Genomic DNA, 890,003 nt, shown 5'->3' with positions numbered 1-890,003 from the left:
CAGCACGATCGGCTTGGCCTTGGATTTGCCGCCCTTGTACTGCATGACGATGAACTTGGGCGGCTGGTGCGAGCCGCGCGCCACCGACAGGAAGGAGCCCATGCCGAGCTTCTCCATGTCGGCGCGCTCGAGCACTTCGACGTCGAACTTGTACTGCTTGCCCAGCGCCTGGGCGGTATCGGCGAGATAGGCCGGCGTGCACGTTGCCCGGCAGGTTGCCGAGGTCTTTCGCCAGCGCCATGCCGGTGGCGATGGCGTGGCCGTAGCGCACCGCGGTGTCGAGCTCGGCGCTCGGTTCGGCTGCGGTCAGCAGCGTCAGCTTGCGTGCGCCGCGTTCCTTTTTGTCTTTCTTGTCCTTGCCGGACTTGAGCGCATCGAAGCGGTAGGCGCCGTCGGCCAGGATGCGGGCGGCCTGCTGCATCTTCCAGCTCAGCGGGCGTTCACCGACGGCGAGGTCGGCCAGCGTGACGACGGCGTCCTTGGCCGGCGTTGCGGCCAGCGCCTTGGCGGCGGCGGTCAGCGCGTCGCGGTAGGCCTTGTCGCCGAATGCGTCCTGCTTGCCCAGGCTGACCAGCAGCACGCGTTCGGCGTGAGTGCCGGGCAGCTCGGCCAGCAGCAGCGTGGCGCCGGCCTTGTCGTCCAGGTCGCCGCGCTTCAGGTAGTGGGCGATGCGGCCTTCGGCGGCGGCATCGACGGCTGCGGTGGCGGTGGGCAGAACCCCGTCGGCAAAGGCGCCGAGCACCAGCAGGCCGGCCTTGGACTTCGCCGGCGAGCCGGTCTTTATGGTAAATTCCATCAGCTTTTTTCCTTGGGAAGACGCGTCTTGCGAACTGCCGCCGATTATGGCGCCTTCGCCCGGAACCCGTCAAAAAGCCTTCCGGCCGGGCCCTTCCTGCCGGCGGCTGCAACCTTCATCACAACCCTCTCTTGCCCATCGGTCCTATCGCGCGATGATCTTCCGCCGCGCCCTTCAGCGGGAATTCACCCACGCCGCCGCCGCGGTTTTCGTTGCACTGTTCGCGATCCTGATCTCGACCGTGCTGATCCGCCTGCTCGGCCAGGCCGCCGGCGGCCGCGTGCCGGCCGAAGCGGTGCTGGCGCTGATCGGCTACGGTGCGCTGGCGCAGTTGCCGACGGTGCTGACGCTGACCTTGTTCATTGCCATCCTGGTGTCGCTGTCGCGCAGTTACCGCGACTCGGAAATGGTGGTGTGGTTTGCGGCCGGCGTGCCGCTGACGTCCTGGATACGGCCGGTACTGATGTTCGCGCTGCCGCTGGTGGTCGTGATCGGCGCGGGTTCGCTGTACCTGACGCCGTGGGCGCAGCAGCAGAGCAGCGAATATCGCGACCGCCTCGACAACCGCGACGATACCCAGCGCGTCGCGCCCGGCGTGTTCCGCGAGTCCTCCGGCGCCCAGCGCGTGTTCTTCGTCGAGATCGGCGCCGGCGAGGATGGCCGGGTGCGCAACGTCTTCGTCAGCGAGGAGACGCGCGATGGCGGCCTGGTCGTGATCGCGTCGGCCGAAGGCTACATGCGCAGCGACGAGGAAGGGCGCCGTTTCGTGGTGCTGGAGAAAGGGCGGCGCTACGACGGCCGGCCGGGTACGCCGGAATACCGCGTGATGGAGTTCGAGCGCTACGAAGTTCAGGTCGAGCAGAAGCCGGCCGTCAGCCAGCCGTCGCGCACCCGCGCGCTGCCCACCGCGCTGCTGCTGGCGCAGGGCGACAAGCGCAGCATGGGCGAGTTGCTGGGCCGCATCGGCGCGCCGCTGTCCGCGCTGCTGCTGGCCTTGCTCGCCATTCCGCTGTCCTTCGTCAATCCGCGCGCGGGCCGGGCCAACGGCCTGCTGATCGCGCTGCTGACCTATCTCGTCTATAGCAACGCCATCTCGGTGTTCCAGGGCTGGGTGGCGCAGGGGCGCATGAGCTTCGGCGTCGGGCTGTTCCTGCCGCACCTGATCGTGCTGGCCATGCTGGCGCTGCTGTTCTACAAGCGGCTGTCGGTGTCGCCGTTCTGGCGGACGAGGTCGTCATGAGCATCCTGTTCCGCTATCTCGCGCGGGAGATCTACTCGGCCACGGCGCTGGTGCTGGTGGCTTTCCTGGGCTTGTTCGCCTTCTTCGACTTCATCAACGAGCTTGAAGACGTCGGCAAGGGCAACTACCAGATCGCCGACGCGGCCGTGTATGTGGCGATGATCCTGCCCGGCCGCGTCTACGAACTGTTCCCGGTCGCGGTGCTGATCGGCACCTTGTATGCCCTGGCGACGCTGGCGCGCCATTCCGAAATCACCGTGATGCGCGCCTCCGGAATGTCGAACGGCGCGCTGGCGCGCATGCTGGCGCTGATCGGTAGCGTGCTGGTGGTGCTGACTTTCCTCATCGGCGAATACGTGGGACCGCCGGCCGAAGCGGCCGCCCAGGAATGGAAGCTGACGGCGACCCAGTCCACCGTGTCGCAGCAGTTGCGCTCCGGCCTGTGGGTCAAGGACGGCCGGCTGGTGATCAACGTCCGCACGATGCTGCCCGACCGCACGATGCAGAACGCGCGAGTGTACGAATTCGATGCCGATTACGGCCTGCTGTCGATCAGCGAAGCCAAGCGCGGCGTGCACGACGGCAAGGAGCATTGGCGCCTGCTGGAAGTGTCCCGCACCCGCTTCCTCGACGACCGCACCGAAGTGGAGCAGGTGCCGGAGATCACCTGGCGCTCGGATCTCTCGCCCGAAGTGCTGGGTGTGCTGATGGTGGGGCCGGAGCACATGCCGCTGGCCAAGCTGTGGACCTACATCCAGCATCTGCGCGACAACCAGCAGAGCACCGACCGCTTCGAGATCGCGCTGTGGAAGAAGCTGATCTACCCCTTCGCCGTGCTGGTGATGATGGCGCTGGCGCTGCCTTTCGGCTTCATCCACGACCGCATGGGCGGAGCCAGTGCGCGCATCTTCATGGGGGTGATGCTGGGCGTGGGCTTCCACCTGCTGAACGGCCTGTTCTCCAACCTCGGCATGATCAACGCTTGGCCGCCGATCATGGCCGCGCTGACGCCCAGCCTGATCTTCCTGGCAGCGGCTTTAGGCATCCTGCGCTACATCGAACGGCGCTGAAGCGCCGTTCGCAGACCGGCAGGAGCCTAGTTTCTTCTGGCCGGCTGGTCGTGCCGTGTCTCTGTCTGATCGTCCGGCCGGGCTGACTTGATACCGGGTCTGCCTTCGCATCGCGCTACAAACACCGTCTCTTCGAGCATGATGATGGCCCGCTCGTCGTCAGGTGGTGGATGCCCTGGCTTGCGCACATCCTTGCGTTGAGTTCTCGTGCTTCCGGCGACATCCACTGGGGCGAGAGAAGGTATTGGCCGTTGGCGAGCTTCAGCATGCGTACGGTGACTTCGCCGTCCATGCCATAGGCGCTCCCGTCCAGAACCATGTCGATGAACAGGATGTTCAGTTCGTTGATGACTTCGACGTCCCTGATGATGATGGGGAAGGCGCTAGACCCGTTTCCCAGTGGCGGCACCGGATTCGCCGCCTGTACGGCAGGAGCAGCAAGAACGGCTGCAAACAAGCCGAGGCCCAGGATGGTGTTGAGTGTCATGGGAGTCGTACTCAAGTCAGTCTTGATAGCTTGTTACAAATCCAGTAATGATAATCATTATTGATTAAGTGTCAAGGCAGAACCGGCTGCTCGGCTTCGGCGGCTAACCCGTCAGGAGTTTCCGGAATACGCGTAGCCTGAACTCGAACACCCTGCCGCAGGGGGACAGAGGCGTTCGGCAGGGGCCGAGCGGCGCTGAGGTATGCGGCGGGAGTCGCGACATGGTTCTGAGCCGGCCGTAAACTGAAAAACGGCCCCGAAGGGCCGTTTTCCGTGCGTCACCGCGAGGGCGATCAGCCTTGCTGCTTTTGCTCTTGCTGTTGTTGCAGAGCAGCCTTCTTGGCAGCGGCGGCCTTGTAGTCCAGCTTTTCCTTGATGCGTGCGGACTTGCCCGAACGCTGGCGCAGGTAGTACAGCTTGGCGCGGCGGACGTCACCGCGGCGCTTCACCTCGATACCGGCCACCAGCGGCGAGTAGGTCTGGAACGTACGCTCCACGCCTTCGCCCGAGGAAATCTTGCGGACGATGAAAGCGGAGTTCAGGCCGCGATTGCGCTTCGCGATCACCACGCCTTCGTACGCCTGCAGACGTTCGCGGTTGCCTTCCTTGACCTTGACCTGGACGATCACGGTGTCGCCGGGGGCGAATTCCGGGATGGCCTTGCCCTGGGTCAGGCGGGCGATTTCTTCCTGTTCGAGTTGCTGAATCAGGTTCATTGCGGATACTCCATCAATGTTGTCGGCCTCTGTCTTTGCATCGGCCTGGCCGCAGAGCAGGTCGCCACCTGATGCGTGCCGTTTATGGTCGGGCTTTCAGACGATGCTGCCGTCTTCCGCCCCGGCTTGCTCCTGCCTGAATTCCTCAAGCAGTTTCAATTCGGTCTTGCTCAGTTGCCGCCCGGCCAGCAGATCCGGCCGCCGCAGCGCGGTACGGCCCAGGGACTGCTTCAGCCGCCAGCGGCGGATTGCTGCATGGTTGCCCGACAGCAGCACCTCGGGCACCCGGTCTTCGTTCTCCGTTGCTTCGCCCAGCACTTCCGGCCGCGTGTAATGCGGGCAGTCGAGCAGGCCATCGGCGAAGGAATCCTCCTGCGCCGAATCGGCGGTGTTCAACGCGCCGGGCAGTTGCCGCACGATCGCGTCGAGCAACACCATCGCCGGCAGTTCGCCGCCCGACAGCACGAAGTCGCCGAGCGACACTTCCATGTCGACCGCGCGTTCGATGACGCGCTGGTCGATGCCTTCGTAGCGGCCGCACAGCAGGATCAAGCCCGGCTGTGCCGCCAGTTCCATCACTGCCGCCTGATCCAGCCGGCGGCCTTGCGGCGACAGGTAGAGCACCGGACCGGACGCGCCGATCTCCGCCTGCTGCGCCGCGCGTGCTGCCGCGATCGACTGCAGCAGCGGTTCGGCCAGCATCACCATGCCCGGCCCGCCGCCGTAGGGGCGGTCATCCACCGTGCGGTGCGGGTCGTGGGTGAAGTCGCGCGGGTTGTGGAAACCCAGTGCGTACAGCCCGCGATCCTTCGCCCGGCGGGTGATGCCGCTGCCCGTCAGGGCGACGAACATCTCGGGGAAGAGGGTGATGAGGTCGTAGCGGCGCAGGCCGCCTGCAATCCCCACTTCTGCCTCTTCCTGACTGCTCCCGGTTGCGGCGTGGTCGCTCACGCCTACCAGTCCTCGCCCCAGGCGACGCGGATGCGCCGCGTGGCGAGATCGACGTCCAGCACGTAGGCGGCGACGAAGGGAATCAGCCGCTCGCCGCCGTCCTGGCCATCGTCCTTCACCTGCAGTACGTCATGGGCGCCGGTGGACAGCAGACCATCGACCACGCCCAGCCGTGTGCCGGCTTCGTTGAAGACTTCGAGGCCGACGAGGTCGCCCCAGTAGTATTCGTCCTCGGCCGGCTTGGGCAGCGCTTCGCGCGGCGCGCCGATGTACCAGCCATCGATGGCTTCCGCCGCGTTGCGGTCCGGCACTTCGCCGAAGGCCGCAACCAGGCCTTTGCCGTGCGCCCTGCAGGCCTTCAGCGTGTAGGGCGTCCAGCGTTCGGCGGGAGCGCCGTCCTCGGCGCAGAGCCACCATTGCGGCATCTTGCGCCATTCGACCGGGTCATCGCCGAAGGGATGGATCTTGACCCAGCCCTGAACGCCAAAAGGGGCGACAATGCGCCCCAGTACGATCATCTGCCTGTCCGCCTTTTCAGGCCGTGGCCGGGATCGTCGCTGCTCAGGCAGCGGCCTTGGCGGCCTGCTTGGCCAGGCGGGCAACGGTCGGCGACAGCTGGGCGCCGTTCTGCTGCCAGTAGGCCAGACGCTCGGCGTTGATCACCAGGCTCTGCGCGGCGCCGGAGGCAACCGGGTTGTAGTAGCCGACGCGCTCGATGAAGCGGCCGTCACGGCGATTGCGGGAATCGGCGGCGACGATGTTGAAGAACGGGCGCTTTTTGGCGCCACCACGGGCAAGGCGAATGACGACCATCTGATTTTCCTGATCGGTGGATGCGAAAAACGGCGGATTCTAGTGCAAAACGCCGCGGGGATCAAGCTGCGCGTGTTCTGCCGAACGAGCGAAGGCATGGCGGCGAGCAGTTGCGGAACGATGCCTGCTCCGACACGTTTTGCACTGCTCGAGAGAAGAAAAGTCGTGCATTCTCAAATATGACTAAAATGCGATAAATGAACATTTGCAATGCTGTCTGTCCATGATTCAGGCTCCACTTTCCGCTGTTAACGACGATGAAGCGGCCGATTTCCTGCACTGGCTGGAATCCGAACCCGCCGACGAGGTCGTCGACGACCTGAAGGGCTTGCGTACCCGTCTCGAGAAACTGCTGTGCAGCAGCGGGCTGGCGGATGAGCTGCTGCGCTGCTGCCTGGAGGGCGGCGCGGCGCGGGGGCTGGACATCAGCAGCCGCATTCGTGCGCAGTTGCAGGAAGCCAGCCTGCCTTTGCCGCCCGTCCTGCATCGCGCATCGATCGACATTTCCTCCACCCTGGCGGAAATGGCACGGAGGCTGGAAAGCCTGCGGTCCACGGCTGCGCCGGATCTGCATGCCTGGGAAAACGATCGGCGCGTGGCGCTGGGGCTGTGCAGCGAAGCTTTCGTCCTGGCGGCGATGTCCGCAGCCAATGCACCGCCTGGTTTGTGGAAGCTCGCCAACCGCATGGCAGCCGAACTCGAAGGCGATGCGTCCTATTTCACCATGGCGGCGATGGCCGCCGCATCGCCCGAGAGCCTGACTGCCCGCCAACTGGCCTGGATTGCCGATTTCCTCGGCAGCAGCCTGCCCGAGCTGCAGTTGCTGGCCGAAGGCGAGCCGCTCGTCGGTGCCTGGTGGATCGAACTGGGGGCGGATGCGGCGCCGGTATCGGTGGCGCGCAGGCTGGCTCCTGCGGGAAGCGATGTGCGCCATTTCAGCCTCGTACCGCTCGCGCGCGTGCTCGGCGAGCATGTCGAGCACCTGGAAACGGTGATCGCTGCCGCGGAGAACACCGGCGATACGCTCGAAGTGGAGCTGCTGGATGCAGGGGACGAGGAGCTGCCGCCGGGCCTGACGCCGGTCGAGCTGCTCGCGCTGTTGCGCACTCTGCGCGAACGCTGGGTGAGTTCTCCGCTGCGGGTGCTGCCCCGGCGGCCTCAGCATTATGCGATCCAGGTCTGCCTGGGTCTGCGCGGGCTGTGGGAACTCGGGCGGGGGCGCAGCGAGGGCGGGCGGGTGCTGGACTGGCAGGTGCTCAACGAAAGCCCGGGCGGCTACGCGATCATGAGCATCACGGAAACCGAGGCGGATGCCGGCCGGCCGGCGGAAATCGTCGCCGGCATCGTGCTCGGAGTCAGGCGCCAGGCGGACGAAGCCTGGGCGGTCTGCGTCGTGCGCTGGGTGCGCAGCGAAGCGTCCGGCCGGATCGAACTGGGGCTGCAGGTGCTGGCGCCGTCCTATCACGCGGTGCAGGTGGCTTTCCGCGGGACCACGCTGCGGGGGGTGGTGCCTGCGCTGGCGCTGCCGGCCATGGAGCCGATGCGCCGTCATCCGGCTTTCCTCGCACCAGCAGGAACCTATGCTTCGCGCCGTTTCGTCTTCGTCCGCGAAGGCGCACGCGTGTATGTGGCGCAGGGGCGTGCGCTGGGACTGGACATGCAGACTGCCAGCGTCGAACTGTTCCGCTACGAGATCGACCCCTATCCGATCTGATGGCGGGCTGGGCCGCATAGGCCGCACCGCGCAGGCCGGGGTGCGCAAACCCGCATCACGTCGTGTCGGCGCAGTCCGGCCTACGCGGTCCGGCCCGGGCCGTCCCGATGATATGATCCGCGCCTCCCGGTTCTCGCGCGCAGCCCATGCAGGAAATACTCGTCCTTTACTACAGCCATCGCGGTTCAGTCCGCGCGCTGGCCGAGCAGATCGCCATCGGCATCCATCAGGTGCCGGGCGCCGTGGTGCGGGTACGGACCGTGCCGCGGGTGTCGACCGTGTGCGAGGCGGTGGAGGACGAGATACCCGCCGACGGCCCGGCCTACGTCGAGCCGCGCGACCTGGTCGAATGCGCCGGCCTGGCGCTGGGCAGCCCGACCCGCTTCGGCAACATGGCGGCGCCGATGAAGTATTTCCTCGACGGACTGGCGGGCGAGTGGGCCAATGGCGCGCTGATCGGCAAGCCTGCCTGCGTGTTCTCGTCGTCCGCCAGCCAGCATGGCGGGCAGGAGAGCACGCTGCTGACGATGATGGTGCCGCTGCTGCACCATGGCATGATGCTGCTCGGCATTCCCTATTCCGAAACGCGGCTCAACACCACGCGCAGCGGCGGCTCGCCCTATGGCGCGACCCACGTCGCCGGCATGGACGGCCTGCCGCTGCTGACGGCCGACGAGATCGAACTGGCACGCGCCCAGGGGCGCCGCCTGGCCGAAGTGACGCTGCGGCTGGCGGGTGAGCGATGAGTCCGCGCCTGCTGAACCTCGCCGCAAGCATCAGCCTGCTGGCGCTGATTGCGCTGTGCGTGCTGTGGGAGGGCTGGCTTGCGCCGCTGCGCCCCGGCGGCTCGTGGATGATGCTGAAGGCGCTGCCGCTGCTGCCGGCGGTGTTCGGCATCCTGCGCGGCAAGCGCTACACCCATCAATGGGTGTCGATGCTGTCGCTGCTTTACTTCACCGAAGGGGTGCTGCGCGCCAGTGATCCGGGTCTGAGCGGAACCCTGGCAGGGGTGGAGATCGCGCTGTCGGTGCTGCTGTTCCTCAGCACGATGTACTACGCGCGCAACACTGCGCCGTCGCGGCAGAAGTCCGACGAATAGCGAGGCCCGGCAGCCGGAATGATGGTTTCGCCCAGGCTCCGGCTACACAGCCCGGTCCATCCTGCGTGCCGGGCTGTGTGGCCGGGTCGAAAGCGAAGCCCTCCGTTTCGAGGAAGCTCGTCAACCGCGGCTCAAACCTGCGGGTTCAGCCGCGGGGCAGTGGTCTGCAGCTTGTTCAGCGCATTCAGATAGGCCTTGGCCGAGGCGACGATGATGTCGGTGTCGGCGCCCTGGCCGTCCATCACGCGGCCTTCCTTGGCCAGGCGCACGGTGACTTCGCCCTGGGCATCGGTGCCGGTGGTGATGGCATTGACCGAATACAGCAGTAGCTGGCTGCCGCTGTTGGCAACACCCTCGATGGCCTTGAAGGCGGCATCGACCGGTCCCGAGCCTTCGGACTGGGTGCGGTGCTCGGTGTTGCCGATGACCAGCGTCAGCTCGGCCAGCGGCGTCTCGCCGGTTTCGGAGTGGAAGCGGCTCGATACCAGGCGGTAATGCTCGGTCTCGGGCGTGATCGCTTCGTCGCGCATCAGCGCGTGCAGGTCTTCGTCGAAGATCTCGTGCTTCTTGTCGGCCAGTTCCTTGAAACGCGAGAAAGCGTGGTTCAGGTGCTCCTCGCCGGCGATCTCGATGCCCAGCTCCTGCAGTCGTGCGCGGAAGGCGTTGCGGCCGGAATGCTTGCCCAGCACCAGCTTGTTGGCGCCCCAGCCGACGTCCTCGGCGCGCATGATCTCGTAGGTTTCGCGGTGCTTCAGCACGCCGTCCTGGTGGATGCCGGACTCGTGAGCGAAGGCGTTGGCACCGACGATGGCCTTGTTCGGCTGCACCGGGTAGCCGGTGACCTGCGACACCAGCTTGGACGCCGGCACGATCTGGGTGGTGTCGATGCGGGTCTCGACCGGGAAGACGTCGCCGCGGGTGCGCACCGCCATGACGATTTCTTCCAGCGAGGCGTTGCCGGCACGCTCGCCCAGGCCGTTGATGGTGCATTCGACCTGGCGCGCGCCGGCGTGCACGGCGGCGAGCGAATTCGCCACCGCCATGCCGAGGTCGTTGTGACAGTGCACCGACCAGATCACCTTGTCGGAGTTGGGTACGCGCTCGATCAGCGTGCGGATGGTGCCGGCGTACTGCTCAGGCACGTTGTAGCCGACGGTGTCGGGCACGTTGATGGTCTTCGCGCCGGCCTGGATCACGGCGTCGAAGATGCGCACCAGGAAGTCGATTTCGGAGCGGCCGGCATCTTCGGCCGAGAACTCGACGTCGTCGGTGAATTGACGCGCCAGCGCGACCGACTTCACCGCCTGCTCGACGACCTGGTCGGGCGTCATGCGCAGCTTCTTCTCCATGTGGATCGGGCTGGTGGCGATGAAGGTATGGATGCGGCCGCGGGCGGCGGGGGCGATGGCTTCGGCGGAGCGGCGGATGTCGTTCTCGTTCGCTCGCGCCAGCGAACAGACGGTGGATTCCTTGACCGCTTCGGCGATCGAGCGCACCGACTCGAAATCGCCGTTGGAGGCGGCGGCGAAGCCGGCCTCGATGACGTCGACCCGCATGCGTTCGAGCAGGCGGGCGATGCGCAGCTTTTCCTCGCGCGTCATCGACGCGCCCGGGCTTTGCTCGCCGTCGCGCAGGGTGGTGTCGAAAATGATCAGTTGGTCTTTCATGTTCAGCTCCTCGGGGAGGCGTCGTCATCGGTCGCGGCGGGAGATTCCGTGCCGTCGGCCTGGGGTTCTGCTGCGGCTGGGGTGATCGCGCCGGCGCGCTTGTCCTTGCGCCGCTTCCAGCGCAGCAGCCACATCACGTAGCCGGATGCTGCATAGGCCAGGAACAGGCCGAACAGGATGCCCGGCGGATAGCTGGAAATCAGCGCGAAGACCAGCACGAAGGCGATCAGGACGATGAAGGGCACGCTCTTGCGCAGGTTGATGCTCTTGCCGCTCCAGAACAGCACGTTGCTGACCATCGACACGCCGGCGAAGATCGTCAGCACGCAGGCGTAGCCGCTCAGTTCGTCGCCGGTGAAGCCGTTGTCGATGCCGACCCACACCAGGCCGGCGGTCAGCGCCGCGGCGGCGGGGCTGGGCAGGCCCTGGAAGTAGCGCTTGTCGACGACGCTGATGTTGGTGTTGAAGCGCGCCAGCCGCAGGGCTGCGCCGGCGCAGTAGATGAAGGCCGCGACCCAACCGAGCTTGCCGAGGTCGCGCAGCGCCCATTCGTACATCACCAGGGCCGGCGCCGCGCCGAAGGACACCATGTCGGCCAGCGAATCGTATTCGGCGCCGAACTCGCTCTGGGTGTGGGTCAGGCGGGCGATGCGCCCGTCGAGGCCGTCGAGCACCATGGCGACGAAGATCGCGACCGCCGCGATTTCGAAGCGCTGGTCCATCGCCTGCACGATCGCGTAGAAGCCGGCGAACAAGGCGGCGGTGGTGAACAGGTTCGGCAGGATGTAGATGCCGCGGCGGCGCTTGTCGGGCGTGATCAGGGGCATGCGGTCGGGGTCGTCCATGGTGGACACTATGGTTCGGCAGGAACTTGATTCTAGCAGTCCGCCGCCCGTGCTGCGCCGAATCGCCGCCGGCTGGGCCGATCAGCCCCTGGCGAGCGTGTCGCGCAGTTGCGCAGCGTAGCCCTGCAGCACGTCGGCCGGCGGATCCTTGCGCGGCCATGACAGCGCGATGCCGTCGTCGCCGTGGCGCGGCACCACGTGCATGTGGAAATGGAACACCGTCTGGTCGCCTTCGCGGCCGTTGGCCTGCAGCAGGGTCAGGCCGGGCGGGTCGAAGGTGTCGCGCACCGCATGGGCGACACGCTTCACCGTCCGTGCCACTGCTTCGGCTTCGTCCGCCGTGATGTCGAACAGCGTGGCGGCGTGGCGCCTGGTGGCCACCAGGACGTGGCCGGGGTTGACCTGGCCGATGTCCATGAAGGCGATGGTGAGTTCGTCCTCGAAGACGCGGGCCGCAGGGATCTCGCCTGCGGCCAGGCGGCAGAAGATGCACTGGCCGGGCGGCGAGGTGTCGACGAACATGGGCATGAAGAAAACCTCCTTGGGCGTGAAAACCGGCTGCGTGCGGAAAGCCGCAGCCGGTTGCAGGAAGGCAGTTTAGCCCTGCCGCCAGCGGTGGGGAAACCGGCGTCGGCGGCAGGGGCTTCAGTCGGCCTCAGTCGACAATGGCCGCTTCGTTCGGCACCACCACCGCGAACAGGTCGCCCAGCGCCGCCAGCGCAGCCGCCTGCAGGCTTTCGGCGCTGACCACCGAGCCGTCCGGCCCGGCCAGCGGGCGGGTCGCGGTGGCGGCGGCCGGCACCGTCACGGCGTAGCCCAGGTTGAAGGCGCCGCGGGCGGTGGAGTTGATGCACATGTGGGTCATGAAGCCGGTCACCACGACGTTCTTGACGCCGGCGGCCTTGAGGCGCTGGTCCAGGTCGGTGCCGATGAAGGAGTTCGGGTAGTTCTTGACCACCACCGCTTCGCCGTCTGCGGGGGCGACCTTGTCGGCGATGGCGCCGATTTCGGCACGCACGTCGTAGGGAGTGCCGGGGCCGGCGTCGTGCTGGATGTGCAGCACCGGAATCTTCAGCGCCCGTGCGCGGGCCAGCAGCGTCGCGCACTGGTCCAGCGCCGGCTCGACGCCGGTCAGCTGCATGATGCCTTCGCGGTAGGTGTTCTGGGCGTCGACGATGATCAGCGCCGATTCGGACAGGGGGGCGGGGGTGTCGGGCTGGCCGGTCAACTGACGCAGGGTGGTGGATGCGGTGCTCATGTCTTGTCTCCTGGTGATGTCGCTTGTCGGGCAGCGGGGCGGCGCGTTGCCTGCGCTGCAGATGCGACGGTGATGGGAGGCTATACTTTGCCGCTGCCTGCGTGAATAGGCATTTATGCCGGAAATTCATGCAAATTTGCAGGGCATGAAGGCATCGCTGCCAGGAAATGCCGAGGTATGTGAGACGAGCCGGATCGGCTGAGCAAGCGTGGATCGGGGAAGCTGGAAAAGGGATGGAGGCGGTGATGAACTGGGATGATCTGCGCTTTGCCGTGATGCTGGGCCGCGAGGGCACGCTGGCGGCCGCGGCGCGCCGGCTCGGCGTCGACCAGACCACCGTCGCCCGCCGCCTGAAGGCGCTGGAAATGGCGCTGGGCGCAAGCCTGTTCGAGCGTGGCGACGGCCACTGGCAGCCCACGGCGGTCGGCCTGCGCGTGCTGGAACGGGCGAGCCGCATCGAGGAGGACATCGCCGGCGTGGTGCGCGTCGCCGAGGCCGGCGCGGGCAAGGTGGGCGGCGTGGTGCGCATCACCGCGGTGGCTGCCATCGTCGGTGAATGGCTGGTGCCGCAACTGCGTGACCTGTGCACCCGCCATGCCGAGCTGTGCGTCGATGTCATCGCCAGCAACGACAACCTCAACGTCGCCCGGCGCGAGGCCGACATCGCGATCCGGCTGGCGCGCCCGGCCAGTGGCGACTTCCTGATCCGCAAGCTGGTCGACGTCGGCTTCGCCGTCTATGGCGCGGCGCGGGGCGACCTGCCGGTGCGGACCGGAGACTGGGTGGCTTACAACGAGGATCTCGCGCACACGCCGGAAATGCGCTACCTGCAATCCATGCTCGGCAGCGGCCGCATCCGCCTGCGCTCGAACAGCCTGCGGGGCTGGCGCGCGCGGTGGCCGACGGCGTGGGCCACGGCGTGCTGCCGTGCTTCCTCGCCGATGCCGTGCCCGGCCTGGTTCGTCTGACCGGTGCCCGGCCGGTGCTGAGCCGGGAGCTGTGGATGCTGATCCACTCGGATGCGCGCTCGCAGGCGCGGGTCGCGGCGACCGCGGACTGGCTGGTGGAGCGTTTCCAGGCCGAGGCGGCGGGTTTTACCGGCATCCTTGCATGAATGGCGCAGCCGGTGGCGGATGGAAATTCGACCGCAAGATTCGGAGTGCCCTCAGCCGGGGCGCGGCCTAAGCTGGCGCCATGATCAAGCTTCGGAGGACAAAGCCATGGGTGCGAATCCCCACACATCGTCGCCTTATGCAAGCGAAGCCTCACGCTGGCAGGCGGTGCAGGCGCGTGACCCGAAAGCCGACGGCCATTTCGTCTATGCCGTGCGTACCACGGGCGTGTATTGCCGGCCGAGCTCCGCGGCCCGGCTGCCGCGGCGCGAGAACGTCGAATTCTTCGATTCGGCCGAAGCCGCCGAGGCTGCCGGCTACCGCCCCAGCCGCCGCGCGCATGGCGACCGGACGACCGCCGCGGCCGAGCGCGCTGCGCTGGTGGCGCAGGCCTGCCGCCGGATCGAGGAAAGCGAGCCACCGCCCGGACTCGATGCGCTGGCCGCCGAGGCCGGCATGAGCCCCTGGCATTTCCACCGCATTTTCAAGGCCGAGACGGGGCTGACGCCCAAAGCCTATGCCTCCGCCCGGCGGGCCGCCCGGCTGCGCGAGGAACTGGGCGAGCCGGCCGCCTCGGTGACGGATGCGATCTACGGTGCCGGCTTCAATACCAGCAGCCGCTTCTACGAGACTTCGAACCAGCGCCTCGGCATGCGCGCGCGGGACTACCAGGCCGGCGGCAGCGGAACCGAGATCCGCTTCGCCGTCGGTCAATGCACGCTGGGTGCCATCCTGGTCGCGCAAAGCCGGCGCGGCATCTGCGCCATCTTGCTGAGCGACGACCCCGATGCCCTGGTGCGCGACCTGCAGGACCGCTTTCCCAGGGCCGAGCTGGTCGGTGGCGATGCCGATTTCGAACGCCTGGTGGCGCAGGTCGTCGGCTTCGTCGAGACGCCCGCCATCGGCCTGAACCTGCCGCTGGACGTGCGCGGCACGGCTTTCCAGGAGCGGGTGTGGCAGGCCCTGCGCACGATCCCGGCCGGCAGCACGACCACTTATGCCGAGATCGCCGAGCGCATCGGCGCGCCGCGTGCGGCCCGGGCGGTCGGTGCGGCCTGCGGCGCCAACCACATCGCCGTCGCCATTCCCTGCCATCGCGTGGTGCGCCGCGACGGCGACCTGTCGGGCTACCGCTGGGGCGTGGAGCGCAAGCGGGAACTGTTGCGGCGGGAGGCCGAGCCCGCGGCGTTCGCGGAAGCAGGCTGAAAAGAAAAAGGCCGGAGCCGCATGATGCGGTTCCGGCCTTTGTGCGCCGCAAGGGCGCGCGAAGATCAGTTCTTCGACTTGTCGACCAGGGCCTTGGCCTTGATCCAGGGCATCATGTCGCGCAGTTGGGCGCCGACCTTCTCGATCGGGTGCTCGGCGTTCAGGCGGCGGCGAGCGGTCATGCTCGGATAGTTGGTACGGCCTTCCTGGATGAACATCTTGGCGTATTCACCGGTCTGGATGCGCTTCAGGGCGTTGCGCATGGCAGCGCGCGACTGCTCGTTGATGACTTCCGGGCCGGTCACGTACTCGCCGTACTCGGCGTTGTTCGAGATCGAGTAGTTCATCGTGGCGATGCCGCCTTCGTACATCAGGTCGACGATCAGCTTCAGCTCGTGCAGGCACTCGAAGTAGGCCATCTCGGGTGCGTAGCCGGCTTCGGTCAGGGTTTCGAAGCCCATCTTCACCAGCTCGACGGCGCCGCCGCACAGCACGGCCTGTTCGCCGAACAGGTCGGTCTCGGTCTCTTCCTTGAAGTCGGTCTCGATCACGCCGCCCTTGGTGCCGCCGTTGGCAGCAGCGTAGGACAGGGCGATGTCGCGGGCCTTGCCGGAGCGGTCCTGGTACACCGCGATCAGCGAGGGCACGCCGCCGCCGCGCAGGTATTCGGAGCGCACGGTGTGGCCGGGGCCCTTCGGCGCGACCATGATCACGTCGAGGTCTGCACGCGGCACGACCTGGTTGTAGTGCACGTTGAAGCCGTGGGCGAAGGCGAGCGCGGCGCCTTGCTTGATGTTGGGCTCGACGTCGTTCTTGTAGGACCTCGGGGATGTTCTCGTCCGGCAGCAGGATCATGACGACGTCGGCATCGGCGACGGCTTGCGCCACTTCCTTGACCTGCAGGCCGGCACCTTCGGCCTTGGACCACGAGGCGCCGCCCTTGCGCAGGCCGACGGTGACCTTGACGCCCGAGTCGGACAGGTTCTGGGCGTGGGCGTGGCCCTGCGAGCCGTAGCCGACGATGGTGACCTTCTTGCCCTTGATGAGGGAGAGGTCGGCGTCCTTGTCGTAATAAACCTTCATGTTCGTCCTTTCGTTTGCGGTGTGGGGTGGGTCAGAGCTTGAGCACGCGGTCGCCGCGGCCGATGCCGCACACGCCCGAGCGCACGGTTTCGAGGATCAGGGCGGGCTCGATGGCGCCGAGGAAGGCGTCGAGCTTGCCCTGGTTGCCGGTCAGCTCGACGACGTAGGAGGCGTCGGTGACGTCGATGATGCGGGCGCGGAAGATGTCGACGGTGCGCTTGATCTCCTCGCGGTCCTTGCCGGTGGCGCGGACCTTGACCAGCATCAGCTCGCGTTCGATGTGCGCCGCCTCGGAGATGTCGACGACCTTGACCACCTCGACCAGCTTGTTCAACTGCTTGGTGATCTGCTCGATGATGTCGTCCGAGCCGGTGGTGACGATGGTCATGCGCGACATCGAGGCGTCTTCGGTCGGTGCCACGGTCAGCGACTCGATGTTGTAGCCGCGCGCCGAGAACAGGCCCGAGACGCGCGACAGCGCGCCGGATTCGTTTTCGATCAGAAGGGAAATGACGTGACGCATGGTGTGTTCGGTCCTGGATTAGAGGTCTTCGGCGGACAGGATCATCTCGGTGAGGCCCTTGCCGCCCTGCACCATCGGGTAGACGTTCTCGGTCGGGTCGACCTGGAAGTCGAGGAACACGAGCTCGTTCTTGTGCGTGGTGAAGGCCTCGCGCAGCGCGCCTTCGACATCCGAGGGCTTGTCGACGCGGATGCCGACGTGGCCGTAGGACTCGGCCAGCTTGGCGAAGTCGGGCAGCGAATCCATGTAGGACTCGGAGTAGCGGCCGCCGTGGAACAGCTGCTGCCACTGGCGCACCATGCCCAGGTAGCGGTTGTTCAGGTTGCAGATCTTGATCGGCAGGCGGAACTGCTTGCAGGTCGACAGTTCCTGGATGTTCATCTGGATCGAGGCTTCACCGGTGATGCAGGCGACCTGCATGTCCGGATGGGCGAGCTGCGCGCCCATCGCGTAAGGCATGCCGACGCCCATCGTGCCCAGGCCGCCGGAGTTGAGCCAGCGGCGCGGCTTGGTGAAGGGGTAGTACTGCGCGGCCCACATCTGGTGCTGGCCGACGTCGGAGGTGACGATGGCTTCGCCGCCGGTCACTTCCCACAGTTTCTGCACGACGAACTGCGGCTTGATGATCTCGTCCGAGTTCTTGTAGATCATGCAGTTGCGGCCGCGCCATTCGTCGACCTGCTTCCACCAGGCGGCGAGCGCCTCGGGGTTGGGGCGGGCTTCGCCGCTTTCGAGCTGGCGGATCATCTCCTCCAGCACTTCCTTGACGTCGCCGACGATGGGCACGTCGACCTTGACCCGCTTCGAGATCGACGACGGGTCGATGTCGATGTGGATGATCTTGCGCGGCTCTTCGGCGAAGTGCGAAGGCAGGCCGATGACGCGGTCGTCGAAGCGGGCGCCGACGGCCAGCAGCACGTCGGAGTAGTGCATCGACATGTTGGCTTCGTAGGTGCCGTGCATGCCCGGCATGCCGAGGTACTGGCGGTCGCCGGCCGGGTAGCCGCCCAGGCCCATCAGGGTGTTGGTGATCGGGTAGCCGAGCAGGCGGGTCAGCTTGGTGAGCTGTTCGGCCGCGTTCGACAGCACCACGCCGCCGCCGGTGTAGATCATCGGCCGCTTGGCTTCGAGCAGCAGCTGCACGGCCTTCTTGATCTGGCCCGAATGGCCCTTGACCACCGGGTTGTACGAGCGCATCGAGATCTCCTTCGGATACTCGTACTCGCACTTGTGCATCGACACGTCCTTGGGAATGTCGACCAGCACCGGGCCGGGGCGGCCGGTCTTCGCCAGGTAGAAGGCTTTCTTGATCGTCGACGCGATCTCGCGCACGTCCTTGACCAGGAAGTTGTGCTTGACGCAGGGCCGGGTGATGCCGACGGTGTCGACTTCCTGGAAGGCGTCCTGGCCGATGGCGGCAGTGGGCACCTGGCCGGAAATGACGACCATCGGAATCGAATCACAGAAGGCGGTGGCGATGCCGGTAACGGCATTGGTCGCGCCCGGACCGGAGGTCACCAGCGCGACGCCGACCTGCTCGGTGCAGCGCGCATAGCCGTCGGCGGCGTGCACCGCGGCCTGCTCGTGGCGCACCAGCACGTGGCGCACGGACTCCTGCTGGAACAGCGCGTCGTAGATATACAGTACTGCACCGCCGGGATAGCCGAAGACGTACTCGACCTTTTCTTCCTGAAGGCACCTGATTACAATTTCGGCTCCGGTAAGCACCATCGCAAACTCACTCGACAAGTCGTTTGAAGAAACGCGCAACGTTACCGGCCACGGCGGGTTTGGTCAAGGCGGACAAGGGGTGTTCCGGCGCCCGTACCGCTTCGCACATCGATCGACCCCTCCGGACTCTTCCATGAAGCGCAATCCCGAACGCCATTCCGCCGCCGCCAAGGCCGCGACTGCACCTGCCGGCACCGGCGAGCGCCCGCGCGTCGAACTCGCCAGTTTCCGCAGGCGGTTGGCCAGCATGCTGTACGAGTCGATGCTGCTGCTCGGCGTGCTGGCACTGACCTTTCTCGTCCCCTACTTGATGCTCGGCGTCGGCTTCGAGATCGCGCCGCCGGGCTGGTTCGCCTGGCTGCACATCTTCGTCGTGCTGGGCGCCTATTTCGTCTGGTACTGGCGCCGTCACGGCCAGACGCTGGCGATGCAGACCTGGCGCCTGAAGCTGGTCGATGCCGACGGCCGCGGCCTGAGCCTTGGCCGCTGCTGGCTGCGTTACGCATTGTGCTGGCCTTCGGTGCTGCTGTTCGGCATCGGCCTGCTGTGGGCGCTGATCGACCGCGACCGGCAGTTCCTGCACGATCGCCTGGTGGGCTCCTGCATCGTGCTGATGCCGCCCGCCGTCAAGAAGGAGCGGGCCGCAGGCGGCATTCCGTATCGTACCGGAGGAACTTTTGCCAGGCTGACGGAGTAGCATCGGGTATGCGATCCACTTCGTGGCGTGGGATGCCCGCTTGACAGGCGGGTAGCTCCGTCCTGGCAAATCATGTCGTCCGTACCTCCTTCCTCAGCGCCCGTTTCATCTTTCGAACTCGTATCCGATCCTCACGCCCGAGCGGCGGATGACTGTCTGGCCGCGCTCGGCGTCGACCGTGACGCTGGGCTGGACGCCGCCGAGGCCGTGGCGCGGCTGGTGCGGCACGGTCCCAACACGCTGCCCGAACCGCCGCGCAACGGCCCGCTGAAGCGCTTCCTGCTGCAGTTCCACAACGTCCTCATCTACGTATTGCTGGCGGCCGGCGTGATCACGCTGCTGCTCGGCCATCACGTCGATTCGGGCGTGATCTTCGGCGTCGTGCTGATCAACGCCGTCATCGGCTTCCTGCAGGAGGGCAAGGCCGAGCGCGCGCTCGACGCCATCCGCGACATGCTGTCGCCCCATGCCCAGGTCCTGCGTGACGGCCGGCGGCAGGAAGTGGATGCCGCCGAGCTGGTGCCGGGTGATCTGGTCTTCCTCGCCTCGGGCGACAAGGTGCCGGCCGACCTGCGCCTGATCGAGGCCCGCAGCCTGCGCATCGAGGAAGCGGTGCTGACCGGCGAGGCGCTGGCGGTGGAGAAGTCGCCCGAGCCGGTCGCCGCCGACGCCAGCCTCGGCGACCGCCGCTCGATGGCTTATTCGGGCACGCTCGTCACCTACGGCCAGGGCTGCGGCGTGGTCGTCGCCACCGGTGCCGGCAGCGAGATCGGCCGCATCAGCGTCATGCTCCAGTCGGTCGAATCGATGACCACGCCCTTGCTGCGGCAGATGGCGGGTTTCAGCACGATGCTGACCTGGGTGGTGCTGGCCATCGCGCTCGCTGCCTTTGCGTTCGGCACCCTGCTGCGCGGCTATGCGCCGGGCGAGATGTTCCTGGCCGCGGTCAGTCTGGCAGTGGCGGCGATCCCGGAAGGGTTGCCGGCGGTCATGACGATCACGCTCGCCATCGGCGTGCAGCGCATGGCGCGGCGGCGCGCCATCATCCGCCGCCTGCCGGCGGTCGAGGCGCTCGGCTCGGTCACCGTCATCTGCTCCGACAAGACCGGCACGTTGACCCGCAACGAAATGACGGTGCAGCGCGTCATCACCGCTGAAGGCAATCTGGACGTCAGCGGCGTCGGTTATGCGCCGCATGGCGGTTTCGAGCACGACGGACGCGAATTGCTGCCCAAAGAAGCACCCCTGTTGGCCCGGATCGGCCGTGCCGCGCTGTTGTGCAACGACGCCGAGCTGAACCGCGACGGCGACACCTGGCAGATGGTCGGCGATCCCACCGAAGGCGCGCTGGTCACGCTGGCGCTGAAGGCCGGCATCGATCCCCATCGGCAGCACGAAGAACTGCCGCGCGACGACCTCATTCCTTTCGAATCCGAGCACCGCTTCATGGCCACGCTGCACCACGACCCGCGCGGCGAAACCTGGATCATGCTGAAAGGCGCGCCGGAGCGGGTGCTGTCGATGTGTGCCACTTGCGCCGGCCTCGATGGCCAACCGCTGCCGCTGGACGCCGATGCCTGGCAGCAGCGTATGGACGAGGCCGCTGCCCGCGGCATGCGCCTGCTGGCGGTGGCCGAAGGGCAGGTGCCAGGCCGGTTGGACAGCTTGTGCTTCGACGACGTGGAGCAGGGCGGCTTCGTGCTGCTGGCCGTACTCGGCATCACCGACCCGCCGCGAGACGAAGCCGTGCGCGCGGTGCAGGCCTGTCTCGGTGCGGGCATCCGGGTCAAGATGATCACCGGCGACCACGCCGCCACCGCACGCGCCATCGGCCAGCAGCTCGGCCTGGCGCAGGAAGTCCGCGCCCTCACCGGTGCCGAGATCGAGCGAATGGACGATACGGCGCTGGCCCGTGCCGTGCAGCAAACGGAAATCTTCGCCCGCGCCAGCCCCGAGCACAAACTGCGCCTGGTCCAGGCACTGCAGGCCAGCGGCGAAGTGGTGGCGATGACCGGTGACGGCGTCAATGACGCGCCCGCGCTGAAGCGCGCCGACGTCGGCGTCGCAATGGGCCAGAAAGGCACCGAAGCCGCCAAGGAGGCGGCGGAAATGGTGCTCGCCGACGACAACTTCGCCTCGGTCGCGGCCGCGGTCGAGGAAGGCCGTACCGTCTATGACAACCTGAAGAAAGCCGTCGCCTACATCCTGCCCACGAACATCGGCCAGGCCGGCATCGTCTTCTTCGCCGTGCTGTTCGGCCTGACGATGCCGATCACGCCGGCGCAGATCCTGTGGGTCAACATGATCACCGCGGTCACGCTGGCGCTCGCGCTCGCCTTCGAGGACGCCGAGCCCGACATCATGCAGCGCGACCCGCGCGATCCGCGCGAGCCCTTGTTGACGCGCTTCCTGATGTGGCGCATCGTCTTCGTCGGCCTGCTGCTGGTGGCAGGCGGCATGGGCCTGTTCCTGTGGGAGCTGCAACAAGGCGCCAGCCTTGCCGCCGCCCGCACCGCGGCGGTCAACGCCGTGCTGATCGGCGAAGTGTTCTACCTCTTCAACATGCGCAGCCTGACCGGCCCGGTGCTGAACCGCGCCGGCTTCTGCGGCAACCGCTACGTGCTGTGGGCCATCGGCCTGCTGCTGGTCTGCCAGGTGCCATTCACCTACCTGCCGGTGATGCAGACGCTGTTCGGCACCGAAGGGCTGGCTCTGGATGCGTGGCTGCGGATTTTCGGTTTCGGGGTGGCGGTGCTGCTGCTGGTGGAGGTGGAGAAGGCGGTGGTACGGGGGTGGGAAGCCCGACATGCATCGCAAGGAGCGGGCGATTCATGAGCAAGCCGACCAGGACCATCGCCAACGGAGAAAATTCAGTGCAGCCATTTACCTTCTTTATCAGCTACCGGCGCCAGGATACCGCTCCAATCGCCCTTTTGTTGAAGAGTGAAATAGAGAAGCGCCTGCAGTTCGTCCGTGTATCGGTCGACGTCGAAGAGATGGCGCCGGGTGACCGATTCCCGGACCGCCTGCGGAGTTTGATCGACGGTGCCCATGCGACGATCGCCCTTATCGGCAAGCACTGGATGCCGGGGAGTGAGATGTCTCGAGGGAGTCCGACCGTGTCGGACTGGGTCGTCGAAGAATTGATCCATTCGCGAACGGCTCCGATCGGCTTGCCTGAAGCGGATCGTTTCGGCCTTGAAGAGCGTGCAATCATTCCGCTTTTTGCCGATTGCGAAAGAGGTTTTCACAGGTTTGAGCTTCGACCCGAGCTTGCCTTTCTGGCCGATCTCCATTCCGAATACATCGATTATGCAGGGTGGCCGTCTGCTATCGGCCCGCTGCTGGACAGGCTTGCCGTCAAGCTTTCGCTGAAGAAGCGGCCTGATGCGGACAGCTACCCAAAGCCTGATCTCGCAAAGGCACGTACTCAACCGCTTTCGGATGTAGAGCTTGCTCAGACTCTCCGCTATGACGATTTCGAGGGATGGTATGTCGACAATTTCGGAAATGCGGAAGTCAGGTATTTGGTCAAGACGTTCAAGTTTCCCCACTTCGACCAGGCCGCCGAGTTCATGGCGCTGGTTTCCGAGCACTGCAAGGTCCTGGATCATCATCCCGAGTGGCGCAACGTCTTCAACCATGTCATGGTGTCGCTCACCACATGGGATGCACATCGACGCGTGACCATCTACGACTTGAATTTGGCGCTTTATATGAACATGGCCGCAAAGACCATAGCAAAGAAGCGTCCCCGGTGATCTGCGCATCTTGAGTTTCTCGAACCCCTGTGACCGCAAAATCCAGGGCGCCAATTATCTCTTCCTTGTTATGCGCTGGCAGCCCGTCGTCCTCGCTGCGACAATGGCACCCATGGAACGCTCAACCCGCCAACGCCATTCGATCCGCAGTGCCCTGGCCGATGCCGGACGGCCGCTGCTTCCCGCCGAAATCCTGCAGGCAGCCCAAGCCGAAGTACCGGCGTTGGGATTGGCCACCGTCTACCGCAACCTCAAGCAATTGGCCGAGGCAGGGGAGATCCAGGCGGTGGAACTCCCCGGCGAGCCGTCCCGCTATGAGCTGGCGGGGCACAAGCATCACCATCATTTCCGCTGCAACCGCTGCAATCGCGTGTTCGACGTCCACGCCTGTCCCGGCGACATGCAGAAGCTGGCGCCGCAGGGTTTCGTCGTGGACGGCCACGAGTTGACCCTGTACGGCGTCTGCCGCGACTGCGGCACGTCGTCGGTCAAAGATACTTGAGCCAGGCGAGGTCGCGGCGGCGTGCCTTGAAGGCGGCGAAGGCCTTGACCACGGGGTACAGGATCACTGCCAGCACGATGGTGCACAGCCAGACTCCGCCCATGCCGTCGAAGCCGAAATATTCGCCCTGGTTGTTGCCCCAGATCGCCTGTGCGCCCAGGTACAGGAACTTCAGCACGTACAGGTGCAGCACGTAGAAGAACATCGGTGCAGCGCCGAACACGACCAGCGGCTTCAGCCAGGCCGCGCCGGGCTGGCGGTCGAAGGCGCGCAGCACCAGCAGGCCGATGCCGAGCGTGAGCGCGACGAACAGCAGTGAGGGTGGGTACTTGGTGATGTTGACGAAGCTCATCAGCGTCTGCAGCGCGGTATCGCCGGCCACCCAGGGTTTGTCGCCATAGACGTTGATCGTGCGCAGCACGACGAAGCCAAGCAGCAGGCCGATTCCCCAGTTCAGCAGGCGGCGCTGGCGCAGTGCCGCGTCCGAGCCTGCCGCGAACCACGGTCCGGCTGCATAGCCCAGCGCGATCACGCCGATCCAGGGCAGCAGCGGGTAGGAGGTGCGCAGGCGCAGCGCTTCGGACACTTCGATCCAGCCGCGGTCGTGCAGCACGGCCCAGGGGATGTGCATCGGGTGGCCGACGGCGAAGTGCAGGCCGTCCAGCAGGTTGTGGCCGGCCACCAGCACGATGCCGATGGCGATCAATAGCCGGCGCGGCAGCCACAGCAGCGCTGCCAGCGCAATCATCGACAGGCCGATGACCCAGATCACCTGCAGGAAGACCTTCGCCGGCGGGAACTGGAAGGTCCACGCGAAGTTGATCACGGTGATCTCCAGCAGCACCAGGAACAGCCCGCGCTTGAACAGGAAGGCCGCTGCCGCGGCGCGGCCGTCGTCGCCGTGGCGGCTGCCGTACAGGAAGGCCGACAGCCCGGTCAGGAAGACGAACACCGGCGCGCAGATGTGCGCCAGCAGCCGGCTGAAGAACAGCTCGGGTGGCGTGTCGGCGACCACCATCGGGTCCGGCACCTGATGGTGCAGGTAGAAGGTTTCGCGGACGTGGTCGAGCAGCATGAAGGCGATCACCAGGCCGCGCAGCGCGTCGATGGCGCCGAGCCGGGTGGCTGTGGTGGAGGGGATGGCTGGGGCGGCCGCTGTTGTGCTTGCGAGCGTCGTCATGGGGATCAAATGATATTGATAATTTGTTATCAATAATAGCACGGCCCTGCCTGTGGGCAATCAAGGTGCTGCGACTCTTCCATGTTCTTCGCCAGCCCCTGCAGTAAACTCCCGCTTTTCCGCGCCCCTCGCGCGGAAGCTGGAGAAAACATGAGAACAGAACACGCCCCAACGATTCAGCGCGCCGACTACCAGCCTTTGTCCTGGACGGTCGAGACCGTCGATCTGCATTTTTCCCTCGATCCCGACGCCACCGTCGTCACCAACCGCATGGTGTGCGTGCGCAACCGCGATGCGGAGATCGGGCCGATCCGGCTGTGGGGCGAGGATCTCGAGCGGCTGTCGCTGACCGTCGATGGCCAGGCGCCGCGCGGGTTGCGCGAGCAGGGCACGCTGATCGAGATCGACGCCGACGGCGAGCGCGTGGTGGTCGAGGTGAAGACCCGCATCGACCCCAGGGCCAACACCACGCTGTCGGGGCTCTACCTGTCCAATGGCGGCTTCTTCACCCAGTGCGAGGCCGAGGGTTTCCGCCGCATCACCTGTTTCCCCGACCGTCCGGACGTGATGGCGCGCTTCACGGTGACGCTGGAAGCCGACCGCAGCGCATGCCCGGTGCTGCTGTCCAACGGCAACCTGATCGAGCAGGGCGAGCTGCCGGATGGCCGCCACTATGCGCGCTGGGAAGATCCCTTCCCGAAGCCGTCCTACCTGTTCGCGCTGGTCGCTGCCGACCTGGTGGTGCTGGAGCGCAAGGAGCGGACGATGTCGGGCCGCGAGGTGCTGCTGCAGGTATGGGTGGAGGAGGGCAACCTCGACCGCTGCCAGCACGCGATGGATTCGCTGGTGCATTCGATGCGCTGGGACGAGGAGACTTTCGGCCTGGAGCTGGACCTCGACCGCTTCATGATCGTCGCCGTGGCCGACTTCAACATGGGGGCGATGGAGAACAAGGGGCTGAACATCTTCAACACCAAGTTCGTGCTCGCCAAGCCGGACACCGCGACCGACGTCGATTACGAGAACGTCGAGAGCGTGGTGGCGCATGAATATTTCCACAACTGGACCGGCAACCGCGTCACCTGCCGCGACTGGTTCCAGCTCACGCTGAAGGAAGGGCTGACGGTGTTCCGCGACCAGCAGTTCTCGGCCGACATGCTGGGCAACATGGCAAATGAGGCCGCCGGTCCGGCAGCCGCGGCCTCGGCGCGGGCGGTCAAGCGCATCGACGACGTGCGCGTGCTGCGCGCCGCGCAGTTCCCCGAGGATGCCGGGCCGATGGCGCATCCGATCCGCCCGGACAGCTACCAGGAGATCAACAACTTCTACACCGCGACGGTGTATGAGAAGGGCGCCGAAGTCATCCGCATGCTGCACACCCTGCTGGGGCAGGAGGGCTTCCGCAACGGCATGGACCTGTATTTCAGCTATCACGACGGCCAGGCGGTGACCTGCGACGATTTCGTCGAAGTGATGTCGGAGGCGAACAACGGCTTCGATCTCGACCAGTTCATGCGCTGGTACGGCCAGGCCGGCACGCCGAGGCTCAAGGCCCGCGGCGAATGGAATGCGGCCGAGGGTTGCTACACACTGACGCTGGCCCAATCCACCCCGGCGACGCCGGGCCAGCACGCCAAGCTGCCGCTGGTGATCCCGGTGGCGGTCGGCCTGATCGGCCCGGACGGGCGCGATTGCCCGCTGCGGCTCGAAGGCGAGGCGCAGGCCGGTGCGAGCACGCGCGTGCTGCAACTGACCGAGGCCGAGCAGTGTTTCCGCTTCGTCGGCCTCGATGCCGAGCCGGTGCCCTCGCTGCTGCGCGGCTTCTCCGCGCCGGTGATCCTCGAACTGGACGAGGACGATGCGCGCCTGGCTTTCCGCATGGCGCACGATGCCGACCCCTTCAACCGCTGGGACGCGGCGCAGCGCTATGCTGAGCGCATCGTGCTGGCGATGGCGGCCGATGCGGCGATGGTCGTGCCCGGAGCCTTCGTCGCCGCTTTCCGCACGCTGCTCGAAGACGGCGCGCTCGACCCCGCTTTCCGTGCCCAGGCGTTGGCACTGCCGGGCGAAGCCTATCTGCTCGAACGCATGGCGCCCGCCGATCCGCAGGCGCTTCGGGCAGCGCTGGTCAGGCTGATGCGCACGCTGGGCGAGCGTCTGGCGGGCAACTGGCTGGCCTTGTTCGACGCGATGCAGGTGCCGGGCGAGTATCGCTACCATCCCGGCGATGCCGGCCGCCGCGCGCTGGCGAATCTGGCGCTGCGCTACCTGACCGCTGCCGGCAATGCCGAAGGGTTGGTCAAGGCGCAGGCACGCTTCGACGCCGCGACCAACATGACCGAACGCTCCGGCGCCCTGGCTGCGCTGGTGCAGAGCTCGCATCCGGCGCGCGAGGCTGCGCTGGACGCCTTCCAGGCCCGCTACCGCGACGATGCGCTGGTGCTCGACAAGTGGTTCGCGCTGCAGGCCGGCGCCTGGCGCTGGGACGATGCGGCAGCGCCGGCATTGGATCGCGTGCGCGTCTTGATGGCTGATCCGGCCTTCAGCCTGTCGAACCCGAACAAGGTCTATGCGCTGCTGGGTACCTACTTCCGCGCCAATCCGGGCGAATTCCACGCCGCCGACGGCAGCGGCCACGCGTTCTGGGCCGAGCAAGTGATCGCGCTGGACGCGAAGAACCCGCAGGTCGCGTCACGCATGGCGCGCGCGCTGGAAAGCTGGCGCCGCTTCACGCCGGCGCTGCAGGCGAGCATTCGTGCCCAGCTCGAGCGGGTGCTGGCGAGCGACGGCTTGTCGCCGGACGTGGCCGAGGTGGTCGGCAAGGCGCTGGGCGGCGACTGAGGCCGCTTTCCTTGTGCGGAAACGAAAAACGCCGGGGCCCGCCCGGCGTTTTTCATCGCTGTTGCAGCCTCATTCGGCGGCGAGGTCGCCAGCGATGTAGCTTTCGAGCTGGCGGATCGTGGCCTGCTGCTGCTGGACGACCGACTTGACCATGTCGCCGATGGTGACGACGCCCATGATTTCACCGTGATACACGACCGGCAAATGACGGAAGCGGTTCTCGGTCATCGTGTGCATGACTTCATCGACCGTATTCGTGGGCGTGACGGTGCAGGGGTTCGGCGTCATCAGGTCGCCGACGCGGATGTCGCGCGACACCAGGCCCTTCAGCACGACTTTGCGTGCGTAGTCGCGTTCGGTGAAGATGCCTACCAGGCGGTTTCCCTCTATGACCAGTACACAGCCGATGTCGAACTGCGCCATCAGCGACAGGGCGTCGAACACCGAGTCGGCCGGGCCCACGGCGTGGAAAGCGCTGCCCTTCTGTTCAAGAATCTGTTTTACGGTCGTCACCATCGCTGTTCTCCCTCCTTCGGTCGTCGCGCCACAAGCTCGCCGGCTGTGGCGGGTTCTTGTAAGTTGCAAGTATAGGGTGGTCCGGGCTTCGCTTGAGCACAAGCGGGGGCGAACCCTGATGATATGCCGCGGCTCGGATCTCCAGATTGTCGATCAGCCGGGTGCGGCCCAGCTTGGCCGCCGCCAGCACGACGAGCGGATCGTCCATGTGCAGCGGCGGCTGCAGGTCGGCGCGGCGGCGCACGGCGACGTAGTCGGGCTGCCAGCCGGCGGCGGCCAGTTCGTCCATGGCGTCGGTCTCGAGCTTGAGCAGGTCGTGGTCGCCGGTGCGCACGGCGTCGCGGATGCGGCTCAACAGGCGGTACAGCAGCGTCGCGCGGGCGCGCTCGTCCTCGCTCAGGTAGCCGTTGCGCGAGGACAGCGCCAGGCCGTCGTCGGCACGCACGGTGTCGCCCGGCAGCACTTCGACCGGCAGCGCCAGTTCGCGCACCATGTTGCTCAGCACCATCAACTGCTGGTAGTCCTTCTTGCCGAACAGGGCGATGTCGGGCTGCACGATGTTGAGCAGCTTGAGCACCACGGTGGCGACGCCGCGGAAGTGCCCGGGGCGGAATTCGCCTTCGAGGATCGAGACCTGGGCCGGCGCCGGATCGACGTGGTAGCGCTGCGGCTGCGGATACATCTCGGCTTCGTCCGGCGCGAAGACGTGCTTGACGCCGACCGCGGCGAGCTTCTCGCAGTCGGCGGCGAGGGTGCGGGGGTAGTGGTCGAAGTCTTCCCCGGCACCGAACTGCAGGCGATTGACGAAGACGCTGGCGATCACGCAGTCGGCCTTTTCGGCGGCCTGGCGCATCAGCGTGATGTGGCCTTCGTGCAGGTTGCCCATGGTGGGAACGAGGGCGACCTTGCCGGCGGTGGCGCGGGCCGCACGCAGCCCGGCGATGGTGTGATGGATCTGCATGTCGGAACCTGGAGTGGTTGGCAACTACGGGTTGGCAACGGCGCCGTCGGCGACGGCGCGCCGGGCGCTCAGTAGCAGTGTTCGGCAGCGGGGAAGCTGCCGTCGCGCACTGCGGCCACATAGCGCGCGACCGCATCCTCGATGCTGCTCGCGCCTTCCATGAAGTTGCGCACGAAGCGGGCGGTCTTGCCGGGGAAGATGCCGAGCATGTCGTGCAGCACCAGCACCTGGCCGTCGCAGGACGGCCCGGCGCCGATGCCGATGGTGGCCATCGTGCGCAGGCTGGTCGTGATGTCGGCGGCGAGCGTGGCCGGCACCATTTCGATGACGACCAGCGAGGCGCCGGCCTGCTCCAGCGCCAGTGCGTCGGCCTTCATGCGGGCCGCGCCTTCGTCGCCGCGGCCCTGCACGCGGTAGCCGCCGAGCTGATGCACCGATTGCGGCGTCAGGCCGATGTGGGCGCACACCGGCACGCCGCGCTCGACCAGGAAGCGCACGGTTTCGGCCATGTACTCGCCGCCTTCGATCTTGACCATCTGCGCGCCTGCGGCCATCAGGCGCGCGGCGTTGCGCATCGCCTGCTCCGGGCTCTCGTGACAGGAGCCGAAGGGCATGTCGGTGACCACCAGTGGGCGGGCATTGGCACGCGCCACGCACTCGGTGTGGTAGGCCATCTGCTCGAGGGTGACCGGCAGCGTCGATTTCTGGCCCTGCAGCACGTTGCCGAGCGAGTCGCCGATCAGCACGACATCGACGCCGGCGCGGCCGAGCAGCGCGGCGAAGCTGGCGTCGTAGCCGGTCAGCATGACGATCTTGCGGCCTTCGGCGCGCATCTTGCCGAGTTCGAACAGGGTGACGGGCTTCTGGTCCTGGAGATAGCTCATTCATCGCTCCTGATGGGAGGGCGGAGTTTTCCACCAAACTGGTGCATTGCACAAGTTCATTACGCCAAATTAAGGATCGGGGTTTTACCCGGCGTAACCGAAGAATTCGCGGTAACCGCGCATGTCGCGCAGGCGGGTGAGCAGCAGCTCGAAGTCGTCGTCGTGGTCGACCGGATTCAGTTTACCGGCATCGACGATGAACAGCGGTGCCGCATCGTACTGGTAGAAATAGCGCGTGTAGCGGTCGGCGACCTGCTGCAGATAGGCTTCGGTGATGCGCCGCTCGGCGTCGAGTCCGCGCTTGTGCACGCGCTCCATCAGCGTGTCGGCGCTGGCCTGCAGGTAGATCACCAGATCGGGCTGGGGCGTCACCGCGGGTTTCACGCTGTCGTGGATGCGCTGGTGCAGCGCCAGCTCCTCGGGGCTGAGGTTCTGCTCGGCGAACAGCCTGTCCTTGTCGAGGATGAAGTCCGATACCACGCGCCGTTCTTCCGAGATCGGGCCGAGTGCGGCCAACTGGTCGATGCGCTGGAACAGGAAGGACAGCTGTGTTGCCATCGCCCAGCGCTCGGGCTGCTGGTAGAAGCGCGCCAGAAAGGGGTTGAGCTCGGCCTGCTCGAACAGGGTGTCGGCCTGCAGCCGCTCGGCGAGGCGCTTTGCCAGCGAAGTCTTGCCGGCGCCGATCGGGCCTTCGACGACGATGTAGTGTGCTTTGTCGAGCATGAGCGTGCCGGCCTGGCCCTGTATCAGTGGTGGAATCAGCTGCGGAAGATGAAATAAACCGCGCCAAGCATACACAACGCAGCCCAGAGATAGTCAAGCTTGAGCGGCTGCTTCATGTACAGCACGACGAAGGGGACGAACACCAGCAGGGTGATCACTTCCTGCATGATCTTGAGCTGGGCGAGATTCAGCGCGGTGGCGCCGATGCGGTTGGCCGGCACCTGCAGCAGGTATTCGAACAGCGCGATGCTCCAGCTCACCAGCGCCGCCAGATACCAGGCCTTGCCCTGCATGTTCTTCAGGTGGCCGTACCAGGCGAAGGTCATGAACACGTTGGAAGCGGTCAGCAGCAGGGCGGTCTGCAGCCAGACGGGGTTGGCGGTGAAAGCCGTGGCGGCGGGCTGGAGCCAGGTGGGCATGGTGGGCTCGGCGGAGGCGCGAAAGGAAAGGCTTCGGTGGTGGGGGCAGGGCTCAGGCGCGTGCGATGGCCTGATCGGCAACGCCCGGCAGCAGATCGGCAGCCCGGCCGTGGCCCGGAATACAGGCCTCGGGTGCGATCTCGGCCAGCGGCACCAGCGTGAAGGCGCGCAGGTGCATGCGCGGATGCGGCACCTGCAGGCCGGGCTCGTCGATGACCGCGTCGCCGTGCAGCAGCAGGTCCAGATCCATGGTGCGCGGCGCCATGTGGCCATCGCGCCGGCGGCCGCCTTCGTGCTCGATCGCCAGCAGGGCGTCGAGCAGCGGGCGCGCGGCGAGCGTGGTCGACAGCTCGATCACCGCGTTGATGTAGTCGGGCTGGCCTGCGACGCCGACGGGGGCGCTGTGGTACAGCGACGAGCGTGCCGCGACCCGGGTGCCGGGCAGCCCCGCCAGGCGCTGCAGCGCCAGCGCGAAGGCTGCGGCGGGGTCGCCGAGATTGGCGCCGAAGGCGACGAAGGCGCGCACGGGGGGCGGCATCGGAGGCAGGGCTTCAGGCGGCTTCGGAGGCAGAGGCGGTCGATGCGCCGGCCGGCTTGCGGCGCTTGCGGCGACGCTTCCTGGCCGCCGGGGCGTCGTCGGCCGGCGCCTGCCGGATCAGCTCCTCGCGGGCGTCGTGGCCGGCATGGGCGAAGCGGTCCCACCAGTCGACGATCTCCATCGGGATTTCGTCGGCCTGCGCGCGCAGGCGCAGGAAGTCCCAGCCGGCGCGGTAGCGCGGCTGCTCGATGAGGCGGTAGGGCGTCTTGCCGGCGCGCTTGTCGAAGCGCGGCTGCAGCGCCCAGATGTCCTTGATGTCGCCGACGATGCGGCGGGTGATGGCGAGCTTGCGGGCCTGGGCGTCGAGCACCTCGTCCATCGCTTCGAACAGCGCCGGCTGCGAGTGTTCGCCGGCGGCTTTCTTCTTTTCCCACGCGGCCAGCACTTCGTGCCACAGTAAGGTGGCGAACAGGAAGCCGGGCGACACCGACTTGCCCTGGCGTACGCGCTCGTCGGTATTTTCCAGCGACAGCCAGACGAAGCGCTCGCCCATCGGCTGTTCGAGGATCACGTCGAGCAGCGGCAGCAGGCCGTGGTGCAGGCCTTCCTCGCGCAACTGCTGCAGGCATCCGACTGCGTAGCCCGAGAACAGCAGCTTCAGCATCTCGTCGAACAGGCGCGCGGCGGGGACGTTCTCCAGCAGCACCGCCATGTCGCGGATCGGGTGGCGCGCGGCCGGGTCGATCGTCAGCCCGAGCTTGGCGCCGAGGCGCACCGCGCGCAGCATCCGCACCGGGTCTTCGCGGTAGCGGGTGCGCGGATCGCCGATCATGCGCAGCGTCTTCTGCTGGATGTCGGCGACACCGTGGTGGTAGTCGACGATGGTCTCGCTGGCAGGGTCGTAGTACAGCGCGTTGACGGTGAAGTCGCGCCGGGTGGCGTCCTCTTCCTGGTTGCCGTAGACGTTGTCGCGCAGCACGCGGCCGTGCTCGTCGATCTCGGCCGATTCGGCGTCCTGGCTGGCGCGGAAGGTGGAGACCTCGATGGTTTCCGGCCCGCTCATCACATGCACGATCTTGAAGCGGCGGCCGATGATGCGCGAACGGCGGAAGGCGGCACGCACTTCCTCGGGCGTGGCGCTGGTGGCGACGTCGTAGTCCTTGGGCGGCTGGCCGATCAGCAGGTCGCGCACCGCGCCGCCGACGACGAAGGCCTTGTAGCCCTTTTCCTGCAATACGGCGCAGACCTTGCGTGCGGCGGGGGAGAGTTGTTCGCGCCGAATGCCGTGGCGTTCGACCGGAATCAGCGCGGGTTCGTGGCGGGCGGATTGCGCCGGGCGCTTGAAGACCTTGCGCAGCAGCTTGCGGATCATCGGGAAAGGCGTCGTTCTTGCATGAGCCGGCAATGATAACCGATCGCCCGTGGCGAGCGCGCTTCGTCCATCAGCGCAGCGACAGCACCGGCCAGCCCTGCTGTTCGGCGTGGGCGCGCAAGGTGTCGTCGGGATCGACCGCGACCGGGTCGGAGACGTGCTTCAGCAGCGGCAGGTCGTTGTGCGAATCGCTGTAGAACCAGCTTCGCTCGAAGCCGCCGACGTAGAGGCCGAGCGATTCCAGCCAGGCATCGACGCGGACGATCTTGCCGGCCTGGAAAGCCGGCGTGCCGCGCGCCTTGCCGGTGAAGGCGCCGTTTTCCTGTGCCGGGACGGTGGCGACGAGATGGGCGATGCCGAACTCGCGCACGATCGGGCCGGTGACGAAGGCATTGGTGGCGGTGACGACGGCGACCAGCGCACCTTCGTCCAGGTGCTGCCGGACCAGCGCGCGTGCCTTGGCGGTGATCATCGGCTTCACCGACGTTTCCATGAACTCGCGGTGCCAGGCATCGAGTTCGGTCCGCGAATGGCGCGCCAGCGGGGCGAGCTGGAAGTCGAGGAAGGCGTCGATGTCGAGCGTGCCGGCCTTGTAGTGCTCGTAGAACTCGATGTTCTTCGCTTCCTGCACTTCGCGGTCGAGCACGCCCTTTTCGATCAGGAACTGTGCCCAGGCGAAGTCGGAATCCCCGGCGAGCAGGGTGTTGTCGAGGTCGAAGAGGGCGAGGTTCAAGTGGATGCTCCGGGGTATTGGGTAGAGTGAAAGGTGGCGATGGGTTTCGCTTCGCTCTATCCATCCTACGGGCTTCGCCGCCTCTGTAGGATGGGTAGAGCCGCAGGCGAAACCCATCGGCCGTGTCTGAATGGTACTCCCATCAAATCTCCAGCCCTTGCTGCATCATCTCGCGCAGCAGGGGCAGGGTGATCGGGCGTTTGCGCTCGAGCGAGGCGGCGTCGAGGGCGTCGAGCACGGCCAGCAGGCTGGGCAGTTCGCGGCGGCCGTGGCGCAGCAGGAAGTCGACCACTTCGTCGGCCAGCCGCAGGCCGCGGCGTTCGGCCAGGGTGGCCAGGATGGTGGCGCGCGAGGCGTCGTCGAGCGGCTGTACTTCGTAGATCAGGCTCTGGCCGATGCGGGTGCGCAGATCCTCGCGCAGGCCCAGCCCGAGCGGTGCGGCGGGGCCGGCCAGCAGCAGCGATTGGCCGTTGCCGCGGCTGCGGTTGAAGGCGTTGAACAGCGCGATCTGCGCTTCGGGCGCCAGGCGGTCGATGTCGTCCACCGCGACCAGCGCATCGGCGGTTTCCGGAAGGGCGTCGTCCACGTCCTCGGCGGCGAGGATGTGGGTCGGGCGGCCGGCCTCCCGCGCCAGTGCCACGCTGGCGCGCAGTAGGTGGCTGCGGCCGCTGCCTGGCGCGCCCCAGACATAGACGTGGCGTGCCGGCAGTTGCCGCGCGGTCGATGCCGAGGCCAGCAGCGACACCGCCGCCACCAGTTCGGCGTTGGCGCCGGCGACGAAGTTTTCCAGCGTCGGCGGCGCATCGGGGCGGATGTCGAGGACGAGTTGCTTCATGGCCTGGCGATCAATGCCGATCGTGGTTCACATCCTGCGTGATCACCGGCTGTACCCGCGTGCCGAGATAGACCGGGCTGGCGAACCAGGCGTTGCGCACTTCGCGCAGGCCGACCAGCAGCGCGGCGCTGACCGGCAGCGCCACCAGCACGCCGACGAAGCCGAACAGCTGGCCGAAAGCCATCAGCGCGAAGATCACCGCCAGCGGATGCAGGCCGATGCGCTCGCCGACCAGGTAGGGCGTCAGCACGAAGCTCTCGATCACCTGGCCCAGCCCATACACGATGCCGACGCCGATCAGCAGCGGCCAGCCTTCGGCCTGCAGCAGTGCGGCGAGGATGGCGAGGATCAGGCCGCCGCCGTAGCCGACGTAGGGAATGAATACCAGCAGGCCGGTCAGCACGCCCACCGGCAGCCAGAAGTTCAGCCCGGCGAGCCACAGCCCGATGCTGTAGAACACTGCCAGCAGCAGCATCACCGACAGCTGGCCGCGCAGGAACTCCGACATCACCGAATCGATGTCGTTGATGATCGCCATCGTCCGCTCCAGCCACGGCCGCGGCACGATGCGCTGCAGTTCGGTCAGCAGGCGCGGCCATTCCTGCAGCAGGTAGAACATCACCAGCGGGATCAGGAACAGGTTGGCGATGAAGGCGATCACCGCCATGCCGCCGGCCTTGAGGTGGCCGAGCACGATCGGCACCAGGTCCTGCGCGTTGCTCCAGTTGTCGGTGATCAACTGGCGCAGCTGGGCGGCGTCGAGCTGCAGGTCGATGCCCAGCCGCGCCTGCAGCAGCGGCGATACCTGGGCGTTGAACATATCGACCAGATCGGGCAGGCGGTTCACCAGTTGAACCCCCTCGCGATAGACCATCGGCACCAGAATCAGCGCCAGCGCCACCATCATCAGGCCCAGCGCGACGATCACCAGCAGTACCGCCAGCGCGCGCGGCACGCGGCGCGCCACCATCCAGTTGACCGCCGGGTCGCAGATGTAGGCGAACACCGCGCCGATCACGAAGGGCGCGAGGATGGGGCCCAGCAGCCAGAACAGACCGACCAGCGCGATGGCGATGGCGGTCCAGGCGAGGGCTTGCAGGCGATAGGCGCGGGGCTGGGTCATTTCGAGTAAAATCGCGGGCTTGGCGCGGGGGCATGCCACCCGCGAAACACGTAAATGTAGCCACTTGGCGTTGCAGCCTCAAGCACGGGCCGCGGCCAGGGGCGCCAGCCGGGCACCGCCCCGGCATTTCCGCCAGTCCAGAGGAACGATCTTGAGCGCACCCACCTCCTCCAACCAAGCCTCCCTCTCCTACCGCGATGCCGGCGTGGACATCGAAGCGGGCGACGCCCTGGTCGACCGCATCAAGCCGCTGGCCAAGCGCACCATGCGCCCCGAGGTGATGGGCGGCATCGGCGGCTTCGGCGCACTGTTCGAGCTGTCGAAGAAGTACAAGGAGCCGGTGCTGGTGTCCGGCACCGACGGCGTCGGCACCAAGCTCAAGCTCGCCTTCCAGTTGAACAAGCACGACACCGTCGGCCAGGATCTGGTGGCGATGAGCGTCAACGACATCCTGGTGCAGGGCGCCGAGCCGCTGTTCTTCCTCGACTACTTCGCCTGCGGCAAGCTCGACGTCGACACCGCTGCCGACGTGGTCAAGGGCATCGCCCAGGGCTGCGAACTGGCCGGCTGCGCGCTGATCGGCGGCGAAACCGCCGAAATGCCCGGCATGTACCCGGCGGGCGAATACGACCTCGCCGGCTTCGCCGTCGGTGCGGTCGAGAAGGCCGACATCATCGACGGCAGCCGCATCGTGCCGGGCGACGTCGTGCTCGGCCTGGCTTCCAGCGGCGCCCACTCCAACGGCTACTCGCTGATCCGCAAGATCATCGAAGTCGCCAAGCCCGACCTCGACGCCGACTTCCACGGCCGCAAGCTGCGCGACGTGGTCATGGAGCCCACCCGCATCTACGTCAAGCCGCTGCTGGCGCTGATGCAGGGCAAGCCCGGCGTGGTCAAGGGCATGGCTCACATCACCGGCGGCGGCATCACCGAGAACGTGCCGCGCATCCTGGGCGACGGGCTCACCGCCCGCATCGACGCCGCCGGCTGGACGCTGCCGCCGCTGTTCCAGTGGCTGCAGAAGGAAGGCAACGTCGACATGCAGGAGATGTACCGCGTGTTCAACTGCGGCATCGGCATGGCGGTGGTGGTGTCGGCGGCCGACGCCGATGCGGCCGAAGCTGCGCTGAGAGCGGCGGGTGAAACCGTCCATCGCATCGGCCGTATCGATGCGCGCAAGGATGGCGAAGCGCAGACCATCGTCGGCTGAGGTCGGCGAGGTTCCGCCTCGGCCGCTGGTCGGCCCGCACTGAAACCCGGCCACCGCCGGGTTTCTTCTTTTCGGAGGCAGTTCGCGGGCAGGAGGGGAGCAGCGTGTTTCCTGGAGCAATCTGAATGCGTGCAGTCTGGATCAGCGGCGTGCTCGCCGCGGCATCGTGGTTGGTGATGGCCTGGCATCTCGCCGAGCTCAAGCCGAGTGTGATCGCGCTTCAACTCGCGTGGGATCCAAGGATATTTGGCGAGATCATCCATCTTTGGCCGCCCGAGGGGTTGGCACTGTACCGCCGCTGGCTTCCGTTCGACGGTGCGGTCTTGCTGGCCTATGGTGCGTTCGGGTGGCTGCTCGCGGTACGCACCCGGATTTTTTCCCCGTTGCCGCGGATTGCGCGCGCCGCCGCGCCCTTCATGCTGCCGTTGGCAGCCGTTCTCGATGCGGTGGAGAACGGTTTGCACTGGTGGCTCACCGAAATGCCACGCTTCGGTGTACCTTCGATCTACTTGATCAGCACGACTTGCTCCGTGCTGAAGTGGCTGCTGCTGATCCTGTTCTGCGCGCTGGTGTTGTGGGCGCTGGCCGTCGAGGACGGGCGGGAGCGCTGATGACGATGAGCGCGATCGCGGTGCTGAAGGCTTGAGAACCGCCTGGCCACGGTGTCGCCGGGATGCCCGCACGGCATGACGATGCGCTGTCGGTCGGGGACTCCGGGTTTGCCCTCGTTCGGTCGTCGTCGATGACTGCTCGCGTTCGGGCGGCAGAGTTGGATAGAATTCACGACTTTCGACATAAAAGCTTTCAGAGTTTCGGCAGGGACGGGGAGGTGTGCGGTCTGTTTGGGCTGGATGCCGGCAGAGCTCGCCTTGTGCTGTTCAACCTCACTTCGGACTAAGCGAATGATCAGAATTAAACGCGGTCTGGACTTGCCCATCACCGGGGCGCCCGAGCAGCGTATCGAAGCCGCGAGGCCGGTGCGCAGCGTGGCGGTCATCGGCTTCGACTACCACGGTATGAAGCCGACGATGGCCGTTCAGGCAGGTGATCGGGTCAAGTTGGGCCAGGTACTGTTTTCCGACAAGAAGACGCCTGGCGTGCATTTCACGGCGCCGGGCGCCGGTGTCGTCAGTGCGATCCATCGTGGCGAGCAGCGGGTGCTGCAGTCGGTGGTCATCGAACTCGATGGTGACGAGGCGGTCGATTTCGCCCGCTATGCCGACGGGCAGCTGGATGGCCTGAGCGGCGAGCAGGTACGCGAGAACCTGCAGCAGTCCGGTCTATGGACCGCGTTGCGGACACGCCCCTACAGCAAGGTGCCGGCAGTCGACTCGACGCCGGCGTCGATTTTCGTCACCGCCATCGACACCCATCCGCTGGCGGCCGATCCGGCCGTGGTGATAACCGAGGCGGCGGAAGACTTCAGCCGCGGACTGCGTGTGCTGGCTCGCCTGGCCAAGGTTTTCCTGTGTACGGCGGAAGGCGCGAAGATTCCCGGCGCCGGCATCGCCAATGTGCAGGTCGAGGAGTTCGCCGGCCCGCATCCGGCCGGCCTGGCCGGTACCCACATCCATTTCCTCGATCCGGTCGATGCGCACAGGACGGTGTGGACGATCGGCTACCAGGACGTGATCGCCATCGGCCGCCTGTTCGTCAGCGGCCGCCTGCCGGTCGAGCGCATCGTCGCGCTGGGCGGCCCGATGGTCGACAAGCCGCGCCTGCTGCGTACCCGCCTGGGTGCCAGCCTGGACGAATTGACCGCCGGCGAGTTGAAGACCGGCACCAGGGTACGGGTGATCTCCGGCTCGGTGTTCGGCGGCCGCACTTCGCGCGGCGCCTGTGCCTGGCTGGGCCGCTACGACCAGCAGATCTCCTGCCTGGAAGAAGGCACCGAGCGCGAGTTCATGCATTACCTGCGCGCCGGGACGGACAAGCATTCGGTGATGAACCTGTACATCTCCAAGCTGATGTCGGGCAAGCTGTTCGATTTCACCACCAGCACCAACGGCAGTGAGCGGGCGATGATCCCGATCGGCAACTACGAGGAAGTGATGCCGCTCGACATGCTGCCGACCCAGCTGCTTCGCTACCTGATCATCGGCGATACCGACATGGCCCAGAAGCTCGGCTGCCTCGAACTCGATGAGGAAGACTTGGCGCTGTGCAGCTATGTCTGCGCGGGCAAGTACGAGTACGGTCCCATTCTGCGTGACAACCTCACGCGCATCGAGAAGGAGGGTTGAGCATGGGTCTGCGCGCCTGGCTCGACAGCATCGAGCCCCATTTCCACAAGGGCGGCCGCTACGAGAAGTGGTATGCCCTCTACGAGGCCATCGACACCGGCCTGTTCAAACCGGCCCATGTGACGAAGACCACCGCCCACGTGCGTGACGGCCTCGACCTGAAGCGCATGATGATCACGGTCTGGCTGTGCGCCTTTCCGATGATGTTCGCCGGCATGTGGAACGTCGGCCAGCAGGCCAACACCATCTATGCCGCCACTCCCGATCTGTTCGCTGCCCAGGACAACTGGCGCCTGGCGCTGATCGCGCTGTTCGCCGGGTTCGATCCGGGAAGCGTATGGGACAACATGGTGCACGGTGCGGCCTACTTCATCCCGATCTATGCCGTCACCTTCATCGTCGGCGGCTTCTGGGAAGTGCTTTTCGCCGCGGTGCGCAAGCACGAGGTCAATGAGGGTTTCTTCGTCACTTCGGTGCTGTTCGCGCTGAGCCTGCCGCCGTCGATTCCGCTGTGGCAGGTGGCGCTCGGCATCAGCTTCGGCGTCGTCATCGGCAAGGAGGTGTTCGGCGGTTCGGGCAAGAACTTCCTGAATCCGGCGCTGACCGGCCGCGCCTTCCTGTTCTTCGCCTATCCGGCGCAGATTTCGGGCGATGCGGTATGGACGGCGGTCGATGGCTTCACCAGCGCCACGCCGCTCAGCCTGGCCGCTGCCGGCGGCATCGAGGCGATCACCGTGGGCGGCCTGACCTGGTGGGACGCCTTCCTTGGCAACATGCAGGGCTCGATGGGAGAAACCAGCACGCTGGCGATCCTGATCGGCGGCGCCTTCCTGCTGGTCGCCAAGATCGCTTCGTGGCGCATCGTCGCCGGCGTGATGATCGGCATGATCGGCATGAGTCTGCTGTTCAATGCGATCGGTTCGGCTTCCAATCCCTTGTTCGCGATGCCCTGGCACTGGCACCTGGCGCTCGGCGGCTTCGCCCTGGGCATGATGTTCATGGCCACCGACCCGGTGTCCGCGGCGATGACCAATACCGGCAAGTGGATCTTCGGGGCACTGATCGGCGTCATGGTGGTGCTGATCCGCGTCGTCAACCCGGCATTCCCCGAGGGCATGATGCTGGCGATCCTGTTCGCCAACCTTTGTGCCCCCTTGATCGACCACTTCGTGGTCGCGGCCAACATCAAGCGGAGGGCTGCACGCCATGTCCCATAAGGAATCAACCAGCCGCACGCTGCTCGTCGCGCTGGCCGTCAGTCTGGTCGCCTCGGTCTTCGTCGCCGGCTCGGCCGTCGCGCTGAAGCCGGTGCAGATCGAGAACAGGCTGCTCGACAAGCAGCGCAGCATCCTCGCCATTGCCGGTCTCGGTGATGACAAGCTGTCGTCGCGCGAGGTCAAGGATCTCTTCAACAGCCGTATCAAGGCGCGCGTCGTCGATCTGGAAACCGGCGAATACCGCGACGACATCGACCCGATCACCTTCGATCCGCTCAAGGCCGCCAAGGACCCGAAGACCTCGGCCGTCCTCAAGGGCAGCGAGGACATCGCCCTGATCAAGCGGCGCGAGCAGTTCACCACGGTGTATATGGTCGAGCAGGACGACGGCCAGCTCGAATCGCTGATCCTGCCGATCCGCGGCTACGGCCTGTGGTCGACGCTGCATGGCTTCCTGGCGGTCAAGCCCGACCTCAACACCGTCGTCGGCCTCGGCTTCTACCAGCATGCCGAAACGCCGGGTCTCGGCGGCGAGGTCGATAATCCGAAGTGGAAGGGCATGTGGCCGGGCAAGACGCTGTTCGACGACAGCGGCAAGCCGATCATCAAGATCGTCAAGGGCGGCGTCGATCCGTCCAGCCCGGATGCCGGCCATCAGGTCGATGCGCTGGCCGGTGCCACGCTGACCACCAACGGTGTCGATAATCTGTTGCAATTCTGGCTCGGCGAGCAGGGCTTCGGCACCTATCTCGCCAGGCTGCGCCAGCAGGGAGCTTGATCATGTCCAAGCACACAGCCAAGGAAGTCCTCCTCAATCCCATCTTCGCCAACAACCCGATCGGGCTGCAGATTCTCGGCATCTGTTCGGCGCTGGCGGTCACCTCCAACCTCAAGACCGCCGTCGTGATGTCGGTCGCGCTGACGCTGGTGACGGGGTTCTCCAACCTGTTCATCTCGATGATCCGCACGCAGATCCCGGGCTCGATCCGGATGATCGTGCAGATGGTCATCATCGCCTCGCTGGTCATCGTGGTCGACCAGATCCTGAAGGCCTACGCCTTCACCCTGGCCAAGCAGTTGTCGGTGTTCGTCGGCCTGATCATCACCAACTGCATCGTCATGGGCCGCGCCGAAGCCTTCGCCATGCAGAACCCGCCCTGGATCTCCTTCCTCGACGGCATCGGCAACGGCCTCGGCTACAGCGTGATGCTGCTTGTGCTGGGGGTCATCCGCGAACTGTTCGGCGCCGGCAAGCTGTTCGGTATCGAGATCCTGCCGCTGATCAAGGATGGCGGCTGGTATCTGCCCAACGGCCTGCTGCTGCTGCCGCCCTCGGCCTTCTTCCTGATCGGCCTGATCATCTGGGCGCTGCGCACCTGGCGCGTCGAGCAGAAGGAAGAGCCGGCATTCCGTATGGCGCCCCAGGTCATCGAAAAGGAGGCCTACTGAGATGGAGCACTACATCAGTCTGTTCGTCCGGGCCGTGTTCATCGAGAACATGGCGCTGGCCTTCTTCCTGGGCATGTGCACCTTCATCGCGATCTCGAAGAAGGTCGAAACCGCCATCGGCCTCGGCATCGCCGTGGTGGTCGTGCAGGCCATCACCGTTCCGGCCAACTACCTGATCTACGCTTACCTGCTGCGTGACGGTGCCCTGGCCTGGGCCGGCCTGCCCGACGTCGATCTGTCCTTCCTCGGCCTGCTGTCCTACATCGGCGTCATTGCCGCGATCGTGCAGATCCTGGAAATGCTGCTCGACAAGTACGTGCCCAGCCTCTACAACGCGCTTGGCGTCTTCCTGCCGCTGATCACGGTCAACTGCGCGATCATGGCCGGTTCGCTGTTCATGGTCGAACGCGACTACAACTTCGGCGAAAGCGTCGTCTATGGCTTCGGCTCGGGGTTCTCCTGGGCGCTGGCGATCGCGCTGCTTGCCGGTATCCGCGAGAAGCTGAAGTACAGCGACGTGCCCGAAGGCCTGCAGGGCCTGGGCATCGTCTTCATCACCATCGGGCTGATGTCGCTGGGCTTCATGTCCTTCTCCGGCGTTCAACTGTAAGGAGGGGCAGGCATGAACATCCAGGAAATCCTGCTTGCCATCGGCATGTTCACCGCCATCGTGCTGGCGCTGGCGGTGTTCATCATCGCCGCCCGCGCCAAGCTGGTGTCGAGCGGCGACGTCGAGATCGAGATCAACCACGAGCGCAAGATCACCGTGCCGGCCGGCGGCAAGCTGCTGCAGACGCTGGCCGAAAACGACATCTTCCTGTCCTCGGCCTGCGGCGGCGGCGGCACCTGCGCCCAGTGCAAGTGCCAGGTGTTCGAAGGCGGCGGCGAGATGCTGCCGACCGAAGAGTCGCACTTCACCAAGCGCCAGGCCAAGGCCGGCTGGCGCCTGTCCTGCCAGACCCCGGTCAAGCAGAGCATGAAGATCGAAGTGCCGGAGGAAGTGTTCGGCGTCAAGAAGTGGGAATGCACGGTCGAGTCCAACCCGAACGTCGCCACCTTCATCAAGGAGCTGACGCTGCGCCTGCCCGAAGGCGAGAACGTCGATTTCCGCGCCGGCGGCTACGTCCAGCTCGAATGTCCGCCGCACGTCGCCAACTACAAGGACTTCGACATCCAGCCGGAATACCGCGGCGACTGGGACAAGTTCGACATGTGGCGCTACGTGTCGAAGGTGAACGAGACCGTCATCCGCGCCTATTCGATGGCGAACTACCCGGAAGAAAAGGGCGTGGTCAAGTTCAACATCCGCGTCGCCACGCCGCCGCCGGGCCGCGACGACATCCCGCCGGGCAAGATGTCGTCCTTCGTCTTCAACCTGAAACCGGGCGACAAGGTCACCGTTTATGGCCCCTTCGGCGAGTTCTTCGCCCGCGACACCGACCACGAGATGGTCTTCGTCGGCGGCGGTGCGGGCATGGCGCCGATGCGCTCGCACATCTTCGACCAGTTGAAGCGCCTCAATTCCAAGCGCAAGATCAGCTTCTGGTACGGCGCCCGTTCGATGCGCGAAGCCTTCTATGTCGAGGAGTTCGACAAGCTGGCCGAGGAGAATCCGAACTTCACCTGGCACCTGGCGCTGTCCGACCCCCTGCCGGAGGACAACTGGACGGGCTACACCGGTTTCATCCACAATGTGCTGTACGAGAACTACCTCAAGGACCATCCGGCGCCGGAGGACTGCGAGTTCTACATGTGCGGCCCACCGATGATGAACACCGCCGTCATCAACATGCTGCTGGATCTCGGCGTCGAGCGCGAGAACATCATGCTCGACGACTTCGGCGGCTGAGGCCGACAGGAGGCCATCATGCAAATGTTCCTGGTCACTTTCGGGATCATCGTCCTGCTGGTGCTGCTCATGGCGATCGGTGTGCTCTTCGGGCGCAAGCCGATCGCCGGCAGTTGCGGCGGCTACAAGGCGCTCGACATCGAGTGTGCCGCCGGCTGCAAGAATCCCTGTGAGAAGCGCCGGGCGCGGATGAAGGCACAGGCAGAAGCTCAGGCACAGGCGGGGGCGCAAAGGCACTGAGCAGCTCGGGCGGCGCGACCCGGGCGTGGCCGGGTCGCGCTGGCAGCGAGCAGCGAGAGTGGTTATTCTCCATTTCCGATCCAGCGGAGTTCGAGGAAAAAATGGAGAAAGCCCGGAGTGACAGTATTGTCGTCATCGGCGGTGGTGCAGGCGGGCTGGAGCTGGTCTGCAAGCTCGGAAGAAAGCTCGGCCGCGGCAGGGTGGTTCTCGTAGAGCGGAATCTCACCCACATCTGGAAACCCACGCTTCACGAAGTTGCCGCCGGCACATTGGATATGAACCAGGAAGGCCTGTCGTATCCGATGCTCGCGTACCAGAACAACTTCACTTTCGTATATGGGGCCTTCTCCGGCATCGATCTCGCGGCGAGTGAAATCGTCGTATCGGCATCGGGGGGCGAAGATGGCGGGCTCGTGTATCCCGAGCGCAGGATCAAGTTCTCCAGGCTCTGCATTTCCGTCGGCAGTACGTCGAACTACTACAACACGCCCGGAGCGGACGAGAACACCATCTCGCTGAACAGTCCCCGGGACGCGGATCGCTTCAGGGCCGAAATGATGGCCCAGATGGTTCGTGCGGAAAACGAGAAAGCCAAAGGCAATTCGGGCACCATCGACGTGGTGATCATCGGCGGCGGTGCCACCGGCGTCGAACTTGCGGCCGAACTGCGTGAAGCGGGTGGAATCTATGCGAACTACGGCTTCACCCATCTGGAGCCCAATACCGATGTGAGGATCACCTTGCTCGAAGGCTCCAGCCGCATTCTGGCGCCGCTGAGCGAGCGGGTTTCCAATGGGGCAACCCATCTCCTCGCCAAGAGAAACATTCAAGTGGTGACGGATTGCCGCGTCAGCCGAATAGAGAAGGACCACCTGCTCGACGCGAACGGGAAAAGATACGATTTCGACATGTGCGTCTGGGCCGCGGGGATCAAGGCGCCGGACTTTCTTGCCTCGCTGGGATTCCCGACGAACAGGATCGGGCAGCTCGAAGTGACGGACAGATTGAACGTCGAGGGCCATGAGCACATCCATGCCCTCGGCGACTGCGCTTCGTGCATGCAGGCCGACGGCAAGCCCGTTCCGCCGAGGGCGCAGGCCGCGCATCAGCAGGCGGATTACGTCTTCAAGGCAATCATGAGCGCCGTCGAGGGGCGTGAGCCCGTGAAGCAGCCCTACTGCTACAAGGATCATGGCTCCCTGGTTTCATTGGGTACGCAGACCAGCGTGGGCAGCCTGATGGGCTCATTGACCGGCGGGACGCTGTTCGTCGATGGCCTCTTCGCACGCTGGCTCTACATCAGCCTGCACCTGATGCATCACAAGGCCATTCTCGGTTTTGGCCGCACGGCGGTGCTGGCAATTGCCAGAGTGCTCGTCAAGAGAAGTACGGCATTGGTCAAGCTGCACTGATCCGCCTGCTTCTCGCCATCCTGCGGCCGCGTGACGGAATGCACATTCCGTCCGCGGCCATGGCTGCGATCATGGGCAATCCGTTCCAGGCCAATGATTCCCACTCCAGGTACCGGCTGCGCATGAAAACTCCTTCGTTTCGCCATCTCGTCCCGTCGCTTGCAATTCTTGCGGCAATCTCCGTGAGCCCCCCGCCGGCCGTGGCACAGGAAGTGAAGCCGATTGCGCTGGCCGTCAGCGAAGGCACTTCGGGTGGCATCGATGCTGCGGCGGGCCGCAAGAAATACGCGCCGATGGCGGACCGCCTGTCGGCCGCACTCGGCAGGAAGGTCGAAGTCGTTTTCGTGCGCGAATTCGCCGAGCTGGAAAAGGGCATGAAGGACGGCCGTTTCGATTTCGTCGTTGCCCGTCCGTCCGACTATCCGGCGCGCGGCCTGCGCGACTACGGCTACCAGTACGTCGCCAATGCCGAGCCCGAGGGGCATTGCATGCTGGCCGTGCCAGCCGGCTCGCCGATCCGGACGCTCGCGCAACTGCGCGGCAAGACCTTCGTGCTGCCGGAGGAAGTCGCCTACATGACGCGCTTCTGCCGTGCCGAATTGCGCGACAAGGGGATCGACCTGGCGAAGGAGAAGGTTTTCTACGTGCGAGAACAGGGCGCGATCCCGTTCGGCCTGGAAAACGGCATCGTCGATGTCGGCGGCATGGCGTCCTATTCCGGGGCGATCCGCCAGTGGCGGGAGAAGGGACACCGCGTGCTGCACGAATCGGTCGGTCAACCCTACATGCCCGTCGTCGCCGGCCCCCGGGTATCGGCCGAGGCGCTGGATTTGGCACGTGTGACGCTGCTCGGGCTGTCTGCGGACGAACAGGGCAGGGCTTTCCTGCGCCAGCTCGGGATCGACGGCTTCACTGCAGACGGTGAAGAGCGCCTGCGTGCCTTGCTGGAATGGCTGGGGGTTTGAGTCGGGCTTCCCTTCTTCATGAACTGGTCTTTCGCACAACGCGCGCAGATATTCCGCCTTGCCGAGGCGGGTGGGCTGACACCGGCACAACTTGTGCGGGCGGCGGCCTGCGGACCCTTGCAGCCTGAGCCTGACGACTGGCAGCGGATGCTCGACCGTTTGCTGGCTTTCGGCGGTGCCTTGCTGTTGGGCGCCGGCGTGGTGTTCTTCTTTGCCTGGAACTGGGATGCACTGCATCGCTTCGCCAAGTTCGGCCTGGCGGCTGCGGCCTTGCTGGCTTGCGGAGCCACGGCCTTGTGGGCGGCGCCGCGCGGGATCGTGTTCCGGGCGGCGCTGTTCGGCGCCTGCATTGCCACCGGCGCGCTGCTGGCGCTGATCGGCCAGACTTACCAGACCGGCGCGGACGTGTGGGAGCTGTTCGCGGCCTGGGCGGCGCTGATGCTGCCTTTCGTGCTGCTGTCGCGTTCGGCGGCCAGCTGGACGCTGTGGCTGGTGGTGGCGAACATGGCCTTGCTGCGCGCGCTCTCGCAGGCGGGGTCGATGGGCCTCTGGGGCTACCTCGACGGCTTGTTCGGCCTGTATTCGCTGTTGCTGGTGGCGGGATTGAACCTGGTGGTGTTGCTGGCCTTCGAGTGCCTGGGGCGCTGGCTGCTGGTCGATGCGCAGCGCTGGATGGCGCGGCTGGCGGCGCTGGGGGTGGTGGCACCCTTGTGCGTGGCGGCGGTGCTGGGCTGGTTCGAGGCTGATTTCCGGCCGGGGCTGACGGTGTTTGCGCTGGCCGCGCTTGCGGGTGGCGTGGTGTATGGCCTGTGGCGGCGGGATGTCGCGATCCTGGCCTTGCTCGCCTACGCGGCGATTGCGGTGCTGACCGCAGGGCTGCTGCGCGTGCTCGATACATACGATTTTGCCGCCTTGAACGTCCTCGGGCTGTTCGTGATCCTTGCCTCCAGCGCCGCAGGCTGGGCGCTGATGCGGCTCCATCGCGAGGCTGGCGACAGCGGGAGCGGATCATGAGCGTGCCTGAACCGGCGGGCGGCGGCAGGCTTGCCGATCTGCTGCGCGAGCGCGGCATCGTCGATGAGGCGGAGCAGCCGGTGCTGCCGGCGCAGCAATCCGGGCCCTGGTGGTTGATGCTGTTGCAGGCGCTGGCGGCATGGCTGGCGTCGCTGCTGATCGTGGCGGGGCTGGTGCTGCCCGCGGTCGGCCTCGGTACGGCGGGGACCGGTGTGATGGGCGGCGTGTCGTGCATCGCCGCGGTCGCGCTGTTCCGACGCGGTGCCCTGTTCACCGACCAGATGGGGCTGGCCTTGTCGCTGGCGGGGCAGGGATTGCTGATGTGGACGGCGGACGAATGGTTCGAGCCCGGTGCCTGGCGTCAGATGGCGGGCGTGGGCGTGCTGGTGAGCGGGGCGATGCTGCTGCCGCGGGCGAGCCGGCTGCACCGGATCGTGTGTGCGCTGCTGCTGAGCCTTGCGCTCGGCGTGCTGATCGGGCCGGGGCTTGCGTGCGAGCTGTTCGGCATCGCGCTGATGGCGGCGGCGATACTGGCTTGTGCCACTCGCGAGCGCTGGGCGGCGCAGCCTTGGGGCGGTCTGCTCGGCGCGGTGGCACTGGCTTTGGGTCTGGCTGCGCTGATGTTGCCGCCTTTGCTGTCGCGGGCGCGAGCCGATTTCCCGTTCGATGGCCCGGAACCCGGCAGCCCGATGATCTGGCTGGCGATCGGTGCTGCGCTGGTGCTGGTCGCCTTGCTCGGCCATCTGCTGCGGGCAGCTTCTCCCGGGCTGCAACTGGCGGCGGGCGGGCTCGCGCTGTCGTGGGCGCTGGTGTTCCACACCGCGCCGGGCCTGATCGTGGCCGTCGGCGTATTCATTGCCGCCTTCCAGGCCAGCCAGCGCACGCTGGCGGGATTTGCGCTGTTGGCGGCGGTGCTGTACGTGGGCGAGTTCTACTATCTGCTCGACGTGAGCCTGCTGCGCAAATCCGGCCTGCTGGTGCTGGGCGGCGCGGTCTTGCTGGCCTTGCGCGCCTGGGTGCTGCGCACTGCCGCGGGAGCGCGGACATGAGCAATCGGAGCTGGCTGCGCATTGCCGTCGTTGCGGCGATGGCGCTGGTGCTGGGCGTGTCGCTGAAGGCGATCCTCGACCGCGAGCGCACGCTGGCGCAAGGCCGCGTCGTGCTGCTGGAACTGGCGCCGGTCGATCCGCGCTCGCTGATGCAGGGCGACTACATGGCGCTGCGCTTCGCCATCGACCGCGGCTTGACGGCGCTGGGGGACGAGAGCGAGGTGCGTGACGGCCCGCCTGCGACTTACGCCGTGCTGGCGCTGGATACCGATGGCCGCGCCCGGCTGGCGGGCGTTGCCGATGCGCTGCCGGCCGCCGACACGGTGGCGATGCGCATCCGCTGGCAGGATGGCGGCCCCACGGTCGGGCCGAACGCCTTCTTCTTCCAGGAAGGCACGGCCGAAACCTACGAAGCCGCGCGCTGGGGAGAGTTCCGCGTGGCGCCGGACGGCAGTGCGCTGCTGACGCATCTGCGCGACGAGGCGCTGACACGGTTGGGCGAGCAGCGGCGCTGAGGCCGCCTGCGGTGGCCGGCCGTGGCAGGCGTCACGGGCGCATGAACTTGCACCATCTCCGCGGTGTCTGCTTTCAGCAGCGCGGTACTTGCCTGTGGGACAATCGCAGCGCCGTGTTTCGTTCTCATTCTCGTCTCCCGCTGGATTGCCATGTCGTCTCGCCGCCCCGTCATCGTCGCCCTGTGCACCATCGGCCTTGCCGGCCTGGCGGCTTACGCATGGTATGCCAACCAGCCGCGCAGCACGCCGGCGGACACTCTGCTGGCGGTGGAGGCGCCGGTGGTGGTCGAAGTGGCGAGAGTGGAAAGGCGGGCGATGGCCGACGACGTCACTGCCGTCGGTTCGCTGGTGTCCAATGAATCGGTGGTGCTGCGGCCCGAAGTGGCGGGGCGCATTTCGCGCATCGCCTTCCGCGACGGCGAGCCGGTCAGGCGCGGCGACGTGCTGGTCGAGCTGGATGCGGCGGTGCAGCGTGCCGAACTGCAACAGGCCCAGGCCAACCTGACGCTGGCCGAAGCCAATTTCCGCCGCAGCGAAGACCTGTTCGCGCGCAAGTTCGTCAGCCAGAGCAGCCGCGACAATGCCCGCGCCGAACTCGAAGTGGCGCGTGCCGGTGTCGCGCTGGCGCGGGCGCGGCTGGAACGCACGCAGCTTCGGGCGCCTTTCGACGGCGTGGTCGGCATCCGCAGCGTCAGCCCGGGCGATTACGTCAAGGACGGCGATGCGCTGATCAACCTCGAGGACATCGCCCGGCTGAAGGTGGATTTCCGCCTGCCCGAGCTTTATCTCGACCGTGTGAAACCCGGCCAGACGCTCGAGCTGAGCAGCGACGTATTGCCCGGCGGCAGCTTCGCCGCGCGGGTGGATGCGATCGATCCGCTGGTCGATGCCCAGGGCCGCGCGGTGCGCCTGCGCGCCAGCCTGGCCAACCCCGAAGGCCGCCTGCGTCCCGGCGTGTTCGTGCGCGTGCGGCTGATCCTGGCCGAACGGCCCGAGGTGCTGGTGGTGCCGGAAACGGCGCTGGTGCCGGCGCCCGGCAACGTGCAGTTCGTCTATCGGGTGGTGGATGGCAAGGCGCAGCGGGTGGACGTGCGCACCGGCATGCGGCGCGAGACGATGGTGGAAATCACCGACGGCCTGGATGCCGGGGCGGAGGTGGTCACCGCCGGCCAGCTCAAGCTGCGCGACGGTGCGCCGGTGAACGTGCTGCAGGGCTCCTTGGCCGGCGCCGCCTGAGCGACGGGAGCCGCGAAGATGGTCATTTCCGATATCTGCATCAAGCGCCCGGTGTTCGCCACCGTGCTGTCGCTGCTGGTGCTGCTGGTGGGGCTGATGTCGTACTCGCGGCTGACGGTGCGCGAGTACCCCAACATCGACGAACCGGTGGTGACGGTCGATACCACCTACCGCGGCGCCAGCGCGGCGATCGTCGAATCCCAGGTGACGAAGCCGCTGGAAGATTCGCTGGCCGGCATCGAGGGCGTGGACGTGCTGTCGTCGATCAGCCGCCAGGAGCGCAGCCAGATCACCGTGCGCTTTCGCATCGAGCGCAATGCCGACAGCGCCGCCGCCGACGTGCGCGACCGCGTGTCGCGCGTGCGCCGCCGCCTGCCCGACGACGTCGACGAGCCGGTGATCGCCAAGGTCGAGGCCGACGCCAACCCGATCATCTGGGTGGCGTTTTCGTCCGATCGCCATTCCCCGCTGGAAATGAGCGACTTCGCCAACCGTGTCATCAAGCCGCGCCTGCAGACCCTGCCGGGCGCGGCGGATGCGCGCATGTTCGGCGAGCGGCGCTATTCGATGCGGATCTGGCTGGACCGCGAGCGCCTGGCGGCGTTCGGCCTGACCGTGCAGGAGGTGGAGAACGCCATCCGCGGCCAGAACGTGGAACTGCCCGCCGGCCGCATCGAAAGCAGCCAGCGCGAGTTCACCGTGGTGGCGCGCACCGACCTGGCGCAGATAGACGAGTTCGAGGCGGTGGTGGTGCGCCAGCCGGCCAATGCGGCCGACTACCCGGTGCGCATCCGCGACATCGGCCGCGTCGAGGTGGCGCCGGAGAACGAACGCTCGTCGGTGCGCTTCATGGGCCGGCCGTCGATCTCGCTCGGGCTCATCAAGCAGGCCACCGCCAATCCGCTCGATCTCAAGCGCGGGCTGGAAGAGATGCTGCCGCGGCTGGAGCACGAACTGCCCGAAGGCATGTCGATGACGATCGCCAACGACACCACGGTGTTCATCGAGCGTTCGATCGACGCGGTGTTCTCGACGATCTGGGAGGCGGTGCTGCTGGTGGCGGCGGTGTGCCTGTTCTTCCTGCGCAACTGGCGTGCGATGCTGGTGCCGCTGGTGACGATTCCGGTGTCGCTGGTGGGCGTGTTCACGCTGATGTTCGCGCTGGGCTTTTCGATCAACACGCTGACGCTGCTCGCGCTGGTGCTGGCGATCGGCCTGGTGGTGGACGACGCCATCGTGGTGCTGGAGAACATTTACCGCCATATCGAGGAAGGCATGGCGCCGGTGGCCGCCGCCTTCCAGGGCGCGAAGGAGATCGGCTTCGCCGTGGTGGCGATGACGATCACGCTGGCGGCGGTGTATGCGCCGGTGGCTTTCATGACCGGGCGCACCGGCAAGCTGTTCACCGAGTTCGCGCTGACGCTGGCCGGCGCGGTGATCGTGTCCGGCTTCGTCGCGCTGACGCTGTCGCCGATGATGTGCTCCAGGCTGCTGCGCCACGAACGCAGCCATGGTCCGATCTACAACGCCGTCGAAGGCTTCCTGAACTGGCTCACCGAAGGCTACCGCAGCCTGCTGGCGGCGTCGCTGAAAGTACGCTGGCTGGTGATGCTGGCGTTCGTGCTGGTGGCGGGGACCTCGGTGCTGCTGCTGGGGCAGTTGAAGAACGAACTGGCGCCGCTGGAAGACCGCGGCCGGGTGGTCGGCATGTTCAACGGCCCCGAAGGTTCGACCATCGACTACATGTCGCGCTATGCGCTGGAGATCGAGCGCATCTATGCCAGCCTGCCGGAAGTCGACCGCTATCTGGTCATCACCGGCAACCCCACGGTGTCGCAGGGCATTTCCTTCGTCGGCTTCACCGACTGGAGCGAGCAGGAACGCGGCGCGGCGCAGATCGCCGAAGAGCTGGGACCCAGGCTGAAGGCGATTCCGGGCGTGAACGCCTTCCCGGTGATGCCGGCCTCCTTCGGCCAGAGCCCGCGTTCGCGGCCGCTCAGCTTCGTGGTGTCGACGTCCGAATCCTATGACGAACTCGCCCGCCATGCCGAGGCGATCCTGGACGAGATGCGCGGCAACCCGGGCCTCGTCTCGCCCGACACCGACCTCAAGCTGACGTTGCCGGAACTGTCGGTCGAGGTCGACCGCGACCGCGCCGCGGACCTGGGGGTGCCGGTCGACGTCATCGGCCGCACGCTGGAAACCATGCTCGGCGGCCGCCAGGTGACGCGCTACAAGAAGGATGCCGAACAGTACGACGTGATCGTGCAGGTCGGCGCCGTCAGCCGCACCGATCCCCACGACATCAGCGACATCTTCGTGCGTGCCCGCAATGGCGACATGGTGCCGCTGGCCAACGTGGTGAAAGTCAGCGAGGCGGTGGCGCCGCGCGAACTGAACCACTTCGGCCAGCGCCGCTCGGTGACGATCTCGGCCAGCCTCGCGCCCGACTACGCGCTGGGCGAGGCCTTGCAATGGATGGAGCAGACCGCCGCGCGCCTGCTGCCGCCGGGCTACGCCACCGACTACGACGGCCAGTCGCGCGAGTTCAAGACCAGCTCGGCCAGCCTGGTGCTGGTGTTCATGCTGGCGCTGGCCTTCATCTACCTGGTGCTGGCGGCGCAGTTCGAGAGCTTCCGCGACCCCTTCATCATCATGCTGACCGTGCCGCTGTCGATGACCGGCGCGCTCGGCGCGCTGTGGCTGACCGGCGGCACGCTCAACGTCTATAGCCAGATCGGGCTGGTGACGCTGGTGGGCCTGATCACCAAGCACGGCATCCTGATCGTGGAATTTTCCAACCAGTTGCGCGAGCAGGGCCGCGAGCTGATGGACGCGGTGGTCGAAGCCGCGGTGCTGCGCCTGCGGCCGATCCTGATGACCACGGGCGCAATGGTGCTGGGCTCGGTGCCGCTCGCGCTGGCGACCGGCGCCGGCGCCGAGAGCCGCCAGCAGATCGGCTGGGTCATCGTCGGCGGCCTGCTGCTCGGTACTTTCTTCACGCTGTTCGTGGTGCCGACGGTGTATTCGCTGCTGGCGCGCAAGCAGCGCGAGGCGGTGGAGCCTGTGGCGGAAACGATTGACGCACGGACCTGATACGGAAGAATAGTCGGCCCTTGTTCAGCCCAACCCGAAGTAACGCTCGAAGAAGGTAGTGAGCCTGTCCAGCACCGACTGTTTCTTCGCCGAGTGCCGGTTGTTCCTAGAGAACCTCGAAACAGGCGGCAGTATCTTCGTAATGGCCGTGCCGGTGGCGGGAATGCCGCCATCGCGGAAGGCGTTGGCCATGAACACCTTTGTTTCTTCGAGGTTCAAGCCTTCATCGGCGATGATGTCGTCGAGTTCTTCAGCCTTCTTTCTGGCGACGAAAGCCTGCCACTCTGTGTCTCTCTGGCTTTCGGCGAGACGGAGTTCACGAAGGCTTCGATGAGATCTTTCTTGTTGCGCAGGGACGGGCTGGAATTGACTGCACGTTCGATGGATGCGCGGATTTCCTTGTCCTCGCCGCTGCCTTTGGCCTTGATGTAGCGTTCGACCAGCATCAGGATGTAATCGACGTTGATCTCGACCTGCATGATCAGCTCGATCTCGAATACCACGTCGTCGTTGATTGCCTCCTTCTCGGCCGTGGCTGTGTTGCGGAACTCGGCGTGGAGGTTCAGGTAGAGGCTCTGGTAATCCTGAAAATCCCGCGCGCTGAGGATTTCGTTGTCGGTGAAATCGTCGAAGGCGGTGAGGATGTTCTTCAAGCGCAGGATGGCGCTGAACAGCTTGATGAACGCCTTTTTCGCTGCCTCACCCACGATGGCAATGCCCAGCGGGAAACCATCCAGTAGCTCGGCGACTTTCTTCTGGTATTCCGCGTAGTAATCCGCATAGGGCTTGAGCAGCACGATGCCCTTGGCGTCCTTGTTGCCGAACAGCGCCAGCGCGTCGTTGGTTGCCTGTTCCAGATCGCGGAAGGACACGATATTGCCGTAGGTCTTGACCGAGTTCAGGATGCGATTGGTTCGCGAATAAGCCTGAATCAGCCCATGTGCTTTCAGGTTCTTGTCCACCCACAGGGTATTGAGTGTGGTGGCATCGAAACCGGTCAGGAACATGTTGACCACGATGACCAGGTCAAGCTCACGGTTCTTCAGGCGTTGGGACAAATCCTTGTAGTAATTCTGGAATTTGTCGGCGGAAGTGTCGTAGCTGGTGCCGAATAAGGCGTTGTAGTCCCTGACCGCCGCATCCAGAAAGTCGCGCGAGCCCTGGTCGAGAGCATCGGTTTCGAATTCCTCTTCGCCCAGCAGGCCGTCGGCGTCGTCCTCGTTGGCGGCAAAGCTGTAGATCAGGCCGACTTTCAGCCGCTGACCGGGGGGCATGTCTTCCTGCTGCCGCGCGAACTCGGTGTAGTAGCGCTTGGCTGCGTCGATGGACGCGGTGGCGAAGATGGAGTTGAAGCCGTTGAGACGCTGTTTGCTGCGGATTTCCTCGATCCTGTTTTTGCCGGCGATAACATCAGCCACGTTGGCGACAACGCCATGCACATAGCTGGCGCTCCCGTTGCGCTGGGTTTTCTGGTCGAAGTGTTCGCGGATGTAGCCGGCGATCTGCTCGATGCGTTCCGGCGCGAGCAGGGCTCGCTCGGTATCGATGGCGGGGACTTTCTTGTCCTTGATGCTTGCTGCCGTCTTGATGGTGTTGATGTAGTCGATGCGGAAGGGCAGCACGTTCTTGTCGTTGATGGCATCGACGATGGTGTAGGTGTGCAGCCTGTCGCCGAATGCCTGTGCCGTGGTGCGCAGATGCGGTTTGCCGGACGTGGCGGCATTGGCGGCAAAGATTGGCGTCCCGGTGAAGCCGAACAGATGGTAACGCTTGAATACACGGGTGATCTCGGTGTGCATGTCGCCGAACTGGCTGCGATGGCACTCGTCGAAGATCACCACCACATGCGCGTCGTAGACCGGGTGTTTCCGGCTTTTGGCAACGAAGCGGCTGAGCTTCTGGATGGTGGTGATGATGATGCGCGCGTCAGGGTCTTCCAGTTGTTTTTGCAGCACCGCCGTCGAGGTGTTGGAGTTGGCCGCGCCTTTCTCGAAGCGCTCGTATTCGCGCATGGTCTGGTAGTCCAGATCCTTGCGGTCAACGACGAACAGCACCTTGTCCACATTTGGCAGATTGCGCGCCAGTTGCGCTGCCTTGAAGCTGCTCAGCGTTTTGCCGCTGCCGGTGGTATGCCAGATGTAGCCGCCCGCCGCGACGGTGCCGAGTTGCCGATGATTGGTCGAGGTGGCAATGCGCAGCAGGATGCACTCGGCGGCAACGATCTGGTAAGGACGCATCACTAGCAGCTTGCGATCCACATCGAACACGCAGTAGCGGGTGAGGATGTTCAGCAGCGTGTGCTTGGCAAAAAAGGTCTTGGTGAAATCGGCCAGTTCGGTGATCGGCTGGTTCCTGGCGTCGGCCCACCAACTGGTGAAGGCAAAGCTGTTCGAGGTCTTGCTGCGCGTGCGCCGGCTGCTGCGCTGTTCGGCCAGATGGCCGTCGCGCGTGGTGTTGCTGTAATACTTGGTCAGCGTGCCGTTGCTGATGACGAACAGTTGAACGTACTCGAACAGGCCGGAGCCCGCCCAGAAGCTGTCGCGCTGGTAGCGATTGATCTGGTTGAAGGCTTCGCGAATGTCCACGCCCCGGCGCTTGAGTTCCACGTGTACCATCGGCAGGCCATTGACCAGGATGGTCACGTCATAACGATTGGCCCGCTTGCCTTCGATTTCGTACTGATTGATGACTTGCAGGCGGTTGTTGTGGATGTTCTGCTTGTCGATCAGGGCGATGTTCTTGAAGCTGCCGTCGTCACGCTTCAAGACCTGGATGTGATCTTCCTGAATGCGTGCGGTTTTCTCGACGATGCCGTCGTTGACCCCGGCGATCTTTTCGCTGAAGAACTGCTGCCATTCCCTGTCGCTGAAAGCGATCCGGTTCAGTGCCTCCAGTTGCCGGCGCAGGTTGGCGATGAGCTCGGCTTCGCTGGCGATGTGCAGGCGTTCGTAGGCTTGGGCCTCGAGGCGCTTGATGAAATCGTGCTCGAGTTCCGCTTCGGATTGATAGTGTGATTCACGCGTTTCACGCTGCTGATCGAATTCGGCGACGACGGTGCTTTCGCTGGACAGCGCAATCGGTTCGATGCGGTAGGGGGCGATTTTATCGCTCATACCGTCTCCTTGAAGCTCAGCAGGCGGTCGCGGTAGTGTTCGTACTGCTGGCGGCGGGCCTTGATTTCAGCGGGCAGGCCGGACGAAAGGTCGTTCACCAGTGCGTCGAATTTGTCGAGGATGGCGACGATGCGCTGTTGTTCTTCCAAGGGTGGAAGAGCAACAGGTATCCGATTCATATTTTTCTGGTTCAGCTTTGGCTGAGTTCCGCCAGTTACATATGCAGAAATGTCGACTGTTTGAAGATAGAAATAAAGAAAACGTAGATTTATCTCAGGCGAGCCGGCTGTCAAAACGTGAGCATGATTGTTAACCCAGATTTTTCCGACAGCCCAGTTGAGAACAGGAGAGCCATTCTTTTGAACTACGCTGCCGTCTTCTCCGACAAGTAAAAATGTTCCGTCAAATAGGTAGTCCGAAACGCGGTCTTGTACGCCATTGGCGCCATAATACGGAAATGCTCCACTTTCGCGCACAGATTTCGTGACGGGGCGACGTTTTGAGTCGTGATTGATTGTAATCTCACCCAAGGTTGCCCACCTCGTCGCTGTCTTGGCACGCTCCTTGCTCTCTCTCTCTCTCTCTCTCTCTCTCTCTCTCGATATTCGTTACTGAATGTCAGTAACTTGTCTCGATAGTATTTGTATTGCTGGCGCCGTGCTTCCAGCTCTGCTTTAAGCTCCATCTCCAACTCCGTTTCCAGCTTCGTGAAGGTGTCAAGCACTTTCACGATTTCACGCTGGACCTCGAGGGGTGGTGCTGGAATACGCACTTTTCCAAGATTTTCAGTTGAAATTGCGGAAACCTTGGACGAGGAAATGCGATGCCGAATTTGGCTGTGAAAATCGTTGGTTTGGGAAAAGTAGGCTACGAATTTCGGGTCAAGAGGGCTGCGGAAGGCATACAAGGCGTCGTGGATTACGACTTCATCGTTGCCGAGCCATGCAACCGATTTGCCAATATCCTCAATGGTTTCGCCCGCCGATACGAAAATAACATCGCCTGGGTGCGCAAAGCGCAGACGTGATGCCAGTGTTGGCTCGAGGTAGGAAAACGTTTCAGTAGCCCAAGCTCCATATTTTGTGTAGAGCTCCCCGTAATGGATGCAAGGGGTGCCGGCGTTGACCATGTCGGCTTTGACGAAGCGTTTGCCTCGAATGATCGTTCCAAGTTCGCCAAGCATTTTGATTGGTACTCCGCTTGGGCAGGCTTCGGCAATCAGCTCATCGATGCGGCTCATGGCTTTTTCTTCCCGGTAACTTTCTTCTGCACCGCCTTCACGGTTTCCAGGTACGCGGCTTCCACTTCAGAAGGCTGATCGGCCAGTTGGGCGCGGTATTTGGCGTATTCTCCTTCGGCATGGGCCAGCGCCTGCTGGTGGCTGACCTTGCCTGCACCTTGCAGGGTCTTGCCGCCCATGGCTGCGATCAGTTGCTCCAGATGCGTCAGCCAGTCCTTCATGTAGGTGGGCTCATGGTTCAGGGCACGGAATTCAGCGGCATCGAAGTAGGCCGAGACCAGGGTGTTGAGCCGTTTCAATTCATCTGCGTTCAGATAGTTCTTGGCGTTGCCCACTTCGGCCTTGGTGGGCTGTGAGCCGCCGAAGGAAAGCAGTCCCATGAAAGGTTTGCCGGCATCGGCGCGCTGCTTGACGACTTCCGCCGCGGTCTGGCCGTGGGCTGCGTAATGCAGCTTGTTCTGCACGGTCTTGAAGAAGGTGATGCTGGCTTCGGCCCTGGGGTCGTAATCGACGCTGGTGGCGTACAGGTCGAGCACCTGCCGATAGAGCACCTTCTCGCTGGAGCGGATGTCGCGGATACGATCGAGCAGCTCTTTCCAGTAGCTGCCGCCGCCCAGATTCTTCAGGCGGGTGTCGTCCATGGCGAAACCCTTGACCAGATATTCACGGAGTCGCTCGGTGGCCCAGATGCGGAATCGCGTGGCGATCTGCGAGCGTACCCGGTAGCCCAGCGAAATGATCAGATCGAGGTTGTAGAAGGGCAGGGCGCGGCTGACCTGTCGGTTCCCTTCGGTGCGAACCTGTCGGAATTCCCGACAGGTTGCCTCCTGGCTCAATTCACCCTCTGCGTAGATGTTGGCGATGTGCTCCACCACGTTGGTGCGCGATGTCTGAAACAGATCCGCCAGCTGCTGCTGGCTCAACCAGACCGTATCGCCGTCCAGCCGCACGTCGATGGTTGGAGCGTCGTCACGCTGATACACGATGATTTCGCCACCCGGTTGGTCGCTCATACCTGTTCGCCCTCCAGATCGGCCACGATGGCATCGATCTGCGTGCGCAATATTGACTGCCGTTCCACGATGCGGGTGATCTCGGCGTTGAGAGCCTGGATGTCCACTGCTTCGCTGGTGTCTTCCTGTTCGACGTAGGACGACACGGCAATGTTGTAGCCGTTGGTGGCGATGGCGGCGTTATCCACCAGCCGAGCAAAGTGGTCGATGTCCTTGCGGGCGATGAACGCATCCAGAATCTTCGTCTGGTTGCTGTCGGTCAGGCGGTTCTTGTTGCCGCTGCGCACGAATTCGGCGCTGGCGTCGATGAACAGGGTTGCGTTGTCGCGCTTAGATTTTTTCAACACGATGATGCAGGTAGCGATCGTGGTACCGAAGAACAGGTCAGGCGGCAACTGGACGACGGTGTCGACGTAGTTGTTGTCGATCAGGTACTGGCGAATCTTGCGCTCCGCGCCGCCGCGATACAGCACGCCGGGAAATTCGACGATGGCCGCTGTGCCGCTGGTTGCCAGCCAGCTCAGGATGTGCATCGTGAAGGCGAGGTCGGCCTTGCTCTTGGGTGCGAGCACGCCCGCGGGGGCGAAGCGCGGATCGTTGATGAGCAGCGGGTTGCTGTCGCCGTCCCATTTGATCGAATACGGCGGATTGGAGACGATGGCCTCAAAGGGTTCGTCGTCCCAATGAGCCGGATCGGTCAGTGTGTCGCCATGCGCGATGTCGAACTTCTCGTAGTTGATGTCGTGCAGGAACATGTTGATGCGGCACAGGTTGTATGTGGTCAGGTTGATTTCCTGGCCATAGAAGCCTTGTCGCACGTTGTTCGGCCCGAGTACCTTGGCGAATTTCAGTAGCAGCGAACCCGATCCGCAGGCCGGGTCATAGACCTTGTTGACTTCGGTTTTGCCGGCGACGGTGATGCGGGTCAGCAGTTCGGAGACTTCCTGCGGCGTGTAGAACTCGCCACCGGATTTGCCGGCCGTCGATGCGTACATCTGCATCAGGTATTCGTAGGCGTCGCCGAACAGGTCGATGGTGTTGTCGGTGAAGCTGCCCAGGGGCAGGTCGCCGATGGCGTCGAGCAGCTTGACAAGCTTTTCATTGCGCTTGGCGACAGTGGGGCCGAGCTTGCTGCTGTTGACGTCGAGATCGTCGAACAGGCCTTTGAAGTCGTCTTCGCTGTCCGCGCCGATGGCCGAGCCTTCGATGTCCTTGAATACGCGGGACAGGGTTTCGTTGAGGTTGACGTCGTGCCGTGCCCCCTGGCGCACGTTGGCAAACAGGTGAGAGGGCAGGATGTAGAAGCCTTTTTCCTTCACCGTCTCTCGTCGGCCTTGCTGGGCGTAGGCGTCGCTCAGGGCTGCGTAGTCGAAATCGAACTCACCAGCACGGTGAGCTTCGTCGTTCAGATAAGCGGTGAGGTTCTCCGAGATGAAGCGGTAGAACAGCATTCCGAGCACATAGCTCTTGAAATCCCAGCCATCCACGCTGCCGCGCAGATCGTTGGCGATGCGCCAGATGGTCTTGTGCAGTTCTGCACGTTCGGTTTCTTTGTTGTTGTTCACAGTCCGGGATGTCGAGCGATCAGAAACTTGAAGGGACGCCGCCACCAAAAAGAAAACTCCCTGGCGCGGCTGCGCACAGGGAGTGTATCGATTGTACTACTGGTCTGTCAGGCCGTGGATTCGGTCTTCTGCAGGATCGCGTACATCTGATCCTTCAGCAGCAGCTTCTGCTTCTTCAGGACCTCGACTTCTTCGTGTGTCGCATGTTCGATGTGCGACTCGATGTTCTTGATCTGCTGATCGAGCGCGTTGTGCTTGTCGAACAGGTTCAGGAAGTGACGGTCGGTGGTCTTCAACTGGGTGATCTGGTCGCGGTACTCAGGAAACATAGGCTCACTCCGGTGATCGAGGGAAAAGTAAACCGGATCCGTTGCCTGAACTCTACTCCTCGGCAGGCGGCCAGCCAAGCACTGTGGGCGGGCGGGCCGCCCGGTTCGGGCGTTCAGCCGAACAGATAGGGGAACAGCCGCTGCTTTTCCTCATTGCTCAGGGCTTCCATGCGCGCGATGTTGCGCGCCGGGATGCCGTCGACGTCGGGGTGGTGCTCGATCGCCTTCTCCAGGCTTTCCTCGCGGATGATGTGCAGCAGCGGCCAGGGCGAACGATTGGTCAGGTTGCCGGCGTCGTCGGCTTCGGTGTCGGCGAACTGGTATTGCGGGTGGAAGCTTGCCACCTGCAGCTCGCCTTCCCAGCCGAACTGCTCCACCCACAGGTCCACCGCGTCGAGGAAGTCGTTGTAGTCGCCGAAATCCTCGAGCATGTCCGGAATCGCCAGCAGCGTGGTTTCGAGTTCTTCCACCGGGGTGTCGGACAGGCGCTCGAGTTCGGCCTGCAAGTCGTTGAGCAGGGTTTCCTCGTCGGTGGCGTGGCTGATGGCGATGCGCACGCGCTTCTCGCGCCGCGGCCGGGCGGCGAAGGGACAGAGGTCGAGGCCGATGACGACTTCGTCGAGCCACTGGTTGATGTCGTCGATGATCTGCTGATCCATGGGGTTCTTCCGTGTGTGCAAAAGGTATTCAGGCGGCGATCAGTTGCAGCGCGGTGTAGAGGACGGCGTCGGCGAGGTCCGGACGCAGGCAGTCGAGCTCGACCAGGCCGGGCCAGGTCTCGCGGAACTGGCGCTGCCAGGTGAGCTGGCGCTTGGCGAGCTGGCGGGTGGCGGCGACGCCCTTGAAGCGCAACTCGTCGTAGCCGATGTCGCCGTCGAGGTATTCCCAGGCCTGGCGGTAGCCGACGCAGCGCATCGACGGCATCTCCGGGTTCAGCCGGTAGGTCCTGCGCAACCGGCGGACTTCATCGACGAAGCCGCCGTGCAGCATGGTATCGAAGCGTTCGGCGATGCGCGCGTGCAGCACGCCGCGGTCCGAGGGTGCGAGCGCCATCGTCAGCAGGCGGCAGGGCAGGGCCTCGTCCTCCTTGCGGGCATAGCTTTCGGCCAGCGGCCGGCCGGTGAGGCGGACGATCTCGAGCGCACGCTGGATGCGCTGGGCATCGCCGGGCTCCAGCCGCGCGGCGGCGGCGGGGTCGAGGCGGGCGAGTTCGGCGTGCAGCGCCGGCCAGCCATGCGCGGCGGCGGCTTCGTCGATGGCGCGGCGCAGTTCGGCATCCGCCGCCGGCAGGTCGGACAAGCCGTCGCGCAGTGCCTTGAAGTACAGCATGGTGCCGCCGGCCAGCAGCGGGATGCGGCCGCGCGCGCTGATCTCGCGCATCAGGCGGATGGCGTCGGCGCGAAAGCGTGCGGCGGAATAGCTTGCTTCCGGCGACACGATGTCGATCAGATGGTGGGGACAGACCGCACGCTCCTCGGCGCTGGGCTTGGCCGTGCCGATGTCCATGTCGCGGTACACCAGCGCGGAGTCGACGCTGACGATCTCGACCGGCAGGCGGCGGGCGATGGCGAGTGCACAGGCGGTCTTGCCGCTGGCAGTGGGGCCGAGCAGCAGCAGGGCGGGCGGGAGCGTGGAAGGCGGCGTGTCGGTCACGGGGAGAAGGGTCGGGGGGCGAGCAAAGCGGTCGGATGAGGTGGCCGATTGTGGCGCTCGGGCCGGCATCGGGCTGGGACGGATTATCCGCTGCTTGGCCGGCCCCGGGCAAAGCGATGGCAGGGGAGCCTGCGTTCTCGATCATTGCCGATGCCGATCGAATTATGATTACGGTATTTTAATAGCCTCTTTCCCCCATGCTCCGCAATGATCCGTTCCGCTGCAGGCGGCGCTTGCTGCGTACTCTTTGCCTGCTGCCCGCCTGGCTGCTGCCAGGGTGCTCGCTTGCCGCCGCGCCGGCGCTGATGCTGGCGGGCCGCTGGCATGACGGCCTGGACCCTTCGGCCTATTGGGTGAGCGAGAAGCTGGATGGTGTGCGGGCCTACTGGGACGGGCAAGGCTTGCGCTTTCGCAGCGGACGTCCGATTGCGGCGCCGGCGTGGTTTGTCGCCGGCTTGCCGGCGGTGCCGCTCGACGGCGAGCTGTGGCTCGGCCGGGGGCGCTTCGAGCAACTGTCGGGGCTGGTGCGGCGCGAGGTGGTGGCCGAGCAGGACTGGCGCCGGGTGCGTTACATGGTGTTCGACCTGCCGGGCCGGCCGGGACCGTTCGACGAACGCCTGCGAGCGCTGCAGGCACTGGTCGAGGCGGCCGGCATTGCGCACCTGCAGGCCGTGCCGCAGTTCCGCGTGGAAAACCGCTCGGCGCTGGCAGCCACGCTCGCCCGCGTCGTCGCCGCGGGAGGCGAGGGCCTGATGCTGCATCGTGCCGATGCCTGGTGGCAGGAGGGCCGCGGCGACGCGATCCTCAAGCTGACGCCTTTCCTCGATGCCGAAGCCCAGGTTGTCGCCCATCTGCCGGGCAAGGGCAAGCACAGCGGCGTGCTGGGCGCACTGGAAGTGGAGTCGGCCGAAGGGCGGCGTTTTCGTCTCGGCACGGGTTTCAGCGACGCCGAGCGACGCAATCCGCCCGCGATCGGCAGCGTGGTGACTTACCGCTATCGCGAACTGACTGCGCAGGGTGTACCGCGCTTTCCGGTGTTCCTGCGTGTCCGCGCGGATAGCCGCTGAGGCCGTGCATGCCGAATGCCTAACATGAGGGCATGAGGTGTGATAGCGCCCGACAAGATATTGCAAAAAAGTATAACTGATAGAGCTTATTCGCACTTTTGCAAAATTTATCGAAGGCTCAGAATCCGCGGCGATCTACGAAGCGTGCGGAACGTGTCGCCATGTCCCGCCGAAAAAAACGCCCTGAGGAGACATCACACGATGAAAGGAATTCGCGAACCGGCGCAGAGCCTTGCCACCGGTGCCATCTGTACGCCGGACACCATCCCGATGCCGCGCCTGCGCCCTTAGCTGCCGGCGCGCACGCCGTTCCTCCGCTCGATCGCACCGGAACCGCCGGAGACTGAGCCCCCTGTTTCTGGCCGTGTTGGCCAGTCCACCGCCCCGTCGGGGCAATCCTTGCCTTTCCGACATGCCGTCCCGCCAGCGGGCCAGCAGGGGAGGTTCGTTCAAAATTCTGGGAGTACAACAACAATGTCCGCACGCACAACCTTGTCGCTGGCCCTGCTCGGCGGCGCCGCACTGGCCGCCATCCTGCCTGCCGGCGCTTCGGCAGCCGGTTTCGTCGATGACGCCAGTGTCACGCTGAACCTGCGCAACTTCTACTTCAACCGCAACTTCCTCAACCACTCCGGGCCGATGGTGCAGGGCAAGGATCAGGGCCAGGCGGCCGAATGGACGCAGAGCTTCATTCTCGATGCACGTTCCGGCTTCACCGAAGGTCCGGTCGGCTTCGGGGTCGACGTGCTGGGGCTGTACTCCATCAAGCTCGACGGCGGCCGCGGCACCATCGGCAGCCAGCTGCTGCCGGTGCATGGCACCGGCAACGACCGTCACGCGCCCGACAACTTCGGCCGAGTGGCGGTTGCCGCCAAGGCGAAGCTGTCCAACACCGAACTCAAGATCGGTGAATGGGCCGCCGTCCTGCCGATGCTGCGCTCCGACGACGGCCGCTCGCTGCCGCAGACCTTCCGCGGCGCCCAGATCATCTCGAACGAAATCGAGGGCCTGACCCTCCACGGCGGCCAGTTCCGCGGCAACAGCCAGCGCAATGACGGAAGCATGGAAGACATGTCGTTCAACGGCGTGGAATCGGACCGCTTCAACTTCCTCGGCGGCGAGTTCCGCTTCAACGACAAGCGCACCATGGTGGGCCTGTGGCGTGCCGAGCTGAAGGACGTCTACCAGCAGAACTACCTGCAGCTGACCCACAGCCAGCCGGTGGGCGACTGGGTTCTGGGTGCCAACCTGGGCTACTTCGACGGCAAGGACGAAGGCTCGGCCAAAGCGGGCAAGCTGGACAACAAGGTCTACCAGGCCATGCTCTCGGCCAAGCTGCACAACAACGTCTTCTATGTGGGTTACCAGAAGCTCGACGGCGACACCAAGTTCCTGCGCATCGACGGCGCCAGCGGCGGTTCGCTGGTGAACGACGGCTACACCAACAGCTACGACAATCCCAACGAGCGTTCCTGGCAGCTGCGCCACGACTACAACTTCGCCGGCCTGGGCATCCCGGGCCTGACGATGATGAACCGCTACGTCTCCGGCGACAGCATCCATGCCGGCGGCCGCAAGGACGCCGAGGAATGGGGGCGCGAGTCCGAACTGGCCTATACCTTCCAGGAAGGCCGCCTGAAGAACCTCACCATCCGCTGGCGCAATTCCAACGTGCGCCGCGACGTGGGTGCCGACCTGAACGAGAACCGCATCATCGTCAGCTATCCGCTGTCGCTGCTGTAACCAGGGCGCCTGCACGGCGCCGTGATACGCGGCAAAGACCCGGGCCCGTCCTTGCGACGGGCTTTTTTTCGTGTGCCGGTGGGGGGCGGCCGCGCCCGTCAGCCTGCTTCAGGGTGGCGCTGCCGCATTATTAGGCAGCACCGCCGGAGACCGTGGCATCAGGTAGTTGCGGCACTTATCCACAGCTTGTCCAGACGCCTGTTCACGATGGCTGGGGAAAAGTCGGGCCTGGCGACCTCACTGGCCGCGCATGAAGAAGCGGTCGAGATCGGCCATCGTCAACTGCGTCCAGGTGGGCCGGCCGTGGTTGCACTGGTCGGCGCGTTCGGTGGCCTCCATGTCGCGCAGCAGCGCGTTCATCTCGGGGATGGTCAGTTGGCGGTTGGCGCGCACCGCGCCGTGGCAGGCCATGGTGGCGAGCAGCTCGTTGCGGCGTGCGGTGACGACGTCGGAAGCGGGGAATTCGCGCAGCTCTTCGAGCAGATTGCGCATCAGCTCCGCCACCGGCGCATTGGCGAGCAGGGCCGGCACGCTGCGCACCGCCAGTTCCTGCGGACCGGCGGCGCCGACGTCGAAGCCCATTGCGGCGAGGACCTCGCTGCATTCCTCGGCGGCGGCCATGTCCTTGGCGCCGACCGAGAACACCGCGGGAATCAGCAGGCGCTGTACCGAAGGGCGGCCGTCGAGCACGGTCTTGAGCTTCTCGTAGAGGATGCGTTCGTGCGCGGCATGCATGTCCACCAATACCAGGCCGGCGCGGTTCTGCGCCAGGATATAGACGCCGTGCAGCTGTGCCAGGGCGAAGCCGAGCGGCGGCGCGCCGTCGCTGTCGTCCGGAAGGGATCGCGGAGCCGTCGGCATGCCGGCAGATGGCGCGCCGCCGGCGGGTGGGCGAGCGCTGGCGGCGAAGTCGAGATAGGCACGGCTGGCCGAATCCATCGCCAGCTGCCCCTGCCTGGGCATGGCTGGAGGCGTGGACGAAGGCCAGGGGCGGGCACTGTCGTGGCCGGACGAGGCGGCATCCGCCGAGGTGTAGCGCAAGGTGTTGGCGGCGCCGCCGAAGCCCGTGCCCGGCGCGGACGGCACGGCCGCCTGCGTATCGATCCTTCCCGCACCGGATTCGGCCAGCACGCGCTTGAGCGCGTGGTAGACGAACTGGTGCACCGCGCGCGATTCACGGAAGCGCACTTCGATCTTGGCCGGATGCACGTTGACGTCCACGCCGGCCGGGTCCAGTTCCAGGAACAGCACGTAGGCCGGATGGCGGCTGCCGTGCAGGATGTCGGTGTAGGCCTCGCGCACCGCGTGCGTCAGCAGCTTGTCGCGGACGAAGCGGCCATTGACGAAGAAGAACTGCGCGTCGCGGCTGGCGCGCGAATAGGCCGGCAGCGAGGCGAAGCCGGTCAGGCGCAGCAGGCCGCCGTCGGCCGACACTTCGCGCGCGTGCTGCAGGAAGTCGTCGCCCATCAGCGCGCCGATGCGCACCGCCGGCGTGCCCGGCGGCAGGCGATGGACGACGCGGCCGTTGTGCGACAACTGCATGCCGACGTCCGGCCGCGCCAGCGCGACGCGGCGGAACATGTCGTCGCAGTGGGCGTACTCGGTGCCTTCGGTCTTCAGGAACTTGCGCCGTGCCGGGGTGTTGTAATACAGGTCGGCGACGTCCACCACCGTGCCCTGGTTGAGTGCGGCGGGTGCCAGGCTGCGGTCGCCGCCGTCGATGCGCCAGGCATGGCCGGCGCCGGTGGCCCGGCTGGTGATCGAGGTGCGCGCCACCGCGGCGATGGCGGCCAGCGCCTCGCCGCGAAAGCCCATGGTGCCGACCTGCTCGAGGTCGTCGAGGGTGGCGATCTTGCTGGTGGCGTGGCGCTCCAGCGCCAGTGCGAGGTCGTCGCGGTCGATGCCGCAGCCGTCGTCGGCAACACGGATGCGGCGCACGCCGCCTTGCTCCAGTTGCACTTCGATCGCGCGTGCGCCGGCATCGACGGCATTTTCCAGCACTTCCTTCAGCACCGAGGCCGGCCGTTCGACGACCTCGCCGGCGGCGATCTGGTTGACCAGCAGGTCGGACAGGCGGTGGATGACGGACATGGCCGGGCCCGGTTGGATGGGGAAGGGCGCAATTATACGGCGTGGCCCGATGCCGCTGCGGGCGGTGGCGGGCCGTGCTTCCGGTATGATGCCGGGCCTGGATCCCGGGGACATGACGCGCATGAGCAAGCCCCCGCCAGCCCCGAAGGCCGATCGCCAGGCATCGCGTCGGCGCATGGCGCTGGCCGTGGTGCTCGGGCTGGCGCTGGCCGGCTGTTCGACGCCGGGTACCGCGCCCGGCGCGGCGAGGGAGCGCGGCTTCTACCCGGGCCAGTTGTTCAAGACCGATCTCAACCGCGTCGCCGAAGCGCACCAGCAGCAGATCTTCGCCAGCCTGCGCCGCCTCGCCGACAAGCTGTACAAGCGCAATCCGCGCGAATGGCGCAAGTCCGACGCGGCGAGTGCCGAGGCGGCCATTTCGCGCATCTTCGACGAGCGCCACCGCTGGCGCTTCGCCTCGCTCGGCAACCGGCGCGACCTGGCTGCGCTGCACGTCGCGCTGCACCCCGAATACCGCGGCGACCGGGTGCAGGCCCTGGTGGTGGGGCTGGCCAGCATGGTGCAGTCGGCCTTCGGCGACCGCGAAGGTTTCTACCTGCTGGATGATCTGGAGCCGCAGCACCTCTACAATGCGGCCCGTAACGTCGAGATCGCGGTGTGGAAGCTGGCGACCGCGCGTGACGGCAACGGCGGGTTGCTGCTGCTGTCGAACGACTTCGGCGACCCGCCCAACCTCAGCTTCGAGCGCGAGTTCGGCCGCATCATCGGCCTGCTCGACGCCTTGTCCGACGTGATCGAGGAAGAGACCGAACGCACGGTGACGCGCGTGGTCCAGAACCTGACCACGGCGGTCTTCCTGCCGGTGTATTGAGGCGCTGCCCCGGCGACTCGATCCGGCCCTCCCAACCCATCGTTTTCAAAATGAAGTCCATCGTCATTCTCGTTTCCGGCCGCGGCAGCAACATGCAGGCCATCGTCGATGCCGCCATTCCCGGTGCGCGCATCGCTGCGGTCGTCAGCAACCGCCCGGATGCGGGCGGCCTGGCGTTCGCCGCCGAACGCGGCATCGCCGCCGCCGTGGTGGATCACAAGGCCTACCCGGATCGCGCTGCGTTCGACGATGCGCTGGCCGGATGCATCGACCGCTTCGCGCCCGACCTGGTCGTGCTGGCCGGTTTCATGCGCGTGCTGACCGATGACTTCGTGCGCCGCTACGCAGGCCGCCTGATCAATATCCATCCTTCGCTGCTGCCGTCCTTCCCGGGCCTGCATACGCATCGGCGCGCGATCGAGACGGGCGTGCGCGTGCATGGCGCGACGGTGCATTTCGTCACGCCCACGCTGGACTGTGGCCCGATCGTCGTCCAGGCGGTGGTGCCGGTATTGCCCGGCGACGACGAAGCCAGCCTGTCGGCGCGCGTGCTGGTACAGGAGCACCGGATCTATCCGCAGGCGGTGCGCTGGTTCGTCGAGGGCCGGCTGGGCGTGGATGAGGCGGGGCGCGTGTCGCTGCGCGGCGCAGGGATCGAAGCCGAAAGCGGGTATGTCGTACCCGCCATCGAAGATGTGGGAGCCGAACGATGAACATGACGCGGCGTGAGGTGTTGCAGGCCCTGGCGGTGCTGACGGGGGGGGCTTTCCTGCCTTCGGGATGGGCAGCGGCCGCCGTGCCGGCCTCGGCCGGCAGCATCCGTTTCGACGTGCATTACGGCTCGCAGGGCTTCAAGGTCGGTGAAGCGCTGCACGAATGGAAAATCGAACGGGATCGTTACGCACTGCGCCTGAATCTCGCCGCGAGCGGCCTGGCGGGTTTGTTCGGCCTGCAGTACGAGCAGCGCAGCGAGGGCAGGGTCGGGCCGGAAGGGATGTTGCCGGACGAGTTCGTCGTCGATCAGCGTGGGCGCAAGCTCGACAGCGCCCACTTCGACTGGGCGGCAGCCCGCGTCAGCCTGCGGCGCGACGGCAAGGAGCGTCGCCATGGCACGATCGGCGCGGGCGACCAGGATCTGCTCAGCCTGTGGCACCAGGCGCGACGCCATGCGCGGGCGGACAAGCCGGTCGCCCTGAACGTGATCACCGGCAAGAGCATCAAGCAGGCGAAGCTGGAGCCGATGGGGCCGGAGAAGTTGAAACTGCCGGCCGGCGAACTGGAAACCTTGAAGATGCGGGCGACGGCCGAAGGCGGCGAGCTCGACATCGACATCTGGCTGTCCGTCCGGCATGAGCTGCTGCCGGTCCGCATCCGCATCACCGACGACGATGGCGGGGTGCTGGATCAGCGTGCCGCGGCGATCGAAGTCGGCGCATCTGCAAACACCAAGAAGAACTGACATGAACAAGAGCAACGACAAGAGCAGGAACAAGACCCGCGGCGTAGCCGGCGGCGCAGCCAAAAAGGCTGCGGTGAAAAGTGCCCCGGCAGCAGCCGAAGGCGCCGTTTCGCGCGCGCTGTTCATCCAGACCACGCAGGTTCTCGGTGCCGTGCTGGCGTTCGAGTTTCCGGCCGACGCGGTGCTGTCGCGCCATTTCCGCGACAACCGCGAACTGGGCCACCGCGACCGCGGCTTCATCGCCGAAACGGTCTACGGCGTGCTGCGCCGGCTGCGCTGGCTGCGCCGGCTGGCGGGCGACAAGGCGACGCCGCGCGAACTGCTGCTGGCCTGGTTCGCCCGCGGCGAAGGCTGGCCGATGCGCAATTTCGAAGGCCTCGCCTCGGCCACCGAGCGCGACTGGGTGGCGGCGGTGAAGGCGGCGGAGCTGGGTGAAGCCAGCCTGGCCGAGCGCGCCGACCTGCCCGACTGGCTGGCCGAACGCCTGCTGCGCAGCTTCGACGAGGCCGGCGTGCTGGCGCTGGCGCAAGGCCTGAACCGGCCGGCGCCGCTCGACCTGCGCGCCAACCTGCTGAAGCTCGATCGCGACAGCCTGCTCGCACGCCTGCGCGAGGACGGCATCGCCGCCGAGCCGGGCAGCCTGTCGCCGCAGGCGGTGCGCTTGTCGGGCAAGCCGGCGCTGCAGAAGCATCCGCTGTTCCTGGACGGCAGCTTCGAGGTGCAGGACGAGGGCAGCCAGTTGCTCGGCCTGCTGGTGCAGCCCCGGCGCGGCGAGCTGGTGGTCGATTTCTGCGCCGGCGCGGGCGGCAAGACGCTGCAGCTCGGTGCAATGATGCGTTCGACCGGGCGGCTGTATGCCTTCGACGTGTCGGAAAAACGCCTCGCCAAGCTCAAGCCGCGCATGGCGCGCGCCGGCCTGTCGAACGTGCATCCGATGCTGATCGCGCACGAGAACGACGCCAAGCTCAAGCGCATGGCCGGCAAGGCCGACCGCGTGCTGGTCGATGCGCCTTGTACCGGCCTGGGCACGCTGCGCCGCAACCCCGACCTGAAGTGGCGCCAGTCGCCGGCCGCGGTGGATGAAATGGTGGCCAAGCAGGGCGCGATCCTGGCTGCGGCGGCACGCCTGGTGCGTCCGGGCGGGCGGCTGGTCTATGCGACCTGCAGCCTGCTGGCCGAGGAGAACGACGCAGTGGTCGATGCCTTCCTGGCGGCACATCCGCAGTTCCGCCCGGTGGCGGCGCAGGAGGTATTGGACAAGCAGGGCGTGAAAATGGAAACCGGCGAGCGCCTGCGCCTGCTGCCGCATGTGCACGATACCGACGGCTTCTTCGCCGCGGTGATGGAGCGGGTGGCGGATGCCTGAAGCCGGCAGGCCGGGTTTGCCGGCCAGGTTGCTGCCGGCGGTGGCGATGGCTTTGGTGATGGTACTGCCGCCGCCGGCATCGGCGTCGCAGCGCTTTGCCGCCAAGGGGGAGGTCGAGCTCGCCTTCACGCCGCGCGATGATGCCGAATCGCTGCTGGTCGGCGTCATCGAGCGCGCGCGCCACAGCCTGCACGTGCAGGCCTATGCCTTCACCAGCAAGCGGATCGCCAACGCGATGGTGGCGGCCCACCGGCGCGGCGTGAAGGTGCAGGTGCTGGCCGATGCCCACATGAACCGCAATCCCAAGGGCAATGCCTTGCCGATCCTGCTGGCGGGTGGGGTGCCGGTGGCGGTCGAGACCGAGTACAACGCCGCGCACAACAAGGTGCTGATCGCCGATGCCGACGGTCCGGGTTGCGCGGTGCTTACAGGCTCCTACAATTTCACCTGGTCGGCGCAGAACCGCAACGCGGAAAACGTCATCGTGCTGCGCGGCCATTGCGAGCTGGCGCAGGCCTATCGAGACAACTGGCTGGCGCATCGCCGCAAGGCGATGGTGATCACCGCGCTGCCGTTCAAGCGCTGAACGGCAAGGGGGCTCAACTGCGGACGGCGTCGGCCCAGCAGTTGGGGGTTTCGTACAGGCGTACGCGTTCGAGCCGCAGATGGTTGCCGTAGGTGTCGCGGTAGGCCGGGTCGAGGATGCGGAACGCTTCGGCGGCGAGGTTCTCCGCCGTCGGCACGACGTCGAGCACGACGGTCTTGTGGCCGGGAATGGCGTCGAGCATGGTGACGACCTGGGTGTCGCCCCGATAGACCAGGAAGGCATGATCCCAGCGCGACACGACGAGGTCGTTGGCGATGCGCTTGACGTCGGCGAAATCCATCACCATGCCGTTGACCGGCAGGCCATCGGCCTTGATGACTTCGCCGGAAAGGGTCACTTCCAGTGCGTAGCGATGGCCGTGAAGGTGACGGCACTGGCTGGCATGGTCGGGAATCCTGTGTCCGGCATCGAATTCGAGACGGCGGGTGATGCGCATGGCTGACCTCATTCAAACGGGCGCGGATTATAGCATCAGCGATATGCAGCCCTTGCTGTGGCAATATCCGCAAGTGATTGAGTCGAGGCCGCTTTTCCGGGGCGCCCGGGCTTTCCCTGGCTGGATGTGGGCGGGCGGCGCACATAAAAAAAGGCTGACGGTTCGCGTCAGCCTTCGATGCTGCGTCGCACGGCGCTCAGCGCTCTTTCTTCTTTGCGCGTGCTTCCTTCTTCAGGGTCTTGTACAGCTCGGGGTTGGTGGCCTTCAGGTACTCGGCCACTTCCACGTCGTCCTTCTTGACCTTGTTGATGTCGATCTGCTCGACGTGGACCAGGCGCAGCAGCGCCTGAACGGGGCGGGGAATGTTGCGGCCGCTCTCGTAGCGGGAGCCGCCGCTCTGGGTGACGCCGATCTTGGACCAGAACTGGGACTGGTTCAGGCCCAGCTTGCGACGGATTTCACGGACGTCGATATTGTCACTGGATTTCATCTCTATTTCCTTGGTTGAGTGCACTTGTCATGGATTTACCATGACAGCGCTAGCGCGATTGTAGGCCGGTTTATGACTTAAGTAATACTACGAGAAAAAGTATAGATCACTATCCCGTGCAAATACAATGATAAATTTCACGTTTTTATCATTAAGTGCGTAGGGGGTGTGTTTGGCGGTTTGAGCGTGTGATGTCCTGCAAAGTTTTCCACGTTTCGCTAGAATCATCCGCTTTATCCACAGGTACTTGGATACGACGATGGCACTGATAGTTCAGAAGTACGGCGGCACCTCGGTAGGCAGCCCCGAGCGCATCAAGAACGTCGCCCGCAAGGTGGCGAAGTTCCGTTCGCAGGGGCATCAGGTGGTTGTCGTGGTGTCGGCGATGAGCGGCGAGACCAATCGCCTGATCGCTCTCACCAAGGAAGTTGCGTCGAACCCCGCACCGCGCGAGCTCGATGTGGTCGTATCCACCGGCGAGCAGGTCACGATCGGCCTGCTGTGCATGGCGCTGGAGGACATCGGCGTGCCGGCGAAGAGCTATACCGGCGGCCAGGTCAGGATCCTGACCGATTCGCTGCACACCAAGGCGCGCATCCTGAACATCGACGAGGCACCGGTGCGCAAGGATCTGGACGACGGCCGGGTCGTCGTCGTCGCCGGCTTCCAGGGCGTGGATGAGCACGGTGCCATCACCACGCTCGGCCGCGGCGGTTCGGACACCACTGCGGTGGCGCTGGCCGCGGCGCTGAAGGCCGACGAGTGCCAGATCTACACCGACGTCGATGGGGTCTACACCACCGATCCGCGCATCGTCCCCGAAGCCCGCAAGCTCGACACCATCACCTTCGAGGAAATGCTGGAAATGGCCAGCCTCGGCTCCAAGGTCCTGCAGATCCGCTCGGTCGAATTCGCCGGCAAGTACAAGGTCAAGCTGCGTGTCCTCTCCAGTTTCGAAGATCGCGAAGGCGAGGGCACGCTCATCACCGTTGAGGAAGACAAGAACATGGAACAGCCCATCATCTCCGGCATCGCCTTCTCGCGCGACGAGGCCAAGCTCATCGTGGTCGGCGCGCCCGACAAGCCGGGCATCGCCTACCAGATCCTGGGGCCGATCGCCGACGCCAACATCGATGTCGACATGATCATCCAGAACGTCAGCCACGACGGCACCACCGACTTCTCGTTCACGGTGGCGCGCGGCGACCTGGACAAGGCGGTCAAGGTGCTCGACAGTGTCAAGACCCACATCGGCGCCCGCGCGATCGAGACCGACAACACCATGTGCAAGGTTTCCATCGTCGGTGTCGGCATGCGTTCCCACCCGGGCGTGGCCTCGCAGATGTTCCGCACGCTGGCCGAGGAAGGCATCAACATCCAGATGATCTCGACTTCGGAAATCAAGATTTCGGTCGCGATCGAAGACAAGTACCTGGAGCTCGCCGTGCGCGCGCTGCACAAGGCTTTCGGCCTCGATACGGCGGCCTGATAAAGCTAGTGAATAGCGTTTGACCGGGAGGCACGAACTCGCTATGATCGCGCCTTCCTGATGGAGACGTGGCCGAGAGGTCGAAGGCACTCCCCTGCTAAGGGAGCATACCGTCAAAAACGGTATCGAGGGTTCGAATCCCTCCGTCTCCGCCAGACAAGCACATGACCCGCTGATTCAGCGGGTTTTTGCTTTTCCGGCGGACGAATGCATCTTTGCGGCCGTGCGCCGCGTCAACATACCGAGTCCGGGTAGTCCACGATCTGCTGGTAGACGTATGCCTTGAGCAGCATTGCGTCGCTCGCGTCGAGGGCGGTGAACTTCAGGCCGTAGCTGTGGATGCCGCTGCCGTTCGCTTCCACGTGGTGGCTGACGATCATGCTGTCGGCTTCCAGCGTGATGCTGTTGCCGTGCAGCATCAGCACGGCGCTGAAGCGCAAGGGGAACTCGGGGTCGAGCAGGTGCTCGGTGCAAACCAGTGCGCCGAGGGCGCTGAGATTTTCGATCTGTGCGCGGATCGGCCCGGTCCGGCCCGGGACCTCCGAGTGCAGCTCGGCCTCGAGCTCGGTCCTGACGCGCTGGGACCGGCGCACGGGCCGGCCGAAGACGTTGTCGGGAAACGACAGATAGACATGATCGAAGGGTAGCCGGCTCACGCGCAGCACGGATGCCCGGAAAGCATAGGCGTTGGTTCCGGAGAAGCCGCGGACGAGCACGTTGTCATTTTCGACCAGCTCCAGCCGGCATCCGCCGATGGTCGGTGTGGTGACGATGATCGAGCGATCCTTCAGGTAACCCACCAGCTTGACGTAGGTTTTCTGCGATTTCAGCGGCATGCCCCAGTCGAGCTGCAGCGAATCCCCGATCGACGGGCGCATGTCGACGAGGTCGCTCCGGTCGGCATGGGCGGCTGTGCGGGGTGTCTGATTTCGAGCCGACTTCTCTGCGATGTCGGATGAGGCCGTTACGGTGTTCATGGCGCGTCCTGCGTGGATCCTGTTCGATTGTACGGTGTCCGCGGATGCCTGGCAGCTTGTGTTTGCGTCTGGCCTGCTGCACGCTTCGCGCCCATGATCATTCCGTTCCAGAATCTGATTTGTCCATTGGATGCGGCGCCGCTGCGGCGTGACGGCCCGGCCTGGCGCTGCCCGGCCGGACATGGCTTCGACATCGCCCGCGAAGGCTATGTCAACCTGCTGCCGGTGCAGCAGAAGCGTTCGCGCGACCCCGGCGACAGCAAGGAAATGGTCGCGGCACGCAGACGCTTCCTGAATGCCGGCCATTACCAGCCGATTGCCGACGAAGTGAGCCGCAAGGTGCTGGCGGGGCTGCCGCCGCAAGGGCAGGCGAGCTGCCTCGACGCCGGCTGCGGCGAAGGCTACTACCTGCGCCGGCTCGGGGTTGCGGCTGCGGCCCGGGAGCTTGCCCCGGTCGGCGTGGATATTTCCAAATGGGCGGTGCAGGCGGCGGCGAAGCAGCAGCGCGAAGCGACCTGGCTGGTGGGCAGCAACGCCAGGCTGCCGCTGGCGGACGCCACGCTCGACTGCGTGCTGTGCATGTTCGGTTTTCCGGTATATGCGGAGTTCGCCCGGGTGCTGAAACCCGGCGGTCTGCTGCTGCAGGTCGATGCCGGCCCGGATCATCTGCGAGAGCTGCGCGAGATCATCTATCCGGCGCTGAAGCCCGAGCGCAAGGGCGAACCTTCGGTGCCGGCAGGATTCGATCTGGGGACATGTGACGGCCTGCGCTTCGCCCTGGAGCTGGAAGGCGCGGAGGCGATCGCCGATCTGCTGTTGATGACGCCCCACCTGTTCCGTGCCACGGCTGAGGGACGGGCCAGGGCGGCGGCCCTGGCTGCGCTGTCTCTGACCGTGGATGCCAGGGTGTCGGCACTGGTGCGCGACGGTAGGCCCGCCGTGTCCGGCCCCGCCGGGTGACGAGGGGTGATCCGTGCATGAATGCACACGGCTTATGAGATCGGCCTGCGCGGCGATCTCCGCCTGTGCTACAAAAGGCCATCGATCCCATCCGTTTCCCGAGCGCCATGAACAAGGCTGACCATCCCGTCGTATTCGGCACCGAAGACCTGCTGCTGGGCCTGTGCAATTCCGTAGCCTCGGTGCTCGGCAAGGCCACCCAGGGCGACATCCGCTTCTCCGGCATGGTGCAGAAGATCACCAAGACCTGCCTCAAGCCCGACATCGGCTGCTTCGTGCTGTTCGACGGCGGCTTCTCCGGGCTGGTGGTGATGAACTTCTCGGCGCAGGCGGCGATGGAGATCTACGAGCGCTACATGCTCAGCATGGGCATGGCCAGGTCCGAACTGGCGGTGGCCTACACGTCGGACGAAGTCAGCAACGTCATGGGCGAGCTGATGAACCAGATCGTCGGCAACTTCACCGGCAAGGTCGGGCGCGAACTGCAGATCGACATCACGCAGAACCAGCCCAAGATGCTGGTGCTCAACAAGCAGGTCATCCTCAGCGTCGATACCAAGCTGGATCAGCCCGAAGCGCGGCGCGTGACTTTCTATACCGCGCAGAACAACGTCTTCTACCTGGAACTGGCGGTCGATCACACCGAGTTCATCAAGCTCGTCGATTTCGAACCGAACGAGGCGCCGGATCCGGACGAACTGCTCGAGCAGAACCGCCGTCCGCCGGAAGCCGCGGTGCCGGCGGCTGATGCCGACGAGCATGATGCGCTGCTGAAGTCGCTCGGCATGTGAGCATGCCATCGGCGGCCGCGGCCGCCGATGGTGCCGATCGCGATGTCAGAAGCCGTAGTTGAGGCTGATGTTGGCGCCGATGCTGTCGCTGCCGCCCGAGGTGTCGGTGTAGTCGAGCCGCAGGTCGACGCGAGCCTGCCTGGACAGCTTCTGCCCATAGCCGATGCCGATGCGGAGCGCGTCGTCGCCGTTGAAACTGGCCCGGTAGCTGTCCAGCGACAGCTCGGGGCGCTCGATGGCGTGCAGCCAATCGACCTGCACGAAGCCCGATGCATCCCGAGCGCCGCCCGAGGGCAGCTCGACCGAAGTCCGCAGCCCCAGCCTCGAAGTCAGGCTGTGGCCATCGAGCGCGATCCGCGTGCCGCTGCGGTCGATGAAAGCGCCGCCATCGACCTCGCTCCAGATCAACTGCAGCTGGGGCTCCAGCCGGACCCGCCTGCTCTCGCTCCGCCAGATGTCGAAGGCATGGCCGGCTTCGAGCGAAACAGTCGTCGCGTCGATGTCGTAATGCTGCGTCGCGAAGCCGGTGCTGCGCACTTCGGCATCGTAGCGGCCCAGCATCAGCCAGCTATCCACATACCAGCCCTGCCGGGTGTCGCTGTGCTGCACCCAGGTTCCATAAACACCCAGGCCGTGACCGTCCATCCTGCCGTCGGCGGCAAAGCCGCTGAGGCCTGACTTGGCGTCGGCGTTCTGCCGGCCGTGGCCGGCCATCGCGCCGACGACGAATTCGCCTCTGCCGCCGCTGTTCCAGCGCAGGAGATCGGAACCGAAATGCAGGGTGTAGCGGTCGTGATCGGTGCCGAGCTGGCCGCGGTTGCTCTCGGTCGAACCATGCTGCCCGGCGATGCGCAGCCAGAGCGTCCTGCCGGCATCGGTGCTGCGGGCGGCGCCGAGGCGGTCGTGCCAGCCATGGTCGAACATGGCGGCGGCCGCGAGCGCATTGGCCTCGTAGGCGCCGACTTCGGCGCGGATGACCGCAGTGCCGGCATTGCCCGTGCCGCCTGATCCGCCGCCGCCCGGTTCGGTCGGGCTGGTGGGGTTGGTGGGTCCGGTCGGATCGGTGGGTTCCGTCGGCCCGCCCGGGACCGGCGGTGGTTCCGTCGCCACCTCGCTCGCCAGATACCACGAACCGTTGGCGTCCTGGTTCAGCAGGTACTCGTAGCCGCCCTTGACGACGCGTCCATCGAGCACGAACCTGCCGTCCGAGTTGCCATCCACCTGGATCAGGCGGTAGGACTCCAGCCCGGTCGGATCGGCCAGCGCCAGGTTCTCGACCCGGACCCGGTCGGCGCCATCGCCGCCGGCGATGGTGTCGCCCTCGATGACGACGAGGTCCGACCTGGTCATGCCGCCATCGGCGACGAGCCCGGTGCCGGTCAGCTCGGCGTCCATCAGCCACAGGCCGCCGCCGGTGGTGTAGTTGCCGTCGATGGTCAGCACGTCCCCGGCGAGGTCGTTGGACAGATCGATCGTGGAGCGGGTGTTCACGACCTTGCCGCGTATCGCGCTGCCGCTGGCCTGGTCCCAGGCCTCGGCGAGCAGGGTGAAATTCGCCGGAGTCGAATCGGTGTTGTGCGCGATCAGATGCGAGTCGGTCAGGTTCAGCGAGGTGAAATGCGTGGCGGTTCTCGAGCCGGCTTGCTTGAGCTGCCAGGTCGCGCCGTCATCCAGGTTCACCGTCAGGTTCGTCGCTTCGGCCCGGTGCATTGCGCTGCCCGGCACTTCCTCCCTGAAGCTCAGCCCCTGCATGTAGCCTTGCGACAGGTTCAGCGTCGCGTTGCTCTCACCGCCGTTGCGGCCGATGACGGCGATGAGGTAGGTGCCGGCAAGCAGCTTGCTGTCTCCTCCGCGCACATTCAACCGGTAGTCCTGCTGTTCGGGAGATACGTAAACCAGAGCGATCGAGTTCGTTTCGGCGATCAGGTTGTTGAAAGCAGTGATCGTCGCCGGATTGCCGACGCCCGGACTGCCCTCGACGGCGATCGCGGTGTTCGTGGTCCTGATCTCGGTGCGGGAAGTGTCGAAATTCGCATCGAGCACGGACCCCGGATGCTTGATGACGATCCCGTCTTCACCCGAGCGGGTCGTGTCCAGACGCATCGTGCCGGTGGAGTACAGCTTGCCCGGAGCGATGCCGTCCTCGCCGAGGCGGATCGCGCTGCCGGTGCCCGGCGACCACGAGAGGGCTGTGGTGGCGAGGGTGATGTCGCTGTTGTGCAGCCGAACTTCCGAATCTGGCCCCGAGACCTGGATGCCGACCAGTGGCGTGTTGCCGTTCACAGCCGAACTCATGTCGATGTTCAGAGTGTCGAACTTCGCCGTGCCGGTGGCGAAAATGCCGTGATGAGCCTGCATGGTCGGCAGGTTGCGCATCGTCAGATCGAGCGTGCCGATCTCGACCTGCGACTGGCTCAGGACCTCGACTCCTCGCTTGGAGACCGGATCTCCGATGGGAGCGGGATTGGCATCGGTGTTTTCGATGCTGAGCTCGATGCTGCGGCCCGCTGCGGAAAAGCCGGCGCCGGCAGCGCTGGTTCGGATGCCGGTGCTGCCCTTGACCGTCGTGGCGAGGTCACCGGAAATCGTCAGCGTGCTGCCTTCGACCGAGAAGCCGACGTCCTAGGTGTGCGTATTGCCGATTTCCGATCCGATCGAGGAAAGCTCACAACCGTTGGTATTCCTGGCAGCACTGAGCTCGACGGTCCCATTGGGACTGACCGTGCAAGGGGCCGCACTCGCCTCTCCGACGGAGAGCGCAGCCAGCACGAGCGTGGCCGCGAAGCCGCCAATGCTCGGGGCGATGCTTGCAACCCTGCCTTGCCATTTCACGAAGCGTCCGCCTCGCAAGAGCCGATGATCCGTCTGCTGCCGATTTTTCTCCGATCGTCTGTCCATGCAATTTCACCTGTCTGAATGAATACATCGTGTCCGCCCGACTTGCCGCCGGCATGTTACAAGATGCTTCAATTTATGCAAGTGAGATTGTCACGCAGCCCGGAGCCACGAAGCATCGTATGCATGACTGTCCACAGACCGATGCGGCGAACGGTCTTCGAACGGAGGAAGGGGGTGGCGAACGACCCGAATCGGCTGAAAGCGAGCCGAGCCGTGGCGCGGCGAAACACTCCGGCTAGCGCAGCCCGGACCTGCGCCGGGCAAGCGCGAACCGAGTCAGCGTCCACAGCAGGAAAAATATCCAGGCAAGGATCAGCCATGCGGGTGGCGCATGCGGATGAGCCAGCAGCCACCAATGGGTGGCGATGCCCAGAATCCCGAACGTGATGAGCCATGCATGGCCATGCTGTTGTCCATTCCACGCCAGCCAGGCCGAATACAGGCCCAGCAGCAGCGACAGCACGGCGAAGCTTGCCCACCACAGCCCCCACCACGGGTTCAGCGAATACGCCAGCTGCATGCTTGCGGGCAGGGCAATCGCCAGGAACAGCACGCGCTCCCGCAGGCACAGAAAAACCTGCCGCATCACCGCCTGCTCCAGATGCGGCCGCGGCGGCAGGCCGGGTGCAAGGAACAGCTCTGCCCGCTGGGCATGGAGCCGTTTGCGCAGGGCGCGCAAGGCCATTCCGGGCCTTTGCATGAGGAGGAACATGCTGCCCCAGCTGATGACGAACATGATCATGTTGCTGGACGGCGAGCTCGTCCTCTCCACGTCGCCGAAGTGCCCGTAGGCCAGCACGGCGGCGAGGATCGCCGCCAGGGTCAGTAAGACCAGCCATCGGCCGCGGCTGCCGTAGTGCTGATCGAGCGTCCGGAAGTCCTGCCCCAGGATGTCGACGAGCGGGGTTCGGCCGGCTGTCGCGCCGGCACGGGCAGTGCCTCCCTCCGGTCTCCGCCCGCCGGGCGTTGGCCCCGGCCAGCGCTCGACCGCACGGAGCTGCTGTGAAGTGTCTTCCAGCCAGACACCGAAGGGCGCCAGAAGGAGGTGACGCCGACGGGCGGCATGCCAGTGCCACGACAGTCCGGCCAGCAACAAGGCGGCGCAGCCGGCGCTGAAGTGCGCGGCCGGCCCGTCCAGCCCGTCCCAGCCCAGGATCAGCAGCAAGCCCGGCAGGAAAGCAAGCGGCAGCGGCAGGCTGAGCAGCAGCAGGCCGCTGGTGGAGCCCAGCCATAGCGCGGCGGCGAGGGCGGGGAGGCTGCTCGCGCCGCCGGCCTGTTCGGGTTGCCACAGCAGCATCACCAGCATCGGCAGGCCGACGCTCAGTGCCAGCAGCAGGCCGACGGCGTCGCGCAGCAGGCTGCCGATGCGCGGCAGGCGCAGCGCCAGCATGCGGTCGACCGCCAGGCACAGCTGCGTTCCCGCCCCTGCCGTGCATATCGCGGCGACGGCTGCCCAACTCATGGGCCACCAATGCGGCTTCCCGCTGTTCCCGGAATGGATCGAGACAAGCGCCATCAGGCTCAATGCCGATGCGAGCACGAGGAAGTACAGCACGCATCGCCAGGTTTCGGGGAACAAGGTCCGCAGGGCGTATCCATGCTTCCTTGCTGTGCTCCGTGGTACGCGCTCAGCCATTCCATCCATCTCCGTTCGTCCTCGTCATCGCACGTCGGCAGTGCGGCGGGGGCAGCAGGCTTCGGCTTCGTTTCATGCCCGGTGAGCTTGCCGGGCACCGATCCGACGCCGGACGATCAGAAAGCGCGCCAGCATCACTGCCAGAAGAATCGCCCAGCCCAAGGCGAGCAAGGTGAACAATTCGGGGAATGCGAATGGCGTCTGATGCACGAGCAGCCCGTGATTCGTACCGTAGGCCAGTCCGAACAGAGCCAGAGTCAACAGGATCTCCCATGACACGCCTTGTTTTTGTCCATGCCAGCTCAGCCAGGCCATGTACAGGCCGCCCAGCAGCGTCGATGCGGCAAAGCACAGCCACCACAGCGCCCACCACGGGCTCAGCGAGTAGCCCAGCTGCAGGGCGGCGGGCAGGATCAGAGCAAACAGCAGCACCCGTTCCCGCAGGCACAGGAAAACCTGCCGCATCACGGCGCCTTCCAGACGGGGTTGTGGCGGCAGACCGGGTGCGAGGAAGAGCTCCGCCCATTGGGCGTGTTGCTTGCTGCGCAGCTTGGCGAGTATTTGCTGAGGCTGGTCGATGACGACTGGGAGCGAGATCGCTAAAACCGACATCATGCCTGTCCCCCAATCCGGCATGTGCCAGCTGCGTCCGATGGCGAGCAAGCCAGCGGTGCCGGTGGCGGCGAGCAGCCAGATCAGCCTTTGGCCGCGACGGCCGCAGGCCTGCCGGGAAGTCTGGCACCAGCGTCCCAGTACGGCTGCCAGCAGATCCCGGCCGTATTGCACGGGTTCAGCCTGAGCGGAGGCTTCCTGTCTGCTCGGGCTGCCGATTTCCGGGCGGTCCGGCTGCAGCTGCAGTGATGGTCGTGGCGACCCGCCCGGCATCCAGGCGCCGAACGGAGCAAGCATGCGCGAACGCAGGCGAGACGAGTGCCAGCGCCACGACAGTCCGGCCAGCAGCAGCGCCGAGCAGCCGGCAGCAAGTTTGACGGCGGCTTCGTCGAAGCCGTGCCAGCCCAGGAACAGCACGAGCGCCGGCAGGAAGGCCAGCGGCGCCGGCAGGCTGAGGATCAGCACGCCGGTGGTGACGCCCAGCCACAGCGTGGTGACAGCCGCAATAGCGTGATCCGGCGCCGGCTGCCACAGCAGCACGACCAGCGCCGGTAGACCGATGCCCAGCGCCAGATGCACGCCAGCGGCATTGCGGAGCGTGGCATCGAGCTGCGGCAGGCGCAGCGGCAGCATGCAAGCGGCCGTCATGCACGTCTGCCGCCCCAGCAACGTCGACCACACGATGACGATGGCCACGAAAAGCCCCGACCATAGACGCTGCAGCTCGACGTTTCCGCCAGGCACACGAAGCAAAGGCGTCAGACTCAGGAAGAGCGCCAGAAACGCGGTGTAGAGCACGCACGCCCAGACGGGAGGGAATAGCTGCCGCAAGGCACGCACGTTCATGCGCTCAACTCCACGAACAGGTCTTCCAGTTGCAATGGGTTCAGGCGCGCTTCCGCCGGCCAGCGGCCGGCCTGTTCGTCGGCATCGCGCAGCACCAGGCTCCAGCCGCCTTCCTCCAGCGGCCGCCGCGACAGTTCTCCCGCCAGCGGCGCTTCGGGCAGGGGTGTGGATGCCGGCCACCACAGCCGCCGCAGGCCGTCCTTGATGTCGTCGAGGCCGGCGTGCAGGCGGATGCGTCCGCCGTGCAGCAGGGCGATGTGCGAAGCCACCCGCTCGAGGTCGGAGATGATGTGGGTGGAGAACACCACCGTGGTGCCGTCCTCCATCGCCAGATCGACGATCTCGCGCAGCAGGGTGCGGCGTGCCAGCGGGTCGAGCGCGGAGGCCGGCTCGTCCAGCACCAGCAGCGCGGGGCGCGGCGCCAGCGCACGGATGATTGCGACCTGCTGGCGCTCGCCCGGCGACAGCGTGGACAGGCGGCGGTCGCCGTACAGGTCCCAGGTATCGAGCAGGCGCGCGGCCAGTTGCGCATCCCAGCGCGGATAGAGCCCGGCGATGAGGCCCAGCATTTCGCCGATCGTCATCCAGTCGAAGCCGTCGGGCTGCTGCGGCACGTAGCCGAGGCGCATCTTGTCGGCGTCGTCCATGCGCTCGGGCGGCTTGCCGAAGACGAGGGCGGCGCCCCGGTCGGCGCGGCGCAGGCCGAGCAGGCATTCCAGCAGGCTGCTCTTGCCGGCGCCGTTGCGGCCGACCAGGCCGAGGATGCTGCCGGGCTCGACGGCGAGCGACACGCCATCCAGGATGCGGCGGCGGCCGTAGTCCTTGCCCAGCTCCTGCGCCTCGATCAGCGGCGTTTGCGGTGCGATCACATCCATCTTCATTCCTCCCTGTCGTCGTGCATGAGCTGCCGCAAGGCTTCGATCACCGGCCCGTGTTCCAGCCCGAGCTGTACGGCCTGGCGCGCCACTTCCTGCAGCGCGGGCGCCAGCGCCCGCAGCCTGTCCTCGACGGAACGGTGTGCGGGCGCCTGCGCCGCCACCACCATGCCTTTGCCGCGCTGGCGCTCCAGCAGGCCCTGGGCTTCGAGCTGGGCGTAGGCCTTGGATACCGTCATCGGATTCACCGCATGGGCGGCCGCCACCTCGCGCACCGAGGGCAGGCGCGTGCCCGGCGGGCACTGGCCGGCGGCGACCATGCGCGCGACCTGGCCGACGATCTGGCGGTAGATCGGGTCGGGCGAGCTGGGCTCGATGTGCAGGCTCATGGCGTCCATGTGTATTACTATAGCAATACACATGGACGATGCTCAAGCATGCCGCGGCAGGTGCCGGCGGCATGCCCCGGAATTCTTCAGCGGATGTCGAGTATCTGGGGAGTCAGTTCCTGCAGCAGCTGCAGCATGGCCTGCTGGGTGGTGGTGGTGGGGCGGCGCGAACTGAAGGCCAGTGCCAGCTTGGAGCGCAACCCGGGCGGGGCGATCGGGCGCAGCGAGAACAGTTCGGGATGCGGCGCGGTGCTGACCGCGTTGCGTGACAGCACCGCGTTGCCGGCGCCGTCCGCGACCAGGTCGAGGATCGCGGGAAGGACATCGACTTCGAGCGCGATCCTGGGATGGAGGCCGAGATTGGCGAGCTCGGTTTCCACCAGCATCCGGATGGTGTTGGGCCGGCTCGGGATGATGATGGGTTGCCGGGCCAGTGCCTGCAGCGTGATCGGCGTCTCGTCCGGTGGCGCGGCATCCCGGCGCTGGATGAGGAACAGGGGCTCCTCCAGCAGCGGGATCAGATCGATGTCCTGCGAGGGCGACGAGTTGTAGACGAGGGCGATGTCGAGCCGCCCGGACATCAGCGACTCCTGCATCGTCACCGACAGGCCTTCGGTGATCGACAGTGTGGCATCCGGCATGCGCTTGCGGAAAGCACGCATGACTGGCACCGTCAGCATCCTCGACAGGCTGGGCGGCAGGCCGATGACGACGCGGCCGGCCAGGGTGCCGCGGGCCAGCGACAGTTCTTCGCGCAGGCGATCGATCTGGTGCAGCACGCCGCGGCTGTGTTCCAGCAGCAGCTTGCCGGCCTCCGTCAGCGTCACGCCGCGGCCGTTGCGCACGAGCAGGTTCTGGCGCAGCTCGACTTCCAGCATGCGAACCTGGCGGCTGAGCGCGGGCTGGGCGATGTCGAGCGCGATCGAGGCACGGGTGAAGCTGCCGAGTTCTGCCACCCGCACGAAATAGCCGAGCTGTTTCAGATCCATGTCCGTCTGGTTCCGATGCTGGTCAAGAATGCCTCGCCGGGCAAGACGCCGGTCTGGCGACGATGTTGGATAAAGACATACGAGATGCCATGTTATAACACGGTGCGATAGCTGTTAGATGGCACACATTCTATTGGCACCGCGTGGCACCGGCCAGAATGCGTAGAACGACATAAATGCCCTGCCCACTGCAGGTGGGCGATCCATCGACCGGTTCGAAACAGAGGAGACAACGCATGATCATCGATATCCATGGTCATTACACCACCGCGCCCAAGGCGCTCGAAGACTGGCGCAACCGCCAGATCGCCGGCCTGAAGGATCCCTCGGCCGCGCCCAAGGTATCCGACCTCAGGATCAGCGACGACGAATTGCGTGAAACCATCGAGAAGAACCAGCTCCGGCTGATGAAGGAGCGCGGCTCCGATCTCACCATCTTCTCGCCGCGCGCCAGCTTCATGGCCCACCACATCGGCGATTTCAACACCAGTTCCACCTGGGCGGCAATCTGCAACGAGCTGTGCCATCGCGTTGCGCAGCTGTTCCCGGACAACTTCATCGGTGCCGCGATGCTGCCGCAGTCGCCCGGCGTCGATCCGAAGACCTGCATTCCCGAACTGGAGAAGTGCGTCAAGGAATACGGCTTCGTCGGCATCAACCTGAACCCCGATCCGTCCGGCGGCCACTGGACCAGCCCGCCGCTGTCCGACCGCCAGTGGTATCCGATCTACGAAAAGATGGTCGAGCTCGACATCCCGGCGATGGTGCATGTGTCGACCAGCTGCAACGCCTGCTTCCACACCACCGGCGCGCACTACCTGAACGCCGACACCACGGCCTTCATGCAGTGCCTGACCTCCGACCTGTTCAAGGATTTCCCGACGCTGAAGTTCGTGATCCCGCACGGCGGCGGCGCCGCGCCCTACCACTGGGGCCGCTTCCGCGGCCTGGCGCAGGAACTGAAGAAGCCGCTGCTGAAGGACCACCTGCTGAACAACATCTTCTTCGACACCTGCGTCTATCACCAGCCGGGCATCGACCTGCTGACCAAGGTGATTCCGGTCGAGAACGTGCTGTTCGCTTCCGAGATGATCGGCGCCGTGCGCGGCATCGACCCGGAAACCGGCCACTACTACGACGACACCAAGCGCTACATCGAGGGCGCGAACCTGACCGCCGAAGAGCGCCACATGATCTATGAAGGCAATGCCCGCCGGGTCTACCCGCGCCTGGATGCCGCGCTGAAGGCCAAGGGCCTGTAACAGGAGAGCGAAGAGATGACCCAACTGAACCAGCTCGGCATCGTCAAGCGCAACATCGTCCGCGCCGACAAGGCGGCGGTCGACAAGCTGTCCCGCTTCGGCGTCGCCACCATCCACGAGGCGATGGGCCGCGTCGGCCTGATGAAGCCCTACATGCGCCCGGTGTATGCCGGCGCGAAGATGTGCGGCACCGCCGTCACCATCCTGCTGCAGCCGGGCGACAACTGGATGATGCACGTCGCCGCCGAACAACTGCAGGAAGGCGACGTCGCCGTCGCCGCCTGCACCACCGACAATACCGACGGCTTCTTCGGCGACCTGCTCGCCACTTCGTTCAAGGCGCGCGGCGCGCGCGGCCTGATCATCGACGGCGGCGTGCGCGACGTGGCCGACCTCGAGCAGATGGACTTCCCGGTGTTCGCCAAGGCCATCCACGCCAAGGGCACGATCAAGGCCACGCTGGGTTCGGTCAACGTGCCGGTGGTCTGCGCCGGTGCGCTGGTCAATCCGGGCGACGTGGTCATCGCCGACGTCGATGGCGTGGTCGTCGTGCCCGCCGCGATCGCCCGGCAGGTGGCCGATGCCGCCGAGAAGCGCGAATCCTTCGAAGGCGAGAAGCGCGAGAAATTCGCCTCCGGCGTGCTCGGCCTCGATCTCTACAAGATGCGCGAGCCGCTGGAGAAGGCGGGGCTCAAGTACATCGACTGACATACCAATGATGCCTGGCGCGGCCACTGCGCTTGCCGCTGCCGCCAGGCCCCGATCACACCGGAGGAAACACATGCAATTCGACAAAACGCCGGGCTGGCTCGACTGGTACGCCGGTCCGTCCAAGCCCCGCTTCCAGCTCCCGGCCGGTGCGGTGGACGCACACTGCCACGTGTTCGGCCCCGGCGCGGAATTCCCCTACGCGCCCGAGCGCAAATACACGCCCTGCGACGCCGGCAAGGCGCAGCTGTTCGCGCTGCGCGACCACCTCGGCTTCGCCCGCAACGTCGTCGTCCAGGCCACCTGCCACGGTGCCGACAACCGCGCCATGGTCGATGCCTGCCAGGCGGCCGGCGGCAAGGCGCGCGGCGTCGCCACCGTGCGCCGCAGCATCACCGACGAGGAACTGCAGGAGCTGCATGCGGCCGGCGTGCGCGGCGTGCGCTTCAACTTCGTCAAGCGCCTGGTCGACTTCACCCCCAAGGACGAATTGCTCGAGATCGCCGGCCGCATCGCGCCGCTCGGCTGGCACGTGGTGATCTACTTCGAGGCGGTCGATCTGCCCGAGCTGTGGGACTTCTTCACCGCGCTGCCGACCACCGTGGTGGTCGACCACATGGGGCGCCCGGACGTGAGCAAGCCGGTCGATGGCCCCGAGTTCGAACTGTTCGTGAAGTTCATGCGCGACAACCCCAACGTATGGTCCAAGGTGACCTGCCCCGAGCGCCTGTCCGTCAGCGGTCCGAAGGCGCTGGACGGCGAGCAGAATGCCTACCGCGACGTCGTGCCCTTCGCCCGCCGCATCGTCGAGGAGTTTCCCGACCGCGTGCTGTGGGGCACCGACTGGCCGCACCCGAACCTGAAGGACCACATGCCCGACGACGGCCTGCTGGTCGATTTCATCCCGCACATCGCGCCGACCGCCGAATTGCAGCAGAAGCTGCTGGTCGACAACCCGATGCGTCTCTACTGGCCGGAGGAGTGCTGACATGGCGCTGGACAAACCCTATCTGGACATTCCCGGAACGATCATTTTCGATGCCGAGCAATCGCGCAAAGGCTACTGGCTCAACCAGTTCTGCATGTCGCTGATGAAGGCCGAGAACCGCGCCCGCTTCAAGGCCGACGAACGCGCCTATCTCGACGAATGGCCGATGACCGAGGAGCAGAAGCAGGCCGTGATGGCGCGCGACCTCAACTGGTGCATGCGCACCGGCGGCAACATCTATTTCCTCGCCAAGATCGGCGCCACCGACGGCCTGAGCTTCCAGCAGATGGCGGGCAGCATGACCGGCATGACCGAAGAGGAATACCGCGACATGATGCTCAAGGGCGGCCGTTCGCCCGAAGGCAACCGCTATCTCGGCGAAGATGGCGACGCGCAGCCCCATCGCCAGCCGCAGGGCGCGGCGGGCCGCAAGAACCAAGGAGCCTGAGCATGGCCAAGATTTCCGCATCCGTTTACACCTCGCACGTGCCGGCGATCGGCGCCGCGATCGACCTCAAGAAGACCGGCGAAGCCTACTGGCAGCCGCTGTTCGCGGGCTACGAGTACTCCAAGCAGTGGATGAAGGAAAACACGCCCGACGTGATCTTCCTGGTCTACAACGACCACGCCACCGCCTTCAGCCTCGACCTGATCCCGACCTTCGCGATCGGCACCGGGGCCGAATTCATCCCCGCCGACGAAGGCTACGGCCCGCGTCCGGTGCCCAAGGTCATCGGCCACCCGGAACTGGCCTCGCACATCGCCCAGAGCGTGATCCAGGACGATTTCGACCTCACCATCGTCAACAAGATGGAAGTCGACCACGGCCTCACCGTGCCGCTGTCGCTGATGTGCGGCGAGCCCGAGGCTTGGCCGTGCCCGGTGATCCCGTTCGCGGTCAACGTCGTGCAGTACCCGGTGCCCTCGGGCCGCCGCTGCTTCCAGCTCGGCCAGGCGATCCGCAAGGCGATCGAATCCTACGACGAGGACCTCAAGGTGCAGATCTGGGGCACCGGCGGCATGAGCCACCAGCTGCAGGGCGCGCGCGCCGGCCTGCTGAACCGCGAATGGGACAACGCCTTCCTCGACCGCATGATCGCCGACCCCGCCGACCTGGCGAACATGCCGCACATCGACTACGTGCGCGAGGCCGGCTCGGAAGGCATCGAGCTGGTGATGTGGCTGATCGCCCGCGGCGCGATGAGCGACGTCAACGGCGGCCCGGCGCCCACCGTCAGGCACCGCTTCTACCACATCCCCGCATCCAACACGGCCGTCGGCCACCTGATTCTGGAGAACAACTGATGAGCAAGACGATCAAGGTTGCGCTGGCCGGTGCCGGCGCGTTCGGCATCAAGCACCTGGACGGCATCAAGAACATCGACGGCGTCGAAGTCGTCTCCCTGATCAGCCGTGATCTGGACAAGACCCGCGAAGTGGCCGACAAGTACGGCATCGGCCACGTCACCACCGAGCTGGCCGACAGCCTGGCGCTGGCGGAAGTGGACGCGGTGATCCTGTGCACGCCGACGCAGATGCATGCCGAGCAGACGATCCAGTGCCTGAAGGCCGGCAAGCACGTGCAGGTCGAGATCCCGCTCGCCGACACCCTGAAGGGCGCCGAGGAAGTCGCCCGCCTGCAGAAGGAAACCGGCCTGGTGGCGATGGTCGGCCACACCCGCCGCTTCAACCCCAGCCACCAGTGGGTGCACAACAAGGTCCAGGCCGGCGAGTTCAATGTCCAGCAGATGGACGTGCAGACCTATTTCTTCCGCCGCACCAACATGAACGCGCTCGGCCAGCCGCGCAGCTGGACCGACCACCTGCTGTGGCACCATGCCGCCCACACCGTCGACCTGTTCGCCTACCAGGCCAACAGCCCGATCGTGCAGGCCAACGCCGTCCAGGGCCCGATCCACCCGGCGCTGGGCATCGCGATGGACATGTCGATCCAGCTCAAGGCCGCCAACGGCGCGATCTGCACGCTGTCGCTGTCCTTCAACAACGACGGTCCGCTCGGCACCTTCTTCCGCTACATCGGCGACACCGGCACCTACATCGCCCGCTACGACGACCTGTACAACGGCAAGGAAGAGCAGATCGACGTCTCCAAGGTCGCGGTGTCGATGAACGGCATCGAACTGCAGGACCGCGAGTTCTTCGCCGCCATCCGCGAAGGCCGCGAGCCGAATTCGAGCGTGCACAAGGTGCTGCCCTGCTACCAGGTGCTGCACCAGCTCGAGCAGCAGCTCAACGCCGCCTGATGCCCGCGCCGCCCGCTTGCGCGCGGGCGGTTCGGCCGGCTCCATCCCCGTGGGGCTGGAGCCGGTTTCATTTGCAGGAGCTCCCACATGCAAAAACGCAAACTCGGTCCTTTCCAGGTCGGCGCCATCGGCCTGGGCTGCATGAACCTGAGCCACGCCTACGGCGTGCCGCCCTCGCCCGAAGAGGGGGCGGCGCTGCTGTTGCGGGCGCTGGATCTGGGCGTCGATCACTTCGACACCGCCGCGCTGTACGGCTTCGGCGCCAATGAAAGCCTGCTCGGGCGGACGCTGGCGCAGCATCGTTCGCGCTTCACGCTGGCGAGCAAGTGCGGCATGACCGGCGTCGATGGCAAGCGCGTCATCGACGGCCGCCCCGAAACCTTGAAGCGTACTTGCGAGGAAGCCCTGCGCCGGCTGCAGACCGAGGTCATCGACCTCTATTACCTGCACCGCTGGGACAAGAACGTGCCGGTCGAAGACAGTATCGGTGCGCTCGCCGAGCTGGTCGGCGAAGGCAAGATTCGCGCGATCGGGCTGTCGGAAGTCTCCGCCGGCACCCTGCGCCGCGCCCATGCGGTCCATCCGATCGCCGCGGTGCAGACCGAATATTCGCTGTGGACGCGCAACGCCGAGATCGCCGTGCTCGAGGCCTGTCGAGAGCTGGGCGCTGCCTTCGTCGCCTTCAGCCCGGTGGCACGCGGTTTCCTGGCCGGTGCGCTGACCGACCCCGCCCAGGTCGCCGCCTTCGAGACCAAGGACATCCGCCGTGCGATGCCGCGTTTCCAGGACGCGCATTTCGCCGCCAACCTGCGCCTGCTCGACGACTATTCCGCCATCGCCCGCGAAACCGGCCACACGCCGGCGCAACTGGCGCTGGCCTGGCTGCTGAGCCGTGGCGAGCACGTGCTGCCGATCCCGGGCACCACCAGCATCGCGCACCTCGAAGAGAACCTGAAGGCCGCCGACGTGGTGCTGGCGCCGGGCGTGCTCGAACGGCTCGACGCACTGATCAACACGCGTTCGGTGTCCGGCCCGCGCTACCCGGCGGCGACGCAGAGCGAAATCGATACCGAAGAGTTCTGATCCCGGCCGGGCCAGGCCTCGGCGCTTTTCCATCTCCCTCTCCCCCGTGCCGTGCGGATGCGGCCGGGGGCTTTTTTCCGGCGGCTCAACGGCCTCGCGCCGACATACTGGACACTGACGTGCTCGACATTCTCGCCATCACCCTGCCGATCTTCATCCTGATCGGGCTCGGTTTCGGAGCAGTGCAATTCAAGCTGTTCGCCAAGGCGGACATCCGTGTGCTCGGCACGTTCGTGATCCAGTTCGCGCTGCCGGCGATGCTGTTCAAGGCGCTGTCGCAGCGGCCTTTCGGCGAAATCATGAACCCAGGCTACCTGTTCGCCTATGCGCTCGGCTCCCTCGTCGCCATGGGCACGCTGATGCTGTTGGCGAAGAAGGTATTCAAGCGCGACTTCCAGGCCAGCGTGATCTTCGGCATGGGCGGCTCGCTGTCGAACAGCGCCTTCATCGGCATGCCGGTGGCGGTGCAGGTGCTGGGGCCGATCGGCACCGTGGCGATGGCCCTGAGCATGCTGGTCGAAAACCTGCTGATCCTGCCGCTGCAGCTTCTGCTGGCCGACAGCGCGGGCAACAAGGGCGCCAGCGTCGGGCGCATTCTCCGGGACGTGCTGCTGCGGCTGATCCGCAACCCGATGCTGATCGCCATTCTCGTCGGCTTCAGCTTCGCCCTGACCGGCCTGCGCCTGCCGCAGCCGGTGTTCAAGGCGATCGACATGCTGTCGCTGGCCTCGGCCGCGATCGCGCTGTTCGTCATCGGCGGCAACCTGGCCGGCAGCTCGGTGCGGGGAATGGGGCGCGAAGTCGCGCTCATCACCGCCGGCAAGCTGCTGCTGCACCCGCTGGCGGTGCTGCTGGCGGTGATCATCGTGCCGGGCATCCCGGTCGAGCTGCAGGCGGCGGCGGTGCTCTTCGCCTGCGTGCCGATGCTGAGCATCTACGCCATCCTCGGCCAGAAGTACGGCATGGAGGCCTTGTGCTCGGCAGTGCTGGTGGTGGCCACCATCGTCTCCTTCGTCACCATCAGCATCATCATCTGGCTGGTGAAGGCCAGCGGCATGGTGCCGGGCCTGAGCTGACCCGGTCCGGCCGGAGCAGGCCCGGCCCGCGGGCAGGGCGCCTCAGGCGCCTGCTAGCGGCGGCAGGCTGTCTTCCGGCGCGCCCAGCGCCAGCCAGCCGCCATCGGCGACCAGCGTGGCGCCGGTGACGAAGCTGGCGCGATCCGAGGCGAGGAAGGCGATCACCTCGGCGATCTCGCGCGGTTCGGCGAGGCGGCCCAGCGGCGTGCGGCCGGCCAGGCTGCGGGTGTTCAGCGCGCCGCGCGCTTCCAGTTCGGCGATCAGCTCGGTGCGCACGTAGCCCGGCGCCACTGCATTCACGCGCAGTCCGCGGCGTGCCCATTCGCAGGCCAGCGAGCGCGTCATGCCGGCGATGCCGGCCTTGGCCGCGGCATAGGCGTTGCGTTGCGGAATGCCGGCGAAACCCGCGATCGACGACAGGTTGACGATGCTGCCGCGGCCTCGCGCCAGCATCGTCCTGCCCACCGCCTGCGACACCAGGAAGGTGCCGCGCAGATGCACCGCCAGCACGCGGTCGAAGGCGTCGGCCTGCTGGTCCAGCGTGCCGGCGGCCTGTTCGGCGATGCCGGCGTTGTTGACCAGCACGTCGATGCGGCCATGGCGCGCCAGCACCGCATCGACCATCGCCGTCACGTCTTCCTGCTCGGCGACGTTGGCGCCGATGCCCCAGTGAGCAGCGCCCAGTTCGGCCGCGCGGGCGCGCGCCTTGTCGGCGCGCAGGTCGGCCAGCACGACGTGCTCGAAGTCCTGCGCCAGGCGCTGCGCCGTGGCCCAGCCGATGCCGTCGGCGGCGCCGGTGACGAGGGCGACCGCGCCGCTTTTTACTTCGCTTCGTGCGCTCTCCATGGTTCAGTCCCGTTTCAGGCCGGGCATGTCGACCATGCGGATCAGGCGGGTTTCCTGCGCGGTGATCAGGTGGCCCGAGGCGGCGAGGTATTTCGGGAAATCGGGATGGGTGTCGCGCGCCCGGCAGCGCGCTTCGTAGTCGGCCAGGCTTTCGTAGGCCCACAGATGCACGAACTGGTTCTGCGCGCCGACCAGGCTGGTATAGAAGCCGACCGGATGGCCGAGGGTCTCGAGCAGGACCGGCATCGCCAGGCGGTCGAAGACCTCGATGAACTCGTTCATCCTGCGCAACTGGATGGTGTAGATGCGATGGTCGATCAGCGGCTTGTCGAGCGGCCTGACGAGTTGGTTGAGCAGCATCTCCGTCTCCCTGGGTCCTATTTGCCGGCGCCGGCGATGTGGCGGCCGGTGATGTAGCCGAAAGTCATGATCGGGCCGAGCGTGATGCCGGCGCCGGGGTAGTTGCCGCCCATGATGCTGGCGCGGTCGTTGCCCACCGCGAACAGGCCGGGGATGGCCTGGCCGGCCTCGTTCAGCACTTCGCCGACGGCGCTGGTGCGGATGCCGTCGAAAGTGCCCAGATCGCCCATGACGACCTTGACCGCGTAGTAGGGCCCGGCACCGACCGGTGCGACGCAGGGATTGGGCTTGTTCTCCGGGTCGGCGAGGTAGCGGTTGAAGGCGGTGGTGCCGCGGCCGAACTGCAGATCCTGGCCGTTGACCGCGCCCTCGTTGTACTCGGCGACGGTCTTTTCCAGCTCGGCGGCGTCGATGCCGGCATTCCTCGCCAGCTCGGCCAGCGTGTCGCCCTTGATCAGGTAGCCGCTCTTGATGAAGCGGCCGACCGGCATCGGCGCCGGCTTGACGTAGCCGAGGCCGTACTTGCTCAGCGTGGCCTGGTCGCAGATCAGCCACATCGCGGTTTCCTGCTCGTCCTTGCAGGCTTCGATCATCGCCGCGCCGACGTCGTGATAGGACTCGGACTCGTTGCAGAAACGCTTGCCCTTGCGCGTCACGCCGATGATGCCGGGCTTGTAGCGGTCGAGCAGGTGGGGGAACACGCCGCTGCGCCCCTTGCCCAGCGGCGCCTTCGACACCGGCATCCAGGCGGCGGCGCTCGGGTAGCGGATGTCGACCAGACCGCCGGCCTGTTCGGCCATGCGCGCGCCGTCGCCGGTGTTGCCGCTCGGCACCGGCGACAGGTGTTCGCCGCCGCGCTGCAGGTGCGGGTAGGCCTTGCGCAGGCGGGCGAGGTCGTGCGAGAAGCCGCCGCAGGCCAGCAGCACGCCGCGCCTGGCGGCGATGCGGACTTCGCCGCCGTCCGGGCCGGTGGCGAGCGCGCCGGTGATGCGGCCGTCCTGCATGCTCAGTTCCTTGGCGCCGGTCCTGGTGTAGATCGGAATGCCGAGGTCGAAGCAGGATTTGGCCAGGCGGGCGGCCAGCGCATTGCCGCTGGTGACCTTGATGCCGCGCCTGTACAGCGCCAGCTCCTTGATGTGGGTGGCGAGGCGCCTGGCGACGTAGGTGAAGGAGGCCAGCGACCTGGTGGCATTGAAGAAGTGCTTGAGGTCGGCATTGGACGAATTGAACATCATGCCGATGAAGGTGATGGTTTCCAGCGGCGGGCGCAGGCGCGGCATGTCGTCGCCGAGGGCGCGGATGTCGAAGGGCGCGGCCAGGATCGAGCGGCCGATGTCGACGCCGCCCGGGACCGTCGGATGGTAGTCGGGGTAGAGCGTGGGGACGAACTCGACCGAAGTCTCGCGCTCGAAGAAATCGACCATCTCGGGCGCTGCGTCGAGGAAGGCCTCGGTGGCCTCGGCGTCGTAGAACGCGCCGGTCTCGTTCTTCATGTATTCGATCACCGCTTCGCGGCTGTCCTGGATGCCGGCCTTCTTCGCCTGCGGGTTGCCCGGAACCCACAGCACGCCGCCGGAAAACGCGGTGGTGCCGCCGAAGACGTCTTCCTTCTCGATGACGACCACGTCCAGGCCGTGCTTCTTCGCCGTCACCGCGGTCGACATGCCGCCGGCGCCGGAACCGATGACGAGCAGGTCGCATTCGATCCGGCCGGGGGGATGGGGTGGCTCATGTGCTGTCCTCTGCATGGGGGGGCCGGCGATCCTGTGCCGCCGGCCGGAATTCGGATGGTGTGGGGAAGATCGGGCGCGGCGGCCGCGCGCTCAGGCGGGCTTGCCGGTCTGGTTGTAGCCGGGGCGGGGCACCAGATCCATCAGCATGCAGTCCATGCCGCCATCGACCAGGATCTCGGCGCCATTGACGTAGGCGGCACGGTCGCTGGCGAGGAAGACCGCCACGTTGGCGATGTCCACCGGTTCGCCGACGCGGCGGCTGGCGGTGACGGCGGCGCGCTTCTGTTCGAAGCCGGGCTCTTCGTAGAATTTGGCCGACAGCGCGGTGCGGATCATGCCCGGGCACACGGCATTGCTGCGGATGCCCTGCGGCCCCCATTCGGCGGCCATCTGGCGCGACATCAGCAGCACGCCGGCCTTGCTGGCGCTGTAGGCGCCGCTGTTGGTCTGCGGGTTCAGCGCCGAGATCGAGGCCACGTTGACCACGCTGCCACGGCCGTTCGCGCGCATCTGGGTAGCGAAGCTGCGTGCGCACAGCAGGTAGCCGGTCAGGTTGATCGCCAGCACCTTGTTCCAGTCGTCGAGGCTGACTTCGGCCAGCGGCGCGGCGCGCAGCAGGCCGGCGTTGTTGATCAGCGCATGGCAGGGGCCGAGCTCGCGTTCGACGCGCGCGGCGGCGGCCTGCACGGCGGCTTCGTCCGCGGTATCGACGGCGAGGCCGATGGTGGTGGCGCCGGCCGCGTTGAGGCGGGCGGACAAATCGGCCGCGCCCTGGCCGTTCAGGTCGAGCAGGGCGACGCGCGCGCCCACCGCGGCGAGGTTCTCGGCGATGGCGGCGCCGATGCCGCTGGCAGCGCCGGTCACCACGCAAACCTTGCCTTCGAGGCCGAGCCAGTTGTTCATCATGTTGAGTCTCCCGGGGGATGGATATGGGTGCATCTTAGTGATGCCTATCGCCCCATCAAATCGACAAATGCTTCGGTGAATAGGATAATTCGTGCATCGATGGCAGGAGGCCGCACAGCGTGAAGAGACTTCCGAACTACGATCTGTACGGTACCGAGGCCAAACCCGCCTGGCTGGATTCCTTCAGCTTCGAGTGGATTCCCGAGCGTTCCGCGCCCAACAACTGGGAGATCGAGCCCCATACCCACGATGCCATGATGCAGTTGCTGTATGTCTGCAAGGGCAGCGGCGAAGCCTTGATCGACGGGACGAAACGGGCGGTCGAACCGCCCTGCCTGATCGTGATGCCCGCGCACACCGTGCACGGTTTCCATTTCTCGCCCGAGATGGATGGGCCGGTGGTGACGGCGCCGCAGCGTCCGCTGGAGGCGCTGGCGGTGGTCGCGCGGCCGGAACTGCTGCCGGTGCTGCGCACGCCGGCGGTGATTCCGGTTGCGGCGGAGACGCGCCATGCGGATGCGCTGATGCCGCTGTTCCTGGCGCTGGAGCGTGAGTCGCGCGCCTATGCGCCGGGGCAGATCGCCGCGGGCAGCGCGCTGCTGCTGGCGCTCTTCGTACAGATCGCGCGCATCGGCGAGAGCCGCGAGACGGGCGCCAGCGCCGAGCGTTCGCGGCGCGCGGCACGGGTCGAGCGTTTCCGCGCGATGGTGGATCGCCATTTCAGCGCGCACCTGCCGGTCGAACGCTACGCGGCCGAACTGGGGGTGTCGGCCGGCCAGCTTGCGCGCCAGTGCCGCGAATCGCTCGGCATGTCGCCGCTGGACGTGATCAATGCGCGCCTGGTGCACGAGGCGCAGCGCGAGCTGGTCACTCCACCCTGTCGGTCAAGCAGATCGCCGGCGTCCTCGGCTTCGACGACGAAGCCTATTTCGGCCGCTTCTTCAAGAAGCACGCCGGGCATACGCCGACCGCGTTTCGCGGGATGGCCAGGCGGCAACTGGCAGGCGAGGGCTGAGCCCGTCCGGCCTTGGCGGCAGGCGTGTTCCGCCGTCCTTGCTCAGCGGCGGCCCGAGCCCGTTCCGCGCATGCTGATCGCCGCCAGTTGCCGGGCGCATTCCTGCACCATCGGGGCGAGCATCGACATGCGTTCGACGGTGAGGCGAATCGATGGTCCGGCGATGCTGACGGTGCCGATCGCTTCGCCGTCGCCCGCTCGCCGGATGGCCGCCGCTAGCGCGCTGGTGCCGGCCTCGTAGGCTTCGAAGACGACGGCATAACCACGCTGGCGCGTCTCCTCGATGCGCTCCATCAGTTCGCGCATCGAGGCCGGTGCGCCCGGACCCATCGAGGCCGCTTTTTCCAGGCCCTGCCGGGCGATGAGCTGCAGCGCGCGTTCCTCGTCGACGGCCGCCAGCAAGGCCAGGCCGTTGGCGGTCGCGGGCAGATAGACGTCCGAGCCCGTATCGGGGTCGTAGCGCAGGCCGGTGCGCGCGCCCTGGGCCTTGGCGATCCAGATCAACTGTTCGCCTTCCACCACCGCCAGCCGGACCAGTTCGCCGGTGGCATCGGCCAGGTCGTCCAGCAAGGGCTGCGCGGTGTCGGTGATGCCGCTGGCCGCCAGGTAGCTGAGCCCCAGTGAAGCCAGCCGGAACGTCAGCACGTACTGCGTGCTGCCCGGCTCCTGCTTCACGTATCCCATCTCCGTGAGATCGACCAGCAGCCGGTGCGCGGCGGTCCGGGGAATGCCCGACTGGTCGGCGATCTCGTGCGCCGGCAACCCGTGTACGTTGCGTACCAGCAGTTCGAGGATGGAAATCGCACGGTCGCGAACCGATGGCATGAGCTTCTCCTGGCTGTTCGATGCTTCATCTTAGAGCCAAATGGTCTTGTGTTCCACTTGGTATTTAATGTCGAAACTAGGGTTTATACTTATTTTGGTTCTGAATTTCAGTTGGTAATTTGTTTCAATGAAAGGAGGGCGCATGAAGATCGCGATCGATTCGTACAGTTATCACCGCTATTTCGGCGAGATCTATCCAGGGCTCGAAGAGGATCCCGGCTCACGGATGAGCATGGGTGATTTCGTGGACCGTGCCCATGAGCTTGGCGTGGCAGGGGTTTCGCTGGAGTCGTGCTTCATGCCGAACCCGAGCCGTGAGGAAGTGTCCCGGCTAAGGGCGCAGCTGGATCGCCTGGGGCTGGAGCGGGTATGGGCCTGGGGCCACCCCGGCGGGCTCCAGTCGGGCGCGGCGCCCGAGCAGTTGGGCGACCTGATGCGCCACACGGCGATTGCAGCCGAGCTCGGCGCCGGCGTCATGCGCATCTGCTGCGGCGGCCGGCGGACGCGGCCGGCGGATTGGCCGGCGCACAAGGCAGCCCTGCTGCCGCTGCTCGACGAGGCGTGTGCGCACGCCGGACGGCATGGCGTGGTGCTTGCCATCGAGAACCACATCGACTTCCTGGCCGATGAACTGGTCGAACTGGTCGAGGCGGTGGATTCGCCCTGGCTGGGCGTCTGCCTCGACACCGCCAACAACCTGCGCATGCTGGAAGACCCGGCCGTCGCCATCGAAAAGCTCGCGCCCTATGCCCGCGCCACCCATATCAAGGACGTCGCGGCGCACCGGGGCAATCCGCGCGAATTCGCCTTCTGGCCCAGCGTGCCGGTCGGCCGCGGGCTGATCGACGTCCCGCGTGCCTTCGACGCGCTGCGCCGCCATGGCTACCGCGGCCTGCTCGCGCTCGAGATCGATTACCTGCATCCCGACTACCCGAGCGATGCACAGGCCATTGCCGACAGTCTCGCCTACATGCGCAGCCTGCTCTGAACGCCCTACCTGCTCCGCTGTAGCTGCGGTCGAATCGGGTGCGCCGCGCAGAAGTCACCCGGATATTCCTTGAGCATCGCGTCTACGACGCAGGAGAAGACATCATGATGAAATTTCGCAGGCTGGCGGGCGTCGCGGCCCTGTCGCTGGCCAGTGCCATGGCATCCGCACAGAGCTTCCCCGAGCGGGAAATCACCGGCGTGATCCAGTGGGCGGCCGGCGGCACCACCGACGTCGCCATGCGCAGCCTCGCGCCCTACGCCGAAGAGGCGCTGGGCAAGAAGGTGGTGCTGCAGAACAAGCCGGGCGGGGTGGGCGTGATCGGCGCCAACTTCGTGCTGCAGCAGAAGCCGGACGGCTACACGGTGCTGATGGGCGCGGGGGATCCCGCGCTGTACAAGGTGATGGGCCTGGCCAATTTCGACTATGGCGATTTCTATCCGATCAACATCGTTTCGCGCACCAACGTGGTGCTGGTGGCGAGGAAGGACAAGCCGTGGACCACGCTGAAGGACCTGCTTGCCGAGGTCCAGGCCAATCCCGGCAAGCTGAAGATGTACACCGCCGGCACCGGCACCGTGCCCTTCACGGCCAGCACGATGGTGGCTTCGGTGACCAAGTTCCCGGCGCTGCCGGTGCCTTTCGACGGTGACGGCCCCGGCATCACCGCCATCCTCGGTGGCCACATCGATTTCGGCTTCGTCGGTGTCAGCGCGGTGCAGGAACACATCAAGTCGGGCCGCCTGAAGGCGCTCGGCGTGCTCGACGACAAGCCCTACGGCGACATTCCGCCGATGACCGAATCGGTGCCCGAGCTGGAGAAATTCGCCGGCTGGGGGCCGTTCTTCGGCGTCTTCGTCAGGAACGACGTTCCTGAAGAGATCAAGCAGAAGCTGGTCGCCGCGTTCAAGACTGCCGCCGATACCCCCGCCCACCGCGAACAGGTGGGGAACCGCGGCAACATGATGATGAACATCGCGGGTGACGAAGCGCGCGAATTCATCCGGCGCTGGCAGTCGATCACCGCCTGGGTCCTACCAGGACGTGGGCGCTGCCAAGAAGGATCCGGCCGAGCTGGGCATTCCCCGTCCCTGATCAATGGCTGCAAGGAGCGCTGCTGTATCTGCTCCGCTGTAGCTGCGGTCGAATCGGGTGCGCCGTGCAAAAGTCACCTGAATATCCTTTGAGCATCACGTCCACGCAGGAGGAGACATCATGATGAAATTCCACAAGCTGGCCGGCATCGCGGCCCTGTCGCTGGCCAGTGCCATGGCTGCCGCGCAGAACTACCCCGAGCGGGAAGTATCGGGCGTGATCCAGTGGTCGGCCGGCGGCACCACCGACGTCGCCATGCGCGGCCTCGCACCCTATGTCGAAGAGGCGCTGGGCAAGAAGGTGGTGCTGCAGAACAAGCCGGGCGGGGTGGGCGTGATCGGCGCCAACTTCGTGCTGCAGCAAAGGTCGGACGGCTACACGCTGTTGATGAGCGCGGAGAATCCGGCGCTGTACAAGGTCATGGGCCTGGCCAACTTCGACTACAGCGACTTCTACCCGATCAACGTCATCTCGCGCAGCAGCGTGGTGCTGGTGGCGAGGAACGACAAGCCGTGGACCACGCTCAAGGACGTGCTCGCCGCAGTCCAGGCCAGCCCCGGCAAGCTGAAGATGTACACCGCCGGCGTCGGTACGGTGCCGTTCACGGCCAGCTCGATGGTGGCTTCGGTGGCCAAGTTCCCGGCGCTGCCGGTGCCTTTCGACGGCGATGGTCCCGCCATCACCGCGATCCTCGGCGGCCACATCGATTTCGGCTTCGTCGGTGCCAGTTCGGTGCTGGAGCACATCAAGTCGGGCCGCCTGAAGGCGCTCGGCGTGCTCGACGACAAGCCCTATGGCGACATCCCGCCGATGACCGAGTCGCTGCCCGAGCTGGAGAAGTTCGCCGGCTGGGGACCGTTCTTCGGCGTCTTCGTCAAGAACGACGTGCCCGATGAAGCCAAGCAGAAGCTGGTCGCCGCGTTCAAGACCGCGGTCGATGTCCCTGCCCACCGCGAACAGGTGGAGAACCGCGGCAACACGATACTGAACATCTCGGGCGACGAGGCGCGCGAATTCATCCAGCGCTGGCAGTCGATCACCGCCTGGGTCTATCACGACGTGGGCGTGGCCAAGAAGGACCCGGCCGAGCTGGGCATTCCCCGTCCCTGATCCTCCGGGCCTGGCCGCACCAGGCTCCTTCCCTGCAAACGATGACCGGTGGACGTTTCCACCGGTCATCGTTTGCAGGTGGGCTACCGATCGTGGCTCGTGGACTGCCCTGAGTGTTCCCTGTCCCTGATCGCGGCAGCGGATACGGTGGCGACGGCCATCCGTCACGAGCTACACTGAATTTGTGCGCCTGGCGCACATTTGGCGAGCGCCGTGCTTTGCTGCCATCCGCTCCGGGAATAGATTCCAGTGATGCGGTGATCAAGAGGCTTCTCGGTCGCCGCCGCAGGGGAACCCGTCCCGGTTCCCGCAGAGCGTGTTGGCATGCCGCGCCCTGTATCCACGCCTGGCGTGCCCTCATTTGAAATAAGCAGGAGACAACCCATGAAGCGTCGTCTGATGATGAAGACCGTTTTTGCAACGCTGCTCGCGGTCAGCTTTGCTGGCACGGCGGCCCACGCGGCCGATTTTTCCAAGCGTTCCCTGAAGTTCGGCATGCAGAATCCGAAGGGCCACCCGGCCGAGCTCGGCGCGCAGAAATTCGCCAAGCTGGTCGAGGAGAAATCCGGCGGCAAGATCAAGATCAGGGTCTTCGCCGGCGGCGTGCTCGGCGGCGACCAGCAGACGGTGTCGGCGCTGCAGGGCGGCACGATCGAGATGACGGCGCTGAATTCGGGCATCCTGGGCTCGCACGTCAAGGAAATGGCGATCTACGACTTCCCCTTCCTGTTCGCCAACGAGAAGGAGGCCGATGCCATCGTCGATGGCCCCTTCGGCCAGGAACTGCACAAGAAGCTGGAAGAAAAGGGCATCGTCGGCCTGGGCTACTGGGAGCTGGGCTTCCGCGACATCACCAACAACGTGCGTCCGATCAACAAGGTCGAGGATCTCGCCGGGCTGAAACTGCGCGTCATCCCCAACCCGATCAACCTCGACTGGGTCAAGGCGCTGGGCGCCAACCCGGTGTCGCTGGCCTTCCCCGAGGTTTACACCGCGCTCGAGCAGAAGGCGATCGACGGCCAGGAGAATCCGGTGACGGTGATCCAGGCCAACAAGATGAACGAGGTGCAGAAGCACCTGGCGCTGACCCACCACGTGTACAACCCGCAATCCATCATCATCAGCAAGAAGGTATGGGACACCTTCAGCGCCGACGAGAAGAAGGCTTTCCAGGAGGCCGCTGCCGAAGCGATCGCGTTCGAACGCGCAGCCTCGCGCGAGCAGACCGTGAAGTCGCTCGAGCAACTGAAGAAGGCCGGCATGCAGGTGACCGAGCTGGCGCCCGAGGAACTGGCTAAGTTCCGCGAGAAGATGCAGCCGGTCATCGCTGCCCATGCCGCGACGGTGGGGCAGGAGACCGTCGACGCGATCAACGCCGAACTGGCCAAGCTGCGCCAGTAAGATCGCGCGGCTTCGCTTGACTCGCGGGGGGTGAGGCCGGGCGGCTTCACTCCTTTTTTCTGCTGCCGCCCCGTGGCCGAAGGGGGTTGGGCAAGCACGACCTCAGGATCAGAACAGGAATCGACAGAGATGGAAAAACTCAGGATTGCGGTGGCCGGTGCGGGTTATATCGGCCAGGCGCACATGGAAGTGATACTGCGCAGCGGGACTTGCGCGCTGTCGGCGGTGGTCGATCCCTCGCCGGCCGCCGCCCAGGTGGCGGCCGGCGCAGGCGTGCCGCTGTACGGCTCGCTCGGCGAACTGATCGCGAAGGATCGCCCGGATGGGGTCGTCCTCGCCACGCCCAATCAGCTCCATGCGGAGCACGCGCTGCAATGCATCGAGGCCGGCCTGCCGATCCTGCTGGAAAAGCCGATCACGCCGACGGTGGCGGAAGCCGAGGCGCTGGTGAAGGTGGTCGAGGAGCGCGGCGCCAAGGTGCTGATCGGGCACCATCGCGCGCACAGTCCGATCATGGCCAAGGCGCGGCAGGTGGTCGAGCAGGGTGCGCTGGGCCGCGTGGTGGCGGTGATGGGCAGCGCCACCTTCTTCAAGCCCGATCATTACTTCGCCGATGCGCCGTGGCGGCGCGAACCGGGCGCCGGCCCGATCCTGCTCAACATGATCCACGAAGTGCATAACCTGCGCATGCTGTGCGGCGAGATCGTCGCCGTGCAGGCCTTCTCGTCCAATGCCGTGCGCGGCTTCGCCGTCGAGGACACGGTGGCGATCAACCTGCGCTTCGCCAGCGGCGCGCTCGGCACCTTCATGCTGTCCGACACCGCCGCCTGCCCGCGCAGCTGGGAACAGACTTCGCAGGAGAACAAGGCCTACCCGAGCTATGACGACGAGGACTGCTACGTCATCGCCGGCACCAACGGCAGTCTGTCGGTGCCGACGATGCGGCTGAAGACCTATCCGCGGGACGAGGATCGCTCGTGGTGGAAGCCCTTCGAGGTGGGTACAGTAGGCATGGTGCGCGACGACCCCCTGAAGCATCAGATCGAGCACTTCTGCGAAGTGCTGAGGGGCGAGGCCGAGCCGCTGGTCAGTGCCCGCGACGGCCTGGCCAACCTGCGCATCACCGAAGCTATTGCCGAAGCGGCCGGCACCGGCCGCGTCGTCGATACTTCGGAGCGTTGAACATCCCGTTTTTCCACAAGGAAGGAACACCATGAAAGTCCTCATGCTTCACGGCATCAACCACAACATGTTCGGCAAGCGCGATCCGGTGCAGTACGGCACCATCACGCTGGCCGAGATCGACGCCAGCCTGCAGGCGCTGGGCAAGGAGCTCGGCGTGGAGGTCGAAAGCTTCCAGACCAATGCCGAAGGCGAGATGTGCGAGCGCATCCACCAGGCCTTCCTCGACGGCGTGGATGCGGTGCTGATCAATGCCGGCGCCTGGACGCACTACAGCTACGGCATCCGCGACGCGTTGGCGATCCTGACCTGCCCGATCGTCGAGCTGCACATGTCGAACATCCACGCGCGCGAGCCCTTCCGCCACCTGTCGGTGTTCGCCGAGATCGTCAAGGGCCAGATCTGCGGTTTCGGCGTCGACAGCTATCTGCTGGCACTGCGCGCCGCGGTGTCGGCGGTCCAGGCGGCGAAGTAAGCCAGAAGCCGAACGGGCGAATCGGCGAACGGGCCGTGTTCCGGTGGTGCCGGATGCGGCCCGTTCGCCTTCTTCAGGGCAGCAGGGCTTCGAGTTCGGCACGCAGCCAGCCATGTACCGGGTCGTGGCGGTGGCGCAGATGCCAGATCATGTACATCGGCATGGGTCTGCTGTCGAAGGGCGGTGCGCAATGCGCCAGCCCGCGCATGGCGCCGGATGCCATCGAGCCCGGCAGGGTGGCGAGCCGCCGGCTGCCGTGGATGAAAGCGGGAATGCCGCCGAAGCCCGGCACCATCGCGGCGAAGCGGCGCGCGATGCCGCGCCGGGCGAGTTCGTCGTCGAGATCCAGCGTGCGCTGCGGTGCGTAGAGCACCGTGACGTGATCGGCGGCGAGATATTCCAGCAGGTTCAGCGGGGCGGTGCGCTGCTCATCGTCGTAGAACACGCGGTAGCCGTCGTCGAACAGGCGCTTGTGCAGGATGTCGCTGGCGTCGGGCGGGCGCGGCGAAATCACCAGGTGGCAGCGCTCCTCGCGCAGCATGTCGGCATCCGGAATGTCCGAGGGAATCACGCGCAGCGACACCTCCGGCGCGCGGCCGCGCAGCCGGTCCAGCAGCCTGGGCAGCAGCAGGTCGCGCTGGAAGTCGTTGGCGGCGACGATGAAGGTGGTGTGCAGGCTGGCGGGATCGAAATCGTCGGCGGTGGTGAAGTGGCGCATGTCTTCCAGCAGGATCCGCGCTTCGCGGGCGAGCGATTCGGCCCGGGTGGTGGTGACGATGCCGCGGCCGGACTTGACCACCAGCGGATCGCCGACGATGGTGCGCAGCTTGCCCAGCAGGTGGGAGACCGCCGACTGGGTGACGCCGAGCCGCTCGGCCGCGCGGGTGATCGAGCCTTCTTCCACCACCGTGATCAGCAGTTGCAGCAGTCGGCCGTCGAGGTGCGAATAATCGATTTTGCTCATGGATTTGATGAGTATTAATGTATTTATTGTTGCATTCGCATTCGTGATACTGCCACTTCCTTCACAAGAACGGAGAGGAGATTCGAATGAGTGGTACTGCAAGCAAGCTCGAGGTCCCGGGCACCCGGGTGTTCGACGGCGTGCTGGCCAGCAAGGGCTATGCACTGAACAAGATGTGCTTTTCCTTCAACGATGCCGGCAACCGCGAGGCCTTCCGCAAGGACGAGGAGGGCTACTGTCGGAAGTACGGCCTCAACGCCGAACAGTACGAGGCCATCCGCAGCCGCGACGTGCTCGGCCTGCTGGCGGCGGGCGGCAATGTCTATTACCTGGCGAAGTTCGCCGGCATCCTGGGGCTGGACGTGCAGGACCTGGGGGCGGCGCAGACCGGGATGAGCAAGGACGAATTCAAGGCCATGCTGGTGGCCGCGGGCAAGGGCATCTGAGGAAGGAAGACGAAACATGGCAAAAATCGTAGGCGGCATCACCACTTCGCACGTTCCGGCCATCGGCCGCGCCATCGCGGGCAAGCTGCAGGACGATCCGTACTGGAAGCCCTTCTTCGACGGCTTTCCGCCGGTCCACGCCTGGCTCGAGAAGGTGAAACCCGATGTCGCGGTGGTCATCTACAACGACCACGGCCTCAACTTCTTCCTCGACAAGATGCCGACCTTCGCCATCGGCGCGGCGCCCGAATACCACAACGCCGACGAAGGCTGGGGCATCCCGACCCTGCCGTCCTTCACCGGCCTGCCCGAACTGTCCTGGCACGTCATCAACGAGATGGTGGAAAAGGAGTTCGACCTGACGACCTGCCAGGAAATGCTCGTCGATCACGCCTTCTCGCTGCCGCTGAAACTGCTGTGGCCGAACGAGGAGAAGTGCCCGCTGCCGACACTGCCGGTGTGCATCAACACCGTGCAGTATCCGCTGCCGAGCGCGAAGCGCTGCTTCAAGATGGGCAAGGCGCTGGGCGAGGCGATCGCGTCGTGGGACAAGGATCTGCGCGTGGTGATCATCGGCACCGGCGGCCTGTCGCACCAGCTCGACGGCGAGCGCGCCGGCTTCGTCAATCCGGCTTTCGACAAGGCCTTCATGGACAGCCTGATCGACGATCCGGAATGGGTGACGCAGTTCAGCAACGAGAAGATCGTCGCCGAAACCGGTACGCAGGGGATCGAGCTGCTGATGTGGGTTGCCACGCGCGCGGCGCTGCCGGGCGCGGTGAAACGGGTTCATTCGAACTACCACATCCCCATTTCCAACACGGCCGCCGGGCTGATGGTGATGGAAGCGGAAGCCTGAGTCGTCTCGTTCGATCCAGGCGGGCAAGGCGCCCACGGCCAATGGCCGTGGGCGCCTTGCCTTTTGCGGCCCCTCGATGGAGCAGGAGCAGAGATATGCAATAGTGGATCAGCAGATATTCCAGAATTTGATAACTGATAGTGCTTATACGCACTTTTATTTGTTTGATCGACCGGTCAGACTCGTTGCCACTTTGGTGGGGGCAAGCGCGATGTAGGGCGGCTTGCGCCACGATGCTCACTTTCAAAATGAATGTCATAAGGAGACAACGATGAAGATTCGCCGTCTGGCGCTGAGCCTTGCCGCCACTGCCCTGGTCCCGGCTGCGGCCCATGCGCAGGAAGTCGTCCTGAAGGTCGCCCACTTCCTGCCGCCGGTCTCTCCCGCCCACACCAAGTTCATCACGCCGTGGTGCGACAAGATCGCCGCCGAATCGCAGGGCAGGCTCAAGTGCCAGATCTACCCGGCGATGCAGTTGGGCGGCACGCCGCCGCAACTGCTCAACCAGGTGCGCGACGGCGTCGCCGACATCGTGTGGACGCTGCCGGGCTACACCCCGGGCCGCTTCGCCACCTCCGAAGTGTTCGAGCTGCCCTTCATCACCACCCGGCACCAGCCGTCCTCGCGCGCGATGTGGGATTTCGTGCAGAAGCATTCGATGAAGGAATTCGCCGGCCTGAAGCCGATCGCCACCTGGGTCAACGGCCCCAACGTGCTGCATTTCCGCGACAAGAACGTGCAGGCCCTGGCCGACATGAAGGGCGTCAAGGTGCGTGCGCCGTCGCGTCTCGGCACCAAGGTGCTGACCGCGCTGGGCGCCACGCCGGTCGGCATGCCGGTGCCGCAGATGTCCGAGAGCCTGGCCAAGGGCGTCATCGACGGCGCCCTGATTCCCTGGGAGGTCGTGCCGGCGACCAAGGCCCACGAACTGACCAAGTACCACCTCGAAGCCGACGGCGAGCACACCCTGACCACGGCGACGATGATCTTCGTCATGAACAAGAAGAAGTACGACAGCCTGTCGCCCGAATTGAAGAAGGTCATCGACGACAACAGCGGCCGCGAGACTTCGGCCTGGGCCTCCGCCCAGTTCGAAGCGGCCGATGCCGGCGGCCGCGAGATCGCCGTGGCCGCCGGCAACACGGTTTCCAAGCTGCCGGCGGAAGAGACCGCCAAGTGGGAAGCTGCGACCAGGCCGGTGGTCGACGAGTGGATCAAGGAAATCTCGGCCAAGGGCGTGGATGGCAAGCAGCTGCATGAGGATGCCGTCTCGCTGGTGAACCAGTACTCCAAGCAATAAAAACGCAGCGACCAGACTGAGCGCCGTTTGCCCGGCCCGTGCCATGCGTGCGCGCCGGGCAAACCTTGTCCGACAGGGAGAAAACGATCATGGCAGAAGCTGTGGATACAGCCTATGTGCCCCCGCGCGGGCCCATAGGCAGGGCGGTGGAGAAGGCCTGCGCCGCGCTGGCGATACTGGCAGGCCTCGCTTTCGGGGTGGAGGCCTTGATGTCGGTCGTCAGCGTCATCGGGCGGACGACGATCGGTACGCCGGTGCCGGGCGACTATGAACTGGTGCAGATGCTGTCGGCGGCGGGCATCGCGATGTGCCTGCCGTACTGCCAACTGCGCAAGGGGCACGTGTTCGTCGATTTCTTCACGCTGTGGGCGCCGGCCGGACTGAAGCGCATCCTCGATGCGATCGCCGCGCTGCTGCTGTCGGCCTGCTCTTTCCTGCTGGCCTGGCGGATCTGGGAAGGGATGCTGGAAATGCGCGAATACGGTGAAACCTCGATGGTGATCTCGCTGCCGGTCTGGTGGGGCTACGTACCGGTGGCGCCGTCCTTCGTGTTGCTGGGTATCGCCGCGCTTTACACCTTTACCCAGGAAGTGCGTGGAGGGGCGGCACGATGAGCGGGACGACGATCGGGCTGACGATGGGCGTGGTGATGATGGTGATGCTGGTGCTGCGGGTGCAGATCGGCATCACGATGTTCCTCACCGGTGCCATCGGCTACATCTGGGTGTCGGGCTGGGATCCGCTGATGGCCTACCTGAAGAACGCGCCCTATGGCCGCTTTTCGCTTTACGACCTGTCGGTGGTGCCGCTGTTCCTGCTGATGGGCCAGTTCGCCACGCATGGCGGTCTGTCGCGCGCGCTGTTCAAGGCCGGCAATGCCTTCATCGGCCACTGGCGCGGCGGCATGGCGATGGCCGGGGTGGCCTCGTGCGCCGGCTTCGGCGCGATCTGCGGCTCCTCGCTGGCAACCGCCGCCACCATGGCCCACGTGGTGCTGCCCGAACTCAAGCGCCACCAGTACAAGCCCAGCCTGGCGAGCGGCTCGCTGGCGGCGGGCGGAACCCTGGGCGTGCTGATCCCGCCGTCGGTGCCGCTGGTGATCTACGCCATCCTGGCCGAACAGAACATCGCCAAGCTGTTCCTGGCGGCCTTTCTGCCGGGCATCATCGCAGCGCTGGGCTACATCGCCGTGATCGCCATCGTCACCCGGCTCGATCCGGCCGCGGGCGGACCGGGCACGCCCAGGCACAGCTGGGCCGAGCGCCTGAGCACGCTGATCGAGACCTGGCCGGTGATGCTGATCTTCGTCGTCGTCATCGGCGGCATCTACGGCGGCGTGTTCACTCCGACCGAGGCCGCGGCCGTGGGGGCGCTGGCAACCGGCATCGCCGCCTGGCGTTCGGGCGGGCTGCGCGGCAAGGGCCTGCTCGAATGCCTGTACGGCACGGCGGCGGGCACCGGCATGATGTTCCTGATCCTGCTCGGCGCCGACACGCTCAACTCCTTCATGGCGCTGTCGCAACTGCCCGCGGAGGCGGCGGCCTGGGTGCAGGCGAGCGGCTTCGGGCCCTTCACCGTGCTGTTCGCGATCATCCTGATCTACGTCCTGCTCGGCTGCGTGATGGACAGCCTGTCGATGATCCTGCTGACCGTGCCGATCTTCCTGCCGATCATCCTGGGGATGGATTTCTACGGCCTGGGCGTGGAAGAAAAGGCGATCTGGTTCGGCATGCTCGCGCTGGTGGTGATGGAGATCGGCCTGATCACGCCGCCGGTGGGGATGAACGTCTACATCATCTCGGGCGTGGCCAAGGACATTCCGCTGGCGACGATCTTCCGTGGCGTGATGCCCTTCCTGACCTGGGACATCCTGCGCATCTTCCTGCTGGTGGCCTTCCCCAGCATCTCGCTGGTGGCGCTGCGAATTTTCAGCTGAGGCGGATGACGGCCGGCAGGGGGCGACCCCGGCCGGCCGGATTCGTGCCGGCTTGGCCCGGCGGTACGAATCGAGTAGATTTGAATCCCTGCCCAGCGCCTTCGAACCGAAGCCTGGCTTCATTTTCAAGGTAACCCATGACTGCGCGCGATCTGCTTCCCGAACCGCTCAATCCTCTCGGTATCGACGGGGTGGAGTTCATCGAATTCGTCACCGGCAAGCCGCAGGTGCTGGGGGGCGTGCTGCAGCGGCTCGGGTTCGCACTGGTGGCGCGCCACCGCTCGCGCGAGGTCGTGCTGTACCGGCAGGGCACGATGAACCTCATCGTCAATGCCGAGCCCGGTGGCGCCGACCCCGGCGCCACTTTCATCTCCGCGGTGGCTTTCCGCGTGCGCGACGCCGCCGAGGCCATGCGCCATTCGCTCGATGCCGGCGCCTGGGAGGTGCCGCGCCGCGCCGCGGCGATGGAATTGAACATTCCCGGCATTCTCGGCAGCGGCGAGAGTGCCATCTATTTCGTCGACCGCTACACCGATTTCTCGATCTACGACGTCGATTTCGTGCCTTTCCCCGGTACCGACCAGCATCCGCCCGCGCTGGCCGGCATGCACTATTTCGGCCTGGTGCAGGCCGTCGGCGCCTTCCGCAGTGTCGAGTGGATCGATTTCTACAGCCAGTTGCTGGGCTTCAGGCAACTGAGCGATGCCGATTTCGTCGGCATCCTGCCCAAGGGCACGCTGCTGCGCAGCCCCTGCGGCCAGTTCTACCTGCAACTGGTCGAGCCGCCCGAAGGCGCCGAGGACATCCAGTGGGACGACGGCCTGGTGCGGATCGGCTTCGGCACGCCCGAGGTGCTGGAGGCCACCCGCCTGCTGCAGGAGCGCGGCGTGGTGTTCATCGACCAGGGGGCGCTGCATCCCGGCGAAAAGGGCGCGCTGACCCAGGTCCTACCTGGGCAGCGTCACCTTCGAACTCGTCGCCAGCCAGCGGGCTCCGGCCTGAACCGGCCATCCTCCGGGAGAAAGTCTTGGATTTCGATTCTGTCGCGCTCGATACCCGCGCCATGGCCGGCCCGCTCGAAGTGCGCCTGCAGGCCGCGATCGACAACGGTTTCCGGCAACTGGTGTTTTCCGCCGCTGACCTGGTGAACCATCCGCGCGGTGTCGACGAGGCCGTCGCGCTGGTGCGGAACAGCGGCGTCAAGGTGCTGGCCTTGCGCCAGTTGCAGGATTTCGAGGGTCTGTCGGGCGCGCTGCACCAATACAAGGTGAATATCGCCAAGGGCCTGCTCGATCTGTGTCGCGCCATCGGCGCGCCGATGCTGCTGGTCACCGCCAGCACGGTGGCCGGCGAAGGGGAGGAGGACGAGGCCGACGAGCGCGTCGCGCGTGATCTGGCCAAGCTCGCCACGCTGGCGGTGCCGAAAGGCATCGACATCGCCTACCAGGCCCAGGCCGGCTCGCGGATCGCGGCCGACGTGGTGAGCGCCGAAGCCCGCGTCGATGCGGCCGACCGGGCCAACCTCGGCCTCGCCATCGACACCGGCCATCTGTTCACCGGCGACGGCGGCATCGAGGCCTTCGAACGCTGTTATGCCGACCGCCTGTTCATGGTCGGTCTCAGCGACACCATGGCTCTGGCGGATGGTTATGTGCGGGTTTTCCCCGGCCAGGGCACCAACGCCGAAAACCTGCTCGATCTCATCCGGCGCCTGCGCTCGATCGGCTTCCACGGCGGCTTCTGCCTCGACGCGGTCAATGCCGACCATGCGCAACTGCCTGCCCGGCTGGTCGCCGAACAGGCGCGCGATTCGCTGCACTGGCTGCTGCAGCGCCTGCGCCACGTCGACCTGCCGCGGCGTCGCGTCGTCGGTCGCTGAGGGCTCGGCGCCGGTGTCGGTGCCGGCCCTGGATCATCATGCGTTTCGCCGGCTTTGCTTCGGTGGATGGATTGATGGATAATCAAGAATGATTCCCATTAATCTTTCGCTGCATGCGCCAGCACTCGCCGGGTGGCCCGGGCTGGCATGCAGTTTCAAGGCTGGCCATGAACGTTCCGGATCCCGCGTCCCCTCCAGGCATCGCAACGCTCTATACCGACCATCATTGCTGGCTGCAGGGCTGGCTCGGCCGGCGTCTGGGCAATGCCGCCGATGCAGCGGACCTCGCGCATGACGCTTTCCTCCGTTTGATCGCCAGGCCGCGCCGCTTCGACAGCGCGCCGGAGGCCCGCAGCTATCTGCGCGCCATGGCCAAGGGACTGTGCATCGATCTCTGGCGCCGCCGCAGCATCGAGCAGGCCTGGCTCGACACCCTGGCGGCCCAGCCTGAAGCCGTACTGCCCTCGGCCGAGCACCAGGCCATCGTGCTCGAAACCCTTTACGAGATCGATGCGCTGCTGTCCAGCCTGCCGCCCAAGGCTGCCCAGGCTTTCGTGATGGCCGCCGCCTGCGACATGAGCTACAGGGAAGTCGCCGCCGAACTGGGCGTTTCGGTGCGGATGGTGGCCAAGTACGTCGCCCGGGCCACGCTGCACTGCCTGCAGCTCGAAGTGCGGCAGGCAGTGGAGGAATTGCCCTGCGGCGGGCTCGCGCCCTGCACCGGCAGCGTGTTTCCGGCCGCATCGTGAGCGCCGCATCTTCGGGCCCGCTGCCGCCCGGGCCTTCGCACCGGGTGCTGGAGCAGGCCGCCGAGTGGTTCGCCCTGCTGCTGTCGGGCGAGGCCACTGCCGCCGACCGCCGCCGCTGGGAAGCCTGGCTGTCGGCCTCGGACGAGCATCGGCAGGCCTGGGCATACGTCGAGAAGCTCAGCCAGCGGCTCGATCCGATCAAGGCGAGTGCCCAGCCGTGGCTGGCTGCATCCGCCTACCGGCAGGCCGGCACGAATCGCGGGCGCCGGCGGCAGGTGCTGCTCGGCCTCGCAGCCTTCGCCGGCACCGGCATGCTCGCCTGGGCCGGCTGGCGCCATACGCCGCTGGCCGAGGTCGCCGCGGCATGGGCGGCCGACTACCGCAGCGGTACCGGCGAGATACGCGAAATCGCCCTGGCCGACGGTACCCGCGTCTGGCTCAACGCAGCCAGTGCCTTCGACCAGGACTATCAGCCGGGCCATCGCCTGCTGCGCCTGCTGCGGGGCGAAATGCTCGTCGATACCGCCAGCGACCCCTTGCAGCGTCCGTTCCATGTCGATACCGGGCAGGGCAGGCTGCGTGCGCTGGGCACGCGTTTCAACGTGCGCCTGGACGAGGGGGCGCAAACCAGCCTCGCCGTGTATGAAGGCGCGGTCGAGGTGCAGCCGCTTGCCGGGCCGCCGAGCATCGTCCGGGCAGGGCAGCAATTGCGCTTCACCGCCGCCGGCGCGTCCGGCAGCGGACCGGCCGATCCTGCGCGCGAAGCCTGGACGCGCGGCGTGCTGATCGCCCGCGACATTCCGCTGGCCGAGTTCGTCGCCGAACTTCGCCGGCACCATCATGGCCATCTGGGGCTGGCGCCCGAGCTTGCCGGCCTGCGCGTCTTCGGCAGCTACCCGGCCGACGACCCGCCGGAGGCGCTGGCGATGCTCGAAGCCGTGATGCCGATCGAGGTTCGCCGTCCGCTGCCATGGTGGATCAGCATCGAGCCCAGGAGGCCGGCCGCCGGCCGCTGATCCCGGCCGCCACGCGCTGCCCGCTTTCCTCGCCGGGGAAGAAATTCGAGTTTTTTTCGCAAAACGGTTCATCGTTTTTGCCGCTCGTTCGATCAAGGAGGTGAGAGCCGGACGATTCGTCCACGGCCATCTGCTGCCTGCGCCCGAATGGCGGCATGCAATGGACGAAATGCCGCGGCTCCGTTCCTCAACCCCCTTGCCGATGAAAGGCGTCCGCCATGTCCCATTGCCCGTCCCGTGCCGTTTACGCGGCAGTTGCCGAAGTACCCAGATCCTCCGTCCGTGTGCGCCGCATGCGGATCGCCGCAGCCGTTCGATTCGCCGTGCTCGGCGGCCTGCTCGCCGCCGGGCAGCAGGCCGTTCTGGCGCAGAACGCCGAAGCCGCGCCGGCCCCGGCCCGGCAGGCGCCGGCGGTTCGCGCCTACGACATCCCCGGCGGGCCGCTGGACGGGGCGCTGGCACGCTTTGCCGGAGAGTCGGGGGTCCTGCTCGTCGCTGCGCCCGAGCAGGTGCGCGGCAAGACCAGCCCCGGCCTGCGCGGCAGCGTCGGCCCGCAGGCGGCGCTGGATGCGCTGCTGGCAGGCACCGGGCTGGAAGCGATACCCAGGGCGGCGGGCCAGTTCGTGCTGCAGCAGGCGGTCGCCGCCACCGCGCTGCAGGTGGTCACGGTGGTCAGCGCCGCCGGCTACGAGCAGGACATCAGGAACGCGCCCGCGAGCATCAGCGTCATCACCGGCGAGGAGCTCGAAAAGCGCCAGTTCGCCTCGCTGCAGGACATCGTGCGCGAAGTGCCGGGCGTCGCGGTGATCGGTTCCGGCCAGCAGAGCGGCATTTCGATCCGCGGCATGGAAAAGGGCTACACGCTGATCCTGGTCGATGGCAAGCGCGTGCGCTCGGAAACGAGCAATCCCCGGGAGCTGAACAACGAGGATCTGGATAGCAACTTCATCCCGCCGCTGTCGTCGATCGAGCGCATCGAAGTCGTGCGCGGGCCGATGAGCTCGCTGTACGGCAGCGATGCGATGGGCGGCGTCATCAACATCGTCACCAAGAAGACGCCCGATGCCTGGGGCGGCAGCGTCGACTTCGGCTTCCGTGCGCCGGACAGCGGTTCGATGGGAAATCAGCGGCAACGCAATTTCCATCTTGCCGGCCCGGTGGCCAGGGACCTGATCGGCTTGTCGCTGTGGGGAAACGAGACGGATCAGGACGAGGATCGTTACCTCGGCGGCTACCAGGAGTCGGAAAAGCGTACCGTCGGCGGCAGGCTGCGCATCACGCCGAGCCGCAACCATGACCTGAGCCTGGACTATTCGGAGTCCAGCCAGCGCTACATCGGCAATCCGGGCGGCGTGCTGGCCGGCACCGCGCGGAGCAATTCGGACCGGGAATGGACGCGCGACGCCTGGGGCGTGGCCTACAACGGCAGCTTCGACATCGGCCAGCTGGAACTGAAGTACTACCAGGAAGAATACGAACGGCTCACCTATCCGTCCGCCGCTTCGTATACGACAGGCTCGACGAACAAGGTGGGCGATGCGCGCTTCGTGACCGGTATCGGCGACAGCCATGTGCTGACCATCGGTGCCCAATGGACGAAGGACCGGCTGACGAACAACGAACTGGGCGGAGGGCGCAGCGGCGACTACGGCACCCGCGACGCCACCGAGACGGCCTGGTATGCCGAGGACGAATGGGCGCTGATCGACGACACGCTGTTCCTGACCGTCGGCGCGCGGCTGACGGACAACGAGTTCTTCGGCCAGCACGTGACGCCCCGGGCCTACCTCGTGTTCAATCACGACAGCGGCTGGACTTTCAAGGGCGGCGTCGCCACCGGCTACAAGAGCCCGAAGATTTCGCAGATCGACGACAGCACCGGTTCGCAGCGCGGTGGCGGTGCCACCCAGTTCCTGCTGGTCGGCAATCCCGATCTCGAGCCGGAGAAGAGCACCAGCTACGAGATCGGCGCGCTGTACGCCGAGGCGGGGCCGCTGAGCGGCGGCGTGACGCTGTTCTACAACGACTTCAGCAACAAGATCCTCAGCACCGCGCCGCATTTCTTCGACGACGGCAGCGGCCGATCGATCGCGGCGTATTGCGATTCGGGCGTGGTCGGCAGCCGGAACTGCCCGGCCTGGGGCACCTGGCTGAATGCCAAGGGAGCGAAGATCCGCGGCGTCGAGCTGGACGGAAAGTGGGCGATCAGCCCCAGCCTGAGCCTGAAGGGCAACTACACCTACACCCATTCGCGCATCGACGCCGGCAACGTGACGATCGACACGCCGGCCGGCCCGCGTTCCTTCGGCGACACGCTGGCGCAGCTCGACGGCAATTCGCTGGTCGGCATTCCGAAGCACAACGGCTCGGTGACGCTGGACTACCGCCCGGCCGATGCCTTCTCCAGCTTCCTGACGCTCAATTACGAAGGCCACATCACCCGCGTCAGCTTCGAGAACAACACCGTCGACAAGAGCGACAAGGATCTGATCACCCTGGATGCCGGCATGAGCTATGCCCTGAACCGCTTCCTCAGTTTCAGGTTCGTCGTGGACAACCTGACCGATGCGAAGCGCTTCAAGGTGAATAACGACACCGGCGTCTACCGCTACTCGGAACGCGGCCGCAGTTACTACGCCAGCATCAACGCGCGATTCTGAGGGGGCTGAGATGACGAACGCGAACCGGGCCGTGCGCCCGAATGGCGAGTCCCGCCCGGGCGGGGCGCTGAGGGCGGCCGGCATGACGGTGCATGCAGTGGCGATCTGCCTGCTGGCCTACGTCGCCAGCGCCCGCCTGACGGATGCGACCGGCGTGCTGCTACATCGCGCCGGCATGGCGTGGACGGATGCCGTGCTGAGCGCGAGCATGGCCGGCTTCCTGTACCTGCTGATCGTCCTGCTGTGGGCATTTTCGCGCCGGGGCGTGCTGCGCACCTGGGTGAGCGTCGGCGGCCTGAGCGCGGCCGCCGTGCTCGTGATGTGGATGCTGGAGGGCAAGGCATGAAAGAGGGATTCCGCGCCCGCATGGGCGATGTCCACACCTGGGCGGGACTGGTGCTGAGCGCCTTGCTGTTCGCGATCTTCTGGACGGGCACGCTGTCGGTGTTCGACAAGGAGATCGACCGCTGGATGATGCCGGAGACGCGCATCGCGATCGATGTACCTGTGTCCGGGCTGTCGGTGGACAAGGACGTGCTGCCCCTGCTGCTCGAGCGTGCGCCGGCATCCGAAGCCTGGAGCATCGTGCTGCCCGGCGAGCGGGCGCCTTTCCTGTCGCTGGCCTACGAGACCGAAGGATCGCCGATTCCCCGGCGCGTGCGTTTCCACCCGCTCACGCTGGAACCCTTGCCGGCGTCGCATACGCGCGGCGCCAGCCAGTTCATCTACCCCTTCCACCACAACCTGACGCTGCGCAAGGACAACATCGGCGCGTGGCTGGTCGGCATCGCCAGCATCGGCATGCTGTGCCTGCTGGTCTCCGGCGTGGTGATCCACCGCAAGCTGTTCGCCGATTTCTTCACCCTCAGGCTGTTCCGCCGCTTCGGCCGCGCGAACCTGGACGTGCATAACCTGAGCGGCGTCATGCTGCTGCCGTTCGCCATCGTCATCACGCTGTCGGGGCTGGTCATCGCCCACCTGATCTATTTCCCGCAAGTGCCGGATGCGGTCTTTGCGCAGGTGCCGGCGCAGGCCGCGGCCGAAGCGCGGCCCCGCCCGGCGGCCGGCGAGGCTGCGCGGGCCCGCGAGGCGCGCGGAACGCGGCAAGGCGAGGGCCGGGCCGCCCGTCAGGGCGAGGCACGGGGCAGCCGGCATGGCGAGGCGGCAGCGGTTCGCTCCGGCGAGGAGCAGGAGGAGCAGCAAGGCGGCGAAGCGCAGGCCGAGAGCCGTGGCGAGGGCGCCCGCAACAGCCCGGCGCGGCGCCAGTTCCTGGGCCAGGCGCTCGGCCGGGTCAAGGTGCCGCTGCTCGGCCAGCCGGCAGGCGGCATCGCCTCGATCGACGCGATGATCGCCGCCACCGAACGCGAATGGGGGCCGGGCACGATCTCGATGGTGCGGATCAGCAATCCGGGCGATGCCGGCGGCGTTGCCGCGGTGCGGCCGAACAACATCCACAACGTCACCCAGCGGCTCGACAACAAGCGCTTCTCGCTGGCGACCGGGGAGCCGATCAAGTCCTTCGAGGCGACGCCGACGGTCAACGTGTGGAGCTTCATCGCCGGCATGCACTACCTCCAGTTCAGCCATTGGTCGCTGCGCTGGCTGTATTTTCTCGGCGGCCTGGGCGGCTGCGTGATGATCGCCACCGGGCTGCTGCACTGGACGCAGGCGCGCAACAAGGGCAAGCGCGGCGCGGGCCTGAACGTGGCGCTGATGAACGTGCTGAACATCGGCACCGTCACCGGCATCATTGCCGCCACCGGCGCCTTCCTGCTCGCCAATCGCGCGCTGGACGGCCGCGAGCAGTTCGCCGGCATCGCCAGCCGCGACCTCGAGGTGGACGTGTTCTTCCATGTCTGGCTGCTGTGCGCGCTGCATGCGCTGGCCAGGGTGCTGTGGCAGAGACGGCATGGCCATCTGCGCGCCTGGGCGGAGCAGTGCCGGGCGATCGCCGCGATCGCGGCGGCGGCGGTGGGGCTGAACTGGCTCACCACCGGCGACCATCTGCTGCGCACGGTGTTCACCGGGATCTACTGGCCGGTGGCGGCGACGGATCTGGGCCTGCTGTCGGTTGCCGCGATCGCGCTGTGGGCTGCGCGCAAGCTGAAGACCGCATACGGAACGGCGATCAGCGAAGCGAACGGAACGCCGGGCAAGGCCGTGGCGGCGGCGGTGGAGGTGGCCCATGTCTGAGGCACTGTGGCTGATGCTGGCGGCGGCGCTGAGCTTCGCCGGCATGGCCTGGCTCGCGCTGGCGATGGACGTGCATTGGGCGCAGGCGATGCCGCCGCCGGCCGGGAAGGTCCGCCGGGCGTGCCTGCGCTGGCTGGGCACGGCGGCACTGGGATCGTCGCTGCTGGCCTGCCTGGCGGCCGACCAGCCGTCGATGGCGGTGCTGACCTGGGTGATGCTGCTGGCCGTCGGCTCGACCGGCGTGGCGCTCGCGCTGGCCCGCCGGCCCCGCCTGCTGGCCGTGTTCTGGCCCTCCGGCGCGGCGGGCCGGGCGCGCAAGCACTAGGGGCGGGCCGGCTGGATTTCCCGCCGGCAGGCTCGTCCAGCAGCGCTGCCGGCGGTTTGCCTCAGTTGCGCGCGCGCATGTGGGCGACCATGCGTGCCGGTGCGTTGGCTGCGCCGTAGCCGTCGTAGCTGCCGTTGCGCTGCACGATCTCGAAGAAGAAGCGGTCGGCGAACAACTGGGTGTAGACGTGGAAGTATTCGCCGTCCGCGCTGGCGTCGTAGAGGATGCCCAATGCCGCCATGCGCTCGACGAGGGCGTCGTCCAGCACGAAACGGGTCGGCAGGTCGTCGTAGTAGTTCGGCGAGACCGGGATGAGGCCGACGCCGCTGTCGCGCAGTTTCTGCACCGTGGCGAAGATGTCGGCGCAGCTGAAGGACACGTGGTGCACGCTGGCGCCGGCCAGTTGCGACATGGTGCGTGCGGTGTGGGTGGTGTCGCTTTCGGACACGTTCAGCACGAAACGCAGCTTGCGGTCGGCGGTGGCGACGCCGCGGGTGCTGATGAGCCCGTAAGGGTCGATCAGGTCCATGCTCTCGCCCGGTTCGCCGCCGAGGATGGCGCGGTAGAACAGCGTCCAGGCGTCCTGGCGCAGCTGCGGCAGGCCCTGGGCGATGTGATCCACCGAGCGCAGGTCGGTCGGCGACACCAAGTCCGCCGATTCGTCTTCGAGCAGGAAGTCGATCTCGAACAGCCGCTTCGAGCCGTGGCTGGCGGGCACGAAGTAGATCAGGCTGTCGTCCGGTGCGCGGATCGCCGGGATCTTCAGCTCGTTCGGGCCGATGCGGCCTTCGAAGCGCGGGCAGCCGTAGGCGGTGGCGCGGTTCAGTGCGCGCTGCGGATCCTCGGTGGCGATGCCCAGGGCGCAGATGGACGGGCCGTGCTGCATGAAATGGTTGCGCGCGAAGCCCGACTCCGCATTCAGGATGATGTCGATGTCGCCCTGGCGGTAGAGCGTGACCGCCTTGGAACGGTGCTTGCCCGCACGGCGGAAGCCCAGCGTCCTCAGCACCTGGGCCAGCGCCCGCTCGGCATCGGCGTCGACGGCGAACTCGATGAAAGCCAGTCCGTCCAGCGCCGGAATCTGCGGCGGGCCGAACAGTTCGATGCGTTCGGCTGCGGTGCGCGCACGCTCGGCGGTCGCGGCCTCGCTCGGCGCCGCCAGCCGGCGTCCGGCCGCCTCTTCCAGGTACAGCAGGGAGCGGTGGGCGTCGACCGCGGTGGGCCGGTTCGGCGCGGCGCGGAAATGGTCGTTGAAGACCTCCAGCGACAGCGGGCCGGTGTAGCCGGCGATCAGGATCTTTTCGAGGAAGGTCGTCAGGTCGAAGTTGCCCTGGCCGGGGAAGCAGCGGAAGTGCCGGCTCCATTGCAGCACGTCCATGACCTTGTAGGGCGCATCGGCCAGTTGCACGAAGCTGATCTTGTCGCCGGGAATGTCGGCGATCGCGGCCGGGTTGTCGCCCAGCGACAGGATGTGGAAACTGTCGAGCAGGATGCCCAGGTGCGGATGGTCGGCTTCCTTGACGACTTTCCAGGCATGTTCGTAGTGCTTGATCTGGCGTGCCCAGGCCAGCGCCTCGAAGCCGATGACGATGTTGCGGCGCGCGGCGCGCTCGGCCAGCTCGTGGAGCTGGGCGGCCGAGCGGGCGTCGTCGGCGATGGCGTCGGCGGTGCAGTTGGAGCACACCAGCAACTGCGGCGCCCCCATCTCTTCCATGATGTCGAACTTGCGCTCGACGCGGTCGAGGCTGCGCTTGAACTGTGCGTCGCTGACGCCTTCGAAGTCGCGGAAGGGCTGGTAGAGGTCGATGCCCAGGCCGAGGTCGTCGCACATGCGGCGCACGTCGCGGGCGGTGCCGTGATAGTTGATGAAGTCGGCCTCGAAGATCTCGACGCCGTCGAAGCGGGCGGCGGCGATGGCTTCGAGCTTTTCTTCGAGGGTGCCGCTGAGGCAGACGGTGGCAATGGAACGGCGCATCCTGTTCTCCTTCAGCGGATCACGAGAACAGGCACGTCGGAGCGCTTGAGCACGTTGGAAGTGACGCTGCCCAGCAGCAGCTCCACCATGCCGCGGTGGCCGTGCGAGGCCATGTGGATGAGATCGCAGCCGCGCTTGCGGGCGGTTTCGACGATTTCGTCGGCGGGCGAATCGCTTTCGACGTAGAAGCATTCGGCGGCGACACCCGCTTCGCGCGCCATGGCGTCGATCGGGCGCAGGAAACCTTGTGCCATCTCGATGCGTGCGCCTTCGTCGCGCATCACCTTGCCGAGTCCGGCGGCGACGTTGCCGTCGGTCAGCACGTACAGCACGGTGACGCGGGCCTGATGGATCGCGGCGAGCTGCAGCGCCCGCTCGGCGGCCTGGGTCGACAGCTCGGAGCCGTCGATGGGAACGAGGATATGTTTGTACATGGTGTGCTCCACAGTGTCGGGCGGAGGAATCGTCTGTCAGCGCTTGCTGCCGACCATGGAAAGGAAGTGCGCACGCATGCGCTCGGCGTCCGGCTCCAGCCCGGTGAAGTGGCGGAAGGCGCCGACGGCCTGGAACACCGCCATGCCGCCGCCGTCGAGCGTGCGGCAGCCCTTGGCCCGGGCCACGCGCAGCAGCTCGGTCTCGAGCGGGAAATAGACGATCTCCGCGACCCAGATGCGGCCGTCGATCAGTTCTTCCGGCAGCGGCAGACCGGGCAGCTTGGCCATGCCGGTCGGCGTGCAATGGACCAGGCCGTCGGTTTCGGCCATCGCCGCGGCGAGGTCGGTGCCGGCGATGCAGCGGCCGGCGCCGAAGCGCTCGCACAGGCTGGCGGCGAGCTCGGCGGCGCGGCTCGGATCGATGTCGAAGACCGTGAGCTGCTTCGCGCCCAGGCTCAGCACCGCATGGGCCACCGCGGCGCCGGCGCCGCCGGAGCCGAGCTGCACCACCTTGTCCATCTTGACGTCGGGCAGGCCGCGGCGGAAGCCTTCGGCGAAGCCCGAGCAGTCGGTGTTGTGGCCGATCGTGCGGCCGTCGCGGATCACCACGGTATTGACCGCGTTCAGCGCGCGCGCCTCGTCCGACAGTTCGTCGAGCAGCGGCACGATGGCCTGCTTGCACGGGAAGGTGATGTTCAGGCCGGAATAGCCCATGCGCTTGGCCGCGGTGAGCAGCTCGGGCAGGTCGCCGGCGCCCAGGCCCAGCGGGTCGAGGTCGATCTTCTTGTAGACATAGCGGAAGCCCTGGGCCTGGCCTTCCTGTTCGTGCATCGACGGGGTCAGCGAGGCCTGGATGCCGGAGCCGATCAGGCCGCAGACGATGGATTCGTGCTTCGTGCTCATGGTGCGTTTCCTTGGGATGTCGGGTCGAATGCGTTGTCGGGAAGCCTGGCTCAGCTCAGCCAGCGCAGCGGAGTCAGTACCAGTTCGGGGAAGGCCACCAGCAGGAAGAGCACCATGAACTGCGCCAGCACGAAGGGCCAGACTCCGCGCACGATGTCGCCCAGGTTCATCTTGCTGGTGCCGGCGACGACGTTCAGCACCGTGCCCACCGGCGGGGTGATCAGGCTGATCGAGGTGTTGATGATGAACAGCACGCCGAAATAGACCGGGTCGATGCCCGCCGCCTCGACCACCGGCATCAGCACCGGGGCGAGGATCAGGATCACCGGCGTCATGTCCATGCTGGTGCCGACGATGATGATCACGACCATGATCGCCACCAGCAGCAGGGTGGGGCTGTCGAGCAGCGGTTCCAGCAGCTCGACCAGCATCATCGGCAGCTCGGCCACGGTCACCATCCACGACGACACCATCGCCGCGGCCACCAGCAGCATCACCACCGAGGTGGTCTTGGCCGCCGACACGACGACATCGTAGAGCTGCGACAGCTTCAGTTCGCGGTAGATGACGGTGGCGACGAACAGCGCATACACGGCGGCGGCCACCGCAGCTTCGGTCGGCGTGAAGATGCCGAACTTCAGGCCGAGGATGATGATCAGCGGCAGGCCCAGCGCCCAGCTGCCTTCGAACACCGCGCGGCGGATCTCGGCGGTGGACTTCTTCGCCTGCGGCTGGACGTCCTCGCTGCGGGTGTGGATCCACCACACACCGGCGAGCGCCAGCCCCATCATCAGGCCGGGGAAGATGCCGGCGAGGAAGAGCTTGGAGATCGACACCCCGGTGGCGACGCCGAAGACGATGAAGCCGATCGACGGCGGCAGCACCGGCGCGATGATGCCGCCGGCGGCGATCAGGCCGGCCGAGCGCCGCTTGTCGTGGCCGGCGGCGACCATCATCGGCACCAGCAGCGCCGACAGCGCGGCGGCGTCGGCCACGGCGGAGCCGGACAGCGAAGCCAGGATGCACGAGGCGAGGATGGCGACGTAGCCCAGGCCGCCGCGGACATGGCCGACGGTGGCCAGGGCGATATTGACGATGCGCTTGGACAGGCCGCCGGCATTCATGATCTCGCCGGCCAGCATGAAGAAGGGCACGGCCAGCAGCGGGAAACTGTTGGCGCCGTTGATGAGGTTCTGCGCGACGATCTGGGCGTCGAACATGTCGAGGTGCAGCATCAGCGCGATACCGACCAGCAGCAGCGCGAAGGCGATGGGAATGCCGAGCGCGATGGTGCCGATCAGCGAACCGATGAAAATGGTGACGGCCATCATGGTGGGGGTCTCCTCTGGCAGGGGCCGATGTCTTAGTGTTCTTGTTTGCGCTGCAGGTGTTCGATTTCTTCGGCCGCGTCGTTGCTGGCGACCATCACCAGTTCGTGGTCGCCGGTACGGCCGAAGGCGACGCAGAAGGCCTCGTAGAGCAGGATCGCGGCGGCGGACACGCCGAACAGCACGCCGATGCCGTACAGGCTGCCCATCGACAGGTTGCTGGCCGGCGCCGGAACCGACAGATTGATCTGCGTCTGCTCCCAGCTGCCGACGGTGATCAGCCAGCAGGTGTAGAGCATCAGGCCGTGGCCGAGCAGGATCATGGCGCGGCGGCCGAGCGGCGGCAGGCGGCGGAGCAGGGTGTCGACGCCGAGGTGGGCGTGCTCGCGCAGGGCGACGGTGGCGCCGATGAAGGTCATCCACACGAACAGGAAACGCGCCACCTCCTCGGCCACCGCAAGGCCCGAATTGAATGCGTAGCGCATGACGACGTTGCTGAAGACCAGGCAGACCATGCCGATCATGCAGACGAACATCAGGAACTTGAGCAGCTTGAAGTAGCCGTCGACGATCGATTTCATTGTGTGTCTCCTCCACTGCGTGGTGTGTCCGGTGACTGTAGTGTCCCGCCCGCTTGCACAGAAGGGCCGTCACGCCCTATTGTGCGCAGAGCGCACAAATACGTGATGATGCCAACAGGAGCATTTATCGACATGAGCAAGGAACGACCGCAAGCCGCGTCGGCCGGACGCCGCAGAAGCCCGCTCGAAGCCGACGGCCTCGAGGCCGCGATGGCGGGTGACGCCGGCGGCGATCTCGCCGCCTTCGCCGCCGACCGCAACTTCGTCACCGCGCTGGCGCGCGGGCTGGCGGTGATCCAGGCCTTCACCAACCAGGGGCGGCAGATGTCGATCTCGCAGATCAGCTACCGCACCGGCATCACGCGCGCGGCGGTGCGCCGCTACCTGCACACGCTGGTGGCGATGGGCTATGCCCGCTGCCATGACGGCACCCGCTTTTCGCTGACGCCGAAGACGGTGTCGCTGGGCAATGCCTACCTGTCCGGCACGCCGCTGGCGGGGAAGGGCAGCCTGCGCTGGACAGGCTGAGCGAAACGGTCGGCGAGGCCTGCTCGATGGCGGTGCTCGACGGCGGCGACATCGTCTACATCGCCCGCGCGGCGGCCTCGCGCATCATGTCGCCGTCGCTCAACGTCGGCAACCGCCTGCCGGCCTACGCGACCTCGATCGGCGTGGTGCTGCTCGCCCACCTGCCCGAGGCCGAGCTGGAAGCCTATCTGGCGCGAACCAGCTTCCTGCCTTTCACCAGGAACACCATCGTCTCGCCCGCCAGGCTGCGCGAAGTGCTGGCGCAGGTGCGCGAGCAGGGCCATGCCATCGCCGACCAGCAGATGGAAGCCGGCCTGCGCACGATCGCCGTGCCGGTGTACGACAAGGCGGGTGCGGTGGTGAGCGGGATCAACATCATCGGGCCGACGGCACGGATGCAACCCGAGTTGATGCGCACCCGTTTCCTGCCCCTGCTGCTGGAGACGGCGGAGAGCCTGCGCCTGTGAACGAAAGAACGGCCGGCGGAATGCATCCGCCGGCCGCTCGGTCCTGCCCGTACGGCGTGGCCGTCAGGCGCTTGCGCCGGGCTCGGCCTTGTTCTTGCCCTTGCCGGGCCACAGCGGGGTCTGGCTCAGCACCGACAGTGCGATGGCGATCACCAGCATCAGCGACAGCGGCTCGGTGAAGAAGCCGGTGAAGTAGTTCACCAGGTCGTTTTCGGCGGCGATCATCGCCTGGCGGTAGCTGCGGTCCATGATCGGGCCGAGCACCATGCCGAGGATGACCGGTGCGACCTGGAAGCCGTACATCTTCATGAAGTAGCCGAGGATGCCGAAGCCCATCATCCAGTACACGTCGGTGACGTTGTTGTTGATGGCGTAGGCGCCCACTGCCGACAGCACCACGATCAGCGGCATCAGGATCGGCTTGGGGATCTCCATGATCTTGCAGAACACCTTGATGCCGGTGAGGCCGAAGATCAGCAGGAAGATGTTGGCCAGGCACAGTGCGCCGACCAGGAACCAGAACAGGTGCGGCGTCTCGATCATCAGCATCGGCCCGGGGTTCAGGCCGTGGATGTAGAGCGCGCCGATGATCACCGCGGTCACCGCGTCGCCCGGGATGCCCAGCGTCAGCATCGGGATGTGGGCGCCGCCCACCGCCGCGTTGTTGGCCGCTTCCGGTGCGATCAGGCCCTCGTAGGCGCCCGTGCCGAAAGGCCGCGACGGGTTCTTGACCGTGCGCTTGGCGTGGTCGTAGGCCATCAGGGCGGCGATGTCGCCGCCGGCGCCCGGCAGCAGGCCGACGCCGACGCCGATGCCCGAGGTGCGCAGCGTCAGGCCCATGTTCTTCTTGACCGTGGCCCACGACGGCACGATCTTCGACACGTTCTGGCGGATCGCCTTCAGGTGGATGTCATGGACCTGGGAGATGACTTCGGCGATGCCGAACAGGCCGATCATGGCGGCGATGTAGGAGATGCCCGAGCTCAGCTCCATGGTGCCGAAGGTGAAGCGGGGCTCGGCGGTCAGCGGGTCGAGGCCGACGGTGCCGATGGTGACGCCCAGTGCGCCGGCGAACACGCCCTTGGCGAGCGATTCGCCCGACAGGCTGCCCACCAGCAGGATGCCCCAGATGGCGATCATCAGGTAGTCGCGCGGCGAGAACTTCAGCGCCAGTTCGGACAGTGCCGGCGAGGCGACCGCCATTGCGGCGATGCCGACGAAACCGGCGATGAACGAAGCCACCGTGCTCAGGCCGATGGCCTGGCCGGCTTCGCCGCGCTTGGCCAGCGGATAGCCGTCGGCCGCGGTGGCGATCGAGGCCGGGCCGCCCGGGATGTTGAGCAGGATCGCAGTGCGTCCGCCGCCATACACGCCGCCGAGGTAGATGCCGCAGGTCAGCGCCAGCGCTTCGTTGACGTGCCACTTGAAAGTGAAGGAGACCAGGATCGACACCGCCATCGTCACCGACAGGCCGGGTACGGCGCCGATGTAGATGCCGGCCAGGGTGCCGAGCGCGGTCAGCGCCAGCAGGCCCGGGTCGGTCCAGGTCATCAGGAAATAGCCGAGTGCTTCGGGCATCACAGGACTCCTTGCAGCCAGGTGCCGGTGGGCAGCGTGACCGAGAAGATGGTCTGGAACACGAGGTAGATGAAGGCCAGCGAAGCCGCGCCCACCGCCAGGTTCAGCAGGATCTTGCGGCTACCGAGAATCCACATCGTGACGTTCAGGAACAGGTAGGAGGTGACGATGAAGCCGAGTTTCTCGAGCAGCAGCATGTAGGCGACGCAGACCACGCTGAAGACCAGAATGAGGGCGGGCGTGACCACGCGGCGAAACTGCTGGCCGAGGCTTTCGCCGCTCTCGCCGGGCTCGCGCGGCGTCTTCAGGCTCTGGAACAGCGCCACCAGGCCGCTGGCGATCATCACGCCGGTGGTGACCATCGGATAGGCGCCAGCCGAGGTGTAGGACTCGAAGCCGGAGATCTGCCAGGCGTGGTAGAGCAGGAAGATGCTGAAGGCGAGCAGCAGCAGGATGAAGATGATTTCGCCGGGTTGCCGGCGGCGTTCGATGTGCATGCTTGGGTTCCTCCGAGAGGGCGGGGTCGGGACGCGGGCATTGCGCTTCCCTGCCGGGCGTTTCCCCAGTGGTTCTTGTCGTTAGGGAAGAGGCCCGAAACGGCCGCTTGCGCGGCCGTTTCGGCTTGGGTCAGCTTGATCCCGGGTATCAGGGACGGGGAATGCCCAGCTCGGCGGGATCCTTCTTGGCCGCACCCACGTCGTGGTAGACCCAGGCGGTGATCGACTGCCAGCGCTTGATGTAGTCGTCGGCCTCGTCGCCCGAGATGTTCAGGATCGAGTTGCCGCGGCTTTCCACCAGTTCACGGTGGGCCGGGTTATCCACTGCGTGCTTGAATGCGGCGACCAGTTTCTGCTTGGCTTCCTCGGGCACGTCCTTCTTGACGAAGATGCCGAAGAAGGAACCCCAGCCGGCGAACTTTTCCAGTTCCGGCAGCGATTCGGTCATCGGCGGGATGTCGCCGTAGGGCTTGTTGTCGAGCACGCCGAGCGCCTTCAGGCGGCCCGACCTGATGTGCTCCTGTACTGCGCTGGCGCCGATGAAGCCGAAGTCGACATGGCCGCCGAGGATGCCGGTGATGCCGGGGCCGTCACCGTCGAAAGGCACGGGCAGGATCGGGAACTTGGTCACCGAGGACACCATCGAGCTGGCGGTGTAGGGCACGGTGCCGACGCCGGAGGTGTACATCTTGACCTTGCCGGGGTTGGCCTGGACGTGGTCGACCAGATCCTTCAGCGTATTCCACGGCCTGTCCTTGTTCGCCACCAGCAGCACGTTGCTGCGCGACACGAGGTTGACCGGGTAGAAGTCGCTGTAGTCGAAGTTGGCCAGACCCATCACCTTGTACAGCGCCGGGTTCTCCGCACCCATCAGCACCGTGTAGCCGTCGGATTTCTGCTGCATCACGAAGTTGGCGCCGATCACGCCCACGCCGCCCGGCTTGTTCTGCAGCACGATCTTCTTGCCCAGTGCCTCTTCGGCATAGGGGGTCAGGCTGCGCATGGCGACGTCGGTGGTGCCGCCGGCCGACCACTGGATCACGCCCGTGACTTCGCGTTCGGGGTAGTTCTGCGCGGCGGCCAGGGTGCTGACCAGCGACAGCGCCACTGCGCCGGCCAGCTTGCGGTAATGGGTCATGTGTCTCTCCTCCGGTTGATGAGTGCTTCGTAGCGTCCAGGCGACTTCGAGCGGCGCGCCTGATTTGCCGCATTTCCTGCAGGTCTGTGCCCGCCTCGTACGAGCGGGATCGGTGCGAGACAGGGATTGTCGTCGTCTCGTCGCCACGCTTCCGTAAGCTGCAAGGACGGAGAAGATCCCGCTGCGCAAGCTTTGTGAAAGGCGTCGAAGTCTAGTAATTCGATGGAAGCGGCAACAGTGCGGATGGTTGCTATCAGTTATTCACTTTTGTGATAGCTGCAAGCGTTCAGTTTATGAAGCCGTCTGGCTCGATGTTTGCGCTCGTCGACGCGGACGCCGGTCGCCGAAACGCCGGGGGCGCATCGCGTGGGCTGCGCCGCGCGCCGCCCGGCCTGCCGGGGAGCCTGGTGATGTTCGTGATCGTCCTTGCATTCCTGTTCGAGTGTCGTCGCGCGCCGCCCGGCCGGCGGCGGCCGGACGGGGCGGAGATATATCTGGAAGAGCGAGGGTGTCCGTTCTCACCCGCTGTGGGTGCGGCCGCCGAACAGGCTCGAATTCTGGTAGCCGAGCCCGAGCTCCTGCGCGGTCTGCAGCAGCTCGGGCGCCAGCGCCTGCATGCGTTCCTCGGTCAGGCGGGCACTCGGCCCGGATACGCTGAGCACGCCGACGACTCCCTGGTGAACCGGATGGCGCACTGCGGTGGCGATGGCGGCGAGCCCGGGTTCGGAGCTGTCGGTCACCATGGCGTAGCCGCGCTGGCGTGCAAGCTCGATGCGGGCCAGCACTTCCTTCAAGGTGCGCGGCGCATTGCGGCCCAGTTCCGCTCCGGTGGCGATGCCCTGGCGCGAGACGAGCTGCAGGGCTTCCTCGTCGCTCAGGCAGGCCAGCCACGCGAAGCCGGTGGCGGTGCATGAAAGCGGCGCGGTGCGGCCCATGTCCGGGTCGTAGCGCAGGCCTTGCTGGGCGCCCTGGGCCTTGCCCACCCATACCTGGCTCTGGTTCGGCGGCTCGCCTTCGATGACGCTCAGGCGCACCAACTCGCCGGTCGAGGCGGCCAGCCTGTCCATCAGCGGCTGGGCGATGTCGTTGATGCCGCTGAGCGCAAGAAAGCCGAGCGCCACGGTCAGCAGGCGCATGGTCAGCACGTAATGGGCGCTTGCACTGTCCTGCCGCACATAGCCGTGTTCGACCAGTGAAGCCAGCAGGCGATGCGCGGCGCTCTTGGGGATGTTCAGCGAATCGGCGACGTGCTGCAGCGCGATGCCTTGCGGATGCTGCGCAAGCAGTTCGAGGGCGCCGAGCGCACGGGAAAGAAGTGATCCAGCCATGGCAGTGATAATAGAGAACTGAGTTTCAAAATGGAATGGCGTTCAGAAAATTTTTGATTCAGGTAAAAGAAATTTCTTGAGCGCCGGCCTTGTGTGCTGCTTCGAGCGTTCAGGAATGAGACTTCGTTCCATTGTGGAATCATGCCCGCTCCTGCCTGCGCCCACCAGCAGAAACACGGCCAGAGGCCCGGGGCGCGCAGCAGTTTCGGCAAAAACAGTGGCACGATGAGTTAAACTGGAATACAGTTCCATTTTTTAATTACGTGCCGCTTCATACTCGGAGAAGAACGAGGAGACCCCATGTTGAAACGTATCGAAGATATCCAGGACGGCGAGAGCTTCGACGTCGTCGTCGTCGGCGCCGGCGGCGCCGGCATGTCGGCGGCGCTGTTCGCCGCCATCGATGGCGCCAAGGTGCTGCTGGTCGAGTCGACCGAGTACGTCGGCGGCACCTCCGCCTATTCCGGCGCCACGACCTGGGTGGTCGGCACCCGCCATGCCCCTGCGGTCAACCCGCAGGATTCGGTGGACAACGCCCGCCGCTTCCTCGACCTGGCCGTCGGCGAGCGCTCGGACCCCAAGGTGCGCGAAGCCTTTCTCGTGAACGGCGCCGACGCCGTCGCCAGGATCGAGGACAACTCGCACGTCAAGTACCGCCCGCGCGACTTCCATCCCGACTACCTGTCCGAGCTGGAAGGCTCCACCACCTGCGGCCGCGCGCTGGAACCCTATCCCTTCGACGGCCGCCTGCTGGGCGAGCACTTCGGCCTGATCCGCCCGCCGATCCCGGAATTCACCGTGCTCAAGGGCATGATGGTCGACCGCGACGACATCCTGCAGCTAATGGCCTTCATCAAGAAGTGGTGGGGCTCGTGGGACACCTGCAAGTACGTCGCCCGCACCCTGCTGCGCCATGCCGGCGACCGCCTGCGCCATCCGCGCGGCACCCGCCTGGTGATGGGCAACGCGCTGGCCGGGCGCCTGCTGCTGTCGCTGCGCGAGCGCGGCGTCGCACTGCTGACCAGGGCCAGCGTCACCGAGCTGCAGCGTGGCGCCGACGGTGTCGACGCGCTGGTGCTGAAGCAGGGCAGCACCTCGCGCAGCATCCGGGTCAAGGGCGGCGTCATCATGGCTTCGGGCGGCTTCAACCGCCATCCCAAGCGCCGTGCGCAACTGATGCCGGGGGCGGACGCGGCCTGGTGCCCGGGCGCGCCCGGCCACACCGGCAGCCTGCACGACCTGGCCGAAGCGGTCGGCGCGCGCTATGGCGAAGGCGAGCTGTCGCCCTGCTTCTGGGCACCGGTGTCGATCCGCAAGCGCAAGGACGGCAGCCAGGCGGTGTTCCCGCACTTCGTCTTCGACCGCGCCAAGCCGGGCATGATGATCGTCAACCAGGAAGGCAGGCGCTACTACAACGAGTCGATCTCCTACCACCTGACCGGCATCACCATGCAGGAGGCGAACAAGCACACGCCGTCGGTGCCGTCCTTCCTCGTCACCGACGCCGAAGGCATGCGCAAGTACGGCATGGGCATGGTGCGTCCGAACAGGATGGGCCTGGCCGAGGCGCTGGCCGACGGCTACGTGGTATCCGGCAACACGCTCGACGAACTGGCGCGCAAGCTGGGCGTCGACGCGGCCAATCTCAGGCAGGCCGCCGCCGATATCGGCCGCTTCGCCAGGACCGGCGTGGATGAACAGTTCCAGCGCGGCACCACGCTGTACCAGCGCGCCAACGGCGACGCCAACTGGTCGGGCCCCAACCCCAGCCTCGGTCCGATCGAGACCGCGCCGTTCTACGCGGTGCGCCTCTATCCGGGCGACATCGGCGCGGCCAAGGGCTTCCTCACCGACGAGCACGCGCGTGCGCTCGATGCCGGCAAGCAGGCCATTCCCGGCCTGTACGCGATCGGCAACGACCAGCAGTCGATCATGGGCGGCACCTATCCGGGGCCGGGCATCACCCTCGGGCCGGGCCTGGTGTTCGGCTACCTGGCGGCCCGCGACGCGGTAGCGAGGGCCAGGGCGGCGTGAAGACCGCGCGCGGCGGCGGCTGCCGCTTCGGCGCGCGGCATGCAGGCTTTCGGCAGCAAGCCGGGCACCGCATCACGGTGGCCGGCTGCCCTGCATGCGCCCGGGCGCTGTGCTGAGCGGCCGGCGGCGGGAAAGGCGGCAGGTGCGGTAAAGAAGAAGGGCACGCCGCAGGTCGCGGGCGTGCCCTTCTTTTGTTCTGCACCCGGCCGTGCGAGGCTCGGGCGCAGTCTCACAGGCCGGCGAGCAGGCGCTCGGTGGCTTCGCGCAGGCGGCGTGCGCGTTCGAACGGGCCGACGGTGCGCGCCAGTGCCATCTGCGGTACCTCGAGCGACAGCGGAATGCCGTCCGGCAGCGCGCGCAGCAATTCGCCCAGCGGCAGCCCGCCTTCGCCCGGCGCCTTGCGCTCGGCACGGGCCTGGAACAGGATTTCCTCGGTCGTGCCCGGGCGTTCGGCGGGTGCGTCGCAGAACTGCATGTACTGGAAGCGCGAGGCCGGGATCGCCGCCAGCCCGTCGACGGTGTCGCCGGCGCGGTCGAAGTGGATCGGGTCGACGATGATGCCGGCGTTGCCGCGCCCGGCGGCGGCCATCACGCGCTCGGCGGCGGCGATGTCGCGCACGTCGGTCCACGGCATCGGTTCGATGTGGGCGGCCATGCCATAGCGGGCGGCAAGCTCGCAGGTACGGCCGTAGTTGTCGACCAGGCGGTCGAACTCGGGGTCGTTGCCGGCGAGCAGCACGTGCCTGGCCTCGAAGCGGGCGCCGGTGGCCATGAAGGGCTCGAAGTCGGCCACCACGGTGTCGGGCTTCAGGCGCAGGATTTCCACGTCCAGCACCCGTACGCCGGTGTCCTGCAGGCGGGCGAGGATGTCCTCGACCACCGGCGTGTCGCCGATGGTCGGGTAGTGGGCCTCGGTCGGCGTCGCCGGGTTGAGGCGCAGGCCGACATGCGAGTAGCCCGCCCACGCGGCGCAGCTCACCATGTCGGCGGGCGAAAGGTCGAGCACGGTCAGTGCAGCGAGCGAGAGCGGGCGTTTCATCGCGGAGTCTCCGGCCGGATCAGCGCAGCGGCGAGTTCGGCGCCGGCAGGAAGATCGCGCTGTGCAGCGTGGTCAGGTTGGCCGGGCCGCCCTTGGGCGGCCACACGCCCTGGGCCACGGCGTCGGCGCGGGCCTTGGCGCGGGCATCGGTGCTGGCATACGGCCAGATGTTCATGAAGCGCGGGCCCTTGCCGTCCAGCGCGTACATCGCGATCAGCAGCGGCGACACGGCGTGGCGGGCGGCATAGGCGGCTTTCCAGCACTCGATGGTGGCGGCGACGCCTTCGGGCTTGATGCCGTAGGTACGCACTTCATACACCGGGCCGAGGGCGCCGGTCTCGATCGGCGGCAGGAAGGGGAAGGCGGCGTAGGTCGACAGGTCGAGGCCGAGCATCAGCTCGTTGTCCAGGCCGAAGGGTTTGCCGCCCAGCAGCATGCGTTCGCGCTCGGCGTCGAGGTCGGACGAGGTCTCGAACTCGCGCAGCACCATGATCTGGTTCAGCTCGCCGATGTCCGAATACCACAGGCCGAGCAGGCGGCCGCGCGCCTGCGGCGCGGTGGCATAGGCTTCGATCAGCGGATAGACCTTGGCATTGGCGAACATCGGGATGTCGATGAGGGCGACTTCGTATTTCTTCATGACGGTTTCCTTCAGTGGGTCGGGGTGGTGGGTGGAGAGGAGGCTCAGACCCGGACGGGCCTGACGCTGCGGCCTTCGCGCGCCGCCTGGTGGATGGCGTCGAGCACCGCGATGCTGCGGGCGGCATCCTCGACGCTGACCAGCGGCGCAACCTCGCCGCGCACGACGCGCTCGAAGTGGCGCAACTGAAGCACCTGAGGATCGTCGGCCTGGAAGCCGATCTGCTGTTGATGCAGCGGCGCTTCCCAGTCGGCGCGTTCGCCGTAGCGCCACAGCTTGAGCTGCGGCACCGACAGTGCCCCTTCGGTGCCGGACAGCATCATGCAGGGCTGGTCGTATTCCTTGGCGAACTTGGCGACTTCGTTGAGATTCTTTTCCCAGCCCCAGGGCGCGGCGACCGCGTCCGAGGCGACGATGCTGGCCAGCGCGCCGCTTTCGAAGCGGAAGCTGACGGTGGCGGTGTCCTCCACCGCGAAGCCGCGCTGGGCGTTGCTGGTGAACGCCTGCACCTCGACCACTTCGCCGTACAGGTGGCGCAGCAGGTCGGTCTCATGCACCAGGTTGATCAGGATGATGCCGGCGCCGGCTTCGCGGCGCCAGGCGATGTCGTAATAGGCATCGGGCTTCCTGGTCTGCCACAGCACGGTCGCCAGGCAGGGGCGGCCGAGCGCGCCGGAGTCGATGATCTGCTTGGCGCGCGCGATCACCGGATTGTGGCGGCGATGGTGGCCGACCAGCACCGGCACAGGGTTGGCGCGAAGGGCATCGATCAGTTGGCGGGCTTCGTCGAGCGAGGTGGCGACGGGCTTTTCGAGCAGCACCGCGATGCCGGCCTCGATGCACCTCAGCGTGGTCGCCACGTGCAGGTCGTTGGGGTTGGCGATCACGACCGCGTCGGGACGCTCGGCGGCGAGCATCGTCTCGGTGTCCTTGAAGGCCGGTACTTTTTCCTCGTCGGCGAGCGTGCTGCTGAAGGGGTCGACGATGGCGACGAGATCCAGCTCGGGGAGCTGCTTCATGGTGCCGACGTGCTGGCGGCCCATGACGCCGGCGCCGATCACGGCGACGCGCAGGGGTGGGGGGCTGAGCGTGGGCATGGTTTCAGTTCGCCGGCGGCAGGCCGGGGATGGTGCGCATGATCGAGGCGGTGAAGCCGCCATCGACGCAGATGTTCTGCGCGGTGATGTAGGCCGCGCTCTCGCCGAGCAGGAAGGCGGCGGCGGTGGCGATGTCCTCGGGCAGGGCGACGCGGCCGAGCGGCACGATGGCCTGGCGCCTGGCCGCGACTTCGGCGTTCTGATAGACCCGCTCGGTGAGCGTGGTGCGGACCATGCCGGGCGACAGGCTGTTGACGCGCACGCCGTCGGCCGCCCATTCGAGCCCGAGCTGCTGGCACAGCATGATGACGGCCGCCTTGGACGAGGAATAGGCGCCGCTGTTGGGGTGGGCCTGCATGCCTGCCATCGAGGCGATGGCAAGCATCGCGCCGCGGCTGTCCTTCAGTGCCGGCCAGGCGGCTTTCGCCAGCAGCCAGGTGGCGCGGACGTTGACCGCGTACAGGCGGTCCCAGCGCTCGATGTCCAGCGCGGCGAGCGGGCTGGGGGCGAGGATGCCGGCGTTGCATACCAGGGCGTCGAGGCCATCGCAGAAGGCCGTCGCTTCGGCGACGAGGCGGACCGGCGCTTCCGGGTCGGCGAGATCGCCGAGCACGGGCGGGCTTCGGCGCCGAGCGCTGCCAGTTGCGCCAGCAGTCGTTCGAGATGTTCGCCCCGCGTGGTGGCGCCGAGCGCCAGGCGGGCGGTCCTGCCCCGTGCCTTGGCCTGGCGGGCCAGTTCCAGGGCGATGGCGGCGCCGATGCCGCGGCTGGCGCCGGTGATGAATGCGCGCATGGGTCTGTCTCCTTGTCGTGGGCGGTTCGGGCGTGGGCTCGTCGCCGGTCCCTGTCGTTCAGTTCTTGCCGGTCGGTGCTCGCGACACGATGGCCCGGGCCGCTTCCAGCGCCGCGCGGGCCCAGCCTTCGGCACCGAGCTGCGGCGCGCGGATATCGTTGGGCACTTCGACGCCGACCGGCAGCTCGCGGGGGAGCGCCCGCCAGATGCCGTCGAGGTCGATGGCGCCTTCGCCCGGCAGCAGGCGCTCGCAGCGCGCGGCGTGGATCAGGCCTTCGGGGGTGGTCGGGCGCTCGGCCGGGCCGTCGCAGATCTGCGCGTAGTGCAGCCATTCGCGTTGCACGCGGGCGATGTCGGTAGCACTGCCGCCGGAGCGGTCGAGGTGCAGCGCGTCGATCAGCACGCCGGCATTGTCGGCGCGGACGGCGGAGACGACTTCGATCGCGTCGCCGATGCCGACGACCGCAGTCCAGGGCATGAACTCGAGGTCGCAGCACAGGCCGTAGGGCCTGGCCGCCTCGCACAAGCGGCCGTAGGCGTCGATCAGCCGGGCACGCTCGCCGTCGTCGCCGGCGACGAGAATGCACTGCGCGCCCAGGCGCTGGCCGACCTCGAAGAAGCGGCCGTAGCGCGCCGGGTCGAAGCCGGCGTCGAGGCGGATCATTTCCAGGTCGAAGATGCGGACGCCGGTATCGGCCATCACGGCGAGGGTTTCGGCCAGCAGCGCGTCGTCGTCCATCAGCGGATAGGCGATGCCGCCGGGCGCGGCCGGCAGCAGGCGGATGCCGGCATGGCTGTAGCCGGTGCGCGCGGCGAGCCCGACCAGTTGCGGCGGGTTGTGGTCGAGCGCGGTGAGCTGCGAGAGCGAGAACGGCGGCAAGGCGTTTTGGGTCATTTCTGTCTCTTCCAGTGTTCTTGTCGGTGGATCTGCATCAGTCGCCGGCGGGCAACGGCACACCGGCCATGTGGTGGGCGGCGATGTAGCCGAAGGTCATCGCCGGGCCGAGGGTGATGCCGCCGGCGGGGTAGCGGCCGCCCATGACGCTGTCCATGTCGGCGCCGCAGGCACAGAGGCCGTCGATCGGCCGGCCGCCGGCGTCCAGCACGCGGGCGTCGGCATCGGTGCGCAGGCCGGCGAAAGTGCCCAGGCTGCCGGGTACGACGCGCACGGCGTAGTACGGTCCCTGCTCGACCGGTGCCACGCAGGGGTTGGGCTGGCATTCGGCATCGCCGTTGATGCGGTTGTAGGGCGTGTCGCCACGGCCGAACTCGGGGTCTTCGCCGCGGGCGGCGGGCGGGTTGTAGCGTGCCACGGTATCGGCCAGGCCGGCCGCATCGATGCCGCAGGCGGCGGCCAGGGCGTCGATGCCGTCGCCGCGCTTCAGGTAGCCCGACTTCAGCAGCGGGCCGAGCGGGAAAGGCGCGGGGCGGACGCGGCCCAGGCCGTAGCGGCGGATGAAGCGGTGGTCGCAGATCAGCCAGCATTCGGCGGCCTCGCCCTGCGGCGTGGCGGCGAACAGCGCGGCGATGAAATCGTAGTAGGAGCCGGCCTCATTGACGAAGCGGCGGCCATCCCTGCGCACCGCGATGATGCCCGGCTTGGCGCGCTCGATCAGGTGCGGGAAGTGGCCCACGCTGCCGTCCCCGCGTTCGACCAGCGACACCGGCGCCCAGGCGCCGGCGCCCGGCAGGTCGTCGGACACCGTGCCGCCGGCCGCTTCGCCCATGCGCAGGCCGTCGCCGGTATTGCCGAAGGGGGCGGCCGACCAGTGCTCGCGTCCGCTCGGCGTGTGCGGGAAGAGCTGCCTCGCCCGTGCCGGATCGTGCGGGAAGCCGCCCGCCGCCAGCATCACGCCGCGGCGGGCGCGTACTTCGACTTCGCCGTTCGGCGTGTCCACGATGGCGCCGCAGACCTTGCCGCCGTCGCGCAGCAGCTCGCGCACCGGGCTGCTCGTCCATATGTGGATGCCACGGTCGAAGGCGGATTTCGCCAGCCGCGCGACCAGCGCGTTGCCATTGACCAGCTGCATGCCGCGGCGATGCAGCAGCAGATCCTTGAAATGGACCAGCACCCGCCGGGTGACGTGGATGAAGGAGGGCCACGAGCGCAGGCTGTTCATGAAGTGGCGCAGGTCGGGGCCGGAGGCGATGCCCATGCCCCAGGGCGCGATCAGGTCCAGCGGCGGGCGCAGCCGCTCGATGCGGGGGCCGAGCTCGCGGCCGTCGAAGGGCGCGGCGCACACCGAGCGGCCGCCGGTGCCGGCGCCGGGCTGCTTGCCATGGAAGTCGGGGATCAGGTTGCCGTCGATGAACTGCACCGCCGTGCGGCGGCGGAAGAAGTCCACCATGCGCGGGCCGTGTTCGAGGAAGGCGTCGACGCGGGCGGGGTCGTAGCGCTCGCCGAGCTCGTTGCGCAGGTAGGTGCGCGGTGCCTCCGGATCCTCGACGATGCCGGCTTCCACCGCCAGCGGGTTGCGCGGAATCCACAGCCAGCCGCCGGACCAGGCCGAGGTGCCGCCGTACACGGCTTCCTTTTCGGCCACCAGCACCTTCAGGCCGAGTTCGGCCGCGACCACGGCGCTGGCCAGGCCACCCGCACCGGAGCCGACGACCAGCAGGTCGACTTCGATGGGAGCCTGGGAAGGGACGGTTTGCGCTGCAACTGCGTTCATCTTGCCGATCCGATTCTGCAAAAAAAAGGGGCGGGCGGGGAAGCCCGGCGCCACGGGGAGGTGGGCGACCGGAACGCCCGCCCCGAAGGGACGAACTTGGGTCCCGCTCAGCGGGCGAGCGGACCGGTTTCGAGCAGGAAGTCGATCATGCGGTCGCGCACCGCGGCGAACATGCCGCCGCCGGTCTGCGTCAGGCAGCCCTTGTCGCGCGCGGCCTGCAGCATCGGCGTGACCGCGGGCACGGTGATGACGTCGCCGACGAACATGTCGGCGGTGAACTTGCCGGCCTGCACCGGCAGCGGGTCGCCGTCGCGCATGCCCGAGGGCGTGGCGTTGACGACGACGCCGAAGCCGCTCGGGTCGTCGCTGCCGGCAAGGACCTTGTCGCCGTGCAGGCTGCGCAGGCGGGCGACCAGCGCGTCGCGGCGCGCGGTATCGCCGTCGTGCACCGCCAGCTCGGAGACGCCGGCGTCCAGCAGCGCCAGGGCGATCGCCGAACCCGCGCCGCCCGCGCCGACCAGCAGCGCACGCTTGCCTTCCGGCTTGCAGCCGGCGGCGCGGGCGGCGGCGACGAAGCCTTCACCGTCGCACATGTCGCCATGCCAGCTGCCGTCCGGGTTGCGGCGCATGATGTTGCAGGCGCCGAGGAAGTCGGCGCGCTCGGTGGCGCTGGCGCACAGCCCGTGGGCGGCGAACTTGTGCGGCACGGTCATGCTGATGCCGTCGAAGTTCTTCGCCAGGCTCATGCCCTGCACCAGCGCGGCGAGATCGGCGGGCGCGACGTGGATGGGCACCAGCACCGCGTTGATTCCCTTTTCATTGAGGGTGGCGGTGACGCCTGCGGGTGATTTCACCTGGGCGATCGGATCGCCCATGATCGCGAGGACGCGGGTTTCGCCGCTGAGGCCGGGAAGCTGGGTGCTCATCTGAGTTGTCTCCAGAAGGGGTTTTTGTAGAAAATGAAACCGTATTCCAAAATGAAAACATATTTCATTAAAAACCGCAATGGAGGCATGATGTCGATGCAGCAGCGTGCTGCGGGCGTATCGAACAGGGAGCAGGAATGGCGATTCAGGGCTTGATCTTTGATTGTGACGGGACGCTGGTCGACAGCGAGGGCCTGTCCGTGGAGTTGATGGTGGCGCTGCTGGCGGAGTCCGGCGTGGCGATGGACGCGGATGCGCTGATGGCGCGTTTTCGCGGACGGCGTTTCGCCACCATGCTGGACGAACTGTGCGGCGAGTTCACGCTTCTCGACGCGGAATGGCTGACGGCGGAGTTCCGCGCGCGGACGCCGGTGCTGTTCCGCGAGCGGCTGCAGGCCATGCCGGGGGCGCTGGAACTGGTGCGCAACCTGGAGATCGAGCGCTGCGTCGCCTCCAATGGGCCGCGCAACAAGATCGAGACCAGTCTGACGGTCACCGGCCTGTTGCCATACTTCGTCGATCGCATCGTCAGCGCCTACGAGGTCGGGGCATGGAAGCCCGATCCGGCGCTGATCCGGGCCGCTGCCGCATCGATGAAGCTGCCGGCCGAGCGCTGCCTGCTGGTCGAGGACAGCCTGCCCGGCGTGCAGGCCGGCCTGGCTGCCGGCGTGCGGGTGGCGGCCTACCGGCTCGGCGAGGAGGAACTGGGCGAACTGGGCCAACGGGCGCGGCAGGTGGTGCGCATCGGCGAACTGGCCGACGTGCGGGCGCTGCTGTGAGCGGGAGCGGCCGGTGAGCCAGCCGCCTCGCCCGGATGCGCTGGCGCCGGGCCACACGCCCTTGCTCGACGTCAAGTACCTGCGCTTCCTGGATGTGCTCTACCGCACCCGCAGGCTCAGCCACACCGCCCATCTGCTCGACCAGAGTCCGCCGACGATGAGTATCTGGCTGGCTGCCCTGCGCGAGCGCTTCGGCGATCCGCTTTTCGTCAGGATGGCCGACGGCATGCAGCCGACGCCGCGGGTCGAGGCGATGATGCCGCTGGTGCGCAGCGCGCTGGCCGCGCTGCAAGGCCTGGTCGCCGATCCCGACGATTTCGACCCGGGTACCGCGACCCGCCATTTCCGGCTCTGCATGAGCGATGGCTCCATCCTGACGCTGCTGCCGGGCCTGCTGTCGCAGATCCGGCGCAAGGCGCCGAACGTCAGGCTGGAGGCGATCCGCATCGGCGCGGACGTGCCGCAGCTGCTGGCCAACGGCGAAGCCGACCTGGCGCTGGGCTATCTGCCGGTGCTGGAGAATGGCTTCTACCAGCAGGCGCTGTTCGAGCAGGTCTGGGTGTGCCTGGCGAACCCGGCGCATCCGCTGATCCGTTCGGGCCTGGACATCGACACGTATGCCGCGGCGAGACATGTCGACATCCCGCAGGGCACCGGCCATGCGATGCTCAAGGCGGCGCTGGCCCGCCAGCAGATCCAGCGCCAGGTGTGCCTGGAAATCCCGGTTTACCTCGGCCTGCCGGCGATCGTGTCGGGCAGCGACCTGATCGCCACGGTGCCCAGCCTGACCGGCTACACCCTGGCGCGCGTCTCCGGGCTGGATGTCTATCCCTGCCCGGTGCCGATGCCGCCCTTCATGGTGATGCAGTACTGGCACGAGCGCTTCCATCTCGACCCGGGCAACCGCTGGCTGCGCCGGCAGGTATACGAGGTGTGCGCCGGCCGCGGGCGCTGAGCGGCGTTGCGGCCAAGTTTGCGAAATGCAAGCTCGCACTTTGTGTCCCGCCTAATTCCCTGTCCGGCCGCTTTTTCTAGAATCGGCGAAAAAGCGAGGAGGAGGAGGCATGAAGATACTCATCACGGGGGGCAGCGGCTTCCTGGGCGCCTGGATCGTGCGCCGGCTCGTCGACGCCGGGATGGAGCCGCGCGTGTTCGACATCACCAACAATCGCGACCGCATCGCCGAAATTGCCGGGCAGCGCACGGCGCGTGATCTGGTCTGGGTCGTCGGCGACATCCGCAATGCCGACGACGTGCGGCTGGCCGCCGAAGGCTGCCAGGGCATCATCCACCTGGCCGGCGTGCTGACGCCCGCCTGCGCGGCCAAGCCGGTGCTGGGCGCCGAGATCAACCTGATCGGCACCCTGAATGCGTTCGAGGCCGCCCGCCACCACGGCATTGCGTCGGTGGCCTATGCCGGCAGCGCCGGCGTGTTCGGCCCCGACAGCGGCGAGGTGCCGGCGCCGGCGACCCACTACGGCGCGTTCAAGCTGGCCTGCGAGGGTTCGGCGCGGGCCTACTGGAACGATCATCGCATTTCCAGCGTGGGCTTCCGCCCCTTCGTGGTCTATGGCCCGGGGCGCGAAACCGGTGCCAGCGCCGGCCCCACGCTGGCGTGCAGGGCGGCGGCACGGGGCGAGCCCTACGTCATCCCGTTCACCGGCGCGAGCGGGCTGGTGTACGTGGAGGATGTCGCCGCGGCCTTCGTCCAGGCCGTGATCGACCGGCCGCAAGGCGCGCGGGTGTGCAACATCGTCGGCCAGGAAGCCAGCGTCGATGAGGTGATGGCGACGATCCGCGAACGGGTGCCCGGCGCCCGCCTGAGCGCCGCCGGCGCGCCCTTGCCGATCGCGGTCGGGCAGAGCGAAGCCGAACTCGACGCCTTGTTCCCCGCTCGCCCGCGGACCTCGCTGGCGCAGGGCATTGCCCGCACGATCGCCCATTACCAGGCGGCCTGCGACCAGGCGGCCGGCGCCGCGCGGAGCGTGTCGGCATGAGTGCGGCCGGCGGACAGCCCAGGGTTGCGCTGATCGTCGGTGCCGGCGGCGGCATCGGCAGTGCGATCGCGCACCGCCTGGCGCGGGCCGGCGCGGCGCTGGCGCTGGCCGATCGCGACCTCGCGCGGGTCGAGGCGCTGGCTGCCGAATTGAAGGAGGCCTGCCCCGGCGTGCTCGCGCTTCGCTGCGATGCGGTGGTCGAGACCGAGACGGATTGGACGGTCGGCCGGGTCGTCGGGCATTTCGGCAGGCTGGACATCCTCGTCCACTGCGTGGGGGTCACGGGGCCGTCGTCGCCGGTGCATGAAACCGCCGTCGCCGCGTGGGACGACACGCTGGCGATCAATCTGCGCAGCGCCTTCCTGTTCTCGCGCGCGGTCGTGCGGCCGATGCTGGAAGGCGGCTACGGCCGCATCGTCCATCTGGCGTCGATCGCCGGCAAGGAAGGCAACGCCGGCCAGGCGGCCTACTCGGTGGCCAAGGCCGGCGTGATGGCGCTGGTCAAGTCCCAGGGCAAGGAACTGGCGCGTACCGGCATCCGGGTCAATGCGGTGGCGCCGGCGGCGGTCAAGACGGCGCTGGTGGAGCAGATGTCGCCCGAACTGCGCGCCGCGATGCTGGCCAAGGTGCCGATGGGCCGCCCCGGCCTGCCCGAGGAGGTCGCCAACATGGTGGCCTGGCTGGCGTCGGAGGAGTGTTCCTTCACCACCGGCGCCACGTTCGACCTGTCGGGCGGCCGCGCGACCTATTGATTCGTTTGATTGGTTTCCCCGGAGCGGATCCGGCCCTTCGCATTCGCGCGGGACGGGCGGGGTGCGTCCGGTGCGTTCCTGGCATGCCCGTGCGGGTGCCGGTCTTATCAAAACCAGATGGAGAGAGACAATGATTCGAGCTTCACTGCCCACGACGAACACCGGGCCGGGCCGCCGGCGTTTCCTGAAGGGCTGCGGCGGCGTGGCCGCAGCGGCCGCCACGGCGGGCTTTGCCGGCAGCAGCCTGGCCCAGGGCAAGGCCACGACCCTGAAGGCCGTGGTGCAGCATCGCAACGGCGAGTCGTACAAGAAATGGCTGTGGCTGCAGGAGCAGGTCGCGGCGCGCAGCCAGGGCCGCCTGGCGATCGAGATCACCACCATCGGCGAGCTGGGCCTGGGCGGGCCCGAGATGCTGCGCGTGCTCAAGAGCGGCGTCATCGACATGGCGGAGGTGCTGCCCGGCTACGTGGCGAGCGATTTCCCGCTGATCGAGGCCTGCGACCTGCCGGGCATTTCCACCAGCTTCGACCAGTCGCGCCAGCTCTACGACGCATGGACCGAAAACGTCGTGGCGAAGAACGAAAGCGTGATCGGCGGCCGCATCGTCAGTTCCTTCTGCTGGTCCACGATGTTCATGTACACCAAGTTCCCGCTGGATACGCTCGAGGCTTTCAAGGGCAGGAAGATCCGCGTCTTCGCCCCGGCCCAGGCGCGTTTCCTGACCGCGCTCGGTGCCGAGCCGCTGAGCATGACCACGGCCGACGTCTACCCCTCGCTGCAGCGCGGCGTCATCGACGGCGCCATTACCGGCACCGAGCACGTCAAGGCCAGCAGCCTGTGGGAAGTCACCCGCTACATGACCAACGTGAACATTCCGCCGATGGGCTCCTACATCGTCATCGGCTCGCGCAGCCTGGCGAAGCTGCCCGCCGACCTGCGCGGCCTGTTCGCCGACGTCGGCAAGGAGCTGACCGACCTGGGCTGGCAACTGGGGCGCGACAACGACACGCTCGGCTTCGAATACGCGCTGGAGAAGGGCATGACGCTGACGCGCGAGGCCAAGCCGGAATGGGTGCCCCAGCTCACCAGGCTGTCGGCGGAGAACATCGTGCCCTGGTGGGCCGGGCGCGCCGGGCCGAAGGCGAAGAGCGCCTTCAACGAGTTCCTCGCTCCGATCGTCGGCTACACCCTGAGCTGATCCCGTCCACCCGCGCCGCCCGGGCCGGCCGCGCGCCGTCCCGGGGGGCTTTCGCACAGGGGATTGCCGTGACTTCGTTCCGAACCCTGCTGGCTCGCCTGGCCGAATGGATGGCCTGGGTGAGCGGCCTGCTGTTCCTGTTGCTGGCGTTCTACATGACCGGCGACGCCCTCAGCCGCACGCTGGGCGGCCCCTTCACCGGCGTGTCGGACCAGATCGCCGCGATGGTGCTGGCGCTGGGCGCGACCTGGGCGCTGGCGCTCGGCGTCGATGCGGGCACGCATGTGCGCTCCGACGTGCTGTTGCCGCTGCTGCCGCCGCGGCTGAAACACGTCTTCGGCGTGCTGGCGCTGAGCGGACTCGCGCTGCTCGGCTGGCTGCTCGTCTACGCCTTCTACGTCATGACGATGGAGTCCTGGGAGATCGGCGCCACGCTGCCGCAGTCCATCATCGACATGCAGCTCTACATTCCGCAGGCGGTGTCGACCTTCGGCATGCTGATCTTCGCGCTGACGGCGACGATCGCCTTGCTGGCGGCGATCCTGCGCCACGAGGATCCCCGCGGAAGGAGGGGGCATCTGACATGGCCGCCATCATCGCCACTTCCCTGCTGGTGCTGTTCAGCCTGTTCGCGCTGAGCTTCCACGTCGCCAGTGCGCTGGGGCTGACCGCGGCGCTCACCGGCGCGCTGCACATCGGCGACATCTCGGGCTTCTTCGGCCAGATTCCGTGGAACAGCTTCAGCAACAGCGGCATGATCGTCGTGCCCCTGTTCATCCTGATGGGAGAACTGCTGCTGCGCAGCGGCGTGACCGAGGAGCTGTACGACATCCTGTCGAAGTGGATGGGGCGCGTGCCCGGCGGGCTGCTGCACTCGAACGTGCTGGCCTGCGGGCTGTTCTCGTCGATCTGCGGCTCCAGCGTGGCGACGACCTCGACCATCGGTGCGGTGGCGCTGCCGGAGATGCGCCGCCACGGCTACGACGAAAAGCTCGCGGTCGGCTCGATCAGCGCCGGCGGCACGCTCGGCATCCTGATTCCGCCGAGCGTGATCATGATCATCTACGCGATCATGGCCGAAGTCTCGATCGCCCAGCTCTACATGGCGGGCGTGGTGCCCGGGCTGCTGATGATGGCGGCCTTCATGCTGGTGATCCTCGCCGTCGCGCTGATCGCACCGGACAAGGCGCCGCGGCTGGCGCGGAAGGTGAGCTGGAGTGCGCGCCTGCGCGGCCTGGCGGCGGTGCTTCCGGTGATCGTGCTGATGGGGCTGGTGCTGGGCACGATCTACGCCGGGGTGGCGACGCCGACCGAGGCGGCGGCCTTCGGCTCGGTCGGCGCCTTCCTGCTGGCAGCGCTGAAGGGGCGGGTGAATCGCGCCATGCTGCGTGAAGTGTTCCTGGCCACCGCGTCGACCACCAGCATGGTGCTGCTGGTGGTGGCCTGCGCCTTCGTGCTGCAGTTCGTGCTGTCGCTCGGCGGCGTGCCGGCAGCGATCTCGAACTGGATCGCCGGCCTGGGGCTGAGCCAGTTGCAGCTCATCCTGATCATCGCGCTGATCTTCATCGTGCTGGGCATGTTCATGGAAAGCATGGCGATGATCGTCTGCACCCTGCCCATCCTGCTGCCGATCCTGAAGGCGGCGGGCGTCGACCTGGTGTGGTTCGGCGTGCTGGCGGTGATCCTGGTGGAGCTGTCGCTGATCACGCCGCCGGTCGGCATGAACCTGTTCGTGATGCAGGGCTTGCGCACCCGCATGGACGGCGTCCGGGTGGGGCCGATGACCGAGGTGTTCGCCGCCAGCCTGCCCTTCGTGCTGGCCATGCTGGCGGTGCTGGGGCTGGTGATCGCCTATCCGGGGATCGCGATGGGCCTGGTCGAGAGCATGAAGCAGTGAGCCGGCTGCCGGCAGCGACGGCTGCCGGCAGGTGAAAAAACGGGCGGCCTCCCCGGCGGGAGCCGCCCGTTTCACATGTCGGCGCCGGGCGCCGGAGCTCTGCCGTTCTACTTGAAGCTCGGGTCGAAGGGCAGGCCGACGTAGTTCTCGGCGATCGTGGTCTGGCCGGCGGTCGAGCCCATCAGGTAGTCGAGCTCGGCGAGCTGGATCTTGTGCTCGATCGGATCGTCGTTGAACTTGTGCATGATCGACGTGAACCACCACGAGAAGCGCACCGCGGCCCAGACGCGGCGCAGCGCGGTTTCGGAGTAGCGGTCGAGCAGGTCGTCGCGGCCTTCGGTGTAGTGTGCGATCAGCGCGGTCGACAGGTAGTACATGTCGGACGCGGCGAGGTTCAGGCCCTTGGCGCCGGTCGGCGGCACGATGTGGGCGGCGTCGCCGACCAGGAACATGTTGCCGAAGCGCATCGGCTCGGTGACGAAGGAGCGCAGCGGCGCGATGCTCTTCTCGAGCGAGGGGCCGGTCACCAGCTTGTCGGCGATGTGCCCGGGCAGGCGCTTCTTCAGTTCCTCCCAGAAACGCTCGTCGGACCAGTCCTCGACCTTCTCGTCCAGGCCCACCTGCAGGTAGTAGCGGCTGCGGGTGTGCGAGCGCTGCGAGCACAGCGCGAAGCCGCGCTTGTGGTTGGCGTAGATCAGTTCCTCGTGCACCGGCGGGGTGTCGGACAGCAGGCCCAGCCAGCCGAAGGGGTAGATGCGCTCGTATTCGGTGATCATCCCGCGCGGCACCGAGGCGCGCGAGGCGCCGTGGTAGCCGTCGCAGCCGGCGATGAAGTCGCAGTCCAGCGCGATCTGCCGGCCGTCCTTGATGAAGTCGAGCTGCGGTCTGCCTTCGAGGAAGTCCTTCGGATGCACGTCGCGGGCTTCGAAGATGACGGTGATGTTGTCGTCCTTCAGCACCGCGTCGTACAGATCCTTGGTCAGCTCGGTCTGGCCATAGACCATCACCTGATGGCCGCCGGTCAGCTTCTTCATGTCGATGCGCTCTTCGCGGCCGTTGAAGGTCAGCACGATGCCGTCATGCACCAGGCCTTCCCTGTCCATGCGTTCGCTGACCTTGGCGCGGCGCATCAGGTCGATCATGCCTTGCTCGAGGATGCCGGCGCGGATGCGTGCCTCGACGTATTCGCGGGTCTGGCGCTCGAGGATGACGCTCTTGATGCCCGACAGGCTGAGCAGGCGGGCGAGGCACAGCCCCGACGGGCCGCCGCCGATGATGCCGACTTGTGTTTGCATGAGTCCCTCTCCTTTGGAGTTTGTGTCGTGGTGAAGCACTGCCGACTGTAGCGCCCGATGGTCTGCTCCGCTTGAATTCCAGGCCTGAAATGCTTGTACTTTTGGAAAGTCGTGGCAAGCTTGCCGGACTGTCCGCGGACGGATCGAGAAGAGGCATATGGAACAGGCCGGCATTCCCACCTACAAGCTGTTCGGCGAAAAGGAGCTGTGGCCCACGCCCGAGCCGGTGCATTACGAGACCATCGCCGCGCGCAGCGCGCTGTACGACTGGGAGATCACCCCGCACAGCCACGACAGCCTGCTGCAGCTCGTGTTCCTGCAGTCGGGCGGCGCGAGCATGCGCTTCGAGACCCGCGCCCTGCCGCTGGCGCCGCCCTGTCTCGTCATGGTGCCGGCGCGGCACGTCCATGGCTTCCGCTTCTCGCCCAGCATCGTCGGCTGCATCGTTACGCTGCCGCAGGCGCTGCTGGGCGAGCTGCTTGCACTTTCGGCCGAGCTGCGCCCGGCTTTCGACACGCTGCGCTATCTGCCGCTGAGCGCCGGGGAGGCGGACGCCGAGCGCATGCGCCTGCGCTTCGAGCAGTTCGGCCGCGAATACGCCGGGCATCAGCCGGGGCGCATCAGCATGCTGATGGCGATCCTCGGCCTGGTGGTGGTGGAGCTCGCGCGCACCGTGCCGGGCGAGGAGACGCGCGGCTCGCGCGAGCGGATGCGCCAGCGCGTGGAGCGTTTCAACGACCTCATCGAGCGGCATTTCCGCGACTGGCAGCCGGTCAGCTTCTACGCCCGGCGCCTGGGCGTGTCGCCGCAGCAGCTCAATGCCAGCTGCCGCCGCGAGGCGGGGGTGAGCGCGCAGGAATTGATCCACGAGCGCCTGCTGCTGGAGGCGCGGCGCCTGCTGGCCTACTCCGACCTCGACGTCACCGGCATCGGCTATTCGCTGGGTTTTCGCGACCCGGCTTATTTCTCGCGCTTCTTCGCGCGCAGGCAGGGCATGCCGCCGTCGGAGTTCCGCCGGGTGCATGTCGCGCCGGCGGGCGCGAGGCTTGATGGAGGTCAAGGCCGGGGGTGATTAACCCGAGTAAATTGCTCGGGTATTGTGTTCGGCATCCGTGGCAGGACGACCCATGGCCAAGAAGTTTCCCCTCCATCCCAAGCATCCCGAGCGGATCTGCTGGGGCTGCGACAAGTACTGTTCGGTCGATGCCTTGGGCTGTGGCAACGGCTCGGGACGCACCATGCATCCGGCCGAAGTGCTGGGCGAGGACTGGTACTTGTACGGCGATTGGGGCATCGAGCCCGACGACGACGGCAAGAACGTGCGTCCGGACGGGCACTGAGGGCGGGCAGGGCGGCAGCCTCGCGGCGTTCACATGCTGTTCACCCGTGTCGGTGGATGATGCCGGCAGTGATGCGCTGTGCAGTGAAGCGTGTCACGATGTCCCGCTCGCACATTCACGTCCGCCATGATTCTGTCTCGCCGCCTGTCGCTGTTCGCCACGATGCTGCTGCTTGCGGCGCCGACTGCCGCTGCGGTCGAGCAGGACATGGTGCGCCGTGCGGTCGAGGCCGGGCGGCTCATGTCGCTGAACGACATCCTGAGCCGGGTGCAGCAGCGTTATCCGGGCAAGGTGCTGGACGTCGAACTCGACCGCGACCCCTCTGGCCGCCGCATCTACGAGATCAAGATCCTGCAGGAGAACGGCCGCCGCAAGGAAGTCCAGGTCGACGCCGTGACCGGCCTCGTGCTCGACGATCGCGCGGCGGAAATCGCGGTCGTGATGCCTTTGCCGCAGGTGTTGCGCGCGGTTCTCGAACGCTACCCCGGGCACGTGCTGGACGTTGAGCTGGACCAGAACCCCGGCGAGCCCGCGGTCTATGAGGTGCGTATCGCCCAGGCGGGCGGGCGCCAGGTCGAGCTGCTCGTCGATGCCCGCAGCGGCCAGATCGTTCCCGGCAGCGAACTGCGTTCCGGCACCCTGCAATGGGTGAAGCCCCTGCCGGACGTGCTCGACCTGATCCTCGCGCTCTACCGCGGCGTCATCCTCGAGGCCGAGCTAGAATTCGGCAAGGACGACCGGCCCTATTACGAGGTCGAAGTCCTGCTGGCCGATGGCCGCAAGATCGAAATACATGTCGATGCGCTGACGGGTGAGCTGCTGCGCCAGGAGGGCGCCGAATAATGCGCGTGCTGGTGGTGGAGGACGACGCCGAGCTGGCGGACCGGATCGCCGAGGACCTGCGCCTGTCGGGCATGGTGGTGGACATCGCCCGCGACGGCAACGAGGCGGATTTCATGGGCTGCACCGAAGCCTACGACGCGGCGGTGCTCGACCTCGGGCTGCCCGGCCTGGATGGCGTGTCGGTGCTGCGCAGCTGGCGCGAGCACGGGCGCGACATGCCGGTGCTGATCCTGACCGCGCGCGGGCGCTGGAGCGACAAGCTGGCCGGCTTCGACGCCGGCGCCGACGACTACCTGACCAAGCCTTTCCTGCACGAGGAGGTCGCCCTGCGCCTGCGCGTGCTGACCCGGCGCGCGCGCGGCCATGCCCATCCGCTGATCACCGTCGGCCCGCTCAGCTACGACAGCAACGCCGATCGCTTCATGCTGGAGGGCCGGCCGCTGGTGCTGACCGCGCAGGAGCAACTGATCCTCGCCTACCTGATCCAGCGCCACGGCTGCGTGGTGTCGCGCAGCGAGATCGCCGAGCACGTCTATGCCCGCGACCTCGATCCCGACTCGAACACGCTCGACGTCATGATCGGCCGCATCCGCCGGCGCCTGGGCCATCCGCTGATCCATACCGAGCGCGGGCGCGGCTACCGCCTCGCCGACGACAGTGGCGGCGATGGCTAGGCGCATCGGGCTCGGCGGCCGCCTGCTGCTGATCGGCACCGCGGCGACCATGCTGGTGAGTGCTGCGGGCGGCTGGGTGCTGCGGCAGAAAGTGCATGACACGCTCTACAACGGCATGGTGCTGCGCCTCCAGGAGCATGCCGACCGCATCGGGGCGAACTTCGTTTCCGGCACCGACGGGGCCCTCGTGCAGGGGCAGTACCGCGGCACGGACGAGTTCAGCCGCATCTTTTCCGGCTGGTACTGGCAACTGGAGGACGGCACGCGCCTGCTGCGTTCCCGCTCGCTGTGGGACAGCGGGCTGGAAACCGCCAAGGCGCTGCCGAGCGGACATGGCGAAAGCCTGCAGCGCCTGACCGGGCCGCGCGGCGAGCGGCTGTTCGGCATCGTCCGCGAGGTGGGCGCCGACGAGCACCGGGCGCTGCTGCACGTGTATGGGCCGGCGGCGGAAACGGAGCGCGAGCTCGCCTATCTGGACCGTATCCTGGTCGCAACCGGTGCCGGCCTGGTCGTGTCGCTGATCCTGCTGATGCTCATCCAGATCCGCTTCGGCCTGTCGCCGCTGCGGCGCCTGCATACGGCCCTGTCCCGGGTCCGCCAGGGCACGGCGGAGCGGATCGGGCGCGGCTACGGTCCCGATCTCGACCCGCTGGCCGAAGAGATGGACGAAGTGCTGACGCGCAACGCGCGCATCGTCGGCCGCGCGCGCGCCCATGCCGCCGACCTCAGCCATGCGCTCAAGAAGCCGCTCGCCCTGCTGGCGCATGCCGGCAACGACGGCGAACTGCTGCGCAGCCAGGTCGCCACCATGTCGCGCCTGATCGACCGCTACCTGGCACGCGCCGGCAGCGGTTCGGGCGAGATGCGCCGCATCTCCGTCCAGGAGCGCATCACGGCGCTGCTGGTGCTGATGCGTCGCCTGCACCAGGCCCATGCCTTGGTCTGGCACATGGACGTGCCGGCCGCGCTGATGTGGCGCGGGGAGCCGACCGACTTCGAGGAGATGCTCGGCAACCTGCTCGACAACGCCGGCAAGTGGGCCAGGAGCGAGGTGCGGGTGAGGGCGCGTGCCGAAGCCGGGATGTTGTCGATTCGTATCGAGGACGATGGCCCGGGCCTGAGCCGCGAGCAGATCGAGCAGCGCCTGCGGCGCGGCCAGCGCTTCGACGAGAGCGTGGAGGGCTCGGGCCTCGGGCTGGCCATTTCGGCCGACATTGCCGAGACCTATGGCGGAGCGCTCGGCCTGGAGTCGAGCGAACTGGGGGGCCTGAGGGTCGAACTGCAGTTGCCGATGTAGGGATGCCGGCGGCAAGCGTGCCGGCCCGTGTGAAGAAAGTGTGAACGAAGCGTGAACGGCCGCGTCATGCGACGTTCAGATTCGGATTCCTAGACTGGATGGGTAATGGGCAGCCGCCCGTTCCGCCAGTCCGGATGCATGGCTGGCCTCACTGTGGAGCTTTGCCATGAATCCGTCCCATGCCGGACCCAGAATCGCGCTCTATTCCCACGACACGATGGGCTTCGGCCACATCCGGCGCAACATCCTGCTGGCGCGCGCGCTGGCGGCGGCCGAGCCGCAGGCGCAGATCCTGCTGGTCTCCGGCATCCGCGAGGCCGGCGCCTTCGCACTGCCGCCCGGCGTGGACAGCATCACCTTGCCCGCCTACCGCAAGCAGACGGACGGCAGCTATGTGCCGCGCGCCCTCGGTGGCGACATCGACCGCCTGGTCGCCCTCCGCGGCGAGACCATCGCCGCCGCGCTGCGCCGCTTCGAACCCGATCTGGTGGTCGTGGACAACGTGCCGCGCGGCGCGATGAACGAGCTCGACGGCGTGCTGCCGATGCTGCGCCGGATGCCGACGCGGCTGGTGCTCGGCCTGCGCGACGTCCTCGACACGCCGGCCGCGGTGCTGCGCCAATGGCGCAAGCATCGCAACTTCCAGGCCATCCGCGAGTTCTACGATGCCGTCTGGGTGTATGGCGACCACAAGGTCTACGACACCGCCGAAGCCTGCGGCTTCGATGCCGACGTCCGGCGCAAGATCACCGCGCTGGGCTATCTCGACCACTGCGCCCATGTCGAGCTGCCGGCGGCTCGGGCGGGCGAGCCTTTCGTGCTGTGCATGGTCGGCGGCGGCCAGGACGGCTTCCGCCTGACCGAGGCCTTCGTGCGCGCGACTCTGCCGCCCGGGCACCGCGGCATCGTCGTCACCGGCTCGATGATGCCCGCCGCGTCCCGCGAACGGCTGCGCGAACTGGCGGCCGAGCGCCCCGGGATGTCGGTGCTGGAGTTCGTCGCCGACCCGCTGGCGCTGATGCGCGATGCCGCCGCGGTGGTGTCGATGGGCGGCTACAACACCACCATCGAGATCCTCGCGCTGAACAAGCGCGCGCTGCTGGTGCCGCGCGTGGTGCCGCGCAAGGAACAATGGATCCGCAGCAGCCGGCTGGCCGCGCTGGGCCTGGTCGACTGCCTGCATCCGGACGATCTCGGCGCCGAGGCGATGAGCCACTGGCTGGCGCACGGCCGGCAGCCGCCCGCCGCCCGCGAACTGCTGGATTTCAACGGACTGGACCGGTTCTGCCGCCTGGCCGCGGAACTGATCAGCGCTTCACCCAAGGACATCTGCCATGCCGCCTGAAAGCATCCCGCGTCTCGGCTACGTGCTGAAGCGCTATCCGCGCTTTTCCGAGACCTTCGTCGTCAATGAAATCCTCGCCCACGAGGCAGCGGGCGCGCAGATCGACATCTTCGCCCTCGGCCCGGTGGAGGAAACGCACTTCCAGGATGCGATCGCGCGCGTGCGCGCGCCGGTCACCCGGCTGCAGCACCGCCTGCGCAACGGCGACGCGCTGTGGCAGCTCATCGTCCGCGCCTGCCGCGAGCTGCCGCGTTTCGCCGAGCGGATGGCGCCGGCGGAAGAGGTCGCCGGCGACTTGGTGGGGCAGGCGATCCAGCTCGCGCTCGAAGCGAAGGCGCGGGGCATCGAGCACCTGCATGCCCATTTCGGCACCCAGGCCGCCACCGTCACCCGTCTCGCCGCCGCCTTCGCGGACATCGCCTACACCTTCACCGCCCACGCCAAGGACATCTATTACGAATACGAGGAGCCGGTGCGGCTCGACCTGAAGATGCGCGATGCCGCCTGCACCGTGACCGTCTCCGACTACAACCTCGCCTACCTGCGCGAACGCTACGGCACGGCGGCCGAACGCACGCTGCGCCTGTACAACGGCCTGGATCTCGCCCATTTCCGCTGGCAGCCGCCGCCGCCCCGGGCGGACGAGATCCTGGCGGTGGGCCGGCTGGTCGACAAGAAGGGCTTCGACGTGCTGCTCGAGGCGCTGGCCGTGCTGAAGGCGCGCGGCGTCGAGTGCCGCTGCACGCTGATCGGCGACGGCCCGCTCAGGGCGCAACTGGAAGCGCAGCGCGCGGCGCTGGGGCTGGAAGATCGCTTGTCGATGCCGGGCCTGCGCCCGCAGCCGGAAGTGCAGCAGGCGCTGCGCGAAGCGGCGCTGCTGGCCGCGCCCTGCGTCGTCAGCGCCGACGGCGACCGCGACGGCCTGCCCACGGTGCTGCTCGAAGCGATGGCGCTGGGCACGCCCTGCATCTCGACCCGGGTGGCCGGCATTCCCGAACTGGTCCGCGACGGCGATACCGGGCTGTGTATCGAAGGTGGCGATGTGCGTGCCCTGGCCGACGCGATCGAGCAACTGCTGGGCGATCCGGCGCTGCGCGAGCGCCTGTCGACCAGTGCGCGCCGGCTGATCGAGGCCGACTACGACATCCACCGCAACGCCGCCGTTCAGCGCGAGCTGTTCCGGCGCGCGTGGGACGGACGGCACGGGCGGGCCTGCTGATGCGGATCGCCTACGTCTGCGCCGACCCCGGCATTCCGGTGTTCGGCACCAAGGGCGCATCGGTGCATGTGCAGGAAGTGCTGCGCGGCCTGCGGCGGGCGGCTGCCGAGCCGGTGCTGTTCGCCAGCCGCATCGGCGGCGAGCCGCCGGCCGATCTCGCCGGCCTGCGCGTGGTCGAGCTGCCGCCGCTGCCCAAGGGCGAGCCGCTCGCCCGTGCCCGCGCCGCGCTCGACGCCAATGCCGCGGTGATGGCGGCGCTGGAGGCGGCGGGGCCGTTCGAGCTGGTATATGAACGCTATTCGCTGTGGAGCGATGCCGGCATGGTCTGGGCGCGGCGTGCCGGCTGCCCGGGGCTGCTCGAAGTCAACGCGCCGCTGATCGAGGAGCAGCGCAGGTATCGCGGCCTGGTGCTCGAAGACGAGGCGTTGCGGATCGCGCAGTCGGTGTTCGGCGCGGCCGGCGCGCTGGTCGCGGTGTCGCCCGGCGTCGCGGCCTATCTCGAAGGCCAGCCGGCTGCGCGCGGCCGTGTCCATGTCGTTGCCAATGGCGTCGACCCGGCACGCTTCGCCGCCGCGGCGGCCGGCCGCGGCCGGGGCAATGCCGGCAAGGCGCCGGTGATCGGCTTCCTCGGCACGCTGAAGCCCTGGCATGGGCTGCCGGTGCTGATGGAGGCCTTCGTCCGCCTGCGCCGCCGGCATGGCGTCGATGCCCGCCTGCTGCTCGTCGGCGACGGCCCCGAGCGCGATGCGCTGGCGGCGGGTGCCGAAGCCGCCGGTGTAGCGGCGATGGTCGAGTTCGCCGGCGCGGTCGAGCCGGCCGCGGTGCCGGACTGGCTGGCGCGGATGGACGTCGCCGTCGCGCCTTATCCGGCGCTGGACGACTTCTACTTCTCGCCGCTGAAGATCTATGAATACATGGCCGCCGGGCTGCCGGTGGTGGCGAGCGCGGTCGGCCACCTGGCGACGGTCGTCGCCGACGGCGAGGACGGTATGCTGGTTGCGCCCGACGATGCCGATGCGCTCGCCGCCGCGCTGGCCGGGCTGCTGGCCGACCCCGCGCGCTGCCTGCGGCTCGGCCGCGCGGGCCGGTGCAAGGTCGAGCGCGAGCACAGCTGGGATGCGGTCGTCGGCCGCCTGCTGGCGATCGCCTGCGGTGCGATGGCGCAAGGGCGGGGCCGATGAGCACGCCGCTGCTGCGCATCGCACGGCGCTTCGGGCCCTATCTGCGCGGCCATCGGCCACTGCTGTCCGGCGCCGCCGCCGCGCTGGTGTTCTCCACCGCGATGCGCCTGCTCGAACCCTGGCCGCTGGCCCTGATCATCGACGGCCTGGTGGCCGGCAAGCCGCCGGCTTTGCTGGCCGGCCTCGATCCGATGATCGCGCTCGCCGTGTGCGCCGCGGCGGTGATCGCCATCGCCGCGCTGAAAGCGGGATCTGCCTACCTCAGCACGATCGGCTTCGCGCTGGCGGGCAACCGCATCCTCGGCCGGGTGCGCATCGACCTGTTCGCCCACCTGCAGCGCTTGTCGCTGGCCTTCCACCACCGCGCCCGCAGCGGCGACCTGACGCTGCGCCTGGTCAACGACGTCGGCATGCTGAAGGAGGCGATGGTCACCGCGCTGATGCCGATGAGCGCCAACCTGCTGATCCTGGGCGGCATGCTGGCGGTGATGCTGGCGCTCAACTGGCAACTCGCGCTGGTGGCGATCCTGCCGGTGCCGGTGCTGCTGCTGGCGACCGTGCGTCGCGGCCGCCGCATCCACGAAGCGAGCCGCGCCCAGCGCAAGCGCGACGGCGCGATGGCGTCCACCGCCGGCGAGGCGCTGGCGGCGATCCGCACCGTGCAGTCGCTGTCGCTGGAGCCGGCGATCGCGAAAGCCATCGGTGCCTCCGACCAGCACAGCCAGCAGGCCGACGTGCGCGCCAAGCGCCTGTCGGCCGGGCTCGAACGCGGCGTCGACCTGCTGGTGGCGGTGGCGACCGCGCTGGTGCTGTGGCAGGGCACGCGGCAGGTGCTGGCCGGCGCGCTCAGCCCGGGCGACCTGCTGGTCTTCGTCACCTATCTGAAGAACTCCTTCCGTCCGGTGCGCGAATACGCGAAGTACGCCAGCCGCCTGTCGAAGGCGCTGGCGGCCGGCGAGCGCATCGCCGACGTGCTCGACGAGACGCCGGAGATCACCGACCGCCCGGGCGCCATCGAAGCCGGCAGGCTGAAGGGGGCGGTGCGCTTCCGGCAGGTCGATTTCGCCTATGCCGCCGGCGGCGCGAAAGTGCTCGACGGCTTCGAGCTCGAGCTGCGGCCGGGCGAGCACGTCGCCCTCGTCGGCGCCTCGGGCGCCGGCAAGTCGACGATCGGCAGCCTGCTGCTGCGCTTGTACGACCCGAGCAGCGGTGCGATCGAAGTCGACGGCCACGACTTGCGCGAGCTGACCGTCGCCAGCCTGCGCCGCCAGGTCTGCCTGGTGCCGCAGGACAACCTGCTGTTCGCCGCCACGGTGCGCGACAACATCGCGCTCGCGGCGCTGAGGCCGGTCGAGCAGGAGGAGGTCGAACAGGCGGCGCGCCTCGCCAATGCCCATGAGTTCATCATGGCGCTGCCGGCGGGCTACGACACCGTGATCGGCGAGCGCGGCGCGACCCTGTCGGGCGGCCAGCGCCAGCGCATCTCGGTGGCGCGCGCCGCCTTGCGCGACAGCGCCATCGTGGTGCTCGACGAACCCACCGTCGGCCTCGACCGCGACAACGAGCGCATCGTCATCGACGCACTGCGCCACCTGGCCCAGGGACGGACCACCTTCACCATCACCCACGACCCGATGCTGGCGGCCGAAGCCGACCGCATCGTCTTCCTCGATGGCGGGCGCGTGGTCGAACAGGGCGCGCCGGCGGAACTGATCGCCCGTGGCGGGCGCTTCGCCGCGCTCTGGCGCGGCCGGCGGGACGAACAGGCGGCAAGCGAGGCCTGCGATGCACTGTGACGCCGATGCCGCCATCGCCGCGCGCGACACCGCGCTGCCCGGCCTCGCCGTGCTGCTCGACGAGGCGCGGCTGCTTGTGCTGCTGCGCGGCCTGCCCGAGCTGGCCGCGGCCAGCGGGGTGGTGGTCGACTATCTGCGCTACAAGCCCGGCGTCAGCTGCACCGCCGGTGTCTGCGTCCAGTTCCAGGATGGGGCGCCGCTGCGGCTCCAGTTGCGCGCATTGACGGCGGCGCGCTACGCGCAGGCGATGGCGCGGCCGAAATGGCAGGCCGAGATCGCCGCCGGCCGGGCCGATGCGCCCTGCATGCTGGCCGGGGCGGGCATCGTGGTGCTGCGGCTGCGCCACGACCGCTCGATCAGGGCGCTGCGCCTGATCGACGACCGCGCCAGGCTCGCCGACCTGCTGTCGCGGCTCGGCGTATGCAGCGAGGATGGCGAGGCTGGGCCGGTGCTCGACATCCTGCGCTACAAGCCCGAGCGCAGGCTGGTCGCGCGCGTATCGTCGGCGGGAAGGCCGGTGGCCGTGCTGCGTGCCTGCCCGAAGGACGGTTTCGGCACGATGCTGAGCAATGCCGCGCTCGCCGCCGCGGTGGGCGGTCCGCGCCTGTTGGGCATGTGGAGCAAACGGCAGGTCTTCGCCTGCGCATGGACCGAAGGCCGGAGCTTGTGCCCCGAGGATGGCAGCCTAGCCGACGCGGCGACGCTGCGCGGCGCCGGCGCCGTGCTTGCCGGCATCCATCGCAGCGGCCTCGCCGCGCCGCTGCGGCGCGAGCGGACGGACGAGCGCGAGGCCGTCGAGCAGGCGGTGGCTGCGCTGCGCGTGCTGTGCCCCGAGGAGTCGCAAGTCGCTCGCGAGCTTGCCGAGCGCAGCCTCGCCGCGCTGTCGGCGATGCCGCTGTCGCCGTGCTTCATCCACGGCGACTTTTCCATCGACCAGGTGATCGCCGATGCCGGCCGTCTGACCGTGATCGACTGGGACCGCGCCTGCCAGGGCGATCCGGCGGCAGACCTCGCTTCGCTGTGTGCACGGCTGGATCTGCAGGTGATCGAAGGCCTGCTGACCCGGTCGCAGGCGGACAAGGCCGCCGCTGCCTGCATCGCGGGCTACTGCGAAGCGGCCGGTGCGCTGCCGGCCGCGCTGCCCTGGCAGCGCGTGGCCGAACTGCTCAAGCTGCTGGCCGAGCCTTTCCGCAAGCGCGGCCGGGACTGGCCGCAGCAGCTCGAGCGCTTGCTCGGCCGTGCCCGGGTACTCGCCGCCGAGGCTGCTGCAGCGGCGGCGCTGCCGAGCGAAGTGGCATCGGCCGGCCTGCCGACCTTGGCGCAGGCGCTCGATGCCGCGCAGATGCGCCCGCACTTGGCGCGCTGTCTGGGGCTGGCGGAAGACGGTTGCGAGCTGCAGGCTGTGCTCCGGCGGCTCAAACCCGGGCGGCGGGCGCTGATCGAGTATGTCGTCACGCCGTCGGGCGGTGCGCCGCAGAGCGTGCTCGGCAAGCTGCGCGCCAAGGGCCTGGACCGCCGCGGCTACGAGACGCAGCGCACTTTGTGGCAGGCCGGCTTGAGCCGGGGGCCGGTGGTCGTGCCCGAGCCGCTCGGCACCGTACCCGAGCTGGCCTTGTGGCTGCAGCGCGCTGTGGCGGGGCAGCCGGCTTCGGGCTGCTTCGCGCCGGAGGCCGGTACCGGCGCCGCGTGGCGCATCGGCGAGGCGCTGGCGCTGCTGCACCGGCAGGCGCTGCGGCCGGCGCGCGCATGGAGCATCGACGACGAACTGGCCATGCTGCGGCGCTGCCTGGCGTTGGCCGCGCAGGCGCGGCCCGGCCTGGCCGCGCGCATCGAGTCCGTCGCCCGCGCCTGCGAACGATTGGCGAACGGGCTGCCGACGGCGATGGCGTGCGGCGTGCATCGCGATTTCTATCCGGACCAGGTGCTGGTGGATGGCGAAACCATCGTGCTGCTGGACTTCGATCTGCATGCGCTGGGCGATCCCGCGCTGGACGTCGGCAACTTCGTCGCCCACCTCATCGAGCAGTCGATCCGCTGCCACGGCGACGCCGGCGCCCTGGCAGCGCATGAAACCGCCTTCATCCAAGCCTACCGGGCCGGCATGGCCGACGTGGCAGCGGCGTCGATCGCCGGCTACACGACGCTTTCGCTCGCCCGCCACATCCATTTGAGCACCCGCTTCGAGGACCGTACCCATACCACGATGATGTTGCTGGAAAGCTGCGAGGCCTGCCTCGCCCCCTGGTCGGAGCCGTCCGCATGATGCGCCCGGCCCTGTTGTCCGTGCTCGGCGCTTGCTGGCTTGCCACGGCCGCCGGCGCGGCCGAGGCCGAAAAGATCGTCGACCTGCGCACCACGCTGATCGTCGAAGCCGCCGCCGAGCGCAATCTCACGCTCGAACGCGGCCGTGTCGAGCGCGCCGAGGAATACGAGCCCCAGCTTCGGCTGCAGGCGCGCTTCTTCCCCGAGCGCAGGGTGTGGGGCCTGATCGAGACCGAACTGATCCGCCGCATCAAGCGCGAGCGCGGCGAGCCGACCGAGACCGACAACCGCCTCAACCTGACCCATGCCTATCTCGCCATCGAGGATGTGCTGCCCGACACCCGGCTGCGGCTGGGCCGCTGGCTGCAGCGCGACGAGCGCGAATGGCTGATGGACGAGAACCTGGACGGCGTGCATCTGGAATACGACCGCGGCCGCTGGGAAGGCGAGCTGTTCGTCGCCCGCGTCGACCATTGGCGGCGTGATCTGCTCGACAACGACAGCCACGGCGAGCCGGTCAATTTCATCGCCGCCTTCGGCCGCTACGAGATGGACCGGAAGTGGGTCAAGGACTGGCAGATCGGCGCCTACGTGGTGCGCCAGCACGACGTCTCGGCGGAGGAGACCTGGCTCAACCACGTCGGCCTGCGCTCGCATGCCACGCCGGACAAGGGCTGGCGGCACTGGCTGGAGCTGGCCCACGTCGGCGGCCGCGACGGCGGCGAGCGCGTCGACGGCCACGCCATCGACCTGGGCGTGACCTACGCCTTCGACACCGCGCCGCTGCGGCCGCGCCTGACCCTGGGCTATGCCTACGCCAGCGGCGATCCCGAGCGCGGCGACCGCGGCGGTGGCGCCTATCGCCAGACCGGGCTGCATTCGAACGAGGCCACGTTCGGTGGCGTGGCGAAGTTCCACATCTACGGCGAAACGCTCGATCCGGACCTGAGCAACCTGCACGTGCTGACCGCCGGCCTGGGGCTGGACCTGGGGCGCGAGCTGTCGCTGGACCTGGTCTATCACCGCTACAGGCAGGACGTGCTCAGCAAGGTGCGCGAGACCGAGCTGGATCCGGAGGAAGACAGGCGCGACGACCGCTACCTCGGCGATGCCTTCGACCTGGTGCTGGGCTGGCGGCCGTCGGACCGCGTCAAGCTGGAAGCCGCGCTCGGCTGGTTCCGCCCGTCCTCGCGCTTCCGCAGCGACGATGACGACGATGCGCCGCGCGGCGGGGATGCTTATTCGGCGCGGCTCGAATTCAATTACCGCTTCTAGCGATGCTCATTCCGGCTCGCCGATCTCCAGCTCGATGTCGCCGATGCCCTCGATGTGGCCGCTGAGGCGGTCGCCCGGCTGTACGGCGCCGACGCCTTCGGGCGTGCCGGTGTAGATCAGGTCGCCCGGCTGCAGGTGGTAGAAGCACGACAGGTCGGCGATCAGTTCGCGGATGTTCCAGATCAGCATCGACAGGTCGCCGGACTGGCGGCTCTGGCCGTTGACCTGCAGCGTGATCGCGCCCTTGTCGAGCAGGCCGAGGCCGGCAGCGGGGACGATCTCGCCGCAGATCGCGCCGTGCTCGAAATTCTTGCCCAGATCCCAGGGCCGGCCCTGGCCCTGGCAGAGCTTCTGCAGGTCGCGGCGGGTCATGTCGAGGCCGGCGGCGTAGCCGTAGACCAGCCGGTCGGCATCGACGGCGGAAACCTCGAAGCCTTCGGCGCCGATGGCGACGACCAGCTCGATCTCGTGGTGGTAGTTGGCGGTGCCGGGTGGATAGGGCACGCGCGCTGGCTTCCCGGCGCTCGCCTCGACCAGGCTGCCGGCATCCTTGATGAAATAGAAGGGCCGCATCGTCGTCTTGTCGATCGGCGTACCCATCTCGATGGCGTGGCCCTGGTAGTTGCGGCCGACGCAGAAGATGCGCCGCACCGGCAGGCGGGCAGCGGTGCCGCGTACCGGCAGGGAAGGCGTCGGGGCGGGGGGCCACAGGTATTCGGTCTGCTTCATCGGTGCTTCGCTCGTGATGTGTGATGGGTCCGGGAGCAAGCATGCCGCCAATCCATCGTGCCCGTCCAGCGCCGGCATGCCGTTCGGCAGATTCAGGTGGTCCCGCGTGCGCCGAACGGCGAGAATCCGCCCTTGGTGAAGAATCGACGAATTCGCGGCGGGCTGTGGCCTGCCACGCTGGAGCGGATGTGAGGGCGCGGATGAAGGCAGGGGGGCAGCAGGAGCGGGCGGCGACGCACTGGCTGGCGGTCGCAGCGGCGCTGCTGTGTGGTGTGGCGGTGGCCAGCAACGTCGGCAAGGTGTCGATCATGATTTCGGCCTTGCGCGAGGATCTGGGCCTGAGCCTGGTGCAGGCCGGCTGGCTGTCGTCGGCGATCAACGTGTTCGCGGTGTGCGCCGCAGTGATGTTCGGCTTTTCGGCCGATCGCATCGGCGGGTTGCGGCTCTGCCTGGCGGGGATCGGCCTGAGTCTGGCGGGCGGCGCGGCCAGCCTGCTGGCGACGAGCTTCCCGCTGCTGCTGGCGGGGCGGGTGATCGAAGGGGCGGGTTACATGGCGGTGGCGGTGTCGGCGCCGATCCTGCTGTCGGCAGCGAGCCGGCTGGAGGATCGGCGCTTCGTGCTGGGCGTGTGGGGGAACCTACATGCCGGGCGGCATCGGCCTGGTGATGGTCGCTGCGCCCTTGTTGCAGGGGCTGGGCGGCTGGCGGGTGATCTGGGGCTTCGCCATCGTGCTGCTGCTGGCGGGCGGGGTGTCGGCATGGCTGCAGCGGCGGCATTACCGCTTCGCCGAAGCGCCGAGCGAGGGCCAGGAAGAACGCGCCCTGGCGGTGGCGCGGGAGGTCATGCGCCAGCCGCTGGCATGGATCCTGGGACTGCTGTTCGCGACTTGGGCGTTGCAGCATTTCACCCTGATCGTGTGGCTGCCGACCTTCCTGCGCGAGCAGCGCGGACTGGACATGCACTGGGTTGCCGCGCTGTCCTGCATCATGGTGCTGGCCAACGTGCCGGGCAACGTCATCGGCGGCACGCTGCTGCGGCGCGGCGTGGCGCGCGGCAAGCTGCTGGTGCTGGGCAGCAGCCTGAGCGGCCTGTTCATGTACACCGCCTTTTCGCCGGCCTTGCCGGATGCCGTGCGCTATCTGGCCTGTGTGGCGGTATCCCTGGTCGGCGGCCTGATTCCGTCATCTGTGCTGTCGGCCTCGACCGTCATCGCCCGGACCTCGCGCCAGATCGGCACTTTCCAGGGGCTGAGCCTGCAGATTTCCAACCTCGGGCAATTGCTCGGCCCGCCGCTGATCGCGGCCCTGGTCGCCAGCCGGGGAAGTTGGGAAGCCGCGGTGACGCTGCCCGTCGGCGCCGCCGTGCTGGGCGTGCTGCTGGGCGCGACCGCGTGGCGGCTGGAAAAGGCGTATGGCGCGCGGCGCTGATCACAGCCCGCCGCGCTCGCGCGCGGTGCGTTCGCGGTCGGTGTTGAAGATGTAGCGCTGGAGGGTGTTCTCGATCTTGTGCGGCAGCTCGACGAAGGCCAGGCCGACGCGCAGCATCTGCGAGCCGCTGCGCTGCTCCTGGCGATCGAGATAGCAGACGCGCAACTGGACGCTGATCGGGTCGAGGTTCGGCAACTGCAGCTGGCAGTCCTGCAGCCGTTCGCCGATGACGAGCTGTGCGGCGTCCGGCGGCAGTTGCAGCGCGATGCCGCCGACGCTGATGTCGAGCAGCCGTCCCGTTAGCGTGGCCCGGGCGCCGGCGCTGCCCTTGACGCCGATCTGGCCGGTGGCGGCGTGGCTCAGCGGCACGCTCAGGCGGTAGGCGGCGCGGCGCTGCAGGCGCAGCACTTCGCGCGGCACCGGCGCATGGAACAGGCTGCGCCCGTCTTCCCGGCCTTCCTGCAGGTCGTGCAGCGCGAACTGGATGCGGATGTGCTCGAGCTGGGTCACGCAGACGAGCTTGGGCGCGGCCAGGATGCGGCGGTTGGCATCCGGGTCCGGGCTGGCATCCAGCACCAGGGTTTCCTCGTCGTCCGAAAGTTCGAGCAGGGCGGTCAGGAAGGAGCGGCCATTGCCGAAATGCCCGCTGACCAGGGCGCGATGCTCGATCAGCTCCTGCAGCAACTGGCGCACCTGCCGGTGGCCGCCGAGGATGAACTGTTCGATCGTGTCGCGCCGGTCCATGTCGATCGGGGCGGGCGTGTGGTCGGCGTCGGAAGTCATGGCCTGTGTCTGCGAATGGATCAGCCCAGGGCGCGCTGGCGTGCGCTGCGCTGGCGCTCGATCTTCAGGATGTAACGCTGTATGGCCTCTTCCGCTCCCGGCGGCATGTCCGAGAATTCGCAGCCCGCGCGCAGCATGCCGACGCCGTTGCGGGTGGTCAGGCGGAACAGGTTGCGCACCGTCAGGCGCGCGTGGATCGGCGGACTGTCGGGAAGCTTGATCCGGCAACTGGGGAATTCGTCGCCTGGCGCAAAGGATGCATCGTTCGGCGGAACGGCGATGGCAATGCCGCCGCCGCTGATGTCGATGATGCGCCACGCCATTTCGCCGCTGCCGGGCAGTGGCACGCTGCAGGTCAGCGCATGGGTGGCCGGCGTCTGCAGGCGGTAGAACTCCCTGCGCTGCAGGCGCAGCAGTTCGACCGGCATGGCTGCACGGAAAGCGGCGCCGCTGCCCCAGGTCTGCAGCATCGGCCGTTCGAGCATGAACTGGATGCGGACCTTGTCGAGCTGGGTGACGCAGTCGAGCTGGGCGGCGCGGCCGAGGCGGGCATTGATGCCCTCGTCGGGGCTGCCGTCCAGCACGAGCACCGCGTCGTCCTCGTCGACCTGCAGCAGCGCAGTCAGGAAGGAGTCGCCATCCGGCGTGCCGCGTGCCCTCACCAGCTCGCGCGCATCGAGCAGGCGGCGGAGCACGGCCGTGATCTCGCGCCGATCCTTCAGCAGGTATTTCGACGGGTCGTCGGCCTGCAGCAGCTCGACGCGGGTCATCTCGTGTTCGATCGTCATACCGTGATGGGAAGCTTGTTTTGCCGATGCTGTTCGTCGTTGCTTATAGCACGACTCATCGTCGCCGGCGTAGCCTACTCCGGCGTGTCGGCCGGCCTCGGCCGCAGCGACTCGGGCAGGTCGTGCGCCACTGGTGCGGGCCCGGCGTCGCTGCCTTGCTCCACGCTGTACAGCCAGGCCAGCAGTTCGGCCACGGCGATGTAGAGCTGGGGCGGAATTCGCGTGTCGAGGTCGACCTGCATCAGCAGGCTGACGAGCTCGGGCGATTCATGCACGTAGATGCCGGCTTCGCGTGCCCGCTCGAGAATCTCCCTTGCCAGCACGCCCTTGCCCTTGGCCACCACGCGCGGCGCCGTCTCGCCGGCGGTGTAGGCCAGCGCGACGGCTTCGCTGCGCTGGGGCTTGGATTCAGTCATCACGGCGTTCCACCACCAGGCCGGTCAGCTTCAGGCCGGCTGCTTCGAGGATTCGGCCAGCCTGGCGGCGCCGGCGTCCAGCGCGACGATGCTGGCGTCGTCGTCCGAGCGCAGGCGCAGCGCGACGCCGGCCGGCGTCAACTGCATGTGCGCTTCGATGCTGCCCAGGCGGGGCAGGCTCAGGCGCAGCGTGGTGTTCCAGTCCTGTGCCGTGGTGTCGTCTTCGCCATCGTCCCGTTCGGGGTCGTCGATGATCCATTCCATCTGCTGCCCCGGCCAGGCCTGACCCTGCCACACGTACTGATGGGTGGCGAGCGCTTCCAGCTGCTGATGGACCACGGGCAGCAGGCGTTCGGGAATCGGCGCGCTGGTGCTGCTGCGGACCGGCGCGGCGTCGTCGGCGAGGGCGCGCAGGGCGGCGTTCGTGCGTTCGCGGCCATCGGCCGCCTGGTCGCCGGCGACGGCCGCGCCGCTTGCTGCCGTCTGGGAGGGCGTGGCAGCGCTGCCGCGTGCGCCTGCTGCCTGGGCACCGGCCTGCGCCTGCGGTTCGCGCATCAGGCTGGCGCCGTCGCGCGTGCCCAGCACCCATTCGGCCTGGTGCGATTCGTAGAACAGGCCGCTCTGGACCAGCGCCTGGCGCAGCAGCGGCACCAGCGGCGCGCCGCTGGTCGGCGGGGCGGTGAGCAGCGGCTGGTTGCCGGCAAGATTTGCCGGCGGCGGCGAAGGCTGGCCGGTGAGCAGGAAGCTGATCAGCCGGCCGGTCTGGCTCAGTGCGGGCTGGGCCGAGGCGTTGGCGCTGGCGGCATCGTTGCCGACGACGCGGGCGAACACCGCCTGCTGCGTCACGCGCGAAGTCTCGAGCTCGAGGGTGTCGCCGGGCTTGGCCGAGGTGTTCAGCGCCAGCGTCATTTCCTTGCCGGCGACCACGGCGCGGAACGAGCCGTCGGGCAGGGTGCGCAGCAGCGTGGCGAAGAAGCGCTGGCCTTGCTGCAGTTCCGGCAGCAGGGCCTGGATTTCGCGCGCGCGCTGCAGGCCGGCAACCGGCGGGCTGGTATTGAAGAAGCTGGCCTCGGTGAGTGTTCTCAGCCGGGCGGCGAGGTCAGCGGGGATCATCGAGGTTCCCTCCTTGCCCGGGAGAGTCACCCCAGGGTCGGGCGCGTCAGATGTTGCCGTACGTATCGCGTACGTTGCGCCTGCGTATCGTGCCGGACAGCAGCTTGCGCGTGCTCTCCAGGAAAGGTTCGGCATGGCTGCGAACGTCGGCGTCGAGTTCCAGCATGCGCTGGATCATCGTCGCCATTTCCCGCTGCGCAGCATCCGGCAGCCCGGCGGTGTCGGCAGGGGCGGCCGCGGCCGCCTTGCGCAGTTCGGAGCTCGCCGCTTCGAGTTCGGCGAGCCGGCTCCAGTCGTTGCGCACCGCGGCCTCCGCCATGGCTTCGTACAGCGCAAGCAGTTCACGGCAGCTTTCCGGCGTCAGCATGTCGGCCTCCCGTTCAGGCCGTGGCCTGGTCGGCGATGCCGGCCCAGGCTTCGCGCAGGCTGGTGAGCAGGCCGATGACTTCGTTCAGCGCCGCCTCGCTGCTGTGCAGGTTGGCATACAGCAGGCGCTCGCTCATGTATTCGTACAGCGCGTGCAGGCGCCCGGCCAGTTCGCCGCCGGCATTCATGTCGAGGCTGACCTTGAGGCCGTTGTCGATGATGTTGATGGCCTTCGAAATGGACTGGCCCTTGGTCGGGATGTCCTTGTTGCGGACGGCGACCAGCGCGGTGCCCAGCGCCAGCAGGGCGCCGTCGTACAGCATCAGGATGAGCTTGTGCGGGCTGGCCGCGTCGACGCTGGTTTCGGTGCCGACGCGGGCGTAGGCCGAGGCGCGGTTGGCGTAGGAAGTGCCGAACATGGTGTCCCGTCTCCTTAGCCGCCGATCTTGGGCAGGTTGGCCAGTTGCTGGGCCAGGTAGCTGCTGGTCTGCGACATGCCGGCGAGCAGGCTGTCGAGGCGCGAGAACTCGATGCGGTAACGTTCTTCCATGCCCACGATGCGCTCGTCGATGCGGTTGAACTGTTCCTGCAGGGACTTGATGCTGTCGTCGATGCCCTTGGTGCGGGTGGCGATCAGGCCCGTCCTGTCGTCCAGCAGGCCGCCGAGGCGTTCGCTGAAGGTCGCGGCGAAGCCTTTTGCGCCGTCCTTGCCGTTGAAGAAGGCCACCAGGTCCTTGTTCGGGTCCGACAGCGCGGCATCGAGCTTGGCACTGTCGAGCGACAGCTTGCCATCGACGGTCACCTGGCCGCTTTCCTTGTCCAGCTTGGTCCCGCTGCCGATGCCCAGCTCCGCCAGCGACTGTACGCCGCCCAGCCCGCCCAGCGCGTCGTTGAGGGCGTTGCGCAGCGTGGACTGGATGTTGCGCACGGTGGAGTCGCCGGTCAGCGTCGAGCCCTGGCGGGTGGTGGTGTCGTAGGCGGTGACCGACTTGAGGATGTCGGTGACTTCGTTGTAGGCCTTGACGAAGGCGTCGACCGCCTTGCGCGCTTGTTCGTTGTCGGTTGCGACCGCCAGCGTGCCCTTCAGGCTGGTCACGTCGGTTTCCGGCTCATCGTTCAACGTCAGCGTGACGCTTTCCAGCACGTCGTCGATGGTGTTCTTGCCGCGCGAAATCTCGATGCCGTCCACCTTCAGGCGGGCGTCCTGTGCTGCCTGCACCGAGTACATGCCATTGCCGCCGGCGCCCGTGCCGGGATCGTAGCTCAGCCCTTCCAGGCCGCCGGCGCCGGTGAGCTTGAAGGCCATGTTGGCACCGGTGGCCGGGCCGTTGACGGCGGCACCGGTCAGCACCAGTTGGTCGGCCCTGCCGTTATTGACGATGGTGGCCTTGATGCCGAGCGAGGCATCGTTGTTGATGGCGTCGCGCAGTTCGGCCAGCGTGCCGCCCTCGAACTCGAACGAAGCCATCCGCTCGGCGTCGGCTTCGAAGCTGCCGCTTTCATTGACGGTGCCGAACTGGATGCTCAGCCTGCCGGCGGCCGGCACGAAGCTGGTGGCGGCATCGGTGGAGACGCGCTGCTCCTTGGCGAGCTGGAACACTTCGATCGAATGGTTGCCGGTCGCAGCGCCCGCCTTGGCGGTGGCAGTGAAACCCTTGCCGCTGACCGTGGCCTTGACGCCGCCGAACACGTCGTTCTTGCCCAGCGCCTCGGCTGCGGTCTGCAGGCTGCTCAAGGCGCCTTTGATCTGGCCGAAGGCCGACAGCTTGGCCGTTTGCGCGGCCTCCTTGTTCACCAGCGGCTGCTGGGTCGTCCGGCGTTCGGCGGTGATCAACTGGCTGACGATGGAGGTGATGTCGAGGACGGAACCCCCAGACGTGATCGCGGCCATGATGTGCTCTCCTTCTGTGTCGCTCAGGCCTGCTGCTTGATCAGCAGCCCCTGCAGCTTGTCCATCGCCTTGGCGATGGCGACGATTTCCTCGGATGGGATCTGGCGGATGACCTCGTCGGTGGATGCATCCACAACTTTGACGATGGTACGGCCAATATCCTGGTCGATGGAGAATTGCAAGTTCTGTGCCACGGGAGAGATGGCGGAGCGCATTTCTTCCACGGCCTGCGCGATCTGCTGGGCGTCGGGTTGCGGCGCCGGGGTGGCAGCGGGCGTGCCGGCGGTCGGCGCGCCTGTTGCCACCGCCACTGGATCGGGGGCTGCCGCCTGCGGCGAAGATTGAGTGGCCTGCGACAGGATGCGCGCCGTCTGCGGGATGGCGCTGCCGATCGATTCGATGTTCTCGATTCACCTCCTTGATGGGCGAACGGCGCGAGACTCTTGCGAGCCCCGCGCCGGGTGATGCTACACCGTCAGACTGCGGCTATCAGCGGAGCAGCGACAGCACGTTGTTGGGCAGGGCGTTGGCCTGCGACAGCATCGCGGTGCCGGCCTGCTGCAGGATCTGCGCGCGGGTCAGGTTGGCCGTTTCGGAAGCGAAGTCGGTGTCGCGGATGCGGCTGCGGGAGGCCGACATGTTTTCCGAAGTGGTCTGCAGGTTGGCGATCGTGGTCTCGAAGCGCGACTGCAGGGCGCCGTACTTGGCACGCTGGCTATTGACGGCCGCCAGGGCGGAGTCGACCAGCGCCAGGCTGCGTTGCGCCGAATCAACCGAGCTGACGTCGAGATCGGCCACCTTCTGCAACTGCCCGGAAGCATTCGCATTGTTGAAGAAGTCGGTGGTGTTGGCAGCTTCGATGCTGAAGGTGCGCTCCGAATCCAGGACCAGTTGGCCGGTGGCGACGGCGGTGGCGCCCGCGGCGGTACTCGTGCCGCCGATGGTTGCCGCTGCCGAGCCGCTCGCCGCGTTGGCGATGGTGATGTTCTCGCCGTTGGCGTTGAGCAGGGTGATGCCATCGCCGCCGTCATTGACACGGGCCGTCACGCCGGTCTTGGCCGACACATCGTTGAAGGCATTGACCGCGGCAGCCAGGCCGTCCTGGTCGATGGCGCTGCCGACCGTGAAGGACACGGTCACGGCGGTGGCGTTGTCCGACTTCACGTCGAACTTGTACGAGGTGTTGGCCGTCATGGCCATGACGTCGATTTCGGTCTTGGCGGAAGCCTTGACGCCGGTCTTGCCGGTTTCGGCATTGATCTGCTCGGCGGCCTTCTTGGCCGAGGCGCCTGCGGCAATGGTGACGGTGGCCGCGCCGGTCGCGCCGTTGATCGTGACGGCGCCACCAGTCACGCGGCTGGTGGCTGCGGCGTTCGAGCCGATCGCAAAGGCCGTGCTGCCTGAGGTCAGGTCGCCCTTGGCGCCGGCATCGGTGGCGACCTTGGAGCCGACACGGTAGTTGCCGTACTGGCTGGTGCTGAAGTTGGCCGAGGTGGCGGTGATGCTCTGGCCCGCGTTGGCGCCGACCTGGAACACGGCGGAGGTGAAGGAGCCGTCGAGCAGCTTCTGGCCGTTGAATTCGGTGGTCTTGGCGATGCGGTCGAGTTCGGCCGTCAGTTCGTTGACTTCGGCGTTCAGCGCCTTGCGGTCGGACGCCGAGTTGGTGGCGTTGGACGACTGCACGGCGAGTTGGCGGATGCGTTGCAGCACTTCGCCGGCGGACTCGAGCGCGCTTTCGGCGGTCTGGGCAAGCGAGATGCCGTCGTTGGCATTGCGGCGGGCCTGGTCGAGGCCGCGGATCTGGGCGGTGAAGCGTTCGGAGATGGCGAGGCCGGCGGCGTCGTCCTTGGCGCTGTTGATGCGCAGACCGGAAGACAGGCGCTGCAGCGAGGTGGCCAGCGAACCGCCGGAACCGTTCAGGTGACGTTGGGCATTCAGCGACTGAACGTTGGTGTTGATGACTTGCGACATGATTGTTCTCCGTCAGAGAAGTATCAAAAAGGTCCGGCGGTGTTTGGGTGAAAGCCGGTCGGTTCCAGGAGCCAGTCCGATAAACCGTTTTCCTGTGCTCTTGGCTCCATTAACGGCGGCAAGGTGCCGGACTTTAGGGGTTTTCTTGCCCGGAGGCGGCAATCATTGCCGCTGCTCGCTTGCCGTCGGGACGGGCCATGCCGGGGCGCATGTGGAGCACGGTAAGATGCGGCACCTTTCAAGCGTGGGCACTGCCTTGCCATGACCGGACACAGCTCTCTTTCGGCATCAGACCAAAGGATCTTGAGCGAAGCCGCCGCGCATTTCGCCGCCGGCCGCCACGCGCAGGCGGCGGAACTCGCCCGCGGGCTGTGCTTGCGGCATGCGGATTGCGGCCCTGCGCACAAGCTGCTCGGCAGCGCCCTGCACCTGCTGGGCGAGCATGGCGGGGCCGCGCGGGCACTGCGTCGCGCGGTGGAACTGCTGCCGCAGGACGGACAGGGCTGGAGCAACCTCGGCAATGCCCTGGCCGCTGCGGGCGAACGGGCGGATGCGATCGCCGCACACCGCCGGGCGGTGGAATTGCTGCCGGACGCGGCCACGCCGCGCTACAACCTGGCGTGCGCGCTGCTGGAGCAGGGCGAGCGCATCGAGGCGCTGGAGCAGTTCTGGCTGGCCTACGAGCGCGCGCCGCAGGACGCCGAGCTGGCCGGACTGTGCCGCGAACTGCTGGTCGAACTGGGCGATGCCGGGCTGAAGCAGGTGTTCTGCCGCCTGAACCTGCAGCATCTGCCGCAGGACACGGGGGCGCTGGCGATGCTGGGGGCGCTGCTGGTCGACGACCCGGCCGGCGACAAGGCCGAAGCCGAGCGCCTGCTGCGCGCCGCGCTTGCGCAGGCACCGGAGGATGCGCCGAGCTGGTCCAACCTGTGCGTGCTGCTGCAAGGCCAGGCGCGGCTGGCCGAGGCCATCGAGGCCGGCCAGCGCGCGGCGGCGCTGGCGCCGGAATGGGCGCTGGCGTTCAGCAACCTGGGAGCGGCCTTGCGCGACGCCGGCGCCTGGCCGGAGGCGAAGCAGTGTTTCAGGCAGGCATTGGCCAGTGACGGCGAATGCGTGGACGCCTGGTACAACCTGGGCTGCGTGTGCGTTGATCTCGGCGAGCACGAGGAAGCGCGGGCCGCGTTCGTCGAGGCCGTGTCGCGCTCGCCGCGCCCCGCCTGGCTGCTGCAGGGCGCCCATGCCTGCCGCCAGGTGGTGGACTGGGATGGCGCGGAGCTGATGGAAGCCGAACTGGCGCGCCAGCTGGCGGACGGCGCCCTGTCCACCGCCAGCGGCCATTGTCCTTCGCCTTTCGCCTGGCTGACGACGCCGGGCGCCACGGCCGAATCGCAGCTGCAGGTGGCGCGCAATTTCGCCGCACAGTTCGCCGGCCATGCTGCGCTGCCGGAGCGGGCGATGGCGGACAGAAGCGGGGCCGTGCTGCGGATCGGCCTGCTGTCGGCGGATTTTCGCGATCACGCCACCGCGCACCTGATGACCGGTGTGCTGGAAGCGCTGGATCCGGCGCGCTTCCGGTTGATCGCCTACGATTACGGCCCGCCCGAAGGCGAGGGCGACGTCTACCGGCAGCGCCTGCGCGCGGCGATCCCCGAATGGGTGCAGGTGGCGCCGATGTCCGACCTCGAAGCGGCACAGCGCATGCGCGCCGACGGTGTGGACGTCGCCATCGACCTCAAGGGCTGGACGCAGGGCTACCGCGCCGGCATCCTCGCCCATCGGCCGGCGCCGTTGCAGATGCAGTGGCTGGGCTTTCCCGGCACCATGGGCGCGCCCTGGCTGGACTACATCATTGCCGATGCGGTGGTGATTCCGCCCGGTGCCGAAGCCGGCTACAGCGAGCAGGTGCTTCGCCTGCCGGGCTGCTACCAGCCCAACGACCGTGGGCGCGAGGTCGGTGCCATGCCCGCCCGCGCCGCGCTCGGCCTGCCGGACGAGGCGGTGGTGCTGGCGGCTTTCCACCAGTATTACAAGATCACCCGCGACAGCTTTGCGCTATGGCTGCGCGTGCTGGCGCAATGCCCGCAGGCGGTGCTGTGGCTGCTGGACGGGCCGGACAGCGGCAAGGCGGTTTTCGTCCGCGAGGCGCAGGCTGCCGGCATCGATCCCGCCCGCCTGGCATGGGCGCCGCGGGTGGCGGCGGCGGAACACCTGGGGCGGCTGGGCCGGGCCGATCTGGCGCTGGATGCCTTTCCGGTGAACGCGCACACCACGGCCAGCGACGCCTTGTGGGCCGGCGTGCCGCAGTTGGCGCTGTGTGGCGACAGCTTCGTGTCGCGGGTGTCGGCCAGCATCGTCAGCGCGGCAGGCTTGTCGCAACTGGTGGCGGCAGATGCCGCCGGCTACGAGGCGCTGGTGCTGGAACTGGTCAGGGACGGCGCGCGGCGCGCGGCCTTGCGCGAGCAATTGCGTGAAACGCGCGAACGTGTGCCCTTGTTCGATGCCCTGGCGTTTGCCCGTCATTTCGGTACCGGGCTGGAGCTGGCCTGGGCGCGCCACCGGCAGGGGCTGCCGGCGGTGCATATCGATGCGCCGGGCTGACGGGCGCCGGGCTGACGGGTGCCTGGCTGATAGGGATCAGACCGGGCCGCCGTTTCAGCGCACCCAGGCGGCGAGCCATTCGGCACGCCGGGCATCGATCATCCAGCCGGTGCGCACCGCGTCGCGCAAGGCCGTGCCGAGGGCTTCGCGCTCGTCGCGGTCGGCGATCAGGCGGCGCAGCGCATTCAGCCACTGCTGGGGCGTGTTCGCCACCCGGACGACGGGCAGGCTGCCCTGGTAGGGCAGGATGTTGCTGCACACCACCGGGTAGCCGAGTGCGCCGTATTCCAGCAGCTTCAGGTTGCTCTTGGCCTCGTTGAAGGCATTGGCGGCGAGTGGGGCGACGGCGATGTCCAGGCGCAGCGCGGCCAGCGCGGCAGGGTAGGCTGCGATGGCAACCGGCGGATGGACTTCCCGCACCAGCGATTTCAGCGCCGGCGGGCAGAAGCCGAGGAATACCCAGTCCACCTGCGCGGCGGTGGCGCGGATGACTTCTTCGAGCAGCATCAGGTCGCCACGGTGGCTGGCGCTGCCGGCCCAGCCGATGCGCAGGCGCGGGCCTTCGTTCGGCTGTGCCCGTAGCGGTCCCCAGGCGTCGTCGTCGAGCAGATTGGGGGTGACCACCGTTTCCGCCGCATGGCGGCGATAGGCGGCGGCAAGCGCTTCGGTCGAAACCACCAGACGGTCGCACAGGCCGATGGCGCGGCTCATGCGTGCTTCGATGTCCGCCGGGAAACCCTTGCCGAGATCGTTGTCGGGCGAGATACGGGTGAGCAGATCGTCCACTTCGTAGATCAGCAGGCTTTGCGCATGGCGGCGGTAGGTTTGCAGCCAGTCCAGCCCGGTGTCGGTGAAGATGCGCTGGGTGAGCACGGTGTCGGGGGCCAGCGCGGCCAGATCCCAGGGGCCGAGGAAGCGGGTGCTGGCATTGCCGTGGATCTGGCCGGCACGGGCGAGGGCGCGCATCGGCCCGAGGATGCGCATCTCGCCGCATCCCTTGAGATCGGCCGGATGGGCGTAGATGCGGGGTATCGGGCGCCAGGGCAGCGGGTCGTGGGCCAGCGCGAGGTTGAACTGCAGTCGTGGCCGGACTCCCTCGTGGTTGAGCTGGCGGTTGGCGTAAGGGTCGGTGGGCAGTTCGCGCAGCCAGTCTTCGAGCAACGGAACGTCGGCGGCGTTGGGCGGGGCGAAAGGCCGGGGCGCGACGGCAGCGGGCGCGGCCAGCGTGGCGTGCGGCGTCCATAGTTGACGCAGCCCGCGCTGGTGCAGACGCAGGCACAGATCGATGGCGGCATGGGCCTGCGGGTAGCGCTCGGCGCGCAGGCCGCCGGCATCGAGGAAATGCGCGCGCGCCAGCATCATGCCGCGGCCGGAGACTGCGATGCAGTTCTGCTCCAGATGCAGTTCACCGCCGTTGCCGGTGTAGTTGGCCGACACGCCGAGATACGGGCTGCCGGCGACGCCGCTCTGGCCGAGCCGCACGATGCCTTCGCACAATCCGCCGTCGGGGGCGACGATGCGCGCGCCGACCGCGCCGATGCCCGGCCGCCGCGCATGGCTGGCGAGTGCCTGCAGCCAGCCGTCGTCGAGCGGCGCCAGGCCGCAGTCGAGCAGCAGCAGCAGCGGGGCGTCGGTGGCGGCGGCGAGCTGGTTGAACACCGCCGACGGGCCGCCGCCGGCGACGTCGATGATGCGGATGTTGGGCGAATCGAGCGCGGCGAGCTGGCCGAGGCAGTCGCGCAGTTCGGCGGACGCATCGGGAGCGCGCGGCAGCAGGATGGACAGCGGGAAGCCGTCGGTGCGTGCCAGCAGACCTTCGACGCTGCGCAGCACATCCGCCGGCGAGGCCGGCGGGCCGAGCAGCACGGCGACGGCGGGCAGGGGGCCGGCATGTTCGTAATGCACATGGCAGGCGTCGTCGACCAGGGCATGCTTGAGCGACGCGGCGTGGCCGAGGCGGGCCAGATGCAGGCCGAGCAGTTCGGCGCGGAACGCAAGCGGAATGCTGTCCTGGCCCTCAGGCCGGCTGAGGGCGATGCGCGGCAGGTGATGGGCTGCGGCGGGCGCTTCGAGCGCGCGCAGTACGGCGGCCAGCGCCAGCGCGTCGCAGGGCGAGGCGCCGATGTCCTGCAGCGCGCCGAGCAGGATTTCGCCGGAGGCGATCACCGCGCCGCCGACGTGCAGCGTGGAGCGCAGCCAGTCCGGGTTCAGGCCGGGCGCTAGCCAGGTGCGCAGCGGCTTGCCGTCCGCCGCGCGCGTGTCGCCGTCGGTGAGGATCAGCGGGCAGTCCGGGTGGTCGAGCAGATGCTGGGCGGCGAACAGCAGTGCGTCTTCGGCGAGGATGTCGCCGCCGATGAGCACGGTGTGGCGATCCGCCGTGCTGGCCGAGATCAGTTCGGCCACTGCCTGGCCGGCCTGTTCCGGCGCGATGGTGTGCCAGCAGAGGCGGGACGAGGCGATCTGCGGCGAAGGCCGGACCGACAGCACGTCGAGTTGCCAGTGCTCGTAGAGCTGGCCGGAGATGGCGTTCAGCGAGCGTGACAGGGCTTCGTCAGCGCAGCGGGTGGCATCGAGCACGAGATGGATGCGCGGCGGCGCGGTACCGGCGAGGCGTTCGTCGTGCAGCGGCGCGATGGCCTTGCCGATGCGCTGCGCGGCGAGGTGCTTGAGGTAGTGCTGACGGATGGCGAAGCCGTGGTGTACCAGCGGATCGGTCAGCGGCGGCGGCTTGACGGTGTCCGGTGCTGCGGCCTTGTCGAGTGCGCGGCGGGTGGCTTCGAGCCAGGCGCGACCGAACTTCTGGTCGGGCTCGAGGTGGTTGCCTTCCGCCCATTCGTTCCAGGCGTTGATGAACACGAGTTGCTGGCTCTGCGGACGATCCGCGACGAGGCGAAGGTTTTCCGCGAGCCAGTGTTCGTAGGCCTCGGGCGTGCTGTCGGCAATGATGAAGGCGTTCTTCTTGCGCCGTGCCGAGTTGTCCCAGGATGGCGTGACGCCGGGAAAGCGCAGGTGAGGTACTTCGGGGCGGGCGAGCTGGGCTTCGACCATGTTGCTGTAGTCGATGACGAAATGCTCGTCCGGCAGTACGGCGCTCGGATGCTCGTCGTCGATCGCCTTCCAGTCGGGCTGGAAATCCACCGAGGCGTCGAAGCCGAGCGCGTGCGGATCGTCGCGCTCGTTGAAGAAGTTTTCCACCCGGCAGATGAACAGTTCGCCGATGCCGGCCTTGCGCGCCTCGTTGCGCCAGATGGCCAGCGAACGTCCGGGGTCGGGCAGGTGGCGGGCGCGGTAGATCAGCATCAGCGGCTTGCCGTCGACGCGGATGTAGCGCGGATCGCGGAAGAAGGGGATCAGATACTGGATGTGGGCGCGGTCGTCATCGTCGTTGTAGTGCTGGGCGATCAGCACTTCCTGTTCGGCGCCGTCCCAGCGTCGCGTCCAGTTCTCGTTGGCCCAGCACAGGCAGAAGGGAAAGTCAGGCTCGCCGGAGGCGAGGATTTCCTCGACCGGGCGTTCCAGCAGAAGTTTGCCGTTGAACCAGTAGTGGTAGTAGCAGAAACCGTGGATGCCGTATTCGCGGGCCAGCTCCGCCTGCGCGGCGCGCGCCTCGGGCAGGCGCAGGTCGTAGAAACCCAGGTCGGCCGGCAACTGCGGCTGGTGGTGGCCGGGAAAGCGCGGCGTGGCACGGGCGACGTTGGTCCATTCGGTGAAGCCCTTGCCCCACCAGGCGTCGTTTTCCGGGATGGGGTGGAACTGGGGGAGGTGGAAGGCGATGAGTCTGGGGGGCATGGGCGGTTCTCAGCGCGGTTTGCGCATCACGATCAGGGTTGGTGCGGGGCGCTGCCGGAGACCAGGGCGGAATGGCGTACTTCTCCATGCACTTTCTCGCGCAGTTCCCCTATTTCGGTGCGCAGCCGGCTGTTTTCCGCCTGTAGTGCTGCGAACTGGCTGCGCAGCGTGGCGTGCTCGTCCAGTGCCTTCCTCGTCTCGGCGTCGGGGGCGCGCAGATCGGCCAGGAGACGGGCCCAGGCGATGGAGCTGAGCGCCGGCGCTATGCCCAGCAGCTCGCGCAACAGGGCGTAGTCCTCGCGACCGGCCTGCCCGGAGCGCAGAGTGGGACTCAGGGTGGCGAGCGCGTCCTCGTACTGTTGAGCGATGCTCTGCACCAGTGCCAGATTGCGGCGCACGGTAGTGGAGGCGGGATCGCGGTCGAGCGCCATGCCGAAGAGTGCGATGGCTGTGTCGGTATCGTTCTGGCGGACGGCAAGGCAGGCAAGGTTGTGGTAGGCGTCGGACAAGGGGGTTTCGGCCAGTACCAGCGCGGTGAGCAGTTCGGCAGCCTCGGCGAGCCGGTCCTGGGCGATGAGTTCGCGGGCCTGCTCGAGCTGCTGCCGGTCTTGTTCGGTGGCGATGCTGTCGGCGGCGGTAGCCTCGGTGCCCTCGTCCGTCGTGGAAGGCGTGGTGGTGGTACTGTCCTCGATGGCCGATGTGCCGCCGAGTGCGGCGAGCCGGCGGTTGAGCGGCAGCGCCGGCTCGACTTGCCAGCAGCTGGCACCCGGCAGGCGGTGGGCCAGGAGCGGATGCGGTTGCTGCATGAAGCCCAGTGTCCGCGATCCTTGTTCCAGCTTGGCCCAGGATACCGCGATCAGTTCGCGGATTTCGGCGCGGGACTGGTTCTGGCCCGGATGGATGCGGAAGCGGCTCAGGGGGTGGGCGATGTAGGGACCGCTTCGCCCTGCGACAGCAGGTTGTGCCAGGCGGCGATGTCGCCGACCACACGGATGTCGTCGTGGCCGTCGAAGGCGGCGTAGTGCGGTTGAATCCAGGCGAGATCGGCGCGGCGGAACATGACCGTGGTGGGTTCGCCGATGAAGTTGGTTTGGAGTGCGATCACCGCGCCGGCCAGTGCATCGCCCTGGAACACGCAGTCGTGGTCGGCGAGCGGCTCGGTGTGGTGGTCGTCGGGCAGGGGCTGGCCGTCGCCGTCGATGCGCTGCCGGCGCGAGAACACCAAGCTTGCGCCGGGATTGAGGCGAAAGGCTTCGACCATGCGTTCGACGCAATCGGGCTCGAGCAGATCGTCGTCGCAGAGGAATTTGACGAAGTCGCCGCGGGCGCGCTCCAGGCATTGGGTGAAGTTGGCGCGGCCGCCGATGTTGACTGCGTTGCTGACCCAGTCGATGGCACAGTCGGAGGACGCGTACGCAGCGGCGATGTCGCCCAGCACGTCGCCGCCGCTGTCGTCGCAGACCAGGATCTGGAGCCGCGGATAGGTCTGCGCCAGTGCGCTGTTCAGGCAGGCGACGAAGTGTTCGGGCTTGAAGGCCGGAATGGCGATCGTCACCAGCGGCATCTCATCGGCGGCCAGGCGGTGGTCGGGAGCGCGCAGCTTCAGTCCGCCATCGCCGATGACAGCTTCGGCGAAGCCGGCATAGCGGGCGTGTTCGGCAAGCCTGTGGCTGGTATCGGCGCCGTCCGGCAGCGCGATATGCAGCTCGTCACCCACGTGCAGCGCGCGGCGGAAACCGCGAAGTATGCGGAGCTGCTCGGCGACGCTCTTGCCGGCGAGCACCTTGTCGTAGTCGATGTTCTGCGCCACGGTGTTGGCAGTGTCAGAGTTGGTCATGGAGAGTGGCTCCGGATCGTTGCTTGTGCAGGTAGGTGCCGACGTCGTCGGGGCTGCACCACATCAGCACGTCGAGGATGGACAAGTGTGCCTCGAAGACATAGGGCGAGCAGTCGTAGCGCAAGATGTTCAGCTCGGTGAAATCGAGTTCGATGCCGGCGGTCGCCCATTCCTCGGGGCGGAACAGGGCGCGACCGCCGGGTGGATTGAGATAGGCGTCGGCGCCGAGCTGGGCGGCGATGCACAGCGCCCACTGCCCGGCATGCTCGATGCCGTCGAGCGCCAGGCCGAGCTGTGAGCAGCGTTCGGGCACGAAGGCGATGGACAGCCGTTCGGCGACGGCGCTGAGGCTGGCCAGGCTGAAGCCGACCAGGGTGTCGTCGCCGGCTCGGGCGAAGGCGTCGCGCACCAGATCGGTCACGAAACGGAAATGGGGCGCGTGCCGGTGGTAGTGCTGCAATTGCGCCAGCAGCCGGCGTTCGGCTTCGGCGGGATCGGCGAGGCGGATTGCCGACAGCGCGGTGCCGTGCGGAGCCTTGGCCACCGGGATGGAGAAGTATTGCCAGCCGGCGCTGGGGTGCAGGATGCGGTTGCGGTTCATCCAACTGCGCCGGTTGTATTGCACGACATCGAATGCCACCCAGCGGTCGACCCGTGCCATCAGCTCGAAATAGCCGATGTAGGGGAAGGGGTAGGGTTGCATGATGCCGAGCTTCATCCGGTGCGCGCTTCGGTGTGGCTGGCCTGGCGCAGGCGGGGGGCGATGCTGCCGCCTTCGGCGAGGGCGAGCTCGATCAGGTCGCAGATGCGGTGGGCCGCTTCGGCGTCGACGCGGGGGCCGAGTGGAATCTGCATCACATTGCGGCACAGCGCCTCGGTGACGGGCAGGGCGGGCGGGTCGGGCTGTTCGGCATAGGGCGACAGCCGGTGTACGCCAGGGGAGAAGTAGCGCCGCGCGAGCACGTTTTCGGCGTGCAGCAGTGTGATCAGCTCGTCGCGCGTAAGCGCTGCCGCAGGGCTGATTTCCAGCACCGCATACTGGTAGTTGTGCGCTTCGCCATCGGGGAAGTCGTACAGGCGGATGTCCGGCCAGGTGGCGGCACGCTGACGGTAAACGTCGAAAATGCGCCGGTTGCGGCCGCGGTGGCGGTCGAAATGCCGCAAGGACAGCAAGGCCATTGCGGCTTGCGCCTCGCTCATCTTGCCATTGATGCGCAGGCCGACGTTGGCGAAGGTTTCTGCCTGATGGAAGTTGCGGATGGTGCGCGCGCGGGAGGCGACTTCGTCGTCGTCGGTGGTGAGGCAGCCGCCTTCCGCGCCGCTGATGATCTTGGTGGCGTGGAAGGAGAAGGCCTCGATGCGACCGAGGCCACCGATCGGGCGGCCTGCATGGCCGCAGCCGAAGGCGTGGGCCGCATCGTAGAAAAGCTGCAGGCCGTGGTCGTCGCACAGCGCCTGCAGGCCGACCGGGTCGCAGGGGTGACCCCACAGGTGGACGCCGAGTACGGCGCAACTGTGCGGGCTGATTCGCGCCGCTACCGTCGTGGCCGAAAGCGTGTGAGTGGTGGGATCGACGTCGGCAAAGACCGGCTTCAGCCCGGCCCAGCTCAGCGCCTGCACGGTGCCGGGAAAGGTGAAGGCGGGGACGATGACTTCGCCGGCGAGGCGCAGCGTGAGTGCGGCGATCGCGAGTGCCACCGTACCGTTGGTGATGCAGATGGCGTGGCGCACGCCAAGCGTGCGGGCGACGGCGGTTTCCAGTTCGGCCACCAGTGGGCCGTGGTTGGTGTAGTAGCCGCGCTGGAAAATGTCGGCGAACATCGCCTCGAATTCGTCCCAGGGTGGCAGGTTGATCTGGCCGACCGGGAGCTCTTCGGCGAAGCTGGGCGTGCCGCCGAAGCAGGCGAACTGGGTGAGATGGGTTTTCTTCATTTCAGTCCCTTGCCCGCGGCGAGCGCGGCGCGGATCGCCTCTCCGTGGGTGGCGACGAAGCGAACCAGTTCTGCCAGCCGCTCGATGTCGCCAGCGCCCACCGATTCGCCGGTCGGCATCTGGACGATGCAGGTCGAAAGTGCCTCGGCAACCGGTAGCGGCGGGTGATGGGGGTCGTCTTGCAGGTGCAGCGGCGGCGAGTAGTAGGGCCGCGCCAAGGCGCCTTCCGCGCGCAGGATGGCGACCAGGGTATCGCGCGATACCGGCCAGTCCGGCGCCAGTCGCAGTAGCGGAAATTCTGCGTTGCTGGCGTCCTGTCGTGGATAGGCGATCCAGGACAGGCCGGCGATGCCGGCGAAGGCATCGCGGTAGCGTTGGAGCCGCTGATGGTTGCGGGCGATGACTCGCGGGAGGTCATCGAGCGCGGCGAGTGCGCTGGCGGCGTGCACTTCGTTGAGCTTGGCATTGAGGCCGAGGGTGTCGATCGAGGATTCACCGGTGTAGCCAAAGTTGCGCTTGCGCCGCAGTAGCGCGGCGAGTTCGTCGTCGTCGGTGGTGATGTAGCCGCCCTCGAAGCCATTGAGGAGTTTGGTGGCATGCAGGCTGAAGACTTCGGCCAGGCCGAAGCCGCCGATCGGCCTGCCTTGGTGGCTGGCGCCCAGTCCATGAACGGCGTCGAACAGCAGCGCCAGCTCGCGTTCGGCACAAAGGGCGGACAGCGCTTCGATTGGGCAGGGGCTGTTGGCCTGATGCACGCCGAGCACCATCAGGGTGTCGTCGCGCAGTGCGGCGGCAACGCTGGCGGCGGTCAGGGTATGGGTGCCGGAGTCGATGTCGCAGAAGCGCGGCGTCTGTCCCGCCCAGCGCACGATGTGCGGCAAACCGGTATAGGTGAAGGTCGGGATGACGACGCTGCCCTTGCGCCCGGCGGCGATGCTTTCGATCAGTGCGATCAGCGCCAGTCCGGCGTTGGCGTAGGCGATGCAGTGGCCGACCGCGTGCAGGCTTGCGAGGCGGGCTTCGAGTTCTTGCGCCAGTGGCCCGTTGTTGGAGAGGCGGCGGCGCTCGAACGCGCCTTTCATCAGCGCGAAGAAGCGTTGCGGGTCGGGTTTGGCGAGCTGGCCGATGGGGCGGACGCGCTCGAACAGGGGCGCGCCGCCGAACAGGGCAAGATCGGCGAGCTGGCGTTTGTCGGTCATGGGCGGGGAGCGTGAGAAACCAGGAAGCCGGCGAGTGGCGTGCCTTCGAGTTCGGCAGCGATGGTCTGGGCGATGGCCGGGGCCAGTGTTTCCGTCCAGCGCGAGGCGACGCTCGGGTGCTTGAACACTGCGCGGGGATGCTCGGTGTGTCGGCTCTGCGATTCGCGCAGGAAAGCCTCGGTCTGTGGATGCAGGTCCAGCTCGAGTGCGTCGAAGCTGCGGCTGACGCAGGCGAGTGGTGCTTGTACCCATTGTTCGTACTGCACCAGATGGAAACGGCCAGGGTGGCGACGGGCAAGGTCGAGGTAGAGTGTAGCGACTGTTTTCCAGTCGTCGAAGCCCCAGTATTCGCCGATGGCCGTCTTGCGGCAGCGTCCACTGCGCCATTCGGTCGCCGGATCGGCGTCGGCCGGAAATTCCAGCGGGTTGCTGAGCCAGGAGTGGATGGCGGCACGTGGATCGCGCACGATGCCGACGACCTGAGCGTGGGGAAGGAGTTCGAGCAGGCGCGGCAGCAGGTGGTGATAGCGGGTGGATTTGATCGCCAGCACCGGGGGTGCAGCCTCGCGTTCGGCGAAGCAGGGCACCAGGGTGTCGCGGCGAAGATATTCCTGGTCGAGATACTCGCTGCGGGTGTCGTAGGTGGCTTGCAGCAGGGTCGTCCATTCGGCGGCGTTGCTGTGCTCGTCCAGGGCGTCCTTGAAATCGTAGGAGAACAGCGGGCAGAGCTTGTAGCGCACCGAGGGGTGCGAGGCGAAGATCTGGCCGATCCAGTTGGTGCCTGAGCGGGGCATGCCCGCGATCCAGATGATCTTGTTCATCGGCTGTTCTCTTCCAGCGGGGTCAGGATTGCGTCGAAGCGGTAGTGGGCGGCATGAAAGTCGGCGGGCATGGATTGCGTGCGGCAGCGCCAGCCGCTGCGGCGGGCGAGTTCGGTGAAGCCTTGCGCGCTGTGCCAGACACCGGTTGGGGTGAGCGGCGAGTCGAGTTCTTCGGCGTCTGGCAGCTTCGCACCGAAGAAGGCGGCTGCCCGGTCGCGGTCGGGAATGTTGCCGATCACGACGCGGCGTAGCGTCGGGCAGAGCCGGCGCAAGGCGGCGAGCAGTTCGGCGGCGCGTCCGGCGGAGAAATATTGCAGCGAGCCGTAGCAGACCGCCTTGGTGAAATCGCTGCGGCATTGGGGTGATTCGAGATAGCTGACTGCTTCGGCAAGCACGAAGCGGTCGGGCTCGCCTTCGCCGAAGCGGCTGCGGGCGATGTCGATCAAGCAGGGAGAGGCGTCGACGCCAATACCGTTGGCGCAGGCGGCGAACCAGTGGTGCGTTAGTGCGCCATTGCCGCAGCAGAGGTCGAGCAGAACGTCGGAGGCGTTGAGTTCCAGCATCGCCTGGACGTTTTCCAGGATCATGTCGATCTGCGCAGCGGACAGCGGTTTGCCATGCACCGTGCGCTTGACTTGGCCCCATAGATCGTCCGGGGCGCAACTGCGGGCATGGGCGTCGTAGCTGTCGTTTTCCGGCACGAACTGCGTCATGGCCTGCCTTCGCTGTTGTCGGGCTGGCTCGACTGCAGCCAGGCCAGGATGGCCGTTTGCTTCTCCGCAGCCAGTGGCGGCAGCTCGGCGCTTGCCGCTGTCCTGGCTGCCGTGGCGGGTGGGAACATGGCATCGCGGTCGAAATGACTGCGCGCCACGATGCGGTTGCCTTCGGCATAGCGGGAGCGGATGGCTTGCCGTGTGGCGGGCGTATGTAGCGGTGCGTCTTCGAGCCCCAGTTCCTCGGCGTGTGCCGACAGATGGATGAGTCGCTTGTGATGGCGGCGCTTGGCCATGGTGGGCAGCGGCAAGCGGTTGATGATGCGCTGGAACTCCAGCAGATCGCGCACCAGGCGCCGGTTGGGGCGATCAGGGGCGTAGTGCAGATCCGGATCGGCGAGTTCGAGCAGGGCGACGAAGTCTCGCCGGATGTCGAAATCGTCGTCGTCGTCCGGATAGATGCGCGGCACGATCCGATCCTCGCCGAAGACCGCTGTCCAGCCGGAGAGGCGGGCATGGTAGTCCCACAGGCTGTCGTAGTCGGCAATGCTTTGGCTGAAATCGGCACTGTAGCCGAGCGCCTTCACCAACTGGTTGTACCAGGACTCGATCGCGTCTTCCTGGCGCCGGATATAGACCACGACCGCAATCTGTTCGGGCCTATGACCGAGGGTGTCCAGCATCCTACGTACGGCTTCGGGATCGCTCAGCCAGTAGAAGTTTTCGCTGCTCAGCAGCAGCTTGCGAAGCGCAGGCTGGGCCTGGAATTCGGTTTGTATGGCGGCGAGCAGTTCGCCGAGGGACGCCGGCTGAGAGCTTGCCCATTCAGGATAGCCGCCGGCGGTGAGGAAGGCGAGGTCGTGGTGGGCATGGCCGCGTTCGATCGAGCCGGGGTAAAGCAGCCCGGCAGCGGCAAGGCGGGCACGGTTGTCACCGAGAAAACACTGGAGTCCCGTGGAGCCGGTCTTGGGCGCACCGATGTGAAGCACGCAGCTTGCGGTTCTGATCGTGCTCCGGTGGTCGTGGACGGGTTTCGGCATCGAGATCTGGCGGTGTTCATCGTGGCGGGAAGCGCCGGCGGCGAGATGGCGCGCATGCCGACTAGATTACCGGATTAGCAGCTTGCGTGCGTGCAGCAGGGAGAGTAAGGCCTGGGTGCAACTGGTGATATCCCGCCGCGAGGTGTCCAGCGTCAGTTCCGGTTGCTGTGGCGGCTCATAGGGGGACGATATGCCGGTGAATTCCTGGATCTTGTCCGGCCAGGGCCAGTTTGTACAGCCCTTTGGGATCGCGCTCGATGCAGGTTTCGATTTCGCACCGGCAATAGATTTCGATGAATTCGCCTTCCGCCACGCTGGCGCGAACGCGATCCCGGTCAGCTCGGTGGGGGAGATGAAGGCGGTGATCACGATCAGGCCGGCATCCATCATCAGCCTGGCCACTTCGCCGATGCGGCGGATGTTCTCTTGCCGGTCCTGGCGGGAAAAGCCCAGGTCGCCGCACAGGCCCTGGCGCACGTTGTCGCCGTCGAGGACATAGCTGCGGTGGCCGCTGGCATGGAGCGCCTGCTCCAGCGCGCAAGCGAGGGTGGATTTGCCCGCGCCGGAAAGGCCGGTCAGCCAGATGATGGCTGAGGCGTGGCCGTTCTGGCGGGCACGAGCCTGGCGATCGACGAGGGGCGAATGGAAGGTGGTGTGGTCCGATTTCATCTTGCGGGCGACGGCGGCTGGGTACTTGAAACCTTGAGGGGCCGCGGGCCGCACGCACGTGGCATACGGTGATGCGGCACCGTTGAAGGTGCCATATCACTGCTCAGGCGGGAGCAAGGTGTTTTCTTCTGCTTTCTGATTTTAGCCCTGCAGCAACTGCAACACCTGCTGCGGCAGCGCATTTGCCTGCGTGAGCATCGCGGTGCCGGCCTGTTGCAGGATCTGCGCACGGGTCAGGTTGGCGGTTTCGGCGGCGAAATCGGTGTCGCGGATGCGGGAGCGTGCCGCCGACAGGTTTTCCGCCGAGATCTGCAGGTTGGAGATCGTCGTTTCGAAGCGGGCCTGGAGGGCGCCGAACTTGGCGCGCTGGCCGTTGATGGCGGACAGCGCGGCGTCGGCGATTGCCAGCGTGCGCTGGGCCGAATCGACCGAGCTGATGTCGAGGTCGCTGACCTTCTGCAATTGCGCGGCGGCGTTGACGTTATTGAAGAAATCCGTGGTGTTGCTGGCGTCGACGCTGAAGGATCTGTCCGAATCGAGCACCAGTTGGCCGGTGCCGATCGCGGTGCTGCCGGGAGCGGTCGAGGTGCCGCCGATGGTGGCCGCGGCCGAGCCGGAGGCGGCGTTGGCGATGGTGATGTTCTCGCCGAACGAGTTCAGCAAGGTGATGCCGTCGCCGCTGTCGTTGACCCGCGCCGTGACGCCGGTCTTGGCGGACACGTCGTTGAAGGCGTTGATCGCAGCGGCCAAGCCGTCGTTGTCTTCGGCGCCGATCGTGAAGGAGATGGTGACGGGCGTACTGTTGTCCGAACTGAGGTCGAATTTGTAGCTGGTGTTCGGGGCACTGAAGTCGATGTCGAATTCGGTCTTGGCCGAGGCGGTGACGCCGGTGGTGCCGTGCTCGGTATTGATGAGCTGTACCGCGGTCTTGGCCGAGGCGCCGGCTGGAATGGCCACGGTGGCGGCGCCGCTGGCGCCGTTGATGGTCAGCGTGCTGCCGACGACGCGGTTGGTGGGGCCGGCCGAGGAGCCGAGCGCGAACGGGGTGCTGCCCGGGGTGAGGTCGCCCTTTGCGCCGCTGTTGGCGGCCTCCAGCGAGCCGATGCGGTAGCCGCCATACTGGTTGGTGCTGAAGTTGGCGGTGGTGGCCGAGATCATCTGGCCGGCATTGGCGCCCACCTGGAAGGTGGCGGTGGTGAAGGAGCCGTCGAGCAGTTTGCGGCCGTTGAACTCGGTGGTCTTGGCGATGCGGTCGAGTTCGGCGGTGAGTTCGTTGACTTCGGCGTTGAGTGCCTGGCGATCCGACGGCGAGTTGGTGGCGTTGGACGACTGCACGGCGAGTTGGCGGATGCGCTGCAGCACTTCGCTGGCCGACTCGAGTGCGCCTTCGGCGGTCTGCGCCAGCGAGATGCCGTCGTTGGCATTGCGGCGGGCCTGGTTCTGGCCGTTGATCTGAGCGCTCATGCGCTCCGAGATCGCCAGGCCCGCGGCATCGTCCTTGGCGCTGTTGATGCGCAGGCCGGATGACAGTCGTTGCAGCGAGGTGGAGAGCGAACCTTGCGAGATGTTCAGGTTGCGCTGCGAGTTGAGCGAAGGAATGTTGGTATTGATGACCTGTGCCATTTTGAATCTCCCGGATGTCCGATTCGAAGTGGGCTCGGGTCATGTCCTGTGGGCACTGTTGCCGGCGCCCGAGCTCTCTGGACGTCCTACAGCGAGATGCGTGCCAGGTGCGTTATTGCGTGGAGCCAGGTGCGTTATTGCGTGGATATTCCCTCTTTGCTCATTGGATTGCCGGTGCCTGCCTGCTGTCTGCCGGCAAACTTTGCCTGTTTTGCCGGTGTCGGCGGGCTTTTTTGCCACTTTGCATACGGAGTCTGGCGATGGGCCCTGCCTGGTATTTCGCCGGGTCAGCTCAAGGCCGCGTTGGACGGCATCTTCAGTCCGCGTTGCGAAACACCTTCTGCCACGGGATCGAAACGCCGAGCTCGTGCAGTACCAGCGGCTGTTCGGTTTCGATGTCCTGGAGTGATCACCGTTGGTTGCCGGCGAGGCGGTAGTATTCGATGCGGCGCAGGTCGGGGTCGATGAGGACGAATTCCTTCAGCGAGGCGATGCGGCGGTAGGCGGCGAACTTCTCGCCGCGCACGAACTCGTGCTTGTCGGGCTGCCCGGCTTCCCATTGCAGGTAGTCTTCGGCGGTGAAGGGCGTGGTGGGCTGGGGCGGGGCCACGGTGCGTGTTCGGGCAGTGAGCCGGTTCGGGATTATAGTGCCGTCCATGAGCCATCAGCCCCGCCATGTCGAGCGTGCGCTACATGAGCGCGTCCGGATCGTGCCCTACGATCCTGCCTGGCCAGCGTCGTTCCTGCCGAGGCGGCTCATCTGCGTCGATTGCTGCCGGCGGAGTTGATCGGCCGCATCGAGCATTTCGGCAGCACCGCGGTGCCGGGGCTGGCGGCGAAGCCGGTCGTCGACATGTTGCTGGAAGTGCGTTCGATGGCGAGCCTTGCGCAGCACATCGTGCCGGTCCTGAAGCGTGAAGGCTATGAGTTCTTCTGGCGGGGGCGGACGAACGGGCTACCGGGCATCGGCTATGCGTGGTTCATCAAGCGCGATGCGGCGGGGCGCCGTACGCACCACATCCATTGCCTCGAGCCGGCTTCGCCGGAGTGGGAGCGCTTGCTGTTCCGCGATCACCTGCGTGCCCATCCCGACGTGGCAGCGGCATACGGCGAACTGAAGCGGCGGATTGCCGATGAGCATCCCGACGACCGTGTCGCCTATGCGAAGGCGAAGACCGATTTCATCGCGGGGGTGATGCGGGCGGCGCGAAGAGAGGCGGGCAACTGAGCCGTCCGCGGCGCAGTCTGCATCCATCTGAAGGCCGGGCGGCACCAAAAGGAAACCCGCCTCGCGTGAACTGACCCCAAGAAGTTGGACAGTTATAAGCTAGACGGCCAAGGCCTGAGTTCGGTACTGCACCGGGCTCAGGCCTTTTAATTTGGTCTTGATACGGTCGTGATTGTAGTAGTGGATGTATTGTCGGATGCCGGCCTGTAGCTGCTCGATGCTGTCAAAGCAGTTCAGGTGGAAGAACTCTGACTTCAACGTACCGAAGAAACTCTCCATGGCGGCGTTGTCCAGGCAGTTGCCCTTGCGCGACATGCTTTGGATCAGGCCGCGTGCGGCGAGCTGGCGCCGATAGGCGGACATCTGATACTGCCATCCTTGGTCGGAGTGCAATAGCGGCGCCTCCTTGCCGGCCAGCTTGGCCAAGGCCTTGTTGAGCATGTTGGCCACCAGCGAGAAGTACGGCCGTTTTTGCATCGCATAGGACACGATTTCCCCGTTGTAGAGATCCATCACGGGCGAGAGGTACAGCTTCTGGCCACGCACATTGAACTCGGTCACGTCGGTCACCCACTTCTGGTGGGGCCGTTCGGCCTGGAACTGGCGCGCCAGAATGTTGGGCACCTGGGCCTGCGGCCCCCTGTAGGAACGGTATTTCTTGGGGCGCACCAGCGACTTCAGCCCCAGCGCCCGCATCAGGCGCTGCACCGCCTTGTGATTGATCACCGCGCCGGCCTGGCGCAGCGCCGCCGTGATGCGCCGGTAGCCATAACGCCCCTTGTGACGCTCGTAGAGGGCGCGAATACGCGATTTCAGATCAGCCTGCCGGTCGCCAGCCTGCTGCGCCTTCACCTGGTAGTAGAACGTGCTGCGCGATAGCCCCGCCGCCCTCAACAACATCGCCAGATCGTGGCCTTGCCTCAGTTCAAGCACTACCCGCGCTTTTTCTGCGCGGCCTGCTCTTTGGCCTGACGCAAGGCCCTCAATTTTTTTAGGTACGCCACCTCCGCGCGCAGATACTCGTTCTCTTTGCGCAACTGCTCGAGCGTGCGCGTATCTTCGGACTTCGATGGCAAGGGCTCTGGGGTCTCGGGTATCGTCATCTTCTTCGGCCGGCCGCGAAGCTTGGGATGCAGTGCTTGCAGCCCGCCCTCATCATACTGGCGTTCCCAAGCTCTGATGACCCCCACGCCGCCCCGGATGTCGAACATCGCAACCGCTTGGCGAACCGACAACCCTTCCCGCCGCATCCGCTGCAGCACCGACAATTTGAACTGCGCACTGTAGTGGCTGAACTTCTTGCTCAAGCCCTCCTGCCCGTGGTGCTCGTAGCTCTTGACCCAGCGCCTGACCGTCCCATGGTCCAGACCGTACTCATGAGCCAACGCCTTGAAACCCCGATCACCCAGTTCGTAGCTCTGCACCACCCTCAGCTTGAATTGCTCATCGTACTTCGCCATGTAAAACACCCCAAAAGTTGGATCGGTGTCCAACTCTTGGGGTGCAGTTCACGCGGGCGGGTTTCCGGTGACGGCCGAGTGCAGCCCGATGCTTATTTCTTGCGCATCGGCGGCAGGTCGGTGCAGCTGCCGTGGGCGACTTCGGCAGCCATGCCCACCGTTTCGCCCAAGGTGGGGTGCGGGTGGATGGTCTTGCCGATGTCGACCGCGTCGGCGCCCATTTCGATCGCCAGGCAGACTTCGCCGATCATGTCGCCGGCCGAGGGGCCGACGATGGTGCCGCCGATGACACGATGCGTTTCGGCGTCGAAGATCAGCTTGGTGAAGCCGTAGTCGGCGCCGTTGGCGATCGCGCGGCCGCTGGCGGCCCACGGGAACTTGGCGGTTTCGACCTTCTTGCCTTCGGCCTTGGCCTGCGCCTCGGTGTAGCCGACCCAGGCCACTTCCGGATGGGTGTAGGCCACGCCCGGGATCACCGTGGCGTCGAAGGCGGCCTTGTGGCCGGCGGCGACTTCGGCGGCGACGTGGGCTTCATGCACGGCCTTGTGGGCGAGCATGGGCTGGCCGACGATGTCGCCGATGGCGAAGATGTGCGGCACGTTGGTGCGCATCTGCGCATCCACCGGGATGAAGCCGCGTTCGCCGACGATGACGCCCGCCTTGTCGGCGCTGATCTTGTTGCCGTTGGGCGAACGGCCGGCCGACTGCAGCACCATGTCGTACTTGACCGGCTCGGCCGGTGCGCCGTCGCCTTCGAACTTGACGTAGATGCCGTCGTCCCTGGCTTCGACCGCAACCGTCTTGGTCTTGAGCATGATCTTGTCGAAGCGGTGGGCGTTCTGCTTCTCCCACACCTTGACCGCATCGCGGTCCGGGCCCTGCATCAGGCCGTCCAGCATTTCGACGACGTCGAGACGCGTGCCCAGCGTGGAATACACCGTGGCCATTTCCAGGCCGATGATGCCGCCGCCGATGACCAGCATCTTGCCCGGCACCTGGCGCAGTTCCAGCGCGCCGGTCGAATCGACGATGCGCGGGTCCTTCGGGATGAAGGGCAGGTGCACCGCGGCGGAGCCGGCGGCGATGATGCAGTTCTTGAACTTGACGACCTTCTTGGCGCCGGTGGTGTCCCAGCCGCTGCCGGTGGTTTCCTCGACTTCGATGTGGTGCGGGTCGAGGAAGTTGCCGTAGCCGCGGATGACGTCGACCTTGCGTGCCTTGGCCATGCCGGCGAGGCCGCCGGTGAGCCTGCCGATGACGCCGTCCTTGTGCTTGCGCAGCGCGTCGACGTCCACCGAGGGCTTGGCGAAGCTGACGCCGGCGGTGCTGACATGCTCGGCTTCCTCGATGACCGCGGCGACGTGCAGCAGCGCCTTGGACGGGATGCAGCCGACGTTCAGGCACACGCCGCCCAGCGTGGCGTAGCGCTCGATGATCGCGGTCTTGAGGCCGAGGTCGGCGGCGCGGAAGGCCGCCGAGTAGCCGCCGGGACCGGCGCCGAGCACGACCATGTCGTATTCGGCGTCGGCGCTGCCGCTGTGGCTGGCGGCTGCCGGAGCGGCAACCGGTGCCGCTGCGGCCGCAGCCGGGGCCGGCGCGGCAGCGGCGCTGGCGCCGGCTGCCTCGACCTTGATCAGCACGGTGCCCTGGCTGACCTTGTCGCCGAGGCTGACCAGGACTTCCTTGACCACGCCGGCGGCGGAGGACGGCACGTCCATGGTTGCCTTGTCGGACTCGAGCGTGGCGATGGCGTCGTCGACCTTGATGGTGTCGCCGGCCTTGACGAACAGCTCGATGACCGGCACGTCGGAGAAGTCGCCGATGTCGGGCACGGCGACTTCGACCACACCGCCACCGGTTGCCGGGGCTGCAGCGGCCGGGGCAGGTGCCGGCGCGGATGCGGCCGGTGCGGGTGCTGCAGCCGCAGCACCTGCGGCCTCGACCTTGATCAGCACCACGCCTTCGGACACCTTGTCGCCGATGGCGATGAGGATTTCCTTGACCACGCCGGCCGTGCTCGAGGGCACGTCCATGGTGGCCTTGTCGGATTCCAGCGTGCAGATCGCGTCGTCCACGTTGATGGTGTCGCCGACCTTGACGAACAGCTCGATGACCGGCACGTCGGAGAAGTCGCCGATGTCCGGAACTTTTACTTCCACTAGACTCATGGCGGTCTCCTTACAGCATCACGCGGCGGAAGTCCGCCAGCAGTTGCGCGAGGTACACATTGAAGCGGGTCGCCAGGGCGCCGTCGATGACGCGGTGGTCGGCGGTCAGCGACATCGGCAGGGTCAGGCGCGGCGCGAACTGCTTGCCGTCCCACACCGGCTTCAGCACCGACTTGTTGACGCCGAGGATGGCGACTTCGGGCGCATTGACGATCGGCGCGAAGTAGGTGCCGCCGATGCCGCCGAGCGACGAGATCGTGAAGCAGGCGCCGGACATGTCGGCCGGCTTGAGCTTGCCGTCGCGGGCGAGCTTGGCCAGGTTGCCGGATTCGGCGGCGATCTCGAACACGCTCTTCTTGTCGGCGTCCTTGATCACCGGAACGACCAGGCCGTTGGGCGTGTCGGCGGCGAAGGCGATGTTGAAGTACTTCTTGTAGACCAGGTTGTCGCCGTCGAGCGAGGTGTTGAACTCGGGGAATTCCTGCAGCGCGCGCACCGAGGCCTTGATGATGAAGGCGAGCATGGTGAGCTTCTTGCCGGATTTCTCGTGCTCCTTGTTCATCGCCACCCGGAAGGCTTCCAGGTCGGTGATGTCGGCGTCCTCGTGGTAGGTCACCGCCGGGATCATCACCCAGTTGCGGGCGAGGTTCTGGCCGGAGATCTTCTTGATGCGGGACAGCGGCTTGACCTCGACTTCGCCGAACTTGGCGAAATCGACCTTCGGCCACGGCAGCAGGTCGAGCCCGCCGCCCAGCGAGGCGCCGGCTGCGGCGGCCGGGGTCTTGCCCGGAACCGTGCCGCTGCTCATCGCACCCTTGACGAAGGCGGTGACGTCTTCCTTGACGATGCGGCCTTTGGGACCGGTGGCCTTGACCTGGGCGAGATCGACGCCGAGCTCGCGGGCGTAGGCGCGCACCGAGGGGCTGGCGTGAACCTTGCCGCCGAGCGTGACCGCGGACGCTGCGGCCGGCGAAGCAGCCGGCGCCGGGGCGCTGGCCGCCGGGGCAGGCGCGGCTGCGGCCGGAGCCGGCGCGGCGGCAGGAGCGGGCGCAGCTGCAGCAGCCGGGGCGGCAGCTGCGCTTGCGCCGGCTGCCTCGACCTTGATCAGCAGGCTGCCCTGGCTGACCTTGTCGCCGAGGCTGACGAGCACTTCCTTGACCACGCCGGCGGCGGAGGACGGCACGTCCATGGTTGCCTTGTCGGACTCGAGCGTGGCGATGGCGTCGTCGACCTTGATGGTGTCGCCGGCCTTGACGAACAGCTCGATGACCGGCACGTCGGAGAAGTCGCCGATGTCGGGCACGACGACGTCGACCACACTGCCGCCGGCGGCCGGTGCCGCCGCCGCCGGGGCCGCTGCCGGAGCGGCAGCGGGTGCCGGCGCCGAGGCGGCAGCCGGAGCGGGGGCCGCAGCAGCGGCGCCGGCGGCTTCGACCTTGATCAGCACGCTGCCTTCGGACACCTTGTCGCCGAGGCTGATCAGCACTTCCTTGACCACGCCGGCGGCCGACGAGGGCACGTCCATCGTGGCCTTGTCGGATTCGAGCGTGGCGATGGCGTCATCGACGGCGATGGTATCGCCGACTTTGACGAACAGCTCGATGACCGGCACGTCGGAGAAGTCGCCGATGTCCGGAACCTTCACTTCAATGAGTTGGCTCATGTTCTTGTCTCCTTGCTCGCTCAAACCGACATCGGGTTCGGCTTGTTCGGGTCGAGGTTGTACTTGGCCACCGCGGCTGCGACCTTGTCGCGGCCGATCACGCCGTCATCGGCCAGCGCCTTCAGCGCAGCCAGCGTCACCCAGTGGCGATCCACCTCGAAGAAGTGGCGCAGCTTCTCGCGGGTGTCGGAGCGGCCGAAGCCGTCGGTGCCCAGCGTGACGTAGCGGCGGTCGAGTTGCACGCGGATCTGCTCGGGGAGCATGCGGATGTAGTCGGTGGCGGCGATGGCCGGGCCTTCGAAGCCGGCGAGCTTCTGCTGCACGTGGGTCTTCTTCGGCTCTTCCTGCGGGTGCAGCAGGTTCCAGCGCTCGACGTCCTGGCCGTTGCGGGCCAGTTCGTTGAAGCTGGGCGCGCCCCAGATGTCGGCCTCGACACCCCAGTCGTTCTTGAGCAGTTCGGCGGCGGCGATGACTTCACGGAAGATCGTGCCCGAACCCATCAACTGCACGCGAGGACCCTTGGCGTCGCCGCCCTTGCGGAACAGGTACAGGCCCTTGAGGATGTCGGCTTCGGCGCCGGCAGGCATCTCGGGATGTTCGTAGTTCTCGTTCATCACCGTGATGTAGTAGTAGATGTCCTCCTGTTCGGCGAACATCCGGCGCAGGCCGTCCTGCACGACGACGGCGACTTCGTACTGGAAGGTCGGGTCGTAGCTGATGCAGTTCGGGATCATGTTGGCCATCAGCAGGCTGTGGCCGTCCTCGTGCTGCAGGCCTTCGCCGTTCAGCGTGGTGCGGCCGGCGGTGCCGCCGATGAGGAAGCCGCGGGTGCGCTGGTCGGCTGCCGCCCAGCACAGGTCCATGGTGCGCTGCAGGCCGAACATCGAGTAGAAGATGTAGAACGGGATCATCTGCACGCCATGCACGCTGTAGGCGGTGCCGGCGGCGATCCAGTCGGCCATCGCGCCGGCTTCGTTGATGCCTTCCTGCAGCACTTGGCCGGTCTGGCTTTCCTTGTAGAACATGAGCTGGTCATGGTCTTCCGGCACGTACTTCTGGCCTTCCTGGTTCCAGATGCCGTACTGGCGGAACATGCCTTCCATGCCGAAGGTGCGCGACTCGTCCGGCACGATCGGCACGATGTGCTTGCCGATCTGCTTGTCCTTCAGCAGGGTGTTCATCATGCGCACGATCGCCATCGTCGTCGACAGCTCGCGGCCTTCGCCCGAGGCCTTCAGCAGCGCGGCGAAGGTATCGAGCGAAGGGATGGCCAGCGGTTCGGCCTTGGTGCGGCGCTGCGGCAGGAAGCCGCCGAGGTCCATGCGGCGCTGCAGCAGGTACTTCTGCTCGGGCGAGCCTTCCTCGAACTTCAGGTAGGGCAGCTCTTCCAGCTTGTCGTCGGGTACCGGCAGGCCGAAGCGGTCGCGGAAGCGGCGGATGGCTTCGACGTCCATCTTCTTCTGCTGGTGCGAGATGTTCATCGCCTCGCCGGCCTGGCCCATGCCGAAGCCCTTGATGGTCTTGGCCAGGATCAGCGTCGGCTGGCCCTTGTGCTCGGCCGCGGCCTTGTAGGCGGTGAAGATCTTGAAGATGTCGTGGCCGCCGCGGTTCAGGCGCCAGATCTGGTTGTCGGTCCAGTCGGCGACGAGTTCCTTCAGTTCGGGCGTGTTGAAGAAGTGCTCGCGGACGTAGGCGCCGTCCTTGGCCTTGAAGGTCTGGTACTCGCCATCGACGCATTCCATCATGCGCTTCTGCAGGATGCCCTTCTTGTCGCGGGCGAACAGGGCGTCCCAATGGGTGCCCCAGAGAACCTTGATGACGTTCCAGCCGGCGCCGCGGAATTCGGCTTCGAGTTCCTGGACGATCTTGCCGTTGCCGCGCACGGGGCCGTCGAGGCGCTGCAGGTTGCAGTTGATGACGAAGACCAGGTTGTCGAGCCGCTCGCGGCCGGCCATGCCGATCGCGCCCAGCGATTCGACTTCATCGGTCTCGCCGTCGCCGAGGAAGGCCCAGACCTTGCGCTGTTCGGCGCGGGCCGGGTCGATCATGCCACGGCTGGCCATGTACTTCATGAAGCGCGCCGAGTAGATGGCGCACAGCGGGCCGAGGCCCATCGACACGGTGGGGAACTGCCAGAATTCCGGCATCAGCCACGGGTGGGGGTAGGACGAGATGCCCTTGCCGCCGGTTTCCTGGCGGAAGCTGTCCATCTGCTCTTCGGTCAGGCGGCCCAGCATGTAGGCGCGGGCGTAGGACACCGGGCACCGAGTGGCCCTGGAAGAAGATCAGGTCGCCGTCGTGCTGGGCCGACGGGGCGTGCCAGAAGTGCGAGAAACCGACGTCATAGAGGGCTGCAGCGGACGCGAACGAGGCGATGTGGCCGCCGACGTTGGTGTCCTTGTTGGCGCGCACCACCATCGCCATGGCGTTCCAGCGGATGTAGGAATGGAGCTTGATTTCCATGTCCGCATCGCCGGGGTAGGGGGGCTGCTGTTCGACCGGAATGGTGTTGATGTACTCGGTGGTGGCCGAGTAGGGGATGTTTTACCCCTTCCTGGCGTGCGGTCGCGATCAGGGTTTCGATCAGGTAATGGGCGCGCTGCGGGCCTTCTTTTTCGACGACGGCGGCGAGTGCATCCATCCATTCCTTCGTTTCCTGCGCGTCGGTATCGTTTTGCGCGGGAACGTTGCTGATTCCGGTCATGGTCTGTCTCCTCATGACGTTCGGTTGGCGAATCCTACCTGTTGGGCAGGTCTGTTGGTGGTACGGACGCAGCCGCCTCGACAACCAGCGGCTGACTTTTCGAACTATAAAACCACTTTTCGCAATGTGCAATGATGTTGACGTGGAGAAGCCCGGATGCGTGCATGGAACGCATGCCGGGAGGCACGGCAAGGGTGTTGGAGCGGACTTAGTTCGTGCTTTGCAGTCGTGACTGAAGCACGGTGCTGGCGCACGCAGGCGACGAGGAGGGGCAGGGTGGCAAGGCGTTTGCGCCGGGTGCTGGAGAACGGCATACCCGGACTGTATTGGCAGGCATGAAAGCGGGAAAGTTGGCGGAAACCCGGATGTCGCGATAAGGGTTAAACCGGATGACGATTGCCGGAGGGCTCACCGACAATCGAGCGGCGGGTATTGCACTGCATCATTTTTTGCTCCTTCCTCCGAAGTCCTCCATGTTCCGTTCCGACTCTGCCCCCGGCGATCCGCAGTACCGGTATTGGGCTGTGCCCTGTGTGGTGATGCTGTTCTTTGCGCTGGGCATGTTGGCACTGGTGTGGCTGCTGCTGCAGCCCGGGTTCGAGATCGAACGCGAGGTGGCCTTGCGCGAACTGCAATGGGCGCTGCCGGCGGCACTGATCCTGAGCCTGTCAGTGCTGGCGCTGTGGAGCCTGTGGTCGCTGCGCATCCACGTGCAGCGCCGCGAGCAGGTCGAGAAGGAGCGCGACAGGCTGTTCGATCTCTCGCTCGACATGCTGTGCGTGGCGGGCCTGGATGGCCGCTTCCGCCGCTGCAACCCGGCCTTCGAGCGCATTCTCGGCCACGCGCCCGACAGTTCTGCCGGGCCGACCGATGGTCGATTTCGTCCACGACGAAGACATCGGCACGACGCTCGATGCCTTGCGCCGCCTGGCGGCCGGCGAACCGGCGAAGTTCGAGAACCGCTGCCGCTGCGCGGACGGCAGCTACAAATGGCTGGAGTGGAGCATCAACCCGGTGCCCGAGGAAGGCCTCGTTTATGCCGTGGCCCGCGACATCACCGGCAGCAAGGCGGCGGAGCAGGTCTTGCGTGCCGAATCCGCCTTCCGCAAGGCGATGGAGGATTCGGTGCTGACCGGGCTGCGTGCCATCGACCTGAGCGGGCGCATCATCTACGTGAATTCCGCCTTCTGCCGCATGGTGGGCTGGCGCGAGGACGAACTGGTCGGTGCGATCGCGCCTTTCCCGTACTGGCCGAAGGAGACGCAGGATGTCTGCGAGCGCAACCTGCGGATGACGCTCGACGGGCATGCGCCGGCCAGCGGCTTCGAACTGCGCATCCAGCGCCGCAACGGCGAACTCTTCGACGCGCGCTTCTACCTGTCGCCGCTGATCGATGCCAGTGGGCAGCAGACGGGCTGGATGGCGTCGATCACGGACATCACCGAGCCCAAGCGCGTGCGCGCGGCGCTGGAAGCGACCCACGAACGCTTCGAGGCGGTGCTGGACGGGCTGGATGCAGCGGTGTTCGTGGCCGATGCCCGCAGCGACGAGATCCTGTTCGCCAACCGTGCTTTCAAGCGCATCAACGGCTTCGACGCGGTGGGCCGCACGGTGCGCGGCGTCGCCGTGCCCCAGCCCGAACGCGGCGATTACCGCGTCGATCCGCGCGGCCTGACGCCGGCCGATCTGCCGCGCGAGTTGTTCGACGGCGAATTGCAGCACCCCGTGTCGGGGCGCTGGTACCACGTGCGCGAACAGGCCATGCGCTGGGTGGATGGGCGGGTGGTGCGCATGGGCATCGCCACCGACAGCACCGAGCGCAAGCAGACCGCCGAGGTGGCGCGCCAGCAGGAAGAACGTTTGCAGCGTACCTCGCGCCTGATCACGATGGGCGAGATGGCGTCGATGCTGGCGCACGAGCTGAACCAGCCGCTGTCGGCGATCGCCAACTACTGTGCCGGCTGCGTGACCCGCATGCAGGGCGGCAAGTGGAAGCCCGAGGACGTGCTGGCGGTGATGCAGAAAGCCAGCTTCCAGGCCGAGCGCGCCGGCAAGATCATCCGCCGCGTGCGCGAATTCGTGAAGAAGAGCGAGCCGCGCCGCAGCGCGGTCAAACTGGTCGACATCCTCGACGATGCGCTCGGTTTCGCCGACATCGACGCGCGCCGCACCGGCATCAGGCTGGTGGCCGACATCGAGCCCGGGCTGCCGCCGGTGTTCGCCGATCGCATCATGATCGAGCAGGTGGTGCTGAACCTGATCCGCAACGGCCTCGATGCGATGGCCGACACATTGCCGGAGCAGCGGCTGCTGGTGGTGCGCGCGCGCCGCTGCGGCGAGGATATGGCGGGGGCCGCCGGGGCGATCGAGGTGGCGGTGATCGACCGCGGCCACGGCATCAGCGAGGAGGGCGCCAGCGGCTGTTCACGCCGTTCTACACCACGAAGGCAGAGGGCATGGGCATGGGCTTGAACATCTGCCGCTCGATCATCGAGTTCCACGATGGTCGTTTGATTGTCGACGACAACCCGGAAGGGGGTACCATATTCTCGTTTACCCTGCCGGCGGAGTCCGTAAGTGAGCGAGTTGCACCCAGCGCTTGAACAAATCATCCATGTCGTCGATGACGATGAAGCCCTGCGGGATTCCATGACCTGGATGCTCGAAGGCAATAACTACAAGGTGCTGACCTACGAATCCGCCGAAGCCTTTCTCGAAGGCTGCCGCCCCGACATGGCAGGCTGTATCGTGCTGGACGTGCGCATGCCGGGCATGAGCGGACTGGAGATGTTCGAGGAACTCGGGCGCAGGCGTTGCACCCTGCCGGTCGTCTTCATCACCGGCCACGGCGACGTGCCGATGGCGGTGTCGGCGCTGAAGAAGGGTGCGGTCGATTTCATCGAAAAGCCGTTCAGCGAGCGCGACATGCTGCGCCTGATCGAACAATGCCTGACCCTCGAACGCGAAAGCCGCAGCAAGCGGCGGCAGGAGGCGGACACCGCGCGCCGGCTCGACCATCTCACGCAGCGCGAGCGCGAGGTGCTGGACCTCATCATCATCGGCAAGCTCAACAAGCAGATCGCCGACGTGCTGGGCATCAGCATCAAGACCGTGGAAGTGCACCGTGCCCGCGTGATGGAAAAGATGGGCGCCAGTTCGCTGGCCGAACTGGTGCAGCACGTCGTCACGGTGGAGCCGGGGGCGCTGCTGCGCTGAAAGCCGAGCCGCCGAACCGGGCGATGGGGACGTGGCTGAAGTGGACGATTTCGCTTGGGAATAACCAGCTGATCCAGCTGCTGGGCCGGGCGATGAATGGGTACGCGGCGCGGGCGCCTTGCTGTAAAATCCTGCCCTTTTTCGAGGTTTTACCGATGACCGCTCGCATCATCGACGGCAACGCGCTTTCGGCGCGTGTCCGCGGCGAAATCGCAGAACGTGCCGCAGCGTTGACGGCACGCGGTGTGCAACCTTGCCTGGCGGTCATCCTGGTCGGCGGCGATCCCGCTTCCGCCGTCTATGTGCGCAACAAGGTCGCGGGCTGCGAGAAGGCCGGCATTCGCTCGCTGCGCTTCGACTACCCGCAGGACGCCACCCAGCAGGAAGTCATGGCCAGGCTCGCCGAGCTGAACGCCGATCCGTCCGTGCATGGCATCCTGGTGCAACTGCCATTGCCCGCCCATCTGGACGAGACGGCGGTGCTCGAGGCGATCGACATCCGCAAGGACGTCGACGGCTTCCACGCCGAGAACGTCGGCCTGCTGTCGCAGAACCGCGAAGGCTTCGTCCCCTGCACGCCGAACGGCGTCATGAAGATGCTGGAGACGGCCGGCGTGCCGGTGCAGGGCGCCGAGGCGGTGGTCATCGGCCGTTCCAACATCGTCGGCAAGCCGATGGCGATGCTGCTGACCAACGCAGGCGCCACCGTCACCGTGTGCCATTCGAAGACGCGCGACCTGGCCTTCCACACCCGCCGTGCCGACATCGTCGTTGCCGCGATCGGCAAGCCGCGCTTCGTCACCGGCGACATGATCAAGCCGGGTGCCACCGTCATCGACGTCGGCATCAACCGCCTCGACAGCGGCCCGGATGCCGGCAAGCTGTGCGGCGACGTCGATTTCGCCTCGGCGGTCGAAGTCGCCGGTGCGATCACGCCGGTGCCGGGCGGCGTCGGGCCGATGACGATCACGATGCTGCTCGAGAACACCGTGGTGTCGGCCGAACGCTCAGCGCGCGACGCCAACGGGAAGGAAGGACAATGAACACGACCGCGACCGCCCAGCCCTTGGTGGGCATCATCATGGGTTCGAACTCCGACTGGCCGACCATGCAGGCAGCGGCCAAGGTGCTGGCCGAATTCGGCGTGCCTTACGAGGCGCGCGTGGTCTCGGCCCACCGCACGCCCGACCTGATGTTCGAATACGCCGAAGCCGCGCGCGGCCGCGGGCTGAAGGCGATCATCGCCGGCGCCGGCGGCGCGGCCCACCTGCCCGGCATGGTCGCGGCCAAGACCACGCTGCCGGTGCTCGGCGTGCCGGTGCAGTCGAAGGCGCTGTCGGGCCAGGATTCGCTGCTGTCCATCGTGCAGATGCCCAAGGGCATCCCGGTGGCGACCTTCGCCATCGGCGAGGCCGGCGCGGCCAACGCCGGCCTGTTCGCGGTCGCGCTGCTCGCCAACGAGAACGCCGAACTGGCGACGCAACTCGATGCCTTCCGTGCGCGCCAGACCCGGACCGTGCTCGACATGGAATTGCCGCCGCCGGCCTGAAGCGCCGCGTGGCCGTATCCGCCGATTTCCGCCCACTGAAGGCCCGTCATGTCGTCCAGCAAGACTTCCTCCACCATCCTTCCGCCCGCCACGCTGGGCATGCTCGGCGGCGGCCAGCTCGGCCGCTTCTTCGTCGCCGCGGCGCATGAGATGGGCTACAAGGTGTGGGTGCTCGATCCCGATCCGCACAGCCCCGCCGGCCTGATCGCCGACCGCCATCTGGTCGCCGTTTACGAGGACTATGCCGCGCTCGACGAGCTGGGCGGCAGCTGTGCGGCGGTCACGACCGAGTTCGAGAACGTGCCGGCCGGCACGCTGGATTACCTCAGCAAGTTCATCCCGGTGCATCCGGCGGCGAGCGCGGTGGCGGTGTGCCAGAACCGCATCGCCGAAAAATCCTTCCTCGCCGACAACGGCCTGCCGCACGGCCCCTTCGCGGTGATCCGCAGCGAGGACGACGTCCGTCATGCCGATGCCGGGCTGTTTCCGGCAGTGCTCAAGGTCGCGCGCTTCGGCTACGACGGCAAGGGCCAGGCGCGGGTCGTCAGCCACGACGAGGCGATCGCCGCCTTCCAGCATTTCAAGGGCGAACCCTGTGTGCTGGAGAAAATGCTGACGCTGGACTGCGAAGTCTCGGTGGTGCTGGCGCGCGACGAGGCCGGCGCGGTGCGCTGCTTCGCGGCCGGCGAGAACCGCCACCGCAACGGCATTCTCGACGTCACCATCGCGCCGGCGCAGACTTCGGCCGGGCTGAGGGACACGGCCCGCCAGATCGCCGAACGCATCGCCGAAAAGCTCGGCTACGTCGGCACGCTGGGGGTGGAGTTCTTCGTCTGCGGCGGCGAGCTCGTCGTCAATGAGATGGCGCCGCGTCCGCACAACAGCGGCCATCACACCATCGACGCCTGTGATGCCAGCCAGTACGAGCAGCAGGTCAGGGCGCTGTGCGGCCTGCCGCTCGCCACGCCGCGCCAGCACTCGGCCGCGGTCATGGTCAATCTGCTCGGCGAGCTCTGGTACGCTGACGGCAAGGGCCATGGCGCCTACCACGAACCCGACTGGGCCGTGCTGCACGCCGTGCCCGGCCTGCGCCTGCACCTGTACGGCAAGCACCACGCCCGCCCCGGGCGCAAGATGGGCCACTTCGTCGTCACCGGCGAGGATGCGGACGAAGTGCTGCAGCGTGCGCTGCAGGCCCGTGCCGCGATCGGCATCCGCGACGAGTGAACGGCGAATGAGCAAGAACACCGCAGTCAAGCCGCGCGGCCGCATCGAGCCCCCCACGCTGGTGGCGATCCGCGAGGCCGCCGATCTGCTGCGTGCCGGCGACATCGTCGGCATGCCGACCGAGACCGTCTACGGGCTGGCTGCCGATGCGCTGAACCCGGAGGCGGTGAAGAAGATCTTCGCTGCCAAGGGCCGACCTGCCGACCACCCGCTGATCGTGCATCTGCCGTCGGCCGACCATCTGCCGCGCTGGGCCGCCAGCATCCCCAAGGATGCCATCGCGCTCGCCCGCGCCTTCTGGCCCGGCCCGCTGACGCTGATCCTGAAGCGCGCCCCCGACGTGCCCGACGAAGTCACCGGCGGGCAGGACACCGTCGGCCTGCGCGTGCCCTCGCATTCGATCGCACTGGCGATGCTGCAGGTCTTCGGCTCGGGCATCGCCGCGCCCAGCGCCAACCGCTTCGGCCGCATCAGCCCGACCACGGCCGCGCATGTGCAGCAGGATCTGGGCGAGCGCGTCGCCATGGTGGTCGATGGCGGCCCCTGCGCCTTCGGCATCGAATCCACCATCCTCGATTTCTCGCGCGACGCGCCCGAGATCCTGCGCCTCGGCGCGATCACGCCCGACGCCATCGCCCGCGTCATCGGCCGCCGTCCGCGCGTGCGCGGCAAGGCCGAGGAGGCGCAGTCTGCGGATGCAGGGCAGGCGAATGCTGCCACGCTCGCACCGCGTGTTTCCGGTGCCCTGGCCGCCCATTACGCACCGGGTACCCCGCTGCGCTTGGTAGCGCCCGCCTTGCTGGTCGACGAAGCGGCCACGCTGGCAGGCGAGGGTAGCCGCGTTGCGGTGCTGGCGTACGGCCAGGACGACCCGCAGGACTCGCGCCTGATCTGGCAAGCGATGCCCGCCGACCCCGCCGCCTACGCCCACGATCTCTACGCCAGCCTGCGTACTGCCGACACGCTGGACGCCGACTTCATCCTCGTCGAAGCCTTGCCCGACGACCCCGCATGGCATGCGATCGCCGACAGGCTGGGGCGCGCAGCGGTGGGTTCCGGCGAGGGGCGTTGAAGGAGTCACACCGGTGGCGGCAGAGGGCTGTGGCAGGGCTTCCATTTCACGCCCCGGCTCTCTATAATGCGCCTTCTTTCAGGGCCGATAGCTCAGCTGGGAGAGCGCTGCGTTCGCAATGCAGAGGTCGGGAGTTCGATCCTCCTTCGGTCCACCAGGAATTCAGGATGAAAAGCGCATTACACATACCGTGTAATGCGCTTTTTGCTTTTGAAGCGGATTATCGCAGGCGCAGTGTGGCAGACGGCCTGCGCAGGACAAGCTCGGTGAGGTGACCGGCTTCTGGTTCATCCCCACCGCTCAGGTTCTCAGAACAGGCTGCCGACGTTGAACAGCGTCAGCATGCCCAGGATACAGAAGATGGCGGCAGCGATGCCGTGCACCAGCTGCATCGAAACCTTCTTGGCGATCTTGTCGCCGAGGAAGACGGCCGGCACGTTCGCCAGCATCATGCCTAGCGTGGTGCCGAGGACGACCTGGACGACTTCAGGGTAGCGCGCGGCGAGCGCGACGGTGGCGATCTGCGTCTTGTCGCCCATCTCGGCGAGGAAGAAGGCCACCACGGTGGTGCCGAACACGCCCAGCCCGCGGGTGTTTTGTGCGGCATCGTCCTCGATCTTGTCCGGGATCATCATCCACACCGCCATGGCGATGAAGGAGATGCCGATGACCCAGCGCAGCACGTCCGGCCCGAGCGCCTGGGCGACCCAGCCGCCGACGGCACCTGCCGCTGCGTGGTTGACCAGGGTGGCGACGAAGATGCCGGTGATGATGGTCCAGGGGCGACGGAAGGTGGCGGCCAGGATGATGGCCAGCAACTGGGTCTTGTCGCCCATTTCACCCAGCGCGACGACGCCGGTGGATACCAGAAACGCTTCCATGAAAACGGGAACTCCAGGGCCGGAAGGACGAAAGACCGCACCGCCTCCCGGCCCTATCCGTAGGCAGTGCGGTCAAAGGTCTTGCCAGGCCTGAAAGCTGCACGCGCCATGGCCTGTCGGCCAAGCATGTTGACGCGCACCCCTGCATTGCGCAGGGCGGCTACTCCCCGATGACGAGCGGGCGCGATTCTAGCATCGGTGTGCTGGTGTCGGAACCCGGTGTGGTTTTTGTGCCGAAGGGCGGGCCGGAAGGGTGGCAGTTTGTTGCCGTGCCCCTCCGGGTGCCTTGCCGGAAAAAGTCAGGACTCGGCTTGCAGCTTGTCCTGCGTACGGGTGTCGAAGTCGGATGCGTCGTGGCGTTCGTGGAGCTGCTGGTCGAGCGGTCCGCTGGCACGATTGACCATGCGGCCGCGCTTGACCGCGGGGCGGGCGGCGATTTCATTGGCCCAGCGCACGAGATGGGTGTAGTCCTGCACCTGCAGGAACTCGGCGGCATCGTACAGTTGGCCCAGCACCATGCCGCCGTACCACGGCCAGATGGCGATGTCGGCGATGGTGTATTCGTCGCCGGCGATGTAGCGGCTTTCGGCCAGCCTGCGGTTCAGTACGTCCATCTGGCGCTTCGCTTCCATGGCGAAGCGGTTGATGGCGTATTCGATCTTGGTCGGTGCGTAGGCGTAGAAGTGGCCGAAGCCGCCGCCCAGGTAGGGGGCGCTGCCCATCTGCCAGAACAGCCAGGACAGGCATTCCGCGCGCCGCGCGGGCTCGGTGGGTACGAAGGCGTCGAACTTTTCCGCCAGGTAGAGCAGGATGGCGCCGGATTCGAACACCCTGACCGGCTCAGGGCCGCTGCAGTCGAGCAGGGCGGGAATCTTGGAGTTCGGATTGACGCCGACGAAGCCGCTGCCGAACTGGTCGCCGTCGTTGATGCGGATCAGCCAGGCGTCGTACTCGGCGCCGCTGTGGCCGAGGGCCAGCAGTTCTTCCAGCATCACGCCGACTTTGACGCCGTTCGGCGTGGCCAGCGAATACAGCTGCAGCGGATGCTTGCCGCGCGGCAGCTCGCGGTCGTGGGTGGGGCCGGCGATGGGCCGGTTGATGTTGGCGAAGCGGCCGCCGTTGGCCTTGTCCCAGGTCCAGACCTTGGGCGGGGTGTAAGTGGTGTCTGTCATGCTCGGACCTTCAGCGTGGGTTCGACGAAGCCAGCATGATAGAGGAGCACGTTGCGGAATTCGAGGTGGATGCCAGAGGCCGCCTGTATCCGGATGCGACGCGCGGTTGTGGCGGTCAGCGTTGGTCGATGCGGTAGACCTTGTCGGCATTCATCTTTGGCGACCACGGCAGTCCGCTGTTCTGCCAGCCGTTCATCAGCCGGAAGCCGGCCTGCGGGCCATCCTTGATCGCCGCGCCCTGAAAGCCGTTGACCACGTAGCGGGCGTTGGGGAAGCCGTTGGCGCGCAGGAAGCTGGCGCTGGGTTCGCCGCGCTCGCTGCCCGAGCGGCACATGGTGATGATTTCGGCGTCGGTGCCCATGCCGCGCTTGTCCAGTTCGGCCTTGATCTGTGCGGCGAAATCCGGGTTCTGGTACAGGCGGAAGACGCCGCGTTCGGCATTCCACTGGCTGCGGTCGACCAGGATGAAGGGAATGTTGACATGCACGGCGTCGGTGAAGCCGACGAACATGATCTCGACCGGATCGCGGACATCGACGAACAGCACGTCCGGTTCGGCGTTCCGGATCCTGGCGTAGGTTTCCTCGGCCGAAATGGCGATGTCGGCTGCCTGCGCGGACAGGCTGGCGAGGCTGAGGGCGGCTGCGATCAGAAGGCGTTTCATGGCGGCAGTGGTTCCTGTAAGTGGGTTGGCGGGCTTCAGGCAGTCCGGTACATGCTGGCCGCGATCGGCCAGGCCAGTGCGGCGGCAACTGCGCCGAAGGCGGCGGCGAAGAAGAACAGGTTCATCCAGTCGACCCAGTAGCCCATGTTGGCGAAGGACGACTTGGTCATGCCCGGAGTGATGAAGAAGCCGATCACGGTGACGATGACGCCGACCGCGATGGCGGGGACGAGGCCTTGCCGCCAGCCCACGCCGGGCCGGGTGGCGGCGAACAGCATCAGCATCGCCCACAGCAGCACGGTACCGATGACCTCCGGCAGGTATTGCAGGCCCAGTTCGAACAGGATGTTGAGGGTCAGCCAGATTTCGTACATGCCGTTTTCCTCCTCAGACGCGGCCCTTGAGCACCGCCATGTAGGCGGGCTTGAGCAGGCGGTACTTCATGATCCAGGCGAAATAGCTGTCCTGCAGCGGATCGATCATCGGCAGCGAGGGCGTCAGCCTGTTGTCGTAGTCGAACTCGACCAGCAGCGCCGAGCCTTCGCGGATCAGCAGCGGGCAGGAGGTGTAGCCGTCGAAGTGCTGCGAGGGGTCGCGGCCGGCGATGACGTCGATCAGGTTCTGCGCGACGAGCGGCGCGCTCTTCTTGATCGTGGCGGCGGTCTTGCCCTTGCCGGTGCCGTTGATGTCGCCCAGGCCGAAGACATTGGCGAAGCGGCGGTGGCGCAGGGTCCCGGGATCGACTTCGAGCCAGCCGCCTGCGGCGAAGCCGCCTTGCTGCCAGGGCAGGGGACTGTTCATGATCGCGTCCGGTGCGCGCATCGGCGGCACGACGTGGATGAAGTCGTAGCCGATGTCGCTGCGTTCGCCTTCGGGGCTGGCGACGGTGGCGCGGCGGGCGCCGATGTCGATCGCGACCAGCTTGCTGTTGAAGGTGACGGGGATGTCCAGTTCGGCCCAGCGGCGCAGTACTTCGTCGTTGATGCGGGGCACGCTGAAGATATTGTCCAGCGCGGAATGGAAGGCGATGCTCGATGCATCGCGGGTGCCGGCCTGCTTGAGCCGGTCGGCGACCATGAACGTCATCTTCAGCGGCGCGCCGGCGCATTTCAGTGGGGTGGCGGGCAGGGTCATCAGCGCCGAGCCGCCTTTCCGGCGGAAGCTGTCCATCGCATGCCAGGTCGCTTCGGCGGCGGCGGGGCCGGGATAGACGCTGCCGAGGCCGTTGCTGCCGATGGCGGCGACGTCCATGCCTTCGATCTGCGCGTAGTCGAGATGCAGGCCGGTGGCCACGACCAGATAGTCGTATTCGATGCGCCGCCCGCTGTCGGTGACGACGGTATTGGCGACCGGGTCGAACTCCGCGACCATCTCGCGCACCCACTCGACGCCGGCCGGCATCAGGTCGACGTTGCGGTCGCTGACCTTGTCGACCGGCCAGATGCCGGTGGCCACCAGGGTGTAGCCCGGCTGGTAGTTGTGGATTTCCTTGCGGTCGATGGCGGTGATCTTCGCGCCGTCCAGTCCGCGCGACAGGCGCGCGGCGATGGCCAGGCCGCCCAGGCCGCTGCCGGCGATGACGATGTGCGCCGAAGTCTTCAGGGCGGCGTGCGCAGGCGCGCCGGCGAGCGTCAGGCCGGCGCCGGCAATGGCCGGCAGCGCCGATGCACCGAGCAGGAAACGGCGGCGGCCGTTGGCCGGCGCTGCGGATGGACATGCTTCGGATTTGTCGGACATTCCTTCTCCCCCGCTGGCATGGTTCGGCGCAAACAGCGCTGTTCATGCCTGTGTCCGACCAATCATATTAGTGTTTGCTCACATATCCGCGATCCGGTCATGGTTATGTGACTTGCGTCACAAAGCATTGCGGGGCTCAAGACTTGTTCTTGTCGGCGTCTTGCCGGGCGATTTCTGCGGCGAGCGTGTTGAAGGCTGCGTCCTGGGTCATGAAGATTTGCCCTGACAGCCAGTCGGAGGCTTCGGTCCGGTCCAGGGCGTCGCGCAACGGGCCCTTCAGTTCGGAGAGGTGCAGCTGGATACCTTTGGCGCGCAGTTCGCGGTCGAGCTGCATCAGCACTTCGAGCCCGGTGAGGTCGATGCCGTTGACGCCGCTCATCATCAGCACGACGTGCCGAAGCTGTGGGCGCTGGCGCAGCGCGGACGTGAGCGTTTCCGAAATCCAGCGTGAATTGGTGAAGAGCAGGCTCTCATCGACCCGGACCGACAACACCTGCGGCAGTGTCTCGACCTCGAAGCGATTCACGTTGCGGAATATCGTGGTGCCGGCGAGCCGTCCCACTTCCGTCCAGTGCGGGCGGGCGGTGCGTTGCAGCAGCAGGCCGATCGAGGAGATCACGCCGATCAGCAAGGCCTCTTCGATGCCGACGAACAGTGTCAGCGCCGTCACCATTGCCATCAGCGTGAATTCGGTGCGGGAATAGTGCCATGCCAGCAGGAAGGGAGCGAGATCGATCATCGACAGCACGGCAATGATGATGGTGGCTGCCAGCACCGCACGCGGCAGGTACTGCAGCATGTCGCCGATCAGGGCGATGGCGAGCGCAAGCAGGATGGCGGTCCACACGCCTGCCATGTGCGTGCGGGCGTTGGCGTCGAAGTTGACGATGCTGCGCGAGAAACCGCCGGTGACAGGCATGCCGCCCGAGGCAGCGGCAGCGGCGTTGGCGGCGGCGAGGCCGAAGAGTTCGCGGCGTGGCGAGATCTTTTCACCGCGGCGTGCGGCGAGCGCTTCTGCCACGGCCAGGCTTTCGACGTAGGCGACCAGCGCCAGCACCGTCGCGGGGGCGAGCAGATCGAGCCAGACCGCCAGCGGGGCCTCCCATATCCACGGGAAGACGAGGCCGTCGCCGAGGCTGATCCGGCCCGACAGGGCGACGCCCTGATTCAGCCCGGGAAAGCCGACGATCCAGGCGATGGCTGCGGCTACGATCAGGATGGGCGCGGCGCGGGCCAGCAACTGTGCGGTGCGTGGCTCGAGGCCCAGGCGCTGCAGCATGCGGCTGCCGTAGCGGCGCAGGCCCCACAGCGCCAGCAGCGCCGGCAGGCCGATGGCGGCGGTGGCGAAATGGGGCAGTACCCGGTCGCTGGCGGCGAGGGCGCTGCCCAGTTCGATGGCCGTGCTGCCATTGACCGGTATGCCCAGCAAGGTGGGAAACTGGCCCAGGGCGATCAGCAGCGAAGCGCCGGTGACAAAGCCGTGCAGCACCGGGGCGCCGAGCAGGGCGGCCAGGGTTTCCAGCCGGAGCAGGGCGGCGATCAGGCAGATCGCGGCGATCTCCAGCGACAGCACCAGCGCTGCGAGATGGGGCGTGATGCCGTGGTCGATGGCCACGCCGCCGATGGACTGGGCGGTCATCATCGCGATCACCGCCACCGGCCCCACGGCGAGGGTCGTGCTGGAGCCGAAAGCGGCATACGCCAGGGCCGGCAGCAGGCTGGCCATCACGCCTACCACGGGGGGCAGGCCGGCGAGAATGGCATAGGCCAGGCTCTGCGGAACCAGCAGGATGGTGACGATGACGGCGGCGAGCAGGTCGTCCGTCAGCGCGGCGCGGCGGTATTCGGCCCAGCGGCGGGCGAAGGATGGGCTCGGTGCGGTGGTGGGGGCGGGGGTCGGCGGCATGCTCACAGCAGGTCGAGCGGAATCTTGAGGTAGCGCACGCCGTTGTCCTCGGCGGGCGGAAGATTGCCGGCGCGCACGTTGACCTGGATGGACGGCAGGATCAGCGTCGGCATGGCGAGGGTCCGGTCGCGGGCGCTGCGCATGGCGACGAATTCCGCTTCGGTGACGCCGTCATGGACGTGGATGTTGCTGTCGCGCTGCTCGGCGACCGTCGTTTCCCAGGCAGGTGCGCGGCCTTCGGGCGGGTAGTCGTGGCACAGATGCAGGCGTGTCTCGGGCGGCAGCGCCAGCACCTTGCGGATCGAGCGGAACAGCGTGGCCGCATCGCCGCCCGGGAAGTCGCAGCGTGCGGTGCCGTAGTCGGGCATGAACAAGGTGTCGCCGACGAAGGCGTCCTCGCCGACGACGTAGGTCAGACAAGCGGGGGTGTGTCCGGGCGTATGCATCACCGCGGCGTCGAGGCTGCCGATATGGAAATGCTCGCCATCCTCGAACAGGTAGTCGAATTCAGTGCCGTCGGTGTTCATGTCCTTGGCGTTGAAGACGGCCTTGAACACACCCTGCACCTGGCGGATGTGGCCGCCGATGCCGATGCGGCCGCCTAGTTGCTGCTTCAGGTAGGGGGCGGCCGACAGATGATCGGCGTGAGCATGGGTCTCCAGCAGCCAGTCGACCGTCAGCCCGGCCTGACGCACGTGGGCGACCACCGCGTCGGCGGAAGCATGCGAGGTACGGCCGGACTTGGGATCGTAGTCCAGCACGCTGTCGATGATTGCGGCCCGGTGCGTGGCCGGGTCGGAAACGACGTGGGTCACGGTGAAGGTAGCCGGGTCGAAAAAGGACTGGATTCTGGCGCGTTGCATGTGGAGGATCCTCGGATGTCGGTGCTGGTTTACCGTGCCGCAGCGGCACCGGCGAGGGATGCGGAGAGCAGAATATCAAGTGGATGAGAGCGCATGAGGGAAGCGGGCCGGGGACGGTTCGAAAGCATAAATATAAGCAAAAACTTATGCTAAGGTCCAATCGGAGTTGCCGATGGCGGCCACGAGTGGGCAGTGTCGCAGGCCTGCGGCATACTGCGCTTTTCCCACCCCACGGAGTCCTTGCCATGAAGCTTTACTACAAGCCGGGCGCCTGCTCGCTGTCGCCGCACATCGTTCTCGAAGAACTCGGTCTGCCGTATGAGACGGAAGTCGTCGATCTCCAGACCAAGGTGACGGCGGGCGGTGCCGACTTCACCCGGATCAATCCCAAGGGCTATGTGCCTGCACTGGTACTGGATGGCGGTGAAGTGCTGACCGAGGGGCCGGCGATCGTGCAGTACCTGGCCGACCTTGCGCCCGAGAAGAAGCTGGCGCCCGCCAACGGCAGCCTGGCGCGCTATCAGTTGCAGTCGTGGCTGACCTTCATCGGCACCGAATTGCACAAGTCCTGCAGTCCGTTCTTCAATCCGGCCTCCGGGGATGCCTGGCGGGCTGCGGCGCAGGCGAACCTCGAGCGCCGGCTGGGGTACGTCGACAAGGAACTGGCGGGCAAGGCGTATTTGATGGGCGAGGACTTCAGCGTCGCCGACGCCTATCTGTTCACGGTGCTGGGCTGGATGGGCTTCATCCAGTTCGATCTGTCCCGTTTTGCCAATCTGACGGCGTTCCAGGCACGGGTCGCAGCGCGGCCGGCCGTGCAGGCGGCGCTGAAGGCGGAAGGGCTGGCCTGACCTGCGCCGCTTTCGTGAGTGGTGGCGCACCGGGGAAATGCCGTGGTGCGCTGCCGCCATCCGTATTCACGTAAAGCCGGTCGGGCGAAGGAGGCCGTTCTGGATCAGCTCGGTTCGGCGATGATGACGCGGTTGCGCCCGGCCTGCTTGGCCTGATACATGGCCTTGTCGGCCCGGCTCAAGGCGGGCTGCATGGATTCGCCGGCATTCACCGGTGTCACGCCTGCGCTGAAAGTGATGACGATCTTCTGGTGGTCGGTCATGAAAAACTCGCGGGTCAGCTCGCGCTGCAGCCGGGTCAGCGTGTTGTAGGCGTCGGCTTTGCCGGTTTCCGGCAGCAGGATCACGAACTCTTCACCGCCGTAACGCGCCAGCACATCCTGCGGGCGCAAGTGGTGCCGCACGACGCGGGTGAGGTGGATGAGGGCTTCGTCTCCCACTTCGTGACCATGGGCGTCATTGAGTTTCTTGAAGTTGTCGATGTCGAGCAGTGCAAGGGCGAGTGTCGTGCCGCGTCGCTGGGCGCGGGCGGCCTCGGCCTCGAACATCTCCCCCAGCCCGCGGCGGTTCAGGACGCCTGTCAGTTGGTCGTGCCGCATCAAGCGGCTGACTTCGTCGAGTTCATGCTGCAGCGTGGCGATGCGTTCTTCGGCCGCACGCGCCTGCTGGCGGCTTGCAATCAGTTCATCGCGCGAGCGTCGGGCTTCGTCCTGGATGCTGAGGGTTTCGCGCATCACTTCGTCCAGCACCTGCCCGATTGCATTGATGTCCCTGGCCTGGGCGATGCGTTGGGCGCAGGTGCCGATACGATCGTGGTAGGTGCTGGTGCTCTCTGAAAAGCTCGCGAGTTGGTCGACGAAGCCGGCGAGCATCGTGCGCAGATGGTTCTGGGCTTCGACGAGGTTGTGCTTCAACTGGCTCTGCTTGTAGATCAGATCCTTGAGGCGGCGCTCGGCGTCATCGATGCTGCGGGGGTTGAGCGGGGCATCGATGAGTTCGCGCAACATTTCGATCTGGCCCGTCAGCCAGGTGTCGTCCAGCACCAGATCGTCGATGTTGCGAAGCAGCAAGCGCAGCAATTGGAGGAGTCCGCCGCGGATTTCCGCATCATCGGCCGTGGTCATTTCGAGGCGATGGGCGAGGCGGCGGATGCGGGCGCCTATCTGCTCGAGCTGTGCGGCTTCGAGTGTGACGGCGACATCATCGGCAAGCCGCTGAGCCTCATCCGCCAGTTCCGGATGCGCGCCCAGGAAGGATGGGACGACATCGCGGAGGGTCGATGAGAGGAGCTGGCGGAAGCTCTCGATCAGATCTCGGCCGTGTCCGGCCGGTAATACGACTGCAGTCGACTTGGTGCTTGTGGCGACAGCAGCGATGTCTTCCGCTGGCTCCGGGTCTGCCGCTGCGAGGTCGAGCGGAGTCTGATTCCAGCCACGCAGCAGTCCCTGCAGGCGGTTGTAGAGTGTCGTGGACTCCGATGCGGCCAGGACACGATCGAGGGATTCGCGTTTACGTGCGATGGTCCAGCCTTGCTGGCGATCCTCCCAGGAACGGAGCAGGTCGGCGATGAGCTCATTCCATGCAGGCGCTTCGACGTTTTTCAGTCCGTCCAGATAGTGCCACAGCGCCTCTTCCGCCATCTTCGGATCAGCCGCATTCAGGGCCTCGTCGAACTTGCGGACTGCTTTCTGCTGCTCCGGGGTATCCCTGGACAGGCGGTACGACAGCCTGTGCAGGAAGTCTTTGGGTGCCGTGACGTCGTTGGCGTGGCTACCGGCAATCTCATGGTAGAGCTTGCTGTAGTTGTCCGGAGTCGGAGTCATACGGCGCAGTGCAAGCTGACGAAGAGTTTCGCGGGCGACTTCGGAAGGGCTGCGCTGGGCGCTCATGGAGGATGCCGATGGCCGGTTCGATGCACGGGATTATATCGGTAGCCTGAGGCGGCGAAGTGCATGATCCAGCGGAGTAAAGCGGCTCGTTTCCACTGGCTGCATCGAGCGTGCTGCGGGACAAGCTCCATTGCGGTGAGCCGGCTGCGATTGGCACAATACCTATTTCGGGCAATTGCGATGTGGACCGGGGAGCGAGGGCCCGGTTTGTCCAGTTCGCATGGGGGACGCCCCGCCGTGTTTCGAGGCGGCTGGACGGGTAGAATGCGAAGCTTGATCATCCTTGGGCCCTACCGACAGCGCCCAGCCTGCAAGAGTTCTTGTCCTTCATGAGCACCGAAAAAGACAGCATCGCGGCCGATGTGCCTGCCACTGCCCCCGCAACAGAGAGCAACGCTGCGCCACGGCAGCGAATCGAGCCGCGCGCCTTGCTGCAACGCCTGCAAGAGGCGTTTCCGGCTTTTCGCGATTGCAAACCTTTGGCGCTCAGGATCGATGCCAGCATCGTCGAGCGCATGCCCGACATCGATCGCAAGAGCCTGCGTGCCGCATTGCGGATGTATACCGCCTCGACCCGCTATCTGAAGGCCGTCGAGCGCTCGCAACAGCGTTTCGATCTGGATGGGCAGCCCGCCGGAGAGGTGACCGAAGAGCAGCGCACGCATGCATCGACGACGCTCAAGGAACGCTTTGCCGCAGTGGCCCGGCAGCAGAAGGAAAAGCGCGAAGCCGAGGCTGCGGAGAAACGACGCACCGAGAAGCTGCAGCAACTGGTAAGCAAGTTCGGCCGTTGAAAGCCCGGCTGCCGAATCTGCGCCTCATGGTCAGCAGTGTGGCCGGAACAGATTCTGCGAACGGATCAACCAGGTCGCGGCGCCGGCAAGCACGGCGAGCGCAATGCCTGCCGCGATATTTCCGGTTCCCAGCATCAAGCCGGCCAACAGGCCGACAGCAAGCAGCAGGCGAGTGAGCAGCGTTTCGGACATGATCGTCTCCTGTATGGTTATCCAGTAATTTGACTGTACATCCATACAGTTTTCGAGGCAAGCATGTCGTGCAGCCGCGTGCCTGTGCTTGCGCTATAATCCGCCCCCAGTGCCGGCATAGCTCAGTTGGTAGAGCAGCTGATTTGTAATCAGAAGGTCGTGGGTTCGATTCCTATTGCCGGCACCAGCAAAATCAATGAGTTACGCCAGTCTTCCGGGGCTGGCGTTTTTGCTTCTGGGTGCCGTGTAGCCCTGGTGTAGCCAAATCCGGGCAATCCAGATTGCTGCCAGCGGCCGGACTGGCGTCAGCGGCGAGGCGATCCAGCGAATCGGCAGGCCACAGCAAGCGGCCGTTCAGCATCTTGCACGGCTGCAACCCGAAGTAGTGGCCGGAGCGGCAAATTGCCGCCCGCAGGCTTTGCGGTTTCAGGTGCAGGGCGGCGGCGAGTTGTTCAGTGGAAAGCCACTGCACGGACGGGAACGCAGGCGATAAAAGCATGATTACCTCCCGTCCGACTGCTCGATGATCCGCACCTGTTCATCGAAATGGCAGGCCCAGTGGTCCGCGTGCGCAATGGCAAGCTCCACCAGGCGATCCGCGTGATCGTCGCCCGCAGCCTGGCGGCGGATGCACCGTGCCCCCAGAAGCTGGGCAGCGACTTCCCGCAGAACGGAAGCGGCGAGCGAAGCCACATCGACGGGCGCGTCCGGCGCCCGCGGGGCGGGGTGTGATTGGCGGCGCTCATCCTCAAGCCCTCCTGCCGAATGTGAAACGCCAGGCCAGTGCCGGGCCGGTGAAGCGCCGCAGGGCGCGGTACAGGGCGAAGCGGTGAATCGTGCTCATGCTTCACCCCCTTGCACGATGGACAGGGCGACCGCTTCCAGGCGCTGGATCGCGAGTTCGGCGACATCCAGGCCGCTTTTCAGGTGATCGCGGTAGGCGGCGATTTCGCCGGCCATTTCCAGCAGCAGCGCGCGCACGTCCGGGCCACCGCCGCCGACGCGGAGCTGCTCGCTACTGCGAGTGAGCGACAGCATCATGAGGCGGCGGCGATCGCCCCAACTGGCCTCATAGCCGGATTCTGAGCTGCGAACATCGTCGGCGGTGAGCACGGCCGGGAAGTCAGCATCGACCGTCGGCGCGGGCTGGATGAAGGGCTCGAAGGCGGCGGGATCCCCAGCGACCTTGCACAGCACGGCGCGGATGGCGTGCTCTTCGGCATCGAACATCCCATCATCGTTGCAACCGACGAGGCCGACCAGGGCAGCGCACAGCGCCTGATACAGATCGGGCGCGGCGGCAATCAGCCGCTCATTGGCGTCGGCCTGCTGGGCACCGACACCGCCGGGCCAGACTTCGCAGACAGGCAGGCCCGCAGGCGTGCTGCCGACGATCTGCCGATGGCCGATTGCCCGCCAAGGGCCAGGGGTGAAGCTCGGGGAAAGAGTGGGCGCGGAATGCGCGTGGGCGTGCGTGCCCGATGCAGTGCGTTGCATGGTTGCTGCTCCAGTGTTTGCGGTATGAATCCCGCTCCCCGACGCCAATCAGGGGTGGCGGGCGCGTGCGGGATTGGCGTACCGGAACACTGGAACCGGCGAGCCTTGCGGCTCTCCCACACGGCCCACCATAGGCAAGCAGCACATGCGCGAGGACATAAAAAATCCGCCAGGGCGGCGGACACGTCCACCAGTGTTGTTCGGGACGCCAATCCCGTGCCTGTTGTCTGCAGGCAGTACGGATGATGCCCGGCAGCGCGCTGGGCCGTCAAGCCCGCGGCGGTCAGATGCAGCCGCGTCGAATCGATGCAGGAACCGCCAGCCAGGCCACGGAAGCGGCCGACAAGCGCCGCGAGGACTACAGCAGAGGAAGGCACGCCAGCCCGCCCAAAGCCGGCACAGACACACCCCAGCAGACACGAAAAACCGGGAGGCCAGGGGCCACGGCAGAAACAGCGCGGCGGCCGGACTGTTCCCATTGTTCCTACATTAAAAAAACAATGTGGGAACAGACAATCGACCGGAAACCCGCATGGTTATTGAGGTTCTTTATAGTGTTCCCATAGTTCCCACTGTTCCCATACTTTGTAGGGTCAAATCCCGGAACCCCATTGCAAAGAACCGCAGACTAGAGAGTCGGCACGGTGCGCATTACCCGTATCAGGAACCCCCCAAGAGGGACCCGCGGCATCTACTCGCGCAGCGTCCAGCCCGGGCAGTCGATGCCTTCATCATCAGGTAGTCGGCGCAACGGATGATGCACGCCATAGGCATGTGGAAGGTCATCACGACACCCCCCGCAATATCCATCTGACAATCCGGGACGGCAAAGCCAGGCGCATACTTTGCAGCCTTGAACTGCCCTTCCAGACGCTGGCGCAATAGCCCTTCGACCACCCATCCACCCGGCATTAAATTCTGCATCAGATTCGTGTGATGTAACGTGCCGAGCCTTTACCTTTTCAAAAGTGATGGGAACAGCTGGAACAGTGGGAACAGGTTGTGTAATTACTTTATTTTCAGTTACTTGTGCGTCTATTTCTGTTCCCACGGCCGGGCAGCTGTTCCCATATGCCGCGTGGGGGTAGCGATGATCGGCGATGATTTCCCCATCGCCGATCGGAGAGAGCGCCCCCAATTCTGACCAGTCATTCATCATCAGATGCCCCGCTCAGTACCGCCGATGTCAGCAGGTAAAACCGACTCGTGCCAGACGCCCCAGGCTCCCGGGCTTTCACAGCAACGTGGCGACCATCGCCACGCTTCAGCATGCCTTGCCGTTCCAACTCGCGTGCTACCTGTACCGAGTCGAATCCGGCGCACAGTTCGGCTTTGAACGCAGTCGGATAGATCAGATACTCGAAGACGTGATCCTTCTCGTTGAGCGATGCCGTTTCAGCCGTCGGGCGCCGCCATCCGGCCTTGTTGATGGTGCGCGGCGCGTGCGAATCCGAAGCGCTGGGGCGGCGCCAGTCTTCCAGGCGGGTGCCGGCGTTCGCCTGCACCCATGCCTGCACCTGCTCCACCATCTTGCGCGGCTCGCGGTTCTCTTCGCCGCCGAATGCCTGCAGCCAGTCGCGGAACAGCCGCTTGGCGGCCTTGACGGCTTCGCCCTGCTGCCAGCCCGTGAGCCCCCATTGCGTGGCCTTCTCGCCCGCGTAGGCGACCGCAGCGAAGCGTGTGGCCGCACGGATCGCCTGCCCGCCTGCCTTCTCGGTCAGTGCGCTGCTCTCGAAGCTGGAACGCAGGGCCTCGAACTCTGCTGGCATTGTTTCTCGTTCGGCGATGGTGTGGCGGATGAACTCGGGGTATGCGGTGCCGTAGTGCTTTGCGGCCGCCCGCTGCAGGGCTTCGGAGAATCTCGCACCGTCGGCATGACCATGCACGACATCCCATGCCCCCAGACCGGCGCCGGCATCGGCTGGCAGCTCGCAGAAGCGCACCTCCTGCCCGGCATAGGCACGTTCCTGGCTCTCTTCGAGGAACTGCGTCAGGCCGATTTCCCCGTTTGACATGAACAGCAGGGAGAACTGTGCCGTTTCCCGCAGGCCGCCCGCAGCCTGTCCGCGCCCCTTGCCCTGCCCGCTGGTCAGCATGTAGGCCGCCTGTGCGACGTCACGTGGGTTGCCGGCCTGCTTCAGCTCATCGAGCAGCAACGGGGCATCGCAATGCCCGGCGGCCACGCCTTCGATTGCCGTGGCGGTCAGTAGCCAGGTGCGGCGGTACGCCGACGGGCCGCAGACGCTGGCAGCGGCATACAGCAGAGCGGACTTGCCCAGGCTGGAACCACCGGCCCAATGGAAGCCGCCGGGCACGTTCGGATGCAGCCAGCACAGGCCACCCGCGAAGGCCGCCGACAGGGCGAAGCAGAGCCGGCTGTTCCCCACCGCCAGGGCGGCGACGTTCGCTCGCCAGTCGTCGAGCGTGCCGGCCGTCTTGAACTGGGCATGCCCCGTCCCTTGTGCGGCGTGGAGCCATAGTTCCGCCCCGTCGGCGGCGATGGGGTCATGGTCGCCACCGAGCACGAACGACCAGCGGCCGGGCTGCTCCACGTCCTCATGCCAGCCGATCCGATGCGTCAGCCGGGCGCGCGGGTCAGGGCGGGAACGGTTCACGTACATCTTCAGTAAGCCGCTCTTGCTGTCACCGACAAACAGGCCACGCGAGCGCAGCAGCCGCGACAGGGACAGGCCATCACCTTCGAGCAGGTCATCGGGCACCAGCACACGGCGGCGCCGGCCGTCGTGGTCTGCAAACGAGGCCAGCCGCTGCCAGTTCTCGCCCTTCGGGTCGCGCACCATATGCGTGATTTCGAGAGGCGCGCACACGAACTGTTCCACCTGGTCCCAGCCGTCGCCGCGCTTCTCCACCTTGAGGCGATAGACGCCACGGCCTTCGGGGCCGTCCCGCAGCTCGAACAGATCGCCACCGGTCCCGGCTGCGGGCTTGTCCCGCTCCTTGTCTGCTCGCGGCGTGCGGGTGCGCTTGGCGGCAGCGGCAGGCGCTTCCTGCTCCGGCTCGGGGCCGGCATCCGCCGGGCTGTCCTGGCCGGGCAAGGCATCGGGCTGTTCGCCTTCCTGCATCGAGGCATACGCGGCATTCAGGATGCGGCGCACGGCTTCCGCCCCTTCGGCGGGGTCGGAGCTGGCCGCCAGGTCGTTGAAGTCCGTCGGTGCCTTGCCCGTGTCCCGATAGCCCTGCCATCGCGCTGCCGGATCGGCGAAGGCCGGCACCGCCACGGCGCCACCGACCGCCCGTGCAGCCTCATGCGCGCGCGTCAGGCCGGTATTGCCTCGCTTGTGCGGCTCGCCGCAGGCGGGGCAGTCCGGGCCGTCGGCGATCTGCACCGGGGCGCTGCAAGCTTGGCAGCGGCCGAACGCATCATCGTCGGCGCACACGATCATCTGCAAGGCCGGATGCTGTGCCCGCAGGGCGCGGGCCACTTCCACCAGGTTGCCGGCATCGAAGGCGACCGCCACCGGCCAGCCCGTGGCTTCATGAACGCTTGCCGCCGTGGCGTAGCCTTCGGCGACGCACAGGGGCAGGCTGTCGGCCAGCTCGCCGATCTGGTGGAAGTGGCCGGCCTTCTCGCCGCCGGGAAGGAAGTCTTTGTCGCGGCCACCCACGGCCGTGGGGAAGATCGCCTGCAGGCTGTGCAGCGTGCCGGTGACGCTGCGAACCGGCACCAGCAGCACGCCAGGCACGCGGGTTTCAGTGCGGCGGCCGTCCGGACCTTCCTGCCAGAACGACCAATCCGCCAGGCGCAGGCCGTGCGCACCTACCGACTTGCGCCGCAGGTAAGGGTGATCGGCCGCAGCAGGCTGGGCCTTGTCCCATAGGGCATTCGCACGACGCCGGGCCTTGTCGCGGCGGGCCTTGGCTTGTGCTTCGCGTTCGGCGCGCTGGGCTTCGATGCGTGCCCGCTGGGCTGCTTCCTCTTCGGGCGTGAGCCGTCGGCCGATGTCTGCCTTCCAGTTCTCCCAGCCCAAGCCGTCACGGTGATTCTCGAAGCCGCCAGCCGGTATGCCGTCGGTGTGCAGCAGATAGGCGCCGTCCCGCTTGCCCTTAGCGCCGCCTTCCACGTCGCAGCGGTGCAGCTTGCCATCGTCCGCCAGGCGATCCGGCAGAATCAGGCCACGGGCTGCAGCGGCGGCGCGGAACTGGTCGAGGATTGCGGCAACGTCAATCATCGACACCCCCAGCCAAAGCCCAGTACGGCCCAAACATCGCCGCCAGAACCCGATCCGCGATGACATCCGGCGGGATGGGCCACGATGGGCCGCACGAGATACGGACCAGCACCCCCGGCTCGCCATCGAGCGATGCCGTGCCCTCGAACGCATCGCCTACGAAGTGCAGCCAGAAGTCATAGCCCAGGCCTCGAAACCGCCAAGCATGGCGCCGCTTGTCACATGCGACGGCGATGCGCTGCCTGTTTCCATCGATGCAGATCGCGTCGAGCGCGTGGAAGCCCGCGTCGTCGTCCGTCGCATGCCCGACGCCTTGTGCGGAAACGTCGGACGAGGCATCCCGTGCAAGGGCCGGCAGCACGTCATCGAAGAAGGCGGAATCCGCAGCGGGGGCAGGCTCAAGCAGCCCTTCGAACACATCCGGCACCGGCAGGCCTTGCACGGCAAGCATCGCCATTCCATGTAGTGCCCCGTTGTCCAACATATCGAGGCGGGCCGACAGAACCGACAGGCGTTCAGGGGCGGTCCCAGCCAGTTCGAGCACCCAGCCAAACGGGGCCAGGTGATAGTCGACGCCGGCGAACTCATAGCCAAGCAGCCACAGGTCCATCAGGACACCGCCCCCGCTGCGGATTTCCACCGATGCGCCAAGATCGGCAGACCGGGAATGAATCAGCTTGAGAATGCCGACCCCGAGCACTTTCCGCAGCGCGGCAGCGGCGAGCACGGAATGCTCAGCCGGGTAGTCGGCGGGGAAGCATTCGCCATTGGGCAATTGCTCAAGGATGGCAGAGTCATCATGCCCGATGCGGAACTTCATGACCGCAGCCCACCGCTTGATCAGCCTGTCGCGGCTTTCAGGGATCAGAAGCGCATTCATTGCTTGCCCCCCACCTTGCGCGGGGCAGTCAGGCGATCGAGCGCGTCAGCCGGCCACAGCAAGCGACCGTTCGGGAGCTTTATGGGCACGACGCCCATGTAATGCCCTTTCAGGCACAGGGCGCGGCGCACTGTGTCGGGCTTTACCCGCAGGGCGCTGGCCCATTCGGCCGTGTCCAGATTGCGGGGACGGGTGATGACATGGAGATTCATTTCGTGTCGTCCTGTAGTTGAGACGACACGAACATTAATCACGAACGATCATGAAGTATCTACGGTATGCCGGCGCGCATCCCATACCATACCCAAGTTGATCTTTTTAAAATCAGTGTGTTACGCTGTTTTGCGTTGCTGCACTTTTTCGGGGTTTCCATCGCTGCCAGCCTTCAGGATGGCGTCTGCCTGTTCCGGAAATAGCTTGGCATACAGCGGCAAGGCGCTTTCCTTCGAGCCGGCATCCCGCGGCCAGGCAAAGCCGCATTTCTTCAAGTAGGGTTTCAGGCTCTCTACTTTTTTGATGTTCTTCAGCTCAGGTTCGATCGCATGCAGAAAGGCCAGGAAGTCCGCCTTCTTGCCCGGCATGTGTTCGCGACAAAAGGACAGCTCCATTTCCTTTGCGATGCGTTCGCACTCACCCAGCCAGTAACTGATAATCTGGTCTTTCGTCATCTCGGGCGAGCTCGATTCCGCCGCCACATTCAACGGCGCCACTGCCACAACGCTGGCAGCAGCGGTGAGCGGCCGCAGCCATGCCCGGACGAACTCGCTGCGCTTGGATTCCGGCACGCCGGTCCATTTGGCGAAGGCGGCGGCCTCAATGACAACGTAACCGACCTCCCTGGCGCCGCTTTCCTGCTGCCGCACGCGGCCCCCCATTTCTTTCCATTCTTCGACCGATGAGCCCCAATCCGCATCGTAATCAACCCCCTCATGCGGACACCGCCGCACCGGCACCTCAATAATCACGGGCTCAGCCTTGACGTGCTGAACGGCCGGCAGGCTTCCATTCTCAATATCGGAGCGGAGCGCCGCTATCAGCGCATTGCGGGCGCGCACATCCGTTGTGTACTGCAGCCGGCCGATCTGCTCAGGTTCAAGGGCATCAGGCGGTTCCTTGCAGTCAATACCGATAGTCTGGGCTGCTTGCAGCCACTGTGGATCAGTCGTCATTCTCACATTCCATTTTACGAACCGGGCGCCGCCCCAGGCCGGCGATGGTGTCCGGCTTTTCCTCCCGTCGGAGCAGGGGCAGCGTGACGGAGCCAGACCGGCACCCGGTCGGCGGCGGTGTTGCTCAGTCAGGGGGCGGCGTGTCGGAGCCGATCCGTTCGCGTACCTGGTCGAATTCGGGCGCCTGCGCTTCATGTTCGGCACGGGCCTCGGGGTTCGCCAGAATGCGGGCTTTCAGGGCGGCGACTTCACCGGCCATGCCTTCATAGGCTTCACGGAATACCGGATCATGCTTGCAGGCTTCCTCTGCAAAGGCGCGCGGATTGAAGGCGACAGGGGCATATTTTTCGCTCATGGGCGAACCTCCTGCATGCGCAATGGCTTCCTGCAATCCGCGTTTGATGCTTTCGGAGGCACGATTCTTCATGCCGCACGCTCGCCGCGTTGTGCCTTCATCAGCTCGAACAGAAACTCGGGCGCCAGGTCGGCACCGTTCGCCCATGCGGCCGTGCGCATGATGGGATGCTGCTCTGCTGTAGCGAATAGAACCGGATCGCGCAGTGCCTCGAACACTTCGCCTTCCAGTTCGGCGGACAGATCAACTTCACCTGCAGCGCCGTTGTTGAATCGCAGGAACAGGCGGTAGCCCGGCAGCGGGCGTACTTCGGTCGTGTGCAGGATCATGGTCATCACTCCAAAGGTTCAATCGAGTTCAGCGGCTTGCGTTGCACGGCCAGAGCCCAATCTGCTTCCAGTTCCTCCCGGTGCAGCGCGAGCCATTCGCGTACCATCGACAGCGCACGGCCGGGTAGCGAGCCGGCATATACCTTGCCGTCGAAGGTCAGCAGGGCTTCGTGCTCGCCATAGACGGCATGGAAATGGGCGGGCGGATGGTCGCGCCAGTTCATGTAGATGACGATGCCGAAAAAACGCGAGATTTCAGGCATTACGCAGCACTCCGTACCAACGGTCATAGGCGGCCTGCTGGGCAATCCAGGCATCCGCCCGAAGCGTTTCGCCGGGGTGAGGCGGGTTGTGCATGGTCATCATGGCACGCACTGGTCAGGCCGCAATGCGGGCCACCGGCGGCCGTTCCTTGGCGCGCTGGCTGGCTTCCCACATGTCGCACTGCGTCTGCAGCCGCAGCCAGTAGCCCGGCGACGTGCCCAGGGCTTCGGACAGGCGCAGATCGGTGTCGGCCGTGATGGCCGCATGCCCGTGCAGGATTCGGGACAGCATGACGCGGCTCAGGCCGATGTGTTCGGCGAAGGCCGTCACACTCAGGCCCAGGTCTTCGAGCCAGCCGGCCAGCAGTTCGCCAGGCGGGGCAGGGTTGTGCATATCCATTGTCTCGTTCCTCAGTGGTAGTCCAGGTAATCCAGCAATTCCACATCCGCCCCTTCAAAGCGGAATGTGAGCCGCCAGTTCGCTTGCACCGTCAGGGACAGGAAGCCGGCGCGGTCGCCCGACAGGCCGTGCAGGCGCCAGGATGGGCGGGCCAGGTCGGCCGGGCTGGCCGCGGCATTCAGGGCGGTCAGCATTTCCCGCAGGCGCTTGGCGTGGATGGGTTGAATCCCCGCCTGCGAACCAGTGCGGAAGAAGGCCTCAAGCCCTTTGTGGCGGAACGAGATAATCATATTCTGTATATCGACGATTTACAAATCAGCTTCCCACGACACGAAGCGCGGGCGCGGCCTCTTCCTGCTTCGGCTGTTCGATGCCGGCCTGTTCGAGGATCCATCCCTCAATCTTGGTGTGCCACTGGCGCAGCAGGTCGAGCGGCCGGCGGCGGTAGTGCTTTTCCGCCAGGGCGCTGGGCTTGTGGCCCATGATCTGGGCACTGATACCGGCCGGGCATTCCACCCACTCGCACAGCGTGCCGAACGAGCGGCGCAGGCCGTGCAGGGTCAGGGCGGGCAGGCCGGCGGCGGTCAGTGCCTTGTTGTGGGCGATGCGGGGTTCCTGCAGCCGGCCGGATGCGGCGGTGGGGCTGCTGAACACCCACTGATTCCGGCGCGGCAGCGCGGCCAGCAGCAGGGACACATACGGCGTCAGCGGGATGGTGCGCTCTCCTTCCACCTTGTCGCGGATGGTGAGGCTTTTCCACTGGAAGTCGACATCCTCCCAGCGCAGGCCGGCCAGCTCTTCACGGCGGGCGCCGGTCAGCAACAGGGCTTGAAGGTAGGCGCTCTGCACTGGATTCTGCAGCGCACGAACCTGACCGAACCATAGCGGCAACTGTTCGCGTTGCAGGCAATCATCCTTCACGGCAGGGCGGGGCAGTTCATCGCGGACCCGGCGACTGGCGCAGGCGTCGGTGTGGATCAGGCTCTGATACTCGGGGCGGTCGGCGCACCAGTTGAGGAAGGCACGCAGCATGCGGAAGGCCAGGGCGGCAAGAGCAGGGCGACCGGCGCTTTCTTTCGCCAGCCAGGCATGCACGGCAGCGACATCGATACGGCTCAAGGGCAGCGCCAGCAAGGGGCGCAGGATGCCGGGCAGGGTCGTATCCCCTTCGCCACGCTTGCGGCCTCGGGCCTTCGGCTTGCCGCCGGGGTCGGACATCCGCTGATGGTCGGTGTAGTTGCGCGCCCCCACTTCGGCTGGCGCGCTTCCAGGTATGCGGCCCAGGCTTCCAGTGCCGGGGCGCTGGCCCGCTGCTGCTCTTCACGCCGGGCCTCGGCAGCGGCGATGCGGTCGGCCTTCTCTTGCCGTGGGTCGGTGCCCTGGTCGACCAGGGTTTGCAGGCGGCGCGCTTCCGTCCGGGCGTCCTCGAGCACCCAGGTACGCACGTCGCCGATAGTGATTCGGATCGTGCGGCGGTTCAGCTTGCCCTCGAAGACGAAGGCCTTCGCGCCCGCTGTCGCACGCACGGACAGGCGCGGAGCGACGGTATCCCACAGGAAGACCTGCTTCATGCCTTCGGGGCAGGTGAAGCGGCGGATGCGCTCGGGCGTCAGTCGTTCGCGTTGCATGGTGTCGGCTCCTGTCGGGCTGGCTACATGGGGCGATGGTGTAGCCACTGTGTAGCCAGAAACCCGCTTCCGTGTAGCCACGGTGTAGCCAAATCCTAGCAATGTGCATCAACGCAGGTCAATCGTTTTATGAGAAAACTTCTTGAATATCAGTGTGTTTTGACGTTTTTGTGCATCTGGATCAATGCCGAAAAATCCGCTGACCTGCAGATTTGTAATCAGAAGGTCGTGGGTTCGATTCCTATTGCCGGCACCAGTGAAATCAAGGGCTTGCAGCGATGCAGGCCCTTTTTAATTTCAGGCGGGATAACAGCTGGCGGATCTCGAGGGCTCTTCTCAGGCTCTGAGGTCGACCAAAGAAAGGGCGGGTTCGGTGCTGGTGGTGCCGGCCTGTTGCTCAGTGTCAGGCGGACGCTTCCTCAAGATCGCACCCGACCGTTCTGGCAATCTCTGCAGTGCTCACCACTTCATCGTCGGGGGCCTCCATCACGGCCTTCGCCAGATCCTTGATATGCATCGAGAGCTCGCGGACGACAACGTGTTGCGCATATCCATTGGTCGACTCGCAGCGAGAGTTCAACAATGCAGTCAGGCGCGCAGTGCCTCGGGTGCGCGTTGCACCACGGGGGCGCCGGCGGCGCGGGCTTTCCATAGGTCGTAGGCGGCCTGCTGTGAGATCCAGGCATCGGCGCTGCCGCCGTTTTCCACGCCCAGCCAGCCCTCGATGCGTAGGGCCATTTCGGGCGAGATGGCAGCGCGGCCGTTCAGCACACGGGACAGCGCCGCCCGCGTCACGCCAAGCTGCGCGGCGGCTTCGGTCACGGTCAGGCCCAGGGCCGGCAGAACATCCTCCCGGAGCGTCTCGCCAGGGTGCGGCGGCTTGAACATCGTCATCATGATGATGTGTCCTCAGTGGTAGTCCTGGTAATCCACCGGGACCGCATCGACGCCGTCAAAGCGGAACGTCAGACGCCAATTGCCATTCACGGAAACCGAGTAGTGGCCCGCCAAGCTTCCAACGAGTGGATGCAGGCGCCACCCCGGTAGGTTCGTGTCCTCGGGGGCCTTGGCTGCGTTCAGCCGCGCCAACTGGCGTGCCAGCTTCGGTGCGTGATGTGGCTGAATGCCGGCCTTGCTGCCCGTTTCAAAAAAGGCCTGAAGCCCTTTGTGCTCGAAGCTCTTAATCATGGATTAATGTATAGCGTAGCGTTTCGCATTGCAATGGTGGAGAACTCAGGCACTTCGCTTCTTCGTCGGCAGCGCCACGGGATGGCGGCGGACTCTTCTGCACGCGGCTGGCCGTGTTGGTACCGCCGAACCGCTCCTGGCCGATCATGAAGGAGAAGACCGAGGACACGATGGCCACGGCCTGGCAGGCCTGGGACTGGCTCTTCTTCGCCGCCTTGCGCTGGATCGCCTTTCCATCACTCACCTCGTCGCGGGCTAACATCGGGCTAATTCGGAAACCGCAGATGAATTGCGCCAGGATGAGCTCCTGCGACAAGAAAAACTTGCATTCTTCGCATCGACCGTTTATAGTGCTGTTTCTCCGACGCGGGGTGGAGCAGTCTGGCAGCTCGTCGGGCTCATAACCCGAAGGTCGCAGGTTCAAATCCTGCCCCCGCAACCAAATCTAGAGACAGGCCGACAGCGCAAGCTGATCGGCCTGTCTTGTTTTTGCAGCGAGGAAACGTATTCGGTGGCCCTGGTGTGATCAGCCCGCGCCGCGGTGATGTACAGCGCGAAGTCGCAGTTTCCGCCGCCGCGGAACCATCTAGCCTGCACGCGCTGGCCGCCTGCAAAGCTCAGTGTGTGCTCGATCGTGGTTGCCTTCTGGGCCTGATTGCCTGTGGCATGGTGCCCAAGCTCGTTGCTGAACTTGCTGGCGAATGCCTCTGCCTGGCGAAAGCAGGCGTCGCCGTCGGCGGTGCGCAGCCCGGGCCCCGAGCCGGGCTGAACGACGATTTCCTCGATCTGGCCTTCGGCATCGGCCATGGCCATGACCGTGGCGTCCAGCGGACGGATGCGCATGGCGAACTCGTCGCGGCCATCGCAGCCGGGGGCGACGGGGAGCGCGCCCGGATCGAACCGCCTCGCCTGCACGGCGGACTTTTCCAGATTTGCACCGAGCGTGAGCGGACCCACGCCGTCGGCTCTCGGCTGCAGGTCCTGTGCGGGTGAGCTGCAGGCAGCCGGCAGTGCGGCCAGCAAGATCGTTGCGAGGGCACTGCCGGGAAAGCGCACGGAATCAGTCTGCCTTGATGACGCCGCAGAACAGTCGGGCACCGGCGCCGCCGATGGGTTGGGCGGCGTGGTCGTCACGGTTCTCGTGGATGACCAATGCCGCGCCGTCGTCGTCGAGGATCTTCGCCCGCCCGCCCTGGCCGCCGAGGCTGGCGAGCGAGGTGTAGAGTTCCACTTCGACGGTGCCGTCGGCATGCACGAAGATGTTGGGCAGGTCGCCGGCGTCGGGACCTTCCGGATTCATCAGGCCGTGCTTCTTGCCGTCCGGGTTCAGGTGGGCCTTGGAGGCGACGAAGCCCTGATCGGGGTCGTCGCAGGTGCCGACGCTGTGGATGTGGATGCCTTTCGGCCCGGGAGGCAGGCCTTGGGCGGTGAGGTGGATCAGCACGCCGTGCGGCCCTTCGATCAGCGTTGCGGTGCCCACGGTCTGCCCCTGACGATTGATGATGCTGGCGGAGGCCTGCTCGGCCGCGGTGGCGGCAGTGGCGGCGCTGGCGATTGCGCATGCGACGATGAGGCGGGAGAAGGACATGACGAATCTCTCACGGTTGTTGAGTGAAGCGTCATGATAGACACGATTCCGGACGTGTCAAAGGCATGCTCCCTCGGCTTGCAATGGCTGGCGCAGCCCGGCGCTTGGCCGTAACATCGCGCCGAACATCCACGGAGAAACGATCATGGCGTCCACCGCCGACAGTATCAGCATGGCGCTTTTTTGCGATTTCGAGAACGTGGCGCTTGGCGTGCGGGACGCGAACTACGAGAAGTTCGACATCAAGCGCGTGCTCGAACGCCTGCTGCTGAAAGGCAGCATCGTGGTGAAGAAGGCCTACTGCGACTGGGATCGCTACAAGAGCTTCAAGTCGGCGATGCACGAGGCCAACTTCGAGCTGATCGAGATTCCGCATGTGCGCCAGTCGGGCAAGAATTCGGCCGACATCCGCCTCGTCGTCGATGCACTGGACCTGTGCTATACCAAGTCGCATGTCGACACTTTCGTCATCATCAGCGGCGATTCGGACTTTTCTCCGCTGGTGTCCAAGTTGCGCGAGAACGCCAAGCAGGTGATCGGTGTCGGCGTCAAACAGTCCACGTCCGATCTGCTCATCGCCAATTGCGACGAATTCATCTTCTACGACGATCTGGTGCGTGACGGCCAGCGCTCGGCGCGGCGCGACACGCGCGATGCGCAGCCGTCGGCGAAGCGCTCGCCTGAAGAGGAAAAACGGCGCAGGGAGGAACTGGAAAACCGTCGCGGCCAGGCGATCGAGATCGCGGTGGAGACTTTCGATGCGCTGATGGCCGAGCGTGGCGACAGCGGCAAGATCTGGGCGTCGATGCTGAAAGAGGCGATCAAGCGGCGCAAGCCGGATTTCAACGAAAGCTATTTCGGCTTCCGTGCTTTCGGCAACCTGCTCGAAGAAGCCCAGGCGCGCGGACTGCTGGTCGTCGGGCGCGACGAAAAGTCGGGCGCCTATGTCCAGCGGTCGAGCCCTGTGGCACAGGCCGGCGCAGCAGAGGAGGCCGCTTCGTCCAGCGATGGCCCGGCCCTCGTGACGGATGCGGATACCGAGCTTGAATTCGCTGCCGTGACTGAAGTGCCGGGAACTGATGTCGCAGGCAAGGACAAGCCGGAGAAAAACGGCCGTAGCGCAACTGCCGGCAAGACGGGGCGGAGCCGGACTTCGACTGGGCGACGGACCAAGGCCGTCGAGGATACGGTGCAGGCCGATGCCGCAGCGGCAACTGAATTGCCGGTGGCCGAACCTGCGCCAGCCAGGCCTGCCGAACCCGCTCAGGGCGACGGCGCCCCCGCAGAGGATGAGTCGGTAGCGAGGCGCCCGGCGAAGCAGGGCAATGCCCGCGGCCGTTCGGGTTCGCGTGGACGCAAGGCTGAAGGGCGTTCGGCCGAGGAGGAGGTGAAGGTCGGTACCGAGGCCGTCCAGCCGCAGGCCGTATTGCCGGAACCGGCAGATACGCCCGCCGCCGCGCACGGGCACAGCGAAGCCGACGCTGCGCCGCCGGCCAGGAAACCCGCTGCCCGTCGCAGGACCCGCAAGCCCGCGGCGAGCGAAACGGGCGACGAAGGCTGAGAGACGACATTCCCCGTATTCGGTGCCGACCGTGCCCCCGACCGCCGCCATCGACCCCGCCCATTGGCCTTATCCACGCTGGATCGCGCATCGTGGCGCGGGCCGACTGGCGCCGGAAAACACTTTGGCGGCCTTTCGCCTGGGGCATGCTCACGGCTACCGGATGTTCGAGTGCGACGTCCGCCTGAGTGCCGACGGCATTCCGTTTCTGCTCCATGACGACACGCTCGACCGCACGACGGATGGACATGGGCCGGCGGCAGCGTTCGATTGGGGTGAGCTGTCGCGGCTCGATGCCGGCGGCTGGCATTCGGCGCAGTTCCGCGGCGAGCGGCTGCTTGGCCTGCAGTCCCTGATCCGCTTCTGCCGGGTCGAGGATTGCGCCTTGAACGTCGAACTGAAGCCGGCACCGGGCACCGAGTACGAAACAGGGCGTGTCGTCGCCCGCATCTTTGAGCGCGAGTGGCGTGGCAGACTTCCGCCCTTGCTCAGCTCGTTCCGGCTCGAGGCGCTGCAAGGCGCTCGCGCCGGCGCGCCTTCCCTGCCGCGCGCGCTGCTGGTCGGCAGGCCTTTCCCCGACTGTCTGCGGCTTGCGCAGGAGCAAGGCTGCGTCGCGCTGGTGGCGGGGCATGAGCACGTCACGCCGCCGTTCGTGGAGCAGGTTCGTGCGGCAGGCCTGGCTCTGCTGAGCTACACCGTCAACGACGAGGCCGAGGTTCAACGCCTGCTGCAACTCGGCCTGCAGGGTCTGATCACCGACTGCGTCGACCGCTTCGGTCCCGGCATTCACGCCGCTTGACCGGAACTCGCTGCAGGAAGCAGGCTCTACGCACTCATTGCCTCTTTGCAAAGGCTTGCCTCATGCGCCATTCATGCATTGCTCTCTCCGTTCTGCTGGCGCTGGCGTGCCTGCTGCCATCGGCCACGACCCTGGCCGCCGATGACAGGACGATCTGCCTCGAAGCGGGGCGCTGGACCGTGGTCGACAGCGATGGACCGCGAACGGGGGCCGAGCCCTCAGCCGTGCTCGACGCGATGGCCGGGCGTGATGTCGTGTTGCTCGGCGAGCAGCACGACGATGCGGATCATCACCGCTGGCAGCTGCAGACCCTCGCAGCCCTGCATGCGCGCCGTCCGGACATGCAGATCGGCTTCGAGATGTTTCCGCGCCGCGTGCAGCCGGCGCTCGACCGCTGGGTGGCGGGGGAACTGTCCGAGCAGCAGTTTCTCGAGCAGGTCGAATGGACCGAAGTCTGGAGCATGCCGGCCGAGCTTTATCTGCCGCTGTTCCATTTCGCCCGCCTCAACAAGGTGCCGATGCTTGCCCTGAACATCGACCAGAGCCTGATCCGGAAGGTTGCCAGAACCGGCTGGAGCGGGGTGCCGGATGCCGAGCGCGGCGGCGTCGGCAGTGCGGCGGCGCCTTCTGCTGCCTATGTCGACATTCTGTTCGACGTGCATCTCCAGCATGCGCGAATGCGTGCCGGCGACGACAAGAAGGCATCGCGTGAAGATGAGGCCTTCCGCAATTTCATCGACTCCCAGCTTGTCTGGGACCGCGCGATGGCCGAGGCGCTGGCTGCGGCGCGCGGTGCGGCAACGCGCATCGACGGGCCGCCGCCGCTGATGGTCGGCATCATGGGCAGCGGGCATGTGCGCTTCGGCCATGGCGTGGCACATCAATTGAAGGATCTCGGCGTGGCGGAGGTCGGTCTGCTGTTGCCGATGTCGGCGGCCACGCCGTGCACCGAGCTCGTTGCCGGCCTGGCCGATGCCGTGTTCGCGATTCAGGAGATCGCGCGCTCGCCCATACCGCCGCCTCGGCTGGGTGTCAGCCTGGAGGAGCACCAGAAAGGCGTGCGGATCGCCCAGGTGAGCGAAGGCAGCCTGGCGGCGCGTACCGGCCTGCGCGCCGGCGACGTGATCGTCGAGGCCGCCGGCGCACCGCTGAAGCGCTCGGCAGTGCTGGCCAGCCTGGTCCGGGCCCAGCCTCCCGGAACCTGGCTGCCGATCAAGCTGATACGCGCCGACGAGACGCTCGAGCTCATCGTGCGTTTCCCGTCCGGGAGCTGATCCCGATGTTTCGTGCAGCGCGCCCGTGGGGCTGGCGTGTGCCGATCCTGGTCGCGCTTGCCGCCGTTGTCCTTGCCCGCCCGGTATCCGCTGCCGAATGGCCGATCGAGCTGGACGTCCAGCTCGACCCGGTGAGCCGCGAGCTGCTGGTCGACGCAGCGTTGCGGCCGCAGCAGCGTGATTTCCGCTTTGCCCTGCATGCCGGCCTCAGCATCGAGTCGGCTACGGTGGATGGACAGTCTTTGCGCGTCGAAGCGCTTGGCAGGCGGGGTGAGGTACGCAACTGGCGCATACGCCTGCCTGAGCGGGGCGTGCTGCGTCTGCGCTATGGCGGCGTCCTGCCGGCGCTCGATGCCGGGCTCGACCATCGCGACGTGCTGCAAGGCATGCCGCCGATGGCTTCGGCGGCGGGCAGCTATCTGCCGGCAGGGAGCGCCTGGTATCCGCGCCCGGCCGAGGTGTTCGGCTATCGCATCGATGTGCGTGTTCCGGCCGGGCAGCGGGTGATCGTGCCCGGGCGGCTGCTGGCAGAGCAAGTGCCGGACGGCGAAGAAGGGCATTACCGGGCACGCTTCGAATTCTCCCGGGTGACGGACGGCATCGACCTGATGGCAGGGCCGTGGATCGTGCGCGAACGCATCGTGGCGCGCGGCGATGGGGAAGGCTTGCGGCTGCGAACTTACTTTCCCGCGGCGCTCGATGCCGAAGCCGGCCTGGCCGAGGCCTACCTGGCCGACAGTGCGCGCTATATCGAGCGCTACGGCAGGAGCATCGGCGCTTACCCCTTCACCGAGTTCTCGATCGTCGCTTCTCCGCTGCCGACCGGCTTCGGCATGCCGACGCTGACCTACCTGGGGGAGCAGGTGCTGCGCCTGTCTTTCATCCGCGCCACCTCGCTCGGCCATGAGGTATTGCACAACTGGTGGGGCAACGGTGTGCTGGTCGATTACCGCAGCGGCAACTGGTCGGAAGGCCTGACCACCTTCATGGCCGACTACGCCTACAAGGAAGAACAATCGGCCGCAGCGGCACGTGAGATGCGCCTGGGCTGGCTGCGTGATTTCGCCGCCCTGCCTGCCGATGCCCACCAGCCGCTGGCCGAGTTTCGTTCGCGTACCCACGGTGCCGCGGCGGCGGTGGGCTACGGCAAGGCGGCGATGGTGTTCGTGATGTTGCGCGACCTGATCGGCGAAGAGGCGTTCGCACACGGCATCCGTACCTTCTGGGAGCGGAATCGTTTCCGCATCGCCGGCTGGGCGGAGCTGAAGGTGGCTTTCGAACAGGCCTCGGGGCGCGATCTGGACGCATTCTTCCAGCAGTGGCTGCGGCTTGCGGGCGGCGCGCGAGTGAGCATCGAACAGGCTCGCTTCATCGCCGGAGCGGAGGGAAAAGGCGGGCTGTTGAAAGTCGAGCTGCAGCAGAGCGGACCCGCACATGTGCTCCATCTCCCCCTGCAACTGGAGAACGGCCAGGCGGCGCAGACGCGCTGGGTGAGCTTGTCGCAGCCGCGGCAGACGTTCGAGCTGATGGTGGACCAGGCGCCGCAGACGCTGCGGCTGGACCCGGAATTGAGGGTGTGGCGCCGACCGGACGACGAACAGCTGCCGCCGATTCTGCGTCAGTGGATGCTGGCGGATTCACCCCGGCTGATCATCGCCGACGAAGGCGATACGGCGTTGGTGGAGGCAGGCAAGGGGCTGGCCAGGCGCTTCTTCGAACGTCCTGTGCGCACCGTCGGCCCGAAGGCTCTGCGTGGAGGCGGTGATGCCGTGTTGCTGGTCGGCACGCACGCAGCCGTCGATCGTCTGCTGGCTGACGCAGGCCTGCCGCCACGGCCGGCCTTGGCCGAGCGGCGACACAGTGCTGCGGTATGGACCGTACAGGCCTCTCCGGGCCTTGCACTTGCCGTTGTGTCGGCACGTGATGCCGACGCGCTGACGGCGCTGCAACGGCCGCTGCCGCACTACGGCGGGCAGAGTTGGCTGATCGCCGAGGGCGCCCGGGTGCTGGAACGCGGGGTGTGGGATGCGCCGGGCAGGGCAGTACCGGTCGACAGGCAATGAATGCCCTGCGGCGGAGGCAGCGTAGAATCATGGGCATGAATACCCGATACGCGTCCCATCGACCCCTTCGTTTCTCCCGGGCATGCAGGCAGATGCTCGCGATGCTTGCCGTCGCGGGCCTGGCGCTGCCCGCAGGCGCGTCCGATGCGGATTTCGCCGCCTGCATGAAGACCTTGCGCGACGAAGCGGCGTCCGCAGGCGTGTCGCCGGAGACCTTCGACCGCCATACCGCTGCGCTGGTGCCCGACATGGCCGTGGTCGGTTTTCTCGACGCCCAGCCTGAATTCGTGACCCCGATCTGGGACTACATGGCCGGCCTGGTCGATGCCGAGCGCGTCGCCGACGGGCGAGAAATGCTGGCCCAATGGGCTGACGTGCTCGCCCGCGTCGAGGCGCAATATGCCGTCGATCCCGCCACCGTGGTCGCGGTCTGGGGTGTGGAAAGCAATTTCGGCCGCAATTTCGGCAGCCGCCCCTTGCTGACCTCGCTATCCACGCTGTCCTGCTTCGGCCGGCGCCAGGCCTTCTTTCGCGGCGAATTCTTCACCACGCTCAAGATCATCCAGGAAGGCCATGTCGCGCCCGAACGCCTGACCGGCTCGTGGGCCGGCGCCTTCGGCCATACGCAGTTCATGCCCTCGACCTTCATGCGGCTGGCAGTCGATTTCGATGGCGATGGCCGCCGCGACCTGGTCGACAGCGTGCCCGACGCGCTGGCGTCCACGGCCAATTTCCTCAAGCGGGCAGGCTGGCGTGCCGGTCTGCCCTGGGGCTTCGAAATCGTGTTGCCGGATCGTTTCGACACCTCGGTTGCAGGGCGGCGCAACAAGCAGCCGATGGCGGACTGGGCCGCACGCGGCATCAGGCTGGCCGATGGCGGCGCTTTGCCGGCCGACTCCACGCCCGCGGGGCTGTTGCTGCCTGCCGGCAGCGGCGGGCCGGCATTCCTCGTCACGCGGAATTTCGATGCGCTCTACTCGTACAACGCGGCCGAAAGCTACGCGCTGGCGATTGCCCACCTGGCGGACCGCCTGCGCGGCGGAGAAGCCTTCCGCACGCCCTGGCCGACCGACGATGCCGGGCTGTCGCGCGCCGAGCGGCGGGAAGTGCAGCAACTGCTGATCGCGCGCGGCCACGACATCGGCGAGCCGGACGGCATGATCGGCGCCCGCACGCGCGAGGCCCTGAAGCAGGTGCAGGCCGAACTCGGCTTGAAGGCGGACGGGCGGGCCGGGCAGAGAATCCTGCAGGCGCTGCGCGAGGCAGCGGCGAACTGATCCGGTCCGCGTGCAGGCTCTGGTGCAGGCCACGACCTGAGACAGATATCACCGATTTTCGCTAGAATTCGCCCCCTCGGGCGGGCTTCGCTGACCGTCCTCACCGGCGTCCTTACAGGCCGTCCTTACAGGCCGTCTTCGTTCTCTCCAGGCGTGACATGCAAGATCTCGGGTATTTCAAATGGTCCTTCATCGTGACCATTCTCGGCATCGTCGGCGGCTATCTGCTGGCGGGATGGTCCGGCGCCTTCATCGTCATCGTGCTGGCGATCCTCGAGACTTCGCTGTCCTTCGACAATGCCGTGGTCAATGCCACGGTGCTCAAGCACATGGACGAGAAGTGGCGCCGCCGCTTCCTGCTGTGGGGCATCCTGATCGCGGTATTCGGCATGCGCATCGTGTTTCCGCTCGCCATCGTCGGCGTCGTGGCGCACATGGGGCCTGTGGAGGTGATCCGGCTGGCGCTGTTCGACGAGGCCGAATACGCGCGCATCCTGCTGTCCGCGCATCACGAGATCGCGGCCTTCGGCGGTGCCTTCCTGTCGATGGTGTTCCTGAAGTTCTTCGTCGACAGCAACAAGGACCTGCACTGGCTGAGTGTGGTGGAGGCACCGCTGACCAAGCTGGGCCGGCTGGAGGCGGCGCAGATCCTGCTGACCTTGCTGGCGATCCTCGGCAGCGCGGCCTGGCTGGACAACGATACCAAGCGCGTGGAGTTCGTCGTCGCCGGCATCTGGGGCTTGATCACCTACATCGTCGCCGATGGCCTGGGTGCGATCCTCGGTGGCGAGGAAGGGGAGGGCGGCAAGGTCGCCGCGAAGACCGGCTTCGCCGGCTTCATGTACCTGGAACTGCTGGATGCCTCGTTCAGTTTCGACGGTGTGATCGGTGCTTTTGCGCTGACCACCAGTCTGCCGATCATCGCGATAGGTCTTGGCGTGGGTGCGATGTTCGTGCGCTCATTCACGCTGATGCTGGTCTATCGCGAAACCTTGAATGCCTACCGCTTCCTGGAGCATGGGGCATTCTGGGCGATCGGTGCGCTGGCTGCGGTGATGTTCATCGGCGTCCATGTCCACATCCCGGAAGTGATCACCGGCCTGGTCGGCGCAGTACTGATCGGCGCGGCTTTCCTCAGCTCCCTGCGCGGCCGGCGAGCCGCCGCCTGAGCGCGGCGGCCCGTGGCCCGGCACGGCTTCAGCCGCGCCGGGTATGCATCAGGTAATTCACGTCGGTGTCGCGACCCAGCGAGTACACCCTGGTCAGCGGGTTGTAGCTCATGCCGGTCAATTCCTCCATGTCCAGGCCGGCGTTGCGGCAGTAGCGGCTGAGTTCCGAGGGTTTGATGAATTTCTCGTACTCGTGTGTACCGCGCGGCAGCATGTTCAGCACGTATTCGGCGCCGACGATCGCCAGGGCGTAGGCCTTCGGGTTGCGGTTGATCGTGGAGAAGAAGACGTGGCCGCCGGGCTTGACCAGGCGGGCGCAGGCGGCGATGGTGCTGGCGGGGTCCGGCACGTGCTCGAGCATCTCCATGCAGGTCACGACGTCGAAATGGCCAGGGCTCTCTTCGGCGAATGCTTCGGCACTGATCAGGCGATAGTCGACGCCGTGGCCGCTTTCGAACAGATGCAGGCGTGCGACGCTGAGCGCCTTTTCCGACAGATCGATACCGGTGACCCTGGCGCCGAGTGAAGCCATGCCTTCGGCCAGGATGCCGCCGCCGCAACCCACGTCGAGCACCGTCTTGCCCGCCAGGCCGGCCTTGCCGTCGATCCAGCCCAGGCGCAGCGGATTGATTTCATGCAGGGGTTTGAATTCCGAGGCCGGATCCCACCAGCGGTGGGCGAGTTCGCTGAATTTCTGTACTTCGTTCGGGTCGGCGTTGATTGCACTCATCATTTTTCGTCACAGCTTGCAGAGTTGATCGGTATCGTCGGCAAGGCCGCACATTCCAGCGGCAGATTACAGGAAACAGACGCCACAAAACAAAAAGCCCTGCCGAAGCAGGGCTTTTCGCGCAGCGGAAACCCGCGATTACTTGGAGCCGATGACTTCGACGTCCACACGGCGATCCGGCTGCAGGCACTCGATCAGAGCCTTGCGGTTGCGGATGTTGTCGCACTTGTTGCCGGTGACGGGTTGCGATTCGCCCTTGCCTTCGGTGTAGATGCGGTTGGCTTCGACGCCCTTCGACACCAGGTAGGTCTTGACGGCGGCGGCGCGGCGCTCGGACAGAGCCTGGTTGTAGGCGTCCGAACCCAGACGGTCGGTGTGGCCGACGGCCAGGATGACTTCCAGCTTCAGTTGCTGGGCCTGGGCAGCCAGGTCGTCGAGGGTGGCACGGCCTTCCGGCTTCAGCGTGGCCTTGTCGAAATCGAACAGGGTGTCGGCAGCCAGCTTGACCTTCTCGGCGGTGGGCTTCGGAGCGGGAGCCGGGGCGGGCGCCGCGGCGACCGGAGCGACACACTTGTCCTTGGCGACGATGTCGCTGTCGCATTCGCAGCCAGCCGGGAACTCGCCGGCCATGGCGGTCGAGGCAGCAGCCGGCGACCAGTAGCCGGTGCGCCAGCACAGACCATTGGCACTGCGGGCGACGACGTTACGCGCATCGATGACGTAGGGAATCTCGCCCTTGCCATCGACCACGACGTCCTTGACCTGCGCGAAGGCGCCGGGAGCGGACAGGCCGATCGACGCGATGGCGGCCAGCATGAGCATCTGTTTCTTGGTTTGTTTGATCATGGTTTCCTCTTTGAAGGGCGAGTCGCCAGAATTACCACTGCAACGAAAGGTGAAAACGGTTGCAAAGCCGAATTCGTGTCTGATTCCTGTCGAGTTTGAACACTCTATCCAGTTCAATTAGCGAGCCTAGTGTGCCATAGCGATGTGATCCTGAGCAATTCTTTGTCGTTAATTTGCAACAGCGGAACACCTTTAGCCACGCGGGATTCGCCGTTTACCCACACATGCGTGACGTGCTCGCGGCCGGCCACATAAACCAGATGGGAGACGGGGTCGAAGCAGGGCTGGGAGAACGGGCCGCCGAGGTCCACCGCGCACAGGTCGGCGAATTTTCCCGGCGAGATCGAACCGATGCTGCCATCGAGTCCGAGCGCCCGGGCACCACCCAGCGTGGCCATGTGCAGCGCGGTGTGGGCGGGCAGCGCGGATGCGTCGAGCGTACTCGCCTTGGCGAGCAGGGCGGCGTGACGCATTTCCTGAAACAGGTCGATACGGTTGTTGCTGGCCGCACCATCGCTGCCGAGGCCGACGCGGATGCCGGCCGACAGCAGGCGGGTGGCCGGCGCAATGCCGCTGCCGAGTTTCATGTTGGAGGTCGGGCAGTGGGCGACGCTGCAGCCGTGATGGGCCAGCAGCTCGATGTCGGTGTCGTCCAGATGCACGGCATGAACCGCGATCAGGTTCTCGCCCAGCACGCCCAGCCGTGCCAGGCGGGCGAGAGGGCGCGTGCCGTGTTCGGCGATGGCGTCGCGGATTTCGCTGGCGGTTTCATGGACGTGGGTGTGAATGGGCAGATCCAGTTCGTCGGCCAGCGCCCGCACGCGCTGGAAAGTGGCGTCGGACACCGTATAGGGCGCGTGGGGCGCGAGCGAGAACGAGATGCCCGGATGCCCGCGCCACGCGTCGCGGACGGCGAGGCCCTTGCGCAGGTAGTCGTCGGCATCGCTTGCCCAGGGGGTCGGAAATTCGAGCACGGTGAGGCCGACCACCGCGCGCATGCCGGCGGCGGCAAACGCTTCTGCCGCGGCATCGGGATAGAAGTACATGTCGTTGCAGGTCGTGATGCCGCCGCCGAGCATTTCCGCTGCGGCCAGCAGGGTGCCGTCGCGGACGAAGGCGGCGCTGACATGGCGGCTTTCGGCCGGCCAGATCGCTTCCCGCAGCCAGCGCATCAGCGGCAGGTCGTCGGCAATGCCCCGCATCAGGTTCATCGCGGCGTGGGCGTGGAGGTTGACCAGGCCGGGGATCAGCACATGCTGCGGCAGTTCGACCGTCGTACCGGCTTCGTAGCGCAGGCGTGCTTCGTCGAGCGGAAGCACGGCGAGGATCAAGCCCGCATCGACCGCGACAGCGTGGTTTTCCAGCGTGATGCCGGCCGGCTCGACCGGAACGACCCAGCGGGGAGTGATCAGGAGATCGATCCGTCGTTTCACGTGTCACGCTCCAATATGAATGGGCTGGAAGTCAGCGGATGGGCTCAATCCTCGCTTGGACGCAGCCACGATTCAAGCGCAATCGAGCCTGATCGCAGCCCATTTGCGCAGCCTTCTTCCGTTCGTGCCACAATCCGTGCCGTCTGTCACGGTTTGCGGCGCGCCGTCCAGGTTCGCCATCGCCCAACATGAGTCGTACCCCTGAGACAATCGGCAAATATCGCATCCTGCGCGAGATCGGACGCGGCGCGACGGCAGTCGTTTACCTCGTCGACAGCCCCGACCATCCGCAGCCCGTGGCATTGAAGCACGTACGTTTCGACGACAAGGCGAAGGACGAGGCGAAATGGAACCGCCGCCTGCTGAAGCTGCTCAAGGCCGAGCGGGCGGTGTCGTCGCGCCTGAACCATCCGAACATCATTCGCATCTTCGATGCCTCGGTCGAGCCCGCCGAAGCCTACGTGGTGATGGAGTACTTCCCCGGCGAATCCCTCGAACGCTACTGCAGCTTCGAGAAGCTGCTGCCGATCCATCGCACGATCGGCATCGTCTTCAAGTGCTGCATGGCGCTGGACCACGCGTTTCGCCAGGGCATCGTGCATCGCGACATCAAGCCGGCGAACATCCTGGTCGATGAGCAGGACAACGTGAAGATCACCGACTTCGGCCTGGCGATGAACATCAGCAAGCGGGTCGATACCGACTCGACCTTCATCATGGGGGTGGGCTCGCCGGCCTACATGAGCCCGGAGCAGATCAAGGGCTACCCGCTGAACCAGAAGACCGACCTGTATTCGCTGGGCGTGCTGCTGTTCCACATGCTGACCGGACGGCTGCCTTTCCGCGCGAGCAATCCGGCACAGCTCGTCTACAAGATCATCAACGCCGATCCGCCGCAGGTGTCGCAACTCAACCCCGACGTGCCCGAGCAGATGGATGCGGTGATCCGCAAGGCGCTGGAAAAGGACCTCTATTCGCGCTATCGCAACGGTGCGGAGTTCGCCAAGGATCTCGCCGCGGTGCGCTACCAGATCCTCGACGAGAATTACGTGCCGCCGGACACCAGCCGTTTCATGCAGCTCCGCAGGCTGGCGTTCTTCACCGAGTTCGAGGACGTCGAGCTGTGGGAGGTGATGCGGATCTCGTCCTGGCGCAAGGTCGGGCAGCACGTCTCGCTGGTGCAGGAGGGCGACAACGACCAGCGCTTCGGCATCGTCCTCGACGGTACGGTGGAGCTGTCGGTCGAAGGACGGCGGGTGATGGAGCTGGGGGCGGGCGAGGTGTTCGGTGCCCAGGCCTGGCTGGACCAGCTCGAACACCGCCACATGCTGTCGGCGGTGTCGCTGACGCCCGTGAGCTATCTCGAAATCAACCCTTCGGCGCTGGCGCTGGCCAGCGAGGAGGTGCTGGAGTGCTTCCGCCGCGAGCTGGGCACGGTGATGGTCCGCCGCCTCGCCCAGATTGCGAAGCTGCTGTCCGCGGGCGGGCCGCCCGCGGTGCGCGGCGATTTCACCGCCACCGGCGGGCTCGATCTGCAGTTGCTCGAACCCTGATCAGCTTTCCTGCCGCGCAGGGCCGGCGAGCCAGTTGCCCAGGTGATCGACGGCGAGCCCGGCCAGGGCTTCGATCCACTCCGGTCGCTCGTTGAGGCAGGGAATGTAATGGAAGCGCTGGCCGCCGCGGCCGAGAAAGGCGTCGCGGCACTCCATGGCGATTTCCTCCAGTGTCTCCAGGCAGTCGGCGATGAAGCCGGGGCACATGACGTCGACGCGGCCGACCCCCTGGGCGGCGAGCGCTTCGAGCGTGGGCTGGGTGTAGGGCTGCAGCCATTCGGCTTTGCCGAAGCGCGACTGGAAGGTGACCATCGCCCGTTCGGGCGGCAGGCCGAGCGCCTCGGCGAGCAGCCGGCCGGTGGTCTGGCACTCGTGGTAATAAGGGTCGCCAAGCTCGATCGTGCGCTTGGGCACGCCATGGAAGCTCATCAGCAGGCGATCCGGCTCGCCGTGCGCGGCCCAATGTTCGCGCACGTTGGCAGCGAGTGCCTCGATGTAGCCCGGGAAGTCGTGGAAGTCGCGCACGAAGCGGATTTCCGGCTGGTTGCGGATCTTCGCCAGGGTGCGGCCGACGGCGTCGACTACCGTTGCCGTGGTGCTGGCCGAATATTGCGGGTAGAGCGGCAGGACGAGGATGCGCATGCAGCCCCGCGCCTGCATCGCGCGCAGGCGCTCGGCGATCGAGGGTTTGCCGTAGCGCATGGCGAAATCGACATCGACCTCGGTGCAGCCGGCCGCGGCCAGGTGGTCGCGCAGCCGGCTGGCCTGGCGTTCGGTGTGGACCATCAGCGGCGAACCGTCTGCGCTCCAGATGCTGGCGTATTTCTTTGCCGATGCGGCCGGGCGGATGTTCAGGATGATGCCGTTGAGAATGGGCCACCAGGCGGCGCGGGGAATCTCGACCACGCGCGGATCGGACAGGAATTCCTTCAGATAGGGGCGCAGTGCGCCGGCCGTGGGCGCATCGGGGGTGCCGAGATTGACGAGCAGGATGCCGGTACGGGCGGGGGTATCGTGCGAGGCGGGTGGTTCGGGCCAGTAGCGGGCCATGCTTGTCCTTGCTTGTGGGGCCGGGCAGGGCGAAAACGAGGCTCGCCTTGTCCGGAGTGGTGTTTCAGTTGTTCGACGACAGCGCGTTGGACAGCAGCCGGGCGGTGATGTCGACGATCGGAATCACGCGATCGTAGGCCATCCGGGTCGGGCCGATGACGCCCACCGAGCCGACGATCTGGCCGTCCACCTCGTAAGGCGCCGTGATCACGCTGCAGGCGTCGAGCGGCGCGAGGCCGGATTCGCCGCCGATGAAGATCTGCACCCCGTCGGCCTTGTTCGACAGTTCGAGCAGTTGCACGAGGCTGGTGCGCTGTTCGAAGAGCTTGAACAGTTCGCGCAGGCGCGACATGTTCGACGACAGGTCCTCGACGTCGAGCAGATTGGTTTCGCCGGAGATGACGTAGCGGGTGGCCGTTTCTTCCGCGGCGGCGCTGCCGGCATCCACGGTCGCGGTCATCAGTTCGGTCATGTCGCTGCGCAGCTGGCGCAGCTCGTCCATGATGCGGCGGCGGATCTCGTCGAAGGACAGGCCGGCGAAATGCTCGTTCAGGTAGTTCGCGGCGCTGCTCAGCTCGCTGGCGCTGTAGGCGCGGCGGGTCATCAGGATCCGGTTCTGCACGTCGCCGGCGGTGGTGACGATGATTAGCAGGATGCGGTTTTCGGACAGGCTGATGAATTCGAACTGCCGGATGCGGACGGCGTCCTTGCGCGGGGCGACGACGATGCCGGCGAACTGGGTGAGGTTCGACAGCAGGTGCGAGGCCGAATTGAGCAGCCGCTGCGGCTGGTCGGGCTGGAGCTGGCCTTTGAGTTGATGCACCCGTGTGGTGTCGAGCGGCTGGACCGTCAGCAGCGAATCGACGAAGAAACGGTAGCCGCGCGCCGTCGGAATCCGGCCGGCGGAAGTGTGCGGACTGGCGATCAGGCCGAACTCCTCCAGGTCGCTCATGACGTTGCGCACCGTCGCCGGCGACAGCTCCAGCCCGGAGAAGCGCGACAGCGCACGCGAGCCGACGGGCTGACCGTCCGCGATATAGCGTTCGATCAGGGTTTTCAGCAGGATCTGGGAGCGAGCGTCTAAGGAGTTCATGGCAGGCGAAGAATATAGCTCGGATCATCCGTCGATGGATATTCCGGATATCTCCCGGTCCCTGCCAGCGGGCTTCGGCGCCGTCGTTCAGTGCTCGCCAAGGTGCTGGCGGGATATGGTTTAATCCGCGTCATGAGCGCCAAATTCCACAACATCGCCCTCGTGGGCAAGTACCAGAGCCCGGACGTGGCCGAATCGGTCATGGCGATCGCCCGTTTCCTGCGCGAGCGCGGACGCATGGTGTGGATCGAGCAGGGTACGGCGAGTTCCATCGGCGGCGCGGGCGATTTTCCGGTCGCCGGCTATGAGCGGATCGGCGGCGAAGTCGATCTGGCCGTGGTGGTCGGCGGCGACGGCACCATGCTCCACACCGCCCGCCGCCTGGCCGAGTACGGCGTGCCGCTGGCCGGGGTCAATCTCGGCCGCCTGGGTTTCCTGACCGACATCGCGCTGAACGATGCCAATGCGCGCCTCGCCGAGATCGTCGAAGGGCGCTTCCGCGAAGAGCTCCGCTTCATGCTCGACGCCGAAGTGCTGCGGGGCGGCGAGCGCATCTTCCAGACGCTGGCGCTCAACGACGTCGTCGTCAACAAGGGCGAACTCGGGCGCATGATCGAATTCGAACTGTCGATCGATGGAGAGTACGTCTATACCCAGCGTTCCGACGGCATGATCGTGTCGACGCCGACGGGCTCCACCGCCTATGCCTTGTCGTCCAATGGCCCCATCCTGCATCCGAGCGTCGACGGCATCGCCCTGGTGCCGCTGTGTCCGCACGCGCTGACGGCACGGCCGATCACCCTGCCGGACAGTTGCCGCATCGACATCGTGCTGCTGCCGCCCCAGGATGCGCGGGTGCATTTCGACGGTCAGGCCCGCTTCGACTTGCGCGCCGGCGACTGCGTGCGCGTGACCCGTTCGAGGCATGGGCTGAAGCTGCTGCATCCGGAGAGCTACAGCTATTTCGCCATGCTGCGCGAAAAGCTCCACTGGAGCACGCCGCCGCGGCACGACTGATGCCGGCATCCACGCCCCGGCCGCTGCCAACCGAGCGCCGTTTTACCTCAATCCTTCATTGACCTGCCATGCTGAGAAGCCTGTCCATCCGTGACTTCGTCATCGTCGACCATCTCGAACTCGAATTCGGCAAGGGTTTTGGTGCGCTGACCGGAGAAACCGGCGCCGGCAAGTCGATCCTGCTCGATGCGCTCGGGCTCGCGCTGGGCGGGCGAGGAGAGGCGGGCATGGTCCGCCGCGATCGCGAGCGGGCCGACGTGGTTGCCGAATTCGATCTGCCGGACGGCGGCGGCTTGCGCGCCTGGCTGGCCGAGCAGGAACTGCCGGCCGAGGACGGGACCGTGCTGCTGCGTCGCACCATCGACAGCAGCGGACGTGGCCGGGCCTGGATCAACGGCACCAGCGTGACGCTTGCGCAATTGCGCACGGCCAGCGACTGGCTGGCCGACATCCATGGCCAGCATGCCCACCATGCCCTGCTGAAGCCCGAAACGCAGCGCCAGTTGCTCGATGCGCATGCCGGTGCCCAGGGCCTGGCTGCCGATGTGGCCGAGCGCTATCGGGCCTGGCAGCATATCCTTCGCCTGCGGCGCGAGGCCGAAGCCGATTCGGCCAGTTCGGCGCGCGAGCGTGAACTGCTCGCATGGCAGATCGGCGAGCTTCAGGAGCTCGGCTTCGATGCTGCGGAGTGGGCCGAACTGAACGTCGAGCACGGCCGCCTCGCCCATGCCGCGGGCCTGATGGAAGGCGCGGACGAAACCCTGACGGCCCTCGGCGAAGGCGACGTGGCGGTGTGCTCGATCCTGCGCCACCTCGATGGGCGCCTGGCCGCGCTGGCCGACATCGACCCGGCGCTGGCCGATGTGCGGGAGCTGCTGTCGTCGGCGGCGATCCAGGCGGACGAAGCCCTGCACGCCTTGCGCCGCTATCGCGACCGGCTCGACCTCGATCCGCAGCGGCTGGCTGAGATCGAGGGACGGATCGCGGCCGTCACCGATGTCGCACGCAAGTACCGCGTCGCGGTGGACGAGTTGCCCGAGCTGCTGGCGCAGTGGCAGGCCCGGCTCGATACCCTGGAGGCAACGGCCGATCCGGTGCGGCTGGCCGCCGACGAGGCCCGCGCGAGGAAGGCCTTCGACGAGGCGGCGGCGGTGTTGTCCGCCGCTCGGCGTCCGGCCGCCGAAGCCTTGTCGGCGACGATCACCGATGCCATGCAGACGCTGGCGATGGCGGGCGGGCGTTTCGAGGTGGCGCTGGAAGCCTGCGAGCCGTCGTCGAACGGCGTCGAGACCGTCGAATTCCGCGTCGCCGCCAACCCGGGGCAGTCCTTGCGCAGCCTGGCCAAAGTCGCTTCAGGAGGTGAGCTTTCGCGTATCGGGCTGGCGATCCAGGTCATGACCAGCCGTTCGAGCGATACGCCGACCCTGATCTTCGACGAGGTCGATGTCGGCATCGGCGGCCGTGTGGCCGAGATCGTCGGCAAGCTGTTGGCGAAGCTCGGCGAAGACCGGCAGGTGATGTGCGTGACGCACCTGCCGCAGGTCGCCGCCTGCGCCGACTGGCAGTGGCGCATCGCCAAGCGGGAGCAGGCGGGCGAGACTTTGAGCGAAGTGCAGACGCTGGATCAGGCCGGGCGCGTCGAGGAGATCGCACGCATGCTCGGCGGCGTGAACATCACGGCGACGACGCGCGAACATGCAGCGGAAATGCTGGGCTTCGCCCCGGGAAAGTAGCTTGCGGTAGGTTCGCGGCCGTTGGTGGCAGGCCAGTGACAGGCTCGCGGCAAGGCGAGCCCTGATGGGAACGGGGCGGATCCCCGTGCAGCCCCGACGGTGGACGGGGCCGCCTGCCTCGCGAGGGGCTGCGGCCCGCGAGGCTCTTCAGGGCCTTACGATTCCTTCTGCGCCTGGCCGCTCGGACAGTCTTCCTTCATGCAGTCGCCGTAGAGGTAGAGCGCGTGCTCGCGCAGCTTGAAGCCGCGCTCCTGGGCGATCGCATTCTGTCGCTTCTCGATCTCGGGGTCGAAAAACTCTTCGACCCTGCCGCATTGCACGCACACCAGGTGGTCGTGGTGGCCGCCTTCGTTGAGCTCGAAGACTGCCTTGCCGGACTCGAAATAATGGCGTTCCAGCAGGCCGGCCTGTTCGAACTGGGTGAGTACGCGATATACGGTTGCCAGGCCAATGTCCATGCCGTCGTTCATCAATGCACGATAAACGTCTTCGGCAGTCAGATGGCGCTGACCCGAGTGCTGGAAGAGATCGAGAATCTTCAGGCGAGGATAGGTTGCCTTCAGGCCGATGCTCTTCAGGTTTTTTGAATTGTCGGGCATGAGTCTTCGGGAAAAAAGGCCGTGTGGAGGGCCGGTTGAATGGTGGCAAGCCGCCAGTATGGTGCAGTGCGCCGTGCCTAGCAGCCCTATGTTATATTTTTTGCCCTTTCCTGAGAACCGCGCACCTCGCTCGTGCGCCAACTCCTCCACGCTCTTCCTACGGGATTTTCCCCCCAAGATCCACATGCGCTCCTATTTCCCCGCGGCGATCCTCGCCACCAGCCTGCTCGCAGGCTGCTCTTTCGATTCCATCGTCGGTGTGGTCGATCCTTACCGGATCGATGTGCGCCAGGGCAATTACGTGGATCAGGACATGGTGTCCCAGCTCAAGCGCGGCATGACGCGCGAGCAGGTGCGCTTCGTGCTCGGTTCGCCGCTGGTGGTCGACATGTTCCGCAGGGACCGCTGGGATTACGTCTATCGTTACAAACCGGGTTCCGGAGAAGCCGAGCAGCGCGTGATTTCGGTCTTCTTCGTCGACGATCTGCTGGATCACGTCACGGGCGACGTCCAGGGCGGCAGCGGCGAGGCCGCGGCCCCGGCCGAACGCAGCCGGGTCATCGAGATTCCGCCCGCGACGGATGACTGAGCGCGGCGACCGGGTTTGAGCACGCCGCCGCTGGCGGCGTAAGGTATTTTTTGAGGATTTTCCATGGCTGACATTCGTGTTGCGATCGCCGGCGCGTCCGGCCGCATGGGCAGGATGCTGATCGAGGCGGTACTGGGGAGCGAAGGTGTCGTGCTGGGTTCCGCTTTCGATCAGCCGGGCACGCCCTTCATCGGCCGCGATGCAGGAGAAATGGCCGGTGTCGCCACCGGCGTCGCGATCGGTGGCGACGCGCGCGTAGCGATCGCCGCGGCCGACTGCGTGATCGACTTCACCCGTCCGGAAGGCACGCTGCAGCACCTGGCGCTGGCGCGCGAGCTGGGCAAGGCGATGGTCATCGGCACGACCGGCTTCGATGCCCAGGGCAAGGCGGCGATCGCCGAAGCTGCGCGCGAGGTGCCGGTGGTCTTCGCGCCCAACATGGCCGTGGGCGTCAACGCGGTGTTCAAGCTGCTCGAAGTGGCGGCACGCATTCTGTCCGAAGGCTACGACGTCGAAGTGATCGAGGCCCACCACCGCTTCAAGGTCGATGCACCGTCCGGCACCGCCTTGCGCATGGGCGAAGTGGTGGCGCGGGAGCTGGGGCGTGATCTCGACGCCTGTGCGACCTACGGCCGCGAAGGGCATACCGGCGAGCGCAAGGCCGAGACGATCGGTTTTTCGACGATTCGCGGTGGCGACGTGGTCGGTGACCATACCGTGCTGTTCGCCGGCATCGGCGAGCGGATCGAGATCACGCACAAGTCCGGCAGCCGGATGCCGTATGCGCTGGGCTCGGTGCGGGCGGTGAAGTTCCTGCAGGGGCGCGATAATGGCCTATTCGACATGCAGGACGTGCTGGGCCTGCGCTGAGGCAGGCATGGACGACGGCCGCAGGGCCTGGCCGGCTGCGATTTCGGCAGCCGGTGCGTCGGCAGCAGCGGGGATGTGCGAGGCGTATGCCGCTTTCCCCGTTTGCCTTCGAAGGGCCGAAAATATACAATTCAACAGTTTATCCAGCGGGATCGGCCCAGAGGCTCGTCCCGCTTTTTTGCACATCCGGGGCGCGGCCGTTCGCCAGCCCCTGCTCATAGCTGAATCCAGGAGTTTTTTGTGAGTGCATACCCGCCCGCCCTTCTTGCGCTTGCCGACGGGACAGTCTTCCATGGCAAGGGTATCGGTGCGGTAGGCAGCACGGTTGGCGAGGTGGTGTTCAACACCTCGATGTCCGGTTATCAGGAGATCCTGACTGACCCGAGCTATTCGCGCCAGATCGTCACGCTGACCTATCCCCACATCGGCAACACCGGCGTCAACCTCGAGGACGTCGAGGCCACCCGCGCACATGCCGCCGGGCTGGTCATCCGCGACCTGCCGATCCTGCCGTCCAACTTCCGCATGAGCCAGCGGCTCGACGCCTATCTGCGCGCCGAGAACGTGGTCGCGATCGCCGGTCTGGATACCCGCAAGCTGACCCGCATCCTGCGCGAGAAAGGCGCCCAGGCCGGCTGCATCGTCACCGCCGCCGAAGGCGAGAAGCTCGACGCCGAAGCCGCCGTCGCCCAGGCGCGCGCCTTCCCGGGGCTGGCCGGCATGGACCTGGCCAAGGTCGTCAGCGTCACCGAGCCCTACGAATGGAAGCAGGCCGAATGGAAGCTCGGCGAGGGCTACACCGAGCAGGCCGCGCCGCGCTTCCACGTCGTCGCCTACGACTACGGCGTCAAGCTCAACATCCTGCGCATGCTGGCCGAGCGCGGCTGCCGCCTGACCGTGGTGCCGGCGCAGACGCCCGCCAAGGATGTGCTGGCGCTCAAACCCGACGGCGTGTTCCTGTCCAACGGCCCGGGCGACCCCGACGCCTGCGACTACGCGATCGAGGCCATCGGCGAGATCCTCGCCAGCCGCACGCCGACCTTCGGCATCTGCCTCGGCCACCAGCTGCTGGCGCTGGTGTCGGGGGCGAAGACCATGAAGATGGGCACCGGCCACCACGGCGCCAACCATCCGGTCAAGGACCTCGACAGCGGCAAGGTGCTGATCACCAGCCAGAACCACGGCTTCGCCGTCGATCCTGCGACGCTGCCGGCCAATCTGCGTGTCACCCACGTGTCGCTGTTCGACGGCACCAACCAGGGCATCGAGCGCACCGACGTGCCGGCCTTCTCCTTTCAGGGCCACCCGGAAGCGAGCCCGGGGCCGCATGACGTCGCCTACCTGTTCGACCGCTTCATCAAGCTGATGGAAGCGGCCAAGTAATACGGCTCGGGGCGGCCGCCGGGATCGTCCCCGCGGCGCCCTCACTGTTCGACGCCGGCGCCCTCCGCCGGGTCAAGGAATCATCGAGGCAAGACAATGCCGAAACGTACCGACATAAAGAGCATCCTCATCATCGGCGCCGGCCCGATCGTCATCGGCCAGGCCTGCGAGTTCGACTACTCCGGCGCCCAGGCCTGCAAGGCGCTGCGCGAAGAAGGTTACAAGGTCATCCTGGTGAACTCGAACCCGGCGACCATCATGACCGACCCGGAAACCGCCGACGTCACCTACATCGAGCCGATCACCTGGCAGGTGGTCGAGCGCATCATCGAGAAGGAGCGCCCCGACGCCATCCTGCCGACCATGGGCGGGCAGACCGCGCTGAACTGCGCGCTCGACCTCGGCCGCCACGGCGTGCTGGCCAAGTACGGCGTCGAGCTGATCGGCGCCTCCGAAGAGGCCATCGACAAGGCCGAGGACCGCCTGAAGTTCAAGGACGCGATGACCAAGATCGGCCTCGGCTCGGCGCGCTCCGGCATCGCCCACAGCATGGAAGAGGCGCTGCAGGTGCAGGGCGGCATCGGCTTCCCGGTCATCATCCGCCCCAGCTTCACGCTCGGCGGCACCGGCGGCGGCATCGCCTACAACATGGAAGAGTTCCACGAGATCTGCAAGCGTGGTCTCGAAGCCAGCCCGACCAACGAACTGCTGATCGAAGAGTCGCTGCTGGGCTGGAAGGAATACGAGATGGAAGTCGTGCGCGACCGCGCCGACAACTGCATCATCGTCTGCTCGATCGAGAACCTCGACCCGATGGGCGTCCATACCGGCGACTCGATCACCGTCGCCCCGGCGCAGACGCTGACCGACAAGGAATACCAGATCCTGCGCAACGCCTCGATCGCGGTGCTGCGCGAAATCGGTGTCGACACCGGCGGTTCGAACGTCCAGTTCGCGATCAACCCGAAGGACGGCCGCATGATCGTCATCGAGATGAACCCGCGCGTGTCGCGTTCGTCGGCGCTGGCGTCCAAGGCCACCGGCTTCCCGATCGCCAAGGTCGCGGCCAAGCTGGCGGTGGGCTACACGCTGGACGAGCTCAAGAACGACATCACCGGCGGTGCCACGCCGGCTTCCTTCGAGCCCTCGATCGACTACGTCGTCACCAAGATTCCGCGCTTCGCCTTCGAGAAGTTCCCGCAGGCCAACGACCGCCTGACCACGCAGATGAAGTCGGTCGGCGAAGTCATGGCGATGGGGCGCAGCTTCCAGGAATCCTTCCAGAAGGCGCTGCGCGGCCTCGAAGTCGGCGTCTATGGCCTGGACGAGATCGAGGCCGATGCCGAGGACCTCGAGCGCGAACTGGCCAGCCCCGGGCCGGAACGCATCTGGTACGTCGGCCAGGCTTTCCGCGAAGGCATGAGCCAGGAGCAGGTGTTCAACCTGAGCAAGATCGATCCCTGGTTCCTGGCCCAGATCGAGGACATCGTGCTGTCCGAGAAGGCGCTGGCGGGCCGCTCGCTGAAGGCCCTGCAGGCCGCCGAACTGCGCGAGCTGAAGCGCAAGGGCTTCTCCGACCGTCGCCTGGCGAAGCTGCTCAACACCGACGAGACCGCCGTGCGCCTGCATCGCCATGCGCTGGGCGTGCGCCCGGTGTTCAAGCGCGTCGATACCTGCGCGGCCGAGTTCGCCACCTCGACCGCCTACATGTACTCGTCCTACGAGGAAGAGTGCGAAGCCAGGCCGACCGACAAGAAGAAGATCATGGTGCTGGGCGGCGGGCCGAACCGCATCGGCCAGGGCATCGAGTTCGACTACTGCTGCGTGCATGCCGCGCTCGCGCTGCGCGAGGACGGCTACGAGACCATCATGGTCAACTGCAACCCCGAGACCGTGTCGACCGACTACGACACCTCGGACCGCCTGTATTTCGAGCCGATCACGCTGGAAGACATCCTCGAGATCGTGCATATCGAGAAGCCGGTCGGCGTCATCGTCCAGTTCGGCGGCCAGACGCCGCTGAAGCGCGCCAAGGCGCTGGAAGAGAACGGCGTGCCGATCATCGGTACCACGCCGGACATGATCGACGCCGCCGAGGACCGCGAGCGCTTCCAGAAGCTGCTGACCGACCTCGGCCTCAAGCAGCCGCCCAACCGCACTGCGCGCACGCCGGAAGAGGCCGTGCGCCTGGCGGCCGAGATCGGCTATCCGCTGGTGGTGCGCCCGAGCTACGTGCTCGGCGGCCGGGCGATGGAAATCGTCCATGAGCAGAAGGATCTCGAGCGCTACATGCGCGAGGCGGTGAAGGTCTCCAACGAATCGCCGGTGCTGCTCGACCGCTTCCTCAACGACGCCACCGAAGTCGACGTCGATGCGCTGTCCGACGGCCAGCAGGTCATCATCGGCGGCATCATGGAGCACATCGAGCAGGCGGGCGTGCATTCGGGCGATTCGGCCTGCTCGCTGCCGCCTTACACGCTGTCGGCCAGGCTGCAGGACGAACTGCGCCGCCAGACCGAGGCGATGGCGCGCGCGCTCAATGTCGTCGGCCTGATGAACGTGCAGTTCGCCATCCAGGGCGAGGGCGACAACGCCGTCGTCTATGTGCTGGAAGTGAACCCGCGTGCGTCGCGGACCGTGCCTTTCGTCTCCAAGGCCTGCTCGCTGCCGCTGGCCAAGGTCGCGGCGCGCTGCATGGCCGGCCAGAGCCTGGCCAGCCAGGGCGTGGCCGGCGAGATCGTGCCGCCGTACTACTCGGTCAAGGAAGCGGTGTTCCCCTTCGTCAAGTTCCCGGGCGTCGACACCATCCTCGGCCCCGAGATGAAGTCCACCGGCGAGGTCATGGGTGTCGGCCGCAACTTCGGCGAAGCTTTCGTCAAGAGCCAGATCGGCGCCGGCGTCAGGCTGCCGACCGGCGGCACCGCCTTCATCAGCGTCAAGCCGAGCGACCGGCCGGTGGCGATCGAAGTCGCACGGGAGCTGCGCGAGCTGGGCTTCTCGCTCGTCGCCACCCGCGGCACGGCCTCGGTGATCGAAGCGGCGGGCATTCCTGTCGCGGTGGTCAACAAGGTCAATGAAGGCCGTCCGCACATCGTCGACATGATCAAGAACCAGGAAGTCACGCTGGTGATCAACACCGTCGAGGAGAAGCGCCAGGCGATCACCGATTCGCGCTCGATCCGCACCAGCGCGCTGGCGGCCAAGCTCACCATCTTCACCACCATCGAGGGCGCGCGCGCGGCCTGCATGGGCATGCGCCAGATGGCCGCAGGGCTGGATGTCTATTCGGTGCAGGCGCTGCACGCCGAGCTGGCGGGTGAAGCATGAACAAGATTCCGCTGACCGTCGCCGGCGCGGAGAAGCTGCGCGAGGAGCTCCACCGTCTGAAGACGGTGGAGCGTCCCAACGTCATTGCCGCGATCGCCGAAGCGCGCTCGCACGGCGATCTGTCCGAGAACGCCGAGTACGATGCCGCCAAGGAGCGCCAGGGCTTCATCGAAGGGCGCATCATGGAAGTCGAGGGCAAGCTGTCGCATGCCCAGATCATCGATCCCAAGCTGCTCGATGCGGATGGCCGCTGTGTGTTCGCTTCGACCGTGGAACTCGAGGATCTCGACGCCGGCCAGGTGGTGACCTACCAGATCGTCGGCGAGGACGAGGCCGACATCAAGGAAGGCAAGATCTCGGTGAGCTCGCCGATCGCGCGTGCGCTGATCGGCAAGTACGCCGGCGACATCGCCGAAGTGCAGGCGCCGGGTGGCGTGCGCGAGTACGAAATCCTGGACGTGCGCTACGAGTGAGTGGAGATGGAGGCGGTCTTGCGGCCGCCCCCTCGGCCTGGCCCTTGCGTCCGTACGGCCGGATCGGGCTCAGCGGCCGCGGCTGCTCTTTGCCGGTCCCCGGCTGGACGGGGTGCGTGCAGGGGAGCGGCGGGATTCGGCGCTTGCCTTCGCCAGTGCGGCACGGCGAGCGGCTGCCGCGAACGCCGCGGCCGATTTCGCCGTGGAGGCGCGCGCAGTGTTTTTCGGCGCGGCGGGCGCTGCAGCCTTTTCCTCGCGCCGTTCGCGCCAGACGACGAGAATGTTGCCGATGTGCTGGACCGGCGCTGCATCGAGGGCTTCGCACAGTTCCTTCATCAACTCGTCGCGTTGTTCCCGTTCGGCGCCCTGGACTTTCACCTTGATGAGTTCGTGGGCCTGCAGCGAGCGCTCGATTTCGGCGAGAACGGCAGGTGCGAGTCCGTTGCCGGCGATCGTGACGACGGGGTTGAGATGATGGGCTCGGGCGCGCAGGTCGCGGCGCTGAACCGGGGTGAGTTCGACCATTGGATGTCTCTGGATGCTTGAAGCTTCGGGCCCGCGATTCTACTCCTACTCTGATGGGGACGGCTTTCTGAGCGACGTCTTTCCAAGCCGATGAAAAAGAACAAGACAAGCCGTGCCTGGGTGCACGACCACGTGAACGATCCCTACGTCCAGCGCGCCCAGGCCGACGGCTATCGCGCGCGCGCGGCCTACAAGCTGCTGGAGGTCGACGAGCGCGACCATCTGCTGAAGCCGGGCGCGGTGGTGGTCGATCTCGGTTCGACGCCCGGCTCGTGGTGCCAGGTCGCGGTCAAGCGCTGCGGACCGAAGGGGCGGGTGTTCGCGCTCGACATCCTGCCGATGGAGGCCGTGCCCGGGGTGGATTTCCTGCATGGCGACTTCACCGAAGACGCGGTGCTGGAGGTGCTCGAAGCCCGGCTCGACGGGGCGAAAGTCGATGTCGTGCTGTCGGACATGGCGCCGAACCTGAGCGGCGTGGCGGCGGTCGATCAGGCGCGCTCGATCCATCTGTGCGAACTGGCGCTCGATTTCGCCGTGCGCCACCTGAAGCCGGGCGGGCAGTTCCTCGTCAAGGTCTTTCAGGGCGAGGGTTTCATGGACTATCGCAAGCAGATGGAAGCCGCATTCTCATCGGTCCAGGTGCGCAAGCCGAAGGCCTCGCGTGACCGCAGCGCCGAAGTCTATCTGCTGGGCAAGGGGCTGCGTACTTGAGCGTGTCCGTGATTGAGCCGGGTAATCGTTGCCATTGGTTTGCCCGGGGGAACGTTCGGCACTAGAATCGGTCAGTCGCGTACATGGCCGCAATGGCTTTTGAGGAACGGAACGTTGAACAATTTATTCAAAAACCTCGCGATCTGGATGGTCATAGGCGTCGTACTGATGACTGTGTTCAACCAGTTCAACACCCGCCAGGCCACGCCGAATACGATGGAGTATTCCCAGTTTCTGGAAGAGGCGAAGGCGGGGCGCATCGCCAAGGCGACGATCGACGGCCGCATGGTGAAGGCGACCACCCAGGAAGGGCGGATGATCACCGTCTATACGCCTGGTGTGCAGGACATCTGGATGGTCTCTGATCTGATGAAGTACGGTGTGCAGATCAACGCATCCAAGCCGGAAGAGGAGCAGTCCTTCCTTGCCAGCGTGTTCGTCTCATGGTTCCCGATGCTGCTGCTGATCGGCGTGTGGATATTCTTCATGCGCCAGATGCAGGGCGGCGGCAAGGGCGGCGCGTTCTCGTTCGGCAAGAGCAAGGCGCGCATGCTCGACGAATCGGCCAACAACGTCACCTTTGCCGATGTCGCCGGCTGTGACGAAGCCAAGGAAGAGGTTGCCGAACTGGTCGAGTTCCTGCGCGACCCGTCCAAATTCCAGAAGCTCGGCGGCCGCATTCCCAAGGGCGTGCTGATGGTCGGCTCGCCGGGTACCGGCAAGACCCTGCTCGCCAAGGCGATCGCGGGCGAGGCCAAGGTGCCGTTCTTCTCGATCTCGGGTTCGGATTTCGTCGAGATGTTCGTCGGCGTCGGTGCCGCACGCGTGCGCGACATGTTCGAGCAGGCCAAGAAGCAGGCGCCCTGCATCATCTTCATCGACGAAATCGACGCGGTCGGTCGCCAGCGTGGTGCCGGGCTCGGTGGCGGCAACGATGAGCGCGAACAGACGCTGAACCAGTTGCTGGTCGAAATGGACGGCTTCGAAGGCCAGACCGGCGTGATCGTGATCGCCGCGACCAACCGCCCCGACGTGCTCGACCCGGCGCTGCTGCGCCCTGGCCGCTTCGACCGCCAGGTGGTCGTGGCGCTGCCCGACATCCGCGGCCGCGAGCAGATCCTGAAAGTCCATATGCGCAAGGTGCCGATCGCACCCGACGTCGATGCGCAGGTGCTGGCACGCGGCACGCCGGGTTTTGCCGGCGCCGATCTGGCCAACCTGGTCAATGAAGCCGCCTTGTTCGCCGCCCGCGCCAACAAGCGCCTGGTGGACATGGACGACTTCGAGCGTGCCAAGGACAAGATCATGATGGGTGCCGAGCGCCGCTCGGTGGTCATGCCCGAAGAGGAACGCCGCAACACTGCTTACCACGAATCCGGCCACGCGGTGGTTGCGCGCCTGCTCGACAAGACCGATCCGGTGCACAAGGTCACGATCATCCCGCGCGGCCGTGCGCTGGGCGTGACGATGCAGTTGCCGACCGAGGATCGCTACAGCCAGGATCGCGAGCGCCTGTTGCAGACGATCGCCGTGCTGTTCGGCGGCCGGATCGCCGAAGAGATCTTCATGAAGCAGATGACGACCGGTGCATCCAACGACTTTGCCCGCGCGACCGACCTGGCCCGCCGCATGGTCACGCAGTGGGGCATGTCCGATACCCTCGGGCCGATGGTGTATGGCGAAGAGGAAGGCGAGATCTTCCTCGGCCGCCAGGTGACGACGCATCGCAACGTTTCCGAGGCGACCATGCAGAAGGTGGATGCCGAGATTCGCAGCATCATCGATCAGCAATATGCCTTGGCGCGCCGCCTGCTGGAAGAGAACAGCGACAAGGTCGAAGCGATGACCAAGGCGCTGCTGGAATGGGAAACCATCGATGCCGAGCAGGTGAACGACATCATGGCGGGCCGTCCGCCGCGTCCGCCCAAGCCGCTGGCGTCGCCGCCCAGCCGCCCGACCGACGACGCGCCGGGCGCGGCGCCGACGGCGCCGGCGCCGGCTGCCTGATGGCCTCAGCCTGATCCTCGAAACACCGACGGGCCGGATTTCCGGCCCGTTTTCTTTGGTGAGCAAGCATGTCGATCATTCAGTGCGGACGTTTCCGCCTCGACCTTTCCCGGCCGCGGGTGATGGCGATCATCAACCTGACGGACGATTCCTTCAGCGGCGATGGCCTACGGGGGGATGTGTCCGCAGCCCTGATATCGGCGGAGCAGGCGCTCGAACAGGGCGCCGACATGCTGGACATCGGCGCCGAGTCGTCGCGCCCGGGGGCGGAACCCGTGCCGGAGGCGCAGGAGCGGGAGCGCGTGCTGCGTTTCATCGAGCAGGCCCGTGGCTGGGACGTCCCGCTGTCCGTCGACACGATGAAGCCGGCGGTGATGCGGGCGGCCCTCGAGGCCGGCGCCGACATGATCAACGACATCAACGCGTTTTGCGCGCCCGGGGCGATCGAGGCCGTCGCCGGCAGCCAGGCCGGCCTGTGCGTCATGCACATGCAGGAGAGCCGCGCACGATGCAGCACGATCCCCGCTACGAGGACGTGGTCGATGAGGTCCGAGGCTTCCTCGGCCAGCGCGTGCAGGCGCTGCAGGCGGCCGGCGTGGCGAGCGAGCGGATCGTGCTCGATCCGGGCTTCGGTTTCGGCAAGCGGGTCGAGCACAACTATGCCCTGCTGCGCGAGCTGGAGCGTTTTTGCGCGGATGGTTTTGCGGTGCTGGCCGGCCTGTCGCGCAAATCGATGCTGGGCGCGGTGACGGGCCGCGGCGTCGCGGAGCGGATGCCGGCGAGTGTCGCCGCGGCCCTGATAGCCGTGCAGCGCGGCGCGGGCATCGTGCGTGTCCATGACGTGGGGCCGACCTGCGATGCGATCAGGATCTGGCAGGCAGTGCGTGGCATGTCCTGAGCGATCGCCTGCGTCCGGTGTCATAATCCGTGCTTTGTGAATCAGCCGGAGTGATGATGGGGCGCAAGTATTTCGGTACCGATGGTGTGAGGGGCAAGGTCGGCGAGGCGCCGATCACGCCCGAGTTCGTGATGAAGCTGGGTTATGCGGCCGGTGTGACGCTGGTTGCGCGCGAAAAACTGCCTGCCGGCGAGCGCCCGGCCGTCCTCATCGGCAAGGACACGCGGATTTCCGGCTACATGCTCGAAGCGGCGCTGGAAGCGGGTTTTGCCGCGGCGGGCGTCGACGTCATGCTGGCGGGGCCGATTCCGACGCCGGCCGTTGCCTACCTGACGCGGGCCTTGCGCCTGCAGGCCGGCGTGGTGATCTCGGCTTCGCACAACCCGTTCTACGACAACGGAATCAAGTTCTTCTCCGCGGGCGGAACCAAGCTGCCCGATGCGCTCGAAGCCGAAATCGAAGCCCATCTCGATGAACCGATGGGCTGCGTGGATTCCGCCCGCCTGGGCAGGGCGCGCCGGATCAGCGATGCTGCCGGGCGCTACATCGAGTTCTGCAAGAGCACCTTCCCGAACGAGCTGGATCTGCGCGGCATGCGGATCGCGGTCGACTGCGCCCACGGCGCGGCCTACCAGATCGCGCCGAGCGTGTTCCATGAGCTCGGCGCCGAAGTCCTGCCGGTCGGCGTCGAACCGAACGGGCTCAACATCAACGATGGCGTCGGTGCGACGAGACCGGAACATCTGTGCCAGGCGGTGCTGGCGCAAAAGGCGGACCTGGGGATTGCGCTCGACGGCGATGCCGACCGCCTGATCATGGTGGACCATCGCGGCGAAATCTACGACGGCGACAAGCTGCTGTACGTGGTCGCTGCGGCCCGGCATACCGAAGGCAAGCTCGACGGCGTGGTCGGCACCCTGATGAGCAATCTGGGCTTCGAGCATGCGGTCGGCCGGCTCGGCGCGCCGTTCGCCCGCGCCAAGGTGGGTGATCGCTACGTGCTCGAGATGCTGCACGAACGCGGCTGGAAGCTGGGTGGCGAGAATTCGGGCCACATCATCTGCCTCGATCGCCACAGCACCGGCGACGGCATCGTCTCGGCACTGCAGGTGCTGGCGGCGCTCAAGCAGCGGGAGATGAGCCTCGCCGACGCCTGCGCCGATCTGGTGTTCTACCCGCAGAAGCTCATCAACGTGCGGCTGCCCGCTGGCTTCGACTGGCGGGCCGATACCGGCATCGCTGCAGCGCAGACCAGGGCGGAAGCGGCGCTGGGCGACAGCGGCCGTGTGCTGTTGCGTCCGTCCGGCACCGAGCCGCTGCTGCGGGTGATGGTCGAAGGACGTGATGGCGAACTCGTCGAACGCCTGGCGCGCGAAATCGCCGACGTGGTGCAGCACGCGATCGCCTGATGGCGGAACGGTGCGGAGCATGCCGCACCGCCGCCCTGGTTTGCCATGGCCGGACGGATCTTTCCGTCCGGTGACATGAAACGCGGCTGTAACAATGCGTTGTTACCTTAGGGGCCTAGATTTCAACCCGAGGTAACGATGATGCGTTTCTCCACCAAGTTTGCCCTTGCCGCTTCTTCCGCCATTCTGTTCGCCATCAACGCGCAGGCGGCCGACATCACCGGGGCGGGCGCGTCCTTTCCGGCGCCGATTTACGCCAAGTGGGCCGACGCCTACCAGAAGGCGACGGGCAATCGCGTGAATTATCAATCGATCGGTTCCGGTGGCGGCATTCGCCAGATCACCGCGAAGACGGTCGATTTCGGTGCCTCCGACATGCCGCTGACGCCGGAGAAGCTGGCCGAAGGTGGGCTTCAGCAGTTCCCCACGGTGATCGGCGCGGTCGTGCCGGTGGTGAATCTGCAAGGCATCAAGCCGGGCGACATGAAGCTGACCGGTGAAGTTCTGGCTCAGATCTACCAAGGCAAGATCACCAAGTGGAACGATCCGGCGCTGGTTGCGCTGAATCCTGGCCTGAACCTGCCGGATCAGGACATCGGCGTGGTGCGCCGTGCCGACGGTTCGGGTACGACCTTCGTCTTCACCAACTATCTGTCGAAGGTCTCTGCCGAGTGGAAGGAGAAGATCGGTGAGGGTACCGCGGTGCAGTGGCCGGTCGGTCTGGGTGGCAAGGGCAATGAAGGCGTGTCGGCCTTCGTGCAGCGCCTGCCGGGTTCGATCGGCTATGTCGAGTACGCCTACGCCAAGCAGAACAAGCTGCCCCACGCCATTCTGCAGAATGCGGATGGTCAGTTCGTCGAACCGAACAACGAAAGCTTCGCCGCCGCGGCCGAGGGTGCAGATTGGTCCAAGTCGGCCTTCTACGAGATCCTGACCAACCAGCCTGGTGCCAAGGCCTGGCCGATCACCAGCGCGACCTTCATCCTGATGCACAAGGCGCAGGACAAGCCGTCGCAGGCGGCCGAAGCGCTGAAGTTCTTCGACTGGGCCTATGCCAACGGCGGCGAGATGGCGCTCGAGCTCGAGTACATCCCGATGCCGAAGGCCACCATCGACCTGATTCGCGCCTCCTGGGGCGAGATGAAGGACGCTGCCGGCGCGCCGATCCCTTACGCGAAGTAAGCAGGATTCAACCCCATGGTCCAACGTAGCCAACAGCCGGAGGCCCATGGGGCCTTTGGCGCTTCAGTTACTGCGGGGGGCGGCTCCCGGGCTGCCGCCCTTCCGGGTGTTTCCATGCGAGCGACCGAATTCAAGTCTTCGGCGTCGAGAAGGGCCGGCGACAAGGTGTTCAGCGGTATGGCGAAGTCCTTCGCCTGGCTGACGCTGATTCTGCTGGCGGGCATCGTCGTCGCGCTCATCTATGCATCCTGGCCGAGCATCCAGGCTTTCGGCATCGGCTTCCTGTTCTCCGACGCCTGGAATCCGCCGATGGAGGATTTCGGCGCGCTGATTCCGATCTACGGCACGCTGGTCACCTCGGCGATCGCCTTGCTGATCGCGGTGCCGGTCAGCTTCGGCATCGCGCTCTTCCTGACCGAGCTTTCACCGGCCTGGCTGCGCCGTCCGCTCGGTACCGCGATCGAGCTGCTCGCCGCGATTCCCAGCATCGTCTATGGCATGTGGGGCCTGCTGATCTTCGCGCCGATCTTCGCCCAGTACGTCCAGCCCGGCCTGCAGTCGTCGATCGGGCAGGTGCCGGTCATCGGCAAGCTGTTCGCCGGTGCGCCGCTGGGCATCGGCCTGCTCTGTGCGGGCATCATCCTGGCGATCATGATCATTCCCTACATCGCCTCGGTCATGCGCGACGTGTTCGAGGTGACGCCGCCGATGCTGAAGGAGTCGGCCTACGGCGTCGGCTGCACGACCTGGGAAGTGATGTGGGGCGTGGTGCTGCCCTATACCAAGACCGGCGTGATCGGCGGCGTGATGCTGGGTCTCGGCCGTGCGCTGGGCGAGACGATGGCGGTGACCTTCGTCATCGGCAACACCAACTTCCTCAATTCCGCGTCGCTGTTCGAACCCGGCAACAGCATCACTTCGGCGCTGGCGAACGAGTTCGCCGAAGCCGATCCGGGCCTGCATACCGCGGCGCTGATGGAGCTTGGCCTGATCCTGTTTGCGATCACGCTGGTCGTGCTGATCGTTTCCAAACTGCTGCTGATGCGACTCGCCAAGGGCGAAGGCGCCAAGAGCTGAGCGAGTGACCGACATGAATCTGCTTGCAAGACGCAAACTCACCAACAGGGTCGCCCTGACCCTGTCCCTGTCGGCAATGGCCTTCGGCCTGTTCTGGCTGGCGTGGATCTTGTGGACGGTGTTCGAACTGGGCGTGTCCGGCCTGTCGGTTGCCTTGTTCACCGAGATGACGCCTCCTCCTGGCGCCGAGAGCGGCGGTCTGCTCAACGCGATCGTGGGCAGCCTGATCCTGGTGACGCTGGCGACCCTGCTCGGGACGCCGATCGGCATCCTGACCGGCGTGTATCTGGCCGAGTATGGCCAGCATCACTGGCTGGGCAAGACCACCCGCTTCATCAACGATCTGCTGCTGTCGGCACCGTCGATCGTGATCGGTCTGTTTGTCTATGCGGTGGTGGTGGCGCAGACAGGCAAGTTCTCGGCCTGGTCGGGGGTCATCGCGCTGGCGCTGATCGTGCTGCCGGTCGTGGTGCGCACGACCGAGAACATGCTGCAACTGATCCCCAACACCTTGCGCGAAGCCGCTTTCGCCCTGGGGGCGCCGAAGAGCGTGGTGATCTCGAAGGTCACGCTGCGGGCGGCCCGCGCCGGGGTACTGACCGGCGTGCTGCTGGCGGTGGCGCGGATCGCGGGCGAAACGGCGCCGCTGCTCTTCACCGCGCTGTCCAACCAGTTCTGGACGCTGAACCTCAACGAACCGATGGCGAACCTGCCGGTGACCATCTTCAAGTTCGCCATGAGCCCCTTCACCAATTGGCAGGACCTGGCCTGGGCGGGCGTCTTCCTGATCACCATGGGCGTCCTGGTGCTCAACATCGTTGCCCGCGTCTTCCTGCGGGCCGAAAAGATCAACTAAGGATCCATTGCCAGCAATTCCGGGCCGGCAGCCGGCCCGCGACTGGAGCAGAACATATGCAAATCAACGACGCGCAAATCGAGTTCAAGGACTTCAACTTCTACTACGGCAAGTTCCATGCGCTGAAGAACATCAACTTCAAGATGGCGCGGCACAAATGCACCGCCTTCATCGGCCCGTCCGGCTGCGGCAAATCGACGCTGCTGCGCACGATCAACCGGATGTACGACCTCTACCCCGAGCAGCGCGCCGACGGCCAGTTGCTGCTCGACGGCCGCAACCTGCTGGGTTCGGACATCGACGTCAGCGTGCTGCGCGCCAAGATCGGCATGGTCTTCCAGAAGCCGACGCCGTTTCCGATGTCGATCTACGACAACATCGCCTTCGGTGTGAAGCTGCATGAAAGGCTGTCGTCGAAAGAGATGGACGATCGCGTGGAGTGGGCGCTGCGCAAGGCGGCGTTGTGGGACGAGGTCAAGGACAAGCTCCACCAGAGCGGCATGAGCCTGTCGGGCGGTCAGCAGCAGCGCCTGTGCATCGCCCGCGGCATCGCGGTGAAGCCCGAAGTCATCCTGCTCGACGAGCCGACTTCGGCGCTCGATCCGATCTCGACCGCACGCATCGAGGAACTGGTCGACGAACTGAAAACCGAGTTCACCATCATCATCGTCACGCACAACATGCAGCAGGCGGCGCGAATCTCGGATTACACCGCCTACATGTATCTCGGCGAGATGGTCGAGTTCGGCGTCACCGACGAGTTGTTCGTGAAGCCGAAAAAGAAGGAAACCGAGGACTACATCACCGGCCGCTTCGGCTGAACGGACAAAGGCGGCCTGGGCCGCCTTTTTTGCTCCAACGAAGGCCGGCACATGTTGCCGGCTTTCGCTTATGCTGAATCGTTGTTGCGCAGCGCCGCATTGAGCTGATCTACGAGTTCGGCCCAGTCGGCATCGTTCGCAAGCTGTTCGTGTAGAAACGCGGCCTGGCCTGTCGTCCAGAACGGCGCCTCGGGCAGCTTGATCTCGTCGGCGAGCGGTGCGTGCGCAGCAATGAAGGCTTCGATCTCGGCAGTCGAGTTCGGCAGCCCGAGCTGGGCGAAAAGATCCTTCAGGACGTGCACTGGCTTTTCCATGACGGTGCTCCTGCGGTGGTGAGTGACTCACGTTCGGCAGACCTGGCACGGTTTGGTTCGTGTTCGGCCGCGGTCCGGCATTCGCTACGGCCCACGCCACCAAGCATATCGGCAGGCGGGCGTGGCTCCAAGCATAGCGTCGACATGCGCGCCAGTGTGCCGTTACGGCGCGGGCGAAGGGAACCGCAGGGCGGCCCATTCGCGCGGATTTGCCGGCAGGTCGCCTGAGTCCTATAATCCTACGGTTTAGCTTTCTGCGTCAGAACGTCCGCACCATGATGAAAAAACTCGTCGCAGGCAACTGGAAGATGAACGGCAGCCTGGCTGCCAACGAAGCCCTGCTTGCGGGGCTTCGCCCGGTACTTGGGGTCGATGTCGCGCTGTGCGTTCCCTATCCCTATCTTGCCCAGCTGCAGCGTCGTCCGTCGGGTGTCGAACTGGGGGCACAGGACGTCAGCGAGTGTGCCGCGGGCGCCTACACGGGCGAAGTCAGCGCCGCGATGCTCGCGGACTTCGGCTGCCGTTACGTGATCGTGGGCCATTCCGAGCGGCGGGCCTTGTTCGGCGAGGACGATCCGACCGTCGCACGCAAGGCCTCGGCTGCGCTGTCGGCGGGCTTGGTGCCGATCGTCTGTGTGGGGGAGACGCTGGAGGAGCGCGAGGCGGGCGAAGCGCTGGCCGTCATCACGCGTCAGCTTTCGGCGGTGGGAGGCTTGCTCGGCCGGGAAGGGCTGGGCCGGCTGGTGCTGGCTTACGAGCCGGTCTGGGCGATCGGCACCGGGCGTTCGGCGACGGCGGAACAGGCCGAAGAAGTCCATGCTGCGATACGCGGCTGGCTGGCGGGGCAGGGTGTCGATGCTGCCGCCATCCGCATCCTGTATGGCGGCAGCGTGAAGCCCGACAATGCGGCGGAGCTTTTCGCGATGCCGAACGTGGACGGCGGGCTGATCGGCGGTGCGTCGCTGGTCGCCGATGATTTCATGGCCATCTGCCGGGCGGCAGGGGTCTGAGTTTTCAACGAAGTTCTTTTAGGGTTTGTGATGGGTGACTATCTTTTCTCTCTCGTGCTGACCGTCCATGTGCTGGTCGGCCTCGGCGTGATCGGCCTGGTCCTGATGCAGCATGGGAAAGGGGCCGACATGGGGGCTGCGTTCGGCAGTGGTTCGTCGGGCAGCTTGTTCGGTTCGTCCGGTTCGGCGAACTTTCTCAGCCGCACGACGGCCGTGCTGGCGACGGTCTTCTTCCTGACCAGTCTGGGACTGAGCTATCTCGCCAACGACAAGCCGGCAGCGCCGTCCAGCATCATGGAGGGCGTACAGGTGCCGTCGCCCCAGGATGGCGTTCCTGCCGTGCCGTCGGCGCCGGCCGACGATTCTGCTGCGCAGGCCATTCCCAAATAAATACGCATCCGATGGTTTGCTAGCTGTGTAAAAGATCGTATAATTAGCAGGCTTTGAAACAAAGCGCCGACGTGGTGAAATTGGTAGGACACGCTATCTTGAGGGGGTAGTGGCGAAAGCCGTATGAGTTCGAGTCTCATCGTCGGCACCATGATTACGGAGAGCGCCCGCTATTGCGGGCGTTCCTGCGCTGGGCAGCCAAAACAATAATGACAGCGTTCCTGCTGTTGAATTTGCTAGGGGGTTTTGAGCATGCTGGAAAATTACTTTCCTGTCCTGATGTTCATGCTCGTTGGGTTGGGTTTCGGTGTCGCTCCGGTGCTCCTCGGGCGGATCGTTGCTCCCTACCGTCCCGACAGTGAAAAGCTCTCCCCGTACGAATGCGGCTTCGAGGCGTTTGAGGACGCCCGCATGAAGTTCGACGTTCGCTACTATCTGATCGCCATCCTCTTCATTCTGTTCGATCTGGAAATCGCCTTCCTGTTTCCGTGGGCGACGGTTTTCCAGGAGTTCATCGCTGCCGGCGAGCACGTCTGGTTCGTGTTCGGCTCGGTGATGGTCTTTCTTGCGATTCTGGTTATCGGATACATCGTCGAGTGGAAGAACGGCGCGCTCGACTGGGAGTAAGGCATGAGCATTGAGGGTGTCTTCCGCGAAGGTTTCGTCACGACTTCGCTCGACGCGGTCATCAACTGGACGCGCACCGGTTCGCTGTGGCCGATGACTTTCGGTCTGGCCTGCTGTGCGGTGGAGATGATTCATGCCGGCTGTGCGCGGTATGACCTCGACCGCTTCGGCGTGGTGTTCCGGCCCAGTCCCCGCCAGTCCGACCTGATGATCGTGGCCGGTACCTTGTGTAACAAGATGGCGCCGGCGCTGCGCAAGGTGTATGACCAGATGGCCGAGCCGCGCTGGGTCATTTCGATGGGTTCCTGTGCCAATGGCGGCGGGTACTACCATTATTCCTATTCGGTCGTGCGTGGCTGCGACCGCATCGTGCCGGTCGATGTCTATGTGCCGGGCTGTCCGCCCACGGCCGAGGCCTTGCTCTACGGCATTCTCCAGCTTCAGAACAAGATCAAGCGCACGAACACGATCGCGCGCTGACAGGTGCCACAGACATGAGTGCCAAGCTTGAACGCCTGAGCCAGAAGCTGCGCGATGTATTCGGCGAGACGCTGCAGTCCCTGGTTGTCGACTGCGGGGAAGTGACGATCGAAGTCGCTGCCGCCGATTATCTGAACGTGGCCCGGACGCTTCGCGACCACGAAGACCTGCATTTCGAGCAACTGATCGACATTTCGGGTCTCGACTATTCCACTTACGGCAATGCGAGCTGGGAGGGCAGGCGCTTCGCTTCGTCCGCGCACCTGACCTCCATTCGCCACAACTGGCGCCTGCGCCTGCGGACGTTTGCCGACGACGACGCTTTCCCGGTGCTGGATTCGGTCGTGGATGTCTGGCCGAGCGCGAACTGGTTCGAGCGCGAGTCCTTCGATCTGTACGGCATCATGTATGCCGGCCACCCCGATTTGCGTCGCATCCTGACCGACTACGGCTTCGTCGGTCATCCGTTCCGCAAGGACTTCCCGGTCTCGGGTTACGTCGAAATGCGCTACGACCCGGAGCAGGGCAGGGTCGTCTATCAGCCGGTCACCATCGAGCCGCGCGAGAACACGCCGCGCATCGTGCGCGAAGAGAACTACGGGGACGTCGGCCATGGCTGAGATCCGCAACTACACGATCAACTTTGGTCCGCAGCACCCGTCGGCCCACGGCGTGCTGCGTCTGGTGCTCGAACTCGACGGCGAAGTCGTCGAGCGCGCCGATCCGCACATCGGCCTGCTGCACCGCGGTACCGAGAAGCTTGCCGAAACGCGCACCTGGGTCCAGTCGGTACCGTACATGGACCGCCTCGACTACGTGTCGATGATGTGCAACGAGCACGCCTACTGTATGGCCATCGAACGCCTGCTCGGCGTCGAGGTGCCGGAGCGTGCGCAGTACATCCGCGTGATGTTCGACGAGATCACGCGCATCCTGAACCACCTGCTCAACATCGGCACCCACGCGCTCGACATCGGCGCGATGACGATGGTGCTCTACACCTTCCGCGAGCGCGAAGACCTGATGGACGTCTATGAGGCGGTCTCGGGCGCACGGATGCACGCGGCCTATTACCGGCCGGGCGGCGTCTATCGCGATCTGCCCGAGCGGATGCCGAAGTACGAGGTCAACAAGTTCCGCAACGAGAAGACGGTGCGCGAGCTCAACGCCGCGCGCGACGGTTCGATGCTCGACTTCATCGAGGACTTCACCAACCGCTTCCCGACCTATTGCGACGAGTACGAAACCCTGCTGACCGACAACCGGATCTGGAAGCAGCGTACCGTCGGCATCGGCGTGGTTTCGCCGGAGCAGGCGCTCGCCTGGGGCTTCACCGGCCCGATGCTGCGTGGTTCCGGCATCGCCTGGGATCTGCGCAAGAAGCAGCCCTATGAAGTCTATGACCGCATGGATTTCGACGTGCCGATCGGCAAGAACGGCGACTGCTACGATCGCTACCTGTGCCGCATGGAAGAAATGCGCCAGTCGAACCGCATCGTCAAGCAGTGTGTGGACTGGCTGCGCAAGAATCCCGGCCCGGTCATCACCGACAACCACAAGGTGGCGCCGCCTTCGCGCGAGGACATGAAGTCCAACATGGAAGAGCTGATCCACCACTTCAAGCTGTTCACCGAAGGCATCCATGTGCCCAAGGGCGAGGTCTATGCCGCGGTCGAGCACCCCAAGGGCGAGTTCGGCGTGTACGCGGTCTCGGACGGCGCGAACAAGCCGTACCGCCTCAAGCTGCGGGCACCGGGCTTCGCGCACCTCGCGGCGATGGACGACATGACCCGCGGGCACATGATCGCGGACGTCGTCGCCATCATCGGCACGATGGATGTCGTGTTCGGCGAGATCGACCGCTGAGGTCGGACCGCTTCCCGCGCCATGGGCGTGACATCGGCTAACAAGAGTCGGCAGGCTATCCGGAAGATCAAAACGAAATGCTGAGCCAGGAATCCTTGCAACAGATCGATCGAGAGATCGCCAAGTATCCACCAGAGCAGAAGCAGTCTGCCGTGATGGCGGCGCTGCGCATCGCGCAGGTCGAGAAAGGGTGGCTGCCGAAGGAACTCATCGAGTTCGTTGCCCGCTATCTCGAGATGCCGCCGATCGCGGCCTACGAGGTGGCCAGCTTCTACAACATGTACGACCTCGAGCCGGTGGGGCGCCACAAGATCACGGTGTGCACGAACCTGCCCTGTGCCTTGTCCGGCGGCGTCCATGCCGCCGAGTACGTCAAGCAGAAGCTGGGAATCGATTTCAACGAGACCACGCCCGACGGCAAGTTCACGCTGAAGGAAGGCGAGTGCATGGGTGCCTGTGGCGATGCGCCTGTACTGCTGGTGAACAACCACCAGATGTGCAACTGGATGACCACGGAAAAGATCGACCAGATGCTGGCGGACCTGGACAAGAAATGAGCACGCAAGGAATGATCCTCGCCGGCTGTGACGGCGACCGCACCTGGCGGCTCCAGGACTATGTCGCGCGTGGCGGCTATTCTGCGCTGAAGAAGATCCTCGCCGAGAAGACGCCGCAGGACGCGATCATCGCCGAACTGAAGACTTCGGTGCTGCGCGGCCGGGGCGGCGCGGGCTTCCCCACCGGTCTCAAGTGGAGCTTCATGCCGCGCGCCTTCCCGGGCGACAAGTACCTCGCCTGCAACTCGGATGAAGGCGAGCCGGGGACGTTCAAGGATCGCGACATCCTGCGCTACAACCCGCACAGCGTCATCGAGGGCATGATCATCGCGGCCTACGCGATGGGTGCCGCCCGCGGCTACAACTACATCCACGGCGAGATCTTCGAAGTGTATTCGCGCTTCGAGGAGGCGCTGGCCGAAGCGCGCGCCGCCGGCCTGCTCGGCCGGAACATCCTCGGTACCGACTTCTCCTTCGAGCTGTTCGCCCATCACGGCTACGGCGCCTACATCTGCGGCGAGGAAACCGCGCTTCTCGAATCGATCGAGGGCAAGAAGGGCCAGCCGCGCTTCAAGCCGCCGTTCCCGGCGAGCTACGGCCTCTACGGCAAACCGACGACGATCAACAACACCGAGACCTTTGCCTCGGTGCCCTTCATCATGAACATGGGCGGCGAGGCCTTCCTGAACCTCGGCAAGCCCAACAACGGCGGCATGAAGCTGTTCTCGATCTCGGGCCACGTCAATCGTCCCGGCAACTACGAGATTCCGCTCGGCACGCCGTTCTCCGAACTGCTGGAGATGGCCGGCGGCATGCGCGGCGGCCGCAAGCTGAAGGCGGTGATTCCGGGCGGTTCGTCGTCGCCGGTGGTGCCCGGCAACATCATGATGGACTGCACGATGGACTACGACTCGATCTCCAAGGCGGGATCGATGCTGGGTTCCGGCGCGGTCATCGTCATGGACGAGACCACCTGCATGGTGAAGGCGCTCGAACGCCTGTCCTATTTCTACTTCGAGGAATCCTGCGGCCAGTGCACGCCGTGCCGCGAAGGCACGGGCTGGCTCTACCGCGTGGTGCATCGCATCGAGCACGGCCTCGGCCGCGCCGACGACCTCGAACTGCTGAACTCGGTCACCACCAACATCATGGGCCGCACGATCTGCGCCCTGGGCGATGCTGCCTCCATGCCGGTGCAGAGCTTCGTCAAGCACTTCGGCGCCGAGTTCGAGTACCACATCGAAAACAAGAAATGCCTCGTGCCGCCTGATGTGCAGTACGCTGGCAGTCAAATCTACGTGAGCCCGTCATGCTAGAGATCGAAATCGACGGCAAGCAGGTCCAGGTCGACGACGGCAGCACCGTGATGGATGCCGCCGCAGCCGCCGGCGCCTACATTCCGCACTTCTGCTATCACAAGAAACTGTCGATCGCGGCCAACTGCCGGATGTGCCTCGTCCAGGTCGAAAAGGCGCCCAAGCCGCTGCCGGCCTGTGCGACGCCGGTGACCAACGGCATGAAGGTGTGGACGCACTCGGAACTCGCCGTGAAGGCCCAGAAGGGCGTCATGGAGTTCCTGCTGATCAACCACCCGCTCGATTGCCCGATCTGCGACCAGGGTGGCGAATGCCAACTGCAGGATCTGGCCGTCGGCTATGGCTCGTCGGCTTCGCGCTACCAGGAAGAGAAGCGCGTCGTCTTCAACAAGAACCTCGGCTCGCTGGTGTCGACCGACATGACGCGCTGCATCAACTGCACGCGCTGTGTCCGCTTCACCGCCGAGATCGCCGGCGAGATGGAACTCGGCCAGGCCTTCCGCGGCGAGCACGCCGAGATCATGCCCTTCATCGAGAAGACCATCGACTCGGAGCTGTCGGGCAACATCATCGACCTCTGCCCGGTGGGCGCGCTGACCTCGAAGCCGTTCCGCTTCGCCGCGCGTACCTGGGAGCTGTCGCGGCGCAAGTCGGTGAGCCCGCACGATTCGCTCGGCTCCAATCTCATCGTCCAGACCAAGCACGACGTGGTCAAGCGCGTGCTGCCGCTGGAAAACGAAGAAATCAACGAGTGCTGGCTGTCCGACAAGGATCGTTTCTCCTACGAGGCGCTCAACAGCGACGAACGCCTGACCGTGCCGATGATCAAGCAGGGCGGCGAGTGGAAGCGGGTCGACTGGCAGGCGGCGCTCGAATTCGTCGCCAACGGCCTGCGCGGCATCGCCAAGGACCACGGCCCGGCTTCGATCGGCGCGCTCGGTTCGCCGCACGCCACCATCGAAGAGCTGTATCTGCTGCAGAAGCTGGTGCGCGGTCTGGGTTCGACAACGTCGATTTCCGCCTGCGCCAGTCGGACTTCCGTGCCGACGGCAAGTGCGGCGGTGCGCCCTGGCTGGGCATGCCGATCGCCGGCGTCAAGGAGCTGGATCGCCTGCTGGTGGTCGGCAGCTTCCTGCGCAAGGATGCACCGCTGCTGGCGCAGCGTGTCCGCCAGGCGGCGAAGAAGGGCCTGCAGGTGAGTGCGCTTGGCCCGAATGCCGAAGAGTGGCTGCTGCCGGTCAGGAATCGTGCCCTGGTCGCACCCTCGGCCATGGTGCCGGCGCTGGCGCAGGTCGTCGCGGCGCTGGCCGAAGAGAAGGGCGCCGAAGTCTCGGTGGCGCTGCGCGGCAAGCTGCCGGTGCAGGTGTCGGACGAAGCGCGCGCGATCGCGAAGAGCCTGGCCTCGGGCCGCAAGCCGGCGGTCTGGCTCGGCAACCTGGCCGTGCAGCATGCCCGCGCCAGCGAACTGCAGATGCTCGCCCAGGAAATCGCCCATCTCACCGGCGGCGTTTTCGGCTTCATCGGCGAGGCGGCCAACAGCGTCGGCGGTTATCTGGCCGGCGCGGTGCCGGCGAACGGCGGCCTCGACGCCGCGGCCATGATCGAGCAGGCGCGCAAGGCCTATGTCGTGCTCGGCGCCGAACCCGCCTTCGATTTCGCCAATCCTTCGGCGGCCGCCGCCGCGCTGGATCCGCCCAACTGGTCGTCGCCCTGAGCGCCTTCGATTCCGAGTCGCTGCGCGGCGTCGCCGACGTGATGCTGCCGGTCGCGCCCTTCAGCGAGACCTCCGGCACCTACGTGAATTGCGAAGGTCGGGCGCAGAGCTTCAACGCCGTCGCCCGCCCGCAAGGCGAGACGCGGCCGGCCTGGAAGGTGCTGCGCGTGCTGGGCAACCTGCTGTCGCTCGATGGCTTCTCGCAGAACGATTCCGAAGCCGTGCGTGCCGAAGCGCTGGGTGAGGATGTGGCGTCGAAGCTCGGCAACAGCATCGAGGGCATCATCGTCGACGCGGCCGAAGCTCCGGGCGGAGCGCTGGAACGCGTCACCGACGTACCGATCCATTTCGCCGATCCGATCGCCCGCCGTGCCGAGGCCTTGCAGAAGACCCGCGATGCCAAGGCGCCGACGGCGCGCATGGCGCCTGCGACGTTTGCAGCACTGGGTATCGCCGACGGCGACCGTGTCCGCGTGAAGCAGGGTTCGGCGTCCGCGGAACTGGTCGCGCAGGCCGACCCGGCGCTCGCCGCAGCCTGCGTCAGGATCGCGGCCGCGCACATATCGACCGCGACGCTCGGCGCGATGAGCGGTGAATTGAGCTTGGAGCGTGCCTGATGGAATCGATGCTGCAACCCGTCGCCGACTTCTTCGGCCCTGCCTGGCCCGCAGTGTGGACGCTGGCCAAGATCGTCGCGATCATCGCGCCCCTGATGATCTGCGTGGCCTACCTGACCCTGGCCGAGCGCAAGGTCATCGGCTACATGCAGGTTCGTATCGGCCCCAACCGCGTCGGTCCGAAAGGCCTGCTGCAGCCGATCGCCGACGGCGTCAAGCTGCTGCTGAAGGAAATCATCGTTCCGAGCAGCTCCAACAAGGGGCTGTTCATCCTCGGCCCGATCCTCGCCATCGCGCCGTCGCTGGCGGCCTGGGCGGTGGTGCCCTTCGATGACGGACTGGTGCTGGCCAACGTCAATGCCGGCCTGCTGTTCCTGCTCGCGATCACCTCGCTGGAAGTCTATGGCGTGATCGTCGCCGGCTGGGCGTCGAACTCGAAGTATCCCTTCCTGGGCTCGATGCGCGCGGCCGCGCAGATGGTGTCCTACGAAGTGTCGATGGGCTTCGCGCTGATCTGCGTGCTGCTGATCTCGGCCAGCCTGAATCTGAGCGACATCGTCACCTCGCAGGGGACCGGCATGTTCGCCGACATGGGCCTGGGCTTCCTGTCGTGGAACTGGCTGCCGCTGCTGCCGATGTTCGTCGTCTATCTGATCTCGGGCATCGCCGAAACCAACCGCGCGCCCTTCGACGTCGTCGAAGGCGAGGCCGAGGTGGTGGCGGGCCACATGGTCGAATATTCGGGCATGGCCTTCGCGCTGTTCTTCCTCGCCGAATACGCCAACATGATCCTGGTCTCGATCCTGACCTCGGTCCTGTTCCTGGGCGGCTGGCTGTCGCCGGTGGGCTTCCTGCCGGACGGCTTCCACTGGCTGGCGATCAAGACCGCCGCGATTCTGTTCATCTTCCTGTGGGCACGTGCGACTTTCCCTCGCTTCCGCTACGACCAGATCATGCGCCTGGGCTGGAAAGTGTTCATCCCTGTGACCCTCGTGTGGGTGTTTGTGGTGGCGGTGTGGTTGATGTCGCCGCTGTCGATCTGGAGTTGAGAAGACCATGGGTGCCAAGGATTACATCGGCAGTCTGTTCCTGAAGGAATTGGTCAAGGGCATGGCCCTGACCGGGCGGCATTTCTTCCAGCGCAAGATCACCGTCCAGTTCCCCGAGGAAAAGACGCCTCAGAGCAACCGCTTCCGCGGCCTGCATGCCCTGCGCCGCTATCCGAACGGCGAGGAGCGCTGCATCGCCTGCAAGCTGTGCGAAGCGATCTGCCCGGCGTTGGCGATCACGATCGAGTCCGAGCAGCGCGACGACGGCTCGCGCCGCACCAGCCGCTACGACATCGACCTGACGAAGTGCATCTTCTGCGGCTTCTGCGAGGAAGCCTGTCCCGTCGATGCCATCGTCGAAACGCGCGTGTTCGAGTACCACGGCGAACAGCGGGGCGATCTCTACTACACCAAGCAGATGCTGCTGGCTGTGGGGGACCGCTACGAAGCGCAGATCGCGGCCGACCGCGAGCAGGACGCCAAATACCGCTAACGGACGGCGCCCCGCGCGCCATGAGTCAAGAACATGGAATTCAAGACCTTCGTCTTCTACTTTCTCGCCGTGATCATGGTGTTCGCGGCGCTGAGGGTGATCACCGCCCGGAACCCTGTGCATGCCGCGCTGTTCCTGGTGCTGACTTTCTTCAACGCGGGCGGCATCTGGCTGCTGCTGCAGGCGGAATTCCTCGCCATCACGCTGGTGATGGTCTACGTCGGCGCGGTGATGGTGCTGTTCCTGTTCGTCGTGATGATGCTGGACATCAATCTCGACCGCATCCGCGAGGGTTTCTGGAGCTATCTGCCCGTCGGTGCGCTGGTCGGCATCCTGATGCTGATCGAAATGGTGATGGTGCTCGGCGGCTCCTACTTCGGGCTCGAGGCGATGCCCGCGCCGCCGCCGGCGGGCGAGAGCTTCAGCAACACCCGCGAACTCGGCCGTGTGCTCTACACCGACTACGTCTATCCGTTCGAGCTGGCTTCGCTGGTGCTGCTGGTGGCGATGGTCGCGGCGGTCACGCTGACCCTGCGCAAGCGCAAGGGCATCAAGGGTATTCCGGCCTCCGAGCAGGTGGCGGTCAAGCGCGAAGGCCGTGTCGAGCTGGTCAAGATGCAGGCCGAGAAAGACGACTGAAACAGAGAAGACTGAAACAGCACGCGAACACAGAAACGCACCGGTGAGGCGCCGGTGCGATCAGGGAGTCACCACAGATGCTTTCGCTTTCCCACTACCTCATCCTGGGCGCGATCTTGTTCGCGATCAGCGTTGTCGGGATCTTCCTGAACCGGAAGAACCTGATCGTGCTGCTGATGGCCATCGAACTGATGCTGCTTGCGGTGAACATGAACTTCATCGCCTTCTCGCACTATCTGGGCGACATCGCCGGCCAGGTTTTCGTTTTCTTCATCCTCACGGTCGCCGCGGCGGAGTCCGCGATCGGCCTCGCGATCCTGATCGTCATGTTCCGCAACATGCGCACGATCCACGTGGATGATCTGGACAGCCTCAAGGGTTAAGGAAGCGTCACGATGACGGACATGCAGACTCTCTATCTCCTCGTGCCGCTGGCGCCGCTCGCCGGCGCGATTCTGGCAGGACTGTTCGGCAAGGCGATCGGACGCACCGGCGCGCACGTCGTCACCATCCTCGGCGTGGCGATCGCGCTGGCCGCCTCGGTGTACATCTACCAGGACGTGCAGGCGGGCAACACCTTCAACGGCACGATCTACACCTGGATGGTGGCGGGCGGCATCACCTTCGAAGTCGGCTTCCTGATCGACTCGCTGACGGTGATGATGATGCTGGTGGTGACCTTCGTGTCGCTGATGGTGCACATCTACACCATCGGCTACATGGCGGAAGACCCCGGCTACCAGCGCTTCTTCAGCTACATCTCGCTGTTCACCTTCTCGATGCTGATGCTGGTGATGTCCAACAACTTCATGCAGCTGTTCTTCGGCTGGGAAGCGGTGGGCCTCGTCTCGTATCTGCTGATCGGCTTCTGGTACGACCGCCCGACCGCGATCTACGCCAACCTGAAGGCCTTCCTGGTCAACCGCGTCGGCGACTTCGGCTTCCTGCTCGGCATCGGCCTGATCGCGGCCTATACCGGCTCGCTGAACTACGCCGAAGTGTTCGCCCAGGCGAACAGCCTCGCTTCCCAGGAAATGGCCGTCACCGGCTGGCCGCTGATCACCGCGATCTGCATCTGTCTTTTCATCGGCGCGATGGGCAAGTCCGCCCAGGTGCCGCTGCACGTCTGGCTGCCCGACTCGATGGAAGGCCCGACCCCGATCTCGGCGCTGATCCACGCCGCGACCATGGTGACCGCCGGCATCTTCATGGTGGCGCGCATGTCGCCGCTGTTCGAGCTGTCCGACACCGCGCTGTCCTTCGTGCTGGTGATCGGCGCCACGACCGCGCTGTTCATGGGCTTCCTCGGCATCGTGCAGAACGACATCAAGCGCGTCGTCGCCTATTCGACGCTGTCCCAGCTCGGCTACATGACGGTGGCGCTCGGCGTGTCGGCCTACTCGGCAGCCGTCTTCCACCTGATGACGCACGCTTTCTTCAAGGCCCTGCTGTTCCTCGGCGCCGGCTCGGTGATCATCGGCATGCACCACGACCAGGACATGCGCAACATGGGCGGCCTGTGGAAGTACATGCCCATCACCTGGTTCCACCTCGCTGCTGGGCTCGCTGGCGCTGATCGGCTTCCCGCTGTTCTCGGGCTTCTTCTCCAAGGACTCGATCATCGAGGCCGTGCATGCCTCGACCATCCCGGGTGCCGGCTACGCGCTGTTCTGCGTCATGCTGGGCGTGTTCGTGACCGCGTTCTACTCCTTCCGCATGTACTTCCTGGTGTTCCACGGCAAGGAGCGCTTCGGCCAGGCCCATCACGCGCATGACGATCACGGCCATGACGAACATCACGCGGATGCGCACGGCGACGACGACCATGGCCATGACGATGATCACCATCACCACGGCCTCGCGCCGGGGCAGAAGCCACACGAATCGCCCTGGGTGGTGACGCTGCCGCTGGTGCTGCTGGCCATTCCCTCGGTGCTGATCGGCTTCTTCACCATCGAGCCGATGCTGTTCGGCGAATGGTTCAAGGGCGTCATCTTCGTCGGCGACAACCACGTCGGCCTGAAGGAGCTCGAAGCGAGCTTCCACGGCCCGCTGGCGATGGCGATCCACGGCCTGCAGACCGCGCCGTTCTGGCTGGCGATGGGCGGTGTCGCCGTGGCCTGGTTCTTCTACATGGTGAGGCCGGACATCCCGGCCGCGATCCAGCGCATCTTCAAGCCGATCTACTGCCTGCTCGAGAACAAGTACTTCTTCGACCGCTTCAACGAGATCTTCTTCGCCGGTGGCGCGCGTGCGCTCGGCAAGGGCTTGTGGAAGGGGGGCGACCAGGCCCTGATCGACGGTGTCGCCGTGAATGGCACGGCCAGGCTGGTGGGCTGGGTGGCGCAGATGTCGCGCCTGTTCCAGACCGGCCACCTGTACCAGTACGCCTTCGTGATGATCATCGGCGTGTTCATCCTGCTCACCTTCTGGTTCAACCGCGGGTAAGCAGGGCAGGGCGAACAGCAACGTATACATAACAAGATGGAACGCGCCGTTCGCGGCGCACTGAACGGAAAGCAACGATGACGGACATTCCTCTCCTCAGTCTGGCGATCTGGGTGCCGATTCTCGGCGGCCTGCTGGTGCTCGCGACCGGCTCCGATCGCAATGCCCCGCTGGCGCGTATGCTCGCCTTGGCGGTCGCCGTGGTGGGTTTCGTCGTCACCATTCCGCTCTATACCGGCTTCGACACGACGACCAGCGCGATGCAGTTCGTCGAGCTCACCTCGTGGGTGCCGCGCTTCAACATCAACTACCACCTGGGCGTCGACGGCATCTCGGTGTGGTTCGTGATCCTCAACGCCTTCATCACCATCATGGTCGTGCTGGCGGGCTGGAAGGTGATCGAGGATCGCGTGGCGCAGTACATGGCCGCCTTCCTGATCATGTCGGGCCTGATGAACGGCATCTTCTCGGCGCTGGATGGCGTGCTGTTCTACGTGTTCTTCGAGGCCTCGCTGATTCCGATGTACCTGATCATCGGCGTCTGGGGCGGCCCGAACCGCGTCTATGCCGCGATCAAGTTCTTCCTCTACACGCTGCTCGGCTCGCTGCTGATGCTGATCGCCCTGCTATACCTGTTCATGCAGTCCGGCGGCAGCTTCAGCATCCTCGACTGGCACCAGCTGCCGCTGCCGATGGAGCCGCAGGTGCTGATCTTCCTGGCCTTCCTGATCGCCTTCGGCGTCAAGGTGCCGATGTGGCCGGTGCATACCTGGCTGCCGGACGCCCACGTCGAAGCGCCCACCGGCGGTTCGGTGGTGCTGGCCGCGATCGCGCTGAAGCTCGGCGCCTACGGTTTCCTGCGCTTCTCGCTGCCGATCGTGCCGGACGCGGCTCAGGAGCTTGCCTGGCTGGTCATCACGCTGTCGCTGATCGCGGTGGTGTACATCGGTTTCGTCGCGCTGGTGCAGGCCGACATGAAGAAGCTGGTCGCGTATTCGTCGATCTCGCACATGGGCTTCGTCACCCTGGGCTTCTTCATCTTCAACCCGCTGGGCGTCGAAGGCGCGCTGGTGCAGATGATCTCGCACGGCTTCGTCTCGGGCGCGATGTTCCTGTGCATCGGCGTGCTGTACGACCGCGTGCATTCGCGCCAGATCGCCGACTACGGCGGTGTGGTGCACACCATGCCCAAGTTCGCGGCCTTCTTCATGCTGTTCGCGATGGCCAACTCCGGCCTGCCGGCCACCTCCGGCTTCGTCGGCGAGTTCATGGTCGTGCTCGGCGCAGTGCAGTACAACTTCTGGATCGGCTTCATTGCCGCGACCACGCTGATCGTCGGCGCCGCCTATTCGCTGTGGATGTACAAGCGCGTGGTGTTCGGCAAGGTCGCCAACAAGCACGTGGCCGAGCTCGAGGATCTCAGCGGCCGCGAGTTCGCCTTCCTTGCGATCCTTGCATTCTGCGTACTGGCGATGGGTCTGTATCCCTATCCCTTCACCGAAGTGATGCATGCTTCGGTCAACGAACTCCTGCGGCATGTTGCCGTGAGCAAGCTCTGAGTGCCGTCGGGCTCGAGGCACCTTTAGAGACACTTAACGGACTGGTCAGAAGATGAACTTTGTCGTCCCCGACTTCTACCCCGCCGCGGCAGAGATTTTCGTCGCCGTGATGGCCCTGGTGATCATGCTGGCGAGCACCTTCGCCCGCAGCATCGCGCGCTCGCTGGCTTACTACGCAACGCAGGCGACGCTGATCGCAGCGGCCTTCATCACCATCTACACGATGCAGGGCGAGCCGGTATATACCTTCAGCAACCTGTTCATCAGCGATCTGATGGGCAGTTTCCTGAAGCTGATGATCTATTTCTCCACCGCGATCGCGCTGCTGTACGGCCGGGGTTATCTCGCCGACCGCAAGATCGACAAGCCGGAGTACTACCTGCTGGCCTTGCTGATGACGCTGGGCATGATGGTCATGGTCTCGGCCAACCACATGCTGCCGATGTACATCGGCCTGGAGATGATGTCGCTGGCGCTGTACACGATGGTCGCCTTCGACCGCGACTCCGCGCGCTCGACCGAAGCGGCGATGAAGTACTTCGTCCTCGGCGCGCTGGCCTCCGGTTTGCTGCTGTACGGCATGTCGATGGTCTATGGCGCGACCGGTTCGCTGGAATTCTCCGCAATCGCCCAGTCCATCTACAACCAGGCGGCGAACCAGACCGTGCTGACCTTCGGCCTCGTCTTCCTGGTGGCCGGCATCTGCTTCAAGCTGGGTGTGGTGCCCTTCCACATGTGGGTGCCCGACGTCTATCAGGGCGCGCCCACGGCCGTGACGCTGATGATCTCGGCCGCGCCCAAGCTCGCCGCGTTCGCGATGGCCGTCCGCCTGCTGATCTGGGCGCTGTTCGACGTCGCCGAGGAATGGCAGGGCATGCTGATGCTGGTTGCGGTCGCGTCGATCGCACTCGGCAACCTGGCGGCGATCGCGCAGCAGAACATCAAGCGGATGCTGGCCTATTCCGGCATCTCGCACATGGGCTTCATGCTGCTCGGCCTGCTGGCGGGCGTGGTGGACGGCGACCGCCACTTCGCGCTGAATGCCTACAGCTCGGCGATGTTCTACGCCGTCGCCTACGTGATCATGAGCCTGGCCTCCTTCGGCATGCTGATCCTGCTGTCGCGCGCCGGCTTCGAGGCCGAGAACATCGACGACTTCAAGGGCCTCAACAGGCGCAGCCCGTGGTTTGCGCTGATGATGCTGTTCGTGATGTTCTCGATGGCGGGCGTGCCTTTCTTCATCGGCTTCTTCGCCAAGCTGGCCGTGCTGCAGGCGGTGGTCGCCGCAGGCTACTTCTGGCTGGCCGTGGTCGCGGTGCTGCTGTCGGTGGCGGGGGCGTTCTACTACCTGCGCGTCGTCAAGGTGATGTACTTCGATGCGCCGGTCGACGAGTCGCCGATCCATGCGCCGGCCGAAGTGCGGGTCATGCTGTCGGCGAACGGCATCGCAATCGCCGCGCTGGGCCTGGCGCCGCAGATGCTGATGTCGCTGTGCGCCTACGCCTTGCTCGGCTCGCTTTGATTCGGTGAGCACGATCCGGCCCGACCCGCTCGAAGAGCGGGAACTGGCGAGCGAGCAGCTCGTCGATGGCAGGCTGCTCAAGGTCTGGCGCGACCGGGTGCAACTGCCCGATGGCAGCGAGGGGCTGAGGGAATACATCCGCCACCCCGGCGCCGTCGTCGTGGTCGCGGTCCTGCCGGATGGCCGTCTGCTGTTCGAGCGCCAGTTCCGCTATCCCTTGCGGCGGGTGTTCCTGGAACTGCCGGCCGGCAAGATCGATCCCGGCGAGGACATCCTCGCCTGCGCCCGCCGCGAACTGCGCGAGGAAACCGGCTACGAAGCGGAGCAGTGGCGCTACATCGGCGTCATGCATCCGTGCATCGGCTATTCCGACGAACGGATCGAGATCTTCCTCGCTACGGGTCTTCGCCACGTCGGGCATGCGCTGGACGACGGCGAATTCCTCGAAGTGCTCAGTCTGAGCGTAAAGGAAGCCGAGGAGGCGATCCACAACGGCGAGCTGACCGACGGCAAGTCGATCGCCGCGCTCTACCGCTGCCTGCCCCTGATCCCGGCCGGACAAGGCTGAACTGTGCCGGAACATTCCGGGCAAGGCGCCGGCTGAGAAAGGCCTGGCCTTCGATCAGCCATCTGCGGGGGCGGCCCGCCGGTAAGGGATGTGCTCGTCGAGTTCGTCCAGATAGAAGCCCATCTGCATGCGCTCCCGTTCGAGGTAGTCGTCCACCGCGGCGCTGAAGCGCGGATCGGCGATCCAGTGCGCCGACTGCGTCCTGACCGGCAGGAGCCCGCGGGACAGCTTGTGCTCCCCTTGTGCGCCGCCTTCGAAGCGACGGAGCCGGTGCCGGATGCAGTATTCGATCGCCTGGTAGTAGCACAGCTCGAAGTGCAGGAAAGGCAGCGCCTCGATCGCCCCCCAGTAGCGCCCGTATAGGGATTCGTCGTCGCGCAGGAAGAAGGCGCAGGCGACCGCTTGCCCTTCCCGTTCGGCGAGCAGCAGCAGAAGCTGGTCCGGCATGCCGGCGGCGAGCCGCAGGAAGAAATCCAGGTTCAGGTAGGGCGTCGAGCGGTGTGCGGCATAGGTGTTGGCATAGCAGCGGTCCAGGAAAGCCCAGTCCTCTTCCCGGGCGCTGCGGCCGTCGAGCCAGCGCATCCGCAGGCCGTGCATCGATGCGCGGCGGCGCTCCTGGCGAATCTTCTTGCGCTTGTCGTGGTTCAGGCTGCCGAGGAAGTCCTCGAAGTCGCGGTACGGGGTTGCATCGTCCGTGTCCGTTGCCCTGCTGCCGTTCTCCCAGTGGAACTGCACGCCATGGCGCACGGCGAGGCCGCTGTCCTGCAGCAGTTCCAGATCCCGCTCGTGCGGAAACAGCACGTGAAGCGAAGACAGGCCGCTGTCTTCGACCTGGCGCAGCACGCCATCGACGAGTTGCCGGTGCGCGGCAGGCGAGCACCCGAGGATGCGCGGCCCCGGAATCGGTGTGAAAGGCACGGCCGCCAGCCATTTCGGATAGTAGTCGAGGCCGTGTTCCTGGTAGGCCTTTGCCCAGGCCCAGTCGAAGACGTATTCACCCCAGGAATGCGTCTTCAGGTACAGCGGCATCGCCGCGATCAGCCGTCCGCCGTCCCACAGCGTCGCATGCCGCGGTATCCAGCCGCTGTGCCCGCCCACGCAGGCGCTCGCTTCTAGCGCGTGCAGGTAGGCGTGGCGCAGATGCGGCGGCAGCGGATCGGGCGACAGGGTGTCCCAGTGCCGGGGATCGATGCGGGCGATCGAGTCGAAAAAGTGCAGTCCGTCGGGGAAGGGCATTGCGAAAACGTGGGAAATGCCGGAAGTCTGGTGGCGTCATGCCGGCAGAGTTGGGCGCTGCTCAAATTTTGTGCAGCGCAAAGATACGCTTTGACGGCGGCCACTTGCAAGCGCTGTCCACGGCTTATCCACAGGCTTGCTCACCCGGCTTGTGGGTTGTCCACGTCCGGCGTGTTGCGCGGCCGGGGCGACACCGCGGCATCGATTCGGGCGCTTGGGCGGGCAATACCGGGCCCGATCGCAGGGTACGTCAGGTGAAGGGCGCGTGATGGGATTCGCGATGGGATTCGATAAGGGCGGGCGTTATCCGATAACATTCCGCTACCACAACGAAGATCAGGAACAGGAGAGGCTGATGAAGAAGATCGAAGCGATTGTCAAACCGTTCAAGCTGGATGAAGTTCGCGAGTCCCTGTCCGAGGTCGGCATCACCGGCCTGACCGTCACCGAGGTCAAGGGCTTCGGCCGCCAGAAGGGCCACACCGAGCTTTATCGCGGGGCGGAATACGTCGTCGATTTCCTGCCGAAGATCAAGGTCGAAGTGGTGGTGAGCGACGAACTGGTCGATGCCGCGGTCGAGGCGATCGTCAAGGCCGCCCATACCGGCAAGATCGGTGACGGCAAGATCTTCATCATGCCCGTCGAGCAGGTCATCCGCATCCGTACCGGCGAGACCAACGAAGCGGCGATCTGAACGGCGGGGAAGGCGGGCAATGCGAGGGGGTGACGCGGCGGCATTCGGCCGCGTCAACTGCGCGCGCCGTTCTGCGCGCGCAGCAGCACCAGCAGCGCGCCGCCGCCGCCATCGTGCGGGCCGGCCTGGCAGAAGGCCAGGATCTCCTCGCGCTGGGCCAGCCAGCCGCGCGACAACTGCTTGAGAATCGAGACTTTGCCGGGGGAACCGTGGCCCTTGCCATGGATCACCCGGATGCAGCGCTTGCCCTGCAGCAGGCTGTCGCTCAGGAAGTGGGCCAGCGCCTCGCGCGCCTCGTCGCGCACCAGGCCGTGCAGGTCGAGTTGGCCCTGCAGTACCCAGCGTCCCCGGCGCAGGTCCGTCAGCACCCGCCGCGGCAGGCCGGGACGGAGGAAAGCCGCTTCTTCCCCCATGTCCAGCCGATCCTCGAAGCTCAGCGGCGCTGCCAGGGATTCGCCGAGCGCCGCGCGTTCGTCCTCCTCGCGCTTGATCGGCGCCGGCTGGGGCGCGGGGCGCTGCAGTTCGACCCGGTTGCGGGTGTCGATGGGACGGACGTCGGCCACCATACTGTGGAACAGCGATGCGGGATCGCCGTTGCCGGCATCGGCGGGCAGGACGAGCCCGTCCGGGCGCGCCGCCCGCGCCTTGTCCGCAGCCGGCGTGCGCATGCCGTGCCGCAGCGGCGTATCGAGTTCGATGCGTCCCGTCGCCCGCAGCGGCACCACGCCTTCGTAGGCAAGGCTCAGCGGATCGGACCGGGCGGCCGGGGCGCCCGGTCCGGCGCTTTCCTCGTCCTGCTGCGGCGATCGCGGGCGCGGCAGCGGCGCCGGGCGCACCCGTTCGATTTCCGCGCGGTTGCCGTCGCGGACCGGTGCCGCCGCGCCCACGGTCTTGCGAAACAGCGCCAGCTCGGCTTCGTCGGGCTGGACGTCCGGGGGGCGGCCTTGGCGCCGTCCGCAACCGGAGACGGCCGGATCCGCTTGCCCGGGGAAGGTTGCGGAGGCGATGCGGGCGTGCTGCCCTTGCCGTCCTGCAACTGCCTGCGCAAGCCGGCGAACGGCGTATTGCCGCTGGCGGGCCGGCAAGGCCGGCCGTCGCCGGCATGCTTGTCCGCCGGTTCGGCCGGAGGCGTGCGCGGGCGGCGGCTCATCGGTCCGCTCAGTTGCCGAGGCCGTCGAGGTAGCGCTCGGCGTCGAGCGCGGCCATGCAGCCGGTGCCGGCCGAGGTCACGGCCTGGCGGTAGATGTGGTCCTGGACGTCGCCCGCGGCGAAGACGCCGGCAACGCTGGTCTGCGTGGCGTTGCCGTTGCGTCCGCCCTGGGTGACGAGGTAGCCGCCCTCCATCTCCAGCTGGCCTTCGAAGAGATCGGTGTTCGGCTTGTGGCCGATGGCGATGAACACGCCCTGCAGGCCGATGTCGCGGGTTGCGCCGGTGTTCACGTCCTTGATGCGCATGCCGGTGACGCCGCTGTTGTCGCCGAGCACTTCGTCGAGCGTGCTGTTGAGCGCCAGTTCGATCTTGCCCGCGGCGACTTTCTCCATCAGCTTGTCGATCATGATCTTCTCGGCGCGGAACTTCTCGCGGCGATGGACCAGGGTGACTTTCCTGGCGATGTTGGCGAGATACAGCGCCTCTTCGACCGCGGTATTGCCGCCGCCGACCACGGCGACGTCCTGGTTGCGGTAGAAGAAGCCGTCGCAGGTGGCGCAAGCCGACACGCCGCGGCCGGCGAACTTCTCTTCCGAGGGCAGGCCGAGATACTTGGCGGTCGCGCCGGTGGCGATGATCAGCGCGTCGCAGCTGTACTCGCCCGAGTCGCCGACCAGCCGGAAGGGCTTTTCGGCCAGCTTCACGGTGTGGATGTGGTCGAAGATCATCTCGGTGTTGAAGCGTTCGGCATGCTTCTGGAAGCGTGCCATCAGGTCCGGGCCCAGCACGCCGTCGGCGTCCGCCGGCCAGTTGTCGACGTCGGTCGTGGTCATCAACTGGCCGCCCTGGGCGAGGCCGGTGATGAGAACGGGGGCGAGATTCGCGCGTGCGGCATACACCGCGGCGGTGTAGCCTGCCGGGCCGGAGCCGAGGATGAGCAGGCGGGCGTGTTTCGTGGTCATCGGGAGCGTTCCTGCGGTGAAACCGCAAATTATAGCCGAGCCCGCCGGGCCCGCCGCGGCGGCGGACCGCAGTGAACGAAAGGGCAACGGCGACCAGATGCCATTGCAATCGCCCGGGCAATATTCGTTTACACTTGTGACATATCGACCAGACAAGCCTGCCCTTGCAGGTTCTTCCGTGGAGTCAGCATGTCGAAAACCGCTGCAGTGTCCATCATCGCCCTGAAGACCTTCCCGCTCTTTCACGGGCTGTCAGACGATGTGCTCGCCAACGTGGCTCGCGTCTCCATGATGCGGCGGATTCCGCGCGGCCAGCCGGTCGTCAATGCGGGAGATCGCTCCGATTTCGTCTATTTTGTCCTGACCGGCAGCCTGAAGGTCATCGTCAGCGACGAGGACGGGCGGGAAGTGATCCTGTCCATCCTCGGACAGGGCGAGCTGTTCGGCGAGATGGGCATGTTCGACGAGCAGCCGCGTTCGGCGTCGGTGGTGGCGGTGGTGCCGGCCGACCTGGTGCTGATCGCCAAGCAGGACTTCCGCGTGATCATGCGCGACAACTTCGACATCGCCTGGCGGATCATGTGCAACCTGGCCAGCCGCCTGCGCAATGCCGACCGCAAGATCGAGAGCCTGGCGCTGATGGACGTCTACGGCCGCGTCGCCCGCCTGCTGATCGAGATGGCCGAGGACGTGGGCGGTGAAACGGTCGTGGTGCGCAAGATATCCAAGCAGGACATCGCCAAGATGATCGGCGCCTCGCGCGAGATGGTGAGCCGGGTGATGAAGGATCTGGGACAGCAGGGCCTGATCGAGGAGCGTCCGCAGGGAATCGTGCTGCGCGAACGCCTCAGCGAGGTCTGATTCCGGGGTCCGGCCCGGCCGGGCGCGCGTTTCGCCGGAGTCTGCATGCCGCTCCGGCCTGAGGCTTTGTGAGGATGCGCAACGCGGCGCGGGAGCGCCGGGGCGTATCGCTTATAATCGACGCTGTTGTTTCATTCAGGTTTCGCGCCGTCGCCTCATGCAGTCTCGCTCGTCCCGCCCCCAGCCCCTGCCCGAAAAGATCTCGCTGCTGCTGCAGGAGGCCCGCTGGCTGATCCTGGGCGTCATGTCCCTTTACGTCGGCCTGATCCTGCTCGGCTACAGCAAGGCCGATCCCGGCTGGTCCCATGCCTCGGACGTCGCCAGCGTGATCAACCCCGGCGGGCGCTTCGGCGCCTGGCTGGCCGACCTGCTGCTCTACCTGTTCGGGCTTTCCTCGTGGTGGTGGGTGATCTTCCTCGGCTACAGCCTGCTGTGGGGCTTCCGGCGGCTGAAGAACCGGCTGACGCTGGACCACCGCTCCTTCATCTTCGTCATGGCCGGCTTCCTCGTCGTGCTGCTGACCAGCAGCGCGCTCGAGTTCCTGCGCTTCCACGGCCACGGCGCCCAGGTGCCGCTCGCGCCGGGCGGCTTGCTGGGGATGGAGATCGGCGAGCTCACCCAGCGCTATTTCGGCTTCACCGGCGGCACCCTGCTGCTGCTCGCGCTGATGGCGTCGGGGCTGTCGCTGTTCACCGGCGTGTCCTGGCTGGCGGTGGTCGAGCGGGTGGGGCTGCTGCTGGAGCAGGCCGTGCTGTCCGTGCAGCAGGGCTGGCAACGCTGGCAGGATCGCCGCGTCGGCCGCGAAGTGGCGCAGAAGCGTGAAGCGGTGGTCGAGACCCGGCGCCGCAAGACCGAGAAGGTGGCGCCTGCGCCGCTGCGCATCGAGCCGCCGCTGATCGCCGTGCAGAAGTCCGAGCGTGTCGACAAGGAGCGCCAGCAGACCCTGTTCGCCGATGCGGGCGCAGGCGCGATGCCGCCGCTGGCGCTGCTCGACCCGGCTTCCGGGGATGTCGAGCCGCCGTCGGCCGAAACGCTGGAATTCACCTCGCGCCTGATCGAGACCAAGCTCGGCGACTTCGGCGTCGAGGTCAAGGTGCTGGCCGCCTATCCGGGCCCGGTCATCACGCGCTACGAAATCGAGCCGGCGACCGGCGTCAAGGGCAGCCAGGTGGTCAATCTGGCCAGGGATCTGGCGCGTGCGCTGTCGCTGGTGTCGGTGCGGGTGGTCGAGACGGTGCCGGGCAAGTCCTGCATGGCGCTGGAACTGCCCAATCCCAAGCGGCAGACGGTGCGCCTGTCCGAGATCGTCGGTTCCAAGGTCTATCACGACATGGGTTCGCCGCTCACCGTGGTGCTCGGCAAGGACATCGGCGGCCAGCCGGTGGTCGCCGACCTGGCCAAGATGCCGCACCTGCTGGTGGCCGGCACCACCGGTTCAGGCAAGTCGGTCGGCATCAACGCGATGATCCTGTCGCTGCTGTACAAGAGCGAACCGGACCGCGTGCGGCTGATCATGGTCGACCCGAAGATGCTCGAACTGTCGATCTACGAAGGCATCCCGCATCTGCTGGCGCCGGTCGTCACCGACATGAAGCACGCGGCGAACGCGCTGAACTGGTGCGTCGCCGAAATGGACAAGCGCTACAAGCTGATGGCGGCGGTCGGCGTGCGCAACCTGTCCGGCTACAACAAGGCCGTGCTGGAGGCGCGCAAGGCCGAGACGCCGCTGACCAACCCCTTCTCGATCACGCCCGAGAATCCCGAGCCGCTCGACACGCTGCCCTATATCGTCGTCATTGTGGACGAACTGGCCGACATGATGATGGTGGTCGGCAAAAAGGTGGAAGAGCTCATCGCACGCCTCGCGCAGAAGGCGCGCGCGGCGGGCATCCACCTGATCCTCGCCACGCAGCGTCCCTCGGTGGACGTCATCACCGGCCTGATCAAGGCCAACGTGCCGACCCGCATCGCCTTCCAGGTGTCCAGCAAGATCGACTCGCGCACCATCCTCGACCAGATGGGCGCGGAGAACCTGCTCGGCATGGGCGACATGCTCTACCTCGCGCCGGGCACCGGCCTGCCGGTACGGGTGCATGGCGCTTTCGTCGCCGACGAAGAGGTGCACAAGGTGGTGGATCACCTCAAGCGCGTCGGCCCGCCGGACTACATCGAAGGCATCCTGTCGCAGCCCGAGGACGATCTCGATGCCGCGCTCGGCGGCGGAGGCGATGGCGGCGATGGCGAGGCCGACCCGCTGTACGACCAGGCGGTCGAAGTCGTGATCAAGACCCGCCGGCCGTCGATCTCGCTGGTGCAGCGCCACCTGCGCATCGGCTACAACCGCGCGGCGCGCCTGATCGAGCAGATGGAGCGCGCCGGCCTGGTGTCGGCGATGGGCAGCAACGGCAACCGCGAGGTGATCGTGCCGGCCAAGGAGAGCGAATGATGGGAATGCATTTCGGTGCAGAGGCGGCGGCTCGCCGGCTTGCGGCTCGTGCCCCGGTGATCGCGCGTGTCTCGCTGGCCCTTGCACTGGCTTGTGCCGGTGGTGCCGCGCTGGCGGCGGACGGCATCGCCCAGTTGCGCCAGTTCGTGGCTGAGACGCGCAGCGCCGAAGGCGATTTCGAACAGACCGTCCTTGCCCGCTCCGGCCGCAAGCCCCAGCAGGCGTCGGGCAGCTTCGCCTATGCGCGGCCCGGGCGCTTCCATTGGGAATACGAGCGTCCCTACCGCCAGGTACTGGTCGGCGACGGCAGCACGCTGTGGACCTGGGACCCGGACCTGAACCAGGTCACGGTGCGCGCGATCGGCGATGCCCTGGGGGCGACGCCGGCGGCCATCCTGTTCGGCAGCGGCGACATCGAAGAGGGCTTCGTTCTTGCCGACGGCGGCAGCGACGGCGAACTGGACTGGGTCGAAGCACGCCCGAAGCAGACCGACAGCGGCTTCGAGTCCCTGCGCATCGGCCTGAAGGATGGCCGTCTGCACAGCATGGAGATGCGCGACAACTTCGGCCAGACCACGCTGATCCACTTCACCCGGCTGCAGCCGAACCCCGACCTGGCACCCGACCGCTTCCGTTTCGAGCCGCCGGCAGGTGCCGACGTGATCGGCGAACTGCCGGGCACGGCGGGCAGCAGCGGCGCCGCGCCGACGCGTTGACCGTGGCCGATCTGTTCGAATCCATCGCACCGCAGCAGGTGCCGCTGGCCGAGCGCATGCGGCCGAAGTCGCTCGACGAGGTCGCAGGCCAGGCCCATCTGCTGGGCGAAGGCAAGCCCTTGCGGCTGGCCTTTGCCTCGCGCAAGCCGCATTCGATGATCCTGTGGGGACCGCCCGGCGTCGGCAAGACCACGCTCGCCCGCCTGATGGCGCAGGGCTTCGACGCCGACTTCGTCGCGCTGTCGGCGGTGTTTTCCGGGGTCAAGGAGATCCGCGAGGCGATCCAGCAGGCCCAGGCGGCGAAGGCGCGGGGGCGGCACACGATCCTGTTCGTGGATGAAGTGCATCGCTTCAACAAGGCGCAGCAGGATGCCTTCCTGCCTTATGTCGAGCAGGGCCTGGTGACCTTCATCGGCGCCACCACCGAGAACCCGTCCTTCGAAGTCAATTCGGCGCTGCTGTCGCGCGCGGCGGTCCACGTCCTCGAACCGATCGATGCCGAGGCGATGAGTGCGCTGTTCGAGCGGGCGCGCCTGGCGGCATGTCCGGGTCTGCCCTTCGACGACGACGCCCGTGAACGCATGATCGGTTTCGCCGACGGCGACGCGCGGCGGCTGATGAACCTGATCGAACAGGTGCAGGTGGCGGCCGAGACCGCGGGTGTGGAAAAGGTCGATGCGGCCTTCGTCGATGCCGCGCTGTCGCAGAACCTGCGTCGTTTCGACAAGGGCGGGGAGGCCTTCTACGACCAGATATCGGCGCTGCACAAGTCGGTCCGGGGCTCGAACCCCGACGCCTCGCTCTACTGGCTGTGCCGGATGCTCGACGGCGGCGCGGACCCGCTCTATGTCGGCCGGCGCCTGATCCGCATGGCGGTGGAGGACGTCGGCCTGGCCGACCCGCGGGCGCTGGAAATGACGCTGAACGCCTGCGCCACCTACGAGCGCCTCGGTTCTCCCGAAGGCGAACTGGCGCTGGCACAGGCGACGATCTTCCTCGCCTGTGCGGCCAAGTCGAATGCAGCCTACAAGGCCTACAATGCGGCGCGCGAATTCGTCAAACGCGACGGCTCACGCCCGGTGCCGCTGCACCTGCGCAATGCGCCGACGAAGCTGATGAAGAATCTGGGTTACGGCAAGGCTTACCGCTATGCCCATGACGAACCGGGCGGTTATGCCGCCGGCGAGAACTACCTGCCCGAAGGCATGGAACGTCCCGAGTGGTATCGGCCCACGCCGCGTGGCATGGAAGGCCGCATCGCGGAAAAGCTGGCCCAGTTGCGTGCGCTGGATGAGGCGGCAGAAAGCTCGAACGCCCGGCCGTCCGGCAAGCAGGCGGGCGAGCGTTCGGCGTCGGATGGTTCAGCTAATGTGTCAGCGGATGATCGGCCATGAAGCGGGCGCAGACGGATTTCGCTCTGGCGGCTTTTTCCTGGTCGCCGCATTCGTTGGCACGCTCGACGAGGTCGAGCATGAAGTTGGTCAGCAGCAGGACTCCTTCGGGTGTCTGGACCAAGCCGCAAACCACTTGCGCAGCGGCGGCATCGGGGATTCCTTCATGTTCGGCAACCAGCGCGACTTCGTCGTCGGTGATGTCGCAGTAGTCCAGGCAGTCACGAATCGATAGCATATTCACTCCTCCATTGTTGCGCCGTCTGATGCGGCTTGTTGATTCTTTAAACATATCCGACAAAGCGGAAATAGCAAGTTCAATTTACGTAGGGTGAACTTTGTAAGGGATTGATTTATTTAATCGATTATTGCGGTGCGTCATTCCGGGAAGTGCTTCTTGCCCGCTCATGACCGCTGCCGAAGCAGCTGCGGCTGCCCGCACGATCGAGCCCGCGACCGCACTCGACTGCACGCCGCACGCCTCAACTCCAGGCTTGTTCCAGGCCGATGACCCATCAACGATTTTCAGGACAACCCGATGCTCGATATCCAGCTTCTGCGTAATCAGATCGACCTGGTCGCCACCCGGCTGGCCGGCCGCGGCCTGCAACTGGACAGTGCCGCCTTCCTCGCGCTCGAGGAAGAGCGCAAGCAGCTCCAGACCCGGACCCAGGAACTGCAGGCGCGCCGCAACGCGCTGTCGAAACAGATCGGCATGCTCAAGGGCAAGGGCGAGGACGCCGGCCCGGTCATGGCCGAAGTGGCCCAGCTCGGCGACGAGCTGAAAGCCTGCGAGCAGGCCTTGCCGGGGCTGCTCGAACGCATCAACGATTTCGTCGCCCGCCTGCCCAACCTGCCGCACGAGAGCGTGCCGGTGGGCGAGGACGAGAGCGGCAACGTCGAAGTCCGCCGCTGGGGCACGCCGGCCAGCTTCGATTTCGAAGTGCGCGATCACGTCGATCTCGGCGCGCCGCTGGGGCTGGATTTCGAGACCGGCGCCAAGCTGTCGGGTTCGCGCTTCGCCTTCCTGCGCGGGCCGGTGGCGCGCCTGCACCGTGCGCTGGCGCAGTTCATGCTCGACACCCATACCCGCGAGCACGGCTATACCGAGTGCTACACGCCCTACATCGTCAACCGCGACGCACTGTTCGGTACCGGCCAACTGCCCAAGTTCAAGGAAGACCTGTTCTGGGTGCTGCGCGGTGGCGACGAGGAGGGCCTGGAGCAATACCTGATCCCGACCGCGGAGATCACGCTGACCAACAGCGTGCGCGAGGAAGTGCTGGCGCTCGATGCGCTGCCGATCCGGATGACGGCGCACAGCCCCTGCTTCCGCTCGGAAGCGGGCAGCGGCGGTCGCGACGTGCGCGGCATGATCCGCCAGCACCAGTTCGACAAGGTGGAGATGGTGCAGGTGGTCGAACCCTCGGCCAGCTACGAGGCGCTCGAGCAGATGGTCGGCCACGCCGAAGCCATCCTGCAGAAGCTGGAACTGCCGTATCGCGTGATCACGCTATGCACCGGCGACATGGGTTTCTCGGCAAGCAAGACCTATGACCTGGAAGTCTGGCTGCCGGCGCAGAACACCTATCGCGAGATTTCGAGCTGCTCGAACTGCGAGGCTTTCCAGGCCCGCCGCATGCAGGCGCGCTTCAAGAACGCGCAGGGCAAGAACGAGCTGGTGCATACGCTCAACGGTTCCGGGCTGGCCGTCGGCCGCACGCTGGTCGCGGTGCTGGAGAACTACCAGCAGGCGGACGGCTCGATCGTGATCCCGAAAGCGCTGGTGCCCTACATGGGCGGCGTCGAGCGGCTCGAACCGGCGCTCTGAGCGCCTGCTCAGTCGGCCTTGCCCAGCCGTAGGCGGGGCAAGGCCAGCCCCGCTTCGTAGGGCGGCTCCAGGCGCGCCAGGATGTCGTGGTAGCTGCGTACGTTCTCGGTCATCACCACCGCTTCGCCGCCGCGCGCCGGGCCGGATTTGAGCCGCTGGGCGTATTCCGGCCGGGACAGCAGCGGCAGCACCGATTTCATCTCCCACCACGCCCGATCGTCCTTGCCCAGCCGGCGGGCGATCGCACGGGCGCCGTTCATGTGCCCCATGCCCAGGTTGTAGGCCGCCGTCGCCAGCCAGGTGCGATCCGGTTCGTCGATTTCGTCCGGCAGCAAGCCTTTCAGCATCGCCAGGTAGCGTGCGCCGCCGAGGATGCTCTGGCGGGGGTCGAGCCGGTCGTTCACGCCCAGCCGGTCGGCCGTGTCCGCCGTCAGCATCATCATGCCGCGCACGCCGGTGAAGGAAGTGGCCTGCGGGTCCCAGTGCGATTCCTGATAGGCCACCGCGGCGACGTAGCGCCAGTCGATGCCGGTCTGGGCTTCGGCCTCGTGGAAGAAGGCGCGGTAGCGGGGCAGGCGTTCCTCGATGCGGGCCAGGAAAGTGGTGATGTCGGCATTGTTCAGACGGCGCACGTAGTCGAAGTAGCGGTCGGCCAGGCGGGCGAGGCGGCCGTCGGCTGAGGCCCGGCCGATGAAGGCGTCGACTTCGGCTGCCAGCGCGTGCTGCCCGGCCGGCAGCGCCCAGGCGATGGCCGACGGCCCCGGCAGCTCGTAGACGATTTCCAGTGCGGGATGGAGGTGGACGGCAAGCGCGTAGTGCAGGCGGTCGGTGGCGACGAGGTCGAGCTTGCCTGCGGCGAGATCGGCGAGCAGTTGCTCTTCGCCGGCCTTGACCGGGAAATGCACGTTGACGCCGGGGCGGCGCTTGCGGATGTCCATGATCTTCTCCGCCGCCAGCGAGCCGCGGCGGGCCGAGATCGTGCGCCCGGCGAGAGACTGCTCGTCGGCCGATGCTTCCGCCAAGCTGCCGCTGCGGCCGACGACGACGTACTCCACTTCGCGCAGCGGCTTCGACCATCGCAGCGGCAGGCGCCTGTTCACCCCCAGGCTGGCGGCTGCCATGTGTACCTGGCCCTTGATCACCGCATCCAGCGCACGGGTGGTGTCGGGGAAGGGCACGAAAGTGACTTCGACGTCGAGCTCGTCGCCCAGCGCCAGCAGCAAGTCATGCTCGAAGCCGCTTGCCCGGCCGTCTTCGTCGAGCCGGTAGGAGATGGCGTCGTGGCGGGTGGCGATGCGCAGCTCACCCAGGCTGCGGTAGTCCGCGATGCGCGGCTTTTCGGCCGGCCCGCAGGCCGCCAGCAGCAGGCTGGCCAGGCCGATCAGCAGCAGGCCGCGGCGAATCATCGCGCTTCCTTCAGCCAGCGCGTCTCCCAGGCATCCAGTTCGGGCAGCGCGTCGGCCAGCCGGCGCTGCAGCGCCGTTTCCAGCGCTTCGAGCGGCGCGCGCAGTCCGGCGTCGGCACGCGCAATCATCATCGGCAGGAAGTCGATCACCAGGTCCCCGGCAGCCCGGCCGGCACGGGCGGGAAAGCCTTCGCCCGGCAGGCGAAGCTGGCGCGGTGTGGCGTCGCCGGCATCGAGCATCAGCCGGCGTGCGCCGCTGGGGTGGGGGATCCGGACTTCGCCGCCGAGCAGCAGCCTCAGCGCGCTGATCGGGCGCTGCAGCAGCAGGTCGCGCCCGCTGCGGGTGTAGATGGGGTGGGGGGCGAGCCGGATGCGAAGCTGCAGGTCGCCGGGTCGGCCCTCGGGGTCGGCACAGGCTTCTCCTTCGCCTGCCAGGCGCAGGCTGTCGCCGTCGATCAGGCCGGGCGGCAGATTGACGTCCAGCCAGCGAGCGTGTTGCTGCTGCCCATTGCCCTCGCAGGCAGTGCAGGGCTCGATGCTGCGGTAGCCGCGGCCGTCGCAGGCTGCGCAGCGCTGCAGGTCCTTGCCGTTGCGGATGCGTCCCGAGCCGCGGCATGGTTCGCACAGGCGCGTGAAGGCCAGCTTGACTTCTCCGCTGCCCGCGCACTCCGTACAGGCGGCCGAGCGGCTCAGGCAGATCTGCTTCGAGCCGCCGGCGAAAGCCTCCTCGAAGCTCAGCTCCAGCTCCATGGAGCAGTCCGCGCCGCGTGGCCCGGCTGCGTCCTCGTCCTTGCCCGATGGCGCCTCGGCGCTTTCGTCCGTCGCCCTGAAGGCGGCAAGCAGGCGGTCGTGCGCCTGGCGCAGGGCCTTGAAGCGTTCGGCGGCGGCGGGTTCGGGATTGCGGTCGGGGTGCCACTGCATCGCCAGCCGGCGGAACGTGCGCTTGATGTCGACAGGGGAGGCGCCCGGTGCCAGGCCGAGCAGTTCGTAGGCGTCGCGCATGGTGGCCTCCGTCGCAGGATGTGGGCACATGAAACTGCAGCCCAGACGCAAAAGGCCCAGTCCGAAGACTGGGCCTTTTGCGCGTATCTGGCGCGCCCGGAAAGTGTGATCTCGAACATTCAGAAGGCTCGGCTGCGAGCCTTCAAGACGAGATTCTACAGGCTCTAACCGACTGGAACACTGAACTCACCCGGATTAACTCGCCCGCATTGCGACCGGATAAGGGGGTTCAGCCATGAGCCTCGACCGTCCGCCGATCACCGGGGCGTTTCGGGATGCCGTTGAACACGGTCCGGCCCGTCACCCCTCACCCAAGGCCCCGCCGCCGTTCTCCCTGCGTCTGAGTGCCGAGGAAAAGGCCGAACTGCTTCGCCGGGCCGGGAATATGCCCCTCGGGGCGTACATCCGTTCCCAGCTACTGGGAAACACCGCCGCCCCACGTCGCGCCAGCAAACGGCCCGCCAAAGACGTACAAGCCCTTGCAAGGCTTCTGGGCGAACTCGGCAAGGCCAAGCTGGCAAACAACCTTAACCAGCTTGCCAAGGCCGCCAATACGGGCTCCCTGCCTGTTACACCGGACACTGAACGGGCCATCGTGGAAGCCTGTCAGGATGTCCGCTGGATGCGCGACACTTTGACCACTGCGCTGGGGCTGAGGGGGGCGCCATGATCCTCAAGGGCAGCCAGCGGGGCGGCGCACGCCAGCTTGCCGCCCATCTACTCAACGCCCGCGACAACGAGCATGTCGAGGTGCATGCGCTACGCGGCTTCTGTGCCGACGACCTGCATGGCGCGTTTCAGGAGATCGACGCCACCAGCCGCGGCACACGAGCCAAGCAGTTTTTGTTCTCCCTGAGCCTCAATCCGCCGCCTCGGGAACACGTCCCCACCGAGGCATTCGAGGCCGCGATTGAATCCATCGAGCGCAAGCTCGGGCTGGAAGGACAGCCCCGCGCCATCGTTTTCCACGAGAAAGAAGGCCGCCGCCATGCACATGTGGTTTGGTCGCGGATCGACGCAGGCCGAATGAAGGCTATCAACCTCCCGCACTTCAAGCGCAAGCTGCAAGACGTTTCCCGCCAGTTGTACCGCGAACACGGCTGGGCCATGCCGCGCGGTCTGGCCGATGGCAGGAACCGCGATCCGCTGAATTTCACACGGGCGGAATGGGAACAGGCCAAGCGCGCCAAACAAGACCCCCAAGCGCTCAAAGCTATGTTTCAGCGGTGCTGGGAACAAGCGGACTCTGGTGAGGCTTACGCACGCGCCCTTGCTAAACACGGCTACAGCCTCGCCCAAGGGGATCGCCGCGCGTTCGTGGCGGTGGATTTCCGGGGGCAGGTTTATGCCGTCGCTAAATGGTCGAACGTCAAGACCAAGGAAGTCCGCACCAGACTGGACACCCTCAAGGATGTTCCGGGCGTTGAGCAGGCCAAGGCCGCCATCGCTGCCCGCATGACCGAAGCGCTGCGCGGCTACAGCGCCGACGCCGAAACCGCCCGCCAGAAGCAAAGGGCGGCGCTGACGATGCAACGGGCGCAACTGGTACAGCGACAGCGCAAGGAACGCGCCGACCTTGCCGCCGCACAGAAACAACGCCAAGCCAAGGAAACGGCATTGCGCGCCAGCCGCCTGAACCGGGGCATGCGCGGCCTGTGGGATCGCATCACGGGCCGTCATGCCAAGCAGAGCAAGGCCAACGAGCATGAGGCACTGGCAGCATGGAAACGTGACCGACAAGAACAGGACGCCCTCATCGTCCGGCAGCTAGACGAGCGCGAAGGTTTCCACCTCGCGGCCCGTCAGCAAAAGCAGTCCCATGCCCAAGACATGGAACAATTGCACCGGGACATTGCCGCTTATCAGCAGTTGCGCGACAACGCCCCCGCCGATCTGCGGGAGCACTTCCGGGAAAGCGCCAGACGTGCCCGCAAGCGCACGCCCGAACGTGACCGAGGACTATCCCGCGAACCCTGATGCCACCCCTTCAACACAAAGGCCTATCGGGGCCGGAAAGAACTGACATGCTGAAAACCATCTTGAAAGAGGCCATGTCTCGAAGTCTCGCGCACTACAACAACCATCCCGAATGCTGGCGAGGTTGGGGTTGGTGGCAGCTTCGCCGCAAGAAGCGGCAACCTTCGACATCGACCCTCAACGTTGGGCGGAACTGCTTCCGGTCTGGCAACCTGCCCGTCGGCGAGACCGGGGGGCAAAGGGTAAGGGCTGCCGGACAGAAGGGGGATCACCCGGCCTGCACAAGCCGAAGGCGCGGAAGGAGGGGGAGACCGGCACGGGAGGCCGAAGGCTTCACCCTTGCCCGGCGCTGGTGGGGCAGCGCCCCCAAGCAACAAACAGAGGTGTGCGGCAAGGCCGCTTACCCCTGTACCCCAAAGAAAAGCGCATACGGGGCCAAGGCCCGGTGCGCCGCAGACGCATAGAGCCAGAGTCGGTGGACTTGTGCGGTGGAGCTTGCCTTATGAAGTCTCTCTTTTGGGAAACTTTGTCACGCTTATCTGATGTATGCCTCCAAAAAGGGGCGAACACCCTCAAACCTTTTTTGATAGTTTTTTAAATTTTTATCATCTTTCTTAGATAGAAGAATATGGATTTTTTGAATTGAGAGGTTGAGGCATCAATATCAGACCCCAATGACGTAGAAAATTCTGATTTAGCCAGTTCAAGAAATTCCAAATATTCATCAACAAAAGGACTCCATGATTGATACCAGTCTGCAAAGAGATCTTTTGGCCGCTTCCTCATTGATAATTTTCTCTTCAATCAAAAAATTTAAATGCACCCAAAATCTCTTCCATGTCATCAAAACCATATGCTCCGAAAGCTCATTTATTTGACTTGCATTATGCTTTACCCCTACCTGATCATAGGGTAGATAGTGAGGAATAAATCTAATCACATTCCCCACCGGGCCAACCGCCTCCACCGGATCGGAAAAGAAACCCTTCTCAATGGATAGATCGCCACAAAGAACTTGCGCTCTATATTCATCCCCTCCGTGCCCCTCCCAATACATCCACTTATACGCGACTTCCCACATGGGGGCAGTTATTTTTATATAAAACTGCATATCAAACATCTGTTCGGATAGGCGAACAAGCTCTCGGGTAGCATCGGTCTCTTTTCTATTTACCTCCCGACTTAGCTCGTCTTTCCTTCTGTTTTTCTCAATAGATAATTGGACATTTTTTCCTATCCATATAGCAATTACCGCCGTCAACGCCATCGCAAGCACTTGCAGCAGAGGCGCAACAAAGGAAGCGTAATTCACCCAATCAGTCACATGTCCAGCCCCAAGAAACCCATTGAAAAACCAATGAAATAAAGCAACAACAACAAAAGAAAAGATAAATAATAAAATAGAAGCAGAAGCCAGCAAGGAACCCCAAAGCCTTCCATCCGAACCTAGACCAAATATTGAATTATTTTCTTGCGAGTTGGTTTCTGCCTGTGATTTAGTAACCATAACAACTCCAAAAGAGGAATATTTATAATGGGCCTGCGAGAACTATTTCAAAAGAATGCAGAGAAAAAACAGAAAGAATACGAATCTCTATATCCGACAGAATTTCATGGGGAGTATCATAGTAAACAAAAGATCATAGATATTGAAGGAGTTGCTCCACTCATCTGTGCAACCGCGGTGTCCATTACTGGCAGCGCTGCCATAGCCAAAACTAACGGGGACTTTTTCATCTCCGCATTCACCATGGCATCCACGGCGATAATTACCGCATATCCCTTTATAAAAGAGCTAAAAAAGCATAGAGCATTTTTGAGAATTCATTCATCTGACAAAGGCCCCCAAGAGCCTCGCAAACCATTAACCCTAGATTAACCAATTTTCCATATCATTTTCTATATCTCTTTATTTGGGGAAAGGCTCGCCAGTACTCGGCGAGCAATATGGGAAATTGATTGGCAAAAGATCGAGATCACGACAGACTGAGTAGCGCGCTTGATGTATCAAGCGCGCTTTCCGCTGATCGTAGAGATCAGCGGAATCCCGGAATTTCCGCTGCTGACGACGATCCGAATCTCCGGGAAGAGCGCCTTCTGCGTTCGATGTTCCGCAACGTCAGCCGCATCCCTCACGGCCACGCCCAAATGATGGCCGCTATTGCTGCGGGCAAGCCTGAATCACAAACGACCGCCCAGACCGGAAAAGAACGCCAGCGCAAGGAAGAAAACGCGCGCTATTTGTCTCAAGAAATGCAGCGTCTTGCGGAATGGAACGCAAAAATTGTGACTATCGCGGGTGTGCAGATGACCAACGAAGAGGCGCAACGCGCCCGCCGCCGTTTCATCGAGAACGAAGACGAGCATGCTGAACGCGCCGTTCAAAAAGGCTATATCAGGGCAGACCAGAAAGAGCGCTTCAAACATGAAATGCGCCGCGAATGCGAACTAGAAGAGCGTGAAGGGCGCGGCATTATCACGGCAGAGGAGCGTGAAGAGAGGGAACGCCTAAAGCGCTCGACACTTGCACAGTCACGCGGGCGCATGATTGCGGATATGCACCGGGAGATGCAGCCAAACGCAGAACAGCGCCAGTCAGCCAAAGCGCCGACTAACAACCCCGATGCCACAAAGAATAATTTGTTTCAATCGGCTCCTGATCTTCAAGGGCAGTTTATTGCGTCACATGATGGGCAAGCTATCACGCAACTGCCCCCATCAGAGCCGATTCCCGTCCCCCAACCGCACACCGAAGTAAGAACGACCGTTGCCACAGGGTTGAATATTTAATTGCTGGCCGACAATAAGCTAAGTCCATGCTGCGTATACTGAGGGCGATATATGGTTTCATCATCCGCCGAGGCTCCTTCTGGCAAGGCACTATAGATAAATAGTCCGCCTTCGCTAAAAAGTGGATTCGCGCTCTGCCCCTTTCCTTTTTTAGCACGTTGCCAGTAACGGTCAGCAACGTGCCACGCCATGCTTGGGATGGATCAGCGCCTTTAGGAACAATAAAACCTTGCAAAATGGGGCGAAAACCGTCGCGCTCGAATGCACGAAGCATGACACCAAGTGGAAAGCAAGCCTCTCTTGAAACAACACCATCAGCCGCCAATTCATCGCAGCGGCGGCGCGCATCAGTCTCTGGCGCTTTGAGCAACGCAGCCGGGGGTGGGCCGGGTTTCCGCGCATCGTGGAGCCGGACATCGGCCAAGCGGCGGTAAACACAGAATTCCTTCGCCTTCGTATCTGAGTCTTGATCGGAACGCATAATATAGCCAACGGAACGATCATCATTCATCGTAAATATCATGGCACGTAGGCGCGTTCCAATGACCTCATCCGCCATGGCAACGGAGCGTTGCCCCTCTGCCTTGAGCTTGGCGGTCATGGCCTCGGGTGTGCCGCATTCCTCGGGATCAAGGGCATAGGCGGGTATCTCCATCACAAGCCCGACACATGCAGCAAAAACTATAGATAAACGCATAGGCCCTCTCACAGATTACAAATACCGCCAGCCCTTGCCGCTGCAAAAGTTGCATCGCACATATTTTGTGTTGTGGCAATTCGGGCACCTCCAGCCCAATATGTCTTTTTCCTGCCTTAGGCAACCACAGACAGTTTCCCCTCGCCCGTGGCAGCTAGAACAAGGCACACGCAAACGCTTGCTAGGCTGATTCCTCGTGCCCGTCCCTTGCGGCATGTCATCAGGCTCTCGATACTGACTGCGCGCCGTCGCTATCGCTATGACACCAAAGAACACCCCGCCAATCAGCCGATGAATTGGCTGACTACTTGCATCGGTGGACAACGTAAATGCCATAGCCGCAAAAAACGCGACAGCAGCCCATTTGAAAACCACCCGCCACGGGATGAGCATATAGGCCGCTATCGCGCCAATGAGATAAAGCCACCAATTATCCTCATCCACATTCATCCCCTTCTTATTGCAGATCAGCAGTCAGTAAAGCCCCTTTCGTGCGGCAATCGGATGGTTTTCTGGATAGGCCGAAGGCTTCGCGGATTTACTCTTCCAAGCGAATCCAGCGATTTTCCTGCTTGACGAAACGGCCTTGAGAATTTGCCCCCACGCGCGTGTAGCGTGACGTGGGATTGTTGGGGGCATTTGTGTCAAAGCCCAGCACGTAATCGCACAAATAACCAGCCTTACCCTGCGCCTTTTCACACGCAATCTTGCGGAACGTGGTGATCGACACCTCAGTGGGGCGTATATTGCCGTCACGGGTAACACCGCCACCGCCAAGGCCTTCCCCCAGACACTCAATAGCCAGCAGGGGATTACCGCCCCCTCTGTTGAACTCACGGTTGTTGCAGCGTTTCGCCCTCTCGACAGCAGCCTCATTGACGTTGTCGAATTGCAATTGAACGGCAGCCAGCATCTCTTTCTCCGTGGGCTCGTTCGCCCACGCGGCGGCACCCGCCAGAGTCAGGCACGCTCCCATAATGACCCCCCGTGCCCATGTACCGGGCTTGGCGGCTACGACTATCTGCTGGCACCTCTTAGCTGCGTTTTGCATGGCGGCCCCCTGCATTTCTGAACTTGTGGAAGGGCGCATGGATTCCCCTCAGGAACACATGGCGGGTTGTTTCATAATCGAACGTTTCTGAACAAGGCCCAGCGTGGGGAGGCAGGGGCAGGTTTCGTGTTGATTTTCTTGACTTCTCGTGACACTTCCGTAGGATTCCCAAAAGGTTCCTTTGTGGAACACAGACAAGAACAACAGCCCTCGCGCCACGCGTGCAGCGGCATGGCGCAGCAAAGGGCGCGGCACATCATGAAATTTGGATATGCCCGTGTCTCAACGGAAGATCAGAGTCTTGATGCGCAACGCGATCAACTGCGCGCCGATGGCTGCACCAAAATCTTTGAAGAGAAAATCACTGGTAAGAAGGATCGGCGCCCCGCATTGGACAAGGCTCTTGCGGCGCTCAAGCGTGGCGATACGCTGGTGGTGTGGAAACTTGACCGACTGGGCCGCTCGGTCAGAAATCTAACGACTATCCTGCACGATCTGGACAGCCGGGGCGTGTGTTTCCGCTCTATCTCAGACGGGATCGATACAGGAACGCCGACGGGCAAGCTGATGTTTCACATGCTCGGCGCGATTGCCGAGTTCGAGGCGGCGCTGGTGTCGGAGCGGACGAAGATCGGTTTGCAAGCCGCAAGGCAGCGGGGCAAACGTCTGGGCCGCCCACGCTGTCTGGGGGCGCATCAGGTGCATCAAGCGGAACTGCTACGCACCCGTGAGAACCTCTCCTGTGCGGATATTGCGGCGCGCCTGAAAGTCGGGCGAACGACGTTGTGGCGGGAACTTAGGCAGCAGGCCAAGCCTCATCAACCAACGATACGATGACACGCATGGCTGCATCAAAATCGACACCATGACCATACACCATAGCGGAAACAAAGCGGGTATAGCGCTCCCGTACCACCGGGTCTGACTGGAGCGCTATACACGCATGGCGCGTTTCCCCGGCAATGTTTTCCACGTAGGCTGGAAACTGGTTGATGAATTCCCGCGCGTCTGAAAGCGCGGTAGCACGTGCTATTTCGACGGTTGCTGCGCGGTCGATATGCTGGTGGATGGCGTACAGGTCGTAAATGTGCCGCACTAGATTGGGATCTATCTGGCGGCTCAGGCCCCGCAGTTCCATGGCTGTGCGCCGTGTCAGGGACACCAGTTTCTCAGCAGCGGTTTCAGTGATGCTGACGCACGGCATTGCAGTTAGTTCGGGCTCGCGTCCGAAAGCCTCTGCCACAAACGAGGACACGGGCAAAAGCACCGGCGGCAAACGCAACTGTGCGTAGGTCAATTCAACCTGAATCGTCGGACGCAAGGGGGATGCTGCTATACCGCCGTGCGTATAGCGCAGGTTATAGAGGATGTATTGATTCTCATCGCGCGAACGCATGTCCTGTGCTTCGATGCCAAATCCCTCGGCTTGCAACGCGGCCAGCACGTGGTTACGCAGTTCTCCGAGCAAACCCCGGCGCCTACTTCGGCTAAGGGGGCCAGAGTCAAGCAAAACCACCTTGAAATCTACATCTTCAGACATGCGGGAAACTAGGCGGTGCCCGCGTGCCAGACAAGTGCCACCTGCAAAAACCAGTTGAAACGGCGCGGCATCGACTGCGGCAATCGTGCGTAGCGCACGCAGGACATGCCAGTCCTTTTCTACAGGCGCGGGATCGAGGAAACCGAAATGCTCTTGTGCAGCCCTGATGTCGTCCGGATCGTATGACATGCACTACCGTTCAACGATCAAGGGTTTGCCGCTATAACTGAGCTGCCGGGAAAAGCGGCCCTTGATCCGAACCATGGGATTGACGGGAATCTGGGTAGAGCGGCCTTCGTTATAGGCTGTTTCCCATTCCGTCGGGGCCCATGTAATGCCCAGCTTGGTCAAGGCAGCACGCACAGCTCCGCTGAATCCCCCCGGGGCCGCCAGCATGGGCTGACCGGAAAGTCGGGAGCGTGTTGCACGCGCATACACACCATAACCAAGACGAATTAGCCCCCGGCCTTGACCTCTTTGCTCAAAGCCCGTAACACCTGACGTTCGCCGCCAAGGTCGGCGAACTCGCGAGTCAAAAACACATCGTCGCTGCATTCAGCGATGCGTTGTTCGATCTTGGCCTGTAGCGAATTGCGACGTGGCATGGGCTTACCTCTCCTTCTCTTACTTCAGGGTAAGCAAAAACCTGACACTTTGCAAGCAAAAACCTGACACTTACTGATTCTGCTCCATGCTCGGGAATATGCATTTTTCCGCGCTATCGGGCCGGAAGCCCCCTGCACGGCCCATTGCTGCCGTTTCTGGCATGAGGCGCTTGCGCTGGCAAGCCGGGTTCCAGGCTCCTTCTCTGGCGTTGCAGCCCCTGCGGGATGACTGCCCCAAGCGTACCCGATGCCCGTTCCGGCCTTCGCAAAGGCCGCGAAAGGCGCGGCCTCCGAACAGCCAAGGAGGCGACGATGAAAACGCATATCCCGACCATCCACGACCTGAACCGTAAAAGCGTCAGCGAATTGCGCGTGATGTTCCGCAACGCGGCAAGCATTGCTGCGTCGGGACAACGACCAGAATGTGAACGCAATGCCGCCCGGCAGACCTGTGACAACGTTCGGCGTTGCCTCGCCGTGAAGATACCCTAGCCGCAAGGCTGGGCACCTTCACGCCAGCACGGCCCCGGCGGCGAAAGCCCGTCGAGGCCGTAACGCGCATCCAATCCGCGCAAGGGTTGGGCGGTGGGGGATGCAAGGGGGAGGGCGAAATCTCGCCCCTTGCCCGATGGGTTCCAAGGAGCGCGGGAGGCTCCTTTGGTCATGGGGTGTCGGGGAGCAGGAACGCGCCCTGACTGGCGATGCAACGGCCAACCGTTGCGCGGGCGCGGCGGGCTTAATGCCCGCCGCGCCCGCATGCAGGGGGTATCCAACAGGGGGCGGCACGCCCACTTTGGCAAGAGGTTCTGGACGTAGTACAGAACACATCTTGCGGTTGCGGTGGCAGCCGGAGTCATGCAATGGATAGAGACCTTCGTTATTACCCCCCCGAATGCGCTCTTATGCCTCTGTCTGTCGCCAAACGACGGCAGTAAATCTAGATGGTAAAAGCAATCAGTACGTCTCATTCAATGAAAATTTTTTATACTTCTTTTGTGGAGAGAGTGTTACGGTACTCACCATCAAATCAGTATGAGAGCCGTAAAAACGGCACTATAAAGACAGACTATTGAATTCATCCACCAGTCGAAATCAGGCTGATCGTTTTCTATCAGAAAAGTGCTATCGATTCGAGCGACGGACATGGGTGAAGCGATTTCTGCAAAGGACATTATCGGATGGAGCTTATTAATTGGCTCCTTAGATTTGGCTGTTTTTGGCTACATATATAGCACATACGCGAGCGGGATGTTCTCAAGGCCTCCGCCGCCTCCACCAATAGTAGATCACCTTAAAGTGTTCTGCCGGGTGCTAATAGTAACTCTCTTGATTTTAGCAGCACTTGCTGCCGTTACAGCCTTTATGTATTATCGTTCAAACTTACCCATTTGGATCTTGGTAATCTGTTTTTGGGTCGTAGTGATAGGTTCAGTTCGACTAACATATACGATGTAAGAGAGTTAGCCATGACCCCCCTGCTGCCTACTGAGGTGCAAAAGCCTAATCAGGGAAGGAATTATCCGGCCCTTTTACGCGAATTGCTCTATAACTTATTGTAAGTTTACCGATGTAATTTTCTTAGTACTAAACAATAATAATAAGAACCCAATGCCGCCCAATGAAGATGACGCCTTTCCGTTTTTATCAAGATACATATTCAATGATCCTTCTTTTTCATAGCCATATGGGAACAAGGCGCTATATCCATCCTGCTGACCACAAGCTTTTCGCAAAATGGCTTGCTAAGTATATTTTGTTAACCTATTATTTAAAGAGGAGCATCCCCTAACCTAGAGGATTAAAGACATGATAAAGCCAGAATTTGAGTCAATCGCTGCATCCCTGCCGGAAATGACAGCTTCAGAGTTGGAGAGTCAGGCTAAAACAGTAGCGAACGAGTTGATTTCGTTAATATCCAATGACGCGGACCTGCGTGATCACTACGTATTCAAAGAAGAAAACGAATTAGGATTTCGAGATGACTATAGCAAATTTTTGCATCGGAGATTTGTAATTATTCCTGACTGAAGTTGATTTACATCGAAAGGTCCGCATAATATTTAATCTCTTATAGTAATTGTATTTAGGCAAAATGCCTTCCCTTAAGAGAATAAGGGATTTATATTTTTTGCTCTGGGGGCCTCCCGCAAGCTCTCCTCAAGGCTGCTGTAAATTTGCCCCGCCGCCATCAGCACCACATTCGGCGCTGACAGGTCATCTGTACCAAAGAACTGCATCCAGTCAATCCGGCACTCTGCCGTGTGCCGTATCAAGGCGTAGTGAAACACGAACGCCTTTTCTGAAATCTTCCCCCATCTCTCTTTCAGTTCCCGCGCAACGACATACGGCCCGTATTCCTCCGGCGAAAGCATCCGGCCCGTGCGCGTAACACGGTAGTCCTCAAGCGCCGGGCCTTCGCGGTATAGCCCATAGGCGCTGTGGATTTCACGCCCGGCAAGCCATTGGAAGATGTCCCGCCGCGCCTCGTCCTGCGCGGCTTGTTCCCATCTATGCGCGGCATGCAGCCTTTGGCTGAATTTCAGATACAGGCTGTGCGTGGTCTGGCGGGAAACGCCGATCTGCGCCGCCACCTCCTTCGGCGACTGGAAGCGGGTGTAGCCGTGCAAGATAGCCTGCACCTGCGCGCTGGTGAGGGTGGAATTGTGGATGTAGGGATTGGCCATGGTGTGAAAGGGTTTGCGCGGCAACACGGTGCTGTGTCTGCCGCCAACTGCTTTACATTGCCCTTGCGCTCTTGCTGACGGCCCCGCACGGCTTACGTAGGCTGCCCTCCATCGCCACCAACCGATGCCAAGGAGCGCCGCCATGAATCAAGACACATCCGGACTGTACAAGAGCATTTCCAGCCTTGGAAACGCTATCGCCCTCGCCGTTGCCGTTATCGGTACGCCGACGGCTTTCGATCTCACGAAAAATTTTCTGTTCGCCTACTTCTACAGGCTCTGGGATAGCGAAATCGCCGCTATCCTCGTGCTGGTGATGGCGGGGATCGAGGCCTATGTGATCTACGCCGCCACGTCGTTCCTCTTCACCGCGGCGGTGATCTGGATCATGACCACGCTGGCCGTGCGCCGCTTCAAGGAGAAATCATGGCGACCTTCCATGAGGAATTCCGCTTCGGCAGCGCGCGCTGGGCCACGGGTGCGGAGATCGCCCGCGCCGGGCTGCATGGCACGTCCGGCCCTTTTATCGGCTATCTGAACGGTCGCCCGCTGCGGCTGGCTGGCGACTCTCCCATCATTACCTTCGGCGGCGCGGGGATCGGGCAAGCTGCGCGATGTGCTGGCGTACAACCTGTGCGGCGTTCGCGACCGCAAGGGCGCGTGGCACGCGCCGCGCCGCATGCTCATCAACGATCCGCGCGGCGAGCTGGCGGCCATCTCGATCGGCAATCAGGCGCGGCTCGGCAAGGCCGCGTACTGCATCAACCCTTTCGGGCTGCACGGCCTGCCCCGGCACCGCGTCAATCCGTGGGACATCCTGCGCCAAGACTCTCCGACCTTTCATGCGGACACGAAGCTGCTGGTGGCCGACCTGATCCCTTTGCCGCCGCAAGGGGACGACTATTTCAGCAGGCGTGCCCGCGAACTGGCCGAGGCGTTGATCAAAACCCATGTTGCGGGCGTCGGTGAAAGTATGACGCGCGACGCCATCAGCCTTGCCACCTTCTACGATCTGGTCAATATGATGGCGATCCCTTCCGGGTGGGAGGCGCTCATGCAGCGCATGGCGTCCATGCCTGACGCCGATATACGGCGCGTCGCGGAAGAGATGGACAGCAAACGCAAGGAAGCGCCCAAGGAATATAGCGGCATCGTCGGCAGCCTGTATGAAAGCATGCAGGCGCTGAGCGATCCGGCAGTCCGTGAAACCCTGAGCAGGTCGGATGTCTCGCTGGCCGTGCTGTGCCGGGAAGATTGCAATATCTATCTCATCGTCCCGGCTGAATATCTCGGCATGCTGGCCCCGGTGCAGCGGGCGATCTTCGGGACGGCCATCCTCTACAAAAACCGCCATCCTGACGCCCCGGGCGTGTTGCTGGTGGTCGATGAGGCGGCGCAGCTTGGCAATTTCGAGGCGCTGCTGCGCGCCTACAGCTACGGGCGGGGCATGGGCTTGCGTGCGTGGTCGTTCTGGCAAGACCCCGGCCAGATCATGCGCAACTACGGCCACGCGGCGCTGTCCGGCTTCATCGGCTCCAGCCAGTGTCGCCAGTTCTTCGGTGTGCGCGATCTGGAAACCGCGCGGCTGGCCTCGCAGATGCTGGGGCAGCAAACGCTGGCTTACGATGCGGAATTGCAGCAGCACGCGGCCCGCCTTCAGACCGCCCGCATCATCCACGGCATTCTCGCGGGCGGCGATCCCTTCGCCTCCGGCCTTGGGATCGCGCATTCCCAACGGGCGGCCCGTCACCGCACCAAACAGCCACGCGCCCTGATGACGCCGGATGAGGTGCTGAACATGCCGGAAGATGAACAAATCCTGTTCGTCTCCGGTCTGGGCCTGCCGCCCGTGCGGGCGCATAAACAGCCTTACTACAGCCGCCCGGAGATGGCGGGCGGCTATCTGCCCAATCCCTACCATCCGCCGCTCGATTCCGTGCGGGTCGCCACACGCACCGGGACGCGGTGTAAGGCTATCGTCACCGAGCCGGTGCCGGATGCGTTCGCACATTATCCGCAGTACGAATCCGGACAATGGTCTTATGTCAGGGGCTATCGCCCCACGCTGCCGGATTGCCGCTCTATGGGGGACTCGTTCCGGGATATAGGCGATGAATTGGCGAAATACTTCTGACGCCCCCTCAAACCCGCAGATTTCCGGGCTTTTTTCGCCCATCTTTACGAATTATTCATCAAATAAATCGCAATATGAAAATATGAGCAACCGACGGTTGCGCTATGCAAAAGCGAGTATGCCATGACGACGAAAGACCCTTCCGCCACCGATTTTACGCTGCCCCCTGCGTCCAGCACGCTTCCCTTCGTGGCAGACAATTATTTGAAATACATCGAAGATTGCGAGATGACGGAGGCGCAGAAGGTGGAATTCCTGCGCACCCTCTGGGACATCATGGCGACTTTCGTCCGTTTGGGCTTCGGTGTGGATTCCGTCCTGCCGGGCGTTTTTCAAAAGGTTTCTGAAAACGCCACGTATACGATAGAACAAACTATTCCCACCCATGAATTCAACGCCGCAGGCCACGACGGCACGGCAGAGAAGGATGAATAATATGGACACGATTAAGAAGTGCGCGGTCATTTACTGCCGGGTCTCAAGCACCGCACAGACCAAGCGCGGCGACGGTCTTTCATCCCAGAAAACGCGCTGCACGGAATATGCGAACGCAAGGGGCTATACGGTTCTGGAAACATTTTCCGATGATGCGTCCGGCGGCCTGATCGACCGCCCGGCCATGAAGGCCATGCTGGCCTTCCTCAAGAAGCATCGCCGGGCTGAACCCGTCGTGCTGATTGATGACATTTCGCGGCTGGCGCGGGGCGTGAAAGCCCATATCGAGCTGCGCGCCGCCATCAAGCTGGCGGGCGGTACGCTGGAGTCGCCCAGCGTCGAATTCGGCGACGACGCCGACAGCGAGTTGCAGGAATACATCCTCGCCACCGTGGCCCAGCACCAGCGGCGCAAGAACGCGGAGCAGACCAAAAACCGCATGCGGGCGCGTGTTCTCAACGGTTACTGGCCGTTTGCCTGCCCCGTGGGGTATCGCTATCAGAAGGTGTCCGGGCGGGGCAATATGCTGGTACGTGACGAGCCGCTGGCTTCCATCGTGCAGGAAGGGCTTGAGGGCTATGCGTCGGGCCGCTTCCAGCTACAGGCGGAAGTCATGCGCTTCTTCGACTCCTTCCCGGAGTTTCCGCGCGACAGTAACGGCCAAGTCAGAAACCAGCGCATCACGGACATCCTGACACGCCCGGTCTATGCCGGGTATGTCTCAGCCCCGCACTGGGACGTTCCCCTGCTCAAGGGCCAGCATGAGGGCCTCATCAGCTACGAAACCTTCTTGAAGATTCAAGAACGTTTGAACGGCAACGCCCGCGTTCCCAACCGCAAGAATCTGAATGAGGATTTCCCGCTGCGGGGGCCGTGGTCTGCGGCCACTGCGGCACGCCGTTGACGGCATGCTGGTCTAAAGGCCAACTGACCTATCACCCGTACTATCTTTGCCGCCAGCGCGGTTGCGCCGTCTATGGCAAGTCGATCCGCCGCAGCGTGATCGAGGGGGATTTCGAGCGGCTGCTGCAAGGAATGCAGCCTTCGGCGCATCTGTTCAAGGCGGCCCGCGCGATGTTCATGGATCTTTGGGATCACCGTCTCGCCACAGGCGCGGAACGCACTAAAGCGCTCAAGGCGGAGCTGGCGAAGGTGAAGCAGCAGGTCGAACAGTTTCTCGACCGCATCGCGGATGCGTCCATCCCGTCCGTGGTCGCGGCCTATGAAAACCGGATCAAAGCGCTGGAAGACCGCAAGATCGTTCTGGCGGAAAACATCGCCAAAACCGGGCGTCCGGTGCGCAGCTTCGACGAAACAGTTAGAACGGCCTTCGAGTTCCTCGCAAGCCCTTGTAAACTATGGGCTTCCGCGCGCTTGGAGGACAAGCGCACCGTCCTCAAACTGGCCTTTACCGACAGGCTCGTCTATGTGCGGAATGAAGGATTTAGAACGCCCAGTTTTTCCTTGCCGTTCAAGGCTTTAAGCCTTACTGACGGGCAAGGTTTGCAATATGGCGCGCCCGGAAGGATTCGAACCTCCTACCCCCTGGTTCGTAGCCAGGTACTCTATCCAGATGAGCTACGGGCGCAATCTCGAAAACGTTTATGGCCCGTCATCGAAAGGCCGGAAAAGCTGGCGCGCCCGGAAGGATTCGAACCTCCTACCCCCTGGTTCGTAGCCAGGTACTCTATCCAGATGAGCTACGGGCGCTTTTTGCTGCACTGCGAAGGAGCGGAATTATAACTGCTATTTCCGCCTCTTCAACTGTTTTTTGGCGGAGAGGGTGGGATTCGAACCCACGGTAGGCTTGCACCTACGCCTGATTTCGAGTCAGGTACATTCGACCACTCTGCCACCTCTCCGCTCGAAGGTCGGCATTATAGGGCGTTTTCCGGGCAAGTAAACGCCATGGCCGAATTTTTAGGCGGCCGCGGCCTTGGGAGACATCTCTTCCCACGCGCGGACGGCTTCCGCGGCGTACATCAGGGCCGGCCCGCCGCCCATGTAGGTGCACACCGCCAGGGTTTCCATCATCTGTTCTCGGCTGGCGCCGAGGCGGAGCAGCGCCTTGACGTGGAAGCCGACGCAGGCGTCGCAGCGCTGGGTGACGGCGATTGCGAGGGCGACGAGTTCCTTGTGCAGCTCGGTGAGGGCGCCATCCTGCAGCGCCCCCTTGGCCATTGCATTGAATCCCTGCATCGTTTCCGGGGTTTCCTTGCGCAAGCTGGCGAGCGCCTTGGACACGTCGGTAGTGATCTGAACGAAGGATTTGGACATCTCGCGGGCTCCGTTATTAAGAATTTAATCGAGTTCTAATATTAACCTGAAACCGGCACATCCAACCACCCATCGATGTCGCAGCGGCCGCACTCGGGGTGCCGGCCGCCGCGGATGCAAACTGAAGGAGAAAAGGCTCAGTCGCAGCGCTTGTCGCGCTCGATCAGCGCGTAGGCCGAGTGGTTGTGGATCGACTCGAAATTCTCCGATTCGACCACGTAGGCATCGACCCGCAGCTCGGCGTTGAGCAGGGCTGCCACGTCGCGCACCAGGTCCTCGACGAACTTGGGGTTGTCGTAGGCGCGCTCGGTGACCCATTTCTCGTCCGGGCGCTTGAGCAGGCCGAAGATCTCACACGAGGCCTGGCTTTCGACCAGTTGCACCATGTCCTCGATCCACAGGTGGTCGTTGAGCACGGCGGTGACGGTGATGTGCGAGCGCTGGTTGTGCGCGCCGTAGTCGGAGATCTTCTTCGAGCAGGGGCACAGGCTGGTCACCGGCACCACGATCTTCATCGTGAACTCGTAGCGGCCGCCCTCACGATCTCGCCGATGAAGCTGACCTCGTAGTCCAGCAGGCTGTTCACGCCCGATACCGGCGCGGCCTTGTTGATGAAGTAGGGGAAGCTCATCTCGACATGGCCGGTCTCCGCTTCGAGGCGCTCGACCATCATGCGCAGCATCGGCTCGAAGGATTCGACCGAGATGTCGCGCTCGTTGGTGTTCAGGATCTCGATGAAGCGCGACATGTGGGTGCCCTTGAAGTTGTGGGGCAGCCCGACGTACATGTTGAAGTTGGCGACGGTGTGCTGGACGCCGCCGGCCTTGTCGCTGACCTTGACGGGATGGCGGATCGACTTGATGCCGACCTTGTTGATCGCGATCTGCCGGGTGTCCGCGCTGCTCTGGACGTCCGGCATGACGGCGTCGATGGGGGTATTCATGGGCGACTCTCGGGAAAGGCTGCGGAACGGAGTGCGTTCACGCATGTAATGCAAGCCTGTTGCAACAAGCATGCAATCTTAGCTTTCCCGACAAAAATACTCAACTATCGGCCTGATTCACGCTGGCAATGCTGGCCAGGATGCCTGCCTCGTCGAGGCCGACCGAGGCCAGCAGCTTGGCCTGGTCGCCATGGTCGATGAAGCGGTCGGGCAAGCCCAGGCGCAGCACGCGCGGGCGCGCCGCCAAGGTGTCGACGAAGCGCGAAACCTCGGCGCCGGCACCGCCGATGACGGCGTTCTCCTCGATCGTCACCAGCAGGTCGTGGCTGGCGGCGAGCTCGGCGACCAGAGCCTCGTCGAGCGGCTTGACGAAGCGCATATTGACCACGGTGGCGTCGAGCGTGTCGCCGACGCGTTCGGCGACATCCACCATGCTGCCCCAGGCGAGCAGGGCGATGCGCTTGCCCTGGCGGCGGATTTCGGCCTTGCCGATCGGCAGCGCGCTCATCTTCGCCTCGGGCGTCACGCCGCGGCCGCTGCCGCGCGGGTAGCGCACGGCGCTCGGCCCGGGATGCTGGGTGGCGGTGTAGAGCATCTGGCGGCATTCGTTCTCGTCCGCCGGCGCCATCACCACCATGTTGGGGATGCAGGCGAGGTAGGACAGGTCGTAGGCGCCATGGTGGGTCGCGCCGTCGGCGCCGACCAGGCCGCCGCGGTCGATGGCGAACACCACCGGCAGGTTCTGCAGCGCAACGTCGTGGATGAGCTGGTCGTAGGCCCGCTGCAGGAAGGTGGAATAGATCGCCACCACCGGCACGAAGCCTTCACAGGCCATGCCGGCGGCGAAAGTCACCGCGTGCTGCTCGGCGATGCCGACGTCGAAATAGCGCTTCGGGTATTCCTGGGCGAAGCGCACCAGGCCGGAACCTTCGCGCATCGCGGGCGTGATGCCGACGATGCGCGGGTCGATCGCCGCGATGTCGCACAGCCAGTCGCCGAACACCTGGGTGTAGGTCGGCTTGCCGCTGCTCTTGCCGGTCTGGATGCCTGCGGTGTGGTCGAACTTGGAGACGCCGTGGTACAGGATGGGGTCGGCTTCGGCGAGCTTGTAGCCCTGGCCCTTCTTCGTCACCACATGCAGGAACTGCGGCCCTTTCAGCCGCTTCAGGTTCTGCAGCGTCGGGATCAGCGCGTCCAGGTCGTGGCCGTCGATCGGACCGTAGTAGTGGAAGCCGAACTCCTCGAACAGGGTGCCGGGGCTGATCATGCCCTTGGCGTACTCCTCGACCTTGCGCGCCAGCTCGGCGACCGGCGGCGCCATGCCCAGCACCTTCTCGCCGACGCGGCGGGCGGTGTTGTAGGTCGAGCCCGACAGCATGCGGGCGAGGATCCTGGTCAGCGCGCCGACCGGCGGCGAGATCGACATCTCGTTGTCGTTGAGGATCACCAGCAGGTCGATGTCCTCGATGTCGCCGGCGTTGTTCAGCGCCTCGAACGCCATGCCGGCCGACATCGCGCCGTCGCCGATCACGGCGATGGCGTGGCGGTCTTCCTTCTTGCTGCGGGCGGCCACCGCCATGCCCAGCGCGGCCGAGATCGAAGTCGACGAATGCGCGGTGCCGAAGGTGTCGTACTCGCTTTCGCAGCGCCGCGGAAAGCCCGAGATGCCGCCCCAGTGGCGCAGGCCGGCCATCGCCTCGCGGCGGCCGGTGAGCACCTTGTGGCCGTAGGTCTGGTGGCCGACGTCCCACACGATGCGGTCGTACGGCGTGTTGAAGACACAGTGCAGCGCGATCGAGAGTTCGACGGTACCCAGGTTGGACGACAGGTGGCCGCCGGTTTTGGAGACGGATTCGATCAGGAAGGCGCGCAGTTCATCGGCAACGGTGCCGAGTTCGCGGCGATCGAGGGCGCGAAGGTCGGCGGGGGTGCTGATGCGTTCCAGGGTGGGGTAGGCCATGTGCTGTCCGATGCAGAATCGTTGTTGTCGTGGGCGGCGGGCGTCGTCGAGCCTTGCGCCTCAGAAGGCGCGATGCACGATGTAGTCGGCCAGCGACTCGAGGCGCCCGGCGGCATCGCCGAAAGGCTGCAGCGTCGCCCGCGCGTCGGCGAGCATGTCCTCGGCGAGGCGCCTGGCGTCGCTCAGCCCCAGCAGGCTGACATAGGTCGGCTTGTCGTTGTCGGCATCCTTGCCGGCGGTCTTGCCCAGCGTGGCGGTATCGGCTTCGGCGTCGAGGATGTCATCCACCACCTGGAACAGCAACCCGACCACCTTGGCGTAATGATCCAGGCGCTGCATGTCGGCCTCGTCCAGCGTACGCCCGGCGTGCGCGCCCAGCAGTACCGAGGCGCGGATCAGCGCACCGGTCTTGTGGATGTGCATGAACTCCAGCTCTTCGCGGCTCAGTTGCAGGCCGACCGAAGCCAAGTCGATGGCTTGGCCGCCCGCCATGCCGCGCGAGCCCGATGCGGTGGCGAGCATGCCGAGCATCTTCAACTGGGTCGCGGCATCGTCGGCCGCCGGCGCATCGGCCAGCGCCTGGAAGGCGAGAGTCTGCAGCGCATCGCCGACCAGCAGCGCGGTGGCCTCGTCGTATTCGACGTGCACCGTCGGCTTGCCGCGGCGCAGCACGTCGTTGTCCATGCACGGCATGTCGTCATGGACCAGCGAATAGGCGTGGATCAGCTCGACGGCGCAGGACACGCGATCCAGCCGCTCCGCCGGGGCGCCGGCCAGTTCGCCCGCGGCCTGTACCAGCAGCGGGCGCACCCGCTTGCCGCCGCCCAGCACAGCGTAGCGCATCGCCTGGTGCAGGCGCCGGGGGGCGAGGTCGGCGCCGGGCAGCAGCGCCTCGAGCGCCTGTTCGGTGCGCTGCTGGATGAGTCCCATCCAGTCCTGGAACGAGGGGCTGCCGTTCATTGCGTGCTGTCTCCGCCGGCAAAGTCGGCAAGCGTCTCGCCTTCGAGGACTTTCACGCGCTGCTCGGCATCGGCAAGGGTTTCCTGGCAGTAGCGCAGCAGGCCGACACCACGCTGGTAGCGCGCGAGCGCGTCTTCGAGCGGCAGCTTGCCGGATTCCATTTCCTGCACGATGGCTTCCAGCTCGGAAACCGCGGCTTCGAAGGACTTGGGAGAGGTTGCCGACTTTGGCATGGATGAATAATCTGGCGCGGCAAAAGCGGGAAAATAACCGATCGCAGGTCTGGCGGTCAAACAGGGGCTGGCTTACACTAACCCGTTTATTTTTCCGGATTTCTTGTCCGCAAGGGAGGTTCGGGGATGTCCGACATCGCTTCCAAAGCTCAACTGGCCCAGGCCGCTTCCCAGCTGCCTGTCTCATGGTACTTCGACCAGAAGGTCTTCGAACTGGAGAAAAAGCTCCTCTTCGATGCCGGGCCGGGGTACGTCGGCCACGAGCTGATGGTGCCTGAAGTCGGCAACTACCGCTCGCTCGAATGGCTCGACCATTCCAAGCTGCTGTTCCGCACCGAGGCCGGCATCCACCAGATGTCCAACGTCTGCCGCCACCGCCAGGCCATCATGCTGCAGGGCAGCGGCAGCACCGAGCACGTCGTCTGTCCGGTGCACCGCTGGACCTACAACCAGCAGGGCGAACTGATCGGCGCGCCGCATTTCGCCGAAAAACCCTGCCTCGGCCTCAAGCGCGACGCGCTCGAAAACTGGCGCGGCCTGCTGTTCAAGGGCCCGCGCTCGGCCAATGCCGACCTCGCCGGCATGACGGTGGCGCCGGCGCTGGACTTCTCCGGCTACAAGCTCGACCACGTCGAAATCCACCAGTGCAACTACAACTGGAAGACCTTCATCGAGGTCTATCTGGAGGACTACCACGTCGTGCCCTTCCACCCCGGGCTGGGCAGCTTCGTCACCTGTGACGACCTGAGCTGGCAGTTCGGCGACTGGTATTCGGTGCAGCAGGTCGGAATCACCTCGCTGGCCAAGCCGGGTTCGGCGACCTACGCCAAGTGGCACCAGGCGGTGCTCGACTACTACGGCGAGAAAAAGCCCGAGCATGGCGCGATCTGGCTCACCTACTACCCCAACGTCATGGTGGAGTGGTATCCGCACGTACTGGTCGTCAGCACCCTGATCCCGACCGACGTCGATCGCACCACCAACGTCGTCGAGTTCTACTACCCGGAAGACATCGTCGAGTTCGAGCGCGAATTCGTCGAAGCCGAGCAGGCCGCCTACATGGAAACCGCCATCGAGGACGACGACATCGCCGAGCGCATGGACCGCGGTCGCCTGGCGCTGATGAAGGAAGGGCGCAATGAAGTCGGCCCCTACCAGTCGCCCTACGAGGACGGCATGCAGCACTTCCACGAGTTCTACCGGCGGATCATGGAGCCTCATCTCTGAGGCCCCGGCGACGGGGCCGGCCGGTGGCCGTTTTCAGCGGTAAGCCGCCGCCGGCTCCTGCACGCCGCTGCCGGCCTGGGTGATGACGCGGGCGCGCAGCCAACGGGCGAATTCGGCTTCGTCGATGGTGCCGTCGGCCAGGCCGAGATATTGCGGATAAAGCTCCAGATCGTTGGCTTCCAGCGTGCCGCCATTGAGCTCGATGAAAACTTCGCAGGCCACTGCGGCAGTGCGCTTGTTGCCGTCCCTACGAACGGATGATTGCGTGTGAGGCCGAAAGCGAGGCTGGCTGCGAGATCGGCGAGGTCCGGCGGTGGCTCCCCGTAAGCATGGAGTTGCTGTGGTCGGGCCAGCGCGGAGTCGAGCAAGGCGTTGTCGCGCACGCCGCTGGCGCCTCCATGCTCTGCCAGTTGGCGGTCGTGAATGGCCAGTGCCAGTGGCCTGCTGATCCAGACGATCATGATTTTCTCCTGCTCACTGGGCGAGTTTGTGCAGCAGGGTCCTGCGCTTGCGCATGATCTGTTCCGCTACCGCCATCTGCTCGGCCAGGGTCGGATCGTAGGCAACCAGCTTGATCCCGTCGGGCGTTTCCAGCGCGTACAGCTCGTCGCCCTTCTCGAGACGCAGGTGGGCCAGCAGCTCCTTGGGCAGGATGACGCCGGCGGAGTTGCCGATGCTGGTGATCTTGAGCTTCATGGCGGGCCTCGCACTGGATGATGTTATAACCGATGTTATCACGTCGTTTCCAGGCCCGGTGAATCTCGGCAATCGGCAGCGTAGGCGTGCTGTTGGCACAGACATCAGCGCAGCGCCTTGCAATACGGCGCGTTGACTGCAGCCCGAGCTCCGCCTACCGGGCGTCAGCCGGCGGACGAAGCCCAAGGCAGCGCAGGCGCCACCAGCCGCTTGCCGCCATCCCCCGGAACGCGGCCGAAGCGCGCCGCGCCCGACTCCCAGTCGGCCTGGGCCTGGGCGACGTAGTCGCGGTCGTGGCCGACGAAGTTCCACCACATCGTGACGTCGCGCCCGAACGGAGCGCCGCCCACCAGCAGCGCGCGGCTGTTGGCGGCGAACCCGAGGTCGAGGCGATTTTGCCCCGGGCCGAGGTAGGCGAATTCATCCTCGGCCAGGCGCTCGCCGGCTACCGATACCCCGTCTTCCAGCGGCAGCACGCCGTACTCGAAGCCGGGCTCCAGCGCCACTGTCGTCGTGCCGCCCTCGGCGGATGCGAGGTCCATTCCCAATAGCGGCGTGAAGACCCGCGTGGGCGCCTGGTGTTCCGCGTAGCGGCCCGCCAGCAACGTACAGGCCACGCCGTCCTGCAACCAGTTCGGCAGCACAGGATGATGCTCGAATGCGGCAGCGGTATCCGCATGCTCCGGCGGCAGCGCGATCCATAGCTGGGCCGCGTGCAGCCTTTCTTCCCCGGGCAGCGAGTCCTCGGTATGCACGATGCCCGTGCCGGCGGTCATCAGGTTGACCTGGCCCGGATGGATCACCTGCTCGCTGCCGAGGCTGTCACGGTGCAGGATGCGACCCTCGATCATCCACGTGAAAGTCTGCAGACAGGTATGCGGATGGGCGCCCACGTGCATGCCCTGGCCGGCGCCGAAACTCACCGGACCGATGTGATCGAGAAAACACCATGCCCCCACCATTCGGCGCTGGCGCGTGGGCAAGGCACGGAAGATGGCCAGGCCTTCGCCGATTTCGGCTTTCCGCAGTGAAATGCGTTCGATCGTGCTCATGAGTGACAGTCAGGCCGTGTGGTGGGGGATGCCTGTACTGTAGTGCCGGGGGTGGGAAAGGCCAAGTAGGGCGAGAAGCTTGCATCAGGATTTCCCAATGGCATAATCCACCAATCCAATGACGTTGTACTCTCATGTCCTCCACCCCCTACGACGGCCTGTACAAGCAGCTCTTCTCGCACCCGGCGATGGTCGAGGCCTTGCTGCGCGGTTTTGTCCATGAGGACTGGGTCGAACAGATCGACTTCAGCACCCTGGAAAAGCCCAACGGCCAGTACGTCAGCGAAGAGCTACTGCAGCGCAGCGACGACATCCTGTGGCGCGTCCAGTTGAACTTGCCCGGTGGGCAGCAGGCATGGCTCTACCTGTACCTGCTGATCGAATTCCAGAGCAAGGCCGATCCATGGATGGCGCTGCGCCTGCTCACTTACGTCTGCCTGCTGTACCAGGATCTGATCAAGAGCGAACAGGTCGAACCCGGCAGCAAGCTGCCGCCAGTGTTCCCGGTCGTGATCTACAACGGCAAGGCCAGATGGCGGGCCAGCGTGGAAGTCGCTGAACTGATCGCCGCCCCCGGCAGCCTGGCGCGCTGGAGCCCACGTTTCCGTTATCACCTGCTCGACCAGGGACGGGTGCCGGAAGAAGAGCTGAAGCACCTGTCGAACAACCTGCTGGCCCGCCTGATCGAACTCGAAACCCACCTGCCCGATGATCCGCTCATCCTCGAGACGACCCGGGCGCTGATCCGGCTTCTCAAAGGCACTGGCTTCGACAGCCTGCGCCGCGCCTTTACGGTGTTCTACCAGCGCACTATCCTGTCGAAACTGAATTCGGGCCAGACGACTCAAATGCCCAACGATATGCAGGAGATCGACACCATGCTAGCCGAACGTATCGACGAATGGCTCGACGGCATCCGCCGAGAGAGCGCGCTCAAGGGGGAACAGAAAGGGCGCCAAGAAGGGCGCCGGGAAGGCAAGCAGAGCGAAGCAGCCCGGATATTGGGCCTTCAATTACGGCTCCGTTTCGGCACACTGCCCGATTGGGCGGAAGCACGGCTGGCGCAGGCGCCGCTGGAGCAGTTGGAAGGCTGGATCGAAGCGGTGTTGACGGCGGAGAGCCTGGAAGGGGTGATCGGGTCGGAAGAGTGACACGCCGAGTACGGTGTTGATTGTATTCAGATTGGTAGTGGCCAGTCGTGCAATGACAATACGGCTTTGGGCACCGAAGACCTCCTCATCCTTTTCAGCACTGGCGATCGGTTTGGAAAGCTGATTCCTGGCATCGATCTGATCGCATATCCAGGGCTTGACTTGCCCCCGTCCGAGCGCGGTTTGTGGTCATTCAGTCGTTCGATTTCAGCGAAAATCGGCCGTCCGAGAATACGTAGCCGATTCCCAAGGGATCGCGTGGAAAGTCCTCCAGCAACCCGGCTTCGATCAACTCGCCGGGGTTCTGCAAGGGGTTGCCATGCTGCTGTTCGAAGGCGGTTTGTGCGTCTTCCAGTATTTTCAGGCCCTCCAGCCGCTCGATGCGACGTACCAGCATGGTGCGCAGGCGCTCGTCGGTACTGAGTTCGTGTTCGTGGCGGAGGAAGGCCAGCGCAGCATCGGTTCCACGAAAGGTGCCGGCTTGCTGCATCAGACCGATGCGCCGGAAGGACGCTGCCTGTTCGGGCGAGCGGGTGCGCTCTGCCGCTTGCTCCAGCGCTGCGCGCGCAGCCGGGCCATCCTTGAGCATGCCTCCCAGTGCCAACCCCAGATAGAAAGGCGGAAAGGCGTCCCAGCCGCGGCAAGCTGTGGCACGGCGCAGGATGCCGATCCCCTGAACCGGTGCGCCACCCCAGGTCAACAAGGCATTGGCGGTGGAGAAGGCATCTTCGTGGCAAGGGTTCAAGCGGGTCGCTGCATCGTAGGCGCGAACGCGGTAGGCGCCTTCAGCTGTCGTGTCTGCAGCGGCATCGTCGAGGCCCGCGGACATCACGCGGAAAGTTTCGATGTTGGCGGCCAGATAGCGGTCTCCGCCGCTCAACACCACCTGCAAGGCCGGCGGCAGTACCACCCTGTCCTGCGCTTCGACCTGCTGCGGACGGTGAAAGCCCGGCGGAAAGCGCTTCTGCAAGCCCCAGAAGGCAGCGATCAGCACCAGTGCAAGGAGTAACAGGAAGATGCGTGGCAAAGCATGGCGGTGCCCAGACATGTCAGGCTTCCTCGATGTCAGGCGAAATGCCGGCGCGACAGCAGCCACTGTGCCAGCACCAGCATCGCCAGTGCATACAGCAGGGCGATGCCGGCCTGGATCGCCCAATGCGTCTGCAGCAGCGACCACTGCCCGTACAGCGCAATCTGGCGCACGTCCAGCACCGCCAGGTCCGGCAGTAAGTAGCCCAGCAGGCCGAGGGAGTTGTGATAGGTCCGGGCGTCGCTGACTAGACTGCTATCCTCGCGCAGCAAGGCCATGATATTGGAATATGAGCGTGCCAGCAGCATGAAACCGAGGCCGCCGATCAGCACGAAGCTCGGCGTCGCTACCACCACGGCGAGCACGGTGCCGAGCGCCAGCACCACGCACAGATCCACCAGCATCAAGGCTAGTGTGAACAGATAGGGACTGCCCAGCGCCACCGGCGTGGCCTGTTCGTAGTCGAGCGACAGCCAATGCACGCCGCCGGCCAAAGCCAGCCCCAGCACGGCGGTCAGCAGGCCGAGCAGTGTCACTATTGCCAGCAGGCGGCCGAGCAGGAAGCGCGCCCGTGTCCGTGGGTAGGTCAGTGAACTGAGAAAGAAACGGCGCTCGAACTCGCGCGCCAGCAACTCCTGCAACATCAGCAGACCGAGCACTGGCAGGCCGAGCCGCATCACCGCCAAGCCCATATCCAGCGCGACGGTGGCGGGCTGGCGACCGCTGAACTGCGCTGCCATCCAGCCCGTAGCCAGCATCAGGATCAGCAGCCAGGCAGCCATGACCAGAAAGCGGTGGCGAAGGGCAAGGCGAAAGGCGATTTTGGAATCGGCGATCATGATTAGCAGTTGTTACTTGCACTGGCTGAAAAATGCGCAATGCCTGCTCCGACACAGATCGAGGCAGGCATTGGTGTCAGCTGACAGGCGTTCCAACGTATCCTTTACCCAACTGAATGTGATCTTGCATATCGCAAGGCAGCGATGAGCTTAGGAAACGTCCGGAGTCAAGTCATCAACCGAGTCATCTGAACAAGCAGCATCCAGTGCTGCTCCAGCTACGCTGCCACCTGCATTGGAGCCGATATAGCCTTTTCCGATGTCGACTGTAGTATCAACCGTGTCATCCGCGTTTGCGCAGGTGCCGTTCCACTTTACCTCGCCTCCCCATTCGCCAATGATGGCGCACGGGATTTTTTCCACTTTTTTGCGGCCGTTCTCATGGCAAGCTCCAACTGTGATCAGATTCTTAGCGTTGTCACATTTAAAAGCCGCATGAACTCCTTTGGACAAGGACGGATTGACATCCTCGCCAATTGCGTCGCATTCAGTATCGGTGATTGGAGTGCCGATTGTGACGCTTTCTGCATAAGCTGTGCCAGCACCGAAACCCAAACCCAAAGAGATAATCAGGGTAGCCAAAATCTTGCTTTTCATTTTAAGAGCTCCTTTTGTTACTTTTGGGCTGCAGTGAGAATCTTGAGCAGGTTCGTGGCATCGCTGTGACCAGCAGTGTCATTCGCCTTGGCGCGATAGTCATTGAACTGCGGAATCGCCACCGCAGCCAGAATGCCGATGATTGCGACGACGATCATCAATTCGATCAGGGTGAAGCCCTTTTGCACCTTTTTTCATTTTGTGCTCCTGGTTGGTTGGAATGCCGAGGGTGTCTGGGCTGTAATGCGCTCGCCACCTTCTGGCTTTCCCTTCGCAACCGCCGTGCCAGCCATTCGTGCGTGATCCATTTCACGGATTGCCGGGCGTGGCACAGGGCTGGAGTGGTGCCGGCATTGCGGTGGCACGGGCGGTGGTGTGTCACGGTGGCGGGTGGCACGGCTGGACGGCTTCACATCAAGCAGGTGCTTGCAATTCGTATAACGCAATATATGGGAGCTACCCGAGCAGACGGGGTGGTGATCGAGATGGTCATCTGGTCTGTCGATCTGACTGTGCCTCGCTCTGCGCATCAGTACAAGTACCGCTTCTATGCAGACCGGTCGGGGCGTATCTTGGTGCGTTACGACAACGAAGCCGGGAAGGGGGATTACAAGCACATAGGCGCAGATGAAGTCGAAGTACCGTTCCGCTTCGTGTCCATGCAGCAGGTGGTGGCCGATTTTCTGGCCGGTGCTAAACTGCCTGCCTGCAAGACCCCCGGGGAAAGCGGTATGGATTTCATCAACCTGAGCACGGCGATTTCGCTCACTGGCCTGAGCAAGCGCACTTTGTGGCGGCGGATTGCCGATGGCGCCTTGCGGACCGAAGTGAGCGCTGTCTCTGCTCCCTCGGTAAGTCCACAGACCCGCGTCTGTCTCGATGACGCGCTGAAGCTGTCTCCGCTCGAATTGGGGGCGGATGACTGGGCGCTGATCCTTGCTGCGGATGGTGGCGAGGCCGAAGCGCAGTGCGACCTGGGCCTGCTGTTGCTGGGCCAGGGGCGTGCGGAAGATGCGCTGGGCTGGTTCGAAGCGGCTGCGCGCCAGGATTATCCCGAGGGCATGCACTGGCTGGGGCGCTGCCTGATCGCGGGGCAGGGCGTGGCGGTGGACGAGAAGCGCGGCATCGACTGCATTGCCCGCGCGGCCAATCGGGGCCATCCGACTGCGCGGCGGATGATGCCCTTTCTGTACGATCCGGCGCGGCCGGTTCTGTCTCCTGCCGAAATGGATGCCGCGCTCGATCGCATCGAGCGCAGGCTGGTGCTGGCTACGCTCGAGGAGACGGCGGGGCGGTGAGCGGCTTCAAGCTTGGCGGTCGGCCGTTTCCCGGTTCTGCAGTTCCTTCGGCAGCGGGAAGGTGACCTTCTCCGGCACGCCGTCCAGGTTGCGCACCTGACCGCCGCTGAGTTCCTTCAGGCGTTCGATGACTTCGGCGACGAGCACTTCCGGGGCCGAGGCGCCGGCGGTGACGCCGACACGGCGCTTGCCTTCGACCCATGCGGGGTCGATGCTGGCGGCGTTATCGACCAGGTAGGCCGGCACGCCGCGCAGTTCGGCCACTTCGCGCAGGCGGTTGGAGTTGGAGCTGTTCTTCGAGCCGACGACGAAGACCACGTCCGCGTGCGGGGTCATGAACTTGACCGCGTCCTGGCGGTTCTGCGTGGCGTAGCAGATGTCGTCCTTCTTCGGCCCCGTGATGTTCGGGAAGCGTTCGCGCAGCGCGGCGACGATGGTGGCGGCGTCGTCCATCGACAGCGTGGTCTGGGTGACGTAGGCCAGCTTGTCGGGGTCGGCGACCTGCAGGCTGGCGACGTCGGCGGGGGTTTCGACCAGGTGGATGCCGGTCTGGACCTGGCCCATGGTGCCTTCGACTTCGGGGTGGCCCTTGTGGCCGATCATGATGATCTCGCGCCCTTGCTCGCGCATGCGGCCGACTTCGATATGCACCTTGGTGACCAGCGGGCAGGTGGCGTCGAACACGCGCAGGCCGCGCCGTTCGGCTTCCTGGCGCACCGCCTGGGACACGCCGTGGGCGGAGAAGATGACGGTGTTGCCGGCGGGGACTTCGTCCAGTTCCTCGACGAAGATGGCGCCCTTGTTGCGCAGGTCGTCGACGACGAACTTGTTGTGCACGACTTCGTGGCGCACGTAGATCGGTGCGCCGAAGCGCTGCAGCGCGCGTTCGACGATCTCGATGGCGCGCTCGACGCCGGCACAGAAGCCGCGCGGGTTGGCCAGCAGGATTTCCTTGTCGCTCATGTTTTCGTCTCTGTCGGGGGTGTTGCTTACGACACGCCGATCACTTCCACCTCGAAGCGGATGGATTTGCCGGCGAGCGGGTGGTTGAAGTCGATCAGCGCCGACTGTTCGTCGATCTCGCGCACCAGACCGGAGTAGCGCGAGCCGTCGGGGGCGGTGAATTCCATGATGCTCATCGCTTCGATCTCTTCGTCGGGCATGTGTTCGCGCTTGACGCGTTCGATCAGCTCTGCGCGGTGCGGGCCGAAAGCCTGCTCGGCTTCGAGTTCGAAGACGTGATGGGTGCCGGGTTCCAGGCCGATCATCAGTTGCTCCATCGCCGGCAGCATTTCGCCGGCGCCGAGCTGCAGCGTGGCCGGGGTGGCGTTGAAGGTGCTGATCAGCGGCTGGCCGTTGGGCAGCGAGATGCGGTAGTGCAGGGTGACGAGGCTGTTGGCCTGGACGGTCTGGCTCACGAGGGCTTCTCCGGGGCCGGCGGGTGGCCGTGGCGGAACTGGCCCCACAGCATCAGCACCACGCCGACGGTAATGGCCGAGTCGGCCAGGTTGAACGCGGGCCAACTGTAGCCGGCGTAGTGGAAATGCAGGAAGTCCACCACCGCGCCATGCACCAGGCGGTCGTAGACGTTGCCGATGGCGCCGCCGATGATCATCGCGAACGCCGTCGGCAGCAGCTTTTCGGTGCGATGGCGCCAGATCTCGACCAGCAGCCAGCTGCAGATGATCACGGCCAGCCCGGTGAAGAACCAGCGCTGCCAGCCGCTGTGCTCGGCCAGGAAGCTGAAGGCCGCGCCGGGGTTGAACACCAGCACCAGGTCGAAGAAGCCGGTGATTGGCACCACCTGGCCGAGGTGCAGGCTGTCCAGTATCCATTGCTTGCTGAACTGGTCGAGCAGGGCGACGGCGACGGCCAGCGCGAGCCAGGGCAGCATGGCGACGAATCCAGGCGGCGAAGAGGCCTTGTGCATGACGGGCGACGTGCGGGGCAGGGCGTCAGGCATGGTGGCGGATTTCGCCGTCGCCGAACAGGTTGCTGACGCAGCGGCCGCACAGCGTCGGATGCTCGGCATGCTTGCCGACCGATTCGACGTAGTGCCAGCAGCGTTCGCACTTCTGCGCCTCGCTCGGCGTGGCGACGATGCCTTCGTCCTCGACCCGGGCGGCTTCGCCCAGCGTGGCGGCCGAGGTCATGGTGACGAAGCGCAGGTCTTCGCCGAGGCTGGCCATGGCGTTGAACTTGTCGGCGGTCAGCGCCAGCGCGAGCTCGGCCTGCAGCGACGAGCCGACCTTGCCTTCGGTGCGCAGCGCCTCGATGACCTTCAGGCCCTCGGCGCGCACCGCGCGGATGGTTTCCCAGCGCGCGATCAGGCCGGCCTCGCCTTCCTGCGCCGGCAGGGCGTGGAAGGTGTGCAGCATGATGCTGTCGGCCTCCTCGCCGTCCTTCGGCGGGCTCAGGATGGCCCAGGCTTCCTCGGCGGTGAAGGACAGGATGGGCGCCATCAGCTTCAGCAGGGTCTGGGTGATGTGCCACAGCGCGGTCTGCGCGGCGCGGCGAGCTTGGCTGCCGGCGGCCGTGGTGTACAGGCGGTCCTTCAGGATGTCGAGGTAGAAGGCGCCGAGGTCTTCGGCGCAGAACACCTGCAGCGCCTGCACGATGCGGTGGAATTCCATCCGTTCGTAGTCGGCCTCGGCCTGCTGCGCCAGCTTGCGGGTGAAGGCGAGCGCGTAGCGGTCGATGTCCATCCACTGTTCGAGCGGCACCGCGTCGCGGGCGATGTCGAAGTCGGCGGTGTTGGCGAGCAGGAAGCGCAGCGTGTTGCGGATGCGGCGATAGACTTCGACCACACGGTCGAGGATTTCCTTGGAGATCGACAGTTCGCCGGAGTAGTCGGTCGAGGCGACCCACAGGCGCAGGATCTCGGCGCCGAGCTTGCCGGTGACTTCCTGCGGCACGACGACGTTGCCGAGCGACTTGCTCATCTTGCGGCCCTGGCCGTCGACTGCGAAGCCGTGGGTCAGCAGGCTGCGGTAGGGCGCGTGGCCGTCGATGGCGCAGCCGGTCAGCAGCGAGGAATGGAACCAGCCGCGGTGCTGGTCCGAGCCTTCCAGGTACATGTCGGCGCGCGGGCCTTCGGGGTGGCCGTCGTTGTGCGAGCCGCGCAGCACGTGCTTGTGCGTGGTGCCGGAATCGAACCAGACGTCGAGCGTGTCGCTGATCTTGTCGTAATGGGCGGCTTCGGCGCCGAGCAGTTCGGCGGCGTCGAGGCGGAACCAGGCTTCGATGCCTTCCTGCTCGACGCGCTTGGCGACTTCTTCCATCAGTTCGACGGTGCGCGGGTGCAGCTCGCCGGTTTCCTTGTGCAGGAAGAAGGGGATCGGCACGCCCCAGTTGCGCTGGCGCGAGATGCACCAGTCGGGCCGGTTGGCGATCATCGCGTGCAGGCGGGCCTGGCCCCAGCCGGGGTAGAACTTGGTGGCCTCGACCGCGCGCAGCGCGCGTTCGCGCAGCGTCGAGCCGTCGGTCGCGGTCCTGTCCATGCCGACGAACCATTGCGCGGTGGCGCGATAGACCAGCGGCGTCTTGTGGCGCCAGCAATGCATGTAGCTGTGGGTGATCTTGCCGTTCGACAGCAGCGCACCGGCTTCTTCGAGCTTGGCGACGATGGCGGGACCGGCCTTCCAGATGTTCATGCCGCCGAAGAAGGGCAGGTCGGGCACGTATTCGCCGCCGCCCATCACCAGCGACAGGATTTCCTCGTTGCTGCGGCCGTAGGCGCGCCACGAGTTGAAGTCATCCACGCCGTGGGCGGGCGCCGAGTGCACGATGCCGGTGCCGGCGTCCACGCCGACGTAGTCGGCCAGATAGACCGGCGACACACGATCGTAGAAGGGGTGGTGGAACTCGATGCGCTCGAGCGCCGCGCCCTTGGTGGTGGCGACGACGCGGCCCTCGCGCTGGTAGCGCTGCAGTGCGGATTCGGCCAGCTCGCTGGCGATCACCAGCAGGCGGTCGCCGACGTCGACCAGGGCGTAGTCCAGCTCGGGGTGGGCGTTCAGTGCCTGGTTGGCGGGGATGGTCCACGGCGTGGTGGTCCAGATCACCGCGGCGGCAGGCTTGTCCAGTTGCGCCAGGCCGAAGGCGGCGGCGAGCTTTGCCGTTTCGCCGTCGGCCAGCGGAAAGGCGACGTCGATGGTCGGCGACTGCTTGTCGGCGTATTCGACTTCGGCCTCGGCCAGCGCCGAACCACAGTCGAAGCACCAGTTGACCGGCTTCAGGCCCTTGAACACGTAGCCGTTCTTCGTCATCTCGGCCAGCGCGCGGATTTCGTTGGCTTCGTTGGCGAAGTTCATCGTCAGGTAGGGATCGTCCCAGTCACCCAGCACGCCGAGGCGGATGAAGTCGGTCTTCTGGATCTCGACCTGCTCGGCGGCGTAGGCGCGGCAGAGTTCGCGCACCTTGTCGGCCGGCAGGTTCTTGCCGTGGGTGACTTCGACCTTGTGCTCGATCGGCAGGCCGTGACAGTCCCAGCCCGGCACGTAGGGGGCGTCGAAGCCGGCCAGGGTCTTCGAGCGGACGATGATGTCCTTGAGAATCTTGTTCAGCGCATGGCCGATGTGCAGGCTGCCGTTGGCGTAGGGCGGGCCGTCGTGCAGCACGAATTTGGGCCGGCCGGCGCTGGCCTTGCGGATGCGCTGGTAGAGCTTGCGCTGTTGCCAGTCGGCAATCCAGCCCGGCTCGCGCTTGGGCAGGTCGCCGCGCATCGGGAAGGAGGTGTCGGGCAGGTTGAGCGTCTTGCGGTAGTCGGCCATGGCGGGAAGATCGGTGTCGTGGGTCTGTGGGGCGCGGGCAGTTTGCTTTGCGGGCGTCAGGCTTGCAGCCGGTCGGGATTGTCGGCCAGCCACTGGCGTGCGCTGTCGGCGTCGAGCGCGATCTGGGCGCGCAGCGCGTCGATGGATTCGAATTTTCGTTCGGCGCGCAGCTTGTGCAGGAAATGGACGCGGATGTGGGCACCATAGCATTCCCGCGTCCAGTCGAAGAGATGCACTTCCAGCCGGGCGCGGCCTGCCGACGTGGCGGTCGGACGCACGCCGATGTTGGCGACGCCGGCAACCGGCTCGTCCGCCAGGCCTTCGACGCTGACCGCATAGACGCCGGTGAGCGCCGGGCGGCGGTGCTTCATCTGGATGTTGGCGGTCGGGAAGCCGATCTGGCGGCCGAGCTTGTCGCCGTGGCTGACGCGGCCGGCGATGCTGTAGGGGCGGCCGAGCAGGCGTGCGGCGTGGGCCAGGTCGTCCGCGGCGAGGGCCTCGCGCACCGCCGAGCTCGATACGCGCTCGCCTGCCACCGACAGCGTCGGCATGGACTCGACGGCGAAGCCGTGCTGCGCGCCGGCGGCTTGCAGCATGGCGAAATCGCCCTGGCGGCGGCTGCCGAAGCGGAAGTCGTCGCCGATGAACAGGTGGCGCACGGCGAGGCCGCGTACCAGGGTGTCATCGATGAAGGCCTGCGCCGGCTGTGCGGCAAAGCGGGCGTCGAAGCGGCAGATGTAGGTCCGGTCTACGCCGGCAGCGTCGAGCAGCAGCAGCTTCTCGCGCAGCGAGGCAAGGCGTGCAGGCGCATCGGCAGGGCTGAAATACTCGCGCGGATGCGGCTCGAAAGTGAGCACCACCGCCGGCAGGCCGAGCGAGCGTGCCTTGTCGGTAAGCAGCTTGAGCAGCGCCTGGTGGCCGAGATGGACGCCATCGAAGTTGCCGATGGTAAGCACCGTGGCCGTGTCGGCGTGCTCGGGAATCCCGCGAAAAACCCGCATAAGCGCCTGAAAAAGGCGCAATTATAGCGGCAAAGGGGGGCTTTGCGAAACACTGATATCTCGAACGAGGCACTCGTTTCGCAAGTTTTCTGCATGGTGCTGCCAGCGCTTCCGACGATCTGCACCCCCCTGGTTCTGCGTTGAACGAAGGGCGCAGATCGTATCGGCAGCGATCAGCCCAGGCTGGCGACCCGCGCCGGCCCGGCCGGCGGGTTGGTTTCGAAGTAGCGCTTGATGCCGCGCAGCAGCGCTTCGGCCATCTTGTTCTGATAGGCCTCGTCGTTGAGCCGCTTTTCTTCCTGCGGGTTGCTGATGAAGGCGGTCTCGACCAGCACCGAGGGAATGTCTGGCGCCTTCAGCACCGCGAAACCGGCCTGCTCGACGTCGCGCTTGTGCAGGCGGTTGATGCCGCCGATCTCGCCGAGCATGGCGCGGCCGAGCTTGAGGCTGTCGTTGATCGTGGCGGTCTGCGACAGGTCGAGCAGGGTGCGGGCGATGTGGCCGTCCTGGCGGGCGAGGTTGACGCCGCCGACCAGGTCGGCGTCGTTTTCCTTCTGCGCCAGCCAGCGCGCCGCGCTGCTGGTGGCGCCGCGTTCCGACAGCACGTAGACCGAGCTGCCGTTGGCTTCGGGCTTGACGAAGGCGTCGGCGTGGATGGAGACGAACAGGTCGGCACGTACTTTGCGGGCACGGGCGACGCGCTGCCCGAGCGGAACGAAATAATCGCCGTCGCGCGTCAGCACCGCGCGCATGTTCGGTTCGGCGTCGATCTTGCGCTTCAGGCGGCGGGCGATCGACAGCGTGACGTTCTTCTCATAGCTGCCGGCCCGGCCGATGGCGCCGGGGTCTTCGCCGCCGTGGCCGGGGTCGAGCACCACGGTGTACAGGCGCTTGACCGCCGGTTCGGTGCGGCGGGCGGTGCTGGGCTGCTGCGGCGCCGGGCGGGTGTTGGCGGTGCTGGCCTGGCTGCTGCTCTGCGCCGTGTCGCCGGCGGCGGCGTCCAGCGGCGAGTCCTTCATGATCAGCGCCAGCAGCAGGTCGTGCTCTTCGGTCGGGTGCAGGTCGAGTACCAGGCGGTGGCCGTAGTCGCCGACCGGCGCCAGCGTGAATACCTGCGGATTGATCGGCGCCTTCAGCTCGACCACCACGCGGACCACGCCGGGACGGTTCTGGCCGGCACGGATCAGGCTGATGTAGGGGTCGGAGTCCAGCACCTTGGAGGGCAGGGACTGCAGCACGCTGTTCAGCTGCACGCCTTCGAGGTCGACGACGAGGCGGTCCGGGTTCGGCACCAGCATGTGCGTGTAGCGCAGGCTGCTCGCGCCTTCGAGCGTGATGCGGGTGTATTCCGGCGAGGGCCAGACGCGCACCGCGACCAGGCTGGCAGGCGCGGCGAAACCCACTGGGCTGACCAGCAGCGCCAGCGTGGCGCCGGCAAATTTCAGCAGGCTGCGGCGGTCGGTGCCGCCGCGGCCGGTGCTGCCTGCCTCGGAATTCAATCCGGTTCGGGCGCCGGGTTCGCGCCCCGCAATGCTCTCACCAGTTCGATCACGCATGTTCGCCCCGCATCCGTCCTTCCGTCGATCTCCACAAGCCGCCCTGAATCCCGCGCATCGAACCGGATTTCGACGTCGGGCAACGGCAAAAATGGAAGGGCCTTGTCCGGCCATTCCACGATGCACACGCCCTGATCGGCGAAGTATTCGTCCAGCCCCGCGTCCAAATATTCTTCGGGCGAATTGAAGCGATAAAAATCAAAGTGATATAAGTCTAATCTAGAAACTACGTAAGGTTCAATCAAGGTGTAGGTCGGACTTTTCACCTTGCCTTCGTGACCGAGTGCACGGAGCAGCCCCCGAGTGAGGGTGGTCTTGCCCATGCCGAGGTTGCCTTGCAGCCAGATCTTCAGCCCCGGGCGCAGCACCTGGGCCAGCGCGGCGCCGATGGCTTCGGTATCCGCTTCGGCCGGCAAGTGCGCGCGCAGGCAGGCGCCGTTATCATCGGCGGCGTTGAGCAACTCGATCATGGAATCCTCTTGTCGATGGCGGTGAAAGGCTTGGATTCAGGCTTGGATGTGGGGCAGGTCGATGGACCGGCTGCCACGCTGGACGGTGCTGCCATGCTGGCACGCATCCGCCAGTGGGCGACGGAGCTGGGCTTTGGCGCCGTCGGTGTTGCCGGGGTGGACCTGGGCAGCGCCGAGCCCGGGCTCGCCGCCTGGCTGGAAGCCGGCTTCCACGGCGAGATGGATTATATGTTGCGCCACGGCATGAAGCGCGCCCGGCCGGCCGAACTGCAGCCGGGCACCTTGCGCGTGATCAGCCTGCGGCTCGACTACTGGCCCGGCGCCGCCGAAGCGCGGGCCGCGCTGGCCGACGGCACCCGCGCCTACGTGTCGCGCTACGCGCTGGGACGCGACTACCACAAGGTGCTGCGCAGCCGGCTGCAGAAGCTGGCCGAGCGCATCACCGCCGAAGTGCCGCACACCTACCGGGTGTTCACCGACTCCGCGCCGGTGCTGGAGGTCGAGCTGGCCAGCCGCAACGGCCTGGGCTGGCGCGGCAAGCACACCTTGCTGCTGGATCGCGGCGCCGGCTCGTGGTTCTTCCTCGGCGAAATCTTCACCGACCTGCCGCTGCCGCTCGACGAGCCGGTGCAGCCGCGCTGCGGCCGCTGCACCGCCTGTATCGACGCCTGTCCGACCGGCGCCATCGTCGCGCCCTACCGCGTCGATGCGCGGCGCTGCATCTCCTACCTGACGATCGAGCTGAAAAGCGCGATTCCGGAGGAGATGCGGACCATGCTCGGCAACCGCATCTACGGCTGCGACGATTGCCAACTGGTGTGTCCGTGGAACCGCTTCGCCAAGATGACGAAGGAGCCGGATTTCGCGCCGCGCCACGGGCTCGACAGCGCCGGCCTGGTCGAGCTGTTCGCCTGGAGCGAGGCGGACTTCGCCGAGCGCACCGCCGGCAGCCCCATCCACCGCATCGGCCACGAGCGCTGGCTGCGCAACATCGCCGTGGCGCTGGGCAACGCGCCGACCACGGTGGAGGTGCTGGCCGCGCTGCAGTCCCGCGCCGACCATCCGTCGGCGCTGGTGCGCGAACACGTCGCCTGGGCACTGGCGCAGCATGGCCAGCCGATGGCCGGCGCGTGACGATGCATTGGCATTCTCAAGGGGCGCCGTCCATGGATTCTTGATGGTCCTGCTGTCTTGCGGCAGCAGGACCCGCTTGCGGCCGGGGCCGGCCCCTCCGCCGGGGCGGGTACGCTTGGGCTCATGCCCATGCGGCCCCGGGCGCGGGCCCCCGCGGCGTATCAAAAATCGTATTTCATGGAAAGCACGGCGCTGCGCGGTGCGGCGTGGTTGCTGTAGCTACCGGGCCAGCTATAGTACCTGCGGTCGAACAGGTTATCCACGTTGAGCGAGACGCTGAGGTGGCGGTCGATCTGGTAGCGTGCCATCAGGCTGGCAATGGCCTGGCTACCCTGCCAGACGCCGTAGCTGCCGGTCTTGCTCTGCCAGCGCAGGCCGCCGCCCACGGTCAGGCCCTGGAGGGCGCCGGGCAGGCGGTAGCTGGTGTGCAGCTTCACGCTGTTGCGCGGCAGGAAGGTGTTGAGGCGCTCGCCGTCCGCGTCGGTGGTGCGTGTATGCGCATAGCCGGCGGCGAGTTGCCAGCCCTCGGCCAGTTCGCCGTTGACTTCGAGTTCGATGCCCTTGGAGGTGGTGTTTTGTTCGGCGGAATAGATGAGTCCCACGCCTGTCCACACGGGGAGATTGTCCTGTTTGGTGTGGAAGAGTGCAGCGCTGGACTGCAAGCGGCCGCCGAAGTGGCTGCCCTTGACGCCGATTTCGTAGCCCGTGCCTTCCAGCGGGTCCAGCGTGCTGTCGTTCTCGTCCTTCACCCAGGAGCCTTGCGGGTTGAAGATCTTGGTGGCGCTGGCATAGGCCGACCATTCCTTGTCCAGGGCATACACGACGCCCACATACGGCACGACGACGTTTTCGCGCAACGACTCCAGGCTCGCGCTGCCGTCGTTGCCCCAATTGCGTTCGTCTTGCTCCCAGCGCACGACGCGGGTGCCGAGGATGAGCTTGAGGTCGTCGGAGAGGTGGAGGCGGCTGCTCAGGTACGCGGCATTGTTGCGGGTCTTGGTGGACGAGCCGCCGCTGGCAGGAAGGCCGGCGCGGCATTGTTGCCGTCCCAGGTGAACAGGTTGTCGATGGCGCCGGCGGCCGAACCGGCGTAGCCGTACTGCCAGCCGCCGTAGGACGGCCCGCTGGATTCATAGCGCGAGAGCGTGAGGCCGCCGATTAGCTCATGCTCGCGGCCGAACAGCCGGAAGGCGCCGGTCAGGTACAGATCCAGGTTGTGCTGGGTGGGTTTGCCCTTCCAGCGCGTGGGCAGCAGGCTGAGACCGCTGCCGTCGCGCTGTAGGGTTCCACTGAGATAGGTGGCGACGAAATCGTAGTCGACCTCGGTGTAGGTATACTCGGCCTTGCCGCTCCAGCCGTTACGCCACTCCTGCTCTACGGAGACGAAGGCGCTCACCGCTTCCTGATCGTTGTAGGACCAACTCGGCGCGGCATTCGTGGAGCGCGCGAGGCGGGTCTTGCCGCCGTCGGCATAGAAGGCCGGCAGGCCGGAGCGCAGCGGGGAGTCGATGTCCGTGCGCTGGTAGCTGAAGCCCGCGGTCAGCAGCGTGGCGTCGTCCAGATCGGCCTCGGCGATGCCGTAGAGCGTGCCCGACTTCTCCTTGTAGCGGTCCAGCCAGTTGTCGCTGCGCTTGGCGTCGCCCACCAGCCGGCCGCGCACGCTGCCGCTGTCGTTGAGTGCGCCCGAGAGGTCGAAGGCCGCGCCGCGCTCGATTCCAGTTGCCGGCCTCCACGCTGAGGCTGGCCTGCGGCTTGAGCGTCGGGCGCTTGCGGATCAGGTTGATCGTGGCGGCCGGGTTGCCCATGCCGCTGATCAGGCCGGTGGCGCCGCGCACGATCTCCACGCGGTCGTAGATCGCGAGGTTCTGGCTGAAGAGTTGCAGCCCGTTGTTCGTCGGCACGCCGTCCACCTCGAAATTGAGAATTTCGAAACCGCGCGCGTAGTAGCCGTAGATCTCATCGCCCACACCTTCCTTGACCACATGGACGCCGGGAACGGCGTCCAGCAGGGCGGTCAGCGTGGTCGCATTGAGGTCCTCGATCTGCTGGCGCGTGATCACGGTCAGCGACTGCGGCGTCTCCTGCGGCGCGAGGTTCAGGCGGGTGGAACTGCTCGAAGAGTAGGTGGTGTAGAGGCCGGTGCCCTCGGTGATGGCGCCGATGGCCTTGCCCGAGACGGCGACGGCGGGCAGCACGGCGGCTGCGTCCGGCGCCGGCCGCAGCAGGTAATTGCCATCGCCCTGTGCGCGGGCTTCCAGCCCGCTGCCGGCCAGCAGCCGGGCAAAGCCTTCGTCCACGCCGTAGCTGCCGTGCAGGCCGCCGCTTTCCCGGCCGGCGGTGAGGGCTGCGTCGAAGGACAGCACGACGCCGGCGGCGCCGGCGAAGCGGCTCAGCGCGGTGCCGAGCGGGCCGGCGGGGATGTCATAGACGCGCTTGGCGCTTTGCTGCGGCGGGTTCTGCGCGTGGGCAAGGGCCGGCAGGATGGCCGGCGCGGCCAGGGCGAGGCCGAGGCAGGTATGGCGCAAGGCGGCGAGGACCGGGTTGAGGGATTGGCCGTGGTGGCACGGCGGACAGCTTGGGCGTTGCATGGGCATTCCTTTCGTCGTTCGAAGCAGGGTGTTCCCTTGGGGGTCGAACGAGATTTCAAAAAGGACAATGCCCGGCGGCGTTTTTTTCGGCACGTGATCCGGACTGGCCATCCGCAAGCCCTAATGCCGGCCTTGTGTCTTTTGCCGGACCAGCAGAAATTCGGCCGGCGTATAAACCGGCATGCTCGCCGCTGCGAAGTCGCGCACGTTGCGCGTGACGATGCATTGGCATTCCGCATGGCGGGCGGCTTCGTGCAGGACGGCATCTTCGAAGTCGGCGAAGGCCGTGTCCAGCGCATTGGCCAGCACCATGCGATTGACCGGAGCAATGTCGAACAGCTTGAGCAGGGTTCCGATGTGGGTGTGCGCCTGGCGACGGTCCAGGGCACGGTCACACAGGTAGAACAGCGTGGTGACCGTGGTGGCGCACAGGCTGCCGCCGATCTCGCCGCGCTCGACCAGTGCCAGCGCCTGGGCGCTGGCGTGGACGTGTGGCTCCCGATCTAGCAGGACGTCGAGTACGACGTTGGTGTCGAAAAGGACGTTCATCGGTGCTTGTCTTCCAGATGGCGGCGGTAGTCCTGCTCATCGGGCATATCCTGCCTGCCTTTCAGGGCGCCCTTGAGTGCGCGGACGACCGGCGGCAGCGGCTGCTGGAGCGGTGCCTCGCCCAACTGCACGAAGTAGTCGGCAACCAGTTGCGAGAGCGACTTGCCGCTGAGGCGTGCCTGCTCCTTGGCCTGCTCGATCAGGCGTGCATCCAGCCGCAGGGTGAGTTTGGTCTGCATCATGAACCTCGCTTGACGTACATGTTTTTTAAATTGTACGTCCCTGCAGCCGGCTCATCCAGCCGCAGTGTGTGGAGGACTTACACCCCCTCGATCCGCGTCCAGTAGCGGGTGAAGTGCCGGATGCGCACGGGCAGGGCCTGGGCGACGGCATGCAGGGCGCGCTCGGTGTCGTCGATGGGGAAGGCGCCGGACAGGCGCAGGCGGGCGACTTCCGGCGCGCAGCCGAGGTGGCCGGGGCGGTAGCGGGCGAGTTCGGCGGCGAACTCGCCGAGCGGCATGTCGGCGACCACCAGCATGCCGTTCACCCAGGCGCCCGGTTCGCTGGCCGGCGCGGACAGCGGCAGGACGGCGGCGGCGGTGAATTCGGCCTGCTCTCCGGCTTCGAGCCGCCGGCCGAGCGTCGGGGCGCCGGCTGGTTGCAGGCGCACGGCGTGCCGTTCGACGCCGACGCGGGTGGCCTCGGGCAGCCGGCGGACGATGAAGCGGGTGCCCAGGGCTTCGACGAGGCCGTCGCGGGTCCGCACGCGCAGGGGGCGTCCGGCGGCGTCGGGCGCGGACTGCACGAGGATTTCGCCCGCGTGTAGCTCGATCAGGCGCTGCCGGGCGTCGTAGCGCACGTCCACGCGGGTGTCGCCGTTGAGGATCAGCGTGCCGCCGTCGGCCAGCGTGACGCTGCGCCGTTCGCCGAGCGCCGTGCGATGGCCGGCGGCGAGCGCGGGGTATTCGCGCACGCCGAGCCAGCCGGCGCCGCCGGCGGCGATCAGCAGCGCCACGCCCTTGAGCGCGCTGCGGCGGCCGTGGCGGCTGGTTCCGATGCGCTCCAGCGCGCCGGCCGCGGCGCCGCCGGGCAGGGCGCCGAGCTTGCCGCGCAGGGTTTGCAGCTGCTGCCAAGCCCAGCGGTGGTCGGCGTGGGCCTGCAGCCAGCGTTCATGCGCGGCGAGGTCCTCGGGGCCGGCGTCGTCGGCGCACAACTGGGCGTGCCATTCGGCGGCGGCCTTGATCGCGTCGCGGTTCATCGTCAGCGCGGCGCTTCCAGCATCAGCAGCAGGCAGTGCTCGGTGGCGCGGGCCATGTACTTCTTGACCGAGCTGACACTGACTGCCAGCCGTCCGGCGATCTCCGCGTAGCTCAGGCCTTCCAACTGCGACAGCAGGAAGGCCTGGCGCGGCCTGGCGCCGAGGCCGTCGAGCATGGCGTCGATCTCGCATAGGGTTTCCAGGATGAGCGCGCGGGTTTCCGGCGAATGGGTGACGGGTTCCGGCCAGAGCGCCATCTCTTCCAGCCAGGCCTTCTCCAGCGCGCGGCGGCGCAGGTGGTCGACCATCACGCGGCGCGCCACTGTGACGAGGAAATGGCGCGGCTCGCGCAGTTCCGCCAGCTGTCTGCCGGCGGCGGGCGAGGCGAGCACGCGCACGAAGGTGTCCTGGGTCAGGTCGGCGGCTTCCCAGACGCAGCCCAGCTTGCGTCGCAGCCAGCCTTGCAGCCAGGTGCCGTGTTCGCGGTACAGACCGGAAACGGTGTCGGTGGACAGGGGGGGCACGGGCATCTCCGGCGTGCGGGCACGCTGGCTGGCCCATGCGGGTGGACGTGGCTGGCGTTGGTTATTGCGAATTGTTCGTATTGTTGGGGGTTTGCCTGGGTGCGTCAATGCGCCGGGAAATCCATGGGGCCCCGGGGCGACAGGCTCGGGTTGTCCGGACGCTGGCGCAGCATGGCCGGCCAGGCGCCCCCGGCTAGGCGCCCCCGGCTAGAATCTCCGCCCGATGCCTTTCATCCCGGACCCGGACAGCCCATGCAAGACCGCCTCGAATCGCTCGAAACCAAGATGATGTCGGCCGAGGATCAGCTCGACGAACTGAACCGCACGGTGTGGCGGCAGCAGCAGGAGCTGGAGCTGCTGCGCGAGCAGGTGCGCCACCTCGCCCAGCAGCTCAAGACCATCCAGCCCGGCGCATCCGGCCGGCCGGAAGACGAGATCCCGCCGCACTGGTGAGCGCCGGGCGGGGCTGGCGTCATTGCGGCTGGGTTTCGGCCCGCTTCCTGGCCGCCGCCTGTGCGGTGGGATTGGGCGTGGGCTCGCCGATCTTGTGCAGCGTGTTGTGATCCGTGTGGCGGAAGGGTTCCGCCTGGCCCGGGATGATCAGCACGGTTTCCTGCTCGTAGGACCATGTGCCGTCGGCGTTGATCGACACCGTGATGGTGTAGCTGTCCGTTCTGAATGCGTATTCCAGGAAGGGGTTCGACACGATCCCGTTCATCTCGGAGCCGCGCACTGCCTGCAGGCGGAAGGTCTTTGCGTCCGCCGTGGTCTTGCCGACGGCCATCGCCGCCTGTCCGCGCGGTATCGAAAGCGTCTGGATCACGGCACCGGTCGCCGGCTCCCACAGCCAGTAGCCGACCTGGTCGTGGAAGGTCTCGACGTCGTCGGGCTTGACGATGCGCGTGTGGTAGCGCAGGCCGTAGAACAGTTGCGGCCCGTTGGTCTGGGCGTCGATGGGCTGCAGTTCGATGCGTTCGATGAACGCCTGCCGTTCCGGGCCGTCGGCCTTCGGATTGACATCGAGGCCGATGGTGCCGGTCCAGATGCCCGCCATTCCCGCCAGCGGCCCCAGATTGGCAAGCGTATCGGGGTCTGGTTCGGGTTCGGTGTAGATGTCCTTGGGAAAGTCCGTCATGGCCGCTTCGGGAGAGATGAAAGACTGCAAAGCTTGCCACAGCCGATCGGGCTCCGGTACGCCTCACAGCAGCGCGCCGGTCACGCGCGCAAGGATGTCGCCGAAGGCGCTGGTCAGGATGACCACGATCGGCATGCCGTAGCAGAAGGTGCTACATCGCCCGGCGGATGCGCCGCGTGGCGGTGGGCAGCTCGAGGTAGTAGCCGCAGACGATGCGGACCTTGAGCCCCATCACCAGCGCGACCGCCACGGTGACGCCGAAGCCATGGTCCTGGCCGCCGCCCAGCATCGCGCCGCCCACGCTGAGCAGCACGAGGCCGAACCAGGCCAGGTCGAGTTTGCGGACTTCGCTCATGTCGCGCTCTCCGTTTTCATCGCAGCACGTAGAACAGCGGGAAGATCATCAGCCAGATGATGTCGGTGGTGTGCCAATACACCGCGAAGGATTCCAGGCCGGAGTATTCCTCGGCCGAGTAGGTGCCGGTCGCGGTGCGCAGCATCACCCAGATCATGCCGAGCAGGCCCCAGAAGACGTGGATCAGGTGGTTGAAGGTCAGGTAGTAGTAGGTGACGATGAACATGCCCGCTTCGCCGTTGAGGCCGTGGGCAAGGTTCCAGCGCACTTCGAACAGCTTGATCACCGGGTAGCCGGTGCCGAACACGAAGGCGCCGATCAGCCAGCGCAGGCAGGCGCTTTGGCGGTTGGCGCGCATGGAGTGCACCGCGCGGGCCACGCACCAGCCGCTGGTCAGCAGCATCAGCGTGTAGCCCGTGCCGGCCAGCAGCGAAAGCTGCTCGGGACCGGCGTGGAACACGTCCGGGTAATGGGCGCGGGCGATGAAATACACCGCGAACATCAGCGCGAACTCGGTGACTTCGCAGAAGATGCCCACCCACATCGCCTTGCTGCCGGGGATGCGGCCGCCCGGGATAGGGCCGCCCGGGATAGGGCCCCCCGGGATAGGGCTACCCGGGATAGGGCTACCCGGGGGAGGGCCTTCGGCGGGCGGTGAGTGCGGCAAGGCGATGGCGGCGTCGGACATGGTGGAGGGCGGGGCAGGCGAGGGCGGAGATGTTCGCGATCTTCCGCTGCCCGGGGCGCGTGCGCCTTGATGCAGGGTAATTTGCTCCGCGCGGTGCGATACTTGCGGCCCTTGCAAGAAAGGAGTCCGGGAAAACGTGAAAACGATCATGCTGGGCGCCATCGGCGCCGCATTGCTGCTGCCGTTCTGCGTGCAGGCCGAGACCGTCGGCGCCGTCGATACGGCGTTCAAGTTCATCGGCCGCAATCACCAGATCGTCGTCGAGGCCTTCGACGACCCGAAGGTGAAAGGGGTATCGTGCTACGTGTCGCGTGCCCGCACCGGCGGCATCAAGGGTTCGCTGGGGCTGGCGGAGGATACGGCCGACGCTTCGGTGGCCTGCCGCCAGGTCGGCGAGATCAGCCTGACCGAAGCGCTCAAGCCGCAGGAGGAAGTGTTTTCCGAGCGTTCGTCGATCCTGTTCAAGAAGGTGCGGATCGTGCGCATCGCCGATGCCAGGCGCAACACGCTGGTCTATCTCGTCTATAGCGACCGGCTCATCGACGGCAGCCCGCAGAACAACGTCACGGCCGTGCCGCTGCCGGCGGAAGTGCAGCTCAGGCTGCGCTGACGGATGAGATTTTTTACGTTTTCCCGACATCCGCTCGGGTAATCTGACGCGCCTGTTTTTCCGTCCATGCTTTCGCCCTGAGGAAAAAGCTCATCGTGTTCGTCTCCGACCGCCGCCAGCGCGCCCTGTACTGGTTCCTCACCTGGATCGTCTTTGCCCTGCACCTGGGCCGCTTCTTCGATTTCGCCGCGCCGTCCGGGCTGCTGGTCTATCAGCTTGCGCTGGTCGGCAGCTACGCTTTGCTGTTCGTGGCGCCGGTATGGCTCATCGTCCATGTCGCGGGCCGTTTCGCCCCCCGGCTGGCGGCGGTGCTGGCGGTGGCGCTGGCCGGCGTGGTGCAGATCGCGCTGTTCGGCGATCACATGCTGTGGACGCTGTACGGCTTCCACCTCAACGGCTTCGTCTGGAACATCCTGACCACGCCGGGGGGCATCGCCGCGCTGGGTTCGTCGGCTTCGACCGAGCGCGACTTCGCGCTGCTGGCCGCCGGCTTCCTCGTCCTGCAGGTCCTGGTCTTCTTCGCCGCGCGCGTGCTGGCGCGGGGCTCCGTGCCGGCGCCGCGGCTGGCATGGGTGCTGCCGCTGTTCCTCGTCGTCACCGTCGGTGAGCGCCTGGGTTATGCGGTGAGCCATTTCTACGGCTACACGCCGTTGCTGGAAAACGCCCAGCGTGTGCCTTTCTATCAGCCGCTGACGATGCGCGGCCTGTTCGAGAAGCAGTTTGGCTGGGAGCGTCCGCAGCGGCTCAAGCTGGCGACCGCCAAGCTCGACGGCAGCCTGCGCTATCCGCAGGCGCGGCTGCGCGTCGAGCCGCCGGCCAGGCCGCTGAACGTCGTCTGGCTGGTCGCCGAGTCGTGGCGGGCGGACACGCTCGACCCGCGCGTGATGCCGCAGACCCATGCGCTGGCCGAGCGGGCGCAGCATTTCACCCATCATTTCTCCGGCGGCAACGGCACCCGCATCGGCGTCTTCAGCCAGTTCTACAGCCTGCCGGCGAACCTGTGGTTCCCGGTGCTGGACGCGCGCATCGGCAGTCCGCTGATCCAGGTGCTGCAGAATCAGGACTATCAGATCAAGCTGTTCACCAGCGCGCGCTTCACCTACCCGGAGTTCGACAAGACCGTGTTCGTCGACGTGCCGCGTGAGCAGATGGTGGAAGATTCGGAAGGCGAAACCTGGATGCGCGACCGCCGCAACGTCGACCGCCTGATCGAGTTCGTCGACCAGCGCGATCCCTCGCGTCCGTTCATGACTTTCCTGTTCTTCGAGTCGCCGCACGCCAACTACAACTTCCCGCCCGAATCGGTGATCGAGTCGGGCTATCTCGAAGATTTCAGCTATGCCGACATGGAACTGCGGGACAAGATCGGCGGCATCCACAAGCGCTACATCAACGCGGTTCATCACCTCGACAGCCAGCTCGGCAAGCTGATGGCGCACCTCGAGCGCCGCGGCCTGCTCGAGGACACGCTGGTGGTCATCACCGGCGACCACGGCGAGGAGTTCATGGAGAAGGGGCGCTGGGGACACAACTCCACCTTCGTCGATGAGCAGGTGCGCGTACCGCTGCTGCTGTGGGTGCCGGGCCGGGAACCTCGGCGCATCGATGCCCGCACCAGCCATGCCGACCTGCTGCCGACCATCCTGCCGCTGCTCGGCGTCACCAATCCGCCGTCCGACTACGCCATCGGCCACAGCTTGTTCGACCCGCAGCCGAACCGCGTGCTGCTGGCCGGCGACTGGGACCGCCTAGCCTTCCTGGGCGAGGACTACAAGCTGGTGCTGCCTTTCGGCAGCGGCAGCTTCACCGCGATACAGGTCAGCGGCGCGGACGACCGGACGCTGGCCGACGAATCCGCGGTGCTGCGGGCGACGCTGCCGACGGTGCAGGGCGAAATGGGACGGCTGCGGCGCTTCCTGGGGCACTGAGGGCCGATCGGCACGGCCCTTGAGCGGGCCGTCGTTTGATGGGTTTCGCTCGCGCTCCACCTGCGCGGCCCGACCTGTCCTGTGAGCTTGGGGGAGTGGGTGTCAGCCCGCCAGCCAGCGCCCCAGCGCGGCGACTTCGCTGGGAACCCGTTGCGGCCTGCCGTCGAGCGCAATGCTTTCGACCAGGCGGGCGAGCACCGCTTCCAGCGGCAGCGAGGGGCCGAAATGCAAGGGTTCGCCATGCCTGAAGATGGCCAGCGTGGGAAAGCTGTCGAGGTCGATGTCGCCGACGATGTCGGCATCGTCCTCGATGTCCGCCCACGCCGTCAGGATCTCGGGATGGGCTGCGGCGACGTGCTCCAGTACCGGCCGGAATTCGCGGCAGGTGCCGCACCACTCCGCGCACAGTGCGATGACGACGAGCGCGCCATCGGCCTGGCCGAGACGGCCTGGAAGGGTGTCGAGCGGAAGCAGGGCGGACATCGGCGGCTCGGTTGCGTAGTGCTTGGGCGCAGTATATGCAGGATAGGACGGTCCGAGCCATTCACTGCTTCTGCCTGCGCCGCAAAGTATTCGACGGCGGACTCAATGGTGCGGCGAGTGGAGGTGCTTCTTCTCGGCCGCGGGCTTGTTCGGGAAGAAGCTGAGCTTCTGCGCCACCACGCTGTCGCGCATTCTGGCGATGTGCGGCTTCATCGCACCGACGACGTGCATTTCGCAGCGCTTGCAGTCGAAGCGCAGCGTCAGCGTCTCGTTGCCATTGACCAGTTGCATCGGCTCGGGGCGGATGCCCTTCACTTCCTTGGGGCACAGGTTGAAGCTGTAGCGCAGGCAGTGCTTGGTGATCATCAGCGAGACCTCGTCGGTACGCTGGTTCTCCTCGAACGCGGCGTCGATGAGCTTGACGCCGTGGCGGGCGTAGAAGGCGCGCGCGCTGTCGTTGAGCACGTTGGCGAGATAGCTCAGCGCGTCCTGCGGGTAAGCCACCGGCGGCTCGACCGGCGCTGCGCGCGGCGGGCGCGGATGGGCGGCGAGGCGGGCGGCTTCCAGTTGCTCGACGGCATCGCGGCGCAGCGCGTTGAGCTGGCCGGCGGGCAGGAAGGGCAGCGCCGGCAGGTCGAGCGTCAGCGTGTCGAGCACGAACAAGGTGTTGCCGAGCTTGCCGATGTGCTCGCGCAGCGTCGTTCGGGCGCGCTCGGCGTTCTGCGCCGGCTCGAAGGCGGCGGCGAGCGTGGTCGTGGCGCGGATGCCGTCCTCGTCGGTGAGCGTCAGCGCAAAGCCGTCCGTGGTCGCGGCAAAATGCGCATCGACGCGGATGCGGCGCTCGGCGGATTTCTTCTCCAGCGCGCGCTCGAATTCGTGGTCGTGGTTGCGGAACACCGAAGTGCCGGGCACCAGTTCGGGCGGCAGCGCGTCGGCCGGGAAAATACGGTCGATGCCGTCGCCGCCGCCATCGCGCTCAGAACGGTTGACCCGCAGGCCGGCGAGTTCACCCTTCGGGCCGTACCAGCTCAGGCCGTCGGCGTTGTGGATCGGCGCGCTGCGTTCGACGTCGAAGAACTTGCGGCCCTTGGTGTCGATCTTCGTCACCCGGCCGATCGGTTCGCCGACGAACTTGGGCGACTCGAAGGCCTCGATGCCGTGCCGGCGCTCGTTGGCGAAATAGTCGGTGTAGCCGCGGTTGAAGGTCTTGTCGGCCTGCGGCGTGAACAGGAAGGTGGTACGGCCGCTGGATGCGCGCCGGTAGGCCGGGCCGTCGGCCTCGGGATGCTCGATGATCTCGTCGAGCAGCGTGCGGTAGTGGGCGGTGATGTTCTTGACGTAGGACAGATCCTTGTAGCGGCCTTCGATCTTGAACGAGCTGATGCCGGCCGCCGCCAGCGCACGCAGGTTGGCGCTCTGGTTGTTGTCCTTCATCGACAGCATGTGGCGCTGGCTGGCGATGGTGTTGCCGTCCTTGTCCTTGAGGTCGTAGGGCAGTCCCCAGGCCTGCGAGCATTCGCCGCGGTTGGCGCTGCGGCTGGTGTGGGCGTGGCTGATGTAGCACTGGCCGGAGAAGGCCACGCACAGTGCGCCGTGCACGAAGTATTCGAGCTGACAGGAGGTGGCGTCGGCGATCCTGCGTACTTCGGCCAGCGACAGCTCGCGCGCCAGCACGATCTGAGAGAAGCCGACGTCCTGCAGGAAGCGCGCTTTGCTGGCGTCGCGGATGTCGGTCTGGGTGCTGGCGTGGAGCTGGATCGGCGGCAGGTCGAGTTCGAGCAGCGCCATGTCCTGCACGATCAGCGCATCCACGCCGGCCTCGTACAGTTGCCAGATCAGCTTGCGTGCGGGCTCCAGTTCGTGGTCGAACAGGATGGTGTTGGTGGCGACGAAAACTTCGGCATGGTAGCGATGGGCGTGGGCCGCCAGGCGCGCGATGTCCTCGACGCTGTTGTCCGCGGCCGAGCGGGCGCCGAAGGCCGGGCCGCCGATGTACACCGCGTCCGCGCCGTGGTTGATGGCTTCGATGCCGAAATCGGCGGTCTTGGCCGGGGCGAGGAGTTCGAGGGTGTGGCGAGCGGGGGTGTGGCTGGGATTCATGGCGCGGCTCGGCGGCGTTCGGCACGCAAACGCTTGATTGGAAAGGCCGCGATGATAGCAACAGGCTGGTGTGCTGACGAGCGGCAGGCCGTTGCGGAATGCATTCAGGCCTGCCCGGCGGCGCGGCGCCTGGACAGCACGACCGGGATCAGCACGAGCAGGCCGATGGCGTCGGCGACCCAGTCCCACGGGTCGGCGGTCCGGTAGCCGGTCTGGCCCTGGGCGAGCTCCATCGCTGCGCCGTAGAGCAGCAGGCCGATGGCGATGCGCAGCGGATGATCCGGCCAGCCCGCCACCGCCAGCAGCGCGAGTGCGGCGAACAAGGCCGCATGCTCGATCTTGTCCTGCCAGGACACGATCTGCACGATGTCGGGTGCCGGCATCAGGGCGAGATAGAGCACGGCGATGAGTGCGGCGACGAAGGCGAGGCGGAAAGTCGTGCGAACGGATGAAGTCATGGGCAGTCGGATGGAATGGTGCGGGTTGGTATCGAATGAAACGAGGGAGGCTGAAGGAATGAGGAAAGTGAAAGGATTTCGTGGTCTGGTGTCGGCAACGGTGCTTGCCGCCGGTGTGTTCGTCTGCGGGCCGTCGCTTGCGGCCGATGCCGTACTGAACACCGAGTCCGGCCAGGTGAAGCTGGTCGAGGTGGCGCGCGGCCTGGACACGCCGTGGTCCATGGCCTTCCTGCCCGACGGCCGCCTGCTGCTGACCGAGCGGCCCGGCCGCATGCGGCTGGTGGGCACGGATGGTACGGTTTCGGCACCGCTGGCGGGCGTGCCCGAAGTGCATGCGCGTGGGCAGGGCGGCCTGCTGGACGTGGCGCTGAGCCCGGATTTTGCAACAGACCGGACGATCGTGTTTTCGTTCGCGCAGCCGACCGCTGCCGGTGTGCGCACCGCCGTCGCGCGGGCGCGGCTGGATGCCGAGGCGCTGAAGCTGGATGAGGTGAAAGTGATCTTTGCCCAGAACGAAGATCCTTCGGGCAACCACCACTGGGGTTCGCGGCTGGTGTTCGACCGTGAAGGCCGGCTGTTCGTCACGCTCGGCGACCGCTTCCATTCGCGCGACCGCGCACAGGTGCTGGACAGCCACCTGGGCAAGATCGTACGCATCGACCTGGATGGCGGCGTGCCCGGCGACAATCCGTTCGTACGGCAGGCGGAAGGTGTACCGAAGGCGTCGCCCGAGATCTGGTCCTGGGGCCACCGCAACGTGCAGGGCGCGGCGCTCCATCCGCTGACCGGCGAACTGTGGGCGCACGAGCACGGCCCGCAGGGCGGCGACGAACTGAACCGGGTGCTGCCGGGGCGCAACTACGGCTGGCCGGTGATCACCTTCGGCCGCGAATACGTGGTCGGTACCCGTATCGGCGAAGGCACGGAACGTGCCGATATCGAGCCGCCGCTCAAGCAATGGACGCCGTCGATCGCGCCCTCGGGCATGGCCTTCTACACCGGCGACGTGTTTCCGCAGTGGAAAGGCAACGTGTTCGTCGGCGCGCTGAAGTTCCAGTTGCTGGCGCGCCTGGTGCTGGAGGACGGCAAGGTCGTGCATGAGGAGCGCCTGGACATCGGCCGGCGCATCCGCGACGTGCGCCAGGGGCCGGACGGACATCTGTGGCTGCTGGACGAAAGCGATGGACGGGTGTTGCGCCTCGATCCTGCCTGAACGTTTTTCTGACGTTTTTTGTGTAATGATCGCGCGCTCTTCAAACCACCACTTCAATCCGGAAGCGATCGATGGAAAGCCCGTTCAAAGGCAAGACCGGCCTGCGCAGGGTCTGGAACGCCTTTCACTATTCACTGGATGGACTGGCTGCAGCCTGGCGCCACGAGGATGCCTTTCGCCAGGAGGCGCTGCTGACGCTGCTGCTGATTCCGCTGGCGCTGTGGCTGGGGGAAAGCGCGGTCGAGCGCGCCCTGATGATCGGCAGCGTGCTGCTGGTGCTGATCGTGGAGCTGATGAACTCCGCCGTCGAGGCCGCGGTCGACCGGATTTCACTGGAGCATCATCCGCTGTCCAAGCGCGCCAAGGACGTCGGCAGCGCCGCGGTCATGATCGCCCTGATCAACGTTGCGGCGGTGTGGGGGCTGGTGCTGCTGGGCTGAATGCCGAGTGTTCGAGCTCCGGGCCGGCTCCTTGCCCGTCCGCTCGGGCCTCGCGGGTTCGGCTAGGGGTTCAGGCGGTTTTCGGACCCCAGCTGCGCACCGGCCCGGTGTCGATATGGACGAAGTCCGAATCCGGGTAATAGCCCACGCCGCCCGCGCCCAGCGCCAGGGCTGCATCGCGCAGGCGTGCGGTATCGCAGCCGACCAGGCGGATGTCGACGGCCTTGCCGTCCATGTGCAGGCTGCGCTTGGCGACGCCACCGCCGCCGGTACGGCGCAGCATCTTGTTGGTCTTGGGCGAGCGGTAGCCCGAGATGATTTCGAAGGTACCCCCGCCGCAGGTCACACTCAGCGCGTGGAGGATGTCGTAGAGTCGGGGATCGATGCGGGCGACTTCGCCGGTACGGAAATCGCGGAACAGCTTGTTCAGGCTCCGCATTGCGGGTTCGACGTAGCCATTGCGGTTGCGGTACAGGGTGTCGAGCCGTTCGTCGGTGTGCGTGTGGCGGAAAGCCAGATGGCGGTCCGTGGCGGCATGGGCGGAGGCGAAGGGCAAGGCCAGCGGCAGCGTGGAAAGCCCTTTCAGGAACAGGCGGCGATGCGCGCAGGCATGATGGCGGGAAGTCGAGACCATGGATATTCTTTTACCGACACAGACAGACTCGAAGGCGGCATGCTACCTGAACTCCTGATCGATTGGCGCAAATCCTTCGCCTCCGCCGGCACGGCATTGGCATTGGCTATGACCTGTCCGCAGCCGGCGCTGGCACTCGGCACCGGGCCGGTGGACGAGACGGTGGTGGAGGGCAGCGCCGATGGCGAAGCGGTGCCCGAGGCCGTCGTGGATCTGCCGGGCCTGATCGAAAACCGTCTGGCGGTGTCGATGCGCGCGGCCGACGATGTCACCGTGCTGTTCTATCGCCAGCGCGGCTTCCTGCCCGCATGGACACGGCCGGAACTGCTGCAGGGGCTGATCGAGGCGGTGGAGGCGCTCGACGAGCATGGCCTCGATCCGGCGGATTTTGCTCCGGACACACTGCGCAGCGAAGCGCTGCGGCCGCAGCAGGAGCTGTCGCCCGACGGCGTGGCGGAGCGCGAGCTGTTGTTCACCGACACGCTTGCGCGCCTGGTGCAACAGTTGCGCCACGGCAAGGTCGATCCGCGCAGCCTGTATCGGGACTGGAATTTCTCCCGGCCGGCGGCGCCCGGAGAGCAGGCCGGACGCCTTGCGCGCTTGCTCGACATGCCGGACGGCGGCGACGTGCCGGGAAGCGGGCCGGCAGTGGAGCGGTCCGGACTGGCGGCGGCGGTGCTGGCGCAGGCGCCGGACTTCGAGCTGTACCGGCAACTGCAGCTTGCCTTGAAGCAATACCGCAGCATCGCAGCCGAATCGGGCGACTGGCCGAAAGTGTCGGCAGGGCCGACGCTGCGTCCGGGCGAACGTGGTGCGCGCGTGGTCGAAGTACGCACGCGCCTGGCGGCCGAAGGCGAGACCGAGCTGGCCTGGAGTGCGGACGCCGCGCTGTTCGACCCGGCGCTGGCCGAGGCGGTGAAGCGCTTCCAGCAGCGCGCCGGCCTGGCGCCGGACGCGGCGATCGGCCGCCAGACGGTGGAGGCGCTCAACCTGGGGCCGGCGCAGCGCGTGGCGCAAGATCCGCGTCAATCTCGAACGGCTGCGCTGGGTGGCGCAGGACATGCAGGGCGACCACCTGCTGGTGGACCTGACCGGCTACCAGGCCCGTCTCCAGCGCGGCGGGCAGCTTGCCTGGTCGTCGCGGGTGATCATCGGCAAGCCCACGCGCGAGACGCCTGCGCTGCTCGACAGCGTGCAGTACCTGGTGCTGAACCCGAAGTGGGTGGTGCCGCCGACGATCCTGCGCGAAGACCTGATTCCCGGCGTGATCCGCGATCCGGACTATCTCGCCAAGCGCCGCATGCGGGTGGTGGATCACGCCGGGGAAGAGCTCGATGCGCAGCAGATCGACTGGGAGGCCGCGCGCAGGCACGGCTTCCCGTATCTGGTGGAGCAGAACCCGGGCGCGGATGGTTCGCTCGGCCGCATCAAGTTCGCGCTTGCCAATCCCTATCTGATCTATCTGCACGACACCAATACGCGTGCGCTGTTCAGGCGCGACACGCGCGCGCTCAGTTCGGGCTGCGTACGGGTCGAGAAGCCGCTCGAACTGGCGGCCTTGCTGCTGGACGATGCCCAGCGCTGGAGCCCGGAGGCGCTGGACGAGGCACTGGCCACCGGCAAGACGCGCACGGTGACGGTGAGGCGCAAGCTTCCGGTGTTGCTGCACTACGCCACCGCGGCTCTGGACGACGACGGGCGGATGCAGTTCCGGCCCGACATCTATGCCCGCGATACGGTGGTGCTGGCGGCACTGAGAGGTACTGTCCGCTGAAGCGAAGCGGACCATGGCGCGGCCGAGGCCGCCTTGTCATGCCCTGTACATGAGGACGTAACGTAGTCGTCTCTTTCGCCGCCTATGCTGCGGCGCATGAAAGTGATCGACTTCACGACCGAAGAGCTCTGCCGTGATTCCCGCCTGCGTATCGCACTGGTGACCGAGACCTGGCCGCCGGAGGTCAACGGCGTGGCGATGACGCTCAAGCGCATGGTCGACGGCCTGATCCGGCGGGGGCACGGCATCCAGCTCATCCGCCCGAAGCAGACCACCGGGGATGTCGCCAGCCGTGGCGGCGCGCTGGAAGAGGTGTTGTCGCGCGGGATCAAGCTGCCGCGCTACGACGGACTCAAGTTCGGCCTGCCGGCCAAGTCCAGCCTGGTGCGCACGTGGACGCGGCAGCGGCCCGACTTGGTGCACGTGGCGACCGAGGGGCCGCTCGGCTGGACCGCGGTATCGGCCGCGCGCAAGCTGCGCCTGCCGGTCACGTCGGATTTCCATACCCGTTTCGAGCATTACAGCGCGCACTACGGCGTGGGCTGGCTGAGCCAGCCGGTCGCCGCCTACCTGCGCCGCTTCCACAACCGCACGGCTGCCACCTTCGTGCCGACCGCCGAACTGGCGGGGGCGTTGGCCGCCCAGGGCTACGAGCGGGTCGAGGTGATTTCGCGCGGGGTGGATACGGTGCAGTATTCTCCGGCACGCCGCAGCGAGGCGCTGCGCCGGCAATGGGGGTGGCGCCGGGCGGGATCGCGGTCGTCAGCGTCGGACGGCTGGCGCCGGAGAAGAACCTCGGGCTCACCCTGCGCACCTTCGCCGCCATCCGCGAGCATCGCCCGGACGCGCGGATGGTCGTCGTCGGCGACGGGCCGATGCGTGAGGCCATCGCCCGCGAATGTCCGCATGCGGTGCTTGCCGGCATGCGGCACGGCGAGGATCTGGCGACCCATTACGCATCGGCCGATCTGTTCCTGTTTCCCAGCCTGACCGAGACCTTCGGCAACGTCACGCTCGAAGGCATGGCGAGCGGGCTGTGCACCGTCGCCTACGACTATGCCGCAGCCGCCGAGGTGATCCGCGACCTGCACAACGGCGCGATCGTGTGCTGCGGCGACGAGGAAAGCTTCATCCAGCGCGCCGTCCAGCTGGCCTGCGCGGACGGGCTGCGTGCCGACATCGGCCGCGAGGCGCGGCGCACCGCGGAAGGCATCGACTGGGAGCGGGTCTGCGACCATTTCGCCGAAGCCCTCCTGAGCGCCTGGCGGGGCAGGGCCCTTGCCCATGACGGTCGAGTCTCGTTACGCATCCAGGGAGGGGAAAGCTGATGCCTGCCGTTCGCACGATCTTCATTTCCGATGTCCACCTCGGCACGCGGGCAAGCCAGGCCGAGAGCCTGCGTGCCTTCCTGAAAGAGTACGAGTCGGAGTACCTCTACCTGCTTGGCGACATCATCGACGTCTGGGCGATGAGCCGCAGCGTGCAGTGGGCGCCGGCGCACAACACCGTGGTGCAGAAGGTGCTGCGCCGCGCACGCCAGGGCGGCAAGGTGTTCTTCATTCCCGGCAATCACGACGAGATCCTGCGCGAGTATGTCGGCGCCGCCTTCGGCAACATCCGCATCGAACGCGAATGGGTGCACGAGACCATCGACGGCCGGCGCTACTGGCTGATCCACGGCGATGAATACGACCAGGTCACGCGCCACCACCGCTGGGTCGCGGTGCTGGGCGACGTGGCCTACAACACGCTCGTGCGCCTGAACATCGTGCTGTCGCGCGTGCGCCGCTTCCTGCACATTCCCGGCTACTGGTCGCTGGCGGGTTATGCCAAGCAGAAGGTCAAGCGCGCGGTCAGCTTCATCTTCGACTTCGAGGACGCGGTGGCGCATGCCGCGCAGCAGCGCGGTGTGGATGGGGTGATCTGCGGCCACATCCATTCGGCGTCGGACCGCCGTATCGGCAAGGTGCGCTACCTGAACTGCGGCGACTGGGTCGATACCTGCAGCGCCGTCGTCGAGCACTACGACGGCCGCATCGAAGTGCTGCACTGGGGCACGGAGGCCGCGGTGCCGCTGCCTGCCGGCGAAGCCGAGGGGAGCCCGCTTCCGGTGGCGCCCGCAGGCAAGGCGCGCTCGCCGCTGGACCTCGAGCGGATCTATCTCGCGCCGGACGTCTGATCGCCCGGCGGGCTGTCTTCACGCATCAGGCCGATGGCCAGGCGCAGGCCGAGCCAGGCATTCATCAGCGCGAAGCCCGCGACCACGATCATCGCCAGCGGCACCAGCGGATAGCTGCGCAGGATCCAGGCCAGGATCGACGACAGGACGTTGAGCACCAGCATCATCCAGAACGCCGGATTGCGCGGCTGCCAGAGACGGGAAAACTTCATCGAGGCTCCAGGGACGAGCGGGTGCCGAGCGTGTTGCGGCGGTGGAGGGCGTGGACGCCGAGCGCCAGCACGACCTCGATGGCGCCGATGCTGACGAACACCGGCGCATGCGGGCTGGCGCTGAAGCTGCCGTAGAAGGCCAGCAGCAGGCTGCTGATCAGCGGTCCGGCGGCAAAGCCGAGCGAACCTGCCATGTTGAACGCGGCCAGTGCGCTGGCGCGGCAGTCCTCACCGCCGTAGTGCGCGGCCAGCACCAGCGAGGGGGCGTACATCAGCGCCGCGATCACGCCGCCGGCGGCCATGGTGCCGACGATCCAGGCCGCGGGCACGAAAGCCAGCGCGCCGAGGAACACGCCATACAGGATGCTGCCGGCGACCATCATCGAGAACGGGTCCCAGTGGCGCGACAGGTGGCCGGCAGGCCAGGTCAGCAGCGAGAAGGGAATCAGGAAAGCGGCCATCGCCATGCCGATGGCGCGGGCGTCGAAGCCCAGCGTGAGGCCGAAATAGAGCGACAGCGTGGAGACGATGAAGCCCACCGTCAGCCGGTCGGCGAAGGAGAAGGCGAGCGGTACCGCGAGCGCGCGGCGGGTGCGCAGCGTATCGAGGATTTCGCCGATCGCCATGCGTGGCCTCGCTGTGGTGGCGTCGCGCAGGCCGATGGCGCCGAGCACCGCCAGTGCCAGCGACAGCAGCCCGCCGCCCAGCGGCACCCACAGCGGGTCGATGCCGCCGACCACGCCGCCGAGCGGCGCGCCGGTGGCCACGCCCAGGCTGATCGAGGCGCCGATCGCGCCCATGCGGCCACCCAGTCCGCCGCGTCCGACCTGGTCCGAACCCAGCGCCATCAGCAGCGACAGCGCGGACATGTGGGCGAAGCCTTCGAGCAGGCGGAGGCCGAGCAGCAGGGCGTAGCTGTCGAACTGCCGGTAGGCGAAGGCAATGCCGAGCAGCGTGAGGCCGTTCAGGATCAGTGCGGCCACCGCCAGCGTCTTGCGCTTGCCCAGGCGGTCGGACAGCAGGCCGGCGACCGGGGCGCCGACGAGGGCGCCGATCATGTTGATCGACATGAAGAAGTGGCTGCCGAACTGCCCCAGGCCGTCGAAGCGCTGCGCGGTGAAGGAGGACAGCACCGGCACCATGCCGGTGACCGGCAGCATCAGGCCGAACAGCAGCAGAAGCGGCACGAGGGCCAGGGCGGGGCTGTCGGCTGCGGGCAGGGAAGTCGGCGCGGACGCGGCCATGGGTGAGGGCAAGGGCAATAAGACAGGCGCAATGATACGCGGTGATGGTTGGGGCCGTCCGTCCGGCGGACGCTCGGCAAGGAGATTCAGGTGCGTGGCGTGCCGCGCATGCCGCCGAGATGATGCGCGGCGCGATGAAGGTGGGAGAGAAAGTGCCGCACCATGACCGATACGGCCTTTTCCTCCCGCACCATGGCGCCCAGGGTCAGTTCCAGCGGCCCTTGCCTGATCGGCACGATGTCGATGTAGCGCGCGGTCAGCGGGTGCTCGGCAATGCTCATCGGCAGCAGGCCGACATAATCGCCGGTGCAGAGCAGCGCCAGCAGGGCCAGCGTCGAATTGACCGCCGCCGCCGCGGGCGGGGCAGCAAGACCGTTGCGGCGGAACAGTTCGCGTGCGTAGCCGGTGTCGCCCGAGCGGCTGGTATAGACCCAGCGTGCTGCGGCGAGCTGTTCGAGGCCGGTGCAGCGCGCCAGCGGATTGCCCTTGGCGACCACCACCACCATCGAGATCGGCAACAAGGGCTCCACCAGGAACTCGCCCTGCGCCAGCCCTTGGGGAATCGGCCCGACCGCCACATCGGCCTCGCCCTTGCGCAGGTAGGCGAGCTGGGCGATGTACAGCTCCTCGCTGACGTGCAGCCGCATTTCGGGAAACTGCTGGCCGAAGGTGCGCAAGGCCTCGGGAATCAGCGACATGACGGCCATCGGCACGGCCGCGATGCTGAGTTCCCCCACCATGCGGCCGCCCAACTGGCCGATTTCTTCCACTGCACGATCGAGTTCGCGCGCGGCCATGCTGGCGCGCGCGTACAGCACCTTGCCTTGCGCGGTCGGCAGCACGCCGCGCGTAGAGCGCAGCACCAGCGGCGCACCGAGTTCGATCTCCAGCTCGCGCAGCATCTTGCTCAGTGCCGGTTGCGACAGGCCGAGGCGGACCGCCGCCTTGCGCAGGCTGCCGTCGTCGATCGCGGCCACGAAGGCCTGGAGTGCGGAAAGTTTCATGAATCGAATGATAACCGCTGGTTATCGCGGTATGGATCGCGACATCTTATGCGGCCGGATCAGCCTGCCTAGACTCGCGCTCCTGACGGCTCCCGTGGGGCCGCGTATCGACACGATTCAAGGAGGAGAAATCCATATGGCACGGATCATCGGCGGCATCGCCTGCTCGCACACGCCCACCATCGGCTTCGCGCTCGACACCAACAAACAGCACGACCCCGTCTGGCAGCCCATCTTCGAGAGCTTCGGCCCTGTCCGCCAGTGGCTGCAGGACAAGCAGCCGGATGTACTGCTGTTCATCTACAACGACCATGTGACCTCGTTCTTCTTCGATCACTATTCGGCTTTTGCGCTGGGCATCGGTGATTCGTACGCGGTTGCCGACGAAGGCGGCGGTCCGCGCGACCTGCCGCCGGTCGGCGGACATCCCGGCCTGTCGCGCCATATCGGCCATTCCCTGATGGCCGACGAATTCGACATGTCCTTCTTCCAGGACAAGCCGCTCGACCACGGCTGCTTCTCGCCGCTGTCCATGCTCTGCCCGCACGATTCCGGCTGGCCGGCGCCGATCGTGCCGCTGCAGATCGGCGTGCTGCAGTTCCCGATCCCCACGGCGCGCCGCTGCTACAGGCTGGGCCAGGCCCTGCGGCGGGCGATCGAAAGCTATCCCGAAGACCTGTCGGTGGCGATCGTCGCCACCGGCGGACTGTCCCACCAGGTGCATGGCGAACGCGCGGGCTTCAACAACACGGCCTGGGACGAGCGTTTCCTCGACCTGTTCGAGAACGACCCGGTGCGCCTGAGCGAGATGACGCAGGCGGAATACGCCGCCCTGGGCGGGCTGGAAGGCGCCGAAGTCATCATGTGGCTGGTGATGCGCGGGGCCTTGTCGGCTTCGGTGCGCAAGCTGCACCAGACCTATTACCTGCCGTCGATGACCGGAATCGCCACCGCCTTGTACGAGAACCTCGCTTCGCCGGCGATGGCGGGCGAAGTCGTCCGCCACCGCGCCCACGTCGCCACCCAGCTCGAAGGTGCCGAGGCGCTGGCCGGCACCTACCCCTTCAGCCTGGAAACCAGCCAGCGGGCCTATCGGATCAACCGTTACCTGCACGACATGATCCTGCCGGAGCATCGGCGGCTCTTTCTTGCCGACCAGGAGGCGAGCTTCGAGGCGGCGGGGCTGAGCGAACAGGAGCGCGAGTTGCTCCGGCGCCGGGACTGGCGCGGGCTGATCCACTACGGCGTGATCTTCTTCATGCTCGAAAAACTCGGCGCCGTGCTCGGCGTATCGAACCTGCACATCTACGCCGCGATGCGCGGCGAGACGCTGGAAGCCTTCCAGCGCACCCGCAATGCACCGGGCGCGCTGTATTCCGTCGCCGGCAAGGACACTCCGGCGCCCGCCTGGGACAACGCCGCAGCATCGCACTGAACCATAACGATTTCACCCCCCTCGAGGAGACAACGATGAAATACCGCAGCCTGATCGGCCTGTTCGCCGCATCCCTGCTTCCCCTGTCGGCCGGCGCACAGGAGGTCGTGCTGAAGGTCTCGCACTTCCTGCCGCCCACCTCGCTGGCGCAGACGATGTTCATCCAGCCCTGGTGCGACAGGATCGCCGCCGAGTCGGGCGGCCGCATGAAGTGCCAGATCTATTCGTCGATGCAGCTCGGCGGCACGCCACCGCAGCTGCTCAGCCAGGTGCGCGACGGCGTGGCCGACATCATCTGGACGCTGCCCGGCTACAACCCCGGCCGCTTCCCGTATTCGGAGGTGTTCGAACTGCCCTTCTTCACCACCAATGCCGAGGACTCGTCACGCGCGCTGTGGGATTTCTCGCAGCAGCACGCCGCCAGGGAGTTCGCCGGCACCAAGCCCATCGCCGTGTGGGTCAATGGCTCCAACGTGCTGCATCTGCGGGACAAGCGGGTCGACACGCTGGAGCAGATGAAAGGACTGAAGGTGCGCGCACCTTCGCGCCTGGGGACCAAGATGCTGGGTGCGCTGGGCGCGACGCCGGTCGGCATGCCGGTGCCGCAGATGGCCGAAAGCCTGTCGAAAGGCGTGATCGACGGAGCCTTGGTGCCCTGGGAGGTCGTGCCGGCGACCAAGGCCCACGAATTGACGCGCTACCATGCCGAATTCGGGGGCGAGCGGGCGATGACGGTCGCGACCATGGTCTATCTGATGAGCGCCAAGACCTACGACAAGCTGCCTGACGAGCTGAAGAAGGTCATCGACGACAACAGCGGGCGGGATACTTCGGCCTGGATTGCGACGGTGTTTGCCGAGGCGGATCGCCTCGGCCGTGAAACTGCCGTGTCCAACAAGAATACGATCTACGGCATCGAAGGCGAGGAGCTGGCGCGCTGGCAGGCCGCGACCAGGCCCGTGGCCGAGGAGTGGATCGCCGATCTGAGCAAGACGGGCGTCGACGGCAAGGCCATCCACGATACCGCGGCCGAATTGATCGAGCACTACAGCAAACGCTGAGTACTGCCGCGAAGAACGAAGGCCGTGGCGCGATGAAGCGCCACGGCCTTCGTCGTGTGCACTACTTGAGGCTCAACGTCTGCCAGGCGGCTCGGTGCCCGTGGCTGGCGACAGGCGGACGCTCAGGCGATGGCTGGCAGCGAGCTTTTCCGCGGCGTTCTCCATTGCGCTCCAGGAGCCGCCGTGCGCCAGATAGGCCGTGATCCATTCGGGCATCGGGCCTTCACCGGTCCAGGTCAGTGTGCGGCTGGCAGGATGCACATAGCGGATCACGGGCGTGGCCGCGCTTGCCGCTGCCTGTTCTGGCGGCGGAGGCGTTTCATCCGTCGGGGAGGGCGCTGCCTCGGTCACGGCTTCGACTGCAGGCGGTATGGCGGGCGCTTGGGCCGCACTTTCGCGCGCTGCAATTTCCTGCTTGATCTCGGCAAGCAGCGTCTCCAGTTCCGGGAGGGTGTGCTTGCTCAGGCTGAAAGGCATACGGGACCGATGCAAAAAAGACCCTAGGAGGGAGCAGGGCCTTTTCGATGATTCTGGCGGACAGGGCGGGATTCGAACCCGCGTCAGGGTATTACCCTGAACACGCTTTCCAGGCGTGCGACTTAAACCACTCATCCACCTGTCCGGGAAGCCGGCGATTATAGTCGCCCGAACGGGAATCTGGAAGAAGATTTTGAAAGGCTTTCGGCTTCCCGCATCGATCGGCCTCTCTGGTCCGGGTCGAAAGCAGGCGAGTTTGCAGTTCAGTTTCGTTCGAGATAGTCGGCGACTTCCCCGGCGACGGCACCGAGTTCCTGCAGCAGCGCGCCGATATCGGACGGCCCGGGCACGAAACCGGCTGCCGGGGACTTGCAGCGCTGTTCGAGCGCTCTGGCCATGTCCGCCCCCGCAGTGGCGTGGATCTGTGCCAGTGTGCCGCGCAGTGCATGGGTGATGCGCGCGAGCTGCGGCGCGTTGCCGGCTTCGGCCGCGGTGCGGAGTTCGCCCTCGGCGGTGCTGCGCCAGTCGCCGAAGGCGGCGAGCACCGTGCGGACGATCTCGTGATTGTCGAACAGGTCGGTGAGCAGGGCCCGGGGATCGAAGTGGGTGTATGGAGAGGCCTGCATTCAGCCCCGCTCCGGGCTGCCGATCGCTTGCGTCAGCGACGCGAAGGTGATCGGCTTGATCAGGGTGGCATCGAAACCGCCGCTCAGAAAGCGCTCGGCATCTTCGCTCATGGCATGCGCGGTGTAGGCGATGATGCGGATGCCCTGCCATTCCGGCCGGGCGCGGATCAGTGCGCAGGCGGTTTCGCCGCCCATGTTCGGCATCGAGATGTCGAGCAGTATCGCCGCCGGCTGGACGTCTTCCAGCCGTGCCAGCATGGCGGGCGCGTTGTCGAAGGTCTCGACCGTCCAGCCGAGCCGGTTGAGCAGGGCGTTGGCGACCTTGAGGTTGATGTCGTTGTCGTCGGTGACGAAAGCAAGCTGTGTCGAGATGTTCATGATGGGCTGCGTGCCTCGCTCGCTGCGGCTTTACGGGGCAGGGTCACGGTGAATGCCGAGCCGGCGCCAGGTGTCGATTCGACGTCGAGCCTGCCGCCCATCATCTCCGTCATCTGGCGCGCCAGGGACAGGCCCAGGCCGGTGCCGCGATGGCGCCGTGTCAGGAAGTTCTCCGCCTGGTAGAAAGGCTCGAAGATGTGCGGCAGTTCGTTTGCCGGAATGCCGATGCCCGAGTCGGCGACGGTGATCATGATATGCGAATCCCGTTCGCGGACGCGGATTGTAATACGGCCCTCGTGGGTGAACTTCACCGCGTTGGAGAGCAGGTTGTCGATGATCTGGCGCAGGCGGACCGGATCCGCGTCGACCTCGCAGGCGGTGTCGGGCAGTTCGGTGACCAGCTCGACCCCCTTGGCGCTGGTGCCGACGCGGTGCAGCGCGGCGATGGTCGACAACAGCGGGGTGATGGCGACGCGCTGCACGTCGAGCACGAGGCGGTTGGCCTCGATCTTGGCCAGGTCGAGCACGTCGTTGAGCACCGCCATCAGGTGCTGGCCGCTGTCGCGGATGGTTTCCGCATGCTCGCGCATCTCGTCGTCGGCGGTCTCGAGGCTGAGCACTTCGGCCAGGCCGATGATGCCGTTGAGCGGCGTGCGCAGTTCGTGCGACATGTTGGCGAGGAACTCGCTCTTCATGCGGTTGGCCTGCTCGGCGGTACGGCGCGCGTCCTCGAGACGCACGATCGAAGCCTGCACGGCATCGGCCATGCGGTTGAAGGAGTGGTTCAACTGGGCCATCTCGTCCTGGCCGCGGACCTTCAGCCGGTGATCGAGGTCGCCGTGCTGGAAGCGGTAGATGCCGCCGATGACGTTGGTGATGCGCCGCGTCAGCAGGTGGGCCATCCAGATCGCGATCAGGATCACGGCGGCGATCATCATCAGCGTGGATACCGTGATGCCGATGGTGGTCTGGTGCAGGTTGTGGTGGATGTCGGCGATCAGCGCGTCGCGTTCGTCGCGGGTCTTCTGGTCGGCCAGCGCGATCATGTCGGCGATGCGGCGTCCCGATTCGGTGGCGGCGCGATGGAACTCATCGACGTTGGCGCCGATCGTGACGTAACCGAAGCCGCGCGGCGTCCTGCCGTAGTTGCCGGTGTAGTAGGGAATCGTCGCCACCGTGGTGAGCTTGCTCAGGCCGCTGAAGAAGATGCTGAACGAGCCCGAGCCGCCGTGTTCGGTCAGGTCGTGCCAGCCGCGGCACTGCGGCGAGAAGTTGAGGTAGCGACAGTCCAGCGAAACCCAGCCGGACGCGACCGATGAGGGGTGAGCCTGGCGCGTCAGGCGCTGGTCGCGATAGAGTTCGACGCGCAGCGCGAATGCGTGCCAGGGCAGGCCGCTGGCCTGCCATTCGTCGTACAGCTCGGTGTCCAGCAGCGGCGGGGCCGGCTGGCCGGTGTCGGGGTCGACGCCGTGGATGAAGTAGTCGCGGGCGTGCGAGATGTTGCGTCCCAGGTAGTCCCACATGAAGGCGTAGTTGCCCGATTCCGGGTCCGCGATCGGCGCGCGTCGCGCGGCCGTGGGGCGCACGTGGTCGGTGAAGGCCATCAGATGCGCATGGTCGAGCGCGAGCGTGACGTAGCCGATGATGCTGCCGTCCTGCACGACCGGCGTCGCCCAGCGGATGAGGCCTTCGAAGCGTTTGCCGACGGGGTTTTCCAGACCGGCGTAGCCGGACTGCTCGGGGGTGAAGGGCCGTTGCTGCTCGCGCGCAGCCTCGGGCGTATACGGGCCGATCCATTGGGTCCGGACCTGGGCGCCGATCACGTCCGAGACGTGGATTTCGCCGGGCCGGAGTTTCTTCAGTTCAGGCCAGTAGCGCTCGGCACGCACGAACGTGTTCTCGGGGCGGCTGATGTCGCGCAGTTCGGGCGACAGCAGGCGGGCTCCGCTCGTGCTCAACTGCTTGACCTGCTCGACGCCGTCGAGCCCGATGAAGGTGATTTCGAGGAACAGCGGACGCGGCTGGACCTTGGCAGCGGTGCTGGGCGCGCGATAGTGCAGGTTGTGTGCGTTGTCCGGCAGGGGAGCCCGCACCAGCCGGATGTCCGGCGCCGGGGGATCGACTTCGACCCAGCCCTTGCCGTCATCGCTCGGCCGGTAGGCGCCGTGATCCTCGAGCAGGCGGTGGTGGTTGTCGATGAAGCGCCGGTAGCGGGCCGCCGTGGGTTCGATGGCGGCTGCCCGGCGAATGTCCTGGTCGCGGTCGTAAAGGAATTGCGCGACTTCGTGGGCGATGCCGGTGGTGAGTTCCTCGATGGCTTCACGCGAGCGGTTGTCGAGCGCTTCGATGGCATCGTCGATTGCCGTCTTGCCGGTGATGCGCTGGGTTTCGCGCATCTCGTCCGACATCGAGACCACGCGGTAGGTGACGCGCCGGGCCAGGTCGCTGGTGGCGCCCCAGGCGAAGAGCGCGAGCAGCAGCAGTGGAACGACCTTGATCGCGACGAAGATCGCGATCAGCTTTGCGCGCAGGCTCAGCGCCTCGATCAGGGACAGAATGCGCATAGGCGAAGCCGCTGACGCGAAGGAACTAGCGTATGCGCTTGTGCTGGGCGACCAGAGCCTGCATGTAGCCCTGCAACTGATGGAAGGGCACGGGTTTGCGATAGACGGTCACGTCTTCGGGCAGGCCGCCTTCGGCCTCGATCTCGTCGGCGGTCAAGGCGGAGACGACGACGATCGCCGTTTCGCTGGCGACCGGGTTCTCGCGCAGGCGGCGGATCATCTCGAAACCGTCCAGACCCGGCATGCGCAGGTCGGCGACCAGCAGGTCGGGCGGCTGGCGGCCGAGTTCGACCAGGGCATCGAGGCCATGGTCGAGCACGCACAACTCGATGTCGATCGGCCAACTGGCGAAAGTCTCGCGGTAGAGCGTCTGCAGCAGACTGTCGTCTTCCACCACCACCACGCGGAGCTTGCTGCCTTCGTTGCGCTGGCGGGCAGGCGTGCTGCCCTGCTGGCTGCGGGCGAGCAGGGCGTCGACCGAGTCCTGTCGGATGCGACGGTGGCCGCCGGCCGTCTTCCAGCCGGCCAGCGCACCGCTTTCGACCATCTGCTGAACGGCTCCGAGCGACAGACCGAGTTGGCGAGCGGCTTGAGCGGTACTGATGAATTCGCGATTGGAGTCAGTGTTGCGCGCCATGAGCAAGGAATCCGACAGATTTCGTAAAAGGACTAAAATAACAGCAATCGCGATGCAGCAGCAAATGCGAATGTAATCCAATCGAAGATGCGTATCGGGCAGGCGCATTCCGTAAGCAAAACCCTATCCTGTCCGCATCCCGCGGCAGAGGCATGCTTGCTGCCCGAATGGCGGACAAACCTGACTGGACTGGCATGAACACTTCGAAAAACGTACTGGGCGGGCCCTTGCTCGCCTGCAGCTATGCTCCGCTGACGGGCTTCTTTCGTACCGGTTGCTGCGAGACGGGTGCGGACGACCTGGGGCGGCACGTCGTCTGCGTGCGCGTCACCGATGAATTTCTCCGCTTTTCGCGCAGCGTCGGCAACGACCTGTCCACGCCGCGGCCCGAGTACCGCTTTGCCGGGCTCAAGGCGGGAGATCGCTGGTGCCTGTGCGCGATGCGCTGGAAGGAGGCCTGGCAGGCCGGTGCGGCGCCGCCGGTGGTGCTGGAGGCGACCCACGAAGCCGCGCTGCAAGTCGTCGATCTCGACATCCTGAAGGCCCATGCCTACGGTGCCGCGACAGGGCCCTGATCTTGGCGTCGATCCACGACATTCTCGCCGAGCAGCGCATCGCCGATGCCCTGCGCCGCGGCGATTTCGATCACCTGCCGGGCGCAGGGAGGCCGCTGCTGTTCGACGACGAGGCGCTGGTGCCGGCCGAGCAGCGCATGGTCAACACGATCCTGCGCAACGCCGGCTTCTGCCCGCCGGAGATCGGCCTGCGCAAGGAAATCGCCCGGCTGCGCAGCGAGATCGCGGGCCTGGAGGAAGGGGCGCGGCGCAGCGCCCTGCGCAGGCGGCTGGCGCTGCTGATCCTGCAGATGGCGGAAACCAGGCGCTGAGCGGCGGCGCCATCGACGGCGCCGCCTGCCCCGCGGCCCACCTGGATCAGCGTGCGATCGGCTTGTAGCGGATGCGCTTCGGCTTGGCGCCTTCCTCGCCCAGGCGCTTCTTCTTGTCTTCCTCGTATTCCTGGTAGTTGCCGGCGAAGAAGGTCCATTGCGAATCGCCTTCTGCCGCCAGGATGTGGGTGCAGATGCGGTCGAGGAACCAGCGGTCGTGGCTGATCACCAGCGCGCAGCCGGCGAATTCCAGCAGCGCGTCTTCGAGCGCGCGCAGGGTCTCGACGTCGAGGTCGTTGGACGGCTCGTCCAGCAGCAGCACGTTGCCGCCCTGGATCAGGGTCTTGGCCAGGTGCAGGCGGCCGCGCTCGCCGCCGGACAGCTTGCCGACGATCTTCTGCTGGTCGCCGCCCTTGAAGTTGAAGCGGCCGATGTAGGCGCGGCTCGGCATCTCGAAGCGGCCCACGGTCAGCACGTCGGCGCCGTCGGCGATGGCGTCGAACACCGTCTTGTCGTTGGCCAGGCCTTCGCGGCTCTGGTCGACCGCGGCGATCTTCACCGTCTGGCCGATCTCGACGCTGCCGGAGTCCGGCGTGTCGCGGCCTTCGATCATCCTGAACAGCGTCGATTTGCCCGCGCCGTTGGGGCCGATGATGCCGACGATGGCACCCGGCGGGATGCTGAAGCTGACGTTGTCCATCAGCAGCTTGTCGCCGAAGGCCTTGCTGACCTTGTCGAACTCGATGACCTTGTCGCCGAGGCGCTCGCCGGGCGGGATGAAGATTTCCTGGGTCTCGTTGCGGCGCTGGTATTCGACGCTGGCCATTTCCTCGTAGCGGGCCAGCCGGGCCTTGGACTTGGCCTGGCGCGCCTTCGGGTTGGAGCGCGCCCATTCCAGCTCCTGCTTCATCGCCTTCTGGTGCGCGGCTTCCTGCTTGGCTTCCTGCGCCAGCCGTTCGCCCTTCTGCTCCAGCCAGGACGAATAGTTGCCCTTCCACGGGATGCCGTGGCCGCGGTCGAGTTCGAGGATCCACTCGGCGGCGTTGTCGAGGAAGTAGCGGTCGTGGGTGACGGCCACCACGGTGCCGGGGAAGCGGGTCAGGAACTGTTCCAGCCATTCGACCGATTCGGCGTCGAGGTGGTTGGTCGGTTCGTCCAGCAGCAGCATGTCCGGCTTGGACAGCAGCAGCTTGCACAGCGCGACGCGGCGCTTCTCGCCGCCGGACAGATTGCCGATGACGGCGTCCCACGGCGGCAGGCGCAGTGCGTCGGCGGCGATTTCCATCTGGTGCTCGATGTCGCTGCCGGCGGTGGCGAGGATGTTCTCGTACTTCGCCTGTTCCTCGGCCAGCTTGTCGAAGTCGGCGTCGGGCTCGGCGTAGGCGGCGTAGACCTCCTCCAGCTTCTGGCGCGCCTCCATGATCTCGCCCAGCGCGGACTCGACTTCTTCCTTCACCGTCTTGGCCGGGTCGAGCTCGGGCTCCTGCGGCAGGTAGCCGATGCGCTGGCCGGCGAGCCACTGCACCTCACCGTCGTATTCCTTGTCCACGCCGGCCATGATGCGCAGCACGGTGGACTTGCCCGAGCCGTTGAGGCCGAGCAGGCCGATCTTGGCACCGGGGAAGAAGGAGAGCGAAATATCCTTGATGATCTGGCGCTTGGGCGGAACGATCTTGCTCACGCGCAGCATCGACATGACGTACTGGGCCAATTGCTTACCTCGCAGACGGTTGGGGTCGGGCGAAAAGGCGGCAGTCTCCCCGAGCGGGGCGGCGCTGGCATCCTGGAGGGGAGGCTTCATGTGGCCTCGTCTCTTGTAGGCTAGCGAAGTGCTGCCGTCCTCCAGCTTTCTCCGTGCGAGTGGCCTTAGCCGGGGGCGCCGAGCCGCGAACAGGGCTGCGATGCGGCTTCCACGGCCGTGTTCGCGGCTGAAGCCTCTCCGACGCGCTCTTGCGGGGACGGGATTTGTTTTTCAGCCCTGCGCTTCAGCCAGCATGGCTTCGACGTCCTGCACCAGCTCCTCGGGCGTGGTCGTCGGTGCGTAGCGTTCGACGTGCCGGCCGTCGCGGCTGACGAGGAACTTGGTGAAGTTCCACTTGATCGCCTCGGTGCCGAGGATGCCTTTGGCGTGCTGCTTCAGCCAGACGTACAGTGGATGGGCGTCGTCGCCGTTGACGTCGATCTTGGCGAACATCGGAAAGCTGACGCCGTAGTTCTTGTCGCAGAAGGCGCCGATTTCCTCGGCGCTGCCCGGTTCCTGCGCACCGAACTGGTTGCACGGAAAACCGAGCACCACCAGGCCGCGGTCCCCGTAGGTCCGGTACAGCTTCTCGAGTCCGGCGTAATGCGGGGTGAGGCCGCACTGGCTGGCGGTATTGACGATCAGCAGCACCTTGCCGGCGTATTCGCCCAGCGTAGCAGTGCCGCCGGCCAGGCGCTCGACTTCGATGTCGTGGATGGAAGAAGACATGCGAGGCTCCGGAAGGGGTTGGGAGGAGTTGGAGCCCCGCATGCTTGAAAAAGTTTGCGGGTTTATTTCTCGACGAAGGCGCGCTCGATCACGTAGTCGCCCGGCTGGCCGATGCGCGGCGACATCTTGAAGCCGCGGGCGTCGAGCATGGCGCAGCAGTCCGCGTTCATCGCCTGGCTGCCGCAGATCATCACGCGGTCCTGCGCCGGGTCCAGCGGCGGCAGGCCGATGTCGGAGAACAGCTTGCCGGTCTCGACCACATGCGTGATGCGGCCGGTGTTGCGGAAGGGCTCGCGGGTGACGGTCGGATAGTAGATCAGTTGCTTGCGGACCTGCTCGCCGAAGAACTCGTTCTGCGGCAGTTCCTGGGTGATGAAGTCGGTGTAGGCGAGCTCGGAGACGAAGCGCACGCCGTGGATCAGCACCACTTTCTCGAAGCGCTCGTAGGTTTCCGGGTCCTGGATCACGCTCAGGAAGGGGGCCAGGCCGGTGCCGGTGGCGAGCAGGTAGAGGTGCTTGCCGGGATTCAGGTCGTGCAGCACCAGCGTGCCGGTGGGCTTCTTGCTGACGATGACCGGATCGCCTTCGCGCAGGTGCTGCAGGCGCGAGGTCAGCGGGCCGTCCTGCACCTTGATGCTGAAGAACTCGAGGTGCTCCTCGTAGTTGGGGCTGGCGATCGAATAGGCGCGGGTCAGCGGCTTGCCATCGACGTCCAGCCCGATCATCACGAACTGGCCGTTCTCGAAGCGCAGGCCCGGGTCGCGGGTGGTGCGGAAGCTGAACAGCGAATCGTTCCAGTGATGGACGCTGATGACACGTTCGGTAAGCAGGTTGCTCATGGCGGGCGCTCTTGCTGGGCGAATGGAAATGGGGTGCATTCTAGATGCGCTGGCTTACTCGTTTAGTGGATAATCTTCATATGAGTTACCTGTAAATTAGATATGCGATTCACCTTGCGCCAGATCCAGGTTTTCGTCGCCATCGCCAGCAACGACAACGTGTCGCGCGCGGCGGAGGTGCTGAGCCTGTCGCAGTCCGCCACCAGCGCCGCGCTGGCCGAACTCGAGGGCCAGTTCGACCAGCAGCTGTTCGACCGCCACGGCAAGCGCCTGCGCCTCAACGAGCAGGGCAGGCTGCTGCTGCCGCGCGCGGTCGAACTGCTCGACCGCGCCGAGGAGATGGATGCGCTGCTGCGCGGCGAACGCGGCCTGGGCAGCCTGCGCGTCGGCGCGACGCTGACGATCGGCAACTACCTGCTGCCGCTGATCGTCTCCGAGTTCCTGCAACGCCACCCGGAAAGCCGGGTCAAGCTCGAAGTGCGCAATACCGCCACCATCACCGCGATGCTGGCGCGCTACGAGATCGACCTCGGCTTGATGGAAGGCCTGGTGGTCGACCGCGAACTGGAAACGGAACAGTGGGTGGAGGACGAACTGGTGGTGTTCTGCGCGCCGGGCCATCGCCTGGCCGGGCGCAAGACGGTGGCGTTCAGCGAGATCGCCTGGGAGCCCTGGATCCTGCGGGAGCTCGGTTCCGGCACGCGCGAGACTTTCGACCAGGCTTTGCGCCACTGGCCGGGCGGTGTATTGCCCCGGCTGGAACTGGAGCACACCGAAGCGGTCAAGCGTGCGGTGGAAAGCGGGCTGGGGCTGGGCTGCCTGTCGCGGCTGTCGCTGCGCGACGCCTTTCGCCGTGGCAGCCTGGTGCCGCTCGAAACGCCCGAACTGGATCTGAAACGGCATTTCTGCTTCGCCTGGCACCGCGGCAAGTACCACAGCGCGGCCATTCGCCGCTTCCTCGACGATTGCCGCGCCTTTGCCGCCGGCGCCCGGCGCAGCGACGAGATTCCGCTGCCGGCGGTGCGCTGAGGCAGAATACACTCTCTCCCCCAATGGACTTCCGCACGGTGCAGCCATGAGCGTCATCGAATCCGTCCGTCCCCTGCACGGCAAACTCACCGCCATCCGGCGCGACATCCACGCCCACCCCGAGCTCGCGTTCGAGGAGCACCGCACCGCCGAGCTCGTCGCCCGCCATCTCGAAGCGCTCGGCATCGAGACCCATCGCGGCATCGGCGGCACCGGCGTGGTCGGCGTCGTGCGCGGCGGCCGCAGCCTGCGCGCGATCGGCCTGCGCGCCGACATGGATGCGCTGCCGATCACCGAGCGCAACACTTTTGCGCACAAATCCACCATACAGGGCTGCATGCACGCCTGCGGCCACGACGGCCACACCACGATGCTGCTCGGCGCCGCCGAGGCGCTGGCGACGCGCAAGGACTTCGACGGCACGGTGTATCTGATCTTCCAGCCCGCCGAGGAAGGCGAGGGCGGCGCGCCGGCGATGATCGCCGACGGCCTGTTCGACCGCTTCCCGATGGAAGCCGTATTCGGCATGCACAACTGGCCGGGCATGGAGGCGGGAAGCTTCGCCATCCACAGCGGCCCGGTGATGGCCAGCGCCGACCGTTTCGACGTCCGCTTCACCGGCGTCGGCGCCCACGCGGCGATGCCGCACCTGGGCGTGGACCCGGTAGTGGCCGGCGCGGCCTTCGTGCAGGCGGCGCAGACCCTGGTCAGCCGCAGGCTCGATCCGATCGACGCCGGCGTGGTGTCGGTGACCCAGTTCCATGCCGGCGAGGCCTACAACGTCATTCCCGACCGCGCAGAGCTGTGCGGCACGGTGCGTACTTTCGACGCGGAAGTGCGCGACCGCCTGGAGCGCGGCCTGCGCCAGGTCGCCGAAGGCATCGCCGCCAGCCACGGCGTGCAGCTTGCCTTCGAATACCGGCGGGGCTACCCGCCGACGATCAACACCGCCGACGAAGCCGCGCTGTGCGCCGAGGCGGCGCGCGCGGTGGCCGGTCCGGAGCGGGTGTTCACCGACCGCCGCCCGAGCATGGGCGCGGAAGACTTCGCCTACTTCCTGCAGGAGAAGCCCGGTGCCTACGTCTGGATCGGCAACGGGCCGGGCGAGGGCGGCTGCACGCTGCACAATCCCCATTACGATTTCAACGACGAGGTGCTGCCGACCGGTGTCGCCTACTGGTGCCAACTGGCGCGCACCCTGCTGGCGGCGTCGCGCTGAGGCCGACGGAGGAATCGATGAAGACGCTGCGCCTGGCTTTCCGCATGATGCTGCGCGACCTGCGCGCGGGTGAACTGCACCTGCTCGGGCTGGCGATCGTCATCGCCGTGGCCAGCCTGACCAGCGTCGGCTTCCTGGCCGACCGCGTCGGCCGCGCATTGGACCGCGAGGCCAACCAGTTGCTGGGCGGCGACCTGTTGCTGCGTGCCGACCGGCCATGGCCGGCTGAGGTCGCCGGCGAAGCGCGCGATCGCGGCTTGCAGACTGCCGAAACGGTGTTGTTCACCAGCATGGCGAGCACCGAAGAGGCGGCGGTGCTGGCTGGCGTCAAGGTCGTCGAGGACGGCTACCCGCTGCGCGGCGCGATCCGTATCGCAGCCGGCCCCAACCAGCCGGACGAAGTCGCAGGGCGGGTGCCGGCACAAGGCGAAGTCTGGCTCGACGAACGCCTGTTCGCCGAGCTGGGGATCGCGGTGGGCGATCGGGTCGGCCTCGGCGAAGTCGAGTTCCGCGTCGGTGCGATGGTGACGTTCGAATCCGACCGCGGCGCCAACTTCTTCAGCCTGCTGCCGCGCGCGATCTTCAACCTGAAGGATCTGGCTGCCACCGGCCTGATCGTCGAAGGCAGCCGCGCCACCTGGCGGCTGCACGTGGCGGGCGCGCCGCAGGCAGTCGAAGCCTACGAAAAGTGGGCGGACGCCAACCTGGGCCGTGGTCAGCGCGTCGAGACGGTGGAAAACGCCCGCCCCGAAGTGCGCTCGGCGCTCGACCAGGCGCAGCGCTTCCTGCGCCTCGCCGCACTGCTGGCGGTGATCCTCGCCGCGGTCGCGGTCGGCCTGTCGGCGCGGCGCTTCATGGCCCGCCACCTCGACGGCTGCGCGGTGATGCGGGTGCTGGGTGCCAGCCAGGCGCAGGTGCTGGGCGTGGTCGTCGGTGAATTCCTGCTGTTCGGCCTCGCCGCCGCGGTGGCCGGCACGGCGCTGGGCTGGTCGGTGCAATGGGGGCTGGCGGGCGGCCTGCGCGAGATCCTCGCCACCGAACTGCCGGCGCCTTCGCTGCTGCCGCTGGCGCACGGCGTGGTGGTCGGCATGGCGCTGCTGGCCGGTTTCGTGCTGCCGCAGTTGCTGCGCCTGGGCAGGGTCAGCACCCTGCGCGTGCTGCGGCGCGAGTTCGACCTGGCCGAGCCGCTGTCCGGCACGGCCTGGGCGCTGGGGCTGGTCGCGCTGCTCGGCCTGATCTTCTGGATCGCCGCCGATGCCCGGCTGGGAGCGATGGTGGCGGCCGGCTTCGCCGTTGCGCTGGGCGTGTTCGCGCTGGCGGCCTGGTGGGTGCTGAAGCTGGCGGGCAGCCTGAAGGGGCAGGGCAGCCTGCGCGGCGGCGGCTGGCGCTACGGTGTCGCCACGCTCGGCCGGCGCATGGGCGGCAGCGTGATCCAGGCCGCGGCGCTCGGCCTGGGCATGACGGCGCTGCTGCTGCTGACCCTGGTGCGCGCCGATCTGCTCGACAACTGGCGCGCGATGGCGTCGCCGGACGCACCCAACCGCTTCGTCATCAACATCCAGCCCGACCAGCGTGCCGGCGTGGCCGAGCTGTTCGCCGCCGAAGGGATGGTCGTGCCCGACATCCAGCCGATGATCCGCGGCCGCATGGTGGCGATCAACGGCGAGCCGGTCGAGCTCGAGCGCTACGAGGACGAGCGCACCCGGCGCCTGGCCGAGCGCGAGTTCAACCTGTCCTATTCCGCCCGGCTGCCCGGCGGCAACGAAGTGCAGGCCGGCCGCTGGCACGGCGGCGAGCGCACGCCGCAGTTTTCGGTGGAGGCGGGGCTGGCGCAGACCTTCGGCCTGAAGCTGGGCGACCGCGTGACTTTCGAGATCGCCGGCGAGCGCGTCGAGGCCCCGATCAGCAGCGTGCGCAAGCTCGATTGGGATTCGATGCGGGTGAACTTCTTCTTCATCGCTTCGGAAGGGCTGCTGGAGGACTACCCCGCCAGCCTCATCACCAGCTTCCACCTGCCGGCCGCCAACCACGATTTCACCACCCGGCTGGTCGGCGCTTTCCCCAATCTGTCGGTGATCGACATCGCCGCGGTGCTGGCGCAGGTGCAGGCGATGACCGACAAGCTGATCGTCATCGTGCAGTTCGTGTTCGGCTTTGCGGTGCTGGCCGGTCTGGTGGTGCTGTACGCGGCGCTGCAGGCCACCCACGACGAGCGTGAATACGAACTGGCGATGCTGCGCACCCTGGGGGCGCGCAACCGTCAGGTGCGGCAGGCGCTGCTGGCGGAATTCCTCGTGCTCGGCGGCGTGGCCGGCGTGCTGGCCGGCATCGGTGCCAGCGCGATCGGCTGGGTACTGGCCGAGCAGGTGTTCAAGATGGCCTACGTGCCGGCGCTGCTGCCGGTGGTGGTGGCGGTGCTGCTGGGCGCGACGGGTGTCGTCGCCGGCGGCTGGCTGGGCACCCGCCGGCTGCTGTCGCGGCCGCCGCTGGCCAGCTTGCGTGCGCTGGCCTGACGCGGGCTTATTTCTCGACGAAGGCGTGCTCGATGACGTAGTCGCCCGGCTCGCCGATCCGCTTCGACACCTTGAAGCCGCGGCGGTCGAGCAGGTCGCGGGAATCCTTCAGCATCGCCGCGCTGCCGCAGATCATCACGCGGTCCACCGCGGGGTCCAGCGGCGGCAGGCCGATGTCCTCGAACAGCTTGCCGCTTTCGATCAGCGTCGTCAGGCGGCCCTGGTTGCGGTAGGGTTCGCGGGTGACCGTGGGGTAGTAGATCAGCTTTTCGCTGATGGCCTCGCCGAGGAATTCGTGCTGGGGCAGTTCGTGGGTGATGTAGTGGTTGTAGGCCAGTTCGCTGACGTAGCGCACGCCGTGGATCAGGACGACCTTCTCGAAGTGGTCGTGACGTCGAGGTCGCGGATCACGCTCATGAAGGGCGCCAGGCCGGTGCCGGTGGAGAACAGGTACAAGTGCTTGCCGGGATTCAGGTCGTGCAGCACCAGGGTGCCGGTCGGCTTGCGCGAAACCAGCAGGCTGTCGCCCGGCTGCAGGTGCTGCAGGCGCGAGGTCAGCGGGCCGTCCTGCACCTTGATGCTGAGGAATTCGAGGGTTTCCTCGTAGTTGGGGCTGGCGATCGAATAGGCGCGCATCAGCGGCCGTCCGTTCACTTCCAGGCCGATCATCACGAATTGGCCGTTCTCGAACCGCAGCGCGCGGTCCCGTGTGGTGGTGAAGGAGAACAGGGTGTCGTTCCAGTGATGGACCGAGAGGATTTTTTCAGTGATGAAGGCTGCCATGGCGGGAGCGGGGACCTTGAGGTGAAAGCGCGATTCTACAATGCGGCGAGCGCTGCTGCTGCCGGCGATAGGCGGCATTGTTCGGTAGAGTGCCGGTCGATATGCCGATGATGAATGAAACCGAACTGCTGCTGGCGGCGCTGGGCGGCGTCGCGCTGCTGCTGGTGTGGGCGCTGGTGCGCCTGCACAGCATCGAGCGGGACCTGCCGCAGCGTGCCGCGGACTATCTGGAACAGGCGATGGAGCAGCAGCTCGGCGCCCAGCACCGCGAGATCCTGCGCGACCTGCACGAAGGCATGGCGCGCCAGACCGACCGCATCGGCGAGCATGCGCGCGCCGACCGCGAACTGCTGCAGCGCGGCCTGACCGCGGCGTCGATGCAGCTGTCGCGCGGCATGCAGGCGCTGACGCAGAGCGTGGACGGGCGCCTGGACACCTTGTCGGGCCAGGTCAACCAGCGGCTCGACGAAGGTTTCCGCAAGACCAACGAGACCTTCGCCAATGTCATGGCCCGGCTGGCGACGATCGACGAGGCGCAGAAGAAGATCGACGGTCTTACCACCAACGTCGTCAGCCTGCAGGAACTGCTTGGCGACAAGCGCGCGTGGCGCCTTCGGCGAAGTGCAGCTCGAGGCCCTGGTGCGCAACATGCTGCCGCCCGAGGCCTTTTCCTTCCAGCAGGTGCTGCCCAACGGCACGCGCGTCGATTGCCTGCTGAGCCTGCCGGAGCCGACCGGTTGCATCGCCGTGGATGCCAAGTTTCCGCTGGAGAACTACCACCGCATGTTCGACGCCGCCGGGCAGGCGGAGCGGGATGCCGCGCAGCGTGCCTTCCGCGTCGATCTCAAGCGCCACGTCGACGCCATCGCCGGCAAGTACATCCTGCCCGGCACGACGTCGGATGGCGCGGTGATGTTCCTGCCGGCCGAAGCGGTGTTCGCCGAAGTCCATGCCTACCATCCCGAGGTCGTCGCCCATGCCCAGCTCAGGCGGGTCTGGATCGTGTCGCCGACCACGCTGATGGCGGTGCTCAACACCGCGCGCGCGGTGCTGAAGGACGTCGAGACGCGCAAGCAGATCCACGTCATCCAGGATGCGCTGGGCAAGCTGGCGAAGGATTTCCAACGCTTCGACGAGCGCATGGCGGCGCTGGCGCGCCACATCGAGCAGGCCAGCCGCGACGTGCAGGACGTGCAGACTTCCAGCCGCAAGATCAGCGCCCATTTCCACAAGATCGAGTCGGCGCGCTTCGACGAGCTGGAACCCGCGGCCGATGCGGCGGTCAGTTCCCGCACTTGATCCCTGACAGGTACAGGCCCGGCCGGCCTGCCTAGACTGGAATTTCCCGCTTTTTGCGTTGCGAGGCTGATGCCCATGTCCAAATTCGTGCCGATGCTGTTCCTGATGGGCTTGTTCTTCTTCATGTGGCTGCTGTTGTACGCACACCAGCGCAAGGAGAGGCAGAAGCGCGCCCTGCCGCTGCGCGAGGACTTTCTCGCCGCGCACGGCAAAGCCGAGCCGAGCTGCCACGCCTGCGGCAAGACCGAGCTGAAGGACGAGGGTCTCGGTTCCGGGAAAGATACGCGCCGCATCGTGTCCTGCACGGCATGCGACACCTTGCTCTACCGCTACGAACGCCCGGCGGAGGCCGAGGCGAACTGAGCGGGAACGAAACCGGCGCCTGCCGTATTACCATGCGCACTCCGCGGCCCCGTCCCCGTTCCGCGCCGCGATTCCCATTTCAAGGAGTGATTGCATGAAGCTGGGTACCCCCTTGTCGTCCAGCGCGCTGCGCGTGATGCTGCTCGGCGCCGGCGAACTGGGCAAGGAAGTTGCCATTGCGCTGCAGCGCCTCGGCGTCGAGGTGATCGCGGTCGACCGCTACGCTGACGCGCCGGGCCACCAGGTGGCGCATCGCGCCCACGTGATGCCGATGACCGACGGTGCTGCGCTGCGTGCACTGGTCGAGGCCGAGCGCCCGCATCTGATCGTGCCCGAGATCGAGGCCATCGCCACCGACATGCTGGCCGAGATCGAGGCTGCCGGCCTGGCCGAAGTCATTCCCACCGCGCGTGCCGCGCAACTGACGATGAACCGCGAGGGCATCCGCCGCCTCGCCGCCGAGGAACTGGGCCTGCCCACGTCGCCCTACCATTTCGCCGATTCGCTCGAAGCGCTGCAGGCCGCCATCGACGGCGGCATCGGCTATCCCTGCATCGTCAAGCCGGTGATGTCCTCGTCGGGCAAGGGCCAATCGACGCTGCGCGGGCCGGACGACGTGGCGAAGGCCTGGGACTACGCCGCGTCCGGCGGGCGGGTGAACCAGGGACGGGTGATCGTCGAGGGCTTCGTCGATTTCGATTACGAGATCACGCTGCTGACGGTGCGCGCACGCGACCCGGACGGCGAAGTCAGGACGCATTTCTGCGAGCCGATCGGCCATCGGCAGGTGGCGGGCGACTATGTCGAATCCTGGCAGCCGCAGCCGATGAGCGCGGTGGCGCTGGCCGAGTCGCGCCGCATCGCCGAGGCGGTGACGGGCAATCTCGGCGGCCGCGGCCTGTTCGGCGTCGAACTCTTCGTCAAGGGCGACCAGGTGTGGTTCTCGGAAGTCAGCCCGCGGCCGCACGACACCGGCCTGGTCACGCTGTGCTCGCAGCGCTTCTCCGAATTCGAGCTGCACGCACGCGCCATCCTCGGCCTGCCGGTGGATACCGCGCTGCGCGAGCCGGGTGCGTCGGCTGTGATCTACGGCGGCATGGAGGCGGCCGGCATCGCCTTCGAAGGCGTCGCCGAGGCGCTGGCGGTGCCGCGCAGCGACCTGCGCCTGTTCGGCAAGCCCGAGGCCTTCGACAAGCGCCGCATGGGCGTGGCGGTGGCCAATGGCGCGGACGTGACCGAGGCGCGCGAGCGCGCCACGCTGGCGGCAGGCAAGGTCAGGCCGGTCAGGAGCTGAGCGGGGCCGGGGCGGCTTCAGGGCAGCGCGGGCAGGTTGCCCGGCGCCCAGCTGAACTGGTTCCGGCCGGCGTTCTTGGCGACGTACATCGCCGTATCGGCCAGGTTCAGCAGGAGGGTGGCCTCAGTGCCGTGTACCGGATACACGGCGGCGCCGACGCTGGCCGAAACGCGGATGGCGGTGCTGCTGGCGGCACCGGCTTCCAGGCCGAAAGGCGTGGCCAGCGTATCGATGATCTTCCGTGCCACGGCTTCGCAGTCTGCGGCCTTGCCCAGCGAGGCCAGCACGACGCCGAATTCGTCGCCGCCGAAGCGCGCCACGGTGTCCTCGGCGCGGACGCAGCTCTGCAGCCGCCGGCCGACTTCGCACAGCAACTGGTCGCCGGTCGCGTGGCCGAGCTTGTCGTTGACTTCCTTGAAGCCGTCCAGGTCGATGTACAGGATGCCGGCAAGCCCGCCATGGCGGCGTGCCGATTCCAGCACCTGGTCGAAGCGGTCCATGAACATCAGGCGGTTGGGCAGGCCGGTCAGCGGATCGTGCAGGGCCGCGTGCGAGAGCCGTTCCTCGAGTTCCTTGCGGGCGGTGATGTCCTGCGTGACCGCGACCAGGAACCTGGCCCGGCCGTCGGCGTCGGTGACCGCGCTGAGCGCTTCGCAGACCCAGAGGATGGAGCCGTCCTTGCGCCGGTAGGTCTTCTCGATTTCGGGGGAGGACGGCGCGAGCGGCGCCGACAGGCGTTGCTGCAGCTGTTGCCGCACGCGCTCTTCCTCGTGCCTGTCGCCCAGGTCGAAGATCGTGCGCGTGTGCAGCTCTTCCTGGCTGTAGCCGAGCATCCGGCAGAATTTTTCGTTGGCGCCGATGATGCGCCCGTCGGCGGCGATGCGGGCGATGCCCGTCGCCGCCTGGTGGAAGGTCGCCCGGAACAGGGCTTCGCTGGCCCGCACGGCACTGACGGCGGTGCGCTGGCGTGCCAGCATCAGGATCAGCAGGCAGGCGAAGGTCAGCAGCGCCAGCGTGGCGCCGCCCGCCATCAGCAGATAGCTGCTTTCCCGTTGCCGGGTCGGTGCGAGCTCGTCTTCGTAGGCCGTGCCCACGGTCACCATCAAGGGGTAGCCTGCCATGGTCCGGTAGCTGACGACGCGTGCCACGCCGTCGGTGGTCTTGCCGTCGTCGACGAAGCCGTCTTCGGGCCTTTCCTGGCGGCGCTGGAACCAGGCGAGGGAAGTGGCGTCCAGGCCGAACTCGTTGCGGCTGCCGGTCGTTCTGCTCAGTACTCCGCCATCGAGCTTGCCCAGTTCCAGCAGGCCTTGCTGCCCGAGGTCGGCCTGGAGATAAAAATCGGTGAAATCGGTCGGTGGCACCGACATCACGACGACACCGCCGAAGCTGCCGTCCGGGCGCGAGATGCGCAGCGACATCGGAATCTGCCAGTGCCTGGAAACGCGGCCGAGCACCGGCTGGCTGATGAACAGCGTGTCCTCCCCCGGCGTGCGCTGGGCGATGAAGAACTCGCGGTCGGCGTAGTTGATGGCGCTGTTGGCCAGGCGGCTGGTGCTGCTGAGGATGTTGCCGTTTTCGCTCACCACGCTGACGATGCTGAACGAGGTTTCGCGGATGAGTTGCTGGTCGATCAGCTCACGCAGGTCGACGCCTGGACCCCGCTGCAGATAGCGGTCGCGCACGAACACCGCGACCTGCTCGGCCGCTTTCAGCGTGCGGAAGACCTGCTGCTCGAAGGCGATCGCCAGGTTCGAGTTGGACTTCATCGCCGCTGCCACGGCCTGGTCGCGCTCGAAGGCGATCCGCTGCAGCGTGATCAGCCACAGCGCCACGACGGCAAGCAGGCAGGCCGCCGCGATCGCGGCATTCAGCGGCCTGATGCGGCACCTGTACGAGGGGCCGCCCGCTGGCGGAGGTTCACCATCGCCGCGGTCGGCCGGCCGAGTGGAGGTCATCGTGCTCGCCTTCGGCGACGTGCCGGTTTCAGTTGCGTGCGGCTGCTTCGGGGGCAGGCAGGCTCTCCGGGCTGCTGCGACGAAGGCTCGTCCTGCTCGTCGAGCAGATCGTGCAGCCAGTGTCCGTGGCGTGCGGCCTTGGTCGCCAGATAGCGCTGGTTCTGCCGGGTGACCTCGCCGTAGATCGCCTGCCGGGCGGTGACCCTGATGCCGGCGCGCTGCAGCGCCTCGACCTTGCTGGGGTTGTTGGTCAGCAGCAGGATGCGCGAGATACCGAGCTGTTCCAGCATTTCGTGGGCGACGCGGAAGTTGCGCTCGTCCTTGGAGAAGCCGATCGTCTGGTCGGCGTCGATGGTGTCCAGGCCTTCGTCCTGCAGGCCGTAGGCGCGCAGCTTGTTGGCGAGGCCGATGCCGCGCCCTTCCTGCGACAGGTAGAGCAGCACGCCGCCGCCCTGGGCATCGATCGCGGCCACGCCGCGGCGCAGCTGTTCGCCGCAGTCGCAGCGCAGGCTGCCGAAGAGGTCGCCGGTGAGGCAGGACGAATGCAGGCGCACCGGCACGTCGTCCGGCCACCCGGCCGGGTCGCCGATGACGACGGCGACGTGTTCATGGACGCCGTCCGCCTCGCGAAACAGCACGAAGCGGCTGTTCTCGGCTTCGGCCAGCGGCACGCGGGCCTCGCTGATGCGGTTCAGCGCGCCGGGGCCGCCGGCACCGAGCTGCAGCGCGATGTCGGCATCGACCACCAGCAGGTTGCCGCTCGCCACTTCGGCTTCCACTTGCGCGGCCTGTGCGGCGGCGACGTCGCAGGCGACGGCGGCGGGCACCAGCAGCGCATGCGACAGCAGGCGGATCGCCGCCCGGTCGGCCTTGCCCGCAGGGGCGTGGCGGGCACCGGCCGGCAGGCGGGCATCGCGCCTGCTGGCCAGCTCGTGCAGGCCCTTGCTGTCGGGCAGCGGGGACAGCGAGACGGCGGCCGGCTGTTCGGTGTCGCCGAAGCCGAGCGCCGCCATGCGGTGGCTGGACAGCACGAGACGGGGCAGGCTGCCGCCGAGCGCCTGCAGTTCGGCCAGCGCCTTGTCGTCCAGGCCTTCGACGGCCTGGATCAGGGTGGTGCTGCCGTTGTCGCGCACGAGGATGGGGAGGCCGCGTCGCAGGTCGAAGATGGCGCGTTCGGCTTGGCGCATCGGTTGTTCTCCGGTCGGGTATCAGATTCGTTGTGAGGCGCGCGCACTCGAGAGCCTGTCGCGGGCGTCGAGAGTGAGCCGATTCCAGATTGGGGCGGATTCGTATTTTGCAATGCCAGCGCGTCCGCGGCATCGACCGATCCGCGCATCGCGGTATTTCGGATACGGAGGCTGAGCCATGTTTCAGCCGCCGATGTAGGACATCTCGATCTTGCGCAGCGCCGCGGTCGCGGCGCTGCGGATCTCGGAGTAGCGGTCCTCGCGCTGCTGCCATACCTGGGCAATCGCGGCGTCGAGGCGGGCATCGTCCGCGTTGGCGCGCAGCAGGCCGCGCAGGTCGTGGCCCTGCTGGGCGAACAGGCAGGTATAGAGCTTGCCTTCGGTCGACAGCCGGATACGGGTACAGGACGAACAGAAGGCCTGCGTCACCGACGAGATCACGCCGATCTCGCCGCCGCCGTCCTTGTAGCGCCAGCGCTCGGCGACTTCGCCGGTGTAGTTGGGCGACACCGGCTCCAGCGGATGGAGGCGGTCGATGTGAGCAACGACTTCGCGCGAGGGCAGCACCTCGTCCATCTTCCAGCCGTTGGAGGCGCCGACGTCCATGAACTCGATGAAGCGCAGGATGTGGCCGCTGTGGCGGAAGTGCGCCGCCATCGCCTCGATGTCGCCGTCGTTGGTGCCGCGCTTGACCACCATGTTGATCTTGATCGGGCCGAGGCCGGCATCGCTGGCCGCGGCGATGCCTTCCAGCACTTTCTCCACCGGGTAGTCGGCGTCGTTCATGCGGCGAAACAGGGCGTCGTCGAGCGCATCCAGGCTGACGGTGACGCGGTTCAGACCGGCGTCCCTGAGGCGACGGGCCATCTTCGGCAGCAGCACGCCGTTGGTCGTCAGCGTCACTTCGACGCCGTCGAGCCGGGCGAGCATCTCGATGAGGTTTTCCAGGTGCTTGCGCAGCAGCGGCTCGCCGCCGGTGATGCGGATCTTGCGCACGCCGCGGGCGACGAACAGCCGCGCCAGGCGCAGAATTTCCTCGAAGCTGAGCAGCTCGCGCCGCGGCAGGAAGGCGTAGTCGTCGCCGAACACTTCGCGCGGCATGCAGTAGATGCAGCGGAAGTTGCAGCGGTCGGTGACCGAGATGCGCAGGTCGCGCATCGCCCGCCCGCGCCGGTCGAGCACGGCGCCGCTCGCGGCGGGAGTCTGTGCCAGCCCGCTGGCTGGCGGCGGGATCGGCGCGTGGTGGATCGGGATGACTTTCATGTGCGGCGGCTGTTCCGAGCGTGTGCGGATTATCGGCAGTGGGGCGGTGCAGTGCAAGGAAGAAGCGGTGCAACGACGAGCGGTACGGCAAGTCGTGCGCTGCATTGTGACCCATGTCACGTCCCCGCGCATTCTAAGTAGCTCCCAGCAATTCCGTAATCGCTTGCAACTTGTATAGTTCAAACACATCGATTTATATGGATACGACATTACTCGGTGCAACGTGAGTTTGCTTGCCTCTGCTGGGACGATCGTTATAGCGCAGATTCTGGCGCTCTATGTGGCGTCACCGCCATTCTGTGTAGCGCGGGTAAGGACATCAGAGCCCGGCAACGAACAGGGGGGATGCAGATTGAATGACATCATAATTATGGCGAATGAAATAATGTAAAGCGCTGATTTATTCTGTTCTTACGCCAGCGCGGCATGAAAAATCAGATGGCTACGCGCCATTGTTTTGACGAACGACGATCTATTCAGCGCTTCCAAAGTGCGGCTACAGAGACATCTAAACGCCTGACTCGACGTAATCAAGGAAAGAAATGCCAGTCAAACCATCGCCAGTGCAATACACCTGCTGCCAGTGTGGGTGGAAAGCGGTTTATGTGCCGCCTTCGGATGCATTGATCTCCATGCCACCAAAAAATTGCGGGAGATGCGGACGGAATGACCTGAAAATCTCTAAGCTCAGTATCGTGGACGGGTTTGACACCATTCCAAGAATTACTTTTCGTTTCACCTTGTAAGGTTAGCTCCATGCACAAAACTAACATTGAAATCCTGCGTGACGAGGCCAAACGCCAACTGCATCAGCTCAAGAGCCTGCTGCAAAAGGCGCAGCAGAAAGGCTTGGTGGAACCGCCTGCTACCGATCGGAAAAGCAGGGCCACATTCGATACCGAGTCCTTGCCTAAGGTGTTGGAAGTGTTGGATGGCGAAACTCACAAGCTGGAACATTTGGAGATGGTGCTGGCCGTGGTTGGCACCATGAAAGCTGGTAAGTCCACCAGCATCAACGCTATCGTTGGTGCCGAAGTGCTGCCTAATCGCAACCGTGCCATGACGACTCTGCCTACGCTTATTCGGCACACGCCCGGCGTTTTACGGCCTCGTTTGATATTCGAAAAGGTCGAGCCGCTCAATAAATTACTGGTGGTACTGGGAAAGGCAGTTAAGAGCAAATCGGCAAGCCCGGAAATCTTGACAAAGCTGCAAGGCGATGAAGATATGGTGAAGCTGCTGGATCAGATCCAACAGGAAACCGTTTTTGTAGCTCAGCAGGAGGGCGAGAAAGAAATTTTTCATTTTCTCAAAAGTCTGAATGATTTGGTTCGGCTGTGCTCTGAGCTGGAAGTGGACTTCCCTTTCAGCGAGTACGCAACGGTGGATGCCATGCCTGTCATCGAGGTGGAATTCTCACACCTGAAGAATATGCCTGTTACCCAAGGCCGGTTGACTTTGCTGGACACGCCTGGCCCCAACGAAGCAGGACAGCAACACCTGCGCCACATGCTCAAGGATCAGTTAAAAAAATCGTCTGCCGTGCTGGCTGTGCTGGACTATACCCAGCTCAAATCCGATGCGGATGCGCAGGTGCGCGAAAACCTGATGGAAGTTTCCGATACTGCCAAGGGCAGGATGTATGCGTTGGTCAATAAGTTCGATCAGAAAGATCGCAACAGCGATGATGAGGTGACGGTCAAGAGGTGCGTTGCGCAGACCCTAATGAAGGGTGCCATAGCAGAAGAGCACGTATTCCCGGTTTCTTCCAGCCTAGGGTATTTGGCTAGCCGTGCCCGTAATGAGATCGAACGCAATGGAAGGTTGCCAAATCATGAGTCTTGGGTAAGTGATTTTGGAAAGAAAGTATTTGGACAAAGGTGGGAAAAATTCATCGATGACCCAAAAGAGGCGAAGGAGGGGGCTGATGAAATCTGGCTAGAATCCGGCTTTGCCCGTCCTCTGGAACAAGTGATTGTCGAGGCTCACCAGAACGCTGCTTTGGAGGCGCTACGCTCGGCTGCCTCCAAGTTGGCTGGTTACGCAAAAGACACCGGGGATTTCTTCAAAGCTAATGCTGGAGCGCTCAAGAGAAGCGCCGCCGACCTTCAGACGAATATCGACAACCTTCATCAGGATATTGAAAAAATTTCCCGGATTGAGAACGCTATCGAAAAGACGTTGGAGGATGCTCTGAAGAATGTGCAAAATAGGGTTAAAGGTGCGGCCGAAGGAGTGCGGAAAGAGGTCAGTGGAACATTGGAAGATTATTTTAGAGAGGGTAAGGGCATCGAGAGGGCCAGCAGCCGAACGAGAGTCGTGAAGGTCAGTGGTCGAACGAAAAGAAGCGGTGCAAAAATGCCGCAAAAAAAGCAAGAACCAGAGTCTGAGCCAAAGGGTGTTTTGAATAGATTGATTAACTCATTTTCCTCAATGAGTGAAAAGATAGAAAGCTCTTCTGTACAGGATTTTGATCCCAGTAGCCCTATCATAAAATTCAATAGAAAGTCGGATGCCAGTGATTTTTTGAAGCGTGTTGAAAAATCCATTCGCAATGCTATGCGAAAGGCTGAGGATGATTTTAAGATTTGCATTCAAGATGGGGTTAATGATTTTTCATATGAGCTTGAGTTGTGTCGTGCAGATTCACTGGAGAAGATTAAGAAGTCTGTGCAAAAGAATGTTGATGGGTTTGATATTGAAATTCGTCTTCCCAATGTTCAGGCAATTAAACTGGATGTGTCTGTTTCTGGTATCGTGAAGAATGCCGTTAAGGAGAAAACAAAGAAAATAAGAAAATATCGAAGGCAGTCTGGTGTGTGGGGGACTGTGTGCAGTTGGTTCGATACAGATGATTGGGGTTGGGAGGATTATGAGGTAGATAAGAAATATTATCAGGTTGATCTAAAAAGAATTAATATGTTATCCAATAAGGGTATAGAGTCAATTTTTTCATCCGCTTGCTCTGCATTGAATAATGAAATTTATCCGCAGTTGCAACAAGGGGTGGAGGAATTCTTTTGTGCATTCCGTGAAAAAGTCGAGCATGTGCGCGGTGACTTGATGGGAGGAATTCAGAAGCACAGTCTAGATCAAGCTAGAAAGGCTGAAGTTCTGAAGGACTTCACGCAAATGGCACAGGAGGCATCGGGCCTGGAGGCTGATTGTGGGACGCTGAACGATTCCGCTGAAGTGTTGCGTCGTGAGGAGGGGGTTTCTACTGCGCGGAGCGAGGAGCTAGTATGAGTGGTAGTTCTGCTCCAATAACATCGGATTCACTGCCCTGCCAAACTTTGCGCTGTCTATCCGAGAAATTTGTGGTTGACTTTGCGAATGGTATCGACGTAACGCGCGATCGCGTGTGTACAGCGCGGGCGCTCGAGCTTTTTGCGCGAATGTACGACGGCTTTACCGGCCTGGGAGCGCGGCGACAGACCGAGGTCAACGCTGGTCTGGCTGATGGTGTAAACGCGTCGCTGCAATGGCTTTGCGAATTGAGTGAGTCGTTAGCGCACAGCAACCTGGCAATTACGAGTATCAATGATCGGGTAACGTTACTCACGGGAAACGTGACCCGGCTGGTGCACTACAGTGCTGATACACGTGAGCAGTTGCAGGCGCTGGCTAATCGGCTGGATACGCGAATGCAAGATATGGCGCAGAAGATTGAACGTATCGACTTCATCCAGAAGGCGCAATTGAATATGGAAGAGGCGTTCACAAAATGGGAGGCGGGCCGCTTTGCAGCCTTCTCGCCTGCTGCTCGCTGCTATGCTGTCCTGGAGGAACTACGCTGGGGAGCCTTGGGCGATTATTGCCGTAGTCCCTACAACAATCCGCGGCAGTGCAGCGATTTTATGGATATCGTGACTGATAGAGCAACGAAGCAACTAGCAACAGACGCCGTCGTTAGCTTGGATACAGCGCCAGAAATGGTTGCCGTTTGGTTGGCAGTACCGCCAGCTAGGCGAAATGATTGCAGTGACGATATGTGGAGAGCGTTGTCCTATTTGGCCGATGGCATGGTTGTCGATGCTGCCCCCTTTGCGAATAGTGCGGCTCTGCGCCCGACTAGCCTGCCACGTGCCGTGCCGTTGATCGCCAATGCTCGGCGTGTAGCCAAGGCGATGGTGTATGAGGTTTTTCTTCAGGAGGCGGTCAATGCCTGAAGCGCTGTCTGCCAACACGTTCAAGACCGGATTGGTACTTTCGGGAGGTGGTGCCAAAGGCGCCTATCAGGTTGGTGTACTCAAGGCACTGCTGGAATTGGATGCTAGCATCGACATGGTGGCAGGGGCGAGCATTGGCGCACTGAACGGCGCTGTTCTGGCTTGCGCACCATCTCTGCCCGAGGGTGTGCAGCGACTGGAGATACTGTGGAATACGCTGGCTGAACGATCGCCTTTGGAGGCCAATATACCTGCTTACCTGAAGCTGCGCGCTAGCAGGGGTGACGCTAGGTACGCCGCTGTCGGGGGTGTTTGCGCGGATACCAGGCTTGATTCAGTGCCTCGGTCAAATCGCGGGTGTTGCGGAGAGCGCAGCAAGAATAGCCGATGGATTAAAGACATTAGATACTGGGCTGATGTCGGACGGACCACTCAAGGCTTTGATGGACGAATACCTCGATATTGAAAGTTTGGAGCACGGTTTGCCGTTGTATGTGTCCGTCTACAAAAGTCGAGGGGGACTGGTTGATATGCTGCGCTGCATGGTGGCCGAAGCGGGGTTGATGGATACATCGCCTTCACGCTTCGTGCATGTGCAGTTGCTTCCTGAAGAAGTACGCCGCGATGTCTTGCTGGCTTCCGCCGCGATTCCGTTGCTGTACCAGGCCCGCCAGCTTGGTGATGCTCGTTATTCGGACGGTGGGCAGGGCGGTTGGCAGACCGCCCAAGGTAATACACCCATCACGCCTCTGGTCGAAGCGGGTTGCCAGCAGGTGATCGTGACCCATTTGACCGATGGTTCACTGTGGAGTCGTAATGACTTCCCCGATACGACAGTGTTGGAAATTCGTCCGCAATCGCCGATTACACGAGGTAGTGAGATGAAAGCACTACTTGGGTTTGATGCTTCAAACATTGCCAGATTGATGGAGCAGGGTCACCGTGACGCCTTGCACTGTGTAGGCCGGGTGATAAGGGCCAGCCGCGCCCGCCAAGCGCTGCGACAGTCTGAATGGGGTCGCGATGATAGCTTGAGGCGAGGGGATGCAGCCGATGCCGAGTTGCGTGATGCAATGTCGAGACTTCTTGGGTGACAAGATGCAGCGAAAAGTTGTTCAGCTAAAATATTCCGCCCCATACTTGGCGGAACATCGCCTATGCCGATCTGATCCTCAGCCAAGGCTGCCGCAGCTACGCGCATGACATTTATACGCAGGCACCGTTCGAGGTGTGGCTGGCCACCGACAATAAGACCGCCACGCCGAAGCTGGACTATCCGCTGCGCCTCGTTCGCTTTTCCGGCGCAACGCTGACCGAGGGCGCCGAGGGGCATGCCGTCGATGGCGTCGCCGTTCGCATTACCTGCGTCGCCAAAATGGTGGCTGACTGCTTCAAGTACCGCAACAAGATCGGGCTGGACGTGGCACTGGAGGTGTTGCGCGAAGCGTGGAGCGCCAAGTGCATGACCGGTGATCAGCTTTGGCATTATGCCAAGGTCTGCCGCGTGGCCAATGTGATGTGCCTCTATTTGGAGAGTCCGGTATTAGGAGGCCTTTCAGCCCCTGGTTTTCGGGCGGTTGCTCAGCCGCGTTCGTGAAGCGCGTCGCGGTCGATGCGCATGCCGTCTTTCCAGGTGCCGCGGAACTGGCGGAAGACGCTGAAATCGGGTTTGGCCGGCTGTTCGGTCCGCAGGCGGGCCACCGCCTGGCCACGCCGGGTGATGATGATTTTTTCCCCGGCCTGCACGGCATCGAGCAGGGCGCTCAGCTGGGCCTTGGCCTGGGCGACGCTGACGGTCTGCATGGGGTGCTCCAGTGGGTCATGTGAGATGACCATCTTAAAGGGTGGCTGGGGAACATCCAGGTAAAGCCGCGGTTCGGATTCCCCGGCCGCCGTGCCGGGAGGCCAGTGGCCACGGTGTATCATTCGGCTCCGGATCGAATCCGGCTTCTGGAGAATGACAACGATGGCCGAACCCGTGGCCCTGCCGGCATCGGCACTGCGTACCTATTGCGACCCCGCCTGCTTCACCTTCGACACCACTGAATCCCTCGACGATCCATCCGGCGGCCACGCCGGCGACCTCGGCCAGGCGCGCGCCGTCGAGGCCATCAGGTTCGGCCTCGCCATGGGCCACAGCGGCTACCACGTGTTCGTGCTGGGCGAGCCGGGCAGCGGCAAGCATGCCACCACCTTCCGCCTGCTGCGCGAACGCGCGGCGACCGAACCGGTGCCGCCGGACCTGTGCTACCTGCACAACTTCGACGAGGCGCTGAAGCCCAGGCTGCTCGCGTTGCCGGCCGGCCGCGGCGCCACGCTGCGCAGCCACATGCAGACCTTCATTCGCGAACTCGGCCCGGCGCTGGGCGCGGCGCTCGACAGCGAGGCCCACAGCGAGCGCGTCGAGGCGCTGCAGAATGCCCACAAGGCGCGTGAGGACGGCGCGCTGCGCGAACTCGGCGAAGCCTGCGGCGCGGAGTCGATCTCGCTGCTGCAGACGCCTGAAGGCTTCGTCTTCGCGCCCACGCGCGAGGGCGAGGTGATGTCGCCCGAAGCTTTCGAGGCGCTGCCCGAGGAGGAACGCAAGGCCATCGAGGCGCGCGTCACCGCCTGGAGCGAGAAGCTCGAAGACCTGCTCAACGACTTTCCCGGCTGGCGCAAGGCGGTGCGTGAATCGATCGAGCGTGCCGAGACTGAGGTGCTGGGGCCGGCAGTGTCCCACCTGCTGCGTGAAGTGCGTGAAGCGCATGCCGATCTGCCCGAGGTGCTGAGCTTTCTGGATGCGGTGCACAAGGATGTGCTCGACAGCGCGATCCGGGGCACCATGCTCGACGAGATGGACGAGGACGCCACCGAGTCCGAGGAGGCGGCCCGCCACCAGCGCTACCAGGTCAAGCTGCTGGTCGATCATTCGGCTTCGCAGGGGGCGCCGGTGGTGTTCGAGAACAACCCCGGCTACGGTAACCTGATCGGCCGCATCGAGCACGTCGTGCAGCAGGGCAACCAGGTCACCCATTTCAACCTGATCCGCGCCGGCGCACTGCACCGCGCCAACGGCGGCTACCTGGTGCTCGACGCTGAACGCCTGCTGACCCAGCCTTACGCCTGGGAAGGCCTGAAGCGCTGCCTGCGCGCGGGCGAGATCCGCATCGAGCCGCCGGCCGAGGCCCAGGGCTGGAGCGGCGCGTTGACGCTGGAGCCCGAGGCGGTGCCGAGCGCGCTGAAAGTGGTGCTGATCGGCGACCGCGACATCTACTACCTGCTGATGGACAACGACCCGGAGTTCGCCGACTTGTTCAAGGTCGCGGCCGACTTCGACGACGACCTGCCGCGCACGCCCGACAACGAATGCGAGTACGCCCGGCTGATGGCGCTGCTGGTGCGCAGCGCCAAGCTGCTGCCGGTCGACCGCAGCGGCGTCGCGCGGCTGGTGGAGGAGGGCGCCCGCCTGGCCGAGGACGCCGGCCGGCTGTCGCTGAACACCCGCGCGCTGTCCGACCTGATGCGCGAAGCCGATCATCAGGCGCGCTTGAAGGGCCTGGCCGCCACCGGCCGCGCCGAAGTCGAGGCTGCGCTCGAAGCACGCGCGCGGCGCTGCAACCGCTACCCGTCCCGCGTGCGCGAATCCATCCTCGACGGCACGACGTTGATCTCCACCGACGGCGAGCGCGCCGGCCAGATCAACGGCCTGGTGGTGGTCGAACTGGCGGGCGAGCGCTTCGGCCATCCGGTGCGGATCACCGCGACGGTGCGCATGGGCGAGGGCGACGTGGTCGACATCGAGCGCGAGACCGAGCTGGGCGGCGCCATCCACTCCAAGGGCGTGCTGATCCTGTCGGCCTTCCTCGCCGCGCGCTATGCCCGCCACCAGCCGATGTCGCTGTCGGCCAGCCTGGTGTTCGAGCAGTCGTATGCGCCGGTCGAAGGTGATTCGGCTTCGCTGGCCGAACTGTGCGCGCTGCTGTCGGCGCTGACGCAGATCCCGATCCAGCAGCGCTTCGCCATTACCGGTTCGGTGAACCAGTTCGGCGAAGTGCAGGTGATCGGCGGCGTCAACGAGAAGATCGAAGGTTTCTACGACCTGTGCATGGCGCGCGGGCTGGACGGCAGCCACGGCGTCGTCATCCCCGCCGCCAGCGTGCGCCACCTGATGCTGCGCGAGGACGTGGTGCAGGCGGCGGCGCAAGGCCTGTTCCACATCCATGCGGTGAAGACGGTCGATGAGGCGATGAGCGTGCTGACCGGCGTGGAAGCGGGCGAACCCGACGCCAAGGGCGTGATCCCCAAGGGCACGCTGAACCACAAGGTCGCCGCCGTGCTGGCCGAGATGACTGCCGCGCGCCACGCCCATGCCGATGCGGATGGCGCCGTGGGCTCGCGCCAGCATCGCCGGCGCCACAGCGTCTGAGGCAGGGCGCGCGTCAGGGCAGGGGAAAGGGCAGCAGCTCCGCGCCGCCCGCCGCAGGGATGCAGCGGGCGTGGGCGAAGTCGTAGTCGGCGATGCGGATCAACTTGCCGCCGATTTCCCCGCTGGCGTAGCCGAGCAGGCTGATGCGGGTGATGCGCTGCCGCAGCGCGTCGGCGGGCACGAATGCCGCCAGCCGGGCATGGACGGCATCCAGCGGCCAGGCGCCACCATACAGTCCCACGGTGACGTGCGGGCGGTAGTCGGCGTGCGCGGGCAACTGCGGAGCAAGGTTCAGGCAGGCATGCAGGCGTTCGACGTGCCGGCTGCCGTCATGGACGGCGAGATAGGGCGCGGAGGTGAAGCCGTCCAGCGCGCCGATTTCGATGTCGAAGGCCTTGGGCTGCAATCCCTTCAATGCATCGACCTGGCGATGCAGCAGTTCGACGCCGAAGTCGTCGTTGTGCACCGGTGCCGGACTGGGAAAGCCGCACAGGCCGACGGTGATGTGCGGCTGGCGCAGATAGCCGTCCAGCAGCAGCCCGGACAGATGTCGCTGGGCCGCGGCCACGCGCCGGCGTACCGGCTCCACATCGACGTCCAGCGCCCACAGCAGGTAGTAGGGGCGGCCCAGATGCCATTCGCCGAAGTCGCGGCGAACGTTGCGGATCGTCGTGTTCGACACCGGCGGCAGGTCGTGGGAGAAGGACATGGAGGAGGGCCGCCTCTACTTTTCTGGACAAACAGCACAAGCTCTCGCAGGAGCGGCTTCAGTTGGGGGCGCCGAGCCGGGGGCGCCGAGCCGGGGGCGCCGAGCCGCGAATGCAGGCCGCAGGCCTGCCCGATCGGGAAGGGCCGCTATCGCAGCTCTGTTCGCGGCTGAGGCGCTCCCATGAATTACCTGGCGGCGGCGTTCCCAAGCAGCGCCTGCGCATGATGGCGCAGGTGGTCGCCGATGAAGCTGGCGATGAAGTAGTAGCTGTGGTCGTAGCCCGGCTGCATGCGCAGTATCAGCGGATGGCCGGCGGCCTCGCAGGCGGCCTGCAGCAGTTGCGGCTTGAGCTGGCCGTCGAGGAATTCGTCGGCGTCGCCCTGATCGACCAGCAGCGGCAGCTTCTCGCCGGCCGAGGCGACCAGTTCCACGCTGTCGTACTGCTTCCAGGCTTCGCGGTTCTCGCCGAGGTAGTTCGAGAAGGCTTTTTCGCCCCAGGGCACCTGTGTCGGCGCGACGATCGGCGAGAACGCCGACACGCTGCGGTAACGGCCGGGATTCTTCAGCGCGATGCTCAGCGCGCCGTGTCCGCCCATCGAATGGCCGCTGATCCCGCGCGCGTCACTGGCCGGGAAGCTGGCTTCGACCAGCGCCGGCAGTTCGGCGACGATGTAGTCGTACATCCGGTAATGCTGCGCCCAGGGCTGCTCGGTGGCGTTGAGGTAGAAACCCGCGCCCTTGCCGAGATCGTAGCCGTCGGCATCGGCGACGTCGTCGCCGCGCGGGCTGGTGTCCGGCGCGACGATGATGAGGCCGTGTTCGGCAGCGTAGCGCTGTGCGCCGGCCTTGGTGATGAAGTTCTGCTCGGTGCAGGTCAGGCCGGACAGCCAGTACAGCACCGGCAGCTTCGTACCGCCCGCCGCCTGCGGCGGCAGGTAGACGGCGACGTTCATCTCGCAGCCCAGCACGTCGGAGCGGTGCCGATAGACGTCCTGCCAGCCGCCGAAGCAGGCGCGGTGTTCGATGCGTTGCATGCTCGCTTCCCCGCTTCGATCAGAAGTGGATGACCGAGCGGATCGACTTGCCTTCGTGCATCAGGTCGAAAGCTTCGTTGATCTTCTCCAGGCCCATGGTGTGGGTGACGAAGGGCGCGAGCTCGATGTCGCCCTTCATCGCATCCTCGACCATGCCCGGCAGCTGGCTGCGGCCCTTGACGCCGCCGAAGGCGGTGCCCATCCACTTGCGGCCGGTGACGAGCTGGAACGGCCGGGTGGAGATTTCCTGCCCCGCACCGGCCACGCCGATGATGACCGACTGGCCCCAGCCGCGGTGTGCGCATTCCAGCGCCGCGCGCATCACGTTGACGTTGCCGATGCACTCGAAGCTGTGGTCCACGCCCCAGCCGGTCATGTCGACGATGACCTGCTGGATCGGCTTATCGTGATCCTTCGGGTTCACGCAGTCGGTGGCGCCGAACTGCTTCGCCAGTTCGAACTTGGACGGGTTGGTGTCGATCGCGATGATGCGGCCGGCCTTGGCCTGGCGCGCGCCCTGGATCACCGCCAGGCCGATGCCGCCGAGGCCGAACACCGCGACGGAGTCGCCTTCCTGCACCTTGGCGGTGTTGTGCACCGCGCCGATACCGGTGGTGACGCCGCAGCCGAGCAGGCAGACGTGCTCGGGGTTGGCTTCCGGGTTGACCTTGGCCAGCGACACTTCGGCGACCACGGTGTATTCGGAGAAGGTCGAGCAGCCCATGTAGTGGTAGATCGGCTGGCCGTTGTAGGAGAAGCGGGTGCTGCCGTCGGGCATCACGCCCTTGCCCTGGGTGGCGCGCACCGACACGCACAGGTTGGTCTTGCCGCTCTTGCAGAACAGGCATTCGCCGCACTCGGCGGTGTATAGCGGAATGACGTGGTCGCCCGGCTCGACGCTGGTCACGCCTTCGCCGACTTCGACCACGATGCCGGCGCCTTCATGGCCGAGCACGGCGGGGAAGATGCCTTCCGGATCGTCGCCGGACAGCGTGAACGCGTCGGTGTGACAGACGCCGGTGTGGGTGATCTTCACCAGCACTTCGCCCTTGCGCGGCGGTTCGACGTCGATCTCGACGATCTTCAGCGGTTCGCCGGCGGCGAAGGCAACGGCGGCACGGGATTTGATGGTCATGGCTGCGGGCTCCTGTCGTTCTTCTGCACGGCCTGGCCGCAGGAGGCCAAGCGTCGGAACCCATGAGTATTCCAAGACGGATTGATCCAATGAATGAATAGTTTTTGATTTCAGAATTCCGATAAATGGAATAATTGGGTCTGTTGCCCCATGCAGGAATCACACGATGCTGAACCGCCTGGAAATGCTGCGGATCTTCTGCACCGCGGCCGAAACACGCAACTTCAAGGAGGCGGCGACCCGGCTCGGCGTCTCGCCGCAGGCGGTGACGCGGGCGGTGAAGGAACTCGAAGGCCACGTCGGTGGAACTGCTGTTCCACCGCAACACCCGCCACACCCGCATCACCGAATTCGGCGAGCAGCTGGCGGCCCGCGCGCGGATCGGTGTCAAGGGCGTGGATGAGCTGTTCGAGCGAAGCGCGAAGGAGCAGGACAGCGGCCTCGGCGGCCTGGTGCGCATCACCGCGCCGCGCGCGCTGCAGCGCGACTACCTGACACCGGTGCTGGGCGAACTGTGTGCCGACCATCCGGGGCTGCAGCTGGATCTGCGCCTGTCCGACCAGTTCGTGGATGTGGTGGATGAGCAGATCGACATCGGCGTGCGGCTGGGCTCGCTGCGCGACAGCCGTTTCGTCGCCCGCGCGGTGGCGCAGGTGCCTTTCCACATCGTCGGCGCGCCCTCGCTGATCGAGCGGGTCGGTTTACCGCGGACTTTGCAGGAACTGGCCGAGCGGCCGGCCACTGCCGTCATCGACCCGAACACCGGCAAGCCCTGGGTGTGGTTCCTCGCGCGCGGCCAGCAATGGCTGCCGCGCGCACCGGCCTTCGCCACCGACGATACGCGTGCCGAAGCCGATGCGGTGCTGGCCGGCATCGGCTTCGGTCAATTGGCGGCGCCGCTGGCCCAGCCGCACCTGCGTGCAGGCAGGCTGGTCGAGGTGCTGCCCGAGTTCCGTCCCGAACCCTGGGGGCTGTCGGTCTATCGTCCCCAGCGCGGACCGGTGGCGGCGCGGATCAGGTTGGTATTCGACCGCCTCGTCGAGCATTTTGCTGCCGAGGCGGCATCCTGGCTGCGCGCCTGAAGCATCAGGCCTGCGACCTCTTCTTCGCGCTGTGCCACAGGCTCGCGCCGACGGCGATGGCGAGGATCACCGCGACCACGCCGAGCGAGACCAGCACCGGAATCTTGATCCACTCGACGATCAGCATCTTGGTGCCGATGAAGACCAGGATCGCCGCCAGGCCGTACTTCAGCAGTTCGAAGCGGTCGCCCAGGTCGGCGAGCAGGAAGTACATCGCACGCAGGCCGAGGATGGCGAACAGGTTCGAGGTCAGCACGATGAAGGGGTCGGTGGTGATCGCGAAGATCGCCGGGATGCTGTCGACCGCGAAGATCACGTCCGAGATCTCGACCAGCACCAGGGCGAGGAAGAGCGGGGTGATCATGCGCACGCCGTCACGGACGACAAAGAAGCGTTCGCTTTCCAGGCGCTCGGTGACCGGGTAGTGGTTGCGGATCCAGCGCACGAAGGGGTTCTTGTCGAGGTCGGGGTCGTGCTCGGCGAACCACACCATCTTGATGCCGGTGATCACCAGAAAGGCGCCGAACACGTACAGCAGCCAGTGGAATTCGGCGATCAGCCAGCTGCCGGCGAAGATCATGATCGTGCGCAGCACGATCGCGCCGACGATGCCGTACAGCAGCACGCGCCGCTGCAGTTCCAGCGGCACGGCGAAGAAGCTGAAGATCATCATCCAGACGAAGACGTTGTCGACCGCCAGCGACTTCTCGACCAGATAGCCGGTGACGAAGGCCAGCGCCTGCTCGTTGGCGATCGCGCGGCCCATCGTGCCGTCCAGATACCACCACAGCCCGCCGGCGAACAGCAGCGACACCGTCACCCAGGCCAGCGACCAGCCGGCAGCCTCCTTCAGCGACACCCGGTGCTGCTTGCCGCCGCCGAAGGCGAACAGGTCCACCAGCAGCATCACTACCACGATGGCGGCAAATACCGCCCACATCCACCACGTACCGATCGATTCCATTGCGTGCTCCGCACAAAACAAAAAAGGGCCTGTTCCCGAAGGACACAGACCCTGCATCTGTCTTGCGTGCACGGACCTTGCCCTTGGGCAAGGTCTCGCTTGCAAGGAATCATGGCTCAGAAGAACCGGTGACTCTGTTGCCCACAACACCGGGAGCGTGTCTGGCGACAGGCTGCCGTGGTGACGATGTTGCGGCTTGAGAAGCTACTCCCCTTGAAGGCCGCGAGTGTATGCGAGGCGGGGCGAAAGTCAACTCCGGCGTATCGAACTGGATGCTGACGTCAGCCGTACCACTTCGCCAGTTTCGCCGCCGCGCTGTTCGGGCCGAACTCGGCCATCAGTGAATTCTGGTTCTCCGCCGCCCAGGCCACGGCGCGTTCGGCATTGCCGATGCGGCGCTCCAGCAGGTGGCCGTCGGCGGAGAGCAGTTCGGCGGCCGTGGAGAAGGCGCCGGCGACGTTGTGCAGCGTCCGCAGCGCGCCTTCGCGTCCGATCTGCAATACGGCATCGAAGGCCTGTTCGTCGAACTGCAACTGGCCGTCGGGCGTGAAGCCTACGCCCATGTCGGTGAGGCCGAGGGCGAAACCGCCGTTGCCCGCACCGTGGAAGATCGAACCGACTTCGCGGCGTAGCGAAAAGCGTGCGGCTTCACCCGCCTGGTTGTCGTCGAGCAGGGCGCCGTCCTCGAAGTAGGGGTCGAACTCGGTGTCCCACTGGTTGTAGCGCTCGATGAAGTCCTCGAGCGCGGCCTTGATGTCGCCGTCCGCGCTGGCCATCGTGAGCTGCTTCAGCCCGTCGCCGGCGCTGCCCAGCTCGGCCAGCCGCTCGCGCAGGCGCGTCAGCACTTCGGCCTCGTCGCCGATCGACTCGACGCGCGCGTTGTAGCGCTGCAGGAAGGCGCTGTTGCTTGCTTCGAGCTGGGCAAGCACCGACTCCATCTGCGTCGATGCATCGTCCACCAGCATGGTGTTCACGCCCTTGCCCGAAGCGCCGAGCAGGCGCGTGGTCTGGAGCTTCAGCAGCGCCTCGAACAGGCCGGCCTGGCCGGCGCTTGTGGTCTTGCTGCTACCATCGGTACGCGTCAGCAGGGCGAGGGCATTGAGGCGGAAGGCGGCGAGATCGATGTCCATGGTATGCCTCGCAAGAAATCTTGAATTTCAGTGTAGCAGTTGCAGGATGTTGATGACATGGCTACCCCGTAATGCTGCCGTTCGGTGCTGAACCCATCAAGGTAGGTGGGGGAGGCGAAACAGACTTATTTGTTGGTCTGCTGAAACAACATGCTTTCGATGCCGCTCGGGTAGGTGCGAAAGTTTCCGGCACGAAGCTGATCCCGACTGAACCATCTGGCCATGAACTTGCTGCCATTGGACTCGGTTCCCTGCAGTTCTGGTTCTTCATAGAGGCGGATGTCTACGAATTTGGCCTCGTAAACAAAGACGATTTCATGGCCTTGCTTGCCGTCGAAGGAAAACAGGTTCTCGAGAACGCCCAGGAGTATGAAGGAGTGGGCCTCGGCGCCAATTTCCTCCAGCGTTTCCCTCCTGGCTGCCTGTTCGGAAGTCTCACCAAAGTCGATGCCGCCGCCTATCGGGATCAGATAGTGCTCATTTTTGGCGGGGTCGTAACCTTCCGTGAGCAGAACGCTATCGTGGTGGCGGAAGATGCATACGGATTTTGCTCGAATGGTGCTCATGTCACGAACTGGTTTTGGCTGTTCTGCTGGTATCGTAAGTCAGCGCCGAACGAATGTACTTCAGTGCCCTTTGAAAGACCTCGTGCCACTCTGCATCGGCGGGCTTGGAAAGCGGGTGCCAGAAGAAGCTGAAATCGTGCCCGCCATCATCGGCGGCATGATGCACCCACTGATCGGGAAGTACCTGATCTGCTTCGCAGAGGTGGAACGACCAGATTTGTCCTTGATGGCCGGATTCCCAGAGACCGAGCCCGGCTGAAATTCTGGTGGCTTGCACGCCAGCCTCTTCTGCAAGTTCGCGTATGGCGGCTTCTTCCGGGCTCTCGCCGTCTTCGATGCTGCCTTTCACGAGTTGAAGACCAGCGATCGGGTGCCGGAATGCAAGTATCTCGATCTCGTCGCCCCTGCGCAGAAGCACAGGGCAGGATTTTGTTGGTGTCATTCGTGTGCTCCTGGGGCGGTGGGGCGCCAGCAGCTTCTGCAAGTGGATTACTGATTGGCGTGTGGGTAGTGTGCACCGGATTCCAGGTGGACATCCTTGATGTTCTTTGGCACGAAAGGTGTGTCGAGCGATGCCAAGGGGATCGATACCCAGTCAGTGAATTCATTGCTGCCGCTCCATTCGATATTGGAGCCGCAAATGCTGCAGAACTTCCTGACGATGCTTCCAGATGAGTTGTAAGCGGTGAGCAGCTCCTGTCCGGACAGATACTCCAGATCGGCTCTGGGTACGCTTGTATACGTGGCGAATGCCGCGCCATGCTGCTTCTGGCACATCCTGCAATGGCAGTTCGTCACCGCTTTGGGCTCGGACTGCAAGCGAAACGAAACTGCGCCACAGAGGCAACTGCCGTTGTACATTTTTTCTCCTGAAGGCCAGTGAAGTTCGTGTCCGGGTTTTATGGAGATCGGCTACCAGTCGCGCCGATCGGCTGCGTCGATGAGTGCGTCGAACAGTTCGAGTTCGTAACGATCTGCCCGCAACCGCGCCGGTGTCCAATCTTGCGCTTGATATGCATTGAAAAGCACGCTGCCTGGTGACAGAGTTTCCAGTTGCAGATACCAGCGTCTCAGCGGTTCATACAAGCGGATGTGCGTTTCGAAACTGCGACGCAGTCGTGTCTTGTCGTTCGTTCTCTGCAGCCGGATGGTCTGTTCCGGTGGGTCGAGAAATACGATCTGATCTGCAAACCCGAGCTGCTTCTCCGAGATTCGTTTCCGGGTGGCTTGGACGTTCGCCATCCAGGTTTCGCGCGAACCGCTTCCGATTTGCCACAGGCACCACGCATAGTGGATCTTCAGCGGGTCAGTGTCGAAACAGACGATGTCATGAGTGCGCTCAAGCTCCAGTCCGCGTCGCCAGCGTTCGCTGTTTTCATCGCTCCAGTATTGGGCTACCGATGCGTCATCTGCAGTTGGCGGGGCAGTCGTTATTTCATCGACGACTGCCGGAGCGTACCGTGACGCCCATGTCGTCTTCCCGGCAGCGCTGACGCCTTCGATGGCTATGATCATGATGTTCGCGGAAAACGTGATCGCCCATTACCGTAGAGCAGCAGGATATGCCGTATTCCTTTCTGGCGCTGCCTGATAAGCGCCGTCGCACAAGATGGGCGCTGCGTCGTCGCTGTCGATCTCGCATGCCAGTAAGACGTCGATGTCGTAGCCTCGCTCCAGCAACTCCTTGCCTGAACTGCAACCCCGAATGGTGTCGATGAGCGATGAGCTGGTTGCACCTTCGTACGCCCGGACTGCAGTACATGCCTCGGGAGATCTGCTGCCGCCAAGGTGCTGAATGATCGCTCCAGCCCCAATCAGATCTTCAAGCGCGGGGCGGAGCGATGAATCGGCCTCCCATCGCTCGCCGCAGGGAATCACCCCGATTCTCGGACCGTGTTTCGAGGCAGCGGCAGCCACGGCTTTGGCATTCCTGAGGCAGCCCGCGTAGGTGGGAACACCACCGGTGGAGAGTGAGATCGTTGCCCCATTGGGACTGGGGAGAACGATCCGCTGTCCCGATTGCACGGCGCTTAGGGAGGCGGGAGAAAGGGAATGGCTGCCCTTGCCGCGCGGCCCGGCCAGGATGGCTCCCTTTTCTTCAGCAAACGTGATGCGCGAATCGTCTTTCCACTTATAGGGAAAAACCATCCCTCCTTTACTGACGGCAACAGTCACCGCGGTGGTGAACGACAGGACATCCACGACGATCACGGCATTGCAGTGTCTCGCTATGGCCTCGGCACCACGCAGTCCCCATTCGCACCGGATATCGTATTCGCTCTGAGTGAACGTCATGGTTGCACTGAGTGAGATTGGATCTGGAAGGGGTTGCTGGCTAGAGCCTTGCCGAAGAACTCGACGCGATGGGGACGTGTTGTCATCGCCGTTGCGGCCCATGCGCATGCGTCGTCCATGCGGTGCAGATCGATAGGGCTTGGAACGTCCGGGGGTGTGGCTGCGGTTTGTGGCATTTGTGAGTGATCCTGAGCCTACAGGCGGGGCTGGTATTCTCGGCTCGAGTGCCAGAAGGCGAGTACATGCAGGGAGTGTTGGTCGGCTTTGTAGTAAATGAAATACCGTAACCGGCTCAAATAGAGCCTTCGAACACCGCGTGCTCGTGCTCCCTCGTAAGCTGCGCCAATGCCGGGTTGCTCGGCAAGCAGGGCAACCGCCTCTGCGAAATCCTTGCCGATGGCGCCTGGTGCGGCCGGCCGCTTGTCTGCCCACCATGCGGCCGCTCTCTGGATCCGGACCGCAGCCCGTACCGAAATCCTGATTTGAAGCGGCATTTCTGCTGCCAGCTACTTGGGCAGCGACGCCAGGAGCGATTCCAGGCTTACAAACTCTCCGCGCTCGATCTCGGCCATGGATGCCAGAAGCTCGTCCTCCTGTTCAGCAGTGAGCGAGAAGCTCTCATCTGCTCCACGGGTGACAACGGTCACGACTGCACCCTCGAGGAGCGGAACATCTTCGAGGACGATCTTGCCGTCGATGACGGTACCAGTGGCGACTTGCATGTGGCGATGGCGCTCCTGCTATGGGCTGATGTGGCACCAGCCATGGTGCAGTCTAACAGGCTGATGCAAAAGAGCTGAACACCGGACTAACCCAGGGGTTCAAATTGATCTTCACAGGGACTTCGTCGAGAGAATGGGGCTTTCAATGCGACCCACATTGCCGGCATGGACGTTCCGAGACCGATCAGCCCCTGGTTCGTTTGCCCGACTCACGCCGTTCCTCCCGCATTTCCCAATTTCGCGATTCTCAACAAGTTGTAGGCTGCGCCAGAAATGAAGGCCGCCATTTGCGTCTTCGCCTGCCCGATGAATCGCGTCTTGCGCAACCCACCGACCGTCTTGAGCCAGCCGAAGATTTCCTCCACCCGCTTTCGCTTGCGTTGGCTGATCCGATAGCCCTCGGTTCGCGTCGTGCGCCCATCGAGTCCAGGCGTGCAGCGATGGTCGATTCGAGCAATGTGCGGCCGGATACGATGCGCGCGCAGGTGCGCCACGAAATCCTTGATGTGGTAACCCTTGTCGGCCGCCAGACTCTTGGGGTGGATACGCCGTCGGCGGGCGCGGGTGAGCATCGTGCGTGCAGCACGGTGCTCGGCCTGCGTCGATTCCGTGATCAGGATGTCGACACACAGGCCATGACGGTTCTCCATGAGCACATGCCCGCCGTAGCTGAGCCTGGCAGGCTGGCCGTTACCCTTTCGCATGAGCCGTGCGTCAGGATCAGTGCTGCTCTGGTGTGTGGCGTTCGAACGCTTCTCACCTTTGAAATTGACCATCCCCGTGCCATCACCACCGTCTTTCGGCGGCTCGCCGTCCTTGCGCTTGAAACTCTTGAACGAGGCCCAGGCTTCGATGAGCGTGCCGTCGACAGTGAAGTGATCCGAGGACAGCAAATGTTGCCGGCGCGCCAGGCTCACCACCTCGTCAAAGAAGCGGCGGGCGATATCAGTCGCCACCAGGCGTTCGCGCAGGCGGCTGAAATTCGACTGGTCCAGGCCTGCGCTCTCCAGGTCCATGTCGAGGAACCAGCGAAAGAGGATGTTGTAGTTCAGTTGTTCGCAGAACTGCCGGTCAGACCGGATCGAGTACAGCGCGATCAGCAATTGCCCCTTGAGCAGGCGCTCAGGCGGAATCGACGGGCGGCCGGTACTCGAGTACAGCGCATCCAGGTCCGCCGAAATGGCACTCAGCGCCCGATCGGCCAATTGCTTCACCCTTCGCAGGGGATGATCGGCCGGTACGCGCGATTCCGGCGAGAAATAATGGAACATCGAGGACTGGGGATCGAGTGGGCCGCGCATCGCTGTCAGGACAAGGGATTGAGGAACGGATTTATGACTATCAACTCGCAGGATCGTTCACTAGGTTATGCATCAACCTGCTAACGCTGGATGCCGCTCTGCAGCTAGACCGATCCCGCATGTGGATGAATGTAATCCATATGCTACTCACGGAGCGAAGAGGGGCATTCAACAAGCACCAAATGAAAAAGGCCAGTATCCTCGACACCGAAGTGTGCTGGATGACTGGCCTTGAATTTGGCTCCCCGACCTGGGCTCGAACCAGGGACCTACGGATTAACAGTCCGGCGCTCTACCGACTGAGCTATCGGGGAATTGAAACGTGTGCTGAAACTCGGTCTTTGCTGCTGCCTGTCGTTTCCTTGGAAAACGGCAGGTTCTGAAACTTTGGCTCCCCGACCTGGGCTCGAACCAGGGACCTACGGATTAACAGTCCGGCGCTCTACCGACTGAGCTATCGGGGAACAGAGGCGCGCATTATAGGAATGGCGCCTTGTAGCGTCAAGGTGGAGCGGTGATTTTTATGCTTTCACCGCTCCATCCCGATCGTTGCTCAGCCCTTGACGACCTGGGCGATGGCCTTGGCGACGTAGCCGATGTTCTTCGAGTTCAGCGCGGCCAGGCAGATGCGGCCGGTCGACACGGCGTAGATGCCGAAGTCGGACTTCAGCTTCTCGACCTGGTCGGCGCTGAGGCCGGTGTAGGAGAACATGCCGCGCTGCTTGATGACGAAGGAGAAGTCCTGCGCCACGCCTTCGGCCTTCAGTTGCTCGACCAGGCTGGTGCGCATGGCGCGGATGCGGTCGCGCATGCCGGCCAGTTCGTCTTCCCACTGCTGGCGCAGCTCGGGCGAGTTGAGCACCGCGGCGACGATGGCGCCGCCGTGGATCGGCGGGTTGGAGTAGTTGGTGCGGATCACGCGCTTGACCTGCGACAGCACGCGGCCGGCTTCTTCCTTGCTGGCGGTGACGATCGACAGCGCGCCGACGCGCTCGCCGTACAGCGAGAAGCTCTTCGAGAACGAGCTGGAGACGAAGAACTGCAGGCCGCTGGCCGAGAAGGCGCGCACGGCGACGGCGTCGGCGTCGATGCCGTCGGCGAAACCCTGGTAGGCCATGTCGAGGAAGGGCACCAGGCCGCGGCTGCGGCACACGGCGACGACTTCGTCCCATTGGGCGTCGGATAGGTCGGCGCCGGTGGGGTTGTGGCAGCAGGCGTGCAGCACGATGATCGAGCCGGCGGGAGCGGCTTCGAGGCTGGCCTTCATGCCGGCGAAGTTCACGCCGCGGCTGGTCGCGTCGTAGTAGGCATAGGTCTGCACCGGGAAGCCGGACGACTCGAACAGCGCGCGGTGGTTTTCCCAGCTCGGGTCGGAGATGTGGACGGTGGCGCCGGGCAGCAGGCGCTTCAGGTAGTCGGCGCCGACCTTCAGCGCGCCGGTGCCGCCGAGCGCTTCGACGGTGACGACCCGGCCGCTGGTGGCCAGCTCGGAGCCCTTGCCGAACAGCAGGTTCTGCACCGCGCCGTTGTAGGCGGCGGGGCCTTCGATCGGCTGGTAGCCGCGCGGCGGCTGGGCTTCGAGGCGGGCCTTCTCGGCGGCGCGGACGGCGGCCAGCAGCGGAATCTTGCCGTTGTCGTCGTAGTACACGCCGACGCCGAGGTTGACCTTCTCGGCGCGGGTGTCGGCGGCGAAGGCCTCGTTCAGGCCAAGGATCGGGTCACGGGGCGCCATCTCGACGGCGGCGAAGATCGAAGCAGACATGAAGACTCCAGGGGTTGTACGGTGGCGAGGCCGCGTAACAGGAATGGCGTTGGCCGTGCCTTGTTGCGCGATTTGGGAAATAATCGGCGTTTTCGTCCGGCGCACCGTCCTTGGTGCACCGCACACGCAAGGCGAAATATTAGCATGACGAGTCAAGGCAATAGCGCGGGAAGCACCGCGTCCGGCAGCCCGGCGAACGAGCCGAGCGTGGTGAGCTACGAAGGCAGCCCTTTCCGCCTGCACCAGCCGTTTCCGCCCGCCGGCGACCAGCCCGAGGCGATCCGCCTGCTGTGCGAAGGGGTCGAGGACGGGTTGATGTACCAGACCCTGCTGGGGGTGACCGGCTCGGGCAAAACCTACACGATGGCCAACGTCATCGCCCGCATGGGGCGGCCGGCGCTGGTGCTGGCGCCGAACAAGACGCTGGCGGCGCAGTTGTACGCCGAGTTCAAGGAGTTCCTGCCCGAGAACGCGGTGGAGTATTTCGTCAGCTACTACGACTACTACCAGCCCGAAGCCTACGTGCCTTCGCGCGACCTCTTCATCGAGAAGGACTCCTCGGTCAACGAGCACATCGAGCAGATGCGGCTGTCGGCGACCAAGAGCCTGATGGAGCGGCGCGACGTGGTCATCGTCGCCACGGTGTCGTGCATCTACGGCATCGGCGACCCGGTCGATTACCACGCGATGATCCTGCACCTGCGCGAAGGCGAGCGCATGGCGCACCGCGACCTGATCCAGCGCCTGGTGGCGATGCAATACACCCGCGCCGACATCGACTTCCGCCGCGGCACCTTCCGCGTGCGCGGCGACGTCATCGACGTGTTCCCGGCGGAAAACGCGGAACTCGCGGTGCGGATCGAGATGTTCGACGACGAGATCGAGCACCTGACCCTGTTCGACCCGCTCACCGGCCATCTGCGCCACAAGCTGGCGCGCTTCACCGTGTATCCGTCCAGTCACTACGTGACGCCGCGCGCCACGGTGCTGAAGGCGGTCGAGGCGATCAAGGAAGAGCTGCGCGAGCGCGTCGCCTTCTTCCAGCGCGAAGGCAAGCTGGTGGAGGCGCAGCGCCTCGAGCAGCGCACCCGCTTCGACCTCGAGATGCTCAACGAGATGGGTTTCTGCAAGGGCATCGAGAACTACTCGCGCCATCTTTCCGGCCGCGGCCAGGGCGAGCCGCCGCCAACGCTGATCGACTACCTGCCGGCCGACGCGCTGCTGTTCGTCGACGAGTCGCACGTCGCCATCGGCCAGGTCGGCGGCATGTACAAGGGCGACCGCTCGCGCAAGGAGAACCTGGTCGGCTACGGCTTCCGCCTGCCCTCGGCGCTGGACAACCGGCCGCTGAAGTTCGACGAGTTCGAGCGCCTGATGCCGCAGACGATCTTCGTCTCGGCCACGCCGGCGAAGTACGAGGAGGAGCACCAGGGCCAGGTGGTCGAGCAGGTGGTGCGTCCGACCGGCCTGATCGACCCGCTGGTCGAGGTGCGGCCGGCGCTGACCCAGGTCGACGACCTGCTGAGCGAGATCAAGAAGCGGCTCGCGGTGAATGAGCGCGTGCTGGTCACCGTGCTGACCAAGCGCATGGCCGAGGACCTGACCGACTACCTCGCCGACAACGGCATCCGGGTGCGCTACCTGCACTCGGACATCGACACCGTGGAGCGGGTCGAGATCATCCGCGACCTGCGCCTGGGCGAATTCGACGTGCTGGTGGGCATCAACCTGCTGCGCGAGGGCCTGGACATTCCCGAAGTGTCGCTGGTGGCGATCCTCGATGCCGACAAGGAAGGCTTCCTGCGCTCCGAGCGCTCGCTGATCCAGACCATCGGCCGCGCCGCGCGCCACCTGCACGGTACCGCCATCCTCTACGCCGACCGCATGACCGACTCGATGAAGGCGGCGATCGGCGAGACGGAGCGCCGCCGCCAGAAGCAGATCACCTTCAACGAGGCCCACGGCATCGTGCCGAAGTCGGTGACGAAGCGGATCAAGGACATCATCGACGGGGTTTATGATTCGGACGGTGCCAAGCGCGACACCGCGCGCGTGGCCGAGAAGGAAGCCGACTATGCGGTGATGGACGAAAAGGCGCTGTCGCGGGCGATCAAGCGCCTGGAGAAGGAGATGCAGGAACATGCCCGCAACCTGGAGTTCGAGAAGGCTGCCGCGGCGCGCGACGAGCTGTTCAAGCTTCGCCAGCGCGCGTTCGGCGCGGATCAGCACGGCAGTGTGTGACGAGGAGGGGAGGAGAAATGGTGAGAATCCTGTTCGTTTGTTCCGGCAACATCTGCCGATCGCCGACCGCCGAAGGCATCGCGCGGCATTACATCCAGACCGGCGCGCTCGAGAGCCTGATCGAAGTCGATTCGGCGGCCACGCATGGCTCGCATGTGGGCGAGGCGCCCGACCCGCGTGCGCGCAAGGCGGCGCAGCAGCGCGGCTACGACCTGTCGGATCTGCGTGCGCGCAAGCTGCACGTATCCGACTTCCAGCGTTTCGATCTCGTGCTGGCGATGGATCGCGGACACCTGGAATACATGCAGCGCATGTGCCCGGAGGTTTACCAGCCGCGCCTGGGCCTGTTCATGGACTATGCGCGGGACAGCGATCTCGACGAAGTGCCTGATCCGTATTACGGCGGGCCGAAGGGCTTCGACGTCGTGCTGGATCTGTGCGAGAGCGGGGTGCGCGGCCTGCTGGAGAGCGTGACGACCCAGGCTTGAGCCGGGCGTGGACCATGTCGGCGCCTGAATGAGAAAAAGGCCACTCCCGCAAGGGAGTGGCCTTTTCGCATGCCCGGATCGAACGGGCGCTCAGTTGCGCGTCTCGACCTGCTGCAGCGCTTCCTCGACGATGACGGGAGCCGGGCGCGGCTTGCGGCCGAGGCGGACCGGTTGTTCCGGCTCACCGGTGCCGAATGTGGCACGCTTGGTCGGATCGGTTTCGATCATGACCAGGCCGCTTTCGCCCGGAACCGAAATCGGCGCGCTCGGCGCCACGGGAGCGGTGGTTTCGTCAGCCGTCGCCTCGCCATTGGTCGTCCGGGCGGCGATGGCAGCACGCTCGATCAGCGAGGGCGCAGTATCGGCTGCGGCCGGTGCTTCGACTGCAGCCGCTGCGTTTTCCTCGATAGCCGGTTGGGCGACGGCCTCTTCGGTAGCAGGCTGCTCTTCCCGTGCTTCGTCTGCGGCTGCTTCGCTTGCTGCAGGCAGTGCGGCCTCGTTGGCGAGATTGGTCGCCGGAGCCGGTGCTTCCGCTTCGGTTTCCGTCACCGGGGTGTCGGCTGTCGCCGTTTCGATTGCTGCGGCATCGGCCGCCGCGGCATCGGCCGCCGCGGTATCGATCGCTGCAGTGGGGGCTGCCTCGATTTCCGGGGCGGCGGCCTCGGGCAGTGGAGCGGATTCGTCTTCGACAGTCTGCGCGGCTTCTGCAACCGGGACTGCGATCGGCTCGACGGCAGCCACTTCGGTCACGGCGGGCGCTTCGGCCGGCTTTTCTTCAGTTGCCGCAGGTTCGACCTGCTCCACCGGGGCTTGCTGTGCCTCGGCTGCGGCCGGCTCGGCAGGCGTCGGCTGTGCGCTTACTTCGACAACGGTTTCGGCAGCGGCGGGTGCGGCTTCCACGGCAGGGCTTTCCTCGGCCGGGGCGGTGGGAACCGTGCTGGCACCTTCTGCTGCCACAGCCTCGTCGGCCGCTGCGTTCTGTTCCGCGTCGTTCTGCGCTGTGGCATCCGCCAGGGCTTCGCCCGAGCGGCGGCCGCGACCGCGGCCGCGGCGGCGGCGCTTCTCGCCGGAGGCGCCTTCTTCGCCGCTGGCGGCGTCGGCCGGGCGGCTTCAGCCGCGGTGGCGGCGGCAACGGCGGTCAATGCGGCGGCAGACTTCAGCAGTTCGTCGTTGCTTTCGGCGGCCGGCGTCCCGGGCGCCGGGCTGCCGGTGGCCGGCACGCCGGCGGCTGCCAGGGTTTCGGCTGCGCGGTCGTTGCTGCGCTCGCCACGGTTGCGGCCACGGCCGCGGCCTTCGGTGCGCTCGCTGCTGCGTTCGGCCTTGTCGGCGCGCTGCGGCTTGTCGGTGGCCTCGGTGCGCTCCTGGCGTTCGCTGCGCACGCCACGGCTGCTTTGCGCATCGCCATCGCGTTCGCCACGGCGGCTGCGGTTGCCGCCGTTGCGGCGCCCTTCGCCATTGCGTTCGCCGCGTGTGCGGGATTCGCGCTTCGGTGCCGCTTCGGCGACCGGCTCGGGGGCGGGGGCGGCCTGCGGCTTGCTGCCGGTGAACCAGCTCATGATGCGCGTCAGCAGGCCCTTCGGCGCCGGTGCGGCGGGCACTTCGGCAGGCGCCTGTGCCGCACTGGCGGCGACCGGCGCGGGCTGGGCCGGGGCGATGCCCTTGACCGCGGCTTCCTGGCGGGCCGGGCGCTCGTTGTTCGTGCTCGGCAGGCGGGCGACGTCCTCGGCGGGCTTCTGCACCATCTGGTAGCTTGCCAGCGCGATGTCCTCGGCGTTGAGCTGGTCGTGGCGCAGGCGGATGATCTCGTGCGCCGGCGTTTCGAGGTGGCGGTTGGGCACGATGATGAGCTGCACCTTGTGGCGCATCTCGATGCGGGCGATGTCGACGCGCTTCTCGTTGAGCAGGAAGGTGGCGACATCGACCGGCACCTGCAGGTGCACCGCGCCGGTGTTCTCCTTCATCGCTTCTTCTTCGAGGATGCGGACGATGTGCAGCGCCGACGATTCGGTGCTGCGGATGTGGCCGGTGCCGTTGCAGCGCGGGCAGGTGATGTAGCTGGTCTCGGCCAGGGCCGGGCGCAGGCGCTGGCGCGACAGTTCGAGCAGGCCGAAGCGGCTGATCTTGCCGGTCTGCACGCGGGCGCGGTCGTGGCGCAGCGCGTCGCGCAGGCGGTTTTCCACTTCGCGCTGGTTCTTGGCCGACTCCATGTCGATGAAGTCGATCACGATCAGGCCGCCGAGGTCGCGCAGGCGGAGCTGGCGGGCGATCTCGTCGGCCGCTTCGCAGTTGGTGCGGAAGGCGGTTTCCTCGATGTCCGAGCCCTTGGTGGCGCGGCCGGAGTTGACGTCGATCGACACCAGCGCCTCGGTGTGGTCGATGACCACGGCGCCGCCCGAGGGCAGGCCGACCTGGCGCGAGTAGGCCGATTCGATCTGGTGCTCGATCTGGAAGCGCGAGAACAATGGCACGTCGTCGCTGTAGCGCTTCACGCGGGCGACGTTGGCCGGCATGACGTGGCCCATGAACTGGCAGGCCTGTTCATAGACGTCGTCGGTGTCGATCAGGATCTCGCCGATGTCGGGCTGGAAGTAGTCGCGGATCGCACGGATGACCAGGCTGCCTTCCTGGTAGATCAGGAAGGCGCCGCTCTGACCCTGCGCCGCGCCTTCGATCGCGCGCCACAGTTGCAGCAGGTAGCTCAGATCCCAGGACAGCTCTTCGGCGCTGCGGCCGATGGCGGCGGTGCGGGCGATCAGGCTCATGCCCTGCGGCACGTCGAGCTGGTCCATCGCTTCGCGCAGCTCGGCGCGCTCGTCGCCTTCGACGCGGCGCGATACGCCGCCGCCGCGCGGGTTGTTCGGCATCAGCACCAGGTAGCGGCCGGCCAGCGAGATGTAGGTGGTGAGCGCCGCGCCCTTGTTGCCGCGCTCGTCCTTCTCGACCTGGACGATCAGCTCCTGGCCTTCCTTCAGCGCTTCCTTGATGGAGGCCTTGCCGGCGTCCACGCCGGGCTGGAAGTAGGAACGGGAAATTTCCTTGAACGGCAGGAAACCGTGGCGCTCGGCGCCATAGTCGACGAAGGCCGCTTCGAGGCTGGGCTCGATGCGGGTGATGACCGCCTTGTAGATGTTGCTCTTGCGTTCTTCCTTCGAGGCCGATTCGATATCGAGGTCGATCAGTTTCTGACCATCCACGATCGCGACGCGTAGTTCTTCGGCCTGCGTCGCATTGAAAAGCATGCGCTTCATTTGGATCGTTCTCCCGCGTCAGGAGCACGGGCAGGACGAACGGCGCGCACCATCGCGCTTTCCGGGTTCAGGAGCGATTGGGTAGGGCTTCTGTTTGCATCCGGTGGGTTAGTCGGGCTGTGATGGGTCGGCTGGTCGATATTCTCTTGTTCCCGCCAGCGGGCCGGTCTTGGGGCCGCCGGGCCGGAACATTTGATCCTGCAAGTGCGAGTAACGCGTCAAAATCCAACCCAGGGGCTGGACGGGTGTATCGAAGTTGGCGATTGCGTTACCATCGGCGCCTTTTTTGGCATTGGATGGCACGCAGCGGCGACGCCGGGAGCGCTCTTCAGGGCTCATCGCCAGCAGTTTGCCGTCGTCTTGAGGCCCGTCGTTTCGACGTACGGAGCCTCGACTGATGCACTTGGCTGGCAGCGACCGGGTCGACCGCCCGAAAGTATATTTCATGACGACTATCGAAGGCAAAAGCATTGCGGTAAGACACGAGCGCATCGACGAGGTTTCGGCCGGGCAGCGCATCGACAATTACCTGCAGCGCATCGCCAAGGGTGTGCCCAAGAGCCACATCTATCGCATCCTGCGCAGCGGCGAGGTGAGGGTGAATGGCCGGCGGGTGCAGCAGACCTACCGCCTGGCCGAAGGCGACGAAGTGCGCATTCCGCCGATCCGCGTCGCCGAGCCCGTGCGCAGCACGCCCGCGCCGGCGGGCAGGCCGCTGCCGGTGGTGTACGAGGACGATGCGCTGATCGTCATCGACAAGCCGGCGGGCAAGGCCGTGCATGGCGGCAGCGGCGTCAGCTACGGCGTCATCGAGCAGCTGCGGGTGCAGCGGCCGGAAGTGCGCATGCTGGAGCTGGCGCACCGGCTCGACCGCGAGACTTCGGGTCTGCTGATCGTGGCGAAGAAGCGCTCCGCGCTGACCGTGCTGCACGACATGCTGCGCGAAGGGCGCATCGAGAAGCGCTACCTGACCCTGGTGGCGGGACGCTGGAACAACCCCTTGCAGCATGTGAAGGCGCCGCTGCTGAAGTATCTGACCGCCGAAGGCGAGCGCCGCGTGCGCGTCAGCGACGAGGGCAAACCTTCGCACAGCATCGTGCGGCTGGTGAAGCGCTGGCGCGACTACAGCCTGCTCGAAGTGGAACTGAAGACCGGCCGCACCCACCAGATCCGGGTGCATCTGACGCATCTCGGTTTTCCGCTGTGCGGCGACGACAAGTATGGCGACTTCGCCCTCAACAAGCGGCTGGAAGGCGAAGGGCTGAAGCGCATGTTCCTGCATGCGGCGCGGCTCTCGTTCCAGCATCCGCTGAGCGGCGAGATGTTGTCCTTCGAGGCGGCGCTGCCGCCGGAACTGCAATCCTTCATCGACGCCCTGGGCGTTGCGGAGAAGACGAGTGGCTGAGCGAATGGTTGAAGGCTTCGATCTGATCGTGTTCGACTGGGACGGTACGCTGCTCGATTCGGCAGCGGCCATCGCCCAGGCCATCCAGGCTTCCTGCCGTGATCTTGGTCTGCCCGAGCCGAGCGACGAGCAGGCGCGCTACGTGATCGGGCTGGGGCTGGGCGAAGCCTTGCGCCATGCGGTGCCGGCGCTGCGCGAGCCCGACTATCCGCGCATCATCGAGCGCTATCGCCATCATTTCCTCGCCATGGACCACGAGCTGCGCCTGTTCGACGGCGTGCCGCAACTGATCGCCGAACTGGCCGGACGTGGCCGCATGCTGGGGGTGGCGACCGGCAAGAGCCGTGTCGGCCTGGACCGGGCGCTGGCGCATACCGGGCTGGGCGCGCATTTCCTCGCCACGCGCTGTGCCGACGAGTGCTTTTCGAAGCCGCATCCGGCGATGCTGGAGCAACTGATGGACGAACTCGGTGCCGATCCGGCGCGCACGCTGATGGTGGGCGACACCACCCACGACATGCAGATGGCGCGCAACGCCGGCGTGGCCGGGCTGGCGGTGGGTTTCGGTGCGCATCCGCTGGCGGCGCTGGAGGCCGAGCAGCCGCTGGCCTGCGTGCGCACGCCGGGCGACATGGCGCGCTGGTTGCTGGAGCGCGCCTAAGTTTGTTGCCTTCACGGTGCCGGGAAGCCTCTTCCCGTAGCGGCTTCAGCCGGGGCGCCTAGCCGCGAACAGGGCCTCGCTGCTGCTTCCACGGCTGCATTCGCGGCCGTTCCTGCAACGGCAGTATGGGCGCCAGCCTAAGCCAGCAGCAGGAACAGGCAGGGCCGTTTTGCCAGCACCGGGCGGGCGGCCCTTTTCCATTCGCGCACGCTGCGCGTATGGATGGCCTCCTCGGCAGTGTTGAGTTCGCGGGCGACGCAGACGCGGGTGTCCGGCTTCAGCGTCTTCAGCAGCGCGTCGAACATGCGTTCGTTGCGATAGGGCGTCTCGATGAAGATCTGGGTGCGGCCGAGCTTGCGCGATTCGTCTTCCAGCGTGCGCAGCGCGGCGTCGCGGCCGGCTTCGTCGACCGGCAGGTAGCCGTGGAAGGCAAAGCTCTGGCCATTCAGGCCCGAGCCCATCAGGCCGAGCAGGATGGAGGATGGCCCGACCAGCGGGGCGACGCGGATGTCCAGCGCGTGGGCGCGCGCCACCAGGCGGGCGCCGGGGTCGGCGACGGCGGGGCAGCCGGCGTCCGACATCAGGCCCAGGTTGCGGCCTTCCAGCGCTGGAGCGAGCAGGGCGTTGAAAGCGGCGTCCTGGGCGCTTGACGGATCGGACGGCAGTTCGCGGATGTCCGTGTCGCGCAGCGGGTGGGGGTAGTCGAGCCGCTTCAGGTGGGCGCGCGCGGCGCGGGCGTTTTCGACGACGAAGTGTTCCAGGCCGGCGGCGATCGCCTGCGCCTGGGCAGGCAGGAAGCCGGGCCAGGGTGTCTCGCCAAGGGAAACGGGAACGAGGAACAGTGTGCCGCGTTCGCCGGCGGGGGAGTGGGCGGCGCTCATGGCAGGGCGAGACCTTCGGCGCGCAGCATGCGCGACAGCGCGATCAGCGGCAGGCCGATCAGCGCCGTGGGGTCGTCGCCGGACAGGGCTTCGAGCAGGGTGATGCCGAGGCCCTCGACCTTGGCGCTGCCGGCGCAGTCGAGCGGGCGTTCGGTGGCGACGTAGCGGCGGATCTCGTCTTCGCTCAGGCTGCGGAAGCGCACCTGCGTCGGCACGCCTTCGATCTGCAGGCGGCCGCTGCGGGTATTGAGCAGCGCAAGCGCGGTGTGGAAAGTCACGGTTTGGCCGCTCATCTGCCGCAGTTGGGCGATGGCGCGCTCCTCGCTGCCCGGTTTGCCGAATACCTGGCCGCCGATGTGGGCGACCTGGTCGCCGCCGATGATCAGCGCGTCCGGCCAGGCCGGTGCCACGGCGCGCGCCTTGTCGGCGGCCAGGCGTTCGGCAGTGGCGTCGGGGGCTTCGCCCGGCAGCGGGGTTTCGTCGGTGTCGGGGTGTGCGGTCTCGAACGGGATGAGCAGGCGTTCGAGCAGCATCCGCCGGTAGGCGGAGGTGGAGGCGAGGATCAGCTTCATTGCGTGGTTCGGCAGGTGGGCGGGGATGGCGGGCCGATCGAGTGATCGTCCCGGGTGTGGTTCCCCTTGCGGGGAGGGGCGCCCGGCACAGGGGCGCCCGGCTAGGGGGCTCGGTTTCGAAGCGCCCCGTTCCAGGCCGGGGAGAGGCACGCGCGGGGCGTCTTCCCTTCAATGGCTTTGACACAAAGCCTGAAAAAATAATATCATGCACGGCTATGTCGCAACGAGGCGCGTCGCTCGGCAGGATTGCCGATCCCTTCCGTTTCGCCGCCGAGGCACGGACCCTGTCGGGCGAGGTCGAGGTGGCGGAATTGTCGCGTCTGGCTGATGTGCTGGCCAGCGATGCGGGCGTGGTGGGCTGGAAGATCGAGGGCTCGCTGGCTGAACGGGCGCTTGCCGAAGGCAGCTCGTCCGGCCGGCAGGAACCCCGGCTCAGGCTGGTGCTCGAAGGGCGGCTGGATCTGCGTTGCCAGCGCTGCCTGGCGGGTTTCGACTGGCCCTTGGCGGTCGAGACCGTGCTGCAGCCGGTGAGGGCGGGACAGCCCATCCCCGACGAGGAGCTCGAAGACGACGAAGTCGATGCGATCGAGGTCGAGGAAGATCTCGACGTGCTGGCGCTGGTCGAGGAAGAGATCCTGCTGGCCTTGCCGATCGCACCGCGACACGAACAATGTGAGGCGCCCCGGGGAGTCAACGGGGCCAACGAAGAATCGCCTTTCGCTGCGCTGGCGTCGCTGCGAGGCAGTCATCGCGCAGACTAGGCGCATCAATTTGTATCAGGAGTATTTCCATGGCCGTCCAACAGAACAAGAAGTCCCCCTCCAAGCGTGGCATGCACCGTTCCCACGATTTCCTGACCGCGCCGGCGCTGGCCGTCGAGCCGACCACCGGTGAAGTCCACCTGCGCCACCACGTCAGCCCGAGCGGCGTCTACCGTGGCAAGAAGGTCATGAAGGCCAAGGGCGAGTAATCCTGCTCCCGGTACGCGAAGGCGGCGTATGGCGCTTTGCGCCTGCGCCGCTTTTTTTCCGCGCATTCTTTATATTTTCCGCCTGAGTCACGCGAGATGCCGATGGGTGTCACCATTGCGATCGACTGCATGGGTGGCGATCACGGCCCGGCCGTGACCGTGCCTGCCGCGCTGTCCTTCCTGCGCAGCCATGCCGATGCAAACGTAATCCTGGTCGGCCGGGAAGAGGCGATCCAGCCTCTGCTCGGTACGGCCCAATCTGAATTCGGCGCCCGTCTGAAGCTGCGCCCTGCGTCCGAGGTCGTCACCATGGACGACCCGCCGGCGATCGCCATGCGCACCAAGAAGGACTCCTCGATGCGCGTGGTGATGGACCTGGTCAAGGCCGGCGAGGCGAGCGCCGCCGTATCGGCCGGCAACACCGGCGCGCTGATGGCGATCTCGCGCTTCGTGCTGAAGACGCTGCCCGGCATCGACCGGCCGGCGATCGCCACCGTGCTGCCGTCGATGAAGGGCCATACCTATGTGCTCGACCTCGGCGCCAACGTTGACTGTTCGGCCGAGCACCTGCTGCAGTTCGGCGTCATGGGCTCGTCGCTGGTTGCGGCCATCGAGCACAAGGAGCGTCCGAGCGTCGGCCTGCTCAACATCGGCGAGGAGGCGATCAAGGGCAACGACGTCGTCAAGGAGGCGGCCGACCTGCTGCGTGCCAGCGGACTCAACTTCTACGGCAACGTCGAAGGCGACGACATCTACGAAGGCACGGTGGACGTCGTCGTGTGCGACGGCTTCGTCGGCAACGTCGCGCTCAAGACCTCGGAAGGGCTGGCGCAGATGCTGGGGGCGATGCTCAAGCAGGAGTTCAGCCGCTCGCTGCTGACCAAGCTGATGGCTGCCGTGGCGCTGCCGGTGCTCAAGCGTTTCAAGCAGCGGGTCGATCATCGCCTTTACAATGGTGCGCCGCTGCTGGGCTTGCGCGGAGTGGTGCTCAAGAGCCATGGATCGGCCGACGTGCTCGCTTTCAGCACTGCGCTCGCGCGTGCGGCCGAGGCAGCGTCGAACCGGCTCATCGAGCGGATTTCCGAACGGATGGCGAGCATGAACGAGGTGAAGGCATGATCTACGCAAGGATCGCGGGCACGGGCAGCTATCTGCCCGGTGAGCCGGTCAGCAACGACGATCTGGTCGCACGCGGTATCGATACGTCGGACGAGTGGATCGTCTCGCGCTCGGGCATCCGCAGCCGCCATCTGGCCGCTGCCGACGTCGGTGCCAGCGATCTGGCGCGGATCGCCGCCGAGCGCGCGATCGACGCGGCGGGCTGCGAGGCCGAGGACATCGACCTGATCATCGTCGCCACCTCGACGCCGGACTACATCTTCCCGAGCACGGCCACGCTGCTGCAGTCCAAGCTCGGCATCCGCAACGGCGGGCCGGCGTTCGACGTGCAGGCGGTATGCAGCGGCTTCGTCTATGCGCTGTCGGTGGCGGAGAAGTTCATCTGTTCCGGCAGCCACAAACGTGCGCTGGTGGTCGGCGCCGAAGTGTTCTCGCGCATCCTCGACTGGTCCGACCGCGCCACCTGCGTGCTGTTCGGCGACGGCGCCGGCGCGGTGGTGCTCGAAGCCTCGGCGCAGCCGGGCATCCGCGCGTCGGCGCTGCACGCCGACGGCAGCCACCATCCGATCCTGTGCGTGCCGGGCGGCGTCGCCTCGGGCCAGGTCATCGGCGACCCCTTCCTGCGCATGGACGGCCAGGCGGTGTTCAAGTTCGCGGTCAAGGTGCTGGGTGAAGTGGCCCACGAAGTGCTCGACGCCGCGGGCGCCACTGCCGACAGCGTCGATTGGCTGATCCCGCACCAGGCCAACATCCGCATCATCCAGGCCACGGCCAAGCGCCTGGGCCTGTCGATGGACAAGGTCGTCACCACGCTGGACCACCACGGCAACACTTCGGCGGCGTCGATTCCGCTGGCGCTGGACGAGGCCGTGCGCAACGGCCAGATCCGTCCGGGGCATCGCATCGTCGTCGAAGGCGTCGGCGGCGGCTTCACCTGGGGCGCGGCCCTGATCGACTTCTGATTCCTCATTCCAACTTCTGACAACCGGAGAGCAGGCATGGCATTTGCGCTGGTTTTTCCCGGGCAGGGTTCGCAATCGGTCGGCATGATGGCCGCCTACGGCGAAGCCGCAGTGATTCGTGAAACCTTTGCCGAAGCGTCCGATGCGCTGGGCGAGGATCTGTGGGCCATGGTGTGCGACGGTCCGGCCGAGCGCCTGGCGCTGACGGTCAACACCCAGCCGCTGATGCTGACGGCGGGCGTCGCCGCCTGGCGCGCCTGGCTGGCCGCGGGCGGCCCCAGGCCGGCGCTGGTGGCCGGGCACAGCCTCGGTGAATACTCCGCATTGGTCGCTGCCGGGGCGATGGCCTTCAAGGATGCCGTGCCGCTGGTGCGCTTTCGCGCCCAGGCGATGCAGGAAGCGGTGCCTGCCGGCGAAGGCGCGATGGCCGCGGTGATGGGCCTGGATGCCGATGCCGTGCGCGAGGCCTGTGCCGAAGCCGCGCAGGGGCAGGTGGTCGAGGCCGCCAACCTGAATGCACCGGGCCAGATCGTCATCGCCGGTGCGAAGGCCGCGGTCGAGCGCGCCGGCGAGATCGCCAAGGCCAGGGGTGCCAAGCGCGCCGTGCTGCTGCCGGTGTCCGCGCCTTTCCACTGCGCCTTGATGCGCCCGGCGGCCGAGCGCCTGGCCGAACGCCTGGCGGACGTCGCCATCAGCCGGCCGGAAATCGACGTCATCAACAACGTCGATGTCGCCGTCTATGACGATCCCGAGAAGATCCGCGACGCCCTGGTGCGCCAGGCCTATTCGCCGGTGCGCTGGATCGAGCTGGTGCAGGCGATGGCTGCGCGCGGCATGAGCCACGTCATCGAATGCGGGCCGGGCAAGGTGCTGGCCGGCATGACCAAGCGCATTGCCAAGGATGTGGAAGGCGGTTCGGCGCACGATGCGGCGAGCCTCGAACAGTCGATTGCGGCGGTGAGGTGAATATGAGTTTCTCGCTTGAAGGACAGGTTGCGCTGGTGACCGGCGCGTCGCGCGGCATCGGCCGCGCCGTGGCACTGGAGCTGGGCCGTCTCGGCGCGACCGTCGTCGGTACCGCCACTTCCGAAGCGGGCGCCGCCGACATCGACAAGGCGCTGGCCGATGCGGGCATCGAGGGCGCCGGGCTGGCGCTGAACGTGACCGACGCGGCCTCCTGTGAGGCGCTGGTCGGCGATGTCGAGAAGCGCTTCGGCGCGATTTCGATCCTGGTCAACAATGCCGGCATCACCCGCGACAACCTGGCGATGCGGATGAAGGACGACGAGTGGGATGCGGTGCTCGACACCAACCTGCGCGCGGTCTTCCGCATGAGCAAGCTGGTCATGCGCGGCATGATGAAGGCCCGCACGGGCCGCATCATCAACATCACCTCGGTGGTTGCGAGTGCCGGCAATCCCGGCCAGGCAAATTACGCCGCGGCCAAGGCCGGCGTGGCCGGCATGACGCGCGCGCTGGCGCGCGAGCTGGGAAGCCGCAACATCACCGTCAATTGCGTGGCGCCCGGCTTCATCGACACCGACATGACGCGTGCGCTGCCGGAAGCCGCGCGCGACGCGCTGCTGGGCAACATCGCGCTCGGCCGTCTGGGCCGTCCGGAGGAAATTGCCGGAGCAGTTTCTTTCCTCGCTTCGCCTGCCGCCGCCTACGTGACCGGGACCACCCTGCACGTCAACGGCGGCATGTACATGTCCTGATCATCGGTCAGGATAGCGGTTCGGCCGGGTTTTGGTAGAATACGCCGGCTTTTTCAATACACCCGTTACCCTCAGGGAAGGAGTTAGTTCATGGAGAACATCGAACAGCGCGTCAAGAAGATCGTCGCTGAGCAACTTGGCGTGAACGAATCGGAGATCAAGACCGAATCTTCGTTCGTCGATGATCTGGGCGCGGATTCGCTGGACACCGTGGAGCTGGTCATGGCCCTCGAAGAAGAATTCGAGTGCGAGATCCCGGACGAAGAGGCCGAGAAGATCACCACCGTCCAGCAGGCGATCGACTACGTCAACGCCCACCTCAAGAAGTAATTCGCTTCTCTTGAGCGAACGCGGTCCGGATGCCGCCGCTGCGGCGTCCGGATACGCATGTCTTCATTTCACCGATTTCAACGGAGTTGCCCGTGTCGCGTCGTAGAGTCGTCGTCACCGGTCTGGGTGCCATTTCGCCAGTCGGCAATACTGTTCCCGAAGCCTGGGAAAACCTGCTTGCCGGCAAGAGTGGCATCGGACCGATCACCCGTTTCGACGCGAGTGCGTTTTCGGCCAGGATCGCGGGCGAGGTCAAGAATTTCGACGTCACCGAATACCTGTCGGCCAAGGAAGCGCGCCGCATGGACGTGTTCATCCACTACGGCATGGCCGCGGGCATACAGGCCATTCGCGACTCCGGCATCGTGGTCGATGAAAGCAACGCCGATCGTATCGGCGTCAACATCGGCTCCGGTATCGGCGGCCTGCCGATGATCGAGGATACGCACGACGATTTCCTCGGCGGTGGGCCGCGCAAGATTTCGCCTTTCTTCATTCCGGGCACCATCATCAACATGATCTCGGGCAACCTGTCGATCATGTACGGCATGAAGGGGCCCAACCTGGCGGTGGTCACCGCCTGCACCACCGGCCTCCACGCGATCGGCATGAGCGCGCGCATGATCGAGTACGGCGACGCCGACGTGATGGTCTGCGGCGGTGCCGAATCGACGGTCACCAATCTCGCCATCGGCGGCTTTGCCTCGGCCAAGGCCTTGTCGACCCGCAACGACGATCCGGCGACGGCCAGCCGCCCGTGGGACAAGGATCGCGACGGCTTCGTGCTGGGCGAGGGTGCCGGTGTGATGGTGCTCGAGGAATATGAGCATGCGGTGCGCCGCGGCGCGAAGATCTACGCCGAACTCGCCGGCTTCGGCATGAGCGGCGACGCCTACCACATGACCGCGCCGGACACCGACGGCCCGCGCCGCAGCATGGTCAACGCGATGAAGAACGCCGGCGTGACGCCCGATCAGGTCCATTACCTGAATGCGCACGGCACTTCGACGCCGCTGGGCGACAAGAACGAGACCGACGCGATCAAGCTCGCCTTCGGTGTCGATGCGGCGAAGAAGCTGGTGGTCAATTCGACCAAGTCGATGACCGGCCACCTGCTGGGCGGCGCCGGCGGCCTGGAGTCGGTGTTCACGGTGCTCGCGGTGCACAACCAGATTTCGCCGCCGACGATCAACATCTTCGAGCAGGATCCGGAGTGCGATCTCGACTACTGCGCGAACGTCGCCCGCCCGATGAAGATCGATGTCGCGCTGAAGAACAACTTCGGCTTCGGCGGCACCAACGGCACCCTGGTGTTCCGCAAGGTCTGAGCTGGAAGGCGCATGGTGAAGCCATGCACTTTCCGCTGAGCGTTCCGCTTGGCCCTTCGAGGGCCGTGATGGCGTCAATCCTGGCCGCGCATGTCGTGGCGGGATTGGCGCTTTTTCATGTGCCGGGGTTGATGCCGTCCGGCGAGCCGTGGTCGCGGTTGCAACTGCCGGGGGTCGCGCTCGGTCTTGCGCTGCCGTTGTCGCTGTTTCATGCGCTTGCCCAGGAGCGGGCCAAACGAGGGCTGATGCTCGTTCTCGGGGGAGATGGCGGATTGAGCGTGCGGTACGCCAGCGGTGACGGCGCCACGGTTCGCGACTACCGTCTTGCGCTTGGTGCGGTCGATTTCGGCTGGGCCGTATGGCTGCCGCTTGTGGGCCCATCGGCTGAAGCCAGCGCACCGCCGGCAAAACGCCGACGCCGGCTGATGCTGCTGCGGACCAACATGGCGCCCGCGCATTGGCGGCTGCTGAGGATATGGTTGCGGCACAAGGCCGCGCCGTTATCGAGCGCTTGATCCCGGCTTGATACCTGCGCGCAGCGGACGAGCGCCGAACGTACGCGTGCTCATCCATCCATCTGCAGCCGCCAGGGCGACACATGCTGCCAGAGCAGCCTGCGCCGCTCGTCGATGGCCAGCAGCAGCGATTTCTCCAGGCGCGCCAGCAGCACCGAGCGCGGTGTGGCGACGTGGCGCAGCATGCTGAGCTGGAACGGGATGCTGTTCTCCAGGCGCAGCAGCAGAACCTGGCGTGGATTCAGGCCGGCGGCGGTGAACAGGTCGACGAAAGCGTAACCGAGACCGTGCTCCACCAGCGTGCCGGCCAGCGCATAGGTCTGCACGCTCAGCGAATGGCGCAGCGGCCAGCCGTGGGCGCCCAGCGTGGCGGTCAGGCGCTCGCCGAGCGCGGTGGCCTCGGACAGCCCGATGTAGGCCCGTTCCCCCCATTGTGCGTGCCAGCGCGTCCAGGGCACGGGGCCGTCGCCGGAGAACAGGCTGGCCATGGCCGCTTCCCAGGCGCGCGGAACGGCCAACAGCATTTCGCCGCTGGCCAGCGGCGCGCTCATCAGGGCGACGTGGGCGCCGGGTTCGATGACCACGCCCACATCGACGTCGAAGGCCAGCAAGTAGTCCTCGATTTCCGGGGTATGGCTGGCCCACGAGATCCAGCACGACCTCCGGCGTCGACTCGCGCATGCTGGTCAGTGCGCCGGGGAGCAGGGTAGTCGCCAACGAGGGCGTGACCGCCAGGCGCAGCAGGCCGGAAGTACCTCGCCGCAGATTGCCCGCGAGCGCGTCGACGCGTTCGATCTCCCGCCAGGCGCGGCCGACCTGAGCGAACAGGGTGTGGGCTTCCGGGGTGGGCGTCAGCCGCCCGCGTCCGCGCTCGAAGAGCGGAAAGCCCAGGGAATCCTCGGTATGTCGCAGCACGCGGGAGACCACCGGCTGGGAGACATTGAGCATGCGCGCGGCCTCGCTGACCGAGCCGGCGATCATCACCGCGCGGAAGATTTCGATCTGGCGCAGCCGCAAGAGCGCCTCCGTTCGTCCATGTCCTGAAGACATACCTTACCGCAGGATCTGCACGCCGTCTTCGTGACGCTGCCGCTATATTCGATTTTCAGCTTGCCTTTCGGCGACACAGCATGTGGAGGTGGCGTGCGAGTTGCGGTCATCGGAGCGGGAATCGTCGGTCTGGCCAGTGCCTGGGCCTTGCGCGAGGATGGGCACGAGGTCGTCGTGATCGACCGTCATGCCCAGACCGGCATGGAAGCCAGCCATGCCAACGGCGGGCAGTTGAGCTACCGCTACATCGCCCCGCTGGCCGATCCTGACATCCTTGCCAAGATTCCCGCCTGGCTGATGCGGCGCGATGCGCCGGTGCGCTTCCGCCCGTGCTTCGATCCCCGGCAATGGCGATGGCTGATGAGCTTCCTCAAGGCCTGCAACCAGAACGACAAGCTGCGCTCGGTCGGCAAGCTGCTGCCGCTTTCGCTGTACAGCCAGTCGCTGGTGCATGCCATGATCGAAAGACATGGGCTGGATTTCGATTTCGTCCGCAACGGCAAACTGGTGCTGCACCGTGATCCGGCGACCTTCGCTGCCGCACGCCGGCTGATTGCCTCCTCGGCGGATCTGGCCTCGGAGCAGCGCGCGCTCGATGCCGACGAGTGCGTGGCGCTGGAGCCTGCACTTGCCCGCCTGCGGCCGCATCTGCAGGGCGGCATCCATACCGCCAGCGAGGATGCCGGGGATTGCCTGAAGCTGTGCCGCGAACTGGAAACGCGCTTGCGCGGCGGCGAGCGCCCGGCCGAGTTCGTGCTGGGCGATGCGGCCACCGCGCTGGAGTTCGGTGATGGTCGTGTGCGCGCGGTGCTGCTGCATGGGCGCGGACGGCTGGCGGTGGACCAACTGGTGATTGCCGCCGGGGCCGCCGCACCGGCGCTGCTGGCCCCGCTGGGCGTGCATCTGCCGATCTATCCGGTGAAGGGCTACAGCATCAGCGTGGCACTGGGCGAGCAGGGCGCCTCGGCGGCGCCGCGGCTCAGCGTCACCGATTTCCAGCGCAAGATCGTTTATGCGCCGCTTGCCCGCCGGCTGCGCGTGGCGGGCATGGCCGACATCGTCGGCGCGGATGCCTCGGTACGGCCGGACCGCGTCGCCACGCTGATCCGGGAAACGCGCGAGGCTTTCGGCGACTGGGTGGCCGATGCCGAGATATCCACCTGGGCCGGCCTGCGCCCGGCGACACCCACCGGGCGGCCGATCATCGACCGGGCCGGCGCCGAGAATCTGTGGGTCAACGTGGGCCATGGCGCCCTGGGCTTCACCCTGGCGATGGGCAGCGGGGGGCTGTTGGCCGATCTGCTCGCCGGCCGCCATGCGGCGGTACCCCATGAAGGTTTCCTGCTCGCCAACGCCACGCCGCAAGGCTGGCGTAAATCGGTGCGTGCCTAGGGGTTGGGAAACATTGGTCGAAATTTGATCTCAATAGTACTGGTATCGGCTTGTCCGGATTCGAACCCCCGACCCCCGCCGTTTCCGGCGGAATGCCCTGTGCATCACACCCATGGAGGACGTACCATGAACAAACTGACCGCCATTGCCGCAGTCTGCGCGACCGCCGCCGTATTGGGAGCCGCTCCTGCCCATGCACAACAGAAATTCGTCACCATCGGCACGGGAGGGGTTACCGGGGTGTACTACGCCGCCGGTGGTGCGATCTGCCGCCTCATCAACATGAACCGCACGGACCATGGCATTCGCTGCTCCGTCGAGAGCACCGGCGGTTCGGTCTACAACCTGAACACCATCCGGGCCGGCGAACTGGATTTCGGCGTGGCCCAGTCCGACTGGCAGTTCCATTCCTACAATGGTTCGAGCTCCTTCTCCAAGGCCGGCCCCTACACCGAGCTGCGCGCGGTGATGTCGCTGCACCCGGAACCGTTCACGGTGCTGGTGCGCAAGGAGGCCGGCGCCAAGTCCTTCGAGGATCTGAAGGGCAAGCGCTTCAACATCGGCAACCCCGGCTCGGGCACGCGCGCGTCGATGGAGGAGTTGCTGAGCGCGCTGGGCTGGAAGATCTCGGACTTTTCCCTGGCTTCCGAACTGAAGGCCGACGAGCACGGCGCCGCGCTGTGCGACAACAAGATCGACGGCTTCTTCTACGGCGTGGGCCATCCCTCGGCCAACATCCAGGATCCGACCACCACCTGCGGCGCCAGGCTGGTGCCGCTGACCGGTCCGGCAGTCGACAAGCTGGTCGAAGGCGCGCCCTACTACGCCAAGGTCGAAATTCCCGGCGGCCTGTACAACAACAACCCCGAGCCGACTCCGACCTATGGTGTGCTGGCTACCGTCGTGACGTCCGCCAAGGTGTCCGACGATGTGGTCTACGCCATGGTCAAGGCCGTGTTCGACAACTTCGAGGAGTTCAAGCGCCTGCATCCGGCATTCGCCAACCTGAAGCCGGAAGAGATGGTGAAGAACGGGATGAGCGCGCCGCTGCATGATGGCGCCATTCGCTACTACAAGGAAAAGGGCTGGATGTAAGTAGACCGTGAGGCGCCGGGGTCCGATGGGGGCCGGCGCCCGATCTCGTCCTTTCGGCCGCCTGCCGCGTCCGGGCGCTGCTCCGCTGAGCTTCGTCGCCGGGATGCGGCAGAGCCGGTGGATTTCCGATCCTTTTCAGGAGACGGGCGCATGTCGAACCCGACCCCAAGTCCCCAGGCAATGACCGAAGAAGAACTGAAGCGGATGATTGCCGAATCCGATACCGGCGGACGCAGGCCGGTCGGCTGGGCTGCCGGGGTCATCGCCTTCGCCGCGCTGGCGTGGTCCCTGTTCCAGCTCTGGTTCGCCTCGCCGCTGCCGTTCTCTTTCGGTTTCTTCATCCTCAACGATACCGAGGCCCGCGCCCTGCACCTGGCGCTCGCCGTGTTCCTGGGTTATCTGGCCTATCCCGCCTTCAAGCGCTCGCCGCGCGCCCACATCCCGGCGATCGACTGGCTGCTGGCCGCCGCCGGGGCGTTCTGTGCGGCCTACCTGTATCTGTTCTATCGCGAACTTTCCACCCGTCCCGGCCTGCCGACGCAGATGGACCTGATCGTCGCCATCCTGGGGATCACCCTGCTGCTGGAGGCGACCCGCCGCGTGCTCGGCCTGCCGATGGTGATCCTCGCCATCGTGTTCATCGGCTACATCTTTCTCGGCCCCTACATGCCGGAAATGATCGCCCACCGGGGCGCGTCGCTGAACAAGGGGATGAGCCATCTGTGGCTGTCCACCGAAGGCGTGTTCGGCGTGGCGCTGGGCGTGTCCACCAGTTTCATCTTCCTGTTCGTGCTGTTCGGCGCGCTGCTGGAAACGGCCGGCGCGGGCAACTACTTCATCAAGGCCGCGATCTCCATGCTCGGCCACATGCACGGTGGCCCGGCCAAGGCTTCGGTGGTGGCCTCGGCGAGCACCGGGCTGATTTCCGGCTCGTCGATTGCCAACGTGGTGACGACCGGCACCTTCACCATTCCGCTGATGAAGCGCGTGGGCTACAAGCCCACCAAGGCGGCGGCCATCGAGGTGGCGGCATCGGTGGACGGGCAGATCATGCCGCCGGTGATGGGGGCGGCGGCCTTCCTGATGGTGGAATACGTCGGCATCGCCTACAACGAAGTCATCAAGCACGCCTTCCTGCCGGCGATCATTTCCTATGTCGCGTTGTTCTACCTGGTCCACCTGGAGGCCATGAAGGCCAACATCCGCGGCTTGCCGCGGCGCAGCATGGTGCCGGGCAGCAAGCGGCTGATCTCGTTCGGGCTCACCGTGAGCGGCCTGGTCATCTTGGCCGGGCTCGTCTACTACGGCCTGGGCTGGATCAAGGACCTGGCCGGAGAAGCTTCCACCATGGTGATTTCCGTGCTGATGCTGATCGCCTATGCCGCACTGGTGCGCTATTCCGCCATGCAGCCCGAGCTGCACCTGGATGATCCGAACCAGCCGCTCACCGAACTGCCCGAGACCGGCCCGACGCTGAAGACCGGCCTGTATTTCCTGTTGCCGGTGGTGGCGCTGATCTGGAATCTGATGGTCGAAGAACTTTCGCCCGGCCTGTCGGCGTTCTGGGCCACCGTGTTCATGATGTTCATCCTGGTCACCAGCGTCCGCTGCAGGCATTCTTCCGTGGCCAGGGCGATCTGCCTGCAGCGGCCATGCGCGGCGCCGGCGATCTATACAACGGTCTGATCAACGGCGCGCGCAACATGATCGGCATCGGCATCGCCACGGCTGCCGCCGGCATCATCGTGGGCACCGTGACGCTGACCGGCGTCGGCCTGGTGCTCACCGAGTTCGTCGAAATCGTCTCGGGCGGCAACCTGATGGTCATGCTGCTCATGGTGGCCGTCATCTGCCTGATCCTCGGCCTGGGGCTGCCCACCACTGCCAACTACATCGTCGTGTCCACGCTGATGGCGCCGGTGGTGGTCGAGCTCGGTGCGCAGAACGGCCTGCTGGTGCCGCTGATCGCGGTGCACCTGTTCGTGTTCTATTTCGGCCTGATGGCCGACGCCACTCCGCCGGTGGGTCTGGCTGCCTACGCGGCGGCCGGTATCGCGCGCTGCGATCCGATCGCTGCCGGGGCGCAAGCCTTCCTGTACTCCATCCGCACGGCCATTCTGCCGTTCATGTTCATTTTCAATACGCAGTTGCTGATGATCGGCGTCGATTCATGGTGGATCTTCTTCCTCACCGTGTCGAGTGCCGTCCTTGCCAACCTGATGTTCGCAGCGGCCACGCAAGGCTGGTTCCTGACGCGCAACCGCGCCTGGGAAGGTATGGCGCTGCTGCTGATCACCTTCAGCCTGTTCCGCCCCGGTTTCTGGATGGACATGCTCCATGCACCGTATGAACGGGTGCCGGCCAGCGAGTTGGCGCGGGTGGTCGAGGAGGCGCCGGACAATGCCAGTCTGCGGGTGTTCATCGAAGGCATCAGCATCGAGGGCAAGAACGTTGCCAAGGGTGTGCTGCTGCCGCTGGGTCCGCAGGGCACGCTGCAGCAGCGCCTGAACCACGCCGGGGTGATGATCATCTCGTTCGGCGACCAGGTTTCCGTCGCATCGGTGCGCTTCGGCAGCCAGGCGGCGAAACTGGGCGTGGAGCAGGGCCTGGACTTTGCCTACCTCGAATTGCCTGCCGCGCGGCCGCGCGACGAGTGGATGCTCATTCCGCCGTTGCTGCTGCTCGGCCTGGTCGCCTGGCTGCAGCTGCGGAGCCGCGCGCTGCAGCCGTCGATCACCACCTAGACCAAGGATTGCAACCGCTGCAGGGAGAATGTGCATGGCTTACGAAACGATCGTGTATGAGCGCCGCGGCGGTATCGCGGAAATCCGCCTGAATCGACCGCAGCGGCTCAACGCGGTCACCGCGCAGCTGTACGCCGAGCTGCAGCAGGCACTGGCCGAGGCGGAAACCGACGGCGAGGTGCGCGTGGTGCTGCTGACCGGCGAAGGCCGGGCCTTCTGCGTGGGCGCCGACCTCAAGGCGCACAAGGAGGGACGCTCCGCCTACGACCGCCGGCAGTATCTGCACGGCGAGCAGAAGGTGTGCCGCCGCCTGCAGCAGCTCGCCAAGCCGGTGGTGGCCGCGGTGAATGGCTACGCGCTGGGCGCCGGCGCGGAAATGGCGGTGGCCTCCGACTTCATCGTCATGGCCGCCGGCGCACGCATCGGCTTTCCCGAGATCGGCATCGGCAGCTTCCTCGGCGGCGGCGTGACCTGGCTGCTGCCGCGCCTGGTCGGCCTGGCCAAGGCGCGCGAGCTGGTGTTCCTCGGCGAACGCATCGACGGCGCCGAGGCCGTGCGCATCGGCCTGGCAAACCGGGTGCTGCCGGACGAGGGCTTCCTCGACGCGGCGTGCGAGTTCGCTGCCGCCATCGCCGGCAAGGCGCCGTTTTCCATGCAACTGGCCAAGGAACAGCTCAACTTCGCCGCCGAACGCAGTTTCGATGCCACGCTGAGCGCGGAACTGGAAGGCATGACCTTCGTCAGCACCACGCAGGACTGGCAGGAGGGCGTGGACGCCTTCGCCGAAAAGAGATCACCCGTTTTCAAGGGACGCTGAACATGAACCGCATGAGCATCTCCGAGCTTGCCGCACCGGGGCAGGGCGAGCGCAGTCCGCTGCACGATTTCCTCTCCCCCGATTCCATCGCCATCGTCGGCGCCTCGGCCGACCCCACCAAGCGCGGTTACAAGGCCATGGCGGGGCTGATAAAGGGACATTACGGCGGCGCCATCTATCCGGTGCATCCCAGGCTCACCGAAGTGTTCGGCGTGCGCGCCTACCCGTCGGTCGATGCGCTGCCGGGCCCGGTGGACCTGGCGCTGATCTGTACGCCGGCGGCTACGGTGCCGGACATCATCGCCGAATGCGGGCGCAAAGGGGTCAAGGGCGCCATCGCGCTGGCCAGCGGTTTCAAGGAAACCGGCGAGGAGGGCGCCCGCCTGGAGCGCGCCGTGCTGGAGGCCGCCCGTGCCGGCGGCGTGCGGGTGATCGGCCCGAACACCTCGGGCATGTTCAACCTGCACAAGAAGGTCAACCTGCTCGATCTGGCCAATGTGAAGGCGGGCGACATCGGCTTCATCTCGCAGTCCGGCAACATGCTGCTGTCGCTGGTGCTGGAAGCCCAGTACAACGGCCACGTGGGCTTTTCCACCTACGTCGGTCCGGGCAATCAGACCGACATCGGCTTCAACGATTATCTGCGCTATCTGGGCGAGGATCCGCGCACGCGCGTGGCCACGCTGTACGTGGAAGGCTTCCGCGAAGGCCGCGACTTCCTCGAGGTGGCGCGCGAGACCACGCTGAAGAAGCCCGTGGTGGTGTACAAGTCCGGCGCCACCGAGGAAGGCCGCAAGGCGGCCAGCTCGCACACCGGTGCGCTGGCCGGCAGTTATGCGATGACCGTCGATCTGCTGCGCCAGGCGGGGGTCAGCGTGGTGGAGGATTCCGACGAGATCCTGCCGGTGGCCGAGGGCCTGGCCCTGCTGCAGCAGGCGCACGGCAAGCGCGTCGCGGTGGTGTCCGACGGCGGCGGGCAGGCCACCATCGCGTCCGACCGCATTGCCGAGGCCGGGCTGACGCTCGCCCCGCTGGGCGAGGACACCCGCCGCCGGCTGGCGGAAATCCTGCTGCCGCAGGCTTCGCTGGTCAATCCGGTGGACGTCGCCGGCAGCAGCGACGCCAATCCTGCGCTGCTGGCCGACTGTCTGCGCATCGTCGCCGAGGATGAAAACGTCGACAGCGTATTCCTGGTCGGCATGTTCGGCGGCTATTACACGCGCTTCGCCGAAAGCCTGCTGGGCGGCGAGATGCGCGGCGCCGAGGCGATGATCGAACTGGCGCGCGCCACCGACAAGCCGCTGGTGATCTACAGTCTGTACGCGCCGGTCAAACCCCCGCACTGCGCCGCCTGCACGAGGCCGGGCTGCCAGGTACGCCTCGATCGAGCATGCCGTGCGCCTGCTGGCGGCGCTGGGCGAGCGCGGCATCTATCTGGCCAGGCGGAAACAGTTGGGCCCCGTCGCCGCGGCCGAGCCGGATGCCGCCGTGCTGGCCGCGTTCGCCACTGCCTGCAAGCAGGGGCGCGACCTGCTCGAATACGAGGCGCGCGCGCTGCTGCGCGCGCACGGCGTCGCGGTGGCCGAGGAGCGCGTGGCGCACGGCGCCGACGAACTGGCCGGCATCGCGGCCCACTTCGGCGAACAGGCGCTGGCGATGAAGGTGGTGTCGCGCGACATCCTGCACAAGTCGGACGCGGGCGGCGTGAAGCTCGATCTGCGCGGAGAGGCCGAATTGCGCACGGCCTACGACGCGATCATGAGTTCATGCCGGGCCTACGCGCCGCAGGCCGACATCGAAGGCATGCTGCTGACGCCGATGGCACGCAAGGGCGTGGAAATCATCATCGGCGTCAGCCGCGATCCGATCTTCGGGCCGGTCGTGATGTTCGGCCTGGGCGGCATCTTCGTCGAGGTGCTGGAAGACGTGGCCTTCCGTTCGATTCCGCTGTCGCGCCACGATGCGCGCTCGATGGTCAACCAGATCAAGGCGCGGCGCATTCTCGACGGCGTGCGCGGCCACGTGCCGGTGGATACCGAGGCGCTGGCCGATCTGCTGCTCAAGGTCTCGGGCATCGTTTCCGCCTATCCGCAGATTGCCGAGCTGGACCTCAATCCGGTGATGGCCTATGAGGACGGTTATGCGGTGGTCGACGCGCGCGTCATCGTTGGCGAGGCGGGCAGGGCATGAGCACGCATGCGCTGCCGGCGCCGAAGCGCATGTGCTGCGAGGAGGGCGAAGTCCTCGATGCCGGCGACAGGATGTGGGCGGCGCGATGACGAAGCGCCGGTCGGCGCGTCCGCAAGGCCGGGATGAAAGACGGGGCTCGAGGCCCCGTCGTTCATTGGCTGCGCAGCGTTCAGGCGCGCTTGCCGCGCGGTGGGCGCAGGATGGTTTCGCGCGCCCGCGGCAGCAGGTCGGGGTAGTCGCGCGAGTGGTGCAGGCCGCGGCTTTCCTTGCGCTTGAGCGCGCAGGAGACGATCAGGTCGGCGGTGACCACCAGGTTGCGCAGTTCGATGAGGTCGTTGGTGACGCGGAAGTTCGAGTAGAACTCGTGGATCTCGCGTGCCAGCAGGCGGATACGGTGCTGGGCCCGCTTCAGGCGCTTGGTGGTGCGGACGATGCCGACGTAGTCCCACATCGCGCGGCGCAGTTCCGCCCAGTTGTGCGAGATCACGACTTCCTCGTCGGCATCGGTGACGCGGCTCTCGTCCCAGTCGGGCAGTACCGGGGCGGGGCGCTTCGGCTTCGCCAGGATGTCGTTCGCCGCCGCTTCGCCATACACTAGGCATTCGAGCAGGGAGTTGCTCGCCAGGCGGTTGGCGCCATGCAGGCCGGTGTGGGCCGACTCGCCCACCGAGTACAGGCCGGGCACGTCGGTGCGCGCAGCCAGGTCGGTGACGATGCCGCCGCAGGAATAGTGTGCGGCAGGCACGACCGGGATCGGCTCGCGGGTGATGTCGATGCCGAGCTCCAGGCAGCGCGCGTAGATGTTGGGAAAGTGCGAGCGCAGCCATTCGGTCGGCTTGTAGCTGATGTCCAGGTAGCACGCAGTCGAGGCCGCGCTTCTTCATCTCGAAATCGATCGCGCGGGCGACGATGTCGCGCGGCGCGAGTTCTTCGCGCGGATCGTGCTCGGGCATGAAGCGCGTGCCGTCGGGCAGCTTGAGCAGGCCGCCTTCGCCGCGCACGGCTTCGGAGATCAGGAAGGATTTTGCCTGCGGGTGGTAGAGGCAGGTCGGGTGGAACTGGATGAATTCCATGTTCGCCACCCGGCAGCCGGCACGCCAGGCCATCGCCACGCCGTCGCCGGTGGCGACGTCGGGGTTGGTCAGTGAACAGATAGACCTTGCCGGTGCCGCCGGTCGCCAGCACGGTGTTGCGCGCGGCGAAAGTCACCACCTTGCCGGCTTCGATGTCGAGCACATAGGCGCCGAGGCAGCCTTCGTCCGGCTGGCCGATCTTGTCGCCGAGCACCAGGTCGACGGCGATGTGATGCTCGAAGATGTCGATGTTCGGGTGTGCCCGTACCTGGGCGGACAGCGTCGATTGCACCGCGGCGCCGGTGGCGTCGGCGGCGTGGATGATGCGCCGGTGCGAGTGGCCGCCTTCGCGGGTCAGGTGATAGCCCAGTTGGGAGTCGGCCTCGCGGGTGAAGGGCACGCCGCGGTCGATCAGCCATTCGATGGCGCGCTTGCCGTTCTCGACGACGAAGCGGGTGGCTTCGGGGTCGCACAGGCCGGCGCCGGCGGTGAAGGTATCCTGGACGTGGGCTTCGATGCTGTCGGCGGTGTCGAGCACCGCGGCGATGCCGCCCTGGGCCCAGTTGCTGGCACTGTCGGACAGTTCGCGCTTGGTGACGAGGGCGACACGCCGGCTGTCGGCGAGCCTGAGGGCCATGGACTGGCCTGCCGCACCGCTGCCGAGGATGAGTACGTCGTACTGTTTCAGCAAGATGTCGCTCGCGCTCAAGGGAAAGGGCAAAAATATAGCACGTGGTGTGCTGTTCAAGGGCGTGCCGGCGCCCGGCAGGCAGCCGGCCGAATCGCCCGTGCGGCGCATGAACTAATCCCGGGGTGCCGTGTCTGTCCCTGTGTCTTCGATCTTTGGTGAGAGCAGGGGTGCTCGCTTATAATCCGGCGGCTTTGTCATTCGAACATCCGGAAAGAACGAACACTCCATGACCGATCGCGAAATCGATCAGCAACTCGTCGAGCGCGTGCAGCGCGGCGACAAGCAGGCTTTCGGCTTGCTGGTATCCAAGTACCAGCGCAAGCTGCATCGCCTGTTGTCGAGGTTGATCCGCGATCCAGCCGAAGTCGAAGATGTGGCGCAGGAAACCTTCATCAAGGCTTACCGTGCGCTGGGATCGTTCCGTGGGGACAGTGCGTTCTACACGTGGTTGTACCGCATCGGTATCAACACCGCGAAGAACTACCTGGTCTCGCAGGGACGCAGGGCGCCGACTTCGACGAGTTTCGACTCGGAGGAGGCGGAGACCTTGAAGACGGCGAGCAATTGCGCGACATCAATACGCCCGAACGGCTGCTGATGACCCGCCAGATTGGCGAAACCGTCGAAGATGCGATGGCGGCTCTCCCCGAGGAGCTGCGGACGGCCATCATGTTGCGCGAACTCGAAGGCCTCAGTTACGAGGAGATCGCCAACATCATGGAATGTCCGATCGGTACGGTGCGCTCGCGGATCTTCCGTGCGCGCGAAGCGATTGCAGAACGCCTGCGGCCGTTGCTGGACACGGCCCCGGACAAACGTTGGTAGGGTGTAGGCATGAAGGACAAATTGTCGGCGCTGATCGATGGCGACCTCGACGAGAACGCGATACGCCAGGTTTTCGACGGCTTGCGACGCGACACATCGCTGAGGAAGGATTGGGATGCGTACTGCCTGATCGGCGACGTCATCCGCGGTGAGCAGGCCGGTTCGGCGGATTTCGTCGGGCGGGTCATGGCGGGTCTCGATGATGAACCCATCGTTTTCGCACCGGCAGCGTCCAAGGCGTCCGCCGCCCGGCGTAGCGTCGTGCGGACCCTGATGCCGATCGCGGCTTCGGTGATGGGGGTGGCTGCGGTGGGCGTGGTCGCAGCGACGCTCTACTCGCAGGACGCGGCCGGCCCCGCCGGCGTGGAACTGCAGCGGGTTGCGGCGCAGCCGCTCATCGCCAGCGTCGGCGCGCCTGCCGCGGCACCGCTTGCCGCAGGAATCGAGCACGTGGCTGACGATCCCCTGCGCGAGTACGTTTTCGCCCATCAAGGTGTCAGCAGCGGACCGATGCCGGCCGGTGTGCAGTATGTGAGGACCGTCTCCGCATCGGCCGGAGCGGGCCGATGAGGCGTCTGGCCGCCGTCTTCGGCGTCTGCGCCGCCTTGCTGCACCTTCCTGCCCTGGCCGAAGCGCCGGGCGACCCGCTGTCCTGGATGGCACGCATCGCGTCGGCCGGGCAGCGGCTCAATTATGTCGGCACCTTCATGTACCAGTCCGGTACGCATGTAGAAACCTCGCGCATCGCGCATCGGGTGGATGGCGGCGTGGAGTACGAGCGCCTCGAGGCGCTGGACGGCAGCCCGCGCGAGCTGATCCGCAGAGGCATGGAAGTGCGCTGCATGCTGCCGGACCAGAAGCTCGTCATCATCGACGAAGCCGCCAGCCGGCGTGCCTTTCCGGCGCGAATCCCGGCGTCGCCGGTCGGTCTCGCCGAAAGCTATCGCATTCGCAAGGGTAGCGTCGTCCGCGTCGCCGGCATGGAAGCGCAGGCGCTGATTTTCGAACCGCGGGACGATCTGCGCTACGGCCATACACTGTGGGCGGAAGTCCAGTCGGGTCTGCTGCTGAAGGCGCGTACCGTCGATGAGCAGGGGCAACTGGTCGAGCAGTTCGTCTTCAGCGACGTGCGCATCGGTGGCGAAATCGGCGACGAACTGCTTGCGCCCCGTTTCCAGGACGTCGATGACTGGCGCTTCGTGAATGCGCGCGGCAGCGATCTGGCTCGTGCCGACAGCGGCTGGGCAGTGGCGGAAGAGGTGCCCGGCTATACGCTGACCTCGGTGATGCGCAGGCCGCTCGGCCCCGAACGCGGCCAGGCGGTCCACATGGTGTTCAGCGACGGCCTGGCTTCGGTCTCTGTGTTCATCGAGCCGGTTGCCGATGGCGCCTCGATCGGCCTCGGGCCGCTGGCCAGCGGCGCCATCAATGTTTACAAGCGATCGCTCGACGGGTATTTGATCACCGTGCTCGGCGAAGTCCCCGAGCGTGCGGTCAAGCGCATCGGCGACGCGATTCGACCCTCCGGGCAAGGATGCAGGCCGTGGCGCAGGTGTTGCGCGTCGAGGCAGGGCGCGTTCGGCTGCGCGTGTCCGACGCGGGCGGCGGCTGCGGACGTTGCGACGAGCCGGGCGGATGCCGTTCGGTACAGATTACCCAGGCTTTCGGACGGCCCAGAGCCGAGTTCGTGCTGCCGACCCGGTTGAAGCTGGAGGTCGGCGACACCGTCCTCGTCAGCATTCCCGATGGCGCGCTACTGAAGGCTGCGATGGCGAGCTACGGGCTCGGCGCCGTCCTGCTGGTGGCAGGGGCTGCGCTCGGCAGCGTGGCTGCCGGACAAGGGAGCGCCGACCTCGGCGCAGCCTGTGGCGGTCTTGCCGGCCTGGCACTGGCGTTCGCCGTCAACCGCCTGTTGCTTCGCAGCCGCGGCTGGCGATCACAACTGAGCATGGAATTGCTGCCCCAGCGAGGGCCGGCCCATCAAACCGCATCGCAGGCCGTGTGTCTGCAGTCGCTTCAGGAACCCCGATGAGCTTCGTCTTTTCGCCGCAGTCTGGTTTTCGCTGCGGCTCTGCTGTTCGTACCGCTCGTGTCGGCAGCGAATCCTTCCGCGAGTCTGCCTGATTTCACTTCCCTGGTCGAAAAGCAGGGTGCGGCCGTGGTCAATATCAGCGCCATCCAGGTGCGCGGGGAACGGCCGCAATCGTCGATACCTTTCCCGGGGCTCGACGAGTCGGATCCGATGTTCGACTTCTTCCGCAAGTTCATCCCGCGCCGGCACGAATACCCGGGCGCCGACCCCGACAACCAGTCGCTGGGCTCGGGCTTCATCATCAGCGACGACGGCTACATCCTGACCAACGCGCACGTCGTCGAGGAGGCGGAGGAGATCCTCGTCCGCCTCGCCGACAAGCGTGAATACACCGCCAGGGTGATCGGCGCCGACGTGCGCAGCGACGTCGCGCTGATCAAGATCGAAGCGAGCGGCCTGCCGCACGTCGTGCTGGGCGATCCGGGCCGGCTGAAAGTGGGCGAATGGGTGGTGGCGATCGGTTCGCCCTTCGGTTTCGACCAGTCGGTGACGGCCGGCATCGTCAGCGCCAAGGGGCGTTCGCTGCCGGACGAGAACTTCGTGCCTTTCATCCAGACCGACGTGGCGATCAATCCGGGCAATTCCGGCGGTCCGCTGTTCAACCTCCGGGGCGAAGTCGTCGGCATCAACTCGCAGATCTACAGCCGCACCGGCGGCTTCATGGGGCTGTCGTTCGCGATCCCGATCGATGTCGTGATGGACGTGCAGAATCAGTTGCGCACCAAGGGCCGGGTGCAGCGCGGCCGCATCGGCGTGGCGATCCAGGAAGTGACGCGCGATCTTGCCGACGGCTTCGGCCTGCCGGGTGCGTCGGGCGCCCTGGTCAGCTCGGTCGAGCCCGGCGGGCCGGCCGCCAGGGCCGGGCTGCTGCAGGGCGACGTCATCGTGCGCTTCGCCGGCAAGGCGGTGGATGCGTCCAGCGACCTGCCGCGCATCGTCGCCGCGGTCCAGCCGGGCGAGAGTGCGGAGGTGGAGGTGTACCGCGACGGCAAGCCGACCACGCTCGAGGTGCAGGTCGGTGAATGGCAGGACCCGAAGGAGGCAACGGCTGCCAGCGCCGCGCCGCGCACGGCTCCGGCGGCGAACAAGCTCGGGCTTGCGCTGTCGGTGCCGACACCGGCGCAGCGGCGCGAGCGGGGCATCGAAGGCGGCCTCATCGTCGATCGCGTCCAGGGCGCGGCAGCCAGGGCCGAGATTCAGCAGGGCGACCTGATCCAGGCCATCGTGTTCGGCGGGCGCCAGATCAAGCTGACGTCGGTGGAAGAATTCAACCGCCTGATCGGCGGCGTGGAGCAGGGCCAGAAGCTGACCCTGCTGGTCATGCGCGGCGAAACCACCTCCTACGTCAGCCTGCGAGCAGGGAAATGAGTCCGGCCGGGAAAGGTGTGGCCGGCGGAGGTCCGGCCGGCGCAGCCATGGCCGGCCAGCCCCGCACATTCACCGTCCTCAGCCGCGAGTGGTGCCACCTGTGCCACGACCTCGTCGCGGCGCTGGAGCCCATCGCAAAGGAATACGGCTGGGCGATCGAAGTCATCGACATCGACCAGCATCCCGAACTGGAGGAACGCTGGGACGAACTCGTCCCCGTGGTGTTGGTCGGGGACATGGAACTCTGTCATTACCACCTGGATGAAGCTGCAGTACGTGCCCGTTGCGAAGCTGCATGATAATATTGATAACTATTCTTGATTGAATGGTTATCCGTAGTGCCCCAGATTCCCGCTTCCGCTTCGTTGCTGACCGCCTTCGAAGAGCACTACGACGACCTCATTGCTTATCTGCGCAGGCACCTGCGCGACAGCGGCCATGCGCGCGACGTCGCCCACGACGTATGTGTCGAACTGCTCGAGCGTCCGCCCGCGCAGCCCATCCACACCCCGCTGGCCTATCTGCGCAAGGTCTTCCGCCACCGCGCCATCGACCACCTGCGCAGCAACGCGGTGTACCAGGGCATCATCGTCTCGGTGGAAGAACTCCCCGACCAGACGCATGACGAGGACGGCGCCCGCTCGCTCGATTTCAAGCAGCAGGTCGCGGCGCTGGTCGTCATCGTCGATGCGCTGCCACCCCGTGCGCGCCAATGCTTCCTGCTCAACCGCATCTATGGCATGACCCACGACGCCATCGCCGCCGAAATCGGCATCACCCGCAGCGCCGTTACCCAGGCTGTCCGCCATGCAGTCAAACGTATCCTGAACGACTGGGAGCCGGCCCGCGGGCTGCGCTTCGAGACGTATTTCCGCCATGGCTGAGCGCGAGGGCCACCCCGGCGAGTGGGAGCTGGAGACAATGGCGAGCGCCGGGCCCGCCGCGAAAGCCGCATCGCCATCCACTTCCGATGCAGCTGGCGGTACGGAGGACGGCTTTGCCCCTTACCGCGAAGCGCTGCGTAATCACTTCCCCTCGCGCGAAGAAATCATCGCCGAGGCCCGCGCCCACACGCACCGCCGCCGCACCGCGCTGCGCACCGGCGGCGGCAGTGCGCTCGCCATCGTCCTAGCGGCCGCCTTGCTGTGGGCCGACCCTGCCTGGCAGCGCGAGGAAATCCGTACCGCACTGGGCGAGCAGATGCGCCACACGCTCGCCGACGGCAGCGTACTGATGCTGAACACCGACACTGTGCTCACCATCGAAAAGCGCTTGCGCACCCGCAGCTTCATCCTTCAGCAAGGTGAGGCCGGCTTTACCGTCGCCGCAGGCTGGCGACCTTTCATCGTCCAGACCGGCGACATCCGCGTGCGCGACATTGGTACCGCCTTCACCGTGCGGCGCCTGTCCAACGGTGCTCGGGTCGCAGTGCTGGAAGGCGTCGTCGAAGTCAGCCAGCCCGGCCATGCCGGCCTCACGCTGCGCGAGGGGCAGTCCGTATTCACCTCGGATCGCGGCGCCGCGGCGGAGCAGGGGGCAGAGCCGCCTTCCTATCTCATCGACCCGATCGACCCCGTCGCCGCTGGCGCCTGGCAGCAAGGCTGGCTGCTCTTCGATGGCACGCCGCTGGCCGAAGTCGTCACGGAAATCGCCCGCTACCGCAAGCAGCCGATCCACATCACCGATCCTCGCACCGCGCAGCTGCGGCTGTCCGGCGCCTATGACATCCAGGGTATCGAAACCTTCCTCGACACCCTGCCACGTGTGCTACCCGTCACCGTCAGCCGTGCTGCAGACGGTAGCGTGAGCATCAGCAGCGCGAAGAAGTGAGGCCGGTGATCGGCATCAACCTGCTGAAATCCGCTGAAAGCACCCACTTACCCCGCCACCAAAAAAATTTGTAACAGCACCTCACCTTTCCATCTTCCCGCTCGCCAAGCCTCATGAGTCCCGCTCGACCCGACGGGACACTGCTCCCGGCTACTGGCCCAACCGGAAAGAAGAGGAAAGAGATGATGACAACGCGCCTGCCGCTGCGCACCCGTTTCAAGCTGATTGCCGCCGCCGTGCTGTTCACCACCGCCGGCGCCACGCAGGCCCAGGCCGACCGGGCTGGCGCCGTCAGCTTGCAGATCGCCCCGCAGCCGCTGGACAAGGCGCTCAACGCGCTGGCCCTGCAGTCGGGCACCCGCATCGTATTTCCGACCGCGCTGACCGAAAACCGGGCGACATCCGGTGTCAGCGGCACGCTGGGTGTCGAGCAGGCGCTGCAGAAACTGCTGGCCGGCACCGGGCTCGACGCCCAGCCGACGGCAGAAGGCGGCTACACCATCGTGCAGGGCAGGACGCAGGTCTTGCCGCAGGTGACGGTCACGGCGGGGACAGAGCGTAGCGTGCTGACCGAAGGCACAGGATCGCTCACGACGGCCGGGCCGGTTACTGCGGCGACCGGGATGAATCTGAAGTTGCGGGAAACGCCGCAGTCGGTGTCTGTGATTACGCGGCAACGTATGGATGATCAGCAGCTTAATTCAGTAGCCGACGTGCTTGAGCAAAGTCCCGGAATGCATGTGGTCAAAATGGGGCCAAAGGTTGGAGGCTACAACCAGAGCATCACTGCTCGTGGGTATGCTGTTGGCGCCTACACTGTTGATGGCGTCACCACACCATCGCAGGCATGGGCCAATAGTGGGTTGCCAGGCATATTTTCCATGGACACCGCCATTTATGACTCGGTTGCGATAGTGCGTGGTGCCACGGGGCTTCTGACCGGATCGGGCGATCCCAGCGCAAGCATCAATCTGACTCAAACGGCCGACAGGTGAATTCCGAGGCTCCATTGAAGCAGGGGCCGGTCGCTGGGATCAGTATCGGCTTGTCGCTGATCTCGGCGGGCCGTTGAATGAGGCCGCGACATTGAGGGCACGTGTTGTTGGTGCCTATGGTGAGTCGAAGTCCTGGATTGAACGCTATGAAAGTGATCAGCATATGCTTTATGGCATCGTGGAAGCCGATGTCGCTGAAAATACGATGCTGACTTTAACCTTGAGCACGGCAAGGAAAAAAGCAATGCCGCTGATAATGGGACCAATTTTGCTCCAATATATACTGATGGCACTCCGACCTCGTTCAGCCGTCGTTCTGGAGCTATTCCAGAGTGGGGGGTATGGGATCATGAAAGGACGACGGTAACGGCTGGGTTGGATCATGCATTCAGCGAAGATTGGCAGGCAAAGGTAAACTATAGCTATACCGAGCGGGATCTCTTTACCGGCGAGGAATGATCGATGGAATAAACCCGGATCATACCGCTGGCAGAGCACAAGCATTACAAAATGCGACCCAGGCGGAAGTTCATGCGCTAGACGTAAGGATTAATGGTGTTTATCAATTTCTTGGCAAACAGCATGATCTTGCCATGGGATTCAGTGCGTCAAAAGTCCGGGATGAAGTTCTTGATAAGTCTGTGCTGGATCATAGGTTCAATGAAATCCCTGTGATTAACGGGCGGCCTCAGTATATTGAACCAGATTGGGAGGCAGGGTCGGGTTGTGGATGTAGTGTGCAAGATACTCAGCAGTCTGGCTTCTACTTTTCGACTCGACTTCGTCCAATGGATGATTTGTCAGTCATCCTCGGTTCGCGTTGGAGCAACTGGAAGTACACCAATAAGCGGCTGTCCTCTCATCCAGGCTACGATCCTGCCAAGCCGTTTTTGGACAACAGAAAGCATAATGGGGTTTTTGTTCCATATGCAGGCGTTGTCTATGATCTGAATTCTAATTTTTCTGTATATGGAAGCTATACCGAAATATTCAAGCCGCAAAACAGAAAAGATGTGAGCGGCAGTTTGCTTGACCCGGAAGAGGGCAAGAATTACGAGATAGGCCTGAAAGGCGAGTGGCTGAACGGGGGTTGAACGCCGCGTTGGCATTATTTGAAACCCGCAAGGACAACCTTGCAATCGCCGATTCAGGCAATCGAACGCCCGAAGGCGCTCAAGCCTATATCGCTCACGACAGCACCAAGACCAAGGGTTGGGAGCTGGAGCTTGCCGGGGAAATCGCGCCAGGCTGGAGCGTGCAAGGCGGGTATACGCGCGTGCTTTCTCGCGATAGTTCCGGAAATCGACTCAATACTCTCCATCCCCTACACCAGGTAAAGCTATTCAGCACATACACTCCTTCGTCCATGCCTCGTCTCACTCTAGGCGGCGGCTTGAATTGGCAAAGCAAAATCTATAGTACGGCAGCAGACAGCGTGGGACTTCGGCGCTACCTGACCCAGAGTGGTTATGCCGTGGTCAATGTAATGGGGCGCTATCAGATCGGCAGAGGCATGGACTTGGCAGTTGGCATCAATAATCTGCTGAACAAGGATTATTACGCCCATGTTGATCATTATGGAATCGGATACGGCGCTGAGCGGAATTTTTATGCCTCGGTGAAATATAGTTTTTGATGAGTTTTTAGGGGTGTTGTAATTTATGAGAGATTGCAACACCCATTCCATAAATAAATTCATCTGTCGATGATGGCTCCATGGGGATGGCTATTTATCGGATGAGGTGCATTGGAGAAAGTTCATACCTCATCGTCCTGCAATGCGCCATCCGCGTGCCGCACACGCCATCATCAATGCGTATGTGCTGGCGTTCTTCGATCGATACGTGAAGACCAGCACCTCAAAAGAGCTCGACACGCCGCTGCTGTCCGGTCAACAGCACTATCCCGGAACCACCGTACTGCGGAACGCAAAGAAAGAGGGGAATTCATGAAATGCGTATTTCTTTTGCGCTCCTTGCGCTACACAACCTGGCCCATGCGGATTCCATCGACGATTACGTGCAGACGGAGATGCAGGAGCAGAACATCCCCGGCGTGGCGATCGGCATCTTCAGGAACGGTGAAGTGCTTCGCGCCCAGGGCTACGGTCTGGCGAACGTGGAGCATCAGGTACCGGTCAAGCCCGAGACGGTGTTCCAGACCGCGTCGATCGGCAAGATGTTCACCGCCACAGCGGCGATGCTGCTGGTGGAAGACGGCAAGCTGGCGCTGGATGCACCGCTGACGACGTATCTGCCGGATGCCCCGCCGAGCTGGCAGGCAACCACGCTGCGCCACCTGCTGAACCACACGTCCGGCCTGGGCTACCCGAAGCTGGATTTCAAGCAGGACTACAGCGACGATGAACTGCTGGCGCTGATCCATGCCACCGAACCCGAGTTCGCCCCCGGCCAGCGCTGGTCGTACAGCAACGCCGGCTACATGGTGGCCGGCATCCTCGTCGGCAAGGTCGGCGGCCAGCATTACAGCGAGGTGTTGCAGGAGCGCGTATTCCAGCCCAGCGGCATGAGTAGCGCCCGGCTGCTGAGCCACATCGACATCGTGCCCAATCGCGCCGCCGGCTATGCGTCGGTGCGCCAGGGCGAGGGCGACGACGCGCCCCGCGTGCTGAAGAACCAGGACTGGGTATCGGTGACACTGAACAACACTGCCGATGGCTCGCTGCAAATGTCCGTACTGGATTTTGCGCGCTGGGATGCCGTGGTTGCCCGGCGTGCTGTATTGAAGGACGAGAGCTGGCGGCAGGTGCTCGATTCCGCACCGTTGAACAACGGCACCCGCTACGCCTATGGATATGGCTGGGAGCTGGAAGGCATGGCCGAGCACCCGAAGCACATGGGCCACGGCGGTGCCTGGCAAGGCTTTCGCTCGTACTACCGCCGCTATGACGAGGACGGCGTGAGCTTCGTGGTGCTGGCCAACTCCACTGGCGCCCGGCCGGAGGCGATTGTCCGCGGCATCGCCGAGCGTTTCGACAGCCGCTACAAGCAGGCGGACACGCTCGAACTTGCCATCGAGGACACGCGCCCCGAACTCGCCCGCAACTTGGCCGACGCGCTGCAACGCGTGCGCGACGGCCAGGCCGCCGACCACCCAGCCCTGGCCGCGCTGTTGCCCGAGCGGCGCGAGCGCATGCTGGATTCCATGAGCAAGGTGTTGAAAGAAGCCGGTGCCTGCCCGGCACTGATGGAACTGGTGGCGGAAAAGCCCAACGGCGATCAGCTTTCACGCACCTACCGCAGCCAATGCGCCAACGGGATGCTGCGTGTCTCACCGGTGTTCGATGAGCGGGGCCAGATCGTGCGCGCCGAGTTGAGGCTGGAGAAACCGTGAACGCTGCGATGACTTCAATACGCCATGCATTGCTTTCTTTGCTAGGGGCAATAGGTATGTTGCTGTGTCCTACCGGCACAGGCCACCCAGGTGGTGGCCGAAGCCGTGATCCCCATTGGCCAGCGTTTTAACATGAAATCCGAAGTGCTCGGAGAGGATCGAAAATTGCTGATCCATCTGCCCAAGGACTACGAGCGGTCTCGCCAGCGTTATCCGGTGCTCTTCGTTCTGGATGGCAATCAGCATTTCGACTACGCCTCGGGTCTGGTCGATTTCCTCGCGCGTAACGATCGAGCGCCCCAACTGATTCTGGTCGCCGTGCCTTCGATGCAGCAGCGCCGGCGTGATATGACCATGCCGCGGATGCTGGAGGAAGAGCCCAAGGACTTGAGAAGTAATCAGCAATTTGGCGAAAGTTTCAATTTTCTCCGTTTTCTGGCCGATGAGTTGGCGCCCTGGGTGGATGCACATTACCGTACCCAGCCTTTCCGTATCCTGAGCGGCCATTCGCTGGGTGGTCTGTTCAATTTCTATGCGCTGCTGGAACGACCAGACGCTTTCCAGGCACATATCGCCCCCAGCCCCTCTCTGTGGTATGACAATCAATACTGGATTCAGCAGACAAAGGAGCGAATTGGCAGCTTGTCCGGCAAGCACTGGCTCTACTTCAGTTGGGGGGACGGCGAGAACGATATTCGCGATTCTTCGCAAAAGCTGGTGAGATGGATGGAGCGACAGGAGTTCGACAATCTGGAGTGGACGGCGCGCTACTACCCTGGCGACGACCATGGCACCACGCCGTTTCGCACGCTGTATGACGGTTTGCAGTGGCTATACAAGGGCTGGCGGCGGTTGGGGGTTGAGGATTTCGGTCTGGATTCGAACGACCCGAAGTGGCACGACAAGCTCAAAAAGATGCCTTACTCCGAGTTTGAGCAACGAATCACGGTCCACCATGCCCGGCTTTCGCGTATCTACGGTTACACCATCGAGCCGAGTTATGACGCCAGTAAATGGAAGGAAGCATGGCTTCATTTCAATGATCGCCACGATGAAGCACTGGCGGAATTACGCGCTGCTCTGGTTGCCTACCCGGAGAAAAGCGCCGATCTGTATCTGACGATCAGTTTGCGCCTGGACGAGCTGGGGCATGCTGCCGAGGCACTGGCCGAATACCGGAAGGCCTTGATCGAATATGCGCGTTTTCCTGAACTGCTGAACGAATACGGCACCGCCGGGGAGCTCGAATTCCGCCTGAAGGAGCTTGAGCAAAAGATGATTGAACAGGGAAAGCAGGGGCTGCCTTGAACCCTGCTCGTTTATGCATCACCACATTGCGCATTGTGATTCTTCAGGCACGGGAAGCGGCAGGCCACATGCAGGCGATGGATGCCGGGGAGGTGTCCCTTCGCGCGTGTAGAGGGCGCGGGTGGTCAATCCGGTGCTGCAAGAAACGCCAGCAAGCGGCAGTCCAGAATCCGGGACTCGCTGCTGGGCCGGCGGGTGTTGACCGAATTAGACATCGGCAAAGGCCTGCCCATAGTCAAATAAAGAGAAGCTGCGCAATCGGCCGAAGAATCCGGTTCGTTTGCGCAGCTTCCCGTGTGCTTTGTTCGCCAGGGACGTTCAGCCTTCCGGCCCGATCACGCCTTCCAGGCTTTCCGCTGTCAGTACGGCTTCGATCCAGCCTTCGAGTCGTTCCAGCGGCGCCTGGGCGAGCCGTGCTTCGGCCCAATCGGGCACCGGGCCGAAACGCAGACGCAGCAGGCGACTCAGCATCCGAACGGCTTCACTCTGCTTTCCTTCCTCGCGCCCTTCCCGCCGCCCTTCATGACGCAGGCCATCCATCCATTCGTCGATGCGTTCAGCCAACACGGTGGTGACTCCTTCCAAAGTCTCGGGCATTTGAGTCATCTGCCCCGAGTTCAGTTTCGACAGGATAGTGCGCCGGTAAAACCGCGTAAAGGCACGGTCCAGGCCGTCGAAGTCGTCGTCCTTGAGCAGCTCGACCAGTGTCCGGGTCGTCTCCAGGATGACCGGATCATCTGGCAGATGGGTTTCCAGCACGATCAGGCAGGCCATCAGGTTGTCGGACAGCTGCTTCAGTTTTGCTTCCGGCACCCGTCCTTGATCGAGCAGGTGATGACGGAAACGCGGCGTCCAGCGTTTGAGGCTGTCGGGGGCGTCGATCAGCTTGGCGATTTCCAACGAGGCTCGCCACGTGGCCTGGCCGTTGTAGATCACGACCGGAAACACTGGCGGCAGCTTTTTACCCGGCTTCACCTGCTCGGCCTTGATCAAGTCCTGGTAGAGCAGGCAGACGTAGGTGAGCATGCGTAGCGCCATCCACGGATCGGCCTTGCTCTGGAACTCGATCAGCAGGAACAGGTAGAGCCATTCCTGGCTGTCGTCGGGCAGCTTCAGTTGCACACGCCAGACGATGTCGGTGCTGCGCCGTACCTGGGTGTCGCTGACGTAGTGGGTGTTCTGCTTTTCCAGCGTGCTGAAGTTTTACTTGTCCGACCCAGTCCTCATGCACGAAGCCGCGCAACAGCGCTTCGACGATCGCTGGATGCGAGAAGATATCCTTGTACGTGCTGTCGTGCGGTGTGGTGGACATGGCAATACACCGTCATGAGATCGACGGATTATGCCATTGGGAAAATATGGCGCAAGCGACGACTCACGACCCCGGACTGTCGCTTGCGGTGCGGAAGGTGCTGCCGAATGGCATTGCCGTCAAGCAGATCCATCACTCCGGCCTCTTGCCCGTGCATGGATGGGGGAGTGCGCTTGACGTGACGGTTTTCCGCTAGAATCGCGGGCTTGACGACGCCAACCATTCCGAAAACGGGTGCTGCAAGGCACCCTTTTCGTTTCGCATGAACCACATCAGAAACTTCTCCATCATCGCCCACATCGACCACGGCAAATCGACCCTGGCCGACCGACTCATCCACTTCTGCGGCGGCCTGTCCGACCGCGAGATGGAGGCGCAGGTGCTCGACTCGATGGACATCGAGCGCGAACGCGGCATCACGATCAAGGCGCAGACGGCTGCGCTGAGCTACAAGGCCAAGGATGGGCAGGTCTACAACCTGAACCTGATCGACACGCCGGGACACGTCGACTTTTCCTATGAGGTCAGCCGCTCGCTTGCCGCCTGCGAGGGCGCGCTGCTGGTGGTCGACGCTTCGCAGGGGGTCGAGGCGCAGACGGTGGCGAACTGCTACACCGCGCTCGACCTGGACGTCGAAGTGGTGCCGGTGCTGAACAAGATCGACCTGCCGGCGGCCGACCCCGACAATGCGCGCAGCGAGATCGAGGACGTCATCGGCGTGGATGCTTCCGAGGCCATCCTGTGCTCGGCCAAGACCGGCCTGGGTGTGGAGGACGTGCTCGAAGCCATCGTCGCGCGGGTGCCTGTACCCAAGGGCGACATCGACGGACCGCTGAAGGCGCTGATCATCGATTCCTGGTTCGACAACTACGTCGGCGTGGTGATGCTGGTGCGGGTGATTGATGGCGTGCTCAAGCCCAAGGACCGCATCCTGCTGATGTCGACCGGCGCGCAGTATCCCTGCGACCAGGTCGGTGTGTTCACGCCGCGCTCGGTCGCGCGCGACCAGCTCTGCGCGGGCGAGGTGGGCTTCATCATCGCCGGCATCAAGGAGCTGGAAGCCGCCAAGGTCGGCGACACGGTGACGCTGGCGAACCGCAAGGCCGCCGAGCCGCTGCCCGGCTTCAAGGAAATCAAGCCGCAGGTGTTCGCCGGCCTGTATCCGGTCGAGTCGTCCGAATACGACCAGTTGCGCGATTCGCTCGAGAAGCTGCGGCTCAACGACGCTTCGCTGCAGTTCGAGCCGGAAGTGTCGCAGGCGCTGGGCTTCGGCTTCCGTTGCGGTTTCCTCGGCCTGCTGCACATGGACATCGTGCAGGAGCGGCTGGAGCGCGAGTTCGACATGGACCTGATCACCACCGCGCCGACGGTGGTGTACGAAGTGGTGCTGAACGACGGTTCGGTGATCCACGTCGAGAACCCGGCCAAGCTGCCCGATTCGGGCAAATACCAGGAAATCCGCGAACCGATCATCACCGCCACGATCTTCCTGCCGCAGGACTACGTCGGTCCGGTGATCACGCTGTGCAACCAGAAGCGCGGCAACCAGGTCGACATGCGCTACCACGGCCGCCAGGTGCAGCTGATCTACGAACTGCCGATGAACGAAGTCGTGATGGACTTCTTCGACAAGCTGAAATCGGTGTCGCGCGGCTACGCTTCGCTCGACTACGATTTCAAGGAGTACCGCACGGCCGACCTGGTCAAGCTCGACCTGATGGTCGGTGGCGAGAAGGTCGATGCGCTGTCGGTGATCGTGCACCGTGCCAGCGCGCAGTACCGCGGCCGCGAACTGGCCGCCAAGCTGCGCGGCCTGATCCCGCGCCAGATGTTCGACGTGCCGGTGCAGGCGGCGATCGGCGCCCATATCATCGCCCGCGAGACGATCAAGGCCTTGCGCAAGAACGTGCTCGCCAAGTGCTACGGCGGCGACATCACGCGCAAGAAGAAACTGCTCGAGAAGCAGAAGGAAGGCAAGAAGCGCATGAAGCAGGTCGGCAACGTCGAGATTCCCCAGGAGGCCTTCCTGGCGGTGCTGCGCACCGACGAAGGCAAGTGACGGACAACATATGAATTTCGCCCTCATCCTTTTCCTGCTGCTGGTCGTCAGCGGCGTCCTGTGGTTCTTCGATCGCTTTCATGCCCGCAAGCAGCGCCCCGCCAACGCACCCGCGCCGTGGTGGGTCGAGTACGGCGCCAGCTTCTTCCCGGTGATCCTGATCGTGTTCGGCCTGCGTTCCTTCGTCGTCGAGCCGTTCAAGATTCCGTCCGGCTCGATGATCCCGACCCTGCTGGTGGGCGACTTCATCCTGGTCAACAAATGGACCTACGGCATCCGCCTGCCGGTGATCAACAAGAAGGTCATCGACGTCAACCTGCCGCAGCGCGGCGACGTGATGGTGTTCCGCTACCCGGCCGATCCCTCGCTGGACTACATCAAGCGCGTCGTCGGCCTGCCGGGCGATCGCGTCGAATACCTCGACAAGCGGCTGACGATCAACGGCGAGGCCGTGCCCGTCGCCGAGACGGGCAGCTATCTGCATCCTGACCGGCTGTACTACTCGCCGCAATTCACCGAGAAGCTGGGCGCGGTCGAGCATTCGCTGCTGATCGAACGCGAAGCGCCGGCCCATATCCCGCAGGTGATGAACTTCCCGCAGCGCGAGAACTGCACCTACACCAACCGCGGCGTGGCCTGCACCGTGCCGGCGGGGCATTATTTCGTGCTCGGCGACAATCGCGACGCCAGCGCCGACAGCCGGGTATGGGGCTTCGTGCCGGAAGAGAACATCGTCGGCAAGGCCTTCTTCATCTGGTTCAACTTCAACGACATGAAGCGTATCGGCAGCTTCCACTGAGGGAGACGGGCATGGGCTTGAAACATCAACGCGGCGTCAGCCTGATCGGCGTGCTGCTGTTCGGGGCCATCGGCGTGTTCGCGCTGCTGATGGTTTTCCGCACGGTACCGGCGATCACCGAATACATGGCGATCCAGCGCATCGTCGGCGTGCTCGCCACCGAGGGCGACAATGGCGCGAGCCCGGCCGAACTGCGGCAGAGCTTCAGCCGCCGCGCCGAGGTCGACGACGTGTCGTCGGTGATCGCGACGGACCTCGACATTGCCAAGGAAGGCAACCAGACCGTCATCGAAGTCGATTACGAGCGCGTGGTGCCGATGGTCGCCAATGTCAGCCTGCTGATCGAGTTCCACGTCAGCAGCAAGGCGCGTTGACCGCATGACGCTGGAAACCTTGCAGAACCGGCTGGGCCATCGTTTCGCCGACACCAGGCTGCTGACCGAAGCGCTGACGCACCGCAGCTTCGGCCAGCCCAACAACGAGCGCTTCGAGTTCCTCGGCGACAGCATCCTCAACTGCGTGATGTCGATGGCGCTGTTCGCCCGCTTCGAACAACTGCGCGAAGGCGAGCTGTCGCGGGTGCGCGCCTCGCTGGTGCGGCAGGACGCGCTTTACCGCATCGCGCGCGAGCTCGACCTCGGCGAAGCCCTGCGCCTCGGCGAAGGCGAGCTGAAGTCCGGCGGCGCCAGCCGGCCGTCGATCCTGGCCGATGCGCTCGAAGCGGTATTCGCCGCAGTGTTCCTGGATGGCGGCTTCGACGCCGCCAAAGCGGTCATCGACCGCCTGTACGTGCCGCTGCTGGCCGAAGTCGATCCGCGCCGGCCGAACAAGGACCCCAAGACGGCCTTGCAGGAATGGCTGCAGGCGCGCAAGGTTGCGCTGCCGGCCTATGTGATGGTGCAGGCGCTCGGCGACGCGCATGCGCAGGAATTCGAAGTGGCGTGCGAAGTGCCGAAATTCGGCATCCGCACGCTCGGCCGCGGCCCCAGCCGCCGCATCGCCGAGCAGCAGTCGGCCGAACTCGCACTGACAGCCTTGAGGGCGAAATGAACGAACAGCAACACGATCAAGGCCGACAAGAGGAAGGGCAACAGGCGGGGGCGGTTTCCGCACCGGCTTCGTCGCCATCGTCGGCCGCCCCAACGTCGGCAAATCGACCCTGCTCAATCGCCTGATCGGGCAGAAGATCAGCATCGTCTCCAGCAAGGCGCAGACTACCCGTCACCGCGTCACCGGCATCCTCACCGAAGCCGATGCGCAGTTCGTCTTCGTCGACACGCCCGGTTTCCAGACCCATCACCGCAATGCGTTGAACCGCTCGATGAACCGCACCGTGTCGCAGGTGCTGGCCGACGTCGACTTGGTGTTCTTCGTCATCGAGGCCGGCCGCTGCAGCGACGACGACCGCAAGGTGCTGTCGGTGATTCCCGGGGAATCCAAGGTGATCCTGGTCATCAACAAGGTCGACCAGTTGAAGGACAAGGCCCGTCTGTTGCCCTTCATCGACGAAGTACGCCAGTTGCGCGACTTCACCGAGATCGTGCCGCTGTCGGCGGAGAAGGGCCGCAACGTAGCCGAGCTGATCAAGGCCGCCACGCCGCTGCTGCCGACTGGTGCGCCGATGTACGAGGAAGACGAGATCACCGACCGCAGCGAGCGCTTCCTCGCCTCCGAATTCCTCCGCGAAAAGCTCTTCCGCCTGCTCGGCGACGAGCTGCCTTACGGCATCGCCGTCGAGATCGAGAAGTTCGAGGTCGAAGGCCGGCTGCGCCGCATCCATGCGGCGGTGATCGTCGACAAGCCGGGTCACAAGGCGATGGTGATCGGCCGCGGCGGCGAAAGGCTCAAGCGCATCTCGTCCGAAGCCCGTGTCGAGCTTGAGAAGCTGTTCGACGGCAAGGTCTTCCTCGAAGTCTGGGTCAAGGTCAAGAGTGGCTGGGCCGACGACGAGCGTGCGCTGAAGAGCCTCGGCTACGAGTAGCCGGTAGCGTTCGCTGATGGCAGCCCCCAAGCAGCGTGTCGAGCAGCAGACGGCCTGGGTGCTGCACACCTATCCCTGGCGCGAGACCAGCCTGATCGTCGAGGTGTTTTCGCGCGACCACGGCCGCGTCGCGCTGGTCGCCAAGGGGGCGCGGCGGCCGCATTCGCAGCTGCGCGGCGTGCTGATGGCTTTCCAGCCGCTGCTGATGGACTGGTCGGGCGGCGGCGAGGTCAAGACCCTGGTGCGCGCCGAATGGCAGGGCGGACAGCCGCTGCTGAGCGGCCGGGCGCTGATCTGCGGTTATTACCTCAATGAACTGCTGGTGCGCCTGACCGCGCGTGAAGATCCCCATCCGCGCCTGTTCGCCGCCTACGCCGAAGCGGTGCGCGCACTCGGCCGCGGCGAGCCGGAACCGCCCATCCTGCGCCGCTTCGAGCTCGCGCTGCTGCAGGACCTCGGCTACGAGGCCGGCCTGGAGCACGAGGCCGACAGCGGCGAGGCGGTGCGGCCCGAGGGGCGCTACTTTTATATAATCGAACGCGGCCCGGTCCGGCTGGAAGCCCTCGAAGAGGAAATCCGCGACAGCGGCGGCGAAGGCGCTGCTGCGCTGGGCGAGCAGCCGCTGCTGTCCGGCCGGACCCTGCTCGACATGGCCGTCGACGACTTCTCCCGTGCAGAGACGCTGGCCCAGTCCAAGCAGTTGCTGCGCATGCTGATCAACCACACCCTGGGCGGCCAGCCCTTGCAGTCGCGCCGGGTGCTGAAGGAATTGCAGGAGCTTTGATGATCGAACTCGGCGTCAACATCGACCACGTCGCCACGCTGCGCCAGGCGCGCCGCACCTGGGAACCCGATCCGGTATGGGCGGGCGTCGAAGCCCACCTCGGCGGCGCGGACGGCATCACCATCCACCTGCGCGAAGACCGCCGCCACATCAACGACGACGACGTGCGCCGGCTGCGCGAGCTGACCCAGGTCAAGCTCAACCTGGAAATGGCGGCGACCGACGAGATGGTCGGCATCGCCTGCCGCACGAAACCGGAAATGGCGATGCTGGTGCCCGAAGGCCGCCACGAAGTGACTACCGAAGGCGGGCTGGACATCGTCGCCCAGGAAGCACGGCTGAAGGACGTCATCGCCCGCCTGGCCGACGCCGGCATCGTCACCAGCGTGTTCATCGACGCCGAGATCGGGCAGATCGAAGCCGCCGAACGCATCGGTGCGCGCGTCTGCGAAATCCACACCGGCCCTTATGCCCATGCCTTCCATGCCGCCGGCCGCGATGCCGAATCGCCGGCAGTGCTGGCCGAACTCGCCAAGGTCCGCGAGGCTGGTGAAGCGGTGCGCCGGCTCGGAATGCGCTTCAACGCCGGCCATGCGCTCAACTACTACAACGTCGGCCCGATCGCCCGCCTGCACGGCATCCGCGAACTGCACATCGGCCACGCCATCGTCAGCCGCTCGGTCTTCGTCGGCCTGCGCCAGGCCGTGGCCGAAATGAAGCGGCTGATGCGCGAAGCCGCGCAGGCGGCCTGAACGGGCAGGGCGGCGTGATCCACGGCATCGGTACCGACATCGCGCACGTGCAGCGCGTGCGCGACGCGCTCGAACGCCATGGCGATCGCTTCGCGCTGCGCATCCTCGCCGCCTCCGAAGTCGAGGCCTGGCGCGCCCACCGCGACCCCGCGCGCTTCCTCGCCAAGCGCTTCGCCGCCAAGGAGGCTTTCGGCAAGGCGCTCGGCACCGGCGTCGCCGTGCCCGCCACGCTGCACGCGGTTGCGGTCGGCCACGATGCACTCGGCAAGCCCGGCTACCGCTACGACGAACGCCTCGCCGCCCACATGCGCGACAAGGGCTTGCGTGCGCACCTGAGCATCAGTGACGAAGGTGATACGGTGGTGGCTTTCGCGGTGATCGAAAAACTGGCGGACGTGCATCCCGGCTGAGGCTGCCACCCTAGCCACACCCGGGAGCGATATGCGGCGATTGGCGCTCTCATCGCATATCGTGCGGTGAATGGATGGCGCGGTCCCTGAGCTGAACCGCAACGACACGTCCGCCCCCTGATGAGGCTTTTCGCTATGATTTTCCCCGTTTCGCTTCCCCGCGGCCCGGTCATGATCGACGTCGCCGGCACCGCGCTGACCGACGAAGAACGCGAGCGCCTGCTCGATCCGCTGGTCGGCGGGGTGATCCTGTTCGCGCGCAACTACACCGGCTCGGAGCAGTTGCGTGCGCTGACCGCCGACATCCGTGCGCTGCGCGATCCGGCGCTGATCATCGCGGTCGATCACGAAGGCGGCCGGGTGCAGCGCTTTCGCTCGGATGGCTTCACCCGTCTGCCGTCGATGCGTTGCCTCGGTGCCTCGTGGGAGCAGGATCACGCTGCCGCGCTCGATGCTGCGCGAGCCGCCGGTTTCGTGCTGGCGGCCGAGTTGCGTGCCCACGGCGTCGATCTCAGCTTCGCGCCGGTGCTCGATCTCGACTACGGTACCTGTCGTGCCATCGGCAACCGCGCCTTCCACCGAGATCCGCAGGTGGTCGCCGCGCTGGCGCAGGCGGTGGTCGCCGGCATGGCACAGGCCGGCATGGGGGCGGTCGGCAAGCACTTTCCCGGCCATGGCTTCGTCGAGGCCGATTCGCACCACGAGGTGCCGGTGGATGCGCGCGACTTCGACACGCTCTGGAACGAAGACATCGCCCCTTACCGCCACCGCCTCGGCCGCCAGCTCGCCGGGGTGATGCCTGCCCACGTCATCTACCCGAATGCCGATCCCAGCGCCGAGCCGCAGCCGGCGGGTTTTTCGCCGTTCTGGCTCAAGGACGTGCTGCGCACGCGGCTCGGCTTTCAGGGCGTGGTCTTCAGCGACGACCTGAACATGGAAGGCGCCCGCGTCGCCGGCGACATCGTCGGTCGTGCCAAGGCCGCCTACGAAGCCGGCTGCGACATGCTGCTCGTCTGCAACCGGCCCGACCTCGCCGCCGAGCTGCTCGACCGCTGGGCACCGCTGCCCGATGCGGAAAATCTCGCCCGGCTGGCGGCGATCGTGCCCGCCACCGCGTGTCCCGCCTGGCTGGCCGATCCTTTCGCGCTCGAACTGCATCCCGCCTATGTCCAGGCGCGGCAGGCCGTGGCGGCGATTCCGGACGATGTCGCCGGCGCCGTACCGGCGATGACTGCCGCCACCATCGGCGAGCAGCGCACCGAAATCCTGCGCAAGCAGGGTTAATATTTCGCCAGACCCGTCTTCGAGCCTTCTGCATGGATCAACCTCATCCCGCAGTTTCGTATCCTGACTGCCGTACAGCATGGATGAAATGACCGAGCCGACGCCCATCTCTCCCACCTTCGACGCCAAGAGCTTTCTGCGTACCCTCACCGAGGAGCCGGGCGTCTATCGCATGATCGGCGCGGACGACAAGGTGCTCTACGTCGGCAAGGCCAAGAACCTCAAGCGCCGCGTCTCCAGCTACTTCCAGAAGACGCTCTCCAGCCCGCGCATCGCGATGATGGTCGCGCAGATCCAGCGCGTCGACGTCACCGCCACGCGCTCCGAGGCCGAAGCGCTGCTGCTGGAGAACAACCTCATCAAGAGCCTGGCGCCGCGCTACAACATCCTGTTCCGCGACGACAAGACCTATCCCTACATCGAACTCTCCGCCGACGAATTCCCGCGCCTCGCCTACCACCGCGGGGCGCTCGCCCGGCGGGCGCGCTACTTCGGGCCTTTCCCCAATGCCTGGGCGGTGCGCGAAAGCATCCATCTGCTGCAGAAGACTTTCCAGCTGCGCACCTGCGAGGACAGCGTCTTCGCCAATCGCTCGCGGCCCTGTCTGCTGCACCAGATCAAGCGCTGTACCGCGCCCTGTGTCGGCCTGATCGACGCCGAAGCCTATGCGGCCGACGTCAGGCTCGCCACCCGTTTCCTCGACGGCCAGACCAGCGAAGTCATCGACGATCTCACGTCGCGCATGCACGCAGCGTCCGAGCGCCTGGCTTTCGAGGAAGCCGCCGCCTGCCGCGACCAGATCCGCATGCTGCAGGCGGTGCTGCACAAGCAGTTCGTCGACAGCCGCAAGGACGAGGACGTCGACATCCTCGCCGCGGTCGAGGAGGACGGCCTCACCTGTGTGAATATCGCCATGGTGCGCGGTGGCCGCCATCTCGGCGATCGGCCGCAGTTTCCCAGCGGCGGCGCGTCGTCGGGCGCGGCCGACTGCCTGCTGGCTTTCGTCGAGCAGCACTACGGCCTGCACCCGATCCCGGCCCGCATCCTGGTCAACCTGCGGCCGGAACCGGTGCGCGAGGCGATGGCCGAGATCACCGATCGCCCGCCCGGCGTGGTGGTGCCGCGCTTCGCCGCGGAAAAGGCCTGGATGGAGATGGCCGAGAAGAATGCCCGGCTGGCGATCCAGGCGCGTGCGCGCGACGCCGGCCGCATCGAGCAGCGCCTCGAAGCCCTGCGGGTCGCGCTCGGCATCGACGAAGCACCGCAGCGCATCGAGTGCTTCGACATCAGCCACACCATGGGCGAAGCCACGGTGGCCTCATGCGTGGTGTGCGAGGCCGGCGCGATGAAGCGGGCCGAATACCGCCGCTACAACATCAGCGGCATCACGCCCGGCGACGACTACGCGGCGATGCGCCAGGCGCTGGAGAAGCGCTACGGCAAGGTCGCGGCGGGAGAAGGTATCTGTCCCGACCTGATCCTGATCGACGGCGGCAAGGGCCAGGTCAGCGCCGCGCGCGAAACCCTGGCCGACATCGGCCTGGAGTCGGTGGCGATGGTCGGTGTGGCGAAAGGCGAGGGCCGCAAGGCCGGCCTGGAGACGCTGATCTTCCCCGACGGCCGCGAAGGCCTTGCGCTAGGCGGCGAATCGGCGGCCTTGCACCTGATCGTCGAGATCCGTGACGAGGCCCACCGCTTCGCCATCACCGGCCACCGCGCGGCGCGCGGCAAGGCGCGCATCGGCTCGAAACTGGAAGACATCCCCGGCGTCGGCCCCTCGCGCCGCCGTAACCTGCTCGCCGCTTTCGGCGGCCTGGACGGCGTGCGCGATGCCACGGTGGAAGACCTGTGCCGCGTGGATGGCGTCAGCCGCAAGCTCGCCGAGCAGATCCACGCGGCATTGCACTGACCAGGGGGCGCTCAGCCCAGCGCTTCCTTCACCCAGGCGTTGGCCTGCTTGGCGTCGAAGCCGGTGCCGAACTTCGCTTTCAGCGCACCCATCACCACACCCATCTGCTTGGGCGAGCGCTCGGCGAGGCCGGCGACGGTGTCGGCGATGAAAGCCTTCACTTCTTCCTCGCTCGCCATCGGTGGCAGGTAGGCGGTCAGGATGGCGGATTCCTGCTCGAGCACTGCGCGGCGGTCGGCGTCCTGGATCACGCCGAGTGCTTCCTGGTTGTTCTTCAGGAACTTGCGGATGGTTTGCTGCACCTCGTCGTCGGTGCTTTCGCGGTTGCCCGCGTTCTTGCCGACCATCTCGGCCTCGCCGATCAGGGTGCTCAGCAGGGTGGCGCGGACCTTGTCGGCGGCTTTGCGCGCAAGCAGGGAATCTTTCTTCAGTTGGGCCAGCAGGCTCATCGGGGGCTCCGGTTGCGGTGAGTGTTCGATGCGCGGGAGTTTACCGCAGTCGATGTGCGGCCAAGGCTTGCTTCCACCCGCTTCGATGCGCTAAATGGTCCTCATGCTCAACTTGATGGAACCTCCCCGATGAAGGCTTGGGTGCAGTATTGGGTCGATGTGGCGAAGACCACGGTGCGCGTGTGGCTGGATGCGCAGGTGTTCGTGCATGCGGCGGCGCTGGCGTTCTTCACCGTGTTCTCGGTGGCGCCGGTGATGATCGTGGCGGTGAGCATCGTCGGCTTGGTGCTGGGGGAACGCGCGGCGCAGGGCGAGATCGTGCAGCAGCTTCAGGCGGCCATCGGCGTCGAGGCGGCGACCGCAGTGCAGACCGCGGTGGAGAACAGCCGCATCCAGCACAGCGGCCTGCTGCCGACCATCGCCGGCTTTGGTGCGATGATCTTCGGCGCGACGACGGTGTTCGCCCAGATGCAGGGCGCGCTGAACGCGATTTGGAGCGTGGCGCCGAGGCCCACGCGCAGCGGCATCGTCAATTACGTGAAGACACGCCTGCTGTCGTTGACCGTGGTGCTGGCGATCGGCTTCGTGCTGCTGGTGTCGCTGGCGCTGAGCGTGGCGATGCGGACGGTGGTGGCCTTTGCGCAGGACTGGCTGCCGGTGCCCGGCTTCGTGCTGCTGGGGGTGGACTGGGCGGTGTCGCTCGTCGTCATCACCTTGCTGTTCGGCGCCATCTTCCGCGTGCTGCCGGACGTGGTGCTGGGCTGGCGCGACGTCTGGCTGGGGGCGCTGGTGACTGCGCTGCTGTTCGTGCTGGGGCGATCGCTGATCGCGCTGTACCTGTCGACGACCGCCACGGCGTCGTCCTACGGCGCGGCGGGTTCGCTGGTGCTGCTGCTGATGTGGGTGAATTACTCGTCGCTGATCCTGCTGTTCGGCGCCGCCTTCACCCGGGCGACGGTCGAGGCGAGCGGGCGTAGCATCGTGCCGCGGGCGACGGCGGTGTGCGTGGTCCGCAGCCCGGTGCAGGATGCCGACCCGGTGGTGTGAAGGGGCGCCGCCGGGCGGCGGCGCCAGGCTCAGTTGCGCAGCAGGTGCAGGCGGAAGTGGTGCCTGATGAAGTCCTGGAACTTCGCCACCTGTTCGAGCGCCAGCCGTAGTTCGCCCTGCTGCATGGTGTTGAGGCTTTCCAGCGTGACGTAGTTGCTGGGTTCGGCGCCGGCACGCAGGGCATCGACCTGGCCGCGCAGGCGCGCCGTCACCAGGAAGTCGAAGCTCGCGACCAGATTGCGGGCATCCTGCGGATTGATCACGTTGGCTTCGACCAGCATCTCGATGCGGTCGTGGGTGCTGCCGTCGAGCTTGCGTGCCTGCATCGCCAGCGCCTTGACGCCGTCGGTGATGGCGAAGATGCCGGCCTTCTTGACGTCGAGCTTGCCGCGGTGGGGGCCGTCCTTTTCCAGCCTGAGCTTGCCGAACCAGCCCAGCGGCGGCCGGAAGTTGGTCATGTTCTGCGCCATGCGCATCAGGAAGCCCTGGTCGGCGCCCAGCATCGCGAAAGCGTGTTCCCTGAGCGAATGAACCAGGTCGTCGCGGCCGTACAGCGCGCGCAGGTCCATGAACATGCTGCCGGTCATGACGTTTTCCGGTTTCGGCGTCGTCAGCCAGCGATTGAGTTCGGTCTTCCAGCCGGACAGGCTGCGCCGCCACTCCGGATTGCGCGCCATGATGCCGCCCTTGCAGGGGGGCACGCCGATCGAGATCAGGGCGTCGATGAGGTCGTGCGAGAAGGCTTCCAGGCGGGCGACCTCGGCGGGCGGCAGGGCGTCGTCATGGATGATGGCGTTGTCCTGGTCGGTGGTCAGCGTCTGTTCGCCGCGCCCTTCGCTGCCCATGACGACGAAGGCGAAGCCGTCGGTGAGATCGGCGTACTTGTCTGCGCGCAGCAGTCCGATCAGGCGGATCAGGACCTGGTCGTTGAGATGGGCGATCAGCTTGACCATGTCGCGGATCGGCACGCCGGTACCGGACAGGTGCAGCACCAGGTCCTGGATGCGGGTGTGCAGCGCGCGCAGGTCGTCGACCGAAGCGGCTTTCTCGATGTCGAGTACGAGCTGGTGCGGCGAGTGCGACTGCAGCCGCAGGATGTCGGTGTCGGTGATGATGCCGGCCAGCGCGCCCTGTTCATCGACCACCACCAGGCGGTGGATCTTCAGCCGCGACATGCGGTACAGCGCCTCGTACAGCATGTCGTCCTCGCCGATCGTGGCCAGCGGCGAGTGCATGATGTCGCCCACCGCCAGTTCGGCCGGCGAGCACCCGAGGGCGACGACCTTGTTGCGCAGGTCGCGGTCGGTGAAGATGCCCAGCGGCAAGCCGTCGCCGAGCACCACCATGCTCGAGATGTTGCGCTCGCGCATCACTGCGACGGCTGACACCAGGCTGTCGCCCGCGCTGCAGGTCATGACCTGGCGCTGGCAGAAATCTCTTACGGGGCGGAAAAACTGGTTTTCTTCGGCCATGGGCGATGTCCGCGGGTCAGGGTCATGAAACGCGGATTATACCCATGGCCGCAGTGCAGTCATTGCATTGCAGCAAGGCTTTGCCCGGCCAGGGTACAGGCGGACTGGAGCGCGGCCTGGCCGATGGCGACGACATCGCCGACGATGATCAGCGCGGGTGGGCGCAGGCCGGCTTCGACGACGGCTGCCGGCAGCTTGCCGAGCGTGCTGTAGACGCTACGCTGTTCGGGGGTCGTGGCGCCGTGGATGACGGCTGCGGGGGTGCCGGCCGGCAGGCCGTGGAAGACCAGTTCGCGGCAGATGATGTCCAGTGCACCCAGGCCCATGTAGATGACCACGGTCTGGTTCGGCCGCGCGAGCGCTTCCCAGTCGAGATCGACGGTGTCGTCCTTCAGGTGCCCGGTGGCGAAAACCAGGGTCTGTGCATGTTCGCGATGGGTCAGCGGGATGCCGGTGGCGGCGCCCGCGCCGGCTGCGGCGGTGATGCCGGGGACGACTTCGCACTGCAGCCCGGCGGCTTGTACCGCCTGCATTTCCTCACCGCCGCGGCCGAAGATGAAGGGGTCGCCGCCCTTGAGCCGCACCACGCGCAAGCCCTCGCTTGCCAGTTCGACCAGCAGACGGTTGATCTCGTGCTGGGGCAGGGCGTGGTTGCCGGCTTCCTTGCCGGCATAGACGCGCCGCGCCGTCGGTGGAATCAGCTTGAGCACGGCCGGACTGACGAGATGGTCGTAGACCACCGCTTCGGCGGATTCGATCAGGCGCGCGGCCTTCAGCGTCAGCAGCTCCGGGTCGCCCGGGCCCGCGCCCACCAGGTGGACACAGCCGCGCAGGGCGGCATCGTGCTCGTCTTCCAGTTGCGGTGCCAGCGCACCGGGCCGGCCTGATGCCTCGTAGCCGCCCGGCTGGCGGGCGGATGCGGCCTGAACGGATTGAGGGGTGGCCGCGGGGGCAAGAGTGGCTGCGTGCATGGACGACTCCGTCTTGTACAGGGGATCGAAAGCCGCGTGTACGCGCGGCCTCAATATTCCATTTTGCTTATTCGCTCAACGGTTTGGCGTTGCTGAACGTGTGACGGCACTTTATCCGTACAAGCCGTAGGGAAAATTAACTCAAATCAAGGATCGGAGAGCACGTGCGATTCGATACTGGCGCCGCAGTGTTACTTCGACGTCCCGTGCTTAAGGAGAGGGCAATGCACAACAAGAGCTGGATTGGAAAAACCCTGGCGCTGGCGGTTCTGCCGATGGCGCTGGGAAGCGCATGGGCGCAGACAGCGCCGCAAATGACTCCGGAGGAAATGGAGCAGGCGAAACAGATGCTACTTCGAACGCTGTGCCGGCTGCCATGGCGTGCTGCGCAAGGGCGCCACTGGCAAGAACCTGGAGCCGCACTGGAGCAAGACTCTGGATGACGGCACCAAGATGGAAGGCGGCACGCTGAAGCTGGGCACCGACCGTCTGGAAAAGATCATCGCCTACGGTACCGAAGGCGGCATGGTCAACTACGACGACATTCTGACGCCGGAAGAAATCAACCTGATGGCGCGCTACATCCAGAACGAGCCGCCGATTCCGCCCGAGTTCTCGCTCAAGGACATGAAGGATAGCTGGAAGCTCATCGTTCCGGTCGATCAGCGTCCGAAGAAGCAGATGAACAAGATCAACCTGAACAACGTGTTCGCGATCACCCTGCGTGACGCGGGCAAGCTGGCTCTGGTCGATGGCGACACCCACAAGATCTGGAAGATCCTCGACACCGGCTACGCGGTGCATATCTCGCGCCTGTCGGCTTCGGGCCGCTATGTGTATACCGTCGGCCGCGACGGCCTGACCACCATCATCGACATGTGGTACGAAGAGCCCACCACCGTCGCCACGGTGCGCCTGGGTTCGGACGCCCGCTCGGTCGATACCTCGAAGTTCAAGGGCTACGAAGACAAGTACCTGATCGGCGGTACCTACTGGCCGCCCCAGTACTCGATCATGGACGGCGAGACGCTCGAACCGATCAAGGTCGTCTCGACCCGCGGCCAGACGGTGGATGGCGACTACCACCCCGAGCCGCGCGTGGCCTCCATCGTCGCTTCGCTGCAGAAGCCCGAGTGGGTGGTCAACGTCAAGGAAACCGGCATGATCCTGCTGGTCGACTACAGCGACATCAAGAACCTGAAGACGACGACCATCGAGTCCGCCAAGTTCCTGCATGACGGCGGCTGGGATGCTTCGGGCCGCTACTTCATGGTGGCAGCCAACGCCTCGAACAAGGTTGCGGCCGTCGATACCCATACCGGCAAGCTGGCCGCGCTGGTCGACACCGCGAAGATTCCTCACCCGGGTCGCGGCGCCAACTTCGTCCATCCGCAGTTTGGCCCCGTGTGGTCGACCGGCCACCTCGGCGACGAAGTCGTCTCGCTGATCTCGACGCCGTCCGCGGATGCCAAGTTCGCCAAGTACAAGGAGCACAACTGGAAGGTCGTGCAGGAACTGAAGATGCCGGGCGCGGGCAACCTGTTCGTCAAGACGCATCCGAAGTCCAAGCACTTCTGGGCCGATGCGCCGATGAACCCCGAGCGTGAGATCGCCGAGTCGGTGTATGTGTTCGACATGAACGACCTGACCAAGCAGCCGGTGCAGCTCAACGTCGCCAAGGATTCCGGCCTGCCGGAAAGCAAGGCGATCCGCCGCGCGGTGCAGCCCGAGTACAACCAGGCGGGCGACGAAGTGTGGATCTCGCTGTGGGGCGGCAAGACCGACCAGTCGGCAATCGTCATCTACGACGACAAGACCTTGAAGGTGAAGCAGGTCATCACCGACCCCGAGGTCGTCACGCCGACCGGCAAGTTCAACGTCTACAACACGATGCACGACGTTTATTGATCGCCTAGCCGATCATTGACCCGAACCCCCGCGCCTCGGCGCGGGGGCGCAAGGGGAGTCCCATGACAGATCGAGACAGCTCCAAACAACAAGATTCCGGCGGCCTGATGGCCCGCCTGCGCCGGCCTTCCACGAAGTATTCGCTGGGTGGCCTTTTGTCTGTCGGCATTCTGCTCGGCGTGCTGCTCTGGGGCGGCTTCAACACCGTGCTGGAAGCCACCAACACCGAGACCTTCTGCATCTCGTGCCACGAGATGGAGGAGAACGTCTACCAGGAATACAAAGAGACCATCCACTACAACAACCGCACCGGTGTGCGTGCGACCTGTCCGGACTGCCACGTGCCCAAGGACTGGACGCACAAGATGATCCGCAAGGTCCAGGCCTCGCGGGAAGTATGGGGCAAGCTCACCGGCAGCATTTCCACGCCCGAGAAGTTCGAAGCCAAGCGCCTGACGCTGGCGCGCAGCGAATGGGCGCGGATGAAGGCTTCGGACTCGCGCGAATGCCGCAACTGCCATGGCTTCGAGAGCATGGATTCCGAGAAGCAGAAGCAACGCGCCCGCAAGCAGCACGAGATGGCCATCGAAGACAACATGACCTGCATCGACTGCCACAAGGGCATTGCCCACCACAAGCCCGAGGGCATGACCGACGAAGACGAGGAATGATCCGGCAAGCGCCTGCACTGTGCAGGCGCCCCCGGTTTTCTTTCCGACCCATCCACAGTGAGGAAACGAACATGAAGAAGACGATGATCGCAGCCGCTGTCGGCACCGTTCTCGCCCTTGGCACCGGATCGGCACTGGCCGCGGCGCCCGACTGGGGCAAGGTCGAGGCCAAGGACATCACGCTGTTCTATCCCGGCGTGTCGCCGCTGGAATGGATCCAGAAGGCAGTGCGCACGGCGGTGCGCGTGCGCTGCGAAAAGGCGAGACCTGTGCCGACTGCCACCACGAAGAAACCGCCGACATGGGCAAGAAGATCGCCAGCGGCCAGAAGATCGAACCCAGCCCGATCGCCGGCAAGGCCGCCTTCATCCCGGTGAAGGTGCAGGCCGCGCACGACGCCGACAACCTCTACCTGCGCTTCTCCTGGAAGCAGCCCGCGGCTTCGGGCGCAGCCAAGATGGACGACAAGAACCCGGTCAAGATCGCGTTCATGCTCGAAGCCGGCCAGGTCGAACTCGCCGACCAGAGCGGTTGCTGGGCGACCTGCCACACCGACTCGCGCACCATGCCGGACGCGGCCGACACCAAGACCAAGTACGTCAAGGACGCATCGCTGGCCGGCGGCAAATTCTATGACCTCTACCAGTGGCGCAGCGGCGAGAACAAGGGCTTCGACGGCCACGTCGCCGACACCCGCGTGATGGAAGGCGGTGGCGCGCTGGTCAGCGCCGAAGGCAAGCAGGACGGCGACACCTGGACCGTGGTGTTCACCCGCAAGCTGGCGGCCGGCGGACAGGGCGACATCGCGCTCGAAGCGGGCAAGACCTACAACTTCGGCTTCGCCATCCACGACGACAGCGCAGCCGGCCGCTTCCACCACGTTTCGCTGGGCTACAAGCTCGGCATCGACGCCAAGGCCGACATCACTTGCCGCCAAGCAGTAAGACGGGACGGCAGCGTGCGGCGTCGATGCCGCACGCATGGCGAGAGGACGGGAATCCGTGCATGCGCATGGATTCCCGTCATGCGTTTTCCGGACGGGAGAGAAGCATGAAGACGAAGTGGATGACCCGGCAGCTGCGCGCGGGCATGCTGGCGGGCCTCATGATTGCGGGCGGAGCATGGGCGGCCGAGCACGAGGTGCGCATCGTCCAGTACGCCTACACACCGGCCGAACTGACGATCAAGGCCGGCGACACCGTGACCTGGATCAACGACGAGAAGCGCGTCAGCCACTCGGTGCTGTTCAGGGGGAGCGGAGAGGAGTCCGAGCGCTTCTTCCCCGGCGAGCGCTGGTCGCGCAAGTTCGAGCAGGCCGGACGCTACGAATACACCTGCGGGCCGCATCCGGAAATGAAGGGCCTCATCGTCGTCGAACCCTGATTTCCGCATGCGAAGACCGCGGCAGCTTCAGGGTTGATGCGAGTCAAGGTATCGCCGCGCCGCCGGAGCCATCCTTCACGCACTGCCCCGCCAACGGAATGCGTGATGAGAATCCCACCACTGTTTGCCCATGTCGCCGTCTTCATCGGTGCCGCGCTGGTCGCTGCGTTCGCCTCGGCATCGGCGCAGGAAGCACGGCCTGCCGTGACCACCCCCGAGACCCAGCGCGCGCGCGAACTGATCCACATCGTGCGCCAGGACTGTGGCTCCTGTCATGGCTTGACCCTGGCAGGCGGCCTCGGCCCCGCGCTGACGCCCGACGTGCTGGCCGACAAGCCTTTCGAGGGCCTGGTCGCCACCGTCTTCAGCGGCCGGCCGGGCACGCCGATGCCGCCGTTCCGCAGCATCGTCAGCGAGGCCGAGGCCGAATGGATCGTCGACCAGCTGATGCGCGGCTTCCCGCCCGATCAAGGCCTGCCGCCGGTCCGCTGAGCCCGCAGCCAAGCCCAGCACTCAACTCGCAACCGGAGTCTTCCGATGTCTTCGCAAAGCACGGTACGTCTCGCACCGCCCCTCCTGTGGGCGGTGATCCTGCCGGCGATCGTCTGGCTGTTGTCCGCCTGCTCCACGGTTTCACCCGACGCCACGTCGGGCACCGCGCTGCGCGGCACCGGTGACCTGGGCGTGGTCATCGAGCGCGCCGACGGCCGGGTCAAGATCGTCGAGACGAGCGGCCGCTCGGTGCTCGCCACGGTCGAAGGCCTGGGCGACCTGTCGCACGCTTCGGTGGTGTTCTCGCGCGATGCACGCCATGCCTTCGTGTTCGGCCGCGACGGCGGACTGACCAAGGTCGACCTGCTGCAGGCGAAGATCGTTGGCCGCGTGCTGCAGGCCGGCAACTCGATCGGCGGTTCGATCTCGCACGACGGCCGTTTGATCGTTGCGCAGAACTACGCGCCGGGCGGCGTCAAGGCCTTCGACGCCGACACCCTCGAACTGCTCGCCGAAGTGCCGGCGATCACCGAAGGCGGCCTGCGCTCCAAGGTCGTCGGCCTGGCCGACCTGCCGGGCAGGCGCTTCATCTATTCGCTGTTCGAGGCGGGCGAGATCTGGATCACCGATTTCTCCGATCCGAAGAACCCGCAGACGCAGCGCTTCGCCGGCGGCAATCAGCCCTACGACGCGCTGGTGACGCCCAACGGCCGCCACTACATCGCCGGCCTGTTCGGCGAGGACGGCCTGGCGATGCTCGACCTGTGGAACCCTGAGCAGGGCAGCCGCAAGATCCTCGCCGGCTACGGCAGGGGCGAGGAGCCGCTGCCGGTGTTCAAGATGCCCCACCTGCGCGGCTGGTCGGTAGCGGGCGGCAAGGCTTACCTGCCGGCCATCGGCCGCCACGAGGTGCTGGTGGTCGATACCGAGACCTGGCAGGAAGTGGCCCGCGTGCCGGTCCGCAGCCAGCCGGTGTTCGTCATGGCGCGTCCCGACGGCCGCGAGATCTGGGTGAATTTCGCCTTCCCGGACAACGGCTGGGTGCAGGTCATCGATACCGTCAGCGGCAAGGTGACGCACACGCTGCAGCCGGGGCGCGGCATCCTGCACATGGAGTTCCTGTCCAAGGGGCACGAAGTCTGGCTGTCGGCACGCGACGACAACAAGGTCGTCATCTACGACACCGCCACCAAGCAGCAGATCGGCGGTTTCGATTCCGCCAGCCCGAGCGGCATCTTCTTCACCACGCGCGCCGCAAGGACGGGCTTCTGATGCCGCGCGCCATTACCCTGCCAGGCGCGGTCGACGCGACCGCCTTCCGCCTGCTCAACGAATGGCAGCGCGGCTTCCCGTGCGAGCCGCAGCCCTTCGCCCGCATCGGCGAAACCGTCGGCCTGGACGAAACCGAGGTGATCGCCGCCTACCGCCGCCTGATCGACGAAGGCGTGGTGAGCCGCGTCGGTGCCGTGTTCGCACCGCGCCGGCTGGGCGCCAGCGCGCTGGCTGCGCTGGCCGCGCCGCCCGGGCGGCTCGAAGAAATTGCCGCCCGCGTCAGCCGCGAAGCGGCGATCAACCACAACTACCAGCGCGAACACCACTACAACCTGTGGTTCGTCGTCACCGCCGCATCGGAGCAGCAACTGCACGAAGTGGTCGCAGGCATCGAGCGCGACACCGGCTGCAGCGTCATCGTGCTGCCGCTGGAAGAGGAATACCACATCGACCTCGGCTTCGATCTCGGCGCCGAAGGGCAGCGGCGGGTGGCCTGCCATTCCGCCGGTTCGGCGCCGCCGGCCGCGGCCCGTACGCTGTCCGACATCGAGCGCCGGCTCGCCACCGTGCTGCAGGCCGGGCTGCCCTTGGCTCCGCGTCCTTATGCCGTGCTGGCCGAGCAGGCCGGGATCGCCGAGCACATGGCGATCGAACTGATCGAAGGCTGGCTCGCCGACGGCCTGATCCGCCGCCTGGGTGTGGTGGTGCGCCACCATGAGCTCGGTCTGGGCGCCAACGCGATGTGCGTGTGGGACATCCCGGACGAGCAGGTCAGCGAACTGGGCCGCCGCCTGGCGCGCGAGCCGGCGGTGACGCTGTGCTACCGCCGCCGCCGGGTGCTGCCGGGCTGGCCCTACAACCTGTTCTGCATGATCCACGGCCACGCCCGCGACGAAGTGCTCGCCGCCCGCGACGACATCGCCGCCCGCCTGGGCCTGGATGCGGCGCCGCACGACGTGCTGTTCAGTTGCCGCCGCTTCAAGCAGACCGGTGCGCGCTACCTGCCCGAAAAGGAAGCCGCCCATGTCTGAACAGGCCGATGCCGTTTCTCCGGGTGCCGCCAGAGGCCGCCGCGGCGTCGCTGCCGCGCGCGAGCCCGATGCGCTCGACCGGCGCCTGATCAACGCGCTGCAGGGCGGATTTCCGCTGAGCGCGACGCCTTTTGCCGAGGTCGCCGCCACGTTGGGGATGGATGAAGCCGAAGTCATCGCCCGCATCCGTTCGATGCTGGACGACCGTGTGCTGACCCGCTTCGGGCCGATGTTCCAGATCGAGCGCATGGGCGGCGCTTTCTGTCTGGCGGCGATGGCGGTGCCGGAGGCGAAATGGGGCACGGTGGTCGAGGCGGTCAACGCCTTTGCCGAAGTCGCGCACAACTACCGGCGCGAACACCGCCTGAACATGTGGTTCGTGCTTGCCACCGAACGGCCGGAGGGTATTGCCGATGTGGCCCGGCGCATCGAAGCCGCCACCGGCCTGCCGGTGCGCCTGTTCCCGAAGGAACGCGAATACTTCGTCGAGATGAAGCTGGAGGCCTGATGACGATGCCCAAGCGTAGGCCCAAAGCTGCTGCCGCCATTGCCATGCCAGCCGCTGATCCAGTGCCGGATGCGGCGTCGCTGGACGAACTAGACCGCCGCATCGTCCTCGCCACCCAGGACGGCCTGCCGCTGGTGGCGCGCCCCTACGCGGCGCTGGCCGAGCAGATCGGCTGCGACGAGGCAGCGCTGCGCGAGCACCTGGCGCGCATGCTGGAAAGCGGCCGCATCCGCCGCATCGGCGTGGTGCCCAACCATTACGCCATCGGCTACACCGCCAATGGCATGAGCGTATGGAACATCGACGACGCCGTCATCGACGCCGTAGGCGAGCGGGTCGGCGCGCTCGAGTTCGTCACCCACTGCTACCGCCGTCCGCGCCATCTGCCGGACTGGCCCTACAACCTGTTCGCGATGGTGCACGCCGCTTCGCGCGATGCGGCGCTGGTTCGCGTGGCCGAGATCGTCGCTTTGCTGGAGCGGGAATTCCGCGGCGCCTGCAAGGGGCGTGACGTACTGTTCTCGGCGGGAATCCTCAAGAAGACCGGGCTGCGGATCGGCGTGTGAGCGGCATGCCGGGCATGCACCAGTCAATGGAGACTGGTAGTGAAGCTCAGGCAGGCTGCCGCGCAGAACCTGACAAACGCAGCGTGACGCGCTCCACCGTCTTGCCGAACAGGTGGTAGCCCGATCCGCCTTCGGCCAGCAGTTCGAGCAGTTCGTCCGCCTTGCGCACACGCGTGCCGCCGAGCACGGTGACGCCGCGGCGGGCGAAAGGCTCGGCGATCAGCGTCGCGGTCGGGCCGATCACCGCTGCCTCCGCGCCCGGCCGCAACAGGCGCAGCAGGCCGTCGAGCGTGTCGTTGATCAGCGTCGTGCCGGTGGTGATGAAGACGTCCGCCTGCGGCACGACTTCCGGCGCGCGCTCGCCCGGCACGTAGAACGGCATTTCCTCGGGCTTGAGCGTTTCCGGTGACAGCTCCAGCACGTTGAAGGGCTGGCCGCGGCGGCGCAGCTCGCGCATGTAGGGCGGGAAGGCGCCCACCAGGGCGACGCGTCGGCCGGGTGGAATCACCAGCGCATCGAAGGCGTCGCCTTCGCGCACTTCCGCGCTGGCCGGCCCGCCGTCGCGCAGCCATAGCGTTTCGGCCAGTGCATTGAGCGTGGCGATGGCAAGCGCGCGGCGCAGATCCTGCGGCCGGTAAAGGTCTTCCAGCACCTGAACGGCCGATCGCCCTGCGATCTTGCCTGGCGTTGGCATGGCCTTGGCCGAACTCGGGCAGCACACCGCTTCGGGGACGCGTTTTATCGGCGTCGCGCACAGGCCGCCCGCAGCGTTCGACAGCTTCACGCCGGTGAAGAAGATGCCGAGCACGGCACGTTCGATGATCAGGCCGCGGGCGTCGTCGCCGAGGCGTTCGAGCACCGTGGCGTGCAGGTCGGCGAGCAAGGTGTCAGGCCGCTCGTTCCGAACGGGTGCCGGCGTGGAGGCGAGTGATGTGTCGTTCATGGCTTGCTTTCCTCCAGTTTCGCTTCAATGCCCGTTCGGGCTGCGGGCGAAATGCAGCTTGGTGACGCCGTAGTCGCTTTCCAGGTCGGCGCGCTCGGCGCCGACCAGCCCGGCGCCTTCCAGGCGGGCGCAGAAACCTTCGACGTGGCACAGCGGATGGCTGTCGGTCAGCACTGCCTTGTCGAGGTCGCGCAGGCCGCCGGGCGCGGTTTCGCAGGCTTCGAGGCAGAACCAGTGGGCGAGCACCAGTTCGCCGCCGGGCGCAAGCAGGCTGGCTAGTATGGCCAGGGCGTCGCTCATCGCGCGCCGGATCGGGTAGAGCGCGTGGAACACCACGACCTGGTCGAACTGGCCGGCCGGCGGGTCGAGCGGCGAGCCCGGCACGACGCGGCAGCGGTCGCCGATGGGGAAGGCGGCCAGCGTCCGGTGCGCACGCTCCAGCGCGGCGGGGGCGATGACGGCGGTGATCCCGGCATCCGGGAAATGCCGGGCCAAGGCTGCGGTGAGCAGGCCGTCGCCGCCGTCGAAGCACAGCAGCCGGTCCGGCGGCGTGTCGCCGCGCCGTGCCGCCAGATGGGCGGCGAGGCGGCAGGCCTCGCCGAGGAAGGGGTGCCGCGCCGGCGGTGGCGGCAGCAATGCTGTGGCGGGCGACCAGGTGTCGGACAGAAAGCGGGCAAGGCCGGACCAGCCGTTGGCGGGGGCGAACAGGTCGTCGAGCGTCCCGGCCTGGCACCAGGGACTGCTGCTGCACAGCACCTCCTTCATGTCCGATGCCAGGGCGTAGCGCTGTTCGTTGCGTGCCAGCAGGCCGAGATCTTCCAGCGCCTGCAGGAAGCCGCCCAGGTGCGCGCCGCGCAATCCGGTTGCGGCCGCGATGGTCGATTTCTCCGCCGGCCCGTGCTGCGCCAGCCAGTCGAACAGGCCGCTGGCGAAGCCTGCGCGCAGCACCTGGAAGGACTTGAAGCCATCGACGATGCGGCGGATCGTGATGGCGGTGGGTGGCATCGCCGGGTGGGCGAGGTCGATGCCAGCGGTGGTGGTGTGTTCGTCGATGTCCATGTCCGATCTCCTGTTCGATGGATGGATTGTCGGTGGCGTCAGCGGCTGCCGCCGCTGAGGACCCAGTGGATGTCCTCGTCGGAAATCTCGTACTGGAAGAAACGGCGGTAGAAGCTGCGCATTTCGTTTTCGAGCTCGGCCCGTTCGAAGCGCCCGGGGTGGAGCAGGCTTGCCGCCCACAGCACGGTGAGCGGCTGCTCGATGGTTCGCTGTCCCCAGGCATGGGCGCCGATCGGCGTGGCGTGGACCCTGCCGTGCCTGACGGCGCCGAGCCGGGCAAAGCGTTCGTCGCGGTGGATGGCTGCCACCTGCTCCGGCGAGTTGACGAGAAGCACGTCCGGGTCCCACAGCAGAAGCTGTTCATGGGTGTAATGGACCGTGCCTTCGCCGCCCAGTCCGGCAGTGACGCTCACGCCGCCCGCCTGCTCGATCCACCAGTTGGCGATGATCAAGGGGGTGGCCATGGTGTTCGGGCTGAAATAAAGCACCTTGGGCCGGTCGGCCTGCGCGATGCCGGCCAGGGTCTGGCGGATGCGGCCCATGGTGTCGTCGAAGTAGCGCAGGTATTCCTCGCTCTGCGGCCGGCGGTCGAGCGCGCAGCCCAGCAGCCGCATGCTCTTTTCGATGTCGGCGGCGTCGCGCCATTCGATGAACAGGACCGGGATGCGTGCCGCTTCGAGCGCCCGTGCCCTGAGGAGATCCATCGTGATGACCAGGTCGGGCGCGAGGCCGAGCAGGGTTTCGAGGTTGACCTCGCCGCTGGCCTGCCCCTGCAGCAGCGGGCGGGCGGCGAGATGGGGCGCGATCGCCGTCTGCAAGCGCCAGCGGTCGGACTGGGTGAAGCGCGGCGGCAGGCCGTTCACGATCCTGTCGCCGGCGCCGAGCGCGAACAGGTAGCCATTGATGACCGGCACCGAACCGACGGTGGCGATGCGCTCCACGCGGGCGGGCAGGGCGACGCTGCGCCCCGCCATGTCGGTGACGGTGCGCGTTTGCCCCGCATCGGCGCTGCAGTCCGGTGGCATTTCCGCCCAGGCCGCGCCGATACCGGCGCTCCATGCGCATGCCGCCAGCAGCGTGCGCAGGCGCGCTTTCCAGCCAGTGTTCATGTCCGCGTCTCCCGGCACCGGCGGTAGCTGCGGATATCCGCATGCCGCCGCCGGGCCTGTCGTCGCCGCAAGGCGGTGGTTCAGAAGTTGTAGATCAGCGTCGCATGGGCATTGCGTCCCGGGTAGGCGTAGGCGTCTTCCGGAACGCGGCCGAGGTAGGAGTAGGTCTTGTCGAAGAGGTTGTTGATGTCCAGCTTCAGGTCGACGCTGCGGGACGGCCCGCCCTCCCACAGGCGCTTGCGCATGCTCAGGTTGGCGACGGTGAACTTGCCGAAGCCGACCAGCGGGCCGTCGCCGACATTGGCGCGGCCGCCGTATTGCTCGCCGTAGTAGTTGAAGTTGAGGTTGCCGGAGAATTTCGACGCCGGGTGGCTGAAGCGGAAACCGTAGCTGACCGTGGTGTCCGGCATCCGCGTGATCGGCCACCACTTGCCCAGCAGGCCCGGGCCGCCGTCGTCGATGACTTCCTTCTTGCGCGTCATGTGGATGGCGTTGATGTATGGATGCAGTTCAAATCCGCCCATCCCCGGAAGCTCGCGCATCGCCATGCTGGCCTGGACTTCGATGCCTTCCTGGATGCGCCTGTCCACATTCATCATCACCCGGCCCTGGACGCCTGAACCGTCGGCGCGGACGCCGGGGTAGATATAGACGTTGTCCTTGACCTCGTAATAGAAGTAGGTGGCCGACAGCCGCCAGTCCTCGCGTGCGATGTCGAAGCCGACTTCGACGGCGTCGGTGAATTCGGGCTTCAGCCTCGGGTCGCCGGGGGCGCCGTAGTCTTCGTAGAAGCTGCTGGCAAAGAGCTGCCGGCCGGATGGCGCACGCCAGCCCTGGGTGTAGTTGGCCCTGAGCTTGAGCCAGTCGGACGGCAGGTAGCTGATGCCGAGCGTCGGCGACACGTGGTCGAAGCTGCGGCTGGTGGGCAGCTGGCTGCGGTCGGTGATGCCCCGGCTGGTGAAATAGGGTACGCGGTCGTAGTGCTCGTCGCCCACCGACTGATCCTTGGCCCGTGCGTGCTCGTAGCGCAGGCCGCCGGACAGGTTCAGGCGCCCGTCGTCGAGCTTGAGCGTGCCCACCAGGAAGGCGCCCCACAGCGTGGTCGTACTGGTCGGATGCATCGGGAAGCCCAGGCCCGCCCATTGCGGATCGCGCCCGCCGCGCTGCAGGAAGGCGCCGCGGGCGGTGGATGAGTTCTCGATTTCGTACTTGATGTAATCGACGCCGCCGGTGATGTCGAAGCGCTCGGTCGTGTAGCTGATGCTGCCCTGGGCGCGCTTCGAACGCGCTTCCTGCCCCTTGGGATAGCGCGAGTCGGCCTGGTAGGTCTCGTACAGATCCTTGCCCCAGCCGATGTTGCCCCGCCACGACAGGCGCCCGTCCTCGCTGGCGCCTTCGTAGTTCAGGTGCAGCAGCTGGGTTTCGCGGTCGGTGTAGCTGTTGCTGCGGATTTCTCCTTCCTCGTCGACGTAGGATGGCCGGTGCGCCTTGTCCACCGCATAGTGGTAGCCGTCGATGCCGATGCGGTGCCGCTCGTTGAAGGTATAGCCCAGATTGAAGCTTGCGCGCTCGGTGCCGTCGGTGCGGGTGTTATGCACCCGCTTGCCGTCGCCGTCGCGGTAGTCGCGGCGCACGGTTCCGTACTCGTAGCCGAAGGCATAGTCGAAGCCATCGGACTGGCCGCCGACATCCACGCCGGCGCGCGATGCATCATGGCTGCCGTAGCCCAGCCGTGCGGAACCGCTGATCCGGTCGGGGCCGCCGCGCCGGGTCACGACGTTGATGATGCCGCCGGGCGAACCCGTGGAATACTTGAACATGTCCGGGCCGCGCAGGATCTCGACCCGTTCCACGTTGTGCAGCGAGATCTGCCGGGTGTTGGCCACGCCGGAACGCCGGCCGTCGATGAGGATGAGCAGCTTGCCGTTGGCCTCGGTCATCAGGTGTTCGGTCTGGAAGCCGCGCAGCAGCGTGGTGTTCTCGCCGTGGTCGGTCGGCGTGGCCTCGACCGTGAAGCCCTGTTCGATCAGAAGCTCGCTGAGGTTCTCGGCCGACGAATGCTCGATGGTCTGCTTGCCGATCACGAAGCCGCTGGTGGATTTCTCGCGCTCCTGCTCGGAAAAGACGCCGGAATCGACCACCACCGTCGGCAGCACCGGGGTGTTGCCGGCCTGGGCGAATGCCAGCGTGGGCAGCAACAGCAGGGCTGAAGCCGCGGGTATGCGACAGGACATCATGTTCTCCCTCTCGTTTCACGCATTGAAAACCGGGTCCGGACGGGCCGGCCTGAAAGCGATGCCGCGGCCGTCGGCGCCGCGCAGCAGCTCCACCTGCACGCCGTACAGCGCATGGATCGCCGCCGGCGTCAGCACCGCGGCGGCGGCACCGTCGGCGGCGATGCGGCCCGAATTCAGCAGGGCGACGCGCTGGCAGCCGGTGAGCGGCTGGTTGGGGTCGTGGGTCGTCATCAGCACGCCGTAGCCTTGCGCGGCGAGGCTTTCCAGGCGGTCGAGCAGGCGCACCTGGTTGCCGTAGTCGAGGCCGGCCAGCGGCTCGTCCATCACCAGCAGGCGAGCGTCCTGCGCCAGTGCGCGCGTGATCAGCGTCAGTTGCCGTTCGCCGCCGGAAATCTCGGTGTAGGCCCGGCCGGCGAGATGGGCGATGCCCATGTTGTCGAGCAGGCGGTGCACGCGGTCCACGTCGGCCGCAGCCGGTGCGCGGAAAATGCCGTTCGCCGGCAATCGCCCCATCAGCGCGACCTGCAGCACGGTGTAGGGGAAAGGGGCGACATGCACCTGCGGCACGTAGGCGATGAGCCGGGCCAACTGCCGGCGGCCGTGGCCGGCCAGCGCCTTGCCGCCGAGCATGACCGAGCCGCGTGCGGCGCGCTGCAGCCCCAGCATGATCCTGAGCAGGGTGCTCTTGCCGGCGCCATTGCTGCCCAGCAGGCAGACCAGTTCGCCGGGCGCGAGCGCCAGGCTGGCGCCCGACAGCACCGGACGCCCCGGATAGGCGAAGCAGATGTCCCGTGCGGCCAGGATCATGTCCACCCCCGGCGCACGCGGCGGAGCACGAGCAGGAAGACCGGAATGCCGAGCAGTTCGGTGACGATGCCGATCGGCAGCTCGGTGGTGAACAGGTTGCGCGCCAGGCCGTCGGCGAACAGCAGGAAGGCCGCGCCCAGGCTTGCCGCCGCCGGCAGCAGCAAGGCATTGCCCGGCCCCACCAGCAGACGGGCGATGTGCGGCACGATGAGGCCGATCCAGCCGATCATGCCGGCGATCGACACCGTCAGCGCCGAGATCAGGGTCGCGGCCGCGATCGTCACCAGCCGCACCGCCGTCACCGGCACGCCGAGCGCCCGTGCTTCGTCGTCGCCCATCGCCAGCGCATCCAGCGCGCGCCCCATCAGGCACAGCAGGACGATGCCGGCGAGCATCGGCGCGGCGGCCCAGGCGATGTCGCCGGTGGTGGCCTGCCCCAGGCTTCCCATCAGCCAATAGACGATGGCCGGCAACTGGCTGTAGGGGTCGGCGACGTACTTCACCACCGTCAGCAAGGACGCGAACAGCGCGCCGCTGAGGATGCCGCCGAGGATCAGCATGATGATCGAGCCGCCGCCGAACAGGTGGGCGATGCCCACCGCGATGCCCACCGCGGCCAGCCCCAGGGCGAAGGCGCCTGCCTGCACCAGCAGCCAGTTGCCTTCCATCAGGATTCCGAGCGCGGCGCCCGCCGACGCGCCGGCCAGCACGCCGAGCAGGCCCGGCGACACCAGCGGATTGCGGAACAGCGCCTGGTAGGCGGCGCCGGAAACCGACAGCGAGGCGCCGACGAGGATCGCCGCCAGCACCCGCGGCAGGCGGATTTCGATGATCAGGTTGTGCAGCAGGGCGTAGCGTTCCGGCTCCATCGGCACGAGGCCGGCGGCGGCCAGGAGGAAATGGAGGGTTTCCCAGGCCGGCACCGGATAGCGGCCGATCGACAGTGCCGTCAGGGTCGCGGCCAGCGCCAGCAGGGGCGCGGCCAGCCAGCGCAGATGCACGTGCGGCAGTGCCGGGACCGGCGGGGAGCTCACTTCGATCATGGCCTGCTGCCGTGATCCGATGCCACGGCCTCGCAGAGGCCAGCGTCCCACGGGCGGTGCATCACGACTCCCGCTGCCTGCCGGCGACGCCGGCAAACCAGGCTTCGAGCGCAGGCAAGCTTGCCGGCAGCTCGGTGCCGCAGCCGCCGGTGAACCAGCGCCAGTCGAGCAGGTAGGAATCGGCGACGACGGTCAGCAGCGGCCGATTCTCGCTCATCAGCGCGAGCATTTCCGCAGCAAAGCCGCCGCCGGCCGCTTCGAGTGCGCCGAAGCGGTTGGCGATGCTCAGATCGGCCCCTTCCTGCAAGGCGCGGCGCAGCGCGCCGCTGGCGGCGGCGATGCCGCCCGAATCGAGGCTGCACGAGGTCGAGCCGCTGCCCAGGCGCTGGAACAGCGGAAAGGTGGCGCCGCTGTCGAGGTCGACGAGCAGGGTGTGTTCCTTGCCCGTGCCGCCCGACTGCTGCTGGACGATACCACCCACTTTCCAGCCGCGCTCGCGCAAGCCGTAGGCGAACTCGGCAAGCAGTTCGTCCACCGAATCATGATGGGTATGGACGATCGCCGCCGCAGGAAGGGGCGCTGCCATCGGCGAGGCGGACGAGGTGGCGGATTCGGCGTCTTCGATCATGTCTGCCTGGCCGGTTGGATGAGACGGAGCCAGCGGACAGTCGGATGCGCGCAACACGCAACGGCTCACTGGGTGAGTCGAAATATACAGTTGTATATAACGAGGTGAATTTGATGGGGGTCAAATACGGATGGGGAAGCTGCAGTCATGTCTGAACGGATGACTGCCGGCATGGCCCGTGTGACATGGACCATGCACATGCACATGCACATGCCGATGCCGGCAATCCGACTTCCAGCGTCGCACGGCTGCGGGTGTTCAGCACGACAGCCGAAGCAAGCCGCACGCCCACCGCATAACGCGGTACATTTGCGCCTTGCATCAAAAAACAACGATTTACTTATGAGGAAGAATCTGTGGCTGCTGGCCATCGCCCAGGGCTTGTTCCTGACCAACAACGTGGTGTTCATCGCCATCAACGGCCTGGTGGGGCTGGCGCTGGCGCCGGTGGCGTGGATGGCGACGCTGCCGGTGATGGGTTACGTGGTGGGCGGGGCGATGTCGACCGGCCTGGTGGCGCGCAGCCAGCGGCGCTGGGGGCGCAAGACCTCGTTCCAGCTCGGCCTGCTGGTCGCGCTGCTGACGGCCTTGCTGTGCGCGCTGGCGCTGTATCTGCGCAGCTTCTGGCTGCTGGTGGCGGGGACGGTGATTGCCGGCTACTACAGCGCCAATGGCCAGCTCTACCGCTTTGCCGCCGCCGAACTGGCGCCGCCGTCGTTCCGCGAGAAGGCGGTGTCGCTGGTGCTGGCGGGCGGGCTGATCGGTGCGGTGATCGGGCCGAACCTGGCGAACCACACGCGCGAGGCGATGGCCGCGCCTTTTCTCGCTTCCTACCTGGCGCTGTCGGTGGTGGCGCTGGTGTCGATGGCGGTGATGGCGGGCATCCGTTTTCCGCCCGAGCCGAAGCAGGCCGCGGGCGCGGGCGGCGGGCGGCCGCTGGGCGAGATCATGCGCCAGCCGGTGTTCATCGTGTCCACCCTGGGCGCGGCGCTCGGCTATGGCGTGATGAACCTGCTGATGGCGGCGACGCCGCTGGCGATGGACGTGTGCGGCATGCCGTTCTCGGATGTCGCGCTGGTGCTGGAGTGGCACGTCATCGGCATGTTCGCGCCGGGCTTCTTCACCGGCCACCTGATCAAGCGCTTCGGCGTGCTGCCGGTGATGGGAGCCGGCGTGGTACTGAACCTGGCCTGCATCCTGATCGCGCTGTCGGGGCAGGATCTGCACCAGTTCCTCGTTGCGCTGTTCCTGCTGGGGGTGGGCTGGAATTTCCTGTTCCACCGGCAGCACCACGCTGGCGATGCAGGCTTACCGCCCGGAAGAAAAGGACAAGGCCCAGGCGGCGATCAACTTCGCGGTGTTCGCGACGATGGCGCTGACGTCCTTCGCCTCGGGTGCGCTGGTGACGACGCAGGGCTGGGCGCTGCTGAACCTGGGCTCGCTGGTGCCGGTGCTGCTGACCGGTGCGGCCCTGCTGTGGCTGGGCCTGCGCCGTCGCCGCGAGGCGCTCGAAGGCGCTGCCGGGCGGATTTGAGCCGGGGCGGGCCGGGATGTTCGTCCCGTGTGTGGTGTGCTCATGATGAATGTCTGCCGTGACGCCTGAGCCGTCGGCGCCCGATGGAGGACTGTCACTCCATCAGAAGTTCAAGCTCTTTCGCGCGCTGTGCAGTCATTTCCAGGCCGCATAAGCCTGCTCGGAGTGTAGCGAGCGTGCCACCGTCGGGATCCGCGTAGAACCTGCAGTTCGCATCGCGGTACTGGATCCACAGCCGCTGTACTGCGCGAAGCTCGTTCTTGCGCTCGGCAGGGAGCAGCGCCGTGAGCTTCTTGTATGCCGCATTGAGTCTGGCATCCTGCCGAGCGTGTTCCTCGCCGATGCAGTCGTGCATTGCTGCTGTCACACCGCCGGACGTGTCCATGCACTGCGCATAGGCCGGGCTGTAGAGGTCGTCGCTTGCGTGGGCGGAAATGCACAGGCAGACGAGCGATGCTGCGAGGGCAATCTTCGTCATGTGCGTTTTCCCTGTTCTGTGCATCTGACTGCATTCACGGCTGAACATTTCTCCTGCGGGTGTGCATCATCCTGTCATGCATGGACGAATACCTCGTGCTCCTTACCCCGGTCGTCGATGGCGGTGACAATGATCTCGTGACCCATTTTCACCAGCCGATAGCGGAGATGGATTTCCGACAGGCGTTCCGGCTCCAGCCTGTGATTGGCAATATGCCTGGGCAACCAGTCTTTCCAGCAGGAAATGGATTCATGGAGCACGGCCGGATATTCGCCGGGTGGGGAAATCTGCCCATTGGAGAAATCGATATCGATTTCGTGCTTGGCGGAGTGACGGGCCAGCTCGGGCAGGATGTCCGTAATGTATTGGCCATCGACGCAGTTCATCAGACTCGTAAAACGAATGGCCGAAATTGTGCAGCATGGCATCGATGTGCTTGTATTTCATGATGCATGTCGGCGAAGTCGAATCATACCGAGAAGTCCGGGATTGCAAGAACCGTTCATTCCGTCCGATACCGTTCCAGCCAATGCGCATACGGCGCCGGTAGCACCCAGGTCGGGCGTTCGAGCTTCAGTACCTTTGCTGCGTGCATCGGCCAGTGCGGGTTGGCGAGGTGGGAGCGGCCGACCATGACGAGGTCGAGCTGGTCCTTGGCGACGGCGGCTTCGGCGAGCTCGGGGGTGCCGAAGCCCCAGGCGGAAGCGACGGGCAGGGCGGTTTCTTCGCGCACGCGGGTGGCGACCGGGGCGAGGAAGGCGGGGCCCCAGGGGATGCCGGCCTTCGGCGTGGAAAAGCCGACGCTGACGCTCAGCAGGTCGAGCCCGCCGCGCTTGAAGCTGCGGGTCAGTTCGATGGCTTCGGCCAGCGTTTCCTCGTCGCGGCCGTCGTATTCGATGACGCCGAAGCGGGCGGTGAGGGGGCGGTTCTCGGGCCAGACTTCGCGCACCGCGGCCAGGGTTTCGAGCAGGAAGCGGCCGCGGTTTTCGGCGCTGCCGCCGTAGGCGTCGTCGCGCTGGTTGGCGTGCACCGAGAAGAAGCTCTGGCCCAGGTAGCCGTGGGCGAAGTGCAGTTCCAGCCATTCGAAGCCGGCATCGAGCGCCCGGCGGGCAGCGGCGGCGAAGTCGGCGCGGACGCGGGTCATGTCCTCCAGTGTCATCGCCTTGGGGACTTTCGGCAGGTTGGCGCCGAAGGCGACGGCCGAGGGTGAGATCGTCGGCCATGCGCGCGGATCATCGTTGGCGATGTGGTCGTCGCCTTCCCACGGCAGGTTGGCGCTGGCCTTGCGGCCGGCATGGCCGATCTGGATGCCGGGCACGGCGCCGGCGGCCTTGATCGCGGCGGCGATGGGGGCGAGCGCTTCGGCCTGGGCCGCGTTCCACAGGCCGAGGCAGGCGGGGGTGATGCGGCCTTCCGGCGAGACCGCGGTGGCTTCGACGATGACCAGGCCGGCACCGCCGCGCGCCAGCGCGGGGTAATGCACCCGGTGCCAGTCGTTGGCGACGCCGTCGACGGCCATGTACTGGCACATTGGCGGGACGGCGATGCGGTTGCGGAGGGTGGCGTCCTTGAGCGTGAAGGGCTGGAAAAGTGCCGACATGGAGCGGGTCCTTTGGTCCGGGCGAGGAGTGCGATGAAGGAAATCGGGGCCGCTGAAGTGCTGGCGGCGCGGCCGGTTCAGCTCTGCATCTTACCGATGGTGCTGCGCAGGCGATGGAGGGCGAGGGCGAAGAAGACGCCGCCGATCAGCGCGACCATGGCGAAGGCGGGCCACACCACGTCGAGGCCGGCGCCGCGGAACAGGATGCCCTGGGCGAGGCTGACGAAGTGGGTGGTGGGGGTCAGCGACATCAGCCACTGCACCAGCGCGGGCATGCTTTCGCGCGGCGTCAGTGCGCCCGACAGGATCTGCAGCGGCAGCAGCACGAGGATGGTCATGAGGCCGAACTGCGGCATGTTGCGCGCCAGCGTGCCCATGAAGATGCCGATCGAGGCCGCGGCGAACAGGTAGAGCAGCGAGGCCGCGCCGAACAGCAGCGCCGAGCCGGGCACGACGACGCCCAGCACGCCCTTGACCATGACCTGCAGCGAGAAGGACGAGGCCAGCAGCACGACCACGCCCATCGACCAGACCTTGGACAGCATGATCTCGAAGGGCGTCACCGGCATCACCAGCAGATGCTCGATGGTGCCGTGCTCGCGTTCGCGGATCAGCGCGGCGCCGGTGAGCAGGATGCCGAGCATGGTGATGTTGTTGATGATCGCCGTCACCGCCGCGAACCAGCCGCCGCTGAGATTGGGGTTGAACATCGCGCGCTCGACCAGTTGCACCGGCTGCGCGGCGGTGCTGCGATAGCGCTGCACGAAGCTGCGGATCTCGTCGTTGACGATGTTCTGGATGTAGCCGGTGCCGGTCTGCGCCTGGCTCTGGCGGGTGGCGTCGACGTTGAGCTGCAGCGCCGGCGAGCGGCCGGCCAGCACGTCGCGCTGGAAGTTGGGCGGAATGTCGAGTACGAAGGTGTGGCGGCCGGCATCCATCGTGGGGTCGATCTCCGCCAGTTCGATCCGCTCCGGGTCGATGAACTGCGGCGGGTGCAGCGCGGCGATGATGCGGCTGGACAACTGCGACTGGTCCTCGTCGACCACCGCGATCGAGGCCCGGTGCAGGCTTTCGGGCTTGGCGGTGGCGTCGGCATACACCGACACGGTGAACATGAACACGATCATGAACAGCATCGGCCAGTCGCCGAGCAGGCTGTGGAACTCCTTGATGCCCAGGTGCCAGGTGTTGTGCAGGGTGCTGTTGCGTGTGCCCATAGTCTTCCTCTTCAGCGGGCCTGTTTCTTCAGCAGCAGCGCGGACAGCAGCGTCAGCACCGGAATGGCCACCAGCAGCGGGATGAAGGCGCCGCCCAGGTCGCCGAAGTCGAGAGCCTTCGAGAAGGTGCCGCGGCTGATGGTGAGGAAGTGCGTGGTCGGATACATCTCGCCGATCAGCGCGCCGCCGCCTTCGAGCGAGGACACCGGATCGAGCATGCCGGAGAACTGGATCGCCGGCAGCAGGGTGCCGATCGAGGTGCCGGCCATCGCCGCGATCTGGCTGTTCGTCAGCGTCGACATCAGCAGCCCCAGGCCGGTGGTGGCGGTGACGTAGAGCAGCGCGCCGGTGAAGAAGGCCGTCAGGCTGCCCTTGAACGGCACGTCGAACAGGGTGATCGCGAGCACGAACATCAGCACGCAGTTGAACATCGACAGTGCAATGTAGGGCAGTTGCTTGCCGAGCAGGAATTCGAGCTTGGTGACCGGCGTGGTGTAGACGTTGAGGATGGAGCCCAATTCCTTCTCGCGCACCACGCCGAGTGCGGTCAGCATCGCCGGGATGAAGACCAGCAGCATCGGGATCACCGCCGGCACCATCGCGATCAGGCTGCGCATGTCCGGGTTGTAGCGGTAGCGCACGGCGATGTCGGCGAGCGGAGCGGCGGAAATGCCGGCGCTGGCCATGGCCTCGGTCAGCGTCTGCGCATGCACGCCCATGACGTAGCCGCGCGCGACCTCGGCCCGCATCGGCATCGCGCCGTCCAGCCAGACGCCGATCTCGGGCCGCGCGCCGCGCGCGAGGTCGCGGCCGAAGTTGGGCGGAATCTCCAGCGCCATCGCCAGTTCGCCGGCGCGCATGCGGCGGTCGATGTCGGCATGGCTTTCGAGTGGCGGCTGTTCCTGGAAGTAGCGCGAGCCGGAGATGTTCAGGGTATAGCTTTCGCTCGCGGTGCTGCGGTCGAGATCGAGCACGGCGTAGCTCAGGTCCTCGACGTCGGTGGTGATGCCGTAGCCCATCACCAGCATCAGGATCACGGTGCCGAGCAGCGCCAGCGTCAGGCGGAAGGGGTCGCGGCGCAGTTCGGTCGCCTCGCGCGTGCTGAAGCTGAGCAGGCGGGCGAGGCTGAAGCGGGGCGGGCGCGAGTGCGGGGTGCTGGCTTCTTCTTGCTTCACCGGCGAGGGAGGGGCGGGGATGTCCGGGTCGGCGCTCCGGCCGTCACCTCCGAGCTTCACCCCGCTCGCCTCGGCCAGATAGCCGACGAAGGCATCTTCCAGCGAGGCGGCGCCGCGTTGCGCAGCCAGTTCGTCGGGCGCGCCGCTGGCCAGGATGCGGCCGGCGTGCATCAGCGAGATGCGGTCGCAGCGCTGCGCCTCGTTCATGAAGTGGGTGGTGATGAAGATCGTCACGCCGTCCTTGCGCGACAGGTCGATGATCAGCTCCCAGAAGTGGTCGCGTGCGACCGGGTCGACGCCCGAAGTCGGTTCGTCGAGGATCAGCACGTCGGGCCGGTGCAGCACCGCGACCGCCAGTTGCAGGCGCTGGCGGATGCCCAGCGGCAGCGCCTCGGGCACGTCGTCCATGACCGGCTCGAGATCGAAGCGGCGCGCCAGTTCGGCGATGCGGGCTTCGCCTTCGGCCTTCGGCAGGTGGAACAGGTCGGCGTGCAGCTGCAGGTTGCGCCGCACCGACAGTTCGGCGTACAGCGAGAACGCCTGCGACATGTAGCCGACCCGGCGCCGGGTGTCGATGTTGTGGGCATCGAGGACTTCGCCCAGCAGCAGCGCCTCGCCGCGGGTGGGCGGCAGCAGGCCGGTGAGCATCTTCATCGTCGTCGACTTGCCGCAGCCGTTGGAGCCGAGGAAACCGAAGATCTCGCCGCGCCGCACCTGCAGGTTGACGTCGTCGACCGCGACGAAGTCGCCGAAGCGCATCTGCAGCTTGCGCGCCTCGATGACGGTCTCGCCGGCTTCGAGCGGCGGAATCGTCAGCGGCGTGTGATCGCCGAGCCGTTCGGGCGGCAGCAGGGCGAGGAAGGCGTCCTCCAGCGTGTCGGCGCCCGTCCGTTCACGCAGTTCCGCCGGGCTGCCGGTCGCCAGCACGCGGCCGGCGTCGACCGCGACCAGCCAGTCGTAGCGTTCGGCTTCTTCCATGTAGGCGGTGGCGACCAGCACACTCATGCCCGGGCGCCGTTCGCGGATGCGATCGATCAGTTCCCAGAACTGGCGGCGCGACAGCGGATCGACGCCGGTGGTGGGTTCATCGAGGATCAGCAGGTCGGGGTCGTGGATCAGCGCGCAGCACAGGCCGAGCTTCTGCTTCATGCCGCCGGACAGCTTGTTGGCCGGACGGTCGGCGAACTCGGCGAGGCCGGTCGAAGCCAGCAGGTCGGCGATGCGCTCTTCGCGCTCGGCACGCGACTGGCCGAACAGGCGGCCGAAGAAATCGACGTTCTCGAACACCGACAGCGTCGGATAGAGGTTCTTGCCCAGGCCCTGCGGCATGTAGGCGATGCGCGGGCAGACGTCGCGGCGGTGGCGGGCGCTGGCCATGTCGCCGCCGAGCACCTCGACCTTGCCTTGCTGGATCTGGCGCGCACCGGCGATCAGTCCCAGCCAGGTGGATTTGCCGACGCCGTCGGGGCCGATGAAGCCGACCATGCAGCCGGCCGGGATGTCGAGCGTGACGTGGTCGGCGGCGAGCGTGTCGCCGTAGCGGTGTTCGACGTCGACGAGGCGAACGACGGGTGGGCGGACGACCGGCGCCGTGGAAGGCGCCGCCGGTCCGGTCGTGGAATTCACGGCAGCCTCGTCTGCAGCTCGCCGGGCCAGGGTTTGCTGTCGTCGAGGCGGACGTGGGCGACGCCGGGCAGGCCGGTCTTGACGTGCTCGGGATACTTGGCGAGCAGTTCGGGATCGATGCGGGCCTTGACGCGGAACACCATCTTCTGCCGTTCGCTCTGGGTTTCGACCGTCTTCGGGGTGAACTGCGCGACGCTGGCGACGTAGGAGATGTGCGCCGGAATCACGTAGTGCTGGGCGGCATCGAGCACGATGCGCGCTTCGGTGCCGATGGCGACGCGGCCGGCGGCCATTTCGGGCAGGAAGAAGGTCATGTAGACGTCGCCGATGTCGACCAGGCTGACGATCTTGCCGCCACCGCCGACGACTTCGCCCGGCTGCACGATGCGGTACTGCACGCGGCCGCCGCGCGGCGCCTTCAGCACGCCGTCCTCCAGCTCCGTTTCCAGCCGGGCGACGACGGCGAGCGTGGCCTGGATCGCGGCTTCCGCCTGCTCGACCTGTGCTTCGGCGGCCTTGACGCCGGCCTGGGCGGCAGCGATCTGGGCCTGGGCGACGTTGATGTTGGCTTCGGCGTTGCGCACGCGGGCGAGGTTGTCGTCGGCGACCTGCTCGGAGATGGCGCGGTCGGCGCGCAAGGCCTGCGAGCGGGCGCTGGTCTTGCGCGCGATGTCGAGTTCGGAACGGCGCTGCACCAGGGTCGCCTCGGCCATGGCGACGTCGGCCTTGCGCTGGGCGACCTGGGCGAGGGCGGTTTCGCGCGCGCTGCGGGCATTGGCGGCTTCAGCGCGGGCCTGGGCGAGCTGGGCCTCGACCGTCTTCATGTCCATGCGGGCGATGACCTGGTCGGCGGCGACGAAGTCGCCTTCGTTGACCAGGATGTCCTGCACGCGTCCGGCAGCCTTGGCGGCGACGTCGACTTCGGTGGCTTCGATGCGGCCGTTGCCGTGGACGAAGCTGCCGTCATCGCCGTTGCGGCCGAGGAATTGCCATGCGGCAGCGGCCGAGATGGCGAGGAGGGCGGCGGCGAACCATGCCGCCTTGTTCTTGGTGTCGGTTTTCATGGCATTTTTCCGCTCGTCGGACCTCATTTTCGGGTTCAGGCGGGCCCGAGCCCTGCAGCAGCCGTCCCAAGCCGGCGTGGTGCACGCCTATGCGGACGGGCAAGAAAAATGCTGCGGTGCACTTGCATTCCAACATTTGCCGAATATCATCGTCAAGCGCCGTGTCGTTGTAATAGCTGGGTTTATATGACGATAAGGTGACGCATGATGCCGGATGGCAATCACCGGGAAAGGACATGGCAAGGGCGGGCCCGCGGGGCCCGGGATAGTGGAGCATGGGACGTTTTTGGGTGACTCGATGAGCGGTTTCGCGGACTTGTCCGGCGCTGGCGACGAAGGCCGGCTGGTGCTGGGCGGCGACTGGACGCTTGCGAACTACCGCTTGCTGGCGGGCCGCGTCGCTGCATTGCGGAAAACGATCGGACCGGGCACGCGAGTCGATGCGGCCGGGCTGGGCGCGCTCGACACCGCCGGTGTCGCATTGCTGCACGAACTGCTGGGGCCGGAGCGCCTGCAGTGGCTGGCCGGCGACGAAAGCCCATTGGGCGCGGAACGCCGCGCGCTGCTGAAGACGGTGGCGGACGCGCTCGCCACCGAGCAAGCCCCGCCCGCGAAACGGGGCAATGCGCTGGGCGATGTGCTCGAGCACATCGGCCAGACGACGACGGTATTCTGGCACCACGTGGTCGGCACCCTGGGCTTCATCGGGGTCACCTTGCAAACCGCATTCGTCCTGCTGCTGCAGCCGGGGCGCTGGCGCGTCACTTCGCTGGTCGCCAACCTGGAACAGACGGCGCTCAATGCGGTGCCGATCGTCGCGCTGCTGACCTTCCTGGTCGGTGCGGTGATCGCCTTCCTCGGTTCAACCGTGTTGACGGCCTTCGGCGCCAGCATCTTCACCGTGGACCTGATCGCGTTTTCCTTTCTGCGCGAGTTCGGCGTGCTGCTGACGGCGATCATCGTCGCCGGCCGTACTGCAAGCTCCTTCACCGCGCAGATCGGCTCGATGCGTGCCAACGAGGAAGTCGACGCCATCCGCGTGCTGGGCCTCGATCCGATCGAGCTGCTGGTGCTGCCGCGGGTATCGGCGCTGATGCTGGCGCTGCCGATGCTGACCTTCGTGGCGATGGTGTCGGGCATTGCCGGCGGCATGCTGGTGTGCGCCGCCAAGCTCGACATCTCGCCGGTGATGTTCCTGTCGGTGGTCGAGAACGACGTCAGCGTCAGGCACTTTATCATCGGCATGGCCAAGGCGCCGATCTTCGCTTTCCTGATCGGCATCATCGGCTGCCTGGAAGGTTTCCGCGTCAGCGGCAGCGCGCAGTCGGTCGGCGAGCACACGACCTCGGCAGTGGTGCAGTCGATCTTCATCGTGATCGTGGTCGACGCGGTGGCGGCGCTGTTCTGCATGGAGATGGGCTGGTGAGGCGGGGATGGTGAGATGGGGACGATGACGGGGGAGGGCGGGTGACGCGATGACTGCGGCCGTGGAGAACATCATCGAGGTGCGCGGCGTGCGCAACCAGTTCGGTGCGCAGGTAGTGCATGACAATCTCGATCTCGACGTGCGCCGCGGCGAGATCCTGGGCGTGGTCGGCGGCTCCGGAACCGGCAAGTCGGTGCTGCTGCGGACCATCGTCGGCCTCAACCGGCCGGCGGCGGGCAGGGTGAGCGTGTTCGGCCAGGATTTGCTGACGCTGCCGGAAGCGCGGCGTGCGCAGGTGGAACGGCGCTTCGGCGTGCTGTTCCAGCAAGGCGCGCTGTTCTCCTCGCTGACGGTGGCCGAGAACGTGGCCCTGCCGCTGATCGAGCATGCCGGACTGAGGACGGCGGAGGCGGCGGAGCTGGCGCGGCTGAAGATCGCGCTGGCGGGCCTGCCGGCCAATGCGGGCGACAAGTACCCGTCCGATCTGTCGGGCGGCATGGTCAAGCGCGCCGCGCTCGCGCGTGCGCTGGCGCTCGACCCCGACATCCTGTTCCTCGACGAGCCGACCGCCGGCCTCGATCCGATCGGCGCCGCCGCCTTCGACCAGCTCATCCTCACGCTGCGCGACGCCCTCGGCCTGAGCGTGTTCATCGTCACCCACGACCTCGACACCCTCTACACCATCACCGACCGCATCGCGGTGCTGTCGCAGAAGCGGGTACTGATCAACGACACGCTCGAAGCCGTGGCGGCGACCGACGACGCCTGGATCCGCGAGTATTTCCACGGGCCGCGCGGCCGTGCCGCGGCGGATGCCGCGCAGGCGCTGCACCACGTCCCGCAAACCTGATTCAACCCGGAGCAACCCGAAATGGAAACACGTGCCCATCACGTGCTGATCGGCCTCTTCACCCTGCTGGTGGTCGGTGCGGCGCTGGTATTCGCGCTGTGGCTCGGCAAGAGCCACAGCGACACCCAGTTCCACGCCTACGACATCGTCTTCCAGGAGGCCGTCAGCGGCCTGTCGAAAGGCAGCACGGTGGAGTTCAACGGCATCAAGGTCGGCGATGTCTCGAGTCTGCGGCTCGATCCGAAGGACCCGCACCGGGTCATCGCCCGTGTCCGCGTCGACAGCGAGGCGCCGGTGCGCAGCGATACCCAGGCACGGCTGGTGCCGGCCGGCATCACCGGCATCTCGATCATCCGCCTGAGCAGCGGCGACGACCCGAACAGCGTGCCGCTGGTGCCCGAGGACGAGGTGCCGGAGATCATCGCCACGCCGTCGCCGCTGACCAAGCTGATGGCCGATGGCGAGGACGTGATGGTCAACATCAACGGCGTGCTGTTCCAGATGCGCCAGTTGCTCTCGGAAGAGAACATCGCCAGCATCGCGCATACGCTGAAGAGCCTGGAGCAGACCACCGGCACGATCGCGGCCGAACGCGAGGGCATCGTGGCTGCGGTGCGCCAGCTTGCCCGGATCGGCGAGCAGGCGGCACTGGCGCTGGGTGAGGCTTCGAAGCTGGTCGGCAATGCCAATCGGCTGATCGACGTGGAGGGCGCGCAGACGCTGCAGAGCGCACAGCGCGCGATGGCCGCCTTCGAGCGTGCGATGGCCACCGTCGATACCCTCGTCAGCGAGAACCGCAGCCCGCTCAACAGCAGCATGCGTGGCCTGGCCGAACTTGGCCCGGCGCTGGCCGAGCTGCGCGACACGCTGGCCTCGATGCGCGCCATCACGCGCCAACTGGAAAACCGGCCGACCGAATATCTGCTCGGCATCGAACCGGTGAAGGAGTTCACACCATGAAATCCCGCAAGTCTGCGATGCGCACCCTGCATGGTGCCGGCCTGGCCGCTTCGCTGCTGATCCTGTCGGCCTGCTCGGTACTGCCGCGCCCGGACCCGGTCGACACCTACAGGCTGCCCGCCGTCGAATGGCGCAAGGCCGAAGGTGCGGCGCTGCCGCTGTCGCTGCGCATCTCGCGGCCGGCGGCCGGCACCAGCCTGTCCGGCCAGCGCATCGTGGTCGTGCCCGAAGGCGACCGGCTCAGCGTCTACAAGGGCGCGCACTGGAGCGATCCCGCGCCGGTGCTGGTACGCGAGCGCATCATCGAGGCCTTCCGTGCCGACGGCCGCATCGTGGCACTGAGCAGCGACGAAGTCCGCCTGCATGCCGACTACGAGGTCGTCAGCGACCTGCTGGCTTTCCAGAGCGAGTACCGCGATGGCGCACCCGAAGTCGTGGTCAGGCTGGATGCCCGCCTGGTGCGGCGCGACGGCCGCCAGATCGTGGCGTCGCGCCAGTTTGAGGCCCGCCATCTGCCCGCGGGCAGTGACGTGCCGCTGGTGGTGGACAGCTTCGGCCAGGCGTCGGCGACGGTGGCGGGGCAAGTGGTGGAGTGGGCGGTGGGAGAGCTGAGCCGCTGAAGGCGCAGTGTGCAGAACGGAGGGGCGATGCCAAGCTTGCCTGATGTCTCAGGCCAGTAGCTTTACGCTCAGGCCCTGGACGCGTTGAAACGCGGCATCTCCCGTCAATATCAGGTGCGGTGGCCCGAGTTGAAGGCAGCTTGCGGCCTGCAGCGCGTCAGGCGTGCGCAGCCCATGTCGTACGCGAATGGCGGCGGCGAGCTCCACCACTTCACGGTTCAGTTCCACCCAGAGCAGATCGGGCCGAGCGAAGAAAGCATCGAACAATGCCAGCGCGGCGCTATCGTTTGTCTTCATGGGACCGACACGGCATTCCAGCCATGACAGGCGGCTGATGGCCAGCTTGGCGTCAGGGTGCGCCCGCGAAAGCGCTGTAAGTTCAGTGCGTACGCGGTTGGAGAAGGGCGCCTTACCTTCCAGCAAATAGATCAAGGCGCTTGCATCGAAGAAAATGATCACCAGGCGCGCTCTTCGGCCAGGGCAGCATCGATGTCGGCCTTGTCACGCATGCCGGTGGCAGGTTGTGCGAGCAGCCACTGCAGTGCGCTCATACCCGGCTGGATCGGCGGCTGGCAGGCGGTGATCCGTTGGTATTCAGCTTCGGATAGCACGACTGCGGCCGGCTTGTTGCGTTTGACGATATGCACCGGGCCGTGGCGCAAGGCGTCTTCAATGGCTGCCATGCCACGGCGCTTGATTTCGGCAACGGTCAGAACGTTGTTCATGGCAAATTCGATTTCAGTACTGAATTACGGAAAAGAGTACTCCAAACAGTACTGATTCACAAAAGACATGGATAAGTGCTGTATATGTCTCCCACGCTGGCCCGTGTCGATGCCGCGACGGATCGGGCTGACCCTTTCGGCCTCAGTTCGCCGGCAGTGTCATGTAGCCCATCCACGACCAGTAGGTCAGCGCGAACACCACCAGCAGTACCGTGGCAGCCACGGTGAGCGCCAGGCCGGTGCGGATGTAATCCTTGATGTCGAAGGTGTCCGTACCGTAGGCCAGCATGCCCTGGGGCGAATTCACCGGCAGGATGAAGCCGAAGCTGACCACGAACTGCAGCAGCATCGTCATGCCGATGGGGTTGATGCCCGGCGTTTCCACCGCCTGCAGCACGCTGATGATGATCGGGATCATCGTCGATGCCAGGCCGGTCGCGCTGGCGAAGCCGAGGTGGATCACGATCAGGAACAGCGACAGCAGCATGAAGATGGCGAAGGCCGTCGCGTTCGCCAGCCCGAGATGCTCGACGATCAGGCGCGCCAGCCAGGGTGCGGCTTCGGTTCTGAGCAGGGCCGAGCCCATCGCGATGCCGACCGCGAACAGCAGCACCGTGCCCCAGGGGAAGCCTTTCTGCGACTCCTTCCAGTCCATCACGCCGATGCGCGGCAACAGCATCAGCGCCACTGCGACGATGGTGGACGAGGTGGTGTCCACGCTGTGCAGCACGCCTTCGGTGGCCCAGAAACCCAGCAATACCACGGTGATCGTGAGCAGCTTCCATTGCCTGAGTGTGGTCGGCCCGAGGGCGTCGAGCTGCTGGCGGATGGCTTCGCGCCCGCCGGCGATGTGATCCATCTCGGGCTTGAGCATGCGCGTCATGATGAAGTACAGCATCACCGTCAGCACGGCGGAGAAAGGCGCGCCGGCGATGAACCACTCGCCCCAGGTGATGGTTTCGCCGAACTGCCTTTCGATGAAGCCGATCGCCACCATGTTCTGTGCGGCGGCGGTCTTGATGCCGATGTTCCACACGCTGGCCGTCTGCGCGGCGGTGATCACCACCAGCGCGGCGAACTTGCTGCGGCGGTCGGCGCCGAAGGCGGTCAGGAAGCCGAGCATGATCGGCATCAGGCAGGCCACGCGCGCGGTGGCGCTGGGCACGATGAAGGACAGCAGGAAGCCCACCGCGATCGCGCCCATTGCCACATGGTTGGCGCGCGCCGGGACGTAGGACAGCACCTGCAGCGCAATGCGCTTGTCGAGCTGAGTGGCGGTCATTGCCGAAGCGATGAAGCACGCCGCTGCCACCAGCACCGCTGCGCTGTTGCTGAAGCCCGATAAAGCGTAGGGCAATGCACCGCGGGTGCCCATCATCGTGTCCGTCGTGTCCTGGCCCGGCGCGGGGCTGAGGGCCAGCAGGGCGATCATCAGCGCACCGATCACCAGCGCCGAAACCGAGTAGTCCAGCGCTTCGGTCATCCACAGGATCACCGCAAAGGCCAGGATGCCCAGCATCATCTGCCCCGCCTGCGGCAGGCCGGCCAGCGGGGGCATGAACACCACGATCAGCAGCGCGGCGATGGCGGCCACCAGGCCGGCGCGCTGCGTGAAGCTGAGGGTGGGGAGGGCGCTGCCTTGATGGCGGAAGGGCTCGATGACATGGATGGCTCCTTTTTCTGCTTTGCCAAATATTCTGCGGCTGCAAAATGCCATGTCATTTTGCTGCAAATCAAGAATGAGAGCCATTACCCGGCATCGCTTCCGGTTGCCGGAATTCGGCATCTGCCGCGCTGTGCGCGGTCAGGCTTCAATGGAAGTCCCGGCTTCTCGCCACCAGGCCCTGCAGCAGCGCGGAATGGTCCACCACCCGGTTCGCGATCAGATGCACGACCAGGCCCTGGCGGCTGATCTGGCCATAGACGCCGAGCAGGTGGGCGCCGAGCAGGGGGCGGCGCTGGCGTTCGAGGAGCTCGGGGCGGACGATGACGTTGGTGAGGCCGGTTTCGTCTTCCAGCGTGATGAACATCGTGCCCTTGGCGGTGCCGGGGCGTTGGCGGCAGGTGACCAGGCCGGCGCCGCGGGCCAGCATGCGGTCGGGGGAGACGGCGATGTCGGCTGCGGTGATGAAGCGCAGGCGGGCGAGTTCGCCGCGCACGAAGGACAAGGGGTGGCGGCCCAGCGTGAAGCCGAGGCGGGCGTAGTCGGCGAACAAGTCTTCGGCTGCCGCCGGTGCGACCAGTGTGGCCGCGGCATCGCCGCCGGGCGCCGTGGCCAGCAGGCCGGGCAGGGGCGCGGCGCCGGTGGCCTGCCACAAGGCCTGGCGGCGGTGGCCGGCCAGCGTGGCGAGCGCGCCGCCCGCGGCCAGCACGCGCAGTGCGCCGGTGTCCAGCCGGGCACGGATGGCGAGATCCTGGGTGTCGGCGAAGGCGCGCTGGCGCCGGGCGGCGGTGATGCGCATCGAGGTGTCCTGGCCCAGGCCGTGGACCATGCGCAGGCCGAGGCGCACGGCGGGCTGGGGAGGCGCGGGCTGCTGTCCCGTCTTTGAAGACGCTTTGCCACTGCGGGTGGCGGTGCCCTCAGCCGGAGTCGTGACGGCCACCGTTTCTTCGAGCGTGCATGCCCAGTCGCTGGCCGTGACGTCGGCCGGGCGCACTTCGACGCCGTGGCGGCGGGCGTCCTGGATCAGTTGCGAAGGGGCGTAGAAACCCATCGGCTGGCTGTCGAGCAGCGCGGCGAGGAAGGCAGCCGGTTCGAAGCATTTCAGCCAGGCCGAGGCATAGACCAGCAGCGCGAAGCTGGCGGCGTGAGATTCGGGAAAGCCATATTCGCCGAAGCCTTCGATCTGCTGGCTCAGGCGCTCGGCGAAATCGGTGTCGTAGCCGTTGCGGGCCAGGCCTTCGAGCAGTTTCTTGCGGTGGCGTTCGAGCTCGCCCTTGCGCCGCCAGGTGCCCATCGAGCGTCGCAACTGGTCGGCTTCGCCGGCGCTGAAGCCGGCCGCGACCACGGCAAGCTGCATGACCTGTTCCTGGAAGATCGGCACGCCCAGCGTGCGCGCCAGCGCAGCGTGGATTTCGGCGCGCACGTCCGCCATCGGGTTCTCGTTGCGTGCAACGCGTTCGCGTGCACGTAGATAGGGATGGACCATGCCGCCCTGGATCGGACCGGGGCGCACGATGGCGACTTCCACCACCAGGTCGTAGAAGCAGCGCGGCTTGAGACGCGGCAGCATGGTCATCTGCGCGCGCGACTCGACCTGGAACACGCCGATCGAGTCGGCGCGCGACAGCATTTCATAGACCTCGTCCCGTTCGCGCTCGATGCTGGCCAGGCTCAGCGGCCGACCGCGCCAGGCCGAGGCCAGGGCCAGGCCGCGGCGCAGCGCCGACAGCATGCCGAGCGCGAGCACGTCGATCTTCATCAACCCGACGGTGTCGAGGTCGTCCTTGTCCCACTGGATGACGGTGCGCTCGGGCATCGCGGCGTTTTCCACCGGCACCAGTTCGTCGAGCCGGCCGCGGGCGATGACGAAGCCGCCGACGTGCTGCGACAGGTGGCGCGGGAAGCCGATCAGTTCCTCGGTGAGCGTGGCCAGCCGCCGGCTGATCGGGCTGTCGGGATCGAGTCCGGCGGCGGCGAGGCGCTCGGGCCGTACGCGGCGGCCGTCGAACCATTGGTGCTCGCTCGTCAGGCGGTCGACTTGTGCTTCGCCCAGGCCGAGGGCGCGGCCGACGTCGCGCAGCGCGCTGCGGGTGCGGTAGGTGATGACGGTGGCGGCAAGCGCAGCGCGGTCGCGGCCGTACTTGCGATAGACGTACTGGATGACTTCCTCGCGCCGCTCGTGCTCGAAATCGACGTCGATGTCGGGCGGCTCGTTGCGTTCGCGCGAGATGAAGCGCTCGATCAGCATGATGCCGAGCTCCGGATCGACTTCGGTGATGCCCAGCGCCCAGCACACCGCCGAATTGGCCGCCGAGCCCCGCCCCTGGCACAGGATGCCGACGCTGCGGGCGAAGCGGACGATGTCGTGTACGGTGAGGAAGTAGGGTTCGTAATCGAGCTCGGCGATCAGCGCCAGCTCGTATTCGATCTGCTTGCGTACGGCGGGCGGTGCGGGGTCCGCTGCGGGAGGCGGCGGAACGGCGCGGGCGGCGGGGCGGGCAAGGGCATGGATTGCGGGCGATTCATCGGTAGGGGGGCCGGACGATCGCCATCCTGCCGATAGCGCCAGGCCAGGCCGCCTTCCACCAGGCGGCGCAGCCAGGTGGCGGGCGTTTCGCCGTCGGGCACGAGTTCGGCCGGGTATTCGTAGCGCAATTCGTCGAGGCTGAAAGTGCAGCGCGCGGCCACGGCCAGGGTTTCGGCGAGCAGGGCGGGCGGGTAGCGGCCGGCGAGCGTGGCACGGTCGTGCAGCCGGTGTTCGGCATTGGGGGCGAGCGCCAGGCCGGCTTCGGCCACGCTGCAGTGCAGCCGCAGCGCCGTCATCACGTCGGCCAGCGGCCGGCGGGCGGCGGCGTGCATCAGAGCACCGCTGGCGGCCACGGCCGGAATGCCGGCGTTCCGGGCGATGCGGCGCAAGCAGGTGATGCGCTGGCGGTCGCGGCCGTCGAGCCGCACCGTGACCGCCATCCAGGCGCGGCCGGGAAAACGCTGTGCGAGCCAGGCGGCATCGGCTTCGAGAGTGGCAGCAGAGCCGGCGGCAGGCGGTTCGGCACGCGCCGGGACAGGCCAGTCCGGCGGCGGGAAATCGGCGGGCGGAATCAGCAGGGCCAGGCAGTCGGAGCAGGCGCCGTCGAGCATCGTCCGCGTGAGCTTGTATTCGCCCTTGCCGGCAGCGCGCCGGGCGCGGGTGATGAGCCGCGACAACTGCCCGTAGCCGGCGCGGTTGCTTGCCAGCAGCACGATGCAGGGGCCGTCGGCGAGTTGCAGTTCGCTGCCGATGATCAGCTTGGGCCGGCCCTGTTCGGGTTGCTCCTGCAGCGCACGGTGGGCCCGCACCACGCCGGCCAGCGAGCATTCGTCGGTGATCGCGATCGCGGCATAGCCGAATGCCGCCGCCTGGGCGACGAGTTCCTCGGGATGCGAGGCGCCGCGCTGGAAGCTGAAGTTGCTGAGGCAGTGGAGTTCGGCGTGGTCGGGAAGCATGTAGTTGACTGTAAAAAAATACAGTCAATGACGCAATCCCGCCGCCTGCCTGCGGCGAAAATACGGGTAAACGCCATGAGATTGCCTGGCTTCGGCCCTGTGGCAGTCGCCTAAAGCAGCGATGACCGGTGGACTCCAAAAGTTTCGTTCTGCCGTGGCGGGACGAGTCTTGCCAACTTTCCTGGCCGAGATGGCCGCTGAGGAGTCCTGAATGCCCTTCATCAAGTCCCGCAATATCCTGTTCGGTGCGCTGACGCTGGCTTTCGCAATCGCGGCCCCGGTCCATGCCCAGCAGAAATCCGTCGCCGTCACCGCGATCGTCGAACACCCGGCGCTGGATGCGGTGCGTGATGGCGTCAAGCAAGGCCTGGCCGAAGCAGGCTTCGAGGAAGGCAAGAATCTGAAGTGGCAGTACCAGAGCGCCCAGGGCAATACCGGCACCGCTGCCCAGATCGCGCGCAAGTTCGTCGGCGACAAGGTCGATGCCATCGTTGCCATCGCCACGCCTTCGGCGCAGGCCGTCGTCGCCGCGACCAAGAACATCCCGCTGGTGTATTCGGCCGTGACCGATCCGGTTGCCGCCAAGCTGGTGCCGTCGATGGCGCCGTCGGGCACCAACGTCACCGGTGCTTCGGATGCGCTCGAGCTGGACAAGCAGATCGACCTGATCAAGCGCGTCGCGCCCGATGCCAAGCGTGTCGGCATGGTCTTCAACCCGGGCGAGGCTAACTCGGTGGTGGTGCTCGAGCAGATGCGCGAAGCGCTGCCCAAGCACGGCATGAGCCTGGTCGAAGCCGCCGCGCCGCGCTCGGTCGACGTCGGTTCGGCGGCGCGCAGCCTGATCGGCAAGGCCGACGTCTTCTACACCAGCACCGACAACAACGTGGTGTCGGCCTACGAGGCCCTGGTCAAGGTCGGCATGGACGCCAAGATTCCGCTGGTCGCGGCCGACGTCGACAGCGTCGTGCGCGGCGCGGTGGCCGCCTACGGCATGGACTACCGCGGCCTGGGCGTGCAGACCGGCAAGATCGTCGCCCGCATCCTCAACGGCGAGAAGCCGGGCGACATCGCTTCCGAGACGAGCACCAAGCTCGAACTCCACGTCAATCCGGAAGCAGCGCGCAGGCAGGGCATCACGCTGTCCGACGAACTGGTGAAGTCCGCCGCCAAGGTCATCCAGTAAGCCCCGCGGCGGGCATGCCGTCGGCGCTCGGCCGGCGGCGCCTGCTGCCGCCCTTCAGCCAACGGTCGTTCCCTCATGTCTTTCTACACCCTGCTCGGGGCCCTGGAGATCGGGCTGATCTTCAGCCTCGTCGCCCTCGGCGTCTATATCTCCTTCCGCCTGCTGCGCTTCCCCGACCTGACCGTCGACGGCAGCTTTCCGCTCGGCGGCGCGGTGGCCGCGACGCTGATTGCAAGCGGTACCGATCCCTTCGTCGCCACGCTCGCGGCGACGGCCGCCGGCGCCGTGGCGGGCCTGATCACCGGCTGGCTCAACGTGCGGCTGAAGATCATGGACCTGCTCGCCAGCATCCTGATGATGATCGCGCTGTACTCGATCAACCTGCGCATCATGGGCAAGCCCAACGTGCCGCTGATCATGGAGCCGACCGTCTTCAACATCCTGCAGCCCGAGGCGCTGGCGGACTACGTGTTCCGGCCGCTGCTGCTGGTCTTCGTGGTGCTGGCGATGAAGTTCCTGCTGGACGGCTTCTTCGCCACCCAGAGCGGCTTGGCGATCCGCGCCACCGGCTCCAACGCGCGCATGGCGCGGGCGCAGGGCGTCAATACCGGGTTGGCGGTGCTGGCCGGCATGGCGCTGTCGAACGCGCTGGTCGGGCTGGCCGGCGCGCTGTTCGCGCAGACCCAGGGCGGGGCGGACATCTCGATGGGCGTGGGCACCATCGTCATCGGCTTGGCGGCGGTGATCGTCGGCGAAAGCCTGCTGCCCTCGCGCAAGCTCTACCTGGCGACCATCGCGGTGATTGTCGGCGCCATCGTCTATCGCTTCTTCATCGCGCTGGCGCTCAATTCCGACTTTATCGGCCTGCAGGCGCAGGATCTCAACCTCGTCACCGCCTTGCTGGTGACGGTGGCGCTGGTGGTGCCCAGGCTGCGCCAGCACTGGTCCGGAAAGAAGGCGAACTGACATGCTCAAAGCCCAGGATCTGCACCTCACCTTCAACCCCGGCACGCCGATCGAGACCCAGGCCCTGCGCGGCATGTCGCTCGAGATCCCGTCCGGGCAGTTCGTCACCGTGATCGGCTCGAACGGCGCCGGCAAGTCGACCTTCCTCAATGCCGTCTCCGGCGAGCAGAAGATCGACAGCGGCAGCATCGAGATCGACGGCATCGACATGACCCGCCAGCCGGTGTGGTCGCGGGCGCGCCACGTCGCGCGCGTGTTCCAGGACCCGCTGGCGGGTACCTGCGAAGACCTCACCATCGAAGAGAACATGGCGCTGGCGAAGATGCGCGGCCGCCGCCGCGGCCTGTCCTTCGCCGTCAAGCCGGCGCTGCGCGAGGAGTTCCGTGCCCAGTTGGCGACGCTCGGTCTTGGCCTGGAGAACCGCCTGTCCGACCGCATCGGCCTGCTCTCCGGCGGCCAGCGCCAGGCCGTCAGCCTGCTGATGGCGGCGCTGCAGCCTTCGCGCCTGCTGCTGCTGGACGAGCACACCGCCGCGCTCGATCCGCGCACCGCCGCCTTCGTGCTCGAGCTGACGGTGCGCATCGTCGCCGAGCACAAGCTGACGACGATGATGGTGACCCACAGCATGCGCCAGGCGCTCGACGTCGGCCAGCGCACCGTGATGCTGCACCAGGGGAGGGTCGTGCTCGACGTCTCGGGCAAGGAGCGCGAAGGGATGGACGTGCATCACCTGCTCGCGATGTTCGAGAAGGTGCGCGGCGAAGTGCTGGACGACGACAAGCTGCTGCTGAGCTAGGAAGTGGGCAGTCATGTCCATGATGTTTTCCGCCGCTGATTCGTGAGGGCTGTCTGACGTGCTTGCCATTCATACGGCAGTGCCGTATGTTGCGACAATGCACACCATCGTCGAAACCCCGCTGTTCTCCAAGCTCTGGCCGCGCTACTGGCGTGAAGATGAGCGCGGAGAATTTGCTGCGTTTCTCGCAAATGAACCTGAGGCCGGAGATGTGATTCAAGGCACGGGCGGGCTGCGCAAGATACGCTGGAGCCGAGCTGGGTCGGGGAAATCAAGCGGGGTACGGGTGATCTACTTCACCCGTAATGAGGTGGGCGAGATCGTACTGCTCTTGCTGTACGCGAAATCGGAGCGGGACTCGATGACCGCCAGACAACTGATGGAGATCAGAAATGCCCTCGACCTCTAAGCCGATGACCGATGCCGAACTCGAAGCCTTCGAGGCCGGGCGTGACCTGCACGCAGACCTGCTCGAATCCATCCGCCAGATGAAGGCAGGGCAGGGCACCGTGGTGCACTCGCCGCTGATTGCGGCCCGTACTGCTTCGGGTCTGTCGCAGTCTCAATTCGCCATGCTGATGGGTGTGTCGGTACGCACCCTGCAGGACTGGGAGCAGGGCCGGCGCAAGCCGTCCGGTGCTGCGCAGACTTTGATTCGAGTGGCTGTGGCACACCCTGAAGTACTGCGGGAGCTTGTGCAGTAGTTGTCATCGCCTGGAAAACCATCCAAAGCGACTTGCACGCGCAAATCACCAAAGTACGGAGAACCTGGCAGGGTGAACAGCCCAATTGCCATGCCCCGTCGTCCAACCGTTGTACCTCACGACGCCTAGGGTTCGGGCCACGCCGCAAGCCCGGCCCAATCGCTTAGAATCCGCCCTTCGCTTTTCCGCGCATCCAACAGCTTCCAGCCATGTCCCAGTCTTCCGCGTCCCGCCCCGTCCGCACCCGCTTCGCGCCCAGCCCCACCGGTTATCTCCACATCGGCGGTGCGCGCACGGCGCTGTTCTCGTGGGCCTTCGCCCGTCGCCATGGCGGCAAGTTCATCCTGCGCATCGAGGATACCGACGTCGCCCGTTCCACCCCCGCGGCGGTGCAGGCCATCCTGGACGGCATGCAGTGGCTGGGCCTGGAGCATGACGAAGGCCCGTTCTACCAGATGCAGCGCATGGAGCGGTACAAGGAGGTGATCCAGCAGATGCTGGCTGCCGGTACTGCCTACCATTGCTACATGTCGCCGGAAGAGCTCGACCGTATCCGCGAGGAGCAGCGCGCCCGCGGCGAGAAGCCGCGCTACGACGGCCGCTGGCGGCCGGAGGCCGGCAAGGCGTTGCCGCAGCCGCCCGAAGGCGTGCAGCCGGTGGTGCGCTTCCGCAACCCGGTGGAGGGCGCCGTGGCCTGGGACGATCTGGTCAAGGGCCGCATCGAGATCGCCAACGCCGAGCTGGACGACTTCATCATCGCCCGCGCCGACGGCACGCCGACCTACAATTTCTGCGTGGTGGTGGACGACTGGGACATGGGCATCACCCACGTCATCCGCGGTGACGACCATGTGAACAACACGCCGCGCCAGATCAACGTGCTGCGGGCGTTGGGTGCCGAGGTGCCGCTATATGCCCACCTGTCGATGATCCTCGGCGACGACGGCACCAAGCTGTCCAAGCGCCACGGCGCGGTCAGCGTGATGCAGTACGACGAGGACGGCTACCTGCCGGATGCGGTCATCAACTACCTGGCCCGCCTGGGCTGGAGCCACGGCGACGACGAGGTGTTCAGCCGCGCGCAGTTCGTCGAGTGGTTCGATCTCGACCACATCACGCCTTCGGCGGCGCAGTTCAACACCGAAAAGCTGAACTGGCTCAATGCCCAGTACATCAAGAAGGCGGACGACGCTTTCCTGGCCGCCCAGGTCGCCAACCGGCTGGCGCGGCGCGGCGTGAATCCCGAGACCGGCGTCTCGCTGGAAGCGGTGGTCGCGCTGTACAAGGATCGCGTTTCCAACCTGAACGAGCTGGCCGATTCGGCCGAGCTGTTCGTCGCCGACGTGCATCCGGCGCCGGAAGTGATCGGTCAGCACATGAACGAAGCTGCGAAGGCGGCGCTGACCAGCCTGCGCGGCCGCCTGGCCGGCGCGGAGTGGAACAAGGCGGCGCTGTCGCAGGCGATCAAGGACACCATGGCCGAGCACGGCCTGAAGATGCCGCAGGTGGCGATTCCGCTGCGCGTCGTCGTGCTGGGCGTGCCGCAGACACCGTCGATCGACGCGGTGCTGGAAGTGCTGGGACGCGAACGGGTGCTGATGCGGCTCGATCGCTATCTTTGAGCGAGGACTTGCTCCGGTAGGGGCGTAAACGGCGAAGGCCCCGGAAAGAGTCCGGGGCCTTCGCCGTTTACCGCTTCAGCGCATGTCAGGCGGCCTTGCGGGCAGTGTTGCGCGCACTCGTTGCCGGAGCCGAGAATGTTTCCAGCGTGGCTGCCGGTGTCAGCTTGGAGACTTCGTCGAACAGCGATTGCATCGAGCTGCTCACTTCGTTGAAGTGGCGGGCGCTGATTTCGGCGAATTCCGTCTGCGTGCGCAGGCAGATTTCATTCACGTTGCGCAGGTATTCGGTGGCTTGCTCGAAGCTTTCATTGTTCGCCGTGACGCGGTTCGCAAACCGGCTGCGGAGTTCTTCGCTGTTGGCCGGCAGGGTCTGGGCCGAGGCGTAGGCGCACAGGGAGCGGGCAGCCTCGACGTTGAGCGAGAGCAACTGTTCCGAGGCATCGAGCACGATGTCGGCCAGCGACTGGAAGGTTTGCAGGCTGGAGTTGGCAGTTGCTGCGAACTTCTGTACGGACGGATGGGTGGTCATCTTGGCTTCCTCGCGGGTGGCATGCATTGAATGGTTTGAAGTCCACGATGCTAATGTCAAAGCCCGAGGGGTGATATACCCCGTTATGGGTGTTTCGATGTACCGGTAAAACAGGTAGGCCGTGTAACGCGGCGTAAATGTTCCCGGAATCATTCGCTCACCTGGCAGATGCCGTTTCGGATGGCATAGCGGGTGAGCTCGGCAACGCTGTGCAGATCGAGCTTGCGCATGATGTTGCGCCGGTGCACCTCGATGGTCGATGGCGCGATGTGCAGACGCTCGGCGATGCGTGCCGAGGTGTGGCCTTCGGCGATCAATTGCAGGACCTGGCGCTCGCGCGCGGTCAGCGGCAGCGAGCAGGTGCGCAGTTCGGTGCCGAAGCGCAGCGCGCTGGCCACCGCGCCGGCCACTTCAGGGCAGAGATAGGTGCGGCCGTGCCGGACGTTTTCGATGGCGCGCAGCAGATCGTCGCCGGCCGCCGCCTTCGTCACGTAGCCCTGGGCGCCGGCATTGAGCAGGTCGATGACGAACTGCTGGTCGGAATAGGCCGACAGTCCGATCACCCGGATGTCGGGATACAGCGCCAGCAGGCGGCGCGTGGCCTCGATGCCGTTCATGCCCGGCATGCCGATGTCGATGCAGACGATGTCCACCGGCTGTTCGGCAAGCAGGCGGAGCAGGGCTTCACCGTCGGCAGCTTCGCCGACCACGGCCAGGCCGGGCTCCTTTTCCAGCAGCGCGCGCAAGGCATGGCGGAACATCTGGTGGTCGTCCGCGAGCACGATGTTTAACGGTTTCATGGCCTGCCTCCCGGAAAGCGATGTGCATGGGGTGCGAGCACGACTTCGATTTCGGTGCCGGCATCGGGTGCGGAGCGCAGCGTGAAGCGGCCGCCGGCGAGCTCGGCCCGTTCCCGCATGGTGATGAGCCCCAGGCCGGGCGTGGTGCCGTGCTGGCCGAGCAGTTCGGGATCGAAGCCGCAGCCGTCGTCGGCGATGCGCAGGACGATGTCCTTGCCACGGCGCCGCAACTCGATCCGGATCCGGTGGGCGGATGCGTGCTTGGCGCAGTTGGTCAGGGCTTCCTGCGCGATGCGGAACAGCATCGCCTGCAATTCGGCGGACAGGCCGCTCATGTCCTCGTCCAGTTCGAGCAGTACGCGGGTATCGCTGTGGCGTGCGACCAGCTTGGCATATTCGCGGATCGCGGCGGCCAGGCCGGCGTAGTCGAGCGTGGCGGGATGCAGGGTCGCGCAGATGTCGCGGATGCCGGCGTCGGTGTCGGCGAGCAGGGCGGCGGCATCGTCCAGCAGCGGCTCCAGTTCGCGGTGAATCGAATCCGGCAGCGCCTTGCGGAGATTGGTGAAGATCAGCTTCAGCGCCGCGAGGTTGGGGCTCGCCTGGTCATGCAGGGCGGCAGCGAGCCGGCGGCGTTCGTGTTCGCCGACTTCGAGCAGGCGGCGCGACAGTTCGGCGACGCGGCGGACCTGGCGCAGGCGTTCGGCTTCCAGCGCCTTGCGCTCGGTGATGTCCTGCACCGTGCCGTAGAGCATGAACACGCGGCCGGTGTCGTCGGCAACCGGCACGATCTCGGTGACGTAGTGCGCAGTCGTGCCGGAAGGCAGTTGCGCGGTCTGTTCGAGCGTGCAGCGCTCGCCCTTGTCGATCGCGTACCAGAAGGCGGTGCGGGTGAGTTCGAGCGATTCCGGGCTGAAGTAGGCGAGGGCTTCGTTGATGTCGGGCACGCCTTGTTCGATGGGACGCTCGAACAGGCGGAAGAGCTCCGGTGACCAGAGCATGTGTCCGGTGTCCCGTTCCAGCGCCCAGTCGCCGACGCGGGCGAGCGTCTGGGTCGCTGCGAGGCGGCGTTCGGTATCCGCCAGGGCGGAAGTGAGATGGGCATCGTATGCAGCCATGATCATCTCCCCGACAACGAAGGTGAGCCGCTTGCAAGGCCCCATTCGCCGTGATCTGACCACCTATTCTTCAGTTCGCCCCATGTGTTGCGGACGCAGCAGGAAGCGTGCTGGGTCGACAGCGTCGCAGAGATTTTGTTCGAGCAGCAGGGGTTCACCCTCGGGGTGGCTGGCCGGCAGTTCGGCAGCGAGTGCGAACCACGCCGGACCGCATGCGCCATAGCTCGGCAGCATCCGGGCACCGGCTTGGTGGGGGACGCCGGGCAGTGCGGCGGTCCATCGAGCCCGGTAGCGGCAGCGCACGGGGGCGGCTTCGTGGAGGACACGCTGTAAGGGCAGGTCGGGAACAGTCTGCTCAAGGACTGTGTCAATGGGGGCCGGTCTCCCGCGATGGCGTCGAGGACGCCACCGCGTTCGCCGCCATTCTGGCGGCGCGACGGGCGACGTCGAGGCGCCTGCGCAGTGCGGCCTCCGTCAGATCGAGTTCGGCGACCAGGCTGCGCAGCGATTCGTCGTTGATCCGGTGGGCGTGCCGTTCGGCGTAGAGCGCGTTGCGTTCGGCGTGCAGCGCCTCCAGCCGCAGCTCCTGTTCGACGACGTAGCGCTGGCGGCGCTGGAGGATTGCGTCGGGTGCCTCGGCCTGTGCCTCGGGCGTTGCCGCTGGGGCGTCGTCGTCGAGCAGGTCGATGCGCTTGCGGTATTCCTGGGTCAGGCGGCCGGCGGATTCCTGGTATTGCGCGAGCCATTGAGGATCGGCGGTGTCGGCCTGGGTCTTGTCCAGCACCATGCTGGCGATCGCTGCCTTGCAGGCGGCCAGCCGGGCCTTGCGTTCTTCCTGCATCGATGCGGGTTCGCCGCTCGGCGGCATGCGCCGCAATACCAGCGGCAGGCCGATGCTGCCGATCAGCAGCGTGAACAGGATGGTGCCGGTGGCGAGGAAAACCAGCTGGTTGCGCCCGGGGAAAGGGCTGCCGTCGTTCAGCAGCAGCGGCACCGACAGCGCGCCGGCCAGCGTCACCGCGCCGCGGATGCCGGCCAGCGTGGTCGCCAGGGTCAGCAGCCGTGACGGTTTTTTCGGCCAGTTTGCCTTCGGCGTGCGCGCGCCACAGGCTGGTGTGCACGCCGGTGCTGAGCCAGAGCCAGCGCATCAGCAGCAAGGCCAGCGAGATTGCCGCGACCTGTCCGATCGGCACCCACCAATGCTCGCCCGCCTGCTCCAGCGTGGTGCCGATGATGGACGGAAGCTGCAGGCCGAGCAGCAGGAAGATGGCGCCGTTGAAGGCGGATTCCACCAAGGTCCAGGTGCCTTCGGTCTGCATCCGCTCGGTGATGAATTCGCTGCGGTTCAGGTCGGCGAAATTGGTCGTGATGCCGGCGGCCACTGCGGCCAGGATGCCCGACACGCCGATGCGTTCGCCGACGATGTAGGCTGCAAAGGGCAGCAGCACGAGCAGCAGCACCATCTGGGTGGCGGCGACGTCGCCGAGCTTGCGGGTCACGGTGTCGCGCGCCACGGCGAAGCCCCAGCCGATCAGCACGCCGGCGGCGAGCCCGCCCACGGCCATCCACAGAAACTCTTTTCCCGCCTCGCTCCACGAGAACAGCCCGGTGAGCGTGGCGGCGATGGCGAACTTGAGCGCGACCAGGCCGGATGCATCGTTGAGCAGCGATTCACCTTCGAGCACGTGCATCGTCTTCGACGGCATGCCCAGGTTGCGCGTGATCGCCGACACGGCCACCGCGTCGGTGGGCGACACCACGGCCGCGAGCGCAAAGGCGACGGTCAGCGGCATCTCCGGAATCAGCCAGTGGATGAGGTAACCCAGGCCGAGCACGGTGAACAGCACCAGGCCGAAGGCCAGTTTCAGGATCGGCTTGTAGAGCGAGAAGAACTCACGCTTCGGAATGCGCCAGCCGTCGGCGAACAGCAGCGGCGGGATGAACAGCAGCAGGAACAGCTCGGGGTCGAAGGCGATGTGCAGGCCTTGCTGGGGCCAGGCCAGCAGCGTACCCAGGCCGATCTGGATCAGCGGCAGCGGAATGGCACTCAGATAGCGGGCGGTGATGCCGGTCAGCGCGCCGAGCATCAGCACCAGCAACACGGTTTCGACGGTATGCACGGATGGTCCTCAGTACATTCAGGCCCCGGGCCGCAGCAGGAAGCGGGCCGGGTCGATGGCATCGCACAGATTGCGTTCGAGTGGCAGGGGTTCGCCTTCGATTTGGCTGGCCAGCAGTTCGGCAGCGAGCGCGGACCATACCAGGCCGCGCGCGCCGTAGCCCGACAGCACCCAGGCGCCGGGCTGGCGGGGCACATCCGGCAGTGGCGTGCCGCGATCCAGCGGGCCCGGCATCGGCAGGGCGCCGACCATCGGCAGGCGGTCGGGCGAAGCGGGGCGGAAGCCGACGCGGCCGGCCACGTCGCCGGGCGACAGGCCGGCGGCAATGCCGGGCAGCATGCCGTCGAGCTTGGCAAGGTTTTCTGCGTGGTCGTCGTCGCGCAGGCCGGTGTCCTCGTCGTCCACCGAGAAAGTGGCGCCGGCACAGCGTTGGCCGTCGACTTCGGGGCTGACGTAGCCGCCGCGGCAGACGACGAGGCGGGGCGGGCTGCCGGTCGCGGCGGGCAGGATCGATACCTGCCCGCGTGCGCTGACCACCGGCAGCAGGCCGCGCGGCAGCAGCTCGCGCACGCCTGTGCCGGCGGCAAGCACCATCACCGGTGCTCGGGCGATCGTGCCGCCCTCGGCGTCGATGGCCTGCCAGGTTTCGCCGTCGTGCTGCAGACGGGCGACGGCATGGCCGAAGTGGCCATGGATGCGATCGGCGTGATGCGCCAGGTTGGCGGCGCACAGGCTGGGCGGCTGTACCCAGCCGCTGTCGCCGAAATGCCAGCCGCCGATCGGCAGCGGCCAGCCCGCCAGTGCCGAGGCCGTGCTCGCATCGACGCAGCGCAGGTGCTCGGCAGGCAGGGCGAGCCGTTCGACGACCTTGCCCATCTTCGCCGCCTGGGCGTCGTCGCGCGCCAGGTGCAGCACGCCGCAGGCCTCGGCCTTGATTGCCTGGCCGTCGCGCCGCAGCCGGGCGATGTGGCGCCAGCCGTACAGCGTGCCGGCGCGGGTCAGCCGGCTCATCGGGTTGTCGTCGAGGCTGGGCAATGGGCGCAACACGCCGGCGAGGTTGCCGGAGGCGCCGGTCGCGGGCGCATCGGCGGCATCGACCAGTTCGATGGTCCAGCCGCGTGCGGCGAGCCGTTCGGCCAGCGCGCAGCCGGCCAGCCCTGCGCCGATCACCAGCGCATGGCGTGAAGAGGCGGCAGGGACGGGGCGCTTCTCCGCATGTTGCCGATCCTGCAGTCGCCCGCGCAGCATCTGCCGCTTGCCGCCGAAGCCGGGCGCCTTTTCGACGTCGAAGCCGGCGTGGCGCAGATGCTCGCGCACCGTGCCGGCCACCGACCAGGTTGCCAAGGTCGCTTCCGGCGCGGCCAGGCGGGCGAGCAGGTGGCAGATCTTCGGCGACCAGAGTTCCGGATTTTTCGCAGGCGAGAAGCCGTCGAGGTAAAAGGCGTCGGCACGCGCGGCGATCTGCGCCAGGCCGTCGCGGGCGTCGCCGAAATACAGTGTCAGCGTCACCCGCTCGCCATCCAGATGCAGCCGATGCAGGCCGGGTGCCAGCACCGGCCATTGCGTCAGCAACTCGGCGCTGAGTTCGGCGAAAGTGGCCGAAGCTGAGGGCCAATCCCCGGGCCAGTCGGTGGACTGATTCGACTGCAGGCGCGCATGCAGCGCGGCGAGATCGTCGCGGCTGAAGGGGTGAAGCTCGCAGGAAACGAAATGCAGCCGTTCGCAGCGCTGCGGATCGGCCCGCCAGGCCGCCCAGGTGGCGAGGAAGTTCAGGCCCAGGCCGAAGCCGGTCTCCAGCACGACGAAGCCTTCGCACCCCCGCCAGCGCTGCGGCAGGTCGTTGCCGGCCAGGAAGACGTGGCGGGCCTGGCCGAAGCCGCCGTCGCTGGAGTGGTAGATGTCGTCGAAGGTGTCGGAATAGGGTGTGCCGTCGTCGGCAAAGGCGAGACGCGCCGGGATGATGGACATCGGCGTTCAGTGTGCAGCGGCTTTGGCGGGCAGCAGGCGTTTGGCGATGCTGACCACGACCAGCACCAGTGCGCCGACGATGATGCCGAACACGCCGTCGAGCAGGCTGGGCAGCAGGGCGCCGGTGATTCCGCCGATGCCGGCGGTGAGCGTCTCGATGAGGTGATGCACCGGCGGCAAGCCGTGAGTGAGGATGCCGCCGCCGACCAGGAACATCGCCGCTGTGCCGATCACCGACAGCGCCCGCATCAGCCACGGCGCTGCCCACAGGATGGCGCTGCCCACCGCGCGCGCCAGTGCATTGGCGCGCTGGCTGAGGTAGAGCCCGGCGTCGTCGAGCTTGACGATGCCGGCGACCAGGCCATACACGCCGATGGTCATCATGATGGCGATGCTGACCAGCACCGCGATCTGGGTACCGAAGTCCATGCCGCCGACCACGCCCAGGGCGATGACGATGATCTCGGCCGACAGGATGAAATCGGTTCGCACCGCACCCTTGATCTTGTCCTTTTCGAAGGCGACGAGATCGACTTCCGGGTCGATTCGTGCCTTGACTGCTTCGGCGTGGCGTTCGCCTTCTTCCTTGCCGTGCAGGAACTTGTGCGCCAGCTTCTCGAAACCTTCGAAGCACAGGAAAGCGCCGCCCAGCATCAGCAGCGGCGCGATCAGCCACGGGATGAAGGCGCTGATCGCCAGCGCCGCCGGCACCAGAATGGCCTTGTTCAGCAGCGAGCCCTTGGCGACCGCCCATACCACCGGCAGTTCGCGGTCGGCGCGTACGCCGGTGACCTGCTGGGCGTTCAGCGCGAGATCGTCGCCGAGCACGCCTGCGGTCTTCTTGGTCGCCACCTTGGTCATCGTGGCGACGTCGTCGAGCATGCTGGCGATGTCGTCCAGCAGCATGAACAGGCTGGTTCCGGCCATGGCGGTCTTACTCCGAAAGCAGATGGAAAGTCATGAGGAAAGACCCGCCTGTATTGCCGTGATTCATGGATGCCTGCGCCAGCGTGATTGGGGAGGAAATTGTAGCCGTGCGGTGCCCGGCAAAGTTGTTTCCCGTGATGTCAATGCCGTTTCGGCTGCCAGGCAAGACCGAAGCGTTCGGCCAGCGCCAGCAGGCGCCGGTCCAGCGTCCATAAGGCGACGCCGGGTGTCAGCAGTACCGAGGCGAGCAGCGTGAGATCCACCACGCCGCAGCCGAGGCCGTGGAGCTTTTCCCGCTCGATGAAGTCGATCACCTCGTCCAGGGTAGCGAGCCTTGGCGTCGCCAGCAGGGCCAGGTCGGCCAGCACCGCGGTACGCCGGGGCGGCGTGCCGCAGGCAATTTCACCGCGCACCAGCGGATGCGTCAGTATGGCTTCAACTGCCGCCAGTTCCGCCAGCACGGGATTCGATTGGCGGAAATGCGCCACCCAGACGGAGGTATCGACAAGCACTCCGTTCATGCCGCCGGCGCTTCCCGCCGCCGGGGGGATCTCGGGCATGTCGGGGCTGGTGCCGCCCAGCGCCGCCAGCCGTTTGGCCGCCTGCACCCGCACGAAGGTCTTCACCGCCTCGCGGAACAGATCGGCCTTGTCCATCGTCGGGTCGGCCACTTCCAGCGCCTTTTCGTACAGCGCATCATCGATGGTCACAGTCGTTCGCATGGCGTTTCTCCTGCATCAGAACTGATGCGAATTTGCATCAGAATTGCGGTCAATATAAGCCTGTGCCGGACGAACTTCAATGATGTGGCGGTGTGCTGTACCTACGGGCCTGAAGAGGCGAGCCAGCGGGAAACACATCAAAAAACCCGCAAGGCTTGCGGCTCTGCGGGTTTCGTGAGTACTTCGGGACTGCTGCCCGGGTAGTCTTGGGCAAAATTGCCTCTGCCCTTACTCCGGTCGCATCTGCGGAAAGAGGATGACGTCGCGGATCGACGGCGAGTCGGTCAGCAGCATCACCAGGCGGTCGATGCCGATGCCGCAGCCGCCGGTCGGCGGCAGGCCGTATTCGAGCGCGCGGATGTAGTCGGCGTCGAAGTACATGGCTTCCTCGTCGCCGGCTTCCTTGGCCTCGACCTGGGCACGGAAGCGTGCGGCCTGGTCTTCGGGGTCGTTCAGCTCGGAGAAGCCGTTGGCGATTTCGCGGCCGACGATGAAGAGCTCGAAGCGTTCGGTGATCTCGGGGTCGCTGTCCGAGGCGCGGGCCAGCGGCGAGACTTCGACCGGGTAGTCGATGATGAAGGTCGGCTCCCACAGCTGGCTTTCGGCGCAGGCTTCGAACAGCTGCAGCTGCAGGCTGCCGAGGCCGCCCGGCTTGACCTTCTCGCCGAAGGCGACGATCTGCTGCCTGACCCATTCGGCGTCGGCCAGCTGTACCTCGGTGAACTCCGGGTGGTACTTGCGGATGGCCTGGACGATGGTCAGGCGGTGGAAGGGCTTGGACAGGTCCAGTTCGCGGCCCTGGTAGACGAAGCTCTCGGCGCCCAGCGCCTCGCGCGCGGCCTGGCGGATCAGGCCTTCGGTGAAGTCCATCAGCGTGCGGTAGTTCGCGTACGCCTCGTAGAACTCCATCATCGTGAATTCGGGGTTGTGGCGCGGGCTGAGGCCTTCGTTGCGGAAGTTGCGGTTGACCTCGAACACCTTCTCGAAGCCGCCCACCACCAGGCGCTTCAGGTAGAGCTCGGGCGCGATGCGCAGGAACAGCTCCATGTCGAGCGCATTGTGGTGGGTGACGAAGGGCTTGGCCGCGGCGCCGCCGGGAATGGGGTGCATCATCGGCGTCTCGACTTCGAGGAAGCCGTGGCCGGTCATGTAGTTGCGGATCGACTGCACGATGCGGCTGCGCGCGGCGAAGGTGAAGCGCGACTGCTCGCTGACGATCAGGTCGACGTAACGCTGGCGGTACTTCTGCTCGACGTCGGTGAGGCCGTGGAACTTGTCCGGCAGCGGGCGCAGGCTCTTGGTCAGCAGGCGGATCTCGCCGGCCTTGACCGACAGCTCGCCGGTCTTGGTCTTGAACACGGTGCCGATGCAGCCGACGATGTCGCCGATGTCCCAGGTCTTGAACTGGGCGTAGACGTCCTCGCCGACGCCGTCGCGCTGCACGTAGAGCTGGATGCGGCCCGACAGATCCTGGATGGTGACGAAGCTCGCCTTGCCCATCACCCGCTTGAGCATGATGCGGCCGGCCACCCTGACTTCCACCGGCAGCGCTTCCAGCGCCTCGGCTTCCTTGTCGCCGTACAGCTCGGCGAGCTTGCCGGCGGTGTTCTCGCGCGAGAAGTCGTTGGGGAAGGCGCGGCCGCTGCTGCGCCAGGCGGCGAGCTTGTCGCGGCGCTCGGCGATCAGGTGATTCTCGTCCTGCGGCGGGGTGTTCGTCTGGTCGGACATGTTTTCGGTTCGGGAGATGAGGATGCGTGGGCACCGGCAAGGCGCCGGCGACAAAGGCGTGATTGTCGCAGGCCGGCGCAGGCAGGGCAATTGCGAGGCCGCGGCCGGCACGGATGGGAACGGCGGGAGGGCGGCCGGGAGGGCAGGCAGTGACGCGGCGCTCGCAGGTCGGTGGCCGTTTATTTGCCAAAAATGAGATTTATGTCCTTGTTTCTATCCCCATTGTGGGGAATATTCCGTCAAAAAATACTGCGCGCTGCATCGAAATCTGTTCTCAAGTGCAGGTGCGCAGAACCGATAGAGGGGCTCGGAGATAGTTGATGAACACGAATTTCTAGCTCGGGAACCACACCAAATGAGCACGTTGAGACAGCTGTACGAGACTGTCGAGAAGACCTTCTGGAACACGCTGACCAAGAAGCTGTGCAGCTTCCTGCTGTTGTTCTTTTTCAATCTGGGCTATCTGGCCGTGCAGGCCTGGCAGACCTCGGAGATCGGCCGCGCGCTGGCCGACGGCAGCATCGCGCCGGAGTTCGCGGCGCGCATCCTCGGTGCGCTCGAGGCCGGGCAATGGGTGATGATCGTCATCAGCGCCGTGGCGCTGGCCTGCATCCTCGGCCAGATCGCCTACCTGCGCCACCTGATCGTGCGCCCGATCCGCGGCATGATCGGCATCTTCGAGGAGATCGGCCGCGGCGAAGGCGACTTCTCGCGCGACCTGCCGCTCATCACCCACGACGAGTTCCGCGAGCTGGCCTGCAGCTACAACCGCTTTGCCGAAAAGATGCGCCACATCATCGGCGAAGTGCGCACCACCAGCGTTGGCATCGCGCGCGAGGCGGTGCAGGTCAAGCTGCGCGTCGAGGCCGCGGCCAGGCACGCGCGGGAGCAGGGGCAGATGACCACGGCGGTGTTCGATGCCAGCAGCGCATCCACTGCCGCCATCGAGCAGGTGTCGCAGAGCGCGCGGCAGATTGCCGAGTCCACCGCCGACAACCTGCGCATCGCACGCGGTTCGCTGCGCGAGATGCAGGACATCGCCGGCAAGATCAATTCGGTCAGCAACAAGGTGACCGAATTCAATCGCACGGTGGACGACTTGTCGCAGCGCTCCGAGAGCGTGAAGCAGATTGCCGTGCTGATCCGCGAGATTGCCGACCAGACCAATCTGCTGGCGCTCAATGCGGCAATCGAGGCCGCGCGGGCGGGCGAGGCCGGGCGCGGCTTCGCCGTGGTGGCCGACGAGGTGCGCAAGCTGGCCGAGCGGGTCAACAACGCGACCGCCGAGATTGTCGGCAACATCAACGGCATGCTCGAACTGGTGTCGGAGACGCGCAGCGAGAACGAGGTGATCAATGCCGACGTGCTGCAGACGCGCGAAGTCGTCGACCGGTCGGCAACCCAGTTCGGCCACATGGTGGGCGAGTTCGAGGCGACCGGAAGGCAGCTCGAGCAGATCGCCACGGCGATGGGTTCGCTGGCGGACACCAATGTCAGCGTGCATGAGAAGGTCAGTGCCATCAACGCCTTGTCGCACTCCGTCGCCGGACAGATGGATGAGAGCGAGCGGGGCACGGAACAGCTCGCCAAGGCGACCGAAGGCGTGCAGGAACTGGTGTCGCGCTTCAAGACCGGGCGCGGCGCCTTCGACCAGATCGTCGAACAGACGCGCCGCTTCCGCGACGAGGTGCAGGGACAGCTCGAACAGATGGCCGCCGGCCGCATCGACATCTTCGAGCGGCGCTACCAGCCCATTCCCGGCACCAATCCGCCGAAGTACCGTGTGGCATGGGGCGAGGAGTTCGTCCGCCGCTGCCAGGCCTTGCTCGACGACAGCCTGGCCTCGATCCGCGGCGGCGTATTCGCCGTTGCGGTCAATGCAGACAGCTACCTGCCGGCGCACAACGCCAAATTCTCCCGGCCGCTGACCGGCAACTACGAACAGGATCTGGTGGGCAACCGTACCTGCCGCAAGTTCGAAAGCCCGTCCGAGCTGCGCGCCGCGCGCAATACCGAACCCTTGCTGCTGCAAACCTACCGCCGTGACACCGGCGAGATCCTGTGCGACATCGCCATGCCGATCATGGCCGCTGGCCGCCACTGGGGCAACGTGCGCATCGGCGTGCCGGCCGAGAGCTTGCTCGGCAACTGAACTGCCGGCGGGCATTGCGCGGGGTGCGCATTGCCCGCGGGACCGCTGCGGGCGTATAGTGCGGCCCGCATCGATCGGGAGCTTTCGCGGGCATTCGCGCGCGGAGCGAAACAGGAAGTCCGGTGAAGCGGGGGGCGTGCCTGCCCATTTTTTTCCGCCATTCCGGCGCAGTCCCCGCTGCTGTGAGCCGGACGGTGCCGCCATTTCGGCCACTGGAGCGTGCTGCTTCGGGAAGGCGGCGGCAACCGGATGAAGGCGAGCCAGAAGACCGACCCGTTCGACGAGACAGGTGAATGCCCCGGGGTGCGGGCGGACTGCCGATCGGTCGCGCGGGCCTTGCCTGCGCCTTGCTCCGGCTGCTTTCGAGCGGCTTTGCTGCGCATTCACCGTCGTCATTCTTCCCCCTCCGGTTCCGACAGAGACGAGATGGAGGCCGGACCGATGGAAGAGGACAAGAAGCAGAGCCACAACGCGCGCATGCAGCGCAAGAAGGAAGTCGTCGATGCCGCCATCGAACGGGCGCAGGAGGAGCGCGGCATCGTCATCCTGATCACCGGCAACGGCAAGGGCAAGACCACTTCGGCCTTCGGCACCCTGTATCGCGCACTCGGCCACGGCCAGCGCGCCGGCGTGGTGCAGTTCATCAAGGGCACGCACGCCACCGGCGAAGTCATCTTCCTGCAGAAGCAGGGGCTGGACAGCGCGGTCCAGTACCACGCCATGGCCACCGGCTTCACCTGGAACACGCAGAACTGGGACGCCGACAAGCGCGCCGCCGACGAAGCCTGGGCGCAGGCCAGCCGCATGCTGGCCGACCCCGCGCTCGACCTGGTGCTGCTCGACGAGCTGACCTACATGCTCAAGTACAACTACCTCGACACCGAGCAGGTGCTCGCCGCGATCCGCGCCCGCCCGCCGCGCCAGACCGTCATCGTCACCGGCCGCGCGGCCAAGCCGGAATTGGCCGAGCTGGCCGACACGGTCAGCGAGATCGCCGACCGCAAGCACGCCTTCAAGGCGGGCGTGAAGGCGCAGGCGGGTATCGACTTCTGAGCTGGCCAGCCGTCAGTTGGATGGCGCCAGCCGTGCCTCCAGCCAGCCGCGCAGGCTGTTGATGAAGGCCCAGCCCTGCACGCGCGGCAGATCCTGCACGCGCACCACGGCTTCAGTCACGCGGCCTTGACGCAGCGCGATGGCGCGGCCGACGCCGGGCAGCAGGCCGCAGGCGAGGGGAGGCGTGACCCAGCGGCCGTGGATCAGCATGGCGAGGTTGCCGAAAGTGGATTCGGTGATCTCGCCGGCCTCGTTGTAGAGCACGGTGTCGAACACGCCCGAGCCCGCTGCGGGCGCGAAGGCGGCGTAGTGCGCGCGGCGGGTGGTCTTGTGGCGGCTGAATTCGCTGTGTGCCTGGAGGAAGGGGTGGGCGGCCAGCGCCAGCAGTACCGGTTCCGGCGTGGGTGCGAGAGCGGCGGCTTCGGTGCGGAGTGCGCCCTGCGCATTCAGCAGCAGGCGCACGCGCCAGGCGTCCTGGCCGCGCGTGCGTACGAGCTCGTCGAGGCAGGCGTCGATGCGCGATTCATCCCAGGGGTAGCCGAAGTGCGCGGCGGCGGCCCGCATGCGGGCGACATGCTCGCTGCGATGGCGCAACTCGCCGTCATGCAGGCCCAGGGTTTCCAGCAAGTCGAAGGGTGCGCTGGCGCGTTCGACGAAGGCACGCTTGGCGGCCCATTCCGCCCATTCGTCGCCGGCGCTGGCGCCCCAGACGATGCCGCTGCCGATGCCGCAGCGGGCAGCGCTGCCTTTCATTTCGATGCTGCGGATCGGCACGTTGAAGGTGGCGGCGATGCCGCGCCGGCCGTCGGGCGAAACGTGGGGACGAACCACGCCGACGGCGCCGCAGTAGACGCCTCGCGGCCCGCCTTCGAGGGCGCGGATCATGCGCATTGCCTCAACCTTGGGCGCACCGGTGACCGAGCCGCAGGGAAACAGCGCGGCGAACACGTCGGCGAGCCGCGTGCCGGTCCGGGTGCGCGCCACCACGTCGGAAGTCATCTGCCACACGGTGGGCAGGGCCTCGGTGTGGAACAGCGCGGGCACGCGCACGCTGTGCGGCTCGGCGATGCGCGAGAGGTCGTTGCGCAGCAGATCCACGATCATGACGTTCTCGGCGCGTTCCTTGGGGCTGGCGCGCAGCCGCGCGGCCAGCGCGGCGTCTTCGTCGGGCGTGGTACCGCGCGGGGCCGTGCCTTTCATCGGCCGCGTGAGGATCTCGTCTCCGCGCCAGTCGAAGAACAGCTCGGGCGAGACGGACAGCACCTGCACGCGATCCTCATCGCTGTGGCCGCAGTCGATGTGTGCCGCATACCCGCCCGGCTGCGCCCGCCGTAGCGCGGCGAACAAGGCACGGCTGTCGCCCGCCAGCCGTCCGCGCAACTGTGCCGTGTGATTGACCTGGTAGAGCACGCCGTCGGCGATCGCCTGCTGGATGTGGGCATGGGCGGCATCGAAGGCGGTGCGCTCGGGCAGGGTGTGCCAATCGACCACTGCTGCACGGCCCTCCGGTTCGCCGTTCCTGGGCAGCGGGACGTCGTGGATGGCGAACCAGGCCAGCGGCCCGTCCGCTGCATGCGCGCTCAGCGCCACGTCGAACGCGGGTGCGGCCTCGTAGCGCAGATAACCCAGCGCCCACGCACCGGCGCGGGCAGCAGTCTCGACCGCATCGAGCAGTGGGCGCACCTCGTCCAGGCTGTGCGCGGCCAGTATCGCGCGAGGTTGGCCGAAGGCATGGCGCAGGCGCGGCGCGCTGCTGTCGCGGGGATCGGTGAAGTCGATGAAGCTGGTCACGGCGAAGGTGCTGGGGCTCGTCAGGATGTCAGGCCTGCATTTTGCACGCTGGGCGTGCTCGGGGTGTGCTATAAGCCCGCGCAATCGCTCTTCCGTGCATTCCACATGAATCAAGCCCTTCCCGGCACCGTTGCCGACAGCGACCTGCCGTCGCGCCGTCTGCTGCTTTCCACCCAACTGGTCTTCAACATCGGCTTCTATGCCATCGTGCCCTTCCTGGCCCTGCACATGAGCCAGAACCTGGCGCTGGCGGGCTGGATGGTGGGCCTGGTGCTGGGGGTGCGGACCTTCTCGCAGCAGGGCATGTTCTTCATCGGCGGCACGCTGGCCGAGCGTTACGGCTGCCGCACGCTGATCCTGTGCGGCTGCGTGGTGCGCATCGCCGGCTATCTGTGCTTCGCCGCTGCCGATTCGGCGGCGATGCTGCTGCTCGGCGCCTGCCTCACCGGCATCGGCGGCGCGCTGTTCTCGCCCTGCATGGAGGCGCTGGCGGCGCGCATCGATGCGCAGCCTGACGGCAAGGGGCGCAACATCTTCGCCCAGTTCGCGGTGTATGGCGAAGTGGGCGCGGTGGCGGGGCCGCTGCTCGGCAGCCTGCTGTTCGACATCGGCTTCATGCAGATGGCGCTGGTCAGTGCCGGCGTGTTCCTGCTGGCGCTGCTGGTGCTGTGGTCGCGGCTGCCGGCGCTGAAGCCGGCTGCGCCGGGGGCGGGCGGCTGGGGTTGGCGCGAGCTGTTCGCCAACCGTCCTTTCCTGCTGTTCATGCTGTTCTACAGCAGCTATCTGCTGAGCTATAACCAGATGTACCTGGGCCTGCCGGTGGAGCTGGAGCGTTCGCAGGGCGGCGCGCGCGACATGGCCTGGCTGTTCGCGCTGGCCTCGGTGCTGGTGGTGAGCTGCCAGATGCCGCTGGCGGCGCTGTGCAAGCGCCTGCCGCCGCGGCTGCCGCTGGTGCTGGGTTTTGCGCTGCTGGCGGCGGCTTTCGTCAATCTGGCGCTGTGGTCGGCCATCCCGCCGCTGGCCGGCATCTGGCGCTTGCTGCCGGCAGTGCTGACGGTGGTATTGCTGACGGCCGGCCAGATGTGTGCGGTGCCGGTGGCGATGGCGCTGGTGCCGGTCTTCGCCCGCCGGCGCCTGCTGCCGGTGCATTACGGTGCGCTGGCCTCGGCCGGCGGGCTGATGGTGCTGTTCGGCAACATGCTGCTGGGCAAGCTGTTCGCCGGGATACCGGCCGAGCCGGGCGCCGGTGTGCTGGCCTGGAGCGTGGCGGCGGCCTTTCCGGCCTCGAGTACGCTGTATTTCGCCTTTGCCCGGGCCGCACTGCCCCGCCCGGCATGACGCCAGCACAGGACAGGACGATGATGCAATGCGCCAAATGCTCGGGCTATAATCGCGCCGCACCGGTTTCCGCAAGGAATTAATTGGGAATCCGCAAGGGCCGCATGGCCCCAAACGGAACTGCCCCCGCAACTGTAGGCGCCGAGCCTGCTCCACGATGCCACTGGCTTGCCCGGGAAGGCTGGAGCGAGGCGACGAAGCGCGAGTCAGGAGACCTGCCGGCCGCATCGTTGACCATAGACCGGCGGGGTGTCCGGGAAGGGCAATCCCGCGACGGCCTCGGCCTGTCCTCATCCGGGATGTGCTTTCCATGCTGCACACCGCCATGTATACGCCCAATTGGAGATCGCATCCATGGCACTGCCCAGCCTCGAAGTTTCCCGCCTTGCCGTTCTGTTCGCCGGCCTCGGCCTGTCCGCCGCCGCCTTCGCCGCGCCGACCCAGTACCCGCTCACCGTCGAGAACTGCGGCCAGCAACTGAAGTTCGCCAAGGCGCCGACCAAGGCCGTGACCATCGGCCAGGGCGGTACGGAAGCCTTCTACGCGCTGGGCCTGGGCGACAAGCTGGTCGGCACCTCGCTGTGGTTCAACTCGGTATCGCCGGAATTCGCCGAACAGAATGCCAAGGTCGAGCGCCTGGCCGACAACGACCCGAGCTTCGAGGCGGTGCTCGGCAAGCGTCCCGAACTGGTTGCCGTGCAGTTCGAGTGGATGGTCGGCCCGCAAGGCGTGGTCGGCACCCGCGAGCAGTTCCATGACGTGAACATCCCGACCTACATCCTGCCGTCCGACTGCGAAGGCAAGGACAACCTGGTCGGCGCCGACGGCACCCGCCTGCAGCCTTTCGACATCGCCAGTGTTTACAAGGGCGTGCAGCAGCTCGCGCAGATCTTCGACGTGCAGGCGCGCGGCGAAGAGCTGGTGAACAGCTACAAGGCCCGTGTCGCCGCTGCCCAGGAAAAGGCGCGCGCGAACGGTGCGGACAAGCTGTCGGCGGTGTTCTGGTTCTCCAGCGCCGACCTCGAGATCGACCCCTATGTGGCTGGCCGCAAGGGCGTCGCCGACTACATGCTGGCCTCGCTGGGCATCCGCAACGTCATCGAGTCCAACGAGGAATGGCCGACCGTGGGCTGGGAAACCATCGCCAAGGCCAACCCGGACATCCTGATCATCGCGCGCATGGATCGCCGCCGCTTCCCGGCCGACGACCATGAGAAGAAGCTCGAATTCCTCAAGTCCGACCCGGTGACGCGCAACATGGAAGCGGTCAAGCACAAGCGCATCGTCATCATGGACGCCGATGCCATGCAGGCCAGCACCCGCATGGTCGCCGGCATCGAGCAACTGGCCGAGGAAGCCGCCAGGATCAAGCGATGAGCCGTGCCGGCCATTCCCTGGTCGTGCCCGTTTTCGGGCACGGCCTGTGGGTTGTTCCGCTGCTGTGCCTGGCGGTGGCCGCCGGCGTGGCGATCGGCGAGACGCCGATCAGCCTGCCGGTGATCGGCCAGGTGCTGGCGAACAAGCTGTGGGAGGCCGGTTATGTGCTCGACCCGATCGACGAGGGCATCGTCTGGAACTACCGCCTGACGCGCACCATCGTCGCCGCCGCCTGTGGCGCGGGGCTGGCTATTTCGGGCCTGATCCTGCAGTCGCTGCTGCGCAACCCGCTGGCCGAACCCTATCTGCTGGGCATCTCGGCCGGTGCGTCGACCGGTGCGGTGCTGGTCACGCTCGCCGGCATCGGCGCCGGCGCGATCTCGCTGTCGATGGGCGCTTTCGTCGGTGCCATCGCCGCCTTCCTGCTGGTGGCGATGCTGGCGCATTCGGCGCGCGGTGGCACCGGTGGCGGCCAGATCATCCTCGCCGGCATCGCCGGCTCGCAGCTGTTCAATGCGCTCACCGCCTTCCTGATCACCAAGTCGGCGAGCGCCGAGCAGGCGCGCGGCATCATGTTCTGGCTACTGGGCAATCTCAGCGGCGTGCGCTGGCATTCGGTCACGCTGGCGGTGCCGGTGGTGCTGGTCGGCCTGCTGGTCTGCATCTGGCATCGCCGTTCGCTGGACGCCTTCACCTTCGGCGCCGACTCGGCCGCCAGCCTCGGCATTCCGGTGCGGCAGGTGCGCCTGGTGCTGATCGGCTGTGCGGCGCTGGTGACGGCGGTGATGGTGTCGATCGTCGGTTCGATCGGCTTCGTCGGCCTGGTCATTCCGCACGCGGTGCGCCTGCTGGTGGGCGTGCGCCATGCCCGCCTGGTGCCGCTCAGCGCCTTGGCCGGAGCCTTGTTCCTGATCGCCGCCGACGTGCTGTCGCGCACGCTGATCAAGGGCCAGGTGCTGCCGATCGGTGTCATCACCGCGCTTGTCGGTGCGCCGGTGTTCGCGCTGATCCTGATCCGCGGAGGGCGCCGCTGATGGGCATGTCGACGGCCCGCCCGCCGGTGCTGGCGTGCGAGAACCTGAGCTATGCGGTGGGGGAGACCTGGCTGCTGCGCGACGTCGGCTTCAGCGTGCACGAGGGCGAGAACCTCGGCATCGTCGGCCCCAATGGCTCGGGCAAGTCCACGCTCATCAAACTGCTGACCGGCATCCACAAGCCGGCCAGCGGCGTGGTGCGCCTGCTCGGCCAACCATTGGCGAAGATGCGCCGCCGCGACATCGCCCAACTGCTGGCGGTGGTCGAGCAGCACGCCGAGACGGGCGATGCCATCCAGGTGCGGGATGCGGTCGAGCTGGGGCGCACGCCCTGGTTGTCGGCGCTGGCGCCGTGGACCCGGGAGGACGAACGCATCGTCCTCGAAGCGATGCGCGACGTCGCCATCGAGCACCTGCAGAACCGCATCTGGCACAGCCTGTCCGGCGGCGAGCGCCAGCGCGTGCATATCGCCCGCGCACTGGCGCAGCGGCCGACCGTGCTGGTGCTGGACGAGCCGACCAACCACCTCGACATCCAGCATCAGCTCTCGCTGCTCAAGCTGGTCCATACCCTGCCGGTGACCACGGTCGCGGCGCTGCACGACCTCAACCAGGCCCTCGGCTGCGACCGCCTGGCGGTGATGGAGCGCGGACAGATGGTTGCGCTCGGCGCGCCGCACGAGGTGCTGACGCCCGAACGCCTGCGCACCACCTTCGGCGTGCAGGGCCACTGGCTGACCGATCCGCTGGACGGCGCACGCGTGCTGCGCTTGCGCCAGCTTTCAAGCCCGAAATCCAGAGAAGGAAATACCGTTCATGCTCAATAAACTGCTCTGCGCGCTCGCGCTGTGTGCGCTGCTTCCCGCGACGGCCGCGGCCGAAGTGCACGAGATCAAGATGCTCAACCGTGGCGATGCCGGCCCGATGATCTACGAGCCGGACTTCGTGCGCGTCGCGCCCGGCGACACCGTCAAGTTCCTCGCCACCCATCGCACCCACAACGCCGCGTCCATCCCCGGCATGCTGCCGGAAGGGGCGGCGCCCTTCAAAGGCAAGATCGACGAGGAAATCGAACTGAAGCTGGATGTTCCCGGCTACTACGGCGTGCAGTGCATTCCGCACATCGGCATGGGCATGGTGATGCTGATCCAGGTCGGCGAGCCGGAATCGCCGATGTCGGCACTGCCGGCGAGCCTGCCGAAACGGGCTGCCGAGCGCTTCAACACGATCATCGAGCGGGAAGCGCTCATGAAATGAGAATGTTCGAGCTACTCAAGTTGGATTGATCGGCAGATAGATTTGGTAAATGAGAGTGGATATCATTTGCGTTGCCAGGGAAAGTGGGCTGCTATAGACTCCGCCCAACTTCAACCCGCTGTCCTTGGAAATCACTCGCCATGATGAATCTCAAGCACCTGGCCAAAAGCCTGCTCGTCTCTGCCTGCATCAGTGCATCGGCATTTGCCGCTCATGCCGAAGTCAAGACCCTGACCGACATCAGCGGCCAGCAGGTCACGCTCGACCTGCCCGCCAAGCGCGTGGCGCTGGGCTTCTATTTCGAAGACTACATGGCCGTGGCCGGCGAGCAGGGCTGGACCAAGGTGGTCGGCATCTCGAAGGAAGCCTGGAAGGGCTGGCGGCCGACGAGCTGGAAGCTCTACACCGACCACATGCCTGCCATCGACGAACTGCCCGACATGGGCGAGGTCGAGATCATGACTTTCTCGGTGGAGAAGGTCATCGAACTCAAGCCCGACGTGCTGGTGCTGGCCGAATGGCAGGTGCTGGGCCTGGGCAGCGACGTGGACCAGATCAAGGAAGCCGGCATCCCCATCGTGGTGGTGGATTACAACGCGCAGAAGCTGGAGAACCACCTGAAGAGCACCGAGCTGTTCGGCGAGATTGCCGGTCAACCCGATCGCGCCGCCGCGATCAACAAGGACTACAAGGACGCGATCGACGACATCAACGCCCGCCTGGCCAAGGCCGGCCTGCCCAAGCCCAAGGCCTATGCCGAATTCGGCAACAAGGGTCCGGGCGAAGTCGGCTTCACCTACGGCAAGAACATGTGGGGCGGCATGATCGAACAGGCCGGCGGCATCAACATCGCCAAGCCCTTCGTCGAATGGTGGGGGCCGATCAACCCCGAGCAGATCCTGGCTTCGATGCCGGACGTGGTGTTCATCACCGGTACGGAAGGCGGCAACCTGTCCAAGACGTCCACCGCGATGCGCATCGGCCAGGGCGTGGACCGCAAGGAATCGGCCGAGCGCCTGGCCGGCTACACCAAGCGGCCGGGCTGGGACGCGCTGCCGGCGGTCAAGAACAAGCGCCTGCATGCGCTGTACCAGGGCGCGTCGCGCACCCAGGCCGACTACACGATGGTGCAGTACATCGCCAAGGCGCTGTACCCCGAAGTGTTCGCCGACCTGAACCCGGAGCAGAACTACATCGACTTCTACAAGAAGTACCTGCCGGTGGTGCCGCAGGGCACTTTTGCCACCAACCTGGACGGGCAGTAAGCACGATCGGCCGTGACGCAGGGCTTTTGCCCTGCGTCACGGCCATGGAGTTTCCATGCAACTTTCCGCTCAACTGGAGTCGGCACAGCTGACACACCGCCGCCGCGAACGCCGCCGTGGCGGCTTTTTGCTTGTGTTCGCGGTGCTCTGTCTGTTCACGCTGGTGCTGGATATCGCCACCGGCCCGTCGATGATCGGTCTGGTCGACGTCGTGCAGACCCTGCTCAATGTGGACGAGGCCGACAGCTCCACCCGCGCCATCGTCATGAACATGCGGCTGCCGATCGCAGCGATGGCGCTGGTCGTTGGAGCGTCGCTGGCGCTGGGCGGTGCCGAGATGCAGACCCTGCTGAACAACCCGATGGCCAGCCCTTACACGCTGGGCCTGGCGGCGGCATCGGGTTTCGGTGCGGCGCTGACGCTGTATTTCGACGGTTTCGGCCTGCCGACCCTGATCGCCGTGCCGCTGGGCGGTTTCGTCTTCTGCATGCTGGCGGCGGGGCTGCTGTTCGTGCTGGCTTCGGTGCGCGGCATCAGCACCTATGTGCTGGTGCTGGCAGGCATCTCGCTGCTGTTCCTGTTCCAGGCGCTGCTGAGCCTGCTGCAATACATCGCTTCACCGGAGCTCAGCCAGCAGATCACCTTCTGGCTGTTCGGCAGCCTGCTGAAAAGCCACTGGTACAGCGTGGCCTGCGTGGCCGGGGTGCTGGCGGTCTGCACCGTGCTGCTGATGCGCGACGCCTGGAAGCTGACCGCCTTGCGCATGGGCGAGGAGCGCGCCGCGAGCCTGGGTGTGAACGTGCGCTGGCTGCGGCTGAAGACGCTGGCGCTGGTGTCGCTGATCACCGCCACGGCGATCGGCTTCGTCGGCGTGATCGGCTTCATCGGCCTGGTGGCGCCGCACATCGCCCGCATGCTGGTGGGCGAGGATCAGCGCTACTACATCCCGCTGTCGATGCTGTGCGGCGCCTGCCTGCTGTCGGCTTCGTCGGTGCTGTCCAAGACCATCCTGCCGGGGGCAATTTTCCCGATCGGCATCGTCACCGCGCTGATCGGCGTGCCCTTCTTCTTCGTGCTGATCCTGCAGAGCCTGCGCAAACATGCTTGATATCACTGACGCCACCGTGCTGAGGGGCAAGGACACCATTCTCGAAGGCATTTCCCTGCAACTGCATCCGGGGCGGCTGTACGCCATCATCGGCCCCAACGGCGCCGGCAAGTCCACCCTGCTGAAGATGGTCACGGGACAGTTGCAGCAAGTGAGGGGGCAGGTGCGTCACGGCAATGTGCAGAAAGACCATTCCCGCCTGACGCAGTGGCAGGCCGCGATGGCCTACATGCCGCAGGACATCAACCTGGACGTGGATCTGAGTGCGGTGGAAGTGGTGCTGCTCGGACGCCTGACCAACCTCGGCATGCACATCAGCGACGAACTGCTGCAGCAGGCGCTGGCCGCCCTGCAGACCGTCGGCCTGCTGCATCTGGCCAACCGCTCGGTTGCCCGCCTGAGCGGCGGACAGCGCCAGATGGTGCTGTTCGCCCAGTTGCTGATGCGGCAAAGCCCGCTGATGCTGCTCGACGAGCCGGTCAGCGCGCTGGATCTGAGGCATCAGGTGCAGTTGCTCGACATCCTGCTGGCGCAGACGCGCCAGCGCAACTGCATCACCCTGACCGTGCTGCACGACCTGAACCTGGTGGCGCAGTACGCGGACGAGGCCATCGTCATCGCCGAGCGCGGCGTCCAGGCGCAAGGTGCGCCGAACGAAGTAATGAGCGCCGGCTTCCTGGAGCGCATCTACGGCATCCGCACTGACGTCGTCACCGGCTGCGATGGCCTGCCGCGCATCACGCCGCTCCGCGGCGCGTTCGGCGGTGCCGCTGGCAGGGCCGTGGAAGCTGCGTGTCAGCCCGCCTGATCCGTGCCTCGAGACCGTTTTCCTTTGTTAACTCACTCGACTCATCAACCATGAAAACTAGAAACTGGATGGCTGCCGTAGCCTGCATCGCAGCTACGACCCTGGCCCCCCAAGCCTGGGGGGCCGATCACGTCGTGGAAATGCTCGACATCGACGATGCCGGTGCCACGATGGCCTTCAAGCCGATGTACCTCACGGTTCAGCCGGGCGATACGGTCACCTTCAAGCCGACGCACAAGACCCATTTCGTCAAGCTGATGACCGCGCCTGCCGGCGTGAAGAAATTCACCAGCCAGGAAGACGAGGAATACACCGTCACCTTCGACAAGCCCGGCATGTATTTCTACGTCTGCCCGCCGCACATGATGATGGCGATGATCGGCGCGATCCAGGTCGGTGAAGGCGAGGAAATGCAATCGCAGGTGCCCGCCGCCGTGAAGTCGGTGCAGGGCCTGCGCGGGCGCATGATGACCAACGCCAACCGCGCCGACGAGCTCATCGGCCTGATGGAGGCGGCGAAGTGAAATCCATCAAGAACACCCCTCTGGCGCTCTGCGCACTTGTCTCCGCGCTGGCGGTTTCCATGCAGGCCCATGCCGGCGCCCAGGACGAGGCCAAGGGCTTCGTCGAAGGTGCCAGCCTGAAGATGCAGAACCGCCTGCTGTACGAGCGGCTCAACTATCAGCACGGCGACACCACGCGCGTGGTGAAGGGGCCGCGCTCGGACAAGGCCGAAGAAATCGGCTACGGCCTGATGCTCAACTTCGAATCGGGTTACACGCAGGGCACGGTCGGCTTCGGCGTCGATGCGCATGCCTATGGCGGGCTGAATCTGGGTGCGGATCCGGATACCGTGCGCAGCAATCCGCGCTATCTCGCGCGGGACGACGACGACCTGAAGGACGCCTTCGGCCGCGCCGGTGCAGTGGTGAAGCTGCGGTTTTCCAATACCGAGCTGAAGTACGGCGAAATGCGCACCAAGAATCCGATCTTCCACTCGTCGGATACCCGCCTGCTGCCCGAAACCAACCGCGGCTGGCTGCTGAGCAGCAACGAGATCAAGAACCTGTCGCTGCAGGCCGGCCGCTTCACCCAGTGGGCCGACCGCAATTCGCGCAAGAACGGCGGCGAACTGCTGGCCAACTACTCGGGTGTCAACGGCAATTCCTTCAGCTTCGCCGGTGGCAACTGGACCACGCCGGTCGCGGGGCTGAGCCTGTCCGGCTACTACGGCCGCTATGAGGACGTGTGGAACACCGCCTATCTGGGCGGCTTCTACAAGATGGCGCTGGCCGACAAGCAGTCACTGTCGTTCAGCCTGAACCTTTACCGCAACGCCGACACCGGCAAGGCCAAGGCCGGCAAGGTGGACAACACCACCTGGAGCCTGATGAGCACTTATGCCTTCGGCGTGCACAAGCTGGGGCTGGGGTACCAGAAGGTGGATGGCGATACGCCGTTCGACTACGTCAACCGCGGCTCGATCTGGCTGGAAAACGCCATGCAGATCTCCGACTTCAATGCTCCGAACGAGGCATCCTGGCAACTGAAGTATGACGTCGATCTCGGCCAGATGGTCACGCCGGGCCTGACGGCAGGCGTGGCCTACACGCGGGGTTCCGACATCGACTACCGTCGCATGAACAGCGTCTACACCAATTTCCTCGGTGCGCCGGGCTCGGGCGGCAAGCACTGGGAACGCGACATGATCGTTCGCTACACGGTGCAGGAAGGCAAGGCCAAGGGCCTGGCCCTGCAATTGCGCTACAGCGTTCATCGCGCCAACAAGGCCCAGGGCGAACTGAGCGTGGATCAGATCCGCCTGGTGGCGGAAATGCCGCTGAGCATTTTCTGATCGGTGGTGCAGCCGGCCTGGCGATGGGCCGGCTGCACCCCCAGGCCATACGGCCGCACACCTTGCCGGCCGCAGCTGCATGCCGCTTGCTAGCGCATGCGACCGTCGGACAGCTTGCCCGGCAACTGCCCAAGGCGTTCGGCGAACCAGCCGATGCGCTCGGTGTGGCGGACGTCGAATGCCGGTACGTAAGGCTTGATGTCCAGCACCGGCGTGCCATCGACCATGTCGTTGCCTTCGAACGACAGCCGCGCACCATCGATCCCTGCGAGCCGCACGATCGACAGGCCGATCCGGTTCGGGCGGCTCGGCGCCCGCGTCGCGAACACGCCATGGCTGGCGTCGTCGAGGAAGGGCACCACTTCCAGCGGTTCGTCCGTCCCGAGATGAAGGCGGGTGAGCAGGATGATGTACTCGAATTCCGCCAGATCCTTGAGGCCGGCAACGAATTCGGCGAAGACCTCGATTTCTCCCTTCACCTCCGGCACACCGGCCGTCTGGATCGGAACGCCTTCCTTCGACGTGAACGGGCTCAGAACCCGGCCGATGGGGCGCATACGGATGAAGTCGGAATCATTCATGGATTTTCGGGCCTTGCACAGTTAGCAAAGAGACGGCGCTACATAGTGCATCATGAAGCGCCTTATGAGGTTCGCTTCAGTCCTCCTTGCCACCCGGCATGAACTGCTCGAATACCTGCTGGCCGGTGAGCTTGTGCGTCTCGTTCCTGAAGTCGTAGAACGGTGGCTTCTCGTCGATGAAGATCTCATTGGTGAGCCGGAATTGAGTGTCCTGGAAAAGCCCGGCTGGTAGGATGTACTCGTTGCTCGGCAGCAGGTGGTAGAACAGGTGCGTTCCGCATGTGGAACAAAAGCCGCGCTCGGCCCAGTCGGATGAGCGATAGGTGGAAGGCGTGTCGCCACTGAACCGGACGCCCGCTCCACAGTGTACGGCGAACATCGGCCCACCCGACCAGCGCCTGCACATGGAGCAGTGGCAAAGTCCCACTTCGGTGTGATCGTCGGCTTCGACTTCGGTGGCACCGCACAAGCATGAACCCTTCATGGCAATCTCCTCGACGTTTGGTTATGGAGGCGATGTTCATTCGGCATCGTTGCGTTCAAGATCCAGTGGCAGACCCTGGCACAAATTACGTCTTTCATGTTCGTTTATCAGGTCTCGTTACCGTTTTCTGACAATGAGATCGAAACGATGCCAGTGATGCGGAACATGCCCGCCATCCCCCTCGATTTCGCGCAGCAGTTCAACCTCCAAGCCGTTACACAAGGCATCGACATCTTCCCTGCGATGGAAACTCATTTCAGGGTGCCCGGCCCAGTCATGCCTGTCGCCAAAGAGGTGGCCGACGAACACTCCGCCGGGCTCGAGCGCTGCGACGATCGAGGCCCAGAAGGACGGAAAACTCGCCGGGGCGCAGAACGGCAAGCTGAGCCCTGCGTGAATGAGCGCGGAGGATGGCAGCTCCCCCAAGTCTTCGAAGCACGAGACAACGGTGACCAGGTTGCCACCGGAACCCTTGGCTGCCAACGCGTCGACACGCCGGATTGCATGTGGCTCCTTGTCGATGGCCAGGACGTTCCAGTGCGCGTTCAGCAACAGCGAGGTCTCGATGCCGGCGCCGCAACCAAGATCGATGGCGTGGCCATTGCCACGGGGCAGAAGCTCAGGACCAAGCGCGCGGCGGAGAAGTGGAGAGACTGCGCGATCCTGGTTGGCTCGATAGAAGGCTTCCCATCCACTCTCTGCATCTCTGGCTGACATCAGGATCGTCCTTTCGTCTTATCGCGTAAGTTGCTGAAGCGGCTCTATTTTCCAGCTTCCGGACTGGTCGATGGGTCGGCCGGCAAGGCCTCGATGGAGCGAAGTATTGACCGCGCGACCGCCTCTCTCTTGTACAGGTCGTCCATCCTGTTGGGAGTATCGATGTTCAGCGCGAAGAACACGGGGCCCGTGGGCCACTCGACCCAGCCTACCCACCAGCCCATGCTGCCTTCCCAGCCCGTTTTCGCGCGCAGTATCCAGTTGCGGCCTGCCTCCACGATCATGAGGTCCTTGACCAGGCGCTGATGTTCCACCCGGAAGGGCAGCTCGTTCCGATAGAGTTTTCTGAGAAACGCGACCTGCTCCTGTGCCGAGATTGCAAGCTCGCCATCTATCCAGTAATCGCCATCCTTGGTCGAAGGATCGGCGTTGCCATAGTCGATTTGCTCGAGATAATGCCTGGCGCGGCTTTCGCCGATCTCCTTGGCAAACAGCTCATAGACCCAGACGGTGGAATTTCGCATTGCGGATCGCAAGTCCTGATCCTGGTTGTGGCCTGCGAAGCTCCTCTCGACACCGTCCCAGTGAAAAACCTGGAATTCATCGCGAACCACGCCTGCATCGAGTGCAAAAAGCGTATGTGGAATCTTGAACGTCGAGGCGGGCGAATAGCGCTTCTCCGATCGGGAGATATCGAAGCTCATGATGGTAGCGTCCGCCTGGCGCTCGTCCGTGATGGCTATCGTACCTTTGGCCTGCATGCTGCTGAAGAACTTTCCCCAGTCGGGGCGTTCTTGCACGCCTTCCTGCGCATGCGAGAACGCGGCTGGAGAAAGCGTCAAAAACAGTATTGCAAGGATCCGGATTGCCACCTGTTCTCCTTTGCGATTCGATGGTAGTTGCAATCGGTGCACCGCTGTTGCTAGGCATGGTCTTCAGCCAGGGGCTGCAGCGCCTCGTCCTGAAAATGCCTGCCTGCAAAATCAATCACTGACACGGGGCCCGATGAACATGCAGGCGTGTAGCAGCGCTGAGCGTCAGCATCGAAGCGCAATTTCAGCATGCTGGGCAAGGCTGCATCGAGCACGAGCAGCCGGACAGGATGGCGGTAGTCCGATGCTGCCCCGTTTAACGCCTGCAATGCCTGTTCAAGACTGCTGCCGCGCAACTGGTCGGCGATGATCAGCGTGGGCCGGCGTGGTCTGAAGCGTGCCAATCGAGCCATTGCCGCGGAGTTTTCCATCAGGTAACCGCAGTCCCAGGGCTGGCGTGGATGCCGCTTTCGCCACCACCACAGTTCGTGCCATTTCGTCGCCAGCTTGAGCTGCCAGCCTTTCAGCTTTGAAGCTGCGGATAATTCGGCGAGTTCATCATTGCGGTCGAGGTGGAGCGCAAAGGTGTCGACCAGGCGTGATCTGCCAACGCTGTCTTCTCCCACCATGACGGCCAGGCTGAAGCGCACGGGCACGTCGGGTAGTTGCGACGGGCGCCAGAACGGTGTGCGCCCGGTGCCCACGCCGGTCTGGCACCAGGACTCGAGGGCGCCCCAGGCGCGCTGCTGTTCCGCATCCAGTGGTCTGATCGGTTCTGAGTCCGGCCCAGCCGGGGAAGGCGATCTAAGCACTTCGTCGTCGTAGCGCGCGACCAAGATGGCAAGCCAGTTCCTGCAGGGATGGGTGAGGCGGGGCTTCTGAAGGGGTTGGCTCATCTTCTGTGCGATATGAGAAATGCGGGGGGCCTCGTCAGAACTGCGGATTGATGCTCAAGGACAGCATGGCGGATAGCTGGCAGAGCTGTCTTCCCGAGTCTTGCTGCAATGCATTGAAGGCATCCTGCACGATTTGCAGGTCGCGCTGGCTGGTGGGTTCGTGGTCGATGATGCCGGCGGCAGCAAGGCGTGCAAGCACATCGCTGGTCAACAGGAAAGTATCCTTTCCGACCAGGCGCAGAAATCCGGCGCCCGAGCGCCCGCCCAGGCGGGCGCCGCGCTTGGCCAGCAAGCGCCATAAACCAATGATGTCGGAGATCGGCCAGCCGGCAATGAATTCGCCAAAGCTGCTTCCTTGCTCCTGGCGGATATCCAGGATGAAGCGGGCGTTTTTGGGAATGCTTTGCAGCTTGGTGCGATCGCGGATGATCCGCTCGTTCTTCATGTGGGCTTCGATTTGCTCGGGGCCCAACAGTACCATCTGCTCAGGCACGAAGCCGCAGAAGGCTTCTTCAAAGGCAGGCCACTTGGCATCGACGACCGAGTGCTGGATTCCGGCCTGGAATACCCGCTGGCTCATGGCGGAAAGATAGCGGTCATCGCCTTTGCGCTTCAGTTCTTCGGCAGTGAGTGCCTTGGGCAGGAAGGCCTCCATGGCCTCGTCCGATTCGAAACGCATACGCACCGTGTCGTAAAGCCAGCGGTAATCGAGAGTCATTTTGGTCTCTTGTTGTTTCGGCATATGGAGTCTTGCGAAAATCGATTTTCAAGTTTGGTGATGCTTGAGCTGAACCACAGAGCACGTAGTGGGCTGCATACTGAAACTGCATACGGCAGAAAGGTTGGAAGATACCTCATTCACAACGGCGAGCGTCATCGATTGAACGCTTGCATGGAGGTATTCTGCCGAGCCATGTTCGGCTGGATGCCTCCAAGATCGCGGCATGGTCCGGTATAGTCGAACCGGACTCCATGGAGGCGACGACAACGCATGCAGCCCCTGACCGCCCACCGGATCAGCTTCGTCACCCTCATCATACTGGTGACTGCCGCCTTCGTATGGCTGCTGCTGCCCTATTATGGCGCGCTGCTGTGGGCGGCGATTCTCGCCATCCTGTTCAATCCCCTGCAGCGCCGGCTGGTGGTCTGGCTGGGCGGGCGGCGCACGCTGGCGGCGGCGCTCAGCGTGTTCGCCTGCGTGTGCATCGTCGTCATCCCGGGCCTCGTCGTTTTTTCCTCGCTGGTCCAGGAGGCAACCGGCCTCTACACCCGCCTCAGTACGCGGCAGTTCGACCCCGGCGCGATCGTTACACACATCCATGACGCGCTGCCCGCGACCGTGATGAGAGGACTCGAAATGCTGGATCTGGGGGATGTCGCCGAGATCCAGGCGCGGCTGAGGCAGTTTGCGGTGAAGTCGGCGCAGGTCATCACCACGCAGGCGCTGAGCATCGGCCAGAGCACGGCGCAACTGCTCGTCAGCGGGGCGGTGATGCTCTACGTGCTGTTCTTCCTGTTCCGCGACGGCACAGGCCTGGTGGCCTCGATCCGCGGCGCCAGCCCGCTCAGCGCCCACCATACCGACCGGATGATGGCCAAGTTCATCGAGGTGGCGAAGGCCACGGTGCTCGGCAACTTCACCGTCGCTGCGATCCAGGGCGCAATCGGCGGCGTGGCGTTCTGGCTGTTGGGCATCGAAGCCGCCTTGCTGTGGGGGACCGTGATGGCCGTGCTGTCGCTATTGCCGGCCATCGGCACCTTCGTCGTGTGGGGGCCGTTCGCCTTCTACATGCTGCTGTCCGGCGATTACATGAGAGGCCTGATCCTGCTGGCGATCGGCGCATTCGTGATCAGCACGATCGACAACCTGCTGCGCCCCGCGCTGGTCGGCAAGGGGCTGCGGCTGCCGGACTACGTGGTGCTGGTATCCACGCTCGGTGGGCTCACCCTGCTCGGCATCAACGGTTTCGTCATCGGCCCGTTGATTGCGGCCTTGTTCGTGGCGGTGTGGTCGATATTCACCGAGGAGCGGCGGCAGCCGGTGACCGGCGTCGGGCCGGTCGCACGGGTAGCGGATGGGGAGGGCGGAGCGCCACCGTTGCCTGAGTCAGCGAATGAGGCGACGGACGCACAGACGGACAAACAGGCTTCCGGTCACGCGGACTCATAGCTGATCAGATCGATCTCCGCCGCCTGAGTGCGTAAAGGGATCAGCGCCTGATAAGCGCTCGAGTTGTACCATTTGGCCACGGTCTCTGAGTCAGGGAAGCGAATGACGACGGTGTCCGTGTGTTCGTGCTGCCCGCTGAGTACCTTGGTCCGCTTTCCGCGTAGCACGAGCTCGGCGCCCCAGGGCGCCAGCGTTTCCGGTACCTTGCTGCGATATTCAGCCCATTTGTCCGAGTCTTTCACGGTGATGTGGCCGATGACATAGGCTGCCATTTCTTTCAATCCTCTGATGTTTGAGCTGACCGGGCCGAATGTCTTGATGGCTCGCTTGAGTGGAGCTTATACGGCACCAAGCAAGTGAAGGCCGATGTCCTCCAGATGATCGCTGCTGAATGCCACTTTTGCCGAGGAAAGAGGGCTCTTCCACACCGCATGCATGCCAAGCGCGATCGCAGGCTCCATGTCCGCAGCGAAATCATCCCCGACGAAAGCGGCTTCTGCGGGTTCTACCATAAGCGCTTCCAGGCATGTGCGGAAGATGCGGAGATCGGGTTTCTTGATGCCCAACTCGCCGGAAGTGACCGTGACATCCACGAGCGTGTCGAGGCCAAGACCTGTGATCTTGCTTCGCTGAAAAGCGTTGCGGCCGTTCGTGACGATGCCGGTCTTCAAGCCTTGCTCCCTGCATCTAGAGAGAAGTTCCCGAGCCCCCGGAAATGGGCAGGCCTTGCTTCCGAGGTGATCGTCGAAATCGTGCAAAAGAGATGAAGCCAGTTCGGGAGGAAGAGAGAACTCCGCCGCAAGGGATGAGAAAACGAGGAATTTCTCGATTCGCTCATTGTTCAGCGCGATGAAGTGCGACACCCATGCCGACAGGTCAACACGAAGCTCGGAAAGACGAGCCATGGCGTACTGCTCGCGGGCGACACATTCGAGTGTGCGTGACTTGTCATGCAGCGTGTCGTCGAGGTCGAAAAGCACAGCGTGGATGGGCATGGGTGGTCTCGCAAATGGCGGAGATGCGGCTTGTGCGGTCTGGTGTGGAAGCAAAAAGCCGAAGCTCTTTACTTGGCAGGTACTTGATGGGACTGCCGGCTCATTGGATGTAGTAGCCGGATACGCGCCAGGATCCATCTTTCTCCTTTGACGGTGTCACTGTTTCCACGGCAGTAGCCTTGTGTCCGAACCGTGTCTCGAACTGGAAGACAATGTACTCTCCTGTTGGGGCGCTTGGCAGCGTGCGTGTGACTTGGGCTGATCTGAGCTTTCGCGATTCGACTTCTCCGAGTGCTGCCCTCGCGTTCCGAATTGTGCTCTCCCAGTTTTCCTTGGAGATCGCTGCCTTGAACAGATCGGAAGACTGTTCCCAGCTTGCGGAATAATCAGTTGAGTCGATCAGTTCGAGCCACTGGAACGTTGCGACCTCAACCTCAGAGGTAGCGTCTGTGCTTTAGGCGTATGCGGCACCTTCAAAGAAGAGGCCAAGTACGAATGCAGTCGCGACGATAGGCTTCATGGTCATCTCTTTTGGGTGATGGGCAATAGAGTAGTGCTTTTATGTGGGAGGGGTGCCGAATAGGCGATCAGCACCTTGATGACCATACTCAAGACCTTCGGGCGTAAGCCATATGGATTTTTCTTTACCCTTTGGGCTTTCAATGAGCCTCTGCGCGTATAGGTAGCCGATATCGTCGAAGTCGAAGCCCTTTCATGCCCGACCGCTATCAAAACTGAAAGCGATTAAAAGAGCAAGAACTGCTCCCCCGATGCGAGTCTAATAGTAGTTCAGGTTTGGAGGAAGGCTAAGTGCTGGATTCTGCCACCGGTTGGCTGCAGCAATTGGTTATGGCTTGCTGGGTTCAAAGCTCAGACAATGGCCCATGAAGCACTGCTCATCGACAGATTGATCAATTTCCCCTCGTTGTTTTTTCATTGTATAGAGTTGTTTGCAAAGCGCTGTCTTGTTAATTACAAGGCTGCTGAGATCAAAGGCAATGTAAGAATTTGCCCAAGATGTCGAAATTAACGCTATTGCGGTTATTCCGAAGGCGGTTTTTTTTGTGTAATAATTGGTTGTGTATCGCCAGAGAGGTCTAAAAAGTAAGCGCCAAATCAGCCATAAAGTGACTGCGCCAATTATGCCCCCTAGCCATAAATCCAGCGTACTAGAAGCTTCTTGTGGGTCTCCTGTCTCAAGTATGCGATTAATTACGATCCAAAATAGAATTACCACTAATAGATTCAAGACTGCATAGGCTTGAATTGTCTGGTGTATAACTAGGTGATGAAAGGCCGGTTTTCTGGGTAGTAATGAAATGGAGCTGAAGAATCCAAGAATAAAGGCAAATATGATTGCCTGAATGGCCAAGAGAAGGGCCAGGTATAGAGGGTTTATTAGTTGTCCAAGATCGATTTCAAATAGATGGGGGAGTAAGTACTGAACGAAGGTCACTACTGCTGAGACGAGGAATAGTGATGTTATAAAGTTTTGCCCGGAATGGCGAAGTGATGATTCCTCGGGTTTGCTTCCTTTTATCTCAGGGGTGCGCATAAAGTGACAGATCCTTTCCAGAAATTCATGGAACGGTAATGCTTCAAACGCTAATCGTAGCCAGGATTTGGTTGAGGTGCTGGATTCTTTCTGCTTTGAAGGCATGGTAGTCATGTTGGACGGAGTCCACATTCCTTTGTCGGAGTTAATCCAAATGATATGCCGGGCTATACCGCCCTTTGCAACACCCCGATCGCCGGCGCCCAATCATCCCCAGGTTGCTTCTTGCGCGTCACCAGCGTCAACTGCGCAGGCGCAAACACATTGGCGTTGTGCGTTACCGGCGTGGTGATCAGGTATTGCGCCCGCGTGGCGCGCAGGAAGGTGCCGACGCGGTCGATGTTGGCGATGTCGAGGTGGGCGAAAGGTTCGTCGATGAAGACGAAGCCGCCGGGGCGGGCTTCGTCCATCAGCAGGCCGATGAGCAGGATCAGCGATTTCATCACCTGCTGGCCGCCGGAGGCTTCGCCGTCGTTGAGGCCGACGGCGCCCTTGCGGTCGAAGTCGAAGCGCACTTCCAGGCCGGCCTGGGCCAGCGACAGGTCGTCGTTGTCAAGGTGTGGGGTGGGGCAGTCGACGCTGACGTTGGCGAGTTCGCCGAGTGCTTTCAGGTTCTTGGCGTACTGGCGCACGGTGGCGCGCAGTTTGGCGATGTAGGCGGCGCGGGCGTTGTCGGTGTGGCGGCGTGCGGTGGCGCAGTAGCCCTGGCGGTCGAGGTAGTCGCGCTCGCGCAGGGCGACGTCGGCGGCAAGGCGGTCGCGGACGACGAGCACGGCGGAGTCGGTGATCCAGTCGCCTTCGTCGAGGCGGCGGCGCAGGCGCTCGAGCTCGGCGCGGGCGCCGCGGGCGTCGCCGTAGCGCTCGGCGAGCAGGGCGAGTTCGCCGCTGTCGAGCCAGTGCGGCGGCATGCCGCGCCGGCGGCGGCGAAGGCTGAGGATGCGCTCGGCCTGGGCGTGGCGGCGCGGGCCATGGTCGCGGGCGATGTCGGCCAGGCGCTGGTCGATGGCCTTGAGCGCACTTTGACGGTGGGAAAGCTCGATCTGAATGCCGTTGAGCTTTTCGTTCAGGGCGTCGAGCGTGCCGCGCATGTCGGCGCGTTCGGCGATCGCGGCGGTCAGTGTCTTGCGCGCCTGCGGCAGTTCGGTTTCGGCGGCGGCGTAGATTTCGGCCTTGGCGGCGAGCAGTTGCGCCGATTGCAGGCCGAGCATGCGCTGGCGCAGCGCGGTGACGCGCTCGGTGGCCTCGTCCAGCTTGGGGCGCAGGGCGTGCAGTTGCTTGTCGAGCGCGGTGATTTCGTCCTGCAGCGCGGCAAGGCGCGACTGGCGGGCGAGCTCGCCGAAGTGGAATTCCTGCGGCCGGCCGAGGTGGCGAGCGCCGCGGCGTTCGCGGTGGTAGCCGTCGCGGGTGATCCATTCCTGCTCGCGCGGCAGATCGCGGGCGGCGTCGGCGTCTTCGACACGGCGGATGCGGTTGAGCAGGTCGCTGAGCCAGCGCGGCACCGGGGCATCGAATTCCACCACTTCGGCCAGGCTCATCGGCCGCGGCGGCGGTGCGGTTTCGCGCTCGGGAACGATGAAGTGGCGGAAGCGTTCGCGCTCGCCCAGCGCCCAGGCGGCGTGGCGGTCGGCTTCGCGTTCGAGCAGGATCAGATGGCGGTAGGGCCGCAGGATGGCTTCGAGCGCGGCCTGCCAGGCCGGGTCGGTGACTTCGACCACTTCGGCCAGACTGCGGTGGGCGATGCCTTCGGCGCTGAGGCGGACGCGGAAGCGGGAGACTTCGGCGTCGCCCGGCGGGCCGCCGCGGTTGCGCTCGTGGCGCAGGGTTTCGGTCTTTTCCTCGAAGGCGGCGACGAGTTCGCGTTCCCTGGTGCGCAGGCGGGCCCGGCTGGCGTCGGCTTCTTCGTGTTCCTTTTCCAGTGCGACTGCGTCGGCACCGTGTTCGCTGGCGAGCTGGGCGCGCAGGGTGTCGCGCTCGGCGAGCAGCTTTTCCAGGTCGCGCACGCGGTCGTGGGCGGCGAGGTAGGCCTGTTCGGTGGCGGTGTCGCTGTTCTTCAGGCGGGCGCGTTCGGCCTTGCCGGCGTCCTGTTCGGCCAGCACGGTTTCGAGCCGCAGGCGGGCGTCGCGCTGTTCGGCGAGCTTGTCGCTGCGTTCGAGATTGACGCGGCGCAGGGCTTCACGCTCGGTGGCGATGTCGCGCGCGAGTTCGGCCACTTCCAGCCGCGGCACGATCTCGGTCTGCAGGGCCTGGGCTTCGTCGGCGAGTTGCTTCCATTCCAGAAAGCGGTTGGCCTCGGCCTTCTTTTCCTCGGCCTGGGTCTTCAGGCGGTCGAGGTCGATGCCGAGTTCGTCGAGCTCGCGTTCGGCGGATTTCTGCTCCTCGCGCGCGGCCTGGTAGTTGTCCAGCACTTCCTTGTCGCCGAAGACGTCGAAGACGAGCTCCAGCAGCGCCTTGGGCGAGTATTCGCACAGCTTGTCGGTGTCGCCCTGTTCCAGCGCCAGCACCTTGGTGATCGCCGGCGTCAGGCCGCCCCAGGCGAGGCGGTGCTGGTAGTCGCGCAGGCCGATCCAGTCGTTGCTGGCTTCCAGCGCCTCGATGTCCTGGTTGCCGTCGATGATGGTGTAGTCGCGGATCCAGTCGCCGCCGGCCTTGCGGATGCGGCAGGCGAGGGTGACTTCGTCCGACAGGCACGGGAAGAAGGGGCGCTTGCCGCTGCTGCCCGGCAGGTTGGCGACGATGGCGCGGATCCAGGCAAAGCTGCGGTCGGCGCGGCGCACGTAGCGGCGGAAGTCGCGCTTGCCCGAGCAGCGCAGTGCGAACAGCGTGCGCAGGGCGTCGAGCAGCGTGGTCTTGCCCGAGCCGTTGGGGCCGACGATGGTGATGATCTGGGCGTCCAGCGGCAGCGAGAAGCGGCGCCAGAAGTCCCAGTGGACGAGTTCCAGGGTCTTGATGTGAAACATGTCGGGTGTTCGGCCGAAAGGGTTTGCGGCCCGGCTGCGGAGGGCGCGGGCAGGATGCGAGGCGGGGAGTGTAGCGGCGGCCCCGGGCGGCGGCAAATGCAGCGGCCATGCCGGAAGCTGCACTGAGATGGTGCGGGGCGCGAAATGAGCTGCATCAATGCCGTGCATGGCCGGCTCCGCAACACTGAGCGCCCGTGCATCGCTCCACAGAGGCAGATCCGATGAGCTTTCCCGAATTCTTCCAGCGCGTGCCGCGCATCCGCGTACATGACCCCCTGGCCGATTTCCTCGGTGCCGCCGAAGGTGGCGTGCTCGACTACGGCTACGAGGATGCCGTGAAGCTGGCCGGGCATTCCTGCCCGACGGTGGCGTCGGCCTATGTGCTGGCCTGCCGTTCGATGAGCCTGCTTTACCCGGATGGCTTGCCCGAACGCGGCGGCGTCCGCGTCGATTTCGCCGAGCCGCTGGAGCAGGGCGTGACCGGCGTCATCGCCAGCGTATTGACGCTGATCACCGGTGCCACGCAGCAGGGCGGTTTCAAGGGCATCGCCGGCCGCTTCGTGCGCCGCGGGCTGCAGCGTTTCGAGGTTGAAGTGCCGCTTGTATTGCGGCTGACGCGCATCGATAGCGGTGTCTTCGTCGATGCCGCGTCGGATCTGTCGCAGGTGCCGGCCGAGGCCGAGATGTCGGCGCTGATGGGGAAATGCCTGCATGGCGAGGCGAACGACGACGAGCGCCGCCGCTTCGGCCAGTTGTGGCAGCAACGGGTGGAACGCATTTTGCTAGATTGCTGGGATGACGACGCGGTGTTCCAGTTCCGCGTTTCCCCGACACCCGGATGAGAAGAGCGGACTTCCGACCCATGTACGCACACATCCTGCAGCACGTCGCTTTCGAGGGGCCGGGCAGCATCGGCCCCTGGCTGGCAAACGCCGGCTACGACATCGGCACTACCCGTTTCTTCGAGAAGAATGCGCTGCTGCCCGAACCCGAGTCGGTCGATCTGCTGGTGGTGATGGGCGGGCCGATGAGCGTCAACGACGAGGCCGAGCTGCCATGGCTGGTGGCGGAAAAGCGCTTCATTGCCGAAGTCATCCGTCTCGGCAGGCCGGTGCTGGGCGTGTGCCTGGGTGCCCAATTGATCGCCTGCGCGCTGGGCGGGCGGGTGTTTGCCAACCGCGAGCGCGAGATCGGCTGGCTTCCGGTCGAGGCGGTGGTGCAGGATGATCCAACACTGTTCCGCTTTCCGCCAGAAATCGAGGTCTTCCACTGGCATGGCGAGACCTTCAGCCTGCCGGCCGGGGCTGCCCACCTCGCGCGCAGCACGGCTTGCGACAACCAGGCTTTCCAGTTCGGCAAGGCGGTGATCGGGCTGCAGTTCCACCTGGAGACCACGCCCGAGTCGGCGCGGCAGATCGTCGAGCATTGCCGGGATGAGCTGCAGCCTGCAGTCTGGGTGCAGTCCGAAGCCGGGATCCTGGCTGCGGATGAAAGCAAATACGCCGCGATCAACGGCCTGATGGCCGAGCTGCTTGCCTACCTGCATGCGGCCGGCGGCCGCTGAAGCGGAACAGGGAGAATAGGTTTGATCAGCCGTCCAGGTTTCAGCCGGCAGTGACGGCTTCGTCGTCGGCGGCTGTCTCGTCATCGTCGACCGCCTCCGCGCCCGGCAGGTGGTGGCCGGTCGCGGCCAGCACTTCACCGAGCGTGCCGTGGATGATGCGGTCGGCCATCACGCGGTAGTCGAGCGCGACGTCGAGCAGCGGCCCTTCGCCGATGATGCCGGCGCGGCGCTCGATGAAGCCCAGGCGGTTCAGCTTGCCGAGCGCGATCGCCATGCGCGTCTTGCCACCGAGGCGGGGGCCGAAGTCGGCCAGCAGCGAGCTTTCGGTCAGGCTGCCGGAGACGGCCTCGCCGTGGGCGACCGGCTTGTCGCCGCCGAACATGTCGGCCTGGCCGTCATCGACCAGTTCGCGCCGCGTGACCTGGCGCTCGCGCTTGGGCAGCACGATCAGCGACCAGATCACCACCAGCAGTGCGATCTCGTCGCGGGTCAGCCCCAGGTTGCTGGCGGCGTATTCGCGGCCGGCGCCGAACACCGGCTCGGCCATGTCGGCCTGCAGTGCGACGCTGACGTGGGCGGCGTAGGGGTTGTCGAGCAGTTGCAGGCCGACGTCGGCCAGGCGGCGGTCGAGTTCGAGACGAAAGCTCTCATCGACCAGTGCGCGCCTCACCATGCGATCGCTGCGCGGCAGCCAGCGCTGGGCGAGCAGGCGGGCGGTGAGCGTCTTCAGTTCGTGTTCCATGGGCGCATCGTTCAGGAGTGGGCGAGTGGGGCTGCCGGGGCAGGGGTGTGCGGCAGGCGCGGGCTGACTTCGCCGGTATTGATGGCAGCGATCTCGTCCTCGCCGACTGCGACCAGTTCGTCGCCGAAATGGACGTCCAGTGGCAGGCGCATGAAGGCGCCGACCGGCCCGTCGACCGGGCTGGCGTGCTCGCCGTCGGCCAGCAGCGCGAGCAGTGACAGGCGATAGCTGGCCGGCGCGAAGCCGCCGCCGGCGACGACTTGGTGCAGCGGCTGGGCGCCGGGCAGGGCGTCGAGGCGATGGGTGAAGTGCTCCAGCATCGCCAGGTCTTCGGTCTCGGGCGCGGCGTCGACTTGCGCGGCATCAGGCGGTGGCAGCGTGGTATCGGCCGCGTCCTGTGCAGCCTCGCCGCCGAGCGCGCTTTCGGCGCGGTCCAGCAGTTCATGCCCGCCGGCCAGCAGCGGCAGTTCGGGCACTGCGGCAATGCAGCCGCTGGCGAGCCCGGCCAGCGTGCTGCTGTCCAGCAGGCGCAGCCAGGCGGCGATGTCGGACGACGAGATGCCCGAGCCGCCCAGCGTCACGCGCTGGGCTTCGATCTTGTTCAGCGCGCGCTGGAAGGACGCATCCGCGCGGGCGAGCCGTGACTGCGCCAGGCCGATGCGCTGGGCGATGCGGGCGAGTTCGAAATCGGCATCCGGCTCGGCCAGCAGCTTGTTGAGGATGTCGGTACCGCGCTCCAGCCAGCGGCCGTTGGCCGACAGCCGGCGGCGGGCGTCGAGGATGCGGAATTCGGAGCCGGAGGCGATCGCTTCCTCGAAGTGCCAGGTGAGGTCGGTAAGCTTGGACAGCAGGTGGCCGAGCGATTCGGCGGTGACGCCGCCCACCGCCTGCAGGCCGGCGAGCTGGGCGGTGAGAAAGCCCAGTTCGGCGTCTTCCTCGTCGCCGAAGCGCAGCAGCATGGCCAGTGCAGCGACGGCGTTGCGGCCGATGTCCGACAGCGCGTACTGGCCGTCCTCGCCGATGCTCAGCAGGGCGTTGTCGCGCAGGCGCTTGAGCACCGTCTCGAGCTTCACCGGGTCGAGATAGGCGAAGCGCGCGCGCAGCGCCTCGGGCGACCAGCGCGGCACTTCGGCTTCCTGGCCGATCTCGCGCAGCACCAGCAGGCGCATCAGCACTTCGGCCTCGGTGCCGCGGAACAGCGTGATGAAGGCGTCGAGCAGCGGCCGCGCCGAGGCCAGCGCCGCCAGTTCGGGCACTTCGCCGGCGTCGACGCCGGGAGCGAGGAAGTCGGACAGGAAGGGATCGGTCATTGTGGAGGTGTCAGACCGGGAGCCCCCGCACTCAGACGCCCTGCTTCAGGCTCGCCGCGATGAAGTCCGCGAGGTCGCCGTCCAGCACCGCCTGGGTGTTGCCCACTTCGTAGTTGGTGCGCAGGTCCTTGATGCGCGACTGGTCGAGCACGTAGCTGCGGATCTGGTGGCCCCAGCCGATGTCGCTCTTGCTGTCTTCCAGCTTCTGCTGCTCGGACTGGCGCTTGCGCAGTTCGAGCTCGTACAGGCGCGCCTTCAGCATCGACATCGCCTCGGCCTTGTTCTTGTGCTGGGAGCGGTCGTTCTGGCACTGCACGACGATGCCGCTCGGCTCGTGCGTGATGCGCACCGCGGAGTCGGTCTTGTTGATGTGCTGGCCGCCGGCACCGGAGGCGCGGTAGGTGTCGATGCGCAGGTCGGCGGGGTTGATCTCGATCTCGATCGAATCGTCGACTTCCGGATACACGAACACCGAGGTGAAGCTGGTGTGGCGGCGGGCGTTGGAGTCGAACGGCGATTTGCGCACCAGGCGGTGGATGCCGGTCTCGGTGCGCAGGTAGCCGTAGGCGTATTCGCCGCTGACCTTGATCGTGCAGTTCTTGATGCCGGCGACTTCGCCTTCGGTCTCTTCCATCAGCTCGACGCTGAAGCCGTTCTTCTCGGCATAGCGCAGGTACATGCGCTCGAGCATGCCCGCCCAGTCCTGCGCCTCGGTGCCGCCGGCGCCGGCCTGGATTTCGATGAAGCAGTTGTTCGGGTCCATCGGGTTGCTGAACATGCGGCGGAATTCGAGCTTCTCGATTTCCGCCGCCAGCCCGCCGAGATCGGCTTCGACCGCCTCGAAGGTGTCGTCGTCGTCCTCGGCTTCGGCGAGCTCGTACAGATCCTTCAGGTCGCGCGACTGGGCGTCGATGTGCTGCAGCGTCAGCACCACGTCCTCGAGCGTGCGCTTTTCCTTGCCGAGTTCCTGCGCCCGTTCGGCGTTGTTCCAGACGGCCGGGTCTTCCAGCGCGCGATTGACTTCTTCGAGCTTCGATGCTTTCACATCGTAGTCAAAGATACCTCCGTAGTTCGCGACCCCGGGCGGCGAGGTCGGCGAGTTTCTCGGCGATGGCGTTCTGGCGTTCGGCTTCCATGCAAGGCTCCGGCGGAATCTGGAAAACCGCGCATTATACCGGCAGCCGGCGCGGCCGCGGCCTGCTAGCATCCGGGCATGACGCTTTATCAGGACATCGCGGACCGGACGGCGGCACTGATCGCCGATGGCGTGCTGCGCGCTGGCGAGCGGCTGCCCTCGGTCCGGCAGGCCTGCCGGCGCCATGAGGTCAGCCCGGTCACGGTGATGCAGGCCTACCATCTGCTCGAAAGCAGGGGGCTGATCGAGGCGCGGCCGAAGTCCGGCTACTTCGTGCGTGCCCGGCTCGGCCGCAGCCTGCCCGAACCCGGCATGACGCAGCCGGTCGGCGGGGCGACGGCGCTGCAGGTCAGCGACTTCATCTTCCAGATCCTGGACAGCGTGCGCGACCCCGCGATCGTGCCGCTGGGATCCAGCTTTCAAGCGCGGACCTGTATCCGCTGGACAAGCTGGGCCGCTTCCTTGCCGGCGCGGGGCGCAAGCTGGCGCCGCTGTCGACGGTGACCGACCTGCCGCCGGGCAACGAGGAATTGCGGCGGCAGATCGCCTTGCGCTATCTGGCCCAGGGGGCTGCGGTGTCGCCGCAGGAAATCGTCGTCACTTCCGGCGCGCTGGAAGGCATCAACCTGTGCCTGCAGGCGCTGACCCGGCCGGGGGACCTGATCGCGGTGGAGTCGCCCACCTTCTATGCCGGCCTGCAGGCCAGCGAGCGGCTGGGGCTCAAGGTGGTGGAGATCCCGAGTCATCCGCGCGAAGGCGTGAGCCTGGACGCGCTGGCCGATGCGCTGCGCCGCCATCCGGTCAAGGCCTGCCTGTTCATGCTCAATTTCTCCAATCCCACCGGCAGCCGGATATCGGACGGGAACAAGCGCGCGCTGGTCGAGCTGCTGCGCAGGCACCAGGTGCCGCTGATCGAGGACGACGTCTACACCGAGTTGTATTTCGGCCGTGATGCGCCGGCTGCGACCAAGGCGCTGGATGCGGACGGCCTGGTGCTGCACGTGTCCTCGTTCTCGAAGTGCCTCGCGCCGGGCTACCGGGTGGGCTGGGTGGCGGCCGGGCGCTACGCCAGGGAAGTGCAGCGGCAGAAGTTCTCCACCAGCCTGGCGACGGCGGTGCCGCTGCAGATTGCCTTGGCGGGCTACATGAAGCGCGGCGGCTTTGATGCGCACCTACGCAACTTGCGCCGCCATCTGGCGGAGCAGGAGGCGGTGCTGGTGGCGGGCATCGAGCAGCACTTTCCGCCCGGCATCCGGCTGGCACGTCCCGACGGCGGCTATTTCCTGTGGCTGGAACTGCCGCCGCAGGTCGATACCCTGCGTCTGCACCAGCAGGCGCTGGCCTGCGGCATCAGCATCGCCCCCGGACCGATCTTTTCGGCGACGCGCGCGTTCCGCAACTACCTGCGGCTGAACTTCGGCCATCCGGCGGGTGCCCGGCAGGATCAGGCCTTGCGCACGCTCGGTACGCTGATCGGGCAGCAGCTCGACTGATCTGTTCCTATCGGAAATCGTATCGTCTGAATCTGTTCCGGTTGCCGGCCGGGTGATGTACTGCGCTCATCGCAAGAACCGGAGTTCACCGATGAGCAAGGCCGTCAGCAAGGTGCGCGAAGCCAAGCTTGAGCTTTACCGCAGCAAGGGCACGATCCATGCCAAGGCTGTCGCGGGGCGCTTCAATACCGCGCGCTGGGTCATGGTGTGGCTGACCCAGATCATCTTCTATGGCGGCTGTTGGCTGCGCTGGGATACGGGCGAAGGGGTCAGGCAGGCGATCCTGTTCGACATCGTGCATGAAAAGCTCTATCTCTTCGGCCTGGTGCTGTGGCCGCAGGACGCGCTGCTGCTGGCCTTCATGCTGATCCTGGCGGCGACCGCGCTGTTCTTCGTCACCGCCCTGGCCGGGCGGCTGTTCTGCGGCTTCGCCTGTCCGCAGACGGTGTAGTACCTCGATCTTCGTCTGGATCGAGGCCAGGATCGAAGGCGACCACCTGGCGCGCCTGAAGCTGGACCGGAGCCCGATGTCGGCGCGCAAGCTGGCAATCAAGGCGGTCAAGCACGGCATCTGGGGGCTGGTGGCAAGCTGGACCGCGATCACCTTCGTCGGCTATTTCACGCCGATCCGCGAGCTGCTGCCGTCGGCCGCGGCGCTGCAGACCGGTCCGTGGGAAAGCTTCTGGCTGATCTTCTACGCGTCCTTCACCTATGTGCAGGCCGGGCTGGCGCGCGAGGCGGTGTGCCAGCACATGTGCCCGTATTCCCGCTTCCAGGGCGTGATGATCGATGGCGCGACGGCCAGTGTGGGCTACGATCATCGCCGCGGCGAGCCGCGCGGGGCGCTGCGGCACGCGGGCAGTACCGGCGACTGCATCGACTGCGGCATCTGCGTGCAGGTCTGCCCGACCGGCATCGACATCCGCGACGGCCTGCAATACCAGTGCATCAACTGCGGCCTGTGCGTCGATGGCTGTAACCAGGTGATGGACAAGCTCGGTGCGCCGCGCGGGTTGATCCGCTTCGCGTCGGAGCGCGAACTCGCCGGCGCGCCGAAGCGGGGTGGTGAGGGGAGGAGGCGATGGGTGCCGGGGCCGCGGGTGCTCGTCTCGCCGGCTTGCTGCTGCTGTTCTCGGTGCTCAGCGTATGGACGCTGAGCCAGCGTTCGACGCTGCGGGTCGACGTGATCCGCGACCGCGGCCTGCTGTCGCGGGAGACCGCCGAAGGCCGCATCGAAAACGACTACACGCTGAAGCTGATCAACATGGAAGAGGCCGTGCGCACCTTCAGGGTCGAGGTCGTCGGCCTGCCGGGCCTGAAGATCGAAGGCGGCAGCGAGTTCACCGTCGGGCCGGACAGCATCCACACCGTGCCGCTGGTCGTGTCGTCTCCCGCTGAAGCGGCGCCCGCGGGGGCGAGGCCGATCGAATTCCATACCGCAGCGGTGCATGATGCCGGCACGGCGAGCCGGGAGAAGAGCCGCTTCATCCTGCCCTGAGTACCGCCTTAGGTGCATCGGGGCGATGCGTGTCACACTGCCGGGCCGCCGCACAGGGGCGGCCCAAAAAAACATGGAAATGAGGTTCAATTGAGCGGCAATCACCACATGGGGCTTTCCGATACGGCCAAGGGCTTGCTGGCCGCGCTGGTCGTGGTCATCTGCTGGTCCGGCTTCAACATCGTGTCGCGCTTCGGCAGCACCGCGACCTTCACCCCCTTCGACCTCGCGGCACTGCGCTACGGCGTGTCCGGGGTGCTGGCGCTGCCCTTCTTCGTCCGTCTGGTGCCGCCGCGCGAGTGGCCGCGCTACATGGCCTTGGCGCTGTTCGGCGGCCTGGGCTACGGGATTCTGGTCTATTCGGGTTTCGCCTTCGCGCCGAGCGCGCACGCCGGCGTGTTCGTCAATGGCGGCATTCCGTTCTGGACCGTGGCCATCGTTGCCGTCGCGGCAGGCTTCCACATTGCGCGCCAGACCGTGCTGGCGCTGCTCCTGTCGACCGCCGGGCTGGTGCTGATCGGCTTCCAGAGCCTGTTCTCGCCGGCGGCTGCCGACGAGTGGGTCGGCGATCTGTTCTTTCTTGCTGCCGCGCTGTGCTGGGCCATTTTCGGGCTGCTGATGCGCCGCTGGCAGATCCGGCCGCAGCTCGGCATTCTCGGCATCGCGACTTTCTCGATGCTGTCCTACATGCCGGTGTATTTCCTCTGGCTGCCGGGCAACATCGCCCAGGCCGGTTGGGGCGAGATCGGCCTGCAGGCGGTCTATCAAGGCCTCATCGCCGCGATGCTGGCGGCCGGCATGTACAGCTATGCCAACCAGAAGATCGGCGCCTGCCAGGCTTCGATGATGCTGGCGCTGGTTCCGGCCTTCTCGGCGATCGGTGGCTTCCTGATTCTGGACGAGGCGCTGGGTGCCCTGACCGTGCTCGGCATCCTGGTGGTGTCGCTGGGGGCTGCACTGGGCGCCTTGCCGGCCGGTGCGCTGGGCCGCTGGGGTATTTTCGATCCGGCCGGGCGCAAGTAGCCACGCGGGTTTCGGGCGTTCGGCATGACCGCGGGTGCCGATGCGGCTGCTCCCCAGCGTGCCGCTTTGGTGTAGCCTTCGCCCTTTTTCGCCCATCGGGCGCCGGGTCGGGGGATGACGCAGGGTTTGCCGCGTACGCGGTTCAACAGTGCAGGGCTGGTGCGGGCGCTGGCCGAACTGGCAGTGGCGGATGCCGCGGAACCCAGGCAGTCGTTCGCCGAGCGCCTGGGCGTGTGGCTCGACTTCAAGGAGGCGCTGGCGCTTTACGCGGCGTTGAATTCGGCGGCCGTGCCGGCGGGCCGCGCCGATACGGCCCGCCAGTCCGCCGCGGCAATGCGCACTGAATTGGCTCGCGTGCGCAGTGATCTGGCGCAGGCGATCGCCGCTGCCGATGCGGCGCAGAAGGGCGGTGAGAGCCTGCCGGCGGATGCGCCGGCGGGGCCGCCGTCCTTGCCCGATGCCCTGGCGCAGGCCGCGACCGACTCCGTTGCCGATCCCGCCACGCCGGATTTCGCGCCGCTTCATCGCCATTACATGACGCAGCAGCGCAGGCTGGCGGCTGTCGTCGGGCCGCTGCGCGCGCAGATGCGTGCCGAACTGGGGCGGCAGTCCGCCGCGCTGAAGCAGCTCGCGGCGCTGGACGCGGTGATGGAGCAGGCGCTGGCGGCGCGCGAAGCCGGTCTGCTGGCCCAGGTGCCGGTGCTGCTGGGCGGGCGCTTCGCACGCCTGTTCGAGGCCCATGGTGGTGCGGCGGACGGCGATGCCGCCGGCTGGCTGCAGCCGGGCGGATGGCTGGCGCGCTTTTGCGCGGAGATGCAGCAGGTGCTGCTGGCCGAACTGGACCTGCGGCTGATGCCGGTGGCGGGGCTGGTGGCGGCACTGGATACGGAATCGACGGAACGCGAATGAACAGAAGCATGAGTGTGGTGGCCTGCCTGCTGGGGCTGGCCGTGGTGCTGTGGGTGGGTATGGGCTATGTTGGGCGCAGTCCGCTGGCCCTGGGCATGACCGCCCTGATCGGCGTGGTGTATCTGGTCGGCGTGGTCGAGCTGTTCCGCTTCGAGCGCGCCACGTCGGGATTGCGCCAGGCTTTGAGCGCCATTCCTGCGTTGGATGCCGCAGGCGGGACGATGGATGCCGCCGCCTGCAGCCGCTGGCTGTCCGGCCTGCCGGCTTCGCTGCAGAACGCGGTGCGGCTGCGCATCGACGGCGAGCGCATCGGCCTGCCCGGACCGGCGCTGACCCCTTATCTGGTGGGCATGCTGGTACTGCTGGGCATGCTGGGCACCTTCCTCGGCATGGTGATGACGCTGGACGGCGCGGTGATCGCGCTCGAGACCACCACCGACCTGCAGACCATCCGCTCGTCGCTGGCGGCACCGGTGAAGGGGCTGGGCGTCGCCTTCGGCACTTCGGTGGCGGGGGTGGCGGCGTCGGCCATGCTGGGCCTGATGTCGGCGCTGTGCCGCCGCGAACGCCTGCGGGCCTCGCAGTTGCTGGACGGCCGCATCGCCGGCGAACTGCGCGGTGCTTCGCTGGCGCAGCTGCGGCAGGAGGCCTTCGTCGCCATGAAGGAGCAGGCGCGGCTGCTGCCGACGCTGGTCGATACCCTGCAGACGATGATGGCGCAGATGGAGCGCCAGGGCGCCGAACTGCACGAGCGTCTCTCCACCGGACAGCAGCGTTTCCACGACGAGGCGCGCGGCGCCTATGCGGCGCTGGCGGCATCGGTCGATGCCTCGCTGAAGGACAGCCTGAGCGAAAGCGCCCGCCTGGCCGGACAGACCATCCAGCCGGTGGTGGCCGAGACCATGGCCGGCATCGCGCGCGAGACGGCTGCGCTGCAGCAGCAGGTCGCCGATGGCGTGCAGGCGCAGCTCGACGGCGTGTCGCAGCGTCTGGATGCCGCCACGACCAGCGTGGCCGATACCTGGACTACCGCGCTTGCCCGCCATGAGGCCGGCAGCGAGGCGCTGGGGCGCAAGCTGGACGCATCGCTCGCCGGCTGGAACGAGGATTTCGAGCGTCGCGCGGCGAGCCTGCTGGCTTCGGTCGGCGACGCGCATGCCGGCCTGCGCAGCGATCTCGCCACGGCGGTGGAAGGCATCGCGCGCCAGGCCGCCGAACTGCACACGCAGGTGGCCGGCGCGCTGGAAGCCCGTTTCGACGGCCTGGCAACACGTTTCGAAGCCAGTGCCGGCCAGGTGGCCGAAGCCTGGACCGATGCGCTGGCGAGCCATGCGCAGGGCAGCAGGACCGCGACGGACGAGCTTCGGCTTGCCCTGCGTGCCTTCGCCGACACTTTCGCGCAGCGTTCCGCCGCCCTGGTCGAGCAGGTGGAGACGCGGCTGTCCGCGCTGCAGGCCGAATTGGCCGCGCAGGACGCCGCCCGGCAGGCGGCGCAGGCACAGGCGCTGGAGGCAATGGCAAGCTCGCTGCGCGAGGCCTGGGGGCAGGCGGGCGAACAGGCCGGCCGCCGGCAGGAGGAAGTCCTCGCCCGCCTGGACGAAACCGCGCGCAGCCTGGCCAGCGCCACCCATGAACAGGCCGCCCGCACCATCGAGCAGGTCGGCGGCCTGCTGCAGACCGCAGCCGAAGCGCCCCGCGCCGCGGCCGAAGTGGTCGGCGAGCTGCGCCACGAGCTATCGGCCAGCATCGCGCGCGACAACGCTTCGCTGGCCGAGCGCAGCCGCATCATGGAAACGCTGGGCGGCCTGCTGGATGCGATCAACCATGCATCGACCGAACAGCGCCAGGCGATCGACGCGCTGGTCGCCTCGTCGGCGTCGGCGCTGGAGCGTGCCAGCCTTGGCTTCACCGAGCGCATCGAAGCCGAATCCACGCGGCTCACCGACACCGCCGGCCAGCTTGCCGGCGGCGCGGTCGAGGTGGCGAGCCTGGCCGAGGCCTTCGGGCTGGCGGTGCAGCTTTTCAGCGAGTCGAACGACAAGCTGATGGCGAGCCTGCAGCGCATCGAAGGCGCGCTGGAAAAATCGATGGCACGCAGCGATGAGCAACTCGCCTACTACGTGGCGCAGGCGCGCGAGATCATCGACCTCAGCCTGATGTCGCAGCAGCGCATGGTCGAGGGCCTGCAGCCTGGCCGCACCGCCGCCGGCGAGGTGTGAGCATGGAAGATATCCACGGCGGCATCGAGGATTCCGCACCGGCCTGGGGCGTGTTCGGCGACCTGATGTCGGGGCTGCTGGGCGCGTTCGTGCTGATCCTGGTCGGCGTGCTGGGTGTGCAGCTCGAACTCGCCACCACGCTGGAAGCCGAAGTGGAAAAGCGCCAGATCGAGGAGCAGCGGCGCGAGGCGCTGGAACAGGCGCTGGCAGTGCCGCTGGCCGCAGGGCGGGTGACGCTGGAAGGCGGGCGCATCGGCATCAGCGGCAGCGTGCTGTTCGCCCACAACTCGGCCGAACTGCAACCGGAAGGCCATCAACTGCTGCAAAGCCTGGCGGTGCCCTTGACGGCTTATCTCGGCACGCACGACGAAATGCTGATGGTCAGTGGCTTCACCGACGACCGGCCGGTGCTCGACAGCAACCGCCGCTTCGCCGACAACTGGGATCCGTCGGCGCAGCGCGCGCTGACGGTGACGCGGGTACTGATCGAGGCAGGCGTGCCGTCCGCATCGGTGTTCGCCGCGGCATTCGGCTCGGAGCAGCCGGTGGCGCCGAACGACGACGCCGAAGGCCGTTCGCGCAACCGGCGGGTGGAGATTGCGCCGGTGTCGAGATCGTCGCAGAAGCTGGCCGAGAAGGCGGCCGCGAATGGCTGAGCCTCCGTCCTCGGGAACGGCCTTGCCGGGCGCTGGCGACGACGGATGGGCTGCCGAAGGAGAGCCGTCTTCGCTGTTTCGGGTTGAATCGCGGCTCGATGCCGCACCGGAAGACGACACGGCTGCGCTCATCGATGCCTTGCGCAGCCGTGGTGCGGCGAGCTTCGACCCGGTGGGTTTCCGCGTCATCGAAGCGATGTGGCGGCGGGGCGAAAACCTGCAAGGCGCGGCACGTGCGGCAGTGGCGCGGAAGCTGGCGCGCCGCTTGGCCGCGCTCCGCGAGCGCTTCGAGCATGCGGGTGCCGAGGTCGGGGCAAGCACCGAGAACAAGGCGGTGGCGCCGGGCCGTCCTGAGCCGCAGCAGTCCGTGCCGGGCCGGCATGCACCGCGCCGGTATGCACCGCGCCCCGGCCCACTCGCCGAACTGCTTGTCCATGCCGCCCGCCAGAACACCGCCGCACCGCTTGCAGCGGCCGCGCCCGGCGCATCCGGCGGAGAATTGAAATCGCTGCACTACTTCGGCAGCATCTGGTCGCGGCTCAGCCTGGAGCAGCAGTTGTCGCAGGCGCTGGCGCAGGCGCCGGAGAATGCCGGGCCGCTCAATTCGCATTTCCTCGTGCTGCAGGCACTGATCCGCATGCGCGACATCGCGCCGCAATACCTGGAAAACTTCATGTCCTACGCGGATGCGCTGCTGTGGCTGGATCTGCTCGACACGGGGAAAGGGGCAGGACAGAAGACCGGTTCGCAGAAGGCAGCCACGCGAAAGCCGGCAACACGGAAAGTCGGGCAGAAGAAGACGCGAGGCTATGTGTCCTTGCCCGACAAATGAATAGGGGGTTTCGATGCGTTTTGTTTTGGGCCTGGCCTTTCTGAGCTTTGCGCCGCAGCTTGCGGCGCAGTCCTATCCGCGGGAAGAGATCGAGTTTCACCTGGGTAGCGAACTGCTGTCGTGGTGCCGCTCGGAAGCAGAAGCCCATTTCGCCGGCAAGGGCGTTGCGACCTGGCAGTGGAGCGGTCGTCACTACGAAAAGGGAAATGTCCTGGTCGTGGAAGGAAGCATCCGTGCCGGTGACAAGGATGTTGCCGTGAACTGCCGCGTGGCAAAAGGTGCGCGGGAGCGCCATGCGACTGTCGAGGTTTTACGACGAACGATAAGCCAGTGGACTAAGCGCGTGCATGAACTAGACTAAGACTTAGTTCATTCAGTCGGCAAGATCGTCATGCAAGTTGTGAACGTCCATGAGGCAAAGACCCACTTGTCGCGTCTGCTCGAACTTGTCGAGGGAGGCGAAGAGGTGATCATTGCGCGCGCCGCCAGCCGGTGGCGACACTCGCTGCATATCGGCCCCCGAAGCGCCGGATTGCTCCGCCGGGGAGTCTGAACGGCCAGGACTGGAAGATGGGGGATGATTTCGATGCACCCGTCGATGAGCTTTTTGCCGCATTCCAGAACGAAAATGCAGGCCCTGGCGGAGAAGCTCGGTGAGGCTGCTGCTCGACACGCATTTCGCCTTCTGGTGGCAGACCGGTGACGATCGCGTCACGGACGAGGTCCAGCAATTCGTCGACGCTGCGGACGAAGTCATGGTGAGTCAGGTGTCGTTGTGGGAGCTGACCGTCAAGGCAGGGCTGGGCAAGGTTCATATCGACCTGTCCGTGTTTGCCGCCCAGGTCGAAAAGATGGGCTTTTCCTGGCTGCCGATCGGGAACGCCCACATCCTCAAGGTGGCTGAATTGCCGGCCTTCGATGATCATCGCGATCCTTTCGATCGCCTGCTGCTTGCCCAGTCGATCGCCGAGCCGCTGACCCTGCTCAGCGCGGACGGAAAACTGGCCCGGTATGGAAGTACCGTCCGGCACATCGAGCGGCCCCGGCGTTGATCATGCGAATGGTGTCCTGACCCATGTCCATTGCCTCGAACTGGTTCTTCTGGGCGGTGCTGTCGGCCTGCTTCGCCGCGCTTACGGCGATATTCGCCAAGGTGGGCGTTGCCGGCGTGGATTCCGATCTGGCGACACTGGTGCGGACGGTGCTGATCCTCTTCGTGCTGGCCCCCTTCGTCTGGCTCGCCGGCAAGTGGAGCAACCCGCTGGTGCTGCCGCCGAAGACCCTGCTGTTCCTGGCGCTGTCCGCACTCGCCACCGGCGCATCATGGATTTGCTACTTCCGGGCGCTGCAGTTCGGCGAGGCATCCAAGGTGGCGCCAGTCGACAAGTTCAGCCTTGTGCTGGTGGCGATCTTTGCCTTCCTGTTTCTCGGCGAGCGTCCCTCGTCCCGCGAGTGGTTCGGTATCGGCCTGGTGGCTTCGGGGGTGCTGGTGCTTGCCTTCAGGCGTTGAAACCATCGGGCGGGTATGCCCTCAATGCCGTTTCAACCAGTCGGCGAATTCGGCCACAGTAACGATGGGGATGTGAAACTGCGCTTTCACGGCGTGGATGTCCGCATCGCCGCTGACCAATGTGTCGGCTTTGGCCGTGACGGCCAGTATCAGGAAGATGATGTCGTCGGGATCCCGGATGTCCGGCAGACCTTCAGGTGTGTGTTCGATTTTGACCGTTTCGACATACGGAAGAAATTCAGCCAGCAGTATTTCCCGTGCATCGCGGTCCAGCTTGAATTTGGGGTAGTGCAATACTCTCAGGAGTTCACTGATGGTGTCGTGGCTGGCAAGCGCAATGAAACGCCTGGCCTGCCAGGCTTCACGCAGCCAGGCAAAGTTGCCGCGAGAGAAGATCAGGGCCGAGATCAGGCAGTTGGTGTCGAGAACGACGCGCGGGAGATTCACGCGTGCTTTCTCGCCCAGGCAACAGCGTCGTCCACGTCATCCTGCGTGATGCCCAATTCTTCCAGCTTTGCCCGCACCGCGTCAGCCTGCTGAAGGCGAACCGGTGCCAGGACGATCTTTCCATCCTGAACGGTGACGTCGTAGTAATCGGCTTCGCCTACCGTCTGGACAATGGCCTTGGGCAGAGTGATCTGGTTCTTGCTCGTTCGTTTGGCCAGCATGCCAGCCTCCGAAAGTAATGAAGTAAGGAAATCTATTCTAACTCCGATCCTGCTCCCCGTTGTCAGGCCGCCTCGAAGTGCTCCAGCATCAACTGCACGCTCGACACGCCGTTGTATTCGTTGATGCCCAGCCGGTAGGCGGCATGGATCTGGCCGGCGGCGCCGTCGGCGTGGTTGAAGCGGATGGCCTCGAAGCGGGTGCTGCCGCGCGACAGTTCGAGCTTGAGGTGCTTGTCCTTCAGCACGCGTTGGCGTTCGACGCGGAAGACGTCGTCGAAGAGCGGCGGCGGAAAGCCCTGGCCCCAGATTTCGTTTTCGAGCATGCGTACCGCGTCGAGGGCGAAATAGCCCGGTTCCAGGCTGCCATCGGTATCGATGCGGTGTTCGAGCTGGGCAGGGTCCAGCAGTTCGCCGACGACTTCCTCGAAGGCTTCGTCGAAGCGGCGCAGGTCGGCTTCGCGGATGGTGAGGCCGGCGGCCATGGCGTGGCCGCCGAAGCGCGCGATCAGGTCGGGGTGGCGCTTGGTGACGAGGTCGAGCGCGTCGCGCAGGTGCAGGCCGGGGATCGAGCGGCCGGAGCCTTTCAGTTCGCCGTCGCTGCTGCGGGCGAAGGCGATGGTCGGGCGGTGCAGTCTTTCCTTGATGCGGCTGGCGACGAGGCCGATCACGCCCTGGTGCCAGTCGGGCTCGAACAGCGCGATGGTGGCGCGGCTGCCGGCGCTGATCTCTCCATTGCCGGCGAGGCGGGCGAGCGCTTCTTCCTGCATGCCGGCCTCGATGCTGCGGCGTTCGCGGTTGAGCCGGTCGAGCTCCTGGGCGATGTGCATGGCGCGGCCGGCATCGTCGGTGATCAGGCATTCGATGCCCAGGCTCATGTCCGACAGCCGGCCGGCGGCATTCAGGCGCGGGCCGATCATGAAGCCGAGGTCGGTGGTGCTGGCGCGCGCCGGGTCGCGGCCGGCGAGCGAGAACAGTGCGCGGATGCCGGGCTGCAGGCGGCCGGCACGCATGCGGGCGAGGCCCTGGGCGACCAGGATGCGGTTGTTGCGGTCGAGCTTGACGACGTCGGCGACGGTGCCGAGGGCGACGAGGTCGAGCAGGTCGGCGAGATTGGGCTCCTTGCTGCCGGCGAAGGCGCCGCGTTCGCGCAGCTCGGCGCGCAGCGCGAGCATGGTGTAGAACATGACGCCGACACCGGCCAGCGCCTTGCTGGGGAAGTCGCAGCCGGGCTGGTTGGGATTGACGATGACATCGGCGTCGGGCAGTTCGTCGCCGGGCAGGTGGTGGTCGGTGACGAGCGTCGCCATGCCGTGCGCCCGCGCGGCGGCGATGCCTTCGACGCTGGCGATGCCGTTGTCGACGGTGATCAGCACGTCCGGTTCGAGCCGGGCGGCGATCTCGACCATTGCCGGGGTCAGGCCGTAGCCGAGGGTGACGCGGTCCGGCACCAGGTAATGCACGTCGGCGCCGAAGGCGCGCAGCGCGCGCATGCCGACGGCACAGGCGGTGGCGCCGTCGCAGTCGTAGTCGGCGACGATGACCATGCGCGCGCCGGCCTCGATGGCATCGGCCAGCAGTTGTGCGGCTTCGCCGGTGCCGGTGAGGGCTTCGGGCGGCAGCAGGTGCTTGAGGCTGGTGTCGAGCTCGTCGGCGCGGCTGATGCCGCGGGCGGCGTAGAGGCGGGCGAGCAGCGGGTGCAGGCCGGCGTCGGCGAGGCGGTCGAGGGCTTGCGGCGAAACGGGGCGGGACTGGATGCGGGTCATCGGTCGGTGTCGGGATGCGTGGGCGGCGGCGCCGTGGGCAACTCGGCGGGCGCCGGTGCGATGGACTTCAGCAGGGCGTCGAAGGCATGGGGTTTGCGCCAGAACTTCCAGCGGTCGGTGCTGCGCACTTCGACTTCCAGCGTGCCGCGGTCGCTCGGCGCGCTGATGCGCAAGGTTTTCAGCTGCCCATTCTGCACGGCAGCGGCCAGCGGCGCGAACCAGCCGTGCTCGATGGCCTGCAAGCCGTTGCGCCAGGCGTCGAGATCGAGCTGCTGGGCGGGCTTGCGCAGCGCATCGAGCACGACCAGGGTGTCCTGGTGCAGGGCATCGGCGGGGTCGGGCGCGCTTGCCGGCACGCCGGCGGCGCGGGCGAAACCGAGGCTGAGCGGATCGGTGGCCTGCACGGCCTTGGCGGGGGCAACCAGGGCGGTTTCGATTTCACCCGCGCCCCACAGCCACAGGCTGTTGACCGCACGTAAGCCCGCGTTTTCGCGCGCGCGGCTGGCGGCATGGTTGTGCAGCACGATCTGGGCTTCGTTCATGGTGCGCTGCCACAGCCGGGCGTCCTCGCCTTCGGGCAGGAAATGCTTGACCGGCCGGCCGATGACGTCGTCCAGCGGATAGAGCGTGGCGCGGCTGGGCTTGTCGAGCCGCAGATACCAGCGTGTCGGCGTGCAGGCTTCGAAGCGGCCCAGATCCGCGAATACGTCGTTGAGCGCGGCGACCAGCTCGCGCGCTTCGTCCATCGCGAGCTCGCCGTCGGCGAAGGCGTACAGCAGCAGGTGCTCGCGGGCGAAGGAGAGATTGACCGGATCGGCGCACAGCCAGTGGCTGCCGGGTGGCGGCGCTGCGGCATCCGTCTCGCCCAGGCGGCGCAGCATGCCGAGTGGCAGTCCCTCACCTTCGAGGCCGAACAGGCGGGCGAGCTGGCGGTCGTAGGGTTCGAATTCGCGGACGTGCCGCCGCCCGCGGCCGAGCAGCGTGGCCAGGCCGCCCAGTGCAAGCCCGGCAGCCGGGCCGAGCAGCGTGGCAGCGGGCCACAGCAGGCCGGGAATCAGGAGATGGATCTGCATCGGGAGCGAGCGGATGAAAGCGGCGCGAGTCTAGCATGCGGCTGCCGGCATACGTCGGCCCGGGGCCTGGAAGGCAGGGGGCGATGGCCGGCCGGCAGCGGGTATCGCTTGACAATCCAGTCTTGTCGGTGTTCACTTGATTCACGAGAGGCAATCAAATGATTCAAGAGGGCATCATGAGCAAATTGAAGGCGGTCCACGCCGCACGCGAGCCCGGTGCAGCCTATGCGTTTGCTCGCGGACATTCGGCTGCGGGCGCCAGCATCGAGCACTATCTGCATGCCAAGTCCGCGCTCGAGCGCGACCACATGGTGCGCGAAGGCTTCGAGGTCGGTTCGCTGGACAGCTTCGCCAACCGCTTCGGCCGCAGCGGGCGCAGTCTTGCGCAACTGCTCGGCGTGGCGCCCGCGACCTACGACCGCCGCGTACGCGAGGGCAAGCCGCTGTCGCAGGATGATTCCGACCGGATTGCGCGGCTGATAGACGTCGAGCGCGCGGCCGCGCGGGTGTTCGGCGATGAAGAGGCCGCCAGGGAATGGCTTGCGGCGCCGGTGCCGGTTCTCGGCGGCGCGGTGCCGATCGAACTGCTCGCCACCACGCCCGGCCACCAGGCGGTCATCAACGCCCTGCGCCGCATCATGGCCGGGACTGCGGCCTGATGGCCGTCCTGTGGCGGCTGGCACAGGACTGGATCGATTTCGACACCGGCATGGTGCTGTGCGCGGCGGAGGATTTCGGCTGCGCCGGCAATGGAGCGGCGACGGTGGGCGGGCGCTGGAACAGCGTCGGCACGCCGGTGATCTATCTGGCCGACAGCCTGGCGCTGGCGCAACTCGAAAAGCGCGTCCATACGCCATATCAGCCGCCGCGCGGCATGATCGCAGTGGAGGTGAGCCTGCCTGCCGCCTCGCTGGCGGCGGCGCACGCCGTCGAGCCGCCGGCAGGCTGGGACGAGGCCAATGTGGACTGGTCGGTCGGCAGTACCGAAAGCCAGGCCTTGGGTGATGAGTGGGTAAAAGGGGGCGCCACGCTGCTGATGCGGGTACCGTCGGTAGTGGTGCCGGTGGGCTGGAACTACCTGCTGAATCCGGCTCACCCCGGCATGCGCAAGGTCCGTACCCGGCGCATCGCTCACAGGCCCGACCCCCGACTCTGGTAACACAAGCGGACAAGCGGGCTCGGGCAGGCGCCGATACAATGGCGCCCATCATGAATCAAAAGCCAGTTTACGAAGCCGGATCAACGGTTTCCAGCCCCGCGGTTTCCTGTCCGGCGCCCAGCCTCCTCGACGGCGCCGTCCCCGGCTATCGTGCCGCCCCGTTCCTGCCGATGTCGCGCAAGGAGATGGATGCGCTCGGCTGGGATGCCTGCGACGTCATCCTCGTCACCGGCGACGCCTACATCGACCATCCCAGCTTCGGCATGGCGCTGGTTGGCCGCCTGCTCGAAGCGCACGGCTTTCGTGTCGGCATCATCAGCCAGCCGGACTGGCAGTCGGCCGAGCCTTTCCGCGCGCTGGGCAAGCCGAAGCTGTACTTCGGCATCACCGCCGGCAACATGGATTCGCTGGTCAACCGCTACACCTCCGACCGCAAGATCCGCTCCGAAGACGCCTATACTCCAGACGCCGAAGCCGGCAGGCGCCCCGACCGCGCAGTGACGGTGTATGCGCAGCGCGCCCGCGAGGCCTTCCCCGACGCCAACATCGTCATCGGCAGCATCGAGGCCAGCCTGCGCCGCATCGCGCATTACGACTACTGGTCGGACAAGGTGCGGCGCTCGGTGCTGCCCGATTCCAAGGCCGACATCCTGCTGTTCGGTAATGCCGAGCGTGCGTTGGTGGCATTGACCAAGCGGCTGGCGGCGGGCGAGCCGATCGAGGCGATCCGCGATCTGCGCGGCACCGCTTTCATGGTCAAGCCGGGCTGGCTGCCGTCGGCGGCCTGGCACGAAACGGATTCGCTGGCGCTCGACCGGCCGGGCCGCATCGACGTCCATCCCGACCCCTACGCGATGGAGCCGGCCGCCGCCGCGCCCAAGCCTGCCGCCGACGGTGCGCAGCCGGTGCGTATCGTGCCGGCGGCCGAGCGTGTTGCCGCCCGCCGCTCCGATCGCGCCCATACCGTGATCCGCCTGCCGTCCTTCGAGCAGGTCAAGGACGACGCGGTGCTGTACGCCCACGCTTCGCGCGTGTTCCACCTCGAATCGAACCCCGGCAACGCCCGGGCGATGGTGCAGTGCCACGGCGAAGGCCCGGGCGCACGCGACGTCTGGATCAACCCGCCGCCGCAGCCGCTGAGCACACCCGAGATGGACTTCGTCTATGACCGGCCCTATGCCCGCGCCCCGCATCCGGTTTACGGCGGTGCGCGCATCCCGGCCTGGGACATGATCAAGTTCTCGATCAACATCATGCGCGGCTGTTTCGGCGGCTGTACCTTCTGCTCGATCACCGAGCACGAAGGCCGCATCATCCAGAGCCGCTCGCACGAGTCGATCCTGCGCGAGATCGAGGACATCCGCGACCATTCGCCCGACTTCAAGGGCCACATCACCGACCTCGGCGGCCCCACCGCCAACATGTACCGCATGGCGTGCAAGAGCAAGGCGATCGAGGAAAGCTGCCGCCGCCTGTCCTGTGTCTATCCGGGCATCTGCGAGAACCTGAACACCGATCACTCCTCGCTGGTCGAGCTGTACCGCAAGGCGAGGGCGCTGCCCGGTGTCAAGCGCATCACCATCGGCTCCGGGCTGCGCTACGACCTCGCCGTGCGTTCGCCCGAGTACGTCAAGGAACTGGTCACCCACCACGTCAGCGGCCTGCTCAAGATCGCTCCCGAGCACACCGAGGAGAACACGCTCTCCAAGATGATGAAGCCGGGCATCGGCGCCTACGAGGAGTTCCGCCGCATGTTCGAGAAATTCTCGGCGCAGGCGGGCAAGAAGCAGCATCTGGTGCCGTACTTCATCGCCGCCCACCCCGGCACCACCGACGAGGACATGCTGAATCTGGCGCTGTGGCTGAAGAAGCACGATTTCCGCCTCGACCAGGTGCAGACATTCATGCCCACGCCGATGGCGCTGGCGACGACGATGTACCACTCGCGCAAGAATCCGCTGAAGAAGGTGTCGGCCGACTCGGAAGCGGTCGAAACCGCGCGCGCGGGCAAGATCCGCAAGCTGCACAAGGCCTTCCTGCGCTGGCACGACCCCGAGAACTGGCCGATCCTGCGCGAAGGCCTGATGCGGATGGGGCGCGCCGACCTGATCGGCAACGGGCCGAACTGCCTGGTACCGCGCCAGCAGCCCGTGCAGCCGGTGGCGAAGGGCGGGCGGCCGCCTGTCGCAGGGCGTCCGCCGGGCGATGGCCGGGTGCCCGGTGCGCTCATCGGGCGCAAGAGCGGCAAGCCGGCGACCAAGCGCGCGCCGCGGTCCGGCCGCTGATCCCGGCTAGGGACGGCGACGCAGCAGCAGCGCGCCGGCAAGCGCCGCCAGCAGCAGCGTGCCCGTCGACGGCTCGGGGACGGCGAGGGCGGCGAGGAAACGGTCCGCGAGCAGGCGATGGCCGGCGGTGGTGGGGTGGACGGCGTCGAAGAACAGGGCACCGTCGCAGCCCGCGGGTGACGTTGCGCAAGGCGTGACGACGTCGGTGAAACCGAAGCGGGCGGCGTCGGAGATCACTTCGTCGAGGAAAGCGGCGGTATCGAAGAACATCAAGCGCAGTCCGTCGGGAATGCCGGGGACGAGGCCGCTGCGGGCGAGATCGAGGGTGTCGGCGAGAGCGTCGTTGAAGCCACGCGAGAGCATGTCGAGCGCAGCCTGCTGCTGCGGATCCAGGCTGAGTCCGAACGGGGTCCGTGACAGATTGGGCATGTTCGGCACGAGGATGTCCGTCGCTCCGGCGCCGGCCAGCAGCCCGACCGAGGTGATCAGATTCGAGACGGCGGTGCCGGCCGCGGCAAGAAGGTCGGTGCCCTGGCTGAGGGCGAGAAAGAAGTCGTTGGGCGCGGCCCACAGCATGAACAGCGAGCTTGCCGGATCGAAGGCCGGTGCGCTGCCGGCGAAACCTGCAACCTGGGCCAGGGCTCCGCTTTGCCCGAGCGCTGGCGGTAGCGCTGCGGGAGACGAAATCTCGTAGTTGTAGTTCTGCGTTCCGGTGGTGGCACCGCCGACGGCGAAGTTGGTGCCGCCGGCCACCGAGGGCCGCAGATCGATGCCGAGGCGGCCGGCGAGGTATTCGGCGGCGGTGGGGCCGTTGGAGAACTGTTCCGCGTAGGGCGGAGAGGCGGGCCAGATGCCGCCGCTGAGGGCGTAGGCGTTGCCGTTGTCGGACAGGCTGTCGCCGAACACGTACATCGAGGTGTAGGCGGCGTGGGTCAGAGGTGCGAACAGCAGCGTTGCGGCGAGCAGCAGGATGCGGATCATGGTCGTTTTCCTCGGCAGGGTGATCGGGATGCGATGGTCGGCGCTGTGCATCGTCCGGCCGGGTCTGAGGCAGGGGTACGGGCAGGACAGCTTCAGCGTAGAAGCATGTGCTGCGCCACGCCATCGTGATTTTCCCGCGCCCAGGGCGGAATGGTGGTGAGGCATGTGCCCGGCCTGCTTACAGTCGGACATCGATCGGGCTGGTCACGATCGCCCCTGCGCGGGCACAATGCCGGGCTTGCTGGACAGACCTGCCGAACTTTTTCCGATGCTCTACGAATTTCTCGTCGGCCTGCGCTACACGCGCTCGCGCAAGCGGGCGCAGGGGCGCAACCGCTTCATTTCCTTCATCTCCCTGGTGTCGATGTTCGGCATCGCGCTCGGCGTCGCGGCGCTGATCGTGGTGCTGTCGGTGATGAACGGCTTCCAGGAGGAATTGCGCTCGCGCATCCTCGGCGTGGCTTCGCACGTCCAGGTGCAGAGCTTCGACGGCGGCCTGCACGAATGGCAGCGGGTGGCCGACGAGGCCATGCGCCATCCTGCGGTGAAGGCCGCCGCGCCCTACGTGCAGGAGCAGGGCATGCTGTCCTTCGACGAAGGCGTGCGCGGCACCGTCGTGCGCGGCGTCGTCCCGAGCGAAGAGGACAAGGTGGCGGACTTCGGCCAGTACATGAAGGCGGGCAGCTTCGATGCGCTGCAGCCCGGGCGCTTCGGCATCGTGCTCGGCCGCGACCTGGCCCAGGCGCTGCGCGTGCAGCTCGGCGACAAGATCACCCTGATCGCGCCGCAAGGCCTGGTGACGCCGGCCGCGGTGCTGCCGCGAGTGAAGCAGTTCGAACTGGTCGGCGTGTTCGAGGCCGGCATGTACGAATACGACTCCGGCCTGGCGCTGGTGCATGTGGCCGACGCCCAGGCGCTGTACCGGCTGGGCGATGCGGTGAGCGGCGTGCGGCTGAAGCTCGACGATCTGTTCGCCGCGCCGCGCGTGGCCCGCGAACTGGCGATGCAGATTTCCGTGCCCGGCCTGATGATCCACGACTGGACGCGCAGCCATGCGAACTTCTTCCGCGCCGTGGCGCTGGAGAAGACGATGATGACGTTGATCCTGTTCCTGATCGTCGCGGTGGCGGCCTTCAACATCGTGTCCACGCTGGTGATGGCGGTACAGGAAAAATACGCCGACATCGCCATCCTGCGCACGCTGGGCGCCAGCCCGGCCTCGATCATGGGCATCTTCGTGCTGCAGGGTTCGATCATCGGCCTGGTCGGGCTGCTGGCCGGTGTGGCGGGCGGGCTGGCGATCGCCGGCAACCTCGACGTCGTCATTCCGGCGCTGGAGACGCTGACCGGGGCGACGCTGTGGAACAAGGAAATCTACTACATCAAGGAACTGCCCTCGAAAGTGCTGCCGGCAGACGTGATCAGCATCGTCTCGGTGTCCTTCGTGCTGACCCTGCTGGCAGCGCTGTATCCGAGCTGGCGGGCGTCGCGGGTGAATCCGGCGGAGGCGCTGCGCTATGAATGAGACGGTGATGAAACCGGACGAGCCGGTACTGGCCTGCGACGGCCTGTCCAAGCATTTCCGCGAGGGCGCGGATGCGGTGGCGGTGCTCGACGGCGTGAGCCTGTCGGTGGGGCGCGGCGAGCGCGTGGCGATCGTCGGCGCCTCCGGTTCGGGCAAGAGCACGCTGCTGCATCTGCTGGGCGGCCTCGACGTGCCGAGCGCCGGTTCGGTGCGACTGATGGGGCGCGACTTCTCCACCCTGTCCGAGCGCGAGCGCGGACGGCTGCGCAATGCGGCGCTGGGCTTCGTCTATCAGTTCCATCATCTGCTGCCTGAATTCTCCGCGCTGGAGAACGTCGCCATGCCGCTCTACATCCGCCGTGTCGGCAAGGCCGAGGCGGACGAACAGGCGGCCGCGATGCTGCGCGAAGTCGGCCTCGGGCACCGGCTCGACCATGCGCCGGGCGAACTCTCCGGCGGAGAGCGCCAGCGCGCCGCGATCGCACGCGCGCTGGTGTCGCAGCCCGCCTGCGTGCTGGCCGACGAGCCCACCGGCAACCTCGATCGGCGCACCGCCGAAGCGGTGTTCGAACTGATGCTGTCGCTCAACGAGCGCCTGGCGACGAGCTTCGTCATCGTGACCCACGATGAGACTCTGGCTGCCCGGGCGCAGCGCAGCCTGCGGCTGGACGACGGCCGGCTGGGCTGAGACTTGCGTCACACTTATGGGCCCATTGGCAGGGCTTAGGACAAGAGATTGACCGGCGTCATCAAGTTACCCAGATTGGGGACGATAGTATGGGTACTTGATCAATGGAGCCCGCGTCGTCGCGGGTCGAAAAAAATGAAAACCCTCTTCGTCCCGGCCATTCGCCTGCTCGACCGCATGAACTACCCTTTCAAGTTCATGCTGATCATGTTTGTCTGCTTCGCCACCGCGCTGGCTCTGCTGGCCCAGGTCTACATCAGCCTGCGTCAGAACATGGACGTGGCCGAACGCGAGATTGCCGGCCTCACCCTGTTCGACGCCGGCTTCGACGTGGTTCTGCTGACCCAGCAGCATCGGGGGTTGAGCGCGGGTGTGCTGGGCGGCAGCACCGAAATGGTGCCCCAGCGGGAGGCGAAGGCGGGTGAACTGCAGGCCGCGCTGAGCAAGCTCGATGCCGCGATCGGCGCCGACCCGCTGTGGCGGCCGCTGCAGCCACCCTGGGCGCCGATCCGCGGCGAACTGGACCGCCTGGCACGGTCGGCGACCCAGCTCGGCGGACCGGAAAGCTTCCGTGCCCATACCGAGGTGATCGCCCGGCTGCTGCACTGGCTCGGCGACGTCGGCGATGCATCCGGCCTGGCGCTCGACCCCGATGCCGCGAGCGCGAACCTGGTCACGCCGCTGCTGACCTCGCTGCCCGAACTGAGCGAACGCCTGGGCCAGCTCCGTGCTCGCGGTACCAACATCGTCGCCCGCCACGAACTGACGCGCAGCGACGAGCACGGCGTGGTCGCGCTGCTGGCGGAAATCGGCCGCAGCGAGGCCGATCTGCTCGAACGTCTGGGTCGTGCGGGCAAGGCGAATGCCGGGCTCGCGGGCGGGCTCGAACGCATGCGCAGCGAGATCACGACTGCCGTGAGTGGCGTGCGTACGGCGGTGATGCGCGACATCGTCGATCAGCAATTCACCTTGTCGGCGCCGGCCTATTTCGCCCTCGTCACCGAAGCGATCAACGTCGCGGTGCGCAATTTCAACGAAGTGCTGCGCCCCCAGACCGGCAAGCTGCTGCACGAACGGCTCGACCGCCTGGCGGGGCAATTGCAGCTGCAGATCGTGCTGTCGGTGGTGGCGATGCTGGTCGCGGGCTATCTCTTCATCGGCGTCTATCTCGCCATCCTGCGCTCGGTGCGCGAATTGTCGACCGGTGCCCAGCGCTTTGCCGCCGGCGACTACCGCGAGCGCGTCGAGTTCTCGGCGCGAGACGAACTGGCTGAAGTCGCCCAGCAGTTCAACAAGATGGCGGACGAAGTCGCCGTGCTGATCCGCGAGATCCAGCAGGGCGCTTCCCAGCTCGGCTCCTCGGCCAGCGAACTCTCCGGATCGGCCCGGCGCGTCTCCGACGGCTCGGAGGCCCAGAGCGAATCGGCGTCCGGTGTGGCGGTGGCGGTCGAGGAAATGACCGTCAGCGTGCAGGAGATTTCCCGTCACGCGGCGACTGCGCAGGAAATGGCCGAAACCTCGGGCCGTCTGTCCGAAGAGGGCGGTGCGGTGATGCGCCGTTCGGTCGAGGAAATGGAGCGCATTGCCGACGCGGTCGACCGCTCGGGCGAGGCGATCAGCGAGCTGGGTGAGAAGTCCCGCCAGATCACCACGATCGTCGATTCGATCCGCGACATCGCCGACCAGACCAACCTGCTGGCGCTCAACGCGGCGATCGAAGCGGCGCGGGCAGGCGAAACCGGGCGCGGCTTCGCCGTGGTGGCCGACGAAGTACGCAAGCTCGCCGAACGTACTTCGCTCGCGACGCAGGAAATCGCCGGCATGGTGCAGGCCATCCAGCAGGGTACCGAGCGCGCGGTCGAGACCATGCAGCAGGGCGTGCAGCGCGTGCGCGACGGCGTGGCGCTGAGCAACCAGGCGGGCGAATCGATCGCGCAGATCCACGGCGGTGCGCAACAGGTGCTGGGGGCCGTACGCGAGATCACGGTGGCGCTCAACGAACAGAGCCTGGCGAGCAACGAGATCGCACAGAACGTCGAGCGCATCGCGGCGATGGCGGGCGACAACAGCGTCGCCGCGCACCAGACCACGTCCACCGCCGAGGTGCTGGAGAATCTGGCCGCGACCCTGCGCCAGCAGGTGGGGCGCTTCCAGGTCTGAGTGCTGGCCGAAGGGCTCGGCTGGCGGCTCCTGCCGTGCCCTTCAGCGCTTCCGGTTCCTTTCCTTGCGCCTGCGCCACTGGCGGATCAGCCAGATCCGCCAGCCCCAGCGGACTGCCAGATAGCCGCTGATCGACAGCGTGGCGGCGAGCAACACCAGGCCGAGCGCCAGCGGTTTGCCGAGTCCGGCCATCCAGTCGATCAGGGCGGGAATCCAGGCCGAGAAGCGCATGCCCTCGAGTTCGGGCGGGGCAACGAAGTCCGTGCCGTTCAGGCCCATCACCAGGCTGCCGAAACCGTAGGCGAGCACGTACAGCGGCACGATCGTCAGGGGATTGGTGTAGAGCGTGGTCAGCAGCGCCAGCGGCAGATTGACCCGGAAGGCCACACACATGATGGCCGCGCCGAGCATCTGCAGCGGGCCGGGAATCAAGCCGCAGAAAAGACCCACTGCCACGGCGCCGGCCGCGGAGTGGCGGTTGAGGTGCCACAGCCGCGGATGCAGCAGCGTGGACGAGAACGGCCTCAGCCAGCGGTTCTGGCGGATGCTTTCGTGGTCCGGCAGGAAGCTCTTGAGTCGTTTGCGCATGGTCTGTTCGAGGCGCGAAAGTTTAGCAGCGGAGCGCGGATGCCGCGCGGCACGCCGGGCGTCATTCGGTAAGCAGATGCGAGGTGCCGGGCCGTATTTGCCATTGTCATGAAAGCGATGGCAATATCGGGCGCCATGAGAGTGCTTGCCTTGTCCTTCGCTGCGGGTGTCGTGCTGCTGCAAGGGCAGGCGCAACTGCCCGATGCCACGATGGTCGGCCTGGCCGGGGCGGGCTTCATGCTGCTGTGGGCACTCGGCAATCATCACACCGGCGGCCCGGCGGGCGAAGCGGGCAGGGTACATGCGCTGCGGCGTTGCGGGCGCGCGCTGGTGGCGATCGGGCTCGCTTTCGTGCTGGGGTTCGGCTGGGCGGCGCTGCGTGCCGAGTGGCGGCTGGCGGACGAATTGCGCGGCGATCTCGAAGGCGTCGACGTCGAACTGACGGGATACGTCGCCGATCTGCCGCAAGCATTGGATGAAGGCGTGCGCTTCCGCTTCGAGCCGGATGCGGCGGTCGAAGGCGTGCCCGGCAAGCTGCTGCTGTCGTGGTACAGGCCGCGCGGCAGCACCGAGGCGCCGCCGGTGGTGAAGCCGGGAGAGCGCTGGTATTTCACCGTGCGGCTCAAGCGTCCCCACGGCTTTCACAATCCCGGTGGTTTCGACTACGAAGCCTGGCTGCTGGAGCGCGAACTGCGCGCGACCGGTTACGTGCGCAGTGGTGCCCGGCGCCTGGAGGCAGTAGGCATCAGGCCGATGGATGCGGTGCACCGGCTGCGCGATGCGGTGCGCGAGCGATTCACCGCCGTGCTCGGCGATGCGCCCTATGGCGGCATCCTGGTGGCGCTGGTGATCGGCGACCAGCGCGGCATTCCCTCGGCACAATGGGACAGCTTCCGCCGTACCGGCGTGGCACACCTGGTCGCCATCTCAGGCATGCATATAACATTGGTCGCGACGGTCGCCGGCATGGTGTTTGGCGGCGTGTGGCGCAGGCTGCCGTGGCTGGTGCTGCGCTGTCCGGTGCGCAGGGTGCAGGCGCTGGCGGCGGTGCTGGCCGGCACCGCTTATGCCTTGCTGGCGGGAATGGGCATTCCGGTGCAGCGTGCGCTGATCATGCTGTTCGTGGTCGCCATCGCAGTGTACCGCGGCCGTTCCATTCTACCTTCGCGGGTGCTGGCGCTGGCCTTGCTTGCGGTACTGATCGCCGATCCCTGGGCCTGCCTGTCGGCTGGCTTCTGGCTGTCCTTCGGCGCGGTGGCGGCGATCGGCTTCGTGCTGGGCGGGCGGCAGCACGGCGCGATCGGCTGGCGTGCCGCGGTGCGTGTCCAGCTCGGCATCAGCCTCGCGCTGCTGCCCCTGCTGGTGCTGCTGTTCCAGTCGCTGCCGCTGCTGTCGCCGGTGGCGAATGCGCTGGCGATTCCGCTGGTGAACTTCATCGTCACGCCGCTTGCGCTGCTGGCGGCGCTGTTGCCGCTGGATTTTCTGCTGCACTGGGGCCACATGGCGACGGTGCTGTTGATGGTCTGGGTCGAATGGCTGGCGGCGTTCGAGCCCGGCTACTGGCGCCAGCCCGCGCCGCCGATGTGGCTCGGGATGCTGGCGATGCTTGCGGTGGCCGGGGCGATGCTGCCGCGCGGCACGCCGGGCAGGTTGGCGGCGCTGGCCGTCCTCGCCGCCTTGCTTGCCTGGCCGCCGCCACGTCCCGAAGCCGGCGGCTTCGTCGTGCGGGTGCTGGACGTGGGGCAGGGGCTGGCGGTGCATGTGCAGACCGCGAGCCATGATCTGCTGTTCGATACCGGTCCGCCTTATGGCGCGTATGCCGATGCCGGCAGCCGGGTCGTGCTGCCTTATCTGCAGGCCCTCGGCGTGAGAAGCCTCGACGGCGTGGTGCTGTCGCACGACGACAGCGACCACGTCGGCGGCGCGCAGCATCGCCGGGGCGCTGCATGTGGAGCGCTGGTGGTCGTCCGGGGAGGCGGCGGCGATTGCCGGTGATGCGGCAATGGTCACCCCATGTGTGTCGGGGATGCGCTGGAACTGGGACGGTGTGGAGTTCGCCTTCCTGCACCCGGACGGCGAGGCACCGCGGCCTGCCGGCAGGCGGCACGACAACGACCGTTCCTGCGTGCTGCGCGTGGCCAGTCCGGCGGGCGTGCTGCTGTTGCTGGGCGATGTCGAATCTGCGGGCGAGCAGGCGATGCTGGCGCGCCACGGCGAGGCTGCGCTGGCGGCCGACGTGGTGGTCAGCGGGCATCACGGCAGCCGCTCGTCCTCGTCCGCCGCGCTGGTGGATGCCACGCTGCCGCAGGCGGTGATCCATTCGGTGGGGCATCGCAACACCTTCGGCCATCCGCACCCACAGGTATGGGCGCGCTGGGCGGCGGCCGGTGCGCGCAACTGGCGCACCGACAGCCAGGGGGCGGTGGAGGCGGTGTTCGCGGCCGACGCCGATGCGGGAGTGAGCCTGACGGCACAGCGTCTGCGCGAGCCGCGCTATTGGCACGGCCGATGAGGTGTGGCCGGAGAGGGCGACCAGCCAGGGCGGCCGGCCAGGATGGTGGATGAGTCCTTTTCCCGCAAGGGGCGATAGGAGCCTGCTGCAAGCGGAGGCAGCGACTCGTTCATGCGACTGTTCCATGCCGCCGTGCGGGAGAAAACGCATGACCGGGGCACGATGCTAGACTGCCCCCGAAGCGACTACCCGAGGAGCCCACCATGTCCCTGTTCTCCGAACTCAGCCGCGTATTCGAACCACCGACCCCGCCGCGCCGCCCGAAACATGGTGTGCGCGAGCGCCGCGTGCAGTGCATCGGCCCGCACGGGCTGCATCGCATGGCCTATACCGAATGGGGCGACGCCGACAATCCGCGCGTGCTGATCTGCGTCCATGGGCTGACGCGCAACGGGCGCGACTTCGACGATCTGGCGCAGGCGCTGGCGGACGATTTCCGCGTCGTCTGCCCCGACGTGGTCGGCCGCGGGCGCAGCGACTGGCTGGGGGTCAAGGAGGACTACGGCTTCCCGCTCTACGTGTCGGACATGATCGCGCTGATCGCACGCCTGAACGCCGAACAGGTCGATTGGGTCGGCACTTCGATGGGCGGCATCATCGGCATGCTGATCGCCAGCCTGCCGCACTCGCCGATCCGGCGGCTGGTGCTGAACGACGTCGGCCCGGTGATCACCGCGGTGTCGCTGCAGCGCATCGGCCCCTATGTCGGCACGGCACCGCGCTTCGCCACGATGGAAGAGGCGGATGCCTACCTCCGGAAGGTCAACGCACCTTTCGGACCGCTGACCGACGAACAGTGGCGCCATCTGGCCAATTACTCGGTGCGCCCGGTCGGCGGGCCGGACGGCGGCTTCGTCATGATCTACGATCCGGCGATCGGCGAAGTCTTCCGCGCCACGCCGGCGACCGAGGACATCGACATGTGGCCGGTCTACGAGCGCATCGGCTGCCCGACGCTGGCCCTGCGTGGCGCCGAGTCCGACCTGCTGGAACGATCGACGCTGGAAGCGATGGCACAGCGTGGACCGTGCGCGAAACTCATCGAGTTCGAAGGCGTAGGCCACGCGCCGATGCTGATGGACCCGGAACAGATCCGCGTTGTCGGCGACTTCCTGAAATCGAGCTGACGGCGGCTTGGGCGCGCTCCGCCGCGCCCGGCCTGCCGCGCTTCACCAGCCGGGGTTCAGGCGCTTCGCTTCGGCGATCTCGGCGCGGATCGTGCGATAGTGCTCGAAGCGGCGCGGCGCGATGCGGCCGTCGGCCAGCGCTTCGAGCAGGGTGCAACCCGGTTCGGCTTCGTGCCGGCAGTCGCGGAAGCGGCATTGGCCCAGCAGCGGACGGAACTCGATGAAGCTCTCGGCCAGTTCGTCGGCACTCACGTGAGCGAGGCCGAACACCTGCAGGCCGGGGCTGTCGATGAGCCAGCCGGCGCCTTCTGCCGATTTTGCTTCGTCGATGGGCGACTCGCCCAGGGGGTACAGACGGGCGAAGGTGGTGGTGTGCTTGCCCGAATCCAGCGCCTCGGATATTTCGCGGGTGGCAGCCTGGGCGTCCGGGATCAGCGCATTGGTCAGCGTCGATTTGCCCATGCCGGACTGGCCGACGAGGATGGACCGCAGGCCCGCCAGGCGCTCGCGCAAGCCGGCCGCGCCCTGCAGGGCGGAAATTTCGATCACTTCGTAGCCGAGGGCGCGGAAGGGCGCGAGCTGGGTGCGCGCCGCATCCAGCCTGTCGCCCAGGTCGGCCTTGTTGAGGACGATGATCGGTGTGATGTCCTGGCTTTCCGCGGCGACGATGCAGCGCGACACCAGCAGATCGGAAAAACCCGGCTCGGTGGCGACGACGATCAGGATGTGGCTGAGGTTGGCGGCGATCAGCTTCTCGCGGAAGGCGTCGGAACGCCACAGCAGGTTGCGGCGCGGAACCAGCGAATCGATGACGCCCTGGCCGTCGCCGCCCGGCGCAACGCGGACGCGGTCGCCGCAGGCGAAGCTGCTCTTCTTGCCGCGGGTGTAGCACTGCAGCCGGCCCTCGGCGGTGGCGACTTCGTAGTGCCGGCCGAAGGCGGCGACGATGAGGCCATCGATCGTGGCGTCATTGCCCTTCTTGCGCTGCTGTTTTCCGTGGCTCACTGAAACTTGTAGTAGTGCTGGTTGAGGTAGGCGGCGAGGTGCTGCTCGTCCTCGGGGAAGAGGTCGAGATTGAGCATCGTCGTACAGGTGGTGATCTGCTGGGCCAGCGCGCTGGCGGTGGTGACGCGGCGCTCGAAGCGGGTGTAGATCTCGGTGCCGTCCTCGCCGCCGAATTGCCTGGCGTGGCATTCGACGCAGTGTTTCGCGTGCATTGCCTTGCCTTCGGCGGGGTCGCCGTCGGGGAAGGGGTTTGCGTTTGCGGACAGCGCCGCGGCAGCCAGCAGGCCTGCCGCGGCAGCTCTCAGCGGGGCGGTGCGAAGCAGTGGTCGGGTATTCATTTTTTCGTCTCCTCCGGTCGGGGCTGGGCTACAGGGACTGCAGGTGGGCGATGCGCATCGCTGCGGGCGGATGCGAGTCGAAGAAGCGCGAATACAGCGGATCGGGCGTCAGCGTCGAGGCGTTGTCGCGATAGAGCTTCACTAGCGCGCTGACGAGGTCCGCGGCCTGCGTCTGCTGCGCGGCGTAGGCGTCGGCCTCGAACTCGTGCACCCGCGACCAGTGGCTCATCAGCGGCCCGAGCGGAAAGGTGAACACCGGCAGTGCCAGGAAGAACAGCGCCAGCGCGGTGGCACTGTCGGTCGCCTCGGCGCCGAGGCCGGTGAAGAACCACGGCTGCCCGGCCAGCCAGCCGAGCAGGGCGAGCAGCGCGAGGCTGGCGGGGGCGATGAGGGCGAAGCGCTTGACGATGTGGCGGTGGCGGAAATGCCCCAGCTCGTGTGCCAGCACCGCCTCGACTTCATCGGCGTTCAGCTTGTCGAGCAGGGTGTCGAAGAACACGATCCGCTTCGAGGCGCCGAAGCCGGTGAAATAGGCATTGCCGTGGGCCGAGCGGCGCGAGCCGTCCATGACGAACAGGCCTTGAGACTTGAAGCCGCAGCGCGCCAGCAGACCTTCGACCCGTGCCTTCAGCGCCTCGTCGGCCAGCGGCGTGAAGCGGTTGAACAGCGGCGCGATGAAGGTCGGCCACACCAGCATCACGAGCAGGTTGAAGCCCATCCAGAAAACCCACACCCACAGCCACCACAGGCTGCCCATCGCCGACGCCAGCCACAGCAGCACGGCCAGCAGCGGCAGGCCGATGATCGCGGCCAGCACCGCCTCGCGCGCCGAGTCGGCGGCGAACAGCGCCGGCGTCATGCGGTTGAAGCCGAAACGCTTCTCGATGACGAAGGTGCGCAGCAGCACGAAGGGCAGGTCCACCAGCCAGCCCAGCACGCCCAGCGTGGCGAGCAGGGCGACGCCGTGGGCGATGCCGCCGGGTACGAACACGGCCGACCAGGCGTCGTGGATCGCCTGCAGGCCGCCGCCCAGCGTCAGCAGCAGCACGAAGGCCGCGCCGATGGCGATCTCGGCCATCTTCAAGCGCGTGCGTGCGGCGGTGTAGTCGGCCGCGCGCTGGTGCGAGCTCAGCGGAATGGATTCGGCGAAGGCCGGCGGCACGCTGTCGCGGTGGGCCTGCACGTGGCGGATCTGGCGCCGCATCAGGCCTGTCCGGACGGCCAGGCTCAGCAGCAGCAAGGCGACGAAGAGGACGGCAAGGCCGTTGGCGAAGGAGGAAAGGGAATCGGCTTGCATGGGGCGGTCGTCGGTGTGTACGGAGGGCGAGGCGGCGGGGCGCAGGCCCGTTCTATGACACAATCGCGCCCTCTAATGTTTCGCATGAACACGACAGGAAGGCGCACGGATTATGGCACAGGACCCGAATACGCTGATATGGCTGGACATGGAGATGACCGGCCTCGAACCGGACCGCGATCGCATCATCGAGATCGCCATCGTCCTGACCAACGAAAAGCTCGAAACCATCGCCGAAGCGCCGGTGATCGCCGTGCACCAGCCCGATTCGGTGCTCGACGCGATGGACGACTGGAACAAGAACACCCATGGCAAGTCCGGCCTGATCGAGCGCGTGCGCGCCTCGACGGTGTCGGAAGCCGAGGCCGAGGCGCAGATGCTGGCTTTCCTGAAGGAGTGGGTGCCGGCGCGGACTTCGCCGATGTGCGGCAACTCGGTATGCCAGGACCGCCGCTTCCTCGCGCGCTGGATGCCGCAGTTCGAAGCCTGGTTCCATTATCGCAACCTCGACGTATCGACGCTGAAGGAACTGGCCAAGCGCTGGCGGCCGGAAGTGTACGCCGGCGTCAAGAAGGCCGGCGCGCATACCGCGCTGGCCGACATCCAGGAATCGATCGCCGAGCTGCGTCACTACCGCGACACCTTCCTGCGCTTGGAATGAGGATGCGGGGCGGCGGCGGCCGCATGTGGAGCCCGTTCGGCCGGCAAAGGATCGAGCCGCGCGCGGCATGAAACAGCCCGCCTCTAGCGAATTTCTTGATTTTCCCGCCGCCGTCTTGACCCTGGCGTTCACCGCCGATCACCATGCCTGCGCTCGGTACGCGCCGCAGCGAACAACAAATAACAGCCCCGCTCAAGGAGACAAGGCATGAAACTGATTCACGGGCTCGCCCCCATCATTCTGGGCGTATCGGCCGCCTCCGTGGCCGCCGATGCGCCGACCCTGCAGGTCGAGGAAGAGGTCGTCATCGCCGCACCGGCGGACAAGGTCTGGGACAAGGTCAGGAACTTCGACGACCTGGGCGCCTGGCATCCGGCAGCGCAAAGCACGGAAATCGTCGAAGGCAGCAACAACGTCGCCGGTGCGGTGAGGCTGATCACCTTGCCGGACGGCGGCACGATCAAGGAAAAGCTGCTTTCCTACGACGACGCCGGCAAGACCTTCAAATACGTGATCCTGGAAGGCGTGCTGCCGGTCAGCAGCTACGAGTCCGTCGTTTCGGTGAAGGCGGACGGCGCGAACCAGACCAGGGTGGTCTGGCGCGGCGACTTCAAGCGCAAGGACGCCAGCGCCAAGCCTGCTGCGGGGGCGACGGACGAAGATGCGACGACGACGATGACGGCTGTCTATCGTGGCGGCCTCGACAATCTGAAGAAGATCTCCGAGTAAGTTTTCCGGCAGACCGGCCAGTCGTGGGTCCGGCTGGTCTGCCGCCGTCGGCAGTCTGACGTCTCTCCGGCCGCGCACTGTGGGATGATCGCGGTCTCGTTCTTCGACGGCTTCTTCATTTTGGTCACATCCACTGCTTCGCCGGCTTTGCCCGAATCTCCCTGGCCGGACCTTCCGCCGCCGCTTGCGCCGCGCGAGCAGCGGGAAATCCTGCAACTGGGGCGCAGTCGCATCGACGCCTATGCGTGGATGAAATTCATTCCGCAGTCGGGATCGCGCAGCCTGGACCTGCTGCCCTCGCCATTGCGCGAGCACCTGAAAGCGGAAATGGACTACGCGCAGGGCATTCTGCGTCCGCTGGGGCCCGAGGCCGGGCGCTTCCATCGGCGCATGGTGGAGCGGGCGCCCGAGATCACCGAGCCCTTGCCCGCTTCGTCCAGAGGCTGGCGCTACGATTTCAAGCTGCCGGCCGGCTGCTCGCACCGCATCTTCTGCCGCATGGGGCCGGACGGGGAAGAGCAGCTTCTGTTCGACGAGGCCGACCGCGCCAGCGGCCATGCCTACTATCGTGCCACCGGCCACCAGCACAGCCCGGACGACCGCTGGTTCGCCTGGGCGGAAGACGTGGTCGGCGCGGATCGCCACCGCATCTGCGTGCTCGACATGGTGTCCGGCATCATCCGCACCGTGGTGGAGGCCGATGCCTTCGGCTACGGCGGTTTCACCTTCTCGCCGTCGTCCCGCCACCTGTTCTGGGATCTGGCGCGATGGACACAGCCGGCCGACGCGCCTGTATCGCTCGCCGGTCGAGGGCGGCGAGGCGGTGCTGGTGCATGAAGAGCACGACCCGGCGATCTTCATGCAGGTGGCCCGCACCGCGGCGGACAGCTTCGTCGCCCTGACGCTCGGTGGTCCGGACGTCAGCGAGGTCCGTCTGATCGCTGCCGGTGCCGAAACCGAAGCACCGCGAATCCTGCGGCCGCGCCAGCGCGGCATCCGCTACGAGGTGAATGAGTGGGGCGATGCGCTGCTGATGCTGACGGATGCCGACGGTGCCATCGACCGCAAGCTGCTGTGCCTCGACCCGGCGAGCTTTGCTGTGCGGCGCGAGCTGGTGCCGCACCGGCCCGGCGTTCCGATCATCGCCGTGCTGCCCTTTGCCGATGCGCTCGTGCGGCTCGAGCGTGTCGAGGGTCTGCAACGGCTGGTGCTGACCTATCCCGACGGCAAGGAGACGACGGTCGGCTTCGACGAGCCGGCCTATTGCCTCGAACTCACGCCCGCCCAGAGCTATGCGGCCCGGCAGGTGCGCATCGTCCATCAGACGCCGGCCAGTCCGCCGCGCTGGATCGACGTCGATTTCGCCAGCGGGATGTGTTGCGTCGTCGGACAGGAGCGCCTGAAGGGTTTCGATCCTGCCGCGTACCGGGTCGAACGCCTGCACGCGCGGGCGGCGGATGGAGAAAGCATCCCCATCACCGTACTGTCCCGCCGCGATGCGGCCGCAGAGACGCCGCTGCCCTTGCTGCTGACGGGCTATGGCGCCTACGGCATCGCCAGCGAAGCCCGCTTTTCCCTGCCCGCGACCGTGCTGGTGGACGCCGGCTTCCGCTATGCCATCGCCCATGTCCGCGGCGGATCGGAAAAAGGCGCGCGCTGGTATCGCGACGGCTGCCGCATGAACAAGCGCAACTCGATGACGGATTTCATCGCCTGCGCGCAGCACCTGCAGGGCATCGGCCATGCCGCGCCGGGCAAAATCGTGGCCCATGGCGTATCGGCGGGCGGGCTGCTGGTGTGCGGCGCGATGAACATCGATCCGCAATCGTGGGCCGGCGTGATTGCGCAGGTGCCTTTCGTCGACATGCTCAACACCATGAGCGACGCCGATCACCCGCTGGTGCCGCTGCTGCGCCCGGATTGGGGCGATCCGCTCGCCGACCCCGAGGCCTACGACTGGATCGCTTCGATCTCGCCCTACGAGAACGTGAAGCAGGCAGCCTATCCGCCGCTGCTATGCACCGCCGGCCTGAAGGACGACCGCGTCCCTTACTGGGAGCCGGCAAAGCTGGTGGCGAACATCCGCCATCTGTCCACTGGCGGCAATCCGGCCGTGCTGCAGCTGGACCCCGACAGCGGCCACCAGCAGAGCGACGACCTCGACCGCGAATTTGCCCAGGCAGCGCTGTTCTGGGCCTTCGCGCAGCACTGCGTGACCGTGGCCTGATTCGGCTCAGGCCGGCTGGCCGGCCGCTGCCATTGCCTGTTCACTGCGCGCCTGCATGAAGGAACGCATGGCGCAGAATGCCGACACCGCAAGCGCCGGAATTGCGGTGGCGCTGATCGCGTCCAGCATGTGGCCGTCGAACACTTGATCTGACAGCGTGCCGGCCAGCAGCGGGCCGGCGGCGCTGAACACCGACACCACGAAGCTCCAGATCGCGAAGCTGCGCGCCCGAAGCGGGGCAGGGATCAGATCCTGCAGCATGGTCGGCACCAGCGCATTGGCCGTGCAGGTGACGAACAGGAAGAGCCCGACGACGACGAAGGCCTGCTCCAGCGTCCGCGCCGAGGCCAGCAGCAGGATCGCCGGCACCGCCAGCATCACCGACACGCCCATGATCAGCGGGCGCACCGCGCGGCCAAAACGCCGCGCCATCACGCGGTCGAGCAAACCGGCGACGGGCAGGCAGCCGATGGTCGTCATCAGCACGATGACGCCCATCGCATTGCCGATATCGGCGGGGACCGCCTCGAACCGGCGTTCGAGCGCCAGCGCAATCAACTGGTTGAGCGCCTGCACGGCAACCAGCAGGCAGCCCGCGACGCCGGCGAACAGCGCAACCGCCCGCCAGCGCTGCCGCAGGAAAAGCCGCAGCGATGCGGCCGCGGCGAGATCGGCGGGCGCGGTGCGACGTGGCGGATCCGCGGTCAGCAGCCCGAGCAGCAGCAAGGGGACGCCGGCAAAGGACAGCAGCAGGAAACCCTTGCGCCAGGCTTCGATGCCCAGCGGAATCAATGCATCCGCGGTGGCCAGAATGGCGCCGCCGAAATAGAAGCCGCCGCTGGCGCCGAGCGCCATCAAGGCCGCGAAGCTGAGGTTGGCCAGCACGCGGTGCCGCTCCGGCGCCAGGTCCGGGATCATCGAATAGACCAGGGGCACCATTGCGAACTCGGTGATGCCCGCCGCCGAGCGGCCGATGAAGAACAGCGGGAAACTGGGCGCGAGTGCGCTCAATACCATCATCGCGGTCGAAGCCAGGATCAGGCACAGCAGCACGCGCTTGCGCGAAAAACGATCGGCGAAGCGCGCCAGCGGAATCGCCAGCGCACTGCCGACCAGCACGCCTGCGAGCCCCTGCAAGGCACCCAGCATGGCGTCGCTGATGCCGAAGCTCTTCTGAATGGCAGAGAGCGATATGGCCTGAAGGCCCATATCGCTCATCTGCACGCCGGCGGTGATGCCCAGGAAGGCGACCGTGAACAAGGCCTGGGGCGTCCACGCCGGGGGGGCGTGGACGCCGTGCTCATACGTTTTGCTCATCGGGTCGCCATTCGGCGCTGCGGAAGGATCAGTTCCACTGGTACTGCAACTGCACATCCACCGTCCGTTCGTTGCCGTAGTAGCAGTAGAAGTCGCAGCCGCTGACGTACTTCTTGTCGGTCAGGTTGCGGGCGTTGAGCTGCACCGCCCAGGCACGGTCGATCTGGTAGCGCGCCATGAAGTCGAGCAGGGTGTAGCTGTCGATGCGCTCGCCCGGGTAGTAGCGCTCATCCTCGGTCGAGCCGTTGTAGCGCGCGCCCGCTGCCAGCGTCAGGCCCTGGCTGTTGGGCAGTTCGAGGCGATGGCTGAGCCACAGGCTGGCCTGGTGCTTGGGCAGCAGCGGCGTGCGGATGGTCTGGGTGTCGGTGACGTCCTGGCGCGAATGGTTGTGGGTGTAGGACAGCTTGAGCGCGGTATTGGGCGTCAGGTTGAAATCGCCTTCCAGCTCCACGCCCTTGTTGGTGCGCTTGCCGGTCTGGGTCTGGATGTTGGAGGCATCCGAGACCAGCGCATTCTTTTCCTCGACGTCGAAGTAGGCCAGCGTGATGGTGCCGTCCAGCCAGCTCGGCTGCAGCTTGACACCCACTTCGGTCTGCTGTCCCTCGTAAGGCCGGTAGGCCTTGCCGTAGCCGTCCACGCCGGCAACCGGCTTGAACGACTCGGAGTAGCTGATGTAGGGCGAGATGCCGTTGTCGCCGATGTACATGGCACCGACGTTGACGCTGTTCTTGCTCTCGTCGTAACTGGAGTCGGCACCATTGACGCTGCCGTCGTTCTTGACGCGGTCGTGGCGGAGGCCGGCATTGAAGTTCCAGTTCGCCCCCAGTCGAAGCTGGGCGGAGGCATAGACGCCGACTTGCTTCGAATCGATGTCGTACGGCGTGCCCGTCACCGCGAAGGGCTGGCCGTAAACCGGTGCGAACATGTCCAGGTTCGGCACGTAGCCGAAGCCGTTGTTCCGGCCGAAAGTGTCTGATTTCAGATAGTCGATGCCGAAGCTGGGCAGGATCTCCACGCTGTCGCTCAGGCGCAGGCGGCCGCTGACGCGGTTGTCGATGTAGTGGGTCTTGGTCTTGCCGTCGGTGAAGGAGTAGCCGCGCCACAGTTGGCGGTCTCCGTCCGAGTTCCAGGCGAAGACGTTGAGCTGGTCGAGATCCAGGTGGGAGAACTTGTAGTTCTGCGTGAACGTCCAGTCGTTGGCGAACTTGTGGCTGAACAGCCAGCCGGCGCTGATCTGGGTGCGCTCGAGCTTGTCGGCATCGGGCTCGCCGACGTGGGTACGCCGGTCGATCCGGCCGTAAGGCGTCTTGATGATGGTGCCGTAGGCCGGCAGGAAGCCGTTGGTCGGGTTGCCATCCTCGCGCTGGATGCTGCCCAGCAGCGTCAGCGTGGTACGGTCGCTGAAGTCGATGCTCAGGCTCGGAGCCAGGTAATGGCTCTTCATGTCGGTGCCGCGCTGCATGCCGTCTTCGTTGCGGGTCTGCGCGACGATGCGGTAATAGACCGAGCCGTCTTCGTTGGCCAGGCCGTTGTAGTCGGCGCTGATGCCGCGGCGATCGCGCGTGCCGACTTCAGCATTCAGCTGCAGCGATTCCTTCTTGTGCGGACGCTTGGTGATGAGGTTGACCACGCCGCCCGCCTCGGAGGCGCCGAACACCAGGGAATTGGGCCCCTTCAGCACTTCGACCGACTCGACGCCGAAGATCTCCGGCTTCCAGACGAAGAAGCCGTTCGGCGTCGTCGGCGTGCCGTCCAGCATCGTGGAGGCGTCGAAGCCGCGGATCTTGAACCATTCCACCTTGTTGTCGCCGCCGAAAGGCTCGCTGAGGATGCCGGCCTGGTACTGCAGCGCCTGGTCGAGCTTGCGCGCGCCTTGCGCTTCGATGCTCTGCCGGTCGATCACCGCGCTGGAGTTCGGCGCGTAGAAATCCAGGCTTTGCAACTCGTCGACCGAGCCGACCACGGTCACGGCCTGCAGCGTCTGCGCCGAATCACCGGCCGTTGCCTGGGCCGCCGCATCGAGCCCTTGCGCATGGATCGGCCCTGCCAGCCCCATGCCCCCCGTCGTTGCCAGAACCGCCCACATGATGGGTGTGTACGTCAGTTTCCTCATGATTTGTCTGCCTAGAGTCGATCGAGAAGAGGGTGTGGGAAAGGCTGGTGCGTCCAGTCCTTGGGTTTGTTGCGACGCTGTTCCGCGCAGCCTGCGGATTTTATATGTAATCGAGAATTATTTACAAAATCATCAAAAAAATTGCAATGTGGACAAAAGGCAGCATCAGCCGGCGCAGCTTGAAGCCCATGAAGCACGGCTCCGGATGCGGCGCACTGGCCGTTCTACAGAGGGGGTGGATCAGGCTCTCGGAGCCGAACGGACACGCCGGCTTCAAGACGGCTGATGCCGATCGAAGCCTAAGCGCGTCATTCACACCAGCGGACAAGGCCGGCAGCAGCGACTGTGGAATCCGGCATCCGGTAGCGCAAGCCTCGAGGCGGCAGAGGCTAGGTTCCACGTTTCCCCGCTCAGGGCAGTTCCCGCCTCAACAGCACGAAATGCTCCGCCCGCCGCCCCGCGCCGCGCTGGAACTCCCACACGGCCTGCCACTCCGGCGCGAGCGGCGTCTGCTGCGGAGCATCGTCCATCACCAGCAGCAGCGGGCAGGGCGTGCTGTCGTCGATGATGCGTTCGGTGCGCAGGCCGGCGAAATAGTCGAGCGAGGTTTTGACGTGCGCCGGCAGGCCGGTGGTGGCGATGCAGGCGTCGGGGCTGGTCTCGCGTTCACCGGTGACGGCGATGTCGAGCGAGCGGACCATTTCGCGGTAGCTGCGGCTGTTGTCGAACCAGGGCATCAGCAGCACGACCGCCAGGCACCACAGCATGGTCAGGCCGATGGCCCAGTTGGCGGGGGCGCGCGAGCTGGAGCGTGGCAGTTTCCACAGCAGGGCGATCCAGATCAGGCTGATCACCGCGCCGAGCACGGCCTGGAAGACCGGGTCGGGCAGCACGAAGTCGGGAGCGTTGCGGGCGACGTGGCGGGCGAGGCCGGGCGGCCAGCCGGCGGACTGGGCGGACCAGGCGAGCCACACCAGGATGCCGAACACCGCCAGGCTCATCAGCGAGAACCAGTCGAAGGCATTGGCCGCGCCGCGCCGCAGGCTGGGCACGCCGCCGGCGGCGAGCAGGGCCATGGCGGGCAGGATGGGCAGTGCCGCGGCCTGGGAGAGGTCGCCGGCAGCGACGAAGACCGCGATCGTCAGCAGGGCGCTGAGGCCCGGCAGCAGCCAGCGCAGGTCGCCCAGCGTGCGCCGGCCACGCCACAGGCTCCACAGCGCGATGGGCCACAATGGCCAGGTGAACCAGCCGAACAGTTCGAGACCGCGCATGATCTCGACCGATGCCAGCGGATCACTGCCGAGGCGCGCCCATTCCGTGCGCAGCCACAGGTTCAGCAGCTCGGGCTGGTGGAGATGGACGGCCAGCGGCCACAGCGCCGACAGCGTGAGGGCGAGGCACAGCCCCAGCAGCAGGGCGCCGCTGGCGCGCGGGTTGCGGCAGTCGCTGCTGAACAGCATGATCAGCGGGAACAGCGGCGCGGTGAGCAGCAGCCCGCCGAGGCCGGTGGAGAGGAAGGCCAGGGCGCTGCCGAGGCCGGCGAGCAGGGCGCCGCCGAGGGGGATTGCGGCACGCGCGACAGGCCGCGCAGCGTCAGCGCGACTGTCGCCACGAGGGCGAGCAGGGGCTGGGTTTCGTGGGCGTGGAGGACGAGGCCGAGCGCGCCCAGCATCAGCAGCGCGCCGGGGGTGCGCGCCGGCCGGCCGTACAGTGCTTCCGCGCTGCGGGCGGAGAAATACACGCCGAGCGCGACGAAGAGTGCGCTCGCCAGGCGGGCGCCTTCGTGCAGCGCCAGAAAACCGCTGCCGGCCCAGGCCAGCAGGGCGCCGGTCCAGTAATACAGCGGCGGATAGTCGGGCAGGGCTTCGCCGGCCAGCATCGGGAACAGCCAGCCCTCACCCTGCAGCATGCTCAGGATCGGCCCGAAATGGCGGGCGTCGTCGCCGCGCCAGGGATCGTGCCCGGCCAGGCCGACGAGCAGGTAGAGGCCGACCAGCAGCGTGATGCCGAGCGTGCCGTAGATACGGCGCTGCAACAGGGAGGGCGTTTCGGGTTCTCGAATCATGCGCGCATTGTGGGGCGGAGCGCTCCGGCAGGCAAAGGCGGCGGCTTGAAGCCGGGTTGGGCTTCGAGCTGAACGATGGTTTCGACGATAAAAAAGGCAGCCGCGGCTGCCTTTTTTGCGAAGTGCCGCGAGTCCGACTGAGCGGGGGGCACGAATCCGGCTGTGCAGCCGCGATCAGCTGGCGCGCTGGACGCTGCCGTACTTCTGGCGGAAGCGCTCGACGCGGCCGGCGGTGTCGACGATCTTCTGCTTGCCGGTGTAGAACGGGTGGCAGGCGGAGCAGACTTCGACGTGGTACTGGGGCTTGCCGACGGTGGAGCGGGTGGTGAAGGTGTTGCCGCAGGAGCAGGTCACGTTCACGTCGTCGTATTTCGGATGGATGTCCGCTTTCATGGTGTCTTCCTGATGCGCGCGGGCGGCGGTTGTGACCGCCCTGAGTGGTAAAGAGGCGGAATTATCCGCGACTGGGCAATGGCTGGCAAGTGGAAATCGGCTTGCGGCCGCGTCTGGATTAGAATTCCGCTCCCCGCGCGGCTTGCCGCGCCTCCGATGAACCCGTTTCGAGGAAGTACCGGTTTGCGCCTGCTGCTCGCTCCGATGGAAGGCCTGCTCGATGACGTGCTGCGTGCCGCGCTGACCGCGTCGGGCGGTTACGACCACGTGGTGACCGAGTTTGCGCGCGTGTCCGGCACGCTGCTGCCCGAGCGCTTCTTCCGCCGCATTGCGCCGGAGCTGCGGCAGGGCAGCCGTACCGCGGGCGGAACGCCGGTGCATGTGCAGTTGCTCGGCTCCGACCCGGCCTGCATGCACGACAACGCCGCGCGGCTGGCCGGCCTGGCACCGGCGGGCGTGGATCTCAACTTCGGCTGCCCGGCGCCGACGGTGAATCGCCATCGCGGCGGTGCGGCGCTGCTGAACGAGCCCGAACTGCTGAACCGTATCGCCGTTGCCGTGCGCGCCGCCGTGCCGGCATCGATTCCGCTCAGCGCCAAGATGCGGCTGGGCATCGACGACGCGGGGCGGGCGATCGAATGCGCGCAGGCGCTGAGCGAAGGCGGTGCCGGCACGCTGGTCGTGCATGCGCGCACCAAGGCCGACGGTTATCGCCCGCCGGCGCACTGGGAGTGGGTCGCCCGCATCGACGATGCCGTGGCGGTGCCGGTGGTGGCCAATGGCGAAGTCTGGAGCGCGGCCGACTGGCGGCGCTGCCGGGCGGTGTCCGGCGTCGACGACGTGATGCTGGGCCGCGGCGCGGTGGCAGACCCTTTCCTGGCCGCGCGCATCCGTGCCGGCAGACTGGAACAGCCCGATGCCGAGGAGCGGGCGCATGAATGGGCGGCGCTGCTGCCGCTGCTCGGCGCCTTCCGCGAGCGCGTCAGGCACAAGGTCGAGGCGAAGCATGCACCCGGGCGCATCAAGCAGTGGCTTCACCTGCTGGCGCGCAACTACCCGCAGGCGCAGCAGCTGTTCGCCGCCATCCGCAGCCTGCGCACGCTGGCCGAAGTCGACGGCGTGCTGCTGCGCCACGGCGTGCCGGCGCCGGCCATCAATCCATCGAGCATCGCATGAGCTACGCCAACTCCCGCATTCCGCAAAGCGCCCAGGGCGGCATCCACGAGCGCCTCGGCGCGCTGGTGCGCAAGCATCTCGCCGAGCCTTTCCGCAAGCCGGTCACGCCCTACAACCGCGAAGCCTTCGAGCTCAGCCTGGCCGGCTGGGACGGCAAGGCGCCGCTGATCCTGGATGCAGGCTGCGGCGTCGGCCACAGCAGCATTCAGATCGCGCGCGCCTATCCCGAGCACTGGGTGATCGGCGTCGACCAGTCGCAGGATCGGCTCGAGCGCAGGAAGCCTTATCCGGACGCGCTGATGCCGCGCAACCTGGTGTTCGTCCGCGCCGACCTGGTCGATTACTGGCGTCTGCTGGATGAAGCGGGTCTGCGGCTGGCGCGGCATTACATCCTGTATCCGAATCCCTGGCCCAAGATCGGGCATCTGGCCCGGCGCTGGCATGCGCACCCGGTGTTTCCCTTCATCCCGCGTCTCGGCGGCGTGCTGGAATGCCGCAGCAACTGGGATGTCTATATTCAGGAGATGGCGGCGGCGCTGTCGATCGCGCTCGGGCGGGGATCTGCGGTGGGAAAGCTTCCCCGCCGAAGTGCCGATCAGTCCTTTCGAGCGCAAGTACCGCGATTCCGGCCAGACGCTGTACCGGCTCGAAGTCGATCTGCGCGGCGAGCCCTGCTGATTCGCTTGCCGTCCGGCGCGGCTTCGGCCACCCTTGCAGCCATTTCCGGAGAATTGCCATGACCGAGCCCCACAACCCCTATCTGATGAGCGACGAGGATTTCGAGGCACTCGAAGAAGTGCTGACCTCCGACATCGTCCCCGAGGACTGCATGGACCTCGAGATGCTCGACGGCTTCCTCGCCGGCGTGCTGATCTCGCCGCGGCCGATTCCGGTGGAGCGCTGGCTGCCGGACGTCTGGTCCGCACATGGCGAGGAGGCGAGCTTCAGCGGCGGCCGCGGGCTGCAGCGGGCGATCCGCCTGGTGAAGGCCTATTACAACGAGATGGTGAGCACGCTCGGCCTCGACGACGATGACGAGATCTGCTGGGAGCCTTTCTGCTTCGCCATCGCCGAAGGCGACACGCTGAAAGTCGGCGAGGAATGGCTGGAAGGCTTCGCCCAGGGCCTGGATCTGTGGCCGCAGGGTTGGGAAGAAGGCCTGGACGAAGAGACCGTCACCGCCGTGCGGGATACGCTGGACGAAGTGCTGGCGCCGTGGGCGGAGGATTCCGCTGCCGAAGCCGGCGAGGAGACGCGCCTGGAATGGCTGGGGGCGATGGGCGAAGCGGTCAACGACATCTATGCGCATTGGCGGGATGCCGGTATTCCGGCGCCGGCACTGCTCGAAGCGGATGCGCCGCGCGAGCCTGCCGCCACCGGCCCCGGCCGCAACGACCCTTGCCCTGCGGCAGCGGCAAGAAGTTCAAGAAGTGCTGCGGCGCGCTCGACGATGGCGGGGCAGCCTGACGACCACTGCACGCGTTGCGGCGCGTGCTGTGCCGCCTTCCGCGTCGATTTCCATCATTCCGAACTCGAAAGCGCCACGCCGGGTGGCGTTCCCGACGGCCTGACGGTGCCGGTCACGACCACGCTGGTGCGCATGCGCGGCACCGATGCCGCGCCGCCGCGCTGCGTGGCGCTGGCCGGCGAGATCGGCACGGCGGTGCGCTGTACGCTGTATGCCAGCCGGCCTTCGCCGTGCCGGGACTTTGCGCCCTATGCGGCGCTGGGCATCGGCGAGGACGCCTGCGATCGTGCCCGTGCGCGGCATGGGCTGCCGCCGCTGGGCTGATTTCATTCCTGAAAACATTTCTGGCGAACGACTGATTAAAAAAGGCTTTCTGGATGTTTTCGGGCGCTTTTCGCGGCGCGAGGAGCCTGTGCGGCAGAACACACTGCCGGCAACTGTCTTGAGTGACGATGGAAGCATCGCACGTTGAGCGACTTTCGCGCGCTGCATTTGGAAGAACTATCGGCCTTGCTCGCGGAGGCGGTGAAGCTGGGGACGATTGCGGTGGATGGCATCAAGGTCAAAGTGGAAACTCGCGTGCTTGGCGCTGAATTTGCGACGGATGGCGACATTAGCATGAAGGCTAAAGGCGAAAACGCCGCGCACCTCGGGTTGGGCTTTGCGACGCTGCGAGCGCGCTTGGACATGAATTCGTGCCCAGGGGGGCGTACTCAGCCACCGTTTCCTCAAACATCGAATTTGCGACTGGCGATGCCGCTAGATTTCTTCTGCCGCGTGAACTCCTCGCCGCCGATCGCATCTGCAATTCGATCGGTAGCCCATCTTCAGCGGCAGGCACGCAGATCTACTATGGTTTGTACGCTATCCGGACCGAGTACGAAATCTACAGCAAACGGGGCGATGCAGCCGTGCCACTCTCTGCCTGCTACCGGTGCCAGCCAAAGGCGGTTGGCGTCTGGCGCAAAGCGACAGACCTCGAACTCAGTGAAATCTGGAATACGGCTTAACCAATGAGCAATCGCCTTGTAACCGGCTTCTTTGGCAGAGAAGATTAACGTAGCCAGCGCCGGGTATATTTCTGGCTGTAGCAGCACACGTTCGGCGGCGGTGCAGCACAAGGCAAGTATGCTTTCCAGTCGCTCGCCTGTTGCGATATTTTCACAATCCAGTCCGATGCCGCCAGCGCCATTGCTGCGCCCCACCATGGCTGCTGCCAACGTTGGGCTATGGCTGATAGAGCCGACAAAACCCTCTGGCCACATTGGCACCCCATCGGCATTGCGGCCAACGTTGGCCGCCACACAACCCAGCCTGCTCAGTGCCTGCTCGGCACACAACCTGCCGGCTAGAAAAGACAATTGCCGCGCCCGAACCGCACGAGCCGGCATCATGGGATGTAGGCTAGCCAGTGACACCCCGTGCAATAAAGCATCCAGCGCTGGTAGGGATACACTGCAGCCAGCTATCTCTCTTCCTGTACCGGGCAAGTCCTCCCACAACGTCGACAGAGCAGTCATCAGCGCCGGCATAGTCAGCTTGTCCATCATAGCGTGTGCAGCATGGCACTAACCTTATGGAAAGTAAGGCCCTATAGAAAGCATATTGACACTTAGGTTGTTGGAAGAACGATCTGACGAGACTGGGCAATCGTTCAACCCGGCGTAGTGTGTCTAGGACCGGTTGTTTCGTTTTGTCCTTGGCTTGCACCAGAGTGCGTCCGAAGTTTGCTCGAAAGGGTCTGAGTGGATTATCAGAATATTACGTTGATGCCGACCCCCAGGCTGCGCCCCCGGCCCGGCGCGCCGATGCGGGCGTCCGATCCACCAGGGAAATAGGGGGCGATGTAATAGCCATACAGGTCGTACTGTTCGTCGAGCAGATTGTCGGCCCACAGATAGACTTCGGTACCGCCTTGCTGCAGGCCCAGGCGCAGATCGAGTTTGTTATAGGCTTTCAGATCAAAGGTGTTTTGCGGATCGGCCGGACGCTTACCAACGTAGCGGTTGGTGAGCTTGGCGTTGAGGCGCGGAGTGGCCATGCCGAGTATCGCGGGCAGCGCGGCTTCGTAGGTGGCAGATAGCATGGCGCCCCAGCGCGGCACTTCCGGCACACCGTTGCCGCTGCGTACCCCGCCGTCGCCGCCGGTGGTACCAGCACCCTTGATCCTCGCCCGTGTATAAGCGATGCCGCCCGACAGAGTGAGCGCATGGGTCGCACGCCATTGCGCGTCGAGTTCGAAGCCGCGGCTTTCGGTGTCGCGGTTGTCCTTGTTGGTGGTCATGCTCTGAGGATCGAACATCAGCATGTGATCGTCCTTGACCTGGTTGAAGAACAACGCGGCATTCAGCGCTAGACGCATGTCGCTGCTCTCGTATTTGAAGCCGGTTTCGTAGCTGTTCACGGTGGCCGCCTTATAGGGCTCATCGGGCAGGAAGGCGGTATTAAAGTTGGTGCCCTCGTCGTCGAAGCCGCCGGCCTTGTAACCGCGTGCGTAGATGCCATAGGCGTTGAGTCGCGGGCTGAGTGCGTGGCCCAGGGCGATGCGCCCGGTGGCGTAGCTGTCCGAAAGCTTCTGGTTGTCGCGTGCCTCGCGGATCGGGCTGCTGTTGTCGGGGCTGGCGATCCACAGGGCCTTGTAGGTCTTCTTTTCGCGCGTATAGCGTCCGCCCAGGGTCAGTTTGGTGGCGTCGGTGAGCGGATAGGTGGCTTCGGCGAAGATCGCGTCGGCGTCGGTGGTGAAATCGCGGAAGGTGTCGGAGGCGGTCGGGTTGTCCGGGTAGAAGGTGTCGTAGGAGTCGATGCGGTCCAGCGAACGGTTGGAACGGAAGCTGTTGAGCCCGACCACCCAGAACACGCGCGCTTCCGGCGCCGAGGCCAGGCGTACTTCGTGGTTCCAAGCCTTTTCGCGCGTCACACTGCTCCAACTCGCGTCGGGGGCGAAGCCGATCAGTTGCGTGTAGGTGCGCCCTTCGTAGATCGGCGTGGTGCTGTCGTGGTGGGTGCGCGAGTAGCCGCTGAGCAGGGTCAGCACGGCGCGGTCGAAGTCATGCTTGAGTTCGGCGTTGTAGCGGTTGACCGCGCGGCGGTTCGATTCGCCGCCCGGCGGGCCGTCGATTTGCGCCGGATCGCCGTAGGGATGAAGCAGATAGACCCAGTCGCGGTGCTTCTGCTCCTCGCGTCCGGCACTCAGGTTGAGCGTAGTGGCAGCGCCGATCTGCCACAGGAGGCTGGCACGGCCGGTCTGTTCGCGCGGCTTGTTCAGCGGTTTGCCGTCGCGCATGTTCTCGATGTGGTTGTCGATGCCCGAGCCGCGCAGTGCGACGCGCGCGGCCACGCTGTCGCTGAGCGGGCCGCTGACCACGCCCTCGATCAGTTGGTGGTTGTCCTCGCCGATTTCCGCGCGCACCTGGCCTTCGAACCAGCGCGTGGGCTTGCGCGTGACGATGTTGACCGCACCGGCTTCCGAATTGCGCCCGTACAGCGTGCCCTGCGGCCCCTTGAGCACTTCCACGCGTTCCACATCGAGTACGTTCAGCGTCGCGCTGGCAGCCGACATCGGTATGCCGTCGACGTTGAGGATCACCGATGTGTCGTCGCCGCTGACCTTTTGCAGCGCGCCGACGCCGCGTATGCGTAGGGTGGTGTTGGCCACCCCCATGTTGGTGACGAAATCGATCCCGGGGGTCTGCCGCAGCACGTCTTCCAGCGTGTGTAGGCGGCGCGCTTCGGCTTCCTCGCCGCTGATCGCGGTGACGCTGAAGGGGATGTCCTTGAGCTGCTCCTCGGCGCGGCGAGCACTCACCGTGACGGCCTCCAGGGTCACGATGTCGGCCGTCGCCGAGACGGTATCCTCGGCGTGCGCGGCACCCCCCGGCCACACGCCGAAGACCCCTGCCAGTGCCAGTGCCAACGGGGCGAAACGGGGCAGGAAGGCGGGTGGGCGGAGGTTGTGGCGGAACGGGGCGGTGGGTTTGGCCTGCTTGGGCGTGTTCATGGTTGTCCTCTCAAACTTCATCAAGCTGTGCGGAGTGGATGGATGACGAGACTGCCGGGCTGCGCGTGGCCGGCCGGTAGGGCCGTGTCAGCGCACGCCGGCAGCGGCAGGCAGAAGGGCACGCGCCGGCCGCCGCAATCGCGGTACACCTGCTCGGTGCGCAGGCCGAACAGGGTTTCGGTGAGCTGGCCGTCGACGATGCGCAGCGGCGGGCCGTCGGCGACGATGCGCCCGTCGCGCATCGCCAGCAGCCGGTCGGCGTACTGGCTTGCTTGGTTGATGTCGTGCAGCACCATGGCGATGGTCAGGCCGTGTTCGCGCTGCAGCGCGGCGAGCAGTTCCAGCAGTTCCGCCTGGTGGCCCATGTCCAGCCAGGTGGTGGGCTCGTCGAGCAGCAGGATGTCGGCCCGCTGTGCCAGCGTCATCGCCAGCCAGGCGCGCTGGCGTTCGCCGCCGGACAGGGTGCTGAACGGGCGCCGCTGCAGGTGGGCGATACGGGTGGCCTGCATCGCCCAGTCGATGATCTCGTCGTCGCCGGCGCCGTGGCGCGCCAGCAGCCCCTGGTGCGGATAGCGGCCGTGGCCGACCAGTTGGCGCACGCTGATGCCGTCCGGCGCCGCCGGCGCCTGGGGCAGGCTGGCCAGGCGCCGCGCGAGTATTTTCGGTTTCCAGGCCGGCAACGGGCGGCCGTCCAGGCAGACCTGGCCGGCGGCGGGTTTCAACAGGCCGCCGAGGGCGCGCAGCAGCGTCGATTTGCCGCAGCCATTGGGGCCGATGACGCAGGTGAGGGTGCCGGGGGCGAGGCGCAGTTCGGTGACCTCGACGATGCTGCGGGGGCCGTAGGCCAGTTTGAGCGCGGTGGCGTGCAGGGTCATGATTGCCTTCCTGCATGTCGTTGCAGCAGGATCAGGAAGATCGGGATGCCGATCAGCGTGGTCAGCACGCCGACCGGCAGTTCGAGCGGGCTGATCGCGGTGCGCGCGACGGTGTCCGCGCCCAGCGTCAGCAGCGCGCCGCACAGCGCGCTGACCGGCAGTAGGCGGTGCAGCTCGCTGCCCACCAGCAAACGGGCCAGGTGCGGAATCACCAGGCCGACGAAGCCGATCGGCCCGGCCACGGCGATGGCGCTGGCGGCCAGCAGCACCGCGACCACCAGCGCCGCCAGCCGCCAGCGCAGCAGATGCAGGCCCAGGCCGCGGGCGACGTCGTCGTCGAAACGTAGCAGCGACAGGGGGCGAAGCAGCAGCCACGCACCCGCCAAGCCGAGCGCGGACCATGGCAGCAGCAGCACGAGGTGGTCGAAATCGCGCCCGTAGAGGCTGCCCGCCAGCCAGATCACAGTGATTTCGGTGCGCGCCCCGCCCCAGGCCACCACGATCCACATCACCAGCGCATTGAGCACGGCACCGACGGCCACGCCGTTGAGCGCCAGCCGCACCGGGCTGATCGCGGCACGCCACGACAAGGCGAGTACCAGCAGTGCGCTGCCCAGTCCTCCAAGCAGGGCGGCGAAAGGCAGGCCGGCGAGGGTGAGTAGACGGCCGCCAGCCTGCCCCAAGGTCGCATTGATGAGGTCGGCGAGCAGCAGAAAGGCGACGATGGCCAGGCTGGCGCCGCTGGACACACCGATGACGCCAGGGTCGGCGAGTGGATTGCGGATCACCGCCTGCAGGATCAGGCCCGACAGCGCAAAATGCAGTCCAACCACCACGGCGAGTAGGCTGCGTGGCAGGCGCAGGTTCCACAGCAGCGCGTGGGTGGTGGCATCGCCCTCGCCGCTCAGCGCCAGCCAGACCTGCCGTGCCTCCAGCGGCACCGCACCGAGCGACAGCGACAGGCCCAGCAGCGCGGCCAGCGCGGCGAGCAGCGCGAGGCTCACGGCGGCGAAACGCCAACGCGGCGGCGCGGCCGCGGCGTGCGAGGCCGGCAGCAGGGGGTGCGAAGGGGCGGGCAGGTCAATACGCACCGGGCCGCCTCCGCTGTGCTCTCTCCCCCCGCTGTAAACCGAATGCCATCCTAGTTCTCCTGCTTGCGAATCAGGTGAATTAGCAGTGGGCCGCCGAGCAGCACGCACAGGATGCCGACCGGCACCATGCGCCAATTGGCGATCAGGTCGGCGCCGCACACCAGGCTGGCGCCGACCAGTGCCGACAGCGGCAGCAGGCGGCGGTGGACCAGGGCGCCGGTCTGCGCGCGCAGGCTGAAACGCACCAGATGCGGCGCGACCAGGCCGATGAAGGCGAGCGGGCCGGTGGCCGCCACGGCGGCGGCGGTCAGCAGCACCGCCGCCAGGCCGAACAGCAGCCGCCATGCGGTGGCGCGCACGCCGAGGGCGGCGAGTAGGGTGTCGTCGAGCATCAGCAGGTCGAGCAGCCGCGCGCAGGCCGCGCCCAGCGCGAGGCCGAGCAGAACCCAGGGCCACAGCAGATGCACGTGCTGCCAGGTCCGGTTGGCCAGGCTGCCGGTCAGCCAGTAGTAGATGCCGTTGGCTTCGACGTTGGAGGACACCAGCAGCAGCGTGATCGCCGCGGCGAAGAACAGGTTGACGCTCATGCCGGTCAGCGTCAGGTACAGCGGCTGCAGGCGCGTGCGGGCGGCCAGGCCGAAGGTGAGCAGCGCGGCGAACACGCCGCCGGCGATGCCGCACAGCAGCATGCGGGCGGCGGGCAGATCGAACAGCACGATGCTGGCGACCATGCCGAACGCGGCGCCGGCGCTGACCCCCATCAGGCCGGGTTCGCCCAGCGGATTGCGGGTGATGGACTGGATGATCGCGCCGGCCATGCCCAGGCCCGCGCCGGCCAGCACGCCGACCAGCAGGCGCGGCAGGCGCAGTTCGCGGACGATGAAGGCTGCGTTGTCGTCGGCGCCCGGCAGCAGGGCCTTGGCCACGGCATGCGCCGACAGGGGAAAGTCGCCCAGCAGCAGCGTGCCAGCCGCGCCCAGGCACAGCAGCAGCGCGCAGGCGGCGATCAGCGGGTGTGTGGCGGTAGCTGCGGCCGCCGCCGCGTGGCGAAGCGCGGGCATCGCGTTTCAGCGCGCGAAGCGCATCGCGCTGGCACGTGCGCCGGCCGGGATGTCGTCGGGCGGGGGGAACTGCGCCGGGTACAGCAGGTGGGCCAGTTCGCGCAGCACCATGTCGCGCGCGATCGGGCCGTGGGGCATCACGTACTGGTCGCCGACGCGCCAGGCACGGCCATTCTTCACCGCCTTCAGGCGCGGCCAGATCGGATGGTCGACGAACGGCCCCTCGTCGCCCTTGAACGAGATGATGACGTCCGGGTCGAGGCCGAGCAGGTTTTCCAGCGTGATCGCGGCGGAGTCCGGCGAAGCCAGTTGCGGGGTCGGGCTGGCACCCTGCACATTGGTCGCGCCCAGCCGCGCAATGATATGGGTGGAGAGATGATGGTCGTAGAAGGCGAACGGCACATCGGCCCAATGCCACAGGAACACCACGGTGAGGCCGCCCGGCGCCCGTTCGGCGTACTCATCCAGTGTTTCCAGGAACGCCGCGTTGAGTGCCTCGCCGCGTGCGGCGTTGCCCAGCGCGATGGCGGCGCGCGTCACTGCGTGCAGAGAATCGTCCAGCGTGATCAGATCGAAGGCGAGGAAGCGGCCGATTTCCTCGAACTTCTTCTCGAATGGTTCGGTATAGGTGCGCAGGCCGATGATCAGATCGGGCGCCAGCGTAGTCAGCACTTCCAGATTGGTCTCGTGCACCTCGCCCAGATTGACCGCACCGCGGGTCGCGTCGCCGAGAAAGGCGGACTGCTTGTTGTTCAGCGTCGACAACCCATCCACCTTACGCCCCAGCGCGGCCAGTAGATCGGCGCCGAAGGTGGACACCGAGGCCACCGAACGGGGCGGGTGCTCAACGGTCACCGGCTTGCCCCGGTCGTCGACGATCGTGACCGGATAACCTTGTGCGACGGCGGGTGTGCTGCCGAGCGCGGCGGCGGCCAGCAGCGCGATCAAGGCGGCGCACAGCGGCTGTATGGAAAAAGAGCATGGGCGGGGCGGGGCGCGTGCATGGACGATCCGGGCTTGCAGTCGGGATAGGTGCCAGTATTCTTTTCGCGCGGCACGCCCACTACCCGAATCGGTAATCATTTCAATATGCATCGCGCACCGATCCGGGTGGCGGGGCTATGGCGGCCTGTCTAAGCTGGAGCGACTTTCCGCAAGCCGGACCGCTACCCCATGGAACACTCCCAGGACCGCGTCGATACTTGGCGTCTGTTGCGCCTGCTGACGGTGGGGCGCCGCGCGCGCCTGTTCGCGGCGCTGCCGGTGACGCTGGTGGCGGTGCTGGCTGAGCTGGTGCCGTTCTGGCTGCTGTACCGCGCCATCGAAACATTGATCGTGGCGCCACACACGCTGGCGGCGACGCTGTACGAACTGGCCGCCTGGCTGGCCGCCGCGCTGCTGCTCAAATATCTGGCCTATGGCGGCGCCTATGTGCTCAGCCATCACGCCGCCTACGACATCATGGCGGCGATCCGGCGCCGCTTGGTCGTGCATCTGGCGCGCGCGCCGCTGCACTGGCTGCACGAGCGCGGCGCGGGGGCGCTGAAGCAGTCGGTGATCCAGGATGTCGAGCGCATGGAAGCTTTCCTCGCCCATCACACGGTGGAGATCGCCGCCGCGGTGATGGCACCGCTGTGCGTGGCCGCGCTGCTGTTCTGGGTGGACTGGCGCCTGGCCCTGGCGGTGCTGTCGGTGGGGCCGCTGGCGCTGGCCTGTAGCTGGGCCTTCATGCGCGGCGCGGGGCGCGATCACGATCAGTTCAGCCGCGCGACCGCGGAGCTGAACAACGCCACGGTCGAATACGTGCGCAACATGCCGGTGATGAAGGTGTTCTGCCGCGCCGCGGCCGATTTCCGACTGCTGCAGCGACGCCTGGCGGATTACTACCGCTTGGCCGAATGCATTACGCGCCGCACGGTGCCGGGCTGGTCGTTGTTTACCAGCGTGCTGGGCGCGCATCTGCTGTTGCTGCTGCCCCTGGGCGCCTGGCTGCATGGACGCGGCGAAGTCAGTGCGGCCCAGGTCGCGGTGGCGGTGATTCTGGGCGCCGGGGTGTTCCGCCCCTTGTTGAAGGTCAGCCGCTTCTCCATGGAAATGCCGGAAATCTTCGCCGGCCTGCGCCGCATGGCGCCGATCCTGCGTCTGGCGGAAACGCCCCGCCTGCCGGCGGCGGTGACCGCCGGGCCGCTGCAGGTGGTGCTGTCCGGGGTCGATTTCCGCTACCGCGAGCGGCTGATACTGGCCGATGTGAGCTTGACGCTGGCGCCGGGCAGCTTCAACGTGCTGGTTGGCCCGTCCGGTTCGGGCAAATCGACGCTGGCGCAGATCGTCGCCGGGGTGCTGGCGCCGCAGGCCGGGCAGGCCACCCTGAACGGCCGCCCGGCCACCGAGCTGGCTGACGAGGAACGGGCCCGCCTGGTGGCGTTCGCGACCCAGGACGTGTTTCTGTTCAGCGGTTCGGTGCGCGACAACCTGTGCCTGGCCCGGCCGAGGGCCAGCGAGGACGAGATCCGCCGGGCCGTGCGCGCAGCTCAGGCGGAGGATTTCATCCTCGGCCTGCCGGCGGGCTTCGACACCCAGGTCAACGAACTGGGCGCACGCCTGTCCGGCGGCGAACGCCAGCGCCTTGCCGTGGCGCGGGCCCTGCTGGCCGATACGCCGCTGCTGGTGCTGGACGAGGCCACCGCGTTCGCCGACAGCATGACGCAGCGCGCCTTCTTCGAAGCCTTGCGCGCCACCTATGCCGACAAGACGGTGCTGGTGGTGGCGCACCGGCTGTATGGCATCGAGCGCGCTGATCAGGTCCTGATCCTAGAGGCCGGCCGATTGACCGACCGGGGTACGCACGACAGCCTGCTGCGCGAAAGCGCGTACTACCGCGCCATGTGGCGCTGCGAGGCATTGGGCGAGGCGTGGACGCTCGCGCGCTCGGCGGCGGACACGGGCGGCGAGGGCGAGCCGACGCGGCCCGCGGAGATGGCGAATGGATGAAGGCGCGGAGAATGGGGTCGATGGCGAAGTGACGGCGTGGCGCAGCGTGCGCCGCATCATGGCGCGCAGCGGCGCCGCCGCCGGGCCGTTCTGGCTCGGCTTGGGCCTGCGCATCCTGGAGCGCTGCTGCGAGCTGCTGCCCTATCTGCTCGCCTATCTGTGGCTGCGCGCGGTGCTGGCCGACCCCTGGCCGGGATTCGCCTGGGCGGCCGAGCCGCCGGCGCTGGCCGCGGCGCTGGCGGGTGTGTTCGGCCTGCAGTGGCTGCTGGCCTATCACGGCCAGCGCCTGTGCTTTCTGGGCAGCTACCGCATCATCCAGGCTTACCGCGCCGGGTTGACCGACCACGTGCGCAAGTTGCCGCTCGGCCTGCTGCGCAGCCGCCGCGTGGGGTATCTGGCCGATCTGCTGACCGACGACGTCAACCGCGTGGAATCGATCTTCACCCACGTCTCGGCGGATCTGGTGGCGGCGCTCGGGCTGGCGCTGACCACCATCGCGCTGCTGGCGTGGGTGGACGGGCGCCTGGCCGCGGCGCTTCTGTGCGTGGTGCCCGTGGCGGTGCTGGCGCTGACGCTCAGCCGCCGGGTGTTCGAACGCGCTGGACTGCGCAAGCACGCACGCTACCGCGAAAGCGCCGGCCTGCTGGTGGAATTCGTCGGCGGGCTGGCCACGCTGCGCCTGTACAACCGCAGCGGCGACTGGCTGCAGCGGCTCGACCGCAGCTTCGAGGCCCTGCGGCGGCTCAGCCTGGACATCGAAAAATGGGGCGGAGGGCCGGTCACCCTGTACCGGCTGTGCGTCGAAGGCGGCCTGCTGTGTCTGCTGCTGGCCTGCGCCTGGCTGGCGCGCCCGGCGGACGCGGCGGCGGTGGACTGGCTGCTGTTCTTCCTGCTCGCCTACAAATTCATCGGCCCGCTGCTGGAGGCGGCCGAATACCTGCTCGTACTGCGCTACGCCTGCCAGAGCGAAGTCAAGCTCGACGAGCTCTGGCGCACCCCGGCGCTGCCTGAACCCGCGCATGCTGCGTCGACGGCCGACCATACGGTGCGTTTCGATCATGTTTCGTTCGCCTACGACGGCGCGGCTGCGCTGCACGACGTCAGCTTCACCGTGCCCGAACGTACCGTCACCGCCATCGTCGGGCCTTCCGGCGCGGGCAAGAGCAGCCTGCTGCATCTGTTGGCGCGCTTTTACGACCCCCAGCAGGGGCGCCTGTCCATCGGAGGGCTGGACCTGCGCGAGATCGGCAGCGAACGCCTGTACGGCCTGCTCGGCATGGTGTTCCAGCAGGTGCAGTTGTTCGACGGCAGCATTATGGACAACGTCCGCGTCGGTTGCGAACAGGCGAGCGACGAGGCGGTGCTGGCGGCCTGCGCGGCGGCCGACTGCGACGCCTTCGTCCGGCGTCTGCCCGAAGGCTATCGGACGCGCGTTGGGGAGGGGGGCATGGGCCTGTCCGGCGGTGAGCGCCAGCGTCTGTCGCTGGCCCGCGCGCTGCTCAAGCAGGCGCCGCTGCTGCTGCTCGACGAAGTCACTGCGGCGGTCGACGCCGAATCGCAGCGCGCCATCCAGCAGGCCGTCAACCGGCTGGCCGCGCACTGCACCGTGATCATGGTGGCACACCGCCTGCAGACGGTGCGGGAAGCTGACCAGATCGTGGTGCTGGACCAGGGGCGCGTGGTTGAACTCGGCACGCACGAGCGCCTGTTGCGCGCCGGCGGGCTGTATGCACGCATGTGGGCGGCGCAGGAGGCGTCCGGCGAGGTGCCGGGCGCCGCCGCGTGCCATGGGGTGGGGCATCCCGCAAGGGCACAAACGATGGGTGGTGTCGTTTGAAATTGTTAGAGGTCGTTTGAAGCGGGTGTCGTGACCCGGCCGCCTTCTTCTTACCCTCGGCTCCTCCCCCGCCAGACAAACACTCCCGTACATCCCTCACATCGCGGCTCTGGCGTCAGCCGTTACAGAAATGTATGCCGGATACGGGTTTTCCTGTCCCGTTTCGAGTAGTCGCCTATTTAAGTGGATGTATATGATTTTCATTAGTGTTTTTATGATTATTTGCATTAATGAATGCAGGAGGCATGATGGATACGCGCCACCACGAAGCCGATGCGCTCGAACAGCATTACGCGCGCCAGGGCTACCGGCAGCCTCACACACTCGGGCAGTTGCTGCGGCAATGGGCCGCGCAGCATGGCGAAGCGACCGCCCTGGTGGCGGGGACCACGCGGCTGTCCTACGCTCAACTGGACCTGAAGGCCGACCGCATGGCGGCCGGTTTCGCCCGCCTCGGCGTCGCCCGGGGCGACCGCGTGCTGCTGCAACTGCCCAACGACGCCGCGTTCGTGGTCTGCCTGTTCGCCCTGCTGCGCCTCGGTGCCTGGCCGATCATGGCCATGCCAGCGCATCGAGAGAAAGACGTCGCCGCGCTCTGCCAGTTGGCCGAGCCGGTCGCCTACGTGGCGCCGCGCACCTTCCTGGGCTTCGACTATCTGCCGCTGGCCGAGCGCGTCAAACGCAGCCAGCCTGCGCTGCGGCACATCGTGTTCGACGGTGACGCCGGCCCGTGGACGGCGCTGGCGGCAGTGGACGAAACGCCGCGCGAGCTGCCCGCGCCGGCCCATACCGACACCGCGCTGCTGCTGCTATCGGGCGGCACCACCGGCACGCCCAAGCTGATTCCCCGCAGCCATGCCGATTACGCCTACAACGCCATCGCCTCGGCGCGCCTGTGCGGCCTGTCGCGCGATGCGGTGTATCTGGCGGCACTGCCGGCGGCGCACAATTTTCCGCTGGCCTGCCCGGGCATCCTGGGTACGCTGAGTGTCGGCGGCCGGGTGGTGATGGCGAAAACGCCCAGCAGCGACGAAGCCTTCGCGCTGATTCACGCCGAAGGGGTGAGCTTCACCGCACTGGTGCCGCCGCTGGTGGCCTTGTGGCTGGAAGCGCGCGAATGGGACCGCACCGATCTGTCCAGCCTGGATCTGCTGCAGGTGGGCGGCGCGCGCCTGGCGCCCGAGCTGGCCGCACGCATTCCGCCGGCGCTGGGCTGCCGGCTGCAGCAGGTGTTCGGTATGGCCGAGGGGCTGCTGTGCTACACGCACCTGGACGATCCGTGGGAAACGGTGGTGCAGACCCAGGGCCGTCCGTTGTGCGCGGACGATGAAGTGCGCATCGTCGGCGCCGACGGCCGGCCGGTGGCCGCTGGCGAGGTCGGCGAACTGCAAGTGCGCGGCCCCTATACCATCCGCGGCTACTACCGCGCGCCGGAGCAGAACGCGCGCAGCTTCACGGCAGAAGGCTTCTACTGCTCCGGCGACCTGGTGCGCCTCACCGCCGAAGGCAACATCGTCGTCGAAGGGCGGGTCAAGGAGCAGATCAACCGGGCCGGCGAGAAGATCGGCGCGGCGGAAATCGAGCGGCCGCTGAGTACCCACCCGGATGTCGAGAGCTGCGTGGTGGTGGCGGTGCCGGACGAGCGACTGGGCGAACGCAGTTGTGCGGTGGTGATCGGCCGCGAGCGGGTGCCGACGCTGGCCGAACTGCAGCGCCATCTCGGCGCGCTCGGCCTGCCGCGCTACAAGCAGCCCGACCAGGTGCTGGCGGTGCCGGCCTGGCCGCTGACCACGGTGGGCAAGATCGACACGCAGCGGCTGGTCGCGCTGGCCCTGCGCCCGCCCGCAGCCGAACATGAGGCTGCCATCGGTGCGCCGCGCCCGTATGCCGAATGCCGCGTCGAGGTCGAGCGCGCACCCATCGATCTGTGCCTGGCGCTGGCACGCGCGGGTCTGGCGGACGATTACACGATTTACGAACAGCCGGACGAATGGTCCATCGGCCTGGGCCGCCTGGTCACGCTGGGCGCCGACGCCGGGCAGGCGTGGCTGACGCGGGCCGGGCAGGCGCGCCAGACGTTCCGCCGGGCGCGCCTGGTGGATGCCATCGCCGCCGCCACGCAGGCCATCGACGTGCTCGATTGGCGCGCCTACGGCGTGGCGCGCTTCGAGCTGTCGCGGGTGTTTCACGGGCTGAACGTGCAGGCGCAGGAAGACCCGCTGCTCGAATTGTTCGTGCCCGAATACGAGGTCCGCATCCGCCACGGCGAGGCCCTGCTGCGCGCCATCGATCCGGCCGCGCTGCCGCGCCTGCAGGCGGCGCTGGCGCAGGCCGACCGGCAGGCCGAGCGCGGCATGCCGGCGCCCGCCGACGCGGCGCTGGTGGACAGCTTGCGCCGCCATCAGCAGGAGGCCTACAAAACCCGTGTCAGCGGCGCGGTGGCGGACATCAGCGCGCGCCGTTACCAGAAAGTGATTCTGTCGCGCCGCATTCCGCTGCCGGCCGGCGTGGACCTGCCGGAAACCTATCGCTGCGGCCGCGCCCGCAATACGCCGGCGCGCTCCTATCTGGTGCAACTCGGCGACTTGCGGGTGGCCGGTTTCAGCCCCGAAACGGTGGTGGAAGTGAGCGCTGACGGCCGGGTCAGCACCCAGCCGCTCGCGGGCACCCGCGCACTTGGCGCGAACCGCGAAGAAGAAGCGCGGCTGCGCGAAGAGCTGCTGTGCGACGCCAAGGAGGTGGCGGAACACGCGGTGTCGGTGAAGCTGGCGCACGACGAACTGGCCTCGGTGTGCGACGACCCCGGTGTCAGCGAATTCATGACGGTGTCGCGGCGCGGCAGCGTGCAGCATCTGGCCTCGCGCGTGCAAGGCCGGCTGCGCGAAGGCCGGCACGCCTGGGATGCGTTCGAGGCGCTGTTCCCCGCCGTGACCGCATCGGGCATTCCGAAGCGGGCCGGCATCGACGCCATCCATCGCTACGAGGGCACGCCGCGTGGCTGCTACAGCGGCTGCGTGCTGATCGTCGACAGCCACGGCGCGATGGATGCCGCCCTGGTGCTGCGTTCGATCTACCAGCGCGGCGGCGAAAGCTGGCTGCAGGTGGGGGCTGGCCTGGTCGCCCAGTCCACCCCCGAGCGTGAACTGGAGGAAACCAACGAGAAGCTCGGCTGCGTGATCAAGCACCTGGTGCTGAGCCCGGCCAAGGTGGCGGTCGGCACGGAGGTGGTGTGATGAAGCATTCTTCCGCCACGACCCTCGTCTCGCAGCTTCAGGCGCTGGTGCCGGTGCCGCTGGCCGGCCGCGAGGACGATAACCTGATCGAAATGGGGCTGGATTCCCTGCACGTCATGCGCCTGGTGAATGCCTGGCGCAGCCGGGGCGCCAGGGTGACGTTCGCCGAACTGATCGCCCAGCCCACCCTGCGCCACTGGCTGGCCCTGCTCGAAGCCGCGCCGTTGCCGGTTGATGCACCGCCGCCGTCCGGCGTGCCGGATGCGCAGGACGGCCCTGACTCGGCCTTCGCCCTGACCGACGTACAGCATGCCTACTGGATCGGCCGCCAGGACGGTCAGGTGCTCGGCGGCGTCGGCTGCCATGCCTACGTGGAACTCGATGGCCACGGGGTGGACCAGGTACGGCTGCAGACGGCGTGGCGGCAGGTGTTCGAGCGCCATGCGATGCTGCGCACCCGCTTCACCGACGCCGGCCGGCAATACGTCGATGAGGCGCTGCCGGCGCCGGTGCTGGCGGTGCACGACTTCAGTACGCTGCCGGCCGAGGACGCCGAGGCGCGCACGCTGGCGCTCAGGGAGGCGCTGTCGCACCGGCGCCTGCGGGTGGACGCCGGCGAGGTGGCGGGGCTGGCCTTGTCGCGGCTGCCGCGAGGGCGCACGCGCCTCCACGTGAACGTCGACCTGCTGGTGGCCGACGTCCACAGTCTGCACATTCTGCTGCGCGATCTGGCTGCCGCCTATGCCGGCGAAGTGCCGCCGGCCGATCCGGCATGGCGCTTTTCCCGCTATCTGGCGATCGAGGCCGAGCGCCGGCGGCCGCAGCGCGAGGCGGCGCGGCGCTACTGGCAGGACGCCCTGGCCGAACTGCCGACCGGGCCGCGGCTGCCGCTGGCGAAGACCCCGGCTGCCGTCGGGCGGCCGCGTTTCGTGCGCCGCAGCCACCGCCTGACGGCGCCGCGCTGGCAATCGTTGCGCGCTTTCGCTGCCGCCAACCAGGTCACCGCGGCGATGGTGCTGGCCAGTGCCTATGCCGAAGTGCTGGCGCGCTGGAGCGGCGATACGCAGTTCTTGCTCAACATGCCCTTGTTCGACCGCCAGACTGAGCATCCCGGCATCGAGCACGCCGTTGCCGATTTCACCAATCTGCTGCTGCTGCGCTGCGACTGCCGCAAGCCCGTGTCCTTTGCCGAGCGCGCGCGGCGCATCCAGCGGCAGTTCCATCGGGATGTCGCACACGCCGCCTATTCGGCGGTCGCCGTGCAGCGCGATCTGGTCAAGCACGGGCGCGCCGAGGGTGTCGCGGCGCCGGTGGTGTTCGCCTGCAACCTGGGCACGCCCCTGCTCAGCGACACCTGCAAGGCAATGCTGGGCGAACTGGGCTACATGGTGTCGCAGACACCGCAGGTGTGGCTGGACCATCAGGTCTATGAAGACGAGACGGGCCTGCTGCTGGCCTGGGACGCGGTCGAGGGTCTGTTCCCCGACGGCCTGATCGACGACATGTTCCGCGCCTATTGCGGCCTGCTCGAACGGCTGGCGGCAGACGCGGCGCACTGGCAACAGGCGCCGTCGTTGCCGCTGCCGGCCGCTCAGGCGGCGGTGCGCGAAGTGGTCAATCGCACCAACTGGGCGCACACGGCGCAGCCCCTACACGCAGGGCTGTTCGCCGTGGCGGCGGAGACGCCGTCGCGTACCGCACTGATCGCCGGCGAGCGCAATGTGAGCTATGGCGAACTGGCCGAACGGGCGCTGCGCGTGGCTGCGCTGCTGCGCGAGCGTGGGCTGGCGCCGGGCGAGCCGGTGGCGGTGAGCCTGCCGCGTGGTGTCGATCAGGTGTGCGCGGTGTTCGGCGTACTGGCCGCCGGCGGCTGCTATGTGCCGGTGGGCATGCATCAGCCTCCAGCGCGCCAGGAGAAGATCCACGCCAGCGCCGGCATCCGCTGGGTGCTGGGCGACGCGGTCCACCTGAATGAAGCGGTTCGTGACGGGACGACACGGCTGGACCTGGCCGAGGCGTGGCGTTTCGCGCCGCTGCCGGGTCCGGTGACGGTGCCAGCGGAGGCACGCGCCTATCTGATCTTTACTTCGGGCTCGACCGGCGCACCCAAGGGCGTGGCGATGACGCACGCGAGCGCGGCCAACACCATCGACGCACTCAATGCGCGCTATGGCGTGGGCGAACACTGCCGGGTACTGGCGGTGTCGTCGCTGGACTTCGACCTGTCGGTACGACCTGTTCGGCGTGCTGGGTGTGGGCGGCACGGTGGTGGTGCTCGACGAAGCGCAGCGTCGTGATGCCGGGGCCTGGCTGGATCTGATCCACCGCCACGGCGTGACGCTGTGGAACTCGGTGCCGGTGCTGCTGGACATGCTGTTGGTGATGGCCGAGGCGGACGGTCGGCGGTTGCCGTTCGAACAGGTGTTTCTGTCGGGCGACTGGATCGGCCTGGACTTGCCGGCACGGCTGCTGGCGCACAGCGCCCCCGAGGTGAAGCTGGTGGCGATGGGCGGGGCGACGGAGGCGGGCATTTGGTCGAACGCCTTCGACGTGCGCCTGCCGCTGCCGTCGCACTGGCGCTCGATTCCGTACGGGCGGCCGCTGCCGAACCAGCGCTACCGGGTGGTCGATGTGCAGGGCCGGGACTGCCCGGACTGGGTGGCGGGGGAATTGTGGATCGGCGGTGCGGGGCTGGCGCTGGGTTACTGCGGCGACGCGGCCTTGAGCGCGGAGCGCTTCGTTGAGTGTGGTGAAGGCGGGGAGGGCAGCCGCTGGTACCGCACCGGCGACCGGGGCCGCTACTGGCCGGACGGCACGCTGGAGTTCCTGGGCCGCGAGGACCATCAGGTGAAGGTGCGCGGCCACCGCATCGAGCTGGGCGAGATCGAGGCGGCACTCAACGGGCTGGCGCAGGTGTCGCGCGCGGTGGCGGTGACGGTGGGGCAGCCGGCAGTGCTGGCGGCGGCCTACGTACCGACGAGCGGTCACGAACACGACGCAAGCGAAGCCATCCGCACGGCGCTGGGTGAGCTGCTGCCGGACTACATGCTGCCGTCGAATCTGCTGGCGGTGGTGGAGCTGCCGCTGAGCGCCAACGGCAAGGTGGACCGCAAGGCGGTCGCGGCGCTGCTGGCCGAGCACGGCGCGGGGGGTGAAATACCAGCGGTGCTGACGCCGCCGCGCGAGGGCAGGGAGCAGCGCGTGGCCGAGGTGTGGTGCCGGGTGCTGGGCTGCGAGCGCATCGGGCGCGAAAGCGGCTTCTTCGCGCTGGGCGGCGACAGTCTGCTGGCGACCCAGGCGGTGGCAGCGCTGCACGAACAGGGGCTGGGCGCGGAGCAGACCTTGCGGCTGCTGTTCGCGAAGCCCACGCTGATGGATTTTGCGGCAGCCTTGCACGAGCGGGCGGATGTGCCCCGCATCGAGATCCGCGCCGACTTGGCGCAGCGCCACGAACCCTTCCCGCTGACCGAGGTGCAGCGTGCCTACTGGATGGGGCAGTCGCCAGGGCTGCCGCTGAGCTGCGGCACCCACTACCTGCTGGAATTCGACGGCGGCGAACTTGATCTGCCGCGCTTGCGCCGGGCCTGCGACGCGCTGCGGGCGCGCCACGAGATGCTGCGCGCGCGGGTCGACGACGAAGGCCGCCAGCGCATCGTGCCGGCGGCCCAGGCCGGCGGCGTGCCGGTCAGCGTGGCCGACGCGGCGGACTTGCAGGCCGCGCGCGAAGCCGTGCTGGCATGGTGGCACGCGCATACCCGGCAGGCGGACAAGCTCAGCTTTGCCGCGCACGTCGTGCGCTATGGCGGGCCAGGGCAGACCGGCAGCACCGGGGACGCGCCGCGCTGCCGCCTGGGGCTGCTGTTCAACTACCTCACGCTGGACGGCTACAGCATCAAGCTGCTGATCCAGGAGCTGGCCACGCTGTACCGGGCGCCGGACACCGTGCTGCCGGCGATCGGCATCTCGTTCCGCGATTACGTGATGCAGGTACGGCCCGATGCCGAGGCGCTGGCGCGCGCGGAGCGCTACTGGCGGGCGCGGCTGGCCGACCTGCCACCGGTGGCCACATTGCCGCTGGCCTGCGATCCGCGTGCTCTGGTCGACGGGCGCTTCTCGCGCCGCACGGCGCGGCTCGCCGAAGATGCCTGGCAGCGCCTGAAAGCCTCGGCGCGCCGGTATGGCATCACCCCGTCGGTGCTGATCCTGGCGGTATATGGCGAAGTGCTCGGCCGCTGGAGCGGCGGTGGTGCGCACACCCTCAACCTGACTCTGTTCGACCGCCAGCCGGTCCATGCCGACGTCGGCAAGCTGGTCGGCGACTTCACCTCGCTGGCGCCGGTCGTCTGCCGTCCGGCGCCCGGTGCCAGCCTGCTGGTGCAGGCGCAGCAGATGCAGTGCGAGATCGCCGAGGCGCTGGCGCACCGGGAGATTTCCTCGATCTGGGTGCAGCGCGAACGGGCGCGCGGCATGGAACTGACCGCCGCCGCGCTGCCCATCGTGTTCACCAGCACCCTGGGCATGTCGGACAAGCTGTTCGACGATAGCGATGCAGATGGCGACGAGGGTGGTGATGGGCACGGCCGTGCAGCCTTCCCGGATCTGGCCGGCGGCGGGCTGTCCGAGACGCCGCAGGTGTGGCTGGACCATCAGATGTACGAGCATCGCGGGGCACTGCTGATTTCCTGGGATGCGGTGGACGCCTTGTTCCCCGCGGGTCTGCTGGACGACATGTTCGCCGCGCTGATGCAGTCGCTCGAACGGCTGGCGGCAGACGAGGGCCACTGGCAGCAAGTACCGTCGCTGCCGCTGCCGGCTACCCAGGCGGCGGTGCGCGAAGCGGTCAATCGCACCGACTGGGTGCACACGGCGCAGCCCCTGCATGCTGGGCTGTTCGCCGTGGCGGCGGAGACGCCGTCGCGTACCGCGCTGATCGCTGGCGAGCGCAATGTGAGTTATGGCGAACTGGCCGAACGGGCGCTGCGCGTAGCCGCGCTGCTGCGCGAACGCGGGCTGGCGCCGGGCGAGCCGGTGGCAGTGAGCCTGCCGCGCGGTGTCGACCAGGTATGCGCGGTGTTCGGCGTGCTGGCCGCCGGCGGCTGCTATGTGCCGGTGGGCATGCATCAGCCGCCAGCGCGCCAGAAGAAGATCCACGCCAGTGCCGGCATCCGCTGGGTGCTGGGCGACGCGGCGCATCTCGATGACGCGACCTGCGAAGGCACGACGCGGCTGGACCTGGACGAGGCATGGCATTGCGCGCCGCTGCCGGGTCCGGTGGCAGTGGCGGCGGAGGCGCGCGCCTATCTGATCTTCACCTCGGGCTCGACCGGCGCACCCAAGGGCGTGGCGATGACGCACGCGAGCGCGGCCAACACCATCGACGCACTCAATGCGCGCTATGGGGTGGGCGAACACAGCCGGGTGCTGGCGGTGTCGTCGCTGGACTTCGATCTGTCGGTATACGACCTGTTTGGCGTGCTGGGCGCGGGCGGCACGGTGGTGGTGCTCGACGAAGCGCAGCGGCGCGATGCGGGCGCATGGCTGGCGCTGATCCACCGCCACGGCGTGACGCTGTGGAACTCGGTGCCGGTGCTGCTGGACATGCTGTTGGTGATGGCCGAGGCGGACGGTCGGCGGCTGCCGTTCGAACAGGTGTTTCTGTCGGGCGACTGGATCGGCCTGGACTTGCCGGCACGGCTGCTGGCGCACAGCGCCCCCGAGGTGAAGCTGGTGGCGATGGGCGGGGCGACGGAGGCGGGCATCTGGTCGAACGCCTTCGACGTGCACCTGCCCTTGCCGTCGCACTGGCGTTCGATTCCGTACGGGCGGCCGCTGCCGAACCAGCGCTACCGGGTGGTCGATGCGCAGGGCCGGGACTGCCCGGACTGGGTGGCGGGGGAATTGTGGATCGGCGGTGCGGGGCTGGCGCTGGGTTACTGCGGCGACGCGGCCCTAAGTGCGGAGCGTTTCGTGGAACGGGAAGGCAGCCGCTGGTACCGCACCGGCGACCGAGGCCGCTACTGGCCGGACGGCACGCTGGAGTTCCTGGGCCGCGAGGACCATCAGGTGAAGGTGCGCGGGCACCGCATCGAGCTGGGCGAGATCGAGGCGGCGCTCAATGGGCTGGCGCAGGTGTCGCACGCGGTGGCGGCGACGGTGGGGCAGCCGGCAGTGCTGGCGGCTGCCTACGTGCCGACAGCCGGGGACGAACAAGACGAAGCCATCCGCACGGCGCTGGGTGAGTTGCTGCCGGACTACATGGTGCCGTCGAATCTGCTGGCGGTGGTGGAGCTGCCGCTGAGCGCCAACGGCAAGGTGGACCGCAAGGCGGTCGCGGCGCTGTTGCGCGAACGGGGCGCGGATGTACGCCCCCACGCGCCGCCGCAGGGGCGCTTCGAGACGCAGGTGGCTGAGATCTGGCGGGAAGTGCTGCAGTGCGACGCTGTTTCGCGCCACGACGATTTCTTCCTCATCGGCGGCGACAGCCTGCGTGCCACCCGCATCGTGCAACTGCTCCACGGCCGGCGCGTCAGCCCGGCGCCGGTACCGCTGTTCGTGTTGTTCTCGTCTCCGACCCTCGCCGCGCTGGCCGCCTACGTGCGCGAGCAGTGGCAGGCCCTGGGCGCGGCGGCGAGCGACGAAGAAGCACTCATCGAAGAAGGCATACTATGACTGATCACGCCATCCGCACCGCCGACACCCCCATCGCCGAACTGGTCGCCGAGCTGAACGCCGCCGGCGTGCTGCTGTGGGCCGAAGCGGGGCAGCTGCGCTTCAAGGCGCCGGCCGGCGCCCTGGGCGCTGCGCAGCGCGACATGCTCAAGGCGCGCCGCGCCGAATGCCTCGTCTATCTGTCCGCCGCCGCCGACGGCATCGAGCTCGATCCGGGCAGCCGCCACGCGCCTTTCCCGCTCACCGACCTGCAGCTCGCCTACATCGTCGGCCGCCGCGACAACTACGAGCTGGGTGGGGTCGGCTGCCACAACTACCTCGAACTGGCACTGCCGCCGCTCGACCCGGCACGCCTGGAGCGGGCCTGGCACGGCCTGATCCTGCGCCACGACATGCTGCGCGCGGTGATCGGCAACGACGGCCAGCAGCGGGTGCTGAAGCACGTCAGCCTGCCGCCGCTGCGCTGCGACGACCTGCGCGGACGCGACGAACAGGCTTTCGAGCAGGCCGTGCTCGCCAATCGCCGCGCGATGGCCTTCCGCCGCTACGACGCCGAACGCTGGCCGCTCTACGAGATGCGCCTGAGCCTGCACGATGCGCGCGCGATCCTGCACTATTCGACCGATCTGCTGATCGCCGATTTCGCCAGCATCCAGTTGCTGCTGGCCGAACTGGGCGAAAGCTACCGGCAGCCGGCGCGCACGCCGCCGCCACTGAGCCTGAGCTTTCGCGACGTGGTGATGGCGCAACGGGCGCGGCGCCAGCGCCCGGACGCGCAGGCCCGCCTGCAGGCGCACCGCGACTACTGGCTGCAACGGCTGGCCGATCTGCCCGGTGCGCCGGAACTGCCGCTGGCCCAGGCCGCGCTGCCCGCGCAGGTGGTCGATGCGGGGGCGCCGAGCTTCGCGCGCCACAGCTTCGATCTGCCGCGCGCGCCCTGGCAGCGCTTCTGCACCATCGCCACGCGCCACCAACTGACGCCGACCAGCGCGGTGATGGAGGTGTTCGCCGAGGTGCTGCGGCGCTGGTCGCGGCAGCCCGATTTCTGCATCAACCTGACGCTGTTCAACCGCCCGGCGCTGCATGCCGAGATCCAGCGCATCGTCGGCGATTTCATCGCCATCAACGTGCTCGAAGTGCGCGGCGACAGCGGGGCGAATTTCGTCGAGCGCGCTGGCGCGCTGCAGCACCGGCTGTGGCAGGACATGGCGCACGCGGACTTCAGCGGCATCGAGGTGCTGCGCGAACTGTCGCGGCTGCGCGGCGACAACCAGTTGATTCCGGTGGTATTCACCAGCACGCTGGGGGTGGCCGGCGACGACCTGCCGCGCAACGACTTCATGCACGACGCGCAACTGCACTACGGCATCACCCAGACCCCGCAGGTGTGGCTGGACTGCCAGGCCACCGAGCGCCGCGGTGGCCTGCACGTGGATTGGGACGTGCGCTGCGGGGTGTTCCCGCCGGGTGTCATCGAGCAGGCTTTCGCCGCCTTCGGCGAGGCGATCGCCGCACTGGCGGCGGACGAGGCGGCCTGGTCCGCCGCCGCGCTGGTGAGCTTGCCCGAGGCCACCCGAGTGCAGCGCGAGCGCATCAACCACGAAAAGGATGCGCCGCTGCCGCGCGGCTACCTGCACGGCGGCTTTTGCCGCCATGCGCTGGCGCAGCCGGAACGGCCTGCGCTGCTGTGCGGTGCGCGCCAGTGGCGCTACGGCCAATTGGCCGCGTGGGCGCTGGCGATCGCCCACCGCCTGCGCGAGGCCGGCTGCGCCGCGGGCGAGCCGGTGGCCTTGTTCCTCGACAAAGGGCCGGCGCAGATCGCTGCGGTGCTGGGCGTGCTGCTGGCCGAGGGAGCCTACGTGCCGATCGACGTCGGCCAGCCGCGGGCGCGCCGCGACGACATCCTCGCCGATGTGGGCGCGCGCCTGCTGGTGACCGAGCGCGACCACCTCGACGGCGACTGGCCCGCGGCGCTGCGCGTGCTGTCGGCCGAGGTGGAGGATGAGCAGGAGGAGGGGACGGCGCTCGACGCCGAGGCGCTGCGGCAGGCGATCGCGCGCGGCGAGCAGTGCGACACGGCCGGACGGCTGGCCTACGTACTGTACACCTCCGGCACCACGGGTCGGCCCAAGGGGGTGATGCTGAGCCACCAGGGGGTACTGAACACCATCGTTGGCTTCAACCGCGAATTCGGCCTCCACGCCGACGATCGCATGCTCGGGCTGGTGAACTACAGCTTCGACCTGTCGGTGCTGGACATCTTCTGCACCTTCACCGCCGGTGCGGCGCTAGTGCTGCCGCAGGGCGACTGGCGCAGCGATCCGGCTCAGTGGGTGGCGGCGATCGAGCGGCACCGCGCGACGGTGTGGAATTCGGTGCCGGCGCACATGCAGATGCTGCTGGCCAGCCTCGCGCACGGCAGCGATCTGTCGTCGCTGCGGCTGGGCTTCGTGTCCGGCGACTGGATTCCGGTGACGCTGCCCGAACAGGTGCGCCTGCGCCTGCCGGGCCTGCAGCTCAACAGCCTGGGCGGGCCCACCGAGATCTCGGTGACCTGCATCTACCACCGCATCGGCGAGGTGCCGGCGGGGGCGCGCTCGATTCCCTACGGTTCGCCGCTGAGCAACCACCGCCTGTACGTGCTCGACGAGCGGTTCGAACCGTGCCCGGACTGGGTGCCGGGCGAAATGCTGGTCGGCGGCGCAGGCGTGGCGCTGGGATTCGCCAACGATCCCGAGCGCACCCGTGAGCACTTCATCGTCCATCCGCGCACCGGCGAGCGCCTGTACCGTACCGGCGACATCTGCCGTTTCCGCGACGACGGGGTGATCGAGATTCTCGGCCGCGCCGACAACCAGGTGAAGATCCGCGGCCACCGCATCGAGTTGGGCGACGTCGAAGCCGCGCTCGCCAAGCTGCCGGGCGTGGCCCGCGCGGTGGCGCTGGTGCGCGCCGAGCCGCTGGATTTAGTTGCGGCCGTGGTTGCCGCCGAGCCGTCGGGCGATGGGGTTGATGAAGGCGCGGCGGCGGACTTCGCGGCGCAGTTGCGCCGCCAACTGGAAAGCCTGCTGCCGCGCTACATGCTGCCGGCCGCCATCGAAGTGGTGGCGGAGATTCCACTGAGCCGCAACGGCAAGGTGGACCGCAAGGCGCTGGCGCAGGTCTTCCAGGGCGGCGGCGCGGCGGCGCGCGTGTTCGAGGCGCCGCGGGCCGACGATGCGCTGGAGCAGAAACTCGCCGCGATCTGGCGCGAACTGCTGGGCGTGGCGCGCCTTGCCCGCGACGACGACTTCTTCATCATCGGCGGCTCCAGCCTGAGCGCCGTAGGTCTGCTCAACCGGCTGTCGGAAGAAGGCTTCGGGGTGAACATCGACCTCATCTTCAAGCACCCGGTGTTCCGCGACATGGTGGCCGCGCTGCGCGACGCCGAGGACGAGGAGGAGGCTTTCCGGCGCGGCATCGATCTCGACGCGCTGGCGGCGCAAGCCCTGCGCAACCTGGCGTCGGCAGCGTCGGCGCGGGCGGCCGACGGCGTCACGGAAGTGTTTATGACCGGCGCCACCGGCTATCTGGGTATCTACGTGCTGCGCAGCCTGCTGCGCCACACCGACTACCGCATCCATTGCCTGCTGCGCTGCCGCGACGAGGAAAACGGCTATTTCCGCCTGCGCCAGATGGCCGACGACAAGGGGCTGGCGCTGGAACTGGAGCGCGAACGGGTGTGCATCGTGCCGGGTGATCTCGCCTCCGAGCGTTTCGGCCTGATGCCCGCGGCCTACGACGCGCTGACCATGCGCATCGACAAGGTGGTGCACGTGGCGGCGATGATCAGCCTGATCGCGCCGCTGTCGGGGCTGTACCCGATCAACGTGCAGGGCTCGGCCAACGTCATCGAACTGGCGTCCACCGGGCGGCGCAAGCCGATCCACTACATGTCGACCATCGGCGTGCATTACCGCCTGCCCTATGGCGAGGACGAACCGCCGATTCCCGAGGCGACCGGGCCGGACGCGCCGTGGCACAAGCCCGAGTTGACCTACGAGCACACCAAGTACATGGCCGAGCAGCTTTTCTACGCGGCGCGTGCGCGCGGCCTGCAGGTGAACATCTTCCGCTCCGGCGCCATCACCTGGGACAGCGAGCAGGCACAGCCCTTCATCAACGACGATGCCTTCGTTAAGTTCTTCCGCACCTGCCTGAGTGTGCAGGCCTACCCCGAATCGTCGATCCTGATCAGCGTGACGCCGGTGAACCGTGTCGCCGACTACATCCGCATGATCAGCAGCCGCGACATCGTCAGGCAGGGCGACAACTTCCATCTGGTCTCGCGCACCAGCCTGGCCGGCGCGCAGATCTACCGCTGGTTCAACGAACTGGGCGGGCGTTTCGCGGCGCTCGACTTCGACAGCTGGAACCAGCGTCTGGACGACAGCTTCGGGCGAGGCTTCATCAACCGCTACTTCAAGCACGGCATCGGCCAGGGCGGGCACCACCAGTACCGCATCGACAATCTGCAGGCGGTGTTGCGCGAGCACGGCCTGCAGCCGCACGAAGTGGACAAGCACTACTTCGTGCCGTTGCTGAGACATTTCGGCTGCTGCGCGCCGGCGCGCGGCGAGGAGGCGCTATGTCCCTCGGCCTGAATCTGGAGCCATGCCTGGCGGCCGGGCAACCGTCGCGCGCCTGGTTCCGCGTGCCCGTGCCCAGGCCCGGCGCCGCGTGGCGCATCCTGTGCCTGCCGCACGCTGGGGGATCGGCCAGCTTCTTCCAGCCGTGGGCCAAGGTGCTGCCGGAGGATGCAGAACTGGTGGTGGTGCAGTACCCGGGGCGCGAGGAGCGCATCGAGGAAGCGTGCATCGACGACATGGCGGCAATGGTGGCCGCGCTGGCGCAGGCGCTGGGGCAGATGCCGGCGCTGCTCGCCAAGCCCTATGTGCTGTTCGGCCACAGCATGGGCGCGGCGGTGGCCTACGAACTGTGTCTGGCGCTGCAGCGCCGGCGTCTGCCACTGCCCTGCGGGTTGGCAGTGTCCGCCAGCGAGGGGCCGGGGCGTGCCCGTCCGGGCACGCTGCACAGCGCCGCCGATGCAGCGCTGCTGGCGGACGTCGTGCGCCTGAACGGGCGCCTCGAACATCTGCTGGCCTCGCCGGAACTGGCCGCGCTGGTGTTGCCAGCACTGCGCAGCGACTACCGCCTGATCGAGACCTATGCCGCCGCGCCGCCCGCGTTCGCGCCGGTGCACGTGCCGGTGCTGGCACTGATCGGGCGGGAAGACGGCGAACTGGGCGAGGACGACGCCCGCGCCTGGGCGCGCGTCGGCAGGCGCGGTTTCGCGCTGCAGGCCTTTCCCGGCGGCCACTTCTATCTGTCCGGCTGCTATCCGGCGCTGAGCAAACGGCTGGCGCGCCTGGCCGCCGCGCGGCTGCCGTGGCACCCGGCCGACAGTCCGCTGCCGTGACGGCAGGGCGGGCGGCAACTTGATCAGACACAGGACCGGATGGCGATGAACGAGCGAAACGACGAGGAAAAAGTTCTGATTCTGGGCGGCTTCGGCCGCGTCGGGCAGGAGGCGGCGCGTTACCTGCTCGCCGCCACCGGGGCGCGCATCGTGCTGACCAGCCGCAGCGCGCGCACGCTGCCGGCCTGGGTGACGCCGACGTGGGCACAGCGCGTCGCCCTGCAGGTGCTCGACAGCGCGCAGCCCGAGGCCTTGCAGGCGGCCTGCGCGCAGGCGCGCCTGGTGGTCTCGTGCATCGGCCCGTCCGGCGTGGTCGGCGACCGCGTCGCGCAGGCCTGCAAGCGGGCGCGCACGCCGCTGATCGATGCCGGCGGCTACGATCCGCTGCTGCACGCCCTCGAAGCGGCCGAGCAGAAGGCGCCGAGCGAGGTGCCGCTGATAATCAACGTCGGTCTGCTGCCCGGCCTGTCCGGGCTGTTCCCACACTGGCTGATCGAGACGCGAGCCGCCGGGCGTGCCGTGGCGCAACTGGATCTGCACTACGTCGGCCGTGACGCGTGGACCTATAACTCGGCCTGGGACATCGTCAACAGCCTCGGCGGCTTCGGCGAGGACCGGGGTTTCTGCCATCTGCAGGGGCAGCGCGTGGTACGCGTGCCGATGCGCCGTGCGGCGAGCAAGGTGGCGTTTCCCGCGCCCATCGGCCCGGTGACGACGATGCTTATCTATGCCGAGGAAATCGTCCGCCTGGCGCGCCGGCACGGCATCGGCACGGCTCGCGTGTATGGCGCCAACATCGGCCCGCGCGCGGCGCTGGTGTGCCTGCTGGCCAAGCTGCTGCGCCTGTATCGCTCGCCCGGCGGCGTGGACCGGGGGGCGCGCTGGCTGGTCGCCGCGTCGGCGCGCGACATGCGCAAACAGGCGCCGGCCTATGGCATCCGCGCGGCGCTGCGCTATCGCACTGACGATGGGGGCGGCGGAGACAGCGCCGTGCTGGTGCTGAGCGACACTTATCGCGCCACCGGCACCGTGGTCGGCATCGCGGCGCAGTGCCTGCTGGACGGCGAGGGGCCGGCGGCGGGCGTCTTCATGCTGCACGAGGCCGTGCCGCCGGAGCGCTTCATGCAACGGCTGCAGGCGCAGGGGCTGGTGCGCATCGCGTACGAAGACTGCGGCGCGGCCGTGGCCGAGGCGGAGGTCTCAGCATGAGCGGCGCGCCGAGGAAGATCATCGTGCTGGGCGGCAGCGGCGAAACCGGCCGGCGCATCGTCGAACATCTCGCCGTGCGCTACCCCGAGCTGTGCGTGGCCAGCGCCGCGCGTGGCGCGCAGCCCGCCGGGCCGGGCCGGCGGCAGACGGTGCAGCTCGACATCGGTGACCGCGAGCGTGCGCTGGCGGTACTGGCCGACTACGACCTGGCGATTCTGGCGATGGGGCCGATGCATGCCCACGGTGTGGCGCCGCACCGCCTGTGCCTGGAGGCGGGCATCGACTGCATCGACATCAACGACAGTCTGGCGGTGGCCGACCAGGTGCTGGCGCTACACGAGACGGCGAAAGAGAAGGGGCGCACGATCTTCACCGGCATGGGTTTCACGCCCGGCCTGTCCACCCTGCTGCTGACCCGACTGACGGCGGCCGCGCCGGCCGCGAATGGCCGCTACCACATCCGCGCCTGCATGGGTGCCGCCTACGGGGGTGGGCCGAGCAGCCCGTACGCGATCCTGTCGAGCTTCAGCAATCATGTCGAGGTGCTGGAGCACGGGCAGCGCCGCACCCGGGAGACGCCATGGCGGGACGGCCTGCAACTGTTCCAGTTTCCGGGGCAGGCCAAGCCGGTCGACACCATTCCGTTCTCCGCGCTGGAAACAGCCAGCCTCGCTTCGGGGCGCAGCACCCTGGCCGGAGTGGTCGACAGCCTGGACGCCCGCTACCACATCCAGTACCTGTCGCAAGGCGTGGCCCGCTTTCTGGCCAATCGCAGGCTCTCCGAGAACATGCGCACATGGCTGGCTAAGCGCTTCCACAGCAGCGGGCAGTCGATGAAGCGCAAGAAGGACGCCGACCCCGACACCGTGCTGTGGGTCTATCCCGACGGCGCGCCCGAACGCGGGCTGATGGTGCATGGGGTGTTGTCGTCCTACGATCTGACCGCGCTGATGGCCTGCGCGGTGGCCGATGCGTGGCTGGCCGGCGAGCTGCAGGACTATCGCGGCGCATATGCCGTCGACCAGTTGTCGCATGACACCTGCCGGCGCCTGGCCGGCCATCTGGCCAAACGGGGTATCACCGGCAGGACGGCGGATCTGCCGGCGCTGCGCTGCCAGGGCCTGGAGTTTGGCTGGGCGCAGGCCTTCAGCGGTAACGATGTGGCCAGCCTGCGCCATTGCGGCGCCAACTGGTATACCGCGGCGCCGGCGCACCCCAAGATGGTGCCGCTGCAAAAGCGCTATCTGCTGGAATCCGACATCTGGGCCGCGCTGCGGCGCCGTTGCAAGGGGCCGGCGCTGCTCGGCTTCATCGTCTCCTTCCTGCGGCGCTGGCATCGCCACTACCGGGCGTTCGCGGATCTGCGCGCGGGCGCGCAAGGCCCGCTGGCGCACAAATGGCAGGCGGTGACGCGCGACATCAGCATGTTCCACTGCCGGCTATTCGCGCGCGCGCGACCTGCTGGGCCAGGACGAGGCATTGCGGCTGTACGGGCGCATGTTCCTGGAAACCGGGCGCATGGAAATGCGCTGGCTGTGGCCCGACCCCACCGTGTTCGACGTCTTCGCGCAGCCGTGGCGAGCGGTGTGCGACTACTGGCTGGCCTTCATGGCGGGCTGCCAGGCACTGGGCGTGATCCGCTGCACGGTGCAGGACGAAGGCCGACAGATACGCTGCGCGATTATCCACTGCGCTTATGCGCAGATGTTCATCCGCATGGGCTGCCCCGAACTGCCGCCGCTGGTGCGCCGGATGGAGCATGAGGCGCTGGCCTACATGGCGGGTCGCAGCGGGTTGGCGATCGAGTGGGTGGCGGCGGACAACGGCACCGCGACGATCACCTTGCGTGCGCCCGCCGACGACTGATGGCGCCGGCCGGAGAGTGCGCACCGATGGCGCCCCGACTGCTGCACCAGACGGACGCGCCGGCCGGCGGCGGCACCAGCTGCGCCGCCGAAGCGCCAGCGGCCGACATGTGGCAGCAACTGCGCCGCGAAGCACGCGCGACCTGCGTCGCTGAGCCAGCGCTGCGCGCCTTTGTCGCTGAAACCGTGCTGGCGTCGCCGGATTTTTTCACCGCGTTGGCGCACCTGCTGACCCGCAAGCTGTCCGCTCCGGCGCTGCCGGCGGCGCTGTGGCAAGAGTGCTTCGACACGGCGCGGGCGCTGAACCCCGGCATCGCGGCGGCCGCGCAGGAGGACTTGTCCGCGGTGCTGGCGCGCGATCCGGCGGCGGAAAACGCGCTAGTGCCGTTCCTGTGCTACAAGGGCTTCCATGCCCTGCAGTGCCACCGCGCCGGCCATGCGCTGTGGGCCGCGGGGCAGCGCCTGTCGGCACGCATGCTGCAGAGCCGGGTGTCGGAAGTGTTCGCGGTGGACATCCATCCGGCGGTAGCGGTCGGCCGCCGCGTCTTCATCGACCATGGCACCGGCATCGTCATCGGCCAGACCGCGGCGATCGGCGACGACGTCTCGATTCTGCACCAGGTCACGCTGGGTGGCACTGGCAAGGAGCGCGGCGACCGCCATCCCAAGGTCGGCGATGGCGCGCTGCTGTGCGTTGGCGCCACGGTGCTCGGCAATGTCGAGATTGGGCAGGGCGTCAAGGTGGGTGCGGGCAGCGTGGTGCTGCGGCCCGTGCCGCCGGGCGCGACGGTGGTTGGGGTGCCGGCCAGATCCATCGAAGGAAATGCTGAGGCGTGATTTGTGATCGGCATGAGTAGGTAGTAAGCAGGCAATCTTGTCTTGTTCGATCGGCTGTACTAGGATTGTCTTGGCTTTCATTGATAATGAGTTTCATTTACAAAATGAAGATTGAGCCATTCGACGATTCATCTGAAGCGAACGTTCTCGATCCCACACTTGGTGAGAGGATGGTCACGCTTCAGCCGGGGTTGATGGTGTGTCACACCACCGCGAGCGATTTGGCTGCACAGGAGAAGGCCCGGTCTTTTCCCGGGGACTGCGAGTATCTCCATTTCAATTGCCAACTCGCGGGCAGCTTTGAAAGCCGTGTCGGTCCGCATTGCTTGGCGTACTCGAAAGGGGATGTGACACTCGGATTCTCCGCGGGTGAATGTTTCAGCGTCAGGCACTGCGAGCGTTTCCAGAATCTCACGGTGATGGTCACGCTGGATACGCTGCGCGAACTAGCCGGTGAAGAAACCATCCTGCGCCTGGGTATCGACGATCGTCCGGATTTCTTCGTGCGCCGTGCGGGGATGTGCCGCAAAACGATGCGATCGGGTGCGCAACTGACCTGCCTGATGGGCGAGCGTCCGTGGTCACGTTTGCTGCTCTATTCGGCCACGATGGATTTCCTGCACTGGCATTTGGCCGCATTCGAAGGATGCGAGCACTGCAGGGTCCCGGCGCCGCGCGAGTGCCGGCAACTCGAGAAAGCCAGAGCGCTGCTACTGGCAGATCTGAGCATGCCCCCGACGATTGCCGCGCTTGCACAAGCAGTAGGGATGAACCAGTGCAAATTGAAGACGGGTTTCAAGAGTCTCTTCGGTAGCAGTATCTATGCACTCTTCCAGGAAGAGAGGATGAGTCGGGCACGGCAACTGCTGGCAAACCACAATGTGACCGAAACTGCCGTCATGCTGGGCTATTCCAACATCAGCCACTTCAGTGTCGCGTTTCGCAAGCAGTTCGGTTGTTTGCCGAGCCAGAGCCGCCATTACCACTTGGGCGGCGTCGAACCTTGAGTGCTGTGTGTCTGAGTTGTATCGCTCCTGCCGTAAGAGGTGATTGTTTCGAGGCTGTTTAGCCGATGCTTGACCTTCTGGAACTCGTCTCGCATCGCTGTACGAGCGTCTTCGCTCCAGTTTCGAAGGGCCTCCACCAAGGCGAACGGAGGTACTCGGGCGCAGGGGGGCCCCACGGTGGCTGATCGAATCGCCCAGATGGTGGTCAAGTAGGCTCTGGAGCCGGAACTGGAGAAGCACTTCCATCCGGACTCCTACGGCTACCGGCCGGGTAGATCCGCCCATCAGGCGCTGGCGGTGGCGGAAAGTCGCTGCTGGCACCACGACTGGATTGTCGAGTTCGACATTAAGGGATACTTTGACAACATTGATCACGACTTCTTGATGCGCGCGGTGCGCCGCCACACCCAGGAAAAATGGGTGTTGCTGTACATCGAGCGCTGGCTCAGGGACCGGTGCAGATGTCGGACGGCAGTCAGTAGCAGCGAGACCGCGGCACGCCGCAAGGCGTTGTCGTCAGTACGCTGCTGGCCAACCCCAATCCATTTCTGTACAACACCTTTGACTACAAGTCCGCGCTGTACCCCACGCTACGCTATCTTGAGCGCAAATTTGTGCTGTGGGCGACTCGTAGGCACGCTTGGCGTCTGGCTGATCGCACCTGCGGACCGTGCTGATGACCGATCGCTCCGTTTGGTGAGGCTGGCGTATGTTGCTCGTCCGGAAAGTCCGTCCTTTGCCTGGAATTGCTTCGGTCCAAACGCGCTCTCCGTCAGCGCCAAATCGACCTGCTCGGTCGGGGCATGAGAAATGCGGGCTAGAATGCGCGCCTGCCGGGAAACCGGCAGCCCCATGACCGCATCTCCACCGCCGAAAGCCCGAACATGGAAGAGCCGAACCCCTGCATCACCTGTGGCATCTGCTGTACCCATTTCCGCATCTCGTTCTATTGGGCGGAAGCCGATGATGCGCCGGGCGGCTTCGTGCCGGCGGGGATGACCGAAAGGCTCAATCACAGCATGCGCTGCATGAAAGGCAGCAACCAGGTGCCGCGGCGCTGCTCGGCTTTGTCGGGCACGGTGGGCGAGCAGGTCGCCTGTACGATCTACGAGAACCGGCCCACGCCTTGCCGCGAATTCCCGGTGTATTTCGACGACGGCCGGCCGAACCCGAAGTGCGACGAACTGCGCGCAACGATCGGCCTGCCGCCGCTGCCGCATGCACCGATGCCCAACGCGCCTTCGCCCCACACGCCCTTGCCGAACGCGGCCTGATCAGGGCGGAAAGCCCACCGCCGCCAGCACCGCGAGCGGGCCTTCGGCGCGCAGGCGCTCGATCTGCGCGGGCGAGCGGACGAACAGCGAGCCGGCATAGCCGAGCGAGTTGATCGAGATGTCCTGCCACTTCTCCAGCCGGCGCGGCACCACCAGCAGCCAGTCGCGGCTCACGAGCAGGTTGTAGGGCGGCATCGGATCGGCCACCGGCGGCAGGGAGACGGCCTGGCAGGCGGTGGCGAAGGCGTCCTGCAAGGTCCGGCCGGCGGCTGCCGGATCGCACCAGTCGATGCCGGCCAGGCAAACGAAGGCGTGTTGCCAGGGCAGGGCGGCGTTGCACTGGGCGATGCCCGGTGTGTCGATGCGCAGCGGTCGGTTGAAGGCGGCAAAGCCGTCGTCGGCGCGCAGGGCCGAGTCCGGTACCCATTGCAGATGCTTGTGCGCCTGGCTGGCGCCGGCGATGCGGCCGCCGTTGTAGAAGCCGAGGCCGCCCTGCGGGCCGAGAATCGTGGCCAGGGCGCGGAAATCGGCTGTGCTCAGCGGCGCCGTCTGGGCCTCGAAGGCACGCGTCACGATCAGCAGGTGATGGTCGATGACCGGAAACTTGTTCAGCACGACGATGTGCCCGTCACCGAGATGGGTGACGGTCAGCGCCGGCTCGGGCGGCAGGAAGGGGTTGAAGTCGGCGCGGCGCGCGCTGATACTGGCGACGCGGGCCTGGTCCTTGAGCGCGAGCGAGGATACCCAGCGGACCGAGAAGCTCAATTCGCCTTCGCTGATCAGCGTGCTTTCGGTCCTGATCGGCTGCAGCGCGCCGGTCGCGAGCGCGTTGCGGATGGTCTGTCCGGACAGGTCGAGCAAGGCGTCGCTGCGGCAGTCGAGCGGTGCGGTGGCGTGAAAACTGGTCATGGGACGGCGGTACAGGCGACAATGCCGCATTCTGACATGAGCGGACGCAGGCCCGGGCGGGCCGGCGCCGCTCGGCCTTGGTGGAATTTTTCATGAGCATTTCCTTTGCCGTGCGCGGTGAGCACATCCAGCTCGATCAATTGCTGAAAGCCACCGCGCTGGTGGGCTCGGGCGGCGTTGCCCATGCGGTGGTCGAGGCCGGTGAAGTGAAGGTCGATGGCAAGGTGGAGAGCCGCAAGCGCGCCAAGCTGCGTGCCGGCCAGCGGGTGCAGTTCGCCGGCGAGGAAATCGTCCTGGTTGCCGGCGAGGACGGGAATTGAACGTGGCACGGATGGCGCCGGCACGGACCTCCAGGGTAGCTGCGGCCTCGATGACTGTGCGCCCCGGCGCGACAGCTTGCGCCAGATCCAGCCGCCAGGCAGATCCCGGCCGGTCAGCAGCCAGGCGAGCGTGTGCTCGTAGGCGATGTTGAGCGCGAAGGCGTCGCGGGCCTGGCGCCTGCCGATCAGCAGCAGTTCATCGCCTGGCCTGAGCGCGGTGCCGGGTGGCGGCATCAGCAGATGGTCGTCGTCGTCGCGCTCGAGGTAGAGCACTTCGCAGTCGAGATGGCTGCCGGGGTCAGTCGTCGAACGAAGAACCTGGTCCAGCGTGATGGTTTCGCCGCGCATCAGGTGCCGCTGGAGGGCGGGGGCGCGGCTCAGATTGACGCGCTCGCTCCAGACTTCCGGTACTTCCCAGCCGAAGCGGCCGGTCAGGCGTTCGAGCTGCTCGGCGCACCAGGCGTCGTCGTGGCCCTGGATGTCGCGCAGGAAAGGTTCCAGCAAAGGCGTGGCGAGGATCGCGAGGCATTCGTGGGCGACGATTTCGCTCGGCACGACGGTGATGTCCGATTCGAAAGTGTCGAACAGGACCTGGTTTACCTGGAGATTCTGCCGTAGGATCACGAACAGCTCGGGGTTCAGTTCCCGTGCGGTGACCGCGATCGACAGGTTGTCGATGTCCGAGCTGGTGGCGGCGACGATGCCGGAAGCCTGCTGCACGCCGGCCTCGAGCAGGGCTTGCGCGCCGGTGCCGTCGCCTTGCACCCAGCGATGCGCGCCATCGGGCGGTTCGCCGAGGTCGATGATGGTGACCGGCAGCGATTCGGCATCCATCGCGTCGACCATCCAGTGGCCGAAGCGGCCGTGTCCGCAGACGATCCACGAGCCGCGCGGCGGACTGCGGCGGCGCGCGACGGTGCTGCCGGGCAGGCCGGTCAGCCAGCCCAGCAGTTGGGACGTGGCGGGCGCGTGCAGCGCGGTGGAGAGCGTGCCGGAAAAGCGTTCGAAAGGGTTGATGATGTGCCGCGTGCCGAAGGAGGCCATGTTGGCCGAGGTCGCCCGGTGCTCGGCGCGGCACAGCGCGGCCAGCTTCGGTGCCATCAGCCGTGTCGCGATGGCGATGGCGAGGTTGGTGGCGTCGTCGTTGGTCAGTGCGATGACGCCGGCGCAATGCCGGTGGGTGAGGCCCGCGTCGCGCAGCACTTCGGGGTTGGAGGCATCGGCGCAGAGCGCGGGGACGTCGGCGGCGAAGTTGCGCAGGCCGATATCGCCGGCCTTGCCGCCGTCGACTTCGAGGACGACCGCGCGCAGCCGCATGCGGTCGAGTGCGTCGCAGATCAGTCGGCCGGTTTCGCCGTAGCCGCAGACGAGATAGAAGGGTTCGCGCAGGCGGCGCACTGCGCGCACGAAGCGCTGGGTGGCGATGGCCTGCTGCAGGCTGCGGTCCGAGAGCACCGAAAACAGCGTGCCGAGCGTATAGGCCCAGCCGACCACCGACATGTAGATGCAGAACATCACCCACAGCCGCTGCTGCTCGGAGAAAGTGTGCGGGACCTCGCCGAAACCGATGGTGGTGGCGGTGTAGCTCATGAAGTACAGTGCGTGGAAGAAGCTCAGGTAGGTGGCCTGGCCGTCTTCGCCGACGCCCGGCACCAGCGTGAGACCGAGCACCGACACCGCCATGATGACGATCAGCAGGATCAGCGGCGCACGCAGCCGCCGCAGGATCAGGAAAAAGATGCCGTGGTGCCGCGCCAGCGGCTGCGTCTTTCATCGCAGCGGATCAGCGCCGCTGCATGATCGTTTCGGCGATCAGGATCACCACCGAAACGAGGTTGGCGAGCAGCGCGCCGCCCGACAGCGACACCACGTTGGCGGTGGCCGCGGCAGTGAGGCCGGCGCCGGAGACATGCACGGCATAGCCCCACACCATCGCCGCGGCAATCAGCTGCAGATCGGCCACCAGGCTGGTGGCGAGATGGACGGCGCCGATCTGGGTGCGATCGCCGAGTTTCAGCACTGTCGCGATCAGGCTCACCACCAGCGCGGCGAACAGTTCATAGACGTCATGATGCGCAGGGTTGTCGACTTCGCCGACGAAGAAGCCGAAATTGAGCGTCGCGGCGAGCAGGATGAAGAAGCCGAAGATGACTTTCTCGAGGTTCATTGCCGTGCTTCTCCTTCGGCAGTGCCGTCGTCGATGTCGCCATCGACGTAGTACCAGAGGCCGTCTTCGCGGACGAAGCGGCTGTTTTCGTGCAGGCGCCGGGCGCGGCCGCCGACGCGGTAGCGGGCGAGGAACTCGACCTGCGCGTTGTTGCCGTCGGGCTGGCTGCGGGACAGGATCTTCAGGCCGATCCATTTCGGCGTGGGATCTTCGTCGAGGTCGAGCGTGACCGGGCGGGTGCTGTCGTGCCAGGTGCGCAGCAGATAGGCGGCATCGCGCCGGGTGAAGGCGGTGTAGCGCGAACGCATCAGGGCTTCGGCACTGGCGGCGGCGCTTTCGCCGGCGAGCAGCGGGCCGCAGCAGCGTGCGAAAGGCTGGCCCGATTCACAAGGGCAGGGTGTCGTTTTCATCGGCTCGGGATGCTATACCTCAGTCGAGGCCACCATTCTGCTCCAAGGTGCCGGCAGGGAGTAGAATTGCGGCGCCTTTCATGCGGATACGATGTCTTTCTGTTGCGGTGCACCGCCAGTCTTATAAAAGACATATAATCCGTCCCGATCCGCGCGGGTGATCCTCGCGCGGGGCCCCGATCACCGCCACGAAAAGTGAGGAACTCACCGTGCTTGAAGCCTACCGTGCCCATGTCGCCGAACGCGCCGCTCTCGGTATCCCCCCGCTGCCGCTGAACAAGCAGCAGGTCACCGAACTGGTCGCCCTGCTCAAGAATCCCCCCGCCGGCGAGGAAGATTTCCTCGTCGAGCTGCTGACCTATCGTGTGCCGGCCGGCGTGGATGACGCCGCCAAGGTCAAGGCCGAGTTCCTGGCCAAGGTCGCCAAGGGCGAAGAGGCCTGTGGCCTGGTGTCGCGCGCCAAGGCCACCGAACTGCTCGGCACCATGCTGGGCGGCTTCAACATCAAGCCGATGATCGACCTGCTGGGCGACGCCGAAGTCGGCGCGGTCGCGGCCGAAGGCCTGAAGAAGACCCTGCTGATGTTCGACTACTTCCACGACGTCAAGGAACTGGCCGAGCAGGGCAACGCCAACGCCAAGGCCGTGATGCAGTCCTGGGCCGACGCCGAGTGGTTCACCAGCCGCCCGGAAGTCCCCGCCTCGCAGAAGCTGACGGTGTTCAAGGTCACCGGCGAAACCAACACCGACGACCTGTCGCCGGCACCGGACGCCTGGTCGCGCCCCGACATCCCGCTGCACGCGCTGGCGATGCTGAAGAACCCGCGCCCCGGCATCGAACCGGAAGAAGCCGGCGTGCGCGGTCCGGTCAAGTTCCTCGAAGAGCTGAAGGCCAAGGGCAACCTGGTCGCCTACGTCGGCGACGTGGTCGGCACCGGCTCCTCGCGCAAGTCCGCCACCAACTCCGTGCTGTGGTTCACCGGCGAGGACATCCCCTTCGTGCCGAACAAGCGCTTCGGCGGCGTCTGCCTCGGCTCCAAGATCGCGCCGATCTTCTTCAACACCATGGAAGACGCCGGTGCGCTGCCGATCGAGATCGACGCCGGCCAGATGGACATGGGCGACGAGATCGAGCTGAAGGTTGACCAGGCCAGCGGCAAGGTCACCGCGCTGAAGAACGGCGCCGTGATCGCCGAATCGCAGCTCAAGACCCTGGTGATCCTCGACGAAGTGCGCGCCGGCGGCCGCATTCCGCTGATCATCGGCCGCGGCCTGACCACCAAGGCACGTGAGGCACTGGGCCTGCCGCCGTCGACGCTGTTCCGCCTGCCGCAGGCGCCCGCCGACAGCGGCAAGGGCTTCTCGCTGGCGCAGAAGATGGTCGGCCGCGCCTGCGGCCTGCCGGAAGGCCAGGGCATCCGCCCGGGCACCTACTGCGAACCGAAGATGACCACCGTCGGCTCGCAGGACACCACCGGCCCGATGACCCGCGACGAACTGAAGGATCTGGCCTGCCTCGGCTTCTCTGCCGACCTGGTGATGCAGTCCTTCTGCCACACCGCCGCCTATCCGAAGCTGGTCGACGTCAAGATGCACCGCGAGCTGCCGAGCTTCATCAGCACCCGCGGCGGCGTCAGCCTGCGTCCGGGCGACGGCGTGATCCACTCCTGGCTCAACCGCCTGCTGCTGCCCGACACCGTCGGTACCGGCGGCGACTCGCACACCCGCTTCCCGATCGGCATCTCCTTCCCGGCCGGCTCCGGCCTGGTGGCTTTCGCGGCCGCCACCGGCGTGATGCCGCTGGACATGCCCGAATCGGTGCTGGTGCGCTTCAAGGGCACGCTGCAGCCGGGCGTCACGCTGCGCGACCTGGTCAATGCGATTCCGCTGTACGCGATCCGCCAGGGCCTGCTGACCGTCGAGAAGAAGGGCAAGAAGAACATCTTCTCCGGCCGCATCCTCGAAATCGAAGGCCTGCCCGAGCTGAAGGTGGAACAGGCTTTCGAGCTCACCGACGCCTCGGCCGAGCGTTCGGCCGCCGGCTGCACGGTGCATCTGAACAAGGCGCCGATCGTCGAGTACATGAACTCGAACATCACGCTGATGAAGTGGATGATCGCCAACGGCTACGAGGACGCCCGTACCCTGAAGCGCCGCATCAAGGCGATGGAAGACTGGATCGCCAACGGCGAACTGCTGGCGGGCGATGCCGATGCCGAGTACGCCGCGGTCATCGATATCGACCTGGCCGACATCAAGGAGCCGATCGTCGCCTGCCCGAACGACCCGGACGACGTCAAGTTCCTGTCCGAAGTCGCCGGCGACAAGATCGACGAAGTTTTCATCGGCTCGTGCATGACCAACATCGGCCACTTCCGCGCCGCCGGCAAGGTGCTGGACGGCAAGACCGACATCCCGACCCGCCTGTGGATCGCCCCGCCGACCAAGATGGACGCGATGATCCTCAACGAGGAAGGCTACTACGGCGTGCTCGGCAAGTCCGGCGCCCGCATGGAGATGCCGGGCTGCTCGCTGTGCATGGGCAACCAGGCGCAGATCCGCAAGGGCAGCACCGCGATGTCGACCTCGACGCGCAACTTCCCGAACCGCCTCGGCATCGACACCCGCGTCTATCTGGGTTCGGCCGAACTGGCCGCGGTGTGCGCGCTGATGGGCAAGATCCCGACCGTGCAGGAGTATCTGGCGCAGGTCGAGATCGTCAATCAGAAGGCCGGCGACATCTACCGCTACATGAACTTCGACCAGATCGAAGAATTCCGCGCGGTGGCGGACACCGTCGAGGTGTAAGCAAGATGGGAAGGGCGGATCGTTGAATCATCGGCCTGCTCGCTCATATAGAAACGGCCCTGCCAGCGATGGCAGGGCCGTTTGTTTTCAGGGAGGCGAGTTGGCTGCTGCGTCTGCCCAGTTCCTTGCTCGTTTATTGGGGTGTGGCGTTGAACTCCAGCGGCACCCACTCATAAGCCTCCCCCTCGGCGCGCACATGGCCGATGCCCGGGAAGGGCAGGTGCATGCCGCCGACCAGCAGCTTTTCCTTCGCCGAGCGGGCGAAGATCTGCTTGCGTGTCGCCACTGCCGCTTCGCTGTCCACGTCGAATTCGATCGAGACTTCGGGCTGGGCGAACTGCACCGCGTGGTTATGCACGATGTCGCCCCAGATCAGCAGCTTGCGTTCGCCGCTGCCGACCAGGTAGCCGCTGTGGCCGGGCGTGTGGCCGGGGGCGGCGACGCTGGCGATGCCGGGCACGATGTCCCGGTCGGTGCTGAAAGTCTTCCATTGGCCGGCGGCGCGGTAGGGAGCGGAGGCATCGCGGGCCATCTTGAAGAAGGGCTGGACCTCCTGCGCTGCCTTGGCGGCGACTTCGTCGTTCAGCCAGAAGTCGTTGTCGGCCTGGGCCGACCAGATCTCGGCGTTGGCGAACACCGCCTTGCCGTCGGCGTCGATGAGGCCGTTCATGTGGTCGCCGTGCAGGTGGGTCAGCAGCACGACATCGACCTGGGCGGGATCGTAGCCGGCGGCGCGCAGGTTGCCGGTGACGTGGCCGAGCGAGGGGCCGAAGAGGTGGGCAGCGCCGGCATCGACCAGCACCAGCTTGTCGCCGGTGTTGATCAGATAGGCGTTGACGGCGGTCTGCACTTTCGGCGCCTGCAGGAAGTGGCGGGCGAGCAGGCGGTCACGGTCTTCGTCGCGCAGGTTCTTCAGCAGGCCGGTGTCGATCTCGATGGCACCGTCGTACAGCGCGGTGACTTCGATGTCGCCGAGCATCATCCGGTAGTAGCCGGGCACCTGGGTCTGGACCTGCGGCGCGGCTGCGGTGGCGAAGCCGGCGCCGGTGGCGATCAGCACTGCGGCGGCGCAGTGCAGCAGCGGGCGCATCAGGCGGGATGGGGCGTTCTTCTGCATGGGATTCCTCGGTCGGGGTTCGAGCGCCGAGTATCCCATGGACGTGCAAGCGCGCGGCGCCGTTCAGGCGCTGGCCGGCTCCCAGGCCTCGGCGAGGATCTCGAAGGAGCGGCAGCGTGCGGCGTGATCGAAGATCTGCGCGGTGACGATCAACTCGTCGGCGCCGGTTTCGGCAATCAGTCGTTCCAGGCCGCGGCGCACGGTGTCGGCATTGCCGACGGCTGAGCAGGCGGTGGCCTCGTCGACGTATTGCCGTTCTGCCGGCGTCCAGCCCTGTTCTTCATCCAGCGCCGGCGGCTGCAGCAGGCCGCGATCGCCGCGGGCGATGCCGGCGAAGCGGTTGCGCAGCGAACTGAACAGCAGCCGGGCTTCGTCGTCGCTGTCGGCGGCGATGGCGTTGGCGCCGACCATGACATAAGGGCGTTCGAGTGCCGCCGAGGGCCGGAAGCGGCTGCGGTACAGGTCCACCGCGCGCAGCAGGAAGCGCGGCGCGAAGTGCGAGGCGAAGGCGAAGGGCAGGCCGAGGTGGGCGGCCAGTTCGGCGCTGAAGAGGCTGGAGCCGAGCAGCCAGATCGGTACCTCCAGGCCGGCGCCGGGCACGGCCTGCACTTTCTGGCCGGGCTGAGCCGGCTTGAAGTAGCCCTGCAGTTCCAGCACGTCCTGCGGGAAAGTCTCGTCGCTGTTGCCCAGGTTGCGGCGCAACGCGCGTGCCGTCATCTGGTCGGTGCCGGGCGCGCGGCCGAGGCCGAGGTCGATGCGGCCGGGGAACAGGGATTCCAGGGTGCCGAACTGTTCGGCGATCACCAGCGGGGCGTGGTTCGGCAGCATGATGCCGCCGGCACCGACCCGGATGCGCCGGGTGTGCGCGGCGACGTGGCCGATGACGACCGCGGTGGCGGCGCTGGCGATGCCTGCCATGTTGTGGTGCTCGGCGAGCCAGTAGCGCTTGTAGCCGCTGCGGTCGGCGAGCTGGGCGAGCTCGCGCGTGTTGCGCAGCGCCTCGGCGGCGGTGCTGCCGGACGTGACGGGGGCGAGGTCGAGGACCGAGAGCGGGATGGGAGAGCGGGGCATGGGGCTGCTGCTAAAATCGCGGCCTTTCATTACGCCACAGCCGCCGATGACTGCCAAGCCGATCGACGTCGTGATCCTGACCGAGGATCGTTACGTGCATCCCGACCCCGACGATTGGTACCAGGCACAGATTGCGCGCGAGGACGGCCTGGTGGCTGAAGCGCTGCAGGCGCAGGGCCTCAGCGTGGCGCGGCGTTCCTGGGCCGATCCGGCGATGGACTGGCGCGCATGCGGCAGCCTGCTGTTCCGCACGACCTGGGATTATTTCGACCGCTTCGCCGAGTTCTCGCGCTGGCTGGACGCGGTGTCGGCGCAGACGCGCCTGTTCAACGACGCCGGCCTGATCCGCTGGAACGTCGACAAGCACTATCTGGCCGAGCTGGCGGCGCGCGGCGTGGCGATCGCGCCGACGTGCTTCGTCGAGCGCGGCGACGCGATCACGCTGGCGTCGATCATGGCGGCGCAGGGCTGGGACGAGATCGTCTTCAAGCCGGCGGTGTCGGGCGCGGCGCGGCTGACCTACCGTGTGGATCGGGCTTCGCTGGCCGGGCACGAACCGGTCTTCGCCCGCTGCGTGGCGCAGGAGGCGATGCTGGTGCAGCGCTTCGAGCTGGCCATCCTCGCCGACGGCGAGCTGTCGCTGATCGTGATCGACGGCCGCTGTACCCATGCCATCCGCAAGACCGCACGCGCGGGGGATTTCCGCGTGCAGGACGACCATGGCGGCACCGTGCATGCGCACCTGCCTTCCGCAGCCGAGCGGACCTTCGCCGAAACCGCGGTCGCCGCCTGCCCGTCCCTGCCGCTGTATGCGCGGGTGGATTTCGTGCGCGATGGCGGCGGCTTCCGGCTGATGGAGCTCGAGATGATCGAACCCGAGCTGTTCTTCCGCTTCGATCCGCCGGCGGCAGCGGTACTGGCCGCGGCGCTGGCCGAAAAACTGCGTTGAATCAAGGCGTTTTTTTGCATCGCAGCATCATGATGTCCGGCGAAATCCGCATGCGACGGACAGCGCTGCGGTTAGAATTGCAACATTTATCAGATTCCGGGGACTCGTGATGATCCGACGCACGCTGCTGTTCGCTGCTCTGGCCTTGTCCGTGCAGGGCGCGATGGCCAAGGACTGGGACAGCATCCGTTTTGCGACCGAGGGTGCCTATCCTCCGTTCAACACCGTGGACACCAGCGGTGCGGTGCAGGGTCTGGATGTGGACATCTCCAATGCGCTGTGCGAGGAGATGAAGGCGAGGTGTACCTGGGTGAAGCAGGAGTGGGACGGTATGATCCCGGCCCTGCTGAGCCGCAAGTTCGATGCCATCTCGGCCTCGATGTCGATCACCGAGGAGCGCAAGAAGCGCGTCGATTTCACCGACAAGTACTACGCCACGCCGCTCGCGCTGGTGGCGAAGAAGGGCAGCAGCCTGCTGCCCGAGCTGGACGTGCTGAAGGGCAAGCGCATCGGCGTGCAGCGCGGCACCGTGGCCGATACCTTCGCCACCCGTTTCTGGGCCGGGCAGGGCGTCAACGTGGTGCGCTATGCGCGCCAGGAAGAGGCTTATCTCGACCTTTCCGCCGGCCGCATCGACGCGGCGTGGGCGGACGCGCTGGTGGCCGACGGCGGCTTCCTGAAGCAGCCGGCGGGGGCCGACTACACCTTCGTCGGCGGTCTCTACCACGGCCGTACGGCCGAGGAGAAAGGCGTGATCGGCGAGGGCGTCGGCATCGCGATCCGCAAGCAGGATGCCGAGCTCAAGCACAAGCTCAACGCGGCGCTGGCGGCGATCCGTGCCAACGGCAAGTACGACGAGATCCGCAAGAAGTACTTCGACTACGACATCTACGGTGAGTGATTGCGGCGCGCGGGCGGGCGGCAAGGCCTGCGCGATCGTTCGTGTCCTGCGTCGGCGGCCCAGTGGTCGCCGACGTGTTTCTGAGCGTTGCGGTCGTCCCTGCCGGGGCTGAGCGCACGGCCTTTCCGATGCTTCACGGTTATCTACCTTCCCTTCTCGATGGTGCCTGGGTGACGCTGCGCGTGGCAGTGTTCTCGCTGCTGCTCGCGCTCGTGCTCGGCCTGCTCGGGGCCTCGTCGCGACTGTCGCCCAAGCGCCTGCTGCGCCTGCCGGCGACCGCCTACACCACCATCGTGCGCGGCATACCCGACCTGGTGATGATGCTGCTGATCTTCTACGGCGGGCAGGTGGGCATCAATCTGCTGACCGATGCGCTCGGCATGGACTACATCGACGTGAATCCCTTCGTCGCCGGCGTGCTGACGCTGGGCTTCATCTTCGGCGCCTATTTCACCGAGACCTTCCGCGGCGCCTTCATGGCGGTGCCGGCCGGCCAGCTCGAGGCCGGGCGCGCCTACGGCATGAGCAACTGGCAGGTCTTCAGCCGCATCCTGTTCCCGCAGATGCTGCGCCATGCGCTGCCGGGCCTGGGCAACAACTGGCAGGTGATGCAGAAGAGCACCGCGCTGGTGTCGATCATCGGCCTGTCGGACATCACCTGGCTGGCCGATCAGGCCGGCCGCAGCACGCGCGAGCCCTTCCTGTTCTATGCGGTGGTGTGCGTGTTTTATCTGGTGCTGACGGCGGTGTCGGGCCTGGTCTTCAACTGGCTCGAACGGCGCTACTCGGTGGGTGTGCGGAGGGCGCAGGCATGATCGAGTGGAGCCTGTTCGCCGAGAGCTGGCCATCGTATGCGTCCGGCCTGTGGCTGACGCTGCAGCTCACCGTGCTGTCGCTGATCGTCGGCCTGCTGCTGGCGATTCCGCTCGCGGTGCTGCGCGTGTCCTCCAATCGCTGGCTGTCGGGGCCGGTGTGGGCCTACAGCTATTTCTTTCGCGGCACGCCGATGCTGGTGCAGTTGCTGCTGATGTACTACGGCCTCGGCCAGTTCGAGTGGGTTCAGGCGCAGTGGGAGGCGGGCAGCCGCTTCTGGCTGCTGTTCCGCGACCCTTACGGCTGTGCGCTGATCACCTTCGCCCTCAACACCGGCGCCTACACCACCGAGATCATCGCCGGCGCGCTGCGGGCGATGCCGCATGGCGAGATCGAGGCCGCGCGCGCCTGCGGCATGAGCCGGTTCCACGATGCTGCGGCGCATCCAGCTGCCCGGCGCGCTGCGGCGTGCGCTGCCGGCCTACAGCAACGAGATCATCTTCATGCTGCACGGCACGGCGATCGCTTCCACCGTGACCCTGGTGGACCTGACCGGCGCCGCGCGCAATGCCTATTCGCAGTTCTTCGCGCCCTTCGAGGCCTTCATCTTCGCCGGCCTGATCTACCTCGCCGTCACCTTCGCCCTCGTCGGCCTGTTCCGCATCGCCGAGCGGCGCTGGCTCGCCCACCTGCAGCCGCGCAAGCCGCTGGGCAAGGGCGCCTGAGCCCGTTTCAAGGATCCGTTTTTCATGACCCAGCTTACCGTCGAAGACCTGCACAAGCGCTACGGCGATCACGAGGTGCTGAAGGGCGTGTCGCTGTCGGCCGAGGCCGGCGACGTGATCACCATCATCGGCTCGTCAGGTTCGGGCAAGAGCACCTTCCTGCGCTGCATCAACTTCCTCGAGCAGCCCGATGCGGGGCGCATCAGCGTGGCCGGCGAGGAGATCCGCCTGGTGCCGGGCAGGGACGGGCATCTGAAGGTGGCGGACGCGAAACAGCTGCAGCGTCTGCGCACCCGGCTGGCGATGGTGTTCCAGCATTTCAACCTGTGGGCGCACATGACCGTGCTGGAGAACGTCGTCGAAGCGCCGGTGCATGTGCTCGGCGTGCCCAGGAAGCAGGCGCTCGAGCGCGCGATGGCCTACCTCGACAAGGTCGGCATCAGCCGCTTCAAGGACAGCTACCCGGCCCACCTGTCGGGCGGCCAGCAGCAGCGCGTGGCGATCGCGCGGGCGCTGGCGATGGAGCCGGCGGTGCTGCTGTTCGACGAGCCGACCTCGGCGCTCGACCCGGAGCTGGTCGGCGAGGTGCTGAAGGTCATGCGCGGGCTGGCCGAGGAGGGCCGCACCATGGTGGTGGTGACCCACGAGATGGGCTTCGCGCGCGAGGTCTCCAGCCAGGTGATGTTCCTGCACCAGGGCCTGGCGGAAGAAAGCGGGCCGCCTGCGCAGCTTTTCGGCCAGCCGAAGAGCGAGCGCCTGCGCCAGTTCCTGTCCGGCAACCTCAAGTAGGCAGGCGGCGCAGCCGGAGCGCGACCGCGCCGGTTCCGAGCACGCAGATCCCCAGCAGCGCGGCGAGGCCGGGCCAGTGTCCGGCCGTCCACGCGGTGCCGGCGAGGCTGCCGATGACGCTGGCGCCGAGGTAGTAGCTCGACAGGTAAAGCGCCGAGGCCAGTGCGCGCCGCTCGCCCGCGCGCCGTCCCACCCAGCCGCTGGCGAGCGCGTGGGCGGCGAAGAAGCCGAAGGTGAATACGCCGACGCCGGCAATGATCATCCACAGCGGCTGGCCGAGCGTCAGCGCCAGTCCGGCGCCCATCACCGCGACCATGCGCCACATCGCCTTCTGCCGGCCGTGGCGCTCGGCCAGGCGCCCGCTCAGGGCCGAGGCCCCGGTGCCGACGAGGTAGAGCAGGAAAACCGCGCCGATCGCGCTCTGGCCGAGCATGTAGGGCGGTTCCAGCAGACGGAAGCCGAGGAAGTTGTACAGGCCGACGAAGGCGCCCATGGCGAGGAAGGCGACCAGGAACAGCCATGGCAGGCCGGGATCGCGGTAGATGGCGAGGATGTCGCGCAGGATGCGCGCCGGTCTGGCAGAGCGCGGCTGGAAGTGGCGCGAATCCGGCAGCCGGCGCCAGAACACCAGCGCCGACAGCAGGCCGAAGACGCCGATCACGGCGAGTGCCATGCGCCAGGAGCCGAGGTCGGCCAGCAGCGCCGAGACGAAGCGTCCGCTCATGCCGCCCAGTGCATTGCCGGCGATGTAGAGCCCCATTGCGCGCGCTTGGGCACTGGCGGCGACTTCCTCGCCGATGTAGGCCATCGCCGCCGCCGGCAGCCCGGCGATCACCGCGCCGAGCAGCGCGCGCAGCACCAGTAGCGAGAGGAAATCGGGCGCGAAGGCGCTTGCCAGCGCGAGCATCGCGGCGATCGCCAGTGCCCATTTCATGAGTTGCTGCCGCCCGAGCCGGTCGGCCAGCACGCTGCCTGGAATCAGCATCAGTGCGAGTCCGGCGGTGGTGGTCGATACCGTCAGGCTGGCGCCGGCGGCACTGACGCCGAATTCGTCGGCGAGCAGGGGGAGCAGCGACTGGGTGCTATACACCAGCGCGAAGGTGGCGAAGCCGCCGACGAACATCGCCAGGTTGGCACGACGGTAGGCGGGCGTGCCGGCCTCGAGATGCGTGGAGCCGGCAGCATCCGGCTCCTTGCTCGGCGACTTCATTGAGATGATCGGGAGGTTCGCGTGGCGGCAGGCTCAGGCGGCAAAGAAACGCTGACGTGCCTCGCCCGGCAACTCCATGCCGGTATTGCGCGCACGCTGCAGCAGTTCCCAGTAATAGCGGTAGGAGGCACGGTCGTGCAGCCGCCCGCCATGCTGGATCGGTCCCCAGTCGGCATCCTGGGCGGCGATCAGGATCTGCGCGGCTTCCTCGACTTCGGAGAAATCCGGCTGCATCGCGGCGACGATCGGCAGGATCTGGTTGGGATGGATGCTCCACATGCGCAGGTAGCCGAACTCGCGGCGGGCACGCTCGGCGTCGTGGCGGATGACGGCGACGTCCTGCAGTTCGGTGGTGACGTTGTGCGAAGGCAGGACGCCGTTGGCGAGCGCGGCGGCGGAGATCTCGGTCTTGGCACGGGTGACCAGCGGGTGTTCGAACTGGCCCGGGCTCTTCATCGCACTGCCGGGAATGGCGCCGTGATGGCCGGAGACGAAATCCATCAGGCCGAAGTCGAGCGATTCGACGCCGTCGAGGGCGGCGATCTGCCAGGCTTCGCGCAGCGCGCCGTGGGTTTCGATCAGTACATGCACCGGCAGTGCGCGTTCGCTGCCGCAGTCGGCCTCGATGCGGCGCAATTCCTCGATCTGGGTCGCGGCATCGGCGGCCGAGCGGACCTTGGGCAGGGTGATGAAGGCCAGCCGCCGGCCGGCGCCGCGCACCAGGATGTCGAGATCCTGTTTCCAGTGCGGATGGGTGATGTCGTGGATGCGCGCGCCGACGCGGCCGAAGTGGTTCTCGGCGCCGTTCACCACGGCCACCACCATCCGGGCGTGCTCGGCTTCGGCGCCGGCGCGGGCGCCGTCCTCGCAGTCGCAGGTGATGTCGAACACCGGGCCGAGCTCCTGCTGCAGCTTCAGTGCCTTGAGCATCAGCTTCTCGGCGCCGGCGTAGTGGTCGACCGCGGGCAGGGCGGGAAAAGGCTTTTCGCCGGCGAACAGGACATCGGCAGGGTGCAGGCGCATGCGGGTTCTCCTCGAAGGCGGCAGGGAAACAAAAAGGGCCACGGATTCTACCCCGCGGCCCGGTGCAGGCGCGGCCCGCAGGCCGCGTCGCGGTATTACTTCAGCATGTCGGCGACGGCGGCACGCTCGTCTTCGAGTTCCTTCAGCGTGGCGTTGATCTTGCCTTGCGAGTACTCGTCGATTTCCAGACCCTTGATGACCTTGAACTGGCCGTCCTTGCATTCGCACGGGACACCGAACACGATGCCTTCGGGGATGCCGTAGGCGCCGTCGGACGGCACGCCCATGGTGACCCAGTCGTCCGAGCCCAGCACCCAGTCGCGCACGTGGTCGATGGCGGCGTTGGCGGCCGAGGCGGCCGAGGACAGGCCGCGGGCTTCGATGATGGCGGCGCCGCGCTTGCCGACGGTGGGCAGGAAGACGTCGTTGTTCCAGGCGTGGTCGTTGATCAGCGCCTTGACGCTGTCGCCGTTCGATTCGCAGAAGCGGTAGTCGGCGTACATCGACGGCGAGTGGTTGCCCCACACGACCATCTTCTTCAGCGACGACACCGGGCGGCCCGACTTGGCAGCCAGTTGCGACAGCGCGCGGTTGTGGTCCAGGCGCAGCATGCCGTGGTAGTTGTTCGGGTTGGTGCGGCCGACCTTGATGGCGGCGGCGCGGGCGATGTAGGCGTTGGTGTTGCAGGGGTTGCCGACGACCAGCACACGCACGTCTTCCTTGGCGTTCTCGGCGATGGCCTTGCCCTGCACGGTGAAGATCGCGCCGTTGGCGGTCAGCAGGTCGGCACGCTCCATGCCGGGGCCGCGCGGACGGGCGCCGACCAGCAGGCAGACGTCGGCGTCCTTGAAGGCGACATTGGGGTCATCGGTGGCGATCATGCCGGCCAGCAGCGGGAAGGCGCAGTCTTCCAGCTCCATCATCACACCCTTCACGGCCTTCTGGGCCTGGGGCAGGTCGAGCAATTGCAGGATCACGGGCTGGTCCTTGCCCAGCATTTCACCGCTGGCGATGCGGAACAGCAAGCTGTAGCCGATCTGGCCGGCGGCGCCGGTGACTGCAACGCGCATGGGGGCTTTGCTCATGTGAATACTCCCTCTATAAAGAAGACGGTCGGTGATGGCGGTGTCGAGAATTCGTGCCTCGGCTGCACGGTGCGATCGATTCCGGCACATCATGCCGGACATTCGCGCCGCATGCATCAGGGGCGCGAAGATACTAAGAAGAAATGTCGAAGCTGTCAAATCATGACTTATATCTTATATAAGACATAAGACGAGGCATAGACGACTTGTTTTTTTTGTGCTCAAATGCGCGCATGTCACGGGAAGCTCCTACTTTCAGCCCGCTCTACCGCCAGATCAAGACCCTGATCCTTCAGGCTCTCGAGTCCGGCGAGTGGCGGCCTGGCCAGGCGATTCCGAGCGAGCAGGAACTGGCGGCGCGCTTCAGTGTGTCGCAGGGTACCGTTCGCAAGGCGATCGATGAAATGGCTGCCGAGAACCTGCTCGTCCGCAAGCAGGGGAAAGGCACCTATGTCGCTTCGCACAATGATCCGAGAGCCCTGTTCCGATTCCTGCGCCTGGTGCCGATGGACGGCGACCTGTCGCAGCCGCAGAGCGTACCGCTGGATTGCTGGCGTGCCAAGGCCGGCCAGGAGGCCTCGCGCATGCTGGGCATCGAGCCCGGTGCGCCGATCATCATCGTCCGCCGGCTGCTGAAGTTCTCGACCAAGCCGGTGGTGATCGACGAAATCTACCTGCCCGGGGAAGTCTTCCAGGGGCTGACTTCGGAAGTGCTGCAGGGCTGGAACGGCTCCCTGTACAGCCTGTTCGAGACCCGTTTCGGCCTGCGCATGATCCGGGCGCAGGAGCGCATCCGCGCCGTCGCCGCCGACCGCAATGCCAGCGAGGCGCTGAAGGTCGCCGAAGGCACGCCGCTGCTGTCGGTCGAGCGGGTGACCTATACCTATGGTGACAAGCCGGTCGAATGGCGGCGCGGCCTCTATTCGACGGCCGAGCACTTTTATCTGAATGAGTTGAATTGACGTAATGACGTGCCGGGCGAGGGCGCTATAATTACTGATTACGTATAACGGTGTACGTATTTTCGAAGTCGACGGCGGATCTTTCGTCGTACATGTAGAGGGGAGTCTTCATGTCAGAAGTGACTGTACGCAAACAGCGGCCGAAGCACTTGGCCGTGAATCAGATCCGGCTGCCGCTGCCGGGTATCGTCTCGATCCTTCACCGGGTCAGCGGCGCGGGCCTGTTCCTGTTGCTGCCTTTCCTGCTGTATCTGCTGGATCGCAGCCTCGGTTCGGCCGAGACTTTCGAGACCTTCAGCGCAGTGGTGGGGCATCCGCTGGTCAAGCTGCTGCTGCTGGGTCTGCTGTGGGCCTACATGCACCATTTCTGTGCCGGCATCCGTTTCCTGCTGCTCGACATGCACAAGGGAACGGAACTCCAGGCCGCGCGCAATTCGTCGCGCATCGTTCTGATCGTGAGCATCGCGCTCACCGTGATCATCGGGGTGAAACTATGGTGAAGCGTCAACCTGTCGGCGCGCACTACGGTCTGAAGGACTGGATTGCGCAGCGTGCCACCGCGGTCTTCATGGCCATCTACACGATCATCTTCGCGGTCTGTACGCTGACTCTGTCCGAGTTCAGCCATGAAGCCTGGAGCGGCCTGTTTTCCGGCGGCCTGTTCCGCTTCCTGAGCTTCCTGTTCTTCCTGTCGCTGTTCTACCACGCCTGGATCGGCGTTCGCGACATCTGGATGGACTACGTCAAACCGACCGGGCTGCGCCTTGCGCTGCACCTCGTCACTCTCTTCCTGCTCGTCGGTTATGCCGGCTGGGCGGCCCAGATCCTTTGGAGGCTGTAAGCGTGAACGTCGCCAAGCGTACCTTTGATGCAGTCATCGTCGGCGCGGGTGGTGCAGGCCTGCGCGCTGCCCTGCAACTCTCCGAAGCCGGCCTGAAGACGGCCGTCCTGACCAAGGTCTTCCCGACGCGTTCGCACACGGTTGCAGCGCAGGGCGGTGTGGCCGCCTCGCTGGGCAACACCACCGAGGACAACTGGCACTGGCACATGTACGACACCGTGAAGGGCTCGGACTGGCTGGGCGACCAGGATGCCATCGAGTTCATGGTCAAGAAGGCCAACGAGGTCGTCGTCGAACTCGAACACTACGGCATGCCCTTCGACCGTACCGACAACGGCAAGATCTACCAGCGCCCCTTCGGCGGCCACTCGATGAACTACGGCCAGGCGCCGGTGATGCGCTCCTGTGCAGCCGCCGACCGTACCGGCCACGCCATGCTGCACGCGCTGTACCAGCGCAACGTGCGCGCCAACACCCAGTTCTTCGTCGAGTGGAACGCGCTCGACCTGATCCGCAACAGCGAAGGCGACGTGCTCGGCGTCACCGCGATCGAAATGGAAACCGGCGAGGTCTCCATCTTCCACGCCAAGGCGACGATCTTCGCCACCGGCGGCGCAGGCCGCATCTACTACAGCTCCACCAACGCCTTCATCAACACCGGTGACGGCCTGGGCATGGCGGCGCGTGCCGGCATCCCGCTGGAGGACATGGAGTTCTGGCAGTTCCACCCGACCGGCGTGGCCGGCGCGGGCGTGCTGATCACCGAAGGCGTGCGCGGCGAAGGCGGCATCCTGCGCAACGACTCCGGCGAGCGCTTCATGGAGCGCTACGCGCCCAACCTGAAGGATCTGGCCTCGCGCGACGTGGTGTCGCGCTCGATGGTGACCGAGATCAACGAAGGTCGCGGCTGCGGTCCGGACAAGGACCACGTGCTGCTCGACATCACCCACCTGTCGCCCGAGACCATCATGAAGCGCCTGCCCGGCATTCGCGAGATCTCGATCCAGTTCGCCGGTGTGGACCCGATCAAGGCGCCGATTCCGGTGGTGCCGACCTGCCACTACCAGATGGGCGGCATCCCGACCAACTACAAGGGCCAGGTCATCGTTCCCAAGGACGGCAACCCGAACGTGCCGGTGCAGGGCTTCTACGCTGCCGGCGAGTGCGCCTGCGCCTCGGTGCACGGCGCCAACCGCCTGGGCACGAACTCGCTGCTCGACCTGCTGGTGTTCGGCAAGTCGGCCGGCGAGACCGTGGTCGAGGACTTCCAGTCCGGCAACCTGACGCTGAAGCCGCTGCCGGACGACGCTGCCGACATGTCGCTGGCGCGCATCGCCCGCCTGGAAAACCAGAAGAACGGTACCGACGTGCATGAAGTGCGTCTGGCCATGCAGCGCACGATGCAGAAGCACGCCGGCGTGTTCCGCTTCAACGAACTGCTGACCGAAGGCGTCACCCGCATCCTCGAGGTGGCCGAGCAGTCGCTGCACACCGAGATCGGCGACAAGTCGAAGGTGTGGAACACCGCCCGCACCGAGGCGCTGGAACTGGACAACCTGATCGAAGTCGCCAAGGCGACGATGATCTCGGCCGAGGCGCGCAAGGAATCGCGCGGCGCCCACGTCCGCGACGACGCGCCGGATACGGCAGAGAATCCCAACGGCCGCGACGACAAGAACTGGCTCAAGCACACGCTGTGGTACCGCGACGGCAATCGCCTCGACTACAAGCCGGTGAACCTGAAGCCGCTGTCCGACGACGTGGAACCCATCGCGCTCGCCAAGCGCACCTACTGAGCGCGGGAGAACAAACAACATGAGCAAGCGTACCGTTCATTTCAAGATCTATCGCTACGATCCGGACAAGGACGAGAAGCCCTACATGCAGGACATCTCGGTCGAACTGGAAGCTTCCGACAAGAAGCTGCTCGACGCCATCGTCCGCCTCAAGACCAAGGACGACACCCTGTCGTTCCGCCGTTCCTGCCGCGAAGGCGTGTGCGGCTCGGACGCGATGAACATCAACGGCAAGAACGGCCTGGCCTGCCTGACCGACGTCGACAGCCTGCCGCAGCCGATCACGCTGCGTCCGCTGCCCGGCCTGCCGGTCATCCGCGACCTGATCGTCGACATGACGCAGTTCTTCAAGCAGTACCACTCGATCAAGCCCTACCTGGTCAACAACGACCCGCCGCCCGAGCGCGAGCGCCTGCAGTCGCCGGACGACCGCGAGGAGCTCAACGGTTTGTACGAGTGCATCCTGTGCGCCTGCTGCTCGACGTCCTGCCCGTCGTTCTGGTGGAACCCGGACAAGTTCGTCGGCCCGGCCGGCCTGCTTGCGGCCTACCGCTTCCTGGCCGACACCCGCGACCAGGACACCAATGCGCGTCTCGACAACCTCGAGGACCCGTACCGCCTGTTCCGCTGCCACTCCATCATGAACTGTGTCGACGTCTGTCCGAAGGGTCTGAATCCGACCCGCGCGATCGGCAAGATCAAGGATATGATGGTCCGCCGCGCGGTCTGAGGAAGAGGTCGGCATATGAGCATCAACAGGGGGCGTGTCCGCTGGCAGTGTCGTCGGGCCTTGCTCGAGCTCGATCTGGTGTTCGAGCGCTTCCTGGAGCGGCATTTCGATCGTCTCAGCGACGATCAGATAGCGGATCTGGACGACCTGCTGCGCTGCGAGGACCACGACCTGTGGGGCATGGTCAATGGCAGCAAGGCATGTGAGACGGACCGCTGGAAGGAGATGATCGGTCTGCTGCGCCAGCCCTGACGCAGCAGACAGGATCACGATACGACAAGCAGTTAAACCGGCTAGTAGAAGGGACGATCTATGAGCACTGAACGCACTGCAACGCTGACCGTCGATGGCAAGACCGTCGAATTTCCGGTGATGACCGGCACCCATGGCAACGATGTCATCGACATCCGCACCCTGGGTGCCAAGACCGGTCTGTTCACCTACGATTCTGGCTTCCTGTCGACCGCGAGTTGCAAGTCGAACATCACCTTCATCGATGGTGACAAGGGCGAACTGCTGTATCGCGGCTATCCGATCGAGCAACTGGCCGACAACTGCAACTTCCTCGAAGTCGCCTACCTGCTGAAGAACGGCGAACTGCCGAACGCCACGCAGAAGTCCGATTTCGAGAACACGATCAAGCGGCACACCATGCTGCACGATCAGATGACCAAGTTCTATTCGGGCTTCCGCCGCGACGCGCACCCGATGGCGGTCATGGTCGGCGTCGTCGGCGCGCTGTCGGCCTTCTACCACGAGGCGCTGGACTTCTCCGACGCCGAGCATCGCAGCATCTCGATCAACCGCCTGATCGCCAAGCTGCCGACGATCGTCGCGATGGCCTACAAGTACAACAAGGGCGAGCCCTTCATGTACCCGCGCAACGACCTCGACTACACCGCCAACTTCATGCACATGATGTTCGGCACGCCGTGCGAGAAGTACGAGCCGAACCCGGTGCTGGTGCGCGCGCTCGACGTCATCTTCACGCTGCATGCCGACCACGAGCAGAACGCCTCCACCTCCACGGTGCGTCTGGCCGGTTCTTCCGGTGCCAACCCCTTCGCCTGCATCTCGGCCGGCATCGCCTGCCTGTGGGGCCCGGCGCACGGTGGTGCCAACGAAGCTTGCCTGAACATGCTGGAAGAAATCGGCGACGTCTCGCGTGTCGGCGAATACATCGAGCGCGCCAAGGACAAGAACGACAGCTTCAAGCTGATGGGCTTCGGCCACCGCGTCTACAAGAACTTCGACCCGCGCGCCAAGCTGATGGGCAAGGTCTGCGCCGAGGTGCTGGCCGAGCTGGGCCTGGAGAACGACCGCCTGTTCAAGCTCGCCAAGGAGCTCGAGAAGATCGCGCTGGAAGACGAATACTTCGTCGAGAAGAAGCTCTACCCGAACGTCGACTTCTACTCGGGCATCGTGCAGAAGGCGCTGGGCATCCCGACTTCCATGTTCACCTGCATCTTCGCCCTGGCACGCACGGTGGGCTGGATCACCCAGTGGGAAGAAATGATCACCGATTCGGAATACAAGATCGGCCGCCCGCGCCAGCTCTACACCGGCGCAGCGCGGCGCGACGTTCCGGCGATCGAACAGCGTCCGTAAGAGACGATGGGGAGGGGAGGGAGACATCGCCGAACCTGACGACCAGCGGGGTGAACGCGTGCGCGCGTTCATCCCGTTTTTCCATCAGGGGTCGCTCGACGGTTTCTCCGATCACCGCATTACCTGCAAGCAGCGCAACAGACAATACAGGTGGCTTTCATCATGATGAAGCAACTCGAACAGACCTCGCATTTGTTCGGCTCGAACGCTCCGTTCATCGAAGAGCAATACGAGAATTACCTTGCCGACCCGAGCTCCGTTTCGGACGAATGGCGCAACTATTTCGACCAGCTGCAGAGCCAGCCCGGTGTCGTGGCGCGTGACGTCGCCCACGGTCCGGTGATCGCGGCTTTCGAGCAGATGGCCAAGCGTGGTCCGGTCCGCACCGTGGTCGCCGGCGACGGCGAGGACAAGCAGCAGGTTTCGGTGCTGCAGCTGATCAACGCCTATCGCTTCCTGGGCAACCGCTGGGCCAATCTCGATCCGCTCAAGCGCACCGAGCGCCCGCAGATCGCCGAGCTCGAACCGTCCTACTACGGCTTCACCGAAGCCGACCTGTCGAAGATCATTTCAACGTCGGCTCCTTCCACGGCTTCTCGACCGAGCGCGCCAGCCTGCGCGAGATCCTCGAAGCCCTGCGCCAGACCTACTGCAGCTCGATCGGCTCGGAGTACATGTACATCTCCGACATCACGCAGAAGCGCTGGATCCAGAGCCGGCTGGAAAGCGTGCGCGGCACGCCGAAGTTCTCCGTCGAGGTGAAGAAGCGCATCCTCGAACGCACCACGGCCGCCGAAACGCTCGAACGCTACCTGCACACCCGCTACGTCGGCCAGAAGCGCTTCTCGCTCGAAGGCGGCGAGAGCTCTATCGTCGCGATGGACGAGATCGTCCGCGTCGGCGGCAGCCTGGGCGTCGCCGAAACCGTGATCGGCATGGCCCACCGCGGCCGTCTCAACGTGCTGGTCAACACCCTGGGCAAGTCGCCGTCGATGCTGTTCTCAGAGTTCGAGGGCAAGGCCGCTGCCGACCTGACCGCGGGCGACGTGAAGTACCACATGGGCTTCTCCAGCGACGTCATGACGCCGGGCGGCCCGATGCACCTGACGCTGGCCTTCAACCCGTCCCACCTGGAGATCATCAACCCGGTGGTCGCCGGTTCGGTCTACGCGCGCCAGATCCGCCGCGGCGATGCCGACAAGGGCCAGGTGCTGCCGGTGCTGATCCACGGCGATGCCGCCGTCGCCGGCCAGGGCGTCAACCAGGAAATGCTCAACTTCTCCCAGACCCGCGGCTACGGCACGGGCGGCACGGTGCACCTGGTCGTCAACAACCAGATCGGCTTCACCACTTCCGATCCGCGCGACTACCGCTCCTCGCTGTACTGCACCGACATCTTCAAGATGGTCGAAGCGCCGATCTTCCACGTCAATGGCGACGATCCCGAAGCGGTGGCCTTCGTCACCGCGCTGGCGGTCGAATTCCGCCAGGAGTTCAAGAAGGACGTGGTCGTCGACATCGTCTGCTTCCGCAAGCTCGGCCACAACGAGCAGGACGAGCCGATGGTCACCCAGCCGCTGATGTATCGCAACATCCAGAAGCACCCGGGCACGCGCAAGCTTTACGCCGACCGCCTGGTGGCCGAAGGCAGCATCGGCGCGGACGACCCGGAGAAGATGATCGCCGAATACCGCGAGCACCTGGACCGCGGCGAACTGCTGTACAACCCGGTGCTGTCGGGCCACAACCGCCAGTTCTCGGTGGACTGGACGCCCTTCCTGAAGCAGCCCTACACCGACGTGGCCGACACGGCCATTCCGGTGCAGGAGATCAAGCGTCTCGGCGAGCGCCTGAGCACCGTACCCGAAGGCTTCGCGCTGCACTCGCGGGTCAAGAAGATCATCGACGACCGTGCCGCGATGGCGCGCGGTGAACTGCCGCTCGACTGGGGCATGGGCGAGAACCTGGCCTATGCCAGCCTGCTCGCGCAGGGCTACGGCGTGCGCGTCTCGGGCGAGGACGTCAACCGCGGCACCTTCTTCCACCGCCATGCCGCGCTGCACGACCAGCGCCGCGAGCGCTGGGACGAAGGCACCTGGAAGCCGCTGGATCACATCCAGGACGGCCAGGCCCGCTTCCAGTGCTTCGACTCGGTGCTGTCCGAAGAGGCCTTGCTGGCCTTCGAATACGGCTACTCCACCACCGAGCCGAACGAGCTCGTCGTCTGGGAAGCCCAGTTCGGTGACTTCGTCAACGGCGCGCAGGTCGTCATCGACCAGTTCATCAGCTCGGGCGAGGCCAAGTGGGGCCGTCTGTCGGGCCTGGTGATGATGCTGCCGCACGGCTACGAAGGGCAGGGCCCGGAGCACTCGTCGGCCCGTCCCGAACGCTTCATCAGCCTCGCCGCCGAGAACAACTGGCAGATCGCGGTACCGACGACGCCGGCCCAGGTCTTTCACCTGCTGCGCCGCCAGATGGTGCGCCGCCTGCGCAAGCCGCTGATCGTCATCACGCCGAAGTCGCTGCTGCGCCACAAGGAAGCGATCTCGTCGATCGACGAACTGGCCAACGGCCACTTCCAGACGGTGATTCCGGAGGTCGAGAAGCTCGACCCGAAGAAGGTCAAGCGCGTGGTGCTGTGCCAGGGCAAGATCTACTACGAGCTGCTGGCACACCGCCGCGACAACAACATCACCGATACCGCGCTGGTGCGCGTCGAACAGCTCTATCCCTTCCCGGCGGAAGCCTTCGCCAAGGCGATCGAGCAGTTCCCGAACGCCAAGGAAGTCGTCTGGTGCCAGGAAGAGCCGCGCAACCAGGGGGCCTGGTACTGGCTCGCTTCGCGTCAGCACCTGGTCAACGTGCTCGGCAAGCGCAAGCTGCTGCTGGTCAGCCGTCCGGCCTCGGCTTCGCCGGCGGTGGGCTACTACGCCAAGCACAACGAGCAGCAGAAGGCCGTCATCGAGAACGCCTTCGGCCCGATCCGCGACACCACGCCGCAATCGCCGAACTGATGTCCCAGAACCGATAGAACGAACAGGAGAGAACTCCATGCTGATCGAAGTGAAAGTACCGCAGCTTTCCGAATCCGTTTCCGAAGCCACCCTCGTGTCCTGGCACAAGAAGGCAGGCGAGGCCGTCTCGCGCGACGAGAACCTGATCGACATCGAGACCGACAAGGTCGTGCTCGAGACGCCGGCGCCGGCCGACGGCGTGCTGGTCGAGATCGTCAAGAACGACGGCGACACCGTGACCTCGGGCGAGTTGATCGCCCGCATCGACACCGAGGCCAAGGCTGCCGCCGGTGCCGCACCCGCCGCCGAACCGGTTCCGGCCGTGACCGCGCCGCCGGCGGCTGCCGGTTCGTCGGCCGCCGGCGCCGCGAGCCCGGCCGCGCGCAAGATCCTCGACGAGAAGGGCATCGCCGCTGCCGATGTTGCCGGTAGCGGCCGTGGTGGCCGCGTCACCAAGGGCGATGCCGTTGCCGCCCAGCCGAAGGCGGCTGCCGCCGCGCCTGCGCCCGCGGTGCTCACCGCCGTCGGCGACCGTCCGGAAGAGCGCGTGCCGATGACCCGCCTGCGCGCCCGCATCGCCGAGCGCCTGATCCAGTCGAAGAACGAAAACGCCATCCTGACCACGTTCAACGAAGTGAACATGGCGCCGGTGATGGCGCTGCGCAAGCAGTACGGCGACAAATTCGAGAAAGCGCACGGCGTGCGCCTGGGCTTCATGGGCTTCTTCGTCAAGGCCGCCGTGGCCGCGCTGAAGAAGTACCCGATCCTGAACGCCTCGGTCGATGGCACCGACATCGTCTATCACGGCTACATCGACATCGGCATCGCGGTCGGCTCGCCGCGCGGCCTGGTGGTGCCGATCCTGCGCAACGCCGAGTCGATGTCGATCGCCGATATCGAACTGAAGATCGCCGAGTTCGGCCAGAAGGCCAAGGACGGCAAGCTGTCGCTGGAAGAACTGTCCGGCGGCACCTTCTCGATCTCCAACGGCGGCGTGTTCGGCTCGATGATGTCGACCCCGATCATCAACCCGCCGCAGTCGGCGATCCTCGGCATCCACGCCACCAAGGACCGCCCGGTGGCCGAGAACGGCCAGGTCGTGATCCGTCCGATCAACTACCTGGCGATGTCCTACGACCACCGCATCATCGACGGCCGCGAAGCCGTGCTGGGCCTGGTGACGATGAAGGAGGCGCTGGAAGATCCGGCCCGCCTGATCCTCGACGTCTAAACTACACGAACAGGGGCGCGTTCCACCGCAGGGTCTCGGCCCGCGCGGCGGGGCAGCGCCCCGTTTTTCTGCAGGAGAGATGAATGTCCCAAGAATTCGACGTCCTCGTCATCGGCGGCGGCCCCGGCGGCTATGTCGCGGCCATCCGTGCGGCCCAGCTCGGTTTCAAGACCGCGTGTTGCGAATCCAATCCCTATGCCGACCCCAAGGGTGAGCCCCGCCTGGGCGGCACCTGCCTGAACGTCGGCTGCATTCCGTCCAAGGCGCTGCTGCACACCTCGCACCTGTTCGAGGAAGCCGGCCACGGCTTCGAGAGCCAGGGCATCAGCGTCGGCACGCCCAAGATCGACGTCGCCAGGATGATCGCGCGCAAGAGCGGCATCGTCGACCAGCTCACCGGCGGCATCAAGGGTCTGTTCAAGAAGAACAAGGTCACGCTGCTGAACGGCCACGGCGCCTTCGCCGGCAAGGGCGATGCCGGCTGGCACGTCAAGGTCGGCGAGGAGCTGATCGTCGCCAAGCAGGTCATCGTCGCCACCGGTTCGGCGCCGCGCCATCTGCCGGGCATCCCGGTCGACAACAAGATCGTCTGCGACAACGTCGGCGCGCTCGACATCGACGCCGTGCCGAAGAAGCTCGCGGTGATCGGCGCCGGCGTGATCGGCCTCGAGATGGGTTCGGTATGGCGCCGCGTCGGCGCGGACGTCACCGTGCTCGAAGCCATGCCCGACTTCCTCGCCGCTGCCGACCAGGACGTCGCCAAGGAAGCGCTGAAGGTCTTCACCAAGCAAGGCCTCAAGATCAACCTCGGCGTGCAGATCGGCGAGGTCAAGGTCGGCAAGAAAGGCGTCACGATCAACTACAAGGACAAGGACGGCGCCGACCAGAAGCTCGAAGCCGACCGCCTGATCGTGTCGGTCGGCCGCGTGCCGAACACCGCCGGGCTGAATCCGGAAGCCGTCGGCCTGAAGATCACCGAGCGCGGCATGATCGAAGTCGATGACCACTGCCGCACCAACCTGCCCGGCGTGTGGGCGGTGGGCGACGTGGTGCGCGGCCCGATGCTGGCGCACAAGGCGATGGAAGAGGCGGTGATGGTCGCCGAACTGATGGCGGGCCAGGCCGGCCACTGCAATTTCGACACCGTGCCGTGGGTCATCTACACCAGCCCCGAGATTGCCTGGGTCGGCAAGACCGAGCAGCAGCTCAAGGCCGCGGGCGTCGCCTACAAGGTCGGCAAGATCCCCTTCCTCGCCAACGGCCGCGCGCTCGGCATGGGCGACCCGACCGGCTTCGTCAAGATGCTGGCCGACGCCAACACCGACCGCATCCTCGGCGTGCACATCATCGGTGCCAATGCCTCGGAGCTGATCTCCGAAGCCGTGGTGGCGATGGAGTTCGCCGGCTGCAGCGAAGACCTGGCGCGCATCTGCCACGCCCACCCGACGCTGTCGGAAGTGGTGCACGAAGCGGCGCTGGCCTGCGACAAGCGCCCGCTGCACTTCTGATCGGCTTGTAGCACCATGAGGGGTGAGACGCGGGGGGCAGCCCCGCACTCACCCCTTTTCCCGTCAAGCTCCTCCGCTTTCACCCATGCCCCATCGCACCCTCAACGTTCCCGAGCGCGGGATGATCGACGCCTACGAGGCGCAGCTCAAGGCGCGCGGCTTCAAGTCCGACCCCGCCCAGCGTGGCGCGGTGCAGCGCCTGCAAGTGCTGTACACCGAACTGGTAGGCTTCAAGGCGGCGCGCAGCGGCACGCTGCGCAAGCTGTTCGCACGGCCGAAGATGCCGCGCAGCGTGTATTTCTGGGGCGGTGTGGGGCGCGGCAAGAGCTTCCTGATGGACTGCTTCTTCGACTGCGTGCCCTACCAGCGCAAGCGCCGCGTGCATTTCCACGCCTTCATGCAGGAAGTGCAGAACGACCTCAAGCGCTTCAACAACGAGCCCGATCCGCTGCAGAAGGTCGCCGACCGCATCGCCGCGCAGACCCGGCTGCTGTGCTTCGACGAATTCCACGTCTCCGACATCGCCGACGCGATGATCCTCGGCCGCCTGCTGGAGGCGCTGTTCGCGCGCGGCGTCATCTTCGTGATGACCACCAACTACCCGCCCGACGGCCTGTATCCGAACGGCCTGATGCGGATCAATTTCCTGCCGACGATCGAGTTCATCAAGAAGAACTTCGATGTCCTCGAGGTCGATGACGGCACCGACTACCGCCTGCGCACGCTGGAGGCGCTGGAAATCTTCCTGGTGCCGCACGACGAGGCCGCCGAGCGCAAGCTCGAGGAGGATTTCGTCCGCCTTGCCGGCGGGCCGGGCGAAACCGGCGAAGTCGAGATCCTCGAACGCAGGCTGAAGGTGGTACGCAAGGCGCCGGGGGTGATCTGGTTCGATTTCGAAACCCTGTGCCGCGGTGCGCGCTCGCAGAACGACTACCTCGAGATCGCGCGCGAGCATCACACGCTGCTGCTGTCCCGGGTGCCGAAGATGTCGCCGTCGGACGCGTCCGAGGCCCGGCGCCTGACCTGGCTGATCGACGTGCTCTACGACCATCGCGTCAAGCTCATCGTCAGCGCCGAGGCGCCGGCCTACGAGCTGTATAACGAAGGCCAGAACGCGCACGAGTTCGTGCGCACCGTCAGCCGCCTGATCGAGATGCGCACGCGCGACTACCTGGCCGAGGCACACCGGGTCGAATGAAGACTGCGGCAGCGCTCCGGAAATGATATTGACATTGACGGGGTGTGGGTCGATGATGATGGCATTGTCTGCCGGAATGCCGCCGTGTCTGTCCCCACCAGCCATGACCAGAACTTCAAGAATCTGATCCTCGACTATCCGCGTCAGGCGCTGGCGTTTTTCGCGCCAGACGAAGTGGTGCATCTGGACGAGTCGGTGCGGATCATGCCGATCCGTCAGGAGCAACTGAAGAACCGCCTCGGCGACCGCTTTCACGAACTGGACGTGCCCTTGCTGGTGGAGTGGCCCGACGGCCGCAGAGAGGCGCTGCTGTTCGTGCTGGAAGAGGAAAGCGATCCAGCACGCTTCTCCATCCACCGGCTCGGCCATTACTGCCTCGATCTGGCCGAACTGTGCAAGACCGATCGCGTGGTGCCGGTGGTGGTTTTCCTGCGCGGTGATGCGCGTATCCGCAAGCGGCTGGAACTGGGCAGTGAGAACCATGCCTTCCTGTCGTTCCGCTACCTGTTCTGCATTCTGAACGAGATGCCGGCCGAGCAGTTTCGCGACAGCAACAATATCGTTGCCCGGCTCAATCTGCCCAACATGGCTTATTCGCGGCAGGCCATCGTCGACGTTTTCGCCTGGGCTTTCCATGGTTTGCTCGAGTTGGAACCGGACATGGAAAAACGCCTCAAATACATGGACTTCATCGACATCTACAGCCGACTTACTGATAATGAACGCGAGCTTTTTGCCGAACGATACCCGCAGGAGAAGCAGACCATGATGACCTGGAGCGAACGCGTGCGTAGCGAAGGTATGCAACAAGGGATCGAACAGGGCATCCTGCAAGGCATGCAGAAGGGCGAGCTTGCCGTGTTGACCCGGCAACTCACCCGTCGTTTTGGCTTGCTCGACACGGCGACGAGCGAACGCTTACAGAAAGCGACGCCAGCGGAGCTGGAGCAATGGGCCGAAAATATTCTCGATGCGCGTACCTTGGCGGAGGTGTTCGAGCCGGGGGCTTGAACTTTTCGATCGATGGCGCGGAAGAAAACGCCGGGGCGGCTGCAAGGCTGTCCCGGCGTTTTCCATGGTGGCGCTGATCGATTGGCGGCGATTGTGCTGCGATGGATAAAAAACGGCGCCACCGCGGGGCGCCATATCGGGAGCAGGCGCAGCAGCAGTTCGGACTGTGGATGCGGAAACGCCCGAACCATCGAGGTACCGGGCGTTTTGTTTGCGAGAGCGGTTTACGACAGTGACCCGGCATGGTGGGTCACTGCTTACCCTCAACTGCCGATCACGCCGCCGTCATCCTTGGTGATGATGATGGTCGCCGAGCGTGGCACCGAGCTGCCGCCGTCCGGCCAGTGGCTGTCGCCGTCCTCGCCCGGGTGCTGGATGTTGATGAACATCGTCTTGCCGTCCGGGGTGAAGCTCTGGCCGGTCACCTCGCACTCCTTCGGGCCGACGAAGAAGCGGCGGATTTCCTTGCTGACCGGATCGGCGCACAGCATCTGGTTGTTGCCCTGGCCTTCGTACTCGCCGGCGTTGCTGTAGTTGCCGTCGGTCTGGATCCACAGCCGGCCGTCCGGATCGAAGCCGAGGCCGTCGGGGCTGTTGAAGGTGTTGTCGGCGGTGACGTTGGCCGAGCCGGACTTCAACTCGTTGCGGTCGGTGTATTTCACCGGGTTGCCGGCGAGCACGAAGATGTCCCATTCGAATGCGGTCGCCTTCGGGTCGTTGCCGGTTTCGCGCCAGCGCACGATCTGGCCGTAGCGGTTCTGCGCGCGCGGGTTGGCTTCGTCGGTGACGCTGCGGCCCGAGTTGTTCGTCAGCGTGACATAGACTTCGCCGCTGTCCGGATGCACCGCGACCCATTCGGGGCGGTCCATCTTGGTCGCGCCGACCGCGTCGCCGGCGAGGCGGGCGTGGATCAGCACCTCGGCCTGGTTGGCGAAACCGGCCAGTTCCGGCGTGGCATTGCGGTCGAGCAGCACCCATTCGCCATCGCCCATGAAGTCGCCGCTGACCGCGCCAGACTTGAATTTCGCCACGTAGAGCTTGCCCGAGTCGAGCAGGTTGGCGTTGTTGCGCTGGTCGCCGGCCACGTACTTGCCGTCGGAGACGAACTTGTAGATGTAGTCGTCCGCCTGGTCGTCACCCATGTAGATCACCACGGTACCGTCCGCGGCGATGCGGTAGGCGGCGTTCTCGTGCTTGATGCGGCCGAGCGCGGTGCGCTTCTTCGGCGTCGATTCGGCATCGAAGGGGTCGATTTCGACGATCCAGCCGAAGCGGTTGCATTCGTTCGGCTCCTTCTTGTAGTCGAAGCGGTCGTGGAACAGCTCCCAGCCGTAGGCGGTGGCGCCGGAGGACAGGCCGTAGCGCTTTTGCGCGGCGCTGCGGCCGTCGCCGGCGATGGTGGTGCCGAAGTAGGTGTTGAAGTTCTCCTCGCAGGCGAGGTAGGTGCCCCACGGCGTCCAGCCGTTGCCGCAGTTGTTGAAGGTGCCCAGCGCGATGGTGCCGCTGGGATCGGCGCTGGTCTGCAGCAGCGTATCGCCGGCCGCAGGGCCGGTCAGGCGCATCGGCGTGGCGGCGGTGATGCGGCGGTTGTAGCGCGAGCCGAGCTTGATCTCCCACTTGCCCGCGGCATTCTTGGCGATGTGGATCACCGACACGCCGTGCGCGTTGATGGCCTTGTTGGCCTGGTCGAGCGTGGTGATCGTGGTGTCCTGGGTGCCGAACAGCCAAGTGTAGGTCGCGGCGCCGCTGGTGGTGACGTATTCGTGGTTCATCACCAGCAGGCCTTCGTCGCTGTTGCCTTCGGTCAGCGGGAAGAAGTGCATGCCGTCGTGGTTGTCGCCGACCTGGCGGGCCTGGGCGGCGGCATCGTCGCGGCCGTTCTGCCATGCCGGGTCGCCGGCGAACAGCGGTGTGCCCCAGGGTGCGAACACGGTGGCGGTATAGCCGGCGGCAATGCGCACGTCGTCGCCGGTGAAGATCGGGATCGCCTGGAAGCCCAGCAGCGAGGCCGGTTCCTGCGGGGTTTCGGCGACGTCGTCATCGTCGTCGTCATCGCTGTTACAGGCTGTCAGCGAACCGGCCAGGAAGACGGCGGCCGACAGCCCCAATCCGCTCTTCAGGAAGCCGCGGCGGCTGACGGCGCGTTCGACGACGGCCTGGAAGTGCTCGTTGTCGGAAGTGTTGCTCGGCAGGTCTTCGAGCATTTCAAGCTTGTTCATTGGCTTCATTTCTCCAGGTTGGGATCCAGCGAGCGAGGATTCTGGTGATGCCGCGTTACGGCACCGTGAAGCTTTCCTTACCGGTGTGTGCCGCGCTTCCATATCGGCGCGCGGCAGCTCACCAGATGAATCTCAGAGCGCCGTCCGGCGCCGGGCGCGCGAGGTCGGCAGTCATCGCAGCGATCTGGCGTACCAGCTCGCGCTCGCCATCGAGGGTGATCCCGCCCTTGCTGCGTCCGCCCGGCATCACTTCGGCCTCGCCGCTGGCGTTCAAGCGGTTGTGTTCGTCACTGGCCAGAACGAGCCGCAGGCTGCCGGCGCTGGCCTGGGCGTCGAGCCGGTAGTGCCCCAGCCGTGCATCCGGCAGCACGTCCAGCGACAAGGCGTCCACGCTGAGCTGCAGCCGGCCGACGCAAGCGAGCGCCCGGTCGCAGTCTTCCAGCCTGCCGCGGGCATGCAGCTTGCCGTCCCAGCCGAGGCGGGCGGCCGGATGGGGCAGTGTCCGCACCAGCGGTGCCAGCGGCAGGCTGGTGCCGGGCAGCTCGAGGTCGAAACCGCGCGGAGAGACGAGCAGTCGGACGGGCGCCTGGCCGTCGATGGCGAGCGCAAGCGCGATGCGGCCGCGCCATAGCCCGCCGAAATCGAAGCGCCAGGCGACATCCACCCAGGGGTTGAAATGTCCGGCCACGCGTTCGGCCAGCAGGCCGTTGCCGTGCCACAAGGTGCCGTGGCCGGCGCTCAGGCGGAGGCGGCCTTCGCTCGCCCGCGCCAGGCCGCGATCCAGCAGCGAGGCCGGTGCGCAGGTGATGGCGAAGCCCAGCACCAGGCCCGTCAGGCACAGTGCGCGCAAGGCCGGGGAAGAGGCCAGGGCCCGCATCAGCGCGCCATGCCGTCGCGGTCGAGCACGGCGGTGTAGCGGCCGCCCGCAGCGCCGTCGAACTGCATCTCCGCGACCCGCAGGCCGTATTCGGCGTGGATTTCTCCCAGCCAGGGCAGCAGGAGGGGGAGAGCAGCGTGGCCGGCGATATGGAAAGCCTGGTCGCCGCCGGCTTCGATGTCGACTTCGAGGCCGCGCGAAGCGGCGCTGGCGCCCAGCAGCGCGGCATCGGCCACGGCGAGCGTGCGCGGCGCCTGGCGCAGCCGGGCGAGTTCGGCTGCATCGCGCTCCATGCGCACGAGGCTTTCGGCGAGCAGCGGAAGCTGGCGATCCAGGCGTGCTCGTTCGGCAAGCAGGCTTTCGGTACCGAGCAGCAGGACCGCCGCCAGCACGACGGCGAGGGCGGCTCGCAGGGCGCGCCGTTCGCGTGGAGACAGGCGCTGCACGATCATGCGGCAGCGTTCGGCGGGAGCGAAAGTCATCAGGGTTTTCATGTGGGCTCAGGCGGTATCGGGATCGGATGGAATGTTGCCGGGGCGGCGATCACGGGCTGGGCGGCAAGGAACTGCATCGATGCAGCGGGCCGGGAGCGGAGCCGAGTGATGGAAACCGGGGAGGGGAGGGCCGGAAAAGACATGGAGTCAAGGGGCCGGAGATAGCCTCAGCCGTTGGCCGTCGCCTTCCGCTTCCACCGTGAAGCCGCGCCGGACGAGACGTGTGCCGAGTGCCGGGTTCGACGGGGAAGCGGTGCCGGGTGTGGCGGAGGGCGTGGCCGGCAGGTCGACGCTCAGGCCTCGATCGCGGTAGCTGAAGGCGGTGGGCAGGGTGCCGCTTGCGTCGACGACGGCGCCGAGCATCGACAGCATGTCGTTTTCGGCCAGTTCGCCCTGCAGGCGGCGTGCATCGCGCAAGGCGCGCTGAAGCTGGCGTGCCGGCGCGACGGCGGGCATGCCGGGCAGGGCACCGGCAAACACCCGTGCCTGGCGTTGCTCCAGCCGGGCGAGCTCGGTCCGGTCGGCGAACAGGCCGGCAATCGTGGCGATGCCGGCAAGTGCCAAGGCGCCAGCGGCGGTGAGTGCCGGCCAGCGCAGCCGGGCCCACAAGCCGGCGCCAGGGCCGGCCTTGGGTGCGAAGCTGCCGTGCAGCAGCGTATGCGCCCGTGCGCTGCGTGCCCATACCGCAGCGAAATCGATGGGCTGCATGCCGATGCCGGTGCGTCGGGCGAGGGTGTCGCAACAGGCCGGCGGCAGCGGCGGCACGAAGGCGAGTTCGATACGCTGCGGCATGCGGCTGCCCGGGTCGGCGAGGGCGAGGGCCAGCAAGTCGGCGATCGCCGCCGTCCGCCCGTCGTCGCTGCCGCCGTTCTTTTCATCCTCGCCGCTTCCCGCCTGCCCATGTTCATCGACGGAGGCAGGGCCGGGAGGCGGCAGATCGATGGCGATCGCGTCGCTGCCGCCGGTGCGCAGCGCCATGCTGCAGCCGTCGCCGCTTGCCAGTTGCCAGCATTCGGCGCTGGCCGCGAGGCAGTCGAAGATGCTCACCGCGCGCTGCAAGGGCCGTTCGAGGGCATCGAACTGGGCGCAGATCTGGCGCAGGCGGGCGGCATCGACCACCAGCAGCTCGAGCCGCCGTGCAGCCGGATTGCTGCTGCCGTTCGTCGCATCGCCTGTATTTTCGCTGGTCGCGGCGCCGCTGCCCGAGGATTCGGCGATGACGGTGACGTGCTCGTGGTCGACGTCGCGCGCCAGCCGGGCTTCGAGTGCATAGGCGATCAGCGCCGGGCGGTCCTTGCGCTTGCCCGGCGGCACGGTGATGCTCAGCAGCCGGGTCTGGGCGCCGTCGAGGATGGCGACATGTTCGTCCGCCGCCGGCCAGTGCCGGGGGCGCTGCGGCCGTGCTGGCTGCTGCCGTCGCGCATGCTCAGGCGCCACTCGCATTCGGGTATGCGTGGCCAGTGTTCGGGGATCAGCAGCGTGAGGCGGGATTTCATTCGTAGCGGTACCAGAGAAGAGTCGGCCAGTTCCGTTCGCGGTCGAGCAGCGCATGCAGGCGGGTGACGGCCTCGCCGTAGGCGGCGTGGATGTCGACGCGGAAGTAGCGGCTGCGTACGTCGAGCACCTCGCGCCCGGGTGGCACCGCGCCTTCGCCGAGGCGGGCGCGGAAATCGCCGGGATTGCGATACCAGATGCGCTCGCGCTCGGCGGCGAGCAGGCGGGCCTGGTCGAGAGGCAGGCCCTCGACCACCGCGGCGAGTACTTCCGGCGTGGCGGTATTGGCGTTGACCGGTGCGCTCGCGGGCAGCGCAGCGACATGCGGCGACAGCGCGGCGAGAATGTCGGCGTCGAAGCCCGGCAGGCGCAGCAGTTCATCCACGGTGGTCAGCAGCGGGCCGTGCCGGGCTGCCGCGCCGGCGTCCGCAGAGGTGTTTGTTTCCGTTGAGGGAGGCGGTGTGCGCAGGTGGGCGTCGACCGCGTGCACCAAGCGCGCAGCCGCGCCTGCATCGCCGAGCACGAGGGCGAACAGCCGTTCGCAATGTGTTCGTGCAGCGCCGTGCAGGCGCCGCGAGGGGTGCAGCGCATTGAGGTCGAAGCGTCCCGACAACTCGCTGATGTGGCCGCCGACGATGCCTGCGCCGGGGTCGCCGTCGATCGGCGTCGGCGGAATCCGTATCGCCCAGGCTTCACCGGGGTGGTCGCTGCTGCTGTTGCGCCCGTCCTGGGCCAGCACGCTGCGCGCCCAGTCCACCGCGCCGAGCGCGAGCTGGCGCGACTGGGCCTGCTCGTGACGGCCGGCGTGGATGTCGTAGGCGTGGCCGAAATCGGCGAGTGCGGCCGCCGCTAGCATCGCCGCCAGACTCGCGGCAAGCAGCGCGAGGATGATGGCGGCGCCGCGCTGGCGCGATCGCTCAGCGCAGCGCATAGGTCCGCAGCAGCGTGCCGGCATCGGGCAGATCCAGTTCCAGCGTGACCGCGGCGGGAAGCGGTGGTGCGGCGGGATCGTCCCGCGGTGGCCAGCTGTCGTGCCAGCGGCCCGCGTGCAGGAAGCGCCAGCGCACGGCATCGACTTCGTCCAGCAGCGCCAGCCGCTCGGGCGCCTCGGCGGGGCGGCTGCCGTCCCACAGCCACCATTCGAGCCTGCGCTCCGTCAGCATGAAGCGGGCGCGAGCGGGCAGGCCGTCCTGCCCCGCCGGCACGGTGAAATCCAGTCCGCCGCTCATGCCGGAGGCACGGCCCGTCGCGCCGCCAGCGTCCAGGCGCAGCGCGCCGGCTGCCGGCACGATCTGCTGCAGTTCGTTGCCGATGCGATGGGCAGCGTTGGAAATTGCGTTCCAGCGTTCGAACTCGGCGCCGACGTGCTGGCGCGCATCGGCAAGCTGGCTGGTGGCTTTCCAGGTCAGCATGCCCAGCGCCGCGAACACGGCCAGCGCGACCATCACTTCGATCAGGGTCAGGCCGCGTTGCGCGTCGGTCGTGGTGATCATCGCGGCGGCCTCACGGCGAAGCCGGTCATGCTTGCCAGCGGGGTGCCGTCGGTCGCGTGAACCTCGATTTTCACGCGGCGGAACAGCGGATTCGGCGTGCCGCTGACCGTTTCGGTCCAGCGGTAGCGCTGCCCGCCCATCGGGCTCTCGCCGCGGCGCTGGCCGATCGACGGCCAAATCTGGCCGGCACGCAGTTCGGCGAGGCGATTCTCGGCCACCCAGGCCGCCAGCGTATGCTCGCGCAGGCTGCCGGCGGCGGCGACGGTGCCGCCCATCGCGCGTGTCGCCGCGGTCAGCGCGAGGGCGACGATGGCGAGTGCGACCAGGGTTTCGAGCAGGGTGAAACCGGCGGCGGGATGTCTCATCGTTTTCATGCCGGCGGCCGGGCGGTGCTGTGCCGCACGCGGCCGGTCATATCGCCGTCGAGCGTGTGCAGCGTGCTGCCGTGGCGCAGTTGCAGGCGGTAGCGCGGCGGCCGGCTGCCGAAGACGATGCGGTGCTGCAAGGGCGATTCGAAGGCGTGCTTGCCGTCGATGTGCAGGCCTGCCCAGTCCAGGCCCTCGGGCAGACGCTTGGGTGCCAGCGTCGCATCGGTCTCCAGCGGGCGCCATTCGCCATGGCGGTCGAGCTCGACGAAACGGTAGCCGTCGACGGTGAACTCGAGCGCCAGCCGACGGCCGCGGATTTCCGCCCGCGCTGCGGCGTTCTCCAGCGCACGGCGCAGATGTCCGACGGCCGCCTGCGGGTCGCGCGCGTGCACGCTGTCGACCATCAGGCCGACACCGCCGACCGCGATGCCGAGCACCAGCAGGGTCACCATCAGTTCGACCAGCGTGAAGCCGTGCTGCCTGCGCATGGTGGAGCGACGGTAACGCTCAGGGCTGCCAGGAGCCGATGTCGGCATCGAAGCCTTCGCCGCCGCTGCGGCCGTCCGCGCCCAGGCTCATGACGTCGACTTCGCCGTTGATGCCCGGGTTGAGGTACTGGTAGGGATTGCCCCAGGGGTCGGCCGGCAGGCGCTCGACGTAGGGCTTCCAGTTGTCCGGCAGCGGCGCGACGGTCGGCCGCGTGACCAGCGCGCCCAGTCCTTGCTCGGTGCTCGGGTAGCGGCGGTTGTCGAGCTTGTAGAGCTTCAGCGCCTGCATCAGCGAGGCGATGTCCTGGCGGGCGGCGACGACGCGCGCCTCGTCCGGCCGGCTCATGACCCGCGGCACCACCAGCGCGGCCAGCACGCCGAGGATGACGATCACGATCATGACTTCGATCAGCGTGAAGCCGCGCGGTAAGTGGGGACGATGGAAGCTCGGGGCCGAAGGACGATGTGGGGCCGAGTCGACGACGAAATTTGGGGTGGCGGTGGACATGTTTACCTCATCAAGGTGTTGATTTCGATGATCGGCTGCATCACCGCGAGCACGATCAGCAGCACGACCGCGCCCATCAGCAGCAGCAGGGCGGGTTCGATCAGGCTGGTCAGCGTCGCGGTGCGGGATTCGAGTTCCTGCTGCTGCAGGCGGGCGGCCTTGTCGAGCAGCGGCGCGATCTGGCCGGTGGCTTCGCCGTTGGCGATCATGTGCAGCAGCAGCGGCGGGAAGGCGCGGGTTGCGGCCAGCGCGCGCGACAGGCCGACGCCTTCGCGCACCCTGCCGGCGGCGCTGGCGATTGCCTGGCGCAGCGGGATGCGCTGCACCACGCGGCCGCCGGCTTCGAGCGCGGCCAGCAGCGGCACGCCGCTGCCGACGAGGATGGACAGGGTGCTGGCGAAGCGAGCGGCGTCCAGTGTGCGCAGGTGGTGGCCGATCAGCGGCAGGCGCAGCAGCAGGTGGTCGACGCGCAGGCGGAAGGCCGGCTTGCGCAGTGCGGTCGCGAAGACAAGGCCTAGCGCGCCCACGGCGGCGGCGAGCAGCGCGCCGTACTGCTGGATGAAGGCGGACAGCGCAATCATGATCCGCGTCAGCGGCGGCAGGCTCTGGCGACTCTGCTCGAATACGCCGACCACTTGCGGCACCACCCAGACCATCAGCGCGATGACGATCGCCAGCGCGACGACGGCCACCAGCACCGGGTAGATCAGCGCCTGCAGCGTCTTGCGCCGCAGCGCCTCGCTTTGTTCGAGATGGTCGGCAAGCTGCATCATCACGCGCGGCAGCTCGCCGGAGCGTTCGCCGGCGGCGACCGAGGCGCGGTACAGCGGCGGAAAGGCCCTGGGAAAGCGTTCGAGCGCGGCGCTGAGGCTGTGGCCGGCGACGATCTCGCTGCGCACGCCGGCCAGGATCCGCCGTGCCGCTTCCTGCTCGGCCTGCTCGATCAGCGCCGCCAGCGCATGTTCGGCGGTGAGCCCCGACGCCAGCAGCGTGGCCCACTGGCGCGACAGCAGCGTCAGTTCGGCGGCCGGCAGACGGGCGCCCCTGGCGCTGCTGCTCGTGCCGCTGCCGACCGGGTCGGCTTGCAGCGGCGCGAGGCCGCGTTCGCGCAGCGCGGCGCGTGCGGCGCGCGGGCTCTCGGCTTCGATCACGCCGCGCTGCTCGCGGCCGGTGCCGTCGAGGGCGCGGTACTGGAATGCGGCCATGCCTGAGGCCCTCTCAGTCGCGCATCACGCGCTGCAGTTCGTCGAGCGAGGTGGTGCCGGTCCGCACGTGGCGCATGCCGTCGTCCACCAGCGAACGCGCGCCGGCAGCACGGGCGGCGCGGCGCAGTTCGGCTTCCTGGCGGCCGTCGTGGATCAGGGCCTCGAGTTGACCGTCGACCCGCATCAGCTCGTAGATGCCGATGCGGCCGCGGTAGCCGCCGTTGCCGCATTGGCTGCAGCCTTGCGCGCGCCAGCGTGTGGATGCATCGCTCGTCTCCGTGGCGGCGAGCGTGTCCGGCGCCCTGCAGACCGGGCACAGCTTGCGCACCAGGCGCTGGGCCAGCACGCCGCGCAGCGTGGAGGCGAGCAGGAAGGGCTCGACACCCATGTCGATCAGGCGCGTCACCGCCGACGGGGCGTCGTTGGTGTGCAGCGTCGCCAGCACCAGGTGGCCGGTCAGGCTGGCCTGCACCGCGATGCGCGCGGTCTCCAGGTCGCGGATCTCGCCGATCATGATCACGTCCGGGTCCTGGCGCAGGATGGCGCGCAGCGCGCGGGCGAAATCGAGTTCGATGCGCGGGTTGACCTGGATCTGGCCGACGCCGGGCAGGTCGAACTCGACCGGATCCTCGACGGTGACGATGTTCAGGCGGCTGGCGTCGAGCGTGCGCAGCGCGGCGTACAGCGTGGTGCTCTTGCCCGAGCCGGTGGGGCCGGTGACCAGCAGGATGCCGTGCGGCTGGGCGAGCAGGTCCTGGAAGGCGGCTTCGGTGCCGCCATCCATGCCGAGGGCATCGAGGCCGAGCTGGCCTGCGGACTTGTCCAGCAGGCGTAGCACCAGGCGTTCGCCGTGGGTGGTCGGCAGCGTCGATACCCGCACGTCGATCTGCCTGCCGGCCAGGCGCAGGCCGATGCGGCCATCCTGCGGCAGGCGCTTTTCGGCGATGTCCAGGTTGGCCATGATCTTGATGCGCGAGGCCATCGCCGCATGCAGGCCGCGGTGCGGGTGGGCGATGTCCTGCAGCACGCCGTCGCGGCGCAGCCGCACCACCGAAGCCTGCTCGTAGGGTTCGATGTGCACGTCCGAGGCGCGGTCGCGCACCGCCTGCGCCAGCAGCGCGTTGATCATGCGGATGATCGGGGCATCGTCCTGGCTGTCGAGCAGGTCTTCGACCGCCGGCATCTCGGTCATCAACTGCTCGAGATCGACTTCCTGGCCGACGTCGGCGACGACTTCGGCGGCGTTGCGCTCGCCGTTGCCGTAGGTCTCGGCGAGCTGGGCGTCGAACTGGGCGCGGGCGAGGGTGTGGAACTTCAGCGGTAGCGCGAGCACGCGCCGCGCTTCGGCCAGCGCGCCGAGACCGGCATCCTCGCGCAGCGCGACTTCGGCATGGTCGGCATGCAGGGCGCAGACCAGCACGCCGTGGCTGCGGGCGAAGCCGTAGGGCAGCGGCGCGGCGCTGCTCATTGCTGTTCGTCCGTGCCGGCGCTGCCGATCGGTGCGGGTCGGATCAGCAGTTCGGCCACCGGGTGATCCGCGCCTCGACGATCGGCGGCAGCTCGGGCGGCGCCGGTTCGCCGCGCATCGACTCGTCGGCCGTCGCGCTCGCACGCTGCTGGCCGATCACGTAGTCGTAGCGCGACTGGCTCAGCGCGGCATAGCTGTCGCGGTCGCGCAGGATCACCGGGCGCAGGAACACCACCAGGTTGGTCTTGCTGCGCTTGCGCGTGTTGTAGCGGAACAGGCTGCCGGCGACCGGCAGGTCGCCGAGCACCGGCACCTTTTCCTCGCCGCCGGAATAGCTGTCCTCGACCAGGCCGCCGAGGGCGATGATCGAACCGTCGTCGACCAGCACCATCGATTCGATCGAACGCTTGGTGGTGACCGGGCCGTTGGCGGCTTCGGCGCTGCCGAGCAGGGCCGAGGCTTCCTGGTAGATCTGCAGCCGGATCGAGCCGCCTTCGGAGATCTGCGGCCGCACCTGCAGCGTGAGGCCGACGTCGCGGCGCTCGATGGTCTGGAAGGGGTTGGCCGGCGTCGTGCCGCCGCCGGTGTTGGTGTATTGGCCGGTCACGAAGGGCAGGTTGCGGCCGACGACGATCTTGGCTTCCTCGTTGTCGAGCGTGACGATGTTCGGCGTGGACAGGATGTTGGCGCTGACCTCGTTCTCGAGGAAGCGCGCCAGCACGCCGAGGCTGAACACTTCGCCGATGCCGGGGATGTTGACCCGGCCGCCGCCGATCGCGATGTTGAGGCCGTTGCCGGGCAGGCTGGGCGTGCCGCCACTGGCGCTGCTGCCGATCAGCTGCAGCAGGTTGTTGCCGCCGCTGCCGAAGGCGGTGCCGCCGATGATGCCGACCGCGTTGCTGCCGCTGCCGGACGATCCGGCGCCGATCCATTGCAGGCCGAACTCGGCGGCGCGTTCGGTGGAGATCTCGGCGATCAGGGCTTCGATATAGACCTGTGCGCGGCGGCGGTCGAGCTGGTCGATGACCTGGCGCAGGTTGCGGTAGATCGCATCCGGCGCATTGATGATCAGCGCGTTGTTGATCGGATCGGCCTGCACCGCGCCGGAACTTTCGCCCTGGAGCGGGGCGCTGCGCTGGCCGGCGGCCGTTGCCAGGCCTGCGCCGGTGGTGAGGCCGCCATCCGCTTCGGTGGCTGTGCTGCGTGTCAGCGGCGTGGTGCCGCTTGCGCCGTCCGTGCCGGTGCGAGCCTCGCCGGCGAGCGCGGCGTTCAGCGTCGCCGCGACCTGGCGGGCGTCGGCATTGCGCAGATAGACGACGTGGATGTTGGCGCCTGCGCCGGGGCGATCGAGCGAGGCGATCAACTGGCGGATCGAACTGAGGCGGCTGGGGTTGTCCACCCGGACCAACAGGGCGTTGCTGCGCGGCTCGGCCATGATGCGCGGTCCGTCCGGCCCGCCCTGCTGGCCAGCGCCGCCCTGTTCGCCCAGCAGCCGGGTCAGGATGGGGGCGAGATCGATCGCCGCGGCGTGTTGCAGCTCGAACACCGCGACGTCGCTCTGGCTGACGTCGATGGAGGAGATCACCGCGGCGATCTGCTCGATGTTCGATGCGTAGTCGGTGACCACCAGCGTGTTGTTCGAGGCGAAGGCGGTGACGGTGTTGTTGGGCGACACCAGCGGCCGTACGACACCGACCATTTGCGCGGCGGATTCGAACTTGAGCGGGAAGACCTGGGTCACCAGGCGGTCGCCGCGGGCGCCCTGGCTGCCGCGGCGGGCGGCGGACACCGGCGCGGCGTGCTGCTTGGCATCGGCTTCGGGCACGATCTTGATCACGCCTTCGCCTTCCACCGCGGTGAAGCCCTGCAGGCGCAGTGCCGACAGCAGGATGGGATAGCTGAGTTCGCGCGCGATCGGGGTATTGGTGACGATGTTGAGCTTGCCCTTGACGCGCGGATCGATCAGAAAGTTGTGCCCGGTCAGGCGTCCGATCGCATGGATCACGTCGTCGATGTCGGCGTTCTGGAAATTGAGCGAGACCGGTTCGCCGGCAGCCTGCGGCCAGGCCGCGGCGGCGTGCAGCGACAGCACGCACAGACAGCATGTCCGCAGCCAGCGCCCGATTGCCGAGCAGTGCCGAGTGATGCTGCCATTGGCTCGTGCCCTGCGCAGCGTGGGCAAGGGCGCTCGAGCACGGCAAGGCGAGGGAAATGGCGGTGGACAGGAAGGCATCGTCGTTGGGGAAGAGGGATTCAAATCTTGTAGGTATCCGGAGTTCATGGCCTGGGTGGGGTGTCGCCTGGTGAATCCCGGCCTTGCGCCTCGGCAAGGGTGAGTTCGACTGCCCGGCCATCGCGTTCGAGCACGACGCGGTCCGGCCGGATCGCGATCAGTGCCCAGCCCTCCGCCGTGCTGTCGCCGGCAAGCACGGCACGGCGCTGGCCGTCGGCCGTCTCGAACAGGGCGAAGCCGCGCTCGCTGCCGAAGCCGGTCGCCAAGCCGACCAGCGTGAATGGCGGTGCGGCGGCCTGTGTTGCAGCGGCCACGGATGCGGATGGCGCGCCGCCGGCATGGCGCATGATCTTCGCCGCCACCGAGCGCGGGTCGGCGTCGTGCCGGGGCAGGGCGATGAGCGGCGGCGTGCTCTGCCAGGCCCAGAATGCGCCGGCCGCGAGCCAGGCGACCAGGCTCAGCGCCAGCAGCCAGGCCAGCGCGGGCAGCCAGGCCGATTCCACCACTGCAGTCCATCCGCGGTGGTTGCCAAGCCACTGCATGCCGTCTCCCGAGTCATTGTTGCAAGCACGTTTCTGTCACATTTCCGACTCGCCGGATCGTACAGAGCGGACATGACGGAAATGTGATGGCTTGTGGCACGCAATCGCTAAGCTCATTGAAAGATGATGGCGATTCGGATAAGTTGACAGCATTGACAGCGATTCATGGGACAAGACGACATGGCCACGGTGACGGTAAGAAACCTGCCGGATGAAGTGCATCGCGCGCTTCGCGTACGGGCCGCCCAGCATGGCCGCAGCACCGAGGCCGAAATCCGCGAAATCCTGGAAGCCGCCGCGCGGCCGCCCGAGCGCGTCAGGCTCGGTTCCCTGCTGACGTCCATCGCCCGTGAGGCGGGTGGCCTGACGGATGCCGAAGCCGAGCATTTCAATCAGCTCCGTGACAGGACGCCGGCCGAGCCGATGAGCTTCGAATGATCGTCATCGATACGAACGTCATTTCCGAACTGTGGAAGATCGAGCCGAACCCGAAGGTGCTGGCGTGGATCGATGCACAGGCGGTCGAAACGCTCTATCTGTCCGCCATCACGGTGGCCGAACTGCGCTATGGCATTGCAGCGATGCCGGAGGGCAAGCGCCGCACGGTCTACCAGCAGCGCCTGGAACATGAGGTGCTGCCGGTCTTCGCGGGCCGTGTGCTGCCCTTCGATCTGGATGCTTCGCGAGCCTATGCCGACCTGATGGCGCGGGCGAAGGCCGCGGGCAAGGCCATCGGCAAGGCGGACGGCTATATTGCCGCCACGGCCGCAGTGCATGGCCTGGCCGTCGCGACGCGCGACACCAGCCCTTTTCAGGCCGCCGAACTGGACACCATCGATCCGTGGGAGGCCGCGTGACCGACATCGCCGCGGTGTTTGCCGAATCGGGGCCGCTCGCGGCTGCGATTCCCGGTTTCCGCGCCCGCCCGCAACAGATCGAGATGGCGCAGCAGATCGCCGAGGCGATCCGCGCCCATCGCGTGCTGGTGGCGGAAGCTGGTACCGGCACCGGCAAGACTTTCGCCTATCTCGCGCCGGCGCTGCTGGCGGGCGGCAAGGTCATCGTCTCCACCGGCACCAAGACGCTGCAGGACCAGCTTTTCAACCGCGACCTGCCCACCGTGCGCGCGGCGCTGAAGGTGCCGGTGTCGATCGCGCTGCTGAAGGGCAGGGCGAACTACGTCTGCCACTACCACCTGGACCGCAATGCCCGCGACGGCCGCTTCCTGACCCCGCAGGACGCCGCCGACCTGCGTGCCATCGCGCGTTTCGCCCAGCTCACGCAGAGCGGCGACAAGGCAGAATGCACCGACGTGCGCGAGGATTCGATGGCCTGGCTGGCAGCGACCTCGACCCGCGACAACTGCCTGGGCCAGGACTGTCCGAACAAGGAAGAGTGTTTCGTCATGCAGGCGCGGCGCAACGCGATGGAAGCGGACGTCGTCGTCGTCAACCATCACCTGTTCTTCGCCGACGTGATGCTGCGCGACGAAGGCATGGGCGAACTGCTGCCGGCCTGCAACGCGGTGATCTTCGACGAGGCCCACCAGTTGCCCGAAACCGCCAGCCTGTTCTTCGGCGAGAGCGTATCCACCGCCCAGGTGCTGGAGCTGGCGCGCGACACCCGCTCCGAGACGGTGGCCGCGGCGCGCGACTGCGTGGCGATGATCGACCAGACCCGCAACCTGGAAAAAGCCGCGCGCGACCTGCGGCTGGTGTTCGGCAACGACAGCGCGCGCCTGTCCGCGACCCAGGCCGCCGAGCGCGAAGGTTTCGACGCCCAGGTCGAGGCGCTGGAAGAGGCCCTGGGCGAATTCCATGCCGTGCTCGAGACCCAGGCCGAACGTTCCGAAGGCCTGGCCAACTGCCTGCGCCGCAGCGAGGAGATGATGGAACGCCTCGCCCGCTGGCGGAACCCGGAAGACAAGGAGCTGATCCGCTGGGTCGAGGTCTTCAGCCAGTCGCTGGCGCTCAACGGCACGCCGCTGCATGTGTCGGACGTGTTCAAGCGCCAGCTCGAAGGCCATCCGCGCGCGTGGATCTTCACTTCGGCGACGCTGGCGGTCGGCAAGGCGGATTTTGGCCATTACTGCCGCGAGCTCGGCCTGGCCTGGATGGACCCGCCGCCGATGACGTCGGTGTGGGGCAGCCCCTTCGACTACGGCGAGCAGGCGCTGCTGTATGCGCCGGCGGGGATGCCGGATCCGAACTCGCCCGACTACACCGAGCGCGTCGCCCGCGTCGCCTTGCCGCTGATCCGCGCCGCGCAGGGCCGGGCCTTCGTGCTGTGCACCTCGCTGCGCGCGATGCGGCGCATCCACGAACTGATCGTCGATGGCCTGCAGCAGAGCGGCGACGACCTGCCCGTGCTGCTGCAGGGCGAAGGTTCGCGCACCGAACTGCTGGAGCGCTTCCGCCGCCTCGGCAACGCGGTGCTGGTCGCCAGCCAGAGCTTCTGGGAAGGCGTGGATGTGCCGGGCGATGCGCTGTCGCTGGTGGTCATCGACAAGCTGCCCTTCGCCTCGCCGGACGATCCGGTGCTGGCCGCGCGCGTCGAGCACATGCAGAAGCAGGGGCTCAGTCCCTTCATCCACCACCAGTTGCCGCGCACCGTCATCAACATGAAGCAGGGCGCCGGCCGCCTGATCCGCAGCGAGCGCGACCGCGGCGTGCTGTGCGTGTGCGATCCGCGCATGATCGACAAGTCCTACGGCAAGGTCGTCTGGCGCAGCCTGCCGCCGATGCGCCGCACCCGCGTCGAGGACGAGGCGGTGGCCTTCCTGCACACGCTGCCGCCGCCGAAAGCGGGGGATTGAGCCCGCCGCCGTTGCCGGCTTCGCCTTGCACGCGGCAAACGGTCGGGCAGGGCAAGAGGAGGGCCTTTGTTTGGTATCCTTCCCCTTTGCCAAACCCGTCAGGCGGGCTTTTTGTCCTCGATGAAAGTATTCGGCTTTGCCGGCTGGTCCGGCTCGGGAAAGACCACGCTGGTCGAACGCTTGATCCCGGAATTCACCGCGCGCGGCTTGCGCGTGTCGGTGATCAAGCATGCCCATCACGGCTTCGATCTCGACAAGCCCGGCAAGGATTCGTGGCGCCACCGCGAAGCCGGCGCGACCCAGGTGCTGATGCTGTCCAACGATCGCTGGGTGCTGATGCACGAGCTGCGCGGCGCGCCGGAGCCGACGCTGGACGAGCAGCTTTGCCTGCTGGCGCCCTGCGATCTGGTGCTGATCGAGGGCTACAAGGCCGCAGCGGTGCCCAAGCTGGAAATCCATCGCCCGGCGCACGGCAAGCCGCCGCTGTGGCCGGAGAACCCGCACGTGGTGGCGGTGGCCAGTGACGTGCCGGCCGCGGAAATCGGCGTCGACTGCCCGCTGCCGCTGCTTCCGCTCAATGAGCCGGCCGTCATCGCCGGCTTCATCCTGGATCATCTGGACCTGCAATGAACGGCAACATCCTCTCCTTCGAAGAAGCCCAGGAAAAACTGCTCGGCTTCGTTCGCCCGGTACGCGAGATCGAAACGGTCGACACCATGATCGCCTGCGGCCGGGTGCTGGCGGCGACGCTGCATTCGACGATCGACCAGCCGCCGATGGACAACTCCGCAATGGACGGCTACGCGGTGCGCGCTGCCGACGTGCCTGCAGCGGGTAGCCGCCTGCCGGTGAGCCAGCGCATCCCGGCGGGCAGCGTCGGCCATGCGCTGCAGCCCGGTACCGCTGCACGCATCTTCACCGGCGCGCCCTTGCCCGAAGGTGCCGATGCGGTGGTGATGCAGGAGCTGTGTCAACACGAAGGCGAAGATGTCGTCATCAACACCGTGCCGGCCGTCGGCGAATTCGTGCGCCGCCGGGGCCACGACGTCTCCGCCGGCGCCGAAGTGCTGCCGGCCGGCTTGCGCCTGACGCCTCAGGCGCTGGCGCTGGCCGCATCGGTCGGCGCGGCGCAACTGCCGGTGTATCGGCGCCTGAAAGTCGCGCTCTTCTCCACCGGCAGCGAGCTGGTGATGCCGGGCGAGCCGCTGCCGCCGGGCGCGATCTACAACTCGAACCGTTTCGTGCTGTGCAACCTGCTCACCGGCCTGGGCTGCGAGGTCGAGGATTTCGGCATCATCCCGGACAGCCTCGACGCCACCCGCGAAGTGCTGCGGCGGGCTGCCGAGGGCCACGACCTGATCCTGAGCAGCGGCGGCGTGTCGGTGGGCGAGGAGGATCACGTCAAGCCTGCGGTCGAAGCCGAAGGCAGCCTGGACCTGTGGAAGATCGCGATGAAGCCGGGCAAGCCGCTGGCGTTTGGCCGGGTACGTGGCGCCGCCTTCATCGGCCTGCCGGGCAACCCGGTGTCGAGCTTCGTCACCTTCCTGATGATGGTTCGCCCTTTCCTGCTGGCCAGCCAGGGCGCAAGCGAAGTGCTGCCGCAGTCGCTGATGCTGCGGGCCGATTTCGACTGGCCGAAACCCGACCGGCGGCGCGAGTTCCTGCGCGCGCGCATGAATGCGCAGGGCGGGGTGGAGCTGTTCCGGAACCAGGACTCGTCGGCGCTCAACTCGACGGTATGGGCCAACGGCCTGGTGGATATTCCGGCCGCTACGGTCGTGGCAAGAGGAGAAGCCGTCCGCTTCCTGCCCTATGCCGATCTGCTGCATTGAGGATCAAGACGATGAAAGTGCTGTATTTCGCCAGCCTGCGTGAAGCCGTGGGCCGTACGGACGAAGAGCTCGAGCTGCCCGCAGGCGTGGCAACGGTGGGCGATCTGCGCGCCCACCTGGCCGCGCGGGGCGAGGGCTGGCAGGCGCTGGCCGAAGGGCGCAATGTGCGTGCGGCGCTCAACCAGCGCATGGTGGGGGCCGATGCGGCGGTGGCGGCGGGCGACGAAGTCGCGTTCTTCCCGCCGGTGACGGGAGGCTGAACCGTGCTCGCCAGCATCAGCGTGCAGGAAGCGGATTTCGATCCGGGCACCGAACTCGCGGCCTTGAGCGCCGGTCGCCGGAATGTCGGCGCGCTGGCGAATTTCGTCGGCCTGGTGCGGGATGCCAATGACGGCAGCGGCGTTTCGGCGATGACGCTCGAGCACTATCCGGGCATGACCGAGAAGGCGCTGGGCGAGATCGTCGAGCAGGCCGGGCAGCGCTGGGCGCTGCTGGGCGTGCGCGTGATCCACCGCGTCGGCCGGCTGGAGCCGGGCGCTCGCATCGTCTTCGTCGGCGTCGCCAGCGCCCATCGCGGCGACGCCTTCGCCGCCTGCGAATTCATCATGGACTACCTGAAGACCCGTGCGCCGTTCTGGAAGCGCGAGGAAACGCCGGCAGGCGCGCGCTGGGTCGAGGCGCGCGACAGCGACGATTCAGCGGCGGCGCGCTGGAGCGAGGCGGGCAAGCAAGGGTGATCCCCGAAACGGGGGCCGGGCGGGAAGGAGCTTGGTAAACGAGAAACGGCGCCTCGTCGGCGCCGTTTTCGTCGTTGCAGGCGTCTGCCTGTCGATCGATGTTACTTGCGGCCCTTGGGCTGCTGCGTGAAAGCCTGGAAGGCTTCGGTCGAGGCACGCGTCATCTGCTCGAAAGCAGCGCGGGTGGTGTCCATCGCGGTCTGCATGGCGCCCAGGGCGTTCTGATCGGAGATCGGCATGCCCTTGAACATCTTCTGCATGGCTTCGAACATGTCCTGGCTGCCGCTGGTCAGTTGCTCGCCCACCAGCTTGCCGAAGGCGGCCTGGGTGGTGGCGGTGATCTCGGCGATTTCGCGCGCACAAGCCAGCATCTTCTCGGTGGTGTTCTGCGCGTACTGGGTGCGCAGATCCATCAGTGCCTTCGGATCCTTGGCCGAGGACTGGGCCTTGGCATTTTCCACGCCTTCCTCGAACAGGGTCTTGGCGGTCGTGACCTGGATTTCCATGATGCGCTGCGAGTTCTCGATGGAGAGCTGAGCAAGGCGCATCGCGGCCTCGAGATTCTTCTTTTGGAGCTCGTTGAATTGATCTTGCTTGCTGGCCATAAATTTTCTCCACTCGCGATATGGTTGTCTGAGGTTTCGCGAGGCGTCTCGTCGCCCTCCCGGAGCAATCAGAGTCCGGACCGTGCTGCTGTCCAGCTTCCCCCGCCTCGGTGAGGACAATAGCACAGGCGATGCCTCGAAACCTCGCAATTCTTGAGCTGGAAATGCAAAACTCCTGAAAATGTTGCACTGCAACAACAGAGGCAAAATGATGCCCGGCGCGGAACCGGGCAGCGAAGCGGGGCGGAGGTTCAGCGCAGAACCGGGTGATCGGGCAGCGAGTTCTCCCTGGCGGCACGATCGTCGCCTGCCGCGGGGAAGTGTTGCGCGAGCCGGCTGTGGACGCCTTCCAATGCGCGGCTGAGCCCTTCTTCCAGGCGCCCGGCGCGCAGGCTTGCGCTGCATTCCTGGACGACGGCCTGCCAGTCGGCGTCCGGGACATGGCGCGCAAGTCCGCGGTCGGCAAGGATCTCGAGGTGATGTTCGGCAAGTGACAGGTAGATCAGCACGCCGTTGTTGTGCTCGGTGTCCCAGACTCGCTGCTTGCCGAACGTGGTCAGCGCGCGGTCGCGCAGCACTTCGCCGATCGGTTCGCCATGCCGGATCGTCCGCCACAGGTAGCGCAGCGGCAGGCTGGCTTCGATGCACAGGCAGATCTGCCCGGTATGTGCGGATTCGCTATCGGTGATGCGGGCTTCGAGGCGAGTCAGCGCATCGCCGCCGATGGCGCGCTGGGCGTCGTCGGCGTCCAGCCACAGGTGGCGGAGAAGTCGTGCGAGCCTGTTCATTCACCACCTCCCCGAAGCGCCGCCGCCGCCGAAGCTGCCGCCGCCGCCCGAGCCGAAGCCGCCACCGAAACCGCCGCCACGGCCACGGCTGCCCCCCCAGATGATCGGGCCACCGCCGCGGTGGAAGCCGCCACGGCCGCCGCCACCCCGACCACCGCCGCCGATGCCGAGCATGATCACGAACACCAGCGCCGCAATGCCGCCGAGGATGCCTATTGCCAGGCTGCCGGTCAGCAGCTTGATGACGAAGCCGGTCACGCCGCCGGTCGCCACCGCGCCGAGCTTGCGGCCGAACATGCCGGTCAGGAAGGAGCCTGCCACCGGCACGGCGATGAACAGCAGGGCGGCGAGATCTTCCAGCGCCGGCGCATCGTTGCCGGGTCCGGCGGGAGCGGGGAGGGGCAGGTCTTCGCCGCGAATCCGCGCCATCAGCCCGTCGAGGCCGGCATCGATGCCGCCGGCGAAATCGCCCTGGCGGAAGGCGGGGGTGATCAGCCGGTCGATGATCTGATGGGCGGCGAGATCCGGCACCGCACCTTCGAGCGCACGTGCGACTTCGATCCGCACGCGGCGGTCGTTCTTGGCCACCACCAGCAGGATGCCGTCGCCGATTTCGCGGCGCCCGATCTTCCAGTTGTCGGCGACACGCCATGCATAGGCGGCGATGTCCTCCGGCGCCGTGGTGGGCACGAGCAGGACGACGATCTGGCTGCCGCGCTCGGCCTCGAAGCGGGCGAGCTTCTGTTCCAGCGCCTGTTGCTGCGCGCTGTCGAGCGTTCCGCTGCGGTCGATGACACGGGCGGTGAGTTCCGGCACCGGCTGCAGTTGCTGCGCCTGAACGTTGCCGGTCCAAGCCAGGATCAGCAGGGCAAGAAGAAGCAGGTAAGCAAGAAGCCGCCGGCCGGGAGCGGCAGGCTGCGCTGCCGGGAAGCGCATGGGCGGGCCGGGCTGCCGGGCGCCTGTCGTCATTGTTGCCTCGTCATGGTCGCCATCCGGCCGTCACTTGCTGCCCTGGCTGGAGCTGCCGAAGTCGACCGTCGGCGGGCTGGAGATCTCGGCTTCGTTGGCGACGCTGAAGCTGGCCTTGGGCGAGTAGCTGAAGATCATCGCCGTCAGGTTGGTCGGGAAGCTGCGCGCCAGCACGTTGTACTGCTGCACTGCGTCGATGTACTTGTTGCGCGCGACGGTGACGCGGTTTTCCGTGCCTTCGAGCTGCACGCGCAAGTCCTGGAAGCCCTGGTTGGCCTTCAGATTGGGGTAGTTCTCCGATACCGCGAGCAAGCGCGACAGGGCGCTGCCGAGCTGGCCCTGGGCCTGCTGGAAGCGCTCCATCGCCTGCGGGTCGTTCATCATCTCGGGCGTGACCTGGATCGCGGTGGCGCGCGAACGCGCCTCGATGACGCGGCTCAGGGTCTCCTGCTCGAAGTTGGCTTCGCCCTTGACCGTCTCGACCAGGTTGGGGATCAGGTCGGCGCGGCGCTGGTACTGGTTCAGGACTTCGGCCCAGGCCGACTTGGTCTGTTCGTCCAGGCGCTGGAAATCGTTGTAGCCGCAGCCGCCCAGGGCGAGGCTGGCACTGAGGATCAGGATGGCGGGAGCGCGGCGGGTGAATCGAGCGAGCATGGCAGGATCTCCTGGGACGGGGTGGTCCGCTTCGGGTTTGTTTGATTTGTCCGATGGAACTTTAGCAGGTCTGCCGCGAGGGAGTTACGGTGGCAGCGGCGCATGACGCATGCAGGCTGATTTCTTGTTCTGCCTCAAGGTTTCCGGCCGGAGCTGTCCCTTAGCATTTGCGTCACTGCGTGACCGGCCGCAAGCGAAGCCAAAGTCCGGAATCCGAATCGAGGGAATCTCTGCCATGTTCGACAATGCCGTCCACCCTTTCGACGCCCGTGGCGTCGCCAAACGCTTTCGCCATGCTGCCATCTTCGGTGCTCTCGAGTCGCTGGAGGATGGTGAGACGATGCGCTTCGTGAACGATCACGACCCGCTGCCGCTGCTCAACCAGATCCAGCAGCGCTACGGCAACCAGGTGGCAATCGACTACGTCGCCCGGGAGCCCGGCAACATCGTGATCGATTTCCGCATCCAGCTCGGCGCCGGTGCCGAAGCCGCGCCGGCCGCCGTGGCGGGCGCGGGAAGCTGCGGCGGCGGCAACGGCTGCGGCTGCTCCGGCGGCTGAAACCGCGGGGCGGTCGGGAGGGGCCTCAGAGCACCTTCTCGATCGCCTTGCGCAGCTCGGGCGCGTCGGGTGCGACGCGGCTGGGGAAGGCCGCGACGACCTTGCCGTTGCGGTCGATGAGGTATTTGTGGAAGTTCCAGCGCGGTGCTTCGGACTGGCGCGCGATTTCGCGGAACAGCGGGTGGGCGTCCGGCCCGCGGACGTGGATCGGCGCGAACATGTCGAAGCTGACGCCGAAATTCACGAAGCAGACTTCCGCCGCCTCGGCTTCGTCCTTGGCTTCCTGCTTGAAGTCGTCGGACGAAAAGCCGGCGACCTTCAGGCCCTTGTCCTTGTACTGCCGGTGGAGCGCCTCCAGCCCCTCGAACTGGCCGGTGAAGCCGCAATGGCTTGCGGTATTCACGACCAGCACCGGCTGACCGCCGAAGCGTTGCGCCAGGTCTACCGTCTCTTCGGAATGCAGGCGGCGAAGCTGGTGGTCGAACAGGGGCGCCTGCAAGGGGGCCTGTTGTACGGCAGGCGCCTGTGCAAGGGCGGGGGCATGCGCTGCGAGCGCCGTGACGGCGACGGCCAGCGATGCAAGGATCGAGGCAGCATGGCGAGCGGGCATCATCGATTCTCCTGAGGCATGCGCGGTCGACAGCGGATTGCTGCCGAGGTTCGCCGACGCTTCAGCACAGACGGAAACCCCTCACCGCCTCCGACAGTTCGCGCGCGCTGTTTTCGAGTGAACCGACTGCAGCAGCCACGCTGGCGGCTGAAGCCGCGGTCTGGTCAGCGAGGCTGGCGACGGCGTCGATCTCGCCCATCGTACGCTGTGCAGCAGCGCTCTGTTCTCGCAGGGAGCTGGCGAAGCCGTCGAGAACCTGTTCGACACGGTCGGCACCTTCGGTGATCTGGCTGATCGCCTCGCCGGCATCGGCGGCAAGACGGGTACTGCTGTTCACGCGTATGACGGCTGATTCGATGCTGCCCAATGCCCGGACCTTGCTGTTCTGGATGTCATCGATCATCGACGCGATCTCTTCGGTTGCTGTCGAGGTACGTTCCGCAAGCTTACGTACTTCGTCGGCCACGACCGCGAATCCGCGCCCCTGTTCGCCTGCACGGGCAGCTTCGATCGCAGCGTTGAGTGCCAGCAGATTGGTCTGTCCGGCGATGTCCTTGATCAAGCCCACGACTTCGGCGACGCGGTCGGACTGATTACCGAGCTGTTCCACACTTTTGGCCGATTCGCGAATGATGTGCGCGACGCTGGTGATCTCATCCACGGCATCATGTACGGTGCGGGCACCGCTGCGGGATGCCTCGCCCGATTCGCTGGCCAGCGTGCGGGCAGCTTCCGAATCGGCCGAAAGGCGGCCGAGTTCGGCATTGAGAGCTTCGATTGCGGCCGAGATGCTGTCGGTCGCAGCCTTCTGTTTGTGCATCTGGCTTGCCGAATCGCCGGAGTCGCGGTCGAGCGAGGCCGCGCTGGTCCCGATCGTTTGTGCCTGGCGCTGGACCTGCTGCAGGGTGGCAGACAGATTGCGCTGCATCGAGATGATGGAGGCCAGCAGATCCGACCTGCGGGCGTCGATGTCCGGCTCGCGCAGGTCGCCTTCGCCGATGCTGGCCGCGACAGCCGAGACCTGGGCCGACTCCATGCTTTCCCGCTCCATCTGTATGGCCATGTACATCAGCAGACCCGCTTCGACCACGACATACAGTGCATGGAAGATGACTCTGGTCAGGGACGCACCCGGCTCGAACAGGTGGATTCCCCAGTTCGCTGCCTGCAGGTAGTTGAACAGCAGGTGATGCACGGCGATCAGGCCCGCTGCGGCGAGAATCGGCTTCCAGTCGCGGTAATAGAGCAGGAAGGCCAGCAGCACGAAGATGCCGAAATGCGCCTCGATGACCCCGCCGAGCACCTGTATGGTCAGTGCAGCGAAGATCATGAAGGCCAGGGCGACGGCGAGCCGGGAGATGAGCGAGCCCGGCTGCAATGTGATCAGCAGTGCCGGTACGAGCGTGGCAGGCACGGCGACCGCCAGTACGAGCCCCCAGGCGCCGCTGTAGGTCGCGATTCCCAGGGATGTTAGCAGCAGGATTGCCAGCGTGGCCAGCATCACTCTGTCGGCCTTGGCGCGGAAGGGGCGAAGGGTTTCTTCGGCGTTGAAAGGAGACGGCATGTCGGGAGCCCTCTGCCGGCGTTGATCGGTGATGCTCAGCGGGTGAGGCAGATATCGGCCGGAGGCGAATCGATCGCAGCCCATCCGAGCATGGCTCCGCTGTAGCCGAGCCATGCTGCAAGGATGATCCAGCATGAGATGCACAACACTCGTGCTTTCGAGTCATCGTTCATGGCATGGATAACGGTGGAAGAGGCTCAGACTTGAGTGCCACCAGTTCCCCGGGGTGTGATCGGGGCCGGATTTTCTCGCAAGGCCCTGCAGGCCGTGGGAGTGCGCCGGACCGGCGACCCGCCCTCGGAGCATGAGAGGCAGATCGCCGGCTCCATGGTGCTGCGGGTGATTCAGAGCAGCGGCACGCCTTCCTTCTCGCCGCGCTCGTAGACCACGTTGGCGCGGCCGACCAGCAGCGGGTCGAGCGGTTTGATGAGGCCGATGTCCTTGTTGGCGTAAGGCATCTTGTGCAGCACGTAGCGCAGTGCGTTGAGGCGCGCGCGCTTCTTGCAGTCGGACTTCACCACCGTCCACGGCGCATCGGCGGTGTCGGTGTAGAAGAACATCGCTTCCTTGGCCTTGGTGTAGTCGTCCCACTTGTCGAGCGAGGCGAGGTCGATCGGCGACAGTTTCCACTGCTTCAGCGGATGGTTCTCGCGCTCCCTGAAGCGGCGGCGCTGCTCCTCGCGGCTGACCGAGAACCAGAACTTGATCAGGTGGATGCCGCTGCGCACGAGATTGCGCTCGAACTCCGGCACCTGGCGCATGAACTCGTTGTACTCGTCGGCCGAACAGAAGCCCATCACGCGCTCGACGCCGGCGCGGTTGTACCACGAGCGGTCGAACAGCACGATTTCGCCCGCCGTGGGCAGGTGCTGGATGTAGCGCTGGAAGTACCACTGGCCGCGTTCGGATTCGCTCGGCTTTTCCAGTGCGACGACGCGCGCGCCGCGAGGGTTCAGGTGTTCCATGAAGCGCTTGATGGTGCCGCCCTTGCCGGCGGCGTCGCGGCCCTCGAACAGGATCACGACGCGCTGGCCGGTTTCCTTGACCCAGGCCTGCAGCTTCAGCAGCTCCACCTGGAGGCGGTACTTCTGCTTTTCGTAGGCCTTGCGCGACATCAGGTTGCGGTAGGGGTAGCCGCCGCTGCGCCAGTCCTCGGCAAGTTCGTCGTCGGGGTGCAGATCGCCGTTGCCGAGCTTCGCATCGGCCTTCATCAGCGCGCGGCGCAGCATGTGGACGTCGTCGGGCGAGGCGCCGGCGAGGATCGCTTCGAGGGCTTGCGCGGCCTTCGCGGGAGCGGTGCCGGTTTCACGTTGCAGGATGTCGGTGAGCGCGACCAGCTTGGAATCCTGCGCGCCGGCCGTGGCTTGATCGACTTCGAAGTTCTCGATGCCTTCCGGACTCAGATCCGGGGCGATGTCGCCACTGCGGGTACTGCGTTTCGTCCGGGAGCTGGATGCCGGCCGGGACTGCGGAGCGGATTTCGACTGCGGCTTCGATTTCATCCTGGGTTCGGCTGCGGACAGAGACTGGTCGCCGTCCGAAGCGGGATCGCGGGCAGGGAGGGCTGCGTTGTCGTGGTCTTTCGTCATGCGGCGATCTCCATTGAATAACGATTCATTTTACGCCTCGTCCAGGCAATACGTGACGTGCCGTAATGTGCGCATGTGCCGCTGAACGGAGCGAGCGGCTAGAATTGCGGCCCCGAATCCGCTGACGGCGCATGTACGGCGCCATGTAGAACATCATGCCCCTGAGCCCCGAGGCCCGTTCCCTGCTCGACATGGCCTATCGTGTCGGTGCGCCGAAATTCCACGAGCTGTCGCCGGCCCAGGCCAGGCATTCCTTCCAGAAGCTGCAGTTCGCCTTCCGGCCGGAAGCGCCGGCGGTGGCGTCGACCACCGAAGTGCCGATGGCGCGCGCCGACGGCAGCGCCTTGCTGTCGCGGCTCTACCGCCCGCTGTCCAGTTCGCCGCAGGACGTGCTGCCGCTGCTGATCTATTTCCACGGCGGCGGCTGGTGCGTCGGCGACGTCGCGAGCTATGACGTGCTGTGTCGCCAGCTTGCGAATGCGTCGGGCTGCGCGGTGCTGTCGGTGGAATACCGGCTGGCGCCCGAGCATCCCTTTCCGGCCGCGCTCGACGATGCCGCGCTGGCTTTCGACTGGGCGGTGCAGCAGGCCGATCTGCTGGGCATCGATGCCGATCGCATTGCCCTGGGGGGCGACAGCGCGGGCGGCAACCTGTCGATCGTCACCGCGCTGTCGCTGCGCGACGCCGGGATCGGGCCGCGCTTCCTGCTGCTGATCTATCCGTCCACCGAAATCCGCAGCGAACGGCCTTCGCGGCAGCGCTACGGCGAAGGCTACTTTCTCGATTTCGGCACCCTGCAGTGGTTCTTCGAGCGCTATCTGCCCGCTGGCAATACCGAGGACTGGCGGACGTCGCCGATGCGCGCCGCCTCGCTCGCCGGCCTGCCGCCGGCGAAGCTGATCTCGGCGGAATTCGATCCGCTGGTCGATGACTGCGCCGCTTTCGCCCGCCGCCTGCGCGAGGAAGGCTGCGAGGTGGACTACCTGCAGGTGGACGGCATGGTCCACGGCTTCATCACGCTGGGGAAGCTCTTGCCGCAGGCGAACGACGCGGTCCAGGCAGCGGCCGCCGCAGTCGCCGCCGCGCTGCGGGCCGGGTGAGAGGGGCCGCGGGGAGCGGGCGGCGCGCAGGCTTCAGCCGGGCCCGGTGGCGCCGGCACGGCCTCAGCCGGTGACGGCGGCGAGCATGTCCTTGCGCGTCGCGTTTGCCGCTTCCATCATCGAATCGAGTTCGCACCGGCCGTCGTCGCCCAGGCTGGCGTCGAGCAGTTCGGGCCTGTGCCGGATGCCGAGCTGGTCGGCGAAGGGATCGGGTGTCTTCGCCGCCAGCGTGGCCAGGAAAACGACGTCGTCCAGCGTGCACGGCGGCCACTCGATCGCGCCCTCGGCATTCAGGTCCACCGCCTGGACGATGTCATCGGGAAGCTCGAAGGTCTCGAGCACCGCGCGCTTGATCGGCTCGTCCCACAGCATGACGAACTCGGCGAAGCGTGCGGTGTCGTTTTCGAGCGCGGGGTAGTCCGCCGCCTTGGCCAGCAGGTAGAACTGGCCGATATTGACCATCAGCCCGGCCAGCAGCGCGGTGTCGGCGTTGCCCTGCGACAAGTGGCGAGAGAAGGCGTAGGCCCATGAGGCGACGTCGATCGAACGCATCCACAGGCCCGACGCGATCAGGCGCATCCTGGGCGAGCGATGGTCGCGCGCCAACTGGTCGGCGGCGACCGCATAGGCAAGGCAGCGCAGCGTGGACAGGCCGATGCGCGCGATTGCGTTGGCGACGCTGGTGATTTCCTTCTGGTAGGGGTTCAGCAGCAGGGAGTTCGCCATGCGCAGGACTTTCGCGCTGAGCAGGGGTTCGGCGCGCACCAGCTCGGCGATGCTCTCGAGCGAGGAGTTCGGATCGTCGGCGATCTTCTTGATGCGCAGGGAAAGGTCGAACACCGTGGGAAAGCTGAGGTTGCCAGCCTTCAATTCGTGGTCCATGTCGGCGGCAAAGGCCCTGATCTGTCGTTCGAACGCTTCCATCGCGTGGATACCTGTTTCTGTCTGATGTGTGATGCCGGGTTCGAGGCCCCGCCCGCCGTTCTTCGCGGCTTGGCGGCGGGCACGAGCCCGTGTCGGGTCCGATTCTAGCCTGCATGGTGAGCCGGTGCGCGGCCCGTCGTGGTTCTCGCTTATGCTTCACGCCCGCGGAAAGGGGCGGCCATGCCGTACCGTCCGCTGTTCCTGCCATTCGATCGATGACCATGAATCCTGAAATGCTGTGGGTGTTCGGGCTGCTCGCCCTGTGTGTCGGCTGCTTCGTCGTCAACCGGCCGCGCGTGGACGTGGTGGCGATCTGCGCCATGCTCGCCCTGGTGCTGAGCGGCACGCTGAGCGTGGGCGAAGCGCTGGCGGGTTTCAGCGAGCCGAGCGTGATCCTCATCGCGGCCTTCTTCGTCATCGGCGAGGGCCTGGTGCGCACCGGCGTGGCCTTCCGCGTCGGCGACTGGCTGGTCGAACGCGCCGGCAGCAACGAAACCCGTCTGCTGGTGCTGCTGATGCTGGCGGTGGCGCTGCTCGGCTCGGTGATGAGCTCGACCGGCGTGGTGGCGATCTTCATCCCGGTGGCGCTGAGCATCGCCGCACGCATCGGCGCCGAGCCGCGGCGGCTGATGATGCCGCTGGCCTTCGCCGCGCTGATGAGCGGCATGCTGACGCTGGTCGGCACGCCGCCCAACCTGGTGGTGAATGCGGAACTGAACCGCGTCGGCGAGGCGGGCTTCGGCTTCTTCGACTTCACGCCGATGGGGCTCGTGGTGCTCGGTTTGGGCGTGGTCTACATGCTCCTCGTCCGCAACTGGCTGGGCGGGCCGGCATCGCCGCAGGCACAGGTGCGGAGCCGCCGCCGCCGCTTGCGCGAACTGGCGGAGGATTATCAGTTGATCGACCGTGCCCGCCGCATGATGGTGACGAACGGTTCGCCGATGATCGGCCGCACGCTGGGAGAGCTGCAGCTGCGCTCGCGCTACGGCGCCAACATCATCGCCATCGAGCGCAGCCGCCAGTTCGGCCGCGTGATGCTGACCACCGCCGCCAATCGCGAGATCCTGCCGGGCGACATCATCCTGGTCGATTGCGGCCGCGGCGAGGAAGAGACCGCAGGCTTCATCGACGACATGAAACTGCTGCAGCGCGCTTTCCGCGATGACTATTTCGCCGAGCTGTCGCGCGAACTGGGGCTCGCCGAAGTGCTGATTCCGCCCGATTCGAGCCTGATCGGCAAATCCATCCTCGAACTGCGCATGCGCACCCAGCGCGGCGTGAACGTCATGGGCCTGCGGCGAAATGGCCAATCGCTGGCCGACAATCTGCTCGACGAAAAACTGAAGATGGGCGACACCCTGCTGATCGCCGGCACCTGGAAGTCGATCCGCCTGCTGCATACCCAGGCGCACGATTTCCTCGTGCTGACGCTGCCGGCGGAGATCGACGAAGCCGCGCCCGCGGCGCGCAAGGCGCCCCATGCGCTGGCCTGCCTGGCGATCACCGTGGCCTTGATGATCAGCGGCGTGGTGCCCAACGTCATCGCCGCGCTGATCGGCTGCGTGCTGATGGGTGCGCTGCGTTGCATCGACATGGACAGCGCCTACCGCAGCATCCACTGGCAGAGCCTGATCCTGATCGTCGGCATGCTGCCCTTCGCCACCGCGCTGCAGAAGACCGGCGGCATCGACCTGCTCGTCGGCGGCATGCTGTCGCTGACCGGCGAGGGCTCGCCGCGGATGGTGATGGCGGCGCTGTTCGGCCTGACCGCGGTGGTCGGGCTGTTCGTGTCGAACACGGCAACGGCAGTGCTGATGGCGCCGATCGGCATCGGCCTGGCCGCCCAGCTCGGCGTGTCGCCTTATCCGTTCGCGATGACGGTCGCGCTGGCGGCTTCGGCGGCCTTCATGACGCCGGTGTCCTCGCCGGTGAATACGCTCGTGCTGGGGCCGGGCAACTACCGCTTCGGTGATTTCCTGCGTGTCGGCGTGCCGTTCACGGTGCTGGTGATGCTGGTCGTCATCGGCCTGCTGCCGCTGCTGTTCCCCTTCTAGCGCGGGGCGTCGATCAGGCTGGATCGTCGAACACGTAAGCGTCCATTGCCAGTGTTCCGTAGCGCACGTCGTCAGCGGCGATGCGCCGGGCCTGCCAGGCTTCGCCTGCCGCGCCGAGCGCGAACAGCAGTGGCAGCAGGTGCTCGTCCGTGGGATGGGCGTGTTCGGCGTGTGGGGCACGGCTGCGATAGTCCAGCAACGCGCCGGTATCGCCGGCTGCCAGCGTGGCGGCGATCCAGCCGGCGAAGGCCCGCACGTAGTCGTGCACGGGGCCGGGTTCGCGGCGCAATTCGTAGAGATTGTGCGTCAGGCTCCCTGAACCGATGATCAGCACCCCCTGCTCGCGCAGCGGTGCGAGCGCGCGGCCGAGTTGAAGATGGTGTGCGGGACCGAATCGGGGGTGCAGCGAGAGCTGGACGACCGGTATGTCGGCATCCGGGTACATGTGCATCAGCGGAACCCAGGCGCCATGGTCCAGTCCGCGCTGCGGATCGGCCTGGGCGGTGATGCCGGCGGCGCCGAGTGCCTCCAGCACGCGTTGCGCCCAGGCGGGCGAGCCCGGCGCGGGATAGCGCAGTTCGTACAAGGGCTTCGGAAAGCCGCCGAAGTCGTGGATGGTCTCCGGGTGTTCGGCCGAAGTCACCGAGAGCCGCGCAGCCATCCAGTGGGGCGAGGCAATGACGATGGCTTCGGGGCGTGGCAGCTTCTCGGCCAGCGAACGCAGTTCGCTGCCGGCAATGCCGGGTTCGACGGCGAACATTGGCGAGCCGTGCGAGACGAAGAGGCTGGGAAGCCTGGGCGTGGAAGACTTGGACATGTGGTGTTCCTGTGCAGTGCGAATGGCAGGAGGACTGCCTCGATGACACCGGTCAGCTTAAGCGGAGCGTGCTTCAGGATAAACAGCCTGGCAGAAGCTTTACTGTTCCATTCTTGTGTTCAATCAATGGGCAGGTGCGTCGTGCCCGGGCCCGTCCGCTAGAATCCGTGGCATCGGAAAATGGACACGCAGATGAACGACGAAGACTACATGCGCGCGGCGATGGAAGAAGCCCGCCGGGCCGGCGCCTGCGATGAAGTGCCGGTCGGCGCGATCGTGGTGCTGGACGGCGAGATCGTCGGCCGCGGTTTCAACCAGCCGATCGGCCGTCACGACCCCACCGCCCACGCCGAGATCATGGCCTTGCGCGACGCCGCCGCGCGGCTGGGCAACTACCGCCTGCCGGGCTGCGAGCTGTTCGTGACCCTGGAGCCCTGCGCGATGTGTTCGGGCGCGATCATGCACGCCCGCATCGCGCGGGTGGTGTTCGGTGCGCGCGACCCCAAGACCGGTGTCGCCGGCAGCGTGCTCGACCTGTTCGCCGAGACGCGGCTGAACCACCATGCCACGATCGAAGGCGGCGTGCTCGGCGAGGATTGCGGGCGGATGCTGTCGGACTTCTTCGCCGCCCGCCGCAACAAGACCATGGTGGCCTGAATGCGGATCCGCGTCGACATCGGCCGCCAATGCCTGGAGCTTTTTGACAATGGCGCCTGCATCCGCCGCTACCCGGTATCGACCGCGCGCAACGGCGCCGGCGAGGAGAACGGCAGCCTGCGCACGCCGCGCGGCCGCCACCGCATCCGCGCCCGCATCGGCGCCGGTGCACCCTACGGCACGGTGTTCCGCGGCCGCCGGCCGACCGGCGAATGCTGGACGCCGGAATTCGCCGCCGCGCACCCGGGACGGGACTGGGTGCTGAGCCGCATCCTGTGGCTGTGCGGCGAGGAGCCGGGGCGCAATCGTCTCGGCCGCGTCGATTCGATGCGGCGCTACATCTACATCCACGGCACCGGCGACGACCAGCCGATGGGCGTGCCGCTGTCGCATGGCTGCGTGCGCATGCGCAACCGCGACGTCATCGAACTGTTCGAGCTGGTGCAGTGCGGAACACGGGTGGAGATCTGCGAATGAAGCACGTGGACGACAAGGGCAGGGCCGGCGAAGTCCTTATCGACATCGTCGATTGGCCGGCCGCGCAGGCGCGGGTGATGCCGCTGCGCATACGGGTGTTCGTCGTCGAGCAGGGCGTACCGGCCGACATCGAGCTCGACGAGTTCGACCCGCAGAGCCGCCATGCCGTCGCCGCCGATGCGGGCGGCAGCGTGATCGCTACCGGCCGCTTGCTGCCGGACGGCCACATCGGCCGCATGGCGGTGGATGCCGCCTGGCGCGGACGCGGCGTCGGCGGGGCGGTGCTCGAAGCGCTGGTGATAGAAGCCGGCGCGCGCGGCATGGCGCAGGTGCTGCTCAATGCCCAGCTGCAGGCACTGGATTTCTACCGCCGGCATGGCTTCGAGGAATACGGCGAAGTCTTCGTCGAAGCCGGCATCCCGCACCGGGCGATGCGGCGGATGCTCGCAGAGCGGCGGGACGGCACGGGATGAGCGGTCAGCAGCACGACAGTCCCTGCGTGTCCGACTTCGGCGACCTGCGCTCGCTGCAGTTCGATGGCCTGACGGTGCAGAGCATGATGTCGATCACCTGGCCGCATCTGCTGGCGCTGGACTACACACGGGCGATGATGGGTTTTCTGCTGTTCCGGCCGCAGCCGCGCCACATCCTGATGATCGGCCTTGGCGGCGGTTCGTTGGCCAAGTACTGCCTGCATGCGATGCCGGAAGTCCGCTTCACCGCGGTGGAAATCAATCCCGAGGTGATCGCGCTGCGCGAGCATTTCGGCATTCCGGAGGACGACGAGCGTTTCCGCGTGATCTGCGCGGACGGCGCCGACCACGTACGCGATTGCGGCGACGGCGACGACGCGCCCGACGTGCTGCTGATCGACGGCTTCAACGCCGCCGGCCTGCCCGAGCGCCTGGGCGGCGCGAGCTTCTACACCGATTGCCGCCGGGCATTGGCGCCCGGCGGCGTACTGGCCATCAACCACTGGGCGGGAGATCCCCGCTACCCGATCTACGCCTCGCGGCTGCGCGAGGCCTTCGACGGCCGCGTGCTGTCGATTCCGGCGGAAGAAGGCGACAACCGCATCAGTTTCGCGGTCGCCGATACCGCCTTCCCGCCGTCGCGCGGCCAACTCCTGGCGCGCAGTGCGGCGCTGGATGCGGCGCACAGCTTCGACATCGGCAACATCGCCCAGCGCGTGCTGGCGCGGCTCGAGCGGATGCCTGCGCGCCGGGCCGGCGGTACGGGATAGGGACCCGGACGTTGGAACGCTCTGAAGCTTGAGCAGGTAAACCCGCTTCGGTTTGTTCGACTTGCAGTTTCCAACGACTGGCAAACCTTCCGCGGCTTCCATGGGAACGGTTTTACCTGTACAAGGCGTGTCTCCAGTCGATCCCGGGATGCATGTGTCCACGCCCTTGGCCGCCGCAGCCACCTTCCGGCAGAGACCGATCACGTCGCGGAGGCCGGAACTGAGTCCCTGTCCGGCTTACGGCAGCGTGACGCGCTCAGCGCCGCCGATCAGCGCCACCCTGCCGTCCGCGGGGCATCCGGCCACGCGGGAGCCGTGCGTGTAGGGGCGGATGCGCACGATCTCGAGGCGGTCCACGGCGCCACCGATATGCCGGCGTTTCAACTGGCGGATGTTCGATCAGCGCGATGTCGTGCCGCTTCCCGGCAAAGGCCATCATGATCCAGCACCCGCCGCGTGCGGTCTCGTGCATGCCGAGGACACCGGCATGGCGGAGCGCCGCGGCTTACAGACCGATCGCGAACAAGGCCGGATGGGTAGCCGAGCCTGGGTCGGCAGAAGTGCTCAATTGGCCCTTGTGCAGCTTAACTAAGACTAATATAGTCGTAGTTATAGGCATGAAGCTGCTCGTGCCGCTTAGTTGGCCGGAGCGCTTCATCCCAGGTGTTGGTCCGGTCGGTTGACAACAAAATTTGATCCAGGAGCATGACGCATGTCGAAACGCATTCTTGTCATTGGAGCCGGTTTTTCCGGCATGTGGAGCGCGCTGTCCGCGTCCCGCCTGCTTGATCAGGTCGGGCGCGACGACGTAGAGGTTGCACTCATTGCGCCGAAGCCGGAACTGCACGTCCGGCCTCGCCTCTACGAGCAGAACCCGGCGGGCATGAAGGCTCCGCTGGAGAACATTTTCAAGACCGCCGGCATCAGGTTCATCCCGGGCCTGGTGGAAAGAATCGATACGCAAAGGCAGGAAGTGAGCGTCGCCGGGCTGGGCGAAGACGCCTCGTGCCAAACCATCGCTTACGATCGTCTGGTCATCGCTGCCGGCAGCCGTCTGAACTGTCCTCCCATCCCCGGCTTGGGCGAACATGCTTTCAATGTTGACCAGATCGCCGACGCTGCAAAACTGGAAGCACATATCCACGGTCTGGCGAGCCGGCCCAAGAGCGCCGGGCGCAACACCGTGGTCGTCGTGGGCGCGGGCTTCACCGGCATCGAGACGGCAGCGGAAATGCCGGCCCGTCTGCGCGAAACCTTGGGCGCCGATGCAGACGTGAAGGTGATCATGGTCGAACGCAATGCCGACGTGGGGCCGGACCTGGGGCCGGGTCCGCGGCCGGTGATCACACAGGCGCTGACCGACCTGGGCGTGGCCTGGAAGCTCGGTTCCGGCGTGGCCTCTGTCGATGCGAAGGGTGTGGCGCTCGAAAACGGCGAACGCATCGAAGCGGATACGGTCATCTGGACCGGAGGGGCCCGTGCCAGCGGGCTCACGGCGCAAATCCCGGCCGAGCGCGATTCCTTTGGCCGGCTGTACGTGGATCGCAACCTGAAGGTCAAGGGCCTCGACACGGTGCTTGCAACGGGCGATTGCGCTTATGCGGCGACCGATCATGAAGGAAATTACGCGATGATGTCCTGCCAGCATGCAATGAACCTCGGCCGTTCGGCTGGCCATAACGCGGCAGCGGACCTGCTTGGTGAAAGCCTGCTCCCGTATAGCCAACCGAAGTACGTGACCTGCTTGGACCTGGGTCCTTGGGGAGCCGTCTATACGGAAGGCTGGGATCGCCAGGTGAAGATGGCCGGCGCTGAAGCCAAGGCGCTTAAGACGAAGATCAATACTGAATGGATTTATCCTCCGAGCGGAGATCGTGCGGAACTCTTCGCCTTGGCCGACCCTCGCCGTATCGTCGTAGCTTGATTAAGCCGCCCTGAAAAAGCGGGGTGGCCTTTCCTGGTCGCCCCGCTTTTTCTGCGATGCGCTCGGCACGGGTGCGATCTTGGAGGTGTGAGTTTTCCCATGAGCTGACCACGGCGAATGCAGCGAAGCGCAACTGCGGGCCGATGGACAAGAACCGGATCTGAGCAGGGCGAGCGGGCAGCCGGGTGGTATGGGAGGGGAGCGGTGAGATTACCTGGCTGCCCCTATCCCGTTCAAGCGCTTTTGCGCGCCCGTCCTCGCGCTGGTTCCGGCCTCTCGCGGCGCCGATTCGTCGCGCGATCCGACAGCCATTCGACAACATGCATTTCGTACGCGGCGGGGGCCTTGTCGGCAACGCGCTGAGCCAGATCGTCCAGGGTGTGTCGTTTAAGTTCGTCGCGCATCGCCTTTTCCGCTGCCTGCATGACCGCATGAACGGAACAGGTACCTCGTGTTGCCCAAGCTGGCACACTGTCATCGAATATCGCGCAACGGCTACGAATTTCACGGCACTCGAACAAGGGCTTGTCACCGTCGATAGCGACAACTACGTCATGCACGGTAATGCGATTGGCGGGCCGTGCAAGTCTGAAACCGCCTTTGATCCCCTCCGTGGCTACAACGAGTTCGGCCTTGGCCAGCTTGGTGAACAACTTGGCCAGGAACTCGCTCGGAATACCTTGAAGTTCGGCCAGATCCCGCACACTGGCTTCCGCTACGGCTCCATCAGAACGGATCAGGAATAGCAGGCAGTGCAAGCCGTATTCAACCCCTGTGCTGATGTGGGACATTTTAAACTCAGACAGTAAATATCGTAATTGAAAGCGTATCCAACTTTGACCTGGGTCGCAAGAAAGGTGTCTTGATTTTTGGTGAAGCGGGTATACGCCAAAACTGAAATTATAGTAATTCGCAATTTGGCGTGCTTTTTTGCGCAAACTCAATAGCGGGGTCTCAATTAAACCAATCCGGGAAATCCCCCGGTTCGCTGGGTCGTCGAGCGTAACTTGGGATGGCTGTACAGCTTTCGGTAATTGCGCATCCGCTTCGAGCGGCTCGCCATGATTCATGAAGCCCTTCTCGAGATCGCCTGCTGCATCATTTGCTGGCGGCACCTGCGCAAGGCGTAGAAGTCATTCTGTTAGTACTTCTAGCGCAGTGAAACGATGGATGACTTCGCCATACAGCTCGCCATGCGCGTCCCAGCTCCATTCGCGCAGGCGGGTGCCGCCCTGGCGGTCGACCATCAGCAGGCTCGAACAGCGCGTGCCGTAGCCCGGTGCGCGGATGAAGGCGGATGACAGCCAGCGCTCCCACTCCAGGCTGATGCCGGTTTCCGGCAGATAGGGGTCGGGGGCCGGCGTGCTGTTGCGCAGCAGGGCCAGCGCGGCCTCGTCGTCCGGCAGCCGCGGCAGTAGCGCGGCGAGGCCTTCGCGCGCCTTCAGCAGCTTCGGCCAGGGCGTGTCGAGCAGATGGTTCGACAGGCCGTAGATGCCGGGTGCCAGCATCCTGACCGCGCCGGTGGCGCTTTCCAGCACGCCGAGGCTGCGGCCGTCGCCGACCAGCAGGTTGAAGGCGGCGTAGGCCGCGCTCTCGCCGGCGAGGCGTTTCAGCGTGGTCTCGGCATCGTCGGTCGATTCGAGCGCGTTGCGGACCAGCGCGCCGCGCGACGGCGCTCCTTCGATGTGGCGGCTGGGGTCGCGGTAATTGGTCAGTGCGGCGAAGCGGCCGCTGCGGCTCAGGCCCATCCAGCTGCCGCCGGCTTCCAGATCGCGGCCGGCGAGCAAGTCGGGTGCGTCGGGCCACCAGTGCGCGGGAGCGGCCGGGCGGGCAAGGTATTCGTCGCGGTTGGCGGCGACGACCAGCGGATAGTCGGGGTGGCTCTGCCAGGCGAAGACGATCAGGCACATGGGTTCAGCGCTCGCGAATGGATTCGGTGAAGCACTCGACGTGGCGGGCGCTGCCGTCCGCCAGCAGCCCGGCCAGCCGGTGCTCCAGCACGGCGGCGTCCAGCGCCTGCATGAAGGCGGCGCGGTTGTCGACGCCTTCGTAGACCTCCATCCAGGTCAGCGGGTCGTCGGCGCGCCGCATCAGCCGGCCCTCGATGCCGCTGCGTCGTGCCAGCCCGGCCTGCATCGCACGGACCTGCGCGACCGCAGCGGAAGTGTCCGCATTGGGCCGCAAGCGGTAATAGAGGTAGAGGTGCACCACTTCGGGCACCGCCTCGGCGGGCGTGCGCGGTGCAGCGTCGGGCGTGCTCATCGCTTCTGCATGGACGGGAGTGGTGCGAGCAAGGCTCAGCCCAGCGAGTAGGGCAGATCGCGCAGCGCCAGGCTCGGCCCATCGACGCTGCCGAGGTGGAGTTCGCCCGCTTCGGCGCTGCTGGTCTGCAGCACCGCGAGCGCCTCGAAGCCGCCGTCGGCCGTCGGCGCGGCGTTGACGATCTTGCCGGCGGACTGCTCGCCGAAGGCCGGCGCGTAGATGTCGGTGCCGGCCGCCGGCAGCGGCGTGCCGGACGGGCCGGCGACGCGATACATGCGCTTCTTCAGCTTGCCGAGGTATTGCGTGCGGGCGACGATCTCCTGGCCGGGGTAACAGCCTTTCTTGAAGTTCACGCCGCCGATCAGATCGTAGTTCAGCATCTGGGCGACGAATTCTTCCTGCGTCGGCTGGCTGATGAGCGGGATGCCGGCACGGATCATCGCCAGTTGCCAGGCACCGGTGCCGGCCTTGACCGCGCCTGCCGCCTGCAGTGCGTCGAACAGCGCCGGCGCGGCATCGGCCGCCACTGCGACGATGAAGTTGCGCTCGTCCAGGCGGATGCAGCGTGGTCCGCTGGTGCCGCCGGTCTCGTCGCCGCCGGTCTGCTTCATCGCCGCGTCCGGCACCGCGAGGCCGGCGCCGGCGAGCACCGCGCCGGCCTCGTTGCCGCCGACGCCGAGCAGCACCAGTGTTTCGCTGGCATCGGACAGCTTCACCTTGCTGCGCAGCACGTACATCGAGAACTTCTTCAGGAAGGCCGGCAGGACGTCGGCCGACAGCACCATCGAATGGCCGTCACTCTCCGGCCAGATCAGGAAGCTGGCGATCATGCGGCCCTTGGGCGAGTTGAAGCTGTTCCAGGCCGCGCTGTCGGCCGCCAGCTTCTGCACTTCGTTGGAGACCAGGTTGTGGATGAAGGCGGCGGAATCCGGGCCGACCGAGCGCACCGTGCCGAGATGCAGCAGCGGCACGACGATGGTGGCTTCGGCCACGGCGCGAGCTTCGGCAGCGGGGTCGGCGAAATGAAGATGGTGGTCTGCCAGCTCGGCGCCCTGCTGGGCAAGAAAATCGGTCCAGGCGGTCATGTTCTTGATTGTGTGGTCCAGCGGATTGGGGGTGGGGAAACGGTGGGGCGGGGGCGCCGCTGGGCGGGCCGGCGGCGCGATGCAGTATTATAGGCGCCCGCCAAACGGTGGTCGCCCCTGCGCCCGCCATGGTCTTGTCGATCGACGATGATACGTTTCCTGCTTCGTTCCGTTTTGCTGCTCGTGCTGCTGGCCGCCGTCGCGGCGGGCATCGGCACATGGTTCGCCCATCGCCCGCTGGCGCTGAAGAGCGAAGTGGTGGATTTCACCGTGCAGCGTGGCCTGGGCATGCGCCAGGCCGCCAAGCTCATCGCCGAGGCAGGCGTGGACGTCGACCCGGCGTGGCTGAGCTGGCTCGCCCGCATCGGCGGCCGTGCCAATTCCATCAAGGCGGGCAGCTATGAGGTCCATGCCGGCATCACGCCCTGGCAACTGGTGCTGAAGCTGTCGGACGGCGACGTGTCGCAGGCGGACGTGCTGCTGGTGGAGGGCTGGACTTTCAGCCAGGTGCGCAAGGTGCTGGAAAGCCACCCCGAGCTGGAGCCGGATACCGCGGGCCTCAGCGACGCGGAAATCCTCGCCCGCATCGGTGCCGCCGAGCCGCATCCGGAAGGCCTGTTCTTCCCGGACACCTATCTGTTCGACAAGCGTTCGGACGCATCCGGCGTGCTGCGCCGCGCCTACCATGCGATGCAGCAGCGGCTCGACCAGGCCTGGGCTGCGCGCGATCCGGCGCTGCCGCTGAAAACGCCCTACGAGGCCTTGATCCTCGCTTCCATCGTCGAGAAGGAAACCGGCCGCGCCGAGGATCGCGGCCTGGTCGCCTCGGTCTTCGCCAACCGCCTGCGCATCGGCATGCCGCTGCAGACCGACCCGACGGTGATCTATGGTCTCGGCGCCGATTTCGACGGCCGGCTGCGGCGCAAGCATCTCGAAACCGACCATCCCTGGAACACCTATACGCGCGGCGGACTGCCGCCGACGCCGATCGCGATGCCGGGCCCCGACGCGCTGCTGGCTGCGGTGAAGCCGCAACAGAGCGAATTCCTCTATTTCGTCTCGCGGGGCGACGGCAGCAGCCAGTTCTCGCGCACGCTGGCCGAGCACAACCAGGCGGTGAACCGCTTCATCCGCAACGCCGGCAGACCCGGGAGCAAGCCTTGAACGAGAAGCCCTTCAACCCTGGTGAACAGCCGCCGCGCGGGCGCTTCATCACCTTCGAAGGCATCGACGGCGCGGGCAAGAGCAGCCAGATCGCCGCCACCGTCGAACTGCTGCGTGCGCGCGGCATCGAGGTCGATCAGACGCGCGAGCCCGGCGGCACGCCGCTCGGCGAACGTCTGCGCGAGTTGCTGCTGCACGAGCCGATGAATCTGGAGACCGAGGCCATGCTGATGTTCGCCGCGCGCCGCGAGCATCTCGCCGCCCGCATCGAACCGGCGCTGGCGGCCGGGCGCTGGGTGGTGTGCGACCGCTTCTCGGATGCCACCTTCGCCTACCAGGTCGGCGGCCGCGGGCTGGCACGCGACAAGTTCGATGCGCTCGAAGCCTGGGTCCATCCCCGCCTGCAGCCCGACCTGACGCTGCTGTTCGACCTGCCGCCGGAAACCGCCGCCGCCCGCGTCGCGTCGACCGGTGTCGATCCCGACCGCTTCGAGCGTGAGCAGCGCGACTTCTTCGAGCGCGTGCGCAATGCCTATCTCGAACGCGCACGCCAGGCGCCGCAGCGCATCCGCGTGGTCGATGCCGACCGTGCCCCCGGGCTGATCCGTGCCGACATCGAGCGCATCGTGCGCGAGAGCCTGCCGACATGATCCACCCCTGGATGCAGCCGGCGTGGACGCGCCTCGTCGAGCTCGACGGGCGCCTGCCGCACGCGCTGCTATTCGTCGGCCCGCCCGGCCTCGGCAAGCGCGAACTGGCCGAGGCGCTGGCGGCGCGGTTGCTGTGCGACAGCCCCGCGGCCGACGGCCACGCCTGCGACCGCTGCGAGCCCTGCCAGTGGCGGCTGGCGGGCAACCACCCCGACCTGCATCGCGTGGTACCCGCGGCAGATGCGGCGGCCGGTGCCGCTGTCGACGGCGCCGAAGGCGAGGGTGGAGAAGCGGCGCCGGCCAAGGAAGGCAAGGCCAAATCCGAGCAGATCCTGATCGAGCAGATCCGCGAGCTGCAGTCGGCGCTGAGCGTCACCGGCCACCACAGCGCGCGGCGGGTGGTGGTGCTCGATCCCGCCGAAGCGATGAACGTCTTCACCGCCAACGCCTTGTTGAAACTGCTCGAAGAGCCGCCCGCAGGCTGCGTGTTCCTGCTGGTGTCGTCGGCGTCGCGCCGCCTGTTGCCGACGATCCGCAGCCGCTGCCAGCAGTGGCCGTTCTCGCGCCCGGACGAGGCGGCGCTGGCGCAATGGAAGGCAGACGCGACGCCTGCCGTGCAGGCGCTGCTGGCGATCGGCGGCGGCATGCCGCTGGCGGCCGAGCGCATGGCCCAGCGTGGTGCCGATGCCTTGCTCGATCGCTTCGTGCGCGACGTCTCCAATCTGCAGGCAGCGGATGCGCTGCGTATCGCCGGCCAGTGGGAAGCCTGGCTGAAGTCGAAGGAAGCGCTGGCGGCCGGCTTCGGCCTGCCCGAACTCACCGACTGGATGCAGCGCTGGGTCAGCGACCTGGCGGCCTTGCGGCTGGGCGGCCGGGTCCGCTTCTTCCCGGCCCAGGAAGGCTTGCTGTCGGCGCTCGCCAGCCGCGCCAGCGTGGCCGCGGTGAGCGGCTGCTACAATGAGATCGCGCAAATCCGCAAGGTGTCGCGCCACCCCCTGAGCCTGCGCCTGGTTCTCGAAGACATGTTGCTGCGCTATGCGCGCAGCTTCCCCGGAGCAAGAGGATGAGCAGCCACGCCAAACCGCAGACGGCGCGCCCGAGCGTGCTGTCGCTGAACATCAACTCGAAATCCGCGCTGTATGCGGCCTACATGCCTTTCCTGAACAACGGCGGTCTGTTCGTGCCCACGCCGAAGAGCTACAACCTCGGCGACGAAGTCTTCATGCTGCTGCAACTGATGGACGACCCGACGCGCCACCCGGTGGCGGGGCGGGTGGCCTGGCTGACGCCGCAGGGCGCACAGGGCGGCAAGACGCAGGGCGTCGGCGTGCAGTTCTCGGACGACGATGCCAGCAAGGTGCTGCGCGGCCGCATCGAGCAGATCCTCGCCGGCCACCTCAGCTCCAGCCGGCCGACGCACACGATCTGAGCGCTGCCGACCTGATCCATTCTTTCCGGTTTTCACGATGTTCGTCGATTCCCACTGCCATCTCGATTTTCCCGACCTGATCGCCCGCGAGGACGAAGTGCTCGCCAACATGGCGGCCAACGACGTCGGCACCGCGCTGTGCATCAGCGTCAAGCTCGAGGATTTTCCGCAGGTGCGCGCGCTGGCCGAGCGGCACCCGCAGCTGTGGGCTTCGGTGGGCGTGCATCCCGACAACGCCGACTGCGACGAACCCGACGTCGCCCGCCTGGTCGCGCTGGCCGACCACCCCAAGGTGGTCGCCATCGGCGAGACCGGCCTGGACTACTACTGGCAGAAGGACGCGCCCGAATGGCAGCGCGAGCGCTTCCGCACCCACATCCGCGCCGCGCGCGAGACCGGCAAGCCGCTCGTCATCCACACCCGCAGCGCCGCAGAAGATACGCTGCGGCTGATGCGCGAGGAAAAGGCACACGAGGCCGGCGGCGTCATGCACTGCTTCACCGAAAGCCAGGACGTGGCCGACGCCGCGCTCGAGCTGGATTTCTACATCTCCTTTTCCGGCATCGTCACCTTCCGCAACGCCAAGGAGCTGAAGGAGGTCGCCAGGCGCGTGCCGCTCGACCGCCTGCTGATCGAGACCGACGCGCCCTATCTGGCACCGGTGCCGCATCGCGGCAGGACCAACGAACCCGCCTGGGTCGTGCATGTCGCCGAGGAAATCGCCCGCCTGCGCGACGAACCGCTGGCCCGCATCGAACAGGCCTGTACCGACAACTTTTTCCGACTCTTCCATCATGCACAAAGACCTGCCTGAAACCTCCCCGCGCCAGAACCGCAAGCATCCGCTCCGCCGCCTGCTCGCCGCGGCCGCCATCGCCACCCTCAGCCTGGGCGCGCATGCGGCCGGCACCTTCGACGATGCGCGCAACGCCGCCGTGCTGGGCGATGCGAAAGGCCTGACCAGGCTGATCGACGGCGGCATCGATCCGAACAGCGTGGATGCCAGCGGCAACACCCTGCTGATCCTCGCTGCGCGCGAAGGCCAGGCCGCCACGGTCGAAGCCTTGCTGCAGCGCGGCGTGCCGATAGACCAGCAAAGCTCCAGCGGCGATTCGGCGCTGATGCTGGCGGTGCTGGGCGGCTACGACGACGTCGTCCGCGTGCTGCTGAAGGCCGGCGCCAAAGTGAATCACGACGGCTGGGCGCCGCTGCACTACGCCGCCTTCGAAGGCCGCGAATCCATGCTCGATGCGCTGTTCGCCGCCGGCGCGGACGTCAATGCGCGGGCACCGAACCTCGCCACGCCGCTGATGCTCGCCGCCCGCAACGGCCATATCAAGGTGGTGCGCCGCCTGCTCGCCGTGCCGGAGACCGACCTGAATGCGCTGAACGACGCCGGCCTGACCGCCGACGCGTGGGCGCTGCAGAACCGCAACACCGACATCGCCAGACTGATCGAGGCCGAGCGCAAGCGTCGGGGCCTGCCGGCGCCGTCGATGCGGATCACGATCGAATAAAGGAAGGAAGCATGAGCAGTCTGCCCAAGTGCCCCGAATGCAGCTCCGAATACACCTACGAGGACGGCATCAACTACGTCTGCCCCGAATGCGCGCACGAGTGGCCGCAAGCCGCGGAGGAAGCGGGTGAAGCCGAAAAGGTGTTCAAGGACGCCAACGGCAACGTGCTGCAGGACGGCGACAGCGTCACCGTGATCAAGGACCTGAAGGTGAAGGGCTCGTCGCTGGTGGTGAAGGTCGGCACCAAGGTCAAGAACATCCGCCTGATCGACGGCGATCACGACATCGATTGCAAGATCGACGGCATCGGCGCGATGAAGCTGAAGTCGGAGTTCGTGCGCAAGGCCTGAAGTTCGTGCCCCAAGTGCTCAAGGGATTCAGGCCCAAGAGCTGGGCCTGATCGAACCGGCGCAATACGACCTACCGCGGCTTACCCATTTCCGGACGGATAGTGCGTTCATCGAGGCGACGTCGAGGACTTGCGTTCTGATTCACGTTCTTGTTGTTGCAGTTCTTCCGCAGGAACATGAACCACTTGCCCATTTCGTACGATGACGATGCCGGTATCCGTTTGGATGGCCGTTTTGCGGGCTTGCTCTGCTGCCCGTCGTATGGCTGCCATCGAAGCGCGCAGATCGGGGTCTTTGGCGGTGGAAATGTCATTCGCAGTCATTGGCTTTCTCCCCATTCAAGTAAGGTAGGCTCCGCGCCGGCATTGTCGTACAAGGCCCAAGCGTCGACTTTGTCTTTGTAATGTTTCTCGAAGTTGTGCCGCCCTGCCACAAAACGGCGGCGGATCACAGCTTCCGGGATGTCATGCCCGCCTTGGCTCACACGCTTTGCCACTCGTGCAATGGCTGCTTCTTCGCTGGGTAGCGTCAGAAAGAACAGACTGACGTGGTAGCCCATTGCGCGCCAATGGTCGATATGGCGCAAATAACTCAGGCCGGATAGCGTCGTCTCGAAAGCAAAGCTGTCTCCGCGCCGTGTGCAGGCACTCATTTCTTCCAGCATCAAGCGTCCAGCCCTGATGGCGGCAGCCTCGGGAGCAAACGGCGACAGTCCGGCGGCAATCAGGTCCGCGTTGATGAAGCGCGGGCATTGGGCTTCCTCCGGCAGGAAGGAACGGGCAAAGGTGGTTTTTCCCGCACCGTTCGGGCCGGCGATGATGATGATTTTCTTGTCCATCGGCTCTGTTCCTCACGCGCTTCAAAGCGGCGGCAGGCTGCGCCAGCGCCGGATCGCACGCTGGAAGAACAGGCTGTTGGGGACGTGCAGCACGGTGTCGCTGCCGTCGGGCAGGCGCTCGTGCAGCGTGGTGAAGATCAGGTTGATGTCGGTCACCTGTCCCTTCAGGCCGGGTTTTTCGCCGTTCTCGATCACCTCGATGTGGTCGTGGAGGCGGAAGGGTCGGGTGGTGAAGATCAGCAGCGTGCAGAAGATGTTGGACAGCACGCTCCAGGCGGCGAAGAAGGCCACGGCCGCGACTGCGGCAAAGCCGGTGAAGGCGGTCCACAGCACCGTGCCGGATACGCCGAAGCGGTCCAGGATCGTCAGCAGCGCGCCGGCATAGATGATGAAGGCGATGCTGCGGCGAACGATGAGAGTCAGCTCGGGCGGCAGGTTGTAGCGCTCGCCCAGGCGGCGGACGATGCGCCGGACCAGCATGTTCAGCACCCAGGCAGCGAGCAGGACCAGCATGAGCTGCAGGCCGAGCGTGATGAATTCGAGCCAGGGGTGAAGCCATTCGGGAAGCAGGGGTTTCATCGTCACAATGATGCGGTTCAGTCCGCATTCTCTCCAGGGCGTGCGTCTTTTTCGATCATGCGGTTGAAGGCGCGATCCAGCAAGCGCAGCTTGCGCTCGCTGTCGTGGGCGGCGCCGGCGGCTTCGGCCTCGGCCACGACGCGCAGACGTTCGGCGATCTCGAGCAGTACCCGGTGCAGGCCGAGCTGCTGCTTGCGGCTTTCGTCCAGGTGGGTCTGGATCGGTTGCAGTGCCTGCTGGAGCAGGGCCGTCAGGTTTTGCAGCGGCTGTTCAGCCCGGTCTTCACTCGCGCTGGCCTTGGTGCGCGCCAGCGTGGCGACGTGGCGGGCCTGTTCGGTCTGGGCCTTGGCCGATTGCAGCAGGGCGGCGACGATGTCCGCCCAGGGCTGTGTCTCGGCGGGCCGGGCAGCGGTCTGTTCGGCCAGCACGGCGTTGTGGCGGGTGGCTTCGACCAGGTCCATCAACTGCGCGACGATCCTGCCGGCGACGTCGGTATCGCTGCCGCCGATGGCCTTGTTGCGCAGGTAGTCGCGCTTGATCCGTGCCCAGCGTGCGGCATCGTCGCCGTTCAGGCTGCCGCGCAGTTCGGCGAGCTTGAGCAGATTCTCCTCGGCGCCGCTGGTCAGCAACTGCGCTTCGCCGACGTAATGGTCGGCCAGCAGTTGCTGCAGTTCGGCTTCGTTCATCACCGCCGAGATCTTTTCCGCCAGTTTGTTCATGTTGCGGTAGGAGCCCTGCAGCTTGAACGGCGGCTCGGTGCGGTAGGCCTCGGCCTGCGCGGCGCTGGCGATGTATTGCTGGTTGACGCGATAGACCACTTCGCGCACTTGCAGCAGGCGTTGCAGCGTAGCCTCGATGTCGCGCAGTTCGGCGGCACTGTAGGCGTGGCTGAGTGCGTTGGCGGAGAATTCCTTGCCCTGCAGCTTGTCGATGATGAGGTAGAGGTCCTTGAGGTCGCGGGTGGCGAGCGGCGCCAGCACCGCGTTGCTGGTCAGGCTGTTCTCGATGTAGCTGAGCTTGAACACGTCCTCCATGCCGCCCAGCACGTCGCCGAGGTTGTAGATGTCGGCGCGGTTGGCGAGCATGTCGGGAATCTTGAAGACTTCGCCGGATTCGGTGTAGGGGTTGCCGGCCATCACCACGCAGAACTTCTTGCCGCGCATGTCGTAGGTGCGCGTGCGGCCTTTCCACACGCCCTCGATGCGCCGGGTGCCGTCGGACAGCGAGATGAACTTCTGCAGGAACTCGGGGTGGGTGTGCTGGATGTCGTCGACGTACAGCATCACGTTGTTGCCCATCTCCAGCGCCAGGTTGAGCTTTTCCAGCTCCTGCCGCGAGGTGGCGTCCGGCGCCTGGGCGGGGTCGAGCGAGCGCACTTCGTGGCCGAGCGCCGGGCCGTTGATCTTCATGAAGATCAGGCCGAGGCGATGGGCGACGTATTCCATCAGCGTGGTCTTGCCGTAGCCCGGCGGCGAAATCATCATCAGCAGGCCCATCAGGTCGCTGCGCTTGTTGTCGCCGGCGCTGCCCATCTGCTTGGCGAGGTTGTCGCCGATCACGCCCAGGTAAACGTCGTTGATCAGCTTGTTGCGGACGAAGCTGCTCAGCGGGCGGGGGCGGAATTCGTCCAGCCGCATCGCCTCGCGCTCGCGCACCAGGATGTCGTGGCGCAGCTGCTGGTATTGCTGGAGCTGCGGCATGAACTCGTGGCGGTGCCAGTGCGCACGGCGGGCGAGCTCGTCCACCGCCAGCACCAGGGCGCCGTCGGCGATGCGCGGGTGCTGGCCGAGCAGGCCGGTGACGGCGGTGCGCAGCGCCACGCTGCTGAAGCGGTGGGGCACTTCGTCGCCCGCGACCAGCCAGGCGGCGGCTTCGGCGGCGTGATCGCCGAGGGCGGCGAGGGATTCCGTCTGGGCGGAGTCGTCCGCAGCGACCGGTGCCGCCTCGGCGCATAGCGCCTGTACCCATTGCAAGGCGCTCTGCCAGCGCGCGGCCAGCGGCAGGCCGTCGCTGGAAGTGTTGCGCCAGTCGTGCAGCAGGCTGCTCCAGCGGCCGTCGGTTTCGAGCCTGCCTTGTAGCGCCTCGACCAGTTGCCGGGCCTGGCCGGTGAAGCTGAAGCGCGGTGCGCTGTCGCCGAGCTCGCGCAGCAGGTAGTCGGCGGCGGTGGGACACAGCGCGGGGTCGATGGCGAGCGCGTGCCGTTCGATGAAGGCCTGCAAGGCCGCGGCGATTTCGCCGGCCAGGCTGCTGCGGGCGGCGTCGCTGCCGAGCAGGCGCTGCAGGTCTAGCGCCTGGCGGGCGCGGGCGGACCATTGCGCCAGCACGGCGCTGGCGTCCGGTTTCTGCACCTGCTTGCGCTGCCCCCAGTACAGCACCGCCAGCGCGCGTGCGTCCGCTTCGATCGCCAGCAGACCGGCGGCTTCGCGCATCGGCACCAGCGCCTGCAGGATGCGCGCGGCGTCGTGGTCGTGGATGCCGCGTTCGTAGCCTTCGCGGTAGCGCGGCGCGGCGAATTCGCGCAGCGCGTGGTCGAGCGCGTCGGTTTGCAGCAGCAGCGCGTGCAGGCGGTCGAGGCTCCAGCCTTCGGCCTGCCGTTCGGCGGCGTCGAGGACTTGCAGGGCGAGGTATTCGCCGCGATACAGGCGCGGCGATTCCGAGGCCAGCGAGACGTCCCAGAACGGCCGCAGCGCGACGAGCTGCGGGTCGTGCAGCGGCTCCATGTAGTCGGTGCCGACCAGGTGCAGGTAAAGCGTGTCGCCGCGCGGCATCAGCGTCAGGTCGAGTTGCTGCTTGTTGACGCTGAAGCGGTGGCGGCCGAGGCGGATCAGCTCGCCGCCGTCCTCGAACAGTTCGCTGCGGTCGCGCAGCGCGCGCACCGCCTGGTCGCGCACGCCCTTGAGGCGTGCTTCGACGTCGTCGGCCTTGACGTTGTCCTTGAGCTCGCGCAGCCGCCCGGCCAGTTCGCGCAGCTTCAGGATCAGCGCGTCGCCGGCGAAGAAGGCGTTCAGCTCGTCGAGCGTCGCCAGCCGTTCGGTGCGCCGCCCCAGGCCGTCGAGGATGCGCACGGCGGCATCCTGCACAGCCTGTGCTTTGCGCTGGCGTTCGTCGAGCAGGGCCTGCTTGTGGCCTTCGAAGGTCTCGAGCAGTTCCTCGCGCTTGGCGACGATGTCGCCGAGGAAGGTTTCGTGTTCGCCGAACTGGCTTTCCAGTTCTTCGAGCTGGATCAGCAGCCGCGACAGTTGCTCGTCGCAGCGCTCGGGATCCTGCGCCAGCGCCAGGGCGCTGACGATGCTCTGGCCGAACAGCGAGAACTGCGCGCCGAACTGCGCCACCCGCTCGCTGGCGCCCAGGCTGCGGCGGCGCTGGCCGGCGCGGGCCTTGGCCTGGTTGAGCCGCGCGTAGATGGCCGAGATCGTTTCGACGATGCGGGTGCGCCGGGTGGCGTCGTCGACCTTCAGCGTTGCCATCAGCTCCGACAAGGTGTCGAGCTCGGCGGACATCGCATCCATGCCCCGCAGCGGCTCGTCCAGTTGCGTGCCGGTCTCGGCTTTCTGCGCTTGCTGGTCGAGTTCGGCGAGGCGTTCGCCGTAGGGCTGCAGCGCTTCCTCGCTGGCGAGGAAGGTCGCGGTGTCGGCGGCGACGCCTTCCTGGGCGGCGACCAGTTCGGCTTCCATCGTGTCGATGCGTGCGGCGTCGATGTAGCGCAGTTCGCGCACGCTGAGCAGGTGGCCGCGCTCGGCGGCGATCGCCTGCAGTGCCTGCACGTAGTCCTGCGCCTGCTTCCAGTCCTGCATCCGCAGCCTGGCCAGCAGCGCCTTGTGGCGGGTCTCGGCCTCGGCCATCGAACGCGCCGAAGCCTTGCGGATGCTTTCGACCTTCTCGAATTCGTCGAGCACGGATTCGCCCGAGGCGACGATCTCGTGCAGTGTCCGCGCCAGTGCGCCGTCGCAGGCTTCGGCCATCCAGTGGTAGCGGTCGAACAGCCGCCGGGCCTGGTCGATCAGGCGCTGGTAGCGCTGTACCGACACCTCCGCGGCGTCGATCTCGCGCACCAGGCTGAACAGTTCGGAAATGCCGCGCACCAGCTCGGCGTTGCCGATGCGGCCGTAGAAGCTGCCGCCGGGCGCCTGGCGGGCGGCGAATTCCTCGCTGAAGAAGGGCGTGCGCCAGACCTGCATCGGGTGGATGCGGGTCGGCTCGTCGGATTCGGAGCTGAACAGCACCATGCGGCCGTCTTCGAGCCGCGCGTAGCCGTGGCCGATCAGCGGCGTCTGCAACTGCCGTTCGATCAGGTTGTAGTTGAACAGCGCCATGCGGCCGCTGTGCGGCTCGTAGAAGACGTAGAGCACGTCCTCGCCGTTGGGCGAGCGGATGCTGCGGCGGTAGCGCATGCCTTCCATCTGCTGGTCGAAAGCCTTGCTTTCGCCGTTCTGCAGATAGTAGCCGCCGGGAAAGATGATGCCGTGGTCTTCCGGCAGCTGGATGCAGGCCAGGCCGATGGCGTCGATACGCTGCACTTTCTGCGTCAGCGTGTTGTACACCAGATGGCGCCACCGCTCCTCGCGGTAGGGCAGGATCCGGAGCAGGATCAGGCTGCCGACGCGGGCGTATTCCACCGCGGCGTCGTCGAGCGACTGGGTCTTGTCGACGACTTCCTCGCGGTAGACGCCCATGCCGTCTTCGGTGTTGTTCTCGATCTTGACCGTCAGGTCGCCGCCGACGGTTTCGACGAATACCGTGTCGAGGATGTTCAGGTGCGGGTGGCGGCCGTGCACGACGTCGTTGCGCCCGGTGCGTATCCATTCGAAATCGAAGGGGGCGGGCAGGGCGATGTCACGCTCGCCGCGGTTGTCGATATAGCGCACTTCGCGGCCGTCCGCCGACACCGACCAGCGGAACACGCGGATGTCGGTGATGCGCGCGCCGATCTGGAAGCTCGCCAGCAGCTTGCCGTCGCGCACCGCCAGTTGCAGCAGGCGGGCATCCTTGTAGTAGGTGTACAGCTCGCGGAAATCCTGCACGAAGCTGGCCGCGCCGAGAAAGCTTTGCGCGATGTCGAGCGGCACCACGTCGTAGCCGGCTTCGGTCTCTTCCAGCCGGTACAGCGAGAACACGTCCTGGATGCGGGTTTCCTGCTTCAGGCCGATGAAGACGTTGTAGCCGAACAGCAGCATGTCGCCGACCTGGACGATGTCGCGGCCGACGCAGTTGTTCTCGCTGCGCAGGCGGAAGCGCCCGAGCAGGGCCATGCCGCTGCTGCCGAACTCCTCGATGCGGCCGGCATTGATCTGCGACGCCAGGCCGCGCAGGCCGGCGCCCTGTTCGGCCAGCCGCCTGCGCAGTACTTCATAGGCGCCGCCGCTGGCGACGGCCTGGTCGACGAGGGCGGAGTCGGATGAGGGCAGGGTGTCGGACATCGTCGTTCTTCGCTTCGGGAGCGTTTGGAGGCGTTCACGTCCGAGCCCGGCAGGTGCCGGGCTCGCGGTTCAGGTTCGATCCAGCAGCCTGTGGAGCATCGGTGGTTCGAGCCGGTCGCTGGGGGCAGTCGCTGGAGTCAGTCGAGCTTCGGTGCGTCGCCGCGTGCGCCGCCGCCCAGCGACATGAAACGCTGCAGCAGCTCCTGCACCACCGGGCTCTTGGCCGATACGCCTTCGATGGCCTTGCCGACCGACAGCGCCTTGGCGAACTGGTCGAAGAACGCGCCTTCGCCGCCGACGATGTCGATATTGGCCTTGCTGAGAGCCGACGACAGCACTTCGGCCTGTTCGCGCGCGACCACCTTGCCGGCTTCGATGCCGGCGATGGCCTGCTCGAAGTTCTTTTCGAGCTGCATGCGGAATTCCTCGTGGGCGCGGGCGTTGTCGCTGAGGCTGGCGAGCGCGGCGAACTTCTCGACCAGGCCCTGGGCTTCGGCGATGAACTTCTCGCGCAGCACTTCGGCCTCGGCCTCGCCGACCTGCTGGGTGACCTTGGCCTTGGCGGCGCCGAGTTCGCTCTCGCCCCGCGCTTGGGCCAGCAGGCGTTCTTCCAGTACCTTGGCATCGGCTAGGCCTTCCTTCTCCCTGGCGTCGGCCAGCGCCTCGGTGACACGCGCCTGCGCTAGCCCCTTTTCCTGTTCGCCCTTGGCTTCGGCGATCAGTTGTTCCGCGGTCACGTGCGCCGAGGCCAGTCCTTCCTTCTCGATCGCCGCGGCAGTCACTTCGCGCACGCGTGCATCGGCCAGCCCCGGCGCGGCGCGCTCGGCTTCGATGCCTTCGGCGAGCTTCTTCTTGGCTTCGGCCTGCTTGGCGGCGGCTTCCAGTTCGGCCTGGGCGAGCACGGTGAGCTCCACCGCGCGGTGGCGTGCCGAATCCTCGTCGGCGGCGGCTTTCTTCACCTGGCGCACCAGTTCTTCCTCGGCCTGGGCTTGCGCGGTAAGTACCGTCACCTGCTTCAGGCGCTCGGCTTCCGACACTTCGCGCACTTCCTTGATGCGCTCTTCCTCGACCGCCACGGTCTTCTCGACCGCGATGCGCTCGCGGATCACGTTGGCGATGTGGGTACGCTGCTCTTCCAGCGCCTTTTCCTTCTCGATGCGCTGCAGTTCGACGTCGCGTTCGCGGGCGACGATTTCCAGTTGCTGCGCGCGCACGACCTTTTCCTTCTCGATGACGACGGCGCGCTCGCGGTTCTGTTCGGCGACCTCGACTTCGCGGCTGGCGTTCTCCTCGCGGATGTCGATCTGCTCCTGGGTCTGGATGCGTGCCTGCTCGGCCTTCAGGCGCTCTTCTTCCTGCACGCGCAGGATCTCGGCCTGTTCGCGCGCCTGCACGGTCGCCACTTCGCGCTTCTGGCGCGCTTCGGCGTCGGCCTGCTGGCGCTCCAGCGCGAGCATGGCTTCGCGCGTCTCGACGTTCTTCTTGGTGATCGCCAGTTCCTCGTTGCGTTCGAGTTCGTTGGTGATGATGTTCTGCGCCGCGGTCAGCTCGGTGATCTTGCGGATGCCTTCGGCGTCGAGGATGTTGTGCGGGTCGAGCGAGGACTTGGGCGTCTGCTCCAGGTAATCGATCGCGACGTCCTCGAGGACGTAGCCGTTGAGGTCGTTGCCGATCACCTCGATAATGCGGTCGCGGAATTCCTGGCGGTTCTCGAACAGCTTGACGAAGTCGATCTGCTTGCCGACCGTCTTCAGCGCCTCGGAGAACTTGGCGTTGAACAGCTCGTTGACCGCCGCCTTGTCCGAGGCGCGATCGACGCCGATGGCCTTGGCGACCTTCAGCACGTCTTCCTGGGTCTCATTGACGCGTAGGTAGAAGGCGACGGTGATGTCGGCCCGCATGTTGTCGCGGCAGATCAGGCCGTCCTTGCCGCGCCGGTCGACTTCCAGCGTGATCAGCGAGATCCGCATGAACTCCTTCTTGTAGATCACCGGGTAGACCAGCGCGCCGGTGAAATGCACCTTGGGGGTCGCCGAAAGATCGTTGACGATCAGCGCCGTGCCCTGCGGCACCTTGATGTAGAAGGCCTTGAACAGCGCGAAAAGGCCGATCACGACGAGTACGAAAGTGCCCACGCCGATCAGGAATGGCATGACCTGTGCCAGATTCATCGAATTGCTCCCTGGTTGTTCGTTGCTTGGTTCATGGAGTCCGGGCCTCGCGCCGCCTGCCTGGCGTCAGCCTTTGAATTCGTCCTCGCCGACGACACGATATAGATTCATGTCATAAACGTATTCTATCAATACCACCCGAGTACCTCGCTGGAATTCCGCCCCCGCAGTCGCGCTGCGCACCTGCAGGGTCAGGCCGGCGCCGCCGTCTTCCACCCAGACGTAGCCTTGCTGTGCGGTCACGCTGGGGCTGCGCACGACGCCGACCTGGCCGAGCAGGCTCTTGCTGGCCGGTGGCGCGGCCTTGCGCAGCAGGGCGCGCACCGGCCGCAGCACCAGCGAGGTGAGCGGCACCGCGGCGAGAAAGGCGCCGACGGCGATGCCCGCGCCCAGCAGGTAGCGGAGCAGGCCCACGCCCAGCAGCGGCGACAGCAAATAGGCGGCGTAGTAGCTGATCAGCCAGCAGAAGAACACCAGCGCCGTCAGGATGATGGTCAGCGGAATGCCGGCCAGGCCGAGGCGCATCAGCAAGCCCGCCAGCCCTTCCAGCTGCAGGCCGTCGCTGTCGGGCAGGGCGAGGTTGTCGAGCAGTTCGATCTCGGCCAGCCCAAGCAGCGCGATCAGCCAATACACCACCATGACGGCCAGCATGAAGCTGAACACCACGGTGGGAAAGGCAAGCGATATGTTCAGGAATGCTTCCAAGGTCGTCTCTCGTGCCTGGTGTCTTCAACAGCTCATGCGCCGCGCTTTTCCTTCAGCCGCGCCAGTACCGCGTTGGCGCTGCTGGTGTCGGAGACGATGCCGGCGCTGCGCAGCCTGGCGTCGAGCGCATCCTCGCCGTTTTCCTGCGTCAGCTCCGACGCCGCCTGCATCCGCGCGCCGCGTTCGGCCTGCTTCTGCTTGATGCGTTCGAGCGAATCGAGCGCGGTCTGCACGCGCGTCTGCGAGCCGCTGTAGCGTTCGGCCACGGTGGCCTGGGCGCGCTGCACGCTCTCGGTCGCCTTCACCATGTCCACCTGCTGTTTCAGGCGCTTGATGTGGCTTTCGGCCTGGGCGATGGATTTACGCAGGTCGGTCACGCTGGCGGCGTATTGCTCGACGACCGTGCTTTCCTCGTTGCGGCTGGCTTCCAGCGTGGCGATCTTGGCCGCGACTTCGAGCGCCAGGGCCTCGTCCTGCGCTTCGAGCGCCTTGATCGCGTAGCCCTCGTATTCGTCGATTTTGGCTTGCTGCTCCTTCACGCGCGATTCGGCGAGTTTCTGCTTCGCCATGATCTCGGCCAGCGCTTCCTTCGAGCGCCGCAGATCGGTGTCGGCATCGCGGATTTCCTGGTCGAGGATGCGCAGCGCCTGGCCGTCCACCACCGCTTCGCCCAATTCGTGTGCGCCGCCGCGCAGCGCGGTCACCAGCTTGCTCCACATGTTCATCTTCGTTCTCCGGGTGTCTGAATGTCGGTTGGCTGCGTCAGTCGGCTGCGCGCAGTTGTGGCTCGAAGGCTTCGGTGGCGCGGATCACGTTGTCGGCCAGGGTCTCGATTTCGAGCGCCACGTCTGCCAGGCTCGATGCCGCGCTGAGGGCGCCGAACATGATGTAGGCCTCCTCGCCGTCGGACAGGGTCTCGATGCTGATGCTCGACAGCGGAAACAGCTTGTGGGTGCGCAGCACCTGGTCGTTGAAGGCGGCCACGTCCCGCACCAGCGCCACCGGCCACAGCAGGGACTCGACGACGATGTGTCCGCCGACCACGGCCAGGAACACCGGCAGATCGCCGTAGTCGTGCATCTGCAGCAGCAGGCTGGGGTCGGCGCCGTCCAGCAGTTCCAGCCGTGCCGCGCCCGACGCCACCAGCGGGCTGTCCCGCAATGCGTCGTGCAGGGCGGTGACCGTCCACAGGGTTTTTTCCGTCATGGTGTTCTCCTTCTCCTGGCCTGGTTGTACGAAACCTGCCGTGCTCCACGGCTGGCGCATGCTCTTTTCGATCGAGGACAGCGCATCCAGATACTCGGGCAGAACCCAGAGTTCTTTCTTCACCAGGCCTTGCTCACGCAGGCGGGCGCGATGCAGGCGTTGGTAGTAGGCTGAGGTCTTGCGTTCCATGCGGCATACTTTAGAACATCACATGTGATGGCGCAAGTGATTACATGTGATGTTTTCAGGTGCAAGGAACGCCGGCGATCCAGCCTTCGAGGGGGTCGGTTTCGGACGGCAGGCCGTAGTGGGGCGCGCCGGCCTGTGCGCAGGCTGCTGCCTGCATCAGGGCGAGCGCCGCATCGAGGCGGTCGCCGCTGGCATCGGCGACCAGATCGGCGCGTTGTGATGGAGCAAGTTGCAGGCGCAGGCCGCCTGGCAATCCGCTGGAGACGAGGGTTTCGACGATGTGCTCGCGGGCATTGCGTCGTTCCGGCGTCTGCTTGCGCTTCTCGTCGCTCTTGTAGGAATCGCCGGTGATGCTGCGCGCGAGCAGGCCGGGATAGGCTTCCACGGCGATCCGTTGCGGATCGCCGGCGTGCAGGCCGGGCAGCTTGGCGCCGGCGGTGAGCAGGCGTGGGGCGCCTTCGAGGAACATCAGCCCGACCGGCGGATTCACCAGCTTCAGCGGGCTGTGCGAGCGCGCCGGCAGGTCGGTGGCGCGGTGCGCGTAGCGCCGGCCGATGGGGCGCGATTCGCGGTAGGCATCGAGCGCGGCGCGGAAGCCGGCTTTGCCGAGGGCGGCACAGTGGCGGACGAGCTCGGGCCAGCTTTGCGGCCAGCCGAGATCGATGACGGCTTCGCGCGGCAGGCCGAATGGGAAGTCGAAGGCACCGAGCCAGGGACCGGGGCGGGCGAGCAGGGCTTCGAAGGCGGGCCAGTCGCCGAGCGCTTCCAGTCCGATCAGTTCGACGTTCGGTTTGCCCGCTTCGCCGGCGAGGCGGCCGAAGGCGGCGGTGATCGGCTTGGCCCGGCGTGGCGCGGAGGTGAAATCGACGCCGATCAGCAGCATCCCGCTTGCCCGTGCAGGCTGCCGTTCAGCGCGCACCGCGCAGCAGGCGTGCGGCGGTGGTCACGGTGTTGAAATGGATGCCGACGGTGTCGTCGATCGGCTCGGCATAGCCGCCGGCCATCGCGACCGCCACCGGCACGCCGGCATCGCGGCAGGCGCCGAGCACGCGTTCGTCGCGCATCCGCAGGCCGTCGATGCTCAGGGCCAAGCGGCCGAGGCGGTCGCCGGCATAGGGGTCGGCGCCGGCGAGGTAGATCACGAGTTCGGGCCGGGCGCGGGCGAATGCTGTTTCCAGCGCCTGGTCCAGTACCGCCAGGTAGGCGGCGTCGCCGGTGCCGTCGGCCAGCTCGACGTCGAGGTCGCTGGTCTGCTTGCGGAAGGGGAAATTCTTCGCGCCGTGCAGGCTGCAGGTGAAGACTTCCGGCTCGCCGGCGAGGATGGCGGCGGTGCCGTCGCCCTGATGCACGTCGCAATCGATGATCGCCACGCGCCGCACCCGGCCTTCGGCGCGCATCGCCAGCGCGGCGATCGCAGCGTCGTTGAAAACGCAGAAGCCGGAGCCGAAGTCGCGGTGGGCGTGGTGCGTGCCGCCCGCCAGGTTGGCGGCGCAGGCGCTGCCGCCGTCGCCCGCCAGGGCGCTGCGGCAGGCGGCGAGCGTGGCGCCGGCCGAGCGGCGGGAGCGCTCGACCATCGCCGCCGTCCACGGAAAGCCGATGCGGCGGACTTCTGCCGCATCCAGCGTGCCGGCGACGACGCGCGCCAGATAACCGGCGTCATGCGCACGCAGGATTTCCTCGTCGCCGGCGGCGGCGGGCACGACGAAATCGGCCTCGTCGAACTCGTCGCAGGCCAGCAGGCGGGCGCGCAGGCGCGAATACTTTTCCATCGGAAAGCGGTGGCCTTCCGGCAGCGGCAGCACGAAGTGGTCGGCGTAGTAGAGCTTCATGGTGTGCCTCGTCGATCGCCGTTGCGCATTTCTCAGACGGCGCCGCGGCGGCGGAAGTCGCGCAGGCGGAAACCGAGTACGAACAGCGTGGCGAAATAGGCGGCGGCGCCGGCAAGCACCACGGCCGCCAGGCGCAGGCCGCGCTCCAGCCCGCCGATCTCGACCCACAGCGTTTCCGGCCCCATGCCGAACCACAGCACTGCGCCCATCACCGCCAGCGCGACGAGCAGCTTCAGCGCGAACAGGCCCCAGCCGGCTTGCGGCATGTAAAACGCCGCGCTTGCGCAGACCGTGGTAGAGCAGCGCGGCGTTGAGGCAGGATGCCAGCCCGATCGACAGCGCCAGCCCGGCATGGCGCAGCGGCACGATGAAGGCGAGGTTCATCAGTTGCGTGGCGATCAGCGTGACGATGGCGATCTTGACCGGCGTGCGGATGTCCTGGCGGGCGTAGAAGCCGGGCGCCAGCACTTTCACCAGGATCAGGCCGGTGAGGCCGACGCTGTAGGCCACCAGTGCGCTGCGCGTCTGCATCACGTCGCCGGCGCCGAACGCGCCATAGTTGAACAGCGTCGCCACCAGCGGCACCGCCAGCAGCGCCAGGCCCAGTGCGGCGGGCAGGGTCAGCATCAGGGTCAGGCGCAGCCCCCAGTCGAGCAGCGACGAGAACTCGCCGGCCTTCTCGTCGGCGTGCAGCTTGGACAGGCTGGGCAGCAGGATCGTCCCCAGCGCCACGCCCAGCAGGCCGGCGGGGAATTCCATCAGGCGGTCGGCGTAGTACAGCCAGGACACGCTGCCGCTTTCGAGGAAGGAGGCGAAGATGGTGTTGATCAGCAGCGAGATCTGGCTGACCGAGACGCCGAGGATGGTCGGCGCCATCAGCTTCAGGACGCGGCGTACGCCGGGGTCCGACAGGTCGAGGTCGAAGCGCGGCAGCATGCCGATCTTGCGCAGCGGCCGGATCTGCAGTGCGAGCTGCAGCAGGCCGCCGATGAATACCGCCCAGGCCAGCGCCAGCACCGGCGGATCGAAGTACGGCACGGCGAACAGCGCCATGCCGATGAAGGCGATGTTCAGCAGCACCGGCGTGAAGGCCGGAATCGCGAAACGGCTCCAGGTGTTGAGCACGCCACCGGCCAGCGCCACCAGCGACATGAAGAAGATGTAGGGGAAGGTGATGCGGGTGAGCTCGACCGTCAGCTCGAACTTGCCGGGATCGCCCGAGAAGCCGGGCGCCGAGACGTAGATGATCAGCGGCGCGGCCAGTGCACCCAATGCGGCGACGAGGGCAACGGCCAGCCCGAGCAGGGTGGCGACGCGGCTGACCAGGGTGTGGGTGGCCTCCGCGCCTTGCCGGTTCTTGTACTCGGCCAGGATGGGCACGAAAGCCTGCGAGAATGCGCCTTCGGCAAACATCCGCCGCAGCAGGTTGGGCAGGCGGAAGGCGACGAAGAAGGCGTCGGTGGCCATGCCGGCGCCGAAGGCGCGGGCGATGACGAGGTCGCGCACGAAGCCGAGGATGCGGGACAGCAGCGTCATGCCGCTGACGGTGGCGAGGGCGCGAAGCAGGTTCATTTATTTATTGATGCGGCCTTTGGAGACGCTGTTGCAGTTTATTCGTAGGATGGGTCGGGCCGCGTAGGTCGGGCCGCGCAGGCCGGGCGAGGCCCGCATGATAGCCGGGTGCCCTTGCAACTGTAAGCCGGAACAGTGGCGCCGGTTCGAGAAACGTGCTTGCGCTGCGCTCGATTGGCGGATAGAATCGCGGGCTTTCCAGAACCATTCATCAACGGAATCAAATTTATGGCCAACTCGGCACAAGCTCGCAAGCGCGCCCGCCAGGCAGTCAAGTCTCGCGCCCACAACGCCAGCCTTCGTTCCCGCCTGCGTACCGCGATCAAGGCCGTGCGCAAGGCCATCGTGGGTGGCGACAAGTCGGCGGCTCAGTCGGTCTTTCGCACCTCGATGAGCACCATCGACAGCATCGCCGATAAGAAGATCATCCACAAGAACAAGGCCGCTCGCCACAAGAGCCGCCTGTCCGCCGCCATCAAGTCGATGGCTGCCTGACCGGTGCATGATCTTTGCTGCGGCCAAGGCCGCGGCAGGCAAAAGGCGACCCGCGGGTCGCCTTTTTGTTTTTTCAGTGCGCCGCAGCCGTCAAAGCGGCGTGTCGCCGACCCAGTCGATCCGCAGGTCGTTGTCCTTGGCGAAGTTGACCATGAAGTTGTACGCCATCGGCTCGACGTCGTAGAGGCGGGCATCGACCAGCACGGTCTTGTCGCCTTTCAGCGTGCAGCCGGGGCGGACGTAGGGCGAGTAGGTCATGCGGTTGTCGGCGCCGAAGGCCGACATGACGCCGCATAGGCGATCGGCCCAGTCGCTGGGGCGGAATTTCTTCCCGTCATTGGTGATGCCGACGATGATGAAATTTTCGATCTTGTGAGTCATGTATGCGCCCTGGCGGCAGAGATGGTGCGCTCGGCGCGCCGTCCTGCGGGCGACGCGCAAAGCGCCGCGCATTCTAGCAGAATGTCGCCATCGACGGCGTACGGCTTGATATCGGCCGCCATCGGCGGCGCCTGTACAGGGCCGGCGGTTTTGGCTTAAGATTCCGCTTCATTTCTGCACGGCGGCACCTGCCGCCGTGCGCGTTTTCAGCTTCGTTCCGATCGAGGTTCCGATGTCCCATGTCATGAACACCTACGCCAGGCTGCCCGTCGCATTCACGCACGGGGAAGGCGCCTGGATGTATGACGAGACTGGCAAACGCTATCTCGATGCCTTGTCCGGCATTGCCGTCAATACGCTGGGCCACAATCATCCGCGCCTGGTCAAGGCGATTGCCGGGCAGGCCGGCAGGCTGATCCACACTTCCAACCTGTACGGCATTCCGCTGCAGGAGCAGCTCGCCGACCGCATCGCCGAGACCTCGGGCATGGACGAGGTGTTCTTCTGCAACTCGGGCTGTGAGGCCAACGAGGCGGCGATCAAGCTGGCGCGCATGTACGGCAACAAGAAGGGCGTGGCGCTGCCGCACATCATCGTGATGGAAAACGCCTTCCACGGCCGCACCATGGCCACGCTGTCGGCCACCGGCAACCGCAAGACGCAGGCCGGCTTCGAGCCGCTGGTGCAGGGCTTCATCCGCGTGCCCTACAAGGACATCGACGCCATCCGCAAGATCGCCGCGCACGACAACAACGTCGTCGCCGTGATGCTGGAGATGATCCAGGGCGAGGGCGGCGTCAATGTCGCCGACGAGACTTTCCAGCGCGAGCTGCGTGCCCTGTGCGACGACAAGGGCTGGCTGATGATCTGCGACGAAGTGCAGTGCGGCATGGGGCGCACCGGCAAGTGGTACGGCTGGCAGCATGCCGGTACCAAGCCGGACGTGATGACCCTGGCCAAGGGGCTGGCCTCCGGCGTGCCGATCGGCGCTTGCGTGACCTCCGGCCGTGCCAAGGGGCTGTTCGGCCCGGGCAACCACGGCTCGACTTTCGGCGGCAATCCGCTGGCCTGCGCCGCCGGTCTTGCCACCTTCGACACCATCGTCGACGATGGCCTGATGGAACAGGCCGTCGCCATCGGCGACCAGATCCGCAAGGGCCTGGCCGAAGCACTGGACGGTGTCGCCGGCGTGGTCGACATCCGCGGCCGCGGCCTGATGATCGGCATCGAACTCGACCGTCCCTGCGGTCCGCTGATGGCGCGTGCGGCGGAGCAAGGCCTGCTGCTCAGCGTCACTGCCGAGCGCGTGGTGCGCCTGCTGCCGGCGCTGACCTTCAGCGCCGAGGACGCCAGGACCCTGGTGTCGATGCTGGCGCCGATGATTCGCGATTTCCTCGCGAACGGCTGAGGAATGCCGATGAGTTCGATCAAGCACTACCTTCAGTTCAAGGACTTCACCCGCGAGGAGTACGACTACCTCTTCGAGCGGGCGAAGTGGATCAAGGACAAGTTCAAGCGCTACGAACCCTACCACCCGATGTTCGACCGCACGCTGGTGATGATCTTCGAGAAGGCCAGCACCCGCACCCGCCTGTCCTTCGAGGCCGGCGTGCAGCAGCTCGGCGGCTCGGCGATCTACCTGAACACGCGCGACTCGCAGCTCGGCCGCGGTGAATCGGTGGAGGACGCGGCCCAGGTCATCTCGCGCATGAGCGACCTGGTGATGATCCGCACCTTCGAGCAGGAGATGGTCGAGCGCTTTGCCGCCAACTCGCGCGTGCCGGTCATCAACGGGCTGACCAACGAATACCATCCCTGCCAGATCCTGGCCGACATCTTCACCTACATCGAGCATCGCGGCTCGATCGAGGGCAAGACCGTGGCCTGGATCGGCGACAGCAACAACATGTGCAACACCTGGCTGCAGGCCGCCGAGATCCTGGGCTTCAACGTCCATGTGTCGACGCCGCCGGGCTACGAAGTCGAGCCCGAGCGGGCAGGGCTGTACGGCACCGACAATTTCGAGCAGTTCGCCGACCCGGTGGACGCCTGCCGCGGTGCGCACTTGGTCACCACCGACGTGTGGACCTCGATGGGCTTCGAGGCCGAGAACGAAGCGCGCATGAAGGCTTTCGCCGACTGGTGCGTCGATGCCGAGATGATGTCCGTCGCTGCCAAGGACGCCCTCTTCATGCACTGCCTGCCGGCGCATCGCGGCGAGGAAGTCACCGCCGAAGTCATCGACGGGCCGCAGTCGGTGGTGTGGGACGAGGCCGAAAACCGCCTGCATGCGCAGAAGGCACTGATGGAGTACCTGATGCTCGGCCGCGTGGAGCCCAGGTAAACCGCAAAAAAACAACGAGGCTCGCACGGGCGTGCGCGCCGGCAACACAGCAGGAAACAGGAAAACAGCATGAGCGACGTCAAGAAAGCAGTGCTTGCCTACTCGGGCGGGCTGGACACTTCGGTCATCCTGAAGTGGCTGCAAGACACCTACCAGTGCGAAGTGGTCACCTTCACCGCCGACCTCGGCCAGGGCGAGGAGCTCGAGCCCGCGCGTACCAAGGCGCTGCAGTTCGGCATCAAGCCCGAGAACATCTTCATCGACGACCTGCGCGAAGAGTTCGTGCGCGACTTCGTCTTCCCGATGTTCCGCGCCAACACCGTCTATGAAGGCGAATACCTGCTCGGCACCTCGATCGCCCGCCCGCTGATCTCCAAGCGCCAGATCGAGATCGCCCGCGAGACCGGCGCCGACGCGGTGTCGCACGGCGCCACCGGCAAGGGCAACGACCAGGTCCGCTTCGAGCTGGGCTATTACGCGCTGATGCCGAACGTGAAGGTCATCGCGCCGTGGCGCGAATGGGACCTGCTGTCGCGCGAGAAGCTGCTGGCCTACGCCGAGAAGAACGGCATCCCGATCGAGATGAAGCACAAGCAGGGCGGCTCGCCGTACTCGATGGACGCCAACCTGCTGCACATCTCCTACGAAGGCCGCCACCTCGAAGACCCGGCGGCCGAAGCCGAGGAATCGATGTGGCGCTGGACGGTGTCGCCCGAGGCCGCGCCCGACGCCGCCGAATACCTCGACCTGGAGTTCGAGAAGGGCGATCTGGTCGCCATCAACGGCACCCGCATGAAGCCGCACGAACTGCTCGCCAAGCTCAACGAGCTGGGCGGCAAGCACGGCATCGGCCGCCTCGACCTGGTGGAAAACCGCTATGTCGGCATGAAGAGCCGCGGCTGCTACGAAACTCCGGGCGGCACCATCCTGCTGAAGGCCCACCGCGCCATCGAGTCGATCACGCTCGACCGCGAAGTCGCCCACCTCAAGGACGACCTGATGCCGCGCTACGCCAGCGTGATCTACAACGGCTACTGGTGGAGCCCCGAGCGCCAGGCCATGCAGGCGCTGATCGACCAGACCCAGCAGACGGTCAATGGCTGGGTGCGGGTCAAGCTGTACAAGGGCAACGTCATCGTCACCGGCCGCGACTCGAAGACCGATTCGCTGTTCGACCCGACCATCGCCACTTTCGAAGACGACCAGGGCGCCTACAATCAGAAGGACGCGCACGGCTTCATCCGCCTCAACGCGCTGCGCATGCGCATCGCGGCGAACGCGAAGACCAGGCGGCAGGGCTGAGCCCGGTTTTCGGAGCGCGCTGATTCGGGAGACGGATGATGGACGACATACTGATCTTCGGCCTGACCATGGCCGAGTTCGAGGATTGGTCACTCAAGCTCGGTCTTGGGGCGCTGATCCTGTACATGATGTTCATCATCTGGAACCTGGGCAAGGAATCGAAAGCCGGCAGGTACGGCATGATGTGGATGTTCATCGGCCTCGGCGTCGGCTTCGTCGGCTTCGTCGCCAAGGGCATCATCCAGAAGCTGCTCGGCATCGAATGAGGAAGGCATTTCCATGAGCATCACCGAAAAGATCGACGGCGTCGCCGTCACCACCAAGGCCAACGTCTATTTCGACGGCAAGTGCGTCAGCCACGGCATCCAGTTCGCCGACGGCACGAAGAAGTCGGTCGGCGTCATCCTGCCGGCCACGCTCACCTTCAACACCGGCGCCCCCGAGATCATGGAGTGCGTGGGCGGAAGCTGCCGCGTGCGCCTGAAGGGCAGCGAGGAGTGGAAGACCTACGGCGCGGGCGAATCCTTCGACGTGCCGGGCAATTCCAGCTTCGACATCGAGGTGTCGAGCGAGCCCTATCACTACATCTGCCATTTCGGCTGAACCGAGCAGGACGAAGGGAAGCGATATGCCCTCATTCGACATCATGTCCGAGGTCGACCAGCCCTCGCTGCGCAATGCCGTCGAGCAGGCCAACCGCAAGATCGCCGGCCGCCACGACTTCAAGGGCACCAGCGCGAACATCGAGCAGGCCGACAAGCTGCTGACCCTGTTCGGCGACAGCGATTTCCAGCTCGACCAGATCAAGACCATCCTGCTGCCCGAGATGACGAAGAAGAACGTCGACGTGCGCTGCCTGGACTACGGCGACGTGCAGAAGATCTCCGGCAACAAGGTCAAGCAGGAAGTGAAGGTCCGCGTCGGCGTCGACCAGGATCTGGCCAAGAAGATCGTCAAGCTGTTGAAGGACAGCAAGATGAAGGTGCAGGCCGCGATCCAGGGCGATGCGGTGCGCGTGTCCGGCGCCAAGCGCGACGTGCTTCAGGAGGCGATCGCGCTGGTCAAGAAGCAGATCACGGATTTCCCGCTGCAGTACGGCAACTTCCGCGACTGATCCGAGGCGGAGCGGGAGCATCCCGCAAGTCATCCTCGAGCGGCCGCATTCGCGGCCGTTATCGTTTGAAGCACGCCATGCCGCATCCCGGCCGGCACCACAAATGTTTTGGAGTACAGATCATGGACGTCTCTTCCATCGCCGCCGCGGCCAGCGCCAATGCCGCCGCCAAGGTCCAGGCCGAAGCTTCGGTCAAGGTGCTGAAGATGGCGCTGGACATGCAGGCGGAGAGCGCCCTGCAGTTGCTGCAGGCAGTTCCGGCGCCGGCACAGCCGCCGGCATCGGCGGTGGGCGGGGCGGCGGGTGGGGTGGTGGATACTTGGGTTTGAGCGCCGTCGAGGGAAGGATAGGTGCCGCTGGAGAGAAGCTGCATGCTCCTCGTCTAAGCGCTTTATTTACCAGCAGATGCCGGTACCGTCCGCACTGCGCTTCCCGGTGTTGGTCAGTTCCAACGCGCCGCAACGGTCATGGGTCTGTGCGCCTGTCGGCGTCGCGGTCAGCGTGAAGCCCGCACCACCATCTTCTTGCGCATACGCCAGATCATAAGTCGTTGCATCCCCGCCGATCGGGCAAGCAAACCCGGCAAGGGGCCCCACTTCCCCCTCAGCTGGTTCGGCGGGGTAGCTGTTTTCGATCGAAAATTCTCGTTCGAGTTTGTTGGCGGCGCTGAGCATCACCGCCTTGCAGTCCGCGCGGCGGGAGTCGCGCAGGTAGTTGGTGTAGTTCGGGTAGGCCACTGCGGCGAGGATGCCGACGATGGCCACGGCGATCATCAGTTCGATCAGGGTGAATCCGCCTGCATGCCGTGCCTTCATTTGGCCCCTCCGCCAGCGGTCAGGCTCTCGTCCTCGTTTATCAGGACGTGGAGCATCGTGATGAGGTAGCGGCTCTCGTGTTCGTAGGCGTCAAGCCCGATGCGCAGGCCGAGCATGTTCGGGCTCAATTCGGCGCGCGTCGCCTCTTTGTCGCCGATCCAGATTCGCGTTTCGGGTTGCAGGTAGTAATTGCGGCTGTCGGCGAAAAGTACGCCGCTTGCCGGGTCAAGGCGCTGGATCACGGTGTAGTGCTCGAAGGGCGGAGCCCCGGTCTCTTCGTCGGATTGTTGCGCATGGATGCCGTGCGACATCATGATCAAGGCGGAGATCAAACCGCAGAGCAGGAGGAAACGGTATTTCATGATTCGAGTCTCGGTTCGTTGAGTCATGGCCTCAGTGCATCTGTTGCCAGGATTGGCGGTTGACCAGATTGGGGTCGGGCTTGTTGGCAATGCTCTGGTTGGGGCCAGCCTGGGTGCCAATTTTGTATGACCTTTCCGCGCCGTGCAGGACTGCCGGGGTTGCACCACCCGGTGTGCGCCGTCCGCTGACGACGGTATTGCCCTTTTGATCGCCGGCATTGAAGAGGCCGTCACGGTTCATATCGAACACCGAATAGTCGGTACGCCCTCCCGAGAACGGGTCGATTTCGATGATCCAGCCATCAGCGCCCTGTTCGCAAGGGTCGTCGTTGGGCAGGATGGTGGTGAAGATCACCCGGTCGCTGAAAGCGACGCTGGCAGGGCCGGTTACACGCTCGCCCTTGGCGACGTCCGAAGGCGGTAGCAGCGTGATGAAGAAACCCCGGTGCTTGGTGGGGTCGAGCGCGTTCTGCGTGATCAGGCGGTAATCCCAGGTTACGTCGCCGAATTCGGCTTTGTCCTCTTCGTAGATGTCCTGTTCCAGCAACTCAGTTTTCAACACGCGCTGTGCTTTCGCGGTGGCGTCTTCATTTGTGCCGGTGGTCTTGCAGTCGTCACTTACGATGCTGCCGCACAGGTCGAAGATGCCGTACAAAGCCTGCTCGGACAGGTCGCCCTGATCGCCCACTAGCATCAGCTTGCCGGTGCCGAAGTAGATCACCAGGCCGCCACGGCTTGGGTGACGGCGCACCGTGGGCTGGGCGGTGATGGGCTGGCTGTTGCCCTTGCTGTCCGTGGCTTTGATCAGCGCTTTGTTGCCGAAAGCTATGGCCCACTTGTTCGGGTCGGTGTCGGTGAGGTCGATCTTCCACAAATTGCCGTGGTAGTCGCCGGCATACACCAGGTCGGCATTGCCGTCGAGATTGAAGTCCACCACCTGCGGCGCACCCATGCCATTGGATTGCGAGTTACTGCCGATACCGGTATCGATCTTGCGAAGCAGGCTGCCATCACTCAGATTGACGATAAACAACTGGGCGCGATGGGATTTGCTGTTGTAGCCGTTGCCGAAAATGGCCACCCAGTGACCGCTGGCTGTGCGGGCAATCGTCGCCTGGCCGATGCTCAGGCCGAGCTCGTCATGGGTGAATTCCCACAGGATCTTTTCGGCATTCATGCCAGTGGGGTTCTCGATGTCAAGCGCAAAATAGCTGCGGCCGCCGGCTCCGGTGGAGCCGACCAGCACCGTCTTCCAGGCGCCGCCGATCCAGGCATCGCCGGCGACCGGGCTGCCATCGACGAAGTAGAGGTGGCGGTCGAGGTATTCGGGGTGGGCCAGGGCAGGCAGATTGGCATAGACAGCGGCGGGCACGTAGGCGAAGGTTTCGACGCCGTTGCCGTTGTTGAAATCCTCGGTGGGTTCGAAGACATCGTCACCGTCGTCGATATGGGTGCCGGTGTTGAAGGCATGCAGCATGCCGTCGTTGGCGCCGACATAAACCGTGCGTTGGCGCTTCCTGAAGGCGTCGGAAGCGAGGCGGGTCTGGTAGGCTTCGCGTTGCGCCTGCGGGATGCCAGCTGCCCGCGCATAGCCGTCGTTGCGCGCACCGACGTACAGGGGCTTGGAGTTGACGATGTCGCCGATCAGGCCGGTGCTCCTGCGCTTACGGAATGCGCCGTTGGGTTCTTCCTTGGTCTGCTTGCCGCGTACCCAGTCCAGTACGCCTTCGCCATTGAGGCCGTCCTTGCTTCCCAACTGAGTCTTCTGCTGATCGCTGATATCGTCCCATTGGAAGGAGATGCCGCTGTTGGTCGCAGTGTTGTAGCTCAGGATGTTGCGCGCGCTGGGCAGGCTGGAGGACCAAGCGGCGATTGCTTTGAGATTGCCTGTGACCGGATCGAACTCGGTGGCGGTCAGCGAGCCCGACCAGTCGATGGTGTCGAATTTTGCCTGATACAGCATGGTATCCGCTGTCGAATTCGACGAACTTTGGCCCAACGGTGCAATGGCGCCGACTTGGTCGATAATGGAGGCGAGTGCACTCTGCATCGCTTCGGCGAATGCGGCCGGGTTGTCAGCGCTGAAGAAATCCCCGCGCCCATTCACGCCTGCATGGAGCAAATCGGCGATGGTACTGATGTTATTGTTGCTCGGCGCAGGCCAACCGATGGTCGGCTTACTCGGGTCGCCGAGCGCAGCGAACACGGTTTCCTTCACATTGGTAGCGAGAGGGGTGCCGCCGGACGTGATATTCGCCGGTTCGACACCGAGACCGACAGTATAGGTGGTCATGTGCTGCCAAGTGGCAGGGTCGCGGTTGGTGGGCGGCACGCGGTCATCCAGATCCGGGCGCAGGTCTTTTTTCCAGTAATACATCGCCACGTCGGCAAGGGTGTTGCTGTGGTCGTCAGCAAAAGGGTTACCTTCAGTGCCATCGTTGTTCGCCCTTGCTGCTGCAGTTTCGGCTTCACTACCATTCCAGAAGCCGTCGGTCATCAGGATGGTGAAGCTCTTGCGGCAGGACAGATGGTTGCCACCGCTCACCCCCGGCGTCGTGCTCCAGGGACCGATATCTCTAGCATCCTCGTAATAGAGTCCGGCGGAATCGAGTGCGCGCCGCAGTGGTGTTGACCCACCGGGTGAACTCATTCCCAGCAGCCAGTCGAAAAACTGCTTGCGATAGCGCTTGCTGCTGTCATCGGGATCGTCGCGGAATTCGCGCACGCCGCGCACGACGGTGTTTATCGACCTGCCATCAATAGAGCCGGCAGATTTGTTGATCTGCCCATAACCCAGGCGCGCACCTTCGCCGAGCTGGGCGAAAGCACGGCTGATCCCGGCCTTGGCGGCCATTTCGCGCGTGCGGTAGTAGGAATACCAGTTGGCAAAATTCTGCTCCTGCTCAGGCGTGACGACTTTCAGCACATAGCAGTTTTCGTTGGTGATGCTACCGTTGCAGCCGGATTGCGAGGAGGTGAATTGGTGGTAGAAAGCTTTTTTGTAGGCGGTGTCAGTCCACGAAGTCGACAGTGTATCAGTCGATCCAGAAAGAGTTTTGGTCACCCGGTAATCGTTGGAAAGATTGCGTTTATAGCTGTTGCGATTGGACAAATAGCCGTTTCGCCATGCGCTGGTGAAGCTGGCATCGCCCAAGCTTTCTCCTTGGTGATTGAGTGGGGGCAGATAATCGACATTCGGGTTGAAGTACATACCATTCCAGGTGCTCGACGTGTAACGCTTCACGCTGTCGCTGCTGTTCGCATCCGGCATGTAAGCTCGCGTCATCGAACTTGAATCGTCGTGAATGTAGAGAATGTTCGGCGCGAGCGTCTGCCCCAGGGTGGGTGGAACCTGGGAAATGTCCAGTGGCGCGGCTGTTGCCGTCAACGTGCCGGCCAGCCCGAGGATGGCCAAGGCGAGGAATGAAAACCGGGCAAGCGCCTGAGCGGGGGTGTTCATGGAAAGCTCCTGCTGAAACATGGGCTGGCCGGTGTCGGCACGCGGATCAGTGTGCGAGGGGAGTGAATGTGGAAAACGTCACTTGCAATACGACTGCAGTGCCAGGGCGGTTGCCGTAGCCAATGGCGCTGAGGCGGTACATGGTGGGCAGGCTGTCGTTCTGGCGCTCGATGCGGTAGCGCGGGACGTTTTTTGCGTCGGAAATACCGGAGATTTCCGGCGCGCTCAGGTAGCCGCTGTCCCACGCGTTGATGTCGTAAGGGTCCGGCTGTGCGGAGCCGCTGTTCAGGTCGTAGATGGCGGTGCCGGTTGCCGTGTCGTCCCGGGCAGCGTTCTTGTTATTTACATGTTCCTCGGCGCGCCTGAGTGCGATTTCGGCGGCCTGAAAGGCGAGGTTACGATCCATCAGGCTACCGGCCATCCGTTCCTGCAGAGTGACGTTGGATATGGCCGTGACGCCGAGCAGCGTCAGAATCAGCAGCATGATGAGGCCGATGATGAGCGCTGCGCCGCGTTGGCGCACCGGAGCGTAGCGGGAAATGGGCATGGCGTGCCTCATGGCTGGTGTACCTGGTTGCGCAGGCCGACGGTGGTGCGGAAGATTTTGTACATGCGGCGGTCGAGAACCACGTCGTCCTCGTCAGGCACCGGGCGGTCGCACAAGGTCGGTACTGCGGCGAGATCGTCGGTTACATTGTCATCGACACTGGCGAGCAGCAATTCGACACGGACGGCGATGACCCGCTTCCAATCTGGGACATCATCTGCTTCGACGTATTCGCCGACGGCCTCATTACTGGAGTTGCCCGCCACGCCGTAGCGCACACACAGGTCGCGGGCGCCTTCGACCAGTTCGGCGTCGTTGCGGAACAGTGCCAGCACGGTATCGCCCTTGCTGTCCTTGCGTTCTGTTTCGCGTATCGAGTAGGTGACAGCGGAAATGGACGTGACGGTGGCGTCAGTGCCATAGGCAATCTCCGGTTCGTGCTCGATGGTCCTGTTTGCTGCCGCGACGACGAAGGCTTCAGCAAGTCTGGGCATGCCGGTGGGTTCGGGCGTACTCATATTCAGGGGTGGACTCCCCTCCCCCTTCCAGTTGGCAGTCGGAAATGATCGCCGGGCCTTGTGGTACGGGGGGCACTGCTATCGGTGACGATGTTGTTGATGGCTTCTGCGGCAAGCCGAATTTCTGCACTTCCTGTCAGCACCGTCAGGCTGTCGGTGTCTAAAACCTGATCGGGAAGCGTCTGGGTGAAGACGAAACCCGTGTCCGCGAGGTCCAGCTTGTCGGCAGCCACGCCCACGCCGCTAGCGATGGCATTGCTGAAATCGCTCCCTTTTTCGATACCGGAAACCAGTACATCTCCATGGCTGCCGGTACTGCCTGCCCTAAGATAGGCTGCCAGGCGGCGGCATCCGATGAAGCCGGTCATGCGCAGGTCCTGGCCGATCATTTCGGTGGCGATGCGGCCGTTCTCCTGAAGCCGTCCCATCGTATCGTTGTACTTGTAGGTGAGGCGAGAGCCGAGGAAGACGTAGAGCACTGCACCGATGACGAGCATGCCGACGATCAGGCCGATCATCAGTTCGACGAGGGTGAGGCCGTATTGCTGCCTGATCCGGATAGAGCTTTGTCGCATCACAGCCTCCCGACCACGGTCAGCGTTCGGGTGCCGCCGGCTAGCGGAGTCGTGCCATCGGCATTTTCAATTTCGGCTTCTGCCCACTGCACACTGATGAGGAAGACATCCGAGGCTGCATCCGTGCAGTCCGTGTCGTCCGGAACTGCGAGGCGGCAAACCTCCCCCCTGGCTGAAGCGCCGAGCGAACGAGTGACTTCGTCGAGCCAGGTTTCGAGGGCACTGCCTTCGGCGGGCTCGCCATCAAAGGCCAGGTCGTAATCGCCAGCCTTGGCTGCAGCGGTGTCGGAGCGCATCTGATCCAGGATGCTGTAGGCGAGGATGGTGGCTTGCGAGCGTTGCATCGAAGTCTGGTTGAGCTTGAGCGCGTTGGCTTGCAGACCGGCCATGCCGAGCAGGCCGATGGACAGCACGACGACGGCGACGAGCGCTTCGATGAGAGTTGTGCCTTGCTGGCGCGAAGGCCGTCCATGCAGTAGGCGGACGGGTATGCGTGGGGACATGTCGGGTTCCATGTGTCAGTCGCAGTCTTTTCGATCGACGCTGATGCGGCCGATGGCGTTGATGCCGACGATCCGCTCTGTTCGGCCCGATTCGCAGCCCTTTGGGGCGATCTCGATGGTTCTGGCGTGAGCGGGTGTGACGAGCGCGCCGAGACGGTTGAAAGCAATATGGGGTTTCTGGGGGGGGGCGGTGCGTTGGTGTCGATCAGTTCGAGCCGGACGTCGAGAGCGGGATGGTCGAGCAGGTCGGGGGGAGATGCGGTGCCGCAATCGTCGCTACTGGCGCGCACGCACCAGCCTTTACTGAAGTCGTCTTCCTTGGCGACTAGCCAGACGTTCGCGCCGGTGCGGATCGCTTCGGCGCGGGCAGCGTTGAGGCCGGTGACGAATTCATTGACCTGTGTGCTGAGCCGGGCGTTTTCGATGGCTTCTCTGAAAGAGGGCACGGCCATTGCCAGGATGATCGACATCACCGCGACGGTGATCATCATCTCGATCAGGGTGAAGCCACGGGCACTGGTTTGCATGTTTGCCTCCATAGGCAAATTATCGACGGCGGCAAATGGGGATTGCATCCGGCAGCGGACGAACGTGCAGCTTCGGGGGGCGAGTGGTTGGATAGCTTGTATGATCGGGCGCAGCATGGCGGCGAGAAGATGCATGGAGTGCGTGTGGTGGAAAAGGAGTGCTGGATGAGATGGCGAGGCCTGAGCGGAATGCTGGCGGGCATGCTGCTCTGCGGCGGTGTGCTGAGTTCGAGTGTTGCCGATGCCGCCGGTGTCGGCCTGTCCGGCGTGTTCGGCAGCCGGGCCGTGATCGTCACCAGTGACGACCGCCTGCATACGCTGCGTGTTGGGCAGGCGACGGCCGATGGCATGCGGCTCGTTTCGGTCGGGGCGGATTCGGCGGTGGTGGAAATCGGTGGCGTGCGCCGGACGCTGCGGCTGGGCGAACGTGTGGTCAGCGCGGCGTCGGAGGGCGCGGCCCAGCGGGTGATGATCGAGGGCGACAGCCAGGGGCATTTCCTTGCGCAGGGCAGCGTCAATGGTGCGTCGATGCGGTTTTTGGTCGATACTGGTGCGACTGCGGTGTCCATGGGGGCGGCCGATGCCAGGCGGGCGGGAATTGATTTCCGCCAGGGGCGGCAGGCCTACAGCCAGACGGCCAATGGCGTGGCGCCGATATGGATCGTCAAGCTGAACTCGGTACGTCTCGGTGGCATCGAACTGGCGGGCGTGGATGCGGCCATCCACGAGGGCGACATGCCGGTGGTCCTGCTGGGCATGAGCTTCCTGAACCGCATGCAGATGAGCCGGGAAGGGAACCGCCTGATACTGGAACGGCGTTATTGATCGATGGGAGGATGAGGTGAGTCTGGGGCAACACGCGGCGCCCGAAATCTGGCCCGCGCCGCTGGATCGTCTGCGCACGATTCTGCAGCAGGCGCCGGGGCGGCCGGGGGGGATTGGCCCGAGACGATGGATGGGCAGCGTCACCGCCCCGCGGCGGTGCTGGTCCCGGTGGTTGCCGGGCAGTCTGCGCCCGCACTGCTGCTCACCAGGCGCACCGATCATCTCCATCACCATCCGGGCCAGATCAGCTTTCCGGGTGGGCGGGTCGAAGCGCAGGACGCTTCGCCGGTCGAGACGGCGCTGCGCGAAACGGAAGAGGAGATCGGCCTGGACCGCAGCCATGTCGAGCTGCTCGGCGCCTTGCCCGATTACTACACCGGTACGGGCTTCCGCGTGACGCCGGTGGTGGGGGTGGTGCATCCGCCCTTCGAACTGCAGCTGGACACCTTCGAGGTGGCCGAGGCTTTCGAAGTGCCGCTGGCGCATTTTCTCGACCCGGCCAATCATCTGCGCCACAGCTTGATGCACGAAGGGCGGGAGCGCCAGTTCCACGCCATGCCCTACAAGGATTACTACATCTGGGGCGCGACGGCGGGCATCATCATGTCCTTGTACCGCCTGCTGTCCGGGCAGGGCGGCCGGGTCTGAGCCGGCTCATGACGTGGCGCCATCGCGGCGCCTTCGGGCCCTGTGGTATCTTGGCGATATTCTGATTGCGTTTCCACAGTAGCCCGGCATGACTCTTTTTGCCCTGATCATTGCGCTGCTCATCGAGCAGATTCGTCCGATTCCTGTCGACCGCTGGGTAATCCAGCCCTTGCGCTCCCTGTCCGGGAGCCTGCTCGAGCGTTTCGGCGATGGCCAAGGCGGGCATCGCTGCCTGCTCTGGGTGGGTGTCGTGGTGCTGGGTACGCTGCTGACGGCGGTGCTGCACTATCTGCTGTGGGAACTGCATCCGGTGTTTGCGTTTGCGTTCAATGTCGTGGTGCTGTTGCTGGCGATGGGTTTTCGCCACGAGAACCGTTTCTTTTCCGAGATCCATCTGGCCTTGCGCATGGGCGAGCTCGATCGTGCGCGGGCCTTGCTGGCCGATTGGCGGGGGCGTGACTGTGGCGGGGCGGATGCCAGCGAGGTGGCCCGGCTCGCCATCGAGCAGGCGCTGCTGACCACGCATCGCAGCTTGTTCGGCGTCGCCTTCTGGTTCGTGATCCTGCCGGGGCCGAGCGGTGCGATGATGTACAGGCTGGCGAGGTTCTTTGTCGATGAGTGGGCGCGCGGCGCGCAGGGGGAATCCGATGATTCCGGCCGGTTCGCACGGCGCGGCTTCGAGCTGATCGACTGGCTGCCGGCGCGGCTGACGGCGGCATCGTTTTCGGTCGTGGGTGATTTCGAGGGCGCCATCTATTGCTGGCGCACTCAGGCAGTGCTGTGGCCGGACAAGTCGTCGGCTATACTGCTTGCAAGTGGTGCGGGTGCGCTGGGCGTCAGACTCGGCATGCCTGTCCATGAGTCCGGCGGCATCGTCGATCGGCCCGAACTGGGGCAGGGCGACGAGGCGAGTGCCGATTACATGCAAAGTACGGTGGGCCTGATCTGGCGGGCACTACTGGTATGCTTGTTTCTGCTCGTCCTGGTCGGTTTGGCCGGCTGGGTGGGCGGATAATTTTTCGAACCCATAGGAGGGAGTGTGCATGGCAAATCGTGAAGTCGTTGTTCTGAGCGCTGTTCGTTCCGCTGTCGGCGGTTTTGGTGGCTCGCTGAAGGACATGGAGCCGTCCGATCTCGGCGCAGTGGTGATCAAGGAAGCGATCGCGCGTGCCGGTGTGGACCCGAAGGCGGTTTCGTTCGCTTCCGTCGGCCATGTCATTCCGACCGATGCCCGCTATGCTTACGTGTCGCGCGCCGCCACCATCAATGCCGGCATGTCGATGGATTCGGTTGCGTTCCAGGTGAGCCGTCTGTGTGGCTCGGCCCAGCAGGCAATCATCAGTTCGGCCCAGGCCATCATGCTGGGTGATGCCGACTACGCCATCGGTGGCGGTGTCGAAGTGATGTCGCGCGGCGTTTACATGATGCCGGCCCTGCGCAGCGGTGCGCGCATGGGTGACACCAAGGCGATCGACTCGATGGTTGCGGTGCTGACCGACCCGTTCGGCGTCGGCCACATGGGTATCACTGCCGAAAACCTGTGCACCAAGCACGGCATCACCCGCGAGGACCAGGATGCCTTTGCGCTGGAGTCGCAGAAGCGTGCTGCCGCAGCCATCGCCGAAGGCCGTTTCAAGAGCCAGATCGTGCCGATCACCTTCGAAACCCGCAAGGGTCCCGTGGTGTTCGATACCGACGAGCATCCGCGCATGACCACCATGGAAGCGCTGGGCAAGATGAAGCCGGCGTTCAAGAAGGACGGTTCGGTGACGGCCGGCAACGCGTCGGGCATCAATGACGCTGCTGCCTTCCTGGTGCTGGCCGACGCAGCCAAGGCGGCATCCGCCGGCCACAAGCCGATCGCCCGCCTGGTGTCCTACGCCATCGCCGGTGTGCCGAACGATGTGATGGGCGAAGGCCCGATCCCCGCCACCAAGCTCGCGCTGCAGCGCGCTGGCCTGACGCTGGACCAGATCGATGTGATCGAATCCAACGAAGCCTTTGCGGCGCAGTCGATCACGGTCAACCGTGGTCTGGGCCTGGATACCAGCAAGGTCAACCCGAACGGCGGCGCCATTTCGCTGGGCCACCCGGTCGGCGCGACCGGCTCGGTGATCATCACCAAGCTGCTGCACGAGCTGATCCGCGTCAATGGCCGTTATGGCGTGGCGACGATGTGCATCGGCGGCGGCCAGGGCATCACCACGGTGTGGGAACGCGTGTAAGCGCTGCTCCACCCATGAAAAACCCGCGCTTGCCTCAGGGCAGCGCGGGTTTTTTTATCCTTGATACTTGCCGTTCCTACGAGGAGGGTGTTTCCGCGTCCTTCTTCAACGCTATCGACGCCGAGTTGATGCAGTAGCGCAGCCCGGTCGGCTGCGGGCCGTCGTCGAAGACGTGGCCGAGGTGGGCGTTGCACTGGCTGCAGAGCACTTCGGTGCGCACCATGTAGTGGCTGTGGTCGGCCGCGGTGGCGACGTTGTCGGGCTCGGCCGCGGTCCAGAAGCTGGGCCAGCCGCAGCCGGCGTCGAACTTGTGTTCGGAGCGGAACAATGGGGCGCCGCAACACACGCAGTTGTAGCTGCCCTTGTCCCAGATGTCCCAGTACTGTCCGGTGAACAGCGCGTTCGGTGCCCTTGCGGCGCGTCACCTGGTACTGTTCGTCGGTCAGCTGGGCGCGCCATTCGGCGTCGCTCTTGTCGATCTTGCTCATGCTTTCCGATCTCCGTCAGTGGCTGCAACAGCGCTTAGTGCAGATGGCGGGGCATTTGTTCCATCTGCTCTTCAGGCATTTCGGCATGCACTGTTTCGCCTTCGGCAGAGGGGTACATCGGTGCGCCGCAGTCGTCGCAATACTCGAGCGGGAACTGGTGGTCGAGGTGGATGACTTCGTTGAGGCCGCATTCGCGCAGTACGGCTTCGATCTGGCTGGGAATGTCGGTAGTGTCGTCTTCGGCGCCGAGCAGGGGCCAGACCACCCCATGCACGATCTGGTCGACGCCGCGCACGCTGAAGCCGATGCGATATTCCTCGAGGTCACGGTCCCAGAAGGGGGCGATGATGGCCCGCAGGTTGGCTGCCGGGACTTCGAGGGCCGTTCCCAGGTAGGCGACCGAGGCGCGCACCGAGTATGGCCGGCTGTCCTTGTCTGCGGCGCGGCTGCCGGCGAAATAGGGTTCGGGCAGGACGAGGTCGACCGCACAGCCCGGCAACAGGGGGGCCAGGCATGCGCCGCCCTGGAGCCGCCATTGCTCGCGCGCGTTGTCGCGGCTGCCGTCCTTTTCCTGCCAGCGGAAAACCGGTTTGCCGCGAGGTACGGCCGCTGCGGCGAGAAGGTAGCGCGTATCGGACAGGAACTGCGCGGTGTCCGGCATGCCTTCGGTATCGATGTGAAGGTTCGAATTGTTCATTGCCGCGTCGCCCAGGATTCTGGCGAACTCCGCGGTGGCGCAATAGCCCTGCGGCAGCTGGTCGGGGCTGAACAGGAAGTCGGCAAGGGCAAGGCGGGCGTCCTGGGCGAGGACGTGGGCCTGGAAATGGACACGCAGGTTGGCGAGCACGGCCGAGGGCACGGTGACCGCCGGAATGCGGTAGCGCGACCAGGCAAGGATGGGGGCGGCAATGAGCACGACGTCATGGTCGGCGAAAGCGCCTGTGGCGCATTCGGCACGCGACTCGATGAAATCGGCCAGTTCGTCGTAGGCGCGCGCTTCGGTGCTGTAGAGGTGGTCCAACGCCGTGTTGAGGGCTTCTTCTTCGTTGTTCTCGAGCTGCTCGTCCAGTGCGGTGCTCAGCTGCTGCTCCCAGTAGCTGTCCTCGATGCGGCTGCTCGATTCGGCCAGGCCGTTTGCGAGCCAGGCCAGCTGTTCGGCGATGCGCCCGAGGCCGCCGCGGCGCTTGATGCGCGTTCTTTTCATGTGCAGTCCTGTTGCTTCCTTCGATGGCGCCTGTGCAGGGTGGCAGGCGCGAGGACGCCATTCTAGCCGAATACGCACGGGCTGCCGCCGATGCCTCGGCGCAGCGCTTCAGAACGCCTGGTGTTCGACGCGCACCGTCTGCAGGATGGTGGCCGAGATCTCCTCGATCGACTTGGTGGTCGAGTCGAGCCAGCGGATGTTTTCGCGGCGCATCAGCTTCTGGGCAGCGTCGATCTCGTAGCGGCAGTTTTCCAGCGAGGCGTAGCGGCTGTTGGGCCGGCGCTCCTGGCGGATCTGGGACAGGCGTTCGGCGGCGATGGTGAGGCCGAAGAGCTTGCGGCGGTATTTGTGCAGTTCGCCGGGCAGCTTGTTGCGCTCGAAATCTTCGGGAATCAGCGGGTAGTTGGCGGCCTTGACGCCGAACTGCATGGCCAGGTAGAGGCTGGTGGGCGTCTTGCCGGAGCGGGAGACGCCCACCAGGATCACGTCGGCCTCTTCCAGTTCCCGTTGTTCGATACGCCGTCATCGTGGGCCATGGCGAAATTGATCGCCTCGATGCGGTGCTTGTAGTTGATGCTGTCGGCGATGCCGTGAAAGCGTCCGACCGCGTGCGTCGAGCGCTGGCCGAGCTCGGTTTCGAGCGGGCCGATGAAGCGATCGAACAGGTCGAGGAATAGCGCATCGGCGTTGTGCAGTGCCGCAACCGTGTCTTCATTTACGAGTGTACTGAACACGATCGGGCGTACACCGTCGTTCGCCGCGGCTTCGCGGATCTGGGCTGCACAGTCGATGGCCTTGTCGATGTCGTCGACGAAAGGTGCGCGCACCTGCCGGAAGCGGCCCTCCGGAAACTGCGCAAGCAGGCTGTGGCCAAGGGTTTCGGCCGTGATGCCGGTGCCGTCGGAAACGAAGAAGACGGTGCGGGTGGGAGTATCAGTCATGATCGCTGCCTGTAGTTGCTCGGAGTGAGACAGGGTTGGCATTGGGGCAAACCCTGTCGTGCGGCAGAGCACAATAAAACGTTAAAATCGGATTTTGCTTTCTATCTCTCTTTTGCGGAAGGTCATCCATGACGCGCTACGTGATTCCTTTCAACGAACTTCGCATGACCGACGTCGAAAAGGTCGGCGGCAAGAACGCCTCGCTCGGCGAGATGATCAGCCAGCTGCCTTCGAGCGTCCGGGTTCCGGGCGGTTTTGCGACCACTGCGGAAGCCTACCGCGAATTCCTGGCGCACGATGGCCTGGCCGACCGCATCAATGCCGCGCTCGACGCGCTCGACGTCGATGACGTCGATGCCCTGGCGAAGACCGGCGCCCAGATCCGCCAGTGGATCATCGACATTCCGTTCCCGGCCAAGCTCGAAGCCGAGATCAAGGCCGCCTACGACAAGATTACCGCAGAAGGCGAGGGCAGTTTCGCCGTGCGTTCGTCGGCCACCGCCGAAGACCTGCCGGATGCCTCCTTCGCCGGCCAGCAGGAAACCTTCCTGAACATCCACGGCTACGAGAACATCCTGCACGCGATGAAGGAGGTGTTCGCCTCGCTGTACAACGACCGTGCGATCGCCTACCGCGTGCACAAGAACTTCGCCCATGCCGACGTCGCGCTGTCGGCCGGCGTGCAGCGCATGGTGCGCTCGGATTCGGGCGCCTCGGGCGTGATGTTCTCGATCGACACCGAGTCGGGCTTCGACCAGGTGGTGTTCATCACCGCTTCGTACGGCCTGGGCGAGACCGTCGTGCAGGGCGCGGTGAACCCGGACGAGTTCTACGTGCACAAGCCCACGCTGGCGCAGGGCAAGCCGGCGATCATCCGCCGCAACCTGGGCTCCAAGCTGATCAAGATGGTGTTCACCGACAAGGCCGTCGCCGGCAAGTCGGTGCGCACCGTGGATGTGCCCGAGGCCGACCGCAACCGCTTCTCGCTGACCAGCGAGGACGTGCTGGAACTGGCGCGCTACGCGGTCATCATCGAGAAGCACTACGGCCGCCCGATGGACATCGAATGGGGCAAGGACGGCGAGGACGGCAAGCTCTACATCCTGCAGGCTCGTCCCGAGACGGTGAAGAGCCAGGACGCCGGCCTGGTGATGGAAAAGTACCGCCTGAAGCAGTACGGCAAGGCGCTGACCCACGGCCGCGCGATCGGCCAGAAGATCGGCGCCGGCGTGGTCCGCGTGGTGGGCGACGCCTCCGAGATGAACCGCGTGCAGCCGGGCGACGTGCTCGTCACCGACATGACCGACCCGAACTGGGAGCCGGTGATGAAGCGCGCCAGCGCCATCGTCACCAACCGCGGCGGCCGCACCTGCCACGCCGCGATCATTGCGCGCGAGCTGGGCATTCCGGCCATCGTCGGCTGCGGCAATGCCACCGACGTGCTGGGCGAGGGCGAATCCGTCACCGTGTCCTGCGCCGAGGGCGATACCGGCTACGTCTATCGCGGCAAGCTGGAGTTCGAGGTCATCACCACCGACATGGGCAACCTGCCCGAGATTCCGGTGAAGATCATGATGAACGTGGGCAACCCCGAACTGGCTTTCGAGTTCGCCCAGATCCCGAACGGCGGTGTCGGCCTGGCGCGGCTGGAGTTCGTCATCAACAACATGATCGGCATCCATCCGAAGGCGATCCTCGACATCGGCCAGGTGCCGGCCAGCCTGCGCGACGAGATCAACCGCCGCTCGCGCGGCTACGCGACGCCGAAGCAGTTCTTCATCGAGAAGCTGGTCGAAGGCGTGGCGACGATCGCCGCCGCCTTCTACCCGAAGCCCGTCATCGTGCGCATGTCCGACTTCAAGTCGAACGAATACCGCAAGCTGCTGGGCGGCGAGATCTACGAGCCGGAAGAAGAAAACCCGATGCTCGGCTTCCGCGGCGCCTCGCGCTACATCGCCCATTCCTTCCGCGACTGCTTCGAGATGGAAGTGGCGGCGATGAAGAAGGTGCGCAACGAGCTCGGCCTGACCAACGTCCAGATCATGATTCCGTTCGTGCGCAATCTCGAAGAGGCCGAAGGCGTGGTCGATCTGCTGGCCGAGCACGGCCTGAAGCGCGGCGTGAACGATCTCAAGCTCATCATGATGTGCGAGATCCCGTCCAACGCCATCCTGGCCGAGCAGTTCCTGGAGCACTTCGACGGCTTCTCGATCGGCTCCAACGACCTCACCCAGCTCGCGCTGGGCCTGGACCGCGACTCCGGCCTGGTTGCGCATGCCTTCGACGAGCGCGATCCGGCGGTCAAGCAGTTGCTGTCGATGGCGATCCGCGCCGCCAACAAGCTCGACAAGTACGTCGGCATCTGCGGCCAGGGGCCGTCCGACCACGCCGACTTCGCCGAGTGGCTGATGGACGAAGGCATTCAGACCATTTCGCTGAACCCGGATACGGTGGTCGATACCTGGCTGAAGCTGGCCGCGCATCGCGCCGGCTGATTCGAAAGTCCGCTAGCCTGATATAGGGGCATTCGCCGATAGGCGAATGCCCCTTTTTCGTGCGCGCTTTGCACCAGGATCGAGCAGTTCTGCTGAATTCAAGTAGATACGTCAAAATGAAAAAGTTGCTCTAGAATGGCTTCTCCTGAACAAGCATCGAAGGGGACACAATGAAGAAGCATCTGCTCGCAATTGCCATCACTGCACTGGCTGCAACTTCAACCATGGCGCAGACGGGTGACACCCTTGCGAAAATCAAGTCTTCGGGCAGCATCACGCTGGGCGTGCGTGAATCTTCCGGCCTGGCTTATACCCTGGGCAACGGCAAGTACGTCGGCTTCCATACCGAAATGGCGGAGAACATCGTTCAGGATCTGCAAAAGGAACTGGGCCTGTCGAAGCTGAATGTCAAATACCAGCCCGTCACCTCGCAGAACCGCATTCCGCTGGTGGTCAATGGCACGGTCGATCTCGAATGCGGCTCCACCACCAACGATCTGAATCGCCAGAAGGAAGTCGACTTCGCCAACACCACCTACGTGGAGCAGGTGCGCATCGCGGTCAAGGCCGATTCCGACATCAACGACGTCAAGGATCTGGATGGCAAGACGGTGGCGACCACCACCGGCACCACCTCGGTCCAGCTGCTGCGCCAGAACAAGCGCGCCGCGGGCATCAAGTTCAAGGACATCAACGGCAAGGACCACGCCGACAGCTTCCTGCTGCTGGAAACCGGCCGTGCCGATGCCTTCGTGATGGATGCTTCGATCCTGGCCGGTAACATCTCCAAGTCCAAGAACCCGAAGGACTTCAAGATCGTCGGCGAGCCGCTGTCCACCGAACCGATCGCGTGCATGCTGCGCAAGAACGATCCGGCCTTCATGAAGGCGGTGAACGATTCCATCGCCCGCCAAGCCCAGGACGGTACGCTCGAGAAACTGTGGGACAAGTGGTTCCTGCAGCCGATTCCGCCGACCAACACCGCGGTGGGCCTGCCGCTGTCCGACGCCACCCGCGACGCCTGGAACAATCCGAACAACAAGCCCAAGGAAGCCTACAACGAGTAAGCATCGATTCTGAAAATCCCCTTTCTCGCCGGGAAATCTGACGGGAAAGGGATTTTCGATGGATGGCTGTCTGCGGGCAGCCGTTTGCCGGCCACCGTCTGCCGGCCGCCCTGCGCGGGCCGCCCTATGCGGGCCACCGTTTCTGCACCTGGAAGGAAATCCTATGGCTTGGGATTGGCAGATGTTTTGCGAGGACACCCTGGACCGCACGGTCCGCGAGGGCTGTTTTGGCACGGACGGGGATATCACTTACCTCGACTGGATGCTTTCCGCGTGGGGCTGGACGGTCTCCGTCTCCCTGCTGGCGCTGGTGCTGGCGCTGGTGACGGGCGTGGTGATCGGCACCATACGCACCTTGCCGGACAGCAAATGGGCCGTGCGTTTCGGCAACGCCTGGGTGGAGGTCTTCCGCAACATTCCGCTGCTGGTGCAGATCTTCCTCTGGTATCACGTCGTACCGGCAATCTTCCCGGCGATGAAATCCGTATCGGGCTTCGTGCTGGTGGTGCTGGCGCTGGGCTTCTTCACCTCGGCGCGGATCGCCGAGCAGGTGCGCTCGGGTATCCAGGCGCTGCCGCGCGGCCAGCGCTACGCCGGCATGGCGATGGGCTTCACCACCTGGCAGACCTACCGCCACGTGCTGCTGCCCAACGCCTTCCGCATCATCATCCCGCCGCTGACCAGCGAGACGATGAACATCTTCAAGAACTCGTCCGTGGCCTTCGCGGTATCCGTGACCGAGCTGACGATGTTCGCGATGCAGGCCCAGGAAGAGACGGGGCGCGGCATCGAGATCTATCTGGCGGTGACCGGCCTGTACATCGTCTCGGCCTTCGCCATCAATCGCATCATGACCTTCATCGAGAAGCGGGTGCGGGTTCCGGGCCTGGCGGCGCCCAGCGCGGCGGGAGGGCATTGAACATGAACCTCGCGTTCGATTTTTCCTTCTACAGCTGGGATCTGGTCTCCAACTTCATTCTGAAGGGCTTGTATTTCAGCGTGATGTTGACGCTGGTGGCGACGCTGGGCGGCATCTTCTTCGGCACCCTGCTGGCGATGATGCGGCTGTCCGGCCGCAAGTGGCTGATCGTGCCGGCCACCATCTACGTCGATGGCATGCGCAGCATCCCGCTGGTGATGGTGATCCTGTGGTTCTTCCTGCTGGTGCCGCTGTTCCTCGGTGCGCCGATCGGGGCGGAGGCCTCGGCCACCGTCACCTTCATCGCCTTCGAGGCGGCGTACTTCTCCGAGATCATGCGCGCCGGCATCCAGTCCATCCCGCGCGGACAGGTGTTCGCCGGGCAGGCGCTGGGCATGACCTACGGCCAGAACATGCGCCTGATCGTGCTGCCGCAAGCGTTCCGCAACATGCTGCCGGTATTGCTGACGCAGACCATCATCCTGTTCCAGGATACCTCGCTGGTCTACGCCATCGGTGCCTACGACATGCTCAAGGGCTTCGAGGTGGCGGGCAAGAACTACGGCCGTCCGATCGAGGCCTTCATCGCCGCCGCCGTCGTCTATTTCGTGATCTGCTACAGCCTGTCGTGGCTGGTGAAGCGGCTGCACAAGAAGATCGCCATCATTCATTGACCGGCGGTTCCCGTCCGGAAGAGGGTTTGTCCATGATTGAAATGAAGAACGTTTCCAAGTGGTATGGCAGCTTCCAGGTGCTCGACGACTGCTCCACCAGCATCGAGAAGGGCGAGGTGGTCGTCGTCTGCGGACCGTCCGGTTCGGGCAAATCCACGCTGATCAAGACCATCAACGCGCTGGAGCCGATCCAGAAGGGCGAAATCTGGGTCAACGGCACGCCGGTGCATGACCCCAAGACCAACCTGCCCAAGCTGCGCAGCAAGGTCGGCATGGTGTTCCAGCACTTCGAGCTGTTCCCCCACCTGACGGTGACGCAGAACCTGACCATCGCCCAGGTCAAGGTGCTCGGCCGTAGCCAGGACGAGGCCAGGAAGCGCGGCCTGAAGATGCTCGACCGCGTCGGCCTGATGGCGCACAAGGACAAGTTCCCGGGGCAACTTTCGGGCGGTCAGCAGCAGCGGGTGGCGATCGCCCGTGCGCTGTCGATGGACCCGATCGTGATGCTGTTCGACGAGCCCACCTCCGCGCTCGACCCCGAGATGGTCGGCGAGGTGCTGGACGTGATGGTCAGCCTCGCCAACGAAGGCATGACCATGATGTGCGTGACCCACGAGATGGGCTTCGCCCGCAAGGTGGCGAGCCGCGTCATCTTCATGGACGTCGGCGGCAAGATCCTGGAGGATTGCACGAAGGACGACTTCTTCGGCAACCCGGATGCCCGCCAGCCGCGTACCAAGGACTTCCTGGGCAAGATCCTGCAGCACTGAGCAATCGCAGGAAGATGCACCAAGGGCATGGGCGGCCGTGGTTCTCGGCCGCCCATGCTTTTTTCGTCAGGCAGGCTGCTCAGGCCCACCACGCCGACACGGCTGCCGGGGCCGACCTTCCAGGTGCGCAGCGGCGAATAGGTGGTGATGCCGGCGCACAGCAGCAGCGCGGCGCGCGACAGATCCAGGCCTCCGGCGCTTGTGCATCGAGCGCCGGAGGCCGATTCGGTCATCAAAGCGCCCGGGCGGTGTTCTTCACGGCTCCCGGGATGGCGGTGTCCTCGCCGCGCGCGCGCCACTGGGCGAGATCGCGCTCGCGCGAAGCGACCGCGCCCTCCCAAAGCTGGTAGGCGTCCTCGCCCAGCATCAGGCGCACCGGCGCGGTGTCGCTGTCCACCATGTCGATCAGTACCTGCATGCCCTTGACCGGATCGCCCATCTGCTGGCCGTTCTGCGTCGCGTAGTACTCGTCCATGCCCGCGTCCAGCGGCGCATAGTCGGCGATCCGGCGTTCGGCCTTCATCGCCGCGCTGCCCGCGAAGCCGGTACGGAAGGCGCCCGGCTCGATCAGCGTCACGCGGATGCCGAAAGGCTTGAGCTCGTGGTGCAGGGCTTCGGTAAAGCCTTCCAGGGCGAACTTCGAGGCGTTGTACAGGCCGCTGCCGGGGAAGGCGACCAGGCCGGCGATGCTGGTCAGGTTGAGGATGTGGCCGGACTTCTGCGCGCGCATCTGCGGCAGCACTTCGCGCGACAGCTCGGCGGCGGAGAAGAAATTCAGCTCCATCTGCGTGCGGATCTGCGCTGAGCTGAACGCCTCCAGCGCGCCGTAGGAGCCGGCACCGGCGATGTTGGCCAGCACGTCGATGCGGCCGAATTTCTCGTTTGCGGCCTTCAATGCCGCAGCGCGCGAGGCGGCGTCGGTCACGTCCAGCTTCAGCGCCAGCGCGCGATCGCCGTGGGCGGCGGCGATCTCCTGCAGCGGCTCCAGGCGGCGAGCGGTGAGCACGGCGCCGTCGCCCCTGGCCAGGACCAATTCCGCCAGCGCCTTGCCGAAGCCGGACGATGCGCCGGTGATGAACCAGATTTTCATGGATGTTCTCCTTGCGGGTGGATTTCAGGCGAAAGCGTCGATGCCGGTCAGTTCGGCCGACAGCTTCCACAGGCGCTCGGCCTGGGCAGGATCAATGGCGTAGTCGCGCACGCCGGTTTCGGTCGGCTCGGCGCTGTTGTCGTGCACAGCCACGTCGCAGTTCTCGCAGTACAGGCCGCCTTTGCCGTCGAGCAGCGGCGAGGTGGCGGCCCATACCGAGGTTGCTGCACCCTGCGGCGGGGTCTTGAAGTTCGGATCGATCACCTCGCCCTTGTCGTCGAGCCAGCCCAGCGAGGTCAGTTCCTCCATGCTCATGTGGCGTTGCAGCGGGGTATAGATCGAACCCGGATGCACCGAGAACGCGCGCACGCCCTTGGTCCGGCCCAGCGCGTCGAGCTGTTTGGCGAACAGCGCGATCGCAGTCTTGGACTGGCCATAGGCCAGCCACTTGTCGTAGCCGGCATTGAATTGCACGTCGTCCCAGCGCATCGGCGAAAAGTGGTGGCCTCTCGACGACAGCGAGACGACGCGCGCGCCGCTTGCGATGGCCGGCCACAGCAGATTGACCAGGGCGTAGTGGCCCAGGTGGTTGGTGCCGAACTGCGACTCCCAGCCGTCGCCGATGCGGGTTTCGGGGTTGGCCATCACCGCGGCGTTGCAGATGACGATATCGGCCTTGCGGCCGCTGGCGACGAAGCGCTCGGCGCAGGCGCGCACGCTGCTCTGGTCGGCCAGGTCGAGCTGATCGACCTCGACGTTCTGCACGCCGTCCAGCGCCTTGCGCGCGGCTTCGGGATTGCGCGCCAGCACCAGCACGCGGGCGCCGGCGCCGGTCAGCGCCTTGGTGGTTTCCAGGCCCAGGCCCGAATGGCCGCCGGTGACGATGGCGAGCTTGCCGGACAAGTCGATGCCGGCCAGCACCTCGGCGGCGGTGCTATGAAAGCCGAAGCCGGAATTCAGCGGAGTTTGTTGGTCATGCATGGCAGTTCCTGGTTCGGTGGCTCAGGCCAGATTGTGGAAGGCGCAGAGCTTGTTGCCGTCCGGGTCGCGCACATAAGCCAGGTAGAGGGAACCGGCCGGCGTCTTGCGCTCGCCCGGCGGGTCTTCGCAGGTGGTGCCGCCATTGGCCAGGGCCGCGGCATGGAAGGACTCGACCTGCTCGGGGCCGTCCATCAGGAAACCGGTCGTGCCGCCGTTGGCGGGCGTGGCCGGCTGGCCGTCCAGCGGCGTCGTGATGACCAGCAGGCAGCCCTTGTGCTGGTACAGGATGCGCGGCGAATTGAAATTCAACTCGAGGCCGGATCTGGCGCCGATGACGGCCAGCACGGCATCGTAGAAGCGCCTGGAGCGGGCGAGGTCATTGCTCCCGAGATTGACATGGCTGAACATCGTTCATTGCTCCTGTGAGCGGTGGAAATCTTCATGACTGCGCCTGGTATGGCGGAGCCACGCATCGGTTTCGATCACAGCTTGATTTCCTCGAACACAGCGTCGTCGAAGGCGGTGTCTTCGCCGCGCTCGCGCCAGCTGTTGATGTCTTCGATGCGCTTGGCGATGGTGGCATCCCAGATCGAGTGCGCATCGCGGCCCAGCATCAGGCGCACGGGCGGCGCATCGCTGGCGACCACTTCGAGCATGCGCCGGGCGGCCTTGGCCGGGTCGCCCGCCTGCTTGCCGGCGGAGCCTTCGAGGTAGGTCTCGAACGGCTCGACCATGGGGCGGTAGGCCGCGATGCTGTGCACCGGGCGCATGTTCACGCCGCCGGCGAATTCGGTGCGGAACGCGCCGGGCTCGACCAGCGTGACATGGATGCCCAGCGGCTTGGCTTCGATCGCCAGCGACTCGGTCCAGCCCTCGATGGCGAACTTGGCCGCGCAGTAGGGGCCGGCGGCATTCATCGCCACCAGGCCGGCGATGCTGCTGACGGTGAGGATGTTGCCCGAGCCCTGTTTGCGCATCTGCGGCAGCACGGCGCGGCTCATCTCGGCGGCGGCGAAGAAGTTCAGCTCCATCTGCTCGCGCAGCTGCGCCAGGCTGAATTCCTCGCAGGCGCCGACCACGCCGCGGCCGGCGACGTTGGCCAGCACGTCGATGCGGCCGAAGCGCGCCAGGGTGTCGGCCACGGCCTTGTCGCGGGCGGCGGCGTCGGTGACGTCCACCGCCAGCGGCAGCACGCGGTCTTCATTGCCCTGGGCGATGGCCTGCAGGCGGTCCAGGCGGCGGGCGGTGATGACGGCGATGTCGCCGTTGGCGATGACGGCCTCGGCCAGGGATTTGCCGAAGCCGGACGAGGCGCCGGTGATCAGCCAGACTTTTTGGGAGGGCTTGCTCATGATGTTCATTCCTCGAGAGGTCAGGGGTTTCAGCCGCCGATGGGTTTGATCTCGGCGTCGTCGAAGCAGGTGTTCAGGCCGCGCTCGCGCCAGCTGTTGATGTCCTCGATGCGCTTGGCGATGGTCTGGTCCCACAGCCCGTAGGCATCGGGGCCCAGCATCAGGCGCATGGGCGGGGCATCGCTTTGCACGGCGGCGATGATGACTTGCGCCGCCTTGGCGGGGTCGCCGATTTCCTTGCCGGCGGAGGTTTCCAGATAGTTCTCCATCGGGCCGGTGACGTGACGGTAGGCTTCGAGGCGCTGGGCGGGGCGCACGTTGACGTCGCCGGCGAAGCCGGTACGGAACGAGCCCGGCTCGATCAGGGTGACGCGGATGCCCAGCGGCGCCACTTCCGCTGCCAGGGCTTCGGTCCAGCATTCGATCGCGAATTTGCTGGCGCTGTACGGCCCGCAGCCGGGAATGGCCGCCAGACCGCCGACGCTGCTGACGGTGAGGATGCGGCCCGAGCCCTGCCTGCGCATCTGCGGCAGCACGGCGCGGGTCATCTCGGCGGTGGCGAAGAAGTTCAGCTCGAACTGCGCGCGCAGCTCGGCTTCGGAGAACTCCTCGGCCGCGCCCATCGAGCCGCTGCCGGCGACGTTGGCCAGCACGTCGATGCGGCCGAAGCGCGCCACGGTGTCGGCTACGGCCTTGTTGCGCGCGGCCGCATCGGTCATGTCCACCGCCAGCGGCAGCACGCGGTCTTCATGGCCTTGGGCCAGGGCCTGCAGGCGGTCGAGGCGGCGGGCGCTGAGCGCCACGTAATCGCCGCTGGCGATCACGGCCTCGGCCAGCGCCTTGCCGAAGCCCGACGAGGCGCCGGTGATCAGCCAGACTTTGGGGATAGCGTTCATGGTGATTTCTCCTGTACGTGTATACCCCGAAATGCCGGGGTTTGAGTCCGTCGGCCCTTGTGCTGCCGACATCGCAAGCGATGGCCTAAGATAAGTCGGGGTAGTCGTACGAGCCATGCCTAACCGTGCGAATTATTGTTGTGATCGTACGGAATCGAGTCAGGGCAAGCTTCGTTCACACGTTCTCAGATGATGGTCAGGCCGCCATCGACGACCAACTCGGCGCCGATGACGTAGGAGGCGTCGTCGCTGGCGAGGAACAGCGCGGCCTTGGCGATTTCTTCCGAGGTGCCCACGCGGCCGATGGGAATGCCCTTGAGCAGGCTTTCCAGCATCTGCGGATCCTCGGTGAAGTGGGTGGCCATCGGTGTCTCGATCAAGCCGGGGTAGATGCCGTTGACGCGGATGCCGCGGCGGGCGAAATCCACCGCCGCGGCCTTGGTCAGATGCCGGCTGGCGCCCTTGGAGGCGCTGTAGCCCGGCGGCACGTCCGGGAAGACGATGATCCCGGCCGCCGACGAGATATTGACGATGGCGCCGCTGCCCTGGCGCTCCATGTGCGGCGCGACGGCCTTGATGCCGTAGAACTGGCTGTTCAGGTTCACGTCCATGACGTGATGGAAATCCTCGGCGGTGGCCTTGTCCCAGCTGCCGTCGCGCGGCCCCGGGGTGCCGGCGTTGTTGACCAGGATGTCGATGCGGCCATGGCGTTCCACGGTGTCGGCCACGACTGCCGCCCATTGATCCTGCCGGGTCACGTCGAGCACGGCCGACGAGGCGCGCCGGCCCTTGCCGGTGATCTCCTTGACTAGCTCGTCCATGTTGTCCTGGCGGTTGGCATTGGCCGTGACCACGACGGTGGCGCCTTCCTCGGCGAACACGCGGGCGATCACCGCGCCCATGCCGGTGCCGCTGCCGGCGCCGGTGATGAGGGCGACTTTGTTCTGCAAACGATTCATGATGGCTCTCCGTTTCAATGTATTCGTACCCGGACCGCGGCCGCTTACCGTCTGGATCCGTGAGGCAGGCTGCAGGTATGAAGGTACGCATGAGAGGCCGTACTAACCATGCTTGAGGGTGCGATCTTCTTTTGTGATCGTACGGATTTGCTGGACTGGCCTTGCCGGCTGATATTGGGGGTGGCCCGACAAGCCGGCCTCGTTCGGCGATGGTCAGCGAAGGAGGCAGAGCGGTGAAGGCATCAGGGAAAGGGAATTCCTCCCCCGAACGCCAGGACATCCTGAAGGCGCTGCAAGAGGCGATTGCCGATGAACTGGGCGTGAAAAGACGGCTGGGGGAATGCGTAGTCGGGCCGCGGGACGGCCGGCCGGAGCAGGACGATGGCTCGGCTATTGAAGAAGCAAGGCCCGTCGGGAAACCCTGAAACGGCGTTTTTCAACGGCCTCGGGCGCGCCGGCTGAGGTGGGATCTCCCCGGTTTCCCGGTGCCGGATGGGATATCCGCCGGAATGCGTCGGAGATGGAGTGTCGAGCTGAGCATGCAGTGATGGGGCCCCATACCCGTGAGGGAAGGGGGCGCGCCGTGCAATGGCGCCTGCCCGGACGATGCGGGCAGGCGCAGCCGGCGAGTGCTTAGGGCCTGGCCTGCCCGGCGATGGCAGCGGGAAATGCCGAACTGCTTGTCACCGCTTCCTCCCGCCACCAGAGGCGACCCGCGTGGGGGGCGTTCATGTTGATGCGCTCGCCCATCATTGGCGTGGCGACCAGCACGCCGTGCTCGGCGGCGAAGTGCAGGATCTGGTCGAAGGGGTCTTCCCAGACGTGCATGCCGAGGTCGAAGGTGCCGTTGTGGATGGGCAGCAGCCAGCGGCCGCGCAAGTCCTGATGGGCCTGGACGGTCTCCGACGGCAGCATGTGCACATAGGGCCATTGCTCGTTGTAGGCGCCGGTTTCCATCAGCGTCAGGTCGAAGGGGCCGAAGCGTTCGCCGATCTCGGCGAAGCCCTTGAAGTAGCCGCTGTCGCCGCTGAAGAACAGGCGGTAATCGTCGTCCTGGATGACCCACGAGGCCCACAGCGTGCGGTTGCCGTCGCTGAAGCTGCGCCCGGAGAAATGCTGCGCGGGCGTGACCGTCAGACGCAGGCCGTCCACTTCGGTGCCTTGCCACCAGTCGAACTGCCGGATCTTGTCCCGTGCGATACCCCAGTCGAGCAGCCGGTCGCCGACGCCGAGCGGCATCAGGAACAGTTCCGCTTTTTCGCCCAGCGCCTTGATGGCGGCGCGGTCGAGGTGGTCGTAGTGGTCGTGCGACAGGATCACGGCGCGGATCGGCGGCAGTTCGTCGATCGAGATCGGCGGCGCGTGGAAGCGCTTGGGGCCGAAGAACTGCACCGGGGCGGCGCGTTCCGAGAACACCGGGTCGGTCAGCCACCACTGGCCGCGCAGCTTCATCAGCACCGTGGAGTGGCCGAGGCGGTACAGGCTGCGGTCGGGCGCGGCGTCGAGTTCGGCGCGGCTCAGGCGGTGGATGGGGACCGGCGACGAGGGCACCGTGCCGGCGGGCTTGTTGAAGAGGAAGTTCCACCATACGCGCAGCGTGGATTCGGGCATGTCGCCGGGGCCGGGCGGGCGCGGGTTGTGGAAACGTCCATCACGCGATTGGGGCGAGGATGCGTAGTCGCCGATCTTGGGCTGTAACATGACGTAGGCGCTCCAGGCGATGAGTGCAGTGAGGGCGGCGATGCCCGCACAGCGGAAAACGAAGGACATGGGGTGGGGGCGGGGGGAAAGCGGGTTCTTGGGGATTTGCGCGGCGCCGGCAGGGGCGCCGTGCGGAGTGGGCGTCTTCAGGCGCCGAGGTGCTTTTTGTAGAAGGGCACGAGTTGCTCCAGCGCCTTGCCGGTGGGCCCGGGCTTGTCGTACAGGTCGTAGTGGCTCACGCCTTCGACGATCTGGATGCTCTTCTGGCTCGAACGCGCGCGGCCATAGAGTTCCAGGCCGTCGCGGTAGGAGCCGAAGCCGCCCGGTATGCTGCTGATGACGATGTGCAGTGGCTGGGTCAGCAGCACTTCGGCAAAGTGGAAGGCGTCCCAGCCCACGGCCGCGCCGGTGCTGGTCAGGCGCAGCTTGTTGGGCGAGCCGGGCTGCTGGCCGCGCGGGGTGGTGTAGTAATCGACGGCCTCGACGATGTCGATGTTGTCCAGGCCGGCTTGCGCGCGTTCTGCTTCGGAGCCGGGGATGTAGCCCACGATCAGCGGTTCGGCGCCGCGCGCCTCGGCGGTGCGTTGTTGGGCGATGGCGTCCAGGGTCTTGATCGCGGCGTCGGGGCTCATGTCGCCTTCGCGCATCAGGCGGCCATAGTTGGCGGCGACGACGGTGCCGACGGCCTTGAAGCGGCGGTCGGTCATCGCCGCGCTGACGGCATAGCCGCCGCCGCCGCACACGCCCAGCACGCCGATCCTTTCTTCATCGACGTAGGGCAGCGTGACCAGGTAGTCGATGGCGCAGCGGAAATCCTCGACGCGGGTGGCGGGGTCTTCGAGGAAGCGCGGCTCGCCGCCGCTGGCGCCCTGGGTGGAGGCATCGAAGGCGAGGGTGATGAAGCCGGCCCGGGTCAGCGCCTCGCCGTAGATGGCGCCGGAAGTCTGCTCCTTGCAACTGCTGATCGGGTGGGCGCAGACGACGGCAGCGTATTTCTTGCCGGCATCGAAACCTTCGGGCAGGCGCAGCGTGGCGGCGACGTCCCAGCTACGGTTCTTGAACGTGACGGATTGCGTTTGGCTCATGAAATTCTCCTTGTGAGACGAGGTGCGGATTCCAAAAGGGGGCAAGGCATCGAATGCGCATCCGGCATTCCATGAGTTCTACGATACCGCTTGAGGTATGGACGAACCATGCTTCAAAGTGCGCTTTTCTTCTTCAGGAGTACGAGTCTGGTTATGGGGCCTCTCTCCGACATCCTCTTGCCACTCAAGCCCCGCAACCAGTACTAGCCGCAAGCCGGGGCCGCCTGGAAGGCATGTGCCGTCTCCTGAGCCCTTGCTGCGGATCCGGCAAGGAGCATTGCTTGCCGCCCGGTGTCCGGCATCCGGGCGGCACTCAGGCTCAGAGCCTGGTCCTGAAGAAGGGGCCGAGCCTGGACATGGCCTCGGTCACCAGGTCCGGCTTGTCGTACAGGGCGATGTGCGAGGCGCCCGGCACGATGTGCAGGTGCTTGTCCTTGCTGGCGGCGCGGCGGAACAGGTCCTCGCTGATCCAGCGTGTACCCGCATCCTCGCCGGCGACGATCTGGATCGGCTGGGTCAGGAACAGGTCCACGAGGTGGAAGGCGTCGAAGGTGACGAGCTGCATCAGGCTGCGCGTGGGTGCGATGCTCGGCGAGGTCGGCAGGCAGGTGCAGGTTTGCGGCAATCTCGATCGAGCCGTTCTTGAACTTCACGGATTTCATCTTCGGTTTCCTTTTCAGCAGTTCTCCAGAGATTCAACGGTAATCCGTGCTTGACGAACGTACCATGTCCTAAAGTACATTTTTGCTTTTCGATCGTACAGGCTTGCCGATGGACCCTCTTTCCGACGTCCTCTCGCTGCTCAAGCCGCGCAGCCAGTTCTATGCGGGCCTGGATGCGGCCGGAGACTGGTCCTTCGATTTTCCGCCCCACGAGGGCATCAAATTCACCGCAGTGATCCGGGGCTCGTGCTGGGGCTACACGGATGACCTGGAGCAGCCGGTGCGCTTCGACGAAGGCGACTGTTTCCTGCTCAACTGCGGGCGCCGCTTCGTACTGGCCTCCGATCCCTGAATCGCCCCGGGTTTCCTAGACGGTCCCGTTCTTCAAAAAATACTGCCGCTCGAACTCTACCGGCGAGAGCTGGTTGGTGAAACCGTGGCGTCGCCGTGGGTTGTAGAAGAGCTCGATGTAATCGAACACATCGGAGCGAGCCTGCGCCCGATCCGTGTAGATCTTTCGCTTGATCCGCTCGCGCTTGAGCAGTTGGAAGAAGCTTTCCGCTACCGCGTTGTCGTGGCAGTTGCCACGCCGGCTCATGCTCGGCACCAGTCGGTGCGACTTCAGGAAGTCTTGCCAGTCGTGGCTGCTGAACTGGCTACCCTGATCTGAATGCACCAGCACCTCCTCAGTCGGTTTGCGCCGCCACACCGCCATCAGCAAGGCGTTCAACGCCAGTTCCTTGGTCATCCGCTCGCCCATCGACCAACCTACAACCTGACGGGAGAACAGATCGAGCACCGCACACAGGTACAGCCACCCCTCGTGGGTTCGGATGTAAGTGATGTCGGTCACCCAGCTCTTGTTCGGCGCTGTCGGGGCAAACTGGCGCTCGAGCAGATTTGGCGCAACCACCGCCGGCCGCCCACCGTAGCGACCGGGGCGGCGTCCATAGCCGGTGTGCGAGCGCAGGCCCGCCAAGCGCATCAGCCGCGCCACGCGATGCTTGCCACACGCTTCGCCCAAGTCGTGCAGATCGTTACGGATCTTGCGATAGCCATAGATACGCCCGCTGGCCTCCCAGCATTGCGTAATCAGCGCTCCGATGCGCTGGTCATTAGCCGAGCGCTCGGAAACGGGTTGCTGCTTCCACGCGTAGTAACCGCTCGGATGGACCGCCAGCGTCGAACACAGCCGACGCACCGGATACTGCACCACGTGGGCGTCGATGAAGGCGTACCTCACCCGGACTGCTTGGCAAAGTACGCGGCGGCCTTTTTTAGGATGTCGCGCTCCTCGGTCACGCGCCGCAACTCCGCCTTCAGGCGCCGGATCTCGTCCGCCTGGCTGTCGCGCTCGGCACGCTGCTCCGCCGGAACGCCGTAACGCTTGATCCAGGTGTAGAGACTGTGGGCGCTGACGCCAAGCCGCACGGCCACCTCAGCGACCGGATGTCCCCGGTCGGTCACCTGCTTGACCGCTTCGATCTTGAACTCTTCGGTGAAGCGCTGCTGCGCCTTCTTCGTTTCCATCGACACCTCCGTAACGCCTCATTGTGAGGCAAAAGGGTGTCTAGGAAACCCGGGGCGATTCACCCGGACTGCCGCCGCAGGATTCCGGACACATTCTCGACGCCGCATACCGCGACGGGATCGCGGTGCACAACGGCGGCGGCGAGGTGTTCCTGATCAGCGGGCGCTTCGATTTCACCGGCAACCATGCCGCAGTGTTGTTCGATGCGCTGCCGGCCATCGTCAACATCCCCAAGGCCTCGAGCCAGGCCGAGATCCTGCGCTGGTCGCTCGACCAGCTCGTCGCCGAACTGCACAGTCCGCAGCCGGGTGGCGCGCTGCTATCGACGCATCTGGTGCATCTGATGCTGGTGCAGGTGCTGCGGCTGTTCCTGGCGTCCTGCGGCGAAATCCCCAAGGGCTGGTTCCTGGCGCTGACCGATCGCCAGATCAGCCCCGCGATCGGTGCGATCCATGCCGAGCCGGCCCGCCACTGGACGCTCGAGGAACTGGCGCGGGTCGCCGGTGTATCGCGCACCGTGTTCGCGCAGCGCTTCAAGGCGCTGGTGGGCAGCACGGCGATGGACTACCTCGCGCGCTGGCGCATGCTGATGGCGGCGGATCGCCTGCGCGCCGGCAACGAGAGCGTGTCAAGCATTGCGTTTTCGCTCGGCTACGAGTCCGAAAGCGCCTTCAGCACTGCGTTCAAGCGGATCATGTCGTGCTCGCCGACGCAGTACCGGCGCCAAGTCAAGGGCGCCGACGAGCGGCGCGAACCTTCTGCGCTGCGGGAGCCGGTGGCAGCGTAGATTCGCCTGCTGGCGTTACCTGCGGTCTGCTGACCCGTTAGCGCTATGTATGCGGGAGTGGGCACGTCCCTGTGGTCGCCGGCGACTGGGGGCGGATAGTCCTCGTTCGTATGGCTTACCAGCGTATTGTTGCAGTTTAATGACTCTTTTTTTAGAAGACATCCATGACTGGTCGAAATTGTCATGGATGTCCATAGCCAGAGGTCTTGTACGACTACTGGCTTGACCTTTTCTGCCAGGCTGCATCACGGTAAATTTGCATGTACTTGCAAATCCCGGAGATAAAAATTGGCAAACACTCCAAACCAGTCAAAACGTGACGAGTCAGCCCCGAAGCGTGAGCGGAAGGCTAAGCAAGCGTCCGACGAAAAATGGGGAACGGCAGTGATGAAGCTTGGTTTCTGCATCATTCCTTCCGTCCTCCTGAGAGCACAGCAGCGTCTGGGTCTTAACCCGACGCAGCTCGCCGTGCTTCTTCAACTTGTCGACCATTGGTGGGATCAGGAGCGAAAGCCCTATCCGAGCAAGCAGTCGTTGAGCGATCGTTTGGGCTTGGGCACTCGCCAAATTCAACGTTACATCGCTGAGCTGGAGGCAGCAGGATTCGTCAAGCGGATCGAGAGACGGGCGACGCATAGAGGCAAGCTGAGCAATGAGTACGATCTCTCTGGCTTGGTGGAGCGACTGAACAAGCTGGCGCCGGAGATCGAGGAGGCCAATGAGTTCAAAAGGCAGGCGATGAGGCGTGGTGGGTCATTCAAGTCCAGGATGCAGGATCTGGAGGAGGCGTGAGCAAGGGCAACGCAGCAGGGGACGAAGTTCGCTCTGCGTGAGTTGAAATTTTGTCAAAAATAGAACAATATGGAGTCAGTTCAATGAGGCCGAGCTATAAGCCGCCCTTCAGCAGTTTCGTGAAGAAGGCTCATAAACCGCTGCAACTCGCGATCGAAGATGCGGTGGAAGACATCTGCGGGAGTCCGGAGATCGGTGAGGCAAAGGTCGGTGACTTGGCTGGGATTCGGGTTTTCAAATTCAGGTTCAACCGCCAGGAATACTTGGTTGCCTACAGGCCTTTGCTGGCTGTGGGGGCGGAACCAGAGGGTGAGCTTGAACTGCTGGCCATCGACTTTTACAAGGTTGGGCCGCATGAGAACTTCTACGATGAGCTCAAACGTTACCTACGGGCTGAAGGATAAAGAAATGGCGCATGCTGCAACTGCGGAAGAGCTTTTCAACGATCTCAAACGCATGCCGGCGATTGAACGGCAGAGGTTCTTCGTGTTGCTGTCGACCCATGCTTTCCAAGGCAAAGACCTCAGTCATGACGAACTGTTCGGCCACCTTTCCGGTGATGAGTTCACCGCGGAGGAGGCGAGCGAGTACCTTGAAGTTTCGATGTCGACCTTTCGCCGATACGTTGCGAGCGGCAAACTCCAACCGAGCACCACGATTGGGCGTAGCCAGCTGTTTGCCGTACCCGATTTGAAGAGCTTCAAGAGAGCACGGAAGACAGCCAAGAGTTGATTAGATCAAGTGGCCTTCATCGGCCAAGCTGTCTTCCTGTCTTCTATTCCCGGGAGTGCCCTCCTGGAACGAAAAAGCCCGGCCTCTCGCGAGCACCGGGCTTTTCATCGCCGGGGCAGGGCGTCAGACGACAGCGACCGGAATCTTGCCGATCTTCGCCTGCCACTCCTTCGGGCCGGTGTTATGCACGCTGGTGCCGTTGGCGTCCACCGCGACCGTCACCGGCATGTCCTGCACGGTGAATTCGTAGATCGCTTCCATGCCGAGATCGGCGAAGCCGACGACCTGCGCTTCCTTGATCGCCTTCGACACCAGGTAGGCCGAACCGCCGACTGCCATCAGGTAGGCGGACTTGTTGTCCTTGATCGCCTCGATGGCGACCGGGCCGCGCTCGGACTTGCCGATCATCGAGATGAGGCCGGTCTTTTCCAGCATCATGCGGGTGAACTTGTCCATGCGGGTGGCGGTGGTGGGGCCGGCGGGGCCGACGACTTCGTCGCGCACCGGGTCGACCGGGCCGACGTAGTAGATGACGCGGTTGGTGAAGTCGACCGGCAGCTTCTCGCCCTTTTCGAGCATGTCGGCGATGCGCTTGTGCGCAGCGTCGCGGCCGGTGAGCATCTTGCCGTTGAGCAGCAGGATCTGGCCCGGCTTCCAGGAGGCGACTTCTTCCTTGGTCAGGGTGTCGAGGTTGACCCGGGTGGCGACGTTGGTGTCGGCTTTCCAGGTGACCTGCGGCCAGTCTTCCAGCCTGGGCGTTTCCAGCTTCGCCGGGCCGGAGCCGTCGAGGTGGAAGTGGACGTGGCGGGTCGCCGCACAGTTCGGGATCATCGCCACCGGCAGCGAGGCGGCGTGCGTCGGATAGTCCATGATCTTGACGTCGAGCACGGTGGTCAGGCCGCCCAGGCCCTGGGCGCCGATGCCGAGCGCGTTGACCTTGTCCATCAGCTCGAGGCGCAGCTCCTCGACGCGGCTGAGCTGGGCGCCGGAAGCGGCCTTTTCGCGCAGTTCATGGATGTTGACCGGCTCCATCAGCGATTCCTTGGCCAGCAGCATCGCCTTTTCCGGCGTGCCGCCGATGCCGATGCCGAGGATGCCCGGCGGACACCAGCCGGCGCCCATGGTCGGCACGGTCTTGATCACCCAGTCGACGATCGAGTCGGACGGGTTCAGCATCACCATCTTCGACTTGTTCTCCGAGCCGCCGCCCTTGGCCGCGCAGATGATCTCGACGTGGTCGCCGGGGACGATCTCGTAATGCACCACCGCCGGCGTGTTGTCCTTGCTGTTCTGGCGCTTGCCGGCGGGGTCGAGCAGCACCGAGGCGCGCAGCTTGTTGTCGGGGTGGTTGTAGGCGCGGCGCACGCCTTCGTTGATCATTTCCTGCACGCTCAGCTTCGAATCCCACTGCACGTTCATGCCCACTTTCATGAACACGACGGCGATGCCTGTATCCTGGCAGATCGGGCGGTGGCCTTCGGCGCACATGCGCGAGTTGGTCAGGATCTGCGCGATGGCGTCCTTCGCCGCCGGGCTTTCCTCGCGTTCGTAGGCTTCGCCAAGCGCCTTGATGTAGTCGAGCGGGTGGTAGTAGCTGATGTACTGGAACGCATCCGCAATCGACTGAATGAGGTCTTCTTCGCGAATAATCGTCATGGCGCTTGGTCTCCGGGATGACATGGGGGCAGAATGCCGAAGTTGGATCGGGATTCGATCAACCGCGAAATTTTAGCATCGTCGCGTTCAGGTCATGTCGTCGAAGCGGCCTGGGGGCTTGTGTAAGTCCTCTGTAAGATACATATTCTCAAATGTGCCGAATTCGGTGGCAGCCGAATGAGTGCTGCCGCAACCATTTCAAGGCCGGAACCAACCGGTCGACGACCCGCAAGGGGTCAGCTTCAACCATATGGTCAGTTGAGGAGAGGTGAGCATGTCCAATGAGCAGCAAGTCCGCATTTACAACCCCTCGGAAGAGATGGTGAAGAACGCTGCGGTGTCCGGCATGGACGGGTACCGTGCGTTGTGCAAGGAAGCAGAAGACGACTACGAAGGTTTCTGGGGGCGCCGCGCCAAGGAACTGCTCGACTGGAAGGAGCCCTTCACCCAGGTGCTCGACGAAAGCGATGCGCCGTTCTTCAAGTGGTTCGCCGACGGCAAGCTGAACGTCTCCTACAACTGTCTCGACCGCAACGTCGAAAACGGCCTGGGCGACAAGGTCGCGCTGATCTTCGAAGCCGACAGCGGCGACGTCACCAAGGTCACCTACAAGGATCTGCTCGCCCGCGTCGGCAAGTTCGCCAACGCGCTGCGCGGCATGGGCGTCAAGAAGGGCGACCGCGTCGTCATCTACATGCCGATGTCGATCGAAGGCGTCGTCGCGATGCAGGCCTGCGCCCGCATTGGCGCCACCCACTCCATCGTCTTCGGCGGCTTCTCGGCCCAGGCCCTGCGCGACCGCATCGAGGATGCCGGCGCCGTGGCGCTGATCACCTCCGACGGCCAGCACCGCGGCGGCAAGGCGCTGCCGCTGAAGCCGATCGCCGACGAGGCGCTGTCGCTGGGCGGCTGCGACACGATCAAGAACGTCATCGTGGCCAAGCGCACCGGTGGCGACTGCAACATCGTCGCGGGCCGCGACACCTGGTTCCACGATGCCTGCGAAGGCCAGTCCGAAGCCTGCGAACCGGAATGGGTCGAAGCCGAGCACCCGCTGTTCATCCTCTACACCTCGGGTTCCACCGGCAAGCCGAAGGGCGTGCAGCACTCGACGGGCGGCTACCTGCTGCAGGCCGTGCTGTCGATGAAGTACACCTTCGACATCAAGCCGGAAGACGTCTTCTGGTGCACCGCCGACATCGGCTGGGTCACCGGCCACACCTACATCGCCTACGGCCCGCTTGCCTGCGGCGCGACCGAGATCGTCTTCGAAGGCGTGCCGACCTATCCGGACGCCGGCCGTTTCTGGAAGATGATCCAGGACCACAAGGTCACCATCTTCTACACCGCACCGACCGCGATCCGCTCGCTGATCAAGGCCGCCGACAACAACCCGGCCGTGCATCCGACCAAGTACGACCTGTCCAGCCTGCGCCTGCTCGGCTCGGTGGGCGAGCCGATCAACCCGGCGGCCTGGCAGTGGTACTACGACAACGTCGGCGGCGGCCGCTGCCCGATCGTCGATACCTTCTGGCAGACCGAGACCGGTGCGCACGTGATCACGCCGATGCCGGGCGCGACGCCGATGGTGCCGGGTTCGTGCACGCTGCCCTTCCCGGGCATCCAGGCCGCGGTGGTCGATGAGACCGGCACCGAAGTGCCGTGGGGCCAGGGCGGCATCCTGGTGATCAAGCGTCCGTGGCCGGCGATGATCCGCACCATCTGGGGCGATCCGGAACGCTTCAAGAAGTCCTACTACCCGGACGATTTCAAGGGCAAGCTCTACTTGGCCGGCGACGGCGCCATCCGTGATGCCGAGACGGGCTACTTCACCATCACCGGCCGTATCGACGACGTGCTGAACGTGTCCGGCCACCGCATGGGCACGATGGAGATCGAATCGGCCCTGGTCGCGCACGAGAAGGTTGCCGAAGCGGCCGTGGTCGGCCGTCCGGACGACGTCACCGGCGAGGCGATCGTGGCCTTCGTGGTGCTGAAGGGGCCGCGCCCGACCGGCGAGGAAGCGGCCGCGGTGGTCAAGGAGCTGCAGACCTGGGTGGGCCACGAGATCGGGCCGATCGCCAAGCCGAAGGACATCCGTTTCGGCGAGAACCTGCCGAAGACGCGCTCGGGCAAGATCATGCGCCGCCTGCTGCGCCAACTGGCCAAGGGCGAGGACGTCACCCAGGACACCTCGACGCTCGAGAACCCGCAGATCCTCGAGCAGCTCAAGGGCTGAGGCAGTCTGCCGAGCCGGGCCGCAAGAGCCCGGCCGGCACAAAAATAAGGGAAGGCCCGGCGACGAAGCCGGGCAGGGGAGAGGGAGTGGCGTGCATGATGCCGCCGCCCGTACGTGCGATGCGCCCAACCTGCCGCAAGAGCGGGGGGCGCATTCGTTTTTTGCTGGAGCGCTCATCATGGGAGGGGCATGATGCGCAAGGGACTTGCCGGGCAACGGCTGGTCGCGATGTTCATCGCGGGCGCCCTGCTGCTCAATTTTCCGCTGCTGTCGCTGTTCGACCGGCCTGTGTCGTTGTTCGGGCTGCCGCTGCTGCACGTTTACCTGTTCGCGGTCTGGGGCGGGCTGATCGTCGCCGTGGGCTGGATCGTCGAGCGCGGCGCGCGCTGAGGGCAGGCGGATGCTTCCGGGCTGGCTCATCATCGGCGCCTCGTTCGCCTATCTGCTGACGCTTTTCGCGGTGGCCTATTTCGGCGACCGCCGCGCCGACCAGGGGCGCTCGGTCATCGACAACGCCTGGACTTACGGCCTGTCGCTGGCGGTCTACTGTACGGCCTGGACCTATTTCGGCAGCGTCGGCCGCGCCGCGTCGGGCGGCATCTGGTTCCTGCCGACCTATCTCGGCCCCACGCTGGGCATGGCGCTCGGCTGGCTGGTGGTGCTGAAGATGATCCGCATCTCGCGCAGCCACCGGATCACTTCGATCGCCGACTTCATCGCTTCGCGCTACGGCAAGAGCCACATGCTGGGCGGGCTCGTCACCGTGATCGCGGTGGTCGGCATCCTTCCCTACGTGGCACTGCAGCTCAAGGCCATCTCCAGCGCCTATGCCTTGCTGGTGGAAGACGCCGGCAACCCCCTGCCGCTCGGCGCGAACGCCGACTGGTGGCAGGACAGCACGCTCTACATCGCCCTGACGCTGGCGGCCTTCACCGTACTGTTCGGCACCCGCCATCTCGATGCCACCGAGCGGCACGAAGGCATGGTCGCGGCGATCGCCTTCGAGTCGGTGGTCAAGCTGCTCGCCTTCCTTGCCGTCGGCGTCTATGTCACCTACTGGCTGTACGACGGCTTCACCGACCTTTATGCGCGAGCGCGCGAACACTCCGGGCTCGCCAGCCTGCTGATCTTCGACAGCACCGGCAAGATCGGCTACGGCGGCTGGTTCGCGCACGTGCTGCTGGCGATGCTGGCCGGCATCTTCCTGCCGCGCCAGTTCCAGATCGCGGTGGTGGAGAACGTCGACGAACAGCATCTGCGGCGCGCGACCTGGCTGTTTCCGGCCTATCTGCTGGCGATCAACATCTTCGTGATCCCGATCGCGCTCGGCGGCCTGCTCCACTTCGGCCAGGGCACGGTCGATCCGGACACCTTCGTGCTGACGCTGCCGCTGGCGCACGACAACGCCGCGCTGGCGCTGTTCGTGTTCATCGGCGGGCTGTCGGCGGCCACCGGCATGGTCATCGTCGAAGCCATCGCGCTGTCGACGATGGTGTGCAACGACCTGGTGATGCCGATCCTGCTGCGCAGCCGCCGGCTCGGGTTGTCGGCGCAGCGCGACCTGACCCGGCTGCTGCTCGGCATCCGCCGCGGCGCGATCGTCGGCGTGCTGCTGCTCGGCTACCTGTACTTCCGCCTCGCCGGCGAAGCCTATGCGCTGGTCAGCATCGGCCTGATCAGCTTCGCTGCCGTCGCCCAGTTCGCGCCGGCGATGCTGGGCGGCATGTACTGGCGCAACGGCACGCGCGACGGTGCATTCGCCGGCCTGCTCGCCGGTTTCCTGGTGTGGGCCTACACCTTGCTGCTGCCGTCCTTCGCCAAGTCCGGCTGGCTGGACCCGGCCTTCCTCGACGAGGGGCTGTTCGGCCTGGCCTGGCTGCGGCCGGAGCAGCTGTTCGGTCTTGCCGGGCTCGACAACATCAGCCATGCGCTGTTCTGGAGCCTGTTCGCCAACATCGGCTGCTATGTGTTCGTGTCGCTGCTGCGCGTCCCGACCACGGCCGAGGCAGGCCAGGGCGCCTTGTTCGTCAATGCCTTTCGCCGCGGCGACAGCCCGCCGGCGGGTTTCTGGCGCGGCCGTGCGGAAGTCGCCGACCTGATCCCGCTGGTCGCCCGCTTCCTGGGGCAGCGCCGCACCGAGGAGGCTTTTCGGACCTATGCCCGCAGCCGCGGAGAGGACGGCATAGACAAGCTGAAGGCCGACCCCGACCTGGTCCATTTCGCCGAATCGCTGCTTGCCGGCGCGATCGGCAGCGCTTCGGCCCGCGTCATGGTGTCGACCGTGGTGCAGGAGGAGCCGCTCGGCCTGGGCGAGGTCATGGACATCCTCGACGAAGCTTCGCAGGTGAGGGCCTACTCGCACCAGCTCGAGGAAAAGTCGCGCGAGCTCGAAGCGGCCACGGCCGAATTGCGCGCGGCCAACGACAAGCTGAAGGAGCTCGACCGGCTGAAGGACGACTTCATGTCTTCGGTCACGCACGAGCTGCGCACGCCGCTGACCTCGATCCGGGCGCTGTCCGAGATGATGCTCGACGATCCGGACATCGACGTCGACGACCGCCAGCGCTTCCTCGGCATCATCGTGTCCGAGACGGTGCGCCTGACGCGCCTGGTCAACCAGGTGCTCGATCTGGCCAAGATCGAAGCCGGCCATGCGGAGTGGTGCAACACCGACATCGACATGCGCGAGCTGGTGACGCACGCCATCGAGGCGACGCGGCAGTTGTTCCGGGATCGCGATGCCGAGATCGGGCTCGAGCTGCCCGACGCGGTGCCGATGCTGCGTGCCGATCACGACCGCTTGTTGCAGGTGATGCTCAACCTGCTGTCGAATGCGGCCAAGTTCGTGCCGGCGCAGGGCGGGCGCGTCGATGTGCGGCTGACCGCCGACGAGGGCCGGATCAGGGTCGATGTGCGCGACAACGGGCCGGGCATCGCGCCCGAACTCGAAGCGGTGATCTTCCAGAAATTCAGGCAGGGCGGGGACGAGCACTCGCGCCCGCAGGGCACCGGGCTGGGCTTGCCGATCAGTCGCCAGATCGTCGAGCACTTCGGTGGCCGCTTGTGGCTGGAGTCGGTACCCGGAGACGGAGCGACTTTCTCGTTCGAGCTTCCCTTGCCGCCTGCCGCGGACAGCGAATGACATAGAATGGCGCAGGAGGGAGGAGAAGAGCATGACCAAGAAGATCCTGATCGCAGACGACGAACAAAACATCGTCATATCCCTGGAATTCCTCATGAAGCGCGAGGGTTTCGAGGTACTGGTGGCGAACGACGGCGAAGAGGCGGCACGGCGGATCCGCAGTGATCATCCCGACCTCGTCCTGCTCGACGTGATGATGCCGAAGAAGAGCGGCTTCGAGGTCTGTCAGGAAATCAAGGCCGATCCGGCCATGGCGGCAGTCCGCATCCTGATGCTGACCGCCAAGGGGCGCGACACCGAGGTGGCGAAAGGACTGGCGCTCGGCGCCGATGCCTACATGACCAAGCCGTTCTCGACCAAGGAGCTGGTGGAGAAGGTACGCAGCCTGCTGGGAGGCTGAACGATGATGTCGGCCCGTACGCGCTTTGCCCTCGCGGTCGTCGTTCTAGGCCTGTTGATGACCGGTCCGTTCATTCTTACCGCCCTGATCGTCTGGTTCGAGACGCAGGGCGAGGGCAGGCAACAGTTGATCGACGTGCTCGCGCCGCATCTCGGTGTCGGCACGATGCTGACCGTGATGGGCTTCGCCGCCGGCGTCGGCGTGCTGCGCATCCTGTTTCGCCAGTATGTGCAAGGCCTGCTGCGGATGGCGGAGAACCTGCGCCTGATGCTCGGCGCCAACCGCGGTTTCCGCGTCCAGCCCGAAGGGCCGCCCGAAGTGCGGATGCTGGCGAGCGCGGCAAACGAGCTGGCGAGCCAGCGCGACGAGATCCTTTCCGACGTCGAGGCGCAGATCGCACGCGCCAAGGATTCGGTCGAGCAGGAAAAGAACCGTCTTGCCGCGTTGATGTCCGAGCTGACCCAGAGCGTGGTGGTGTGCAACCTGGATGGCCGCATCCTGCTCTACAACAACCGCGCGCGCATGCAGTTCCGCGCCTTGTCCGACGCGCCGGGCGTGGCCGGCGGCGGCGAACTGATCGGCCTCGGCCGTTCGATCTACGCGGTGTTCGAGCGCAACCTGATCGCCCATGCGCTCGAAACCATCCAGCAGCGCCTCAGGCGCGGCGCGGCCCAGCCGCAGGCCAACTTCGTCACCACCACGCGCGCGGGGCAGTTGCTGCGGGTGCAGATGGCGCCGGTGCTGTCGGTGGCGAAGCCGCAAGGAGAAGGCGAGGGCGCGGGCGGGGAGGAGGGCGAGCGTACGCAGACCGGCTTCATCCTGATGCTCGACAACATCACCCGCAACTTCGAGACCGAGTCGCGCCGCGACCAGATGCTGCACAACCTGACCGAAGGCAACCGTGCGGCGCTGGCGAACGTGCGGGCGGCGGCGGAAATGCTCGAGTACGGCGACCTGCCCGACGACATGCGCGACCGCTTCCGCCGCGTGATCCGCGACGAGGTGCAGGGCATGGGCCAGCGTCTCAACGAGACCGCCGAGGCCTTTGCCGATTCGCTGAAGGCGCGCTGGCCGCTGGAGGAAATGCTCGGCGCCGACCTGGTCGCGGCCGTGCAGCGCCGCATCGAGCAGCGCATCGAGCTGCGCACCAAGCTCGAGGAGATCGATGAAAACCTGTGGGTGAAGGTCGACAGCTTCTCGCTGATCCAGGCCCTGACCTATCTGGCGAGCCGCCTGTCCGACGAGTTCGAGGTACGTGAAGTGCGCTTCCGCCTCACCGCGGCCGGGCGCCTGGTGCATCTCGACCTGATCTGGTCGGGCCAGGCGATGAGCAACGAGACGGTGATGAGCTGGGAACTCGAACCGATGCGGATCGAGGACGAAAGCAGCCCGCTGACGGTGCGCGACGTCATCGACCGCCACGACGGCGAGATGTGGCTGGAGCGCGAGAAAGTCCGCCACCGCGCCTTCTTCCGCGTGCTGCTGCCCGCCGCGGTGCCGCAGGAGCAGGCCGAGGCCGAGCTGTTCCTGCGCGGCGAGAGCCGGCCGGAATACTACGATTTCGACCTCTTCGCCTGGTCGGAGAAATCGCACGGGATCGAGGACCGCCCGCTGACCGAGCTGGTGTTCACGGTGTTCGATACCGAAACCACCGGGCTCAACCCTTCGCAGGGCGACGAGATCATCCAGATCGGCGCCACCCGCATCCTCAACGGCAAGCTGCTGCGCAACGAATCCTTCGAGCAGTTGATCGACCCGCGCCGGCCGCTTGCGGCGGCGTCGGCGGAAATCCACGGCATCTCCGAGGAGATGCTGAAGGGCCAGCCCACGATCGACACGGTGCTGCCGGCTTTCCATGCCTTTGCCGCCGATACCGTGCTGATCGCCCACAACGCCGCTTTCGACATGCGTTTCCTGCAGCTCAAGGAGGAAGCGACCGGCTTGCGCTTCGACCAGCCGGTGCTCGATACTCTGCTGCTGTCGGCGGTGGTGCATCCGAACCAGGAGTCGCACCGCCTGGAGGCGATCGCCGAACGGCTCGGCCTGACGATCGTCGGCCGGCATACCGCGCTCGGCGACGCCATCGTCACCGCCGAGGTGTTCCTGAAACTCGTTCCGCTGCTGGCGGACAAGGGCATCCGGACCCTGCGCCAGGCGCGCGAAGCCGCGGAGCAGACCTACTACGCACGGATCAAGTATTGATGCATCGCACCCCCTTCGGGCGGGATAGACCGTGAGCGCCCAATCCGCCTTCACGAGCCGGCTCAAGCGTTACTACACCTGGTACACAGGCATCTTCCTGCTGTTCGTCGTCGGGCTCGCCATCGGCGAATACCTGGGCCTGCCGCAAGGCGTGATCGGCCACACCTTCCTGTTCGTCACCATCGCGATCTACGCCGGCATCGGCGTCATGAGCCGGACCTCGAACGTGTCGGAGTACTACGTCGCCGGCCGGCGCGTTCCCGCGCTGTTCAACGGCATGGCCACCGCGGCCGACTGGATGAGCGCGGCATCCTTCATCGGCCTGGCGGGCACGCTGTACTTCTCCGGCTTCGAGGGGCTGGCCTTCGTCACCGGCTGGACCGGCGGCTTCGTGCTGGTGGCGCTGCTGATCGCGCCCTATCTGCGCAAGTTCGGCCAATACACCATTCCGGACTTTCTCGGCGAGCGCTATCAGGGCAACGTCGCCCGCGTGGTCGGGCTGGTGGCGACGGTGCTTGCCAGCTTCGTGTACCTGGTGGCGCAGATCTACGGCGTGGGCCTGGTGACCAGCCGCTTCATCAGCATCGAATTCGAGATCGGCCTGTTCATCGGCCTCGCCGGCATCCTGCTGTGCTCCTTCCTGGGCGGCATGCGGGCGGTGACCTGGACCCAGGTCGCGCAGTACGTGATCCTGGTCATCGCCTACCTGGTGCCGGTGGTGATCCTGTCGTACAAGCTCACCGACGTGCCGATTCCGCAGGCAGTCTATGGCGCGGTGCTGCAGCAGATCAGCGCGCGCGAGCAAGTCCTGTTCGACGCTCCCGACGAAGTCGAGGTCCGTGAGCTCTACCGCCAGCGCGCCGAAAGCTATGCCGACCGGATAGCACGGCTGCCGGAGTCGCTCGAGCTCGAGCGCCGCGCCATGATCGAACGGCTCAATGCGCTGCGCCTGGGCAATGCCTCGGCACGCGAGATCGCGCTGGCCGAACGTGCATTGCGCGATCTGCCGCGCACGCCCGGCGACGCGAAACGGGTGTGGGAGAAGGCGCGCACCGAAGCACTCGAACGAGCCCGGCCGCCGCCGCGCCATGCCGAGGCCCACCCCGGCGAGACGCCGGAGGAGTCCCACATCGCGCGCAACAACTTCCTGGCGCTGATGTTCGTGCTGATGCTCGGCACCGCGGGCCTGCCCCACATCCTGATGCGCTACTACACCACGCCGGGGGTGGCCGATGCGCGCAAGTCGGTGCTGTGGTCGATGTTCTTCATCTTCCTGCTCTACGTCACCGCGCCGGCCTACGCGGTGTTCGCCAAGTGGGAGGTCTATCACAACCTCGTCGGCTCCAGCCTCGACATCCTGCCCGACTGGGTGATGTCGTGGGGCAAGGTCGGGCTGGTGAAGATCGAGGACCTGAACGGCGACGGCATCCTGCAGCTTGCCGAGCTGAGCCTGAACACCGACGTCATCGTGCTTGCGACGCCGGAGATCGCCGGCCTGCCCTACGTGGTGTCCGGCCTGGTGGCGGCGGGCGGCCTGGCGGCGGCGCTGTCCACCGCCGACGGGCTGCTGCTGACGATTTCCAACGCCTTCTCGCACGACCTGTACTACAAGGTGCTGCGGCCGACGGCTTCGGCTCATCGGCGCCTGGTGATCTCCAAGTCGCAGTTGCTGGTGGTGGCCGTGGTGGCGGCCTGGGTGGCCTCGCTGCGGCCGGACAACATCCTGTTCACGGTCGGGCTGGCGTTCTCGATCGGCGCCTCGGCGCTGTTTCCGGCGCTGGTGCTGGGCATCTTCTGGAAACGGGCCAACCGGCCCGGGGCGGTCGCCGGCATGCTGGTCGGGCTGACGGTCACGGTCTTCTACATGGTGCGCACGCATGGCTTCTTCGGCGGTTCGATGCAGAACGCCTGGTTCGACATCAGTCCGATTTCGGCCGGGGTGTTCGGCGTGCCGCTCGGTTTCCTGACCATCGTCGTCGTCAGCCTGCTGACCAGGCCGCCGCCGCAGGAAATCCAGGACCTGGTGGACTATGTGCGCTATCCGCAATTACCGGCGGATGTGCAAAGGCCGAATTGAGCCGGCGGCGCGCCTACTTGAAGCGTGGGCAATGCGCCCCACATAGGGTTCAGTTCAACGAATCCCGAGGATGGCTTCCATGCGCTTCGACAAGCTCACGACCAAGTTCCAGCAAGCCCTCGCCGATGCGCAGAGCATCGCCGTCGGCAACGACCAGCAATTCATCGAGCCGCTGCACCTGCTGCAGGCGCTGCTCGAACAGGACGACGGCGGCAGCGTGTCGCTGCTACAGCGTGCCGGCGTCAACGTTCCGCCGCTGAAGAACGCGCTCGGCAAGGCCATCGGCCGCCTGCCCAAGGTGGAAGGCCACGGTGGCGAAGTCAGCATCGGCCGCGATCTCAACAACCTGCTCAACGTCACCGATCGCGAGGCGCAGAAGCGCGGCGACCAGTTCATTGCCAGCGAGATGTTCCTGCTCGCGCTGGCTGATGACAAAGGCGAGGCCGGCCGCCTGCTGAAGGAGCACGGCCTGTCGCGCAAGGCGCTGGAAGCCGCGATCGAGGCGGTGCGCGGTGGCGCCAGCGTCGGCAGCCAGGATGCCGAAGGCCAGCGCGAGTCGCTGAACAAATACTGCCTGGACCTCACCGAGCGCGCCCGCAGCGGCAAGCTCGACCCGGTGATCGGCCGCGACGACGAGATCCGCCGCGCGATCCAGATCCTGCAGCGCCGCACCAAGAACAACCCGGTGCTGATCGGCGAACCCGGCGTCGGCAAGACCGCGATCGTCGAAGGCCTGGCGCAGCGCATCGTCAATGACGAAGTGCCGGAGACGCTGAAAGGCAAGCGCGTGCTGTCGCTCGACATGGCGGCGCTGCTGGCCGGCGCCAAGTACCGCGGCGAGTTCGAGGAACGCCTGAAGGCGGTGCTGAAGGAGATCGCCCAGGAAGAAGGGCAGATCATCCTGTTCATCGACGAGATCCACACCATGGTCGGCGCCGGCAAGGCCGAAGGCGCGATGGACGCCGGCAACATGCTGAAGCCGGCGCTGGCGCGCGGCGAACTGCACTGCATCGGCGCCACCACGCTGGACGAATACCGCAAGTACATCGAGAAGGACGCCGCGCTCGAGCGCCGCTTCCAGAAGGTGCTGGTCGAGGAGCCGACGGTCGAAGCCACCATCGCCATCCTGCGCGGCCTGCAGGAGAAGTACGAGATCCACCACGGCGTTGACATCACCGATCCGGCGATCGTCGCCGCCGCCGAGCTGAGCCATCGCTACATCACCGACCGCTTCCTGCCGGACAAGGCGATCGACCTGATCGACGAGGCCGCGGCGCGGATCAAGATGGAGATCGACTCCAAGCCCGAGGTCATGGACAAGCTCGACCGCCGCATGATCCAGCTCAAGATCGAGCGCGAGGCGGTGAAGAAGGAAAAGGACGAGGCTTCGCAGAAGCGCCTGCAACTGATCGAGGAAGAACTCGAGAAGCTGCAGCGCGAGTACAACGACCTCGAGGAAATCTGGAAGGCGGAGAAGGCCAAGGTCGCCGGTTCGGCCCACATCAAGGAAGAGATCGATACGTTGCGCGCGCAGATGGCGGAATTCCAGCGCAAGGGCCAGCTCGACAAGGTCGCCGAGCTGCAATACGGCAAGCTGCCGCAGCTCGAAGCCCAGTTGAAGGTGGCGGAGCAGGCCGGCGACGGCGGCACGCCCAACAAGCTGCTGCGCACCCAGGTCGGCACCGAGGAAATCGCCGAGGTGGTGTCGCGCGCCACCGGCATCCCGGTCAGCAAGATGATGCAGGGCGAGCGCGAGAAGCTGCTGCACATGGAAGATAAGCTGCACGAGCGCGTGGTCGGCCAGGACGAGGCGGTGCGCCTGGTGGCGGACGCCATCCGCCGCTCGCGCGCCGGCCTGGCGGACGAGAACCGCCCGTATGGCTCCTTCCTGTTCCTCGGCCCCACCGGCGTCGGCAAGACCGAGCTGTGCAAGACGCTGGCGAGCTTCCTGTTCGATTCGGAAGAGCACCTGATCCGCATCGACATGAGCGAGTTCATGGAGAAGCACTCGGTCGCTCGCTTGATCGGCGCGCCGCCGGGCTACGTCGGCTACGAGGAAGGCGGCTACCTGACCGAGCAGGTGCGGCGCAAGCCCTACAGCGTGATCCTGTTCGACGAGGTCGAGAAGGCCCACCCGGACGTCTTCAACGTGCTGCTGCAGGTGCTCGACGACGGCCGCATGACCGATGGCCAGGGCCGCACGGTGGACTTCAAGAACACCGTGATCGTGATGACCTCCAACCTCGGCAGCCAGATGATCCAGGCCATGGCCGGCGACGATTACGGCGTGATCAAGCTTGCGGTGATGGCCGAGGTCAAGACTTATTTCCGCCCCGAGTTCATCAACCGGATCGACGAAGTCGTGGTGTTCCACGCCCTCGACGAGAAGCACATCGCCGGTATCGCGAAAATCCAGCTGCAGTACCTGCAGCGGCGCCTGGCGCGGCTGGACATGGCGCTGGAGGTCACGGATGCGGCACTGGCCGAACTGGCGGAAGCAGGCTTCGACCCGGTGTTCGGCGCGCGGCCGCTGAAGCGGGCGATCCAGGAGCGCATCGAGAACCCGCTGGCGAAGGCGATTCTCGAAGGTCGCTTCGCCGCCAGGGACCGCATCGAGGTCGATGCCAGGGACGGCAAACTGCTGTTCGAGAAGGCCTGATCCCGGCGCTGCACCCGGGCCTGGCGCTCTTGCGGGCGCTCAGGCCTGGGCCATGATCCGGACCCAGTTTGTGAACGCGGCGGCATCCAGCGGCCGCGAGAACAGGTAGCCCTGCATCCGGGTGCATTCCCGCTCGGTGAGGAAAGCGCGCTGTTCGGCGGTTTCCACCCCTTCGGCGACGACGTCCATGCCGAGCGCGCGGGCCAGCGACAGCGCCGCCGTCGCGACTGCCGCATCTTCGGCATCGCCCGGCAGATCGGCAATGAAGGAACGGTCGATCTTCAACTGCTTCAGCGGCAGACGCTTGAGGTAGGCAAGGCTGGAGTAGCCGGTGCCGAAGTCGTCGAGTGCAAGCGTCAGCCCCATGTCCACCAGCTTTTCGAGCCGCTCGGAAAGGGCCGATCCCGGGTCCATCAGCGCGCTCTCGGTGATCTCGAGTTCGATGGCGAGCGGATTGGCGCCGGTTTCGGCGAGAATCGCCGCGACGATGGCGACGAAGTTGCTGCGCTGGAACTGCAGCGCGGAGATGTTGATCGCGACCGTCAGTGCGCCCAGGCCTTGCCGGTTCCATTCCGCCTGCTGCCGGCAGGCTTCGCGCAGCACCCATTCGCCGATCGGCACGATCATCCCCGAATCTTCGGCAACCGGGATGAAGACCGCGGGCGGCACCATGCCGCGCTCGGGATGTCGCCAGCGCAGCAGCGCCTCGCAGCCGACCACGCAGCCGCTGGCGGTGTCGATCTGGGGCTGGTAGTGCAGCGCCAGTTCTCCGTTGCCGATCGCGCGGCGCAGGGCGTTTTCCAGTTGCAGGCGCTCGATGGCCTGCCGGTTCATCTCCGGCACGAAGAACTGGTAATTGTTGCGGCCGGCGGCCTTGGCGCCGTACATGGCGGTGTCCGCGTGTCTCAGCAGCACGTCGATGGAGTCGCCGTCCTCGGGATAGATGGCGATGCCGATGCTCATCGACGGCCGCAGTTCGTACTCGTCGATGGCGATGGTTTCACCCAGCACCTCGAGGATCTTCCGCGCCACGGCCGCGGCGTTTTCGGCATGGTCGAGCCTGGGCAGCAGCACGACGAATTCGTCGCCGCCCAGGCGGGCAAGCCGGTCTTCACCGCGCATGCAACTGCTCAGCCTGCTGGAGAGCGTGGCGAGCAGGCTGTCGCCGATGGTGTGGCCGAGCGAATCGTTGATCGTCTTGAAGTTGTCGAGATCGAGGAACAGCACGGCCATGCGGTCATCGTGGCGCTCGGCCGAGGCCAGGGCTTCCTGCGCATGGGCGATCCAGGCGCTGCGGTTGGGCAGGCCGGTCAGCGTGTCGTAGTGGGCGAGGAAATGGATGTGGGCGTCGGCCTCGCGTGCTGCGGTCACGTCCTGCACGGTGCCGCGCAGGCGCGCCAGCATGCCCCCGCGCCATTCGCTTTCGATGCGGAACTGCAGGATCGAAGGCGGTGCCGTGGCGGTCCGGCACTCCAGAGTCGCCGCGCCGGGGGCATTCATGACCTGCTCGAGCCGGGTTTCGAGCAGCGGGCGATCTTCGGGGTGGAGTGCGGCCAGGATGTCGTCCAGCGAGTCGAGCGTGCCCCGGCTGCTGCCGAGCAGGGAATGGAGTTCGTGTGAGCAGCGCAGGCCTTCGCGTCCGCTGCGGGTTTCCCAACTGCCCATGCGGGCGATGCGCATGGCTTCGGCGAGCGCGGCCTGCTTGTCGTAGAGCGAGGCCGTGGTGGCCTCGAGTTCCCGGGTACGGCTTTCGACCAGCGAGGCGATCCGGCGCGTGTTGCCGGTGGTGAGCAGCAGGAAGATGCCGAGCAGGCCCAGGCTGAAGAGACCGGTGGCGACCGTACCCCATGCAACCCAACTGCGCTGGGCCTTCAGATAGGCGTCGCCGATACGCAGACGCAACTCCCATGGCCGGCCGGCGAAGGGCAGCGCGATCGCCCGCGCCAGATCTCCCGCTATCCACTCGTCGCTGTCGCAAGCCGGTGGACCGCTGAGCCTGGTGGGCGGGCCGCCCGTACCGTGATCCACCAGGCACAGCTCGATGCCGATCTCGCGGGCATTGCTGCGCACGCCGACCAGGGCATCGTCCATGCGGAATGCGGCGGAAATCATTCCTGCCGGACTGCCCGCCTGGCCGGCGGGGGCGTACTTGGCCTGCTCGCTGGCGAGATAGATCACGACGCCGTTCTGTTTCTCGGTTTCCCGCATCAGGCTGAACGCTTCGCTCACCACCGGCAGCCCGGTTTGCCGGGCTTCGTGGACCGCCCGGGCGGTCGGCGGCAGCGACAGGGCATTGAGGCCGAGCGTACCCTGGTTCTGCTCGAAGGGCTCGACGTAGATGATCGGGAAATACTCGTCCGCCGGTGGCGCGATGAAAGTGTGGCCGTCCGCATCGCGGTCGAGAATGCGGAAGACGGGCTGCTCCGGGCTGCCGGCGGCGCCTTCGAAGGCCGCCCGCTCTGCGTCCCGGACCATGGGGTTCCAGGTGAAGTTGTGGGTGCCCGGATAACGCATCAGCCAGGGCGAGACGAAGTTGCGGAAAGTCTCGCGGCTCAGCGTCTCTTTTGCGCCCACCAGGCCCTTGAGCGCGAGCAGCATGTCGAGCTGGGCGTCGAGCCGCTTGCTGAGCTGGCTGGCGAGATGGGTGGTGTCGCGTTCGAACTGGGCTTCCAGGCGCATGCTTTCCCAGGCCGTGACGTAGCGGAATGCCAGGCCGAGGATCACCAGCGCGACCGCGAACGGCACGGCGACGCCGACCCGGCGGCCGTGCCAGTCGCTTGTCGGCCGCCCGAAGAAGACGAACATCAGCGGTGCGGCGACGATGATGCCGATGGTGTCGCCGAGCCACCAGCTCCACCAACTGAAGAACCACTCCGATACCGGAAACTGCCCGCTGCCATGGAGCAGCGGCAAGGCGAGCGTCGGTGCCAGCAGGGCGCTGAGCGGGGCGACGATGACGATGAAGCGCACGATCGGTCGTGGCGAATCGAGGCGGTTCGGAAAGCCGATCGTTTTCTGCGCCAGCCAGGCGCCCGCGAGCGCCTGCAGCGTCACGGTGGCTGCCAGCATGCACTGCAGGGCCGGGGAGATGTCCATGCCGCTGTCGAGCAGTATCTGCTCGGCCATCAGTTCGACTACGAACGCACCGGTGAAGACCGCAGGCCAGACACCGAAACCGTAGATGAGCAGGGCGGACAGGGCGATGCCCGCAGGCGGAAACACCGGTGAGGCGATGTCGGGCGGAACGGCCAGCTTCAGCGACAGCCAGCCTGCCACGGCATAACCGAGTGCGATCATGGCCAGCAGGCCCGGACGGCGGAAAAGCGTGCGCGTTTGCATGCCGCAAGTGTAGTGGTTCCCGTCCATTCATTTCGAGTAGTTCGACACGCTCGTGGGGTTCGGGAAGCCGATTCCGCCCGGGATGCGATAAACTGCCGGCTTCCCGTTTCTTCACATCCCCAGGCATTCCAACGGAAATCGAGATGTTCGAGGCTGTACGCAACAACAAGCGCATTGCGCAAATCATTCTGGCCATCCTCATCGTGCCGTTCGCATTCTTCGGCATGGATGCCTATTTCAGCGATGCGCCGGGCGGGAACGAAGTCGCGGTCGTGGCGGGCACGCCGATCGGCGCGCTCGAATTCGAGCAGGCGCTGCGCGACCAGCAGGACCGCCTGCGTGCCGCTGCCGGCGGCGAAGTCGACCGCGCCCTGCTCGAATCGGAGGCGCTGCGCCGCTCGGTGCTGGACAACGTCATCAACCGCCGCGTGCTTGCCCTCTACGCTGCCGACAACCGCTTCAGCGTCACGCCGCAGGAATTGCAGGAAACCATCGCCGCCGTGCCTTCCTTCCAGGAAGACGGCCGCTTTTCCCTCGAACGCTACGAGATGCTGCTGCGCGCCCAGGGCATGACGCCGGCGATGTTCGAATCCCGCTTGGCGCAGGACGTCCGCATCCAGCACGTTTCGCTGGCCGTGGGCGATGCCGGCTTCGCGCCGCTGTCGTCGGCCCGCCGTTTCCTCGAAGCGCAGCTCGAAGAGCGCACCGTCAGCGAGCTGCGCCTGTCGGGCGCCGGCCTGGCGGCCGACCTCCAGGTCGGCGACGACGAGATCGGCACCTGGTATGCCGCCAACGCCGCACGCTTCCAGCGCCCGGCGCGTCTGCAGGCGGAATACGTGGTGTTCGACCGTGAAGCCGTGGAGAAGCAGGTCAGCGTCGGCGAAGACGAGATCAGGGCTTTCTACGACGGCAACCCCGGCCGCTTCGGCGTTGCCGAGGAGCGCCAGGCACGCCATATCCTGCTCGAGCTTGCGGCCGATGCCGATGCCGCCGAAGTCGAGCGGGTGATGGGCGAGGCGCGGGCGATCGCCGAGCAACTGCGCAAGGATCCGTCGGCTTTCGCCGAAGTCGCGAAGGAAAAGTCGAAGGACAGCGGTTCCGCCTCGCGCGGCGGCGATCTGGGCTTCTTCGGCCGCGGAGCGATGGTCGCTTCATTCGAGGATGCGGCGTTCTCGCAGCAGAAGGACGAGATCGGCGAACCGGTGCGCAGCGACTTCGGCGTCCATGTCATCCAGGTCACCGCCATCAAGCCGGCGTCCACCCGTCCGTTCGACGACGTGCGCGGCGAAATCGAAACCGAGTTGCGCAGCCAGGCCGCGAGCAGGCTGTTTGCCGAACAGGCCGAGCAGTTCGCCAACATGGTCTACGAGCAGCCGGACAGCCTGGCGCCGGTCGCCGAGGCGCTGAAGCTCGAGATCCGTACCACCGACTGGGTGTCGCGCAATGGCGGCGACGTCGGCGGCTACGGCAGCGAGCGCCTGCTCGATGCGCTGTTCGCCGACGATGCGGTGGCGAGTGCCCGCAACACCGAGGCGATCGAAGTGGCGCCGAACACGCTGGTCGCCGCGCGGGTGAAGGCCTTCGAAGCCGCAGTGCAGCCGCCGCTCGACGAAGTGCGCGACCAGGTCGTGGCCGAGCTGCGCCGCGAGGCAGGTGCAAAGCGCGCCCAGGAGCGGGGCGGCGCGATGCTGGCCGCGCTCGACAAGGGCGAAGCGGTCGAAGGCAATTTCGGCGCCGTGCGCAAGCTGCAGCGAGCCGCGCCCGGCCTGCCCGGCGAAGCGATGCAGGCGGTGTTCTCCGCACCGGCGGCCAAGCTGCCGGCGCATGTCGGCCTGGCCCTGCCGGACGGCGACTACGTGATCTACCGCATCGAAGCGGTCGACCGTCCGCAGATCACCGACGGCGACGAGCGGGTCAGGGCGGTGGCCGAGCAATACGGCCAGGTGCTGGCCGAACGCGATTTCGCCGCTTTCATCGCCGAACTGCGCAAGCGTTACGAAGTCCAGGTCAAGCTGGCACCGCGACAGGCACAGCAGTGATTCATGTCGCAGGCCGCGTGAGTCAGGCCTGCGACGAACCGCCTCCAAGTTTCAGATGGCCGTTGCTGGTGTTTTCACAGTGTCTGCTGAGATATTCCAGCGTCGGCACTCATCGGGGCATGGTTTGTTTGTTCAGCTTGTATACCTGTGTGCTGAGCTCTTTCTGCGCTTGATTCAGGGTTTCGGCCAGTTGCTCGTCGCCGGTCGCGGAGGCCGCGCGGTCGAGCTTCTGCTGGACCATGTCCAGTGCATCGATGGTAGCCCGCGCCTCGGCGAGCAAAGCCTCGGTGCGCGCGTGCTGTTCCGCCTCGCTCGCCCGCGCCGCCGCTTCGCTTGCCTGTGCCGCCTTGGCCGCCATGGATTCGTTCCAGGCGAACACGACCGCCGTCGAGATCACCGTGACCAGCAGCACGAGCGCGGCGATTCCCCATGAAAGCGTGCGCACCCGCTGTTCGCGCTTGCGTGCGGCCGCCTGTGCGGCCTGCTCGCGATCACGCGCTTCGGCGCTGGCTGCGAGCAGCCGCTTCACCCGCGGCCAGCCGCCGCCGTAGCGCTCGGCCCAGACCGGGTTGCGCCGCTTGATCCACGCCAGGCGTTCGCCGGTGGTGGTGGGGCCCAGCACGTTGGACGGGTCGCGTTCGAAGCTGTCGGCCTGGACCAGCAGCGCGCGCCACACCAGTCCGTTGCGAAATTCCCGCACCAGCCAGCCATTGCCGGGGTCGGCCAGCCGCTCCCAACAGCGGATCAATGCCTCGTGGCTGATGTCGACCCGTTCATCGGCCGCGATCGGCGCCTCTCCGTAGGGGCGCAGCAGCGACGCGCCGTCGACCCGGAACGGTTTCAGCACATGCTGCAGCTCCGCTTCGCCGCAGCCCGCGATTGCGGCCAGATCCGCGAAGCTCCGGGGGCGACGGATCGCCTGCCCCTCGGCGTTGATCTCGGTCAGCGCGCGGAACACGTCTTCGACCACGCGCACCTCGCCGGCACGCTCGCCGAAGAACGCCTGTGCCTTGTCCATGACATCGTCGGCATGCCTGGACAGCAGGCCGGCCAGGCCGCTCGAGCCGTCGTAGGCATCGCTGTCCAGCAGCCACCCCGCGCCATCGGCATGCCCGCTCAGCTCGACGTGGTCGCGATGGAGGAGCATGAGTCCGTGCTGGATGAGCGGCAACTGGTCCTGCCGGCCTCCCGCGTCATGGATCAGGCGCTCGGCGAGCGCCATGCTCACCTCGCCGCCGAACAGCTGCGCCGGCTCGCGGATCGCCCGCAGCAGATCGTCGTGCGTCATGCGCGGCAGCAGGTACTGGGCGCGGTTGACGGCTTCGGCAAAACCCTCGAAGCGCGCACATGCGCCGAGAAATTCGGAGCGCATCGTCAGCACCGCGTACAGGCCCGCGGGCGGTGTCTCGAACAGGCCGACCAGGAAGTCGGCGAGCAGTTGCGCTTCCTCCGGGCCGTGCCGGTGGGCGAAATCGAACAATTCCTCGAACTGGTCGATCAGGATGCACAGGTGATCGGCGGAGTCGCGGCGCAGCAGCGTCGCGATGGTCTCGGGCGCATCGCGGCCGAAGTTGAGCGCACGGCGGATCTCGAGCGCGCGCTCCTCCTTGCCGCCGTCCAACTCGGCCAGCGCGAGCGCGAGATTCCATAGCGGGGCCTCGCCCGGCGTCATCGCGCAGGTGCGCCAGCTCAGGCCGCCGCGCGCACTTTCCTGCTCGAGGCGCGGCAGTACCGCGGCGCGCACCAGCGAACTCTTGCCACAGCCGGAGTCGCCATGGACCACCAGCAGCCGCCTGTCGATCAACTGCGCGACCACCGCGTCGGCCATCCGCTCGCGCCCGAAGAAGATCGGCCATTCGTGTTTTTCGAACGGCCTCAGCCCGGGGTAGGGCCGGCACGGCAGGACGACGTCGAAGACGTCAGCGGGTGGGCTGCTCACGGCGACCCCCCGGCCGCACGCGCCTTCGCGCCCAGCCAGTGCCGCACCTCGGCGGTCCACTGCGTGCGGGTGCCGTCGAGCCAGTCGGTCTGCATGATGCGCGCGGTCGCCTTGCGCACCGGCGTCGCGACGGCGTCGCCGGCGGTGTCGAGCAGGCCGCATGGCAGCAGGCGATTGGAGCGTGCGCGCGCCGACTGGCGGTCGTGCTTGCCGACCACCACCAGATCGGCGTCGAGAGCGCGTCCGTCGTCGGTGCCCAGCAGCAGCAATGCGTCGCAGCCGCACAAGGCCTCGACTCGCCGTTCGCGCACCTCCTGCAGTTTTTCCGGATCGTGCTCGATCGCATCCGGTTCGCCGGGTACGATCGCGAAGCCGCAGTCGATCAGCGCCATGCCTGCGGCTTCCCAGGCCTTGGCATGCTCGGCCCGGCCATGCAGGTAGATCGTCTGCCCCCCGTCGCTGGCAAGGCGTGCGCGCTCGGCCTCGGCCCTGACCCGGTTCGCGAGCGTACTCCTCAGCGCGTCGAGGCGCGGGTAGAGCCTGCCCACGATCGCCAGCAAAGCCTTGCGGAAAGCCACCGGGAAGGGGCCGGGCAACTCGAACCAGCCCAGCGGGCGATGTGAATCGCTGCCCTCGACCGGTTCGGAGAAGGCGAAGCCGACCAGGGGATGGCCGCGCGCGTCGGTGAGCGCAGCCGGCCAGGGCTCCGCGCCGGTCGGCCAGATCCTGATCACCGCGATCCGGTCGTCCGCTGGCAGGCCCAGTTCGGCCTGGCGTGCGCACCACCAGTCGCGCTCCTCGGCGCACCACTGCGACGCGAGGTAGTCGGGCGACATCAGTATCAGCAGGATCGCGCTCGCGCCGATCTCGGCGCGCAACTGGTCGGTGAGCGGCGCCATCGGGTCCACGCCCTGGCCCGGCCGGTGCTTGTCGTCGAGAAAGATCCGCAAATCCTGGCGGAAGCGCCGGTCCGAGCGCAGCTCGCGCTCGAGTTCATGCGCAAAAGCGACCGACCAGGGCTGGAGGAAGCTCTGCCCGTTGCCATCGTCGCCGTGGCTGTAGCTTACGAAGATATCGTGCGCAAACGGCTCTCCGACGTAGGCCATGGCATGCTCCAGTCAAGGCGCTCAAGCACGCCGACGGCATGCTTGCCGATTTCACTATTGCACTCGATCGGCCGACAATCAAGGTCGAACCCGGGACGGCGCGCCCGCCGGCCCGGTTCCGGTTCAGCTTCGGGAACTGCTGCTGCGTCGGCGCCTGCTCAGGCCATGGGTTCCGGGTTGCCCAGCGCGGTGATGTTGAAGCCGCCGTCCACGTACATGATCTCGCCAGTGATGCCGCTGGCGAGATCCGAACAGAGGAAGGCGGCGGCATTGCCGACTTCGTCGATGCTGATGCTGCGGCGCAGTGGGGCGTTGTGTTCGTTGAAGGCGAGCAGCTTGCCGAAGCTGCCGATGCCCGACGCCGCCAGCGTCTTGATCGGGCCGGCGGACACGGCATTGACCCGGGTGCCTTCCGGGCCGAGGGTGACGGCGAGATAGCGCACCGAGGCTTCGAGGCTGGCTTTGGCCAGGCCCATGATGTTGTAGTTGGGCATGGTGCGCTCGGCGCCGAGGTAGGACAGCGTCAGCAGTGCGCCGTTGCGGCCCTTCATCAGCGGCCGGGCGGCCTTGGCCAGCGCCGGGAAGCTGTAGGCGCTGACTTCCTGGGAAAGCCGGAAGGCCTCGCGCGACAGGCCGTCGAGGAAATCGCCTTCGAGACTGTCGCTGGGAGCGTAGGCAATCGAATGCACCAGGCCGTCGAGACCGTCCCAGTGCTGGCCGAGTTGTTCGAACAGGCCGGTGATCTGGGTGTCGTCCTGGACGTCGAGCGGGAACAGCAGGCTGCTGCCGAACTCGGCCGCCATCTTGGCCACGCGTTCCTGGAAGCGCTCATTCTGGTAGGTAAACGCGAGTTCTGCTCCTTCGCGGTGCATCGCCTTGGCGATGCCGTAGGCAATCGAACGGTTGCTGAGCAGACCGGTGATCAGGATTCGTTTGCCGGCAAGGAAAGCCATTGATCCTACTCCGAATGACAGGCGTTCGATTATAGCGAAAACCCTGATGGCGACAGAGGTCTGTCGCCTTTGCAATTTGGATGATGCCATTGGCGCAGGTGATGGCCGCAGTGAAAACGACGCGCACGGCCGCCATGACTGCAGGCGCTGCGATGGCCGGCAAAACCTGCCAGAATCGCGGCTGTCCTGATTCCTCCGTCTGCCTGTGCCCCGTCTTCCGGCTCCTTCCGTATCGCCGCTCTCGTGCCGTCCGCCCGGTCTGTTCCGCCGTGCCTTCGCACGGAGTGCGGCGGCGGCCTGCGCGCTGGTGCTGCTGGGCTGTTCGGCGGGGCTGAACGATCCGTATCCGAGCGCCGAGCGCGGCGAGAACATCTTCTACACCGCCTTCACCGAGCGCCCCAAGCATCTCGATCCGGTGCAGTCCTACAGCGAGGACGAGGCCGCCTTCCTGTACCAGATCGTCGAACCGCCGCTGCAGTACCACTATCTGAAGCGCCCGTATGTGCTGGAACCTGCCACTGCCGCGGAGATGCCCGGTGTGCGGCGCTACGACCGCAACGGCCGGGAACTGCCGGCCACAGCGGATGCGGCGAACGTGGCGAAGACGGTGGTCGAGATCCGCATCAAGGAGGGCATCTTCTACCAGCCGCATCCGGCATTTGCTGTGAACGAAGACGGTTCGCCGCGCTATCTCGGCCTGACGGCGGACGATCTGCGCGGCATTCGCGGCCTGGGCGACTTCGAGGAAACCGGCACGCGCGAATTGCTGGCGACGGACTATGTGCACCAGATCAAGCGGCTGGCCCATCCGAGCCTGCATTCGCCGATCTTCGAACTGATGGCCGAGTACATTCCCGGCCTGAAAACCCTGCACGAGCAACTGGTGGCGGCGCACAAGGCCGCGGCGGAGCAGGGTGGCGGTGCGCTGGATCTGGAGCGTTTCGAACTGCCGGGCGTCGAGGTGGTGGATCGCCATGCTTACCGCATCACGCTGCAGGGCGCTTATCCGCAGTTCATGTACTGGCTGTCGATGCCATTCTTCAGCCCGGTGCCGCCCGAAGTCGACCGCTTCTTCGCCCAGCCCGGCATGGCCGAGCGCAACCTGACGCTGGATTGGTGGCCGGTCGGCACCGGCCCCTACATGCTGGTCGAGAACAACCCGAACGCGCGCATGGTGCTGGCGCGCAACCCGAATTTCCGCGGCGAGCCTTATCCCTGCGAAGGCGAGCCGGATGATGAAGAGGCGGGACTGCTGGCCGACTGCGGCAAGACCATGCCTTTCATCGACCGCGTGGTGTTCTCGCGCGAACGCGAAGGCATTCCGTACTGGAACAAGTTCCTGCAGGGCTATTACGACGCTTCGGGCGTGTCGTCCGACAACTTCGACCAGGCGGTGACGATGACCAGCCAGGGCGACGTGGCGCTGTCCGATGAAATGGAAGAGAGGGGCATCCGGCTGCTGACCTCGGTGGCGCCGTCGATTTTCTACCTCGGCTTCAACATGCTCGATCCCTTGGTCGGTGCGGCCGGCTCAGGTGGCTCAAAGGAGAAAGGCGCTGGATCGCGGGAAAGCCGCGAACAGGCGCGCAAGCTGCGGCAGGCGATCTCGATCGCGCTCGACATGGAGGAGTTCGTGTCGATCTTCCTCAACGGCCGCGGCCTGCCGGGCATGAGTCCGATTCCGCCCGGCATCTTCGGTGCGCGCGAAGGCCGTGAAGGCATCAACCCGGTCGTCTATGAATGGCAGGGTGACGACGAGAACGGCAGGCCGGTGCGGCGCAGCCTGGACGAGGCCCGCCGCCTGCTGGCCGAAGCGGGCTGGCCGAACGGCCGCAATGCGCGCACCGGCGAACCGCTGATCGTCAACCTCGACACCACGCCGGGCGGCCTGGGCGACAAGACGCGCTCGGACTGGCTGGCCAAGAAGTTCCGTTCGCTGGGCGTGCAGTTCGTCGTCCGCCCGACCGACTGGAATCGCTTCCAGGACAAGGTCCGCCAGGGCAATGCCCAGCTCTTCTTTTTCGGCTGGAATGCGGACTACCCCGACCCGGAGAACCTGTTGTTCCTGCTGCACGGCCCGCAGGGCAAGGTGAAGTTCAGCGGCCAGAACGCGGCGAACTACGAGAACCCGGAATACGATGCCTTGTTCGAGCGCATGAAGGCGATGCCCGATGGTCCTGCGCGGCAGCAGGTGATCGACCGCATGGTGGCGATGCTGCAGCACGACGCGCCCTGGGTGTTCGCCTTCCATCCCAAGACTTATTCGCTGCAGCATGGCTGGGTGAACAACCGCAAGACCGGCGCGATGGTGCGCAACAACATCAAGTACCTGCGGCTCGACGTCGAGCGCCGTGCCGCCGCGCGGGCGGAATGGAACGAGCCGGTACTGTGGCCGCTGGCGCTGGCGGCACTGCTTCTGCTGGCGATGGTCTCGCCGGCGGTGCTGCACTGGCGCCGGCGCGAGGTCGCCACCGCGGTGCCGGACGAGGCGGGGGAGAAGCACTGATGCTGGCCTATCTCGTCCGCCGCGTGCTGTACGCGATCCCGATCCTGATCGGCGTCAATCTGCTGACCTTCGTGCTGTTCTTCGTCGTCAATTCGCCGGACGACATGGCGCGCATGCACATCGGCGTCAAGCGCGCCACGCCGGAGGCGATCGAGCGCTGGAAGGCCGACCGCGGCTACGACAAGCCGATGTTCGTCAATGCCGATGCGGAAGGCAGCGCGCGCTTCACCGATACGATCTTCTTCGACAAGTCGCTGCGGATGTTCGCGCTCGAGTTCGGCCGCGCCGACGACGGCCGCGACATCGGCCAGGAGATCCGCGACCGCATGGGGCCGTCGCTGGCGATCGCGCTGCCGACTTTCGTGCTGAGTTTGTTCGCGTCGATCAGCCTGGCGCTGCTGCTGGTGTTCTTCCGCGCCACCTACCTGGATTTCTGGGGCGTGGTGATCTGCGTGGCGATGATGTCGATTTCCAGCCTGTTCTACATCATCGGCGGCCAGTGGCTGGTGTCCAAGCTGTGGGCGCTGGTGCCGATCTCGGGCTACGCGCCGGGGCTGGATGCGACGCGCTTCCTGATGCTGCCGGTGCTGATCAGCGTGCTGGCCGGCATCGGCTCCTCGGTGCGCTGGTACCGGACGATCTTCCTCGAGGAGATTTCGAAGGACTACGTGCGCACCGCGCGTGCCAAGGGCCTGTCCGAACTGGCGGTGCTGTTCCGCCACCGTGCTGCGCAACGCGCTGATCCCGATCCTGACCGGCGTGGTGGTGGTGATTCCGCTGCTGTTCATGGGCAGCCTGCTGGTGGAATCCTTCTTCGCCATTCCCGGCCTCGGCAGCTACACCATCGACGCGATCAATGCGCAGGACTTCGCCGTGGTCAGGGCGATGGTGTTCATCGGCTCGGTGCTCTACATCATCGGCCTGATCCTGACCGACATCTCCTACACGCTGGTCGATCCGCGGGTGAGGCTGGAATGAGCGCGCCGATGAGCTTCCAGCCCGTATTGCTATGGACCGACCTGCTGCTGTTCGTGCTGCTGGCGGTGGCGCTGCTCGCGATCGTCCACGTGCGCGGCAACGAGCCGCTGCGCGCGGCTTGGCGCAAGGTCGGCAAGCGCCCGACCGGCATGGCGGCGGCGGCGGTGCTGCTGGCCTTCGTTTTGGTCGGAGTGCTCGACAGCCTGCATTACCGGCCGCTGCTGCCGGCGGCGCAGGCCGAGGCATCGGCTGCCGAGACCGAGGCCGAGAACGGCACCGAGGCCGCAGTCGATGCCGAAGCAGCGACGGGAGCCGAATCTGCCGCAACAGGCGGGCAGCCTGGGCCGGTGTATTCCACCGAAGTGCTGTCGGTACTGGATGCGCTGCTGGAGCCCTTGCGTGCGCAGACCGAGAAAACCTATTCCGCGCCTTTCGCCTGGCAGCTCTACCAGCGCGAGGCGATGGAATTGCCGGACGGCCGCCAGGTGCGCGACTATCCGCGCCTGGTGCATGGCGCAGCCCACCTGCAGGAGCCGGAGGGCGAACTCGCCGCCGACGTCGCGGCGCATGTCGCCAGTGGCGCCGGGCTGGCGGCGGTGGCCTGGCTGCTGTGCTTCGTCGTGCTCGCCACCATCGTGTGGCAGGGTAGCGGCCTGGGCTGGGGGCAGGTGGCGCTGGCGATGCTGACCGGCCACACCGTGCTGGCCTGGCGGGCGGCGCTGGTGACGCTGGCAACCATCCTGCTGATCGTCGGTGTGTGCCTCGAACTGGCGCCGCTGTACCACGTGCTGGGCACCGACAAGGTCGGCCAGGACGTGCTTTACCTGTCGCTGAAGAGCGTGCGCACCGCGCTGGTGATCGGCACCATCACGACGCTGGTGATGATGCCGTTCGCGGTGGCGCTGGGCATTGCCGCAGGCTATCTCGGCGGCTGGGTGGATGACGCGGTGCAGTATGTGTATACCGTGCTGAACGCGATTCCCGGCGTGCTGCTGATCGCGGCGGCGGTGCTGATGATGCAGGTGGTCATCGACACCCATCCGCAGTGGTTCGACACCGCGGCCGAGCGTTCGGATGCGCGCCTGCTGGCGCTGTGCTTCATCCTCGGCATCACGAGCTGGACCGGGCTGGCGCGCCTGCTGCGCGGCGAGACGCTGAAGCTGCGCGAGTTGGAGTACGTGCAGGCGGCAAGGGCTTTCGGTGTCGGCACGCCGGCGATCCTGCGCCGCCACATCCTGCCGAACGTGATGCACATCGTGCTGATTTCGCTGGTGATGGATTTTTCCGGGCTGGTGCTGGCGGAGGCGGTGCTGTCCTACGTGGGCATCGGCGTCGATCCGACGACGATCAGCTTCGGCACCATGATCAACCTGGCGCGGGCCGAGCTGGCGCGCGAGCCGATGGTGTGGTGGTCGCTGGCGGCGGCGTTCGTGTTCATGTTCGTGCTGGTGCTGGCAGCGAACCTGTTTGCGGACGTGGTGCGGGATGCGTTCGATCCGCGGCGGAGCTGATGTTTCGCGCGGCTGTCCAACCGATAGTGAACCGGTGTGCTCGTTTGGCCGGATCACGGGTATTCCTTCCGTGGGCTGCGGAACTCGCCCTGCGGGCTGGGACAGTCCTCGCCCGCTCCATGAATACCCCACACTCCGGCCAGCGTTGATGCTGGCCCGATGATCGAAAACCGTAGGTGAGGCGTCTCATGCGAGAACTTCGTTTCGACAATCGCTTCGTGCGCGAACTGCCGGGCGATCCCGTGGATGGGCGGCACGTGCGCCAGGTGCATGGCGCCTGCTACTCGCGGGTGGCGCCGACGCCGGTGCGGGCGCCGCGCTTGCTGGCATGGGCACCGGAGGTGGCGGAACTGCTCGGCTTGGATACGGCGGACGTGCTCGATCCCCGCTTTGCCGCAGTGTTCGGCGGCAATGCCTTGCTGCCGGGCATGGAGCCTTATGCGGCCTGCTACGGCGGGCATCAGTTCGGCAACTGGGCGGGGCAGTTGGGCGACGGGCGGGCGATCACGCTGGGCGAGGCTATCAACCCGCAGGGACAGCGCTGGGAACTGCAACTGAAGGGGGCGGGGCCGACGCCGTATTCGCGCCGGGCGGACGGGCGGGCGGTACTGCGCTCGTCGATCCGCGAATTCATCTGCAGTGAAGCGATGCATCACCTGGGTGTGCCGACGACGCGCGCGCTTTGCCTGGTGGCGACCGGCGAGCAGGTGATGCGCGACATGTTTTACGACGGCCATCCGCGCCCCGAGCCGGGCGCGGTCGTGTGCAGGGTGGCGCCGTCCTTCATCCGCTTCGGCAATTTCGAGATATTCGCCTCGCGCGGCGAGGAGGATCTGCTGCGGCAATTGATCGATTTCACCATCGACCGGGATTTTCCCGAACTGGCCGCGGCCGAGCCCGATCCCGCGGAGCGCAGGGTGCGCTGGTTCGAGGAAGTGTGCCGACGCACGGCGGTGCTGATGGCGCACTGGATGCGGGTCGGTTTCGTCCATGGCGTGATGAACACCGACAACATGTCCATCCTGGGGCTGACGATCGACTACGGCCCTTACGGCTGGATCGACGACTTCGACCCCGACTGGACGCCCAACACCACCGACGCCGGCGGGCGGCGCTATCGTTTCGGCCACCAGCCGCGCATCGCGCAATGGAATCTGTGGCAACTGGCCAACGCGGTATATCCGGTGATCCAGCAGGTCGAACCGCTGGAGCGGGCGCTGGCGATGTATGCCGACGTCCACGAGGCGGAGAACCGCCGCATGACGCAGCAGAAGCTCGGCTTTGAGACCTGGCGCGAAGGGGAAGGCGAAGATGAAGCACTGGTGGCCGAACTCCATCGCATCCTGCAGGCCGGTGAGATGGACATGACGCTCTTCTTCCGCCGCCTGGCCGAACTGGATGTGGTGCAACCCGATCCGGTGCATGTCGGAGAACTGTTCGACGAGGTCTTCTACGACGAAGGCCGGCGAGTCGGGGAGGTTGAAGCGTTCCAGGCCTGGCTCGCACGCTACGCAGCGCGGCTGCGCGAGGAAGGCGTGCCGGCGGAATTGCGCAAGGCGCGTATGGATGCGGTGAATCCGCTCTACGTGCCGCGCAACTACCTGGCACAGCAGGCCATCGACCGGGCCGAGCAGGGTGATGCGAGCGGTGTCGTGGAACTGCTCGATGTGCTGCGCCGGCCGTGCGTCGAGCAGCCGGGGCGGGAAGCCTTTGCAGCGAGGCGGCCGGACTGGGCACGACACAAGGCGGGATGCTCGATGCTGTCCTGCAGTTCCTGAGGCTTGGAGCAGCTCGGAGTGGGATGGGGCGGGCCGGCCTGCGCGGCCCGGCCTATGCGGTTCGACCTGCGCGGCTCGACCTACGCGGCCCGACCCATCCTACATCTGGGTGCGCATCAGGCGCTGCTTCTCGCGGTCCCAGTCCTTCTTCTTCTCGTCCTCGCGCTTGTCGTGCAGTTTCTTGCCCTTGGCGAGGCCGATTTCGAGCTTGATGCGGCCCTTGACGTAGTGCAGGTCGAGCGGCACCAGGGCGAAGCCGGCGCGTTCGACCTTGCCGATCAGGCGGGCGATTTCCTTCTTGTGCAGCAGCAGCTTGCGGGTGCGCACCGGGTCGTGGCGGACGTGGCTCGACGCGGTGGTGAGCGGCGCGATGTGCATGCCGAACAGGAAGATCTCCTCGTTGCGGATGATGACGTAGGATTCCTTGATGTTCGCCCGCCCTGCCCGGATCGCCTTGACTTCCCAGCCTTCGAGGACGATGCCGGCCTCGTGCTTTTCTTCGATGAAGAAATCGTGGAAGGCCTTGCGGTTTTCGATGATGCTCATTGCTCGATGATCCTTCGGCGGCGTCGCGCCGATGCGGTGCGCGGCCAACGGGCTGGTCCGCATGCGGTAGAATCGCGCATTTTAACAGCACGGCGCTGCCCGTTTCGCACCGTGCACCGCTCCAGGTTGTTCATGGCCGACGTCAAGAAGCTCGTTCTGATCGAATTCACCCCCGCGCAGATGTTCGAACTCGTCGACCGGTGCGAAGACTACCCGCAGTTCCTGCCCTGGTGCGGCGGCGCCGACGTCCATCAGCGCACCGACACCGTCACCGCGGCGACACTGCACATCAACTACCACGGCATCAAGGCGCATTTCAGCACCGAGAACACCAAGCGCTGGCCGACCGAAATGGATCTGCGCCTGACCGACGGCCCTTTCACCCATCTGGACGGGCACTGGCGCTTCACGCCGCTCGGTGATACCGCGTGCAAGGTCGAATTCAGCCTGCGCTACCAGTTCTCCAGCAAGCTGCTGGAGAAGGTGCTGGGGCCGGTCTTCAACCACATCGCCAATACCTTCGTCGATTCCTTCGTGAAGCGCGCGGCGCAGGTCTACCCGCGGGGCTGAGCATGGCGACGATCCGCGTCGAAGTGGTCTATGCGCTGCCGCAGCAGCAGGAACTGATCGAGCTGAAGCTGGAAGAGGGCGCCACCGCACGTGATGCGGTGGAAGCTTCGGGGCTGCTCGGCAAGTATCCCGACATCGATCTGGACGGGCGCAACAAGCTCGGCATCTTCGCCAAGCTCGCCAAGGCCGACACGGTGCTGCGCGACCGCGACCGCGTCGAGATCTACCGGCCCCTGATCGCCGACCCCAAGGCGGTGCGCAAGAAGCGCGCGGCAGAGGGTAAAGTGATGAAGAAAGGCGGCGGCCCGGCGGAAGAAAAGCCCGAAGCTTCAGGCGCTTGAGTCGTCGAGCGCCAACACGCCGGGCGTCGAGACGCAGGACGTTGCCATGCCGTGTGCCGGGCGCCGAAATTCCGGCGCTTCCTTTCAGTTGCAGTGCTGCTCGATCTGTTGGCGCAGGCGTTCCGATTCCGCCGCGCGTGCAGCGTCGTCGACGAATTCGCGCTCGCCCGCCGAGTTCATTCGTGCGATCCGCTGTCCGGAGTCGAGCGCCGTAAGCTGGTTGCGCGCGTCGGTACAGAAACGCTGTCTTTCAGCTTCGTCGGCGGCATTCTGTGCTGCCGTGGCCTCAGCCTCGGCTGCTTCCGCACGGCGCTGACGGAAGGCGGTGTCCGGGTCGATCGGCTGTTCAGCCTCCGGCTGCGCCGCTTCCTCGTTCGCAGCGTCATCGGTGGCTTCGCCTTCCATCTGCGGGGCCGAGGCGGGGGGCGGGGTGCCGCGCAAGGTCTTGACCGGACCGCTGGGTGGTGGGATGTCCGAATAGTGGGTCCGTCCGTCCTTGTCCTTCCAGCTGTAAATTTCCGCGGCTGCGGGCAGCGCGGTCAGCAGTGCGAGAAGGAGAATTGCGGGACGAATCATTCAGGAACTCCGAAAGGCACGGCTTACATGCTGTGAAGGGCGTCTGTATAATACGGATTTGGTCGAAAGGATAAAAGCCATGCGAGTGATTCAGAAGGCGCTGACGTTCGACGACGTCCTTCTCGTTCCCGCCCACTCCACGGTCCTCCCGCGCGATGTGAGTCTGCAGAGCCAGATCACCCGGCGCATCCGTCTCAATATCCCGCTCGTGTCCGCCGCCATGGACACCGTCACCGAGAGCCGCCTGGCCATCGCGCTGGCGCAGGAAGGCGGCATCGGCGTCGTGCACAAGAACCTCACGCCGGCCGAGCAGGCGGCGGAAGTGCATAAGGTCAAGCGCCACGAGTCCGGCATTCTGAAGGATCCGATCACCATTCCGCCGACGATGACCGTCGGCGAGGTGGTCGCGCTGCAGCGGCAGAATCGTTTTTCCGGCGTACCCGTTGTCGAAGGCGGCAAGGTCGTCGGCATCGTCACCAACCGCGACACGCGCTTCGAGACCAATCTCGATCAGCTCGTGTCGGAAATCATGACTCCGCAGGACCGTCTGGTCACCGTGCGCGAAGGTGCCAGCCTCGAGGAAGCGCGCGAACTGCTGCGCGTGCACCGCCTCGAGCGGGTGCTGGTGCTGAACGACGCCAGCGAGCTGTGCGGTCTCATCACGGTCAAGGACATGATGAAATCCACCGAGCACCCGTTCGCGGCCAAGGATGAGCACGGCCGCCTGCGCGTGGCCGCGGCGATCGGCGTCGGTGCGGGCACCGAGGAGCGTGCCGAACGCCTGGCCGAGGCCGGCGTTGACATGATCGTCGTCGATACCGCCCACGGCCACTCGCACGGCGTGCTCGACCGCGTCAATTGGGTCAAGAAGACCTTCCCGCACATCGAAGTCGTCGGCGGCAACATCGCCACCGCCGATGCTGCGCGGGCGCTGGTCGATGCCGGCGCGGACGGCGTCAAGGTCGGCATCGGCCCCGGCTCGATCTGCACCACCCGCATCGTCGCCGGCGTCGGCGTGCCGCAGATCACCGCGGTCGACAACGTTGCCAACGCGCTGGCCGGTACCGGCGTGCCGATGATCGCCGACGGCGGCATCCGCTTCTCGGGCGACATCGCCAAGGCGATCGCCGCCGGCGCCAACGTCGTGATGCTGGGCGGTCTGTTCGCCGGCACCGAAGAAGCGCCGGGCGAGACGGTGCTGTTCCAGGGCCGTTCGTACAAGTCCTATCGCGGCATGGGTTCGCTCGGCGCGATGGAGAAGGGGGCGGCCGACCGCTACTTCCAGGACGAGAACTCCGGCAACATCGACAAGCTGGTGCCCGAAGGCATCGAAGGCCGCGTGCCCTACAAGGGCTCGGTCGCCGCGGTCATCCACCAGTTGATCGGCGGCCTGCGCGCCTCGATGGGCTATCTCGGCTGCGCCGACATTCCGGCCATGCACGAGCGCGCCCAGTTCGTGCAGATCAGCTCGGCCGGCATGCGTGAATCCCACGTCCACGACGTGCAGATCACCAAGGAAGCGCCGAACTACCAGATCAGCTGATCGATCCGTTTCCAGTATCCCAGGCGGCTGACAGGCCGCCTTTCCTTTTTCCGCCGTTCGACATTCCCGCGCCATGGCCCACCAGAAAATCCTCATCCTCGACTTCGGCTCCCAGGTCTCCCAGCTCATCGCCCGCCGCGTGCGCGAGCAGCAGGTGTACTGTGAGCTTCACCCCTTCGACGTGTCGGACGACTTCGTGCGCAACTTCGGCGCCCAGGGCGTGATCCTGTCCGGCGGTCCCAATTCGGTGTACGAAGCCGAGGACTGGCGCGCACCGCAGGCGGTGTTCGAGCTCGGCGTGCCGGTGCTCGGCATCTGCTACGGCATGCAGACCATGGCCAGCCAGCTCGGCGGCAAGGTCGAGAGTTCGAGCCATCGCGAGTTCGGCTACGCCGAAATGCGCGCGCGCGGCCATTCGAAGCTGTTCGAAGGCATCGAGGACCGGACCAACGACGAAGGCCACGGCCTGCTCGACGTCTGGATGAGCCACGGCGACAAGGTCACCGAGCTGCCGCCGGGCTTCAAGCTCATCGGCAGCAACGATTCCACCCCGATCGCCGCGATGGCGGACGAAGCGCGCGGCTTCTACGGCGTGCAGTTCCACCCCGAGGTCACGCACACGATCAAGGGCAAGGAAATGATCGCCCGCTTCGTGCACGACATCTGCGGCTGCGGCCATGACTGGAACATGCCCGACTACATCGCCGAAGCGGTGCAGAAGATCCGCGAACAGGTCGGCGACGAAGAAGTCATCCTCGGCCTGTCGGGCGGCGTCGATTCCTCCGTGGCGGCGGCGCTGATCCACCGCGCGATCGGTGACCAGCTCACCTGCGTGTTCGTCGACCACGGCCTGCTGCGCCTCAACGAAGGCAAGCTGGTCATGGAAATGTTCGCCGGCCGCCTGCACGCCAAGGTCGTGCACGTCGATGCCACCGAACAGTTCATGGGCCACCTGAAGGGCGTCACCGACCCCGAACAGAAGCGCAAGATCATCGGCCGCGAGTTCGTCGAAGTCTTCCAGGCCGAAGCGAAGAAACTGCCGAATGCCAAGTGGCTGGCGCAAGGCACCATCTATCCCGATGTGATCGAATCCGGCGGCGCCAAGAACAAGAAGGCTCACACCATCAAGAGCCACCACAACGTCGGCGGCCTGCCCGAGACCCTCGGCCTGAAGCTGCTCGAACCGCTGCGCGAGCTGTTCAAGGACGAAGTCCGCGAACTCGGCGTCGCCCTCGGCCTGCCGCACGACATGGTCTACCGCCATCCTTTCCCCGGCCCCGGCCTGGGCGTGCGCATCCTCGGCGAAGTCAAGCAGGAATACGCCGACCTGCTGCGCCGCGCCGACGCCATTTTCATCGACGAACTGCGCGCCGCCGACTGGTACGACAAGACCAGCCAGGCCTTCGCCGTCTTCCTGCCGGTCAAGAGCGTCGGCGTGATGGGCGACGGCCGCACCTACGAATATGTCGTTGCGCTGCGCGCCGTGCAGACGCAGGATTTCATGACCGCGCACTGGGCGGAGCTGCCGCACAGCCTGCTCGGCAAGGTCAGCAACCGCATCATCAATGAGGTGCGGGGGATCAACCGGGTGGTGTACGACATCAGCGGGAAGCCGCCGGCAACGATCGAGTGGGAGTGATTGGGCGTCTGGCACCGGCTAGCACTGAGTAGCACGAGAACACACCTAAGCCCGCGTCATTGCGGGCTTTTTTGTGATTTCATCCGGCATAGACTGGCAATATTTGGCATCGCCAAGCACTGTTTTTTCATGGCATGATAGATGGCATTGAATGCTTCTATACCATGAGATGCCATCAATACCATGCACCTGTTTTTCAGGTTGTCATGGTATCGAAACTACGTAAGCCAATGATTTAATTGTGTTTTTTCGCTAGATTTCGAGGTGCTTAGATCATGGTATTTGAACTGACCCAGGGCGATAACCATGTTGACCGATACCAAGCTGCGCAACCTCAAGCCGAAGGACAAGCTCTACAAGGTGAATGACCGCGACGGCCTCTATGTGGCCGTGACGGCCGCCGGGGCGATCTCGTTCCGCTACAACTACTCGATCCACGGCAGGCAGGAGACCATCACCTTCGGCCGCTACGGTGTTGGCGGCATCACCTTGGCGGAAGCCCGCGAGAGGCTGGGCGAGGCCAAGAAAATGGTCGCGGTCGGGAAGTCGCCGGCCAAGGAGAAAGCTCGGGACAAGTCCCGCGTCAAGGATGCAGAGACGTTTGGAGCCTGGGCGGAAAAGTGGCTGCGCGGCTACCAGATGGCCGATTCCACGCGCGACATGCGTCGCTCGGTCTATGAGCGCGAGCTGAAGCCAAAATTCGGCAATCAGAAGCTGGTAGAGATCACCCACGAGGACTTGCGCGCACTGACCGATGCCATCGTGGAGCGAGGAGCACCGGCAACCGCGGTTCATGCCCGCGAGGTGGTGTTGCAGGTCTATCGTTGGGCCATCGAGCGTGGCCAGAAGGTCGAGAACCCGGCGGAGTTGGTGCGCCCGACGAGCATCGCCAAGTTCGAGCCGCGCGACCGTGCGCTGACGCCCGACGAAATCGGCTTGATGTACCAGTACATGGAGCGCATCGGCACGACGCCATCCATCCGAGCGGCGGCCAAGCTGTTGTTGCTGACGATGGTGCGTAAGAGCGAGCTGACCAATGCGACCTGGAGCGAGATCAATTTCAGTGATGCGCTTTGGACGATCCCGAAGGAGCGGATGAAGCGGCGCAATCCGCACCTGGTGTTCCTGTCCCGGCAGGCGCTGGACATCTTCATTGCCCTGAAAACGTTCGCGGGTGGATCGGACTACGTGCTGCCATCGCGGTATGACTCGGACTTACCCATGAGCAGCGCCACGCTCAACCAGGTGCTGACGCTGACGTATCGGCTGGCGCAGAAAGAAGAGAAGTCGCTCGCCAAGTTCGGCCCACATGACTTGCGGCGAACGGCCAGCACGTTGCTGCACGAAGCTGGCTACAACACCGATTGGATCGAGAAGTGCCTTGCCCACGAACAGAAGGGCGTCAGAGCCGTCTACAACAAGGCCGAGTACCGCGAGCAGCGCACGGCGATGTTGCAAGACTGGGCGGACATGATCGACGAATGGACGCTGAAACGGCCGAAGGCATCAGTCAGTTGAAGGCAGGGTAGGCAGAGCTGCCCGCGCATCAAGGCGTCGCCTCGGGTTTCGTTGACGCTTGAGGGGCGCAGCGTTTTAGCCGCTAAAAAGCGGCGACGGAACCGCCCACCATTGGCGATGGAGTGAATCCGGGGCGCATGGCCTGAGTGCCCGACGCCTTGCGCGCCTCAATCCATTCCTCGATCTCGGTCAAGTCCCAGGCGACGTTTCGGCTGGTGAGTGCGATCCGGCGCGGGAACTCCCCGCGCTGCTCCATGTTGAAAATCGTGCGCTCAGACAGCGGGATCATCGCCAGCAGTTTCTTGCGATTGATGAGCGTCTTACTTGTCGTTGCCTGCATCCCCTGGCCTCTTTCAGTCACTTGCGAACATGTGCCTGATAGTGCCCGGCAATGCGGATTGTTTCGTCCTATTAGTTGGTCAATTAGGTTGACGCCGAGAGCGCGATTTTGCACGCAAGTGGAACATTGCGGGGATCGACGCCAGCGCCTTCGATACCGCTTGGCGCTCGATGCCTAGCTTTCGCGCAATCTCCGACTGATTGAATCCAGACCACTGGAGCATCAGCATCTGCTTCTTACGGTCCGATAGCTTCGAGTCCACCATCAAGCGCGCTTGATTGCGCAACTCTGCCTTGTCCGCTGGTTGTATGGTCTGGCCCGCGACGTAGTGGAAGAGGTAGCTGTCAACCAGTTGATCGCCCGATTTCACTTGGGAAGTGGCCGGCTTCGCGCATTGCTGGCTGAGTCTCGCCAGTTCGAGGTCGAACTGCGCCAGGGATCGCCTTGCTTGTCTGTAGACAGGGTTCCATGCACCGCTCGGCAATTTAGGCCGGTGATCTAGGCAATACAGGCTGCTAAGTCGAAGTTTTTCCTCTGGATCGTCGGCCTTCGGATCATCGTTCCCGCCGGCGAATGAGGTCAGTTCGGCGAGTGATCCGCAGAACCGGCAGAACCCTTGGAGGCGTTCGCCGTTCAGTCGGGTGTCGCGCACCTTTGACTTCGTCGGCCGTTTGCAGGCGCAGTCCCATACAAGCCCGATCAACGATTCGAGTGTCGCAACAAACCGCTGATCTCTTGGGGTCTGCCTGTCTTCCGTTTTGATGAACTGGCGCAGCAACTGCCGCTGCATGCGGACCATCGCATCAAGCCCCACCAGTCGAATGATCCCGCTGAGGCTCACCCCTGTCCCTGCTCCGGGGATATGTCCCAAGTAGCGTTGCGGCAGCGTCGCCGTGTACGCAGCCACGGCAGGGTCAATGAGTTCCTGTATCAGCCGAACGATGGGGTAGCGCCGCGAGGAAGCGGAATACGGCCGCCAGCAATCCTCGAACTGCTCGATGGCCTTCGAGACAGCAGGATCGCAGCGTTCCCAGATGACAATGGTCGGATCGGTCTTCATGTCAACCATTTTGTACAATTAATAAGATGTAGGCAACCCCCAATAGCGCCTAACCTTCGTAGCCATTCAGTTAATAACGGAGGTTTACGCAATGACGATAGAAGACACGCTGCTGCAACGCTTTGGCCCGCTACTGAGCATGGCGCAGCTCGCCTCTGTCCTGGATCGATCACCGGATGGATTGCGGATCAGCCTGCGCGCGACGAACGCTTGGACGCAGCGGATCAACAAGGCCCGGTTGAAGATCGGGCGGCGGGTCTACTTCCGAACCTCGCAGATCGCCGAGGCGTTGAGCGACGAGTCCCTGTACGGAACGGGGAACTGAGGAATGGCGATTGATGTACTGGCGGCGTTCGAGCACGAACCGCCGGTGCTGGACTTCATATGGCCCGGCTTCCTCGCGGGAACTGTCGGCGCGCTCGTCGCCCCAGGGGCCACGGGTAAGAGCTTCTGGGCGCTGGAAGCGGCCATGAGCATCGCATGCAGCGTCGCGGGTGGCGACCTCGTTGGCCTTGCTCCCTCGCGCACCGGGCGCGTGGTCTATCTGGCTGGGGAAGACCCACCGCCCGCGCTTGTGCGGCGCATTCACGCCATCGGCCAGCACATCGGGCACGCCGCCCGCCAGGCCATCGCGGAAAACCTCGCGTTGGAGTCGATTATGGGCAAGCGCCTGAACATCATGGACGATGCCCACTTGCGCCGCGTCATCGAGTACAGCGCCGGAGCGCGGCTGATCGTGCTGGATACCCTGAGCCGTATTCACGCCCTCGATGAGAACAGCAACGGCAACATGGCCCACCTCGTGGCCGTGCTGGAGCACGTTGCGGCGACCACGGGCGCATCCGTGCTCTACCTGCACCACGTCAGCAAGGGAAGCGCCCGCGAAGGGCAGACCGATCAGCAGCAGGCCGCACGTGGCGCGTCCGCGCTGATCGACAACGCCAGGTGGTGCGGTTACGTCGCCCGCATGACCGAGGACGAAGCAAAGCGCCTCAGCGACCGCACCCACGACCGGCATCCCATCGGCAATGAGCGCCGCAGCTACTTCGTGCGTTTCGGCGTCAGCAAGCAGAACTACGACGCCACGCCGCTTGATCGCTGGTACATGCGGCACGCTGGCGGCGTTCTGGTGCCGGTGGAGCTGCATGAGGTCAGCAGGAATGAGAAGGGGCGCGATGACCGGAGGCGAGGCGATGGCTTTTGACCTCACCCATGCCAGGCACGATCCAATGCACTGCTTGGTTCCCGGCTTGTTCCGCAGTCTCAAGCGCGGTGAGCGGAAGAAGCTAAAGCTCGATGTGACGTATCACTACGCCGAGAATGCACAAGCGCGGTTCGTCGGCTTCGAGCCTCTTGGTGCTGATGACATGCGGCTGCTGCAAGGTCTTGTGGCTCTTGGAGGGCCGAAGGGCATCATCCTGACGCCAGAGCCATCAGGGGACTTGCCGAAGCAGCTCCGTCTACTTCTTGAACCGAAGTTCGATGCGGCAGGGGAGGATGCGCTTGTCGTGCGCGAGAGCATGACCAGTCTGCTAGGCGAGATCGGTTTGACTGATGGCGGCGACAACATCAGGGCGATAAAGGCGTGTTTGCTGCGCATGACAAACGTGACAGTGATGGTTACCAAAGGGATTAGGCACAAGTCTTTTCACCTAATGAGCCATGACTTCGATGAGGAAGATGGGCGACTATTCGTCGCGCTGAACCCTCAGATTACGGAGGCGATTCTTGGAAGGCGGCCGCATACCCGCATCGACATGGCCGAGGTACGGGCATTGCAAACCGACCCGGCCCGCTTGATTCACCAGCGTCTATGCGGCTGGATTGACCCAGGCAAAGCCGGGCGCGTGGAACTCGATACCCTGTCTGGTTACGTCTGGCCGGACGAGGCGAACGCCGAGGCTATGAAGAAGCGCCGTCAGAAGGCTCGCAAGGCTCTGGCCGAGCTTGCCTCCGTGGGCTGGAAGGTGAGCGAGTATGCGGTAGGGAAGTGGGAAATCGGCAGGCCAAAGCCCGTAGTAACGTTCCCCAATCTCCGTAGCAACGCTCCCCTTCACCCGTAGCAACGTTCCCCGGCCAAAACTGAAAAACACAGCAACGGTGCGGGCTTGCGGCCAATCCGTGAATTTCATCCATGATCTTCCAAGATCATCCACTAGGCGCGGCACTTGCCGCCGCCCTTTAGGGCGACGCCAAGCCCTTGCCGATGGGACGGCCATTCGGTCTTTAAGTTTTACGCCAGAAGGGTGGTCAGCTCCGACCGCTCTCTTTTAGCAGCTAAAACGCTGCGCCCCTCAAGTGTCAATGACTAGCGTTGTATGTTGTATGTTGTGGCGCGCTACAACATACAACAGTGCATTCGTTGCCCGGCCGCGACATGAGGCTGGCCCATTTCTCGCGCGCCGGCCGAGCTGCAGCATCGTCATTTCTGGCGAGGCTGGCCACCATCACCGTTTCCCAAGATGGCGGCCCGAACTGTTTGTTGACACTTGAGGGGCCACGCGGGGGCTCGGGGGTACTCCCCCTCTTGGCGTTCAACTTTTCCATGATGCTGGGTTGCCATCGCAATTTCGATGGGTGTGTCCGTGCCATCGGCTCTATGTCAACCAATTCGGCCAATTATTGAGATGTTGTGTAGGCCGCCACTCCGTAACCTTCGGAGTAGTTCAGTTGATAACGGAGGTTTACGGACATGACCACGACAGAAAGCAGCTACCCCGACGAGCTGGCCGCGCGGCTCGCTCATAAGCAGCAGACCTCGCAGTTGAAGCGCAGGGACTACCTGGTCGCTTTCATGGCGGCGCGCGCGGACGTGAAGGAAGCGATGGAGGCCGGCTACGCGCTCAAGATCATCTGGGAGCACATGCGCGAAACCGGCCGTATCCCTTTTCGATATGAGACGTTCCTGAAATACGTTCGCCAGCACATCACCAATGCGCGACCTGGCTCCATGAGTCAGAGCAGCACGAAGTGAGGAAAGACCCGTGCTCAATCGCTGTAAGTGCGCGGCCGAAACACTCTTTTTGGTTGTTGGATCGCTGCAAGCGCGCGGAAATGGGGCATTTCCGTCGATTCTCGCGCTGCTGGCGCGCTGTTGCGAAGCAACGGTGCGCTTACAGCGCGAAATTCGATGAGTCATACGAGGCAAAAACAATGCTGTAAGGCGGGCAGGATGTGTGAAGTAGGCCCACCCGCAAGCGGGTTGTCCTTCTTCACTGTCCCTTATTCGCGCGGGGCGCTCAACGGGCATCCTGCTCTGCGAGGCTGCCGGCTACCGCCGGTTGGAGGACACATGGGCGATGAGAAACGAATCACCAGGAAGGGCAGCCCGCCGATTAAGGTGTACTGCCTTCCAGAAGAACGCGAACTGATCGAGGCGAATGCCAAGATGGCGGGAATCAGCGTAGCGCGCTATCTGCGCGACGTAGGGCAGGGCTACCAGGTCAAGGGAGTCATGGACTACCACTACGTGCGCGAACTGGTGCGCGTGAATGGTGATCTTGGCCGCCTGGGCGGATTGCTCAAGCTCTGGCTGACCGACGATCCGCGCACAGCCCGTTTCGGCGATGCAACGATCCTCGCACTGTTGGCTCGGATCGAAGCTACTCAGGATGAAATGAGCCGGCTTATGAAATCGGTGGTGCAGCCGAAGGCCGACCGTTGAGAGTTTTAGCGGCTAAATTTCCGTGTGCCGGAAGCGACACGAGGCCCTTCCAGGCCGCCGGCCTGAGTGTTATCAACCCCTGGGAGGACGCATAGGGCCTGGGACACCCCATAAGGGCCGAGAACAGAACCACCGAAGTCCGGGCCTCAGTGCCCAGGGCGATACCGATTAGCTAGTGGCGTAGCTCCTCGATGAAACCGTGCCAAGGGCAAGCGTGGGCTTGTCCAGGCCACGCCTTTCTTTTCATCGAACGGAGTACGACCATGAAGAAGCACCGCCTTTTAGCGGCTAAAACCGCACTCGCCGCCGTCCTGGCCGGCAGCATCATCATCACGCCCGCGCAGGCCGGCATCCCCGTCATCGACGGCGGCAACCTGGTGCAGAACGTCATGACGGCCATCGAGTCGGTGGCGCAGACGCTCAAGCAGATCGAGCAGTACCAGACCCAATTGCAGCAGTACGAGAACATGCTGCAAAACACGATGGCCCCGGCGGCCTACATCTGGGATCAGGCGCAGTCCACGATCAACGGGCTGATGAACGCCGTCAACACGCTGGACTACTACAGGAATCAGCTCGGCAGTCTCGACGCCTACCTGGGCAAGTTCCAGGACGTGAGCTACTACCGCAGCTCGCCGTGCTTCTCGGCCGCCGGGTGCTCGGATGCCGAGCGCGCCGCGATGGAGCAAAACCGCCGCCTGGCGAGCGAGAGCCAGAAGAAGGCGAACGACGCGCTTTTCAAGGGTCTGGAGCAACAGCAGCGCAACCTTACCGCCGACGCTCGCCAGCTCGAACGGCTCCAGTCAGCGGCACAGGGCGCGACCGGCCAGATGCAGGCCATCGGCTTCGCCAACCAGCTCGCCGCCAACCAGGCAAACCAGCTCCTGCAAATCCGTGGCTTGCTGATCGCGCAGCAGAACGCCGCGACCGCCAGGATGCAGGCGCAGGCCGACCTTGAGGCGCAACAGCAGGCCGCCGGCGCGACTTCCAGGGAATCCAGGATCGAGCGCACGGCCAGCCCGAGAAACTGGCTCGAACTGACCCGCTGACGGAGGCCCTGCACCATGAAGAAAACGATGCTGCTTGCCGGCCTCGTGGTGGTGCTGGTGGCCGGCTGCGACAACAAGCCGGCCATCCCGCCCATGCCAGAGGTCAATGACACCAATTGCCAGATCGAGGCGATCAAGAAGATCGAGGACAGGGCCACGCGCGAGAAATTCGCCGGGCTGTGCTCGCGCCGATCGCCGGCCGCCGGCGGCATCGCGCCGACCGAGAAGCCCATGAACTGGCTCGAACTGGCCGACCCGAAAGACCAGAAGGGGGCGAAGCCATGAAAGCACTGCACAAGGCGGCGCTGATCGGCGTCGTTCTCGCGCTTTACTCCACCGCTGCATCGGCCCAGCTCACCAACCAGGGGATGCTTGACCAGGTGGTGACGGAGTTCGCCACGCGGGCCACGTCCTGGCAGACGGTGGTGATGAATGCCGCGATGTTCCTGTTCTGGACGTTGGGCACGATCTCGCTGGTTTTCACGTTCGGCTTCATGGCGCTGCGCAAGGCCGACATTGGCGAGTTCTTCGCCGAGTTCATCCGCTTCATTCTGTTCTTCGGCTTTTTCCTCTGGCTGCTGCGCAATGGCCCCGCCTTCGCCAACTCGATCATCCAGTCACTGGCCCGGATCGGTGAGCAGGCATCCGGGGTGGCATCGGTGACACCCTCGGGCATCGTGGATATCGGCTTCATGATCTTGAAGCAGGCATTCACAAACTCGTCGATCTGGTCGCCCGTGGATAGCTTCATCGGTGTGGCCTTGAGCGTTGGCATCTTGATCCTGCTGGCAGTTGTCGCCGTGAATATGCTGCTGCTGCTCGTCTCGGGTTGGCTGCTGATGTACGCCGGCATCTTCTTCCTCGGCTTCGGTGGATCGCGTTGGACGTCCGACATGGCGATCAACTACTACAAGACCGTGCTGGGCGTGGCCGTGCAGATCATGACGATGGTGCTCCTGGTCGGCATCGGCAACGACCTGCTTTCTAGCTTCTACGCCAGGATGAACACCGGCACGCTGAACTTTGAAGAGCTGGGCGTGATGCTGGTTTTCTGCGTGGCGTTGCTCATGCTGGTCAATCGTGTACCCCCTCTTGTCGCCGGCATCATCACCGGCTCGGGTATCGGTGGTGCGGGTGGTATTGGCAACTTCGGTGCGGGTGCTGCCATCGGTGCGACTATGGGCGCTGCGAGCATGGCCGCCGGTGCGGCAAGTGTGGCCGGTGCGGCCGTGATGGGTGGTGCGGCCTCGGCCGCCGGCGGTATGTCGGCGGTTAAAGCAGCGTTCGAGAAAGCAGGGTCTAGCGCCGGCGGTGAATCGGGCGGAATGCCCATGCTCGGCGGTGGCTCCGACTCGGGCAGTGATGCAGGCTCGTTTGCACAAGCTGCTGGCTTTGGTGGCGGGTCAAGCTCAGGTGCGGGCACCACTACACCACTTGCACAGGCCGCCGGTTTCGGCAGCAGCTCGGGCAGCGGTGCCAGCGGCTCGGGTGGTGGCAACGGGCAGCAGTCCGGTAAATCGGGTGGAGATTCCAGCTCGAAGGGTGGCGACGAAGCCGGCAGCAAGAAAGCCCAGCAAGGCGGCCAGCAGGCCGCACCAGGCAGCACCGGCCCCGGCTTGCTGGCCTCGGCCGCATCGGCGCTTGGCACGGCGGGCCGCGTGACGGCCGACGCCGGCGCGAACCTGATGCAAGGCGTCGGCGAGGTTGCGAAGGCCAAGGCTGCCAGCATCCGCGATGCCGCTGTCGAACGCATCGCCGACACCACCGGCGGGAAGATCGCGGCGGCTATCAGAGCGAGTGCGGAGAAAGACCAGGCCGCCGCCGAGTCGGTGCCGACATTCGGCGACAACAACCTGGCAGGGGCCGATTCGCATGATGAAGTGGCCGCGTTCGCCAACCGCGAGCACGGAAAATCGGAGGCGTGACTATGAAGCGTAGTGGCTTTTTCGACTGCCTGGCGTTCGACCAGGTGCAGCGTCAGGCGGTGGAGTGTGAGCGGCCTGGCGATCAATCAACCGAGCTTGATGCAGCGGCGGAAGTTTCGGCCTTTGTTGATCGCTCTGCTCCGTCTGCCATCGAGGCCACCAGGCCGGCGGTCAGATCATCGAGCAACAGCTACAGCGGCAGCAACAGGAACACGCCGCTGGCAGAAGCTGCCGGCTTCTACAGCAGCGGCCAGCGGTAAAGCGCGCCGGCCGGCGTGGGGCCGGCCGACACTTCCACAACCCACCTACTACAGAGGTGAATCATGGCAACCTTGAATCCTACCAATGCAATCGCAACCCAGGCAGTTCATCATGCGGCCGCGCAGCTCGCGGCCCTGGACTGGATCGACCAAGAGGCGGCGCGGCAACTCTCGCCAATGGCCGAGGCCGTCGCCAATATGTTCATGGTGCTGTACTACCAAGCCGAGACAGGACAGGCCACGCGGGACGATTTCCGCCAGGCCCTGGATGCGGTGCGGCAGTCACTCACCGCGTAGGCTCTCGCACCAGGAACAGCAAGGGCGGCCGATGGCCGCCCTTGTCGTTTTCGGGTCTGCATCGCCGGAAGCGACGATGCGCGCCGGCATGCTCGAGCATCGCCAGATCGAGCGATGACGGCCGCCCTGCACCTTTCCCTTGGCGTGGATCTCGCATCGTCATTTCCGGCGATGAGATCCACCTGCAGCACCGCCAGAAATGGCGATGCTGGCCAGCTTCGCTATTTGATGCCGTGCATGGCCCGCGCACGTGCCGCAACTTCGCGGGCGTGCTCGACATAGTCCAGGTCGCCGCTGGCTTCGGCGTGGACCAGGAACGCGGCTATAGCTTCGGCCGTTTGTAAATCCTCGGGCAACAACTCGCGGCCCACTGTCGGGGCATCTACCCATTCCCGTTCTTCGGCCGGTAGCGGCTGCGAATAGTCGGATTCGGCCAGCAGCTCATCGAGCGTGTAGCGCACCCGGTCGGCCGAGACGGCGCGGGCCGGGTCGGCTTTCAGCGCGTCATGGGCCGGGCCGGCCTTCTCATGCAGCCAGTTTTCCAGGTTCTCCGGCGTGTCGTCGGCTTTCAGATCGGCCAGCAGCTCATCGACCGAGCCGAGCCGCCCGGCAACGCGGCCGGCGCGGCTATCTGCAATCGCTTCCTCGGTTTCCTTCTTGCCCATTTTTAACCTCGTTCGTACCAGCCCTTCGAGCGATTCACCACCCGCACGACCAGGAGCATTACTGGCACTTCGACCAGGACGCCGACCACGGTTGCCAGGGCCGCGCCGGAGTGCAGGCCGAACAAGCTGATGGCGGCCGCTACGGCCAGCTCGAAGAAGTTGCTCGCGCCGATCAAGGCCGAGGGACACGCGATGTTGTGCTTTTCACCAACTCGCTTGTTTAGCCAGTAAGCCAGCCCGGAATTGAAGAATACTTGAATCAGGATCGGCACGGCCAACATGGCAATCACCAACGGCTGCCGGATGATGGCCTCGCCCTGGAAGGCGAACAGCAGAACCAGCGTCAGCAGCAGCGCGACCATCGACCACGGCCCGATCTTCTGCATGGCCCGGTCAAAGGCGGCCTGCCCTTGCTTGAGCAGATGCCGCCGCCAGAGCTGCGCCAGGATCACCGGCACGACGATGTAGAGCACCACCGAAATCAGCAGCGTGTCCCAGGGCACCGAGATCGAGGACATGCCCAAGAGCAGCCCGACAACAGGCGCGAAGGCCACGATCATGATTGCGTCGTTCAAGGCCACTTGCGAGAGCGTGAAAAGCGGGTCGCCATTGGTAAGACGGCTCCACACGAACACCATTGCCGTGCAGGGCGCGGCGGCCAGCAAGATCAGGCCCGCGATGTAGCTGTCCAGTTGATCGGGCGGCAGGAAGGGGGCGAACACATGCCGGATGAACAGCCACCCCAGCAGGGCCATCGAGAAGGGCTTGACGGCCCAATTCACGAACAGCGTCACGCCGATGCCGCGCCAATGCTCTTTGACTTGGTGCAGCGCCCCGAAGTCGATCTTGACCAGCATCGGGACGATCATCACCCAAATCAGCAGGCCCACCGGCAAATTGACCTGGGCCACTTCCATGCGGCCGATGGCCTGGAACACGTCAGGAAGGCCCTGGCCGAGCGCAACGCCCGCGACGATGCACAGGGCCACCCACAGCGTCAGGTAACGCTCGAAGCCGCTCATCGGGGCTTGGCGCGGCTTCGCGGCGACGGCCTGCGCACCGGCGCTCATGCTTCTTGCTCGGTCTTGCCGATGTTCGACAGCTCGCGCTTGATGGCTGTCTGGTCGAGCATCGTCAGCGGCAGATTCACGAACAGGCGGACGCGGTTCATCATGTGCCGGAAGGTCTGATCGAACACTCGGCGCTTCTGGTCGTCGGTGCCTTCCACTGCGGCCGGGTCTTCAAATCCCCAATGCGCCGAGATCGGTTGACCAGGCCACACCGGGCACATTTCACCGGCGGCGTTGTCGCAGACGGTGATGATGAAGTCCATCTTCGGCGCGTCGGGCGTGGCGAACTCGTCCCAGCTTTTGCTACGCAGGTTCTCGGTCGGGTACTTGACCGACTGCGCCTTTTCGATGGCGAAGGGATTGACCTTGCCGGTCGGGTGGCTGCCGGCGCTGTAGGCGCGGAAGCGGCCCTGCCCCATCGTGTTGATGAGGGCTTCGGCCATGATGCTGCGCGCTGAATTGCCGGTGCAGAGGATGAGGACGTTGTAGGTTCTTTCGGTCATGGGTGGCTCCAATCAGCAGCACGTCGAGGCTTTCGGGGCCACGGTGGAAGTGAGTTGTTGAACAGGGCTACAGCAGCTCGTGGCCGTCGCTTCGGTAGCGGCGCGGCCGTGCTCGCCGTAGGTCGGGATGGTGTCGAGGGTATGGAACGCTTCCCAGGCGATGCCGCTGGGGTCGAGGCTCCAATGCTTGTCCGACTTGGCATAGCAGCAGTTGCTATCCGGCTGCGCCAGGTGCGGCAGGTCGGCCGCTTTCAGGCGTTGGCCCAGCTCGGCCAGCTCGTCGGCGTTCTCGGCCTGGATGCCAAGGTGGTCGAGGCCCTTGGCCTGGCCGCGTTCCGAAATGGCGAAGTTCACGCGGGGATCGTCCAGCATCCACTTGGCGTAATCGGTCTTGGTGACGGCCGGCTCGGCCGCGAACAGGGCCGAGTAGAAGCGGATGCTGTCCGCCAGGTTTTTGACTGACACATGCACGTGCAGGCGTTTCATGATGACCTCTCTTCGGTGGTGGCACAGGCCGGGTTGCAGATAGGCATGCAGGGATCGCCCCCGCAGCAGTTCTCGGTGAGGAACGCCACCAGGGCGGCGGCGGTTGAGAAATTGGCCTCGTAGATCACGAAGCGGCCTTCCTGCCGCGACGTGACCATGCCGGCGTGGGCCAGCTCTTTCAGGTGGAAGGACAGCGAGGACGGCGGGATGCCGGCCGCTTCGCTGATCTTTCCGGCGGCCATGCCGGCGGGGCCGGCCTGGATGAGCAGCCGGAACACCGCGAGGCGCGATTCTTGGGCGAGGGCCGCCAGGGCGGCTACAGCGTTCGACGTTTCCATATTTCAATGATAGTCGAAATGTTGTGATGAAGGAAAGGCAGCGTGGATCTCGCCATCGCCATTTCTGACGATGAGATCCACAACACCCAAGCTCAGTGCCCCTCGATCAACTCCCCGAACAGTTCCTTGACCTTCGCGCGCGCCTCGACCAGTGCGATTTGGCCTTGCTCCGTGATTGCATAGACACGCCGTTCTCGCCGGCCGGTGCGTTCGTGATGCGAGGTCAGATAACCTTTCTTCTCCAGCCCATGCAGCATCGGGTATAGCGTGCCGGCGCTCAGTTCGTAACCATGACGCCGTAGCTCTTCGATGATGCCGAGGCCGAAGACGGGTTCCTCGGCTGCGTGGTGCAAGATATGCAGGCGGATCAAGCCGCCGTACAGGTCTTTGTCGGTCATGCCGGCGGTCTCACAGGGCAACGCTTAAAAGCCATCCTGCCACGCCACTAGCAACGACAACCAGCCACGGCGGGAGCTTCCAGAACATCAGCGCAACAAGGGCTATCAACGCCAAGCCGAAATCCTGTGGCTGATAAATAGCACTCGTCCATACCGGGTTATAGAGCGCGGCCAGCAGCAGGCCGACCACGGCAGCATTGACCCCGGCGAGCGCCGCCTGAGTGCGCGTGTTGTGGCGCAGTCGCTCCCAAAACGGCAATGACCCCACGACCAGCAGGAAGGAAGGCGCGAAGATCGCCAGAAGGCAGATCAGACCGCCCACCCAGCCAGAAGGCGCGTTGTTCATCGAGGCACCGAGAAATGCCGCAAAGGTGAACAAGGGGCCAGGAACGGCTTGTGCAGCACCGTAGCCAGCCAAGAAGGATTCATTGCTGACCCAGCCGGTCGGCACGACCTCCGCTTGCAGTAGCGGTAGCACGACATGGCCGCCACCGAATACCAGTGACCCCACACGGTAGAAGGAATCCACCATTGCCACCGTTTGACTCGGCAGCAGTTGGGCCAATACCGGCAGACCCACCAGCAGGGCAAAGAACACCGATAGCCAGGCTATCCCGGCGCGGTGACTGACTGAGATCGGCAGTGGGTCGTGCGCGGAGGCCGGAGCTGGCTTAAACAAGAACAGGCCAGCAATGCCAGCGGCGGCGATCATGCCAACCTGCCCCCATGCAGATGGCACAAGCAAGACAACGCAGGTCGCAATCGCCATGATGGTGATACGCAGACCATCGGTGCATAGGTTGCGCGCCATGCCCCATACCGCTTGGGCGACCACGGCGACCGCCACCACTTTCAGGCCGTGCAGCGCACCAGGCGAGATGGCATCGCCGTAGTTGGAAATGCCCAGCGCAAACAGGATCAGGGCAACGGCCGAAGGTAGCGTGAAGCCTACCCAAGCTGCCATTGCTCCAGCATAGCCCGACCGGGACAGGCCCAAGGCTATGCCGACCTGGCTGCTTGCAGGCCCTGGCAGGAATTGGCAAAGCGCCACTAAATCCGCGTAGCTGCGCTCGGAAAGCCACTGCCGCCGCATGACGAACTCGTCGCGGAAATATCCTAAGTGTGCAATGGGGCCTCCGAACGAAGTAAAGCCAAGGCGCAGGAAGATGAGAAAAACCGACCAAGGGCTGCGGTCGTCAGTGTCAGGGCGGGCATATGGGAGGTTCATGGGTTCATCTTCTGGTTGGAACGGAGCCAGTCCATAATAATCGTGTTTCGATATCGAAACACGATAATAGATAGAAGAGGCGTTCATTTAGACCCGGCAAAAACGACCCGGCCAAGATAAGTCCGCTGACGGCATTCTTGGCCGGGGGTAGCATGGGGGGCCAAATTGCCTATACCCAAAGGAGCCAGCATGAGCAGGACGAAGCCGGCGGCCGCGCCGCTGGTGGCGCGGGTCTATCTGCGCGTCAGCACCGACGCGCAGGATTTAGAACGCCAGGAGGGGATCATCGCGGCCGCGAAGGCCACCGGGTACTACGTCGCCGGCGTCCTACCGCGAGAAGGCGTCCGGCGCACGTGCAGACCGGCCCGAGCTGCTGCGCATGGTGGCCGACCTGCAACCGGGCGAAGTGGTCATTGCCGAGAAGATCGACCGTATCAGCCGTCTACCGTTGCCCGAGGCCGAGCGCCTGGTGGCTTCGATCCGGGCCAAGGGTGCGCGCCTGGCTGTCCCTGGCGTGGTCGATCTATCCGACCTGGCGGCCGAGGCCCAGGGCGTTGCCAAGATCGTCCTGGAATCCGTCCAGGACATGCTTTTGAAGCTGGCCCTACAGATGGCCCGCGACGACTACGAGGACAGGCGCGAGCGGCAGCGCCAGGGCATCGAGCTGGCCCGCCAGGCCGGGCGCTACAAGGGCCGCCGTGCTGATCCGAAGCGCCGTGCCCAAGTCGTCGCGCTGCGCAAGTCCGGCCACAGCATCAACAAGACCGCCGAGCTGGCCGGGTGCAGTCCGGCCCAGGTGAAACGGATATGGGCCGAGGTCAGCCAGGCCGAAGCGAAACAGCGCGGCGCGTTCGTGGAGGACGCATTGACGGAAGCCGATGCCCTGGCCGCTGTCGGCCAGGATGAACGCCAGGAGGAAAGGGTATGACGAAGCCGCACCAGGACGCCGAGCCGTTTTTCATCACCGAGGAAGTCGCGGCCGAAATGATCGCCGGCGGCTACGAGTTCGAGCCGCCGCCCATTCCTTGCACCATCCGTCTACGCGACGTGCTGGAGCGCATGACCGATGCCGAGCTAGCATTGCAGCCGGGCGAGATCGCCGATCAAGAGCGTGAACGCCGACGGTGCAAGCCGTGTTCAACCTCATGATCTGCACATGGCATTTTTCGTGGCACTGAGTCTGACCATGCTTGCAAGCTATTGTCACTAAAGGATTTTATGTGCTTGTTTACAATCGAGTGGGAGTGACCGGAAAGGGATATATCTATATGAATCAGCTGCTTGCGCTTGTTCGAAAATGATTCGCACACAATTATCAACGAGCAAGTTTGTAGGGCAAGTCGTTGAAATGTAATGGGGCTTGCCTAGCCGGGGCAAGCCCAGGCCCCGAGTAAGCGGACAAATTTTGACGGTATCGCTGACGGCATCGGGAAGGTGTCTTGTTGAGCCTTTGTCTGATACCGTTTAAGAGAGGTAACGGTATCGGCGGCGAAGTGCGCATTGGTAAGGCACCCGCTGAGGGTAAGCATAGTGTCGCCGTTGGCGGTGAGCCAGCGTGCCCTGGGTACGACGATTCGGTTACGTGCTGCCGATGCATTCGTGAACGCCACGTTCGAAAATCATCTACAAGTTTCGGACATGGTGGCGCCTTCAAGGGGCGACCGAGGGCGTGCTTCAGCTTAAGCAATGTCGCAGGTCGTAGAGCAACACGTCGGCGAGCCCTTCCTCGTCGATCGCCAACCGTTCGGTGAGCATCGCGCCGGCGAGAGTGTCGTCCCACAGCGCGCTTACCGCGGCATCGTCGAGGGGGCGGCCGGGGCGCGGTGCGCCGACGACGGCTGCGCGATAGTCGGCGGTCGAGAAGCGCCACGGCCGGGCGCCGTGCTCACGGATCATCTGGTTGCCGATACGCAGGCCCGGCCAGTCGAAGTCGCCGTGGTAGAGCAGTATCGCGCCGGCAGCGCGCACTAGGTGGAACAGGACGCGCTGGGCGGCGGCTGGCATGCCGTCGGTGCACACTAGCGGTGCACAGTTCGGCCCCAACTGGTCGGCCGCGATCGCGAGCAGGTTCGGGTTCTCACAGACGAAGACCGGACGGCCCGTAACGGCCCAGGCCGGCGGCGATCGTACCAGGCTGCGTAGCGAGAAATAGGTCGGTTCGCCCGGTTCGGTGCCCGCCGGCCCGGGGAGGTTGAGGGTCAGCGCAGGCCGCGCCAGCTCATTGACCAGCACGCCAGCCGCGGCCCAGAGATCCCGTACCCGGTCGGCGTCATCGTCGGGCGCGGCCCCATGGCGCAGCGCTGAGAGGACCAGCGTGGCGACCGGGCTGCCGGCGTCGAGCGCGTGCGCATCTCCGAGTGTGGTCACGGCCAGTTGCGCCCGCGGAATGCCCGCTGCAGGCAGCCGCCGCAACACCCGATCGGCGTCGAGAACCAAGCGGGCGCCGGCCTCGGGCTGGCCGGCACACAAGCGTTTCAAGAGTCCGAGTCCGACGGATGTCTGGAGCGCCGAACGCAGGTCGGGGTCTGCGCAGCCCTCGACCACCTGCTGCCACTGCGTGCGAACCTGCAGGCGTTGGGCTGTCGTGTCGATGATCGGTCCGTCGAGCTGCTCGAGCGCGTCGCGCAAGGACGAGGCGAGACCCGCCCGGGTGAGTGCTGCGTCGATCTCCGCCACGTCGATCTGCATCGACCGGACATGGCGCGCTGGTCGGCCGGAGAGCGCCGCGAGGGCGGCATGCTCGGCTTCGCTCAGCGAACCCAGACGCAGAACGTCGGCCGGTGCGCCGCGCTCATAGCGTTGGCGCAGCCGCTTGCGCAGCGCCGCAAGGGTTTCGCCGCCGAGCAGCCGTTGTAGCCGGGCATCCATCGTTATTCAGGCGGAAAGCGTCGATCCGGGTCGTCTCCGCGCTGCCGCGCCCGGCCATCCCAGGTCCAGCGCGATACATGCACCGCATCAATGCCCTCGCGCCGCAGCAACTGGCAGATCGCCACACCGGGCAGTTCGGCATAGCAGGCCCATTCACGCTCGCTGGTGATGACGAAATCGAGGTCGAACTCGCGAATCAGGCCCATGCAGTGCGCGCGGGCGGCGTCGTCGATGCCGGCGAAGGCTTCGTCGAGCAGCACCAGGCGGGGCGCGAAGGCGTAGCTGGCCTGGCTGTAGAAGCTCGACACGGCCGCAAAAAGCGGTACCGTCAGGCCGAGCGCGCGTTCGTCGCTCGAGGCCGGGCCGGAGAGGGGACGCCACTGCCCGTCCTGCCAGCGCTGGACGCGGAAGCGGTGCCAGCGTCGGTAGTCGAGCGCCAGGGCGAGTTGTTCTAGCAGGCTGCCGCCGACCGCGTCGGCCTTCAGGCGTTCGGCGGCGATGCGCTGGTGCAGCATTTCGCCGACCACCTGCCGGTCCTCGGCCGACCACAAATCGGTGCTGGTGTTGAGCAGGCGCTTGCGGGCGGCCTCCAAGCCCACCGGTGCACCTTCGCCGCCCTCGGGCAGCGGTTGCCACAGGAGGCGGAACTTGACCCCCGTGGACGTCGGGCGCTTGTGCAGTTCTTTGTTGATCGCATCGACCTGTCGCTCGGCTGCCTGAAGGAGCCGCTGAATCTCGGCGGCGATCTCGGCCTGGAGGTGGTTCTCGAGCAGGGTGCGCTCGCGCGCCGTCAAGAGTTCGCGGCGCTGGGCGATCTCGGCATCAAGCCGGGCGGTAAGCTGGTCGGGGCGCTCCGGACGGTTCTGGTAGATGACGCTGACGACCATGCCGTAGTCACTGGTGTCGGCCTGGGCCTGCTGGCCGAGCGCGGTCAGCGCGCGCCCGAGCTCGCCGTAGTCGTGCGAGATCTGGCTCTGGATGCGCGTCCAGGCCTCGTCGTCGTCCGCCACCTGGGCCAGTGCCTGCTCGGTGCGTCGGGCCAGCGTGAGCGCCGGCTCGATCGTCCATGGCACGCGAAGGTCGGGCAGCTCGGCCGCGGGGAGCGCGGCGGACAGCAGGCCGGTGGTGGCAAAGCCCTGCAGCTGGGTGATGGCGCGTTGGCGGGCGTCGGCGCGTTCCTGCAGGGTGGCGTCGGCGTCGAGCAACTTCTGCTCGCCGCGGGCGCGTGTCTCGCTGGCCGTGCGCAGGGCTTCGCCTTCGGCCTTCAAGTGGCGCTCGCCGTCGCTCACGGCAGTGCGCGCCTCGCGCAGCCGCGCTTGAAGCTCATCGACCTGGGCGCCAATCGATTCGCGCAAGGTGGCGAGGCGCACCCGCGCCTCCTCGGCCTGCCGGTGGCGCTCGGCGAGTTGCTCGGCGCGCTGGCGCACGTCGGCCTCGGCTTCGTGTTTCCGCTCTTGCTGGCGGGCCAGTTCGGCCGCCGCTAGGCGCAGTTCGTGCGCCACCTGGAAGAGCCCGTGCAGGGTTTCGCCGAAGTGCAGAAGCGCGGCGCCGGCGGCTTCCAGCGCCTCGGAATCGGTGGGTAGGTGCAGGTCGGCGGCGTCGGCTGTTAGCGCATCGCGGCGGTTTTGCAGGTTATCGCTGGCTGCGCGAAGCTGGCGGTCGGCTTCATCGAGCCGGCTCTTCGCAGCCTGGAACTCGCGCTCGCTTGCGGCGGCGTCGGCGTGGGCGGCGCGCAAGCCCTCGTCGGACGGTGCGCTCTGCCATTCGGCGGCCGCCCGGTCGTGCCGCCGGGCGAGCTCGGCGAGCGCATAGTCGATCCGGCGCGATGCTTCGGTGATTTCGCACAGGCGAAGATCGATCTCGGCGAGTCGTCGCGCTCGTGCGGCGGCGCGGGCCGCGTAGCCGATGTAGGTGGCCTGCGGTTTGTGCCAGGCGCCGGCCAGGGCACCGAGGCGAAAACGGCCGTCGGGGGCAATCCAGCCTTCGGCCTGGCCGTCGTCGTGCGCGGAGCAGGCGATGCCTTCGAGCAGGCGGGTCAGCAACGTCGCGTCGATGACGGGAGTCGCGGCGGCCGACGGGGTGAGCCGGGCGGCGAGCGATGCCCTCTGGCGTGGCCGTTCGAGCCACTGGGTGTCGCGCACGGGCGGAGCGCCGTCGGCCCCCTGCAGCCGGCCATCGGGGGTGACCCAGGCGTCGAGGAGTCCGGCCGCCTCGAGCGCGGCTTCGAGGCCGGCACGTTGGGCGGCGTCGACGTGCTCGCGAAAATCGACCAACTGCCACAGCGGCGCACCGGCACGTTGCCGTCTGGCCTCGGTGCCGCGGGTATAAGGCGGCGGCGGGGCGGCGTCTTCGCCCTGCGCGAGTCGCTCGTGCTCGGCGCGCAGCGTCGCCTGCTCGTCGTGCAGGGTTTTCTGCGCAGCGAGGTGTCCGGCGCGCTGCTGCGCCAGGTCGTCGGCGGCGCGCTGTTGTGCCGACGACAAGGTGGCACGGGCCGGGTTGTCACCTTGCAGGTTGGCGACCCACGCGGCCAGCGCGGACAGCGGCGGTTCATCCACCTGCAGCACCTGCAGGTTCGCGAAGTGCGCCTGCCAGGCCTCGACGACGCGGCTGCCTTCGGTCTCGACCGCGCTGTCGGCCGCGCAGCGGCGGGCGGCGGCCGTTTCGGCTTCGTCCCGTCGTTCGTCACGGGCCTGTTGCCGGCTTGCGTGGGTGGCCTCGGCCTGCGCCACCTCGCTGACGCGGCGCTGCACCAGGGTGAGTTGTTCGCGCCGAATGAGCGTTGCCTGGCGCAGATCCTTGCGGGCCGCGTCGAGGGGCAGGTCGCCGAGTGTCGCCAGTTCGCCGGCCGGGAGCGCCGCCAGCGGATTGGCTCGCCACGGCTCGCCGATGCCGCTGGCCAGCGCCGCCGCGGCGACGCCCTCGCGTGCCGTGGCGAGGGACTCTTCGGCCTGTGTCCGGCGTGCGCCCCGTTCCTCGAGTGTCCGTTGCTCGCGCCCGAGGCGGGCGACCGCCTCGGCATCCATACGCGTCGCGTCGATGAGGTCGGCTGCGCGCGATTCGGCGTCGCGTTCGGCCTGGTTCAGGCGATTCGCGTCCTTCATCGCCGGGTCGGACTGCAACTGGTCGAGCCGGGTGCGGGCGGCGAGCAAGGCCGCCTCGACCGCCTCGAGGCGGCCCTTCACCTGCGCCTCGGCGTGCTGTGCGGTTTGCAACTCAGAGCGGGCCTCGTTGAGGCTGCGGCTGGCGGTGTCATAGCCGCTCTGCGCGCTGCGCAGGCCGCGGGCCTGTCGCCGCGCATTGATCGCGGCGTAACGCTGGTAGCGCTGGGTGAACTGGCCGACGGCCTTCGCCAGCGCTTCGTAATCCTGCAGCTCGCGGCGGTACTCCTCAAGCTGGTTGAGCGCGTCGGCGACGTCGGTCAGCAACTCGGCCGACAGCGGTGGCAGCGCCTCGGTCAGCGCGTTGGAGAGGTTGCCTTCATCGGGTTTCTTGGACAGTTGCGGCTGGCGCAATTGGACCAGCGTGTCCATCAGCGCCGCGTAACGGACGGCGCCGAGCTGGAACAGGCGCTCGTCGACCGCGCGGCGGTATGCGGCGGCAGTGTCGAACACCTGGCCGTATTCCTGCAATGCTTCTTTCAGCCGTTCGCGGGTGAGTACGGTGCGCGCCGGGCTGGTGAGCCACAGGTCGTCGCCGATGCGCCGGCTTTCGAGGATGAAGAACCACGCATCGACCTGTGCCCGCGCCGCCGCAGCCGAGAGTCCGCAGCCCAGGGTCAGATAATCGGGCTCGCCATCGTCGGCGATGCGGCCGAACTCGATCCACGCATAGCCGATGCGGCGGTCGAGCTTGCCGAGCAACAGGTTCCAGGCCATCTTCTTGCCGGCGTCGCCATCGGGCTCGATGCGTGAGGGCTTGAGTTGGGCATCGAACAGGAAGGGCAGGGTGAGCGACAGCACCTTGAACTTGCCGGTGCCGTTGTTGCCACGCAGCAGCAGGTGGCCATTACGGAACCAGAATTCCTCGCTGTCGTAGTGGAACAGCTCGACGAGGCCGAGCCTCAGGGGTTGCCAGCGGACCAGTGTCGGCTGCGGGAGTGCAGGGCGAGCGTCGGCAGTCGGGAGATCGGACGGCGTGTCGAGCAGGGTATCTAGTGTGTCCACGGGTCTGGGTCAGTCGAAAAGGGTGCCGGAAGTAGCGGACGGCGCCGGCCTGAGCTCGGCCTCGCCGACGGCAAAACGCGCCAGCGCCGGCAGGGGGCGCACGTCGGTGCCGTCGCGTTCGAGCAGTTGAAGGCGCTGCAGGCGATCGAGCGCGATCGTCGCCAACTCGTGCTCCGAGCCGGCTTCGCGCGCGGACTTGCGCCAGAACTTGCCGAAGCGCTGGCGTGCGCCGGCGATGAATGCGGCGACTTCGTCGGTGTTTGTGCCGCCGTTCGTGCACGCCGTCAGGAATTCGGCCACCAGCAGGGTGGCATGCGCTTCGGTGCCTTCGGCCGGCATCGCCACGTCGGTCAGCTCGCCGTCCTCGTCGGTCAGCGCCAGACCCTCGGCGCGCTGTTCGGCGACCAGCCCGGTAGCTTCGCACAGCCGGGTGGCCATCGTGCCGCGCTGGTTCATGAAGTAGGCGCGCTGGTCAGCGTCGAGGCGGTCGAGGTAGATCACCGGGTCGTCGAGCATGCGGCGAGCCAGGTGGTGGCGCAGCGCCGTGCGCCGGCCCTCGTCGCTGTCCGGCACGGGCTCCGCCACCAGCGCGGCGAGCCGGGCCTCGTGCGTGGCCGGGGCTTCGTCCGCGGGCCAGGTGGACGGGCCGCGCGATGCCGCGAGCACACCGGAGAGGACCCGCCGCTGCACGTCGTAGAGCGCGTCATGGAGACTGTCTGAGCCTTCGTTGCCGCCTTGTACGAAGCCCTCTTCGTCGCCGGCCACGCGATGCAGAACGCCGAGCTCGAGCAGCGTGCGGCACACCGCGACCAGTTCCCGCCGCTCGTGCTGCGCCTGGAGCGTGAAGCTGAAGCCGAGGGCGGCCAGCGCAGGGTCCGCCGCGAGGGCGAGCAGCCGGTCGCCGAGCACGCGCAGCGTGATCTGCGGGTCGGCGCGCTCCAGCACCGCGCAGGCGAGGCACAGCAACACATAGCGGCGGCGCTCGTAGCCGGGCAGCCCGCGCGTGGCGTCGTTCACATCAGCCGGACGCTTGTATAGGCGCGCCGCATCGCGTTCGATATGCAGGGGCCAGCCGGTCTCACGGACGAACCATTCGCGCAGCGCGTCGGCGTGGCGGCGCACGGCGACGAACTCCGGGTGTGCTGGCGTCATCAGCGGCGTCATCAACAGGGCGCGCAGCGCAGCGGTGAACTCCTCGCGTTGATGGAGGGCCTGCTGCTGGCCGATCGCGGTGCTGTCGGTTGTCATCACGGCGATTGTGTGGCGGTGATCGTGATGCGGTGGTCGCGGCCGGCAAAGGTGCCGGCATCGGTGACGACTTCGGCCCGCGTGTGCGCTTCCAGCGGCTCGAGGCGAATGCGCAGCAGGCCGTCGCCGGTCTGGCGTTCAACCACATCCTCGGGCGAGGATTGCGCGGTCAGCGCCTCGCCGAGCAGCGACAGGAAAAGCGCGAAGGCGTGCGGATCCAGGTGGCCGATGTCCGACAGGCGCGTCGTTCGACCGGTTGCCAGGCGCGCACGCGCGGCTTCGACTTGCAGGTGTTCCTCATGCAACTGGCGAGCGAGCAGGGCGCGCTCCTCGCTGCGCTCGCGCACCTTGGGCAAGGGGCCCCGCGGGGCGGCCTCACCATACTCGCGCAGGCGCGGATGGATGGAGAGCGGCGGCGCCTCGGCCCATGGCGTGGTGGCCGGCAGCTCATGGCCGGCGCCCGGGTTCAGCGAGAAATGGCGGGCCGGATTGAGAGCGAAGGCGGCGCGCCCCAGGCGGTGCGCGTCGTCGTCGCTGCGGCAGGTCGCGAACCAGCCGGCGAGCACGCGGAAGTCGGCCGAGCGATCGCTGCGCCCGCTGCGCCGCTCATTGAGCGCCGCGACCGCGGCCAACAGCTGCGGAATCGCCGCGCGCGCCTTCGAGCGCAGCACCTCGGCCTGCGGCGGTTCATGATGGGTACTGACGAACCAGCCGCGCAGGCCTCCCCAGCGTTCGCGCCAGGCCTGCTGGCGCTGCGCGAGCGCGTCGGCCTGCGCTTGTTCATCCCCGGGCGCGGCGTCGCGCGCTTCGCGCTGCGCGGCCGCCCACAGCAGCGGATCGATGCGCGGATGCAGCGAGGCGATGTGCTGTGCGATCGCACCGGAGCGTCCGACGAGGTCGCCGATGAAGCGTTCGAGGTAGTCGATCAGCCGTTGCTTGTAGGCCAGCACCGCGGTGGCATCGGCTTGTTGCAGCTCGATACTGCGCGCCATGCCAGCCATGAAGGTCTGGGCGTTGTCGGCCAGGCCCTCGAACACGCGCACCAGATCGCGCAGGGTTTCGTGCAGCTTGGCTGCATCGGGCGTGGGCGCATTGGCCAGCGCGAGCAGGGTCTTGAGCCGGCTGGCGATGTCTTCGAGCGCGACCGTCTGCAACTCGGCACGCCGACCGAGCGCTTCGGCGAAGGCAGTGAGGGCCGTCTCGACGGCTTCGCCGCCATGGGACAGGCGGTAGAGGAACCGGGCGCGGTAGAAGTCGCTGATGCTGGCGACGCGCGCGGTATCGGGTTGCGCCTCGAGGTTGCCCCACTCGGCGAGCTGGGCGAGCGCGGCCTGGACCTCCTCGAGCTTCGGTACGCCATCGCTCCACCGGGCTTCGACCAGCACCTCGTCGGGACGCATGTGAAGCCTGAACTGGCGCTTTGCCGCGGCGAAGCTCGCCATGATGCTGCGGTAAGTGCCGGCCTTGTCTGCGCTGACGTGTCGGAACAGGTCGGCCGATGTGTCCGAATATGGCATGGGTTGGATTCTGAGGGTTTTCTTCGTCCGATGTTGGCAATAATGCGAGCGGCTGTCGAGTATATGCGCTTGCGCTACCGGACTAGAATCTGGAAGCTACTTGCGATAGTCCCAAAATGGGACTAAAGTGTGGCTGATGCGAGTGATAGCCGTCTCCACCCTTCGGGAATTCTGGAAACTTCATGCGGACGCCGAGCAGCCTTTGAAGGCTTGGTTTGAGGAAGTGACCAAAGCGTCCTGGACTCAGCCATCGGACATCAAGGCGCAGTACGGCAGCGCCAGCATCCTCAAGAACCGGCGTGTCGTTTTCAATATCAAAGGCAACGACTACCGGTTGATAGTGGCCATCGCATACAAGCTGCAGGTCGTCTACGTGAAATTCGTCGGTACCCACAAGGAGTACGACGAAGTGGACGCAGAAACCGTTGAAATGGTCTGAGTGACCATGGAGGACCACATGGACATCCGCCCTATTCACACCGAAGTCGATTACAAGGTTACGCTGAAGGAGATTTCGGCCTTAATGGAGTTCGACCCCGATCCGGGAACCCCGGAGGGAGACCGTCTGGATATTCTGACTACCCTGGTGCAAGCCTATGAAGCCAGGCACTTCCCCATTGGCGCGCCGGATCCGGTCGAAGCGATCAAATTCCGGATGGAGCAAGGCGGCTTGTCGGTGAAGGATCTGGAGCCGTTCATCGGCAGGAGCAACCGCGTCTACGAAATCCTGAACCACAAGCGCCCCCTGACACTTGGCATGATCCGTAGATTGCACCAAGGGCTGGGCATTCCGGCTGAGGTTCTGATTGCGGAAAACGTTGCGGGCTGACTTGATGATGCTGGCGAGCGATGCATTTGTCTCGACTTTCGCTCCCAGCCGGACGGATGTTGACGGTATCGCAGTACGGTATCAGCGGAATGTCGAAAAAGTACGGTCGTCGATACCGTCAGATCGCGGTTATCGAACGACCTGCCGGGTGAAGATGGGTGCGCCTGGTCCGAGCGATGTCCATGAAATCGCTGCTGATCGTCCATTCGCTCTGCGGCTCGTGGGACAGTGCCTTTCGTGGGACGGCATGGGTTGATATGGGAAACGGGCGGTAACTGCTCCAAAGGCACGATTGTCTGACGGTATCAAGAGACTTTTGAATAGGTAAGTGGTTAATTTTGCATAAATTATTTGTTCTGGTTGACAATCGAGTGGGAGTAATTGAGCGTCCGCTCAGTGCAGCCCCAAGCCGGCCTGGGAAATGCTGGCGCCGCGCGTGCCGGTCGATTTCGAGGCCACCTTCGAGGCCCATTTCAAGAGCACGACAACCCCGCCCATCGAGGTAGGGGTATTGCTGGAGAGCCGCGAGCGCCTGTCGGCGCACGTGGCAGGATGCGCTGTCGCACGCTTTTCTGCGATCCGTTGAGGACGAGCGGCCGGATTTCAGCCTGATTTCCTTGACGTTGCAACAGAGCCAGCCATCGCCTGGCGGAAACCGCCTCCACCGCAGGCACTCCACGGCAGCGATGGGGGCGAACTCCTACTTGCCACCGATGGCAGCGCGCCGAAGCGCATCTCCGAGCGGCACCGTGGGGCAGGCCACACGCAGCAGCTTGCGAAATCTCGCGCAGGACAGGTGCGATGGTGCAGGGCATTCGGCGACATGTCGCAGCAGATTGCTCAACGTCTTCATTCTGCGGATTTGACGGTCGAGTTCATCGGCACGCTGGTGCAGAGTCGGCCGGGGCAGATCCGGCTTGCGGTCCTTGTCGAACATCCCGTTGATCTCCTCGAGCGAGAAACCGGCTGCCTTCCCTAGCGAGATCAAGGCGAGTTGCAGCAGCGCGTCCTCGCTGTACTGCCGACGCAGCCCGTTGCGGCCAACGGACTGGAGCAGTCCAAGCTCCTCGTAGTAGCGGAGCGTGGAGGTGGGAACGCCGCTGGTTTTCGACAGCACACCGATGTCGACGAGTTTCATGCTTGACTTCATGTTGACTTGAAGTTGCATAGTAGGTCATCGACCTCCGAACAGAAAGAAGTCACGCATGAAAAACGAATCAGCCCCAGCGGCCAGCAAGCTCGTCCTGGCGGCGCTGGCGGGATCCATCCTGCTGGCGGCGCTGGGCGTCAGCATCGCCACCGTGGCGCTTCCGACCTTGGCACGCGCCTTCTCGGCAGGTGTGCAGCAGGTGCAATGGGTCGTGCTGGCCTATCTGCTCGCCGTCACGGCGGCCATCGTCGTCGCCGGGCGCATGGGTGATCTCTACGGGAATCGCCGCGTGCTGGTCGCGGGCCTTGTGCTGTTTACGTCGGCCTCCGCCGCCTGCGCATTGGCGCCGGGCCTGGGCTGGCTGATTGCCGGCCGCGTGGCCCAGGGCCTGGGGGCAGCAATCCTCATGTCGCTGCCGATGTCGATCGCCAAAGGGCTGGTGGCGAAAGAGCGCATGGGCACGGCGATGGGCCTGTTCGGCGCGATGTCGGCCATCGGCACAGCGTTGGGCCCATCGCTTGGCGGCGTCGTGATCGGTGCCCTGGGCTGGCGCGCTGCCTTCATCATGCTGACCTTGTGCGGTGCCGGCATGCTGACGCTTGCCCTGCGAGGGGTTCCCGCAGAAAGAAGGGAATCCGGCGCTGCGACCAACCGCATGGACTGGGCCGGCAGTCTCTGGCTGTCGATCCTGCTGCTCTGCTTTGCCTTGGCCGCCACTGGCAGCAAGGTCGGCGTTGCGATCCAGCCCTGGATGCTGCTTGCTCCGGCTGCCGTTGCCCTGCTGGCCTTCGTCCGTACCGAGTCGGCAGCAGCTCATCCGCTTGTCCCGGTGGCCCTGGTTCGCGGGCGTGTGATCGTGGTGGCGCTGGTAATGAACCTTCTGGTGGGTGCCGTCATGATGTCCACGCTGGTGGTCGGGCCATTCTTCCTTTCGTTCGGCCTGGGTCTGAGCGAGGCCGAAACGGGCATGGTCATGGCGGTCGGGCCGATCGCCGCCGCACTGGCAGGTGTCCCCGCCGGCTGGGTCACCGACCGCTTTGGAGCGAGCCGGACACTGCCCGTCGGCCTGCTGCTTGCTGCTGGCGGCCTGTACGGCTTCGCCGTGCTGCCGGTCCTCATCGGCGTTCCAGGCTATGTGGTGGCGCTCGCGTTGATCACGCCGGGATTCCAGTTGTTTCTGGCTGCCAACAACACCGCGGTGATGGCCGCCGCCGCAGATGAGCACAGAGGCCTGTTTTCCGGTCTGCTCGGTCTGACGCGCAACCTGGGTTTCATGGCGGGCGCTTCCCTGCTGCCGCTGTTGTTCGCCTCCCTGTTGGGCGGCCATGACCTGGCCGGGAGTTCCACGCAGGCCGTCGGCGAAGCTTTCTCCACCACCTTCCTGGCGGCAGCCGGCCTGTGTGCGCTGGCGTTCTTTCTCGCCCTGCTGGGGAACACCTCCTGGCGCCCGGCTTGCCCGTAGCCATGCGATTGTCTTGGGGGCGATTGGACAGGCTCGACTACCTTCCCTGTGCGCATCAGGCAGTCAGCTCGTGCCAATGTCGATGCGCTCAGCAAGGAAATCCAGAAAGGCCCGCACCCGCAGGGGTAGATAGCCGCCTTGGCCAACATAGACGGCGTGGATTTCCTCCAAGTCGCCCGGATTGCAGTCTTCGAGCACGGGGATCAATCGACTGCCGGCAATGTCGTCGCGTACCTGAAACGCAGCCAGCCGGGCCAGCCCCAAGCCGGCCAGGGCCAGACGGTGCAATGCCTCGCCATCGCTGGCCTGTGCATTGCCGTTCACCGGCACCACGATGTCCTGGCCGTCATGTCGTAGCGGCCATCCCGGCTGTGCGCGCACGTAGTTCGCGCCCAGGCGGTTGTGGGGCAACAGTTCGTCGGGCGTGGTCGGCGTGCCGTGTTGTTCCAGGTAGTTCGGTGCGCCGACGATGACCATGCGCGTGGCCCCCAGCCCGCGAGCTACAAGGTTCGAGCTTTTCAGCGGACCGGCGCGCACGGCCACGTCGGTGCGTTGCTCCAGGATGTCGATGACCTCATCGGTCAGCACGATGTCCAGCGTCACGTCGGGATGGCGGGCCAGGAACTCCGGCGCCAGCGGCAGCAGGAAATGGTGGCCGAAGGGCACGTTGGCGTTGACCCGCAGGCGGCCACGCGGCGTGGCGTCGGCGCTCGCGCAGCGCTCGGCTTCGTTCAGGTCTGCCAGGATGCGCACGCCGCGCTCGTAAAAGGCGCACCCCTCGGGCGTGAGCTGGAGCTGCCGTGTGGAGCGGTTCACCAGCCGTGTGCCCAGGCGCTGTTCCAGCCGCGCGACCAGTTTGCTGACGGCCGAAGGTGTCATGCCGCAGGCGCGGGCCGCGGCCGAGAAGCCACCCAGCTCGATGACGCGCACGAACACTTCCAGTTCCCCGGATCGATTGACGTCCAGTCGAGCCATACCTGCTCCTCGATGAGTTCAACTCACAAATGATGTGCCGCTGGAGAGTCTATTCCGCATTGGTCTTTGAATTCATAATTTTTTCATTAAATGACTTTGAATTCATCAAGAGGAAAAAGACATGGCATCACTTTCCAGGGCATCTGCTTGCGCCGTGCTGTCCTTGGCATTGTCGGCAGGCGCCACGATGGCCGCCACTCCTGCAGTGGCAGCACCCGGCTGGGTCGCGACCTGGCAGGCCAGCCCGCAGCCCGTGTGGGGCGGGGACTTTCTGTTCCCGACCAACGTGCCTGCCGTGCTGAACGACCAGACCGTCCGCCAGGTGGCGCGCATCAGCGTCGGCGGGCCGCGCCTGCGCATCGTGCTGTCCAACGCCTACGGCAGTGTGCCGGTTCGCTTCGATCGCGACGTGCGGCCTCAACCCTCTGCACAGGAGCGCTGAACCATGCTGTTCACTCCCTATCGCCTGGGTACGCTGGAACTGCCCAACCGTATCGTGATGCCGCCCATGACACGCTCGCGTGCGGCAAGCGGAAACGTACCGACCGCCTCGATGGCCGAGTATTACGCGCAGCGCGCCTCGGCCGGCCTGATCGTGACCGAAGGCACGCAGATCAGCCAGCAGGGCCAGGGCTACGCCTGGACGCCGGGTATCCACAGCCCCGAGCAGGTGACCGGATGGCGTGGCGTGACCGACGCCGTGCACGCGGCCGGCGGCCGCATCTTCGCGCAGCTCTGGCACGTCGGCCGAGTGTCGCATGTCTCGCTGCAACCGGGCGGCTCAGCGCCGGTGTCGTCTTCGCCGCTGGTGGCGGAGGGCGTCAAGGTCTTCATCGACCCCGAGGGCAGGGGACCCGCGGGCGGCGCAGGGGAGATGGTGCAGCACTCGGCGTCGCGCGCCTTGTCCGAAGCCGAAATCGCCCAGGTCGTCCGGGACTTCGCCGCCGCTGCGCGCAATGCGCTGGCGGCCGGCTTTGATGGCGTCGAGCTGCACGGGGCCAACGGCTACCTCATCAACCAGTTCATCGACTCGCGGGCCAACACGCGCACCGATGGCTACGGCGGATCGTTGCCGAACCGGCTGCGCTTCCTGCGCGAAGTCACCGAGGCGGTGATCGCGGTCGCAGGGGCCGGGCGGGTCGGTGTCCGGCTGGCGCCGCTGACGACGCTGCAGGGTGCGGTGGACGACACGCCGCAAGCGACCTACCTGGGCGCGGCGAAGCTGCTCGATGGCCTCGGCGTGGCTTACATCCATATCGCGGAAGCCGACTGGGAAGATGCGCCGGACATGCCCGCCGCCTTCAAGGAGGCCCTGCGCATGATCTATGGCGGCACGCTGATCTATGCCGGCAAGTAGCACGCGGGAGCGCGCCGAAGCGGCCTTGCAGAACGGCTGGGCCGACCTCGTCGGCTTCGGCCGTCCGTTCATCGCCAATCCCGATCTGCCGCGCCGGTTGCGCGAGGGCCTGCCATTGAACGCACCCGATGGCGGGCGTTTCTTTGGCGGCACGGCAGCGGGCTACACCGACTATCCCTTTGCCGCTGCGGACGTGGCGTGATGAGCGAGCAGAACCCAGGTACCCATCCTGGCGTCCGGGCGCTTGCCGTCACGGCGTTCGCCATTGGCGTGGCCGAGTTCATCGTCGTCGGTGTGCTGCCGTCGATTGCCGAAGACCTCGGGGTACCGCTGTCGCGCGCCGGCAGCCTGGTCGGCCTGTACGCCCTGGCGCTGGCGATCGGCACGCCGATCATCGTGCTGGCGCTGGCCCGCCTGCCGCGCAAGCCGCTGCTGCTGGGGCTGGTGGCGGTTTTCCTGATCGGCAACCTGCTGTCGGCGCTTTCCACCAGCTATGCCATGCTGCTGTTCGGCCGGGTCGTCACGGCGGTGGCGCACGGCAGCTTCTTTGCCATCGGCGCCACCGTCGCCGCCCGGCTCGCGCCGCAGGGACAGGCCAGCCGTGCGATCGCGGCCATGTTCGCAGGGCTCAACCTGGCCATGGTGATCGGTGTGCCGCTGGGCAGCCTGATCGGCAACAGCTTCGGCTGGCGCCTGCCGTTCTTCGCGGTGGCGGTCCTGGCGGCCATCGCTTGGCTGGCAAACCTGCGATGGGTGCCGGCCTTGCCCGAGCAGCCCACGGGTTCGGCGCGCACGCAACTGGCGGCGCTGGCACGGCCGGCCATCCTCGCCATGATGGCCATCACCATCCTCGGTTTCGGCGCCAGCTTTGCCGCGTTCTACCTTCGTCACGCCGATCCTGACCGACATCACCGGGTTCTCGGCACACACGGCCAGCCTGCTGCTGGTGGTGTTCGGCGTGGCCACCCTGGTCGGCAACATGGCAGGCGGGCGCTGGGCTGCCCGCCTGGGCTGGCCTGTTGCGCTGCGGTGGATGCTGGCGGGCTTGCTGCTGGTGCTGGCGGGACTGGCATGGGCGATGCCGTTCAAGGCCGTGATGGTGCCGCTGCTCTTCGTCTGGGGAATGCTGGCCTTCGGCATGTCGCCGGGATTCCAGGCCGGGATGCTGGAGACCGCCGGGCGCTGGACGCCTCGCGCGGTGGATTTCGCCTCTGCGCTGAACATCGCCGGGTTCAACCTGGGGATCACGCTGGGGGAAACGCTGGGCAGCGGACTCGTGGCGCATGGCCATATGGCAATGACGCCTTGGGCCGGTGTGGCGCTGGCATTGCTGGGGCAGGTGCCGCTTTGGTGGCTGGCGCACCGCTCGGCAGGGCCGGTCCACCTCGCTGGAAGGGTGCGGCGTCATGATGAGGCGATGCTGGCAAAGGCATCTTTCCGCTAGCGGATGAGGTACGGTTTGGGGCTGCGCGGCCACGACGTCGCGATTCTTGAACAGCCCTTGTACTGACGGCGGGAGGCGATATGGAGCTACGGCATTTGCGTTACTTTCTGGCAGTGGCCGAAGAACTCCATTTCGCCCGCGCTGCGCAAAAGCTGCACATCGAACAATCGCCGCTGTCGCGCGCCATCAAGGAACTGGAAGAAGAACTCGGCGCGCCGCTGTTCGCCCGTACTACGCGAAGCACGCGCCTGACCCGTGCGGGCAAATTGTTTCACGAGCACGTGCGCCGCGTGTTCGTGATCCTGCAACAGGCGCGCGACAGCATGAGAACGGTGGCCCTGGGATTCGACGGCCAAATGCGCGTAGCCCTGTCGGGCGGCGTCACGCCGGCGCGCCTGCCGGCTTTGCTGGTGCTCTGCCGTGAGGAGGAACCCGAAGTCGAGATCCGGTTCTTCGAGGTGCCCCTGTCGCAGCAGATCAAGGGGCTGCATGATGATCTGTACGACGTGGGGTTCGCGCAGTCCGACGCATTGGGTGAGGGCGTTGTCGCCTTGCCTGTCTGGCAGGATGCGTTGATGGTGGCTGTGCCGGCGCGGCATCCGCTGCTGGCCCATAAGCGTATCCCGCTGGATGAGCTGCTGCGCTATCCGCTGGTCTTGTGGGATCCCCAGATCTGCGAAGGTCTTGCCAAGCACGTGGAACAGGTGCTGCGCCAGTCCGATAGGGAGCCGCTGGTCGCGGAGCGGGTGGCGTCATGCGACTTGATGATGGCCCTGGTGTCAGGCGGTATCGCGCCTGGGCTGGCCGGTGCGGAGTACATCGCCGCCAGACGCGAAGCGGGGGTGGTGGCCAGGCCGCTGGCGACGAGCGTACCACCGCTGACGACCTACCTGCTGCGGCCGGCTGGCGAGCCGTCTGATGTTCTGGCGCGCTTCATCGAGCGCGTGCAGGCCCTCGAATCGTCGTTGTCCGACCGACCCGTGCCTGATGTTCGCTCCGATCACCCGGAGGGGCTTGCACCATGAAGAAGATCATCCCCTTCCTTCTTCAAGGATCACCCAGGGCCTTGCTCTGCTGCCGGACATAAACCACCAGGCGCAAATTCGCCTTGCCGGCTTTCACTGTCGGCGAGTTCTTCATGTATTCGCTGCAAAAGCGGAAGGCGGCCGCCCGAATTGCTTGCTGAATGCCGTGGTGTAGGCGCTGTGGCTGTCGTAGCCACTCGCCAGCGCCACCTGCGTGATCGGCATGCCCTGCATCAGTAGTGTCAGCGACGACATCAGCCGCAGTCGCTGACGCCATTTGCCGAAGGTCATGCCTGTCGCCTGCAGAAAACGCCGGTGAAAGGTCTTGTCGCCCATTGCCAGCCTGTCGGCCCACTCGGCGGCAGTGGCGGTATCGCCAGGGGCGTCCAGCAGCGCCTGGCACACCTGGTGGATCGGGCCGCCGGCACTGCCCACCGGCCACGGCAGATGGAGCGGAAGAACCGGCTGGGCGTGCAGCTCCTCGACCAGAAGCGCGCCAAGCAAACGCATGCGTCTGGAAGACGTGGCCTGGCTGTCGGCTCGAGCCAGCGCCATGATCAACTCGCGCACCAGACCGGAGACATGCACGACGCAATCGGTAGTTGGCAGCTTGGCGCAAACAGCCTCGCGCACGAACAGGCCGTGCGCTTCCAGCGCCACCGGCACGACCAGCCGGTGCGCCACGCCGGGCCGCAGCCAGACGGCTGCCGTGGGCGGCACCAGCCACTGGCCGCTTTCCGCTTCCACACGCAACAGGCCGCGATCCGCATGGACCAGGTGGCCACGCGGATGCGTGTGCATGGGCACGACATGGCCCGCCGGATAGCGCACGGCTGCACCGAATACCGGCAGGCCGCAGGCTTCTCCTGCGCTCAGGTCGAGCGCATGGCTGCCGTGTTCGGGAGAGGAAAAGCCCATGCCGGCGCGATTTGTCCGAATCAATGAAGAGCTTGTACATTTTCATGTAGATGGACGGTACGCACAAGCCTTACAGTCCTGCTGAACCCATCTCCTGCATCCATTCCACTCATGTCCGCACTCGGTCTTTCGCAACGGCGACTACTGCTGCCTCCCGGTCGGGGTCTGCACGCGCCCGTTCGCGCGATGACCCATCCTGATTCCCCCTGACCCCGACCGTCGTCAGCTTGTTCCAAGCCAGGGGAGTCGGGTGTTCAACGATTCCCCTGGAGTGCTTTTACATGCTGACCGATCCTTCCCAGAAGTACCGTCCCATCTCCCCGGTCGATCTCGCGGATCGCCAATGGCCGTCGCGCACCTTGACCCAAGCCCCGATCTGGCTGTCCACGGATCTGCGCGACGGCAATCAGGCGCTGTTCGAGCCGATGAACCGCGAGCGCAAGCTGCGCTTGTTCCATGAACTGGTGCGCATCGGCTTCAAGGAGATCGAGGTGGGCTTTCCCGCCGCTTCGCGCACCGATTTCGAAATCGTTCGCCACCTGATCGACAACGAGCTGATCCCCGAAGACGTCACCCCCATGGTGATGACCCAACTGCGCGATGACCTGATCACCGAGACGGTGCGCAGCGTGGCCGGGGCGCGGCGCGTGATCGTGCATTTCTACAACGCCATCGCGCCCGCCTGGCGCGAGATCGTGTTCGGCATGAGCGCGCCGCAGATCGTCGAGATGGTGGAGCGCCACATCACGCTGTTCAAAGGGCTGACGGCCGCCCATCCGGAAACCGAATGGGTCTTGCAATACTCGCCCGAGACTTTCTGCATGGCCGAGCTGGATGTTTCGCTGGCCGTGTGCAACGCCGCCATTCGCGCCTGGGATGCCGGGCCGCAGCGGCCGATGATCGTCAACCTGCCGACCACGGTGGAAGTCGCCACGCCGAACGTCTTCGCCGACCAGATCGAATGGATGGATCGGCGGCTGGAGCGGCGCGAGCATGTCGTCTTGTCCGTGCATCCACACAACGACCGGGGCACGGGCGTGGCCTGCGCCGAACAGGCCATGCTGGCCGGCGCGCAACGTGTCGAAGGCTGCCTGTTCGGCAATGGCGAGCGCAGCGGCAACGTCGATGTGGTGACCTTGGCCTTGAACCTGTATACGCAAGGCATTGCGCCAGGACTGGATTTCTCCGACATCGCGGCGGTGGCGCGCGTGGCGGAGGAATGCACCGCGCTGCCCATCCATCCGCGCCATCCGTATGTGGGCGATCTGGTCTTCACGGCTTTCTCCGGCTCGCACCAGGATGCCATTGCCAAGGGCTTTGCCGCGCAAGAGGCCGATGCGCCCTGGCGAGTGCCTTACTTGCCGATCGATCCGAAAGATCTGGGCCGCACCTACGACAGCATCGTGCGCGTCAACAGCCAGTCGGGCAAAGGCGGCATCGCCTTCTTGCTGCAACGCGATCGAGGCATCGTCATGCCGCGCCGCATGCAGGTGGAGTTCAGCGCCATCGTCCAGGCGATGGCCGATACCAGCGAGACGGAATTGAGCAGCGAGCAGATCTGGGACGTGTTCGAGCAGACCTACCTCGCGCCAGCGCGAGCGCAGCCCGGCTTCATCCTTCGCAGCCACCGCCTGTTCGAGCATCCCGATGGGCAAGGCATTGCGCTGGAATTGGCGGATGCGGAGGGCAAGGTCAAGGTCCGCGAGGGATCGGGCAATGGCCCGATCGCCGCGGCGGTGGCAGCGCTGGGCCTGCCGCTGCGCATCGACAGCTACGAGGAGCGCAGCCTGGGCGCGGGTTCCGATGCGGTGGCCCTGGCCATCGTGGAGGCGGCCGTGCCCGGTGTGCCCGGCTCGCGATTCGGCGTTGGCCGGCACGCGAATATCACCACCGCCTCGGTGCTGGCCGTGTTGAGCGCGGCGGCCAGGTTCTCTTCGGAACTGGCAACAGCCGACTGAACGGGAAAAGACGACCGCATATGGCCGAAAACCATATGCGGTCTTTGCTGAGCGGGCTTTCTTACGGAGCCGTTTCTTCTGCGCCATTTCCATGCGCCAGCGCCGTAATGGTCGGTTCGATGTAATCTTCGGTCATGGCAAAAGGGCGGTTCAGCATAGCTCGGTGCGGAATGAAGGGCGTGGAGGCGGTGGCCGCCGACACTGCTCATGCGTTCGGTCGTCACACGCATGACCAGTACGGCATCGGCGTCATCCTGCGCGGCGCGCAGAAGTCCTTGAGCGGGCGCGGGGTCGTCGAGGCAAAGGCAGGCGACGTCATCACCGTCAATCCCGGAGAGGTCCATGACGGTACGCCGCTCGGCGAGCGTGGCCGCGCATGGCGGATGCTGTATTTCGATCCGTCGGCACTGGCCGGCACGATCGAAGATTTGACGGACGGTGCCAGTGGCAACGCAGAGCTTGCACATCCTGCAATATGCGATCCGGTATCAGCGGCCCGCTTCGTTTCTCTTTTTCGCGCCATCACCGATCCACAAGGGGGCACAGCGAAATCGAAGCGCGCGAGAATCTTCTATTGCTCCTGGCCCGGCTGATCGACGGGGAGCATCGAAGGCGGATGCACAGAGTACCCAAAGGCGTCGAGCTGGCCCGCACCCGCATCGACGACAATCCATCGGAACCGATTTCATTGCATGAACTGTCTGCGATCAGTGGCATCAGCCAGTTTCAACTTGTCCGAGGCTTTTCGAAGCTCACAGGCCTGACACCACACGCTTATCTGGTACAGCGCAGGCTTCAACGAACGCGCAGGCTGATTGCTGCAGGGGTGAGCCTTGTCGATGCAGCACTGGCATCCGGCTTCGCAGACCAGAGTCACATGAGCCGGCTTTTCGTCCGCACCTATGGCATGTCTCCGGGAATATATGCGGCAGCGATGAACTGAGCTGCAATTTCGTTCAAGACGGTATGAAAGCGCATCGCGCATAGTGGTTCGAAATATGACCGAGCCACTGCCATGCCATTCCAGCTTTTCTACGCTTCTGATGTTCGATCCCGCTTTCCACAGTTTCGCTCCGGTATTTTGCTCCCGGAAGGAATCGATGCTCGGCGAAGCATTGCAAAACACCTGGTCCGGCTGCACCTCGAAATCGTGGAGCCGCAATGACGCTCGAGTTCTTCCTCACTGCGCTGGTGATCGTGGCATCGCCCGGTACAGGCGCGATCTATACGGTGGCAGCGGGTCTTTCGGCAGGCCGGCGTGCGAGCCTTCTGGCTGCCTTCGGTTGTACACTCGGCATCGTTCCCCACATGCTGGCGGCGATCAGCGGGCTCGCGGCGCTGCTTCATACCAGTGCGACAGCCTTCCAGGTCCTTAAATATCTCGGTGTCGCTTATCTGCTCTACATGGCATGGGCGATGTTCCGGGATCCCGGCATGTCGAGCCTGAATGACAAGGCGGGTGGAAAGAGTGCCTGGCAGGTGGTTGTGTCGGCGATTCTCATCAATCTACTGAATCCCAAGCTCTCCATCTTCTTCTTTGCTTTCCTGCCTCAGTTCGTCGGCATGAACGAGGCGGCACCTGTGTATCGGATGATGGAATTGAGCCTGGTATTCATGGCGCTGACTTTCGCGGTCTTCACCGCCTATGGTGCGTTCGCCGCTGCGGTACGTCAGCATGTCTTGTCCAGCACTACCGTTCAGATCTGGATGCGGCGCGGATTCGCGGTCGCTTTTGCAGGGCTCGCGGCACAACTGGCTTTCACGCAGAAATGAGGCCGCAATCCGATAGCGAGCAGCCCTCCGAGTTTTGCCTTCCAAGCTAGTCGTCTTAGGAACGAGACAATAAGGGAAAGAGCGAGGTGAAACGAATTAGGTAGCAAGCGTACGCAGCCGAGCTCTGGGAGCAGGCTGTCAGGCACACCGGAGAAGTTGGCAGCATCAGCCGTATGGCCGAGAAACCGGGGCCGGTCGAACGGGCACTGCGCGCCGGCCGTTGGCGCGCAGCGTCATTCGCCGTCGCGCCCCTCCGGCAAGACGACCCACTCCGCATCTTCGAACTCGCCGACGACGCGTACGTCGACGAACTCGGCCTGTTCCTCGATGATGCGCTTGGCGTCGTGTGACGGACTTCCCTCCATCGCGTCCCGCATGGCCTTCGATTCCCAGCTTGCGATCGCGAGGAGTACGTCTGGAGCGCCGATCTTGCGATGCAGCCGCGTACCGCGGGCGCCCGGCGCACGCTGAATGATCTCACTCGCGCGGACCCACGCATCTGCGTACGCTTCGGCCGTGTAGCCGGGTTTGATGTGAATCTCGAACACGAAAATCATCGCCTGCCTCTCCACCAATGCGATGCGGTATGAGCGTACCAATCATACGCAGTGCTGTTCGACGCCAGACCTGTTCGAACCCAATACAGAGGGTATCTTTTGTGCGCTCAGGCCCGCCTTCGACTAAAGCTGCCACAAACCATGGTCATTGCCACCCTGAAGATAAATGGCACATGTCCCGTGTCCTGGGATCTCCATCGGCGGAACGGCGATCACGCCCCCGGCTTCGATGACCGCAGCGACGGCGGCTTCGATGTCCTCGACCAGCCAATAAGGGCGCACCACCGGTTCCTCGGTTTCTCGCAATGGCGCGCGGACCCCGACCAGGCCGCCGCTGGACAGCGCGGCCGTGCGTGCGCCGCCCAGGCTTTTATCGGGTTCGCCGAATTGCGCTCCATGCGCCGCGGCATATGCGGCGCACACGGCCTCCACCTTGCTGGTCACGATCTCCAGATGCTGGACTTTCATTGCACCCTCGGATGCGGACCGATGCATGGCTAGTCGGGAATGTCGGGCTCGACGAGCGTGGCGAGCTGCAGCAGGGATTCCTGCCAGCCGAGGTAGCACATCTCGGTCGGGATGAGCTCGGGAATGCCGGCCTGCTCGATACTGACCTCGGTGCCGCAAGATACTGCGCGCAGCTTCACGGTCACCCGCATTTCGCCGGGCAGGCCGGGATCGTCGAAGCGGTCGATGTACTCGACGAGCTCGCCGGGGATCAGCTTCAGATACTCGCCGCCGAATGAATGGCTGTGGCCGGTCGAGAAGTTCTCGAACGACATCTTGAAGCTGCCGCCGGCCTTGCCGTCGAATTGATGGACGTGGCAGACGAAGCCGTAGGGCGGCAGCCACTTGGCCAGGGCTGCGCCGTGCGTGAAGGCGCGGTACACCTTGTCGGGCGTGGTGCGCAGGACGCGATGGAGGTGGACGGTTCCGGTGCTCATGTTCGTGTCTCCTTCTGGGTCATTGCATGGAATGCAGGCCGATGCAGTTGCCCTCGGTATCCACCACCAGCGCGCAGAAGCCGTAGGGGCCGATGGCGAACTTGGGTTTGTGCACCTGGCCGCCGGCGGCTTCGACGCGCGACTGCTCAATGGCGCAGTCTTCGCAGCCGAAGTAGACCAGTGTGCCCCCGCCGCCGGGCGAGACACCGTCCATGCGGACCAGCATGCCGCCCGCACCGGGGGCGTCCATGTCCATGGGAAAGCTCAGCATTTCCATGCCGTCGGCTTCGCACTCGGGCGCGGCCGGCTCGGGTGCCGCCAGCGGCTCCAGCGTGCACTGGAATACCGCTTCGTAGAAGCTGCGTGCACGCGCCATGTCCTGCACGTAAATCTCGAACCAGACAACGGGGTTGGCTTTCATGGGGGGCTCCGGTCAGTTGAGGGAGATGCGGGGGCGCCGGTTCAGCGCCCGTCGAAGGCCGCCTGCAGGGCGGCGATGTCGAGCTTCTTCATCTCGTGCATGGCTTGCAGGACGCGCTGCGAGGCGGCCTGGGTGTCGAACCACAGACAGGGTTGGATGCGTGAGACGAGGCGGACCATGGGATGACCCGGTTGTGGTGTGTATACGCTGTGCACATCCTAGGCGCTAAAATATACGCTGTCCACATTTCAGGCCCACGTGACTGTAAATTTGTGTTTGCCAGCCCCCCTCACTTCGAAGGCGGCTCGGTGGCCACGATCGGTGGATTTCGCGTTGTGCTTTGGTCCCCGAGCTGCTTCTTGTCCAGCACCTTGCCGGCACCATGCGGTAACATGGCTGCCGCTCCGGGAGTGCACGCCCGTGCTGAGATCCATACCCGAGAACTTGAACCGAGTCATGTCGGCGGAAGAAGAGCTTGCCCCTGATGCAGCGCGCTCGGGGCCCTTCGGAGCATCACGTCCCCGCTCTCGAAGGAAACTCCATGGACAAGGCCGCTTCGTTGCTTGCAGATCTGCTCGCTTTCATCGCGATGGATGGCTGCACCGATGAGCAGTTCGACCAACTCGCGCTGCGGCTGTTTGCCTACCAGTACGAATCCAACGCGCCGTTCCGCAGCTTCTGCCAGCGGCGCGGCGCCACGCTGCGCAAGGTGAAGACCTGGAGCGACATCCCGGCCGTTCCGATCGATGCGTTCAAGGCCATGGAGCTGCGCAGCGAGCCGGCGTCGCCCGGCGAACGCGTGTTCATGACCAGCGGCACCACCGGCCGTGCGGCGCGTGGGAGGCATTTCCATCCCAGGCTCGACGTCTATGACCTGTCGATGACGCGCAACTTTGCGCGGCGCTTCATGGGCGGGGCAGGGCGCATGGCCATGGGCATCCTGTTTCCCGACGAGCAGGTCATGCCCAATTCGTCGCTCGCGCACTACCTGGCGCTGGCGAAGTCCGGGTTCGGCACCGCGGACAGCCGCTATTTTCTGACGCCCGAGGGCCTGGATCTGCCCGGCCTGTGCGCCGCGCTGGAGCAGGCCGAGCGGACGGGCCAGCCCTATGCGCTGCTGGGCGCCAGCTTCAGCCTGGTGCATGTGATGGATGCGCTGCGCGCCGAAGGGCGCAGCTTCCGCCTGCCGGCGGGCAGCCGCATCCTCGATACCGGCGGCTACAAGGGCCAGTCGCGCGAGCTGCCGCTGGAGGATTTCTACGCCGGCCTGGAAGAGCTGCTGGGCGTGCCGCGCACGCACTGCATCAACATGTACGGCATGACCGAGCTGAGCACGCAGTTCTACGACGACGGCAATGCCGTGCTGCCCTCGGTCAAGTCGGGGCCGCACTGGATCCGTTCGCGCCTGGTCGAGCCGGTCACGGGTCGCAGCGTGGCGCCCGGCGAGCGCGGCATTCTCGTGCACTGCGATCTGGCCAACTACAACTCGGCCACGACCATCCTGACCGAGGACGTGGGCCTGTGGGCCGAGGGCGGTTTCCTGCTGCTGGGGCGGGCCGAGGGCGCGGCGGCCAAGGGCTGCTCGCTGGCGGTCGAGGAATTCGTCAAGGCTGTGGCTGCATGAAGGTCGAACGGATCACGGCGGGCTGGCTGCCCGGCCTGCGCGACGACGAGGTGCAGTGGCATGTGCTGCCTTTCGAGCATGGTGCCGAACCTGAGGGCCTGAGGCTCGAAGTATCCGTACCGGTGCTGACGGCTGCACAGATGCAGGCGCTGGCGCAGCGGGTGCGCGAGGCTGCGGACCGCCATCTGCGCGCGATGCCGATGGCCGAGATCATCGACGTGATCGACCGTGTCATTGCCCGCCTGCTCGACCGCAGCGATCCTTTCCGCCGCGAGGCCGAAGCCTGGCTGCCGGTGGTCAGCGGCTACGACGCGGACATGGTGAGGCTGGGACTGACGGGCTTCTTCAAGACCTTCCGCGCCGCGCAGCTGCGCCGCTTCGTGGCCGAGGATTTTGCCAACCCCGCCGTGCTCGACGGCTTCCAGCCCGCAGCCAAGGGCGGTGCGGTGCGCGCCTTCGGCCCCGATCTGCTGGCGCATGTCTGGGCCGGCAACGTGCCTGCGCTGTCGCTGTGGAGCCTGGTCTGCGGCCTGCTGGTCAAGGCCCCGAGCATCGGCAAGCTGGCCAGCGCCGAACCGCTGTTCGCCGGCTGGTTCGCGCGGCTGCTGGCCGAGGTTCATCCGCCGCTGGCGGAATGCCTGGCCGTCGTCTGGTGGAGCGGGGCGGGCGGCGATGCCGGCCTGGGCGCCGAGGGTGCTGCTGCGCTCTATGCACAGGCCGACACGGTGCTGGCCTATGGCGGCAACGACACGCTGGCCGCGCTGCGCCAACGCCTGCCGGTGACCACGCGCTTTCTGCCGCACGGCCACAAGCTGGGCTTCGGCCTGGTCGGCGCAGCGGCGCTCGATACGCTCAAGGCGCCCGCGATCGCGCGGCTGGCGGCCTGGGACGTGATGCGCTACGACCAGCAGGGCTGCTACTCGCCCCATGTGTTCTACGTGGAGCGCGGCGCGCCGGTGCCGCCGCGCGCCTTCGCCGACTACCTCGCGGCCGAGCTGGCCAATCTGCAGCGGCGCTTTGCGCGTCGGCCGCTGGAGCTGGAGGAGGGCGCTGCCGTTGCCAGATGGCAGCAGGCCGTGGAGTGGGGCAGCGGCGATCAGGTGCTGATCGGGCCTGTGGATGCGCCCTGGCGCGTGGCCTATAGCGACAGCCTGCAAGCGTTGGCGCCGACTGCGCTGTACCGCACGATAAGCGTGGTCGGCGTGGATCGCCTCGACGATGTGGTGCCGGTGGTCGCAGCGCAGCGTGCGTTCCTGCAGACGGCCGGTATCGCGGCCTCGCCCGAGGAGCTGTACCGGCTGGCCGGCCTGCTGGGCGCGGCCGGCGTCACGCGCATCAGCGCCATCGGTTCCATGAGCATGCCCGAGGCCGGCTGGCATCACGATGGGCGCTTCAACCTGATCGACCTGGTGCGCATGACCGAGATCGAGCAATCGGCCGAAGCGGCGGCGCAGCCTTTCGCCCCGTATGCGGACTGAAGGCGCGACCGTGGCATTTCTGGATATCGAAAAGGTGGTGTTCACCTATCCGGGCCGCGCCCCGGTGGTCGATGGCGTGGACTGGCGCATGCAGGCCGGCGAGTTCCACTGCCTGCTGGGTCGCAGCGGCTGCGGCAAGACCACGCTGCTCAAGCTGGCTGCGGGTCTGCTGAGGCCGCAGGCGGGGCGCATCGTGCTCCGCGGCGGCGAGTTGGCCTCACCCGGGCCGCAGGTGGGCTTCATGTTCCAGGCGCCCACGCTGCTGGACTGGCTGAGCGTGCTGGACAACGTGCTACTGCCCGTGTCGCTGCAGCGCCGGCCCACGCCGCAGGATCAGCAGCGCGCACTGCAGTTGCTGGCGCAGCTGGGGTTGGCAAGCCATGCGCAGCACCATCCGCGCCAGCTCTCGGGCGGCCAGCAGAGCCGGGTGGCACTCGCGCGGGCGCTGGTCCTCGAACCGCCGCTGCTGCTGCTCGACGAACCGTTTGCAGCGCTGGACGCGATCACACGCGCCGAGCTGCAGGACGATCTGCTGCGCACCTGCCGCGAGCACGGCACGACGGTGCTGTTCGTCACCCACGACATCAACGAGGCCGTCTACCTGGGCGACCGCATTGCGCTGATGCACGGCGGGCGCATCGTGGAAAACTGGACGATCACGCTGCCCGCGCCGCGCACGCAGGCCATGCGCCACGGTCCGGCTTTCAACGACTACTGCGCCCGCGTGCGCGCTGCCATGGACGGGGCCGGCACATGAGCCCGACGCCGATGCAGGCACGGCTGATGGCGGCCGCACTGTTCCTGGTCCTGCTGGGCCTGTGGGAGCTGGCGGTGCGGCAATGGGGGCTGTCGGCGCTGGTGCTGCCCGCGCCTTCGGCGGTGGTTCAGGCCTTGTGGTCGGGCCTGGCCTCGGGCTATTTCTGGCCGCATATCCGGGCGACGCTGCAGGCCCTGTTCCTCGGGTTGGCGGCCGGCAGCATCGTGGGGCTGCTTGCCGGCATGGCGCTGGCCGAATCCGAGCTGCTGGAGCGTGTGCTCAAGCCCTATGTGGTGGTCAGCCAGGTCGTGCCCAAGCTGGCGCTGGCGCCTTTGTTCGTGCTGTGGTTCGGCTTCGGTTTGCTGCCCACGGTGCTGATCACGGCGCTGATCTGCTTTTTTCCGCTGATGGAGAACACGCTGACCGGCCTGCGCCAGGCCGATGCCCAGCGGCTGCAACTGTTTCGCATGCTGGGCGCCACGCGGCTGCAGACGCTGCTGCGGCTGAAGCTGCCCATGGGGCTGCCCGCCATCCTCGCCGGGCTGCGCGTGGCCGTGGTGCTGGCCCTGGTCGGCGTCGTCGTGGCGGAGTTCATGGGGTCGAGCCAGGGGCTGGGCGCCGTGGTCATCGCCGCCCAGGGGATGATGGATACCACCCTGATGTTCGCAGCGCTGGTGCTCATCGCCGTCATCGGCCTGCTGCTGTACCAGGGCTGCCTTCTGCTGGAGCGCAGGCTGCTGCGCGCCCACGCCTTTCCCGCTTCGTCCCTGTCCGCTGCGTCTCCTCCGCGTTCACGCGGCAACTCCTGACTGCCACAGGCAACTGCCATGCATACACCGATCCAGCTTCCGTTCATCTCCCGCCGCCGCCTGCTCGGCGCCACTGCAGGCCTCGCCGGCCTGATGCTTGCCGGCGTCGGTTCGGCCGCCCCGGTCCAGGGCAGGATCCGCCTGGCGGGCTGGAGCAAGCCGATCAGCGAGATCACCAACATCCTCGCCGAGCCCGCCAAGGGTTTCTTCAAGGCCCAGGGCGTGGAGCTCGCCTACCTGCCCGGCGCGGGCGGCGGCGATGCCATCCGGAACCTGCTCAGCGGCCAGGCCGACGTGGCCTTCACCGACCCCGGCTCCTTCTTCATGGCGCTGGACAAGGGCGAGAAGCTGGCCGCCATCTACGACATCTATCCGCAGAACGTATTCAACGTGGTCTCGCTCAAGTCGGCGGGCATCCACACGCCGGCCGATCTCAAGGGCAAGAAGATCGGCGTCTACAGCCTGTCCAGCGGCACGCGCCAGAATCTGCTGGTGATGCTGCACCAGGCCGGCCTGAAGGAGTCGGACGTGAGCATCGTCGTCACCGGCCTGCTCAACTTCGCGCCGCTGATGCAGGGCCAGGTCGATGCCACGGCCGCCACCGACACCGGCCTGGCCGTGGGCCTGCGCAAGGGCATCGGCGAGGTCGATGTGATGCACGTGCGCGACCACCTGAACATTTCCAGCGACATGTTCGTGGTGCGCGAGGACACGCTGCGCCAGCAGCCGGAGCTGCTCAAGGCCTTCCTGAAAGGCTACCGCGACAGCGCCGCCTGGATGATCGCCAACCCCGAGGAAGCCGCGACGCTGGCCGGCAAGTACGCCATCGACGGCACGCAGCGCGACATCAACCTCGACGTGATCCGCCTGCGCAACGCGGCCTCGCTGCCGGCGGTGGAGGGCAAGGGCCTGGGCAGCTTCGACCTCGAGGCGCTGCAGAAGGGGGCCGACGCTTATCGCGCGCTCGGCCTGGTGCAGCGCCGGATCGAGGTGGCGAAAGTGGTCGATACCAGCCTGCTGCCGGAGGCCTGACATGGACCAGGCATCTGGATTGAACCTGCGCGGCAAGGTGGTGCTGGTCACGGGTGCGGGCCGCGGCATCGGTGCGGCCATCGCCACCGCGTTTGCGCGTGAAGGGGCGACGGTGGCCGTCAATTACCTGGCCAACGAGGAGGCGGCAGCCCGGACCGTGGCGGCCTGCCAGGCCGGCGGCGGCGATGCCTGGGCGGTCAAGGCCGACGTCGGTTCGGAGCCCGCCGTACAGGCCATGGTCGAAGAGGTCGCGGGCGAGGCCGGAGGGATCGACATCGTGGTCAACAACGCCTTCAAGCCCTATGCCTTCGACCCCGAACGCCGCAGCCGCTTCGACGACCTGGACTGGCGCGATTACCAGGCCCAGTTCGACGGTGCCGTGGGCGCGGCCTTCGAGGTCTGCCGTGCGGTGCTGCCGCATATGCGCCGGCGCGCGCGGGGCAGCATCGTCAATATCGCCACCAACCTCGTCGAACATCCGGTCGTGCCTTACCACGACTACACCACGGCCAAGGCCTCGCTGGTGGCCTTCAGCCGCAATCTGGCCAGCGAACTGGGGCCGGTCGGCATCCGCGTCAACTGCGTGGCGCCGGGCCTGGTCTATCCCACCCAGGGCACGCAGAACACCCGCGAGTCCTTCCGCGAATCGCTGATGGCGGCCACGCCGCTCAGGCGTCTGGCGCGGCCCGAGGACGTGGCCGGGCCGGTGTTGTTCCTGGCCTCGGAGCTCAGCGGCTTCATGACCGGGCAGGTGCTGTTCGTGGATGGCGGCCTGGTGATGCGTTGACAACAGGTGGCGTCCCGCCGGCGTCGGCGCGCATCAGCGGAACGCCATGACTGCGATCACGCCCAGCGCGAGCAGGATCAGGACGGCGCCGGAAATCCGTTCCAGCCAGGGCAGCGCCCGTTCGAAGCGCTGCAGCACGCCCCGGTTGCCGATCAGAATGGCAACCAGCACATCCCATGACAGCACCACGCTGAACATCCAGATGCCGTAGATCGTCTTCCAGCCGGCGCTGGCGTGCGGGCCGGTCAGCATCGCCGCCAGGCTGGCGTAGAACAGGGCGTTCTTCGGATTGAGGATGCCTGACAGGAAGCCCATGCCGGCGGCACGGAACCAGGCGGCGAGAGGCTGTGCAGCGGGCACGGCGTGCTTGCCTGGTGCCGAGACCTCGAGCGTGCTGCTGCCGGCGTGGCGCACGAACAGCACGCCGAGATGGATCAGCCAGGCGCACCCCGCCAGTTGCAGGACGTTGAACAGGGTACTGCCCGCCTGCAGCACGGCCATGCCGGCGAAGGCGGCGGCGATGAAGACGCCGTTGGCCAGTGCGATGCCCAGACACACGCCGCCGGCGGTGCGCCAGCCGGCGGACAAGGAGGTCCGGGCAATCAGGAAGAAGTCGGGGCCGGGCGAGAGCAGCGCGAGGAAATGCGCTGCGGCGATCATCAGGAACTGCTCCATCGAGGGCACACATACGAGTTTTTTGCGCAGTGTGCTGACCGAAGGGTGTTCCGTATTGAAGGAAATTGCAGCTGCGGCGCTAGCTGCGGAAGCGGCCGGGCGTCACACCCGCATGTGCCTTGAAAACCCGCTGGAAGTGCGCTTGATCGGAGAAGCCGAGGCGCAGGGCCACGTCCGCGAGACTGTCACCTTCCCGCATCTGCGCCCTGGCCAGGTTGATGCGCAGGTTCAATTGCCAGGCATGCGGTGTCATGCCGGTCACTGCACGGAAGGCGCGGATCAGCTGATAGCGGCTCATGCCCGCCAGGCGTGCCAGTACGTCCAGGGCGATGCTGGCAGAAGGTGAAGCGCGCAGGCAGTCCAGTGTCGGTCGGATCTGCTCGGCCAGATGCGAGGGCACGTTCGGCGCGTCGATGCGCAAACCCTGTTCGGTGTCGCAGTCGCCGATGAACTCGATCAACGCCACCTCTTTGTCGTGTGCATCGGCGTCGGAGAACAGCAAGTCATTGAGCCGGCAGAAACGTGCATAGGCCGCGGAAGCAGTCACGATGCGCACCGGCTCGGCGTCGATCGCGCTGGCATGTGCGTACTCCCGGCGGACGGCCCGTAGCCAGTTCGCATCCAGATGCAGCATCTGGTAGCTCCAGGCCGTGTCGGCGGCAGGGTTGCAGGCATGTACGCGCTCGGCAGGCACGAACACCAGCGTGCCGGGGGACAGCTCGAGCGGCCCGGCGTCGGCGCCGGTAAAGACGCTGCAGCCACCATCGACCGCACCGATGGAAAAGCTCGGATGGTGATGAGCTTTGTAGCAGGCGCGGCTTCGGCAGGCGCGGCGGCTTTCGGCGAAGGGCAGGGCCGGGTCGCGCCAGAAGGCCTGGGTTGGATTCTTATGTGGCATCAGGCGGTGCAGGGAGGCGATCCCCGGATGTGCCGCTGTCCGCAGGCGCTTCCAATGCCAGCAGCAAGGCGGAGAGGTGGGCGTCCAGTTCGGCAAGCGCAGCCGGGGGCAGCGCGGACAGAAGCCGGCGCTCGTTGTCGACGTGGACCTCGACCGCGCGGTCGATCAAGGCCCGCCCTTCGTCGCTCAACTGCACGAGCATGCTGCGTGCATCCTGTTGGTTGGGTACCCGCTCGATCCATCCTCTGGCTTCCAGGCTCTTGAGCCGATGGGTCATCGTGCCCGAAGTCACCATCAAGGCGGAAAACAGCTCGGTCGGGCTCAAGCGGTATGGCGCGCCGGCGCGCCGCAGCGCGGCAAGCATGTCGAATTCCCAAAGGCTCAGGTCGAAGTGGGACAGTCCGGATTCCACGCGCTGTTGCAGCCGCAGCGCACATCGCATGATGCGTCCTGCAGGCCCCATCGGGCTGGCATCCAGATCGGGCCGCTCCTGCGCCCACTGTTCGAGGATGACATCCACTGCATCGGCTGGTCGCTGGCTGGTTCTGTGCATATGTCTTGATTTCAAGATAAATGGCGGGCACAATCAATATATCTCGAATTGAAGATAACTGCCATGGCCACCGTCCCTTCGAACAACAACTACTGGCGCGACGTCATGGTCACCGCGCTCGCTCCCATTGTCTGGGGATCGACATACATCGTGACCTCGGAGTTTCTGCCGCCGGATCGTCCCTTTACCGCCGCGCTCATCCGGGCGTTGCCTGCCGGCCTGCTGCTGCTCGTGCTGACGCGCCGGATGCCTGTACGCAGGGACTGGTGGCGCCTGCTGGTGCTGGGCGCACTGAACATCGGCATCTTCCAGGCATTGCTGTTCGTGGCGGCCTATCGTTTGCCGGGCGGGCTTGCGGCAGTGCTGGGTTCCGTCCAGCCGCTGGTGGTCATGGCATTGACCTGGGTGGCCGACAAGCAGTCTCCGGCACAGGTCACCTTGTGGTCGGCCGTGGCAGGCATCGCGGGCATGGCCGTGCTGTTGCTGTCGCCGCAGACGGTGTTCGAACCCGTGGGAATCGCGGCTGCGCTGGCGGGCGCCGTATGCATGGCGACCGGCATCTGGCTGACGCAACGCTGGCGCCTGGACATGCCGGTGCTGGCGCTGACCGGCTGGCAATTGCTGATCGGCGGACTGATGCTCGTGCCGGTGGCCTGGCTGGCCGATGCACCCTTGCCGCCCCTGTCACTGTCGCAAGGCGTGGCCTATGCGTATCTGAGCCTGGCGGGCGCGGTGCTGGCCTACGTGCTCTTCTTCCGCGGCGTCGTGCGCTTGCCGACCGTGGCCGTCGCATCGCTGGGTTTGCTCAGCCCGCTTACCGCGGTGGTGCTGGGCTGGATGCTGCTTTCGCAGTCGATGACCGGCATGGCCCTCGCGGGCCTGATGATCGTGCTGCTCAGCGTCTTCGCCGTGCAATGGACGACGGCGCGTACCCGGCGCTCTTCCTGATTCAAGCGCTGGAAGCCTGCGATCGATCTGTGCCGTGCTGATGCTGGATATGGGCGTCGCCCCATGACTTCAGTGCATGAATGACGGGAGCCAGCGTCTGCCCGTAATCCGTCAGCCGGTACTCCACCTTGGGCGGCACTTCGGCATAGATCTTGCGGGCAATCAGCCCGTCGCCTTCAAGCTCCCGAAGCTGGTTGGTCAGCATCCGCTGGGTGATGTTGGGCAGCAGGCGGCGTAGTTCGTTGAAGCGCAGCACCTGTTCGGTGAGCAGGCGATAGAGGATGACGCCTTTCCATTTGCCGCCGATCAGGTCGAGCGTGGCTTCGACCGTGCAGCCGGCTGCGCAGGTGAAGGTCTCGTGCGGGATTCGAGCCATGACGGTACCTTTTAAGACACTATATGCAAAATATGTGCGTTCTTTCGAAGATTGCCAATATAGCCAAGAATCGAGGGCACTGGTTTTCAACGAAAGGAGTAGGTCATGAAAGCGGTCGGCTTCAATCAGCCCCTGCCTGTGTCGAATCCCCGGTCCCTGGTCGATATCGAGCTGCCGGAGCCTGAACATGGCGAGCACGATCTGCTCGTCGAGGTGCAGGCCATCGCGGTCAACCCTGCGGATACCAAAGTCCGAGCGTCCGCCCGGCCAGCCGCTGGCACATGGCGCATCCTCGGCTGGGATGCCGTGGGCCGGGTGCGCGCAGTCGGCGCGCGCGTCACCGGCTTCGGGCCGGGCGATCGGGTGTTCTACGCCGGTGCGATCGACCGCCCCGGCTGCTATGCCGAGCTGCAGGCGGTGGATGCACGCATTGCCGCCCATGCCCCCCGCACGCTGGACGACGAAGACACCGCAGCGCTGCCGCTGACTGCGATCACCGCCTGGGAAACGCTGTTCGATCGTTTGCGCGTGGAGCAGCCGGTTGCCGGTGCGGCCAACGCGATCGTTGTGATCGGCGGGGCAGGGGGCGTGGGCTCGATGACGATCCAGCTGGCGCGGGCATTGACCGGCCTGACCGTGATCGCCACCGCTTCGCGCCCGGAGACGGTGGAATGGGTGAAGAAGATGGGTGCCCATCACGTCGTCGACCACCGCCGGCCATTGGCCGCACAGATCGAAGCCCTGGGGCTGGGCGCGCCGGCTTTTGTCTTTTCCACCACGCACACCGACCGTTATCTCGCCGACATCGTGCAACTGATCGCGCCGCAGGGTCGCATCGCGCTGATCGACGATCCTGCATCGCTCGACATCGTTTCGCTCAAGGGCAAGAGCCTGTCGATCCACTGGGAATTCATGTTTACCCGGCCACTGCTCGGAACGGCGGACATCATTCGTCAGCAGGAAATCCTGCGCAACGTCGCCGAACTCGTTGATCGGGGAAAGATCGTGACGACGCGCACCCAGGCGCTCGGGACGATCGATGCGCGGAATCTGCGTGCTGCCCATGGGCTGCTCGAAAGCGGGCAGGCGATAGGCAAGATCGTGCTGTCGGGCTGGTGATAGTGCCTGAATGCGAGCTTACCTGAGATTGCGCAGGACTTTGCTGGCGAAGTGGCGTAGGCGGCCAGCGTGGCACTTTGCATCTCACCGCGCGACAGGGCTTGCAGCACCTCGTCGGGGAGGTCGGCAGTGCGGATCGCTCCTTTGCGGGGAGTGGCGGGTGTCACGGGGCGCATGGTCTCCGGGATTCGCGAACTGGCAGCAGTCGACACTGTGGTGCCACATGGGCCAAGCATCGGCTGTAAAACGGGTAAATGCAAATTACCATCCGTCCAGCTAGTCCCGCAGGATTATCGGAGCCACTGACCCATGACCTACCTGCTTGCTCTCGACCAGGGAACCTCCAGTTCGCGCGGCATCGTGTTCGACGAACGCGGCCACATCGTCGCCCAGGCGCAGCAGGAGCTGCCGCAGATCTACCCGCGCCCCGGCTGGGTGGAGCACGACCCGATGGAGATCTGGCGTACCCAACTCGCGACCGCGCAGCAGGCGCTGCGGCAGGCGGGCATCGGTGCGAAAGACGTGCGCGCGCTGGGCATCACCAACCAGCGCGAGACCACGGTGCTGTGGAACCGCAGGACCGGCCGGCCCGTGCACCACGCCATCGTCTGGCAGGACAGGCGCTCCGAGCCGATCTGCGCCGCCTTGCGCGAGCAGGGCTGCGCCGAGCTCGTCCAACGGAAGACCGGGCTGCTGATCGATGCCTATTTCTCGGGCACCAAGCTGCAGTGGCTGCTGGACAAGGTGCCCGGCGCGCGCGCGGCGGCCGAGCGCGGCGAGCTCGCTTTCGGCACCGTGAACTGCTGGCTGATCTGGCAGCTCACCGGCGGACGCCGCCACGTCACGGACGTCAGCAACGCCAGCCGCACGATGCTGTTCAACGTGCGCAGCAACCAGTGGGACGACGAACTGCTCGAGCTGCTGCGCATTCCGCGTGCGCTGATGCCCGAGGTACTGCCTTCCAGCAGCGACTTCGGCCGGACCGCGCCCGAACTGCTTGGTGATGCGATCGCCATCGGCGGCGTGGCGGGCGACCAGCAGAGCGCGCTGTTCGGCCAGGCCTGCTTCAGCGCCGGCATGGCCAAGAACACCTATGGCACGGGCTGCTTCATGCTGATGCACACGGGCGGCAGCTTCCAGCGCAGCGAGAACGGCCTACTGAGCACCAGTGCTGCGCAAACCAGCAAGACACCCGAATACGCAATGGAAGGCAGCGTGTTCGTCGGCGGCGCCGTGGTGCAGTGGCTGCGCGACGGCTTGCGGGCCATCTCGGCCAGCAGCGAAGTGCAGGCGCTCGCCGAAAGCGTGCCGGATTCGGGCGGCGTGATGATGGTGCCGGCTTTCACCGGCCTGGGGGCGCCGTACTGGAAGCCCGAGGCGCGCGGCACCATCACGGGCCTGACCCGCGGCACGACGCTGGCCCACGTCGCCCGCGCGGCGCTCGAATCCATTGCCTACCAGAGCGCGGCCTTGCTGCAGGCCATGAGCCGCGATGCCGTGGCCCAGGGTGGCAGTCCGGTCAGCGAGCTGCGCGTGGACGGCGGCGCCTGCGTCAATGATCTGCTGATGCAGTTCCAGGCCGACCTGCTCGGCATTCCGGTGGTGCGCCCGGCAGTGGTGGAGACGACGGCCCTGGGCGCGGCCTACCTGGCTGGACTCTCCAGTGGCGTGTATGCGGGCACGGCGGAATTGGCTGAACTCTGGCGTGCCGAGCGGCGCTTCCTGCCGACGCTGGCGCACGACCAGGCCGAGGCGCTGATGGCGCGCTGGGAGCATGCGGTGGCGCAGGCGACGCTCTGATCCTCGCACCATGTTGGGGACGGCAAGCCGCATCGTGCGGCATTCCGGGGCGATGCGTTTGCCCGGCTGCGGCACGCTCGTGCCTGCTGCCACCGTGCGGCGATGGGGATAGCCTCCAGCTGCGTCGTGGCTTGCGTATCGGGAATCGGATGATGCAGGGCGCGGAAAGCAGGGTTTCCCGGTGCTTGGTGTCGGATTTGCTCTGCGGGCTTTCCCTAAATGCTGATTTCGCCCGATTTCAATACATTTGTGCAAAATTTGCCCAGGTATGGATATTGCAAGTACCGAAGCGATCCTTTTCCCCATCAGCCAGGAGTTCTCATGTCTCTGTCTCTGACCCGCCGCCAATTCTCTGCCGCAGCCATCGCGCTCGGCCTTGCCGTGGCTTTCCCCGCACATGCGCAGGAGACGATCAACATGGGCGCCGTGCTGTCGCTCACCGGTGCCAATGCCACAGTGGGTGAGGATGTGCGCCGCGCCGTGGCGCTGGCCGTCGATAAAGTGAACGCTGACGGTGGGGTGCTGGGCAAGAAGTTCAACGTCATCATCGAGGACTCCGGCGGCAACGCCACCACCGCGTTGAACGCCGCGCGCAAGCTGGTGAGCGTGGATAAGGTGCCGGTGGTGATCGGCGAATACTCCTCGGGCATCACGCTGCCGATGGCGCAATACCTGGTCAAGGAGGGTGTCGCCCACATCAACATCGCCAGCACCAGCGTGAAGATCCGCGAACTGGGCGCGAGCTCGTTCAACCTGATCGGCCTCGAGGACAAGGGCAACCAGTTCTCGTCCAAGGACGTGTGGGACCTGGGCTACCGCAACGTGGTGATGATCGCCCCCAACAATGCCTACGGCCAGGGCGTGGTGCACGGCTTCAAGGAAGAGTTTCACAAGCTCGGCGGCAAGGTGGTCGCCGAGGCGCTGTACACCGCGGGCCAGTCCACCTACCGCCGCGAGCTGCAGCAGCTTTCGCGCGCCAACCCCGACGCCTACATCTACACCGCCTACGGCCAGGAGTCGGCCGTGATCAACCGCGAGGCGATGGAACTGGGCCTGCGCGCCAAGCCGTTCTACGCGATCCTGATTTCCATGAGCCTGTCGGACACGCCGGCCGAGATCGCCAAGGGCCAGCTCGGCATGGAGGTGGGTAACGTCTATGGCGAAGCGGGCCAGGCTTATGCCGAAGCCTTCGCCGCCCGCCACAAGGAAGGCATGAAGACTTCCTACACCGGCTATGCCTACGACGCGGTGCTGATGACCGCTGCGGCGATGAACAAGGCCCAGTCCACCGACACCGCCGCCGTGCAGGCCGCGCTGAAGGAAATCGGCAGCGGCGGCTACGTCGGCGTCACCGGCCCGATCGTGTTCGATGCCGACCGCCAGCGCCTCGACCCGCCGTACGCCAAGCTCAAGTTCGACGGCAAGGTCGTTCCCCGCTGAGCCAGGAATCGCCGCGAGCGGCGATTTCGAGCCGTGCCTTCCAGCGCCTGTCCGCCAGGCGCTGGGGGCTTCCGACTTCATAGCGCTTCCTTCCGCTCGCCATGCTCCAACTGTTCTTCGACACGCTCCTGCGTGCCTCGGATCTTGCGCTCGTCGCGCTGGGCCTGAGCACCGTCTATGGCCTGGTCAAGTTTCCCAACATCGCGCACGTGCAGTACGCCATGCTGGGCGCCTATGCCACCCATGTCTTCTTCTCGATGGGCGTACCGCTGCCGCTGGCGATCCTCATCGCCTGCATGCTCACCGGTGTGCTCGCATTGGTCCTGCACCTGCTGGTGTTCCGCCGCCTGCTGCGTTCTGGGCCGGCCATCACCATGATCGGTTCGCTGGCGGTGGCGATGCTGGTGGTGGCGACGGTGCAGGGCTTCGCAGGCTCGTTTCCGCTGATGTTCAACCTGCCGATGACCGAGCCGGTGATGGTGGGCGACGTGCGCCTGTCGCATACCCAGATCTATGCCATGGCCACCACCGCCGTGCTGCTGGTGCTGTTCATGCTGCTGCTGTTCTTCACCCGCACCGGGCGCGCGATGCGGGCGCTGTCGACCAATCCGGCGCTGGCCGCTGCCTCGGGCCTGAACGCCGAGGGCATCACCCGCCTGGTCAACTTCGTCAGCGGCGCCATCGCGGGGCTGGGCGGCAGCGTGCTGGCGCTGTCGATCGGCGCGCACATCAACCTTGGGCACGACCTGCTGCTGCCGGTGTTCGCCGCCGCCATCCTGGGCGGGCTCGGCAATCCGCTGGGGGCGGTGCTGGGCGCGCTGCTGATCGCACTGACCGAGACGCTGGTGACAAACATCAACTTCGGTCCGCTGCTGGGCAAGCCCATCGCCTTCCTGCCCGTGTCCTACATCAGCGCGGGTTCCTTCCTGATCCTGCTGCTGGCGCTGCTGTTCAAGCCCTACGGTCTGTTCGACCGGGAGGTGCGCCGTGTTTGATTTCTTCATCGCCACCCTCACCATCGCGGGCATCTACGGCCTGATGGCGCTGGGGCTGAACCTGCAGGCGGGGGTGTCGGGGCTGCTGAATTTCGGCCACATCGCCTTCGCCGGCATCGGCGCCTACGGCACCGGCATCGCCGTCCAGGCCGGCTGGTCGCCGCTGGCGGGCGCGGCCTGCGGCGTGCTGGTGGCCATGGCGCTGGGCTGGTGCATTGCGCGCCTGGGCCGGCAACTGGCGGCGGACTACTGGGGCATCGCCACGCTGGCGATCGCCGAGATCCTGCGCACCATCGCCACCAACGAGGACTGGCTGACCGGCGGCGCCAACGGCATCGCGGGCATTCCGTCGCTGTTCGAGGGCCTGGCCCGGCCCTGGAGCGCGCTGGCCTTCCTGGCCGTGGTGCTGGCAGTACTGGCCATGTTCGCGCTGCTGTCGCGCCGCCTGGCCAACGGCCGCTTCGGCCGGGCGCTGCGGCTGATGCGCGAGGAGCCGCAACTGGCCGTGTGTATGGGCTACGACCTGCGCCAGTTGAAGTCGCACGCCATCATGACCGGCGCCGCGGTGACCGCGCTGGGCGGCTCGCTGTACGCGCACTACATGAGCTTCGCCGGGCCGGACTACATGGTTGCGCCGGAAACCTTCCTGCTGTGGACCATGGTGATGATCGGCGGCCTGGGCAACACCGCGGGCGTCATCGTCGGCGTGGTGCTGGTGCAGGCCGCCTATGCGCTGGTGCCTTTTGCCAAGGACTACTTCCAGTTCAGTTCCGACCTCGCCGGCGCGCTGCGCCTGGGCATGATCGGCGCCATCCTGCTGGCCTGCCTGCTGTGGCGCAGCCAGGGCCTGATCCCCGAAAAGCTGCGGAAGATCCCATGACCGATTCATCGACCAACGCCTTCCTGGATATCCGCTCCGTCGCCAAGGCGTTCGGCGGCAACCAGGTGCTGGAGGACGTCAGCGTACAGATCGCGCCCGGCGAGATCGTTGGCCTGCTCGGCCCCAACGGCTCGGGCAAGAGCACGCTGCTCAACGTCGTCACCGGCTTCACTTCCGCCGATGCCGGCACCGTGCATTTCGACGGCCAGCGCATCGACCGCCTACCGGCGCACCGCATCGTGCGCACCGGCATGGCGCGTACTTTCCAGTTGCCGTCGATGCCGACCAAGATGTCGGTGATCGAGGTCGCCATGGCTGCCGCCACCGCCCACCACGGCGTATGGGACACGCTGCTGGGCACGGCGGGCGCACGCGCCACCGAACGCGCCGCACGCGACAAGGCCGAGCATCTGCTCAAGGAACTGCTGCTGACGCCGGTGCGCGACCTGCCGGCCGCGTCGATTTCGGGCGGGCAGAAGAAACTGCTCGGCATCGTCTGCGCGCTGATGGCCGAGCCGCGCATGCTGCTGCTGGACGAGCCCACCGCGGGCGTGCATCCCAACCTGCGCCGCGACATCGTCGCCGCGCTGCAGCGTTTGAACGCGCAGGGCATGACGCTGGTGATCGTGGAGCACGACATGCACTTCATCCGCGACGTGTGCACCCGCTGCGTGGTGCTGGACCGCGGCCACATCGTCGCCAGTTGCCGCCCCGACGAACTGGCCAGCAACGAGCGCGTGCTGCAGGCCTACCTGGGCACGGCAGGGGCCAAACCCGTTGCGATGGAGAACGTCGCATGATCGACATCGACAACGTGGTGGCAGGCTACACCGCCGAGATCGACATCCTGCGCGGCATGACGCTGAACGTGCAGGAAGCCGAGATCGTCACCTTGCTCGGCCCCAACGGCTGCGGCAAGAGCACGCTGCTTAAGACCATCGCCGGCTTCCTGCTGCCGCGCAGCGGCACGGTGTCGCTGCGCGGCGAGGACGTTTCGCAGATCCCGGTGCACCGCAAGATCCGCCATCGCGGCCTGGGCTTCGTGCCTCAGACCGAGAACGTGTTCAGCGCACTCAGCATCCGCGAGAACCTGCAGGTGGGCGGCCATTACATGGACAAGGCCGACTGCGCGCGGCGCATGGAAGAACTCTGCACGCTCTATCCCGTCCTCGCCAGGAAGTTCGATGCGCGCGCTTCTTCCATGTCCGGCGGTGAACGGCAGATCCTGACACTGGCACGCGCGCTGATGCCCCGGCCAAGCATCCTGCTGCTGGACGAGCCCTCGGCAGGCCTGTCGCCCAAGGTCTTGCACGAGGTCTTCGATGCCATCGTCCAGGTGCGCGACCAGGAGCGCGTGACCATCCTGATGGTGGAGCAGAACGCGATGGAGGCACTGCGCATCTCCGACCGTGCCTACGTGCTGTCGATGGGCACCGTCGCGCTCACCGGCCGGGCCGACGAATTGCTGCGCGACGAAAAGGTGCGTGAGCTGTACCTGGGAGGACGTGCGCACTAGGAATCGAGTCCTGTGGGGATCATCCCGTGCAGCGTCCATCGTTTGGCCGGCGCCGATGGGTTGGCAGGCAAACCAGCAGGCTGCCCTGTATCACGGGGTCGAGGGATTCCGGCAGGGCAGGGGAGAGTCAGCAGACCGTCGCCTCGCGCGATATCGCACGCTTACACTTTTCTCATATCCAGCAAAGCGGTTTATGCTTTCCCCATTGCCGTCGACGGTCGAGCAGTCCATGGAGTTCAAGGCTTCATTCTCCCCAGCGCACCCGGAAATCGCCATTCCCGGCCATCTCCCTTCGTTTATGCCGCCCCCGTCCATGGCCATCTCCCGGCAGGCCGCCGCCCGCACCGGGGCTGAGGCGCGAGCATGAACACCATCGTCCAGGCGATCGAGGGAAGCTTCGCGGCCATTCCGCTGCCGCTGCTCGAAGTCTGGGGCCGGCTCGGCTATTGGCTGGGCTTCGGGCTGATGCTGCTGGCCTTCGGCAGGTTCACGCTGAGGCCCGGCGGGCGCTGGGGGCTGGGCCGGGAACGCCAGGCCTGGAACACGAAGGCGTTCTCGAGCATTCCGCTGACCTTCGTGCTGATCATCCTGACCGGCTGGCTCGGCTCTTTCTTCGTGCTGGTACCGGGGGCGCAGACTTTCGAGTCGCTGAAGGACCTGGTCGTGTTCGTGTGCATCGTGCTGTTCGGCTACCCGGCGCTGATCACGGTGCCGTTCGCCTACGGCCTGTCCGACCTGATCGAAGGCGTGCCGCCCGGTTTCCTGATCGACTGGCTGCCCGGGTATTTCATCAATGCGGCGTGCTTCTGGGTCGCCTATCAGCTCATCGGCAGGAACCCGGATTTCCGGCGCGCCCGGACCTGGGGCGCCTACCTGGGCTTCGTGCTGCTGTTCCTGGCCATCGAGCCGGTGCTGTGGGGCCATCTCAGTGCGGCGCAGTTCACGCCCGAAATTTCCTACCGTACCGTCACGCCGGCGCTGATCTTCACGACCGGCGTCACCTGGGTGCTTGCACCGCTGGTCATGCTGCTTGCGCTGCCGCTGGCGCGCCGGCTGGGGTTCTTCTGGGCCGACATCGGCGGCCACGTGAAGCAGCGCCCGCTGCGCCAGAAGCAGTGGGTCTGGGAGTCCGGCCATGACCGGCACGGTGCTGCGCCCGGAACAGGGGATTCCGGCGTTCCGCTGCGCATGGTGATTCTTGCGCCCTTCATCGTGCTGGTGCTGCTGATGGTCGGCGCGACCGCCTACGTCACGCTGCGCAGCGCCGCGCGGGACGCGAACCGGCTGGCCGAGTGGCTGCACCAGGAAATCACCGAGAACATCAACCTGCGACTTGACGAGCAACTGTCGCGCCCGGGCACGGTGAGCGATACCGCTGCCATCGCCGATCTGCTCGGGGAGCTGCCGGTCGCCGCACGCGGCCGCGCCTTCATCGTGGATCGAGCCGGCGGGCTCGTCGCATCGTCGGCGCCCGGGGCGGATCCGGTGGTGGCCACGGCGATCGGCCATCTCGCGGAGGATTCGCCCGGCGGGCTGCAACGGCTCCCGCCGGACCACCAGTTCCGATTCGTCCAGATCGACCCGAAGCCCCTGTCGCGTGAAACCTGGCTTGCCCGCGCCACGGCCTATCAGGACCGCAGCGGCGGCCACGACGACTGGGTCATGGTCACTGCGATGCCCGAGTCGTACTACCTGAGCGGCATCCAGACCGGCAACAGCCGCTCGGCCATGGTTTTCGCGGTGGCCTTGTTGCTGTCGCTCGCGGTCGCCGCGGTGCTGGCCTCGAAGGTCACCGCGCCGATCCGCCGCATCTCGCGCGCCACGCGGGCGCTGGCCGCCGGCGACCTGGCCCAGCAACTGCCCGGCAGCCCGCTGGAAGAGATGGACATGCTGGCCCGCTCCTTCAACGACATGGCCGAGCGCCTGAAGCGGAATTTCGACGCCCTGTCCACCGAAGTGGAGATGCGCAAGCGTGCCGAGAGCACGCTGCAGCAGGCCCAGACCCAGCTGCTCGCCTTCAACGCCGAGCTCGAGCAGCGCGTGGCCCAGCGCACCTGGGAGCTGCAGGCCTTGAACCACGAGCTGGAGACCTTCTGCTACTCCGTTTCGCACGACCTGCGCGCGCCCTTGCGCGGCATCGCCGGCTTCACCGAGGTCCTGGCGAAGAACCATGCCGGCGCACTCGACGACAAGGCGCAGGGCTACCTCGGCCGCGTAATGGCCGCGACGAACCGCATGGGCGAACTGATCGACGACCTGCTCAAGCTTTCCCGCGTCTCGCGCGACCAGATGCAGCGCGAGATGGTCGATCTCAGCGCCATCGCCAACGAGGTGCTCGCCAACCTGCAGAGTGCCGCCCCGGAGCGCGAGGCCGAGCTGTTCGTCGAGGACGGCCTGGCGGCAGAGGGCGATCCGCGCCTGCTGCGCATCCTGCTGGAGAACCTGCTCGACAATGCGTGGAAATTCACCTCGAAGACGCCCGTTGCCCGCATCGCCTTCACCGCCGACAGCGAAGACGGCGCGCCGCTCTTCACCGTCCGCGACAATGGCGCCGGCTTCGACATGCGCTATGCGGACAAGCTGTTCGGGCCGTTCCAGCGCCTGCACCGCATGACGGAGTTTCCCGGCACCGGTATCGGCCTGGCCACGGTCCAGCGTATCGTCAACCGCCATGGCGGGCGCATCCGGGCCGAAGCCGAACTCGGCAAGGGTGCGACTTTCCGCTTTTCACTATGAGATCGAGGGCATCGACCCATGACCGACAAGACCATCCTGCTCGTCGAGGACAACCCGGACGACGAAGAGCTGACCATCCTCGCCTTCGAGGAGAACCGCATCTCCAATTCCATCACCGTGGCGCGCGACGGCGCCGAGGCGCTGGATCTGCTGCTGGGGCCCGACCGCGAGGGCGGCAGCGTGTCGCCCTCCATCATCCTGCTCGACCTCAAGCTGCCCAAGATCGACGGGCTGGAGGTGCTGCGCTGCATCCGCGCCGATGAGCGCACCAAGCTCCTGCCGGTCGTGATCCTGACGTCCTCGCGCGAGGAGCAGGATCTGATCTCCAGCTACAGCCTGGGCGCCAACAGCTACGTGCGCAAGCCGGTGGATTTCGCCCAGTTCATCGAAGCGGTGCGCCAACTCGGCCTGTACTGGCTGCTGCTCAACGAGCTGCCGGCCGGAAAATCCGCACCATGACGCTGCTGCGTGCCCTCATGGTCGAGGACAACGAGGACGACTCGATCCTCGTCCAGGAGGCTCTGCGAAGTGCCGGCTACGACGTGCGTGCGCAGCGCGTCGAGACCGAGGACGATCTGCGCCACGCGCTGCGCAGCGGACCGTGGGACATCGTGCTGTCCGACTACATGCTGCCGTCCTTCGACGCCCGCGGTGCGCTCGGTGTGATCCGGAACAGCGAGATCGGCCTGCCGGTGATCGTGATCTCCGGCACCGTCGGCGAAGACGTCGCGGTGGAGACGCTGAAGCTCGGTGCCGACGACTATGTGCTCAAGGACAACCTGACCCGGCTCGTTCCCGCGGTGGCGCGTGCGCTCGATGCGGCCGAGAACCGGCGCCAGCAGAACCGGCTCGAGCACATGAAGACGCTGATCCTCGAGAACTCGCTGGATCTCATCTGTACGCTGGATACGCAGGGGTGTTTCCTCGAAGTCAGCGCGGCGGCGCAGGCCATGCTGGATTACGAGCCTGCCGAACTGATGGGCACCCGCATCGAGAGGCTGATCCATCCCGATGGGCTGCTGCCCTTCCAGCACGAGTTCCAGGCCGTGCTGCAGGGGCAGCGCATGCGTGACTTCGAATGCAGCTTCGTGCACAAGTCCGGCTGGGTCGTGTTCCTGACCTGGTCGGCCGTGCTGTCCCGGGACCACGGCGTGGTCGTCTGCGTCGGCCGCGACGTCACCGAACGCAAGCAGGCCGAGCAGCGCATCCGCTACCTTGCCACCCACGACGGCCTGACCGGCCTGCCCAACCGCAACCTGGTCCAGGACCGCATCCAGCAGGTCATCGCGCACGTGCGCCGCAGCGGCCGTCTGCTCGCATTGCTGTTCCTCGATCTGGACCGTTTCAAGGTCATCAACGACTGCTACGGCCATCCGTTCGGCGACGCGGTGCTGAAGGCCGCCGCCAGGCGGCTGGCTTCGCTGGTGCGCGAGGGAGATACCGTGGCCCGGCAGGGCGGTGACGAATTCCTGATCCTGCTGACCGACCTGCGCCAGACCGAGGATGCCCATGAGGTCGCGGGGAAGATCGTCCGGGCCCTGAAAGCCCCGCTCATCGTGCAGGGCCGTGAAGTCCACCTGACCGGCAGCATCGGCGCCGCGGTGTTTCCGCAGGACGGCGAATCGGCCGATGCGCTGATCGGCAACGCCGACGTGGCGATGTACCGCGCCAAGAGCCTGGGCCGCAACACCTGCCAGTTCTTCACGCGCGAAATGAGCAAGGAGACGCAGCACCGGGTCAGCCTGGAAACCAGGCTGCACGACGCCCTGGCCCTGGGCCAGTTCCAGCTCGCCTACCAGCCCAAGGTGGATCTGCACGCCGGCCGCATCACCGGCTGCGAAGCGCTGCTGCGCTGGCACCATCCCGAACTGGGCATGGTGCCGCCGGCCCAGTTCATTCCGATTGCCGAGGACTCCGGCCTGATCGTGCCGATCGGCGACTGGGTGCTGCGCACGGCGTGTGCCCAGGCCAAGGCGTGGCGCGACGCCGGGCTGCCCCGCGTCACCGTGGCGGTGAACATCTCGGCACGCCAGTTTCTGCAGCAGGACGTGATCGACTGGGTGATGGGCACGCTGCGCAGCACCGGCCTGCCGCCGGAGCTGCTGGAACTGGAGCTGACCGAGAGCCTGATCGCCCAGGACGTCGAGAAGGTGATCGCGGCCTTCGGCCGGCTGCGCGACATCGGCGTCAAGATATCGATCGACGATTTCGGCACCGGTTATTCCAATCTGGGTTATCTGAAACGCTTCCCGGCCGATACGCTGAAGATCGACCAGTCCTTCGTGCGCGACATGCTGACCGATCCGGAAGACGCGACCATCGTGCTGGCCGTCATCTCGCTGGCCCACAACCTCGGCTTCAAGGTCATCGCCGAGGGCGTGGAAACCGAAGCGCACCGTGACTTCCTGTGCCGCAACCGCTGCGACGAGATCCAGGGCTACTACTTCAGCAGGCCGGTTTCGGCAGCAGAATTCGAGGATCTGCTGCGTTGCGACAAATGCCTGCCTTGAACCCGTGCACCTGCGGACGGATGCCGCGCATGAGCGGTGGTTATCTCCATCTCGGCAGCCGATGGACGGGCAAGACCACGGGCCACGAAGCTTGCCGGATGAACATCGGCGGGAACGCAGGAGCGGCGGGCAGCTCCAACGCGCATCGCTATCGCCGCCAGGAGCTGCTCATGGCCCGCATCGCTCACATTGCCGCCGTTCTCCTCGTCACCCTGATCGCGCCGACCGGTGCATCGGCGCAAGCCGCTGCCGACACCGAACGCGACCGGCGTGTGCAGACCTTCCTCGACGAGCGCGAAGGCAGTTGGCGGGACCTGAACGTGCCCGAGATCGACGGGCGGACGCTGCACGAACTGATCGTCGCCAATGGCTTTCGCAATGCCGTCGAGATCGGCACCTCGACCGGCCACTCCTCGATCTGGATCGGCTGGGCCTTGAGCAGGACCGGCGGCCGCCTGACCACCATCGAGATCGACCCGCGGCGCCACGGCATCGCCGTGGAAAACTTCGCGGCAGCGGGGCTGGATGGCGTCATCGACGCGCGGCTGGCCGATGCCCACGAACTCGTGCCGCAACTGGAGGGACCGATCGACTTCGTGTTCTCCGATGCCGACAAAGACTGGTACATCAACTACTTCGATGCGCTGTGGCCGAAGATCGTCCCCGGCGGCTGCTTCACCGCGCACAACGTGTCGATGAACCAGCGCGGCATCCGCGAGTTCCTCGACCACATCCAGCACGTGCCGGACGCCGTCACCACGATCGACACGCGCAGCCGGGCGGGGCTGTCGATCACCTGCAAGCGGAAACCGTAGCTCCGCGACTGATCTTGCGATCTGGCCACATCGCCCGCCATTCTGATCATGTCCCGGACTTTGCCCTCGCCGATGTTTCCACTTCATCTCCATGAGTAGCTTCTTGACGCACTGTCACGCGAAATGGATTCGTTTGTAGTGGCCGGATTTCGCTGGATTGACCGTTTTGATCTGCTGACCTAGTATTCAATCAACAACGGTCAAGGGAGTTGAAGCCATGGGTAAAGCTGCATCCGCGACGCTGCACGGTGATGTGCTCACCGTGCAGCCTTATCGCAATGAGAAGGGGCGCTCCCATGGTGCCGGGCGGACATTCGTGCTCGAGGTTGCGACCGAAGCGGCTTCGAACACCTTGCTCGCGTCCTTGCCCTTATTGGATCGTCTGCTCGCCGAAAAGCTCTCTGCCGCGAGCAAGCGCCAAATGGAGGAGATGATCGATTTCATGGCCGCCCGCCTGATGGCGCCCAGCCAGGCGGAGACCGAAATGGCGCAGCGGCTTGCCGCACGGCATGCCCGTATCCTCAACGAGTATGGCTACTTCACGGCCGAACAACTGGCCGACCTGAACAAGTCCCAGGCCAGCAATCGCTCGGCGCTGGCGGATAACTGGCGCAAACGCCACCAGGTTTTCGCGGTACCACATCCGGACAGGCGCGCGCGCGGGCACGACGTTTATCCGGCGTTTCAGTTCGAGAATGGCAAGCCGATCAAGGCCGTTCACGCAGTGCTTGAAGCCTTCGGCGCTCGCAAGTCTCCATGGAAAATTGCGCTTTGGTTCACATCGGGCAATGGTTGGCTACCGGATAGCGCGAGGCCTGCCGATCTGCTGAGTCGTGATCCGGATGCCGTCGTCGCTGCAGCACGGCGCGAGGTCGAAGAGGCTGCGGCTTGAGCTGCCGCGCTCCGTCTTCTACGCTGGAGCCTCTGTTCGATACATGGCCGGCTGGGCGGGTGATCCATGTCATCCACCATACCGGGTTCGCACCCGAAAGCTTCAATCCGGGCGTGGATGAAGCGGGGCGCCCCCGTAAGCCGACGCGCTTTTCACCGATCCGTGACGAGAAGGGGAATGTGGTGCCCTATCTCTACGGTGGATCGACGCTGGACTGTGCGATTTTTGAGACGATATTCCATGAAGTCCCGATCGATGCGACTGACAAGTTCGTGGATCTGGATGCTTTCTCGCAACGAGGCCATGGGCAACTCGTATCCAAGCGCGCCTTGAAACTGGTGGATCTGACGACCGAGGGACTGCATCGTCTGAAGATCCCGAAGGAGGAACTGATCACCAGTACGGCCAGTGACTATCCTTTGACGGCGCGCTGGGCTGAAATGCTCCGTCGCCAGTGTTCCGATGCCGACGGGCTGTTGTGGATGTCGCGCCAGCGCGACCGCGATCATGCGCTGCTGCTGTTCGGTGATCGGCTGGCTGGCGTACTGACCGGTGAGCGTATCGGCGGGCCTCTGGCCAGGAACAGTGTTCTGCGGGATGCCGTACTGGAGGCGGCGCTTCGTGCGGGTATCGAAGCAGCTTGAGCAAGCTACCTTGCTGCGCTCAGTGATAGAACGCAGACGGCGTCATGCCGAAATGGCGCTTGAACATTGCGGTGTAGGCACTCTGGCTGCTGTAGCCGTGTTCCAGTGCGACCTGGGCGATTGGCCTGCCTCGCGCCAGGCTCTCCAGTGAGAGCAGCAGACGGGCCAACTGACGCCATTGCCCGAAGCTGATGCCCGTGTGGCTTCTGAATTGGCGGTGGAAGGTTTTGGTGCTCATCGCAAGGCGCCTGGCCCACTCGCCGGCGGTCGTCGGGTCGTCCGGCTGGCGCGCCAATTGGGTGCAGACCCGGTCGAGGCGCTTGTCTTCCGGCCAGGGCAAATGAAAGGGCAGGACCGGAAGCCGCTGGAACTCATCGAGCAGCAGGCGCATGAGACGGCCGTTCCGGCTGTCGAGCTCGTAATCCAGCGGGATTCGCGACGCTTCCAGTACCAGTTCGCGCAGCAGCGGCGATACGTTGAGAACGCAGTCGTCGTCGGGCAGGCCGGGCGCAGCATCCGGGGTCACGAACAGCGTGCGCATGCTGACCGGTCCGCTCATACGGACGGTATGTTCGACGTGCGCCTGCAGCCAGACTCCCCGCGTCGGCGGCACCACCCAGCGGCCGCGGCTGGTTTCGACCACCATCACGCCATGGGTCGCATACAGGAACTGGGCACGCACATGCTTGTGCGCGGCGACGACATGTCCGCTGGGGTAATCCACCGCGAGGCCTGTCACTGGCCTTGACGCTGCTTCGAAGGGCAGATGAACCAATGGATCGACAGCCACGTCTTGTCTCTTTCAAGATAAAAATTGGCTCTTTATCTTAAGACAGTCTTTCCTGCTCTCATAGAAGATCCACTCTTTCCATATCGGTAGAGGGCGGGCATGGGACGCCGGCTTTTCCCTGGCGCGCCACCACCTTCTCAAGGACTGCAGCGTGAACAATGATTCTTCCATGAGCGGGCAAGCCGCCGGCTTGACACAAGCCCTGAACCGCTTGTCTGCCGTACTCGAGCGCCTTGCTCCTGATGAGCCATCCCGAGACAGGCATTTGCCGGAGGCACTGGCCTACCGCTGGCAGGCAGGGCGAGGCCTGTTCTCCCAAGGCCGGCTCGTTCCAGTCGATTCGCCGCAACTCATCGCGTTCTCCGATCTGCGCAACATCGACGGGCAGGCCGAACGGCTGCACCGGAACACCAGCCAATTCGTTCAGGGATATCCAGCCAACAACGTGCTGATGACCGGCGCACGAGGAACGGGAAAATCATCCTTGGTGCGTGCCTGTCTTGCGGCGTTTCACGGTCAAGGATTGCGCCTCATCGAAGTCGAGAAGCAGGCGCTGGATGATCTTCCGCATATCGTGAGTCTGATCAGGCGCGAGACCAGGCGATATTTGATCTTCTGTGACGATCTGTCTTTCGAGGAGGGGGAGCATGGCTACAAGGGCCTGAAGACCGTGCTCGACGGTTCTGTCGCCGGGCCGTCGCCCAATGTGCTGATCTATGCCACCTCCAACAGGCGGCACATGGTCAGTGAGCGCATGAGCGACAATCTCGAGCGCAGAAGCGACGACCGCGGAGAAATACATCCTGGCGATAGCGTCGAGGAAAAAATTTCCTTGTCGGACCGGTTCGGCCTGCACCTTCATTTCTACCCGTTCAGCCAGGACGAATATCTGAACGCGGTGGCGCATTGGCTGAGCCACTTCGGCCTGGATTTCGGGGTCGATCAGGAGATCAGGACAGAATCGCTGCAGTGGGCGCTGGAGCGAGGGACACGCTCCGGCCGGGTCGCCTGGCAGTTCGCGCGGGACTACGGCGGTAGAAAAATGGCGGGACAACGAAGCGGTCAGGGCCCGGCCGCCGCTTGAAGACCTGGCCGAGACCGGGTCGAGTCAGCGGAGGCGCTTTTCCACCCGCATCAGGCCGGGTTCGCTGCCGGGGGCAATGCGCCATGTCCGTTCCGCGACCGTCGTCCTGCGCAGGGTGTTGTAGGCGGGCATCAGCAACACCGCTGCACCCGATCCTGATTCTGCCTCCAGCAGGCGTCCGCTGACGTGCATGCCGTCGCTGAACTCCACCACCAGGTCATCACCCGCCGAGAAGCCGGCGTCGCCGGAGGCGTCGAGCCGGCGCAGCAGAGCGCCGGGGTACAGGTGCGTGTTGTTGGCAGAAAAACGCCAGAGCATCGGAATCTCCTGTCGTGTCGGGCACCATTTGTGGGCCGCCTTGCCTGTTACGTCATCATAGTCCGGGAATCAGCGCCGATGTGCGCTCGGGCCGAGCGTGCAGCGGATGTGCGGATACTGTATATTAAGCCAGTTGATGTGGCCTGGAGAGAAGCATGCGGATCAGCGCGATCCACGAGATGAATAGCGAGATGCAACAGGCTTGAGCACCCTGCCTGTCGCCTTGCCGGCATCGATGTTCCCGCCTCACCGCTACTACTACCTGCACAATTTCCAGCGTGCGCTGGCCTGGATCGGCGAGCGTTACGACAATCTGCTGGATGGAGCAGAGCGCGGCTTCCTGGAACAGTTCGAGCAGTTGCCCCAGCCTTCGCAGGCATTGATGGTCCGCCTGCTGATGCGTCGTGGGCCGTGGTTCCGCGCGGACAAGCTCGCATACGAGGAAATTCCGGACATCGACGGCTCGGCGGCGCCGCTGCTCGAACTCGGCTGGCTCGACGCGCAGCAGCCGATGGGCCTGGACGAACTGTTCGCACTGCACACCAAGCCCGAACTGCTGCGCTTGTTCGCGGATGGGCCGATCGCTGCGGGCATGCGCAAGGCCGAAATGCTGGCGGCGCTGCAGCCCCTTCATGCGGAGCGGAAAAGCCATGCCGAGTGGAACCCACGGGCACCGGCGGCAGCGTGGCGGGTGATGGTGGGCGAGATCTGCGAGCGCTTCCGGCTGATGTTCTTCGGCAACCTGTACCAGGACTGGTCGGAGTTCGTGCTGGCCGATCTCGGCGTGTTCCGCTACGAGATAGTGGCCTTCGATGCCGCCTCGCGTGCTTTCCGGTCGCGTGCGGATGTGGATGGCTATCTGGCGCTGCAGGCCTGTCGCCAGGCGCTGGATGAAGGCGCGGAACCTGCCGCCTTGCTGCAGGCCGTCGCGCAGCACGCCTGTGCCAATCCCTGGCTGGAGAATCGCCGTGCCAAGGTGTTGCTGCGCATCGGCCAGGCCTGCGAGCGTGTGCAGGACTGGACGCTGGCCGAGCGGGCGTACGGACAATGCCATTATCACGGCGCGCGGCATCGGCGCATCCGTGTTTATGAGCGCATGGGGCGTTTCGCCGATGCACTGACGCTGGCACGCGCAGCCCTGGATGAGCCCGAGAGCGACGAGGAGAGCCAGCGCGTGGCGCGCATGCTGCCGCGGCTGCGGCGCAGCGTGGGGCAGGGCGGGCGCGGGCGTTCCGCCGGCCTTGCGCCAGCGGTGGCGCAGATGCGCATCGAGCTGGAGCTGGATCGGCCGGTCCAGCCGGCTGCCGTCGAGTTCGTGCTGCGCGAGCACTGGCACAGCGAGGCCGCACCGGTGTTCTATGTGGAAAACGCGCTGATCAATTCCTTGTTCGGCCTGCTGTGCTGGCAGGCGATCTTCGCGCCGTTGCCGGGCGCTTTCTTCCACCCCTTCCAGAGCGGGCCGGCCGACCTCGGCGCGCCGGATTTCGTGCAGCGTCGTGCGGCGCTGTTCGATGCCTGTATGGCGCAGCTTGACGACGGCAGCTACCGCGAAGTGATCCGCGAGCGCTTTGCCGGCAAGCAGGGGCTGCAGTCTCCTTTCGTGTTCTGGGGCGCGCTGACTGAAGAGCTGCTGGCGCTGGCACTGGACTGCATTCCGGCCGCGCACCTGAAGCTGTTCTTCATGCGCCTGCTGCGCGACGTGAAGGCCAACCGCAGCGGCCTCCCGGACCTGGTGCGTTTCTGGCCGGACGAGCGGCGCTACGAACTGGTCGAGGTCAAGGCACCTGGCGACAGGCTGCAGGACAACCAGATCCGCTGGCTGCAATATTGCGGTGAGCAGGGCATTCCGGTCAGCGTCTGCCACGTACGCTGGCGAGGGGAGCAGGATGTGGGGGGAGGCAGCGTGAGCTACACGGTGGCCGTGCGGTCGCTGTGCGAGTTCACCGCGCGCACGGGTGACCTCGACTTGCGCTTCACGCCTGCGCCCAGCGCGCTCGAAGGCATCGTCGGCCACGGCGTCGTGCGCTCGCGCCGCGGCGAAGGCTACGAGAGCGAGGTCGGCCTTGCCGGCCGCTATAAGGACTTGCTGGTGCGCGGCCGTGCCGATGGCTTCGATGCGCGGACAGGGCAGGTCGAGGAGATCAAGACCTATCGCGGCCGGGTCGATGGTATCCGTGCTCATCATCGCGCGCTGCACTGGGCGCAGGCCCGCATCTACGGCCATCTGCTGTGCGAGGCACGCGGATTCGAGCGCCTGCGCGTGGCGCTGGTGTATTTCAATGTCGGCAGCGGGGAAGAGACGGTGCTCGTCGAAACACAGGAGGCCGCGGCTTTGCGCGCTTTCTTCGCGGAGCAGTGCGAGCGTTTCCTGGCCTGGGCGCAGGCAGAGGCCGCCCACCGCGCCGCGCGCGATGCGGCACTGACGGCGCTGCAGTTTCCGATGGGGGGATTCCGTACCGGCCAGCGCGAGCTGGCGGTTGCCGCCTATCGCTGCGCCAGCCAGCAGAGCGGCGGCCAGTGCCTGATGGCGCAGGCGCCGACCGGCATCGGCAAGACGCTGGGCACGATCTTTCCGATGCTCAAGGCCGCGCCGGGGCAAGGCCTGGACAAGCTGTTCTTCCTGACTGCGAAAGGCACGGGCCACGGCCTTGCGCTGCAGGCGCTGGCGGCGGTGGATCGGCAACTCTCCGCACAGGAACAACCCTGCCGCCTGCGTGTGCTCGACGTGCAGGCGCGCGACAAGGTCTGCGAGCATCCGGATAAGGCTTGCCACTGCGAATCCTGTCCGCTGGCGCAGGGTTTCTATGATCGGCTGCCGGCCGCGCGTGCTGCGGCGATCACCCAAGCCCAGCCCTGGGATGCGCCGGCGGTGCGCGGCGTGGCGCTCGCTCACCAGGTCTGCCCCTACTATCTGGCGCAGGAACTGGTGCGCTGGAGCGACGTCGTGGTGGCCGACTACAACTACTTCTACGACAGCGCGGCGATGCTCCATGCGCTGACCGTGGCGCAGCAGTGGAAAGTCGGCGTGCTGGTGGATGAGGCCCACAACCTGGTCGATCGCGCGCGGCGGATGTAGTACCGCCGAGCTCTCGCAGTTCGCGCTGGCCGATGCGCGCAAGGCAGCGATCGGCACGGTGCGCAAGGCGCTGGACAGGCTGCAGCGCTGCTGGAATGCGCTGAACCGGGCGCAGACGGAAGGCTACAAAGCCTATGACGAAGTGCCGGATGAACTGCTCGGTGCCCTGCAGCGTGCCGTCGGCGCCGTCGCCGACGATCTGGCCGACAAACCCATGCTGCCCGGTGATCCGGTGCTGGGTCTCTACTGGGAGATGCTGCGCTTCCTGACGCTGGCCGAGCAGATGGGCGGCCACGCGCTGTTCGATCTGAGCCTGGCGACCGGCTACATGGGGCGCCAGCGGACACCGGCCTCCACGCTCTGCATCCGCAACGTGGTGCCGGCGCCGCATCTGCAGGCGCGGCATGCGGCCGCTCACGCCAGCGTGCTGTTCTCCGGCACTTTGAGTCCGCCGCAGTTTTACCGCGACATGCTGGGCCTGCCCGCGGACACGCGCTGGGTCGAGGTCGATTCGCCTTTCCAGGCCGGCCAGCTGGAGCTGCGGGTGGCGGGGCACATTTCCACCCGCTATCGCGACCGCGAGCAGTCGCTGCAGCTGATCGCCGAGCTCATGGCCGGGCAGTTCGCGCGCCAGCCCGGCAACTATCTGTGCTTCTGCAGCAGCTTCGACTACCTGCAACGGGTGGCCGACACCCTGCAGCGCCTCGATCCGCAACTGCCGGTCTGGCGGCAGACGCCGTCGATGGACGAGGATGGCCGGAACGCTTTCCTGGAGCGCTTCAGCGAGCAGGGGCAGGGCATCGGTTTTGCCGTGCTCGGCGGGGTGTTCTCCGAAGGTGTCGATCTGCCCGGCCGGCGTCTGATCGGCGCGTTCGTCGCCACGCTGGGGCTGCCGCAGATCAATCCGGTCAATGAACGGATGCGGCAGGTAATGGCAGCATATTTCGGCGCCGACAAAGGCTACGACTACACCTATCTCTACCCGGGCCTGCGCAAGGTCGTGCAGGCCGCGGGGCGGGTGATCCGCAGCGAGCAGGATTGTGGCGTGGTGTTCCTGATCGACGACCGCTACCGGCGTAGCGAGGTCCGCGCGCTGCTGCCGCGGTGGTGGCGGGTGCAGGGCCGAGGGGAGTCCGGGTCGCCGGGTAGACAGTGACTGCAGCGGCGTCAGCCGGTGAAATACAGCCGGCGAAACGGAATCCCGCCGGCTGTGTTTCAGGTCTTCCGCCGCCAGCGCGGAAAATGCCAGCCCTTGAACAGCTTGCGCTTGTGCAGGGGTTCGAACATCGCGTCCGGCCCTTCGGGGTCGAGAATCTGGTTGTCGGCAATCCATTCCTCGGTGTCGCTGAGTTCCGGAATCTCGTAGTCGATCAGGGTCCGCCCCTCGCCGCGCAGATGGTCGATGGCGGCGATCAGCGAGCCGCGGCGTTCATGCTCCTCGGCAACCTTCTCCGCTTCCGTGCCCAGGTGCTCGGCGATGAGGTCGTAGCGGATCGCGGCGATGCGCTGCCGCTTTTCGTCAGCATCGGCGCCATCGGCCGACAGGATCACGTCGCACTCGGTATCGAGCCGCAGCGAGCGGTTGTTGAAGTTCGACGAGCCGACGCGCAGGTAGTCGTCGTCGGCGATCATGATCTTGGCGTGGACGTAGATGTCGGCGCCGCCCTTGGTGCGCGGGTGGTAGATGCGGAACCTGCCATGCTTGTCGATGCGATGAATCGCTTCGACGAGGCGCGCCCTGGCCGAGTCCATCGCGACGGGTTCGAGCCAGCCTTCGGCGCCGACCGGATTGATGACGACGATCTCCGGGCCGTCGTCCTCCGCCAGGCGCTGGGCGATCGCCCGTGCGATCTTGCGCGAGGCGAAATACTGGCTTTCGGCGTAGATCAGCCGTTTCGCCTGCGCGATCAGATCGATGTACATCTGCTCGATTTCATGCACCGGCTCCTCGCCGTCGAGCTCGGGCTTGGTGCGGGCAATGCCGAGCCGGACGTCGCGGAAGCTGGGCTCCAGCCCCTCGGGCCAGCAGTCGTGCTCAGCGTCGATCGGCAGCAGGCGTTCACCCGAGGCCGCCAGCCAGCGGTCGCGCGCCAGGTCGCCGATCGCGCGGGCGGCGGCGCCGTCGAAGGCACTGGTTGCGTCATGCCAGGGTTCATAGGGCTTGCCGCCCGGATCGATGCGCTGCGGATCTTCGTCCTCGTGCTCGCGCCGATCCCAGCGGCACAAAGTCATGTCGATGCCGCCGCAGAAGGCCAGACAGTCGTCGATGACGACGATCTTCTGATGGTGCGAGCCGGCAAAGGGGTGAGCGGCGTCCAGCCGCAGCGTGATGCGGCGATGCATCTTCCAGCGCAGGATGGTCAGCAGGGTCTTGCCGCGGAACAGCGCCTTGAAGGCGCCGGTGTCCCAGCGCAGCAGCCGGATTTCCAGCTCCGGCGAGCGCCGGGCCAGCCACATGACAAAATCGCCCAGGTTCGCCGGGCCTTCGTCTTTGCGATCGCCCAGATCGATGCGGGCATCAAAATCCCAGCCGACCAGGAAGATGCTCTTGCGCGCCGCCAGCATCGCCTTGCGCGCGACGACGAAATAATCGGCCGCGTCGACGATGAAGGCGAAGCGATCCGCCTTCTCGACCCGCCAGCAGTTCTCACCCGGGCGGAACAGGCCCCCCGTCATTCCTCTCGCTCATGACATCCCCCAGTGGTGAACATGGTCAATGGATGAGGCTGGCCGTCGCGGACAGGTCCTCCGCTGGCGCTGTCTATCTACTACCACGAACACCTGCCGCTCCGCTACGTGGAATCGTCCGGCTGAAAAATTCGCTTGCACTGTTCGTGACGGCGCATGCTCGGGTGCAGCAGCGCGAATCACATGAGCATGTGCCGCCGTCGGGTTCAGAAGAACTGCGCGCCGAGCTGGTCGACCAGCGCGACGGGATCGACATCGGGTATGTCGAACTCGAGATCGTCGAGCGAAAGATCGAAAGGCTCGCCTTCACGATACCTGACCGGGAAGCGCACGCCGAATTCGAGGCCGGAACCGAGCTCGACGGCGGCCAGTTCGACACGCTCCTCGTACAGGCTGGCGCCGAGCGCGGTGACGGCGACATAGCCGGACACGTCGAAGCGGAAGCTGGGCTGGGCGTGGAGCGCCGCCTCAGCATCGATCTCCAGGCCCTGCGAGGGCATCCAGTCGATATGCACGCTCGCCTCGGCGGCACCCGAGATGCCCAGTGTGCCGCCGATCTCCAGGCCGCCGGTGGCGCTCGCGCCGGTGATGCCGAGACCGACGCCGGCGCGGGCGCCCAGGCGCAGGCCGGCCTGCGCCGGTACGTTGAGATGGGCGTCGCCGGTGACGTGGGTGTTCTCCTCGTGCGAGGGGTTGTACTCGATGCCGATCCGCAGCTGATCGAACGCACCCGGGCCGACGCTGGCGTTGGCGCTCAGGTTGCCGCCCACTTCGGCGACGACGCCGGGGATGATCGGAATCTGCGTCGCCAGGCCGAACAGGCGCTTGTCGTATTCGAGCTTCGAGAAGATTTCGAGCTGGCCCGGCAGTCCGATTTCGCCCGACACGGTGACCTCGCCGTTCGGATCGAGCCGCAGGCCGGCCGTCCCCTGCAGCCATGGCGCGATGCGCACCGTCGCCGAACCGCTGCCGTAGACGATGATGGGCGCGCCGGGCGCCGCATCGCCGCTGGGCTGGCCGTCCTCGCCGATGCTGCGGTTGGTCGCACCGGCGGTGATCTGGCCCGACAGCATGCCGCGGCTGAAGGCGCCGCTGAAGCTGGCGTCGAAGGCACCGTCGTCGTAGCTGACGGAGAGTTCGGAATCGACACCCGGAATCGCCGGCTGCGCCGTGCCGCTGGCCGAGACTTTCCATCCGCCCTCGGCCTGTGCGCACTCGACGTGGATCGAGCCGGAGCGGATCGCCGGGTTGGCCGCGAGCTGGACGTCGCCGGCGATGTTCAGGCCGTTCTCGCCCTGCGTGATCGCGATCGAGGCTTCATCGACGCCGGGCACCGAAAGCGCGGCGCTGCCGGTGAAGGCCCAGCGGCCTTCCTCGACGCTGACGGTCGCGGTCGCACTCTCGATGCCGCGGATCTTGTCCGGCGTGTCGATGCCTATGGTGCCGTCGGCGCCGAACTGGCCGTTGCGCCACCAGGCGCGCACCCGGGCGCGATCGAACAGCGAAGGCTCGAAAGCTGAAGCCGCCTTCGAACACGAGGCCGCCGGTCGTCGACGCCGATGCGGCCAGCTCGCCGCTGCCGGCGCCATCGATCGAGAACAGAATCTGGCCGCCGACGCCCAGGCCGCGCATGGTGGAATAGAGGACACTGACGTAGGCGTCGTCGATGGTGGTGCGCGGAATCGGCAGGCTGACCTGATCAGGGCCGTAATCGAGCGAGAACGTCAGGTCGCGCCCGCGCAGGCGCACGGTGATCGGCGCGTCGAGGATGGGAATCGACGGGGTCAGCGTGCCTTCGGCGGAGAGCTCGCCGTCTTCGGTCGATACGTTTTCGAACAAGACCGGGCTGAGCTTGCTGTATTCGAGCTCGAGTGTGGGCAGGGCGGAAGGGTAGCCACAATACTCACCGTCACCGTTCAGCGAAACCGTGACCATGGGAGTCTTGGGCTGCCAGTCGGGAGGCAGATCCCATTTCGCCGACATCGAGCCGACCGCTCCTTCCGGGTTGCCCGTGTTGTCCGTCAGGCTGATGGCGGTAATCTCCAGGCCGGCCAAGGCGCGTGCCTGGCTGCGGCCGACCACGGGCGCGGCGCCGGGGCTGTGGCGGAAACGGCCGACGGTGATGCCGCCGGGGCCGGAAGTCAGGACGAATTCCCCGGCCGAGCCCTGCGCGTCGCCGTCCTCGGCCGGATTCGGTGGGCTCGCGGTGCTCAGCGGATCGGCGCCTTCGATCTCGGTCTTTGTCCACCAGGCCGAAGCGCCCGCAGCCGAGCCGGCGCCGGTGGCGGCGACGCTGGCGAACACGAGATCGTGCCGGCGCAGGAAGCTGGCGCGGTCCGGCCTGGGCTCGAAGGTGTCGAGGAAGGAATCGACCTTGCGGTAGATCCCGCTGCGTATGGTGCCGCCGGAACTGGAATTCGAAGGCTGATCGAGAAGCTCCATGTTCTCGATGCTGTTGCCGACGCCAGAGCCCATCTGTCCGGAGACCTGCAGTTCGACGACGTGGTCGACCTGGAACTGCGCGATCTTCCTGCCGTTGCGATCCCAGCCGGGGATGCGCAGCAGGGTCTGCAGCTCGGACAGGCGTTTCGTCCCCAGTCGTGCGCCGCGATGCAGTTTGAGCCGGATGCGGCCACTGGCATCGGCAGGCACCGGGATGTTGCGTTCGTCGAGGCGCGCCCGTATCGCATCGGCGCCGACTTGCGCCTGGCTGTTCCAGACGGAGCGCTGGTCGGCGCCGTCCCGGCCGTAGCCGCGCACGCGCTTGAGGTTGCCGGCCGAGGCGAGGCCGCTGTACAGCGGCAGGTGGCGCGATTTCACCGCCGGGATCTCGAGCCGTTCCAGTGCTGCAAGTGCGGCGGCAGTGCGTGCGCTCTCATGGTAGCGGGTGTGCATCTCGGGCTCGATCGCACGCGCCAGCACGGTTGCCGCCTGGCCATCCTGCTGCACGACGTGGGCGAGTTCGTGGGCGAGGAGATGGCGGCCTTCGGCCGTGTCCGGTGTATGGGCATCGGCTGCGAGATAGATGTCCCGCCCGGACGTGAACGCGCGCACCGAGCGCAGCGGTGAGACGGGCCGCTTCGGCATCGGTGTGGATGCGGACATCGGCGAAGTCGCGGCCGAAATGGTCTTCGAGTGGGGCACGTGCGTCCTTCGGCAGCGGTTCGCCACGTCCGTGGCGAACTTCGACACGACTTGCAGCATAGGCGGGCAGAGCCGCAGCAGGCTGCGGTGAGGGGGATGTGCCGGTTGCGGATGTGCCGGTCGCCGCAGTGCCGGCAGCGGATCTGGCATATGTGTGGGCAGATGGGGCCGGGCTTGCACCGTCGTCGGCGCCGGCTGCCGGAGCGCCTGGAGCGAGTGCCGACGACGGTGTCGGATCGGGTGTGCTGGCGGGCGCGACAGCGTTGGCATGCTGCTCGGCTTCGCGCTCGATGGCCTCGCCGGGCTGGCTGACGCGTGCTGGAGGCGAGGCGTAGGCGGGCAGGGCAGGCGGCGCTGCGGGGACGGCGGCGGGGGCAGCGTCGAGGCGGCCGACCGTGTCGTGCCACTGCGGGAGGCGGCAAGCGGCGCTTGCGCCGGCCGCTCGCTCGGCCGCCGTGCGAATCTAGGCGACGGCGTTTCCATCGCTGCTGTCCGGCTGCCCATGGGGGGCGCCGTCCGGTGCGCGCGGCGCCGGTGTCGGCCAGTCGCCCGGCGGCGACGGCGCGCCGCATTCCATCGCCACCTGCCATTTCGGCTTGTGCAGGCCCAGCGACCAGGGCGACTGCGCGGTGATGGTGCTCAGCGCGTTGTGGAAGGTGGCGTAGTGTTGCGGCCTGACTTCGTTGCCGAAGGACATGATGCCGCCGTTGTGTTCCCGGATCGCCCCGGGCAAGGCGCTGCCGCTCGCATCGGTCATCGCCTTGACCATTTCGTCGTGGGCGACCGGGTCGCCGACGTCCGTACCGTCGACGACGTACTCGTCGTCGAGACCAAAGGCGTGGCCCCATTCATGCGCGGCGGTGATCATGCGTTCGCCGCCGTCGACGATCAGATCGACGCGGCGGTCGCTTTCAAGCTGGGGCCGGGCTTGATCGGCCTCGGTTTCGCCGCGCGAGCCGAGGGTCACGCGCGAGGCCATATTCGCAAATCCGTTGCTGGCAAGATAGTTGCGCACGGCTTGTGCCCGACGCTGCGACAAGGCCATGTTGTACGACTCGCTGCCCGAAGCGCTGGCATGGCCGACGATCTCGACCCGCACTTCCTGGTGTGCGGCATTGCCGGTTGCGCCGTTGAACAGCCTGATGAAAGCATCGAGCGTGGCCCTTGCCGCGGGTGTGAGTACGTCCGAATCGTGGCCGAAGTGAACGGACTCCCGCAGCAGGTCGACTTCTTCGGGCCGGTCGTGGTGCTGGCGAGCCGCATCGTCTGGTCGTGTGCGTCGTCGTCATCGCCGCGGTTGACCTTGTGCGAGATGTCGTAGCTGCGCAGACTCTCGCCGGTCGGCATCTTGTACGTCTCGGTCAGCATGTGATCGCCGGCTGCTTTCGCCCGGGCGCCGATGTCGAGCGTGACCCGCACGTCGGCACCCAGCCAGTTCCAGCGCGGCTTGTTCAGGAAGAAGCTCGTGGCGGCCGCCCCAGCTCGTTTCGATCAAGGTCTTCAGTTCATCGATCCACGGCGTGCGTTCCGCCGGCGTCCATTGGTAGGAGGCGAGCGCGGCATTGCGTTGGGGAATGGGAATCGCGTTCAGACGGGCGGCCAGCGCGGCAATGGCCGGGGTGGCTGGCAGGTCGGGATGCGGCACGATGGCGCCGCCGCTGACGACCAGCGTGTCCTTGAACTCGATTGCGACGCCCTGCGTGATGTCGAGCATTCCGTTGCCTTCGGCCGGATCCGCCGTGTATTGCGCATCGAAACCGCCGCGGCCGCCGGCGCCGATGATGGCTTGTGGTGCAGCCGGATGGGGGCCGGCCCTGGCCCAGTCCTCGGCCTCTTCGAGTTCAGTCCTGCACGCCGCCATCGGGTCGGCTGGCGCTCCGCCGCCGCCGAACAGATCGTCCCACCAGTCGCGCTGCAGCTTGGGCGCGGCGCTCTGAGGGCCACCGGCGTCGGCCTGCTGGCCGACGTGGGCGAGTTCGTGGGCCAGCAGTTCCAGCCCCGCGTCGCTTGCGGGCGCGTAGCTGCCGGCCGAGAAATAGACGTCGTTGCCGACGGTGAAGGCGCGGGCGTGCATTTCCACGCACATCGCGTCGGCTTCGGCGTCGGTGTGGATGCGGACCGCCGACAGGTCGCGGCCGAGCCGGGATTCCAGGCTGGCGCGCAGATCGGGGTCCAGCGGTGCGCCCTGGCCGCGGCGCGCGGCGATGCGCTGCTCGGTGCCGGCCGGCGCGGTGTTGCCGGCGAGCGCGTCGGCGCCGCTGCCGTGCCCGGTGTCGGCGGCTTTGCCGGTATCCGCTGCTGCCGTCTCGTTCTTCTCTTCCATCGGCTTTCGCGCGGAAGAGCTTTGGCGACAGCACGTCCTTCTTCGGCGGCGTGATTGCGGGCTCCAGGCTGCCGCGCGGCGCAGCGCCGCTGCATGCCGGGCAGGCCTGCGTGCCGCCCGTCGGCGAGCGCAGCGCGCGGCGGACTTCGCCGGCGACCTTGTCCGCCTCCTTTTCCTCGGCATCCTGCGGATGGCTCACCGCCAGCTTGGCCTGCAGATAGCCCGGTGCTGTCTTCGTCGTTTCGCCGGAGACATTGTTCTCAGCCTGCCTGTCCTGCGGCTTCATGGCGCTGTCGCCGGGCGATCCCGCAGCCGGTGTGTTCTTCCCGGCCGCCTGCGATCCGGCCGCGGCGCTCGGCGCCTTGCCGTCGGGCGCGGGTGCCGGCTTGCGGCGCAGGCCTGGCGTCAGGCGGCTCATGATGTCCCCCTTGCGTGCAGCAGTTGCGGCGGCGGACTGCGGCCGATCTTGCGGTATTCCTCGATCAGCGCGGCGACGAGGCGTTCGGCGGCGATCGGCGCCGGATCGCCGCCGTCGGCCGGGTCGAGCGCCGCGGCCTGCAGCACCGCATTGCGGATGTAGCCGCCGGGCAGCGTGCAGTAGCTCGCGAGCTGCCGGCACAGCGCGGCATCGGGGGCGCGGCGGCCGAGATGGGCCTGCCAGATGCGCAGGCGCTCGGCCGCGCCCGGCGGCGGGAATTCGATGATGGCATCGAAGCGGCGGGTGAAGGCGGCGTCGATGCGGCCGCGGTTGTTGCTGGTCAGGATGACGATGCCGGGGTGCTGCTCGATGCGGGTGAGCAGGAAATTGGTCAGCATGTTGGCGTAGCGCTCGCCGGTTTCCTTGCCTTCGCCGCGCCGGCCGAACAGCGCATCGGCTTCGTCGATCAGCAGGATCACGTCCAGCGCGGCGGCCTCGTCGAGCAGGCGGCCCAGGTTCTTCTCGGATTCGCCGATGTACTTGTTCATCACTTGCGGACAGGTCGACCCGGAACAGCGGCGCGCCGAGCACGCTCGCCAGCCGGTTTGCAGCCAGCGTCTTGCCGGCGCCGCTTTCGCCGCAGAACAGTGCGCGCACGCCCGGCATCGGCTCCGACAGGCTCGTTCCCAGTCCGTCGGCGAGGGCCTCGCGTTGGCGGCAGCGTGCGACCAGGGCGTCGAAGCGTTCGAGCAGTTCGTCGGGTAGCACCAGTTCGTCCGGCCCCACTTCGCGCGCAACCGGCTGGGCAAGCTGGCGCAGGCGCTCGCTGCCGAAGCCGCTGCGGGCACGGCGCAGGTGGGCGAGCGACGGGGTTTCGCCGCGCACCCTGGCATCGAGGCGGATGCGCTCGGCGAGGCTGCGCACGGTCGGGCCGTCGAACAGTGCATGGCCGGCGAACTGGTCCACGAATTGCTCCAGTCGTCCATCCGGCGCGGCATCGTCGGCTTGCCTGTCCTCGGCGGTGAGCGCGGCGCGCCAGGCAGTACGGCGCTCCTGCGCAGAGAGCGGCGGCAGGTCGACCTCGACCAGTGCCTCGCCTTCGACCGCGCCGTCGCGTCCGGTGACGATCAGCATCGGTACGGCAAGCGCGGGGTGGGGCGGCAGCAGGTGTCGTTCGCCGGGGCCGAGTTCGAGCGTCAGTACGGGCAGCCAGCCGGCATAGCGGCAGGCTGCTGCCAGCGCGGGCCGGCTGCTCCAGGCCGCGGCTTCCAGTTGCAGCGGTGGGCGGCCCACCTCGGCGGCCAGCCGCGCGGCGGCGGCGAGGCCGGCGGCGCGGGCGCCGCGGAACACCACATGGCGGGTGAGGCCGCTGCGCAGCATGCCGGCGAGCGAGGGCAGGCGCTCGCAGAATCGCTGCGGCAATACCGCCTCGCTCGGCGCCAGGGGCGCGGTGTCGCGCCAGGCGCTGACGTCGCCGCACAGCAGCGCCCACAGTTCGGGCACGGTCGCCAGCGTGCGCGTCGGCAGCGGGCCGTCGCCGACGATGTCGAGCACGCCGGCGCGCACCAGGCGGTGGTTGGGCAGGGCGAGCGGCGCCAGCGTCGCCCCGAACAGCGCTTCGCCGGCGGCGGCGATCAAGTGCAGGCCCGGCCGCAGCGCGCCGGGCGACTGCAGTTCAGCCAGCGCGAGGTTCAGCAGATAGCTCGATTCGTTCTCGCCGCACAGCGCCAGCGCGAACCATTCGTGCAACTGCAGCTTCATGTCGGCCAGCAGGCGGCCGAGCGGGCCGCGCAATTCGGGCGCGATGCGCGCGAGCGCGAGGCAGGCGGCGCGCCAGTCCTCGCGCGGGGTGCCGAGCAGGGCTGAGAGGTCTTCGCCGGCCTGCTCGGCGGCCAGCGCGTCGAACACCGCCGAAGGGGCGCCGAGGCTGAGCCGGGCGAACTCGATGATTCCGGCATGGACGAAGGCGCGCGACAGGCGGGCGCCATCGGGTGGCGCCGCGGCCTGGGCATCGTGCAGTGCGGGCGCGTTCATGGCGTGAAGCCTCCGCGGTCGTAATGGAAGCGCACGACGCAGCCGAGCCAGGGCAGCCAGCCCGGGTCGATGTCCAGGCCGGCGCGGCGGATGTCGAGGCTGGCGTCGGCAAGGCGCAGGTGCAGGTCGACGCGGCTGGCGGTGGTGCGCACCCTGGCCGGGCGCTCGACACGCAGCGCCGCCAGTGCGGCGTCGCCGTGGAAGCGGCGGGCCGCGGCGTCGACGGCGCCGGCGTCGTGGCCCGGCCCGAGGGCAGCCAGCGCAGCAAGCGGGTCGCTTCCCGGGTCTAGGCCGGAGGCATCCGCGAGGAAATCCGCCAGCGGCGGGTCGATCGGGATCTTGATGCGGAAGGCGAGGCGCACCAGTTCGCGCCAGCCGGCGCGAGGCTCGGCGAGCGCCGCCCGCCAGTTGCGCAAGGCGGGCAGATTCAACACGTTGAGCAGGAAAAAGAGGCTGCCACTGCCGGTCAGGAAATCATGCTCGGTGGCGGGCGGAAGTGGCATGGTCGGTGCCGCGCTGGAGGAAAATGGAAGCGGCTCCGGGGCGGAGACACTGGATGGTGCAGCCTCCGCTCCGTCCGGAGGCCTAGGTTCGGCCGGGCTTGCTGCCGTCGAGGCAGGCAGAGCAGCGGCCGGAGCCGTGCGGGGCGCTGGCGCGGCCGGTGCCACAGGCGTGGCGCTAGCCAGCGTGTGCGCGGCATCGCGCAGGCGCTGGCCTGCGCTCGCAGCGCCCAGCGTGGCCGGTGCGCTGGCCCACAGCTCGAGCACGGCCTGCAGCACGGTGCGGGGATCGTTCCGAGGCAGGCCGGCGGTGGCCTGCTCGGCGCCAGGCATCGCGTGCCAGCGAGGCGCCCGGGCTTGGCGCGTACCGTCGGGCGCGTCCGTGATGCCGGCGACGGCAGGAGAGACGGGTGATGGAGGTGGCGGAGTGCGGACGGCCACATCGGCAGCCGGGTTCGTCGTCGACGAATGTGGTGTGCTCGATTCAGGCTGTGGATGGCCGGATGCGTCTCGATCCGGCCCGCTCTGCCGTGATGCCCGGCGCCCGCCCGGCGGCGCATCGAGCGCAGCGGCGATCGCAGCGCTCCAGCCGGTCGCGGTGCCGATGGCCTGCAGCAGCACGCGGGCGGCCGGCGCATCGAGTGTGCGCCACAACGCAGGCAGCGCTGCGCGCAGGCCGGGGTGATCGAGCAGCGCGGGCAGCGCCAGCGCATCCTCCGTGAGCAGGGCGGCAAGCGCGTCGGCCAGGCGAAGCGCCGGCAGCGCCGCGCGGTGGCGCCACAGCCAGCGCCGCGCGGCAGTGCCGGCGAGCAGATCGCGGATGAGGCAGGCGCGGTAGTCGAGTGCGTCGCGAAAGCGCACCGCGTCGGCACTGTCGGCGCCAGGGCTCCACGGATCGGCGGCGCGGCGGGTGATCTGCGCCGCGGCCGCGGCCGCGCGCGCCGGCAGTTCCGGCAGCGTGCCGCTGACGGCGACGCGGCGTACGACCAGGATCGCGTCGTCGCCGGCGTCCGGCCAGCGGCTGCGTGCCAGCACGGCCGGTAGTTCCGCGCGGGCACGGGCGATGGTGCCGGCGGTGCCGCGCAGGACGACGCGGCCGAGGCGGAGATCGGGGGCGTTCATTTCCTCAGCCCCGGTTGACTCCGCTGATGCGCAGCGCCGTACTCAGGATGGCGGCCGGCTCCCGTTCCAGGCGCGGATCGAGAATGCTGGCGACCGATGCCACCGTGTCCTGGCCGTCGTGATCGTCCACGCGCAGCGTGGCGATGACGCGCTGGCTGTCGTCGAAAAGCTGCAGCAAGGTGCCCGGCGCGGCCTCGCGGTTCAGCGTCAGGCGCAGTGCGTCGCCGAGGCGGAAGCGGCCGGGGAGGGTCTTGATGCTGCCCTGGACGAGCTGCTGCGGGTCGTCGCTGGCGGCGAGCAGCAGGCAGGCGCGCACGAGGTTGCGCATCGCGCTGCGCGCGGCGGCGGAGGCGTCGGTGTCGAGCTGGCGGAACCACCAGGCGACGAGTTCGACCAGCGTGCGTATGCCGTTGAAGTCGCGTTCCTCGGCTTCGGCCAGGCCGGGCCAGCGTTCAGGGGTGTCGACCGCCAGGCGGTTGGCCTCGGCGGCCGTGGCCCAGTCGAGGCGGATGGACGGCGAAATGGCGCGCAGGCGGGCGAGCAGGCAGCCGGCGGCGGCGTCGAGGCGCTGGTGCAGCGCCCGCGCCGGCTCGCGCAGCAGTGGCGACGGAATCGCGAGCAGGTCGTCGAGCGCGAGGATCGCGCTGCCCTGGCGCTGCAGCTCCGTCAGCGCGGCGGCGTCGAAGGGGCGCAGCGCGACTTCGCGCACCAGCGCGTCGTTCTGCTGCGCCAGTCCGGCGAGCACCGGTGTGGCGAAGGCGGCGGCCGTGCGGTTCAACTGCAGCGTAAGTTTTTGCCGGCGCGCATCGACGAGGCCGGCAAGGACCGCCCGTCCCGGCAGCAGGTGGCCAAGCGGGCGCAGATTTGCCCAGTCGCCGGCCGGGATGGCGTAGACCGCCTCCATGAAGGGCAGCAGCGCGGCGGGCAGCGCGGTCTCGCGTCCGGCGCAGCCGGGCACCAGATCGTCCGGGCTCGACGGGCGCAGCTCCAGCGGATCGGGCAGCGTGCGGCCGAGCGGGGTTTCGCGCACCTTGACGTAGAACAGGCCGAGATGGCTTTCGATGACGCGGCGGCGCTCGGCATGGGCGGCTTCGACTTCGCGCCAGTGCTCGGCCAGCAGGCGCTGCGCGACGGCGTAGTCGTCGAGCGCTTCGGCGCGTTCGCGTTCGCGCACGTCGAGCCGGCGGACTTCGCCCGGGATGTCGGCTTCCAATGCCGCGAGCCGGGCGCGCAGGTCGTCGACGGTCTGCTGGTGGCGGCGGCGCAGCGTGATCAGTGCGCCGCGTAGCGCCTCGATCTTGGCGATGTCGTCGGCGATGGTCTTGCCGGCCGAGAACAGCGCCGATTCGTCGTTGTGCGGGGTGCCGTCGGGCCCGGTCTCCCCCGGCTTGGCGAGGGGGCGGTCGAGCCGGGGGCGCAGCAGCAGGCCCGCGGCAGAGTGGAGGTCCGGGGCGATGCGCAGACGGAAGGCGGGCGCTTCCTTGTCGTCGGTGATGACGCCGAGGCGGCGCAGTTCGGCCGGTTGCAGATGGTCGTCGAGGAAGTCGCAGATGCGGTCGATCAGCGACCTTGCCTCGTTCCGGCGTGTGTCGGCTTTGTTGCGCAGGTCGAGCAGGTCGCGCTGCACATTGAAGAAGCTGTCCCTGATCAGGGTGACGTGCGACAGCACGCCCTTGCCGGTGGAGGGGGCCTTGTTGAAGACGGGTTCGGTGAGCGGCTCCTTGGGCTGGGCGAATTGCAGCGGCAGCGTGCCGAGCGCGGCGAGGGGGCCGGCCGAGAGCATGCTTTCCTGCTGCAGGATGCCGGAGAGCAGGGCGTTGGTGGTGAAGGCGCCCGTCTGCTGTGCCGCTGCAAGCTTCGGTTCGTTGAAGTTCACCGTTCCGCTGGCGAAACTGTTGAAGAGTTCGCTCATTTCGGATTCTCCGTCCTGGCCACAGGGGTGAACTGGGCTGCCGTCGTCCAGCGCACCAGTTGCGCGCCCAGGCCGTCACCGGCCACGCCGCCCGCGAGCGCGCTGAAGGACACCGTCAGCGCATCGAACTGCTGGCGCTGCAGGCCGAGGAAGTCATTGACCTCTTCGAGCAGGCGGAAGCTCTGGTCCAGCGCGCTCTCCAGATGGCGGATGTCGTCGCGTAGCTTTTCGCGCTGGAACAGCAGACCGTCGCCGTCGGGCGCGGCGGGGGCGACGCCGCCGTAGCCGTCCGGCGCGGGATGCGGTTCGGCGCGGTGGCTGGCATAGGGTTCGGGCAGCGCTTCGGGCGGCAGGCTGCCGGCGCGGTCGCTGACGAGCTTGTCGCGGTACTGCGCCGGATCGGGCGGCGGCGAGGCGATCAGCCGCGGCGCGCGCAGGGCCTTCAGTTGCGCGGCGGAAAGCCCGTGGAACAGCGCGTACCACTGCTGCTTCCAGGCCTCGTATGCGCCGGCGGCCGTCTTCGCGCGGCGGAACAGCTCGTCTTCCAGGCGCGTGTCGCGCTGCGGCAGGTCGAACAGGTCGCGGCGGTAGTCGAGGTCGGGAATCGCCAGCAGCAGGCGGATGCGTTCGCCCAGGCCGTGGATCAGGTCGACGCTGCCGCGCGGCAGTTCGTCGGCTACGACGTCCTCGACCGTGCTGGCGGGCACCGGTGCCAGTTCGACCTGCAGGTCGGCCGGCAGGAAGGCCAGCGACGGCGTCCTGGCCGCCGGGTCGCGCAGCAGCGCGGCGGGCAGCGGTCCGGCGGCCGGCAGGTAGTCGAGGCCGAGCAGTTCGGCGAGGGTCTGCGTCGGCGCGTCCGGCAGCGGCGCGGCGTGTTCGCGCTGCCAGGCTTCGAGGGCCGCGACCGTGTGCGCGAGCAGGGTGTGCGCGGCAGCGTCCGGTTCGGCCAGCAGCCGGCCGGCGAGCGGGTCGAACCACACCGGCAGCCGGTCGACGATCTTGACCAGCCCCAGCGGCACCGCGCCGCTGTCGCTGCGGAATGGCGCTTCGCGCAGCAGGCGCACGCCGATGCGGTTGGCCGCGCGCGCCTGCGGCATCGCCATCAGCCACGGGCTGCCGGAGATGCGCTGCAGGCCCAGCAGGCTCACGGTCTCGATGCGCCGCTCGGCAAGCGGATCGGTTTCGCTGCGGGTGCAGGGCTCCTGCTCGGCCCTGTCGTCGATCGGCTCGACCGCGCTGCGTATCGTCAGCAGAAAGAGGCCATCGCGCAGCGGGCTGTCCTGGTCGCGTTCGGCCTGCGCGGCGAGGTCGGCCCAGGCTTGGTCCAGCGGGTAGAACAGGCGGATCAACTGCCCCGCAGCGCCGACCGCCAGGCCCGGCTGCACGCGCACGCGGGTGTCCGCGCCGCTGCCGGAAAAGACCGTGGCGAGGCCTTCGACGATGCCGGGCGCGAGGCTCGCCAGCAGCGGTGCGATGCGGTCGTCGACATAGGCCTGCAGGCGTTCGAACTCGCGCTCGCCGAGCGCGCGGCCGGCAAAGAGGTTCAATCGGCGCGGATCGCCGGCGCGCCGTTCCGGCTCGTGCAGGCGGATGGATGGCGGCACGCGCGGCAGCAGCGTCAGCGCCGGACGCACAGCCAGTGCTGCGAGCAGGCCGGGCGGCAGCAAGGATGACGAGGTGAGCAAGGAGCGGCGCGAAGAGTGGGGCGATACGAGGGCCATGATGTTCTCCTTGCCGTCAGCCGGCGAGCGACTCCCACAGCCTGATCTGGGCCGCGGCCAGTCCGTAGTTCTTGCCTTCGCTGACGAAGAACTTGGGCAGATCGACCGCGCTGCCGAGTTCGAACAGATGGTCGCGGAGTTTCTCCAGGAGCGCGGCATCGGCCTTGGCGATCGCCTGCATGCTCGGCCACAGCGCAGGATCCAGGCGGCGGTCGGCGAGGCCGGCGATCTGTGCCGCGGCGATGCGTGCTTCGGTAGCGGCGCCGATCAGTGCGTCGGCAGCGCCGGCGGCCTTGATGCCGGCTTCGCTGGCGCCGCGCGCGCGGGCGAGGTTTTCGAGCGACAGCGCGGCTTCGAGGTCGGGTGCGCGTGCGCCCTCCAGCTTCATCCTGGTGATTTCCGCGTCGGCCTTCTTCACCCGCTCCTCCAGCGCCGTGCGCTGTGCGCCCTGGGCCTTTGCCTCACTTTCCGCCTTGTCGAGTGCGATCCGCAGCTCTGCCAGGCTGCTGTTGCCCGTGGTCTCGCGCTCCAGACTGGCCTCTAGCCGGCTGCGGGTATCGGCAAGCTCGGCGTCGGCGTTGTCGCGTGCCTTGCGGATGTCGCCGATTTCCACCTTCAGCTTGTCGATTTCCCCGCGCGCGGCCTGCAGGTCGGTGTCGGTGCCGTCTGCCGTTTCCAGCCTGATCCTGGCCTCCTTCAGCTCGGTTTCGAGCTGGGCGATCTGCAGTTGCGCGGCCTTCAACTGGGCGGCGGACGTGGCGCCTTCCTTGTCCAGCGTGGTGGATCGGGCGCGTTCGTCGTCGAGCATTTTGGAGAGCTCGTCGATGCGCCGCTTCACGGTTTCGTCGATCGGCGAAGCAGTGGTCTTCAGGCGCTCGATCTCGGCACGCGCGGCGTCGAGATCGGCTTTCAGCTTGTCGATCTGTGCGCTGGTGGCTTCGAGGGCGTTGGCGAGCACGGCGGCGTTGCGCTGGTCCGACTTCAGCGCTTCGATCTCCTTCCGCGCGGCCTCCAGTGCCAGCGCCAGGCGCTCGATCTCGGCCAGCGCGTCGGCCAGGCGCTGGTCGCCGCCGAGGGCGACGGCCTTCTCCAGTTCGGCGAGGCGAATCTTCAGGCGCGCGGCTTCGGCTTCCAGCGCAGCGCGCGCTTCCTCGGCCGTGTCGGCGGCCTCGAGCGCGGTATCCAGTGCGTCTTCGAGCCGGGCGGCATCCGGCGGCAGTGCCGTGGAGGGTGGCGGCAGCGTGGTGCCGAGCGCCAGCACGACGGCGCTGACGGCGGTTTCGGCGGTGCGCGGCGGGCGGCGCACGTAGAGGATTTCGTCCGGATTCGCCTCGGCCCAGATCGCGCGCCACACGTCGGCGTCGGTGTCGATGCGGTGGATGGGCGGCTGCGGCAGCACGCGCAGCGCAAGGCGGTCCAGGCGCGCGAGGCGGCCGAGCGCGCGCGGCACGACCTCGGCCGGCGCTTCGAGCTGGCGGGCGCGCAGCGCGAAGGCCGCATCGCTCATCGGCACCAGCACCATCACGTCGCAGTCGGCGTCGCGTTCGAGGTCGATGGGGGCGAGATGGGCGGAGTCGGCCAGCACCGCGGCCAGTTCGCTACGGCGAACCGGCGCGATGCTGACCTCGAAATCCTTGGGGAAGAACTGCTGGCGGCCGCCGATCGGGTCGATAGAATCCTGCGGCAGCGAACCCCAGGGCGGCAGCACGCGGAAGTACTGGCTGGCGGCGAAGGCGCCGCGCAATCCGCTGCTGCGGCGCGCCGCGAATACCGCCTGCAGCAGTTCCTGGTAGTGCGCGGCAAGATCCTGCTGGATCGCGTTCGGGGTGTTCAGCGCGCGCTGCGGCCGGCGCAGCAGGCCGCGGTCAAGCCACAGGATGCGGCCGCGCTCGACGGCGAGCAGGCCCAGCGCCACGGCGTCGTCCGACGGCAGCGCGAGGCGTTCGCCGCTGCCCAGCAGCTCGCGCGCGAGGTTCGCGCGCACGGCGATTTCGTCCTGGTTCGGCAAGGGCAGGGGCAGCGGCATCAGGCGCAGTTCCACGCCCTCGGCCCAGGCGGAGACGTGTGGCGTGCGCGCCGCGGCGAGGTCCTTCGGATAGGCTTCGGCGACGCCGTCGATGGTCTCCGCATGCGTCAGCGCCAGCGCGTACAGGCCGCGGGCGTAGCTGCGGAAGCGGCCGTCGTTGAGCGTCGCGATCAGCCCGCTGTCGAGCAGGTCGATCGTCAGCGGTCCGCCGTTGAGCTGCAGCACGCGGCCGGACGGCGCGATCGCGATGCCGGGGGTGACTTCGACGACGTGGCCGGAGCGCAGGCTGGGCTCCAGCCCGCGCACGATGCCGGCGCCGAAGACCTGGCCGAGTTCGAGCAGGCGCTCGTCGAGGTAAATCTGGTCGCGGTTCAGCATCCGAGGCCTTCAGCAGCTGGCCGTCGAAGTAGTTGGTGCGCGACAGCAGCGGGTCGATGCTGGAGATGCGTTCGCCGGCCGCGTTCGTCGTGCCGGCACGCAGTGGAGTGAAGCGTATGTTGGCCATGGCGGTTCCTTAGCTGCGGATCAGCCGGGCGAGAGCGGCGGCGTTGAAGAGGAAGGGGCGCACGAGGTTGTCGACCTCGATGCGGCGCGGGTTGACGACGAGGCCGGGCTCGGGGGCCGGCGGCGTCAGGCGGATCGCGATGCGTGCGAGCAGGGTGCGGGCGAGCAGCGCCGGATCGGTCAGGAAAGCCTGGCGGGCGATCAGCGCCCGGTTGTCGTCGCCGAGTGAATGCAGCAGGCGGGCGCCGAGCTCCAGTTGCCCGCGCGCGGCACCACTGCTGGCTTCGATGTGGCTGCGCTCGCGCTCGCCGAGTCTGTCCTCGATCTCGCCGAAGGGCCGGATGCGGGCATGGGCGGCGAAGAGGTGCTCGTCGGCCGGAACGTCCTCGGGGCGCTCGGCGGCCAGCTCGAACAGCACGCAGTCGGCGACCCGGCTGGGCTGCACCGGGTCGGTGCCGGCGTTGATCTCGGTCGCCAGCATCGGCTGCAGGCCGCTGGCGCAATCCTGGTAGCGCATCGTGACCTTGAGCCACAGCAGGTTGTCGGGCTCGGCATAGCCGTCGCGGATCAGCACGCCCCAGGCCGCCTCGTCCTCGAACTGGGCGGTGAGCCAGGCGCCGAGATCGACGCAGTAAGGCTCGGCGGCGCTGACTTCGCGGCCCAGGCCATCGACGCCGATGCCGGGGCTGACGACCAGGCGCACGCGCACGTTGTCGGTGTCGTTGCCGGGGTCTTCCGCGCGCATGCTCACGCGCAGGCCGGCCACGGTGCCGGCGCCGTGCAGCCAGTAGCCGTGGCGCGTCGCGCGGCGGCGGTGGTAGTCCTGTTCGGCACGTGTCGCTTCCAGCCCGAGCAGCATGCCGGGCTGGTGGCTCACCCGCTTCAGCGCCTCTTCGAAGCGGCCGTCGCCGGCGAGGCTGGCATCGCAGTTGTCGTCGGGCTTGTTCATGCCCTTCTCCTTTTTCGGTCCCTTACGGTCCTTCGCCGGCGCTCGCGCCGACGGCCATGGCATGCTCGGGGTCGAGCGCCACCGGGTTGTGCAGCAGATCGCCGCGGCCCAGGCGCGTGCGGTCGAGCACGACGCGGCCGGACGGCGGCCGGGTTTCCAGCCAGGTGTCGATGCCGAGCAGCGGCGACAGGCCGAGCACGAAGGGGTGCTCGCTGGCGCGGACGGCCCATTGCACGGTCGCCGGCACCAGCGCCGGCAGCGCGTCGCGCACCACGGCCTGCAGGCTGCGCGCCGGACCGTGCAGGATCACCGTCAGGCGCCGCGAGGCTTCGTCGAAGAAGCGTTCGACCACCGCCGCTTCGCCTTGGCGTTCGGCCACTTCCGGCGCGAACAGGGCGAGGAACTCACGCGCCATGTCGTCCGACAGGATCAGGCTGTCGCCGACGATGCTGTTGCCCGACAGGCCGGTGCCGAGCGTCAGCGGATGGCCGCGGTCGTCCATGTCGATGCCGAGGATGGTCGCCATCGTGCGGCGCAGGCGGAAGTGTTCGACCGGAATCACCGCACCGTGCGCGACTGCGCCGTCGGTCAGGATGTCGAGCGCCAGCAGCAGCCCGCGGTAGCTGCCGTGCGCCTGCTGCAGCGCACCCTGCGAGGCGAGCCAGCGGCGGCGTCGCGCTTCGGGCCAGTGGCCGGGCAGCGCCGTGCCGAGGAAGCCGGCCAGCCAGGGCAGGCGCTCGGCCGGCGTCGCCGCCGGATCGACGAGGGTTTCGCTGGCGGCGATGCGGTCCTCGAGCGGCGTCAGCATGCCTTCGAAACTCGCCAGCAGGCGTTCGCGCAGGTCGGCGCCGTTGGCCGGCACGGCATCTGTGCCCTCTTGCGGCTGTGGACGTTCCTGCTGCTGGAAGTGGTCCGGCAGGTAGTTCGTCTGCCACGAGAAGCGCGGATAGTGGATGCGCAAGGCGAAGATCGCCGGGCTGTGGCGGCCGTCGCCGTGCAGCGTGAGGCGCAGGCGCAGGTAGCGGCCACGCACTTCGCGCACCGCGCCGCTGCCGCGCTGGATCAGCACTTCGTACAGGCCGGCGTGGGGATCGTCGGGCGGCGCGCGGCCCGCGGCGAAGGCCAGCTCGGATGGCTGCGGATGCCGTACGCCTTGCGGCTGCGCGATCCATTCCTCGGGCAGGCGACTGCGGTCGTCGCCCGCCTGCACGGCGATGTCGATGCGGCAGCCGGGCGGGATGCAGGTGTCGAGGTAGAGCCGGTCCCACAGCGTGTCCGGCATCGCCGAATCGAATGTCTCGCTGAGCGTCACCGTGCCGGACGGCGCGAAGCGGGCCTGGGCGAGCCGGTAGAGGCGCAGCGGGCCATCCGCGGTCAGCGTGCGCGGCAGGCCGTCGCGATGGCGAACGAAGCGAACCGCGGCCGGCAGCGCGGCTTCCGAACGGCGAGGCCAGCGTTCGGCGACGGCTTCGGCGCGGGCGGCCGTTCCGTTTCCTTCGCCATCTTCTTCGTCCGGCAGCACGAAAAGCGGGCAGTCGCGCTGCCGGCCGCGCCGTTCGCCTTCTTCGAACGGCAGCAACAGCAGAACACAGTTTTCGCCCGGTGCCTCGATGTCGGTGGCGAGCGGCAGTTCCGTCGGCAACGGGTGGATGCGGAAGGCGGCATCGGGCCCGGCGGCCAGCGGGCGGCTGAAGACCTGCATCCGTGCTGCGGTGTCTGCGCTGTCGGGGCGCTCGGCGAGGATGTAGAGACGTTCGCCGTCGGCAGCGAGGCCCAGCAGGCCGCGGTGCGGTGGCAGTTCAGCTTCCCACAGCAGGCGCAGCGGGTCGGGGTTGGCCTGAAGCGGCTCGAAACGTTCCGGGCGGCCGGCATAGGGCCGCGGCAGCGGGCGCCGCCGGCAAGTGCCAGCCGTGTTTCGCCGAGCAACCAGATACGGTCCGCGCCAGTGCTTGATTCGACGCAGGCATGGCGCGGCGCGAAGGCCAGCGTGCAGTGTGTCTGCCAGCGCCGGCGCAGATGCACGACGGTGAGGCCGTGCGCATTGCCGCCGTCGCTCCACGGCAGTGCGGCGAGGCCGCTGCCGCCGAAGGCGAGATCGGTGAAGCGGCCATGCGGCGCGTCCACCGGGTCCAGCACCAGGGAGGCGAGATCGGGCGCGCCGGTCTCGGCATCGTCGAGCGCGGCAAGCACTGCTCGCCATGCTGTCGGCGGCCAGGAGAGTGCGCATTCGAAGCGCTGTCCGTCGTCCGACAGGCGCCCGAGCTGGCCGTGGTCGTCGATCATCCATGGCGTCGCCGCGGCGTGGAGTTCACGTGCGCGGGCCGGCGGCAAATGCGGAATCCTGGCATCGTCCTGGCGCGTCAGCGTGAATGCGCGCTGCCCGGCATCCCAACTGCATTGACGGCTGGCGTTGCGGAAATCCGCGGCGCCGTCGAGGAGCAGGAAGCGGGTGGCGTTGCTGTTCATCACGGTGTGCTCAGCAGAGATCGGGAACGATCGGGATCGGCACCGCATGCCTGCCGTCACCGGGCTGTGCCGGACCGGGGCCGAAGCCCCGTGGCGGCGCGGGGCGATCCTCGCCGGCGCTGATCGCGACGGCCATCAGCTCGGGAAGCTGGAAGTCCAGTAGCGGCAGCGCTTGCGCGGCGGCGAGCTCAAGCCAGACGGGCGCTTCCTGCTGCGTGTCCTGGTAGAACAGGCGCAGGGCGTTGACCGCTTCGACGCCGTCGACCCGTCCTGCCTGCGTGCGCAGCTCGTTGATCTCGACCGCCTTGCCGCGCGGCCAGCCGGCGCCGCGCGGTCCGCCCGGCGGCAATGCCCACAGGTAGCGCAGCAGTGTCCGTTCGACTTCGGCGTGTACCTGCTGCTCGGTGGCCGGATCGACGACTTCGAGCGATACCGAGACGGCGACCGGCACGAACTGCGGGGACAGCACGTACAGCTCGGTGCCGAGCATGCAGCGCGCCGACAGGTAGTCGTACTACATCGGTCAGCAGGCCCGCCGTCGGCCGCGGCGCGGCGGCCAGCGCTGGCACTGCCGGTGGCAGCACGAACACGGCGACGACGCCGGGCAGCTTGCGGCGCACCGCCTTCAGGCTGGCGCCGGGGAAGAAGCCGGCGACCGCTTCGGCGCGTGCCACCGGGTTGATCGGGTTGTCGCGCGCGAGTACGCCGTAGTCCTCGGCGGTAACGGCGCGGTCGCGATGGCTGAGAAAGGCAGGAATGCGGCGTTCGGCCTCGTCCAGGGTCTCGGCATCGACGCCGCCGCGCGTCGGCCATTCGTGGCGCAGCGCGAGGCGGGTGCTGCCGCCGTGGATTTCCTTGATGCTGTCGGGCGGCAGGTTGCCGCCGCTGCCGCCGCCGTGGCGATAGAAGGCCGCACGGATGCGCGCGTTGGCGGGCGGGCGCCGGCCGCGGATGCCGTCGCCGAAGCGTACGCCGCCGCTGGCCGCATCGACGGTGAAAACCGGGTCGTCCGGCCCGCTGCCGGCGAAATGCGCCACCCGCGTCCAGGGCTGGAAGGCGCGCAGGTGCTCGACATCGACCTGGACACTGTCCGGGTCGACGTCCGCATGCGACAGGGCGAAGGCCTGGTCCGGGCGGCCGTTGCCGGCGCCGAGCACGATGTCGCGGGCAATGCCCTGGCCGATGACGTCGACCGCGTTGAGGCCGATGTAGCCGAGTTCGAGAACGGCTTCTTCGGCGCAGGAGACGCGCAGCCAGAACAGCAACTGGTCGGGGCGCAGCTCGGCGGGCGCTTCCGGCGGCGTGTCGCCGAAGCCGGCGAATTGCGGGTCCTGTGCGGCGGCGGCGCGCAGCAGCGCGGCATTGCGCGGCAGGCGCAGGCGGGCCACGCCGGTGCGGCGCCCGCCTGCCGAGCTGTCGGCGACGAGTTCGAGCGGCAGGTATTGCACCGTACCGGGGGCATCCTCGGGATCGGGCCACCAGGCGAGCTCCCAATCCAGCTTGCGCGGCCGCAGGCCGGTGGCGAGCTGGCCTTCCAGTTCCGCCAGCGGCGCGAGGCCGATGTTGAGCACGATGCCGGCGAGATCACGTCGTACCAGATCGGCCTGGGCGATGAAGGCCGGCTTGGCGAGTGCGATGGCGAGATGGAAGGCACCGTCGCGTGTGCCGGCGGTGCTCAGGGCGTCGCGCCCCGGCAGCAGGGTCACGGGGCGGAAGGCGGCGGGTTCGACGCCGTACTGCGTGCGCAACTGTTCGAGGCTGATGCCCTCGGCGGCGAGGGCTGCGTCGTCGAGCGTGCGCTTGACCAGGACGTGCAGCGCGAGCGGCGTCGGCTGGACTTCGCCGACGGTGGAGAAGCTCGTCGTGCCGGCCTTGAGCAGCGATTCGGCGGCGAGCCGCGGCGGCAGTGCGCGGCTCGTGGCGTCGATGCAGACGATGCCGCTGGCCGGGCGGGCGGGGCGGAGCGGAATCTGCAGCAGGTTCAGGAAGGCGCGGCGCTGGCGATCCGGAATCTGGTTGGCGCGATAGATGATGGTCTCGGTGAGCCAGGCGAAGAGGTCGACCAGGGCGTAGACCGGGTCGCCCGGCGCGAGCGGGGCCATTTCCGGCACGTGGCGGGCGAGGCGGGCCTGCAGTTCGGCGACCAGTTCGTCGAAGCGGCGGTCGTCCAGGTCCGGGACGGGAAAGTGTGTGGGAAGCGGCATGTGTTCGGCTCCCTGTCATCCGGTCGTGATCTTCATGCGCCCAGCTCCAGCGTGAGCGCGAGGGCTTCGCGGCGGCCGTCGGCGAGCAGCCGGTAGCGCACTTCCAGATTCACGTGGGAAAGGTGCTCGCGGTCGGCCACGACGCGCACTTCGTCGATGCTCACGCGCGGCTCCCAGCGTGCCAGCGCGCGCCGGGCGGCGTCCGCGATCAGCGCACGGGTGGTCTCGTTGTTGGGGTAGTGGATGAAGTTGCGGATGCCGGCGCCGAAGTCCGGGCGCATCAGGCGCTCGCCCGGCCGCGTCAGCAGGATGTTGAGCATCACTTCGCGCACGCTGGCGTTGCCGCGGCGCCATGCGGGGCGGCCGTCCCCGGCAAGGCCGGCCAGCAGCGGAAAGCTCGTCAGCAGGGATTCCGGCGTCGGCATGTTCATTTTCCTTTCAGCGCTTTCAGGCACAGCCGGGGCAGGGCGATGAAGACCCATGGCAGCCAGCCGAGAAAGAGATTCAGCAGGTTGATGACCACCATCAGCAGCAGCATCGCGCACAGCGTGATCGCCGGCAGGCTGAAGCCGAAGCTCCAGCAACTGCCCGAGCGGTTGCCGGGGCCGCCTTCCTTCATGTCGATGCCGGGCTGGATCCTGCGCAGCACGTCGGCGAGCGATTTGGATGTGAGCATCGCGACGCCGCGCGGCAGGCCGCGTCTGAAATCGTCCAGCGAAGGCAGCACGATGGTGGTCGGGCGCTGCGCATCGGGATCGAAGGGCGAAGCGACGCGGAACATCGGGCTCGCCGGCCCCCAGGCAACACGTTCGCAGCCGCAGTCGTCGGCCCAGCGCACGAAGGGCAGGGCGACGAAACGGTCGCCCTCGGTCTGGCCGTAGCGCGGCAGCGCCAGGCCATCGTCGAAGCGTACCTGGGCGCGGGCCAGGCGCAGCGCGACGAGGCTGCGCAGGTCGGCGGCCTGCTGTTCGGAAATGGCGAGATGGTCGTTGCGCGTCTGGCTGCTGCCAGCGGGCAAGGCAACCGAGCCGGGAGTGACGTCGTTGCGGGCAATCCGTGCAAAGAGCGTGATCAGGCCTGGCGCACTCCGGTCCAGCCATGCAAGTACCGTCTCGCCGGGAACCTGAACGAGCCGCGGTATCAGGCTGTCGTCGATGCGCTGCTCCAGCGCATGGAAGCGCAGCTTGCCGAGCAGCGCGCGCAATCCGGCGTTGTCGGCGTCGGCGGCGTCGTTGACCTGGAACTGCGCGATCAGCGTCTGCAGCAGTTCGACGAAGCCGGCGGTCGCGATGCCGTTGGTGACGAGCTGCCCGTCGCCTGCGGCCCAGGCCTTCGCACCCCTGCTGCCGAGCGGCCAGGCGTGTTCGAGGCCGAAATCGGGCGTCTGGCCGCCGCCGGTTTGCGGCAGCGGCGTGTCGGCGGCTTCGCGCGCGCTGCCGCCCAGCGGCAGGTAGCCCCACAGCAGCGTGTGGCTGCGCACGGTGCCGTTGGCATTGCGGCGGCGGATCAGCAGCGGGTGCAGCGGCGTGAGCTCTTCACCCGAATAGGGCGGCTCGGGGAAGCGCTGCGGCAGCAGGCCGCGGGCGGTGAGGCGGTGCACGTCGTCCGGGTCGTGGTCCGGAATCGGGCCGCCGCGCCAGCCCAGCGGCTGACCGTCGGCGATCATCCAGCGCTGCGGCGGGCCGTCGGCCGGCATGCGGCGCACCACCATGCCGGCGCCGAGGATCTTCTTCGGATCGAAAGCCGGCGCGCCGGGGATCATGCACTGCACTTCGGCGCACAGGACGTAGAAGCTGCGGTGCATCGGCAGGCGCAGCATCGGTTCGTTCCTGAAGCGGCCGAAGCGGTCCTGGCCGAACCAGGGCTGCGCCGTCATCTTCGTCAGGCGGCCGCTGCGGGCATCTTCGAGGAAGCGGGCGACGAAATCGTCGTCCAGGTAACGGTGCAGCGTCGCGCCGTCGCCGTCGCCGGCGAAGAAAGGCGCGGCCACGCGCGGCTGATGCATGCCCGTCGTGCCGGCGGATTTCGCTGCGCGCCGGGCTTGTTCGGCCAGCAGGGCGTCTTCGACAGTGGTCACCATAGGTTCCCCGCTCCCGGCGAGTAGCTCGCCGACACGACAGCGTTGCTGATCAGGGTGTCGCACTGCACGACACCGGAAAACTTGCTCATGCCGGCGTCGACCTTGACCATGCCGGCCGACACCGTGAGCATCGACGCCTCGATCTTCACCTCGCCGGCGCTGCTCACCTTGATGCTGCCGGGCGACATCTCGACCTTTTCCCCACCTTGCTCGACGGTGATCCTGCCGCCGCCCTGGTCGGTGATCGTGACGTGGTTGCCGGCTGGCGTTTCGATGCGGACCCTGGGTTCCTGGTCGTCCAGCAGCACCTTGATGCCGGCCGGACTCTGGATGAGGTAGCGTTCTTCCACCGGTTCGGCGTCGCCGGGCTGGCTGCTGCCGCCGCTCCACACCGCGCCGAGCACGATGGGCAGCTCCGGACTGACGAAGGCGAGGATCACCTGTTCGCCGACGCGCGGCAGCAGGCTGAGGCCGTAGCCGCTGCCGGCGCTGGGCACCATCACCGCCGCCCAGGTTTCCAGGCCGGTCGCCGGCAGGCGCAGCTTCACGCGGCCGCGGTGTTCCGGATCGGCGTTGTCGAGCACCACACCGAGGTGCAACTCGTGCAGAGTGCCGGGGCTGTGGTGGGTGTTCATGGGTTCCAGTCCGGACGTTCGACACGCAGGCGGGTGGACAGGCCCTGGGTGTTGTCGAAGTGGTGCCAGCATTCGGTGATGCGGTAGCGGCCGGCCAGCCGCGGCGACACGCCGGCCAGCTCCAGCTCGCGCCCGGCGCCCAGTTCCGGGCTGCCGGCGCAGACGATCTCGCCGTGCAGGAAGCGCAGCGCGTCGCGCCGGAAGGCGCCGCGGGCCAGGGAGTCGGCTTCGGCCTGCGAGCGCGGGTAGGGATGGGGGCGCGGCGAGTGGCCGTCCCAGCCGAGCTCGGCCAGTGTCGCTGCGGCGGTCCGGCCGGATGGCGACGGGGCGAGCGCGGAACTGCTGCCGTTCGCGTCGGCATCGGCCGCGAGGTTGTAGCCCTTGGCCAGCACTTCGCGGGGCTGGCGGTTGAGGTCGGCGACGATGCGCACGCGCCGGGCGTTGGCGGCGGGATCGACGCGTACCGGCTTGGCGTCGGCCTCTTCGGCGCGTGCGCGCAGGCGGCCGTCCTGCATGCGCAGCGAAATGCCGTGCGGGCCCAGCAGGCGCAGCAGGAAGGCGAGATGGCTTTCGTTGTGCTGCAGCCAGTCGGCGCTGCCGGCGTCGACATCGACGTCGGCCTGCAGGCCGGCTTCGCTGGCGATCGCACGCACGACCTCGCCCAGGCCCTGGTTCTCGAACACGCGGCTGGCGCGGCTGCGCGCGAGCTTGTGCAGGGCGTCCTCGGCGAGGATCACGAGTTGCGGCGCACCGTCGCCGTAGCGTTCTTCCAGCGCGGTGATGTCGCCGGAAAACACCGCGCTGTCCCCGGTCTCGCCGAGCAGGATCTCCAGCCGGCTGCCCAGGCGCAGCTGCTGGAAGGCGAAATCCGGCGCGCCTGCGTCACCCGGCAGCCAGTTGATCACCCGCAGTTCGGCGCTTGCCATGCCGCTGGCAGGCAGATGCACCGACAGCGCGAGCGCCGCCTCGCCCAGCGCGGCCAGGGTGCTGCCGTCGATGCGCAGGCGCGGACGGGCGCTGACGAAGGCGGGCTCAGTCGATGACAAGGCGTGCCTCCCGTTCGCGTGCGATGGCGAGCAGATCGAACAGCGTCTCACCCGGTTGGCCCTGGGGAGGGCGGACGTCGGCGCCGGTGTTCTGCGCGGGGTTCGGCTCGGGTTGAACTTCGGCCACGAGTTCATCGATGATCAAGGGCATCATCGGCCTCCGAAGGGAAGCAGCACGGCACCCGGCGGCGTGAAGCGCGGGTTGTCGAGCTTGTTGAGATCGGCCACGCCGCGCCAGTCGCGCGGGTTCCGGCCTGCTGCCTGCGCCGCGCCCGCTGCGCTCTGGCCGCCGGCGGCGAAGCCGGGGCGGGCGGCGGCCTGCACGGCAGGATCGAGCTCGAACTGGTAGCGGTCCTCCTTGAAGGTCAGCGCCAGCGTCGCGCGTAGCGGGATGCCTTCCGGGGCGAAGAAATCGAGCGTTTCGGAATAGCTCGACAACATGCCGGTGAACTGGAAGCTGCCCCACTGGAAGCGGCAGCGTACCGGGGCCTTGGGGCGCTCCGAGCCGGCATCCTGCGGTTTCATGAAAGCTTCGGCGATGTGCTTGGTCAGCGTGCGGACGTCGGTGTTGGCGGCCACCGTCTCGCGTCTTTCCGCGCCCAGCTCGGCGGTGACGCTGGTGTCGAACACCAGTTCGACCGCGAGCGTGGATTCGCTCTTGTCCACGTACTGCGCTGCCGCGCCGCTGCCGCCGCTACCGCCCTTGTTGTCGGCCTTCAGGGTGTTCGACAGCGTCACGCGCAGCGTCGCCGGGTTGAACTGCACGTCGATGTGCTTACTTTCGTCGGTCTCGACCTGATCGCCGTTCATCGGGATCAGCTTGGCGCGGGCGATCTGCATGGCGGGCATGGCTGGTTTCCTCAGGCGCGCTCGAGTTCCAGGCCTTCGTGTACGAGCTGCAGTTCCTCGATGGCGACCTGGTTGGCCGTCGAGGACAGATCCGGCCCCTTGAAGCGGGTCGGCAGCGCGTTGGTGATGCGCCAGCGCAGCAGGGGCTGGTCGGGCTTCTCGGGGTGGAACACGTCGATGGTGCCGTTCATGCGCAGCGCGTGGTTGGACTGGCGGGTGGAGACGTCGAACCAGCGCCACAGGTCGGCCACCGCGGTGATGCCGCGCTTGAGGACGATGGGGGCGAAAGTCGTCGGGCCGGCGAGCTGCACCTCGCCCCAGTTGCGTCCGCCTTCCTTCAGTGCCTTGGGCGCCATCGTCGCTTCCAGCCCGCTGACTTCGCTGAAGGCGCCTTCGCACAGCAGGCTGCCGCCTTCGCCGTCGTACAGCGCGACGTGGAAGCGGAAGGGAATGAATTCGGCATGCTCAGCCATCGATCGCCTCGATCCGTGTGCCCGCCCCGCTGGCGTGGCGGTCCTGCAGGAAGGTGATGCGTATCCGGTCCAGCGGATAGGCGAGGGCGACTTCGATTTCGAAGGCCAGCGCCGATTCGGCCTGCGGCAGTTGCCGGATGCGGAAGGCGTCCTCCGGGCGGGCGCCGCGCAGCGCGCCGGCGGCATGGAGCCGGCCGAAGAAGGCGCGCAGGGCGATTTCCGCCCGCGGGTCGCGCGGGTCGATGTCGAATGCTAGCCGTTCGCCCAGCGCGCGCAGTTCGCGCCGCAGCCAGCCCATGAAGCGCATCGCCTCGGCCGAGCGCCATTGGTCCAGCGCGCGGGTGGCGGTGTTCATGCGGTCGAGGTCGGCTGCGGGCAGGCAGGGCGTGCACAGCGCTTCGTCGTCCACCTGCAGTTTTCCGGCGCGCATGAGCAGTACCGTGACGCCGGGGTCGTCCCGCAGATCGGCTGCGCGCTGCTGCGTGACCGGCGGCCAGGGCTGCAGCATGCCGGGCAGCGGGCGCCCGCCGATCGAACGCCAGGCGCCGAAGCGCTGGGCGACGCGTGCCTGCATGCCGGCAACCAGTCCGCAGGGCGAGCCGAGCTTGCGGTCGTCGCCGCGCAGATAAGGCCAGACGAACTGCAGGTGGCGCAGCCGGCGGACTTCGGCGGGGTCTTTGCGGCCTTTCGTGTCGCCGGCGTCCTGCTCCGTGTCAGGATTGCCCTCGTCGCGCAGCAGTTCGAGGAATCGGGGCGAGGGCGTGGGCAGTTCGTCTTCGGGACGCGAGTCGAGCGGCAGTGCGAGCAGGCATTGCAGGTCCGGCCGCAGCCGCGCCAGTGTGCGTGCGATCTCGGCGACGATCTGGTGCGGATCGACGGTTTCGCCCACGGCCGGCATCTCGTCCGGGTTGCGGCGTTCGCGGTGGGTGTCGTCGATCTCGGTGCCGCAAGGCAGGAAAACCGGCTCGGGGTTCGCCAGCCGCAGGCGCGGCACGTCGGGCAGCGCGGCGGGAACGAGCAGGCGTTCGAGGTCGGGCAGGGCGACGATGCCGGCGCGCGGTACCAGCAGCGCGTGCTCAAAGGCGCCCAGCGTGTCCGGCTCGACCAGATCGGCGCCGGGGCGCGGCAGGAAGGCGCCGATGCCGGCGCGCTCGGGCACGCGGATGATCCACAGCGTGCGGGTGTCGGGCGTGCCGGCGTAAGCATTGCTGCTGGTGGTGCCGGCGAAGAAATCCTGCACCGCCAGCGGCAGCCAGGCTGCCCGCCCGGCGAGGGTGCTGTGATAGCCGGTGTCGGTATTGAAGGCGAACGGAAACAGCGCCTGGAAATGGCCGAGCGAGCGGATCGGGATAGGCAGCCGGTACAGCGCGAGCAGATTGGACAGCACAAGCAGAAGGGTGAGCAGAGCAAGCAGAAGAGCGGGTAGGCTGGCGTCTTCCTGCTCGTCGAGGATTCGGCGTAATCGTGCGATCTCGTCGGGTTCGTCGAGGAGCCGGCGCAAGAGCTTGGATTCGTCCAAATTGTCGAAGATTCGGCACAATCGTGCGATCTCGCCGGGCTCGTCGAGGAGCCGGCGCAAGCGCATGGCCTCGTCGGGCTCGCCGACGATCTGGCGGAGTCGTGCAGCTTCATCCGGCTCGCTGAAGACCCGTCGCAGCCATTCGACCTGTCTGGCGAAACCCAGCGTCTCGATCTCCGCCAGCACGACGGCGTCGCGTGCGAGTCGCTGCCATTGCGCGCTGCCGTCGGGCGACGGGCAGTGGCCGATCATCACGACCTCGACGGGCGCAAGCCGCCCCGGCTCGGGGCGGGCGTCCAGTTCGATGCGGCGGTCGGCGAGCAGCATGGCTTCATTCCTGCTCGATGGTCTCGACGGACAGCACCAGTTCCTCGATGGCGACGTCGCCGCCGCCCTTGGCGGTCAGCGTCGGCCCGGTCCATTTGATCGGGATCGCGCCGCGCAGCTTCCAGGTCAGCACGGTTTCGCTGCGGTCCTCGGACTGCAGCTTGATGGCGATGTCGCGCTTGGCCTCGGAAATCTTGCCGATGCGGCCCAGTTCCAGCCATTCGTAGAGATTCTGCGCCCCGATCACGCCGCGCTTGAGCGTGACGTCGCCGGCCTTGTGGATGCCCGGCACCTTGCGCACGTAGTTCACGCGGTCGTTGCCGGCGCGGTACTCGGCGATCGTGACTTCGGCATTGAGGCCCGACACCTCGGAGAAGCCGGCGCGCACCTCGCTGCCCTGGCCGGGTTCGAGATCGACGAGGAAGTTGAACGCCGAATATGGGGTTTCACGGAAAGTGGCCATGACTCTTTCTCCGGTTTTCAGGCGTCGGCGGTCTTCTGGCCGATGCGGAAGATCACGAATTCAGCCGGCTTCAGCGCGGCGACGCCGACGAGGCACACCATGCGGCCGTTGTCGATGTCGTTCTGCGTCATCGTCGAGCGGTCGCAGCGGACGAAATAGGCTTCCTTGGGCGTGCCGCCGAGCAGCCGGCCGTTGCGCCATTCGTTGAACAGGAAGTCCTCGACGCTGGATCGGATGTTGGCCCATAGCGCCTCGCCGTTCGGTTCGAATACCGCCCACTGGGTGGACTTCTCGATCGAACGTTCGAGGTAGAGGAAGTAGCGCCGCACGTTGACGTATTTCCATTCCGGATCGCTGGCCAGCGTGCGTCCGCCCCATACGCGATGGCCGCGTCCGGCGAAGGAGCGCAGCACGTTGATGCCGTTGGGGTTGAGCAGCTCCTGCTGGAAGGCGTTGATCTGCTGGTCGAAGCGCAGCGCGCCGAGCACGATTTCGTTGGCCGGGGCCTTGTGCACGCCGCGGTCGACGTCGGTGCGGGCGTAGATGCCGGCGATGAAACCGGAGGGCGGCACGGCGATGTCCCGCTGCCCGCCGGTCGGGTCGGGCGTGACGACCCAGGGGTAGTAGAGGGCGAGGCGGGAATCGTCGAAATTGCCGGCGAAGGCGCGCACTTCGCCGATGCTCTGGTCCTTGCGCGAATCGACGACGCCGATGCGATAGCGCATGCGGCGGCAATGTTTCTGCAGCTCCAGTACGACGGCCTTGTGCACGTCCTCGGTGGAGGCAGCCGCTGCGGGCGTCATCACGATGGAGACGTCCTCGATGTCTTCGAGCGCCTTCAGGCCGGTGCTGCCCTTGACCTCGTCGGTTTTGCCGGCGTAGTCGATGGCCGTGGGTTCGCCGCCGTCCGAACCGCCTGCGAGCGTGATCAGGTAGCGTGGGCCGTCGAGCGAAGTGGCCGGGGGCTCGATGTCGGCGGGATTGCACAGCGCAATCAACGCGCTCCTGATATCTTCCTCGTTTGCTTCGGCTGGCTTGATGGCGACCGAGATTGGCGAGCTCAGCGCTTCGGCACGGCGCTCGGGCTCGGCCGGCAGCGCTGCGGCAAGGCTCCCGGGGGCGATGGAGAGTTCGGCGTAGGTGTAGATGACTTCGCCGTCCTTGCCGCCGCTGTGCACATCGAGATCGAAACGGCGCTGGTCGGTGTCGCGCCAGCGCAGCTCCAGCGTGTATTCGCCGGCCTTGCCGGGGAAGCGGCTGAAGAAGGTGACGATGCCTTCGGTGCTTTCAGCGTCGTCGGTGTCTTCGGGAGGCTCGGGATCCTCGGGAGGTTCGGGGAGGCTCGGGCTCGGGAGGTTCGGGGGTTTCCGTGTCCTCGGCGCTCGTCCTGGTGCTTGCGGCCCTGGGCGGGGTCTCGCCAGCGGCCACGCGCACGACGAAGAGCTGCTTGCCGCCGTTGTCGAAGAAGGCCCGTGCCGCGTGCGCGGTGTAATTGGCCACCGCGGCGCCATCCTTGCCGATCGCCAGATCCTGCGCGTCGCCGTAAATGCGTTCGAACTCCGCGTAGCTGGTCAGCACCTCGGGCAGGCCGCGCAGCGGCCGCTGCGCGTCGGTCCGATCAGTGCCGCGACGCTGGTGCCGACACCCTCGATGGATTTGTTGCGGAAACTCGTCTCCTCGATGAAGACGCCAGGTGCAAGGTACTCGGGCATGTCGCTTCTCCTTCGGGGGCGTTGCGCTTGTCGGGCGTTCAGGAAAACCGCAGGACGAGGGCATCCCGTCCCGGGCTGGCAAGGGTGGAGATGCGCCCCGGCGCAATGTCCACCGCGAGTTCGGTCTTGAAGGCGCCGCCGCTACCGGTGCCGCGTACCTGCACTGCGGGCAGGGAGTCGGGATTCGTACCGTCTGCTGCGGCCTGCAGCGTCAGCGTCGCGGGGTAGGTCTGCGCCGGTGCGTCTCTGGTCAGCGAGGGCAGGCGCTCGAGCGACAGGCGGAATTCACCGCGTCCGTCGCTCTGGGCGATGAAGTCGAGCGGCTCGGCGAGCGGCGGCGTCACGCGCAGGCTCAGCAGTACCCACGGTACGGGCGTGCCGTCGTCCAGCGAGGTGCGTCCGTGCAGGCCGCCGGCCCGGCCGAAGCGCGTACCCAGCGGCGAACGGAACAGCCGCAGGCGGTGTCCCGCGCGCCGTCCGGCATCGAATGCGAAATGCCGCGGCAGGAAGAGGCCCTTGCGGTCGCGCACTTCGCCGGCGAGCGGGTACAGCGCCTCGTCCGGCGGGGCCAACTCGGGCGGCGTTGCCTCGCCGTCGACGAGCAGGCCCAGTTCCTCGGGCTCCCGCCGCCACAGGGCGGTGCCGGCAGTTTTGTGGATCAGCTTCAGATCGCTTGGCCCCTGCGTGATGCGCACGTCGAGGTCCCGGGCCGGCAGTATGCGGCGTGCGAGTGCCTGCGGACCGCTCGCGTCCAGCCATTCGATGAAGTCGCTGGCATGCAGGACGAGGGTTTCGGCGATCATTGCGCTCACCCTCCGCCATCCACCGGAAAGACCAGCGTGCGCACCGGCGGCCCCTCGTCGGGGTCGATGTCGGGCGCGAGACGCACCGTCTTGACGAGGTATGGGGCCGACAGGCGGTAGTCGCCGGGCAGGCTGTCCCACAGCCGCATCAGGTCTTCGGTGCTCATCTCCTCGGGCAGCACCTGCACGCTGTCCTCGTCGCCCCACGATGGGTCGGCAAGGCCCAGGTCGGCGCTGGTGAAGGACAGGCCACCGCCGATGATGCGGATTGCGGTGGAAAGGAATTCGATTTCCTGCTCGGTGTGTGTGCACCAGGCGATCAGCAGCAGGTGCAGATTGACCGGCAGCTCGGGGCGAGGCAGGCGGCGGCCTTCGACGGCGGGGAGGTGGCGGTTGCGGCTGAAGGGGTCGACCGAGATGCGATGCAGGTACAGTCCCAGCGTGTCGGTGTTCGGCAGCGGCGTGCCCGCCAGCGTGTGCGAGCCCAGGATCTCCACCTGCGGGTTGCCGCTCAGCCGGGCTGCCATGCGAATCGACAAGCGCTCGCGCAAGGCCTGCAGCACTGCGAGGATTCCGTGATGCGAGGCCAAGCTGTCCTCCCCCCGAAACGGGCGTGGGCTTGCGAGATGGTGCGGCGTGAATGGGCTGCGCTTGCCCTGCCGATGGCAGGATGACGTTCGAGAAAGGCAGGCAGTCCCGATGTGTGACAGGAAGTTACACTCTGATCGTAGTGCGGGAATGTCGAATGTCGAGATAAAAATATCTATTGAATTTGCGTCGATTCTGTTGCCATATGCATGATCTGCGGTCGGGGCATCAAGGCATGCTTGCGGGACATCGCAATGTGCTCCGGCCTTTGAAGCCGTCGATGGCAGGATGGCGGCGAGACCGCCGATGTCGATTTTTTTGCCAATGGAGGTGGTGAATGGGCAGCAGGTTCTTTCGCTCCATGCTGTTCGGGAGTGCGATCCATTGCCTGATCGTTTTCAGCGTGCAGGCCGCCCCGCCCTTGCCGGCGCTGGGCGCCGACGCGAATGCGGTGACGGTGTCGGGGATTTCGTCCGGCGCCTACATGGCGGTGCAATTGCAGGTCGCACATTCGCAACTGGTGAAAGGGGCGGGCGTGATCGCCGGCGGCCCCTACGAGTGCGCCCAGGGCAGCATGTGGCGCGCGCTCGGCAACTGCATGGAGCCGTCGACGCCGGCCAGCGTGCCTTCGGCGCGCGACACCGACTCACGCATCCAGGCGCGTGCCCGCGCCGGCCGCATCGACGACCCGGCAGGGCTGGCGGACGACAAGGTGTGGGTGTTCTCCGGCGGCGCGGACCGCACGGTCGAGCGGCCGGTGGTCGATGGGCTGGTGGCTTTCTACCGCAGCCGCCTGCCGCAGGACGCGGTGCAGTACGTGCAGCACGACAATGCCGGGCACGCGATGATCTCGGTCGCCGATCCGGCGGCGAATGCCTGCGAGACCTCGGCGCCGCCTTTCATCAACCGCTGCGGCGAACTGGATGCCGCCGGCGAACTGCTGGCACAGCTGTACGGGCCGCTGGCGCCGCGCGTGGAGCGCCCGGCAGGCGAAGTGATCGCCTTCGACCAGAGCGAATACACCGGCATCGCACCGTTCGAGCTGAGCATGGCGGACCAGGGCTACGTCTATGTGCCGCAGGCCTGCCGCGAGGGTGGCTGCCGGCTGCATGTGGCGCTGCACGGCTGCCGCCAGACCGAGGGCCAGATCGGCCGGCGTTTCGTCGACACGGCAGGCTACAACGAGTGGGCCGATGGCAACCGGATCATCGTGCTGTATCCGCAGGCAGCGGCGCGCAGCGGCCTGGCCTTCTGGTCCTTGCGCTGGGTCTATAACCCGAAGGGCTGCTGGGACTGGTGGGGCTACACCGGGCCGGAGTACGCGACGCGAGACGGCGGCCAGATTCGCGCCATCCGCGCGATGCTCGATCGCCTCGCCGAATCCCCCAGGTAGCCGCCGGGCGGGACCCGGCGGCGGGGCAGGGAGCGTCAGGCCTGCATGTTGGCCGGGCGGTAGGCCTGGATGACCGGCAGCAACTGGCCGAAGACCTTCGGCGTGCCGGCGACGACGTTGCCGGTGGCCATGAAGTCGGCTTCGCCCGACAGGTCGGACACCAGGCCGCCGGCTTCCTGGATCAGCAGCACGCCGGCCGCCATGTCCCACGGCGACAGGCCCATTTCCCAGAAGCCGTCGAGGCGGCCGCAGGCGACGTAGGCCAGGTCGAGCGAGGCCGCGCCCGGGCGGCGGATGCCGGCGGTCTTCTGCGTCAGTTCCTTGAACATCGCCAGGTAGGCATCGACGTTGTCGAACTGGCGGAAGGGGAAGCCGGTGCCGATCAGCGACTCGTTCAGACGGGTGCGGCGCGACACGCGGATGCGGCGGTCGTTGAGGAAGGCGCCGCTGCCACGCGAGGCGGTGAACATCTCGTTGGTGTTCGGATCGTAGATCACCGCATGTTCGAGCACGCCGTTCTTCGTTTGCGCGATCGACACCGCGTACTGCGGAAAACCGTGGATGAAGTTGGTGGTGCCGTCGAGCGGATCGATGATCCAGTTGTACTCACTCTCGGGGCCCGACTCGCCGGACTCCTCTGCTAGAATCCCGTGCCCCGGGAAGGCCTCGCGCAGCACTTCGATGATCGCCTGCTCGGCAGCGCGATCGACTTCGGTGACGAAGTCGTTGGGCGTCTTGCTCTGCACCGTCAGCAGGTCGAGCTGCGTGGAAGCGCGGTTGATGACGGTCGCGGCGCGGCGGGCGGCCTTGACGGCGATGTTCAGGGTGGGATGCATGCGGGATCTCGGTCAAAGAGCGGGGCTGTGCCGCGCTATCGTGCGCGCCGGCCCGGCGGAATTCGGAAAACGCGGAATTTTAATATGAATCGCCCCCTTGCGCTCGACCGTATCCGGGTCGTGCTGTCGCGCACCAGCCACCCCGGCAACATCGGCGCCGCCGCCCGTGCGATGAAGACCATGGGGCTGCGCCAGCTGTGGCTGGTGTCGCCGGCCGTTTTCCCCGACGAGGTCGCCACCGCGCGGGCGTCCGGTGCGGTCGACATCCTCGAGTCCGCCCGCGTGGTCGATACCTTGGAACAGGCGCTGGCCGACACCGTGTTCTCGGCGGCGCTGACCGCCCGCCGGCGCGAACTGTCGCTGCCGCGCCTGCATGCGCGCGAGGCGGCGCAGGAAATCGTCGCCCGTAGCGTCGATGGCGAGGTCGCGCTGGTGTTCGGCAACGAAACCAGCGGCATGACCAACGAGGAAGTCGGCCTGTGCAGCCTGCCGGTGACGATCCCGACCGACGCCGAATTCTCCTCGCTGAACCTCGGCGCCGCTGTCCAGTTGCTGGCCTACGAGCTGCGCATGGCGGCACTGCAGCCGCCGCTCCCGCAGGACCTGCAGGCCGAACCCGCGACCCATGCCGACTTCGAGGGCTTCATGGCCCACCTCGAACATGCGGTGACGCTGAGCGGCTTTCACGACCCGAAGAATCCCAAGCGGCTGCTGCCGCGCATGCGGCGGATGTTCAACCGCATCCGGCTGGAGAAGGAAGAAGTCGCCATCCTGCGCGGCATGCTGACGACCTTCGAGACGCCGAAGCGCCGTTAGCACGCGCTTGCCAAGGTTGTTCCCTTCTTTCCTCAATGGTTGTGGCAATCGGTGTAGCCGGTGCGGCTGGCGTGCAAGTTGCTGGGGATGCTTTACCCTTGCTTCGCAAGGAGCATCACACCTTCAGGATTTTCCCTGGATATTGGGCCACCCGATGATCCGCCGTCACCAGTTTCATCCCTTCGACATTGGCCTGTGCGATCAGTATCCGGTCGAAGGGGTCTTTGTGCAGGTCTGGAAGCGCGTTCGTTTCGACGGCGTGCTCGCCTGTGACGGGCAGTTCGGTGTAGCCGTTGTTGAGCAAGCCTCGTCGGAGCAGACGGGGATCGACCTGGAAGTCTGCGCGCCCCAGTCCCTGCTTGATCGCGACCTCCCAGATGCTGGCCGAGCTGAAGAACAGTTGGGTGTTGCCGGACAGCAGGAGCTTCCTGGCCTTGTTGCCGAGTTGCGACGAGTCGGCTGCGGCCCACAGAAGAATGTGGGTATCCAGCAGAAGTTTCATGCTTCGTCCAGTCCGAGAAAGCTGCGCTCGATGTCGTCGCGGCCCATGTCGTCGAAGTCTGGTGGCACCTGGATCTGCCCAGCGAGGAAACCCAGGCGCCGCGGTGCCTGCACGTCGACCGTGTCCAAGGGTACGAGCTTGACCATCGGATGGCCGGCTTTGGCGATGATGATCGGCTCGCCGCGGGCTGCCCGATCCACCAGGCGCGATAGCTGCGTCTTGGCTTCGTGAATATTGACGGTGTGCATGTCGGCTCCTTGGTTCACTCAAGTTGACCAAGTCTATGGCTCCGACTTGGTGTGGTCAATCGAAGGTTTCCCCTCAAGGGGAGATATGAATGCCTGATATGGTTGCGGCTGCTTCTCGTCGCTGTTTTCTCGTTCAAGAGGCACGAACGATGACCTGCGCGGTGGCTGCTGCGGGTCTGCCTGGAGCGATGGCATGATTGTTCGAACAGGCTGTAACGTACTGATGATTTCTGTCCTGCAATTTCATGGATGCTCCGACGCCGTGCGGAAGCCGTGCTGTATCGCAGCGCTTGGATCATGCCGCCGAAGGCCTTAGCATCTGTTGCCAACGAGGACAGGTGGACGGGCCCTGCAATGAACATTCTCTACGACGAGGCGATCGACGGCGCGCTCAACAAGGTCGATGTCGCCGATCTCTTTGCCGAGCTGCGCCGCAGCCTGCCCGATCTCCGGATCCTCCATAGCGAGGAAGACCGCCGTCCCTACGAGTGCGACGGCCTGTCTGCCTACCGCACGCTGCCGATGCTGGTGCTGCTGCCCGAGCGCATCGAGCAGGTCGAAGCCATTCTGCGCATCTGCCATGCACGCCGGGTGCCGGTGGTGCCGCGCGGCGCGGGCACGGGCCTGTCGGGCGGAGCGCTGCCGCTGGAGCAGGGCGTGCTGCTGGTGATGGCGCGTTTCAACCGCATCCTCGAAGTCAATCCGCAAGGGCGCTTCGCCCGCGTGCAGCCGGGCGTGCGCAACTTGGCGATTTCGCAGGCCGCCGCGCCCTACGAGCTTTATTACGCGCCCGACCCCTCGTCGCAGATCGCCTGTTCGATCGGCGGCAACGTGGCGGAGAACGCGGGCGGCGTGCATTGCCTGAAATACGGGCTGACCGTGCACAACGTCCTCAAGCTCGAGATTCTCACGATCGAGGGCGAGCGCCTGACGCTGGGCTCGGATGCGCTGGATTCGCCCGGCTTCGACCTGCTGGCGCTGTTCATGGGCTCCGAAGGCATGCTCGGCATCGTCACCGAGATCACGGTCAAGCTGCTGCCGAAGCCGCGGGTGGCGCGCGTGCTGATGGCGAGCTTCGATTCGGTCGACAGCGCGGGCAGGGCGGTGGCCGACATCATCGGCGAAGGCATCATCCCGGGCGGCCTGGAGATGATGGACAAGCTCGCCATCCAGGCGGCCGAGGACTTCATCCATGCCGGCTACCCGGTCGAGGCCGAAGCGATCCTGCTGTGCGAGCTGGATGGCGTCGAGCTGGATGTCGCCGAGGACATCGAACGGGTGCGCGCGGTATTGGAAAGGGCGGGCGCGACCGCGGTCAGCCTGGCGCGCGACGAAGCCGAGCGGGTGCGCTTCTGGGCCGGACGCAAGAATGCCTTCCCCGCCGTCGGCCGCATGTCGCCGGACTACTACTGCATGGACGGCACGATTCCGCGCAAGCACCTGCCCAGGGTGCTGCGCGGCACGGCCGAGCTGTCGGAGCGCTATGGCCTGCGCGTGGCCAACGTCTTCCATGCCGGCGACGGCAACATGCACCCGCTGATCCTGTTCGATGCCAACCAGCCGGGCGAGCTGGAAAGGGCCGAGGAACTCGGCGGCAAAATCCTCGAACTCTGCGTCGAGGTCGGCGGCACCATCACCGGCGAGCATGGCGTGGGGCGCGAGAAGATCAACCAGATGTGCGTGCAGTTCAACGCCGACGAACTGACTTTCTTCCATGCGGTGAAGGCGGCGTTCGACGCCGAAGGCCTGCTGAACCCCGGCAAGAACATCCCCACGCTGCGCCGCTGCGCGGAGAACGGTGCGATGCGTGTGCACCAGGGACAGATGCCGTTTCCCGAACTGGAGCGTTTCTGATGGGCAGCGCAACACCGGATGCCGATCTCGGCGAGGAACTGCTGGCCCAGGTCTGCACGGCGCTTTCCACCGGCACGCCGCTGCTGATCCAGGGCGGCGGCACGAAGGCGTTCTACGGCGGGCAGGGCAGCGGCAGCTTGCTGGATACGCGAGGCCATCGCGGCATCGTCAACTACGAACCGACCGAACTGGTCGTCACCGTTCGCGCCGGCACGCCGGTCGCCGAAGTCGAGGCCGTGCTCAACGGCGAAGGCCAGACGCTGGCTTTCGAACCGCCGCAGTTCGGTGGGCAGGCCACGGTGGGCGGCATGGTCGCGGCCGGGCTGTCCGGCCCGCGGCGGCCGTGGGTCGGCGCGGTGCGCGACTTCGTGCTCGGCTGCCGCGTCATCACCGGGCACGGCAAGCATCTGCGCTTCGGCGGCGAAGTGATGAAGAACGTCGCCGGCTACGACGTTTCACGCTTGATGGCGGGCAGCCTGGGCTGCCTCGGGCTGCTCACCGAAGTGTCGCTGAAAGTCCTGCCCAAGCCGCGCAGCAGCTGTACGCTGCGGCTGGAGATGGATGTGCCGGCGGCGCTGGATCGTTTCGCCGAATGGGGCCAGCAGCCCCTGCCGATCACCGCCGCCTGCCATGACGGCGAAGCGCTGATGCTGCGGCTGGAAGGAGGCGAGGGCTCGGTGAAGGCTGCGCGGGAAAGCCTTGGCGGCGAGGAGGTGTCGGCGGAGTTCTGGACGGCATTGCGCGAGTTTCAGCTCGATTTCTTCGTTGACCCGGCGCCGTTGTGGCGATTGTCGGTGGCCAATGACAGTCGTTCGGACATGCCCGCCGGCGCTCAGCTCGTCGATTGGGGCGGTGCGCAGCGCTGGCTCAAGAGCTCCGCCGACAGTGCGGAAATCCGCCGCGCAGCGGCAGCGGCGGGCGGGCATGCGAGCTGTTTCACGCCGGGTGCCTGCGACAGCCCGCTGCACCCGCTGCCGGCAGCGCTGATGCGCCATCATCGCCAGCTCAAGGCGCAGCTCGATCCGCAAGGCATTTTCAACCCCGGCCGCATGTACGCCGGGCTGTAACAGGCAGAGACCAGGCCATGCAAACCAAGCTCAGTGAAGCCGCGCGTCAGTTGCCCGGCGCCGAAATCGCCGAAAGCGTACTGCGCGCCTGTGTGCATTGCGGCTTCTGCAATGCCACCTGTCCGACCTACCAGTTGCTGGGCGACGAGCTCGACGGCCCGCGCGGCCGCATCTACCTGATGAAGAAGATGCTCGAAGGTGGCGAGTTCAGCGCCAGCACCCGCATGCACCTGGACCGCTGCCTGAGCTGCCGCAACTGCGAGACGACCTGCCCATCCGGCGTGCAGTACCACAAGCTGCTCGATGTCGGCCGTGCAGCCATCGACCTGTGGGCGCCGCGGCCGCTGGACGAAACCGCCCGGCGCACGCTGCTGCGCGGCACCCTGTCGCGGCCGGCGGTATTCAAGACGCTTCTGGCAGCGGGCTCTGTAGTACGGCCGCTGCTGACCGAAACCCTGGCATCGAAACTCCCCCGTCGCAAACCTGCTGCCAGGCCACGCCCGGCAGCGCGCCATGCCCGCATCGTGCTGATGCTGGAAGGCTGCGTGCAGCCCGGCCTGTCGCCCAACACCAACGCCGCTGCGGCCCGGATGCTGGACCGCCTCGGCATCAGCGTCCGGCCGGTGGGCGAAGCCGGTTGCTGCGGCGCGGTCGATTTCCATCTCGATGCGCAGGAGGCCGGGCTGGAGCGCGCCCGCCGAAACATCGACGCCTGGTGGCCGGCGATCGAGGCGGGTGCCGAGGCGATCGTGCAGACCGCCAGCGGCTGCGGTGCCTTCGTCAAGGAATACGGCTACATGCTGCGCGACGATCCGGCCTATGCGACCAAGGCTGCGCGGGTCAGCGAACTGGCGAAGGATCTGGTCGAGGTGCTGCGCGCCGAACCGCTGGACAAGCTCGGCGTGCCCGCCGGCAAGCGGCTCGCCTTCCACTGCCCCTGTACCTTGCAGCACGCGCAGAAGCTCGGCGGCGCGGTCGAGGCCGTGCTGGCCGGCCTGGGTTTCGAACTGACGCCGGTACCCGATGCCCACCTGTGCTGCGGTTCGGCAGGCACGTATTCGCTGACCCAGCCCGAGCTGTCGCGCCGGCTGCGCGACAACAAGCTGGACGCGCTCGAAAGCGGCAAGCCCGAGCTGATCGCGACGGCCAACATCGGCTGCCAGATCCACCTGGACAGCGCCGGCCGAACGCCGGTGCGGCACTGGATCGAAATCGTCGACGAAGCGCTCGGCGGCTGACGACGGGCCAGTGTTGCGCATGAAGGTGAAGCCCGGTATAGTTCGCCCCCGTCGAGCGCAGAACGGCGCGAGACGAAAGACGATCGGCTTGCTTCACCGGTGAAAGCCGGCGCCTGCAAGGCGCGAATGGTTCTGGAAAACCCTCGCCATGCCGGATCGTCGAAATGCGGGAATAGCTCAGTTGGTAGAGCGCAACCTTGCCAAGGTTGAGGTCGCGAGTTCGAGACTCGTTTCCCGCTCCAGAATTCAGAAAAAGCCCAAACTTCGGTTTGGGCTTTTTGCGTTTGTGCCTAGCTATTCCTAATGACTGCTTCGTAGCGATACAGGATCTGGCAAATCAACATAATAGCATGGAGACATATGACCTCAATCCCTGTGATGCGCAAAGCGACGTTCGAGCGCGACGATTTTGACGAGATGTGCCTGTTTACTGGCGTGCCGGTCAAGCGGACCAGCAAAGGAGAGCACGCCATCCCCCGCTGGTTGATCGACGACTACGAACTCAATCGTAAACGCATCGAAATGGGATGGCCGGGAAGCTTGGCAGGCATCAAGGAGTTCCGTCCACGAGCTGATCCGACTGCTAACGGCACGTTTGGTGACTTGGAGAATCGTGTTAAGCAGGGGGAGACGTCGCTTGATCTGTTGCATCTCTGGCAAAAAAAGATCTCCGTGGGCATGTCGCTCTGCCACTGGCGCATGGCGCAGAACGCACACCATCCCCTGGCGCCAGTAGACTTTGATAGGCGTCACCTGGTCTTCGCGCTCGAGGATTTCCGCAAAGACTTTAAGAAACTTTCCGACAGGCAGCCCGTACCTCGCGGCGGATCGACGCTGGTACTGCCAACTAGTGTCCCCGGCGGGTGGCTAGCGCACTTGTTTGGGGCGACGATCTATTCGGGTGCGGCGCACGATGTACTGATGCCGTTCGGCTTGGTGGCCGTCACGCACCAGGACAAACTCATCGTTTCGGTGTTCTACGACCCGGAGCGCAAGTTCGAAAACTCGCGCCTGGTGCAGGATTGGAAAACGCTAAAGCTCAATGAGTGTTCGAACGCTCCTAGAATAGCAGCCGCCCTGGCTGTCGTCTATTCCGAGTTTCTTTTCGTGGCGAGAACTGATGACCTAGACACTGAGAGAGAAAGGTTCAACACCATGCTCAAAGGAATTGGATACCAACTGGGACTGGAAATCGACCCGAACACGCAACAGTACCAACTGCGTCGTCCAACCTAGGCAGCTTGGTCGTTGTTGGTGGAGGCAGCTGTTCGGACTTCCTTGCACGAATGACTTAAGTTGGCCGATAGCAGACCCTATTTCTTACTCCGTCTTCCCAACAACTCCGACCGCCAAATCGTCTCTTGCCTACTTTCTACACCTTCTCTGGTTCCGAAAACCCAGCCTGAGCAATCGCCTCATCCAACCCTCGGAAAGCGACGAAGTTCTTCGGGCTCCGCAACGAAGCCACCCCATCATTCCACGCATGCACCATCTGCTTGGCAACGGTATGCCATCGCGACTCATTCCTGGCTGCCTCAATCACTTCCCTTCCAGCACCCACCGCAGATTCGCATAGCCGCTCCACCATCTCCGCATACTGCTTCGGCACAATACCCAATCTGGCCTTGAAAAACCGCTCCAAGGTTTTTCCCACTGCCCAGGTTTGCCGTCCGTCAACAGGTAGCCCCAGCGGATTGGCCGCATAACGCGGATACGCCTGTGTAGTAACAACGTCGTAGACCGGCGCATAAGCCACGTCTTTCAAGTCGGTGTAATACAGTGCGATGTTCTTGGCATGGCAATCGGCATTGCGCACCACGTAGTTGGTCAGCAGATGCCAGCCAAACTGCTCCATTGCGCCCGCATGACTGCGGCAGGCATGTACACACGGGTGACATTCAATACGCGCTCGACTGTCGTTGCATATTTTTCGTGGAGCGGCAGTCCTAGCAAGCTGCAGGCATCTTCATTCAGCCTCTCCAGCATCCGCATGGTGTAGAGCGCACATGCACATCGAGTTTCATGGCTCGTCGCCCCGGCGCTGCTCGGCAAGGATATCCTCAAGAGTCCGGACATAGCCCTGCTTGACAGGCTTGAGATCATAGCCTGCTGCTTCCAACAGTCGCAGCAATGCGAAAACACTCATATCGCTTTTGGCAAGCGTTTCCATATGGGCCACCGTCGTGCGAGAAACACCAGCGCGCTGTGCCAGCGCCTCCTGGCTCAAGCCGGCCTTCCGACGCACGTTACGTAACAAGTCGGCGACGTCAGCTAATGTTGTCACTGTATCCCCTAAGCGTCAGAATCTCATGTCTATGCTTAAAAATCGGCTTCAGAGGAAGACGCGCAAGACTGGTACGGAATAACCTTCCTCATGAGGCGAGCTGCCGCAGCACGTAATGCAGGATGCCGCCGTTGCTGAAGTAATCCAGTTCGTCGAGCGTGTCGATGCGCACGATGAGCGGGACGTTCTTCACCGTGCCATCTGCGAAAACGATCTCGGCATCTAGCGTCTGGCGAGGCTGGAGTGCACCGCCGAGGCCGCGAATGCTCACCCGCTCGTCGCCTTTGAGGCCGAGCGTCTGCCATGACGTGCCTTCCTCGAACACGAGCGGGAGGATGCCCATGCCGACAAGGTTGGAGCGATGGATGCGCTCGAAGCTCTGCGCGATGACGGCACGGATGCCGAGCAGTTTGCTGCCCTTGGCCGCCCAATCGCGCGAGGACCCCGTGCCGTATTCACGGCCGGCGAACACCACCAGCGGCACGCCGTCGGCCTCGTAGCGTTCGGCGGCATCGTGGATCGCCAGCCTTTCTCCCGAGGGGTGATGCACGGTCCAGCCGCCTTCGACGACATTGCCGGCCTCGTCGTGCACCATCTGGTTCTTCAGGCGGATATTGGCGAAGGTGCCGCGCACCATGACTTCGTGGTTGCCGCGGCGGGTGCCGTACTGGTTGAAATCCGGCGGACTCACGCCGTGGTCGCGCAGGTAGCGGCCGGCGGGGCTCGTCTCCTTGATCGAGCCCGCGGGCGAAATATGGTCCGTGGTGATCGAATCGAGGAAGAGACCGAGGATGCGCGCGCCAACGATGTCCTGGATCGGCTCCGGTGTCTTGGTGATGCCGTCGAAATACGGAGGGTTGCGCACGTAGGTGGATTGGGCGTCCCACTGGTAGGTGAGCCCGCCGGAGACGGTGATGCCTTTCCAGTTGTCGTCGCCCAGAACACGTCCGCGTAGCGGCGACGGAACAAGGCCTCGGAGATGTTCTGGTCGATGAATGCCTGGATCTCCCGGGAGGACGGCCAGATGTTCTTCAGGTACACCGGCTGGCCGTCGAGGCCCGTGCCGAGCGGCTCGGTCGTGAGATCGATCTGCATCGATCCGGCGAGCGCATAGGCCACCACGAGCGGCGGAGAAGCGAGGTAGTTGGCGCGCACGTCGGGATTGATGCGGCCCTCGAAGTTGCGATTGCCCGATAGCACGGCAGCCGCGACGATGCCGTTGTCGTTGATCGCGCGCGAGATTTCCGCGGCGAGCGGACCGGAGTTGCCGATGCACGTCGTACAGCCGTAGGCGACGCTGTTGAAGCCGAGCGCGTCGAGGCTCTTCTGCAGGCCGGATTTCTCCAGGTATTCGCCGGCGACCTGCGATCCTGGGGCGAGCGAGGTCTTCACCCACGGCTTCACCTTCAGGCCCTTGGCCACCGCGTTACGGGCCAGCAGCCCGGCGCCGATCATCACGCTGGGGTTCGAGGTGTTGGTGCAGGAGGTGATGGCGGCGATCACCACGTCGCCGTGGCCGAGATCGAAGGGCTTGCCCTCGACCGCGTAGCGCGCGGCGAGGTCGGCGGCCTTCTTGAACTCGGTTTCCATCGCGTCCACGAAGCCCTGCTTGGCGGCCGAGAGCAGGATGCGGTCCTGCGGGCGCTTGGGGCCGGCCAGAGACGGCAGCACGTCGCCAAGGTCGAGCGAGAGCGCGTCGGTGAATTCCGGGTCGGGCGTCTCGGCCGTGCGGAAGATGCCCTGCGCTCTGGCATAGGCCTCGACCAGCGCCACGCGCTCCTCGGCGCGGCCGGTCTTGCGCAGGTAGCGCAGCGTCGCCTCGTCGATGGGGAAGAAACCGCAGGTCGCGCCGTATTCGGGCGCCATGTTGCCGATGGTGGCGCGGTCCTCGATGCTCAGCGCGTCGAGCCCCGGGCCGTAGAACTCCACGAACTTGCCGACCACGCCCTTCCTGCGCAGCATCTGGGTCACGGTCAGCACCAGGTCGGTGGCCGTCACACCCTCCATCAGCCGGCCGGAGAGCTTGAAACCAATGACCTCGGGTATCAGCATGGACAGCGGCTGGCCGAGCATGGCCGCCTCCGCCTCGATGCCGCCGACGCCCCAGCCCAGCACGGAAAGGCCGTTGACCATGGTGGTGTGCGAATCGGTGCCGACCAGCGAATCGGGATAGGCGACGGTTTCGCCGCCCTCGCTGCGGGTCCACACCGTCTGCGACAGGTACTCCAGATTCACCTGGTGGCAGATGCCGGTGCCGGGCGGAACGACGCGGAAGTTGTCGAATGCGTCCTGACCCCAGCGCAGGAAGCGGTAGCGCTCGCCGTTGCGCTGGTATTCCTTTTCCACGTTGTGGCGGTAGGCAAGCGAGGTGCCGAATTCATCGACGATCACCGAGTGGTCGATGACCAGATCGACGGGCACCTGCGGGTTGATCTTCTTCGGGTCGCCCCCGAGCAGACCGATGGCGTCGCGCATGGCCGCCAGATCGACGACGGCAGGCACGCCGGTGAAATCCTGCATGAGCACGCGGGCGGGGCGGAAGGCGATTTCCTTCTCCAGCCGCCCCTTGTCGTTCAGCCAGTCGGCCACGGCGAGGATGTCGGTACGCCGCACGGTGCGTCCGTCCTCGAAGCGCAGCAGGTTTTCGAGCAGGACACGCATCGAGAACGGCAGGCGCGATGCGCCTGCAAGGCCGTTTCTTTCCGCCTCCGGAATCGAGAAGTAGGTATAGGACTGGTCGCCGACCTGGAGGCGGCTGCGGGATCGGAAGCTATCGTGGGAGCTCGTCATGGCATGATCCTTTTGGGGGTATGGCATGTTGTGGACGCAGCGGCTCTGGCGGTCGGCCTGCGGCGATCACGGCCATCGTGCTGACCGATGCGATCCTGAGTGGCGCCAGCAGCCTCTGGTATTCGAGTGTCCAGTCCGCCGGCAGTTCGCCGAGGGTGTGCAGCACCTTGGCGACACCGGACAGGAGTGCTGTCGTTCATCGCCACATTCCTTGTGGCGGAACGGCTGGCAAAAACGAGTGTGCTTGCCAGCATCCGAGCTGTGGGAAGAAACCGGCGGGGAGCCGTCCGGCATCAGGGAGCAGCAACGCAGGCGCGGCTCGCGCCGAGGCGGAAACGCCAGGCGGCGATCACCGCGCGAGGCGTGTTGCAAGCAGTCTCATTCGGAGCGGGGGAAATATCGGCCACGCCATTGGCTCCAGTCGGGGTTGTGCGGCTGCATCTGCGGCTTGGGGTCGACGATGCTGGGCGCACGCAGCAGCGGGAACTGCTGGCCGACCAGGCGCAGCGTCTGCACCGCGGGGCTGGCCAGCAGCAGCTTCATCATCGGGTGGCGCCAGGACAGGCGGTCCACCATGTCGTTGGCCTCGTACTGGACGTCGCCCGCGCCGTCGCCGTCGCGGTCCCAGCCGAGGTAGTTGCTCCAGTGGTTGCCCTGCTGTTCGCCCCACACCATGTCGCGGGCGCCGACGTAGCGCACCTGCTCGCGGTTGGCGATGAAGTCGTTGCCTTCCACTTTGTTGTTCTTCGAGCCCGCCCACAGGTGGATGCCGACGCGGTTGTCGATCACCGAGTTGCCGCGCAGCTCGTTGTACTCGGCGTCGTAGATGAAGAAGCCGCGCTGGTTGCCGGCGACGACGTTGTGCTCGATCACCGAGTCCTGGATGGTGCGCAGCATGATGCCGTGGTCCGAGTTGGCCCAGGCGCGGTTGTTGCGCACGGTCAGGCGGCGCACTTCCATCAGCGCCAGGCCGCCGCGGTTCATCCAGCTGTCGTTGCCTTCCCAGACGTTGTCGTAGGCGTTCATGTAGTGCGTGCCGTAGCGGCTGTGGTGCAGGCGGTTGTCGCGGAACAGGGCGTCGTGCGAGACATCGACGTAGAGCGCATCACGCACGAAGCTGATGTTGTTGCCGATGATGCGCGCGCGGCGCGTGTTGTAGAGCTGGATGCCGTTGCCACGGCGGGGCGAATCGAAGTCACGCTTGCCGGTGATCAGGTTGTTCTCGATCAGCACGTCGTTGGCTTTCTCGATCCACAGCCCGAACAGCGTGTAGGAGAAATCGCAGTTGCGTACCACCGCCTTGTGCGAGCCGGGGTAGATGTAGACGCCGGCGTGCTGGTACAGGGTGTCGCCGCCGGAGTTGGCGATGATCAGGCCTTCGATGGTGACGTCCTCGGCCTTGACGCTGATGGTGTTTTCCTTCAGCTCGCCGTCGATCGTCGGGCGCTCGATGCCGCGCAGGGTCAGCGGTTTGTCGATCAGCAAGTGGCCGAAATAGCGCGCACGCTCGACTTCGATGGTGTCGCCCGGTGCGGCGCGGTCGATCGCGGCCTGGATGGATTCGCCTGCTTTGACCCGCCAGACTTCGGCCGCGGCCGCTGGTGCAGCGAGCATCGGAAGCAGGTTGGCAGCGAACAGCACCGCCATTGCGATGCTCCGCAGGGCGGTAAGAGGCTCCATGATGCGCTCCATGTCGGGAAGTCGGCGGGTAAAAGCAATCGAGGGGCTTGCCGCCCCTCGATTCAGGCCAGGCAGCGCTGGTGGCGTTACGGACGCACGATCATGCGCGTGCGCATCTCCAGGTGCAGGGCGTGGCAGAAGTGCGTGCAGTAGCACCAGAACACGCCTGGCTTGTCGGCGGTGAAGGTGACCGACTTGGTTTCCAGCGGATTGACGGTGAAGTTGATGTCGTATTTCGGCATCGCCCAGCCGTGCGTCAGATCCTCCACCTTGTCGAGGTTGGTCAGGATGATGGTGACTTCATCGCCGACGTTTACTTCGAATTCGCGCAGGGAGTAAGCCGGCGCCATCGAGGCAATCTTGACCGTGACCTTGTTGCCGTCACGGAACACACCGGAATCCTTCGGGATCCTTCACCGCGAGCGGATGGGCGTCCAGTACGCCGACCTGGCGGGTATTGATGATGTCGCGCCGGACGATGACGAAATCGTGCGGCTCAGGATGCACCGGGTGGTCGGCCAGCAGCACCATCTTTTCGCCGCGGATGTCGATCAACTGCTCGTTTTCCGGGTGCATCGGGCCGACCGGGAGGAAGCGGTCCTTGGAGAACTTGCAGCCCACCGCGAGGAACTGGCCGTCGGCCTCGCGGGTTTCGCCCATCGAGGAATTGATGTGGCCCGGCTGGTAATGCACGTCGATGCGGTCGACCACGCTCTGCACGGACTTGTCGCCGGCAGAGAACTGGATCGCCTTCTCGATGTTCCACTTGACCACCTGGCTGTCGAGGAACAGCGTGGTGAAGGCGTTGCCGCGGCCGTCGAAGGTGGTGTGCAGGGGGCCGAGACCGACTTCGACTTCGGCGACCACCGCCTTGCGGATGTCGTCGAGCTTGCCGTCGAACCATTCGGCGACCTTGCTCAACTCGATCACGGTGCAGGTGGGCGACAGCTTGCCCGAGCAGATGAAGTACTTGCCGTCCGGGCTGGCATTGACGCCGTGCGGGTTCTTGGGCACCGGGACGTAGCCGGCCAGCGCGGTGGCCGCATCGGTGTTGGCAGCCCTGGTGCCGTCCACCACCGGTACCCTGGAGTCGCCGATGGTGGTGAACTTGCCGTCCTTGATCGCCTGCTCGACGCGGCCCACGTCCAGGAACACGCAGGCGTCCATTTCGGCCGACATCATGTCTTCGTAATGCGCGCCGCCTTCGGTGTTGTACTGGTTCGAGGCGGCGAAGCGGCCGTCGTATGACGTCGCCACGAGGTCCATGTTGCCGTCGACCTTCGCTTGCCAGCGGACCTCCATGGTTTCGGCATCGACGCAGGTGAACAGGCAGAAGTACTTCGTCGGGTCGTCCAGGTCGCGGCCGTCGTTGGGTTGCGGAATGTGGAACTCATTGCCGCAGAACACGCGGGTGGTGTGGTTGATCGCAGGATCGACCGGGTCGCGCTTGTCCGGGAAGATGCCGTGGAAGCCCTGGATGTTGGGCAGCTCGGTGATCGCGTCGCACTCGAAGACGTCGCCGCGGATACGGGCCAGGCGGCCGTGGATCTTGTCGTTGACCCAGAAATACTTGCCGTTGAAGGTGCCGTTGGTGTACGAACCGTGGATGTGGTGCGTGTCGCCCGTCATGTACTTCGGGCGCCCGTCGGGGCGGGTGCCGATGACCTTCTTCGACTCGTTGGTGATGCCCCAGCCGCTCATGCAGTCGATGTTGAAGGTCGGGATGCGCTTGATCTCCCGGCCCGAGGGCAGGCCGAGAATGCGGCATTCGCCCGAGTGGCCGCCGGACCAGACGCCGTAGTAAGTATCGAGTTCGCCCGGCTGCATGTGCAGGTGCATGTCGCTTGCGGCGGCTGCCGGCACGCCGGAGGGGGCCGCTGCAGATGGCGCAGCGGGTGCGGGAGCCGTTTCATTGTTGCAGGCCGACAGGCCGACCGACAGGCCGGCACCGGCCAGGCCGGCGAAGGCAGCGGTGTTCAGGAACTTGCGGCGGCTCGGATCCGGCATCGCATCGGCCGGGTTCATCTTCATCTCTTCGTTCATGATCATCTCGCTCCCTTTCTGGCTTGATCGACGCTCGTCCAGGCATCCGGCTCATGGGCCTGGCTACCGCCCGCATGACTGCCATGACAAACGTTTCGTGGCAGTTCCTTGCAGATGCACTTTAGGGCTGCCGGGGAGGGCGAGACTTGATATATGTTAAAAGATGATTATATTGCCATGTTCAAATATTTATTCAGGCAGTGGAGCAGGAAGGAAAACTCCGCGGTATGCCGGACAGCTTGAACGGCAGAAGCGCGTTCCCTCGAGCGACCATCCCGGAATCCACATGCGCTATGCGTACATCTTGCGCGAGCAGGCTCGGGCGCTACAATTCCCGTTGCTGCCGGACCCGGCTCGGCGTACGGGCTGTTGCTGACCGGGCGCGACCGGCCTTCTGTTCCTCGGAGCCTCGAAAGTGTCCATTCCAGCGGGGCTGAATCCTCGTGTGCCCATCCGTTCCGGGCACCGTACTGAAGGATGGCCATGATCCGGTTCATCGTCCTTGCCTGTCTGTGCTTCGTCGCGGCCTCGATGCTTGCGACCTGGCTGTATGGCGCCTTCGCAACCCGCGTCCAGGGAGAGCTCTCCCGGGCGCTGCCGGTCGAGGGCGGGCAGACGCTGCTCGACCGGCAGATCGGCGCCGCGACGGACGCGCACCCGGGCGAAAACGGCCTGGTCCTGCTGGCCGAGAACCTCGACGCCTTTGCCGCGCGCGGCCTTTCGGCCCGCAAGGCCGAGCGTTCGCTCGATCTGATGTACTACATCTGGCATGAGGACCTGACCGGCCGGCTTCTCCTTGCCGAGGCGCTTGCCGCGGCCGGGCGCGGCGTGCGGGTGCGGATCCTGATCGACGACATCGGCACCAGCCACACCTGGGACGCGATGATCGCGATGGCGCACCATCCGCAGATCGAGATCCGCATCTTCAACCCGACCCGGGCGCGGGAGGGCAGCCTGCGACGCGGCATCGAAATGGCGCTGCGGGCATTCAGCGTGACGCGGCGGATGCACAACAAGGCCTGGATCGTCGATGGGCGCATCGCGATCCTGGGCGGGCGCAACATCGGCGACGAGTATTTCGATGCGGCCGAAGAGACCAATTTCCGCGACATGGACGTACTGGTGATGGGGCCTGCCGTCGCTCAGGCGGAAACGATCTTCGACGACTACTGGAACAGCGGCGTGGCGCTGCCGATCGACAGGCTCTCGCCCGTGCAAGACCCCAGTGCCGCACTGGAACGGATTGCCCCGGGATTGAGCGGCACCGCCGATGAGGCCGCTGCCCGCCCATACCTGCAGCGCCTCGTCGAACGGCTCTCGCTGCTCGACCCCGAGGCGGAGCAGCCCCATTGGACGGCAAGCGCGCGGATCATCGCCGATCCGCCGCAGAAGGCGCTTGGCAGGGATGGCGAGAACTGGCTGATGCACGAGCTGCGGCCGGTATTCGAGAGCGCGCGCGAACGGCTCGAGATCACCTCGCCCTATTTCATTCCCGGAGAGCAGGGCACGGCGATACTCGCCGCCATTGCCGCAAAGGGGGTTTCGGTTTCGGTCCTGACCAATTCCCTGGCCGCGACCGATGTGGCTGCGGTCCATGGCGGCTATGCGCGCTACCGTGTCCCGCTGCTCGAGGCGGGCATCAGGCTCTGGGAACTGCGCCCCGAGGATCAGGACAAGGATTTCTCCCTGCGCGGGTCGAGCGGTGCAAGCCTGCATACCAAGACCTTCAGTGCCGACGGGCGCATGGGCTTCATCGGCTCGATGAATCTCGATCCGCGCTCGACTTCGCTCAACACCGAGATGGGCGTGCTGTTCGATTCCGCGACGCTGGTGGCGAAGATGGCGGCAGTCTGGCAGCGCGAAACCGCGCCTTCGCGCAGCTACGAGGTCCGTCTGAAGCCGGAAGGCAGGCTGGAATGGAGCGCAGCAGGCCAGAACGGGGAGATCGTCCGCTACGGCCGGGAGCCCGAAACTTCGCTGCTGCGGCGGCTTGCCGCGCGAATCATCGGCATGCTGCCGCTGGAGTCGCAGCTTTGAACCGTGGATGACGGCTGCGGCAAGCATTCGCCGGCTGTGCAGGAGGCAGAAAGGGAGTCAGTCCGAATGGGAAAATTGCTGCGTACGCTTGCGTTCGCATCCATGTGCCTGGCCTTCATGCTGCCGTTGGCGGCGAAGGGGCAGGCGGCGCCCTGCAATGCCGGGCAGGCGGTCAGGCTGGCTGACCTGAACTGGGAAAGCGCTTCATTCACCACGCATGTCGTCCGCCGGATACTCGCCTCGGGCTACGGCTGCGCGACGGAGATCGTGCCCGGTGCGTCGGCTGCCATCGAGTCGGCCCTGGCCCAGGACGATCTGCAGATCATCGCGGAAATATGGTCCGGCAGGTCGTCCATCATCGAAGAAGCGATCCGGCAGGGAAAGATCGAAGTCGTGGGCGATACC

At 66.1% G+C, this 890,003-nt stretch carries 827 protein-coding genes, 12 tRNA genes, 47 pseudogenes and 3 riboswitches (2 of these 889 only partly in view); of the genes and pseudogenes, 463 read left to right on the top strand and 423 right to left on the bottom strand.

What is annotated here, in order from left to right; genetic code table 11:
- Positions 1–796: pseudogene (locus AAFL97_RS15060) on the bottom strand (leucyl aminopeptidase); it reaches 702 nt to the left of the window's first position.
- Between the two features lie 154 nt (positions 797–950).
- Here AAFL97_RS15060 and lptF point away from each other — a divergent pair.
- On the top strand, positions 951–2,036 hold the full coding sequence (gene lptF, locus AAFL97_RS15055; RefSeq protein WP_263459740.1) for an LPS export ABC transporter permease LptF: 1,086 nt from the start codon (positions 951–953) through the stop codon (positions 2,034–2,036).
- Positions 2,033–3,106, top strand: a complete 1,074-nt coding sequence (gene lptG, locus AAFL97_RS15050; RefSeq protein ID WP_341645614.1) for an LPS export ABC transporter permease LptG — start codon at positions 2,033–2,035, stop codon at positions 3,104–3,106. Before lptF ends, lptG begins: the two co-directional genes overlap by 4 nt.
- Before the next feature lie 115 nt (positions 3,107–3,221).
- On the opposite strand, the gene AAFL97_RS15045 is transcribed toward lptG, so the two are convergent.
- From AAFL97_RS15045 to rpsP, 5 genes are all read right to left on the bottom strand, one after another.
- Positions 3,222–3,593: a hypothetical protein gene (locus AAFL97_RS15045; RefSeq protein ID WP_341645613.1), complete on the bottom strand. Its 372-nt coding sequence runs from the start codon at positions 3,591–3,593 to the stop codon at positions 3,222–3,224.
- Between the two features lie 293 nt (positions 3,594–3,886).
- Positions 3,887–4,309 carry a 50S ribosomal protein L19 gene (gene rplS / locus AAFL97_RS15040; RefSeq protein WP_068634992.1) on the bottom strand — a complete coding sequence of 141 codons (423 nt, stop codon included), beginning with the start codon at positions 4,307–4,309 and terminating at the stop codon, positions 3,887–3,889.
- A gap of 96 nt (positions 4,310–4,405) precedes the next feature.
- Positions 4,406–5,215: a tRNA (guanosine(37)-N1)-methyltransferase TrmD gene (trmD, locus tag AAFL97_RS15035; protein ID WP_341647177.1), complete on the bottom strand. Its 810-nt coding sequence runs from the start codon at positions 5,213–5,215 to the stop codon at positions 4,406–4,408.
- Between the two features lie 47 nt (positions 5,216–5,262).
- Positions 5,263–5,778 (bottom strand): ribosome maturation factor RimM, encoded by a 516-nt coding sequence (rimM, locus tag AAFL97_RS15030; RefSeq protein ID WP_341645612.1) that lies wholly within the window; start codon positions 5,776–5,778, stop codon positions 5,263–5,265.
- Positions 5,779–5,821: 43 nt separating this feature from the next.
- Entirely contained in the window at positions 5,822–6,073 is a 252-nt protein-coding gene (gene rpsP, locus AAFL97_RS15025) for a 30S ribosomal protein S16 (protein WP_263459744.1), read from the bottom strand.
- Positions 6,074–6,296: 223 nt separating this feature from the next.
- Between rpsP and AAFL97_RS15020 the strand changes: the two genes are divergently transcribed.
- The 3 genes from AAFL97_RS15020 to AAFL97_RS15010 all read left to right on the top strand — a co-directional run bounded on the left by AAFL97_RS15020 (position 6,297) and on the right by AAFL97_RS15010 (position 8,886).
- Entirely contained in the window at positions 6,297–7,787 is a 1,491-nt protein-coding gene (locus tag AAFL97_RS15020; RefSeq protein ID WP_341645611.1) for a hypothetical protein, read from the top strand.
- Positions 7,788–7,933: 146 nt separating this feature from the next.
- Complete coding sequence (gene wrbA, locus AAFL97_RS15015) at positions 7,934–8,533, top strand: NAD(P)H:quinone oxidoreductase (protein ID WP_341645610.1); 600 nt, start codon at positions 7,934–7,936, stop codon at positions 8,531–8,533.
- Complete coding sequence (locus AAFL97_RS15010; RefSeq protein WP_341645609.1) at positions 8,530–8,886, top strand: DUF2069 domain-containing protein; 357 nt, start codon at positions 8,530–8,532, stop codon at positions 8,884–8,886. Before wrbA ends, AAFL97_RS15010 begins: the two co-directional genes overlap by 4 nt.
- 131 nt (positions 8,887–9,017) lie before the next feature.
- Here AAFL97_RS15010 and AAFL97_RS15005 read toward each other — a convergent pair whose 3' ends face one another.
- The 4 genes from AAFL97_RS15005 to AAFL97_RS14990 form a co-directional block, all read right to left on the bottom strand.
- The gene (locus AAFL97_RS15005) at positions 9,018–10,553 is read right to left on the bottom strand and encodes a 2-isopropylmalate synthase (protein WP_341645608.1); all 1,536 of its coding nucleotides are present in this window, start codon (positions 10,551–10,553) and stop codon (positions 9,018–9,020) included.
- Positions 10,554–10,555: 2 nt separating this feature from the next.
- Positions 10,556–11,398 (bottom strand): CDP-diacylglycerol--serine O-phosphatidyltransferase, encoded by an 843-nt coding sequence (gene pssA, locus AAFL97_RS15000; protein ID WP_341645607.1) that lies wholly within the window; start codon positions 11,396–11,398, stop codon positions 10,556–10,558.
- A gap of 81 nt (positions 11,399–11,479) precedes the next feature.
- Positions 11,480–11,926 (bottom strand): HIT family protein, encoded by a 447-nt coding sequence (locus tag AAFL97_RS14995; RefSeq protein WP_341645606.1) that lies wholly within the window; start codon positions 11,924–11,926, stop codon positions 11,480–11,482.
- A 127-nt stretch (positions 11,927–12,053) separates the two neighbouring features.
- Positions 12,054–12,656, bottom strand: coding sequence for a cysteine hydrolase family protein (locus AAFL97_RS14990; protein ID WP_341645605.1), 603 nt, complete (start codon positions 12,654–12,656; stop codon positions 12,054–12,056).
- A gap of 245 nt (positions 12,657–12,901) precedes the next feature.
- Here AAFL97_RS14990 and AAFL97_RS14985 point away from each other — a divergent pair, with 245 nt between their 5' ends.
- The 3 genes from AAFL97_RS14985 to ada all read left to right on the top strand — a co-directional run bounded on the left by AAFL97_RS14985 (position 12,902) and on the right by ada (position 14,974).
- Entirely contained in the window at positions 12,902–13,624 is a 723-nt protein-coding gene (locus tag AAFL97_RS14985) for a LysR family transcriptional regulator (RefSeq protein ID WP_341645604.1), read from the top strand.
- On the top strand, positions 13,552–13,770 hold the full coding sequence (locus AAFL97_RS14980) for a hypothetical protein (RefSeq protein ID WP_341645603.1): 219 nt from the start codon (positions 13,552–13,554) through the stop codon (positions 13,768–13,770). Before AAFL97_RS14985 ends, AAFL97_RS14980 begins: the two co-directional genes overlap by 73 nt.
- Before the next feature lie 106 nt (positions 13,771–13,876).
- Complete coding sequence (gene ada, locus AAFL97_RS14975) at positions 13,877–14,974, top strand: bifunctional DNA-binding transcriptional regulator/O6-methylguanine-DNA methyltransferase Ada (protein ID WP_341645602.1); 1,098 nt, start codon at positions 13,877–13,879, stop codon at positions 14,972–14,974.
- A 65-nt stretch (positions 14,975–15,039) separates the two neighbouring features.
- Here the strand turns inward: ada and ilvC are convergent.
- The 3 genes and pseudogenes from ilvC to AAFL97_RS14960 all read right to left on the bottom strand — a co-directional run bounded on the left by ilvC (position 15,040) and on the right by AAFL97_RS14960 (position 18,329).
- Positions 15,040–16,057: pseudogene (ilvC, locus tag AAFL97_RS14970) on the bottom strand (ketol-acid reductoisomerase).
- Positions 16,058–16,088: 31 nt separating this feature from the next.
- Entirely contained in the window at positions 16,089–16,580 is a 492-nt protein-coding gene (ilvN, locus tag AAFL97_RS14965; RefSeq protein WP_263459759.1) for an acetolactate synthase small subunit, read from the bottom strand.
- A gap of 18 nt (positions 16,581–16,598) precedes the next feature.
- Entirely contained in the window at positions 16,599–18,329 is a 1,731-nt protein-coding gene (locus tag AAFL97_RS14960) for an acetolactate synthase 3 catalytic subunit (protein ID WP_341645601.1), read from the bottom strand.
- Positions 18,330–18,444: 115 nt separating this feature from the next.
- On the opposite strand from AAFL97_RS14960, the gene AAFL97_RS14955 reads away from it, so the two are divergent.
- The 4 genes from AAFL97_RS14955 to AAFL97_RS14940 all read left to right on the top strand — a co-directional run bounded on the left by AAFL97_RS14955 (position 18,445) and on the right by AAFL97_RS14940 (position 23,271).
- The gene (locus AAFL97_RS14955) at positions 18,445–19,008 is read left to right on the top strand and encodes an RDD family protein (protein ID WP_341645600.1); all 564 of its coding nucleotides are present in this window, start codon (positions 18,445–18,447) and stop codon (positions 19,006–19,008) included.
- A gap of 72 nt (positions 19,009–19,080) precedes the next feature.
- Positions 19,081–21,843 carry a cation-transporting P-type ATPase gene (locus AAFL97_RS14950; RefSeq protein WP_341645599.1) on the top strand — a complete coding sequence of 921 codons (2,763 nt, stop codon included), beginning with the start codon at positions 19,081–19,083 and terminating at the stop codon, positions 21,841–21,843.
- Positions 21,840–22,769, top strand: coding sequence for a 4a-hydroxytetrahydrobiopterin dehydratase (locus AAFL97_RS14945; protein WP_341645598.1), 930 nt, complete (start codon positions 21,840–21,842; stop codon positions 22,767–22,769). The genes AAFL97_RS14950 and AAFL97_RS14945 overlap by 4 nt, the downstream gene beginning before the upstream one ends.
- A gap of 10 nt (positions 22,770–22,779) precedes the next feature.
- The gene (locus AAFL97_RS14940; RefSeq protein ID WP_341645597.1) at positions 22,780–23,271 is read left to right on the top strand and encodes a Fur family transcriptional regulator; all 492 of its coding nucleotides are present in this window, start codon (positions 22,780–22,782) and stop codon (positions 23,269–23,271) included.
- On the opposite strand, the gene AAFL97_RS14935 is transcribed toward AAFL97_RS14940, so the two are convergent.
- Positions 23,258–24,451, bottom strand: a complete 1,194-nt coding sequence (locus AAFL97_RS14935; RefSeq protein ID WP_341645596.1) for a DUF1624 domain-containing protein — start codon at positions 24,449–24,451, stop codon at positions 23,258–23,260. The genes AAFL97_RS14940 and AAFL97_RS14935 overlap by 14 nt on opposite strands.
- Positions 24,452–24,601: 150 nt before the next feature.
- On the opposite strand from AAFL97_RS14935, the gene pepN reads away from it, so the two are divergent.
- On the top strand, positions 24,602–27,292 hold the full coding sequence (gene pepN, locus AAFL97_RS14930) for an aminopeptidase N (protein WP_341645595.1): 2,691 nt from the start codon (positions 24,602–24,604) through the stop codon (positions 27,290–27,292).
- Positions 27,293–27,361: 69 nt separating this feature from the next.
- Here the strand turns inward: pepN and AAFL97_RS14925 are convergent, their stop codons facing one another.
- The 10 genes and pseudogenes from AAFL97_RS14925 to AAFL97_RS14880 all read right to left on the bottom strand — a co-directional run bounded on the left by AAFL97_RS14925 (position 27,362) and on the right by AAFL97_RS14880 (position 35,396).
- Positions 27,362–27,808, bottom strand: coding sequence for a CBS domain-containing protein (locus tag AAFL97_RS14925; RefSeq protein WP_341645594.1), 447 nt, complete (start codon positions 27,806–27,808; stop codon positions 27,362–27,364).
- A 136-nt stretch (positions 27,809–27,944) separates the two neighbouring features.
- Positions 27,945–28,769: pseudogene (gene panC, locus AAFL97_RS14920) on the bottom strand (pantoate--beta-alanine ligase); the annotation flags it as partial.
- A 68-nt stretch (positions 28,770–28,837) separates the two neighbouring features.
- Positions 28,838–29,653, bottom strand: coding sequence for a 3-methyl-2-oxobutanoate hydroxymethyltransferase (gene panB / locus AAFL97_RS14915; protein WP_263459769.1), 816 nt, complete (start codon positions 29,651–29,653; stop codon positions 28,838–28,840).
- Between the two features lie 84 nt (positions 29,654–29,737).
- Positions 29,738–30,376, bottom strand: a complete 639-nt coding sequence (locus AAFL97_RS14910) for a deoxynucleoside kinase (RefSeq protein WP_263459770.1) — start codon at positions 30,374–30,376, stop codon at positions 29,738–29,740.
- A gap of 35 nt (positions 30,377–30,411) precedes the next feature.
- Positions 30,412–30,795, bottom strand: a complete 384-nt coding sequence (locus AAFL97_RS14905; protein ID WP_341645593.1) for a DMT family protein — start codon at positions 30,793–30,795, stop codon at positions 30,412–30,414.
- Between the two features lie 52 nt (positions 30,796–30,847).
- On the bottom strand, positions 30,848–31,333 hold the full coding sequence (folK, locus tag AAFL97_RS14900) for a 2-amino-4-hydroxy-6-hydroxymethyldihydropteridine diphosphokinase (protein ID WP_341645592.1): 486 nt from the start codon (positions 31,331–31,333) through the stop codon (positions 30,848–30,850).
- Between the two features lie 13 nt (positions 31,334–31,346).
- Complete coding sequence (gene pcnB / locus AAFL97_RS14895; RefSeq protein WP_341645591.1) at positions 31,347–32,705, bottom strand: polynucleotide adenylyltransferase PcnB; 1,359 nt, start codon at positions 32,703–32,705, stop codon at positions 31,347–31,349.
- 70 nt (positions 32,706–32,775) lie between these two features.
- Positions 32,776–33,438, bottom strand: a complete 663-nt coding sequence (locus AAFL97_RS14890; RefSeq protein WP_341645590.1) for a histidinol-phosphatase — start codon at positions 33,436–33,438, stop codon at positions 32,776–32,778.
- A 142-nt stretch (positions 33,439–33,580) separates the two neighbouring features.
- A complete protein-coding gene (gene hda, locus AAFL97_RS14885) occupies positions 33,581–34,273 on the bottom strand; it encodes a DnaA regulatory inactivator Hda (RefSeq protein ID WP_341645589.1) in 693 nt (230 codons plus the stop codon).
- A gap of 10 nt (positions 34,274–34,283) precedes the next feature.
- Positions 34,284–35,396, bottom strand: a complete 1,113-nt coding sequence (locus tag AAFL97_RS14880) for an AI-2E family transporter (protein WP_341645588.1) — start codon at positions 35,394–35,396, stop codon at positions 34,284–34,286.
- Positions 35,397–35,547: 151 nt separating this feature from the next.
- Here AAFL97_RS14880 and purM point away from each other — a divergent pair, with 151 nt between their 5' ends.
- From purM to AAFL97_RS14800, 16 genes are all read left to right on the top strand, one after another.
- Entirely contained in the window at positions 35,548–36,606 is a 1,059-nt protein-coding gene (purM, locus tag AAFL97_RS14875; RefSeq protein WP_341645587.1) for a phosphoribosylformylglycinamidine cyclo-ligase, read from the top strand.
- A 125-nt stretch (positions 36,607–36,731) separates the two neighbouring features.
- The gene (locus tag AAFL97_RS14870) at positions 36,732–37,217 is read left to right on the top strand and encodes a hypothetical protein (protein ID WP_341645586.1); all 486 of its coding nucleotides are present in this window, start codon (positions 36,732–36,734) and stop codon (positions 37,215–37,217) included.
- A 291-nt stretch (positions 37,218–37,508) separates the two neighbouring features.
- Positions 37,509–38,849, top strand: a complete 1,341-nt coding sequence (locus AAFL97_RS14865; RefSeq protein WP_341645585.1) for a Na(+)-translocating NADH-quinone reductase subunit A — start codon at positions 37,509–37,511, stop codon at positions 38,847–38,849.
- Positions 38,850–38,851: 2 nt separating this feature from the next.
- Positions 38,852–40,066 carry an NADH:ubiquinone reductase (Na(+)-transporting) subunit B gene (locus AAFL97_RS14860; protein ID WP_341645584.1) on the top strand — a complete coding sequence of 405 codons (1,215 nt, stop codon included), beginning with the start codon at positions 38,852–38,854 and terminating at the stop codon, positions 40,064–40,066.
- On the top strand, positions 40,056–40,844 hold the full coding sequence (locus tag AAFL97_RS14855) for a Na(+)-translocating NADH-quinone reductase subunit C (RefSeq protein ID WP_341645583.1): 789 nt from the start codon (positions 40,056–40,058) through the stop codon (positions 40,842–40,844). The genes AAFL97_RS14860 and AAFL97_RS14855 overlap by 11 nt, the downstream gene beginning before the upstream one ends.
- 2 nt (positions 40,845–40,846) lie before the next feature.
- Positions 40,847–41,515 carry an NADH:ubiquinone reductase (Na(+)-transporting) subunit D gene (locus AAFL97_RS14850; RefSeq protein ID WP_341645582.1) on the top strand — a complete coding sequence of 223 codons (669 nt, stop codon included), beginning with the start codon at positions 40,847–40,849 and terminating at the stop codon, positions 41,513–41,515.
- Position 41,516: 1 nt separating this feature from the next.
- Positions 41,517–42,125, top strand: coding sequence for an NADH:ubiquinone reductase (Na(+)-transporting) subunit E (gene nqrE / locus AAFL97_RS14845; RefSeq protein WP_341645581.1), 609 nt, complete (start codon positions 41,517–41,519; stop codon positions 42,123–42,125).
- A gap of 12 nt (positions 42,126–42,137) precedes the next feature.
- On the top strand, positions 42,138–43,364 hold the full coding sequence (gene nqrF, locus AAFL97_RS14840; RefSeq protein ID WP_341645580.1) for an NADH:ubiquinone reductase (Na(+)-transporting) subunit F: 1,227 nt from the start codon (positions 42,138–42,140) through the stop codon (positions 43,362–43,364).
- Between the two features lie 18 nt (positions 43,365–43,382).
- Positions 43,383–43,604, top strand: a complete 222-nt coding sequence (nqrM, locus tag AAFL97_RS14835) for a (Na+)-NQR maturation NqrM (protein ID WP_341645579.1) — start codon at positions 43,383–43,385, stop codon at positions 43,602–43,604.
- A gap of 101 nt (positions 43,605–43,705) precedes the next feature.
- Positions 43,706–45,016 carry an NAD(P)/FAD-dependent oxidoreductase gene (locus tag AAFL97_RS14830; RefSeq protein WP_341645578.1) on the top strand — a complete coding sequence of 437 codons (1,311 nt, stop codon included), beginning with the start codon at positions 43,706–43,708 and terminating at the stop codon, positions 45,014–45,016.
- 182 nt (positions 45,017–45,198) lie between these two features.
- Positions 45,199–45,981 (top strand): phosphate/phosphite/phosphonate ABC transporter substrate-binding protein, encoded by a 783-nt coding sequence (locus AAFL97_RS14825; RefSeq protein WP_341645577.1) that lies wholly within the window; start codon positions 45,199–45,201, stop codon positions 45,979–45,981.
- Positions 45,982–45,999: 18 nt separating this feature from the next.
- On the top strand, positions 46,000–46,995 hold the full coding sequence (locus AAFL97_RS14820) for a DUF2157 domain-containing protein (RefSeq protein WP_341645576.1): 996 nt from the start codon (positions 46,000–46,002) through the stop codon (positions 46,993–46,995).
- A complete protein-coding gene (locus tag AAFL97_RS14815) occupies positions 46,992–48,044 on the top strand; it encodes a DUF4401 domain-containing protein (protein WP_341645575.1) in 1,053 nt (350 codons plus the stop codon). Before AAFL97_RS14820 ends, AAFL97_RS14815 begins: the two co-directional genes overlap by 4 nt.
- The gene (locus tag AAFL97_RS14810) at positions 48,041–48,559 is read left to right on the top strand and encodes a GDYXXLXY domain-containing protein (protein ID WP_341645574.1); all 519 of its coding nucleotides are present in this window, start codon (positions 48,041–48,043) and stop codon (positions 48,557–48,559) included. Before AAFL97_RS14815 ends, AAFL97_RS14810 begins: the two co-directional genes overlap by 4 nt.
- A gap of 150 nt (positions 48,560–48,709) precedes the next feature.
- Entirely contained in the window at positions 48,710–49,795 is a 1,086-nt protein-coding gene (locus AAFL97_RS14805; protein ID WP_263459789.1) for an efflux RND transporter periplasmic adaptor subunit, read from the top strand.
- Between the two features lie 18 nt (positions 49,796–49,813).
- A complete protein-coding gene (locus AAFL97_RS14800) occupies positions 49,814–52,891 on the top strand; it encodes an efflux RND transporter permease subunit (RefSeq protein ID WP_341645573.1) in 3,078 nt (1,025 codons plus the stop codon).
- Between the two features lie 24 nt (positions 52,892–52,915).
- Here the strand turns inward: AAFL97_RS14800 and AAFL97_RS14795 are convergent, their stop codons facing one another.
- From AAFL97_RS14795 to miaA, 9 genes are all read right to left on the bottom strand, one after another.
- Positions 52,916–53,128 (bottom strand): type I restriction endonuclease subunit R, EcoR124 family, encoded by a 213-nt coding sequence (locus tag AAFL97_RS14795; protein ID WP_445954542.1) that lies wholly within the window; start codon positions 53,126–53,128, stop codon positions 52,916–52,918.
- Positions 53,107–56,004: a type I restriction endonuclease subunit R gene (locus tag AAFL97_RS14790; protein WP_341645572.1), complete on the bottom strand. Its 2,898-nt coding sequence runs from the start codon at positions 56,002–56,004 to the stop codon at positions 53,107–53,109. The genes AAFL97_RS14795 and AAFL97_RS14790 overlap by 22 nt, the downstream gene beginning before the upstream one ends.
- Entirely contained in the window at positions 56,001–56,480 is a 480-nt protein-coding gene (locus tag AAFL97_RS14785; protein ID WP_341645571.1) for a restriction endonuclease subunit S, read from the bottom strand. Before AAFL97_RS14785 ends, AAFL97_RS14790 begins: the two co-directional genes overlap by 4 nt.
- Complete coding sequence (locus tag AAFL97_RS14780) at positions 56,369–57,244, bottom strand: restriction endonuclease subunit S (RefSeq protein WP_341645570.1); 876 nt, start codon at positions 57,242–57,244, stop codon at positions 56,369–56,371. Before AAFL97_RS14780 ends, AAFL97_RS14785 begins: the two co-directional genes overlap by 112 nt.
- Positions 57,241–58,257 carry a virulence RhuM family protein gene (locus tag AAFL97_RS14775; RefSeq protein ID WP_341645569.1) on the bottom strand — a complete coding sequence of 339 codons (1,017 nt, stop codon included), beginning with the start codon at positions 58,255–58,257 and terminating at the stop codon, positions 57,241–57,243. Before AAFL97_RS14775 ends, AAFL97_RS14780 begins: the two co-directional genes overlap by 4 nt.
- Positions 58,254–59,822, bottom strand: coding sequence for a type I restriction-modification system subunit M (locus tag AAFL97_RS14770; protein WP_341645568.1), 1,569 nt, complete (start codon positions 59,820–59,822; stop codon positions 58,254–58,256). Before AAFL97_RS14770 ends, AAFL97_RS14775 begins: the two co-directional genes overlap by 4 nt.
- A 107-nt stretch (positions 59,823–59,929) precedes the next feature.
- Entirely contained in the window at positions 59,930–60,151 is a 222-nt protein-coding gene (locus AAFL97_RS14765; RefSeq protein ID WP_341645567.1) for a YdcH family protein, read from the bottom strand.
- 113 nt (positions 60,152–60,264) lie between these two features.
- Complete coding sequence (locus AAFL97_RS14760) at positions 60,265–60,810, bottom strand: DUF1415 domain-containing protein (RefSeq protein ID WP_341645566.1); 546 nt, start codon at positions 60,808–60,810, stop codon at positions 60,265–60,267.
- Positions 60,811–60,838: 28 nt separating this feature from the next.
- The gene (gene miaA, locus AAFL97_RS14755; RefSeq protein WP_341645565.1) at positions 60,839–61,804 is read right to left on the bottom strand and encodes a tRNA (adenosine(37)-N6)-dimethylallyltransferase MiaA; all 966 of its coding nucleotides are present in this window, start codon (positions 61,802–61,804) and stop codon (positions 60,839–60,841) included.
- A gap of 197 nt (positions 61,805–62,001) precedes the next feature.
- Here miaA and AAFL97_RS14750 point away from each other — a divergent pair, with 197 nt between their 5' ends.
- Together AAFL97_RS14750 and AAFL97_RS14745 are read left to right on the top strand one after the other, a co-directional pair.
- Complete coding sequence (locus AAFL97_RS14750; RefSeq protein WP_445954501.1) at positions 62,002–62,871, top strand: DNA ligase; 870 nt, start codon at positions 62,002–62,004, stop codon at positions 62,869–62,871.
- 474 nt (positions 62,872–63,345) lie between these two features.
- A complete protein-coding gene (locus AAFL97_RS14745) occupies positions 63,346–64,614 on the top strand; it encodes an OprD family porin (protein ID WP_341645563.1) in 1,269 nt (422 codons plus the stop codon).
- Positions 64,615–64,851: 237 nt separating this feature from the next.
- On the opposite strand, the gene mutL is transcribed toward AAFL97_RS14745, so the two are convergent.
- A complete protein-coding gene (mutL, locus tag AAFL97_RS14740) occupies positions 64,852–66,705 on the bottom strand; it encodes a DNA mismatch repair endonuclease MutL (protein WP_341645562.1) in 1,854 nt (617 codons plus the stop codon).
- A 121-nt stretch (positions 66,706–66,826) separates the two neighbouring features.
- Between mutL and AAFL97_RS14735 the strand changes: the two genes are divergently transcribed.
- Genes AAFL97_RS14735 through AAFL97_RS14715 form a run of 5 tightly spaced genes read left to right on the top strand, consistent with a single transcriptional unit; the run spans position 66,827 to position 70,987 of the window.
- Positions 66,827–67,576, top strand: a complete 750-nt coding sequence (locus AAFL97_RS14735) for a hypothetical protein (RefSeq protein WP_341645561.1) — start codon at positions 66,827–66,829, stop codon at positions 67,574–67,576.
- 50 nt (positions 67,577–67,626) lie between these two features.
- The gene (gene purN / locus AAFL97_RS14730; protein ID WP_341645560.1) at positions 67,627–68,289 is read left to right on the top strand and encodes a phosphoribosylglycinamide formyltransferase; all 663 of its coding nucleotides are present in this window, start codon (positions 67,627–67,629) and stop codon (positions 68,287–68,289) included.
- Positions 68,286–69,035: a DUF3108 domain-containing protein gene (locus tag AAFL97_RS14725; protein WP_341645559.1), complete on the top strand. Its 750-nt coding sequence runs from the start codon at positions 68,286–68,288 to the stop codon at positions 69,033–69,035. The genes purN and AAFL97_RS14725 overlap by 4 nt, the downstream gene beginning before the upstream one ends.
- Position 69,036: 1 nt before the next feature.
- A complete protein-coding gene (locus tag AAFL97_RS14720; protein ID WP_341645558.1) occupies positions 69,037–70,401 on the top strand; it encodes an RsmB/NOP family class I SAM-dependent RNA methyltransferase in 1,365 nt (454 codons plus the stop codon).
- Positions 70,394–70,987 carry a phospholipase D family nuclease gene (locus AAFL97_RS14715; RefSeq protein WP_341645557.1) on the top strand — a complete coding sequence of 198 codons (594 nt, stop codon included), beginning with the start codon at positions 70,394–70,396 and terminating at the stop codon, positions 70,985–70,987. The genes AAFL97_RS14720 and AAFL97_RS14715 overlap by 8 nt, the downstream gene beginning before the upstream one ends.
- Before the next feature lie 13 nt (positions 70,988–71,000).
- Here the strand turns inward: AAFL97_RS14715 and queD are convergent, their stop codons facing one another.
- Positions 71,001–71,444, bottom strand: a complete 444-nt coding sequence (queD, locus tag AAFL97_RS14710; protein WP_263459801.1) for a 6-carboxytetrahydropterin synthase QueD — start codon at positions 71,442–71,444, stop codon at positions 71,001–71,003.
- A gap of 196 nt (positions 71,445–71,640) precedes the next feature.
- A complete protein-coding gene (locus AAFL97_RS14705; protein ID WP_068634944.1) occupies positions 71,641–71,934 on the bottom strand; it encodes a helix-turn-helix domain-containing protein in 294 nt (97 codons plus the stop codon).
- A gap of 259 nt (positions 71,935–72,193) precedes the next feature.
- Here AAFL97_RS14705 and AAFL97_RS14700 point away from each other — a divergent pair, with 259 nt between their 5' ends.
- Positions 72,194–73,423, top strand: a complete 1,230-nt coding sequence (locus AAFL97_RS14700; RefSeq protein WP_341645556.1) for an aspartate kinase — start codon at positions 72,194–72,196, stop codon at positions 73,421–73,423.
- A gap of 62 nt (positions 73,424–73,485) precedes the next feature.
- Positions 73,486–73,578, top strand: a tRNA-Ser gene (locus AAFL97_RS14695).
- A gap of 78 nt (positions 73,579–73,656) precedes the next feature.
- On the opposite strand, the gene AAFL97_RS14690 is transcribed toward AAFL97_RS14695, so the two are convergent.
- Positions 73,657–74,400, bottom strand: coding sequence for a flagellar brake protein (locus AAFL97_RS14690; protein ID WP_341645555.1), 744 nt, complete (start codon positions 74,398–74,400; stop codon positions 73,657–73,659).
- Between the two features lie 93 nt (positions 74,401–74,493).
- Here AAFL97_RS14690 and AAFL97_RS14685 point away from each other — a divergent pair, with 93 nt between their 5' ends.
- Positions 74,494–75,360: a putative RNA methyltransferase gene (locus AAFL97_RS14685; protein ID WP_341645554.1), complete on the top strand. Its 867-nt coding sequence runs from the start codon at positions 74,494–74,496 to the stop codon at positions 75,358–75,360.
- A 107-nt stretch (positions 75,361–75,467) separates the two neighbouring features.
- Positions 75,468–76,151, top strand: coding sequence for a DUF3334 family protein (locus tag AAFL97_RS14680; RefSeq protein ID WP_341645553.1), 684 nt, complete (start codon positions 75,468–75,470; stop codon positions 76,149–76,151).
- A 45-nt stretch (positions 76,152–76,196) separates the two neighbouring features.
- Here the strand turns inward: AAFL97_RS14680 and AAFL97_RS14675 are convergent, their stop codons facing one another.
- Positions 76,197–78,527: an autotransporter family protein gene (locus AAFL97_RS14675; RefSeq protein ID WP_341645552.1), complete on the bottom strand. Its 2,331-nt coding sequence runs from the start codon at positions 78,525–78,527 to the stop codon at positions 76,197–76,199.
- Between AAFL97_RS14675 and AAFL97_RS14670 the strand changes: the two genes are divergently transcribed.
- Positions 78,498–79,067 (top strand): hypothetical protein, encoded by a 570-nt coding sequence (locus AAFL97_RS14670; protein WP_341645551.1) that lies wholly within the window; start codon positions 78,498–78,500, stop codon positions 79,065–79,067. The genes AAFL97_RS14675 and AAFL97_RS14670 overlap by 30 nt on opposite strands.
- Positions 79,068–79,284: 217 nt before the next feature.
- Here AAFL97_RS14670 and AAFL97_RS14665 read toward each other — a convergent pair whose 3' ends face one another.
- The 5 genes from AAFL97_RS14665 to AAFL97_RS14645 form a co-directional block, all read right to left on the bottom strand.
- Complete coding sequence (locus tag AAFL97_RS14665) at positions 79,285–80,511, bottom strand: hypothetical protein (RefSeq protein WP_341645550.1); 1,227 nt, start codon at positions 80,509–80,511, stop codon at positions 79,285–79,287.
- Positions 80,512–80,757: 246 nt separating this feature from the next.
- Positions 80,758–82,143 (bottom strand): hypothetical protein, encoded by a 1,386-nt coding sequence (locus AAFL97_RS14660; RefSeq protein WP_341645549.1) that lies wholly within the window; start codon positions 82,141–82,143, stop codon positions 80,758–80,760.
- Positions 82,140–83,018: an ABC transporter ATP-binding protein gene (locus AAFL97_RS14655; RefSeq protein ID WP_341645548.1), complete on the bottom strand. Its 879-nt coding sequence runs from the start codon at positions 83,016–83,018 to the stop codon at positions 82,140–82,142. Before AAFL97_RS14655 ends, AAFL97_RS14660 begins: the two co-directional genes overlap by 4 nt.
- A gap of 2 nt (positions 83,019–83,020) precedes the next feature.
- Complete coding sequence (locus AAFL97_RS14650; RefSeq protein ID WP_341645547.1) at positions 83,021–83,416, bottom strand: GntR family transcriptional regulator; 396 nt, start codon at positions 83,414–83,416, stop codon at positions 83,021–83,023.
- A 77-nt stretch (positions 83,417–83,493) separates the two neighbouring features.
- Entirely contained in the window at positions 83,494–84,396 is a 903-nt protein-coding gene (locus AAFL97_RS14645; protein WP_341645546.1) for a LysR substrate-binding domain-containing protein, read from the bottom strand.
- A gap of 236 nt (positions 84,397–84,632) precedes the next feature.
- Here AAFL97_RS14645 and AAFL97_RS14640 point away from each other — a divergent pair, with 236 nt between their 5' ends.
- The 8 genes from AAFL97_RS14640 (at position 84,633) to AAFL97_RS14605 (ending at position 91,777) form a co-directional block, all read left to right on the top strand.
- Complete coding sequence (locus AAFL97_RS14640) at positions 84,633–85,658, top strand: amidohydrolase family protein (RefSeq protein ID WP_341645545.1); 1,026 nt, start codon at positions 84,633–84,635, stop codon at positions 85,656–85,658.
- A 15-nt stretch (positions 85,659–85,673) separates the two neighbouring features.
- A complete protein-coding gene (ligK, locus tag AAFL97_RS14635) occupies positions 85,674–86,366 on the top strand; it encodes a 4-carboxy-4-hydroxy-2-oxoadipate aldolase/oxaloacetate decarboxylase (protein ID WP_341645544.1) in 693 nt (230 codons plus the stop codon).
- A 73-nt stretch (positions 86,367–86,439) separates the two neighbouring features.
- Positions 86,440–87,354 carry an amidohydrolase family protein gene (locus AAFL97_RS14630; protein ID WP_341645543.1) on the top strand — a complete coding sequence of 305 codons (915 nt, stop codon included), beginning with the start codon at positions 86,440–86,442 and terminating at the stop codon, positions 87,352–87,354.
- A gap of 1 nt (position 87,355) precedes the next feature.
- Entirely contained in the window at positions 87,356–87,802 is a 447-nt protein-coding gene (ligA, locus tag AAFL97_RS14625; RefSeq protein ID WP_341645542.1) for a protocatechuate 4,5-dioxygenase subunit alpha, read from the top strand.
- 2 nt (positions 87,803–87,804) lie between these two features.
- A complete protein-coding gene (locus AAFL97_RS14620; protein ID WP_341645541.1) occupies positions 87,805–88,659 on the top strand; it encodes a class III extradiol dioxygenase subunit beta in 855 nt (284 codons plus the stop codon).
- The gene (locus AAFL97_RS14615) at positions 88,659–89,618 is read left to right on the top strand and encodes a Gfo/Idh/MocA family oxidoreductase (protein WP_341645540.1); all 960 of its coding nucleotides are present in this window, start codon (positions 88,659–88,661) and stop codon (positions 89,616–89,618) included. The genes AAFL97_RS14620 and AAFL97_RS14615 overlap by 1 nt, the downstream gene beginning before the upstream one ends.
- 87 nt (positions 89,619–89,705) lie before the next feature.
- Positions 89,706–90,701, top strand: coding sequence for an aldo/keto reductase (locus AAFL97_RS14610; RefSeq protein ID WP_341645539.1), 996 nt, complete (start codon positions 89,706–89,708; stop codon positions 90,699–90,701).
- 119 nt (positions 90,702–90,820) lie between these two features.
- Positions 90,821–91,777, top strand: coding sequence for an AEC family transporter (locus AAFL97_RS14605; RefSeq protein ID WP_341645538.1), 957 nt, complete (start codon positions 90,821–90,823; stop codon positions 91,775–91,777).
- Between the two features lie 42 nt (positions 91,778–91,819).
- On the opposite strand, the gene AAFL97_RS14600 is transcribed toward AAFL97_RS14605, so the two are convergent.
- The 4 genes from AAFL97_RS14600 to AAFL97_RS14585 all read right to left on the bottom strand — a co-directional run bounded on the left by AAFL97_RS14600 (position 91,820) and on the right by AAFL97_RS14585 (position 95,622).
- Positions 91,820–92,623, bottom strand: coding sequence for an SDR family NAD(P)-dependent oxidoreductase (locus AAFL97_RS14600; RefSeq protein WP_341645537.1), 804 nt, complete (start codon positions 92,621–92,623; stop codon positions 91,820–91,822).
- A gap of 3 nt (positions 92,624–92,626) precedes the next feature.
- The gene (locus AAFL97_RS14595) at positions 92,627–92,983 is read right to left on the bottom strand and encodes an NIPSNAP family protein (protein ID WP_341645536.1); all 357 of its coding nucleotides are present in this window, start codon (positions 92,981–92,983) and stop codon (positions 92,627–92,629) included.
- Between the two features lie 17 nt (positions 92,984–93,000).
- Positions 93,001–94,731 (bottom strand): FAD-dependent oxidoreductase, encoded by a 1,731-nt coding sequence (locus AAFL97_RS14590; RefSeq protein WP_341645535.1) that lies wholly within the window; start codon positions 94,729–94,731, stop codon positions 93,001–93,003.
- A 75-nt stretch (positions 94,732–94,806) separates the two neighbouring features.
- Positions 94,807–95,622, bottom strand: coding sequence for an SDR family NAD(P)-dependent oxidoreductase (locus tag AAFL97_RS14585; RefSeq protein WP_341645534.1), 816 nt, complete (start codon positions 95,620–95,622; stop codon positions 94,807–94,809).
- A gap of 254 nt (positions 95,623–95,876) precedes the next feature.
- On the opposite strand from AAFL97_RS14585, the pseudogene AAFL97_RS14580 reads away from it, so the two are divergent.
- A pseudogene (locus AAFL97_RS14580) lies at positions 95,877–96,164 on the top strand (AraC family ligand binding domain-containing protein); the annotation flags it as partial.
- A 248-nt stretch (positions 96,165–96,412) separates the two neighbouring features.
- Positions 96,413–96,637: a helix-turn-helix domain-containing protein gene (locus tag AAFL97_RS24725; RefSeq protein WP_445954541.1), complete on the top strand. Its 225-nt coding sequence runs from the start codon at positions 96,413–96,415 to the stop codon at positions 96,635–96,637.
- A 42-nt stretch (positions 96,638–96,679) separates the two neighbouring features.
- Here AAFL97_RS24725 and AAFL97_RS14575 read toward each other — a convergent pair whose 3' ends face one another.
- Positions 96,680–97,462, bottom strand: coding sequence for an IclR family transcriptional regulator (locus AAFL97_RS14575; RefSeq protein WP_341645533.1), 783 nt, complete (start codon positions 97,460–97,462; stop codon positions 96,680–96,682).
- A 142-nt stretch (positions 97,463–97,604) separates the two neighbouring features.
- Here AAFL97_RS14575 and AAFL97_RS14570 point away from each other — a divergent pair, with 142 nt between their 5' ends.
- The 6 genes from AAFL97_RS14570 to aroQ all read left to right on the top strand — a co-directional run bounded on the left by AAFL97_RS14570 (position 97,605) and on the right by aroQ (position 103,713).
- On the top strand, positions 97,605–98,450 hold the full coding sequence (locus AAFL97_RS14570; RefSeq protein WP_341645532.1) for a sugar phosphate isomerase/epimerase family protein: 846 nt from the start codon (positions 97,605–97,607) through the stop codon (positions 98,448–98,450).
- Positions 98,451–98,554: 104 nt separating this feature from the next.
- Positions 98,555–99,637: a tripartite tricarboxylate transporter substrate binding protein gene (locus AAFL97_RS14565; RefSeq protein WP_341645531.1), complete on the top strand. Its 1,083-nt coding sequence runs from the start codon at positions 98,555–98,557 to the stop codon at positions 99,635–99,637.
- A gap of 28 nt (positions 99,638–99,665) precedes the next feature.
- Positions 99,666–100,655, top strand: a complete 990-nt coding sequence (locus AAFL97_RS14560; RefSeq protein ID WP_341645530.1) for a tripartite tricarboxylate transporter substrate binding protein — start codon at positions 99,666–99,668, stop codon at positions 100,653–100,655.
- 384 nt (positions 100,656–101,039) lie between these two features.
- The gene (locus tag AAFL97_RS14555) at positions 101,040–102,056 is read left to right on the top strand and encodes a TRAP transporter substrate-binding protein (protein ID WP_341645529.1); all 1,017 of its coding nucleotides are present in this window, start codon (positions 101,040–101,042) and stop codon (positions 102,054–102,056) included.
- A gap of 129 nt (positions 102,057–102,185) precedes the next feature.
- Positions 102,186–103,238 carry a Gfo/Idh/MocA family protein gene (locus AAFL97_RS14550; RefSeq protein ID WP_341645528.1) on the top strand — a complete coding sequence of 351 codons (1,053 nt, stop codon included), beginning with the start codon at positions 102,186–102,188 and terminating at the stop codon, positions 103,236–103,238.
- Positions 103,239–103,269: 31 nt separating this feature from the next.
- A complete protein-coding gene (aroQ, locus tag AAFL97_RS14545; RefSeq protein WP_341645527.1) occupies positions 103,270–103,713 on the top strand; it encodes a type II 3-dehydroquinate dehydratase in 444 nt (147 codons plus the stop codon).
- Positions 103,714–103,786: 73 nt separating this feature from the next.
- On the opposite strand, the gene AAFL97_RS14540 is transcribed toward aroQ, so the two are convergent.
- Positions 103,787–104,677, bottom strand: coding sequence for a LysR family transcriptional regulator (locus AAFL97_RS14540; RefSeq protein WP_341645526.1), 891 nt, complete (start codon positions 104,675–104,677; stop codon positions 103,787–103,789).
- A gap of 86 nt (positions 104,678–104,763) precedes the next feature.
- Between AAFL97_RS14540 and AAFL97_RS14535 the strand changes: the two genes are divergently transcribed.
- The 13 genes from AAFL97_RS14535 to AAFL97_RS14475 all read left to right on the top strand — a co-directional run bounded on the left by AAFL97_RS14535 (position 104,764) and on the right by AAFL97_RS14475 (position 118,040).
- The gene (locus AAFL97_RS14535; RefSeq protein WP_341645525.1) at positions 104,764–105,123 is read left to right on the top strand and encodes a protocatechuate 4,5-dioxygenase subunit alpha; all 360 of its coding nucleotides are present in this window, start codon (positions 104,764–104,766) and stop codon (positions 105,121–105,123) included.
- 16 nt (positions 105,124–105,139) lie between these two features.
- The gene (locus AAFL97_RS14530) at positions 105,140–105,982 is read left to right on the top strand and encodes a class III extradiol dioxygenase family protein (protein ID WP_341645524.1); all 843 of its coding nucleotides are present in this window, start codon (positions 105,140–105,142) and stop codon (positions 105,980–105,982) included.
- 271 nt (positions 105,983–106,253) lie between these two features.
- Entirely contained in the window at positions 106,254–107,282 is a 1,029-nt protein-coding gene (locus AAFL97_RS14525; RefSeq protein WP_341645523.1) for a TRAP transporter substrate-binding protein, read from the top strand.
- Positions 107,283–107,371: 89 nt separating this feature from the next.
- Positions 107,372–107,896, top strand: coding sequence for a TRAP transporter small permease (locus AAFL97_RS14520; protein WP_341645522.1), 525 nt, complete (start codon positions 107,372–107,374; stop codon positions 107,894–107,896).
- Complete coding sequence (locus tag AAFL97_RS14515) at positions 107,893–109,218, top strand: TRAP transporter large permease (protein ID WP_341645521.1); 1,326 nt, start codon at positions 107,893–107,895, stop codon at positions 109,216–109,218. The genes AAFL97_RS14520 and AAFL97_RS14515 overlap by 4 nt, the downstream gene beginning before the upstream one ends.
- A 137-nt stretch (positions 109,219–109,355) precedes the next feature.
- Entirely contained in the window at positions 109,356–110,366 is a 1,011-nt protein-coding gene (locus AAFL97_RS14510) for a VOC family protein (protein ID WP_341645520.1), read from the top strand.
- A complete protein-coding gene (locus AAFL97_RS14505; protein WP_341647175.1) occupies positions 110,282–111,097 on the top strand; it encodes a sugar phosphate isomerase/epimerase family protein in 816 nt (271 codons plus the stop codon). The genes AAFL97_RS14510 and AAFL97_RS14505 overlap by 85 nt, the downstream gene beginning before the upstream one ends.
- A 167-nt stretch (positions 111,098–111,264) precedes the next feature.
- Positions 111,265–111,846 (top strand): sigma-70 family RNA polymerase sigma factor, encoded by a 582-nt coding sequence (locus tag AAFL97_RS14500; RefSeq protein ID WP_341645519.1) that lies wholly within the window; start codon positions 111,265–111,267, stop codon positions 111,844–111,846.
- Positions 111,843–112,862: a FecR family protein gene (locus tag AAFL97_RS14495; RefSeq protein ID WP_341645518.1), complete on the top strand. Its 1,020-nt coding sequence runs from the start codon at positions 111,843–111,845 to the stop codon at positions 112,860–112,862. The genes AAFL97_RS14500 and AAFL97_RS14495 overlap by 4 nt, the downstream gene beginning before the upstream one ends.
- A gap of 293 nt (positions 112,863–113,155) precedes the next feature.
- Positions 113,156–115,522: a TonB-dependent receptor domain-containing protein gene (locus tag AAFL97_RS14490; RefSeq protein ID WP_341645517.1), complete on the top strand. Its 2,367-nt coding sequence runs from the start codon at positions 113,156–113,158 to the stop codon at positions 115,520–115,522.
- A 10-nt stretch (positions 115,523–115,532) separates the two neighbouring features.
- Positions 115,533–115,868 (top strand): hypothetical protein, encoded by a 336-nt coding sequence (locus tag AAFL97_RS14485; protein WP_341645516.1) that lies wholly within the window; start codon positions 115,533–115,535, stop codon positions 115,866–115,868.
- Positions 115,865–117,715, top strand: coding sequence for a PepSY-associated TM helix domain-containing protein (locus AAFL97_RS14480; protein WP_341645515.1), 1,851 nt, complete (start codon positions 115,865–115,867; stop codon positions 117,713–117,715). Before AAFL97_RS14485 ends, AAFL97_RS14480 begins: the two co-directional genes overlap by 4 nt.
- A complete protein-coding gene (locus AAFL97_RS14475) occupies positions 117,708–118,040 on the top strand; it encodes a DUF3325 domain-containing protein (protein ID WP_341645514.1) in 333 nt (110 codons plus the stop codon). The genes AAFL97_RS14480 and AAFL97_RS14475 overlap by 8 nt, the downstream gene beginning before the upstream one ends.
- A gap of 61 nt (positions 118,041–118,101) precedes the next feature.
- On the opposite strand, the gene AAFL97_RS14470 is transcribed toward AAFL97_RS14475, so the two are convergent.
- The 5 genes from AAFL97_RS14470 to AAFL97_RS14450 are packed head-to-tail and all read right to left on the bottom strand — an operon-like array spanning position 118,102 to position 123,261.
- Entirely contained in the window at positions 118,102–120,015 is a 1,914-nt protein-coding gene (locus tag AAFL97_RS14470; protein ID WP_341645513.1) for a bifunctional sugar phosphate isomerase/epimerase/4-hydroxyphenylpyruvate dioxygenase family protein, read from the bottom strand.
- Between the two features lie 11 nt (positions 120,016–120,026).
- Positions 120,027–120,449 (bottom strand): universal stress protein, encoded by a 423-nt coding sequence (locus tag AAFL97_RS14465; RefSeq protein WP_341645512.1) that lies wholly within the window; start codon positions 120,447–120,449, stop codon positions 120,027–120,029.
- A gap of 36 nt (positions 120,450–120,485) precedes the next feature.
- A complete protein-coding gene (locus AAFL97_RS14460; protein ID WP_341645511.1) occupies positions 120,486–121,352 on the bottom strand; it encodes a shikimate dehydrogenase in 867 nt (288 codons plus the stop codon).
- Positions 121,353–121,402: 50 nt separating this feature from the next.
- Entirely contained in the window at positions 121,403–122,683 is a 1,281-nt protein-coding gene (locus tag AAFL97_RS14455; protein WP_341645510.1) for a TRAP transporter large permease subunit, read from the bottom strand.
- Positions 122,684–122,715: 32 nt separating this feature from the next.
- Positions 122,716–123,261 (bottom strand): TRAP transporter small permease, encoded by a 546-nt coding sequence (locus AAFL97_RS14450; RefSeq protein WP_341645509.1) that lies wholly within the window; start codon positions 123,259–123,261, stop codon positions 122,716–122,718.
- A gap of 132 nt (positions 123,262–123,393) precedes the next feature.
- Here AAFL97_RS14450 and AAFL97_RS14445 point away from each other — a divergent pair, with 132 nt between their 5' ends.
- Both AAFL97_RS14445 and AAFL97_RS14440 read left to right on the top strand, forming a co-directional pair.
- The gene (locus AAFL97_RS14445) at positions 123,394–123,789 is read left to right on the top strand and encodes a helix-turn-helix domain-containing protein (RefSeq protein ID WP_341645508.1); all 396 of its coding nucleotides are present in this window, start codon (positions 123,394–123,396) and stop codon (positions 123,787–123,789) included.
- Between the two features lie 26 nt (positions 123,790–123,815).
- Entirely contained in the window at positions 123,816–124,256 is a 441-nt protein-coding gene (locus AAFL97_RS14440) for an IclR family transcriptional regulator domain-containing protein (RefSeq protein WP_341645507.1), read from the top strand.
- A 63-nt stretch (positions 124,257–124,319) separates the two neighbouring features.
- Here AAFL97_RS14440 and AAFL97_RS14435 read toward each other — a convergent pair whose 3' ends face one another.
- The 5 genes from AAFL97_RS14435 to AAFL97_RS14415 all read right to left on the bottom strand — a co-directional run bounded on the left by AAFL97_RS14435 (position 124,320) and on the right by AAFL97_RS14415 (position 129,049).
- Complete coding sequence (locus AAFL97_RS14435; RefSeq protein WP_341645506.1) at positions 124,320–125,834, bottom strand: tripartite tricarboxylate transporter permease; 1,515 nt, start codon at positions 125,832–125,834, stop codon at positions 124,320–124,322.
- Positions 125,834–126,331, bottom strand: a complete 498-nt coding sequence (locus tag AAFL97_RS14430) for a tripartite tricarboxylate transporter TctB family protein (protein ID WP_341645505.1) — start codon at positions 126,329–126,331, stop codon at positions 125,834–125,836. The genes AAFL97_RS14435 and AAFL97_RS14430 overlap by 1 nt, the downstream gene beginning before the upstream one ends.
- Positions 126,332–126,479: 148 nt before the next feature.
- Positions 126,480–127,469, bottom strand: a complete 990-nt coding sequence (locus AAFL97_RS14425; RefSeq protein ID WP_341645504.1) for a Bug family tripartite tricarboxylate transporter substrate binding protein — start codon at positions 127,467–127,469, stop codon at positions 126,480–126,482.
- A 518-nt stretch (positions 127,470–127,987) separates the two neighbouring features.
- The gene (locus AAFL97_RS14420; RefSeq protein ID WP_341645503.1) at positions 127,988–128,797 is read right to left on the bottom strand and encodes an IclR family transcriptional regulator; all 810 of its coding nucleotides are present in this window, start codon (positions 128,795–128,797) and stop codon (positions 127,988–127,990) included.
- Positions 128,798–128,839: 42 nt separating this feature from the next.
- On the bottom strand, positions 128,840–129,049 hold the full coding sequence (locus AAFL97_RS14415; protein WP_341645502.1) for a hypothetical protein: 210 nt from the start codon (positions 129,047–129,049) through the stop codon (positions 128,840–128,842).
- A gap of 48 nt (positions 129,050–129,097) precedes the next feature.
- Between AAFL97_RS14415 and AAFL97_RS14410 the strand changes: the two genes are divergently transcribed.
- On the top strand, positions 129,098–130,831 hold the full coding sequence (locus AAFL97_RS14410; RefSeq protein ID WP_341645501.1) for an FAD-dependent oxidoreductase: 1,734 nt from the start codon (positions 129,098–129,100) through the stop codon (positions 130,829–130,831).
- A gap of 229 nt (positions 130,832–131,060) precedes the next feature.
- Here the strand turns inward: AAFL97_RS14410 and AAFL97_RS14405 are convergent, their stop codons facing one another.
- The 7 genes from AAFL97_RS14405 to AAFL97_RS14375 all read right to left on the bottom strand — a co-directional run bounded on the left by AAFL97_RS14405 (position 131,061) and on the right by AAFL97_RS14375 (position 137,997).
- Entirely contained in the window at positions 131,061–131,870 is an 810-nt protein-coding gene (locus AAFL97_RS14405; RefSeq protein WP_341645500.1) for a sugar phosphate isomerase/epimerase family protein, read from the bottom strand.
- Between the two features lie 19 nt (positions 131,871–131,889).
- Entirely contained in the window at positions 131,890–132,510 is a 621-nt protein-coding gene (locus tag AAFL97_RS14400; RefSeq protein WP_341645499.1) for an NIPSNAP family protein, read from the bottom strand.
- 44 nt (positions 132,511–132,554) lie between these two features.
- Positions 132,555–133,607, bottom strand: a complete 1,053-nt coding sequence (locus AAFL97_RS14395) for a Gfo/Idh/MocA family protein (protein WP_341645498.1) — start codon at positions 133,605–133,607, stop codon at positions 132,555–132,557.
- A gap of 4 nt (positions 133,608–133,611) precedes the next feature.
- A complete protein-coding gene (locus AAFL97_RS14390; protein ID WP_341645497.1) occupies positions 133,612–134,220 on the bottom strand; it encodes an SDR family NAD(P)-dependent oxidoreductase in 609 nt (202 codons plus the stop codon).
- 237 nt (positions 134,221–134,457) lie between these two features.
- On the bottom strand, positions 134,458–135,294 hold the full coding sequence (locus tag AAFL97_RS14385) for a sugar phosphate isomerase/epimerase family protein (protein WP_341645496.1): 837 nt from the start codon (positions 135,292–135,294) through the stop codon (positions 134,458–134,460).
- Between the two features lie 37 nt (positions 135,295–135,331).
- Entirely contained in the window at positions 135,332–137,071 is a 1,740-nt protein-coding gene (locus AAFL97_RS14380) for an FAD-dependent oxidoreductase (RefSeq protein WP_341645495.1), read from the bottom strand.
- A gap of 107 nt (positions 137,072–137,178) precedes the next feature.
- A complete protein-coding gene (locus tag AAFL97_RS14375; RefSeq protein ID WP_341645494.1) occupies positions 137,179–137,997 on the bottom strand; it encodes a shikimate dehydrogenase family protein in 819 nt (272 codons plus the stop codon).
- A gap of 152 nt (positions 137,998–138,149) precedes the next feature.
- On the opposite strand from AAFL97_RS14375, the gene AAFL97_RS14370 reads away from it, so the two are divergent.
- From AAFL97_RS14370 to AAFL97_RS14340, 7 genes are all read left to right on the top strand, one after another.
- The gene (locus tag AAFL97_RS14370; RefSeq protein WP_341645493.1) at positions 138,150–138,776 is read left to right on the top strand and encodes an HAD-IA family hydrolase; all 627 of its coding nucleotides are present in this window, start codon (positions 138,150–138,152) and stop codon (positions 138,774–138,776) included.
- A 13-nt stretch (positions 138,777–138,789) separates the two neighbouring features.
- The gene (locus tag AAFL97_RS14365) at positions 138,790–139,731 is read left to right on the top strand and encodes a LysR family transcriptional regulator (RefSeq protein ID WP_341645492.1); all 942 of its coding nucleotides are present in this window, start codon (positions 138,790–138,792) and stop codon (positions 139,729–139,731) included.
- Between the two features lie 109 nt (positions 139,732–139,840).
- Positions 139,841–140,773: an NAD-dependent epimerase/dehydratase family protein gene (locus tag AAFL97_RS14360; RefSeq protein ID WP_341645491.1), complete on the top strand. Its 933-nt coding sequence runs from the start codon at positions 139,841–139,843 to the stop codon at positions 140,771–140,773.
- Positions 140,770–141,525, top strand: a complete 756-nt coding sequence (locus AAFL97_RS14355) for an SDR family oxidoreductase (protein ID WP_341645490.1) — start codon at positions 140,770–140,772, stop codon at positions 141,523–141,525. Before AAFL97_RS14360 ends, AAFL97_RS14355 begins: the two co-directional genes overlap by 4 nt.
- 130 nt (positions 141,526–141,655) lie before the next feature.
- A complete protein-coding gene (dctP, locus tag AAFL97_RS14350) occupies positions 141,656–142,723 on the top strand; it encodes a TRAP transporter substrate-binding protein DctP (RefSeq protein ID WP_341645489.1) in 1,068 nt (355 codons plus the stop codon).
- 68 nt (positions 142,724–142,791) lie between these two features.
- Positions 142,792–143,361 carry a TRAP transporter small permease subunit gene (locus AAFL97_RS14345; protein WP_341645488.1) on the top strand — a complete coding sequence of 190 codons (570 nt, stop codon included), beginning with the start codon at positions 142,792–142,794 and terminating at the stop codon, positions 143,359–143,361.
- Positions 143,307–144,620 carry a TRAP transporter large permease gene (locus AAFL97_RS14340; protein ID WP_341645487.1) on the top strand — a complete coding sequence of 438 codons (1,314 nt, stop codon included), beginning with the start codon at positions 143,307–143,309 and terminating at the stop codon, positions 144,618–144,620. Before AAFL97_RS14345 ends, AAFL97_RS14340 begins: the two co-directional genes overlap by 55 nt.
- Positions 144,621–144,727: 107 nt before the next feature.
- On the opposite strand, the gene pobA is transcribed toward AAFL97_RS14340, so the two are convergent.
- Positions 144,728–145,915: a 4-hydroxybenzoate 3-monooxygenase gene (gene pobA / locus AAFL97_RS14335; RefSeq protein WP_341645486.1), complete on the bottom strand. Its 1,188-nt coding sequence runs from the start codon at positions 145,913–145,915 to the stop codon at positions 144,728–144,730.
- Between the two features lie 157 nt (positions 145,916–146,072).
- Between pobA and AAFL97_RS14330 the strand changes: the two genes are divergently transcribed.
- From AAFL97_RS14330 to AAFL97_RS14280, 11 genes are all read left to right on the top strand, one after another.
- Positions 146,073–146,987, top strand: a complete 915-nt coding sequence (locus AAFL97_RS14330) for a helix-turn-helix domain-containing protein (RefSeq protein ID WP_341645485.1) — start codon at positions 146,073–146,075, stop codon at positions 146,985–146,987.
- A 55-nt stretch (positions 146,988–147,042) separates the two neighbouring features.
- Entirely contained in the window at positions 147,043–147,255 is a 213-nt protein-coding gene (locus AAFL97_RS14325; protein ID WP_341645484.1) for a DUF3079 domain-containing protein, read from the top strand.
- Between the two features lie 126 nt (positions 147,256–147,381).
- Positions 147,382–148,098: a PepSY domain-containing protein gene (locus AAFL97_RS14320; RefSeq protein ID WP_341645483.1), complete on the top strand. Its 717-nt coding sequence runs from the start codon at positions 147,382–147,384 to the stop codon at positions 148,096–148,098.
- Complete coding sequence (locus AAFL97_RS14315; protein WP_263459813.1) at positions 148,098–148,772, top strand: response regulator transcription factor; 675 nt, start codon at positions 148,098–148,100, stop codon at positions 148,770–148,772. Before AAFL97_RS14320 ends, AAFL97_RS14315 begins: the two co-directional genes overlap by 1 nt.
- A complete protein-coding gene (locus AAFL97_RS14310; RefSeq protein ID WP_341645482.1) occupies positions 148,765–150,069 on the top strand; it encodes a sensor histidine kinase in 1,305 nt (434 codons plus the stop codon). Before AAFL97_RS14315 ends, AAFL97_RS14310 begins: the two co-directional genes overlap by 8 nt.
- Positions 150,070–150,235: 166 nt before the next feature.
- Positions 150,236–151,414 carry a glycosyltransferase family protein gene (locus AAFL97_RS14305; protein WP_341645481.1) on the top strand — a complete coding sequence of 393 codons (1,179 nt, stop codon included), beginning with the start codon at positions 150,236–150,238 and terminating at the stop codon, positions 151,412–151,414.
- Positions 151,404–152,633, top strand: a complete 1,230-nt coding sequence (locus AAFL97_RS14300) for a glycosyltransferase (RefSeq protein ID WP_341645480.1) — start codon at positions 151,404–151,406, stop codon at positions 152,631–152,633. The genes AAFL97_RS14305 and AAFL97_RS14300 overlap by 11 nt, the downstream gene beginning before the upstream one ends.
- Positions 152,633–153,814: a glycosyltransferase family 4 protein gene (locus tag AAFL97_RS14295; protein ID WP_341645479.1), complete on the top strand. Its 1,182-nt coding sequence runs from the start codon at positions 152,633–152,635 to the stop codon at positions 153,812–153,814. Before AAFL97_RS14300 ends, AAFL97_RS14295 begins: the two co-directional genes overlap by 1 nt.
- On the top strand, positions 153,811–155,610 hold the full coding sequence (locus AAFL97_RS14290; protein ID WP_341645478.1) for an ABC transporter ATP-binding protein: 1,800 nt from the start codon (positions 153,811–153,813) through the stop codon (positions 155,608–155,610). Before AAFL97_RS14295 ends, AAFL97_RS14290 begins: the two co-directional genes overlap by 4 nt.
- Positions 155,600–157,873, top strand: a complete 2,274-nt coding sequence (locus AAFL97_RS14285; RefSeq protein ID WP_341645477.1) for an aminoglycoside phosphotransferase family protein — start codon at positions 155,600–155,602, stop codon at positions 157,871–157,873. Before AAFL97_RS14290 ends, AAFL97_RS14285 begins: the two co-directional genes overlap by 11 nt.
- The gene (locus AAFL97_RS14280; protein WP_341645476.1) at positions 157,870–159,147 is read left to right on the top strand and encodes an alginate export family protein; all 1,278 of its coding nucleotides are present in this window, start codon (positions 157,870–157,872) and stop codon (positions 159,145–159,147) included. Before AAFL97_RS14285 ends, AAFL97_RS14280 begins: the two co-directional genes overlap by 4 nt.
- A gap of 6 nt (positions 159,148–159,153) precedes the next feature.
- Here AAFL97_RS14280 and AAFL97_RS14275 read toward each other — a convergent pair whose 3' ends face one another.
- Positions 159,154–159,876 (bottom strand): fumarylacetoacetate hydrolase family protein, encoded by a 723-nt coding sequence (locus tag AAFL97_RS14275; RefSeq protein WP_341645475.1) that lies wholly within the window; start codon positions 159,874–159,876, stop codon positions 159,154–159,156.
- A 23-nt stretch (positions 159,877–159,899) separates the two neighbouring features.
- Between AAFL97_RS14275 and AAFL97_RS14270 the strand changes: the two are divergent.
- Positions 159,900–160,451, top strand: a pseudogene (locus AAFL97_RS14270) (MFS transporter); the annotation flags it as partial.
- Positions 160,452–160,518: 67 nt separating this feature from the next.
- The gene (locus AAFL97_RS14265) at positions 160,519–161,304 is read left to right on the top strand and encodes an MFS transporter (RefSeq protein ID WP_341645474.1); all 786 of its coding nucleotides are present in this window, start codon (positions 160,519–160,521) and stop codon (positions 161,302–161,304) included.
- On the opposite strand, the gene AAFL97_RS14260 is transcribed toward AAFL97_RS14265, so the two are convergent.
- The 9 genes from AAFL97_RS14260 to AAFL97_RS14220 all read right to left on the bottom strand — a co-directional run bounded on the left by AAFL97_RS14260 (position 161,305) and on the right by AAFL97_RS14220 (position 168,632).
- Positions 161,305–162,087 carry a flagellar brake protein gene (locus AAFL97_RS14260; RefSeq protein WP_341645473.1) on the bottom strand — a complete coding sequence of 261 codons (783 nt, stop codon included), beginning with the start codon at positions 162,085–162,087 and terminating at the stop codon, positions 161,305–161,307.
- Positions 162,088–162,107: 20 nt separating this feature from the next.
- Entirely contained in the window at positions 162,108–162,875 is a 768-nt protein-coding gene (locus tag AAFL97_RS14255; RefSeq protein WP_341645472.1) for a flagellar brake protein, read from the bottom strand.
- A gap of 74 nt (positions 162,876–162,949) precedes the next feature.
- On the bottom strand, positions 162,950–163,291 hold the full coding sequence (locus AAFL97_RS14250; protein ID WP_341645471.1) for an EscU/YscU/HrcU family type III secretion system export apparatus switch protein: 342 nt from the start codon (positions 163,289–163,291) through the stop codon (positions 162,950–162,952).
- Between the two features lie 30 nt (positions 163,292–163,321).
- Positions 163,322–164,404 (bottom strand): flagellar hook-length control protein FliK, encoded by a 1,083-nt coding sequence (gene fliK / locus AAFL97_RS14245; protein ID WP_341645470.1) that lies wholly within the window; start codon positions 164,402–164,404, stop codon positions 163,322–163,324.
- A 46-nt stretch (positions 164,405–164,450) separates the two neighbouring features.
- Positions 164,451–164,771, bottom strand: coding sequence for a flagellar protein FliT (locus AAFL97_RS14240; protein WP_341645469.1), 321 nt, complete (start codon positions 164,769–164,771; stop codon positions 164,451–164,453).
- A 13-nt stretch (positions 164,772–164,784) separates the two neighbouring features.
- Positions 164,785–165,189: a flagellar export chaperone FliS gene (gene fliS / locus AAFL97_RS14235; protein WP_341645468.1), complete on the bottom strand. Its 405-nt coding sequence runs from the start codon at positions 165,187–165,189 to the stop codon at positions 164,785–164,787.
- Between the two features lie 14 nt (positions 165,190–165,203).
- The gene (gene fliD, locus AAFL97_RS14230; RefSeq protein WP_341645467.1) at positions 165,204–166,661 is read right to left on the bottom strand and encodes a flagellar filament capping protein FliD; all 1,458 of its coding nucleotides are present in this window, start codon (positions 166,659–166,661) and stop codon (positions 165,204–165,206) included.
- 23 nt (positions 166,662–166,684) lie between these two features.
- Positions 166,685–166,966, bottom strand: a complete 282-nt coding sequence (locus AAFL97_RS14225; protein ID WP_341645466.1) for a flagellar protein FlaG — start codon at positions 166,964–166,966, stop codon at positions 166,685–166,687.
- 184 nt (positions 166,967–167,150) lie between these two features.
- Entirely contained in the window at positions 167,151–168,632 is a 1,482-nt protein-coding gene (locus AAFL97_RS14220; RefSeq protein ID WP_341645465.1) for a flagellin N-terminal helical domain-containing protein, read from the bottom strand.
- A gap of 303 nt (positions 168,633–168,935) precedes the next feature.
- Between AAFL97_RS14220 and AAFL97_RS14215 the strand changes: the two genes are divergently transcribed.
- Entirely contained in the window at positions 168,936–171,230 is a 2,295-nt protein-coding gene (locus AAFL97_RS14215) for a tetratricopeptide repeat protein (RefSeq protein WP_341645464.1), read from the top strand.
- A 54-nt stretch (positions 171,231–171,284) separates the two neighbouring features.
- Here the strand turns inward: AAFL97_RS14215 and AAFL97_RS14210 are convergent, their stop codons facing one another.
- The 12 genes from AAFL97_RS14210 to AAFL97_RS14155 form a co-directional block, all read right to left on the bottom strand.
- The gene (locus AAFL97_RS14210) at positions 171,285–175,019 is read right to left on the bottom strand and encodes a glycoside hydrolase family 99-like domain-containing protein (protein WP_341645463.1); all 3,735 of its coding nucleotides are present in this window, start codon (positions 175,017–175,019) and stop codon (positions 171,285–171,287) included.
- 32 nt (positions 175,020–175,051) lie between these two features.
- Positions 175,052–175,825 carry a tetratricopeptide repeat protein gene (locus AAFL97_RS14205; protein ID WP_341645462.1) on the bottom strand — a complete coding sequence of 258 codons (774 nt, stop codon included), beginning with the start codon at positions 175,823–175,825 and terminating at the stop codon, positions 175,052–175,054.
- 107 nt (positions 175,826–175,932) lie between these two features.
- Positions 175,933–176,856, bottom strand: a complete 924-nt coding sequence (locus tag AAFL97_RS14200) for a glycosyltransferase family 2 protein (protein WP_341645461.1) — start codon at positions 176,854–176,856, stop codon at positions 175,933–175,935.
- Positions 176,843–177,559 (bottom strand): WbqC family protein, encoded by a 717-nt coding sequence (locus AAFL97_RS14195; protein WP_341645460.1) that lies wholly within the window; start codon positions 177,557–177,559, stop codon positions 176,843–176,845. The genes AAFL97_RS14200 and AAFL97_RS14195 overlap by 14 nt, the downstream gene beginning before the upstream one ends.
- 11 nt (positions 177,560–177,570) lie before the next feature.
- Positions 177,571–178,788 carry a DegT/DnrJ/EryC1/StrS family aminotransferase gene (locus AAFL97_RS14190; RefSeq protein ID WP_341645459.1) on the bottom strand — a complete coding sequence of 406 codons (1,218 nt, stop codon included), beginning with the start codon at positions 178,786–178,788 and terminating at the stop codon, positions 177,571–177,573.
- Positions 178,785–179,987 carry a DegT/DnrJ/EryC1/StrS family aminotransferase gene (locus AAFL97_RS14185; protein ID WP_341645458.1) on the bottom strand — a complete coding sequence of 401 codons (1,203 nt, stop codon included), beginning with the start codon at positions 179,985–179,987 and terminating at the stop codon, positions 178,785–178,787. The genes AAFL97_RS14190 and AAFL97_RS14185 overlap by 4 nt, the downstream gene beginning before the upstream one ends.
- The gene (locus AAFL97_RS14180; RefSeq protein ID WP_341645457.1) at positions 179,984–180,808 is read right to left on the bottom strand and encodes a sulfotransferase; all 825 of its coding nucleotides are present in this window, start codon (positions 180,806–180,808) and stop codon (positions 179,984–179,986) included. The genes AAFL97_RS14185 and AAFL97_RS14180 overlap by 4 nt, the downstream gene beginning before the upstream one ends.
- Positions 180,805–181,521 (bottom strand): class I SAM-dependent methyltransferase, encoded by a 717-nt coding sequence (locus AAFL97_RS14175; RefSeq protein WP_341645456.1) that lies wholly within the window; start codon positions 181,519–181,521, stop codon positions 180,805–180,807. Before AAFL97_RS14175 ends, AAFL97_RS14180 begins: the two co-directional genes overlap by 4 nt.
- Positions 181,518–182,510: a hypothetical protein gene (locus AAFL97_RS14170; RefSeq protein ID WP_341645455.1), complete on the bottom strand. Its 993-nt coding sequence runs from the start codon at positions 182,508–182,510 to the stop codon at positions 181,518–181,520. Before AAFL97_RS14170 ends, AAFL97_RS14175 begins: the two co-directional genes overlap by 4 nt.
- A 117-nt stretch (positions 182,511–182,627) precedes the next feature.
- On the bottom strand, positions 182,628–183,230 hold the full coding sequence (gene cysC, locus AAFL97_RS14165; protein ID WP_341645454.1) for an adenylyl-sulfate kinase: 603 nt from the start codon (positions 183,228–183,230) through the stop codon (positions 182,628–182,630).
- Between the two features lie 141 nt (positions 183,231–183,371).
- A complete protein-coding gene (locus tag AAFL97_RS14160) occupies positions 183,372–184,853 on the bottom strand; it encodes a flagellin N-terminal helical domain-containing protein (protein WP_341645453.1) in 1,482 nt (493 codons plus the stop codon).
- A gap of 409 nt (positions 184,854–185,262) precedes the next feature.
- On the bottom strand, positions 185,263–185,463 hold the full coding sequence (locus tag AAFL97_RS14155) for a hypothetical protein (RefSeq protein WP_341645452.1): 201 nt from the start codon (positions 185,461–185,463) through the stop codon (positions 185,263–185,265).
- 174 nt (positions 185,464–185,637) lie between these two features.
- Here AAFL97_RS14155 and AAFL97_RS14150 point away from each other — a divergent pair, with 174 nt between their 5' ends.
- On the top strand, positions 185,638–186,081 hold the full coding sequence (locus AAFL97_RS14150) for a GrpB family protein (protein WP_341645451.1): 444 nt from the start codon (positions 185,638–185,640) through the stop codon (positions 186,079–186,081).
- A 99-nt stretch (positions 186,082–186,180) separates the two neighbouring features.
- On the opposite strand, the gene AAFL97_RS14145 is transcribed toward AAFL97_RS14150, so the two are convergent.
- The 4 genes and pseudogenes from AAFL97_RS14145 to aceE all read right to left on the bottom strand — a co-directional run bounded on the left by AAFL97_RS14145 (position 186,181) and on the right by aceE (position 194,076).
- Positions 186,181–187,541 (bottom strand): IS3 family transposase gene (locus AAFL97_RS14145; protein WP_341645450.1). Its coding sequence is split into 2 segments (ribosomal slippage): positions 186,181–187,043 and positions 187,043–187,541, totalling 1,362 coding nucleotides; the frame shifts between segments, so codons are not numbered across the junction.
- 92 nt (positions 187,542–187,633) lie between these two features.
- Complete coding sequence (gene lpdA / locus AAFL97_RS14140; protein WP_341645449.1) at positions 187,634–189,709, bottom strand: dihydrolipoyl dehydrogenase; 2,076 nt, start codon at positions 189,707–189,709, stop codon at positions 187,634–187,636.
- A 10-nt stretch (positions 189,710–189,719) separates the two neighbouring features.
- The gene (aceF, locus tag AAFL97_RS14135) at positions 189,720–191,372 is read right to left on the bottom strand and encodes a dihydrolipoyllysine-residue acetyltransferase (RefSeq protein ID WP_341645448.1); all 1,653 of its coding nucleotides are present in this window, start codon (positions 191,370–191,372) and stop codon (positions 189,720–189,722) included.
- Between the two features lie 20 nt (positions 191,373–191,392).
- Positions 191,393–194,076, bottom strand: a pseudogene (gene aceE / locus AAFL97_RS14130) (pyruvate dehydrogenase (acetyl-transferring), homodimeric type).
- 626 nt (positions 194,077–194,702) lie between these two features.
- Between aceE and AAFL97_RS14125 the strand changes: the two are divergent.
- From AAFL97_RS14125 to AAFL97_RS14095, 7 genes and pseudogenes are all read left to right on the top strand, one after another.
- A pseudogene (locus AAFL97_RS14125) lies at positions 194,703–196,679 on the top strand (PAS domain-containing sensor histidine kinase); the annotation flags it as partial.
- Positions 196,654–197,292 (top strand): response regulator transcription factor, encoded by a 639-nt coding sequence (locus tag AAFL97_RS14120; protein ID WP_341645447.1) that lies wholly within the window; start codon positions 196,654–196,656, stop codon positions 197,290–197,292. The pseudogene AAFL97_RS14125 and the gene AAFL97_RS14120, both read left to right, overlap by 26 nt.
- A gap of 155 nt (positions 197,293–197,447) precedes the next feature.
- Entirely contained in the window at positions 197,448–198,335 is an 888-nt protein-coding gene (gene folD, locus AAFL97_RS14115; RefSeq protein ID WP_341645446.1) for a bifunctional methylenetetrahydrofolate dehydrogenase/methenyltetrahydrofolate cyclohydrolase FolD, read from the top strand.
- The gene (gene purE / locus AAFL97_RS14110; protein ID WP_341645445.1) at positions 198,332–198,841 is read left to right on the top strand and encodes a 5-(carboxyamino)imidazole ribonucleotide mutase; all 510 of its coding nucleotides are present in this window, start codon (positions 198,332–198,334) and stop codon (positions 198,839–198,841) included. Before folD ends, purE begins: the two co-directional genes overlap by 4 nt.
- A 48-nt stretch (positions 198,842–198,889) precedes the next feature.
- Entirely contained in the window at positions 198,890–200,068 is a 1,179-nt protein-coding gene (locus tag AAFL97_RS14105) for a 5-(carboxyamino)imidazole ribonucleotide synthase (RefSeq protein WP_341645444.1), read from the top strand.
- A gap of 7 nt (positions 200,069–200,075) precedes the next feature.
- The gene (locus AAFL97_RS14100; RefSeq protein WP_341645443.1) at positions 200,076–201,140 is read left to right on the top strand and encodes an L-threonylcarbamoyladenylate synthase; all 1,065 of its coding nucleotides are present in this window, start codon (positions 200,076–200,078) and stop codon (positions 201,138–201,140) included.
- An 81-nt stretch (positions 201,141–201,221) separates the two neighbouring features.
- Positions 201,222–201,297 (top strand) — tRNA-Ala (locus AAFL97_RS14095).
- Between the two features lie 151 nt (positions 201,298–201,448).
- Here AAFL97_RS14095 and AAFL97_RS14090 read toward each other — a convergent pair.
- The 7 genes from AAFL97_RS14090 to AAFL97_RS14060 form a co-directional block, all read right to left on the bottom strand.
- On the bottom strand, positions 201,449–202,021 hold the full coding sequence (locus AAFL97_RS14090) for a TMEM165/GDT1 family protein (protein ID WP_341645442.1): 573 nt from the start codon (positions 202,019–202,021) through the stop codon (positions 201,449–201,451).
- 8 nt (positions 202,022–202,029) lie between these two features.
- Positions 202,030–202,202, bottom strand: a riboswitch (yybP-ykoY riboswitch).
- A 118-nt stretch (positions 202,203–202,320) separates the two neighbouring features.
- Complete coding sequence (gene yghU, locus AAFL97_RS14085) at positions 202,321–203,193, bottom strand: glutathione-dependent disulfide-bond oxidoreductase (protein ID WP_341645441.1); 873 nt, start codon at positions 203,191–203,193, stop codon at positions 202,321–202,323.
- A gap of 115 nt (positions 203,194–203,308) precedes the next feature.
- Positions 203,309–203,857 (bottom strand): rhodanese-like domain-containing protein, encoded by a 549-nt coding sequence (locus AAFL97_RS14080; RefSeq protein WP_341645440.1) that lies wholly within the window; start codon positions 203,855–203,857, stop codon positions 203,309–203,311.
- Between the two features lie 35 nt (positions 203,858–203,892).
- The gene (locus AAFL97_RS14075; RefSeq protein WP_341645439.1) at positions 203,893–204,231 is read right to left on the bottom strand and encodes a hypothetical protein; all 339 of its coding nucleotides are present in this window, start codon (positions 204,229–204,231) and stop codon (positions 203,893–203,895) included.
- A 13-nt stretch (positions 204,232–204,244) separates the two neighbouring features.
- The gene (locus AAFL97_RS14070; RefSeq protein WP_341645438.1) at positions 204,245–205,594 is read right to left on the bottom strand and encodes an NAD(P)/FAD-dependent oxidoreductase; all 1,350 of its coding nucleotides are present in this window, start codon (positions 205,592–205,594) and stop codon (positions 204,245–204,247) included.
- A 136-nt stretch (positions 205,595–205,730) separates the two neighbouring features.
- Positions 205,731–207,500: a SulP family inorganic anion transporter gene (locus AAFL97_RS14065; RefSeq protein WP_341645437.1), complete on the bottom strand. Its 1,770-nt coding sequence runs from the start codon at positions 207,498–207,500 to the stop codon at positions 205,731–205,733.
- Positions 207,501–207,502: 2 nt separating this feature from the next.
- Positions 207,503–208,363 carry an MBL fold metallo-hydrolase gene (locus AAFL97_RS14060; protein WP_341645436.1) on the bottom strand — a complete coding sequence of 287 codons (861 nt, stop codon included), beginning with the start codon at positions 208,361–208,363 and terminating at the stop codon, positions 207,503–207,505.
- 245 nt (positions 208,364–208,608) lie between these two features.
- On the opposite strand from AAFL97_RS14060, the gene gstA reads away from it, so the two are divergent.
- On the top strand, positions 208,609–209,214 hold the full coding sequence (gene gstA, locus AAFL97_RS14055; protein ID WP_341645435.1) for a glutathione transferase GstA: 606 nt from the start codon (positions 208,609–208,611) through the stop codon (positions 209,212–209,214).
- Positions 209,215–209,318: 104 nt separating this feature from the next.
- Here the strand turns inward: gstA and AAFL97_RS14050 are convergent, their stop codons facing one another.
- Positions 209,319–211,103, bottom strand: a complete 1,785-nt coding sequence (locus AAFL97_RS14050) for a GGDEF domain-containing protein (protein ID WP_341645434.1) — start codon at positions 211,101–211,103, stop codon at positions 209,319–209,321.
- Positions 211,104–211,432: 329 nt separating this feature from the next.
- Between AAFL97_RS14050 and AAFL97_RS14045 the strand changes: the two genes are divergently transcribed.
- A complete protein-coding gene (locus tag AAFL97_RS14045; RefSeq protein ID WP_341645433.1) occupies positions 211,433–211,897 on the top strand; it encodes a ProQ/FinO family protein in 465 nt (154 codons plus the stop codon).
- Positions 211,898–211,927: 30 nt separating this feature from the next.
- Here AAFL97_RS14045 and AAFL97_RS14040 read toward each other — a convergent pair whose 3' ends face one another.
- Positions 211,928–212,089, bottom strand: a complete 162-nt coding sequence (locus tag AAFL97_RS14040; protein WP_341645432.1) for a hypothetical protein — start codon at positions 212,087–212,089, stop codon at positions 211,928–211,930.
- Positions 212,090–212,200: 111 nt separating this feature from the next.
- On the opposite strand from AAFL97_RS14040, the gene AAFL97_RS14035 reads away from it, so the two are divergent.
- Positions 212,201–212,276: transfer RNA gene (locus AAFL97_RS14035), tRNA-Thr, on the top strand.
- A 6-nt stretch (positions 212,277–212,282) separates the two neighbouring features.
- Here AAFL97_RS14035 and AAFL97_RS14030 read toward each other — a convergent pair.
- The gene (locus AAFL97_RS14030; protein ID WP_341645431.1) at positions 212,283–212,588 is read right to left on the bottom strand and encodes a hypothetical protein; all 306 of its coding nucleotides are present in this window, start codon (positions 212,586–212,588) and stop codon (positions 212,283–212,285) included.
- Positions 212,589–212,635: 47 nt separating this feature from the next.
- Here AAFL97_RS14030 and AAFL97_RS14025 point away from each other — a divergent pair, with 47 nt between their 5' ends.
- A complete protein-coding gene (locus tag AAFL97_RS14025) occupies positions 212,636–212,821 on the top strand; it encodes a hypothetical protein (RefSeq protein WP_341645430.1) in 186 nt (61 codons plus the stop codon).
- 108 nt (positions 212,822–212,929) lie between these two features.
- On the opposite strand, the gene AAFL97_RS14020 is transcribed toward AAFL97_RS14025, so the two are convergent.
- The 16 genes from AAFL97_RS14020 to AAFL97_RS13945 form a co-directional block, all read right to left on the bottom strand.
- Positions 212,930–213,586, bottom strand: a complete 657-nt coding sequence (locus AAFL97_RS14020; RefSeq protein WP_341645429.1) for a hypothetical protein — start codon at positions 213,584–213,586, stop codon at positions 212,930–212,932.
- A 691-nt stretch (positions 213,587–214,277) separates the two neighbouring features.
- A complete protein-coding gene (locus tag AAFL97_RS14015; RefSeq protein ID WP_341645428.1) occupies positions 214,278–214,745 on the bottom strand; it encodes a hypothetical protein in 468 nt (155 codons plus the stop codon).
- Positions 214,735–217,776 carry a DUF927 domain-containing protein gene (locus tag AAFL97_RS14010; protein ID WP_341645427.1) on the bottom strand — a complete coding sequence of 1,014 codons (3,042 nt, stop codon included), beginning with the start codon at positions 217,774–217,776 and terminating at the stop codon, positions 214,735–214,737. The genes AAFL97_RS14015 and AAFL97_RS14010 overlap by 11 nt, the downstream gene beginning before the upstream one ends.
- On the bottom strand, positions 217,769–218,656 hold the full coding sequence (locus tag AAFL97_RS14005) for a hypothetical protein (RefSeq protein ID WP_341645426.1): 888 nt from the start codon (positions 218,654–218,656) through the stop codon (positions 217,769–217,771). Before AAFL97_RS14005 ends, AAFL97_RS14010 begins: the two co-directional genes overlap by 8 nt.
- Positions 218,653–218,868 (bottom strand): DNA-binding protein, encoded by a 216-nt coding sequence (locus tag AAFL97_RS14000; RefSeq protein ID WP_341645425.1) that lies wholly within the window; start codon positions 218,866–218,868, stop codon positions 218,653–218,655. Before AAFL97_RS14000 ends, AAFL97_RS14005 begins: the two co-directional genes overlap by 4 nt.
- Before the next feature lie 120 nt (positions 218,869–218,988).
- Positions 218,989–219,825: a hypothetical protein gene (locus tag AAFL97_RS13995; RefSeq protein ID WP_341645424.1), complete on the bottom strand. Its 837-nt coding sequence runs from the start codon at positions 219,823–219,825 to the stop codon at positions 218,989–218,991.
- Between the two features lie 124 nt (positions 219,826–219,949).
- Positions 219,950–220,252: a hypothetical protein gene (locus AAFL97_RS13990; RefSeq protein WP_341645423.1), complete on the bottom strand. Its 303-nt coding sequence runs from the start codon at positions 220,250–220,252 to the stop codon at positions 219,950–219,952.
- Entirely contained in the window at positions 220,249–220,509 is a 261-nt protein-coding gene (locus AAFL97_RS13985) for a DUF2442 domain-containing protein (protein WP_341645422.1), read from the bottom strand. The genes AAFL97_RS13990 and AAFL97_RS13985 overlap by 4 nt, the downstream gene beginning before the upstream one ends.
- A gap of 5 nt (positions 220,510–220,514) precedes the next feature.
- Positions 220,515–220,772: a DUF4160 domain-containing protein gene (locus tag AAFL97_RS13980; protein ID WP_341645421.1), complete on the bottom strand. Its 258-nt coding sequence runs from the start codon at positions 220,770–220,772 to the stop codon at positions 220,515–220,517.
- Between the two features lie 115 nt (positions 220,773–220,887).
- Entirely contained in the window at positions 220,888–221,166 is a 279-nt protein-coding gene (locus tag AAFL97_RS13975) for a HigA family addiction module antitoxin (RefSeq protein ID WP_341645420.1), read from the bottom strand.
- A gap of 17 nt (positions 221,167–221,183) precedes the next feature.
- Positions 221,184–221,462, bottom strand: coding sequence for a type II toxin-antitoxin system RelE/ParE family toxin (locus AAFL97_RS13970; protein WP_341645419.1), 279 nt, complete (start codon positions 221,460–221,462; stop codon positions 221,184–221,186).
- A gap of 25 nt (positions 221,463–221,487) precedes the next feature.
- Positions 221,488–222,390, bottom strand: a complete 903-nt coding sequence (locus tag AAFL97_RS13965; RefSeq protein ID WP_341645418.1) for a tyrosine-type recombinase/integrase — start codon at positions 222,388–222,390, stop codon at positions 221,488–221,490.
- Complete coding sequence (locus AAFL97_RS13960; RefSeq protein ID WP_341645417.1) at positions 222,288–222,800, bottom strand: Arm DNA-binding domain-containing protein; 513 nt, start codon at positions 222,798–222,800, stop codon at positions 222,288–222,290. Before AAFL97_RS13960 ends, AAFL97_RS13965 begins: the two co-directional genes overlap by 103 nt.
- A gap of 588 nt (positions 222,801–223,388) precedes the next feature.
- Positions 223,389–223,697 (bottom strand): HigA family addiction module antitoxin, encoded by a 309-nt coding sequence (locus tag AAFL97_RS13955; RefSeq protein ID WP_341645416.1) that lies wholly within the window; start codon positions 223,695–223,697, stop codon positions 223,389–223,391.
- Positions 223,698–223,709: 12 nt separating this feature from the next.
- Positions 223,710–223,988, bottom strand: a complete 279-nt coding sequence (locus tag AAFL97_RS13950; protein ID WP_341645415.1) for a type II toxin-antitoxin system RelE/ParE family toxin — start codon at positions 223,986–223,988, stop codon at positions 223,710–223,712.
- Positions 223,981–224,304, bottom strand: a complete 324-nt coding sequence (locus tag AAFL97_RS13945; RefSeq protein WP_341645414.1) for a hypothetical protein — start codon at positions 224,302–224,304, stop codon at positions 223,981–223,983. Before AAFL97_RS13945 ends, AAFL97_RS13950 begins: the two co-directional genes overlap by 8 nt.
- A 49-nt stretch (positions 224,305–224,353) precedes the next feature.
- On the opposite strand from AAFL97_RS13945, the gene AAFL97_RS13940 reads away from it, so the two are divergent.
- Positions 224,354–224,430 (top strand) — tRNA-Met (locus AAFL97_RS13940).
- Here the strand turns inward: AAFL97_RS13940 and AAFL97_RS13935 are convergent.
- On the bottom strand, positions 224,409–225,011 hold the full coding sequence (locus AAFL97_RS13935) for a hypothetical protein (RefSeq protein WP_341645413.1): 603 nt from the start codon (positions 225,009–225,011) through the stop codon (positions 224,409–224,411). The genes AAFL97_RS13940 and AAFL97_RS13935 overlap by 22 nt on opposite strands.
- Positions 225,012–225,048: 37 nt before the next feature.
- Positions 225,049–225,576, bottom strand: a complete 528-nt coding sequence (locus tag AAFL97_RS13930) for a superoxide dismutase family protein (protein ID WP_341645412.1) — start codon at positions 225,574–225,576, stop codon at positions 225,049–225,051.
- Positions 225,577–225,721: 145 nt separating this feature from the next.
- Between AAFL97_RS13930 and AAFL97_RS13925 the strand changes: the two genes are divergently transcribed.
- The 6 genes from AAFL97_RS13925 to AAFL97_RS13900 all read left to right on the top strand — a co-directional run bounded on the left by AAFL97_RS13925 (position 225,722) and on the right by AAFL97_RS13900 (position 233,719).
- Complete coding sequence (locus AAFL97_RS13925) at positions 225,722–227,137, top strand: NYN domain-containing protein (protein ID WP_341645411.1); 1,416 nt, start codon at positions 225,722–225,724, stop codon at positions 227,135–227,137.
- A 31-nt stretch (positions 227,138–227,168) separates the two neighbouring features.
- The gene (gene ugpQ / locus AAFL97_RS13920) at positions 227,169–227,936 is read left to right on the top strand and encodes a glycerophosphodiester phosphodiesterase (protein WP_341645410.1); all 768 of its coding nucleotides are present in this window, start codon (positions 227,169–227,171) and stop codon (positions 227,934–227,936) included.
- Between the two features lie 62 nt (positions 227,937–227,998).
- Positions 227,999–229,210 carry a ChaN family lipoprotein gene (locus AAFL97_RS13915; RefSeq protein ID WP_341645409.1) on the top strand — a complete coding sequence of 404 codons (1,212 nt, stop codon included), beginning with the start codon at positions 227,999–228,001 and terminating at the stop codon, positions 229,208–229,210.
- Between the two features lie 5 nt (positions 229,211–229,215).
- Entirely contained in the window at positions 229,216–231,273 is a 2,058-nt protein-coding gene (locus AAFL97_RS13910) for a M1 family metallopeptidase (RefSeq protein WP_341645408.1), read from the top strand.
- Positions 231,274–231,374: 101 nt separating this feature from the next.
- A complete protein-coding gene (locus AAFL97_RS13905) occupies positions 231,375–232,550 on the top strand; it encodes a lytic murein transglycosylase (RefSeq protein WP_341645407.1) in 1,176 nt (391 codons plus the stop codon).
- 158 nt (positions 232,551–232,708) lie between these two features.
- Entirely contained in the window at positions 232,709–233,719 is a 1,011-nt protein-coding gene (locus AAFL97_RS13900) for a DUF475 domain-containing protein (RefSeq protein WP_341645406.1), read from the top strand.
- 28 nt (positions 233,720–233,747) lie between these two features.
- Here the strand turns inward: AAFL97_RS13900 and ubiG are convergent, their stop codons facing one another.
- From ubiG to AAFL97_RS13885, 3 genes are all read right to left on the bottom strand, one after another.
- Positions 233,748–234,449, bottom strand: a complete 702-nt coding sequence (gene ubiG / locus AAFL97_RS13895) for a bifunctional 2-polyprenyl-6-hydroxyphenol methylase/3-demethylubiquinol 3-O-methyltransferase UbiG (protein ID WP_341645405.1) — start codon at positions 234,447–234,449, stop codon at positions 233,748–233,750.
- A gap of 138 nt (positions 234,450–234,587) precedes the next feature.
- Positions 234,588–235,295, bottom strand: a complete 708-nt coding sequence (locus AAFL97_RS13890) for an OmpA family protein (RefSeq protein ID WP_263459873.1) — start codon at positions 235,293–235,295, stop codon at positions 234,588–234,590.
- A 113-nt stretch (positions 235,296–235,408) separates the two neighbouring features.
- On the bottom strand, positions 235,409–236,728 hold the full coding sequence (locus AAFL97_RS13885) for a TRZ/ATZ family hydrolase (protein WP_341645404.1): 1,320 nt from the start codon (positions 236,726–236,728) through the stop codon (positions 235,409–235,411).
- Positions 236,729–236,916: 188 nt separating this feature from the next.
- On the opposite strand from AAFL97_RS13885, the gene AAFL97_RS13880 reads away from it, so the two are divergent.
- Positions 236,917–238,281 (top strand): protein kinase domain-containing protein, encoded by a 1,365-nt coding sequence (locus AAFL97_RS13880; protein ID WP_341645403.1) that lies wholly within the window; start codon positions 236,917–236,919, stop codon positions 238,279–238,281.
- On the opposite strand, the gene hemH is transcribed toward AAFL97_RS13880, so the two are convergent.
- Both hemH and hrcA read right to left on the bottom strand, forming a co-directional pair.
- The gene (hemH, locus tag AAFL97_RS13875; protein WP_341645402.1) at positions 238,282–239,331 is read right to left on the bottom strand and encodes a ferrochelatase; all 1,050 of its coding nucleotides are present in this window, start codon (positions 239,329–239,331) and stop codon (positions 238,282–238,284) included.
- Positions 239,332–239,395: 64 nt separating this feature from the next.
- Positions 239,396–240,424: a heat-inducible transcriptional repressor HrcA gene (hrcA, locus tag AAFL97_RS13870; RefSeq protein ID WP_341645401.1), complete on the bottom strand. Its 1,029-nt coding sequence runs from the start codon at positions 240,422–240,424 to the stop codon at positions 239,396–239,398.
- Positions 240,425–240,556: 132 nt separating this feature from the next.
- Here hrcA and AAFL97_RS13865 point away from each other — a divergent pair, with 132 nt between their 5' ends.
- The gene (locus tag AAFL97_RS13865; protein WP_341645400.1) at positions 240,557–241,441 is read left to right on the top strand and encodes an NAD kinase; all 885 of its coding nucleotides are present in this window, start codon (positions 240,557–240,559) and stop codon (positions 241,439–241,441) included.
- 68 nt (positions 241,442–241,509) lie between these two features.
- Complete coding sequence (gene recN, locus AAFL97_RS13860; RefSeq protein WP_341645399.1) at positions 241,510–243,174, top strand: DNA repair protein RecN; 1,665 nt, start codon at positions 241,510–241,512, stop codon at positions 243,172–243,174.
- A 155-nt stretch (positions 243,175–243,329) separates the two neighbouring features.
- Here the strand turns inward: recN and fur are convergent, their stop codons facing one another.
- The gene (gene fur, locus AAFL97_RS13855; RefSeq protein WP_263459880.1) at positions 243,330–243,773 is read right to left on the bottom strand and encodes a ferric iron uptake transcriptional regulator; all 444 of its coding nucleotides are present in this window, start codon (positions 243,771–243,773) and stop codon (positions 243,330–243,332) included.
- A gap of 184 nt (positions 243,774–243,957) precedes the next feature.
- Between fur and AAFL97_RS13850 the strand changes: the two genes are divergently transcribed.
- The 5 genes from AAFL97_RS13850 to greA all read left to right on the top strand — a co-directional run bounded on the left by AAFL97_RS13850 (position 243,958) and on the right by greA (position 250,415).
- A complete protein-coding gene (locus tag AAFL97_RS13850) occupies positions 243,958–244,362 on the top strand; it encodes an outer membrane protein assembly factor BamE (RefSeq protein WP_263459881.1) in 405 nt (134 codons plus the stop codon).
- A 63-nt stretch (positions 244,363–244,425) separates the two neighbouring features.
- A complete protein-coding gene (gene dapB / locus AAFL97_RS13845) occupies positions 244,426–245,232 on the top strand; it encodes a 4-hydroxy-tetrahydrodipicolinate reductase (protein WP_341645398.1) in 807 nt (268 codons plus the stop codon).
- Positions 245,233–245,472: 240 nt separating this feature from the next.
- Positions 245,473–246,615 carry a glutamine-hydrolyzing carbamoyl-phosphate synthase small subunit gene (carA, locus tag AAFL97_RS13840; protein WP_341645397.1) on the top strand — a complete coding sequence of 381 codons (1,143 nt, stop codon included), beginning with the start codon at positions 245,473–245,475 and terminating at the stop codon, positions 246,613–246,615.
- A 96-nt stretch (positions 246,616–246,711) separates the two neighbouring features.
- A complete protein-coding gene (gene carB, locus AAFL97_RS13835) occupies positions 246,712–249,942 on the top strand; it encodes a carbamoyl-phosphate synthase large subunit (protein WP_263459884.1) in 3,231 nt (1,076 codons plus the stop codon).
- Positions 249,939–250,415 carry a transcription elongation factor GreA gene (gene greA / locus AAFL97_RS13830; RefSeq protein ID WP_341645396.1) on the top strand — a complete coding sequence of 159 codons (477 nt, stop codon included), beginning with the start codon at positions 249,939–249,941 and terminating at the stop codon, positions 250,413–250,415. Before carB ends, greA begins: the two co-directional genes overlap by 4 nt.
- A gap of 69 nt (positions 250,416–250,484) precedes the next feature.
- Here greA and yhbY read toward each other — a convergent pair whose 3' ends face one another.
- Positions 250,485–250,940: a ribosome assembly RNA-binding protein YhbY gene (gene yhbY / locus AAFL97_RS13825; RefSeq protein WP_341645395.1), complete on the bottom strand. Its 456-nt coding sequence runs from the start codon at positions 250,938–250,940 to the stop codon at positions 250,485–250,487.
- A gap of 90 nt (positions 250,941–251,030) precedes the next feature.
- Here yhbY and AAFL97_RS13820 point away from each other — a divergent pair, with 90 nt between their 5' ends.
- From AAFL97_RS13820 to pstB, 8 genes and pseudogenes are all read left to right on the top strand, one after another.
- Positions 251,031–251,651: an RlmE family RNA methyltransferase gene (locus AAFL97_RS13820; protein WP_341645394.1), complete on the top strand. Its 621-nt coding sequence runs from the start codon at positions 251,031–251,033 to the stop codon at positions 251,649–251,651.
- A gap of 114 nt (positions 251,652–251,765) precedes the next feature.
- Positions 251,766–253,658: an ATP-dependent zinc metalloprotease FtsH gene (gene ftsH / locus AAFL97_RS13815; protein WP_341645393.1), complete on the top strand. Its 1,893-nt coding sequence runs from the start codon at positions 251,766–251,768 to the stop codon at positions 253,656–253,658.
- A 179-nt stretch (positions 253,659–253,837) separates the two neighbouring features.
- Positions 253,838–254,556 (top strand): annotated as a pseudogene (gene folP / locus AAFL97_RS13810) (dihydropteroate synthase).
- A 56-nt stretch (positions 254,557–254,612) separates the two neighbouring features.
- Positions 254,613–255,965 (top strand): phosphoglucosamine mutase, encoded by a 1,353-nt coding sequence (glmM, locus tag AAFL97_RS13805; RefSeq protein WP_341647174.1) that lies wholly within the window; start codon positions 254,613–254,615, stop codon positions 255,963–255,965.
- Between the two features lie 138 nt (positions 255,966–256,103).
- On the top strand, positions 256,104–257,147 hold the full coding sequence (pstS, locus tag AAFL97_RS13800; RefSeq protein WP_341645392.1) for a phosphate ABC transporter substrate-binding protein PstS: 1,044 nt from the start codon (positions 256,104–256,106) through the stop codon (positions 257,145–257,147).
- 114 nt (positions 257,148–257,261) lie between these two features.
- A complete protein-coding gene (gene pstC / locus AAFL97_RS13795; protein WP_341645391.1) occupies positions 257,262–258,224 on the top strand; it encodes a phosphate ABC transporter permease PstC in 963 nt (320 codons plus the stop codon).
- Positions 258,225–258,237: 13 nt separating this feature from the next.
- Entirely contained in the window at positions 258,238–259,080 is an 843-nt protein-coding gene (gene pstA / locus AAFL97_RS13790; protein ID WP_341645390.1) for a phosphate ABC transporter permease PstA, read from the top strand.
- A gap of 56 nt (positions 259,081–259,136) precedes the next feature.
- The gene (pstB, locus tag AAFL97_RS13785; protein WP_341645389.1) at positions 259,137–259,901 is read left to right on the top strand and encodes a phosphate ABC transporter ATP-binding protein PstB; all 765 of its coding nucleotides are present in this window, start codon (positions 259,137–259,139) and stop codon (positions 259,899–259,901) included.
- Positions 259,902–259,969: 68 nt separating this feature from the next.
- Here the strand turns inward: pstB and AAFL97_RS13780 are convergent, their stop codons facing one another.
- On the bottom strand, positions 259,970–260,215 hold the full coding sequence (locus tag AAFL97_RS13780; protein ID WP_341645388.1) for a DUF2789 domain-containing protein: 246 nt from the start codon (positions 260,213–260,215) through the stop codon (positions 259,970–259,972).
- Between the two features lie 278 nt (positions 260,216–260,493).
- Here AAFL97_RS13780 and tpiA point away from each other — a divergent pair, with 278 nt between their 5' ends.
- The 18 genes and pseudogenes from tpiA to AAFL97_RS13690 all read left to right on the top strand — a co-directional run bounded on the left by tpiA (position 260,494) and on the right by AAFL97_RS13690 (position 277,070).
- Positions 260,494–261,225, top strand: coding sequence for a triose-phosphate isomerase (gene tpiA / locus AAFL97_RS13775; RefSeq protein WP_341647173.1), 732 nt, complete (start codon positions 260,494–260,496; stop codon positions 261,223–261,225).
- Positions 261,226–261,255: 30 nt separating this feature from the next.
- Positions 261,256–261,615: a preprotein translocase subunit SecG gene (secG, locus tag AAFL97_RS13770; protein ID WP_341645387.1), complete on the top strand. Its 360-nt coding sequence runs from the start codon at positions 261,256–261,258 to the stop codon at positions 261,613–261,615.
- A gap of 65 nt (positions 261,616–261,680) precedes the next feature.
- A tRNA-Leu gene (locus AAFL97_RS13765) sits at positions 261,681–261,766 on the top strand.
- Positions 261,767–261,867: 101 nt separating this feature from the next.
- Positions 261,868–262,242, top strand: coding sequence for an NADH-quinone oxidoreductase subunit A (gene ndhC / locus AAFL97_RS13760; RefSeq protein WP_263459897.1), 375 nt, complete (start codon positions 261,868–261,870; stop codon positions 262,240–262,242).
- A gap of 3 nt (positions 262,243–262,245) precedes the next feature.
- Entirely contained in the window at positions 262,246–262,722 is a 477-nt protein-coding gene (locus AAFL97_RS13755; protein WP_068634794.1) for a NuoB/complex I 20 kDa subunit family protein, read from the top strand.
- A gap of 14 nt (positions 262,723–262,736) precedes the next feature.
- A complete protein-coding gene (locus AAFL97_RS13750) occupies positions 262,737–263,342 on the top strand; it encodes an NADH-quinone oxidoreductase subunit C (RefSeq protein WP_341645386.1) in 606 nt (201 codons plus the stop codon).
- A complete protein-coding gene (locus AAFL97_RS13745) occupies positions 263,335–264,588 on the top strand; it encodes an NADH-quinone oxidoreductase subunit D (protein WP_341645385.1) in 1,254 nt (417 codons plus the stop codon). The genes AAFL97_RS13750 and AAFL97_RS13745 overlap by 8 nt, the downstream gene beginning before the upstream one ends.
- Positions 264,589–264,665: 77 nt before the next feature.
- Complete coding sequence (nuoE, locus tag AAFL97_RS13740) at positions 264,666–265,145, top strand: NADH-quinone oxidoreductase subunit NuoE (RefSeq protein WP_341645384.1); 480 nt, start codon at positions 264,666–264,668, stop codon at positions 265,143–265,145.
- Positions 265,146–265,156: 11 nt separating this feature from the next.
- The gene (gene nuoF / locus AAFL97_RS13735) at positions 265,157–266,461 is read left to right on the top strand and encodes an NADH-quinone oxidoreductase subunit NuoF (protein ID WP_341647172.1); all 1,305 of its coding nucleotides are present in this window, start codon (positions 265,157–265,159) and stop codon (positions 266,459–266,461) included.
- Positions 266,455–268,792, top strand: a pseudogene (nuoG, locus tag AAFL97_RS13730) (NADH-quinone oxidoreductase subunit NuoG). Before nuoF ends, nuoG begins: the two are co-directional and overlap by 7 nt.
- Positions 268,792–269,841 (top strand): NADH-quinone oxidoreductase subunit NuoH, encoded by a 1,050-nt coding sequence (gene nuoH, locus AAFL97_RS13725; RefSeq protein WP_263459901.1) that lies wholly within the window; start codon positions 268,792–268,794, stop codon positions 269,839–269,841. The pseudogene nuoG and the gene nuoH overlap by 1 nt, the downstream one beginning before the upstream one ends.
- Positions 269,842–269,848: 7 nt before the next feature.
- Positions 269,849–270,334: an NADH-quinone oxidoreductase subunit NuoI gene (nuoI, locus tag AAFL97_RS13720; protein ID WP_341645383.1), complete on the top strand. Its 486-nt coding sequence runs from the start codon at positions 269,849–269,851 to the stop codon at positions 270,332–270,334.
- A gap of 33 nt (positions 270,335–270,367) precedes the next feature.
- Entirely contained in the window at positions 270,368–270,973 is a 606-nt protein-coding gene (locus AAFL97_RS13715) for an NADH-quinone oxidoreductase subunit J (RefSeq protein WP_341645382.1), read from the top strand.
- A 77-nt stretch (positions 270,974–271,050) separates the two neighbouring features.
- Positions 271,051–271,356, top strand: coding sequence for an NADH-quinone oxidoreductase subunit NuoK (gene nuoK / locus AAFL97_RS13710; protein ID WP_004333802.1), 306 nt, complete (start codon positions 271,051–271,053; stop codon positions 271,354–271,356).
- Between the two features lie 12 nt (positions 271,357–271,368).
- Positions 271,369–273,421, top strand: a pseudogene (gene nuoL, locus AAFL97_RS13705) (NADH-quinone oxidoreductase subunit L).
- Positions 273,422–273,498: 77 nt separating this feature from the next.
- The gene (locus AAFL97_RS13700; protein ID WP_341645381.1) at positions 273,499–274,980 is read left to right on the top strand and encodes an NADH-quinone oxidoreductase subunit M; all 1,482 of its coding nucleotides are present in this window, start codon (positions 273,499–273,501) and stop codon (positions 274,978–274,980) included.
- A gap of 52 nt (positions 274,981–275,032) precedes the next feature.
- Positions 275,033–276,502 carry an NADH-quinone oxidoreductase subunit NuoN gene (gene nuoN, locus AAFL97_RS13695; RefSeq protein ID WP_341645380.1) on the top strand — a complete coding sequence of 490 codons (1,470 nt, stop codon included), beginning with the start codon at positions 275,033–275,035 and terminating at the stop codon, positions 276,500–276,502.
- Positions 276,503–276,515: 13 nt separating this feature from the next.
- Positions 276,516–277,070, top strand: a complete 555-nt coding sequence (locus AAFL97_RS13690; protein WP_341647171.1) for an NUDIX hydrolase — start codon at positions 276,516–276,518, stop codon at positions 277,068–277,070.
- A gap of 54 nt (positions 277,071–277,124) precedes the next feature.
- Here AAFL97_RS13690 and AAFL97_RS13685 read toward each other — a convergent pair whose 3' ends face one another.
- A complete protein-coding gene (locus AAFL97_RS13685) occupies positions 277,125–278,306 on the bottom strand; it encodes a GNAT family N-acetyltransferase (RefSeq protein ID WP_341645379.1) in 1,182 nt (393 codons plus the stop codon).
- Positions 278,307–278,661: 355 nt separating this feature from the next.
- Here AAFL97_RS13685 and AAFL97_RS13680 point away from each other — a divergent pair, with 355 nt between their 5' ends.
- Complete coding sequence (locus tag AAFL97_RS13680) at positions 278,662–279,000, top strand: P-II family nitrogen regulator (RefSeq protein WP_068634781.1); 339 nt, start codon at positions 278,662–278,664, stop codon at positions 278,998–279,000.
- 53 nt (positions 279,001–279,053) lie between these two features.
- Here AAFL97_RS13680 and AAFL97_RS13675 read toward each other — a convergent pair whose 3' ends face one another.
- Positions 279,054–280,085, bottom strand: coding sequence for a Smr/MutS family protein (locus AAFL97_RS13675; protein WP_341645378.1), 1,032 nt, complete (start codon positions 280,083–280,085; stop codon positions 279,054–279,056).
- A gap of 73 nt (positions 280,086–280,158) precedes the next feature.
- The gene (gene trxB, locus AAFL97_RS13670; RefSeq protein WP_341645377.1) at positions 280,159–281,112 is read right to left on the bottom strand and encodes a thioredoxin-disulfide reductase; all 954 of its coding nucleotides are present in this window, start codon (positions 281,110–281,112) and stop codon (positions 280,159–280,161) included.
- Between the two features lie 189 nt (positions 281,113–281,301).
- On the opposite strand from trxB, the gene AAFL97_RS13665 reads away from it, so the two are divergent.
- The 4 genes from AAFL97_RS13665 (at position 281,302) to AAFL97_RS13650 (ending at position 286,529) form a co-directional block, all read left to right on the top strand.
- The gene (locus AAFL97_RS13665) at positions 281,302–281,973 is read left to right on the top strand and encodes a Crp/Fnr family transcriptional regulator (protein WP_068634778.1); all 672 of its coding nucleotides are present in this window, start codon (positions 281,302–281,304) and stop codon (positions 281,971–281,973) included.
- A gap of 157 nt (positions 281,974–282,130) precedes the next feature.
- Positions 282,131–284,419 carry a DNA translocase FtsK gene (locus AAFL97_RS13660; protein WP_341645376.1) on the top strand — a complete coding sequence of 763 codons (2,289 nt, stop codon included), beginning with the start codon at positions 282,131–282,133 and terminating at the stop codon, positions 284,417–284,419.
- On the top strand, positions 284,419–285,135 hold the full coding sequence (gene lolA / locus AAFL97_RS13655; RefSeq protein WP_445954540.1) for an outer membrane lipoprotein chaperone LolA: 717 nt from the start codon (positions 284,419–284,421) through the stop codon (positions 285,133–285,135). Before AAFL97_RS13660 ends, lolA begins: the two co-directional genes overlap by 1 nt.
- A 2-nt stretch (positions 285,136–285,137) precedes the next feature.
- On the top strand, positions 285,138–286,529 hold the full coding sequence (locus AAFL97_RS13650; protein ID WP_341645375.1) for a replication-associated recombination protein A: 1,392 nt from the start codon (positions 285,138–285,140) through the stop codon (positions 286,527–286,529).
- Here AAFL97_RS13650 and AAFL97_RS13645 read toward each other — a convergent pair.
- Positions 286,501–286,764 (bottom strand): hypothetical protein, encoded by a 264-nt coding sequence (locus AAFL97_RS13645; RefSeq protein WP_341645374.1) that lies wholly within the window; start codon positions 286,762–286,764, stop codon positions 286,501–286,503. The two genes, AAFL97_RS13650 and AAFL97_RS13645, sit on opposite strands and share 29 nt — an antisense overlap.
- A 300-nt stretch (positions 286,765–287,064) precedes the next feature.
- Here AAFL97_RS13645 and serS point away from each other — a divergent pair, with 300 nt between their 5' ends.
- Positions 287,065–288,357 carry a serine--tRNA ligase gene (serS, locus tag AAFL97_RS13640; protein WP_263459914.1) on the top strand — a complete coding sequence of 431 codons (1,293 nt, stop codon included), beginning with the start codon at positions 287,065–287,067 and terminating at the stop codon, positions 288,355–288,357.
- Positions 288,358–288,365: 8 nt separating this feature from the next.
- Here the strand turns inward: serS and mltF are convergent, their stop codons facing one another.
- On the bottom strand, positions 288,366–289,763 hold the full coding sequence (mltF, locus tag AAFL97_RS13635; RefSeq protein ID WP_341645373.1) for a membrane-bound lytic murein transglycosylase MltF: 1,398 nt from the start codon (positions 289,761–289,763) through the stop codon (positions 288,366–288,368).
- Complete coding sequence (locus AAFL97_RS13630) at positions 289,760–290,764, bottom strand: J domain-containing protein (protein WP_341645372.1); 1,005 nt, start codon at positions 290,762–290,764, stop codon at positions 289,760–289,762. The genes mltF and AAFL97_RS13630 overlap by 4 nt, the downstream gene beginning before the upstream one ends.
- Positions 290,765–290,999: 235 nt before the next feature.
- Between AAFL97_RS13630 and AAFL97_RS13625 the strand changes: the two genes are divergently transcribed.
- Together AAFL97_RS13625 and AAFL97_RS13620 are read left to right on the top strand one after the other, a co-directional pair.
- Positions 291,000–291,434 carry a plasmid mobilization relaxosome protein MobC gene (locus tag AAFL97_RS13625; protein ID WP_341645371.1) on the top strand — a complete coding sequence of 145 codons (435 nt, stop codon included), beginning with the start codon at positions 291,000–291,002 and terminating at the stop codon, positions 291,432–291,434.
- The gene (locus AAFL97_RS13620; RefSeq protein ID WP_341645370.1) at positions 291,431–292,741 is read left to right on the top strand and encodes a relaxase/mobilization nuclease domain-containing protein; all 1,311 of its coding nucleotides are present in this window, start codon (positions 291,431–291,433) and stop codon (positions 292,739–292,741) included. The genes AAFL97_RS13625 and AAFL97_RS13620 overlap by 4 nt, the downstream gene beginning before the upstream one ends.
- Positions 292,742–293,465: 724 nt before the next feature.
- On the opposite strand, the gene AAFL97_RS13615 is transcribed toward AAFL97_RS13620, so the two are convergent.
- Entirely contained in the window at positions 293,466–294,248 is a 783-nt protein-coding gene (locus AAFL97_RS13615; protein ID WP_341645369.1) for a hypothetical protein, read from the bottom strand.
- A gap of 27 nt (positions 294,249–294,275) precedes the next feature.
- Between AAFL97_RS13615 and AAFL97_RS13610 the strand changes: the two genes are divergently transcribed.
- Together AAFL97_RS13610 and AAFL97_RS13605 are read left to right on the top strand one after the other, a co-directional pair.
- Positions 294,276–294,620 carry a hypothetical protein gene (locus tag AAFL97_RS13610; RefSeq protein ID WP_341645368.1) on the top strand — a complete coding sequence of 115 codons (345 nt, stop codon included), beginning with the start codon at positions 294,276–294,278 and terminating at the stop codon, positions 294,618–294,620.
- A gap of 80 nt (positions 294,621–294,700) precedes the next feature.
- Positions 294,701–295,531, top strand: a complete 831-nt coding sequence (locus AAFL97_RS13605; protein ID WP_341645367.1) for a hypothetical protein — start codon at positions 294,701–294,703, stop codon at positions 295,529–295,531.
- Here the strand turns inward: AAFL97_RS13605 and AAFL97_RS13600 are convergent.
- Both AAFL97_RS13600 and AAFL97_RS13595 read right to left on the bottom strand, forming a co-directional pair.
- Positions 295,443–296,132: a hypothetical protein gene (locus AAFL97_RS13600; protein ID WP_341645366.1), complete on the bottom strand. Its 690-nt coding sequence runs from the start codon at positions 296,130–296,132 to the stop codon at positions 295,443–295,445. The two genes, AAFL97_RS13605 and AAFL97_RS13600, sit on opposite strands and share 89 nt — an antisense overlap.
- 634 nt (positions 296,133–296,766) lie before the next feature.
- A complete protein-coding gene (locus AAFL97_RS13595) occupies positions 296,767–297,141 on the bottom strand; it encodes a hypothetical protein (protein WP_341645365.1) in 375 nt (124 codons plus the stop codon).
- Positions 297,142–297,405: 264 nt separating this feature from the next.
- On the opposite strand from AAFL97_RS13595, the gene AAFL97_RS13590 reads away from it, so the two are divergent.
- Positions 297,406–298,116 carry a recombinase family protein gene (locus tag AAFL97_RS13590; RefSeq protein WP_341645364.1) on the top strand — a complete coding sequence of 237 codons (711 nt, stop codon included), beginning with the start codon at positions 297,406–297,408 and terminating at the stop codon, positions 298,114–298,116.
- Here AAFL97_RS13590 and AAFL97_RS13585 read toward each other — a convergent pair.
- Both AAFL97_RS13585 and AAFL97_RS13580 read right to left on the bottom strand, forming a co-directional pair.
- The gene (locus AAFL97_RS13585) at positions 298,076–299,008 is read right to left on the bottom strand and encodes a nucleotidyl transferase AbiEii/AbiGii toxin family protein (RefSeq protein ID WP_341645363.1); all 933 of its coding nucleotides are present in this window, start codon (positions 299,006–299,008) and stop codon (positions 298,076–298,078) included. The two genes, AAFL97_RS13590 and AAFL97_RS13585, sit on opposite strands and share 41 nt — an antisense overlap.
- Before the next feature lie 266 nt (positions 299,009–299,274).
- The gene (locus tag AAFL97_RS13580; RefSeq protein ID WP_341645362.1) at positions 299,275–299,424 is read right to left on the bottom strand and encodes a hypothetical protein; all 150 of its coding nucleotides are present in this window, start codon (positions 299,422–299,424) and stop codon (positions 299,275–299,277) included.
- Between the two features lie 312 nt (positions 299,425–299,736).
- On the opposite strand from AAFL97_RS13580, the gene AAFL97_RS13575 reads away from it, so the two are divergent.
- Together AAFL97_RS13575 and AAFL97_RS13570 are read left to right on the top strand one after the other, a co-directional pair.
- Entirely contained in the window at positions 299,737–299,916 is a 180-nt protein-coding gene (locus AAFL97_RS13575; RefSeq protein WP_341645361.1) for a hypothetical protein, read from the top strand.
- 1,314 nt (positions 299,917–301,230) lie between these two features.
- Complete coding sequence (locus AAFL97_RS13570) at positions 301,231–301,452, top strand: hypothetical protein (RefSeq protein ID WP_341645360.1); 222 nt, start codon at positions 301,231–301,233, stop codon at positions 301,450–301,452.
- A 74-nt stretch (positions 301,453–301,526) separates the two neighbouring features.
- Here AAFL97_RS13570 and AAFL97_RS13565 read toward each other — a convergent pair whose 3' ends face one another.
- Positions 301,527–302,108 (bottom strand): hypothetical protein, encoded by a 582-nt coding sequence (locus AAFL97_RS13565; RefSeq protein ID WP_341645359.1) that lies wholly within the window; start codon positions 302,106–302,108, stop codon positions 301,527–301,529.
- A 142-nt stretch (positions 302,109–302,250) separates the two neighbouring features.
- Here AAFL97_RS13565 and AAFL97_RS13560 point away from each other — a divergent pair, with 142 nt between their 5' ends.
- From AAFL97_RS13560 to AAFL97_RS24720, 5 genes and pseudogenes are all read left to right on the top strand, one after another.
- The gene (locus AAFL97_RS13560; RefSeq protein ID WP_341645358.1) at positions 302,251–302,646 is read left to right on the top strand and encodes a hypothetical protein; all 396 of its coding nucleotides are present in this window, start codon (positions 302,251–302,253) and stop codon (positions 302,644–302,646) included.
- Between the two features lie 78 nt (positions 302,647–302,724).
- Positions 302,725–304,242, top strand: coding sequence for a type IV secretory system conjugative DNA transfer family protein (locus AAFL97_RS13555; protein ID WP_341645357.1), 1,518 nt, complete (start codon positions 302,725–302,727; stop codon positions 304,240–304,242).
- Positions 304,243–304,365: 123 nt separating this feature from the next.
- A complete protein-coding gene (locus AAFL97_RS13550; protein ID WP_341645356.1) occupies positions 304,366–304,677 on the top strand; it encodes a hypothetical protein in 312 nt (103 codons plus the stop codon).
- 1 nt (position 304,678) lies between these two features.
- Positions 304,679–305,581, top strand: coding sequence for a recombinase family protein (locus AAFL97_RS13545; RefSeq protein WP_341645355.1), 903 nt, complete (start codon positions 304,679–304,681; stop codon positions 305,579–305,581).
- Positions 305,551–305,640, top strand: a pseudogene (locus AAFL97_RS24720) (hypothetical protein); the annotation flags it as partial. The gene AAFL97_RS13545 and the pseudogene AAFL97_RS24720, both read left to right, overlap by 31 nt.
- Positions 305,641–306,188: 548 nt before the next feature.
- On the opposite strand, the gene AAFL97_RS13540 reads toward AAFL97_RS24720, so the two are convergent.
- From AAFL97_RS13540 to AAFL97_RS13505, 8 genes and pseudogenes are all read right to left on the bottom strand, one after another.
- A tRNA-Arg gene (locus AAFL97_RS13540) sits at positions 306,189–306,265 on the bottom strand.
- A 45-nt stretch (positions 306,266–306,310) separates the two neighbouring features.
- Positions 306,311–306,387: transfer RNA gene (locus AAFL97_RS13535), tRNA-Arg, on the bottom strand.
- Positions 306,388–306,449: 62 nt separating this feature from the next.
- Positions 306,450–306,539 (bottom strand) — tRNA-Ser (locus AAFL97_RS13530).
- Positions 306,540–306,597: 58 nt separating this feature from the next.
- Entirely contained in the window at positions 306,598–306,954 is a 357-nt protein-coding gene (locus AAFL97_RS13525) for a carboxymuconolactone decarboxylase family protein (protein WP_341645354.1), read from the bottom strand.
- A 137-nt stretch (positions 306,955–307,091) separates the two neighbouring features.
- Positions 307,092–307,873, bottom strand: a pseudogene (gene folE2 / locus AAFL97_RS13520) (GTP cyclohydrolase FolE2).
- Between the two features lie 124 nt (positions 307,874–307,997).
- On the bottom strand, positions 307,998–309,857 hold the full coding sequence (gene dxs, locus AAFL97_RS13515; RefSeq protein WP_341645353.1) for a 1-deoxy-D-xylulose-5-phosphate synthase: 1,860 nt from the start codon (positions 309,855–309,857) through the stop codon (positions 307,998–308,000).
- A gap of 60 nt (positions 309,858–309,917) precedes the next feature.
- Complete coding sequence (locus tag AAFL97_RS13510; RefSeq protein ID WP_341645352.1) at positions 309,918–310,817, bottom strand: polyprenyl synthetase family protein; 900 nt, start codon at positions 310,815–310,817, stop codon at positions 309,918–309,920.
- On the bottom strand, positions 310,814–311,050 hold the full coding sequence (locus AAFL97_RS13505; protein WP_263459921.1) for an exodeoxyribonuclease VII small subunit: 237 nt from the start codon (positions 311,048–311,050) through the stop codon (positions 310,814–310,816). The genes AAFL97_RS13510 and AAFL97_RS13505 overlap by 4 nt, the downstream gene beginning before the upstream one ends.
- A gap of 126 nt (positions 311,051–311,176) precedes the next feature.
- Between AAFL97_RS13505 and AAFL97_RS13500 the strand changes: the two genes are divergently transcribed.
- Complete coding sequence (locus AAFL97_RS13500) at positions 311,177–312,277, top strand: aromatic ring-hydroxylating oxygenase subunit alpha (RefSeq protein WP_341645351.1); 1,101 nt, start codon at positions 311,177–311,179, stop codon at positions 312,275–312,277.
- A 33-nt stretch (positions 312,278–312,310) separates the two neighbouring features.
- Here AAFL97_RS13500 and AAFL97_RS13495 read toward each other — a convergent pair whose 3' ends face one another.
- From AAFL97_RS13495 to AAFL97_RS13480, 4 genes and pseudogenes are all read right to left on the bottom strand, one after another.
- Positions 312,311–312,499, bottom strand: coding sequence for a hypothetical protein (locus AAFL97_RS13495; RefSeq protein ID WP_341647237.1), 189 nt, complete (start codon positions 312,497–312,499; stop codon positions 312,311–312,313).
- An 86-nt stretch (positions 312,500–312,585) separates the two neighbouring features.
- Positions 312,586–312,738: pseudogene (locus tag AAFL97_RS13490) on the bottom strand (type II toxin-antitoxin system death-on-curing family toxin); the annotation flags it as partial.
- 13 nt (positions 312,739–312,751) lie between these two features.
- Complete coding sequence (locus AAFL97_RS13485) at positions 312,752–312,973, bottom strand: AbrB/MazE/SpoVT family DNA-binding domain-containing protein (protein ID WP_341645350.1); 222 nt, start codon at positions 312,971–312,973, stop codon at positions 312,752–312,754.
- Positions 312,974–313,137: 164 nt separating this feature from the next.
- On the bottom strand, positions 313,138–314,025 hold the full coding sequence (locus AAFL97_RS13480; protein WP_341645349.1) for a pirin family protein: 888 nt from the start codon (positions 314,023–314,025) through the stop codon (positions 313,138–313,140).
- Between the two features lie 134 nt (positions 314,026–314,159).
- Between AAFL97_RS13480 and AAFL97_RS13475 the strand changes: the two genes are divergently transcribed.
- Entirely contained in the window at positions 314,160–315,176 is a 1,017-nt protein-coding gene (locus AAFL97_RS13475) for an Rpn family recombination-promoting nuclease/putative transposase (RefSeq protein WP_341645348.1), read from the top strand.
- A gap of 193 nt (positions 315,177–315,369) precedes the next feature.
- On the opposite strand, the gene AAFL97_RS13470 is transcribed toward AAFL97_RS13475, so the two are convergent.
- From AAFL97_RS13470 to AAFL97_RS24715, 4 genes are all read right to left on the bottom strand, one after another.
- Positions 315,370–316,332, bottom strand: a complete 963-nt coding sequence (locus AAFL97_RS13470; protein WP_341645347.1) for a hypothetical protein — start codon at positions 316,330–316,332, stop codon at positions 315,370–315,372.
- Positions 316,242–317,045 carry a hypothetical protein gene (locus AAFL97_RS13465; RefSeq protein WP_341645346.1) on the bottom strand — a complete coding sequence of 268 codons (804 nt, stop codon included), beginning with the start codon at positions 317,043–317,045 and terminating at the stop codon, positions 316,242–316,244. Before AAFL97_RS13465 ends, AAFL97_RS13470 begins: the two co-directional genes overlap by 91 nt.
- Before the next feature lie 150 nt (positions 317,046–317,195).
- Positions 317,196–317,642, bottom strand: coding sequence for a hypothetical protein (locus AAFL97_RS13460; RefSeq protein ID WP_341645345.1), 447 nt, complete (start codon positions 317,640–317,642; stop codon positions 317,196–317,198).
- 17 nt (positions 317,643–317,659) lie between these two features.
- Positions 317,660–317,830, bottom strand: coding sequence for a type IV pilin protein (locus AAFL97_RS24715; RefSeq protein WP_445954500.1), 171 nt, complete (start codon positions 317,828–317,830; stop codon positions 317,660–317,662).
- Positions 317,831–318,091: 261 nt separating this feature from the next.
- On the opposite strand from AAFL97_RS24715, the gene AAFL97_RS13450 reads away from it, so the two are divergent.
- Positions 318,092–318,940, top strand: a complete 849-nt coding sequence (locus AAFL97_RS13450; protein ID WP_341647169.1) for a toxin-antitoxin system TumE family protein — start codon at positions 318,092–318,094, stop codon at positions 318,938–318,940.
- A gap of 6 nt (positions 318,941–318,946) precedes the next feature.
- Here AAFL97_RS13450 and ispH read toward each other — a convergent pair whose 3' ends face one another.
- From ispH to tsaE, 7 genes are all read right to left on the bottom strand, one after another.
- Positions 318,947–319,903, bottom strand: a complete 957-nt coding sequence (gene ispH / locus AAFL97_RS13445; RefSeq protein WP_341645344.1) for a 4-hydroxy-3-methylbut-2-enyl diphosphate reductase — start codon at positions 319,901–319,903, stop codon at positions 318,947–318,949.
- A gap of 26 nt (positions 319,904–319,929) precedes the next feature.
- The gene (locus tag AAFL97_RS13440; RefSeq protein ID WP_263459935.1) at positions 319,930–320,358 is read right to left on the bottom strand and encodes an FKBP-type peptidyl-prolyl cis-trans isomerase; all 429 of its coding nucleotides are present in this window, start codon (positions 320,356–320,358) and stop codon (positions 319,930–319,932) included.
- Complete coding sequence (gene lspA / locus AAFL97_RS13435) at positions 320,355–320,834, bottom strand: signal peptidase II (protein WP_341645343.1); 480 nt, start codon at positions 320,832–320,834, stop codon at positions 320,355–320,357. Before lspA ends, AAFL97_RS13440 begins: the two co-directional genes overlap by 4 nt.
- A 61-nt stretch (positions 320,835–320,895) precedes the next feature.
- Positions 320,896–323,712 (bottom strand): isoleucine--tRNA ligase, encoded by a 2,817-nt coding sequence (ileS, locus tag AAFL97_RS13430; protein ID WP_341645342.1) that lies wholly within the window; start codon positions 323,710–323,712, stop codon positions 320,896–320,898.
- A 56-nt stretch (positions 323,713–323,768) separates the two neighbouring features.
- Complete coding sequence (locus AAFL97_RS13425) at positions 323,769–324,713, bottom strand: bifunctional riboflavin kinase/FAD synthetase (protein ID WP_341645341.1); 945 nt, start codon at positions 324,711–324,713, stop codon at positions 323,769–323,771.
- A gap of 173 nt (positions 324,714–324,886) precedes the next feature.
- Positions 324,887–326,269: an N-acetylmuramoyl-L-alanine amidase gene (locus tag AAFL97_RS13420; RefSeq protein ID WP_341645340.1), complete on the bottom strand. Its 1,383-nt coding sequence runs from the start codon at positions 326,267–326,269 to the stop codon at positions 324,887–324,889.
- Positions 326,209–326,739 carry a tRNA (adenosine(37)-N6)-threonylcarbamoyltransferase complex ATPase subunit type 1 TsaE gene (gene tsaE, locus AAFL97_RS13415; RefSeq protein ID WP_341645339.1) on the bottom strand — a complete coding sequence of 177 codons (531 nt, stop codon included), beginning with the start codon at positions 326,737–326,739 and terminating at the stop codon, positions 326,209–326,211. The genes AAFL97_RS13420 and tsaE overlap by 61 nt, the downstream gene beginning before the upstream one ends.
- A 93-nt stretch (positions 326,740–326,832) precedes the next feature.
- On the opposite strand from tsaE, the gene queG reads away from it, so the two are divergent.
- Positions 326,833–327,873, top strand: coding sequence for a tRNA epoxyqueuosine(34) reductase QueG (gene queG, locus AAFL97_RS13410; protein ID WP_341647168.1), 1,041 nt, complete (start codon positions 326,833–326,835; stop codon positions 327,871–327,873).
- 161 nt (positions 327,874–328,034) lie between these two features.
- On the opposite strand, the gene AAFL97_RS13405 is transcribed toward queG, so the two are convergent.
- The 7 genes from AAFL97_RS13405 to AAFL97_RS13375 form a co-directional block, all read right to left on the bottom strand.
- On the bottom strand, positions 328,035–328,847 hold the full coding sequence (locus tag AAFL97_RS13405) for a TonB-dependent siderophore receptor (protein ID WP_341647167.1): 813 nt from the start codon (positions 328,845–328,847) through the stop codon (positions 328,035–328,037).
- A complete protein-coding gene (locus AAFL97_RS13400) occupies positions 328,844–329,269 on the bottom strand; it encodes a hypothetical protein (RefSeq protein WP_341645338.1) in 426 nt (141 codons plus the stop codon). Before AAFL97_RS13400 ends, AAFL97_RS13405 begins: the two co-directional genes overlap by 4 nt.
- Positions 329,232–330,461, bottom strand: a complete 1,230-nt coding sequence (locus AAFL97_RS13395; RefSeq protein WP_341645337.1) for a TonB-dependent siderophore receptor — start codon at positions 330,459–330,461, stop codon at positions 329,232–329,234. The genes AAFL97_RS13400 and AAFL97_RS13395 overlap by 38 nt, the downstream gene beginning before the upstream one ends.
- A gap of 120 nt (positions 330,462–330,581) precedes the next feature.
- Positions 330,582–331,010, bottom strand: coding sequence for a PIN domain-containing protein (locus AAFL97_RS13390; protein ID WP_341645336.1), 429 nt, complete (start codon positions 331,008–331,010; stop codon positions 330,582–330,584).
- Positions 331,007–331,252 carry a DUF6364 family protein gene (locus AAFL97_RS13385; RefSeq protein WP_341645335.1) on the bottom strand — a complete coding sequence of 82 codons (246 nt, stop codon included), beginning with the start codon at positions 331,250–331,252 and terminating at the stop codon, positions 331,007–331,009. The genes AAFL97_RS13390 and AAFL97_RS13385 overlap by 4 nt, the downstream gene beginning before the upstream one ends.
- A gap of 77 nt (positions 331,253–331,329) precedes the next feature.
- Positions 331,330–332,268: a FecR domain-containing protein gene (locus tag AAFL97_RS13380; RefSeq protein WP_341645334.1), complete on the bottom strand. Its 939-nt coding sequence runs from the start codon at positions 332,266–332,268 to the stop codon at positions 331,330–331,332.
- A gap of 2 nt (positions 332,269–332,270) precedes the next feature.
- Complete coding sequence (locus AAFL97_RS13375) at positions 332,271–332,792, bottom strand: sigma-70 family RNA polymerase sigma factor (protein ID WP_341645333.1); 522 nt, start codon at positions 332,790–332,792, stop codon at positions 332,271–332,273.
- A 252-nt stretch (positions 332,793–333,044) separates the two neighbouring features.
- On the opposite strand from AAFL97_RS13375, the gene AAFL97_RS13370 reads away from it, so the two are divergent.
- A complete protein-coding gene (locus AAFL97_RS13370) occupies positions 333,045–333,245 on the top strand; it encodes a SlyX family protein (RefSeq protein ID WP_341645332.1) in 201 nt (66 codons plus the stop codon).
- 19 nt (positions 333,246–333,264) lie between these two features.
- Here the strand turns inward: AAFL97_RS13370 and AAFL97_RS13365 are convergent, their stop codons facing one another.
- From AAFL97_RS13365 to AAFL97_RS13355, 3 genes are all read right to left on the bottom strand, one after another.
- A complete protein-coding gene (locus tag AAFL97_RS13365) occupies positions 333,265–333,927 on the bottom strand; it encodes an FABP family protein (RefSeq protein WP_341645331.1) in 663 nt (220 codons plus the stop codon).
- A 151-nt stretch (positions 333,928–334,078) separates the two neighbouring features.
- On the bottom strand, positions 334,079–334,282 hold the full coding sequence (locus AAFL97_RS13360; protein WP_341645330.1) for a hypothetical protein: 204 nt from the start codon (positions 334,280–334,282) through the stop codon (positions 334,079–334,081).
- 16 nt (positions 334,283–334,298) lie between these two features.
- The gene (locus tag AAFL97_RS13355) at positions 334,299–334,826 is read right to left on the bottom strand and encodes a cytochrome c oxidase subunit 3 family protein (protein ID WP_263460188.1); all 528 of its coding nucleotides are present in this window, start codon (positions 334,824–334,826) and stop codon (positions 334,299–334,301) included.
- 280 nt (positions 334,827–335,106) lie between these two features.
- On the opposite strand from AAFL97_RS13355, the gene AAFL97_RS13350 reads away from it, so the two are divergent.
- Both AAFL97_RS13350 and AAFL97_RS13345 read left to right on the top strand, forming a co-directional pair.
- Positions 335,107–335,580, top strand: a complete 474-nt coding sequence (locus AAFL97_RS13350) for a CreA family protein (protein WP_445954499.1) — start codon at positions 335,107–335,109, stop codon at positions 335,578–335,580.
- 95 nt (positions 335,581–335,675) lie between these two features.
- Positions 335,676–337,508, top strand: coding sequence for a sulfatase-like hydrolase/transferase (locus AAFL97_RS13345; RefSeq protein WP_341645329.1), 1,833 nt, complete (start codon positions 335,676–335,678; stop codon positions 337,506–337,508).
- Positions 337,509–337,610: 102 nt separating this feature from the next.
- Here the strand turns inward: AAFL97_RS13345 and AAFL97_RS13340 are convergent, their stop codons facing one another.
- The 3 genes from AAFL97_RS13340 to AAFL97_RS13330 all read right to left on the bottom strand — a co-directional run bounded on the left by AAFL97_RS13340 (position 337,611) and on the right by AAFL97_RS13330 (position 340,549).
- Positions 337,611–337,991, bottom strand: coding sequence for a thioredoxin family protein (locus AAFL97_RS13340; RefSeq protein WP_341645328.1), 381 nt, complete (start codon positions 337,989–337,991; stop codon positions 337,611–337,613).
- 102 nt (positions 337,992–338,093) lie between these two features.
- Positions 338,094–340,091, bottom strand: a complete 1,998-nt coding sequence (locus AAFL97_RS13335; RefSeq protein WP_341645327.1) for a peptidase U32 family protein — start codon at positions 340,089–340,091, stop codon at positions 338,094–338,096.
- 104 nt (positions 340,092–340,195) lie between these two features.
- Positions 340,196–340,549, bottom strand: coding sequence for a VanZ family protein (locus AAFL97_RS13330; RefSeq protein ID WP_263459950.1), 354 nt, complete (start codon positions 340,547–340,549; stop codon positions 340,196–340,198).
- Between the two features lie 58 nt (positions 340,550–340,607).
- On the opposite strand from AAFL97_RS13330, the gene AAFL97_RS13325 reads away from it, so the two are divergent.
- Entirely contained in the window at positions 340,608–341,762 is a 1,155-nt protein-coding gene (locus AAFL97_RS13325; protein ID WP_445954498.1) for a PQQ-dependent sugar dehydrogenase, read from the top strand.
- Between the two features lie 71 nt (positions 341,763–341,833).
- Positions 341,834–342,202 carry a diacylglycerol kinase gene (locus tag AAFL97_RS13320; protein ID WP_341645326.1) on the top strand — a complete coding sequence of 123 codons (369 nt, stop codon included), beginning with the start codon at positions 341,834–341,836 and terminating at the stop codon, positions 342,200–342,202.
- A gap of 70 nt (positions 342,203–342,272) precedes the next feature.
- Here AAFL97_RS13320 and AAFL97_RS13315 read toward each other — a convergent pair whose 3' ends face one another.
- Positions 342,273–342,836 carry a YcbK family protein gene (locus AAFL97_RS13315; protein WP_341645325.1) on the bottom strand — a complete coding sequence of 188 codons (564 nt, stop codon included), beginning with the start codon at positions 342,834–342,836 and terminating at the stop codon, positions 342,273–342,275.
- Here AAFL97_RS13315 and AAFL97_RS13310 point away from each other — a divergent pair.
- The 4 genes and pseudogenes from AAFL97_RS13310 to AAFL97_RS13295 form a co-directional block, all read left to right on the top strand.
- Positions 342,720–343,763: pseudogene (locus tag AAFL97_RS13310) on the top strand (hypothetical protein); the annotation flags it as partial. The gene AAFL97_RS13315 and the pseudogene AAFL97_RS13310 sit on opposite strands and share 117 nt — an antisense overlap.
- 133 nt (positions 343,764–343,896) lie before the next feature.
- Positions 343,897–344,610 carry a L,D-transpeptidase family protein gene (locus AAFL97_RS13305; protein ID WP_341645324.1) on the top strand — a complete coding sequence of 238 codons (714 nt, stop codon included), beginning with the start codon at positions 343,897–343,899 and terminating at the stop codon, positions 344,608–344,610.
- A gap of 96 nt (positions 344,611–344,706) precedes the next feature.
- Positions 344,707–345,938: pseudogene (locus AAFL97_RS13300) on the top strand (glycosyltransferase family 4 protein).
- Positions 345,938–346,789: a UDP-2,3-diacylglucosamine diphosphatase gene (locus AAFL97_RS13295; protein WP_341645323.1), complete on the top strand. Its 852-nt coding sequence runs from the start codon at positions 345,938–345,940 to the stop codon at positions 346,787–346,789. The pseudogene AAFL97_RS13300 and the gene AAFL97_RS13295 overlap by 1 nt, the downstream one beginning before the upstream one ends.
- Here the strand turns inward: AAFL97_RS13295 and AAFL97_RS13290 are convergent.
- From AAFL97_RS13290 to AAFL97_RS13280, 3 genes are all read right to left on the bottom strand, one after another.
- Positions 346,768–347,001 (bottom strand): hypothetical protein, encoded by a 234-nt coding sequence (locus tag AAFL97_RS13290; protein ID WP_341645322.1) that lies wholly within the window; start codon positions 346,999–347,001, stop codon positions 346,768–346,770. The two genes, AAFL97_RS13295 and AAFL97_RS13290, sit on opposite strands and share 22 nt — an antisense overlap.
- Positions 346,998–348,245 carry an MFS transporter gene (locus tag AAFL97_RS13285; RefSeq protein WP_341645321.1) on the bottom strand — a complete coding sequence of 416 codons (1,248 nt, stop codon included), beginning with the start codon at positions 348,243–348,245 and terminating at the stop codon, positions 346,998–347,000. Before AAFL97_RS13285 ends, AAFL97_RS13290 begins: the two co-directional genes overlap by 4 nt.
- An 86-nt stretch (positions 348,246–348,331) precedes the next feature.
- Positions 348,332–349,249, bottom strand: coding sequence for a LysR family transcriptional regulator (locus tag AAFL97_RS13280; RefSeq protein WP_341645320.1), 918 nt, complete (start codon positions 349,247–349,249; stop codon positions 348,332–348,334).
- Positions 349,250–349,385: 136 nt separating this feature from the next.
- Between AAFL97_RS13280 and AAFL97_RS13275 the strand changes: the two genes are divergently transcribed.
- Both AAFL97_RS13275 and AAFL97_RS13270 read left to right on the top strand, forming a co-directional pair.
- Positions 349,386–350,684: a gallate dioxygenase gene (locus AAFL97_RS13275; RefSeq protein ID WP_341645319.1), complete on the top strand. Its 1,299-nt coding sequence runs from the start codon at positions 349,386–349,388 to the stop codon at positions 350,682–350,684.
- A gap of 35 nt (positions 350,685–350,719) precedes the next feature.
- Positions 350,720–351,745 carry a TRAP transporter substrate-binding protein gene (locus AAFL97_RS13270; RefSeq protein WP_341645318.1) on the top strand — a complete coding sequence of 342 codons (1,026 nt, stop codon included), beginning with the start codon at positions 350,720–350,722 and terminating at the stop codon, positions 351,743–351,745.
- Between the two features lie 72 nt (positions 351,746–351,817).
- On the opposite strand, the gene AAFL97_RS13265 is transcribed toward AAFL97_RS13270, so the two are convergent.
- The 6 genes from AAFL97_RS13265 to AAFL97_RS13240 form a co-directional block, all read right to left on the bottom strand.
- Positions 351,818–352,222 (bottom strand): H-NS family nucleoid-associated regulatory protein, encoded by a 405-nt coding sequence (locus tag AAFL97_RS13265; RefSeq protein WP_341645317.1) that lies wholly within the window; start codon positions 352,220–352,222, stop codon positions 351,818–351,820.
- A gap of 54 nt (positions 352,223–352,276) precedes the next feature.
- Positions 352,277–352,367, bottom strand: a tRNA-Ser gene (locus AAFL97_RS13260).
- Positions 352,368–352,485: 118 nt separating this feature from the next.
- Complete coding sequence (locus AAFL97_RS13255; protein ID WP_341645316.1) at positions 352,486–352,848, bottom strand: Hpt domain-containing protein; 363 nt, start codon at positions 352,846–352,848, stop codon at positions 352,486–352,488.
- A complete protein-coding gene (locus tag AAFL97_RS13250; RefSeq protein WP_341645315.1) occupies positions 352,849–353,226 on the bottom strand; it encodes a response regulator in 378 nt (125 codons plus the stop codon).
- On the bottom strand, positions 353,223–355,790 hold the full coding sequence (locus AAFL97_RS13245) for a sensor histidine kinase (RefSeq protein ID WP_341645314.1): 2,568 nt from the start codon (positions 355,788–355,790) through the stop codon (positions 353,223–353,225). The genes AAFL97_RS13250 and AAFL97_RS13245 overlap by 4 nt, the downstream gene beginning before the upstream one ends.
- A gap of 25 nt (positions 355,791–355,815) precedes the next feature.
- On the bottom strand, positions 355,816–356,427 hold the full coding sequence (locus AAFL97_RS13240; protein WP_341645313.1) for a response regulator: 612 nt from the start codon (positions 356,425–356,427) through the stop codon (positions 355,816–355,818).
- A gap of 194 nt (positions 356,428–356,621) precedes the next feature.
- Between AAFL97_RS13240 and AAFL97_RS13235 the strand changes: the two genes are divergently transcribed.
- Together AAFL97_RS13235 and AAFL97_RS13230 are read left to right on the top strand one after the other, a co-directional pair.
- Complete coding sequence (locus AAFL97_RS13235; protein ID WP_445954497.1) at positions 356,622–357,002, top strand: DUF2237 family protein; 381 nt, start codon at positions 356,622–356,624, stop codon at positions 357,000–357,002.
- 2 nt (positions 357,003–357,004) lie between these two features.
- Positions 357,005–357,313, top strand: a complete 309-nt coding sequence (locus AAFL97_RS13230; protein WP_341645311.1) for a DnaJ family domain-containing protein — start codon at positions 357,005–357,007, stop codon at positions 357,311–357,313.
- Between the two features lie 46 nt (positions 357,314–357,359).
- On the opposite strand, the gene ettA is transcribed toward AAFL97_RS13230, so the two are convergent.
- The 3 genes from ettA to AAFL97_RS13215 form a co-directional block, all read right to left on the bottom strand.
- Positions 357,360–359,024: an energy-dependent translational throttle protein EttA gene (ettA, locus tag AAFL97_RS13225; RefSeq protein ID WP_341647164.1), complete on the bottom strand. Its 1,665-nt coding sequence runs from the start codon at positions 359,022–359,024 to the stop codon at positions 357,360–357,362.
- A 261-nt stretch (positions 359,025–359,285) separates the two neighbouring features.
- Positions 359,286–359,783: a glutathione peroxidase gene (locus AAFL97_RS13220; RefSeq protein WP_341645310.1), complete on the bottom strand. Its 498-nt coding sequence runs from the start codon at positions 359,781–359,783 to the stop codon at positions 359,286–359,288.
- Positions 359,784–359,845: 62 nt separating this feature from the next.
- Positions 359,846–360,622 carry a ferredoxin--NADP reductase gene (locus AAFL97_RS13215; RefSeq protein WP_341645309.1) on the bottom strand — a complete coding sequence of 259 codons (777 nt, stop codon included), beginning with the start codon at positions 360,620–360,622 and terminating at the stop codon, positions 359,846–359,848.
- Positions 360,623–360,724: 102 nt separating this feature from the next.
- Between AAFL97_RS13215 and AAFL97_RS13210 the strand changes: the two genes are divergently transcribed.
- From AAFL97_RS13210 to AAFL97_RS13200, 3 genes are read left to right on the top strand one after another with little or no spacing between them, the layout of a single operon-like run.
- Positions 360,725–361,651, top strand: coding sequence for a LysR family transcriptional regulator (locus AAFL97_RS13210; RefSeq protein WP_341645308.1), 927 nt, complete (start codon positions 360,725–360,727; stop codon positions 361,649–361,651).
- Positions 361,652–361,697: 46 nt separating this feature from the next.
- Entirely contained in the window at positions 361,698–362,870 is a 1,173-nt protein-coding gene (locus tag AAFL97_RS13205) for a M20 aminoacylase family protein (protein WP_341645307.1), read from the top strand.
- Positions 362,871–362,887: 17 nt separating this feature from the next.
- Positions 362,888–365,383, top strand: a complete 2,496-nt coding sequence (locus AAFL97_RS13200; RefSeq protein ID WP_341645306.1) for an ABC transporter permease — start codon at positions 362,888–362,890, stop codon at positions 365,381–365,383.
- A gap of 7 nt (positions 365,384–365,390) precedes the next feature.
- Here the strand turns inward: AAFL97_RS13200 and AAFL97_RS13195 are convergent.
- A pseudogene (locus tag AAFL97_RS13195) lies at positions 365,391–366,166 on the bottom strand (ferredoxin--NADP reductase).
- A gap of 110 nt (positions 366,167–366,276) precedes the next feature.
- On the opposite strand from AAFL97_RS13195, the pseudogene AAFL97_RS13190 reads away from it, so the two are divergent.
- The 3 genes and pseudogenes from AAFL97_RS13190 to purT all read left to right on the top strand — a co-directional run bounded on the left by AAFL97_RS13190 (position 366,277) and on the right by purT (position 369,122).
- Positions 366,277–367,465: pseudogene (locus AAFL97_RS13190) on the top strand (DNA recombination protein RmuC).
- 75 nt (positions 367,466–367,540) lie between these two features.
- On the top strand, positions 367,541–367,828 hold the full coding sequence (locus AAFL97_RS13185) for a hypothetical protein (protein ID WP_341645305.1): 288 nt from the start codon (positions 367,541–367,543) through the stop codon (positions 367,826–367,828).
- Positions 367,829–367,922: 94 nt separating this feature from the next.
- Positions 367,923–369,122: a formate-dependent phosphoribosylglycinamide formyltransferase gene (purT, locus tag AAFL97_RS13180; protein WP_341645304.1), complete on the top strand. Its 1,200-nt coding sequence runs from the start codon at positions 367,923–367,925 to the stop codon at positions 369,120–369,122.
- Positions 369,123–369,139: 17 nt separating this feature from the next.
- Here purT and AAFL97_RS13175 read toward each other — a convergent pair whose 3' ends face one another.
- The 3 genes from AAFL97_RS13175 to moaA all read right to left on the bottom strand — a co-directional run bounded on the left by AAFL97_RS13175 (position 369,140) and on the right by moaA (position 373,527).
- On the bottom strand, positions 369,140–371,077 hold the full coding sequence (locus tag AAFL97_RS13175; RefSeq protein WP_341645303.1) for a bifunctional diguanylate cyclase/phosphodiesterase: 1,938 nt from the start codon (positions 371,075–371,077) through the stop codon (positions 369,140–369,142).
- Positions 371,074–372,264: a GTP cyclohydrolase II gene (locus AAFL97_RS13170; protein ID WP_341645302.1), complete on the bottom strand. Its 1,191-nt coding sequence runs from the start codon at positions 372,262–372,264 to the stop codon at positions 371,074–371,076. The genes AAFL97_RS13175 and AAFL97_RS13170 overlap by 4 nt, the downstream gene beginning before the upstream one ends.
- Positions 372,265–372,447: 183 nt before the next feature.
- Positions 372,448–373,527 (bottom strand): GTP 3',8-cyclase MoaA, encoded by a 1,080-nt coding sequence (moaA, locus tag AAFL97_RS13165; protein ID WP_341645301.1) that lies wholly within the window; start codon positions 373,525–373,527, stop codon positions 372,448–372,450.
- Between the two features lie 756 nt (positions 373,528–374,283).
- On the opposite strand from moaA, the gene AAFL97_RS13160 reads away from it, so the two are divergent.
- From AAFL97_RS13160 to AAFL97_RS13145, 5 genes and pseudogenes are all read left to right on the top strand, one after another.
- Positions 374,284–376,773 (top strand): dynamin family protein, encoded by a 2,490-nt coding sequence (locus AAFL97_RS13160; protein WP_341645300.1) that lies wholly within the window; start codon positions 374,284–374,286, stop codon positions 376,771–376,773.
- Positions 376,774–376,844: 71 nt separating this feature from the next.
- Positions 376,845–377,696, top strand: coding sequence for a diguanylate cyclase regulator RdcB family protein (locus tag AAFL97_RS13155; RefSeq protein WP_341645299.1), 852 nt, complete (start codon positions 376,845–376,847; stop codon positions 377,694–377,696).
- Positions 377,662–377,946, top strand: a pseudogene (locus AAFL97_RS24710) (patatin-like phospholipase family protein); the annotation flags it as partial. The gene AAFL97_RS13155 and the pseudogene AAFL97_RS24710, both read left to right, overlap by 35 nt.
- Before the next feature lie 79 nt (positions 377,947–378,025).
- Positions 378,026–378,790: a hypothetical protein gene (locus AAFL97_RS13150; protein ID WP_341645298.1), complete on the top strand. Its 765-nt coding sequence runs from the start codon at positions 378,026–378,028 to the stop codon at positions 378,788–378,790.
- A gap of 134 nt (positions 378,791–378,924) precedes the next feature.
- Positions 378,925–379,293, top strand: coding sequence for a type IV toxin-antitoxin system AbiEi family antitoxin domain-containing protein (locus AAFL97_RS13145; RefSeq protein WP_341645297.1), 369 nt, complete (start codon positions 378,925–378,927; stop codon positions 379,291–379,293).
- On the opposite strand, the gene AAFL97_RS13140 is transcribed toward AAFL97_RS13145, so the two are convergent.
- On the bottom strand, positions 379,278–379,499 hold the full coding sequence (locus AAFL97_RS13140; RefSeq protein WP_341645296.1) for a type II toxin-antitoxin system Phd/YefM family antitoxin: 222 nt from the start codon (positions 379,497–379,499) through the stop codon (positions 379,278–379,280). The two genes, AAFL97_RS13145 and AAFL97_RS13140, sit on opposite strands and share 16 nt — an antisense overlap.
- Before the next feature lie 163 nt (positions 379,500–379,662).
- Between AAFL97_RS13140 and AAFL97_RS13135 the strand changes: the two genes are divergently transcribed.
- Positions 379,663–382,104 (top strand): Lon protease family protein, encoded by a 2,442-nt coding sequence (locus AAFL97_RS13135; RefSeq protein ID WP_341645295.1) that lies wholly within the window; start codon positions 379,663–379,665, stop codon positions 382,102–382,104.
- A gap of 13 nt (positions 382,105–382,117) precedes the next feature.
- On the opposite strand, the gene AAFL97_RS13130 is transcribed toward AAFL97_RS13135, so the two are convergent.
- From AAFL97_RS13130 to AAFL97_RS13120, 3 genes are all read right to left on the bottom strand, one after another.
- The gene (locus AAFL97_RS13130; RefSeq protein WP_341645294.1) at positions 382,118–382,813 is read right to left on the bottom strand and encodes a 2'-5' RNA ligase family protein; all 696 of its coding nucleotides are present in this window, start codon (positions 382,811–382,813) and stop codon (positions 382,118–382,120) included.
- 185 nt (positions 382,814–382,998) lie between these two features.
- On the bottom strand, positions 382,999–383,847 hold the full coding sequence (gene fghA / locus AAFL97_RS13125) for an S-formylglutathione hydrolase (protein WP_341645293.1): 849 nt from the start codon (positions 383,845–383,847) through the stop codon (positions 382,999–383,001).
- 19 nt (positions 383,848–383,866) lie between these two features.
- Positions 383,867–384,976 (bottom strand): S-(hydroxymethyl)glutathione dehydrogenase/class III alcohol dehydrogenase, encoded by a 1,110-nt coding sequence (locus AAFL97_RS13120; protein ID WP_341647163.1) that lies wholly within the window; start codon positions 384,974–384,976, stop codon positions 383,867–383,869.
- 172 nt (positions 384,977–385,148) lie between these two features.
- Here AAFL97_RS13120 and AAFL97_RS13115 point away from each other — a divergent pair, with 172 nt between their 5' ends.
- Entirely contained in the window at positions 385,149–385,385 is a 237-nt protein-coding gene (locus AAFL97_RS13115) for a helix-turn-helix domain-containing protein (RefSeq protein WP_341645292.1), read from the top strand.
- On the top strand, positions 385,285–386,064 hold the full coding sequence (locus AAFL97_RS13110; protein WP_341645291.1) for a substrate binding domain-containing protein: 780 nt from the start codon (positions 385,285–385,287) through the stop codon (positions 386,062–386,064). Before AAFL97_RS13115 ends, AAFL97_RS13110 begins: the two co-directional genes overlap by 101 nt.
- A gap of 4 nt (positions 386,065–386,068) precedes the next feature.
- Here the strand turns inward: AAFL97_RS13110 and AAFL97_RS13105 are convergent, their stop codons facing one another.
- The 13 genes from AAFL97_RS13105 to AAFL97_RS13050 form a co-directional block, all read right to left on the bottom strand.
- A complete protein-coding gene (locus AAFL97_RS13105; protein WP_341645290.1) occupies positions 386,069–387,028 on the bottom strand; it encodes a TerC family protein in 960 nt (319 codons plus the stop codon).
- Positions 387,029–387,309: 281 nt separating this feature from the next.
- Positions 387,310–388,158 (bottom strand): hypothetical protein, encoded by an 849-nt coding sequence (locus tag AAFL97_RS13100; RefSeq protein ID WP_341645289.1) that lies wholly within the window; start codon positions 388,156–388,158, stop codon positions 387,310–387,312.
- Positions 388,159–388,283: 125 nt separating this feature from the next.
- On the bottom strand, positions 388,284–388,724 hold the full coding sequence (locus AAFL97_RS13095; RefSeq protein WP_341645288.1) for an NUDIX hydrolase: 441 nt from the start codon (positions 388,722–388,724) through the stop codon (positions 388,284–388,286).
- Between the two features lies 1 nt (position 388,725).
- Positions 388,726–389,166, bottom strand: coding sequence for an NUDIX hydrolase (locus AAFL97_RS13090; protein WP_341645287.1), 441 nt, complete (start codon positions 389,164–389,166; stop codon positions 388,726–388,728).
- Positions 389,167–389,213: 47 nt separating this feature from the next.
- Entirely contained in the window at positions 389,214–389,585 is a 372-nt protein-coding gene (locus AAFL97_RS13085; protein WP_341645286.1) for a GFA family protein, read from the bottom strand.
- A 51-nt stretch (positions 389,586–389,636) separates the two neighbouring features.
- Positions 389,637–390,239 (bottom strand): hypothetical protein, encoded by a 603-nt coding sequence (locus tag AAFL97_RS13080; protein ID WP_341645285.1) that lies wholly within the window; start codon positions 390,237–390,239, stop codon positions 389,637–389,639.
- A gap of 27 nt (positions 390,240–390,266) precedes the next feature.
- Complete coding sequence (locus AAFL97_RS13075) at positions 390,267–391,019, bottom strand: 2-phosphosulfolactate phosphatase (RefSeq protein WP_341645284.1); 753 nt, start codon at positions 391,017–391,019, stop codon at positions 390,267–390,269.
- A 194-nt stretch (positions 391,020–391,213) separates the two neighbouring features.
- Complete coding sequence (locus AAFL97_RS24705) at positions 391,214–391,513, bottom strand: type II toxin-antitoxin system RelE/ParE family toxin (RefSeq protein WP_445954496.1); 300 nt, start codon at positions 391,511–391,513, stop codon at positions 391,214–391,216.
- A gap of 12 nt (positions 391,514–391,525) precedes the next feature.
- On the bottom strand, positions 391,526–391,741 hold the full coding sequence (locus AAFL97_RS13070; RefSeq protein ID WP_341645283.1) for a hypothetical protein: 216 nt from the start codon (positions 391,739–391,741) through the stop codon (positions 391,526–391,528).
- Positions 391,742–391,950: 209 nt separating this feature from the next.
- A complete protein-coding gene (locus AAFL97_RS13065; protein WP_341643699.1) occupies positions 391,951–393,042 on the bottom strand; it encodes an IS5 family transposase in 1,092 nt (363 codons plus the stop codon).
- Between the two features lie 238 nt (positions 393,043–393,280).
- Positions 393,281–393,356, bottom strand: a tRNA-Asn gene (locus tag AAFL97_RS13060).
- 74 nt (positions 393,357–393,430) lie between these two features.
- Positions 393,431–393,506, bottom strand: a tRNA-Asn gene (locus AAFL97_RS13055).
- An 89-nt stretch (positions 393,507–393,595) separates the two neighbouring features.
- The gene (locus AAFL97_RS13050) at positions 393,596–394,804 is read right to left on the bottom strand and encodes an amino acid aminotransferase (RefSeq protein ID WP_341645282.1); all 1,209 of its coding nucleotides are present in this window, start codon (positions 394,802–394,804) and stop codon (positions 393,596–393,598) included.
- A 144-nt stretch (positions 394,805–394,948) separates the two neighbouring features.
- Here AAFL97_RS13050 and uvrB point away from each other — a divergent pair, with 144 nt between their 5' ends.
- Positions 394,949–397,045 (top strand): excinuclease ABC subunit UvrB, encoded by a 2,097-nt coding sequence (gene uvrB, locus AAFL97_RS13045; RefSeq protein ID WP_341645281.1) that lies wholly within the window; start codon positions 394,949–394,951, stop codon positions 397,043–397,045.
- Positions 397,046–397,062: 17 nt separating this feature from the next.
- Positions 397,063–397,533 carry a low molecular weight protein-tyrosine-phosphatase gene (locus AAFL97_RS13040; RefSeq protein WP_263459992.1) on the top strand — a complete coding sequence of 157 codons (471 nt, stop codon included), beginning with the start codon at positions 397,063–397,065 and terminating at the stop codon, positions 397,531–397,533.
- A gap of 90 nt (positions 397,534–397,623) precedes the next feature.
- Here the strand turns inward: AAFL97_RS13040 and AAFL97_RS13035 are convergent.
- Positions 397,624–400,781 (bottom strand): annotated as a pseudogene (locus AAFL97_RS13035) (Rne/Rng family ribonuclease).
- Between the two features lie 445 nt (positions 400,782–401,226).
- On the opposite strand from AAFL97_RS13035, the gene AAFL97_RS13030 reads away from it, so the two are divergent.
- Entirely contained in the window at positions 401,227–402,186 is a 960-nt protein-coding gene (locus AAFL97_RS13030; RefSeq protein ID WP_341645280.1) for an RluA family pseudouridine synthase, read from the top strand.
- Between the two features lie 4 nt (positions 402,187–402,190).
- Positions 402,191–402,847: an HAD-IA family hydrolase gene (locus AAFL97_RS13025; RefSeq protein ID WP_341647162.1), complete on the top strand. Its 657-nt coding sequence runs from the start codon at positions 402,191–402,193 to the stop codon at positions 402,845–402,847.
- A gap of 137 nt (positions 402,848–402,984) precedes the next feature.
- Here AAFL97_RS13025 and AAFL97_RS13020 read toward each other — a convergent pair whose 3' ends face one another.
- Together AAFL97_RS13020 and AAFL97_RS13015 are read right to left on the bottom strand one after the other, a co-directional pair.
- Positions 402,985–403,728, bottom strand: coding sequence for an SAM-dependent methyltransferase (locus AAFL97_RS13020; protein WP_341645279.1), 744 nt, complete (start codon positions 403,726–403,728; stop codon positions 402,985–402,987).
- Entirely contained in the window at positions 403,725–404,300 is a 576-nt protein-coding gene (locus AAFL97_RS13015; protein WP_341645278.1) for a Maf family protein, read from the bottom strand. Before AAFL97_RS13015 ends, AAFL97_RS13020 begins: the two co-directional genes overlap by 4 nt.
- Positions 404,301–404,515: 215 nt before the next feature.
- Here AAFL97_RS13015 and AAFL97_RS13010 point away from each other — a divergent pair, with 215 nt between their 5' ends.
- The 9 genes from AAFL97_RS13010 to AAFL97_RS12970 all read left to right on the top strand — a co-directional run bounded on the left by AAFL97_RS13010 (position 404,516) and on the right by AAFL97_RS12970 (position 411,242).
- Positions 404,516–405,061 (top strand): YceD family protein, encoded by a 546-nt coding sequence (locus AAFL97_RS13010; protein ID WP_341645277.1) that lies wholly within the window; start codon positions 404,516–404,518, stop codon positions 405,059–405,061.
- A gap of 29 nt (positions 405,062–405,090) precedes the next feature.
- Complete coding sequence (gene rpmF, locus AAFL97_RS13005; protein ID WP_068634644.1) at positions 405,091–405,270, top strand: 50S ribosomal protein L32; 180 nt, start codon at positions 405,091–405,093, stop codon at positions 405,268–405,270.
- Positions 405,271–405,372: 102 nt separating this feature from the next.
- Positions 405,373–406,389, top strand: coding sequence for a phosphate acyltransferase PlsX (gene plsX / locus AAFL97_RS13000; RefSeq protein WP_341645276.1), 1,017 nt, complete (start codon positions 405,373–405,375; stop codon positions 406,387–406,389).
- On the top strand, positions 406,386–407,351 hold the full coding sequence (locus tag AAFL97_RS12995; RefSeq protein WP_341645275.1) for a beta-ketoacyl-ACP synthase III: 966 nt from the start codon (positions 406,386–406,388) through the stop codon (positions 407,349–407,351). The genes plsX and AAFL97_RS12995 overlap by 4 nt, the downstream gene beginning before the upstream one ends.
- A gap of 36 nt (positions 407,352–407,387) precedes the next feature.
- Complete coding sequence (gene fabD, locus AAFL97_RS12990) at positions 407,388–408,317, top strand: ACP S-malonyltransferase (protein WP_341645274.1); 930 nt, start codon at positions 407,388–407,390, stop codon at positions 408,315–408,317.
- Positions 408,318–408,319: 2 nt separating this feature from the next.
- Positions 408,320–409,069 carry a 3-oxoacyl-ACP reductase FabG gene (fabG, locus tag AAFL97_RS12985; RefSeq protein WP_341645273.1) on the top strand — a complete coding sequence of 250 codons (750 nt, stop codon included), beginning with the start codon at positions 408,320–408,322 and terminating at the stop codon, positions 409,067–409,069.
- Positions 409,070–409,159: 90 nt separating this feature from the next.
- Positions 409,160–409,399, top strand: coding sequence for an acyl carrier protein (acpP, locus tag AAFL97_RS12980; RefSeq protein WP_002930040.1), 240 nt, complete (start codon positions 409,160–409,162; stop codon positions 409,397–409,399).
- A gap of 92 nt (positions 409,400–409,491) precedes the next feature.
- Positions 409,492–410,727 carry a beta-ketoacyl-ACP synthase II gene (gene fabF / locus AAFL97_RS12975; RefSeq protein WP_341645272.1) on the top strand — a complete coding sequence of 412 codons (1,236 nt, stop codon included), beginning with the start codon at positions 409,492–409,494 and terminating at the stop codon, positions 410,725–410,727.
- Positions 410,728–410,750: 23 nt separating this feature from the next.
- Positions 410,751–411,242, top strand: a complete 492-nt coding sequence (locus AAFL97_RS12970; RefSeq protein WP_341645271.1) for a protein YgfX — start codon at positions 410,751–410,753, stop codon at positions 411,240–411,242.
- A 50-nt stretch (positions 411,243–411,292) separates the two neighbouring features.
- On the opposite strand, the gene AAFL97_RS12965 is transcribed toward AAFL97_RS12970, so the two are convergent.
- Together AAFL97_RS12965 and AAFL97_RS24700 are read right to left on the bottom strand one after the other, a co-directional pair.
- Positions 411,293–411,865 (bottom strand): LysR substrate-binding domain-containing protein, encoded by a 573-nt coding sequence (locus tag AAFL97_RS12965; RefSeq protein WP_341647161.1) that lies wholly within the window; start codon positions 411,863–411,865, stop codon positions 411,293–411,295.
- A gap of 223 nt (positions 411,866–412,088) precedes the next feature.
- Positions 412,089–412,292 (bottom strand): annotated as a pseudogene (locus tag AAFL97_RS24700) (LysR family transcriptional regulator); the annotation flags it as partial.
- 93 nt (positions 412,293–412,385) lie between these two features.
- Here AAFL97_RS24700 and AAFL97_RS12960 point away from each other — a divergent pair.
- From AAFL97_RS12960 to AAFL97_RS12935, 6 genes and pseudogenes are all read left to right on the top strand, one after another.
- Positions 412,386–413,684, top strand: coding sequence for a D-amino acid dehydrogenase (locus AAFL97_RS12960; RefSeq protein WP_341645270.1), 1,299 nt, complete (start codon positions 412,386–412,388; stop codon positions 413,682–413,684).
- Positions 413,685–413,810: 126 nt separating this feature from the next.
- Positions 413,811–414,779, top strand: coding sequence for a TAXI family TRAP transporter solute-binding subunit (locus AAFL97_RS12955; RefSeq protein ID WP_341645269.1), 969 nt, complete (start codon positions 413,811–413,813; stop codon positions 414,777–414,779).
- A 150-nt stretch (positions 414,780–414,929) separates the two neighbouring features.
- Positions 414,930–416,465 carry a TRAP transporter permease gene (locus tag AAFL97_RS12950; protein WP_341645268.1) on the top strand — a complete coding sequence of 512 codons (1,536 nt, stop codon included), beginning with the start codon at positions 414,930–414,932 and terminating at the stop codon, positions 416,463–416,465.
- Entirely contained in the window at positions 416,432–417,523 is a 1,092-nt protein-coding gene (locus tag AAFL97_RS12945; protein WP_341645267.1) for a DUF3394 domain-containing protein, read from the top strand. The genes AAFL97_RS12950 and AAFL97_RS12945 overlap by 34 nt, the downstream gene beginning before the upstream one ends.
- A 34-nt stretch (positions 417,524–417,557) precedes the next feature.
- Positions 417,558–418,340 (top strand): enoyl-CoA hydratase/isomerase family protein, encoded by a 783-nt coding sequence (locus AAFL97_RS12940; RefSeq protein ID WP_341645266.1) that lies wholly within the window; start codon positions 417,558–417,560, stop codon positions 418,338–418,340.
- A gap of 2 nt (positions 418,341–418,342) precedes the next feature.
- A pseudogene (locus AAFL97_RS12935) lies at positions 418,343–419,194 on the top strand (CoA-binding protein); the annotation flags it as partial.
- On the opposite strand, the gene AAFL97_RS12930 reads toward AAFL97_RS12935, so the two are convergent.
- Positions 419,173–419,541, bottom strand: a complete 369-nt coding sequence (locus AAFL97_RS12930; protein ID WP_341645265.1) for a hypothetical protein — start codon at positions 419,539–419,541, stop codon at positions 419,173–419,175. The pseudogene AAFL97_RS12935 and the gene AAFL97_RS12930 sit on opposite strands and share 22 nt — an antisense overlap.
- 194 nt (positions 419,542–419,735) lie before the next feature.
- Here AAFL97_RS12930 and AAFL97_RS12925 point away from each other — a divergent pair, with 194 nt between their 5' ends.
- On the top strand, positions 419,736–420,530 hold the full coding sequence (locus AAFL97_RS12925) for an acetate--CoA ligase family protein (protein WP_341645264.1): 795 nt from the start codon (positions 419,736–419,738) through the stop codon (positions 420,528–420,530).
- Between the two features lie 169 nt (positions 420,531–420,699).
- Here the strand turns inward: AAFL97_RS12925 and nadB are convergent.
- A pseudogene (nadB, locus tag AAFL97_RS12920) lies at positions 420,700–422,294 on the bottom strand (L-aspartate oxidase).
- 226 nt (positions 422,295–422,520) lie between these two features.
- Between nadB and rpoE the strand changes: the two are divergent.
- The 13 genes and pseudogenes from rpoE (at position 422,521) to AAFL97_RS12850 (ending at position 434,066) form a co-directional block, all read left to right on the top strand.
- A pseudogene (gene rpoE, locus AAFL97_RS12915) lies at positions 422,521–423,119 on the top strand (RNA polymerase sigma factor RpoE).
- Positions 423,120–423,128: 9 nt separating this feature from the next.
- Positions 423,129–423,689: a sigma-E factor negative regulatory protein gene (locus AAFL97_RS12910; RefSeq protein WP_263460007.1), complete on the top strand. Its 561-nt coding sequence runs from the start codon at positions 423,129–423,131 to the stop codon at positions 423,687–423,689.
- Positions 423,686–424,651, top strand: a pseudogene (locus AAFL97_RS12905) (MucB/RseB C-terminal domain-containing protein); the annotation flags it as partial. The gene AAFL97_RS12910 and the pseudogene AAFL97_RS12905, both read left to right, overlap by 4 nt.
- 2 nt (positions 424,652–424,653) lie before the next feature.
- Positions 424,654–425,151: a SoxR reducing system RseC family protein gene (locus AAFL97_RS12900; RefSeq protein ID WP_341645263.1), complete on the top strand. Its 498-nt coding sequence runs from the start codon at positions 424,654–424,656 to the stop codon at positions 425,149–425,151.
- A 21-nt stretch (positions 425,152–425,172) separates the two neighbouring features.
- Complete coding sequence (locus tag AAFL97_RS12895) at positions 425,173–426,579, top strand: Do family serine endopeptidase (RefSeq protein WP_445954539.1); 1,407 nt, start codon at positions 425,173–425,175, stop codon at positions 426,577–426,579.
- Between the two features lie 47 nt (positions 426,580–426,626).
- Positions 426,627–426,878, top strand: a complete 252-nt coding sequence (locus AAFL97_RS12890) for a glutaredoxin family protein (protein ID WP_341645262.1) — start codon at positions 426,627–426,629, stop codon at positions 426,876–426,878.
- Positions 426,879–426,917: 39 nt separating this feature from the next.
- The gene (locus AAFL97_RS12885) at positions 426,918–427,463 is read left to right on the top strand and encodes a sigma-70 family RNA polymerase sigma factor (RefSeq protein ID WP_341645261.1); all 546 of its coding nucleotides are present in this window, start codon (positions 426,918–426,920) and stop codon (positions 427,461–427,463) included.
- A complete protein-coding gene (locus AAFL97_RS12880; RefSeq protein ID WP_341645260.1) occupies positions 427,456–428,409 on the top strand; it encodes a FecR family protein in 954 nt (317 codons plus the stop codon). Before AAFL97_RS12885 ends, AAFL97_RS12880 begins: the two co-directional genes overlap by 8 nt.
- Before the next feature lie 182 nt (positions 428,410–428,591).
- Positions 428,592–429,404, top strand: a complete 813-nt coding sequence (locus AAFL97_RS12875; RefSeq protein ID WP_341645259.1) for a TonB-dependent receptor — start codon at positions 428,592–428,594, stop codon at positions 429,402–429,404.
- Positions 429,405–429,859: 455 nt separating this feature from the next.
- Positions 429,860–431,040 (top strand): annotated as a pseudogene (locus AAFL97_RS24695) (TonB-dependent siderophore receptor).
- Between the two features lie 142 nt (positions 431,041–431,182).
- Positions 431,183–431,356: a hypothetical protein gene (locus AAFL97_RS12860; protein WP_341645256.1), complete on the top strand. Its 174-nt coding sequence runs from the start codon at positions 431,183–431,185 to the stop codon at positions 431,354–431,356.
- Between the two features lies 1 nt (position 431,357).
- Positions 431,358–432,758 carry a serine hydrolase domain-containing protein gene (locus AAFL97_RS12855; protein ID WP_341645255.1) on the top strand — a complete coding sequence of 467 codons (1,401 nt, stop codon included), beginning with the start codon at positions 431,358–431,360 and terminating at the stop codon, positions 432,756–432,758.
- A 93-nt stretch (positions 432,759–432,851) separates the two neighbouring features.
- Entirely contained in the window at positions 432,852–434,066 is a 1,215-nt protein-coding gene (locus tag AAFL97_RS12850; RefSeq protein WP_341645254.1) for an alpha/beta hydrolase, read from the top strand.
- Positions 434,067–434,384: 318 nt separating this feature from the next.
- Here AAFL97_RS12850 and AAFL97_RS12845 read toward each other — a convergent pair whose 3' ends face one another.
- A complete protein-coding gene (locus tag AAFL97_RS12845; protein ID WP_341647159.1) occupies positions 434,385–435,257 on the bottom strand; it encodes an Rpn family recombination-promoting nuclease/putative transposase in 873 nt (290 codons plus the stop codon).
- Positions 435,258–435,346: 89 nt separating this feature from the next.
- Between AAFL97_RS12845 and AAFL97_RS12840 the strand changes: the two genes are divergently transcribed.
- The 11 genes from AAFL97_RS12840 (at position 435,347) to uvrC (ending at position 445,356) form a co-directional block, all read left to right on the top strand.
- Positions 435,347–435,574: a hypothetical protein gene (locus AAFL97_RS12840; RefSeq protein WP_341645253.1), complete on the top strand. Its 228-nt coding sequence runs from the start codon at positions 435,347–435,349 to the stop codon at positions 435,572–435,574.
- Between the two features lie 66 nt (positions 435,575–435,640).
- Positions 435,641–437,437, top strand: coding sequence for a translation elongation factor 4 (lepA, locus tag AAFL97_RS12835; protein ID WP_263460011.1), 1,797 nt, complete (start codon positions 435,641–435,643; stop codon positions 437,435–437,437).
- 10 nt (positions 437,438–437,447) lie between these two features.
- On the top strand, positions 437,448–438,236 hold the full coding sequence (lepB, locus tag AAFL97_RS12830) for a signal peptidase I (protein WP_341645252.1): 789 nt from the start codon (positions 437,448–437,450) through the stop codon (positions 438,234–438,236).
- 11 nt (positions 438,237–438,247) lie between these two features.
- Positions 438,248–438,610: a DUF4845 domain-containing protein gene (locus AAFL97_RS12825; protein ID WP_341645251.1), complete on the top strand. Its 363-nt coding sequence runs from the start codon at positions 438,248–438,250 to the stop codon at positions 438,608–438,610.
- A 4-nt stretch (positions 438,611–438,614) separates the two neighbouring features.
- Entirely contained in the window at positions 438,615–439,286 is a 672-nt protein-coding gene (rnc, locus tag AAFL97_RS12820) for a ribonuclease III (RefSeq protein ID WP_341645250.1), read from the top strand.
- Positions 439,287–439,362: 76 nt separating this feature from the next.
- The gene (gene era, locus AAFL97_RS12815) at positions 439,363–440,217 is read left to right on the top strand and encodes a GTPase Era (RefSeq protein WP_341647158.1); all 855 of its coding nucleotides are present in this window, start codon (positions 439,363–439,365) and stop codon (positions 440,215–440,217) included.
- A 16-nt stretch (positions 440,218–440,233) separates the two neighbouring features.
- Positions 440,234–441,001 (top strand): DNA repair protein RecO, encoded by a 768-nt coding sequence (recO, locus tag AAFL97_RS12810; RefSeq protein ID WP_341645249.1) that lies wholly within the window; start codon positions 440,234–440,236, stop codon positions 440,999–441,001.
- Positions 441,001–441,753, top strand: coding sequence for a pyridoxine 5'-phosphate synthase (locus AAFL97_RS12805; protein WP_341645248.1), 753 nt, complete (start codon positions 441,001–441,003; stop codon positions 441,751–441,753). The genes recO and AAFL97_RS12805 overlap by 1 nt, the downstream gene beginning before the upstream one ends.
- Before the next feature lie 14 nt (positions 441,754–441,767).
- Positions 441,768–442,163, top strand: a complete 396-nt coding sequence (gene acpS / locus AAFL97_RS12800) for a holo-ACP synthase (protein WP_341645247.1) — start codon at positions 441,768–441,770, stop codon at positions 442,161–442,163.
- Positions 442,164–442,334: 171 nt separating this feature from the next.
- Entirely contained in the window at positions 442,335–443,447 is a 1,113-nt protein-coding gene (nagZ, locus tag AAFL97_RS12795; protein ID WP_341645246.1) for a beta-N-acetylhexosaminidase, read from the top strand.
- Positions 443,448–443,535: 88 nt separating this feature from the next.
- Positions 443,536–445,356, top strand: coding sequence for an excinuclease ABC subunit UvrC (uvrC, locus tag AAFL97_RS12790; protein WP_341647157.1), 1,821 nt, complete (start codon positions 443,536–443,538; stop codon positions 445,354–445,356).
- 11 nt (positions 445,357–445,367) lie between these two features.
- Here the strand turns inward: uvrC and AAFL97_RS12785 are convergent, their stop codons facing one another.
- The gene (locus tag AAFL97_RS12785; protein ID WP_341645245.1) at positions 445,368–445,805 is read right to left on the bottom strand and encodes a GatB/YqeY domain-containing protein; all 438 of its coding nucleotides are present in this window, start codon (positions 445,803–445,805) and stop codon (positions 445,368–445,370) included.
- A gap of 129 nt (positions 445,806–445,934) precedes the next feature.
- Here AAFL97_RS12785 and AAFL97_RS12780 point away from each other — a divergent pair, with 129 nt between their 5' ends.
- Positions 445,935–446,852: a YihY/virulence factor BrkB family protein gene (locus tag AAFL97_RS12780; protein ID WP_341645244.1), complete on the top strand. Its 918-nt coding sequence runs from the start codon at positions 445,935–445,937 to the stop codon at positions 446,850–446,852.
- A gap of 29 nt (positions 446,853–446,881) precedes the next feature.
- Here the strand turns inward: AAFL97_RS12780 and AAFL97_RS12775 are convergent, their stop codons facing one another.
- Positions 446,882–448,324 (bottom strand): putative nucleotidyltransferase substrate binding domain-containing protein, encoded by a 1,443-nt coding sequence (locus AAFL97_RS12775; protein WP_341645243.1) that lies wholly within the window; start codon positions 448,322–448,324, stop codon positions 446,882–446,884.
- 59 nt (positions 448,325–448,383) lie between these two features.
- Positions 448,384–449,295, bottom strand: a complete 912-nt coding sequence (gene cobA / locus AAFL97_RS12770; protein WP_341645242.1) for a uroporphyrinogen-III C-methyltransferase — start codon at positions 449,293–449,295, stop codon at positions 448,384–448,386.
- Between the two features lie 224 nt (positions 449,296–449,519).
- Here cobA and AAFL97_RS12765 point away from each other — a divergent pair.
- The 9 genes and pseudogenes from AAFL97_RS12765 to ahbB (AAFL97_RS12725) all read left to right on the top strand — a co-directional run bounded on the left by AAFL97_RS12765 (position 449,520) and on the right by ahbB (AAFL97_RS12725) (position 457,126).
- A pseudogene (locus AAFL97_RS12765) lies at positions 449,520–451,203 on the top strand (cytochrome D1 domain-containing protein).
- Positions 451,204–451,310: 107 nt separating this feature from the next.
- On the top strand, positions 451,311–451,874 hold the full coding sequence (locus AAFL97_RS12760) for a NapC/NirT family cytochrome c (RefSeq protein WP_341647156.1): 564 nt from the start codon (positions 451,311–451,313) through the stop codon (positions 451,872–451,874).
- A 71-nt stretch (positions 451,875–451,945) separates the two neighbouring features.
- Positions 451,946–452,799: pseudogene (locus tag AAFL97_RS12755) on the top strand (ethylbenzene dehydrogenase-related protein); the annotation flags it as partial.
- A 125-nt stretch (positions 452,800–452,924) separates the two neighbouring features.
- Positions 452,925–453,257 carry a cupredoxin domain-containing protein gene (locus tag AAFL97_RS12750; protein ID WP_341645241.1) on the top strand — a complete coding sequence of 111 codons (333 nt, stop codon included), beginning with the start codon at positions 452,925–452,927 and terminating at the stop codon, positions 453,255–453,257.
- Positions 453,258–453,362: 105 nt separating this feature from the next.
- Positions 453,363–453,749, top strand: a complete 387-nt coding sequence (locus AAFL97_RS12745) for a c-type cytochrome (protein ID WP_341645240.1) — start codon at positions 453,363–453,365, stop codon at positions 453,747–453,749.
- 45 nt (positions 453,750–453,794) lie between these two features.
- Complete coding sequence (locus AAFL97_RS12740; RefSeq protein WP_341645239.1) at positions 453,795–455,021, top strand: cytochrome D1 domain-containing protein; 1,227 nt, start codon at positions 453,795–453,797, stop codon at positions 455,019–455,021.
- Positions 455,021–456,052 (top strand): siroheme decarboxylase subunit beta, encoded by a 1,032-nt coding sequence (gene ahbB, locus AAFL97_RS12735; RefSeq protein WP_341645238.1) that lies wholly within the window; start codon positions 455,021–455,023, stop codon positions 456,050–456,052. Before AAFL97_RS12740 ends, ahbB (AAFL97_RS12735) begins: the two co-directional genes overlap by 1 nt.
- A complete protein-coding gene (locus AAFL97_RS12730) occupies positions 456,045–456,560 on the top strand; it encodes an Lrp/AsnC family transcriptional regulator (protein WP_341645237.1) in 516 nt (171 codons plus the stop codon). Before ahbB (AAFL97_RS12735) ends, AAFL97_RS12730 begins: the two co-directional genes overlap by 8 nt.
- 44 nt (positions 456,561–456,604) lie before the next feature.
- The gene (gene ahbB / locus AAFL97_RS12725; RefSeq protein ID WP_263462363.1) at positions 456,605–457,126 is read left to right on the top strand and encodes a siroheme decarboxylase subunit beta; all 522 of its coding nucleotides are present in this window, start codon (positions 456,605–456,607) and stop codon (positions 457,124–457,126) included.
- Positions 457,127–457,172: 46 nt separating this feature from the next.
- Here the strand turns inward: ahbB (AAFL97_RS12725) and AAFL97_RS12720 are convergent, their stop codons facing one another.
- The 7 genes from AAFL97_RS12720 to AAFL97_RS12690 form a co-directional block, all read right to left on the bottom strand.
- Entirely contained in the window at positions 457,173–458,069 is an 897-nt protein-coding gene (locus AAFL97_RS12720) for a DUF364 domain-containing protein (RefSeq protein WP_341645236.1), read from the bottom strand.
- A gap of 24 nt (positions 458,070–458,093) precedes the next feature.
- Complete coding sequence (locus AAFL97_RS12715) at positions 458,094–459,128, bottom strand: class I SAM-dependent methyltransferase (RefSeq protein WP_341645235.1); 1,035 nt, start codon at positions 459,126–459,128, stop codon at positions 458,094–458,096.
- Positions 459,129–459,166: 38 nt separating this feature from the next.
- Complete coding sequence (locus AAFL97_RS12710; protein ID WP_341645234.1) at positions 459,167–460,237, bottom strand: ABC transporter substrate-binding protein; 1,071 nt, start codon at positions 460,235–460,237, stop codon at positions 459,167–459,169.
- 80 nt (positions 460,238–460,317) lie between these two features.
- Complete coding sequence (locus AAFL97_RS12705) at positions 460,318–462,474, bottom strand: TonB-dependent receptor (protein ID WP_341645233.1); 2,157 nt, start codon at positions 462,472–462,474, stop codon at positions 460,318–460,320.
- 15 nt (positions 462,475–462,489) lie between these two features.
- A complete protein-coding gene (locus tag AAFL97_RS12700) occupies positions 462,490–463,281 on the bottom strand; it encodes an ABC transporter ATP-binding protein (protein WP_341645232.1) in 792 nt (263 codons plus the stop codon).
- On the bottom strand, positions 463,278–464,324 hold the full coding sequence (locus tag AAFL97_RS12695) for a FecCD family ABC transporter permease (RefSeq protein WP_341645231.1): 1,047 nt from the start codon (positions 464,322–464,324) through the stop codon (positions 463,278–463,280). Before AAFL97_RS12695 ends, AAFL97_RS12700 begins: the two co-directional genes overlap by 4 nt.
- A gap of 61 nt (positions 464,325–464,385) precedes the next feature.
- Positions 464,386–464,952, bottom strand: coding sequence for a DUF2478 domain-containing protein (locus tag AAFL97_RS12690; RefSeq protein WP_341645230.1), 567 nt, complete (start codon positions 464,950–464,952; stop codon positions 464,386–464,388).
- Positions 464,953–465,294: 342 nt separating this feature from the next.
- Here AAFL97_RS12690 and AAFL97_RS12685 point away from each other — a divergent pair, with 342 nt between their 5' ends.
- Entirely contained in the window at positions 465,295–466,548 is a 1,254-nt protein-coding gene (locus AAFL97_RS12685; RefSeq protein WP_341645229.1) for an MFS transporter, read from the top strand.
- A 32-nt stretch (positions 466,549–466,580) separates the two neighbouring features.
- Here the strand turns inward: AAFL97_RS12685 and AAFL97_RS12680 are convergent, their stop codons facing one another.
- The 6 genes from AAFL97_RS12680 to AAFL97_RS12655 all read right to left on the bottom strand — a co-directional run bounded on the left by AAFL97_RS12680 (position 466,581) and on the right by AAFL97_RS12655 (position 473,646).
- Positions 466,581–466,964 carry a lysozyme inhibitor LprI family protein gene (locus tag AAFL97_RS12680; RefSeq protein WP_341645228.1) on the bottom strand — a complete coding sequence of 128 codons (384 nt, stop codon included), beginning with the start codon at positions 466,962–466,964 and terminating at the stop codon, positions 466,581–466,583.
- Positions 466,965–467,038: 74 nt separating this feature from the next.
- On the bottom strand, positions 467,039–467,350 hold the full coding sequence (locus tag AAFL97_RS12675; protein ID WP_341645227.1) for a hypothetical protein: 312 nt from the start codon (positions 467,348–467,350) through the stop codon (positions 467,039–467,041).
- Positions 467,351–467,466: 116 nt separating this feature from the next.
- Positions 467,467–468,564, bottom strand: coding sequence for an NADH:flavin oxidoreductase/NADH oxidase (locus tag AAFL97_RS12670; protein WP_341645226.1), 1,098 nt, complete (start codon positions 468,562–468,564; stop codon positions 467,467–467,469).
- 77 nt (positions 468,565–468,641) lie between these two features.
- Complete coding sequence (locus AAFL97_RS12665) at positions 468,642–469,781, bottom strand: ABC transporter permease (RefSeq protein ID WP_341645225.1); 1,140 nt, start codon at positions 469,779–469,781, stop codon at positions 468,642–468,644.
- 11 nt (positions 469,782–469,792) lie between these two features.
- Positions 469,793–472,582, bottom strand: coding sequence for a ribosome-associated ATPase/putative transporter RbbA (gene rbbA, locus AAFL97_RS12660; RefSeq protein WP_341645224.1), 2,790 nt, complete (start codon positions 472,580–472,582; stop codon positions 469,793–469,795).
- A complete protein-coding gene (locus AAFL97_RS12655; RefSeq protein ID WP_341645223.1) occupies positions 472,579–473,646 on the bottom strand; it encodes an HlyD family secretion protein in 1,068 nt (355 codons plus the stop codon). Before AAFL97_RS12655 ends, rbbA begins: the two co-directional genes overlap by 4 nt.
- 298 nt (positions 473,647–473,944) lie before the next feature.
- On the opposite strand from AAFL97_RS12655, the gene AAFL97_RS12650 reads away from it, so the two are divergent.
- The 4 genes from AAFL97_RS12650 to AAFL97_RS12635 are packed head-to-tail and all read left to right on the top strand — an operon-like array spanning position 473,945 to position 477,502.
- Positions 473,945–475,072 carry an ABC transporter permease gene (locus AAFL97_RS12650; protein ID WP_341645222.1) on the top strand — a complete coding sequence of 376 codons (1,128 nt, stop codon included), beginning with the start codon at positions 473,945–473,947 and terminating at the stop codon, positions 475,070–475,072.
- A 49-nt stretch (positions 475,073–475,121) separates the two neighbouring features.
- Complete coding sequence (locus AAFL97_RS12645; RefSeq protein WP_341645221.1) at positions 475,122–475,922, top strand: ABC transporter ATP-binding protein; 801 nt, start codon at positions 475,122–475,124, stop codon at positions 475,920–475,922.
- Positions 475,923–475,943: 21 nt separating this feature from the next.
- Complete coding sequence (locus AAFL97_RS12640; RefSeq protein WP_341645220.1) at positions 475,944–476,882, top strand: MlaD family protein; 939 nt, start codon at positions 475,944–475,946, stop codon at positions 476,880–476,882.
- Entirely contained in the window at positions 476,879–477,502 is a 624-nt protein-coding gene (locus tag AAFL97_RS12635) for an ABC-type transport auxiliary lipoprotein family protein (RefSeq protein ID WP_341645219.1), read from the top strand. The genes AAFL97_RS12640 and AAFL97_RS12635 overlap by 4 nt, the downstream gene beginning before the upstream one ends.
- Before the next feature lie 48 nt (positions 477,503–477,550).
- Here the strand turns inward: AAFL97_RS12635 and AAFL97_RS12630 are convergent, their stop codons facing one another.
- From AAFL97_RS12630 to AAFL97_RS24690, 5 genes are all read right to left on the bottom strand, one after another.
- On the bottom strand, positions 477,551–477,961 hold the full coding sequence (locus tag AAFL97_RS12630; protein ID WP_341645218.1) for a type II toxin-antitoxin system VapC family toxin: 411 nt from the start codon (positions 477,959–477,961) through the stop codon (positions 477,551–477,553).
- Positions 477,958–478,227 (bottom strand): type II toxin-antitoxin system prevent-host-death family antitoxin, encoded by a 270-nt coding sequence (locus AAFL97_RS12625; protein ID WP_341645217.1) that lies wholly within the window; start codon positions 478,225–478,227, stop codon positions 477,958–477,960. Before AAFL97_RS12625 ends, AAFL97_RS12630 begins: the two co-directional genes overlap by 4 nt.
- Before the next feature lie 142 nt (positions 478,228–478,369).
- Positions 478,370–479,944 carry a DASS family sodium-coupled anion symporter gene (locus AAFL97_RS12620; protein WP_341645216.1) on the bottom strand — a complete coding sequence of 525 codons (1,575 nt, stop codon included), beginning with the start codon at positions 479,942–479,944 and terminating at the stop codon, positions 478,370–478,372.
- Positions 479,945–480,038: 94 nt separating this feature from the next.
- Positions 480,039–482,297 carry an error-prone DNA polymerase gene (locus AAFL97_RS12615; protein ID WP_445954538.1) on the bottom strand — a complete coding sequence of 753 codons (2,259 nt, stop codon included), beginning with the start codon at positions 482,295–482,297 and terminating at the stop codon, positions 480,039–480,041.
- Positions 482,297–483,373, bottom strand: coding sequence for a PHP domain-containing protein (locus AAFL97_RS24690; RefSeq protein ID WP_445954495.1), 1,077 nt, complete (start codon positions 483,371–483,373; stop codon positions 482,297–482,299). The genes AAFL97_RS12615 and AAFL97_RS24690 overlap by 1 nt, the downstream gene beginning before the upstream one ends.
- Before the next feature lie 211 nt (positions 483,374–483,584).
- Here AAFL97_RS24690 and AAFL97_RS12610 point away from each other — a divergent pair, with 211 nt between their 5' ends.
- The 6 genes from AAFL97_RS12610 to gltX all read left to right on the top strand — a co-directional run bounded on the left by AAFL97_RS12610 (position 483,585) and on the right by gltX (position 488,644).
- Positions 483,585–484,556: an ABC transporter substrate-binding protein gene (locus AAFL97_RS12610; protein WP_341645215.1), complete on the top strand. Its 972-nt coding sequence runs from the start codon at positions 483,585–483,587 to the stop codon at positions 484,554–484,556.
- 75 nt (positions 484,557–484,631) lie between these two features.
- Positions 484,632–485,522 (top strand): ABC transporter permease, encoded by an 891-nt coding sequence (locus AAFL97_RS12605; protein WP_341645214.1) that lies wholly within the window; start codon positions 484,632–484,634, stop codon positions 485,520–485,522.
- A gap of 1 nt (position 485,523) precedes the next feature.
- Positions 485,524–486,318, top strand: coding sequence for an ABC transporter ATP-binding protein (locus AAFL97_RS12600; RefSeq protein WP_341645213.1), 795 nt, complete (start codon positions 485,524–485,526; stop codon positions 486,316–486,318).
- A 97-nt stretch (positions 486,319–486,415) separates the two neighbouring features.
- A complete protein-coding gene (locus AAFL97_RS12595) occupies positions 486,416–486,727 on the top strand; it encodes a DNA-binding protein (RefSeq protein ID WP_341645212.1) in 312 nt (103 codons plus the stop codon).
- A 4-nt stretch (positions 486,728–486,731) separates the two neighbouring features.
- Positions 486,732–487,022, top strand: coding sequence for a helix-turn-helix domain-containing protein (locus AAFL97_RS12590; RefSeq protein WP_341645211.1), 291 nt, complete (start codon positions 486,732–486,734; stop codon positions 487,020–487,022).
- A 209-nt stretch (positions 487,023–487,231) separates the two neighbouring features.
- Entirely contained in the window at positions 487,232–488,644 is a 1,413-nt protein-coding gene (gene gltX, locus AAFL97_RS12585; RefSeq protein ID WP_341645210.1) for a glutamate--tRNA ligase, read from the top strand.
- Between the two features lie 85 nt (positions 488,645–488,729).
- Here the strand turns inward: gltX and phaP are convergent, their stop codons facing one another.
- From phaP to lysS, 8 genes are all read right to left on the bottom strand, one after another.
- Entirely contained in the window at positions 488,730–489,326 is a 597-nt protein-coding gene (gene phaP, locus AAFL97_RS12580) for a TIGR01841 family phasin (protein WP_341645209.1), read from the bottom strand.
- Complete coding sequence (locus tag AAFL97_RS12575) at positions 489,323–489,973, bottom strand: response regulator transcription factor (RefSeq protein ID WP_341645208.1); 651 nt, start codon at positions 489,971–489,973, stop codon at positions 489,323–489,325. The genes phaP and AAFL97_RS12575 overlap by 4 nt, the downstream gene beginning before the upstream one ends.
- Positions 489,970–491,088: a PAS domain-containing sensor histidine kinase gene (locus tag AAFL97_RS12570; protein ID WP_341645207.1), complete on the bottom strand. Its 1,119-nt coding sequence runs from the start codon at positions 491,086–491,088 to the stop codon at positions 489,970–489,972. The genes AAFL97_RS12575 and AAFL97_RS12570 overlap by 4 nt, the downstream gene beginning before the upstream one ends.
- A 2-nt stretch (positions 491,089–491,090) precedes the next feature.
- Entirely contained in the window at positions 491,091–493,208 is a 2,118-nt protein-coding gene (locus tag AAFL97_RS12565) for a cation:proton antiporter (RefSeq protein WP_341645206.1), read from the bottom strand.
- Between the two features lie 18 nt (positions 493,209–493,226).
- The gene (mnmC, locus tag AAFL97_RS12560; RefSeq protein WP_341645205.1) at positions 493,227–495,176 is read right to left on the bottom strand and encodes a bifunctional tRNA (5-methylaminomethyl-2-thiouridine)(34)-methyltransferase MnmD/FAD-dependent 5-carboxymethylaminomethyl-2-thiouridine(34) oxidoreductase MnmC; all 1,950 of its coding nucleotides are present in this window, start codon (positions 495,174–495,176) and stop codon (positions 493,227–493,229) included.
- Between the two features lie 6 nt (positions 495,177–495,182).
- Positions 495,183–496,103 carry a DUF808 domain-containing protein gene (locus tag AAFL97_RS12555; protein ID WP_341645204.1) on the bottom strand — a complete coding sequence of 307 codons (921 nt, stop codon included), beginning with the start codon at positions 496,101–496,103 and terminating at the stop codon, positions 495,183–495,185.
- Positions 496,104–496,243: 140 nt separating this feature from the next.
- Positions 496,244–496,825, bottom strand: coding sequence for a PIN domain-containing protein (locus AAFL97_RS12550; RefSeq protein ID WP_341645203.1), 582 nt, complete (start codon positions 496,823–496,825; stop codon positions 496,244–496,246).
- Positions 496,826–497,053: 228 nt separating this feature from the next.
- On the bottom strand, positions 497,054–498,553 hold the full coding sequence (gene lysS / locus AAFL97_RS12545) for a lysine--tRNA ligase (RefSeq protein WP_341645202.1): 1,500 nt from the start codon (positions 498,551–498,553) through the stop codon (positions 497,054–497,056).
- 355 nt (positions 498,554–498,908) lie between these two features.
- Here lysS and AAFL97_RS12540 point away from each other — a divergent pair, with 355 nt between their 5' ends.
- A complete protein-coding gene (locus AAFL97_RS12540; RefSeq protein WP_341645201.1) occupies positions 498,909–500,705 on the top strand; it encodes a methyl-accepting chemotaxis protein in 1,797 nt (598 codons plus the stop codon).
- A gap of 59 nt (positions 500,706–500,764) precedes the next feature.
- Positions 500,765–500,996: riboswitch (cobalamin riboswitch) on the top strand.
- Between the two features lie 150 nt (positions 500,997–501,146).
- Positions 501,147–501,758 (top strand): cob(I)yrinic acid a,c-diamide adenosyltransferase, encoded by a 612-nt coding sequence (cobO, locus tag AAFL97_RS12535; protein ID WP_341645200.1) that lies wholly within the window; start codon positions 501,147–501,149, stop codon positions 501,756–501,758.
- 12 nt (positions 501,759–501,770) lie between these two features.
- On the opposite strand, the gene AAFL97_RS12530 is transcribed toward cobO, so the two are convergent.
- On the bottom strand, positions 501,771–503,549 hold the full coding sequence (locus AAFL97_RS12530; protein WP_341645199.1) for a chorismate-binding protein: 1,779 nt from the start codon (positions 503,547–503,549) through the stop codon (positions 501,771–501,773).
- 105 nt (positions 503,550–503,654) lie between these two features.
- Here AAFL97_RS12530 and AAFL97_RS12525 point away from each other — a divergent pair, with 105 nt between their 5' ends.
- From AAFL97_RS12525 to AAFL97_RS12480, 10 genes are all read left to right on the top strand, one after another.
- A complete protein-coding gene (locus tag AAFL97_RS12525; protein ID WP_341645198.1) occupies positions 503,655–504,887 on the top strand; it encodes an MFS transporter in 1,233 nt (410 codons plus the stop codon).
- 46 nt (positions 504,888–504,933) lie between these two features.
- Positions 504,934–505,125, top strand: a riboswitch (cobalamin riboswitch).
- 116 nt (positions 505,126–505,241) lie between these two features.
- The gene (locus tag AAFL97_RS12520; RefSeq protein WP_341645197.1) at positions 505,242–506,264 is read left to right on the top strand and encodes an ABC transporter substrate-binding protein; all 1,023 of its coding nucleotides are present in this window, start codon (positions 505,242–505,244) and stop codon (positions 506,262–506,264) included.
- Entirely contained in the window at positions 506,261–507,298 is a 1,038-nt protein-coding gene (locus tag AAFL97_RS12515) for a FecCD family ABC transporter permease (protein ID WP_263462298.1), read from the top strand. The genes AAFL97_RS12520 and AAFL97_RS12515 overlap by 4 nt, the downstream gene beginning before the upstream one ends.
- On the top strand, positions 507,298–508,125 hold the full coding sequence (locus AAFL97_RS12510; RefSeq protein ID WP_341645196.1) for an ABC transporter ATP-binding protein: 828 nt from the start codon (positions 507,298–507,300) through the stop codon (positions 508,123–508,125). The genes AAFL97_RS12515 and AAFL97_RS12510 overlap by 1 nt, the downstream gene beginning before the upstream one ends.
- Positions 508,115–508,555: a pseudoazurin gene (locus AAFL97_RS12505; RefSeq protein ID WP_341645195.1), complete on the top strand. Its 441-nt coding sequence runs from the start codon at positions 508,115–508,117 to the stop codon at positions 508,553–508,555. Before AAFL97_RS12510 ends, AAFL97_RS12505 begins: the two co-directional genes overlap by 11 nt.
- A gap of 140 nt (positions 508,556–508,695) precedes the next feature.
- A complete protein-coding gene (locus AAFL97_RS12500) occupies positions 508,696–509,820 on the top strand; it encodes an ABC transporter substrate-binding protein (protein ID WP_341645194.1) in 1,125 nt (374 codons plus the stop codon).
- 55 nt (positions 509,821–509,875) lie between these two features.
- Positions 509,876–510,928, top strand: coding sequence for a FecCD family ABC transporter permease (locus tag AAFL97_RS12495; RefSeq protein WP_263462294.1), 1,053 nt, complete (start codon positions 509,876–509,878; stop codon positions 510,926–510,928).
- Positions 510,921–511,736: an ABC transporter ATP-binding protein gene (locus tag AAFL97_RS12490; RefSeq protein ID WP_341645193.1), complete on the top strand. Its 816-nt coding sequence runs from the start codon at positions 510,921–510,923 to the stop codon at positions 511,734–511,736. Before AAFL97_RS12495 ends, AAFL97_RS12490 begins: the two co-directional genes overlap by 8 nt.
- A gap of 50 nt (positions 511,737–511,786) precedes the next feature.
- Complete coding sequence (locus AAFL97_RS12485; RefSeq protein WP_263462292.1) at positions 511,787–512,260, top strand: plastocyanin/azurin family copper-binding protein; 474 nt, start codon at positions 511,787–511,789, stop codon at positions 512,258–512,260.
- Entirely contained in the window at positions 512,257–513,591 is a 1,335-nt protein-coding gene (locus tag AAFL97_RS12480; protein WP_341645192.1) for an OprD family outer membrane porin, read from the top strand. Before AAFL97_RS12485 ends, AAFL97_RS12480 begins: the two co-directional genes overlap by 4 nt.
- Before the next feature lie 89 nt (positions 513,592–513,680).
- Here AAFL97_RS12480 and tsaA read toward each other — a convergent pair whose 3' ends face one another.
- From tsaA to AAFL97_RS12450, 6 genes are all read right to left on the bottom strand, one after another.
- Positions 513,681–514,172 (bottom strand): tRNA (N6-threonylcarbamoyladenosine(37)-N6)-methyltransferase TrmO, encoded by a 492-nt coding sequence (gene tsaA / locus AAFL97_RS12475; RefSeq protein ID WP_341645191.1) that lies wholly within the window; start codon positions 514,170–514,172, stop codon positions 513,681–513,683.
- Between the two features lie 76 nt (positions 514,173–514,248).
- Positions 514,249–514,656 (bottom strand): GFA family protein, encoded by a 408-nt coding sequence (locus AAFL97_RS12470; RefSeq protein ID WP_341645190.1) that lies wholly within the window; start codon positions 514,654–514,656, stop codon positions 514,249–514,251.
- Positions 514,657–514,773: 117 nt separating this feature from the next.
- Entirely contained in the window at positions 514,774–515,373 is a 600-nt protein-coding gene (locus tag AAFL97_RS12465) for a class I SAM-dependent methyltransferase (protein WP_341645189.1), read from the bottom strand.
- A 44-nt stretch (positions 515,374–515,417) separates the two neighbouring features.
- Complete coding sequence (gene blaOXA / locus AAFL97_RS12460) at positions 515,418–516,245, bottom strand: class D beta-lactamase (protein WP_341645188.1); 828 nt, start codon at positions 516,243–516,245, stop codon at positions 515,418–515,420.
- Positions 516,246–516,295: 50 nt separating this feature from the next.
- Positions 516,296–517,081 (bottom strand): hypothetical protein, encoded by a 786-nt coding sequence (locus AAFL97_RS12455; protein WP_341645187.1) that lies wholly within the window; start codon positions 517,079–517,081, stop codon positions 516,296–516,298.
- A gap of 34 nt (positions 517,082–517,115) precedes the next feature.
- The gene (locus AAFL97_RS12450) at positions 517,116–517,799 is read right to left on the bottom strand and encodes a DNA-3-methyladenine glycosylase I (protein ID WP_341645186.1); all 684 of its coding nucleotides are present in this window, start codon (positions 517,797–517,799) and stop codon (positions 517,116–517,118) included.
- Between the two features lie 273 nt (positions 517,800–518,072).
- On the opposite strand from AAFL97_RS12450, the gene AAFL97_RS12445 reads away from it, so the two are divergent.
- A complete protein-coding gene (locus tag AAFL97_RS12445) occupies positions 518,073–519,251 on the top strand; it encodes an AI-2E family transporter (protein ID WP_341645185.1) in 1,179 nt (392 codons plus the stop codon).
- Here AAFL97_RS12445 and AAFL97_RS12440 read toward each other — a convergent pair.
- The 6 genes and pseudogenes from AAFL97_RS12440 to AAFL97_RS12425 form a co-directional block, all read right to left on the bottom strand.
- Entirely contained in the window at positions 519,236–519,523 is a 288-nt protein-coding gene (locus AAFL97_RS12440) for a DUF1330 domain-containing protein (RefSeq protein WP_341645184.1), read from the bottom strand. The genes AAFL97_RS12445 and AAFL97_RS12440 overlap by 16 nt on opposite strands.
- 66 nt (positions 519,524–519,589) lie before the next feature.
- Positions 519,590–520,246, bottom strand: a complete 657-nt coding sequence (locus AAFL97_RS12435; protein WP_341645183.1) for an HAD family hydrolase — start codon at positions 520,244–520,246, stop codon at positions 519,590–519,592.
- Positions 520,247–520,346: 100 nt separating this feature from the next.
- A complete protein-coding gene (locus tag AAFL97_RS24685) occupies positions 520,347–520,649 on the bottom strand; it encodes a DUF4019 domain-containing protein (protein WP_445954537.1) in 303 nt (100 codons plus the stop codon).
- A 156-nt stretch (positions 520,650–520,805) separates the two neighbouring features.
- Positions 520,806–520,946 (bottom strand): annotated as a pseudogene (locus AAFL97_RS24680) (DUF6429 family protein); the annotation flags it as partial.
- Between the two features lie 147 nt (positions 520,947–521,093).
- Entirely contained in the window at positions 521,094–521,915 is an 822-nt protein-coding gene (locus tag AAFL97_RS12430; RefSeq protein WP_341645182.1) for a hypothetical protein, read from the bottom strand.
- A 53-nt stretch (positions 521,916–521,968) separates the two neighbouring features.
- On the bottom strand, positions 521,969–524,758 hold the full coding sequence (locus AAFL97_RS12425) for an AAA family ATPase (protein ID WP_341645181.1): 2,790 nt from the start codon (positions 524,756–524,758) through the stop codon (positions 521,969–521,971).
- Positions 524,759–524,979: 221 nt separating this feature from the next.
- Here AAFL97_RS12425 and AAFL97_RS12420 point away from each other — a divergent pair, with 221 nt between their 5' ends.
- A complete protein-coding gene (locus AAFL97_RS12420) occupies positions 524,980–525,600 on the top strand; it encodes a hypothetical protein (RefSeq protein WP_341645180.1) in 621 nt (206 codons plus the stop codon).
- A gap of 20 nt (positions 525,601–525,620) precedes the next feature.
- On the top strand, positions 525,621–526,322 hold the full coding sequence (locus AAFL97_RS12415; RefSeq protein ID WP_341645179.1) for a type 1 glutamine amidotransferase: 702 nt from the start codon (positions 525,621–525,623) through the stop codon (positions 526,320–526,322).
- Between the two features lie 40 nt (positions 526,323–526,362).
- Here the strand turns inward: AAFL97_RS12415 and AAFL97_RS12410 are convergent, their stop codons facing one another.
- The 3 genes from AAFL97_RS12410 to prfB form a co-directional block, all read right to left on the bottom strand.
- The gene (locus tag AAFL97_RS12410; protein WP_341645178.1) at positions 526,363–527,064 is read right to left on the bottom strand and encodes a hypothetical protein; all 702 of its coding nucleotides are present in this window, start codon (positions 527,062–527,064) and stop codon (positions 526,363–526,365) included.
- Between the two features lie 11 nt (positions 527,065–527,075).
- Entirely contained in the window at positions 527,076–528,374 is a 1,299-nt protein-coding gene (locus AAFL97_RS12405) for a hypothetical protein (RefSeq protein ID WP_341645177.1), read from the bottom strand.
- A gap of 31 nt (positions 528,375–528,405) precedes the next feature.
- Positions 528,406–529,510, bottom strand: a protein-coding gene (gene prfB / locus AAFL97_RS12400) for a peptide chain release factor 2 (protein WP_263461132.1) whose coding sequence is annotated in 2 segments (ribosomal slippage) — positions 528,406–529,428 and positions 529,430–529,510 — 1,104 coding nt in all. Because the reading frame shifts where the segments join, the coding sequence is not laid out codon by codon here.
- A 77-nt stretch (positions 529,511–529,587) separates the two neighbouring features.
- Here prfB and AAFL97_RS12395 point away from each other — a divergent pair.
- The 10 genes and pseudogenes from AAFL97_RS12395 (at position 529,588) to AAFL97_RS12350 (ending at position 539,649) form a co-directional block, all read left to right on the top strand.
- A pseudogene (locus AAFL97_RS12395) lies at positions 529,588–531,002 on the top strand (aminotransferase-like domain-containing protein).
- Between the two features lie 91 nt (positions 531,003–531,093).
- A pseudogene (gene ccoG, locus AAFL97_RS12390) lies at positions 531,094–532,500 on the top strand (cytochrome c oxidase accessory protein CcoG).
- Positions 532,501–532,608: 108 nt separating this feature from the next.
- Positions 532,609–533,523 carry a DMT family transporter gene (locus tag AAFL97_RS12385; RefSeq protein ID WP_341647155.1) on the top strand — a complete coding sequence of 305 codons (915 nt, stop codon included), beginning with the start codon at positions 532,609–532,611 and terminating at the stop codon, positions 533,521–533,523.
- A 114-nt stretch (positions 533,524–533,637) separates the two neighbouring features.
- The gene (locus tag AAFL97_RS12380) at positions 533,638–534,432 is read left to right on the top strand and encodes a DUF3348 family protein (RefSeq protein WP_341645176.1); all 795 of its coding nucleotides are present in this window, start codon (positions 533,638–533,640) and stop codon (positions 534,430–534,432) included.
- Complete coding sequence (locus tag AAFL97_RS12375) at positions 534,429–536,651, top strand: DUF802 domain-containing protein (RefSeq protein WP_341645175.1); 2,223 nt, start codon at positions 534,429–534,431, stop codon at positions 536,649–536,651. Before AAFL97_RS12380 ends, AAFL97_RS12375 begins: the two co-directional genes overlap by 4 nt.
- 2 nt (positions 536,652–536,653) lie before the next feature.
- Positions 536,654–537,307, top strand: a complete 654-nt coding sequence (locus AAFL97_RS12370) for an OmpA family protein (RefSeq protein WP_341645174.1) — start codon at positions 536,654–536,656, stop codon at positions 537,305–537,307.
- Positions 537,300–538,139 (top strand): DUF2894 domain-containing protein, encoded by an 840-nt coding sequence (locus AAFL97_RS12365; protein WP_341645173.1) that lies wholly within the window; start codon positions 537,300–537,302, stop codon positions 538,137–538,139. The genes AAFL97_RS12370 and AAFL97_RS12365 overlap by 8 nt, the downstream gene beginning before the upstream one ends.
- A gap of 13 nt (positions 538,140–538,152) precedes the next feature.
- Positions 538,153–538,500 (top strand): hypothetical protein, encoded by a 348-nt coding sequence (locus AAFL97_RS12360; protein ID WP_341645172.1) that lies wholly within the window; start codon positions 538,153–538,155, stop codon positions 538,498–538,500.
- A gap of 292 nt (positions 538,501–538,792) precedes the next feature.
- Positions 538,793–539,191, top strand: coding sequence for a type II toxin-antitoxin system VapC family toxin (locus AAFL97_RS12355; protein ID WP_341645171.1), 399 nt, complete (start codon positions 538,793–538,795; stop codon positions 539,189–539,191).
- A gap of 23 nt (positions 539,192–539,214) precedes the next feature.
- The gene (locus AAFL97_RS12350; protein ID WP_445954494.1) at positions 539,215–539,649 is read left to right on the top strand and encodes an EamA family transporter; all 435 of its coding nucleotides are present in this window, start codon (positions 539,215–539,217) and stop codon (positions 539,647–539,649) included.
- A gap of 21 nt (positions 539,650–539,670) precedes the next feature.
- On the opposite strand, the gene AAFL97_RS12345 is transcribed toward AAFL97_RS12350, so the two are convergent.
- The 4 genes from AAFL97_RS12345 to AAFL97_RS12330 all read right to left on the bottom strand — a co-directional run bounded on the left by AAFL97_RS12345 (position 539,671) and on the right by AAFL97_RS12330 (position 543,153).
- Complete coding sequence (locus tag AAFL97_RS12345; RefSeq protein ID WP_341645170.1) at positions 539,671–540,096, bottom strand: putative toxin-antitoxin system toxin component, PIN family; 426 nt, start codon at positions 540,094–540,096, stop codon at positions 539,671–539,673.
- The gene (locus tag AAFL97_RS12340) at positions 540,093–540,317 is read right to left on the bottom strand and encodes an AbrB/MazE/SpoVT family DNA-binding domain-containing protein (protein WP_263461147.1); all 225 of its coding nucleotides are present in this window, start codon (positions 540,315–540,317) and stop codon (positions 540,093–540,095) included. Before AAFL97_RS12340 ends, AAFL97_RS12345 begins: the two co-directional genes overlap by 4 nt.
- Before the next feature lie 62 nt (positions 540,318–540,379).
- Entirely contained in the window at positions 540,380–542,080 is a 1,701-nt protein-coding gene (gene recJ, locus AAFL97_RS12335) for a single-stranded-DNA-specific exonuclease RecJ (RefSeq protein WP_341645169.1), read from the bottom strand.
- Complete coding sequence (locus AAFL97_RS12330; protein ID WP_341645168.1) at positions 542,077–543,153, bottom strand: hypothetical protein; 1,077 nt, start codon at positions 543,151–543,153, stop codon at positions 542,077–542,079. Before AAFL97_RS12330 ends, recJ begins: the two co-directional genes overlap by 4 nt.
- A 176-nt stretch (positions 543,154–543,329) precedes the next feature.
- On the opposite strand from AAFL97_RS12330, the gene parS reads away from it, so the two are divergent.
- The 3 genes from parS (at position 543,330) to AAFL97_RS12315 (ending at position 546,597) form a co-directional block, all read left to right on the top strand.
- The gene (gene parS / locus AAFL97_RS12325) at positions 543,330–543,812 is read left to right on the top strand and encodes a type II RES/Xre toxin-antitoxin system antitoxin (RefSeq protein ID WP_341645167.1); all 483 of its coding nucleotides are present in this window, start codon (positions 543,330–543,332) and stop codon (positions 543,810–543,812) included.
- Positions 543,812–544,312 carry an RES family NAD+ phosphorylase gene (locus AAFL97_RS12320; RefSeq protein WP_341645166.1) on the top strand — a complete coding sequence of 167 codons (501 nt, stop codon included), beginning with the start codon at positions 543,812–543,814 and terminating at the stop codon, positions 544,310–544,312. The genes parS and AAFL97_RS12320 overlap by 1 nt, the downstream gene beginning before the upstream one ends.
- Before the next feature lie 170 nt (positions 544,313–544,482).
- Complete coding sequence (locus tag AAFL97_RS12315) at positions 544,483–546,597, top strand: YgiQ family radical SAM protein (RefSeq protein ID WP_341647153.1); 2,115 nt, start codon at positions 544,483–544,485, stop codon at positions 546,595–546,597.
- Positions 546,598–546,603: 6 nt separating this feature from the next.
- Here AAFL97_RS12315 and AAFL97_RS12310 read toward each other — a convergent pair whose 3' ends face one another.
- Complete coding sequence (locus AAFL97_RS12310) at positions 546,604–547,578, bottom strand: SGNH/GDSL hydrolase family protein (RefSeq protein ID WP_341645165.1); 975 nt, start codon at positions 547,576–547,578, stop codon at positions 546,604–546,606.
- A gap of 268 nt (positions 547,579–547,846) precedes the next feature.
- Here AAFL97_RS12310 and AAFL97_RS12305 point away from each other — a divergent pair, with 268 nt between their 5' ends.
- From AAFL97_RS12305 to AAFL97_RS12295, 3 genes are all read left to right on the top strand, one after another.
- Positions 547,847–549,103, top strand: a complete 1,257-nt coding sequence (locus tag AAFL97_RS12305; protein WP_341645164.1) for a lipoprotein-releasing ABC transporter permease subunit — start codon at positions 547,847–547,849, stop codon at positions 549,101–549,103.
- The gene (lolD, locus tag AAFL97_RS12300) at positions 549,096–549,791 is read left to right on the top strand and encodes a lipoprotein-releasing ABC transporter ATP-binding protein LolD (RefSeq protein WP_341645163.1); all 696 of its coding nucleotides are present in this window, start codon (positions 549,096–549,098) and stop codon (positions 549,789–549,791) included. Before AAFL97_RS12305 ends, lolD begins: the two co-directional genes overlap by 8 nt.
- A gap of 135 nt (positions 549,792–549,926) precedes the next feature.
- The gene (locus tag AAFL97_RS12295; protein ID WP_341645162.1) at positions 549,927–551,951 is read left to right on the top strand and encodes a methyl-accepting chemotaxis protein; all 2,025 of its coding nucleotides are present in this window, start codon (positions 549,927–549,929) and stop codon (positions 551,949–551,951) included.
- A 42-nt stretch (positions 551,952–551,993) separates the two neighbouring features.
- On the opposite strand, the gene AAFL97_RS12290 is transcribed toward AAFL97_RS12295, so the two are convergent.
- Positions 551,994–552,539 (bottom strand): DUF2062 domain-containing protein, encoded by a 546-nt coding sequence (locus AAFL97_RS12290; RefSeq protein WP_341645161.1) that lies wholly within the window; start codon positions 552,537–552,539, stop codon positions 551,994–551,996.
- Positions 552,540–552,674: 135 nt separating this feature from the next.
- Here AAFL97_RS12290 and AAFL97_RS12285 point away from each other — a divergent pair, with 135 nt between their 5' ends.
- From AAFL97_RS12285 to AAFL97_RS12275, 3 genes are all read left to right on the top strand, one after another.
- Positions 552,675–554,534 (top strand): DNA internalization-related competence protein ComEC/Rec2, encoded by a 1,860-nt coding sequence (locus AAFL97_RS12285; protein WP_341645160.1) that lies wholly within the window; start codon positions 552,675–552,677, stop codon positions 554,532–554,534.
- A gap of 7 nt (positions 554,535–554,541) precedes the next feature.
- Entirely contained in the window at positions 554,542–555,051 is a 510-nt protein-coding gene (locus AAFL97_RS12280) for a ComEC/Rec2 family competence protein (RefSeq protein ID WP_341645159.1), read from the top strand.
- A gap of 203 nt (positions 555,052–555,254) precedes the next feature.
- The gene (locus AAFL97_RS12275) at positions 555,255–556,178 is read left to right on the top strand and encodes an alpha/beta fold hydrolase (RefSeq protein WP_341645158.1); all 924 of its coding nucleotides are present in this window, start codon (positions 555,255–555,257) and stop codon (positions 556,176–556,178) included.
- Between the two features lie 42 nt (positions 556,179–556,220).
- Here AAFL97_RS12275 and rsgA read toward each other — a convergent pair whose 3' ends face one another.
- Genes rsgA through AAFL97_RS12260 form a run of 3 tightly spaced genes read right to left on the bottom strand, consistent with a single transcriptional unit; the run spans position 556,221 to position 558,818 of the window.
- Positions 556,221–557,138 carry a ribosome small subunit-dependent GTPase A gene (gene rsgA, locus AAFL97_RS12270; protein ID WP_341647152.1) on the bottom strand — a complete coding sequence of 306 codons (918 nt, stop codon included), beginning with the start codon at positions 557,136–557,138 and terminating at the stop codon, positions 556,221–556,223.
- Between the two features lie 41 nt (positions 557,139–557,179).
- Complete coding sequence (locus tag AAFL97_RS12265; protein WP_341645157.1) at positions 557,180–557,521, bottom strand: c-type cytochrome; 342 nt, start codon at positions 557,519–557,521, stop codon at positions 557,180–557,182.
- A 28-nt stretch (positions 557,522–557,549) separates the two neighbouring features.
- On the bottom strand, positions 557,550–558,818 hold the full coding sequence (locus AAFL97_RS12260; RefSeq protein ID WP_341645156.1) for a M48 family metallopeptidase: 1,269 nt from the start codon (positions 558,816–558,818) through the stop codon (positions 557,550–557,552).
- A gap of 112 nt (positions 558,819–558,930) precedes the next feature.
- Between AAFL97_RS12260 and orn the strand changes: the two genes are divergently transcribed.
- The 4 genes from orn to AAFL97_RS12240 all read left to right on the top strand — a co-directional run bounded on the left by orn (position 558,931) and on the right by AAFL97_RS12240 (position 562,435).
- Positions 558,931–559,479, top strand: a complete 549-nt coding sequence (gene orn / locus AAFL97_RS12255) for an oligoribonuclease (RefSeq protein ID WP_341645155.1) — start codon at positions 558,931–558,933, stop codon at positions 559,477–559,479.
- A 207-nt stretch (positions 559,480–559,686) separates the two neighbouring features.
- Positions 559,687–560,208, top strand: coding sequence for an SRPBCC family protein (locus AAFL97_RS12250; protein WP_341645154.1), 522 nt, complete (start codon positions 559,687–559,689; stop codon positions 560,206–560,208).
- Positions 560,209–560,292: 84 nt separating this feature from the next.
- Positions 560,293–561,045 carry a hypothetical protein gene (locus tag AAFL97_RS12245; RefSeq protein WP_341645153.1) on the top strand — a complete coding sequence of 251 codons (753 nt, stop codon included), beginning with the start codon at positions 560,293–560,295 and terminating at the stop codon, positions 561,043–561,045.
- The gene (locus AAFL97_RS12240) at positions 561,032–562,435 is read left to right on the top strand and encodes a prolyl oligopeptidase family serine peptidase (protein WP_341645152.1); all 1,404 of its coding nucleotides are present in this window, start codon (positions 561,032–561,034) and stop codon (positions 562,433–562,435) included. The genes AAFL97_RS12245 and AAFL97_RS12240 overlap by 14 nt, the downstream gene beginning before the upstream one ends.
- A gap of 6 nt (positions 562,436–562,441) precedes the next feature.
- Here the strand turns inward: AAFL97_RS12240 and AAFL97_RS12235 are convergent, their stop codons facing one another.
- From AAFL97_RS12235 to rpmE, 4 genes and pseudogenes are all read right to left on the bottom strand, one after another.
- A complete protein-coding gene (locus AAFL97_RS12235) occupies positions 562,442–563,752 on the bottom strand; it encodes an MFS transporter (RefSeq protein ID WP_341645151.1) in 1,311 nt (436 codons plus the stop codon).
- A gap of 28 nt (positions 563,753–563,780) precedes the next feature.
- Positions 563,781–565,865 carry a TonB-dependent siderophore receptor gene (locus AAFL97_RS12230; RefSeq protein WP_341645150.1) on the bottom strand — a complete coding sequence of 695 codons (2,085 nt, stop codon included), beginning with the start codon at positions 565,863–565,865 and terminating at the stop codon, positions 563,781–563,783.
- A 410-nt stretch (positions 565,866–566,275) separates the two neighbouring features.
- Positions 566,276–567,930 (bottom strand): annotated as a pseudogene (locus AAFL97_RS12225) (ArnT family glycosyltransferase).
- A 174-nt stretch (positions 567,931–568,104) separates the two neighbouring features.
- On the bottom strand, positions 568,105–568,323 hold the full coding sequence (rpmE, locus tag AAFL97_RS12220) for a 50S ribosomal protein L31 (protein WP_263461169.1): 219 nt from the start codon (positions 568,321–568,323) through the stop codon (positions 568,105–568,107).
- A 156-nt stretch (positions 568,324–568,479) separates the two neighbouring features.
- Here rpmE and AAFL97_RS12215 point away from each other — a divergent pair, with 156 nt between their 5' ends.
- From AAFL97_RS12215 to AAFL97_RS12195, 5 genes and pseudogenes are all read left to right on the top strand, one after another.
- A complete protein-coding gene (locus AAFL97_RS12215; protein WP_341645149.1) occupies positions 568,480–569,499 on the top strand; it encodes a tRNA dihydrouridine synthase in 1,020 nt (339 codons plus the stop codon).
- Positions 569,496–570,177: pseudogene (gene trmB, locus AAFL97_RS12210) on the top strand (tRNA (guanine(46)-N(7))-methyltransferase TrmB). Before AAFL97_RS12215 ends, trmB begins: the two are co-directional and overlap by 4 nt.
- A 58-nt stretch (positions 570,178–570,235) precedes the next feature.
- Positions 570,236–570,966, top strand: a pseudogene (locus tag AAFL97_RS12205) (UPF0149 family protein).
- The gene (locus AAFL97_RS12200; RefSeq protein ID WP_341645148.1) at positions 570,950–571,291 is read left to right on the top strand and encodes a YkgJ family cysteine cluster protein; all 342 of its coding nucleotides are present in this window, start codon (positions 570,950–570,952) and stop codon (positions 571,289–571,291) included. Before AAFL97_RS12205 ends, AAFL97_RS12200 begins: the two are co-directional and overlap by 17 nt.
- Positions 571,254–571,439: a hypothetical protein gene (locus AAFL97_RS12195; RefSeq protein WP_341647236.1), complete on the top strand. Its 186-nt coding sequence runs from the start codon at positions 571,254–571,256 to the stop codon at positions 571,437–571,439. The genes AAFL97_RS12200 and AAFL97_RS12195 overlap by 38 nt, the downstream gene beginning before the upstream one ends.
- A 355-nt stretch (positions 571,440–571,794) precedes the next feature.
- On the opposite strand, the gene AAFL97_RS12190 is transcribed toward AAFL97_RS12195, so the two are convergent.
- The 7 genes and pseudogenes from AAFL97_RS12190 to AAFL97_RS12160 form a co-directional block, all read right to left on the bottom strand.
- Entirely contained in the window at positions 571,795–572,517 is a 723-nt protein-coding gene (locus AAFL97_RS12190) for a 4'-phosphopantetheinyl transferase family protein (protein ID WP_341645147.1), read from the bottom strand.
- A 49-nt stretch (positions 572,518–572,566) separates the two neighbouring features.
- Positions 572,567–572,686 (bottom strand): annotated as a pseudogene (locus AAFL97_RS12185) (IS630 family transposase); the annotation flags it as partial.
- A 34-nt stretch (positions 572,687–572,720) separates the two neighbouring features.
- Positions 572,721–574,964: a TonB-dependent receptor gene (locus AAFL97_RS12180; RefSeq protein ID WP_341645146.1), complete on the bottom strand. Its 2,244-nt coding sequence runs from the start codon at positions 574,962–574,964 to the stop codon at positions 572,721–572,723.
- A 20-nt stretch (positions 574,965–574,984) separates the two neighbouring features.
- Positions 574,985–575,839, bottom strand: a complete 855-nt coding sequence (locus AAFL97_RS12175) for an ABC transporter ATP-binding protein (RefSeq protein WP_341645145.1) — start codon at positions 575,837–575,839, stop codon at positions 574,985–574,987.
- On the bottom strand, positions 575,836–576,930 hold the full coding sequence (locus AAFL97_RS12170) for a FecCD family ABC transporter permease (protein WP_341645144.1): 1,095 nt from the start codon (positions 576,928–576,930) through the stop codon (positions 575,836–575,838). Before AAFL97_RS12170 ends, AAFL97_RS12175 begins: the two co-directional genes overlap by 4 nt.
- A gap of 50 nt (positions 576,931–576,980) precedes the next feature.
- Positions 576,981–577,991, bottom strand: a complete 1,011-nt coding sequence (locus tag AAFL97_RS12165; RefSeq protein ID WP_341645143.1) for a FecCD family ABC transporter permease — start codon at positions 577,989–577,991, stop codon at positions 576,981–576,983.
- Positions 577,992–577,997: 6 nt separating this feature from the next.
- Complete coding sequence (locus tag AAFL97_RS12160; RefSeq protein ID WP_341645142.1) at positions 577,998–578,939, bottom strand: ABC transporter substrate-binding protein; 942 nt, start codon at positions 578,937–578,939, stop codon at positions 577,998–578,000.
- Positions 578,940–579,164: 225 nt separating this feature from the next.
- Between AAFL97_RS12160 and AAFL97_RS12155 the strand changes: the two genes are divergently transcribed.
- From AAFL97_RS12155 to AAFL97_RS12090, 14 genes and pseudogenes are all read left to right on the top strand, one after another.
- Entirely contained in the window at positions 579,165–580,982 is a 1,818-nt protein-coding gene (locus AAFL97_RS12155; RefSeq protein ID WP_341645141.1) for an ABC transporter ATP-binding protein, read from the top strand.
- Positions 580,975–582,819 carry an ABC transporter ATP-binding protein gene (locus AAFL97_RS12150; protein ID WP_341645140.1) on the top strand — a complete coding sequence of 615 codons (1,845 nt, stop codon included), beginning with the start codon at positions 580,975–580,977 and terminating at the stop codon, positions 582,817–582,819. The genes AAFL97_RS12155 and AAFL97_RS12150 overlap by 8 nt, the downstream gene beginning before the upstream one ends.
- Positions 582,820–583,064: 245 nt before the next feature.
- Positions 583,065–586,052: a salicylate synthase gene (locus AAFL97_RS12145; protein WP_341645139.1), complete on the top strand. Its 2,988-nt coding sequence runs from the start codon at positions 583,065–583,067 to the stop codon at positions 586,050–586,052.
- Positions 586,052–590,593: pseudogene (locus tag AAFL97_RS24675) on the top strand (AMP-binding protein); the annotation flags it as partial. The gene AAFL97_RS12145 and the pseudogene AAFL97_RS24675, both read left to right, overlap by 1 nt.
- Positions 590,594–590,702: 109 nt before the next feature.
- Positions 590,703–592,721 (top strand): amino acid adenylation domain-containing protein, encoded by a 2,019-nt coding sequence (locus tag AAFL97_RS24670; protein WP_445954536.1) that lies wholly within the window; start codon positions 590,703–590,705, stop codon positions 592,719–592,721.
- A complete protein-coding gene (locus AAFL97_RS12130) occupies positions 592,718–597,364 on the top strand; it encodes a non-ribosomal peptide synthetase (protein ID WP_341645136.1) in 4,647 nt (1,548 codons plus the stop codon). The genes AAFL97_RS24670 and AAFL97_RS12130 overlap by 4 nt, the downstream gene beginning before the upstream one ends.
- Positions 597,349–598,179 carry a thioesterase II family protein gene (locus AAFL97_RS12125; RefSeq protein WP_341645135.1) on the top strand — a complete coding sequence of 277 codons (831 nt, stop codon included), beginning with the start codon at positions 597,349–597,351 and terminating at the stop codon, positions 598,177–598,179. The genes AAFL97_RS12130 and AAFL97_RS12125 overlap by 16 nt, the downstream gene beginning before the upstream one ends.
- Positions 598,180–598,224: 45 nt before the next feature.
- Complete coding sequence (locus AAFL97_RS12120; RefSeq protein ID WP_341645134.1) at positions 598,225–599,388, top strand: saccharopine dehydrogenase NADP-binding domain-containing protein; 1,164 nt, start codon at positions 598,225–598,227, stop codon at positions 599,386–599,388.
- Positions 599,385–601,151 (top strand): saccharopine dehydrogenase NADP-binding domain-containing protein, encoded by a 1,767-nt coding sequence (locus tag AAFL97_RS12115; protein WP_341645133.1) that lies wholly within the window; start codon positions 599,385–599,387, stop codon positions 601,149–601,151. Before AAFL97_RS12120 ends, AAFL97_RS12115 begins: the two co-directional genes overlap by 4 nt.
- Positions 601,105–601,254 (top strand): hypothetical protein, encoded by a 150-nt coding sequence (locus AAFL97_RS12110; protein WP_341645132.1) that lies wholly within the window; start codon positions 601,105–601,107, stop codon positions 601,252–601,254. Before AAFL97_RS12115 ends, AAFL97_RS12110 begins: the two co-directional genes overlap by 47 nt.
- A gap of 26 nt (positions 601,255–601,280) precedes the next feature.
- The gene (gene cysE, locus AAFL97_RS12105) at positions 601,281–602,090 is read left to right on the top strand and encodes a serine O-acetyltransferase (protein WP_341645131.1); all 810 of its coding nucleotides are present in this window, start codon (positions 601,281–601,283) and stop codon (positions 602,088–602,090) included.
- A gap of 86 nt (positions 602,091–602,176) precedes the next feature.
- A complete protein-coding gene (locus AAFL97_RS12100) occupies positions 602,177–603,097 on the top strand; it encodes a helix-turn-helix transcriptional regulator (RefSeq protein WP_341645130.1) in 921 nt (306 codons plus the stop codon).
- Between the two features lie 216 nt (positions 603,098–603,313).
- Positions 603,314–603,904, top strand: a complete 591-nt coding sequence (locus AAFL97_RS12095; protein ID WP_341647151.1) for a reverse transcriptase domain-containing protein — start codon at positions 603,314–603,316, stop codon at positions 603,902–603,904.
- Positions 603,905–603,981: 77 nt separating this feature from the next.
- Positions 603,982–604,371, top strand: a complete 390-nt coding sequence (locus AAFL97_RS12090; protein ID WP_263461174.1) for a YkgJ family cysteine cluster protein — start codon at positions 603,982–603,984, stop codon at positions 604,369–604,371.
- On the opposite strand, the gene AAFL97_RS12085 is transcribed toward AAFL97_RS12090, so the two are convergent.
- A complete protein-coding gene (locus AAFL97_RS12085; protein ID WP_341645129.1) occupies positions 604,372–605,280 on the bottom strand; it encodes an ATP adenylyltransferase family protein in 909 nt (302 codons plus the stop codon). It abuts the gene before it with no gap.
- Between the two features lie 92 nt (positions 605,281–605,372).
- Here AAFL97_RS12085 and AAFL97_RS12080 point away from each other — a divergent pair, with 92 nt between their 5' ends.
- Complete coding sequence (locus AAFL97_RS12080; RefSeq protein WP_341647150.1) at positions 605,373–605,600, top strand: RNA-binding S4 domain-containing protein; 228 nt, start codon at positions 605,373–605,375, stop codon at positions 605,598–605,600.
- A gap of 33 nt (positions 605,601–605,633) precedes the next feature.
- On the opposite strand, the pseudogene AAFL97_RS12075 reads toward AAFL97_RS12080, so the two are convergent.
- From AAFL97_RS12075 to AAFL97_RS12065, 3 genes and pseudogenes are all read right to left on the bottom strand, one after another.
- Positions 605,634–607,331 (bottom strand): annotated as a pseudogene (locus AAFL97_RS12075) (potassium channel family protein); the annotation flags it as partial.
- Between the two features lie 52 nt (positions 607,332–607,383).
- Positions 607,384–607,767: a DUF6394 family protein gene (locus AAFL97_RS12070; RefSeq protein WP_341645128.1), complete on the bottom strand. Its 384-nt coding sequence runs from the start codon at positions 607,765–607,767 to the stop codon at positions 607,384–607,386.
- Positions 607,764–608,177 (bottom strand): YchJ family protein, encoded by a 414-nt coding sequence (locus tag AAFL97_RS12065; RefSeq protein WP_341645127.1) that lies wholly within the window; start codon positions 608,175–608,177, stop codon positions 607,764–607,766. Before AAFL97_RS12065 ends, AAFL97_RS12070 begins: the two co-directional genes overlap by 4 nt.
- A gap of 209 nt (positions 608,178–608,386) precedes the next feature.
- Here AAFL97_RS12065 and acnB point away from each other — a divergent pair, with 209 nt between their 5' ends.
- Positions 608,387–610,984, top strand: a complete 2,598-nt coding sequence (gene acnB / locus AAFL97_RS12060) for a bifunctional aconitate hydratase 2/2-methylisocitrate dehydratase (protein ID WP_341645126.1) — start codon at positions 608,387–608,389, stop codon at positions 610,982–610,984.
- A 133-nt stretch (positions 610,985–611,117) separates the two neighbouring features.
- Here acnB and AAFL97_RS12055 read toward each other — a convergent pair whose 3' ends face one another.
- Both AAFL97_RS12055 and AAFL97_RS12050 read right to left on the bottom strand, forming a co-directional pair.
- Positions 611,118–612,101 (bottom strand): MBL fold metallo-hydrolase, encoded by a 984-nt coding sequence (locus tag AAFL97_RS12055; protein ID WP_341645125.1) that lies wholly within the window; start codon positions 612,099–612,101, stop codon positions 611,118–611,120.
- Between the two features lie 63 nt (positions 612,102–612,164).
- Positions 612,165–613,172, bottom strand: coding sequence for an LLM class flavin-dependent oxidoreductase (locus AAFL97_RS12050; protein WP_341645124.1), 1,008 nt, complete (start codon positions 613,170–613,172; stop codon positions 612,165–612,167).
- Between the two features lie 46 nt (positions 613,173–613,218).
- On the opposite strand from AAFL97_RS12050, the gene AAFL97_RS12045 reads away from it, so the two are divergent.
- The 6 genes and pseudogenes from AAFL97_RS12045 to AAFL97_RS12025 all read left to right on the top strand — a co-directional run bounded on the left by AAFL97_RS12045 (position 613,219) and on the right by AAFL97_RS12025 (position 617,349).
- Positions 613,219–614,121: an ATP-grasp domain-containing protein gene (locus AAFL97_RS12045; protein WP_341645123.1), complete on the top strand. Its 903-nt coding sequence runs from the start codon at positions 613,219–613,221 to the stop codon at positions 614,119–614,121.
- A gap of 109 nt (positions 614,122–614,230) precedes the next feature.
- Entirely contained in the window at positions 614,231–615,022 is a 792-nt protein-coding gene (locus AAFL97_RS12040) for an ABC transporter substrate-binding protein (protein WP_341645122.1), read from the top strand.
- Positions 615,023–615,150: 128 nt separating this feature from the next.
- A complete protein-coding gene (locus AAFL97_RS12035; RefSeq protein WP_341645121.1) occupies positions 615,151–615,837 on the top strand; it encodes an ABC transporter permease in 687 nt (228 codons plus the stop codon).
- A pseudogene (locus AAFL97_RS24665) lies at positions 615,834–616,205 on the top strand (ABC transporter permease subunit); the annotation flags it as partial. The gene AAFL97_RS12035 and the pseudogene AAFL97_RS24665, both read left to right, overlap by 4 nt.
- 61 nt (positions 616,206–616,266) lie before the next feature.
- Positions 616,267–616,560 carry a hypothetical protein gene (locus tag AAFL97_RS24660; protein ID WP_445954493.1) on the top strand — a complete coding sequence of 98 codons (294 nt, stop codon included), beginning with the start codon at positions 616,267–616,269 and terminating at the stop codon, positions 616,558–616,560.
- Between the two features lie 24 nt (positions 616,561–616,584).
- The gene (locus AAFL97_RS12025; RefSeq protein WP_263461187.1) at positions 616,585–617,349 is read left to right on the top strand and encodes an ABC transporter ATP-binding protein; all 765 of its coding nucleotides are present in this window, start codon (positions 616,585–616,587) and stop codon (positions 617,347–617,349) included.
- On the opposite strand, the gene AAFL97_RS12020 is transcribed toward AAFL97_RS12025, so the two are convergent.
- The 3 genes from AAFL97_RS12020 to AAFL97_RS12010 all read right to left on the bottom strand — a co-directional run bounded on the left by AAFL97_RS12020 (position 617,342) and on the right by AAFL97_RS12010 (position 620,667).
- Positions 617,342–618,472, bottom strand: coding sequence for an MFS transporter (locus AAFL97_RS12020; protein WP_341647149.1), 1,131 nt, complete (start codon positions 618,470–618,472; stop codon positions 617,342–617,344). The two genes, AAFL97_RS12025 and AAFL97_RS12020, sit on opposite strands and share 8 nt — an antisense overlap.
- 120 nt (positions 618,473–618,592) lie before the next feature.
- The gene (locus AAFL97_RS12015; RefSeq protein WP_341645120.1) at positions 618,593–619,582 is read right to left on the bottom strand and encodes an HpcH/HpaI aldolase/citrate lyase family protein; all 990 of its coding nucleotides are present in this window, start codon (positions 619,580–619,582) and stop codon (positions 618,593–618,595) included.
- A gap of 95 nt (positions 619,583–619,677) precedes the next feature.
- Positions 619,678–620,667 carry a malate dehydrogenase gene (locus AAFL97_RS12010; RefSeq protein ID WP_341645119.1) on the bottom strand — a complete coding sequence of 330 codons (990 nt, stop codon included), beginning with the start codon at positions 620,665–620,667 and terminating at the stop codon, positions 619,678–619,680.
- Between the two features lie 233 nt (positions 620,668–620,900).
- Between AAFL97_RS12010 and AAFL97_RS12005 the strand changes: the two genes are divergently transcribed.
- The 12 genes and pseudogenes from AAFL97_RS12005 (at position 620,901) to AAFL97_RS11950 (ending at position 634,566) form a co-directional block, all read left to right on the top strand.
- Positions 620,901–621,629, top strand: a complete 729-nt coding sequence (locus AAFL97_RS12005; protein WP_341645118.1) for a GntR family transcriptional regulator — start codon at positions 620,901–620,903, stop codon at positions 621,627–621,629.
- A gap of 110 nt (positions 621,630–621,739) precedes the next feature.
- Complete coding sequence (gene sdhC, locus AAFL97_RS12000) at positions 621,740–622,129, top strand: succinate dehydrogenase, cytochrome b556 subunit (RefSeq protein ID WP_341645117.1); 390 nt, start codon at positions 621,740–621,742, stop codon at positions 622,127–622,129.
- The gene (gene sdhD, locus AAFL97_RS11995; protein ID WP_341645116.1) at positions 622,123–622,470 is read left to right on the top strand and encodes a succinate dehydrogenase, hydrophobic membrane anchor protein; all 348 of its coding nucleotides are present in this window, start codon (positions 622,123–622,125) and stop codon (positions 622,468–622,470) included. Before sdhC ends, sdhD begins: the two co-directional genes overlap by 7 nt.
- 2 nt (positions 622,471–622,472) lie before the next feature.
- A complete protein-coding gene (gene sdhA, locus AAFL97_RS11990; protein WP_341645115.1) occupies positions 622,473–624,266 on the top strand; it encodes a succinate dehydrogenase flavoprotein subunit in 1,794 nt (597 codons plus the stop codon).
- A gap of 19 nt (positions 624,267–624,285) precedes the next feature.
- Complete coding sequence (locus AAFL97_RS11985) at positions 624,286–624,996, top strand: succinate dehydrogenase iron-sulfur subunit (RefSeq protein ID WP_263461193.1); 711 nt, start codon at positions 624,286–624,288, stop codon at positions 624,994–624,996.
- A 15-nt stretch (positions 624,997–625,011) separates the two neighbouring features.
- Positions 625,012–625,248: an FAD assembly factor SdhE gene (locus tag AAFL97_RS11980; protein WP_263461194.1), complete on the top strand. Its 237-nt coding sequence runs from the start codon at positions 625,012–625,014 to the stop codon at positions 625,246–625,248.
- A gap of 60 nt (positions 625,249–625,308) precedes the next feature.
- A complete protein-coding gene (gene gltA, locus AAFL97_RS11975; protein WP_341645114.1) occupies positions 625,309–626,604 on the top strand; it encodes a citrate synthase in 1,296 nt (431 codons plus the stop codon).
- 162 nt (positions 626,605–626,766) lie between these two features.
- Positions 626,767–629,618 (top strand): annotated as a pseudogene (locus tag AAFL97_RS11970) (2-oxoglutarate dehydrogenase E1 component).
- Positions 629,619–629,655: 37 nt separating this feature from the next.
- Positions 629,656–630,849, top strand: a complete 1,194-nt coding sequence (gene odhB / locus AAFL97_RS11965; RefSeq protein WP_341645113.1) for a 2-oxoglutarate dehydrogenase complex dihydrolipoyllysine-residue succinyltransferase — start codon at positions 629,656–629,658, stop codon at positions 630,847–630,849.
- An 83-nt stretch (positions 630,850–630,932) separates the two neighbouring features.
- Entirely contained in the window at positions 630,933–632,357 is a 1,425-nt protein-coding gene (gene lpdA, locus AAFL97_RS11960; protein WP_341645112.1) for a dihydrolipoyl dehydrogenase, read from the top strand.
- Positions 632,358–632,442: 85 nt separating this feature from the next.
- On the top strand, positions 632,443–633,555 hold the full coding sequence (zapE, locus tag AAFL97_RS11955) for a cell division protein ZapE (RefSeq protein WP_341645111.1): 1,113 nt from the start codon (positions 632,443–632,445) through the stop codon (positions 633,553–633,555).
- Between the two features lie 84 nt (positions 633,556–633,639).
- Positions 633,640–634,566, top strand: coding sequence for a DUF4351 domain-containing protein (locus AAFL97_RS11950; protein ID WP_341645110.1), 927 nt, complete (start codon positions 633,640–633,642; stop codon positions 634,564–634,566).
- 263 nt (positions 634,567–634,829) lie between these two features.
- Here the strand turns inward: AAFL97_RS11950 and AAFL97_RS11945 are convergent, their stop codons facing one another.
- The 13 genes from AAFL97_RS11945 to AAFL97_RS11885 all read right to left on the bottom strand — a co-directional run bounded on the left by AAFL97_RS11945 (position 634,830) and on the right by AAFL97_RS11885 (position 647,955).
- Positions 634,830–636,785, bottom strand: a complete 1,956-nt coding sequence (locus AAFL97_RS11945) for a PhoX family protein (protein ID WP_341645109.1) — start codon at positions 636,783–636,785, stop codon at positions 634,830–634,832.
- Positions 636,786–636,903: 118 nt separating this feature from the next.
- On the bottom strand, positions 636,904–637,662 hold the full coding sequence (gene gspN, locus AAFL97_RS11940; protein WP_341645108.1) for a type II secretion system protein N: 759 nt from the start codon (positions 637,660–637,662) through the stop codon (positions 636,904–636,906).
- On the bottom strand, positions 637,662–638,144 hold the full coding sequence (gspM, locus tag AAFL97_RS11935; RefSeq protein WP_341645107.1) for a type II secretion system protein GspM: 483 nt from the start codon (positions 638,142–638,144) through the stop codon (positions 637,662–637,664). Before gspM ends, gspN begins: the two co-directional genes overlap by 1 nt.
- Before the next feature lie 159 nt (positions 638,145–638,303).
- Positions 638,304–639,599 (bottom strand): type II secretion system protein GspL, encoded by a 1,296-nt coding sequence (gene gspL, locus AAFL97_RS11930; protein ID WP_341645106.1) that lies wholly within the window; start codon positions 639,597–639,599, stop codon positions 638,304–638,306.
- Between the two features lie 49 nt (positions 639,600–639,648).
- A complete protein-coding gene (gene gspK / locus AAFL97_RS11925; protein ID WP_341645105.1) occupies positions 639,649–640,581 on the bottom strand; it encodes a type II secretion system minor pseudopilin GspK in 933 nt (310 codons plus the stop codon).
- The gene (gspJ, locus tag AAFL97_RS11920; protein WP_341645104.1) at positions 640,568–641,143 is read right to left on the bottom strand and encodes a type II secretion system minor pseudopilin GspJ; all 576 of its coding nucleotides are present in this window, start codon (positions 641,141–641,143) and stop codon (positions 640,568–640,570) included. The genes gspK and gspJ overlap by 14 nt, the downstream gene beginning before the upstream one ends.
- Positions 641,140–641,517, bottom strand: a complete 378-nt coding sequence (gene gspI, locus AAFL97_RS11915; RefSeq protein ID WP_341645103.1) for a type II secretion system minor pseudopilin GspI — start codon at positions 641,515–641,517, stop codon at positions 641,140–641,142. The genes gspJ and gspI overlap by 4 nt, the downstream gene beginning before the upstream one ends.
- Positions 641,514–641,999, bottom strand: a complete 486-nt coding sequence (locus AAFL97_RS11910) for a pilus assembly FimT family protein (protein ID WP_341645102.1) — start codon at positions 641,997–641,999, stop codon at positions 641,514–641,516. Before AAFL97_RS11910 ends, gspI begins: the two co-directional genes overlap by 4 nt.
- Before the next feature lie 19 nt (positions 642,000–642,018).
- Positions 642,019–642,507 (bottom strand): type II secretion system major pseudopilin GspG, encoded by a 489-nt coding sequence (gspG, locus tag AAFL97_RS11905; RefSeq protein ID WP_341645101.1) that lies wholly within the window; start codon positions 642,505–642,507, stop codon positions 642,019–642,021.
- 2 nt (positions 642,508–642,509) lie between these two features.
- Positions 642,510–643,712, bottom strand: coding sequence for a type II secretion system inner membrane protein GspF (gspF, locus tag AAFL97_RS11900; RefSeq protein WP_341645100.1), 1,203 nt, complete (start codon positions 643,710–643,712; stop codon positions 642,510–642,512).
- A 13-nt stretch (positions 643,713–643,725) separates the two neighbouring features.
- Positions 643,726–645,180 (bottom strand): type II secretion system ATPase GspE, encoded by a 1,455-nt coding sequence (gene gspE, locus AAFL97_RS11895; protein WP_341645099.1) that lies wholly within the window; start codon positions 645,178–645,180, stop codon positions 643,726–643,728.
- Positions 645,181–645,223: 43 nt separating this feature from the next.
- Positions 645,224–647,272 carry a type II secretion system secretin GspD gene (gspD, locus tag AAFL97_RS11890; RefSeq protein ID WP_341645098.1) on the bottom strand — a complete coding sequence of 683 codons (2,049 nt, stop codon included), beginning with the start codon at positions 647,270–647,272 and terminating at the stop codon, positions 645,224–645,226.
- 185 nt (positions 647,273–647,457) lie between these two features.
- Entirely contained in the window at positions 647,458–647,955 is a 498-nt protein-coding gene (locus AAFL97_RS11885; protein ID WP_341645097.1) for a type II secretion system protein N, read from the bottom strand.
- A 165-nt stretch (positions 647,956–648,120) separates the two neighbouring features.
- Between AAFL97_RS11885 and AAFL97_RS11880 the strand changes: the two genes are divergently transcribed.
- From AAFL97_RS11880 to moaE, 7 genes are all read left to right on the top strand, one after another.
- Positions 648,121–648,393: a FitA-like ribbon-helix-helix domain-containing protein gene (locus AAFL97_RS11880; protein WP_341645096.1), complete on the top strand. Its 273-nt coding sequence runs from the start codon at positions 648,121–648,123 to the stop codon at positions 648,391–648,393.
- Positions 648,390–648,812 carry a type II toxin-antitoxin system VapC family toxin gene (locus AAFL97_RS11875; RefSeq protein ID WP_341645095.1) on the top strand — a complete coding sequence of 141 codons (423 nt, stop codon included), beginning with the start codon at positions 648,390–648,392 and terminating at the stop codon, positions 648,810–648,812. Before AAFL97_RS11880 ends, AAFL97_RS11875 begins: the two co-directional genes overlap by 4 nt.
- A complete protein-coding gene (locus tag AAFL97_RS11870; RefSeq protein ID WP_341645094.1) occupies positions 648,809–650,770 on the top strand; it encodes an ATP-dependent DNA helicase in 1,962 nt (653 codons plus the stop codon). The genes AAFL97_RS11875 and AAFL97_RS11870 overlap by 4 nt, the downstream gene beginning before the upstream one ends.
- Positions 650,771–650,890: 120 nt before the next feature.
- Complete coding sequence (mobB, locus tag AAFL97_RS11865) at positions 650,891–651,400, top strand: molybdopterin-guanine dinucleotide biosynthesis protein B (protein ID WP_341645093.1); 510 nt, start codon at positions 650,891–650,893, stop codon at positions 651,398–651,400.
- Entirely contained in the window at positions 651,397–652,602 is a 1,206-nt protein-coding gene (locus AAFL97_RS11860) for a molybdopterin molybdotransferase MoeA (protein ID WP_341645092.1), read from the top strand. Before mobB ends, AAFL97_RS11860 begins: the two co-directional genes overlap by 4 nt.
- Before the next feature lie 11 nt (positions 652,603–652,613).
- Positions 652,614–652,862, top strand: a complete 249-nt coding sequence (gene moaD, locus AAFL97_RS11855; protein WP_341645091.1) for a molybdopterin converting factor subunit 1 — start codon at positions 652,614–652,616, stop codon at positions 652,860–652,862.
- Between the two features lie 3 nt (positions 652,863–652,865).
- Positions 652,866–653,339, top strand: coding sequence for a molybdopterin synthase catalytic subunit MoaE (gene moaE, locus AAFL97_RS11850; protein WP_341645090.1), 474 nt, complete (start codon positions 652,866–652,868; stop codon positions 653,337–653,339).
- Positions 653,340–653,440: 101 nt separating this feature from the next.
- Here moaE and AAFL97_RS11845 read toward each other — a convergent pair whose 3' ends face one another.
- The 4 genes from AAFL97_RS11845 to AAFL97_RS11830 all read right to left on the bottom strand — a co-directional run bounded on the left by AAFL97_RS11845 (position 653,441) and on the right by AAFL97_RS11830 (position 656,355).
- Complete coding sequence (locus tag AAFL97_RS11845) at positions 653,441–653,944, bottom strand: phasin family protein (protein WP_263461217.1); 504 nt, start codon at positions 653,942–653,944, stop codon at positions 653,441–653,443.
- A gap of 251 nt (positions 653,945–654,195) precedes the next feature.
- Entirely contained in the window at positions 654,196–654,732 is a 537-nt protein-coding gene (locus AAFL97_RS11840; protein WP_341645089.1) for a TPM domain-containing protein, read from the bottom strand.
- Entirely contained in the window at positions 654,733–655,668 is a 936-nt protein-coding gene (locus AAFL97_RS11835) for a TPM domain-containing protein (RefSeq protein WP_341647148.1), read from the bottom strand.
- A gap of 63 nt (positions 655,669–655,731) precedes the next feature.
- On the bottom strand, positions 655,732–656,355 hold the full coding sequence (locus AAFL97_RS11830) for a LemA family protein (RefSeq protein ID WP_263461220.1): 624 nt from the start codon (positions 656,353–656,355) through the stop codon (positions 655,732–655,734).
- Positions 656,356–656,590: 235 nt separating this feature from the next.
- Here AAFL97_RS11830 and AAFL97_RS11825 point away from each other — a divergent pair, with 235 nt between their 5' ends.
- The gene (locus tag AAFL97_RS11825; protein ID WP_263461221.1) at positions 656,591–656,914 is read left to right on the top strand and encodes a DUF2249 domain-containing protein; all 324 of its coding nucleotides are present in this window, start codon (positions 656,591–656,593) and stop codon (positions 656,912–656,914) included.
- 25 nt (positions 656,915–656,939) lie between these two features.
- On the opposite strand, the gene AAFL97_RS11820 is transcribed toward AAFL97_RS11825, so the two are convergent.
- The 3 genes from AAFL97_RS11820 to ppk2 all read right to left on the bottom strand — a co-directional run bounded on the left by AAFL97_RS11820 (position 656,940) and on the right by ppk2 (position 660,677).
- A complete protein-coding gene (locus tag AAFL97_RS11820) occupies positions 656,940–657,527 on the bottom strand; it encodes a glutathione peroxidase (RefSeq protein ID WP_341645088.1) in 588 nt (195 codons plus the stop codon).
- A gap of 58 nt (positions 657,528–657,585) precedes the next feature.
- Complete coding sequence (locus AAFL97_RS11815; protein ID WP_341645087.1) at positions 657,586–659,088, bottom strand: methyl-accepting chemotaxis protein; 1,503 nt, start codon at positions 659,086–659,088, stop codon at positions 657,586–657,588.
- Positions 659,089–659,432: 344 nt separating this feature from the next.
- A complete protein-coding gene (gene ppk2 / locus AAFL97_RS11810; protein ID WP_445954492.1) occupies positions 659,433–660,677 on the bottom strand; it encodes a polyphosphate kinase 2 in 1,245 nt (414 codons plus the stop codon).
- Positions 660,678–660,832: 155 nt separating this feature from the next.
- On the opposite strand from ppk2, the gene AAFL97_RS11805 reads away from it, so the two are divergent.
- Positions 660,833–661,777, top strand: a complete 945-nt coding sequence (locus AAFL97_RS11805) for an alpha/beta hydrolase (protein WP_341645086.1) — start codon at positions 660,833–660,835, stop codon at positions 661,775–661,777.
- A gap of 63 nt (positions 661,778–661,840) precedes the next feature.
- Here the strand turns inward: AAFL97_RS11805 and AAFL97_RS11800 are convergent, their stop codons facing one another.
- Positions 661,841–662,701 carry an HDOD domain-containing protein gene (locus AAFL97_RS11800; RefSeq protein ID WP_341645085.1) on the bottom strand — a complete coding sequence of 287 codons (861 nt, stop codon included), beginning with the start codon at positions 662,699–662,701 and terminating at the stop codon, positions 661,841–661,843.
- 221 nt (positions 662,702–662,922) lie between these two features.
- On the opposite strand from AAFL97_RS11800, the gene AAFL97_RS11795 reads away from it, so the two are divergent.
- A complete protein-coding gene (locus tag AAFL97_RS11795) occupies positions 662,923–664,755 on the top strand; it encodes an SLC13 family permease (protein ID WP_341645084.1) in 1,833 nt (610 codons plus the stop codon).
- Positions 664,756–664,768: 13 nt separating this feature from the next.
- Here AAFL97_RS11795 and AAFL97_RS11790 read toward each other — a convergent pair whose 3' ends face one another.
- Entirely contained in the window at positions 664,769–665,572 is an 804-nt protein-coding gene (locus tag AAFL97_RS11790; protein WP_341645083.1) for a DODA-type extradiol aromatic ring-opening family dioxygenase, read from the bottom strand.
- Between the two features lie 192 nt (positions 665,573–665,764).
- On the opposite strand from AAFL97_RS11790, the gene tadA reads away from it, so the two are divergent.
- The 4 genes from tadA to AAFL97_RS11770 are packed head-to-tail and all read left to right on the top strand — an operon-like array spanning position 665,765 to position 667,949.
- Positions 665,765–666,229, top strand: coding sequence for a tRNA adenosine(34) deaminase TadA (gene tadA / locus AAFL97_RS11785; RefSeq protein ID WP_263461226.1), 465 nt, complete (start codon positions 665,765–665,767; stop codon positions 666,227–666,229).
- Positions 666,230–666,706, top strand: a complete 477-nt coding sequence (locus AAFL97_RS11780) for a L,D-transpeptidase (RefSeq protein WP_341645082.1) — start codon at positions 666,230–666,232, stop codon at positions 666,704–666,706.
- Entirely contained in the window at positions 666,703–667,179 is a 477-nt protein-coding gene (locus AAFL97_RS11775) for a GNAT family N-acetyltransferase (protein WP_341645081.1), read from the top strand. Before AAFL97_RS11780 ends, AAFL97_RS11775 begins: the two co-directional genes overlap by 4 nt.
- Positions 667,176–667,949: a spermine/spermidine synthase domain-containing protein gene (locus tag AAFL97_RS11770; protein ID WP_341645080.1), complete on the top strand. Its 774-nt coding sequence runs from the start codon at positions 667,176–667,178 to the stop codon at positions 667,947–667,949. The genes AAFL97_RS11775 and AAFL97_RS11770 overlap by 4 nt, the downstream gene beginning before the upstream one ends.
- 237 nt (positions 667,950–668,186) lie before the next feature.
- Here AAFL97_RS11770 and AAFL97_RS11765 read toward each other — a convergent pair whose 3' ends face one another.
- A complete protein-coding gene (locus AAFL97_RS11765) occupies positions 668,187–668,333 on the bottom strand; it encodes a hypothetical protein (protein ID WP_341645079.1) in 147 nt (48 codons plus the stop codon).
- 328 nt (positions 668,334–668,661) lie between these two features.
- On the opposite strand from AAFL97_RS11765, the gene AAFL97_RS11760 reads away from it, so the two are divergent.
- On the top strand, positions 668,662–669,873 hold the full coding sequence (locus AAFL97_RS11760; protein WP_341645078.1) for an NAD(P)/FAD-dependent oxidoreductase: 1,212 nt from the start codon (positions 668,662–668,664) through the stop codon (positions 669,871–669,873).
- 233 nt (positions 669,874–670,106) lie between these two features.
- On the opposite strand, the gene AAFL97_RS11755 is transcribed toward AAFL97_RS11760, so the two are convergent.
- The 4 genes from AAFL97_RS11755 to ygfZ form a co-directional block, all read right to left on the bottom strand.
- Positions 670,107–670,943 (bottom strand): RrF2 family transcriptional regulator, encoded by an 837-nt coding sequence (locus AAFL97_RS11755; protein ID WP_445954491.1) that lies wholly within the window; start codon positions 670,941–670,943, stop codon positions 670,107–670,109.
- 63 nt (positions 670,944–671,006) lie between these two features.
- Complete coding sequence (locus AAFL97_RS11745) at positions 671,007–671,783, bottom strand: NRDE family protein (protein ID WP_341645077.1); 777 nt, start codon at positions 671,781–671,783, stop codon at positions 671,007–671,009.
- 4 nt (positions 671,784–671,787) lie between these two features.
- Complete coding sequence (locus AAFL97_RS11740; RefSeq protein ID WP_341645076.1) at positions 671,788–672,135, bottom strand: DUF4936 family protein; 348 nt, start codon at positions 672,133–672,135, stop codon at positions 671,788–671,790.
- 35 nt (positions 672,136–672,170) lie between these two features.
- A complete protein-coding gene (ygfZ, locus tag AAFL97_RS11735) occupies positions 672,171–673,220 on the bottom strand; it encodes a CAF17-like 4Fe-4S cluster assembly/insertion protein YgfZ (RefSeq protein WP_341645075.1) in 1,050 nt (349 codons plus the stop codon).
- Between the two features lie 147 nt (positions 673,221–673,367).
- On the opposite strand from ygfZ, the gene mltG reads away from it, so the two are divergent.
- The 7 genes from mltG to AAFL97_RS11700 are packed head-to-tail and all read left to right on the top strand — an operon-like array spanning position 673,368 to position 678,330.
- A complete protein-coding gene (gene mltG, locus AAFL97_RS11730) occupies positions 673,368–674,384 on the top strand; it encodes an endolytic transglycosylase MltG (RefSeq protein ID WP_341645074.1) in 1,017 nt (338 codons plus the stop codon).
- Positions 674,381–675,034 carry a dTMP kinase gene (tmk, locus tag AAFL97_RS11725; RefSeq protein ID WP_341645073.1) on the top strand — a complete coding sequence of 218 codons (654 nt, stop codon included), beginning with the start codon at positions 674,381–674,383 and terminating at the stop codon, positions 675,032–675,034. The genes mltG and tmk overlap by 4 nt, the downstream gene beginning before the upstream one ends.
- Positions 675,031–676,101, top strand: coding sequence for a DNA polymerase III subunit delta' (holB, locus tag AAFL97_RS11720; protein WP_341645072.1), 1,071 nt, complete (start codon positions 675,031–675,033; stop codon positions 676,099–676,101). The genes tmk and holB overlap by 4 nt, the downstream gene beginning before the upstream one ends.
- Positions 676,098–676,463 carry a PilZ domain-containing protein gene (locus AAFL97_RS11715; RefSeq protein ID WP_263461239.1) on the top strand — a complete coding sequence of 122 codons (366 nt, stop codon included), beginning with the start codon at positions 676,098–676,100 and terminating at the stop codon, positions 676,461–676,463. The genes holB and AAFL97_RS11715 overlap by 4 nt, the downstream gene beginning before the upstream one ends.
- A 37-nt stretch (positions 676,464–676,500) precedes the next feature.
- The gene (locus tag AAFL97_RS11710) at positions 676,501–677,277 is read left to right on the top strand and encodes a TatD family hydrolase (protein ID WP_341645071.1); all 777 of its coding nucleotides are present in this window, start codon (positions 676,501–676,503) and stop codon (positions 677,275–677,277) included.
- Positions 677,258–677,980 (top strand): ankyrin repeat domain-containing protein, encoded by a 723-nt coding sequence (locus AAFL97_RS11705; protein WP_341645070.1) that lies wholly within the window; start codon positions 677,258–677,260, stop codon positions 677,978–677,980. The genes AAFL97_RS11710 and AAFL97_RS11705 overlap by 20 nt, the downstream gene beginning before the upstream one ends.
- A gap of 11 nt (positions 677,981–677,991) precedes the next feature.
- The gene (locus AAFL97_RS11700; protein WP_068636552.1) at positions 677,992–678,330 is read left to right on the top strand and encodes a zinc ribbon domain-containing protein YjdM; all 339 of its coding nucleotides are present in this window, start codon (positions 677,992–677,994) and stop codon (positions 678,328–678,330) included.
- 107 nt (positions 678,331–678,437) lie between these two features.
- Here AAFL97_RS11700 and AAFL97_RS11695 read toward each other — a convergent pair whose 3' ends face one another.
- The 11 genes and pseudogenes from AAFL97_RS11695 to murJ all read right to left on the bottom strand — a co-directional run bounded on the left by AAFL97_RS11695 (position 678,438) and on the right by murJ (position 692,836).
- On the bottom strand, positions 678,438–678,653 hold the full coding sequence (locus AAFL97_RS11695) for a hypothetical protein (RefSeq protein ID WP_341645069.1): 216 nt from the start codon (positions 678,651–678,653) through the stop codon (positions 678,438–678,440).
- Complete coding sequence (locus AAFL97_RS11690) at positions 678,650–679,168, bottom strand: zeta toxin family protein (protein WP_341645068.1); 519 nt, start codon at positions 679,166–679,168, stop codon at positions 678,650–678,652. Before AAFL97_RS11690 ends, AAFL97_RS11695 begins: the two co-directional genes overlap by 4 nt.
- 21 nt (positions 679,169–679,189) lie before the next feature.
- Complete coding sequence (locus AAFL97_RS11685) at positions 679,190–679,747, bottom strand: mechanosensitive ion channel family protein (protein WP_341645067.1); 558 nt, start codon at positions 679,745–679,747, stop codon at positions 679,190–679,192.
- Between the two features lie 17 nt (positions 679,748–679,764).
- A complete protein-coding gene (locus AAFL97_RS11680; RefSeq protein WP_341645066.1) occupies positions 679,765–685,164 on the bottom strand; it encodes a DNA repair ATPase in 5,400 nt (1,799 codons plus the stop codon).
- A 137-nt stretch (positions 685,165–685,301) separates the two neighbouring features.
- Positions 685,302–687,335 carry a hypothetical protein gene (locus AAFL97_RS11675; protein WP_341645065.1) on the bottom strand — a complete coding sequence of 678 codons (2,034 nt, stop codon included), beginning with the start codon at positions 687,333–687,335 and terminating at the stop codon, positions 685,302–685,304.
- A gap of 66 nt (positions 687,336–687,401) precedes the next feature.
- The gene (locus AAFL97_RS11670; protein ID WP_341645064.1) at positions 687,402–688,040 is read right to left on the bottom strand and encodes a hypothetical protein; all 639 of its coding nucleotides are present in this window, start codon (positions 688,038–688,040) and stop codon (positions 687,402–687,404) included.
- A gap of 32 nt (positions 688,041–688,072) precedes the next feature.
- The gene (locus tag AAFL97_RS11665) at positions 688,073–688,765 is read right to left on the bottom strand and encodes a PspA/IM30 family protein (protein WP_341645063.1); all 693 of its coding nucleotides are present in this window, start codon (positions 688,763–688,765) and stop codon (positions 688,073–688,075) included.
- A 37-nt stretch (positions 688,766–688,802) separates the two neighbouring features.
- Positions 688,803–689,435, bottom strand: coding sequence for a biofilm formation regulator BacA (bacA, locus tag AAFL97_RS11660; protein WP_341645062.1), 633 nt, complete (start codon positions 689,433–689,435; stop codon positions 688,803–688,805).
- 55 nt (positions 689,436–689,490) lie between these two features.
- Positions 689,491–690,318: a DUF429 domain-containing protein gene (locus AAFL97_RS11655; protein WP_341645061.1), complete on the bottom strand. Its 828-nt coding sequence runs from the start codon at positions 690,316–690,318 to the stop codon at positions 689,491–689,493.
- Positions 690,319–690,343: 25 nt separating this feature from the next.
- Entirely contained in the window at positions 690,344–691,264 is a 921-nt protein-coding gene (locus AAFL97_RS11650) for a histone deacetylase family protein (protein ID WP_341645060.1), read from the bottom strand.
- A gap of 32 nt (positions 691,265–691,296) precedes the next feature.
- Positions 691,297–692,836, bottom strand: a pseudogene (murJ, locus tag AAFL97_RS11645) (murein biosynthesis integral membrane protein MurJ).
- A gap of 228 nt (positions 692,837–693,064) precedes the next feature.
- Between murJ and rpsT the strand changes: the two are divergent.
- Positions 693,065–693,331: a 30S ribosomal protein S20 gene (gene rpsT, locus AAFL97_RS11640; RefSeq protein WP_068636544.1), complete on the top strand. Its 267-nt coding sequence runs from the start codon at positions 693,065–693,067 to the stop codon at positions 693,329–693,331.
- A gap of 90 nt (positions 693,332–693,421) precedes the next feature.
- On the opposite strand, the gene AAFL97_RS11635 is transcribed toward rpsT, so the two are convergent.
- Positions 693,422–693,712 (bottom strand): DUF3579 domain-containing protein, encoded by a 291-nt coding sequence (locus AAFL97_RS11635; protein WP_341645059.1) that lies wholly within the window; start codon positions 693,710–693,712, stop codon positions 693,422–693,424.
- A 232-nt stretch (positions 693,713–693,944) separates the two neighbouring features.
- Between AAFL97_RS11635 and AAFL97_RS11630 the strand changes: the two genes are divergently transcribed.
- From AAFL97_RS11630 to AAFL97_RS11600, 7 genes are all read left to right on the top strand, one after another.
- Positions 693,945–695,120: an aspartate aminotransferase family protein gene (locus AAFL97_RS11630; protein WP_341645058.1), complete on the top strand. Its 1,176-nt coding sequence runs from the start codon at positions 693,945–693,947 to the stop codon at positions 695,118–695,120.
- Between the two features lie 9 nt (positions 695,121–695,129).
- Positions 695,130–696,056 carry an ornithine carbamoyltransferase gene (argF, locus tag AAFL97_RS11625; RefSeq protein WP_341645057.1) on the top strand — a complete coding sequence of 309 codons (927 nt, stop codon included), beginning with the start codon at positions 695,130–695,132 and terminating at the stop codon, positions 696,054–696,056.
- Positions 696,057–696,125: 69 nt separating this feature from the next.
- Positions 696,126–697,358: an argininosuccinate synthase gene (locus tag AAFL97_RS11620; protein ID WP_263461249.1), complete on the top strand. Its 1,233-nt coding sequence runs from the start codon at positions 696,126–696,128 to the stop codon at positions 697,356–697,358.
- 35 nt (positions 697,359–697,393) lie between these two features.
- Entirely contained in the window at positions 697,394–697,624 is a 231-nt protein-coding gene (locus tag AAFL97_RS11615) for a DUF2788 domain-containing protein (RefSeq protein ID WP_341645056.1), read from the top strand.
- A gap of 13 nt (positions 697,625–697,637) precedes the next feature.
- Positions 697,638–697,961, top strand: a complete 324-nt coding sequence (gene ppnP, locus AAFL97_RS11610) for a pyrimidine/purine nucleoside phosphorylase (RefSeq protein WP_341645055.1) — start codon at positions 697,638–697,640, stop codon at positions 697,959–697,961.
- 25 nt (positions 697,962–697,986) lie between these two features.
- Entirely contained in the window at positions 697,987–698,472 is a 486-nt protein-coding gene (locus AAFL97_RS11605) for a YajQ family cyclic di-GMP-binding protein (protein WP_341645054.1), read from the top strand.
- A gap of 122 nt (positions 698,473–698,594) precedes the next feature.
- Positions 698,595–698,801, top strand: coding sequence for a putative motility protein (locus AAFL97_RS11600; RefSeq protein ID WP_341645053.1), 207 nt, complete (start codon positions 698,595–698,597; stop codon positions 698,799–698,801).
- Positions 698,802–698,867: 66 nt separating this feature from the next.
- Here the strand turns inward: AAFL97_RS11600 and AAFL97_RS11595 are convergent, their stop codons facing one another.
- The 8 genes and pseudogenes from AAFL97_RS11595 to AAFL97_RS24655 form a co-directional block, all read right to left on the bottom strand.
- A complete protein-coding gene (locus tag AAFL97_RS11595) occupies positions 698,868–699,287 on the bottom strand; it encodes a type IV pilin protein (protein ID WP_341645052.1) in 420 nt (139 codons plus the stop codon).
- Positions 699,284–699,649, bottom strand: a complete 366-nt coding sequence (locus AAFL97_RS11590; RefSeq protein WP_341645051.1) for a hypothetical protein — start codon at positions 699,647–699,649, stop codon at positions 699,284–699,286. The genes AAFL97_RS11595 and AAFL97_RS11590 overlap by 4 nt, the downstream gene beginning before the upstream one ends.
- 31 nt (positions 699,650–699,680) lie before the next feature.
- Positions 699,681–703,109, bottom strand: a complete 3,429-nt coding sequence (locus AAFL97_RS11585; protein ID WP_341645050.1) for a pilus assembly protein — start codon at positions 703,107–703,109, stop codon at positions 699,681–699,683.
- Positions 703,110–703,155: 46 nt separating this feature from the next.
- Entirely contained in the window at positions 703,156–703,656 is a 501-nt protein-coding gene (locus tag AAFL97_RS11580) for a pilus assembly PilX family protein (RefSeq protein WP_341645049.1), read from the bottom strand.
- Between the two features lie 8 nt (positions 703,657–703,664).
- Positions 703,665–704,150 (bottom strand): PilW family protein, encoded by a 486-nt coding sequence (locus AAFL97_RS11575; protein WP_341645048.1) that lies wholly within the window; start codon positions 704,148–704,150, stop codon positions 703,665–703,667.
- Between the two features lie 26 nt (positions 704,151–704,176).
- The gene (locus tag AAFL97_RS11570; RefSeq protein WP_341645047.1) at positions 704,177–704,749 is read right to left on the bottom strand and encodes a PilW family protein; all 573 of its coding nucleotides are present in this window, start codon (positions 704,747–704,749) and stop codon (positions 704,177–704,179) included.
- Complete coding sequence (pilV, locus tag AAFL97_RS11565; protein WP_341645046.1) at positions 704,749–705,252, bottom strand: type IV pilus modification protein PilV; 504 nt, start codon at positions 705,250–705,252, stop codon at positions 704,749–704,751. Before pilV ends, AAFL97_RS11570 begins: the two co-directional genes overlap by 1 nt.
- Positions 705,253–705,506: 254 nt before the next feature.
- Positions 705,507–705,740 (bottom strand): annotated as a pseudogene (locus tag AAFL97_RS24655) (pilus assembly FimT family protein); the annotation flags it as partial.
- Positions 705,741–705,944: 204 nt separating this feature from the next.
- Between AAFL97_RS24655 and AAFL97_RS11555 the strand changes: the two are divergent.
- From AAFL97_RS11555 to AAFL97_RS11540, 4 genes are all read left to right on the top strand, one after another.
- Positions 705,945–706,604: a TIGR02281 family clan AA aspartic protease gene (locus AAFL97_RS11555; protein WP_341645044.1), complete on the top strand. Its 660-nt coding sequence runs from the start codon at positions 705,945–705,947 to the stop codon at positions 706,602–706,604.
- A 126-nt stretch (positions 706,605–706,730) separates the two neighbouring features.
- The gene (locus tag AAFL97_RS11550; RefSeq protein ID WP_341645043.1) at positions 706,731–707,252 is read left to right on the top strand and encodes a CoA pyrophosphatase; all 522 of its coding nucleotides are present in this window, start codon (positions 706,731–706,733) and stop codon (positions 707,250–707,252) included.
- An 88-nt stretch (positions 707,253–707,340) separates the two neighbouring features.
- Complete coding sequence (locus tag AAFL97_RS11545; RefSeq protein WP_341645042.1) at positions 707,341–708,267, top strand: CobD/CbiB family protein; 927 nt, start codon at positions 707,341–707,343, stop codon at positions 708,265–708,267.
- Between the two features lie 28 nt (positions 708,268–708,295).
- A complete protein-coding gene (locus tag AAFL97_RS11540) occupies positions 708,296–709,477 on the top strand; it encodes an acetyl-CoA C-acyltransferase family protein (protein ID WP_341645041.1) in 1,182 nt (393 codons plus the stop codon).
- Between the two features lie 76 nt (positions 709,478–709,553).
- Here the strand turns inward: AAFL97_RS11540 and msrB are convergent.
- From msrB to ppsR, 3 genes and pseudogenes are all read right to left on the bottom strand, one after another.
- Positions 709,554–709,965: pseudogene (gene msrB, locus AAFL97_RS11535) on the bottom strand (peptide-methionine (R)-S-oxide reductase MsrB).
- Between the two features lie 34 nt (positions 709,966–709,999).
- On the bottom strand, positions 710,000–711,169 hold the full coding sequence (locus tag AAFL97_RS11530) for a DUF2863 family protein (RefSeq protein WP_341645040.1): 1,170 nt from the start codon (positions 711,167–711,169) through the stop codon (positions 710,000–710,002).
- A 108-nt stretch (positions 711,170–711,277) separates the two neighbouring features.
- Positions 711,278–712,110 (bottom strand): annotated as a pseudogene (ppsR, locus tag AAFL97_RS11525) (posphoenolpyruvate synthetase regulatory kinase/phosphorylase PpsR).
- A gap of 128 nt (positions 712,111–712,238) precedes the next feature.
- Between ppsR and ppsA the strand changes: the two are divergent.
- The 5 genes from ppsA to AAFL97_RS11500 all read left to right on the top strand — a co-directional run bounded on the left by ppsA (position 712,239) and on the right by AAFL97_RS11500 (position 718,035).
- The gene (gene ppsA, locus AAFL97_RS11520; RefSeq protein WP_341645039.1) at positions 712,239–714,605 is read left to right on the top strand and encodes a phosphoenolpyruvate synthase; all 2,367 of its coding nucleotides are present in this window, start codon (positions 712,239–712,241) and stop codon (positions 714,603–714,605) included.
- A gap of 224 nt (positions 714,606–714,829) precedes the next feature.
- The gene (locus tag AAFL97_RS11515) at positions 714,830–715,672 is read left to right on the top strand and encodes an amino acid ABC transporter substrate-binding protein (protein WP_341645038.1); all 843 of its coding nucleotides are present in this window, start codon (positions 714,830–714,832) and stop codon (positions 715,670–715,672) included.
- A 163-nt stretch (positions 715,673–715,835) separates the two neighbouring features.
- Complete coding sequence (locus AAFL97_RS11510; protein WP_341645037.1) at positions 715,836–716,591, top strand: amino acid ABC transporter permease; 756 nt, start codon at positions 715,836–715,838, stop codon at positions 716,589–716,591.
- A 2-nt stretch (positions 716,592–716,593) separates the two neighbouring features.
- Positions 716,594–717,265, top strand: a complete 672-nt coding sequence (locus tag AAFL97_RS11505; protein ID WP_341645036.1) for an amino acid ABC transporter permease — start codon at positions 716,594–716,596, stop codon at positions 717,263–717,265.
- 32 nt (positions 717,266–717,297) lie between these two features.
- On the top strand, positions 717,298–718,035 hold the full coding sequence (locus AAFL97_RS11500) for an amino acid ABC transporter ATP-binding protein (RefSeq protein WP_263461269.1): 738 nt from the start codon (positions 717,298–717,300) through the stop codon (positions 718,033–718,035).
- A gap of 232 nt (positions 718,036–718,267) precedes the next feature.
- On the opposite strand, the gene AAFL97_RS11495 is transcribed toward AAFL97_RS11500, so the two are convergent.
- The 6 genes from AAFL97_RS11495 to AAFL97_RS11470 form a co-directional block, all read right to left on the bottom strand.
- On the bottom strand, positions 718,268–719,125 hold the full coding sequence (locus tag AAFL97_RS11495; RefSeq protein WP_341645035.1) for an oxidoreductase: 858 nt from the start codon (positions 719,123–719,125) through the stop codon (positions 718,268–718,270).
- Between the two features lie 24 nt (positions 719,126–719,149).
- Complete coding sequence (locus AAFL97_RS11490) at positions 719,150–720,106, bottom strand: SDR family NAD(P)-dependent oxidoreductase (RefSeq protein WP_341645034.1); 957 nt, start codon at positions 720,104–720,106, stop codon at positions 719,150–719,152.
- Between the two features lie 21 nt (positions 720,107–720,127).
- Positions 720,128–720,514, bottom strand: a complete 387-nt coding sequence (locus AAFL97_RS11485) for a VOC family protein (RefSeq protein WP_341645033.1) — start codon at positions 720,512–720,514, stop codon at positions 720,128–720,130.
- A 74-nt stretch (positions 720,515–720,588) separates the two neighbouring features.
- The gene (locus AAFL97_RS11480) at positions 720,589–721,458 is read right to left on the bottom strand and encodes an oxidoreductase (protein WP_341645032.1); all 870 of its coding nucleotides are present in this window, start codon (positions 721,456–721,458) and stop codon (positions 720,589–720,591) included.
- 29 nt (positions 721,459–721,487) lie between these two features.
- Positions 721,488–722,354, bottom strand: coding sequence for an oxidoreductase (locus AAFL97_RS11475; protein ID WP_341645031.1), 867 nt, complete (start codon positions 722,352–722,354; stop codon positions 721,488–721,490).
- A gap of 185 nt (positions 722,355–722,539) precedes the next feature.
- Complete coding sequence (locus AAFL97_RS11470) at positions 722,540–723,313, bottom strand: SDR family NAD(P)-dependent oxidoreductase (protein WP_341645030.1); 774 nt, start codon at positions 723,311–723,313, stop codon at positions 722,540–722,542.
- A gap of 233 nt (positions 723,314–723,546) precedes the next feature.
- Here AAFL97_RS11470 and AAFL97_RS11465 point away from each other — a divergent pair, with 233 nt between their 5' ends.
- Positions 723,547–723,738: a hypothetical protein gene (locus tag AAFL97_RS11465; protein WP_341645029.1), complete on the top strand. Its 192-nt coding sequence runs from the start codon at positions 723,547–723,549 to the stop codon at positions 723,736–723,738.
- Positions 723,739–723,946: 208 nt separating this feature from the next.
- On the opposite strand, the gene AAFL97_RS11460 is transcribed toward AAFL97_RS11465, so the two are convergent.
- The 3 genes from AAFL97_RS11460 to AAFL97_RS11450 all read right to left on the bottom strand — a co-directional run bounded on the left by AAFL97_RS11460 (position 723,947) and on the right by AAFL97_RS11450 (position 726,724).
- A complete protein-coding gene (locus AAFL97_RS11460) occupies positions 723,947–725,014 on the bottom strand; it encodes an MBL fold metallo-hydrolase (protein WP_341645028.1) in 1,068 nt (355 codons plus the stop codon).
- A 146-nt stretch (positions 725,015–725,160) separates the two neighbouring features.
- Entirely contained in the window at positions 725,161–726,099 is a 939-nt protein-coding gene (locus tag AAFL97_RS11455) for an alpha/beta hydrolase (protein ID WP_341645027.1), read from the bottom strand.
- A gap of 319 nt (positions 726,100–726,418) precedes the next feature.
- A complete protein-coding gene (locus AAFL97_RS11450; protein WP_341645026.1) occupies positions 726,419–726,724 on the bottom strand; it encodes an alpha/beta hydrolase in 306 nt (101 codons plus the stop codon).
- A gap of 146 nt (positions 726,725–726,870) precedes the next feature.
- Here AAFL97_RS11450 and AAFL97_RS11445 point away from each other — a divergent pair, with 146 nt between their 5' ends.
- The gene (locus AAFL97_RS11445) at positions 726,871–727,113 is read left to right on the top strand and encodes a cupin domain-containing protein (protein WP_341645025.1); all 243 of its coding nucleotides are present in this window, start codon (positions 726,871–726,873) and stop codon (positions 727,111–727,113) included.
- A gap of 15 nt (positions 727,114–727,128) precedes the next feature.
- Here the strand turns inward: AAFL97_RS11445 and AAFL97_RS11440 are convergent.
- Positions 727,129–728,291 (bottom strand): IS3 family transposase gene (locus AAFL97_RS11440; RefSeq protein WP_445954490.1). Its coding sequence is split into 2 segments (ribosomal slippage): positions 727,129–728,033 and positions 728,033–728,291, totalling 1,164 coding nucleotides; the frame shifts between segments, so codons are not numbered across the junction.
- A gap of 68 nt (positions 728,292–728,359) precedes the next feature.
- Here AAFL97_RS11440 and AAFL97_RS11435 point away from each other — a divergent pair.
- From AAFL97_RS11435 to AAFL97_RS11420, 4 genes are all read left to right on the top strand, one after another.
- Entirely contained in the window at positions 728,360–729,079 is a 720-nt protein-coding gene (locus AAFL97_RS11435; protein WP_341647145.1) for a helix-turn-helix transcriptional regulator, read from the top strand.
- Between the two features lie 288 nt (positions 729,080–729,367).
- Positions 729,368–729,871, top strand: a complete 504-nt coding sequence (locus tag AAFL97_RS11430; RefSeq protein ID WP_341645023.1) for a helix-turn-helix domain-containing protein — start codon at positions 729,368–729,370, stop codon at positions 729,869–729,871.
- Between the two features lie 83 nt (positions 729,872–729,954).
- Positions 729,955–730,275, top strand: coding sequence for a type II toxin-antitoxin system RelE/ParE family toxin (locus AAFL97_RS11425; protein WP_341645022.1), 321 nt, complete (start codon positions 729,955–729,957; stop codon positions 730,273–730,275).
- Entirely contained in the window at positions 730,241–730,603 is a 363-nt protein-coding gene (locus AAFL97_RS11420) for a helix-turn-helix domain-containing protein (protein ID WP_341645021.1), read from the top strand. The genes AAFL97_RS11425 and AAFL97_RS11420 overlap by 35 nt, the downstream gene beginning before the upstream one ends.
- 123 nt (positions 730,604–730,726) lie before the next feature.
- Here AAFL97_RS11420 and AAFL97_RS11415 read toward each other — a convergent pair whose 3' ends face one another.
- The gene (locus tag AAFL97_RS11415) at positions 730,727–732,259 is read right to left on the bottom strand and encodes a fumarate hydratase (protein WP_341645020.1); all 1,533 of its coding nucleotides are present in this window, start codon (positions 732,257–732,259) and stop codon (positions 730,727–730,729) included.
- Positions 732,260–732,533: 274 nt separating this feature from the next.
- On the opposite strand from AAFL97_RS11415, the gene acs reads away from it, so the two are divergent.
- From acs to clpB, 7 genes are all read left to right on the top strand, one after another.
- A complete protein-coding gene (gene acs / locus AAFL97_RS11410) occupies positions 732,534–734,498 on the top strand; it encodes an acetate--CoA ligase (RefSeq protein ID WP_341645019.1) in 1,965 nt (654 codons plus the stop codon).
- 189 nt (positions 734,499–734,687) lie between these two features.
- On the top strand, positions 734,688–734,888 hold the full coding sequence (locus tag AAFL97_RS11405; protein ID WP_341645018.1) for a hypothetical protein: 201 nt from the start codon (positions 734,688–734,690) through the stop codon (positions 734,886–734,888).
- A gap of 10 nt (positions 734,889–734,898) precedes the next feature.
- Positions 734,899–737,640, top strand: coding sequence for a sensor histidine kinase (locus AAFL97_RS11400; RefSeq protein ID WP_341645017.1), 2,742 nt, complete (start codon positions 734,899–734,901; stop codon positions 737,638–737,640).
- Positions 737,641–737,671: 31 nt separating this feature from the next.
- Entirely contained in the window at positions 737,672–738,040 is a 369-nt protein-coding gene (locus AAFL97_RS11395; protein ID WP_068635476.1) for a response regulator transcription factor, read from the top strand.
- 6 nt (positions 738,041–738,046) lie between these two features.
- The gene (locus tag AAFL97_RS11390) at positions 738,047–740,242 is read left to right on the top strand and encodes a 3'-5' exonuclease (RefSeq protein ID WP_341647144.1); all 2,196 of its coding nucleotides are present in this window, start codon (positions 738,047–738,049) and stop codon (positions 740,240–740,242) included.
- 31 nt (positions 740,243–740,273) lie between these two features.
- Entirely contained in the window at positions 740,274–742,319 is a 2,046-nt protein-coding gene (locus AAFL97_RS11385) for a sodium:solute symporter family protein (RefSeq protein ID WP_341645016.1), read from the top strand.
- A gap of 79 nt (positions 742,320–742,398) precedes the next feature.
- Positions 742,399–744,978 carry an ATP-dependent chaperone ClpB gene (clpB, locus tag AAFL97_RS11380; RefSeq protein WP_341645015.1) on the top strand — a complete coding sequence of 860 codons (2,580 nt, stop codon included), beginning with the start codon at positions 742,399–742,401 and terminating at the stop codon, positions 744,976–744,978.
- Between the two features lie 39 nt (positions 744,979–745,017).
- Here clpB and AAFL97_RS11375 read toward each other — a convergent pair whose 3' ends face one another.
- Positions 745,018–748,317 carry an EAL domain-containing protein gene (locus AAFL97_RS11375; RefSeq protein WP_341645014.1) on the bottom strand — a complete coding sequence of 1,100 codons (3,300 nt, stop codon included), beginning with the start codon at positions 748,315–748,317 and terminating at the stop codon, positions 745,018–745,020.
- Between the two features lie 143 nt (positions 748,318–748,460).
- Here AAFL97_RS11375 and AAFL97_RS11370 point away from each other — a divergent pair, with 143 nt between their 5' ends.
- Positions 748,461–750,356 carry a SurA N-terminal domain-containing protein gene (locus tag AAFL97_RS11370; RefSeq protein WP_341645013.1) on the top strand — a complete coding sequence of 632 codons (1,896 nt, stop codon included), beginning with the start codon at positions 748,461–748,463 and terminating at the stop codon, positions 750,354–750,356.
- Positions 750,357–750,465: 109 nt separating this feature from the next.
- On the opposite strand, the gene AAFL97_RS11365 is transcribed toward AAFL97_RS11370, so the two are convergent.
- The 3 genes from AAFL97_RS11365 to AAFL97_RS11355 all read right to left on the bottom strand — a co-directional run bounded on the left by AAFL97_RS11365 (position 750,466) and on the right by AAFL97_RS11355 (position 754,354).
- Positions 750,466–752,295, bottom strand: a complete 1,830-nt coding sequence (locus tag AAFL97_RS11365; RefSeq protein ID WP_341645012.1) for an ATP-binding protein — start codon at positions 752,293–752,295, stop codon at positions 750,466–750,468.
- Positions 752,292–753,401 carry a molecular chaperone Tir gene (locus tag AAFL97_RS11360; RefSeq protein WP_341645011.1) on the bottom strand — a complete coding sequence of 370 codons (1,110 nt, stop codon included), beginning with the start codon at positions 753,399–753,401 and terminating at the stop codon, positions 752,292–752,294. The genes AAFL97_RS11365 and AAFL97_RS11360 overlap by 4 nt, the downstream gene beginning before the upstream one ends.
- Before the next feature lie 158 nt (positions 753,402–753,559).
- Positions 753,560–754,354 (bottom strand): enoyl-ACP reductase FabI, encoded by a 795-nt coding sequence (locus AAFL97_RS11355; RefSeq protein WP_341645010.1) that lies wholly within the window; start codon positions 754,352–754,354, stop codon positions 753,560–753,562.
- A 307-nt stretch (positions 754,355–754,661) separates the two neighbouring features.
- On the opposite strand from AAFL97_RS11355, the gene AAFL97_RS11350 reads away from it, so the two are divergent.
- The 4 genes and pseudogenes from AAFL97_RS11350 (at position 754,662) to AAFL97_RS11335 (ending at position 761,127) form a co-directional block, all read left to right on the top strand.
- Complete coding sequence (locus AAFL97_RS11350; RefSeq protein WP_341647143.1) at positions 754,662–756,860, top strand: ABC transporter substrate-binding protein; 2,199 nt, start codon at positions 754,662–754,664, stop codon at positions 756,858–756,860.
- Positions 756,860–757,000, top strand: a pseudogene (locus AAFL97_RS24650) (ABC transporter permease); the annotation flags it as partial. The gene AAFL97_RS11350 and the pseudogene AAFL97_RS24650, both read left to right, overlap by 1 nt.
- Positions 757,001–757,846: 846 nt before the next feature.
- A complete protein-coding gene (locus tag AAFL97_RS11340; protein WP_341645009.1) occupies positions 757,847–759,349 on the top strand; it encodes an ABC transporter permease in 1,503 nt (500 codons plus the stop codon).
- Between the two features lie 188 nt (positions 759,350–759,537).
- On the top strand, positions 759,538–761,127 hold the full coding sequence (locus AAFL97_RS11335) for a protein adenylyltransferase SelO (protein ID WP_341645008.1): 1,590 nt from the start codon (positions 759,538–759,540) through the stop codon (positions 761,125–761,127).
- A gap of 99 nt (positions 761,128–761,226) precedes the next feature.
- Here AAFL97_RS11335 and smpB read toward each other — a convergent pair whose 3' ends face one another.
- Positions 761,227–761,736: an SsrA-binding protein SmpB gene (smpB, locus tag AAFL97_RS11330; protein ID WP_341645007.1), complete on the bottom strand. Its 510-nt coding sequence runs from the start codon at positions 761,734–761,736 to the stop codon at positions 761,227–761,229.
- A gap of 69 nt (positions 761,737–761,805) precedes the next feature.
- On the opposite strand from smpB, the gene AAFL97_RS11325 reads away from it, so the two are divergent.
- Positions 761,806–762,243 carry a type II toxin-antitoxin system RatA family toxin gene (locus AAFL97_RS11325; protein WP_341645006.1) on the top strand — a complete coding sequence of 146 codons (438 nt, stop codon included), beginning with the start codon at positions 761,806–761,808 and terminating at the stop codon, positions 762,241–762,243.
- A gap of 2 nt (positions 762,244–762,245) precedes the next feature.
- Positions 762,246–762,584, top strand: a complete 339-nt coding sequence (locus AAFL97_RS11320) for an RnfH family protein (protein WP_341645005.1) — start codon at positions 762,246–762,248, stop codon at positions 762,582–762,584.
- 84 nt (positions 762,585–762,668) lie between these two features.
- Here the strand turns inward: AAFL97_RS11320 and AAFL97_RS11315 are convergent, their stop codons facing one another.
- Positions 762,669–763,160, bottom strand: coding sequence for a DUF4124 domain-containing protein (locus AAFL97_RS11315; protein ID WP_341645004.1), 492 nt, complete (start codon positions 763,158–763,160; stop codon positions 762,669–762,671).
- A 79-nt stretch (positions 763,161–763,239) separates the two neighbouring features.
- Here AAFL97_RS11315 and guaB point away from each other — a divergent pair, with 79 nt between their 5' ends.
- The 3 genes from guaB (at position 763,240) to AAFL97_RS11300 (ending at position 767,860) form a co-directional block, all read left to right on the top strand.
- The gene (gene guaB / locus AAFL97_RS11310; protein WP_341645003.1) at positions 763,240–764,703 is read left to right on the top strand and encodes an IMP dehydrogenase; all 1,464 of its coding nucleotides are present in this window, start codon (positions 763,240–763,242) and stop codon (positions 764,701–764,703) included.
- Positions 764,704–764,776: 73 nt separating this feature from the next.
- Positions 764,777–766,342, top strand: a complete 1,566-nt coding sequence (gene guaA / locus AAFL97_RS11305; RefSeq protein WP_341645002.1) for a glutamine-hydrolyzing GMP synthase — start codon at positions 764,777–764,779, stop codon at positions 766,340–766,342.
- A 306-nt stretch (positions 766,343–766,648) separates the two neighbouring features.
- Positions 766,649–767,860, top strand: a complete 1,212-nt coding sequence (locus AAFL97_RS11300) for a tyrosine-type recombinase/integrase (RefSeq protein ID WP_341645001.1) — start codon at positions 766,649–766,651, stop codon at positions 767,858–767,860.
- Positions 767,861–767,942: 82 nt separating this feature from the next.
- Here AAFL97_RS11300 and AAFL97_RS11295 read toward each other — a convergent pair whose 3' ends face one another.
- Both AAFL97_RS11295 and AAFL97_RS11290 read right to left on the bottom strand, forming a co-directional pair.
- A complete protein-coding gene (locus tag AAFL97_RS11295) occupies positions 767,943–768,200 on the bottom strand; it encodes a helix-turn-helix transcriptional regulator (RefSeq protein ID WP_341645000.1) in 258 nt (85 codons plus the stop codon).
- A 79-nt stretch (positions 768,201–768,279) separates the two neighbouring features.
- Entirely contained in the window at positions 768,280–769,260 is a 981-nt protein-coding gene (locus AAFL97_RS11290; protein ID WP_341644999.1) for a LuxR family transcriptional regulator, read from the bottom strand.
- 91 nt (positions 769,261–769,351) lie between these two features.
- Here AAFL97_RS11290 and AAFL97_RS11285 point away from each other — a divergent pair, with 91 nt between their 5' ends.
- The 10 genes from AAFL97_RS11285 (at position 769,352) to AAFL97_RS11240 (ending at position 776,455) form a co-directional block, all read left to right on the top strand.
- A complete protein-coding gene (locus AAFL97_RS11285; protein WP_341644998.1) occupies positions 769,352–769,585 on the top strand; it encodes a DNA-binding protein in 234 nt (77 codons plus the stop codon).
- Positions 769,586–769,588: 3 nt separating this feature from the next.
- A complete protein-coding gene (locus AAFL97_RS11280) occupies positions 769,589–770,464 on the top strand; it encodes a helicase RepA family protein (RefSeq protein WP_341644997.1) in 876 nt (291 codons plus the stop codon).
- On the top strand, positions 770,454–771,323 hold the full coding sequence (repC, locus tag AAFL97_RS11275; protein ID WP_445954489.1) for a replication protein C, IncQ-type: 870 nt from the start codon (positions 770,454–770,456) through the stop codon (positions 771,321–771,323). Before AAFL97_RS11280 ends, repC begins: the two co-directional genes overlap by 11 nt.
- Positions 771,324–771,952: 629 nt before the next feature.
- Positions 771,953–772,234: a TraK family protein gene (locus tag AAFL97_RS11270; RefSeq protein ID WP_341644995.1), complete on the top strand. Its 282-nt coding sequence runs from the start codon at positions 771,953–771,955 to the stop codon at positions 772,232–772,234.
- A gap of 318 nt (positions 772,235–772,552) precedes the next feature.
- The gene (traJ, locus tag AAFL97_RS11265; protein ID WP_341644994.1) at positions 772,553–772,924 is read left to right on the top strand and encodes a conjugal transfer transcriptional regulator TraJ; all 372 of its coding nucleotides are present in this window, start codon (positions 772,553–772,555) and stop codon (positions 772,922–772,924) included.
- A gap of 263 nt (positions 772,925–773,187) precedes the next feature.
- Complete coding sequence (gene trbJ / locus AAFL97_RS11260; RefSeq protein WP_341644993.1) at positions 773,188–773,973, top strand: P-type conjugative transfer protein TrbJ; 786 nt, start codon at positions 773,188–773,190, stop codon at positions 773,971–773,973.
- A gap of 27 nt (positions 773,974–774,000) precedes the next feature.
- The gene (gene trbK, locus AAFL97_RS11255) at positions 774,001–774,258 is read left to right on the top strand and encodes an entry exclusion lipoprotein TrbK (RefSeq protein WP_341644992.1); all 258 of its coding nucleotides are present in this window, start codon (positions 774,001–774,003) and stop codon (positions 774,256–774,258) included.
- A complete protein-coding gene (trbL, locus tag AAFL97_RS11250; protein ID WP_341644991.1) occupies positions 774,255–775,898 on the top strand; it encodes a P-type conjugative transfer protein TrbL in 1,644 nt (547 codons plus the stop codon). Before trbK ends, trbL begins: the two co-directional genes overlap by 4 nt.
- 2 nt (positions 775,899–775,900) lie before the next feature.
- Positions 775,901–776,158: a hypothetical protein gene (locus AAFL97_RS11245; protein WP_341644990.1), complete on the top strand. Its 258-nt coding sequence runs from the start codon at positions 775,901–775,903 to the stop codon at positions 776,156–776,158.
- A 63-nt stretch (positions 776,159–776,221) separates the two neighbouring features.
- Positions 776,222–776,455: a type I toxin-antitoxin system ptaRNA1 family toxin gene (locus AAFL97_RS11240; RefSeq protein ID WP_011997484.1), complete on the top strand. Its 234-nt coding sequence runs from the start codon at positions 776,222–776,224 to the stop codon at positions 776,453–776,455.
- 221 nt (positions 776,456–776,676) lie between these two features.
- Here AAFL97_RS11240 and AAFL97_RS11235 read toward each other — a convergent pair whose 3' ends face one another.
- The 7 genes from AAFL97_RS11235 to chrA all read right to left on the bottom strand — a co-directional run bounded on the left by AAFL97_RS11235 (position 776,677) and on the right by chrA (position 781,230).
- A complete protein-coding gene (locus AAFL97_RS11235) occupies positions 776,677–777,120 on the bottom strand; it encodes a transcriptional regulator (protein WP_341647235.1) in 444 nt (147 codons plus the stop codon).
- Between the two features lie 2 nt (positions 777,121–777,122).
- Entirely contained in the window at positions 777,123–778,190 is a 1,068-nt protein-coding gene (gene arsB, locus AAFL97_RS11230; RefSeq protein WP_341644989.1) for an ACR3 family arsenite efflux transporter, read from the bottom strand.
- Complete coding sequence (locus AAFL97_RS11225; RefSeq protein WP_341644988.1) at positions 778,187–778,693, bottom strand: arsenate reductase ArsC; 507 nt, start codon at positions 778,691–778,693, stop codon at positions 778,187–778,189. The genes arsB and AAFL97_RS11225 overlap by 4 nt, the downstream gene beginning before the upstream one ends.
- Positions 778,694–778,705: 12 nt before the next feature.
- Positions 778,706–779,179, bottom strand: a complete 474-nt coding sequence (locus tag AAFL97_RS11220; protein ID WP_341644987.1) for an ArsI/CadI family heavy metal resistance metalloenzyme — start codon at positions 779,177–779,179, stop codon at positions 778,706–778,708.
- Positions 779,176–779,517: an ArsR/SmtB family transcription factor gene (locus tag AAFL97_RS11215; RefSeq protein ID WP_341644986.1), complete on the bottom strand. Its 342-nt coding sequence runs from the start codon at positions 779,515–779,517 to the stop codon at positions 779,176–779,178. The genes AAFL97_RS11220 and AAFL97_RS11215 overlap by 4 nt, the downstream gene beginning before the upstream one ends.
- A 92-nt stretch (positions 779,518–779,609) precedes the next feature.
- Positions 779,610–779,915: a PadR family transcriptional regulator gene (locus AAFL97_RS11210; RefSeq protein ID WP_341644985.1), complete on the bottom strand. Its 306-nt coding sequence runs from the start codon at positions 779,913–779,915 to the stop codon at positions 779,610–779,612.
- A gap of 10 nt (positions 779,916–779,925) precedes the next feature.
- Positions 779,926–781,230, bottom strand: a complete 1,305-nt coding sequence (gene chrA, locus AAFL97_RS11205) for a chromate efflux transporter (protein ID WP_445954488.1) — start codon at positions 781,228–781,230, stop codon at positions 779,926–779,928.
- Between the two features lie 253 nt (positions 781,231–781,483).
- Here chrA and AAFL97_RS24645 point away from each other — a divergent pair.
- From AAFL97_RS24645 to AAFL97_RS11195, 3 genes and pseudogenes are all read left to right on the top strand, one after another.
- Positions 781,484–781,819 (top strand): annotated as a pseudogene (locus AAFL97_RS24645) (recombinase family protein); the annotation flags it as partial.
- Positions 781,802–782,071 carry a helix-turn-helix domain-containing protein gene (locus AAFL97_RS24640; RefSeq protein ID WP_445954535.1) on the top strand — a complete coding sequence of 90 codons (270 nt, stop codon included), beginning with the start codon at positions 781,802–781,804 and terminating at the stop codon, positions 782,069–782,071. The pseudogene AAFL97_RS24645 and the gene AAFL97_RS24640, both read left to right, overlap by 18 nt.
- Positions 782,068–782,292, top strand: a complete 225-nt coding sequence (locus AAFL97_RS11195) for a hypothetical protein (protein WP_341644984.1) — start codon at positions 782,068–782,070, stop codon at positions 782,290–782,292. Before AAFL97_RS24640 ends, AAFL97_RS11195 begins: the two co-directional genes overlap by 4 nt.
- A 525-nt stretch (positions 782,293–782,817) precedes the next feature.
- Here AAFL97_RS11195 and AAFL97_RS11190 read toward each other — a convergent pair.
- The 4 genes from AAFL97_RS11190 to AAFL97_RS11175 are packed head-to-tail and all read right to left on the bottom strand — an operon-like array spanning position 782,818 to position 790,939.
- On the bottom strand, positions 782,818–784,011 hold the full coding sequence (locus tag AAFL97_RS11190) for a TIGR02679 family protein (protein WP_341644983.1): 1,194 nt from the start codon (positions 784,009–784,011) through the stop codon (positions 782,818–782,820).
- A gap of 2 nt (positions 784,012–784,013) precedes the next feature.
- A complete protein-coding gene (locus tag AAFL97_RS11185; RefSeq protein WP_341644982.1) occupies positions 784,014–788,174 on the bottom strand; it encodes a TIGR02680 family protein in 4,161 nt (1,386 codons plus the stop codon).
- Positions 788,175–788,183: 9 nt separating this feature from the next.
- Positions 788,184–789,422, bottom strand: a complete 1,239-nt coding sequence (locus AAFL97_RS11180) for a TIGR02678 family protein (protein ID WP_341644981.1) — start codon at positions 789,420–789,422, stop codon at positions 788,184–788,186.
- Entirely contained in the window at positions 789,422–790,939 is a 1,518-nt protein-coding gene (locus AAFL97_RS11175; RefSeq protein WP_341644980.1) for a TIGR02677 family protein, read from the bottom strand. The genes AAFL97_RS11180 and AAFL97_RS11175 overlap by 1 nt, the downstream gene beginning before the upstream one ends.
- Before the next feature lie 136 nt (positions 790,940–791,075).
- Between AAFL97_RS11175 and AAFL97_RS11170 the strand changes: the two genes are divergently transcribed.
- The 3 genes from AAFL97_RS11170 (at position 791,076) to AAFL97_RS11160 (ending at position 792,354) form a co-directional block, all read left to right on the top strand.
- Positions 791,076–791,378: a type II toxin-antitoxin system HigB family toxin gene (locus tag AAFL97_RS11170; RefSeq protein WP_341644979.1), complete on the top strand. Its 303-nt coding sequence runs from the start codon at positions 791,076–791,078 to the stop codon at positions 791,376–791,378.
- A gap of 18 nt (positions 791,379–791,396) precedes the next feature.
- Positions 791,397–791,768, top strand: coding sequence for a helix-turn-helix domain-containing protein (locus AAFL97_RS11165; protein ID WP_341644978.1), 372 nt, complete (start codon positions 791,397–791,399; stop codon positions 791,766–791,768).
- Positions 791,769–792,189: 421 nt separating this feature from the next.
- Positions 792,190–792,354, top strand: coding sequence for a hypothetical protein (locus AAFL97_RS11160; protein WP_341644977.1), 165 nt, complete (start codon positions 792,190–792,192; stop codon positions 792,352–792,354).
- 114 nt (positions 792,355–792,468) lie between these two features.
- Here the strand turns inward: AAFL97_RS11160 and AAFL97_RS11155 are convergent, their stop codons facing one another.
- A complete protein-coding gene (locus tag AAFL97_RS11155; protein WP_341644976.1) occupies positions 792,469–792,906 on the bottom strand; it encodes a helix-turn-helix domain-containing protein in 438 nt (145 codons plus the stop codon).
- A 67-nt stretch (positions 792,907–792,973) separates the two neighbouring features.
- Between AAFL97_RS11155 and AAFL97_RS11150 the strand changes: the two genes are divergently transcribed.
- Positions 792,974–794,380, top strand: coding sequence for an MFS transporter (locus tag AAFL97_RS11150; protein ID WP_341644975.1), 1,407 nt, complete (start codon positions 792,974–792,976; stop codon positions 794,378–794,380).
- 63 nt (positions 794,381–794,443) lie between these two features.
- Here the strand turns inward: AAFL97_RS11150 and AAFL97_RS11145 are convergent, their stop codons facing one another.
- Positions 794,444–795,355, bottom strand: a complete 912-nt coding sequence (locus tag AAFL97_RS11145) for a LysR family transcriptional regulator (protein ID WP_341644974.1) — start codon at positions 795,353–795,355, stop codon at positions 794,444–794,446.
- 121 nt (positions 795,356–795,476) lie between these two features.
- Here AAFL97_RS11145 and AAFL97_RS11140 point away from each other — a divergent pair, with 121 nt between their 5' ends.
- The 6 genes and pseudogenes from AAFL97_RS11140 (at position 795,477) to AAFL97_RS11120 (ending at position 799,181) form a co-directional block, all read left to right on the top strand.
- Positions 795,477–795,797 carry a hypothetical protein gene (locus tag AAFL97_RS11140; protein ID WP_341644973.1) on the top strand — a complete coding sequence of 107 codons (321 nt, stop codon included), beginning with the start codon at positions 795,477–795,479 and terminating at the stop codon, positions 795,795–795,797.
- A gap of 3 nt (positions 795,798–795,800) precedes the next feature.
- The gene (locus AAFL97_RS11135) at positions 795,801–796,712 is read left to right on the top strand and encodes an alkene reductase (protein WP_341644972.1); all 912 of its coding nucleotides are present in this window, start codon (positions 795,801–795,803) and stop codon (positions 796,710–796,712) included.
- A gap of 25 nt (positions 796,713–796,737) precedes the next feature.
- The gene (locus AAFL97_RS11130) at positions 796,738–796,914 is read left to right on the top strand and encodes an oxidoreductase (protein ID WP_341644971.1); all 177 of its coding nucleotides are present in this window, start codon (positions 796,738–796,740) and stop codon (positions 796,912–796,914) included.
- Positions 796,914–797,579 (top strand): annotated as a pseudogene (locus tag AAFL97_RS24635) (MFS transporter); the annotation flags it as partial. The gene AAFL97_RS11130 and the pseudogene AAFL97_RS24635, both read left to right, overlap by 1 nt.
- 79 nt (positions 797,580–797,658) lie before the next feature.
- Complete coding sequence (locus AAFL97_RS24630) at positions 797,659–798,156, top strand: MFS transporter (protein WP_445954534.1); 498 nt, start codon at positions 797,659–797,661, stop codon at positions 798,154–798,156.
- 95 nt (positions 798,157–798,251) lie between these two features.
- Complete coding sequence (locus tag AAFL97_RS11120; protein WP_445954487.1) at positions 798,252–799,181, top strand: LysR substrate-binding domain-containing protein; 930 nt, start codon at positions 798,252–798,254, stop codon at positions 799,179–799,181.
- 111 nt (positions 799,182–799,292) lie between these two features.
- Here AAFL97_RS11120 and AAFL97_RS11115 read toward each other — a convergent pair whose 3' ends face one another.
- Entirely contained in the window at positions 799,293–800,099 is an 807-nt protein-coding gene (locus tag AAFL97_RS11115; RefSeq protein ID WP_341644969.1) for an AraC family transcriptional regulator, read from the bottom strand.
- A 281-nt stretch (positions 800,100–800,380) separates the two neighbouring features.
- On the opposite strand from AAFL97_RS11115, the gene AAFL97_RS11110 reads away from it, so the two are divergent.
- The 4 genes from AAFL97_RS11110 to AAFL97_RS11095 all read left to right on the top strand — a co-directional run bounded on the left by AAFL97_RS11110 (position 800,381) and on the right by AAFL97_RS11095 (position 803,830).
- Complete coding sequence (locus AAFL97_RS11110) at positions 800,381–802,057, top strand: 2-isopropylmalate synthase (RefSeq protein ID WP_341644968.1); 1,677 nt, start codon at positions 800,381–800,383, stop codon at positions 802,055–802,057.
- A gap of 170 nt (positions 802,058–802,227) precedes the next feature.
- Positions 802,228–802,650: an AraC family ligand binding domain-containing protein gene (locus AAFL97_RS11105; protein WP_341644967.1), complete on the top strand. Its 423-nt coding sequence runs from the start codon at positions 802,228–802,230 to the stop codon at positions 802,648–802,650.
- A gap of 23 nt (positions 802,651–802,673) precedes the next feature.
- Entirely contained in the window at positions 802,674–803,000 is a 327-nt protein-coding gene (locus tag AAFL97_RS11100) for an AraC family transcriptional regulator (protein ID WP_341644966.1), read from the top strand.
- A 218-nt stretch (positions 803,001–803,218) separates the two neighbouring features.
- A complete protein-coding gene (locus AAFL97_RS11095) occupies positions 803,219–803,830 on the top strand; it encodes a LysE family translocator (RefSeq protein ID WP_341644965.1) in 612 nt (203 codons plus the stop codon).
- A 233-nt stretch (positions 803,831–804,063) separates the two neighbouring features.
- Here the strand turns inward: AAFL97_RS11095 and AAFL97_RS11090 are convergent, their stop codons facing one another.
- From AAFL97_RS11090 to AAFL97_RS11070, 5 genes are all read right to left on the bottom strand, one after another.
- Positions 804,064–804,387, bottom strand: coding sequence for an antibiotic biosynthesis monooxygenase family protein (locus tag AAFL97_RS11090; protein WP_341644964.1), 324 nt, complete (start codon positions 804,385–804,387; stop codon positions 804,064–804,066).
- A 123-nt stretch (positions 804,388–804,510) separates the two neighbouring features.
- Entirely contained in the window at positions 804,511–804,855 is a 345-nt protein-coding gene (locus AAFL97_RS11085; protein WP_341644963.1) for a VOC family protein, read from the bottom strand.
- Positions 804,856–804,884: 29 nt separating this feature from the next.
- Positions 804,885–805,331, bottom strand: coding sequence for an SRPBCC family protein (locus tag AAFL97_RS11080; protein WP_341644962.1), 447 nt, complete (start codon positions 805,329–805,331; stop codon positions 804,885–804,887).
- A 19-nt stretch (positions 805,332–805,350) separates the two neighbouring features.
- Positions 805,351–805,752: a VOC family protein gene (locus AAFL97_RS11075; RefSeq protein WP_341644961.1), complete on the bottom strand. Its 402-nt coding sequence runs from the start codon at positions 805,750–805,752 to the stop codon at positions 805,351–805,353.
- Between the two features lie 41 nt (positions 805,753–805,793).
- Complete coding sequence (locus AAFL97_RS11070; protein WP_341644960.1) at positions 805,794–805,931, bottom strand: hypothetical protein; 138 nt, start codon at positions 805,929–805,931, stop codon at positions 805,794–805,796.
- Positions 805,932–806,293: 362 nt separating this feature from the next.
- Between AAFL97_RS11070 and AAFL97_RS11065 the strand changes: the two genes are divergently transcribed.
- Genes AAFL97_RS11065 through AAFL97_RS11040 form a run of 6 tightly spaced genes read left to right on the top strand, consistent with a single transcriptional unit; the run spans position 806,294 to position 812,239 of the window.
- The gene (locus AAFL97_RS11065) at positions 806,294–807,376 is read left to right on the top strand and encodes a LuxE/PaaK family acyltransferase (protein WP_341644959.1); all 1,083 of its coding nucleotides are present in this window, start codon (positions 806,294–806,296) and stop codon (positions 807,374–807,376) included.
- A complete protein-coding gene (locus AAFL97_RS11060) occupies positions 807,373–808,854 on the top strand; it encodes an acyl-CoA reductase (RefSeq protein ID WP_341644958.1) in 1,482 nt (493 codons plus the stop codon). Before AAFL97_RS11065 ends, AAFL97_RS11060 begins: the two co-directional genes overlap by 4 nt.
- A 10-nt stretch (positions 808,855–808,864) precedes the next feature.
- Positions 808,865–809,611, top strand: coding sequence for an ABC transporter ATP-binding protein (locus AAFL97_RS11055; RefSeq protein WP_341644957.1), 747 nt, complete (start codon positions 808,865–808,867; stop codon positions 809,609–809,611).
- On the top strand, positions 809,608–810,420 hold the full coding sequence (locus AAFL97_RS11050; RefSeq protein WP_341644956.1) for an ABC transporter permease: 813 nt from the start codon (positions 809,608–809,610) through the stop codon (positions 810,418–810,420). The genes AAFL97_RS11055 and AAFL97_RS11050 overlap by 4 nt, the downstream gene beginning before the upstream one ends.
- An 18-nt stretch (positions 810,421–810,438) precedes the next feature.
- The gene (locus AAFL97_RS11045; RefSeq protein WP_341644955.1) at positions 810,439–811,452 is read left to right on the top strand and encodes an ABC transporter substrate-binding protein; all 1,014 of its coding nucleotides are present in this window, start codon (positions 810,439–810,441) and stop codon (positions 811,450–811,452) included.
- A 1-nt stretch (position 811,453) separates the two neighbouring features.
- The gene (locus AAFL97_RS11040) at positions 811,454–812,239 is read left to right on the top strand and encodes an SDR family oxidoreductase (RefSeq protein ID WP_341644954.1); all 786 of its coding nucleotides are present in this window, start codon (positions 811,454–811,456) and stop codon (positions 812,237–812,239) included.
- A gap of 33 nt (positions 812,240–812,272) precedes the next feature.
- Here the strand turns inward: AAFL97_RS11040 and AAFL97_RS11035 are convergent, their stop codons facing one another.
- The 3 genes from AAFL97_RS11035 to AAFL97_RS11025 all read right to left on the bottom strand — a co-directional run bounded on the left by AAFL97_RS11035 (position 812,273) and on the right by AAFL97_RS11025 (position 814,365).
- Complete coding sequence (locus AAFL97_RS11035; protein ID WP_341644953.1) at positions 812,273–812,899, bottom strand: LysE family translocator; 627 nt, start codon at positions 812,897–812,899, stop codon at positions 812,273–812,275.
- A 94-nt stretch (positions 812,900–812,993) separates the two neighbouring features.
- Entirely contained in the window at positions 812,994–813,812 is an 819-nt protein-coding gene (locus AAFL97_RS11030) for an AraC family transcriptional regulator (protein WP_341644952.1), read from the bottom strand.
- Complete coding sequence (locus AAFL97_RS11025; RefSeq protein WP_341644951.1) at positions 813,802–814,365, bottom strand: MarR family winged helix-turn-helix transcriptional regulator; 564 nt, start codon at positions 814,363–814,365, stop codon at positions 813,802–813,804. The genes AAFL97_RS11030 and AAFL97_RS11025 overlap by 11 nt, the downstream gene beginning before the upstream one ends.
- A gap of 63 nt (positions 814,366–814,428) precedes the next feature.
- On the opposite strand from AAFL97_RS11025, the gene AAFL97_RS11020 reads away from it, so the two are divergent.
- A complete protein-coding gene (locus AAFL97_RS11020) occupies positions 814,429–815,313 on the top strand; it encodes an EamA family transporter (RefSeq protein ID WP_341644950.1) in 885 nt (294 codons plus the stop codon).
- A 1-nt stretch (position 815,314) separates the two neighbouring features.
- Here the strand turns inward: AAFL97_RS11020 and AAFL97_RS11015 are convergent, their stop codons facing one another.
- On the bottom strand, positions 815,315–815,689 hold the full coding sequence (locus tag AAFL97_RS11015; protein WP_341644949.1) for a winged helix-turn-helix transcriptional regulator: 375 nt from the start codon (positions 815,687–815,689) through the stop codon (positions 815,315–815,317).
- A 105-nt stretch (positions 815,690–815,794) separates the two neighbouring features.
- On the opposite strand from AAFL97_RS11015, the gene AAFL97_RS11010 reads away from it, so the two are divergent.
- The 13 genes from AAFL97_RS11010 (at position 815,795) to AAFL97_RS10950 (ending at position 831,036) form a co-directional block, all read left to right on the top strand.
- On the top strand, positions 815,795–816,808 hold the full coding sequence (locus AAFL97_RS11010; protein ID WP_341644948.1) for a zinc-binding alcohol dehydrogenase family protein: 1,014 nt from the start codon (positions 815,795–815,797) through the stop codon (positions 816,806–816,808).
- 309 nt (positions 816,809–817,117) lie between these two features.
- Complete coding sequence (gene glpK / locus AAFL97_RS11005) at positions 817,118–818,608, top strand: glycerol kinase GlpK (protein ID WP_341644947.1); 1,491 nt, start codon at positions 817,118–817,120, stop codon at positions 818,606–818,608.
- 321 nt (positions 818,609–818,929) lie between these two features.
- A complete protein-coding gene (locus AAFL97_RS11000) occupies positions 818,930–820,048 on the top strand; it encodes an ABC transporter substrate-binding protein (protein ID WP_341644946.1) in 1,119 nt (372 codons plus the stop codon).
- 101 nt (positions 820,049–820,149) lie between these two features.
- Complete coding sequence (locus AAFL97_RS10995; RefSeq protein ID WP_341644945.1) at positions 820,150–821,043, top strand: branched-chain amino acid ABC transporter permease; 894 nt, start codon at positions 820,150–820,152, stop codon at positions 821,041–821,043.
- Positions 821,036–821,923 carry a branched-chain amino acid ABC transporter permease gene (locus tag AAFL97_RS10990; protein ID WP_341644944.1) on the top strand — a complete coding sequence of 296 codons (888 nt, stop codon included), beginning with the start codon at positions 821,036–821,038 and terminating at the stop codon, positions 821,921–821,923. Before AAFL97_RS10995 ends, AAFL97_RS10990 begins: the two co-directional genes overlap by 8 nt.
- Positions 821,920–822,723 carry an ABC transporter ATP-binding protein gene (locus AAFL97_RS10985; RefSeq protein ID WP_341644943.1) on the top strand — a complete coding sequence of 268 codons (804 nt, stop codon included), beginning with the start codon at positions 821,920–821,922 and terminating at the stop codon, positions 822,721–822,723. Before AAFL97_RS10990 ends, AAFL97_RS10985 begins: the two co-directional genes overlap by 4 nt.
- Entirely contained in the window at positions 822,720–823,439 is a 720-nt protein-coding gene (locus AAFL97_RS10980) for an ABC transporter ATP-binding protein (RefSeq protein ID WP_341644942.1), read from the top strand. Before AAFL97_RS10985 ends, AAFL97_RS10980 begins: the two co-directional genes overlap by 4 nt.
- Before the next feature lie 363 nt (positions 823,440–823,802).
- On the top strand, positions 823,803–826,175 hold the full coding sequence (locus tag AAFL97_RS10975; RefSeq protein ID WP_341644941.1) for an ATP-binding protein: 2,373 nt from the start codon (positions 823,803–823,805) through the stop codon (positions 826,173–826,175).
- Between the two features lie 18 nt (positions 826,176–826,193).
- A complete protein-coding gene (locus tag AAFL97_RS10970) occupies positions 826,194–826,634 on the top strand; it encodes a response regulator (RefSeq protein WP_263461809.1) in 441 nt (146 codons plus the stop codon).
- A complete protein-coding gene (locus AAFL97_RS10965) occupies positions 826,631–828,685 on the top strand; it encodes a putative bifunctional diguanylate cyclase/phosphodiesterase (RefSeq protein ID WP_341644940.1) in 2,055 nt (684 codons plus the stop codon). The genes AAFL97_RS10970 and AAFL97_RS10965 overlap by 4 nt, the downstream gene beginning before the upstream one ends.
- A 29-nt stretch (positions 828,686–828,714) precedes the next feature.
- Positions 828,715–829,500 carry an O-methyltransferase gene (locus AAFL97_RS10960; protein ID WP_341644939.1) on the top strand — a complete coding sequence of 262 codons (786 nt, stop codon included), beginning with the start codon at positions 828,715–828,717 and terminating at the stop codon, positions 829,498–829,500.
- A 217-nt stretch (positions 829,501–829,717) separates the two neighbouring features.
- Positions 829,718–830,392, top strand: coding sequence for a hypothetical protein (locus tag AAFL97_RS10955; RefSeq protein WP_341644938.1), 675 nt, complete (start codon positions 829,718–829,720; stop codon positions 830,390–830,392).
- Between the two features lie 59 nt (positions 830,393–830,451).
- Complete coding sequence (locus AAFL97_RS10950; RefSeq protein ID WP_341644937.1) at positions 830,452–831,036, top strand: RES family NAD+ phosphorylase; 585 nt, start codon at positions 830,452–830,454, stop codon at positions 831,034–831,036.
- Positions 831,037–831,055: 19 nt separating this feature from the next.
- Here AAFL97_RS10950 and AAFL97_RS10945 read toward each other — a convergent pair whose 3' ends face one another.
- Entirely contained in the window at positions 831,056–831,826 is a 771-nt protein-coding gene (locus tag AAFL97_RS10945) for an AraC family transcriptional regulator (protein WP_341644936.1), read from the bottom strand.
- 169 nt (positions 831,827–831,995) lie between these two features.
- Here AAFL97_RS10945 and AAFL97_RS10940 point away from each other — a divergent pair, with 169 nt between their 5' ends.
- Positions 831,996–832,910, top strand: coding sequence for an ATP-binding protein (locus AAFL97_RS10940; RefSeq protein ID WP_445954533.1), 915 nt, complete (start codon positions 831,996–831,998; stop codon positions 832,908–832,910).
- A 24-nt stretch (positions 832,911–832,934) separates the two neighbouring features.
- On the opposite strand, the gene AAFL97_RS10935 is transcribed toward AAFL97_RS10940, so the two are convergent.
- Positions 832,935–833,228 (bottom strand): hypothetical protein, encoded by a 294-nt coding sequence (locus AAFL97_RS10935; protein ID WP_341644934.1) that lies wholly within the window; start codon positions 833,226–833,228, stop codon positions 832,935–832,937.
- 202 nt (positions 833,229–833,430) lie between these two features.
- Between AAFL97_RS10935 and AAFL97_RS10930 the strand changes: the two genes are divergently transcribed.
- Positions 833,431–836,304: a VRR-NUC domain-containing protein gene (locus AAFL97_RS10930; RefSeq protein ID WP_341644933.1), complete on the top strand. Its 2,874-nt coding sequence runs from the start codon at positions 833,431–833,433 to the stop codon at positions 836,302–836,304.
- On the top strand, positions 836,264–837,460 hold the full coding sequence (locus tag AAFL97_RS10925; RefSeq protein ID WP_341644932.1) for an ATP-dependent DNA helicase: 1,197 nt from the start codon (positions 836,264–836,266) through the stop codon (positions 837,458–837,460). Before AAFL97_RS10930 ends, AAFL97_RS10925 begins: the two co-directional genes overlap by 41 nt.
- A gap of 59 nt (positions 837,461–837,519) precedes the next feature.
- Here AAFL97_RS10925 and AAFL97_RS10920 read toward each other — a convergent pair whose 3' ends face one another.
- The 4 genes and pseudogenes from AAFL97_RS10920 to AAFL97_RS10905 all read right to left on the bottom strand — a co-directional run bounded on the left by AAFL97_RS10920 (position 837,520) and on the right by AAFL97_RS10905 (position 843,280).
- Positions 837,520–838,980 carry a phospholipase D-like domain-containing protein gene (locus tag AAFL97_RS10920; protein ID WP_341644931.1) on the bottom strand — a complete coding sequence of 487 codons (1,461 nt, stop codon included), beginning with the start codon at positions 838,978–838,980 and terminating at the stop codon, positions 837,520–837,522.
- 1,329 nt (positions 838,981–840,309) lie between these two features.
- Positions 840,310–842,046, bottom strand: coding sequence for an eCIS core domain-containing protein (locus tag AAFL97_RS10915; protein ID WP_341644930.1), 1,737 nt, complete (start codon positions 842,044–842,046; stop codon positions 840,310–840,312).
- A pseudogene (locus tag AAFL97_RS10910) lies at positions 841,984–842,152 on the bottom strand (eCIS core domain-containing protein); the annotation flags it as partial. The gene AAFL97_RS10915 and the pseudogene AAFL97_RS10910, both read right to left, overlap by 63 nt.
- Positions 842,153–842,599: 447 nt before the next feature.
- Positions 842,600–843,280 (bottom strand): OmpA family protein, encoded by a 681-nt coding sequence (locus AAFL97_RS10905; RefSeq protein ID WP_341647140.1) that lies wholly within the window; start codon positions 843,278–843,280, stop codon positions 842,600–842,602.
- Between AAFL97_RS10905 and AAFL97_RS10900 the strand changes: the two genes are divergently transcribed.
- Positions 843,212–843,457, top strand: coding sequence for a hypothetical protein (locus tag AAFL97_RS10900; RefSeq protein ID WP_341644929.1), 246 nt, complete (start codon positions 843,212–843,214; stop codon positions 843,455–843,457). The two genes, AAFL97_RS10905 and AAFL97_RS10900, sit on opposite strands and share 69 nt — an antisense overlap.
- On the opposite strand, the gene AAFL97_RS10895 is transcribed toward AAFL97_RS10900, so the two are convergent.
- Positions 843,422–844,459: an eCIS core domain-containing protein gene (locus AAFL97_RS10895; RefSeq protein ID WP_341644928.1), complete on the bottom strand. Its 1,038-nt coding sequence runs from the start codon at positions 844,457–844,459 to the stop codon at positions 843,422–843,424. The genes AAFL97_RS10900 and AAFL97_RS10895 overlap by 36 nt on opposite strands.
- Before the next feature lie 414 nt (positions 844,460–844,873).
- Positions 844,874–845,425, bottom strand: coding sequence for an ATP-binding protein (locus tag AAFL97_RS10890; protein ID WP_341644927.1), 552 nt, complete (start codon positions 845,423–845,425; stop codon positions 844,874–844,876).
- On the opposite strand from AAFL97_RS10890, the gene AAFL97_RS10885 reads away from it, so the two are divergent.
- Entirely contained in the window at positions 845,412–845,642 is a 231-nt protein-coding gene (locus AAFL97_RS10885; RefSeq protein WP_341644926.1) for a hypothetical protein, read from the top strand. The genes AAFL97_RS10890 and AAFL97_RS10885 overlap by 14 nt on opposite strands.
- Before the next feature lie 180 nt (positions 845,643–845,822).
- Positions 845,823–846,743: a hypothetical protein gene (locus AAFL97_RS10880; RefSeq protein WP_341644925.1), complete on the top strand. Its 921-nt coding sequence runs from the start codon at positions 845,823–845,825 to the stop codon at positions 846,741–846,743.
- Between the two features lie 164 nt (positions 846,744–846,907).
- On the opposite strand, the gene AAFL97_RS10875 is transcribed toward AAFL97_RS10880, so the two are convergent.
- The 6 genes from AAFL97_RS10875 to AAFL97_RS10850 all read right to left on the bottom strand — a co-directional run bounded on the left by AAFL97_RS10875 (position 846,908) and on the right by AAFL97_RS10850 (position 857,347).
- Entirely contained in the window at positions 846,908–848,533 is a 1,626-nt protein-coding gene (locus AAFL97_RS10875; RefSeq protein WP_341644924.1) for a hypothetical protein, read from the bottom strand.
- A gap of 4 nt (positions 848,534–848,537) precedes the next feature.
- The gene (locus tag AAFL97_RS10870) at positions 848,538–850,445 is read right to left on the bottom strand and encodes a hypothetical protein (protein ID WP_341644923.1); all 1,908 of its coding nucleotides are present in this window, start codon (positions 850,443–850,445) and stop codon (positions 848,538–848,540) included.
- Positions 850,442–852,166: a hypothetical protein gene (locus AAFL97_RS10865; protein WP_341644922.1), complete on the bottom strand. Its 1,725-nt coding sequence runs from the start codon at positions 852,164–852,166 to the stop codon at positions 850,442–850,444. Before AAFL97_RS10865 ends, AAFL97_RS10870 begins: the two co-directional genes overlap by 4 nt.
- Positions 852,167–852,182: 16 nt before the next feature.
- Positions 852,183–854,570, bottom strand: a complete 2,388-nt coding sequence (locus AAFL97_RS10860; RefSeq protein WP_341644921.1) for a methyltransferase type 11 — start codon at positions 854,568–854,570, stop codon at positions 852,183–852,185.
- A gap of 136 nt (positions 854,571–854,706) precedes the next feature.
- Positions 854,707–855,645, bottom strand: coding sequence for a hypothetical protein (locus AAFL97_RS10855; RefSeq protein ID WP_341644920.1), 939 nt, complete (start codon positions 855,643–855,645; stop codon positions 854,707–854,709).
- Between the two features lie 22 nt (positions 855,646–855,667).
- Complete coding sequence (locus AAFL97_RS10850) at positions 855,668–857,347, bottom strand: phage tail protein (RefSeq protein ID WP_341644919.1); 1,680 nt, start codon at positions 857,345–857,347, stop codon at positions 855,668–855,670.
- 263 nt (positions 857,348–857,610) lie between these two features.
- Here AAFL97_RS10850 and AAFL97_RS10845 point away from each other — a divergent pair, with 263 nt between their 5' ends.
- Positions 857,611–858,234 carry a hypothetical protein gene (locus tag AAFL97_RS10845; RefSeq protein ID WP_341644918.1) on the top strand — a complete coding sequence of 208 codons (624 nt, stop codon included), beginning with the start codon at positions 857,611–857,613 and terminating at the stop codon, positions 858,232–858,234.
- 65 nt (positions 858,235–858,299) lie between these two features.
- On the opposite strand, the gene AAFL97_RS10840 is transcribed toward AAFL97_RS10845, so the two are convergent.
- The 15 genes from AAFL97_RS10840 to AAFL97_RS10770 form a co-directional block, all read right to left on the bottom strand.
- On the bottom strand, positions 858,300–860,315 hold the full coding sequence (locus AAFL97_RS10840; protein ID WP_341644917.1) for a putative baseplate assembly protein: 2,016 nt from the start codon (positions 860,313–860,315) through the stop codon (positions 858,300–858,302).
- Between the two features lie 32 nt (positions 860,316–860,347).
- Complete coding sequence (locus tag AAFL97_RS10835) at positions 860,348–860,740, bottom strand: GPW/gp25 family protein (RefSeq protein WP_341644916.1); 393 nt, start codon at positions 860,738–860,740, stop codon at positions 860,348–860,350.
- A gap of 2 nt (positions 860,741–860,742) precedes the next feature.
- Positions 860,743–862,395 carry a hypothetical protein gene (locus AAFL97_RS10830; protein ID WP_341644915.1) on the bottom strand — a complete coding sequence of 551 codons (1,653 nt, stop codon included), beginning with the start codon at positions 862,393–862,395 and terminating at the stop codon, positions 860,743–860,745.
- Positions 862,389–863,030 (bottom strand): phage baseplate assembly protein V, encoded by a 642-nt coding sequence (locus tag AAFL97_RS10825; protein WP_341644914.1) that lies wholly within the window; start codon positions 863,028–863,030, stop codon positions 862,389–862,391. Before AAFL97_RS10825 ends, AAFL97_RS10830 begins: the two co-directional genes overlap by 7 nt.
- A complete protein-coding gene (locus tag AAFL97_RS10820) occupies positions 863,027–864,076 on the bottom strand; it encodes a phage late control D family protein (RefSeq protein ID WP_341644913.1) in 1,050 nt (349 codons plus the stop codon). The genes AAFL97_RS10825 and AAFL97_RS10820 overlap by 4 nt, the downstream gene beginning before the upstream one ends.
- Positions 864,063–864,230 carry a hypothetical protein gene (locus AAFL97_RS10815; protein WP_341644912.1) on the bottom strand — a complete coding sequence of 56 codons (168 nt, stop codon included), beginning with the start codon at positions 864,228–864,230 and terminating at the stop codon, positions 864,063–864,065. The genes AAFL97_RS10820 and AAFL97_RS10815 overlap by 14 nt, the downstream gene beginning before the upstream one ends.
- On the bottom strand, positions 864,227–864,925 hold the full coding sequence (locus AAFL97_RS10810) for a CIS tube protein (protein WP_341644911.1): 699 nt from the start codon (positions 864,923–864,925) through the stop codon (positions 864,227–864,229). Before AAFL97_RS10810 ends, AAFL97_RS10815 begins: the two co-directional genes overlap by 4 nt.
- Positions 864,926–864,936: 11 nt before the next feature.
- Positions 864,937–865,398: a phage tail protein gene (locus AAFL97_RS10805; RefSeq protein ID WP_341644910.1), complete on the bottom strand. Its 462-nt coding sequence runs from the start codon at positions 865,396–865,398 to the stop codon at positions 864,937–864,939.
- Positions 865,391–867,244 (bottom strand): hypothetical protein, encoded by a 1,854-nt coding sequence (locus AAFL97_RS10800; RefSeq protein ID WP_341644909.1) that lies wholly within the window; start codon positions 867,242–867,244, stop codon positions 865,391–865,393. Before AAFL97_RS10800 ends, AAFL97_RS10805 begins: the two co-directional genes overlap by 8 nt.
- Positions 867,245–867,248: 4 nt before the next feature.
- On the bottom strand, positions 867,249–867,707 hold the full coding sequence (locus AAFL97_RS10795) for a phage tail protein (RefSeq protein WP_263461785.1): 459 nt from the start codon (positions 867,705–867,707) through the stop codon (positions 867,249–867,251).
- A gap of 17 nt (positions 867,708–867,724) precedes the next feature.
- A complete protein-coding gene (locus AAFL97_RS10790) occupies positions 867,725–868,885 on the bottom strand; it encodes a phage tail sheath family protein (RefSeq protein ID WP_341644908.1) in 1,161 nt (386 codons plus the stop codon).
- Between the two features lie 109 nt (positions 868,886–868,994).
- Positions 868,995–869,285, bottom strand: coding sequence for a hypothetical protein (locus AAFL97_RS10785; RefSeq protein ID WP_341644907.1), 291 nt, complete (start codon positions 869,283–869,285; stop codon positions 868,995–868,997).
- Positions 869,279–869,419: a hypothetical protein gene (locus tag AAFL97_RS10780; RefSeq protein ID WP_341644906.1), complete on the bottom strand. Its 141-nt coding sequence runs from the start codon at positions 869,417–869,419 to the stop codon at positions 869,279–869,281. The genes AAFL97_RS10785 and AAFL97_RS10780 overlap by 7 nt, the downstream gene beginning before the upstream one ends.
- Positions 869,420–869,457: 38 nt before the next feature.
- Entirely contained in the window at positions 869,458–870,222 is a 765-nt protein-coding gene (locus AAFL97_RS10775; RefSeq protein WP_341644905.1) for a hypothetical protein, read from the bottom strand.
- Between the two features lie 5 nt (positions 870,223–870,227).
- Complete coding sequence (locus tag AAFL97_RS10770; protein WP_341644904.1) at positions 870,228–870,812, bottom strand: DUF4255 domain-containing protein; 585 nt, start codon at positions 870,810–870,812, stop codon at positions 870,228–870,230.
- A 335-nt stretch (positions 870,813–871,147) separates the two neighbouring features.
- On the opposite strand from AAFL97_RS10770, the gene AAFL97_RS10765 reads away from it, so the two are divergent.
- Positions 871,148–872,203, top strand: a complete 1,056-nt coding sequence (locus AAFL97_RS10765) for an extracellular catalytic domain type 2 short-chain-length polyhydroxyalkanoate depolymerase (RefSeq protein WP_341644903.1) — start codon at positions 871,148–871,150, stop codon at positions 872,201–872,203.
- A 35-nt stretch (positions 872,204–872,238) separates the two neighbouring features.
- On the opposite strand, the gene AAFL97_RS10760 is transcribed toward AAFL97_RS10765, so the two are convergent.
- On the bottom strand, positions 872,239–873,039 hold the full coding sequence (locus AAFL97_RS10760) for an inositol monophosphatase family protein (RefSeq protein ID WP_263461780.1): 801 nt from the start codon (positions 873,037–873,039) through the stop codon (positions 872,239–872,241).
- 84 nt (positions 873,040–873,123) lie between these two features.
- On the opposite strand from AAFL97_RS10760, the gene AAFL97_RS10755 reads away from it, so the two are divergent.
- The gene (locus tag AAFL97_RS10755; RefSeq protein WP_341644902.1) at positions 873,124–873,855 is read left to right on the top strand and encodes an RNA methyltransferase; all 732 of its coding nucleotides are present in this window, start codon (positions 873,124–873,126) and stop codon (positions 873,853–873,855) included.
- 115 nt (positions 873,856–873,970) lie between these two features.
- Here AAFL97_RS10755 and AAFL97_RS10750 read toward each other — a convergent pair whose 3' ends face one another.
- Positions 873,971–874,357, bottom strand: a complete 387-nt coding sequence (locus AAFL97_RS10750; protein WP_341644901.1) for a type II toxin-antitoxin system VapC family toxin — start codon at positions 874,355–874,357, stop codon at positions 873,971–873,973.
- Complete coding sequence (locus AAFL97_RS10745; RefSeq protein ID WP_341644900.1) at positions 874,354–874,605, bottom strand: type II toxin-antitoxin system Phd/YefM family antitoxin; 252 nt, start codon at positions 874,603–874,605, stop codon at positions 874,354–874,356. The genes AAFL97_RS10750 and AAFL97_RS10745 overlap by 4 nt, the downstream gene beginning before the upstream one ends.
- A gap of 354 nt (positions 874,606–874,959) precedes the next feature.
- Here AAFL97_RS10745 and glcD point away from each other — a divergent pair, with 354 nt between their 5' ends.
- From glcD to AAFL97_RS10720, 5 genes are all read left to right on the top strand, one after another.
- The gene (glcD, locus tag AAFL97_RS10740) at positions 874,960–876,459 is read left to right on the top strand and encodes a glycolate oxidase subunit GlcD (protein WP_341644899.1); all 1,500 of its coding nucleotides are present in this window, start codon (positions 874,960–874,962) and stop codon (positions 876,457–876,459) included.
- Positions 876,459–877,526 carry a glycolate oxidase subunit GlcE gene (gene glcE, locus AAFL97_RS10735; RefSeq protein WP_341644898.1) on the top strand — a complete coding sequence of 356 codons (1,068 nt, stop codon included), beginning with the start codon at positions 876,459–876,461 and terminating at the stop codon, positions 877,524–877,526. Before glcD ends, glcE begins: the two co-directional genes overlap by 1 nt.
- Before the next feature lie 17 nt (positions 877,527–877,543).
- Positions 877,544–878,764, top strand: coding sequence for a glycolate oxidase subunit GlcF (gene glcF, locus AAFL97_RS10730; protein ID WP_341644897.1), 1,221 nt, complete (start codon positions 877,544–877,546; stop codon positions 878,762–878,764).
- 166 nt (positions 878,765–878,930) lie between these two features.
- A tRNA-Gly gene (locus tag AAFL97_RS10725) sits at positions 878,931–879,006 on the top strand.
- A 118-nt stretch (positions 879,007–879,124) separates the two neighbouring features.
- Complete coding sequence (locus AAFL97_RS10720) at positions 879,125–880,000, top strand: hypothetical protein (RefSeq protein WP_341644896.1); 876 nt, start codon at positions 879,125–879,127, stop codon at positions 879,998–880,000.
- 136 nt (positions 880,001–880,136) lie between these two features.
- Here AAFL97_RS10720 and AAFL97_RS10715 read toward each other — a convergent pair whose 3' ends face one another.
- The 6 genes and pseudogenes from AAFL97_RS10715 to nosZ form a co-directional block, all read right to left on the bottom strand.
- A complete protein-coding gene (locus AAFL97_RS10715; protein ID WP_341647139.1) occupies positions 880,137–880,667 on the bottom strand; it encodes a HipA domain-containing protein in 531 nt (176 codons plus the stop codon).
- Positions 880,668–880,784: 117 nt separating this feature from the next.
- On the bottom strand, positions 880,785–881,048 hold the full coding sequence (locus tag AAFL97_RS10710; protein WP_341644895.1) for a helix-turn-helix domain-containing protein: 264 nt from the start codon (positions 881,046–881,048) through the stop codon (positions 880,785–880,787).
- 88 nt (positions 881,049–881,136) lie between these two features.
- Positions 881,137–881,739 (bottom strand): hypothetical protein, encoded by a 603-nt coding sequence (locus AAFL97_RS10705; RefSeq protein ID WP_341644894.1) that lies wholly within the window; start codon positions 881,737–881,739, stop codon positions 881,137–881,139.
- Entirely contained in the window at positions 881,736–883,838 is a 2,103-nt protein-coding gene (locus AAFL97_RS10700; RefSeq protein WP_341644893.1) for an aconitate hydratase, read from the bottom strand. Before AAFL97_RS10700 ends, AAFL97_RS10705 begins: the two co-directional genes overlap by 4 nt.
- Before the next feature lie 378 nt (positions 883,839–884,216).
- Positions 884,217–885,485 carry a nitrous oxide reductase family maturation protein NosD gene (locus tag AAFL97_RS10695; RefSeq protein ID WP_445954532.1) on the bottom strand — a complete coding sequence of 423 codons (1,269 nt, stop codon included), beginning with the start codon at positions 885,483–885,485 and terminating at the stop codon, positions 884,217–884,219.
- A gap of 119 nt (positions 885,486–885,604) precedes the next feature.
- Positions 885,605–887,561, bottom strand: a pseudogene (gene nosZ, locus AAFL97_RS10690) (TAT-dependent nitrous-oxide reductase).
- A gap of 483 nt (positions 887,562–888,044) precedes the next feature.
- Between nosZ and AAFL97_RS10685 the strand changes: the two are divergent.
- Together AAFL97_RS10685 and AAFL97_RS10680 are read left to right on the top strand one after the other, a co-directional pair.
- Positions 888,045–889,598 (top strand): phospholipase D family protein, encoded by a 1,554-nt coding sequence (locus AAFL97_RS10685; protein ID WP_341644892.1) that lies wholly within the window; start codon positions 888,045–888,047, stop codon positions 889,596–889,598.
- Positions 889,599–889,664: 66 nt separating this feature from the next.
- Positions 889,665–890,003, top strand: the start of a protein-coding gene (locus AAFL97_RS10680; RefSeq protein WP_341644891.1) for a glycine betaine ABC transporter substrate-binding protein. The gene runs 1,605 nt beyond the window's last position; only the first 339 of its 1,944 coding nucleotides appear in the window; its start codon is at positions 889,665–889,667; its stop codon lies beyond the right edge, outside the window.

This window comes from Thauera sp. SDU_THAU2, from assembly GCF_038260575.1.
Lineage (GTDB): Bacteria > Pseudomonadota > Gammaproteobacteria > Burkholderiales > Rhodocyclaceae > Thauera.
This window is presented reverse-complemented; position numbering and strand designations above follow the sequence as displayed.

What these genes read in the sequence shown, in the direction of transcription:
- AAFL97_RS14910 (WP_263459770.1), bottom strand. Translation starts at nt 30,376, where the DNA reads ATGCTCGACAAAGCACACTACATCGTCGTCGAAGGCCCGATCGGCGCC.
- AAFL97_RS11325 (WP_341645006.1), top strand. Translation starts at nt 761,806, where the DNA reads ATGGCCGACGTCAAGAAGCTCGTTCTGATCGAATTCACCCCCGCGCAG.
- AAFL97_RS11630 (WP_341645058.1), top strand. Translation starts at nt 693,945, where the DNA reads ATGTCCCATGTCATGAACACCTACGCCAGGCTGCCCGTCGCATTCACG.
- AAFL97_RS13170 (WP_341645302.1), bottom strand. Translation starts at nt 372,264, where the DNA reads ATGCGCCAAGCCGAACGCGCCATCTTCGACCTGCGACGCGGCCTCCCC.
- lepB (WP_341645252.1), top strand. Translation starts at nt 437,448, where the DNA reads ATGAATTTCGCCCTCATCCTTTTCCTGCTGCTGGTCGTCAGCGGCGTC.
- bacA (WP_341645062.1), bottom strand. Translation starts at nt 689,435, where the DNA reads ATGGAACGCAAGACCTCAGCCTACTACCAACGCCTGCATCGCGCCCGC.
- AAFL97_RS11165 (WP_341644978.1), top strand. Translation starts at nt 791,397, where the DNA reads ATGGACATCCGCCCTATTCACACCGAAGTCGATTACAAGGTTACGCTG.
- AAFL97_RS13905 (WP_341645407.1), top strand. Translation starts at nt 231,375, where the DNA reads ATGCTTGCCGTCGCGGGCCTGGCGCTGCCCGCAGGCGCGTCCGATGCG.
- AAFL97_RS14445 (WP_341645508.1), top strand. Translation starts at nt 123,394, where the DNA reads ATGAGCAAGGAACGACCGCAAGCCGCGTCGGCCGGACGCCGCAGAAGC.
- AAFL97_RS14020 (WP_341645429.1), bottom strand. Translation starts at nt 213,586, where the DNA reads ATGCAACGCACTGCATCGGGCACGCACGCCCACGCGCATTCCGCGCCC.
- AAFL97_RS11395 (WP_068635476.1), top strand. Translation starts at nt 737,672, where the DNA reads ATGACCAAGAAGATCCTGATCGCAGACGACGAACAAAACATCGTCATA.
- AAFL97_RS14265 (WP_341645474.1), top strand. Translation starts at nt 160,519, where the DNA reads ATGCCGGGCGGCATCGGCCTGGTGATGGTCGCTGCGCCCTTGTTGCAG.
- AAFL97_RS10955 (WP_341644938.1), top strand. Translation starts at nt 829,718, where the DNA reads ATGGGTAAAGCTGCATCCGCGACGCTGCACGGTGATGTGCTCACCGTG.
- AAFL97_RS14080 (WP_341645440.1), bottom strand. Translation starts at nt 203,857, where the DNA reads ATGAAACGCCTTCTGATCGCAGCCGCCCTCAGCCTCGCCAGCCTGTCC.
- AAFL97_RS13340 (WP_341645328.1), bottom strand. Translation starts at nt 337,991, where the DNA reads ATGTCCGCCCTGCTTCCGCTCGACACCCTTCCAGGCCGTCTCGGCCAG.
- AAFL97_RS12010 (WP_341645119.1), bottom strand. Translation starts at nt 620,667, where the DNA reads ATGAGCAAAGCCCCCATGCGCGTTGCAGTCACCGGCGCCGCCGGCCAG.
- AAFL97_RS11360 (WP_341645011.1), bottom strand. Translation starts at nt 753,401, where the DNA reads ATGGCCTACGTCGGAGAGCCGTTTGCGCACGATATCTTCGTAAGCTAC.
- AAFL97_RS13900 (WP_341645406.1), top strand. Translation starts at nt 232,709, where the DNA reads ATGCAAGATCTCGGGTATTTCAAATGGTCCTTCATCGTGACCATTCTC.
- AAFL97_RS12235 (WP_341645151.1), bottom strand. Translation starts at nt 563,752, where the DNA reads ATGAGCAAAACGTATGAGCACGGCGTCCACGCCCCCCCGGCGTGGACG.
- AAFL97_RS14255 (WP_341645472.1), bottom strand. Translation starts at nt 162,875, where the DNA reads ATGACGATCGAACACGAGATGACCCGCGTCGAGCTGCTGCAGGCCGAC.
- AAFL97_RS13600 (WP_341645366.1), bottom strand. Translation starts at nt 296,132, where the DNA reads ATGACCGCCAAGCTCAAGGCAGAGGGGCAACGCTCCGTTGCCATGGCG.
- AAFL97_RS13975 (WP_341645420.1), bottom strand. Translation starts at nt 221,166, where the DNA reads ATGCACAACCCTGCCCCGCCTGGCGAACTGCTGGCCGGCTGGCTCGAA.
- ilvN (WP_263459759.1), bottom strand. Translation starts at nt 16,580, where the DNA reads ATGCGTCACGTCATTTCCCTTCTGATCGAAAACGAATCCGGCGCGCTG.
- AAFL97_RS11015 (WP_341644949.1), bottom strand. Translation starts at nt 815,689, where the DNA reads ATGGCTCGAATCCCGCACGAGACCTTCACCTGCGCAGCCGGCTGCACG.
- AAFL97_RS12070 (WP_341645128.1), bottom strand. Translation starts at nt 607,767, where the DNA reads ATGAACCTCGAGAAAGTCATCTTCGGCTTCTTCATCCTGCTCGCCGCG.
- AAFL97_RS14310 (WP_341645482.1), top strand. Translation starts at nt 148,765, where the DNA reads ATGGCTAGGCGCATCGGGCTCGGCGGCCGCCTGCTGCTGATCGGCACC.
- AAFL97_RS13040 (WP_263459992.1), top strand. Translation starts at nt 397,063, where the DNA reads ATGGTGAGAATCCTGTTCGTTTGTTCCGGCAACATCTGCCGATCGCCG.
- rpsT (WP_068636544.1), top strand. Translation starts at nt 693,065, where the DNA reads ATGGCCAACTCGGCACAAGCTCGCAAGCGCGCCCGCCAGGCAGTCAAG.
- AAFL97_RS12550 (WP_341645203.1), bottom strand. Translation starts at nt 496,825, where the DNA reads ATGCGAACGACTGTGACCATCGATGATGCGCTGTACGAAAAGGCGCTG.
- guaB (WP_341645003.1), top strand. Translation starts at nt 763,240, where the DNA reads ATGCGAGTGATTCAGAAGGCGCTGACGTTCGACGACGTCCTTCTCGTT.
- AAFL97_RS14610 (WP_341645539.1), top strand. Translation starts at nt 89,706, where the DNA reads ATGCAAAAACGCAAACTCGGTCCTTTCCAGGTCGGCGCCATCGGCCTG.
- AAFL97_RS12855 (WP_341645255.1), top strand. Translation starts at nt 431,358, where the DNA reads ATGCGTATTTCTTTTGCGCTCCTTGCGCTACACAACCTGGCCCATGCG.
- ppnP (WP_341645055.1), top strand. Translation starts at nt 697,638, where the DNA reads ATGAGCATCACCGAAAAGATCGACGGCGTCGCCGTCACCACCAAGGCC.
- AAFL97_RS14830 (WP_341645578.1), top strand. Translation starts at nt 43,706, where the DNA reads ATGGAGAAAGCCCGGAGTGACAGTATTGTCGTCATCGGCGGTGGTGCA.
- pepN (WP_341645595.1), top strand. Translation starts at nt 24,602, where the DNA reads ATGAGAACAGAACACGCCCCAACGATTCAGCGCGCCGACTACCAGCCT.
- queG (WP_341647168.1), top strand. Translation starts at nt 326,833, where the DNA reads ATGCTGGCACGCATCCGCCAGTGGGCGACGGAGCTGGGCTTTGGCGCC.
- AAFL97_RS14850 (WP_341645582.1), top strand. Translation starts at nt 40,847, where the DNA reads ATGTCCAAGCACACAGCCAAGGAAGTCCTCCTCAATCCCATCTTCGCC.
- AAFL97_RS12015 (WP_341645120.1), bottom strand. Translation starts at nt 619,582, where the DNA reads ATGCGCCTGCACCCTGCCGATGTCCTGTTCGCCGGCGAAAAGCCTTTT.
- mltG (WP_341645074.1), top strand. Translation starts at nt 673,368, where the DNA reads ATGATACGTTTCCTGCTTCGTTCCGTTTTGCTGCTCGTGCTGCTGGCC.
- AAFL97_RS14985 (WP_341645604.1), top strand. Translation starts at nt 12,902, where the DNA reads ATGAACTGGGATGATCTGCGCTTTGCCGTGATGCTGGGCCGCGAGGGC.
- AAFL97_RS12720 (WP_341645236.1), bottom strand. Translation starts at nt 458,069, where the DNA reads ATGAACGACACATCACTCGCCTCCACGCCGGCACCCGTTCGGAACGAG.
- AAFL97_RS11100 (WP_341644966.1), top strand. Translation starts at nt 802,674, where the DNA reads ATGCACAGAGTACCCAAAGGCGTCGAGCTGGCCCGCACCCGCATCGAC.
- AAFL97_RS13215 (WP_341645309.1), bottom strand. Translation starts at nt 360,622, where the DNA reads ATGAGCAACCTGCTTACCGAACGTGTCATCAGCGTCCATCACTGGAAC.
- sdhD (WP_341645116.1), top strand. Translation starts at nt 622,123, where the DNA reads ATGGTGAAGCGTCAACCTGTCGGCGCGCACTACGGTCTGAAGGACTGG.
- AAFL97_RS14315 (WP_263459813.1), top strand. Translation starts at nt 148,098, where the DNA reads ATGCGCGTGCTGGTGGTGGAGGACGACGCCGAGCTGGCGGACCGGATC.
- AAFL97_RS10805 (WP_341644910.1), bottom strand. Translation starts at nt 865,398, where the DNA reads ATGGCTGAGCATGCCGAATTCATTCCCTTCCGCTTCCACGTCGCGCTG.
- gltA (WP_341645114.1), top strand. Translation starts at nt 625,309, where the DNA reads ATGAGCACTGAACGCACTGCAACGCTGACCGTCGATGGCAAGACCGTC.
- AAFL97_RS14460 (WP_341645511.1), bottom strand. Translation starts at nt 121,352, where the DNA reads ATGAGCACGAAGCACGAATCCATCGTCTGCGGCCTGATCGGCTCCGGC.
- ppsA (WP_341645039.1), top strand. Translation starts at nt 712,239, where the DNA reads ATGACGCGCTACGTGATTCCTTTCAACGAACTTCGCATGACCGACGTC.
- fliS (WP_341645468.1), bottom strand. Translation starts at nt 165,189, where the DNA reads ATGTTCGGCACTTCCTACGCCAACCGCGCCTCGGCCTACGCCCGCGTC.
- AAFL97_RS12320 (WP_341645166.1), top strand. Translation starts at nt 543,812, where the DNA reads ATGGCCGTCCTGTGGCGGCTGGCACAGGACTGGATCGATTTCGACACC.
- AAFL97_RS13290 (WP_341645322.1), bottom strand. Translation starts at nt 347,001, where the DNA reads ATGAAGTTTTCCCGTCTCTGGCAGCCGCGCAATCCGGCGTTCTGGATG.
- AAFL97_RS14805 (WP_263459789.1), top strand. Translation starts at nt 48,710, where the DNA reads ATGTCGTCTCGCCGCCCCGTCATCGTCGCCCTGTGCACCATCGGCCTT.
- AAFL97_RS13480 (WP_341645349.1), bottom strand. Translation starts at nt 314,025, where the DNA reads ATGAGCACGATCGAACGCATTTCACTGCGGAAAGCCGAAATCGGCGAA.
- orn (WP_341645155.1), top strand. Translation starts at nt 558,931, where the DNA reads ATGGCACAGGACCCGAATACGCTGATATGGCTGGACATGGAGATGACC.
- AAFL97_RS13450 (WP_341647169.1), top strand. Translation starts at nt 318,092, where the DNA reads ATGGGAGCTACCCGAGCAGACGGGGTGGTGATCGAGATGGTCATCTGG.
- AAFL97_RS10940 (WP_445954533.1), top strand. Translation starts at nt 831,996, where the DNA reads ATGAGCGGGCAAGCCGCCGGCTTGACACAAGCCCTGAACCGCTTGTCT.
- AAFL97_RS13065 (WP_341643699.1), bottom strand. Translation starts at nt 393,042, where the DNA reads ATGCGCGGCCCACTCGATCCCCAGTCCTCGATGTTCCATTATTTCTCG.
- AAFL97_RS12370 (WP_341645174.1), top strand. Translation starts at nt 536,654, where the DNA reads ATGGAAGATATCCACGGCGGCATCGAGGATTCCGCACCGGCCTGGGGC.
- AAFL97_RS11150 (WP_341644975.1), top strand. Translation starts at nt 792,974, where the DNA reads ATGAAAAACGAATCAGCCCCAGCGGCCAGCAAGCTCGTCCTGGCGGCG.
- AAFL97_RS13370 (WP_341645332.1), top strand. Translation starts at nt 333,045, where the DNA reads ATGCAAGACCGCCTCGAATCGCTCGAAACCAAGATGATGTCGGCCGAG.
- AAFL97_RS12190 (WP_341645147.1), bottom strand. Translation starts at nt 572,517, where the DNA reads ATGATGGACAAGCTGACTATGCCGGCGCTGATGACTGCTCTGTCGACG.
- AAFL97_RS11780 (WP_341645082.1), top strand. Translation starts at nt 666,230, where the DNA reads ATGCGGATCCGCGTCGACATCGGCCGCCAATGCCTGGAGCTTTTTGAC.
- AAFL97_RS13360 (WP_341645330.1), bottom strand. Translation starts at nt 334,282, where the DNA reads ATGAGCGAAGTCCGCAAACTCGACCTGGCCTGGTTCGGCCTCGTGCTG.
- AAFL97_RS12175 (WP_341645145.1), bottom strand. Translation starts at nt 575,839, where the DNA reads ATGACCCTGCACGCCACCGCGCTCAAACTGGCCTACGGCCCCCGCAGC.
- AAFL97_RS12020 (WP_341647149.1), bottom strand. Translation starts at nt 618,472, where the DNA reads ATGTTCGTCGGCGGCTTCGCCACCTTCGCGCTGGTGTATAGCACCCAG.
- AAFL97_RS10765 (WP_341644903.1), top strand. Translation starts at nt 871,148, where the DNA reads ATGGGCAGCAGGTTCTTTCGCTCCATGCTGTTCGGGAGTGCGATCCAT.
- AAFL97_RS11595 (WP_341645052.1), bottom strand. Translation starts at nt 699,287, where the DNA reads ATGAAGGCACGGCATGCAGGCGGATTCACCCTGATCGAACTGATGATC.
- AAFL97_RS12695 (WP_341645231.1), bottom strand. Translation starts at nt 464,324, where the DNA reads ATGATCGAAGTGAGCTCCCCGCCGGTCCCGGCACTGCCGCACGTGCAT.
- AAFL97_RS13585 (WP_341645363.1), bottom strand. Translation starts at nt 299,008, where the DNA reads ATGTCATACGATCCGGACGACATCAGGGCTGCACAAGAGCATTTCGGT.
- AAFL97_RS11190 (WP_341644983.1), bottom strand. Translation starts at nt 784,011, where the DNA reads ATGGATGCCCGGCTACAACGGCTGCTCGGCGGCGAAACCCTTGCGGCG.
- AAFL97_RS13625 (WP_341645371.1), top strand. Translation starts at nt 291,000, where the DNA reads ATGAGCCTCGACCGTCCGCCGATCACCGGGGCGTTTCGGGATGCCGTT.
- AAFL97_RS11845 (WP_263461217.1), bottom strand. Translation starts at nt 653,944, where the DNA reads ATGGCCAGCAAGCAAGATCAATTCAACGAGCTCCAAAAGAAGAATCTC.
- AAFL97_RS12450 (WP_341645186.1), bottom strand. Translation starts at nt 517,799, where the DNA reads ATGACTCTCGATTACCGCTGGCTTTACGACACGGTGCGTATGCGTTTC.
- cobA (WP_341645242.1), bottom strand. Translation starts at nt 449,295, where the DNA reads ATGCACGCAGCCACTCTTGCCCCCGCGGCCACCCCTCAATCCGTTCAG.
- AAFL97_RS13245 (WP_341645314.1), bottom strand. Translation starts at nt 355,790, where the DNA reads ATGCGCATTCTGTCCCTGATCGAGGCGCTGAGCCTGCGCGCAAAGCTG.
- AAFL97_RS13925 (WP_341645411.1), top strand. Translation starts at nt 225,722, where the DNA reads ATGGCGTCCACCGCCGACAGTATCAGCATGGCGCTTTTTTGCGATTTC.
- AAFL97_RS14780 (WP_341645570.1), bottom strand. Translation starts at nt 57,244, where the DNA reads ATGAGCCGCATCGATGAGCTGATTGCCGAAGCCTGCCCAAGCGGAGTA.
- recO (WP_341645249.1), top strand. Translation starts at nt 440,234, where the DNA reads ATGGCAGCCCCCAAGCAGCGTGTCGAGCAGCAGACGGCCTGGGTGCTG.
- AAFL97_RS13500 (WP_341645351.1), top strand. Translation starts at nt 311,177, where the DNA reads ATGTCCGACATCGCTTCCAAAGCTCAACTGGCCCAGGCCGCTTCCCAG.
- AAFL97_RS12730 (WP_341645237.1), top strand. Translation starts at nt 456,045, where the DNA reads ATGTCTGAACAGGCCGATGCCGTTTCTCCGGGTGCCGCCAGAGGCCGC.
- AAFL97_RS11445 (WP_341645025.1), top strand. Translation starts at nt 726,871, where the DNA reads ATGGACCCTCTTTCCGACGTCCTCTCGCTGCTCAAGCCGCGCAGCCAG.
- AAFL97_RS11065 (WP_341644959.1), top strand. Translation starts at nt 806,294, where the DNA reads ATGGACAAGGCCGCTTCGTTGCTTGCAGATCTGCTCGCTTTCATCGCG.
- folD (WP_341645446.1), top strand. Translation starts at nt 197,448, where the DNA reads ATGACCGCTCGCATCATCGACGGCAACGCGCTTTCGGCGCGTGTCCGC.
- AAFL97_RS13295 (WP_341645323.1), top strand. Translation starts at nt 345,938, where the DNA reads ATGCCTGCCGTTCGCACGATCTTCATTTCCGATGTCCACCTCGGCACG.
- dctP (WP_341645489.1), top strand. Translation starts at nt 141,656, where the DNA reads ATGATTCGAGCTTCACTGCCCACGACGAACACCGGGCCGGGCCGCCGG.
- AAFL97_RS14500 (WP_341645519.1), top strand. Translation starts at nt 111,265, where the DNA reads ATGAACGTTCCGGATCCCGCGTCCCCTCCAGGCATCGCAACGCTCTAT.
- AAFL97_RS11620 (WP_263461249.1), top strand. Translation starts at nt 696,126, where the DNA reads ATGAGCGACGTCAAGAAAGCAGTGCTTGCCTACTCGGGCGGGCTGGAC.
- AAFL97_RS11070 (WP_341644960.1), bottom strand. Translation starts at nt 805,931, where the DNA reads ATGGTCCGCCTCGTCTCACGCATCCAACCCTGTCTGTGGTTCGACACC.
- lpdA (WP_341645112.1), top strand. Translation starts at nt 630,933, where the DNA reads ATGTCCCAAGAATTCGACGTCCTCGTCATCGGCGGCGGCCCCGGCGGC.
- AAFL97_RS13280 (WP_341645320.1), bottom strand. Translation starts at nt 349,249, where the DNA reads ATGAAACTTTCCGCACTCCAGGCCTTCGTGGCCGCGATCGACGACGGC.
- AAFL97_RS14050 (WP_341645434.1), bottom strand. Translation starts at nt 211,103, where the DNA reads ATGAGCGCCCAGCGCAGCCCTTCCGAAGTCGCCCGCGAAACTCTTCGT.
- AAFL97_RS11605 (WP_341645054.1), top strand. Translation starts at nt 697,987, where the DNA reads ATGCCCTCATTCGACATCATGTCCGAGGTCGACCAGCCCTCGCTGCGC.
- AAFL97_RS14100 (WP_341645443.1), top strand. Translation starts at nt 200,076, where the DNA reads ATGAGCAAGAACACCGCAGTCAAGCCGCGCGGCCGCATCGAGCCCCCC.
- glpK (WP_341644947.1), top strand. Translation starts at nt 817,118, where the DNA reads ATGACCTACCTGCTTGCTCTCGACCAGGGAACCTCCAGTTCGCGCGGC.
- AAFL97_RS12380 (WP_341645176.1), top strand. Translation starts at nt 533,638, where the DNA reads ATGACGCAGGGTTTGCCGCGTACGCGGTTCAACAGTGCAGGGCTGGTG.
- AAFL97_RS11480 (WP_341645032.1), bottom strand. Translation starts at nt 721,458, where the DNA reads ATGAGCAAGCCCTCCCAAAAAGTCTGGCTGATCACCGGCGCCTCGTCC.
- gspL (WP_341645106.1), bottom strand. Translation starts at nt 639,599, where the DNA reads ATGCGAGTGGCGCCTGAGCATGCGCGACGGCAGCAGCCAGCACGGCCG.
- AAFL97_RS14540 (WP_341645526.1), bottom strand. Translation starts at nt 104,677, where the DNA reads ATGAGCAAAATCGATTATTCGCACCTCGACGGCCGACTGCTGCAACTG.
- AAFL97_RS14600 (WP_341645537.1), bottom strand. Translation starts at nt 92,623, where the DNA reads ATGGAGAGCGCACGAAGCGAAGTAAAAAGCGGCGCGGTCGCCCTCGTC.
- AAFL97_RS12445 (WP_341645185.1), top strand. Translation starts at nt 518,073, where the DNA reads ATGCAGCCCCTGACCGCCCACCGGATCAGCTTCGTCACCCTCATCATA.
- nuoE (WP_341645384.1), top strand. Translation starts at nt 264,666, where the DNA reads ATGCTGAGCCAGGAATCCTTGCAACAGATCGATCGAGAGATCGCCAAG.
- AAFL97_RS11110 (WP_341644968.1), top strand. Translation starts at nt 800,381, where the DNA reads ATGCTGACCGATCCTTCCCAGAAGTACCGTCCCATCTCCCCGGTCGAT.
- AAFL97_RS11910 (WP_341645102.1), bottom strand. Translation starts at nt 641,999, where the DNA reads ATGCGCAGGCAGCACGGCTTCACGCTGGTCGAACTGATGGTGACCCTG.
- AAFL97_RS11805 (WP_341645086.1), top strand. Translation starts at nt 660,833, where the DNA reads ATGCCCCTGAGCCCCGAGGCCCGTTCCCTGCTCGACATGGCCTATCGT.
- AAFL97_RS11830 (WP_263461220.1), bottom strand. Translation starts at nt 656,355, where the DNA reads ATGCTCGCTCGATTCACCCGCCGCGCTCCCGCCATCCTGATCCTCAGT.
- AAFL97_RS13270 (WP_341645318.1), top strand. Translation starts at nt 350,720, where the DNA reads ATGAAATACCGCAGCCTGATCGGCCTGTTCGCCGCATCCCTGCTTCCC.
- AAFL97_RS11090 (WP_341644964.1), bottom strand. Translation starts at nt 804,387, where the DNA reads ATGATTTTCGTGTTCGAGATTCACATCAAACCCGGCTACACGGCCGAA.
- AAFL97_RS14070 (WP_341645438.1), bottom strand. Translation starts at nt 205,594, where the DNA reads ATGTCCGACAAATCCGAAGCATGTCCATCCGCAGCGCCGGCCAACGGC.
- AAFL97_RS14655 (WP_341645548.1), bottom strand. Translation starts at nt 83,018, where the DNA reads ATGGATGTGATCGCACCGCAAACGCCGCTGATCGAGGCGCAGGAGCTG.
- AAFL97_RS13075 (WP_341645284.1), bottom strand. Translation starts at nt 391,019, where the DNA reads ATGACGTTCACTCAGAGCGAATACGATATCCGGTGCGAATGGGGACTG.
- AAFL97_RS13665 (WP_068634778.1), top strand. Translation starts at nt 281,302, where the DNA reads ATGTCGAAAACCGCTGCAGTGTCCATCATCGCCCTGAAGACCTTCCCG.
- AAFL97_RS11370 (WP_341645013.1), top strand. Translation starts at nt 748,461, where the DNA reads ATGTTCGAGGCTGTACGCAACAACAAGCGCATTGCGCAAATCATTCTG.
- AAFL97_RS11040 (WP_341644954.1), top strand. Translation starts at nt 811,454, where the DNA reads ATGGACCAGGCATCTGGATTGAACCTGCGCGGCAAGGTGGTGCTGGTC.
- AAFL97_RS11030 (WP_341644952.1), bottom strand. Translation starts at nt 813,812, where the DNA reads ATGCCACATAAGAATCCAACCCAGGCCTTCTGGCGCGACCCGGCCCTG.
- AAFL97_RS11510 (WP_341645037.1), top strand. Translation starts at nt 715,836, where the DNA reads ATGGCTTGGGATTGGCAGATGTTTTGCGAGGACACCCTGGACCGCACG.
- AAFL97_RS10850 (WP_341644919.1), bottom strand. Translation starts at nt 857,347, where the DNA reads ATGCAGGTCTTCAGCCGCCCGCTGGCCGCCGGGCCCGATGCCGCCTTC.
- AAFL97_RS11295 (WP_341645000.1), bottom strand. Translation starts at nt 768,200, where the DNA reads ATGCAGGCAACGACAAGTAAGACGCTCATCAATCGCAAGAAACTGCTG.
- AAFL97_RS12750 (WP_341645241.1), top strand. Translation starts at nt 452,925, where the DNA reads ATGAAGACGAAGTGGATGACCCGGCAGCTGCGCGCGGGCATGCTGGCG.
- AAFL97_RS12655 (WP_341645223.1), bottom strand. Translation starts at nt 473,646, where the DNA reads ATGAAAACCGACACCAAGAACAAGGCGGCATGGTTCGCCGCCGCCCTC.
- AAFL97_RS10985 (WP_341644943.1), top strand. Translation starts at nt 821,920, where the DNA reads ATGACCGATTCATCGACCAACGCCTTCCTGGATATCCGCTCCGTCGCC.
- AAFL97_RS12670 (WP_341645226.1), bottom strand. Translation starts at nt 468,564, where the DNA reads ATGTCGGCACTTTTCCAGCCCTTCACGCTCAAGGACGCCACCCTCCGC.
- AAFL97_RS12065 (WP_341645127.1), bottom strand. Translation starts at nt 608,177, where the DNA reads ATGAAAACGACACCCTGCCCTTGTGAATCGGGCCAGCCTTTCGCACGC.
- AAFL97_RS12640 (WP_341645220.1), top strand. Translation starts at nt 475,944, where the DNA reads ATGGAAACACGTGCCCATCACGTGCTGATCGGCCTCTTCACCCTGCTG.
- AAFL97_RS11710 (WP_341645071.1), top strand. Translation starts at nt 676,501, where the DNA reads ATGTTCGTCGATTCCCACTGCCATCTCGATTTTCCCGACCTGATCGCC.
- AAFL97_RS12330 (WP_341645168.1), bottom strand. Translation starts at nt 543,153, where the DNA reads ATGCAGATCCATCTCCTGATTCCCGGCCTGCTGTGGCCCGCTGCCACG.
- acs (WP_341645019.1), top strand. Translation starts at nt 732,534, where the DNA reads ATGTCCAATGAGCAGCAAGTCCGCATTTACAACCCCTCGGAAGAGATG.
- AAFL97_RS14515 (WP_341645521.1), top strand. Translation starts at nt 107,893, where the DNA reads ATGAGCGGGACGACGATCGGGCTGACGATGGGCGTGGTGATGATGGTG.
- AAFL97_RS14935 (WP_341645596.1), bottom strand. Translation starts at nt 24,451, where the DNA reads ATGACGACGCTCGCAAGCACAACAGCGGCCGCCCCAGCCATCCCCTCC.
- AAFL97_RS11135 (WP_341644972.1), top strand. Translation starts at nt 795,801, where the DNA reads ATGCTGTTCACTCCCTATCGCCTGGGTACGCTGGAACTGCCCAACCGT.
- AAFL97_RS13970 (WP_341645419.1), bottom strand. Translation starts at nt 221,462, where the DNA reads ATGATTATCTCGTTCCGCCACAAAGGGCTTGAGGCCTTCTTCCGCACT.
- chrA (WP_445954488.1), bottom strand. Translation starts at nt 781,230, where the DNA reads ATGAACGCCTCTTCTATCTATTATCGTGTTTCGATATCGAAACACGAT.
- AAFL97_RS11320 (WP_341645005.1), top strand. Translation starts at nt 762,246, where the DNA reads ATGGCGACGATCCGCGTCGAAGTGGTCTATGCGCTGCCGCAGCAGCAG.
- AAFL97_RS12515 (WP_263462298.1), top strand. Translation starts at nt 506,261, where the DNA reads ATGAGCCGTGCCGGCCATTCCCTGGTCGTGCCCGTTTTCGGGCACGGC.
- ndhC (WP_263459897.1), top strand. Translation starts at nt 261,868, where the DNA reads ATGCTGGAAAATTACTTTCCTGTCCTGATGTTCATGCTCGTTGGGTTG.
- gspG (WP_341645101.1), bottom strand. Translation starts at nt 642,507, where the DNA reads ATGTCCACCGCCACCCCAAATTTCGTCGTCGACTCGGCCCCACATCGT.
- AAFL97_RS12145 (WP_341645139.1), top strand. Translation starts at nt 583,065, where the DNA reads ATGATGGATACGCGCCACCACGAAGCCGATGCGCTCGAACAGCATTAC.
- traJ (WP_341644994.1), top strand. Translation starts at nt 772,553, where the DNA reads ATGGGCGATGAGAAACGAATCACCAGGAAGGGCAGCCCGCCGATTAAG.
- lpdA (WP_341645449.1), bottom strand. Translation starts at nt 189,709, where the DNA reads ATGAGTCTAGTGGAAGTAAAAGTTCCGGACATCGGCGACTTCTCCGAC.
- AAFL97_RS14865 (WP_341645585.1), top strand. Translation starts at nt 37,509, where the DNA reads ATGATCAGAATTAAACGCGGTCTGGACTTGCCCATCACCGGGGCGCCC.
- AAFL97_RS14105 (WP_341645444.1), top strand. Translation starts at nt 198,890, where the DNA reads ATGTCGTCCAGCAAGACTTCCTCCACCATCCTTCCGCCCGCCACGCTG.
- AAFL97_RS11010 (WP_341644948.1), top strand. Translation starts at nt 815,795, where the DNA reads ATGAAAGCGGTCGGCTTCAATCAGCCCCTGCCTGTGTCGAATCCCCGG.
- AAFL97_RS12950 (WP_341645268.1), top strand. Translation starts at nt 414,930, where the DNA reads ATGTCGAACCCGACCCCAAGTCCCCAGGCAATGACCGAAGAAGAACTG.
- AAFL97_RS14750 (WP_445954501.1), top strand. Translation starts at nt 62,002, where the DNA reads ATGCTCCGCAATGATCCGTTCCGCTGCAGGCGGCGCTTGCTGCGTACT.
- AAFL97_RS12825 (WP_341645251.1), top strand. Translation starts at nt 438,248, where the DNA reads ATGGGCTTGAAACATCAACGCGGCGTCAGCCTGATCGGCGTGCTGCTG.
- nuoK (WP_004333802.1), top strand. Translation starts at nt 271,051, where the DNA reads ATGCTTTCGCTTTCCCACTACCTCATCCTGGGCGCGATCTTGTTCGCG.
- lolD (WP_341645163.1), top strand. Translation starts at nt 549,096, where the DNA reads ATGAATGAGACGGTGATGAAACCGGACGAGCCGGTACTGGCCTGCGAC.
- AAFL97_RS11415 (WP_341645020.1), bottom strand. Translation starts at nt 732,259, where the DNA reads ATGACGATTATTCGCGAAGAAGACCTCATTCAGTCGATTGCGGATGCG.
- AAFL97_RS12120 (WP_341645134.1), top strand. Translation starts at nt 598,225, where the DNA reads ATGAACGAGCGAAACGACGAGGAAAAAGTTCTGATTCTGGGCGGCTTC.
- AAFL97_RS11985 (WP_263461193.1), top strand. Translation starts at nt 624,286, where the DNA reads ATGAGCAAGCGTACCGTTCATTTCAAGATCTATCGCTACGATCCGGAC.
- AAFL97_RS11825 (WP_263461221.1), top strand. Translation starts at nt 656,591, where the DNA reads ATGTTCGACAATGCCGTCCACCCTTTCGACGCCCGTGGCGTCGCCAAA.
- AAFL97_RS12435 (WP_341645183.1), bottom strand. Translation starts at nt 520,246, where the DNA reads ATGCCCATCCACGCTGTGCTTTTCGACCTCGACGACACGCTGCATGAC.
- AAFL97_RS14645 (WP_341645546.1), bottom strand. Translation starts at nt 84,396, where the DNA reads ATGGATCTGAAACAGCTCGGCTATTTCGTGCGGGTGGCAGAACTCGGC.
- AAFL97_RS14010 (WP_341645427.1), bottom strand. Translation starts at nt 217,776, where the DNA reads ATGATTGACGTTGCCGCAATCCTCGACCAGTTCCGCGCCGCCGCTGCA.
- AAFL97_RS14905 (WP_341645593.1), bottom strand. Translation starts at nt 30,795, where the DNA reads ATGCCCACCTGGCTCCAGCCCGCCGCCACGGCTTTCACCGCCAACCCC.
- AAFL97_RS12875 (WP_341645259.1), top strand. Translation starts at nt 428,592, where the DNA reads ATGATGACAACGCGCCTGCCGCTGCGCACCCGTTTCAAGCTGATTGCC.
- AAFL97_RS12200 (WP_341645148.1), top strand. Translation starts at nt 570,950, where the DNA reads ATGGCGGGGCAGCCTGACGACCACTGCACGCGTTGCGGCGCGTGCTGT.
- AAFL97_RS10900 (WP_341644929.1), top strand. Translation starts at nt 843,212, where the DNA reads ATGGCCGACGATCTCGACCCGCACTTCCTGGTGTGCGGCATTGCCGGT.
- AAFL97_RS12740 (WP_341645239.1), top strand. Translation starts at nt 453,795, where the DNA reads ATGTCTTCGCAAAGCACGGTACGTCTCGCACCGCCCCTCCTGTGGGCG.
- AAFL97_RS14090 (WP_341645442.1), bottom strand. Translation starts at nt 202,021, where the DNA reads ATGGAAGCGTTTCTGGTATCCACCGGCGTCGTCGCGCTGGGTGAAATG.
- AAFL97_RS11140 (WP_341644973.1), top strand. Translation starts at nt 795,477, where the DNA reads ATGGCATCACTTTCCAGGGCATCTGCTTGCGCCGTGCTGTCCTTGGCA.
- AAFL97_RS11245 (WP_341644990.1), top strand. Translation starts at nt 775,901, where the DNA reads ATGAAGCGTAGTGGCTTTTTCGACTGCCTGGCGTTCGACCAGGTGCAG.
- AAFL97_RS10835 (WP_341644916.1), bottom strand. Translation starts at nt 860,740, where the DNA reads ATGCCGACGCCGGAATCCCTGCTGACGAGCTTTCCGCTGCTGGCCGGC.
- AAFL97_RS11880 (WP_341645096.1), top strand. Translation starts at nt 648,121, where the DNA reads ATGGGACAAGACGACATGGCCACGGTGACGGTAAGAAACCTGCCGGAT.
- AAFL97_RS12430 (WP_341645182.1), bottom strand. Translation starts at nt 521,915, where the DNA reads ATGACTACCATGCCTTCAAAGCAGAAAGAATCCAGCACCTCAACCAAA.
- AAFL97_RS14510 (WP_341645520.1), top strand. Translation starts at nt 109,356, where the DNA reads ATGACTGCGCGCGATCTGCTTCCCGAACCGCTCAATCCTCTCGGTATC.
- AAFL97_RS14450 (WP_341645509.1), bottom strand. Translation starts at nt 123,261, where the DNA reads ATGAAATCGATCGTCGACGGCTACTTCAAGCTGCTCAAGTTCCTGATG.
- AAFL97_RS14595 (WP_341645536.1), bottom strand. Translation starts at nt 92,983, where the DNA reads ATGCTGCTCAACCAACTCGTCAGGCCGCTCGACAAGCCGCTGATCGAC.
- AAFL97_RS15010 (WP_341645609.1), top strand. Translation starts at nt 8,530, where the DNA reads ATGAGTCCGCGCCTGCTGAACCTCGCCGCAAGCATCAGCCTGCTGGCG.
- AAFL97_RS10960 (WP_341644939.1), top strand. Translation starts at nt 828,715, where the DNA reads ATGAGCGGTGGTTATCTCCATCTCGGCAGCCGATGGACGGGCAAGACC.
- AAFL97_RS13680 (WP_068634781.1), top strand. Translation starts at nt 278,662, where the DNA reads ATGAAGAAGATCGAAGCGATTGTCAAACCGTTCAAGCTGGATGAAGTT.
- ligK (WP_341645544.1), top strand. Translation starts at nt 85,674, where the DNA reads ATGACCCAACTGAACCAGCTCGGCATCGTCAAGCGCAACATCGTCCGC.
- AAFL97_RS10700 (WP_341644893.1), bottom strand. Translation starts at nt 883,838, where the DNA reads ATGACGAGCTCCCACGATAGCTTCCGATCCCGCAGCCGCCTCCAGGTC.
- AAFL97_RS13955 (WP_341645416.1), bottom strand. Translation starts at nt 223,697, where the DNA reads ATGATGACGATGTTCAAGCCGCCGCACCCTGGCGAGACGCTCCGGGAG.
- AAFL97_RS12955 (WP_341645269.1), top strand. Translation starts at nt 413,811, where the DNA reads ATGAACAAACTGACCGCCATTGCCGCAGTCTGCGCGACCGCCGCCGTA.
- AAFL97_RS11220 (WP_341644987.1), bottom strand. Translation starts at nt 779,179, where the DNA reads ATGAAACGCCTGCACGTGCATGTGTCAGTCAAAAACCTGGCGGACAGC.
- AAFL97_RS11270 (WP_341644995.1), top strand. Translation starts at nt 771,953, where the DNA reads ATGACCACGACAGAAAGCAGCTACCCCGACGAGCTGGCCGCGCGGCTC.
- AAFL97_RS11240 (WP_011997484.1), top strand. Translation starts at nt 776,222, where the DNA reads ATGGCAACCTTGAATCCTACCAATGCAATCGCAACCCAGGCAGTTCAT.
- odhB (WP_341645113.1), top strand. Translation starts at nt 629,656, where the DNA reads ATGCTGATCGAAGTGAAAGTACCGCAGCTTTCCGAATCCGTTTCCGAA.
- fghA (WP_341645293.1), bottom strand. Translation starts at nt 383,847, where the DNA reads ATGCAACGCATCGAACACCGCGCCTGCTTCGGCGGCTGGCAGGACGTC.
- AAFL97_RS11680 (WP_341645066.1), bottom strand. Translation starts at nt 685,164, where the DNA reads ATGTCCGACACCCTGCCCTCATCCGACTCCGCCCTCGTCGACCAGGCC.
- AAFL97_RS12880 (WP_341645260.1), top strand. Translation starts at nt 427,456, where the DNA reads ATGGCTGAGCGCGAGGGCCACCCCGGCGAGTGGGAGCTGGAGACAATG.
- AAFL97_RS13950 (WP_341645415.1), bottom strand. Translation starts at nt 223,988, where the DNA reads ATGATTAAGAGCTTCGAGCACAAAGGGCTTCAGGCCTTTTTTGAAACG.
- AAFL97_RS15045 (WP_341645613.1), bottom strand. Translation starts at nt 3,593, where the DNA reads ATGACACTCAACACCATCCTGGGCCTCGGCTTGTTTGCAGCCGTTCTT.
- AAFL97_RS13700 (WP_341645381.1), top strand. Translation starts at nt 273,499, where the DNA reads ATGACGGACATTCCTCTCCTCAGTCTGGCGATCTGGGTGCCGATTCTC.
- AAFL97_RS13265 (WP_341645317.1), bottom strand. Translation starts at nt 352,222, where the DNA reads ATGCCTTTCAGCCTGAGCAAGCACACCCTCCCGGAACTGGAGACGCTG.
- AAFL97_RS10720 (WP_341644896.1), top strand. Translation starts at nt 879,125, where the DNA reads ATGACCTCAATCCCTGTGATGCGCAAAGCGACGTTCGAGCGCGACGAT.
- AAFL97_RS14295 (WP_341645479.1), top strand. Translation starts at nt 152,633, where the DNA reads ATGCGGATCGCCTACGTCTGCGCCGACCCCGGCATTCCGGTGTTCGGC.
- AAFL97_RS12115 (WP_341645133.1), top strand. Translation starts at nt 599,385, where the DNA reads ATGAGCGGCGCGCCGAGGAAGATCATCGTGCTGGGCGGCAGCGGCGAA.
- AAFL97_RS13305 (WP_341645324.1), top strand. Translation starts at nt 343,897, where the DNA reads ATGCAGGGCGACCACCTGCTGGTGGACCTGACCGGCTACCAGGCCCGT.
- AAFL97_RS13960 (WP_341645417.1), bottom strand. Translation starts at nt 222,800, where the DNA reads ATGCAACGCGAACGACTGACGCCCGAGCGCATCCGCCGCTTCACCTGC.
- AAFL97_RS12290 (WP_341645161.1), bottom strand. Translation starts at nt 552,539, where the DNA reads ATGCGCAAACGACTCAAGAGCTTCCTGCCGGACCACGAAAGCATCCGC.
- glcD (WP_341644899.1), top strand. Translation starts at nt 874,960, where the DNA reads ATGAACATTCTCTACGACGAGGCGATCGACGGCGCGCTCAACAAGGTC.
- AAFL97_RS11225 (WP_341644988.1), bottom strand. Translation starts at nt 778,693, where the DNA reads ATGACCGAAAGAACCTACAACGTCCTCATCCTCTGCACCGGCAATTCA.
- pstA (WP_341645390.1), top strand. Translation starts at nt 258,238, where the DNA reads ATGAATCTGCTTGCAAGACGCAAACTCACCAACAGGGTCGCCCTGACC.
- AAFL97_RS11160 (WP_341644977.1), top strand. Translation starts at nt 792,190, where the DNA reads ATGCTGGCGCCGCGCGTGCCGGTCGATTTCGAGGCCACCTTCGAGGCC.
- AAFL97_RS13460 (WP_341645345.1), bottom strand. Translation starts at nt 317,642, where the DNA reads ATGAAAAGCAAGATTTTGGCTACCCTGATTATCTCTTTGGGTTTGGGT.
- AAFL97_RS13140 (WP_341645296.1), bottom strand. Translation starts at nt 379,499, where the DNA reads ATGCAGACCGTCAGCGTCGCCCAGGCCAAGGCCCAGCTGAGCGCCCTG.
- AAFL97_RS11690 (WP_341645068.1), bottom strand. Translation starts at nt 679,168, where the DNA reads ATGGACAAGAAAATCATCATCATCGCCGGCCCGAACGGTGCGGGAAAA.
- AAFL97_RS14880 (WP_341645588.1), bottom strand. Translation starts at nt 35,396, where the DNA reads ATGACCCAGCCCCGCGCCTATCGCCTGCAAGCCCTCGCCTGGACCGCC.
- arsB (WP_341644989.1), bottom strand. Translation starts at nt 778,190, where the DNA reads ATGAGCGCCGGTGCGCAGGCCGTCGCCGCGAAGCCGCGCCAAGCCCCG.
- purE (WP_341645445.1), top strand. Translation starts at nt 198,332, where the DNA reads ATGAACACGACCGCGACCGCCCAGCCCTTGGTGGGCATCATCATGGGT.
- AAFL97_RS14560 (WP_341645530.1), top strand. Translation starts at nt 99,666, where the DNA reads ATGATGAAATTCCACAAGCTGGCCGGCATCGCGGCCCTGTCGCTGGCC.
- AAFL97_RS13575 (WP_341645361.1), top strand. Translation starts at nt 299,737, where the DNA reads ATGAAAACGCATATCCCGACCATCCACGACCTGAACCGTAAAAGCGTC.
- AAFL97_RS13510 (WP_341645352.1), bottom strand. Translation starts at nt 310,817, where the DNA reads ATGAACGGCAGCCCCTCGTTCCAGGACTGGATGGGACTCATCCAGCAG.
- AAFL97_RS13175 (WP_341645303.1), bottom strand. Translation starts at nt 371,077, where the DNA reads ATGACCTCCACTCGGCCGGCCGACCGCGGCGATGGTGAACCTCCGCCA.
- AAFL97_RS10870 (WP_341644923.1), bottom strand. Translation starts at nt 850,445, where the DNA reads ATGAGCGAACTCTTCAACAGTTTCGCCAGCGGAACGGTGAACTTCAAC.
- recN (WP_341645399.1), top strand. Translation starts at nt 241,510, where the DNA reads ATGCTGAGAAGCCTGTCCATCCGTGACTTCGTCATCGTCGACCATCTC.
- AAFL97_RS13220 (WP_341645310.1), bottom strand. Translation starts at nt 359,783, where the DNA reads ATGTCTTCTTCCATCCACGACATCGAAGTCGAGCGCCTGGCCGGCGGC.
- AAFL97_RS14670 (WP_341645551.1), top strand. Translation starts at nt 78,498, where the DNA reads ATGAGCCTGCATGGTCGGCAGGTTGCGCATCGTCAGATCGAGCGTGCC.
- AAFL97_RS14615 (WP_341645540.1), top strand. Translation starts at nt 88,659, where the DNA reads ATGAGCAAGACGATCAAGGTTGCGCTGGCCGGTGCCGGCGCGTTCGGC.
- AAFL97_RS14385 (WP_341645496.1), bottom strand. Translation starts at nt 135,294, where the DNA reads ATGACCCAAAACGCCTTGCCGCCGTTCTCGCTCTCGCAGCTCACCGCG.
- AAFL97_RS11515 (WP_341645038.1), top strand. Translation starts at nt 714,830, where the DNA reads ATGGCGCAGACGGGTGACACCCTTGCGAAAATCAAGTCTTCGGGCAGC.
- AAFL97_RS11050 (WP_341644956.1), top strand. Translation starts at nt 809,608, where the DNA reads ATGAGCCCGACGCCGATGCAGGCACGGCTGATGGCGGCCGCACTGTTC.
- hda (WP_341645589.1), bottom strand. Translation starts at nt 34,273, where the DNA reads ATGAAGCAACTCGTCCTCGACATCCGCCCCGATGCGCCGCCGACGCTG.
- nuoI (WP_341645383.1), top strand. Translation starts at nt 269,849, where the DNA reads ATGGGTGCCAAGGATTACATCGGCAGTCTGTTCCTGAAGGAATTGGTC.
- AAFL97_RS12500 (WP_341645194.1), top strand. Translation starts at nt 508,696, where the DNA reads ATGATGAATCTCAAGCACCTGGCCAAAAGCCTGCTCGTCTCTGCCTGC.
- AAFL97_RS14185 (WP_341645458.1), bottom strand. Translation starts at nt 179,987, where the DNA reads ATGACCGACAAACGCCAGCTCGCCGATCTTGCCCTGTTCGGCGGCGCG.
- AAFL97_RS14820 (WP_341645576.1), top strand. Translation starts at nt 46,000, where the DNA reads ATGAACTGGTCTTTCGCACAACGCGCGCAGATATTCCGCCTTGCCGAG.
- AAFL97_RS14400 (WP_341645499.1), bottom strand. Translation starts at nt 132,510, where the DNA reads ATGAAGAAATACGAAGTCGCCCTCATCGACATCCCGATGTTCGCCAAT.
- AAFL97_RS13930 (WP_341645412.1), bottom strand. Translation starts at nt 225,576, where the DNA reads ATGTCCTTCTCCCGCCTCATCGTCGCATGCGCAATCGCCAGCGCCGCC.
- AAFL97_RS13090 (WP_341645287.1), bottom strand. Translation starts at nt 389,166, where the DNA reads ATGACACCAACAAAATCCTGCCCTGTGCTTCTGCGCAGGGGCGACGAG.
- AAFL97_RS12310 (WP_341645165.1), bottom strand. Translation starts at nt 547,578, where the DNA reads ATGATCCGCATCCTGCTGCTCGCCGCAACGCTGCTGTTCGCACCTCTG.
- holB (WP_341645072.1), top strand. Translation starts at nt 675,031, where the DNA reads ATGATCCACCCCTGGATGCAGCCGGCGTGGACGCGCCTCGTCGAGCTC.
- AAFL97_RS14285 (WP_341645477.1), top strand. Translation starts at nt 155,600, where the DNA reads ATGCACTGTGACGCCGATGCCGCCATCGCCGCGCGCGACACCGCGCTG.
- AAFL97_RS12005 (WP_341645118.1), top strand. Translation starts at nt 620,901, where the DNA reads ATGTCACGGGAAGCTCCTACTTTCAGCCCGCTCTACCGCCAGATCAAG.
- AAFL97_RS13250 (WP_341645315.1), bottom strand. Translation starts at nt 353,226, where the DNA reads ATGAACATCTCGACACAGCTTGCTTTCGTCACCGACGACAACGACATC.
- AAFL97_RS14650 (WP_341645547.1), bottom strand. Translation starts at nt 83,416, where the DNA reads ATGGACGCCATGAGCCTGCACATCGAGCCCAGCTCGCCCGACCCGATC.
- AAFL97_RS12745 (WP_341645240.1), top strand. Translation starts at nt 453,363, where the DNA reads ATGAGAATCCCACCACTGTTTGCCCATGTCGCCGTCTTCATCGGTGCC.
- AAFL97_RS14025 (WP_341645430.1), top strand. Translation starts at nt 212,636, where the DNA reads ATGGCAGGCCCAGTGGTCCGCGTGCGCAATGGCAAGCTCCACCAGGCG.
- AAFL97_RS12085 (WP_341645129.1), bottom strand. Translation starts at nt 605,280, where the DNA reads ATGACCAGTTTTCACGCCACCGCACCGCTCGACTGCCGCAGCGACGCC.
- AAFL97_RS13385 (WP_341645335.1), bottom strand. Translation starts at nt 331,252, where the DNA reads ATGATGCAGACCAAACTCACCCTGCGGCTGGATGCACGCCTGATCGAG.
- mobB (WP_341645093.1), top strand. Translation starts at nt 650,891, where the DNA reads ATGAAAGTATTCGGCTTTGCCGGCTGGTCCGGCTCGGGAAAGACCACG.
- AAFL97_RS13105 (WP_341645290.1), bottom strand. Translation starts at nt 387,028, where the DNA reads ATGGAATCGATCGGTACGTGGTGGATGTGGGCGGTATTTGCCGCCATC.
- AAFL97_RS11315 (WP_341645004.1), bottom strand. Translation starts at nt 763,160, where the DNA reads ATGATTCGTCCCGCAATTCTCCTTCTCGCACTGCTGACCGCGCTGCCC.
- AAFL97_RS13240 (WP_341645313.1), bottom strand. Translation starts at nt 356,427, where the DNA reads ATGGCGCGCAACACTGACTCCAATCGCGAATTCATCAGTACCGCTCAA.
- AAFL97_RS24690 (WP_445954495.1), bottom strand. Translation starts at nt 483,373, where the DNA reads ATGCTTCCCGACCACGCCGAACTCCACTGCCTCAGCAACTTCAGCTTC.
- AAFL97_RS12970 (WP_341645271.1), top strand. Translation starts at nt 410,751, where the DNA reads ATGCACTTTCCGCTGAGCGTTCCGCTTGGCCCTTCGAGGGCCGTGATG.
- lysS (WP_341645202.1), bottom strand. Translation starts at nt 498,553, where the DNA reads ATGTCCGACCAGACGAACACCCCGCCGCAGGACGAGAATCACCTGATC.
- AAFL97_RS14205 (WP_341645462.1), bottom strand. Translation starts at nt 175,825, where the DNA reads ATGCAGCAACCGCATCCGCTCCTGGCCCACCGCCTGCCGGGTGCCAGC.
- AAFL97_RS11085 (WP_341644963.1), bottom strand. Translation starts at nt 804,855, where the DNA reads ATGAAAGTCCAGCATCTGGAGATCGTGACCAGCAAGGTGGAGGCCGTG.
- AAFL97_RS12090 (WP_263461174.1), top strand. Translation starts at nt 603,982, where the DNA reads ATGGAAGAGCCGAACCCCTGCATCACCTGTGGCATCTGCTGTACCCAT.
- AAFL97_RS12760 (WP_341647156.1), top strand. Translation starts at nt 451,311, where the DNA reads ATGGCCCGCCTGCGCCGGCCTTCCACGAAGTATTCGCTGGGTGGCCTT.
- AAFL97_RS14535 (WP_341645525.1), top strand. Translation starts at nt 104,764, where the DNA reads ATGAGTGGTACTGCAAGCAAGCTCGAGGTCCCGGGCACCCGGGTGTTC.
- ppk2 (WP_445954492.1), bottom strand. Translation starts at nt 660,677, where the DNA reads ATGACGAAAGACCACGACAACGCAGCCCTCCCTGCCCGCGATCCCGCT.
- AAFL97_RS12675 (WP_341645227.1), bottom strand. Translation starts at nt 467,350, where the DNA reads ATGAACTGCGTCGATGGCCAATACATTACGGACATCCTGCCCGAGCTG.
- AAFL97_RS11860 (WP_341645092.1), top strand. Translation starts at nt 651,397, where the DNA reads ATGAACGGCAACATCCTCTCCTTCGAAGAAGCCCAGGAAAAACTGCTC.
- AAFL97_RS13315 (WP_341645325.1), bottom strand. Translation starts at nt 342,836, where the DNA reads ATGGTCTCGACTTCCCGCCATCATGCCTGCGCGCATCGCCGCCTGTTC.
- AAFL97_RS14430 (WP_341645505.1), bottom strand. Translation starts at nt 126,331, where the DNA reads ATGCACATCGAACGCCGCCGGCAACCCGGCGAAATCATCTTCATCCTG.
- AAFL97_RS12265 (WP_341645157.1), bottom strand. Translation starts at nt 557,521, where the DNA reads ATGAATACCCGACCACTGCTTCGCACCGCCCCGCTGAGAGCTGCCGCG.
- AAFL97_RS13325 (WP_445954498.1), top strand. Translation starts at nt 340,608, where the DNA reads ATGAGGAAAGTGAAAGGATTTCGTGGTCTGGTGTCGGCAACGGTGCTT.
- AAFL97_RS12040 (WP_341645122.1), top strand. Translation starts at nt 614,231, where the DNA reads ATGATCCGACGCACGCTGCTGTTCGCTGCTCTGGCCTTGTCCGTGCAG.
- AAFL97_RS14005 (WP_341645426.1), bottom strand. Translation starts at nt 218,656, where the DNA reads ATGAATGCGCTTCTGATCCCTGAAAGCCGCGACAGGCTGATCAAGCGG.
- AAFL97_RS12665 (WP_341645225.1), bottom strand. Translation starts at nt 469,781, where the DNA reads ATGGGCACACGCAACAGCACCCTGCACAACACCTGGCACCTGGGCATC.
- AAFL97_RS13395 (WP_341645337.1), bottom strand. Translation starts at nt 330,461, where the DNA reads ATGCAACGCCCAAGCTGTCCGCCGTGCCACCACGGCCAATCCCTCAAC.
- AAFL97_RS11770 (WP_341645080.1), top strand. Translation starts at nt 667,176, where the DNA reads ATGAGCGGTCAGCAGCACGACAGTCCCTGCGTGTCCGACTTCGGCGAC.
- AAFL97_RS12295 (WP_341645162.1), top strand. Translation starts at nt 549,927, where the DNA reads ATGAAAACCCTCTTCGTCCCGGCCATTCGCCTGCTCGACCGCATGAAC.
- trbJ (WP_341644993.1), top strand. Translation starts at nt 773,188, where the DNA reads ATGAAGAAGCACCGCCTTTTAGCGGCTAAAACCGCACTCGCCGCCGTC.
- AAFL97_RS14190 (WP_341645459.1), bottom strand. Translation starts at nt 178,788, where the DNA reads ATGAAGAAAACCCATCTCACCCAGTTCGCCTGCTTCGGCGGCACGCCC.
- clpB (WP_341645015.1), top strand. Translation starts at nt 742,399, where the DNA reads ATGCGCTTCGACAAGCTCACGACCAAGTTCCAGCAAGCCCTCGCCGAT.
- AAFL97_RS12570 (WP_341645207.1), bottom strand. Translation starts at nt 491,088, where the DNA reads ATGGCTGCATACGATGCCCATCTCACTTCCGCCCTGGCGGATACCGAA.
- ygfZ (WP_341645075.1), bottom strand. Translation starts at nt 673,220, where the DNA reads ATGACCGCCTGGACCGATTTTCTTGCCCAGCAGGGCGCCGAGCTGGCA.
- AAFL97_RS14480 (WP_341645515.1), top strand. Translation starts at nt 115,865, where the DNA reads ATGAAAGAGGGATTCCGCGCCCGCATGGGCGATGTCCACACCTGGGCG.
- AAFL97_RS11145 (WP_341644974.1), bottom strand. Translation starts at nt 795,355, where the DNA reads ATGGCTCGACTGGACGTCAATCGATCCGGGGAACTGGAAGTGTTCGTG.
- fliD (WP_341645467.1), bottom strand. Translation starts at nt 166,661, where the DNA reads ATGGCCGCGATCACGTCTGGGGGTTCCGTCCTCGACATCACCTCCATC.
- tpiA (WP_341647173.1), top strand. Translation starts at nt 260,494, where the DNA reads ATGAAAAAACTCGTCGCAGGCAACTGGAAGATGAACGGCAGCCTGGCT.
- tsaE (WP_341645339.1), bottom strand. Translation starts at nt 326,739, where the DNA reads ATGATCGAGTTGCTCAACGCCGCCGATGATAACGGCGCCTGCCTGCGC.
- AAFL97_RS12555 (WP_341645204.1), bottom strand. Translation starts at nt 496,103, where the DNA reads ATGGCCGGAACCAGCCTGTTCATGCTGCTGGACGACATCGCCAGCATG.
- AAFL97_RS13425 (WP_341645341.1), bottom strand. Translation starts at nt 324,713, where the DNA reads ATGCGGGTTTTTCGCGGGATTCCCGAGCACGCCGACACGGCCACGGTG.
- AAFL97_RS14280 (WP_341645476.1), top strand. Translation starts at nt 157,870, where the DNA reads ATGATGCGCCCGGCCCTGTTGTCCGTGCTCGGCGCTTGCTGGCTTGCC.
- AAFL97_RS10695 (WP_445954532.1), bottom strand. Translation starts at nt 885,485, where the DNA reads ATGGCGGTGCTGTTCGCTGCCAACCTGCTTCCGATGCTCGCTGCACCA.
- AAFL97_RS15005 (WP_341645608.1), bottom strand. Translation starts at nt 10,553, where the DNA reads ATGAAAGACCAACTGATCATTTTCGACACCACCCTGCGCGACGGCGAG.
- AAFL97_RS24705 (WP_445954496.1), bottom strand. Translation starts at nt 391,513, where the DNA reads ATGCCGCTTCAAATCAGGATTTCGGTACGGGCTGCGGTCCGGATCCAG.
- AAFL97_RS14250 (WP_341645471.1), bottom strand. Translation starts at nt 163,291, where the DNA reads ATGACTGAATCCAAGCCCCAGCGCAGCGAAGCCGTCGCGCTGGCCTAC.
- AAFL97_RS12600 (WP_341645213.1), top strand. Translation starts at nt 485,524, where the DNA reads ATGCTCAAAGCCCAGGATCTGCACCTCACCTTCAACCCCGGCACGCCG.
- AAFL97_RS11215 (WP_341644986.1), bottom strand. Translation starts at nt 779,517, where the DNA reads ATGGAAACGTCGAACGCTGTAGCCGCCCTGGCGGCCCTCGCCCAAGAA.
- AAFL97_RS14075 (WP_341645439.1), bottom strand. Translation starts at nt 204,231, where the DNA reads ATGTACGAAATCTGGCTGACCCTCAACATCCTGTTCGAACTGGGCCTG.
- AAFL97_RS11760 (WP_341645078.1), top strand. Translation starts at nt 668,662, where the DNA reads ATGTCGAAACGCATTCTTGTCATTGGAGCCGGTTTTTCCGGCATGTGG.
- AAFL97_RS14990 (WP_341645605.1), bottom strand. Translation starts at nt 12,656, where the DNA reads ATGAGCACCGCATCCACCACCCTGCGTCAGTTGACCGGCCAGCCCGAC.
- AAFL97_RS13915 (WP_341645409.1), top strand. Translation starts at nt 227,999, where the DNA reads ATGCGCCATTCATGCATTGCTCTCTCCGTTCTGCTGGCGCTGGCGTGC.
- AAFL97_RS11475 (WP_341645031.1), bottom strand. Translation starts at nt 722,354, where the DNA reads ATGAACGCTATCCCCAAAGTCTGGCTGATCACCGGCGCCTCGTCGGGC.
- cysE (WP_341645131.1), top strand. Translation starts at nt 601,281, where the DNA reads ATGGCGCCCCGACTGCTGCACCAGACGGACGCGCCGGCCGGCGGCGGC.
- gspE (WP_341645099.1), bottom strand. Translation starts at nt 645,180, where the DNA reads ATGAGCAGCGCCGCGCCGCTGCCCTACGGCTTCGCCCGCAGCCACGGC.
- rplS (WP_068634992.1), bottom strand. Translation starts at nt 4,309, where the DNA reads ATGAACCTGATTCAGCAACTCGAACAGGAAGAAATCGCCCGCCTGACC.
- AAFL97_RS12035 (WP_341645121.1), top strand. Translation starts at nt 615,151, where the DNA reads ATGCTTCACGGTTATCTACCTTCCCTTCTCGATGGTGCCTGGGTGACG.
- pcnB (WP_341645591.1), bottom strand. Translation starts at nt 32,705, where the DNA reads ATGATCCGCAAGCTGCTGCGCAAGGTCTTCAAGCGCCCGGCGCAATCC.
- AAFL97_RS12425 (WP_341645181.1), bottom strand. Translation starts at nt 524,758, where the DNA reads ATGTTTCACATCAAGACCCTGGAACTCGTCCACTGGGACTTCTGGCGC.
- AAFL97_RS10890 (WP_341644927.1), bottom strand. Translation starts at nt 845,425, where the DNA reads ATGAACAAGTACATCGGCGAATCCGAGAAGAACCTGGGCCGCCTGCTC.
- AAFL97_RS13355 (WP_263460188.1), bottom strand. Translation starts at nt 334,826, where the DNA reads ATGTGGGTGGGCATCTTCTGCGAAGTCACCGAGTTCGCGCTGATGTTC.
- AAFL97_RS11580 (WP_341645049.1), bottom strand. Translation starts at nt 703,656, where the DNA reads ATGCCCATTTCCCGCTACGCTCCGGTGCGCCAACGCGGCGCAGCGCTC.
- AAFL97_RS11375 (WP_341645014.1), bottom strand. Translation starts at nt 748,317, where the DNA reads ATGCAAACGCGCACGCTTTTCCGCCGTCCGGGCCTGCTGGCCATGATC.
- AAFL97_RS13050 (WP_341645282.1), bottom strand. Translation starts at nt 394,804, where the DNA reads ATGTCTGCTTCGATCTTCGCCGCCGTCGAGATGGCGCCCCGTGACCCG.
- AAFL97_RS12520 (WP_341645197.1), top strand. Translation starts at nt 505,242, where the DNA reads ATGGCACTGCCCAGCCTCGAAGTTTCCCGCCTTGCCGTTCTGTTCGCC.
- AAFL97_RS12305 (WP_341645164.1), top strand. Translation starts at nt 547,847, where the DNA reads ATGCTCTACGAATTTCTCGTCGGCCTGCGCTACACGCGCTCGCGCAAG.
- AAFL97_RS10825 (WP_341644914.1), bottom strand. Translation starts at nt 863,030, where the DNA reads ATGAACACCCACCACAGCCCCGGCACTCTGCACGAGTTGCACCTCGGT.
- sdhC (WP_341645117.1), top strand. Translation starts at nt 621,740, where the DNA reads ATGTCAGAAGTGACTGTACGCAAACAGCGGCCGAAGCACTTGGCCGTG.
- rpmF (WP_068634644.1), top strand. Translation starts at nt 405,091, where the DNA reads ATGGCCGTCCAACAGAACAAGAAGTCCCCCTCCAAGCGTGGCATGCAC.
- AAFL97_RS12250 (WP_341645154.1), top strand. Translation starts at nt 559,687, where the DNA reads ATGAAACTGATTCACGGGCTCGCCCCCATCATTCTGGGCGTATCGGCC.
- AAFL97_RS11390 (WP_341647144.1), top strand. Translation starts at nt 738,047, where the DNA reads ATGTCGGCCCGTACGCGCTTTGCCCTCGCGGTCGTCGTTCTAGGCCTG.
- AAFL97_RS13865 (WP_341645400.1), top strand. Translation starts at nt 240,557, where the DNA reads ATGAGCGCCAAATTCCACAACATCGCCCTCGTGGGCAAGTACCAGAGC.
- purN (WP_341645560.1), top strand. Translation starts at nt 67,627, where the DNA reads ATGAAGTCCATCGTCATTCTCGTTTCCGGCCGCGGCAGCAACATGCAG.
- AAFL97_RS13990 (WP_341645423.1), bottom strand. Translation starts at nt 220,252, where the DNA reads ATGAAGAATCGTGCCTCCGAAAGCATCAAACGCGGATTGCAGGAAGCC.
- AAFL97_RS14160 (WP_341645453.1), bottom strand. Translation starts at nt 184,853, where the DNA reads ATGGCACAGGTCATCAATACCAACATTCCTTCGCTCAACTCGCAGCGC.
- AAFL97_RS11585 (WP_341645050.1), bottom strand. Translation starts at nt 703,109, where the DNA reads ATGAACACCCCCGCTCAGGCGCTTGCCCGGTTTTCATTCCTCGCCTTG.
- AAFL97_RS12285 (WP_341645160.1), top strand. Translation starts at nt 552,675, where the DNA reads ATGAGAGTGCTTGCCTTGTCCTTCGCTGCGGGTGTCGTGCTGCTGCAA.
- AAFL97_RS13565 (WP_341645359.1), bottom strand. Translation starts at nt 302,108, where the DNA reads ATGGCCAATCCCTACATCCACAATTCCACCCTCACCAGCGCGCAGGTG.
- nqrM (WP_341645579.1), top strand. Translation starts at nt 43,383, where the DNA reads ATGCAAATGTTCCTGGTCACTTTCGGGATCATCGTCCTGCTGGTGCTG.
- AAFL97_RS13550 (WP_341645356.1), top strand. Translation starts at nt 304,366, where the DNA reads ATGACGACGAAAGACCCTTCCGCCACCGATTTTACGCTGCCCCCTGCG.
- AAFL97_RS13015 (WP_341645278.1), bottom strand. Translation starts at nt 404,300, where the DNA reads ATGAAGCTGATCCTCGCCTCCACCTCCGCCTACCGGCGGATGCTGCTC.
- AAFL97_RS11060 (WP_341644958.1), top strand. Translation starts at nt 807,373, where the DNA reads ATGAAGGTCGAACGGATCACGGCGGGCTGGCTGCCCGGCCTGCGCGAC.
- parS (WP_341645167.1), top strand. Translation starts at nt 543,330, where the DNA reads ATGAGCAAATTGAAGGCGGTCCACGCCGCACGCGAGCCCGGTGCAGCC.
- AAFL97_RS10920 (WP_341644931.1), bottom strand. Translation starts at nt 838,980, where the DNA reads ATGACGGGGGGCCTGTTCCGCCCGGGTGAGAACTGCTGGCGGGTCGAG.
- AAFL97_RS12215 (WP_341645149.1), top strand. Translation starts at nt 568,480, where the DNA reads ATGAACCCGTTTCGAGGAAGTACCGGTTTGCGCCTGCTGCTCGCTCCG.
- plsX (WP_341645276.1), top strand. Translation starts at nt 405,373, where the DNA reads ATGGGTGTCACCATTGCGATCGACTGCATGGGTGGCGATCACGGCCCG.
- gspN (WP_341645108.1), bottom strand. Translation starts at nt 637,662, where the DNA reads ATGCGGGCCCTGGCCTCTTCCCCGGCCTTGCGCGCACTGTGCCTGACG.
- AAFL97_RS12050 (WP_341645124.1), bottom strand. Translation starts at nt 613,172, where the DNA reads ATGCCCCGCTCTCCCATCCCGCTCTCGGTCCTCGACCTCGCCCCCGTC.
- AAFL97_RS11080 (WP_341644962.1), bottom strand. Translation starts at nt 805,331, where the DNA reads ATGAGCACCGGAACCGTCCACCTCCATCGCGTCCTGCGCACCACGCCC.
- AAFL97_RS14455 (WP_341645510.1), bottom strand. Translation starts at nt 122,683, where the DNA reads ATGATGGCCGTCACCATTTTCATCGGTTCGCTGATCGGCACCATCGCG.
- moaD (WP_341645091.1), top strand. Translation starts at nt 652,614, where the DNA reads ATGAAAGTGCTGTATTTCGCCAGCCTGCGTGAAGCCGTGGGCCGTACG.
- AAFL97_RS11355 (WP_341645010.1), bottom strand. Translation starts at nt 754,354, where the DNA reads ATGGCTTTCCTTGCCGGCAAACGAATCCTGATCACCGGTCTGCTCAGC.
- AAFL97_RS11600 (WP_341645053.1), top strand. Translation starts at nt 698,595, where the DNA reads ATGGACGTCTCTTCCATCGCCGCCGCGGCCAGCGCCAATGCCGCCGCC.
- AAFL97_RS12125 (WP_341645135.1), top strand. Translation starts at nt 597,349, where the DNA reads ATGTCCCTCGGCCTGAATCTGGAGCCATGCCTGGCGGCCGGGCAACCG.
- AAFL97_RS11755 (WP_445954491.1), bottom strand. Translation starts at nt 670,943, where the DNA reads ATGAATCATGGCGAGCCGCTCGAAGCGGATGCGCAATTACCGAAAGCT.
- AAFL97_RS14735 (WP_341645561.1), top strand. Translation starts at nt 66,827, where the DNA reads ATGAGCAAGCCCCCGCCAGCCCCGAAGGCCGATCGCCAGGCATCGCGT.
- AAFL97_RS12690 (WP_341645230.1), bottom strand. Translation starts at nt 464,952, where the DNA reads ATGATCGAAGACGCCGAATCCGCCACCTCGTCCGCCTCGCCGATGGCA.
- AAFL97_RS12610 (WP_341645215.1), top strand. Translation starts at nt 483,585, where the DNA reads ATGCCCTTCATCAAGTCCCGCAATATCCTGTTCGGTGCGCTGACGCTG.
- AAFL97_RS12465 (WP_341645189.1), bottom strand. Translation starts at nt 515,373, where the DNA reads ATGTCAGCCAGAGATGCAGAGAGTGGATGGGAAGCCTTCTATCGAGCC.
- AAFL97_RS13475 (WP_341645348.1), top strand. Translation starts at nt 314,160, where the DNA reads ATGTCCTCCACCCCCTACGACGGCCTGTACAAGCAGCTCTTCTCGCAC.
- glcF (WP_341644897.1), top strand. Translation starts at nt 877,544, where the DNA reads ATGCAAACCAAGCTCAGTGAAGCCGCGCGTCAGTTGCCCGGCGCCGAA.
- AAFL97_RS11175 (WP_341644980.1), bottom strand. Translation starts at nt 790,939, where the DNA reads ATGCCATATTCGGACACATCGGCCGACCTGTTCCGACACGTCAGCGCA.
- purT (WP_341645304.1), top strand. Translation starts at nt 367,923, where the DNA reads ATGAAGCTGGGTACCCCCTTGTCGTCCAGCGCGCTGCGCGTGATGCTG.
- smpB (WP_341645007.1), bottom strand. Translation starts at nt 761,736, where the DNA reads ATGCGGACCAGCCCGTTGGCCGCGCACCGCATCGGCGCGACGCCGCCG.
- AAFL97_RS12900 (WP_341645263.1), top strand. Translation starts at nt 424,654, where the DNA reads ATGCAGGCCGTGGCGCAGGTGTTGCGCGTCGAGGCAGGGCGCGTTCGG.
- AAFL97_RS14360 (WP_341645491.1), top strand. Translation starts at nt 139,841, where the DNA reads ATGAAGATACTCATCACGGGGGGCAGCGGCTTCCTGGGCGCCTGGATC.
- AAFL97_RS12595 (WP_341645212.1), top strand. Translation starts at nt 486,416, where the DNA reads ATGCACACCATCGTCGAAACCCCGCTGTTCTCCAAGCTCTGGCCGCGC.
- AAFL97_RS11575 (WP_341645048.1), bottom strand. Translation starts at nt 704,150, where the DNA reads ATGCCCAGACTTGCTGAAGCCTTCGTCGTCGCGGCAGCAAACAGGACC.
- lolA (WP_445954540.1), top strand. Translation starts at nt 284,419, where the DNA reads ATGGGAATGCATTTCGGTGCAGAGGCGGCGGCTCGCCGGCTTGCGGCT.
- AAFL97_RS12525 (WP_341645198.1), top strand. Translation starts at nt 503,655, where the DNA reads ATGAATCAAGCCCTTCCCGGCACCGTTGCCGACAGCGACCTGCCGTCG.
- AAFL97_RS12375 (WP_341645175.1), top strand. Translation starts at nt 534,429, where the DNA reads ATGAACAGAAGCATGAGTGTGGTGGCCTGCCTGCTGGGGCTGGCCGTG.
- pstS (WP_341645392.1), top strand. Translation starts at nt 256,104, where the DNA reads ATGATGCGTTTCTCCACCAAGTTTGCCCTTGCCGCTTCTTCCGCCATT.
- AAFL97_RS14410 (WP_341645501.1), top strand. Translation starts at nt 129,098, where the DNA reads ATGTTGAAACGTATCGAAGATATCCAGGACGGCGAGAGCTTCGACGTC.
- AAFL97_RS12315 (WP_341647153.1), top strand. Translation starts at nt 544,483, where the DNA reads ATGTCGCGCAAGGAGATGGATGCGCTCGGCTGGGATGCCTGCGACGTC.
- AAFL97_RS11795 (WP_341645084.1), top strand. Translation starts at nt 662,923, where the DNA reads ATGAATCCTGAAATGCTGTGGGTGTTCGGGCTGCTCGCCCTGTGTGTC.
- AAFL97_RS13390 (WP_341645336.1), bottom strand. Translation starts at nt 331,010, where the DNA reads ATGAACGTCCTTTTCGACACCAACGTCGTACTCGACGTCCTGCTAGAT.
- AAFL97_RS12130 (WP_341645136.1), top strand. Translation starts at nt 592,718, where the DNA reads ATGACTGATCACGCCATCCGCACCGCCGACACCCCCATCGCCGAACTG.
- fur (WP_263459880.1), bottom strand. Translation starts at nt 243,773, where the DNA reads ATGCCCGACAATTCAAAAAACCTGAAGAGCATCGGCCTGAAGGCAACC.
- guaA (WP_341645002.1), top strand. Translation starts at nt 764,777, where the DNA reads ATGGCCCACCAGAAAATCCTCATCCTCGACTTCGGCTCCCAGGTCTCC.
- AAFL97_RS11530 (WP_341645040.1), bottom strand. Translation starts at nt 711,169, where the DNA reads ATGAAAAGAACGCGCATCAAGCGCCGCGGCGGCCTCGGGCGCATCGCC.
- AAFL97_RS11540 (WP_341645041.1), top strand. Translation starts at nt 708,296, where the DNA reads ATGGCAAATCGTGAAGTCGTTGTTCTGAGCGCTGTTCGTTCCGCTGTC.
- AAFL97_RS14395 (WP_341645498.1), bottom strand. Translation starts at nt 133,607, where the DNA reads ATGCCCACGCTCAGCCCCCCACCCCTGCGCGTCGCCGTGATCGGCGCC.
- AAFL97_RS11665 (WP_341645063.1), bottom strand. Translation starts at nt 688,765, where the DNA reads ATGAACATGTGGAGCAAGCTGGTGACCGCGCTGCGCGGCGGCGCACAC.
- glmM (WP_341647174.1), top strand. Translation starts at nt 254,613, where the DNA reads ATGGGGCGCAAGTATTTCGGTACCGATGGTGTGAGGGGCAAGGTCGGC.
- AAFL97_RS12340 (WP_263461147.1), bottom strand. Translation starts at nt 540,317, where the DNA reads ATGCTGGCCAAACGAACGAGCAAGAACCAGATCACTCTGCCCAAGGCC.
- AAFL97_RS10895 (WP_341644928.1), bottom strand. Translation starts at nt 844,459, where the DNA reads ATGGAAGAGAAGAACGAGACGGCAGCAGCGGATACCGGCAAAGCCGCC.
- AAFL97_RS12415 (WP_341645179.1), top strand. Translation starts at nt 525,621, where the DNA reads ATGTACGCACACATCCTGCAGCACGTCGCTTTCGAGGGGCCGGGCAGC.
- nuoF (WP_341647172.1), top strand. Translation starts at nt 265,157, where the DNA reads ATGATCCTCGCCGGCTGTGACGGCGACCGCACCTGGCGGCTCCAGGAC.
- AAFL97_RS12230 (WP_341645150.1), bottom strand. Translation starts at nt 565,865, where the DNA reads ATGAGGAAACTGACGTACACACCCATCATGTGGGCGGTTCTGGCAACG.
- AAFL97_RS11555 (WP_341645044.1), top strand. Translation starts at nt 705,945, where the DNA reads ATGAGATGGCGAGGCCTGAGCGGAATGCTGGCGGGCATGCTGCTCTGC.
- ligA (WP_341645542.1), top strand. Translation starts at nt 87,356, where the DNA reads ATGGCGCTGGACAAACCCTATCTGGACATTCCCGGAACGATCATTTTC.
- AAFL97_RS11700 (WP_068636552.1), top strand. Translation starts at nt 677,992, where the DNA reads ATGAGCAGTCTGCCCAAGTGCCCCGAATGCAGCTCCGAATACACCTAC.
- AAFL97_RS13880 (WP_341645403.1), top strand. Translation starts at nt 236,917, where the DNA reads ATGAGTCGTACCCCTGAGACAATCGGCAAATATCGCATCCTGCGCGAG.
- AAFL97_RS14810 (WP_341645574.1), top strand. Translation starts at nt 48,041, where the DNA reads ATGAGCAATCGGAGCTGGCTGCGCATTGCCGTCGTTGCGGCGATGGCG.
- AAFL97_RS11705 (WP_341645070.1), top strand. Translation starts at nt 677,258, where the DNA reads ATGCACAAAGACCTGCCTGAAACCTCCCCGCGCCAGAACCGCAAGCAT.
- serS (WP_263459914.1), top strand. Translation starts at nt 287,065, where the DNA reads ATGCTCGATATCCAGCTTCTGCGTAATCAGATCGACCTGGTCGCCACC.
- AAFL97_RS13205 (WP_341645307.1), top strand. Translation starts at nt 361,698, where the DNA reads ATGAGCGTCATCGAATCCGTCCGTCCCCTGCACGGCAAACTCACCGCC.
- AAFL97_RS13980 (WP_341645421.1), bottom strand. Translation starts at nt 220,772, where the DNA reads ATGCCTGAAATCTCGCGTTTTTTCGGCATCGTCATCTACATGAACTGG.
- AAFL97_RS13570 (WP_341645360.1), top strand. Translation starts at nt 301,231, where the DNA reads ATGATAAAGCCAGAATTTGAGTCAATCGCTGCATCCCTGCCGGAAATG.
- AAFL97_RS12055 (WP_341645125.1), bottom strand. Translation starts at nt 612,101, where the DNA reads ATGCAGAAGAACGCCCCATCCCGCCTGATGCGCCCGCTGCTGCACTGC.
- AAFL97_RS11460 (WP_341645028.1), bottom strand. Translation starts at nt 725,014, where the DNA reads ATGTTACAGCCCAAGATCGGCGACTACGCATCCTCGCCCCAATCGCGT.
- AAFL97_RS12100 (WP_341645130.1), top strand. Translation starts at nt 602,177, where the DNA reads ATGAGTTTCATTTACAAAATGAAGATTGAGCCATTCGACGATTCATCT.
- AAFL97_RS11420 (WP_341645021.1), top strand. Translation starts at nt 730,241, where the DNA reads ATGAGCTCAAACGTTACCTACGGGCTGAAGGATAAAGAAATGGCGCAT.
- yhbY (WP_341645395.1), bottom strand. Translation starts at nt 250,940, where the DNA reads ATGGTCGAACTCACCCCGGTTCAGCGCCGCGACCTGCGCGCCCGAGCC.
- AAFL97_RS11675 (WP_341645065.1), bottom strand. Translation starts at nt 687,335, where the DNA reads ATGAATCTGGCACAGGTCATGCCATTCCTGATCGGCGTGGGCACTTTC.
- AAFL97_RS24670 (WP_445954536.1), top strand. Translation starts at nt 590,703, where the DNA reads ATGTACGAGCATCGCGGGGCACTGCTGATTTCCTGGGATGCGGTGGAC.
- AAFL97_RS12650 (WP_341645222.1), top strand. Translation starts at nt 473,945, where the DNA reads ATGAGCGGTTTCGCGGACTTGTCCGGCGCTGGCGACGAAGGCCGGCTG.
- AAFL97_RS12590 (WP_341645211.1), top strand. Translation starts at nt 486,732, where the DNA reads ATGACCGATGCCGAACTCGAAGCCTTCGAGGCCGGGCGTGACCTGCAC.
- AAFL97_RS13890 (WP_263459873.1), bottom strand. Translation starts at nt 235,295, where the DNA reads ATGATCAAACAAACCAAGAAACAGATGCTCATGCTGGCCGCCATCGCG.
- AAFL97_RS14530 (WP_341645524.1), top strand. Translation starts at nt 105,140, where the DNA reads ATGGCAAAAATCGTAGGCGGCATCACCACTTCGCACGTTCCGGCCATC.
- trbK (WP_341644992.1), top strand. Translation starts at nt 774,001, where the DNA reads ATGCTGCTTGCCGGCCTCGTGGTGGTGCTGGTGGCCGGCTGCGACAAC.
- nqrF (WP_341645580.1), top strand. Translation starts at nt 42,138, where the DNA reads ATGAACATCCAGGAAATCCTGCTTGCCATCGGCATGTTCACCGCCATC.
- AAFL97_RS12575 (WP_341645208.1), bottom strand. Translation starts at nt 489,973, where the DNA reads ATGAAACCGTTAAACATCGTGCTCGCGGACGACCACCAGATGTTCCGC.
- AAFL97_RS10685 (WP_341644892.1), top strand. Translation starts at nt 888,045, where the DNA reads ATGATCCGGTTCATCGTCCTTGCCTGTCTGTGCTTCGTCGCGGCCTCG.
- AAFL97_RS14620 (WP_341645541.1), top strand. Translation starts at nt 87,805, where the DNA reads ATGGCCAAGATTTCCGCATCCGTTTACACCTCGCACGTGCCGGCGATC.
- AAFL97_RS14305 (WP_341645481.1), top strand. Translation starts at nt 150,236, where the DNA reads ATGAATCCGTCCCATGCCGGACCCAGAATCGCGCTCTATTCCCACGAC.
- AAFL97_RS12260 (WP_341645156.1), bottom strand. Translation starts at nt 558,818, where the DNA reads ATGCAAGCCGATTCCCTTTCCTCCTTCGCCAACGGCCTTGCCGTCCTC.
- AAFL97_RS11425 (WP_341645022.1), top strand. Translation starts at nt 729,955, where the DNA reads ATGAGGCCGAGCTATAAGCCGCCCTTCAGCAGTTTCGTGAAGAAGGCT.
- AAFL97_RS11715 (WP_263461239.1), top strand. Translation starts at nt 676,098, where the DNA reads ATGAGCAGCCACGCCAAACCGCAGACGGCGCGCCCGAGCGTGCTGTCG.
- AAFL97_RS14290 (WP_341645478.1), top strand. Translation starts at nt 153,811, where the DNA reads ATGAGCACGCCGCTGCTGCGCATCGCACGGCGCTTCGGGCCCTATCTG.
- AAFL97_RS10780 (WP_341644906.1), bottom strand. Translation starts at nt 869,419, where the DNA reads ATGCCCGAGTACCTTGCACCTGGCGTCTTCATCGAGGAGACGAGTTTC.
- lptG (WP_341645614.1), top strand. Translation starts at nt 2,033, where the DNA reads ATGAGCATCCTGTTCCGCTATCTCGCGCGGGAGATCTACTCGGCCACG.
- AAFL97_RS13380 (WP_341645334.1), bottom strand. Translation starts at nt 332,268, where the DNA reads ATGAACCGCGACGCGATCAAGGCCGCCGCCGAATGGCACGCCCAGTTG.
- AAFL97_RS13995 (WP_341645424.1), bottom strand. Translation starts at nt 219,825, where the DNA reads ATGACGACTGATCCACAGTGGCTGCAAGCAGCCCAGACTATCGGTATT.
- dapB (WP_341645398.1), top strand. Translation starts at nt 244,426, where the DNA reads ATGGCTGACATTCGTGTTGCGATCGCCGGCGCGTCCGGCCGCATGGGC.
- AAFL97_RS12470 (WP_341645190.1), bottom strand. Translation starts at nt 514,656, where the DNA reads ATGAAGGGTTCATGCTTGTGCGGTGCCACCGAAGTCGAAGCCGACGAT.
- AAFL97_RS11490 (WP_341645034.1), bottom strand. Translation starts at nt 720,106, where the DNA reads ATGCATGACCAACAAACTCCGCTGAATTCCGGCTTCGGCTTTCATAGC.
- AAFL97_RS11590 (WP_341645051.1), bottom strand. Translation starts at nt 699,649, where the DNA reads ATGAAATACCGTTTCCTCCTGCTCTGCGGTTTGATCTCCGCCTTGATC.
- AAFL97_RS14435 (WP_341645506.1), bottom strand. Translation starts at nt 125,834, where the DNA reads ATGCCCGAAGCACTCGGCTATTTCCTGATGACCTGGACCGACCCGGGC.
- AAFL97_RS14490 (WP_341645517.1), top strand. Translation starts at nt 113,156, where the DNA reads ATGCGGATCGCCGCAGCCGTTCGATTCGCCGTGCTCGGCGGCCTGCTC.
- AAFL97_RS14690 (WP_341645555.1), bottom strand. Translation starts at nt 74,400, where the DNA reads ATGAACACCGTAACGGCCTCATCCGACATCGCAGAGAAGTCGGCTCGA.
- AAFL97_RS14675 (WP_341645552.1), bottom strand. Translation starts at nt 78,527, where the DNA reads ATGCGCAACCTGCCGACCATGCAGGCTCATCACGGCATTTTCGCCACC.
- AAFL97_RS10880 (WP_341644925.1), top strand. Translation starts at nt 845,823, where the DNA reads ATGGCCGGCGAACTGGTCCACGAATTGCTCCAGTCGTCCATCCGGCGC.
- AAFL97_RS14040 (WP_341645432.1), bottom strand. Translation starts at nt 212,089, where the DNA reads ATGTCCGAAACGCTGCTCACTCGCCTGCTGCTTGCTGTCGGCCTGTTG.
- AAFL97_RS14030 (WP_341645431.1), bottom strand. Translation starts at nt 212,588, where the DNA reads ATGCTTTTATCGCCTGCGTTCCCGTCCGTGCAGTGGCTTTCCACTGAA.
- AAFL97_RS14220 (WP_341645465.1), bottom strand. Translation starts at nt 168,632, where the DNA reads ATGTCGCAAGTCATCAACACCAACGTTCAGTCGCTGAATGCCCAACGT.
- AAFL97_RS11170 (WP_341644979.1), top strand. Translation starts at nt 791,076, where the DNA reads ATGCGAGTGATAGCCGTCTCCACCCTTCGGGAATTCTGGAAACTTCAT.
- AAFL97_RS11500 (WP_263461269.1), top strand. Translation starts at nt 717,298, where the DNA reads ATGATTGAAATGAAGAACGTTTCCAAGTGGTATGGCAGCTTCCAGGTG.
- argF (WP_341645057.1), top strand. Translation starts at nt 695,130, where the DNA reads ATGAGTTCGATCAAGCACTACCTTCAGTTCAAGGACTTCACCCGCGAG.
- fabD (WP_341645274.1), top strand. Translation starts at nt 407,388, where the DNA reads ATGGCATTTGCGCTGGTTTTTCCCGGGCAGGGTTCGCAATCGGTCGGC.
- AAFL97_RS10855 (WP_341644920.1), bottom strand. Translation starts at nt 855,645, where the DNA reads ATGAACAAGCCCGACGACAACTGCGATGCCAGCCTCGCCGGCGACGGC.
- AAFL97_RS11115 (WP_341644969.1), bottom strand. Translation starts at nt 800,099, where the DNA reads ATGGGCTTTTCCTCTCCCGAACACGGCAGCCATGCGCTCGACCTGAGC.
- tadA (WP_263461226.1), top strand. Translation starts at nt 665,765, where the DNA reads ATGAACGACGAAGACTACATGCGCGCGGCGATGGAAGAAGCCCGCCGG.
- AAFL97_RS13715 (WP_341645382.1), top strand. Translation starts at nt 270,368, where the DNA reads ATGGAATTCAAGACCTTCGTCTTCTACTTTCTCGCCGTGATCATGGTG.
- AAFL97_RS15020 (WP_341645611.1), top strand. Translation starts at nt 6,297, where the DNA reads ATGATTCAGGCTCCACTTTCCGCTGTTAACGACGATGAAGCGGCCGAT.
- AAFL97_RS13610 (WP_341645368.1), top strand. Translation starts at nt 294,276, where the DNA reads ATGGGCCTGCGAGAACTATTTCAAAAGAATGCAGAGAAAAAACAGAAA.
- AAFL97_RS13750 (WP_341645386.1), top strand. Translation starts at nt 262,737, where the DNA reads ATGAGTGCCAAGCTTGAACGCCTGAGCCAGAAGCTGCGCGATGTATTC.
- AAFL97_RS11820 (WP_341645088.1), bottom strand. Translation starts at nt 657,527, where the DNA reads ATGATGCCCGCTCGCCATGCTGCCTCGATCCTTGCATCGCTGGCCGTC.
- AAFL97_RS14045 (WP_341645433.1), top strand. Translation starts at nt 211,433, where the DNA reads ATGAGCACCGAAAAAGACAGCATCGCGGCCGATGTGCCTGCCACTGCC.
- AAFL97_RS14550 (WP_341645528.1), top strand. Translation starts at nt 102,186, where the DNA reads ATGGAAAAACTCAGGATTGCGGTGGCCGGTGCGGGTTATATCGGCCAG.
- aroQ (WP_341645527.1), top strand. Translation starts at nt 103,270, where the DNA reads ATGAAAGTCCTCATGCTTCACGGCATCAACCACAACATGTTCGGCAAG.
- AAFL97_RS13320 (WP_341645326.1), top strand. Translation starts at nt 341,834, where the DNA reads ATGGAAAGCCCGTTCAAAGGCAAGACCGGCCTGCGCAGGGTCTGGAAC.
- AAFL97_RS12995 (WP_341645275.1), top strand. Translation starts at nt 406,386, where the DNA reads ATGATCTACGCAAGGATCGCGGGCACGGGCAGCTATCTGCCCGGTGAG.
- AAFL97_RS12635 (WP_341645219.1), top strand. Translation starts at nt 476,879, where the DNA reads ATGAAATCCCGCAAGTCTGCGATGCGCACCCTGCATGGTGCCGGCCTG.
- AAFL97_RS13030 (WP_341645280.1), top strand. Translation starts at nt 401,227, where the DNA reads ATGACGACTATCGAAGGCAAAAGCATTGCGGTAAGACACGAGCGCATC.
- secG (WP_341645387.1), top strand. Translation starts at nt 261,256, where the DNA reads ATGGGTGACTATCTTTTCTCTCTCGTGCTGACCGTCCATGTGCTGGTC.
- AAFL97_RS12605 (WP_341645214.1), top strand. Translation starts at nt 484,632, where the DNA reads ATGTCTTTCTACACCCTGCTCGGGGCCCTGGAGATCGGGCTGATCTTC.
- AAFL97_RS14355 (WP_341645490.1), top strand. Translation starts at nt 140,770, where the DNA reads ATGAGTGCGGCCGGCGGACAGCCCAGGGTTGCGCTGATCGTCGGTGCC.
- AAFL97_RS14440 (WP_341645507.1), top strand. Translation starts at nt 123,816, where the DNA reads ATGGCGGTGCTCGACGGCGGCGACATCGTCTACATCGCCCGCGCGGCG.
- AAFL97_RS14180 (WP_341645457.1), bottom strand. Translation starts at nt 180,808, where the DNA reads ATGAACAAGATCATCTGGATCGCGGGCATGCCCCGCTCAGGCACCAAC.
- rimM (WP_341645612.1), bottom strand. Translation starts at nt 5,778, where the DNA reads ATGATCGTACTGGGGCGCATTGTCGCCCCTTTTGGCGTTCAGGGCTGG.
- AAFL97_RS13645 (WP_341645374.1), bottom strand. Translation starts at nt 286,764, where the DNA reads ATGCTATCGATTCGTGACTGCCTGGACTACTGCGACATCACCGACGAC.
- AAFL97_RS14630 (WP_341645543.1), top strand. Translation starts at nt 86,440, where the DNA reads ATGCAATTCGACAAAACGCCGGGCTGGCTCGACTGGTACGCCGGTCCG.
- AAFL97_RS12455 (WP_341645187.1), bottom strand. Translation starts at nt 517,081, where the DNA reads ATGAGCCAACCCCTTCAGAAGCCCCGCCTCACCCATCCCTGCAGGAAC.
- gstA (WP_341645435.1), top strand. Translation starts at nt 208,609, where the DNA reads ATGAAGCTTTACTACAAGCCGGGCGCCTGCTCGCTGTCGCCGCACATC.
- AAFL97_RS10995 (WP_341644945.1), top strand. Translation starts at nt 820,150, where the DNA reads ATGCTCCAACTGTTCTTCGACACGCTCCTGCGTGCCTCGGATCTTGCG.
- AAFL97_RS12775 (WP_341645243.1), bottom strand. Translation starts at nt 448,324, where the DNA reads ATGGCCGAAGAAAACCAGTTTTTCCGCCCCGTAAGAGATTTCTGCCAG.
- dxs (WP_341645353.1), bottom strand. Translation starts at nt 309,857, where the DNA reads ATGGCCTACCCCACCCTGGAACGCATCAGCACCCCCGCCGACCTTCGC.
- ahbB (WP_341645238.1), top strand. Translation starts at nt 455,021, where the DNA reads ATGCCGCGCGCCATTACCCTGCCAGGCGCGGTCGACGCGACCGCCTTC.
- AAFL97_RS10975 (WP_341644941.1), top strand. Translation starts at nt 823,803, where the DNA reads ATGAACACCATCGTCCAGGCGATCGAGGGAAGCTTCGCGGCCATTCCG.
- gspM (WP_341645107.1), bottom strand. Translation starts at nt 638,144, where the DNA reads ATGACTTTCGCTCCCGCCGAACGCTGCCGCATGATCGTGCAGCGCCTG.
- AAFL97_RS12910 (WP_263460007.1), top strand. Translation starts at nt 423,129, where the DNA reads ATGAAGGACAAATTGTCGGCGCTGATCGATGGCGACCTCGACGAGAAC.
- AAFL97_RS12485 (WP_263462292.1), top strand. Translation starts at nt 511,787, where the DNA reads ATGAAAACTAGAAACTGGATGGCTGCCGTAGCCTGCATCGCAGCTACG.
- AAFL97_RS11980 (WP_263461194.1), top strand. Translation starts at nt 625,012, where the DNA reads ATGAGCATCAACAGGGGGCGTGTCCGCTGGCAGTGTCGTCGGGCCTTG.
- AAFL97_RS14275 (WP_341645475.1), bottom strand. Translation starts at nt 159,876, where the DNA reads ATGAAGCAGACCGAATACCTGTGGCCCCCCGCCCCGACGCCTTCCCTG.
- AAFL97_RS13095 (WP_341645288.1), bottom strand. Translation starts at nt 388,724, where the DNA reads ATGAGCACCATTCGAGCAAAATCCGTATGCATCTTCCGCCACCACGAT.
- AAFL97_RS12890 (WP_341645262.1), top strand. Translation starts at nt 426,627, where the DNA reads ATGGCCGGCCAGCCCCGCACATTCACCGTCCTCAGCCGCGAGTGGTGC.
- AAFL97_RS13010 (WP_341645277.1), top strand. Translation starts at nt 404,516, where the DNA reads ATGTCGCAACGAGGCGCGTCGCTCGGCAGGATTGCCGATCCCTTCCGT.
- uvrB (WP_341645281.1), top strand. Translation starts at nt 394,949, where the DNA reads ATGACGAGTCAAGGCAATAGCGCGGGAAGCACCGCGTCCGGCAGCCCG.
- gspJ (WP_341645104.1), bottom strand. Translation starts at nt 641,143, where the DNA reads ATGATCACCACGACCGACGCGCAACGCGGCCTGACCCTGATCGAAGTG.
- AAFL97_RS12645 (WP_341645221.1), top strand. Translation starts at nt 475,122, where the DNA reads ATGACTGCGGCCGTGGAGAACATCATCGAGGTGCGCGGCGTGCGCAAC.
- AAFL97_RS13755 (WP_068634794.1), top strand. Translation starts at nt 262,246, where the DNA reads ATGAGCATTGAGGGTGTCTTCCGCGAAGGTTTCGTCACGACTTCGCTC.
- AAFL97_RS11740 (WP_341645076.1), bottom strand. Translation starts at nt 672,135, where the DNA reads ATGAGCACGCCCGACGCTGCACCGCGCACGCCCGCCGAGGCGGTGCCC.
- AAFL97_RS12510 (WP_341645196.1), top strand. Translation starts at nt 507,298, where the DNA reads ATGGGCATGTCGACGGCCCGCCCGCCGGTGCTGGCGTGCGAGAACCTG.
- AAFL97_RS14665 (WP_341645550.1), bottom strand. Translation starts at nt 80,511, where the DNA reads ATGAGTTGGGCAGCCGTCGCCGCGATATGCACGGCAGGGGCGGGAACG.
- AAFL97_RS10925 (WP_341644932.1), top strand. Translation starts at nt 836,264, where the DNA reads ATGAGGCCCACAACCTGGTCGATCGCGCGCGGCGGATGTAGTACCGCC.
- AAFL97_RS11335 (WP_341645008.1), top strand. Translation starts at nt 759,538, where the DNA reads ATGCGAGAACTTCGTTTCGACAATCGCTTCGTGCGCGAACTGCCGGGC.
- AAFL97_RS14720 (WP_341645558.1), top strand. Translation starts at nt 69,037, where the DNA reads ATGAACAAGAGCAACGACAAGAGCAGGAACAAGACCCGCGGCGTAGCC.
- AAFL97_RS13185 (WP_341645305.1), top strand. Translation starts at nt 367,541, where the DNA reads ATGTCCAAATTCGTGCCGATGCTGTTCCTGATGGGCTTGTTCTTCTTC.
- AAFL97_RS10775 (WP_341644905.1), bottom strand. Translation starts at nt 870,222, where the DNA reads ATGATCGCCGAAACCCTCGTCCTGCATGCCAGCGACTTCATCGAATGG.
- AAFL97_RS14945 (WP_341645598.1), top strand. Translation starts at nt 21,840, where the DNA reads ATGAGCAAGCCGACCAGGACCATCGCCAACGGAGAAAATTCAGTGCAG.
- nuoN (WP_341645380.1), top strand. Translation starts at nt 275,033, where the DNA reads ATGAACTTTGTCGTCCCCGACTTCTACCCCGCCGCGGCAGAGATTTTC.
- AAFL97_RS11300 (WP_341645001.1), top strand. Translation starts at nt 766,649, where the DNA reads ATGTTGACCGATACCAAGCTGCGCAACCTCAAGCCGAAGGACAAGCTC.
- AAFL97_RS11210 (WP_341644985.1), bottom strand. Translation starts at nt 779,915, where the DNA reads ATGACCGACAAAGACCTGTACGGCGGCTTGATCCGCCTGCATATCTTG.
- AAFL97_RS14565 (WP_341645531.1), top strand. Translation starts at nt 98,555, where the DNA reads ATGATGAAATTTCGCAGGCTGGCGGGCGTCGCGGCCCTGTCGCTGGCC.
- AAFL97_RS14065 (WP_341645437.1), bottom strand. Translation starts at nt 207,500, where the DNA reads ATGCCGCCGACCCCCGCCCCCACCACCGCACCGAGCCCATCCTTCGCC.
- AAFL97_RS12365 (WP_341645173.1), top strand. Translation starts at nt 537,300, where the DNA reads ATGGCTGAGCCTCCGTCCTCGGGAACGGCCTTGCCGGGCGCTGGCGAC.
- AAFL97_RS11835 (WP_341647148.1), bottom strand. Translation starts at nt 655,668, where the DNA reads ATGCGCTTCCCGGCAGCGCAGCCTGCCGCTCCCGGCCGGCGGCTTCTT.
- aceF (WP_341645448.1), bottom strand. Translation starts at nt 191,372, where the DNA reads ATGAGCCAACTCATTGAAGTGAAGGTTCCGGACATCGGCGACTTCTCC.
- AAFL97_RS11615 (WP_341645056.1), top strand. Translation starts at nt 697,394, where the DNA reads ATGATGGACGACATACTGATCTTCGGCCTGACCATGGCCGAGTTCGAG.
- AAFL97_RS13780 (WP_341645388.1), bottom strand. Translation starts at nt 260,215, where the DNA reads ATGGAAAAGCCAGTGCACGTCCTGAAGGATCTTTTCGCCCAGCTCGGG.
- rnc (WP_341645250.1), top strand. Translation starts at nt 438,615, where the DNA reads ATGACGCTGGAAACCTTGCAGAACCGGCTGGGCCATCGTTTCGCCGAC.
- AAFL97_RS10860 (WP_341644921.1), bottom strand. Translation starts at nt 854,570, where the DNA reads ATGCTGAACCGCGACCAGATTTACCTCGACGAGCGCCTGCTCGAACTC.
- AAFL97_RS14485 (WP_341645516.1), top strand. Translation starts at nt 115,533, where the DNA reads ATGACGAACGCGAACCGGGCCGTGCGCCCGAATGGCGAGTCCCGCCCG.
- AAFL97_RS13465 (WP_341645346.1), bottom strand. Translation starts at nt 317,045, where the DNA reads ATGATCGCCGATTCCAAAATCGCCTTTCGCCTTGCCCTTCGCCACCGC.
- fliK (WP_341645470.1), bottom strand. Translation starts at nt 164,404, where the DNA reads ATGATCCCCGCTGACCTCGCCGCCCGGCTGAGAACACTCACCGAGGCC.
- AAFL97_RS11195 (WP_341644984.1), top strand. Translation starts at nt 782,068, where the DNA reads ATGACGAAGCCGCACCAGGACGCCGAGCCGTTTTTCATCACCGAGGAA.
- moaA (WP_341645301.1), bottom strand. Translation starts at nt 373,527, where the DNA reads ATGAAAGTCATCCCGATCCACCACGCGCCGATCCCGCCGCCAGCCAGC.
- lepA (WP_263460011.1), top strand. Translation starts at nt 435,641, where the DNA reads ATGAACCACATCAGAAACTTCTCCATCATCGCCCACATCGACCACGGC.
- AAFL97_RS14060 (WP_341645436.1), bottom strand. Translation starts at nt 208,363, where the DNA reads ATGCAACGCGCCAGAATCCAGTCCTTTTTCGACCCGGCTACCTTCACC.
- AAFL97_RS11745 (WP_341645077.1), bottom strand. Translation starts at nt 671,783, where the DNA reads ATGTGCCTGATCGTCTTCGCCTGGCAGAGCCACCCCGACTATCCGCTG.
- AAFL97_RS14950 (WP_341645599.1), top strand. Translation starts at nt 19,081, where the DNA reads ATGTCGTCCGTACCTCCTTCCTCAGCGCCCGTTTCATCTTTCGAACTC.
- trbL (WP_341644991.1), top strand. Translation starts at nt 774,255, where the DNA reads ATGAAAGCACTGCACAAGGCGGCGCTGATCGGCGTCGTTCTCGCGCTT.
- AAFL97_RS11885 (WP_341645097.1), bottom strand. Translation starts at nt 647,955, where the DNA reads ATGCAGTGGCTTGGCAACCACCGCGGATGGACTGCAGTGGTGGAATCG.
- AAFL97_RS13525 (WP_341645354.1), bottom strand. Translation starts at nt 306,954, where the DNA reads ATGTCCAAATCCTTCGTTCAGATCACTACCGACGTGTCCAAGGCGCTC.
- AAFL97_RS11695 (WP_341645069.1), bottom strand. Translation starts at nt 678,653, where the DNA reads ATGACTGCGAATGACATTTCCACCGCCAAAGACCCCGATCTGCGCGCT.
- AAFL97_RS13985 (WP_341645422.1), bottom strand. Translation starts at nt 220,509, where the DNA reads ATGATCCTGCACACGACCGAAGTACGCCCGCTGCCGGGCTACCGCCTG.
- AAFL97_RS14420 (WP_341645503.1), bottom strand. Translation starts at nt 128,797, where the DNA reads ATGGCTGGATCACTTCTTTCCCGTGCGCTCGGCGCCCTCGAACTGCTT.
- AAFL97_RS14175 (WP_341645456.1), bottom strand. Translation starts at nt 181,521, where the DNA reads ATGACGCAGTTCGTGCCGGAAAACGACAGCTACGACGCCCATGCCCGC.
- AAFL97_RS12700 (WP_341645232.1), bottom strand. Translation starts at nt 463,281, where the DNA reads ATGATCCTGGCCGCACGGGACATCTGCTTCGCCTATCCGGGGCGTCCG.
- AAFL97_RS13255 (WP_341645316.1), bottom strand. Translation starts at nt 352,848, where the DNA reads ATGCAGGCCTCTCCATACACCCACTTCGATCCCCGGGCCCTGCTCACC.
- AAFL97_RS13580 (WP_341645362.1), bottom strand. Translation starts at nt 299,424, where the DNA reads ATGCCACGTCGCAATTCGCTACAGGCCAAGATCGAACAACGCATCGCT.
- phaP (WP_341645209.1), bottom strand. Translation starts at nt 489,326, where the DNA reads ATGATTCCGGGAACATTTACGCCGCGTTACACGGCCTACCTGTTTTAC.
- pstB (WP_341645389.1), top strand. Translation starts at nt 259,137, where the DNA reads ATGCAAATCAACGACGCGCAAATCGAGTTCAAGGACTTCAACTTCTAC.
- AAFL97_RS11655 (WP_341645061.1), bottom strand. Translation starts at nt 690,318, where the DNA reads ATGCTGCTGATCGGCGTCGATTTCACCTCCGCGCCACGCCGGGCCAAG.
- AAFL97_RS10970 (WP_263461809.1), top strand. Translation starts at nt 826,194, where the DNA reads ATGACCGACAAGACCATCCTGCTCGTCGAGGACAACCCGGACGACGAA.
- AAFL97_RS13630 (WP_341645372.1), bottom strand. Translation starts at nt 290,764, where the DNA reads ATGCGCGACGCCTACGAACTGCTCGGCCTGGCACCGGGCGCCTCCCCT.
- AAFL97_RS14300 (WP_341645480.1), top strand. Translation starts at nt 151,404, where the DNA reads ATGCCGCCTGAAAGCATCCCGCGTCTCGGCTACGTGCTGAAGCGCTAT.
- AAFL97_RS13965 (WP_341645418.1), bottom strand. Translation starts at nt 222,390, where the DNA reads ATGTCCGACCCCGGCGGCAAGCCGAAGGCCCGAGGCCGCAAGCGTGGC.
- AAFL97_RS11775 (WP_341645081.1), top strand. Translation starts at nt 666,703, where the DNA reads ATGAAGCACGTGGACGACAAGGGCAGGGCCGGCGAAGTCCTTATCGAC.
- AAFL97_RS11875 (WP_341645095.1), top strand. Translation starts at nt 648,390, where the DNA reads ATGATCGTCATCGATACGAACGTCATTTCCGAACTGTGGAAGATCGAG.
- AAFL97_RS13285 (WP_341645321.1), bottom strand. Translation starts at nt 348,245, where the DNA reads ATGGCCGCGTCCGCGCCGACTTCCCTGCCCGCAGCCGACAGCCCCGCC.
- acpP (WP_002930040.1), top strand. Translation starts at nt 409,160, where the DNA reads ATGGAGAACATCGAACAGCGCGTCAAGAAGATCGTCGCTGAGCAACTT.
- AAFL97_RS14425 (WP_341645504.1), bottom strand. Translation starts at nt 127,469, where the DNA reads ATGACCCATTACCGCAAGCTGGCCGGCGCAGTGGCGCTGTCGCTGGTC.
- AAFL97_RS12490 (WP_341645193.1), top strand. Translation starts at nt 510,921, where the DNA reads ATGCTTGATATCACTGACGCCACCGTGCTGAGGGGCAAGGACACCATT.
- AAFL97_RS14775 (WP_341645569.1), bottom strand. Translation starts at nt 58,257, where the DNA reads ATGAGCGACCAACCGGGTGGCGAAATCATCGTGTATCAGCGTGACGAC.
- AAFL97_RS12025 (WP_263461187.1), top strand. Translation starts at nt 616,585, where the DNA reads ATGACCCAGCTTACCGTCGAAGACCTGCACAAGCGCTACGGCGATCAC.
- AAFL97_RS11790 (WP_341645083.1), bottom strand. Translation starts at nt 665,572, where the DNA reads ATGTCCAAGTCTTCCACGCCCAGGCTTCCCAGCCTCTTCGTCTCGCAC.
- AAFL97_RS10845 (WP_341644918.1), top strand. Translation starts at nt 857,611, where the DNA reads ATGGCGCGGCGCGAAGGCCAGCGTGCAGTGTGTCTGCCAGCGCCGGCG.
- ahbB (WP_263462363.1), top strand. Translation starts at nt 456,605, where the DNA reads ATGCCAGCCGCTGATCCAGTGCCGGATGCGGCGTCGCTGGACGAACTA.
- AAFL97_RS10965 (WP_341644940.1), top strand. Translation starts at nt 826,631, where the DNA reads ATGACGCTGCTGCGTGCCCTCATGGTCGAGGACAACGAGGACGACTCG.
- AAFL97_RS14200 (WP_341645461.1), bottom strand. Translation starts at nt 176,856, where the DNA reads ATGACCAACTCTGACACTGCCAACACCGTGGCGCAGAACATCGACTAC.
- AAFL97_RS11155 (WP_341644976.1), bottom strand. Translation starts at nt 792,906, where the DNA reads ATGAAACTCGTCGACATCGGTGTGCTGTCGAAAACCAGCGGCGTTCCC.
- AAFL97_RS12045 (WP_341645123.1), top strand. Translation starts at nt 613,219, where the DNA reads ATGACTGCCAAGCCGATCGACGTCGTGATCCTGACCGAGGATCGTTAC.
- AAFL97_RS13505 (WP_263459921.1), bottom strand. Translation starts at nt 311,050, where the DNA reads ATGCCAAAGTCGGCAACCTCTCCCAAGTCCTTCGAAGCCGCGGTTTCC.
- AAFL97_RS14015 (WP_341645428.1), bottom strand. Translation starts at nt 214,745, where the DNA reads ATGATGAATGACTGGTCAGAATTGGGGGCGCTCTCTCCGATCGGCGAT.
- AAFL97_RS12930 (WP_341645265.1), bottom strand. Translation starts at nt 419,541, where the DNA reads ATGCCGACCAGGAATACGCTGTCGACGTTTTCATCCTCGGCGACGATG.
- AAFL97_RS14705 (WP_068634944.1), bottom strand. Translation starts at nt 71,934, where the DNA reads ATGAAATCCAGTGACAATATCGACGTCCGTGAAATCCGTCGCAAGCTG.
- AAFL97_RS14375 (WP_341645494.1), bottom strand. Translation starts at nt 137,997, where the DNA reads ATGAGCACCCAGCTTCCCGGCCTCAGCGGCGAAACCCGCGTCCTCGCG.
- AAFL97_RS13080 (WP_341645285.1), bottom strand. Translation starts at nt 390,239, where the DNA reads ATGATCATAGCCATCGAAGGCGTCAGCGCTGCCGGGAAGACGACATGG.
- AAFL97_RS10745 (WP_341644900.1), bottom strand. Translation starts at nt 874,605, where the DNA reads ATGCACACCGTCAATATTCACGAAGCCAAGACGCAGCTATCGCGCCTG.
- AAFL97_RS13910 (WP_341645408.1), top strand. Translation starts at nt 229,216, where the DNA reads ATGTTTCGTGCAGCGCGCCCGTGGGGCTGGCGTGTGCCGATCCTGGTC.
- AAFL97_RS12685 (WP_341645229.1), top strand. Translation starts at nt 465,295, where the DNA reads ATGAGGAAGAATCTGTGGCTGCTGGCCATCGCCCAGGGCTTGTTCCTG.
- fabG (WP_341645273.1), top strand. Translation starts at nt 408,320, where the DNA reads ATGAGTTTCTCGCTTGAAGGACAGGTTGCGCTGGTGACCGGCGCGTCG.
- AAFL97_RS10800 (WP_341644909.1), bottom strand. Translation starts at nt 867,244, where the DNA reads ATGCTGCTCGCCGACCGCCGCATCGAACTGGACGCCCGCCCCGAGCCG.
- AAFL97_RS14505 (WP_341647175.1), top strand. Translation starts at nt 110,282, where the DNA reads ATGGCCGGCCCGCTCGAAGTGCGCCTGCAGGCCGCGATCGACAACGGT.
- AAFL97_RS13660 (WP_341645376.1), top strand. Translation starts at nt 282,131, where the DNA reads ATGCAGTCTCGCTCGTCCCGCCCCCAGCCCCTGCCCGAAAAGATCTCG.
- AAFL97_RS14800 (WP_341645573.1), top strand. Translation starts at nt 49,814, where the DNA reads ATGGTCATTTCCGATATCTGCATCAAGCGCCCGGTGTTCGCCACCGTG.
- AAFL97_RS11815 (WP_341645087.1), bottom strand. Translation starts at nt 659,088, where the DNA reads ATGCCGTCTCCTTTCAACGCCGAAGAAACCCTTCGCCCCTTCCGCGCC.
- AAFL97_RS13085 (WP_341645286.1), bottom strand. Translation starts at nt 389,585, where the DNA reads ATGTACAACGGCAGTTGCCTCTGTGGCGCAGTTTCGTTTCGCTTGCAG.
- AAFL97_RS13685 (WP_341645379.1), bottom strand. Translation starts at nt 278,306, where the DNA reads ATGCCCTTCCCCGACGGACTGCACTTTTTCGACTCGATCGCCCGCATC.
- AAFL97_RS12625 (WP_341645217.1), bottom strand. Translation starts at nt 478,227, where the DNA reads ATGAACAACGTTCTGACCGTTGCCGAAATCAAGCGCCGTGGCATGGCA.
- AAFL97_RS14570 (WP_341645532.1), top strand. Translation starts at nt 97,605, where the DNA reads ATGAAGATCGCGATCGATTCGTACAGTTATCACCGCTATTTCGGCGAG.
- AAFL97_RS11840 (WP_341645089.1), bottom strand. Translation starts at nt 654,732, where the DNA reads ATGAACAGGCTCGCACGACTTCTCCGCCACCTGTGGCTGGACGCCGAC.
- glcE (WP_341644898.1), top strand. Translation starts at nt 876,459, where the DNA reads ATGGGCAGCGCAACACCGGATGCCGATCTCGGCGAGGAACTGCTGGCC.
- AAFL97_RS13275 (WP_341645319.1), top strand. Translation starts at nt 349,386, where the DNA reads ATGGCACGGATCATCGGCGGCATCGCCTGCTCGCACACGCCCACCATC.
- AAFL97_RS10760 (WP_263461780.1), bottom strand. Translation starts at nt 873,039, where the DNA reads ATGCATCCCACCCTGAACATCGCCGTCAAGGCCGCCCGCCGCGCCGCG.
- AAFL97_RS13485 (WP_341645350.1), bottom strand. Translation starts at nt 312,973, where the DNA reads ATGAAGCTCAAGATCACCAGCATCGGCAACTCCGCCGGCGTCATCCTG.
- AAFL97_RS12350 (WP_445954494.1), top strand. Translation starts at nt 539,215, where the DNA reads ATGTCCATTGCCTCGAACTGGTTCTTCTGGGCGGTGCTGTCGGCCTGC.
- AAFL97_RS12410 (WP_341645178.1), bottom strand. Translation starts at nt 527,064, where the DNA reads ATGGAACACGAACTGAAGACGCTCACCGCCCGCCTGCTCGCCCAGCGC.
- AAFL97_RS14585 (WP_341645534.1), bottom strand. Translation starts at nt 95,622, where the DNA reads ATGATGAACAACTGGCTCGGCCTCGAAGGCAAGGTTTGCGTGGTGACC.
- nqrE (WP_341645581.1), top strand. Translation starts at nt 41,517, where the DNA reads ATGGAGCACTACATCAGTCTGTTCGTCCGGGCCGTGTTCATCGAGAAC.
- panB (WP_263459769.1), bottom strand. Translation starts at nt 29,653, where the DNA reads ATGAGCTATCTCCAGGACCAGAAGCCCGTCACCCTGTTCGAACTCGGC.
- AAFL97_RS11455 (WP_341645027.1), bottom strand. Translation starts at nt 726,099, where the DNA reads ATGAGCCAAACGCAATCCGTCACGTTCAAGAACCGTAGCTGGGACGTC.
- AAFL97_RS11105 (WP_341644967.1), top strand. Translation starts at nt 802,228, where the DNA reads ATGAAGGGCGTGGAGGCGGTGGCCGCCGACACTGCTCATGCGTTCGGT.
- pstC (WP_341645391.1), top strand. Translation starts at nt 257,262, where the DNA reads ATGCGAGCGACCGAATTCAAGTCTTCGGCGTCGAGAAGGGCCGGCGAC.
- AAFL97_RS11550 (WP_341645043.1), top strand. Translation starts at nt 706,731, where the DNA reads ATGGATGGGCAGCGTCACCGCCCCGCGGCGGTGCTGGTCCCGGTGGTT.
- AAFL97_RS12180 (WP_341645146.1), bottom strand. Translation starts at nt 574,964, where the DNA reads ATGAACACGCCCAAGCAGGCCAAACCCACCGCCCCGTTCCGCCACAAC.
- AAFL97_RS11800 (WP_341645085.1), bottom strand. Translation starts at nt 662,701, where the DNA reads ATGGAAGCGTTCGAACGACAGATCAGGGCCTTTGCCGCCGACATGGAC.
- AAFL97_RS14340 (WP_341645487.1), top strand. Translation starts at nt 143,307, where the DNA reads ATGGCCGCCATCATCGCCACTTCCCTGCTGGTGCTGTTCAGCCTGTTC.
- AAFL97_RS10935 (WP_341644934.1), bottom strand. Translation starts at nt 833,228, where the DNA reads ATGCTCTGGCGTTTTTCTGCCAACAACACGCACCTGTACCCCGGCGCT.
- AAFL97_RS11570 (WP_341645047.1), bottom strand. Translation starts at nt 704,749, where the DNA reads ATGCGACAAAGCTCTATCCGGATCAGGCAGCAATACGGCCTCACCCTC.
- AAFL97_RS12540 (WP_341645201.1), top strand. Translation starts at nt 498,909, where the DNA reads ATGAGCACGTTGAGACAGCTGTACGAGACTGTCGAGAAGACCTTCTGG.
- AAFL97_RS12280 (WP_341645159.1), top strand. Translation starts at nt 554,542, where the DNA reads ATGGTCACCCCATGTGTGTCGGGGATGCGCTGGAACTGGGACGGTGTG.
- ubiG (WP_341645405.1), bottom strand. Translation starts at nt 234,449, where the DNA reads ATGAGTGCAATCAACGCCGACCCGAACGAAGTACAGAAATTCAGCGAA.
- AAFL97_RS11180 (WP_341644981.1), bottom strand. Translation starts at nt 789,422, where the DNA reads ATGACAACCGACAGCACCGCGATCGGCCAGCAGCAGGCCCTCCATCAA.
- AAFL97_RS11020 (WP_341644950.1), top strand. Translation starts at nt 814,429, where the DNA reads ATGGCCACCGTCCCTTCGAACAACAACTACTGGCGCGACGTCATGGTC.
- AAFL97_RS14870 (WP_341645586.1), top strand. Translation starts at nt 36,732, where the DNA reads ATGCGTGCAGTCTGGATCAGCGGCGTGCTCGCCGCGGCATCGTGGTTG.
- AAFL97_RS13330 (WP_263459950.1), bottom strand. Translation starts at nt 340,549, where the DNA reads ATGACTTCATCCGTTCGCACGACTTTCCGCCTCGCCTTCGTCGCCGCA.
- AAFL97_RS12165 (WP_341645143.1), bottom strand. Translation starts at nt 577,991, where the DNA reads ATGCCCGCGCTTCGCCACGCGGCGGCGGCCGCAGCTACCGCCACACAC.
- tsaA (WP_341645191.1), bottom strand. Translation starts at nt 514,172, where the DNA reads ATGAATGATTCCGACTTCATCCGTATGCGCCCCATCGGCCGGGTTCTG.
- AAFL97_RS13335 (WP_341645327.1), bottom strand. Translation starts at nt 340,091, where the DNA reads ATGAATCCCAGCCACACCCCCGCTCGCCACACCCTCGAACTCCTCGCC.
- lspA (WP_341645343.1), bottom strand. Translation starts at nt 320,834, where the DNA reads ATGCTGCCCTGGCTCGCGCTGGCCGTCGCCGTCGCCCTGCTCGACCAG.
- hrcA (WP_341645401.1), bottom strand. Translation starts at nt 240,424, where the DNA reads ATGAACTCCTTAGACGCTCGCTCCCAGATCCTGCTGAAAACCCTGATC.
- AAFL97_RS13100 (WP_341645289.1), bottom strand. Translation starts at nt 388,158, where the DNA reads ATGGACATCGATCTCGCCGCCTTCCGCCTCAATGCCCTCGCCCTGCTG.
- repC (WP_445954489.1), top strand. Translation starts at nt 770,454, where the DNA reads ATGGCTTTTGACCTCACCCATGCCAGGCACGATCCAATGCACTGCTTG.
- AAFL97_RS11485 (WP_341645033.1), bottom strand. Translation starts at nt 720,514, where the DNA reads ATGTTCAGCCATGTCAATCTCGGGAGCAATGACCTCGCCCGCTCCAGG.
- AAFL97_RS13115 (WP_341645292.1), top strand. Translation starts at nt 385,149, where the DNA reads ATGCTGAACCGCCTGGAAATGCTGCGGATCTTCTGCACCGCGGCCGAA.
- AAFL97_RS13745 (WP_341645385.1), top strand. Translation starts at nt 263,335, where the DNA reads ATGGCTGAGATCCGCAACTACACGATCAACTTTGGTCCGCAGCACCCG.
- gltX (WP_341645210.1), top strand. Translation starts at nt 487,232, where the DNA reads ATGTCCCAGTCTTCCGCGTCCCGCCCCGTCCGCACCCGCTTCGCGCCC.
- gspK (WP_341645105.1), bottom strand. Translation starts at nt 640,581, where the DNA reads ATGCGCTGCGCTGAGCGATCGCGCCAGCGCGGCGCCGCCATCATCCTC.
- AAFL97_RS13235 (WP_445954497.1), top strand. Translation starts at nt 356,622, where the DNA reads ATGAACACTTCGAAAAACGTACTGGGCGGGCCCTTGCTCGCCTGCAGC.
- AAFL97_RS14685 (WP_341645554.1), top strand. Translation starts at nt 74,494, where the DNA reads ATGATCATTCCGTTCCAGAATCTGATTTGTCCATTGGATGCGGCGCCG.
- lptF (WP_263459740.1), top strand. Translation starts at nt 951, where the DNA reads ATGATCTTCCGCCGCGCCCTTCAGCGGGAATTCACCCACGCCGCCGCC.
- AAFL97_RS14330 (WP_341645485.1), top strand. Translation starts at nt 146,073, where the DNA reads ATGGAACAGGCCGGCATTCCCACCTACAAGCTGTTCGGCGAAAAGGAG.
- uvrC (WP_341647157.1), top strand. Translation starts at nt 443,536, where the DNA reads ATGACCGAGCCGACGCCCATCTCTCCCACCTTCGACGCCAAGAGCTTT.
- AAFL97_RS14575 (WP_341645533.1), bottom strand. Translation starts at nt 97,462, where the DNA reads ATGCCATCGGTTCGCGACCGTGCGATTTCCATCCTCGAACTGCTGGTA.
- AAFL97_RS12440 (WP_341645184.1), bottom strand. Translation starts at nt 519,523, where the DNA reads ATGGCAGCCTATGTCATCGGCCACATCACCGTGAAAGACTCGGACAAA.
- AAFL97_RS10795 (WP_263461785.1), bottom strand. Translation starts at nt 867,707, where the DNA reads ATGGCCACTTTCCGTGAAACCCCATATTCGGCGTTCAACTTCCTCGTC.
- AAFL97_RS13850 (WP_263459881.1), top strand. Translation starts at nt 243,958, where the DNA reads ATGCGCTCCTATTTCCCCGCGGCGATCCTCGCCACCAGCCTGCTCGCA.
- AAFL97_RS13160 (WP_341645300.1), top strand. Translation starts at nt 374,284, where the DNA reads ATGCACAAAACTAACATTGAAATCCTGCGTGACGAGGCCAAACGCCAA.
- AAFL97_RS14860 (WP_341645584.1), top strand. Translation starts at nt 38,852, where the DNA reads ATGGGTCTGCGCGCCTGGCTCGACAGCATCGAGCCCCATTTCCACAAG.
- AAFL97_RS10875 (WP_341644924.1), bottom strand. Translation starts at nt 848,533, where the DNA reads ATGAACGCCCCCGATCTCCGCCTCGGCCGCGTCGTCCTGCGCGGCACC.
- AAFL97_RS10840 (WP_341644917.1), bottom strand. Translation starts at nt 860,315, where the DNA reads ATGCCGCTTCCCACACACTTTCCCGTCCCGGACCTGGACGACCGCCGC.
- AAFL97_RS14725 (WP_341645559.1), top strand. Translation starts at nt 68,286, where the DNA reads ATGAACATGACGCGGCGTGAGGTGTTGCAGGCCCTGGCGGTGCTGACG.
- recJ (WP_341645169.1), bottom strand. Translation starts at nt 542,080, where the DNA reads ATGACCCGCATCCAGTCCCGCCCCGTTTCGCCGCAAGCCCTCGACCGC.
- rpmE (WP_263461169.1), bottom strand. Translation starts at nt 568,323, where the DNA reads ATGAAAGCGGACATCCATCCGAAATACGACGACGTGAACGTGACCTGC.
- AAFL97_RS13200 (WP_341645306.1), top strand. Translation starts at nt 362,888, where the DNA reads ATGAAGACGCTGCGCCTGGCTTTCCGCATGATGCTGCGCGACCTGCGC.
- AAFL97_RS14195 (WP_341645460.1), bottom strand. Translation starts at nt 177,559, where the DNA reads ATGCAACCCTACCCCTTCCCCTACATCGGCTATTTCGAGCTGATGGCA.
- AAFL97_RS11340 (WP_341645009.1), top strand. Translation starts at nt 757,847, where the DNA reads ATGAGCTTCCAGCCCGTATTGCTATGGACCGACCTGCTGCTGTTCGTG.
- carB (WP_263459884.1), top strand. Translation starts at nt 246,712, where the DNA reads ATGCCGAAACGTACCGACATAAAGAGCATCCTCATCATCGGCGCCGGC.
- AAFL97_RS13615 (WP_341645369.1), bottom strand. Translation starts at nt 294,248, where the DNA reads ATGGTTACTAAATCACAGGCAGAAACCAACTCGCAAGAAAATAATTCA.
- AAFL97_RS14760 (WP_341645566.1), bottom strand. Translation starts at nt 60,810, where the DNA reads ATGGATCAGCAGATCATCGACGACATCAACCAGTGGCTCGACGAAGTC.
- AAFL97_RS10830 (WP_341644915.1), bottom strand. Translation starts at nt 862,395, where the DNA reads ATGGTGACCACTGTCGAAGACGCCCTGCTGGCCGAACAAGCCCGGCGC.
- AAFL97_RS12780 (WP_341645244.1), top strand. Translation starts at nt 445,935, where the DNA reads ATGAAGGCTTGGGTGCAGTATTGGGTCGATGTGGCGAAGACCACGGTG.
- AAFL97_RS13820 (WP_341645394.1), top strand. Translation starts at nt 251,031, where the DNA reads ATGAAAAAGAACAAGACAAGCCGTGCCTGGGTGCACGACCACGTGAAC.
- AAFL97_RS14590 (WP_341645535.1), bottom strand. Translation starts at nt 94,731, where the DNA reads ATGCAGAGGACAGCACATGAGCCACCCCATCCCCCCGGCCGGATCGAA.
- AAFL97_RS12715 (WP_341645235.1), bottom strand. Translation starts at nt 459,128, where the DNA reads ATGGACATCGACGAACACACCACCACCGCTGGCATCGACCTCGCCCAC.
- AAFL97_RS10750 (WP_341644901.1), bottom strand. Translation starts at nt 874,357, where the DNA reads ATGAAACTTCTGCTGGATACCCACATTCTTCTGTGGGCCGCAGCCGAC.
- greA (WP_341645396.1), top strand. Translation starts at nt 249,939, where the DNA reads ATGAACAAGATTCCGCTGACCGTCGCCGGCGCGGAGAAGCTGCGCGAG.
- AAFL97_RS14470 (WP_341645513.1), bottom strand. Translation starts at nt 120,015, where the DNA reads ATGCGCCGTTCCATTGCCACCGTCTGCCTCAGCGGCACCCTCGAAGAA.
- AAFL97_RS14520 (WP_341645522.1), top strand. Translation starts at nt 107,372, where the DNA reads ATGGCAGAAGCTGTGGATACAGCCTATGTGCCCCCGCGCGGGCCCATA.
- AAFL97_RS14325 (WP_341645484.1), top strand. Translation starts at nt 147,043, where the DNA reads ATGGCCAAGAAGTTTCCCCTCCATCCCAAGCATCCCGAGCGGATCTGC.
- yghU (WP_341645441.1), bottom strand. Translation starts at nt 203,193, where the DNA reads ATGACAGACACCACTTACACCCCGCCCAAGGTCTGGACCTGGGACAAG.
- AAFL97_RS11505 (WP_341645036.1), top strand. Translation starts at nt 716,594, where the DNA reads ATGAACCTCGCGTTCGATTTTTCCTTCTACAGCTGGGATCTGGTCTCC.
- ada (WP_341645602.1), top strand. Translation starts at nt 13,877, where the DNA reads ATGGGTGCGAATCCCCACACATCGTCGCCTTATGCAAGCGAAGCCTCA.
- AAFL97_RS11470 (WP_341645030.1), bottom strand. Translation starts at nt 723,313, where the DNA reads ATGAATCGTTTGCAGAACAAAGTCGCCCTCATCACCGGCGCCGGCAGC.
- AAFL97_RS11035 (WP_341644953.1), bottom strand. Translation starts at nt 812,899, where the DNA reads ATGATCGCCGCAGCGCATTTCCTCGCGCTGCTCTCGCCCGGCCCCGAC.
- AAFL97_RS12680 (WP_341645228.1), bottom strand. Translation starts at nt 466,964, where the DNA reads ATGACGAAGATTGCCCTCGCAGCATCGCTCGTCTGCCTGTGCATTTCC.
- pilV (WP_341645046.1), bottom strand. Translation starts at nt 705,252, where the DNA reads ATGTCCCCACGCATACCCGTCCGCCTACTGCATGGACGGCCTTCGCGC.
- mnmC (WP_341645205.1), bottom strand. Translation starts at nt 495,176, where the DNA reads ATGTCCATCATCCCGGCGCGTCTCGCCTTTGCCGACGACGGCACACCC.
- AAFL97_RS12155 (WP_341645141.1), top strand. Translation starts at nt 579,165, where the DNA reads ATGGAACACTCCCAGGACCGCGTCGATACTTGGCGTCTGTTGCGCCTG.
- AAFL97_RS12785 (WP_341645245.1), bottom strand. Translation starts at nt 445,805, where the DNA reads ATGAGCCTGCTGGCCCAACTGAAGAAAGATTCCCTGCTTGCGCGCAAA.
- AAFL97_RS11235 (WP_341647235.1), bottom strand. Translation starts at nt 777,120, where the DNA reads ATGGGCAAGAAGGAAACCGAGGAAGCGATTGCAGATAGCCGCGCCGGC.
- AAFL97_RS12805 (WP_341645248.1), top strand. Translation starts at nt 441,001, where the DNA reads ATGATCGAACTCGGCGTCAACATCGACCACGTCGCCACGCTGCGCCAG.
- gspI (WP_341645103.1), bottom strand. Translation starts at nt 641,517, where the DNA reads ATGAAAACGATGAGACATCCCGCCGCCGGTTTCACCCTGCTCGAAACC.
- AAFL97_RS13620 (WP_341645370.1), top strand. Translation starts at nt 291,431, where the DNA reads ATGATCCTCAAGGGCAGCCAGCGGGGCGGCGCACGCCAGCTTGCCGCC.
- AAFL97_RS14210 (WP_341645463.1), bottom strand. Translation starts at nt 175,019, where the DNA reads ATGCCCCCCAGACTCATCGCCTTCCACCTCCCCCAGTTCCACCCCATC.
- AAFL97_RS11280 (WP_341644997.1), top strand. Translation starts at nt 769,589, where the DNA reads ATGGCGATTGATGTACTGGCGGCGTTCGAGCACGAACCGCCGGTGCTG.
- AAFL97_RS12385 (WP_341647155.1), top strand. Translation starts at nt 532,609, where the DNA reads ATGGGGCTTTCCGATACGGCCAAGGGCTTGCTGGCCGCGCTGGTCGTG.
- AAFL97_RS12495 (WP_263462294.1), top strand. Translation starts at nt 509,876, where the DNA reads ATGCAACTTTCCGCTCAACTGGAGTCGGCACAGCTGACACACCGCCGC.
- AAFL97_RS14000 (WP_341645425.1), bottom strand. Translation starts at nt 218,868, where the DNA reads ATGAATCTCCATGTCATCACCCGTCCCCGCAATCTGGACACGGCCGAA.
- zapE (WP_341645111.1), top strand. Translation starts at nt 632,443, where the DNA reads ATGCCCCATCGCACCCTCAACGTTCCCGAGCGCGGGATGATCGACGCC.
- AAFL97_RS11400 (WP_341645017.1), top strand. Translation starts at nt 734,899, where the DNA reads ATGCTTCCGGGCTGGCTCATCATCGGCGCCTCGTTCGCCTATCTGCTG.
- queD (WP_263459801.1), bottom strand. Translation starts at nt 71,444, where the DNA reads ATGCGCATCACCCGCCGTCTCGAATTCGATGCCGGACACAGGATTCCC.
- AAFL97_RS12110 (WP_341645132.1), top strand. Translation starts at nt 601,105, where the DNA reads ATGGGCTGCCCCGAACTGCCGCCGCTGGTGCGCCGGATGGAGCATGAG.
- AAFL97_RS11495 (WP_341645035.1), bottom strand. Translation starts at nt 719,125, where the DNA reads ATGAAAATCTGGTTCATCACCGGCGCATCGTCCGGCTTCGGCAAGGCG.
- AAFL97_RS13070 (WP_341645283.1), bottom strand. Translation starts at nt 391,741, where the DNA reads ATGCAAGTCGCCACTGGTACCGTCATCGACGGCAAGATCGTCCTCGAA.
- AAFL97_RS14815 (WP_341645575.1), top strand. Translation starts at nt 46,992, where the DNA reads ATGAGCGTGCCTGAACCGGCGGGCGGCGGCAGGCTTGCCGATCTGCTG.
- AAFL97_RS14680 (WP_341645553.1), top strand. Translation starts at nt 75,468, where the DNA reads ATGAACAAGGCTGACCATCCCGTCGTATTCGGCACCGAAGACCTGCTG.
- AAFL97_RS12945 (WP_341645267.1), top strand. Translation starts at nt 416,432, where the DNA reads ATGCGCGGCGCCGGCGATCTATACAACGGTCTGATCAACGGCGCGCGC.
- AAFL97_RS10885 (WP_341644926.1), top strand. Translation starts at nt 845,412, where the DNA reads ATGTACTTGTTCATCACTTGCGGACAGGTCGACCCGGAACAGCGGCGC.
- AAFL97_RS11405 (WP_341645018.1), top strand. Translation starts at nt 734,688, where the DNA reads ATGATGCGCAAGGGACTTGCCGGGCAACGGCTGGTCGCGATGTTCATC.
- AAFL97_RS10980 (WP_341644942.1), top strand. Translation starts at nt 822,720, where the DNA reads ATGATCGACATCGACAACGTGGTGGCAGGCTACACCGCCGAGATCGAC.
- AAFL97_RS10865 (WP_341644922.1), bottom strand. Translation starts at nt 852,166, where the DNA reads ATGGCCCTCGTATCGCCCCACTCTTCGCGCCGCTCCTTGCTCACCTCG.
- AAFL97_RS11045 (WP_341644955.1), top strand. Translation starts at nt 810,439, where the DNA reads ATGCATACACCGATCCAGCTTCCGTTCATCTCCCGCCGCCGCCTGCTC.
- AAFL97_RS14555 (WP_341645529.1), top strand. Translation starts at nt 101,040, where the DNA reads ATGAAGCGTCGTCTGATGATGAAGACCGTTTTTGCAACGCTGCTCGCG.
- AAFL97_RS12360 (WP_341645172.1), top strand. Translation starts at nt 538,153, where the DNA reads ATGCGTTTTGTTTTGGGCCTGGCCTTTCTGAGCTTTGCGCCGCAGCTT.
- AAFL97_RS11685 (WP_341645067.1), bottom strand. Translation starts at nt 679,747, where the DNA reads ATGAAACCCCTGCTTCCCGAATGGCTTCACCCCTGGCTCGAATTCATC.
- AAFL97_RS14745 (WP_341645563.1), top strand. Translation starts at nt 63,346, where the DNA reads ATGTCCGCACGCACAACCTTGTCGCTGGCCCTGCTCGGCGGCGCCGCA.
- AAFL97_RS12275 (WP_341645158.1), top strand. Translation starts at nt 555,255, where the DNA reads ATGTCCCTGTTCTCCGAACTCAGCCGCGTATTCGAACCACCGACCCCG.
- AAFL97_RS12940 (WP_341645266.1), top strand. Translation starts at nt 417,558, where the DNA reads ATGGCTTACGAAACGATCGTGTATGAGCGCCGCGGCGGTATCGCGGAA.
- nuoH (WP_263459901.1), top strand. Translation starts at nt 268,792, where the DNA reads ATGGAATCGATGCTGCAACCCGTCGCCGACTTCTTCGGCCCTGCCTGG.
- AAFL97_RS14765 (WP_341645567.1), bottom strand. Translation starts at nt 60,151, where the DNA reads ATGTTTCCTGAGTACCGCGACCAGATCACCCAGTTGAAGACCACCGAC.
- rpsP (WP_263459744.1), bottom strand. Translation starts at nt 6,073, where the DNA reads ATGGTCGTCATTCGCCTTGCCCGTGGTGGCGCCAAAAAGCGCCCGTTC.
- AAFL97_RS11945 (WP_341645109.1), bottom strand. Translation starts at nt 636,785, where the DNA reads ATGAACAAGCTTGAAATGCTCGAAGACCTGCCGAGCAACACTTCCGAC.
- ileS (WP_341645342.1), bottom strand. Translation starts at nt 323,712, where the DNA reads ATGGCCGACTACCGCAAGACGCTCAACCTGCCCGACACCTCCTTCCCG.
- AAFL97_RS14240 (WP_341645469.1), bottom strand. Translation starts at nt 164,771, where the DNA reads ATGCTGACGCCGGAAAGCTGCCGTGAACTGCTTGCGCTGTACGAAGCC.
- AAFL97_RS14415 (WP_341645502.1), bottom strand. Translation starts at nt 129,049, where the DNA reads ATGGAACTGTATTCCAGTTTAACTCATCGTGCCACTGTTTTTGCCGAA.
- AAFL97_RS10755 (WP_341644902.1), top strand. Translation starts at nt 873,124, where the DNA reads ATGAATCGCCCCCTTGCGCTCGACCGTATCCGGGTCGTGCTGTCGCGC.
- AAFL97_RS14925 (WP_341645594.1), bottom strand. Translation starts at nt 27,808, where the DNA reads ATGGTGACGACCGTAAAACAGATTCTTGAACAGAAGGGCAGCGCTTTC.
- AAFL97_RS13365 (WP_341645331.1), bottom strand. Translation starts at nt 333,927, where the DNA reads ATGACGGACTTTCCCAAGGACATCTACACCGAACCCGAACCAGACCCC.
- AAFL97_RS12080 (WP_341647150.1), top strand. Translation starts at nt 605,373, where the DNA reads ATGAGCATTTCCTTTGCCGTGCGCGGTGAGCACATCCAGCTCGATCAA.
- AAFL97_RS11635 (WP_341645059.1), bottom strand. Translation starts at nt 693,712, where the DNA reads ATGACTCACAAGATCGAAAATTTCATCATCGTCGGCATCACCAATGAC.
- AAFL97_RS14260 (WP_341645473.1), bottom strand. Translation starts at nt 162,087, where the DNA reads ATGACTTCCGACGCCGACCACACGCCCGCCCCGATCGACATGGACCGG.
- AAFL97_RS14700 (WP_341645556.1), top strand. Translation starts at nt 72,194, where the DNA reads ATGGCACTGATAGTTCAGAAGTACGGCGGCACCTCGGTAGGCAGCCCC.
- AAFL97_RS24660 (WP_445954493.1), top strand. Translation starts at nt 616,267, where the DNA reads ATGCTGCGGCGCATCCAGCTGCCCGGCGCGCTGCGGCGTGCGCTGCCG.
- AAFL97_RS14475 (WP_341645514.1), top strand. Translation starts at nt 117,708, where the DNA reads ATGTCTGAGGCACTGTGGCTGATGCTGGCGGCGGCGCTGAGCTTCGCC.
- pssA (WP_341645607.1), bottom strand. Translation starts at nt 11,398, where the DNA reads ATGGACGACCCCGACCGCATGCCCCTGATCACGCCCGACAAGCGCCGC.
- AAFL97_RS13025 (WP_341647162.1), top strand. Translation starts at nt 402,191, where the DNA reads ATGGTTGAAGGCTTCGATCTGATCGTGTTCGACTGGGACGGTACGCTG.
- AAFL97_RS10810 (WP_341644911.1), bottom strand. Translation starts at nt 864,925, where the DNA reads ATGCCCGCCATGCAGATCGCCCGCGCCAAGCTGATCCCGATGAACGGC.
- AAFL97_RS14525 (WP_341645523.1), top strand. Translation starts at nt 106,254, where the DNA reads ATGAAGATTCGCCGTCTGGCGCTGAGCCTTGCCGCCACTGCCCTGGTC.
- AAFL97_RS14660 (WP_341645549.1), bottom strand. Translation starts at nt 82,143, where the DNA reads ATGAACGTGCGTGCCTTGCGGCAGCTATTCCCTCCCGTCTGGGCGTGC.
- AAFL97_RS12150 (WP_341645140.1), top strand. Translation starts at nt 580,975, where the DNA reads ATGGATGAAGGCGCGGAGAATGGGGTCGATGGCGAAGTGACGGCGTGG.
- AAFL97_RS14715 (WP_341645557.1), top strand. Translation starts at nt 70,394, where the DNA reads ATGCCTGAAGCCGGCAGGCCGGGTTTGCCGGCCAGGTTGCTGCCGGCG.
- wrbA (WP_341645610.1), top strand. Translation starts at nt 7,934, where the DNA reads ATGCAGGAAATACTCGTCCTTTACTACAGCCATCGCGGTTCAGTCCGC.
- AAFL97_RS10815 (WP_341644912.1), bottom strand. Translation starts at nt 864,230, where the DNA reads ATGATGCCCTTGATCATCGATGAACTCGTGGCCGAAGTTCAACCCGAG.
- AAFL97_RS14380 (WP_341645495.1), bottom strand. Translation starts at nt 137,071, where the DNA reads ATGAACGCAGTTGCAGCGCAAACCGTCCCTTCCCAGGCTCCCATCGAA.
- AAFL97_RS14465 (WP_341645512.1), bottom strand. Translation starts at nt 120,449, where the DNA reads ATGTACAAACATATCCTCGTTCCCATCGACGGCTCCGAGCTGTCGACC.
- AAFL97_RS14405 (WP_341645500.1), bottom strand. Translation starts at nt 131,870, where the DNA reads ATGAAACGCCCGCTCTCGCTCGCTGCACTGACCGTGCTCGACCTTTCG.
- AAFL97_RS12860 (WP_341645256.1), top strand. Translation starts at nt 431,183, where the DNA reads ATGCGCCATCCGCGTGCCGCACACGCCATCATCAATGCGTATGTGCTG.
- AAFL97_RS11075 (WP_341644961.1), bottom strand. Translation starts at nt 805,752, where the DNA reads ATGAAAGCCAACCCCGTTGTCTGGTTCGAGATTTACGTGCAGGACATG.
- AAFL97_RS11290 (WP_341644999.1), bottom strand. Translation starts at nt 769,260, where the DNA reads ATGAAGACCGATCCGACCATTGTCATCTGGGAACGCTGCGATCCTGCT.
- AAFL97_RS12405 (WP_341645177.1), bottom strand. Translation starts at nt 528,374, where the DNA reads ATGACCGATCCCTTCCTGTCCGACTTCCTCGCTCCCGGCGTCGACGCC.
- AAFL97_RS14790 (WP_341645572.1), bottom strand. Translation starts at nt 56,004, where the DNA reads ATGAGCGATAAAATCGCCCCCTACCGCATCGAACCGATTGCGCTGTCC.
- AAFL97_RS13560 (WP_341645358.1), top strand. Translation starts at nt 302,251, where the DNA reads ATGAATCAAGACACATCCGGACTGTACAAGAGCATTTCCAGCCTTGGA.
- AAFL97_RS14320 (WP_341645483.1), top strand. Translation starts at nt 147,382, where the DNA reads ATGATTCTGTCTCGCCGCCTGTCGCTGTTCGCCACGATGCTGCTGCTT.
- mutL (WP_341645562.1), bottom strand. Translation starts at nt 66,705, where the DNA reads ATGTCCGTCATCCACCGCCTGTCCGACCTGCTGGTCAACCAGATCGCC.
- cobO (WP_341645200.1), top strand. Translation starts at nt 501,147, where the DNA reads ATGGAAGAGGACAAGAAGCAGAGCCACAACGCGCGCATGCAGCGCAAG.
- gspF (WP_341645100.1), bottom strand. Translation starts at nt 643,712, where the DNA reads ATGGCCGCATTCCAGTACCGCGCCCTCGACGGCACCGGCCGCGAGCAG.
- mltF (WP_341645373.1), bottom strand. Translation starts at nt 289,763, where the DNA reads ATGATTCGCCGCGGCCTGCTGCTGATCGGCCTGGCCAGCCTGCTGCTG.
- AAFL97_RS11000 (WP_341644946.1), top strand. Translation starts at nt 818,930, where the DNA reads ATGTCTCTGTCTCTGACCCGCCGCCAATTCTCTGCCGCAGCCATCGCG.
- AAFL97_RS13020 (WP_341645279.1), bottom strand. Translation starts at nt 403,728, where the DNA reads ATGAGCGCCGCCCACTCCCCCGCCGGCGAACGCGGCACACTGTTCCTC.
- AAFL97_RS14640 (WP_341645545.1), top strand. Translation starts at nt 84,633, where the DNA reads ATGATCATCGATATCCATGGTCATTACACCACCGCGCCCAAGGCGCTC.
- AAFL97_RS13130 (WP_341645294.1), bottom strand. Translation starts at nt 382,813, where the DNA reads ATGTCCTTCTCCCACGACCTGCCGCCGGTGTCGAACACGACGATCCGC.
- AAFL97_RS13135 (WP_341645295.1), top strand. Translation starts at nt 379,663, where the DNA reads ATGGCCGAACCCGTGGCCCTGCCGGCATCGGCACTGCGTACCTATTGC.
- hemH (WP_341645402.1), bottom strand. Translation starts at nt 239,331, where the DNA reads ATGGCCCGCTACTGGCCCGAACCACCCGCCTCGCACGATACCCCCGCC.
- AAFL97_RS14855 (WP_341645583.1), top strand. Translation starts at nt 40,056, where the DNA reads ATGTCCCATAAGGAATCAACCAGCCGCACGCTGCTCGTCGCGCTGGCC.
- AAFL97_RS12505 (WP_341645195.1), top strand. Translation starts at nt 508,115, where the DNA reads ATGCTCAATAAACTGCTCTGCGCGCTCGCGCTGTGTGCGCTGCTTCCC.
- AAFL97_RS14995 (WP_341645606.1), bottom strand. Translation starts at nt 11,926, where the DNA reads ATGCCCATGTTCGTCGACACCTCGCCGCCCGGCCAGTGCATCTTCTGC.
- AAFL97_RS12710 (WP_341645234.1), bottom strand. Translation starts at nt 460,237, where the DNA reads ATGAACACTGGCTGGAAAGCGCGCCTGCGCACGCTGCTGGCGGCATGC.
- AAFL97_RS11025 (WP_341644951.1), bottom strand. Translation starts at nt 814,365, where the DNA reads ATGCACAGAACCAGCCAGCGACCAGCCGATGCAGTGGATGTCATCCTC.
- trxB (WP_341645377.1), bottom strand. Translation starts at nt 281,112, where the DNA reads ATGACCACGAAACACGCCCGCCTGCTCATCCTCGGCTCCGGCCCGGCA.
- AAFL97_RS13595 (WP_341645365.1), bottom strand. Translation starts at nt 297,141, where the DNA reads ATGCTGGCTGCCGTTCAATTGCAATTCGACAACGTCAATGAGGCTGCT.
- ispH (WP_341645344.1), bottom strand. Translation starts at nt 319,903, where the DNA reads ATGAGCGACAAGGAAATCCTGCTGGCCAACCCGCGCGGCTTCTGTGCC.
- AAFL97_RS13545 (WP_341645355.1), top strand. Translation starts at nt 304,679, where the DNA reads ATGGACACGATTAAGAAGTGCGCGGTCATTTACTGCCGGGTCTCAAGC.
- AAFL97_RS11545 (WP_341645042.1), top strand. Translation starts at nt 707,341, where the DNA reads ATGACTCTTTTTGCCCTGATCATTGCGCTGCTCATCGAGCAGATTCGT.
- AAFL97_RS12620 (WP_341645216.1), bottom strand. Translation starts at nt 479,944, where the DNA reads ATGGCATTTTGCAGCCGCAGAATATTTGGCAAAGCAGAAAAAGGAGCC.
- folK (WP_341645592.1), bottom strand. Translation starts at nt 31,333, where the DNA reads ATGCCGCCCCCCGTGCGCGCCTTCGTCGCCTTCGGCGCCAATCTCGGC.
- AAFL97_RS12705 (WP_341645233.1), bottom strand. Translation starts at nt 462,474, where the DNA reads ATGATGTCCTGTCGCATACCCGCGGCTTCAGCCCTGCTGTTGCTGCCC.
- nagZ (WP_341645246.1), top strand. Translation starts at nt 442,335, where the DNA reads ATGATCGACGTCGCCGGCACCGCGCTGACCGACGAAGAACGCGAGCGC.
- AAFL97_RS13420 (WP_341645340.1), bottom strand. Translation starts at nt 326,269, where the DNA reads ATGCGTGATCGAACTGGTGAGAGCATTGCGGGGCGCGAACCCGGCGCC.
- AAFL97_RS11095 (WP_341644965.1), top strand. Translation starts at nt 803,219, where the DNA reads ATGACGCTCGAGTTCTTCCTCACTGCGCTGGTGATCGTGGCATCGCCC.
- AAFL97_RS12420 (WP_341645180.1), top strand. Translation starts at nt 524,980, where the DNA reads ATGAGCTTTCCCGAATTCTTCCAGCGCGTGCCGCGCATCCGCGTACAT.
- AAFL97_RS11650 (WP_341645060.1), bottom strand. Translation starts at nt 691,264, where the DNA reads ATGAAGCTCTACTACGCCGACCACTTCGTGCTGCCGCTGCCGGAAGGC.
- AAFL97_RS14955 (WP_341645600.1), top strand. Translation starts at nt 18,445, where the DNA reads ATGAAGCGCAATCCCGAACGCCATTCCGCCGCCGCCAAGGCCGCGACT.
- AAFL97_RS13210 (WP_341645308.1), top strand. Translation starts at nt 360,725, where the DNA reads ATGCGATTCACCTTGCGCCAGATCCAGGTTTTCGTCGCCATCGCCAGC.
- pobA (WP_341645486.1), bottom strand. Translation starts at nt 145,915, where the DNA reads ATGCAAACACAAGTCGGCATCATCGGCGGCGGCCCGTCGGGGCTGTGC.
- AAFL97_RS12245 (WP_341645153.1), top strand. Translation starts at nt 560,293, where the DNA reads ATGATCGCGGTCTCGTTCTTCGACGGCTTCTTCATTTTGGTCACATCC.
- cysC (WP_341645454.1), bottom strand. Translation starts at nt 183,230, where the DNA reads ATGAAATCGGACCACACCACCTTCCATTCGCCCCTCGTCGATCGCCAG.
- AAFL97_RS11285 (WP_341644998.1), top strand. Translation starts at nt 769,352, where the DNA reads ATGACGATAGAAGACACGCTGCTGCAACGCTTTGGCCCGCTACTGAGC.